General features: G+C 56.8%; 744 protein-coding genes, 21 tRNA genes, 3 rRNA genes, 2 other RNA genes, 10 pseudogenes, 4 CRISPR repeat arrays and 1 riboswitch (1 of these 785 cut by a window edge). Of the genes and pseudogenes, 433 read left to right on the top strand and 347 right to left on the bottom strand.

What is annotated here, in order from left to right:
- The first annotated feature begins 210 nt into the window (after positions 1-210).
- From rnpB to OQH67_RS13190, 6 genes are all read left to right on the top strand, one after another.
- Positions 211-624: RNase P RNA component class A (gene rnpB, locus OQH67_RS11655), an RNA gene on the top strand.
- Between the two features lie 139 nt (positions 625-763).
- The gene (gene murA, locus OQH67_RS11650) at positions 764-2,041 is read left to right on the top strand and encodes a UDP-N-acetylglucosamine 1-carboxyvinyltransferase (protein ID WP_067570337.1); all 1,278 of its coding nucleotides are present in this window, start codon (positions 764-766) and stop codon (positions 2,039-2,041) included.
- Positions 2,042-2,123: 82 nt separating this feature from the next.
- Positions 2,124-2,393 carry an HU family DNA-binding protein gene (locus tag OQH67_RS11645; protein ID WP_067570335.1) on the top strand — a complete coding sequence of 90 codons (270 nt, stop codon included), beginning with the start codon at positions 2,124-2,126 and terminating at the stop codon, positions 2,391-2,393.
- Positions 2,394-2,524: 131 nt separating this feature from the next.
- Entirely contained in the window at positions 2,525-3,610 is a 1,086-nt protein-coding gene (gene aroC, locus OQH67_RS11640; protein WP_215433805.1) for a chorismate synthase, read from the top strand.
- A 30-nt stretch (positions 3,611-3,640) separates the two neighbouring features.
- Entirely contained in the window at positions 3,641-4,537 is an 897-nt protein-coding gene (locus tag OQH67_RS11635) for a hypothetical protein (RefSeq protein ID WP_215433807.1), read from the top strand.
- 115 nt (positions 4,538-4,652) lie between these two features.
- The gene (locus OQH67_RS13190) at positions 4,653-4,928 is read left to right on the top strand and encodes a tetratricopeptide repeat protein (protein ID WP_215433809.1); all 276 of its coding nucleotides are present in this window, start codon (positions 4,653-4,655) and stop codon (positions 4,926-4,928) included.
- A gap of 105 nt (positions 4,929-5,033) precedes the next feature.
- On the opposite strand, the pseudogene OQH67_RS11630 reads toward OQH67_RS13190, so the two are convergent.
- Positions 5,034-5,196, bottom strand: a pseudogene (locus tag OQH67_RS11630) (tyrosine-type recombinase/integrase); the annotation flags it as partial.
- Positions 5,197-5,200: 4 nt separating this feature from the next.
- Here OQH67_RS11630 and OQH67_RS13105 point away from each other — a divergent pair.
- Positions 5,201-5,360 (top strand): annotated as a pseudogene (locus OQH67_RS13105) (relaxase/mobilization nuclease domain-containing protein); the annotation flags it as partial.
- 100 nt (positions 5,361-5,460) lie between these two features.
- A complete protein-coding gene (locus tag OQH67_RS11625; RefSeq protein WP_215433810.1) occupies positions 5,461-6,339 on the top strand; it encodes an NAD-dependent epimerase/dehydratase family protein in 879 nt (292 codons plus the stop codon).
- 255 nt (positions 6,340-6,594) lie between these two features.
- On the opposite strand, the gene OQH67_RS11620 is transcribed toward OQH67_RS11625, so the two are convergent.
- A complete protein-coding gene (locus tag OQH67_RS11620) occupies positions 6,595-7,158 on the bottom strand; it encodes a hypothetical protein (RefSeq protein ID WP_215433811.1) in 564 nt (187 codons plus the stop codon).
- Between the two features lie 76 nt (positions 7,159-7,234).
- Positions 7,235-8,029 carry a metallophosphoesterase gene (locus OQH67_RS11615; RefSeq protein WP_215433812.1) on the bottom strand — a complete coding sequence of 265 codons (795 nt, stop codon included), beginning with the start codon at positions 8,027-8,029 and terminating at the stop codon, positions 7,235-7,237.
- A gap of 219 nt (positions 8,030-8,248) precedes the next feature.
- Between OQH67_RS11615 and OQH67_RS11610 the strand changes: the two genes are divergently transcribed.
- Together OQH67_RS11610 and OQH67_RS11605 are read left to right on the top strand one after the other, a co-directional pair.
- Complete coding sequence (locus OQH67_RS11610) at positions 8,249-8,941, top strand: iron-sulfur cluster assembly scaffold protein (protein WP_067573406.1); 693 nt, start codon at positions 8,249-8,251, stop codon at positions 8,939-8,941.
- A gap of 45 nt (positions 8,942-8,986) precedes the next feature.
- Positions 8,987-9,988, top strand: a complete 1,002-nt coding sequence (locus OQH67_RS11605) for a GGGtGRT protein (protein ID WP_067573408.1) — start codon at positions 8,987-8,989, stop codon at positions 9,986-9,988.
- Positions 9,989-10,290: 302 nt separating this feature from the next.
- Here OQH67_RS11605 and OQH67_RS11600 read toward each other — a convergent pair whose 3' ends face one another.
- Positions 10,291-10,887, bottom strand: a complete 597-nt coding sequence (locus tag OQH67_RS11600; protein WP_215433813.1) for a hypothetical protein — start codon at positions 10,885-10,887, stop codon at positions 10,291-10,293.
- Here OQH67_RS11600 and OQH67_RS11595 point away from each other — a divergent pair.
- The 4 genes from OQH67_RS11595 (at position 10,886) to OQH67_RS11580 (ending at position 14,751) form a co-directional block, all read left to right on the top strand.
- Positions 10,886-11,131, top strand: a complete 246-nt coding sequence (locus tag OQH67_RS11595) for a hypothetical protein (RefSeq protein ID WP_215433814.1) — start codon at positions 10,886-10,888, stop codon at positions 11,129-11,131. The genes OQH67_RS11600 and OQH67_RS11595 overlap by 2 nt on opposite strands.
- A gap of 114 nt (positions 11,132-11,245) precedes the next feature.
- A complete protein-coding gene (locus tag OQH67_RS11590; RefSeq protein WP_215434031.1) occupies positions 11,246-12,340 on the top strand; it encodes a DNA adenine methylase in 1,095 nt (364 codons plus the stop codon).
- A 27-nt stretch (positions 12,341-12,367) separates the two neighbouring features.
- Positions 12,368-13,255: a tyrosine recombinase gene (locus tag OQH67_RS11585; RefSeq protein WP_215433815.1), complete on the top strand. Its 888-nt coding sequence runs from the start codon at positions 12,368-12,370 to the stop codon at positions 13,253-13,255.
- Positions 13,256-13,842: 587 nt separating this feature from the next.
- Entirely contained in the window at positions 13,843-14,751 is a 909-nt protein-coding gene (locus OQH67_RS11580) for an IdeS/Mac family cysteine endopeptidase (RefSeq protein ID WP_215719908.1), read from the top strand.
- Here the strand turns inward: OQH67_RS11580 and OQH67_RS11575 are convergent.
- From OQH67_RS11575 to tatC, 13 genes are all read right to left on the bottom strand, one after another.
- Positions 14,730-15,083, bottom strand: a complete 354-nt coding sequence (locus OQH67_RS11575) for a YkgJ family cysteine cluster protein (protein WP_215433818.1) — start codon at positions 15,081-15,083, stop codon at positions 14,730-14,732. The genes OQH67_RS11580 and OQH67_RS11575 overlap by 22 nt on opposite strands.
- Positions 15,084-15,092: 9 nt before the next feature.
- Positions 15,093-15,926: a hypothetical protein gene (locus OQH67_RS11570; RefSeq protein ID WP_215458913.1), complete on the bottom strand. Its 834-nt coding sequence runs from the start codon at positions 15,924-15,926 to the stop codon at positions 15,093-15,095.
- A gap of 875 nt (positions 15,927-16,801) precedes the next feature.
- Positions 16,802-17,059: a hypothetical protein gene (locus tag OQH67_RS11565; RefSeq protein WP_215433820.1), complete on the bottom strand. Its 258-nt coding sequence runs from the start codon at positions 17,057-17,059 to the stop codon at positions 16,802-16,804.
- A 6-nt stretch (positions 17,060-17,065) separates the two neighbouring features.
- Positions 17,066-17,665, bottom strand: coding sequence for a hypothetical protein (locus tag OQH67_RS11560; RefSeq protein WP_257227042.1), 600 nt, complete (start codon positions 17,663-17,665; stop codon positions 17,066-17,068).
- Complete coding sequence (locus OQH67_RS11555; RefSeq protein ID WP_215434033.1) at positions 17,662-18,225, bottom strand: hypothetical protein; 564 nt, start codon at positions 18,223-18,225, stop codon at positions 17,662-17,664. The genes OQH67_RS11560 and OQH67_RS11555 overlap by 4 nt, the downstream gene beginning before the upstream one ends.
- Positions 18,225-19,193, bottom strand: coding sequence for a hypothetical protein (locus OQH67_RS11550; RefSeq protein WP_251828196.1), 969 nt, complete (start codon positions 19,191-19,193; stop codon positions 18,225-18,227). The genes OQH67_RS11555 and OQH67_RS11550 overlap by 1 nt, the downstream gene beginning before the upstream one ends.
- A gap of 3 nt (positions 19,194-19,196) precedes the next feature.
- Positions 19,197-19,865, bottom strand: a complete 669-nt coding sequence (locus tag OQH67_RS11545; protein ID WP_251828197.1) for a PA14 domain-containing protein — start codon at positions 19,863-19,865, stop codon at positions 19,197-19,199.
- A gap of 317 nt (positions 19,866-20,182) precedes the next feature.
- Positions 20,183-22,288 carry a sensor histidine kinase gene (locus OQH67_RS11540; RefSeq protein ID WP_215433822.1) on the bottom strand — a complete coding sequence of 702 codons (2,106 nt, stop codon included), beginning with the start codon at positions 22,286-22,288 and terminating at the stop codon, positions 20,183-20,185.
- Positions 22,285-22,974, bottom strand: a complete 690-nt coding sequence (locus OQH67_RS11535; RefSeq protein ID WP_215433823.1) for a response regulator transcription factor — start codon at positions 22,972-22,974, stop codon at positions 22,285-22,287. Before OQH67_RS11535 ends, OQH67_RS11540 begins: the two co-directional genes overlap by 4 nt.
- Positions 22,975-23,075: 101 nt before the next feature.
- Positions 23,076-24,971: a vWA domain-containing protein gene (locus OQH67_RS11530; protein WP_215433824.1), complete on the bottom strand. Its 1,896-nt coding sequence runs from the start codon at positions 24,969-24,971 to the stop codon at positions 23,076-23,078.
- A gap of 38 nt (positions 24,972-25,009) precedes the next feature.
- Positions 25,010-27,298: a vWA domain-containing protein gene (locus OQH67_RS11525; RefSeq protein WP_215433826.1), complete on the bottom strand. Its 2,289-nt coding sequence runs from the start codon at positions 27,296-27,298 to the stop codon at positions 25,010-25,012.
- Positions 27,299-27,638: 340 nt separating this feature from the next.
- Positions 27,639-28,475, bottom strand: a complete 837-nt coding sequence (locus tag OQH67_RS11520; protein ID WP_215433827.1) for an undecaprenyl-diphosphate phosphatase — start codon at positions 28,473-28,475, stop codon at positions 27,639-27,641.
- 23 nt (positions 28,476-28,498) lie between these two features.
- Positions 28,499-29,647 (bottom strand): twin-arginine translocase subunit TatC, encoded by a 1,149-nt coding sequence (gene tatC / locus OQH67_RS11515; RefSeq protein WP_215433828.1) that lies wholly within the window; start codon positions 29,645-29,647, stop codon positions 28,499-28,501.
- 174 nt (positions 29,648-29,821) lie between these two features.
- Between tatC and gltX the strand changes: the two genes are divergently transcribed.
- Entirely contained in the window at positions 29,822-31,123 is a 1,302-nt protein-coding gene (gene gltX / locus OQH67_RS11510; protein WP_215433829.1) for a glutamate--tRNA ligase, read from the top strand.
- A gap of 528 nt (positions 31,124-31,651) precedes the next feature.
- Here gltX and OQH67_RS11505 read toward each other — a convergent pair.
- The gene (locus tag OQH67_RS11505) at positions 31,652-31,990 is read right to left on the bottom strand and encodes an RNA recognition motif domain-containing protein (protein ID WP_215433830.1); all 339 of its coding nucleotides are present in this window, start codon (positions 31,988-31,990) and stop codon (positions 31,652-31,654) included.
- 621 nt (positions 31,991-32,611) lie between these two features.
- Between OQH67_RS11505 and OQH67_RS11500 the strand changes: the two genes are divergently transcribed.
- From OQH67_RS11500 to queC, 3 genes are read left to right on the top strand one after another with little or no spacing between them, the layout of a single operon-like run.
- The gene (locus tag OQH67_RS11500; protein ID WP_215458914.1) at positions 32,612-35,062 is read left to right on the top strand and encodes a mechanosensitive ion channel family protein; all 2,451 of its coding nucleotides are present in this window, start codon (positions 32,612-32,614) and stop codon (positions 35,060-35,062) included.
- Positions 35,063-35,095: 33 nt separating this feature from the next.
- A complete protein-coding gene (queF, locus tag OQH67_RS11495) occupies positions 35,096-35,503 on the top strand; it encodes a preQ(1) synthase (protein ID WP_215433832.1) in 408 nt (135 codons plus the stop codon).
- A gap of 15 nt (positions 35,504-35,518) precedes the next feature.
- Entirely contained in the window at positions 35,519-36,187 is a 669-nt protein-coding gene (gene queC / locus OQH67_RS11490) for a 7-cyano-7-deazaguanine synthase QueC (protein WP_215433833.1), read from the top strand.
- A gap of 84 nt (positions 36,188-36,271) precedes the next feature.
- Here the strand turns inward: queC and tmk are convergent, their stop codons facing one another.
- The 3 genes from tmk to OQH67_RS11475 all read right to left on the bottom strand — a co-directional run bounded on the left by tmk (position 36,272) and on the right by OQH67_RS11475 (position 39,280).
- Positions 36,272-36,892 carry a dTMP kinase gene (gene tmk, locus OQH67_RS11485; protein WP_215433839.1) on the bottom strand — a complete coding sequence of 207 codons (621 nt, stop codon included), beginning with the start codon at positions 36,890-36,892 and terminating at the stop codon, positions 36,272-36,274.
- Positions 36,889-38,259, bottom strand: coding sequence for an MBL fold metallo-hydrolase (locus OQH67_RS11480; RefSeq protein ID WP_215433840.1), 1,371 nt, complete (start codon positions 38,257-38,259; stop codon positions 36,889-36,891). Before OQH67_RS11480 ends, tmk begins: the two co-directional genes overlap by 4 nt.
- A gap of 205 nt (positions 38,260-38,464) precedes the next feature.
- A complete protein-coding gene (locus OQH67_RS11475) occupies positions 38,465-39,280 on the bottom strand; it encodes a hypothetical protein (protein ID WP_215433841.1) in 816 nt (271 codons plus the stop codon).
- Positions 39,281-39,571: 291 nt separating this feature from the next.
- On the opposite strand from OQH67_RS11475, the gene OQH67_RS13185 reads away from it, so the two are divergent.
- The 3 genes from OQH67_RS13185 (at position 39,572) to icd (ending at position 41,928) form a co-directional block, all read left to right on the top strand.
- Positions 39,572-39,859, top strand: coding sequence for a YkvA family protein (locus tag OQH67_RS13185; protein WP_412249856.1), 288 nt, complete (start codon positions 39,572-39,574; stop codon positions 39,857-39,859).
- Positions 39,860-39,904: 45 nt separating this feature from the next.
- Entirely contained in the window at positions 39,905-40,597 is a 693-nt protein-coding gene (locus OQH67_RS11465; RefSeq protein ID WP_215433843.1) for a DUF4230 domain-containing protein, read from the top strand.
- Positions 40,598-40,680: 83 nt separating this feature from the next.
- Positions 40,681-41,928 (top strand): NADP-dependent isocitrate dehydrogenase, encoded by a 1,248-nt coding sequence (gene icd / locus OQH67_RS11460; protein ID WP_215433845.1) that lies wholly within the window; start codon positions 40,681-40,683, stop codon positions 41,926-41,928.
- 241 nt (positions 41,929-42,169) lie between these two features.
- Here icd and OQH67_RS11455 read toward each other — a convergent pair whose 3' ends face one another.
- Positions 42,170-43,249 carry a hypothetical protein gene (locus OQH67_RS11455; protein ID WP_251828198.1) on the bottom strand — a complete coding sequence of 360 codons (1,080 nt, stop codon included), beginning with the start codon at positions 43,247-43,249 and terminating at the stop codon, positions 42,170-42,172.
- Positions 43,250-43,513: 264 nt separating this feature from the next.
- Positions 43,514-43,837, bottom strand: coding sequence for a hypothetical protein (locus tag OQH67_RS11450; protein WP_215458915.1), 324 nt, complete (start codon positions 43,835-43,837; stop codon positions 43,514-43,516).
- 218 nt (positions 43,838-44,055) lie between these two features.
- On the opposite strand from OQH67_RS11450, the gene OQH67_RS11445 reads away from it, so the two are divergent.
- Together OQH67_RS11445 and OQH67_RS11440 are read left to right on the top strand one after the other, a co-directional pair.
- On the top strand, positions 44,056-44,403 hold the full coding sequence (locus tag OQH67_RS11445) for a hypothetical protein (RefSeq protein ID WP_215433849.1): 348 nt from the start codon (positions 44,056-44,058) through the stop codon (positions 44,401-44,403).
- Positions 44,404-44,823: 420 nt separating this feature from the next.
- Positions 44,824-45,453 (top strand): ankyrin repeat domain-containing protein, encoded by a 630-nt coding sequence (locus tag OQH67_RS11440; RefSeq protein WP_215433851.1) that lies wholly within the window; start codon positions 44,824-44,826, stop codon positions 45,451-45,453.
- A 39-nt stretch (positions 45,454-45,492) separates the two neighbouring features.
- Here OQH67_RS11440 and OQH67_RS11435 read toward each other — a convergent pair whose 3' ends face one another.
- Genes OQH67_RS11435 through nrfD form a run of 5 tightly spaced genes read right to left on the bottom strand, consistent with a single transcriptional unit; the run spans position 45,493 to position 51,592 of the window.
- On the bottom strand, positions 45,493-47,811 hold the full coding sequence (locus OQH67_RS11435) for a c-type cytochrome (protein ID WP_215433853.1): 2,319 nt from the start codon (positions 47,809-47,811) through the stop codon (positions 45,493-45,495).
- A complete protein-coding gene (locus OQH67_RS11430; protein WP_215433855.1) occupies positions 47,808-49,037 on the bottom strand; it encodes a hypothetical protein in 1,230 nt (409 codons plus the stop codon). Before OQH67_RS11430 ends, OQH67_RS11435 begins: the two co-directional genes overlap by 4 nt.
- Positions 49,038-49,053: 16 nt before the next feature.
- The gene (locus OQH67_RS11425; protein WP_215433857.1) at positions 49,054-49,701 is read right to left on the bottom strand and encodes a c-type cytochrome; all 648 of its coding nucleotides are present in this window, start codon (positions 49,699-49,701) and stop codon (positions 49,054-49,056) included.
- Positions 49,698-50,258 (bottom strand): quinol:electron acceptor oxidoreductase subunit ActD, encoded by a 561-nt coding sequence (locus tag OQH67_RS11420; RefSeq protein ID WP_215433859.1) that lies wholly within the window; start codon positions 50,256-50,258, stop codon positions 49,698-49,700. The genes OQH67_RS11425 and OQH67_RS11420 overlap by 4 nt, the downstream gene beginning before the upstream one ends.
- Positions 50,255-51,592, bottom strand: a complete 1,338-nt coding sequence (gene nrfD / locus OQH67_RS11415; protein WP_215433861.1) for an NrfD/PsrC family molybdoenzyme membrane anchor subunit — start codon at positions 51,590-51,592, stop codon at positions 50,255-50,257. Before nrfD ends, OQH67_RS11420 begins: the two co-directional genes overlap by 4 nt.
- 187 nt (positions 51,593-51,779) lie before the next feature.
- Here nrfD and OQH67_RS11410 point away from each other — a divergent pair, with 187 nt between their 5' ends.
- On the top strand, positions 51,780-52,649 hold the full coding sequence (locus OQH67_RS11410) for a hypothetical protein (RefSeq protein WP_215433863.1): 870 nt from the start codon (positions 51,780-51,782) through the stop codon (positions 52,647-52,649).
- A 60-nt stretch (positions 52,650-52,709) separates the two neighbouring features.
- Positions 52,710-53,717: a chorismate-binding protein gene (locus tag OQH67_RS11405; protein ID WP_215458969.1), complete on the top strand. Its 1,008-nt coding sequence runs from the start codon at positions 52,710-52,712 to the stop codon at positions 53,715-53,717.
- 21 nt (positions 53,718-53,738) lie between these two features.
- Here OQH67_RS11405 and OQH67_RS11400 read toward each other — a convergent pair whose 3' ends face one another.
- A complete protein-coding gene (locus OQH67_RS11400; RefSeq protein WP_215433867.1) occupies positions 53,739-56,150 on the bottom strand; it encodes a glycoside hydrolase family 31 protein in 2,412 nt (803 codons plus the stop codon).
- Between the two features lie 219 nt (positions 56,151-56,369).
- Here OQH67_RS11400 and OQH67_RS11395 point away from each other — a divergent pair, with 219 nt between their 5' ends.
- From OQH67_RS11395 to OQH67_RS11380, 4 genes are all read left to right on the top strand, one after another.
- Complete coding sequence (locus OQH67_RS11395; protein WP_215433869.1) at positions 56,370-57,668, top strand: glycosyltransferase; 1,299 nt, start codon at positions 56,370-56,372, stop codon at positions 57,666-57,668.
- 53 nt (positions 57,669-57,721) lie between these two features.
- A complete protein-coding gene (locus OQH67_RS11390; RefSeq protein WP_215433871.1) occupies positions 57,722-58,891 on the top strand; it encodes a glycoside hydrolase family 57 protein in 1,170 nt (389 codons plus the stop codon).
- Between the two features lie 388 nt (positions 58,892-59,279).
- Positions 59,280-59,609, top strand: a complete 330-nt coding sequence (locus OQH67_RS11385; RefSeq protein WP_251828247.1) for an autorepressor SdpR family transcription factor — start codon at positions 59,280-59,282, stop codon at positions 59,607-59,609.
- Between the two features lie 5 nt (positions 59,610-59,614).
- The gene (locus OQH67_RS11380; RefSeq protein ID WP_215433873.1) at positions 59,615-60,367 is read left to right on the top strand and encodes an SdpI family protein; all 753 of its coding nucleotides are present in this window, start codon (positions 59,615-59,617) and stop codon (positions 60,365-60,367) included.
- Between the two features lie 524 nt (positions 60,368-60,891).
- On the opposite strand, the gene def (OQH67_RS11375) is transcribed toward OQH67_RS11380, so the two are convergent.
- The 4 genes from def (OQH67_RS11375) to OQH67_RS11360 are packed head-to-tail and all read right to left on the bottom strand — an operon-like array spanning position 60,892 to position 63,790.
- On the bottom strand, positions 60,892-61,440 hold the full coding sequence (gene def / locus OQH67_RS11375) for a peptide deformylase (protein WP_215433874.1): 549 nt from the start codon (positions 61,438-61,440) through the stop codon (positions 60,892-60,894).
- Positions 61,441-61,466: 26 nt separating this feature from the next.
- Positions 61,467-61,895, bottom strand: coding sequence for an ExbD/TolR family protein (locus OQH67_RS11370; protein ID WP_215433875.1), 429 nt, complete (start codon positions 61,893-61,895; stop codon positions 61,467-61,469).
- A 7-nt stretch (positions 61,896-61,902) separates the two neighbouring features.
- Positions 61,903-62,526, bottom strand: a complete 624-nt coding sequence (locus OQH67_RS11365; protein WP_067573495.1) for a MotA/TolQ/ExbB proton channel family protein — start codon at positions 62,524-62,526, stop codon at positions 61,903-61,905.
- A gap of 49 nt (positions 62,527-62,575) precedes the next feature.
- A complete protein-coding gene (locus OQH67_RS11360) occupies positions 62,576-63,790 on the bottom strand; it encodes an energy transducer TonB (protein ID WP_215433876.1) in 1,215 nt (404 codons plus the stop codon).
- Positions 63,791-63,972: 182 nt separating this feature from the next.
- Between OQH67_RS11360 and OQH67_RS11355 the strand changes: the two genes are divergently transcribed.
- The 6 genes from OQH67_RS11355 (at position 63,973) to thiM (ending at position 69,318) form a co-directional block, all read left to right on the top strand.
- Complete coding sequence (locus OQH67_RS11355; RefSeq protein WP_067573499.1) at positions 63,973-64,470, top strand: single-stranded DNA-binding protein; 498 nt, start codon at positions 63,973-63,975, stop codon at positions 64,468-64,470.
- A gap of 512 nt (positions 64,471-64,982) precedes the next feature.
- Positions 64,983-65,423: an RrF2 family transcriptional regulator gene (locus OQH67_RS11350; RefSeq protein ID WP_343195899.1), complete on the top strand. Its 441-nt coding sequence runs from the start codon at positions 64,983-64,985 to the stop codon at positions 65,421-65,423.
- A gap of 138 nt (positions 65,424-65,561) precedes the next feature.
- Positions 65,562-66,848, top strand: a complete 1,287-nt coding sequence (locus OQH67_RS11345; RefSeq protein WP_215433879.1) for an O-acetylhomoserine aminocarboxypropyltransferase/cysteine synthase family protein — start codon at positions 65,562-65,564, stop codon at positions 66,846-66,848.
- A 37-nt stretch (positions 66,849-66,885) separates the two neighbouring features.
- Positions 66,886-67,815 carry a cysteine synthase A gene (gene cysK, locus OQH67_RS11340; protein ID WP_215433881.1) on the top strand — a complete coding sequence of 310 codons (930 nt, stop codon included), beginning with the start codon at positions 66,886-66,888 and terminating at the stop codon, positions 67,813-67,815.
- Positions 67,816-67,836: 21 nt separating this feature from the next.
- The gene (thiE, locus tag OQH67_RS11335) at positions 67,837-68,451 is read left to right on the top strand and encodes a thiamine phosphate synthase (protein ID WP_215433883.1); all 615 of its coding nucleotides are present in this window, start codon (positions 67,837-67,839) and stop codon (positions 68,449-68,451) included.
- A gap of 51 nt (positions 68,452-68,502) precedes the next feature.
- Positions 68,503-69,318 carry a hydroxyethylthiazole kinase gene (gene thiM, locus OQH67_RS11330; RefSeq protein WP_215433884.1) on the top strand — a complete coding sequence of 272 codons (816 nt, stop codon included), beginning with the start codon at positions 68,503-68,505 and terminating at the stop codon, positions 69,316-69,318.
- Positions 69,319-69,401: 83 nt separating this feature from the next.
- On the opposite strand, the gene OQH67_RS11325 is transcribed toward thiM, so the two are convergent.
- The gene (locus tag OQH67_RS11325; RefSeq protein ID WP_215458970.1) at positions 69,402-73,901 is read right to left on the bottom strand and encodes a S6 family peptidase; all 4,500 of its coding nucleotides are present in this window, start codon (positions 73,899-73,901) and stop codon (positions 69,402-69,404) included.
- A gap of 456 nt (positions 73,902-74,357) precedes the next feature.
- Between OQH67_RS11325 and OQH67_RS11320 the strand changes: the two genes are divergently transcribed.
- Complete coding sequence (locus OQH67_RS11320) at positions 74,358-74,822, top strand: Panacea domain-containing protein (protein WP_215433888.1); 465 nt, start codon at positions 74,358-74,360, stop codon at positions 74,820-74,822.
- Positions 74,823-74,957: 135 nt separating this feature from the next.
- Positions 74,958-75,032 (top strand) — tRNA-Gln (locus OQH67_RS11315).
- A 9-nt stretch (positions 75,033-75,041) separates the two neighbouring features.
- Here OQH67_RS11315 and OQH67_RS11310 read toward each other — a convergent pair.
- Positions 75,042-75,263, bottom strand: a complete 222-nt coding sequence (locus OQH67_RS11310; protein WP_215433890.1) for a hypothetical protein — start codon at positions 75,261-75,263, stop codon at positions 75,042-75,044.
- A gap of 192 nt (positions 75,264-75,455) precedes the next feature.
- Here OQH67_RS11310 and OQH67_RS11305 point away from each other — a divergent pair, with 192 nt between their 5' ends.
- From OQH67_RS11305 to OQH67_RS11295, 3 genes are all read left to right on the top strand, one after another.
- Complete coding sequence (locus OQH67_RS11305; protein ID WP_215433892.1) at positions 75,456-75,683, top strand: hypothetical protein; 228 nt, start codon at positions 75,456-75,458, stop codon at positions 75,681-75,683.
- A 136-nt stretch (positions 75,684-75,819) separates the two neighbouring features.
- Positions 75,820-76,530, top strand: a complete 711-nt coding sequence (locus OQH67_RS11300; RefSeq protein ID WP_215433893.1) for a hypothetical protein — start codon at positions 75,820-75,822, stop codon at positions 76,528-76,530.
- Positions 76,531-76,725: 195 nt separating this feature from the next.
- The gene (locus OQH67_RS11295; RefSeq protein WP_067573515.1) at positions 76,726-77,049 is read left to right on the top strand and encodes a YbjQ family protein; all 324 of its coding nucleotides are present in this window, start codon (positions 76,726-76,728) and stop codon (positions 77,047-77,049) included.
- Between the two features lie 8 nt (positions 77,050-77,057).
- On the opposite strand, the gene OQH67_RS11290 is transcribed toward OQH67_RS11295, so the two are convergent.
- Entirely contained in the window at positions 77,058-79,037 is a 1,980-nt protein-coding gene (locus tag OQH67_RS11290; RefSeq protein ID WP_215433894.1) for a DUF2207 domain-containing protein, read from the bottom strand.
- A gap of 256 nt (positions 79,038-79,293) precedes the next feature.
- Between OQH67_RS11290 and purD the strand changes: the two genes are divergently transcribed.
- On the top strand, positions 79,294-80,550 hold the full coding sequence (purD, locus tag OQH67_RS11285) for a phosphoribosylamine--glycine ligase (protein ID WP_215433895.1): 1,257 nt from the start codon (positions 79,294-79,296) through the stop codon (positions 80,548-80,550).
- Positions 80,551-80,588: 38 nt separating this feature from the next.
- Positions 80,589-81,170 carry a DUF1287 domain-containing protein gene (locus tag OQH67_RS11280; RefSeq protein ID WP_215433896.1) on the top strand — a complete coding sequence of 194 codons (582 nt, stop codon included), beginning with the start codon at positions 80,589-80,591 and terminating at the stop codon, positions 81,168-81,170.
- A gap of 142 nt (positions 81,171-81,312) precedes the next feature.
- Here OQH67_RS11280 and OQH67_RS11275 read toward each other — a convergent pair whose 3' ends face one another.
- The 3 genes from OQH67_RS11275 to OQH67_RS11265 form a co-directional block, all read right to left on the bottom strand.
- Entirely contained in the window at positions 81,313-84,894 is a 3,582-nt protein-coding gene (locus tag OQH67_RS11275) for a bifunctional proline dehydrogenase/L-glutamate gamma-semialdehyde dehydrogenase (RefSeq protein ID WP_215433897.1), read from the bottom strand.
- 162 nt (positions 84,895-85,056) lie between these two features.
- Entirely contained in the window at positions 85,057-86,052 is a 996-nt protein-coding gene (locus tag OQH67_RS11270) for a hypothetical protein (RefSeq protein ID WP_215433898.1), read from the bottom strand.
- An 8-nt stretch (positions 86,053-86,060) separates the two neighbouring features.
- Positions 86,061-86,510: a Jag family protein gene (locus OQH67_RS11265; RefSeq protein ID WP_067573525.1), complete on the bottom strand. Its 450-nt coding sequence runs from the start codon at positions 86,508-86,510 to the stop codon at positions 86,061-86,063.
- 895 nt (positions 86,511-87,405) lie between these two features.
- Here OQH67_RS11265 and katE point away from each other — a divergent pair.
- Positions 87,406-89,667: a catalase HPII gene (gene katE, locus OQH67_RS11260; protein ID WP_215433900.1), complete on the top strand. Its 2,262-nt coding sequence runs from the start codon at positions 87,406-87,408 to the stop codon at positions 89,665-89,667.
- 539 nt (positions 89,668-90,206) lie between these two features.
- Here the strand turns inward: katE and OQH67_RS11255 are convergent.
- Positions 90,207-90,680, bottom strand: a complete 474-nt coding sequence (locus OQH67_RS11255; RefSeq protein ID WP_215433901.1) for a DUF3592 domain-containing protein — start codon at positions 90,678-90,680, stop codon at positions 90,207-90,209.
- 10 nt (positions 90,681-90,690) lie between these two features.
- Positions 90,691-95,784 (bottom strand): RHS repeat domain-containing protein, encoded by a 5,094-nt coding sequence (locus tag OQH67_RS11250; protein ID WP_215458971.1) that lies wholly within the window; start codon positions 95,782-95,784, stop codon positions 90,691-90,693.
- Here OQH67_RS11250 and OQH67_RS11245 point away from each other — a divergent pair.
- Together OQH67_RS11245 and OQH67_RS11240 are read left to right on the top strand one after the other, a co-directional pair.
- Positions 95,783-96,355 (top strand): hypothetical protein, encoded by a 573-nt coding sequence (locus OQH67_RS11245; RefSeq protein WP_215433903.1) that lies wholly within the window; start codon positions 95,783-95,785, stop codon positions 96,353-96,355. The genes OQH67_RS11250 and OQH67_RS11245 overlap by 2 nt on opposite strands.
- A 149-nt stretch (positions 96,356-96,504) precedes the next feature.
- Positions 96,505-96,864 (top strand): hypothetical protein, encoded by a 360-nt coding sequence (locus OQH67_RS11240; protein ID WP_215458972.1) that lies wholly within the window; start codon positions 96,505-96,507, stop codon positions 96,862-96,864.
- Positions 96,865-97,282: 418 nt separating this feature from the next.
- Here OQH67_RS11240 and OQH67_RS11235 read toward each other — a convergent pair.
- From OQH67_RS11235 to OQH67_RS11215, 5 genes are all read right to left on the bottom strand, one after another.
- Positions 97,283-97,357, bottom strand: a tRNA-Val gene (locus OQH67_RS11235).
- Positions 97,358-97,531: 174 nt separating this feature from the next.
- Positions 97,532-100,192, bottom strand: a complete 2,661-nt coding sequence (locus tag OQH67_RS11230; protein ID WP_215433907.1) for a cytochrome c biogenesis protein CcsA — start codon at positions 100,190-100,192, stop codon at positions 97,532-97,534.
- Positions 100,193-100,283: 91 nt separating this feature from the next.
- The gene (gene rbr / locus OQH67_RS11225) at positions 100,284-100,859 is read right to left on the bottom strand and encodes a rubrerythrin (RefSeq protein WP_215433908.1); all 576 of its coding nucleotides are present in this window, start codon (positions 100,857-100,859) and stop codon (positions 100,284-100,286) included.
- An 84-nt stretch (positions 100,860-100,943) separates the two neighbouring features.
- Positions 100,944-101,555, bottom strand: coding sequence for a hypothetical protein (locus OQH67_RS11220; protein WP_215433909.1), 612 nt, complete (start codon positions 101,553-101,555; stop codon positions 100,944-100,946).
- 31 nt (positions 101,556-101,586) lie between these two features.
- Entirely contained in the window at positions 101,587-104,112 is a 2,526-nt protein-coding gene (locus OQH67_RS11215; protein WP_215433910.1) for a DNA translocase FtsK 4TM domain-containing protein, read from the bottom strand.
- 525 nt (positions 104,113-104,637) lie between these two features.
- Here OQH67_RS11215 and OQH67_RS11210 point away from each other — a divergent pair.
- The 27 genes and pseudogenes from OQH67_RS11210 to menD all read left to right on the top strand — a co-directional run bounded on the left by OQH67_RS11210 (position 104,638) and on the right by menD (position 134,501).
- Positions 104,638-105,297 (top strand): sugar transferase, encoded by a 660-nt coding sequence (locus OQH67_RS11210; protein ID WP_215719903.1) that lies wholly within the window; start codon positions 104,638-104,640, stop codon positions 105,295-105,297.
- A gap of 38 nt (positions 105,298-105,335) precedes the next feature.
- Positions 105,336-106,121, top strand: a complete 786-nt coding sequence (locus OQH67_RS11205) for a polysaccharide biosynthesis/export family protein (protein ID WP_215433913.1) — start codon at positions 105,336-105,338, stop codon at positions 106,119-106,121.
- A 62-nt stretch (positions 106,122-106,183) separates the two neighbouring features.
- On the top strand, positions 106,184-108,553 hold the full coding sequence (locus OQH67_RS11200) for a GumC family protein (RefSeq protein WP_215433915.1): 2,370 nt from the start codon (positions 106,184-106,186) through the stop codon (positions 108,551-108,553).
- Positions 108,554-108,624: 71 nt separating this feature from the next.
- On the top strand, positions 108,625-109,224 hold the full coding sequence (locus tag OQH67_RS11195; protein WP_215459002.1) for a tyrosine-protein phosphatase: 600 nt from the start codon (positions 108,625-108,627) through the stop codon (positions 109,222-109,224).
- A 40-nt stretch (positions 109,225-109,264) separates the two neighbouring features.
- Positions 109,265-110,050 carry a glycosyltransferase family 2 protein gene (locus tag OQH67_RS11190; RefSeq protein WP_215433919.1) on the top strand — a complete coding sequence of 262 codons (786 nt, stop codon included), beginning with the start codon at positions 109,265-109,267 and terminating at the stop codon, positions 110,048-110,050.
- A gap of 52 nt (positions 110,051-110,102) precedes the next feature.
- Positions 110,103-111,074, top strand: coding sequence for a glycosyltransferase family 2 protein (locus tag OQH67_RS11185; protein WP_215433921.1), 972 nt, complete (start codon positions 110,103-110,105; stop codon positions 111,072-111,074).
- A complete protein-coding gene (locus tag OQH67_RS11180) occupies positions 111,071-112,273 on the top strand; it encodes a glycosyltransferase (protein ID WP_215433923.1) in 1,203 nt (400 codons plus the stop codon). The genes OQH67_RS11185 and OQH67_RS11180 overlap by 4 nt, the downstream gene beginning before the upstream one ends.
- Positions 112,270-113,286 (top strand): acyltransferase family protein, encoded by a 1,017-nt coding sequence (locus OQH67_RS11175; protein ID WP_215433925.1) that lies wholly within the window; start codon positions 112,270-112,272, stop codon positions 113,284-113,286. Before OQH67_RS11180 ends, OQH67_RS11175 begins: the two co-directional genes overlap by 4 nt.
- A 5-nt stretch (positions 113,287-113,291) precedes the next feature.
- A complete protein-coding gene (locus OQH67_RS11170) occupies positions 113,292-114,602 on the top strand; it encodes a glycosyltransferase family 4 protein (RefSeq protein ID WP_215433927.1) in 1,311 nt (436 codons plus the stop codon).
- Positions 114,603-114,616: 14 nt separating this feature from the next.
- Positions 114,617-115,879, top strand: coding sequence for a glycosyltransferase (locus tag OQH67_RS11165; RefSeq protein ID WP_215433929.1), 1,263 nt, complete (start codon positions 114,617-114,619; stop codon positions 115,877-115,879).
- Complete coding sequence (locus OQH67_RS11160; protein WP_215433931.1) at positions 115,876-117,102, top strand: O-antigen ligase family protein; 1,227 nt, start codon at positions 115,876-115,878, stop codon at positions 117,100-117,102. The genes OQH67_RS11165 and OQH67_RS11160 overlap by 4 nt, the downstream gene beginning before the upstream one ends.
- Positions 117,099-118,226 carry a glycosyltransferase gene (locus OQH67_RS11155; RefSeq protein ID WP_215433933.1) on the top strand — a complete coding sequence of 376 codons (1,128 nt, stop codon included), beginning with the start codon at positions 117,099-117,101 and terminating at the stop codon, positions 118,224-118,226. The genes OQH67_RS11160 and OQH67_RS11155 overlap by 4 nt, the downstream gene beginning before the upstream one ends.
- Before the next feature lie 10 nt (positions 118,227-118,236).
- The gene (locus OQH67_RS11150; RefSeq protein ID WP_215433939.1) at positions 118,237-119,385 is read left to right on the top strand and encodes a glycosyltransferase; all 1,149 of its coding nucleotides are present in this window, start codon (positions 118,237-118,239) and stop codon (positions 119,383-119,385) included.
- Positions 119,382-119,939, top strand: coding sequence for an LbetaH domain-containing protein (locus OQH67_RS11145; RefSeq protein ID WP_067573569.1), 558 nt, complete (start codon positions 119,382-119,384; stop codon positions 119,937-119,939). Before OQH67_RS11150 ends, OQH67_RS11145 begins: the two co-directional genes overlap by 4 nt.
- A complete protein-coding gene (locus OQH67_RS11140) occupies positions 119,932-120,834 on the top strand; it encodes a glycosyltransferase family 2 protein (protein WP_215433941.1) in 903 nt (300 codons plus the stop codon). Before OQH67_RS11145 ends, OQH67_RS11140 begins: the two co-directional genes overlap by 8 nt.
- Positions 120,835-120,842: 8 nt before the next feature.
- Positions 120,843-121,265: pseudogene (locus OQH67_RS13180) on the top strand (acyltransferase family protein); the annotation flags it as partial.
- 40 nt (positions 121,266-121,305) lie between these two features.
- Complete coding sequence (locus OQH67_RS13100) at positions 121,306-121,875, top strand: acyltransferase family protein (protein ID WP_336296852.1); 570 nt, start codon at positions 121,306-121,308, stop codon at positions 121,873-121,875.
- Between the two features lie 123 nt (positions 121,876-121,998).
- The gene (locus OQH67_RS11130; RefSeq protein ID WP_215433944.1) at positions 121,999-123,057 is read left to right on the top strand and encodes a glycosyltransferase family 2 protein; all 1,059 of its coding nucleotides are present in this window, start codon (positions 121,999-122,001) and stop codon (positions 123,055-123,057) included.
- Positions 123,058-123,061: 4 nt separating this feature from the next.
- Positions 123,062-124,060, top strand: coding sequence for a glycosyltransferase family 2 protein (locus OQH67_RS11125; RefSeq protein WP_215433945.1), 999 nt, complete (start codon positions 123,062-123,064; stop codon positions 124,058-124,060).
- Between the two features lie 30 nt (positions 124,061-124,090).
- On the top strand, positions 124,091-125,626 hold the full coding sequence (locus OQH67_RS11120) for a lipopolysaccharide biosynthesis protein (protein ID WP_215433946.1): 1,536 nt from the start codon (positions 124,091-124,093) through the stop codon (positions 125,624-125,626).
- Positions 125,616-126,869 (top strand): polysaccharide pyruvyl transferase family protein, encoded by a 1,254-nt coding sequence (locus OQH67_RS11115; RefSeq protein WP_215433947.1) that lies wholly within the window; start codon positions 125,616-125,618, stop codon positions 126,867-126,869. The genes OQH67_RS11120 and OQH67_RS11115 overlap by 11 nt, the downstream gene beginning before the upstream one ends.
- Before the next feature lie 258 nt (positions 126,870-127,127).
- Complete coding sequence (locus OQH67_RS11110) at positions 127,128-128,006, top strand: hypothetical protein (RefSeq protein WP_215433948.1); 879 nt, start codon at positions 127,128-127,130, stop codon at positions 128,004-128,006.
- 79 nt (positions 128,007-128,085) lie between these two features.
- Positions 128,086-129,234 (top strand): phosphotransferase enzyme family protein, encoded by a 1,149-nt coding sequence (locus OQH67_RS11105; RefSeq protein WP_215433950.1) that lies wholly within the window; start codon positions 128,086-128,088, stop codon positions 129,232-129,234.
- Between the two features lie 81 nt (positions 129,235-129,315).
- Complete coding sequence (gene fucU, locus OQH67_RS11100) at positions 129,316-129,735, top strand: L-fucose mutarotase (RefSeq protein WP_215433952.1); 420 nt, start codon at positions 129,316-129,318, stop codon at positions 129,733-129,735.
- 20 nt (positions 129,736-129,755) lie between these two features.
- The gene (locus tag OQH67_RS11095) at positions 129,756-130,937 is read left to right on the top strand and encodes a MalY/PatB family protein (RefSeq protein WP_215433954.1); all 1,182 of its coding nucleotides are present in this window, start codon (positions 129,756-129,758) and stop codon (positions 130,935-130,937) included.
- A gap of 348 nt (positions 130,938-131,285) precedes the next feature.
- Entirely contained in the window at positions 131,286-132,899 is a 1,614-nt protein-coding gene (metG, locus tag OQH67_RS11090) for a methionine--tRNA ligase (RefSeq protein ID WP_215433956.1), read from the top strand.
- A gap of 6 nt (positions 132,900-132,905) precedes the next feature.
- Positions 132,906-134,501, top strand: a complete 1,596-nt coding sequence (gene menD, locus OQH67_RS11085; RefSeq protein WP_215433958.1) for a 2-succinyl-5-enolpyruvyl-6-hydroxy-3-cyclohexene-1-carboxylic-acid synthase — start codon at positions 132,906-132,908, stop codon at positions 134,499-134,501.
- Here menD and OQH67_RS11080 read toward each other — a convergent pair.
- Together OQH67_RS11080 and OQH67_RS11075 are read right to left on the bottom strand one after the other, a co-directional pair.
- Positions 134,498-135,511, bottom strand: a complete 1,014-nt coding sequence (locus OQH67_RS11080) for a hypothetical protein (RefSeq protein ID WP_215433960.1) — start codon at positions 135,509-135,511, stop codon at positions 134,498-134,500. The genes menD and OQH67_RS11080 overlap by 4 nt on opposite strands.
- A gap of 312 nt (positions 135,512-135,823) precedes the next feature.
- The gene (locus tag OQH67_RS11075) at positions 135,824-137,134 is read right to left on the bottom strand and encodes a malic enzyme-like NAD(P)-binding protein (RefSeq protein ID WP_215433962.1); all 1,311 of its coding nucleotides are present in this window, start codon (positions 137,132-137,134) and stop codon (positions 135,824-135,826) included.
- A gap of 173 nt (positions 137,135-137,307) precedes the next feature.
- On the opposite strand from OQH67_RS11075, the gene OQH67_RS11070 reads away from it, so the two are divergent.
- The gene (locus OQH67_RS11070; protein WP_215433964.1) at positions 137,308-141,699 is read left to right on the top strand and encodes a DUF6288 domain-containing protein; all 4,392 of its coding nucleotides are present in this window, start codon (positions 137,308-137,310) and stop codon (positions 141,697-141,699) included.
- A gap of 321 nt (positions 141,700-142,020) precedes the next feature.
- On the opposite strand, the gene pepT is transcribed toward OQH67_RS11070, so the two are convergent.
- On the bottom strand, positions 142,021-143,253 hold the full coding sequence (pepT, locus tag OQH67_RS11065; protein WP_215433971.1) for a peptidase T: 1,233 nt from the start codon (positions 143,251-143,253) through the stop codon (positions 142,021-142,023).
- A 118-nt stretch (positions 143,254-143,371) separates the two neighbouring features.
- Between pepT and OQH67_RS11060 the strand changes: the two genes are divergently transcribed.
- From OQH67_RS11060 to OQH67_RS11020, 9 genes are all read left to right on the top strand, one after another.
- Positions 143,372-146,119 carry a tetratricopeptide repeat protein gene (locus OQH67_RS11060; RefSeq protein WP_215433973.1) on the top strand — a complete coding sequence of 916 codons (2,748 nt, stop codon included), beginning with the start codon at positions 143,372-143,374 and terminating at the stop codon, positions 146,117-146,119.
- Between the two features lie 27 nt (positions 146,120-146,146).
- Entirely contained in the window at positions 146,147-146,980 is an 834-nt protein-coding gene (locus tag OQH67_RS11055; RefSeq protein WP_215433975.1) for an NAD(P)-dependent oxidoreductase, read from the top strand.
- Between the two features lie 14 nt (positions 146,981-146,994).
- Positions 146,995-148,581, top strand: coding sequence for a hypothetical protein (locus OQH67_RS11050; protein WP_215433977.1), 1,587 nt, complete (start codon positions 146,995-146,997; stop codon positions 148,579-148,581).
- Between the two features lie 201 nt (positions 148,582-148,782).
- On the top strand, positions 148,783-150,270 hold the full coding sequence (locus OQH67_RS11045) for a carbohydrate porin (protein WP_215433978.1): 1,488 nt from the start codon (positions 148,783-148,785) through the stop codon (positions 150,268-150,270).
- An 87-nt stretch (positions 150,271-150,357) separates the two neighbouring features.
- Positions 150,358-151,578, top strand: coding sequence for a hydrogenase small subunit (locus tag OQH67_RS11040; RefSeq protein ID WP_251828260.1), 1,221 nt, complete (start codon positions 150,358-150,360; stop codon positions 151,576-151,578).
- A gap of 23 nt (positions 151,579-151,601) precedes the next feature.
- A complete protein-coding gene (locus OQH67_RS11035) occupies positions 151,602-153,359 on the top strand; it encodes a nickel-dependent hydrogenase large subunit (protein WP_215433980.1) in 1,758 nt (585 codons plus the stop codon).
- On the top strand, positions 153,356-154,528 hold the full coding sequence (locus OQH67_RS11030) for a cytochrome b/b6 domain-containing protein (protein WP_215433982.1): 1,173 nt from the start codon (positions 153,356-153,358) through the stop codon (positions 154,526-154,528). Before OQH67_RS11035 ends, OQH67_RS11030 begins: the two co-directional genes overlap by 4 nt.
- Before the next feature lie 16 nt (positions 154,529-154,544).
- Positions 154,545-155,090, top strand: coding sequence for a HyaD/HybD family hydrogenase maturation endopeptidase (locus OQH67_RS11025; protein WP_215433984.1), 546 nt, complete (start codon positions 154,545-154,547; stop codon positions 155,088-155,090).
- Entirely contained in the window at positions 155,083-155,424 is a 342-nt protein-coding gene (locus OQH67_RS11020; protein WP_215433986.1) for a hydrogenase maturation nickel metallochaperone HypA/HybF, read from the top strand. The genes OQH67_RS11025 and OQH67_RS11020 overlap by 8 nt, the downstream gene beginning before the upstream one ends.
- Here the strand turns inward: OQH67_RS11020 and OQH67_RS11015 are convergent.
- Positions 155,402-155,593, bottom strand: coding sequence for a hypothetical protein (locus tag OQH67_RS11015; protein ID WP_265145514.1), 192 nt, complete (start codon positions 155,591-155,593; stop codon positions 155,402-155,404). The two genes, OQH67_RS11020 and OQH67_RS11015, sit on opposite strands and share 23 nt — an antisense overlap.
- 54 nt (positions 155,594-155,647) lie before the next feature.
- Between OQH67_RS11015 and OQH67_RS11010 the strand changes: the two genes are divergently transcribed.
- Positions 155,648-156,595 carry a hypothetical protein gene (locus OQH67_RS11010; RefSeq protein WP_215433988.1) on the top strand — a complete coding sequence of 316 codons (948 nt, stop codon included), beginning with the start codon at positions 155,648-155,650 and terminating at the stop codon, positions 156,593-156,595.
- A 476-nt stretch (positions 156,596-157,071) separates the two neighbouring features.
- On the opposite strand, the gene OQH67_RS11005 is transcribed toward OQH67_RS11010, so the two are convergent.
- On the bottom strand, positions 157,072-157,632 hold the full coding sequence (locus OQH67_RS11005) for a DUF4870 domain-containing protein (protein ID WP_215433990.1): 561 nt from the start codon (positions 157,630-157,632) through the stop codon (positions 157,072-157,074).
- 175 nt (positions 157,633-157,807) lie between these two features.
- On the opposite strand from OQH67_RS11005, the gene OQH67_RS11000 reads away from it, so the two are divergent.
- Both OQH67_RS11000 and OQH67_RS10995 read left to right on the top strand, forming a co-directional pair.
- Positions 157,808-158,566 carry a hypothetical protein gene (locus tag OQH67_RS11000; RefSeq protein ID WP_215433992.1) on the top strand — a complete coding sequence of 253 codons (759 nt, stop codon included), beginning with the start codon at positions 157,808-157,810 and terminating at the stop codon, positions 158,564-158,566.
- A gap of 58 nt (positions 158,567-158,624) precedes the next feature.
- Positions 158,625-158,996, top strand: a complete 372-nt coding sequence (locus tag OQH67_RS10995; RefSeq protein WP_215433994.1) for an SH3 domain-containing protein — start codon at positions 158,625-158,627, stop codon at positions 158,994-158,996.
- 214 nt (positions 158,997-159,210) lie between these two features.
- On the opposite strand, the gene OQH67_RS10990 is transcribed toward OQH67_RS10995, so the two are convergent.
- The 7 genes from OQH67_RS10990 to OQH67_RS10960 all read right to left on the bottom strand — a co-directional run bounded on the left by OQH67_RS10990 (position 159,211) and on the right by OQH67_RS10960 (position 166,099).
- Positions 159,211-159,750: a cysteine hydrolase family protein gene (locus OQH67_RS10990; protein WP_215433996.1), complete on the bottom strand. Its 540-nt coding sequence runs from the start codon at positions 159,748-159,750 to the stop codon at positions 159,211-159,213.
- Positions 159,751-159,843: 93 nt separating this feature from the next.
- A complete protein-coding gene (locus OQH67_RS10985) occupies positions 159,844-162,114 on the bottom strand; it encodes a beta-hexosaminidase (protein WP_215433999.1) in 2,271 nt (756 codons plus the stop codon).
- 226 nt (positions 162,115-162,340) lie between these two features.
- The gene (locus OQH67_RS10980) at positions 162,341-162,985 is read right to left on the bottom strand and encodes an NAD(P)H-dependent oxidoreductase (RefSeq protein ID WP_215434001.1); all 645 of its coding nucleotides are present in this window, start codon (positions 162,983-162,985) and stop codon (positions 162,341-162,343) included.
- Between the two features lie 32 nt (positions 162,986-163,017).
- Positions 163,018-164,109, bottom strand: a complete 1,092-nt coding sequence (hisC, locus tag OQH67_RS10975) for a histidinol-phosphate transaminase (RefSeq protein WP_215434003.1) — start codon at positions 164,107-164,109, stop codon at positions 163,018-163,020.
- A gap of 952 nt (positions 164,110-165,061) precedes the next feature.
- The gene (locus tag OQH67_RS10970; protein WP_215434007.1) at positions 165,062-165,658 is read right to left on the bottom strand and encodes a GrpB family protein; all 597 of its coding nucleotides are present in this window, start codon (positions 165,656-165,658) and stop codon (positions 165,062-165,064) included.
- A gap of 94 nt (positions 165,659-165,752) precedes the next feature.
- Positions 165,753-165,890 carry a hypothetical protein gene (locus OQH67_RS10965; RefSeq protein ID WP_156469852.1) on the bottom strand — a complete coding sequence of 46 codons (138 nt, stop codon included), beginning with the start codon at positions 165,888-165,890 and terminating at the stop codon, positions 165,753-165,755.
- A complete protein-coding gene (locus OQH67_RS10960) occupies positions 165,887-166,099 on the bottom strand; it encodes a hypothetical protein (protein WP_067573305.1) in 213 nt (70 codons plus the stop codon). Before OQH67_RS10960 ends, OQH67_RS10965 begins: the two co-directional genes overlap by 4 nt.
- Positions 166,100-166,253: 154 nt before the next feature.
- Between OQH67_RS10960 and OQH67_RS10955 the strand changes: the two genes are divergently transcribed.
- The 3 genes from OQH67_RS10955 (at position 166,254) to OQH67_RS10945 (ending at position 169,517) form a co-directional block, all read left to right on the top strand.
- The gene (locus OQH67_RS10955; protein WP_067573303.1) at positions 166,254-166,706 is read left to right on the top strand and encodes a helix-turn-helix domain-containing protein; all 453 of its coding nucleotides are present in this window, start codon (positions 166,254-166,256) and stop codon (positions 166,704-166,706) included.
- A gap of 308 nt (positions 166,707-167,014) precedes the next feature.
- The gene (locus OQH67_RS10950) at positions 167,015-167,566 is read left to right on the top strand and encodes a SecDF P1 head subdomain-containing protein (protein ID WP_215434008.1); all 552 of its coding nucleotides are present in this window, start codon (positions 167,015-167,017) and stop codon (positions 167,564-167,566) included.
- Between the two features lie 304 nt (positions 167,567-167,870).
- On the top strand, positions 167,871-169,517 hold the full coding sequence (locus OQH67_RS10945; protein WP_215434009.1) for a fumarate hydratase: 1,647 nt from the start codon (positions 167,871-167,873) through the stop codon (positions 169,515-169,517).
- A 267-nt stretch (positions 169,518-169,784) separates the two neighbouring features.
- Positions 169,785-170,466: direct repeats of the CRISPR family, unit length 31 nt; unit sequence GTTTCAATCCACGCACCCGTGAGGGTGCGAC.
- Between the two features lie 105 nt (positions 170,467-170,571).
- On the opposite strand, the gene OQH67_RS10940 is transcribed toward OQH67_RS10945, so the two are convergent.
- From OQH67_RS10940 to thrS, 3 genes are all read right to left on the bottom strand, one after another.
- Positions 170,572-170,832, bottom strand: a complete 261-nt coding sequence (locus OQH67_RS10940) for a hypothetical protein (protein WP_215434010.1) — start codon at positions 170,830-170,832, stop codon at positions 170,572-170,574.
- A gap of 138 nt (positions 170,833-170,970) precedes the next feature.
- A complete protein-coding gene (infC, locus tag OQH67_RS10935; RefSeq protein WP_067573212.1) occupies positions 170,971-171,609 on the bottom strand; it encodes a translation initiation factor IF-3 in 639 nt (212 codons plus the stop codon).
- A gap of 39 nt (positions 171,610-171,648) precedes the next feature.
- Complete coding sequence (gene thrS / locus OQH67_RS10930; protein WP_082770291.1) at positions 171,649-173,541, bottom strand: threonine--tRNA ligase; 1,893 nt, start codon at positions 173,539-173,541, stop codon at positions 171,649-171,651.
- Between the two features lie 633 nt (positions 173,542-174,174).
- Between thrS and OQH67_RS10925 the strand changes: the two genes are divergently transcribed.
- The 7 genes from OQH67_RS10925 to OQH67_RS10895 all read left to right on the top strand — a co-directional run bounded on the left by OQH67_RS10925 (position 174,175) and on the right by OQH67_RS10895 (position 181,732).
- Positions 174,175-175,782: a hypothetical protein gene (locus OQH67_RS10925; RefSeq protein ID WP_215434011.1), complete on the top strand. Its 1,608-nt coding sequence runs from the start codon at positions 174,175-174,177 to the stop codon at positions 175,780-175,782.
- 88 nt (positions 175,783-175,870) lie between these two features.
- Positions 175,871-176,866 carry a porphobilinogen synthase gene (hemB, locus tag OQH67_RS10920; RefSeq protein ID WP_343195915.1) on the top strand — a complete coding sequence of 332 codons (996 nt, stop codon included), beginning with the start codon at positions 175,871-175,873 and terminating at the stop codon, positions 176,864-176,866.
- 62 nt (positions 176,867-176,928) lie between these two features.
- A complete protein-coding gene (locus tag OQH67_RS10915; protein WP_215434015.1) occupies positions 176,929-177,300 on the top strand; it encodes a hypothetical protein in 372 nt (123 codons plus the stop codon).
- A 120-nt stretch (positions 177,301-177,420) separates the two neighbouring features.
- Positions 177,421-178,125: a response regulator transcription factor gene (locus OQH67_RS10910; RefSeq protein ID WP_215434017.1), complete on the top strand. Its 705-nt coding sequence runs from the start codon at positions 177,421-177,423 to the stop codon at positions 178,123-178,125.
- Between the two features lie 3 nt (positions 178,126-178,128).
- Complete coding sequence (locus OQH67_RS10905; protein WP_215434019.1) at positions 178,129-179,766, top strand: sensor histidine kinase; 1,638 nt, start codon at positions 178,129-178,131, stop codon at positions 179,764-179,766.
- A gap of 182 nt (positions 179,767-179,948) precedes the next feature.
- Positions 179,949-180,881 carry a UDP-glucuronic acid decarboxylase family protein gene (locus OQH67_RS10900; RefSeq protein WP_215434020.1) on the top strand — a complete coding sequence of 311 codons (933 nt, stop codon included), beginning with the start codon at positions 179,949-179,951 and terminating at the stop codon, positions 180,879-180,881.
- 116 nt (positions 180,882-180,997) lie between these two features.
- Positions 180,998-181,732 carry an acyl-[acyl-carrier-protein] thioesterase gene (locus OQH67_RS10895; RefSeq protein WP_215434022.1) on the top strand — a complete coding sequence of 245 codons (735 nt, stop codon included), beginning with the start codon at positions 180,998-181,000 and terminating at the stop codon, positions 181,730-181,732.
- A gap of 243 nt (positions 181,733-181,975) precedes the next feature.
- Here OQH67_RS10895 and OQH67_RS10890 read toward each other — a convergent pair whose 3' ends face one another.
- The 3 genes from OQH67_RS10890 to OQH67_RS10880 form a co-directional block, all read right to left on the bottom strand.
- Positions 181,976-187,840: an autotransporter outer membrane beta-barrel domain-containing protein gene (locus tag OQH67_RS10890; RefSeq protein WP_215835877.1), complete on the bottom strand. Its 5,865-nt coding sequence runs from the start codon at positions 187,838-187,840 to the stop codon at positions 181,976-181,978.
- Between the two features lie 564 nt (positions 187,841-188,404).
- Positions 188,405-197,944 carry an autotransporter-associated beta strand repeat-containing protein gene (locus tag OQH67_RS10885; protein WP_265145512.1) on the bottom strand — a complete coding sequence of 3,180 codons (9,540 nt, stop codon included), beginning with the start codon at positions 197,942-197,944 and terminating at the stop codon, positions 188,405-188,407.
- Positions 197,945-198,095: 151 nt separating this feature from the next.
- Complete coding sequence (locus tag OQH67_RS10880) at positions 198,096-198,287, bottom strand: hypothetical protein (protein ID WP_215436195.1); 192 nt, start codon at positions 198,285-198,287, stop codon at positions 198,096-198,098.
- Between the two features lie 460 nt (positions 198,288-198,747).
- Here OQH67_RS10880 and OQH67_RS10875 point away from each other — a divergent pair, with 460 nt between their 5' ends.
- The 3 genes from OQH67_RS10875 (at position 198,748) to OQH67_RS10865 (ending at position 202,750) form a co-directional block, all read left to right on the top strand.
- The gene (locus OQH67_RS10875; protein ID WP_167506687.1) at positions 198,748-200,910 is read left to right on the top strand and encodes an AMP-binding protein; all 2,163 of its coding nucleotides are present in this window, start codon (positions 198,748-198,750) and stop codon (positions 200,908-200,910) included.
- 3 nt (positions 200,911-200,913) lie between these two features.
- Positions 200,914-202,278 carry an exodeoxyribonuclease VII large subunit gene (gene xseA, locus OQH67_RS10870; RefSeq protein WP_215436198.1) on the top strand — a complete coding sequence of 455 codons (1,365 nt, stop codon included), beginning with the start codon at positions 200,914-200,916 and terminating at the stop codon, positions 202,276-202,278.
- A gap of 145 nt (positions 202,279-202,423) precedes the next feature.
- Positions 202,424-202,750 (top strand): hypothetical protein, encoded by a 327-nt coding sequence (locus OQH67_RS10865; protein WP_215436200.1) that lies wholly within the window; start codon positions 202,424-202,426, stop codon positions 202,748-202,750.
- A gap of 220 nt (positions 202,751-202,970) precedes the next feature.
- On the opposite strand, the gene OQH67_RS10860 is transcribed toward OQH67_RS10865, so the two are convergent.
- The 5 genes from OQH67_RS10860 to hisD all read right to left on the bottom strand — a co-directional run bounded on the left by OQH67_RS10860 (position 202,971) and on the right by hisD (position 209,345).
- On the bottom strand, positions 202,971-204,563 hold the full coding sequence (locus OQH67_RS10860) for a tetratricopeptide repeat protein (RefSeq protein WP_215436203.1): 1,593 nt from the start codon (positions 204,561-204,563) through the stop codon (positions 202,971-202,973).
- Between the two features lie 82 nt (positions 204,564-204,645).
- Positions 204,646-206,319: a tetratricopeptide repeat protein gene (locus OQH67_RS10855; RefSeq protein WP_215436206.1), complete on the bottom strand. Its 1,674-nt coding sequence runs from the start codon at positions 206,317-206,319 to the stop codon at positions 204,646-204,648.
- Between the two features lie 168 nt (positions 206,320-206,487).
- A complete protein-coding gene (locus tag OQH67_RS10850; RefSeq protein ID WP_215436208.1) occupies positions 206,488-207,387 on the bottom strand; it encodes a bile acid:sodium symporter family protein in 900 nt (299 codons plus the stop codon).
- A 25-nt stretch (positions 207,388-207,412) separates the two neighbouring features.
- A complete protein-coding gene (locus tag OQH67_RS10845) occupies positions 207,413-208,069 on the bottom strand; it encodes a TetR/AcrR family transcriptional regulator (protein WP_215436211.1) in 657 nt (218 codons plus the stop codon).
- 28 nt (positions 208,070-208,097) lie between these two features.
- The gene (gene hisD, locus OQH67_RS10840; RefSeq protein ID WP_251828237.1) at positions 208,098-209,345 is read right to left on the bottom strand and encodes a histidinol dehydrogenase; all 1,248 of its coding nucleotides are present in this window, start codon (positions 209,343-209,345) and stop codon (positions 208,098-208,100) included.
- Between the two features lie 241 nt (positions 209,346-209,586).
- On the opposite strand from hisD, the gene sucC reads away from it, so the two are divergent.
- From sucC to OQH67_RS10810, 6 genes and pseudogenes are all read left to right on the top strand, one after another.
- Positions 209,587-210,768: an ADP-forming succinate--CoA ligase subunit beta gene (gene sucC, locus OQH67_RS10835; RefSeq protein WP_067570760.1), complete on the top strand. Its 1,182-nt coding sequence runs from the start codon at positions 209,587-209,589 to the stop codon at positions 210,766-210,768.
- A 21-nt stretch (positions 210,769-210,789) separates the two neighbouring features.
- On the top strand, positions 210,790-211,677 hold the full coding sequence (gene sucD, locus OQH67_RS10830) for a succinate--CoA ligase subunit alpha (protein WP_215436217.1): 888 nt from the start codon (positions 210,790-210,792) through the stop codon (positions 211,675-211,677).
- 283 nt (positions 211,678-211,960) lie between these two features.
- A complete protein-coding gene (locus OQH67_RS10825; protein ID WP_215458963.1) occupies positions 211,961-212,125 on the top strand; it encodes a hypothetical protein in 165 nt (54 codons plus the stop codon).
- A gap of 6 nt (positions 212,126-212,131) precedes the next feature.
- Positions 212,132-213,007: a hypothetical protein gene (locus tag OQH67_RS10820; RefSeq protein ID WP_215436222.1), complete on the top strand. Its 876-nt coding sequence runs from the start codon at positions 212,132-212,134 to the stop codon at positions 213,005-213,007.
- A gap of 203 nt (positions 213,008-213,210) precedes the next feature.
- Positions 213,211-213,664: pseudogene (locus tag OQH67_RS10815) on the top strand (NAD(P)H-dependent oxidoreductase).
- A gap of 324 nt (positions 213,665-213,988) precedes the next feature.
- Complete coding sequence (locus tag OQH67_RS10810; protein ID WP_215436229.1) at positions 213,989-214,906, top strand: hypothetical protein; 918 nt, start codon at positions 213,989-213,991, stop codon at positions 214,904-214,906.
- 517 nt (positions 214,907-215,423) lie between these two features.
- On the opposite strand, the gene OQH67_RS10805 is transcribed toward OQH67_RS10810, so the two are convergent.
- The 3 genes from OQH67_RS10805 to OQH67_RS10795 form a co-directional block, all read right to left on the bottom strand.
- Positions 215,424-215,516: transfer RNA gene (locus OQH67_RS10805), tRNA-Ser, on the bottom strand.
- A 73-nt stretch (positions 215,517-215,589) separates the two neighbouring features.
- Positions 215,590-217,305, bottom strand: a complete 1,716-nt coding sequence (locus tag OQH67_RS10800; RefSeq protein WP_215436232.1) for a DUF4139 domain-containing protein — start codon at positions 217,303-217,305, stop codon at positions 215,590-215,592.
- A 165-nt stretch (positions 217,306-217,470) separates the two neighbouring features.
- Positions 217,471-219,621: a RecQ family ATP-dependent DNA helicase gene (locus OQH67_RS10795; RefSeq protein ID WP_215436235.1), complete on the bottom strand. Its 2,151-nt coding sequence runs from the start codon at positions 219,619-219,621 to the stop codon at positions 217,471-217,473.
- A 212-nt stretch (positions 219,622-219,833) separates the two neighbouring features.
- Here OQH67_RS10795 and OQH67_RS10790 point away from each other — a divergent pair.
- Together OQH67_RS10790 and ssrA are read left to right on the top strand one after the other, a co-directional pair.
- Positions 219,834-219,910, top strand: a tRNA-Arg gene (locus OQH67_RS10790).
- A gap of 78 nt (positions 219,911-219,988) precedes the next feature.
- Positions 219,989-220,349, top strand: a transfer-messenger RNA (tmRNA) gene (ssrA, locus tag OQH67_RS10785).
- A 629-nt stretch (positions 220,350-220,978) separates the two neighbouring features.
- Here the strand turns inward: ssrA and OQH67_RS10780 are convergent.
- From OQH67_RS10780 to OQH67_RS10655, 26 genes and pseudogenes are all read right to left on the bottom strand, one after another.
- Positions 220,979-222,847 (bottom strand): alpha-L-fucosidase, encoded by a 1,869-nt coding sequence (locus tag OQH67_RS10780; RefSeq protein ID WP_215436241.1) that lies wholly within the window; start codon positions 222,845-222,847, stop codon positions 220,979-220,981.
- 541 nt (positions 222,848-223,388) lie between these two features.
- A complete protein-coding gene (locus tag OQH67_RS10775) occupies positions 223,389-224,531 on the bottom strand; it encodes an acyltransferase family protein (protein ID WP_215436245.1) in 1,143 nt (380 codons plus the stop codon).
- A 24-nt stretch (positions 224,532-224,555) separates the two neighbouring features.
- Positions 224,556-225,647 (bottom strand): adenylyltransferase/cytidyltransferase family protein, encoded by a 1,092-nt coding sequence (locus OQH67_RS10770; protein ID WP_218957823.1) that lies wholly within the window; start codon positions 225,645-225,647, stop codon positions 224,556-224,558.
- A gap of 49 nt (positions 225,648-225,696) precedes the next feature.
- A complete protein-coding gene (locus tag OQH67_RS10765; protein ID WP_215436248.1) occupies positions 225,697-226,848 on the bottom strand; it encodes a WecB/TagA/CpsF family glycosyltransferase in 1,152 nt (383 codons plus the stop codon).
- Positions 226,841-228,088: a glycosyltransferase family 4 protein gene (locus tag OQH67_RS10760; protein WP_215436251.1), complete on the bottom strand. Its 1,248-nt coding sequence runs from the start codon at positions 228,086-228,088 to the stop codon at positions 226,841-226,843. Before OQH67_RS10760 ends, OQH67_RS10765 begins: the two co-directional genes overlap by 8 nt.
- Positions 228,089-228,149: 61 nt before the next feature.
- Positions 228,150-228,320, bottom strand: a pseudogene (locus OQH67_RS13175) (DapH/DapD/GlmU-related protein); the annotation flags it as partial.
- Between the two features lie 341 nt (positions 228,321-228,661).
- Complete coding sequence (locus OQH67_RS10750) at positions 228,662-229,762, bottom strand: glycosyltransferase family 4 protein (RefSeq protein ID WP_215436256.1); 1,101 nt, start codon at positions 229,760-229,762, stop codon at positions 228,662-228,664.
- A gap of 12 nt (positions 229,763-229,774) precedes the next feature.
- Positions 229,775-230,635, bottom strand: coding sequence for a hypothetical protein (locus OQH67_RS10745; protein WP_215436258.1), 861 nt, complete (start codon positions 230,633-230,635; stop codon positions 229,775-229,777).
- Positions 230,617-231,465, bottom strand: coding sequence for a glycosyltransferase family 2 protein (locus tag OQH67_RS10740; protein ID WP_215436260.1), 849 nt, complete (start codon positions 231,463-231,465; stop codon positions 230,617-230,619). Before OQH67_RS10740 ends, OQH67_RS10745 begins: the two co-directional genes overlap by 19 nt.
- Positions 231,462-232,781 carry a hypothetical protein gene (locus tag OQH67_RS10735; RefSeq protein WP_215436262.1) on the bottom strand — a complete coding sequence of 440 codons (1,320 nt, stop codon included), beginning with the start codon at positions 232,779-232,781 and terminating at the stop codon, positions 231,462-231,464. Before OQH67_RS10735 ends, OQH67_RS10740 begins: the two co-directional genes overlap by 4 nt.
- Position 232,782: 1 nt before the next feature.
- Positions 232,783-233,448: an acyltransferase gene (locus OQH67_RS10730; protein ID WP_215436265.1), complete on the bottom strand. Its 666-nt coding sequence runs from the start codon at positions 233,446-233,448 to the stop codon at positions 232,783-232,785.
- The gene (locus tag OQH67_RS10725) at positions 233,436-234,767 is read right to left on the bottom strand and encodes a glycosyltransferase family 4 protein (RefSeq protein ID WP_215436268.1); all 1,332 of its coding nucleotides are present in this window, start codon (positions 234,765-234,767) and stop codon (positions 233,436-233,438) included. The genes OQH67_RS10730 and OQH67_RS10725 overlap by 13 nt, the downstream gene beginning before the upstream one ends.
- A 5-nt stretch (positions 234,768-234,772) precedes the next feature.
- On the bottom strand, positions 234,773-235,747 hold the full coding sequence (locus tag OQH67_RS10720) for a hypothetical protein (RefSeq protein ID WP_215458961.1): 975 nt from the start codon (positions 235,745-235,747) through the stop codon (positions 234,773-234,775).
- A 25-nt stretch (positions 235,748-235,772) separates the two neighbouring features.
- Positions 235,773-236,633 (bottom strand): hypothetical protein, encoded by an 861-nt coding sequence (locus OQH67_RS10715; RefSeq protein ID WP_215436274.1) that lies wholly within the window; start codon positions 236,631-236,633, stop codon positions 235,773-235,775.
- Between the two features lie 4 nt (positions 236,634-236,637).
- Complete coding sequence (locus tag OQH67_RS10710) at positions 236,638-238,134, bottom strand: MATE family efflux transporter (RefSeq protein WP_215436277.1); 1,497 nt, start codon at positions 238,132-238,134, stop codon at positions 236,638-236,640.
- 135 nt (positions 238,135-238,269) lie between these two features.
- A complete protein-coding gene (locus tag OQH67_RS10705; RefSeq protein WP_215436291.1) occupies positions 238,270-240,612 on the bottom strand; it encodes a GumC family protein in 2,343 nt (780 codons plus the stop codon).
- A gap of 23 nt (positions 240,613-240,635) precedes the next feature.
- Positions 240,636-241,427, bottom strand: coding sequence for a polysaccharide biosynthesis/export family protein (locus OQH67_RS10700; protein ID WP_215436294.1), 792 nt, complete (start codon positions 241,425-241,427; stop codon positions 240,636-240,638).
- A gap of 54 nt (positions 241,428-241,481) precedes the next feature.
- Entirely contained in the window at positions 241,482-242,144 is a 663-nt protein-coding gene (locus OQH67_RS10695) for a sugar transferase (protein ID WP_251828236.1), read from the bottom strand.
- Between the two features lie 1,090 nt (positions 242,145-243,234).
- A complete protein-coding gene (locus OQH67_RS10690) occupies positions 243,235-244,656 on the bottom strand; it encodes a hypothetical protein (RefSeq protein WP_215436300.1) in 1,422 nt (473 codons plus the stop codon).
- A gap of 508 nt (positions 244,657-245,164) precedes the next feature.
- Positions 245,165-245,815, bottom strand: a complete 651-nt coding sequence (locus tag OQH67_RS10685; RefSeq protein WP_215436303.1) for an NUDIX hydrolase N-terminal domain-containing protein — start codon at positions 245,813-245,815, stop codon at positions 245,165-245,167.
- A 219-nt stretch (positions 245,816-246,034) separates the two neighbouring features.
- The gene (locus OQH67_RS10680; RefSeq protein ID WP_215436306.1) at positions 246,035-246,766 is read right to left on the bottom strand and encodes a SanA/YdcF family protein; all 732 of its coding nucleotides are present in this window, start codon (positions 246,764-246,766) and stop codon (positions 246,035-246,037) included.
- Between the two features lie 18 nt (positions 246,767-246,784).
- Positions 246,785-247,699: an ankyrin repeat domain-containing protein gene (locus OQH67_RS10675; protein WP_215436309.1), complete on the bottom strand. Its 915-nt coding sequence runs from the start codon at positions 247,697-247,699 to the stop codon at positions 246,785-246,787.
- A 250-nt stretch (positions 247,700-247,949) separates the two neighbouring features.
- Entirely contained in the window at positions 247,950-249,464 is a 1,515-nt protein-coding gene (locus OQH67_RS10670) for a hypothetical protein (RefSeq protein WP_215436312.1), read from the bottom strand.
- A 692-nt stretch (positions 249,465-250,156) separates the two neighbouring features.
- Positions 250,157-250,651: a thermonuclease family protein gene (locus OQH67_RS10665; RefSeq protein ID WP_215436314.1), complete on the bottom strand. Its 495-nt coding sequence runs from the start codon at positions 250,649-250,651 to the stop codon at positions 250,157-250,159.
- Positions 250,652-250,878: 227 nt separating this feature from the next.
- Positions 250,879-250,961, bottom strand: a tRNA-Leu gene (locus OQH67_RS10660).
- Between the two features lie 71 nt (positions 250,962-251,032).
- Complete coding sequence (locus OQH67_RS10655) at positions 251,033-251,494, bottom strand: RidA family protein (RefSeq protein WP_067569765.1); 462 nt, start codon at positions 251,492-251,494, stop codon at positions 251,033-251,035.
- A 158-nt stretch (positions 251,495-251,652) separates the two neighbouring features.
- On the opposite strand from OQH67_RS10655, the gene OQH67_RS10650 reads away from it, so the two are divergent.
- The 16 genes from OQH67_RS10650 to OQH67_RS10575 all read left to right on the top strand — a co-directional run bounded on the left by OQH67_RS10650 (position 251,653) and on the right by OQH67_RS10575 (position 276,763).
- The gene (locus OQH67_RS10650) at positions 251,653-253,311 is read left to right on the top strand and encodes a hypothetical protein (protein WP_215436316.1); all 1,659 of its coding nucleotides are present in this window, start codon (positions 251,653-251,655) and stop codon (positions 253,309-253,311) included.
- 105 nt (positions 253,312-253,416) lie between these two features.
- A complete protein-coding gene (locus OQH67_RS10645) occupies positions 253,417-253,926 on the top strand; it encodes a ferritin (RefSeq protein WP_067569761.1) in 510 nt (169 codons plus the stop codon).
- Positions 253,927-254,274: 348 nt separating this feature from the next.
- Complete coding sequence (locus tag OQH67_RS10640) at positions 254,275-254,778, top strand: hypothetical protein (protein ID WP_215436318.1); 504 nt, start codon at positions 254,275-254,277, stop codon at positions 254,776-254,778.
- A gap of 748 nt (positions 254,779-255,526) precedes the next feature.
- Positions 255,527-255,961 (top strand): MarR family transcriptional regulator, encoded by a 435-nt coding sequence (locus OQH67_RS10635; protein ID WP_215436320.1) that lies wholly within the window; start codon positions 255,527-255,529, stop codon positions 255,959-255,961.
- A 210-nt stretch (positions 255,962-256,171) separates the two neighbouring features.
- Positions 256,172-257,395, top strand: coding sequence for a tryptophan synthase subunit beta (gene trpB, locus OQH67_RS10630; RefSeq protein WP_215436322.1), 1,224 nt, complete (start codon positions 256,172-256,174; stop codon positions 257,393-257,395).
- Between the two features lie 91 nt (positions 257,396-257,486).
- Positions 257,487-258,425, top strand: a complete 939-nt coding sequence (locus OQH67_RS10625) for a phosphotransferase (RefSeq protein ID WP_215436324.1) — start codon at positions 257,487-257,489, stop codon at positions 258,423-258,425.
- A 16-nt stretch (positions 258,426-258,441) separates the two neighbouring features.
- Positions 258,442-259,914 carry a CHASE2 domain-containing protein gene (locus OQH67_RS10620; protein ID WP_215436326.1) on the top strand — a complete coding sequence of 491 codons (1,473 nt, stop codon included), beginning with the start codon at positions 258,442-258,444 and terminating at the stop codon, positions 259,912-259,914.
- On the top strand, positions 259,911-260,366 hold the full coding sequence (locus OQH67_RS10615; protein WP_215436328.1) for a low molecular weight protein arginine phosphatase: 456 nt from the start codon (positions 259,911-259,913) through the stop codon (positions 260,364-260,366). The genes OQH67_RS10620 and OQH67_RS10615 overlap by 4 nt, the downstream gene beginning before the upstream one ends.
- A 47-nt stretch (positions 260,367-260,413) precedes the next feature.
- Complete coding sequence (locus OQH67_RS10610; protein WP_215436330.1) at positions 260,414-260,887, top strand: L,D-transpeptidase; 474 nt, start codon at positions 260,414-260,416, stop codon at positions 260,885-260,887.
- A gap of 152 nt (positions 260,888-261,039) precedes the next feature.
- A complete protein-coding gene (locus OQH67_RS10605; RefSeq protein WP_215436333.1) occupies positions 261,040-262,419 on the top strand; it encodes a cytochrome ubiquinol oxidase subunit I in 1,380 nt (459 codons plus the stop codon).
- Between the two features lie 24 nt (positions 262,420-262,443).
- The gene (gene cydB / locus OQH67_RS10600; RefSeq protein ID WP_215436343.1) at positions 262,444-263,481 is read left to right on the top strand and encodes a cytochrome d ubiquinol oxidase subunit II; all 1,038 of its coding nucleotides are present in this window, start codon (positions 262,444-262,446) and stop codon (positions 263,479-263,481) included.
- Between the two features lie 80 nt (positions 263,482-263,561).
- On the top strand, positions 263,562-266,318 hold the full coding sequence (locus tag OQH67_RS10595; RefSeq protein ID WP_215436346.1) for a 2-oxoglutarate dehydrogenase E1 component: 2,757 nt from the start codon (positions 263,562-263,564) through the stop codon (positions 266,316-266,318).
- Between the two features lie 13 nt (positions 266,319-266,331).
- On the top strand, positions 266,332-267,426 hold the full coding sequence (locus OQH67_RS10590) for a 2-oxo acid dehydrogenase subunit E2 (protein WP_215436348.1): 1,095 nt from the start codon (positions 266,332-266,334) through the stop codon (positions 267,424-267,426).
- Between the two features lie 275 nt (positions 267,427-267,701).
- Entirely contained in the window at positions 267,702-269,123 is a 1,422-nt protein-coding gene (locus OQH67_RS10585; RefSeq protein ID WP_215436351.1) for a cytidylate kinase family protein, read from the top strand.
- 64 nt (positions 269,124-269,187) lie between these two features.
- Entirely contained in the window at positions 269,188-269,628 is a 441-nt protein-coding gene (locus OQH67_RS10580; RefSeq protein ID WP_215436354.1) for a pyrimidine dimer DNA glycosylase/endonuclease V, read from the top strand.
- A gap of 529 nt (positions 269,629-270,157) precedes the next feature.
- On the top strand, positions 270,158-276,763 hold the full coding sequence (locus OQH67_RS10575; protein ID WP_215720091.1) for an autotransporter domain-containing protein: 6,606 nt from the start codon (positions 270,158-270,160) through the stop codon (positions 276,761-276,763).
- Positions 276,764-277,089: 326 nt separating this feature from the next.
- Here the strand turns inward: OQH67_RS10575 and OQH67_RS10570 are convergent.
- Positions 277,090-277,164, bottom strand: a tRNA-Gly gene (locus OQH67_RS10570).
- 189 nt (positions 277,165-277,353) lie between these two features.
- Here OQH67_RS10570 and OQH67_RS10565 point away from each other — a divergent pair.
- The 3 genes from OQH67_RS10565 to OQH67_RS10555 are packed head-to-tail and all read left to right on the top strand — an operon-like array spanning position 277,354 to position 279,277.
- A complete protein-coding gene (locus tag OQH67_RS10565) occupies positions 277,354-277,482 on the top strand; it encodes a hypothetical protein (RefSeq protein WP_257226992.1) in 129 nt (42 codons plus the stop codon).
- A gap of 9 nt (positions 277,483-277,491) precedes the next feature.
- Positions 277,492-278,232, top strand: coding sequence for a S1C family serine protease (locus OQH67_RS10560; RefSeq protein WP_215437819.1), 741 nt, complete (start codon positions 277,492-277,494; stop codon positions 278,230-278,232).
- 19 nt (positions 278,233-278,251) lie between these two features.
- Positions 278,252-279,277: a S1C family serine protease gene (locus OQH67_RS10555; RefSeq protein WP_215437817.1), complete on the top strand. Its 1,026-nt coding sequence runs from the start codon at positions 278,252-278,254 to the stop codon at positions 279,275-279,277.
- A gap of 202 nt (positions 279,278-279,479) precedes the next feature.
- Here the strand turns inward: OQH67_RS10555 and OQH67_RS10550 are convergent, their stop codons facing one another.
- From OQH67_RS10550 to OQH67_RS10535, 4 genes are read right to left on the bottom strand one after another with little or no spacing between them, the layout of a single operon-like run.
- Entirely contained in the window at positions 279,480-280,325 is an 846-nt protein-coding gene (locus OQH67_RS10550; RefSeq protein ID WP_067572203.1) for a hypothetical protein, read from the bottom strand.
- A gap of 40 nt (positions 280,326-280,365) precedes the next feature.
- Entirely contained in the window at positions 280,366-281,886 is a 1,521-nt protein-coding gene (locus tag OQH67_RS10545; protein ID WP_215437814.1) for an SUMF1/EgtB/PvdO family nonheme iron enzyme, read from the bottom strand.
- Between the two features lie 14 nt (positions 281,887-281,900).
- On the bottom strand, positions 281,901-283,115 hold the full coding sequence (locus OQH67_RS10540) for a tetratricopeptide repeat protein (RefSeq protein WP_215437811.1): 1,215 nt from the start codon (positions 283,113-283,115) through the stop codon (positions 281,901-281,903).
- Positions 283,112-283,927: a hypothetical protein gene (locus tag OQH67_RS10535; RefSeq protein ID WP_215459034.1), complete on the bottom strand. Its 816-nt coding sequence runs from the start codon at positions 283,925-283,927 to the stop codon at positions 283,112-283,114. Before OQH67_RS10535 ends, OQH67_RS10540 begins: the two co-directional genes overlap by 4 nt.
- Before the next feature lie 345 nt (positions 283,928-284,272).
- On the opposite strand from OQH67_RS10535, the gene OQH67_RS10530 reads away from it, so the two are divergent.
- The 12 genes from OQH67_RS10530 to OQH67_RS10475 all read left to right on the top strand — a co-directional run bounded on the left by OQH67_RS10530 (position 284,273) and on the right by OQH67_RS10475 (position 298,233).
- A complete protein-coding gene (locus OQH67_RS10530) occupies positions 284,273-284,890 on the top strand; it encodes a hypothetical protein (RefSeq protein WP_215437805.1) in 618 nt (205 codons plus the stop codon).
- A complete protein-coding gene (locus OQH67_RS10525) occupies positions 284,887-285,219 on the top strand; it encodes a hypothetical protein (protein ID WP_067572192.1) in 333 nt (110 codons plus the stop codon). Before OQH67_RS10530 ends, OQH67_RS10525 begins: the two co-directional genes overlap by 4 nt.
- Before the next feature lie 43 nt (positions 285,220-285,262).
- Complete coding sequence (gatC, locus tag OQH67_RS10520; RefSeq protein ID WP_067572190.1) at positions 285,263-285,556, top strand: Asp-tRNA(Asn)/Glu-tRNA(Gln) amidotransferase subunit GatC; 294 nt, start codon at positions 285,263-285,265, stop codon at positions 285,554-285,556.
- Positions 285,557-285,599: 43 nt separating this feature from the next.
- Positions 285,600-287,012, top strand: a complete 1,413-nt coding sequence (gatA, locus tag OQH67_RS10515) for an Asp-tRNA(Asn)/Glu-tRNA(Gln) amidotransferase subunit GatA (RefSeq protein WP_215437803.1) — start codon at positions 285,600-285,602, stop codon at positions 287,010-287,012.
- A 56-nt stretch (positions 287,013-287,068) separates the two neighbouring features.
- Positions 287,069-288,052 (top strand): AAA family ATPase, encoded by a 984-nt coding sequence (locus OQH67_RS10510; RefSeq protein ID WP_130084694.1) that lies wholly within the window; start codon positions 287,069-287,071, stop codon positions 288,050-288,052.
- Positions 288,053-288,151: 99 nt separating this feature from the next.
- The gene (locus tag OQH67_RS10505; RefSeq protein ID WP_215437796.1) at positions 288,152-289,045 is read left to right on the top strand and encodes a DUF58 domain-containing protein; all 894 of its coding nucleotides are present in this window, start codon (positions 288,152-288,154) and stop codon (positions 289,043-289,045) included.
- Between the two features lie 18 nt (positions 289,046-289,063).
- Positions 289,064-289,678 carry a hypothetical protein gene (locus OQH67_RS10500; RefSeq protein ID WP_215437793.1) on the top strand — a complete coding sequence of 205 codons (615 nt, stop codon included), beginning with the start codon at positions 289,064-289,066 and terminating at the stop codon, positions 289,676-289,678.
- A gap of 7 nt (positions 289,679-289,685) precedes the next feature.
- Entirely contained in the window at positions 289,686-290,672 is a 987-nt protein-coding gene (locus tag OQH67_RS10495; RefSeq protein ID WP_067951829.1) for a VWA domain-containing protein, read from the top strand.
- 15 nt (positions 290,673-290,687) lie between these two features.
- The gene (locus OQH67_RS10490; protein ID WP_265145501.1) at positions 290,688-293,498 is read left to right on the top strand and encodes a vWA domain-containing protein; all 2,811 of its coding nucleotides are present in this window, start codon (positions 290,688-290,690) and stop codon (positions 293,496-293,498) included.
- A gap of 55 nt (positions 293,499-293,553) precedes the next feature.
- The gene (locus OQH67_RS10485) at positions 293,554-295,968 is read left to right on the top strand and encodes a tetratricopeptide repeat protein (RefSeq protein WP_215436821.1); all 2,415 of its coding nucleotides are present in this window, start codon (positions 293,554-293,556) and stop codon (positions 295,966-295,968) included.
- Positions 295,969-296,065: 97 nt separating this feature from the next.
- Positions 296,066-296,335 (top strand): zinc ribbon domain-containing protein, encoded by a 270-nt coding sequence (locus OQH67_RS10480; protein WP_130084888.1) that lies wholly within the window; start codon positions 296,066-296,068, stop codon positions 296,333-296,335.
- A gap of 371 nt (positions 296,336-296,706) precedes the next feature.
- Positions 296,707-297,261: a CRISPR direct-repeat array (repeat unit 31 nt; unit sequence GTTTCAATCCACGCACCCGTGAGGGTGCGAC).
- A gap of 741 nt (positions 297,262-298,002) precedes the next feature.
- Positions 298,003-298,233 (top strand): hypothetical protein, encoded by a 231-nt coding sequence (locus OQH67_RS10475; RefSeq protein ID WP_147550244.1) that lies wholly within the window; start codon positions 298,003-298,005, stop codon positions 298,231-298,233.
- 62 nt (positions 298,234-298,295) lie between these two features.
- On the opposite strand, the gene OQH67_RS10470 is transcribed toward OQH67_RS10475, so the two are convergent.
- The 14 genes from OQH67_RS10470 to OQH67_RS10405 all read right to left on the bottom strand — a co-directional run bounded on the left by OQH67_RS10470 (position 298,296) and on the right by OQH67_RS10405 (position 306,236).
- The gene (locus tag OQH67_RS10470; protein WP_147550247.1) at positions 298,296-298,598 is read right to left on the bottom strand and encodes a hypothetical protein; all 303 of its coding nucleotides are present in this window, start codon (positions 298,596-298,598) and stop codon (positions 298,296-298,298) included.
- Positions 298,591-299,226, bottom strand: a complete 636-nt coding sequence (locus tag OQH67_RS10465) for a hypothetical protein (protein WP_067573219.1) — start codon at positions 299,224-299,226, stop codon at positions 298,591-298,593. Before OQH67_RS10465 ends, OQH67_RS10470 begins: the two co-directional genes overlap by 8 nt.
- The gene (locus OQH67_RS10460; RefSeq protein ID WP_257227041.1) at positions 299,223-299,351 is read right to left on the bottom strand and encodes a hypothetical protein; all 129 of its coding nucleotides are present in this window, start codon (positions 299,349-299,351) and stop codon (positions 299,223-299,225) included. The genes OQH67_RS10465 and OQH67_RS10460 overlap by 4 nt, the downstream gene beginning before the upstream one ends.
- Positions 299,352-299,406: 55 nt before the next feature.
- On the bottom strand, positions 299,407-299,931 hold the full coding sequence (locus tag OQH67_RS10455; RefSeq protein WP_067573223.1) for a host-nuclease inhibitor Gam family protein: 525 nt from the start codon (positions 299,929-299,931) through the stop codon (positions 299,407-299,409).
- 259 nt (positions 299,932-300,190) lie between these two features.
- The gene (locus OQH67_RS10450) at positions 300,191-300,457 is read right to left on the bottom strand and encodes a hypothetical protein (RefSeq protein WP_067573227.1); all 267 of its coding nucleotides are present in this window, start codon (positions 300,455-300,457) and stop codon (positions 300,191-300,193) included.
- A gap of 6 nt (positions 300,458-300,463) precedes the next feature.
- On the bottom strand, positions 300,464-300,697 hold the full coding sequence (locus OQH67_RS10445; protein ID WP_147550253.1) for a hypothetical protein: 234 nt from the start codon (positions 300,695-300,697) through the stop codon (positions 300,464-300,466).
- On the bottom strand, positions 300,694-300,972 hold the full coding sequence (locus OQH67_RS10440) for a hypothetical protein (protein WP_067573229.1): 279 nt from the start codon (positions 300,970-300,972) through the stop codon (positions 300,694-300,696). The genes OQH67_RS10445 and OQH67_RS10440 overlap by 4 nt, the downstream gene beginning before the upstream one ends.
- Positions 300,969-301,253, bottom strand: coding sequence for a hypothetical protein (locus OQH67_RS10435; RefSeq protein WP_067573231.1), 285 nt, complete (start codon positions 301,251-301,253; stop codon positions 300,969-300,971). The genes OQH67_RS10440 and OQH67_RS10435 overlap by 4 nt, the downstream gene beginning before the upstream one ends.
- A 19-nt stretch (positions 301,254-301,272) precedes the next feature.
- Entirely contained in the window at positions 301,273-301,623 is a 351-nt protein-coding gene (locus OQH67_RS10430; protein WP_067573233.1) for a hypothetical protein, read from the bottom strand.
- 16 nt (positions 301,624-301,639) lie between these two features.
- The gene (locus tag OQH67_RS10425; RefSeq protein WP_067573235.1) at positions 301,640-301,942 is read right to left on the bottom strand and encodes a hypothetical protein; all 303 of its coding nucleotides are present in this window, start codon (positions 301,940-301,942) and stop codon (positions 301,640-301,642) included.
- On the bottom strand, positions 301,935-302,975 hold the full coding sequence (locus OQH67_RS10420) for an AAA family ATPase (RefSeq protein WP_067573237.1): 1,041 nt from the start codon (positions 302,973-302,975) through the stop codon (positions 301,935-301,937). The genes OQH67_RS10425 and OQH67_RS10420 overlap by 8 nt, the downstream gene beginning before the upstream one ends.
- Positions 302,976-302,998: 23 nt before the next feature.
- Positions 302,999-305,026, bottom strand: a complete 2,028-nt coding sequence (locus OQH67_RS10415; protein WP_067573239.1) for a hypothetical protein — start codon at positions 305,024-305,026, stop codon at positions 302,999-303,001.
- 1 nt (position 305,027) lies between these two features.
- Positions 305,028-305,822 carry a hypothetical protein gene (locus OQH67_RS10410; protein WP_067573241.1) on the bottom strand — a complete coding sequence of 265 codons (795 nt, stop codon included), beginning with the start codon at positions 305,820-305,822 and terminating at the stop codon, positions 305,028-305,030.
- A 249-nt stretch (positions 305,823-306,071) separates the two neighbouring features.
- Positions 306,072-306,236 carry a hypothetical protein gene (locus OQH67_RS10405; RefSeq protein WP_156469867.1) on the bottom strand — a complete coding sequence of 55 codons (165 nt, stop codon included), beginning with the start codon at positions 306,234-306,236 and terminating at the stop codon, positions 306,072-306,074.
- 174 nt (positions 306,237-306,410) lie between these two features.
- Here OQH67_RS10405 and OQH67_RS10400 point away from each other — a divergent pair, with 174 nt between their 5' ends.
- The 17 genes from OQH67_RS10400 (at position 306,411) to OQH67_RS10320 (ending at position 319,541) form a co-directional block, all read left to right on the top strand.
- Positions 306,411-306,869, top strand: a complete 459-nt coding sequence (locus tag OQH67_RS10400) for a helix-turn-helix domain-containing protein (RefSeq protein WP_082770292.1) — start codon at positions 306,411-306,413, stop codon at positions 306,867-306,869.
- Positions 306,870-306,875: 6 nt separating this feature from the next.
- Positions 306,876-307,208, top strand: a complete 333-nt coding sequence (locus OQH67_RS10395) for a hypothetical protein (RefSeq protein ID WP_147550265.1) — start codon at positions 306,876-306,878, stop codon at positions 307,206-307,208.
- A gap of 159 nt (positions 307,209-307,367) precedes the next feature.
- Entirely contained in the window at positions 307,368-308,054 is a 687-nt protein-coding gene (locus tag OQH67_RS10390; protein ID WP_197457202.1) for a DNA-methyltransferase, read from the top strand.
- Positions 308,055-308,142: 88 nt separating this feature from the next.
- Positions 308,143-308,400, top strand: a complete 258-nt coding sequence (locus tag OQH67_RS10385; RefSeq protein ID WP_067573249.1) for an excisionase family DNA-binding protein — start codon at positions 308,143-308,145, stop codon at positions 308,398-308,400.
- Positions 308,401-308,469: 69 nt separating this feature from the next.
- A complete protein-coding gene (locus OQH67_RS10380) occupies positions 308,470-309,132 on the top strand; it encodes a hypothetical protein (protein ID WP_067573251.1) in 663 nt (220 codons plus the stop codon).
- A gap of 38 nt (positions 309,133-309,170) precedes the next feature.
- Positions 309,171-309,773 carry a M15 family metallopeptidase gene (locus OQH67_RS10375; protein ID WP_067573253.1) on the top strand — a complete coding sequence of 201 codons (603 nt, stop codon included), beginning with the start codon at positions 309,171-309,173 and terminating at the stop codon, positions 309,771-309,773.
- A 2-nt stretch (positions 309,774-309,775) separates the two neighbouring features.
- Positions 309,776-310,096, top strand: a complete 321-nt coding sequence (locus tag OQH67_RS10370) for a hypothetical protein (protein WP_067573255.1) — start codon at positions 309,776-309,778, stop codon at positions 310,094-310,096.
- Positions 310,093-310,350 carry a hypothetical protein gene (locus OQH67_RS10365; protein ID WP_067573257.1) on the top strand — a complete coding sequence of 86 codons (258 nt, stop codon included), beginning with the start codon at positions 310,093-310,095 and terminating at the stop codon, positions 310,348-310,350. Before OQH67_RS10370 ends, OQH67_RS10365 begins: the two co-directional genes overlap by 4 nt.
- 82 nt (positions 310,351-310,432) lie before the next feature.
- Positions 310,433-310,930, top strand: a complete 498-nt coding sequence (locus tag OQH67_RS10360) for a DUF3486 family protein (protein ID WP_067982831.1) — start codon at positions 310,433-310,435, stop codon at positions 310,928-310,930.
- 52 nt (positions 310,931-310,982) lie between these two features.
- The gene (locus tag OQH67_RS10355; RefSeq protein WP_067573262.1) at positions 310,983-312,437 is read left to right on the top strand and encodes a terminase large subunit domain-containing protein; all 1,455 of its coding nucleotides are present in this window, start codon (positions 310,983-310,985) and stop codon (positions 312,435-312,437) included.
- Position 312,438: 1 nt separating this feature from the next.
- Positions 312,439-314,193, top strand: a complete 1,755-nt coding sequence (locus OQH67_RS10350; protein WP_067982833.1) for a phage portal protein family protein — start codon at positions 312,439-312,441, stop codon at positions 314,191-314,193.
- Positions 314,190-315,449, top strand: a complete 1,260-nt coding sequence (locus OQH67_RS10345) for a hypothetical protein (protein ID WP_067573267.1) — start codon at positions 314,190-314,192, stop codon at positions 315,447-315,449. Before OQH67_RS10350 ends, OQH67_RS10345 begins: the two co-directional genes overlap by 4 nt.
- 72 nt (positions 315,450-315,521) lie before the next feature.
- Positions 315,522-315,956: a hypothetical protein gene (locus OQH67_RS10340; protein WP_067573269.1), complete on the top strand. Its 435-nt coding sequence runs from the start codon at positions 315,522-315,524 to the stop codon at positions 315,954-315,956.
- Positions 315,957-315,989: 33 nt separating this feature from the next.
- Positions 315,990-316,958 carry a hypothetical protein gene (locus tag OQH67_RS10335; RefSeq protein WP_067573271.1) on the top strand — a complete coding sequence of 323 codons (969 nt, stop codon included), beginning with the start codon at positions 315,990-315,992 and terminating at the stop codon, positions 316,956-316,958.
- 73 nt (positions 316,959-317,031) lie between these two features.
- Positions 317,032-317,559 carry a hypothetical protein gene (locus OQH67_RS10330; RefSeq protein WP_067982835.1) on the top strand — a complete coding sequence of 176 codons (528 nt, stop codon included), beginning with the start codon at positions 317,032-317,034 and terminating at the stop codon, positions 317,557-317,559.
- Positions 317,560-317,609: 50 nt separating this feature from the next.
- Positions 317,610-318,083, top strand: coding sequence for a phage protein Gp36 family protein (locus OQH67_RS10325; RefSeq protein WP_067573275.1), 474 nt, complete (start codon positions 317,610-317,612; stop codon positions 318,081-318,083).
- Between the two features lie 81 nt (positions 318,084-318,164).
- Entirely contained in the window at positions 318,165-319,541 is a 1,377-nt protein-coding gene (locus OQH67_RS10320; protein ID WP_067573277.1) for a hypothetical protein, read from the top strand.
- Between the two features lie 4 nt (positions 319,542-319,545).
- On the opposite strand, the gene OQH67_RS10315 is transcribed toward OQH67_RS10320, so the two are convergent.
- On the bottom strand, positions 319,546-319,779 hold the full coding sequence (locus tag OQH67_RS10315) for a hypothetical protein (protein WP_147550270.1): 234 nt from the start codon (positions 319,777-319,779) through the stop codon (positions 319,546-319,548).
- 20 nt (positions 319,780-319,799) lie between these two features.
- Between OQH67_RS10315 and OQH67_RS10310 the strand changes: the two genes are divergently transcribed.
- The 10 genes from OQH67_RS10310 to OQH67_RS10265 all read left to right on the top strand — a co-directional run bounded on the left by OQH67_RS10310 (position 319,800) and on the right by OQH67_RS10265 (position 330,642).
- Positions 319,800-320,438 carry a hypothetical protein gene (locus OQH67_RS10310; RefSeq protein WP_067573278.1) on the top strand — a complete coding sequence of 213 codons (639 nt, stop codon included), beginning with the start codon at positions 319,800-319,802 and terminating at the stop codon, positions 320,436-320,438.
- 87 nt (positions 320,439-320,525) lie between these two features.
- Positions 320,526-320,921, top strand: a complete 396-nt coding sequence (locus OQH67_RS10305; protein WP_147550273.1) for a hypothetical protein — start codon at positions 320,526-320,528, stop codon at positions 320,919-320,921.
- Between the two features lie 25 nt (positions 320,922-320,946).
- A complete protein-coding gene (locus OQH67_RS10300) occupies positions 320,947-321,162 on the top strand; it encodes a hypothetical protein (RefSeq protein ID WP_067573282.1) in 216 nt (71 codons plus the stop codon).
- Positions 321,163-321,211: 49 nt separating this feature from the next.
- Positions 321,212-321,793, top strand: coding sequence for a hypothetical protein (locus tag OQH67_RS10295; protein ID WP_067573284.1), 582 nt, complete (start codon positions 321,212-321,214; stop codon positions 321,791-321,793).
- A 68-nt stretch (positions 321,794-321,861) separates the two neighbouring features.
- Complete coding sequence (locus OQH67_RS10290; RefSeq protein WP_215436818.1) at positions 321,862-324,123, top strand: hypothetical protein; 2,262 nt, start codon at positions 321,862-321,864, stop codon at positions 324,121-324,123.
- 13 nt (positions 324,124-324,136) lie between these two features.
- The gene (locus OQH67_RS10285) at positions 324,137-324,559 is read left to right on the top strand and encodes a hypothetical protein (protein ID WP_067951837.1); all 423 of its coding nucleotides are present in this window, start codon (positions 324,137-324,139) and stop codon (positions 324,557-324,559) included.
- A gap of 84 nt (positions 324,560-324,643) precedes the next feature.
- Complete coding sequence (locus OQH67_RS10280; protein ID WP_147549736.1) at positions 324,644-325,096, top strand: hypothetical protein; 453 nt, start codon at positions 324,644-324,646, stop codon at positions 325,094-325,096.
- Between the two features lie 780 nt (positions 325,097-325,876).
- Complete coding sequence (locus OQH67_RS10275; RefSeq protein ID WP_215436813.1) at positions 325,877-327,604, top strand: coiled-coil domain-containing protein; 1,728 nt, start codon at positions 325,877-325,879, stop codon at positions 327,602-327,604.
- Positions 327,605-327,625: 21 nt separating this feature from the next.
- Positions 327,626-329,782, top strand: a complete 2,157-nt coding sequence (locus tag OQH67_RS10270; RefSeq protein ID WP_067573297.1) for a hypothetical protein — start codon at positions 327,626-327,628, stop codon at positions 329,780-329,782.
- Positions 329,783-329,805: 23 nt separating this feature from the next.
- Positions 329,806-330,642 carry a glycosyltransferase family 2 protein gene (locus tag OQH67_RS10265; protein WP_067573299.1) on the top strand — a complete coding sequence of 279 codons (837 nt, stop codon included), beginning with the start codon at positions 329,806-329,808 and terminating at the stop codon, positions 330,640-330,642.
- A gap of 93 nt (positions 330,643-330,735) precedes the next feature.
- A CRISPR array of direct repeats spans positions 330,736-331,219; the repeat unit is 31 nt; unit sequence GTTTCAATCCACGCACCCGTGAGGGTGCGAC.
- A 415-nt stretch (positions 331,220-331,634) separates the two neighbouring features.
- On the opposite strand, the gene OQH67_RS10260 is transcribed toward OQH67_RS10265, so the two are convergent.
- Positions 331,635-332,789 carry an acyltransferase gene (locus OQH67_RS10260; protein ID WP_215436810.1) on the bottom strand — a complete coding sequence of 385 codons (1,155 nt, stop codon included), beginning with the start codon at positions 332,787-332,789 and terminating at the stop codon, positions 331,635-331,637.
- A gap of 584 nt (positions 332,790-333,373) precedes the next feature.
- On the opposite strand from OQH67_RS10260, the gene OQH67_RS10255 reads away from it, so the two are divergent.
- The 9 genes from OQH67_RS10255 to OQH67_RS10215 all read left to right on the top strand — a co-directional run bounded on the left by OQH67_RS10255 (position 333,374) and on the right by OQH67_RS10215 (position 345,239).
- A complete protein-coding gene (locus OQH67_RS10255; protein WP_251828277.1) occupies positions 333,374-334,996 on the top strand; it encodes a formate--tetrahydrofolate ligase in 1,623 nt (540 codons plus the stop codon).
- A 33-nt stretch (positions 334,997-335,029) separates the two neighbouring features.
- A complete protein-coding gene (locus tag OQH67_RS10250; protein ID WP_067571761.1) occupies positions 335,030-335,947 on the top strand; it encodes a 2-dehydropantoate 2-reductase in 918 nt (305 codons plus the stop codon).
- A 21-nt stretch (positions 335,948-335,968) separates the two neighbouring features.
- Positions 335,969-336,868, top strand: coding sequence for an FHA domain-containing protein (locus OQH67_RS10245; RefSeq protein ID WP_067571759.1), 900 nt, complete (start codon positions 335,969-335,971; stop codon positions 336,866-336,868).
- Positions 336,869-337,032: 164 nt separating this feature from the next.
- Complete coding sequence (locus tag OQH67_RS10240) at positions 337,033-337,770, top strand: metallophosphoesterase family protein (protein WP_067571768.1); 738 nt, start codon at positions 337,033-337,035, stop codon at positions 337,768-337,770.
- A gap of 220 nt (positions 337,771-337,990) precedes the next feature.
- Positions 337,991-339,346 (top strand): ABC transporter permease, encoded by a 1,356-nt coding sequence (locus OQH67_RS10235; RefSeq protein ID WP_251840999.1) that lies wholly within the window; start codon positions 337,991-337,993, stop codon positions 339,344-339,346.
- Positions 339,347-339,351: 5 nt separating this feature from the next.
- The gene (locus OQH67_RS10230; RefSeq protein WP_067571755.1) at positions 339,352-340,959 is read left to right on the top strand and encodes an ABC transporter permease subunit; all 1,608 of its coding nucleotides are present in this window, start codon (positions 339,352-339,354) and stop codon (positions 340,957-340,959) included.
- Positions 340,960-340,984: 25 nt separating this feature from the next.
- Positions 340,985-343,237, top strand: coding sequence for an extracellular solute-binding protein (locus OQH67_RS10225; RefSeq protein ID WP_067571753.1), 2,253 nt, complete (start codon positions 340,985-340,987; stop codon positions 343,235-343,237).
- A 3-nt stretch (positions 343,238-343,240) separates the two neighbouring features.
- Positions 343,241-344,218: an ABC transporter ATP-binding protein gene (locus OQH67_RS10220; RefSeq protein WP_067571751.1), complete on the top strand. Its 978-nt coding sequence runs from the start codon at positions 343,241-343,243 to the stop codon at positions 344,216-344,218.
- 13 nt (positions 344,219-344,231) lie between these two features.
- Complete coding sequence (locus tag OQH67_RS10215; RefSeq protein ID WP_067571749.1) at positions 344,232-345,239, top strand: ABC transporter ATP-binding protein; 1,008 nt, start codon at positions 344,232-344,234, stop codon at positions 345,237-345,239.
- A gap of 394 nt (positions 345,240-345,633) precedes the next feature.
- Here the strand turns inward: OQH67_RS10215 and alr are convergent, their stop codons facing one another.
- The gene (gene alr, locus OQH67_RS10210) at positions 345,634-346,737 is read right to left on the bottom strand and encodes an alanine racemase (protein WP_082770148.1); all 1,104 of its coding nucleotides are present in this window, start codon (positions 346,735-346,737) and stop codon (positions 345,634-345,636) included.
- Between the two features lie 161 nt (positions 346,738-346,898).
- Here alr and OQH67_RS10205 point away from each other — a divergent pair.
- Positions 346,899-346,973, top strand: a tRNA-Val gene (locus tag OQH67_RS10205).
- 58 nt (positions 346,974-347,031) lie between these two features.
- Here OQH67_RS10205 and OQH67_RS10200 read toward each other — a convergent pair.
- Positions 347,032-347,190: a hypothetical protein gene (locus OQH67_RS10200; RefSeq protein ID WP_153812552.1), complete on the bottom strand. Its 159-nt coding sequence runs from the start codon at positions 347,188-347,190 to the stop codon at positions 347,032-347,034.
- 517 nt (positions 347,191-347,707) lie between these two features.
- Here OQH67_RS10200 and OQH67_RS10195 point away from each other — a divergent pair.
- Positions 347,708-353,305, top strand: coding sequence for an autotransporter domain-containing protein (locus tag OQH67_RS10195; protein ID WP_265145497.1), 5,598 nt, complete (start codon positions 347,708-347,710; stop codon positions 353,303-353,305).
- Positions 353,306-353,475: 170 nt separating this feature from the next.
- On the opposite strand, the gene OQH67_RS10190 is transcribed toward OQH67_RS10195, so the two are convergent.
- A complete protein-coding gene (locus OQH67_RS10190; protein WP_067572605.1) occupies positions 353,476-353,763 on the bottom strand; it encodes an acyl-ACP thioesterase domain-containing protein in 288 nt (95 codons plus the stop codon).
- 148 nt (positions 353,764-353,911) lie between these two features.
- A complete protein-coding gene (locus OQH67_RS10185; RefSeq protein WP_067572635.1) occupies positions 353,912-354,952 on the bottom strand; it encodes an L-dopachrome tautomerase-related protein in 1,041 nt (346 codons plus the stop codon).
- Positions 354,953-355,197: 245 nt separating this feature from the next.
- Here OQH67_RS10185 and OQH67_RS10180 point away from each other — a divergent pair, with 245 nt between their 5' ends.
- Both OQH67_RS10180 and dgt read left to right on the top strand, forming a co-directional pair.
- Complete coding sequence (locus tag OQH67_RS10180) at positions 355,198-357,456, top strand: multicopper oxidase domain-containing protein (RefSeq protein WP_215437534.1); 2,259 nt, start codon at positions 355,198-355,200, stop codon at positions 357,454-357,456.
- A 19-nt stretch (positions 357,457-357,475) separates the two neighbouring features.
- Positions 357,476-358,843 (top strand): dGTP triphosphohydrolase, encoded by a 1,368-nt coding sequence (dgt, locus tag OQH67_RS10175; protein WP_215437537.1) that lies wholly within the window; start codon positions 357,476-357,478, stop codon positions 358,841-358,843.
- A gap of 93 nt (positions 358,844-358,936) precedes the next feature.
- On the opposite strand, the gene OQH67_RS10170 is transcribed toward dgt, so the two are convergent.
- From OQH67_RS10170 to thiC, 5 genes are all read right to left on the bottom strand, one after another.
- Positions 358,937-359,734 (bottom strand): S1C family serine protease, encoded by a 798-nt coding sequence (locus OQH67_RS10170; protein WP_215437539.1) that lies wholly within the window; start codon positions 359,732-359,734, stop codon positions 358,937-358,939.
- Between the two features lie 291 nt (positions 359,735-360,025).
- Complete coding sequence (locus tag OQH67_RS10165) at positions 360,026-360,673, bottom strand: hypothetical protein (RefSeq protein WP_215437541.1); 648 nt, start codon at positions 360,671-360,673, stop codon at positions 360,026-360,028.
- Positions 360,674-360,692: 19 nt separating this feature from the next.
- Entirely contained in the window at positions 360,693-361,265 is a 573-nt protein-coding gene (locus OQH67_RS10160; RefSeq protein ID WP_265145496.1) for an RNA polymerase sigma factor, read from the bottom strand.
- A gap of 164 nt (positions 361,266-361,429) precedes the next feature.
- Complete coding sequence (locus tag OQH67_RS10155) at positions 361,430-362,377, bottom strand: thioredoxin family protein (RefSeq protein ID WP_215437545.1); 948 nt, start codon at positions 362,375-362,377, stop codon at positions 361,430-361,432.
- Positions 362,378-362,494: 117 nt separating this feature from the next.
- Complete coding sequence (gene thiC, locus OQH67_RS10150) at positions 362,495-364,324, bottom strand: phosphomethylpyrimidine synthase ThiC (protein ID WP_215437548.1); 1,830 nt, start codon at positions 364,322-364,324, stop codon at positions 362,495-362,497.
- Positions 364,325-364,392: 68 nt separating this feature from the next.
- Positions 364,393-364,510: riboswitch (TPP riboswitch) on the bottom strand.
- Positions 364,511-364,792: 282 nt separating this feature from the next.
- Here thiC and OQH67_RS10145 point away from each other — a divergent pair.
- A complete protein-coding gene (locus OQH67_RS10145) occupies positions 364,793-365,386 on the top strand; it encodes an RNA polymerase sigma factor (RefSeq protein WP_215437550.1) in 594 nt (197 codons plus the stop codon).
- 151 nt (positions 365,387-365,537) lie between these two features.
- Here the strand turns inward: OQH67_RS10145 and OQH67_RS10140 are convergent, their stop codons facing one another.
- From OQH67_RS10140 to OQH67_RS10125, 4 genes are all read right to left on the bottom strand, one after another.
- Positions 365,538-367,574, bottom strand: a complete 2,037-nt coding sequence (locus OQH67_RS10140) for a sialidase family protein (RefSeq protein ID WP_215458848.1) — start codon at positions 367,572-367,574, stop codon at positions 365,538-365,540.
- 152 nt (positions 367,575-367,726) lie between these two features.
- Positions 367,727-368,239: a hypothetical protein gene (locus OQH67_RS10135; protein WP_215458849.1), complete on the bottom strand. Its 513-nt coding sequence runs from the start codon at positions 368,237-368,239 to the stop codon at positions 367,727-367,729.
- 176 nt (positions 368,240-368,415) lie between these two features.
- The gene (locus OQH67_RS10130) at positions 368,416-369,411 is read right to left on the bottom strand and encodes a C40 family peptidase (protein WP_215437558.1); all 996 of its coding nucleotides are present in this window, start codon (positions 369,409-369,411) and stop codon (positions 368,416-368,418) included.
- 22 nt (positions 369,412-369,433) lie between these two features.
- Positions 369,434-370,189: a hypothetical protein gene (locus OQH67_RS10125; protein WP_215437561.1), complete on the bottom strand. Its 756-nt coding sequence runs from the start codon at positions 370,187-370,189 to the stop codon at positions 369,434-369,436.
- Positions 370,190-370,712: 523 nt separating this feature from the next.
- Between OQH67_RS10125 and OQH67_RS10120 the strand changes: the two genes are divergently transcribed.
- The 7 genes from OQH67_RS10120 (at position 370,713) to OQH67_RS10090 (ending at position 379,322) form a co-directional block, all read left to right on the top strand.
- On the top strand, positions 370,713-372,650 hold the full coding sequence (locus tag OQH67_RS10120) for a sugar MFS transporter (RefSeq protein ID WP_215437563.1): 1,938 nt from the start codon (positions 370,713-370,715) through the stop codon (positions 372,648-372,650).
- A 25-nt stretch (positions 372,651-372,675) separates the two neighbouring features.
- Complete coding sequence (locus OQH67_RS10115) at positions 372,676-374,454, top strand: L-fucose isomerase (protein WP_215437569.1); 1,779 nt, start codon at positions 372,676-372,678, stop codon at positions 374,452-374,454.
- A gap of 88 nt (positions 374,455-374,542) precedes the next feature.
- Complete coding sequence (locus OQH67_RS10110) at positions 374,543-374,899, top strand: four helix bundle protein (RefSeq protein WP_215437572.1); 357 nt, start codon at positions 374,543-374,545, stop codon at positions 374,897-374,899.
- A gap of 42 nt (positions 374,900-374,941) precedes the next feature.
- Entirely contained in the window at positions 374,942-376,366 is a 1,425-nt protein-coding gene (gene fucK, locus OQH67_RS10105; protein ID WP_215437575.1) for an L-fuculokinase, read from the top strand.
- A gap of 12 nt (positions 376,367-376,378) precedes the next feature.
- Complete coding sequence (locus OQH67_RS10100) at positions 376,379-377,194, top strand: class II aldolase/adducin family protein (protein ID WP_215437578.1); 816 nt, start codon at positions 376,379-376,381, stop codon at positions 377,192-377,194.
- 67 nt (positions 377,195-377,261) lie between these two features.
- Positions 377,262-377,696: a hypothetical protein gene (locus OQH67_RS10095; protein WP_215437581.1), complete on the top strand. Its 435-nt coding sequence runs from the start codon at positions 377,262-377,264 to the stop codon at positions 377,694-377,696.
- An 819-nt stretch (positions 377,697-378,515) separates the two neighbouring features.
- A complete protein-coding gene (locus OQH67_RS10090; protein ID WP_215719895.1) occupies positions 378,516-379,322 on the top strand; it encodes a PEP-CTERM sorting domain-containing protein in 807 nt (268 codons plus the stop codon).
- 155 nt (positions 379,323-379,477) lie between these two features.
- Here OQH67_RS10090 and OQH67_RS10085 read toward each other — a convergent pair whose 3' ends face one another.
- From OQH67_RS10085 to OQH67_RS10075, 3 genes are all read right to left on the bottom strand, one after another.
- Positions 379,478-380,299: a hypothetical protein gene (locus tag OQH67_RS10085; RefSeq protein ID WP_215434726.1), complete on the bottom strand. Its 822-nt coding sequence runs from the start codon at positions 380,297-380,299 to the stop codon at positions 379,478-379,480.
- Positions 380,300-380,494: 195 nt separating this feature from the next.
- On the bottom strand, positions 380,495-380,965 hold the full coding sequence (locus tag OQH67_RS10080) for a dihydrofolate reductase (protein WP_215434728.1): 471 nt from the start codon (positions 380,963-380,965) through the stop codon (positions 380,495-380,497).
- A gap of 27 nt (positions 380,966-380,992) precedes the next feature.
- A complete protein-coding gene (locus tag OQH67_RS10075) occupies positions 380,993-381,808 on the bottom strand; it encodes a thymidylate synthase (protein ID WP_215434737.1) in 816 nt (271 codons plus the stop codon).
- Positions 381,809-381,950: 142 nt separating this feature from the next.
- On the opposite strand from OQH67_RS10075, the gene cls reads away from it, so the two are divergent.
- On the top strand, positions 381,951-383,408 hold the full coding sequence (gene cls, locus OQH67_RS10070; RefSeq protein ID WP_215458850.1) for a cardiolipin synthase: 1,458 nt from the start codon (positions 381,951-381,953) through the stop codon (positions 383,406-383,408).
- A 120-nt stretch (positions 383,409-383,528) separates the two neighbouring features.
- Positions 383,529-385,040: a pyruvate carboxylase subunit B gene (locus OQH67_RS10065; RefSeq protein ID WP_215434740.1), complete on the top strand. Its 1,512-nt coding sequence runs from the start codon at positions 383,529-383,531 to the stop codon at positions 385,038-385,040.
- A gap of 545 nt (positions 385,041-385,585) precedes the next feature.
- On the opposite strand, the gene OQH67_RS10060 is transcribed toward OQH67_RS10065, so the two are convergent.
- The 6 genes and pseudogenes from OQH67_RS10060 to OQH67_RS10040 form a co-directional block, all read right to left on the bottom strand.
- Positions 385,586-386,866 carry an MFS transporter gene (locus OQH67_RS10060; RefSeq protein WP_215434741.1) on the bottom strand — a complete coding sequence of 427 codons (1,281 nt, stop codon included), beginning with the start codon at positions 386,864-386,866 and terminating at the stop codon, positions 385,586-385,588.
- A 36-nt stretch (positions 386,867-386,902) separates the two neighbouring features.
- A complete protein-coding gene (gene eda / locus OQH67_RS10055) occupies positions 386,903-387,532 on the bottom strand; it encodes a bifunctional 4-hydroxy-2-oxoglutarate aldolase/2-dehydro-3-deoxy-phosphogluconate aldolase (RefSeq protein ID WP_067572555.1) in 630 nt (209 codons plus the stop codon).
- Between the two features lie 3 nt (positions 387,533-387,535).
- Positions 387,536-388,933 carry a glucuronate isomerase gene (uxaC, locus tag OQH67_RS10050; protein ID WP_215434744.1) on the bottom strand — a complete coding sequence of 466 codons (1,398 nt, stop codon included), beginning with the start codon at positions 388,931-388,933 and terminating at the stop codon, positions 387,536-387,538.
- Positions 388,934-388,953: 20 nt separating this feature from the next.
- Complete coding sequence (locus OQH67_RS13150; RefSeq protein ID WP_343195912.1) at positions 388,954-389,796, bottom strand: SDR family oxidoreductase; 843 nt, start codon at positions 389,794-389,796, stop codon at positions 388,954-388,956.
- Positions 389,785-390,954: pseudogene (gene uxuA, locus OQH67_RS13145) on the bottom strand (mannonate dehydratase); the annotation flags it as partial. The pseudogene uxuA and the gene OQH67_RS13150, both read right to left, overlap by 12 nt.
- An 18-nt stretch (positions 390,955-390,972) precedes the next feature.
- Positions 390,973-392,067 (bottom strand): sugar kinase, encoded by a 1,095-nt coding sequence (locus OQH67_RS10040; RefSeq protein ID WP_067572549.1) that lies wholly within the window; start codon positions 392,065-392,067, stop codon positions 390,973-390,975.
- Between the two features lie 303 nt (positions 392,068-392,370).
- Between OQH67_RS10040 and OQH67_RS10035 the strand changes: the two genes are divergently transcribed.
- Positions 392,371-392,985, top strand: a complete 615-nt coding sequence (locus tag OQH67_RS10035) for a hypothetical protein (RefSeq protein ID WP_215434748.1) — start codon at positions 392,371-392,373, stop codon at positions 392,983-392,985.
- A 31-nt stretch (positions 392,986-393,016) separates the two neighbouring features.
- On the opposite strand, the gene OQH67_RS10030 is transcribed toward OQH67_RS10035, so the two are convergent.
- The 3 genes from OQH67_RS10030 to OQH67_RS10020 all read right to left on the bottom strand — a co-directional run bounded on the left by OQH67_RS10030 (position 393,017) and on the right by OQH67_RS10020 (position 396,150).
- Positions 393,017-394,393, bottom strand: coding sequence for an MATE family efflux transporter (locus OQH67_RS10030; RefSeq protein WP_215434750.1), 1,377 nt, complete (start codon positions 394,391-394,393; stop codon positions 393,017-393,019).
- Positions 394,394-394,535: 142 nt separating this feature from the next.
- Positions 394,536-395,612: an Mrp/NBP35 family ATP-binding protein gene (locus tag OQH67_RS10025; RefSeq protein WP_215434752.1), complete on the bottom strand. Its 1,077-nt coding sequence runs from the start codon at positions 395,610-395,612 to the stop codon at positions 394,536-394,538.
- 247 nt (positions 395,613-395,859) lie between these two features.
- Entirely contained in the window at positions 395,860-396,150 is a 291-nt protein-coding gene (locus OQH67_RS10020; RefSeq protein WP_251828153.1) for an RNA-binding protein, read from the bottom strand.
- A gap of 225 nt (positions 396,151-396,375) precedes the next feature.
- On the opposite strand from OQH67_RS10020, the gene OQH67_RS10015 reads away from it, so the two are divergent.
- Entirely contained in the window at positions 396,376-396,549 is a 174-nt protein-coding gene (locus OQH67_RS10015; protein ID WP_215434753.1) for a hypothetical protein, read from the top strand.
- Between the two features lie 75 nt (positions 396,550-396,624).
- Here the strand turns inward: OQH67_RS10015 and OQH67_RS10010 are convergent, their stop codons facing one another.
- Complete coding sequence (locus tag OQH67_RS10010; protein ID WP_215434755.1) at positions 396,625-397,080, bottom strand: hypothetical protein; 456 nt, start codon at positions 397,078-397,080, stop codon at positions 396,625-396,627.
- A 15-nt stretch (positions 397,081-397,095) separates the two neighbouring features.
- The gene (locus tag OQH67_RS10005) at positions 397,096-397,368 is read right to left on the bottom strand and encodes a hypothetical protein (RefSeq protein ID WP_215720032.1); all 273 of its coding nucleotides are present in this window, start codon (positions 397,366-397,368) and stop codon (positions 397,096-397,098) included.
- 29 nt (positions 397,369-397,397) lie between these two features.
- On the opposite strand from OQH67_RS10005, the gene OQH67_RS10000 reads away from it, so the two are divergent.
- From OQH67_RS10000 to OQH67_RS09980, 5 genes are all read left to right on the top strand, one after another.
- The gene (locus OQH67_RS10000; protein ID WP_215434758.1) at positions 397,398-397,826 is read left to right on the top strand and encodes a hypothetical protein; all 429 of its coding nucleotides are present in this window, start codon (positions 397,398-397,400) and stop codon (positions 397,824-397,826) included.
- A complete protein-coding gene (locus OQH67_RS09995) occupies positions 397,823-402,535 on the top strand; it encodes an RHS repeat domain-containing protein (RefSeq protein WP_215458851.1) in 4,713 nt (1,570 codons plus the stop codon). The genes OQH67_RS10000 and OQH67_RS09995 overlap by 4 nt, the downstream gene beginning before the upstream one ends.
- Positions 402,536-402,540: 5 nt before the next feature.
- The gene (locus tag OQH67_RS09990) at positions 402,541-403,116 is read left to right on the top strand and encodes a hypothetical protein (protein WP_215711721.1); all 576 of its coding nucleotides are present in this window, start codon (positions 402,541-402,543) and stop codon (positions 403,114-403,116) included.
- A gap of 308 nt (positions 403,117-403,424) precedes the next feature.
- A complete protein-coding gene (locus OQH67_RS09985; RefSeq protein ID WP_265145493.1) occupies positions 403,425-403,862 on the top strand; it encodes a hypothetical protein in 438 nt (145 codons plus the stop codon).
- 1 nt (position 403,863) lies between these two features.
- Positions 403,864-404,493: a hypothetical protein gene (locus tag OQH67_RS09980; RefSeq protein WP_215720030.1), complete on the top strand. Its 630-nt coding sequence runs from the start codon at positions 403,864-403,866 to the stop codon at positions 404,491-404,493.
- A gap of 98 nt (positions 404,494-404,591) precedes the next feature.
- Here OQH67_RS09980 and cimA read toward each other — a convergent pair whose 3' ends face one another.
- Positions 404,592-406,226 (bottom strand): citramalate synthase, encoded by a 1,635-nt coding sequence (gene cimA / locus OQH67_RS09975; protein ID WP_215434765.1) that lies wholly within the window; start codon positions 406,224-406,226, stop codon positions 404,592-404,594.
- Positions 406,227-406,346: 120 nt separating this feature from the next.
- Between cimA and OQH67_RS09970 the strand changes: the two genes are divergently transcribed.
- The 5 genes from OQH67_RS09970 to OQH67_RS09950 all read left to right on the top strand — a co-directional run bounded on the left by OQH67_RS09970 (position 406,347) and on the right by OQH67_RS09950 (position 416,222).
- Entirely contained in the window at positions 406,347-408,518 is a 2,172-nt protein-coding gene (locus tag OQH67_RS09970; protein WP_215434766.1) for a M3 family metallopeptidase, read from the top strand.
- A 227-nt stretch (positions 408,519-408,745) separates the two neighbouring features.
- Complete coding sequence (locus OQH67_RS09965) at positions 408,746-410,011, top strand: efflux RND transporter periplasmic adaptor subunit (RefSeq protein ID WP_215434769.1); 1,266 nt, start codon at positions 408,746-408,748, stop codon at positions 410,009-410,011.
- A 62-nt stretch (positions 410,012-410,073) separates the two neighbouring features.
- Positions 410,074-413,289, top strand: a complete 3,216-nt coding sequence (locus OQH67_RS09960; RefSeq protein WP_215434771.1) for an efflux RND transporter permease subunit — start codon at positions 410,074-410,076, stop codon at positions 413,287-413,289.
- Between the two features lie 37 nt (positions 413,290-413,326).
- Complete coding sequence (locus tag OQH67_RS09955) at positions 413,327-414,760, top strand: efflux transporter outer membrane subunit (RefSeq protein ID WP_067572531.1); 1,434 nt, start codon at positions 413,327-413,329, stop codon at positions 414,758-414,760.
- Positions 414,761-415,460: 700 nt separating this feature from the next.
- Positions 415,461-416,222, top strand: a complete 762-nt coding sequence (locus OQH67_RS09950) for a PEP-CTERM sorting domain-containing protein (protein WP_215434773.1) — start codon at positions 415,461-415,463, stop codon at positions 416,220-416,222.
- Positions 416,223-416,315: 93 nt separating this feature from the next.
- On the opposite strand, the gene OQH67_RS09945 is transcribed toward OQH67_RS09950, so the two are convergent.
- Both OQH67_RS09945 and OQH67_RS09940 read right to left on the bottom strand, forming a co-directional pair.
- The gene (locus OQH67_RS09945; protein ID WP_215434775.1) at positions 416,316-416,936 is read right to left on the bottom strand and encodes a hypothetical protein; all 621 of its coding nucleotides are present in this window, start codon (positions 416,934-416,936) and stop codon (positions 416,316-416,318) included.
- A gap of 117 nt (positions 416,937-417,053) precedes the next feature.
- Positions 417,054-417,590 (bottom strand): hypothetical protein, encoded by a 537-nt coding sequence (locus OQH67_RS09940; RefSeq protein WP_215434777.1) that lies wholly within the window; start codon positions 417,588-417,590, stop codon positions 417,054-417,056.
- A gap of 192 nt (positions 417,591-417,782) precedes the next feature.
- On the opposite strand from OQH67_RS09940, the gene OQH67_RS09935 reads away from it, so the two are divergent.
- The 15 genes from OQH67_RS09935 (at position 417,783) to dapF (ending at position 436,405) form a co-directional block, all read left to right on the top strand.
- Positions 417,783-418,256, top strand: a complete 474-nt coding sequence (locus OQH67_RS09935; protein WP_215434779.1) for a PTS sugar transporter subunit IIA — start codon at positions 417,783-417,785, stop codon at positions 418,254-418,256.
- Positions 418,253-420,043 carry a chloride channel protein gene (locus tag OQH67_RS09930; RefSeq protein ID WP_215434786.1) on the top strand — a complete coding sequence of 597 codons (1,791 nt, stop codon included), beginning with the start codon at positions 418,253-418,255 and terminating at the stop codon, positions 420,041-420,043. Before OQH67_RS09935 ends, OQH67_RS09930 begins: the two co-directional genes overlap by 4 nt.
- Positions 420,044-420,188: 145 nt before the next feature.
- On the top strand, positions 420,189-421,199 hold the full coding sequence (locus OQH67_RS09925; RefSeq protein ID WP_215434788.1) for a transposase: 1,011 nt from the start codon (positions 420,189-420,191) through the stop codon (positions 421,197-421,199).
- Positions 421,200-421,304: 105 nt separating this feature from the next.
- On the top strand, positions 421,305-421,754 hold the full coding sequence (locus OQH67_RS09920; protein WP_215458854.1) for a GNAT family N-acetyltransferase: 450 nt from the start codon (positions 421,305-421,307) through the stop codon (positions 421,752-421,754).
- Positions 421,755-422,078: 324 nt separating this feature from the next.
- A complete protein-coding gene (gene gdhA, locus OQH67_RS09915; protein WP_215434792.1) occupies positions 422,079-423,434 on the top strand; it encodes an NADP-specific glutamate dehydrogenase in 1,356 nt (451 codons plus the stop codon).
- A 999-nt stretch (positions 423,435-424,433) separates the two neighbouring features.
- On the top strand, positions 424,434-425,966 hold the full coding sequence (gene gadC, locus OQH67_RS09910) for a glutamine/gamma-aminobutyrate antiporter GadC (protein ID WP_251828155.1): 1,533 nt from the start codon (positions 424,434-424,436) through the stop codon (positions 425,964-425,966).
- A 28-nt stretch (positions 425,967-425,994) separates the two neighbouring features.
- Complete coding sequence (gene glsA / locus OQH67_RS09905; protein ID WP_215434794.1) at positions 425,995-426,936, top strand: glutaminase A; 942 nt, start codon at positions 425,995-425,997, stop codon at positions 426,934-426,936.
- Positions 426,937-427,456: 520 nt separating this feature from the next.
- Positions 427,457-428,200 carry a PEP-CTERM sorting domain-containing protein gene (locus tag OQH67_RS09900; protein ID WP_215434796.1) on the top strand — a complete coding sequence of 248 codons (744 nt, stop codon included), beginning with the start codon at positions 427,457-427,459 and terminating at the stop codon, positions 428,198-428,200.
- A gap of 143 nt (positions 428,201-428,343) precedes the next feature.
- Positions 428,344-429,753 carry an alanine/glycine:cation symporter family protein gene (locus tag OQH67_RS09895; RefSeq protein WP_215434799.1) on the top strand — a complete coding sequence of 470 codons (1,410 nt, stop codon included), beginning with the start codon at positions 428,344-428,346 and terminating at the stop codon, positions 429,751-429,753.
- 88 nt (positions 429,754-429,841) lie between these two features.
- Positions 429,842-429,917: transfer RNA gene (locus OQH67_RS09890), tRNA-Glu, on the top strand.
- 378 nt (positions 429,918-430,295) lie between these two features.
- Entirely contained in the window at positions 430,296-430,751 is a 456-nt protein-coding gene (locus OQH67_RS09885; protein ID WP_215434801.1) for a hypothetical protein, read from the top strand.
- Positions 430,752-431,270: 519 nt separating this feature from the next.
- The gene (prfA, locus tag OQH67_RS09880; RefSeq protein ID WP_215434802.1) at positions 431,271-432,347 is read left to right on the top strand and encodes a peptide chain release factor 1; all 1,077 of its coding nucleotides are present in this window, start codon (positions 431,271-431,273) and stop codon (positions 432,345-432,347) included.
- Between the two features lie 16 nt (positions 432,348-432,363).
- The gene (gene prmC, locus OQH67_RS09875) at positions 432,364-433,284 is read left to right on the top strand and encodes a peptide chain release factor N(5)-glutamine methyltransferase (RefSeq protein WP_215434804.1); all 921 of its coding nucleotides are present in this window, start codon (positions 432,364-432,366) and stop codon (positions 433,282-433,284) included.
- A 20-nt stretch (positions 433,285-433,304) separates the two neighbouring features.
- Positions 433,305-435,521: a replication restart helicase PriA gene (gene priA, locus OQH67_RS09870; protein ID WP_215434806.1), complete on the top strand. Its 2,217-nt coding sequence runs from the start codon at positions 433,305-433,307 to the stop codon at positions 435,519-435,521.
- Between the two features lie 59 nt (positions 435,522-435,580).
- Positions 435,581-436,405 carry a diaminopimelate epimerase gene (dapF, locus tag OQH67_RS09865; protein WP_215434814.1) on the top strand — a complete coding sequence of 275 codons (825 nt, stop codon included), beginning with the start codon at positions 435,581-435,583 and terminating at the stop codon, positions 436,403-436,405.
- A 52-nt stretch (positions 436,406-436,457) separates the two neighbouring features.
- Here dapF and OQH67_RS09860 read toward each other — a convergent pair whose 3' ends face one another.
- A complete protein-coding gene (locus tag OQH67_RS09860) occupies positions 436,458-437,087 on the bottom strand; it encodes a hypothetical protein (protein WP_215458855.1) in 630 nt (209 codons plus the stop codon).
- 768 nt (positions 437,088-437,855) lie between these two features.
- Here OQH67_RS09860 and OQH67_RS09855 point away from each other — a divergent pair.
- The 4 genes from OQH67_RS09855 (at position 437,856) to OQH67_RS09840 (ending at position 440,439) form a co-directional block, all read left to right on the top strand.
- Positions 437,856-437,930, top strand: a tRNA-His gene (locus OQH67_RS09855).
- Between the two features lie 61 nt (positions 437,931-437,991).
- Positions 437,992-438,663 carry a ubiquinone/menaquinone biosynthesis methyltransferase gene (locus tag OQH67_RS09850; protein WP_215434819.1) on the top strand — a complete coding sequence of 224 codons (672 nt, stop codon included), beginning with the start codon at positions 437,992-437,994 and terminating at the stop codon, positions 438,661-438,663.
- Positions 438,660-440,165: an MATE family efflux transporter gene (locus OQH67_RS09845; protein WP_215434820.1), complete on the top strand. Its 1,506-nt coding sequence runs from the start codon at positions 438,660-438,662 to the stop codon at positions 440,163-440,165. Before OQH67_RS09850 ends, OQH67_RS09845 begins: the two co-directional genes overlap by 4 nt.
- Positions 440,166-440,181: 16 nt before the next feature.
- Positions 440,182-440,439, top strand: coding sequence for a hypothetical protein (locus tag OQH67_RS09840; RefSeq protein WP_215434821.1), 258 nt, complete (start codon positions 440,182-440,184; stop codon positions 440,437-440,439).
- Positions 440,440-440,451: 12 nt separating this feature from the next.
- Here OQH67_RS09840 and OQH67_RS09835 read toward each other — a convergent pair whose 3' ends face one another.
- Positions 440,452-441,573: a glycosyltransferase family 10 domain-containing protein gene (locus tag OQH67_RS09835; protein WP_215434822.1), complete on the bottom strand. Its 1,122-nt coding sequence runs from the start codon at positions 441,571-441,573 to the stop codon at positions 440,452-440,454.
- Positions 441,574-441,884: 311 nt separating this feature from the next.
- Here OQH67_RS09835 and OQH67_RS09830 point away from each other — a divergent pair.
- Positions 441,885-441,960 (top strand) — tRNA-Ile (locus tag OQH67_RS09830).
- 1,314 nt (positions 441,961-443,274) lie between these two features.
- Here the strand turns inward: OQH67_RS09830 and OQH67_RS09825 are convergent.
- Both OQH67_RS09825 and OQH67_RS09820 read right to left on the bottom strand, forming a co-directional pair.
- Positions 443,275-443,796, bottom strand: a complete 522-nt coding sequence (locus OQH67_RS09825) for a hypothetical protein (protein ID WP_215711718.1) — start codon at positions 443,794-443,796, stop codon at positions 443,275-443,277.
- A 340-nt stretch (positions 443,797-444,136) separates the two neighbouring features.
- Positions 444,137-444,595, bottom strand: coding sequence for a hypothetical protein (locus tag OQH67_RS09820; protein WP_215434824.1), 459 nt, complete (start codon positions 444,593-444,595; stop codon positions 444,137-444,139).
- Between the two features lie 1,346 nt (positions 444,596-445,941).
- Here OQH67_RS09820 and OQH67_RS09815 point away from each other — a divergent pair.
- Positions 445,942-446,907, top strand: coding sequence for a retropepsin-like aspartic protease (locus OQH67_RS09815; RefSeq protein WP_215434825.1), 966 nt, complete (start codon positions 445,942-445,944; stop codon positions 446,905-446,907).
- A 14-nt stretch (positions 446,908-446,921) separates the two neighbouring features.
- Here OQH67_RS09815 and OQH67_RS09810 read toward each other — a convergent pair whose 3' ends face one another.
- The 21 genes and pseudogenes from OQH67_RS09810 to OQH67_RS09715 all read right to left on the bottom strand — a co-directional run bounded on the left by OQH67_RS09810 (position 446,922) and on the right by OQH67_RS09715 (position 471,557).
- Entirely contained in the window at positions 446,922-447,995 is a 1,074-nt protein-coding gene (locus tag OQH67_RS09810; RefSeq protein WP_215458856.1) for a glycosyltransferase family 2 protein, read from the bottom strand.
- On the bottom strand, positions 447,995-449,164 hold the full coding sequence (locus OQH67_RS09805) for a glycosyltransferase family 4 protein (RefSeq protein ID WP_215434827.1): 1,170 nt from the start codon (positions 449,162-449,164) through the stop codon (positions 447,995-447,997). Before OQH67_RS09805 ends, OQH67_RS09810 begins: the two co-directional genes overlap by 1 nt.
- A 7-nt stretch (positions 449,165-449,171) precedes the next feature.
- Positions 449,172-450,068 (bottom strand): glycosyltransferase family 2 protein, encoded by an 897-nt coding sequence (locus OQH67_RS09800; RefSeq protein WP_215434828.1) that lies wholly within the window; start codon positions 450,066-450,068, stop codon positions 449,172-449,174.
- Positions 450,065-451,183: a glycosyltransferase gene (locus OQH67_RS09795; protein WP_215434829.1), complete on the bottom strand. Its 1,119-nt coding sequence runs from the start codon at positions 451,181-451,183 to the stop codon at positions 450,065-450,067. Before OQH67_RS09795 ends, OQH67_RS09800 begins: the two co-directional genes overlap by 4 nt.
- On the bottom strand, positions 451,180-452,220 hold the full coding sequence (locus OQH67_RS09790) for a glycosyltransferase family 2 protein (RefSeq protein ID WP_215434830.1): 1,041 nt from the start codon (positions 452,218-452,220) through the stop codon (positions 451,180-451,182). The genes OQH67_RS09795 and OQH67_RS09790 overlap by 4 nt, the downstream gene beginning before the upstream one ends.
- On the bottom strand, positions 452,217-453,329 hold the full coding sequence (locus OQH67_RS09785; protein ID WP_215434831.1) for a glycosyltransferase family 4 protein: 1,113 nt from the start codon (positions 453,327-453,329) through the stop codon (positions 452,217-452,219). Before OQH67_RS09785 ends, OQH67_RS09790 begins: the two co-directional genes overlap by 4 nt.
- Before the next feature lie 2 nt (positions 453,330-453,331).
- Entirely contained in the window at positions 453,332-454,519 is a 1,188-nt protein-coding gene (locus OQH67_RS09780; protein ID WP_215434832.1) for a glycosyltransferase, read from the bottom strand.
- Complete coding sequence (locus OQH67_RS09775) at positions 454,516-456,030, bottom strand: lipopolysaccharide biosynthesis protein (protein ID WP_215434833.1); 1,515 nt, start codon at positions 456,028-456,030, stop codon at positions 454,516-454,518. Before OQH67_RS09775 ends, OQH67_RS09780 begins: the two co-directional genes overlap by 4 nt.
- On the bottom strand, positions 456,027-457,217 hold the full coding sequence (locus OQH67_RS09770; protein ID WP_215434834.1) for a glycoside hydrolase family 88 protein: 1,191 nt from the start codon (positions 457,215-457,217) through the stop codon (positions 456,027-456,029). The genes OQH67_RS09775 and OQH67_RS09770 overlap by 4 nt, the downstream gene beginning before the upstream one ends.
- Positions 457,214-458,383: a polysaccharide pyruvyl transferase family protein gene (locus OQH67_RS09765; RefSeq protein ID WP_215434835.1), complete on the bottom strand. Its 1,170-nt coding sequence runs from the start codon at positions 458,381-458,383 to the stop codon at positions 457,214-457,216. The genes OQH67_RS09770 and OQH67_RS09765 overlap by 4 nt, the downstream gene beginning before the upstream one ends.
- The gene (locus OQH67_RS09760) at positions 458,376-459,401 is read right to left on the bottom strand and encodes a glycosyltransferase family 2 protein (RefSeq protein ID WP_215434836.1); all 1,026 of its coding nucleotides are present in this window, start codon (positions 459,399-459,401) and stop codon (positions 458,376-458,378) included. The genes OQH67_RS09765 and OQH67_RS09760 overlap by 8 nt, the downstream gene beginning before the upstream one ends.
- A gap of 5 nt (positions 459,402-459,406) precedes the next feature.
- Entirely contained in the window at positions 459,407-460,558 is a 1,152-nt protein-coding gene (locus tag OQH67_RS09755; protein WP_215434837.1) for a glycosyltransferase, read from the bottom strand.
- Positions 460,555-461,709 (bottom strand): glycosyltransferase, encoded by a 1,155-nt coding sequence (locus tag OQH67_RS09750; protein ID WP_215434838.1) that lies wholly within the window; start codon positions 461,707-461,709, stop codon positions 460,555-460,557. The genes OQH67_RS09755 and OQH67_RS09750 overlap by 4 nt, the downstream gene beginning before the upstream one ends.
- A 20-nt stretch (positions 461,710-461,729) precedes the next feature.
- Positions 461,730-464,111, bottom strand: a complete 2,382-nt coding sequence (locus OQH67_RS09745; protein ID WP_215434839.1) for a GumC family protein — start codon at positions 464,109-464,111, stop codon at positions 461,730-461,732.
- Positions 464,112-464,117: 6 nt separating this feature from the next.
- Complete coding sequence (locus OQH67_RS09740) at positions 464,118-464,903, bottom strand: polysaccharide biosynthesis/export family protein (RefSeq protein WP_215434840.1); 786 nt, start codon at positions 464,901-464,903, stop codon at positions 464,118-464,120.
- A gap of 19 nt (positions 464,904-464,922) precedes the next feature.
- Positions 464,923-466,914 (bottom strand): UDP-N-acetylglucosamine 4,6-dehydratase family protein, encoded by a 1,992-nt coding sequence (locus OQH67_RS09735; protein WP_215434841.1) that lies wholly within the window; start codon positions 466,912-466,914, stop codon positions 464,923-464,925.
- Between the two features lie 5 nt (positions 466,915-466,919).
- Positions 466,920-468,035, bottom strand: a complete 1,116-nt coding sequence (locus OQH67_RS13140) for a DegT/DnrJ/EryC1/StrS family aminotransferase (protein ID WP_343195906.1) — start codon at positions 468,033-468,035, stop codon at positions 466,920-466,922.
- 441 nt (positions 468,036-468,476) lie between these two features.
- Positions 468,477-468,707: pseudogene (locus OQH67_RS13135) on the bottom strand (PglD-related sugar-binding protein); the annotation flags it as partial.
- A complete protein-coding gene (locus OQH67_RS09725) occupies positions 468,704-469,312 on the bottom strand; it encodes a sugar transferase (protein ID WP_215434908.1) in 609 nt (202 codons plus the stop codon). The pseudogene OQH67_RS13135 and the gene OQH67_RS09725, both read right to left, overlap by 4 nt.
- Positions 469,312-470,430 carry a glycosyltransferase family 4 protein gene (locus tag OQH67_RS09720; RefSeq protein WP_215434843.1) on the bottom strand — a complete coding sequence of 373 codons (1,119 nt, stop codon included), beginning with the start codon at positions 470,428-470,430 and terminating at the stop codon, positions 469,312-469,314. Before OQH67_RS09720 ends, OQH67_RS09725 begins: the two co-directional genes overlap by 1 nt.
- The gene (locus tag OQH67_RS09715; protein WP_215434844.1) at positions 470,427-471,557 is read right to left on the bottom strand and encodes an EpsG family protein; all 1,131 of its coding nucleotides are present in this window, start codon (positions 471,555-471,557) and stop codon (positions 470,427-470,429) included. The genes OQH67_RS09720 and OQH67_RS09715 overlap by 4 nt, the downstream gene beginning before the upstream one ends.
- Before the next feature lie 437 nt (positions 471,558-471,994).
- Here OQH67_RS09715 and OQH67_RS09710 point away from each other — a divergent pair, with 437 nt between their 5' ends.
- Positions 471,995-473,065 carry a glycosyltransferase family 2 protein gene (locus tag OQH67_RS09710; protein ID WP_215434845.1) on the top strand — a complete coding sequence of 357 codons (1,071 nt, stop codon included), beginning with the start codon at positions 471,995-471,997 and terminating at the stop codon, positions 473,063-473,065.
- A gap of 16 nt (positions 473,066-473,081) precedes the next feature.
- Here OQH67_RS09710 and OQH67_RS09705 read toward each other — a convergent pair whose 3' ends face one another.
- Entirely contained in the window at positions 473,082-474,533 is a 1,452-nt protein-coding gene (locus OQH67_RS09705; RefSeq protein WP_215434846.1) for a hypothetical protein, read from the bottom strand.
- Between the two features lie 129 nt (positions 474,534-474,662).
- A complete protein-coding gene (locus OQH67_RS09700) occupies positions 474,663-475,823 on the bottom strand; it encodes a 2-isopropylmalate synthase (RefSeq protein ID WP_215434847.1) in 1,161 nt (386 codons plus the stop codon).
- Positions 475,824-476,701: 878 nt separating this feature from the next.
- On the opposite strand from OQH67_RS09700, the gene OQH67_RS09695 reads away from it, so the two are divergent.
- Positions 476,702-476,980, top strand: a complete 279-nt coding sequence (locus OQH67_RS09695) for a DUF3892 domain-containing protein (protein ID WP_215434848.1) — start codon at positions 476,702-476,704, stop codon at positions 476,978-476,980.
- A 93-nt stretch (positions 476,981-477,073) separates the two neighbouring features.
- Here the strand turns inward: OQH67_RS09695 and recJ are convergent, their stop codons facing one another.
- The 3 genes from recJ to OQH67_RS09680 all read right to left on the bottom strand — a co-directional run bounded on the left by recJ (position 477,074) and on the right by OQH67_RS09680 (position 485,246).
- Complete coding sequence (recJ, locus tag OQH67_RS09690) at positions 477,074-478,813, bottom strand: single-stranded-DNA-specific exonuclease RecJ (protein ID WP_265145487.1); 1,740 nt, start codon at positions 478,811-478,813, stop codon at positions 477,074-477,076.
- A gap of 292 nt (positions 478,814-479,105) precedes the next feature.
- Complete coding sequence (locus OQH67_RS09685) at positions 479,106-481,967, bottom strand: glycoside hydrolase family 84 protein (protein ID WP_215434850.1); 2,862 nt, start codon at positions 481,965-481,967, stop codon at positions 479,106-479,108.
- 213 nt (positions 481,968-482,180) lie between these two features.
- Positions 482,181-485,246 (bottom strand): autotransporter outer membrane beta-barrel domain-containing protein, encoded by a 3,066-nt coding sequence (locus OQH67_RS09680; protein ID WP_215434851.1) that lies wholly within the window; start codon positions 485,244-485,246, stop codon positions 482,181-482,183.
- Positions 485,247-485,530: 284 nt separating this feature from the next.
- Between OQH67_RS09680 and OQH67_RS09675 the strand changes: the two genes are divergently transcribed.
- From OQH67_RS09675 to OQH67_RS09635, 9 genes are all read left to right on the top strand, one after another.
- Positions 485,531-488,146 (top strand): DUF2339 domain-containing protein, encoded by a 2,616-nt coding sequence (locus tag OQH67_RS09675; protein ID WP_215434852.1) that lies wholly within the window; start codon positions 485,531-485,533, stop codon positions 488,144-488,146.
- A gap of 25 nt (positions 488,147-488,171) precedes the next feature.
- On the top strand, positions 488,172-489,152 hold the full coding sequence (locus OQH67_RS09670; RefSeq protein ID WP_215434853.1) for a metal ABC transporter substrate-binding protein: 981 nt from the start codon (positions 488,172-488,174) through the stop codon (positions 489,150-489,152).
- Positions 489,149-489,583 carry a hypothetical protein gene (locus OQH67_RS09665; RefSeq protein ID WP_215458858.1) on the top strand — a complete coding sequence of 145 codons (435 nt, stop codon included), beginning with the start codon at positions 489,149-489,151 and terminating at the stop codon, positions 489,581-489,583. The genes OQH67_RS09670 and OQH67_RS09665 overlap by 4 nt, the downstream gene beginning before the upstream one ends.
- Complete coding sequence (locus OQH67_RS09660; RefSeq protein ID WP_218957821.1) at positions 489,574-490,359, top strand: metal ABC transporter ATP-binding protein; 786 nt, start codon at positions 489,574-489,576, stop codon at positions 490,357-490,359. Before OQH67_RS09665 ends, OQH67_RS09660 begins: the two co-directional genes overlap by 10 nt.
- Positions 490,360-490,378: 19 nt before the next feature.
- Positions 490,379-491,239, top strand: a complete 861-nt coding sequence (locus tag OQH67_RS09655) for a metal ABC transporter permease (protein WP_067572426.1) — start codon at positions 490,379-490,381, stop codon at positions 491,237-491,239.
- Positions 491,240-491,351: 112 nt separating this feature from the next.
- A complete protein-coding gene (locus OQH67_RS09650; RefSeq protein WP_067952166.1) occupies positions 491,352-491,843 on the top strand; it encodes a UvrB/UvrC motif-containing protein in 492 nt (163 codons plus the stop codon).
- Positions 491,844-491,848: 5 nt separating this feature from the next.
- Positions 491,849-492,904, top strand: coding sequence for a protein arginine kinase (locus OQH67_RS09645; RefSeq protein ID WP_215434855.1), 1,056 nt, complete (start codon positions 491,849-491,851; stop codon positions 492,902-492,904).
- Positions 492,905-492,934: 30 nt separating this feature from the next.
- Positions 492,935-495,529, top strand: coding sequence for an ATP-dependent Clp protease ATP-binding subunit (locus tag OQH67_RS09640; RefSeq protein WP_215434856.1), 2,595 nt, complete (start codon positions 492,935-492,937; stop codon positions 495,527-495,529).
- Between the two features lie 127 nt (positions 495,530-495,656).
- The gene (locus OQH67_RS09635) at positions 495,657-498,209 is read left to right on the top strand and encodes an alpha-N-acetylglucosaminidase (protein ID WP_215434857.1); all 2,553 of its coding nucleotides are present in this window, start codon (positions 495,657-495,659) and stop codon (positions 498,207-498,209) included.
- 48 nt (positions 498,210-498,257) lie between these two features.
- On the opposite strand, the gene OQH67_RS09630 is transcribed toward OQH67_RS09635, so the two are convergent.
- Together OQH67_RS09630 and OQH67_RS09625 are read right to left on the bottom strand one after the other, a co-directional pair.
- Positions 498,258-498,632: a rhodanese-like domain-containing protein gene (locus OQH67_RS09630; protein WP_215434858.1), complete on the bottom strand. Its 375-nt coding sequence runs from the start codon at positions 498,630-498,632 to the stop codon at positions 498,258-498,260.
- A gap of 64 nt (positions 498,633-498,696) precedes the next feature.
- Positions 498,697-499,695 (bottom strand): fumarylacetoacetate hydrolase family protein, encoded by a 999-nt coding sequence (locus tag OQH67_RS09625; protein WP_215458859.1) that lies wholly within the window; start codon positions 499,693-499,695, stop codon positions 498,697-498,699.
- 24 nt (positions 499,696-499,719) lie between these two features.
- Between OQH67_RS09625 and OQH67_RS09620 the strand changes: the two genes are divergently transcribed.
- The 12 genes from OQH67_RS09620 (at position 499,720) to OQH67_RS09565 (ending at position 509,439) form a co-directional block, all read left to right on the top strand.
- The gene (locus OQH67_RS09620; protein WP_215434860.1) at positions 499,720-501,276 is read left to right on the top strand and encodes a 2-isopropylmalate synthase; all 1,557 of its coding nucleotides are present in this window, start codon (positions 499,720-499,722) and stop codon (positions 501,274-501,276) included.
- A 139-nt stretch (positions 501,277-501,415) separates the two neighbouring features.
- Positions 501,416-502,330 carry an SMP-30/gluconolactonase/LRE family protein gene (locus OQH67_RS09615; protein ID WP_215434861.1) on the top strand — a complete coding sequence of 305 codons (915 nt, stop codon included), beginning with the start codon at positions 501,416-501,418 and terminating at the stop codon, positions 502,328-502,330.
- 118 nt (positions 502,331-502,448) lie between these two features.
- The gene (locus tag OQH67_RS09610) at positions 502,449-502,904 is read left to right on the top strand and encodes a GatB/YqeY domain-containing protein (RefSeq protein ID WP_251828157.1); all 456 of its coding nucleotides are present in this window, start codon (positions 502,449-502,451) and stop codon (positions 502,902-502,904) included.
- The gene (gene ispD / locus OQH67_RS09605) at positions 502,901-503,596 is read left to right on the top strand and encodes a 2-C-methyl-D-erythritol 4-phosphate cytidylyltransferase (protein WP_215434863.1); all 696 of its coding nucleotides are present in this window, start codon (positions 502,901-502,903) and stop codon (positions 503,594-503,596) included. Before OQH67_RS09610 ends, ispD begins: the two co-directional genes overlap by 4 nt.
- Positions 503,593-504,447 (top strand): NAD-dependent epimerase/dehydratase family protein, encoded by an 855-nt coding sequence (locus OQH67_RS09600; protein WP_215434864.1) that lies wholly within the window; start codon positions 503,593-503,595, stop codon positions 504,445-504,447. The genes ispD and OQH67_RS09600 overlap by 4 nt, the downstream gene beginning before the upstream one ends.
- Before the next feature lie 151 nt (positions 504,448-504,598).
- Complete coding sequence (locus OQH67_RS09595; RefSeq protein ID WP_215434865.1) at positions 504,599-505,348, top strand: hypothetical protein; 750 nt, start codon at positions 504,599-504,601, stop codon at positions 505,346-505,348.
- A gap of 51 nt (positions 505,349-505,399) precedes the next feature.
- On the top strand, positions 505,400-506,365 hold the full coding sequence (trpS, locus tag OQH67_RS09590; protein ID WP_215434866.1) for a tryptophan--tRNA ligase: 966 nt from the start codon (positions 505,400-505,402) through the stop codon (positions 506,363-506,365).
- Positions 506,366-506,449: 84 nt separating this feature from the next.
- Positions 506,450-506,920, top strand: a complete 471-nt coding sequence (locus OQH67_RS09585; RefSeq protein WP_215434867.1) for a universal stress protein — start codon at positions 506,450-506,452, stop codon at positions 506,918-506,920.
- A gap of 33 nt (positions 506,921-506,953) precedes the next feature.
- On the top strand, positions 506,954-507,757 hold the full coding sequence (locus OQH67_RS09580) for a TIGR00282 family metallophosphoesterase (protein ID WP_215434868.1): 804 nt from the start codon (positions 506,954-506,956) through the stop codon (positions 507,755-507,757).
- A gap of 188 nt (positions 507,758-507,945) precedes the next feature.
- The gene (locus tag OQH67_RS09575) at positions 507,946-508,740 is read left to right on the top strand and encodes a tRNA threonylcarbamoyladenosine dehydratase (protein WP_215434869.1); all 795 of its coding nucleotides are present in this window, start codon (positions 507,946-507,948) and stop codon (positions 508,738-508,740) included.
- The gene (locus tag OQH67_RS09570; RefSeq protein ID WP_215434870.1) at positions 508,737-509,249 is read left to right on the top strand and encodes a hypothetical protein; all 513 of its coding nucleotides are present in this window, start codon (positions 508,737-508,739) and stop codon (positions 509,247-509,249) included. The genes OQH67_RS09575 and OQH67_RS09570 overlap by 4 nt, the downstream gene beginning before the upstream one ends.
- Positions 509,250-509,353: 104 nt before the next feature.
- A tRNA-Leu gene (locus tag OQH67_RS09565) sits at positions 509,354-509,439 on the top strand.
- A gap of 143 nt (positions 509,440-509,582) precedes the next feature.
- Here the strand turns inward: OQH67_RS09565 and OQH67_RS09560 are convergent.
- On the bottom strand, positions 509,583-510,545 hold the full coding sequence (locus OQH67_RS09560) for a carbohydrate kinase family protein (RefSeq protein ID WP_215434871.1): 963 nt from the start codon (positions 510,543-510,545) through the stop codon (positions 509,583-509,585).
- A gap of 315 nt (positions 510,546-510,860) precedes the next feature.
- On the opposite strand from OQH67_RS09560, the gene OQH67_RS09555 reads away from it, so the two are divergent.
- From OQH67_RS09555 to OQH67_RS09545, 3 genes are all read left to right on the top strand, one after another.
- A complete protein-coding gene (locus OQH67_RS09555) occupies positions 510,861-512,336 on the top strand; it encodes a mannitol dehydrogenase family protein (protein ID WP_215434872.1) in 1,476 nt (491 codons plus the stop codon).
- A gap of 100 nt (positions 512,337-512,436) precedes the next feature.
- Positions 512,437-513,765: an MFS transporter gene (locus OQH67_RS09550; protein WP_215434873.1), complete on the top strand. Its 1,329-nt coding sequence runs from the start codon at positions 512,437-512,439 to the stop codon at positions 513,763-513,765.
- A gap of 174 nt (positions 513,766-513,939) precedes the next feature.
- The gene (locus tag OQH67_RS09545) at positions 513,940-514,446 is read left to right on the top strand and encodes an 8-oxo-dGTP diphosphatase (protein WP_215434874.1); all 507 of its coding nucleotides are present in this window, start codon (positions 513,940-513,942) and stop codon (positions 514,444-514,446) included.
- 275 nt (positions 514,447-514,721) lie between these two features.
- Here the strand turns inward: OQH67_RS09545 and OQH67_RS09540 are convergent, their stop codons facing one another.
- The gene (locus tag OQH67_RS09540) at positions 514,722-515,858 is read right to left on the bottom strand and encodes an autotransporter outer membrane beta-barrel domain-containing protein (protein WP_215434875.1); all 1,137 of its coding nucleotides are present in this window, start codon (positions 515,856-515,858) and stop codon (positions 514,722-514,724) included.
- 395 nt (positions 515,859-516,253) lie between these two features.
- Here OQH67_RS09540 and kbl point away from each other — a divergent pair, with 395 nt between their 5' ends.
- The 16 genes from kbl (at position 516,254) to mutL (ending at position 533,152) form a co-directional block, all read left to right on the top strand.
- Positions 516,254-517,453 (top strand): glycine C-acetyltransferase, encoded by a 1,200-nt coding sequence (kbl, locus tag OQH67_RS09535; protein WP_215434876.1) that lies wholly within the window; start codon positions 516,254-516,256, stop codon positions 517,451-517,453.
- Positions 517,454-517,468: 15 nt separating this feature from the next.
- Positions 517,469-520,102 carry an SUMF1/EgtB/PvdO family nonheme iron enzyme gene (locus tag OQH67_RS09530; protein WP_215719891.1) on the top strand — a complete coding sequence of 878 codons (2,634 nt, stop codon included), beginning with the start codon at positions 517,469-517,471 and terminating at the stop codon, positions 520,100-520,102.
- 142 nt (positions 520,103-520,244) lie between these two features.
- Positions 520,245-521,015 (top strand): ParA family protein, encoded by a 771-nt coding sequence (locus OQH67_RS09525; RefSeq protein WP_215434878.1) that lies wholly within the window; start codon positions 520,245-520,247, stop codon positions 521,013-521,015.
- Between the two features lie 100 nt (positions 521,016-521,115).
- Complete coding sequence (locus OQH67_RS09520; RefSeq protein ID WP_215434879.1) at positions 521,116-523,848, top strand: protein kinase domain-containing protein; 2,733 nt, start codon at positions 521,116-521,118, stop codon at positions 523,846-523,848.
- 100 nt (positions 523,849-523,948) lie between these two features.
- A complete protein-coding gene (locus OQH67_RS09515) occupies positions 523,949-524,527 on the top strand; it encodes a hypothetical protein (RefSeq protein ID WP_215434880.1) in 579 nt (192 codons plus the stop codon).
- 8 nt (positions 524,528-524,535) lie between these two features.
- Entirely contained in the window at positions 524,536-525,369 is an 834-nt protein-coding gene (locus tag OQH67_RS09510) for a hypothetical protein (RefSeq protein WP_215434881.1), read from the top strand.
- Positions 525,366-526,214 carry a hypothetical protein gene (locus OQH67_RS09505; protein ID WP_215434882.1) on the top strand — a complete coding sequence of 283 codons (849 nt, stop codon included), beginning with the start codon at positions 525,366-525,368 and terminating at the stop codon, positions 526,212-526,214. Before OQH67_RS09510 ends, OQH67_RS09505 begins: the two co-directional genes overlap by 4 nt.
- A gap of 139 nt (positions 526,215-526,353) precedes the next feature.
- The gene (locus OQH67_RS09500; protein ID WP_215434883.1) at positions 526,354-527,217 is read left to right on the top strand and encodes a hypothetical protein; all 864 of its coding nucleotides are present in this window, start codon (positions 526,354-526,356) and stop codon (positions 527,215-527,217) included.
- Positions 527,218-527,246: 29 nt separating this feature from the next.
- Positions 527,247-528,080, top strand: coding sequence for a hypothetical protein (locus OQH67_RS09495; protein WP_215434884.1), 834 nt, complete (start codon positions 527,247-527,249; stop codon positions 528,078-528,080).
- A gap of 100 nt (positions 528,081-528,180) precedes the next feature.
- Positions 528,181-528,963, top strand: a complete 783-nt coding sequence (locus OQH67_RS09490; RefSeq protein WP_215434885.1) for a hypothetical protein — start codon at positions 528,181-528,183, stop codon at positions 528,961-528,963.
- Positions 528,964-529,241: 278 nt separating this feature from the next.
- Positions 529,242-529,802 (top strand): hypothetical protein, encoded by a 561-nt coding sequence (locus OQH67_RS09485; protein WP_215434886.1) that lies wholly within the window; start codon positions 529,242-529,244, stop codon positions 529,800-529,802.
- Positions 529,799-530,644 carry a hypothetical protein gene (locus OQH67_RS09480; protein WP_215434887.1) on the top strand — a complete coding sequence of 282 codons (846 nt, stop codon included), beginning with the start codon at positions 529,799-529,801 and terminating at the stop codon, positions 530,642-530,644. Before OQH67_RS09485 ends, OQH67_RS09480 begins: the two co-directional genes overlap by 4 nt.
- Positions 530,645-530,747: 103 nt before the next feature.
- Positions 530,748-530,822: transfer RNA gene (locus OQH67_RS09475), tRNA-Cys, on the top strand.
- A 23-nt stretch (positions 530,823-530,845) separates the two neighbouring features.
- A tRNA-Glu gene (locus OQH67_RS09470) sits at positions 530,846-530,921 on the top strand.
- A 96-nt stretch (positions 530,922-531,017) separates the two neighbouring features.
- Positions 531,018-531,230, top strand: a complete 213-nt coding sequence (thiS, locus tag OQH67_RS09465; protein ID WP_130083865.1) for a sulfur carrier protein ThiS — start codon at positions 531,018-531,020, stop codon at positions 531,228-531,230.
- Positions 531,231-531,265: 35 nt separating this feature from the next.
- Positions 531,266-533,152, top strand: coding sequence for a DNA mismatch repair endonuclease MutL (gene mutL, locus OQH67_RS09460; RefSeq protein ID WP_215434888.1), 1,887 nt, complete (start codon positions 531,266-531,268; stop codon positions 533,150-533,152).
- 14 nt (positions 533,153-533,166) lie between these two features.
- On the opposite strand, the gene OQH67_RS09455 is transcribed toward mutL, so the two are convergent.
- Positions 533,167-534,129 (bottom strand): glycosyltransferase, encoded by a 963-nt coding sequence (locus OQH67_RS09455; protein WP_215434889.1) that lies wholly within the window; start codon positions 534,127-534,129, stop codon positions 533,167-533,169.
- Between the two features lie 157 nt (positions 534,130-534,286).
- On the opposite strand from OQH67_RS09455, the gene OQH67_RS09450 reads away from it, so the two are divergent.
- Both OQH67_RS09450 and OQH67_RS09445 read left to right on the top strand, forming a co-directional pair.
- Positions 534,287-536,233 carry an O-antigen ligase family protein gene (locus tag OQH67_RS09450; RefSeq protein ID WP_215434890.1) on the top strand — a complete coding sequence of 649 codons (1,947 nt, stop codon included), beginning with the start codon at positions 534,287-534,289 and terminating at the stop codon, positions 536,231-536,233.
- Between the two features lie 476 nt (positions 536,234-536,709).
- Positions 536,710-537,066 (top strand): DUF488 domain-containing protein, encoded by a 357-nt coding sequence (locus OQH67_RS09445; protein WP_215434891.1) that lies wholly within the window; start codon positions 536,710-536,712, stop codon positions 537,064-537,066.
- A 395-nt stretch (positions 537,067-537,461) separates the two neighbouring features.
- Here OQH67_RS09445 and hemC read toward each other — a convergent pair whose 3' ends face one another.
- From hemC to OQH67_RS13080, 7 genes are all read right to left on the bottom strand, one after another.
- A complete protein-coding gene (gene hemC / locus OQH67_RS09440; RefSeq protein WP_215434892.1) occupies positions 537,462-538,397 on the bottom strand; it encodes a hydroxymethylbilane synthase in 936 nt (311 codons plus the stop codon).
- Complete coding sequence (gene hemA / locus OQH67_RS09435) at positions 538,387-539,388, bottom strand: glutamyl-tRNA reductase (RefSeq protein ID WP_251828253.1); 1,002 nt, start codon at positions 539,386-539,388, stop codon at positions 538,387-538,389. The genes hemC and hemA overlap by 11 nt, the downstream gene beginning before the upstream one ends.
- 17 nt (positions 539,389-539,405) lie before the next feature.
- The gene (gene ccsA / locus OQH67_RS09430) at positions 539,406-540,167 is read right to left on the bottom strand and encodes a cytochrome c biogenesis protein CcsA (protein ID WP_215434894.1); all 762 of its coding nucleotides are present in this window, start codon (positions 540,165-540,167) and stop codon (positions 539,406-539,408) included.
- A gap of 18 nt (positions 540,168-540,185) precedes the next feature.
- A complete protein-coding gene (gene folE2, locus OQH67_RS09425) occupies positions 540,186-540,980 on the bottom strand; it encodes a GTP cyclohydrolase FolE2 (protein WP_215434895.1) in 795 nt (264 codons plus the stop codon).
- A gap of 106 nt (positions 540,981-541,086) precedes the next feature.
- Entirely contained in the window at positions 541,087-541,332 is a 246-nt protein-coding gene (gene rpsR / locus OQH67_RS09420) for a 30S ribosomal protein S18 (protein WP_192907213.1), read from the bottom strand.
- A gap of 32 nt (positions 541,333-541,364) precedes the next feature.
- Positions 541,365-541,538: a 50S ribosomal protein L33 gene (rpmG, locus tag OQH67_RS09415; protein ID WP_022396979.1), complete on the bottom strand. Its 174-nt coding sequence runs from the start codon at positions 541,536-541,538 to the stop codon at positions 541,365-541,367.
- 33 nt (positions 541,539-541,571) lie between these two features.
- Positions 541,572-542,309: a TraR/DksA family transcriptional regulator gene (locus tag OQH67_RS13080; protein WP_215434896.1), complete on the bottom strand. Its 738-nt coding sequence runs from the start codon at positions 542,307-542,309 to the stop codon at positions 541,572-541,574.
- A gap of 234 nt (positions 542,310-542,543) precedes the next feature.
- Here OQH67_RS13080 and OQH67_RS09405 point away from each other — a divergent pair, with 234 nt between their 5' ends.
- From OQH67_RS09405 to OQH67_RS09360, 10 genes are all read left to right on the top strand, one after another.
- Complete coding sequence (locus tag OQH67_RS09405) at positions 542,544-543,503, top strand: ROK family protein (protein ID WP_215434897.1); 960 nt, start codon at positions 542,544-542,546, stop codon at positions 543,501-543,503.
- A 4-nt stretch (positions 543,504-543,507) separates the two neighbouring features.
- A complete protein-coding gene (locus OQH67_RS09400) occupies positions 543,508-544,482 on the top strand; it encodes an RsmB/NOP family class I SAM-dependent RNA methyltransferase (RefSeq protein ID WP_215434898.1) in 975 nt (324 codons plus the stop codon).
- Positions 544,479-544,988, top strand: a complete 510-nt coding sequence (locus OQH67_RS09395) for a metallophosphoesterase family protein (RefSeq protein ID WP_215434899.1) — start codon at positions 544,479-544,481, stop codon at positions 544,986-544,988. Before OQH67_RS09400 ends, OQH67_RS09395 begins: the two co-directional genes overlap by 4 nt.
- On the top strand, positions 544,985-545,395 hold the full coding sequence (locus OQH67_RS09390; RefSeq protein WP_215434900.1) for a (deoxy)nucleoside triphosphate pyrophosphohydrolase: 411 nt from the start codon (positions 544,985-544,987) through the stop codon (positions 545,393-545,395). The genes OQH67_RS09395 and OQH67_RS09390 overlap by 4 nt, the downstream gene beginning before the upstream one ends.
- 1,034 nt (positions 545,396-546,429) lie before the next feature.
- Entirely contained in the window at positions 546,430-548,706 is a 2,277-nt protein-coding gene (locus OQH67_RS09385; protein ID WP_215434901.1) for a methyltransferase domain-containing protein, read from the top strand.
- 17 nt (positions 548,707-548,723) lie between these two features.
- Positions 548,724-550,358, top strand: a complete 1,635-nt coding sequence (locus OQH67_RS09380; RefSeq protein WP_215458982.1) for a hypothetical protein — start codon at positions 548,724-548,726, stop codon at positions 550,356-550,358.
- 927 nt (positions 550,359-551,285) lie between these two features.
- A complete protein-coding gene (locus OQH67_RS09375; RefSeq protein WP_067952071.1) occupies positions 551,286-552,668 on the top strand; it encodes an efflux RND transporter periplasmic adaptor subunit in 1,383 nt (460 codons plus the stop codon).
- A 59-nt stretch (positions 552,669-552,727) separates the two neighbouring features.
- Positions 552,728-553,432, top strand: coding sequence for an ABC transporter ATP-binding protein (locus OQH67_RS09370; protein ID WP_215434903.1), 705 nt, complete (start codon positions 552,728-552,730; stop codon positions 553,430-553,432).
- Entirely contained in the window at positions 553,429-554,793 is a 1,365-nt protein-coding gene (locus tag OQH67_RS09365; protein ID WP_215434904.1) for an ABC transporter permease, read from the top strand. Before OQH67_RS09370 ends, OQH67_RS09365 begins: the two co-directional genes overlap by 4 nt.
- A 31-nt stretch (positions 554,794-554,824) precedes the next feature.
- Complete coding sequence (locus OQH67_RS09360) at positions 554,825-556,189, top strand: efflux transporter outer membrane subunit (protein ID WP_215711714.1); 1,365 nt, start codon at positions 554,825-554,827, stop codon at positions 556,187-556,189.
- Positions 556,190-556,482: 293 nt separating this feature from the next.
- Here the strand turns inward: OQH67_RS09360 and OQH67_RS09355 are convergent, their stop codons facing one another.
- Both OQH67_RS09355 and OQH67_RS09350 read right to left on the bottom strand, forming a co-directional pair.
- Positions 556,483-556,839, bottom strand: a complete 357-nt coding sequence (locus OQH67_RS09355; RefSeq protein ID WP_265145481.1) for a hypothetical protein — start codon at positions 556,837-556,839, stop codon at positions 556,483-556,485.
- Between the two features lie 149 nt (positions 556,840-556,988).
- The gene (locus OQH67_RS09350) at positions 556,989-557,486 is read right to left on the bottom strand and encodes a hypothetical protein (RefSeq protein ID WP_265145480.1); all 498 of its coding nucleotides are present in this window, start codon (positions 557,484-557,486) and stop codon (positions 556,989-556,991) included.
- Positions 557,487-557,595: 109 nt separating this feature from the next.
- Between OQH67_RS09350 and OQH67_RS09345 the strand changes: the two genes are divergently transcribed.
- The 3 genes from OQH67_RS09345 to OQH67_RS09335 are packed head-to-tail and all read left to right on the top strand — an operon-like array spanning position 557,596 to position 564,134.
- Positions 557,596-562,803, top strand: a complete 5,208-nt coding sequence (locus OQH67_RS09345) for an RHS repeat domain-containing protein (protein WP_215720025.1) — start codon at positions 557,596-557,598, stop codon at positions 562,801-562,803.
- A gap of 13 nt (positions 562,804-562,816) precedes the next feature.
- Positions 562,817-563,206 (top strand): hypothetical protein, encoded by a 390-nt coding sequence (locus OQH67_RS09340; RefSeq protein WP_215437883.1) that lies wholly within the window; start codon positions 562,817-562,819, stop codon positions 563,204-563,206.
- 40 nt (positions 563,207-563,246) lie between these two features.
- On the top strand, positions 563,247-564,134 hold the full coding sequence (locus OQH67_RS09335; RefSeq protein WP_318283238.1) for a TolC family protein: 888 nt from the start codon (positions 563,247-563,249) through the stop codon (positions 564,132-564,134).
- 293 nt (positions 564,135-564,427) lie between these two features.
- Here the strand turns inward: OQH67_RS09335 and OQH67_RS09330 are convergent, their stop codons facing one another.
- Together OQH67_RS09330 and OQH67_RS09325 are read right to left on the bottom strand one after the other, a co-directional pair.
- A complete protein-coding gene (locus OQH67_RS09330) occupies positions 564,428-564,784 on the bottom strand; it encodes a hypothetical protein (RefSeq protein WP_215711697.1) in 357 nt (118 codons plus the stop codon).
- Positions 564,785-564,933: 149 nt separating this feature from the next.
- Entirely contained in the window at positions 564,934-565,644 is a 711-nt protein-coding gene (locus tag OQH67_RS09325; protein ID WP_265145479.1) for a hypothetical protein, read from the bottom strand.
- On the opposite strand from OQH67_RS09325, the gene OQH67_RS09320 reads away from it, so the two are divergent.
- From OQH67_RS09320 to OQH67_RS09305, 4 genes are all read left to right on the top strand, one after another.
- Complete coding sequence (locus tag OQH67_RS09320; protein WP_215711708.1) at positions 565,628-570,799, top strand: RHS repeat domain-containing protein; 5,172 nt, start codon at positions 565,628-565,630, stop codon at positions 570,797-570,799. The two genes, OQH67_RS09325 and OQH67_RS09320, sit on opposite strands and share 17 nt — an antisense overlap.
- Entirely contained in the window at positions 570,796-571,824 is a 1,029-nt protein-coding gene (locus tag OQH67_RS09315) for a hypothetical protein (RefSeq protein ID WP_215435987.1), read from the top strand. The genes OQH67_RS09320 and OQH67_RS09315 overlap by 4 nt, the downstream gene beginning before the upstream one ends.
- Before the next feature lie 167 nt (positions 571,825-571,991).
- A complete protein-coding gene (locus OQH67_RS09310; RefSeq protein WP_215435989.1) occupies positions 571,992-572,501 on the top strand; it encodes a hypothetical protein in 510 nt (169 codons plus the stop codon).
- 18 nt (positions 572,502-572,519) lie between these two features.
- The gene (locus OQH67_RS09305; RefSeq protein WP_215435991.1) at positions 572,520-574,601 is read left to right on the top strand and encodes a tetratricopeptide repeat protein; all 2,082 of its coding nucleotides are present in this window, start codon (positions 572,520-572,522) and stop codon (positions 574,599-574,601) included.
- A gap of 29 nt (positions 574,602-574,630) precedes the next feature.
- Here OQH67_RS09305 and OQH67_RS09300 read toward each other — a convergent pair whose 3' ends face one another.
- The 17 genes from OQH67_RS09300 to OQH67_RS09220 all read right to left on the bottom strand — a co-directional run bounded on the left by OQH67_RS09300 (position 574,631) and on the right by OQH67_RS09220 (position 589,112).
- A complete protein-coding gene (locus tag OQH67_RS09300) occupies positions 574,631-575,779 on the bottom strand; it encodes a serine hydrolase domain-containing protein (protein WP_215435993.1) in 1,149 nt (382 codons plus the stop codon).
- Positions 575,780-576,073: 294 nt separating this feature from the next.
- Entirely contained in the window at positions 576,074-576,379 is a 306-nt protein-coding gene (locus OQH67_RS09295) for an efflux RND transporter permease subunit (protein WP_215458976.1), read from the bottom strand.
- A 455-nt stretch (positions 576,380-576,834) separates the two neighbouring features.
- Positions 576,835-577,497: a tRNA (N6-threonylcarbamoyladenosine(37)-N6)-methyltransferase TrmO gene (tsaA, locus tag OQH67_RS09290; RefSeq protein ID WP_215435997.1), complete on the bottom strand. Its 663-nt coding sequence runs from the start codon at positions 577,495-577,497 to the stop codon at positions 576,835-576,837.
- Positions 577,498-577,563: 66 nt separating this feature from the next.
- The gene (locus OQH67_RS09285; RefSeq protein ID WP_215435999.1) at positions 577,564-578,838 is read right to left on the bottom strand and encodes a dihydroorotase; all 1,275 of its coding nucleotides are present in this window, start codon (positions 578,836-578,838) and stop codon (positions 577,564-577,566) included.
- Between the two features lie 6 nt (positions 578,839-578,844).
- Complete coding sequence (locus tag OQH67_RS09280; protein WP_215436001.1) at positions 578,845-579,771, bottom strand: aspartate carbamoyltransferase catalytic subunit; 927 nt, start codon at positions 579,769-579,771, stop codon at positions 578,845-578,847.
- A 27-nt stretch (positions 579,772-579,798) separates the two neighbouring features.
- A complete protein-coding gene (gene pyrR, locus OQH67_RS09275) occupies positions 579,799-580,335 on the bottom strand; it encodes a bifunctional pyr operon transcriptional regulator/uracil phosphoribosyltransferase PyrR (protein ID WP_215436003.1) in 537 nt (178 codons plus the stop codon).
- Positions 580,336-580,361: 26 nt separating this feature from the next.
- Positions 580,362-580,772 carry an AIR carboxylase family protein gene (locus OQH67_RS09270; protein ID WP_215436005.1) on the bottom strand — a complete coding sequence of 137 codons (411 nt, stop codon included), beginning with the start codon at positions 580,770-580,772 and terminating at the stop codon, positions 580,362-580,364.
- Between the two features lie 150 nt (positions 580,773-580,922).
- Positions 580,923-581,546, bottom strand: a complete 624-nt coding sequence (locus tag OQH67_RS09265) for a hypothetical protein (RefSeq protein WP_215436007.1) — start codon at positions 581,544-581,546, stop codon at positions 580,923-580,925.
- Positions 581,547-581,680: 134 nt separating this feature from the next.
- Complete coding sequence (locus OQH67_RS09260; protein ID WP_215436010.1) at positions 581,681-582,442, bottom strand: hypothetical protein; 762 nt, start codon at positions 582,440-582,442, stop codon at positions 581,681-581,683.
- Positions 582,443-582,464: 22 nt separating this feature from the next.
- Complete coding sequence (locus tag OQH67_RS09255; RefSeq protein ID WP_215436013.1) at positions 582,465-583,094, bottom strand: MCP four helix bundle domain-containing protein; 630 nt, start codon at positions 583,092-583,094, stop codon at positions 582,465-582,467.
- Between the two features lie 33 nt (positions 583,095-583,127).
- Positions 583,128-583,784: a hypothetical protein gene (locus tag OQH67_RS09250; RefSeq protein WP_215719888.1), complete on the bottom strand. Its 657-nt coding sequence runs from the start codon at positions 583,782-583,784 to the stop codon at positions 583,128-583,130.
- Positions 583,785-583,799: 15 nt separating this feature from the next.
- The gene (locus OQH67_RS09245; RefSeq protein ID WP_215835862.1) at positions 583,800-584,432 is read right to left on the bottom strand and encodes a hypothetical protein; all 633 of its coding nucleotides are present in this window, start codon (positions 584,430-584,432) and stop codon (positions 583,800-583,802) included.
- Positions 584,422-584,979, bottom strand: a complete 558-nt coding sequence (locus tag OQH67_RS09240; protein WP_215436022.1) for a hypothetical protein — start codon at positions 584,977-584,979, stop codon at positions 584,422-584,424. The genes OQH67_RS09245 and OQH67_RS09240 overlap by 11 nt, the downstream gene beginning before the upstream one ends.
- A gap of 200 nt (positions 584,980-585,179) precedes the next feature.
- Complete coding sequence (locus OQH67_RS09235; protein WP_215436025.1) at positions 585,180-585,749, bottom strand: hypothetical protein; 570 nt, start codon at positions 585,747-585,749, stop codon at positions 585,180-585,182.
- A gap of 309 nt (positions 585,750-586,058) precedes the next feature.
- Positions 586,059-587,651 (bottom strand): NAD(P)/FAD-dependent oxidoreductase, encoded by a 1,593-nt coding sequence (locus OQH67_RS09230; RefSeq protein WP_215436035.1) that lies wholly within the window; start codon positions 587,649-587,651, stop codon positions 586,059-586,061.
- On the bottom strand, positions 587,648-588,715 hold the full coding sequence (locus OQH67_RS09225; protein ID WP_218957820.1) for an agmatine deiminase family protein: 1,068 nt from the start codon (positions 588,713-588,715) through the stop codon (positions 587,648-587,650). The genes OQH67_RS09230 and OQH67_RS09225 overlap by 4 nt, the downstream gene beginning before the upstream one ends.
- Position 588,716: 1 nt before the next feature.
- Positions 588,717-589,112, bottom strand: a complete 396-nt coding sequence (locus OQH67_RS09220) for a Minf_1886 family protein (protein ID WP_215436038.1) — start codon at positions 589,110-589,112, stop codon at positions 588,717-588,719.
- A gap of 53 nt (positions 589,113-589,165) precedes the next feature.
- Here OQH67_RS09220 and OQH67_RS09215 point away from each other — a divergent pair, with 53 nt between their 5' ends.
- From OQH67_RS09215 to OQH67_RS09190, 6 genes are all read left to right on the top strand, one after another.
- On the top strand, positions 589,166-589,384 hold the full coding sequence (locus OQH67_RS09215) for a hypothetical protein (RefSeq protein ID WP_215458978.1): 219 nt from the start codon (positions 589,166-589,168) through the stop codon (positions 589,382-589,384).
- Between the two features lie 106 nt (positions 589,385-589,490).
- Entirely contained in the window at positions 589,491-590,813 is a 1,323-nt protein-coding gene (locus tag OQH67_RS09210; RefSeq protein WP_215436043.1) for a PDZ domain-containing protein, read from the top strand.
- 37 nt (positions 590,814-590,850) lie between these two features.
- On the top strand, positions 590,851-592,143 hold the full coding sequence (locus OQH67_RS09205) for an AI-2E family transporter (RefSeq protein ID WP_215436044.1): 1,293 nt from the start codon (positions 590,851-590,853) through the stop codon (positions 592,141-592,143).
- A gap of 18 nt (positions 592,144-592,161) precedes the next feature.
- A complete protein-coding gene (locus tag OQH67_RS09200; RefSeq protein WP_215436046.1) occupies positions 592,162-593,742 on the top strand; it encodes a sulfatase family protein in 1,581 nt (526 codons plus the stop codon).
- 19 nt (positions 593,743-593,761) lie between these two features.
- The gene (locus OQH67_RS09195) at positions 593,762-594,256 is read left to right on the top strand and encodes a hypothetical protein (protein ID WP_215436049.1); all 495 of its coding nucleotides are present in this window, start codon (positions 593,762-593,764) and stop codon (positions 594,254-594,256) included.
- A gap of 128 nt (positions 594,257-594,384) precedes the next feature.
- Positions 594,385-595,605 (top strand): ferrous iron transporter B, encoded by a 1,221-nt coding sequence (locus tag OQH67_RS09190; protein WP_215458979.1) that lies wholly within the window; start codon positions 594,385-594,387, stop codon positions 595,603-595,605.
- Between the two features lie 285 nt (positions 595,606-595,890).
- On the opposite strand, the gene OQH67_RS09185 is transcribed toward OQH67_RS09190, so the two are convergent.
- Positions 595,891-598,203 carry a hypothetical protein gene (locus tag OQH67_RS09185; RefSeq protein WP_215436053.1) on the bottom strand — a complete coding sequence of 771 codons (2,313 nt, stop codon included), beginning with the start codon at positions 598,201-598,203 and terminating at the stop codon, positions 595,891-595,893.
- Positions 598,204-598,726: 523 nt separating this feature from the next.
- On the opposite strand from OQH67_RS09185, the gene OQH67_RS09180 reads away from it, so the two are divergent.
- The 3 genes from OQH67_RS09180 to OQH67_RS09170 all read left to right on the top strand — a co-directional run bounded on the left by OQH67_RS09180 (position 598,727) and on the right by OQH67_RS09170 (position 601,532).
- A complete protein-coding gene (locus OQH67_RS09180) occupies positions 598,727-599,104 on the top strand; it encodes a hypothetical protein (protein ID WP_215436055.1) in 378 nt (125 codons plus the stop codon).
- A gap of 117 nt (positions 599,105-599,221) precedes the next feature.
- On the top strand, positions 599,222-601,363 hold the full coding sequence (locus OQH67_RS09175) for a DNA gyrase/topoisomerase IV subunit A (protein ID WP_257226983.1): 2,142 nt from the start codon (positions 599,222-599,224) through the stop codon (positions 601,361-601,363).
- A gap of 94 nt (positions 601,364-601,457) precedes the next feature.
- A tRNA-Thr gene (locus OQH67_RS09170) sits at positions 601,458-601,532 on the top strand.
- 151 nt (positions 601,533-601,683) lie between these two features.
- Here OQH67_RS09170 and OQH67_RS09165 read toward each other — a convergent pair.
- Positions 601,684-602,883, bottom strand: coding sequence for a hypothetical protein (locus OQH67_RS09165; protein ID WP_215436057.1), 1,200 nt, complete (start codon positions 602,881-602,883; stop codon positions 601,684-601,686).
- A gap of 814 nt (positions 602,884-603,697) precedes the next feature.
- Between OQH67_RS09165 and OQH67_RS09160 the strand changes: the two genes are divergently transcribed.
- Together OQH67_RS09160 and OQH67_RS09155 are read left to right on the top strand one after the other, a co-directional pair.
- Positions 603,698-604,513 carry a hypothetical protein gene (locus tag OQH67_RS09160; protein WP_215436060.1) on the top strand — a complete coding sequence of 272 codons (816 nt, stop codon included), beginning with the start codon at positions 603,698-603,700 and terminating at the stop codon, positions 604,511-604,513.
- A gap of 5 nt (positions 604,514-604,518) precedes the next feature.
- On the top strand, positions 604,519-605,310 hold the full coding sequence (locus tag OQH67_RS09155; RefSeq protein WP_215436068.1) for a hypothetical protein: 792 nt from the start codon (positions 604,519-604,521) through the stop codon (positions 605,308-605,310).
- 163 nt (positions 605,311-605,473) lie between these two features.
- On the opposite strand, the gene OQH67_RS09150 is transcribed toward OQH67_RS09155, so the two are convergent.
- Both OQH67_RS09150 and OQH67_RS09145 read right to left on the bottom strand, forming a co-directional pair.
- Positions 605,474-605,857, bottom strand: coding sequence for a hypothetical protein (locus tag OQH67_RS09150; RefSeq protein WP_215436074.1), 384 nt, complete (start codon positions 605,855-605,857; stop codon positions 605,474-605,476).
- Positions 605,858-605,890: 33 nt separating this feature from the next.
- Positions 605,891-606,208, bottom strand: a complete 318-nt coding sequence (locus OQH67_RS09145; protein WP_215436077.1) for a hypothetical protein — start codon at positions 606,206-606,208, stop codon at positions 605,891-605,893.
- A 202-nt stretch (positions 606,209-606,410) separates the two neighbouring features.
- Between OQH67_RS09145 and OQH67_RS09140 the strand changes: the two genes are divergently transcribed.
- Genes OQH67_RS09140 through OQH67_RS09125 form a run of 4 tightly spaced genes read left to right on the top strand, consistent with a single transcriptional unit; the run spans position 606,411 to position 612,474 of the window.
- The gene (locus tag OQH67_RS09140; protein WP_215436081.1) at positions 606,411-607,292 is read left to right on the top strand and encodes a ParB/RepB/Spo0J family partition protein; all 882 of its coding nucleotides are present in this window, start codon (positions 606,411-606,413) and stop codon (positions 607,290-607,292) included.
- Between the two features lie 23 nt (positions 607,293-607,315).
- Positions 607,316-608,260: a M28 family metallopeptidase gene (locus OQH67_RS09135; RefSeq protein ID WP_215436084.1), complete on the top strand. Its 945-nt coding sequence runs from the start codon at positions 607,316-607,318 to the stop codon at positions 608,258-608,260.
- Between the two features lie 36 nt (positions 608,261-608,296).
- Positions 608,297-610,279 (top strand): BatA domain-containing protein, encoded by a 1,983-nt coding sequence (locus tag OQH67_RS09130; protein ID WP_215436087.1) that lies wholly within the window; start codon positions 608,297-608,299, stop codon positions 610,277-610,279.
- Positions 610,276-612,474: a hypothetical protein gene (locus tag OQH67_RS09125; RefSeq protein WP_215436090.1), complete on the top strand. Its 2,199-nt coding sequence runs from the start codon at positions 610,276-610,278 to the stop codon at positions 612,472-612,474. Before OQH67_RS09130 ends, OQH67_RS09125 begins: the two co-directional genes overlap by 4 nt.
- Positions 612,475-612,525: 51 nt before the next feature.
- Here OQH67_RS09125 and OQH67_RS09120 read toward each other — a convergent pair whose 3' ends face one another.
- Positions 612,526-613,716 (bottom strand): hypothetical protein, encoded by a 1,191-nt coding sequence (locus OQH67_RS09120; protein WP_215436093.1) that lies wholly within the window; start codon positions 613,714-613,716, stop codon positions 612,526-612,528.
- Between the two features lie 211 nt (positions 613,717-613,927).
- Between OQH67_RS09120 and OQH67_RS09115 the strand changes: the two genes are divergently transcribed.
- Entirely contained in the window at positions 613,928-614,284 is a 357-nt protein-coding gene (locus OQH67_RS09115) for a hypothetical protein (protein WP_215436096.1), read from the top strand.
- A 233-nt stretch (positions 614,285-614,517) separates the two neighbouring features.
- On the opposite strand, the gene OQH67_RS09110 is transcribed toward OQH67_RS09115, so the two are convergent.
- The 7 genes from OQH67_RS09110 to OQH67_RS09080 all read right to left on the bottom strand — a co-directional run bounded on the left by OQH67_RS09110 (position 614,518) and on the right by OQH67_RS09080 (position 621,379).
- Positions 614,518-615,504 (bottom strand): bile acid:sodium symporter family protein, encoded by a 987-nt coding sequence (locus OQH67_RS09110; protein ID WP_215436099.1) that lies wholly within the window; start codon positions 615,502-615,504, stop codon positions 614,518-614,520.
- Between the two features lie 36 nt (positions 615,505-615,540).
- Positions 615,541-616,722: a tyrosine--tRNA ligase gene (tyrS, locus tag OQH67_RS09105; protein ID WP_215436102.1), complete on the bottom strand. Its 1,182-nt coding sequence runs from the start codon at positions 616,720-616,722 to the stop codon at positions 615,541-615,543.
- 266 nt (positions 616,723-616,988) lie between these two features.
- Entirely contained in the window at positions 616,989-617,219 is a 231-nt protein-coding gene (locus OQH67_RS09100; RefSeq protein ID WP_067573722.1) for a hypothetical protein, read from the bottom strand.
- Positions 617,220-617,270: 51 nt separating this feature from the next.
- The gene (locus OQH67_RS09095) at positions 617,271-617,633 is read right to left on the bottom strand and encodes a DMT family protein (RefSeq protein WP_067573724.1); all 363 of its coding nucleotides are present in this window, start codon (positions 617,631-617,633) and stop codon (positions 617,271-617,273) included.
- 13 nt (positions 617,634-617,646) lie between these two features.
- A complete protein-coding gene (locus OQH67_RS09090) occupies positions 617,647-618,603 on the bottom strand; it encodes an ABC transporter permease (RefSeq protein WP_215436105.1) in 957 nt (318 codons plus the stop codon).
- Entirely contained in the window at positions 618,600-619,514 is a 915-nt protein-coding gene (locus tag OQH67_RS09085) for an ABC transporter permease (protein ID WP_215436187.1), read from the bottom strand. The genes OQH67_RS09090 and OQH67_RS09085 overlap by 4 nt, the downstream gene beginning before the upstream one ends.
- 5 nt (positions 619,515-619,519) lie before the next feature.
- Positions 619,520-621,379, bottom strand: coding sequence for a peptide ABC transporter substrate-binding protein (locus tag OQH67_RS09080; protein ID WP_265145476.1), 1,860 nt, complete (start codon positions 621,377-621,379; stop codon positions 619,520-619,522).
- Positions 621,380-621,523: 144 nt separating this feature from the next.
- Between OQH67_RS09080 and OQH67_RS09075 the strand changes: the two genes are divergently transcribed.
- Positions 621,524-623,653: an alpha-L-fucosidase gene (locus tag OQH67_RS09075; protein WP_215436108.1), complete on the top strand. Its 2,130-nt coding sequence runs from the start codon at positions 621,524-621,526 to the stop codon at positions 623,651-623,653.
- Positions 623,654-623,939: 286 nt separating this feature from the next.
- Here the strand turns inward: OQH67_RS09075 and OQH67_RS09070 are convergent, their stop codons facing one another.
- From OQH67_RS09070 to OQH67_RS09060, 3 genes are all read right to left on the bottom strand, one after another.
- A complete protein-coding gene (locus OQH67_RS09070) occupies positions 623,940-624,905 on the bottom strand; it encodes a thioredoxin family protein (RefSeq protein WP_082780688.1) in 966 nt (321 codons plus the stop codon).
- A 350-nt stretch (positions 624,906-625,255) separates the two neighbouring features.
- Positions 625,256-625,453, bottom strand: coding sequence for a hypothetical protein (locus tag OQH67_RS09065; RefSeq protein WP_215436110.1), 198 nt, complete (start codon positions 625,451-625,453; stop codon positions 625,256-625,258).
- Complete coding sequence (locus tag OQH67_RS09060) at positions 625,453-626,220, bottom strand: thioredoxin family protein (protein WP_215436112.1); 768 nt, start codon at positions 626,218-626,220, stop codon at positions 625,453-625,455. The genes OQH67_RS09065 and OQH67_RS09060 overlap by 1 nt, the downstream gene beginning before the upstream one ends.
- Positions 626,221-626,434: 214 nt before the next feature.
- Between OQH67_RS09060 and OQH67_RS09055 the strand changes: the two genes are divergently transcribed.
- Together OQH67_RS09055 and OQH67_RS09050 are read left to right on the top strand one after the other, a co-directional pair.
- Positions 626,435-627,658 (top strand): saccharopine dehydrogenase family protein, encoded by a 1,224-nt coding sequence (locus OQH67_RS09055; protein WP_215436114.1) that lies wholly within the window; start codon positions 626,435-626,437, stop codon positions 627,656-627,658.
- A 460-nt stretch (positions 627,659-628,118) separates the two neighbouring features.
- Entirely contained in the window at positions 628,119-629,096 is a 978-nt protein-coding gene (locus tag OQH67_RS09050) for a metallophosphoesterase family protein (protein ID WP_215436124.1), read from the top strand.
- Positions 629,097-629,406: 310 nt separating this feature from the next.
- Positions 629,407-629,908: direct repeats of the CRISPR family, unit length 33 nt; unit sequence GTCGCACCTCACACGAGGTGCGTGGATTGAAAC.
- Positions 629,909-630,460: 552 nt separating this feature from the next.
- Here the strand turns inward: OQH67_RS09050 and OQH67_RS09045 are convergent.
- The 7 genes from OQH67_RS09045 to OQH67_RS09015 all read right to left on the bottom strand — a co-directional run bounded on the left by OQH67_RS09045 (position 630,461) and on the right by OQH67_RS09015 (position 640,976).
- Positions 630,461-631,828, bottom strand: coding sequence for a DUF6056 family protein (locus tag OQH67_RS09045; RefSeq protein WP_215436127.1), 1,368 nt, complete (start codon positions 631,826-631,828; stop codon positions 630,461-630,463).
- Positions 631,828-633,267 (bottom strand): cell division protein FtsZ, encoded by a 1,440-nt coding sequence (locus tag OQH67_RS09040; RefSeq protein ID WP_215436130.1) that lies wholly within the window; start codon positions 633,265-633,267, stop codon positions 631,828-631,830. Before OQH67_RS09040 ends, OQH67_RS09045 begins: the two co-directional genes overlap by 1 nt.
- 20 nt (positions 633,268-633,287) lie before the next feature.
- On the bottom strand, positions 633,288-634,499 hold the full coding sequence (ftsA, locus tag OQH67_RS09035) for a cell division protein FtsA (protein WP_130084567.1): 1,212 nt from the start codon (positions 634,497-634,499) through the stop codon (positions 633,288-633,290).
- Between the two features lie 114 nt (positions 634,500-634,613).
- Positions 634,614-635,159 (bottom strand): hypothetical protein, encoded by a 546-nt coding sequence (locus OQH67_RS09030; protein WP_067573751.1) that lies wholly within the window; start codon positions 635,157-635,159, stop codon positions 634,614-634,616.
- 97 nt (positions 635,160-635,256) lie between these two features.
- A complete protein-coding gene (locus tag OQH67_RS09025) occupies positions 635,257-637,197 on the bottom strand; it encodes a phospho-sugar mutase (protein ID WP_215436133.1) in 1,941 nt (646 codons plus the stop codon).
- 150 nt (positions 637,198-637,347) lie between these two features.
- Complete coding sequence (locus tag OQH67_RS09020) at positions 637,348-639,132, bottom strand: ABC transporter ATP-binding protein (RefSeq protein WP_215436136.1); 1,785 nt, start codon at positions 639,130-639,132, stop codon at positions 637,348-637,350.
- Positions 639,126-640,976: an ABC transporter ATP-binding protein gene (locus OQH67_RS09015; RefSeq protein WP_215436139.1), complete on the bottom strand. Its 1,851-nt coding sequence runs from the start codon at positions 640,974-640,976 to the stop codon at positions 639,126-639,128. Before OQH67_RS09015 ends, OQH67_RS09020 begins: the two co-directional genes overlap by 7 nt.
- Positions 640,977-641,155: 179 nt before the next feature.
- Here OQH67_RS09015 and OQH67_RS09010 point away from each other — a divergent pair, with 179 nt between their 5' ends.
- The 11 genes from OQH67_RS09010 (at position 641,156) to OQH67_RS08960 (ending at position 650,307) form a co-directional block, all read left to right on the top strand.
- Entirely contained in the window at positions 641,156-642,568 is a 1,413-nt protein-coding gene (locus OQH67_RS09010; protein WP_215436142.1) for an NAD(+) synthetase, read from the top strand.
- A gap of 77 nt (positions 642,569-642,645) precedes the next feature.
- Positions 642,646-643,446 carry an MlaE family ABC transporter permease gene (locus OQH67_RS09005; RefSeq protein WP_215436145.1) on the top strand — a complete coding sequence of 267 codons (801 nt, stop codon included), beginning with the start codon at positions 642,646-642,648 and terminating at the stop codon, positions 643,444-643,446.
- A gap of 16 nt (positions 643,447-643,462) precedes the next feature.
- Entirely contained in the window at positions 643,463-644,281 is an 819-nt protein-coding gene (locus OQH67_RS09000) for an ABC transporter ATP-binding protein (RefSeq protein ID WP_215436148.1), read from the top strand.
- Positions 644,282-644,299: 18 nt separating this feature from the next.
- Positions 644,300-645,304 carry an MlaD family protein gene (locus OQH67_RS08995; RefSeq protein ID WP_215436151.1) on the top strand — a complete coding sequence of 335 codons (1,005 nt, stop codon included), beginning with the start codon at positions 644,300-644,302 and terminating at the stop codon, positions 645,302-645,304.
- A 142-nt stretch (positions 645,305-645,446) separates the two neighbouring features.
- Positions 645,447-645,773: an ElaB/YgaM/YqjD family protein gene (locus OQH67_RS08990; RefSeq protein WP_067573770.1), complete on the top strand. Its 327-nt coding sequence runs from the start codon at positions 645,447-645,449 to the stop codon at positions 645,771-645,773.
- A gap of 59 nt (positions 645,774-645,832) precedes the next feature.
- Complete coding sequence (locus tag OQH67_RS08985) at positions 645,833-646,279, top strand: phage holin family protein (protein WP_215436154.1); 447 nt, start codon at positions 645,833-645,835, stop codon at positions 646,277-646,279.
- Positions 646,279-646,641 (top strand): hypothetical protein, encoded by a 363-nt coding sequence (locus tag OQH67_RS08980; RefSeq protein ID WP_215436157.1) that lies wholly within the window; start codon positions 646,279-646,281, stop codon positions 646,639-646,641. Before OQH67_RS08985 ends, OQH67_RS08980 begins: the two co-directional genes overlap by 1 nt.
- Positions 646,642-646,775: 134 nt before the next feature.
- Positions 646,776-647,858 (top strand): type IV pilus twitching motility protein PilT, encoded by a 1,083-nt coding sequence (locus tag OQH67_RS08975; RefSeq protein WP_067573776.1) that lies wholly within the window; start codon positions 646,776-646,778, stop codon positions 647,856-647,858.
- Between the two features lie 25 nt (positions 647,859-647,883).
- Positions 647,884-648,978, top strand: coding sequence for a type IV pilus twitching motility protein PilT (locus tag OQH67_RS08970; protein ID WP_067573778.1), 1,095 nt, complete (start codon positions 647,884-647,886; stop codon positions 648,976-648,978).
- Between the two features lie 23 nt (positions 648,979-649,001).
- Positions 649,002-650,075 (top strand): peptidylprolyl isomerase, encoded by a 1,074-nt coding sequence (locus OQH67_RS08965; RefSeq protein WP_215436160.1) that lies wholly within the window; start codon positions 649,002-649,004, stop codon positions 650,073-650,075.
- Complete coding sequence (locus OQH67_RS08960) at positions 650,026-650,307, top strand: hypothetical protein (protein WP_215436163.1); 282 nt, start codon at positions 650,026-650,028, stop codon at positions 650,305-650,307. The genes OQH67_RS08965 and OQH67_RS08960 overlap by 50 nt, the downstream gene beginning before the upstream one ends.
- A gap of 77 nt (positions 650,308-650,384) precedes the next feature.
- Here the strand turns inward: OQH67_RS08960 and OQH67_RS08955 are convergent, their stop codons facing one another.
- Together OQH67_RS08955 and OQH67_RS08950 are read right to left on the bottom strand one after the other, a co-directional pair.
- Positions 650,385-651,122 (bottom strand): SGNH/GDSL hydrolase family protein, encoded by a 738-nt coding sequence (locus tag OQH67_RS08955; RefSeq protein WP_215436166.1) that lies wholly within the window; start codon positions 651,120-651,122, stop codon positions 650,385-650,387.
- The gene (locus tag OQH67_RS08950) at positions 651,119-652,102 is read right to left on the bottom strand and encodes an acyltransferase family protein (RefSeq protein ID WP_257227030.1); all 984 of its coding nucleotides are present in this window, start codon (positions 652,100-652,102) and stop codon (positions 651,119-651,121) included. The genes OQH67_RS08955 and OQH67_RS08950 overlap by 4 nt, the downstream gene beginning before the upstream one ends.
- 721 nt (positions 652,103-652,823) lie before the next feature.
- Between OQH67_RS08950 and OQH67_RS08945 the strand changes: the two genes are divergently transcribed.
- From OQH67_RS08945 to OQH67_RS08925, 5 genes are all read left to right on the top strand, one after another.
- A tRNA-Ala gene (locus tag OQH67_RS08945) sits at positions 652,824-652,899 on the top strand.
- A 54-nt stretch (positions 652,900-652,953) separates the two neighbouring features.
- Complete coding sequence (locus OQH67_RS08940; RefSeq protein WP_215436173.1) at positions 652,954-654,477, top strand: O-antigen ligase family protein; 1,524 nt, start codon at positions 652,954-652,956, stop codon at positions 654,475-654,477.
- Positions 654,478-654,577: 100 nt separating this feature from the next.
- Complete coding sequence (kdsB, locus tag OQH67_RS08935) at positions 654,578-655,327, top strand: 3-deoxy-manno-octulosonate cytidylyltransferase (protein ID WP_215436176.1); 750 nt, start codon at positions 654,578-654,580, stop codon at positions 655,325-655,327.
- 14 nt (positions 655,328-655,341) lie between these two features.
- Positions 655,342-656,949 carry a CTP synthase gene (gene pyrG, locus OQH67_RS08930; protein ID WP_067573790.1) on the top strand — a complete coding sequence of 536 codons (1,608 nt, stop codon included), beginning with the start codon at positions 655,342-655,344 and terminating at the stop codon, positions 656,947-656,949.
- 65 nt (positions 656,950-657,014) lie between these two features.
- The gene (locus OQH67_RS08925; RefSeq protein ID WP_215436179.1) at positions 657,015-658,577 is read left to right on the top strand and encodes a sodium:solute symporter; all 1,563 of its coding nucleotides are present in this window, start codon (positions 657,015-657,017) and stop codon (positions 658,575-658,577) included.
- A 131-nt stretch (positions 658,578-658,708) separates the two neighbouring features.
- Here the strand turns inward: OQH67_RS08925 and OQH67_RS08920 are convergent, their stop codons facing one another.
- Complete coding sequence (locus tag OQH67_RS08920) at positions 658,709-661,654, bottom strand: hypothetical protein (protein WP_218957819.1); 2,946 nt, start codon at positions 661,652-661,654, stop codon at positions 658,709-658,711.
- 287 nt (positions 661,655-661,941) lie between these two features.
- Between OQH67_RS08920 and OQH67_RS08915 the strand changes: the two genes are divergently transcribed.
- Together OQH67_RS08915 and OQH67_RS08910 are read left to right on the top strand one after the other, a co-directional pair.
- Positions 661,942-665,853: a hypothetical protein gene (locus OQH67_RS08915; protein ID WP_215711704.1), complete on the top strand. Its 3,912-nt coding sequence runs from the start codon at positions 661,942-661,944 to the stop codon at positions 665,851-665,853.
- Positions 665,854-666,248: 395 nt separating this feature from the next.
- Positions 666,249-667,061, top strand: a complete 813-nt coding sequence (locus OQH67_RS08910) for a hypothetical protein (protein WP_215459037.1) — start codon at positions 666,249-666,251, stop codon at positions 667,059-667,061.
- A gap of 857 nt (positions 667,062-667,918) precedes the next feature.
- Here OQH67_RS08910 and OQH67_RS08905 read toward each other — a convergent pair.
- Positions 667,919-669,049, bottom strand: coding sequence for a PDZ domain-containing protein (locus tag OQH67_RS08905; protein ID WP_215437823.1), 1,131 nt, complete (start codon positions 669,047-669,049; stop codon positions 667,919-667,921).
- 38 nt (positions 669,050-669,087) lie between these two features.
- Positions 669,088-670,008, bottom strand: coding sequence for a S1C family serine protease (locus OQH67_RS08900; protein ID WP_161981445.1), 921 nt, complete (start codon positions 670,006-670,008; stop codon positions 669,088-669,090).
- A 244-nt stretch (positions 670,009-670,252) separates the two neighbouring features.
- Here OQH67_RS08900 and OQH67_RS08895 point away from each other — a divergent pair, with 244 nt between their 5' ends.
- Together OQH67_RS08895 and OQH67_RS08890 are read left to right on the top strand one after the other, a co-directional pair.
- On the top strand, positions 670,253-672,916 hold the full coding sequence (locus OQH67_RS08895) for a transglycosylase domain-containing protein (RefSeq protein WP_215437825.1): 2,664 nt from the start codon (positions 670,253-670,255) through the stop codon (positions 672,914-672,916).
- A 13-nt stretch (positions 672,917-672,929) separates the two neighbouring features.
- The gene (locus OQH67_RS08890) at positions 672,930-674,180 is read left to right on the top strand and encodes a DNA recombination protein RmuC (RefSeq protein WP_215437829.1); all 1,251 of its coding nucleotides are present in this window, start codon (positions 672,930-672,932) and stop codon (positions 674,178-674,180) included.
- 50 nt (positions 674,181-674,230) lie between these two features.
- On the opposite strand, the gene OQH67_RS08885 is transcribed toward OQH67_RS08890, so the two are convergent.
- From OQH67_RS08885 to bla, 5 genes are all read right to left on the bottom strand, one after another.
- A complete protein-coding gene (locus OQH67_RS08885; RefSeq protein WP_215437832.1) occupies positions 674,231-674,941 on the bottom strand; it encodes an HAD family hydrolase in 711 nt (236 codons plus the stop codon).
- Positions 674,942-674,945: 4 nt separating this feature from the next.
- A complete protein-coding gene (gene lpxA / locus OQH67_RS08880; RefSeq protein ID WP_215437835.1) occupies positions 674,946-675,725 on the bottom strand; it encodes an acyl-ACP--UDP-N-acetylglucosamine O-acyltransferase in 780 nt (259 codons plus the stop codon).
- A gap of 66 nt (positions 675,726-675,791) precedes the next feature.
- Positions 675,792-676,661, bottom strand: coding sequence for an RDD family protein (locus tag OQH67_RS08875; RefSeq protein WP_215437838.1), 870 nt, complete (start codon positions 676,659-676,661; stop codon positions 675,792-675,794).
- Between the two features lie 13 nt (positions 676,662-676,674).
- Positions 676,675-678,300, bottom strand: coding sequence for an FtsX-like permease family protein (locus tag OQH67_RS08870; RefSeq protein ID WP_215437842.1), 1,626 nt, complete (start codon positions 678,298-678,300; stop codon positions 676,675-676,677).
- 70 nt (positions 678,301-678,370) lie between these two features.
- Positions 678,371-679,240, bottom strand: coding sequence for a class A beta-lactamase (gene bla, locus OQH67_RS08865; protein ID WP_215437845.1), 870 nt, complete (start codon positions 679,238-679,240; stop codon positions 678,371-678,373).
- 187 nt (positions 679,241-679,427) lie between these two features.
- Between bla and OQH67_RS08860 the strand changes: the two genes are divergently transcribed.
- Positions 679,428-679,931: a DUF456 domain-containing protein gene (locus tag OQH67_RS08860; RefSeq protein WP_215437847.1), complete on the top strand. Its 504-nt coding sequence runs from the start codon at positions 679,428-679,430 to the stop codon at positions 679,929-679,931.
- Between the two features lie 286 nt (positions 679,932-680,217).
- Here OQH67_RS08860 and OQH67_RS08855 read toward each other — a convergent pair whose 3' ends face one another.
- Both OQH67_RS08855 and OQH67_RS08850 read right to left on the bottom strand, forming a co-directional pair.
- Positions 680,218-680,574, bottom strand: coding sequence for a hypothetical protein (locus tag OQH67_RS08855; protein WP_215711703.1), 357 nt, complete (start codon positions 680,572-680,574; stop codon positions 680,218-680,220).
- 149 nt (positions 680,575-680,723) lie between these two features.
- Positions 680,724-681,221 carry a hypothetical protein gene (locus OQH67_RS08850; RefSeq protein WP_265145470.1) on the bottom strand — a complete coding sequence of 166 codons (498 nt, stop codon included), beginning with the start codon at positions 681,219-681,221 and terminating at the stop codon, positions 680,724-680,726.
- A 109-nt stretch (positions 681,222-681,330) separates the two neighbouring features.
- Here OQH67_RS08850 and OQH67_RS08845 point away from each other — a divergent pair, with 109 nt between their 5' ends.
- From OQH67_RS08845 to OQH67_RS08770, 16 genes are all read left to right on the top strand, one after another.
- Positions 681,331-686,433, top strand: coding sequence for an RHS repeat domain-containing protein (locus OQH67_RS08845; protein WP_215711701.1), 5,103 nt, complete (start codon positions 681,331-681,333; stop codon positions 686,431-686,433).
- Between the two features lie 50 nt (positions 686,434-686,483).
- Entirely contained in the window at positions 686,484-686,882 is a 399-nt protein-coding gene (locus tag OQH67_RS08840; protein ID WP_215436949.1) for a hypothetical protein, read from the top strand.
- Positions 686,883-687,531: 649 nt separating this feature from the next.
- Positions 687,532-687,990: a hypothetical protein gene (locus OQH67_RS08835; protein WP_215436946.1), complete on the top strand. Its 459-nt coding sequence runs from the start codon at positions 687,532-687,534 to the stop codon at positions 687,988-687,990.
- A gap of 62 nt (positions 687,991-688,052) precedes the next feature.
- Positions 688,053-688,238: a hypothetical protein gene (locus OQH67_RS08830; protein ID WP_215459018.1), complete on the top strand. Its 186-nt coding sequence runs from the start codon at positions 688,053-688,055 to the stop codon at positions 688,236-688,238.
- 61 nt (positions 688,239-688,299) lie between these two features.
- Positions 688,300-688,746 carry a hypothetical protein gene (locus OQH67_RS08825; RefSeq protein ID WP_215436943.1) on the top strand — a complete coding sequence of 149 codons (447 nt, stop codon included), beginning with the start codon at positions 688,300-688,302 and terminating at the stop codon, positions 688,744-688,746.
- 873 nt (positions 688,747-689,619) lie between these two features.
- Positions 689,620-689,949, top strand: coding sequence for a DUF3784 domain-containing protein (locus tag OQH67_RS08820; protein WP_215436941.1), 330 nt, complete (start codon positions 689,620-689,622; stop codon positions 689,947-689,949).
- An 82-nt stretch (positions 689,950-690,031) separates the two neighbouring features.
- Positions 690,032-691,111, top strand: a complete 1,080-nt coding sequence (locus OQH67_RS08815) for a M28 family peptidase (protein WP_215436938.1) — start codon at positions 690,032-690,034, stop codon at positions 691,109-691,111.
- Complete coding sequence (locus OQH67_RS08810; protein WP_215436936.1) at positions 691,108-692,142, top strand: alpha/beta hydrolase; 1,035 nt, start codon at positions 691,108-691,110, stop codon at positions 692,140-692,142. Before OQH67_RS08815 ends, OQH67_RS08810 begins: the two co-directional genes overlap by 4 nt.
- A 71-nt stretch (positions 692,143-692,213) precedes the next feature.
- Positions 692,214-694,943, top strand: coding sequence for an isoleucine--tRNA ligase (ileS, locus tag OQH67_RS08805; RefSeq protein ID WP_215436933.1), 2,730 nt, complete (start codon positions 692,214-692,216; stop codon positions 694,941-694,943).
- A 25-nt stretch (positions 694,944-694,968) separates the two neighbouring features.
- The gene (locus OQH67_RS08800; protein ID WP_215436931.1) at positions 694,969-695,742 is read left to right on the top strand and encodes a signal peptidase II; all 774 of its coding nucleotides are present in this window, start codon (positions 694,969-694,971) and stop codon (positions 695,740-695,742) included.
- Between the two features lie 7 nt (positions 695,743-695,749).
- Entirely contained in the window at positions 695,750-696,412 is a 663-nt protein-coding gene (locus OQH67_RS08795) for a DUF1573 domain-containing protein (RefSeq protein WP_215436928.1), read from the top strand.
- A 19-nt stretch (positions 696,413-696,431) separates the two neighbouring features.
- Entirely contained in the window at positions 696,432-696,914 is a 483-nt protein-coding gene (locus tag OQH67_RS08790; RefSeq protein WP_215436927.1) for a rhodanese-like domain-containing protein, read from the top strand.
- 2 nt (positions 696,915-696,916) lie between these two features.
- Positions 696,917-698,143 (top strand): aminotransferase class V-fold PLP-dependent enzyme, encoded by a 1,227-nt coding sequence (locus tag OQH67_RS08785; RefSeq protein WP_215436925.1) that lies wholly within the window; start codon positions 696,917-696,919, stop codon positions 698,141-698,143.
- A gap of 47 nt (positions 698,144-698,190) precedes the next feature.
- A complete protein-coding gene (locus tag OQH67_RS08780; RefSeq protein WP_215436922.1) occupies positions 698,191-699,930 on the top strand; it encodes an esterase/lipase family protein in 1,740 nt (579 codons plus the stop codon).
- Between the two features lie 81 nt (positions 699,931-700,011).
- On the top strand, positions 700,012-701,682 hold the full coding sequence (locus OQH67_RS08775; protein ID WP_215436919.1) for a discoidin domain-containing protein: 1,671 nt from the start codon (positions 700,012-700,014) through the stop codon (positions 701,680-701,682).
- Positions 701,683-701,687: 5 nt separating this feature from the next.
- Positions 701,688-702,443, top strand: a complete 756-nt coding sequence (locus tag OQH67_RS08770; RefSeq protein WP_215436916.1) for a DUF4328 domain-containing protein — start codon at positions 701,688-701,690, stop codon at positions 702,441-702,443.
- Positions 702,444-702,763: 320 nt separating this feature from the next.
- Here OQH67_RS08770 and rplS read toward each other — a convergent pair whose 3' ends face one another.
- The gene (gene rplS / locus OQH67_RS08765; protein WP_067568978.1) at positions 702,764-703,111 is read right to left on the bottom strand and encodes a 50S ribosomal protein L19; all 348 of its coding nucleotides are present in this window, start codon (positions 703,109-703,111) and stop codon (positions 702,764-702,766) included.
- 110 nt (positions 703,112-703,221) lie between these two features.
- Complete coding sequence (locus tag OQH67_RS08760) at positions 703,222-704,763, bottom strand: TIGR03790 family protein (protein WP_215436913.1); 1,542 nt, start codon at positions 704,761-704,763, stop codon at positions 703,222-703,224.
- A 162-nt stretch (positions 704,764-704,925) separates the two neighbouring features.
- On the opposite strand from OQH67_RS08760, the gene mce reads away from it, so the two are divergent.
- The 8 genes from mce (at position 704,926) to OQH67_RS08720 (ending at position 712,816) form a co-directional block, all read left to right on the top strand.
- Complete coding sequence (gene mce / locus OQH67_RS08755; RefSeq protein WP_067568982.1) at positions 704,926-705,348, top strand: methylmalonyl-CoA epimerase; 423 nt, start codon at positions 704,926-704,928, stop codon at positions 705,346-705,348.
- A gap of 36 nt (positions 705,349-705,384) precedes the next feature.
- Positions 705,385-706,950, top strand: coding sequence for an acyl-CoA carboxylase subunit beta (locus OQH67_RS08750; RefSeq protein WP_067568984.1), 1,566 nt, complete (start codon positions 705,385-705,387; stop codon positions 706,948-706,950).
- A 21-nt stretch (positions 706,951-706,971) separates the two neighbouring features.
- Positions 706,972-707,418, top strand: a complete 447-nt coding sequence (locus tag OQH67_RS08745; RefSeq protein ID WP_215436910.1) for an OadG family transporter subunit — start codon at positions 706,972-706,974, stop codon at positions 707,416-707,418.
- 82 nt (positions 707,419-707,500) lie between these two features.
- Entirely contained in the window at positions 707,501-707,890 is a 390-nt protein-coding gene (locus tag OQH67_RS08740; RefSeq protein WP_215436907.1) for an acyl-CoA carboxylase biotin carboxyl carrier protein subunit, read from the top strand.
- A gap of 79 nt (positions 707,891-707,969) precedes the next feature.
- Complete coding sequence (locus OQH67_RS08735) at positions 707,970-709,634, top strand: sodium ion-translocating decarboxylase subunit beta (RefSeq protein ID WP_215436904.1); 1,665 nt, start codon at positions 707,970-707,972, stop codon at positions 709,632-709,634.
- Positions 709,635-709,670: 36 nt separating this feature from the next.
- Positions 709,671-710,450, top strand: a complete 780-nt coding sequence (locus OQH67_RS08730; protein ID WP_215436902.1) for a biotin--[acetyl-CoA-carboxylase] ligase — start codon at positions 709,671-709,673, stop codon at positions 710,448-710,450.
- 67 nt (positions 710,451-710,517) lie between these two features.
- Complete coding sequence (locus tag OQH67_RS08725; RefSeq protein WP_215436899.1) at positions 710,518-712,005, top strand: butyryl-CoA:acetate CoA transferase; 1,488 nt, start codon at positions 710,518-710,520, stop codon at positions 712,003-712,005.
- Between the two features lie 88 nt (positions 712,006-712,093).
- A complete protein-coding gene (locus tag OQH67_RS08720) occupies positions 712,094-712,816 on the top strand; it encodes a hypothetical protein (protein ID WP_215436896.1) in 723 nt (240 codons plus the stop codon).
- A gap of 337 nt (positions 712,817-713,153) precedes the next feature.
- Here the strand turns inward: OQH67_RS08720 and rfbA are convergent, their stop codons facing one another.
- The 3 genes from rfbA to OQH67_RS08705 form a co-directional block, all read right to left on the bottom strand.
- Entirely contained in the window at positions 713,154-714,017 is an 864-nt protein-coding gene (rfbA, locus tag OQH67_RS08715; protein ID WP_215436893.1) for a glucose-1-phosphate thymidylyltransferase RfbA, read from the bottom strand.
- Between the two features lie 9 nt (positions 714,018-714,026).
- A complete protein-coding gene (gene rfbB, locus OQH67_RS08710) occupies positions 714,027-715,079 on the bottom strand; it encodes a dTDP-glucose 4,6-dehydratase (protein WP_343195913.1) in 1,053 nt (350 codons plus the stop codon).
- A gap of 128 nt (positions 715,080-715,207) precedes the next feature.
- Positions 715,208-716,152: a 6-phosphofructokinase gene (locus OQH67_RS08705; RefSeq protein ID WP_231863839.1), complete on the bottom strand. Its 945-nt coding sequence runs from the start codon at positions 716,150-716,152 to the stop codon at positions 715,208-715,210.
- A gap of 128 nt (positions 716,153-716,280) precedes the next feature.
- Between OQH67_RS08705 and OQH67_RS08700 the strand changes: the two genes are divergently transcribed.
- Both OQH67_RS08700 and gatB read left to right on the top strand, forming a co-directional pair.
- Positions 716,281-717,018, top strand: a complete 738-nt coding sequence (locus OQH67_RS08700) for a uracil-DNA glycosylase family protein (RefSeq protein ID WP_067569008.1) — start codon at positions 716,281-716,283, stop codon at positions 717,016-717,018.
- 515 nt (positions 717,019-717,533) lie between these two features.
- A complete protein-coding gene (gatB, locus tag OQH67_RS08695; RefSeq protein ID WP_215436887.1) occupies positions 717,534-719,000 on the top strand; it encodes an Asp-tRNA(Asn)/Glu-tRNA(Gln) amidotransferase subunit GatB in 1,467 nt (488 codons plus the stop codon).
- A gap of 76 nt (positions 719,001-719,076) precedes the next feature.
- On the opposite strand, the gene OQH67_RS08690 is transcribed toward gatB, so the two are convergent.
- Entirely contained in the window at positions 719,077-720,807 is a 1,731-nt protein-coding gene (locus tag OQH67_RS08690) for a thiamine pyrophosphate-dependent enzyme (RefSeq protein WP_215436884.1), read from the bottom strand.
- A 190-nt stretch (positions 720,808-720,997) separates the two neighbouring features.
- Here OQH67_RS08690 and OQH67_RS08685 point away from each other — a divergent pair, with 190 nt between their 5' ends.
- Positions 720,998-723,538 (top strand): alpha-amylase family protein, encoded by a 2,541-nt coding sequence (locus OQH67_RS08685; RefSeq protein WP_215436880.1) that lies wholly within the window; start codon positions 720,998-721,000, stop codon positions 723,536-723,538.
- Between the two features lie 360 nt (positions 723,539-723,898).
- Here the strand turns inward: OQH67_RS08685 and OQH67_RS08680 are convergent, their stop codons facing one another.
- Entirely contained in the window at positions 723,899-724,555 is a 657-nt protein-coding gene (locus OQH67_RS08680) for a hypothetical protein (RefSeq protein WP_215436877.1), read from the bottom strand.
- A 160-nt stretch (positions 724,556-724,715) separates the two neighbouring features.
- On the opposite strand from OQH67_RS08680, the gene OQH67_RS08675 reads away from it, so the two are divergent.
- The 6 genes from OQH67_RS08675 (at position 724,716) to OQH67_RS08650 (ending at position 734,015) form a co-directional block, all read left to right on the top strand.
- Positions 724,716-727,466: a calcium-translocating P-type ATPase, PMCA-type gene (locus tag OQH67_RS08675; RefSeq protein WP_215436874.1), complete on the top strand. Its 2,751-nt coding sequence runs from the start codon at positions 724,716-724,718 to the stop codon at positions 727,464-727,466.
- Between the two features lie 140 nt (positions 727,467-727,606).
- Positions 727,607-728,038: a hypothetical protein gene (locus OQH67_RS08670; RefSeq protein ID WP_215436872.1), complete on the top strand. Its 432-nt coding sequence runs from the start codon at positions 727,607-727,609 to the stop codon at positions 728,036-728,038.
- Between the two features lie 209 nt (positions 728,039-728,247).
- Complete coding sequence (locus OQH67_RS08665) at positions 728,248-728,613, top strand: hypothetical protein (RefSeq protein ID WP_265145464.1); 366 nt, start codon at positions 728,248-728,250, stop codon at positions 728,611-728,613.
- On the top strand, positions 728,610-729,443 hold the full coding sequence (locus tag OQH67_RS08660; protein ID WP_215436863.1) for a hypothetical protein: 834 nt from the start codon (positions 728,610-728,612) through the stop codon (positions 729,441-729,443). Before OQH67_RS08665 ends, OQH67_RS08660 begins: the two co-directional genes overlap by 4 nt.
- A gap of 260 nt (positions 729,444-729,703) precedes the next feature.
- Positions 729,704-730,861, top strand: a complete 1,158-nt coding sequence (locus OQH67_RS08655) for an efflux RND transporter periplasmic adaptor subunit (protein WP_215436860.1) — start codon at positions 729,704-729,706, stop codon at positions 730,859-730,861.
- A gap of 13 nt (positions 730,862-730,874) precedes the next feature.
- Entirely contained in the window at positions 730,875-734,015 is a 3,141-nt protein-coding gene (locus OQH67_RS08650; protein ID WP_215436857.1) for an efflux RND transporter permease subunit, read from the top strand.
- 74 nt (positions 734,016-734,089) lie between these two features.
- Here the strand turns inward: OQH67_RS08650 and OQH67_RS08645 are convergent, their stop codons facing one another.
- The 3 genes from OQH67_RS08645 to thiD all read right to left on the bottom strand — a co-directional run bounded on the left by OQH67_RS08645 (position 734,090) and on the right by thiD (position 736,973).
- Positions 734,090-735,472: an SLC13 family permease gene (locus OQH67_RS08645; protein WP_215436854.1), complete on the bottom strand. Its 1,383-nt coding sequence runs from the start codon at positions 735,470-735,472 to the stop codon at positions 734,090-734,092.
- Positions 735,473-735,678: 206 nt separating this feature from the next.
- On the bottom strand, positions 735,679-735,984 hold the full coding sequence (locus OQH67_RS08640; protein WP_215436845.1) for a hypothetical protein: 306 nt from the start codon (positions 735,982-735,984) through the stop codon (positions 735,679-735,681).
- A gap of 197 nt (positions 735,985-736,181) precedes the next feature.
- Positions 736,182-736,973 carry a bifunctional hydroxymethylpyrimidine kinase/phosphomethylpyrimidine kinase gene (gene thiD / locus OQH67_RS08635; RefSeq protein WP_215436843.1) on the bottom strand — a complete coding sequence of 264 codons (792 nt, stop codon included), beginning with the start codon at positions 736,971-736,973 and terminating at the stop codon, positions 736,182-736,184.
- A gap of 113 nt (positions 736,974-737,086) precedes the next feature.
- Between thiD and OQH67_RS08630 the strand changes: the two genes are divergently transcribed.
- Positions 737,087-737,554, top strand: a complete 468-nt coding sequence (locus tag OQH67_RS08630) for a hypothetical protein (RefSeq protein ID WP_215436840.1) — start codon at positions 737,087-737,089, stop codon at positions 737,552-737,554.
- Positions 737,555-737,561: 7 nt separating this feature from the next.
- Here OQH67_RS08630 and OQH67_RS08625 read toward each other — a convergent pair whose 3' ends face one another.
- On the bottom strand, positions 737,562-738,608 hold the full coding sequence (locus tag OQH67_RS08625; protein ID WP_215436838.1) for a tetratricopeptide repeat protein: 1,047 nt from the start codon (positions 738,606-738,608) through the stop codon (positions 737,562-737,564).
- A 175-nt stretch (positions 738,609-738,783) separates the two neighbouring features.
- Here OQH67_RS08625 and OQH67_RS08620 point away from each other — a divergent pair, with 175 nt between their 5' ends.
- Positions 738,784-739,515: a hypothetical protein gene (locus OQH67_RS08620; RefSeq protein ID WP_215436835.1), complete on the top strand. Its 732-nt coding sequence runs from the start codon at positions 738,784-738,786 to the stop codon at positions 739,513-739,515.
- Positions 739,516-739,537: 22 nt separating this feature from the next.
- Here the strand turns inward: OQH67_RS08620 and OQH67_RS08615 are convergent, their stop codons facing one another.
- The gene (locus tag OQH67_RS08615) at positions 739,538-740,791 is read right to left on the bottom strand and encodes a putative porin (RefSeq protein ID WP_215436832.1); all 1,254 of its coding nucleotides are present in this window, start codon (positions 740,789-740,791) and stop codon (positions 739,538-739,540) included.
- A gap of 117 nt (positions 740,792-740,908) precedes the next feature.
- Here OQH67_RS08615 and OQH67_RS08610 point away from each other — a divergent pair, with 117 nt between their 5' ends.
- Complete coding sequence (locus OQH67_RS08610; protein ID WP_215436829.1) at positions 740,909-741,457, top strand: DUF805 domain-containing protein; 549 nt, start codon at positions 740,909-740,911, stop codon at positions 741,455-741,457.
- On the opposite strand, the gene OQH67_RS08605 is transcribed toward OQH67_RS08610, so the two are convergent.
- The 3 genes from OQH67_RS08605 to OQH67_RS08595 all read right to left on the bottom strand — a co-directional run bounded on the left by OQH67_RS08605 (position 741,402) and on the right by OQH67_RS08595 (position 744,835).
- Positions 741,402-743,441 (bottom strand): Eco57I restriction-modification methylase domain-containing protein, encoded by a 2,040-nt coding sequence (locus OQH67_RS08605; protein ID WP_215436827.1) that lies wholly within the window; start codon positions 743,439-743,441, stop codon positions 741,402-741,404. The two genes, OQH67_RS08610 and OQH67_RS08605, sit on opposite strands and share 56 nt — an antisense overlap.
- Before the next feature lie 249 nt (positions 743,442-743,690).
- Positions 743,691-744,047 carry a hypothetical protein gene (locus tag OQH67_RS08600; RefSeq protein ID WP_215711697.1) on the bottom strand — a complete coding sequence of 119 codons (357 nt, stop codon included), beginning with the start codon at positions 744,045-744,047 and terminating at the stop codon, positions 743,691-743,693.
- Positions 744,048-744,196: 149 nt separating this feature from the next.
- A complete protein-coding gene (locus tag OQH67_RS08595; RefSeq protein WP_215720024.1) occupies positions 744,197-744,835 on the bottom strand; it encodes a hypothetical protein in 639 nt (212 codons plus the stop codon).
- Between OQH67_RS08595 and OQH67_RS08590 the strand changes: the two genes are divergently transcribed.
- The 4 genes from OQH67_RS08590 to OQH67_RS08575 all read left to right on the top strand — a co-directional run bounded on the left by OQH67_RS08590 (position 744,819) and on the right by OQH67_RS08575 (position 754,212).
- The gene (locus tag OQH67_RS08590; protein WP_215711695.1) at positions 744,819-749,900 is read left to right on the top strand and encodes an RHS repeat domain-containing protein; all 5,082 of its coding nucleotides are present in this window, start codon (positions 744,819-744,821) and stop codon (positions 749,898-749,900) included. The two genes, OQH67_RS08595 and OQH67_RS08590, sit on opposite strands and share 17 nt — an antisense overlap.
- A 24-nt stretch (positions 749,901-749,924) precedes the next feature.
- Complete coding sequence (locus OQH67_RS08585; protein WP_215437094.1) at positions 749,925-751,553, top strand: tetratricopeptide repeat protein; 1,629 nt, start codon at positions 749,925-749,927, stop codon at positions 751,551-751,553.
- Positions 751,554-751,808: 255 nt separating this feature from the next.
- Complete coding sequence (locus OQH67_RS08580; protein WP_215437097.1) at positions 751,809-752,216, top strand: hypothetical protein; 408 nt, start codon at positions 751,809-751,811, stop codon at positions 752,214-752,216.
- A gap of 1,066 nt (positions 752,217-753,282) precedes the next feature.
- Positions 753,283-754,212 carry a hypothetical protein gene (locus OQH67_RS08575; protein WP_215437100.1) on the top strand — a complete coding sequence of 310 codons (930 nt, stop codon included), beginning with the start codon at positions 753,283-753,285 and terminating at the stop codon, positions 754,210-754,212.
- Between the two features lie 392 nt (positions 754,213-754,604).
- Here the strand turns inward: OQH67_RS08575 and OQH67_RS08570 are convergent.
- From OQH67_RS08570 to OQH67_RS08560, 3 genes are all read right to left on the bottom strand, one after another.
- Positions 754,605-754,680 (bottom strand) — tRNA-Lys (locus OQH67_RS08570).
- 37 nt (positions 754,681-754,717) lie between these two features.
- Positions 754,718-754,793 (bottom strand) — tRNA-Lys (locus OQH67_RS08565).
- 41 nt (positions 754,794-754,834) lie between these two features.
- A tRNA-Thr gene (locus OQH67_RS08560) sits at positions 754,835-754,909 on the bottom strand.
- Positions 754,910-755,104: 195 nt separating this feature from the next.
- Between OQH67_RS08560 and OQH67_RS08555 the strand changes: the two genes are divergently transcribed.
- Together OQH67_RS08555 and OQH67_RS08550 are read left to right on the top strand one after the other, a co-directional pair.
- Positions 755,105-755,602, top strand: coding sequence for a hypothetical protein (locus OQH67_RS08555; RefSeq protein WP_067569069.1), 498 nt, complete (start codon positions 755,105-755,107; stop codon positions 755,600-755,602).
- 232 nt (positions 755,603-755,834) lie between these two features.
- Positions 755,835-757,808 carry an alpha-galactosidase gene (locus OQH67_RS08550; protein ID WP_215437102.1) on the top strand — a complete coding sequence of 658 codons (1,974 nt, stop codon included), beginning with the start codon at positions 755,835-755,837 and terminating at the stop codon, positions 757,806-757,808.
- Between the two features lie 31 nt (positions 757,809-757,839).
- On the opposite strand, the gene OQH67_RS08545 is transcribed toward OQH67_RS08550, so the two are convergent.
- Both OQH67_RS08545 and OQH67_RS08540 read right to left on the bottom strand, forming a co-directional pair.
- Positions 757,840-758,625 carry an SDR family oxidoreductase gene (locus OQH67_RS08545; protein ID WP_215437104.1) on the bottom strand — a complete coding sequence of 262 codons (786 nt, stop codon included), beginning with the start codon at positions 758,623-758,625 and terminating at the stop codon, positions 757,840-757,842.
- Between the two features lie 54 nt (positions 758,626-758,679).
- Positions 758,680-759,900: a hypothetical protein gene (locus OQH67_RS08540; RefSeq protein WP_215841535.1), complete on the bottom strand. Its 1,221-nt coding sequence runs from the start codon at positions 759,898-759,900 to the stop codon at positions 758,680-758,682.
- Between the two features lie 205 nt (positions 759,901-760,105).
- Between OQH67_RS08540 and def (OQH67_RS08535) the strand changes: the two genes are divergently transcribed.
- A complete protein-coding gene (def, locus tag OQH67_RS08535; RefSeq protein WP_218957818.1) occupies positions 760,106-760,810 on the top strand; it encodes a peptide deformylase in 705 nt (234 codons plus the stop codon).
- A gap of 73 nt (positions 760,811-760,883) precedes the next feature.
- Here the strand turns inward: def (OQH67_RS08535) and tdh are convergent, their stop codons facing one another.
- A complete protein-coding gene (gene tdh / locus OQH67_RS08530; protein WP_067569079.1) occupies positions 760,884-761,921 on the bottom strand; it encodes an L-threonine 3-dehydrogenase in 1,038 nt (345 codons plus the stop codon).
- A 239-nt stretch (positions 761,922-762,160) separates the two neighbouring features.
- On the opposite strand from tdh, the gene glgP reads away from it, so the two are divergent.
- Positions 762,161-763,825: an alpha-glucan family phosphorylase gene (glgP, locus tag OQH67_RS08525; protein ID WP_215437108.1), complete on the top strand. Its 1,665-nt coding sequence runs from the start codon at positions 762,161-762,163 to the stop codon at positions 763,823-763,825.
- A gap of 435 nt (positions 763,826-764,260) precedes the next feature.
- On the opposite strand, the gene OQH67_RS08520 is transcribed toward glgP, so the two are convergent.
- The 13 genes and pseudogenes from OQH67_RS08520 to OQH67_RS08460 form a co-directional block, all read right to left on the bottom strand.
- A complete protein-coding gene (locus tag OQH67_RS08520) occupies positions 764,261-765,037 on the bottom strand; it encodes an ion transporter (RefSeq protein WP_215437111.1) in 777 nt (258 codons plus the stop codon).
- Positions 765,038-765,045: 8 nt separating this feature from the next.
- The gene (locus tag OQH67_RS08515) at positions 765,046-765,405 is read right to left on the bottom strand and encodes an arsenate reductase family protein (protein WP_215437114.1); all 360 of its coding nucleotides are present in this window, start codon (positions 765,403-765,405) and stop codon (positions 765,046-765,048) included.
- Positions 765,406-765,540: 135 nt separating this feature from the next.
- A complete protein-coding gene (locus OQH67_RS08510) occupies positions 765,541-766,947 on the bottom strand; it encodes an MBL fold metallo-hydrolase RNA specificity domain-containing protein (RefSeq protein ID WP_215437117.1) in 1,407 nt (468 codons plus the stop codon).
- A 250-nt stretch (positions 766,948-767,197) separates the two neighbouring features.
- Positions 767,198-767,491, bottom strand: coding sequence for a hypothetical protein (locus tag OQH67_RS08505; protein WP_215458991.1), 294 nt, complete (start codon positions 767,489-767,491; stop codon positions 767,198-767,200).
- 335 nt (positions 767,492-767,826) lie between these two features.
- Positions 767,827-768,126 (bottom strand): Sec-independent protein translocase subunit TatA/TatB, encoded by a 300-nt coding sequence (gene tatA, locus OQH67_RS08500; RefSeq protein WP_215437124.1) that lies wholly within the window; start codon positions 768,124-768,126, stop codon positions 767,827-767,829.
- A 55-nt stretch (positions 768,127-768,181) separates the two neighbouring features.
- A complete protein-coding gene (locus tag OQH67_RS08495; RefSeq protein WP_215437126.1) occupies positions 768,182-769,609 on the bottom strand; it encodes a tetratricopeptide repeat protein in 1,428 nt (475 codons plus the stop codon).
- On the bottom strand, positions 769,606-770,379 hold the full coding sequence (locus OQH67_RS08490; protein ID WP_265145456.1) for a hypothetical protein: 774 nt from the start codon (positions 770,377-770,379) through the stop codon (positions 769,606-769,608). The genes OQH67_RS08495 and OQH67_RS08490 overlap by 4 nt, the downstream gene beginning before the upstream one ends.
- Positions 770,380-770,719: 340 nt before the next feature.
- Positions 770,720-771,355: pseudogene (locus OQH67_RS13170) on the bottom strand (pseudouridine synthase); the annotation flags it as partial.
- 200 nt (positions 771,356-771,555) lie between these two features.
- Entirely contained in the window at positions 771,556-771,711 is a 156-nt protein-coding gene (locus tag OQH67_RS08480; protein WP_012419301.1) for a small basic protein, read from the bottom strand.
- Between the two features lie 123 nt (positions 771,712-771,834).
- Complete coding sequence (gene trmD, locus OQH67_RS08475; protein WP_215437135.1) at positions 771,835-772,554, bottom strand: tRNA (guanosine(37)-N1)-methyltransferase TrmD; 720 nt, start codon at positions 772,552-772,554, stop codon at positions 771,835-771,837.
- A 12-nt stretch (positions 772,555-772,566) separates the two neighbouring features.
- A protein-coding gene (gene prfB, locus OQH67_RS08470; RefSeq protein ID WP_336296839.1) for a peptide chain release factor 2 occupies positions 772,567-773,686 on the bottom strand; the annotation gives its coding sequence in 2 pieces (ribosomal slippage) (positions 772,567-773,601 and positions 773,603-773,686; 1,119 coding nt in all).
- Between the two features lie 418 nt (positions 773,687-774,104).
- A complete protein-coding gene (locus OQH67_RS08465) occupies positions 774,105-774,506 on the bottom strand; it encodes a metal-dependent transcriptional regulator (RefSeq protein WP_215437137.1) in 402 nt (133 codons plus the stop codon).
- 137 nt (positions 774,507-774,643) lie between these two features.
- Entirely contained in the window at positions 774,644-776,332 is a 1,689-nt protein-coding gene (locus tag OQH67_RS08460) for a 30S ribosomal protein S1 (RefSeq protein WP_067569117.1), read from the bottom strand.
- Between the two features lie 310 nt (positions 776,333-776,642).
- Between OQH67_RS08460 and OQH67_RS08455 the strand changes: the two genes are divergently transcribed.
- A complete protein-coding gene (locus tag OQH67_RS08455; protein ID WP_215437140.1) occupies positions 776,643-777,233 on the top strand; it encodes a SagB/ThcOx family dehydrogenase in 591 nt (196 codons plus the stop codon).
- A 301-nt stretch (positions 777,234-777,534) separates the two neighbouring features.
- On the opposite strand, the gene OQH67_RS08450 is transcribed toward OQH67_RS08455, so the two are convergent.
- Entirely contained in the window at positions 777,535-778,017 is a 483-nt protein-coding gene (locus OQH67_RS08450; protein WP_215437143.1) for a GNAT family N-acetyltransferase, read from the bottom strand.
- 94 nt (positions 778,018-778,111) lie between these two features.
- On the opposite strand from OQH67_RS08450, the gene OQH67_RS08445 reads away from it, so the two are divergent.
- From OQH67_RS08445 to OQH67_RS08435, 3 genes are all read left to right on the top strand, one after another.
- Positions 778,112-778,188: transfer RNA gene (locus OQH67_RS08445), tRNA-Pro, on the top strand.
- A gap of 176 nt (positions 778,189-778,364) precedes the next feature.
- Positions 778,365-778,577, top strand: a complete 213-nt coding sequence (locus tag OQH67_RS08440) for a hypothetical protein (protein ID WP_215437146.1) — start codon at positions 778,365-778,367, stop codon at positions 778,575-778,577.
- 19 nt (positions 778,578-778,596) lie between these two features.
- Positions 778,597-778,923 carry a hypothetical protein gene (locus OQH67_RS08435; RefSeq protein ID WP_215437150.1) on the top strand — a complete coding sequence of 109 codons (327 nt, stop codon included), beginning with the start codon at positions 778,597-778,599 and terminating at the stop codon, positions 778,921-778,923.
- Positions 778,924-778,970: 47 nt separating this feature from the next.
- On the opposite strand, the gene OQH67_RS08430 is transcribed toward OQH67_RS08435, so the two are convergent.
- From OQH67_RS08430 to OQH67_RS08420, 3 genes are all read right to left on the bottom strand, one after another.
- The gene (locus OQH67_RS08430; protein ID WP_251828263.1) at positions 778,971-779,486 is read right to left on the bottom strand and encodes a hypothetical protein; all 516 of its coding nucleotides are present in this window, start codon (positions 779,484-779,486) and stop codon (positions 778,971-778,973) included.
- 17 nt (positions 779,487-779,503) lie between these two features.
- Positions 779,504-781,141 (bottom strand): PA14 domain-containing protein, encoded by a 1,638-nt coding sequence (locus OQH67_RS08425; protein WP_215437158.1) that lies wholly within the window; start codon positions 781,139-781,141, stop codon positions 779,504-779,506.
- 318 nt (positions 781,142-781,459) lie between these two features.
- Positions 781,460-781,711 (bottom strand): hypothetical protein, encoded by a 252-nt coding sequence (locus OQH67_RS08420; protein ID WP_215437160.1) that lies wholly within the window; start codon positions 781,709-781,711, stop codon positions 781,460-781,462.
- A 495-nt stretch (positions 781,712-782,206) separates the two neighbouring features.
- On the opposite strand from OQH67_RS08420, the gene OQH67_RS08415 reads away from it, so the two are divergent.
- Both OQH67_RS08415 and OQH67_RS08410 read left to right on the top strand, forming a co-directional pair.
- Complete coding sequence (locus tag OQH67_RS08415) at positions 782,207-783,055, top strand: glycosyltransferase family 8 protein (protein ID WP_215437162.1); 849 nt, start codon at positions 782,207-782,209, stop codon at positions 783,053-783,055.
- Positions 783,056-783,221: 166 nt separating this feature from the next.
- The gene (locus OQH67_RS08410; RefSeq protein WP_215458990.1) at positions 783,222-784,067 is read left to right on the top strand and encodes a GYF domain-containing protein; all 846 of its coding nucleotides are present in this window, start codon (positions 783,222-783,224) and stop codon (positions 784,065-784,067) included.
- A 13-nt stretch (positions 784,068-784,080) separates the two neighbouring features.
- On the opposite strand, the gene OQH67_RS08405 is transcribed toward OQH67_RS08410, so the two are convergent.
- The 12 genes from OQH67_RS08405 to OQH67_RS08350 all read right to left on the bottom strand — a co-directional run bounded on the left by OQH67_RS08405 (position 784,081) and on the right by OQH67_RS08350 (position 795,480).
- Positions 784,081-784,950, bottom strand: coding sequence for a M23 family metallopeptidase (locus OQH67_RS08405; RefSeq protein ID WP_215437167.1), 870 nt, complete (start codon positions 784,948-784,950; stop codon positions 784,081-784,083).
- A 47-nt stretch (positions 784,951-784,997) separates the two neighbouring features.
- Complete coding sequence (locus OQH67_RS08400; RefSeq protein WP_215458989.1) at positions 784,998-785,879, bottom strand: sugar phosphate isomerase/epimerase family protein; 882 nt, start codon at positions 785,877-785,879, stop codon at positions 784,998-785,000.
- A gap of 69 nt (positions 785,880-785,948) precedes the next feature.
- Positions 785,949-786,737: a 3-methyl-2-oxobutanoate hydroxymethyltransferase gene (gene panB / locus OQH67_RS08395; RefSeq protein ID WP_215437172.1), complete on the bottom strand. Its 789-nt coding sequence runs from the start codon at positions 786,735-786,737 to the stop codon at positions 785,949-785,951.
- A 20-nt stretch (positions 786,738-786,757) separates the two neighbouring features.
- Positions 786,758-787,267: a 2-amino-4-hydroxy-6-hydroxymethyldihydropteridine diphosphokinase gene (gene folK, locus OQH67_RS08390; protein ID WP_215437174.1), complete on the bottom strand. Its 510-nt coding sequence runs from the start codon at positions 787,265-787,267 to the stop codon at positions 786,758-786,760.
- A gap of 55 nt (positions 787,268-787,322) precedes the next feature.
- On the bottom strand, positions 787,323-788,063 hold the full coding sequence (dapB, locus tag OQH67_RS08385) for a 4-hydroxy-tetrahydrodipicolinate reductase (protein WP_215437176.1): 741 nt from the start codon (positions 788,061-788,063) through the stop codon (positions 787,323-787,325).
- A 12-nt stretch (positions 788,064-788,075) separates the two neighbouring features.
- Positions 788,076-788,957, bottom strand: coding sequence for a 4-hydroxy-tetrahydrodipicolinate synthase (gene dapA, locus OQH67_RS08380; RefSeq protein WP_215437186.1), 882 nt, complete (start codon positions 788,955-788,957; stop codon positions 788,076-788,078).
- A gap of 73 nt (positions 788,958-789,030) precedes the next feature.
- A complete protein-coding gene (locus tag OQH67_RS08375) occupies positions 789,031-789,744 on the bottom strand; it encodes an SDR family oxidoreductase (RefSeq protein WP_215458988.1) in 714 nt (237 codons plus the stop codon).
- Between the two features lie 374 nt (positions 789,745-790,118).
- Positions 790,119-790,234, bottom strand: a 5S ribosomal RNA gene (gene rrf, locus OQH67_RS08370).
- A gap of 255 nt (positions 790,235-790,489) precedes the next feature.
- Positions 790,490-793,325: ribosomal RNA gene (locus tag OQH67_RS08365) — 23S ribosomal RNA — on the bottom strand.
- Positions 793,326-793,535: 210 nt separating this feature from the next.
- Positions 793,536-793,612 (bottom strand) — tRNA-Ile (locus tag OQH67_RS08360).
- Positions 793,613-793,718: 106 nt separating this feature from the next.
- Positions 793,719-793,794: transfer RNA gene (locus OQH67_RS08355), tRNA-Ala, on the bottom strand.
- Positions 793,795-793,968: 174 nt separating this feature from the next.
- Positions 793,969-795,480: ribosomal RNA gene (locus OQH67_RS08350) — 16S ribosomal RNA — on the bottom strand.
- The 16S, 23S and 5S rRNA genes sit together here with 2 tRNA genes alongside, the layout of an rRNA operon.
- A gap of 626 nt (positions 795,481-796,106) precedes the next feature.
- On the opposite strand from OQH67_RS08350, the gene OQH67_RS08345 reads away from it, so the two are divergent.
- Both OQH67_RS08345 and aroB read left to right on the top strand, forming a co-directional pair.
- On the top strand, positions 796,107-796,667 hold the full coding sequence (locus OQH67_RS08345; RefSeq protein ID WP_067571787.1) for a hypothetical protein: 561 nt from the start codon (positions 796,107-796,109) through the stop codon (positions 796,665-796,667).
- A 224-nt stretch (positions 796,668-796,891) separates the two neighbouring features.
- On the top strand, positions 796,892-798,004 hold the full coding sequence (gene aroB, locus OQH67_RS08340) for a 3-dehydroquinate synthase (protein WP_215435827.1): 1,113 nt from the start codon (positions 796,892-796,894) through the stop codon (positions 798,002-798,004).
- A 108-nt stretch (positions 798,005-798,112) separates the two neighbouring features.
- Here the strand turns inward: aroB and OQH67_RS08335 are convergent, their stop codons facing one another.
- The gene (locus OQH67_RS08335) at positions 798,113-798,529 is read right to left on the bottom strand and encodes a hypothetical protein (protein WP_215435829.1); all 417 of its coding nucleotides are present in this window, start codon (positions 798,527-798,529) and stop codon (positions 798,113-798,115) included.
- 299 nt (positions 798,530-798,828) lie between these two features.
- Here OQH67_RS08335 and OQH67_RS08330 point away from each other — a divergent pair, with 299 nt between their 5' ends.
- From OQH67_RS08330 to OQH67_RS08315, 4 genes are all read left to right on the top strand, one after another.
- Entirely contained in the window at positions 798,829-800,106 is a 1,278-nt protein-coding gene (locus tag OQH67_RS08330; RefSeq protein WP_215435831.1) for a Gfo/Idh/MocA family protein, read from the top strand.
- 27 nt (positions 800,107-800,133) lie between these two features.
- On the top strand, positions 800,134-800,838 hold the full coding sequence (locus tag OQH67_RS08325; RefSeq protein WP_215435834.1) for a cytochrome c3 family protein: 705 nt from the start codon (positions 800,134-800,136) through the stop codon (positions 800,836-800,838).
- Complete coding sequence (locus OQH67_RS08320; RefSeq protein ID WP_215435836.1) at positions 800,826-801,476, top strand: DUF6714 family protein; 651 nt, start codon at positions 800,826-800,828, stop codon at positions 801,474-801,476. The genes OQH67_RS08325 and OQH67_RS08320 overlap by 13 nt, the downstream gene beginning before the upstream one ends.
- A 195-nt stretch (positions 801,477-801,671) precedes the next feature.
- Positions 801,672-804,629 (top strand): 4Fe-4S dicluster domain-containing protein, encoded by a 2,958-nt coding sequence (locus tag OQH67_RS08315; RefSeq protein WP_215458944.1) that lies wholly within the window; start codon positions 801,672-801,674, stop codon positions 804,627-804,629.
- 69 nt (positions 804,630-804,698) lie between these two features.
- Here OQH67_RS08315 and OQH67_RS08310 read toward each other — a convergent pair whose 3' ends face one another.
- The 4 genes from OQH67_RS08310 to OQH67_RS08295 form a co-directional block, all read right to left on the bottom strand.
- Positions 804,699-806,105 carry a GDSL-type esterase/lipase family protein gene (locus OQH67_RS08310; RefSeq protein WP_215435840.1) on the bottom strand — a complete coding sequence of 469 codons (1,407 nt, stop codon included), beginning with the start codon at positions 806,103-806,105 and terminating at the stop codon, positions 804,699-804,701.
- A 118-nt stretch (positions 806,106-806,223) separates the two neighbouring features.
- Positions 806,224-806,667 carry a hypothetical protein gene (locus OQH67_RS08305; protein WP_067571778.1) on the bottom strand — a complete coding sequence of 148 codons (444 nt, stop codon included), beginning with the start codon at positions 806,665-806,667 and terminating at the stop codon, positions 806,224-806,226.
- Between the two features lie 140 nt (positions 806,668-806,807).
- Positions 806,808-808,874, bottom strand: coding sequence for an ATP-dependent DNA helicase RecG (recG, locus tag OQH67_RS08300; RefSeq protein WP_215435842.1), 2,067 nt, complete (start codon positions 808,872-808,874; stop codon positions 806,808-806,810).
- 45 nt (positions 808,875-808,919) lie between these two features.
- Positions 808,920-809,594 (bottom strand): peptidoglycan recognition protein family protein, encoded by a 675-nt coding sequence (locus OQH67_RS08295; protein ID WP_215435843.1) that lies wholly within the window; start codon positions 809,592-809,594, stop codon positions 808,920-808,922.
- Between the two features lie 260 nt (positions 809,595-809,854).
- On the opposite strand from OQH67_RS08295, the gene OQH67_RS08290 reads away from it, so the two are divergent.
- The 4 genes from OQH67_RS08290 to OQH67_RS08275 all read left to right on the top strand — a co-directional run bounded on the left by OQH67_RS08290 (position 809,855) and on the right by OQH67_RS08275 (position 818,654).
- Positions 809,855-811,435, top strand: coding sequence for a hypothetical protein (locus tag OQH67_RS08290; RefSeq protein WP_215435844.1), 1,581 nt, complete (start codon positions 809,855-809,857; stop codon positions 811,433-811,435).
- Between the two features lie 179 nt (positions 811,436-811,614).
- Positions 811,615-813,441: a phosphoenolpyruvate carboxykinase (GTP) gene (locus OQH67_RS08285; RefSeq protein ID WP_215435845.1), complete on the top strand. Its 1,827-nt coding sequence runs from the start codon at positions 811,615-811,617 to the stop codon at positions 813,439-813,441.
- 723 nt (positions 813,442-814,164) lie between these two features.
- Entirely contained in the window at positions 814,165-817,572 is a 3,408-nt protein-coding gene (locus OQH67_RS08280) for a beta-galactosidase (RefSeq protein ID WP_215435846.1), read from the top strand.
- Positions 817,573-817,574: 2 nt separating this feature from the next.
- Positions 817,575-818,654, top strand: a complete 1,080-nt coding sequence (locus OQH67_RS08275) for a hypothetical protein (protein ID WP_215435847.1) — start codon at positions 817,575-817,577, stop codon at positions 818,652-818,654.
- Positions 818,655-819,156: 502 nt separating this feature from the next.
- On the opposite strand, the gene acpS is transcribed toward OQH67_RS08275, so the two are convergent.
- Genes acpS through purH form a run of 3 tightly spaced genes read right to left on the bottom strand, consistent with a single transcriptional unit; the run spans position 819,157 to position 821,920 of the window.
- Positions 819,157-819,558, bottom strand: a complete 402-nt coding sequence (acpS, locus tag OQH67_RS08270; RefSeq protein WP_215435848.1) for a holo-ACP synthase — start codon at positions 819,556-819,558, stop codon at positions 819,157-819,159.
- 34 nt (positions 819,559-819,592) lie between these two features.
- The gene (locus tag OQH67_RS08265; RefSeq protein WP_215435849.1) at positions 819,593-820,333 is read right to left on the bottom strand and encodes a pyridoxine 5'-phosphate synthase; all 741 of its coding nucleotides are present in this window, start codon (positions 820,331-820,333) and stop codon (positions 819,593-819,595) included.
- Positions 820,334-820,372: 39 nt separating this feature from the next.
- On the bottom strand, positions 820,373-821,920 hold the full coding sequence (purH, locus tag OQH67_RS08260) for a bifunctional phosphoribosylaminoimidazolecarboxamide formyltransferase/IMP cyclohydrolase (protein WP_215435850.1): 1,548 nt from the start codon (positions 821,918-821,920) through the stop codon (positions 820,373-820,375).
- A 244-nt stretch (positions 821,921-822,164) separates the two neighbouring features.
- Between purH and rplI the strand changes: the two genes are divergently transcribed.
- From rplI to OQH67_RS08240, 4 genes are all read left to right on the top strand, one after another.
- The gene (gene rplI / locus OQH67_RS08255) at positions 822,165-822,620 is read left to right on the top strand and encodes a 50S ribosomal protein L9 (protein ID WP_067952013.1); all 456 of its coding nucleotides are present in this window, start codon (positions 822,165-822,167) and stop codon (positions 822,618-822,620) included.
- A 175-nt stretch (positions 822,621-822,795) separates the two neighbouring features.
- Entirely contained in the window at positions 822,796-823,788 is a 993-nt protein-coding gene (locus tag OQH67_RS08250) for a magnesium transporter CorA family protein (protein ID WP_067570101.1), read from the top strand.
- A 53-nt stretch (positions 823,789-823,841) separates the two neighbouring features.
- The gene (argB, locus tag OQH67_RS08245) at positions 823,842-824,735 is read left to right on the top strand and encodes an acetylglutamate kinase (protein WP_215435852.1); all 894 of its coding nucleotides are present in this window, start codon (positions 823,842-823,844) and stop codon (positions 824,733-824,735) included.
- A 12-nt stretch (positions 824,736-824,747) separates the two neighbouring features.
- Positions 824,748-825,092: a lipocalin-like domain-containing protein gene (locus tag OQH67_RS08240; RefSeq protein WP_215435860.1), complete on the top strand. Its 345-nt coding sequence runs from the start codon at positions 824,748-824,750 to the stop codon at positions 825,090-825,092.
- Between the two features lie 40 nt (positions 825,093-825,132).
- Here the strand turns inward: OQH67_RS08240 and OQH67_RS08235 are convergent, their stop codons facing one another.
- Positions 825,133-825,417: a hypothetical protein gene (locus OQH67_RS08235; protein WP_067570107.1), complete on the bottom strand. Its 285-nt coding sequence runs from the start codon at positions 825,415-825,417 to the stop codon at positions 825,133-825,135.
- A 325-nt stretch (positions 825,418-825,742) separates the two neighbouring features.
- Between OQH67_RS08235 and OQH67_RS08230 the strand changes: the two genes are divergently transcribed.
- From OQH67_RS08230 to OQH67_RS08215, 4 genes are all read left to right on the top strand, one after another.
- Complete coding sequence (locus OQH67_RS08230) at positions 825,743-826,780, top strand: energy-coupling factor ABC transporter permease (protein WP_215435862.1); 1,038 nt, start codon at positions 825,743-825,745, stop codon at positions 826,778-826,780.
- 7 nt (positions 826,781-826,787) lie between these two features.
- Positions 826,788-827,600, top strand: a complete 813-nt coding sequence (gene cbiQ / locus OQH67_RS08225) for a cobalt ECF transporter T component CbiQ (protein WP_215435865.1) — start codon at positions 826,788-826,790, stop codon at positions 827,598-827,600.
- A complete protein-coding gene (locus OQH67_RS08220; protein WP_215435866.1) occupies positions 827,597-828,343 on the top strand; it encodes an energy-coupling factor ABC transporter ATP-binding protein in 747 nt (248 codons plus the stop codon). The genes cbiQ and OQH67_RS08220 overlap by 4 nt, the downstream gene beginning before the upstream one ends.
- A 245-nt stretch (positions 828,344-828,588) precedes the next feature.
- A complete protein-coding gene (locus tag OQH67_RS08215) occupies positions 828,589-829,821 on the top strand; it encodes a hypothetical protein (RefSeq protein WP_215435868.1) in 1,233 nt (410 codons plus the stop codon).
- Between the two features lie 12 nt (positions 829,822-829,833).
- On the opposite strand, the gene OQH67_RS08210 is transcribed toward OQH67_RS08215, so the two are convergent.
- From OQH67_RS08210 to ispE, 3 genes are read right to left on the bottom strand one after another with little or no spacing between them, the layout of a single operon-like run.
- On the bottom strand, positions 829,834-831,819 hold the full coding sequence (locus OQH67_RS08210) for an ATP-dependent DNA helicase (RefSeq protein ID WP_215435870.1): 1,986 nt from the start codon (positions 831,817-831,819) through the stop codon (positions 829,834-829,836).
- Positions 831,820-831,834: 15 nt separating this feature from the next.
- Positions 831,835-832,407 carry a DUF2059 domain-containing protein gene (locus tag OQH67_RS08205; RefSeq protein ID WP_215435872.1) on the bottom strand — a complete coding sequence of 191 codons (573 nt, stop codon included), beginning with the start codon at positions 832,405-832,407 and terminating at the stop codon, positions 831,835-831,837.
- A gap of 47 nt (positions 832,408-832,454) precedes the next feature.
- The gene (gene ispE / locus OQH67_RS08200; RefSeq protein WP_215435876.1) at positions 832,455-833,318 is read right to left on the bottom strand and encodes a 4-(cytidine 5'-diphospho)-2-C-methyl-D-erythritol kinase; all 864 of its coding nucleotides are present in this window, start codon (positions 833,316-833,318) and stop codon (positions 832,455-832,457) included.
- Positions 833,319-833,979: 661 nt separating this feature from the next.
- On the opposite strand from ispE, the gene OQH67_RS08195 reads away from it, so the two are divergent.
- Genes OQH67_RS08195 through ruvX form a run of 4 tightly spaced genes read left to right on the top strand, consistent with a single transcriptional unit; the run spans position 833,980 to position 838,078 of the window.
- Positions 833,980-835,821 (top strand): DNA topoisomerase IV subunit B, encoded by a 1,842-nt coding sequence (locus OQH67_RS08195; RefSeq protein WP_215435878.1) that lies wholly within the window; start codon positions 833,980-833,982, stop codon positions 835,819-835,821.
- A gap of 22 nt (positions 835,822-835,843) precedes the next feature.
- Complete coding sequence (gene uppS / locus OQH67_RS08190; RefSeq protein WP_215435880.1) at positions 835,844-836,560, top strand: undecaprenyl pyrophosphate synthase; 717 nt, start codon at positions 835,844-835,846, stop codon at positions 836,558-836,560.
- Between the two features lie 34 nt (positions 836,561-836,594).
- Positions 836,595-837,656, top strand: coding sequence for a mannose-1-phosphate guanylyltransferase (locus tag OQH67_RS08185; RefSeq protein ID WP_215435882.1), 1,062 nt, complete (start codon positions 836,595-836,597; stop codon positions 837,654-837,656).
- Positions 837,653-838,078: a Holliday junction resolvase RuvX gene (gene ruvX / locus OQH67_RS08180; protein WP_215435884.1), complete on the top strand. Its 426-nt coding sequence runs from the start codon at positions 837,653-837,655 to the stop codon at positions 838,076-838,078. The genes OQH67_RS08185 and ruvX overlap by 4 nt, the downstream gene beginning before the upstream one ends.
- Positions 838,079-838,116: 38 nt before the next feature.
- Here the strand turns inward: ruvX and OQH67_RS08175 are convergent, their stop codons facing one another.
- A complete protein-coding gene (locus tag OQH67_RS08175; RefSeq protein ID WP_215435886.1) occupies positions 838,117-838,656 on the bottom strand; it encodes a DUF3592 domain-containing protein in 540 nt (179 codons plus the stop codon).
- Positions 838,653-839,654: an MDR family NADPH-dependent oxidoreductase gene (locus OQH67_RS08170; protein ID WP_215435888.1), complete on the bottom strand. Its 1,002-nt coding sequence runs from the start codon at positions 839,652-839,654 to the stop codon at positions 838,653-838,655. Before OQH67_RS08170 ends, OQH67_RS08175 begins: the two co-directional genes overlap by 4 nt.
- Positions 839,655-839,832: 178 nt before the next feature.
- Between OQH67_RS08170 and rpmB the strand changes: the two genes are divergently transcribed.
- Together rpmB and OQH67_RS08160 are read left to right on the top strand one after the other, a co-directional pair.
- Positions 839,833-840,096 carry a 50S ribosomal protein L28 gene (rpmB, locus tag OQH67_RS08165; RefSeq protein WP_067570139.1) on the top strand — a complete coding sequence of 88 codons (264 nt, stop codon included), beginning with the start codon at positions 839,833-839,835 and terminating at the stop codon, positions 840,094-840,096.
- A 199-nt stretch (positions 840,097-840,295) separates the two neighbouring features.
- A complete protein-coding gene (locus OQH67_RS08160; RefSeq protein ID WP_012420228.1) occupies positions 840,296-840,520 on the top strand; it encodes a hypothetical protein in 225 nt (74 codons plus the stop codon).
- A gap of 428 nt (positions 840,521-840,948) precedes the next feature.
- Here the strand turns inward: OQH67_RS08160 and OQH67_RS08155 are convergent, their stop codons facing one another.
- Both OQH67_RS08155 and OQH67_RS08150 read right to left on the bottom strand, forming a co-directional pair.
- Positions 840,949-842,550: a glycoside hydrolase family 27 protein gene (locus OQH67_RS08155; protein WP_215435890.1), complete on the bottom strand. Its 1,602-nt coding sequence runs from the start codon at positions 842,548-842,550 to the stop codon at positions 840,949-840,951.
- A gap of 54 nt (positions 842,551-842,604) precedes the next feature.
- Positions 842,605-843,669, bottom strand: a complete 1,065-nt coding sequence (locus OQH67_RS08150; RefSeq protein WP_215435897.1) for an FAD:protein FMN transferase — start codon at positions 843,667-843,669, stop codon at positions 842,605-842,607.
- 204 nt (positions 843,670-843,873) lie between these two features.
- Here OQH67_RS08150 and OQH67_RS08145 point away from each other — a divergent pair, with 204 nt between their 5' ends.
- Positions 843,874-847,263: a DUF3472 domain-containing protein gene (locus OQH67_RS08145; protein WP_215435899.1), complete on the top strand. Its 3,390-nt coding sequence runs from the start codon at positions 843,874-843,876 to the stop codon at positions 847,261-847,263.
- 337 nt (positions 847,264-847,600) lie between these two features.
- Positions 847,601-850,093: an autotransporter outer membrane beta-barrel domain-containing protein gene (locus OQH67_RS08140; RefSeq protein ID WP_215435901.1), complete on the top strand. Its 2,493-nt coding sequence runs from the start codon at positions 847,601-847,603 to the stop codon at positions 850,091-850,093.
- 82 nt (positions 850,094-850,175) lie between these two features.
- Here the strand turns inward: OQH67_RS08140 and OQH67_RS08135 are convergent, their stop codons facing one another.
- Both OQH67_RS08135 and OQH67_RS08130 read right to left on the bottom strand, forming a co-directional pair.
- Entirely contained in the window at positions 850,176-851,417 is a 1,242-nt protein-coding gene (locus OQH67_RS08135) for an LL-diaminopimelate aminotransferase (protein ID WP_215435903.1), read from the bottom strand.
- 139 nt (positions 851,418-851,556) lie between these two features.
- Entirely contained in the window at positions 851,557-852,252 is a 696-nt protein-coding gene (locus OQH67_RS08130; RefSeq protein ID WP_215435905.1) for a DNA alkylation repair protein, read from the bottom strand.
- Positions 852,253-852,364: 112 nt separating this feature from the next.
- Between OQH67_RS08130 and OQH67_RS08125 the strand changes: the two genes are divergently transcribed.
- The 3 genes from OQH67_RS08125 (at position 852,365) to OQH67_RS08115 (ending at position 854,805) form a co-directional block, all read left to right on the top strand.
- Positions 852,365-853,018: a hypothetical protein gene (locus tag OQH67_RS08125; protein WP_215435907.1), complete on the top strand. Its 654-nt coding sequence runs from the start codon at positions 852,365-852,367 to the stop codon at positions 853,016-853,018.
- A 94-nt stretch (positions 853,019-853,112) separates the two neighbouring features.
- Positions 853,113-854,408 (top strand): phosphopyruvate hydratase, encoded by a 1,296-nt coding sequence (gene eno / locus OQH67_RS08120; protein ID WP_215435909.1) that lies wholly within the window; start codon positions 853,113-853,115, stop codon positions 854,406-854,408.
- Between the two features lie 28 nt (positions 854,409-854,436).
- Complete coding sequence (locus OQH67_RS08115; RefSeq protein WP_215435910.1) at positions 854,437-854,805, top strand: FtsB family cell division protein; 369 nt, start codon at positions 854,437-854,439, stop codon at positions 854,803-854,805.
- Positions 854,806-855,159: 354 nt separating this feature from the next.
- On the opposite strand, the gene OQH67_RS08110 is transcribed toward OQH67_RS08115, so the two are convergent.
- The 11 genes from OQH67_RS08110 to OQH67_RS08060 all read right to left on the bottom strand — a co-directional run bounded on the left by OQH67_RS08110 (position 855,160) and on the right by OQH67_RS08060 (position 864,151).
- Positions 855,160-855,675, bottom strand: a complete 516-nt coding sequence (locus OQH67_RS08110; RefSeq protein WP_215435911.1) for a hypothetical protein — start codon at positions 855,673-855,675, stop codon at positions 855,160-855,162.
- Between the two features lie 201 nt (positions 855,676-855,876).
- Complete coding sequence (locus OQH67_RS08105; protein ID WP_215435916.1) at positions 855,877-857,280, bottom strand: sulfatase family protein; 1,404 nt, start codon at positions 857,278-857,280, stop codon at positions 855,877-855,879.
- 46 nt (positions 857,281-857,326) lie between these two features.
- Complete coding sequence (locus OQH67_RS08100; RefSeq protein ID WP_215435919.1) at positions 857,327-857,875, bottom strand: hypothetical protein; 549 nt, start codon at positions 857,873-857,875, stop codon at positions 857,327-857,329.
- Positions 857,875-858,000: a hypothetical protein gene (locus OQH67_RS08095; RefSeq protein ID WP_257227037.1), complete on the bottom strand. Its 126-nt coding sequence runs from the start codon at positions 857,998-858,000 to the stop codon at positions 857,875-857,877. The genes OQH67_RS08100 and OQH67_RS08095 overlap by 1 nt, the downstream gene beginning before the upstream one ends.
- 55 nt (positions 858,001-858,055) lie before the next feature.
- Positions 858,056-858,718 (bottom strand): hypothetical protein, encoded by a 663-nt coding sequence (locus tag OQH67_RS08090; RefSeq protein ID WP_215435920.1) that lies wholly within the window; start codon positions 858,716-858,718, stop codon positions 858,056-858,058.
- A gap of 168 nt (positions 858,719-858,886) precedes the next feature.
- Positions 858,887-859,579, bottom strand: coding sequence for an SIR2 family protein (locus OQH67_RS08085; protein WP_215435923.1), 693 nt, complete (start codon positions 859,577-859,579; stop codon positions 858,887-858,889).
- 18 nt (positions 859,580-859,597) lie between these two features.
- On the bottom strand, positions 859,598-860,293 hold the full coding sequence (locus OQH67_RS08080; RefSeq protein WP_215435925.1) for a FadR/GntR family transcriptional regulator: 696 nt from the start codon (positions 860,291-860,293) through the stop codon (positions 859,598-859,600).
- Positions 860,294-860,300: 7 nt separating this feature from the next.
- On the bottom strand, positions 860,301-861,098 hold the full coding sequence (locus OQH67_RS08075; protein WP_215435930.1) for an ABC transporter ATP-binding protein: 798 nt from the start codon (positions 861,096-861,098) through the stop codon (positions 860,301-860,303).
- Between the two features lie 98 nt (positions 861,099-861,196).
- Positions 861,197-862,177, bottom strand: coding sequence for a ketol-acid reductoisomerase (gene ilvC / locus OQH67_RS08070; RefSeq protein ID WP_130083100.1), 981 nt, complete (start codon positions 862,175-862,177; stop codon positions 861,197-861,199).
- A gap of 583 nt (positions 862,178-862,760) precedes the next feature.
- Positions 862,761-863,288: a lipocalin family protein gene (locus OQH67_RS08065; RefSeq protein ID WP_067570176.1), complete on the bottom strand. Its 528-nt coding sequence runs from the start codon at positions 863,286-863,288 to the stop codon at positions 862,761-862,763.
- Positions 863,285-864,151 (bottom strand): TIGR01777 family oxidoreductase, encoded by an 867-nt coding sequence (locus tag OQH67_RS08060; protein ID WP_215435932.1) that lies wholly within the window; start codon positions 864,149-864,151, stop codon positions 863,285-863,287. Before OQH67_RS08060 ends, OQH67_RS08065 begins: the two co-directional genes overlap by 4 nt.
- Before the next feature lie 348 nt (positions 864,152-864,499).
- Here OQH67_RS08060 and OQH67_RS08055 point away from each other — a divergent pair, with 348 nt between their 5' ends.
- Positions 864,500-865,408 carry a hypothetical protein gene (locus OQH67_RS08055; RefSeq protein WP_215435935.1) on the top strand — a complete coding sequence of 303 codons (909 nt, stop codon included), beginning with the start codon at positions 864,500-864,502 and terminating at the stop codon, positions 865,406-865,408.
- A 151-nt stretch (positions 865,409-865,559) separates the two neighbouring features.
- Here OQH67_RS08055 and OQH67_RS08050 read toward each other — a convergent pair whose 3' ends face one another.
- The 3 genes from OQH67_RS08050 to OQH67_RS08040 all read right to left on the bottom strand — a co-directional run bounded on the left by OQH67_RS08050 (position 865,560) and on the right by OQH67_RS08040 (position 867,799).
- Positions 865,560-865,856, bottom strand: a complete 297-nt coding sequence (locus OQH67_RS08050; protein WP_215435938.1) for a DUF1330 domain-containing protein — start codon at positions 865,854-865,856, stop codon at positions 865,560-865,562.
- A 208-nt stretch (positions 865,857-866,064) separates the two neighbouring features.
- Entirely contained in the window at positions 866,065-866,742 is a 678-nt protein-coding gene (locus tag OQH67_RS08045) for a hypothetical protein (protein WP_067570184.1), read from the bottom strand.
- A 76-nt stretch (positions 866,743-866,818) separates the two neighbouring features.
- Entirely contained in the window at positions 866,819-867,799 is a 981-nt protein-coding gene (locus tag OQH67_RS08040; RefSeq protein WP_215435941.1) for a hypothetical protein, read from the bottom strand.
- A gap of 104 nt (positions 867,800-867,903) precedes the next feature.
- On the opposite strand from OQH67_RS08040, the gene OQH67_RS08035 reads away from it, so the two are divergent.
- Positions 867,904-868,095 carry a hypothetical protein gene (locus OQH67_RS08035; RefSeq protein ID WP_215435944.1) on the top strand — a complete coding sequence of 64 codons (192 nt, stop codon included), beginning with the start codon at positions 867,904-867,906 and terminating at the stop codon, positions 868,093-868,095.
- A gap of 51 nt (positions 868,096-868,146) precedes the next feature.
- Positions 868,147-868,641 carry a YbhB/YbcL family Raf kinase inhibitor-like protein gene (locus tag OQH67_RS08030; RefSeq protein ID WP_215435947.1) on the top strand — a complete coding sequence of 165 codons (495 nt, stop codon included), beginning with the start codon at positions 868,147-868,149 and terminating at the stop codon, positions 868,639-868,641.
- Positions 868,642-868,668: 27 nt separating this feature from the next.
- On the opposite strand, the gene OQH67_RS08025 is transcribed toward OQH67_RS08030, so the two are convergent.
- Positions 868,669-869,853 carry a DUF418 domain-containing protein gene (locus OQH67_RS08025; RefSeq protein WP_215435950.1) on the bottom strand — a complete coding sequence of 395 codons (1,185 nt, stop codon included), beginning with the start codon at positions 869,851-869,853 and terminating at the stop codon, positions 868,669-868,671.
- A gap of 260 nt (positions 869,854-870,113) precedes the next feature.
- Between OQH67_RS08025 and OQH67_RS08020 the strand changes: the two genes are divergently transcribed.
- The 7 genes from OQH67_RS08020 to OQH67_RS07990 are packed head-to-tail and all read left to right on the top strand — an operon-like array spanning position 870,114 to position 880,499.
- Positions 870,114-871,139 carry an AAA family ATPase gene (locus OQH67_RS08020; RefSeq protein WP_215435953.1) on the top strand — a complete coding sequence of 342 codons (1,026 nt, stop codon included), beginning with the start codon at positions 870,114-870,116 and terminating at the stop codon, positions 871,137-871,139.
- A gap of 19 nt (positions 871,140-871,158) precedes the next feature.
- On the top strand, positions 871,159-872,793 hold the full coding sequence (locus OQH67_RS08015; protein ID WP_215435956.1) for a hypothetical protein: 1,635 nt from the start codon (positions 871,159-871,161) through the stop codon (positions 872,791-872,793).
- Positions 872,790-873,788: an ABC transporter ATP-binding protein gene (locus OQH67_RS08010; protein WP_215435957.1), complete on the top strand. Its 999-nt coding sequence runs from the start codon at positions 872,790-872,792 to the stop codon at positions 873,786-873,788. Before OQH67_RS08015 ends, OQH67_RS08010 begins: the two co-directional genes overlap by 4 nt.
- Positions 873,785-875,272, top strand: coding sequence for a hypothetical protein (locus OQH67_RS08005; RefSeq protein WP_215435959.1), 1,488 nt, complete (start codon positions 873,785-873,787; stop codon positions 875,270-875,272). Before OQH67_RS08010 ends, OQH67_RS08005 begins: the two co-directional genes overlap by 4 nt.
- 50 nt (positions 875,273-875,322) lie before the next feature.
- On the top strand, positions 875,323-876,195 hold the full coding sequence (locus OQH67_RS08000; protein WP_215459032.1) for a DUF58 domain-containing protein: 873 nt from the start codon (positions 875,323-875,325) through the stop codon (positions 876,193-876,195).
- 27 nt (positions 876,196-876,222) lie between these two features.
- Positions 876,223-877,953: a DUF7407 domain-containing protein gene (locus OQH67_RS07995; protein ID WP_215435964.1), complete on the top strand. Its 1,731-nt coding sequence runs from the start codon at positions 876,223-876,225 to the stop codon at positions 877,951-877,953.
- Positions 877,950-880,499 (top strand): VWA domain-containing protein, encoded by a 2,550-nt coding sequence (locus tag OQH67_RS07990; RefSeq protein WP_215435967.1) that lies wholly within the window; start codon positions 877,950-877,952, stop codon positions 880,497-880,499. The genes OQH67_RS07995 and OQH67_RS07990 overlap by 4 nt, the downstream gene beginning before the upstream one ends.
- 18 nt (positions 880,500-880,517) lie before the next feature.
- Here the strand turns inward: OQH67_RS07990 and OQH67_RS07985 are convergent, their stop codons facing one another.
- The 16 genes and pseudogenes from OQH67_RS07985 to OQH67_RS07910 form a co-directional block, all read right to left on the bottom strand.
- On the bottom strand, positions 880,518-881,816 hold the full coding sequence (locus OQH67_RS07985) for an apolipoprotein A1/A4/E family protein (RefSeq protein ID WP_215435970.1): 1,299 nt from the start codon (positions 881,814-881,816) through the stop codon (positions 880,518-880,520).
- Between the two features lie 303 nt (positions 881,817-882,119).
- Positions 882,120-882,734: a hypothetical protein gene (locus OQH67_RS07980; protein WP_215435972.1), complete on the bottom strand. Its 615-nt coding sequence runs from the start codon at positions 882,732-882,734 to the stop codon at positions 882,120-882,122.
- Positions 882,735-883,031: 297 nt separating this feature from the next.
- Complete coding sequence (locus OQH67_RS07975) at positions 883,032-884,060, bottom strand: hypothetical protein (protein ID WP_215435975.1); 1,029 nt, start codon at positions 884,058-884,060, stop codon at positions 883,032-883,034.
- Positions 884,061-884,291: 231 nt separating this feature from the next.
- Positions 884,292-884,579 (bottom strand): hypothetical protein, encoded by a 288-nt coding sequence (locus OQH67_RS07970; protein WP_215435978.1) that lies wholly within the window; start codon positions 884,577-884,579, stop codon positions 884,292-884,294.
- 50 nt (positions 884,580-884,629) lie between these two features.
- Complete coding sequence (locus tag OQH67_RS07965; RefSeq protein ID WP_215435981.1) at positions 884,630-885,001, bottom strand: fimbrial protein; 372 nt, start codon at positions 884,999-885,001, stop codon at positions 884,630-884,632.
- Positions 884,938-885,840: a hypothetical protein gene (locus OQH67_RS07960; protein ID WP_215435984.1), complete on the bottom strand. Its 903-nt coding sequence runs from the start codon at positions 885,838-885,840 to the stop codon at positions 884,938-884,940. Before OQH67_RS07960 ends, OQH67_RS07965 begins: the two co-directional genes overlap by 64 nt.
- An 8-nt stretch (positions 885,841-885,848) precedes the next feature.
- A complete protein-coding gene (locus OQH67_RS07955) occupies positions 885,849-887,009 on the bottom strand; it encodes a hypothetical protein (RefSeq protein WP_215711689.1) in 1,161 nt (386 codons plus the stop codon).
- A pseudogene (gene rhuM / locus OQH67_RS07950) lies at positions 886,954-887,954 on the bottom strand (RhuM family protein). Before rhuM (OQH67_RS07950) ends, OQH67_RS07955 begins: the two are co-directional and overlap by 56 nt.
- 292 nt (positions 887,955-888,246) lie before the next feature.
- Positions 888,247-889,041 carry a vWA domain-containing protein gene (locus OQH67_RS07945; protein WP_215711687.1) on the bottom strand — a complete coding sequence of 265 codons (795 nt, stop codon included), beginning with the start codon at positions 889,039-889,041 and terminating at the stop codon, positions 888,247-888,249.
- Between the two features lie 12 nt (positions 889,042-889,053).
- Entirely contained in the window at positions 889,054-890,280 is a 1,227-nt protein-coding gene (locus OQH67_RS07940; protein ID WP_215437587.1) for a hypothetical protein, read from the bottom strand.
- A gap of 119 nt (positions 890,281-890,399) precedes the next feature.
- On the bottom strand, positions 890,400-890,666 hold the full coding sequence (locus OQH67_RS07935; RefSeq protein ID WP_164917346.1) for a hypothetical protein: 267 nt from the start codon (positions 890,664-890,666) through the stop codon (positions 890,400-890,402).
- Positions 890,612-891,406: a nucleotidyl transferase AbiEii/AbiGii toxin family protein gene (locus tag OQH67_RS07930; protein WP_215437590.1), complete on the bottom strand. Its 795-nt coding sequence runs from the start codon at positions 891,404-891,406 to the stop codon at positions 890,612-890,614. Before OQH67_RS07930 ends, OQH67_RS07935 begins: the two co-directional genes overlap by 55 nt.
- Entirely contained in the window at positions 891,399-892,025 is a 627-nt protein-coding gene (locus OQH67_RS07925; protein ID WP_215437593.1) for a DUF6088 family protein, read from the bottom strand. The genes OQH67_RS07930 and OQH67_RS07925 overlap by 8 nt, the downstream gene beginning before the upstream one ends.
- 45 nt (positions 892,026-892,070) lie before the next feature.
- A complete protein-coding gene (locus OQH67_RS07920; protein ID WP_215437596.1) occupies positions 892,071-893,411 on the bottom strand; it encodes a tyrosine-type recombinase/integrase in 1,341 nt (446 codons plus the stop codon).
- A 757-nt stretch (positions 893,412-894,168) separates the two neighbouring features.
- Positions 894,169-895,377, bottom strand: coding sequence for an ATP-binding protein (locus tag OQH67_RS07915; protein WP_215437599.1), 1,209 nt, complete (start codon positions 895,375-895,377; stop codon positions 894,169-894,171).
- 206 nt (positions 895,378-895,583) lie between these two features.
- Positions 895,584-896,591, bottom strand: coding sequence for a tyrosine-type recombinase/integrase (locus OQH67_RS07910; RefSeq protein ID WP_215437612.1), 1,008 nt, complete (start codon positions 896,589-896,591; stop codon positions 895,584-895,586).
- A 96-nt stretch (positions 896,592-896,687) separates the two neighbouring features.
- Here OQH67_RS07910 and OQH67_RS07905 point away from each other — a divergent pair, with 96 nt between their 5' ends.
- The 15 genes and pseudogenes from OQH67_RS07905 (at position 896,688) to rhuM (OQH67_RS07835) (ending at position 915,045) form a co-directional block, all read left to right on the top strand.
- A complete protein-coding gene (locus OQH67_RS07905; protein ID WP_215711686.1) occupies positions 896,688-897,674 on the top strand; it encodes a hypothetical protein in 987 nt (328 codons plus the stop codon).
- 2 nt (positions 897,675-897,676) lie between these two features.
- Positions 897,677-898,303, top strand: coding sequence for a YMGG-like glycine zipper-containing protein (locus tag OQH67_RS07900; RefSeq protein WP_215437618.1), 627 nt, complete (start codon positions 897,677-897,679; stop codon positions 898,301-898,303).
- Positions 898,248-898,745, top strand: a complete 498-nt coding sequence (locus OQH67_RS07895) for a hypothetical protein (protein WP_215711685.1) — start codon at positions 898,248-898,250, stop codon at positions 898,743-898,745. Before OQH67_RS07900 ends, OQH67_RS07895 begins: the two co-directional genes overlap by 56 nt.
- 42 nt (positions 898,746-898,787) lie before the next feature.
- Positions 898,788-899,957: a hypothetical protein gene (locus tag OQH67_RS07890; RefSeq protein WP_215437624.1), complete on the top strand. Its 1,170-nt coding sequence runs from the start codon at positions 898,788-898,790 to the stop codon at positions 899,955-899,957.
- A complete protein-coding gene (grpE, locus tag OQH67_RS07885; protein WP_215459028.1) occupies positions 899,930-900,919 on the top strand; it encodes a nucleotide exchange factor GrpE in 990 nt (329 codons plus the stop codon). Before OQH67_RS07890 ends, grpE begins: the two co-directional genes overlap by 28 nt.
- Positions 900,920-900,968: 49 nt before the next feature.
- On the top strand, positions 900,969-902,654 hold the full coding sequence (locus OQH67_RS07880; protein ID WP_215437630.1) for an Hsp70 family protein: 1,686 nt from the start codon (positions 900,969-900,971) through the stop codon (positions 902,652-902,654).
- Positions 902,655-902,666: 12 nt separating this feature from the next.
- Positions 902,667-904,340: an Hsp70 family protein gene (locus OQH67_RS07875; RefSeq protein WP_215437632.1), complete on the top strand. Its 1,674-nt coding sequence runs from the start codon at positions 902,667-902,669 to the stop codon at positions 904,338-904,340.
- 49 nt (positions 904,341-904,389) lie between these two features.
- Positions 904,390-907,092, top strand: coding sequence for a zinc ribbon domain-containing protein (locus OQH67_RS07870; protein ID WP_215437636.1), 2,703 nt, complete (start codon positions 904,390-904,392; stop codon positions 907,090-907,092).
- Between the two features lie 4 nt (positions 907,093-907,096).
- Entirely contained in the window at positions 907,097-908,035 is a 939-nt protein-coding gene (locus OQH67_RS07865; RefSeq protein ID WP_215711684.1) for a nucleoside/nucleotide kinase family protein, read from the top strand.
- Positions 908,036-908,066: 31 nt separating this feature from the next.
- Positions 908,067-909,722 carry a type IV secretory system conjugative DNA transfer family protein gene (locus OQH67_RS07860; RefSeq protein WP_215437641.1) on the top strand — a complete coding sequence of 552 codons (1,656 nt, stop codon included), beginning with the start codon at positions 908,067-908,069 and terminating at the stop codon, positions 909,720-909,722.
- Positions 909,723-909,731: 9 nt separating this feature from the next.
- Positions 909,732-910,268, top strand: a complete 537-nt coding sequence (locus OQH67_RS07855) for a hypothetical protein (protein ID WP_215437644.1) — start codon at positions 909,732-909,734, stop codon at positions 910,266-910,268.
- A gap of 9 nt (positions 910,269-910,277) precedes the next feature.
- Positions 910,278-911,327 carry an alpha/beta hydrolase family protein gene (locus OQH67_RS07850; RefSeq protein WP_215437646.1) on the top strand — a complete coding sequence of 350 codons (1,050 nt, stop codon included), beginning with the start codon at positions 910,278-910,280 and terminating at the stop codon, positions 911,325-911,327.
- 603 nt (positions 911,328-911,930) lie between these two features.
- Positions 911,931-912,905 carry a hypothetical protein gene (locus tag OQH67_RS07845; RefSeq protein ID WP_215459029.1) on the top strand — a complete coding sequence of 325 codons (975 nt, stop codon included), beginning with the start codon at positions 911,931-911,933 and terminating at the stop codon, positions 912,903-912,905.
- Positions 912,906-912,913: 8 nt separating this feature from the next.
- Positions 912,914-913,672 carry a vWA domain-containing protein gene (locus tag OQH67_RS07840; RefSeq protein ID WP_215459030.1) on the top strand — a complete coding sequence of 253 codons (759 nt, stop codon included), beginning with the start codon at positions 912,914-912,916 and terminating at the stop codon, positions 913,670-913,672.
- 321 nt (positions 913,673-913,993) lie between these two features.
- Positions 913,994-915,045: pseudogene (rhuM, locus tag OQH67_RS07835) on the top strand (RhuM family protein).
- 133 nt (positions 915,046-915,178) lie between these two features.
- On the opposite strand, the gene OQH67_RS07830 reads toward rhuM (OQH67_RS07835), so the two are convergent.
- Both OQH67_RS07830 and OQH67_RS07825 read right to left on the bottom strand, forming a co-directional pair.
- On the bottom strand, positions 915,179-916,765 hold the full coding sequence (locus tag OQH67_RS07830; protein WP_215711681.1) for a serine/threonine protein kinase: 1,587 nt from the start codon (positions 916,763-916,765) through the stop codon (positions 915,179-915,181).
- Positions 916,766-916,769: 4 nt separating this feature from the next.
- Positions 916,770-917,126, bottom strand: coding sequence for a hypothetical protein (locus OQH67_RS07825; protein ID WP_046437621.1), 357 nt, complete (start codon positions 917,124-917,126; stop codon positions 916,770-916,772).
- Positions 917,127-917,265: 139 nt separating this feature from the next.
- Here OQH67_RS07825 and OQH67_RS07820 point away from each other — a divergent pair, with 139 nt between their 5' ends.
- From OQH67_RS07820 to OQH67_RS07785, 8 genes are all read left to right on the top strand, one after another.
- Positions 917,266-917,796 (top strand): hypothetical protein, encoded by a 531-nt coding sequence (locus tag OQH67_RS07820; RefSeq protein ID WP_215435254.1) that lies wholly within the window; start codon positions 917,266-917,268, stop codon positions 917,794-917,796.
- A gap of 4 nt (positions 917,797-917,800) precedes the next feature.
- Positions 917,801-918,253, top strand: a complete 453-nt coding sequence (locus OQH67_RS07815) for a hypothetical protein (protein WP_215435253.1) — start codon at positions 917,801-917,803, stop codon at positions 918,251-918,253.
- Positions 918,254-918,322: 69 nt separating this feature from the next.
- Entirely contained in the window at positions 918,323-919,435 is a 1,113-nt protein-coding gene (locus tag OQH67_RS07810) for an ankyrin repeat domain-containing protein (protein WP_161981351.1), read from the top strand.
- A gap of 19 nt (positions 919,436-919,454) precedes the next feature.
- Positions 919,455-920,228 carry a hypothetical protein gene (locus OQH67_RS07805; protein ID WP_215435252.1) on the top strand — a complete coding sequence of 258 codons (774 nt, stop codon included), beginning with the start codon at positions 919,455-919,457 and terminating at the stop codon, positions 920,226-920,228.
- A gap of 44 nt (positions 920,229-920,272) precedes the next feature.
- Positions 920,273-921,064 (top strand): GYF domain-containing protein, encoded by a 792-nt coding sequence (locus OQH67_RS07800; protein WP_215435251.1) that lies wholly within the window; start codon positions 920,273-920,275, stop codon positions 921,062-921,064.
- Positions 921,065-921,078: 14 nt separating this feature from the next.
- Positions 921,079-921,687: a DUF4339 domain-containing protein gene (locus OQH67_RS07795; RefSeq protein WP_215435250.1), complete on the top strand. Its 609-nt coding sequence runs from the start codon at positions 921,079-921,081 to the stop codon at positions 921,685-921,687.
- 130 nt (positions 921,688-921,817) lie between these two features.
- Entirely contained in the window at positions 921,818-922,555 is a 738-nt protein-coding gene (locus tag OQH67_RS07790) for a GYF domain-containing protein (RefSeq protein ID WP_215435249.1), read from the top strand.
- Between the two features lie 22 nt (positions 922,556-922,577).
- Positions 922,578-922,746: the 5' portion of a hypothetical protein gene (locus tag OQH67_RS07785; protein ID WP_215435248.1), read on the top strand. It continues 128 nt past the right edge of the window; 169 of the gene's 297 nt are visible here — the first part of the coding sequence; its start codon is at positions 922,578-922,580; the stop codon falls past the right edge of the window.

Here is a 922,746-nt window from a genome sequence, read left to right as displayed (position 1 = left end):
CACTTTCCGGATATGCGGGAATACGGGAGTTCCGGCCTTTCCGATGGAAGATGGAAACGATTTTACGGGAGGGCCGTCCGGATGGAATTTCCGGGAAACGGGATGGAGCGGAGAAAGGGCGCCAGGCCCGGAAAGGCCGGCGCTGAAAAATGCCCCGGTTTTTTCTTTGGGCTTTACCGGGCCTTCCCGAAAGCGTATGTAGTCCGTGCCGATCAGGTCCGGGTGGTCGCTGTTCCGGTTTTCGGACCGGGATAGAGGAAAGTCCGGACATTACAAGGCAGCGTGTCCCGTGAAAGCGGGAGACGGGAACCTCCCAAGGGTTCCCGGACGGAAAGTGCCACAGAAAACAAACCGCCCGGACGGGGTTTCCCCGTTCAGGCAAGGGTGAAAAGGGGAGGTAAGAGCTCACCGCTCCGAGGGCGACCAAGGAGGCATGGTAAACCCCGCGCGATGCAAGACAAACAGGGGAAGGGTAGCCTGCCCGCCGGATCCCCGGGTATTAGTCGCATCCGTTCCGTAAAACGAATGGGCGCGCGGGATGCTTAAGCATTCCGCGTGAGAAAAATGACCACACAGCCGGCATCCGCCGGCGGACAAAATCTGGCTTACAGGACCTGATCGGCCCTGATGTTTTTTTCATCGTCCGTTCCGACGCGGTTTTCCCCGGAACAAAACGTCCGGGGAATTTGTCCGCTTCCGTGGCCTGTTTGGGATTGCAAGGACGCCTCAAATGTGTAGAATCCGTCACCTAATTGCCACCACTATGGAGAAGCTTGTTGTACACGGAGGATTTACGCTCAGGGGAGCCGTCAATATCAGCGGTTCCAAAAACGCTTCCCTGCCTATTCTGGCTGCCTCCCTGCTGACGGATGAACCCGTGGTGGTGCGCCGCGTGCCGGACGTTTCCGACACCAATTTCATGGTGCAGATCATGGGCCAGCTGGGTGCGTCCGTGGAGCGTTCCAGCGGCAACGTGCGCGTGGAGGCCAAGAACCTGCATTCGGAAGCCGCCTACGAGCAGGTGCGCAAAATGCGCGCTTCCATCTGTCTTCTGGGGCCGCTGATGGCCCGCATGCAGCGGTGCGTGATTCCCCTGCCGGGCGGCTGCGTGATCGGCGACCGTCCTGTGGACCTTCACATCCGGGCCATTCAGGCCCTGGGCGCGACCGTCCAGATAGAACGCGGGAACCTGATTATTGAAGCGCCCCGCGGTCTGAAAGGGGCCACGGTGGATTTGAACGGCGACCACGGCCCCACCGTCCTGGGGACGGACAACCTGATGATGGCCGCCGTGCTGGCGGAAGGCACCACCGTCATTGAATCCGCCGCGGCGGAACCGGAAGTGGTTGACCTGGCCAATTTCCTGATCAAGATGGGAGCCAATATCCAGGGCGCCGGAACGCGCCGGATCGTTATTGAGGGGGTGGAAAAGCTCCGGGGCTGCAACCACACCGTCATTCCGGACCGGATCGAGGCCGGAACTTTCATGGTGGCGGCCGCCATGATGGGGGACGGCGTGACGCTGAGGCGCGTGTGCGAGGAGCACATGTCCGTCATTACCGGCCTGCTCCGCCAATGCGGGCACCATGTGGAGTTTAACGAACGCGGGGACACCGTCACCATCATTGCCGGAAAGATGCCGAAAAGCGGCGAAATCAAGACGGCCCCCTATCCCGGCTACCCCACGGACATGCAGGCGCAGATGACGGCCCTGTTTGCCACGACACCCGGCATTTCCGTCGTGAAAGACACTATTTTCCCGCAGCGCTTCATGCACTGCTCCGAACTGAAGCGCATGGGCGCCAACATCAAGGTGGACAACGGCACGGCAGTCATTTCCGGCGTGGACTCCCTGAGCGGCGCGCCCGTGATGGCGTCCGACCTGCGGGCGTCCGCCGCTCTGGTACTGGCGGCCCTGAAGGCGGAGGGCACCACGGAGATCCACCGCCTGTACCACATTGACCGCGGCTACGAGATGATTGACGAAAAGCTACTGGCCATCGGAGCCGCCGTGGAAAGACTGCCTGATGACGGTGATTAAAGGGCCGATTTGGCCCCGTTTTGTCCGTATTACGCATTTTTTCTTTACTGTCAGATATCCATGTGCTATTCACCGAAGTCCTATGAACAAGGCTCAACTGATCGAATTGATTCAAAAGAAGCTGGGTGCCGATACGACCAAGAAGCACGCTGAAGAAGCTCTGGCCGCTGTGCTGGAATCCATCAAGGAAGGCGTGCAGTCCGCCGGCAAGGTGCAGATCATCGGTTTCGGTACGTTTGCTACCAAGACCCGCGAAGCCCGCACCGGCCGCAACCCGAAGACCGGCAAGGCCATCGCCATCCCCGCTTCCAAGACGGTCGCTTTCAAGGCCTCTTCCAACATGAAGGGCTAAGACGGCTGCTGCCCGTAACAGGGAGCTTTCTTCTTTCAGCACTCCGGCCAACGCTGGCCGGGGTGTTTTTTATGTCCCGCGGCGGCGGCCTGCGGCTTGACCGGACGGACGGCGGCGTCTAGAATGCCGCCATGTCCAGCAATTTTGGCCAGGTGTTCCGTATATCCACGTGGGGAGAGTCCCATGGAGCCGGGGTGGGTGTGGTGATAGACGGCTGTCCGTCGCTCGTTCCGGTGACAGAGGAGGATATCCAGCGGGAACTGGACCGGCGCAGGCCGGGCCAGAGCGACATCGTGACCCCGCGCAAGGAGGAGGACCGCGCGGAAATCCTTTCCGGCGTGCTGGATGGCAGGACGCTGGGCACGCCCATCGCCATCAGCGTGCGCAACAAGGACCACCGTTCCTCCGCCTACGACGAGATGGCGCATACCTACCGCCCGTCCCATGCGGACTACACGTACGATGCCAAATACGGCATCCGCGCCTGGGCCGGAGGGGGGCGTGCCTCCGCCCGGGAAACCATCGGCCGCGTAGCTGCCGGAGCCGTGGCGAAGGCCGTGCTGAAGCAGGCGTTTCCCGATATGGAAATCATCGCCTGGGTGGACCAGGTGCACCGGGTGAAGGCCTCCGTGGACGGGGCGGCCGTAACCGCCGCCGCGGTGGAGGGCAACATCGTCCGCACGGCTGATCCCGCCGTGGCGGAAGCCATGATCTCCGCCATCAAGGAAGCGCGGGACGCGGGCAATTCCCTGGGCGGAGTGGTCAAGTGCACGGTGCGCGGCTGCCCTCCCGGACTGGGGGACCCCGTTTTCGACAAGCTGGACGCCACGCTGGCCCACGCCATGATGAGCATTCCCGCCACCAAGGCGTTCTCCGTGGGTTCCGGATTCGACGCCGCGGAAATGACCGGGTTGGAACACAACGATCCCTTCTGCATGCAGGACGGCCGCGTCCGGACAACAACCAACCATTCCGGCGGCATCCAGGGCGGCATCTCCAACGGGGAGGACATTCTGATGCGCATCGGCTTCAAGCCGACCGCCACGCTGATGATCGACCAGCAGACGGTGAACCGGGCCGGCGAGGACACGCGCCTCAAGGGCAGGGGACGCCATGACGCCTGCGTGCTGCCGCGCGCCGTCCCCATTGTGGAGGCCATGGCGTGGCTCTGCCTGTGCGACCACTACCTGCGCCAGCGCTGCCAGCGGGCACTGTAAAGGCCCGGCCGATTTTTTTCCGGATATCTCATGGATTCCTCCCTCACATTCTACCTGGTTCTGGGCGCCCTGCTGGCCGGCTTCATCGTGCTCGGCATGCTGAAGGGGATGATCAAGATGCTCCTGTTCGGCGCGGCGGTGCTCTCCGCCGTGGCGGCGTACTTCTGGCTGTCCAAATACGGATTCACGTACCTTTCCTTCATCACCAGCGATCCGCGGGAGTGGATGGTTTCCGTCCTGTCCATCGGAGGAGCGCTCGCCGTCTTCTTTGTCTTCATGCACGGCCTCTTCTGGTTCAGCGACGTATTCTCCTGGGGCCGCCGGATGGGGTTCGGCGGGGCCAAGGGAGTGGTCACCACCCTGCTGATGGCCGCCGTGGTTTGCTGGGTGGGCGTCATGTGCATCTTTTATTACGGTTCCATGGCGGAAATGACCCGCGCCCGGGAACTGGCCCTGTACCACATGGACCCGACCCGCGCCATCTCGCTACCCACCATCTACACCGTCAAGAAGGCCGTCACGGACAACCCCCATCTGGCGTGGCTGGTGAAGGTCTCTCCGGAACACGACCCGGAACGGCTCTCCCTGGCCAAGATGATCGCCTACCTGGTGACGCTCAGCCCGGAACTCTCCGACCAGCGCCGCACCCAGCTTGACTGCTACATGCCCCGCTCCCGAATCACCAGCCGCGTGCTGAGCCTCAAAAGCCTAAGTGAAGACCCGGCCATCCGCCTGCTTGTGGAAAAAGGGGACATGCAGGGGCTTTACAACGACGTGAAGCTTACCCGCTTTCTGGAAGACCAGGACGTGCGTGCCGTCCTGTCCCAATTGGACGTGGACCGGGTTCTGGGCTTCGTCACCGATACCCGCCAGCCTGCGCCCGCAGGGAATGAATACATTCCCGAAGCCACGCCGATTGAGGAATAAGCAGATCGTTTCCCCCTGCTAAATTGTTTTCATCCCCATTATCGGCTTTTCAAAGGTTTTTCCGTTGGGTAGTATTGGATGTATTCAATATTGATTTGGCAAGCTGAAGGAGGAATTGGAAAAATGGGAGCGCAAGATTGTTCTTGATCCTGACAATGACAAGGTCTATTTCAATCAGGGAGTTGTTCTGTCCGCTCTTGGAAGGAAGAAGGAAGCGCTAGAGAGTTACGACAAGGCCTTGAAGATTAATTCGAATAATGTCATAGTCTGGAACAATAAAGGTATTTTATTATCAAATTCCGGAAGGAAAGAAGAAGCTTTAAAATGTTACATTAAAGCCATCCGAATTAATGCTAATTATAAGAGCCGGGGAGTCTTATTCCCAGCGTAGCCGATTATTTACTGGTGAACTTCCTTTTCAGAATAAAGGACGCCTCTCTCCTCCTTGACGCCGGAAAGAGCTGCGTTCAAATGTAGTAGAAAGAGTAGTAAAATACTACGCAGTCAGCCGTTCCATTTCCGCTGATGCACTGTCAGAAGCGGCATGAACATCATAGCTCAGCGTCATGTCAATGTTGGAATGTCCCATGATATACTGGTAGTGCTTTCGGGTTCATTCCGGCGTTTGCCAAATTGGTACAGAACACATGGCGTAAGGTAGTGGAGTATGAAAAGCTCCAAGAGCAGCGGGAAGTCCTGTACGCTGATGATGGCAAGCTGAAAAAACAGGTCGGGGGAATATGACATTATCAAGAGAAACATTGACAATATTTTGAGGCAGGGCAGAGAGCCGGAACGGGAAAAGGAAGCAGAGCGCGGATAATCGGGGCATAGACATTTATGCCCATGGTATGATATTGCTTGAAAGATGATTTAATAGTGATAGATAAATTGGGATTGGTGAAGAAAATGGAGATAATGAAATGAATATTTTAGTTATCGGTGGAACTCGTTTAATCGGTAAGCATTTGGTATTGAGTCTGCTTTCCAATGAACACGTAGTTACCATTGCGACACGTGGAAAGTCAAAGGATAACTATGGAGATAAAGTGAATCGGATTTGTTTTGATAGAACTGATGAAAAACAAATTAAGGAGTTTTTTAAAAATTTGCAGTTTGATCTGGTGTATGATAGTCTTGCGTTTTGTTCCAATGATGTCATACGCTTATTGGAACATGTAAAATGCAAAAAATATATTGTGATATCATCTGCAGCTGTTTATAATAAGCTACATTTAGATACAAAAGAAGAAGATTTTGCTGCCGAGAATACAAAACTACTGTACTGTGAAAGAGATGATTTTCCTTATAGTAAATCCAAGCAACAAGTAGAATGCGCCCTGATAAAGAATTATGCGCGTATCCCAAGTGTCAGGGTTAGACTTCCTTTTGTAATTGGTAAAGATGATTATACGAATCGATTATATTTCTATGTCGATCATATCATTAAGCAAATACCAATTCATATAGATAATTTTGAAAGTCAACTAGCATTTGTTCGTGCAAGTGAGGCTGGTAAATTTCTTGCATATCTGGCAGACAAGGATTTCTGTGGAGCAATTCATGGGGCGAATCAAGGAACTGTATCCATAAAACAAATAGCTGAATATTGTAAACGGAAAACAGGAAAAGAAATTCTACTAAGTGATAGTGGTGAACCTGCACCATATAATGGCATTGATGAATATAGTATAAATATTGATAAGGCAACACAGCTCGATTTTTCATTCACTCCCATTGATACATGGCTATATGAATTATTAGATGAATATATTTTGAAAAGTCAGTTAACCGAATCATAGTTGATATGAGTTATCAGCAACTACCATTATGTCCACGGACATTTATGTTCGTTGCGACGCCGGAAGCAGGATTAAGCTAACTACACAGACGAACCAAAACCGACTATTCAGGGTCAAATCCCCATTCCCTCCGCCGGCTGGCCGGAAGAGTCTCCCTTAAGGCAGGATTGCCAGCTTTTTCATGTTCAACTGGCTGGATCATTCAGAAAAAGGAAAAAGACGAAAGTGTCTGTCTGCCTCCGGAATCAGGGGGCATCAAGCTCCATGGCCGCCATCGGAACGGCATGGTTTCCGGGAAAGTGATTCAGCCCCGGAATCCTCCCGGTGGATTGTCAATGTCCGCGGGTGCTGGGGGAAGGTGAAGCACCAGCCGAAGAGGCGCACGAAACGGTAGTAGAGTCCTTTATGTCTGGCACGCTGAGTGGTCATGAGGTCGTAGAAGGCCAGGTCTATCTGGCTTCTGGCGATGGGGGCGCCGTTCATTTTGGCGTGGAGCATGGCGTCGTGGAACAGGGAAGGAAGGAGCATGTCCGGCAGGGTGGCTCCCCAGGTGACGCCGTCCCACCCGTAGCCGGGACCGATGGTGAATTGCCTGCCTTCCGCTTTCATATACGTGGCCGGGTCATAGACGCTGACGGCCGTCCAATGGCCGAAGTCCGCGTTTTTTCTGCCGCTTTTCCAACTGACTGCGTTTTTGGTGACGTAGAAGGGCTTGCCTTCGTAAAGGGTTCCTTCATACCAGGAGGCCACGGCAGACGGCGCGGCGGCGGGTGCGGAGCACGATTCCAGGCAGGCGGCCGCACCTGCAATTGTCAACAAGATGTAAATATGATGTGAATAAGAGAAAGGGAGGATGTTTTTCACAGGCGGGCAGAGTTGATGGGAGTTGATTTGTTTAACGGATTTCCAGCACGATGATTTCCGGAGGACAGCAGAGGCGCAGGGGCAGCACGCTGCATCCCAGCCCCCTGGTGATCAGGAAAGGGGTGCCGTTCAAGCGGGACCAGGGATAGGTGAATTTGACTTTTTCCCGGGAGATGCAGCCCAGGGGAATGCCGCCGGGCAGGCAGATCTGGCCGCCGTGGGTGTGGGCGCTGATCACGGCGTCCGCCGTGCCGGGCTTCAGCAGGGGGAAGATGTCCGGCACATGGGAGAGCAGGATGTGGGGGATGGCCGGGGAGAGGCGCAACGGGAGTTCCTCCGGCCTGATCCTCATGTGGTAGTCGTCCCGCACGGAGGAAAGCTGGAGCTTTCTGCCGCCCGGCAGATGGAGAAGAAAGGAGTCGTTCCACATCGCGCAGATGCCGAGGTCCGTGAACATGTTTTTCCACGGCTCCCATCCGTAGTACTGGTCGTGGTTGCCCTGCACGGCAAAGATGCCCAGCGGGGCCCTGAGCATCCGGAAGTAGCCCCTCGCCTTTTCCGGGCTCATGCTGCTTTTCCGGGTGTGGCCGTTGGCATAGTCCCCCAGCAGAAAGATCATGTCCGGCCGGGCCTCCATGATTTTTTCCATATACCTGCGCGCCTGCCTGCCGCCGCGCGGGCGCAGGTGGAAGTCCCCGGCCACGGCAACCCGCAGGGGAGGGCCGGATTCCGGCCCCCACTGGGGCAGGTCCAGGGCGGCCGTGACGGTCTGCACGCGCCCCGGTTCTCCCTTCTTTCCCCACATGGTCCATGCACCGTCAATCATGAGTATTAAGACAGAGATGATTGCAAGTTTGTTGAGAAGTGGATGACGATGCCGCGTTCTCATGCAGGGAAGGGGACTGCGAACTGATTATGAGGGTTTTCTTCCGGTTTTCAATCATTCGTGTTTGCCATTCCGGGATTTGCTGATATGATCCGTGCCGCTACGAGGCGGCACTGTCCGATGACTGCAGGGCCGTCTTCATATTAACATCCTAAAACCATGCAGTTTACACACGAAATCGAACAAATGTGTTGCGTCAAGAAAGGCTGCAACCATGGTCCGGCCCCCATTCCCCAGGAAGGCAACTGGACTCAATCCAAGGAGATCACGGACATTTCCGGCCTGACCCACGGCGTGGGCTGGTGCGCTCCCCAGCAGGGCACCTGCAAGCTGACGCTGAACGTCAAGAACGGCATCGTTGAAGAAGCCCTTGTGGAAACCAGCGGCTGCTCCGGCATGACCCACTCCGCCGCCATGGCCGCGGAAATCCTGCCCGGCAAGACCGTGCTGGAAGCGATGAATACGGACCTCGTGTGCGACGCCATCAATACCGCCATGCGCGAATTGTTCCTGCAGATCGTGTACGGCCGCACCCAGAGCGCCTTTTCCGAAGGCGGCCTGCCCATCGGCGCCGGCCTTGAAGACCTCGGCAAGGGCCTGCGCTCCCAGATCGGCACCCTGTACGGCACCCGCGCCAAGGGCCCCCGCTACCTGGAAATGGCTGAAGGCTACATCACCAAGCTGGCCCTGGACGAAGACGGTGAAATCATCGGCTACGAGTTCGTGCGCATGGGCCCCATGATGGAAATGATCAAGAAGGGCATGGACGCCAACGAAGCCGTCGCCAAGTGCACGGGCAACTACGGTCGTTTCGACGAGGCCGCCAAGTACATCGATCCTCGTCACGAATGAGATTGAATTAAAAAGAGTATATCAACTTCAAGCACTATTACCATTATGCCTCTTTTCGAATCCTACGACCGCCGCATCAAGCAGATCAACGAAGCCCTGGCCAAGTACGGCATCGGTTCCATTGAAGAAGCGGAACAGCTCTGCCTTTCCAAGGGCATCAACGTCCGTGAAATCGTCAACGGAATCCAGCCGATCGCCTTTGAAAACGCCGGCTGGGCCTATGTGGTGGGCGCCGCCATCGCCATCAAGAAGGGCTGCACGAAGGCCGCCGACGCCGCTGAAGCCATCGGCGAAGGGCTCCAGTCCTTCTGCATTCCCGGCTCCGTGGCCGACGACCGCAAGGTGGGCCTGGGCCACGGCAACCTGGCCGCCATGCTCCTGCGCGACGAAACGGAATGCTTCTGCTTCCTGGCCGGCCACGAATCCTTTGCCGCCGCCGAAGGCGCCATCGGCATCGCCAAGTCCGCCAACCGCGTCCGCAAGCAGGACCTCCGCGTCTGCCTGAACGGCCTCGGCAAGGACGCCGCCTACATCATCTCCCGCATCAACGGGTTCACGTATGTGCAGACCAAGTTCGACTACGCCACGGGCAAGCTGAACATCGTGCAGGAAAAAGCCTTCTCCAAAGGACCGAAGGCCGCCGTGCGCGTGTACGGCTGCGATGACGTGCGCGAAGGCGTGGCCGTCATGTGGCATGAAGGCGTGGACGTTTCCATCACCGGCAACTCCACCAACCCCACCCGCTTCCAGCACCCGGTGGCCGGCACTTACAAGAAGGAATGCAACGAGAAGGGCAAGAAGTACTTCTCCGTGGCTTCCGGCGGCGGTACGGGCCGTACCCTGCACCCGGACAACATGGCCGCCGGCCCTGCCTCCTACGGCATGACCGATACCATGGGCCGCATGCACTCCGACGCCCAGTTCGCCGGTTCCTCTTCCGTGCCCGCCCACGTGGAAATGATGGGCCTCATCGGCATGGGCAACAACCCCATGGTCGGCGCCTCCGTGGCCGTGGCCGTGGCGATTGAAGAAGCCGCCAAGAACTAACCGTCTTTAAGGCAAACGCCTTTATATCAAGAGCCGTCCCCAGCAAGGAAGACGGCTCTTTTTTTTGTCGCAAGGGAATGCGCGTTTCAGCGGAGACGCTGATCTTTTCCCCGGTACGGGGGGAAGCATCCATCCATGAGAACCAAGGCCTCCGTTCATGGAACGGAAGATGCAAATACGCAGATAGCCGACATGTTAAAGAGGCTACAACTGTCAGTGACTTTTTGAAGGCAAAGGTCACGGCTCCCTCATCCCTGTCTCTTTCAACATGGAGCAGGAGCTTGTTCCCAAGACGTCCCCCTTCAACCGCCGATGCGGAAGCGGCCGCCGTGGTCCGACCGCGGCGGAGGCACCCTGGTAGGTTCCGGAGCGCGTCTGGGAACGACGGATGCCGGCGGCTGGACGATGCGCACCTCCGCACGCCTGCCGGAGGGAGCGATCCGTTGGGATGCCGCGGGAGAAGACACGGAAACCGGGGCTGCCACCGGGGCGGGGGGAACCTGCCTGACAGCCAGTTGTTGCTGTTCGTGGGCCTTGTAGGCCCGTTCAAAGGTCACGTCCCTCCATTCTCCCGGCTTCAGGGAATGGTCTTCCTTTTTAGGTTCGGGGGCTTTTTGCGCCAGCAGTTCCACACGTTCCCGGATTTGGGAGGCATTTTCCAGCTTGGACGCTATCCAGGAGGGATTCCAGTCGGGAAAGGACTGTTTCAGGGCTTGCAGAAGCCGAGCCGCTTTTTTACTGCTTTCCAGAGCTCCCTTGAAGTCGCCCTCCTTTTCCAGGCGGCCGGCGCGCGTGAGCGTCAAGTTGGCTTCATAAAAGTCGTCTTCCGGCCCGGAAAAGCCGGGCATGGCTGTCATGAGCATGCACGCCAGCGTGCAGGGTAGTAAACGGGTTTTCATGATTATTGAGAATATAACACGTGTTTCCGGCTTGAAAAGACCTTTCTTCAGAGGAAGGCAGGAGAACTCTTTCGGAAAAGGAGATGCCATCCATGGGATTGCCTTTCCAAAACCGCAAACAAAAAGCCGGTTCATCTACAGGAAGTCCGCGGGGCGCAGGCAGTTTTCTGTGGAACAATTGACCTTTCCGGGAAGGGTTCAAAAAGCGCATCTGCCACAGCCGGAATCCCTGATGAATACTTAAATCCCGTTCCATTTCTTATTCATCGGCTCAACTTGACGGAAAGGCCGCAGTGCCGTATGCTGGCGCGGCTTGCTTATGACCCCTAATGCGCTATTATCCGCTCTTTCGACCGAGATAGAGGAAGACCCCAGATACCTGACTGAACAGATTGTAACTTACTTGGGAAACAAGCGTTCCCTGCTGAATTTCCTGGGACGCGGACTTAAATATGTGAAGGCCCGCCTGGGGAAGGAGCAGCTCAAGGCCGGAGATTTGTTTTCCGGCAGCGGCATTGTGGCCCGCTTCCTGAAAAAACATTCGGAAGAACTGATCGTCAATGATCTGGAAGAATACAGCCGACTCGTCAACACCTGTTATCTGAGCAACTCCGGAGAAGTGGACGGCCTGGAGCTGGAAAGGCATTACAGGCGTCTGCTGCGGTATATGGAAACTCATGAATCCCCCGGTTTCATTACGGAGCTGTACGCTCCCCGGAATCCGGAACGCATCACGGCGGAAGACCGCGTTTTTTACACGCGCCGGAATGCCCTTTATCTGGATACGGCGCGCCAGACCATCAATCTGCTGCCGGAGGAAGTACGGCCGTACTTCATTGCCCCTTTGCTGGCGGAAGCCTCCATCCATGCCAATACGGCAGGCGTGTTCAAGGGATTTTACAAGGACAAGCAGGGAGTCGGAAAATTCGGCGGTTCGGGAGGAAACGCCTTGAGCCGCATTCTGGGGGACATTTCCCTGCAATTTCCCGTGTTCTCAAGGTTCGACTGCCGGTATTCCATCCATTGCCGGGACGCCAACGAGCTGGCGGAGGAATTGCCGGAGATGGACGTTGTGTACCTGGACCCCCCCTACAACCAACATCCGTACGGCTCCAACTATTTCATGCTGAATTTGCTGTCCTCCTACAAGCGGCCGGAAAAAATCAGCCGCGTTTCCGGCATTCCGAAGGACTGGAAACGCTCCACGTACAACAGCCGGCATCAGGCCACGGAATCATTGTTCCATCTGCTGGAATCCTGTCCTGCCAAATTCATTCTGCTGTCCTACAGTTCGGAAGGTTTCATCGGTTATGAGGAAATGACGGCTTTCCTGGCCAGGCTGGGACACATCGCCACGCTGGAAACGCCTTACGCCACCTTCCGGGGAAGCCGGAATTTGAAGAACCGTCCCCAGAATGTGACGGAGTTCCTGTTTCTGGTGGAACGCTTTTAAAGACGGGACAAAGAAGGAGGATTCGGCATGCAGGCTCACATAGAACGTTTCATCCGCTTTCTGGCTGCGGAAAAAGGGCTGAGCGCCGCCTACCAAGTCTCTGTCAGGCAGACCCTGGAAGAGTTTTCCCGGTTTCTGGGGGAAGGGGATGCCGACCCTTCCCGGGTGGACATAGGAAGCCTGGCAGAATTTCTCCGGCACTTGCAGTCCCGCGGCATGGCGCGCAGTTCCATGCGCGTGGAAATGGTGCATCTGCGCATTTTTTTCCGCTGGCTGGCCGGAACGGGCATCCTGGAGAAGGATCCCTCCGCATTCATGGAGATGCCGCGGCAGGGGCTGACACTGCCTCACGTGCTGGATCAGCATACCGTTTCAAAACTGCTTGAAAGTATTGACATTCAGGATATTCCACTGGGATGCAGAGACCGGGCCCTGTTGGAGATGATTTATGCCTGCGGCATGCGCGTAAGCGAGATAATCAATTGTAAATTAGAAAGTTTTGACGCAGATGAAGCATTTGTCCGGGTACGGGGGAAGGGGGACAAAACCCGGCTCGTTCCCATCGGCACGTCCGCTTTGGACGCCCTAAAGGCGTATCTGGACCACGGAAGGCCCAAACTGGTCAAACCGGGAACGAAGAGCCACATCTTCCTGACCGTCCGCGGGCGTCCATTGACCAGGGAGCGGGTGCGCCAGATTCTTCAGGAACGCGCCAGAGCCGCCGGGATCGACCAGCATGTCTTTCCGCATATCCTGCGCCATTCATTCGCCACGCATTTGCTGGAGAACGGCGCGGACCTCCGCATCATCCAGGAGATGCTGGGACATTCGGACATCGCCACCACGCAGATTTACACGCATCTGGAACAGCAACGGCTGAATTCCATCCATCACCGTTTTCATCCCAGAGGATGATGCCATTGCTGGGAACAACATTTCAACAGGGGAAGAGTTCCTGATTTTGAAATGTCGGAATATCTCCTTATCTATTTTACAGCAAACGGTTTGACGTCTATCTCCACCAGTATTTAATTTTGCATTACATATATTATGCGAAGTATTAAATAACCTTCATTTCCTCCCTGGCGCGTGTTTGCTTTTGTCCTTTCCCCTTTGCCCTTTTAGAGAAGAAAATAAAACCGGATTTGGAATCCGGAAGGTTCCTGTACGGGAATAAGCCATTTCTTTCCTCGGTCTGCTTCAGCATTTCACGTTCCTATGCCGCAGTAAATTTTCCCGGTTTTACTGATAAATGCAATTTACTGGGAGTAAAGGAGTTCTCTTCTCTCTTGCCTAAGTCTTGAACGGCACAGGCGAAAGAAAAATTCTCCGTGGCGCAGATTTGGAAATCATTCATCGGCGAAGACGGCAAGCTTCGTTTTCCAAGTGAAAAAGGCTCCTGACCCAACGCCAGGAATGAGCCTAAATGTTTTCCTCTCAAAATTGTAGTTTGACTCCGGATTCCAAATCCGCTAAGGATTACACAATATCTCCAACTTGACATGATCATGAAGCCTCTCTCCCTGATCGCGATTTGCACATTTGCCGCCTCTTGCGCAAACGCCGAACTTCTGGAAACCTGGACCTGGGGCGTTTCTCCGCAGAAAGGATGGTATGACGCCAATAAAACGCTTGCTCCGGGAGACGACAATCTTTGCTGGGCCGCCTCCGCCAGCAATATTCTCAACTGGTGGCAGGACAGGTACGTCATTCCATCCGGAACTCCCACCGGAGAAGCCGTATGGACAACCTTCAAGGATTCCTTCACGGATTTGGGCGGAAACGCCTCTTATGCGTTCCAATGGTGGCTTTCCGGGGATTATCCGCCTGCAGGAGTGGAAGGATGGTCCCAGCTCAAGGAAGGCGCTGCCGCGGGAGGATATTACCGGAGCATTTTTTCTGAAAACCAGGCGGTTTTCCTGACCAGCGCCTACAATGCCACTTCCTATTCCGCTTCCTCCCAGTATATTCTGGACCGTTTAAATGAGGGATACGGCCTGACGCTCAGCATTGGCGACACTCTAGGGAAAACGGCGCACGCCATCACCCTGTGGGGAGTGGAATATGACGACCAGACTTCCCTGCTGACGAAAATGTATCTGACGGATTCCGACGATCTCCAATACGGCTACCACTCCTCCAATGGTATGTTTGAAGTGGCCTGCTACACAGGCGAAAACGGCGGCCTATACTTCCAGACGACGGAAGACGGCTGGTACCAACGGGAGGACCGCGAATTTTTCATCAAGGGAGTGTACGGGCTTTCCACGGATGTAGGCAATGCGCTGGCGCTGATTCCGGAACCGGGCACCGCCACTTTGAGCCTGGCCGCCCTGCTCTGCCTGGCCTGGAAACGCCGCAGGCAGGCTTGTCGAGACCGTCTTTCCCCTTACCGGGGTCCCGCTGTTTGATTTACTTCCCGCGCACGGCACAACTCCCGCCAACCGGGAAAGTTCCATTTATTGGGGAAATCGCGGCACTGGCGCGGTTTGACGGGATTGATCCGGCAGCCGTTTTCCGTCAGCATCAGGCAGGCGCCGTCCGCCGCATCCTTGATGGACAAACCTTTGCGGTTGGCCCGCAGGCGGCAGCATTCATTGATGAATGCCTGTTCGTCCATCTCCAGGAAGAGGGCGATTTCACGTACTTCATCCTCCTCAATGCATACGTCGCCGGCCCAGCGGCAGCAGGCGCCGCACCGGGTGCATTCATACCATGCAGTTGGGCTGCCCTCCTCCGCCATGGCTTCTCCTTAAGTAAAAATTCCCCGTATGACGCCTATGTTCATATGGGCATCCCGCCAGCGGGGGTTGTTGACAGCATTTTCAAAGTCCTGGGGAAGCTTGCCGATGTTTCCCTGGGCCTGGGCCAGCCCCGCCAGTATCTGCCTCATTCTGGAACGGGCAATGAGCGTGGGCTGGTTGGTCCATTCGAAAACCTCGCTGTCAATGATATACCCCCCTTCGATCTTCCTGATGTACTGGGGAAAACGCAGATGAGGGTTCTGTTCCACATAAACGCAGCGGCCGATGGAACGCTTGGAACGGACGGGGTGGAAGAAACGGCGCATGCTTTTGATCCAGTCCGGGGCTTCGGACAGGCCTTCCGCATGCATCCACAGGGTGGCCAGTTGTTCCACAGGGTAAAAATAGGAGTACGTATAAGCCGCCTTGTAGCGGGTGCTTCCACGCCAGGCATGGCGTAGCCTCACCATGTCCGCCTGCCCGGAGACCAGCAGGCCCAGCGCCTGTTTCAGTTGCTTTTCCAGCGTTTCCCCGCGCAAATGTTCCCATACCATGCAGTCGTCCTCCGCCAGCAGCACGTAATCCGTGTCCAGTGTAGTGACAGCCGTAGCCAGGGCTCCGACGAATCCGCCCTCCATGCTGGAGGGCACGGCGGGAATACCGCAGACGCGGGCCGTATGCTCCACTTTGCCCCCCCCTTCCGGATAAACGACGCATGCGGCATCCAGATAGTCCAGCAATCCGGTCCGTTCATATGACGCCAGTGTCATGGCAAGCGTATAGGGCGCATTGTCGCACAAAAGGGCAAGGCCTATTTTTTTATCTTGAAAGAGAATACCCATCGCGTAGAACGTTTTTGCAGTTTAAGACAAAAGGAAGCCGCGTTCCAAGCAAAAATATTTTAAACAAATGTGCATTTCTTTCAGCGCTTTTCATGTAAAGGGAGACAAACCCTGAAAGAATTTAACATCATGAAAGCATATGACCTTCTGAAAAATTCCATGCTGGCGGCGGCCATAGGCTGCGCCCTGTCCAGCTGCTATGATCCTTACTACGACAATTTTAGCGTAGCGGGCTCCTACAGCAGCGGCGGTTCCAGCATTTCCTACATGTATGACAATTCCGGCTATCCCATTTACGGGTATTACGGCGGCAGGCCCATCTATGCCTATGACACGTTCGGCAGCCCCATTTATTCCATCAACCTGATCCGGCCCAATTACTACATTCCCACGTGGGGACCGGCACCCTATTACCGGGGCCATTACATCCGCCCCCACAATTGCCGCCCCATGGCAAGACCGCCCATGAAGCCACAGTACAGGCCCGACCATTTCCGTCCGAACCATCGGCCCGTCCCTCCTTCCCGTCCCCCCGTAGTAAATCCCGGCGGAAGCCATAATCGCCCGGGGATCAATCGTCCCGGAGACAACAGACCGGGGGTTCAGCCCGGCAGGCCCAACCATCGGCCGGAAATCAATAGGCCCGGCTCCCCTTCCCGTCCCCCGGCGGGAAATCCCGGCGGAAGCCATAATCGCCCAGGGATCAATCGTCCCGGAGACAACAGACCGGGAATTCAGCCTGGCAGACCGAGCAATCGGCCGGAAATCAACAGGCCCGGCGTCAGTTCCCACCGCCCCGGAGCCGTCAACCCGGGCAATAACCGTCCTGGAATAAACAGACCGGAAGTCAGCCGGCCAAGCCGCCCGTCTTCCCCTCAGATCAGGCCCAGCGGTTCAAGACCCGGCAATTCTGGCATGAGCAGGCCCAGCAGTCCTTCCCCTTCCAGACCGTCCTCTCCCCCTCCCTCCGCCAGTGCGCCTTCCAGACCTTCTTCACCTCCGTCCGCGGCGCCATCGCGCCCTTCTCCATCCGGCGGTAGGCCGTCACACGCTGTCCCGTCCAGAAGATAACGGCACCAACTGAATAAATACCATCCCCCGGTTCCGGCAATCAGGAACCGGGGATTTTTCAATCGTCATTAAGGTTTAGTGACCAACGTTGTCGTTCCCTTGTACACCCTTCGGACTCCCGGTTCTGCGCGTTCATCTACAAACTCCACTTCCAGCAAGTAGATTTCCCCCTTGGACAAACGCAGCGTTTCAGGGATAAAGTTCACCAGCAAGTAAACGTCCTTAATGGGTACTTCATGTTTTTCTCCGGCCTTCAAGGTAATAAAACGGATGTTCTGAAACATCTTGTTAACATGATAAGCGCCTATATACGAACCAACTAATTTTTTCTTTTTTCCTGTTTGCCAGCTCCAAAGTTCTATCTTGATACGCGGACCTAAGGTTGGCTCAGGATAAAAGTCATCATAAAGACGAACAGACTTTTTTCCCTTATTGGTAAAAACGAGTGTAAAATCCCTCAGCCTGTCTCTTACGTCAAAGAAAGTTTTTTCCATCTTGATGGTGCATTCCAAGCCGTTGTCCGCCTGATCACCCAAAGCGGCTCCGGCAAGCAACAGGCCAACCAGCAAATTGACGAAGAGACAAACCTTGTTCATAACTGTATGGAGAAATATTCCGCTTTCTTCTCCACTACCGGAATAAAAAACAAATGTTCTATCGTCGTTCACCGGGAGGGATATTGCCCTTCGCAGGGAGATTGATCTACCATGCTAAAATCCTGTTTTCCTACATATTCCCTCCAGAAACTCGGGTCTCCATATCCGTCGTAAAAATGTACTTCCAGCGTATAATCTTTCCCGTTGGCCATAGCCAAGACATATGTGGGAGGATATTGCAGCAGCAAGTGAACATCCTTGATAGGAACTTCATGCTTCTCTCCGGGCTTCAATATAATGAAATTCATGGGAGTTGCCAAGCCACGCTGAATCTTATAATTCGCATAATATACAGCTATCTTTTTCTTTTTTTCCCCCTCCTTCCTGTAAACTCTTATGATAATATTTGGTCCATCTTCTTTAACAGGATAAAAGTCGTCGAAAAGGCGAACGGTTTTTTCGCCCTTGTTGGTGAACACCAGCTTAAAGTCCGGGAAAGCCGCCCTCACATCAAACCGGTTTTTTTCCATCACCACGGAGCATTCAACCCCATTGTCGGCCATGTCCCCCCATGCAATAGCATGGAGGGACAGGTTCAATACAATTCCAAAAAATAGAAAGATTTTTTTCATCACAGCGCGAGTTTGGTCGTCGCCTGAAGAACTCCCAAGAGACAATCCTTCCCTTGCTGATTATAGTAGCTCGTTTCCAGTTCACAAGAACATTGTTTCCAGTCTTCGAGCTCAACTTCATCCAGGCATACCGGAATCGTGACGTTGTATTCCTGGCCGGGAGCAAGCTCCCGGTAGTTCAAGGGCCGCTGGAAAGTCATTTTCCCCAGTTCGGCATTCAGAATGCGGGCATCTCCCTGTTCCGTCCTCAATAATGTCAGGAAGAAATAATCAGCCGTTCCGTCATTGATTTCATCCAGAATCCGGACAGGCTGATTACCCTCGTTGCGGAAGCAGACCATAATCCTGCCTTCCCTGAACTTCGAAGTGTCCGCAATGGAGAGGGTCAAGGGTGTCGGTTGTTCCGCAACGGCCATGCTCCGGGATTTCTCCTTGTTGACCGGAGGCAGGAAACAGGGCGGCTCGATGGTTCCCGGCTCCGTGACCTGATCGGGTACCTTGCTCCATCCGTTGGCTTTCGCTTGGTTGATAATCTGGAGAGTCGCCTCATTCAGAACTTTTTGTCCGGCGCAGTAGGGACGAGTATTTTCTTTATCTGGTAACAATTCGACATATTTCTTAACAGCCGTCATGTAGGTGGCTGTCCAACTACGAACGAACTTCCTCATTTCATTCAAGGCATCATCCATTTTCGGGAATTTTTCACACGAAACATGTTGTAATTCGATTGAATCCTGTATTCTCAAATTGTCCCAGTAGAATTTGAAGGCGTCGTTAAGTTCTCGGAGATGGTGTTTTTCGTGAGCGAGGGAAGCTTGCATAGTGTGCCATCTTCCAACTCTTCCACGAGCTTGATAACCGTTCATTTCGTCGACTGCTTCGACAGCTTCATCTTCAGTAACGGGAGGGTTTTCAATGGCGTCTGTGTAAGTTCCCGTGAGTACAAGAATCGTGCTGCCTGCGGACACTTGTTAGACACGCGCGTTCCATCGATCAAGCACTTCATCCTTGCAAGCCGTTATGATGATTTGAGGCATGATGACTTTCGTTTTGCAAGCGCCAATACCTCTTTGGATAACAGGTTCAGGTTCTTCGAGCGTTACTTCAACTTTCTTGGACTCTTCACAAGTGATGGTGGCTTCCTTTTCAATCGTCCACAGCTTGATTTTGGGAGAAGGAGAAAATTCACGATTCATTGTCGAATCCCCTTCATACTTTCCATCAAGAATAGGCTCCTTGTCCATGGTGACGTTGAAGGCAATGGCGTTGTTGCTGGAGGGATCATAGTCGTTGTTGGAGTATTCCAAAGCCACCTTGTAATAACCAGCTTTCAAGTATCTCTCAGCCTTTTTAATATTTAGCTTGCCGTTGGGCTTTTCTCCGTTTTTCTCACAGATTTCTTTGCCGGCAATAGAAAGGATACCCGTGTCGTCGGCTTCCACACCGAAATAATACAGGGCATCCTCTTCGACCTTAATGAACATTTCCGGAGCATCAGGACAAGTGGCGTGCTCGCACTCCGAACCGTCAAAGTTGAAAGTCAGCGCCTCGACTCCGAGCTTCTGTGGGATAAGGGCTTGATAACCGTCGCAAATGACCTTCGGGCCAACAGCCTTGTTTAGAGGAATGTAATCATTCATTTTCTTAATAGTTTATTGTTAATGAACTAAACATTTAGTTCATTAGAGACTATGGAAAATTCCAGGGACAACAACAACAACACGCCTCATTCGTGATGAGAGGGTTTCAAAAAGCAATGAATGCTCCACTACATTCCGGAAGGGGAATTTCACAAAAATCAATTACCCCCGAGGGTCCTCCATGAAGGGCATTTTACAAGAATACACCTCATTCAAGCCTCTGGTTGAATGACCCTGTTTGCACCAAAACCGCCTTCCGCATCATCAATGAAGCAGATGCCCTGCCGGGTGTTCCATCTCTGAATGGAGATTGACAGTTAATCCCTGACAAGCGGCAGCTTGAGGGCAAAGCGGCTTCCGTTTCCGGAACTTTCTTCCAGCCACAGTTCTCCTCCCATGCCTCTGGCCAGTTCACGGGACAGGGCCAGGCCCAGCCCCACGCCAGGCTGTTTTCCGGCCGCTTCCTCCGCAGACCGGGAAAAGGGACGGAATAATTTCCTCCGCAGGGATTCGGAAATGCCTTTCCCCCCGTCCTCCACCCGGATCACCAGGAACCGTTTTTCCCGGGTCAGCTTCAGTTTCAGGATGCTTCCGTCAAACCGGGCGTATTTGGCGGCATTGTCCGCCAGATTGTACACGATCTGTTCCACGGCAGTCATGTCCGCCATGACGGATTCCGACTGGAGTTCCGGCGCTATGAAGAGCTGGGAATCCATGCCGGAAGCCGCCAGACGGGGAGAAATGCGGGCAATGACGGAAGTGGCCAGGGCCAGAACGGAGATTCTTTCCGGCCGGAGGGTTACGGAGTTTTTTTCCACGCGCGCATAGCTCAGCACATTGTCCACCAAATGCGTCAGTCTGGATGCCTCTTCCTTTAGAATGTCCACGTACGCCATTTCCCTGCCCTTGGGGACCAGGCCAGAGGAAAGCATTTCCGTGTACATGTTGAAGGTGGTCAGGGGAGTCCTCAGTTCATGCGTCACGGCGGAGACGAATACGGCCCTCCGTTCGCTCAAGCGGATGATGCCGACCATGAAGCCAATGACGCCGCACAGCGCCAGAATGCCGCAGAACCACGCCATGGCAATGGATTTCCAGACCGTGCGCAGGGAATTCCCAGCCATGTCGGGTAGGCCTCCAGGATTCAGCATGGCCGGTATGCCCGCGAGCGTCAAATAACTTTCCTCCCTCTCTCCGGCAGGCTCCAGAGTGGCTTCCGGCAGAATATCCGCTACGGATTTCAAAAGATAGCCGGACAGTTTGTCCCAATCCAGCCAGATACCCTGTACCCATACCTGCCCGTGGTCGGAGACGCGGCGCGTCAGGAAACATTCCGCACCCTGACTCCACTGGGGCTGGAGAGAGGAAATGGAGAGTTCCTTGTAGCTCCCCGGAGCCTTGAAGAGTTCCATATACATCTCTTCCTTTCCCTTTTCCTTCAGGCTTTCCGGAAAAATTTCTCCGGCATCATCCTGCACTGCTGAAAACGCTTCCCCGCCTGCTTCCTGTTCCCCGAATTCATCCCGCATGCCCCCCACTTTGCCGAAATGCAACAACCCATTCTCCGTAGAAAAGCTGCCCCCGATTGCGGAACCTTTAACTTCCTGCCTTTTTTTTGAAGCCAGGGGCAATCCTTCCGGCGTGGCCTTGTCCTGTGCCGTATCCGTACCGCCCCTGAATGGGGATTTTCCCTTTCCCCTGGCCAGCTCCCCGACTTTTTTCTCCACCGTGATGTTGTATTCCACCGCCTGACTGTTGGAGAGGTTTTTGCGCATGTTGTAGTCCTCAATGCCCTGCTGGAACGCCTTCTGGCTGTCCACGGCAAGTTCCTGCTGCCCGGCTTCCTGCTGAACGGGGGAGAAGGCTACCTGCTTCTGACTCCTTTCCCCGGACGCCTTCTGTTCCGCCTGCATTCTGTCGGGATAGACTGATCTGGAAACGACCACATGCTCCGTTTTTTCCTCTTTTTTCCGTGGAACAGGCGCCGGAACAGGCTGTTTTTTCACGGTCCCCAGCAACAGGCGCACCATGCTGGAACGGTTCAACTGGTTTACATGGACCACGCTTCCCGGCCCCGTCTGGGGAGAAGAGACATTCCCCGACGGGTCTATTTGAAAGTATAGCTTGGCAAATTCCGACAAATCCGGCACGGAAGCATCCTTCCTGCCGGAGTCTCTCGTTCCGTCGCTTTGAAGAAAATATTCTCCGGGAGACCTGTTGTTCTCCGCGGCAATCATGGCGGCCAGCAGGGAATCCATGCGCCACAGGGCCAGGCGGCTCTGCTCCACCAGGCGTATCTGGTGCGTCTCCGCCAGCCTCCTCTTTTCCGCATTCAGCATGGAATGGCTCAGCCACCCCATGACCCCCACCAGAATCAGCAGGCAGGACCAAAGCAGGAAATGAAAGGAAAAACGGCTGATCATGCGGTTTCCTCCCAGACGTATCCCTGCCCCCGCAAGGTGCGGATGACGGCGGCATTCCTTTTCCCCATTTTTTCCCGGAGCCGGGCGATGGTGGTGTCAATGCTGCGCGTTTCCACCAGGCGGGGGTCCATTTTCCATACCCTGGTCAGGATTTCCTCCCGCGTGATGATTCTGCCGGCATTGGCGGCCAGATGGCGGGCCAGGTCAAATTCCTTGGTCGTCAGCACAATCCGCTCCTCTCCCAGCACCAGGGAGCGGCTGGGAAAATCCAAGTATCCCTCCGGCAGCCCCACTCTGTCCAGCGTCCGGGGCCTTTCCGGGGACCGTCTCAGCACCGCCTCTATCCGGGCGAGCACTTCCAGCAGACTGAACGGCTTCACCACATAATCGTCCGCTCCCAGCTTCAGCCCGCGCACCTTGTCCGCTTCCGCCCCCTTGGCGGTCAGCATCAGAATGGGAACGGTCGCCCGGTCTTCCCGGATGAGCCTGAGCAGGTCAAAACCGCTTGCCCCGGGCAGAACCACATCCAGCAGCGCCAGGTCGTAATCCTCCGCGTGGATCACGTTCAGGGCATCATAGCCGTCCTTGACGGGCAGCACGTCGTAGCCGGACACCGTCAGAGCATCCGTAAGCCCGTTTCTGATGGCGTGATCGTCTTCTACGACCAGAATGCGGTAGCGGTTCATGGGAAAACAAGTATAGGAAATGAAGTACGGAATAAAAGTTTTTTCAGCCGGAGCATTCCTGCGGGGCCGCCGGAAGACCGGAGACCCCGCAGGCGCACTCATTACTGCTCTTTATTCATAGGGGAATTTTCATATGGCACGTTCTCCTCCACAAAGGAGAACTTCTTCCTGCCGGCCTGCCGGCGCACGGCCTGGATGATGGCGTTGTCCAGCGTATTCGCCTTGCCTCCGCCGGAAGCGCTCTGCTCCGCTTTCCATTTGTTCAACCACGTATCACGCTGCCTGCCCACATCGGCAATTTTCTTCTGCAGCCGTGCCCGTTCCTCCGCCTTCTCCTTCACGGCCGCTTCAACCTCCTTCGCGCTCTTTCCCTTCAACTCTTCCGGGAGAATTCCGGTGTTGCCCAATTCTTCCACAGCCCGGGAGCCCTGTTCTTCATAAAGGTCCACCAAGTCCCAGGAAGTGTTGCGGTAAGCCGCCTTGTTGGCTTTTGCCGCGATCCGCCCGGCGGCAGCGGCGGGGGAAGCGGCCTCCGTCAATTTGTCCTGCCGGGCCTGTCTTTCCAGTTTTTCCGCCCGTACCTCCTGGGAGCCATACGCCAGATAAGTCCCGTTCAGGGAAACGTTCAATGTGGCAAGTTCCGCGTCATAGGGGGTTTCCGGTTCGGGAGGAGCGGCGTTGTGGTCAATATTGAGGAAACTGCCGTCCCCCTTTCTGGCTCCGTCCTTCCAAAGCACGGAATCGCCGTCTCCCGCGCTTCCGCAGTAAATGGTGTTCACGGTGATGCCGCGTTCCAGTCCGCGGGCAATCACGGGGGCATAGGGTACATTGCCCTGGTTGAAGGGTTCGTTGCCCGCAATGAAGATCAGCTTCAGGGCATCGGGATTCTCCGTATTCCATTTCAATTCCTTCAGGGCCCGGTCCATCACGGCGCCGCAGTATTCTTCACTGCCTCCGGTCTTCAACTTGAACAGTTCATCGGACACCTTGTCCAGATCGTCCGTAAAGGGGAGCACCTGGCGAACCCACGCATCTTTGGAGGACAGCCTGCCGCTCCCGTACTCGTACAGGGCGATCTGGATGGCGGGCAGTTTGCCGTTCTGGCGCGCCAGCGTCATGTCGTTGACAACCTTCCACAGATACGTGCGGGCCTGATTGATCAGTCCCTGCATGCTGCCGGAAGTGTCCAGAAGAAGGGCTATCTGAATCACGGCGCGGTCATCCTTTTCCGCGGCGGCCTGGCCAGGGGCCTTTCCATCGTTTTTCGGCTGCGGGGCTGGCCCGACCTTTTTTTCCGGGTCCGCAACGGCGGAATGGGATTCTTTGCCAGTCGTTTCTTCATCTCCGTTTTTTTGAGAAATGGTTACCGTAATTTCTCCCACCTTTTCAGGGTCTGCCGCCGTGGTGATGGAATAGGACGCCTTCCCCGCTCCATCATGGACGGGAGCGTCTTCGGAAGCTACCACGGCACTGGTTTCCTTGCTGTGCGTTTCTCCATCATCCGTTTTCGGGGAGATGGTTACCGTGAATTCTCCTGCCTTTTCAGAGTCTGCCGTCGTAATGATGGAATAGGACGTCTTCTCGGCTCCATCATGGCCGGGAGCCTTGCTGGTGGCAAGTAAAGCCGGAGGAATTGACTGCCGGTCCGGACCGGAGGGAACCTGGCTTATGGTGAGAACAATGTCCCCTGCTTCCGGGCTGTCCGGACGGGACTTTGAAATGGCAATGCCCGGAATTTCCCGAGGTTCACGGCGGAGTTTCCGATCTTCCGTACGTACTATTGCGGCATATATTTTCCGTTTTTCGGCGTCGCTCCTCTCTGTTCCCGCTCCGATGAAGGAAATCGACCTGAGGGCGGGAGCAGGAGGTGACCCGGTTCCGGCCTCCTGTTCCGGAGGAGAAACGTTTTCCGGCTGTTCAGTCTTTGATTCAGCAGAGGCGCAAAGCGCTCCGGAGCCCAGCAAAGCCAGCGAGTATTTGACAGCATGGTTCATCATGATTGGTGTGTTTGTTGTTAGATGTATAGTTGAAAGGATTACGGAAACGAGTTCTGCATCAGCACGGTTTCCCCGTCCAGGCGGATCATGACGGAGCCGTCCAGGGCCAGAAGCCCCTGGCGGTTCGTGTTGATCAGCTTGTCCGCCACGGCGGCGTATTCCGGCGTACCCACTTGCACGGTGCGGACGGGGCTTTCCTTGTCCGGAGTGCGCAGGACCGTATTTTCCATCCATACTCCGTTCTGATTGAAATAACCGTTCTGGGCGATCTGGGCCGTTCCTTCAAAGGAAACGGAACGCCCGTGCTTGTCCATCTGGCGGTTGAATTTGTTGACGGACAATTCCCTCTTTTTTTCCACGGCATTTCTCTGCAGGGCGATGGAACCCAGCCCTTCGCGCGATTCCTGCATCACCCGTCCATAATCCCGGAACCTGGAGGACGAGGGGGAGACAGATTCTCCCCGCCACGGAGCGGAACCGCCGTCGTCCGCAAAGAAGGAGGCCGCCGAACTCAGTATTCCGAAATCCCGGGAAAGCTGCATGATTTCCTCAACCAGTTCCCGGGTCCGGGGATCATTTCCCAGCACTCCCGTATGGGCGGGGTCCGCTCCCATGTCCATCAGGGCGGTTTCCAGGCTGCCTATTTTGCGCGCCGCCCAAATTCTGGCCGTAAAGTCATCTTTCACACTGGAAATCCGTTCCGGCTCCACCACTACGGAAAACGACTGTTCCCTGTTGCTCCGGTCCAGACAGGTCCCTTTCAGCAGAAAAGGAGACGTGCCCACATACCTGCCGGCCAAAACGGCAGGCGCTCCGGAATAGATATCCGGCAGCCGTCCGGAAGGAATGGCATCCTGCACCCTTCCCGGCTGTTCCCTGCCGTCCAGGGAGCAGACGGAATAGCGCACGTTCCGGAACACCGGGCCGTACAACTGGCGGAATACCTGCGCCAGCTTGAGTTCCAGGTTTTCTCCGGAAAGAACATAGGAGGGCAACCCGCCGGAAATTTCCGCCATGCGCCTCAGAAGGGGGGCGTTTACGTCCTCCCCCACTCCGATGGTGAAAATGCGCCGTCCTTCCCTGTTGCCCTCTCCGGCCAGGGAGGCAATGGATTTCTCGGAGGTCCGGCCGATGGTCGGCAGGCCGTCCGTCAGGAACAGCACGACCGGCAGCATTCCTTCGCGGGAAGGCTGGGCCAGCGCCGTTGCCAGCGCTTCATGAATGTTCGTGCCGCCGTGCGCCACCACGGCATCCAGCCACACGTGCGCCGCTTTCTCCGTAGCGGCGTTCCTTTCCACGGGAGCCGCCTCAAACAGATTCACGCCTTCGTTATAAGTGATGACATTGAAGCGTTCCCCGGGATTCAAGCCGGAAATGATCTGTTTGGCCGCCTCCTTCATGCTGGCGAGTTTTTCCCCGCGCATGCTGCCGGACCTGTCCAGCACCAGGGTGAGCTCCCGGCGGATTTGCTTTTCATTCCCCGGGCTATCCTTTCCGAGCATGGCCAGAAAATAGCCGTTCCTGCCGTTTTCCGCATCCGGAGCCGCATAGACGCTGATGTCGGGGCCGTAAAAGGCCTCCCCCTTTTTGGCGGCGGATTCCATCCATGACAGGCGAAAAGGCCCCGGACTCATCTTCTCCTCCGCCAGGGTGAGCACGAGGGTTTCATCCTTCAGCCGATGGCGTTCCATCGGATGGGAGGGCGTGAATACATTGCCGATGCCTGCAGTTCCGGGGGAGATTTCCACCCGCATGGTCCATGCCGCATGGCCGGAAAGCGCTTCCGTCCGGGGGAGCACGTAATCCAGGCGTCCGTCCACCGGAGTCAGCAACTGTTCGTACACCACGCCCAGCTTCACGGAAGACCTGGCGGGAACGGGGAATACGCTGGAGCGAATGGCGCCGAATCCGGCGAATTCCAGCAGGGCCGGATCCAGCCTGCGCGCCACAATGCGGTCATACAGGCGGCGCGCTTCGTCGGCGGGCATCAGGGAGGCCTGCCAGGACGCCTTTCCGTCTCCGTAATAAAACCCTTTGACCACGACTCCTTCCGGAACGGGAAGAACCAGTTCCGCCTCCGTGGGAACGTTTCCGCCATTATGCACGCTCAGTTCCAGGGTAGTCTGTGCGCTGCGTCCGTTGACGCGGACAAGGGCGTTCACCTTTTCCAGAGTGACGGGCTGGCGCACGGTCCTGTTGACGGGCGGGATCACCCGCCGCTGCGGCAGGACGATGCTCCGGGCGTCCATGTCTCCGTCAGGTGTCTGGGAATGTCCCAGCCCGGCCAATCCCGCCATTACGGCAATCATGCACGGCATCAGTTTCATGCCCTCATGATGCCATAAGAAAAGATGCCGTGTGTTACAATCAGGTTACATTTGCGGAAAGATACATCATTCTCCGGAATTTCCGTTGGGAAATGCCTTCCACACGTGGATGACGTTCAGCATCCCTGCTTGCAATCAACTGCGCAATTTCAGTCATGCGAACGTCTTATGAAGTACTCGCAAAGGCGCCATTCACCTGATATGAGCCGAAATGAAAAGGATTTCAGCGACAGGAATCCTCCGCGAAGCTTTTGCCGGGAATGGAGGCTTCCGGCTTTGCACGGCTTCTCCTCTGTGGAAGGTGGTATTTTCTCCCAATCCCGGAAGAGAAACCAAAGACTCAATGCACCAGTCCTCTGGACAGCAGCGCCAGAGTCACGATACCTATGGCGATGCGGTACCAGCCAAACACCGCAAAGCTGTGCTTCTGGAGGTAGGAGACCATCCATTTCACGGCCAGCCAGGCGGAGAGCCAGCTCACGACCGTTCCGACGGCCAGGGCCTCCCAGCCGAAGGCTTCCAGCATCAGGGCGCCGTCCTTGTACGCATCATGCACCGTGGCCGCCCCCAGTGTGATCAGCCCCAGCAGGAAGCTGAATTCTACGGCGGCTTCCACGCTCAGCCCCACGAACATGCCGCCCAGCATGGTCATCAGGCTCCGGCTGGTGCCGGGAACCATCGCCACGCACTGGAGCACGCCCACGGTCAGGGCCTTGCCCGGCGTCAGGGTTTCAATGGAATCCCCCTTGCTGCCTTCATTGCTCTTTCCCTGTCTGGCGCGCCAGGCGCAGTAGGCCAGAATCACGCCGCCGCCTACAATCCACGAGTACGCCACCGTGTACGTGTTGAACAGGTATTCCTTGATCAGAGAGGCGCAGCACAGCCCCACCACGGCGGCCGGCAGAAAGGCGAGAATCAAATTGACCAGAAGCTTGAATCCGGCGGGATTCGTGCCGCGGACACCTTCCACCATCGTCTTCACGCGCGGGTAGTACAGGCTCAGCACCGCCAGAATGGCGCCCCCCTGAATACAAACGGCCAGGGCATCCAGGGCTTCCTTGCTCTGGGACATGTTCAGCAGGGATTCCGTCAGGAGCAGGTGCCCGGTGGAACTGACCGGCAGATATTCGGTCAGGCCTTCCACGATGCCCAGAATGATGATTTCCAGAAGATTCATGGTAATGATGGTTGGATGTATGGTTAGGAGTTGTAGGGAGAATTGTCGTTGTTGAAGTCTTCTTCAAAGCGTTCCACTTCTTCGCGGGCGCGGGCGGCTTCCTTGCGCTCATGCAGCCACGCCAGGATGATGCAGATTTCATATAGGGCGTACATGGGAACCGCCATCAGCATCATGGTGGCTATGTCCGGCGTGGGCGTGATGATCGCGGCCAGAATGGCTATCGCCACAATGGCGTAGCGGCGCGTGGCCTTCATCATATCATAGGTCAGCACGCCCAGCTTTACGAAAGGCATCACCACCACGGGCAGTTCAAACGCCAGGCCGAACATTAAAATCATTTGCGTGGCGAAGGACAGGTAGTAGCCGATGCGCCATTCGTTGGAAATGCCGAATTCCAGGGAATACGTGTAGAAGAACGTGAGCACCCTGGGAAGCACCACAAAGTAGCAGAACAGCGTGCCGGCCAGGAATAGCCCGAACCCGATCGCCATGCACTTGTACAGAAGCTTGCGTTCATGCTCCAGGAGGCCGGGAATGATGAACTGGAGCAGGAAGTACAGCAGCAGGGGGAAGGAGATTACCACGCCCGCATACAGGGAAAGCTTGATGGTCAGCATGAACGCCTCGCCCGGCTGGAAGGCGCTCATCATTTTCAGGGCACCCCGCCCTGTTCCGTCGGTCAGGACGGCGTCCTTGGCGTGCAGGGCTTCCGCCAGTTCCCGCACGGCGGGAGCCGGGCTGGCTTCCCTGATAAAAATTTCCTTCCTGTCGTCCGGCAGGGCCTGCGCTCCCCGGAGAACCAGGGCGGCTTCCGTCAATTCCGCCAGCCGGGGGGAAACCTCCCGGAACAGGATCCGGCGCTGGTCGGCGTCCAGCCCCACGGCAGCGGTGGCCGTTTCCTTGGCCTTTCCCCAGGAGTCCAGATCTATTCCGGCGGGCAGGTGGGATTCCTCGAACATGTCCCATACCTGGTTGACGGGGCGGCGCAGAATGTCCATCAGATTGGAGGCGAACCCGGCACACAAAAGCATGCTGACCACCAGGCAGAACACCATCCTCAGCAGCATGGTGCGCAAATCGTCCAGGTGCTCCAGAAAAGGCTTTTCTTCATCATCCCGCTGGATTTGCCATTTTTCCCGCAGCCGGAATATGTGCTTTAAAAAGAACACGGCGTTTAATGAAACCTAAAAGGCCGTGCCGCGCAAGCCGCAAGGGCGACACCGCCCTAAAAAAAATCCGGAAAACATCCCCCTTTCCGTTCCGACCGTCCACGTACCTTTTTTGGCATGCAAACCTTGTATCTGCTTGACGCGGGGAGGCAGGCTCTTACTCTCTAACGCATCATGAGTCACGTCAGAACAAGATTCGCGCCTTCTCCCACGGGTTATCTTCACATCGGCGGTGCGCGCACCGCCCTGTTCAACTGGCTGTTCGCCCGCAAGATGGGGGGCACCTTCATTCTCCGCATTGAGGATACGGACACGGCTCGCAACACGGAGGAAGCCACCCGCGCGATCTTCACCGGCATGGAATGGCTGGGCCTGGACTGGGACGAAGGCCCCATGAAAGGCGGCGACTGCGGCCCCTATTTCCAGAGCCAGCGCAACGACATTTACGACGCCTATTTCAAAAAGCTCCAGGACGCCGGGCGCGTCTATGAGGACGACGGCGCATGGCGCTTCCGCTTTGACCGCTCCAAGCCCGTTACGTTCCACGACATGATCTGCGGCGACATCACCATCGACTACCGGGACGCCTCCAACACGCCGGACATGGCCATCCGCCGCGCGGACGGCTCCTACATCTTCCACTTCGTCAACGTGGTGGACGACATTGAAATGAAGATGACACACGTCATCCGCGGGGAAGACCATATCATGAACACGCCCAAGCATATCCAGTTGTTTGAGGCGTTCGGCGTCACGCCGCCCGTGTTCGCGCACATGCCGCTGATCCTGAACCAGGACGGCTCCAAAATGTCCAAGCGCGACGTGGGGGCGGCCCTGGGCACCTATCCGGAGGAAGGCTTCCTGCCGGAAGGCGTCATGAACTTCCTGGCCCTGCTGGGCTGGTCCCCGAAAGACGACACGGAAATCTTTTCCCCGCAAGAGCTGGTCGAACGCTTCTCCCTGGAAGCCGTCAACCACTCCGCCGCCAAGTTTGACATCACCAAATGCCGCTGGGTCAATCAGCAGCACATCATCGCCCTGCCGCCGGAAGAATTTGCCGCCAAGGCGCGCCCGTTCTGCCTGCAGGCCGGCCTGCCGGATTCCGGCATTCTGAATGAGGCCATCGCCACCGTGCAGACGAAAGTTCAGACGCTGGCGGAAGTTCCGGATAAAATCCGCTTCTTCTTCCATCTCTCCATGGATCCGGAAGCGCTCGCCAAAGTCCAGCCGGAAGCTGTGGAACTGCTCTCCAAACTGGCGGACAGGCTGGAACGGGAACCGGTATGGGACGGTCATGAACTTATCGGCGTACTGAAAGCCTTTGCCAAGGAAAACGGAGTCAAGATGGGGGCCGTCATGTTCCCCGCCCGCGTGGCCCTCACCGGTCTGAGCGGCGGCCCGGACCTGTCCGCCGTCTTCTCTCTGCTGGGAAAAGAGGAATCCTTAAAGAGAATCCGGGCCTTTTCCCTGAACTGAACCGGGGCAATACAACCTTCCAGCCTTCTTGGCCAGAATGCCGTTTCTTTGAGGAGAAACGGCATTCCGCCTTTGAATTGTTCCAGCGCTCGGAAAGGCGGGAGCAGGAAGGAAGGATTTGTCCGGCCCCTTTCCCATGTGCGGGGCTCCCGCGCGGTATTGTAAGCAGAAATCTTCATGATTTCGCAAGATGTCTCTCCAGGCGCGTACGGGAGACTCCCGCTTTTTTCCTTTCTGGTGGCGGCAGGAAGAAGCACGGCGCGGTTTTGTTCATCTCCGCCAAGCTTCCGTTTCCCTATTTTTCACGTCGCTTCCGCCCCATTTCAGCTCCGTTTAATCCCATTTGCGGCGTAAGAGCGCCGCAGGGTCAGGAGGCCCAGGCGCCCCCTGCTCTTTTTCTTTCACCCATCTCCCCGTCCGCCATCCTCCTGTGGAACCGCCCTGACTGAATAAAATAATAAGAGCCAGGTTCTTGCGTACCTGGCTCTTATGAAAGGAAGAGACCAACGCTCTTCTCTTGCTATTTAATTAATAACGGCGGTTGCGGCCATAGCCGTTGTCACCACGCCTGCCGCCGCTGTTATTGCTGCGGTAATTTCCTCCGCCTCCGCCCCTGTTTTCCTGGGGCTTGGCTTCATTGACAACCAGAGCCCGTCCCTGAAATTCCGTGCCATTCACGGCTTCAATTGCGGAGCCCATCGAATCGGTGGAATCCATGGTTACAAATGCAAAGCCTCTGGGTCTTCCAGAGTCGCGATCTGTTGGCATGAATAGCTCAGTCACTTCACCATAAGAACCAAACAGATCTCTCAAGTCTTGTTCAGTGGCATCAAAGGACAAATTTCCTACATATAATTTTGTGTTCATATTACGGGATTGACGGCCGACCTGAATTCTCTTAAATGCGCTCCCGAAAATCCGGGATCTGAATCATCAAAATTTCGAATAAAACAAATACTACCGTCCAGAGAAGGTTATTCTATAAATGAAAAAAAGCCAAGGATATTTTGCGTTAAACTAAACATTATACTGACAGGCGTCCACAACAATTTTCCGGAAGGCCCTCGCCGGTCCCCTGTGGAGGAGGAGTAAAACAGAGAAAACATGTTCCAACATGCTCTCTTCCCTTCCCTGTTCCGTCCCAGGAGCCAGCCTGTGAATTCCTGCCGCGCCAAGGAACGGAGAGCACCTTCGCCACTTTTTCCGGAAAAAACCCCGGAGCCTTGATTTTCCCTTTGTTTTTCCACACCGCCACTCCGGAAAATGCCCGCGGGATTGACGAACATTAACTCCCTCCGTTCCGTAAATCGTCGCTGTCCTGCACACACGCCAGCGCCTTTCATGCAAGTAATGCGGATCAGGAACCGGAGGATGGACGCCATACCCGCCCCAAAAAGGAGGGCTCCGCACCGCGGCCAAATGGGAAAGGCGGGAATATAACCCTTGACCGTGAAGCCCGCACCCCCTAGAAATGACACATTCATGAGCATGCCTGATTACCGGACATTTTTCCGCCGTTCCGCTTCTTTCCTGCTGGCCGGCTTTCTGACCGCGGCCCAGGCGCTCGCACAGCAGCCGGAAAACGCGGCTCCCATCCAGGACGCGGTCCAGTCCCAGGAAGCCGCGGCGGAACCGACAACGGAGTCCGCTACGGAAATGGACACTGTCATCCTGGCGCTGTGCCATGAAATCTCCATTCTGCAAAAGAACGTGGAGAAAAGAATAGCCATCCGCGAAAGCCTGGTGACGGAGGCGGATGAAACCTACAGTTTTTTTGACACCAGGGTGTATGAAATGTCCGCCGTGCTCTATGCGCTGGATGACCAGAAGATTTTCACCATGGCCTTTTACTGCAAGGCCGCAACGAGGCTGGTGAAGCTCTACTATGAACGCAGGCCCGATTTCCAGGGGCACGAAGCACGGGTGGGGGAAGAAATGGCCCGCATTCAAAAACTGATTCAATCCCTGGAGGAAGTCAACACGGACGGCCTGTCGGAAACCTCCATGGTCCAGCGGGACGAAGCCCTGACCACCTGCCATTCCCTGCTGGAAAAGCTGGAGAAGGAAAAGGAGCAGCTAGCCTGCCTCAAGGAACTGTTCAACAATCTGGGCAACAAGGTCAACGCCCTGAACGCTGAGAGCAACAAACTGTTCAATACGTTGTTCAGCAAGGTATTCTATACGCCCTCACATATTGCCAGATACATTTTCCTGAATCCCGGCATGATCTACCGGGCATGCATGTCCGCGTGGGAATCTTCCGCGGACAGCAAGCTCCAGCTCCCTTCCGACCGCGGGACCCTCCAGCATTATGGAATGGTCCTGCTGGGCATGCTCCTGTGTGCCTACTTACTCTCCCGCGCCATTGTATGCTGGGGCTTCAAAAAAATGCTGGAAAAATCGGGGAACTACGACAAGCGCCACGCATTCACCAACGTCACCACCATCCTCCTGATAGCCGTGCTGCTCATCATTTCAGAAATGCAGAGCACGGACTACCTGCTGAAAAGCGCGGCTTCCCTGGGGGCCGAATTCCTTCTGCTGACCAGCGCCATCCTTTTTTCCCTGGTCACACGCCTGAAATACGGCACCATCAACGCGGGAATACGCATCTACATGCCCTATCTCCTGCTGGGCGGCTTCTTCATGCTGCTGCGCATGTTCATGGCCCCCAACATCGTGGTGAACGTCTCCATGCCCGTCCTGTTTACCCTGGTTTCCCTTTTCTCCCTGCTGACCTGGGTGCGGCAGCGGCACAGGCTGCCCCGGCTGGACCGCTTTTTCGCCACCATTTCCCTGGTACTCACCATCCTGGGCAGCATCCTGTGCTGGGCGGGTTTCAGCTTCATGGCCTTCCTGGTGCTGATGACCTGGATCATGCTGATGACCAGCATCCTTCTTCTGGTGGGCCTGTGGGACCTGCTGCACCATTATGAAAAACGCCGGAAGGAGCGGAACAAAAAGGAAATCGTCTGGTTCCGCCCTTTCATCTCCAAGCTCGTCCTGCCCTGCCTGGCCATCTTCCTCATCCTGTTCAGCCTGATCTGGCCCGCCGCCACCTTCGACATGGGGGACCTCATCATCAGCAAGATTTACGCCACTACGGAAATCAAGGACCTCATCACCTTCAGCTGGGGCCACGTCATTCTGGTCATCCTGATCGCCATCGTGCTCAACTACCTCATCTTCCTGGGAAAAAACACGCTCCGGGAAATCTACGGAGAAAACTATGAAGTAGGCACCATCCCCACCTTTGTCACGCTCTCCACCCTGTTCCTGTGGGGGCTGTTCGTCTTCACGTCCCTGGTCATCATGAATGCCAACTACAACGGCATCCTGATGGTCATGGGCGGCTTGAGCATGGGGATAGGCTTCGCCCTGAAAGACACCATTGAAAACATCATCAGCGGCCTCTCCCTGATGCTGGGGCGCCTGCGGCAGGGGGACATGATTGAATGCGACGGCTACCGGGGGCGCGTTTCCTCCCTGGGGTACCGTTCCACGATGATCGAAACGCTGGACGGCTCCATCATCGCCTTCCAGAATTCCCAGCTCTTCAACAAAAACTTCCGGAACATGACCCGCAACCACAAATTCGAATGCGTGAAGGTGGAGGTGGGCATTTCCTACGGTACGGACGTAGAAAAGGCGCGCGGCATCGTTTTGGAAGCACTCTCCTCTCTGCCCTTTCTTTCCAAGATCAAGAAAACCAGCGTGGTTCTGGACAGCTTCGGAGACAGCTCCGTGAATCTCGGCGTATGGGTGTGGATTCCCGTCATGACGAAAGCCTCCAGCCTTTCCACGGTGCGCGAACGCATCTATCATGCGTTCAACGAGTACGGCATCTCTATCCCCTTCCCCCAGCAGGACCTGTACGTGAAAGAGTTCCCCGGCAGGCAGCCTGAGGAAAAACCAAAAGCTTCTCCACGGGAAGAATGAACTTCCCGTCCTTCACCATCATATCAACCAACCATGTCTGACAATCTGACCCTTCTCGGCTCCCAAAGCTCCTTCTTCACCAGTCCGGACGACGCCAAGCTGGAATCCTTCCCCAACCGCGGCACCCGCCCCTACACCATCACGCTGGACACGCACGAATTTTCCTCCCTCTGCCCCGTCACCGGCCAGCCGGATTCCTGCCACCTGACGATCACCTACGTGCCGGACGGACACTGTGTGGAAACCAAGTCCCTCAAGTACTACCTGGCTTCCTACCGCAACTATCCCGCCTTCAACGAACAAATCGTCAACCGCATCACGGACGACCTCGTGGCGGCCATCTCCCCCCGCTGGCTGAAGGTGGAGGGCAGGTTCTCCCCCCGCGGCGGCATCCAGCTCACCGCCATGGCCGAGCACAATCCTGAAAACCGCCCCCTTTAACCCTTGAAGACCGCCATGGAAAGAATGGAAACCGCCGTTCTGCTCAGCGGAGGCCTGGACTCCAGCGTGGCCCTGCACTGGGCGCACAAAAACCACCACGTGAAGCTGGCCCTCAGCTTTGACTATGCCTCCAACCACGCCGAACGGGAGCTGGAATGCGCCGCGTGGCAGGCGGCCAGTCTCGGCGTAGAACACCGCATTGTCGACATCACCCCTATTGCCGCCCATTTGAAATCCGCTCTTCTTTCCGGCGCGGACGATATTCCGGACGGAACATACGACGCAGAACTGATGAAGCAGACCGTCGTCCCTTTCCGCAACGGCATTTTCCTGTCCATGGCGGCGGGGATTGCGGAAAGCCACGGCGCGCAGCAGCTCGTCATTGCCGCCCATTCCGGGGACCACAGCATCTACCCGGACTGCCGGGAGGAATTCATGGCGGCCATGACGGAAGCCATCCGGCTGGGGACCTACGCCGGGCTGGGCATCCTGCGCCCCTTCATCCACTCCTCCAAGGGAGGCATCGCCCGGATGGGCCAGGAACTGGGCGTGGACTTCTCCCGCACCTATTCCTGCTACAAGGGGGGCCGCATCCACTGCGGAACCTGCTCCACCTGCCTGGAACGCCGGGAAGCCTTCCGCGAAGCCGGAATCCCCGATCCGACGGTTTACGCGGATCAATAAGCCCGGTCATCAAAAATCAAGGGCAGAGAGGCCAGAGGAAAATATCCGGATTCCGGCTGTGATGCCTGGTCCGGCCCTCAATCCTTATTCCACCGTATTTTCCGGCAAAAACTCCCGCAAGGCCTCCCGGACTCTTCGCGCCACTTCCTCCTGTCCGGCGTCCGCATCCACGCGGAGCATCCAGGGTTCATGAACGGAGGCAAAAACGCTGCGGCAGGCGGTCAGTCCGGCTTCCGTTTCAAACGCGTCGCGTTCCCCGCGGCTGCCGATGCGCTCCAGGGCTGCGGAAACGGGAATATCCAGCCAGACCACGGCATCCGGCACGGGCGCGAATTCTTCATTGGCGGCGCGGATGGAGGCAGGGTCCACCCCGCGGGCGCCCTGGTAGGCCATCATGGAAAGGTAATAGCGGTCCAGCAGCACCCACGCGCCGCGGGCCAATGCCGGGGCAATCAGCGTTTCCACGTGTTCGCGCCTGTCCTTCAGGAACAGGTCCACCTCCTCCCGCACGGACAGGCGGCCCGTCACGGCGGAATCCCGGAGCATTCGGCCCCATGGGCCGCGCGTGGGTTCAAAACTCTGCACGACTTCCACGCCCCTGTCTTCCAGATACTTTCTCAAATGGCCGATGTGGGTGGACTTCCCCGTCCCGTCAATGCCTTCAAAGACGATCAGCCTGCCTTTTCTCTGTCCGGTGAAGCTCATGAGTCGAACGTATAGCGTTTTCCCGGAACGGGGGCGATGATCTCGGCATCCGGCATGCGGAAAGCCAGCGTGTCGTGCATCCATTCCACGGCGTCCGGATCCCCGTGCACCAGAATCACCTGTTTAGGCTTCAGCTTCACGGCGTAATCCACCAGGGAATCGCGGGTGGCGTGGCCGGAAAAATCAAAGCAGTCAATCGTGCATTTGCGGCGCACCGGCTGCCCGTTGGGCCTCATCTTGACCAGTTCGCCGTGCGGTGTCGTCTTCAGCTGGCCCGCAGGGGAATCGGGGTCCGCATACCCTACGAAAAGAATGGCGTTTTTCTCATGGGGAAGCACCTGCTCCGCCATCACGTTGGAGAGCGTCTTCTCCGTCATCATGCCGCTGGAAACCACGTAAATGTTACCGGGAGTGCAGACCAGCGGAGCTTTCCCCTTGCGCGGAAGCGGCACGGTCTGAATCTCCTCCTTGAGCTTGAAATCGTGGTCGTGCCGCCGGGTCAGCCCGGAAAAACGGTCATATAATAAAGACACTTTCGCACTCAGGCCGCCGAAGTACACGGGCGTATTGGCCGGGATCACGCCCTGCTGCTTGAAACGGTGGATGTTGAATAGCATTTCCTGGCTCTTGCCGATGGCGAATACGGGGATCAGAACCGCGCCCCCGCGTTCCAGCGTATCCGCAATGGCCTGTCCGAACCGCACCATTTCCTCGGGCCGGGAATAATGGGCGCTGCGCTGGAAGCCGCCGCGCGTGCATTCCATAATCAGCGTATCTACGCCGGATTCTGGGAAATCCGCTCCCGGAATCATGCTCTGGTTCTCAAACTGCACGTCTCCGGTATAAAACACCGTATGGCCGGACTCGCTCTCCAGCATTACCCCGGCGGACCCCAGAATGTGCCCGGCATCGTAAAAGGTGGCCAGCAGATTCTGGCGGAAGCCCACGCGGAACACCTCATTGCAGGACTTGGCGTTCCAGGAGTCGGACAGCCGGTCCAGGTCCGCATGGGTGAAGAAGGGATATTCCACGATGCCCAGGTCCAGTCTCTTGGCGCTCATCACGTTCACGGAATTATGCAGCATCACTTCAGACAGGGCGGCGGCGGCGGGCGTCATGAATACTTCCGCCGCGGGCTGCTTCTCCTGCAGCACGGGCAAGGTGCCCAGATGGTCCAGATGGGAATGGCTCAGGAAAACGGCTTCCACGGAATTGGGTTCCAGAACGTCAAACTGCGGCATGGCCGCCAGCCCCTCCCTCTTGGGGTGCATCCCGCTGTCAAGCACTACCCGGGTGCCGTCCATTTCAAGCAGATAACAATTGGCCCCGATCTCTTCGGCCCCGCTGATATTCGTAAAACTGATCATTATTATGCGGCAGGAGAGTAACGACTCCCCCCGCCCGTGTCAATGCCGCCCTGCCGCCCAGGGTGCACAGAGCCGCCGGAGACGCTTTTTAACCGGAAAATTGGAAAAGCAAAGGGAACTCTTTCCCGTTTTCGGGGAGCCGGAAACGGCCTCGCCGGGCACGTCTCCGGAAAACGCTTCTTCCCGATACCCGGTTTCCCTTGTCTCAATCTCTCAGCCGGACGACAATATCCCGCAATACGTCGGCGGAAAATGAAACGGGAATTCCCCAGAAACGTACTTCACGCTTTCCCGTAACGATATCCACCATCGTCTCCACGTCCATCCCGAACCTGTCCTGCCATCTGCGGAGCGCCTCCTTCATTTGACTTTCCAGGGCTTCGTGTTGTTCCACCAGTTCCTGGTGCCGTTGAATATATTCAAAGTAAACGTCCATCCCCACGCTTGACTCCACCAGTACCCACTGGGCCAGTTCCCCGCAGCAGGAAACCAGTTCCCCATTCAGGGCCGCGAATTTTTTCATGTCCGTCATCCGGTCAAGAATGCCGATGTAACGCTTGATTCCATCCATGATTTCACGGCTGTAATACTCCAGAACAAGGTCGTTCAAACGCGCGACACATTCGGACGTATCTTCTTTGACCGCATAAGCCCTTTTTCCGGATACCATCCACTTCCCGGGTTCGACTTCCGCTCCCTTCGGGACGGAAACGGGAATTATCCCCGCACACTTTTTACCTTCCGCAGGAGAAAAATCCGGATGCTCTTCCCCCAATCCGGCCATGACGGCCTTGTCCAGCTGATGATTGTTCAGCTTCCCCATGCGGACCATCCAGACTCCCTTTTCAAGAGCGCATTCTCCTTGAAACACGGCGGGAACTTTCCCGTCCAGCTCCTTTTTTTCCGGAAACCCGGCCTTTTGCTGCACCTCGCCGCCGTCATGCCCTGCGTCATGAGCCGGGCATACGGGAAAGAGGGAAAGCACGCACAACGTAATCAGGGTAAACAGGGCATGTCTCATGCATTCATTACAGCACACGGGTAGTCCGGCATCAAGATAATTGCTCTGGACGCAGGCTGTTGCGCGTGTGATAATTCCATCATCATACCCCTCATGAAAAACAAAACTCCCATCAGGGACGACTCCAGGCGGTCCCTGCCCTGCGCGCCCTCACGAATGAACTTTCAGGGCGTCTGGACAGCAGGATGCGCCATTGCCGGACTTCTTTCCGGGCGCCGTCTGCATTCCTTCCCGTTATTCCCGGCGGACGGCAATCCTTCCGTTCCGGCAAACATTCTCTTACGCAATCACATGAAAAACAAACTTTCCACTCCTCCCAACGCCCCCCATCAGCAGTTGCTGGTCCGGGCCATCAACTATTTCCGCAGCCGGGAGGGAGAACCACGGCTTTTTACCAAAAGGAAGCTGGTACTCCTCCTGCTGACGGCGGCCTACGCCTTTTCCCCCATTGACCTGATTCCCGATTTCATTCCCGGAGTAGGCCAGCTGGACGACCTGACCGTCATCGCCTTCGCCTTCCTGGCCATGTTTCTTCCTCCCATCAGGAAGGACGGTTCCCATGAGGACCCGGAACCCTGACTTTCCCGGCAACCCGCCGCATCCGCATACCCGGAAACCTCTCTCATGCGTCCTCCCCATTCATCCTTTCTCCACTCCCCCCTGGCCATCGTCATTACCAGGGGCGCCGTTCTTGCCGGAATACTAGCCGTGCTGTTCTGGGGCATCCGCTCCTGCATCACCGCTCCGGTGGAAAAACCCATGGAAGTGGCCGAAAAACTGATCGAGGCCGGAAAGGAAGTGGGCCTGACGTTCATCAACAAGGGATTCTCCTCCGACCACGGCGGCCTGACCCTCATTGTCCAGAATGACAAAAAGGTGGCCAACCTGGTGACGGTGGAACGGACGTTCGAATACGAATACCAGTATTCCACCACGTGGTGGTGGAGCAAAAAAACGCTGGTCCTGAAAGCCGCCTACCGGGCGCACGGCGGCGTTGACCTGGACGGCCCGGAGCCGCTCCGGATCATCATTCCCCCGGCGGGAAAAGGACCCGTCACCGCGGAGGGCCTGCACGGCAAACTGGTCTCCTGCGAGATGATCGAAGGTTCCCTCCGCGTGGTTCGGGATGACGCGGGCCTCTGGAACAAGCTCACCCACCGGGATGCGGCCATTGCCGTCAACCAGCTCAACGAGGCGGCCAGAAAACACATCATGGAAAGCGACTTGAAGCGGCAGGCGGAAGAAAACTTCCTGCGCCGCCTGCAGGAAAGAGCGGAGGATTCCCGGGAAAGCGCGGGAAAAGACGGCTGGTTCTGACTTCCGGAAAAGGCACGGACGCCCGGAAGCGCCGTTCTTTTATCTTGCCAAAGCGCGCCGCGTCCTATAAAGGAACGCACGTCATGGCCAACTTAACATTCACCCCTCCCGCAGACGGCGCGGCCGTCACCATGCAGAACGGCAGGCTTTGCGTGCCGGACAGGCCCATCATCCCCTTCATCATCGGTGACGGAACGGGCCCGGAAATCTGGGCGGCCGCCTCCCGCGTGATTGACGCGGCCGTGAACAAAGCCTACCAGGGGAAGCGCTCCATCGCGTGGTATGAAGTTTTCGCCGGACAAAAATCCTTTGACAACCTGGGAACCTGGCTCCCAGAAGAAACGGTGGAGGCGTTCCGCACCTACCTGGTCGGCATCAAGGGCCCCCTCACCACTCCGGTCGGCGGCGGCATCCGCAGCCTGAACGTGACCCTGCGCCAGGACCTGGACCTGTTCGTCTGCCTGCGCCCCGTGCGCTATTTCAACGGCATTGAAACGCCCGTGAAGGCCCCGGAAAAGGTGGATATGGTCGTTTTCCGGGAAAACACGGAAGACATCTACGCCGGAATCGAATTCAAGGAAGGCTCCGAGGACGCCAGGCTGTTCTTTGAAACCATGAGCCGCGTCTTCCCGGACCGCATGAAAAAAGTACGCTTCCCGGAAAGTTCCGGCTTCGGCATCAAGCCCGTGTCACGGGAAGGAACGGAGCGCCTGGTGCGCGCCGCCATCGACTACGCCGTGGAAAACGGCCGGGAAAGCGTCACGCTGGTGCACAAGGGCAACATCATGAAATTCACGGAAGGCGGCTTCCGCGACTGGGGCTACGACCTGGCGCGCCGGGAATACGGCGCCCAGCCCATTGGGGACGGCCCCTGGCTCCGCCTTCCCAACGGCATCGTGATCAAGGACTGCATTGCAGACGCCTTTCTTCAGGAAATCCTGCTCCATCCGGAAAACTTCGACGTCGTGGCCACGCTCAACCTGAACGGGGACTACATCTCCGACGCGCTCGCCGCGCAGGTAGGCGGCATCGGCATCGCCCCCGGCGGAAACATCAACTACCTCACCGGGCATTCCATCTTTGAAGCCACCCACGGAACGGGCCCCAGACTGGCGGGACTGAACAAGGCCAACCCCAGCTCCGTCATCCTGTCCGCGGAAATGATGCTGCGCTACATGGGCTGGACGGAAGCCGCGGACCTCCTTATCCAGGCCATTGACCAAACCATTTCCGGAAAAACCGTCACCTTCGACCTTGCGGAAATGATTCCCGGCTCCACGGAACTCTCCTGCTCCGCCTTTGGAGACAGGCTGGTGGAAGCCCTGAGCTGAACGCGGTATTATCCATCTCAACCGGGGCCGTTCTTCCAGCGGGAAGAACGGCCCCTTGTTGTGAGTGGACAAGACGTGAAAAAAATGGCATCAAGACAGAATAATTTTCAAAACGGATTCCTATTCCCTGCCTGCTCAGAAAACCTCCCGCGGACCAAGAAATGCCAAGAAACCGGACATTCTTTGATAAAGAATCACACCCCTCCTTTTTCCAAAATGGAAGCAAGGGATGAAAACCAGGCTACTTGCCGGATTCCGGTTTAAAGCGGGCTGCTTCCGATTCGGCGGTAATTTTTGCCGGTTCAATATGCAGGAGCTTTTTCATGGCACGGCCCGGGTCACTCTCCGTCATGGGGAAATAATCAACATGATTACCCAGATCGTAGGCTCCCAGCAGTACCTGTGAGGAATATACGGTGGATGCAGGTTTAAAGTCCTCTGGATCTTCCCCCAGTTCTTTCACGTTCTTTGACTCAGAGAGAACATACGTTAAGTAACAACTGAGAGTTGTTTTTGTTACCGGAGGACTGCCCGCAGGCAGTTTCTGATATGGACTGGTCCACTTGACCAGAGCTTCCACCGGAATGTCCCCCCGGAGAGATTGAATGACACGAGCGTAAAACGTCGTTCCCTGGTCGGTACTTACATATTTGTAAATAATAACAGCCAGGACCACGTCGTTTTGACGTAATTTCCGGGCTGTCCCACGGAGAAAATTATCATGGTCATTGTCAATCTCCGCCTGCGTAGCTACGCGGGGAGGAGAGGAGGCAGTTTTAACCGGGATGTCCAGCACAGCCCGCAAATTATTATAGTAGGTGTGATCGGCAATAGGAAAGTTGAAACTGTACGATATTTCTTCGGTGCCATCTTGTGCGGTGGCTATATCCCCTTCTTCCTTTTGTAGTTTCCGCCAGGGATTGATGATATAAATTAGCTTGCCTGCCAGTGACTGCCACTGGTCAAGCGTCTCCTTGGGAATGTCACTGACCTCCTCCATGTAATTTATCCATCTTATTTTAGCTCCCACCGGGAAGTCTCGATGCGGCGACCTGACAACAGTGGCATATGAGGTCAGCTTTCCCTTGCCGTTTTTGGAAGAGGGAGGCTCCCATTCAGCCTTGTACACACAGGCCATGACGACCATATTGCCAGATCCCAGATAGGAAGAGAGAACTTCCATGTTGCCCTGCTGGCAGGAGATGATTTGCTCTTCATTCATGAGAGGGGCATTTGGACTGTCTGCCTTTATCTCCTGCATACCGGCAAAGAACAGGAATGGGAGGAGCAACAACAATTTCCATTTTTCCAATAATGACATGATATAAATATAAATGCGTACTTATAAAAAACAAGACGCAACTGTCGTGATATCCATCAACTTGTCCCATGTGTTTCTCCTTGAGCCAGCCTCCAATATATGCCCGCACTTCATCGTGTTCATGCCTCCTTTTGCGTAGCTTAACTGGCTATAGCAGTTGAGCAAAGCTTGTGTACCTTCTGATTCCAGGGTAGAAGGTGGAGCCTTCTTTCCATGAAAAAGCCCCGTTCTTGTTGCAAGAACGGGGCTGGTTTTATCATAAAGTCATTTTGTCACAAATTCCTTCCTTGCTACGTATCCTACCGAACGGCCCGGTGTGCCGTAACCGTCCCGGTAAGTCACTTTCATCAAATACTTCTTCCCCCTTTCCAAGGGATGGTGATAAATGACATGTTTCGCAAACCCCCGGATAGGAACCTGGAAGGGAATCCCGGGCTTCAACACGGCGAACTTCGTGTTCTCTACACTGCGTTCAACACGGTAACGCGCCCAGTAATAAGCCATTTCTCTGGCTTCTCCATCCCATATCTCCAGAATGATATCCGGTTTCAGACATTTTGAAGGATAGAAGCTGTCCAGCAGGCGCACTTCTTTCCGGCTTTTATTGGTAAAGACCAGGGTAAAATCCGGAAAAGGCTTGCCCGCCTCGACAGGTTCGGATGCCAGAACAACGGAACATTCCACCTCCTTGCTCTCCGGCCAAAAGTTGAATCCGCCTCCAAAAGACGGGAGGCAGGTCAACAGGATCAGGCAGGGAAGAAGAAGTTTTTTCATAAAAGTACGGACTCGGTTGTTTCCAGAACGCCATGGAAACATCCCGTTCCATGCCAGTTGCAGAAGAGCATTTCCAATTCAGCGGATTGCCCTTTCATCAATTTTTCGGAAATTTGGGAAATATCGACGGGAATGTCAAACCTGTATTCTTCTCCTGGAGACAGCTCAAGACATGGCAACTCTTGAGAGAAGGTGATTTTCCCTACCCTGGAATTCAATCGGTAGGTCCTCCCGGCCTGCAAGCTTGTGTAGAAAAAGAAATCCGACGTACGATCGTCAATCACATCGGGAAGCCTGACCACATTTCCGCTGATATTTTTCAAGCCGACTCTTATTCTTCCTCTCAACAAGTCCGCAGTATCCACAATGGACAACTGTAGAGGAACGAAAGCCTGAACCAATCAGTCTTCCGGTAGCCTGACGACCTTCCCTGAGCCTATCAACACGTTTAATGCGTTGTCCAATCATCCTTCGGAACATGAGAGGAAAGGTTAAAACAATGCAGGAATCAAGCGGAAAATAAATGTTATGAAAAGGGAATAAAAAATACATTTATTGATTATAAATAATTAAACATCAATTCTTTTCATTCGGAACAAAGAGCCTGCAAATTTGAATCCTGTCTGCGGAAATGATTCCCGGCTCCACGGAACTCTCCTGCTCCGCCTTTGGAGACAGGCTGGTGGAAGCACTGAGCTGAACACGGTATTATCCATCTCAACCGGGGCCGTTTTTCCAGCGGGAAGAACGGCCCTTATTGATGAGTGGACAAGACGTGAAAAAAATGGCATCAAGACAGAATGATTTTCAAAACGGATTCCTATTCCCCGCCTGCTCAGAAAACTTCCCGGGCCAGAAAATGGGTGGCCGCAGGAATTCTGGTGGCTCTGGTTGTTGAGGGAGCCAGCTGGTGGCGGGAATATGAAAGGAGGCCGCGGGACACCCAGATCGCGCGGAGGATTGAAATGTTCCACACCCGGACGGGCGGAACTCACCATTCTCTTGTCGAATCCCTGCGCCGCATCAATACAGGAAATTACCGCGCAGACAGGAATGAACTGAATGCGGCACTGGCAGGCATTCTTGAAGCCTCCCTTCCGGACGATGTCAAAACGCAGGGAATGCTGCTCATATGGGTGCGCCAACAAGGAGCCGACCTTTCATCCTTTCCCATTTTGAACCGCTCACTTTCCGAGGAACTTCTGGAATGGTGCCTGCAAAACGGGGCCGATCCCAACATGCAGGACAACCAGGGCAATACGGCCCTGCACTACCACCGGAACGAGAAAGAGCTTGCCATTCTCCTGAATGCCGGGGCTGATCCTTCCATCCGGAACAAGGAAGGCCGGACTCCTCTGGAAAACGCCGTTTTACGCGGTGAACCGGAAACGGTAAAAGCGCTGCTTCAGGAAGAGACTGCCGGCAGCTGACTGGGGAATCCTCCACAAGTCCATTCCCCCTTGACGGAATTACTTGCTGGAGCGCATCTCCTCTATCTGTTCCGGCGTGTAGGTTTCCCCTTCCATTCCGCCAAAGTGGCGGCGCAGGAAGGTCAGCAGGTCCGCCAGGTCGCGCGGGTCCGTAACTCCCGGAGGAAGCATGGTGGAGTTCCATTCCTTTCCGGCCACCGTGATCGGCCCCGTCAGCCCTTCGGTAATGATCTTGACGATTTCCGCGACAGGCTTTTCCTTCAGCCATTCCGATCCGGCCAGGGGCGGATACGTCACTTTGTCCCCCATGCCGTCGCTGCCGTGGCAAATGGCGCACTTGGAAAGATAGACGCTCCTTCCCTTTTCCATCACGGCGGCGGCGCGCGCCTTTTTCAGACGTTCCCTGTCCACTACGGGGGGATGGGCGGCATATTCCGGATGGATATGGGACATTTCCGCGAATGAATCCCCCGCGTCTCTTTTTCGTTCAGGCTCCAGTCTTCTGAGGGAGGACAGGTAGTCTAGCAGATGCCGTCCGCGGGAAGAGGGCGCCAGCTCCCACCCCGGTTCCGTGAGAACGGGAAGAGCCCCGGCGGAAGGCGCATTCCCCTGAATCCGGCGGTATTCAAACATGCCCGGCATGGCGGCGCATACGCTCCAGGGAGTTCTGAACTGGGGCTCCCGGGGATTGTAGAGATGCAGGGCCAGCCATTCCTGCGGCTGGGCGGCACGGCGCGTGCTTCTGGAAACGGCGTCTTCATATTCCAGCCTGCCTGCCGCGTATTCCGCCGCGTTGCTCAAGTCCGGCCCGACGGAGGCCACTCCCATTTGCGGCGCTCCTTCACGGTTGAATTCGGCATCCGCATCCTCCGGTTCGCTGACGCGGTAGGGAAAATCCGGGTCCGTTCCCCGGTCGATCGCCGTCTGCCAGTCCCTGCCGGACATGGAGCGGCGGATCACCTGGGTATGGCACAGCGCACACCCTTCCGCAGCGTAGATACGGGCGCCTTCCGCATCCTGGACGGGGCGCTTGACCTCCAGGGATGAAGGAGAAGGCGCATGCAGCAGGACAGCCGCCAGAGCCACGAAAATCACAGCAACGGCAGTTCCCAGAGCCGGAAGCATGCGGAGGGTTCCAGGTTGATCCGGTTTTCCGGCGGAATCCGGCTTCCACAGCCACAGGGCACCCGCCAGGCACGGAAGCATGGCTACGGCATGCACGCAGGCGGCCAAGCCCACCCAGCCGCTCATCAGTTCCGCACGCTTCGCATAGGGAAAAGCCGTCACATCCACGGAGGCGACCACGCCTACCGCGTAAGCCAGCAGCACGCCGCCAATTCCCGCCGCCAGCATCCACCAGGCCGGAGAAAGTTTTCCGGTTTCCGCGGGCCGGCCGGCCATCATCAGCACTCCGGCCCCCAGGAACGCCCACAGTTCCGCCTCATGCCAGGAGGAAAGGGAAAACTGCGCCGTTTCCGGCAGGCTTCCGGCAAACGCGTTCCAGGCCGCCGCCAGGGCCAGCAGGGAACATCCCGTTTTCAACCATGTTCCGGATTCCGTTCCGGAGGCCGTCCACAGATAGAGAGCCGCCAGCACGACAGCCGGGGCAGCGCACCAGGACCATATCATGCCGGCCTCCGCAAGCGCCCACGGCACGGGAAATCCCCGCAAACGGGCCAGGCCGCCGATCAGCGGAGCCGCCGCCAGCACAAGGGCCATCCAGACGGACAAGACGCGGAACCACCTGCCGGACGCCAGCCCCAGCCGGAGCGCCCCGGCGCCCAGCGCCGCACAGGCAAGCCCCCAGGAAAGGCAGGCTTCCAGGGAGGAGGAATCCAGCAGGCCGTTCATGGAGAGGGTCCGCGTATGCCACAGAACCAGAAGGGCCGCGGCCATGCACCCGGCGGAGGAGCAGAACAGGAGGCGCAGAGGCCACACCAGCGGCCCCGACCACACAGCGCAGGCCATTCCGGCGGTAATGAGGGCAAAAACAGGACAGACCCACCAGTCAAAGGGCATCAGCAGCAGCCCGCTGCCGTCTCCGGCCGCAATGGACGCCAAACCCAGGACCAGACAGCCGTGCCAGCACCACGCCGCCAGCCGGGTCCACTTCCCTTTCGTGCCGTTCATGCGGGAGAACAGGACCGGGAGGGCCCATCCATAAACCAGAATTCCGTAAAAGGCGAACATCAGGCGCCCCGCCGGCCACGGCAGAGGCTCTCCGAAGAGAAAGCCGAAGGCATACGCCAGCGACCATGACAGGCCCAGCACGCAGGCCGCCGCCAGCCAGAAGAGCGGCAGGCGCTCTGCCGGATGGAAGCCGGAAGCGGACGGAGCGGGAGCGGAATTCTTCATCATGACCGGGGAAATACGTTGCGGACGCTCAGCGCGCCCAGGATGGAAACGGCGGCAATGCCTCCCATCGCCGCCAGAAGCAGCAGAAGGGGCGTCCACGTTCCCCACGCATGTAATTCCAGCCCCAGCCGCGGGCAGAATATCCAGCAGGCTTCCAGCAGGGAACCGGCCAGGATGCACGCGCAGACGGAGAGGAGTGCGGAGGGCCTGTGCCGCAGCGCGGGGAACAGAAGAACGAGGAAGGGAACCAGCAACTCCAGAACCAGCGCGGCGGCCAGCACTCCGGACCACCCGGACAGGGCCGCCGTGTAAAAGGTCATTTCCCCGGGAATGGAGGCATACCAGGTGATAAGGTACTGGGAATAGGTGATGTAGGCCTTGATCAGCACCATGGCCGTCAGCATGCCGCCCATGCGGGTCCATGAAAGGGATTTTCCGCCTTCCAGCCTTCTCAGGCAGACGGCGGCCAGCACGGCAAACGCCAGGGAGGCAAGCAGAACCCAGGCAATCATGTACACGGGGAACATGGAGAGCGCCGCGCCGCCCGGACCGGCCAGCACGTCAAATCCCAGCACGCCCAGCGCCATGACCGCCGCAATCATGCTGAAGGCGGCGGCTCCGCGGTGGAAGGAACGCTTCCAGACGGAATCCCCGGCGGTCAGCGTCATCCATATCTGGGCCATGCTCCACGCCAGCACCGCCAGTATTCCCATGCGCACGTACAGCCACGCCGGGTTCCACCAGGAAAGATCGGACCAGTCCATCACGCTGAACGCCCGGACGCCGGGGGATGAAACATCCGCCACACCCCAGTAGCGGGCCGCTTCCGGAAAAATTACCGTCGTCAGGCAGCCGACCGTCCCCGCCAATGTCAGTACGCCGGGAAGGCTCCCCCACAATCCGGCGGCCAGCACGCGCCGCAGGGAGATTCCCCATCCGGCCCCCGTCACGCAGGACAGGCAGAGCCAGAACAGGCAGCCCAGGCAGATACCCGTGCCCAGCAGCCCCACGCTCATGCCGGCGGCGGCAAAGGGGCCGCGCATTTCATAAAGTTTCACGCCGAAGGCGGATATGTCGTCCCACGGCATCGCGATGTAGGACTGGCGCATCAGCACGCACCAGAGAAGCGCGGAGATCAGCCACAGAGCCAGCGCCAGGGAGCGCCCGGCCCAGCGGAATCCCGCCCTGTCCCTGCGCTCCCGCCCGGTTGATGCTGCATTCCTGTTCATGAGTAATGTCTTTCCTTTAATTTTCCGTTTTTTCTGCGGGGGAGGAGCCGGCCTGCATCTCCCGGACGACGGCCACCAGGCACCAGATTTCCCGCGCGCTCAGCACATGGCCGAAGGCCGGCATGTTGCCCTGCCCCAGGCGGATGCTCCGGAACATCCTGCCGGGGGAATAGGAGGCATACTTTTCATCCCGGAACGAGCCTATCTGCGGGTAGGATTCATAAGCGGCCATGTTTCCCCGGCCGCTTCCGTCCGGCCCGTGGCAGACGGCGCAGTGCACCGCGTACAAGACCCTTCCCTCCGCCAGGACGTCCCGGCTCCGGGAAACGCCGCCCAGTTCCAGCGGCATGGCTTCCTCATCCCCTCCCTGCGTCCGGCCGGAAGAAAAATAGGAGCCGTCCCCTGCGAAAACGTCCCGGAGGTCCCTGTCCCGCGCGGCATACGCCCCGCCCACGGACTGGGCCACGGCGCGCGGAGGCAGCAAACGGACCTTCCTGCCCGCAGGGGTGGAGGCGGCTTCCACGTGCTGCGCGTCCGTCAGCGGGCGCTCGCTCATGTTGTCAAAAATGTGGGGAACGGCTTTCCTGCCCCCGTCGTCATGAACCAGGAACCATCCTGCCGCCAGCACAGCCAGAACGGCAACCACCGCCAGGGCCCTTTTCACGAACGGCCTCCTTCCCCGCCAATATATTCGGCAGCCGCGGGATTCAGGGATACGGCCAGCGCAGCGGCGCGTTCTCCGTCCTCTCCTTCCAGCAGGATAAAATAACCGTCTCCGTGCTCATCCGTCCTGAAAAAATCGCAGTCAAAGGCCCAGTCGTACCATTTGGGAAGAAAAGCCCCTTTCAGGAATCCCAGGGCGGTCAGCACTCCGGCGCCCAGCAGGGTGCCTTCAAACAGGGGCGGAACATAGGCGGGCCAGCTTTCCCAGCCCTGCACCCGGCCCTGCGTCACCAGGGGGTCCGCACAGAACTGCGTCCAGTAAATCCACAGGGCCACGGCCAGAAAGCCGCACAGGCCGCCCGCCACCGCCCACAGCCGCACCCCCGCGCCCACGGCCCGTCCCGCATGGCGGTTGGCCAGCCGTACGGCGGCGCAGGGATAAGGCGCGCAGACTTCCCAGAGCAGACCTTCCTCCTTCAACAGCTCTTTAACGGCTTCCAGGAGGGACTCCTCGGAAGAGAACGAAAGCACCCAGCCGGATACGATGCGTTTTTTCATGCCCTGCCCTCCCTGTCCAGAGACTGTTGTTCCCGCACGTCACACAGGGAAAAGAAGGGCGTGACGCGTACCAGGATCATGTACAGGGCCGTAAACAGGCCCGCGCTTCCGGCCATCATGGCCAGGTCCGTCAGGCTGGGAAAGTAATCCCCCGCATTGGCCGCCAGCAGGGACGCCTTCAGGGAATCCACCACAATCCAGAACCGCTCCATCCACATGCCGGCAAGCACCCCCAGAGCCACCACGACGATGACGAGCGGATTGGTCCGCAGGGAGCGGAACCAGAACAACTGGGGCAGAACCACGTTCCCGGCGATCATGGCGGCCATGAAAACGGCGCCCACCGGATTCCGTCCCGGGAACAATTCCGGAGCGCCTCCATTCAGCAGCACGGCCATGTGCTCCCACAGGTACATGGCCCCCATCACCAGGGCCAGGGCCAGCACGAATTTGGAACTCAGATTCAGGATGGCGGGCGTGATCGCCTCCCGCACGCCGCTTCCGGCCATCAGCCGCCGCACCGCCAGCAGAATCAGCTGCACCATCGCCATGCCGCTCAAAATGGCGCCCCCCACGAAATAGGGCGGAAAGATGCTCTGGTGCCAGCCGGGCACCTGGGTCACGGAAAAGTCAAAGCTCACCACGGAATGGACGGAGACCACCAGCGGGGTCAGAATGGCGGCGAACAGCAGGCTGGCCTTCTCATAGGCCCTCCACTGCCGCCCGGTTCCCTGCCAGCCCAGCGCCAGCAGCCCGTAGCGGCGTTTCAAGCGCCCCGTGCAGCAGTCGCGCAGCAGGGCGAAGTCCGGAATCAGGCCAATGTACCAGTAAGTCAGGGAAAGCAGGAAGTACGTGCTGACGGCCATCACGTCCCACATCAGGGGGGAGGCCATGTCCGGCCAGATGCCGCTCACCTCCGGCAGGGGTCCGGCCATCCAGGCCATCCAGACGCGCCCCACGTGGACCACGGGGAACACGGCGGCGCACACCACCGCGCACAGGGTCATCAGTTCCGCCCCGCGGGCGATCGGGCTTCTCCAGGACTGGCGCGTCAGCAGCAGCACGGCGGAAATCAGGGTGCCCGCATGCCCCAGCCCTATCCAGAAGACGAAATGCACGATGTCCAGCCCCCACACCACGTTGTTGTTCAGCCCCAGCACGCCCACGCCTTCCGCGGCGATGCGCCAGGAACTCCACCCCACGCCCCAGGCGGCCAGCAGAACGCTGGCGACAAACACGCACCACCACACCGGCCCCAGCGGCTTGCGCACTTCCGCCAGCATGGCCTTTACGGGAATCCCGGCGGACAGTGTTGAAGGCGTCGAATCATCCATGGCGGCAATCGTGGAAAGGCTCGCTAAAGATTACTTGCCGCTCCGCCAGCGTCAACCTAAAAGACATGACATTTCCCGTATGCACACTGCGCACCCGGTGAAAAACATTGATTCCGGAAAAGCATTCATTAGCATGGCCCTTGAAGGAACAAGCCGCGGATTTTCCGGAACACGACGCCGAACCGATATGAAACAAGCCGAATCCAGTCATCATCCCCTTCCCCCTCATGCGGGAAAAGATTCCGAACATATTTGCATCAAACGCAAATACCTCATCTGGTTCCTGCTCGTATCCCCTGTTCTCATCATCTTGTTACTTGTTCTGGAACATCATTTCATTCCCCAAATAACCCATCTGCCTTATCCGACAAGCATTTCCGAATTTGCCAACCAGTTTATCCTGGCCAGCACGCTGTTCACGGGGCTGGCTTTTTCCGGCCTGGTCATCACCATTCTGCTTCAATATACGCAATGCAAGCAATTGTCGGAGCAGCAATGCCTCATGAACAGGCAAATGTTTGAGAATTCCTTCTATAACCAATTGCATCATCTGCACAATCTGGTCAACAACACCCAAATCACTTTTTACAGGAATTGCCGGTCTCCCTATCTGAAAACCGGACATGAAGGGTTCTCCCATCTGTTCGACGTCGTTCAGTCCGTCGGCCTGAAGCTGCAAAACTGTAAAAAGCGTTCCCTCTCCGAGGAAAATACCATCCGCCAGGCGGATGCCTCCATTTCCCCGTTTTTAAGATCGTTCTTTTCTTTCGCCCACATGCTCTTTGGAAATGCGAATTTTTCCGGCGAAGAAAGAGAACACTACGTTTCCCTGTTATCCGACAGCCTTTCCTTCAAAGAGGCTTATATCCTGGGAATATACGGACGGACCTACCAATTCAATTACGCGGAAAAAAAGATCAACGAAGTTTTAACGTACATGAACCGGCGCCGCCTGTGGCAAAAGGACGTCATTCAGGATGTCTTTGGCTCCCAAAGCATTTTCTCCATATTCAAAGCCGTCGTCAACCGGGACAACAAGGACCTCCCGGAAGAATAGACGGCCATTCGCATCCAGCTGAAACGCGACCCGCCCTTCCCAAATTCTTTTTCCATGGAAATGCCATTTTCACCATCCGGAGCCCTCATCAAGCATCCTTTCGCCGGCCTGCTGCTGGGGGAAGGACCGTTCCGGGAATCGGCCGTTCCTCCCGAATCCGGAGCCGCCTTTTACGTCAATACGTTCAGGCTGGACGATCCCCTGCCCTGGAAGATTCCCGCTGCCTTGCATTCCCTTCCCGAGCCGGAGGACGGACTGCCCCCCGCTCCGGAAATCCGCTGGGAGGCCCCGTCCCCGGACGCCTATGCTCAGGTGTTCACGGAAATAATGGGGCAGATCGCCTCCGGCCGCCTGGTCAAGAGCGTCCCGGCCACACCCCAGTTCGGGGAGCTTCAGCCGCCGCACGTTCCGCGGGAACTCATCCGCAGGGCCTTCGGAAGCTCCCCCTCCCATTATCCCTATGCCTGGTGGACGGAGAAGGAAGGCTTCTGCGGAGCGTCTCCGGAAACCCTGTTCCACCAGCAGGGCCGCCGCCTCACCACAATGGCCCTGGCCGGAACGGCGCGGCCGGAGGATGAAGGCGTATTCATCAACGACGACAAGGAAATCCGGGAGCATGAAATCGTGGCCGGGAGCATCCTCTCCCGCCTGTCCCCCTGCGGCAGCGTCAGCCGCACGCCCCGCCGGGTGCTGAATCTCGGCACGCTGATCCACTTCGTCACCTACCTGACGCTGGAGGCGGACCGCCCCCTGCCGCCCGACCACTGGATTCGCCTGCTGCATCCCACGCCCGCGCTGGGTTCCCAGCCACGCACGGAGGAGACGCTCGCCCAGCTGGACGACTGGCGTTCCCGCCTGCGCTGCCCTCCCCATTTCGGCGCGCCCTTCGGCCTGCTGCTGGACGGGGATTTTTTCTGCCTGGTAGGCATCCGCTCCATGTACTGGCAGGGCCGCAGGCTGGCCCTGTGCACGGGAGGGGGCGTGGTGGCTTCCTCCACCCTCACGCACGAATGGCGGGAACTGAAGCTGAAAAGGGAGACGGTCAGGCACAGCTTCCACCTGCCTTGATTTCTGTTCCCTCCTTCCCGTTTATGCGGAAAACAGGTTTTCCCGGTCCCAAGTGACGGAAAGGCGGTCAAATTTGCCCTCCACGGGAATTCTCCATACCCTGCCGTCCCTCCTGACGGAACCGCAGGGAATGCCGTCCATGGCCGCCGCGACGGAAACCGCATCCGACAGGCCGTGCAGCACCACTTCCGCGGATTCATGGAAGGCGCAGGGGTCTCCCCTACAGGTCCATGACAATTCCAGGGAGGAAGGGCCGCCCCGGAAAAGGAATTCGTGCTCGGCGCATTCCCCGTGCCTGTAGCCGTAACCGTCTCCCGCATCCTCATACAACCGGGATTCCACTTCCCCGGACGGGGCCCACCAGACATCGAGCGACAGCGGAGGCCGCGGGATTTCCCCAACATACTGCTGGACGGGCCAGCGCGGCACCACCGCCCCGCCGCGGACATACACGGGCAGGAAGTCCAGCGGGCACTTCACCCACACGTCCCTCCCGGTTTCCCTCATCAGGCTGTCGTCATGGTAGGAATACCAGACGCCCTCCGGAATGTAGAGAAAACGGCCCCCTTCCTGCGGTTCATGAATGGGGATGACGTACAGATGGTCCCCGAAGAAGAATTCCGCGCCGCGCCAGTAGGTGTCCATGTTCTCGAAACACTGGAGCGCCAGGGAGCGCAGCACGGGCATGCCCGTTTCCGCATAACGGTGGAACTGGGTATAAATATAGGGAAGGAGGCGGTAGCGCCCTTCTATGGCGGCTTTCACGTATCCGGCCGCTTCCAGCCCGAACATCCAGGGTTCCTGGCCGCCGAATTCCCCGGAGGAATGGTTGCGGAACAGGCCGTGGAAGGCGGCCATCTGCATCCAGCGGCAGAACAGTTCCGGCGTGGGGTGGCCCAGAAAGCCCCCCGCGTCCGACCCGGCAAAGGAGATGCCGGAGGCGGCAAGGCGCTGGCACTGGAAGTTGGCCAGCTTCAAATGCTCCCAGTTGGAGCGGTTGTCCCCGGTCCAGGTGGCGGAAAAACGCTGCAATCCCGCAAATCCGGACCGGGAGAGCAGGAAGGGCCTTCTGCCGGGGGCATGGCGCTTCATCGCCTCCCGGGAGGCTTCCGCCATACACTGACCGTAAATATTGTGGGCTTTTTCATGGGAACAGGGCATGCCGTCGTACTCGTGCCGGGTATCCATCGGGAACGTGCGGTCCGGGAAAACGACCGGCTCGTTCATGTCGTTCCACAGGCCGCAGACGCCGATTTCCTCAATGTCCTTCCTGTACAGTTCCGCCCACCAGTCCCGTACGGCGGGGGAGGTGAAGTCCGGAAAGTTGCACAGCCCCGGCCAGACTTCCTCCGACAGCAGGTTGCCCTCCGAACGGCGGCAGAAATAGTTGCGTTCCATGCCCTCCCTCCACACCGGGTGTTCCGGGTTGATCCTGACGCCGGGGTTCACGATCAGCACCGTCTTGATTCCCTGCTCCTTCAGCGTGCCGACCATGCCCGCGGGATGCGGAAAATTCTGCAAATCCCACGTGAACCCCTCCTTGTTCCTCATGTAGTGCTGGTCCAGGTGTACGGCGTCGCAGGGGATGCCCAGGTCCCGGAAGCGCTCCACCAGGTTGAACACGGCCTTGTCCGGGTAATAGCTCCATTTGGACTGGTGGTAGCCCAGGGCCCACAGGGGCGGCAATTCCGGCGTGCCGGTAAGGCGCGTGTAAGCGGCCACAATGTCCAGGGGACGGCGGTCGTAGATGAAGTAATAATTCATCAGGCCGCCGAAGGAGCCGAAGGAAAGAACCGTTTCATCCGTCGCGCCGAAGTCAAAGTAGGAGCGGCACGTATTGTCAAACAGCAGCCCGTAGGCCCTCCCTTCCCTGAGGCTGAGAAAAAAGGGGATGCTTTTGTACAGGGGATCGGATTCCTCGTGAAAATCGTAATGGTCCGCTCCCCACATGGAGAAATACTTGCCCCTCAGGTTCAGGGCGCAGGGCTTGTCCCCCAGGCCGAAGAAGTGTTCCGTGTCCTGAAGATGTTTCCGGATCCATACGCGGCAATCCCCCGTCCAGTCCTTGGATTCCCGGCCGAATCCGCTTTCATCCGTGAGCAGCGGCTCGTCCGTGACAATATCGTAAAAATCCACTTTCTGCTCTTCCGTCCGGACGCGAATCCGCAGCAGGCGCGTTTCAATGACATGAATTCCCGGTTCGTCATATTCCCGGATTTCTGCGCCTGGCGCCACGTATTCCGGACTGACGGCGTAACTCGGCTCATCTTCAGCCACCGCGCCGGGAAAATAAGCCACCCTGACGAGACCCTCTTCCGCAATCCACACGCTGAGAGTTATTTTGGAAATGACGTTTCCATACTCCCGCCTGATCACAGGGCCGCGGACAAGGGGCAGTTTCCGTTTTTCAGTGTTGTGGAAGGCGGCGCACATGGGAGCAAAAGAAGGGAAAATAAGGAAACGCTCTGCCCATGCTAATCAATTCCATGACGAACGCAAGATTGAACTAAACCACCATTTTTCTTTTCATTAATAGAACAAAATTACTAATTATTACTCTAGACCGGACATGAAAAATTTGATTTTATGGTTGTGGTGTATAACACGCCGTACCACTGCATTCTTCCCGACACCGACAACCCACATCAACCAATGAGTAATATCAAAGTTCTTACATTAGGGTGGGAGTTTCCACCACTGGTTAACGGAGGTCTGGGCATCGCCTGCCTGGGTCTTTCCAAAGCACTGGCAAAAAAGGTGGATTTAAGGGTGATCGTTCCCAAGGCCGATCCTTCCGTCCACACGGACGGATTCCAGCTCACGGGTCTCAACAACGTCTCTTTCCGGGAAGTGGAGCAGGTGGACCGCAAGTACTCCTATGAAAGCTTTGCCATGGTGGAGCACGCCCCCATTGAACTGGACCCCTACACCACGGTGGAAGGAGAGACCGGCATGATCCAGTTCACGCAGGAAGGGCGCATTTCCTTCTCCAGAACCCACGAGGCGGACCTACAGCTTTTCAAAAACAAGGAAGACCTCTATGCCGGGGACCTGGCGCTGAAGGTCATTCAATTTTCCAAGATCGCGGCCAAAATCGCCATGCAGCAGGACTTCGACGTCATCCACGCCCACGACTGGATGACCTACCTGGCCGGGGTAGAAGTGAAGAAGGCCACGGGCAAGCCCCTGGTGGTGCACCTGCACGCCTCCCAGTTCGACCGCGCCGGAGCGGATGCCCGCGGCTGGATTTACGACATTGAAAAATTCGGCATGGAACAGGCGGACGCCGTCATTCCGGTCAGCAAGTACACGGGCACCATCGTCAGCGGCCATTACGCCATTGACCCGCACAAAATCTTTCCCATCCACAACGGGGCGGACCCGGTCAAGGTCTTCAAGGGCAAGAAGAAATTCCCGGAAAAGCTCGTGCTTTTCCTGGGACGCCTCACCGCCCAGAAGGGCCCCGGCTTCTTCCTCCAAATCGCCGCCAAGGTGCTGGAGCAAACGGACGACGTGCGCTTTGTCATGGCCGGGACGGGGGAAAAACTGCGCCAGTTGATCGAATCCGGCGCTTTCAAGGGCGTGGGGGACAAATTCCACTTCACCGGTTTCCTGAACAAGGACAAGGTGAACGACCTGCTCTCCATCACGGACATCTACTGCATGCCCTCCGTATCGGAACCCTTCGGCCTCTCCGCGCTGGAAGCGGCCCAGTTCAACATTCCCGCGGTCATCTCCAAGCAGTCCGGCGTGGCGGAAGTCATGAAAGGCGCGCTGAAGGCGGACTTCTGGGACGTCAACAAGATGGCGGAACACATCGTGAACCTCTGCACGGACGAAGAGCTGTACCGCAAGGTGGTGGAACAAAGCACGGAGGACATCAAGGCCTCCACCTGGGATTCCGCCGCGGACAAGGTCATCAGGGTTTATGAACATGTGCTGAACCGCTAACCGGCAGAAAACATACCATCCGCATCCACCAATCATCCAGCCCTCCTCCGTCCATGAGCAACATATCCCTCACCTTCGTAGCGCACCAGCCCAACCGCCTGATTCATTACGATTTCTTCAAGATAGGCGAACACGCCTTTTATGAAGACGACGACCTGAACGCACGCGTCTTGAGCACTGTTGCGGAACGCTGCTACTTCCCGGCCAACAGGCTGATGAAGCAGCTGATCGAAATGACGGAGGGAAAATTCCGCTTCGGCCTGGCGCTCAGCGGCGTCATTCTGGAACAGGCCCTGTACCACAGGCCGGACCTCATCGCCTCCTTCAAGGAACTGGCGGAAACCGGATGCGTGGACTTCCTGATCATGCCCTACTACAACTCCCTGGCCTCCGTGTATTCCCCTCAGGAATTCGCGGAACAGATCGAGGAGCACAGGGTATTGATCAAAAAACTTTTCCATCAGGAATCCGACGTGCTGATGAATACCGGCATGCTGTACTCCAACGCCATTGCCGCCCAGGCGGAAACGCTCGGCTTCAAGGGCATCATGGCGGACGGCAATCCGGCCATGCTCAAGGGATTCCAAAGCAATGAAGTGTTCCTGGCCCCGTGGGTGTACACCACCACCACCATCTTCCGCAACCGGGAACTGTCCAATGACCTGGCCGTGATGCGCACCAATCCGGAATGGCCCGAATACCCCCTTTCCCCGACCACGTTCGCGGACTGGCTCACGCACCAGCAGGGCAGCGTCACGACGCTCTCCATGGACTATGAAACCCTTGGCGAACGCCAGTCGGACGCCACAGGCGTTTTCGAATTCTGGCGCACCATGATCATTTCCTGCCTGGATGCCGGCAACCGTTTCATGACCCCGTCCGAGGTCGTGCGGGAAATCAAGCCCCTCTCCGTCTGCGAATGCACGCAGGAGATGACCTGCTCCACCTTCGGCACCATGTCCCATTGGAACGGAAACGTCATGCAGGACGAAGCCATCCGCAAAATCTACCGCCTGGAAAAGCCCGTGAAAGCCGCCAATGACGAGGACCTCACGCACGTCTGGCGGAAGCTTCAGAGCGCGGACCACTTCCATTACATGGAAAAGGAAAACTCCTTTACCCCGTACGCTTCCGCCTTCGACGCGTACATTTATTACATGAACGCTCTGGCGGACCTCCAGATCCGCGTCAAGCGGGAATCGCCGAAAGCCGCCGCCGTCTGACATGCTTCATCAGGCATTCCGGAGTGCCGCACGTCTCTGCGGCAGCTTCTGGAATATTTCCGGGCCGCGAGGAAGGCGTTATTTCCTTTTAACAATTTCACGCATCTGCGCCTGCCCATGTTTCCCATGGCCGGCAAGGGCCTGCGATATTCCCGGAAAACAGCTTTAAACCATTTTCCCGCTGGACCATGGTAGTTCCCGCATCCGGACAACGGACGGCAGTCCGGCAAATGCGATTTCCTTTTTTCAGGAATAAACCCTGCCGGAGCGGCTATCACGGCACGCGGGAACGGGATGAATGAATGCCTGCGTCCGGCCTTCTCTCCATTTTTATTGACTCCACTTGGAGTCCGTATTAAAAATATTTAACAATAAAGTTAAATGTAAAATGAATAATCCAGCTTCCCTGCAACATACGCTCAGGGCCCTGGCTGACCCCACGCGCCGTGAAATTCTGGAAATACTTAAAAACGGCGCCATGCCTGCCGGAGAAATTGCGGAACATTTCAGCATCACCGGAGCCGCCATCTCCCGCCACCTGTCCGTTCTGAAAGAAGCCGATCTTGTCCGCGACCACAGAGACGGCAAATTCATTTTTTACGATGTCAACCTGAGCGTCCTCCAGGAAATACTGGTCTGGATAGGCAATTTCAAGGCGGCCCGCGAAACATCCTCCGGCAAACGGGACAAAATCATCGGAACGCAGCCCAACCATTAAACGCCATGCAGCCATCCCCGCACCCAGCTCCATCTTCCCCGTCCTGGTGGACCGGGCCGATTTTCAGCGAACTTGCCATCGCCCTGTTTCCCGTGTTGACTTACTATGCCGCCGTATCGTCACGGCTGCCCGCCCGCGTCGCCGTGCATTTCAATGAGTACGGCATTCCCACCCGTTTTGCGGATAAGGACAGCATGGACGCCCTCCTGGGATTCATTGGCCTGGGAATCCTGGGTTTCCTTATCGGGAAGGTTCTCCGGCTGATCATCCTTCTGCTCATTCATTTCAGCAGGAATGAAAACAACAGGAGAATTGGTGCGAAGATGGCCACATACGTGGAATTCTTCCTGGTCGTCCTGTTTTCCTATCTTTGCCTGGCCATTCAAAAGACAAGCCTGACCAATACGGTCAGTCTGGGAGACACGGCCAAAGTCATCTTCATAGGCATGAACATATTCCTCCTGCTCATGGTCAACGTTTGTCCCAAGATAGCGCCCAACAAATGGTTGGGAATACGCACCCCTTACGCCTTCAGCAGTGATGAAGCATGGGTAAGGGTTCAACGCCTTGGCGGCAGGTTCCTGTTCTGCGGAAGCCTGTTCAACATCCTTGTGACGCTCTTCCTTCCCGGTTCCTTTCCTGTAATCTTCATGTTTAACATGGCCTCCCTCCTGCTCCAGGCATTGGTCATATTTCTCTGGAAGCCCCACAGGAACAGGACTGAAATTCCACCTTCGTCCGGCAGCGGCGCCTGTTGATGACCGTCCCGGGCGTTTTCTTCTGAAAAACATTGGCTGGGGAAAAATCCAAGGAAAGGGAGACGGTCGGCAGGGAATGCTTCTCATGGACAGATGAAATATGACACTCCCCATATTCTCCATGCGCCTCAACGGTCAAACGGCAGACCCGGCATGACCGGAAACCTGGAAGGAGGAAAATACCCTCCCTTCCCCGCACTGCGGGAAGCCATGCCGGGTGTGATGAGTAATGGGAGCGTCCCGCTCCCACGAGGAAATCATCACTCTGTTTGGCGAAAAAGGAATCAAGACCTCCTGTGCGCCCCGGTATTAACTCCCTGAGCTGATGCGGAGTAAAACAAGGATCATGGAAAAGGATTCAGGAACGTGCAGAAAGAAGCTCAGTCCCGCCCCCCACACGCCCTTACACCTCAGGATGCAAAATGCTGGCCGGCCCTGCGCCGTGTCGCGGCATTTCAAGAGTGATTTGACCTGACGCCGGGGCTTTTTCCAAGCAGACGGTCCAATCCCGGTCCGGGAAACCGTCAATACCCGATTGCCAGGCGCTTCAATTTATTGCGCAGAGTGATTTTCTGGGCGGAAGAAACGCGTTCCACGAACAGGATGCCGTTCAAATGGTCGCATTCATGCTGAAGGCAGCGGGCGAGAAGGCCGTTGCAGTCTATCGTCACCCGTTTGCCGTCCAGCAGCGTCAGAGTAGCCCTGACGAAGTCCGGGCGCACGACGGAGGCGCGTATCTTCAGCACGCTCAGGCAGCCTTCATGGCAGGGATGCATGGGGCCGTAGGGCTCCAGCACCGGATTGATAAACTTCAGCGGCATGATGTCGGACAGCTGTTTGTCCTCCCCGTCCACTTTCAGCCAGGTGACGGATTCCTCCTCCGCCGGGATGTCGATCACGACGAGCTGCACGGGCACGTTCACCTGCGGGGCGGCAAGGCCGACTCCCTCGGCGGCGTACATCGTCTCCAGCATGTTGTTCGCCAAGTCTTTCAAACTGGCGTCAAGATGTTCCACGGGGCGGCATTTTTCTTTCAATACCGGATTTCCATACTGTACGATTTCCAACAACATGCGGGAGGGTGTTCTTTCTGGAGGATTTATGGTGCGGGGGATTTGCTGATTTCTATTCTGGCAGGAACTTCCCCGGCGTCAATACCCACAGACGTCAGCGCGTCCCAAATGCCTACGATGACGCCGAAGGCCGCCTTTTTGTCCACGTCAAGCTGAAGCTTGATGTCCGGATTTTCCTTTTTCAGCCTCTCCAGGGCGGCCGGCAGTTCGTCGATTTCCACCAGGTACCCGTTCAGGGAGATGGAGGATTCCTCCGTCACGGCCAGCACGGCGCGCTGTTCCGTGGAGGGGGCGCCTTCAATGAATTCCGCTCCCGGTACGTCTATCTTCAACAGGGTCTGGGGCTTTTTCCACTGGGTATGGACGATGAAGAAGATGAGCAGGATGGTGAGGATGTCGATCATGGGGACGATGGGCACCCCCATGGTTCTTCCTTTTTTACGGTAAAACTGCATGGCCGGATCAGCGTTGGGAATGATAGCGGAAGGAAATCAGCTCCGTGAGCAGCACCTCCATGAACGCGGAAATGCGCTCCAGCTTGCGGGAATAATAGACATGGGCGATGACGGCGGGCGTGGCGATGGCCAGACCGGCGATCGTGGTGTTCAGCGCCTGGGCGATGCCCTGGGCGATCTGGCCGTGACTTTCATCCATTCCGAAGACGCTGAATATTTCAACCAGCCCGCTGGCCGTACCCAGAATGCCGAACATCGGCGCAATCATCACGATCATGTCCAGCAGGGGCAGACCAGCCTGAAGCGTGACGAATTCCTCCCGCGCCTTGACCTGGATCATTTCCTTCATGGACGCTTCATCCTCCATGCGGGAATTCAGGGTTTCCAGGACCAGCCTGCCCAGCACGGAACGGGAGGCGAGCGCCCGTTCTTCCAGTTCCCTGCGGTCCAGGCCTCCCTGCATGTACTGTTCCACGGCGCGCACCAGCCTGTCCGGGGCGATTCCCCGCCGCCTCATGTTGAACATGCGGTAAATGATGGCGGCAATGAGCAGGATGGAACAGGCCGCAAGCGGGTACATGAAGATGCCGCCGGCCTGGAAGAAGGTGATGCAGTCCTTGATGAAATTCATGATGGTATGTCAATGGATGGTGGTTATGGAATAACTGTGTTGGTTGGTTTTAGAAGTTGAAGTCAAAGTACATTTCCAGCGTCTCTCCCACGAGTTCGTTCCTCACTTCCGGCGGCATCGCGGGAAGCTTGGCGAGCTTGATGGCAAGGAAGGTAAAGGATTTCTGCACCTCGCTGGCCCCCACGCGGGAGGTCTGCCTCATGGAAGTGACGTTCCCGTTTTTGGCTATCAGAATGCGGATGCGGACGGTTCCCGCGACGATCAGGTCACGGTTCAGATCACATTGGCGGTACCACTGTTCACCGATGGCGCGGTAAACGATCATCTGGTACCTGCCCAGGGGAGTGGCTTCCACATCCAGGGTGGGACGGCGGCCAAAGCTGAATTTGCCCGTCAGCTTGGTCTTCCGTTCATGCGTCTTGAAACCGGGCTGGTTTTCCGCATTGAACATGGGATCGTACAGGGGCTGCTTCTGCGGAGGCCGCGCATTGGGGGGCAGCTGAAGGTCCGGAAGATCGAGGGGGGACCGGTCCGCGCCCCTGGCGATGCTTTTTGCCAGTTCCTTCAGGGCGTCCGGTTCTTCCGGCCTGCCGGGCCGGGGCAGCGTGACCGCATGGGGAAGCTGCATGACATGTTCCCGCGCAGGCGTCCTGTCCTGCCGGGCAAGGCCTTCTTCCCCGGCGGCGGAGGGGGAGCCGGTGGCATTGGGGGAAAGATTCGGTGCGTCCGGATGGCCCGGCGGAGGGGAGGACGGGTCCAGCGGCTGGAAGGGCATGCTGGCGGAAGCCCCCGGATCCGCGTCCTTATTCCCGTCGCGCTCATGGCTCATGTCGCCGTCCTGCCTTTCCTGGTCAAACAGGACGATTTCCCCGTTTTCCCGCTCTTCACCGTCCTGGGCGGGCATGTCCCTGCTGCTGTCCGGGTCCTTGCGGCCGCCTTCCCGGCGCGTATTGCGGTTGCTCTGGAACCGGGGAGTTTCCGGTCGGGTGGCGCTCTCCTGTTCCTCACTGGTTTTCACCACGGAAGGCAGCCGTTCCTGCGAAGCCTGCCTATTGCCCTCCTTCTCCGGCTCCACCTTCCTCACCATGCGGGCCGTCACCACCACCTGGCGGCGCGCCTCCGCCGGCCGGGGAGAGGACAGCCATTCCTCCGGCACCAGATAAGTGCCCGCCAGCAAAAACAAATGGGCCAAAACGGACAGCAAAAGACACGCGCCCCAGGAAACCCGGAACAGCCTGCCTTGCCGCCGTTGATTGAAACTCATGGGGGTAACCATTCCACGGTTCGGTGATGAATGCAATGGAGAAAGCAGACATGTTTGCAAACGATTCCGCAATTTAGTATTGCACAAGCCTGCGCGCGAAGACATAATTGTCAGCGATTATTCACACGGCCGCCTATACCGCACAGAAGGCGTCTCCTTATCATACTTAACACCTCCATTACATGGCCAATCTCAACAAAGTATTTTTAATGGGCAACCTCACTGCCGATCCCGAACTGCGCTACACGCCCAAGGGCACGGCCGTCACGGACATCCGCCTTGCCATCAACCGCTATTACGCCGGAGACAACAGCGAACGCCAGGAAGAAACCACCTTCGTGGACGTCACCCTCTGGAACCGCCAAGCGGAAGTGGCCGGCAACTACCTCAGCAAGGGGCGCGGCGTCTTTGTGGAAGGGCGTCTTCAACTGGATTCCTGGGAAGACAAGGCATCCGGCCAGAAGCGCACCAAGCTGCGCGTGATCGGAGAAAACATCCAGCTCTTCCCCCGCGGCGGCGATTCCTCCGACATGGGCGGCGCCCCCCGCCAGCAGTCCGCTCCCCGTTCCAACAACTACGGGCAATCCCAGGCCCCTCAGAACTACAATCCTCCCCCCATGCCTTCCAACCAGCAGCAATCCAACGACTTTGGAGACATGGACGACGAGATTCCATTCTAAAGCCCCAGGAATCCATTGATAGCTTTCCCAAGCCGCCTTTCCTCCGGGACAGGCGGCTTTTTCATGGCCAGGACGAATTTGCCAATAAACAAGAGATATGGGGAATACTCCCCTTTCCTTTTCTTTTTTCCAAGATAAGCGGTTTCTCTCCCGGAAGCTTCATCAGATTAAAAGTACCTCTTCACGGGATTAAACATTCCCCACCTTCCCAAAGGAATGGGCCGCACAACAAAAACAGGCCGCATTTTCCCGTATTCGGAATATTGATTTTCCGCTGCCGTATTCAATAAACAGGTCCGGAATACTTAAAAAACGGCCTCTGCATCTATGAAAAAACCGTTTTCCTGCAATGGAACGGGAGGAATATTTTATTCACACCGCCTGAAAAACAGGCAACCGCCTGCCAAGTGAATTTACACTTTTTCTCCTGCTTGTTTTTTCTCAATTATTAAACATGCATCCATTCTCGATTGACGACCGTTCCGAAATTTCGTTAAGTCAGGCCTGCCATGATGAAAATTTCCACCAGGGGACGTTATGCCTTGCGCCTGATGATCGATCTTGCGCAGCATCAGAACAAGGAATACATATCTCTCAAGGAAATCTCCATCCGCCAGGACATCACGGTCCGTTATCTGGAACAAATCATCGCCATCCTGCTGAAAGCGGGTTTTGTGCAAAGCTCCCGGGGAAAATCCGGCGGCTACCGCCTGACCAGGCATCCCCGTGAATACACCACGGAAGCTATCCTCAAATTGACGGAAGGTTCCATGCTGCCCATTTCCTGCGTAACCACGGAGAGCAATCCGTGCCCCCGCGCAACAAAGTGCACCACCCTGCCTTTCTGGCAGGGCCTGCAGGAAGTCATTGAAGACTATCTGAGAAACGTCACGCTGGAAGATCTGGCCATCCAGCAGAAGGAGGCCGGATGCGACTACGGAGCCGGCATTTGACCCCTCCGGTACGGCCGGAATACCTTGCCCGCCTTTTTCCCTTTCTGGCCCTCATGCCCCACTTTTTTCAGCCGGTACTTGACATGGGTCCCTTCTTTCACTATCTATTTCCTAGTTTTCCGATAGGAATATAAAAACATGAGCAGAAAATATCGATTTGAAACACGCCAGCTCCACGTGGGCCAGGAGAATCCCGACCCGGTTACGGACGCCCGCGCCGTTCCGATTTACGCAACCACTTCCTACGTCTTCAAGGACTCCGCGCAGGCCGCCGGACGTTTTGCCCTGGCGGAGCCGGGCAATATTTACAACCGCCTGATGAACCCCACGGCGGACGTTTTTGAAAAACGCATCGCCGCGCTGGAAGGCGGAGCCGCCGCGCTGGCCGTAGCCACCGGGGCCGCCGCCATCACCTACGCCATCCAGAACATCGCCCGCGCCGGGGACCACATCGTTTCCGCGGCCACCGTGTACGGAGGCACGTACAACCTGTTTGCCAACACGCTCGCGGAAAGCGGGATTGAAACCACCTTCGTGGACGCCGGGGACGTGAACAATTTCTCCAAGGCCATCCGGGAAAACACCAAGGCCCTGTACGTGGAGAGCCTGGGCAACCCGAACTGCGATATTGCGGACATGGAAGCCCTGGCGGAAATCGCCCATGCCCACGGCATTCCCCTCATTGTGGACAGCACCTTCGCTACGCCTTTCCTGTTCCGTCCGCTGGAACACGGCGCGGACATCGTGGTGCATTCCGCCACCAAATTCATCGGCGGCCACGGTACGGTAATGGGCGGCGTGATTGTGGACGGAGGCAGGTTCGACTGGACGCAGAACGACAAATTCCCCGGCCTTTCCAAGCCCAACGCCAACTACCACGGCGCCGTGTTTTCCGAGGTGTGCGGCAATCTGGCCTACATCGTCAAAATCCGCGCCACCCTCCTGCGGGACACGGGAGCGACGATCAGCCCGTTCAACTCCTTCCTGCTTCTCCAGGGGCTGGAAACCCTTTCCCTCCGGGTGGAGCGCCATGTCCAGAACGCCCTGCGCGTGGTGGAATACCTGGCCGCCCATCCCCAGGTGCGGAAGGTGAACCACCCCTCCCTGCCGGAACACCCCAACCACGGTCTTTACCGGAAATATTACCCGAATGGCGGGGGCTCCATTTTCACCTTCGAGGTGAAAGGTGGCGCGGAAAAGGCTCGCAAGTTCTGCGAAAGCCTGGAACTATTCTCCCTGCTCGCCAACGTGGCGGACGTCAAGTCCCTGGTGATCCACCCGGCTTCCACCACCCATTCCCAGATGACGGAGGAAGAACTGAAGGCGGGAGGCATCACGCCCTCCACGGTGCGGCTTTCGATAGGCACGGAACACATAGACGACATTATCGAGGACCTGGAGCACGGTTTCCGCGCCATTCTCTAACGATTTGCCGTCAAAAACGCTCATTTTCTTACAAGCCATGAAAATTTACCGGAACATTACGGAACTGGTCGGCAGGACACCCCTGCTGGAACTGGCCAACTACGACCGCAGGCACGGCCTGGACGCCGTCATCCTGGCCAAGCTGGAAGCCTTCAACCCCGCAGGCAGCGTGAAAGACCGCATTGCCCTGGCGATGATTGACGCGGCGGAAGCCTCCGGCCGGCTGACGCCGGACTCCGTCATCATTGAACCCACCAGCGGCAACACGGGCATCGGCCTGGCGGCCGTGGCTACCTCCCGCGGGTACCGGATCATCCTGACGATGCCGGAAACCATGAGCGTGGAGCGCCGCAACCTGCTGAAAGCCTACGGCGCGGAACTGGTGCTGACGGACGGGACAAAGGGCATGCAGGGAGCCATTGCGAAGGCGGAGGAACTTGCCGCCGAACTGCCGAACAGCTTCATTCCCGGCCAATTCGTGAACCAGGCCAATCCGGAAGCCCACTTCCGCACCACCGGACCGGAAATCTGGGACGATACGGACGGCAGGGTGGACATCTTCGTAGCGGGTGTGGGAACGGGGGGAACCGTTACAGGCGTGGGCAGGTACCTCAAATCCCGCAATCCCGGAGTCAAGGTCGTGGCCGTGGAGCCGTCGGCCTCGCCCGTCCTCACCGAAGGCACGGCCGGACCGCACAAAATCCAGGGGATTGGCGCGGGATTCGTGCCGGAAACCCTGGACACCTCCATTTACGACGAAGTAATCACCGTCACCAATGAAGACGCATTCGCCACGGGCAAGGAACTGGCCCGCACGGAAGGCGTGCTGGCGGGGATTTCCTCCGGGGCGGCTCTGTGGGCGGCCACGCAGCTGGCGAAAAGGCTGGAAAACGCGGGCAAGACCATCGTCGTTCTTCTGCCGGACACGGGCGACCGCTACCTGTCCACCCCCCTCTTTGCAGATTAATCCGCCTGCCGGCATACCTTCATGAAATCATTCAACCTCCACCTCTACCTGGTCACTGACGAAGCGGCCAAATGTCGCCACAGCCTGCTGGAAACCGTCCGGAAGGCCGTGGACGGCGGCGTCACCATCGTGCAATACCGCTCCACCAATCCGGACGCGGGCACCTGCTACCGGGAAGCCCTGCCCATCCGGGACTTCCTGGCGGCGCGCGGAATCCCCTTCATTGTCAACAACCGCATTGACCTGGCGCTGGCCCTGGATGCGGACGGCGTCCACATCGGCCAGCGGGACCTTCCCGTACCCTCCGTGCGCGCCATGATCGGCCCGGACAAAATCCTGGGGCTGTCCGTCTCCAACATGGACCAGCTCCGCGCCGTGGACGCCTCCCTAGTGGACTACCTGGGGATGGGGCCCGTTTTCCCGACCATTTCCAAACTCAACGCCCCGCCCGTGCTGGGCGTGGAAGGCTTCGCCGCCCTGGCCTCCCGGTCCCCCCTGCCCGTCGTCGCCATCGGCGGCCTGGATGCGGAACGCGCGCGCCAGGTGCGGGCCACAGGAACGGCCGCAGGAATTGCCGCAGTCTCCGCCATTTGCGGAGCGGAGGACCCGGAAGCCGCCGCACGGGCGCTGGCCTGACTGTCCCCCTTCCCGGAAACGCCGGGCAACAAAACCATTCTTTCAAACGCCATGCCTTCATCATCCGGCCTTGTCAGCGCCGTCTCCTCAGATTTGGAAAAAATCAGGGAGGCGGCCCCGCTGGTTCTCTCCCTGACCAACTCCGTCGTACAGCCCCTGACGGCCAACCTCCTGCTGGCCGCGGGAGCCGTTCCCGCCATGCTCAACGACGCGGAGGAAACAGTGGAAATGCTGCGCGGCGGAACAGGCGCCCTGCTGGTCAATCTGGGCACTGTTACGCACGAACAAGGCGCCGTCATGCAGACGGCCGTGCAGGAAGCCAACCGGCTGAACATCCCCTGGGTTCTGGACCCGGTGGCCGTGGGGGCGCTCTCTCTCCGCACGCGGCTGGCACGGCAGCTGAAGGAACAAACGCCCCGCATCATCCGCGGGAACGCCTCGGAAATCATGGCCCTGGCCGGCTACTCCTCCGTCACGAAAGGACCGGAAAGCACCAGTTCCAGCGCGGACGCCCTGCAGGCGGCTAGGGAACTGGCCCTGCACACGGGAGCGGCCGTTCTCGTCACGGGCCGCACGGACTATTCCACGGACGGCCACCAGGTGGTTTCCACGGAAAACGGGCATCCCATGATGTCCCGCGTTACGGGCGTGGGCTGCTCCATGGGCGCGCTGACCGCCGCCTGTGCCGCCGTCTCCCCCTCCCCGCTTCAGGCGGCCGTTTCCACCGCCGTCCTGATGGGAATCGCCGGGGAAATGGCCTTTGAACAAAGCCCGGCTCCCGGCTCTTTTGCCGTCTCCCTGCTGGACTGCCTTTATTCCCTTTCCCCGGAAGACGTAGCCCGCAGGGCGCGCATCCTTTCCCTTTAGGAGCACTTTCCCTCCCTCGGGACGGGAAGAAAAACAAAGCGCCGCACCCCTCCCGGAATGCGGCGTTTGCAATTTACGGTCTTTTACCTGTTCCGCGGAACGGAGCGACGCAGGAACGCCGCTCCCGCGGCGGCCAGCATCAGCACCGCGGCGGAAGGTTCCGGAACCGGCAGCGGCGCCGTAGCCGTAAACGCCGCAGTCAACGCGGAAGATACTTCCGGCGCGGCATTCGGCGTCCAGACCATGTTCATATCTTTGGAGTCTTCACTCTTTTGCAGGCTCCACTCACCGTAGGCCGAGTAATCCCCGGCGGCGGACGTATCCAGCGTGAAATTGCCCGTCAGCGTGGCGTTGTCTCCGCCGTCGATGAAATTCAGGATGTGCGATGTATTCCAGAAATCGGTGGAATAGTCGATGGTCAGGGCGGCCAGCTTCAGCATGGCTCCCGCGTCAATCCGGAAGACGCCGGACCGGAGCATCAGGCTGTTGCATGCCAGTTCGTCCCCGGCGGAACCGCCTATGGACAAGGTCAATTCAAAGATGGAACCGGATTCCATGGTCGTATTCCCGGTCAGGGTGGCGGAACCGGTCAGGACGCCGCCATTCTTCACCAGAATATTATTCCCCAAACTGATTCCGGGGGCATCGGCGCCGGTGCCCCCCAGAACGAGGCAGCCGTCGGAATCGACCATTGCCTGTCCCGTTCCAAGAGCCTGGCTGGAAGCGGCGACCAGCGTTCCCAGCTCCACCGTGGTACCCCCGGAATAGGTATTTTTGCCGGAAAGAACCATGATCCCGTTGCCTGTCTTGGTGAGTGCTCCTTTCACTCCGGAAGAGTTGACGATGTTGGCGGAGACGTTCAAATCGGACACCGCCGTCCCCCGCGCCACTCTGAAGATGGAGGGATAGGAATCCTTCAGTTGCACGTTGATATTCCTGATTTCCGATGCTTTATCCGCCGCCTTTACCTCAATGCTCGTGCCCATTGCAATGTCCATGCGGCCTCCGGCAACGCCATCCACAACACCCCCGGTCAGGTTGAACGTCATATATTTGCAAACCTGGTTGTTCTTGTCTCCAAAGTACAAGGTGCCCCCGTTGATATTCACGCCTTTAACAGAGGCAATGCCGCCGGAAGAACCAAAACTGTTTCCTCCTTTCAGCGTCACCTGTGCCCCTTCCTGAATAGACAGATCTCCCTGGATAATACCGTTGGCTCCTCCCTTGGACAGAACCAGCGTACCTTCGTTCACCGTGGTTCCTCCGGTGTAGGAAAGCTGCTTCTGGATCGTCAGCGTTCCAGAACCGTTCTTCACCAGGGCCCCCGTCCCGGACACGGCCGTATTAAAAACGACGGCATCCGATCGATTGAAGACCAGCACCCCGTTGTTGACGACGGCTCCGGTTCCCAGAGAACCGCTGGTTCCTCCATCGCCCACGGTAAGCGTTCCCACGGCAATCCTCGTGACTCCGGTGTATGAATTATTCCCCGTCAGCACCAGTTCCCCACTGCCTTTCTGGACTAGGTTTCCGGTACCGGAAATGGCGTTTCCCGCCGTCACCCGGTCCGTCCTGTTGAACGTCAGGGTGCCTTCATTGACGACGACTCCCGTTCCCAGAGTGCCGGCCGTTTCCCCAGCGCCCACTGCCAGGGAAGCCCCGGACAGGATGCGCGTTTCACCGGAATAGGAATTGTCCGCCGCCAGAATAACGCAGCCGGCCGTACCCATCCCCTGGGTGTCCACCGTCAGGGAATGATTGCCGCTCAGGGAACAGGCGACAGTCAACGTGCCGCTGCCTCCGAACAAATACCCCTGCGTTCCGGCCTTCACGGAACCGGACAGAACAGCCTGCCCGTCAGCCCCGATGTAGGCGGAATTCAATCCCATCCCGGCCATATCCAACGCCGTGGTACGTTCCCCGGACAACAGCAACACGCCGCCGGAAGCGCCGGAAACATGCGCCAGGGCCGCATCCTCCTGCGCCCCCAGAACAAAGGAAGAACCGTACCCTACCGTCACATTCCCGTTTTTAGAGCCAAGAGAACGCACATCCTCATACGCAAGCTTTGCCCCCCGGTTCAATTCCATGGTCCCGGAGAAGACAGCACCCCCTTCCGAATCACTGTTATGGGCGTTGGCAAGCACCACGGCGCCGGTATTGGAACCGTTGCCGATGGACAAGGTGCCGGAGCCGCTGAGTTTCAAATTCACCGTCAATGTTCCTCCGCCTCCCCCCAGGGACCAGCCCCCGTCCGCAGTCCAGCCGGAAAGCAATTCCGTGGTTCCACGGATTCCCAAATTTACGTTCCCCAGCGCCCCAATGGACAAATTACGGAAACTGTCCAGGCCGCTGACGTTGTTCTTGTCTTCCAGCAGGATGAAAGCCCCGGCAGAGGACGTGTCCAGATATCCGGCAATCACGGAAAAATCGGAGCCGTCCACAGCCATGCCGCCTGCGGCATTCAACATCCAGATAGTCTTTCCGAGCGCTCCGGCGGAAGAAGCCTGCACCACACCTCCTTCCACCCGGGCGATTCCGGAAAAACCGTTGTTCCTGTTCTTCAGAAGCAGCACGCCGTCGCCGGATTTGATCAAGGAGCCTTTTCCGGATATTTTCCCGGATTCTATTGCTACGCCTCCATCCACCTCTGCGCGCAGCATGGAACCGGAACCGGCCAGCACGACATCCCCGCTGTGGCTGCCGCCGGAAAGAATGGTATATGTGCCTCCGTCCGCCACATTGATGGAAGAAGCCACTTCCGCATGGGCTCCCGCTGTAAACAGAGCGCCGCTTTCCACCTGCACTGTTCCCGTGGCAAAAACAGCCGTCTGCCAGTCATTCTCATCCACATAACCGCCCGCGTGCAAGGTGGGAACTCCCGCTATCTTTACTTTCCCACTCTGCACCGTCCACGTTCCGGAATTGAGGATGGTTCCGGACAGGTTCCAGACGGAACCTTCTCCCGTGTCGGGCGCATACACCACGTTCAGCTGGCCGTTCCGCAAGGATCCTGTATCTATGAAGGTTCCCAGATAATTCTGTACACCACTTCCCGTGAACGTGAAGGTTGCAGTGGAACCGCCCAGGTAATTGGCAAAAATGGCCCCGGAATCCAGATGCGTGATGGCATCCAGTGTCAAATTGTGCCCGTACAAATCCACGGTTCCGCCACGGTGCCCGAAGATGAACTCCCCGGACAACTGGTTTTCTCCCGCCAGACGCGCCATCACACCGCCCCCGTTCAGCTTTACATTATGGGCGGCATAACCATCCCGATCCAGAATCAGCATGCCGCCGCCCACGTTGATATCCGCCGCATTGTTCCCATGCCCTCCCACAATCAGCGTCCCCTCCCCGATCTTCCGCCACTCGTCGCCGGAAGCTCCGGTCAGCAAGGTGGTAACCACGGCCCCTTTATTGACCACGAAACCCGCCGTATTCAGGCGGTACGAAGCATTGCCGCCGTCGCTCAGCACGTAATCGTGGTTGAAGGTCAGGGAACCAGCCCCCGTGTCCACAGAACCCTGGAGCACAACCGTCCCTCCGGCCCCATCAAAAATCAGATTGGTGCACGCGCCGATCTGGGCATCCGTGGCCCGCTTTCCCTGCGTAGAGGTATCCCCGCGCACTCCGGAAGACAGCCCGATGTAATCCGTGGTGATGCCCCCTTGCACGAAGGTGCCGTTTCCTCCGGCATTCGTCACGTTCCACAGCACATCCCCGCCCCCCGCCGACACGCTGACAGTGCAGTTGAAGCTGTCCACGTAAGCCTGCGCCCACTGGTTGCCGGAACGCATCTGGCTGAACTGGCCGTAGCCCTCTCCGCCATGGGATTGTCCCGCGCCCACCCATTCCCACTGTCCGGAATTTTCATTGTACACGTAACAGGGGCTGCCGCTGTCTCCGGGCTGTACACCGGAAGGCAGCGGAGATGACTCTGAGGGCCTTTCAACATTGTACCCAAACCGGTAGGCCGGATAGGTCTTGGCATTTTCCGGGTCCGGTTCCCCGGTCCCTTCTACTTTTGTCTGCCCGTTGAAAACCACCGTTCCTCCCGTCAGGTAGCTATAGGCCGGCCCTACCGCTTCCTGCTCTCCATCGCCCGTGGCAACCGTCTGGGTTCCCGTTCCGGCTCTCAGCACCAGCCTCCCCTTCATATTGTCCAGATACTCCGGGTCCGTCAGGTAGGGAGCGTATTCCGACTCCGTCACAATCTTGCTCAGCCGCTGCACACAGTAGTCATATGTGGAATTGGTGCTGTTCCCCCATGCTTTCTTGGTCACCACGCTACGGTAGGAATCATAAAAAGGCGTCCCCTGACTGGCACCAAAACGGACTGCAAATGTAACGGACTGTTTATCATAATCGTGGGACACGGTGGCAATGAAGCCGGGACCGCCCACCAGCGCGGCTTCTCCGCGATGGGGGTCCGCCACCCCGTCAAAATTCATCATTCTGGGGATGGTGCCTACGTAGTTGCCTTCCTTGTCGTAGATGGGAACGTCTTTCTCATTGATGCCAAAGACGCCACGGTTTTCCGCAAAATCACGGTAGGTCTGGAGGTCGATGGAATCAGCCATCAAGCCGCTATAAGCAGGAGAAAGGAGGCAGGCAGCCCCCAGCAATCCGGAATGATAGATATAATGGAAATTCATGACAGGATGTAATTAACAGGTTAAACAATGTGAAGGGTAAAATTTTACAATATTCCTAAAATTATATAATTCAATCCATAAGTTCAAAGCATATACCGAATTACATCTTGCATCTTTCTTCGTCATTTGTTGGAAATGGTCAAATGTACTTGTTTTCAATAATATTCATTACATTCTTATTACGAAAAGAATAAAGGTAGATTTCCAAAAATCATAAGACACGGAGAATTCTTCTTCTTCATTTAAACAGGAACCATGTACGGCATGAATTCCGACTTCCCTCCGTTTTTCCGCAGAAGTCTTGAGGCGAATAGCCCTGCGCCGTGTTTAGTGTTGTGAAAAACGCCCGCGCTTTCTATAATAGCGGCCACAACTATCAGCATGGCCAATCACATTACCACGCAAAAACTCTGCAACTGGTTCATTCAACGGGCGAATGAAAACGGAACTCCCCTGAATCCCGTCAAACTCAACCATCTGGTCATCCTCGCGGACTGGTGGCATCTGCACAGAAACGGAATCCGCCTCATCAACGAGACCGCCGAAGCATGGCCCCAAGGTCCCGTGCTTCCCTCCATCTACCACGAATACAAGGACCAAGCCCCCTGGGGCGCCATTGAACACCCCAGCCGGCGCCAGCCTCCGCTGGAACCGGAGACGGACGCCATTCCCTCCCTGGAGCAGATATGGAAACAGTACTACAAATACACGGGCCAGCAACTGGCCCGTAGCAGCATGTCGCCCCATTCCCCCTGGCAGCTTGCCCAGGGACGCCACGGAACGCCGGAACGCCAGCAGATCACGGAAGAATACGTGAAGGAATACTTCCGCTCCCTGGCAAACTGAACCGTTATGAAAAGACCGCCCGGCCGCGACTCCCATTTTTTTTTTGCATCCGGACGACATTTAAATGAAAAAAAACTTGCAAAAAACGGGCGTTTCCGCTTAAATCCGCCCGCACCGCAAAGGTGCCCGTTACATAGCCCTATAGTGTAATCGGTAACACAGCGGATTCTGGTTCCGTATTTTGGGGTTCGAGTCCTCATAGGGCTACCACTTTAGGCTTTATCGCCATTCAAAACTCCTTGAGAAATCAAGGAGTTTTGCATTTCTTGCTTTCACAGCATCAGGCAAAATACTTCCCCCGATAGCGCATATCTTGTTGCCTGGCCTCTCTCCCCAACTCAAAAAAATCATGGCAGGACCAAGCAAAGTAAAAAACAAACGGATAGCTACCTTCTCGGTAGCCGGGCACAAGGTTTGTAAATCTACAAGTGTTGACATCATGCCTGCCTCTATTTCTCTGGACAAGAGCAAGGACCACCTTCTGAAGGAGGGTGAAGCTAAAGCCTGCATTATGGCCGGATAATTGGAAAAGCAGCCCAATGGTGAACGCGAAGACGCAGAAACTGTTAAGGCAGTTTCTTCAAATGAACGCAAAGCCAAGAAGATTCCAAAGGATCATCCTACATACAAGGAGTGCGTGATTATCCAGCTGAATGGAGGAGGACACGCAAGCCCTGTCTGTGGAGCAAAGATAAAAAGACAGTAGAACAGTTTCCGGCTTTTCCAGGTGATAACCAAGATATGCCGCTTGATATGATCAAGCCTGAACACAACCGCAAATTCATGGGGCGAAAACTTGAACGAGCCAAATCAGGTTCCGTTGGACAAGACGGCAACTTCAAGATTGTTGAAGGGTGGTAAAGTAACACGATTCTTTACCTGTCTTTTGTAAACGTTTATATATAAGGGATTCTGTAATGCTAAAAAATGTGGTTATTTGAAAAACGTGGTTGAGATTCGTTAGCTTATAATAGAGAGTATCTACTCGACACACCTGATGAAAATTCTTACTACATTCCTTATCACCACCGCAGCACTACTGCTCACAAGTTGCGGTGGGGTGGGCTGGAACCTCTTCTACTGCGTCCGCGAACTGCCAAATACCTGCACGGGTGTCGATTTGACGAAGCCTGTGGGGGGAACCGTCTATGTACCGCAGTCAAAGGCGGTGGACAAGTTTCCTTCGGCGGTGGTCATGCAAGTGCCCGAAGTGACCTACAGCCCCTCCACCCGCCCGGTCTGCCTTGGAGACTTTGCCTTTACCAACCAAGTGTATGCCCGTGGCGTGGAACCCACGGGACGCACTCTCTGGGTGAAGGTGGACAAGTACGAACACGGGGTAGAATTGCTTCCCGGACTGCCGAAGCAGGTGGAATATACGAAATGGTCGCAGGAACCGAACAGGAAAATCCGCCACCGCGAGACGCTGGTGCCCTACCGTGGCAAGAACAACTTGGTCCGAGTGGATGGCATCCATAACCCGCCGGGGCTTGCACAGCTCTCGACCTCTCGCAGCGCATGGGGCCCCCTCGCCACGATGGCTGCGCTGCCGCTTTATCCCGTGGACTGCGTGCTGGGGCTTGCCAGCAACACACTCTTCTATTCCGGCGGGCTCCTGTGGGCTGCCGTCAATGGTGCCCAGCAGACGGAGCCTAAGTCCTATGAGCAGTCAACGTCTCCACTGCCGGGCGAGGGGAAGGAAAAGTAAAACCTCCACGGCATTCTTCAGCCTGCTGAATAGGACGGCTCCCATGATTGCCGCAGAAGAGCGTAGAAACGAAAACTTTTTCTACAAGTCATTTTATTCCTTCGGGAACGTCTCTGCACCTTCCGCACCGGGTACGGATGCTCTTTCTCCGCTTATTTGCTTGATTTTCCTGCCCCTTTGCCAGAGACATGTTTCATGTACGTCAGCACTCTTGAAACAACTCCCGGCCAGTCCATTGAGAAGGTTCTGGGCCACGTGACCGGAAACGCCGTCAAGGCCCGCCATGTGGGCTCCGATATCATGGCAAGCCTGAAAACCCTGGTAGGCGGAGAGATCACACAGTATTCCCAGCTCATGAACGATACCCGCGCCCTGGCCATTGAGCGGATGCAGGAGAACGCACAGGCCATGGGGGCCAATGCCGTCATCGGACTGCGTTTTGCCAGCAGTGAAATCGGCCAGGGCCTCAGCGAATTGCTGGCTTACGGCACCGCCGTCGTCCTGCGTCCGGAGCCGTGAGCCGGCTTTTACCACGAACCGCCGCCTCCGCCCCCGAATCCCCCTCCGCTGAATCCTCCGCCTCCGGAGACCCCTCCCCTGCCGGAAAAGGAGGATGAAGAGCCGGCATCCCAGGGGGACATGCCATTTCCCGGTCCCGAGGGCAAGGACAGAAGGAACATGTTCAAATGGCAGGACAGGCTCCACGCAACAGCGTAAAACACCGGATTTTCAGCGTTCATCCCGCCCTGATACCATTCCGGGACAGGTATTTCCAAAGTCTTGAATTTCTGAATCCACTTGTCATCCACGCCCCATGCGTACGCATACGGAAGCAGGGACCAGAAATAGCCGGGGTTTGTCTCCGACAGCCGCCGGAGCCGGTCCGGTTCCGCGTTTTTCATGAAGGCCAGCAGTTCCGCGGCCTCCGCCGCCGTTTTTCTTTTGTAGGCGGATTCCTTACGGGCAAGCGCCAGGGCCAGAAACGCGGTGCAAACGGACCCCAGGCAAACCCACAGCCACGCATCATAATAGAAGTTCACCATCACCGCATCGGCCAGAAGGCGGAAGGCTGCCGCCACGCCGAACAGCAGCCCGGCCATGCAGAGAACAGGAAGGACAACCCTGATCCACAGCCCCCTCCCCGATTGCCTGCCGGATGTATAAATCATTCCCATCCCCAAAAAGCCCAGCACGATTGTGCCGCCCACGACGGCGCCAAAATGGACCATGAAGGAATGATGCCAGCCCGCCAGGCTGATGGCGGCGGAGGCCGCCAGGGAAATGGCAAAAGCCATTAGTGCCATGCGGCCGCCCAGTCCGTTCCCAAGCCTGCGTTCTCCCCGGAATCCGTCCTCAAGCTGTTGAAAGGATTTCTCCAGAACGCGGGAAAAACCGGACCGGAAGAGTCCCAGGGGCACCCAGTTTCCCTTGCCGGATGCGAACAGGCCGTGCAGGAACGTGCGCGCATGCGGCGGCAGATGATGCGCACCCTTCATCAGGCGCACGGAAACGGTCCCATCCTCTTCCTTCACCTTCATGCAGCCCTTGGAGACCAGCCAGAGAACCAGGGAAAGAAGCAGTCTGTTGCGCGGAACGCCGCCCCGTGCAAACGCCAGGGAGGCACTGTCCAGTTCCGGAGGAACAGGAAAGGGATTCCCCGTTTCCCTTTTGTGATTTCTTCCGGTCCGGAAGGTCCGGAACATCAGGCAGACAGCCCCGGCGGCCAGACCGACACACACGGCGGCAAAGACGGAAATCAGGAAGGAAGGGGGCTTGGGAGCGCCTTCAAAATACCCTTCCGGCAGACGAACATAAGCCGTTAACCCCTCATGCGCTCCCAGCCTGCCGTCCACCGTTCCGCGAACGGCATTGCCGGAGATTTCATAGTCCATTCCACGTTCATCCCTGCTTCCATAGGTTCCCCGGTACATCCGGAAGCCGGACAAGTCAGCGAGCTTGTCAAAGGCAATGGAAAAGCGCACGCCGTTCAAAGGGACTTCCCAGTCCGTGCCGATGATATTGTAGTAGAATTCGTCGTATTCCTTCACCAGGTCATCGGGCATTTGCACCGTGTAGGAAAGCACATATTCGGCATCGCCCTTCTGCAACCGGTCCGGGGTTCCCGCCCGTATCAGAAGGCTTCTGCCCTCATCCTGCTGTCTTTGGCAGGAGAAGCCGCTTCCCTGCACCCTGACGTCGTCCACCCGGAGGCGGTACAGGTATTCCTTTTCCCGTCCGTTGACGATGCGCTTCATGCGCAGGGCCGTGGGGATGGTGCGGTACAGGCCGTGGCTGTATTCGCTGAAGAAGACGGAGATGCGCTCCGTTACGGAAACGCCCGCATTCCGGGAAACCCTCATTTCCACATCATACCCGCGCACCTCCCAGGGGGCCCCGGCCGCCCGCATTCCTCCGCAAACCGCCAGGAACACGAGAAAAAGCGGCAGGCAGGCTCCCGCCATCCGGCGTATCCCAGCATGACTGATGTGGAATGCGGCATTCATCATTTCCCTTTTTCCGGCCTCCCTCAGACGGCGAGGAAAAACCGCTGTCATTAAAACAGAAGGAGTCCCGCCCGGCAAGATTGGAAATGCATGGAATACCACGAAAAAAACACGGCGGGGATTTTTCCCGTGCTGTTTTCATGAAATTACCGCACAAACGGGAGAGCCGCGCCCCCTGGCGGACATACTCTCAAACGGCCCGTTTCTCCATTCATTTCAGCTTGGCAAATTCGCTCCGCGCCTGCATACTCATGTGCGTATGAAAATTGCCGTCATTGGAAAAGGTGGGCGTGAACACGCGCTGGTCAAGGCACTGAAGGAATCTCCGTCCGCTCCGGAAATGTATTGCTTCCCGGGCAGCGACGCCATCAACCGCCTGGCCGAGCCCATTCCCGCCAGGGATCTGCCTACGCTGATCGACTGGATGGTTTCCAATAAGGTGGACCTGTGCGTAGCCGGGGAAGAAAGCTACCTGGTGAAGGACGAAGGGCTGGCCAACGCCTGCGCCAGGGTCGGGATTCCATGCTGGGGGCCGGTCAAGGAAAGCGCCCAGCTGGAAGCCAGCAAGGAATTCGCCAAGGAGTTCCTGCTGCGCCACCGGATTCCCACCGGGCAGGCCCGCGTGGCCGCCACGCTGGAAGAGGCGCAGGAATTCATCGGCGGAGTTTATCCCACCGTCCTGAAGTTTGACGGACTGGCCGCAGGCAAGGGCGTGGCCGTGTGCATGTGCCGGGAGGAGGCGGATGCCTTCCTGAAAGAGGTGTTCACGGACAGGCGCTTTGGAGAAGGCCGCCTGCTGGTGGAAGAGTTTTTAACCGGACCGGAGGTTTCTATCTTTGGCGCCCTGGTGGACGACCATTACCTGATCCTGTGCCCGGCGCGGGACTACAAGCGCCTCAAGGAGGGCGACGCCGGCCCCAACACGGGCGGCATGGGCGCCGTGGCGTCCCGCCGGCTGGTAGAGCCTGAAATGCTGGAACGCATTGAGAAGGAAATCGTGGCCCCGACCGTAGCCGGACTGAAGAAAGACGGCCTTCCCTACCGCGGCTTCCTGTACTTCGGCCTGATGCTGACCCCAAATGGCCCCAAGGTCATTGAGTACAACTGCCGCTTCGGCGATCCGGAATGCCAGGCCGTGATGCCCCTGCTTTCCGGCGATCTGGCCTCCTTCTGCCTGCATGGCGCCAGGGGGGAGTTCACGCCGGAAGAAATCTCCTTCAAGAACGGCTGGAGCGTTTGCTGCGTTCTGGCTTCCAAAGGATATCCGGAATCATCCCATTCCGGAGATGCCATCAGCGGCCTGGACGACGTAACGAACGCCTCCGTCTATCATGCCGGCACCCGGTGGAACGGAGACAGGAACTGCTATGAAACCAACGGCGGCCGCGTGCTGGCCGTGGTGGCGCAGGGAGAAACCCTTTCCGAGGCGCGCCAGCGCGCCCATAACGAAACGAAGAAGGTGAGCTTCGACGGCTTGCAGCGCAGGCCGGACATCGGCTTTGCCAGCTTTGTCTGACCTTCCGCACACTTCTGCAACTCTCTCAACAACGACCTATGAAATTTGCCGCCGCTCTCTCTTTCCTGTTCCTCTCCTGTTCCGCGTTCCTGATGGCGGACAACGCCGCGCTGGCCGCCAAGGCGCGCGAACAGATAGGAGTGACCACCTCCTACGACGGTTCCTACCAGGTCATCCCCTACCCCAACGGGGATGTTCCCAAGGACACGGGCGTATGCACGGACGTGGTCATCCGCGCCCTGCGGGCATTCGGCCTGGACCTCCAGAAAGCGGTGCACGAGGACATGAGGGCCAATTTTTCCAGGTACCCGAACCTGTGGGGCCTGAAGGGCACGGACCGCAGCATCGACCACCGCCGGGTGCCCAACCTGCGCACCTTCTTTACCCGCAAGGGATGGTCCGTGCCCGTCACGAAGACGGCGGCGGATTACCTGCCCGGCGACCTCGTCACGTGGAATCTGGACGCAGGGGGCCTACCCCACATCGGCATCGTTTCCGACAAAAAGACGGAGCAAGGCACGCCGCTGATCATCCACAACATCGGCAGCGGCACGCAGGAGGAAGACTGCCTGTTTTCCTTCACCATTACCGGACATTACCGCCCGGCGCTGAAACGCTGACACGCGGAACGGCATCCAGAAGGACCTCTTAGGAAATGAGGCGGGGAGCATCAGCTCCCTGCCTCATTTTCAAGACGGTATGCTGCGGATATGCCGGCCCCGGAAAAATATCTTCCGGAGCGGCGGAAAGGCCCGGTATTTTTTAAGCCGTGGCCCCTTTGAAGCTGTCCGGCGGCGGAATGATGTTGCCGTAACGGTGCACCGTCTCGGAAACGGCCTGTTCCCGGAAGAATCCGAGCAGTTCCAAACGGCCGTTGGCCAGTACGGGACGGTCCAGCACTTCCAGTTCCCGGGCGCGGGCTGCGTCAAACAGGGCGTTTGAAATGCCCTTCGCGCGCAGGAATTGTACTCCGCCGGCTATTTCCGGCAGGCGGTCAATGAGCGACGGCTCCGTTTCCACGGCCAGGGAGGCGTAATAACCGTTCATTTTCTGAATCCACGGGCGCCCTTCCTCCACGCTGAGGTGCAGTTCCACGCCGCAAAGCTTGGCGCCCAGCAGCAGGATGGCTACATCGTCGTCCGCCATGCCTTCCGTCCGGACCAGGATTCCCTTCACGGGAACATAGCGGAACGTGTTATTTTCCCCGTAAATGCGGGAGGGGTCATGCTCCACGCCGAATTCCTCCATCCACCACTTGGCCTGGGAACCAGCGGCGGAGCGGATGCGCTTGGCGCAGTCCGGCAGTTCGGAACACAGTTTTTCCACCAGCCCGGCGATGCGTTCGCCGGGAGTCCGCAGTTTCTGGGGAAGTTCCTTTTCCGACCACCGCCCGAGCAGGGTCAGGTAGTTGGGTCCCCCCGCCTTGGAACCGGGGCCCATGGAGGAGTGCTTCCAGCCGCCGAAGGGCTGGCGGCGAACAATGGCCCCGGTAATGACGCGGTTGATGTAGGCGTTGCCCACCTGCACCTTGCTCTTCCACAGGGCTATTTCCCGTTCATCCAGGGATTGCAGGCCGCCGGTCAGGCCGAATTCGGAGTCGTTCTGAATGTCGATGGCTTCTTCCAGATTCTCCGCGCGGATGATGCCCAGCACCGGGCCGAAGCATTCCGTCTGGTGGAACCAGCTTCCCGGCTTCACGCCCAGGCGGATGCCGGGCGACCACAGGCACGGGTTGTCTTCCGACTGCTCCGGCTTCAGCAGCCATTCTTCTCCGGGTTCCAGCTGCGTGAGCGCCCGCAGCAGATTGCCTTCCGGTTCCTTGATAAGCGGCGTGACCACGGAATTGACCTCCCAGGAGCCGCCTACTTTCAGGCTGGCGGCGGCGTCCTTCAACTGGCGCAGGAAGGCAGGGTTGTCGTAAACGGAAGCCTCCACGATAGCCAGGCTGGCGGCGGAACATTTCTGCCCTGAATGGCCGAAGGCGCTTTTTACCAGGTCTTTCACGGCCTGGTCCGGGTCCGCCGTGGCGGTGATGACCATGGCGTCCTTCCCACTGGTTTCCGCCAGCACGGCCAGGTCCGGACGCAGTTCCCGCAGCATTTTTCCGGTGCGGTAGGAACCTGTCATGATCACGCCGTGCAGGCGCGGGTCCGTCAGGAATTTGTGGGAGATTTCATTGCGCGGCATGGGCACGAACTGGAGCACCTCCTTGGGCACTCCCGCGCGCCAGAATGCCTGGACAATCTGCCAGGCCGTATAGACGGCCAGCTCGGACGGCTTGAAGACCACCGTGTTCCCGGCCATCAGCGCGGCGGCCACGCCTCCGGTGGGAATGGCAAAGGGGAAGTTCCACGGGGACATCACGCAAACGGTACCCAGCGGGGTCATTTCCACCCCGTCATTCATGCCGTCCCGGTCCAGGCCTTCCGCATAATAACGGCAGAAGTCAATGGCTTCACTCACTTCCACATCCGCTTCCGTGGGCGCCTTGCCCGCATCCCTGACCATGGCGGCAATAGCCTCCCCGCGGATGGCGGAGAGTTCCCGCGCGGCGTTGTGCAGGATTTCCGCACGCTCACCGACGCTTCTGGCCGCCCAGGAAGTCCGCGCCTTGTCGGCCGTGTCCAGGGCATGTTCAACCCGGTCGAAGTCCGCGTAGGCGAACTTGTAGGAGACCTCGTTGTGCCGGGACGGGTCGCGGCCCACGCCCCACAGGTTGGTCGTGATCTGCTCACCGTTGATGACCAGGGGAATTTCCTCCCCGGATTTCTCCTTTTCCGCGGCAATCAGGCCGTTGATCCATTCGGAATTCTGCCGCAGGGACCAGTCCGTGTCGCGCTCGTTGGCAAAGGCGTCCCGGTAATGGGTGGGCTCCACGGGATCCGTGGCGCGGTTCTGCGTGCGGTTGGGACCGTACTTGACGCTGTCCTTCTCCTGGCAGGCTTTCAGGAACCGCCTTTTCTGGATGTCCCAGGTACGGGAGCCAGGAGCCATGCCGAAGAGGTCGTGCAGGAAATTCTCCTCGCAGGTGTTCTCGTCCAGCCGGCGCACCAGATAGGCAATGGCGCTGTGGAAGTCCTCCTTCAGCACCACGGGGGCGTACAGCAGCAGCCCGTCCGCGGATTCCCTGATCACGCGGGCCTGGTGGTTGGCCATTCCTTCCAGCATTTCAAACTCCACGTAGTCCTTCACGCCCTCGCGCTCCCGCAGGAGCATGGCGTAGCACAGGTCAAACAGGTTGTGGGAGGCCACGCCGAACTGGACGTACCTGGCGTTCTCCGGCATGCAGCCGTAATGCAGCATGCGCTTGTAGTTGGCGTCCACCTGGGCTTTCGTTCCGTACGGGGCCTGCGCCCAGTCGTGCATGGAGGCCTCCACCTTTTCCATGGCCAGGTTGGCCCCTTTCACCAGGCGTATCTTGATGCGGGCGCCCCCCTGCTCCACGCGCTCCTTCGCCCAGGCGCACAGCTTCATCTGTTCCTCCCAGGAATCCGGCAGATAGGCCTGGAGGACGATTCCGGCTTCCAGATGCATGAACTCCTCCTCCATCAGCGTGCGCTTGAACGCCTCCGCCGTCAGGTGGAGGTCCCGGTATTCCTCCATGTCCAGATTCACGAATTTGGGCTTTTTGGAGCCGTCCGGCAGCGTGACCGCATTCGTGATGGCCGCGCGGTAAAGTATGCGCAGCCGCTCCTGGATCAGCTTGACCGTTTCTTCAAAGGCCACCAGATGAATCTGGCTGAAAATGGCGGAAATCTTGACGGAAATATAGTCGCAGTCCTTGTCCCCCAGGCGGTCCACCACCTGCTGGAGGCGATGGTGGGCTTCCGATTCGCCCAAGATGGCTTCGCCAAGCTGGTTGATGTTCATCCGGATGCCGGCCTTGCGCCTGCGGCGCAGATGGGGACGCAGCTTCCTGTCCTCCGCCGGAAGAATCACGTTGGAGCTCTCCTTCCTCAACTGGCTGGTAATCATGGGCATCACCACGCCCGGAAACTGAACGGACAGCCTGTCCCCCACCTTCATGGCCAGGCGGTCCATGCCGGACAGGTATTTGGGCACGCCGTAGCCGCCCAGCAGGTAGCGGAACAGCTCCGCGCCGCGGGCGGGGGAAGCGGGGCGGAATACGCGGTCCGCCAGGGCCAGGGTGAACGCCTTGCCCGCGGGATCGTCCATCATCCGTTCCAATTGCTCCGCCTGCTTCCTTTCATGTCTGCGCATCCCGGCATTGGCCTGTCTGAGAATGGATTCAGCCAATTCAACCGCCTTGGTTGCCAGCTGCTGGTCGGTCCATTTGTCACGGCGCGCCGCCGCCATCAAGTCCGGAATGGAGGAATCTGTCATAACGGTCCGCAGACTAGCCCGTTCCATGTGCAAAATCAAGCCAATTTGCCGGGCCCCTTCCTGTAGCCCGGAGAATTGTGCAGGAAAAGGGCATCCCCCGGTTCCGGCCCGCGCCGCGGGGGGCTTCCTGTCCGGGTTGCGGAAGACAAATTATCCGGCCCTTCAATCGTACCGCGCCGCGGCCAGCCGGGCCTTCCTCAGCTCTTCCCGGAGCTGGTGCGCGCGCCTGCCGCAAACGCTGGAACGGTCCATGTCCCTCACTTCCTCCAGCACGGCAATGGCGCTGTTGAAAGCCTCCTCGCTTTCGGCGCTGTGCGCTCCCTGGTACAGGACTTCCTCCAGCCGAACCCAGAGGGGGTGGACCATGGCCAGCAGCAGCAACTGCCGGTCAGCCACGGGCAGCGCGGGATCATCCGCCTTCTTCCGCCACGCGGCCAGGCAATCCCGGATGGAAAAAGCATCCCGGGCCAAAAAGGATTCGCGCAGCAGAGAGGCCGTCTCCCGGTTCTTCGCCAAACGGTCCGCCGCCTCGCGGGCGGCCAGGAAGGAAGGCTCCGTGCAGTCCAGTTTTTCCAGCCTTTTCATGGTCCGGGGATAATCTCGGTACCACGCTTCCGCAGGCACCTGCTCCATGGCGCGGCAGATAGCGGCCGCTTCCTCCCGCGGGTCCCCGCCTTTGGGAATGTCATTGACCACCGTCAGGGGCCGGACACGGGACGCCTTTTCCTTCAGCAAGGCGACTTTTCCGGGCAGGGAGGCTTCATCCGCCCCTCCGGCCATCCAGTCGAAAACGCGTCCCTTGGAATCGAGCATGATCACGGTCGGCAACGCGCGCACCCCGTGCAGGGAAGCCCGGAACAGCCGCCCTTCCTCGCCCCAGTCCTCCAGGGCCGGGCGGGACGGCATCGTCACTATCTGAACGTCCTTCACATGGCCGTCCAGAATGCGGCGTCCTTCTCCCTCCGGCTGGAGCGCCGCAAGCCAGCGGGCTTCCTCCGCGCCGGGATTGGCGGACGCGTAAACCACCAGTACGGGACTGGGCGGCGGAACGGCAGCATCAGAGGCCGCGGGAGTTTCCGGCGCAGCCCGGACCACGGCGGACAGAACCGCCGCCAGCCAGATGCCGGAAATGACCGCTCCGCGCCTCATGGAATTCAAGCGGGATGCTATACCCGGCGGATCGTGATCCGCTTGTAGCGGCCGTCCCCTTCCTCAGACTCCGTCGTGACGCCCTCCACGGATTGAAGGGCATTGTGAACCAGGCGGCGGTGATAGGCGTTGAGGGGCTGCATCTTCATGGGCTTGCCGCTCTCCTGCACGCGGGCGGCCAGGGAAAGGGCCTTCTCCAGAAGGCGCGCTTCGTTGCGTTCCCGGTAATGGTCGCAATCCACCTTCACGCGGGGCGCGTCTTCAATCTTGCGCTGGATCATGCGGTTGACCAGATATTGCAGGTCATCCAGCCTGTCCCCGTCATTTCCGATGATGTACCTGGAGTCCGGGGAGGAAACGTTCAGGCATATGATGCCGTCCGTCTCCGTTATTTCAACTTCCGCAGAAAATCCCAGTGAAGCCAGCAGGCTCTTCAAACTTTGTTCAGCTATTTCTTGCACCGTCATAACCCTTTAAAATAAATGAAAGATCAGTTCCCGCACCGGACAGGCAACCGTATGAGGACGCCGCATGCCTCCGGTACGCAATTTACGGAATCATCATAACCTATTTATCCCGCACGTCTATGAAAATTTGCGGAAGTTCTGTCTCCCCCCACGGGGCGCCGGAAATTTTCCACGGAAGAAACCTTTCACCTACTACATAACCCTCCACGCAATCCGGCACGCTTCCTTCCCGATGCCCTGCTTCCTGTTCCATCCGGTATTTCTGAACCGGCAGAAGTCATTGATTAAATTCACCACCCTGTTCCCGCCCCGCCGCCATTCCCTTGCGGTACGTTTTACAATACGCCAACCTGGCGCAAGAACACCCCACCATGAGTAAAGCTGCCACGCAGCCTGGACGGCCGGAAACAGGCGGTTTTCCGGGAAAACGGAACAGGTGCATGCAGCAAACCCTGTTCCGGCATGACACGGCCTGCCCGGAAAATGAAAACGGGGATGGGCATGACCGGCATGGCCGCCAGGGGCGGAAGAATTCCCGGACACGGCGGGAGTGTCCTCAGGTTCCCCATGCGGGGAATTAGGGAACTGCGGAACTTCGCCCCACCCCGTCCATTTATTAACGGCGCTATCCTGTTTTTCCCGGCAGGAGGGGAAGGCGCGGAAAATCCCGAGTTCCCTACTGACAGCGTACTGACAGAAACGTCATGCCAGTCAAACAGGCTCCGTTTCCGCCCCCCGTTTCCTATCGTTTATTTCATTCCTGCCAAGTCATTTTCAGCATTTTTCCATCATTTCAATTCCACATGAACTGACAAAATAAGGCAGAACATCGTCCGGGAAGGCAGGGTCGAACTCCTTACTCATAGGAAAATTCAATCCCTTCAGAAACAAGCCAATGAAAAAAAAGACCCAGCAGATGCAAGACCGGCTCGCCCCGTTCCCGGACGGGAAAGAGGCGGAACCCCATTATACGGACACCATTGATCCGGAACTGATCAAGCCGACGCCCAAACCCACTCCTCCCAACGCGGAACCTTCCGCCCCCGGCTCCATGAAAATGCCGGAAAACACCTCGGAAAAAATCAAAGACCTGGATACCATGCGCGACAACGGCATGGGAAAGCCCCTTACCACCAACCTCGGAGTAAAAATAGCCGATGATCAAAATACGCTCAAGGCAGGCAGCAGAGGCCCCTCCCTGCTGGAAGACTTTCACTTTCTGGAAAAAATGGCTCATTTTGACCAGGAGCGGATACCGGAACGAGTGGTTCACGCAAGAGGTTCCGGGGCACATGGTTATTTTCAGGTATACAAATCCCTTTCCAAATACACCAAGGCGGCCTTTCTGCAGGATCCGTCAGAAAAAACACCAGTCTTTGTGCGTTTTTCCAACGTGCAGGGATTCCGGGGATCCCCGGATACGGTGAGGGACATCCGCGGATTCGCCACCAAATTCTATACCAGGGAGGGGAATTACGACCTGGTGGGCAACGACACGCCCGTCTTCTTCATTCAGGACTCCATCAAATTCCCGGACTTCATCCATGCCGTGAAGCCGGAACCCCACAACGAAATGCCGCAGGGGCAGACCGCCCACGACTCCTTCTGGGATTATGTCTCCCTGCAGCCGGAAACGCTGCACAACGTCATGTGGCTTATGTCCGACCGCGGCATCCCCAGAAGCTACAGGACCATTGAAGGATTCGGCATCCATACGTACAAACTGGTCAACGAAGATGGGAAAAGCACCTTCGTCCGCTTCCACTGGAAACCCGTTTACGGGAAAAAATCCCTGATCTGGGACGAAGCCCAGGACCTTACCGGACGGGACCCGGACTTCCACCGCAAAGACCTGTGGCAGTCCATTGAAGGCGGAGACTACCCGGAATTTGAACTGGGCCTGCAAATCATTCCGGAAGAAGACTTGGACAAATTCGACTTCGACATCCTGGACGCCACCAAGCTCATCCCCGAAGCGCTGGTGCCCGTGGAAATCGTCGGGAAAATGGTGCTGAACCGCAACCCGGACAACTTCTTTGCAGAAACGGAACAGGTCGCCTTCTGCCCCGCCAACATCGTTCCGGGCATCGACTTCTCCGACGACCCGCTGCTGCAGGGCCGCATCTTCTCCTACAGCGACACCCAGCGCCACCGCCTGGGAGGGGCGAACTTTACGGAAATCCCCATCAACCGCCCCGTCTGCCCCTTCCACAACAACCAGAGGGACGGATTCCACCGCATGCAGATAGATACCGCTCCGGCCAACTACAATCCCAACTCCATCGGCGACAACTGGCCGCGGGAAACTCCGGAAGCGGCGGAAGACGGAGGGTTCACCACCACTCCGGAACGCGTGGAAGGAATCAAGGAACGCCTCAGGAGCCCCTCCTTTGCGGAGTATTACTCCCATCCGCGCCTGTTCTGGATGAGCCAGACGCCCGTGGAACAGGAACACATCATCAACGCCTTCGGCTTTGAACTGAGCAAGGTGACCCGCCCCTACATCCGTGAACGGGTGGTGGACCTGCTGACGCGCATCGATCCGGACCTGGCAGGCGGAGTAGCCCGCAACCTGGGCATCGAACTGACCAGGGAACAGCTCAGCCGCGAACTGCCCAAGCCGGTCTGCGGCTTGGAAAAGGACCCGGCGCTGAGCCTGTACGCCAAGCCCGACGGCAACCTCAAGGGCATGCGCGTCTCCCTGCTGGTGGCGGACGGCGTCAGCCTGAAATCCGTGGAGGAAATCTGCGACGCCCTGCACAAGGAAGGAGTCCATCCCCAGATCATTGCCGCACATATGGGAACCGTTAAAACGGAAGAAGGGGAAGACCTGCTGGTGGACGGCAGCCTGGCCGCCAATCTTTCCGTCCTGTTTGACTCCGTCATCGTGCCCGAAGGCGCGCAGAGCATCCAGACCCTCCTGACGGACGGGGACGCCAAATACCACCTGCGCCAGGCCTACAGGCACCTGAAGGCCATCGGCCTGCCGGGAGACGCCAGGGAAATGCTCCAGGCCGCCTCCCTGCCCGACGACATGGACGATGCCGGCCTGCTCACCCCGAAGGATACCAAGGCGCTGATGAAGCCCTTCATCACGGCGATGAAGCAGCACCGCACCTGGGCCCGGGAACACAAGGCGCTGGACTTCGGCGCCTGACGGGAACATTCCTCTGAACGTCACCATATGCCTGTAAGTTTAACGCTTGCAGGCATATTTTTATTAGGGAAAGTTCCTATTGATCATGCTCGCGAGCAAAAAGGTCTGGCCTGAATCACCATATCGGCAAAAATAAATTATTTGCAATTGTCGTCATTAAATTGTCAATTGTTACAGTATTCGAGAATCGTAAATTAAAAAATATTTTCAGATTAACATTATTTCTTTTTACATACATATACCTTTAATATTTTCATAATTCAATATCGGTCAAAATTTTGTATTCATGGCTCGTTGGATTAAACAGAATTAAATCCTGTGAATAACTTACTCAAGGGAGGAACAACATTCCATTCCCCTGCTCCTCAAATCCATCCTGCCAATTTTATCAATAACTCAATTGGCTGGTCTTAAAGATAAGAATTCCCCATATTGCCGTCCACAGAAACAAAAATATACCTTCTGCAACTCTGGCTGCTTGCAGAAGGTATAGGAGGATTAAAAATCCTTTGATAAGGAAGAAGAATACTGAATATTATTTATTTCTTTTTTAATAAATTAAATACCTGCTTAAAAATAATCATTAATGAAAAACAGGAAAATAATAAACATATTCCCAAAGCCATCCAGATCCATCCCGCGATGCCTTTTGATAAAAGAGACTCGTCAGGATTATTTTCATTGACAAAAACTGGGATTTCTTTTCCAACATGCAATTTCTTATACGGAATATCAAAACTGCATCCCTGGTTACCGGTGTGGTACATTTTTGATTTCCATTCAAATCTTACGTCAATATCTAAATTAACATAAGTACCATGAATACCTGAACCTGCACTTTTTCTTCTATATTCGACTTGTGTAATTGTACCTTTTGTTTCCGGCCATTCTTCACTGGACCAACAGAGTCTCACTTGAGACAGCAGCCATACGAGCATATATAACATGCCTGCTGCAAAAATACTCAGCAGAAAAATAACTAAAAGTTGTTTATTATTAAATATTTTATTCATAAAATCAAGGTTACATTATTCTTAAACTCAACTCTACTTCGGCTCTTCCATATGCTTGCACACGCATGCCTGTTCCCATGCCATAGACAGCATAAGCGGATGAAGACTTTCTCGGGTCTAAAGCTTCACACCCTCCTGGTACTGAACATTTTAAAACAGGAGAATCAAAAGCAATACCAGCAGAGAATCTTCCAATGCCTCCGGAAATAAAACCGGACGCTCCTACAGTAAAAAGGAAAGAAATATCCCCATTCCCATCTGGACAGCGTTCAGGACATCCTCCCGCTCCAACGTTCGATGATCCTGTTCCATCTCCTGTATTTTCTCCTACTGGTTTTTTTGTATATGTATTATCTCCTTTTTTCTTATATACAGTTCTTGTTCCATTTCTTCTCGGTTTCTTTTCTCGTCTTGCACTAATGCCGGAATTGCCACCAATGCTCGTACCTACACCCGCCGTACCCTCTAAATACGCGATTCCGGATGCAACTAACCCTTTCTGCCCATCACATGAACAACAAGATGAAACGACAACATCAATACCGGCGTTTACTTCCATCGTAACAAGAGGGAAAAACGGCAATGGCCATACCCCCAGACGTGTACTTTTAGCCGAATGCGTCACCTGCTTTGGAATTAGAGCAATAACAACACTTGAAAAATTATTAAAGTCCAATAATCCAAATGCATCAGTCGTGGAAATGGGACAATTACCTAATAATACATATAAATTAAATCCATCTTTTTCCTGAATGGGATCCCTGCTAATCCACCTTCCACTGAGAGGATCAAGATAACGGTAATTATAATAAACCACACCCAGTTCATCATCCATGTATTCGCAGGAAAAACGGAATTTGTTAACGTGAGCCATATCGCCTTCCTCTCTGGCAATTCCTCCAAAAGGAAGATACTCATACAAAGCTCTTCTTTCTTTTTGCTCCCCTTCGATAGCGACGACATTCTTCAATGCATCATGAATGAAATAAAAATGCTCCCTTGTTTCAGTCTCACTATTCTTCCAGCACGTCATCATTAAGAGAAATGGCGCAGTCGTCTCCGTAGGCGCCCATAGATAACTCTTCTCCAAGACTGGTTCGGGATGCAGCACATCAATCTCAGCTATTTGCACATAACCACGATACAGGTAATAGACGTGACTGATAGTTGATTCATTGAAAGTAACTTTTTTCTCGAAGCGGCGCCCCATGTAGTCATATCCGCAGACAACTACGGTCCGTCCGTCTTCACTGATAAAGCTAACAGGGCGGTTATTGGCATCATAAGTTACCTTCCAAACTCCTGTTGAAGTTTTGGTAAGGATCTGATTGCCATCTGCGTCATAGACAGGTTGAAACTTTAATTCTCCCTGCGCAATATCCGTATATTGGTTGAGGTGGTTGGTACCATATAATAATAATTCCTTTTCCAATTCCTGAGAGATTTTACGGTTACCGATGTTGTCATATTGATAGCTGCAATTTCCTTCTGCTTGAAATTGTCCATTAATCAATTCACTGCGGTTATTGTAGGTGAAGTTTCTTACCGCTATGGGCGTCTCAACATCCCAATAATCCTGATGTTGAGTGGGCCGCATCAATTCATCATACTGATAACTATAACGAGCAACCGCACTTCCATTCCTGGAATCTTCATACTCAATAGCGCTCATTAGGTTAAGAGAAGGATGATAACTATTCCTGCGAACGACGCCATTGGGATAGGACATGTTTTTAAGGAAGCCACTGGTTTTGTCATATTCCCATGTAAAGGGAGAATCAAGACCTTCCAGATTCATCCTGACTATGGCGCCTTTGTGATCATAGTCAAGGATGGAGTGCTGGACAATGCGGGTTCCCAGCATAAAATAGTATCCGGAGGATCGTCCAAAAGAATCATACTTTTCCTGGAGACAGCTTTCCACTTTCCCCAAAGAAACATCTTGGAGCATTCTCCCATAAACGTCATAAGAGATTTCTCTGATACATGAGGCATCTGAGACAGAAATTATCTGACCAAGATGATTATATGAATAAAGCCAAGGTTGGGTAGCATCACTATGGGAGACTGAGATGAGTTCTCCAGTGAACGGAGCATATTCATAGGTTGTTACGATACCTCTGGCTTGAGTGAGCGTTTCCAAACGGTTAAACTTGTCGTAGGTTTTGGAAATACAGGAACCGTCAGCATAGGTTTTCCTGAGTTCCAAACCAGTAGCCACATCGTAAAGCCAAGTGGTGGTATCCCCGTCGGTTCGGTTGGAAGGATTAGTGGTAATGTCCTCCTCATCCGCCCTGAAAGTGGTCAATGCAACCCTATGGTCATTATCATCATACGCGAAACATGCAGGTTGAATGGCAGTACCGTATTCAGCCGTCTTTCTACCGCGAATGTCATAAGAATAGCACATAGTACCTCCCAATGCATTAGTGATGCAGACAGGTTCATCACAACAGACGTCATAAGAAATGGAGGTCATATTGCCCTCGGCATCCATCGTCTTGGTAGTTCGTCCGGCTACGTCGGACTCTGTGATAACAACATTGCCTCGTGCATCGGTTCTCCTCATGGTTATTCCTGAGGAAGTGAAGAAACGTTCCTGGGAAGAATGTAAGCCTGCATGGTCATTTTGATTTATGGTAAATCCATCAACAACGAAAGACTTGGCGACAATGTCCGAAGTGGGAATCCGGTTGAACTGGATGCGTCTGGTGGGAGCGGCATATTCTGTCCACTGAACACTCAACTGACCGTAAATATCAGTGGAAACAGTCTTGCTTTCTAACATAGGGTCCGATTGTGAAAGAAGATTTTCCACGGTCTGAACAAGAGGAAATCCATTGGCATTGTAATTAGTCGTGGTATGTACCCGGTAAACTCCGTCCTCTTTGATCTGATAGCGTATGGTATTCTCCGTGATCCTGTTTTTTGTAACATCATCCGGACAAAGTTCATCCAGAAGAATAATCCGCCTCACTTCGTAGCCAGATTGGTCATAAGCAGTTATCTCAGGAGCCATATCCTCTGTTTGAATGCGTACAAGCTGACCCTTGCTATTGTAAGCATTTCTAGTGACAATGAAACCTCCCAGAGTATTGGACTGCTCCTCCCGAATAGTTTCTCCAAAACCATTTTCCAAGGTACGTGAGAGAATTACTCCTTTGGACAGAGTGGTGGTGAGAATACCTTCTTCTGTCAATTCGAGCTGTATTTCAATTTCTTGCTGTCCGTTTCCTCCCTGCCAAAGAGTAGAGCCGTCATAATAAGTTTTCGTCACAAAAATAGCCCCCGAAGGAGTGGTGACGGTTGTTGTAAGCTGATCGTTGCTGTATTCAGTTCTGGTGGTGCGACCAAGAATATCCGTTGTGGAAATAATTCTTCCCAAGTCGTCGTATTCCATATTTTCGACTGTCGACATAGCTCCTATGTCTTTTCGTACGGAAAGAATTCTTCCCGCAACATCCTTTGTGTAGGACGTGATTGTTTCAGGCGTGGTTTCCGTGGCTGAGCGGATGACTTCCACTAGTTGCTTGGCCGAGTTGTAGCTGTAGCTGGTGACCACACCGTCTTCGTTGGTTTCCGTCAAGGGACCGCAGCACATCCATTCCGTCGTGCTGAAGCGGCCGTTGCCCTTCGTCGTTTTGATTCGCTTGAGCTCGGCATCGTATTCATAGTCCTCCGTGGAAATCAATGACCAGTCTTCTCCCGTGTGGACATACTGCTCTTTTCTTGTGGTCGTGCCGTTTTCGGCAATGTATTGTACGGTTCTGGTGCTTTGAGCGGAAACGATGCTTCCGTTTGCCTGAACAGTTTCCGTCACCTTGTGAACACCCCCATGGTCTGTGGTGGCTTCATAGGTATAAATGGTCTGGACACCGTCAATGCCCTGGCTCATCTTCTGTCTTCCCCGGGCATAGGGATACTGTGCTACTTCCCCATAAGTTTCTGAAATGCTTGTGTGAACCTGGTCGGAACCCAGAGCTGTTTCTGTCACCGTCATGCGGTTGACTTCAGGGCTCTCTTCATAGGTATAGCTCCTTTGGCTTAGAACGGTTTCCGTTCCGTCCTGGGCAATGATGATTTCCCTTTCCGTTGCCGGCCTGAAATCATTGAAGCGCAGGTCTGCATAAGTGGTGCGTGTTCCTCGCTCTCCTCCTCCAGCCCACGGCGTTGCTTCCAGAACCACCCGGCCCTGGCCGTCGTACTCGTAGCGCGTGTAGCCTCCGTTGGGCTTGATTTCCAAAGACACGCGGAACTGGTCGTTGTACGTGTAGAGGGTGGTCTGTTCACTGGAAGTATTGTATCCTTCCGTGCTGCTGATGGTCAGCCATCCCCCGTCGGTATACTTCTTCACTGTGCGTGTACTGCGGGAAGGCTGGGAATCATTGATGCCTCTGATAGTTTCAATGCGCTCCCACTTGGAGCCGGGCAGGGCGTTGCGTTCAATCGTGCGCACGATGCGTTCATCTCCTTCTCCCTTGATGATGCTTATTTTGTTTCCTTCCTCGCGGCGTTCGATAACCCGCGGTTCCTGCCCGGCCCGTTGATTGGTGATGTAAGTCACTTTTACGCCATCCTCCATGGAAGTTCTATAGACGGCCGTCTTGTAGGGCTCTCCGGTAACCACAAATTCCCCATCATGGGAGGCAGAAACATTCCCGGGAGCGTACCACTCCAGGGTGAGGCTGTTGTTTCCGGGAATGCTTCGCATCAGCCCCTGAGCCCGGGAATAGACGCTGCTGAGAGAGCCGTCCGGGTTGTAGGCCACTTGGACCTTGCGGGCATACTCCTCGGCGGTCATGACGTGTCCTGAAGAACTGGTGACGGAGACGACCTCTCCGGTGGCTGCCGAGAAGCGCAGGCTCATGCCGGAAGGAAGCGTCATATCCATGTAGGACGGCATACCCTGTTGATTGGGAGTAAGGTCTTGGTTGAGCAGCCGTACCCGGTAGTCCAGTTTCCTGGAGCTGCCGATGGGGGAAGCGTCGGAGCTTCCCGTTTCCGCCTTGAAATAAATGTGACTGCCTGAGGGGCGTTTGACGGTGACGCGCCGTTCGTCTTGGGAGAAGGAAGCGGTCCATGCCATGGGGTGGTTGTAGCGCATGGAAAATCCGCTGCTGGAGCCGGAGGTAGCGGGAGTGGAAGCACGGGCCATGCGCATGAATCTGACCGGAGCGGGGGGCGTTGGTCCTGTTGGAGAGGAAGGATTGATGCATGCATTTCCCTGGCAGTCCTGTTCATCGTCGGGGGCGCCCGGAGTGGGCTGCTGCTGGACGCAGTTTTCATCTCCTTCCTCTTCACACCCTTCACAGGGACATGGACATGGTTCTTCCTCAGTGGGCGGTTCGCTGGAGGAGAAAGAGGAGTTGCTGCTGGAGCTAGAACTGGAGCTAGAACTGGAGCTGGAACTGGAGCTAGAACTGGAGCTGGAACTGGAACTGGAGCTGGAACTGGAGCTGGAACTGGAACTGGAACTGGAGCTAGAACTGGAGCTAGAACTGGAGCTGGAACTGGAGCTAGAACTGGAGCTAGAACTGGAGCTAGAACTGGAGCTAGAACTGGAGCTAGAACTGGAGCTGGAACTGGAGCTGCTTGACTTGGGATCAAACCCAAAATCAAACCCTCCCCCTTCCGAAGAGCTACTGGAGGTGGTCTCTTCTTCCTCGTCCCGATAAAGATTGACCAGGGTAATGACTTCCTCCCCTTCCCTATCCGGAGGAGTTACATTGGGGTCGAGGTAGGAATTGATATCGGACACCTCCGCCTTGTCGGAAAGAACGGCAATGCAGAACTCCTGTCCGGAGCCCAGGGCGGCATGGTGTTCATGGACGATTTGGCACCAGTAATACCCCTGTTCGAGGAGGACACTCTCCGGCTTCACGGAAAGGTCCTTTGCTTCGCTGGTCAGTTCCACATTCTTAAAAGGAATGGACAGGGAGATGGAGGAATCGGCGGTCAGGGAAAGGAAATAGGTACCGCGTTTCATGATCTTGAGGTACCCGGTCCATTCATGGCGAGTGTCATCGGAAGCGGAGCGAGGGGAGATGAGAACGGGGGCGGTGATGCCGTTGACGTAGAAATCGGCCTGCGGGAGGCCATTGGCGAACATGGGAACAAAGGGATAACGGGGTTCCAGGGTAATTTGGGTATTATTCATTGTCTTGTAAATCATGTTGTTAAATGATTTGCAGACAATGTAGAACCTGTGGCACCCTCAATGAAAGACGCCTGATACGTTAAGACTTCAGTTACTTCTCATGAAATGACATTAAATCCCCCTGAAAAAACAAAATTCGTATTATGAAAGAATCTTTTCATATTAATGTTTATTGATTTAATATGAATGACCTGGATATTCATCCTGAATACATTGGAAGAAAATTTTCAAGACAAATGTAAAAAAGGAATTATACACAAAGAGACCCAAGTTTAAATATCCCTTTTCAAAACACCATGATTTCCTGATCATCTCAATTTCTTATTGAGACTGTCCTTGATCCAACAAGATAGGGCCTCTTGTTAACTCTGTTCAGAATCACCTGATATACAAGACTGCTTTAAAAGTAAACCCCGCAAGTTTAATAACTTGTGGGGTTTATTAATGGTACAGGGAGAGGGATTCGAACCCCCGACCAACTGTGTGTAAGACAGCCGCTCTACCACTGAGCTATCCCTGCATGAGGTAGCGGAAGTATATGCCGGACGGGCTGAAACAGCAAGGATAAAATGGGGAAAGAACGCCTTTTCCCATTTTTACTTCTGTGATACCGTTTGCTTCCCTTCCCTGCAAAAACGAAAATACCGCATGTCCGCACTTTCGCCCGGTCGGTCAACGGAAAACCGTCACAAAATTACCTCATCTCCGCCTGCTGGAGGGCGCGGTAATGCAGGATAATGAAGAGGACGCAAAGCACGGCTTCCGACCAATAGAAGATGTCCAGGGCATTCCGCCCGGATGTGAAGCCGTAGGAATGCAGCCCCACCCCCAGCATGTTCACGCCCCACCACGCAAAGGCGATGATGACGCCGCCAAGCACGTTGCTGAAGTGGAGAAGCCACGGAGAAAGCCACCCCGCCTTTCTGGCATGAAGCACGACCAACTGCCACAGCACGATCATCAATGCTCCGTTCTCCTTGGGGTCCCATCCCCAGAAGCGCCCCCAGGATTCATTGCCCCAGATACCGCCGAAGACAGTGCCCACCAGCGTGAAGACCAGGGAGAAGCACAGGATGCCGTATGCCATGCGGTCCAGGGATTGCTCCGTTTTCCGGCCGATCAGGCGCAGGGGGGAGGCCAGCAGATATACATGGGAAAGCACCGCCGCCAGCAGTCCGGCCGCATACCCCAGGACGATGGTGATGACGTGGGTGGAAAGCAGGAAGTTGGAACGCAGGATGGCCACGAGCGGGTCCATGTGGTCCACGGCCTGGGAAGATTCATACATGATGCCCATCTGGCAGGAGAGCGCCCCCAGGATCAACCCGGCCGCCAGCACAATTCCCTTTTTGCTGAAGAGTTCCGCTACCAGCGCGCAGATCACGCCCATGCAGGCGATGAAGGCGATGGTTTCATAGGTATTGCCTACCGGGGACCTCATGGTGATCAGCACGCGTATGGTCAGGGCGGCCACCAGAACGGCCGCGCCCGCCGCTCCCAAAATCCACGCCGGGCTGAAACCGCCGGGCCGCAGAAAACGCCTCCAGAACGGAGCATTCCGCATGGGGCGGAACAGCGCGCAGACCACCAGGAAGACAAAGGCGGCCACAAAGACAGCCAGGGAAACATACAGCGGGTCAAGACGGTAATAGAAGATTTCCCGGTTCAGGGCATTCCGTTCCCCGGCGGAAGCGGCTTCATTCGGCTGTACCAGCCGTTCCATCAGCAGGTTTTCCGCCTTGGCGCGCAGCTCTCCGCCTTTCGGCCCTTCTTCCTCAATGGCCTTGCGCTCCATCAGGGAAGCCATGGCCAGAAAAGCTCCGGCGCCCTTGCCCGGAACGGCGGTCCACTCCTGTTCTTCATCCCGTCCGGATGCCGGGAACCAGCGGGGGAATTCCATCCGTTCCATGGCAGCGGGGTCTTCCAGCATGATGCGGGAACCGAGCATCCAGCCGCGCACCACGTCAAAGTTGCGGGAAAGCGCCAGGATTTCCTTCTGCGCCTCCGTGAGCTGCGTTTCCCCCAGCATCCGGATTTCCCTCACGGCACGGGACATTTCCTCCCACTGTCCGGCAATCTGGGCATAGGAGTATTTTTTCCGCTTGTCCGCCTGGTCCGGCAGGTGCAGGCGGCGCACCACTTCCTCCCGGTTGACCAGGAATACCGGGTATTGCTCCGCAAATTCCGGCCTGAACATGCAGTCCAGCATCCATTCCACCGGAGTGAGTTTTTTCCCGCCGTCCGGCGTTTCTATGGAGAAGCTTCTCCTGCCCAGCGTCCGGAGCAGATGGAACCCGGCATACGTGGAGGCGGGCTTGACGCGGCCACCATCCTGAACGGCCATGCCCTCCACCTTTTCCACCAGGGAGGAGGACCAGGGCGTATAGCGTTCCACGCGGACCGTATGGACGGACGGCCTGGCCGCCAGCATGCCGACGGCGAAGATTCCGGCCACCAGCACGCAAATGCCGACCAGACGCCAGCGTTTCCCCTTCCCGGCACCATCCGCGTTTCCTCTGGATTGTTCCGGAACGGGTTCCTTTTCCTGCTTTTGTTCCGGCTTGCGGCGCAGGTACCTCCCGAAGACCAGGGCAAAATGCCACAACAACCCCACGGCAATGATGTAGGAAGACCATTTGGGCATTTGTTCCAGCGGATTGTGGGAGGCGCGGAGAATGGATATCAGCCTGCCGGGATGCAAAGAGTCCTGCCCCCAGCTCATCTGGTACAGGGTCCAGCCGGATACCCGCAGCGGTTCGTTCATCCGGATGACGGCGTCATAATGGCCGCCGGATTCCGGAAAAATGGTCACCTGGGATTCATAGGATTTAGGCTTGGACGTTCCGGGGTAGAATTCCGGCACAAAGCGGTTGAGGCGGATGTCAAAGGGAAGCTCCCGCTCATGCATGCGGTCGCCCTGCGGCAGTTCCACCTGGTCCACGGCCACGGTCATTCTGTTGCCCAGCATGATGCCGGCCAGCAGAAGGAGGATTCCGCCGTGGGCAATCAGGATGCCCGCATGCCTCCACGTCCATCTCACGCGGAACATGCCGCCCAGGAGCAGGTTGACGAACAGCAGGGCGCATGTAATGCCCATGCCGGGCAGCGGCAGGGAAATGAGGGAGTGCTCCCCGCCCAGGGGAATGAGCACGTAGGGAGCGCCGAAGAAGGATTCTATGGCCGCCTCCGATCCCAGGGAGGGAGCCAGCCGGACCTGGTGCAGGGTACCGGCAAATGTCAGCACCAGCAGGATGAGCATCAGGGCGATTCCCAGCCCGTAGCTGCCGCCGAATTTCCAGAGTTTCCGGCCGTATTTCCTCCACGCCGCTTCCGTATGTTCCCTGTGCCTGTTCATGATATGGGGTTGTCCCTGATGGAAAAAAGGGGGCCGATCACACGATCAGATCGTGAAACCGGCCCCAATCATGTTTCCGACTGGAAAATGATTAGAAGTTGTCCGCCAGCACTTCAAAGAATGCCTGGGGATGCACGCAGGCGGGGCACACCTTGGGAGCCGTGTCTCCGGTGTGGATGTAACCGCAGTTGCGGCACTTCCACTGGGTTTCCTGCTTCTTGGCGAATACGGTGCCTTCGCGCACGTTTTCCGCCAGTTTGCGGTAACGGGCTTCATGGTGCTGTTCCACCGTGGCGATCTTGCGGAAGGTTTCCGCAATGGCGGGGAAGCCTTCCCTGTCCGCCACTTCGGCAAAGGTGGGGTACATCTCCGACCACTCATCGTGTTCTCCGGCGGCGGCGGCCAGCAGGCACTCCTCCGTGGATTCCAGGGGGGCCGTGCAAACGGTGTGCGTCACTTCAATGCAGGCGTCTTTCAACAGTTTGAAGAACACTTTGGCGTGTTCCTTTTCATTGTCGGCCGTTTCCAGGAAAATGGCCGCGATCTGCTCGTAACCGGCTTTTTTGGCCACACCGGCAAAGTAGGTGTAGCGGTTGCGGGCTTCGGACTCCCCGGCAAACGCCTTGAGGAGATTTTTTTCTGTTTCTGTGCCTTTGATGGATTTCATAAACTAGTCACCAATTTGTGTAAGTGGGTTCATACTACCGGGGGAATGCCAAAAGACAAGCATTTATTGAATGAATCTAAAAAATCACCTTGCCGATTTTTTCTCCGGACTTACCGCTCTCAAGGAGTCCTCCAAAGTACCCGGAACGGTATCCAGATCTTTCATGATTTCATCCTGAATGGAGCGGGCACCGGGGGACCGGGAGGGTTTGTCCGCGGGGGCTTCCGGCTCTGCGGGGCGCTCGCCGGGCAGCGGCAGCAGGCCGTCCGGAGATACGGGGGGGGTGATTTCCTTTCCGGGTTCGGGAGTGTCCGTGGGCTCTTCACCCGTTTTTCCGGAGCTTTCCGGCGCGGCCAGATTCTGGTACAGGAACACCAAGTCTCCCGCTTCCGCCGTGCCGCTGCGTATGTCCGCCGGAATGCGCGTGCGCCCCATTCTTTCTTCCGTCACGATGAGGTTGGCGACGCGCCGGTTTTCCCCCGAGCCGGCGGATTGGGAGATAAGCACCGTTCCCGGTTCATACACAGTACCGGCCAGGGCGATCAGCACATAGTTGTGGCGGGGGTAAACCCGTTCCACTTTTCCCACGTAAACCGGACTTCTGCCTGCTTTTTTGACGGGCTGCACCTGCTGGGAACAGGAAGCCGCCAGCAGCACGCATCCCAGGAGGGCGGACATGGGAAGGATTTTATTCATGACGGAGAGGAAAGTAAGATGGTTGTCCGTTTCATTCCACCAGCACCTTGCGCGGGCGGTTGGTGTTGTCCGCAGGGGCGATGATCCCGCGGGATTCCAGCAGATCCATCATGCGCGCGGCGCGACCGTAGCCGATGCTCAGACGCCGCTGCAGGAGGGACGTGCTTACCTTGCGTTCGATGACGGCCACTTCCAGGCATTTGGCGTAGCATTCCTCCTCCGCGTCGTCCAGCGGGCTGTCCGCTCCGCCGTGGGAGGCTTCGTCCAGCGTCTTCTGGACCTCTTCATGGAATTTCTGCCTGGCCTGGGACGCGCAATGGGCCACCAGGGCTTCCACCTCGTCGTCGGAAATGAATGCGCCCTGGGCGCGTTCCACCTGGGCGGAACCGGGCGGCAGGTACAAAAGGTCGCCCTTCCCCACCAGCTTTTCCGCCCCCTGCCTGTCCAAAATCACGCGGCTGTCCGTGCCGCTGGCCACCTGGAAGGCGATGCGCGTGGGAATATTGGCCTTGATGGTGCCCGTCACTACCTGCCGCCGCGGCGTTTGCGTGGCGACAATGAGGTGAATCCCGGCAGCGCGGGCTTTCTGGGTCAGGCGGCCGATGTTGGTTTCAATGTCCGCGCCCACCGTCTGCATCAGGTCGGCAAGCTCGTCAATGATAATTACGATGTAGGGGAAGCGTTCGGGAATCACGCCGTCGTCATCCAAATCCAGTTCGTCATCCTCTTCCGCAGGCCATTCCCCCTGGGATTCCAGCTCCCGGGCGATGGATTCCGCCAGCGCCTCGTCCACTTCTCCGGACTCCGGCTCTTCTTCCTCTTCCGCGGGCATTTCAGGCGGCCGCTTGTTGAAGGCTTCAAAGTTGCGGACGCCCACCTTGGCAAAACAGTGGTAGCGGTGTTCCATTTCATTCACGCACCAGCGCAGGGCATTCGGCACCTTTTTAGGGTCCGTCACCACGGGAACGATCAAATGAGGCAGCTTGGAGTATGGCTGCATTTCCACCACCTTAGGATCCACCAAAATCAGCCTGAGTTCATCCGGCCTGAATTTCAACAGCATGGAGGAGATAATGCTGTTGATGCACACGGATTTGCCGGAACCCGTAGCCCCCGCCACCAGCAGGTGGGGCATGGAGGCCAGGTCTCCTATCACGGTGCGGCCATACACGTCCTTGCCCAGGGCCAGCGGAATTTTCTTTTTGGGAGAACAGAATTCGGGGTCCTGGAGCAGTTCCCGGAGCGGCACGGCCACTTTTTTGCGGTTGACGATTTCAATGCCCACCGTGTCCTTGCCCGGAATGGGGGCCACGATGTTCACGCTTTCCGCCCTGGTCGCCAGCGCGATGTCCTTGGAATACTGGTCAAACGTGTTCACGCGCACGCCGCGCGCGGGATATACCTCATACCGGGTGATGGTCGGGCCGCGGGTGATGTCCCCCGGCGTCACGTCCACGCGGAACGTCGTCAGCGTCTCGATGATTTTTTGCTGGATTTCCAGCATTTCCTCCCGGTCCGCATCCGTGGGGCCGTCCGGCTTTTCCTCATAATGCAGCAGTTCGAAGCCGGGAAGCTGGTAGTCCTTGAATTCCTCCGTAGGCGGCGTGGCTATTTTGGCAAAGGGCTGCACCTTGGGAGCAGGCTTGATTTCCGCAGGCTCCGCCACCGTGATTTTCGGGGTCGTCGTCAGCGGCAGATTCCCCTGCGTCCGCGGAGCGGAAGATTTTTTCGGGGGTGCGGGCGTCCGGACAGAGGGAGCGGCGGCCACTTCATTGTACAGCCCTTCCAGGTCATCCCCGGTACGGTGCAGGCGGGAAGAAGATTCCCGGCTCCGTCTGGCGGGAGAGGGAGAAGACAGGGCCGCGTCCTCCATGCTGGCTCTCACGCGGGCGACTTCCCTGGCCAGTTGGGAGGAACGGCGTTCCATCTTCTTTTCCTTCCTGTTCATTCTCCATGAACGGAACTCCCGGAGAACGGCGCGGAAAAGGGGACGAGGCCGCAGGCCCGCCGCATAGATCAAGGCAATGATATATCCCAGCCCGGAAACCGCCAGAATGGCGGACACCCCAGCCAAAGGAACCAGAAGATGCGTTCCGAGAAGGTTGCCGACAAGGCCGCCCGCGCCCAGCACCTGATGACGCTCCACCCATTCCGCCCCCGTAACATGGCCGGCAGTCAGGAACAGGCACCCGCTCACCAGCAGGAAGACGCCTCCATAGATCACACCGCGGGTCAGCCGTCCCCGGTGGGTAAAACGGTAACATCCCCACCAGGCCAGCAAAATCACCAGCATCCAGGCCATCCCTCCCAGCACCCAGTAAACGATGCCGGCTCCATACAGCCCCACCACGTTCAGAAGATTGGTCGTCCCCTCCATCACCTCGCCGGATTTGTTGAGATAATTCCAGCCTATTTCCCGGACGTCAAAGGTCACCATGGAAGCCAGCAAAGCCGCTCCTGCCAGTACGGAAACGGCGCCCCACGCCATTCCCATCCAAACGGGGGGATGGTCCTCTTCATGCTCAAATACATGACGCTCCTGCGCATCCAATGCCATACGTGGCATCTATACTAACAACACCGGGAGCCGAACTCAAGGCCAAACCAAGGGGGACCTGTTCTCTTCCTCGTGAAGATTTCTTTTCCGCCAAGTCCCCCTTCATCATGGAAAAAAATGGAATGAACAACCCTTCCCGGCAGGCAACGGCCGCCAGGACTCTTTTTCCTGTGAAATTACCCCAACCGCGTTAAAAAACAATACAACCTCAAATTTCCCCATTCCGCTTCTTTTATGCGATTGATTTTGCAAATTCAACAAAACTTTTGCTACAAAAAAATTATTATATGTAATTCATATTCGAATATAAGAAAATATTCAACGGATTGCAAATCCTATCAAAATAATAGGGAACATTAAAACTATATATAATATATTAAATATCAAATTGTTATTATAAATAAAAGTCATATTCGTTTATAATTTTGTTCTTATAATTTTACGGGATATGACAAATAAGTATTTTTTCTTTAACGATTACTATTGACACCGGATTTGCAATCCGCTACTCACGTCCTAGCCTTTATGTACATGCATATCTGCAAACCTGTCATCAGTAGCCTGCTCGCCGGGATGGCGCTCGTCATTCTCAGCCCGTTGCTGCTAACGATATCTGTGCTTCTTTTTCTATCTACGCGGAAATCCCCCTTCTTTCTTCAAACGCGCGTTGGATATCAGGGAAAACTGTTCAAAATCATCAAATTCAAAACGATGACGGATGCGCGTGACGAACATGGGCGCCTGCTCCCGGACAACCAAAGACTGTTCCCTCTCGGCAACTTCCTTCGCACCAATTCCCTGGATGAGCTTCCGCAACTGATCAATATCCTGAAAGGGGACATGGTCATCGTAGGCCCCCGCCCCTGGATTCCTTCCCAGATGGAAGCCCTTCCTCCCAATTATTGCCGCCAGCGCTATTCCGTCCGGCCAGGCATCACCGGCATGGCCCAGATCCACGGCCGCAACGGCATTCCCTTCTGCCGCCGACTGTGCTACGATGTGCTTTACGTGCGCCGCGTTTCCTTCCTTCTGGATGTTTCCCTGGTCTTCCGGACAGCCCGGAAAGTCCTGGTCCGGGAAGGCATCCAGCAATGCAACGAGGCCTTCCAGAATAAACTGGGGAAAACCCTCCTTCAGAACGATCTTTCCCTCCCCTCTACCACGGAGGCGACCAGATCCTTCTAATCCCCCGTTACCAAGCCTTCCCTTTATTACTTCAACTAATGAATAAACACCATCTCCTCAGCAAAGCTCTCCTGTGTTCCGCAGCCCTGGCAGGAGCCAGCCTCCTTCCTTCCTGCGTCAGTCCCAAGGAAGTCTTGTACATCCAGGACGTCTCCGGCTACTCCAAGGAAAAGATTCAGGGCAGCTACCAAACCCTGATTCAGAAGGACGACCAGCTTTCCATCACTGTCAGCAGCAAGCAGCCCGAACTGACCGCACCTTTTGCCGTCTCTGAAATCGGCACCTCCGGCCCCAGCTCCAGCTCCCGGTCCAAAGGTTACCTGGTCGATGCCAGAGGCTACATCGTCCTGCCGGTTATCGGCAAAATCAAGGCGGCCGGCAAGACCTGCTCCGCCCTGGGAGATGACATTGCCGCCGCTCTGAAAAACAACGACTACATCAGCGACGCTTCCGTCAACGTGCAGATCACCAATTTCAAGTTCTCCATTCTGGGCGAAGTTTCCTCCCCCGGAACATACAACATTGACGGCCAGCGCCTGACCATTCTGGAAGCCATCAGCCGTGCGGGCGACTTGAGCATTGACGGCAACCGGGACGTCACGCTGATCCGTGAAACGAACGGCCACCGCCAGATTGCCAAAATCGATCTGCGCAGCAAGGATTTATTCCAGTCCCCCTATTACTACATTCAGCAGAACGACACCATTTACGTTACCCCTGCCGAACGTAAAATCAATACCCGCAGTGACACCGTCCAATACATCGGCTGGACGGCATCCGGCGTGGGCCTGATCATCGGCATCATCGCCCTGTGCGCCTTGTGACCCTTCTTCCGTAGCCGGCTTTCCGCGGAAAGTGGAAAGCCGGTGAAGTATTTCATTTCCTTATGCCGCAACCTACCGTTCCGCCTGTATCTTCCCCCCCGCCCGAGACACCGGATTCCTCCCTGTCTCTGGACATTGTCGCCATCATTCTCCGCAGGCGCTGGTACTGGATACTGTTCTGCGCCCTTTTGGGAGGAACTGCAGCCTATTATATGGCGGCCACGCAGAATTACGTATTTGAAAAGACCGCCAGCGTCATGATGAGGGAAGCCAGCAAGGATTCCTCCACAGACCGCATCATGGTGGAACTGGGGGTGGATTCCGGAGCGGCCAATCTGGCCAATGAAAGCTTTATCCTCAGGTCCTCCACCGTCATGCGGCATACGGTTGAAGACCTGAAACTGAACGTATCCTACTGGAAAAAACGGGACCTGCGCCAGATAGACCTGTACCGGGAAAGCCCTGTGGAAGTCATCTTTGAAAACATCCCCAGCGACAGGTCCTGTTCTTTCGATATTACCCTGAAAGGGGACAGCGCCCTGTCCCTGACCTACCAGGGCAGCGACGGAAAACCCGTACAGTTGGAAGAGGAACTGAAAAAGCCCGTCCATCTCCCTTTTGCAACCATCACGGTTTATCCCACTTCCCATATGCCGGAGACAATTCCAGGCACCACCATTACCGTACGGCGCGTTCCCATCAACGCCGCTGCGGACCAGCTCCTCGCCAACTTCACCGTCAAGCGCCCGGACGCCAAGGAATCCAGCCTCCTCCAGATGACGCTCACTTCCTCCAATCCCGATAAAGCAACGGATACGCTGAATAAACTGATCGAAATCTATAACGAACATTCCAGAGAAGAACGCCGCGCCATCGCCGTCAAGACGAAAGAATTCATTCGCCGGCAACTCGAACAGATCGGCGAGGAATTGAAAAGACTGGACAGCAAACGGGACGACATCAAATTCGAGAACGACATCATTGCCGACACGCAAGCCTCGCTGTCCGCCGATTTCAGCACCGCACAAACGCTGGACAATTCCATTTTCGAGCTCCAGACGCAGATCATGCTGGCCAATGACTTGGAAAACAACTTGAAAGCCGTCAGTAAAAAAGCGGAACTTATTTCCCTGGACACCGGCATCGCGGACTCCGGGGTTTCCCGTCAAATTGAAGCCTACAACACCGCCTATCTGGAATACCAGAAAATCGCGGGCAGCGCGGGCTCGCAAAACCCCATCGTCGTTTCCCTGACCAAGAAGATGGACGCTACCCGCGCGGCCGCCTTCAGATCCCTGTCCAACTTGCGCGATAACTTGAATTTACGGCTCCAGGAGCTTACCCGAAAGCGGGATGACATTACCAAGCGCCTGGCCGCCACATCCGGAAAGGCGCGGAAACTCACCCCTCTGAACCGCGAACACGGGGTAAAGGAAGAATATTACCTTACGCTGCTGACCAAGGAACAGGAAAACGAACTGGCTCTGGAAACCACACCTTCTTCCGCCCGCGTTCTGGAAACGGCGCACGGCTCCAACGCCCCGATTGCTCCCAATACCAGGAAATTCGTTCTCGGCGGGGCGGCCGGAGGCGCAGCCCTCTGCCTGTTCGCTTTCATGGGCGCGGCCATACTCAACAACAAGGTCAAAAACAGGCATGACCTGGATGCCATCACCACCCTTCCCGTCATTGCAGAGCTTCCCGCCATGAGCAAAAAGGAACAGAAACAGGTATCCCTGATGCTCCCTGACGAACATTCCGTCATGGCGGAATATTTCCATATCATGTGCCACAATGTGGACTCCATGCTTCCCTTTTCCGAGCATCAGGGCCATGTGATCCTGCTCGCTTCCACCACGCCGGGAGAAGGAAAAACCTTCATTTCCGCCAATCTGGCCCAGGCTTTTTCCAAAATCGGAAAGCGCGTGCTCCTGATTGACGGCGATCTACGCAAGACCTCCCTCTCCAGCCAGCTTGGCGGCAAGGGCCGCAAGGGCCTGAGCACCATCCTGCTCAACAAGGTTTCCGACCTTTCCTCCGTCATTCATTCCCTTCCGGATCATCCGGGGGTGGACATCCTCTACGGAGGCCCCCATGTTCCCAATCCCGTTTCCCTGCTCTCCCGGCCCGAGATTGAACAGCTTATCCAGTCCTTCAAGCGATCTTACGATGCCGTTATCATTGACGCGCCACCCTACGGCATTCTGGCGGATACGGCCATTTTTGCCAAACTGGCGGACATTTCCCTGTACGTCATCCGCAGCAACAAGATAGACAAGCGCTATATAGCCACTATCCAGCAGCTTGCCAATGAAGGAAAGCTTCCCAACATGGGATTTGTCATCAATGCCGTGGACTTCAAGGCGTCCGGCCATCACTATTACGGTTACGGCTACCATTACAACTACGGGTACAACACCACCAATTCCTGATTTCCGCCTTGTTCTCCGCCCTGTTCCAGCCAAAGTTCAAGCTCTGTACCCTCTGTCCGGACGGAATGGACATGCACAGCCATCTGCTCTGGGGTGTGGACGACGGCGCGCGGACGCAGGCGGAAAGCCTGGAACTCATTTCCCTGCTGAAAAAACGGGGATTCCGGGGAGCCTGTTGCACTCCCCATGTCATCAGCCGCTATCCCTGGAATACGGCAACGAGTTTAAAAGTACGCTTTCGGGAGCTTGTGAACGCCGTGCCGGACGAGGATTTTGAACTCCGGCTGGCGGCGGAATACATGCTGGACGATCATTTTGAACGGCAATTCACGGAAGAGGAGCCTCTCAGCCCGGACGGCACGCACATTCTTGTGGAACTCCCGCAATACCGCCTTCCGGACGCGTGGATGGACATGCTCCTGCTCATTAAGGACAGAGGATATGTTCCCGTGCTGGCCCATCCTGAACGCTACGGCAAAATCCTGACTCCAGAGGAACTCGCCGCCCTGGCCGCACAAGGCATTCTTTTCCAGGGAAACATAGGCTCACTATGCGGATTCTACGGGCAGAAATGCCGGGAACTGGCGCGGAAATTCCAACAGGAAAACCTCTATTTCTGGTGGGGGACGGACGCCCACAACGCCATCATGATCAACAAGCTCCGCCTCTGACAGGCGGATGCGGCACGGAAAACGACTTACGGCCCTTTTCATGAAAATCTCCATCATCACGGTCTGCTTCAACAATGCCTCCACCTTGCGCGACACCATGCGCAGCGTTCTGGGGCAAACCCATCCGGATATGGAATACATCGTCGTGGACGGCGCCAGCACGGACGGGACGGTATCCATTCTCCGGGAAATGGAACCCTTGTTCCGCAGCAGGATGAAGTGGGTTTCCGAGCCGGACGAGGGGATTTACGACGCCATGAACAAGGGCATCCTCATGGCTACGGGGGACGTGGTGGGCTTCCTCAACGGAGACGATTATTACCAGGACAACCGCGTACTGGAAGATATTGCACGCGCCTTTTCCGAAAACGGTACGGATGCCGTACATGGCAACTTGTCCTATATCAATTCCGAACGGAAGGTCGTCCGCACCTGGCAAGGCTCCCCCTACCGCCCCGGAGCGTTTCAGAGAGGCTGGAATCCGGCCCACCCCACCTTTTACTGCACCAGGGAATGCTTTGAGCGCTACGGCCTGTTTGATCCCTCCATCGGCAGCGCGGCGGACTTCGAGCTCATGCTCCGGTTTGTGGAAAAACACCATATTTCCACGCACTACCTGGACCGTTTCATGGTGTTCATGCGCACGGGAGGCTCCAGCACGGCAGGCCTCAAGGCAGTTCGTCGCAATACCAGGCAGAACAAGCAGGCATTCAGGAAAAACCGCATTCCCTGCCCCTGGCATTACGGAATCTCCCGTCTGGCTTCCAAAATCCTTTCCGTCAAGCACCCTTTTCTCTACCTGGCCAAATCCCTGAAAAAATCCTGATTCCCCAACCTCTGCTTCATCCGGAAAACTTCATGTCCATGCCTTTTTTCCAATGCTGATTTCCGCCATCGTTCCCGTTTACAACCTTGAGCATCTCGTCAGCCGGTGCCTGGATTCTCTCGTGCGCCAGACGCACGCAGAGCTGGAGATTATTTGCATTGACGACGGGTCCACGGACGGTTCCGCGGCCATCCTGGAACAGGCGGCACGGCAGGACAAGCGCATCCAGGTTATCGCCAAACGGAACGAAGGGCTGCCCATGGCCCGCAAAACGGGCATTGACCGGGCTTCCGGGGAATTCATCATCCATGTGGACGGGGATGATTATCTGGAACCGGATGCAATTGAAGGGCTTGCCGGACGCCAGCATGAAACGGACGCGGATATTGTCGTATCCGACTACTTCTCGGAAATGGAAGACGGTTCCGGAAGAAAGATGTGTACGGACTACCACTTTGACGTACTGGACGGAAAAACCTTTCTACGGGCGCTGCTGACGGAAGAGAAATACTTCATCTGGGGAAAACTGATCCGTACAAGCCTTTGCCGGGAAATTTCCATTCCGCACGACATCCATTACACGGAAGACATGGTCGGCATGGTCCAGCTCGCGGCGCTGGCCCGTACCGTCGCCAAGCTGGACCGGCCCCTCTACCATTACATCAAACGGTCCGGGGCCTTTACCCATGCGCCGGGCGCCAGGTCCTTCAAGGACTGGTACAGGGCGGTCCGCCTGACCGGCGACTACTGCCGGGCCCTCCCGGACGGCGCGCAGTTCCGCCAGCTTCTTCTGGACCGGGAAACCGTCCAGGCAGACGTCTATCTGCGGAACACCCGCACAACCGGCTATTACAGGAAGGACATCCGCTCCCTGGTCTGGAAGCTTCTGCTCCATTACCGGAACGAAGGGCGGCACGCCCTGGCGAAATTGCCGGGAAGCAACAGGCTGTTCCTGACGGCGGCCCTGATATCCCAGCGCCTGGCTTCATGCGCCCACACCCTTTACGCCAAAAGCAACAGATGACCCCCGCCAGGAAAAAAATCATCATCACGATGACCTACATGCATATAGGAGGAGCAGAACGCAGCCTTCTGGGGTTGCTGCACGCCATCGACTACACGCAGTACGACGTAGACCTGTTCCTGTTCAGCCATGAAGGGGAATTCATGGACATGATCCCTCCCCAGGTAAATCTTCTTCCGGAAATTTCCGCATACAGGACGCTTGTCGCCCCCCTGAACCTCCGGAATGGAAAGCACCGTTTCCTCTATCTGATGAAGAAACTGGGCATTCTGCTGGCGGCGGTCCGTTATAAAATGATGGGCAGACCGGTCCACGAACACGGCATCATGCAATACTGCCAGCGTCTCATGCTTCCGTGGCTTCCGGACATCAGCAACAGGCATTATGACCTCGGCATCAGTTTCCTCGGCTTCCATGACGTCATCTCGGACAAGGTAAAAGCCGATGTGAAGCTGGGCTGGTATCATACGGACTACGGAAGCGTCAGGCCATTCATGCGCATGGACGGAAAAATGTGGAACCGGCTGGATAAAATCGTCCTGGTGTCTGAAAGCGCCATGCAGTCCTTCCTCCGCAGCCATCCGGGCCTGGCGGCCAAGGCATGCGTCATTGAAAACATCCTGTCTCCCGCCTTTATCAGAAGCCAGGCACAAACTTCCCTCCCCGCCCCCGCAGGCCCGGAACAAGGCATATCACTTCTGACAGTAGGGCGTCTCTGCGAGGAAAAGGCCTATGACCGGGCCATGGATGCCTGCCGCATCCTGCTTGACAGTGGTTACCGGATCAAATGGACAGTCCTTGGAGAAGGGCATCTGGAATCCGTCTTAAGGGAGCGCATCAGTAAGCTGAACCTTCAGGACCATTTCATTCTGGCGGGAGCCGCGGCCAATCCGTATCCCTACTTCCGCCATTGCGATATTTATGTGCAGCCTTCCAATGTGGAGGGAAAATCCGTCTCCGTCCGGGAGGCCCAAATCCTGGGGAAACCCGTCATTGTCACCAGATATCCCACGGCCACCAGCCAGATTGAAGACGGCATTGACGGCATTATCACGGACATGAGCGCGGAGGCAGTGGCGCAGGCGGCGGCACGGCTTATCGACCATCCCGAACTGAGGCGGAGACTTTCCGGCAACTGCGCCGCCCGCGATTACGGAAACGAGGGGGAAATCAACCACATTTACCAGATGGTGCCATGAATGCCGACCTTCCCCATGCCGCTTCCGGGCGCATTTCCTATCTTGACTTCCTCAAGGGCTTTTCGGTCCTCTGGGTGGTCCTGATGCACGTCCATTACGAATATGACCCGGGGTGCATGCCGTCATGGATCACCCTGCCGTACTACATGCCCATCTTCTGCTTCGTTTCCGGCGTCTTTTTCAGGGAAAAACCATGGCATGAACTGATCGCGGCGAAGGCCAGAACCCTTCTGGTTCCCTTCCTCACGTTCTATCTGTTCACCCTGCTTCTGTACAAACTGCACGAACTGCTCCTCGCGCTTCATCAGAAAACCGGCTTCCGTCCGTTCACGGACAGCTTGTTCGGCCCCCATGCCGTTTATTCCTATCAGGTTCTGAACGGAGCGCTCTGGTTCTTCATAGGCCTGTTCTGCATCACCCTCCTTTATGCGTTTTTGAAAAAATTCCTTTCGCCCATCATGACTGTGGGCGCCAGCCTGGCGTGCTCCCTGGCGGGCCTGTTCCTGTGGGCGCGTCCGGAATACAACCCCATCACTCCTCTTTTCCCGCTTTCCCATATCCTGTATTTCCTGATTTATTTCACGCTGGGGGCCCTGTACGGTAAAAAACTGCTGCAACTGGTTGAAAACGGACACAGCAAATTTCTCCTGCTCCTCTGCATCATTCCCGTCGTGCTGATCAATGCCGGCTACGGACTTCTGCCCTGGATGCGCCTTCTCCCGTACATGGCCTGGCAAATGGTTTGCTCCGCATGTTTCATTGCCTTTTCCCTCTTGTGCGCCAAATACCTGGACGGAGTGAAACTATTGCGCCCCCTGCGCTTTTACGGGAAAAACTCCCTGATCGTCTTTGCCACGCACATGCCCATCTTCGGCCTGTACTACCACGCCTGGTTTAAAACGAACACATTCGGAAAAATCGGCTTTTTCATCCTCTTTCTCGGCATTGAGTACCTCCTGATCCTTTTCTTCAACCGGTGCTGTCCCAGGCTGATCGGCAAACGTCCCCAATGAAAGCCATGACGACAAACATCCCTACCCTGGCCATCTACTTCCCCTCCCTGGAAAACCTGGGGGGCATTGAACGCGTTGTGGAGGCGCAAACCCTCATCTTTGCCAAACACGGAATCCACGTCCTTCTCGTCACGGAACAACCCGTAGGCAAATTGCGCCCGTCCCTGGAAAACTACTGCCGGTTCGCCTGCCTCAGCCGGGAATCCTCCCGGAAGGACCAGTGGGAAAAAATCATCCGCGAACACCGTCCCTCCCTGGTCATTCTGCACGGCGCCTTTTATGCCGCTGCCATGGAAACGGCGGCCATCCTCCGCCCTCTTCCGGTCAAAACCATCCTCAATATCCATTTCTCCTTCCCTACCCCCCTCTACCTGACGGGGGATGAAGGGATGTATGATTCCCATCTGGAAACCGCCCGCCTCTGCGACGCCGTAGCCGTTGTTTCCGGAACAGACCGCCGGTTCTGGACTGCTCTGGGCTGCCGCGCCCATTACGTTCAGAATCCCGTCAGGCATGCGGCCTCCGCGCCTGTTCCGACTCCGCCGCGCTCCAGGCGCACACTGCTGTGGCTTGGGCGCCCCATGGAACCCAAAATGCCGGAAGAAGCCCTGTACATCATGGCGGAACTATTGCCCCGCGTGCCTGATGCCAGACTGGTCATGGCGGGAGGCCACGGGGCGGAATCCGGAAAACTCCTCCAATTAACCAAAGCTCTGGGCATCAGCTCCAGCGTGACATTCATCCCCGAACAGGCTGATGTGGAACCCCTTTATGCGGAAAGCGGCATCCATCTGCTGACCTCTCAGGCGGAATCATTCTGCCTGGTTCTGGCAGAGGCGAAGGCACGCGGCATCCCCACGGTCATGTATGATATTCCCTACCTGGAACTCCTGCACAACCGCCGGGGAGTGTCCGTCCTCCCTTATGGGGACCGGCGCGGCATGGCGGACAGGATAGCCGCCCTCATGCTGGACGAAGAATTGTACGCCCGCCAGAGTGAGCAGGCCAGAGAAAGTCTTCTGCCTTTCAATGATGAAGCCGTCTTCCAGACCTGGAACGCCATTTTCTCCGACCTTGCCGGACAGGAGGCCGCCCCGGAGGACATCCGCGAGGGACAACAGGCTGAGGAAGACCTGCGCCTGATCGTCTCCGAAATGTACCGGGCATGGAGCTACCGCATGGAAAAGGACTTATGGAAGATCGAATTCTGGAACAACCTGGAAAAAATGCTGGGGACGTCCGCCGCGGCCCGGCTCCGCAGATGGGGGGAAGCCCTGTTCCAGCGGCTTAAAAAACTGAAAAGGAGCATCAAATAACGGAGCTGCATTCCATGAAGCCGTATTACCTTGTCATCACTCCCTTTTTTCCCACGGAATCGTCATTCCGGGGGCCCTTCATTTATGACCAGGTACGGGCCATCAAAAAGACGGGGCGCTACCGGGACGTGCTCGTTTTCAAGCCGGCCTCCCCCTTCGACCGCCGCACCTCCTATGATTATAAAGGTATCACGGTGCGCCTTTTCCCTTTCCTCCAAATGCCTTCCCTGATCCTGAACGGCCTGACTAACGGGATCAACTCAGCCCTGTTCCTGAAAGCTTTCCGGCGCGCCGGTTTTTCCCCGGACCATATCGCCGTGGCGCACGCCCACACCTCCGTATTTGCGGCGTGCGCACTTTCCCTGAAAGCCGCCTCTCCACAGACCGTGGCACTGGTCCAGCATCATGACGGTGATCCCTACACCATCAGAAACGGCAAATTTGCCTCCTGCGCCTTCAATGCGCGCTACCGGGCGAAGAAGAACATCAGACTTTTCAACAGAATGGACTGCCACGTTTCCATCAGCAAATTCGTGGAGCGCCATCTTCTTGAATTCCCGGCCGTCAACCCCCAAGACTATTTCGAATCCTACCGTAACAGCCTGTCCCTGGTGCAGAACCTGCCTCCCATCACTCCCAAAAAATCGCTCATCCTGTACAATGGGGTGGACACCGGCCAATTTCATCCCTCACCCCGCCAGCGGAAGAACGAAAAGCTGACGATAGGTTGTGTGGGGAATTTCGTGGACCTCAAGGACCAGATCACCCTGGTCAAGGCGGTGGAACAACTTCTCGCGCGGGAACAGGGCTCCGGCATTTTACTGAAATTCATCGGAACCGGCCCCACCCTGGAAGAATGCCGCGCCTATGTGCGGGAGCACCGCCTGGAAAGCAGCATTACTTTTCAGACGGAAATTCCTCACACCGAACTGGCCGCCTTTTACCATTCCCTGGACCTCTTCGTGCTGCCTTCCTTCTTTGAGGGCTTCGGCTGCGTTCTGTTGGAGGCGCACGCCTGCGGCGTTCCCTTCATGACATGCTGCGGTCAGGGGGGAGCGGAATACATTCCCCCGGAAGACAAAGACAAATGGCTGTTCGCACCCCGTGACCATGACGGCCTGGCCGCACTCATCAGCCGGTTTGACAAGGAACGCTATCCGCAGAGCGTCTGCCATGAATATGACATCAACATCCTGATCACCCGTTTTCTGGACCAGATCGACCCGGCAGGAAGCGAACGAACGGAAAACGGAAACGGAGGACAAACCGGCCCATGAAAAAAATTCTGCAATATATCAGGAACCACGGCGCCTGGGCCTTTGCGTTCATGATTGCCATGGCCTCACCCATTCTGGGGCCCCTGGCCGCCTTGTCCCCTCTTTATCCGCTTGCCTTCGCGGCGGGAACAGCCGTCGTGCTGCTGACGAGAAACCTTCGTATCAGCCTGCCCATGGCCTTCCTTGTCCTAGCCTGCGCGGCAAGCATCATCCTGGCCAATCCGCTCCCCATTTTCCAACCCTGGGTGAGACTATGCTACAGCCTGCTCGTCTTCATCGTCCTGAGTCCTCTGCTGTCTTCCCCAACATTGGAGGAATTCCGCATCCGGCTTTATGAATGGGTCATGCGCCTGAGCGTTTTCATCGGCGTAGCCTCCTTTTTCTGTTACTTTGCAGGCATCAACTACATGACCACCTTTTACAAGGCCTCTCCCGGTACTGCGGGGCTTTTCGGCGGTCTGACCGTCCAGTCCATGCTTCTGGGCCCCATGGCCGGCGTCGGCTTCATTCATCTGCTGTACCGGACGCTGAAGGAGATGATGACTTACGGAACCTTGTCACTTCCCAGGTTGTTCATGATGTTGGCCTGCCTGTGTTCCGTTCTTCTTTCCGCCTCACGGGGCGCCTTCCTGGCCACGGCCGCCGCTTCGGGCTATCTATTCTTCATGTTCCTGAAGGACAAGCCGCATCAGTTGCTGAAAACAGGCGTCTGCCTGCTTCTTGTATCGGGAGCCGCCTATCCGCTCATGGGGCATTTTGCCTCCGGCATGATCTCCAAGCAGGAGGCCAATGAAAAATCGGGCGGAACCTTTTCCTCCCGGGAAATTTTATGGAACGACAGAAAACGTGAATTTCTGGACTCCCCCGTTTACGGAGTCGGATTCGCCTCCCAGCGCATTGTTTCCTATGCCGTTTCCCTGCGTACGGGGGTCATTGAACCAGGCACCTCCTACGGAGCCATCTTCGCCATGACAGGACTGTTGGGAGGCCTGCCCTTCATGTACATTCTCCTGACCAATATCCTGAAAAGGCCTTTTCCGCGACGGTATGGCGCTCCTGTCTCTCCGGCCCAGGCCACCCTCGTCTTCTTTTCCCTGCATATGGTAACGGAAGGTTATGCCTTTGCCGCCGGTGCGTCCCTGGGAGCCGTTTTCTGGTGCTCCCTGGGAGCCGCAGCCGCCTACCGCCACCAGATTCACACGCACCCTCTGGAAATACCATGACATTCATTTTCTGGCAAAACATCATCAGCCTCCACCAGGCAGCCTTTCTGAAAGCGCTGGCGAAGCGCCATGAGGTAATCCTCGTCGCGGAACAGCCTCTCACCAGGGAGCGCGCGGAAGAAGGCTGGGACCTCCCGGACATGGGGGCCGTGCGAACTGTCACAGAACCTGGCACCGCGCAAATCAACCGTCTTCTTGAAAAATACCGCGATTCCCTGCACTGCTTTTCCGGAATAGACGCTTTTCCCATGGTTTACCGCGCCTTCCGCCTGGCCTGCACGCAGGGAATACGCCCCCTTCTTTATCTGGAACCCTATGAATGGCGCGGCTGGAAGGGATTCCTGCGGCGGGTGAAATACACCGTTCACCGCCTGCGTTACGGAAAAAGCATCCGGGCCATCCTGACCACCGGTTCCCGGGGAAAAATCTGCTATGAACGGGCCTTCTTCTCCCCCGGAATCATTTTTGACTGGGGATATTTTACTGATGTCCCCCCGGATGACGCCTCATCCGGGGAAAAACGGAATGATGAAGAAGACGGCAGCGGCCTCCCCCGCCTCCTTTTTGTCGGCAGGCTGGACGGCAACAAGAGGATTCTTCCCCTGCTGGAGGAACTTATGCCGCTCCGGGACGGTTTTTCCCGCCTGGACATCATCGGCAGAGGGCCTTTGGAAACGGAAGTGAAGCGGCGCGCCTCTGCCTGCGCCCAATTCCATTTCCTTGGCGTAAAAACAAACCGGGAGGTTCAGGAACGGATGCGGACCGGCGACCTCCTCGTCCTGCCCAGTTTATATGACGGCTGGGGCACCGTCGTGAACGAAGCTCTGCAAAACGGCATGCGGGTTCTATGTTCCGACGCCTGTGGAGCTTCCGTCCTGCTGGACGGCTGCGTCCGGGGAGCCTCCTTCCCCGCCGCCAGCCGTGAAAACATGAGGGAAGCTCTCCGGCACTGGATTGCCGTAGGGAAAATCTCCCCTGAAACGCGCCGCTCCATTTCCGAATGGAGCATGGACCATATTTCCGGAGAGGCCGCCTCACGCTATTTTGAACAGATCTGCGGCTTCCTGCGCGGAGAAAGGGAAAAGCGGCCGGAAGCGCCGTGGATGGAAAAGGCAGAGAACTGAAAGACGGAACATGAACATTCTCCATACCATTGCATCACTCAACACCCGTTCCGGAGGGACAAGCACCTGCACCTACGATCTGGTGAAGGCCCTGAACGGAAACGGTTGCCGCACGGACATCCTCACGCTGTCCCCCGCCGACGCGTCAGACGTAATGATCGGGCAGGATTCCTTCATCCACGCCCTTCCGAACGATGCCGTTTCCCCCCTGTCCCTTTCCCGCGGCATGCGCGGCTTTCTGCATGGGGAAACGGAGTACGACCTCTACCATACCAACGGACTGTGGCAGGACGTCAACCATGCCACGGCGGCCATCGCCCGCGCCAAAGGAAAGCCTTGCGTCATTTCCCCGCATGGCATGCTTTATCCGGAAGCCCTTCTGCGCAGCAGGTGGAAAAAACGCCTGATGCTGAACCTGGGGCACCGCCGGGACCTGGAGCGGGCCGACTGCATCCACGTGACATGCCTCCGGGAAATGAAACATTGCCGCGCCCTCGGGCTTCTCAACCCCATGGCCGTCATTCCCAATCCCGTGGCCGTCCCCGGTTTTCTAGAGGAGCTGAACCGCCCCAATGACCGTTTCAGAATCGGCTTCCTGGGCCGCTTCCACCCCATTAAGAATATTGACCGCCTGATCCGTGCATGGAGCGTTGCCGGAAAGGCCGCGCAGGACGGAGAACTGGTGCTTGTGGGGGACGGTCCTGCCGAATACGTCTCCTACCTGCGTGATCTCGCCCGCACCTTGCACCTGGAGAACGTACGTTTTACCGGGTTTTTGACAGGACGTGCCAAATTTGAGGCGCTTGCCTCCCTGACAGCCCTGTTCGTCCCCAGCGAATCGGAAAACTTCGGGATGTCCGTTCCGGAGTCCCTGCTGGCGGGGACTCCCGTCATGGCCTCCCACGGGACGCCATGGGAAGACCTGTCCCTGCACAACTGCGGCTGGTGGAGGCCCAACGATACGGACACACTGGCGCAGACAATTGAGGAAGCGGCAGCGCTCAGCGGGGAGGACCTGAAAAACATGGGAGACGCCGGAAGACGGCTCGTGCTTGACCAATACACGGCTCCCCGCGTGGCAAAAAACATGACCCTTCTTTACGAATACCTCCTGCGCCAGCGGCCGGACCAGCCGGATTTTCTCTATTACCAGTCATGAATACTCAGCAAGTGGACCTCTCCAAATACCAAAATAAACTGGGACTGAAAAACAAAATGCAGCGGCTGCTCTGGCGCTGTGCCTGCCTGTTTTTCTTCCGGCCTTTCTTTCCCGGCATCCTGATGCCGTGGCGCCGCCTGGTTTTACGCTTTTTCGGCGCAAAAATGGGAAAAGGGGCGGTAGTCCATGCATCCGTGCGCATCTGGGCTCCCTGGAATCTAGAAATGGGGGAATTCAGCTGTCTGGCCGGAGACGTCGACTGCTACAACGTCGACAAGGTCGTGGTCGGCTCCCATACCACCGTCTCTCAAAAATCCTACATCTGCACGGCTTCCCACGACGTTACCCACCCCCGGCACCCTCTTGTCACGGCGCCCGTTTTCATTGAAGACCAGGCATGGATTGCCGCAGACGCCTTTGTCGGCATGGGAGTCCGCATCGGACAGGGAGCTGTCGTCGGCGCCAGGGCTGCCGTTTTCCGCGACGTCGCCCCGTGGACAATCGTGGGCGGCAACCCGGCCCGCTTCATAAAAAATCGTTCTCTCCATGATTGATCTCTCCGCCATCATCCTGACCAGGAACGAACAGGTGCATATCCGCCGCTGTTTGGAAAACATCCTTCCGCTCGTACGGGAGGTTTTCGTCATCGACTGTTTTTCCACGGATGAAACCGTCCGCATCTGTTCCTCCTATGACCGCGTGCATGTCATCCACCATGAATGGCCCGGCACACAGGCTGCGCAACTGAACTGGGCTCTTGATCATTTGCAGATCCGGACGGAATGGATTCTGAGGCTGGACGCGGACGAATACCTCCCGCCGGACACCAAAATCCATTTGGAGCGCATGCTTCCCTCCATGGAGGAGGATGTCTCCGCACTCTCTCTGGACCTTTCCCGTTATTTCCTGGGCCGTCCCATCCGGCACGGCACGCCGCCCGTCCGCCTGGTCCGCATTTTCCGGAAAGGAAAAGCCAGGTGCGAGGTGCGCGCCATGGACGAGCACATGGTGGTTCTGAAAGGCCGCGTATGGGACCTGAACGCCAACTTCGTGGATGACAACCTGAACAACCTGAGCTGGTGGACCCAGAAGCACGTCGGCTACGCCATCCGGGAAGCCGCACAATTGCTGGATCAGGAATACGGCCTGAGTTCGCCCAAAGAGCAATGCGGTTCCCTGAGCGGGCAAACGCTGAAAAAACGGGCCATGAAACGCACGTACGCCCGGCTTCCCCTTTTCTGGCGCGGATTCGCCTACTTCTGCTACCGCTACATCCTGCGCTTCGGCTTTCTTGACGGAAAGGAAGGATTTCTGTGGCATTTCCTGCAATGCTGGTGGTACCGGACCCTGGTGGACGCCAAGGTCATGGAAATCAAAAAAGCCTGCGGGGAAGACCCCGGAAAAATGAAAACATTCCTGAAAACGGAATACGATCTGGTTCTCGACTGACCTCCCTCATGAGTACGAAACGCGTTTTTTATCTGGACAACATCAGGTTTTGCGCCAGCTTCCTCGTCATCCTCGGCCACTCCCATCCGGAATATGCGGCGGGCATGTCCCCGGAGGGCCTGACCCAGGCAGGAATATGGCCTTCCCTGTTCGGATTGATGTCCTCACCTTCTTCCGAACTTTTCATGACCATATCGGGTGCTATTCTTCTGCCCGTCAGGATACCCGACAAGGAATTCTTCAAAAAAAGATTTTCCAAGGTTCTGTTTCCCCTTCTTATCTGGTCACTGATTTATCTCGCAGCCGGACTCGGTCCGAAAGACAGAACCGCCGTCGAATCCCTGCTTGCGCTGCCATTTACGCCGGTACTGGACGTATTCTGGTTCATGTACGTCATTTGCGGCCTCTACCTGTTCGCGCCCATCATCTCCAAATGGATCCTTGATGACAACAGAGCGTCCATGAGGTTCTATCTGGGTTATTTGGACGTTCATTTCCTTTCTTCCCCTGCTCAACCTCATTTCGCCCGGATTCTACAACTCCCAGGGCAGTCACTATTTTGTTCTCAACAGCTTCGGCGGTTTTCTGGGCTACATGGTATTGGGTACCTATCTGAAGCGCTACCAGACGTCCGTCAGCAGAAGCAGGTTTTTGACATGCTGTGCAGCCGTCCTTTTATTCAGCGCCCTTCTCTTCGTGCTCAGGTCTTTCTTGCACATTCTTCCGGCCGGTTTCATTTACGACAACCTCTGCTTCATCTCCATTGTGTACGTTTACACCATATTCACCATCATCCAGTACGCTTCCAGGTTCATCACCCGCGTTCAGCCCGTGTTTACGGAACTGTCCAAACATTCCTTCGGCATTTATCTTTCCCACATCCTCATTATCCATTTCATTACCCAGCCGCTAATATCCTCCCTGGCGCTTCCGCCTTATGCAGCCATCCCGCTGATGGCCGTCATTACCTATCTTTGCTGCTACATTTCCATCAAACTGTTGACTTTCCTTCCGAAAAGCAAGTACATCGTAGGCATATGAAAAGTCCGGCCCCCACGACTCCATGTTCCCATCCCTGTCTCCCGGCATTGAACATTCAGCCGTGACAAGGGGAAAAGTCCCCATTATTCATTCCTCCATTCCCTGCCGTTCAATCTCAATACCATGTTTCAGTCCCAGCCGCCGGAATGCCCCTGCATCAGCATCATCATTCCCGTTTATAATGCAGGCCCCTATCTTGGGGAATGCCTGGATTCCCTCCTGTCCCAGACCTTCCAGGACTGGGAGGCCATCTGCATTGACGACGGCTCTTCCGACGAAAGTCCGGCACTGCTGGACAAATGCGCGGCCATGGACCCCAGATTCAAGGTCGTCCACCAGCAAAACGGAGGCGTCTCCAACGCCAGGAACCGGGGACTGGAACATATCCGCGCGCCTTACCTTCTTCTGGTGGATTCAGACGACTGGCTGGAAGCGGACGCTCTGGAACAGTTATACGGCTCCATCCGGGAAAATGGAGGAGACCTGGTCATTTTCGGCCACTACTTTCATGAATTCCACCGCCCCGAGCCGCGCACATGCCTGCCGTGGTTTTCCCCGTCTGGACCGGAAAAAAGGAAGGAGCCGCTCGGCTTCCGCTCCATGACCCGCATCACCTCCTACGCATGCGACAAGCTGTTCCGCAGTTCCATCATCCGGGAACAGGGCATGCGCTTCCAGGAAGGGGTCGGTATAGGTGAAGACCTGAAATTCATTCTGGAATATCTGGGATACAGCCAGACCATCCTTTTCATCAACAGGCCCTTTTACCATTACCGGTACGGAGCGGGCATCACCGGCTCCCATCAGACGATCTGGAAAAGAATGACTCCTCAGGGCCTGCTGCAATCCCTGGATGCACTGACACCCCTGTGCGCCTCCCTTCCTCTCAGTTTTTCCGCCGCTGCAAGGCGTCAGGGAATGTCCGCCCTGCTTTACTGGAATCTGCGCCACCGCAAATACATGCGCTCCATCATCAACTGCATGCCGCGGAAGGAGCGCCGCGCCATTCTTTCCCGGTCCCGCCTTCCCTGGTGGCCCCTGCTCCTGAAATCCTCCCCCGTTCACACATCATCCGTCCTCCTGCGCCACTATGCCGTGCAGCCGGTCAGGGCATTCCTGGTCCGAGCAAAGGCGGCCGCCTGCCGTTTGGCGCGCCGTGCCCCAGCCTCCATTCATGAATAAGGCCATGTCAATCCCAACCGTCAGCATCATCATTCCCGTCCATAACGTTGCGCCGTATCTGGAGACCTGCCTGGATTCTCTGCTGTCCCAGACATTCCAGGACTGGGAAGCCGTCTGCATTGACGACGGCTCTTCCGACGAAAGCCCGGCCATGCTGGACAGATACGCAGCCCGGGACGCTAGATTCAAGGTCGTCCACCAGAAAAACGGAGGCGTCTCCAACGCCAGGAATACGGGATTGAAGCTGGCCCGCGGAACCTATATTCAAATGCTGGATCCGGATGACTGGGCGGAACCGGACATGACGGAACGCCTGCTCCGGATGATAGAGTCCACTCATGCAGAACTGGGAGTCTGCGGCTGTTTTTATCACCACACCGCCACGGGGGAAACGGGACGGCGCATGCCGGACAAATTTTCCGCCGGGCCGGACAGCGTCAGCGTACACGGGCTTGACAGCCGCGTCACCGGAAATATTACGTTCTGTGTCTGGGACAAGATATTCAGGAGAAGCATCATTGAACAATTCCAACTGGCCTTCCAGCCAGGCCTCAAGATAGGGGAAGACATGAAATTCATCATGGAATATCTGTCGTGCTGCCATAACATCGCCTTCCTCGCCCGCCCCCTCTATCATTACAGGTCGGGCGCCGGGGTTACGGGCAAAACGCGGCCCGTGTGGGAAAGGCTTTCTTTTCAGGAATTGCTGGAATCCCTGGATGTCCTTGACAGCCTGGCAGGCTCCACCCCCGGAAAACTGAAAGGACGCCGGAGCCGCGATTTTCACGCAGGCCTCCTTCAAGCCGTGCTTATGCACCGCGCCTACATGAAGGAACTGCTGGAAGGCATGCCCGGCCAGCAATTGCGGAGGCTCCTGCGCCGGTCACACTTTCCCCTGCCGCGCCTTCTGCTCAAGTCATCTTTCCGGCCCAGCATGAAAAGCCTCTTGGAATTTTACATTAAGAACCCTTTGAGAACATTCCTGCGTCAAAAACGCCGCTGATGCTTCCCGATTCTGGATTTTGACCGCACCATGAATGAATTAAAAGCAGGAGCCCTCCTCAACTACATATCGATCGCCACCAGACTTGCGACGCAGTTTTTCCTGACTCCCTTCATCCTGTCCAGCCTGGGACAGGATGAATACGGCATTTTCATGCTGAGCAATTCCGTCATCGTCTGGCTATCCCTGACGGATTTCGGCCTCAAGGCGACCGTCAACAAATACGTGGCCATGTACCACGCAAGGAATGAAACGTCCCAAATGGCCCATTTCCTCGGGCAGTCCATGGTCCTGTTTTCCTGCCTGGGCATATTCACGGCCATATGCGGCATCGTCTGCTATTTCTACCTCGGCGATTTCTTCCCCAACCTTACGGGGGAAGAGCACAAAACGCTGGAAATACTGTATTTGCTCACCCTGGGCAATCTCATTCTGTCCTTTCCCCTGAGGCCTGTGACCGGCATCGCAAGCGCCTACATGAAATTCGTCACGCCGGGCGTTGTGGAACTGTCCATTTCCCTGCTGAATGCGGGGCTGACAGTTCTCCTGCTCTGCTGGGGATTCAAGGCCATCGCCCTGACCATACTCGGCGTATCCACCGGGATAGGGACCATGCTGTGGGGGCTTTATTACGCCTTCCGCTGCCTGGGGGTACGCCTTGTCTTCAGCAGGCTGGACTGGCCCCTGTACCGGGAAATGTTTCAATTTTCCTTCTGGATACTGCTCAACCAGATCATGGACCTGTTCTATTGGCGCGCAGGCACTCCCATCATCGCGCGGACTTCCGGAGCGGCGGCCGTGACCGTTTTTTCCCTGGGCATCTCTTTCTCCCAGTACTTCATGACGGCGTCAACGGCCATTTCCGGAGTCATTTATCCGAAAATCATGCATATGGTGGCCCAGGAAAGCACGAAGGAACAACTGACGGACCTGATGATCCGCATCGGGCGCATCCAGGCAGCCCTGTTATGCCTCATTCTGGCCGTCTTCCTCTGCTGCGGGCATGATTTTCTGCACTTGTGGGTAGGCAAGACCATAGGGACGGAAATTTCCACCGTCTGGGCCGGAGCCGCCCTGGTTCTGGTCGTCCTCCTGATCCCCCTGACGCAGAATACGGGCATCGCCATCCTGCAGGCGCTCAATATTCACAAGGGAAGGGCCGTCATCCTGTTTTACTCTTCCGTCGTGTGCGTTATCCTGGGATATCTGATTTCCCTGCGCTACGGGGCCATCGGTATGTTTGCCGGAACGGCCATTTCCCTGTTCTTCGGCCAGATTTTTTTAATCAACCGCTATTATTCGCGCAAGGCGGGGCTTTCCATCAAACGATTCTTTGCGCAGGTTTACATCCCCCTGCTATATTCGGTCCCCCTGCTCCTCCTGGCTGGCATCACCGGCTCCTTCCTGATAAAACTGGACAGCTGGACTTCCCTGATTGCATACTCCTGCTGTTATGCCGTCGCGTTCACGGCCGTTCTCTGGCGCGCCTATCTGAACGAGTCCGAACGGGAACTTTTTTCCGCTCCCCTGAAAAAATTGATCCATTTCCTGAAACATGCACGCTGACCCTCTCCCGAAAAACGCTTCTTCCTCCCCCTCCTCCCTCCCCGGCTCCGCTCCGGCTCATTGCGGGGCCGAATGCACAAACATCGGACTGCTGGGGATGTGGATGACCTGCAATTACGGAGCCGTCCTGACCTCCTATGCCCTCTACCGCACGCTGGAACGGATGGGAAAGAAAGTGTCCCTGCTCGATTTTTCCTATACCGACCGGCAAAAGGACGCCTGCACGGTTTTCAGAAAATTTCTGGCACAGGAAAAGCTCTCCATCATTCCCATGCACAACCTGGACCATGCGTATTACATGAACGACCATTTCGACACGTTCATGGTGGGCTCGGACCAGGTTTGGAATCCGGGATTCCTGGGGTCCCTGTTTTTCCTCGACTTCGCGAAAGGGGAAAAGAGAAAAATCGCCTACGGGCCGTCCATGGCCCGGCACGACAAACCTTCGGAGCGCTACCTCCGGAAAATCTCCGGGCTGCTGAAACGGTTCGACGCCATATCCGTCCGGGAACAGGGCATGGTTGACCACCTGCGGAAGTATTTCGGCTGCGACAGCACCTGGGTCATGGACCCCGTATTCCTGCACAGCCGGGAACAGTGGCTTAAACTGGCGCAGCCGGCGGAAGGCGCCGGAAATTCCGTCGTCTCCTACATCCTGGACCCCACGGAGTCCAAGCGGAAACTGCTTCTGGACATATCTTCCAGGCTGGAAGCCCCGCTGCTGAACATGGTAGACATTCAAAAGAAGGAGATCAACAACCGGGAACTTCTCAATCTGCCCGGCACGATGGAGGAGGCAACGCTGAACGACTGGCTCGGCAACATCGCCCACTGCAAGTATTTCATTACAGATTCCTATCACGGCGTCTGCTTTGCATTGATTTTCAACAAGCCATTTATCTGCATCGACAATCCCCTGCGGGGTTCCGGCCGCTTCATCTCCCTTCTGGAGCTTCTCCATTTAAGGGACCGCATGCTGCCTGAACATGCGGACAGGATTCCGGACGGGACAAGCCTGGAGATGAATTACGAAACCATAAACCAGATACTTCAGGCCCACATGGAACAATCCGGGCAATGGCTTCTGGACGCGCTTTCCAAAAAACGTCCTGAAGCTCTGGAACACTACAACCGCTCCACAGAGAAAAAATTAACCAGAAAGCCCCCCACGAGGTGGCAGCTCATGAAAAGAAAAGGAAAAAGGCTACTGATCAAGGTATACCACCGTCTTGTCCGCCGTTAAGACAGGCAACTCTGAATAAAACAACAACACATTAAAAATCAATAATTTATAATTTTAAATCTGGAGATGGTTCATTGAATATTTTCCGTTAAAACAGGAACGTTTCTCCTTCCGTCGTTCTTTTAAACAAGCATTCATTTTAAATATAAACATATTTTTCTCTTAAAGACTTTCTTTATTGAAGAACGTTAATATAATCACCTCCACAAATCACCAACCATGCAATACAAGAATATTATTACAGCGGCATGTACCCTCATGGGTTCTCTCTCCGGAATAGCTTCTGCGGACATTAATCCTCCGCTCGGATCTCTGAATTCCGCTGACAAATCCTCCCGTCCGTTCTCCGCCATCGTGGGAACGGGGTATGCCACCAAATACGTCAGCCGCGGGCTGGCTTTCCAGCAGTCCGGCAGTGACCATGTCGTTCCCGTGGAAGCCATCGGCGCCTATGACCTGAACAGCAAATATTCCATTCTGGCCGGACTGAAATACCAGTGGCTGACCCAAAACAGCCTGGACCACGACAGCACGGGCATTTGCGACGAAGGTTCCGCTATCCTGGGCGTCAGCCGCAAATTCAGTGACTCCACCACGGCAGCTCTGAGCTACCAGTTTGTGCACGGCGGTCTTCCCGGCACGCTCAACATCCACAAGGGCAACGCCTCCGGCTTCCCGGCCTTCGACCACGGCCGCGCGGAAGAACACAGCTTCGTGCTGGACATCCATCACGACTTCGGCAAGGGGCTGGAAAACTTCTTCTGGGATAGCCGCGTGCAGTACACGTTCCGCTGGATGTCCGGCTGGTGGTTCACCAATACGCTGGGCTACAAATACAACTTCAACCGCTCCACCTCCCTGGTTGTGTCCGGAACCTGGAACGCCACCGCAGGGTATTTTGACCGCAATTCGCTCAATGCCAACGGAACGCAGGGCATTTCCCTGACCGTGGCCGTTCCTTTCAAGGCCATGGAACGTCTCATCGTCACCCCCTTTGCCGGCACAGTCTGGCTGGGCAACGGCGGTATGGCTGCCAATCATCGCGGCGCCTCCGAACGGTTCCCATGGAGAACGCCTTCCAAGGTGTACCGCAATTTCACTTTCATTGCAGGGGTGGGCGTAGCCTATTCCTTCTAAAGACCCATCCTTACGTCATTTCCAGCGGGCTCCGGCGGCCCATAAGAAACGCCGGAGCCCGCCATCTTCCCCCTTTTCCATGCCCCTGTCCGCCGTCTTCCATACCCATTCCGTGCAGGAACAGGTTGCCGCCCTCGGTGACGCATTCGCCATTGCCGGGGAATTTATCCATTGCGACACGATTAACAGCGGCCACATCAACCTGACGTTCCGGGCAACCTACCGCCGGGAGGGCGGCACCACGGACCGCTACATTTTCCAGAGGGTGAATGACGCCGTATTCCCATGCCCCAGGGATGTGATGCATAATGTGGAAAAGGTGACCAACCACATTCGGTGGAAAATGCTCCGGGTGCTGAAAACTCCCTTCCGCCAGACGCTGAACCTGTATTCCGCCCGCGGAGGGCGCAAATACCTGAAACTCCACGGGTCGGGATACTGGCGCTGCTACAACTGCATCGAAAATACCTACACGTGCGATGTGGCGGAACACCCGCGCCAGGCCTATGAAGCCGCCAAAGCCTTCGGGGCCTTTCAGCAGCTTCTGTGCGACATGAATCCGGAGGACATCCATGAAACCATTCCCTTTTTCCACCACACCCGCAAGCGGTTCGACCGCCTGATGGAAGCGGCGCGGAAGGATTCCTCCGGCCGTCTGGCCTCCTGCCGGAAGGAGCTGGAATTCATCAGGAAACGTGAACGGGAAGTGGACCTTCTCCTGAATCTCCAGGAAAAGGGGGAACTCCCCATCAGAATCGTGCACAACGACACGAAAATCAACAATGTCATGCTGGATGCGGAAACGGACCGGGCCGTATGCGTCATTGACCTGGATACGGTGATGCCCGGCAGCGTTCTTTACGACTTCGGAGACATGGTGCGCACAATGACCTCCCCGGCGGCGGAGGACGAGGAAGACCTTGAAAAGACCTTCATGCGCATGCCCATGTTCGAGGCGGTCGTGAAAGGCTATCTGGAAACCGCCAAAGATTTTATCACTCCTCTGGAAGTTTCCCTGCTTCCCTTCTCCGGCAAACTGATCACGCTGGAAACCGGCATCCGCTTCCTGACGGACTATCTGGAAGGAGACGTTTATTTCAAGACGGAAAAAGACCGGCACAATCTGCACCGGGCGCGCACCCAGCTCGCGCTGGTAAAAAGCATGGAACAGCAAATGCCGGAAATGGAAAAGCTGTGCGCGGATGTTTTCAAGGCGGTCAGGGTCTGATGTTCAACGGCTGGCGGCAGTCCCCGGCTGGCTGATTTTTATGATGGCTTCCCCCTCTGCGGGTTTGCTATACTGCCGCGCATGTTAAAAAATATTTCACCCCTGATCAGCCCGTCCCTGCTGAAAATTCTTGCGGAAATGGGCCACGGAGATGAAATCGTCTTTTCAGACGCCCATTTCCCCGGCCACACCTTCAACCACACCGTTCTCAGGGCGGACGGCCTGAATGCGGACGCCCTGCTGGGCGCCGTCATTCCCCTTTTTGAACTGGACGCCTACGCCACCCCGGTGATCATGATGGCCCCGGTTCCCGGCGATTCCCTGGACCCCGCCGTGGAAGCCAGATACCGCAAGGCGCTGGACTACGACGGCGAGATCAAACAAATGGAACGCTACGCGTTTTACGAACGCGCCAAAAAAGCGTATGCCGTGGTCATCACCGGGGAAACCGCCAAATACGGCAACATTATTCTGAAAAAAGGCGTCACTCCTGCGGTCTGAGAGCTTTGAGCGCTATTCCCATGCAATACGATTTTGATGAAATCATCGACCGCCGCGGCACCGGCGCGCTGAAATATGAAGCCCTGCTGCCGCGCTGGGGCCGGGATGACCTGCTGCCCCTTTGGGTGGCAGACATGGATTTCAAAACGCCTCCGTTCATCATGGAGGCCCTGCGCCGCCGCTGTGAACACGAATTGCTGGGCTACACGGTGAAGCCCCCCGCCTTTTTCGAGGCCATCCGGGGCTGGGTGGGCCGCCGCCACGGCTGGCAGGTGGAAACGGACCAGATCGGGTTCGCCCCCGGCATTGTTCCGGGCATTTCCAGCGCCATCCAGTGCTTCACCGGTCCGGGGGACAGGATCATGATCCAGCCTCCGGTGTACCATCCCTTTGCGATGATTATCCGCGAAAACGGGCGGGAAATCGTAAACAATCCGCTGGTACTGGAAAACGGGCGCTACCGGATGGATTTCGAGCATATGCGGAAGGCTGTGCGCGGATGCGGCATGTTCATCCTGTGCAATCCCCACAATCCGGGAGGCCGGGTCTGGAACCCGGAGGAACTGGAACAGGTGGCGGAGATTTGCGCGGAAAGCGGAACCCTGGTCATTTCCGACGAAATTCATGCGGACCTCACCCTCCCCGGCCGCCGGCACACCGTTTTTGCCACCGTCTCGGAAAAAGCCCGCAACAATTCCGTCACATACATGGCGGCCAGCAAGGCGTTTAACGTGCCGGGTCTGGCCAGTTCCTACCTGATCTGCCAAAATCCGGCCCTGTTGGAGAAGTACCAGAATTTCGTGAACGGACGGGAAATGGCGGAAGGCCACGTTTTTGCGTATGCGGGGCTCATCAGCGCCTATACGGAGCCGGGAGGAGAGGAATGGCTGCGCCAGGCGCTGGACTACATTCAGGAAAACATCTGCTACCTTGACGCGGAATTGCGCCGCCGCATGCCCAGGATCAAGGCCCTTCTTCCAGACGCCTCCTATCTGGTGTTCCTGGACTGCCGGGAATTGAACCTGTCCCGGCAAGAACTGGAGGATTTCTTCGTGAACGGCGCCCGTCTGGCCCTGAACAACGGCGCTATCTTCGGCAAGGAAGGGGAGGGTTTCATGCGCCTGAATGCGGGCTGCCCCCGTTCCGTGCTGGCCCGGGCTCTCAACCAGCTGGAGGAAGCGTACCTGTCGCGCGGTTTCTGATCCGCGAATCCGGTCGGCGTCATGTGAACGGCATTCCTTACCAGCCGGGAGTGCCGTGAATTTCCTCATCCCAGTTTCCGGACGGCAGGGCCTCCATCAAGCGGGAGCCATGAAACCGACCCGCAGCCGTCCGGTTTTTTGCCGGGGAATCAGGGCTTCCGGGCCTTTCCCGGTCCAATTCCGGGCGGAAGGCGGGGCGGAGCCTCCCTATTCCGGACGCCGCCGGAAAATTCCCGGCCCCGTTCCGGCGCCTTTCCCGCGCTTCCCTCTTCCGGAGATGCACGAACACCGCTCCGGTAAAACGTTACTTTGCTTGCAAAATGGACGGAAAGGGGTATCTTTTGCCGCATGTACTATATCACCACGGCCATTGATTACACCAACGGACCGCCCCACATCGGGCACGCTTATGAAAAAGTCCTTGCGGACGTTCTCGCGCGCTGGCACCGGATGAAGGGGGAGGAAGTTTATTTCCTGACCGGGGTGGACCAGCACGGCCAGAAAGTACAGCAGACGGCGGAGAAACTGGGCATTACGCCGCAGGAGCATGTGGACAATATCACGGCCAGGTTCCTGGCGCTCTGGGAACGGCTGGGCATCAGCTACGACAGCTGGGCCGCCACCACGGACCCGCGCCACAAGGCGTGCGTGCAGAAGATTCTCACCAGCCTGAAGGACAAGGGACAGCTTTACAAAAAATCCTACAGGGGCTTTTATTCCGTCCGGCAGGAACAGTTCCTTACGGACAAGGAACGGGATGAAAACGGCAATTTCGGCCCGGAATGGGGGGAAGTAGTGGAATTGGAGGAAGAGAACTGGTATTTCCGCCTGGCCGACCAGGCGGAATGGATGAAGCAGTTTGTGGAAAAGAGCGGTTCCTTTGTCCTTCCCGCCTTCCGCAAGGCGGAGGTGCTCAACGCGATCGAACGCTCCTTCGACGCGGACCTCTGCATTTCCCGCCCCAAGGAACGCCTTTCCTGGGGCATTGAATTGCCTTTTGACCCGGATTTCGTCACCTACGTCTGGTTTGACGCCCTGATCAATTACGTTTCCTTTGCCGGCTATCTGGCGGAACCGGGAAGCGGACTGCCGGAATTTTCCAAACTCTGGCCCGCCGACTGCGAGGTGATCGGCAAGGATATCCTGGTGCCCGCCCACGGCGTGTACTGGCCCGCCATGCTGCACGCCATGGGCTTTTCCGACGAGGAGATGCCCACCCTGCTCGTGCACGGCTGGTGGAATATCAACGGGGAGAAGATGTCGAAATCCATCGGCAATGTGGTGGACCCCAACCTGCTGGTGGAGGAATTCGGCCCGGAACCCGTGCGCTATTACCTGGTGCGCGACATCACCACCGGAAAGGACGCCAATTTTGACGCAGACCGCCTGGTCATGCTGTATAATACGGAACTGGCCAACGATCTGGGCAACCTGTGCAACCGCTCCATCAACATGACCCGCCGTTATTGCGAGTCCGTGCTGCCCGCCCCCGGCGAATACGACGATGACGCTTCCAAGGCCCTGCGCGCAACCATGGACCAGGCGGTGGTCCAGTTTTCCAGATTCATGGACGAGAACATGGTCTCCGACGCGCTGGCGGCCCTGAACGCCCAGGTTTCCGCCTGCAACGCCTACATTGAACAGCAGCAGCCCTGGCAGCTTGCCAAGGACGAGGCCAGCGCCCCGCGGCTGGGCTGCGTGCTGCGCCACCTGCTGGAATGCTGCGCCCAGACGGGCTATCTCATCGGCTGCGTGCTTCCCGGCGCTTCCTCCCGCATTCTGGAGCAACTGAACGCGGATTCCCTGTTCCAGGGGCTGACGCCGTCCGTGCTCTCCTGGGGGGTTCTTCCCGCAGGCCACCGCATCAACGATCCCGCTCCCGTTTTCCCCCGCATCCTTTCCGAAGAGGAGAAGGCCAAGCTGGCGGAAAAAGCGGCCAAGGCGGCCAACAAACAAGGCTAAGGTCCCGTGAACGCCTCCACGTCCTTCGTCAAGTCCCTGCTGGCCCAGTGCTGCCTGGGCGGCATTTGTGAATGGGTAGTCTGCCCCGGCGCGCGCAACATGGCGCTGCTGCAGGTGCTGGCCGCCGCGGAGGATTTGGTGCAATGGACTCATTTTGACGAACGTTCCGCCGCGTTTTTCGCGCTGGGGCGCATTCAGGACATGGGGCTGCCCGCAGCCGTAGTGACCACGTCCGGCACGGCGGCGGCGGAATTGCTCCCCGCCGTGGTGGAAGCGTACTACCAGCGCAGGCCCCTGCTCCTGCTCACGGCGGACCGTCCGGCGGACTACCGCGGTTCCGCCGCCCCACAGGCTATCGAGCAGGCGGACATGTTCGGCATTTATGCTCCCACGATTGATCTTCAGACGCCGGACGACCTGCCGGAAGATATCCTGGAAGACTGGGATTACGCGTCCCCCCTCCATATCAACGTGTGCCTGCCGGACCCGGACCCCACGTGGAATCCGGGCCATTGCGACCTTTACCCGGCGGAACCGCCGGAAGAGAACAAGTTCCGCGGTTCCCTGTCCGGCCTGGCCCAGGCCCTGCGCTTCAAGGCCCGCCACGGCCTCGTCCTGATGCTCGGCGGGCTGGACCCCACGGAACAGGCCCCCGCCCTGTGGCTGGCCAATGAATTGAAAGCTCCCGTCGTGGCAGACGCCACCTCCGGGCTCCGGGAGGAACTGGACCATCTGGCCCTGACGGATGCGGACCGGCTGCTGAAACAGAATCCGCCCGCCGTTCTGCTGAGAGTCGGGGACGTTCCCGTGTCCCGCTTCTGGCGGGACCTGGAGGATATTCCCTCTACGGAGGTGTTTTCCATTACCCGCACCGGCTTTTCCGGACTGGCGCGACCTTCCTCCGTGGTGACGGGGGATCTGGACGCCGTCCTGCGCGCCTTGGGGGATGTGGATTCCATCGGCGACGTCAACGGCCTGCGCGCCATGAACAAGCGCCGCAAGGCCCAATTGGAGGAGCTGCTCATTACCTGCCCGGACAGCGAACAGGCCATGGTGCGCGCCTTTTCCTGCTTTGCCGCGGACGGCGACTGCATTTACCTGGGCAATTCCATGCCCGTGCGCTACTGGAACAGCTTCGCCCAGACGGCGGTGCCCACGGAAAATGTGCGCGCCAACCGCGGCGCCAACGGCATTGACGGCCAGATTTCCACGTTCCTGGGCGCTTCCGCCCGGTGTGCCCGCGCCTGGGCCCTGCTGGGGGACCTGACCGCCCTGTATGATTCCAATGCCCTGGCCATGCTCCCGCAACTGGATTCCGGAACGCGCGTCCTGGGCGTCGTCAACAACGGAGGCGGCGGCATTTTCCGCGCCCTTCCGGGAGGGAACAAACATCCGGAAGCCCTGGAAAGATTGCTCATTCAGCCGCACGCTCGTTCCTTCAAGGCCATTGCGGAACAGTGGGGCATGCGCTACGTGTGCATCCGCACGGCGGATGAATTCGACCAGCTTGAGGCGCTTGAAAAAGACGCTGCCATTCTTGCGGAGCTTGTTCCGGACCCGGCGCAGACGGAACAGGTACGGAACGCCCTGGCCCAAAGTTAATGAACCGGGGCGCCGCCGGCTTCCGGTGAAGCGGAGCCGCCCGTTTTCTGTCCTTCCGCCCTTTCCGCATACGGAGCGAAACGGTAGAGATACTTTATCAGGTGCCTTTCTTCGTCACTTCCCGCCTTTTTTTCCTTCTCCGCCACGGCCCGGGCATCCATGCGCGGCTGTAAGAACCAGGAGTGTTTTTTATCCAGATTCCCGTTCCGGTACACCAGCAGGGCTGTTTCATGTCCGGAGGCGTCGTAATAAAGGCACCCGATTTCCTTTTTCTTCATATCTTCCATGATTTTGCGGGAAGGATGAGAACTTCCTCCACCCGGGAAATACATGGTGGTGGCATACACGGCGGCGGCATTTTCTGGAGCCGGGGCAGACGCGTCTCCATGCCAGTCCAGGCTCTGCCTTGTTTCGTTCTCCTTTTCAGAAACGGGAATTTCCTCATTTTTCCACCAGAGCAGCCGTTCATTCTCCACTTTCCAGGAATGCAGGGTATAATTCGGACATCCTACCAGAACCCAGTTGTCATTCCTGCACCTGAACGGGCCGTCCGGACGATGGGAGAGCGACCAGTCATTGAAGTTTCTTCCATCGGGAAAGGAGAGGTTCCTCACTTCCCTCATCCATTCTCCGCGTGGGTGAAACAGGTAGTTCATTTCAGAAAGAACCTTGGTCGTTCCCGTCTTCCAATTTCCGTATTCCCGGATGGAGACCGTCACGGAACGGTGATCCACCTCCACCGGGCCAAAGCCCCATTCCCCGTTTTCCGGCGTCCCCCTGCCGTCAAAAGACACCCACGATACGGAACCGTCCAGATGGACTTTCAAGGCCTTCCATCCGCCTTCCTCCTCCCATGCGGCGTCCGGAACCATCCCCAGACCGTCCCTTGCCGTTTTCAGCATGCACGGATCCCGGGACAAAAGGCCCGATGCGAGATAACGGTCGCAGGCCTCCCGGGAAGAAGGAAGGTTTTCCGTCACCGGAGCCGGTCCGTCCAGCATCTTTTTCATGGGCAAATGTTCCGAGGGACAACGGGCTCCGCATATGTCACCGCCGCGCATGCGGCAAGAATCATTCCATGCTGAAAAATTCCATAGTAGGTCATCTTGATGCTGCATACATCATGATCCGTTTGTGTTCAAGCTTTTTAAAAGCCAGACCTTTTTCGTACACCCAAAAACTCTCTCCCCATTCCGGTCCAGAATGGAGGAATGAAGGAACAGAGAACGAAAGCCTGCCAAAAAAAACCGGAAGGCACATCCGGCACCTTCCGGTTCGGGACATTTTTCCCGTCAAGAGCCCGCATGGGCGCCGTTCCGGCCTTACAGATAACTGCGCACGACTCCGGAGGCGCGTTCCCGCACGGCGGCAATGCGCTTGCTCAATTCCATCTTGTACGCTTCCATGTCGCGAATGGGAGCCTGCGCCACGCCGGAGATCATGGCCGCCTGGGCCACGGCCGGGCATTCCCATTCGATGATGCGGGGATCAATGGGCTTGGGAATCACGTAATCAATGCCGAAACTGAGTGGGGCGCCGCCGTACATGTCCACCACTTCCTGGGGAACGGGTTCCTTCGCCAGGTCCGCCAAAGCGCGCGCGGCGGCGATTTTCATCTGTTCGTTGATGACGGAGGCGCGCACATCCAGAGCGGCGCGGAAAATGAACGGGAAGCAGGAGACGTTGTTCACCTGGTTGGGCCAGTCGGAACGGCCGGAACCCATGATGCAGTCCGGGCGCGCCTTTTTGGCGTCCTGGTAGGTGATTTCCGGGTCCGGGTTCGCACAGGCGAAGATGATGGGAGAGGGGGCCATCAGTTTCACCATGTCCTGGGTCAGCAACCCTTTGGTGGAGAGGCCCAGGAAGACGTCCGCCCCGGTCAGGGCTTCTTCCAGCGTACAGTCTTCCGACTGGGAGAATTGCGCCTTCGTGGCGTGCAAGTCGATGCGGCCCGTATGGATCAGCCCCTTGGAGTCGAACATGTAAATATGCTCGCGGCGGACACCCAGGGTCATGTAGAATTTGGCGCAGGAAATGCCCGCGGCTCCTGCCCCGACGACGACGACTTTCAGGTCTTCCAGCTTGCGCCCCGTCAATTCCGCGGCGTTCAGCAGGGCCGCGCCGGAGATCACGGCCGTGCCGTGCTGGTCGTCATGGAACACGGGAATGTCCATTTCTTCGCGGAGGCGTTCCTCCACCATGAAGCATTCCGGCGCCTTGATGTCTTCCAGGTTGATCGCGCCGAAGGTGGGCTCCATGGTCTTGATGACCTCGATCAGTTTTTCAGGCTCCTTGATGTTCAGCTCGATATCGAAAACGTCGATATCCGCGAACACCTTGAATAAAAGCCCCTTGCCTTCCATCACCGGCTTGGCGGCGTCCGGACCTATGTTGCCCAGGCCGAGCACGGCCGTGCCGTTGGTAATGACGCCCACCAGGTTGGAACGGCCGGTGTACAGGGCGCTCTGGGAGGGGTCTTCCTTAATGCGGAGGCAGGGTTCAGCAACGCCCGGGGAATAGGCGAGCGTTAAATCCCGTTGCGAAAAGCAGGGCTTGCAGGGCAGCGTCTCCATCTTTCCGGGACGGGGCTGGGAGTGGTACTGCAAGGCGTCTAGTCTGATGTCGGAACTCATGGTCGTAGGGGAACGGAAAATCGAGCCTTGCTTGCACCACATAATCAGCGTGCATTCAAGCAAATAATCTTTTAATCGCGTCACAAGGTCCATATCCGGACGGCGTTTCTTTTAAATTGAAAGGGACGCAGAAATATGGTAAAGGGTCTACGGAATATCAACCGTCTTCGTTCATGGAAACAACCCCTCCCCTTCCCTCGGGATTCAATATCAACGGCTATCTTATCCAGTCTCTGAAGCAGACGGATCCCCTCTGCCACGTTTATTTTGCGGCGGATTCCAGCCATGTCCAGTACCTGGTCCGGGAGTTCTGCCCGCAGGGCCTGGCCGTGCGCGATCCGGAAAGCGGCAAGCTGCGCTATCCGGAAAGCACCGACATCGAGCAGGAGGTGATTCCGCTCAAAAACGATTTTGAAGCCCAGTTCCGCACCGGCGCCCTGGCGGAGATTCCGGCCCAGGGCACGCTGTATCTGGTTTACGCCATGCCCGGCGCCCATCCGGCTGCCGGGACGGAGGAGCCCCAGGCCCAGCCCGTTTCCCTCCAGCGCGACCAGCGGGCCCTGGCCACGCCTGGCGCGGGAGCCCCCATTTCCCCGGTCGCCGTGCCCCAGCCGCGCCGGAAGAAGAGTTCCCTGGGAATATGGATTCTGCTTCTGGTTCTGCTGGGGGGAGGGTACGGAGCGTATCATTATTCTACCCACAGCCGCAGTGAGGAAGCCGCTCTGGCCCAGGAACCGGCCAAGCCTCAGGAAAAGAGGAAGGTCCCCAAGCCGGAAGCCGGGAACAAGGACGCACAGCCTGCTCCGGAAATGGCAGACCCCTTTGAACAGGAAACCGCAGCCGCGGAAGAACAGCCTCCGCAGGAACCATCCTCCGCAGCCGACCAGCCTGCCGAAGATAAGGCGGACGCTCCCGAAGCGGCAGGGGACGAGGAAACCGTTTCCGAACCAGCGGCGGAAGAGCCTGAAACCGCACCTGCAGAAACGGATGATGCCGCCGACGCCAAGGAAGCGGCTCCGGTGGAAAAGGAAAAACCGTCTTCCGCCTCCGCCCGAGCGGCCGCTCCTTCCCGCAACGCACCTGCCGCCGCAACCGCCTCCGCAGGCAGGCCCCGCGCAACGGCGCATCGGCAAACCACCAATATGGGGGACGTCAACGCGTACATCAAGAAGTATGCCAAGGCGCTTCCCCTCAACCAGTGGAAAAAACAGTACTCCCAGCTTTACACAAGCTGGTTCGGCAACAAGGAAGAGATAGCCGAAGGCTGGATCACCACTTTCGGCCCCCTCGGGTTCCGCGCCCGGGGGCTGGACACGTCCTGGCCCAATCCCAATTTCAGGGGAATGTTTCCCAAATCCCTGCTGGACCCCAACGGCGACCCCGTGGCGAACGTGTACGTGGTCACCCAGGTGATCGAAGGTTCCCCCGCTGAAAAATATGTGAACAAGGGGGATGTGATCCTCGGCATCGACGGCCATCCCTTCAAGACTTCCCTGAGCCTGGATGTTCCGTACGGGCCCTACCAGTTCCAGGATTCCCGCGGCCTGGACATGCATGCGGGCCTGCTGGTGGACAAGGCGGAAGGCGCCGGAAAGATCACCCTGAACCTGATTCCGGCGGAGAACGTGGAAAAAATCCAGGGCCTCCAGCCCCTCTGGAAGGAAGTGTTCAGGGAGGAAAAGGCGAAAAAGCCCGTCAATCTTTCCATCTCCATCCAGGGCGGCCAGCAGATCCGGCTGCACGTTGACGACGGCGGCAATGGCATTGGTAGCGACGGTTTCGAATGGTCGGACCTGAGGCTGGAAGGGGCCGGAGGCCCCATTCCGTTGACAAAGCTCAGGCCCTTGCAGTACAGCGTGGGCTACGGCGCCGCCAAGTACGACCCCGAACGCAAGGTCTGGCTGGCGCACGCCGTCTCCTCCATCGTTTTCGACATCCCCAAAGGCAACTGGAAGCTGAAAGGAACCGGCACCCCCGGAGGGGCCGCAAGCGTAGGGGTCACCGTGTACACGGGAGGGGCCTCCACCCTGCCGGACGCCGTCAAGAAGTACGTGAAGAACGTTACGTTCAAGATTCCCCAGCTGGGGTCCTATGCGCCCGGATTCCCGAAAAATTGCGCCAAGAGCAAGGCCGTGGTCCACATGATGAGCGAATGGCTCGCCGCCCAGCAGCGCGAGGACGGCTCCTGGGAACGCCCCGGCGGTTACTGCGGCAACCATTACGATACGGCCTGGGCCGGACTGGCCCTGATGGCTACCGGCAATCCCAAGTATGATCCGGTCATCAAGAAGGCCGCTTATTACATCGCTTTTTCCGGCTCCCAGTGCTGGTGGGCGGTTCCCCAGGCTTCCGCGGGCATCTTCCTGTGCGAGTACTGGCTGCGCTATCGGGACAATTCCGTGCTACCCGCCATCCGCAACGGTGTGCAGCGCATGAAGAACGAAGTGCTTTACGGGGACTTCGTCACCGGGCACGGCATCCATCCCGGCTATGCGGGCACGGGGGTCAGCATTGGCGGCTCCCACATGTGCCTGTTCCTGGCGCTGGCCAGCAAGACCCCGGCGCGGGTGGAAGACGGTGTGCTGGACAAGATGATGGACCGCGCCCAGGAACTCTGCCCCACGGGCATGGGGCCCTACGGACGCATGACGGAATCCTTTTCCTTTGAACCCAACCGCAATTGCGGAGGCACTTATTCGGGCCGCCACGGTCCCTATTTCATCGCCTCCCTCATTTGCGGAGGGCCGGAATTGTACACCAAAAACAGCCGCATCATGTACAGTGAAGGCCCCATCGGCGGCTGCGACCAGGGCCACTCCTCCGAAACGCTTTCCATCATGTGGGCCCTCCCCTCCTACTGGCGCGTCAATCCGGAAGTTTATTACAAGAACATGGAGGCTTTCCGCTGGAAGCTCACTCTGCTGCGCCCGTTTGACGGAGGCATGATGCAGAATCCCAACAGGCTGGAGCTGATGACGGCGGACCCCGTGATAGGCACCTACATCCGCACCGGCGTGTGGATCACGGCGCTGTGCGCGGAACGGCAGAACCTGGCCATCACCGGGAAGCCCGAGTTCCAGGCCAAGACCTTCCGCAAGGTTCCCCCCATCAACGATACGGAATCCCGCTTCCTGAATACCTACATCCGCAACTGGAGCATGGTCAGCGCGGCGCTGGGTTCCAAGGCCCCCGCCTCCCTCAAGTCCGCCATCCGGGACATGAAGAAGATCCCCGTGGAACAGGGCTGCCGCTTCAAGCTCATGGACCTGGTCAATTCACGGGCCCTTCCCATTTCCAAGGCCATCATGTCCCTTCCCGGCGTGGACCAGCTCACCAAGGCCACCTGTGCGGAAATGCTCCTGGGCATGGACGTGCGCATTTTCTTTGAACCCAAGCGCAAGGACGACAAGCTCCAGCCCGGGGAATATTCCCTGAACCTGGACATCCAGCAGCCCCTGGGGGGCCGTGCCCTGGGCCTGCAACGCAACAAGGAACTGGAGAGCAAGGCCAACGAAGCTTACAAGTACGACTTTGCCGGCACCGTGCAGTTCAGCGACACCACCACCTTTTCCCCGATGGAAACCGTCTCCTGGACGCCCAGCACCAAATTCGGCGGCCAATGGAACGTTTACAATTACAACAAGGACCTCAGCGGCCCCACCCAGCCGGGCGTGCCCAAGATGACGGCCAGGATCAAATGGCGCGTGAACGATCTGGACGTGGAGTACGACCGCCCCATCGCCGTCGGCGGCTTTGAAGTGGGCAGCGGGGAGAAGGCGCGCCCCGTCACCAATTGCAACCACTTGTGGGTTCCGGGCATCCTGATACGCGACCACGGGAACTGGGGTTGCTCCTTCCACCTGCCGGACGGCACCTATATTTCCGCGGCCTCCCAGGGCAACCAGATCGAGGTGTACGACGAAACGGACAAGAAGAATAAGAAGACGTGGGTTTCCCCGAACGATTCCTGCCTGACCCAGGGTTCCCGCTGCCTGTTCCGCGTTTCCACGGACTGGCACGGCCTGGAATGCCGCGTGCGCGAACTCAAGCTGCTGAGCAACGGCTCCGAGGAAGTCGCGGATTACAAGCTGAAGGCTTCCTCCGGCGGCAGCGTGGACACGGCCAAACTTCTGGACCGCGACGTCACCACCGTAGAAGAACTGGATATGCCGAACGGGAAAGACAATCCCCTGGTGTTGGAACTCACCCTGAAGTCGCCCGCCTCCCTGCGGGCGGTGGACCTCAAGCTGGACAAGGGGAATTCCCGCATCGTCATTGAAGCCTACAAGGGCGGCAAATGGATTCCCGTCCACTGGGGTTCCGTAGGTCCGGCCACCGCCGGAGTGAGCGACGCCCAGAAGGCGATGTACGCCGACGAGCCGGAAGTCCTGCGGATGCTCCAGGCCCCCGGCAACGGCTTCATCAAGTGCATGAGGACGTTCGACCCGGTCACCACGAACAGGCTGCGCGTCAAATTTTCACAGAAGGGCGGCAAGGTCCGCCTGGCGGAATTGCACGTGTACAAGGAGAACGCTCCCAAAACGGCAGTAGCGGCGGTCAAATAGAGGCTTTCCGTTACGGACCGTCCATTTCCCGGGGCCGGCTCGCCATGAGTCCGGCCCCTCTTTTTTTCAAGGACCGGAAGAAAGAAGGGGGCGCCCGGCATCCCACTGTCATGAACAACAGGGGGAATGCCCCGGTTTTCCGGGGATTCACAGTCCCGGAACCGGGAGAAAGAGGACTGCCGCCCTCCCCGGTTAAAAAGTTTCCGAAGCCACGCGGAAGGCACCTTCCCCATCCGTGAAAGAACACCGCACGGGAAGGAACTCCTCTGCGGCATTCCCGGCGAAAACAGCTCCGGGCCGTCTTTGTCCATCAGCGGACGCTCATTCCCCGCGGGCGTATCCGGAAACGATTTCCTGAAGGATGGCGGAGATTTTCTCCATGGACTGCACGGGGACATACTCGTATCTTCCATGGAAGTTGTGGCCGCCCGCGCACAGATTGGGACAGGGCAGCCCCATGAAGGAAAGGCGCGCGCCGTCCGTGCCGCCGCGCACGGGGACGATTTCCGGCCGCACGCCCACCGCTTCCATGGCCCGGCGGGCATGGTCCACCAGGTGCATGTGCGGCAGGATTTTTTCCCGCATGTTGTAGTAGGAATCCTGGATTTCCACCACGACGGAGCCCTCCCCGTATTTCCGGTTCAGCAGGGCGGCGCAGTCGTGCATGAATTCCTTTTTGCGCTCGAATTCTGCGGAGCCGTGGTCCCGGATCAGGTATTCCGCCGCGGCCTGTTCCACATCCCCGCGGAACGAGTCCAGATGGTAAAATCCTTCGTAGCCTTCCGTACACGCCGGATTCTGGAACGCGGGCAGCATGGCCTGGAATTCCATGAGCAGGAGGGAGGCGTTCACCATCCTGCCCTTGGCGCTTCCGGGATGAATGCTTTTGCCGTGCGCCGTCACCACGGCGGAAGCGGCGTTGAAGTTTTCATACTCGATTTCTCCCAGCCGTCCTCCGTCCACCGTGTAGGCAAAATCCGCGCCGAAGCGTGCCACGTCAAAGTTATCCGCGCCGCGCCCTATTTCCTCATCCGGGGTGAAGGCGATCCTGATGTCTCCGTGGGGGCGTTCCGGATGCAGCAGGAAGGAGGCGGCCATGTCCATGATTTCCGCAATGCCCGCCTTGTCGTCCGCGCCAAGCAGGGTTTTCCCGTCCGTCACCACCAGGTCCTGGCCGGCATATTCCTCCAATTCCGGAAAGACGGCCGGGGAAAGCATCACGCCCCGCTCCCCGTCCAGCACAATGTCACCCCCGTCATAGGAATGCACGACGGAAGGGTTTACGCCGCTGCCCGGCACGCCGGGAGCCGTGTCCACATGCGCCACCCAGCCGATGGCGGGAACCTTTTTCCGGATGTTGGAAGGGATGGAGGCGTACACGATGCCGGAAGCTTCATCAAGCTCCGCCTGCGCCCCCATTTCCCGCAGTTCTGCGGCCAGCATTCGGGCCAGCACGGTCTGGCCGGGGGTGGACGGCACGGTTCCGGAGTCCGGGGACGATTGCGTACCCACGCCCGCATACCTCAAAAAACGATCTAAAACAGATATATTCATCAGGAAAATCAAGGATTGCTGCAAAGTCTAGCACCCCGTATTCCGAACACAAGCACAAGGACACGGTTTATCCTTGCAGTTTAGTCCGGATTGAAGTATGTAAACAGAGCTTCTCCCCATGATGACTCCTCTCCCCCTTGGCGTTACCCTTGCTATGGCCCTTTCCTGCGGCGCCCTGCCGCTCATGGCCGAGGGTATCTATGTGCCGGCCCCCATGCCCCCAGCCTCCGGAACGTGGCAGGATCCCTCGGACATGTACGTAGAGGCGCTCAGCTTGGTCAACAAGTCTGCCGGACTGGCAGAGAAGCGGGATTACGTGGGAGCCATCCGCCTCACCCAGCAGGCGGAGGAACAACTGGCGCGCCTGGTCAAGGCCTATCCGCAATGGAGGCCCAACCTGCTCGCACAGCGCCGCCAGATCAACAGGGAAAACCTGGACCAATGGCAAAAACTGGCGCAGCAGCAGGCGGCAGCGCGCCCGACAGGGCCCGCTCTGGCCGTGGAACAGCCGGCCGCCGTCCCTGCCGCAAACCGTCCCAGACCCAAACCCAACATCGCCCTGCCCCCCGGGTACAAGGGCGTGGAATTCCCGACAACGCCAGGGGAACCTCTCATCAATCCTGTTCCGGGGCTGTCCGTGTCTCCCGGCGCCCCTCCGGCAATCGTGGAAAGCAGCTATGACCGCATCCGCAACGCCCTGGACAAGTCCAGAATGGAAAACAAGGCCCTGATCGATGCCCTGAAACGCACCCGCAGGCAATTGGAAAAAGCGCTGTCAGACCTGGCCGTGTCCGCCACGGGAGAGTCCGTTTACCGCGACGAGCTGATCAAGGTCAGGAAACAGATGGAAGACGAGAGAGCTGAGAATAACAAGCTTCTCCAGACCCTGATTCCGCGCGTGCGGGAACTGGAACAGACCGTCGCCACGCTGACGAAGGAAAGAGACCAGCATCTGGAACTGATAGCTTCCCTCCAGCAGCAGGTTCAGGATTATGAAGATGCCCTGAAGAAGATGACGGACGACAGAGACGCCCTGAAGAATGAACGCGACCAGCTGGCGGCTCTGGTGGCACTGAACAATCCGGACAAGACCAGGAACCTGCTGGACCGCAACATGACCCTGACGGCCCAGCTCAAGGATGCGCAGGACAGGATCGCCGCGCTGGAAACGGCCAATTCCGATTCCGAGGAGCAGCGCAAAGCCAACCTGAAGGCTCTGGAAGAAGCCCGTACAGAGTCCGCCGGGCTCAAGCAGAAGCTGATCGCCCTCCGCGACGAGAATATCGGCTACCGCAAGCGCATCACGGAGATGATGACCAAGCTGATCAATGCGGATGTGGAACTTTCCAAATTGTCCGAGCATCCGGAAAAAAGCCCCCTGCTTATGGAAGAAGTTACGCTGATGCGCTCCATCATCGCCAAGCAGAACCGCATTCTTTCCATCCAGGACCAGAGCCGCACCCTGCTCATCAACACTTACATGAGGGAGTTCCAGCAAAACCCGGCGACAAAGGACATTGCGGCCCTGCTGAATAACACGGACATCATCAAGCTGACGCCCGCCGAACAGCAGATCGTCAACGCCCTTGAGGGGGACAGCAAGTTAAAACTTTTCCTGACGGACCGGCAGAAGGAAGAAATGGACAAGCTGGCCAGGGACCTTTCTGCGGAACGGGAAAAGGCTGCCCAGCTTTCCAAGGAACTGGAACTGGCGCGCAGCAAAATGAAGAATGACGCGTCCAAGAACAGCAAGGCGAATAAGGCCCAGGCGCAAGCCCTGGCAAAAGCCAGGGACGCGGTGGAACAGAAAAACCGCCAGGTGGAGGAACTCAACCGGAAACTGAAGGATTTGACGCGCCAGTTCAATGAGCAGGCGAAACTGGCCGCCCTTTCAGCTTCCTCCGCCGTTCCGGACCAGGCAGACCGAGGCATAAAAACCGCCGTGCGCGAACAACTCAAGGTAGAGGCCCTGGGCCAGGGAGCCGCGGAAGCCTTTGCCCAAAAGCGCTACGTGGCGGCCGAACAGCTCTACCGTACCCTTCTGGATTTGCAGCCCAACCACGTCCCCGCCCTGGTGAACCTGGGAACCATTCTGCTCCAGCGCAACAAGGCGGAAAAGGCCATAGAATATCTTAAGAAGGCTACCGACCTGGATGCCCGCTCCTCCCCCGCATGGTTCATGATGGGGGTGGCGCAGTACCGCGCCGGGCTCGACCAGCAGGCGCTGGCCTCCCTGACGGAGACCGTCAGGCTGGACCCCGCCAACGCTCCGGCCATGCTTTACCTGGGCAATCTGGAAACCAGCGCCGGGAATTACGAGAAGGCGGTGGGCCATTTTGAAAACGCGCTGAAGATCCTTCCGGAATCCTCCGAAGCCCACTTCAACTTGGCATGGACCTATTCCCGGCTGGGCCGTACCGCGCAGGCCCGCAAGAGCTATGACGCCGCCATCCGCTGCGGAGGATTGCCGGATTCCGACCTGGAACTGGCCATTACCGGCACCAGCACGCTGCCGCGCCGCAAGCAGGCGGAGAAGGAAGCCGCACCGGCTCCGGACGTTCCCGACACTCACATGGCCGTTGCAGTAAGCGACCCGAAAGCCATTCCGCATGAAGCCGGGGAAGTTCCCGCCAGCATTGCGGAAGATCCGAACGCCCGGGAACGCCCCGCTCCGGCATCCCGGCACATCGCCGTGAGCCTCCGTACGGAACCGGAACCCGCTTCCCTGGCCTCCCAGGTGAAGGAGGCAGGCCCCGCGCACACTGCCGCCAACCAGCAGGCGCAGACCGCGCCCGCCAAGGAACAGGCACAGGCGGAAGCCGCGGAAAAACCGCGCAGAAGAAGCCGTTTCCGCATCGGTTCCTGATCCCCCTTTTCATTCCCGAATCCCGTTATGCATCAAGTTTCCATCCTCGGCCTGGGGATCATCGGCTCGCGCATTGCCCGCCACATGATCTCCCTGGGAGACGACGTAACCGTCTGGAACCGCACACCCCGTGAAGGTTACCCCCGCACGGCAGCAAGCCCGGCGGACGCCGTCCGCGCCTCCCGAATCATCCAGATTTACCTCAAGGACAGGGACGCCTGCCTGGAGGTGTTTGAACAGATGAGGGGAGCCCTCACCCCGGAACATGTGATCCTGAACCATTCCACGATCGACCTTGCCACGGTGGACAAGCTTTCCCTGATGTGCTCCGGGATCGGCTGCACGTATGTGGACTGCCCGTTCACCGGTTCCCGCATGCCCGCGGAAAAGGGGGAACTGGTTTATTACGCGGGAACGGATTCCTCCACGCTGGAGCGCATGCGCCCCGTTCTGGAACACAGCTCAAAGGATATTCTCCATGCGGGCGGCGTGGGCGCCGGCACCGTCGTGAAGCTGGTCACCAACATGATTTCCGCCACGATGGTCCAGAGCCTCAGCGAAGCCCTGGCCATCACCCAGGCCTACGGCATTTCCCCGCAACTGCTGGGGCAGGCCATTTCCCGGAACGTCATCGCCTCCCCGCTGGCGGCGTTCAAGCTTCCCCTGATGGCGGAGCGCGATTTTTCCACCCACTTTTCCCTGGACAATATGAGGAAAGACGGCGTTTACGCCCAGGAACTGGCGGCGGAAAAGGGCATCCAGCCTCCCGTGGCGGCTCTCGTCTCCTCCATCATGGACCGCCTGTGCCGCGAAGGTCATGCGGAAGAGGATTTCGGCTGCCTGGCGGAACAATTCGATTAACCCGATCCCGACCGATGATTCCCGCAGGAACATGCACCAGCTTTCTTCTGCCCCTCCTGCTCCTTGTTCCCTGCGTTTGCGGACAGGAGGCGGAACGGGGAGAAAGCGCGCCGCCTGCCGCCGCGCATGAAGAAACAGTTCCCCTGCCCGTTCCGGACACGGACCATCTGGACGATTCCTCCGACCGCCCCGTCCTGCAGGGCCGGTCCAACGTTGCGCCCGTTGCCGAGCCCGTACCCGCTCCTGCGGCTCCGTCCGGAGAAATGTCAGTCCCGCCCGCGGCGGCTCCCGCCACGGAAGCCCCGGTACGGCGGCAGCCTTTCACCAGCATTTCCTCTTCCAAGCAGTTCCACGTGATCGGCCAGGACGCCCTGCTAGCCGGAGCCATCGCCTCCCGCGCCGATTCCATGCGTACGGCGCTGCTGAAAATCCTCAAGCAACCGAACGAGTGGAAGAACCGGATCATCATCCGCCTGCTGGGGGAACCGGGCACCCCGGTTCCGCCCAATCCCATCCGCATGCAGACCACGATCCTGGGGGACGCCATCACGTACAATATTTACATCCACCTGGGCCGCGGCATCAACCAGGACAGGCTCCGGAACGCGGTCATTTCCACCCTGCTTTATGAAATGATGCTGCGGAACATCGATCCGGAGGGCCTGCCGGAACAGGTCAGCCTTCCTGCCTGGCTCATTACCGGGCTGGAACAGGCCGTTCTGTGGCAGACCAATGAAGCGGACCGCACGCTGTATTCCACCCTGTTCCAGCAGGACGGGATCATGAGCCCGGACGATATTCTGAAAAGCCGGGAGCCGGAGAAAGAACTGGACGCCACCTCCTACGCCGCCTACCAGACTTCCTGCGGCGCCCTGATGCTCTGCCTGCTGAACCAGAAAAACGGCCCGGAAGGGATGAAACAACTGCTGGACCAGGCGATTCTGGGGGGGGACGATCCCAAAAACCTCATCAAGCGCCATTTTCCCCAGCTCAATCTGACACCCTCCTCCCTGCACAAATGGTGGACGCTCCAGCTTTCCCGCATGGCTACCCCACCCGTGACGGAAACCCTCACGATCATGGAGACGGAGAGGCATTTGCAGGAAGCCCTCACCCTGGTCAAGTACGATCCGGACACGCGGACCACCTCCACTTTTCCAGTGGACAATCTGGAGGAAGCCGCCTCCCTGACGGACCTGAAGAGACAGCTTTCCAACATATCCGGCAACCTGTTCAACCTCAGCAGGCGCTCGTTCCCCTCCTATCGTCCCGTCATCGTGGAATACGCCAAGCTCGTCGCCCTGATGCAGACGGACAGACTGGACCGCAGGAAAGCCGCGCCGAAAATCAGTCAGCTCCGGGAAATACGGGAACTTTCCATGAAAACGGCCCGGCGCGTACGGGATTATATGGACTGGTATGAAATCAACACCCGGACCGGTTCCGGAAAAACGTTTGATTCCTACGCGGCAACCATGAAGCTGATCCGGGAGCAGGAGGCTCCGGCCAACACGCCCATCGCCAGGTACCTGGACGATATTGAAAAATTGTACACGCTTCCGGCAAAGGCTCCCGTTCCCCCCCTGTACGGGAACGACTGACCCCGGAATTACGGGATTTCCTCACGGACAGCCCTATCCGGCAGTCCCGGCGGTGCGCCGCAGGAGAAACCGCTCCGGGATTTACCGGCCTTACGGGAAAAGGACGGCCTGCGCCCCTTTTTGCGAGGGTCTGCCGGGTATTCGTGTCAGCATGCTATCCTCGTTATGACAATTCCGGGTACGGCCTTGTCTGACTGTCATATGAAACATGTATTGCTTCCTCCTTTTTTTGCCGTCGCCGCCCTTGTTTCCTGTGATCCCGTGCTGGCCCAGCAGATTCCCCAGCCCCAGCCGTCCCCGGAGGGCGTTTACCTGAATACGGAACGCGGCCTGCGCGTCAGACCGCTGGAAGGCAGGGAAATAAGCCCCAGCTTGATCAAGGGGCTGAAGCCGGAGGAACAGATCACCAAGCGCACGCCCGGCGTGCCCACCAAGCCGAGCATTCTTCTCCAGCACCTTTCCCGCCCGTCCAAGCCCGGCATTGAGTTTTTTGCGCCCAAGCCCCTCAAGATGATGCCGTATCTGGACAGTTCCTACGTTTTCGGCAATACCTGCGTGGAACCGAACGCCTGGATCCGCGAGGACATGATTTCCACAGGAGCGCAAAAAATTAAAACGGCCCTGTCCAGATACGGCATCACCTATTCCGCCCAGTACGGTTTCAATTACACGGGTCTGACGGGCGGCGGCCTGAACGGCAGAAAGGATTTCGCCTCCCACAACGGTTCCCTGCTGACCAACATCACCCTGTTCCGCAACAATTCCACGGGCAGCGGCATGTACCTGGCTTCCGAGTTCGACTTCGGCAACGGTTTTCATTTCAATGAGGGGAATGCGGGCCCCCAGACCACGCTAGGCTCCCTCCAGAATCCCACCAGTTCCTTCCAGGGGCCGGATCCGCACCTGAGCAACCTGAGCCTGGCCTGGGTGGGCGCGGGCGGCAAGCTCCTGCTGATGGCGGGACAGCTGGACACCACCAATTACATGGACCACAACGCGTACGCCAATTCCCACAACAATAACCTGACCAACAGCGTTTTCGGCAACAATCCCATGCTTCCGCTCACGGATAATTCCCTGGGTTTCCATTTTGCCTGGCAGCCCACCACCTCCTTTTACGTGATGGGCGCCACCGCCGCCAACAACATGACCGCCAACCACAATCCGTTCAAGAATATGAACTCGGATAACTGGACCAACGTGCTTGAGTTCGGCTACGTGGCGGAGGATTTCTGCGGATGGGGGCCGGGCGTGTACCGCCTCCAGCCCTTTTTCACCACCAGTGACAGTGAGAACGGGGGCGGCGTGGGCGTCAACTTCCAGCAGCAGCTCGGCCGCCACAGCCATCTGGGCTGGTTTTTCCGGGGCGGCTGGGCCAGCGACGACGCGGCCACACTGACCGGCGTACGCTGCGCGGCCACCACGGGGCTGGTGCTTCTTTCCCCCTTTTACGGAAAGGGCGCGTCCAATGACGGCTACCTGGGCCTGGGCTTCCTCTGGCAGCAGGGGGCCAGGAAGAACGGACCGTACGTGAATAAGAATGAATACGGCATTGAACTGACGTACGTGATGCAGGTAACGCCCACCATGACGCTTCAGCCCGACATTCAGCTCGTGAAGAATCCCGTCAACGGCCGCCGGGGCCAGACCGCCGTGGTTTTCCAGATCCAGAACGTGTGGTCCTGGTAAGGGGCCGCACCGGAAATATTGGAAAATATTGATCGCATTTCCCGGAAATCGTGTCTAAATGGAAACATATTTACCCGGACCACGCACATGAAGCGCACTGAGCTATCTTCCCTGAAGGAGGCGGAACAGGCCTCCCTGAACCATGAGATTCTAACCACCTGGCGACCCGGGGAAACCCTGGGAGAACACATGGAGCGGCGCGGCGTCAGCCGCCGGGAATTCAATAAATGGTGCCTGAAAATGATCGCCCTGATGGGCGTGGCCTCCGTGAGCGGCGGCGTTTCCAACGCCCAGGAAATCGCGGACAAGATGGCGAATCTCAAACGGCCCGTGGTTATCTGGCTCCAGCTTCAGGAATGCACCGGGTGCCTGGAAAGCACCATCCGCAGCTATAATGAGGAGATCGGGGACATGGTGCTTTCCGCCGTGTCCATGCCGTATGTGGAATTGCTCATGGCCCCCTCCGGGGAGGCGGCCAACCAGGCGCTGGAAGAGGCGATCAAGGAACCCCACATCCTGGTTATCAACGGGTCCGTTCCGGTCAACGACGGCGGCATTTACTGCACCGTGGCCGGGGAAACGGTGGAACACCTGCTGCGCCGCTGCGCGGAGAACGCCTCCTATATCCTGGCCGTGGGCTCCTGCGCCTACTTCGGCTCCATCCAGGCCGCCCGCCCCAATCCCACGGGGGCCGTGGGCGTGCGGGACATCCTGACGGACCGCACGGTCATCAACGTGCCGGGCTGCCCCCCCATCGGGGACGTGATCACGGCCGTGATCATGTACATTCTCACTTTTGACCGCGCACCGGAGTGCGACCTGGAAACGCGCCCCCTGATGGCGTACGGCACGCGCATCCACAACAATTGCCCGCGCCGCGCCCATTTTGACGCCGGCCAGTTCGTGAACGTGTTTGACGACGAGAACGCGCGCGAATGCTTCTGCCTGTACAAGGTGGGCTGCAAGGGGCCGGACACTTTCTCCCCCTGCCCCATCGTCAAGTGGAACGGCGGGGTCAGCTTCCCCATCCAGTCCGGGCATCCGTGCATCGGTTGCACGGAGCTGTATTTCTTCGACCGCATGACTCCCTTCTACAAGACGCTGCCCAATGTGAACGGCTTCGGCGTGGAGGCCTCCGCCAACGTGATCGGCGCCGTGGGCGTAGCCGCCGCGGGCACGGCCATCGCCGCCCATGCGGTGGGGTCCGCCATTCACTACAAGCGGCAGCACATGAAGGAGGAGGCGAACGTCTCCCTGCCCGCCTTCGGGGACGCGCCCGGCTCCCCCGACAAGGAAACTGAAGAATAAGAAGCCTTTTACACCAGATTACCATGAGCAATTACACATCAGCGGCCGTTCCGGAATCCAGCCGCGTGGTCATCGACCCCGTGACGCGCATCGAAGGCCACCTGCGGGTGGAGATGGAGGCCGGAGACGGCGTGATCAAGAACGCCTGGACGTCCACCACGCAGTACCGCGGCATTGAAGTAATCGCCTGCAAGCGCGATCCGCGCGACGTGTGGGCCTTTGTGGAACGCATCTGCGGCGTCTGCACGGGCACCCACGCCATTGCCGCGCTGGCCGCGGTGGAAGACGCCCTGCAATATCCCGTGCCCATCCAGGCCAAACTTATGCGGGACCTGGTCAGCGGAGCCCTGGGCATTCAGGACCACGTGATCCATTTCTACCAGCTCCAGGCCATGGACTGGGTGGATGTGGTTTCCGCCCTGAAGGCGGACCCGAATGAGACCGCCGCGATTGCCAAGTCCCTTTCCGACTGGCCCCTTTCCTCCGCCACGTATTTTGCCGGGGTGCAGAAGAAGCTGAAGGATTCCATCGCCCACGGGCAGTATTCCATCTTCACGAACGGCTACTGGGGCCACCCGGCCTACAAGCTGCCGCCGGCAGTGAACCTGCTGGGCGTGGCGCATTACCTCCAGGCCCTCGTCTGGCAGCGGGACATGATCAAGATCCACACCATCCTGGGCGGCAAGAACCCGCACCCCAATTTCCTGGTGGGCGGCATGGCCTGCGCCATCAACATGAACAACGACCAGGCCATCAACCAGTTTTCCCTGAGCTACCTGAAACAGCTCGTGGATACCTGCCACGATTTCATCCACAAGGTGTATTACCCGGACATCGTGGCCATTGCCGGTTTTTACAAGGATTACGCCCATATCGGCGCTTCCAACCCCAACCTGTTCTGCACCGGGGACCCGTCTGAAATCAATACCGGGGCTCCTGCCGGCAAAGGCATGATCAAGCCGGGCGTGCTGCTGAACGGGGATTACAAGAATGTCCTTCCCTTTGACCAGGACAAGATCAAGGAGTTCGTCACCAGCGCGTGGTACAAGTACACGGAGGGCCGGGACGCGGGACTGGCCCCGTACGACGGCCAGACGGACGCGGATTACAACGGGCCCAGGCCTCCCTACAAATGGCTTTCCGACCGGCCCCAGTACACCTGGGTGAAAGCTCCGCGCTACGACGGCCACGCCATGGCCGTGGGACCGAACGCCCGCATGATGATCGGCTACGCCCAGGGCGTTCCCGCCATCGTGGAGCGGGTGGACGCCGCCTGCGACAAGCTGGGATTGCCGCGCGACAACGCCTTCATGAATTCCACGCTGGGCCGCGTGTACGGCCGCGCCCTGGACGCCATGATCAACGTGGACATGATGGTGGACCAGCTCCAGGAAATGACGAACCGCATCAAGAACGGGGAAACCGCCACCTTCAACCCGGAGAAATGGGAGCCCGAGACATGGCCCTCCTCCTGCAAGGGTGTGGGCTGGGTGGAAGCCCCCCGCGGCAGCCTCAGCCACTGGGTAAGGATTGAAAACGGCCAGACGGTGAATTACCAGGCCGTGGTTCCCAGCACCTGGAACAGTTCCGGACGGGACGCGGAAGGCCAGATGGGGCCTTACGAGTATTCCCTGGCCCACACCGGAACGCATCCGCTGGTGGACCCGTCCCGACCCGTGGAGCCCCTGCGCACCATTCACAGCTATGACCCGTGCCAATCCTGCGCCGTCCATCTGTTTGACGAAGAGGGAGAGGCCATTATGACCAGACAGGACCCGTGAAAACGACCCTCATCAATGAAGACCTCACCCTGGTGGTGGAGGATGCCATTCCGGCCAGTACCGTTTACTCTCCGGAGGAAATCCTGGCGCTGGCCGTGTGCGCCTCCCCCAACGGGAGCACGGACCCGGGGGACCTGGCCCTGCTGCACGCGGCACGGGAACGCGGCATCCAGCTGAATTACGCCCAGCAGGCGGATTCCTGGGAGGCCCCGTCCGGAGAACGCCATTACAGCACCGCCATCCTGAAGGCCGCGGACAAGGAAGACGCCGTCCCCTTCATGGTGGCCCGCGGCAACCTGAACGCCCTGGAAAAACTGTGCGAGGTCAGCAATCTGGAAAAGGAACGCATGAACAAGGCTTTTGAAGCCTACGATCCGTCCGGCTTCCAGCCCGTGGGGATTGCCGTGCACCGCTCCGGCGCCCCGTGGCGCCTGCTGGGCGTGGTGCCCATGCACGCCATGCGGGACGTGCGCCATCTTTCCAAGGCCAAGGCCAATTTCCGCTACTTCCACGTCTGGGACTGGCCGCTGCGGGTGCTGCACTGGACATGGGTGTTCTGCATCATCGGCCTGGCCGCCACGGGCATCTGCATCGCGGAAGGCTGGTTCCTGAAAATGGGGGACCTGCACGGCGCTTTTCAGTTCGGCACGCTCCGCTTCGTCCATTACGCCCTGGGCTGGACGCTGGTGGTGGTGATGATGCTCCGCTTTTCCTGCTTTTTCATGGCGTCCAACAAGTACCAGAGCTTCCGGGCGCTGTTCCCCGTCTCCAGACAACAGTGGAAGGACCTGTACGCCACGGCGGTGGACTACGTTTTTGCGCGGAGCTACGACGGCCCGCGCTACATCGGCCACAATCCCCTCCAGCAGTGGACATACACGGGCGTGTACGTCCTGTTCACCACCATGATCGTCACCGGGCTGGCCCTGTACGCGCTGTACGAGCCGCGCCACTGGTTCTACCACTGGTTCATGCCGCTGAACGACCTGATCGGGGTTCCGTACGTGCGCCTGATCCACCTGATCGGCATGTGGTGCTTCATCATTTTCGCCATGATCCACGTGTACCTGTCCATTCTTTCCGGGAACGTGGACCGGGACGGCACCATTTCCTCCATGTTCAGCGGCGGCCGCTGGCTGCGCAAGGGTGTGAAGTTCAGGGATGAATAATACCGGTTCAACGTTCATGGAAGCTGAAGAATATACGGAAGCCCTGCGCGGCTGCCCCGTGAAGGGGAACGCCTATCCCGTGCTCGTGCTGTGCGTGGGCAATCCGCTCATGGGGGACGACGGAGTGGGCGTGGAGCTGGCGAAACGGCTCCAGAAGCGGGACTACGGCCCGCTGGTGCATGTGGAGGAGGGAGGCACCCTGGGCATGACGCTGCTGCCCCTGCTGGAAGACGCGGACACGGTCATCCTGGTGGACGCCGTGAAGACGGGGGCCGCGCCGGGCACGCTCGTCACGCGCAGCAAGGAGGAGCTCCCCCGCCATTTCTCCCGCGTCATTTCCCCGCACCAGATAGGCATGAAGGAGGTGCTGGGCGCCGCCCAGCTCTGCGGCACCCTGCCGCGCGCCATCACGCTGGTGGGGGTGGAGGCCGCGCACACGGAGTTCTGCCAGCCCATGTCCGCAGAGGTGCGGGCGGCCATGCCGCAGGCCCTGGAGCTGATTGAAAACCTCATTGCCCGGGCGGTGGAGGACTGCGCGGACCGGGAAAACTCCCATGCATGAAGTAGGCATCATGGAAGGGGCGCTGGACATGGCGCGCCGCCTCCTGGAAGAAAACGGCGGCTCCCGGCTGGTGCGCGTGCACATGACCATCGGCAGCCTGAGCGGCGTGGTGCCGGACGCCCTGCAATCCGCCTTTCTGGCCCTGAAAGACGCCTACGCGGCGGGGAACGCCGCCCTGGAGGTCACCTGGGTGGAGGCCCTCTGCCGCTGCGACGACTGCCAAGAGGATTTCCTCTTCACGGACCACGGCTACATCTGCCCCGGCTGCGGGGAGCCCGCCCTGGCCATCCTCCGGGGGCGGGAACTGGAGCTTACCCGCGTGGAATGGGAATGATCCCCGATCCTCCTTTCTCCTCCTTTCTCCTCCTTTCTCCTCCTTTCTCCTCCTTTCTCCTCCTTTCTCCTCCTTTCTCCTCCTTTCTCCTCCTTTCTCCGTTCCGCTCCCACCCGGAAAAAATCAGGAAATTTACCCGAACATTTTTCACTTCCGGACGGTCAAACATATTGGCGTACTATTATTACGCCGCAAATTCCAACCCAGCTGTAGAACCAATACCATGAGCAATATCAACCCATTCATCCTGACGGGAATGATGCCGCTTTCAGCGTCATCCATGAACCGCGTTTCCTACATGTGCCCGGTCACCATCACCAATGACGTGGTCCAGGGACAGACGGATGTTCAGGATTCCCTGACCATTGACGCCGGAGGCAGCCTTTACATCATCAACGCCCCCGTCTATGTGGGCGGCCCCAACCAGCCGGACCACGGCCACGGCACCGCCCACCTGGCCGTGCGCAACGGGGGTACCCTGACGCTCATCGGCAACCTGCCGGACCACATGACCATGTTCCTGGGGGACAAGGCCAACGGGAGCCTGGAGATCAACGGCGGCCGCGTGCTGATGGGACAGGGGTGCATTCAGGGAGCCAGGGAGCACGAAGGGCGCATCACGATGACGGACGGCTGGCTTTTTGCCTCGGAGATAGACCTGCCCTGCGACGGCTCGGAGTTCATCATCAGGCACGGACTGGCCCGCATTAAAAAACTGACGGGCAGCGTTTCCACCCACATTTACGGAGGCGTGCTTCACGTGAAGGAATACGCCCATTGCGACCGCATCCATTTGGTGGACAACGGGGTGCTGCTGCTCGGCAGTATCACCAGCCAGCCTTCCGCGGACGTCATGGCCGGCGCGGGCATCAATTTCCGCGGGGACGGAGGCGCCCTGGTCATCCGCGTGCCGCACCCGGAAAAGGCGCTGACCCGCACACGGGAGGCGGAACACGTCTTTGACGAATTGCTGAGAAGAGGCAAGCTGTACCACGACAACGAGCCCATGACCAATTTCCAGGGATTCCACATGAGGGAATTTACCGGGCACGACAGCCTGACCTATGCCGCCCTGCGCCCCGCCGCACAGCTTCATTCCGACCAGAACCAGGTCACGCGCCTGCTGCATACCTTCATGTACGGCGGCAGCGACCGGGAAATACCCATCTGAACACAGGCGCTCAGGAGGGACTGGCCGGCCAATAACCCCTGGCCGGAAGGCAGGCAGAGGAATTCCCCTCCGCCGGGTACCGCATCTTCCTTTAACCGGGAAAGGCGAAAGCTTTCCTTTTTTCTAGTCCTCCGCCGCAATCCCGCGGCAGCCCGGCCTCCGGCCATGCCCCCTTCACGGCCGGATTCCCCGAAGACAAGTGTTTCCGGCCCGGTGATACTTATGGCTCTGTTCTCCCGGAATGAGGCGGAAATTTTCTTTCCCGGCGCCAGGTTTTCATCGGCCCGCGGCAGGGAAAAGAGCCTGTTTTTCCTTTCCCGGACAAGCCGGGGCCGGAAACAACTTCCCCGGACGGCGGCAGATTTTCAGGGAACGGAACACACCCTATCCGGCAAGACGGCCGGATTCAAAAAAGGAGGCCGCCCCGCTTGTTGCGCAGGACGGCCCCTGTTGAATGTTCTCGGTCAATTCGGAGATTATTTGATGAACGTGATCGTGAAAGGCATCTGGTACGTGTATTCCCTGTTGGATATCTTGATCGTGTACACGACGGACAGGATGATCCACACCAAAGGAAGGATCCAAATGAACAGGAAACCAATGAAGATCAGGGTCAGAACTCCGAAGAACGCCCAGGACACCAGCAGGTAAATTCCCCAGGAAATCTGCGCGTTGATGACGTTCTTGCCTATCTGGTCCACCAGGGGGTAGTCCTGCTTCCAGATCAGCCAGCAGATGAGCGGGCCAACGACGTTCGGTCCGGGAATAGCCATCGTAAACAGGGAGAGCAGAGGAGAAATCGCCGTAACGAGCGCAAAATTATCACTGTTGGACTGCGGTGAAACACCCGGTTCGGGTGATGGAGGCGGTCCGGGATGGGGAGGCGGAACTGAAGCGGCGGAAGGGGGAGGAACCGGCGTGGGGGACGGCGGCGGAACAGGAGTGGGGGCGGGAACGGGAGTTGGGGTTGGAACAGGAGCAGGAATCACGGGTTCCTGAGTCGTTTCAGGTTCGGATGATTGATTGGTTTCATTCATAATGGTGTTTGATACGGGGTTAAATTGCTATGGCGGATGCAGGAAAATTCCCTCACCCCGCCACTATCGGCACTTTCTCATACCCTTTCTTACCAAGTCAATATTTTAAACCGCTGCAAGGGACATGCGCTCCGGAGCTTGACAAGGCTCCGCCGGATGCCATAAACATTACCCCATGAATGTCCGCACCGCAGGCGTGCTCCTTTCCGCAGCCCTTTTTTCCTGTTCTCCGCCCGTGCCGGATATTCCGCCAGCCGCGCCCACGGTCACCAGGACGGAGGCCCTGCGCACCAGCCGCGCGTATACAAACCTGGCCTGGAGAGGGACCCGCCACAACGTCCGGCATGGAACGGATCCCGACGGGATCAGGATAGACACTCCGGACGCCTCCGTATCCGGCGCCCATGCGGGAGCCTGGTGGAAGCCCGGCGCACGGTCCGCGGGCATGCCGTACAAGTGGGGAGGGTTCGATACCCCGCGGCAATTCGTCAGCCGCCTGAACCGCGACCCGGAAAACGGAGGCCGCCCCGCCGCTGCCGGAGACATGGGCACCCCGGAAAAGCAGGCGGCGGGAGACGACGCGGTCAGCAGGTTTGCCGCCGGAGTAGATTGTTCCGGTTTCGTCTCCCGGTGCTGGCGCCTGTCCCGGCCCTGGTCCACGCGCGAACTTCCCTCCCTGTGCACGCCGCTGGACTGGGAAGAATTGCGGACGGGAGACATCCTGATCGTACCGGGGCGGCACGTGCTCATGTTCATTGAGTGGCACGGAGACGGCCGGGACGTTTTTCTGGGCAGTGAAGCCGGACCTCTGCCGGTCTGGAAATGTGCGGAACATTTTTTCAGCCGGGCCATTCTGGAGCGCGGGGGCTACCGTCCCATGAGGTACAAGGGCATGCGGGAACAGGAGACGGATTCCGGAACGGCTAAGCCGTAAATAATGCCGCAGCAGCCCGGTTTTTCCGGAAAAAGGAACCCAAACGAACAGAGCGGATATGAAGTATCAGGTAATCAAAAGGCACCAAAGCGAGTTCCCGAATCCCGTCATTATTTCCAGGGGCGAGAGACTTGTCATTGGAGAGAAGTACGAGGAGAACGAAGCCTGGAACGACTGGTATTTCTGCGAGACGGAAGACCGGAACAAGGGCTGGGTTCCCAAACAGGTGCTCCAATGGCTGGGCGGCAGCGTGGGAGAAGCGCTGGAAGATTATTCCGCCAGGGAATTGAATGCGGAGGAGGGGGAAGTCCTGGCCGGTTCCCAGGCGCTCAACGGCTGGATATGGTGCCGGAACCCCGCTTCCGGGGAACAAGGATGGGTGCCTGTTGAAAACCTCCTCCCCATGGGAGCGGATACGGAGGGACGATAAGCCGTTCCGGGCGTCCGGCTCGCAAACTGCCGTGATCAGTTTTTTCGGAACGCCGGGGGCACGGCTCCGGCGGGATGGAGGGAAGTCCACCGGGGAATTATCCGAACACATGGGCCATGCGCCGGCAGGGACATGCCTGCACATTTATCCCGGTTATTCCGGCATGTGCGCTGCGGGGACGGCCCTTCCCCGTCCCCGCGAAGGAGTTCCGGGGCTAGATTTCCAGTTCTCCGGCAGTCAGGACGCGTGCAAATATTCCGTCCAGTCCCGCCATGTAGGCGTTGTGCACGGTTTGGGCCGGTATGGTCTGTCCCATGACGGACAGGTCCTTCGTGGCGCACGCATCGTACAGCAAGGTTACGGGAATTTGGTGATCCCAGGCCGCACGGACCGTGGTATCTATGCACATGTGGGTCATCATGCCGCACACGACCAGTTCGTCCACCTTTTTCGCACGAAGCAGGTCCGCAAGGCCCGTCCGGTAAAAGCTGTTGGGAGCGTGCTTGACGAGCACATCCTCACCCGGCAGAGGCGTCAATCCGGTGTGGATTTTTACGCCGTCCGTCCCCGGCAGGAAGAAGGAGGCATCCGGCCGGGTGTTGACGTGCCGGACATGGATGACGGGCAGTCCGGCCTTCCTGAAGAGCCGTAAAACGGAGACGATATTCTCCAGAGCCTTTTCCGGGCCGGAAAGCTCACACTTTCCGCCGGGAAAGTAGTCATTCTGAACGTCAATAATGAGGAGAGCCTTCATTCTGCATTACCTGATTTTCCAAGGTCCCGTGCATCCGCGCCGCGGGCGGGCATTCCTCCCCTTTACAGGCACGGATGTACGGGACGCGAGGCGTTACAAGGGCTGGACGTTGAAGTTATACACTTTCCCCTGGAAAGATTCACCCAGGGTTTTCAGCGGCAGAACGAAGGTGGAACGGTGCACCTTGGGACGGTTCTTGAAGTTTTCAATAAAGTCCTTGGATTTGTCAGAAAAACTTTTCAGCACGGCAGTTCCGGCAGGCTGTCCGTCCAGGAACAGGCTGGTTTTTTCCGGTTCACCCACAATTTCCACCTTGACCTTTTTGCCTACGGGCAGCTTGGCGCCGAAGGAGAATTCCAGGGTGTCGTCACGACGGAAGCCGACGGTGCCGTCCTTCATGACCGCGAGCAGTTCGCCCTCCGGCGCGGAAAGCAGCACCTGTTCCCTGCCTTCCGGAGCGGCGTTAAGTTCCAGTTCCGCGGTCAGACGGTAATTCGGTCCCAGCGAGGGCTTGTCCAGCTTCTGGGGCAGAGAGGAAGGAGTGACCGCAAAGGGCTGGGCGTCTTTCCATTTGTGAAGGGGGTTGGTGCGCGGAGCGTTGCCGATGGCCGCCACCAGCTCGCGATGCTCTTCAAACGTGTCCGGCGCCTTGGCCTTGCCCCACAGCTTCTGGCTGAGGACATCCATGGAACCGGAAAGCATTCCCCAAATATCGTACGGGCCGTATCCCGTGTGCATGATATCCGTTTCATCGTTCCAGATGGCAAAGGTGCCTCCCAGGAGCTGGGGATGCCCGGCGGGAAGCGTTTCATTGCCGATGCGGTTGGGAATCCAGTTGTTGTAGAGCCCCTTGTGATTCCTGTCCATGCGGTAGTAGTTGGCAAAGGGCACGATGTAGAGGGCGCCGTCATTCGTGTTGATGACATCGTAGCCCAGATTGACGGCTTCCCACGCCTTCATCCAGCCGGCGCTCCAGAGATTCATTTGAACGCCTTTGCTCACCACGGGGGTCTTGCCGGGCTTGGCGCTGAGGCTGCCCCAGATGCGGGGAGTGTAGCCGCGCTTGAGGGCGTGGCTGAGCACGCCGTCCGCAAAGTGGCGGTAGTCTTCCTTGTCTCCGTAGAATTCATCCGCTCCCACGTGGAACACCTTGCAGCCGGCAAATACCGGGCGGCCCAGCTTGGGGTCTTTCAGCAGGTATTCGTCAAAGACCCTGGTCACGAAGCTGATCGTTTCCGGGTTGCCGGCGTCCAGCATCTCGCAACGGCGTTTTTCATGGTTCATGGGGCCTTTGTAGATCAGGTCCGGACGCACCCGGGTGAAGGAGAGCGCGTGGCCGGGGGTGTCGAATTCCGGCACGATGTTGACGCCATGGCGTCTGGCGTAACCGATCAGGTCCGCAAATTCCTTTTTGGTGTAGGAGAGGTCTTTGGCGGTGAGCGGCGTGCCGTCCTTCCCCTTCACGTTGGATTCCAGGCGGAAGGCGGAGTAGGATTCCTTGAACGGGTCATGCCCGTTGTCCACGTAGTGCTCGTGGAAAATGTAGTTGTTGTTGATGACCAGGTGAAGGTCGTTCAACTTGTACCAGGACATGGTGCGGATCAGGTCCTTGAGGTAGCTGAGGGGATAGGGCGTGCGCGCAATGTCCAGCATGAAGCCGCGCACCGGGTAGCGGGGGAAGTCCACGGCGGTGCCGCAGGGCACGCCGTCCGGGTTCTGGCGCAGCATTTGAAGCAGGGTGCGGGTGCCCCAGTACAGCCCGGTGGGGGTAAGGGCGCCGATACGGATGCCGCCGGCATTGACGGCGAGGCTGTATCCCTCCTTCCCTATGTTGCTTTCCTTGAACAGGGAGAAGGAGATGTCCGCCTTACCTCCGGGGGAAACGAGCCTGACCTTGCGGCCCAGCACGTCTTCCAGGTCAGCGGCAAAGGCACGGGCCAGCTCCTTGTCCGGGCAAGCGACGGTGATGGTGGAACCCAGCTTGTATTCCCCCTTGCCGCCCTTCCATTGCAGGATTTCCGGGATAACCCGGGGCTTGGGGTTGCCCTGCGCGGCCGCGGGGGCCTTCAGGGTGATTTCATAGTCCTTGCTGACGGCCTCCTGGCCGCCCTTGGTCACCTTGAAGCTGACGTTTACCGGAGTGTCCGAGATGACGGGGGCTATTTTCCCCTTGCTGTTGATGAGTTCCTCATAGTCGGCCCCCAGGAGCTTGATTTGGGCGCCGGAGGCGCTGGGCATCGGCAGTTGTCTGGCCCCGGCCTTGATTTCCGGGATGGCGAGGGAGTCGGCAATCTGCCGGGCATCCTGCCCCATCAGCGGCCCCGCCGCAAATGCGGCCATCATTAAAAGTATGTTCCTGTTCATGTTCGTGTGTCGTTCCGGGAAGAATGGCATGCCCGATTTGCTGTAAGAATTACGCAACATCCGTCCCTTTCTTGCAAGGAAATAAAAAAGCGGCCGAAAGCCCGCCCGGCATTCCGGCAAAGACGGTTCCCGGATGAAGAGACGTTTTCCAATTTTACGGATTTTACGGAAAGAAAAGGGCCGGACCGTCTTCAGGCGGCCCGGCCCCGGATGGGGGAAACCCGGTTCAGGCGCGGATGTCGATCACTTCCCCGGCGGGGAAGCGCACCTTCGCTTCACGGGCGTAGGCGTCGTCCTGGGCGCGGTAGCCCAGGGCTACGCCCACCACGGAACGGTACGGCGTGCCGTCCAGCCCTAAAATTTCATCGTATTTCCGACGGTCCATGCCGCCGATGGTGCAGGAGTCCACCCGCAGGGCCGCTGCCGCGCTGAGCAGGAACCCGGCGGCGATGTACACCTGGCAGTCCAGCCATGTGTTCATTTTCTCCGGAGTCAGGGCTTTCACGTAGCCGCCGTAGAAGTCCGCGGAGGAGGCCAGTTTTTCCGCGGACGGACGGCGTGTAAATTCAATCTGGGCCAGGTAGCGGTCCACATCCTTCCGGGTGGCGTCCCGCCGGGCGCACAGCACCACGTAATGGGAGCAGTCCTCTACCTGGGACTGGTTCCAGGAAACCTCCCGCAGGCGCTCCTTCAGCTCCCGGTTCGTGACGACCACGAATTTCCAGAGCTGGAGCCCCAGGGAAGACGGGCTGAGCCGCAGGCTTTCCGCCAGCGCGTGCCAGACGGGTTCTTCAATGCGGGCCCGGGGATCAAATTTCTTGCAGGCGTAGCGCCATTCAAGGCCGTCAATGTATTGTTGCGGTGAAATCATAAAAGGTATGACAGGTTCAGCGGTAAAATTGTTTAAAGAACTTCCTTCAGGACTTCCACGCAGCGGGCGTTTTCCGCGGGGGTGCCGATGCTGATGCGAATCCACTCCGGCAGGCCGTAGCCGTCCTGCGCGCGGACGATCACTCCTTTGGCAAGCATGTCGTTGAACACCTTTTTGCCCTGCCCCACCTTCACCAGAATGAAGTTCCCCTGGCTGGGAATCCATTCCAGCCCCATGTCCCTGAACGCCTGTTCGTAGAAGCGCATGCCCGCGGCATTGTTTTCCACCGTGCGGCGCACATGCTCCTGGTCTTCCAGGGCGGCCAGGGCCGCTTCCTGCGCCAGGACGTGCAGGTTGAACGGCGCGCGCGCCTTGTGCAGCATGCCGGCTACGGCTTCCGGGGCAATGCCGTAGCCCACGCGCAGGCCCGCCAGGCCGTAAGCCTTGGAAAAGGTGCGCAGGACGATCACGTTGCGCCCTTCCCTCACGAATTTGAGGGTGTCCGGCGGGTTGTCGGAAAACTCCCGGTACGCCTCGTCAAAGCACACCAGCACATGGTCCGGCACCTTCGCCATGAAATCGTCGATTTCCCGCTGGCCGACGACGGTGCCGACCGGGTTAGTGGGGTTGGTGATGAATACGATGCGCGTGCGGTCCGTAATGGCGTCCAGAAACCCGTTCAGGTCATGGGTCCAGTCCGGCTTGTTGGGAACTTCCACGTACGCCGCGCCGAACAGCCTGGCCATGATGGGGTACATGGAAAAGGCGTGCCTGGCGGCCACCACCTCGGCCTGCGGGTTCAGCAGGGCGTGGCAAATGAGTTCAATCACTTCGCTGCTGCCCGTGCCCACCACCGTCTGGCCAAAGTCCACGCCGCAGAATTCCGCAATGGCGGAACGCAGCCGGAAAGCCGCGCCGTCCGGATAAATGTTTACTCCGGCAGCCGCCCGGGAGATGGCCTCCACCGCCCGGGGGGACGGTCCCAGGGGATTTTCATTGGAAGCCAGTTTCACAATGTCACGGGGATCCAGGCCCAGTTCCCGGGCCGTTTCCTCAATCGGCTTGCCCGGCTGATAAGCCACCAGCTCAAGCACATGCTGGTTTGCGAAACTTTCAATACTCATAGCGGCGAAATGTTACTGCCATTCCCCTTTTCTGGCAATACTGATTTCCATCCGGGAAATTCTCTAAAAAGTTTGCCGCCATGCCGTCCAGGTAAAAAGCAGTGAGATGCCTTTCCGCGAGGCACCGGCCGGAAATCATCCCGTCCAATTATGAAGAGTATCCACCTGCCGTTATACACTTAAATGCTGCGCCCCACTCGCCCCCGGCATTTATTTATCTTTCCCCTTCCGGGATTTTGAATACCGGACATCCTCCGAGACCAATTGACGGGAATGCAGTAAATAGGTCCGCACGTAGATCCGGACCAGATCCCCTGAGGAAAGGTCCACATCCCAAAAAGTGAAATAGAGACGCTCATCCTTTTTTTCCACGATATCCGTCAGGGAATCCACAAAAAGATATGGGAAAACGGCTCGGTGAACTTCTTTTTCAAAAAATGGCCTGGAATCTCTTACCTTCCGCATCCGGACGGTGGTCAGCAGCATTCCGTCAGGGCTCAGCATTTCCCGGGTTTCAGTATAACAGGGGCTGTTGGCCTCGTTGCGCCCCATACTGCGCGAAACCAGAGAGCGGGAATCCGCCTCCCAATACGGAGGAGCATCCGGAATGCTATACCGTGTTCCATCAAAGGCGGGAACCTGGAACGATTGTTTTTCCGCCGCGGTTACTTCCTGACTCAGCGTTTTCAGGGAAGCAACCGTCTCCAGCCGGATCTGGCCCAGTCCGGGGTTTTCCATCTCACCGGCAACACATGCCAGGGGGAAGATCACAAGGGATATTCCAATATTCATCACTATTAACTATATTGTTTACAACATAATAGGTTCCAAAAAACCTGTAAAGGATATTTTGGATGAGGGAAAAGGGCTTGTTCCATGGCGCCCCCATCCGCCACATGCCGAAGCCACGCGCACCCTTCCGATAAAAAGCGGACAGTCCCACCCCGGGACCTTACGGAACGTACCTGCCCGGCATTTCCTCCCGCGCCCGGCGGGTCATGGCCGTGATGATCTTCGTTTTTCCTTCCGTATAGGCGTCGCGGTTGAACTCAAACTTTTCTTTTAAAGAGCGCTTAAGCTCGGCGTACTTCTGCGCCTCTTTAGGGTGAGCAGCCAAGTAATCCCGGAAATAAAGCTCATCCCAATCCCGCCAGGGGCGCACATGCAGGTGGAAGGCCTGCCCCCGGAACCCCTCCGCCGTATAGCCCTTTACCATGACCAGGCCCATGCGCTCCTCGTCACGATGCGTCTCCATATAACCGCATTTCCGCAGCAAAGGAGGCGTTTTAAAAACAAACGAATCCGGAGAAACCTCCATCAGAATGTCAATGGTAGGCTTGGCGTCCAGGCCGGGCACCGCCGTGCTCCCGATATGGGAGATGCGGGCGATGTGCGTGCGGTCCACGGCCTCCGCCAGCAGGTCCCTTTCCCGGCGGTAAAGTTCCGCCCATTCCTCTCTGGAACCACTCAGGATGATGGGAAACAGGCGCCAGAGTTCCTCATGGCTCATGCGGGACAGAACGGCTTCATCCGGAAGGCTGCTGGACATTCCCGGAAGATAGGGGATATGCCCCCGGAGGTCAATTCCGCAGATGATTCCGCAACCTTTCCCGCGGAAAGCACGGCTTTCCGCACATTCCCCCCTACCTTTTCCGTTTGCGGTCCGTCCTTTTCCGGCACCGCATGGCCTGGTACGCGGCCACGGTAAAGGCAAATGCCGTTACACCCATAAAGGAGCGGAACAGCCAGATCAGCAGCTCCCAGTATATGTCCTGAGTCATGCGGATGGCTTTTGACCGGACGCGGATTCCCCGGCCTGTTCTTCCCGCAGGCGTTTCACGGCACAGGCCAGCAGGGTGGCCCTGTCCAGCTGGCAGCGCTGCACGTGGAGGGCTTCCGCTTCCGCATCCCGGAAAAACTGGATGGACAGCGGCATTTTTACCTTGATCTGAATTTTTTTCTGGATTTTTTTCTTGTTTCCCGTCTTCATAAAATATCTTTTCAGGTACGATTTTGAACTATTGGATGCCTTTACAGAGGAATATTGCAACGTAAATGGTACTTTCGTCAAGAATAATATACCATTTAAGGGACTTATTCATAAAAAGGTTGAATTCACGCACCGATAGCGTTACAAAATATGCATGAGTGAGAACCAGGACGAACTCAAAGCCCAAATCAAGGTTTGGTTGAAACAGCAGAAAATGACCCGTGAAGAGTTTGCGGCGGAATGTTTCGTTTCGCCCAACACGGTTCGCAACTGGCTGGCCAGAGTATCCATTCCCAAGGACAAGGAGGCTCTTATCAGGCTGATGATGGAGAAGACGGAGCGGGAAAAGGAACTCAAGGAAGCGGCCAGGGCCCATTGGAAGCCGTTTGCCGTCATGGTGAATACCGACGATTACAAGCTCATTGAAAAAGCTGCCCGGAAGGACAATATGACCGTGGAGGAATGGGCTGAAGGAATCCTGATCCGCGACGCCCAGGAACGCATGGAGCACGTTTACCCGGAATCCCTCCGCGTTGCGGAAGAACCCAAAGGATACGGCATCCCGCGCACCTCCGGACCGGATTCCGCTCCGAACAAGCCGCGCTGATCCCACAGTCCGGAATCCCGTTCCGTTCGGGAAGAGGAGAGAGTGCGCCTGCTTGATGTTTCCCAGGGTTACTTCCCCCTGGTCCGCAAGGTCACAGGGGCTTTTATTTTTCTGCGCCCCACGTTTTTTCCCGCTGACGGCAGAGAAGCAGGAGAGCCCTTGCAGCGACAGACTGTGGCATGAATCCCGAAAAGGGCCGGGAATGGTTTGCCCGCAGGCTTGAGAAGGAGTGGTTCCTCAATAGCGTACAAGATTCTGCCGGGACTTTTAGCTTGCCGTCTGTTTTCCTTGCTTTTACCATTCAGGCAATGAAACAGTTGCTCTGTCTCCTGGCCCTTTTTTCCACATGGATTCCGATCCCGTCCCCGGCGGCTGATGCGCCGGAACCGTCTCCGGTCCCCCTGGTTGCCTTCAGGGCGGTGCATCCGGACAATGACCGCCTTGTGGCGGAAGGGAAGCCATGCCCGGCAGGATACACACCGTATATTTATGGATTTCGCAACTGCCAGGGGCAGATCGAACAGGAGAAGCTGTTTCTGAGTAACACACCTATTGTAACGGAATCTGGCGTCAGGGAGGCGCAGGTGGATTTGAGCATGCCGCATGCAATCAACATCACCCTGAACACTCAGGCCTCCAAAACCATGAAAGAGGCCACCTCCGCCATGAAGGTGGGCAAGGACAGAATAGCCATTGTCGTGGAAGGAAGAGTCGTAAACGCTCCCTGCGTCATGGCAGTTATTTCTCAATCAATGATAATCAACAGCCTGCATGGAGAGCAGGATGCCGCCCACTTGTGCGACGTTCTCAACCGCCACGCAGCCGAACAAAAGACGTCACCTTCCTCCCCGGCAGCCTGACATTGATCTCCGTTCATCCGGACAGCGACCGGCTGGCGGCGCAAGGGGTGGCATCACCCCGGCAGAACTTCTGTTTACCATCCCTATTTTCTCTCTGAAGGAGGAACGGAGCATGCAGCGGGATATGATGCCCATGGCCATCCCCAGCGGTCCGGAGGATGTCTTCCCGTGGTTCCTTGCACGCATCATCCCGTTCCGGACGCAGGAGTAGCGGGCGAGGATTTTCCAGCCCTCTCTCGCCACGGAAGCGCCCTGATTTTTTTGCTCGAACCCGTAGGCGAGCTCCGCTATATTTCCCCCCGTTATGGCAACACCGGATTTTCATTATCAGGACCCTTTTCCTCTGGAAAAGGACGACACCCAGTACCGCCTCATCACCTCCAACTACGTAAGCGTAGGGGAATTTGAAGGGCACCCCATGCTCAAGGTGGAACCGGAGGGCCTGCGCCTTCTGGCCGCGGAAGCCTTCCACGACGTGGCTTTCTTCCTGCGCCCCGCCCATTTGAAGCAGGTGGCCGCCATCCTGGACGATCCGGAAGCCAGCGCCAACGACAAGAGCGTGGCCCTGACGATGCTCCGTAACGCGGAAGTGGCCGCCGCCGGCATCCTTCCCTTCTGCCAGGACACGGGCACCGCCACCATCGTCGGCAAGAAGGGCCAGCAGGTCTGGACCGGCTGCGACGACTGCGAATTTCTTTCCCACGGCGTGTACGACGCCTACACCCAGAACAACCTGCGCTACTCCCAAACCGTGGCGCTGGACATGTACACGGAGAAGAACACCGGAACCAACCTGCCCGCCCAGATAGACATTGAAGCCGTGGAAGGCATGAAGTATTCCTTCCTCTTCGTCGCTAAGGGCGGCGGCTCCGCCAACAAGACCTATCTTTACCAGGAAACCAAGGCCCTGCTCAACCCCGCCACGCTCAAGAAGTTCCTGGTGGAAAAAATGAGCACGCTGGGCACGGCGGCCTGCCCGCCCTACCACATCGCCTTCGTCATCGGCGGCACCTCCGCGGAGAAGTGCCTGAAGACCGTGAAGATGGCTTCCACCAAGTATTACGACAACCTTCCCACCACCGGCAACGAGTACGGCCGCGCCTTCCGCGACGTGGAACTGGAAAAGGAGCTGCATGCGGAAGCCTGCAAGCTGGGCCTGGGCGCCCAGTTCGGCGGCAAGTGGTATGCGCTGGACGTACGCGTGATCCGTCTGCCCCGCCACGGCGCCTCCTGCCCGGTGGGATTGGGCGTTTCCTGTTCCGCGGACCGCAATGCCAAAGCCAAAATCACGCCGGAAGGCATCTTTATTGAACAATTGGAAACCAACCCCGGCCAGTATATTCCGGAAGCCCTGCGGATGACCTCCAGCGAGGCCGTTTCCATCGACCTGAACCGCCCGATGAAGGAAGTGCTGGCGGACCTGAGCAAATACCCCGTCACCACGCGCCTGAGCCTGAACGGCACCATCGTCGTGGCCAGGGACATCGCCCATGCCAAGCTCAAGGAACGCCTGGAACGCGGAGAAGGGTTGCCCCAGTACATCAAGGACCACCCCGTTTACTACGCCGGACCGGCCAAGACCCCGGAAGGCTATCCCTCCGGCTCCTTCGGGCCGACCACCGCGGGCCGCATGGATTCCTACGTGGACCTGTTCCAGGAGAACGGCGGCTCCATGATCATGATCGCCAAGGGCAACCGCAGCCAGCAGGTGACGGACGCCTGCCACAAGCACGGCGGCTTCTACCTGGGTTCCATCGGCGGCCCCGCCGCCATTCTTGCCAAGAACAACATCAAAAAGGTGGAACTGCTGGAATACCCGGAACTGGGCATGGAAGCCATCTGGAAAATTGAAGTGGAAGACTTCCCTGCCTTCATCCTGGTGGATGACAAGGGCAACGACTTCTTCGCCAAAATCCGCGAAGGCTGGGCCTGCGCCGGCTGCGCCCATTAACCCCTCCCCCCTTATACCGCAAGCGCCGGTCCCCTCCCTGTGGGAACCGGCGCTTTTTCATGGCCTGAACGTCATGGAAAAGCCTTTCAGCCAAAAGGAATCATCATAAGAAAACATCGGAACATGCGTTCATGATGGATTCTATCAGTCGCACCCGTGAAGGTGCGACAAATACTAAAGATGAAAGACTAAAAGTCATTCGGGCTTCATCCATGCACTCGTAAGGGGGCGACTGTAGGTTTCAACGGTTTTTGTTTGATAATCACAGTTTCAATCCACGCACCCGTGAGGGTGCGACCAGATGGCGGGGGGAATTCCTTCTGCCGCCTCAATCGTTTCAATCCACGCACCCGTGAGGGTGCGACGCGCAGCACATGCGCCACGCCGCTGCCTCCCTTGTTTCAATCCACGCACCCGTGAGGGTGCGACTGCCCGTCCCGATGCGGTCAATGACCGTGGCAATGTTTCAATCCACGCACCCGTGAGGGTGCGACAGGGGAGCAAGCGCTGCATCTCTGCGCTGTGCAAGTTTCAATCCACGCACCCGTGAGGGTGCGACGTCTCCCGCTGGATCGCGCCGAACTGTGCGCCGGGTTTCAATCCACGCACCCGTGAGGGTGCGACTTAAGGAGTGGGGCGTGAGACAGAGGAGCGCACCGTTTCAATCCACGCACCCGTGAGGGTGCGACCCCAAGACGGGTTGATGTCCAGGCACGCAGTCATGTTTCAATCCACGCACCCGTGAGGGTGCGACCGGCAGTCTGGCGCCCTTACCGTTTTTCAGAGCAGTTTCAATCCACGCACCCGTGAGGGTGCGACCGCCGTCACATGGACGGTACTATTTCCGGTATGGGTTTCAATCCACGCACCCGTGAGGGTGCGACCCTGTCGTGTATAGACCTGGGATTTGTCGTAATAGTTTCAATCCACGCACCCGTGAGGGTGCGACGGCGGGGATATATACATATTGAGAGTCAGGCACGCAAAGGGTATTTTGCGCCAACCTGTCCGCGGAGATGCGTATTCCACGCCTAAAATGGTATATGGGGAGATGTCAATCTAAGATACCCTGAGCGTTACAGGAATCGCCGGTGTTCCGGGATTTTTCTGTGAGCCGGGGGTTGGCGCGGTGAGTGAGAAGGACGGAGGAAGGTTCCGCCACGAAGTCGTTCCAGCCGTCCCGACAACCCTCGCCTGCTGCGATGCAGAGGCCATAGTATTCCGTTCCGCGCCTTTCGTCCAGAAACTTTCCCGCGTGTGCGATGAAGACGGAACAGGAAGAAGGTCGGGAAAAGGCCTCCTTCCATGATTTCATGGGACCTTCCACATTCGTTTTCCGGACAATTCCCGACCGTGCGGCACGAGGGACGCCGTGCATGACAACATTCCGGCATAAAAAAGGCTTTCCGTTCTTGGAGCGGAAAGCCTGTGAAATGGAGAAAAAAGCGCAATTTTATTCGTCGTCTTCCGCGTCAAAGGCGGAGTCTTCCGAGTCGAAATCGGCGTCCAAATGGGCGGTGAATTTTTTCACGCGCTGCGCGGCGGGCAACGGAGCCAGCACCATGTGCATGGTGTTGCCGGCCAGGCGCGGGGGCTGGTCCACCTGCGCCATGGTTTTCATGTCCGCAATGACCTTGTTGAGCATGTCATAGCCCAGTTCGTGGTGCGCGTTTTCACGGCCGCGGAAGCGGAGCTGGAAGCGCACTTTGTGACCGTGGTCCAGGAAGCTTTCCGTACGGGCCATTTTCACGTTGTAGTCGTTGGTGTCCGTACCGATGCGGAGCTTGACCTCCTTGAGCTTGATCGTGCGGCTTTTGTTGGTTTTCTGAAGCTTGGACTGCTGGTACTTGTACCGTCCGTAGTCCACCACGCGGCACACGGGCGGGTCCGCGTTGCTCGCCACTTCCACCAGGTCCAGGCCAAGGGCCTTGGCCTTTTCCAGCGCTTCACGCGTGTTCATTATCCCGAGCTGGTCTCCGTTGGCGGTCACCACGCGCACGCGGGGGGCGCGGATCCGCTCGTTGACCCGAGTCTGATCACCGCGCTCGCGGCGGCGATTACCGTCATTATTCTTCGTTGGCTTTATTGGCACGTCCGGATATTACTAAACTAAATAAAATAACTTGGCAACTCAAATCACGGGGGAAATATGACGCTCCGCTATTTCCCGGGAGACGGCATCCATGAATTGTTCAAAGGGCATGGAGCCCAGGTCTTCCCGGTCCCGGTGGCGTACGGAAACGGTGCCTTCCTCCGCCTCCCGCTGGCCGATGACGAGCATGTAGGGCACGCGCTCCAGCCGGGCGTTGCGGATTTTGGCGCCGATTTTGTCCGCGGTTTCATCCACCGTGACGCGAACGCCCCGGGAGGCCAGGGCGTCACGGTAGGTTTTGGCGATGTCCATGACCTTGTCGGAGATGGGGAGCACACGCACCTGCTCCGGAGAGAGCCAGGTGGGGAATTTTCCTTCAAAGTGCTCGATGAGCAGGCCGGTGAAGCGTTCCATGGAGCCGAACGGGGCGCGGTGCACCATGACGGGCCGGTGCGGCTTGTTGTCCGCTCCGGTGTAATGGAGGTCAAAGCGTTCCGGGAGGTTGTAGTCCACCTGCACGGTGCCGAGCTGCCATTCGCGGCCGATGGCGTCGCGCACGATGAAGTCGATCTTGGGACCGTAGAAGGCGGCTTCCCCGGCTTCCTCACTATAGTCCGCGCCCAGCCATTCCGCGGCATCCCGCAGGGCCTGTTCCGCCTTGTCCCAGTTTTCCGGGGAACCCACGTATTTGTCGCTTTCCGGGTCGCGCATGGAGAGGCGCACGCGGTAGTCCGTCATTCCCAGGGTGCCGAAGATGGTTTTCACGATGCCCAGGCACTGGCGGATTTCCCCGGCAAGCTGGTCCGGGGTGCAGAAGATGTGGGCGTCATCCTGGGTGAAGCCGCGCACGCGCGTCATGCCGCCCAGTTCCCCGCTCTGTTCCCAGCGGTACACCGTGCCGAATTCCGCCAGGCGGACGGGCAGGTCGCGGTAGGAGTGGGCGTCATTAGCGTAAATTTTGATGTGGTGCGGGCAGTTCATCGGCTTGAGCATGTAGCCTTCAATGGTGCCGTCCGTCAGGCCGTTGAAGAGTTCCGCGCAGGTGGCGCCTTCCTCGCAGAGTTTTTCCATGGCGTCGCGCTCCGGGATGGGGGCGTACTGGCTTTCCCGGTAGTACGGGAAGTGGCCGGAGGTGCGGTACAGGTCCAGCTTGCCGATGTTGGGGGTGTATACCTGGGAGTAGCCCAGCTTGTCCAGTTCCTCCGTGATGAAGTCCTGCAGGGAGCGGCGGATGAGGGCGCCCTTGGGCTTCCAGAGGATGAGGCCCTGGCCCACGGCCTCGTCAATGCAGAAGAGGCCCAGCTCGCGGCCGAGCTTCCGGTGGTCGCGGCGGCGGGCTTCCTCCAGGCGCGCGAGATGTTCGTCAAGCTGGGTCCGGTTCGGGAAGCAGGTGCCGTAGATGCGCTGGAGCATGGGGCGGTTTTTGTCCCCCTTGTAGAAGGCGCTGGCCACGCTCATGATTTTAAAGGCCTTGCAGTTGCCGGTGCGGCCCACGTGGGGTCCGGCGCACAGGTCCGTGAAGTCTCCGTTGCGGTACAGGGAGATTTGCTCGTCTTCCGGGATGTCGTTCAGCAGGTCGATTTTAAAGCGGGAGGGGCCGCTGCGCGGGCCCAGGGCGCCCAGTTCCCCGGATTCCGCCATTTTCATGGCGTCCGCACGGGAGATGATTTCCTTCTGGAAGGTCTGGTTTTCCTTCACCACTTTTTTCATTTCCGCTTCAATGCGTTCAAAGTCTTCCGTGCTGATGCGGTGGTCCAGCTCCACGTCGTAATAGAAACCGTTTTCCACGGCGGGACCGCCCGCCAGCTGGGCATCCGGCCAGATGCGGCAAATGGCCGTGGCCAGAATGTGCGCGCAGGAATGGCGCAGGCGTTCCAGATCAGACATCTGATTGCGTTCTTCAAGAGTCTTTCTTTCCTTGTGTTCGGACATACGCGCATTAGTTAACCCCCCTCAGGCACTGTTGGCAAATGCAAAAAAGCCGCCTTTCCAAAAATTTAAGGCATATCGGTTCCGACAAGCGCATCGCCACGCGATGGCCGGGAAGGGCCGCACGGGACGGTTGCCCGCGTTTCCGCGGCTCTGTTTTTTCATTGCCGGAGGTTTACTGGCCTGCCGTTTTTCCCGGCCCCGCAGGGATTCCGGCATGGAAAGTTCATCATGTCCGCGGCGTTGTTCCATTTTCCACGGGCACTTTTTCTTTCCGCAGGGTGCATGTTTCCTCCTGTTCCAGCGGTGCCGCGGCGGTACAGGTTCCCGTGGCTTGTTCTTTCCGGAGGCGGGAGGTTTTCCCACGCCCGTCCTTTTCCGGAAGGCGCTGACAGATGTGTCCCGCTCCGTTTTTCCCAGAAAACCGCGGCAGGGTCTTTGCCGGATTCCCCCCCCTGTGCCCGCGGTTTTCACACCGGCGGCCTCATTCAGCGCCTGTGCAGGCGTTCCGGGAAGCGGCCGTTTCTTTTTTCTCCCCTTTTTCCACTTTTCCCCTGCCGGGTTAGTCCGGTCCGCCATCAGGCAATGAATGATTTACAGCAGAACGCATTTATGCCATATTGACGGCCAGCGGTTATGAAATTCCTCCCCCTCGCCCTTCTCTGCCTCAGCCTGCCCTGCGGATTTTCCGCGGGCACGCAGGAGCCTCCCCCCGACGCCCCGGCAAGCTTCCCGATCAATCTGGACAAAACGCCGGAAGGCGGGAGTGAAGGGAACGGGGACAATGCCCCCATGCCGGACCAGAGCACGCCCTTCAATGCGGCCAAACTTCTTCTCCGCGCCCTGCAGGAAAAAACGGACTGGAGCGCAGAGCCGTACAAGTCCCTGCCCGCCACGTCCCCATTCGTGGGGCCGTTGAAGCTGAAGAGCATTCTTTCCCGCATGGAGGCCGTGCAGGCCTACGTGACGGCGTCTTCCCCGGAAAGGCCGCCGTTCGTGGACGAGGCCTCCATCATCATGGACGGGGACCTGGCCATGGCCTATATCATGCTGCCAGACAGGACCAACCCCTACGTTTACGCGGCCACCGCCGTGGCCCTGGTCAAGAAGAACGGAAAGTGGAAGGCGTCCCTGACGCCCGGCAGTTTTGACAATACGTTCCTGCCTTTCAACGACCATGTCCGCCAGCAGGCGGCACAGATTTCCACCGAGGCCAAGAAGAAGATTTTCGGCCTCGCGCACCAGTATTCCGTGGCCGCCGTGAAGAAGGCCCTGGAACATATCAAGCGGTTCCGGGTGGAGGCCGTCAAGGGCAAGTCAGACGACGAGATTAAAAAGCTCCTGATCCGCACCGTGAAGGAGGGCGATCCGGCCCGCATCGCAGCCCTGCTCGTCGCGCCCTATTACATGGAGTCCGCCATTACCCAGAGTGCCCGCCTCACCCCCGTGGTGAAGGCCATGCGCCTGCAGGACCGGAACCCGGAGAACCGCTACATCCAACCCACCAACCTCAGTTTCATGGGGTTCCCGAATACCATCCTGGTTCCCCTCCAGCCCCATCCGGACGACCAGCTTGACCCGAACAAACGGGACGACCAGCCGGAGCGCAACAAGAACGAGGCCAAGAAGACGGAGAAGGATATCCACAGCATTGCGGCCATGACCATTTTGCCGCCGCGCATGAGCTTGCCGGACATAGACAAGCCCGCCCTGATCTACCGCTACGCGCTGGAAAAGATACAGGACCCCACGGACGGCTTTCCGGTGTTCAAGATGTATGTGGGGGACGCTTTTTCCTCCTGGAACCTGAAGCCGGACGAGTCCACCACCAGCCGCATCATTGCGGATTTCCACAGGACGTATCCGGCCCTTGCCTATTCCGAACCTAAGGAGGCGGTTTCCGCAGCCGGACGCGCCCTGGAGGCCGGAGACAGCCTGACGCTGATCCGCATGCTGGCCCCGTCCAGATTCGCCTCCGTTCCGGAATTTGAAGAAGCGCTCAAGCAGCTGAAGGCCGTTATGAGCAAGGAGGAGTTCCAGCCTTCCTCCCGGAACAGGAAGGATTACAAGCCCACGCTGAAAGGCGCCTTCGAACTGAAGGACGGGGGGACTTCCCTGAAGGCCACCATCGGCCTCAAGCCGACGCCCAAGTCCGGCTTTACCAGATGCAACCTGTATTTCACCCGGACGGAGAAAGGGTGGATGCTGACCGGAGCGGACGATGAAAAACCGCTGAATTTGTAGAATGAAGTTTTCCGGCTCCGGGAGTTCCGTCAGCCGGGGAAGAGTACCCGATATGCCCGCCCAATTATTTTTTTCATAATCCACCATGATGAATCTACCGATACGGCCGCGCCGCAACAGAAAGTCCGCCAATATCCGGGGCCTGGTCCGGGAGACCTCCCTTTCCCCGGAACATCTTATTTGCCCGGTTTTCGTCCACGAGGGGGACGGCAACCAGCCCATTTCCTCCCTGCCCGGCTGCACGCGCTGGAGCGTGCAGGGACTGGTGGAGGAGGCCAAGCGCCTGATGGACCTGGGAATCCGCACGCTGGACCTTTTCCCCGCCATTCCGGACGACAAGAAGACGCCGGACGCCTCCGAGGCCTACAATCCGGACGGACTTATTCCCCGCACCATTTACGCCCTTAAAAGCGAAGTTCCCGGCATGACCGTGATGACGGACGTGGCGCTGGACCCCTATAATTCAGACGGGCACGACGGCCTGGTGGAGTTCCGGTCCGACGGCACCATGGAGATTCTCAACGACGATTCCGTGGAGGTCCTCTGCCGACAGGCCCTGTGCCATGCGGACGCTGGGGCGGATATTATCTCCCCCAGCGACATGATGGACGGCCGCGTGGCCGCCATCCGCGCCACGCTGGATTCCGAGGCCCTGGACGACGTTTCCATCATGGCCTACACCGCCAAGTATGCCAGCGCCCTTTACGGGCCGTTCCGCGGCGCCCTGGAGAGCGCTCCGAAGGAAGGGGACAAGAAGACCTACCAGATGGATCCCGGCAATATCCGGGAAGCCCTGCGAGAAGCCCAGCTTGACGAAGCGGAGGGCGCAGACATCCTGATGGTGAAGCCCGCCACGCTGTATCTGGACGTGATCGCGGCCATGCGCAGTCATGTCACGCTGCCCGTAGCGGCCTACCACGTTAGCGGAGAGTACCTGATGATCAAGTCCGCGGCAGCCTCCGGCTGGCTGGATGAACGGGAGGCCGTTCTGGAGACTCTAACTTCCATCCGGCGCGCCGGGGCGGACATGATCCTTACTTATTACGCCCCGCAGGCCGCCGAATGGCTTAAACAAGAACGCTGACGCCGCACGGCATCCGCTCCGGAACGCGGGCATGCGGCCAGCACCATTATTCAACTCTCCGCATGTCCACTTCCACGAAAATATTCGTCGGCGTCCTGATTGTCATCGTCATGGGCCTTACTTCCCTGTGGGGGGTGTACGCCCCCACTTTTTCAGAGGCGTATGTGCTGCCCGTGCAGATGACGGACGCTTCCGGCGCTACGCTGGGCAATTTCCAGTGCCGCCCCGTGGCCGCGGAGAACGGAAAGACGCTGCTCGTTTTCCGGGACAGGGATTTCCTGCGCCAGACCACCGCCGGCATGGTTCATTCCCGGATTATTCTTTCCTACAAGGGAGTGCCGTTTTTTGAAGGCACCGTGCCGGGGCCGATGGAGGCTATCGAGATTCCCACCGCCAGCCTGCCGGCCCCGTACCGGAGTCTTACACAGAATTGAAGCGCCCGTGACCGCCGGGAATTCCGCGGCGGAAGCCCCCCCTGTTATGGCATTGTTACCGGAGGGGCGCAGGTTTCTCTATACAAAAGGGGAAATTGTGTGTTTTTATAGGGTCAAACGATGAGCAGCTTAACATACACCATTCTGGTTGCAGAGGATGACGACAGCATCCGGCACGCCCTGACGGACGTGCTGACCGCCTCCGGCTACGAGGTGCTGGCCGCGGAGGAAGGGCTGGCGGCCATCAGGGCCGTGCGGGAACGCAATTTCGACCTGGCCCTGCTGGATGTGGCGATGCCCGGAGCGGACGGCTTCCAGGTGCTCCAGGTCATGTCCGAGGAACGGCCCGGAACGCCCGTGATCATGCTGACGGCCCGCGGGGAGGAGGAGGACCGGGTGCAGGGGCTGAAGCTGGGAGCGGACGATTACATTGTCAAGCCGTTCAGCATCCGGGAACTGATCGCCCGCATTGAGGCCGTGCTGCGCAGGTCCCCGGAACGGCCGCGCCAGATCAGGGAGATCACCATTCCCGGCGCTGTGCTGGACAGCGCCAACCGCATGCTCACATTTGAGGATGGCAAGACGGCCACCCTCACCGCGCGCGAGTTTGAGCTTCTGAGCTACATGGCCACCCATCCCAACCGGGTCATCACCAGGGACGAGCTGCTCCGCCGCGTGTGGGACATGGACCCGCGGCTGACGGATACGCGCTCCGTGGAGATGACCGTCATGCGCCTGCGTGACAAGCTGGGCGCGAAGGCGGCCGCCTCCCTGGAGACGCTCAGAAGCCAGGGCTACCGCTGGAATTCATCCTTCCTTTCCTGATACGTGAACAGGCGCATCCGCATTATCCTGCTGACCGTCAGCCTGCTGCTGGTTGTGGGCACGCTGGGCTGGCTCACCCACGTCCTCCTGATTCAGGCGGAGGAGACGGGCCGTTCCGAACGCCGCATCAAGGTGGAGTCCCTGGCTCATGAGGCCAAGCTGGAGATGGACCGCCTGCTCACCGCCTTCATCACTTTTGAGCAGGCGCGCGGCTATTACGAGTACCTGCCTTTTTACGCCTACAAGCGTCCCTACGACCAGCGCATGGACGCACCGGCCCCCGGCGAACCCGCCCGTTCCTCCAATCTGGCCTCCTACCTGCCGGATTACGTCACGGCCTATCTCCAGATATCCCCTTCCGGGCAGGTCACTGGCCCCGCGCTGAACAAGGAGCTTTCCGAAAGGCTGAACAGGGAGAAGAATCTTTACCAGCGTTTGAACGAGAAGGTTTCCGCCCTCATCTCCCTGCCGGCCAGCGGCAATCTGTGGGCGGATATCAGGAATGAAATTCTTCACGAGGTTCCGGAGCCGGAACCGCCGCAGGACGGGGTTCCCGCCCAGGTGGAGACCGTTTCCTCCTTCGTTCCGGTGGAAGACGGGGGCAATCTGTATATTCTCCGGCAGGTGCATACCAACCGCGGCGTTTACCTGCAGGGAGCCCTGATGAATATGGAGAGCCTGAACAGGCGTCTCCCGGAACAGGTGGCCAAGGCGCTCCCCCAGAGCCGTCTGGCGACTTTCGATCCCGCCGCCCCGCCTGCGGAAGAGGCCGGACGGGAAGGCACACTTTTTTTTGCCAACGCTCCGCTCGTTTTCCTGCCGGGGAACGCAGCGGAACTGCCCGTACAGGACCACAAGCAGATGCTGACGTGGACCCTTACACTGATCTGGAGCATGGTGCTGGTGGGGGCGGCTGGCGTCATCTGGCTGATGCTGGGCACGTTCCGCCTGGAACAGAGGCGCGGGGATTTCGTTTCCGCCGTCACTCATGAGCTGAGAACGCCGCTTACCTCATTTTCCCTTTATACGGAGATGCTGGAGGACGGCATGGTGCCGGAACAGAAAAAGCCGGAGTATTACGCCAACATGCAGCGGGAGTGCCGGAGGCTGGAGCACTTGATCGACAATGTGCTGGCTTATTCCAAACTCCAGAGGAACGCCATCCGGCGCACGAAGGACACGCTCACCTGCCAGGAGCTTTTTGAACCCATCGCGGAGAAGATAGAACGGCGCCTCCGGGAAGCGGGCATCAGTTTTTCCTTTGCGCTGGCCCAGCCCATCCGCATTCTGCCCGTCCATACGGACGCCGTGGCCGTGGAGCAGATCATGGACAATCTGACTTCCAACGCCATCAAGTACGCCAGGGGGGAAAACGCGAAAGTCCAGCTAACCGTCCAGGCGGACCGCCATAATATCGTCATCCGCTTCCGGGACAACGGCCCCGGCATTTCCCCCAAGCACCGCAAGCTGGTATTCAAGCCTTTCCGGCGCACCAAGGAAGCCACCAACAGCCGGAAGCCCGGCGTGGGCCTGGGGCTTTCCCTGGCGCGGGACATCGCCCGCTCCCTGGGCGGGGACCTGAAACTGGAGTTCGGTACGCTGGGGGGCGCCAGCTTTCTGCTGACCCTCCCCAAGTCCTGAATTTTACGGGAAAAAGAAGATGCCCTGGCGACCGCAGCATTTCTTGATGAAGCTTGCCATCCCGTGACGGATATGTGACATTAGGCGGCGGCGCACGGCAGGAAGCGGTTTCACCGTTCCGGACAGGGACTGCCAGGAGCCGGAGAGTGCGCCGGGATGCAAAAACGCATGTGAACGCTGCCATGAGCAAAAGGATTTTAGTCACCGGGGGGGCCGGATTCATCGGCTCCCATCTTTGTGAACGCCTGCTGGACGAGGGACATGAGGTCACCAGCATCGACAATTATTTTACGGGTTCCAGAAAGAATCTGCTGCACCTAATGGACCGTCCCGGATTCCAGGCGCTGGTGCACGACGTTACGGAGCCTTTTTCCGCGGAAGTGGATGAAATCTACAATCTGGCCTGTCCCGCCTCCCCCCCTCATTACCAGCTCGACCCCATTCATACGGTCAAGACTTCCGTGCTGGGCGCCCTCAACATGCTGGCTCTTGCCAAACGGTGCCATGCCAGAATTCTCCAGGCCTCCACCAGCGAGGTGTACGGCGATCCCGCCGTTCATCCCCAGCCGGAATCCTACTGGGGCAACGTCAATCCCGCAGGTCCGCGCTCCTGCTATGACGAGGGCAAGAGGTGTGCGGAAACCCTGTTCATGGATTACCACCGCACGATGGGTGTGGATGTCCGGGTGATCCGCATTTTCAACACGTACGGGCCGCGCATGACCCTGAATGACGGCCGCGTGGTTTCCAATTTCATCGTCCAGGCGCTGAAGGGGGAAGACCTTACCATTTACGGCACGGGGAGGCAGACCCGGAGTTTCCAGTATGTGGACGATCTGGTGGAAGGCATGGTCCGGATGATGGCGGCGGAAAATTTCCACGGGCCAGTCAACCTCGGCAATCCGGGAGAGTTCACCATGCTGGAACTGGCGGAAAAGGTCATTGAAATGACCGGGGCTTCTTCCAAAACGGTTTTCCGCCCCCTTCCCCAGGACGATCCCGTCCAGCGCAAGCCGGACATACGGCTGGCGTACGAAAAGCTCGGCTGGCAGCCGTCTGTTCCGCTGGAACAGGGCCTGGAAAAGACGATTGCCTATTTCCGTAGCATTCTTTGACGCCGGGAAAAGACGGTCCGTAAGAAATCCGGTTTATGCCCCTCCCGCCGTTTTTACGGCTTGATTACCCGTTTTTGACTGGCTCCCGCGGTAAGGGCCGGGTAGCATGAACGGTTATGAAACATGTTGAAGCCGCCGGGACCTTTTCCACGCAAGCCGCCGTCCGCAGTTATGAGAGCGGGCCGGACGGCCTCATGAAGCCGGAAACGGTTCTGCACTGGCTTCAGGAAATAGCGGAGGCACACGCCTCCGCCCTGGGATTCGGCTATGATTTTGTCATGTCCCGCGGGCTGGCCTGGGTGGAGGTGCGCCTGGACATGACCATCGGACGCCGCCCTGCCTGGAAAGAGGTTGTGGAGCTCCGCACCTGCACAGCCCAGGCCTCCCCTCTTCAGGCGCGCCGCAATCTGGAAATCCGGGATGCGGAGGGTAACGGCATTATCGCGGCAAGCTGCCTCTGGGCCGTCATCGACATCCGCCGCAGGCGCCCCGTTCCCCTGAACAAATACATCAGCCCATTCCCGGAGACGCCCTGTAGCGAGATGGTCGCCCCTGTCCGCATGGACATAGAAGGTCTTCAACCGGAAATCCGGGAATGGACGGCAGAACAACGGGACATGGATTTCAACCGCCATATCAACAATGCTGCCTATCTGGTTTGGGCGTTGGAATCTCTGCCGGAAGCGTGGCAGGAAGAACATGCCCTGACGGGCATTCACCTGCATTTCAGGAAGGAAAGCCATGCCGGAGAGCAGATGAAGTCCCTGTTGTTCCGCCAGGGAAATCTTACCTGCCACCATATCATGCAGGGAGATGAATTGCGCGCGGAGGCGGTGCTGGAGTGGGGTTAGGGGGCGGAATGGACTAAATGGACTAAATGGACTAAATGGACAGAGTGGACATTATGGACGTAATGGACCAAACGGAGAAAAAACACTTCCTGCCTACTAACCCTACTAACGCTACCCGTCCATTAAGTCCATTGTGTCCATTCCCGCCCAACAACAAGGCCGCCCCGGTTCATCCCGGGCGGCCTTGTGGTTTTGCAGCAGAAGCGGTGTTTACACCACTCCCCACTCCTGTCTTGACCTCCTTTAGAAGTCGTAGCGGTAGCCTATGCTTCCGTTCAGGGAGCTGGCTCCGTCTCGGATGTCCGCGTTGCCGTTCACAAAGATCGTCCCCTGCGTCCCTACCGGCACGCTCAGACCCGCTCCTATCTGCAACGCCGTCCTCCCTACTTTCGCTCCACGCACTTGCTGCGTGTAGCCGGGGTTGGCCAGGAAGCCCACTGCCGTTTCTCCACGGTCGTCTCCCAGGTCCTGGGCCGCGTTGACACGCAGTTCCGCCAGCGCTTCCCTCCCGAAGAGGTTGCTGCCTACAAGACCCATCCACCGGCCGCCAAGCGCAAGCGTGCCCGTCGTCCATTCCTGCTTGTCCACGCTCAGACCCGCGTTGCCCGCTCCCGTTTCACGGTAGCCGTCCATCCGAGTTGTCACCACCGAGGCGTTGAACAGGGGCTGCAGGATGCTGCTCCTGTTTTCGTTGAGGTAGATGTCGTAGGTGAGTTCATACATCGCTCCAAGGCCCCAGCCGTTGGTGCTGCCTTCCGTTCTGTAGCTGCCCGCTCCGTAGTCCACCGTCCGGTTGAGTTTGGCGTCGTTCCACCCGCCCGTCAGGATGAGCGTGTGGGCCCATCTCTTGCTCTGGTAGCGCCCGAAGAGGTTGGCGTAGTAGCTGTCCAGGTGGCCATCGGCCGTGTCCGCCGCGCTGGCCGTCAGGTCGCCGTAGTTGGCCGTGAAGGCCGCCCCCATCGTGAAGGAGTCGCTGAGGTCCACGTCCACCCCGAAGGTGCCTCCCCAGGTGGTGAGCTTGTAGCCGCTTTCATCACCTTTAGTGTCCAGCTGGGCGTAGGAGCCCGTGCCTTCCATCCACATGTGGAAGTAGGGAAGGTCTTCGTTGATGTAGGCGGGGTTGACGCCCATTTGGTTGGTGCGGTTGCGTATCCATCCCATTTGTTCGCGCAGGGCGTCGCGCTGGGCCGTGCCCAGGGCGTTGACCGTGGAACCCGCCGCTGCCGCCAGCGCTCTGGATGCGCCGGCCAAATTCGGTGCGTCCCCCGTGATCATGTTGCTCACGGCATTCATGAACTGGCCCAGTTGTGAAGTGGCGTCCAGATTGTTTCTGGCTTCCCACAGGAGATTGGAACCGGCAGCCGAATTGTAGGAGTCAGCGGCGGGCGTGAAGATGTTTTCCTGCTGTACGGTGGCGTTCAACACGATGTTGTCCCCGTCCCTGGACATGACGGCATCCTTGTAGTACACGGCAAAAAGTCCGGAGGTTCCGATGGAAAGGGAAGCTCCTTCATCCAGTCCATTGATCAGGTCCGCCGTCATCAGCACCACGTTTTCCAGGTTATCATACGTGCCCAGGCCGGTGTTGCCCGCCATGTTGGCAAGCACGAACTGGGCTCCATCGCCGATGGTGATGGAGTCCGCCGTGATCATGGCGGAGTTGAAGGGGTCCGTCTGGTTCAGGTTGTACACGAATTCCGTGGTGGAACCGCTCTGGAAGTCAATGCTGTTCAGATTCAAGGCCGTATTGGCGTTTCCGCTGCCTGAGCCGGTGGCTTCCACGCGCAGGATGCCGGAAGAACCCACCGCCACATTCCTGTAGTCAAGTCTGGCGGAAGCCTCCGTCCCCTTCAGGACGAGCGTGCCGCCGTCATGCACGTTCAAGTCGTACGCGGTGCTCCCGGTCCGCATTTCCTGAGTGACCTTTCCGGAGATGTCCAGAGTGCCCTCTCCCTGCAAAGTGCCGGAGAAGGAGGCGCTTCCCGGCGTGGTGGAGGTGATGGACAGGGTGTTCCCGTTCAAGTCCAGAGCGCCGGAACCGGACAGCCGCAGAATGGACTTGTCCCCCGTGCCGTCCAGGCTCAGGGTTCCATTCAGCGTGACGGACGTGCCGGACAGCCCGGCTTCACCGGACAGAGTCAGGCTGGAACCTTCCTGAACATTCAGCGTTCCCGCCCCTGAAATGGAAGTGGCCCGGTCCAGCGTGGAATCTCCGGTAGTCTTCAGGGTGCCCCCGGAGGCGATTTCCAGGCTGCCGCCTGCCGCGTCATCCGCCAGGGAAGCCGTGGTGATGCCGCGGATAACTACCTTGGCCCCCCCATCTGCAGAGGAGGCAAGGTTCAGCGTGCCGATGCTGTTGGCGGAGCCGTTCAGCGCCAGCGTCCCCTCCTGCGCGACCACGGAATTGGCCGTGGTGACGTTGCCGTTAAGGGTCAGCGTTTTGTTCCCCGTCTTGACCAGGTCCACACGCTCGCCGTTGACCGTGAGATTGCCGTTGAATACGGAGTTGTCCAGGTCGTTGGCAAGTTCCACATTCAGGGAGCCGTCCCCCGTGGCGTTGATGTTCAGATTGCCCGTGGTGGAGGTACCGGAGGAAAGATGGCGGATGATGGTCTTGTCCGTGTTGGCGGCGGGTACGTCCAAATTCAGCGCCAGGTCCGTATTCACGATGACCTGGGAATAGGAGTTCAGGGCCGGAATGCTGGTAACCGTGTTCCCGTCTTCCGATGCAATGTAGATCTGGTCCGTTCTTCCGGAGATCAGGATGCTTCCGCCCTCCACGCCCTGAATGCCGAAGCCGAGGCTTTCCAGCGTGGCGTTAAAGGTCAGGTGCTGGTTAAGCCATTCAACCAGATTGTCCGACGGCAAGCCGCCAATCGTTCCGTTGGTGAGCAGGATACCGACGGATTCCAGATCGCGCATGGCAATGAGGATGTCCGTATCAATGTCCAGATGCAGCGTCAGGTCAGATGCGTCCCCGCCGAACGAGACGGTACCAGTAGCGGTGTCATTGAATTGAAGCAGGCTCTTCTGGTCGCCCCCGTCCGCGTAGGAAGTGTTGTTTACCCCTACGTGCAGGGAATTGCCGCCTGTCAGGGTCAGGTTTCCGGTCAGGCCGGTAACGGCGGTGCCCGCCGTGGTTGTATTGATGGAGCCCACCTTGTCCCCGGACAGGCCGCCCAGGTTGATGTCTCCGGAACCGGCTTCCGCATTCACGTTCACGCCGCCGGCCGTGGCATAGGCCCCCGCGTTCAGCAGACCGCCCTTCGTGATGGTGACGCTGTTGGCCACGGCCTGGCCGTTCATGTCCAGGGTGGAGCCGCCGTTGACAGTGACGGCCCCCGTACCCAGGGATCCCGCGCCCAGCGCTTTTACGCTGCCGCCGTTCAGGACAGTGCCGCCCTCATAGTTATTGGAGGCATTCAGGTTGATTACAGGGGAACCCGCGGATCTGTTTACCAGCAATTCCCCCGCCCCGGTAATCTGCCCCGTCCAGGAACCAGCAGCCTCTCCGTTTCCAAGCTGGACCTTGCCGCTGGTGATGGTGAGTGTTCCCGTGGCGGTATTATCCTGCGTCAGCACCAGCGTTCCGGTTCCGGCCTGTTCCACTGCGGCGTTTAGGGCGCCTTCAGCGCCTACGGCGGCGTTCATCAAAACGAGGTCGTCCGAGTAGGAAAATTTATACTTTGCCGTACCGCTGGAGCCTTTCAAAATTACCCCGTCCCCGAAAAGTTTGCCATTATCCAGAGTAGCCGCAGTTCCATTGCCAAATACCCAGGTATAGACGCTGTTAGTACTGCTGTGGTTAAAGCTTCCCGTAAAGCCGGTCATATCCCCCAAGAGGTAGCAGAACGCACTGTCCCCGCCCATGGCGGTTGTCACCTCGCCACTTCCGGTAAACGCGCCGCCAAAATAATAGGAATTGCCGCTTCCCCCGTTCAGGTAGGTTCCCTTCTCCAGCACATTGATCGTTGCCATGGCGGCGGTATCCGCCGTGTTGGGGCTATCCAGCCAGAAGCCGCGTCCATTCAGGGTGATCGTACCCCTCCCCATGCTGGCGGCGGTCGCAAACTGAATGTCGCGGGCGTCATTCGTGTTGCCCGGATTGTTGTTCAATCCCGTCGCCACCAGTTCCCCGGTAAAGGAAGAATTATCTCCGGAAATGTAAAAACGGGATTTGGCCGCCTGGTTATCCAGTTCAATCCTGCCCGCACCGCTCATACCGTTAATAACGATACTGGCGCTGTTTCCCGAAGCAATGCCGTTGACAGAGCCGGTAATGGCCAGGGAACTCCCCGCGCTTACGGAAATTCCCGCTGAAAACCTCGTTTGAACTTCTCCGGAGGCAATGGAAACAATGCCGCCGTTCACTGTCAGCGCATTCGTATAAACGGCAGCGCCCAGGTTCAATGTTCCGTCCCCGGACTTTTCCATGGCAAATCCCTTGTACCTGTCCACGGAAGCCCACGTCACATCGTTTCCGTTGGTGTCCACCTTGATGTTTTCCTTGCTTGCGGCGGAAATCCGGTCGGAAACGTCAGCCGTTATCCCGGCGCCGTACCGGAGAGTACCTCCGTCGAACATCAGTTCCCCGGTGCCCAAAGCGGAAGCGGAGCCCATTTCAATTGCGCCGCCTCCCAGGATGATCTTGCCGGAATAGCCGGTGTTGTCCGTATTGATGGTCAGCGTGCCATTCCCGGTCTTTTCCAGATTCGCCGTGCCTTCCAGAGAGCCGCCGCCTTCAGCCGCATTCCATACGTAATCCGTGTCGTTTGCCTGCACCATCACGATGGTGGGGGAAACGACGCCGTCAATGGTCACCGTCTGCGGAGCATGGCCGTCAATATCCCCCATGATGACGGCGGCATCATTGGTGTACACGCCGTTATTTTTCCACGGGGAGGCAGTGGGAGCGGTGGCGGACCAGACGCCGTCGCCGCCCTTCCACTCAAGCAGGGCTGCCTGCGCCACCACCAGCGTAAGCTTTCCGCCTTCCGTATTCCAGGAGCCCATCAAATTATCTCCCAGAATGAAGGAGTTGGACGGAAGCCCGGTAATGGTGCCCGCATTGATCATGTCATAGGAACCTGCCGCCCAGGTCATGCCGCTGATCGTTGCTTCCCCCAGAAGAAGTTCGCTGTTTACGGTCAGCGTTCCGGTGACATTCAGCAGGTACGCTCCGGAGGAAGGCAACGCGGAGAAATTCAAAAAGGAGCCACTCCCAAGCGTCAGGTTCCCCGTAACGGTACCGGAAGTTCCCAGAGACAGAGAGCCGGATTCCGCAATGGAGAGCGTTCCTCCGTTCATGTTGAGGGAAGAGGCATTGGAAAGGATCACATTGGAGAATTGCGTGGCAGTATTCACCGTCATGCCCGACGAACCGCCTATAGTCAGGGCGTTGGCGAGAGTGGTATCCTGCTGAGCCGTCAAATGGCTCCCATTCAGGTTGACGGCGCCGGAGCCCAGGGCCGCGGCGTTATTCAGCTGCAGCGTAGCCCCTCCCGTAATTACCCAGTCCGCATTCATCCCGGCCTGGGCGGCCGTATTCAGGATAAGGGTACCGGAATGGCCGTCCGCGCCCACGGTTACGGTACGGGAACCTTCCCCCGCCACGCCCAGAGGACCAAACAGGTTCATGGTCTTGCCGGCTGCTATCTTGAACAGGGCATCGGCATTGAAGATGATGCCGTTTGCCCAGGGTGCAGCGGCACTGCCCAGGGAAAAATCCCCGCCAATGTCAAACAGCGTATATCCTGCCCCTCCGTCACGCAAATTGACGGCGCGGTTATATACCCCCCCCTTGACTACGCTGAATCCGTCCGAACCTCCGGTCACGGTAATCCCACCAATGGAAAGCGTATTAAAGGAAGCCTGAAGCTCCTTGCTGGTGCCCGTCAGGCTGCCCTGGTCAAGAATCATGGTATTGGTAGCCGTGCCCGACCAGACGGCCGCCCAGTCCGCTACGGAAGGATTCCAGTTGTTGGCTCCATGAATATCGGAATTCTGCCCCAGCCACGTATATTCAGCAGCGCGTGCATACGGAACGGAGACGATAGCCATGCATGCAAGCAGGGCGGACAGCAAAGCAGGGGGAAGATGCAGCTTCATAGCTTTTTCTTAGAGAAAATGAGGGTGAAAATTCCTCCCGAACCAGCACGGGAGGCTTTTTATGATTACTAACGGATTAAAAATCCTGCTACAAGATTAAACGTTGATTCCCTAGGTGTTGCGCATCTTCAAAAGGGCTTTTTTCCGGCCTGATCTGGTCCGCGAAAGGAATGCCGCATGGTGTTATCTTTATTAATATAAACAGACAAGAGGTCTGGTTCTGGTATATTGGCAACTTTGCCGCTCCATAGCGGATTTTTAATCCGCTATTCAAATTAATGCGAATATTTTTTATATCAAAATATAGTGGTTTTTATTCCAAAATATTTATTGTATGGAGGAAATTCCGAGGGAGATGTTTTATGGAGGGAATGGGGAATAGGGAAATGGACTTAATGGACGGAATGGACAGGTGACGTTTCCCCTTTTCCATTGTGTCCACTAAGTCCATTCCGTCCATCATCCCTATTCCAACAACAAGGCCGCCCCGGTTCATCCCGGACGGCCCTGTGGTTTTGCAGCAGAAGCGGCGTTTCCGCCGCTCCTCCGGCACCTTAACCTTCTTTAGAAGTCGTAGCGGTAGCCTATGCTTCCGTTCAGGGAGCTGGCTCCGTCTCGGATGTCCGCGTTGCCGTTGACAAAGATCGTTCCCTGCGTCCCTACTGGCACGCTCAGACCCGCTCCTATCTGCAACGCCGTCCTCCCTACCTTCGCTCCACGCACTTGCTGCGTGTAGCCGGGGTTGGCCAGGAAGCCCACTGCCGTTTCTCCACGGTCGTCTCCCAGGTCCTGGGCCGCGTTGACACGCAGTTCCGCCAGCGCTTCCCTCCCGAAGAGGTTGCTGCCTACAAGACCCATCCACCGGCCGCCAAGCGCAAGCGTGCCCGTCGTCCATTCCTGCTTGTCCACGCTCAGACCCGCGTTGCCCGCTCCCGTTTCACGGTAGCCGTCCATCCGAGTTGTCACCACCGAGGCGTTGAACAGGGGCTGCAGGATGCTGCTCCTGTTTTCGTTGAGGTAGATGTCGTAGGTGAGTTCATACATCGCTCCAAGGCCCCAGCCGTTGGTGCTGCCTTCCGTTCTGTAGCTGCCCGCTCCGTAGTCCACCGTCCGGTTGAGTTTGGCGTCGTTCCACCCGCCCGTCAGGATGAGCGTGTGGGCCCATCTCTTGCTCTGGTAGCGCCCGAAGAGGTTGGCGTAGTAGCTGTCCAGGTGGCCATCGGCCGTGTCCGCCGCGCTGGCCGTCAGGTCGCCGTAGTTGGCCGTGAAGGCCGCCCCCATCGTGAAGGAGTCGCTGAGGTCCACGTCCACCCCGAAGGTGCCTCCCCAGGTGGTGAGCTTGTAGCCGCTTTCATCACCTTTAGTGTCCAGCTGGGCGTAGGAGCCCGTGCCTTCCATCCACATGTGGAAGTAGGGAAGGTCTTCGTTGATGTAGGCGGGGTTGACGCCCATTTGGTTGGTGCGGTTGCGTATCCATCCCATTTGTTCGCGCAGGGCGTCGCGCTGGGCAGTGCCCAGGGCGTTGACCGTGGAGCCCGCCGCCGCCGCCATGGAACGGGCGGCCTGTCCCGAGTCGCCGGACTGGATGCTGTTGCGCACTGCTTCACGCAGGTCTCCCAGTACCGTACCCTTGGGCGCGTTGCCGCGGTTGTTCCACAGAAGGTTGGCTCCCGCCGCGGAGTTGGCCGTATCCGCCGCGTCCATGAAGGCGTTGTCCGTCTTGACCATGCCGCTGACGATGATTTTCCCGCCTTCCGCACGGATGCCGAGTTCCTGGTAGTAGAAGTCAAAGTAGCCGGAGGACGTCACCGAAGCGCCGTCAGCCGTTACCGTACCGCCAGCACCCTGCGCGTCCACCAGTATGAAGTTGAGGTTGGCCGTCGGGTCCGCCGGGTCGTCGTAGTCGCCCAGGCTGTCCAGGGAAACAGTGGTGCCGTTCAGGTTGACGTTCCCTGCCAGAACCGTGATGACGGGGTTGGCGAAGAGGTCGTCCCTGTTGGTGTTGATGACCAGGTCCAGATTGGCTCCCGCCAGATTGAGGCCGTTGCCGACCGTCAGCGTGGTGTTGACAGCGTCCACGCCGTCACCCACCGCCGTGAGGCGCACATGGCCGCCGGTACCTGCCGTGAGCGTCTTGTAGGTGACGGAACCGTTGCCCCCTTCAGCGCCCATCAGCTCCAGGGTTCCCTTCGTAACGTTGAGGGACTGCCCGGCGGAGCCGCTGCCCTTGAGAGTCTGCGTACCCGTTCCGTTCATGGTGATGCTGCCTTCCCCGGTCAGCGAGCCTTCAAAGACGGACTTGCCGGAGGCGGTGATTTCCAGGGCGGAACCGTTGTTTAGACTTCCGTTCCCCGTAAGACCGGAGAGGCTGTTAGCCGCGTTGTCAAGTTCCAGCATTCCGTCCGTGGAGAGCTCCACCTGTACGCCGTCAAGCTTGGATGTGCCGTTGAATAGCAGGGAGGCGTTGTCCGCCACCTGGAGCGTACCGGAACCCGTCACAGTGCTGTTGGAGAGTTCGGAACCTGCCGTATCAAGCGTGAGCTTGCCGTCCCCGCCAATGTTGAGCGTTCCTCCGTTGCCTTCATCCGTGAGCGTTCCGGCAGTTGCCGTGCCGGTGACGTTCAGGGTGGAGAGACTGTCCGCCTCCCTAGAGTCAAGTACGATAGAACCTAGGTCCGCCGTGCCGGAAAGCGTCAGGCTGCCTTCCCGCATGTCCAGCGCGCCGTCCGTGTTCAGGCTGCCGGAAAGTTCCAGGGAACCCGCACCCGTCTTGGTGATATTGGCCGTGCCGCCGTTAATGGTTCCGGCGTATTTCGTGTCGGGCCCGGACGTATTGGGATCATTTCCCAGCAGTTCGTTGTTCAGGATGACGGAGGCCGTCTTGTCATCGGTTGCAGTAATGGTGATCACTCCGGAAGCCGCTCCGGAAAGGTTGTTGATGGTCAGTCCTTCCGCCTCGTCATCCACGCCAGGGAGGTTGAGGGCCAGATTGCCGTCCACAATAACCGCCCGGTAGGGATCAAGTTCCGCGTTGCTGGTGATTTCCTTGTCTTCACTGCCCACCGCATAGATCTGCGTGGCGTCGCCCGTGATACCGATGGAGCCGCCGTTGATACCCGTGACGGTGAAGCCCAGGCCTTCCAGAAGCGGGTTGAAGGTGGCCGTGCCGTAACTCAGAGATCCGTTGGTCAGGTTGAGCCATGCGGTGCGTTCTCCGGCTCCCCAGCCCTGCATGGCGTTGACCACGTCCGCAGAAAGGGAGAGCGTCAGGCTGGCGATGTCCAGCGTAGCTCCGTTCTCATTGAACTGAATGATGGAATCGCTGCCTGCCAGGTCCTGCGTCTTGGCGACATTGTCCGTGCCGACGACCAGATTGGCGCTGTCCAGGCTGGCCGCCCCGTTGATGCCGCTGATGACCGTACCGGCATCCGTGATATCTATGGATTTGAGCGAGGAGCCGTTCAAACCGCCCAGGGAGATGGAACTGACTCCGGCCGCCGCATTGACGGTGACATTTTTGCTGGCGCCGCTGTAGTATTGGCCGCCCTGCAGTTCGCCGCCGGTGATGTTGAGAGCGCCCTTGTAACCGTCGGCCCCTGCCAGGAAGGCCAGCGTGCCGGAAGAGAGCGTTACGGTTCCCGCGTAGTCCGCACTGGCTGAGCCAAGGCTGAGCTGGCCCGTTCCTGTTTTAGCGAGGCTGCCCGTTCCGCTAAATGCGCCGTTGAGGGTGATGTTCCCTCCCGTGGTGTCTACCGTGGCGGTTTTGCCCTGCGCCGCGTTGAGCACAACTCCGCTTTCCGCGGACCAGGCCGCACTGGAGTTGAGCGTGCCTTCTCCCAGCGTGAGCGTACCGGAGGTTCCGGTGATGTTGCCGCCCATGGTAAGCGTACCGTTGCCGTTCAGCGTAATGCCGGAGCCGGCCGTTCCGCTGAAAGCGAGAGCACCCAGCTGCGCCGTTCCCCCCGCAATGTTGAGTTCACCGGCCACGTCTCCTCCCAGCGTTACGCTGTTGCTGGTGAGGGTGACCCCCGTTCCGACGATGACTGCGGAGGCCTGCGTGTTGCCGTCAAAGGTTCCGCTGCCGACTTGCAGCGTGCCTATGTCCTGGGAATGTTTCAGGTCCAGCGTTACGCCGTAGGTTGCATTGACCACGGAGGCATCCAGCATTCCATTGACCGTGACAGTCCGGTTGGACGTAGCCGCTCCGTAACCGGAGAAGACGATGTCTGCCCCGCTGTTGCGCAAGGTTCCGTTGAGCGCGTCATTCCCGTTGATCGTCTTGATGAGCAGGGAGCCGCCATCCGTCTTTTCCAGGGTTCCGGAGATATTCTTGAGGATGCCGGAAAGCGCTATTTCCGTTCCGCCGGAAAGGTTGAGCTTGGAACCGGCCGCCACCGCGATGGTGCCGGAAAGGACCTTCGTATCTGCAATGTCGCCCAGCGCGACGCTGCCGTTCCCGGAAACATTCCAGTTAAGCCCCAGGAAGCTGTCCTGGCCGCCGGTGTTCACCGTCAATACCGTATCGGCGCCTGTGGCAGCCAGTTTCACGGCGTCTGCGGCGTTTTTCTGCACCATGATTTGCGTGAGCGTCACGTTCCCGGAGGCCTGCAACGTACCGCCCCCGAAGATGATGGAGCCCGTTCCCAGCGCTCCGTCCCCGTTGATGTCCACGATGCCCCCTTCCAAGGACGTGGAACCTCCATAACTGTTGGTGTTGCGGATGACCAGCGTTCCGTCCCCCCTCTTGGTAAGGATGGTCGTATCCCCAGTAATGTGGCCGTTTCCTTCAAAGGTGTAGGTGTTACTACCGCTGTTGCTGACCACGACGGAAGACGGCGCCACGTTCCCCGTGATCGTCACGTCTTTGTTGGCCGCCGTGTTGTCAAAGAGCAGAGGCTGACCGTCCGTGCTTGTCGGAGGAGTACTGCTTCCCGCATAGGTCCAGTTGGAAACGTTGTCGGCGCTCCATGTTCCGGCATCCGCCGTCCCATTCCATGTGAGCATGTCCGCGGAGGACTCTATTTTAAGCTGAAGCGTCTTTCCGTCCGCGGAGAGCCCCAGCATGTAGGTGAGTTCCGGATGGGTCTCGTTAATGAGTTCTCCGACATTGAAGGAGCCTACCATGAGCGTCCCGGTTCCCACCGTCAGCAGGGAGTAGCTCCCGGAATCGGTAAGCGTTTCGTAGTTGGAGAGGGTTAGCTTGTGCGTTCCGTTGACCGTCAGGCCGCCGGTGAGCGTCACCAGCGCATTGTCACCCGCCGTTACCCCTGTCATGTCGAAGGTAAGCTCCGCCCCGGAGGCCAGGGCCATGCTGCCGGTGACATTCAACCGGGAATAGCTGCCCAGCGTCAGGCTGCCCAGCGTACCGCCATCGCTGGTGACGGATGCCGTGGAAAGAGCGCCGGAGGCGCCTGCCTTTACCGCGACGGCATTGCCGAGCGCATAGTTTCCGATGTCAAGCGTGGCCCCGGACGAAAGAAGTACCGAGCTGGTCCCGAAGGCCGTGGCGCTGCCGGCCTTCAGCGTGCCGGCCTCCACATGGGTCGTCCCGGCGTACGTATTGGCTCCGCTGAGCGTCACGATGCCTGCTCCCTTCTGGGTGATGGTCCCCGTTCCGCCGATGGCATTGGCTGTCGTGTTGTCTCCCGTGACGTTGTATGCCAGCGTCGCGTCACCCAGGCCGCCCAGCGTCACTGCTCCGGCCCCGAGCTTTCCGGCACCCGTCAGAAGGATCGTGCCTTCCCTGATCAAGGTCTGTCCGGCGTACGTGTTGGCCCGCGTCAACTGAAGAATTCCGTTCCCCTGCTTGGTGATGGCGACGGCGGCTTCACTGACGATGCCCACATCCACCTTCAAGTCGGCCGTGTTGGTTTCATCCAGCGTGAAATTGCCGCGGGACACATCAAACGTCGTCGCGGTCTTGACGGTCATTTTCTGGCTGCTGTAATCTCCCGAAGCAGCAATCAGGGACATGCCCAGCGCGTTGCTCTGCGTGGAAATCCTGTGATTGCCGCCGAAAAGGTAAAAGCCCTTCCCGGTGGTATTGACGAGAATGGAACTGTTGTTCAGGATAATATTGGAATTGAGCAGCGTATTGTGCCCGGTGCCGTTGCCTATCGTCCACGTGGCTCCGTTTTCAAGGAGGAGGGAGTTGAGCGTGGTGCCGCTGTAGCCGAAGGAATCCCCCGTCGTTGTCAGGATGCCGCCATTGACTGTTAAACTGCCCGTGAGCCTGGTGTTCGTACCGCCTCCGTCAATGAACAGGGACGCTCCATTTCCAACATACGTAGAAGCGGTCTTCGTCTGATTAACGCTGATGGTCAACACGGTGTTTTCACCCAGCACTTCCAGATTGACGGCGGAACCGTTTGCCAGGTTGGTTCCCAGCGCGTTGGCTCCTCCGGAAACAAAGGCAATCGTTCCTCCGTTGATCGTGGGCATCGTGGCGCCGAGAATGTCGGCAATGTCGCCCGTCACGCCGATTTCCAGGCGTCCCGGCGCATCCACGGTCACCGTTCCGATTCCCAAAGCCTTGTTCGCGTTGACGGCTACGGTGCCTTCCTTGATGCCAACCGCTCCGGAGTAGGCCTCATTGGAACTGTTGAAGCTTACCTTGCCTTCGCCCAGCTTGGTCATCGCGCCATTGCCGGAGAGTTCACCGCCATTGTTGGTCAGTACCAAGTCCTGCCCCGCGCCGTTGTTGAAGTAGATGGCCTTCGCGTTCATATTTCCCGTCAGGGAGACGTCGCCCGTATGGCTTCCATCGAACAGATATGTTTTGGTGTTGTCCACCGCGCCGATGGAATTGCCGTCCCAGACAATCACTCCATCCGCCATGCTCACGCTGACGGATACCGTCTTGCCAGCCGTATCCACGGTGAACGTGCCCTGATACAGGCCCGCCAGGGTTCCGGTCAGGGTCATGGAGTTTGCATCCACAAAGTTCCCGGACATCAGGTTGTCCCAACCCACCAGCGTGTATGTCCCTTCGGCCACGTTGCCGTCAATATTCAGGCTTACTTCTGCATCCGCGCCCAGCGCCAGGTTGGCCACCGTCAGGACGGTTCCGGCCGCACTCAGGGCGGTTCCGTCAACGGCCAGGGAGGCGGCATTCAAAGTTCCCGTCACATTTTGGGTTCGCAGAGCGGTTACTTTGGCGGAAGAGGCGTTCAGCGTTCCTCCCAAAGCCGTATCCGCATCCAGATACAGGTTGGAACCGGTCAGATTCAGCGTTCCGGAAAATCCGGCGACATCTCCTCCCAGCGTCAGGGCTCCGGCGCTGTTTCTGGTGGCCACTGCCAGCGTTCCCGTTCCGGCCAGACCGCCTCCCATCCTCAGGCCGTCACCGCTGCCGATCGTGGCCGTTCCGGTGCCGGACGTTTCTACGGATACCAGGCCGTTGAGAGTCATGGTTCCGGCCGACCCGGCAAAAATGTTCAGCCGCGTGGCGGCATTGGCCCCTTTCAGGGTAATATTTCCATCCAGGGAAATTCCGTTTGAGGCAGCGGTACCGCCCACCCCGCTGAATGTCACCGTCATGGTATTCGCTCCTCCGCCGATTGTGACGTCTCCCTGTCCCCAGGGAGTCACCGTCTGTCCGCCCGTAACCGAAGCGCTTCCTATGTCATAGGTCAAGTTAAGCTGCCTGTCAGTAGCAATGATTTCCGTATTACCGTCATAGGAGTTTTTCACCCAGCCTCCGTTGAATTTCCAGTCATTACCACCGTTATCAAGGTGCGTAATCCTCAAATTGCCCGTACCGCTGATCGTGCTTCCCACGGATGTTTTGTTGCCGTAGAGAGATCCTCTCAGGGAAACCAATCCCTCTCCAGCATCCAGAACGATATTCATATTGAATGTATTGGAAGTACCGCTCCCGTTGTTCAAATTCAAGGTGGTTCCGCTGCCCATGGTCAACGTTCCCGTTCCGTTCACTCCTACGCCGTAGGGAACGTTCATCGTTACGTTCTCACCCAGCACGATATTCATGGTTCCAGTCCAAGCCGCTTCATCCTGCCTCAGGGAAAGAGTCCCACTTTCCACCACCAGCGTGGAGCCGTTGGAATTGATAAAAGTATTCCTGTTGATAGTCAGGGTGCCGTCTCCCGTCTTGCTTATGGTACCGCCAATACCGCCGGTCAGAGAAGCATTTCCCGCTCCGATGGTCAGGGAACCCGCCCCTTCATTCGTCAGCTTTCCTTCATAAGTGCCTGCGCCCAGCATCAGGCTGCCTTCTCCCGAACGGGTGAGCGTTCCGGCCCATCCCGCCAGGGAGGCCCATGTCACGGCATTCCCGTTGGTATCCACCAGGATGGCATTGCTTGCCAGGGCATCCGTCTTGAGCTGGCCGGAGATGTCCGTCGTAATGCCCGTTCCGTATTTGAGGGCGCCGCCGTTGAAAACAATGTCCCCCGTGCCCAGCGCCCCGGCGTTCTGTATTTCCACCAGGCCGCCGCCCAGCAGGACTTCTCCGGAAAAACCGGAGTTGTCCGTGGCGATTGTCAGTGTTCCGTTTCCGGTCTTCTGGAGCTTGGAGCTTCCCGTAAGGGAGCCTGTTCCCGTCCATGTGTAATCGGTGGATTCCGCATTGACCAGAATCAGGCCGGGATTTACCTGCCCGGTGATGTTGACCGTCTGGGGAGGATTGCCGGCAATATCCCCAAAGGATACTCCCATGCCGTTTTCAAAAGTGCTCCCGGCGCTCCATGGAGAATTGGTCCCGCTTCCCCCCACCGTCCAGGTAGCGTCCCCTCCGCCCGTCCAGCTTATGGAGGTCAGTTCCGTCACCACGAATTTCAGGACATTGTCCGCCGTATCCCAATTCCCCATATACTGGGTTCCGAGCAGGATGGTGTTGGCCAGATCCCCGGTAACGCCTTCCGTGGCGCTGATCAGGTTGTACGTTCCGGCGCTCCAGGAAACGCCGTCTGCATTCTCCAGCAGAAGACTGCCGTTCACCGTCAAAGCGCCGGTCAGCGCCAGCAGGGCGTCCCCGTTCTTCGTCATATGGCTGGCATCAATGAACAGGCCGGTTCCCAGACTCAGATTGCCGGTCATCGTGTTCTGGCCGCCCAGGGACAGGGAACCCTCGTTTAAAACCAGATTGCCGGTGATTGAACTTTGTGCGCCCAGGGAAACACTGCCGGAGGCAATGGTCAACCCCGCACCGGTATCCACCGCGGAAACGTCAAGACTGACGCCGGAAGACAGGGAAAGCCCCTGATACGCGGCGGACGTGCCTCCAATGGCCGCATTGCCCGTTACGGAAAGAACCTTGTTCGTCCCCATGCCGTCGGCATGATCCACAATCAGCGTGCCTCCATTCAGTTCCACACCGCCGCCAAAGGAGTTGGCATATTTCAATGTCAGCGTACCGGTCCCCACTTTTTTCAGTCCTCCGTTCCCGATGAACATGTCATTCGCGTCCCCTCCTTCGATATTACCCGCACCGCCCAGGGTCAGCACGTCATTTAGAACGGCCTGAATGGTCTTTTCCGGGTTCAGAATCATTTTTACCGTCGTTCCCGCATTGGTTACCAGGTAACTGCCGCCGCCTTCATTCACGGTAAAGCCGATGTTGGATATCGTTTCCGCCGCAGTGGCCGTCACCTCAATGGTGCCGCCGCCGGACAGGAGCAAATTTTCCTTATTGGTCAGTCTGGCCCCGAATACGTAATCCCCTGCCGCCATGCTGCGTGTTTTCAACACGCTGTTATCCGCTACGGAGATGATGAACCGGGTCCAGTTGGCATCCTGCGCCACGGAAAGGCGTGCATCCGGAGCCGTCAGGTCCAGCGTGGAGCCGCCCTGGATATTCAGGCGCCCGTCTGCCGCCAGCGTGTGTTCCGTAGCAGTGCTAAGAATGCTGAGCGTGCCTCCGCCGTCAACCGTCAGCGTATGCCCTCCAATGACCAGGGAGCCCGTCTCCTGGGTAACGGTAACGTCCGGGTTAATGGTCAGGGTGACGTTGGCCGTTACATTTGTATTTTCCGTCCAGTCCGTATTCTCCGTAATGGTTTCATTGGCACCCAGATCAAGGGAATAGGCGGGAGTGGAAAGAAGGGCGCAGCAGGCAAGCACAGCGGACAGCAGTTGCAAAGGCAAATGAAGCTTCATTAGATAAAATGTTGGTTACGAATATGTTAAATTATAATCTATTTTTACAAGAAAACAGAGGAGGCTCTCTATATCATTAGCGGTTTATCGAATTTGAAATCCGGTGTCAATCTGGAAGTTCCATTTACAATGCTTTAAATCATTTTTCTTCTTCCAAACGCCTCTCACCAAATTCAAGAATATAACAATTATTTTCAATAATTTCATGAACTTCATTTATTACAAAATATTCTTTAAATGAAATACTTATGCAATTATCAAAAGACATTTTTCTCCTGAGTTTCCTTTTCTGAACGGATTTCAAATCCGCACATTCCCTTCTCCTCTTCATTCCGTTCCCATCCTTTCCGCGCCTCCGCCAATGGATTCCGCATGCAACAGGCGCGGAACGGCAGCCTTTGATTCAAGTCTTTAATCTGCATGATATTGTCATTGCTACAGATTAACAGGGACTGTGCCGAAGGCCTCTCGCCGTTCTGACTGAACAACATTTTTTGAATAAAAATGCAGAGAAATTCAATTGCGTCCTGCTGCGGAAAATACCCTGCACACTAACCCCGAATATGGAAGAACGCCGCCGGACAGATTGTCTTTTCAAAAATTCCAGCCAAGGATGAAAAAGTTTCTCAAAAAAACCGTATATTTCTGATGACAGACGGAAATGCCTCTTCATCCGTCTTCTTCGGTTATTGCGGCGAACTCATGACAGCGGGAAAAGCAACGGCTTTCCTTCTTGCCCTCCGGGCATCAGGTCGCTAGAATAAATGGAGCAAGTTTTTCATTTTTCCCTCATGGCCATTTTCGGTACCTCCCATCTATCCGACGCCGGCGACCTGCTGATTTTCAATAAGCTGTCCCACAAAACCCTGCTCATGTTCGAAAAGGAACTGGGCAGGGACCGCATTACCTACCTGGTGGAGGAAGCCCTCCCTCCGGACGCGGCCATTGCGGCCCATCTGGAATCCACCAAGGCGGACGGCATTCTGTTTCGCGCGGAAACCAGCGACCCCATCGCCCTGCGCGCGGCGATCATGGAGCGCATCAACCAGGGGCGCAGGGTGGTTTTCCTGCCCGGCCCTGTGGCGCATATCAAGGGTTCCATCTGCCAAATTCCCCCGCGGGTCATGAAAACCCTGGGAGCCCTGCACATTTCCCCCGTCCCGGTGTATGTGGGTTTTTACACCAGCTCCGTATTGGATGCGGAAGCGGATACGGACGCCCAGGCGGATATCCAGATTCACATTCTTCCCAAGCTGGCTCCGGGAGCCGAAATGGCCGCACGCCTGACCACGGCGTGGCTGGAATGCTCCGCCCAGGCGTATGCCACGCTGCCCCAGCTCCACGGCTCCCTTTCCGCCCTGCTGTTCCGCAGCCTCAAGCAGCATTCGGACTGCCGGGTGATTGACGGAATTGACGACACCTCCCTGACGTACGGCCAGCTTCTGGCCATTTCCGTGGCCTTCGCCAAACGGCTGAAGAAAATTACCTCCAACCGGAGGGTAGGCATCATCCTGCCGCCGGGCAAGGGGGCGGCTATTGCCAACCTGGGCTGCCTGTTTGCGGGCAAGACCCCGGTCAACTTCAATTATTCCGCCTCGGAAAGCGCTTTTTCCAGTTCCGTGAAGCAGTCCGGCGTGGACTGGTTCATCACGGCGGATACCTTCATGCGCAAGCTCCAGAATTTTCCCTGGCCCCCCCAGAGAGACCTGATTTTCATGGAGCGCGAACTTCCCCAGCTCAAAGGCTCCGCCAAGCGGTGGGGACTGGCCATCAAGTTCCTGACGGCCGGGTTCATGATCAGGAAGCTGGGGCTGGACACACCCGTGGGCGGGGATGAAGCCGTGCTGATGTTTACTTCCGGTTCTTCCGGGGAACCCAAGGGGGTACCCCTTACCCACCACAACCTGCTGGCCAATATTTCCCAGTGTTCCTCCCGCATCACGCTGGCCCCGCAGAGCAGATTCCTGGGCAGTCTGCCCGTGTTCCACTGCTTCGGCATCACCATCGGCCTGTGGTACCCCATGATCGGCGGGTACGACATGGTCACCTACCCTTCCCCGCTGGAGGCCAAACGCCTGGGAGCTCTGATCAAGCAGTACGGCATCAGCCTGGTGGTCACCACCCCCACCTTCCTGCGCGGCTTCATGAAGCGGTGCGAACCGGATACTTTCAAGACGGTCCGCTACCTGATCGTGGGCGCGGAAAAGCTGCCGGAAGACCTCGCCACCGCCTTCCGGGAAAAATTCGGCACCATCCCGTGTGAAGGATACGGCCTGACGGAGGCATCCCCCGTCTGTTCCGTCAATTTTGTGGACCCCGCCCCGTCCAATGCCGCCGGAGATTTCATCCCCGGCATGAAAAAGGGAACCGTAGGCGCGCTGCTACCCGGCATTGCCGTACGCATCACCAGCCCGCACACGGGCCGCGTGGTACCCGTGACCACTTCCGGCATGATCTGGCTGAAAGGGCCGAATATTTTCCCCGGCTATCTGGGAGGACCGGAAGTGAACAGGGACATTTTCGTGGACGGCTGGCTGAAGACCGGAGACATCGGTTCCGCGGACGAATACGGCTTTTTGAAAATAGAGGGGCGCGTTTCTCGCTTTTCCAAGATAGGCGGGGAAATGGTCCCCCATGAAGCGCTGGAAGCAGCCATCATGAATATCTGGAACCTGGACCCCACGGACGACGAACGGAGAATTGCCGTGGTCACTATTCCGGACCAGGCCAAAGGGGAAGCCGTGGCCCTGCTGACCACCCTGGTGACGGATTACGTGCACCAGGCGCGCACCCTGATCCGGCACGGCCTGATCGACCAGGGGCTGCCCGCCCTGTGGTGCCCCAAGGAGATCATCCCCGTGGAGCATATCCCGGTGCTGCCCTCCGGCAAACTGGACCTGAAGCAGTGCAGGATGCTGGCCTACGAGGCGCTGAACATTCCCTTTGAACCGTAAGCCATGGAATTTCCGCAGGAAACGGCTTCCGCCCCCCGGCCCATCACGGTCAAGCAGCTCGTTTACCGTCTCCGGGACGTGGTCGGCATCGCCGTCGGCACGCAGTGGGTCGTCGGAGAGCTGAGCAACGTCAAGTACCATACCAGCGGGCACATTTATTTTACCCTGAAGGAACAGGGGGCGGAAATTTTCTGCGCTTTTTTCAAGAACGCCGCCGCGCGCTGTCCCCTGCGGCTCCAGGAAGGCATGAAGGTGCACGTGCTGGGGAACGCCACCGTGTACCCGGACCGGGGCCAGCTTCAACTGGTCATCAAGGAGGTGCGGGCCGCCGGCATGGGGGATCTCCAGGCGCGCTTTCTGGAGTTGAAGGAGAAGCTCCAGCGGGAAGGCCTGTTTGACGCGGAAAGAAAAAAAGCCATTCCCGCCTTTCCCCGCTCCATCGGCATCGTCACCTCCTCCACCGGAGCCGTCATCCAGGACATGCGCCACGTGCTGGAGCGCCGCGCCCCCTGGGTGAAGGCGTACCTGCTGCCTGTGCGCGTCCAGGGGAGCGGAGCGGAGCGCGAGATTGCCGCCGCCATCCGGGCATGGTCCCATGCGCCGCACAACGGGCTGCCGCCCGTGGACGTTCTCATCGTGGGCCGCGGGGGCGGTTCCATAGAAGATTTGTGGAATTTTAACGAGGAGATCGTGGCGCGAGCCATCCACGAATGCACCGTTCCCGTTATTTCCGCGGTGGGTCACGACACGGATTTCACCATTGCGGATTTTGTGGCGGACCTGCGGGCGCCCACCCCCACCGCGGCGGCGGAACTCGCTACGCCGGACGGCCCGGAATGGCTCCGCAAACTGGGTAGAATGGAGCAGGCGCTGCACGCTTCCGCACGCCATTCCCTGCTGCACGCCCGACTGAAACTGGACGTTTATCTGCGCGGCAGATTGCTGGATGCAGACTCTCTCCTGGCCCCGTACGCCCAGCGTCTGGACGGGATGGAGGAATCCCTGCTGGTTTCCTCCGCATTCAGGATTCAGCAGAACTCTCTTTTAATCAATCAACTGGAACACAAGCTCCAATTGAGCCATCCCCGCCATCTCAACAGGGAGCGGGCTCAGCAGCTCTCCGCCCTGCAGTCCCGCCTGTTTCATGCCGCAACCGTCAGAATGACGGCGTTTTCATCTTCCCTGGCTCTTTTGCAGGCCAGACTGGAAGCCCACAGTCCCGAACAGACGCTGAGCCGGGGATACGCCCTCGTGGAGAATGAAAAGAGGCAGCTAATCCGGAAAACCGACCAGGTTCATGCCGGAGAAAAGCTGAAAGTCCGTGTCTTCAACGGTCATTTTTTTGTCACGGCCGATAAACATCAATAAGTTTATTACAAGCATATAATCGTACATTTTTTGCACACAATCTAACAAATTGTGTTTTTTCTGGATTTTACCGGAATTGGGACCTATCCTAAGAGAAGCTCATTACCACTGCCCGCATTCTCTGGTCCCAATAATTCACGCGCATATGCCCTGTAAAAACATCACCCGCTATACTTACGAAACCACGGCCTTTCAAGGTTACCGGCTGGCTATTTGTAAGAACAAGCGCTTATTCACCCGCTATTTTTCGGATTCCCAGTACGGAGGTGCGGAGGCGGCGCTTCAGGAAGCAATGAGGGTGAGGGACAATATTTTCAAGCTTCTTGAACAGGGCAACCTGACCGTTAGCCAAGTTTTCGCAAAATATACCGTGCGTTCCCGGCGCCAGTCCGCCGCGGACCGCCGGGAAAAAATGGCCCACGGCAAACGGACATCCCTCGCCTCAAAACAAAAGGCCAAAGTGCGCAGTTGATTCGCCTTTGGTACGGTTTACCGCCCCTCCTCCCGAAAACATATGTGGGACGGACACATGCCGGAAAATGATGGAGACGGAGGGAAAAGCCTTTCCGGCAGTGATCTTCAGGAGAAAGTCCGGGAATATTCCGTGTCCGGCCGGAACTAAATGAAAGCAACTCCGGATTTTTGTCTCCGCCACGTTATCTCTTGTCCATACGCAGACATCAGGGCTTTCATTACCTTCTGCGGCGGCGTGCGGCAGGCCGCTCCGGTTCTTCCGCAGGAGCTTCTCCGATTTTTGTCAATACCCGGCGCGCCTCCGTGGTTCTGTTCTGCTTGCGGCATACTTCCGCCCAGTCGCGGTGGATTTTCTTGTAAAGTTCCTCCGACTGGATGGATGCCAGATTGTTCTGGAGAGTGGCCTTGTCTTCATCATTCAGGCCATCCCATGTTTCCACCAGCTTTCCGTACTGCGATTCCGCCACCGCCCATTGTTCCCTTCCGGCGCTGATTTCCGCCTGAAGAGTCATGATCACGGGCTGAAGAGCCTGGATGAAGGCGGTGCTTTCCAGAGCCACTTTCATCGCCTGATCGGAATATTTCACCGCCTGGTCGTAATCCTTCGCCCGCAGGAAAGCCGCGGCAATGTTCACATCTTCATACGCCCGCTTTACCAGGGCTTCCGCCTGCGCGTACTTGTCCAGCTGGGAGCGCAGTTCCGCAATTTCCTGGCTCAGGCTGGAACCGCTGAGAATGCGCGGGGCATCCACCCCCAGCGTCATGGCGGAGCCTTCCGCGCGGGAAAGCAGACGCGCCGCTTCCTTCAAATTCCCCATTTGCATCCTCACGCGAGCCAGCGCCAGCATGGTTTCCGGGGTGCAGTCCATTTCCGTCTCTGCGGCACGGAAGCAGATCAGGGCGGCTTCCAGCTGGTCCGCCATGCCCTTCAATTCCGCCTGGGAATATTTTCGCCGCGCCTTGAGGGGCATGTTGAGTTCATTCAGGATGATGCGCCCCATGTCCGGACTGGCCGTGAGGCGGAATTGGGCAAGCAGTTCCCTGGCGATGGTGCTGCCCGTACGGCCGGGCTGGCCGGTCGCCTTTTCCGGCAGGGTATCCTGAAGCAGCAGTATCTTCACCATGCTTTTCACATCCTCCGGCTTTTTCAGCATGCTTCGCATGACGGGAGAGGAAGCCTGCTTGCACAGGGAGGAAAAACGTTCGAATTTGGCCTGGTCATAGGCATAATGGGCCAGCGGTTCCAGGCAGGCCAGCAGAACGGAAACGTGGTCCTCCGGCGTATTTTTAAGAATTACTTCATACAGACGTTCCGCTACGGCGTCATGCTTGCGCCCGGCAAATTCACGCGCCCAGTTCAGGCTGACGTTCAGCAGGCGGTCTCTGTCCGCCTCCGGCAGGGCGCCGGAATGGGAGAGCTTCTTTTCCAGAAGGGATGCAATCATGGGCTCCGACTCCTTCACCATGCCGCGCCGGTCCATTTCCACAGCCAGAAGCCACGCAAAGGAGTCGCGCGCCTCCGTGGAATTCATCCATTCCACCTGCTTGTCCACGGTTGCGGCCAGCGCCGCCAGCTCTTCATCCGAGCCGTTCCAGGAGTCCAGCATGCCCTGGAGATGCCCCATGGCCTGTGTCTGGCTGTGCACCTCGTGAATCGTGGGCTTGAACCAGCTTTCAATGGTGGGCCAGTACTGGACGTAACCGAACCAGAGGCCACCCAGCGCCACCAGGCAGAGGACCGGTTTCCAGTAAGACTTTTTCTTGCGCGACGGACGATAAGGCTTATTGGAAAAATGGCGCTCGGAACTCATGCAGGCATTGAGCCAAAAAGAGGGCACAAATCAAGCAAAATCAGCAGTCCGCAACGTCTTACGGCGCAGCGGCGGCGGTCCGTCACCGACGGGAGGATATCCTGCCGCCGTCCGTCCGGCGTACGGGAGAACTCCGGCGCACCCGGGGAAAGCCGGATTCCTTCCAGCATTCATCCGCCTTCGCCGTCATTCCCAGTTCGTCGTAACAGCGGCCCAGCTGCTTGTAGTTTTCCGACCTCTGTTCTCCTTCCAGCAATGGCAGCACGGCTTCAAAAGCGTCCACGGCCTCCTGCCACTGCTCGCCGTCGCACAGGGCGTAGGCCTTGCACAGATAGGACTGGACCAGCAAATTCTTCCGTTCCGGACCGTCTCCGCATTTCAGCAGGGCGTCCACGGCGCGGGAGTAGGCCTGGAGGGCTCCTTCACGGTCCCCTTCCATGTCGCTGGCTATTCCCAGGGAATGGTACACCCTGCCCAGGGAAAGGGTGTCTGAAGAGAAGTTGGATTCCCGGACCTGGATGGATTGCCGGAGGTTTTCCCGCGCCTTTGCCCCTTCCCCGGCGTCCAGCCACGCCTTCCCCAGGCCCTCGCGGGACTGGGCGGCAATCATGGGAGAGACCGCCGCGTTGCTCACCGCCTTCAGGAAATCCGCACGGGCTTCCGGGGCTGCCTTGCGCATGATGTTGACCCATCCGCGCTGGTCATACAGCCCGGCCCAAAAAGCGTGATCCGCCGGAAGCACGCCGCGTGCGGCGCCTTCCGCCTGGTGAAGGTAGGCCAGCGCCTCTTCATAATTACCCTGCTCCGTGGAAATGCGCGCCAGCCCGCGCAGGGCGTTCAGGCAGTCGTTGAGCAGATAGGAGGCGTTTTCCGAACCGGTGAGCCCCTTCAGGAACAGCTCGCGGGCCTCCTCCTTCCTGCCTGCTTCCAGCATGGCTTCTCCCATGCTGATGCTGGCCAGAGCCAGGTCCCCCGTGGTCTTTCCCTGCTCCCGGGGGAACAGAACCAGAGCTTCCTTGAAATAGGCCCGCGATTCCGGAATATGGCCCGCCGCGCGGGCCAGCCTGCCCTGGGCGGCCAGAAGCCTGGACTTCACGGCAAGAGAGTCGCTCCCCAGCCGGGCGGAAGCTTCCACGGCGCGCTGCAGCAGCCCATTGGCCTGGTCATTCCGGTTCAATATCTGGTCAATGGAACTCATGGTCTGGAGGGCCTTCACCAGCTCGGCGGCCATGCTCTCCTTTTCATACCCGTCCACGGCCGTTTTCAAATAATCGTAGGCGGCCGCGTACTGGTGCTCCGCCAGCAGGGCCCGGGCCACGGCATCAGCGCGGGGAGCCCATACCTGCCGCTTTCCGTCCGCATAGCCCGCCTCAATCAATTCCCTGGCCGTGGGAAGCGCCTGCTCCACGCCGCCGCGGCTGATCAGTTCGCGGGTCAGCCCCCAGGCCGTTTCCGACCGTACTTCCGGGTCCCTGATCCACGCCAGGCGTTCCTCCCGTTTGTCTAGAATTCCGGCCAGGCTTTCCCGTGAGGCAAACACGTCCGCCATGAAACGGGACAAAGTCTGGAAGGCCTTTTCATCGCTCTTCTGGATCACGACCGGAGGGGTATGGAGGGCCCCTTCATCATAACCGATGCGGTAGGCCATGTGGTACGTCAAAAACTCCAGCAGCAGGACGGCAATGCACAGGCACAGGGCAATCAGCCATTTGGTGCGTGAAGAAAGAGGTTTCAGGGGAGGAGTGGACGCCTGCATAACGGGAGCACAACGTTAACGGCCCTTCCCTGGAATTCAAGCCTTTTGAATGCCGCGCGCGCCGCAACGCAGTTGGAAGGCGGAAGGCAGGACTCCGCTCAAGCCGCCGTCAACCCATAATTTCCCGGAAAAAGGGGGTCCGCGGGACACGATCAAAGACGGAACCGTCTAATTTCCGTTCCGGCGCCTGTGTTCGGACGCACGGTAAAGCTGCCACGCATTCCATAAATTATGCCACAGCACATAAAACGTGGGCCCCAGCGCGGCAATGGGATTGGAATACGTCAGCGCCAGGTAGATGGAAAGCGTGGTGTTTTTCTGTCCCAGGGCCTGGCTGCATTCCGCGGAGCGCGCCTTGCCGCCCAGCAGATGGCCCAGGCCGAAGTTCAGGGCGCAAATCAGCAGGGAAAGGGCGCCTATCTGCTCCAGCACGCGTTCCGAAATGCCGTCCCGGGAGGAAATGTCATAGGAAGCGTTGGCCGCAATCAGCACCAGAATCACCACCCAGACGCCAAAGGTAACGTCCTTCAGCTTCCGGGGCCACGCGATGGCGCGGGGATAAAAGCGGCGTGCGGCCAGGGCCAGGGCCAGAGGCAGGAGCATCACCAGGGCTATGTTCTGGGCCACGCTGAGATAAATCTCAAAGCCGCCCCGGCCCACCACCATGGGCAGAATGAAAGGAAGCAGGATGCAAATGATCCCGTTGGTCAGAAGGAGGGCGGTCAGCATGAACTCCACGCTGCCGCCCAGCAGCCCCATCACCACCGGCGCCGCGGTGGCCGTGGGCATGACGCCCACGAAGAACGCCGCCTCCGCCAGGTAGCCGCCCCCAAAGGACGCGCGGCACACGCTCCAGGCAGCCAGGGCAATCAGCAAATTGGCCCCCACCAGCAGCCAGTGCGGCCGTTCCGGCTTCATCCGCTTGAAACGGATCCCCAGAAAAGTCACAAACAGCATGCCGATGAGCATCCATTTGAACGTCCAGCCGTACACATGGAGCCAGGGCATCATGTAGCCCGCAACGAACGCGACCACGATGGCAAACGTACGGATGAGGGACTTGAACATGCTGCGCTCCGGAAAAATAAAATGCCTACATGGTCTTTCCGCACATGCGGATCAGGGATTCCACCTGACGGACGATCAATTCAAACAAGTCCTTCACACTTCCCTTCGGAATCCTGTTGACCTCCATCAGTTCCATGATCATCCGCAAATGCGTCAGAAGCCCGATCATGATGCTTTCAATGGCGAGCACCGTCCAGAAAATCTGGTATGAGGAAGCGCCCGGAAACATCTTGCGGATGCTGTCATGAAGCTGCCGCCGGATGGGGGAATATACTTCCTTGATGTATTCCACGGCAACTTCAGGCGTCTGCACATGGCAGATACCCATCAGGCGCAAATAATGGGGGAACGTGTTCAGTTCTTCCAGGGTCAGGTCCCCCGTGTTCAGAAGTCCGTAAAAGGAGGGATACACGTATGCGTGGGCCAGGGCTTCAATGGAGCCGTCCCGCTCCATGGCTTCCGCCACCCGGGCCATCCGGAAATCCCGCGCCATCGGCGCGTACTTCATCATGACCGCCTTCCACAGGCCTTCCTTGCCGCCAAAGTGGTAGTTGGCGGAGGCTATATTGACGTCGGCCGCCTGGGAAATCATGCGCAGCGACGTTTCCGTATAGCCGTATTCGGCAAACAGGTTTTCAGCGGCTTCCAGCAACCGTTCCCTGGTCCCTTGCTGTTGTTTCATAATGGGACGTATGTTATCTGGGTTACTGTTACCGGTTCACGCGGGAGGCGCGCACCTGGAGGGAATGGTTGTGGGCATCCAATCCCTCTACGCGGGCGAACTCCGCCACGTACGGCGCCGATTTCAGAACGGCATCCTCGTTCATGCGGACCACGCTCGTGCGCCGCTGGAACTGGTCCGCCCGAAGGCCGGAGAACGACTTGCCCGCGCCGCCCGTGGGCAGCGTATGGCTGGGGCCCGCCAGAAAATCCCCGCAGGCCACCGTGGACAGGGCCCCCGCATAAATGGCCCCGGCCGTCCGGATGGCCGCCAGCACGGAATCTTCATCCTCCGTCACCAGGACCAGGTGTTCCGGAGCAAACGCATTCACCAGATCCACCCCCTCCTGAATGGAGGAGACCAGAAAACCGTACGCGTGCTTGTCCAGCACCTCCCGGATGATGGCGCCCCGGCTCAGCAGGGCCGCCTGGCGTTCCACTTCCGCCTCCACCCGTTCCAGCAGCTCTTCCGAGGTGGTCACAAATACCACGACGCTGTCCGGCCCGTGCTCGCCCTGGGCCAGCAGGTCGGCGGCCAGAAACTCGGCGTCCGCCGTCTCGTCCGCCAGCACCATCACTTCGCTCGGCCCGGGAAGAAGATCGATGGCTACGGCACCCACCAGCTGGCGCTTGGCCTCTACTACAAACCGGTTGCCGGGGCCGAAAATCTTTTCCACGGGCTTCACGCTTTCCGTACCCAACGCCAGCGCGGCGATCGCCTGGGCGCCGCCTATCTTGATAATTTCCGTGGCACCGGAAGCCTTCAGCGCATATAAAAGAGCGGGGTTCACCCGTCCGTCCGGCCCGCACGGCGTGGCGGCCACGATTTCCCGCACGCCGGCGGCCTGGGCAAAGCCGCCCGTCATGATGGAGGTGGACACGAGGGGAGCCTTGCCCCCGGGAATGTAAATGCCCACGCGGTCATAGGGAAGGAAGCGTTCCGCAACCTCCACGCCCTGGGCGTTCACTCCGGACCAGTCCTGCCTGCGGCTGCGGTCTGAAAAATAATGGATGTTCGCCAGAGAAGCGGCAATGGCCTCCTTCACGGACTCCTCCACGGCAGCTTCCGCCTCTGCCAGTTCCTCCGCGGTGACAAACAGGGAGCCGCTGTCCAGGCTGACCTTGTCAAACCTGGCGGCATAATCAAACAGGGCGGCGTCTCCGCGGACGGCAACGTCCTGAATAATGGAATTAACGGTATCTCTTACGGAATTCTCGGGAAGGGCCCGGCGGTTCATCCGGCCTTTCATCTCTTTAAAACAACTGTCGGCAGGTCGATAAATTTTCATAAAATAGCAACATACGGAAAATGGGAGGGAAGTTTCCCAATCTTTATGCAGACAGTCAAGCCTTCTGTCCTCTTTGACTTCCACAACGGCAACGGAAAAAAATAAAAAGACCAAACCATTATCCCTTGACCGGCACGGGAAATAGTCCTAGCCTTTCTTCCGCAAACATTTGGCCGAACGGCCCACTGTCATGAATATTCACGAATATCAAGCAAAACAACTCTTTGAGCGCTTTGGCGTGGCAACTCCCAAGGGAATTGCCGCCACCACCGCCCAGGAAGCCGCACAAATAGCCCGCGACATGGGCGTTTCCCAATACGTAGTTAAGGCACAGGTACATGCCGGAGGACGCGGCAAAGGCACATTCAAAAACGGGTTCCAGGGCGGCGTGCACGTCGTCAATTCCGTGGAGGAAGTGGAAGACGTGGCCGGCAAAATGCTTAACCAGGTACTGGTCACCAAGCAGACCGGGGAAGCCGGCAAGCTGGTCAGCAAGATCATGGTGGCGGAAGCCGTGGACCTTAAAAAGGAATGCTACTTCGCCATCCTGCAGGACCGCGCCCGGGAATGCCCCGTCATCGTAGCCAGCACGGAAGGCGGCATGGACATTGAAGAAGTGGCGGCCACCCGGCCGGAAGCCATCATCCGGGAACACATTGACCCGGCCCTGGGCATCCTGCCCTTCCAGGCCCTCAAGATCGCCGTGGCCCTGGGCCTCACCGGCCCCCTGCTCCGCCAGGCGACCAAGCTCATCACCAACGTTTACAAGCTCTTCACCGCCCTGGACTGCTCCCTGGTGGAAATCAACCCCCTCGTCGTCACCACGGATGACCGCGTGTGCGCCCTGGACGCCAAATTCAACTTTGACGACAACGCCCTGTACCGCCATCCGGAAATCATGGAAATGCGGGATGAAACGGAAGAAGACCCCCGCGAAGTGGAAGCCGGCAAGTACGACCTGAACTACATCGGGCTGGACGGCAACATCGGTTGCATGGTAAACGGCGCCGGACTGGCCATGGCCACGATGGACATCATCAAATACTACGGCGGAGATCCCGCCAACTTCCTGGATGTGGGCGGTTCCGCCACGGAGGAAATGGTAACCAACGCGTTCCGCATCCTCACCAGCGACAAGAACGTGAAGGCCCTTCTCGTCAACATCTTCGGCGGCATCATGCGCTGCGACGTCATCGCCCAGGGCATCGTGGCCGCTGCGAAAAACATCGACATGAAAATCCCGCTCGTCGTCCGCCTGGAAGGCACCAACGTGGAAATCGGCAAGAAAATCCTCGCTGACAGCGGCATCGCCATCATCCCTGCCGACAACCTGGACGAAGCCGCCCAGAAGGCGGTTGCGGCCGTCAAATAACCCTCACCATTTATTACGACAATGACATCTCTCATTGACAAAAACACCCGTCTCGTCGTGCAAGGCATCACCGGCAGCGCCGGCGCATTCCATGCCAAAAACTGCATGGACTTCGGCACCAACGTGGTTGCCGGCGTGACCCCCGGCAAGGGCGGCCAGCTCTTTGAAGACAAGGTCCCCGTATTCGACACCGTGGCGGAAGCCAAAAAGGCCACGGACTGCAACGCCTCCATGATCTTCGTCCCGCCGCCCTTCGCGGCCGACGCCATCATGGAAGCCGCGGACGCGGGCGTCAAACTCATCGTCTGCATCACGGAAGGCATCCCGGTGCAGGACATGCAGAAAGTGAAGGTATTCCTGAAAGACAAGGACGTAACCCTCATCGGCCCGAACTGCCCCGGCATCGTCAACCCCTCCGCCAGCTGCAAGATCGGCATCATGCCGGCCTACATCTTCAAGCCCGGCAGAATCGGCATCGTCTCCCGTTCCGGCACGCTCACTTATGAAGCCGTGTGGCAGGTCACCAACATGGGCCTGGGCCAGAGCATGTGCATCGGCATCGGCGGCGACCCCGTCCACGGCATGACCCAGCAGCAGGCCGTTCAATTCTTCACGGAAGACCCCAATACGGACGCCTTCATCATGATCGGTGAAATCGGCGGTTCCGAGGAAGAGGAAGCCGCCGAATGGATCAAGAACAACTGCAAGAAGCCCGTAGCCGCGTTCATCGCCGGAGCCACGGCTCCCAAGGGACGCCGCATGGGCCACGCGGGCGCCATCGTGGCCGGAGGCAAAGGCACCGCCGCCGCCAAGCAGGAAGCCCTGCGCGAAGCGGGCATCGTGGTCGCCAAGACCCCGGCCCAGATGGGCGCCGCCCTGGCGGAAGCCATGAAAAACAAGGGCATGTAACTGGCTGCTTTCATCAACCTGTTTCCAAGCGCCTCCCGCAATGGGAGGCGCTTTTTTATGGGTAAACAAAACTCCTGGCATTCCATGCTCTCCAACGGATTTACCAGGACGATCAATTTCATATAAGGTCCTTCTATTTCCAATATACCTCGCCTCAAGCCCTCCATGATTCCATCTTTTAAGACTGCATGTTTGCGGACTCTTCTTCCCTATTCCTACGGTTTTGATTTTATTCTCTGGCAATCTGATTCAGTGCCAACATCCTATTGACAGAGAGGAAAATGTGATTTCCCTGTTCATTCAGAGAATGTCAGGCTTGGAAAAGAAAATGCTATTTTTCAGGGAAGCAAAATGGCAAGCTTATATTGAGTCTATTGACAAACTTACGACGAAAACCATCGCAGAAAAATCTGGCACGGCCTTTAAAAAAAACAGCAATAAAGGTTAAAACACTATGAACACGTTACCACCTTTATACATATTTGTGGTCTGTCTCTTTATCGGGGCGGCCAATGCTGCCGACCCCAACCCCATGCTGGAAAGTCCCGCCTGCATTGACTCATATCGACAGACCTCTCCCGCCGTCCAGGAACTTTCCTCATCCCTGCGGAACAAGCTGTTCAAATCATTTTATGAAAAGGCTAAAAAACATACACATACCTTCAAGGTAACGACACGAGACAATGTTGATACCGAATTGAGGGAAAAAATATGGCATTGCTATCTCGTAGCTTTGGGCCCCACCTTTTCCTTCAACACATACAAGCAAACCGAACCGGAAATAAACATTGACGACATGTCTGATATTAACCAAAAATCCAAGGTTTGTCTCTTCATGGAAAAATATATCAGGCTGGTTAGAAAAACCGATAAAATCAGGGAGCCTGAAAAGAAGCGGATCATTACACGCCTCCTGCTCCCTTATTATGCCCATATATTGAGGCAATTCAAAAGTGCGCACGAGACCAATCCCTTCCGGATTACCGAGGACGAACCTCAACAAGGAGGCCTTGCTCATCGATCTGCCGAAGAACAAGTAAAAAAACTCCGACATCTTAAAATGGAAGACCTTCGGAAGCTCATGAACGAGGTTGCAACAGGAGAGTCTTTTATCAACACAAGAAATGAGGTCTTCGAAGACGAAGTCAAGGAGCTTGAAAAAACTTTCATGGAAATCCTTGTCTCTGTATTTCCAAGCAACTATGCCAACATGGAAGAATTCCTTCTCAAGGCAGGATATTCAAAGGAAGACATTCCCGATCTCATTGACCGTACAGTTGGCAGAAACAGCAAAACTGATTTTCTTTATAAAGGGAAAACACCGTTCTGACCATGGCAGGCCTCACAGGAAAAAGAAATAAGTTCCTTCTAAAAAGATTATTTCATCCGGCAAGTTTCCATGCAATAAAACGGGGCCATTTTTTCCGTTCCTCTCCCCGGTTTGACTTGCCCTTTATTCGGAGTTAACCTGGGGACAAGGCAGCCGGAAAACCGTTCCTCCACAGGCGGTCGGTCAACAACCTCATCACCGACATGAACATATCCGTTATTCTGGGACACCCCTACAAGGACAGTTTTAATGCGGCCATGGCCGCGGCAGCCGTGGAAATCCTGAAGGAACATCAACTGGTGGGGGCAGCCTCCCGCCATCATGAAAGGGTGGGTGGACCGCGTTCTGAGGGAGGAAGTAGCCTACATCTTTCCCAAGGAAGACAACGGGGGCGGTCTTCCCATCGGCCTTCTGAAAGCAAAAGCGGCCCTGGTTTTCAATACCTCCAATACCCCGGAGGAGCGCGAACAATCCGTCTTCGGCGATCCCCTCCAGCGCATCTGGAAAGACTGCATCTTTGCTTTCTGCGGCGTAACCGCCTTTGAAAGAAAAATGTTCCGCATCATCGCAGACAGCACGCCCGACGACCGCCGCAAATGGCTGGAAGAAGTACGGGAAACCGTAGCCGACTATTTTCCCGCAGAGAAAAAAGAATGACTCCCAAACAAAAAATTACTTTCACAGGAATTGGGAAAATATGAGGAGTCCGAATTAAACCACGGACCAATTCCCTGCCACAAATGGGACAGGGCAGCATGGTCTTTCCTTTCGAGTAATCGCAAACGAACTCTTTTTCATATTCTCCCTTCAGGAAATATTCCCTCGGAAATATCTTCCGGACAAATAGTTTCCATAAGCTTTGGGAAAAAGTACAACGCAGAGATACCGGCTGGCAATAGCCCCACATGCCAGGGAAGTGGCATTCTTTTCCCTGTTCCGTTTCCTGTTACATGCCTCACAAATATCCTGCAAAACTAAAGCATGTCTAACAACCAAATCATTCGCGTCGTTGCCTACCACTTCCAGGCTGATTGTGAAATTCAAGGCGACAGGCTCACTCGGACGGCCTCCTGTCCAGACCAGGCCCAGATTCTCTCCAGATCGGAAACTGCCATGACCTTGTGGTGGCCCAAATACCGTTCTCTGGAATACCTGCACCGCAACCCCGCTACAGACGAATGGATTCTGCTCAACTCCCGGGGAGGACTGCATTTCCTGTGCACTGACCCTCATGCAAAGGAAGGCACACGCTTCATTGTCTCTCATGAGCATAAGACTGTAGGCTATCTGGTCGCCAAAAATGCCTGTTCCACTCTGCTCGGAACCGCGCTACACGAACACAACGGATACACGATACGCGAAACCGGAGCCCAAAATCCGATATGGAGGGACGGTTTCGCCTGTTCCCAGGTCAGGGGACATGCGAGCTACAATGCGGAAAAACTGGGAAGCTACCGTCACATCATCACCTACCGCAACCCTGTAGACCGCTTCGTCAACCTCTGCAATTATGCCTGGTGCATCGCCGCAAATCTGCTCCTTCCTTACACGGCAGCCTGCAAGGACAAGCGCTGTTTTATTGAAACAATACTCCTGCTCATCAAGCTCAACGACCGGAACTACCCGGATCCCTTTGAAGTTCATCTTCAGTCGCAATATAACCATTTCCTCTTCACCCACCGGATTGACACGGTTATCCGCATAGAGGAATTTTCCGACTACATCCGCAAGGAATGGGGCTGCGAGCCCTACAACTGCAACGTAGATAATAAAAACGAACTGACGGCTGACGACCTCATTCCCGAAGACATAGAACAGCTTAAACAGACATCCTGGGGCAAGGACTGGCTCATCCCCCAATATTACGGCAACCTTGTTTACAAAAACGCCAATAAATAGAGAGGGGCACTTTCCGTCTCCCGGTTCACTTCATCAGCTCCGGTCATGGAATATGCCATGGCCGGAGCTCTTCATTCTTCAACAACTCGATAGAATGTAAGAAGCTTTTGGGGTCTCTTTCTCCAGATATTCCGGAATAAGTTTGACCCCCTCAATCCAGGGCAGGCAGATTGGCCGGGGCACGGTTGTGCAAGCTTTTCCGGTCTTCCTTTTTACCTTTTCATCAATCCAGCTCTTGGGCAGTCCATACCCGATATCCTCCATTTCCAGCGTTGTTGAGTATGACGCTTCTTAGGGCAGACAAAGATATGGCCCTGCCTGCAGCAGAAGGACATATTCCTGGTACAATCAAGAGGATGCTATCTTCCGGCCTCATCTTCACTCTCCTTTCCATTATCTGAGCCTCCCTGAACCGGACATAATAAATTATCCCTGCTTTTCAGCGGCAAGAATATTCCAAGAAATGAAAAAGCCCTGATGTTTCAGGGCTAAACATGCACCAGCATACTGAAAATGCTGGCGGAGCGGGAGGGATTCGAACCCTCGGTACCGGTTTTGCCAGTACGTTCCTTTAGCAAAGGAGTGCTTTCAGCCTCTCAGCCACCGCTCCGTCTGAGTAATGTGTGGGGGAGAAAGTACACACTACTCCAAATGATGTCAATACATAAATATAAGGGCAGGAATTAATCCAGATAAGTATATTGATACTCCAGGTCCTTTTTCTCATCCGGCTTCAGCGTGAGTTTCCACTGGAATTTTCCGTCAGGATTCAGGGAACGGTTCCAATTGGGAAGGCTGGACATTTCTCCTTCTCCCGAAACAGTTTCCGGAGTCCCGATAATGTTCTTGTTTACCTGGAATTCCATGTTCCTGCCGGAAACATTTCTCATGGTCAGAGTTCCCTTTACGGTGTATTTCTGATAGCTGGAGCTTCTCACCTTCACCGGTTCGGAAGAAAGCGTTTCTTCCGAGACATGAACCATGGTTTCCATGGATTTATTCAGCCTGACCAGGACACGTTCTCCCGGATTGGTGAAGGTGAGCGTGCTCTGCCCGGCAAGTCTGCCCTGGGAAACGAATTCCACCATTCCCGTGGACCAGGGCAGATTCAAGCCATTCGTCAACTGGATGCAGTGCCAGACGTCCAGCGGGGAAACCGCCGCCCCGCGGTCGCGGTTCTGGTTCCATTCCGACAGGCCCTTCTGGTTGGGAATGTCCCACGTATAAATGTGGCGGTAGGGAACATCGCCGCCAAACAGGTTTCTGGTCACCGTCTCCCGATACTTGCAGGAAAAATCCGGAAGGGAGTAGAAGAACAAATCCTCCGCCTGTTTGACGGTTCCCGGATCAATGGCCGTGGCCTTCTCCATGGTGAATACGGGCTGCGGAGTGCGGGCCTGGCTCATGTAGTTGTCCATGAGGGACCGGGCGTATTCCGTTCCGGGTTTTTCGGACCCCAGGGCGGCAAACAAGGCGCTCATGTTCTGCTTCATGGAGATGGGAGAAGGCAGCCCGGGCATCGCCAGGCGAGGGAAGCCGGAAATAAGCTCCATATCCACCTTCTCCAAATCCATCAGTTCATTCATGATCGTCGCCTTGCACTGCAATTGTGCATGTCCTTCCGCACCCAGCTCTACCCGGTAGGTGGGCAGCCAGCTGATCCCGGAAGACAGGCTGTTCACGGTCACCGTTTTTCCCGGAGCCGGTTTTTCAAGGTTCATCACCAACCGCGTTCTGTCCGTCGTCCAGGTGGGAAAGGAAATCTCCTTTTCCAGAAACTCGACCTGTTGAACCGCGGCTTCCTGGAGCACCACATGTCCGGTCTCCGTCTGCATCAGGAGGCTTCCCGCCATCGCAAAGGAAGACCTGTTCATGTCCCGGCCGTCTTCCACAGGAGAAGAAAGGGAGCCCATCAAATTGGGACGATTGGATTCCCGGACCTTGTTGTTCACTGGCTTCACCATTCTTCCTACAATCATTCCTCCTTCTGTGGTTGTGATCTTGATCAGCTTTCCGGCATTGGCGGCAAGCAATTCATTCCTGCCGTATTCCGGCTTGGGGATGATTTCCTTCACCTTGCTGCTGATCAATTCCCGGACGGAAACGCCCTGCTCTGCGGAAAGCCAGAATGATCCGTAGGAAGGAGTGGGAAGCCCGGCCAGCTCCATGGAGGAGCCTTCCGCCGTCTTCCCTTCCAGCGTCACCGTGCCGTACCCGTTTTTGAACAGGGCCAGCTTTTTGGGAACCATCTTTACACTTGGCAGGGAAGGTTCTCCAGAGGTAGCGTCAGGCATGGAAGCCCATCCGCAAGTTCCAAACAGGAAGAATGGAAGCAGTCCGGCCCCGGCGGCCAGAACCAGACGCTCCGCACCAGTCATGGTATCATTGTCTGTTTTCATGAATACAGACTAAACAGCCCGTTTTCAGAAAATCAACCTTCAACCACCCTCCGCAGGCAAATGTAACTCCGTTGTAACATTCAGTTGCCAGACAACGGATAAAAATGGAAGTATTTCCCTTTCTGAGAGATCGGGAGGAAAGCGCAAGACGGAAAGACCGGCCTCCTACACGCCGCAATGTTCGGCGATTATCTCCAGAAAATCATCCAGATAACGTGCGGCCTTCCGCTCCCCGATGCCGTGTATGTTCATGGCCCCCCGGCGCGTAGTAGGTTTCAGCCGGGCCATGGCTTCCAGCGTGGAATTGTGGAAAACCGCGTAAGCGGGTATTCCGGCTTCCCGGGCCAGTTCATTCCGCAGTTCTTTCAATTTCATAAATAAATCTTCATCAAACTCCCCCAGGGCGGCAAAATCCCCCGTGGAGCGGACCCTGGTCTGCCCCCTGCGGTCCGGGGCAGCGCTCCTGCGGGCGAAAGGCCAGATCATGGAAACCTCCTGCCTGCCCATCATCACCTCGTTCCCCTTCGGGCTCAGGGTAACCAGGGGGCGGTCCGCTTCCCCGCTCATTTTAGTGAGGCCCGCCATTTGCATGGCGCGGAACAACTGGCGTATATCGTCCTCACTCCAAGATGAAAGAATGCCGTACGTACTCAGCCGGACCAGAGACGTCTTCAACAAATCCTGTGACTTGGACCCCTTGAGCATGTGGATGACTTTCGTCCTGCCCCAGCGTCCCTGCCAGGAACCGTCCGCCTGCCGGACGGAAGCGCGTGCAATGCCGCTCAACGCCTGCCGCACGACTCTGGTTTCCTCCTCCCCCATCACCTGGCCTTCCTCCACTCCCAGGGCCATGCACTGGTCACAGCGGCCGCAGGGAACGGCCCCTTCCTCTCCAAAGTAATTCAGAATCCACTGCTGGCGGCATCCGGCCGAATAGGCAAACTCCGTCATGGCCTTCAGCTTCTCGCGGTCGCGCACCTCCTTCTCCCGGATGGCCCGTTCGTCCAGAGGTATCTTCAGGCCGCTCATGGACGGGTCCGCCACCCTGGTCAGCTTCACCCGCTGCCCCGGAACATCATGGCGGCTGATGGCTCCGTTGCGCATCAGGACGGACAGCGCCGCTCCCACCTGCATGGCATTCCGGCACTTGAGGCGTTCCGCCATTTCCTCCAGAGTCCAGGACACCTCGTGAGACTCCGCGCTGCAATGCTTCCGCAGCAACTCATACAGCTCCACAATAAGAGGCACGCCGGGATTGACTCCCTCAATGAAAAACTCCTGCGTCCTCAAGTCCGCATGGTTGAATAAAAGCTCACAATAAGCGTCCCGGCCGTCGCGTCCGGCCCGCCCGGCTTCCTGGTAAAAGGCTTCCACACTGCCGGGAATCTCAAAATGGGCCACAAACCTGACATCCGCACGGTCAATCCCCATGCCGAAGGCATTCGTGGCAATGACGATGTCCGCCTGACGGTTCATAAAGGCATTCTGCGCCTCCTCCCGCTGGGCGTCCGTCATGCCGGCATGGTAGGCTGTAACGCTCAGGCCCAGATCGGAAAGCGCCTCATACACCTGTTCCACCTTCTTGCGGGTGGAACAGTAAATGATACCCGTTTTGTTGCGTTTTACAAGATCGTACAGTCTCTTGTACTTCTCCTTGTGCGTATCACAGGCGGTAATCCGGAAATGCAGGTTCTCCCGGGCAAAACCGCGCACGATGGTCACAGGGTCTTCCAGATGCAGATGCTCCAGAATATCGTCCCGCACGCGGGGCGTAGCCGTGGCGGTCAGGGCCGCGACCTGCGGCCGCCCCATGGCTTCAATCGCGCGGCCAAGTTTCAAATAATCCGGACGGAAATCGTGCCCCCACTGGCTCAGGCAATGGGCCTCGTCCACGGCCACCATGTTCACGTCCACCTCCGCCAGGGCCCGCATGAATCCCTCATGGCCGAAACGTTCCGGAGCCACATACACCAGCTTGTAGCTTCCTTCCTTCATGCCGGACAGGCGTTCCTTCTGTTCCGGGAAACTCAGGGAGCTGTTGATCATGGTCGCGGGAATGCCTTTGGCCACAAGGGCATCCACCTGGTCCTTCATCAGGGCAATCAGCGGGCTGACCACCAGGCATACGCCCTCCCGGCACAGGGCGGGAAGCTGGTAGCACAGGGACTTGCCGCCCCCGGTAGGCATCACCACCAGAACGTTGCGCCCCTCCATGATGGCAGCCACCACACGGTCCTGCCCCTCCCTCAGCCCGGAAAACCCGAAGTGTTCCTTCAATGCCTCCATGGGAGATCTGATCAGCTTGAACCCACTCATCTTCACACACAGTGTGCCACAGGACACGCCATCGCGCAACGCCTTTCCCCATGAGCAGAAGGGAATGCCAGCCGGCCGGCATGGGAAAATTCCGTCCCTGGGGAAAAAGAAAATGCCGATTATTTTATCAAATTACATCACAAACATCTTGACTTTCCCGGAGAAAAATCTATATTTCTCTCACCGCTTATGCGGTAACGACGCAAGTCAAAGCGCCCGTAGCTCAATTGGATAGAGCGTCTGACTACGGATCAGAAGGTTTGGGGTTCGAATCCCTACGGGCGTGCCACTTGCATCACATCCGGTAAAACATCATTCCTGCCTGAACACGACGGCAGGATTTTTTGTCTATACCGGCAATACATATGGGGGCGCCATGGTTTCGACTGGAAGTCTGCGGTGCTGGCTGCATGTGAAGGTTAATCGGCTGGCCTTCTAAAAAGCCGATTAAAAAAATAAATGCAGAGTCTAACGACCTTGCTCTGGCTGCCTAATTAGTTCAGCCGCGTCAGAACCTCAACGCCTGCTAGAGGGGATGATGAAAGCTTAGCAGGCTGGTGCAATGCGGGGTTGCCGCGCAACGCACGAGACTTCCACAGGCAACTAGCGAGCCTGCTTAGTTGGCGCATGACGAAGCGGCCGCGAAACGCAGCAACATGCGTCTGAACATGGAGATGCCGGTATCAACGGCCTTCAGGACACGGGTTCGACTCCCGTCGCCTCCACCATTTCACAACAACCGCAAGCGTTTGAAATAGAATGCTTTCGGTTGTTGTTTTCTTGAAACTGCAAAACATAAAAACGGGGTTTTTAAAGACATTGTCTTGCAGTGATAGACATCTTTTCGTCGTGATTCGCGACGGTATTATTGCTTCTTCCCCGAAGTGTCGATAACGAGAAGGTAAAGGTACCCTTCATTTTCTGGCGTGCTGTTCGAGTTGGCAACGCGTACTACCACTTCATGGAAAGTTTCCGCCTGTTCCTGGGAAATATCATCCTGTGAAAAACGTCGGGCCCAAACAAAGCCGTTCCTATCCGGAAATACGGCCGTCAGGATAATGTTTCTATATAAATTTGAAGTATCCCTATCCCCGCCTCCAACGCGCCACGATTGCAGAGCAAACGGATATGTAGCCGTTAATGCAAGCATGGTAAGCGGAAAAACATTTGGGCCGCTTTCTTTTTACATAAGATGTCTTAATTACTCATTAAGGAACAAGCATCCTTCTTCTTATCAGCCGCCGCATTGCTGCCTGGCAGTCCTTCCTGTTGAAGTACACCGGAGCAAGACCCAAATTTCCATTTGCCTGGTTTCCTTGCCCTCTTTTCCCTCATGGAAAGACCCTTATAGGCCATGTTAAAGCAAATCCAGTTCGGCAACAGCCGCTTTGCGTGCTCCCCCGGCGCCCTTTTTAGCGCTGAATTTGACGAATCTGGCTTCAACGGGAGCAAAATTGACCTCCTGCTCCACCGGATTGTTGACGATATTGCCGAAACGACCTGAAGCCACTGAATTTCCCCACGTTTTTCCGTCGCTGCTGAGACGGATATCATACATTTCAATATGGCCCGGGCCTCCCTCCATCACAGGCGTATAAATCAACCCGGCAATTTTCTGCACTTTTCCCGTATCAATAATAATGTCACAGCCTTTGGGAGGCAGGCCCACTTCCACATAAGTATCCGTTTTCCCGTCTTTCAGCCGCTCCAACTGGGCCGCGGGAAGTTTTTTTTCGGCAACGGTTATTTTCCATTCCTTCCTGTCCAGCTTCCGAACGGATTCCACGTTTTCCTCCGTTGAGAACGGGGCCAGATAATATAAAGACAAATTGCTGAATGAAATGGATTTGCGGGAATCCAGAAAGCGTATCTTCAATTTATCAGACTTCACCGCCTCCGGTAGCCTGATCATTTTACGGAATCCGATGGTAGTACTTTCAGCCAAGGGTTTCCATTGGCCGTCCAGCCACGCATCCACGGCAAAGCGCTCCACACGCTGACCGTAGTCACGGACATTTTCCTGAAGCTTGATTACATTGAACTCTTTTTCTCCGGGCAATTGGACTTCAACCTGCGCCTGGGTTGTACCATCGGCAGTGGCCCAGCCTGTAAAAGGATTGTTGTCAAACAAAAGCCCGGAGTCCGGATTTCCGGTCCACCCGGAAAGGGCTTTTGCCCGCGCGCCCTTGGCCAAGTCGTTTTTTTTCATCTTTTCAATCACCCGTCCGAATTGAATTATCCTCCTGGCGTCCGCCTCCGGAATGATTCCTTCCTTATTGGGAGAGAGATTGGGAAGAACATTGGAGTTTTGTCCGACCGTTGAAAAATAACAGTCCACCAGATAATCAAGGGATTTGGTGGATTTGTCGTCGCGCTCATGGTAAAACCAGCCTCTGCGGATGGGGAGGCCTGCACGTGAAGGGTACCAGACGAGCTGCTTTTTCCCCACAAGACTGTCAATGGAACCCAGATTCCTGTCTTTAGCCCGAATCCCCACATTATTTCCGCCAAACAGGCGTGACGAAGCCGTAACTCCCTGGACGCACCATTCCGTTTCCCGACCTCGTCCCATCTCATTCCCGCCCCACCGAACATCGGGAGCCGCCCCGGAAAGAAGAACGTCCGGCTGCAATTCCCTGGCCTTTTTAAAGATCCTCTCCCAGTCGAAGGGAGTCCGTTTCCCGTTGACTTTGCTGTCCACCCCGGCGCCGTCAAACCATAAAAGATAAACCGGGCCGTAATTGGTCAGCAGTTCTTCCAGTTGGTTGACGTAGAAATCATTGTACTTTTCCGTCCCAAAGCTTTTTTCATGCATGTCCCACGGAGAAAGGTAGATGCAGAATTTCATGCCCAGTTCCCGGCAGGCCGTAGAGACTTCCCTGACTAGGTCTCCCTTTCCTCCCTTGTAGGGAGAACGGGAAATATTGTGATCCGTCCATTTGGTGGGCCACATGCAGAATCCGTCATGGTGCTTCGCTACAAAGATAACTCCCGTTACGCCGGCATCCTTAAACGTTTTTACCCAGGAACGGGCATCCAGCCGGGAAGGATTGAAAATTTCAGGTGCCTCCTTTCCGGTTCCCCATTCCACACCGGTAAACGTATTCATGCCGAAATGGATGAAGCCCAGCATTTCCCGCTGTTGGTAATCCAGTTGACGACTGGAAGGCCTTACCTTGACCGCCATATCCACCAGCTTTTCCCGCGAAGCCTGTTCCGGAACCATGACGGATATACCTTCCTTTCCCTTTCCACACGTAACAGCCGGATAACTCAGCAAACCACAGAGCAACAGGACGCGAAGCTGAATAAAGGCAGTCATCTTTTTTAAATCAATAAGTTTTCTTCTTTTATTTGTATATTAATAATAATCTGTTAGCAACAATATTCTTTCATTTCCTTCCAGGCCATCCCATCAGTTGGGCTGAAATGGCCGGGGCTGCTGGCTTCCGGACGGCAGCGGTTCCGCACGGGTTTGCCCTTCAAGAATCCCAGGGAACGTGCAGGCCTCCTTACGTCATTTAATGAATGCCGGATATCCTTCGGAACTGGAATCTCAAAGTGCCGTTCGAATGAAAATCTCCATGTTGAATGAAGTTGTGAAGCGGGGCGCCAGAAAAGGTTTGTCCGTGGAAGAAGGGATATTGAGCACGGCAAAGGAGAAATGGGAAAAGGGTTGCCAACAGAGATTCATTTGAAAAGATGATAGCGGCTCAAGCATGGAGGACCCGTTTTTCCAGATAAGCCTCAGAAAAATCGGAGGACCTCTAAAGAGGGGGCTCATTGAGGGAAGCGGACCGGGGAAAGGCGGCGGCAAATATCTTCTCTTCCTGTCCGTCAGTCACCGGCTTTCTCCGCTTTTGGGCAAAGATCAGATATTCCCAACCGGGGTAATGCCGGACCACCTGACGATGAAGAAAGAATGCTCCCGCAAATACCAGGACCGCCGCAATCACGGGAGAAGGAAGTACCTCTGGAAGGAGTCTTGAGAGGAGCGGCATCAAGTAGGGAAGGATCAGGCAATGGACGGCATAAATGAAGAAGAAGAGGGGAGCGCATGCCCGCGCCACGTTACGAAAGAACTTCTTTTCCGCCAGAAGAACGCACAGGGAGCCCATACCCAGAATCCCCGGAATCCAGCAAGGTATGGTGTGCAGAGTTTCCGTGGAAAGGACGCCGCAATGGTTCATCCACGCTATTGCCACCCACGCGGGGAGGGAAAGGCAACTTGTTTTTTTCAGGAACAGCTTAATTTCGCCCAGCGTCAGAGAGGAAAGGCAGAACCCCATCATAAAAAAGGCCAGAGAATCCGCCCAAGGAACCTGGGGAGGGTCGGAAAACAGCGCGTTGATCTCCGGAAACAACGTCACAGAGAAGAGAACGGCAACCGTTGCGGGAATCAGCAGCCTTCTTTTTCCGAGGACGAATAAAAACGAAGAGAGCATGCTCAGCGCCATCACGTATTTCAGGAACCACAGGGGGCCGTCGTAGGGAAAGGTAGTACCGACTCCCGTCAGCTTCCACGGCAGCATGCTCCAGTCCCATGTACTTGAATAACCCAGGTTCAAATAAATCAAATGCCTGAAGAACGCTTCCAGGCAAGCTGCGGCGTTCCACGCCAGATAAAAGAGAATATATCTGCACGGGGAATGCCGCCAGTCGAACGTTTTCCTGCGTCCCACAAAGTAGGCCGCTGCCATGAACAGAAAAGGCACTCTCTGGAAGAACAGCGGGAATTCCATGCCGTTTCCCGAAGCATGGAATAGAATGATGAAGAACAACCCCAGCACCCTGCCCAGGTCAAGCCAGCATTCCCGCGGGGTTCTTCCGGAAACCGGTTCAAGCACAGCGGCCACGGAAGAACCCGGTTCCTTTTCCGGTTCCCGCTCTGCCCCGCATTCGCTAATCATGCACCTTTTCATTCCGGAAAATAATCAGAACGGACTTTTACAAAACGGTTCCACGGCTCTCATGCCGCCATGGAGGCAAACCGCGGCATCCCTGTCCTCCCGGGAAGCGAACAGATACAGGGCATATCCGCCGAATCCGCCTCCCAGATATTTTTTGGCGAGCTCTTCTCCTACGACCGGGAGGGGAGCCATGCCTTCCTGGAGCTGCACGCTGTGGTACAGTGCCACGCCGGCAGCCAGTTCATGAATATTGCGCTCCATCACGCCGGCGCGGGCGATCAGGGAAGACTGGGCTATGCGGTCATAATTTCTGCAGCCGTCAGCCATTCCCGGCGTATCATGCGCATACCCGGTGTGAAAAATCGCCATCCTGCCTGCCAGAAAATCACCGGTACTCTTGATATCCAGCACGGGAGAGGCGCCGGACCTCCAGACGCACAAGCCCGTTTCCGCAATCACGGCGGGGTCCTGCCAGCCTACTCCCAGGTCAAGCTCCGACTGGACGGGGTCCCTGCCCTGCAGCATGGCCCAGGCACCGCTGCCCCCCAGTCCGGCACGGAGTTCATAAGGCCAGTGATCCAGGGAAACAAACGGACTGATCGCACAGTTGACAATATACGCCCCGGGCCGCGCATAGCGGGGAACGTCCAGCCAGCCTCCTGCAAAATCCACGCGCAGCGGAACACTGGCCGGAGCCTTGATTCTGTTCACAAGCTGGGTGGTGGAAATTGGTTCCGGGCAGGGAGGCGTTTTGGGAAGCACCACATACCGAGCTCCGGTCCGTGCACATAATTCCTTTTTAAGATCGCCGTAACAGTCATCTTCCGTAACGGCCAAAATATCGGGCCGCTCTTTGAGAAAAACGTGTTCAAAGTCCATTCCCGGTGTCAGGCTTTCTCCGCATACCACCTTGTCCACCATGCACAGGCTTTCCAGAATCACTTTTTTATGGTCATCGGGAATGGACGGTTTTCTGCGCCTGCTTTCCCAGAGTACCTGTTCCGATGCAAAGGAAACGATGAGGTAATCCCCCAATGACCGGGCTTCACGGAAAAACTGAATATGCCCTGCATGGATGATATCGTAAAAGCCGGAAACAAAAATTTTAGTAATCATGGTTTAAATATATAAATGTAGCGGCGGAAGCCTGAAGAATCGGGAAATGTTAACGATGGAAGGACGAAACTGCTGGTTCAGAGGAGCCGGGTCCCGCTTCCAGAGCCATGGCCTCCAATTCCCGGTTTGCTCCCACATAGTCCTCAAAAAGAACCGGGTATTCCGGCAAAAGCGGCGGAAGATCCTCCGGAGCCTTCACGTTATGCCGCCTTCCCAGTTTTATCCTGACCAGGCGCTGGAGTTCGCAAAAAGCCATCGGAACAAGCCTGGCGTTGGGGGGCAGATTCCAGAATCCCGCATCGTCACTGATAATGATGAATTTCCGGTCCTTTTCCCTGCCCCATGATTCCAGCAGTTCTCCCATATGGCCGGGAACCTGCCCAAAACACGAAACCAGGGTGCAGGGCAAACGGGGAGTCTCTCCTCCCCATCCGGATGAGTCCCCCGGTCTGGCGGCTTTTTGCCGTTGTTTTTCCCGGATAAAAATCCAGGGCAATACGGAGATGATTTTCCAGCAGCGTTTCATTTGCTTTCGCGGTTCATTGAAAATGCGGTAGAGAAATTCGAGTTTGCAGGCCACCATCCAGTCCGGAGCCCTCCTGATGCGGCCGCCGGCGGCAAAGTGAAAAACGGCGCCCACGGCTACCATAATTCCCCGCTGAAGATGGGGGCACAGCCTGTTCATGAATACCTCCTGCTTGGGGGCGCCCAGTGAAATCCAGATAATGTCCGGCAGGTATTCATTGATCCGCGCCGCAATGGCGCCGTAATCAAACTCATCCGCAGCGCAGAAAGGCAATTCCTCAAAAGGCATGTATCCCACGCGGGGATCCTCCCGCACCAGGGTCCGGCGCAGGGCGTCCAGCGTGTCGCGAGTTCCCCCCAGAAACATCATTCTGTATTTTTTCATAGCGATGACATCGTGGAAAATCTGGGCGCCGCAATACTGGGGCCTGTCCGCATGCAGCAGCCATTTCAGATAAACGGGTACCCAGCCGCTGTCGCAAATGGTCAGTAGGGCTCCGCCCAGCACCTTCCGGTATTCCCGGTTGCGCTGCACCTCGGAAAGTACGTGGCCGTCCGCCACGCAGATGTATCCCTTCCCTCCGGAACGGAGCACCCCGTCCATGCGCTGGAAAACGCGTTCCCTGTCAAATTCGTATCTTATGCTGAAATAGGTCTCCATACGGTTTTCATTCATGGGCAATGCGGTGGCCTTCCAGAATTTCATGGTAAATTCCGGCCATTCTTTCCGCCTTGCGGTTCCAGTCCAGTTCCCTCTGCTTGGCGCGGAACGCTCCATCCATCTCCTGCAATATTTTCCTGTTGTGGAAAAAGAAACGGATGCGTTCCGCAAAGTCCCGGGCGGACTGTCCGGGACGGGACAGGGGTATCTTGCATCCCACGGTTTCGTCAACAATGGTCCCCATGCCGCAGGTATCAAAACAGAGCACGGGCAGCCTGTTCATCAAGGCTTCTACAAGCACGGTGGAGGTAGCCTCCATGATACTCGGGAAAAAAAACAGATCGCTTCCGCGCATGAATCCCTGGACTTCCTCATTAGAGACCATTCCATGCCACACGCACTTCCCCTCCACTCCCAGCCGTTCCGCCAGATTCCGGCAGTCCCGCTCTTTCTCCCCTCCTCCGCAGACATGCAGCTTCAAATCCGGCAAGTCTCGGAGATAGCTGAGGGTTTTTAATGCCAGGGCCAGTTGTTTGGTTGGGATCATGCGTCCCGCCCACAACAACCTGAATTCCCTGCCGTTCTTTTCCGGACGGACGGCATCCGGCCGGGCAAAACAGCCGGTTTCACTCATTAAGAACACCTTCCTGCGGTGGCAACGTTCCATGATCTCCCTCACCCCCTGGACGGAAGCCAGGACGGCATCAGCCCTCTTCACAGCTTTCCGCACCCTGGGCTGGAATCTGGCCTGAGCGGCATTGATCACGTTTTTCAATGCCGCCTGTACCGCCCGCTTCCAGCCGCTTTCCCACAAATAGGCCACCGGAGCATTCTCCATGCCGCCCACCGGTCCCCATACATAGGGAACTCCCTTGATTTTCCACAACATTCCCGGCTCCCGAAAGCCGATCATGTTTAACTGGTGAATGAGATCGATACGGTTTTCCTCCATGATTTTCCGCGCCAGAACAAGCGCCCGTTCCTGCCACCGCCTGTAATGATGGTAAAAGCGCCAGTCCCCCTGGTTCCAGCACATCCGGCGCACCTTCTCCGGCACGGGAAGATAATGGAACACGATGTTGCCGGCCTGCGGCAGACGGACGAGTTCCCTTTCGATGTTCTCCTGCCATTCCCCCTCCGTAATGACGTGCACCCTGCAGTGCTGGGCCAGATGAATGACCCAGTTCCACCCCATGCCGGGTTCGCTGCCCCAGTCCGGGTTGACGGCGTAAGCGTTGATCAGGACTTGCATCATGATTTGTTCATTTCAGTGAATCAAGGTAGTTCCGGTGCCTTTCCTCCTCTGCGGAAGTGGCAAAGCGGCGGCGGATGACCCTGGCCGGATTGCCCCCTGCAATGGTCATGGGCGGCACGTCTCCGGTCACTACGGCCCCAGCCGCGACAATCGCTCCGTCCCCGACGGAAACACCCCCCAGAATAACAGCCCCATGACCTATCCATACATCATTGCCGATGACCGTCATTCCGTCTTCCCAATTCCGGGGAGAATCCCAGATGGTGCATCCAGGCAGGCTGAAGGAATGCTCCCTCCTTCCAATGAACGAGACGCGGGCCGCGCACAGGACGCTGTTCCCAAAACGTATATCGCATGAAACATGGCAATGCGGCCCCAATTGCACCCGGTTCCCGAAAATGATTTTCCTGTGCGGGGCATTGAGATGCACGTGCCTTCCGATCCTGGTCATTCCCCCCACGGTGATCCAGCGCTGAAAGACGCGGAACCGGATGAAACTGCGCACGCCGTTGGCCAGGGAACGCAGAAACAGGATCAGCCGGGACCGGCCCGGGGCGGTATTGGCACGAGTATTCATAAACCCATATGTTCCATGAGGTGGTTGACGTATTCCCGGAATCCGGCAGGCATCAGGCATTCCTTCAAGTGCGGAAAGGACGGCCTTACTCCCCGGTTCCGGCAGGCTTCCCGGAGAAGAGAGGCCAGCCGCTCTTCGTCTTCCGGATCAAACAATTCCCCGTTCCATCCCTGGCGGATCAGGCAGGAGGAACCGCAGCGCCCGGAAACCAGGCAAAAACAGCCGGCAGCCAGCGCATCATTGACAACCGCCCCAAACGGTTCTACCAGGCTGGGAAGAACAAAAATATCGGCCAGATTGTACCAGGCCGCCAGGCGTACACCTTCCAGCCAGCCGGGAAAAATGGCGCTGACCTGCATACGGCCGGCCAAATGCTGCAGCTCCTCTTTCAGACTGCCCGATCCCACAATCACAAGAACGGTATCCTCCGGCAGACTCGCGGCCGCTCTGACCAGGCATTCCAAATTCTTCTCCGGAGCCAGACGCCCCACATACAGGACCACCTTTTTGCCGCGCAGTGCGTATTCTTCCTGCAAGGAAAGGCTGACGGGAAGCGCCTCGCGGCACTGCATCCTGAAAGCCTGTTCATCCCTGACAATGGGGAAAAAAATGCCCTTTCCATAGTGTTCCCGGTACCAGCGGCATGCCTCCGAATCCGGTAAAATCACATCGTCGATCATCGGCATGGCCATCTTCCGCGCCAGGGCGTGGAGGCGGGATAGTTCGTTCCCCCGTATCATGTCCATGCTGTCATCGCAAATGCTGATGATTTGGAACTTCCAACGGAAAACCGCACGCAGCAGGCATACTTCCAGGGCCAGAATGGAAAATTCCGGAACAAGAACCAAATCCGGCCTCCCTTCCCTCAAAATGCACGCAAGTCCGGAGGGAATGCGCCGCCCGGCAACCGGAACATGGTTCAGGTACCGGGGCCGGAAAACGCACCGGGATTCCATTTCCCTTCTGTTGTAGTGGTGATCCGGGGAATCTTCATATTCAAAGAACGCTTCCATGTCGCCACGCCGGGCCAGCGCATTGAAAAAATCAATGCGGTAGGGCGCCAAATATTGATGAAAAACCATCAGTTTCCGTTTCATGCCATTCATGGTTCAGTGCCTTTTCCTGTAATGCTGCCACACCTGTCTGGAAAATCCGGCAGCCGTTTCCCAAACGCCCGCACAACGAAGGGAAAACCGCACGGGATGGTGCTCCGTGCCGCACAGCGCCAGCAATTTCTCATCGGAGTATTGGAAAATGCGGTTCAGACAGCATTTGAGGAAGGGAATTCCGTGGCGGGAGGAGCGGAAGGGAATGACGTGCACTCCCTGATGATTTCCCAGAAGCTCCCTCTGCCGCCGGTCAATGGGGGAAAACAGGGAATGAAAATAGTAAACGGGAGTCCGCTCACGCAGAAACGGCGCCAGCCTGTAGAAAGGAGCCCGCTGCACGTCATTCCTGTAGCGGACCAGCAGGGGATTGACCACGGCGGCATTCTCCATGTCCGTTTCCGGAGCAAGATCAAAATAGCCGTTGAAGGAAAAAACGCGCTCCGCATGCAGCAGGGAGCCGAAAAGAACCGCCGCGTATCCTCCCGCGGAACTGCCCATCATCGTAACGCGGCAGCCTCTTGTCTCCTCTTTCAGCCATTCCAGCACCTTCTCAGGGGAATTCAGACGGGCATTAATGCCGCCCAGGTACCACTGCTTGAAGACGTCGCGGATGAAAATGTGCCTGCCGCAGCCCGGAATCCTGGTTCCGAACCATTCAAACGTATTCCTCCGGGTCACCCGTTCATGAAACCGGGCGCGGTTATTGGGAAAATACAGATCATTGCTGCTGAAATAAACGGCGCACCGCGAGCCATCCCCCTCCGGAGAATGTTCAATGAGATAATTGTCACGGGTCCTGTACGTTTCCAGCACCTCTTCATCATCTATCTGGAAAATCCAGTCTATTTCGTTTTTGTCCATAAGGCGGGGAAAAAAACTCGTACATGCATGCACACCATGGCCCGGCACGCGGCCGGCAAGCCTTCGTGTTTCCGGACATAATGGAAGTAATACCTGGGCTGGGCATTGCCCAGCGGGGAATACAAATTGCGGAGCCTGCGGATCAGGGGAACCTCCCGGTCCGTCCAGGGAACGGCCTTGTCATGCCATGCACAGGTTCCGAGGAAAGATGGGGCAACCCGCAACGGTATTCCGCAGGAATGCGCCGTCCGGGAATAATCGTAATCCCCCAGGGCGTGCAGATAGAATCCGTCCAGAATGCCGATGCGGTCCACCACATGACGCGGCACCCACAGAATGTTCCCGTGGCATAAGGCGCACTCCTGCAAGGTTCCGTCCGGAATAACGGGCTTCCCTCCGGACATGCCGCCATAAGTCCATTCATCCGTACCTGGACCGCACGTGGAGCCGCAGATGACGGCCAGGTGCTCCATCTGCCGGGAAGCTTCCAGCAAATGGACAAGGGCCGACGGATACAGCACGGTATCGTCATTCAGCCAGAGGTAGAAATCCGCGTTCTTCTTCAGGGCGTCCTCCCACGCTTTCCGCATTCCCCGGTTCCAGAAGAGGGTACCGTCCCCCCTGATCACGGATACGGAGGGGTAGGCCTGCCGCACGGCGTCTCCGGTACCGTCGGAAGAACCGTCATCCACCAGATACACGGAAAGCTCCAGTCCGGCTTCCGGCCGGCAGGAAAACAGGGAGGTCAAACAGCGGAGCGTCTTTTCCCTGCGGTTGTGGCACGTCATCAGGACCGCGAGTTTTTTTCCGAATGTATCGTCGGTTTTCATGGAATATGTACGGAAGAAACACGGTTGGAGGAAGAACGGCGGAAGATGCTTCCCACCCATTCATGAAGTTCACGATCCGTCATGGCCCGGAAACGGCTGGAATAGCACATGGCGATCATCATCCACAGGGAGACGTTCATGATATCCAGATTGAAATTGGTATCCTCCAGCCATCCCCACAGCCACCGGAAAGCCACAAACACCCCCAGCAGCTTCATCCAGCGGTTGTTGGAACGGTAAATGGCCAGATAGGAGGCCTGCCAGTAAAATCCCGTGTAGAGAACCAGCCCCGCCACTCCCGTCCAGGCGAAAATGTTGAGCAGGACGGGCTCGCACCAGGCGCGGCGCTTCTGGTCCTGGTAGGACTGGCGCTCATCCTGGGACATCTGGAAATTCGTTTCATATCCCTGGGCCGGAGTGCGCCCCAGCAAAATGCAGCCGTCCTTCATGGAAGAAGTGGCTACCTCTTCAAAGACGATGCTCCGGGAATCCGCCAGCAGGTCGTCTTCCATGGAACTTCCCGGCACTCCGGTGTAGGAACCGACGTCCAGTACGTTGAAGACACCGCCCAGACCAAGGACGAGAAACAGGGTGGGAAGCAGGAACAGGACATGGCGCATCATCCTGTAAAAACAATCCTTGAGCAAAGTTCTGCCGCAATAGAAAGCCAGCAGGGACAAGGCTACCAGCGCCTTTAAAATCTGGCTCCTGGCCCCCATGCTGATGCATACCATCAGGCATGCCATGACCAGCACCACCAGCTTCCACCGCCGGGGCAGCAGGGGCAGCCACGGCACCAGCATCAGCAGGGGATTCAGCAGGGAAGCGTAAAAATCCGGATTAAGAGTTAGTATGAACAGGAAAAAAACGGGAATGAATATCCGGAACCAGACGGACAGCACCTGCCGCGTGACTTCCGGCAGGCTGAACACGTAAACCAGCACGGGAATGAAAAGCGTGGGGGCGTTCGTTGCAAGCGCCCTCGCGGACCAGTAGCCGTCCACGGCGAAAACGCCCCGCAGGCAGCAAATGAATACCCACAGGAAATAAATGGAAAAGAGAGGATAGGTGGGAGCCGCGTCCTGCCGGAAATATTTCCGCATGATCACAAAGGACACGGCCAGCAGGAGGGCGGAGGAAAGGGAAATGGCCTGTTCCGTACAGATCGGGTGAAGGATGGCCGCAGAGGAATACATGGACAGCATGATCATGGCCTTCACCATGACGGCAAAGGGGAGCACGACCCGCATGCTTGAAGGAAGCCGGGATTTTCCATCAAGAGACCATCCTCCGCCTGCCTGGTATGAAATGTCCATATTATGCATGAAGTCCCCTTTCCATAACCGGGGAAACTTCCTCCCCCCCCCGGATGCGGCGGGCCGGATTCCCCGCCCATATCTCACCGGCGGGGATGGAACGCGTCACCACGGAACAGGCGCCTATGATGGCATTGTCCCCGATGGCAACTCCTTTCAAAATAAAAGTCCCGGCCCCAATGAAAACGTTTTCTCCAATCCTGACCGGAGCGGACCGGCGCTGAAGCAAGTCATCCGGACCCCGTCTCGCTTCCGGGTCCAATGCATGAAAATCCGAGTCCATGATGTGGACGCCAAATCCGGCCTTGACATCGTTCCCGATAGTGACCGACTGCGTGCAGATAATCACGGCATTGCTGATGCCCACCCGGTCCCCGATACGCAGCACACCGTCCCGGTCCACGAAAATCAGGCAGCGCGGGGAAGAACGGGAAACGCCATAGGAACCGTTTCTCATGGTAAACTCCCTTCCTATGCGGCACCGCACGGAATGACTCCTCCCCCTGGATATCCTGACGTCCGGAATTCCGAACGAACAGAGTCCGGGACCGTGAACCGCGTTGCTGGAATACAGGAGCCACCGGGCATACATGTTGTGCAGGGGATGCACGCAAATGCCCCAGCAACGGAGCACGGCCTTTTTGGCAAGATAAATCAGCAACTGCATGGAGAGTCCTCCTTTCTTCCTCCTTCACGTCCATCCGTCCCGTTCGCGGTATCTCCGGCAATGTCCCTGTAAATGCGTCTCAATTGTTCCGCGTTCGCGGAACGGTCATGGCGCGCCAGGGCGGCCCGCCTGCCGCGGGATGAAACATGCCTGCACAAATCCATGTCCCCGAACAGCCGGCACACCTGCATGGCCAGCAATTCCGCATCTTCAAACCGGTACAGGAAACCCGTTTCCCCATGGGAGACGGAATCCATCATGCCTCCGGCATAGGCCGCAATGCAGGGTGTGCCCACCATCTGCGCCTCCCCCAGGGAATTGGACTCATTCTCAATCATGGAAGGACAAACAAAAATATGGGCCTTCCTGAACTGGCTGCACATTTGTTCCGCGCTCAAGCGTCCCAGCCAGCGGAAACGGTCCCGGACCCCCAGCCGCTCCATCAGTTTTCCCAGATAATGGGCGTACCCATTCCTGCGCCACGCGGGAACGGACAGGATGTCCGGCCCTGCCACATGCACCCTGGCATCCGGATAATGCCGCAAAACCAGGGGCAGCGCCTCCGCCACCATGTGCAGCCCTTTCAGGGGGTAATGGGACTGGCTGAGAAAAATCGTATGCTTTTCGCACGCTCCGGCATCCCATTCACTCCTGTAAAAAGGCTCCCTGAGCGTAGGATGAAGAAAATGGTACCGGGCCTCCGGATTCATGGCCCACGCGTGCGCCCGGTCCCAGGCGGTGCGTCCGATCACGTGGCCCACCTTGCTGAAAAGTTCCCGTTCGTACCTTCCGCGCGCCTTCATCCTCCGCTGCTGGGCAAAAAGGGTATCGCGGCGCATCAGGTCGCGCAGAGTGACAAATTTCACGAGTTCCCGGCGAGAAATGCCGCCCAGATAAAACCCGGCGCAGACGGAAGACAGCCCCTGGATGGAAACGGCGGTATTCCCCGCACCGCAGGCATTCACCCAGGCCAGGGAGTGCGGATATTCGGAACCGTGAATATGGACCACATCGGGACCGAATGCGTACCGGGCTTCTCGGAAGAAGGGCTCCAGCTCCTTTCTGTAGGCGTTCATGTCGGCAGGGGCGGGAATCAGATAGTAGGTCATGGACTCTCCGTCCAGACGCCTCAGCCCGTTCCCCGGATAAAACATGGCCGCGGCCAGCTTTAAATCCGGAACGGCCTTCATAAGTTCCTGCGCGCCCGCATACATCCAGCCTCCCAGAACCGGCTCCGGCAGTCCAAGCATCCGGCACGGCTCCGGAAACAGGATATTGGTCAGCCAGAGCACCTTCATCCCGTCTTTTCCGGCATTCATCTTCTTCACCAGTAGCACCCCCCTTCCACACGGCTGGCGTGGCTTACCGTCTCCGCCCTTTCCGGCCTCATCCAGGCGTCGTTGAAAAGCCGGAAATAATCGTATTTGGGAGCGCCGGGATCCGCTCCATAGGCCGGATCCTCCCAGCGCCTGCCCCGCAGGCCGAAAAGCAGTTGAAGCGCCCCTCCCAGATGCACGGCCTGCCCTCCCCTCCTCTTGACATGGGCAGCCAGATGAAAACCGTAAGCCCCGCATCCAATGAGGCAGACATCGTAAACCCGGCGGTCTATCTCATCCTTCATCCACGCAAGGGCTTCAAACCAGTCGGAAAAACGGTCCGTCCCCGTACCCATGCTCTGGACGGCGGCCAGCGTCTCCAGGGAAAAAGGAGGCAGAACCTCCGGATTTTCAAAAATCCTGGTCCTGTTCCTCTCATACTGCCGCATGATGCTTTCCGCAAAAGGATGGACCACCAGCACTTTTTTCCCTTCCAGGGCCCTGCTCCATGGACGCGAAGACCAGTAAGGCTCCAGATTCAGCAGGCGGACGCGCGGAACGCCGTGAATCATGGGCATCACTTCCCATTCGTACGGCAGCCAGCTTCCCAGGATGTCCAGTTCCTCCATGTCGCGGAGCATCAGCTCGCAGAAACGGGCCAGATACTCCGGCGCAGCGGGGAAAAAACCGGACCATTCCCTCATCTGCCTCATGATATTTTTATTCCACCACCATTGGTCTCTCCTGCCTGTGACGTAATGCAGAGGGTTCCGGCCCGGTTTTTTAATTTCCAAATAATTATGCAGGCAGGACATTTCCGTGCAGCCAAACCTCCCCACCATGGCAGGTCGGCCGGAGCGCAGAAGATTCTCGATCATTGCGGAGGCTGCATCCGCATCCAGTTCACAGGGGGGCGGCTGCAGGGCCTCCCTGCCGGAACAGCGGCCAAACAGGCGGCGCAGCAAATACAAACCCGGATACATCAGTGAAATCATGGCAGGTATCTGTTCAATTTCCGTCGCGGGTATTACCCGCCCCAAGGTACCGGCGCCTCATGGCCCGGAGTTCCAGCCGGCTGCGCCACGTCTTCCAGTTTCTGGCGGCATTCCTGATTCTCTGGGCGCAGGAGCGTTTTTCCCCGGGATCAAAAAAACCCCTCCTGGAGAAATCCATGAAAATGCCGTGCCGCTCAAACAGGTCCGCCACAGGTCCGTACCATTTGCCATGTACGATACCCGTGAAAATGTAGGGAATAATCTGGTATCCCCCCCGTGAAAACAGGGCGGGATCCACCGTCAAAAACTCCATGCGGGAATACTTGGCCCTCCGGCTGCCGAAGTATTCAAACTTCCAGGCGGACTCCGCCTCCCTCAACAGGGAAAGGAGCGCTTTCCTGTTCCACAGGGCGCCCTGGCAGCACGCATACCAGGGATAATCCGGGTCACTGGTGAAAAGGCCTTCATACCGCGAAGGCTCGCGGGCGGGAATTCCTTCGGGCGTCAGCTGGATACAGGGAATCTCCGGATGAGCGCGCATCAGCGCCGCATACCGTTCCACCGCCTCACCATCCACCGGTCCCGTCAGGAAATAATCTTCCTGCATGTACAGCACCGTATCCGTTTCCAGGGCCTCCAGGGCCCACTTCAGGCATTGGCTCCATGTGGCTCTTCTGCGGACCGGAATATTCCGCCCGGCACAGCTCTTCAGGGAAACGACGCCCTTTTCCGGACCGGAGTAGGTCTTGTATTCCGTATTCAGGTAAACCGGAGCGGGGCAACCAGGCCAGTAAAGGGACCAGAGCCTGAAAAAAGGCTCCCAGCAGTCTTCAAAGGCATCACAAGTATTGATGAGAATGGAATAGGAATTCATGAAATCATTTGGAAAACTGAATTTTACCGCACACGCTTTTCAGAAGAAAAACAAGGGTGCCGCGTTCCCTGGCGTTCAGGGAAAAAAACCAGAGGAAAAGAAGGAAGGCACCCAGCAGCAAACAGGTGCGGAACAATACCGGAACAGGTGAAAGCTGCGGACAAATCCGGGCCAGGGCCACGCCCGCGGCAAGCGTAGCCCCGCTGGGAACGAGGCACGGCACCAGCACCTGGAAAGAAAAATCCCGCAGGCTCAGGCCCAGACGGCGCACGCAGATGGAAAGGGCCAGCAAGCCTCCGGGCACCGTGACAAAAAGAATGGCGGCCACATACATCATGAAGGGAGGCCACCCCAGGCTGTAGAATCCGTAAGTGGCGCCCAGGAAAAGAATTCCGGAGCCCGTTTTCACCAGCGTGTACAGGCGAATATTTCCTTCCGCATAAATGGCGGACCCCAGGCTGAGGAAAAGCTGTTCCATCAAGGTCCGGGCAAGCTGGAGCCTGCAAAACAGAACCGCCCAGGCGGGCACGGAATGAAGCCACAGGCCGAGGAGCCCCGGAGCTTCCAGAATCAGGGGAATGGCGAAAACAGCCATGAGCAGATACGCGAACTTGCACCCGGACAGGGAGGCCCGGAGCATGAGACGGCGGTTGCCCGCACCCTCGCTTTTTGAAATGACTGGATTCAGGGCTTTCAGCATGGTTCCGGAAAAAGCCATGGTTTGTCCGTTGATCTGCTGGGCGACAGCCTGCGCCGCATTGAGGGCAACCCCGAAAAAGTGGTTCAGGACGATGCCGACGCCGTATTCCGAGAGCATGCTGCTTGCGGAAACCGTAAAATTCCAGCACGCGAAGCTGCCCATTTCCCGAAAAACGCCCTTCTTCCAGTAACGCAGCGGAGCAATCACGCACTCCGCATAATTCCTATGGCAATAAACAAGCATGGCCGTCATGGCGAGGATGGAAATCCCGGCCATCAGAACCCCGTACAGGATCAGCTTGTCCGCCAGCACGTGAACGACAAGCAGGGCGGCCCCCAGTTTCAGAAAAGACTCCAGCACGCCTATCACGGCGAAATACAGCATATTCTCGTGAGCGTTCAGCATGGCTTCATAAGGAACGCCCAACATACTGAACACCGTGCTGGCGATCATGGCCCAGTAAACGCACCGGGCGGCAAAAATCCGGCCTTCCGGAATATTGAGAAAATGCCCGAACAGGAAGGGAGCGGCCGCATACAGCAGGATTGCGACTACAACCGCAATGGCAAGATGGAGGACTACGCTGATATTAAAGATGATCCTCTGTTTCTCGCGGTTCCCCTCCCCTTCGGCGTAACTCATGAAGCGCTGGGTAGCCGCCGCCATGCTGGCATTGAGAAAAGCCAGCATGGCAATCACGCCGGCCACCATGCCGAAAATGCCGAAGTCGTCCACCCCCAGGGCATTCAGGACCAAGCGCGTCGTGTACAGGGAAACGAACATCGTAATGCCCATTTTCATATACAGAAAACCTGTATTTCTGATTACTCTGGAGACGGTATTCATGGAACGGCGTAAGAAAAAATCCTGGGGGAATGCTGGGGAACAGATTTTGAGGAAAGAGGTTTTCCAAACGGGAAAATAAGTTCAGCCGCATTATCCGGCAGTTTTTGAACCGGAATATTCACTGTAATAATGAAAACGGGAATTCTTGAAATTCTCGGCATTGAGGATGAGAGCGACGGACTGGAATTCCCCCCTGGCCGCCAATTCCTGAATGGAAGGAACGTACTGCTTCTCTATCATGCCGCATCTGATGAGATAAAGGACCAGGTCCGCATGCCGGGCCATCAGGGAGGCATCCGCCACGGCTTCATACGGGCAGCCATCCACAATAATGCGGTCATACCGGGTGCGCCAGTACCGGATCAGGTCTTCAAACCGTCCCTGAGTCAGCAAGGCGGCCGGATTGGGAGGAACAGGACCTGCCGGCACTATGTCGAATCCCGGAAAATTCTCTCCGGATTGCAGGACGGAATCCGGAGACGCCAGCGGATTCATCAGCAGATGCGCCAGACCTCTGGAATTCTTCCCTCCGCAAAAGGCGGAAAGGCTGGCCTTGCGCAGGTCTCCGTCAATCAGGAGGACCTTTTTCCCCGTCTGCGCATAAGCGGCAGCCAGATTCAAAGCTGTAAACGTCTTCCCCTCGCCCGTCCTTGTCGAGGTCAGGAACACGACTCGGGAAGCCTTCTCCGGATTGGGCAGCAGCAGAAGTTCCGTATTATTGCGGAGAATATGAAAACATTCTTCCATGAAGGAACGGCTGTTTATGACGACGAGCGGCAACTTCTTGCGCTCCTTCCCGGAAAGCAGAGGAAGTTCCCCTGCAAGCGGCAGGCTCACCAAACCGACAAGGTCATTCTTATCTTTCACCTTGGTATTCAAAGAGTTCGAAACCATCAGAGATAGAAGGCACAGAAAAGCGCCGCCGGCCATGCCGCCCAGCGTCATCAGGGGGAGTTTGGGCGCTACCGGAGAATTGGAACCAAACGCAGGCTCCAGAATACGAGCACTTGGCTCCGTGGTAGCCAGAGCCAGGGCGTTTTCCTCTCTCTTCTTCAACAACATCAGGTAAAGCTCTTCCATCACCTTCTGCTCCCGGAGAAGGGGAACCAGGCCTTCATCCTTGGAAGCCATGTCCGACAATCCCCGGTTGAGTTCATCCCGCACCCTTTCCAGTTCGCCCATCCTCACGCGCAGGACATCGCAGTAATTGGAGATGGAACGGACGATGGACTCGCGCATCTCCTTCATATTCTCCGCCAGGGATGAAACCATGGGATTCTGCTTCCCTGCGCTGGCGCTCAACTTTTTGTATTGGAGGAAATTGTCATTGAAAAGTTCAATCTGCTTGGCAACTCCCGCATCCTGGATTCCTATATTGGCGGGAATCATGTCCCGTTCCCGGCCCCCCTCCGCAAGCAACCCGGCAAGCACCTTCACCTGACTCAATTCCGTTCTGGTGGAAAAAAGTTCCGTCCCTATTTCCTGCAGCTTGCTGAAGGTGGCCTCCAGCGTCGTGCTCATGTCCTTGACGATGCGGCTGTGGCGCTTGTAATCAATCACCTGCTTGTCCACGCCGCCCAGCTGGCCGCCGAGCTTTTCAATGCGTTTGACGATGAAATCCTCCGCCCGTGTGGATGCGATTTGTTTCTCCCGCCTGGAATGGTCATTGTAAACTTCAATAAGATAATTCAGGACATCTTCCGCCTTCTGCGGATGGGAAAGCCTCAGCGTCAACTCCAGCAGGCTGCTTTCCTTGGAATCGGGCCGCGTTACGCTCAGGCGGCCCAGCATTTGGGCGCAGGTCTCCTTGACGGAGAGGCGTTCCACGAAAATGGGCCTGCCTATGCTGCCGGAAGAAAAATGGGACGTAGTCCGCACGGTTACCGTGGCGAAGGGAAGCTCCAAAGGGATGCCGAATTTTCCAGGAAGGGCGGTTTCCTTTCCCCCCTTTTCCCGGTAGGACAGGGAAAATTCGCGGCCATTCAAAGGAGTAACCGCCAGGGAACAAGGCTGGAAATCCACTTCTTCCCCAAATTCCACCTTCAAGGGAGTCGTATGGTAAAGTTCTACTTTCCGGATATTCCGCTCTTCCCAATAAGAAACGCCGAGCTCCAATCCCTTCACAACGCGCCCCATCACCTCCGAGGACTGGACCACATAGCTCTCATTCGCAAGATTGGCTTCCTCCGCCCTGACGCCCAAATCGGAAAGAATGATTTCCGAAACCTGGGAATTTTTCTGCTTGTCGTCCCTCAGCATGATGCGGGCGGTTTTCTCATACAAATATCCCTGCCGCGCGAAAATAAAATAAGACCCGGTTCCGCCCAGCAAAGCGGCCGCCAGAATCCAGAGCCAATACCTTCTGGCCGTGGAAAAAATGAACCGGAAGGAAAAAATATCGTTGTCCTCAGGCTGTATAACGGGAATGGACATGAAGAAAAATCGAATGCAACTGGTTACAAGCTGATGGCAATGACGGCAATAATCAGGGACAGGCCGGAAAGGCCCCATGCATAATACTGGGCGCTTTCGCTCCTCATGTTCACCTTGCGGTCAGAGGGAGTGACATAGATAATGTCGTTCTGCCGGATGTAATAGTAAGGAGAGGAAAAAATGGACTTGCTGCGCAGGTCCAGCTTGACGATCTTCCGGTCATGTTCCATCTCCCGGATCAGCACGATGTCCCGGTTGCCGTCAATATTCAAATCTCCCGCCCGGCTAATGGCATCAAAAATGGTAACGCGCTGACCGTCCACTTGGTAAGAGCCGGGATTATTAACCTCCCCCAGAACGGAAAACTTGAAATTCATGATCTGGACATTGACGGAAGCGTCCTTGATATAATCGCTGCTGCGGAGTTTCGCTGAAATATCATTGGCAAGCTGGGAGCAGGTCTTCCGGGCCGCCTTCATCCTGCCGATGACCGGCAGCACGATGTATCCTTCATCGTCAACCAGGTACCCCTTGGGCCGCGAATTATTGCTGCTGTTGGAAATGGAATTGCCCATTTCCGCCATGATGAAAGGAGCGGTCAATTCCGGTTGCTTGCTGCTGACGGAAATATAAAGCTGATCGTCTTTCTGAATAGTCGTCTGATATTTGGTGACTATATTTTGGTGGGTCTCATCCGTAATATCCTGGATATAGAGAACCTCTTTGGGATTGACGCAGGAAGCCAGCAACAGGGAACAAACCGACAGGGAAGCCAGCCGAAAAATTCCGGAGGAAAAAAGGGTACGAATATTCATGGTCATTAGGCAGGTATGATGATGTGTGGTTTTATACAACTGGATAGGGGCAAGTCAGGATTCCTCCCGTCCTGACGGACACACCACAGGCACGGAAAGATCGTTCTTGATCAGGATACTGCCCGTGGTATTCCGGAAAGCGTCCCTGCACTGCTGGACATCCTTGCGGGTTATAATCCGGACAATGGTTTGGAAAACGATCCTGATATCCGTGAACAGAAATACATTCCGGGTATAAACAAGGTCGCAACACAACCGCCTGTAGAACGGAATACCGTTTCTCCCATACACCTGGGCCATTCCGGTCAATCCGGGGCGGACGGAGCAGCGTTCCGTGCGGTAGCGTTCGGGAAAAACAGCCAACTGCTCCGGAATCCATGGCCGTGGACCTACAAGAGACATGTCCCCCTTGACGATATTGAACAACTGGGGAAGTTCATCCAGGGAATAGTGGCGTAAAAAAGTTCCCAGCGGAAAAGACCTCCGGTTATCCGGAAGCAGGTACCCCTCCGAATCGCGGGCATCTGTCATTGTTTTGAATTTAACAATCCTGAATAATTTTCCGCGGTATCCTACACGCACCTGTAAAAAAAACGGAGACCTTCCTGTATGAATCAGGAGCGTTATGGAAATAATCGCCAGAATGGGCGAGATAAAGATCAATGCACATAAGGAAATAACGATATCCAAGACGCGTTTTCCAAGAAATTTATACATAGGCAAACTAATTCCTGGGCCCAGATTACCGGATTTCAAATTCGTCCTTTACAGGACGAATGGAAAACGAACAAAAATAGTTCATTATAAAAACATTACAACTTCACCACCATTCTGCCTCCTGTAAATTTTACACATCTAAATTTTTCTATATCAGGTACAAGTATCTGAACCGTAATAAAAATTATATAATTTGCATTGACTGCGAATTTGAAATCCGCGCAAATTTTACAATCTATTTACAGAAAAATGCTTTGCATGAACAATCTCCATTCCGCAGGAGCCATTTTCTTTATTTTCCTTCTGTAGAATAAGAAAACTGAAGTTTACGGAATTTCAGAAACTTTCTTCTGACATTTGGTTGCCGTGCTGTCTGTGAAAAATCCCGTTAATCAAAAAACATGATTAACAGAATAAATCAATTATTTAAACAATACGTTAATACTCAAATTACTATATACTTACAAAATCAAATTCCGCGTTTTCGTAAAACTTACAGTTTCAAATAAAGAAAAGGGAAAAAGAATTGAAAAGGCGCAGAGAACGGCATGCATATCCGGAAAAGAGAAAAATCCATTAGAAATAAATATAATATATTTATTTAAAAATAGTTATATCTATATATAACAAATATTTCTTCACGTAGGAAAGAAACAAAATCCGAAGAAGCGGAAACCGTCCAACCTTGGCACAATTCCATATTCCCTCCGGAATATCCGCTTTCAGCCGCTTGAAAAAGGCAACTACTGTAAAAACTGAAAAACAGGAAAACGGAACCTGGTTTTTCATGGACAGAGAAGCACCCCGGCATGGGCAGATAAGCCCTCCATGATCTGAGACGGCCACATATTATTGGAATTACCGGATGAAGCGGCAGCTCTCATGACACTTCATCACAAGCTTTCAAATCTTCTTCACAATCATCTCAAATGGAACATCCCGACCTACCATTCCTTCATTCCAGAAAAGGGGAGCCCATCCCGGACGCATTTCCTACGTCCGGGATGGGCTGCGATATCATGGCATCTGTGATCAATGCCCCCTTAATCATGAATACGGAAATATCCCATCCGTATGGCGACCTCATCTGTCAGGCCTGTTGGTAAATCACAATGGAATAGGTTACTCCATTGCTCATCCTGAGATCAGTCAGGCCAAGGCGTTCCGCTCCCGTCTCATTAGCCGTCAAGGTCAATTCCAAAGTACCGCCATCCGCGGCAGACACGGCAATCCACTCCGGCTTGTCCACTACTTCATAGGAAGTATCTTCCAAAGAAATGGATATGGACAGTACTTGTGCCGTACGATCCGGCTTGAACAGACTCTGGCTGATGGGATAACGTCCCGTCGTCCTGATATTTGATCCCTCATGGATGCAGACGGACCGGTTCCTCAATCCGTAAACGTCTCCGGAGTATATCGTCATTTTCAACACGCCGTCCCTCCCGTGGTTGCTCATGGCAAGTGCGTAATCCGACCAGCCGGCATCAATGGCATAGCCAATATAATAACTCTCACCCCGGCAGTCCTGGGCAAATAAATAGATATTATTATGCCACTGCTTGTTAGCCAGATCACCCTGATTATCTACATAACCGGGAGAATACAGGATAAGCCTCACCCAGTCTGAGGGCAGAACAGCGAACAAATAATCAAGGTTGCGCCCGTTGAGCAGGTTATTCCGGAATCCGGCCACGAACCCGAACCTCTGCTTGCCGTCCCCGCCGGTGGAAATCGGCCACACCATCGGGCTTCCCCCTGTGTAATCCCTCCAGCTGTCAGCTATCGCAAGAGCGGTATCGTACCTGTTGGCCGGCCTGGCTGTGGCAGACACGGGATTCGCGTTATACAGTCTTCCCCACTGGCAATGCACCCCCTCGGGTCTCGTATTGCGGCTGGAGCCGTCGGGATGGTCAATCCTGTAACCGCACAAATCCAGGGTGTAGGTATACTCTCCCCGAAGGTGTCCCGCAAAATTGTCTCCCTGTTGAACACAGTTCTGTAGAATCAGCACAGGGTCATCCAAATTCACCAAATGCCCGAAATAGGTGGTCGGGCGTCCGTTCCGGACAAACAGGTTCCAGCCCAGGGTATCCTTATTATTGCCATCCGGCAAAAACAGGGGACGGGACAAATCCAGTTTGCGGGCCGCATCCGTATCGGCTACAGGACTGACAGGAATGTTTATTCCTGCGCCGGCATGGACGGATTCCGTAAACGAACCTCCCGCAGCGGTCAGATTCCCGGCAAGAGCCATATTCCCGGCTGCGTCGGTTTCCGGCGCCCTGTTCCATTTTTCTCTCTCTTCTGTTGAAACATGCTTCACCGCATTGGATTCATGGGCAGTGAAGACATCGGTATCCAGTTTAGAGCCCAATTCATGGGCGTCAGCTTTAGCATTCCATGCCGTCCGCTCTTCTTCCATGATATGAATATTCGCATTCTCGACGTGCTCGGTAAAATCATTCTGAGTCGCCATGAGAACTCCGTTGATGGTAGTAATTTTATCCATATTTATCTCCGTTTATCTATGAAAAGGTTCCGATCCATCCTTGTCCCTAACTGAGTACCTTTCAATTTGAACGATAAAAACAATGGAAATGAACGCTTTATCATGATTTTGATACTTTTCCGCAACAATTACATCCAATGTGTCACGTTCAAGAGGAATTCTTCTGCGTTCCGATGAAGCGGGACTGTGGCTCCGAACGTGAAAAAAACATCGGCCCCACCATTCTCTCACCATCCATACCATTCCCCCCTCCTTCCGCATGAAAGGAAAAACTGATCCTCATCTGTTGTAAAACGGCACAGAAAGGCTTCGAGGGAGAACACTGGAATTCATGCCGCGGAAGCCTGCCGTCTCCAAACTTTTCCCCAAGAGGAAACGCCAATGGCGACATTGCCCCCTGCACGCAAACACAGGTGCCCCAGCGTTCCATACCGAAAAAAGCAAGGCAGGTTCACACTCCACGGCCTGAGCGGGATTTTCCGTTCGGTACTAATCCGCCGTTTCCCTTTTAATCAAAAACAGGATTCCAGAGCGGATCCGCCGCGGCGTCAAAGCACAGCCGCACCTGTTCAGGCGTATTTTTCTCCAGAGCCATGGGAGGCAGTTCCTCCCTGCCGAACCAGCGGCTTTCAGACGTTTCCACATTGGAGCGGAAGCTTCCACCCCGTTCTTCACAGAGAACGAAGATTTTGCAGACTCCGTAGGCATAGGGGGGAGGATTATGCCTGTTGCGGTCATGAAGCGCTATCAGCCGGACGGGTTCCACTTCCAGGCCCGCTTCCTCCCACACTTCCTTAGCCGTATTTTCCCGCACGGACCGGTTCACATCCACCCAGCCGCCCGGCAGGGACCACAGGCCGGACTCCGTTTCCCTGACCAGAAGAATGTTGCCGTCCCTGAAAATGGCAGCCCGCGTATCCATCTTGGGCGTTTGAAATCCCGTTTCATTGCAAAACAGGCCGCGGACCGTATCCATATCCAGCCCGGACCTGGCACTCATGATTTCAGCAGCAATATCCCTCAGTCGCTCGAAGCGTTCCAGATCATAAGAGTCTTTGGTGTAGGTGATTCCCGCCTGGGCCAGAAACTGGATTTCCACGGCCCACTCCAGCCAGCGCGGAGGCAGCGCTACACGAACCAGATCATCTTCCTCCTTCATAGGGCGCACGGTAGCATTCCCCGCAGATGCTGCCAATCTTTATATTCCTTTTCCATGCACATGACGGATTGTTCACACAGGAACGCTGGACCGTTCCATGCGGCCGCGGCAGACTGGCCCGCGTAACCGAGATTATTGATTAAACATCACTCCTGCTGAAAGAAGGTCCGTTCATTCCTGCCGGTCTGACGGACTGCCCAAAAAACGCCTCATGACATTTCAAGAGTTATGAGGCGTTTGGACAGTTCCCCCATCCTCTTCCGGCAGTGCGACCGGATCTCCCAGAAAACGAGGCTCCCTGCCCCACAGCCACAAATCCATCATCATCCACATGCGGGCGCCGCGTTCCCTGATCCAGCTTTTAACCCGGGAACGGCGGTTGGGCACGTCCGGAGCATTCACGGCATAGGCATCCATCCCATTGTACCGGGCAATCGCCAGGGCGCGCCTGTTATGAAAGGTCTGGGAAACGACGATCATTTGAGAGGCGCCAAACACCTCCTTCATCCGTACCACGGAATCCAGCGTCCTCAATCCGGCAAAATCGCAGACAATCCGGTCTTCCGGAACGCCCCGTTCCACCAGGGCCTGCTTCATTGCTTCCGGTTCATTATAGTCATGGGAGGAATTGTCTCCGGATACGACAAATGCAGTCACCTTCCCCTCCTTCCAAAGTTCCGCCGCTGTGTCCATCCTGTTGTCAAAATAGCCGTTGGGACCGCCCATGAACGTAGGTGAACACCCCAGCACCAGGGCTGCGGCCCTGACGGGGACATCACGGGGATGGTCGAACAGACGGCCCCGGGAAGCGGAATCCGCATACCATTCGGAGACGGCTACCAGCACACCCACGGCAACCACCGCCGCCAATCCAGTCTTCAGCATCAAAATCAGGATTTTTCTCTTCCTCTTCCACAGCCCCCTGCCCAGTTTTTCCAATCTGTTGATCATCTTTACAGACAGTAATTTCTATTTTGCTTTCAGCCTGGAACGCAGATAAGTTTTGACCGCCGGATCCACCGTCTTGATATCCAGGACGGAGTCTCCCCATTTATTCCTGGCCTTGATATCCGCTCCCTGATCCACCAGATAACCCACGACATCCAGATAACCGCCTTCCGCGGCAAAAATGAGCGCCGTCTTTCCGTACTTTGTCCTGGCTTTCACCTTTGCCCCTTTCCCGACCAGGTACCGCACCATCTCCAGATTTCCTTTTTCCGAAGCCTGCATCAGCAGGGTGCGGCCTTCCTTATCCGTAACATTCAAATCCGCGCCCCTGGCCACCAGCATTTCCATATCATCCATATTCCTGCCCTCGGCGGCATAGGCCAGCACATTCCGGCCGCCCTTGTCTCTGAACCGGACACTGGCCTTTTTCTCAAGCAGATAATTGACAACTCCATGACGCCTGCAGGTAGTTGCACGCATCAGGGCGGTAATTCCGTATTCCCGGTCCTTCTCATTTGGGTCGCATTTGCATTCCTCCACCAGGTACTTGACGATGTCCATATTGCCTCCTTCCGCCGCCCTCATGAACACGGATATGCCGTACTGGTCCGTCCTTCTGGGATTCGCCCCCTTGGAAAGCAGGTAGTCGAAAATCTCCTTGTCGCCTACATAAGCTGCCCAGGCGAGGGCGGACCAGGTCATATCGTCTCCGGCATTGACATCCTGCCCTTTTTTCAGGGCTTCCAGCCGCAGCTTCAGATTCACAAGATTTTTTGTCCGGTTCTTCTGTTTGACCGGATCGGCTTTGGCTTGCATGGCCTTTACCTTGTCCAAAGCGGCATCATAGGAGTCAAGGGCGCGCGCCATCAGGGGAGAGAATGCCGACAGCACGAGGCAGGCGATTCCCCATGCAGGGAAAATATTCTTTTTGATCATAGAGGATTGGTGTTGGAAATCCGGGGAAGCCCGGAAACGACATTTCCAAGGCTCCCCTGAATTGCAGACAATCGTAGGGCAACATGCTGACGGGGTCAATTCCATAAAAACGGCCCCGCATGGATCACAACGGAAGCCATGCGAGGCCGGGGAAACAACTTTCAACGGACGGAAAACAAAAGGGTGCCGGAAATTTTTCTTCTACCGGGAATTGATCTGGAGAACGTTGTTTCTGATTTGGTCAGTCCCCTCAAGCTGTCTGGTTGATCTTGACGACGGAAGCCTGCCCATAATGATGGCTGATGAAGGCCCATACTTCCCGGCCTTCCCCGGTCGCATTGGCTGCGAGCGTCAACGTCACCTCCCCACTCCCTCCCGGCACCTGTTCCGTGGATTGACGGCACCATACAGCGGCAGGATCATGTCCGCACATGGTGTCATTAAGAATATAGATATCTTCTGCAAGAACAGAAGAGACGGTCAATATCACATCCCCTCCGGCAGCAGGTACATCCAGCGTACTGGCTTCCACTACAGGAATCGGCTTGGGAGTCACTCCGGACATGACCACTTGGCTTAAAATTTCAATGGCCGATTTCCCTCCCAGTTTATTGCGGTTATCCACCCGCATGCCGGACATCCTGAGTCCGAGTTGCCGGGTAGCCGTTACCTCGTGAGCCTTGACAGCCGTGCTAATCGCACAGGTGTGTCCAAGACCGTAAAATTCCGCCGTCATGGGCATTACATAATTGCCGTTAATCCACAACTCCCACCTGTTCATGGTATCCCTGTAATCCTGGCTGCTGCGAGGAGCCATCGCTACGGCGATCCGGCTTAGGGACGGTACCAGTGCCCATACATACTCAATTTGATCAACAGGCGCTCCATAGTGCGTGCCCCGTACCAGACATGAAGAGGAAGATCCCAGATATTCCTTCCCATAGGTGGTTATCTGGTATGCAGGCAATGAGTCTCTCGCATTATTCTTGTTAATGGAATTCGTGTACGGATATCTGTAAGAAGTCATATTACTGGTAGCCCAGTGTATAGAATGATTATAACATTCTGAATTTGAATTATTTTCCGAACCATATCCATGAGAAGTTGAACCAAGCATCAGGGAAACGCGATCAGCATTGCTCAAGTACCAGGATACGGCGCCAGCCCATTCTTCCATAGAGCCATAATCTCCAATAAATCCAGAAAATTGCCACGCATGGGTCTTTCCAAGAAGTAATGAAAGGCCTGGCGCCGGCGTGAAAGTAAAGACCAGATGGTGCCAGTTATCTGAGATAATAGCTCCGTACTGGAGGGACGCATTGGCCGTGCGGCAGCCTATATTGCCGGCCTGCCACCGATGAATGATTTCGCACCATGCGGGTATGGCTGCTATACCGCTATTACATACCAAAGGCCACTCATTCGCAGCCCTGAAGAATAACCAGCTATCATAGTTCAAAGCCTCTTGAGCGCTGGAAGGCACCGGAACACATATGCCTCCCTTTGCATTAACCACTGCATTGCAAGTCTGGGGCTGCGTCCATGTATTTTCCGCGTTCAGCTGCCCGTAACGCGTGTCGTTTTCCTCCCGGGAAACATGAATGGCCGCATTCTCTTCATGAGAAGCTAAAGCGGAAGCGTCCGCCTTGGCATTCCATGCCGTACGTTCTTCTTCCGTTACGTGAACGGTTGCATCCTCAACATGCTCATTGAAATCATTCTGCGTAGCCATGAGAATTCCGTTAATAGTGGTAATTTTATCCATGATTATTTTTGTTGGTTGCAAGCGTTGTAAAACGCTTTCATTTTCAGTTTTAATGGGGGGCTCCGGACAGCCGGCAGTCGAAAATATCCAACTATGCTCGGTTGACTCGGCGTCCAAGACAACTGACGAAGCGGTTCCCTATGGAAGTTTTCTCTTCCGAAGCAAAGGTATCCGCCATTACCCGTTTTTCCCGGCCCAAGACAATAATTCTTTATGCGCTGGGTAAAAACGGCAATAATCGATACCACTTCTTCCCAAATCTGTACGTGATCAGGAGAAATATCATCCCGCCTGCCACGTTGAGAACAGAAAGCTTCTGCTGAAAGTCGCAGTAACTATTCCTTCTCTCAAAAATATGGAAAAATATTCTTTTCTAATTCATTTATAAAAGCTATCCAGCAGGCGTTTTTGAATCAATACCTTCCAGAACACCACCTCAAGCACACCTCTAATTCCGCCATCATCTCCAGAGGGAGAAAACCACCCTCACTCAACCTGCCAGTCTTTTATGAAGCATTCCTGCGCTTGACTGAAACGGGCGCCTTGCACCATTGGTTCGGAAAACCTTGCTTCCCCAAAATAGAGGCACGACCAACAATTCCTCACTCCTGAAAATGAAAATAGGCCCGCCAAAAGCGAGCCTTTATCCGGGGCTTCTTATTTCTCTCGTCTGGCCGATTCAGCAGTAAATCTTACTTATCTCTCTTTTTAGTACCATCCTCTTTTCTCTTCTCAGCTTTCCATTCCCAGGGCGGAATCGGACTCGGTTCCGACCACAACCCTTTTTTGCCGGCTCTGGCTTCCGATTCATGGGAGGCAAGTTTCCGGCTGGTTGAATGCTTGTAACGCCAGGCCCATCCTTCCCGCACCATTTCCTCATCCACGGAAGCAGTCCCATACACCACCAATCCCAAAATGCGGCCATACCTGTCACGCCCGATATACCGCACGGTAACAGTCTCCCCCCAGATCAGCTTTTCCAAATAGTGTTTCGCTCCATCATAACCGTCCTGCCCCCTCTCCGGCGCGTCGATTCCTTCAAGACGAACTTTATGAACAATCTTTTCTTCCGGCGTTTTCTCCAAAACAACAATGGTATCACCGTCAATAACATTAATCACAACTCCCCTGATCTCTTCACCAAAAGCAATACAGGAACCCAGAAAAAAAAACGGCAGCCACTTCATAAAGTAGTGATATAATGTGAAGAATGGCAACAGACAAGCATTATGTGAACAAGAGATTGCCCGGAAACAAGGTATCAGCCCCTCACCATTCCACAGGCCGCTCATTTGATAGCAGCCTTCCTTGTACCAAATTATCAAAAAACCAGTGCCACCTGCATTCTGAGAGACGAAAAAGGCCCGCCAGAAGCGAGCCTTTTATCTATGTAATTTATTGCTGTTTAGCGAAGTACCCCCGACCGGACTCGAACCGGTACGATCTTGCGATCAACAGATTTTAAGTCTGCAGCGTCTACCATTCCGCCACGAGGGCATTGACCGGACGGCACTTTACAGGAATGCCGTGGGGATTCAAGTCCGAATCCCTTCAGGCCCGTCAATGGCCTAGTCGCGGACTTCCACAACCATGCTGATTTCCACCGCTACGTTGAGCGGCAGGGCGGACACGCCGACGGCGGTTCGGCTGTGGCGGCCGATTTCCCCGAAGGCTTCCACCAGCAGGTCGGAGGCGCCATTGAGCACCTTGGGATGATCATAGAATTCCGGCCCTGCATTGACAAAGCCGTTGACAGCCACGATGCGGGAAACCTTTTCCAGGGAACCCACCGCCTGTACGATGACGGCCAGGCGGTTGAGGATGGCTGCCCGCGCCGCGGCCTGCCCTTCCTCCACCGTGAGGTCCTGCCCCACCTTGCCAAAATATTTGTCCTCTCCATTCACGGAGATGCCGCCGGAAAGATGAAGCAGATTGCCCGTGCGCACGCATTGGACGTAGGAGCCTACCGGGGCCGGAGCATCATAAACGGAGTAGCCGAGTTCGGAAAGTCGTTGACGTATTTTATCCATAAAATAGAATTTTTTAACGAAGGTTGGATGAGGAAATGCGGCGGATGACGAGCATTTCCCGCCGCATTTCATGACATTTTGAACGTTTTTAAGGCCGTTTGCACGTAAAATGATTGCCATATACCTCATTTAGTTGCTATTGAAACAACCCGTACATCATGACCGAAGAAACTCCCTCCACAGACTCCAAGCAGCAACTGCCGGATCTTTCCGGCCTGGCCGACTTCCAATTTGGTCCGGCATGGGCAAGAGCCGGAGCCCGGAAGGAATACTCCGGTTCCTCGCCGGCCTACCGTGACAGGGATCGTCAGGGTGACCGCCGGCCGCGCCGCGACAACCGTGACGACCGCCGCCCCAGAGGGGAGCGCCGTTTTGACGGACAGGGAGAAAAAAGGTTTAACCGGGACGACCGCAGCCGCGGGCCTTTCCGCGGGCACCGCGATGGAGACCGCTATGAACGTCCCGCGCGGGCGCCGCAGGCGGAACCGGCGGAAGGGCTGCGCGTGGAGCTGCGCCCCGTGGACTCCGGCCTGGCCGCGCTTTCCCAGGAGGTGCAGAAGCACCGCCGCACCATTTCCCTGATGGACCTGGCCAAGGTGGTCATGGGCGCGTTCGACCGTTATGACCTGGTGTTCATGAAGCAGGAGAACGGTCCGGACCTGTACCACTGCAAGCATGGCGACGGAGCCTGCTTTATTTCCCGCCAGGAAGCCGTCAAGCATCTTTGGAACGCCGAATGGCTGCCCCGGTATTACGAGTCCGTGGAACAGGAAGTGGAAGCCCCCAAGGGAGATTTCAAGGCGATTGCCAAGTGTTCCCTGAACAATGAACTGATAGGCCCGGTGAACTGGCACGGCTACCAGTCCGCCCTGATGAATCTACACCGCACCAAGTTTTCGGACATGCCTTTCGAGGTTTTCCGTTCCAAGATCGTCACGGACAAGAATGAAGAAACCGTGGAAGCCTGGCAGGCCTCCGTTTCCAAACGCACGGCCTGGAAACCCCTCCGGGAAGGAGCTCCGGAAACCCTTCTGGAAACTCCGGCCTCCGTGGAACAGGATTTTGACGCCAACCATTTTGAAGAATGCTACGACGTTACGGACAAGGTGTTCGTAAACGGCGCGGTGAAAAAGACCCATCTTTCCCCCGGCCTGTGGGCGCATCTGATCCAACTTTCCAGTACCACCCGGCGCCATCCCAGCATGCTGATTCCGAACCTCTGCCACGGGCTGGCCCGCCATCACATGCCTATCTTCAAATGGCAGGGCAACCACTATACGGGACCGGCACGTCCCAAGGCCATGACGGAAAACACTATTCTTTCCGACTCCCTGATGTCCATCGTAAACTGGGCAAAGGAACATCCCGGCAAGGGAGTGGACGTCATGCTCAGGGAGCTTTCTCCCATTCCGGACCATGAAGGAGTGACGGAAGAGGAAACCGCCCGGGCCAAGGAAAAGCAGCAGCTTCTGGTCCGCGACCTGCTATGGCTTTGCGAACAAGGCTATATCCTGGTTTTCTCCAACAACACCGTAAGCCAGCCGAAAACGGCTCCCGCACCGGCCCAGTCCCAGCCTAAAAAGGAAGCGAAACCCGCCAAAGGCAGGAACAAGGCGGCCGCTGCCGTCAAGGAAGGTGCTTCACAGCCCTCTCCGCAGGAAGAAGAAGCCGTACAGCCCTCCGATACTCCGGCCTCCGGGCAGGAATCCGCAGCGGACGCATCTGCCGCAAAGGCGGAGGAAGCTGTAACCATATCCCTGGAAACGGAAGAAGCCCCCGCGGAAAAAACTCCGGAAGCCGTTCCCGTAGAAGCCTGATTTAGCGGATTTTTCCCGAATTTCCCGTCATACAGCCCGCAGGATTATCTTGATCCTGCGGGCTTTGTTTTGTAGAAGGAAAAGGAAATCAACAGGATTTTTACTATGATCAGTACAACAATGGCAACCGCTCTGAATGAGCAAATCAAATGGGAAATGTATTCCGCCAACCTTTACCTCGGCATGTCCGCCTACATGCAGGACGCCGGACTCACGGGGTTCGCCCACTGGATGCGCATCCAGTACCAGGAGGAAACCGCCCACGCCCTGAAGCTTTATGATTTTCTGCTAGCCCGTGGCGGCCAGGTAGTCATGCTTCCCATTGACGCTCCCGCGGCAGAATGGGCCAATGTACTGGAAGTGTTCGAAGCCACGCTTGCGCATGAGCAGGAAGTTACCCGCCGCATCAATGAGCTGGTGCGCCTGGCCAAGGAGGAAAAGGACTTCGCCACGGACATTTTCCTGCATTGGTTCGTCAGCGAGCAGGTGGAGGAAGAGGAAACCGTCAAGGACATCATCAGCAAGCTCCGCCTGATCAAGGGAGAAGGCCAGGGAATGCTCCTCCTGGACAAGGACCTGGGTTCCCGCGTCTTTACCCCTCCCCCCGCCAATTAACGCATAACAAGCGGCTTTCCGGCCATTCTCCGGCCCTGTTTCATGAAAAACCGTGTCCCGGAGAAGGGCCTTCCTCTCTCCCCGCCGGAGGGATAGACTCTCCTTCCCCGGTACAGCCCGTTTGAAAAAAGCCGTTTTACTACCCACGATATTCCCTACTGCCAGCATTCCCGTTTTTCATGGACCGAGATTTGTTCCCGGATTCCGGACTTCCGGCTCAATCATCAATCGCCTCCTGCGGCGGTACGGGTAGAACGCCTTTCCCCGGAATTGCCCGGCTAATCAACGTCCCCGTCTCCGTTTCTTCTCCACGGGAAGGCAAAATACACTCCCTCTCTCCACAAACACATGAAAGAATTTGAAAAAGCATTGACGAGCCAGGGCAAACACCCCTCCATTCCGGAGGAAGACAACTGGTTCGGTCCGTTGGTGGGAACCTGGGACATGGAATGGATTGACGGCCATGGCACGGAACAGGAACGCCATGTTCCGGGGGAATGGATTTTCTCCTGGGTTCTGGAAGGCACGGCCATTCAGGACATCTTTATCTGCCCTTCCCGCCAGGCCAGGAAGACGAAAACGTGGCCGGATGCGGCCTACGGAACAACCATCAGGATTTACCACCCCGGAAAACGCGCGTGGGACATCTTTTACGGAACCGCCGGGGAAACCGTACAACTTGAAGCTAAAAAGGAGAACGGCCAGATCGTCCTGACCGAAATCACGCAAAAGAACATGAAATGGATTTTTTCCGACATCACGGATCATACGTTCCATTGGAAAAACATCCATACCCCGGATGGAAAGAACTGGCTGGTCGGCGGAGAAGCATTTGCCACCAGAAGGCAGTAACAGGAAGGAAAGCTCCCCGTCCGCCCGGATATCCCTGAATTGAAGGAAAAACCCGGAGAAAAATGCCTCTCTGCACGTGGGCCTGCCCACCCAGCCCCTCGCCTGTACCGTCTCCGGACATGACACTGAACTGACGCCTTTCCACAGGCTTCAACCCCCGTTTACCCCTCCTGCGCGGAAACTCCGCACCGGCGGAGCCATTTCCTGGCAGACAGCACTTTAGCGGCATTTTCCATAAGGATGTTTTAAAGAAAAAAGCCTCCTCCACGGAGAAGGCATTCCAACTCTTCCGGAACGGGCCGGGCACCGCAAATCCACCGTTTTCCATCCCCTTGAAGCGCCTCCGCTCCGGCATAAAACTTTCCGTTTGAAGTGGCAAATTCCAGCCTTTTTCCCGTTTCCGCCATCCTCATCCGGCAGGGCCTTGTCATCCTGCATCCATCTTTTTCCGGCATTTTTGACAGCTATAAATGCCGGACACGGAAATGATTTATTTTCTCAGCAGGTTACGTAGCTTTTTTACATGTTATTCACATTGTATCATCAAAATAATATCATTCTATTCACATTCAACATATTGTATAAAAGTTACCACCAAAAAGCGTACTATCCGCAAATGTAAAATTTTAATAAAAATTTATCTTTTTGACTTGCTCCGGAAAGATGCGGGAGGTAGGTTTGCCGAACCGCCGGACAGCTTCCGGACGCGAACACAGCACCAAACTTACCCCAAACATTCACAACGTCGATGAACTCCATTTCTGAAGAAGCAAACAAGCTGGCGGACTTCGTCCTGCTCACCCAGCGTTCCTGCATTCTCAACCTTTCTCCGGAACTGAATGAAGGCAAGGTTTCCTACCCTCAGTTTTTCCTGCTGACCTATCTGGCCAGCGAGGACTTCCTGAGCATGTCCAGCATCGCGCAGAAGATGGGCCATTCCACGGCGGCGGCGACCGGCATGGTGGACAAACTCCAGGAAATGGGCTACCTGACCCGCATGAGCGCGGCCAAGGACAGACGCAAGATCATGGTCGCCATCACTCAGGAAGGGCGGGAACTGGTGGACCGCATGCGCCAGAACATCGTCCGGGACCTGGCCGCCCTGATGGCCGGTACGGACCATGAGGCGCGCCAAGCCATCGCGGACACCGGCAAGTCCATCAAAAGACGCCGCCTGGGCTGAAAACCGGCGCAGGCCCGTTTTCTTTCCCCCTCCCTGCCAGCCATGCGGGGAGGACGTTGAAGGAGGAGTTTCTTCCTCGCGCCCGTTCCTGCCTGCCGGAACGCTTTTCACGACCGCTTTCCGGATCTTAAATCGGGCTTCCGGTGGAGATTGTTTTTGCCTGGGCCGGGTCATCGTGCTAAATACTGGCAGTCACGAATGAAACACACCATGGATCTCCATACTTATCTGCGCAATTTTCCGGATGCCCGGGGTCGCTTCGGCGAATACGGCGGCGTATATCTACCGGACGAACTCGTCCCCGCCTTTGAAGAAATCACGGAGGCTTACCAGACCATCGCCCATTCCGCCCAGTTTATCAACGAACTGCGCCGCATCCGCAAGCAGTTCCAGGGGCGTCCCACCCCCGTTTACCACTGCGAACGCCTGTCCCGCCACCTGGGCACCTCCCAGATTTACCTGAAGCGGGAAGATCTGAACCACACGGGCGCGCACAAGCTCAACCATTGCATGGGGGAAGGCCTTCTCGCCAAATACATGGGCAAGAAACGCATCATTGCGGAAACCGGCGCGGGCCAGCACGGCGTGGCGCTGGCGACAGCGGCCGCCTTCTTCGGCCTGGAATGCGAGATTCATATGGGGGCGGTGGACATCGCCAAGCAGGCGCCCAACGTCACGCGCATGAAAATTCTGGGCGCCAAGGTCGTCCCCGTCACCCACGGGCTCCAGAGCCTGAAGGAAGCCGTGGACTCCGCCTTTGATTCCTACCTGAACAGCTACAAGGACTCCATTTACTGCATCGGGTCCGTGGTAGGCCCCCACCCCTTCCCCCAAATGGTGCGCGACTTCCAGATGTGCATCGGCGTGGAAGCCCGGGAACAATTCCTGGAAATGACCGGACTGCTTCCGGACGCCGTGTGCGCCTGTGTGGGCGGCGGCAGCAATTCCATGGGCATGTTCACTGCCTTCCTGGGCGACCCGCTGGACATTTACGGCGTGGAGCCGCTCGGCAAGGGCCCCAGGCTCGGAGACCATTCCGCCTCCATCACCTATGGAACCAAGGGCGTCCTGCACGGTTTCGAGAGCATCATGCTCCAGGATGAAGACGGCAACCCCGGCCCGGTCCATTCCGTGGCCAGCGGGCTGGACTACCCCTCCGTGGGGCCGGAACACGCCTACCTGCACGACATCGGCCGCGTGAATTACGTAACCGCTACGGACGAGGAAGCCGTGGACGCCTTCTTCAAGCTTTCCCGTTATGAGGGAATCATCCCGGCCCTGGAAAGCTCCCATGCCATTGCGTATGCCATGAAATGGGCTCAGGAAAACCCAGGAAGAGCCATTCTGGTCAACTGTTCCGGCCGCGGAGACAAGGACGTGGACTACGTCGTGGAAAACTACGGCTACGGAGAAAACCACCAGTTCCCCGCCTGACCCCGCCACTTCCCGCCTGCACGGCGGATGGAACCCGGCTCCCGCTCCATGCCATCCGCCGCGCTTTTAGCGGCTTCCTGCATTCCCCCCCATGAAAGAACTCTCCCGCCTGGTTCAACGGACCTTTCACGTCACGCCCCGGGAAGAGGACTTCCGGACGATTGCCCTCGGCGCATCCGGCCGCACCATCGTGCGCATCGGTCTTGGGGACCGGACCTGCATCGGCATCCTCTGGGGCGACGACCGCGCGGACAACGACTCCTTCATCCCCACGGACCGCCATTTGCGCGCCAACGGCGTCAATGTGCCGGAGGTCTATGACTACGAACCCCTCGCTCCCGGCTGCGGAGCGGCCCTGGCGGAAGACTTGGGGAACGACAACCTCCTGTCTTTCAGAAGCGAATCCTGGGAAAAACTCCGTTCCCGCTACATCCGGGCCATGGAACAGCTCCGCCTGCTACACGAATGCCCGTTTCCGGAAAACTTCTCCTTTCAGCCCTCCTTTGACGAATCCCTGTACCGCTGGGAGCAGGAATACTTTGCGGAACATCTGCTGGGCACGCACCTGGGCCTGTCCGCGGACGGCTTCCTGAACCATCCCGCGCTGCGGAAAATGGCGCAATTCCTGGCCGGGCTGCCGCTCTGCCCCGTTCACCGGGACAGCCAGTCCCAGAACGTGCACATCCATGCGGGAAAAACCTGGCTGATCGACTTCCAGGGCATGCGCGGCGGCCGCCCGGAGTATGACCTGGCTTCCCTGGTATTTGACGGCTACGCGCATCTGGAAGCGGAGCAGACGGACGAACTCCTCCGGGAATGGGAGCACCTCACCGGGCGCGCCCTGGACCGCGACATCTTCTGCGCGTGCGCCCTGCAGCGGCTCATGCAGATGCTGGGCGCGTACGCCAACATCGGCCACAACAAAGGGAAAACCTGGTATCTGAAACAAATCCCTGCGGGACTGGCGCATCTGCGCCGTCTTCTCCCCGGTTCCATGCTTGCCGAGCCGCTGGCAGGCATGCTAGAATAACTATTTGGCCGCCCTGATGACTCTTAAACCCAAATTCCTGCTTATTCTGTCCCTCTTCCAGCTCTCGCTGGGGCTGGGCTGGATATTCGGCTACCTGCTCATTCCCCCCACCGTCTTTTTTTATGAACAGGCCGCCGTCCGCGCCCTGCAAAAGGAATACCACACCGTAAGGACGGAGGGGCTGAATTCCGAAAGCGACATTGTTCTCCAGCCTTACGAGTTTTTCAACAAGGGACAGACGGCCCCTCTCCCCGTCGTCTCCCTGCATCGGGAATCCGCCCTGAACAGTTTCCCCACCTATCCGCCCAACCCGATGGACTATACGGTTCTGTTCCGCCACCTGTACGAACAGGGCGCCAGAAACGTTTACGCCATTGCCCCCATGGCCTGGGAAGAGGAACCCGACAACATCGTCAAATCCGCCGTGGGATATGAACTGGACCGCTTCCGCCACAAGGCGCTGGGGCGTCAGATGAGCGAATCATCCCGCAGGGCGTCCCTGCCGTCCGGCTGGAAGCATTTGGCCATCCCTCCCGGTAACATCATCGGAAAAACGGACCAATTCCCCCGTGCGGACAGGCTGGTGGGGGAAGAACCCCAGATAACCACGGAAGCCGGCACGCTGGGAACGGTCGTGGAAAACAGCGACCTGTTCTCCGCAAGCCAGGAAAGCGGCAAATCGTTCCCTCTCTTTGTCCGCTGGGGAGAAGACATCATCCCCACCCTTCCCCTCGTCGCCGCGCTGAATGCGCTGGACCTGGACCCGGAAGACGTCAGGCTCATCCCCGGCGATACCCTCCTCCTCGGCAACAGCCGTTCCATTCCGCTGGATGAATATGGCCGCATCCCGCTGGCGGAAAACAGCGGTCCCACGCTGCTGGACACGCAGGAAGTCATCGTTCCCGTTATGTCCGGCCTCCGTCCCCCGGATATGAGCGCCGTCAGAAAACTCCTCTCCTCCGCGGACGCCGTCATCGTTTCCGAACCCTTCACGCCTTCCGAGGCTCCCGACGCCCAGGCGCTCCTGACGGCGAAAACCATCCGCAGCATCATGGGAGCCCTGGCCCCGGCCCCGGCCATGCTGATTCCGGTGGCTCCCGCCTGGGTGCAATGGGTCATTGTGCTGGACGTACTGCTGCTGGCTACGTGGGCCCTCCGCTTCCGGAAACGGGGTCGCTGGCTCCTGTGGGCCTTCTGCATCCTGTCCGCTCCCGTCCTCGCCTGGTACCTTTTCTCCGTACACGGAGTCTGGTTCCCCGTCATGACTCCCGTCACCGGCGTGTTGTGCGTGGCCCTGGCCGGCAGCCTGATTCCCTGGTTTTCCCCTCCTTCACATGAAGCGGAAGAAGATGACGGGGAAGACCCGCCTCCCTCCGCCCTTCCGGAAAACGGAAACGGAGCCGGCAGCGTCCTTCCCCCGGACAACCTGTATCAGGAACCCAATGAGGTTCCCATCCCGCACCACCCCAAAAAACAGTCTGATTCATGAACCAGCGTAAAAAAATCCTCTTCGTCTGCACCGGAAACACGTGCCGCAGTCCCATGGCCGAAGGCCTCTTCCTGAAGCTTTCCGCCGGCCATCCGGAATGGCTGGCGGGGTCCGCAGGCACCGCCGCCTGGAACGGACAGGGAGCAAGCCCGGAAACGCTCCATGTCCTGAACGACCACGAAGTGGACCTCTCCGGCCATGCAAGCCGCGCCGTCACGCTGGAACTGGTGGAAGAAGCCACGGACATCTACACGATGACGGAAAGCCATCTGGCCGCCATGCTGGCCAACTTTCCCGAACACGCGGACAAGATCAGGCTGGTCACCTGCTACACGGACAACAGGAACATCAGTGACCCCATCGGATGCGGGCAGGCCGCCTACAACAACGTGGCGCGGCAGCTCACGGACGCCATTCGCGCCATCATCGCCCGCATGGAGCAGGAAGCCTAATCCCATTCCCATTCCCGTTCTCCTTTTCTCTTTTTTCTTTTCCCGGCATGTCTCCTCCCGCAGTGCTGCACATTAATCTTTCCCGGCAGAAGCTGACCCTGGAATCCGCCGGAACAATCCTGTTTTCCTGCCCTGTTTCCAGCGGGAAAGCCGGCACGGGCAGTCAGCAGGGATCAGGAAAAACGCCCCTGGGCCGCTTCCGCATCTGCAAAAAAATCGGAGCGGGACTGCCTGAGGACACCATCTTCGTCTCTCGGCTCCCGGTTGGCTGCTACCCGGCCGCCATCCCGGAGGGAATGAATGAACATTCTGACTTCATCCTGACGCGCATCCTGTGGCTGGACGGCCTGGACCCCGGAAACGCCAATACGCAGGAGCGCTACATCTATATCCACGGCACCAACCGGACGGACAGCCTCGGAACACCGGACTCCCACGGCTGCATTCGCCTTTCCCCGCAGGACATGCTGACCCTTTTTGACTTGACGGAAGAAGGCACGGAAGCGTTCATCCGCCTTTAAGCCCTTGTTTTTTAGAGAAAATCTAAAAAAGTTGTGAGAGCGGAAGGAAAATAATTGAACAAAGCCCTCTCCGGGATGTATAAAACATAAAGGTTCCGGAATTTGGCTGCCGGCATCTTGTTCCATAAACAACCACTCATCCCCAATCAATCATGGACGATCCGGTCTTATTATCCCGTCTTCAGTTTGCCGTCACCATCATGTTCCACTACATCTTCCCGCCGATGACCATCGGCCTGGGGGTGGTACTGGTGGCACTGGAAGGCCTCTGGCTGAAAACAAAAAACGAGCTCTACCACAAGCAGGCCAAATTCTGGACCAAGATATTCGGCATCATCTTCGCGCTGGGCGTGGCCTCCGGCATCGTGATGGAATTCCAGTTCGGCACCAACTGGGCGGACTACTCCCGTTGCGTAGGCGACATCTTCGGCAGCCCCCTGGCGGCGGAAGGCATCTTCGCCTTCTTCCTGGAATCCGGCTTCCTGGCCATCCTGCTCTTCGGCTGGGACAAGGTGGGGCCCAAAATGCACTTCTTCTCCGCCTGCATGGTGGCCCTGGGCGCCCATTTCAGCGCCATCTGGATCATTGTGGCGAACTCCTGGATGCAGACGCCCGCCGGCTACAAACTGGTGGAAGTAAACGGAAAAATCCAGGCGCACATCACCAGCTTCTATGACGTGGTCTTCAACCCGTCCACGGTGGACCGCCTGACGCACGCCCTGGCGGGGTGCTGGCTGGCGGGAGCCACGCTGGTGCTCAGCGTCTCCGCCTGGTACATCCTGAAAAAACGCTTTACGGGCGGCGCCAAGAAAAGCTTCAAGGTGGCGCTGGTCATCGGCCTGATAGGCGTGGTCGGCATGGGCATCACGGGCGACTCCAGCGCACGTGAAGTCTCCGTCCACCAGCCCGCCAAATTCGCCGCCATGGAAGGCGTGATGGAATCGGGGGCTCCGCAGTCGCTCCACCTCGTCGGCTGGATGAACCCGTCCACCCATGAAGTGACGGGCATCTCCATCCCGTACATGCTCACTTTCCTGACTCATCATGACCTGGATACCCCCATCACCGGCATGAACGCCATTCCGCAGGACGAACGTCCCCCCATCCTGCCCGTCTTCTACTCCTTCCACCTCATGATCCTCATCGGCTGTGCGCTGGGCGCCCTGTTCCTGCTGGGCCTCTGGGCGTGGAAACGCGGCTGGCTCTTTGAAAAACGATGGCTGCTCTGGTGCTTCGTCTTCTCCGTATTGGGGCCGCAGATTGCCAACCAGGTAGGCTGGGCCGTGGCGGAAATGGGCCGCCAGCCCTGGATCGTGTACGGCATCCTGAGGACGGAGCACGCCGTCTCCCCCACCCTCACCGCGGCGGAGGCACTCTCCTCGCTGGGCATGTTCTTCGTCATCTATACCCTGCTCCTGGCCCTCTTCCTCTACCAAATCACCCATAAAATCCACAAGGGCCCCGACCAGGAAGCGAAGGAAGACGACGGCACGGGTGAAGGCAAGCTTCAGGTACCCTTTGTCAAAGACTAATCCCCATCCCCCCCACTTAAAACCATGTTGGACAACCTCACTCTCGCAGACCTGCAAATCATCTGGTTCATCCTCGTCGGCGTACTCTTCTCCGGCTACGCCGTTCTGGACGGCTTTGACCTGGGAACCGGCACCCTCCAGTTCTTTATCAAGGGAGATGAAAACAGAAGACTGATGCTCAATGCCGTAGGCCCTGTATGGGACGGTAATGAAGTCTGGCTCATCACGGGCGGGGGCGCCCTCTTCGCCGCCTTCCCGTACGTGTACGCCTCCGTCTTCTCCGGATTTTACCTGGCCTTCATGCTCCTGCTGCTCACCCTCATCTTCCGGGCCGTCTCCATCGAATTCCGGAGCAAGCAGCCCATGCAGTGGTGGCGCAAGGGCTGGGACATCACCTTCTCCGTCAGCAGCCTCCTGGCGGCCCTGCTCATCGGGGTGGCCATGGGCAACGTCACCAGGGGCATCCCGCTGGACGGGCAGGGCAACTTCACAGGAACTTTCCTGAGCCTGCTGAACCCCTACGCCGTCCTGCTGGGCCTCACGACGGTGGCCCTCTTCGCCATGCACGGCGGCATCTTCCTGATGATGAAAACGCAGGGCAACCTCCAGCAGCAAATCAAAAGGCTCCTCAAGCCCTGCATCATCATCTTCACCATCCTGATCATCATTCACGGCGCGGCCACGCTCCTGTATGTGCCGCACGTGGCGGCGGCATTGGAACACTCTCCCTGGATCTACGGCATCGCCGCACTGGCTGCTGTTTCCATTGCGGCCATCTGGATATTCATGAGCAAAAACCGGTCGGGCTGGGCCTTCATCGCCTCCTGCTCCACGATGGGGTGCATGATGGCCATGTTCGGGGCCTCCATGTTCCCCAACCTGCTCTACTCCATGCCCAATCCGGAGCACTCCCTTACCCTCGTCAACGGTTCCTCCACCCGGGAAAGCCTGATGGTGATGACTTACATCGCCCTCATCGGCGTTCCGATCGTCCTCGCCTACTCCGCGGCCATCTACTGGGTCTTCCGCGGCAAGGTGCAGCTCAACGAGCACAGCTATTAATGGTTGGAAATTCCGCCTTCAGAAAGCGGACGACAACCAGCGAATAAACCACTGTTCCCCATTCCGTCCATCCTTCCCGCATGAACGCCTCCATCTTCTCCAGACTCACGCCTGAGGAAATCACGGCGCTCCATGAAACATGGAAAAACGATCCGCTGTCCGTAGATCCCCTTTGGGCGGCCTACTTTGAGGGATACGAACTGGGCAGCGGCGGCGCTCCGCGGGAAGAGGAAAACGCTGCGGACGCCTCCCCGTACACGGTTCCGCCGGAAAGCGCGGAAGGCCGCGGGCGCGTCAACCAGCTCATCCGGGCATACCGGGTCATGGGGCACAAATGCGCCCGCTTCAACCCGCTGGACTCTCCGGAGGAAGCGACCGTTCCCGTACGTCCGGAAGAACTGGGCTTCCGCCCGGAAGACATGGACCAGCCCATCAACATCGGCACCTTCCAGAAAGGGCGCATCTTCACCCTCCGGGAAATCATCGCCCACCTCCGGAACACCTATTGCGGGGCCATCGGATTTGAATACCAGCACATTGACAACCTGGAAATCCGCTCCTGGATTGAGGAAAAAATAGACCGCCGGGCGGACGGCGTGGACTACGGCCCGGAAACCCGCCGGGACGCCTTCATCCACCTCTGCAAGGCGGAACTGTTCGAGGAATTCCTGGGCAAGCGCTTTATCGGGGAAAAACGCTTCTCCCTGGAAGGGGGGGAAGGCGCCATTGTCCTGCTGGACGCCCTGGTCAAACGCTGTCCTGCGGCAGCCATCTCCCACGTGGAAATGGGCATGGCCCACCGGGGCAGGCTCAACGTGCTGGCAAACATCCTCCACAAGCCGCTGAAAACCATCTTTTACGAATTCACGCCGGACTACCTTCCGGAATCCCCCATCGGCCGCAGCGACGTGAAATACCACCTGGGCTATGCCGCCACGCGCCACGTGGACGGCGTACCCCTGCACATCAACCTCTCCTCCAATCCCAGCCACCTGGAAGCCGTCTACCCCGTAGTGGAAGGCCGCGCCAGGGCCAGGCAGCACAGCCTGGATGACATGGAAAGAAAACATGTGCTCCCGCTCATTCTCCACGGGGACGCCGCCTTCGCCGGACAGGGGCTGGTGGCGGAAGTGCTCAACCTCTCCCAGCTGAAAGGCTACCGGACCGGCGGTTCCATCCACCTGATCATCAACAACCAGATCGGCTTCACCACCAGCCCGGATGAAGCCCGCTCCTCCCATTACGCCACGGACGTGGCCCAGATGCTGGAAGCGCCCATTCTGCACATCAACGGGGAAAGCCCGGAAAACCTGATCTGGGCCGCGGAATTCGCGCTCCAGTTCCGCCAGAAATTCGGCCGCGACATCATTCTGGACATGTACTGCTACCGCCGCCTGGGACACAATGAAACGGACCAGGCCGCCTTCACAGCCCCCATGCAGACCAAAAAAATAGAGGCGCGCCCCACGGCGGCGGCCCTGTACGGAACCCTGCTCCGGGAACGGGGGGAACTGACGGAACAGGAGGAACATGGCATCAGGGAACGCATCTGGAACGGCATGCAGCAGGCATACGACCAGATGAAGGAGCACCCGGCGGACTACATCCTCCCGGTCAGCGCGCCGGATGCGGATGAATCCCCCATTCCCCGCCTCAGCGTGCGCACGGGCATCAGCCCGGACCTCTTCCGGCGCATCGGAGACATCCTGACGGAACTGCCGGAAAACTTCACGCCCCACCCTACCCTGGAAAAACGCTTCCTCTCCCGCCGCCGTGAAGCCTTCCGGGAAGACGGCCCGCTGGACTGGGCAATGGCGGAATCCCTGGCATGGGGATCCCTGCTCACGGAAAACCACACCGTTCGCCTCTCCGGACAGGACTGCCAGCGCGGCACCTTCTCCCAGCGGCATGCCGTCCTGCATGACTTCAACAACGGCTCCGTGTACACGCCGCTGGAAAAACTGAACCACGGCACCACCGCCTTCCGCATCTACAACTCTTCCCTGTCGGAAGCCTCCGTGCTGGGCTTCGAATACGGTTATGCCCTGGAAAGCCAGGACGCCCTGGTCATGTGGGAAGCCCAGTTCGGCGACTTTGCCAACGGAGCCCAGGTCATCGTGGACCAGTTCATTGCGGCCGCGGAAGCCAAATGGCACCAGAAATGCCGCATCGTGCTGCTCCTGCCCCACGGTTACGAAGGGGCTGGGTCCGAGCACTCCAGCGCCCGCATGGAACGCTATCTCCAGCTCTGCGCGGACGACAACATGCAGGTCATCAACCCGACCACACCTGCCCAATACTTTCACGCCCTGCGCCGCCAGATACACCAGAACGTACACAAGCCCCTCATCGTCTTCACGCCAAAAAGCCTGCTCTCCCGGCCGGAAGCCGCCTCCGCCCGCCGTGAATTCCTGGCTCCGTCCCGGTTCCACGAAGTACTGGCTGATCCGGAAAGCCCGGCTCCGGACAAAATCACGCGCGCCGTCTTCTGCACGGGAAAAATCTACTACGACCTGGACGCCTACCGAAAGGAACACGGCATCGCGGACACCGTCATCATCCGCGTGGAGCAAATCTACCCGCTGGCGCAGGAACAGCTTACCTACCTGCTCGCCCCCTACCAGAAAGTGCGCGACTTCGTGTGGTGCCAGGAGGAACCCTCCAACATGGGGGCGTGGGGCCATCTGCGCAACCGGCTGGGCCGCCTCTTCGCCACCTCGTTCCGCTATGCGGGACGCCCCCCCATGGCCTGCCCGGCGGAAGGGGCCAAGGCCCTGCACGCCGCCGCGCAAAAACGACTCATCGCCACGGCCTTCGGCCCGCGCGCCCAATCCTGACCATCACCATCCCATGAGCGACATCCTGATCCCCAGTTTCGGAGAATCCATCACCGCCGCCACCGTAGCCGCATGGCACAAGGGCTCCGGAGACGCAGTAGCCAGAGGAGACACCCTGGTCACGCTGGAAACGGACAAAGTCTCCACGGATCTGGAAGCGGATGAGGACGGCATGCTGGAAATCCTCGTACCGGAAGGAGCTGAAGCCCCCATCGGAGCCGTTCTGGGCCGCATTGCCCCGTCCGCCGGAACTTCCGTTCCGGAAAAGGAAGAGGCCACCGTGCTTCCGGAACCGGAAAACACCCCGCAGCCGGACGTAAAAAAGGCGGCATCTCCTCCGGAGGAACTCCCGGAACAGGCGCACGAACCGTCGGAAACGCTACGGGAAAAGCAATCCGCCGGGCCGGAACAGGCCGCACCCCGCTTCATCAGGAAACCCATGAGCCCCCTGCGCCGCACCATCGCGGCCCGGCTGGCACAAGTCCAGCACCAGGCGGCCATCCTCACCACCTTCAATGAATGCGACATGAGCGCCGTCATGGAACTGCGCAGGCAATTCAACGCCTCCTTCCGGGAAAGGTACGGCACCAAGCTCGGCCTCATGGGTTTCTTCATCAAGGCCGCCGTCAAGGCGCTCAAGGAAGTGCCGCAGGTCAACGCCAAAATAGACGGCACGGACATCGTGGAAAACCTGTACTACGACATCTCCGTCGCCATCGGCACGGACAAGGGCCTCATGGTGCCCGTCTTGAGGGACTGCGACCGGAAAACGCTCCCGGAACTGGAACTGGAACTCGCCGCGCTGGCGGAAAAAGCACGAAAGGGCGCCCTTTCCATGCAGGACCTGCAGGGAGGGTGCTTCACCATATCCAACGGGGGCACGTACGGTTCCCTGCTCTCCACCCCCATCCTGAACCCGCCCCAGAGCGGCATTCTGGGCATGCACGCCATCCAGGAACGCCCCGTCGTCCGAGACGGCCAAATCACCATTCGACCCATGATGTACCTGGCCCTCTCCTACGACCACCGCCTGGTGGACGGAAAACAGGCCGTGCAATTCCTCATCGCCGTGAAAAACGCCGTGGAAAACCCGGTATTCGAGCTGTAGGAAAACCTCCCGCCCCACCCCGGATCCAAAATCCCGGTACGAACGGAAACAGGCAAAACGGCCTCTTCCCCCGCACCCTCCTTCATGCGCGGCTTCGCTTCTCCAGCCGTTTCCCATGTCTATTCCCGGTCAGGGTTTCCGGGCGGAATCACAGGCGTCCGCCATCCTTCATGCCTGAAGCATCCATGTGAAAGCAAATGAAAAAAAGCGGCCACCGGAATTCCGGCTTTTGAACCCTTGACTTGATGCTGACATAAGGACTAACATCCGGTACCATGGCAGACTATCACGTACGGAGAAGCATTGGAGAACACATCCTGCGCAGCTTCGTCCTGGTGGCGGCCCTCTTCATCATGTCCCTGGGCATCGCCCTGTCCGCCAAGGCCAGCCTGGGGGTTTCCCCCATCTCCTGCACGCCCTATGTCCTCAGCCTGGCCCTCCCGCTGAGCATGGGGACCATCACCATCCTCATGCACCTGAGCTTTGTCGCCGTGCAAGCAGCCCTGCTCAAAAGGCAGTTCCGGCCCGTCCACCTGCTCCAGATCCCCGTGGTCTTCGTCTTCGGCATGCTGACGGACTTCTCCATGTGGCTGGTATCTCCGCTGGAACCGGCGGGGTACGCCTGGTCCGCAGTAATCTGCCTGCTGAGCTGCGTCATTCTGGGCTTCGGAGTCTTCATGCAGGTCAAGGCGGACGCCGTCCTGCTGGCGGCGGAAGGCATGAACCTGGCGTTCGTCAAACTCTTCAAATGGGAATTCGGAGCCGTGAAAACCGGCATGGACTGCACGCTCGTCTGCATCGGCCTCGCCTGTTCGTTTTTCCTGCTGCACGGCCTCTCCGGCATCCGGGAAGGAACCGTCGTGGCCGCCATTCTGGTGGGCATGATCGTCCGGTTCTTCAACAAACACGTATTCTGGCTGGACAGGCTGCTGGAACGCGCCGCACGGCCCGGCGCCATGCGGGAACCCCTGCCTTCCGCGGAAACGGCGGCCTACGCTCCGGATGCGCCTCTGGTCATCTCTATTGACCGGGAATACGGCTCCGGCGGCCACGCCATCGGCGCCATGATCGCGGAACGGCTCGGCATCCAATTCTACGACTCGGAACTGGTGTACCTCACTGCGGCGCAAAGCGGCCTCACGCCGGACTACATCCGCAGGCATGAACAACAGCTCGCCAGCCGCTTCCTTTACGAGCTCTACGCCCAGAACTACGCCTACACGGCGGAAGAACAGCCGCCGGAAGACGCAACCTTCCTGGCCCAGAGCAAAGTCATCCGGGACATCGCCGCCAAACACGCCTGCGTCATCGTGGGCCGCTGCGCCAACTTCATCCTGAAAGGCCGTCCCAACCTGTTCAGCGTCTTCCTCCATGCCGACCCCGCTACGCGCATGCAGCGCGTCGTGGAAAACTACGGCGTCTCTCCCCGCAGCGTAGCCCGGACAATGGACACGATGGACTCTCGCCGCCGCAACCACTGCCTGCACTACACCGGCCAGGAACTCGGCAACGCGCGCCTTTACGACTTGTGCATCAACACATCGGACTACGGCCTGGAACGCACCGCGGAACTCATCCTGGAAGCCGTCAAAACCCGGACGCAGGAAACTTCCGCCCCGGAACCCGTGCCCGCGGCGGAACAAACGCCCTCCCCCGCGAACGCGGAAAACCTTCAGGGAGAAATCGCCCTGGCCTGAAACATCCGGAATATTCCCCCTATTCCCCTTCAACGCCCGGATGCCCCTTGCTGTCCAAAAAATCATGAGGCTCTGGTCCCTTCACCCGTCATATCTGGATTCCGCCGGACTGGTCGCCCTGTGGCGGGAAGGTCTGCTGGCCCGGAAAGTGCTCTCCGGCCAGACCAAAGGCTACATCCATCATCCCCAGCTCCACCGTTTCCGGGAAACTCCCCATCCTCTTCAAACGCTGGACGCCTACCTGAAAGCCGTTTATGACGAATCCCTCCGCAGGGGCTACCATTTCGACCCTCAGAAAATCACACCCATGGAACCGCTCCCCCTTCTTCTCCTGCCGGACAAGCAACTGGAATACGAATTCCGCCATCTCCTGAACAAGCTACGGAAAAGGGATCTCCTCCGTTACGCCTCCCTGCTCACAGCTCCATTCATCCTCCCCCACCCCCTCTTTCGGGTGGAACCGGGGGAAATGTGCCCCTGGGAAAAACCCCGGGAGGAACAATGACCGGAGGTGAACATACATTTTCCCCATTTCCCCGCAGCGTGTCCGGCCATGCCCGGCAACCGTATTTCCCGAATAACATATTCCGGATTTTTCCTGCCGTTTAAAGTTAACAGGAAGCCAATCGGCTTCCTTGCCGGGCAGCCTCTTCTCTTCCCCGGCCCGCCCGGTTAAATTTTCTATTCACACAGATAAGCCGTACTACTGGCCTTTACATCTATTTTATTGAAAACAAAACGCTTTTTTCTTCGTAGAAACCAGGCATCCCGGGCAGGCGGCAGGCTTCCATCCCCCGGCAGGAAAATGTTGGATTGATTCAAACAACTTCTTCTCATTCAAAGTACAATATTGTCTCTAAATAATAAGTCCCGTATCCACTTAACATCAATAATTAGGTTGACACCTGCTTTCTATTTTTATAGTCTTTTATTACAAAAGACCAGATCTACCTCTAGTCTTTTATTACCAGCTATATATAAAAATAATTAAACGCAATACACCAACATTTTCTGTCATGAAATTGCACTTACCTATGACGCTTTTGGCAGCTCTCCTCGCATGTCTTTCCACCCCCCATGCCGCCACCGCCGCCGAACTGACCTGGACAGGGGCGGAAGGCAATAACGTGTGGACTCTGAACGGCACCCCGGACAGTTCCCCCTGGAACGGGAACGCCGTTTACACGGATGAGGATACCGTCATATTCGGAACCCTGGAGGGACAGACACTTGTTGAAGCCCTCATTTCCAGCACGGTAACGCCTGCGGGACTTACTTTTAACTCCGACACCACCAGCTACACGCTGAAAGGGACCGGAGCCATGGCAGGAGGCGGAACCCTCAGCAAATCCGGGACTTCCACCCTGCGCCTTGAAACATCCAACACCAACTTCTCCGGCACCATCAATCTGGATGGAGGCGTTCTGGAGCTGGGCGCCGATGGCGTGCTGGGAACGGGAAAAATCGTCTGGGGAGGAGGTACGGTCAAATACGGAGAAGGCGTCACCACAGACATATCCAACAACATGAACGCTGTAACGGCTGGCAAGGATACCATTCGGATTGACACCAATGGAAACAACGTGGTGTGGTCCGCATATACGCGCAGTAAATTTGCCTACGTCAAAACCGGTGACGGAGCCCTGACGCTCAAACCAACTTCAGCGAACACTTTTGAGAAGGATTTAACCATTGAGCAGGGAACCTTGGCATTTGACAGCACCAACGGCGCAATTACATTCACCGCGAACATCAAAGGCAACGGCGGCCAGCTTGAAAAAATGGGCGCGAATGCGCTGATCATCAATACCAGCTCTGCCCTGGCGGACTACCAGGGTGTCGTGAAGGTTTCTTCAGGAACCCTCCAACTGGGGAGCGCCAATGGAAGCAAGCTGGAATTCACCGGGGCCGATATCGTGGTGGGAGACGCCACCCTGAAGCTGAACGGCAACGGCAACAATCTCCATTCCGTCTCCAACAACATTGATCTGCTCAACGGTGCGGAAATCTATATCGGGAACTCCTCCGGTCCGACCGAGGGTTCCTACCAGTACACGCTCTCCGGCAATATCCGGATCGGACAATCCGCCACGGACGTCGTAGATATCACTACCCAATATGCAAAAACAATCGGACTGACAGGGACACTGAGCGGTGAAGGCACACTTCAATATCTTTCCGTAAACAATGGGACCGATGACCTGGCAAATAGGAAATTATTTATCACCGGAGAAAACACGGACTTTACCGGTACGGTGAACGTAGGCTCTCCTGATGGGACCGGAGACGCTCCCGTAAAGAAAAGAGCCCTGGTCCTGGCCCATCAGAACGCGTTGGTCAACGCCACAGTCAACCTGTTCAATGAAGACGGCTACCTGCAGATCAACAATGCGGATAAAACCGGCAACATAGCCGGATTGAACGGAAAAGGCATTATTGCGGGGGAAAGTTCCGGAGTAGCGGCCGATTCTCCCGATACGCTGAACCTCGTCCAGAAAGATGGTCTGAACACCTTCACCGGGACGATTGCCGATACGGTCAGCCTGGTCAGGTCCGGCGCCGGAACCTTCATCTTCGCGGGAACGAACAACGGCCGGATCACCTCTTCGGAAGGAACGCTGCAGCTCGGCAACGCCGCCGGGGATTATACCGCGGGCAATGTCAACATTGCGGGCGGTTCCCTGAACATTGGCGGCTCCGGCACCCTTTCCCATGTAAGTGTCTCTTCACCGGCCTTCGGTACGGGAGTGAACATCTTCATGGACATCATGGGGGCGGAAAACGACCAGCTCACCTATACGGGAGCTGGAGCAGTGGAAGTAGGCGGCCTTTCCTTCAACATTGACCTTGCCTCCTCCACGGAAGACGCCTACACGCTGTTCACCGCCACTACGGGAACTTTCACCAGCAATGGTGAGCTCCATTTCCTCGGCCTGAACCGCGGGGCCGCCGCCACCATTTCACTGTCGGACGACGGAAAATCCGTTGTCCTGAATGTGACGGAGAAGGGTGAACACGGAAATCTGGTCTGGAATGGCGGCGGAGAGGGTATCTGGATAACGGAAGGAACCGCTGAAAATTCCCCCTGGGATATCACCGGCAACGGCGACAACAAATTCTACACGGGAGACCATGTCACATTTGACGGAACTGCGGCTGCGGACAAACGCTCCGTCGCCATTTCCGGAAACGTCAGCCCCGGCTCCATCACGGTCACTGCGGACGGCTACGTATTCGGCGGCAGCGGTTCCATCACGGGCGGCGGCAAGCTGACGATGGACGCGGAGGACGGTACCCTGACGATCAACACGGCGAACGCCTACACCGGAGGAACGGAACTGCTCAAAGGCAACATAGCCGTCAACCATGCACAGGCTTTCGGCTCGGGAAGCGTTGCCATGGCCACAGGAACAGGCCTCACGCTGGGCAACGGCATTACCCTTGCCAACAGCATTTCCATGACGGGAGACGGCATCTTTACCATTTCCGGAGACAAAACGGCCACATTGAACGGCCTTCTGTCCGATACGGCGGAAAACTCCGCAGGAAAACTTGTCAAGTCCGGCGATGGAACGCTCGTCCTTGGAAATGCTTCCAATACCTACACGGGGGGAACGCAAATCACGGGCGGCACCCTGTCATTTGACTACGCAACCAGAACCGCACTGGGAACCGGAGGCATAGAGGTGGGCCAGGACAGCACCCTGCTCTATGCCGTCAATGCCAGCGGCGGGAAAACCACTTCCCTTTTCTCCAACAACGTCACAGGTACGGGAACAATTATCCTCGACAATACGGGGCAGGATGAGACCAAAATCAACAATGCCGTTTTTGCAGGATTCGAAGGAGAACTCGTCTTGCGTGGAAACCTGAGATTCCATGGTGAAACCGGAGACAGCCTGGCATCCATCCAGGCAATTACGGTGGAATCCGGCACGCACCTTTACATGGATAACGAAAGCTCGGCTGGCACCCCGTGGAACCAGAATTTCACGATCGCCGGAACGGGTACGGGCACGGGAAATGACAAGGCGGGAGCTCTGCGCATGGACAACACCACCATTTCCGGAAATCTCACCCTGAGCGCCGACGCCAGCATCATTGTCTATATTGCCGGAACTTCCACCATCTCCGGCAACCTGATCGGCGGGGACCACGTACTCACATTCAACCCCAATAACAATGCCGACCGGAAACTGGTCCTTTCCGGAGCCAGCGTAGCCGCGGGCGGAATCGGAAGCACACGGGCCGGCACGCTCATTCTGGGCGGCGGTACAGGAGAAGACAGCCAAAATACCGTAGCGGAACTTGGCGCCGGAGGGCTGAACTTGAACGCCAATACGGTTCTGGAGCTCAACAATGTCACCATCCGGGCCACAGAACAATGGGCGCAGAGCGTGGGTTCAAATACCGTTACTCTGGCGGACGGTACCACGAACACCATTGACACCAACAAAACGGACATCACCTTCACAGGAAATGTGGGAGGCGAAGGCTCCCTGGTCAAGGATGGAGACGGTACGCTTCCCATCGGTGCAGGCAGCAATTACACCGGAGAAACAACCGTCAGCGGGGGCACCCTGAACATGAACGGAGCGGCTCTGGCCGGAAACATCTCCCTGGGCTACGGCTCCCTGGCAAACGCGCAGAACGCCACGGGGAACATCTCTATCCGGCAGGACACGCCCGACAGGGAACCCTCTTCCGTTTCCCTGGGCGGCATGTCCGGCAGTAAGCTCAACTCCTACCAAGGATCAGCCAGCCGCACGGAAGACAAGGCCGCCAGCGTCACAAACATTGGCAGTGGGAACATTTCCCTGTCCAATTCCACTCTGGGCATCTCCTCGGACATGGTGGGAGACGGCAGCGGCGCGGTATTTTCCTTCTCCACTGCCGCAGACGGCAGCGTTACCCTATCCGGAAATCTGCTGCTCCAATTAACGGACAGTGCTGCGGAGTATCTTTTGAAAGATCCGAATAATTCTCCCCTCATCAACATCACCAACGGTACATTGACCCTGGGAGGCGGAACCACGATAAGCTTTGATACTCCCTATAATATCTACGGCTCCTTCTTCGATTCCAGCGTCACCTCCAACGGAGGCTCCCTGGTATTGCAACCCAAGGAGGGAGGTTCCGACTGGCTGATTCAGAAAGAAAATGATCCTCCCCTGACTTTTAACGATACGAACAAGACAATAATGGAGTCCATGGGGGGCATCCACAACAATGGAATTATCAATATCGATATAACCGGAACGGAGGAAATGCAGCTCAAAAATCTGGAAGGAGCCTCGTCCTCCGCCCAGATCAATACGGGCGGCAATGAGGGGCTGACCCTTATCTTGGTCAACGCCGGAGATATCACCCATTCCACCTACCAAGGCTCCATTGAAGGAGACGCGGCCATCCGCAAAGAAGGGGCCGAATATGCCATGAGCATCGGCGGCAATGTGCGGACAAGCAGCCTGGATGTAGTGGAAAGCACGCTATCCATCGGCGGAAAGCTGACAACAGCGCAGGCCACGGTTATGGAAGACGGCGAGCTGGTTCTGAACGGAACGGGCAGCAGCATTGATGCACTGAATATAACAAGTGGCAGACTCACTCTTGGTAAAAACGCCACCGCTTTCGTGGACAGCCTGATGGCATACTCTTCCTCGCCCCAGAAAGGAATGATAAACCTGGGCAGCGGCTCGGAACTGACCATCCTTTCCACCACCGCCCTGAGTATGGCCGTTACGGGAAGCGGAACCTTCACCGTGAGCGGCGCCGGAAACACCTTCTCCCTGACGCAGGACGGCTCCATCAGCAATGACACCACGCTGGCTCTCCGGGACGGCGCGTCCACTACGGTGGACGGCGTGCTCAGTCTGGGCGCCCTGGCAGGGGACGGCACCGTTGATCTCGACGGGGGAATGCTTGAGCTGCACAACGCTTCCGCCGTCTTCTCCGGTATCTTCCGGAATACAGGTACCATTCAGATGAACGGAACGGGTTCCCAGACACTGGTCGGTCCCGGCTCTGCGGACGTCAACCTCGGCATCACTCAGGGAACGCTGGTTCTCCGGGGCAACGGCGTGACTTACGGCCATGTAGTCGTCGGAAACGTCGGTACGCTCAGCCTGGTTTCCGACAACGGGGTGCCCCATTTGCATACCACCAAAGACTTCTTCATGGGTGACGGCTCCACGCTGGACATTCACATGAATGTTACTTCCTCCTCCGAGCTGGGAGCAGCCGTATCCTCCGCGGGCACCGTCCATGTGGGAGACGCTTCCATCAATCTTTACAACGACGCGTCTTCCTCCTTCAATGCGGAAAACCGTACACTGGACTTCGTCCTGATGGAAGGGAACGGCGGAACGACCGCCACGCTGGGAAGCGGCCACAAGCTCACGGCCGGCTTCCTGTCCCTGCTCTACAATCTGCGTCTGGAAGCCCAGGGCAGCAACATCGTCCTCCTGGGCGACGAACGTACGGACAGTCCCTATCTTGCCGCTTCCACCACGCACAACTCCCTCGCGGGAGGCGCCCTGCTGAACGAAAGCAAATGGATCATTGCGGGAGACCAGACCTCCAACCTCTACCTGATTTCCGACTCCATTGCGAGAGACATGGAAAACGGGAATATGGCCTCAGCCACCCGCAAACTGGCCGCCGTGGCCGGCTCCACAGTCAACGCGCTGGGCACTGCCCAGCGCGACGCCCTGCGCGAACAAATGGGATGGATACGCAACCGCACCAACCAAATGGGCGTCAACCCCGCCTACATCAACGAAGACCTTCCCTACTTCCACATGTGGATGGAAGGCACGGGCTCCTACGCCCAGCTGGACACTAAAGGTGATGAAAGCGGCTACAAGCTCACCACCTGGGGAGGCACCTTCGGGGTGGACGTGGACCTCAGCGACTCCTTCACGATGGGGGCGGCCTTCACGGCCAACTACGGCGACCTGACGGCCAGCGCGGCGGACACGGCCGATGGCCACCTGGACAGCTACTACGCCAACCTCTTCGGGCGCTACCAGAGCAAGAGATGGGCCCACACGCTCATCCTGACGGGCGGGTGGAACGACGCCAAACTCAACCGGACGGTGGACTACGGAGCGGGCAGCTACAGAACGGAAGGCAGCACCAACGGCTGGGGCCTTGGAGCGATGTATGAACTCACCTACGACATCTACCTCAACGAAGACAGGAGCAGCATCCTGCAGCCCCTGTTCAACGCCTCGGTGGTGACCACGCGCATGGACGGCTACCGTGAAACGGGAGCGGGCAACGCGGGTCTGAGCGTGGACAAGCAGGAATGGACGACGGGCACGCTTGCCCTGGGCGGCCGGTGGATGGGTCTTGTAGGCAGCAACCTCTTCGGAAGGGAAGCGCTGGCGGAACTGCGTGTCAACGCGGCCCAGGACCTGGGAGACGACCGTGGAGAAACGGCAGTGGGCTTCCTGGCCAACCCCGGCTACACGCAGCAAGTGCGTGGAGCGAAAGTAGGGAGGACGGCGTTGCAGATAGGAGCGGGTCTGAGCGTGCCGGTAGGGACGCAGGGGACGATCTTTGTGAACGGCAACGCGGACATCCGAGACGGAGCCAGCTCCCTGAACGGAAGCATAGGCTACCGCTACGACTTCTAAAGAAGGTTAAGGTGCCGGAGGAGCGGCGGAAACGCCGCTTCTGCTGCAAAACCACAGGGCCGCCCGGGATGAACCGGGGCGGCCTTGTTGTTGGGCGGGAATGGACACAATGGACTTAATGGACGGGTAGCGTTTCCCCTTTTCCATTGTGTCCATTAAGTCCCTTAGGTCCATTCCGTCCATCTCCCTATTCCTCCCATAAAGCCTTTCTCACCTGCACTTTACAGCCGCCTCCTTTTCCACCCTCTTAAAAACAAACTCCCATCCCCCTTCGCCCTTCTGCGCAACAAAAAAGTCTGCCGCCAGGACAGACTCACAGTAAAAAATGGAGCGGATGATGGGATTCGAACCCACGACATCAACCTTGGCAAGGTTGCGCTCTACCCCTGAGCTACATCCGCTTTGGATGGATAGTGACGCAGACCGCGTCGCTGAACGGTTTATACGCCAATACCGGCAAAAAGCAACCTTTATTTTCCTGTTTTCCAACTGCGCCTCTCTCCGTTCCGAATGTTCTGTCATGAGAAAGTGTGCCTTATCAATGAATTTCTCTCGTCAGACGATGCGGCAAATTCTATGTTAGAGAAAATATGAAAGAGTTGTTCATCACCTTCATCACGCTGGCGGGACTGGCCATTGGAATTACCTGTTACGACTCCATCATGGGGACCGGACAGGCGGATGGCCGGAAGCAGGAAATTCCCGCTTCTGAACAATAATCCGGTATCATGAAAAAGACCTTGCGAAGATTCTGCCTTTCCACCGTGTTATGCGGAACGGCCCTGCTGGCTGCCATGCAGCAGGGTGCGGCCCAGTCTGAATCTGCATCATCCAGAATCCTGCGTACCACGCCCCAATCCGTGGAAGATTTGCAGAGAATTGAGCACCAGCTTCAGGCCGTGCTCCCCAAAGTGCTCCCTGCGCTGGTGTGCATTCAGGTAAACAACAGCAGCGGAACCGGCATTCTGGTTTCCGAAAAGGGACTGATTTTCTCCGCCGCCCACGTAGTCGGCAAAAAAGATACCGTCCTCAAAATCATCTTGCCGGACGGTACCCGCATACCGGGAAAAACCACGGCGGAGAACAGTGATTCGGATGCGGGCATTGCAAAAATCTCCACCAGGCTGAACAAAAACCTTCCTATTGTGGAGAAGGCTGAAAACCAGCCGCAGGTGGGCGACTGGGTCTTTTCCCTGGGCCACGGCGGCGGACTGGACCGGGAACGCGGCCCCATGGTGCGCCTGGGACGGATCGTTTCCCTGAAAAACGACGTCATCCAGACGGACTGCAAACTCATCCGAGGCGATTCCGGAGGCCCCCTTTTCAACCTGAACGGGGAATTGATCGGTATTCACAGCCGGGTCGGTTCCGGGCTGGAAGACAACCTGCACGTTCCCATGAAAGAATTTGACGCCCTGACGGCTCCTCCGGAGGAAGTCAAGGAAGCGTCTCCCGACCGGAACGGTTAATTCTATTCATTTCCCTGCCATGAAATTTCTCTCTTATGCATGTTTGTTTCCTCTGGCGGCGCTATGGACACCCTGCGCCTCGGCTGAAGGAGGTAATGGCAGCCTGGACTTTGAACAGCGCATCAACGGCAAAGTCGTTCTGAAAACCATTGAGCCCGTCCGGGCACGGTTGCAGGATTTGAGCGCCGTCTTTTTTGCCAGGCACGACGTAGTGGCCTACGGCGTGATCCTGACTCCGGACGGCTACATCGCGACGAAGGCGTCCGAATTCGAATCCCACAAAGGACTGCTCATCCGCATAGGTTCCTCCAAGTATGAAAGCTTCCAGGTAGTCGGCACGGACCCGGCCACGGACATTGCTCTGGTCAAGGTGGATGCGGCCGGCCTTCCCGCGCCAGGCCCCGTGAGCAGCGATGTCCCCCTTGGAACGCTCGTAGTCAGCAACGGATCCACCACCAGAATTTCCCGACGCCCCCAATTGGGCACCATCAGCGCCGCCCGGCGCCCCATCCCGAACAAGGATACGGTTTATCTGGGCGTGGTATTTGGAGAATCCTGCTCTTTTCAGGAAGTGGTCAAGGACGGGCCGGCCTTCCAGGCGGGCGCCCTGGCCGGAGACAGGATTGTAGCCCTGGACGGAACCCCCGTCTCCACGCTGGAAGACATTTCCCCCATTTTATCGAAAAAAGCCATCGGAGAAAAACTCAAGCTGCGCGTCAGGCGCGAGGACAGGGAAATTTCCTACACCGTCACGCTGGGTTCCCGTCGCAAGGCGCTGGGGGACCAGGTTCCGGAAACGTCCAACGACGAAATCAGCGGCGGGTTCAACAAACGGCGCGACGATTTTCCGATGGTTCTCCAGCACGACACTCCCTCCCGGTTTACGCTGATGGGAGGACCGCTCCTCAACCTCAAGGGGGAATTGATCGGCATGAATATCGCCAGAGTGAACCGGGCGGAAAATTACGCCCTGCCGATCGATGTGGTGCAGGAGAGCGTGCAACGCATTCTGAAAAACGCCCGGGAACCTAGGCCGGAGAAATAAAGGAATGATTTTCCCCTGTTGATTTCCTCTTTTCCCTTTCTTTCCTACAGGCAGGAAAGAAGGAAGTCATCCTGCCCCGGCGGCGCAATCCAGCATTTGCGGCATGTCCGCCCAGCGGGCCGCTCCCGGAATGCACACGGATCAGCGGCGTCCGCGGACGTTCCCCCTTCCCCTCCGGAATCCACAGCCCGGGTATTTTCCGTTACATCCCCGGCACCACGGATGCGTCCGGAACAGCCTTGGGCTGCACCGTAGGATCATAATGCTCGGCGCCCGTCACACGGACACTGCCGTCCGGCAGGAACACCATGCTGGGCATACCCACAACTTTCTTGAAATACTGGAGTTTTTCCATCATCCCCCGGTAATTGATGCGTGCATAGGCGCAGAGTGTGGGGGTGGTGGGGAAAAAGACGTGCACATTGGCCTTCCCGTCTATCAGGCACTGCGGACGGGTGGTGCCCAGCCAGCTCCCCACGCATACGGCATTATACGCCACACCCGTCTCCGGATCCCTGGTCTGGATGTACAGCTTCTGGATGCCCCGCTCCGGAATGGTGCATACGGAGAATTTGCACTTTTTGACACTTCCCGGAATGCTGACCGTCTGGGACCACATGGGCGTGCCCGTACGGATGGAAAACAGAGCCTTTTGGGAGGCGAACATGTCCTTTTCATTGGGCATCTTCACCACGGCCTGCACATGGTAATTCCCCTCCCTGGACAAATTGTAGAAGTGCCGGAGGTCAATCTTGCGGGAGACGCTCATGCCGGCAGGCACGTTGAGCGGAGGAAAGACGGCAAAGCGGGACTGCGGAAGCATGGCTCCCCCGGTGGTGTGCTCCACGTGAATGTCCAGCCAGGAGGAATACTCGCGGCTTTTCAGTTCAACGGGCGTGCCGGAATTGTTGGTCACCGTCAGCCTCATGTAATTGGCCTCCCCGGTGAGGAAGGTCTTCTTTTCCGGAACGATTTTGACCGCTATCTGGGCCAGGGCGCCGGAAGCCCCCAGCAGGGCCAGCATCATGAATGTGAGAACATGTTTCATCGTGATTGAAGTGTATAAGTGTTTGTCTGTTGAAAATGTATCACCGTACGGGCCGCACGATTCTGAATCCCAGGTTGTCCCGGCATTCGTCGCGCGAACGCAGGTATTCCACCTTGTCCGTAATGCCCGGGTACCTCCAGTCTCCGCCGCAGGCGACTGGGCCCGGGGGTTCCTTCACGCGCGCGGGGTCCTTTTCCACGGAAGAGGTCCATTCCATCACGCCGGAGGCCATGCCGCATATGCCGGTCTTCAGATCATAATCATTGCTGTACCTGTCAATGACCAGGGTTTTATCCCCCTTTTCGCCCGTTTCCATCAGGGCCCCCAGAGCCATCCATTCCTGGCGGGAAGGCAGGCGGTAGCGCGGTTCCCCGGGCTCCACGGGTTTCCAGGCCGCATAGGCCCAGGCATCCCAGAAAGTGACGTTGACGACGGGGGAACGGGGAGTGATCCTTCTTCCCTTCCATTTGCCGCCCGGAGTGCTGGCGGCCTTCCACATGGCTTCCCAGTCACTGGGGACATGGGTGGCATTCTGCTTGTCCGGCTGATCCGGATGGGAATACTTTTCCTTCAGCTCCGGGGTCAGCCGGGACCACTGGTCCAGGAACAACCGGTAGGATTCCATCGTGATCTCATGGGCTCCCACGATGAGGTCCCCCGTACCGGGAATAGTGACGGGAACTTCCGTATGGTCGCTGGCGGAAAAATCCGGATAATGTTTCGGAGCCGGAGGCGGTCCTGACGGGGCCGTTTCTGCGGCCGGACCAGAGAAAAGAAGGAGGGCCGTGCCCGCACCGGCGGCCAGAACTCCCATTCCGGCCCAGATCATCCACATACGGAATTTTCTGGCCGGTTCCGCCGGGACGGTATAGCGGTGGGTGGTTGCGCGGGGAGAAAGCCCCAATTGCTCCCGGACAGCGGCTATCAGCTCCATGACCTGTTCCCACTGTATCCGGTTGCCGTTCTGCCCGTCGCGCATCCAGCCCAGCAGGGTGGCCATGCGCGTGGCGCCGGGAACGTCCGGCGTCACCAAGGGGAGAAGATACTCTCCCAGCTTTTTCATCTGTTCGCAGGACTGCTCCTCATGAAAATTCCCGGGCATGGCCGTGTTCATCACCCGCACGCAGGACTTGTCATCCACAAAGATATGGCGCGGCTCCATCAGGTTGAACGCCGTCTGCAAACGCTCGTACTTGCCGCAAATGGTCCCTGCCGTTTCAATCACTTTCAGCATATCCTTGACGGACAGGGTTTCCCGGCGGTCCAGCATGGCCTGGAGGGAAAAGCCTCCCAGCTGCTCGCTGGTAACGAACCAGTAGCCCTGGACCTGGGAAGCCTCGTACACCGTCCCCAGCACCGGTACGTTGATGGCGGCGCGCGTACGGGCCTTCATGATGAAATCCTCCACCGTCACTCCTTCCGGATTGTCCGGCACCAGCAATTCCATGAATACGGAACGGTCCATGCCCTGCTGGATGGCCTGGTAAAGAATGCCCCCCCGCGTGCGGCCGACAAGGGCCACCAGCGTGTAGTCGCCGAAGTTGTGGGGAAGATCGAACATGGAGCAGTCGGGTATCAGGGAGGCAGGAGGGAGTCGTAGGAATCGGAGACCGGGGCGGCATCCACAGGGGGAAGCAGGCCACCGTCGTAAAGCTCGGGCATGCCGGAGGGGGCGCTCTGCTTCATTTGTTCCAGCAAGAATAACACAGGAGGGGAGGCCTGGCAATCCATCGGTTCGCCCTTGTAGTACAATTTGGCGGTATAACCGTAATACTTGAGGCTCCCGAAAGCGATCGTCTCCTCTTCCGTCAGGGGGGGCATGTAGTAGGTCATCTCCATGATTTCCTCCCCGTCCGCCCAGTCTACGGGTTCCGTCACCCACGCGTAGGGCAATTCCTGAGCACGCGTCTTTTCCACCTTTTTCCCGTTCACCTCGTCAAAAAACTGGATAATGATGCGCAGGTCTTCCGGCCTGACGTTCAATCCGTCCTTCATGAGGATGGGGACCGTCAGCTTCACGCGCTCCCCGCTCCTGCATTCCGGATCCCGGTATTCCAGAATAGTCCCGAAGGATATGTCGCCGCGCATGTCCGCGGCTCTGGAAAAGCCGGCCTGGAGATGCTTGGCCGCCCTGGAAAAATACTTTCCCGCCTTCTCACGCTGGGTGTACACTTTCAGGAAAAATTCCCGGGACTTGTCCGCATTCCGCAGCCATTCGTAGGTCAGGCCGTAATAATAAAGCACCACCGGGTTGTCGGGCTCCAGCCTCATGGCCTGTTCCAGCTTGAGCACCGCCACTTTCAGATCTCCCTCTATCTGGGCATATCTGGCGGCCTTGACGAGAGCCGCCACCTCCTCGGTCATGGCCGGCATCACGTCGTCCGGGTTCTCCGACGGCAGCGCAGGCTGGGAGGAAACCGCCTCAGCATTGCCCGCAGGAGAAGCGGAAACCGCAGAAGGAGTTTCCTCCGGGTCGGCCAGATCCGCTGCCCGGAGCATTTCCTCCACGGAACGCGGTCTTACCACAGAATTCGGAGGGTCGGAAATCGCGGCAGGACCTTCTTCGGCCGCGTCATCCCCGGTTCCGGCGGAGACCGGAGGAGGCGCAACGACAACCGGCTGCGGAACAGGAACCTGCACCACTTTTTCAACCACTACCGTCCTGCCGGACAGGCTGAAGGAAACGCCTACCATCAGCAGAAGCACAAAGGCCATTCCGCCCAATGTCCAGCAGGCCACGCCAAACGCCCGGTCACGCCCGTTTTTTGCCTGGGGGGAAATCTTACTCATACATCATGATCCGTATTGGCATCAGCGCTCTTCTTTGGCAAGGAAACTTCTGCCGCCTCCGGAGCTTCTTCATAATCAATCACCTCTCCCTGGTAGCGCGCCAGCAGGGCCTTCATGAAATCCTCCGCATTGTTGGGGGAATCCTCCTTGCGGAAGCCCCCGTAAGTCAGGCCGTCCAGCCTTACTCTCGCCTTACCGCACTCCGGCTTCAGCACCGCATGGGCCAGCCCCTTCATCTTCCACCTGCGCAGGTCCAGCCGGGCAATATCCTCCACCCGGAACTGCCTGCCGGCAGCGGTCACCCGGCCGTCTTCCAGGGCCATCTTCCTGCCGCGGGTTCTCACCAGCAGGAACAGGGCCGCCGCCGCCAGGGCCATGCAAATGCTGCCGGCCACCCATTGTTCAAAAATCTTGGAACCGTCGTACGGCTGCTCCACGGGCTTTAGCGGATACTGCCTTTCCGCGGAATAAGCCTGCCACGCGGCGCTCCATCCCTTGCCGGGCGCGGACATCAGGTCGTAATCCGCCAGCACGGCGGGCCAGGGGGTGCCTTTCCTGTCCACCCCGGCAGGAATTTCATAATCTTCAGGGAATTCCACCATGCGGGACTGGACGGTACGTTCCCATTCTCCGCTGCCGGCTCCGTTCAGGCGGCCTTCCCGGTCAAACAGGGCTCCGGCATCCACAAAAGTCTTGTGCATGAAGTACTCCAGATTCTTCCGCGGATAGCCGGAAACAGCATCATAATAGAAATACGCGCCGAACCCCAGGAACATCAGGGCCATGACCAGTGCCCGGCCGGTGAACCACATTGTCGGCTTACACTCTATCGTGTCAGACTGCATGTCTCTTACATACCAGCAATTCCATGTCCTTGACCATAAAAAAAGCATGCGGAGCGCACCTTTGGCGGAAAGCCGCCGGGAATGCCCCGCGGCAGGCCGTCCGCGCCCTGCCGCCACGGTCATCCGGGGGAAATGTTCCGGACGCCCCTAATGAGCCGCATCCCTGGGGAAAAATCTCTTTTTGCCGTCTTCTTGGCTTGATTTATTTTGTCAAAGTTAAATAATGGCACGCGCAAGGATTGCCCGTTCCCGCCAAGAGCCCGCAGGGCGGCAATTTTGGAAGACGGGCCGCCAGCACATTCTTTACCGCATATGAGACCTAGCAACGCCCAATACCGCCGCATGGACGCCGAACCCGGCTACACGCCCCATCCAGAGGACCAGGTGGATTCCGACATGGAACAGGCCCAGCTCAGGCTGGAACAATTGAGGCGGGAAAAAGAGGAAGTGGAAAACTCCCGGCGCCGCCTGGAGGAAATCCATATGCGCAAGGCCCGCTTCATGGACCAGCAGAATGAACTGGGCGACCGCATGGTGAACGCCGCGGATCTCATCAGCCGTGAAGTGGAAAGCCTGCGCCAGGAAAGCAACGAGCTGGAGCAGATCCACATGGCGCTGACCCGCAACCTGAAAATGCTCAGCACCGTGCGTCCCGACGAATGGCCCATTGAAAACACGGAAAACCTGATCAACCAGAGTCAGCAGGTCGTTGACCGCTGCGAGGAGGAATTTGCGGATGCCGTCCAGCAGTGCGCCCGCATGCATCACACCAAGGTGCTTACCGGCGTGCGCCGCTCCAGCAAGGTGCGCATCAGCGCCCGCGAATTCATGACCCAGTTCCTTCAGGGCCTTTCCTTCCATCTTCCCCTGCTCCTGATTGCCCTCATTATCCTCTTCTTCATCTGGATCTTCAGCCCCTCCGCATCATGATCAAAAGAAAAGCCAAGCGCCGTTCCTCCGAACTGGCAGAGCTGGACCGCGCCTCCCGTGAAATCGAGCTCCGCATTCAGGAACTGGAAGCCTCTCTCAAACGCCCCGCCCCGCAGACCCGCATGCGGCTGGACCGCAACACAATGCCTCCGCCCGACCGCATCCGGGAAGGCAACCAGAACCGCGCTCTGCGCGCCGTGGTGGCCCGCGACGGCCGCGCCACGAACATGCGCCGGGAACTGAGGGAAAACTTCATGCTCCTGGGGCTGCTCATCTGCGCCATCGCCGCCTCCTTCTGCTGGATCATCCGCCTGCTGGAACAGCAGTAAACCCGCCTCCCATGACTTCACCCGCACCACACGCTCTCCACCCATGAGTACGCCTCAAATCGACGTAGCCTACATTGCCCGGCTGGCGCAAATCGACCTGACGGAAGAGGAAACGGCCCTCTTTTCCCAGGATCTGGACAAAGTCCTCGCCTATATCACCAAGCTGGAATCCTATGACGTCGAGGGAGTCGCCCCGATGAACCATCCCCTGCCGGCCATGGACGTCATGCGGAAGGACGAGCCGCAGCCCGGACTTTCCCAGGAAGAGGCCCTTGCCAACGCCCCCCAGCAGTCCCAGGGCCAGTTCCGCACGCCCAAGGTGGTGGAATCCGCCTGATTCCTCCCTGTTTCACGCTTCAACCGTTTATTCTCTTCTTTCCATGTCAAGCATCCAAGGCACCCTGGCCGAATGGCGCGACCGCCTGCGCCGCAAGGAACTCACCCCTGCCGAACTCGTCAACCTGACGGCGGACGCCATTGAGGCGGACCGGACCACCAACGCCTATATCTCCTTTGACCGGGAGGCGGCCCTGCGGGCCGCGGCCGCGGCGGACGTAAGCAGTCCGCTGGCGGGCGTCCCCATTGCCGTCAAGGACAACATCAGCATTCTCGGCCAGCCGACGCGCTGCGCCTCCCGCCTGCTCTCCCCCTACACGGCCCCGTACGACGCCACCTCCGTCCGCCTTCTGAAAAAAGCCGGCGGCATTCCCCTGGGCCGCACGAACATGGATGAATTCGCCATGGGCGCCAGCGGGGAAAACTCCGCCTACGGCGTCACCCGCAACCCGAACGCTTCGGACCACATCCCCGGCGGCTCTTCCAGCGGCTCTGCTGCGGCGGTAGCGGCGCGAACGGCCATTGCCGCGCTGGGATCCGATACGGGCGGCTCCATCAGGCAGCCCGCCGGTCACTGCGGCATCGTAGGCCTCAAGCCCACCTACGGGCGCGTCTCCCGCTACGGTCTGGTGGCCTTTGCCTCCTCCCTGGACCAGATCGGCCCCATGGCTCAAACGGTGGAAGACGCCGCCATCCTGCTCCAGGCCATCTCCGGGCACGACCCCAAGGACTCCACCTCCGCAGACCAGCCCGTGCCGGACTTTGAAGCCGCGCTGGGAAAGGACATAAAGGGCTTGAAAGTGGGCATTCCCGCGGAATACTTCACTTCCGGCAACCATGCGGGCGTCTCGGAAGCCGTACGGAACACGGTCAGCCAGCTGGAAAGCCTGGGCGCGGAACTCGTGGAAATCCGCCTGCCCCATGCGGACGCCGTAGTAGCCGCGTACTACATCATCGCCTGTGCGGAAGCCTCCTCCAACCTCTCCCGCTTTGACGGCGTGCGCTACGGACAACGGGCGCAGGACGTCAATGGCCTCATGGAACTCTTCTCCAGAACGCGGGAGGAAGGATTCGGCCCGGAAGTCAAGCGCCGCATCATCCTGGGCACCTACGTACTCAGCTCCGGCTACTATGACGCCTACTACTCCCGTGCGCAGAAAGTCCGCTCTCTGGTCGCCAGGGACTTTGCGGAAGCCTTCAAAAAGGCGGACATCATCGTGGGCCCCACCTCTCCGGCCCCCGCTCCCAAAATCGGGGACTCCGCACTGGACCACCTCCAGACCTACCTGGCGGACATCTACACCATCCCAGCCAACCTGGCAGGGCTGCCCGCTATCTCCGTCCCTTGCGGTTCCGTAAAGGAAGGCGGCGCGGAACTCCCCATCGGCTTCCAGATGACGGCGCCCCACTTCCGGGAGGACCTCCTCCTGAAAACCGGATTCGCTCTTGGAAAATAACGGGAATTTTTCAACGCAATTCCCTGACAGACTGTCATACCCGCTATTAGAGAACCATGGACACCCAAGAATTCAACGAAATTATCGCCGCGAACTCATCGTGGATTTCTGCTCTCCGAACGGAGGTAGGCAAGGTGGTCATCGGCCAGCAGGCCCTGATTGACAGACTGATCCTGAGTCTTCTCTGCAAGGGGCACGTCCTGCTTGAAGGTGTTCCCGGCCTGGCCAAGACTCTCTCCGTAAAGGCACTCGCGGGCACGCTGCACGCGCAATTCGCCCGCATCCAGTTCACGCCGGACCTTCTGCCCGCCGACCTTCTGGGCACGATGATCTACAACCCGGAAGAACGACAGTTCACGGCCAAAAAAGGGCCTATCTTCGCCAACCTGATCCTGGCGGACGAAATCAACCGCGCCCCCGCCAAGGTGCAGTCCGCCCTGCTGGAAGCCATGCAGGAACGCCAGGTAACGCTGGGGGAAACAACCTACCGCCTGCCGGACCCCTTCCTCGTGCTTGCCACGCAGAACCCCATTGACCAGGAAGGCACCTATCAGCTCCCGGAAGCTCAGCTTGACCGCTTCCTCTTCAAGGTAGTGGTCACCTACCCCTCTCGTGAGGAGGAACTCCAGGTGCTGGACCTGATGGCCAGCTCCGCCAGGCCCCCGGAAACCTCCCCGGTCACCACGCCGGAACAGGTGGCCGCCTCCCGTGACCTGGTCAACCAGATTTACATTGACGACGCCGTGCGTGGCTACATCGTGGACCTGGTGCGCGCCACCCGCTTCCCGGAAACGGTGGACGTGAAACTGCGCGGCCTCATCCGCGCCGGCGCCTCCCCCCGCGCCACCATCAACCTGGCCCTGGCTTCCCGCGCCAACGCCTTCGTGCACCACCGCTCCTTCGTCACCCCGCAGGACATCAAGGACTTGGCCCATGACATCCTGCGCCACCGCATCCTGCTCTCTTATGAGGCGGAAGCGGAAAACATCTCCACGGACGACGTCATCGACCACATCCTGACGAAAGTCCCCGTACCGTGACGGCCCAAGGCGGGCGCACCCCGCCCGCTTTTCCATCCGGACCGCATCAGGCGGATACCCTGCCGGACCTGACTGCCCCCAAACAGGGAGGACCACTTCATGGATAAAGCTTCAGACATTCTCAAGCGCGTACGCCGCATTGAACTGCGTGCCAAACACCTGGCCACGGAAAACTTTGCCGGACAGTACCAGTCCGGCTTCCGCGGCCAGGGACTGGACTTTGACGACTTCCGGGAATACATGCCGGGGGACGATCCCCGTTTCATCGACTGGAAGGTAACGGCCAGAATGAGGTCCCCGTATGTGCGCCGCTTCCGGGAAGAACGGGAGCAGGCCGTCATTCTGGCCGTGGATGTCAGCGGCTCCATGCACTATGCCTCCTCCGCCTCCCCCCGCGCCTCCAAACTGGACTACGCGGCGGAAATCGCGGCGGTGCTCGCCTTCAGCGCGGCTCAGAGCGGGGACAAATGCGGCCTGCTCATCTACGGCGGACGCCAGTCCCGCTACATCCCCCCCGCCAAGGGCATGAAACAGACGCTGCGCATCGTGCGTGAAATCGTGGCCAGCGAAAACGACGGGGCGGACCAAGGCATCTCCGAGGTAGCGCAGCAGCTCGTCCTCTCCCAGAAAAAAGCCGCCATGGTCATCATGATCAGCGACTTCTGGGGAGAACACAACAAGGCGGCCCTGGGCCAGCTCAACTTCAAGCACGATTTCATTCCCATCCGCATTGCGGACCCCATGGAACTTCACCTGCCGGACGCCGGGCGCGTCATCCTGAAAGACCCGGAAACGGGCAAAAACATGTTCCTGAACCTCTCCCGGCAGGACGTCCGGGACGCCCATGCCAACTCCGTGCACCTGCACCGGGAAAAATGGACGCAGGACTTCCGCCGCCTGGGCATTGACTTCCTGGACCTCCGGACCACGGACAACTTCATGCCGCCGCTTCAGGCCCTCTTTGCCCGGAGGTCCCGTAAATTCTCCCGCTAAATCTCCCTTCCTTCCGCCATGCCTGCACCAACCGCCTTCCAGCCACCACCCACGGCCATTCCGGAACCGCCCGTCTTCCCTTCCCTCATGGAAACGCAGGCCCCGGACGCCTACCTTCATGCGGGCTTCTGGGACACATGGGGAATCTGGCTTGCGCTGGCCGCCATCCTGCTGGCCGTGGCCGCCGCCGTCATCCTGCTCATCCGCAAAAAAGGACGCACGGCCCCCGCCCCCCTGACCCCGGCCCAGTCCGCCGTCAGGGACATCACCATGCTCCGGGAAACACACCCGTCCCTCAGGCAGGCCGCCGTGGACTTCTCCCTTATCCTGCGAAAATTCCTGGTGGGGGAAACCAAAGACCCGGCCCTGTACGAGACCCAGCAGGAATTCAACCGCCGGGCGGATGCCCTCACGGCACTTTCCACCGAACTGCAAGGCCCCACGCGCGACCTGCTGGACCGGATGGCCGTCCTGAAATACGAGCCGGACACCCCGGAAAACGACTCCATGGTCAACGAACTGGCGGACAGGACAGTCCAATTAATCAACGACATAGACGCGGCCTCCCGCACCACGCAGGAGGAAACGGACCTTATCGTCAAAAAACCTTCTGCACGCACCAACCAACGCTGACCCCACCATGATGGAACACTTCCAATTCGCACAACCTGAATGGCTCTACGTCCTTCCCTTCATCTTGTGCCTCCTGATCCTCCGCCGCAGGCGCGGCGCGGAAGGTTCCATCACCTACCCCACGGTGCGCTTCATCGCGCCCCTGGCCCGCACTCCCCATTCCCTGGCCGGGAAAATCGGGGCCGTCTGCTTCGTGCTGGCCGCCGCCGCCATCGCCATCGCGCTGGCGCGCCCGCAAAAAGTGGAAGACAAAAGCTTCCGCACCGTCAACGGGATTGACATCATGATCGCCTTTGACCTCTCCTACTCCATGGACACGCCGGACATGGTGCTCAACCGCATGCCCATCAACCGCCTGGTGGCCGCCAAGCACGTCATCACCCAATTCGTGGACAGCAGGCCGGACGACCGCATCGGCATCGTCGGCTTTGCCGGAAAAACCAAATCCTTCTGCCCCCTGACGCTGGATCACGCCCTGGTCAATGAAATCATCCACAACTTCCACCTCCGCATGATCCAGGCGGACGGCACGGCCATCGGCTCCGCCATTGCGGCGGCGGCCACACGCCTGGACGACCGGAAGGACACCAAATCCAAAATCATCATCCTGGTCACGGACGGCGCCTCCAACTCCGGTCAGATATCCCCGCTGGTGGCGGCGGAAAACGCGGCCAAGCTGGGCATCAAAATCTATACCATTGCCGTAGGCACGGAAAATGGCACTCTGGCCAACGGCATGGTGGTGCAAAGCGAATTCGACGAACCCACGCTCCGGAAAATAGCCCAGATCACGGGCGGCGAACACTTCCGGGCCCAGAACATGGCCTCCTTCAACAAGGCGTTCACCTCCATCGGAAAACTGGAAAAAAGCGAGGCCAAGGTGCATACCGTCCGCCATATTGAAGAATACTTCATGTACTTCCTCATTGCAGGCGGCGCGCTGACGCTCCTGGGGCTGTCCCTGCAAGTGCTCAAACCCACCCCGGCCCCGTAACACACCCTTTCTCCCATGACATTCCTCTATCCCAACGTTCTGTATGCGCTCATCCTCCCCGCCCTGCTGGCAGCGGCGGCATGGTGGCTGTGGCGCCGCCGCTCCAGAAAATGGGAAGTGCTGGTCTCCCCGGACTACAGGCATGAACTGGTCCACGCGCCGGCCTCCTGGCACCGGGTGCTCCCCGTCATCTTCTCCGTGCTGGCGGCCGTCTTCTGCATCCTGTCCATCGCACGCCCCATCGACGGCTACACGGAAGTAAAGGAAGTGCCCAAATCGCGCAACATCCTCATCGCCATAGACTGCTCCCGCTCCATGCTCAGCAAGGACGCCTCCCCGTCCCGCCTGGGCCGGGCGAAAACCGCCGCCTACGACCTGCTGGACGCCCTGCCGGGGGACAACTTCGGCATCATCATCTTCTCCGGGGAATCCGTCCTGCTCATGCCGCTGACCCACGACCACAACGCACTGAAGGAAACCATTGAACAACTCCAATTCGGATGGGTCTCCCAGGGAGGCACCAACCTGGAAAAAGTCGTGCGCCTGGCCCTGCAAACCTTCAAGCGCGACAAGGAGGCGGACTCCAAAAACGCCCTGGTCATCCTGAGCGACGGGGAAGACACGGTCAACGTCACCTATAAAACCGCGGAAGCCGCCAGGCAAAGCAAGCTCATCATCGTCACGGCCGGCATCGGCACCACCATCGGCACCACCATTCCTGATGACAACTCGCCCTCCGGGCTGTACCGCGACCGCCGCGGGCAGCACGTCGTCTCCCGGCTCAATCCGGACAGCCTGCAGTACCTGGCCAACCAGACGGACGGCCAATACGTGCAGCTCTCGGACGGAGCCGCCCTCAACCGCTTCGTCAAAGACATTGCGGAACGGCTGGACGTGACGGAAGGAAAAGAAGAAACGCGCCGCATCCCGAATGACCGCTACATCATCTTTGCCGTTCCCGCCCTCATCTGCCTGATCCTCACCCTCATTGCCGGAACCCGCTGGCGCTCCTTCCGCCGTTCTTCACGCCGCGGCATGGCGCTTTTGGCCGGAACGACCCTGCTCTGCACCGGTCTGATGGGCACGGAAGCCCGGGCGGACACCGCCATGCTGGACAACGTCACTGACCTGATCCGCACGGGCAAGACGAAAGAAGCCGTCAAGGCCATAGACGGCATGATCGCCCTGTCGGACCTGCCGGAAGAAACGCGCCAGGCCCTGGAATTCGCCAAAGGCTGCCTGGAGCAAAAGGCCGGCAATCCCAAGGAAGCGGCGGAAGCATTCTCCCAGGCGCTCCTGTCTCCCAACAGAAGTCTTCAGTCGGACTCCCACTTCAACCTCGGCAACATGGAAGCCGCCAAGGCCAAAACGGCCATGACCTTCTCCAGGCCGGAGGAAAAACAGACCCCTCCCCAGGCTGCCTCCATCGACGACCAGATCAAGAAAATCGACGCCCGGCTGGCTAAAATACCGGAAGCCAAACAACACGTCAAGGAAGCCGTCAAACGCTTCGACGACGCCCTTTCCGCCCACCGCTCCCATGAAGGAGCCGCCGCCAACAAGGAGGAAATGCTCCGCTACGACAAGGAGCTGGATGAATACCGCAAGCAACTGGAAGAACTGAAAAAGAAGCTGGAAGAAGAAAAGAAAAAACAGCAACAGCAACAGCAGCAGGATCAGCAAAACAAGGACCAACAAAACAAGGACCAACAAAACAAGGACCAACAAAACAAGGATCAGCAAAACAAGGATCAGCAAAACAAGGATCAGCAGAACAAGGATCAGCAGAACAAGGATCAGCAGAACAAGGATCAGCAGAACAAGGATCAGCAGAACAAGGATCAGCAGAACAAGGATCAGCAGAACAAGGATCAGCAGAACAAGGATCAGCAGAACAAGGATCAGCAGAACAAGGATCAGCAAAACAAGGATCAGCAAAACAAGGATCAGCAGAACAAGGATCAGCAGAACAAGGATCAGCAGAACAAGGATCAGCAGAACAAGGATCAGCAGAACAAGGATCAGCAGAACAAGGATCAGCAGAACAAGGATCAGCAGAACAAGGATCAGCAGAACAAGGATCAGCAGAACAAGGATCAGCAGAACAAGGATCAGCAGAACAAGGATCAGCAGAACAAGGATCAGCAGAACAAGGATCAGCAGAACAAGGATCAGCAGAACAAGGATCAGCAGAACAAGGATCAGCAGAACAAGGATCAGCAGAACAAGGATCAGCAGAACAAGGATCAGCAGAACAAGGATCAGCAGAACAAGGATCAGCAGAACAAGGATCAGCAGAACAAGGATCAGCAGAACAAGGATCAGCAGAACAAGGATCAGCAGAACAAGGATCAGCAGAACAAGGATCAGCAGAACAAGGATCAGCAGAACAAGGATCAGCAGAACAAGGATCAGCAGAACAAGGATCAGCAGAACAAGGATCAGCAGAACAAGGATCAGCAGAACAAGGATCAGCAGAACAAGGATCAGCAGAACAAGGATCAGCAGAACAAGGATCAGCAGAACAAGGATCAGCAGAATACTCCGGGCAGTCAGGACAAGAACAAGCAGGACGAAATGAAAAACACGCCTCTTCCCTCCTCTCCGGAAAAAGACAAGCTGCCTGAAACTCCCGCTTCTTCCACTTCTCAGCCTCAGCCCACTGGGGAAGACGGCAAACCCGTCCCCGTAGCCGTGCAAAAGGAAAGCAAGGAAGCAAAAGAACGGCGGGAAGCCCGGGCCATCCTGATGGAACGACGGGACATTGAACCCGGCTGCCCCGTGCCCCAGCGCTCTCCCGACTACCCGCCGGACAAGGACTATTAACCTCAGCTCCGATCCGTCCATACCACTACAACAACCTTTCAAACACATCCGCAACATGATGAAAAAATTGATCGCCATCCTCCCCCTTCTCTTCTGCATGACCTTTACGGCCATGGCGGAAGTCGTCACCACATGGCTTTCCGACGCCGTCGTGCCGGGCGAACAAACCCGCCTCTTCATCATCCTGACGGACGGCAGCATCGGACGCCAGGACCCGCTCCCCAGAGTAAAGGGAGCCAGCATGCACTGGATCAGCCAGGGCAACTACATCCGCTGGCCGGGCTCTCCTAACCAGTCCGCCTTCCTGATGGCCATTGAAGTTACTCCGGATGAAGCGGGCACCGTGCAAATTCCCTCCCTGACCCTGAAAACGAACAATGGCCGCACCTATACTACGCCCCCCCAGACACTGACGGTTTACCCGTACAGCGCCATCAAATGGAACACGCTGAACATGAACGGAACCACCGTCCCATACGGCATGCTGTGGCATGTGGACAACCAGAAACCCTACGTTCACCAACCGGACCGCTGCGAACTGAAAATCTACGCCCCGGAACACATTCTGGAATACACCATCCCCACCATCACTACGTCCAATCTGGCGGCATGGCGTTTTGAACCCACCCTAGCGGAACTGCTCCGGGGTCAACCCCGCGGCTCCGTGCTCTACCGGGGCGTCAACTGGAATGTGATGACCTTTCAGAGCGCCTTTTTCCCGCTGCGCGCCGGAGAAGTAACGGCATCCGGCACCGTCACGGCCCGCGCCATCCTTCCGGAGGCGGACCCGCTCATTGCCAGTTTCAGCCGTATGGAAATGCTGGTGGAAATGGCCATACCGGAAGTGAAAATCACCGCGCAGGAACTGCCGGAAGGCGCCCCCGCCTCCTTCACCAATGCCGTAGGCAACTTCCGCATCTCCGCCAGCACGGATGCAAGGGACCTCAGCGCCAACGAACCCATCACTGTTAAAATCAAGGTGGAAGGTTCGGGCAACATTCACAGCATCAACTGCCCTTCGCTGACGGATGCCTCCAACTGGAAACTCTACCCGCCCAACAAGCTGGACCCCAGCCAGAATACGCGCACCACACAGGGAACCGTGGAATTCCAGCAAATGCTGCGCCCCATCGCCCAGACGGACGCCATCCCGTCCTTCGAACTCACCTTCTTTGACCCCAGCACGCAGCAATACAAAACCGTAACCACCGCCCCCATTCCGCTGGAATGGAAAGCCTCCGCCATCACGGGAGCCTCCGCCGGAACGGGCGCGCCCGCTACACCTCCGCCGGCAGGAACCATTCCGGTGGCGGAAATGACGGACATCTACGGCATGGCGCCCGCCGTCATCATGAACACCCTCACTTCCCCGGCCCACTGGGGATGGTACTTCCTGGCGTACATCCCCGCCGTAGTCCTGCTCGGCATGGCCCTGATCCGCTACATCCGGAAAGTGCAGAAGGAAAGCTTCACGGCCAGGGAACGCATGCGCTCCTTCAAAAAGCTCGCCTCCACCCCGCGCCAGGCAAGCTCCACGGAATTCCTGCGCGCCGCCGGCAACTTCATAGAAAGCTACATCCCTCCGTCCAAACAAAATGAAGAAATGAAAACGATCCTTCAACTCCGGGACGACAGAGCCTTCCAACCTTCCGGCACCGTGGACGAACTTCCCCATGCGGAACGCCAGAACATACTGCAATCCATAAAAAGAACCATCGCCAAGCTCCCTCTGCTTCTGCTCGGCGCCATTCTGGCCGCCTCCCTCTCCGCAATGCCCGGACACGCCGCTGAAACGGATGAAACAGGCATCCGGGCCTATGAACAGGGCGAATACACAAAAGCCATTGACTACTTCAATAAACAAAGCGAAAACCCGAACCTCTCCAAATCGGCCCGCGCCTACGCCTGCTTTGGCACCGGTAACTCCTACTACCGCCTCAATAAACCCGGCTTGGCCGCACTCAACTACCGCCGAGCCCTGGAGCTCTCCCCATACTTCACGGAAGCGAAAAGCAACCTCCAATTCATCGAACGCAAGGAGGGGGCCATCCTTCCTCCGAACACCACGGAAAACCAGTGGCTCACCTACATCAGCCATGATGCGCTGGTGCCCATAGCCATCCTCTCCGGAGCCGTCATGCTCACCTTCCTGGCCCTTCTCACCGTCTCCCGCAGGCACGGCGTTCTGCTGACCATCCTGGCCACCCTCAGCGGTCTGGTTACCGTAGCCGCCGTCATGAACTACATCATGTACCCGGAAACGCCGGAATCCATCCCGCCAGACCGCCTCCTCGTAGTCACGAAAAAAACACCCGCCCGCCATGCCGCGGACATGAGCAGCCCCGCGCTCATGACCCTTCCGGAATCCACGCCGCTCATCCTGCGCGCGGAACGCGGCTCCTGGTACTACGCCAGCACCTTCCAGAACACCCCCGTCTGGATCCCCAAGACGGACGCCCAGCCGCTATAGCCCTTTCCCGGCACAATAGGAACAATCTCCTTCTCCGGAATATCACGGACATTCTTGCAGAGAACAAGTAACAAACAACCCGCCAACAAACATGGAAATGGAACAACAATTCTGCCAGAGCTGCGGCATGCCTGTAAACGACTCCACCTTCGGAAAAGAAGCGGACGGAAGTAGCAACGAGGATTACTGCCACTACTGCTATGCAGAGGGCCGTTTCACCCGGGACTGCACCATGGATGAAATGATCGAGCACAACCTGGAATACCTTGATGAATTCAACAAGGACTCGGAAAAGAAATATACCGTGGAAGAAGCCCGGTCCGGCATGAAGCAATTCTTCCCGCACCTCAAAAGATGGAAGCAATAACGGGATAACCCCTTGTCTTCACAGGGCAAACTATCTCATACAAACAGCTGCCGGAGGCAGGAAGCCTGATAAAATATCAGGAATACCTGTGGAATGACTGACGGGAAATCATGATCCATAAGGGGATAACATGGAAGACTGACCGGCCTTGAATCATCCGGGCCTGTCCCACCTGTCTTAACCGACACAAAAAAGCCGCCAGAAAAAATCTGGCGGCTTTCTAGCATCGTGAAATATTGAAGCATAACTGTTGCTTATTCATTCTCCTGTGTACATGAAGGAGCACTATGCTGGAATATGAACAATCCGTATGACCACGCACCCGTGAGGGTGAGACTATTTTCCCGCGAGACGACCTCCTATGTAACGCGGTTTCAATCCACGCACCCGTGAGGGTGCGACTACGACGTAGCGGAGGCAACAGGCGTCGGCCGGAGTTTCAATCCACGCACCCGTGAGGGTGCGACACAGTTGCCTGCACGTGAGCGGACCCGTGAGGGGTTTCAATCCACGCACCCGTGAGGGTGCGACAGATGCCAGGCAAAAACTCTCTTAAGGAGATCATAGTTTCAATCCACGCACCCGTGAGGGTGCGACTTATTGATAAGGGATTGATATGATTCTTTTGGATTTGTTTCAATCCACGCACCCGTGAGGGTGCGACACGCTGACCTGAGCAGGTATCTGGACCGCATCCCGGTTTCAATCCACGCACCCGTGAGGGTGCGACCGGCTTTACGGCCGGCGAGATATGGCTGGACGTTGTTTCAATCCACGCACCCGTGAGGGTGCGACACATCTGCGGCCCAATCGCGCACCCGCACAATCCGGTTTCAATCCACGCACCCGTGAGGGTGCGACTCCAGATAGAGACCGGACCTTTCCATCCAGCATTGTTTCAATCCACGCACCCGTGAGGGTGCGACCGCTCAGGTGAGGGACGACAGGATAGTTGATCAGTGTTGAATTAAGGTTGAAATCCGTTGGAAGCTTGAAAACAAAAGAGGTTGCAAGCGATGCCGAGCACAAGTAGGTATCTGATCAAAACGGAGGGCAAAACACGGGTCAATGACAAGTATCTGATCAAAACGAATCACCCAGGAAAGATCTATGCAGATGGTGTGCAGACGCCCTGCACAGATATGGGTCCACGCTGCAAGAAATCGAAATCGCCAAGGATTACCCGACGAAAAATTAAAAATGTCCGGATAGACTGGACTGTGAGGTTAATCAGAGCGATGTGTCGGTCATGGACGACAACATCACATCGAGACTAATCAATTATCATCAACAACGCCGGGACCTCATGGACCTGCTCAATGATGCCATAGACAAATTGCATGCCATGCGATTGAGGGATGAGGACGACGTCACTGCTAAAGCGTGCGAGGATATTGCGGAGAGGTCAGGTAAGATAAAGGACCTATTGGATGGACTATAACATCCGGCAGGGCAACTCAAAAAAAGGCCGCCAGGGATAACCTGACGGCCTGAATTGCTTATAGGGGCTGTTGTCTATAATGCTTTTGTTTCAATCCACGCCTCTGTGAGGGAGCGAAAAGGCCGGGCGTGATCACCTGGCGGCAAGTGAACCTCCGTTGCATAGGGGATGAAACCCGGTTGCAATGATGTTGCAGAAGTGGTGTAAACTGGATGAAATAGCAACCATGTCTGACACAGAAACACCCATCGTAGTGACGCCGATCCCCGTGTACGGATCAGTCACTGTTATATCTCCGCAGGACCAAGGCAAAGAACATCCCCAGACCTATCATCTGCGGGAGTCAGCCATTGCGCTGATGTGGTCCACCCGCCAGGGTCATGAAATAACAGCATGGGTGCGGGATGTGCTCAACAACGTATGGATTGTGATCAGGAATGAAGAGGAAGATGATTGAAATGAAAAAGGCCGCCAGGAACTACCTGGCGGCCTGAAATGGCGTGATGTACTAATAGGTGGTCAGGACGCGAGCTTATCCGCATAATAACCAACCATGCTGTAATGATCGCGCAACTCACGCTCGGTGACATAAGTGCCTCCGGGATGAGCAATATACTTAACCATCCAGTAATCGCCACTGCCGCAGGGATTAATCTTGCGAAGTAACTTGCCGGATGTGCATCGCTGATTGAGTCCATGACCATAGGGCACCACAACCGTCATGCCTACCGCCCACTCAGTAACCGCTGTGCGATTAAGAGGAACATGGGGGGAGCGATCCATCCCGTCCGGCCAAGTGAGCGGATAGTCAGGATTACTCATGACTGCACCTCCCCTGGTTGTACTTGCGGGCGGTCATATCCCAGTTAGCCTCCAGAGCTGAGCGGTGGCGCTCAAGAGGGACAGCCCCGACATGATCAGCCAGCTTGCCGGGCGGCATCGTGCGAGGATCCGCGTGCGGCTCGTAGGTCTCTTGACCGGTCTCTGAGGCCATCTTGCGGGCATCCGAGCGTCCACGGTTGATGATGGTGTACATCAGGTACTGGACATGCTCCACGGCAGCATGATCTCGCAGGGTATTGTACACAGTCCGACCTGTGCAGGATAGATGCAGTTGGTCGCGCACAATAGCCGCCAGATAGTCCAGCGCTGTCTCATAGCGCTGCATGGCATCACGCAGGTTGTGAATAGCCTTGTCCATCTCCGTCCAAGTCCGGTTCTTGAGGGGAGCCTCGCCCAGGTAGGAGGCCAGCCTATTATATATAGGCACGTAGTGCTCTTGGGTGGCCTTGGTCAGTGACTCGGTGACACCTGTGGCAGCCCAAATCTCGTCATGCCGCCAATCCGTCAGAGACGGTAGGGGGCAGCCCTGGGACTGGATGCGCTTGTAGGCCTTGCCGGCCATAATGGAGAGTACGGTGATCTGTCGCTTGGTAAGTGGCTTGCTCATATGACGATGGATGGATTGTTGTTGTCCTTGGGCTGATAGGGCTTGGGGTGTTGCAGGGCCTTGATCAGCTGCTGGCGCTGTGCGGGAGTCAGATGGATCAGTGTTGCAGTGCTTGCTCCGCGCACCGATCCTGTCGTGATAGTCAGGACGACATGGTTATCAATGTAGACTACCTCCATCTCAGTCATCGCGCTGGGTGCTCCTCTCTACGTAAAACGTCTCTACCTGCTCAATCTTAAGCCCCAGCTTGGCAAGCTTGTGGGGCTTGACATGCTGGCGGATTGCCTCCTTATCCGGGGTCACCTTGGTGACCAGGTACACCTTACGGCGAGTGGTCTTAAGCAGCTGCACTACCTTAGCCCATGTCCAGCCATTGGCGGGCTTGAGGCTGGGCTGGCCCAGGCGGTAGCCGTAAGTGGTCAGGGCGGTGGTGCCGGACTTGCGTCCCTTGGCAAACAACTCCTCACGGCGAGGAGCAGCCCATTGCTCAGCCATCTTGGTGAGGCGGTCAATATCCTTGGTCAGCTCACTGATCCTGGGATCATGATCCGTGAGGACTTTTTGCATGGCAGCCTCCTTGGCTGCCTGCAAGGTATCCAGCTCGACGCCCTTGCGGGCGATGTCGTCCAGGGTCTGGCAGAATTCGGCCCGATCCTTGATGACCTGTTGGTCGGTTGCCTTGGTTGTTGTGCGCGTCTTGCTCATCTCTATCGGTGTGTGGGGTTAATCCTGTAGTAAATCAAACATCTCATTGAGCCTGAACCTTATATCATCAAGATCATCTATAAGATCATCATAAGTGGTAACTAAATCCATAATGGATAACTCGTTATCAGTAACGATGTTTGATGGATCAAGACGAGCTAAATCCGTAGATCCCACCCTGTTGTAAATGGTTGCGGTCTCGGTCAGTAACTCCTTAGCGCGGATCTCGCGCCTATTAATGTAGGCCATATTATATTAATTATTTGTGGTTGTGAGTCTTATTGAGTTGCTTGCGCTTGCGGGCTACCATAGATACGACATCCTGCCAAGTGAGGTCGGGCGTCTGTAGCCATGTGTAGAATTTAGCGCCGTCCACCGGGACATAGCGCTCTCCCAGCTGCTCCAGCCGGATGGCTATCATGCCCGGCCAGTGTGGGTCGTAGATAGTCCAGTAGTTGCCGGCTCCGGCAAATCTGGACAGCTGCATGCTGATCAGCGTGCATAGGGTCTCTGGATCGTAGGTCATGGCTGGTCAATGTACATGTAGATGGGAGGGACGGCGTGTCCGAGGGACCTTGTTGGTCAGTCTGTGGATTATATCGTCTGAGGCGTGATAATCGCCGCAATTGGCGCGGTATGTCTCCGGACCGAGGGCCTTGGCCAGGGCTTGCCGGCACTCCGGGCAGACCGCATAGGTCTGCCCGTACCGCTGGGTGATCTCCAGGCGGGCGTGCCGGTGGTAATAGCAGTAGATGGGATCAGTCATGACGGCTGGCCCTCCTCCCTTGGTAAATCCGCATCCACAAGATCGGCAAACCGCCTAAATGCCTGTATCGCATGATAGGGATTAAGGGCGGCAGGCATACCGGGCACCAGCAGGGTGTTGGTCTCATGATCATGAGTAGCCCATGTGCTGACGGCAGTCCTGAGCTTACGGCTACCCTTGGGCGCACGGGCAATAGCCAACGCTCCGTCCGGTACTTGCCGCCCAAATTCAATTATGCCGCTTAGCCAGCAATAAGCATAGGTGTACTCCATCATTGCTCGCCCTCCCGGTTACGGTTGATCGCGTCAATCATCACCTTGCCGATGGCGTCGGTGTTGCGGGTGATGATCTCCTTGAGCAGCGTGGCGACACGGGAGGCCGGTGTCTCGTGATCGGCCTCCTGGAGAGTCTCACTCCAGATGGCCAGTCCGGTCTTGCCCTTGTCCGTAAGTACGTCCTCGATGTGCAATACATACTTGCTCCCCTTGGGAGCCGGCTTGATGTCGGGCGCTTGCTGCCGCCCGTCCTGCTGATGGTTAATGTTGGTGCTGTACATGATAGTGGTGGATTAGTGGTTAATGATTGATGGCGGATGGCTCGTCCTCGGACGGGCCGACGGTGATGTTATCGACGACCTTGGTCATCATGAGGGCATCCAAATGGGCGATGGCCAGATTGAGCGAGTCGTAGTCCGTCTTGCTCAGGATGGCCACATTGAGGTGGTTGATCCGGTCAACGTGGATCTGTTGCGTTACATAGAGTGATGACCGATAACTGGACCATTGCTCGTCGCTCAGCTTGGGGATGAGTGACGTCGCCAGGTAGTGGTGAGTGTCGACGATGGCATTAAGGGCGGCCAGGCGGAGGACCACATATCGGGAGCCTCCCATGACCACGATGCTGTACTTGATGGTCTTCTTGCTCATGTTGGGAGGGGGGTGGTTAAACGTTGTCCTGGGCGAGCATGGCCTCGCGCAGCAGGACAACGTCCTGCAGGAGCTGAGGCAGCAGCTCGGCGGCATCGGTGAGGGCCTGATGGATATCGCCCAGGTCGACCGGATCGGTCGTGCCAATGGCTCCCCATGTTGACAGCGCCGTACTGACATGGGCGGCCAGTTGCGGTATGCCGCCGCCAAATCTTATGGCGGCGAGGGTCTCTTGTGGGATTGTGATGGCGCCCACGATTGTCTTGTTGTTGGTGTCTTGTTGCATGATGATAATAATTAATATTAAGGTGTTACACATGGGCCGGCATCTTGCCGGCCTGCATCTCGTCCAGCTTGCGCACGGCTGCCAGGTAGTAATCCCAGGTAAGGTCCACCCCGGCATTGTTGGCGGCCTCCAGTCCCTTGCGCAAGCGCTTGGTGGTCTTGCCAAATCCATATATATTGGCCTGCTGCTTGAGAGCGGCCAGCATGGCACGACTGGGAGTCGGATAGCCGTAATAAGTCCAGAGGGTCTCCAGGTCACGGGTCTCGATGTGATCCGGGAGGCGGTAGATATTGGAGGCTCCTCGCTTGGAGGTCTGCTCCAGGATGCCTTGCCACTTGTCGTTATGCTCTACGTACTCGGCCAGGACGGGCGTGCCCACCAGGAGCATGCCGCACTGGGTCTCGTCGTACAGCTCGCGCAGCTGCTCAATGCCCTTGCGGCCGGTCTTGTCGCTGTCCAGCGCGTGGTGTATCTCGTCGACGATGAGCAGGTGCTCCGGAGTCAATCGGTTGACGATCTTGGAAATTTGAAATTCCGTATTGCCTTTGACCGACAAGCCTAATTGAGCGGCAATGCGGTAGAGCAGCCGTCCCGGACTGGTGACTACCGGGCAGCGCACCAGGATGACCGTGCCGGGGTGACGTCGGCGGTACTCCTTGAGCGCCCAGGTCTTGCCCCACTGCGTCTTGCCCACCAGCATGGAGGCGTATTGGTTGACGTGGGTCAGCTCGGCAATCTGCATCACGTACCTGGAGAGAGCCGTCTCGATAAACGGACCATCCGAGGTTGATTGCTGTCGCAAGAGCAGCACGCCGCACAGGTCATCAAGCCTGGCCAGATGTGGACCGGCCGGAGATTGGTAGTTACCAATCAGCAGGCGGTGCATCACCGTCGTACTCACGGGGAGCTTGTCGGACAGCGTGCGCAGAGTCCACTGATGCTCGACGGCGTAGTTGATCAGGTCCGTAAGCATCTTCTTGTGGCCCTGCTTGTAGGGCGTTTCTGGGATGCGGTCCAGATACCTGCTCAGGTCAGCGTCATTATTGATTTTGGTAATGTCGTCCATCTATTATATTGGGGTTGTTGTGTTTACAAAAATCTTACATCGGGCAGGTCGTGGGGCAGCTCGTCGTCATTGCTGCCGTTGGCGGGGATGAGGCTGATGTCCGGCATGGACTCGGCCGCCGCCGTGGCAGCCCTGGCCACGGCCCGCTTATCGGCAGGCGTGGGGGTGAGGCTGTAGGCCTGGGCGTACTCGGATATCGTCACCGGCTCTCCCTCTATTACCCTGCGGTTGTGCTCACGGGCGCGGACAATATCCGCCTCCGTGGAGGCTCCTATAATGCGGGCATACTCCAGCTGCTGCTCCCGGCGTCCGGCCGCCTTGCCCATGGCCTGCTCCACGGCGTGCGTGTCGGCCGTGCAGACCCTCCGCACGAGGGCTGCAGTGCCGATGATGCGGCCGTCCTGACCGCACACAAAGAGCTGATTGGCATCGTAGGGATTGACGTAGCCCTGGTACTTGCCGGGGGCCAGCTCCCGGCGCGCTCCGTCGGGAGTAACCACGCGGGCCTCGTAGATCAGCTCCTCGTCCCGGATATCCTTGTTGCGCATGCGGATGTAAGCGCTGGCCACCTTGATGGGCCGGGCCATCTCCATGCCCAGGATCTGGCAGATGCACCAAGCGGGCAGTTTGATGAGATTATTACCCTTGGCCTCCTCGTAGTCCCAGGCCTCGGCGGGACTCATGCGGCGGCGGCGCACCAGGTCGGCCCCGGTCTCGCAGGCATTGCGGACGATCGTCTGGGCGATGGCGGGATCAACCTCCCCGGACGGAGTCCAGGGGGAGGAAGCGGAAAGCCTCATCTCCTCGACGGTGTACCCGCAGCGCTCCCAGCCCTCCAGCTTGTGAGTGGTCCTGGCATTGATATCGCGGACGATCTTGGTCAGCTCGTGGCTCAGCTCGTCCATGGTCAGCATGTAGTGCTTGATCTGGCCGGCACGCTCCGCAGGTAGCTTGTCTGCCGCCTTGATGAGCTGATCCTCCGCCCGCGCCAGACCGTGGAGGGTTTCCGGGGGCGTGCGATCATGTCCGGTTGCACCCGGCAGGTGGCTGACTCGGTTGTGCTGCAGGTTGTGATAGGACTCCAGGGGGGCCTTGTGGCGCGGGTTGCCCACGCCCCGGCCGCCGTGGCCCTGCTTGAGGGTCTGGCGCACACCTCCGATGCCGGAGCGGTCCACCTTGATCAGACCGCCGCTGGCGTGGTAGAGCAGCTCCTCCAGCTCCTTGCTGATGGCCGCCGTCCCGTTTTCCACCACGAGGGTGGTGCCTCGTGGGGAGTACCCGACAGTGGCACCCCACAGGGCCAGGATGCAGCGCATGTCGCGCTGGTTGAGGTGGATCATCTTGCCCGTCTCCTCGTCGCGGCGGCGGATTTTTTGGCCCCACGCCACGCGCTTGCCCGTAAGGTACTCCAGCACGCCAAGCTGCAGGGGTTGCCCCTTGTCGCGACCGGCCAACACCAACAGGTCGAGCCACACGTCGTCAAACATGAAATGACTGCCCAGCCAGAGTCCCTCGCGGGTGGCCAGCACCTGGGCCAGCTGGGGTGCGGCGGCACGGATGCCCTGCTTGAGGGCCACCGTCTCCAGGGACTGGGGGGCGAGCCGCTGCAGGTTGCGCAGGCTCCAGCCCTCCGGGATGCGCGGCCAGCCCGGCCAGTCCTCATAACCGGGGATGGTCTTGCGCCGCTGGCTCCAATCCTGGAGGAGCTGGAGGTGGGCGGTAGGCACTCCCCCCTTGCGCTGGCACTGGATACAGCGCTCGTGCCAGTCGGCCAAAAATCTGGGCAGCGTGGTCCTGCTGCGGGCCTGCTGCTTGCGGTAGCGGCGGTCCACCAGAGATAGCGGGTCCTCGCCGGCGGCGCGCCACGCCTCGTACCAGCGGCGCATGGACACGGCGGAGATGCCACACAAGGCCGCCGCCTCGTCAATGGCCCTCATCTTGAGGCCGCGACAGGCGCTGGCCTCCTTGATGCGCTTGCAGGCCGCATAGAGGGCGAGCGCCTTATCCCGCTCCAGCAGCGGCAGATTGTCCATGATGTGGTTGCCCATCATATTAGAGTGTAATTGTGTCGTTAACTATGCCGTCCATCGTGCCCTTGACACGCTGATCGTCGATGTCGGACACCTTGCGGGAGTAAGTGGCCAGGGCCTCGGCAAACAGCTCGCGCTCCTGGACACGCAGTAGGTTGACGTAGCCGCGGTCGACGTAAGTGCCCAGCTGCTTAAGCAGCATGGCCGCGTCCTGCTCGGCCTGGTGGCGTCGGCGCTCCATCTCCTCGTCGCCTGGGTTGATGGCGGCCAGGTCATTGGCCAGCTTGTCCATGGGGGCGAGGGCGGTGGGGCCTTGTGGATTGCCGGAGCCGGTAAAGCCGATGTGGCGCACGTCGTGGGTGGTCTGCTTGCGAGAGGCGATTACACCGAGGTTAAGCATCATTTGGCGGGGCGTCTCGGCCCCGTCGGTCGCCTTGGCCACCAGCTCCGGAGGTGCGGCAGGAGATGTCCGGTCATCCAGGGTGGTGTCCAGCTGGGTAGCCTCAGTGGCTGACAGGCGGGCCTTGGCCGCCTTGTAACAGCGCATGTAGCGGTTGGCTGTACGCTGATCAAAATTCAAATTCGACACATGTGTCGAATTTGGGGATGCCCTAAATAATTGTCCCCACTCACCACGATCCGTTGCTGCCTTGAGCTCCACCAGCAGTTTGCCCAGCTTGAGGCCTGCCATCACGGCATTGCGTCCGGCACATGCCGCCATCTCGGCCTGGGCCTGGGCGTAGCGGTGCAGGCGGTTGGCCTCGCTGACGTCCAACGCCACACGTGTCTCGGCGGGTATGGATAAGTAATTGCTCATAGTTGATCGTTGTTAAGATATTGTGCTAGTGCGGCTCGGAGCTTAATGATAGCGGTGTCCTGGATGGACCAGATCATCCTGTCGGATGGCCCCATGTAATGAGCCAACTCAGGGTGGGTCAAAGGTCCGTCGTGATGTACCTGGTAATGGCGGCGTACCTCCGGCACACTCCACATGGCTCCCCAGATAGCCCACTCCTCCTCGGTCATGGGCGCGTCCATGTCTACCGGCTTATCATCCATCGTGGTGTCACCTCTCTAGCACGGGCAGGATGGCAGTGCGCGGGTCCTTAACGCCGTCGCGCACCTGGCGCTCCTCCGCATCCAGATACCACCCCCCTGCCTTGACCATTCCCAGGATTGCCAGGAACATGACTGCTATGGCGGCAACGATATTGGCGAAGGTTCTCAGCATCGTTACTTGCTCCTCCTCATCCTTGTTAATCTGCGATAAGGCAGTGCCTCAACTTTGGCTGTTAGGCGTTTAGAAGCACGACGCCCCGTCAGCACCATATAAAGATGTTGTCGAGACACACCTAGAAATAAGGCAGCATCACTGATAGTCCATCCCTTTGCCAGTAGACGCTGTATGGCGGTCGGCTCTTGTGTTGTTGAAATCATTATGTTAGATGTTTGTTTTGTAACGCGTGACTGCGTTACTCGTTACAAGAACGAATTAACATCTGTGTTAACTTATATGCAAGAAAAAAGTTTACAGCTAGGGCAATTTTCCAAGCGCCTAAAATATGCAATTAAGCAGAAAAGAATAACACAGAGAGAGTTAGCGCAACGTGTGAATATTTCGCCTGTAACAATATCTCGCTACATGTCATTAGATGTGCAAACACCAGGAGCGTGGGAACTATACAGGATTGCTAATGCTCTGGATGTGTCGATGGAGTGGTTATTAACTGGTGATAATCCTCCTAATGCTACTAAGTGGCAACAACGAGCAACTATTGCCGAAGCAAAATTAGAATCATTCAAACTAGGCCTACGCAATTTAACTGAGACAGTTTCTTCATTAACTCAAATAATTACAGATTAAATGGTTATGAATAATATTTTCCGATTTGTTGTAATTGTTGTAGGGATTATGCTTGTTATCACGACTGGAATAATTGCGTATTATTTGCATACCCTCTCGGCTGATATCCAGTACATCCACGAGCTAAATAAGCAGGAAATCTACAAAACATATAAGCAAGAGTATGAATATCAATGCAAGAGGTTCTACTTGTTTTCTGACGGCAAAATAGATTATCTTGATAAGTTTATGCAAGATGGCTGGCAGGTTTGCTCGTTTGTGGGGGTTGTACATGATGCTGACAGGACCAGAGGAGGAGAGGGGCATGTCTATGTTGTCTTACGTCGACCTCAATCCTGATTAACGTATGACACAGCGCAACATCCTGATCATAAATTTTATACATCCAACAATCATAACAAATTTATAATAAATTTGTTGCGTCGTTAGAGGCGTAGCTTGCGCGAGCTATACTCTGGCTCGATGACCAACACACATACCATGTTACATGGGGACTGCATGTCCCTGATGTCTACCATGCCGGACGGCTCCTACGATGCCGTGATTACTGATCCTCCCTACGCTACCGGAGGGACGTCCAGCGCCGCCAGGGCGCAGGATCCACGCGTCAAGTATCAGTCCTCCACAGCCCTCAAGTATTACCCGACGTTTGCCAATGACTGCCGTGACCAGCGCACCCACCTGATGTGGTCCGTGCGCTGGATGGAGCAGGCCCTGCGTCTGACTCGTCCCGGCGGCTGGCTGATGGTATTTAGCGATTGGCGTCAACTGCCTATCACATCGGACGCCTTGCAGATTGCCGGCTGGACCTGGAGAGGGATCATCCCCTGGGACAAGACGGAGTGCTGCCGCCCTCAGCTGGGGACGTATCGCAACCAGGCCGAGTACGTGCTGACCGCCACACGGGGAGGGATTGACAAGTCCGTGAGGCTATGCCCTCCGGGCGTGGTGCGCGAGCCGATCCGCGCCAGGGACAAGCTGCACCTGACCGGCAAGCCGGTCCCGGTAATGGAGCACCTCATGACCATCCTGCCGGCGGGATCCCGCATCCTGGACCCGTTTGCCGGCAGCGGCACCACGCTGGTGGCCGCCCGCAACAAGGGCCACACGGCCGTGGGCATTGAGCTGTCGTCCGACTACCACCGCATCGCCACCGACCGTCTCGGTCTGGTACTGCCTGCCTGACTTCCCGCACGCCCCCTGCAGATACCCTGCAGGGGGATTTTTTTGCCGCCGATTAGAGACGGCGGCAAAATGTGGTAAGGTCATAGGCATGGACGACAAGACAATCGCACAATGGTCCGCCGGTCCCCGCTGCACGGTAGCGGAGGCGGCGGAGTTGCTGGGCACCTCCACTCAGACAGTAAGGCGCATGGTGCGGCTGGGACAGCTCATCGCATGGCGGCCCAACCCGGTGGGCCGCAAGATGCTGCTCTACCGTCTCCAGGTGGAGGCCATGAGCGAGACAACCCAGCACAGCGCGGTCAACCAGGCGCGCCTGCTGCAGACGACCTTTAATTTTTATAACTAATTTGCGCCAAATAAATTGTAAGCAACAAGCGCAATAGAGAAAGTGCATCACGTGGGCTAAAGTGTCCCCATGAGCAACGATCCATCTCTTGTTGATAATACTGCTGGTGCGCATGACGATGTCCCGGCCCCGGGTGGGGCCGGGAACACCGCCGCCTCCAAGACTCCCTGGTACCTGTCCTACATCCTGTGGACCAACATAGCCGCTCTGCTGTCCATGCTGCTGCCCTCGGTGCGCGACTGGCTGGCGAGCAACCCCGTCGAATTTACGACCGCTCTTGGCGCGGTCAACGTCCTGCTGCAGTTTATAAGCGGCGGCAAATACCAGCTTACCGGAGAGGACGGCCAGAGTGGCCAGTCCGGCAATCCGGCCGGCGTCCTCCCTCGCCCTGTTGCCACGGGGGCGGACGCCACATCCCCCGTGGAGGACCGGAGTCAGGATCCCAATCAGGATCCGTCGTCCATGTCCCCTAGCTCCGGCTCCTCCTCCCCCTTGTCCGGATCCGGCCGCCTGATGCTCGTCCTGGGCGCGCTGATGGTCCTGCTTGGCGGCTCCTGCAGCAGCACGGATGCGGACCCGATAGCCACCAGCGTAGCTCTTACCGACGGCCAGGTAGTAGTCATCCGTGGCGGCTCCTCCCTGGTCGTGGACCGCACGGAGCACAAGCTGCTCTGGTCCCAGGCCGCCCCGGAGGTAGTTGTAGCCCCTGTAGTCCAAGCCACCTCCAAGTAAGCGGACTATTAACTATTACCTATTAACTCTTAACTATCATGATCTACGCGGAGTTACAACAAGACACGCTCGCCTGGCAGCGCGCCCTCAAATTTGCCGGGATGTACCGGGGCAAGCTGGACGGCCTCACCGGCCCGCTGACCCGCGAGGCGGCCGCCCAATGGCGCGAGAGCCACAAGCAGCTCCAAACCCGCTACGGACGGCTGGACAAGCGCACGGAGGATAACCTGCTCACCCTCCAACCCCTGGCCGCGCTCAAGGTGCGCCAGATGATGACGGCACTGCGAGCCCTCGGAGACTGGCGTCTCATCTGCGGCCTGCGCACCTACGACGAGCAGGACAAGCTCTACGCCAAGCGTCCCAGGGTCACCAACGCCAGGGGAGGCCAGAGCATGCACAATTTTGGGGTTGCGGCCGACGTCTGCCTGTTTAGGGACGGGGTCGACATCTGGGCACCCAGCGAGGGGCCTAACTCCATCTACAAGCCCGTGGCGGTCCTGGCTCGCCAGCTGGGCCTGGTATGGGGCGGAGCCTGGCGCACCCCCTACGATCCAGGACACGTCCAGCTGGGCGAGCTGTCCACGGCCACCCTCCATCACGCTTACACCACCGGGTCCGCCACGCTGGCCCAACTGCTCTGATCATGATCACCCAACTCATAGCAGACGCCGCCGCAGGCGTATCTCCGGAGGTTGTCGGAGGCATCATCGTGGCCGTCTTGGGAGCCTCCGGCGGCTGGTATGCTAAGGGCAGATTGTCCTCACAGTCAGACAGTGACACCAAGCGCGTCTACCTGGAGGACAAATTTGCCACCCGCGAGGAGGTCGCGGAGCTCAAGGCCCTCCACGCCAAGACCACGGACGACCTGCACAAGCGCCTCAACGGCATCACCGTCAAGCTCAACGAGATGGCCGGCACCCTTACGCTGATGATCGATATCCTCAAGACCCGCAAATCCTTATGACCACACGCGCCAATATCAAGATCACCGTCCTGCAGGTGCTCGACCGTCTGCCCGCCGGCTACCCCCAGAGGGTGTCCGCCCTCCGGGCCGAGGTGTCCCTGGCCCTGTCTCCGAGCCCCGGCACGGCAGATATCGACCTGGCCATCCAGGAGCTGGAGGCCCTGCGGATGATCACCTCCACCACCTGCATCCTCACCGGGGAGCGCAAGTACGCCATCACCGACGCCGGCCGCGTCCAGTTATCACAGATATGACCATCCACGATACCATCGTCACCGTTGCCTCCCTGGCCTTGATGGCCTGGATCGTCTACATCGTCTACCGCCACTAAACTCCATGCTCCGCAAGCCCAGACCAGACAGCGTGATCGGCTCCCAGCTGCCGCCCGTCATCAAGGACGACGTGGACGCCATGTTGTTTGGCGGCTCCTCCTACAAGGACGTCCAGGAGCGCCTGGCCGAGGACGGCATCACGCTGAGCCAGGAGGCCATCCGCCGCTACTACCACTCCCAAATCCTGCCGGCGCGCCTGGCCCGGCAGAACAAGACGGCCGAGGAGCTCAACAAGATATCCGTCGACGGCGTGGACGAGGCAACGATGCGAGCCATCCGCTCCGCCGCCCTGGACCTGGCCGCCTCCCCGTCCTGCGACCCCAAGGCATTGAGCATCCTTGTGGGGCTCATCCTCAAGGCCGAGCAACTGGCCCAGGACAAGCGCCGCCTCAAGATACTGGAGGCCAAGGCCGCCCAGGCCGACGCCGCCAAGCAGGTCACCCAGTCCACCCTCACCCCGGAAGAGCGCGACCGCAAGCTGCGCAGCATCTTTGGATGCTGAGGCATCCGGTTAATAGGTAACAGTTAATAGTTAATAACAACTCAACTCTCCAATGTCCTCCTCTCTGATCACAACGCCGCTGGAGCTGCTGCTGCCCTACCAGGCGCAGTGGGTGGCGGACGAGAGCCGCTTTAAGGCCGGCATCTGGAGCCGTCAGAGCGGCAAGGATTTTTCCACCGCGGCGGAGGCGGTGAGGGATGCGATGGTCCGGGCCAAGACCACCTGGATGATTGCGGCTCCCTCCGAGCGCCAGGCCATGGAGTCGCTCTCCAAGTGCAAGGAGTGGGCTGAGGCTTTTTCCATTGCCCTGGCCGCCGAGGAGATTGAGCGCCAGGACGGCCCCAACACGCTGCTCAAGTCCGGCTCCATCACGTTTGCCAATGGTTCCCGGATCCTGGCCGTGCCGGGCCGTCCGGATACCGTGCGAGGATTTAGCGCTAACTTAGTATTAACGGAGTTTGCATTTTTCGAGGACCCCGATGCGACATGGCGTGCTGTCCTGCCCTCCATCACCAACCCCCTGCGCGGGGGTGAAAAAAAGGTCCGCCTCATTACTACCCCCAACGGCAAGACCGGGCGTGGCGCCAGGACGTACAAGATCATCAACGACAACCTGATCCATCCCAGGGAGGGCCGCAAGCAGCACTGGTCCTGCCATGTGGTAACGATTGCCAAGGCGGTGGAGGATGGGCTGCCCATCGACATTGATGAACTGCGGGAATCCCTAGACGACCCCATTGGCTGGGCGCAGGAGTACATGTGCGAATTTCTCGACTCGTCCAACGTGCTGCTGCCCTACGACCTGATCGCCACGGCGGAGTCGGCCAGTGCCACAGTGTCCTGCGACCCGGCCATCTACCTGGGCAACAAGCTGGACCTGCGCCTGGGCATCGACTTTGGCCGCACCAACGACCCGACGGTCTGCTGGACGCTGGAGCGGGTGGGAGACGTGCTGGTCACCCGCGAGGTGCTGGTGCTGCGCAACATGTCCGTGCCCGACCAGATGGAGGTGTTGAGGCACCGCATCAAGGCCGCTCGCCGGGTGTGCTACGACTATACGGGCGTGGGGATTGGCATGGGCGACGTGCTGGTCAAGGAGTTTGGGCGCTGGCATCCGGAGGGCCACGAGTTTGGCAAAATCGAATTGTGCACGTTTACGACGGCCTTTAAGAGATTGATTTTCCCACGCTTACGACAGGCCTTTGAGTCTCCCTGCCGTGTCCGCATCCCGATCGACGTGGAGGTGCGCGAGGACCTGCACGCCATGCAGCAGATCTTTAGAGGCACGGATTACACCTACGAGGCCCCTCACACCAGAGAGGGCCACTCCGACCGCTGCACGGCCCTGGCTCTGGCCCTGCGCGCCGCCGACGGCCACGTGCAACACCACCTCCCGGCTCCAGGCAGCAGCCGCATCATCAAGGGTGCCGGCCTGTTTGGCGGCCGCTCCCACGGCTCTCTCTTTGGCGGCCGTCCCTCCCTCAACCGCTTAATGGCAGCAGCATAGTATGATCAGACGACTCTACAACTACATCCTCCACCGCAAGCCCCATGCAGAGGGCGTGCAGAGGTCGCTCACGACTCCCGACAATCCCTCCCAGGACAGCAGGCCGGGCATGTTTGGATTTTTGCCCTTGTCCGAGCTGGACAAGGAGCGCCGCCGCCAGATTGAGCGCGTCTGCCCGCTGGACTACCTGAGCGTGGACACGGTGCGCCGCTGCCTGCAGGAGTGCCAGCTGGGAGCCTATGCTGAGCAGCAGTGGATCTGGGAGCAGATGGAGCAATACGATCCGATGCTGCTGACCTGCCTCACCAAGAGGGACGACGCTCTGGACAAGTACGACTGGTCCATCACCGTCAAGCCCGATCTGGACGACCGCGACAGCCTGCTGGCTGAGGCTCAGCAGCGCACCATTACCGACCTCTGCAACGCCATCGTCAACATGGACGAGGCCATCACCGCCTTGTCCCAGGCGTCCCGCCGCCACTACAAATTCTTGCAACCTTACGCCGACAGCGATGGGCTGCATCTGCTGCCTATCGACAACTGGCTGATGTGCCGGGACGGCTACCGTGGGGCATGGGGCTACAACCCCAACGCCCAGTTTGGCCGTTACCGGGGTGAGACTTTGCCCGTCCCGTTGGACGACCTCATCCTGCGCCTGCATCCCCGGCCCATCGACATGCCAGCCCAGATGCTGGTACTCAACCGCAGCACCACACTTGCCCAGTGGGACGTCTTCTTGGAGCATCTGGGCACTCCTCCGGCGTTTTTTGTCCTCCCGGCGGATTGCTCGGAGGACCTGCGCCAGCTATACATTCAGGCGGCGGCCAGGATGCTGTCCGCCGCCACCGGCGTCATCGACCATGGTGCCGACATCAAGTCCGTCCCTGTGTCCCAGACGAGCGTCGACCTGTTTGACCGCCGCTACAAGGTAGCCACCGAGGAGATCGCCATGCTGACCACGGCCGGCAAGCTGACCGTGATGACCGAGTCGGGCTCCGGCACGCTGGCGGGGGGAGCCCAGGCCGACGGGTTTGCCGACTGGGCGGCGGGCGAATCGTCCTCCATCGCCACCGTGCTGACGGCCCAGCTGGTCAACCGGGTGCTCGACGAGTACCACCCCGGCCAGCCGCACCTGGTGGAATTCACGCTCTCGTGCGTGGACAAGACCACGCCGGACAAGGAGATTGCCAACGCGGCCGCCCTGCGCGCCGCCGGCTACGACATCGACGACGCCGAGGTCAGCGAGCGCACCGGCTGGCAGGTGACTGCCGGGGTATCCTCCTCCCAGCTCTACGCCATCAAGGCCGCCGGCTACGTGCCCCAGCAGCAGACCATGGAGGGTGTCGTCAAGATGCCCCTGCAGCCCGCCCCCCAGGAGACGCCCTACACGCTCAACTCCCGCCGCCGCGACGCCCTCACCACCCTGGCTCTGCACCGCAGCACCACGCTCTGGGAGCCGGCCCGCCGCCGGCTGGAGGAGGTGGTCGCCCACCGTCTCCGGGACATCGACGAGCGCCTGGAGCGGGTCACGCTGGAGCTGCTGCCCCTCTCCCCGGAGGAGCAGGCCCAGCTGGCCCTGATGCTGCAGGTGCCCGGAGAGGAGGAGATCGTCTCCACGGCACTCCAGATTGCCCGACGCCTCCAGGTGGCCCGTGACGAGGGGAGACGCCGCGCGGCGGCCATTGACCCGTCTCTTGCCACATCCACCCCTGCACGACCCCTGCACGGCGCAAATTCAGCCAAATCCGATATATGAGCAGCTACCGAGACAGATACATTGCCCGCGGCATCCCCCCATTTGACCCCTCCTCCTGCGCTCCGTACCCCGTCGGACAGGTCCCGCAGGCCGGCTGGTACCTGATTGAGCCGGCCGGCACCTACACCATCCCGGTGCCCGACACCTCCATCGCCCCGGACAAGCGCTGGGACGTGGACGAGGTCATCGACGAGGCAGCCCTGCAGGATATCTGCGAGTCCTATGACCCCGCCGTCAACGGCGGCAACGGCATCCAGGTCAACAACGACCACCTCTACCTGCGCACGACCGGCGACAACCCGGCCCTGGGCTGGTGCAAGGCTCTGGACTACGGGCAAGTAGATGGCCGCCTCTACCAGGCCGCCTACATCGCCTGGGTGGACGACGCCCACCGCGACCTTAACCAGGGCAAGTACTGGGCCTACAGCACCGAGTACAAGCTGGCCGACTACCAACAGGCATACAAGGACGGCTACAGACCGACGCGCCTGTCCGGCCTGGCCGTCACCAACAACCCGGACCACGAGGCCCAGCCGGGCATCATCCGCCAATCCGCTGCCGGCGACGTGGTCGTCCACAGCCGCAGCATGAGCATCTCTCATCACCACAATAACATGAGTACACAACAACGACACCAACGGGTCCTGCACTCCGAGGGCACCGCCCCCGGAGATGAGGACAAGAACAAGGTCAACGATACCAACACCAACTCCGACAATCCCCCTCCGTCCAACACGGAGGAGGAAAAGAAGAAGGAAGAGGCGGCCGATACGACTAACACCAACAACGACGACAACGACGAAACCAACTGCAACTCCGAGGACGAGGGCTGGCTTGGCATCTGCAACGAGATTGCCAAGGTGCTCAACCTCTCCGAGACCGCAACAGGCGACGACATCCTCAAGGCCGTCACCGACCTCAAGACGGACTTTGACTTGCTCAAGCAGCAGGCCGCCGAGTCCGGCTCCGCCACCCAGGCCCACAGCAAGGCTCCCCTCACGCGCCAGCTGCACAACAACCAGGGCGGCCGGCGCATGGACAGCAAGATCACTCCCGCCGGAGTAGTCACCCACCGCACGCCGGAGGGCAAGGCCGTCCAGATCCCGCAGAGCGACGTCGATCTGGTGGCCCATTGCCGCAAGGCGGTGGACGCCGAGGTAACCAAGCACGGCCGTGCCCTGACCCCCGGCGAGTACGATCGCGCCTGGTCCAGGGCGGCCGAGGAATTCGCCGGGCGGCGGCGAGGTAACAGTTAACAGGTAATAGTTAACAGTATCGTTACCATCCATCAATAACTATTAACTCTTAACCATTAACTATTAAATAACATGATTATCAAGCAGACTCCCGTGCTGCGCCGCGACTGGCCGGCCGGCACCACCGGCACCGACAAGAGCGAGGGCAAATTCGCCAAGCTCTCCGCAGACGGCAAGACCATGTCCCTGGTGACCTCCGCCACCGACATCCCCGATGGTGTTGTCAGCAACCCTGACGGACGCGACGGAGCCGACGGCAACGGCGGCGACCTGATCCTCCAGTCCCATCCGGGCATCGTCCAGGCGCGCCTCAACGAGACGCCCGGCACGATTGAGACCGGCACCGACTTGGCGCTGTGCGCCGATGCCACCGTCAAGGCGGCCACCGGCGCAGCCGGCGAGGTTGTCGTGGCCAGGTCCCTGGCCCCCAATACCAGCGGCCAGGGCGACTGCCTCCACGAGGTCATCCTCGTCGCCCGTCCGGCCGCCACTGCCGCCAAGGCCTAACTATTAACTCTTACCTATTAATTATTACATAGCATGAGTACATCCGCAACCTACGCCGTCAACCTGCCGCTGACCAACTACATTGTCGGCTGGTACGGCACCCAGACCCACGACCCGGCTCGCTTTCTCGCGCCGGGAGTCAAGGCCCCCGGCCTGCTGACCACCTACAAGCGCTACCTGCGACAGGACGCGTTTGCCACATCCGACACCCGCCGCCCCATGTACGACTCGCCCCGTACCATCGACATCCGTGGCGAGGACGTCCCGGTGATGCTGGAGGAGCACGTCCTCAAGATCGGCATTGACGACCGCGAGCTGCTCGGAGCGGTGGACGAGGAGGTCTACCGCAACAGCCTGCGCCAGTCCAAGACCCGCGCGCTGGCACGGCACATGCTCATCTCCCACAACAAGGAGGTGTTTGACTACGCCAACAGCGTCATCCCCGGCATCACGTCGGTGGATGGCATCACGGAGGCCAATAAGTGGAGCGACCGCTCCAAGCCCGTGGTCAGCATCCTGACCAGTCTCATCAACAAATTCGCCGTCAACAACGGCGTCTACCCCAACCGCATCCTGACCACACGCGACATCTGGGCGGACATCCAGGCCAACACGGAGGTCCAGTCCATGATGGGTGAGATGGGCCGCAAGGTCCTCACGCCGGAGACGCTCCTGGAGCTCATCGGCCTGCAGGGCGACGACATCCCGCCGGTCAAGGTCATGCGCACCATCGCCTCCTACAATCCGGGAGGAGTGGGCGGAGCAGAGGTGGACAACGTCAACGTCGTGGGCAACAACATCTACCTGTTTTACGCTGACGACAACCCGTCCCTGGATGACATCTCCGCGCTCAAGACCCTTAACCTCGCGGGAGATGACATGTACAGCACGGTGGAGACCTACCGCGACGAGGACATCTCCACGGAGTGGCTGCGCGTGCGCGGCCATCACAAGGTGGTGTTTGCCGCCCCGTCGGCCATGATGCGCATGCAGATTGCCTGATGCGGTTTTTCCGCCGCCTCCGGGCGGCGGAAAACAAAGACAAAATACTAACGACCAAAGACTAAATATTATTATGGCAATCGTCCAATCAACCAAGACCAACAAGGCCGCCGCTCCTCAGGCTCCCGCCCAGGAGATGACCCCCACCAATACCGACCAGGACCAGACCACGCCGCCCGTGGAGGATACCGCTGCCGAGGTATCCACACCGGAGCCTGCAGCCGGTCCCGCCCGTCAACCTGCCGTAGAGCCCTCCGCTCCCGCCGCCAAGGGTGACAGTGACTGCCCGGCGACAGGGGACGATCCCGGCCGCAACATGACCACTCACGAGTATGATGCCCTGCATGGCTCCGCCAAGACCCTGGAGCCATACGCAGCCTCCTTGCGTCCCATCCAGGACGGCCTGACTCCCAGACAGGAGATCACAGCCATCATCGCCGGGGGAGTGATCAGCGGCATCCTGGCCCGGACCAAGCCCTACGAGATGCTCGACCTGCGCAAGGCTGCCGAGGCCATCGGCATGTGTGACACGCTCGTCGATATGATCCTGCACCTCGACGATCCCGCCCCGGTGGGAGATGAGTTAACAGGTAATAGTTAACAGGTAACAGTATAAGACTATTAACTAATCACTATTAACTATTAACTGATATGCTCCACTGGATCACATTGACGGCGGACATGCTCACGGAGGTCATCGACCGCGCCGAGCTGGAGGCCATCACGGCCGCCGACACGAAGGGCACCGTCGTGCCCGGCATCATCCAGGACGTGACGGCAGCCGTGCGCGAGGCCATCGCGGGCAACGCCGCCAATGTGATGGACCTGCAGAGCGACACCACCATCCCGCGCACGCTCAAGCCGGAGGCCCTGGACATGATCGCCTGGCGTCTGCTCAAGCGGTTTGCGGTCTCGGTCTCCGAGGACCGGGATAAGGCCAACACAGCCGCCCACGAGCGGCTGGAGGCCGTCCGGGCCGGCACCCACCGGGTGATCGCTCCGGACGGCCGCATGCCCGTGCCTCCCGGCAAGCGTCCCTACGTCCAGGGACCGCGTCCCGCCTACGGCTCCGGAGCGCCGGGGTTGTTCCCGTCCCCTGGACGGGGGCGCGGGAACAAATACTAAAGACGATGCCCCTGACGGGGCAAAGATCAAAGACAAAAACATTTAGTAATTTATAAATCCATGCCAAGTCCCTCAGAGTTGATGCAATCCAAGGTCACGGTGCCTGCTGCCGGCATGTCGTCGGCAGACTGGGACGGCGTGGATCCGGACATCCGGGAGCGCTCCTACTGGACAGCCAGGGAGGGGTGTTATGCCCGCGTGCAGGGATTTAGGGATCGCTCCCAGGGGATCGTGGATGGCAATCTGTCCGAGGCCGACGCTCTGCGCGAGGTCCGCGCGATGCTGCGTGCCACCGGCTACCGTCCGGAGCCGGGCACGGAGGGCACCATCCAGGACCTCAACTCTGATGCCCGCCAGCGCCTGATCCTGGATACCAACGTAGCCATGGTTCAGGGCAAGGCCTACCGGGACTCCATGATGGGGTCGATTGCTTACCCGGCCCAGCGCCTGGTGCGCGAGCGCTACAGCCGACAGCCCAGGGACTGGGCCGCCCGCTGGAGGGAGGCGGCCGCCGCCGTCAACTACGAGGGCGTGGCCACCGACGGCTCCCACATTGCACTACTGACCTCGCCCATCTGGCGCAAGCTCAGCCGGTTTGACCTGCCGTACCCGCCCTATGACTATAATAGTGGGATGGGAGTGGATCCGGTCGATTACGAGGAGGCTCAGCGCCACGGCCTGGTTATCCCGGAGGCGACGATTGAGGGGATGGATAACGAGTCGCTCAACGCCAGCCTGGAGGCGTCCGTCGCCAGGATGGACGGCGACCTGCAGCAGGCATTTGCCAGAGCGTTGGCGGATTGTGTGGAGGTGGAGGGAGACCGCGTCTACTACACCGACCCCAACGGCACACGCCCGGTACACTGGAGCGAGGCCGGGCGTGTGATCTGCGGGCAGCGCCCTCCCGTCATCCCGGACACCCAGGCCCGCGCCGTCGTCAAATTTGTGGAGGACCAGCGCAAATTTGACCGGGCGCAGCGCGGCGTCCAGGGTTACGCCACCCAGGAGGAGTGGGACGCCCTCTACGATGCCGTCAACCGCATCAGGCCCACCGACGTCCGGGAGAGCGGCACGCTCTACCGGGGCATGTCCATCGACTCTAACAACGCCGACCAATTCCTGGATCGTATCAAGCGCGACGGCTACCAGGCATTACCCACCAAGATGGTGGACAGCTGGTCGCGCACGGAGGAGACGGCGCAGCGGTTTGCGGCCGGCGGCAAGCCGGGCAACGAGAGGATCATCCTGGTCAACGAGGACTACCGCTCCGGCCACCGCATCGACACCATCGTCCGCACTCTCCAGGAGCAGAGGCGGCTCGTCAACAAGACCGACCAGCATCCCCATACCAATGAGAGCGAGGTGCTGATCATGCAGGGCGTGCGCCACAGAGTCAACAAGATCGTCCGGGGGAGGGACGGTACACCCACCTACGTCTATGTCAGCGAGCAGCAATAACAGATCAACCCTTACGCCGGAGATGGCGGTTCTGGCGGCCGTTGCCATTGCGGCCGCCTACAAACGGTCTGGCCGGCTGCCAGCCCTGGGCTCGTGCCCGGCTTTCCCAGTCGGACGCCTCCGGCCGGGCAGTGGTGGCTGCAGCATCGCGCGGTCTGGCCAGCTCCTTGAGCCACCAGCGCAGGTCGCGGTTACTGATCTTGCCGTCCATCCCACTCATGTCCCTCTTATGCCTCAACCCTTAACCGATGTCAACTCATGATCAAGCTCCACGTCGATGTGATAGGCCTCAACCGGCTCCCCCTGGCTCCAGCCATCCGCACGGAGATGGTGGCCGACGTGGCCAGGGCCGCCCGCCAGGCGGTGCGGGATAGTTTCCAAGGCATGGTCGACCGCACCCAGTCCCAGGGATTCTGGGGCGCGGCCAAGCGATCGGTCAATCCTCCCGTCATCCGGGACAACAAGGCCACCATTGATATCACCCACATCGGCGTGCGCCTGCAGTGGCTGGGCGGCACCGTCAAGCCCTCCGGCCGCAAGTCGGAGGTGACCGGCCGCCGCATCAAGAGCCTGCTCATCCCGTTCAGGGATTCCCCCTTGCGCCGGCGCTCCCTGGCCAGCCTCCACATCCCGGAGGATGAGGTCATGGTGCTGGGCGACGTCGATACCGGCAGCGCCATCCTGGCCCGCGTCAAGCAGCGCAAGCGCCGCAATAAGGACGGCCACTACCAGGACGTCACACCGCTTGGTGCCCTGGTCAAGTCCGCTACCATCCCGGCCCATCCGGAGGTGATGCCCTCCCGCGAGCAGATGCGCGAGTATGCCGTGCACGCCGCCACCCTGGTCCTCAACCGCCTCCTGGCCCAGGCCGACGACAACTCAACACTCAACTCTTAACTCTCTAATCTCCACACAATGGACAAGGATTACAAGCTCGCCGAGCATCTCATCGCCCACCTGCAGCAGGACGAGGTCCTGGCCGCCATGGTGTGCCCCACCGTGTGGGACGACCAGGACCAGGTGGATGCCATCAACCGCTCGGCCATCGGCCAGCCCGGCAGCGTGGCCGTCACGCCGGCCGGCTACGTGCCCCTCCTGGAGATGGGCGTCGATGCGCCGATGGTGCGCATGCACGCCGTGCTGGCCGTGAGCTGCTTTGCCCGGACAGCCGGGATGCCCGGAGGCATGCCGCCTCTGCGCTGTCTGTCCGGCATGGTCGGGCAGGCGCTGCATGCCGTGCGCCTGTGGGACCCGGTTGTCGACCGCGTCTGCTACGACATGCCCTCCGTAGCCTCTGTCGAGGACTACGACATGACCAAGAGCAAGCTCACCGGCTACCGGGGCCGCGCCGTCATCCTGTACGCCCCCGTCAATTTTTGATCATCCTTACCCACAACATACAACCATGGCTAAGACCAATACCACAACCAACAACACAGATACGACCAGCCCAACTCCGCAGGCTCCCGCCCAGCAGGAGGCGCTGGTGTTAGTCCGCGTGACCAGGACGGGCACGCTCATCAACGGCGCTTATGGGCGAGCAGGAGCAGTCACCAGAGTCACGGCCGCTCAGGCCAAAGCCCTGGAGGAGGCCAAGCTGGCCGTCCGCATCGGCGTATAACCGCCAACACCATCAACTATTAACCATTAACTATTAACTAATCACTAACATGTCTAGAATTATCATCCCCGGCCTGATCATCGGCTCCCTGGTGCACATCGCCAAATTCGGAGCCGCCATCGGCACTGGCGACCAGGCCAAGACCGTGTCTGCAGACTGGCTGCCCGTCCCTCCAACCGACGAGGCCCCCGGTCCCTGGCTCTACATGGGCAAGATCCGCACCAGCAACCCTCAGATTGAGCCCAAGACATCCGAGATTGAGGGCACCAACAAGGGCGGCACCTACGAGACCGAGGAGATGCTGTTAACCACCAAGCGCAAATTCCTGTTCTCGTCCAATTACATCACCCCTGAATTCTTGCAATTGTCCTTTGGACTCCGCGAGGACTGGGGCACCGAGCAGGTGGTCTTTGACTCCGGCTCTCCGCAGATCGACGTCTACGTCTACACCGAGTGGACCGACGCCTATCGAGACGGAGCCAAGATCATGAGCGCCTGCATGCAGGGACGCCTGCGCCTGGTCAACCCGGCCAAGGCGGCCTCGGATCCGGCTCTGGCCGAATTCGAGCTCTCGGTCGTCCACAACCAGCTCTGCAAGCTCACGCCCGACGCTGACTATTCGGTCGTTTAAGCGCCACTTCCTCCCGGCGTCATCGCCGGGAGGATCCACTCTCAACTCACCACCCTCCACACTGATATATGGATATCCTCATTGACCTGGCCACCATGGCCGTCATGCTCCCCTCCGGCGTGCCGCTCACCGACCTGTCCCTGGTGCGCGGGGACAAGCTGCCTCTGCGCGTCTCCCTGCTCGACGATGGCACGCCCGTCACTCCCTCCGGCACACGGCCGGCCCTGGCCGTCAAGACCGCCCTGGGCGACGACACCCTGGTACTGGCCGCCACCAATCTGGAGCCGGTCGATGACGCCCTGGGTGCGGCCTATGTCGGCAGTCTGTCGGTCAACACGACCCAGCTGGTTGCGGCCATGGGGAGTGCCGAGAGCATCGACCTGGTCGGAGAGCTGGTCCTCATGGCCGGAGACGGATCCCAGCGCACCTCGTCGCTGATCAGAGTGGCAGTGCGCCAGGATATCATGCCGGCAGACGTCGTCCCTCCGGAGGACGTCGTCGCCAACTGGGAGGAGATGGTGGCCGCATCCCTGGCCGCCCAGCTGCCGGATGTACTGGACGGCGCTCTGCAAGAGCGCGGCATGCACGTGGACCCCGTTACCGGATCGTCCACCCTTACCACCGGAGAGGCCGAGACTCCCACGGTCATGGCCTGCTACGCAATGGAGTGGGGAGACGAGCTGCTGGCCGGCCACTTGACCGATCAATGCCGCCTGCGCAGCGTGACCATGACCTATTACACAGACACGGGATTGCTTGATCATCACTGGCTGCGCATCTGGCGGTTGGAGAGCGACAAGTATGTCGTGGCCGGGGTAGCTCCCGCCGTAGCTCTCCCTGCCAATAACCAGCCCATGACCTGGGATTTTACACCCGGCGTCCCTCTGCGGCGGGGGGACAAGATCATGCTGGAGATATGTGCCGGCCCGGACGCGGATCATCTGACCACTCACGAGCTGGGCGTCCATGCCGTCATCACGGCGGCCAAGGATGGCCGGGGCATCGCCTCCGCCGTCAGTTATCCGCCCGTCATCACGCAAGCCACCATAGCCCCCGTGCTGTCCGTCACGGTTGATTACGACGACGGAGTGATGGTGGGTGGTACGGAGCTTGCCACCGCCGCCCAGATGCAGGGGCTGGGCAATGATGTCCGTACAGCCTCCGCAGACGCCCAGGCTGCGGCTACGGCGGCCACCACGGCCCGCAACCAGGCGCAGACGGCGGCCACCAATGCGGGGACATCCGCCACCAGCGCGGCCAGTTCCGCCACCGCGGCCCAGCAGGCCCTGGCCGCCATCCCGCAGGTGGATGCTGAAGGCAACATGACGCTGGCCGGAGGGATTGCTCTTTCCGCTGGGCAAAAAATTACATTGAGTAACGGAGGAGCAACGATTTACGCCAGCTCAAACAGTGCCGTTGTCCATGTTTCTGCGCTTGCTTCCTCCGGGGAAATATCCGGCAATGTCGTTAATTGCAACAGGGTTGCCGCCTCTACTCTGTCCATCACCACGGCGGCTACTTTTGGAGGCACGATCAATGCCAACGGGGGGATTAATATTCCGGTAGCGCCATCCACTGACACGGAGGCGGCCAGATACAGGGAGGTGCGTCTGCTTCACGAGATGGAGTTTTCCGCGTTGCGTACCTATTTCAATTCTTCCAATCCTTTTTCCTGGGGAATACTTGTGGACCGGTTTTGGTGGGCTGCCGGGCGAGACAACATGCCGGCATGGACTGTGGTCACGGCTGATTTTAATATGATCAATCTCGACAATAACAATTCAGCTTACGACGGCTTGACCAGTTGTTATTTCCCAATGTCCTGCGGCCTGGGATATGGCCGGTGCTTTGATTCGATCGCCATAGGCAATACTTCTTTCAATGCGGATTACGCGAGCCTGGATGATGATCCCTTTGCCACGCCCGCAGGTTACATGCGATACTGGGTCGATATACAGATAGGCCGTCCGGCCAATGGCCAATGTGCCGTGTCTGTCCGCATGTCCCGGTGGGATAATGCGTCCAGTACTGCCGTCAATACCACCCACCAGTGTTCCGTGCCCGACAGCCTTGCCTTGCGGGGAGTGGCTTTGTCCATGACGAGTAAGCATTCCGGTGTCTGGCTGGTTGGGTTTGATAAAAGCGCCGGGCGTCTTGTTTCCTACAAGGTTTTGCCGGAGACATTTACGTTGGATTCTTATAACAGAGCGATGTCCAGCAGGCTGTCACTGGCAAAGACAGCGGGACATTGTTCTGTCGGGGTTCATGCACCCAATTATTATGGAGGAACTGTCCTAGGCGAATGGTGCGATTTGATACAAATAAATTAACCGATTAACAGTTATGGATAATACCCAAATACAGATACAGTTTCCTTCGCCCGGGGCGTGGGAGGAGTTCACGATGACGGCCGTGTTTCCCGATAAGGATGGATTTGTGCAGTCCCGACGCTATACGCAGGACGACATACCCGCCGATCAGGCCCCGGCATTACAATCCGTGGTGGCCGCGCTGGTAGGGCTGGCCGAGCCTTGGCAGGCGTCCCAGGTGTGGGCGCATCTGATGACGGCGACGATCTACAGTGAGGATGATCCTTACACCCCCACCGGGCAACGGGACGAGGTTGCGCTTGATGTCGAGGCCGTCCATGCGGAAACCGGAGGGCGCAGGATATTTACGGTTTATGACTACCCGGATTTTATCATCACGGATGACGAGGCTGTGGCGTTTTTCAAGCACTTCACTTCTGATGTTCTCCACTCTTAACTCTCAACCCTCCACTCTCATCACGCCATGCACTACCTCTCCCTCGACACGGTCATCTACCGCCCGGCCGGCCTGCAGGACATCGTGCTGTGCCAGTACGACGACGTCATGGCGGAGCTGGTGAGCGTCAAGCCCTCCATCCAGATCCAGCGAGAGGGTGTGATTGGCAGCCCCTGGATGCACCAGGCCGCGCGCGGCAACGCCTCCCTGCAGATGACCCTGACGGTGGTCAGGGCCTGGGCGACGTTTGCCCGCGCCCAGGCATGGGGGTTGGACCTGCAGGAGACTCTCACCCTCCACCCGGAGGGTACGGTTACCTGGTTGTCCTGCTACCACCAGCGGCGGCCGTCACGCACCAGGACCTACCACGCCACGGTGGATCTCGTCCAGCCTCTGCCGCTCACCAGCGATCACGACTTGGGACCGGACGGACCGCGCCTCGGCCGCCGCCCGGAGGATATCCGGCTGCCGGACACCGAGGGCAAGGCATGGGCGGCCGTCCAGTTATCCCTCACCCTGACGGGAGAGATATCTTAACCACTATTAACTCTTAACTCATCACTATTAACTAACATGGCAGACAAGGATTACAAGGTACAGGTAGGCGTGGAGGCTACGGCCAACACGGGAGCGCTGGACAAGGTCAACAAGGGGCTGGATAGCCTGCGCCAGACGGCCCGGCAGGTCAACGACGAGCTAGGCCGGGAGGAGACAATCGACAACCTGGAGGAGGTGGCGGATGCCGCCGAGGATACCGCTGAGGCTATCGACAAGACAACCGACTCTGCAGAGGGTCTGCAGGGGGCCGTCAGCCAGGTCGGACAGCAGGCCAGGACCACCGGCAACGACGTCGCCCAGGCCGGGGACAAGGGGGCGGCGTCTCTCAACAAGATGGGGCGCAGCGCCAGGCAGACGCAGTCGTCCCTGGTGGCCCTGCGCGGCAGGATGATGGCGACGTTCAACGTCGTTAATGAGCTGGAGTCTTTCTACAACCGTGGCAAGGCCATCGGCCAGTGGATCCTGGACTCTTGGGACAAGGTAATCGAGGGCGTGGACAAGGCCGCCGTCAAGCGGGCGCGGGAGCTCAAGGACCGTCTGGCTACCGAGGCCGCCGAGCGCGAGCAGGCCTATACCGATGCGCTGACCAACGCCAAGCGCGAGCGCATCTACGACGAGGAGCAGCGCAGGATCACGGCCATTAACGAGCTCTACTCCCAGCGCATCCAGCTCATCGGCCAGCTGGCCGCCAACCGCACGGCGGAGGTGGACCACGTGGAGGCTCTCCGGCTCAAGGAGCTGGAGCTGCAACGCACGATCGTGCGTACCCGCGAGATCAGGGGTGAGATCACCCAGGAGACGGCCGCCGCCCTGATGGCCGACCTGGATGCCTCCGAGGCCAGGGGTGCGGCCAAGTCCCGCGAGGACCGCCAGCAGATCATGCTGGAGGCGGCTATCCAGGCCCGCGACGAGACCGCCAGGCAGGTGGCCCGGATCAAGGCCGAACAAGAACAGGCGGCCAAGTCGCCTTATGCTGGGGTCACTCCGGAGGAGTATCGCCAATACAAGAGGGATGTAGAGGATTATCACCATCGGGAGCGCACCCAACAGAGGATGCAAGACATTGCAAGGCTTGAGCAGGAGCTGCAAGATGCCATAGCCCTGCGCACCAGCAAGGGACTCAGCGATCCCCGTGTAGCCAGAGATACTCAGGATAAGATAGATAAGACAATGGAGCGTCTCCAGCAGTATAAGGACCTTGCTCAATACATTGCCGACGCAGACGCTAAGGTAGAGGCTATAGAGGCTTACTACCGCAGCAGTAATCCTCTGGTCCACTACGATCAGGACAACGCCGGCAGTATGCAGATGACTGAGGACATCTCCAATGCCATCAAGGACCAAGATAAGAGTGAGACGACCCGCAAGGAGCGCCTCAAAACTGCCGAGGACCAGCTCAAGCTGGACGAGGCCAACGTCTCCACCCAACAGCAGCTCCTGCAGTACCAGCGGGAGATCAACGCCAGGGAGGCTGTCATCGCCGCCGCCAAGGCGGACCAGGCCAGCGCCGTGGCTGCAGATGAGCGTCGGCAAAAGGACCTCGCCGAGCTGGCCAGCCAGCGCAAGGGCGTCCAGGAGCGCTGGCGCAGGCGCTACGATCAACTCACTGACGGCCAGGATTACAAGGATCATGAGACGCCCGGACTCAAGCGGTTGCTTAAGGAGGGGCAGCACATGGCCGATGCCGGCTACATGTCCGAGCAGGACTCCGCACGCCTGAGCCAGTTGCGCGACGAGGCGCTCAAGGGCCTGCCCAAGGAGCTGGCCGCCAAGGTCAAGTGGATGATGGACGACATGATCAAGGGTTACTCCAAGGCGGCGGCCGGAGAGCGCAACCTGATGACTCCCCTGGAGCGCAAGGATCTGGAGGCTCAGCGATACAAGGGCAAGCTGGACGGATTGTCCGACATCCTCCCCAGTCTCCCCAAGGATGGAGCCGCCGCCAAGATTGTGGACATCCTCAAGGATGTCGCCAAGTATGGCGTACTCAACGACGCTACGATCAAGCAGCTCCAGTCCCTGACGATGCGTATCGACCAGGACGACGAGGCGGGCATGCGCGTGGTCAGGCTGGTCAAGGAGCTGGTCCATGGAGAGCTGGGCCGCATTCTGACGGCCATGTCCCGGCCTCAGCCGGCCAATCCCGCCAGGCCGGCACGGCCCCGGCGCGTCACTCCGGAGGGCCGCGACCTGGACGCCGAGGAGGAGATGCGCGCGCGCATCCGCGCCGGCGCACAGGCTCCGCAGCCTCCTCCACAGCCTGTCCCTGCGGCAGGCCAGGACGCCAGCGCCATGGTCAGCGAGTTTACCCGGCAGATGCTTGGGCAGGGCAACGCCACGGGCCGCATCCTGGATGTGATGCAGCAGTTTCTTGCCGTCGCCCGGCAGGCGGCGGACAAGTCGGCACGGCACAATGAGCGCCTCAGCAAGATTGAGCAGGAGGTCTCCGGCTTATTGTCCCGCGAGCGCTACAGCCGCCACCGCTAACCCATCTGTCGCATCACCGCCATGAGAGTCATTGAGATCACGGGCAAGGCCATCAAGGGTGCCTCCTGCAACTGGAGCAATTTTGGCCCGCTCAAATTCACCTGGCAACAGCTGGCGCGCGACCAGGACGAGCCGGCACCCTATGCCTACATGGATCAAGTGCGCGTGGTGTGGGACGCCGTGACGGTGATGGAGGGGACCATCCGCAAGTGCGCCCTGGAGCAGTCCGGCAATGCCTGGCGGTGGTCCATTGAGGCGTGCGACATCCTCCAGCCCCTGGAGGGGGCGCTGTGTTTCAGCCCATCCGGAGGGTTGAGGGGGGCGCTTAATGCCAACATATCCGGAGGCAGCGCCGAGAGCGTGCCCCGCCGGGTGGGCATTGCCGCCACCCTCAAGGCGGTGCTGGAGGATGCCCGCAAGCACGGCCTCCTCTCTGCCGACGTGGGCATCGACGTGTCCGTGTCCGCCTCCGCCTGGATGTGGGATACGGCGCTCTCCTGCGACATGTATGCCGGCGTGCTGCGCAAGGTGTTGGCCAGCCGTCCCGGCATGGTGTGCCGGGTGGATTATACGGGAGACGCCCCCGTGATCAGGGTGGCCGACGGGGCCGATCTGCCCGTGACCACCCTGGACCGAGTGAGAGACAGGCTCTCCAGTATCAAGCTCACCCCCCGGCCGGACCTGGTCCCCCCGGCCGTGGGCGTCGTGCTGACTGCCGGCAATCAGGCTTACCAGTCCCAGGTCTGGCCACGCGGGGCGTCCCTGCACCAGGAGGGATGCGTAACTGTTCAGGTGGCCGTCAGTCCGGACAGCCCGGATGATGACGAGCCGCAAGGTTCCGAGTCCCCGGTGTGGGATTTTACCAAGCCTGTTGTCGAGGTGACAGGGCACAAACTGCCCACCAACGATGTGGAGGGAGCCATCTACTGGCGGCGCAAGATACCCCAGCTTGCCACCTTGACGGCCGCGCGGTATGGGAGGATCAAGAAATCCGTAATAGCCGGCGTTGACGGATCCACCCAGAGCAATTATTCCACTGACGACTCCGCTCAGCGTTACGAGCATGTGAGCGGTCAGCTGAGCGAGAGCTGCAATACCATCAAGTGGTGTTATGTGGAGCTCAAGCAATATGTATACATGGACGCCAAGCCCCCCAAGGGCTGCGAGATGCTGTTCCCGCACACCAAGCAAGTCAACGGTGTGACCAGATACTACCATTGGATGACATGGAGGGGGCGCACCATCAACACCATGCACCGCAAGTACCGGGCCAGCAAGTCAGGGGATGCCGGGGCTGACGGGGGAGGAGAGCCGCCCATCAGCGGAGGCGGTACGCCGCCGGCCGGTCAGGCGTGGCCGGATTACACCTCCATCCTGCGGGATTATTACGAGGTCACCCGCGACGTCCCCGTAGAGGGCAGCGTCACCGCCCTGCGGGCCGTGTCGCCCGCCATCCTGGTGGGCAGCAGGCTGGCCATCACCGGATCCCGGCGCGAGTACCGCGACATGGCCACCGTCGTGCAGAGCGTCAGCGTTGATCTGGACGGAGAGAGCACGGCGGTCACCACTGGCGTGCCGGCGCATTTGTCTCTGCAGGACATGATTGATCGCATGCGGCAGATAGCCGACGACCAGCAGGCGCTGGACGACCAGGACCAAGTGGACGGCCCGGTCCAGACGCTGCAGTACGACAGCGAGGCTTACAAGTCTCCGCCCGCGCCCACCCTGGGACCGGAGGGGGAGATCGTGTGGTCGGCAGCCCCGGAGCAGCCTCCGATTTATGGTCTGCAGGTAATCCTTGACTGGGATGACGATAACGCCAATGTGACCGGCGCGCGGATGCGCCGGGGCAAGCTGATGCTGCAGGGCGTCTACATCAGCCAGACGCCGGGAGATAACAGCGGCTGGTACACGATGACCGGCTTTACGGCCGGCGAGATATGGCTGGACGTCAAATTTAACGCCAAGGGCAAGCTGACCGGCACGTCTATCGCCTATGAGCAGGGGCCGGTCAACCCCCTCCGGCTCCAGGACGAGGAGCCGGACGAGTCGGAGGAGTTTTTTTACTCCTTCCACGTTGCGACGGTGCAGGACAAGGTAGTGTACCAGCATATGCTGGGCACTATTCAGATACCGGTCAATTACGGCACTTTTTACCCCTACGGGCCGGCTGTTTAATTTTTCACTCTATATATAACAGTATGATCAGGATTTTTGTTTTTTCATATTCCGGAGACGCCGCCGAGGCAGTGGCCTGCGTGCGCTGTGTCCGGATGGCCGTACCCTACGCCAGCGTCACGGTAGTGGACGATGCGGCCAGTCCGGTGCAGGAGGATACCGCCGCTGCTCTCCGGAGCATAGGCGCGGATTACGTGCAGTCATCATGGGATCGACAGGGTAACCTGCGCGGGCCTGCCTGCATCCGGGGTATGCTCTCGGAGATGTGCCGAGAGGCGGAGGACGACGACATCGTCGTCAAGATTGATTGCGATACGGCCCTCCTGGATGACGGCTGGCTGCGCTGGATGGATGCCCATCCGGCATGCCCGATGTATGCCTCCGGGGATTTTGTGGCAGGAGCGTGGCGGATTTATGGCTGCCTGTACGCATTGAGGGGATGGATGGCCAGACGGCTCTACCGGGAGATGGATTGGACGCTGCTGGATGATTTAGCGCCGGAGGATGTGACCATCGGCCGTGAGGTGCTGGCCAGGGTGCCGGCAACAGTGTGCCGCATCGAGGAGCCGTGGAGGCAGCGCAGCCCCTGGAGCGAGTGGACGGCCTGGTGCTGGCCCAGCCGGACAGCGAGCGCCGAGAGTTATGCGGCCAGGTTTGCAATGGTAACCACCGGCAGCCCTCGCCAGGATCACCAGCCGGCCAGCGAGCGGGCCAGGGTGATGCACCTGCTGGCCGACGCCAGGGCGGCCATGCTGCAGGACGGTGTGACCAGGGAGGATGACGAGGCGGTGGATTGGGGCGGCCTGATGGCCGCTTGCAGAGGCGATGCAGGAGCCCTGCACACCCCCTGCCCGGAGTAGGCAGGGACGGCTAAATTGATCAGATACCTGTCGTCAATTGATCAGATGTCATGGCGCGTTACACAGGGGCTTGGGCTCGTTGGTCGCCCCGATGTTTCAATCCACGCACCCGTGAGGGTGCGACCCCGCTCCTGCGGCGCAGGGCGGCATTGCGGAAGTTTCAATCCACGCACCCGTGAGGGTGCGACATGTACATCACGGGAATCATGCCCGACGATTGCCTGTTTCAATCCACGCACCCGTGAGGGTGCGACCTGGGGCATGTAACCGCCCTTGCACCGGCGGATGTTTCAATCCACGCACCCGTGAGGGTGCGACCCCATGGAAGCGGCGATGCCCAGGCAATACGTAGTTTCAATCCACGCACCCGTGAGGGTGCGACTCACCCGCAGCGGCTCGGTCAGGCAGTCCTTTCCGTTTCAATCCACGCACCCGTGAGGGTGCGACCTTCATTCCGTCAAGCTATCCGGCGGCGGACGGGTTTCAATCCACGCACCCGTGAGGGTGCGACCTCTGTGAGGCTCGTGCTTTCCTGGGAGTGTTGGAGTTTCAATCCACGCACCCGTGAGGGTGCGACGGCGGGGGAGCTTACAAATTGATCATTAATTGCACAAATAATGATTTGCGCCAACCTGCCATATCAATCTGCAAGTACCCACGCCTTAAAAAATGATCATTACTGTCAATCTAACATCCCCAACAGGTTACAAAAAGCGCCGACTTTCCGGGAATTTTCTGTGTGCTTGGGGTTGGCGCCGGGAACCACGGATGCCGATTCTTCTCTTCAAAAGAGATGCCTCATCCGGACAACCGGTGCCTGCACGTGATGCGTATTTATAATAAAATGACCACGACGATTCGTCCAGCAACTTTCCTCAAACCACACCGCAGCCTTTGCTGTCCCCCACGGAAAAAAGCCTTTCCGAACAAAAAACGCTGCGGAACAGTTTCACTCGTTCCGCAGCGTCCGTGCAAACAAATATCCGGATCTTTTACATGATGCTCTTGCGCGTCCACCTGTTGAGGTTCAGCAGCCAGACAAGGAAGAGCGAAACGGCGGACGCTAGGCAGGCCATCAACGGAATTTTCACGCAGGCGGGAAGACCCGTCCAACCAAGGAAGTCAATAGCATCATAGGCGCACTGCACAAAGAAGAAGTGGCACAGGTACACGCCGAAGGTCAGGGCGGCTATCCGGGACAATGCCGGGCTGGTTTTAATCCGGAGTTTGCTCACTATGGCGAAGATGGCAAAGGTCATCATGAACACGTTAATGCCGGAGAAGTACCACAGAATCTCCAGCTTGGAATACTGGCCGGGGAAATGCTTCTGCGTTTCCAGAAAGCCGAAGAAGGTAATGGCAAATCCGGCCAGGAACAGGGGGAGCGTGATGGACAGTGTCTTTTTCCAGTTCCAGTTCAGGGGATACTTCATCAAATAATGGGCAAGGACCATGTACCCCATGAAGCCCGCGAAGTTGTAAAACATGCCGTACGGGTTCCAGTCGCAGATGCCCAGAATCCCCATATTGCCGTAATTGCCCTCATACCCCAGCGTCGGAGCCAGCATCTGGACGTACGGCAGGACCATGCTGAATATCCAGATTCCCAGAAAAATCTTCACGTCCTTCCTTTTGGCCTGGGTCAGCCACGCGCTCATGATGGGCATGAAGAGGTACAGGCCTACGAGCATGTACACGTACCAGAGGGGAGTGGTATCATAATTGAAATTGAAAATAAAGGTGTACAGCTTATCGACCGTGGCGCTCCAGGTGTAAGTGTCCATCACGATGTTGGGGCTGGCCGTCTGCACGCCCGCGGCAAAGTAGAGGAAGTAAAACAGGGGAAGCGCCAGGGACCACACGACCAGCGGAATCAGAATCCTCTTGAGCCGGCGTGAATAGAAAGCGCCCATTTCCATCGTCACGGGAAAAAGCAGGACGCCGGAAATCATCGCAAACAAAGGAACACAGGGTCGTACGAGGCTGCCGATGAAGACGCCCGACTTAAAGTCAAAACTGCCGTCAAAGCTCCCTACGAAGGGATCGCAGCAATGGGCCAGCACGACGAGGAAGCAGGCCAGGATGCGCAGAAAATCTACCCAGGCGATGTGACCGCCTCCGGCATTCAATGGTTGGTTGGTACTCATGGTGGTGGAGGGATAAGCGCCGCCCGTCATCGTCGCAGGCGTTCGGAAACTATACCCGTTTCCCCGGCTTATTCTATCATAAAATGGAAAAAGGACTTTCCTCTCTCCAAAAACGAGCAGACCGTTTCAACAGCCTTAAAGCAAAGACACAAAGTTTGCATGCAACCTACGCTCCCTTGCAGCAACCCAGCCGGCAACCGTTTTCTTCCTGGTTTTCCACGGAAAAATCATGATGAACCTGCCTTTCGACGGAAAAACTCCGGACCTTTTCCGCCTTTCTCCCGCTCGTCCTCCTTCCCTCTTTTTCCTGCAGAAACCGGCAAGAAACTTTCCCTACGCCTGCCTCCATTTTTCAAAAATAATGCCGCCGTTATCCGGTGCCCTCTTCCGTTTTCTGTTCCCGTGCTCCGGTCCCTTCATCCCGCAGGATGAAACAATCCCTCCGGTTGATTGCCGTCGTCCTCTCCGTCCGTTGCTCGGCCTACGCCGTCCCTCCCCACCGGCTGTAAAAAACGGCCCGGATTCCTCTCTCCACAGTCCACGAACTTCTTGCAAAAGCCCCATACTTCCGTCATCATACGCACATGGTCATTCCCGCATTCTCCGATTGTGTCAGCAAGCTGGGCGTCGATGAAAACGACGTCATTCCTTTTGGCCGCAACAAGGCCAAAATTCCCTTGAAGGTGCTCGACAAGACCGCCACTCCCGCCAAGCTCATCCTAGTATCCGCCATCACCCCCACCCCCTCCGGAGAAGGAAAAACCACCGTGTCCATCGGTCTGGCACAGGGGCTCCAGGCCATCGGCAAGAAAGCCTGCCTCGCGCTCCGCCAGCCTTCCATGGGCCCCGTCTTCGGCCGCAAGGGCGGCGCCACCGGCGGCGGACAAAGCTCCCTGACGCCGATGGAGGAAATCAACATGCACTTTACGGGGGACTTCCACGCCATCACCTCCGCGCACAACCTCATCAGCGCCATCATTGACAACGCCATGTTCTTCCACACACTGAACATCGACGAACGCAAAGTCACGTGGAAACGCGTGATGGACATGAACGACCGCGCCCTGCGCTCCATCATCGTGGGCCTCAACAGGCAGGGATTCCCGCGGGAAACAGGGTTCGACATCACCCCGGCTTCTGAAATCATGGCATGCCTGTGCCTGGCTACGTCCTACAAGGACATGGAGAATCGCATCAACCGCATCGTTATCGGCTTCACGGCGGACGACAAACCCGTTTTCGCCAAGGAACTGGGCATTACCGGCTCCGTCATGGCCCTGCTGAAAGACGCCCTGATGCCGAACCTGGTCCAGAGCGTGGAAGGCGTGCCCTGCTTCCTGCACGGCGGCCCATTCGCCAACATCGCCCACGGCTGCAACTCCGTGCTGGCTACGAAAATGGCTCTCCACTTCGGTGACTATGCCGTGACGGAAGCCGGATTCGCCTTTGATCTGGGTGCGGAAAAATTTTTGGATATCAAATGCCGCCAGTCCGGCCTGAATCCCGCGGCCATCGTCATCGTCGCCACGGCCCGCGCCCTGAAAATGCACGGAGGAACCGCCCTGGCGGATCTGAAAAACACGGACGTGGCCGCCCTGAAAAAGGGCTTGGCAAACCTAGACGCCCATCTGGACGCCGCCGCCCACTACAAGCGCCCCGTGGTCGTGGCCGTCAACAAATTCTTTGATGACTCCCAGGAGGAACTGGACGCCATCATGGAGCACTGCGCGGAACGCGGCATCCCCTGCGCCATTGCGGACATCTTTTCCCGCGGAGGGGAAGGCGGGAAGGAACTGGCCCAAATCGTGGTAGAAGCGGCAGACCGTCCTTCCCCGCCCTTCAAGCCCCTGTATGAATCTGCCCTACCCGTGGAGGAAAAACTCAATATCATCGCCCGCAGCATTTACGGAGCGGACGGCGTGGAACTGACGCCTGCGGCCAAAAAAAAGCTGGCCCAGTTTGAAGCCAGCCGTCTAACGGACCTCCCCATCTGCATGGCAAAAACCCAGAACTCTCTTTCCGACAACGGCAGGCTGCGTGGCCGCCCCACCGGATTCACCGTCACCGTGCGCGACTTTGAAATCGCCAACGGGGCCGGATTCCTGGTAGCCCTCTGCGGGGAAATCATGCGCATGCCCGCCCTGCCCGTCTCCCCGAATGCCATGCACATCTATCTGGACAACAAAGGCAACGTCCAGGGGCTGTAAACGGTCCAAGAAAAAACACCCTCCTTCACCGCCATGAAAATAGCCATTCTGGGAGCCGGGGCGCTCGGCTGCTATTACGGAGCCAGACTTCAGAAATCCGGCCACGACGTATCGTTCATCGTACGCTCGGAATACGACTACCTGAAAGAACACGGTCTGGAAGTGAAAAGCCTGCACGGGAACATTTCGCTGCCCCGCATCAAGGTATACCGGGAAGCGTCGGAAGTCGGTCCGGTGGATCTCGTCGTCGTCGCCTGGAAAAGCACGGCCAATGCGGGATTTGCCAAGGCCCTCCCTCCCTTGATGGGACCAGACACGGTGGCCGCCACTCTCCAGAATGGCATGGGAAACGCGGAGGAAATCGCCCGTATTATCCCGTCGGACCGCATTTACGTGGGCCTGTGCTTCATCTGCGCCATGCGGGAGGAACCGGGCCACATCAACCATTTGGAAGGCGGCAACATTCAATTCGCACCGTTCGTCCCGTCGCCGGAGGGCTCCGCAAAGGCGCAGGAACTTTCCGCTCTCTTTGCCGGGGCGGGCATCAAGACACGCGCCTTTGACAACGCGGAACAGATCCAGTGGTACAAGCTCGTCTGGAACATACCGTTCAACGGGCTCTGCTTGGCGCTGGGGGGCATCAGCATCGCGGAACTCTACAAAAACCCGGAAAACGTCGCCCGTGTCCGCCGCATCATGGAAGAAGTGGTCCGGGCCGCCAAAGCCCGCGGCCACACGTTGCCGAACGACCTGGTCGAATTCCACCTTTCCCGCACGGAAAGCATGGGAGCCTTCATCCCGTCCAGCGCCGTGGACTACAACGAAGGACGCCCCATCGAATACACGGCCATCTGGGGCGATCCCCTCGCTAAAGCCCATCAGGCCGGAGCCTCCGTACCCGAATGGGAACAACTGGACAGGGATATCCGCCAGCGCCTGAAAATGGATTAATCTGCCGCACCCCCGCGAATCATGCTGAAAAACACCGTCATTTTCATCATTGCCCTGCTGGGCTTCGGCATGATCCGCCTGCCCCTGCAGGAACGTATTCTGGAGCAGGAGAAGAACGCTGGACTGCTGGAAGAGCCGGTGAACCTTTCATCCTCCGATTATCTGGAACAACAGCTTGCCATGGTGTCCCTGGGCGGCCTGCGTTCCCTGGTGGCGGCGGTGCTGAGCATGGAGGCCTTCGACTGCTTCCTGATTTCCGACTGGACCAATCTGGAGCGCCGATACAACCAGATCACCGCCCTTGCCCCGCATTCCGATTTTTACTGGGACAACGGTTCCTGGCATCTGGGGAACAACGCTTCCTCCAGCTATCTGGACAACAAGCGCCTTTCCCCTCTGGAACGCCGGGAAGGATTCCGCAAGTACATTCAGAAGGGACGCGATTTCCTGCAAAAGGGCATCAAGGCCAATCCCGGCAGTTGGTACCTGTATTCTCTGCTGGGCAACATGTACAGCGATACGTACCGCCAGCCGGATTTTGAAAAGGCCGCGGAAGTCTACCGGAAAGCCCGAGAACTGGGCGCTCCAGCCCTCACGGCGCGCAAGGAGTTTTACGCCCTGGCCCGCGTCCCCTCCAAATCCAGGGAGGCTCTGAAACTGGGGAAAGAATTGTTCAAAGACCCCCGCAACCGCGTTCCCAGCCTGGTCACCAACATTTTCGTGCTGGAAAACCGTCTGCATGTTCCGGAAAAGGACAGGATTCCCTTCCGCGAACTTTATCCTACAGACGAAATCGCGCGCGACATGATGACCGCCCACTTGGCCAATTCCCTCAGATACCCCGTGGACGGACTGAGGGAAACTCTGGAATCCCTGCCTGAGGCCAACCCGGATGATCCGGCGCCGGATGGCAAAGACTAAGGATTTCAGGGAATAAAAAATGTTTTACCTCCGCCGAATCATTTTGCCGCCTTTACCCCTCCACGCGGATATTCAGCCCAGGGCCTTTGGCCGTTGCTCCGCCGGTTCCATTTACCCGCTTGGCAAAAAACGGGAAATGCGCTATACTGGGCTTTCGCAACACCATGAGTAGAATAGCCCTGATCAGTGACATCCATGCCAACCTGCCCGCCCTGGAAGCGGTGATGAAGGATATAGAACAGCTGCAATGCGATGCCGTTTACTGCCTGGGTGATATTGTGGGCTACAACGCCAATCCTTCCGAATGCCTTGAATTCATCCGTTCCCGACAGATTCCCACCGTTCGCGGCAACCACGACGAGGAAGCGATCGGGGAAGACAACCCGGCAGGCATGAATCCCGTGGCGTACAGCGCCTTGATGTGGACGCGCCAGCAGCTTTCCGACGAGCAGAAGAAATGGCTGCGCCGCGCTCCCTTCCAGCGCATTCTTCCCAATGAAATCGTGCTGGTGCACGCCACGCAGGACAAGCCCAACTCCTGGGCATACGTCACAAATGTGGACACGGCTACGCACAGCATCAACATGCTGCGGGACAACCAGTTCCTCTGCTTCAACGGCCACACCCACGTTCCGCGCACCTTCATCCGGCACGAAGGGAGCATCCAGGAGTACGAGTCCGGAGATATCCAGCTCCTCAAAACCAACAAATACCTGATCAATGTAGGTTCCGTAGGACAGCCGCGCGACGGGGACCCCCGCGCAGCCTACGGCATTCTGGATACGGACGGTATGGTTTATTACCAGCGCCGCGTGGAATACGACGTGGAGGAAGCCCAGCGGCGCATTCTGGCGGCCGGACTGCCGGACATGCTGGCGCGCCGACTGGGGGAAGGAATATAGCCCTCCGCGCACAGCGGCCGGACATCCAGGGCCGGAAACCGGAAATACGGCGCCATTTTGGCGGTTTTTCTGTATTCTCCATGCCGGAACCGGGGAAAACGTGGAAAGCCACATGTTAGGAAAGGCTCACAAACAAGGATTGCGGCTTGCCTCGCATGCCACAAACCAGTAGAGTTCTGCGCGACGAATGAAGACCTATATCATCAGACGACTCCTTCTCATGCCCCTGACGCTCCTGGGGGTCACCTTCCTCGTCTTTTGCATAACCCGCTTTGTTCCGGGAGGTCCCATTGAACAAATGATGCAGCAGCAGAGCATGAGCGCCCTGTCCGGTCAGAAGGCGGGCTCCCAGCGCGGGGACAACAACCTGAGCGAGGCCGACATGGAGCGGCTGGAAGAGCAGTACAGCCTTCAGGAACCCATCGTCACGGCCTATCTTCAATGGTTGGGCGTGCTGCCCAAGAAGATTTCCATTTCCCGTGAGGAATTCGGGATTATTACCGGTGAGGAGCCGGCAGACAGGGAGGACGAATATGCCGGCATTTCCGACACCCACACCAAAATCAATCTGAACGAGACGGGAGAACAGGTCGTCGTCGTGCGGCCGGACAAGGATTCCAAGGAAGTCAAGGACGCCTTCTTTTCCGGGACGCCTTCCCGGAAAGCGGCTACGGAAGGATGGACGGTGGAGGTGGAATCCCCAATGGACCGCGCCGAACGCTGGGCCAGGCGCATGCGGCAGACGGGAAATGAGGGGGCCATTCAGGACAAGGCGAAAGGCTATGCCTGGCGGGCCGTGATGTACAAGACAAGCTTTGACGGCCTGCTCCAGGGCACCATGGGCAACTCCTTCAAATACAATGAACCGGTATGGGACATGATCAAGGAGCGCATTCCTGTCTCCCTGTACTTCGGCATCCTGAGCGCCATCATCACGTATTCCGTGTGCATTCCCCTGGGCATTGTGAAGGCCATACGGCACAAGAGCGTGGTGGACAACATTTCCTCCGTGCTGATCTTCCTGGGGTATTCCGTTCCCGGCTTTGCGCTGGGCGCCGTGCTCGTGGTGTACCTGGGCGCGCGCCTGGAATGGTTCCCGCTGTGCGGCCTTACCTCCGCGGACTTTGCGGACATGGGATTCTGGGAACAGGCGGCCGACCTGCTGCACCATACCGTGTTGCCCCTGATCTGCTACGTGGTCAGCTCCTTCGCCATCACTACGATGATGATGAAGAACAACCTGATGGACAACCTTTCCTCCGACTACGTCCGGACAGCCATGGCCAAAGGCGTGAGCTTCAAGGGGGCCGTGATCAAGCACGCCTTCCGCAACTCCTTCATTCCCATTGCTTCCACGCTCGGTAGCCTGATCAGCCTGATTGTGGCCGGCTCCATGTTGGTGGAAAAGGTGTTCGACATCCAGGGCTTCGGCATGCTGAGCTACCAGGCCCTGATGGACAAGGACTACGCCCTGATCATGGGCACGCTGCTGCTCACCTCCTTCCTGATGGTGCTGGGCAACCTGCTTTCCGACATCATCGTGGCCGCCGTAGACCCGCGCATCAAATTTGAATAACACACATGGTTAGAAAACTGGCATACCTTCTCATCATCCTGGCGGTCCTCACCGCCGCGGGCGAGCTGTGCGGGCTGCTCCTCCCCACGCTGAGCTGGCCCTTCACTGTCTCGCGGGAAATGAGCATGCTTCACATCGTCTGCGCGGACCAGAACAACAGCGGCCTCCTGACGCCTCAGGGAAAATTCCTGTGGTTTGGCTGGGCCTGCGTGCTGGTCATGGCCGGAGCGGGCCTCTGGATCAGGCTGAAAGGACCGCGCCGGTTCCGCCCCACGCCAATCACCAAAAGACGCCTCCAAAGGTTCAAAAGCATTTCCCGCGGCTACGTCTCCCTGGTCATCCTGCTGGCCCTGACGCTGCTGGCCTGCATGGACCAGTGCCTGGTGGGAAAAAGGGCGCTGCTGGTCATTCAGGACGGATCCTGGTACTTCCCCGCCATCATGCGCAAGGTGTACAAGGGTTCCACCTTCGGTCAGACCGGGGACTTTGCGGATGCGGAAGCCAACTACCGGGAACTGAAAAAACAGGCGGGCCAGCCCGGAAAACCCTCCCTGGTCGTCATGCCCCTCGTCCCCTACGACCCCACGGGGGATTCCACCAATCCGGGCTCGGAAGCGCTGGTCGTGAATGAAGAGGGCCTGGTCTGCGAAGCCGATGGAAAGCCGTACTCCGGCCTTGCCTCCCGCCTGCATAAGGATGAAGAAGCCCTGCCGCACATCAGCTACAAATTCCGCAAGGGAAAAAAGGTGGACCGCGCCACCGGATGGCTGGAGGACAGGACGGAAGTGTACAGCGCCACGTACGAGAACAACAAGATTGTGGCGGAACACTACAACGGCCCCGGCACCAAGGAGGATTTCCTGAAACAGACGGATGAAAACAAAATCAGCCGCATCTTCTACCACCCGGCGCCGCCCCTCAAGGGCGGCCACCTGCTGGGCACCAACACCCAGGGGGCGGACATCCTGGCCTACCTGTACGGAGGCCTTCAGGTCAACATGAAAGCCGCCATCTTCTACCTGCCCATCGTGTACTTCATCGGCATCACCTTCGGAATGATGATGGGGTACTTCGGCGGCATGTTCGACCTCGGCATGCAGCGCCTCATAGAAATCTTCTCCCAGGTGCCCTTCCTCTTCATCATCATGATCATCTCGGACATGGTGCCTCTTCACATGAAAGGCATGTTCCTGATCATCAGCCTGCTGATCATGTTCGGGTGGATGTCCATGACCTACCAGCTCCGAACCTCCACCATGAAGGAAAAGGCGCGGGACTACGTGGCGGCGGCGCGCGTGGTGGGGGCGTCCACCAACCGCATCCTCTTTGTCCACATCCTGCCGAACCTGGTCGCCATCCTGGTCACGCTGGTGCCGTTCAGCGTCTCCGCCCTGATCCTGGCCCTGGCATCCCTGGACTATCTCGGCTTCGGCCTTCCGGACACCTATGCAAGCTGGGGGCGCCTGCTGAATGACGGCCTTGCGGACCTTTCCGCCTCCTGGGTGGTTACCTCCGCCTTCTCCGCCCTGGTCATCACTCTGCTGCTCGTCACCTTCATCGGGGAGGCTGTCCGCGAAGCCTTCGACCCAAAAAAATTCACCACTTACAAATAAGAATATTCCCTTTTTCACAGACTCCATGCTCAAGCTTTCCGCCATTCTCCGCACGATCCTTGCCTCCGTCTCCGTGTCCCTTCTGCTGACAGCGAGCGCCGGCTGCAAGGATTCCTCCCAATCCCAGGGGGTGGGCTGGCAGCCGAACGTTCCTTTCGGAACCCTGCCGCCGGGTTTCGACACCTTCCCGGAACGGTGGAACAGGCAGATCAACGACAGGCTGGCCCGGGAAGAAGCGGCCAAGCAAAAGGAAATCCGGGAACTCCGGGAAAAATTCTTCAAGGAGGAAGACCCCAAAATCCGTGAAAAACTGCAGAGCAAACTCATCTCCGACGAAGCCGCGCTGTCCGTCATTCATCGGAGACAGAGCGAAGGGGACTACATCCAATTCAAGACTCCGGCGGACATCCCCGCAGACCTCAAATGGGAAGACGGGCTGGACAATCCGGAAATAGGCGACCCGAACGCCAAAAAAGGCGGCGTTCTGCGCCAGTGGGCCCCCGGCTCCTACCCGGACACGTTCCGCCCCAACGGCCCGAACAGCAACAGCGGATTCCGCGGCCCCCTGTATGATGAAATCATCATCGGCCTCGTCTCCATCCACCCGGTCACCGGAAAAATCATTCCCGGCATCGCCCGGAAATGGGCGGAATCCCCGGACAGGCGCACCGTCTATTTCGAACTGGACCCGGACGCCCGCTACTCGGACGGAGCCAAGGTCAAGGCGGTGGACCTGCTGGTGAACATGTACATCCGAACCTCGGAACACAGCCGTGACGTTTTTTACAACAACTTCTACTACCAGAACGCCTCCAACATCACCATTTACGACGACAGCCGCTTCTCCGTTACTCTTCCCTCCCCCAAACCCCTGCTGCCCTACTACTGCACCCTGTTCATCCCGTCCCCGCCGCATTTCTACTGCGAGTTCGGCCCCAGCTACGTGGAACGCTACCAGTGGCGCGTGCCTCCCACCACCGGGGCCTACGTGGTGAAGCCCGACGGCATCATCCGCGGGCGGCAGGTCATCCTCCAGCGCATACCGGACTGGTGGGGCAAGGATAAAAAGTTCACGAAGTACATGTATAACGTGGACCAGATCGTGTACAACTTCATCGGGGAACCGTCCAAGGCCATTGAACTCTTCCGCATCGGAGAGCTGGACGTGCTGAACATCACGAAGCCGGAGCTGTGGCACGAACGCATGGAAATACCGGAGGTCCATAACGGCTACATCAACCGCAGCACCTTCTACACCATCTACCCGCGGCCTCCCACGGGCATCTTCCTGAACACCTCCAAGCCGCCGTTCAACGACCTCAACGTTCGCCTGGGCTTCCAGCACGCGCTGAATATCCAGAACATCATTGACATCACGTTCCGTGGGGACTACCAGCGCCTCAACTCCTACGACTCCGGCTTCGGAAAATTCACCAACCCCTACATCAAGGCGCGCCCCTACTCTCCGGAACAGGCGCGGGCCTTCTTCGCCAGCGCGGGATATACCATTCCGTGCCCGGACGGTATTCTCCGCAAGCCGGACGGCACCCGTCTGACCGCCGCCATCACGTTCCCCAACTCCTCCCCCACCCTGGCCTCCACACTGGGCAAGCTGAAGGAGGACGCCCGCAAGTGCGGCCTGGAAATCCAGCTTGACCCGCTGGACTCCACCGTAGCCTTCCGCAAGATCATGGAAAAACGCGCCCAGGCCTCCTTCATGGCCTGGGGATTCACTCCGCCCCACCCCATGAACGAGCAGGGCTTCCATTCCCGCTACGCCTACGACGAACGCGGCAGCCTCATCACGTACACCAACAACATCACCGCGTATGCGGACAAGGAGATGGACAAGTTGCTGGACGACGAAACGAACGCCGCCACGGAAGACGAACTGCAGAAAGCCACCTGGAAAGTGCAGCAGAAAATTCATGACGAAGCCCTGTGGGTGCCCTGCTGGACCACGGAATTCATCCGCCTGGGCTATTGGCGATGGGTCAAATGGCCCAACAGCGCCACCACGCAATTCTGCCATCCGGTCGTCTTCGACCCCATGGAAAGCTACCTATACTGGGTGGACAACGACGTGAAGAAAGAAACGCTGGAAGCCAAGCGGGAGGGCAGAACCTTCGAGGAAGTGGACGCCGTGTACGACCAGTACCGCTTCCTTGACTCCATCGACAGCCTGGACAACAAGGACGGCGCGGACAAACTGCCTTCCGTCCCCGCCATCCCGGAAAACGGCGTCACTCAGGAAGAACCCCCTACCACGGAAAAATAACAAGTGAGCGAACCCCTGTTGGAAATCAAGAACCTGGTCACCGGATTCGAGACGGAATCCGGCCTGCTGAAAGCGGTGGACGGCGTCAGCTTCACCGTCCCCAAGGGCTCCTGCGTAGGCATCGTGGGGGAATCCGGCTGCGGCAAGAGCGTCACGGCCATGTCCATCGTCCGCCTTCTGCCCCAGCCCATGGGAAAAATCCTGGACGGGGAAATCCTGTTCCAGGGACGCGACCTGGTCCAGGCCAAGGAAACGGACATGCACGGCATCCGCGGCAGGCACATCGGCGTCATCTTCCAGGAACCCATGACGGCCCTGAACCCCGTACACAGCATAGGGCGGCAAATCGGGGAATCCCTGATGCTCCACCGCGGCCTGAACGCCAGGGAAGCGCGCGACGCCGCCATCCAGCTCCTGCAGCGCGTCCGCATTCCCGCTCCGGAACAGCGCGTGGACGAATTCCCGCACCAGCTCTCCGGCGGCATGCGCCAGCGCGTCGTCATCGCCATTGCCCTAGCCTGCCATCCGGAACTCATCATTGCGGACGAACCCACCACGGCGCTGGACGTCACGGTGCAGGCGCAAATTCTTTCCCTGCTCAAGGACCTCCAGGCGGAAATGGGCTCCTCCTCCATCCTCATCACACATGATCTGGGCGTCATCGCCCAGAGCTGTGACTCCGTCGTGGTCATGTATGCCGGACGCGTGGTGGAAAAAGCCCCGGTCCGGGAACTCTTCTCCAATCCGCTCCATGCCTATACCAGGGGCCTGCTGGCCTCCATCCCGCAATTAAGCTCCGTGCGCAAGACCAAGCTGCCCACCATCCCCGGCCAGGTGGCCTCCATTGCGGACTTCGTGCCCGGCTGCCGCTTCTGCCAGCGGCAGGGCGTGCCTGCGGAGGAACTGACGGAACGCCCGCCCCTGGTGGAAGTGACCCCCGGGCACTTCGTGGAAGCCTGCCCCCGCTGCGCCAACCTTTAACCCCTCCTTTGCCATGCCGGAACCACTCTTGCAAGTCAACAACCTGAAAATGTACTTTCCCGTCCGCTCCGGGATCTTCCTGCGCCAGGCGGGCTGGGTGAAGGCGGTGGACGACGTCTCCTTCAACATCTATCCCGGCGAAACGCTGGGGCTGGTGGGGGAATCCGGCTGCGGAAAATCCACCATCGGCAAAAGCATCGTGCGCCTGCTGAAGCCCACGGGAGGGTCCATCCTCTTCAACGGCCAGAACATCGCCACCCTTTCCCAGCGCAAAATGCGGCCCCTGCGGCCCCACATCCAGATGGTCTTCCAGGACCCTGCGGAATCACTCAACCAACGGCAATCCATCGGGCAGATCGTGGCGGAACCCTTCGTCATCCACCGAATGGGCACTCCGGCGGAACGCCGGGAATGGGTGCGCGGACTGCTGGACCGCGTAGGCCTGCCGGACAGCGCCATCGACCGCTTCCCCTTTGAATTTTCCGGCGGCCAGCGCCAGCGCATCGGCATCGCCCGCGCCCTCACGCTGAACCCCAGCCTCATTATTCTGGACGAACCCGTTTCCGCCCTGGACGTCTCCGTACAATCCCAGGTGCTCAACCTGCTCCTGGAACTCCAAGAGGAACGCAAGCTCTCCTACCTGTTCATCGCCCATGACCTGGCGGTGGTCAAACACATCTCCGACCGCGTGGCCGTCATGTACTTGGGAAAAATCGTGGAAATATCAGACGCGGAAACCATCTACCAGGCGCCCAAACACGCCTACACCAAAGCCCTGCTGGACGCCATTCCGGAACCGGACCCCGCCAAAGCCAACACGCACCAGCCGCTGCCGGGGGATGTGCCCTCCCCCATCAACCCGCCGCTTGGTTCCGCCTTCGGCCACCGCATCCAGCACCCCGCCTACCCGGAAACCGTGGGAGCGGACCTGACGCCCGTGGAAATAGAACCAGGCCACTGGGTAGCTCCGGACCCCTGCTCCCTGGAGCCGGAAGACTGGAACAAACTCCGCCAGAGATAAAACTCCGCCGGAAAATTAAAAGAAGAGCTGAACGTCAGAAAAACCGTCTTTCTGACGAAAAAATTCCCTTACCCTCCTTGTTTCCTGCAAGCATTCCCCCGCCCCCGCATTTCTGCTCCCCTCCCGCGATGGACCCCCCTCCTGAAACATAACGGAACGAGAATTTTCGCCAGCCGGGAAAAACACCCGCAAACAGTAAAAACTCCGAACCACCGGGCCAAAGCTTAAAAAGCGCGGAGCCGTCCGTCCGGCAATATCCTCAAAAACTGCTCTGTTTTCATCAGCAGGCTTTTCCAATTCTCCAAAATCCGGAATGGCATGACAGCCGGAACTTTCCGGGAAAGCATCCCGGAAAAAAGAAAAACAATAGAATCCGTCCTCCGCGCGAAACCGCTCACACGTAAATCCGCGGAACACGGGAACTGATGCTGGTCAGCACGTTGCTCGGAATGGTATTGGCGCGGCGCGTCAGCTCTTCCCAGCTCACATTGGGGCCCATGATCTCCACCAAGTCACCGGTATTCACCTGGTCCATGTATGTGACGTCCACCATGATCTGGTCCATGGTAATGCGTCCCAGAACGGGGCAATACTGGCCGTTGATATACACCCGCGCTCCCTGGTTGGACAAATACTGAAGATAGCCGTCCGCATAGCCGATGCCGATAGTCGCCACCTTCGTGCATCCCTTGGTGATATAGCAATGGTTGTAGGAAACGCCGTGATTGCCCGGCAACGTGCGTATCAGGGTAATGCGGCTGTAGAGCGTCAGCGTGGGACGCAGGTCCTTGTTGTGGGGAGACGGCATGGGGGAATACCCGTACAGGATTCTTCCCAGCCTCACCATGTTGGCGCAAGGCACCTTGTAATTGAACACGGCCGCGCTGCTGCACAAATGGCGGAACTTGTACTCGTGCCCTTGGGAAAGTTCATTCACCGCCTCCGCAAAGCCGCTGATCTGGCCGTGCGTGAAGGAAATATCGTCCGATGCCGCGGAAAGGTGGGAAAACACGCCTTCCAAATCCAGGAAAGTGAACTGCTTAAGCTTCTCCGTCAGGCCATGCAGTTCACTGGGCAGAAAACCGCTGCGCCCCATACCCGTATCCACGCCCAGGTGGACATGCACGGGCTTGTTGTACAGTCTCCCCAGGGAATTGAAATGTTCCGCCTCCTCCAGGCTGGAAAGGGCAGCGCGCCAGCCGTTCTGGACAATCTCCTCCCGCTCTCCCGCAAAACAGGGACCAAGAATGAACGGGCACGTTTTGGCCCCCGCATCCCGCACCCGGCAGGCTTCCGCCACGGTCGCCACGCCGAAAAAGGCGCAATCCTCGCCGTCCAAAGCCTTCACCACGCCTTCCAGACCGTGTCCGTAAGCCTCCGCCTTCACAATGGCCATCAAACGATGGTCCGGCATGATGCGGCGTACGACGTTGAGATTGTGCTTCAACGCACCGGTATCAATCTGGGCCCAGGCTCTGGGTGGGCTTGTGCAACTCATGCCCGGAGTGTAAAAAGACGGCCGATGTTCTACAAGCCGGAATTCAGCCACCATGCTCCCATTCCCGCCAAGAGCCCCGCAGAAACTTTTTTCCCGGAAGTTCGGGAAAAAAATCTTGCCAATTCCGGAGGGCTCCTATAGATTCTCCCCGTCCCAAACACGCGCGGTTAGCTCAGTGGTAGAGCACATGCTTCACACGCATGGGGTCACTGGTTCGAAACCAGTACCGCGTACCATCTTCATAAACGCCTTGGAATCAAACATTTCGAGGCGTTTTTTCTTTTTCAAAATTGCTCAACCAGCACCCATATCAGTACCTTGTTTTTTCTGATTCACACCTGTTTGAAGTTGTTCAAGGTGATTCTGAAAGTCAGCTGGAGTTTCAATTTCATGATCAGATCCGTTGCCTGATACCCCCCCTTGTACGAAAATAAGTGGAACGAATTCAGCCATTCGAAAGTTAAGAAGAAGCCGGCCTCACGGTATCCCTTTACCTTTTACACATCCGGAATACTCCCTCCTGTACTGGTCCCTGAAACATTAGATGCCGGGCCGGAGAATGAAAACGTTCGGAAGTGATACCTTCGCAGACTAATCCTGCCAAAGCAACGATGCATGACTAGCGTGGCTCGTCTATCGGTAGGAGAAGAATTCGAGTAATTTGTGCTCGTGTCTTAAAGATAATCAACAAAGAAATCTATTGATAAACAATTTTTTACAATCATCCTCCAAGGTTAGCGCAACGGTTTTGAAATTCGATAAAGATTTAGATTTATTTTGGGAAATATCTAAATCATTAATAGTGATATTATTGAATATGTATTCACATAGTTTCTCCCTTTCTTTCCTGCTTCTTCTTCACTCTTCTCATCTTTTCTAAAACGTTTTCATATCAAAAATTTTCGTTGACTTCGGATTTCAAATCCGTATTATTATGCATAAATACATAAAAATTAACACCATAACAAAAATGCGTCTACACCTGCCTATTGCTCTGCTGGCGGCTGTTCTGGCTTGTTACACCAGTGTTTCCCTGGCCGTCCCAACATCTGAATCCCCCGCATGGGGAGCGGACTCCACCTTTAATAACAATGAGCCCGCCAATGAGTATTCAGTTACTGGGAGCCAATCCGTCAACCTTGATGTAAATTCAGGAAACAACAATTATTCCACAGGACTTTATATCGGAGCAGGCTCCTCGTTTACCATTAATCAGAATGCGAACGGCGCCTGTACCATCAATTTGAACGGGGCATTTGCCGGAGAAGGAAATTTAACGCTGGTAGCGGCTAACGGCAATGCCGGCTATGCCTCCAAGTTTGTGCTTGGTTCCCAAGAAAGCAGTTTTTCCGGGAACATTATCCTTTCCCAGAAGGGGACGCAGCCCGGCGGCGCCATTCTCCAGATTACGGGAATGGCTCTCGCCAACGCAACGGTAGATTTGTCAGGCTCAATCAATCAAAGTTCCAGCGCCCTGACGTTGCAAATTTCCAATGCCGCCTCTCTGGCCGGTTTAAATGATGCCGACGGCTTCAGCGGAACACATAAGGGGCGCGTCCAGTCGGCTAATTCCTCCAGAGCGAATCTTACCCTGACGGGTAACGGAAATTACACGTATGGGGGAAGTATCGGGGCAACCACGCAGCATTCCGGAGTAAACGGCAACACTACTCCCACGGGAGGAATAAATCTGATTATGGCCGGAACAGGTACGCAAAACCTGACGGGAACCGTCATCAACGCGAATATCACGGCCCAAGGAGGCATCCTGAATATCAATAATTCTTCCTTGGCTTATTCCGGAATAATCACCATGGCAGGAGGAACGCTGGATTTCACCTCCGCCACTCTGGGGGCAAATGCCGTTCTGAACATGAACGGCACCGGCGTATTGAAAAACGCAGCCATTGCCGGAGCCAAGCTAACCTATACGGAATCCGGATCCTCCTTTACCAAGGAAAATGTAACTTTCACTTCAGGCACCATTGACATCGGCGGCGCGCTTGACAGCCTGGTGGAGGGAGAACAGGGATACACGTTTGATTTAGGAAACAACCTCGGTACGAATTTTACCGTTACGGGATTAGAGACAGGGCAATATAGTATAGAAGGCAGCGTGCTGACGATAGAAGACGAGGCGATATCCCGTGTGACGTGGGTATCTGCGGGAGAGGGAGGGGCATTGGAAGAAACGGTCAAGAACGCCTTTACGCTGGCTCTTGGGGAGAGGAGTGCGGCCAACGTCAGCCTGGGATATCTGAACGGGACCCTGACGACCAGCGGGGACAAAGTCTATCAAATCACCAACACCGGCGGAACTAAAATCAACCTGTCCGGGGTATACAACAGCGGGGCGCCCCTGCCGTCCGGCAACCTCAACTACCAGGGGGACATATGGATAGACATCAACGGAGGAGCATTCGGCATCATCGCCGGAGGTGTCACCAATGAATGGGGCACCAACCTCCAGACCAGCACGCTGACTGGGGACACCCATGTGCAGCTCTCTGGAAACGCCACGGCGGAACACGTCATCGGCGGGAACACCAAGGGAGCGAGCACCACCCTGACGGGCAGCACAAACGTTACCGTCAAGGATAAAGCCATCGTGGCCGGAGCCATCATCGGAGGAAGCACTTCCTCCCATAATGCCGTCACCATCATCACAGGAAACACAAACGTCCTGGTCACCAACATCCAGTATAGCAACAACGCGACCGTCAACCTGGGAGACTTCGGCAACGTAACAGACCAGAACTTCATCACGGGCGGCAGCGCATGGACGGCCAACCAGGTTTCAGGGACGACAATCCAAGGCAGCACCTCGGTAACTGTTGATTTAAGCAATGCGGAACTCTCCGGCACAGACGGGCAAAACAACTTCGTCAAAAACATCTATGGGGGCAGTTACGCAAACACGAAATCCGTAAGCAACGGAGGCATACAAAAAGTGGAAGGCAGTTCAAGCGTCACCATCACCGGGAAAGAAGGAGTCATCTTCACGGGCAACATCATGGGCGGCTCTTTCTGGAACTGGGGGAACGGCACCACGCTGACCACCAACGGAAACACCGGCGTCTCCATTGACGGAGGCTCCACCTTCACAGGCATGATCGTGGGCGGCTCCTGGAGAGGAAGCACATGGACGGCGGAAGACGCCGCAGCCCTGCCCGTCAGCATTGGCGGCAGCGTCACCGTCACCCTTGGGGCGGGGACCTACCTGGGCGACATCTACGGGGCAGGCAACTGCGGCACGGTAGGAGGCGACGTACTCGTCTCTCTGACGGAAGGAAGCGTCTTTGGAGCAGAAGGGGAAGAAGGCGGCATCATCATTGGAGGAAGCGCCGGAGCGACGGTAGGGGGAGACAGGACGCTCGAACTCAAGGGAAGCTTTGGAGCCACGGACTTCCAACACACAACCTTCACCCAATTTGACAAAATCAACGTTAGCGGAGAAGGGAGCTCCGCCACCATCTACGCGCTGACCGACAGCCCGGCCCTGACCAAAACCGGAGCGGGAGACCTGAAACTCGGGGCAGACGCGGCAGAAGCAGAAACCATCCTCGGCGGAATCACGGAAGGAATTTCCATCATGGAAGGCAGCCTGAACCTCTCCGGAGCCGACGGCAGCCATATGAAGGGGACGTTGAATATCGCCGCCGGCTCCCGTCTGACCGGAGTCACCGGATCCGTAACTGTAGGAGAAGGAGGCCTGGACGGGCTTACCATTGCCCTTGGGACGGAAAACATCGGCCAGGATACGCAAGCATCCGACGCTGTCATCAGCAACGGCAGCGGAACGGGAAGCGACCCGAACCTGGCCATTGCGGGAGAAGGGCTGACGCTGGACCTGAGCAACGACGCCGTTGTCAACCTTCTGCTGGACCACAAAACCGACGACACCTCCAGCTACCTGACCCTGACCAGCGGAACGCTGACCGTCGGTAACCTGGGCGACATTGCCTTCACTACCGACCTTCTGACCAACTACGGCATCCGGGTCACAGGAACGGACGGTGGCAGCTTGGTGCTCAGCGGAGCGGCCACCGGCCTCTACCGCGTGCAGGCGGAAGGAGGAAACGCTCACGAAGTCAACTCCTATCAAACGCTCTCCGGCTACGCCGGCGTTGTCATCGGCAGTGGCCAGACCTTGACGGTCAACCTGGCTGGAACTCCTGGAGAAGAAGACGGCGAAGGAGCTAAAATCAACAACCTGATAGGAGCCTCCGGCAGCAGCCTGGTCGTCAACAACACCGGAGATGGCACGGCCGTCGTCATTCTCAACAACAAAGAAATGACGACGGGAGAAGACGACATTGACCCGGCCGGCCAGGATACCGTCATGGGAGGCAGCATCACGGGAGGCAGCAACGTTGCCTTCATCAAGGAAGGAACCGGGACACTGACGGTTGGAGGAACGATGAACATGGAAACCCTTACTCTGCGTGAAGGCGGCATCGTACTCAACGGCGCGGAAAACTCCCTGGGCACCCTCACGCTGGAAGGAGGCGGCCTGACCATTAACGGCAACGCCGGAATCGGAATCCTCACCGCCACGGAAGCCGGAGGCACCCTGACTATTAAGGGCGCTCTCGACCTGACCGGAACAAGCAGCATGGATTACGGCACCATCACCGGAACCGGCTCCCTCCGCATTCAGGAAGGGGCGGAACTGTCCCTGAGCGGAGAAGCCCGGCTGGACGGAACCGCAGTCACCGCCAACGGCACGCTGAACCTCTCCGGAAAAGAAGCCGGCACCATCAGCAGCCTCTCCGGAACCGGCGCCCTGTCCATGAACGGAGGCAGTCTCTCCATCTCCTCGGCGACATCTTCCGCCGGAACCTTCGCCGGTACTCTAGAAGGCGACGGCACCCTGAACATCTCCGGGAAAACCACCCAATGCCTGCAAACCGGCAATGCGAACTACAACCTCGCCGTCCGTGACGGAGGCATTCTGGTCCTGAAAGGCACCGCGGACGCCCCCACGCTGAACTACAACAGCATCACCGCCGAAAACAACGGCACCCTGCGTATTGAAGCCACCGGGGACGCCCAGGGCAGCGCCAACACCACGCTCAACGTGGAAAGCATCACCTTCCAGAACGGTTCCACGACGGAATTGATCTACAATTTCAATCAGGATGGCCCCTTTGACGCTCCCATGCTGACGGCGGCCACCATCACCATACAGGACGGAGCCAACTTCCTCCTCTCCAACATGGAAGGCAATGCCACCATGAACGCAGGAAACGACCTCCATGACGTCATCCTGATGAGCGCCACCGACAACATCAGCGGCCTGGAAGAAGGGCAAAGCCTCGCCGCCCAGATATCCGGCCTCTTCGCCGTCTATTATCAGGACGCCACCCTGAGCCGCGACGGAAACGACATCCTGCTCAATGCCACACTCCGGCAGGAAAACCTCTTCGCCCCTGCGGCCGGTACGTGGAATTCCGCGGCCGGAGCCAGCCTGCTCTGGGAAGCCCGCAAAAACCTGGACTCCGACTCTCAACTGGCCCAATTCATGAATGGCGTCAGTACCATGATCAGCAACGGCAACCTGTCCGGGGCCGCTCGTTCCATGGCGGCGGCAGCGGGCTCCACGGTCAACGCCCTGGGCACTGCCCAGCGCGACGCCCTGCGCGAACAAATGGGATGGATACGCAACCGCACCAACCAAATGGGCGTCAACCCCGCCTACATCAACGAAGACCTTCCCTACTTCCACATGTGGATGGAAGGCACGGGCTCCTACGCCCAGCTGGACACTAAAGGTGATGAAAGCGGCTACAAGCTCACCACCTGGGGAGGCACCTTCGGGGTGGACGTGGACCTCAGCGACTCCTTCACGATGGGGGCGGCCTTCACGGCCAACTACGGCGACCTGACGGCCAGCGCGGCGGACACGGCCGATGGCCACCTGGACAGCTACTACGCCAACCTCTTCGGGCGCTACCAGAGCAAGAGATGGGCCCACACGCTCATCCTGACGGGCGGGTGGAACGACGCCAAACTCAACCGGACGGTGGACTACGGAGCGGGCAGCTACAGAACGGAAGGCAGCACCAACGGCTGGGGCCTTGGAGCGATGTATGAACTCACCTACGACATCTACCTCAACGAAGACAGGAGCAGCATCCTGCAGCCCCTGTTCAACGCCTCGGTGGTGACCACGCGCATGGACGGCTACCGTGAAACGGGAGCGGGCAACGCGGGTCTGAGCGTGGACAAGCAGGAATGGACGACGGGCACGCTTGCCCTGGGCGGCCGGTGGATGGGTCTTGTAGGCAGCAACCTCTTCGGAAGGGAAGCGCTGGCGGAACTGCGTGTCAACGCGGCCCAGGACCTGGGAGACGACCGTGGAGAAACGGCAGTGGGCTTCCTGGCCAACCCCGGCTACACGCAGCAAGTGCGTGGAGCGAAAGTAGGGAGGACGGCGTTGCAGATAGGAGCGGGTCTGAGCGTGCCGGTAGGGACGCAGGGGACGATCTTTGTGAACGGCAACGCGGACATCCGAGACGGAGCCAGCTCCCTGAACGGAAGCATAGGCTACCGCTACGACTTCTAAAGAAGGTTAAGGTGCCGGAGGAGCGGCGGAAACGCCGCTTCTGCTGCAAAACCACAGGGCCGCCCGGGATGAACCGGGGCGGCCTTGTTGTTGGGCGGGAATGGACACAATGGACTTAATGGACGGGTAGCGTTTTCCCTTTACTATTTTGTCCACCGGGTCCATTCCACTCACACATCCCACTCCAGCACCGCCTCCGCCCGCAATTCATCCCCCTGCATGATATGGTGGCAGGTAAGATTCTCCTGGCGGAACAATAGGGACTTCATCTGTTCCCCGGCATGGCTTTCCTTCCTGAAATGCAGGTGAATGCCAATCAGGGCATGTTCCTCCTGCCAGGCTTCCGGCAGGGATTCCAGCGCCCAAACCAGATAGGCGGCATTGTTGATATGACGGTTGGAATCCATATCCCGGCGTTCCGCCGTCCATTCCCGGACTTCCGGCTGAAGGTTCTTCATGTCCAGCCGGACAGCGGAGACTATTTCGTCACAGGGCGCACTTGTCCGCCTAGACAACGTTCAGTTTATCAACAACCGCAATCACGAAGGAAATGGAGGCGCCATTGCCAACGGAAGTACTTCTGACGTTGGAACTCCGGCGGATCCTTTATTCCGGCAGTTTGACCTTTTCCAGGTTGAATACCATGTCGGAAATGTCGTCCTGGGCTTCCTGGATGCGGGAGTTGGTGAAGTAGAGATATCCGTCATGGATGCTGAACGTGTCCGGCCAGCTGATTTCCTTTCCGGAGGCAAGTGTCCGGATGTTTTTGCGGTCCGGAGTCAGGTACACGATGCTGTTGTTTTCCAGATCACCCATATAGAGGTTGCCCCGGCTGTCCATGATCATGCCGTCGGGCGAAGGCGTTTTCATTTTGGTGATTTTTTCCTCGTCTATCCGGCGGTCTATCAACTGGCGCACCGGTATTCCGTACAGGGTTCTGCCCGTCAAGGCATGGAAATAGAGGATGCCGTTCTTTTTATCCAGGGCTATGCCGTCGGAATGGACTTTCCCGTCGTGCCGCCTGCCGTTGACGGTGATGTGGTCCTGCTCCGCCGTCGTGTAGGGATGGTTGTCCAGCATGCGGTAGTTTTCTCCGCTCTTGATGTCCAGCACGATCAATCCGGGTTCGTTCGAGTCCGTAAAGTAGATTTTGCCGTGCTCGCGGTCCACGCGCAGGTCGTTGACATAGGACTTGGGCTTGGTCGATTCCGAGAGTGGGTATTTCCTGATCATCTTGTTGGTGTCGAGGTCGTAGACGTACAAGGTGGGTGTCGCCACCGTGGTTCCGATCATCGGATTTTTCGTATCGATGATGTAAAGCCGGTCTCCGTCGGCAACGACGGACTGCACGCATACGAACGCGTCGTCATCTTGTGTTTTTCCTTTTTCCCACCGGTTGGTTTTCTCGTCCGGATAGGGTTTGAAGTTTCCCTGCCGGTCCACCTCCGCCACGGAGCAGGGTATTGTTTCATGCCAGCGGGGGAAGTTGACGAAGATTCTGCCCTTGTCCGTGACCGTGACTCCGGTTACTTGGGCTCCCTTGAATGAAGCAACGGGTTCAATTCCGGATTCCGAACGGGCTTCTTGAGAAAAGGAGGCGCACATGGCTAACAGAGCGATGCAGGTTGAAATGATGAAGGCTTTCATGGGAATCATGGAGTTTGATGCGTCTGTTCCTTACGGACAAGCCCCCGCTTTTTATTGTTCAATCAACTGTCCCCCTTTTCTTTTCCTGCCCATTACAAGGAAGCAGTCCGGAACATTTCCCCGTTTGGATAAATTGAGTTTTACTCCCGGCTCTGTTTTTTATTCCAGAATATGACGCATCCTCACATTTTCATTTTGAACCGGGAAGGAGGCGGCACGGTCTTTCCTGCCAGCACCATTTTTTCATGTTCAGGTTTCCGCATTATTTCTTCCTTCTCTTTTGCCTTTACGGGTATGTCTTTCATCCGCCGGCCCAGGCAGAGACGGTGGAATACGACCTGTACGTACGGAATACCCCCGTCAATTTCACGGGAACGGCTCGTCCCGCCATGAGCATCAACGGCAGCATTCCCGGTCCCGTGCTGCATTTCACGGAAGGGGACACGGCGGTGATCCGGGTGCACAACATGATGGATACGGAGACGTCCTTCCACTGGCACGGCCTTCTGGTGCCCAATGACCAGGACGGCGTGCCCTACCTGACTTCCGCCCCCGTGAAGCCCCATGCCACCCATACTTATACTTTTCCCATTATCCAGAACGGCACGTACTGGTACCATTCCCACAGCGGTCTTCAGGAGCAGAGCGGACTGTACGGAGCCTTCGTCGTCCACAAGCGCAGGAACGATCCGGCGCGCAGAGCGGAGGACACCCTGCCGGAATACACCCTGGTTTTAAGCGACTGGACCAATGAGAATCCGAACGAGGTGAATAGAAAACTCCATACGGGGTCCGACTGGTTTTCCATCCGGAAGGGGAGCGTGCAGAGCTACTGGGAGGCGCTCCGAGCCGGCTATTTGGGCACCAAGCTGACCAGCGAATGGAAACGCATGAACCCGATGGACGTCAGCGACGTTTATTACGAACGCTTCCTGCTCAACGGGAGCCCGCATGCTTCCCTGCCCCGTTTGAAGGCCGGGGACCGCGTGCGGCTGCGCATCGTGAACGGGGCGTCCTCCACTTATTTCTGGCTCAGATATTCCGGCGGGAAAATCCTCGTCGTGGCCAGCGACGGCAAGGACGTGGTCCCCGTGGACGTGGACCGGATGATTATCGCCGTTTCAGAGACCTACGATGTGATCCTGACCGTGCCGGAAACAGGAAGGGCTTTCGAGTTCCAGGCGACGGCGGAGGATACCACCGGGTCTTCCTCCCTGTGGCTGGGACATGGGGAGAAGCTGCCCCTGCGTCCCTTTCCCAAGCTGAATTATTTCAAGAACATGAAGAGGATGAACGGCATGATGACCATGGGCGGGAACATGAAGATGATGACCATGGGCTCCGGCTCCATGCCCGGCATGAAGCACATGAATCATAACATGTCCGGAGGTATGGATTCTCCCCGTGCGCGTGGCATGCACATGATGTCCATGTCTTCCGACAGCTCCCATGGAAAGCATCATGCGGAGGACATGCAGGAAGACGAAGGAGAGGTTACGCTGACGTACGACATGCTAAGGTCTCCCGCAAGAACGAACCTTCCCTCCGGCGTTCCCGTGAAGGAGCTGCATTTCCAACTGACCGGAAACATGAACCGCTACGTCTGGAGTATTAACGGCAGGACGCTGTCGGAAACGGACCGGATTATGATCCGGGAAGGCCAGAATGTCCGCATCATCCTGACCAATAATACGATGATGAGGCACCCCATGCACCTGCACGGGCATTTTTTCCGCCTGGTCAACAGGCACGGGGATTTTTCCCCGCTGAAGTTCACGGTGGATATCCAGCCCATGGCTACGCAGGTGATTGAGTTCAATGCCGCGGAGAAGACGCGGGGCAACTGGTTTTTCCACTGCCACATCCTGTACCACATGATGAGCGGCATGGGCCGGATTTTCACGTACGAGGATTCTCCTCCCAACCCGCAGCTCCCCCATCCCCGGCAGGCGCTCCAGCACGTTTACGCGATGGACCGCAAATGGTACCTGACCGTGAATAATGATTTTGCCTCCAACGGGAATATAGGAGATCTGGAGTTCGGCGGCACGCGCTGGAGCATCCAGGGAGAATGGCAAACAGGGTACAAGGAGACCCGAGGCTATGAAGCGGAAGCGCGCCTGGGCAGGTACATCGGAGAAAAACAGTGGCTTTATCCCTACATCGGCATGGACTGGACATACAGGAAGGGCGAGTCCGGGGAACGCAACATGTTCCGCCAGACTACCAGGAAGGACCGCGAACTGGACGGCACGCTGGGAACGCGGTACACGCTGCCCCTGCTGCTGGTGGCGGACGCCCGCATTGACACCGACGGGAAGGTGCGGCTCCAGCTTGAACGGGACGATATTCCGCTGACATCGCGCCTGCGCCTGAGCTTTTCCCTGAACACGGACCGGGATTATTCCGTTGGTCTGCACTACATCCTGACGCCTCATGTGAGCATTTCCACCAATTACGACAATAACCTGCACTGGGGCGTGGGCCTGATGCTGACTTATTGACGCCTTTACCCTCCTGTTTTTGCTTGTTTCCGCACCGCACGCCCTTATCATCGGCAACGTGCCGCAAAAGATGAATTGGGAACAGCTTCTGTCAGACGCCCGCTGGGGATCAAGCCACCAGAGCACGGCGGCTCCGCAGAAGCACCGCAGCAATTATGACCGTGATTACGGGCGCATCCTGTTTTCCAGCGCTTTCCGCCGCCTTCAGGATAAGACGCAGGTGTTTCCTCTGGGGCGCAACGATTACGTGCGCACCCGCCTTACCCACAGCCTGGAGGTAGCCCACGTCGGCTCCTCCCTGGGCATGCTGGTGGGAGAATGGCTTGCCGGAAAGGACGCGCTGCCCGCCCATATCATCCCTTCCGACCTGGCGACCATCGTTTCCACTGCCTGCCTGGCGCACGATATCGGGAATCCTCCGTTCGGCCATTCCGGGGAGGATGCCATTGAGACGGCCCTGTCCCGGCATGGGCTCTCACACCCGTTTGAAGGGAACGCGCAGGGATTCCGCATCCTGACCCGCACCGGAGACTCCATGGAAGGCAAGGGCCTGAAACTGACGGCGGCCGTTTTGGGCGCTTTCATGAAGTATCCCTGCACGCAGTCCTATTCCTTTAACGTAAAACAAGGTTTTCTTTCTCACCCCAATACATTGGAATGCAAAAAGTTCGGCATAGGCGTCCAGGAAAGAGGAGCCGCCGCCTTCGTAGCGTCCAGACTGGGCCTGATTCCCCGAACGGAGGCGAAAGGAAACGACCTTTGCTGGTGCCGCCATCCCCTGGCTTTCCTGATGGAAGCTGCGGACGATATCTGCTACCGCATTGCGGATATCGAAGACGGCTTTTTCTCAAGAATCCTGAGGTTCGACCACGTCATGGAACTGTTCCATCCCTTCCTGACTCTCTCTCAAAGGGAGTATGCCGAAGATCTGGCAGTACGGAGGGAGGAGGATTCCTGCGTGCATTACATGCGTGCTCTGGCGATCGGCAGAAGCATCCGCGCCGTGGTGGAGAGTTTCAAGGTCCATGAAGACCGCCTTCTGGGCGGGTGCTTAGAAAAGTCCCTCATTGACGTTTCCGAACTGGCCACACCGCTGGACCGCCTGTATCAGGACGCCATACGCGACGTTTACCAGACGCAGGACGTCATTCAGGTGGAGGCCATGGGCTACAAGGTGCTGGGAGAATTGATCGACTTTTTCATGGAATGGGTGGACAACCCCGGTTCTGGACAAGCCAGAAAGGTAGCCATCCTTTTGCAGGGAACCCTTTTGCCTGCGGATGAAGAGTCACGGGAAAAACGCCTGATCCATATGCTGGATTACATTTCCGGCATGACGGATTCCTTCGCACTGGAAACATACAGGAAATTGACTGGCATCCGCTGACGGGCTTTTCACGGTTTTCCCGGCAATGAAAATGGCTGCTCCGGTAAACGGAGCAGCCATCCTTAACATGATCATGAATATTCAGCAGAAATTTTAAAAGCAGAAGTTGGTTTCTATGTTTTTCAACCGCTCCCGAACAGCTTCAGGCACGGCGTCCTTTTCCTGTTGGGTGTTGTAGGGACCAGAATAAAGTACCTTTCCGGAGGGGTCCGTTACATGAACGGAGGTCCCGGTCTGAGAGTTGGAGGAAATAATAATCGTGCCGTTGTTGTCCGTCATGCGGACGGATGAAGAGCCAGAGGCTCCCCCCGGAAGGTTCCCCATGGAGGGCATGGGCATCTTCTGCAGATTTTGAAGGCTTCTGAGCACCTGGGCCGATCCAGGAGTCAGGTTCATCCTGCTAAAGACATCATCCATTCCGGGATCATCCATCACGGAATTTTTCAGGAATTCATCCATGATCTTCTGCATCCGGTCAAAGGCATCCGGCTGCGTCCCGAGCAGCCCCTGAGGCAGGGCGGGACGGGGGGAAAATCCACCGGGAGACGTACGGGGATGCGAACGGGGATCACCCTGGGCCGCAAGAATTTCCTCGGCGGAAAGCGTTCCGGCATCCAGAGTCAGGTCTGCCGTTTCCCTTTTGCCCTTACGGTAAAGCACTGCAGTTATTTTGTCTCCCGGCGCCTTGTCCGCCAAAGCTTCCGTCACGGAACGGGGGCCGGACAGGGACATGTCCCCCAGCTTGACAACGACGTCGTTTTCCTGCAAGCCAGCCTTGGCCGCCGGACTGTCCGGAATGACCTTGGTCACCAGCACGCCGGGAAATCCGCTGAGCTCCAGCTGGGCCACAAGCGCCTGCGGAACCGTGCCGGGCACAATGCCCAGCCTCACGGGCCGGGACGCAGGCAGAGGCGCAGGCCGGGAAGGATAAGGAGTAAGAGAGGGAGACTGAAGAGCGGCAGTATTTCCAGCGGGCCGGTCAATAGAGAAACCGGAACCCGTACTTATCAACAGCCCCAATGTCAGAAAGGTACAGGTTTTCATATTCATGTGAGATAATATACAATGTCCGGACACTGCATGTTCAAAAATTTGCATATTTTTTTCAATCCACGGCAAAAAAGAGGCCCCGGATCATCGGAATCCGGGGCTGGCGCTACTGAACGGCCATTGAAGAATTACTCAATATTCCCTTTCAGGAACGATTTTCCTGCTGTTTGCCGGGGCTACGACAGGCACGCGCTCGTCTCCCCCCTGGAGTTCAAAGATGGTAGCTTTACGGTAGGATTCCTGGTGCTCTTCCGGAAGGGGGACGCTTTCCGATTTTTCCGCAATGGCCCCTGCTCCTTCACTACGGGCGTCAAAGGTATTCTGAATGAGCAGCACGGCCCCAACAGCCGCTGCCACGGAGATTCCGGAGATATAGGCCAGCTTCCTCCACAGGCGGCCGGGAACGTTTTTTCCCTGTTTTACCTCCCCCTCGGCATCCATGGCGTAAGCCATTTTGCAGACGGAGAATTCCAGCATGGAGGAGGCGGAGAATTTTTTCAGGCGGTCTTCCATTTCACGCTCGGATTCAGCGCACATCAGGGAGCAGCATTGTTCCCGAAACAGGATTTTTGCAGGCGCCGGCTGCAAACGTTTCAACAGGGATTCCATTTCATGAATTTCTTCATCGGAAATTTCATGCCGGACGCGGTCATTCAGGGGGAATATTTCCTCACACCTGCCGGCCAGGCGGGCAATGAGTTCATCGGATACGGGGAGAGGCTGGATAGTGGCGGTACCGCCGCCGTCTTCCTCTGAGGATGATGCTAATTCATGTTTCATAAGAGTGGAGCAGGTATGTTCAAATTTCTTCTTTTCTATTTCTCAACGCTTTCCGGAGCATGTCAATGCCGTAGCGGTAACGGCTTGCCACCGTGTTCTGGGATATTTCCAGCGTCTCCGCTATCTGCAGAAAGGTCTGTTCACCCCATATTTTCAGCACAATGACTTCGGAAAATTTGGAAGGGAGCTTTTTGAGCTGCATCTCCATGAATTGCTTGAGCTCCTCATCCGCCGCAGAGCTGGAAAACCAGGGGTCCGCACACGCATCCTGCGCCGGATCGGCGCTGCACGCCTCGTCCTCGCGCCTCTGGCGGCGGTCCGCCTTGCGTCCATAGTCCACGGCCAGGCGGCGGATGGAGGCAAAGACATAGGAAAGCCACGCTTCCTGGCCGCCCATGAATTCCCCTGCGGCTTCCTTGCGCGCCAGGCGGATCAGGGCATCCTGAAGGATGTCCTCCGCATCCTCCGCGGAACGGGATTGCTGGCGTGCGAACAGGAGAAGCTGGGACACATGGCGGCGCAGCCATTCATCCCAGCTCAGCAGATGGTCGGCATCCTCATTCATTTCCTGTTCCCTGGCCTGTGCGGACATATTCATTTCCTCGTCTTGCGGTCTTTCTATCATCATAGCGGAATGCCGTCTTTCTTTTGTCTAAATATTGTACGGAAAAATCACCCTGCCCTCCCTAGGGAGGGCAGGAAACCGTATTCAGCCGCATGAACGGGAAAATAGCAAGAACAAGGAATGCAGGCCCCTTATTTTTCGCCGGCTATGATTTTTTCCATATTTTCTATCCAGGGCTGCAGCCTGGCGGATTCCTTGGAGCCGGGATCGGAATCCCGTGCGATTTTCAGGTATTCCAGGGATTTAGGATAGTTGCGTTCCAAGGCATAGCTGTCACTGATGAATTTATTCAGTTTCAGGCGGATGGACGGCAGGAGATCGGGAGACGCCAGTATTTTCCCAGCTTCCTCGCGACTCTTCTGGGCCTCCTCACCCCTTACCTTCCCTCTCTGAGAGAGATAGAACTGCTCAAGCATCTCTCTTTGCTGCGCCATCAGGCGCGCTTCCTTCTCCTTCTTTCCGTATCCGAACCGGTCTTCCGGATCAGACGCCATGATTTCCGCGATCAATTCCTTGTGGTATCCCTGCAATTCTTCAGGTACTTTTTCCAGAGCCTTCGCCAGGGCGGCAGCCCGTTCGCTGTCGGAGAGCATCCGGGCAGCGGCGATTTCACCATTCAGCGAGTTTTTCAGTTCCCGGGCATTTTCCAGCTTTTCCAGATATTCCGGCGCCGTTTTCGTGGGCCCCACGATCCGGGCATGGGGAGCTCCGGTTCCGTCCATCAGCATCACGGTCGGAAAGCCGGTAACACCGTACCGCCGCATGATATCCTCACGTTCCTTCATGAGTTCCTTGGAGATTTTTCCCGGCGTACGCGGAAAGTCCAGTTCCACGAGCACCAGCTTGTTTTTGTCCGCATAGTTTGCAAATTCCGGAGAGTCCAGAATGGTGCTGCGCAGATATTTGCAGGGCGGGCACCAGTCGGAGCCGGTGAATTCCACCATCACGGGACGGTTTTCGGCCCTGGCTGTCTCCAGTCCCTTGTTGAAATCAGTTTCCCAGACCGGAGCGGCGAGAGTGGCGGAAGCTACGGCCAGAGAAAAGGAGGCCGTTCCTATTGCATGAAAAAAGGTATTCATCTTATGGGACACCATAGCACAAATTGATGCAGTGTCATCCCATTTTTAACACTTCCGCTTCCGGAACGCCTACCATTCCCGGAGGCCTCAGCCGGGCTTCCGGGAATGAACGGAGGATCATTTTCCAGCGGAACGGCGGCGAATATCCTGGCTCAGGCGCATGGCGCAGAAATCCGGACCGCACATGGAGCAGAAATGGGCTTTCTTGGCGTTGGCGTGGGGGAGAGTCAGATCATGGTAGGAGCGGGCCTTCTGCGGGTCCAGGGACAGGTTGAACTGGTCCTCCCAGCGGAATTCAAACCTGGCCTGGGCCAGGGCGTTGTCCCGCCATTGGGCGGAGGGATGGCCCTTCGCCAGGTCAGCCGCATGGGCCGCCAGCTTGTAGGTGACCACACCTTCCCGCACGTCCTCCCTGTCCGGCAGGCCCAGGTGTTCCTTGCGGGTGACGTAGCAGAGCATAGCGCAGCCGCGCTGGCCGATGATCGCCCCGCCGATGGCTCCGGTGATATGGTCGTAGCCCGGAGCAATGTCCGTCACCAGCGGTCCAAGCGTGTAGAAGGGGGCTTCCATGCACCATTCAAGCTGCTTGTTCATGTTTTCCGCAATGAGGTGCATGGGCACATGGCCCGGGCCCTCGTTCATCACCTGGACGCCGGCACGCCAGGCGCGCATGGTCAGGTCCCCCTGGATTTCCAATTCTGCAAGCTGGGCGAAGTCGTTGGCGTCCGCCACGGAACCGGGGCGCAGCCCGTCGCCGATGGAGACGGCAATGTCGTACGCCGCCAGAATGGAGCAAATTTCATCCCAATGGGTGTAAAGAAAGTTTTCCTGCTCGTGGATCATGCTCCACTGGGCCATGATGGAACCGCCGCGGGAGACGATCCCGGTCATGCGTCGGGCCGTATGGTTCACAAACCTGAGCAGCAGGGCGGCGTGCACGGTCACGTAGTCCACGCCCTGGCGGGCCTGCTCAAGGAGGGTGTCCCGGAAAATATCCCAGCCCAGGTCCGCCACCTTTCCACCCACTTTTTCCAGCGCCTGGTAAATGGGAACGGTGCCGATGGGAACGGGGGAGTTGCGCAGAATCCACTCGCGCGTGGCATGGATGTTTTTCCCGGTGGACAGGTCCATTACCGTGTCCGCTCCCCAGTGGATGGCCCAGCGCAGTTTCTCCACTTCCTCCTCAATGCTGGAGCCAAGGGCGGAATTGCCAATGTTGGCGTTGATTTTCACCAGGAAATTGCGGCCTATGGCCATGGGCTCGCATTCCGGGTGGTTGATGTTGGCGGGAATAAGGGCGCGGCCCGCGGCGATTTCATCCCTGACGAATTCAGGCGTGAAATAAGCAGGCATGCGGCAGCCGCGCCTGCGCTCCGGCGCGTGCTGATGGTCCAGGCGGTCGCGCGCCACCATGCTGGATGGTCCGAATCCCTCCGCGGCTTCCAGCTCGGACGGGCGCGGCATCACCGTCAGCGCGTCCAGGATTTCTCCGGCTTCGTCCGGACGGCTCTTTTCATTCGGGTAACGGTCGTAAACAGCCTTGAATGCCTGTTCGCGGCCCAGATTTTCACGGATGGCCACAAACTCCATCTCCGGCGTAATCAGTCCGTTCAGGGCATAGTGGCGCTGGGTCACGGGGTTTTCCCCGGCGGCCTGGAGGCAGGGGCCCTTCTCCGCACCCACTTCCCTTACATCGCCGCGGGAGCGTATCCATGCGGCGCGCAGGGCGGGCAGCCCCTGCTCCGCGGATCCTTCATAGGCTCCGTCCCCCCACGGGCCGGAACAGTCGTAAATGCGTACGGGGTCGTTGGGGTGGGTGGTGCCGTCCGGCAGCAGGGTGTCGCTCAGGACAACCTCCCTCATGGGAACCTGCACGTCCGGATGAAGGCGGCCCGGAATATAGACGCGGCGGGACCCAGGATAAGACAATTTGGCGGTATCGTTCATGGCATGGATGCTGTTGAGTACCGGCAAGGGATACGCCGCCGAACGGAACATCCGCAAGAAACGGGACACGGCCCGCTTGATCGAACTCCCTGCGGCGGAATTACCCGCATCAGGTTTGAAGGGTCCTGCGGAAACAGCATGCTGCCGCAATCTCAGCCTTTGTCTGTGGCACCCCTGCCGAACTTGGCAGGAGAGTAGCACGGCCATCAGCAGCATCCAAGCGTTTTCGTTCCGGTCAGCAGGACAGGAAGATGCCGGAAGATTTTCCCCGGCGTTTCCGACATGTGGCTCTGGATGAGCGGGAAATTCATCCCTTTCCACCTTCCGGGCGGGAATCCCGCAAAAAGGGGGAACAGACCCGTTTTCATCTCGTCATCCTGATAGAATGGGATAAATATATTTTCCGGGCCATCCGCCCTTCCGGGCACAACCTTCCCCCGGGAGCGGTGTTTATACAAGGGAATTTTCATGGACGAAGCACGAGACATGCCATCCGCCGCACCGGATGAAGACGCCCTGCTGATGCTGAGGGTCAGGGACGGGGACGCCTCCGCCATGGAGATGCTGATCCGCAAACACCAGCATTCCGTGTATGCCACGGTGGCCCGCATGCTGAACAACGGCCCGGAGGTAGAGGACATCGCCCAGCAGGTATTTATCCGCGTATGGCGTGGGGCAAAAAATTACGAGGCTTCCGCCCGTTTCACCACCTGGATGTTCACGATTCTCCGTAATCTGGTGTTCAATGAAATCCGCCGCCAGAAGCGCAAGCCCACCACTTCCGCGGATGCCATTGAGGAGGAAGGAGGTGCGATTCTGTTTCTGGAAGGCTCCCAATCCCCGGACGCCGCGCTACAGCAAACGGAGCTTCAGCAAGCCGTGGATGACGCCATTGCAGCCCTGCCGGAAAAGGCGCGCCTGGCCGTCCAACTCCGCCGCTTTGAGAACATGCCTTACGAGGAAATAGCCAAAACGCTGGAAATGACCGTTCCGGCTACTAAAAGCCTTCTGTTCCGCGCCCGGAACATGCTGAAGGAGGCTCTGGCCTCCTTCCTGTCCTGAAAGATTTTCCGCCGTCCCGCAGTATCCCATTCTCCTCTCTCCCGAGAAAAAATCGGTTCACGGTCGCTTTCATGCGCAACAAACGTATTTAAAAGAAGGCCCGCTCCCCGAAGGAAGCGGGCCGGAAAAGTTTCATGCCCCGCAGGCGGCATTAATGGCCGCCGCCCGCATTTAAAACGTCTTTGTAAGGAATTTTCAGGAAGTTCAAAGCACCCCTGCCCTCATACAGAACGCCGATGTGGTTTTTATCCACGGGCGCCAGGCAGGAGTACCCCCAGCAGCCGCGCTCGTCGTACAGGAGCCATTTGTCTTCCAGCCAGGAGGAGGCGTCATCCACAGAAGCCTTGAGCGTCATGTGCGAACGGCCCGACGTCGTGTTCGGGTTGGAGAACAGAACCAACTTGCCCGCTCCGGGCACGGCATCCACGGCAAGGAGGCTGCCCTGGCAGACGGGCTCCCTGAGCTGGGCAGTACGGCTGGTGGGATGTTTTTCCCAGGTCCTGCCCAGATCCCTCGTCACTCCCACCACGCGGGAACCGCCCCAGTTGCAGCGGGCGTTGATCATGATGGAGCCGTCTTTCAGCTCAATAACCTGAGCTTCCGTAGTCTGCTGGCTGACGCCCGTACCGCAGTGCCAGGTTTTGCCCTGGTCCTTGGAATAAACGATCGTGGACCATGGCACTCCCTTGCCGTCCCAGTACTGGGCGGCAAAGACGAGGGTGCCGTCCTTCATGCAGATGCCGTTTCCGGGGCCGTTGAATAAAATCCGCCAGTCCTTGTCCTTGGTCTGCTCCGTGATATTGACGGGTTTGGACCAGGTGAGGCCGTCGTCGTCGCTGCTGGCGAGCACCAGCTGGCCGCAGGTTTCCGGGGAATTGTCCCCGGACTTGCTGCCCCAGATGGAATGCCTGTAGCTCCAAATGGCGGCCACCCACACGCGGCCGTTTTTTTCATCCAGCAGAATGGCGGGGTCTCCCACGCCCTTGGCATCCTTCCTGGCAGGGTCTATTTTGGAATCGTCCACGGCAATCTTCACGTCGGACCAGGTGCGTCCCCCATCCGTGGAACGGCTCACGCCTACGTCGATATTGGCCGGAAGGTCGCCGGAATGATTGTAGCGAATATCATAAACCGCCAGAAGGGTCCCCTTCTTCGTCCGAACCAGGCCGGGAATGCGGTAGAATTTGGAGTTGAAATCCCCGGGCTTCACCACCGCCACACCGATGCGCTGCGCCACGGGGGCGGCATCCGCCACTTTCATCAGCTTGTTGCCGGCCACAACGCTGGCGGGGCGCACAACCACCTTGCCGTCCAGCGAGGCTCCGTCCTTCATCGTGACGCACACCCACAGGTGATTGTCACCGGGTTCCAGTTCCAGATTGCCCCTGACGGAAATCCGGGGCTTCATGCCGCCGGAAATACGGACCGTACCCAGAACCTGGGCCGGGTCTTCAGGGAATGTAACCGCACCCTCGGGGAATTCCGGTTTTTCCCCGCCGCGCACGACCGTCACGGATTCAATGTCCGCCAGCCTGGCCGTCCCGGAAAAATCCAGATTGACGGCATTCAGAGAAACGGGATTCAGGCATCCTTCCGTTTTCACGTTCACGGAAAGAACGGGATTGCCCGGAATGCGCTTGATCACGGGAGCCACCGGAGCGGACATTTCCACGCGGGGGTCCACTTTCATGGGAATGGAGGGGACAATAAACAGGTCGTCCAGTTTCAGCCCCTTGTTTTCCGGAGCCGTCAGCTTGAAAACCAGGGAACGGGTGCCTGCGGGAACGCGCGCTTCAATCTTTGTCTTGAATCCGCCCGTCTTGATATTTTTGCCGTCATAGATTTCCTTTTCTCCCTGGGAGCCAACCGCCGTGATGGAAAATTCAAAGGGGGCCTGCCCCGTCCAGCGTTCCGCCCAGGCGGAAAGCCGCACTTCCGTGGTGGGTACGTCCTTCAAATCCAGTTTGAGTTCGGCATCTTTCCCGCCGAACATCCGCAATGAAGAATTTCCGGTTTTTCCCGTTCCCCCGATTTCCGCCACTCCATCCGCGCAGGACAGGGGGCCGTATTCGGTTTGCAGGCTGGTGAACTTGCCGCGCTTGGCCTGTTCAAAGCTTTCCGTCCCCAGGGCGCCGGTCATGGACATTCCCAGGGCGCACAGCAGGGAGAGCACTGTCAAGTTGTTCAAAGGTAAACGCATGGTGTATATGGTGTGTAAGGATCATTACGCGATGAACGCATCATTCTTATCCGTCCAACGCGCCATGACCAGCGTGGTTCCTAGCACACCCCGCGTTTTCAAGTCCAGCCCGGCCCGCTTTTCTGCGAAAAGACCAGAAGTCACTCCTTCTCCGCCTCACCGGAGGGGGAAAGATGCTTTATGGAAATGACGGGCCGTTGCGGGAAGGAGCTGGAATCCTGGTGCATGTAATAATGGGACCAGTGCAGAACAACCTTGTCGCCCGGCTTGAGCGCGGAGATCTGCTTCAGGACGGAGGCGTCCTGGAGGATGGGCTTGTGGGCCGGATTCACGTCAACCATCAGCTTTTCCTGCTTCTCATCGCCATATTTGCCCGGCTTCCGGTAATCCAGGTACTTGATGATCCGGAAGGTGGCGAAATCCTTGGGATGGTCGCATTTGTCCGGGCACAGGGAAGTCATGAACATGCACTTCCTGTGAATGATGCCCGTGAACTCGGCTTCCGCCACATGGTCGGAAAGCAATTCCCCGGAAGGAAGCGGCGCTTCCGGCGCATCGGAGGAAGCCGGAGGAACGGCCACAGGATTTTCTACGGCACGGGAAACCAGTCCACCAATCAGGAAAAGGCAAAAGAGGGGAACATACTTGATCATACGTCCCATGCTTAAACATCCCGCCAACGGGAGTCAAGCAGAAGCCCAGCCTTCTCCCGCATATGTCCGGACAAATTCCCGCATGGAACGGTCAGGACAGCAGCTTCAATAATTTGGAGGAAGACGCCGCCCTGTTTGTCCGGCTTTCCAGACCAACAGGGCGGTGTTTTTCAGGATCAGTTCCCGGCAATGCAGCCTTCGCAGGAAAGTTCCCCGGTGTTCTTGAAATCAGACGGAGCAATGAAGGAGGAACGATGTTCATTGAGCCAGAGAAGGGCTTCTTTCTGGGCTTGCCGGCTCCACAGGCTTTTCCAGTCCTTCTTGTGGGTAAGGAGGCAGTACCAGACATAGGCAACTCTTCCCGTCCATATGACAAGTTCTATTTTCTCCTTGAATGAAGAACACACAAAACTCCCGTTTTCCGGACAGGCCGCCATGGCATCCCTGGCGGATTGCAGCAGGATGGCTCCGTGCTTTTCCGTATCGAAGACGTTTTCAGATAATTCCTGAATCATGAAATTCTCCTCATATCCGTCCGGGTCGGCACCGTCGATGTTCAGCTCGCCGGAGTCTATTTCTTCCAAGGCTTCCAACAAAAGAGACCGTTCCCCGTCTCCGGCGCAGGCATCCAGCGGGATGACCGGCTGCTTGTAGTGCAACTGGTAGGGTTCTCCGGCCTCTTCATAACACTTCGCTACGAATTGAGAACAAAATGCCGTCGGATGGCTGCCCTCCAGCAAGGAGCGCAAGGCCTGGTAGGTAGACGCCAGCAGGCATATGGCGGCTCCGGCCGTCTCCCGGTCCCAGCGGAACCGACAATATTTGGAGGTCACCAGAAGAAGCCCCAGCAAATAAATGCCGCCATACGGGAGTTTCTGCTGCAGGTATTTCCTTCCTGTTTCAACAACCGGGTCCAGCGAAGGGAGAGCCCTGTTCCTGTAAACATGGATGGTGCGCCCGGCAAACCTTTCCCGGGCCGGATTTTCCAGGACGGGATGTTCTCCGGTGGCTTCGAGCAGGGTCTGCTTTTCCTCATCGGCATAAAGGGCGGCATGGCTTACATCCGAATTGGTCAGCAGCCCGATCAGGGAAGAGATAATGTCCCCCTGAAGCACGGAGAAAAGGAGGACATCCCCCTTCTTCAGCTCATTGATTGATAGTTCAGTCTTCATGGCACATCATGCTGTTTCCGGATCAGAAGTCCCCGACCACGGATTTTTTCTCCTCCACATGGCGTATGTAATGCTCCGTGGATGGCATCGACTCGACATACTGTACATCGTCTCCTCCATCGATTTTAACCGTATCGTCCTTGAACATGCTGAATATTTCCTTTGCTTCCTTGATCATTTCCTTCATCTGTTTGGGGTCATCTCCAAACGCCTTGTTCAGAATGCCCGCATAGGCCGCCAGAAAGGTGTTGAAATCCATTTTACTGACATCTACAGCGGATTTGTAGGCCGTGTATGATATGGCGCTTGTCAGGATGGAGGTCAAATAACCGGTTGCCTTCATGTTCCGGCCCCAGCAACTGATGTCATACCGCACCAGGGCGGGATATTCCACGACCACGTAGTATGTTTCCACGATCTTCTCCGTCCCCTCTCCAGCTCCCAGAATGGCGTCAATCCCGGTAGAAATGATGGAGCCTACCGCATCCGCGATCTGTCCATTTCCGTTGAACAGCTGTTTGAACGCTTCGGTCACCTTGGTCACAATATCGCCGGAACCTTCCTTGTAAACGGCTCTGGATTCCAATTGCTTGGCCAGAACCTTCGTGATGGGTATGGTCAGGTCGTCGCTGATTTTCCCATCCTTCAAGCTGGCTTCTATTCGCTGCTGGAATATTTCCGTTTGAGATTTTGCAAGAGAAATGAGGATATCCAGTTGTTCCTGAACATCTTTCTGCTCTTCCTTCACCTTGTTTTTGGCATCGCTTAATTTTCCCATAATATTATTTTGGTTAATTGTTTAAATATATGATAACTCAAATATTTCATCTAACACGGTATGAAAAAAATCAAAAATAATCAACAAGTATTTAAAAAAAATAGATATATTTTTCTAACAAATCACATAAATTCAAAACTTTCACCCGTCTCTCCAGGTCCATTTCTATTCGTTCTTCCTCCCTTCCTCTACCGTTTCCCATGCCCGGGACACTCTTTCAGGGAAAACCCCCTTTTTCCCGAAAATCGTGGTCCCTGTTCCGCCTGCATTCCTGCATATGCCCCCTGCCAGTGATGGTAATGCCAGAAAGGGGCCGTCCCTAAATTTCTCGTTTGACAGGGAGGCGTATCTTCCATACGCACGCCATTGAATAGTTCCAGACCTTATTATTTTTTCACAGTCAGTCGTATATGGATATTTTCAAGCAAGTGTTCATATGTATGGAAGAAAAATCAGAATCCCAGCTTCTCCCCTGTTTCCAGATTGACGCATCGTTATTCATGTGCGAGATTGGAGAAAGCATATGGACACAAATCGTACCTCTACCGTGCCGATCGTACCCAAGCAGTACCGGCTGCCATTTTTCATGCTGGTTTCCTGCTTCGCCCTGTGGGGTTTGCTGAACAATATGACGGACAATCTGGTCCCCGCTTTCAGCAAAATTTTCATGATCAACGCCTCCGAATCCGCCGGGGTGCAGATTTCCTTCTACGGGGCGTATGCGGTGCTGGCGATTTTCGCCTCCATCCTGCTTGAGGAATTTTCCTACAAGGCGGGCGTGCTGATCGGCCTGGGCTTCTACATGATAGGTGCGCTGTGCTATATCCCCGCCGCGATAGGCCAGAGCTTTGACATTTACCTGATGGCCATTTTCGTCCTGGCGGGCGGCCTCTCCATCCTGGAAACCACCTGCAATCCCTTCGTGCTGTCCATGGGGTCGCAGGAAACGAGCGTACGCCGCCTCAACTTCGCCCAGGCCTTCAACCCCATCGGCTCCCTGACGGGCATTTTCCTGGCAAAATACTTCATTCTGTCCCACTTGAACGACGCGGACATGGACGCCCGCAAGGCCATGGACCCGGAACAGCTGAACGCCATCGTGAGCGACGAACTTTTCTGGGTATGCGTGCCTTACGTGGGCCTGGTCGCCATTGCGGGCGTCATCTGGTTCTTCTTCTGCCGCTACAAGTCCGACGACGAAACCGTGCCCACGCTGGAAAACACCCGGCCACTTTCCTCCAAACTGGGCCGACTGGGCCTCTGCATCGCCTTCATCCTGGTTCCCTTCCTGTTCCAGTATTATTCCAGCTTTGAGTTCAGCATGGTCCAGCAGATCCTGATCATGATGATCGGCCCCATCGCCTTCCTGATCATCATGCCGGATTACCGCTGCCAGCTCATGAAACTCATCAGGCTTCCCCGCTATACCTGCGGCGTAGTCGCCCAATTCTTCTACGTAGGCGTGCAGATCGCCGTGTGGACGTGGACGATCAAGTACATCATGTCCGTCTTCCCGGGCATGCAGGAAGCGGCCGCCTCCAACTATTACATCTTCTCCATCATCCTCTTCATCGCCTGCCGCGCCATCACCACGGCCCTGATGAAGAAATTCAACCCGGCCAACATGATGGCGCTCTTCGCCGTTGCCGGCATTCTCTGCTGCCTGGGAACCATGTACCTGCCCAAGGAAATCTCCGTCTGGACGCTGGTTGCCATTTCCGGCTGCATGTCCCTGATGTTCCCGACCATCTACGGCATCGCCCTGCGCGGCCTGGGGTCGGAAGTCAAGCTGGGCGCGGCGGGCCTGATCATGGCCATTCTGGGCGGCGCGGTCATCACCCCGTACATGGGCTCCTGCATTGACAACACCACGGTGAAAAACCAGGTGGCCTACTTTGAATCCATCGACCGCCCCCTGATCGCCCAGGTGGAAGCCGCGGACTCCAGAAAATCCATCTCCGGCTCCATGCTCACCCTCTACAAAATGTCGGAGGCAAACGCCGCAGAAGGAGGGGAACAGGCCAAAACCGCCGCCAAGTTCGAAAAGAACCTGCAAACCTTCCAGTCCCTGCCCTCCCTGACCGGAGCCGCCTTCAGTGAGGCCGCCAAAACGCTGCCCGGCTGTTCCGCCCTTACGCCCGCGGAACTTTCCCTGTTCAAGGACAACCTGAGCCGGCTTCCCGCCGCCGCCAGCCGGGAACAGCAGATCCAGCAGTTCTCCCTGATTCCGGCCCTGACCACGCTCCCCGCCTCCCGGGCCGACGTCCTGAACGACCTGATCTCCCACCCCCTGGACATGAAGCAGTTCCAGACGGCCCAGGAAAACTTCGTGGAAAAAGCCGTGCGGTCATCTTTCTTTATTCCCATCATCTGCTTTGCCGTGGTACTAATTTACGGCTTCTTCTTCCGGAACATCCATCTGAAGAAGGAGGAGGACAAAGAAGAGTCCGTACCGGCATAATCCCTTCACATCACCTACGCAAGATATGAAAACAATACTCCCCACCATAGGAATCCGTCCCACGATCGACGGCCGCCGCCTCGGCGTCCGCGAATCGCTGGAAGACCAGACCATGAACATGGCCAAGGCCGCCGCCGCCCTTATTGAAGCCAATGTCCGCCACGCCTCCGGCGAACCCGTCAAATGCGTGATCGCGGATACCTGCATCGGCGGCCCCGCGGAAGCCGCCGCCTGTGCGGACAAGTTCAAGGCCAACAACGTAGGGGTCTCCCTGGCCGTGACGCCCTGCTGGTGCTATGGCAGTGAAACTTTCGACATGGACCCGTTTACGCCCAAGGCTATCTGGGGCTTCAACGGAACGGAGCGCCCCGGCGCCGTGTACCTGGCCGCCGCCCTGGCGGGCCTGAACCAGAAGGGCTTCCCCGCCTTTTCCATTTACGGCAAGGACGTGCAGGATGCGGGAGACACCTCCATCCCGGATGACGTGGCGGAAAAAATCCTCCGCTTCGCCCGCGCCGGGCTTGTCGTGGCGACACTCCGCGGCAAGGGCTACCTTTCCATCGGCGGCTGTTCCATGGGCATCGCCGGCTCCATCGTGGACCAGTCCTTCTGGGAAAACTACCTGGGCATCCGCGTACAGGCCGTGGACATGACGGAAGTGCGCCGCCGCATGGACCAGAAGATTTACGACCAGGAGGAATTCGACATCGCCATGAAGTGGGCGGACTCCGTCTTCAAATTCGCCGAGGACAAGAACCGCCCGGACCTGAAGCTGGACGAGAACGGCCGCCGCAAAACCTTCAAGGAAAGCGTGCTGATGGCCATGATCTTCCGCGACATGATGCAGGGCAATCCCAAGCTCAAGAAGATTGACCGGGAAGAAGAGTCCCTGGGCTACCAGGCCATTGCGGGCGGCTTCCAGGGCCAGCGCCACTGGACGGACTTTTACCCCAACGGGGACATCGCGGAAACCCTGCTCAACTCCACCTTTGACTGGAACGGCCCCCGCGCGCCGATGCCCTTCGCCACGGAAAACGACTCCCTGAACGGAGCGTGCCTCCTGTTCGGCTACCTGCTCACCGGCCAGGCGAACGTCTTTGCGGACGTGCGCACCTACTGGAGCCCGGAAGCCGTGAAGCGCGTCACCGGCTACAAGCTGGAAGGCAAGGCCAAGGACGGCATCATCCACCTCATCAACTCCGGCTCCGCCGCGCTGGACGGCTGTATGGCCTGCACGGACAAGGACGGCAACCCCGTCATGAAGAAGCACTGGGACGTCACCCAGGAGGACGCGGACAAGATGATGAGCCAGGCCACCTGGTGCCCGGCCAACCGGGAATATTTCCGCGGCGGCGGCTACTCCGTCCATTACGTCACCAAGGGCGGAGCCCCCGTCACGATGATGCGCCTGAACATCGTCAAGGGCCTGGGTCCCGTGCTGATCGTGGCGGAAGGCTGGTCCGTGGACCTGCCCGACAAGGTACACAAGACGCTGGACGAACGGACCGATCCGGGCTGGCCCACCACCTGGTTCGCCCCACGCCTTACCGGCAAGGGCGCCTTCACGGACGTGTACAGCGTCATGGCCAACATGGGCGCCAACCACGGAGCCTTCACGTACGGCCACATTGGCGCGGACATCCTGACGCTGGCTTCCATGCTGCGCATTCCCGTGTATGCCCACAACATTCCGGACGACCAAGTTTACCGCCCGTCCGCCTGGGGCCTCCACGGCACCGCAGAACCGGAAAGCGCCGACTTCCGCGCCTGCGCCAACTACGGGCCGCTGTATGGGAAATACTAATCCTGGCACTTTTTCACCGGGAGGGAGGTCTCCTCCTCCCGGTGATGTGCAGGATTAATATGAAATACCAAATACGAATGACTAAAGAATGAATGAAAGTATTGCTCACGAAAAGAGTTTTGCTTTTTCCATTCGCATCGTTTCTCTGTGCCGCCATTTCCGCAAGCAGCGGTGTGAGCAGGAATTGATCCGGCAGATACTGCGCTCCGGAACAAGCATAGGGGCCAATCTTGCGGAAGCGTCATTCGCCGTGAGCAAAAAAGACTTTTTCTCCAAAGTACATATCTCATTAAAGGAATGTTCTGAAACATGGTATTGGCTGCGGCTTCTGCATGCGACGTCCTGCCTGACAGACCAGCAGTTTGAAAGCATGAAACAGGACTGCCTGGAATTAATGCGACTGCTGACAGCCACCACGAAGACACTTTCCAAACAATCTGTATGAGTCTTTTTCTTTTTAGTATTTAATCTTTAATATTTCCTATTCATGTATTCCCTCTGTTTGGACTGCGGCGCGACGAACGTGCGCGCGATGGTTGTGGATGAAAAAGGCGTCATTGCGGGGAAGGCCTCGCAGCCCAACGCCACGCTGCCGGGAGAGGAAAATCCGGAGTTCCACGTATGGGACGCCGACCGGATTTTCAACCAGCTTTCCGAATGCGCCGTCCAGGCGCTCCAGGGCCTGCCTGCCGAACAGGTGAAGGTGGTGACAATCACCACCTTCGGCGTGGACGGTGCGCTGACGGATGCGGAAAGCAACCTCCTTTATCCCGTCATTTCCTGGAAATGCCCCCGCACGGCGGAGGTGATGAAGCACATCGGCAAATACATTTCCCAGGAAGAACTCAACCGGATTTCCGGCGTGGGCGCCTTTGCCTTCAACACCATTTACAAGCTCGTCTGGCTCAAGGAAAATCGCCCGGACCTGCTGGAAAAGGCCCATGCGTGGCTCTTCATCTCCAACATTCTGGCCTGCAAGCTCACCGGAATCATGGCCACGGACCGCACGATGGCCGGAACTTCCCAGCTTACGGATATGGAAACGGGCGACTTTTCCCCGCTTATCCTGAACCGCCTCGGCCTGCGCCGCGACCTTTTCCCGCCCATGGTTGACGCGGGGGAAACCATCGGCCTTGTCACGCCGGAAGCGGCTGCTGGCATGGGACTTCCCGCCCTAGCCGGCGTTCCCGTCATCTCTGCGGGGCATGACACCCAGTTCGCCATCTTCGGTTCCGGAGCGGACAGGGACCAGCCCGTTCTTTCCTCCGGAACATGGGAAATCCTGATGGTGCGCTCCACCCAGGCGCACCTGGCTCCGGAGGATTACGCGGACGGAGCCACGGCGGAGTTCGACGCGGAACCCGGTCTGCTTAACCCCGGCCTGCAATGGCTCGGCTCCGGCATCATTGAATGGGTGAAATCCGCCTGCTTCCGGGGAGAAACGTACGACGTCATGGACGCAGAAGCGGAAGTGATTCCCCCCGGCTGCGACGGAGTCACCATGGTGCCGGACTTTCTGGCATCCGGAGAAGGCAAGGGTTCCATCAACGGCCTAGTGCTGGGCAGGACGCGCGCCCACATCTACCGCGCCGCCATGGAGGCCCTCACCTGGCGCCTGAAATCCCGCCTGGCCCGTCTGGAATCCGTCGGCGGCTTCAAGAGCGGCTTCCTCATCCTGGTAGGCGGGGGAGCCAGAAACATGATCTGGACGCAGATGCGCGCGGACATTCTCCAGATTCCGGTGAAAGTCTCGGAAGTCTCGGAAAGCACCGTTCTGGGCGCATCCATGTTTGCCTTTGCCGGAGCCGGAGTGTACTCTACGCCCGAGCAGGCCAGGGACGCCTTCGGCATCACGTACCGGACATTCCTGCCTGGCCCCCAGAAGGCCGCCTACGAAAAGCTCAACCATTAACACGCAACTAATATGTCAGAAGACTGGTCAATCTCCCCACCCCTCCCGGACAAGGTGTTCCCGTGGGAAAAGTACAATCTCGTCACGAAGGAGGAAGTGGACGCGTTTTTCAATTCCCCTGAAATCCTGGTGATCAAGGAACGCATGTGCGACATGGGCCGCCGCCTGTGGAACCGCGAATATGTGGACGGAAACGGCGGCAACATCTCCGTGCGGGTGGCGCAGAACCTCGTACTGTGCTCCCCCACCCTGTGCTCCAAGGGGTTCATGAAGGTGGAGGACATCTGCCTGGTGGACATGGAAGGCCGCCAGAAAGCGGGCATCCGCCCCTCCACCAGCGAGGTGAAGACGCACATCGCCATGATGAAATCCGTGGGCGTCAACTCCTGCATCCACGCCCATCCCCCGCACTGCAACGCCTTCCTGTTCGCCGGCCAGGTTCCGCCCTCCGGCATCAATCCGGAAGCGGACATTTTCCTGGGGCACATCCCGCTGGCCCCCTACGGAACGCCCGGCTCCCCGGAAACGGCCCAGGCCGTTGCGGAGGTATCCAGGCAATCCACCGTCGTATTCATGGAAAACCACGGCGTCATCGCCGGAGGCCGCCACGTGGAGGAAGCGGAATGGTTCATGGAAAACGCGGACGCCTACTGCCGCATGGTCCTTCTGGCCGGGCTGCACAAGGCCCCCCTGAACCAGGTGGGACCGGAAGGCGTGGCGGACTTCCTCGCCATCCGCAAGGCCATCGGCTACGCCGTTCCGGAAGGACAGCCCCTGTACAATACGGAAACCTACGCCGGGTACAAGCTGGGCAAATCCGGCAAATAAAAAACTCTTTCAGCGGGGCGGCGGAAATCCTGCCGCTCCGTTTTTTCCACCCCCCCTGCATGAAAATATGATCGCTGCCATTCCCATCGCCATCGGAGTCTTCCTGATTAATCCTGTTATCGTTACACAGGATTCACTCTCCCTTCAGTACACTAGACGCGCAGAAGACGGCCGCCAGGGGAAAACTTCCCTGAGCGTCACCTGGAAGGCGGAAAAAAAGGGAAAAGAAAATAAAGCTGCCTGGGAAACCGCCTGTTCCTATCCGGATACCGCTTCCTGGTACATGCCGGTCGTCCGAACCCACACGATCTTCCTCGAATCCGGTGAAAGGAGGGTAAAAGAAATCTCCTTTATCTGGGAAAAACCTTCCTCCCAAGAAGAAGGAGAGAACGTGGGGACTTCGATCAGACCGAAATACGTCTCCGTGGGAGGAGGCGACAGGGAACTGGAATTCGACTGGGTCGTGCAGCCCTTCTCTCCGGACAAGGACGACTTTAAATAAAGCCCCGCCACTCAGGAACAGTCCGAAAATGGAAACATCCATGAAGGAAGGGGCTTTTCCCGGAAGCCCCTCGTCTTCCCGTCCGGAAAAGTGAATAAACGGAAGCGCACTATTTCCCTTCCCTGCCGGCTTCCTGTGGAACTGGTCATGCCCACCGCACCTTTTGCACCTCAATCCCACATTTTAATCCCCTGCCCACGGGTTCCGTTCAAGGTTCCGCGCGAGACGGATTCAACTGTATTCAGTATTAGTCATTCCTGACTAAAGAACTTTCCGCTGCGGCATTCTCCTATCTCTTCCAGCAAAAACCGACAGAGGTTCTTCCGCCCTAAAAATTCTGAGTCCGGATTCCGTCAGGGGAAAGAAAAGTATCTAGCCCTTACTGCAAATGATGCTGTAGAGCAACAGGATTAAATCTTTCCGTAAAAACAACCTTTCCTCACGGACCTGAAAATTATCCAGCCGCCACAGGCTGCTTTAGCCTATTAATGCATTCCATCGGAAAAACTGAGTGATTCCTTTCATTCCGTTAACACCGTCGGAAAAGTCTATTCCGAACGATAAATTCCTTTGAAGTTAAAAACAAATACGGATTTCATATCCGTTGTCAATAGATATGTTTGATAAATAGTGGTTTTTGAAAATTTAAACAAGAAATTCGCTTGTATTTCAGTGTTTTTACATAATCTGTAATTTTTCTTAATCACTGAAAAAAAATAAGTAACAACAAAATGAAATCATTGCCGGATATGAAATCCGACACATTTATTTTCGTTCAAGAAAGAAACCATTTTTATGAAGAAGACTTTATCGCTATTCATGGCAATAATGGCCGTTTCCGCCTCTCAGGCGGCTACCGTATTACAGCCCGACTTCAATTACAACGGTTACTGGGTTTACGTCTGGAATGGGGGCGACAATGGAAATTGGTCAGAAAACAACTGGGGTGTCCTTAAAAATTCATCCCAGAGCAGCCTTCAATCAGGAGACGGTTACAAGCCCATCAACCAGGACCCCGGCTTTATTGGGTATGATTTTTCCGTGGAAGGCGGAAAACAGACGTTCACCAGCAACCAGACAGCTATTACCGTTACAGCCGGAAGCGATCTGAAAAGTTGTGTATCAGGTATCTATTTGGGAGACTATGTCACCCTTAATGCCACCGAATGGGGAGATTACGGAGCATTTTCCATGCATCTCGGAACCAACACTCAAGTGAATTTCAATTTTGACATGGGCGTTGCGGACGGAACGGTTTTCGACTTCGGACAAATGACGGGGAACAGCCTGGTTACTATCGGGACGGCATGGCTTGGGGATAAAACAACCATCCTGAAGGGCAGTTATACCCTGTCCGGATTGACTTCCTCCATTGACATGCTCCATATCGGCTTCGGAGACGGTTCCATTGCCAACTTTGACGGCTCCCAATTACAAGTAACGGATTCCGACGGCAACACACTTACCTATGCCCAGGATGCCAGCAACCTCAAGGAAGGCGAATTCGGCCTGCAATACAATGACGGAAACGTTCAACTGGTAGCCATGGCCGTCCCTGAACCCGCAACCGCCGCCCTGGGACTGATTGGCCTCGGCACGCTTCTGATGCGCCGCAGACGGTCTTGACGGACAATTCGTTTGATCAGATCAATTCAAAGGCGGGAGATTTCCCGCCTTTTTTATTTTCCTGGACTCGCCAAGCCCGCTCCACGGACAGATAAATGGCCCTTCCCTCGTTTAAGCACATTCATCCTGAACGGATTGTCCGAATGGCTTCCGAGTTATTGACGGCGGCGCCTTATCAGCAATCCCCCCACGCACAGGAGGCCCAGAAGGGAAACGGAAGGTTCCGGAACGGCCCGGGAGCCCGTCACGTATTCCACATACAGCTTCTTGCCGTCGGCGTCATAAACCAGCTTGTACTTGCCCAGGTCCTCCCTGGTGGCGGTCAGTTCCGCAGACTGGTCATAGAGGGTGGAAACTTCTCCGGCTTCAAAGTTCACCTGGAAATTGGAAAAATTAAATGACAGGGCATCTCCATTGGCCCCGAAGCTCATCAAATCCCTGCGCTGGATGGAGAATTCCCCTCCTTCCAGAATGTCCAGGAAACCGTTCAAATTGAAGTGGGCGCTTGACGAACTGTTGAAATTGGCCTGGTACGCCACGGAACCTTCCAGGCCCAGATGGAACGTAAGGGGCTGGCGGCCTACCGCAGGAGCGCCGTTTTTATAATCCCCCCATACGTTGTTTGTGAAAATCAGGCCGTCCGCGGAGCCGATGGTGAAGGTGGAACCCCAGAATTTCGCATCGTTGGTCGTCACCGTCAGGGTGCTCCCCTCTGCGATATTGATATTCATGCCGTAGAACGTATTGCTCCCTCCGTTGCTCCCTATCTTGACATTGATGTTTCCTCCGGCGCCGATGTACACGGTATCTCCCGTAGCGGGTTTTGATGCGGCCGCGGGACCGTCCGGAGAATCCGTTTTCCAATTGCCGGCCGTTTCCCACCAGCCGTCATTGGAACCGGAATAATACAGGGAGGCTCCCAGGGAAAAGGACGCCGTACTGCACAAAACAACCAGCAGGGACAGAACAGTTTTCATACGCGGATAATGTAACGGATTCCGAATCCGCGCTTTTGATCTGTTATTAACCGTCTTTATAATTCCAAGACGGTCATGAACAAACAGGAATATTCAAAAAATATCAGAATTGGAGCATATTAATTATTATCAATGTTTTATAAAAATAAAACATTTATTGTCAATAAATTCCATTGCCAGCGGATTCGGAATCCCCTATTCGTACAAAAACAGGTCAAACCCTTCAAATTGTTCGTGCAGATTTGCTGACCGGAAACGGTCTTCAAACGGCGGCAGCCACGTATCCGCCGGATATTCTCCACTGATATGGGAAACCCACATGCGGGACATGAGCGGCATCATCAGGGAAAAGATTTCCGCACCGCCGATGACCATGACTTCCGGGTCCATCAGGGGAAGACGCTTCAGTTCCTCCACGGAATGAATGACGTCCACTCCTTCCGCCGTCCAGGACGGATCGCGGGTCAGCACGATGTTCTGCCGCCCGGGGAGCGGCCTGCCGATGCTTTCATAGGTTTTGCGGCCCATCAGGACGGGATGTCCCGTGGTGATGCGCTTGAAGGTCTTCAGGTCGTCCGGCAAATGCCAGGGCAGCGCGCCCCGGTAGCCGATGCCGCGGCCGGACGCCATGGCGACCACTCCTGTGTAAGTGACGGGCTGTGACATGATGGTCAGGGAATGAGGTGGGCGGAATTATACGGAAATGGGAGCCTTGATGTGCGGCAGTGGATCGTATCCGGTAAGTTCGAAGTCCTCGTAATGGAATCCGTCAATGGTCCTGACGTCCGGATTGAGTTTCATTACCGGAAGCGGGCGCGGCGTGCGGGACAATTGCTCCCGCGCCTGGTCCAGATGGTTGAGGTACAGGTGCAGGTCCCCGAAGGTATGAATGAATTCCCTGGCCTCATAGCCGCACACCTGCGCCGTCATGAGCAGCAGCAGGGCATAGGAGGCAATGTTGAACGGCACCCCCAGGAAGAGATCCGCGCTGCGCTGGTAGAGCTGCAGGGAAAGGCCGTGCCTTTCCTCTCCCGGCTGGGCGGGAATCACGCAAAACTGAAAGAGGGAATGGCACGGCGGGAGGGCCATGTCATCCACCAGGGCCACGTTCCAGGCGCTGACGATGTGGCGGCGCGACCACGGGTTGTTTTTCAGGCCGTCTATCAGCCTGGCAATCTGGTCGATGGGACGTCCGTCCTCGCCGGGCCAGCAGCGCCACTGCGCGCCGTACACGGGGCCAAGCTCGCCGTTTTCATCGGCCCATTCGTCCCAGATGCTGACGCCGTTGTCTTTCAAAAATTTGATGTTGGTCTCCCCTTTCAGGAACCAGAGCAGTTCGTAAATGATGGAGCGCAGGTGGAGCTTCTTGGTGGTCAGGCACGGGAAACCGTCGCGCAGGTCATACCTGCTCTGCCTGCCGAACACGCCGATGGTGCCCGTCCCGGTCCGGTCCTCCCGCCCCACCCCATGGGTTAAAACGTCGTCCAAAAGTTCCAAATACTGCTTCATTTCCGTAATTTGCGCTTTTCTCAGCCCTTGGCCCGTGATAATACGAGCATGCGTCACTTTAGTACCATCTCCAGCACCAAAAGCCAGCCTTTTCACTATTCCCCGCCCCTGTATTTTTTCCGTTACGCGTTCCATGATTTCCATGCTCATACCTGACGAGCCATATTTGGGATTCGCCGCCCTGTGCCACATAGCCGGGGCATTCTGCCTGATTCCGGCCCTGCTCCATACGCGCACGCCCCAGGGCACCATCGCGTGGCTGATTTCCCTGCTGGCCTTCCCTTACATCGCCGTGCCCTTTTACCTGATTCTGGGGCGGCGCACCTTCAGCGGCTACGTGGAGACGCGACGCAGGCAAACGGATTCCGAGTCCCCGTGGGGGGAGCTGACGGACAAGATCACGAACTGCATGAAGCCGTACGCCATCCGCTCCGCGGACACGGCGGGGGAGATCATGCAGACGCTGGGGGACATCGTGCGGCTGCCCGTGTGCAGGGGCAATTCCTGCCAGCTCCTGATCGACGCGGACAACGCCTTTCCCCGCATTTACGACGCCATCAAGAAGGCGGAGCGTTACATCCTGATCGAGTTTTTCATCATCAAGAACGATTCCGTGGGCCGGAACCTGAAAAACCTGCTGATTGAGCGGGCGCGGGAGGGCATCCACATTTATATGCTGTATGATGAAATAGGCTCCCACAAACTGCCGCCCGGCTATATTTCCGCCCTGCGAAAGGAGGGAGTGAAGATTGAGCCGTTCAACGGAAAGCGCCACTTCCTGAGCAACGTCCTGCGCCTGAATTTCCGTAACCACCGGAAGCTGGTGGTCGTGGACGGCTCCACCGCCTTCATCGGGGGCATGAACATTGGCCGGGAGTATCTGGGAAAGGGGGCGCTGGGGTATTGGAGAGACACGTTCATCCAGCTTCACGGCCCCTCTGTCCAGCAGACCCAGATCAGCTTCCTGGAAGACTGGAACTGGGCCACCATGTCGAAATCCACCCCGTCCACCTTCCCCCGCCTGTGCTGGGATATCACACCCCAGCCGGAGGATAAAACCGTGCTGGTGCTGCCCTCCGGCCCGGCGGACGTGATTCCCGCGTGGAAGACCACCATCATCGCCCTGGCGAACCGGGCCACGCACCGCCTGTGGATTTCCACGCCCTATTTCGTGCCGGACGAAGGCGTGATGTCCGCCCTCCAGGCGGCCGCCCTGCGGAATGTGGACGTGCGCATCCTGCGCCCGGAACGGGCGGACCACATTCTGGTGAAGCTTTCCTCCTTCACCTTCCTGCGGGACCTGGATACCTACGGCATCCAGCTTTGGGCTTACAAAAAGGGCTTCCTGCACCAGAAGGTGATCCTGATGGACGACGATATCGCCACCGTGGGAACGGCCAACCTGGACAACCGCTCCCTGGCCCTGAACTTCGAGCTCACCGCCATTGTCCGCGATCCCGGCGTGTGTGCGGAGGTACAGGCCATGCTGGAAAAAGACTTTTACTCGTCCGTCCGGGAATCCCTGGAGGACTACAACAAAAAATCGCTGGGATTCAAAATGCTATGCAACCTTGCCAGGTTGATGGCTCCCGTACAATAACTGAATTTTATTGGAATCATTCTAAATTTTACTCTTGTAAGCTTGACCTCCTCAAACTCGTGTGAGACAATTCTTTTCAAGAAGCCACCCCCTTCAATTTTTAACGATCGTTAAATAAATATGAATCCTGTTACATTCAACTGTACCGTTCTGCGCGACGGCCACCAGTCCCTGGCAGCCACCCGCATGAAGACGGCAGACATGCTGCCCATCGCCCCCATCCTTGATTCCATGGGCTTCAGCGCCCTGGAGACCTGGGGCGGAGCCACCATCGACGCCGGCCTTCGCTTCCTGAAGGAATGGCCGTTCGACCGTCTGGACGCCCTGAAGAAGGCCGCCCCCAAAACGCCCCACATGATGCTTCTGCGCGGCCAGAACATTGTGGGCTACACCAATTACGCGGATGACGTGGTGGAAGCCTTCGTGGCCATGAGCGCCAAGCACGGCATGAATATTTTCCGCATTTTCGACTGCGTGAACGACCCGCGCAACATGGAAACCTCCATCCGCGCCGCCAAGAAGGCCGGAGCCCAGGCCCACGGCACCATCTGCTACACGACTTCCCCCGTGCATACCACGCAAAGCTTTGTGGACATGGGCCGCGAACTGGCGGACATGGGCGCGGACGCCATCGTCATCAAGGACATGGCCGGCCTCATCCCTCCCTACGTGACGCATGAACTGGTCAGCGCTCTGAAGAAGGACCTGAATATTCCCGTCTGGATTCACACGCACGATACCGCCGGACTCGGCGCCTCCACCTATCTCAGCGCGATCGACGCCGGGGTGGACGCCTGCGACGTATCCATCTCCCCCTTCGCCAACGGCACGGGACAGCCGGACTGCCTGCGCATGCTCGCCCTGCTCAACGGCAATTCCCGCAAGCCGGATTACGATACGGACAAGCTCATTGAGGTGTCTGAAATGCTCAAGCCCATTTACGACGAACTGGGCAAATTCACCTCCCACCGCAACGAGGTGGTGGATTCCGACACGCTGCGCTACCAGGTTCCCGGCGGCATGCTTTCCAACTTCCGCACCCAGCTCAAGGAACAGGGCATGGAAGACAAGTTTGAAGAAGTGTTTGCGGAAATCCCCGTGGTCCGCAAGGCCCTGGGCTGGATTCCGCTGGTGACGCCCACCTCCCAGATCGTGGGCGTGCAGTCCATGCTGAACGTCAAGTTCGGCCGCTGGAAGAACATCACGCCCCAGGCGGCGGACATCGCCCTGGGTTATTATGGCCGCACCCCCGCCCCCGTGGATCCGGAAGTGCAGAAACTCTGCGCGGAAAAGATGGGCAAGGAACCGATCACCTGCCGCCCGGCGGACCTGATCAAGCCCGACATGGAAAACCTGCGCAGGAAGCTTGCGGAAAAGGGCCTGCCCACGGACGACGAGCATTGCGTGATTTACGCCATGTTCCCCCAGCAGGTGGAAGACTTCTACAAGAAGCCCGAACCGCAGCCGGAGGCCCCCGCCCAGGTGAACGCCGCCCCCGCTGCTGCCGCACCGTCCATGACGGTCATTGACAACGGCATCACCGCCCAGGTGAGCGGCCCCTCCGGCTCCCGCGACCTGACCATCGTCATCAACGGCCAGGCCCACTCCGTGAAAGTGGAGCGCGTCGGTTAAGGACGGACGAATACTTTATTAATCCATTCACAGGCTGTTCCGGAAATCCGGAACAGCCTGTTTTTTAAACTTCTTTTCCGGCAAAATCTCCCCGCGCTCCGGAGGAAACATCCAGGAATGCGGCCCCCTCGATCACCGGGGAATTCCGGTTATAAAAAACACGGCAGAAATGCCCATTCCCGTGAATGGCTATTCCAACAAGGGGGAAAGAGAAACTCCCGGCTTTTCCGGTTAAAAACCTCCCCAGTCCAAGAGGATTTTTTTCTCCGAGCAATACTTTCAACATGCCGGGAGGGATTTTTTCCTCCCTCACATGTTCTTTGAAGGTAAAAGACCGGGAATCAGCACCATTCCCGGCGGCGGCCCGCCTCCGGAGAAGCTCCGTCGTGCTTCACATGGCATGTACTCCAGCGTCCCTGCCCGCAAGGAGCGGAGTAAAATGACGACGGCGTGCGGGATTTTCTTCCCGCACGCCGCCACCAGGCCGGACCTTCCCACGAGCAAGCCGCACCCGTGGGAAGGTCCGGAGAAAAATGTCCGGAAGCTCAGCTTTCCCTGGACTCCACCATGTTGATTTTGGGAACGATCAGGCTGAAGATGATGAAGGCGGCCAGATAGGCGCATCCGCAGACGACGAAGATGATGTCATAGCCGTGGGAAGGATTGCCCAGCGCTACGAAGTGGGACAGCGTAAAGCCCACGGCTGTCTGGAACAGCACGCTGCCGATCTGCCCGGCCATGCCGGAAAGGCCGGTGATGGACGCCACGTCCGACTTGGGGAACATGTCGGACCCCAGGGTATACACGCTGGCGGACCACGCCTGGTGGGCGCCTCCCGCCAGTCCGAGCACGGCTACGATGGTCCACATATCGAAGTACTGGACAAAGATGACCGGAAGCACGCAGCAGGCAAAGATGAGCATGGAGATTTTCCTGACCTTGTTCAGGCTCCATCCGAGCCCCGCCAGGTACTTGGTCAGGGAGCCGCCGATGATGCTGAGGACGGTCACCAGCGCGTAAATGACGATCAGCGGCAGGGCGGATTCCTTGATGTTGTAGCCGAAGTGCTTGTTGAAGAAGTCGGGCAGCCAGAAGAGGAAGAACCACCAGATGGGGTCCGTCAGGAAGCGGACGATGATGAGGCTCCATGCCTGCCTGTAGGTGAGAAGTTTTCTCCAGGGGATGGATTCCCTGGCCTCTTCCTTTTCCGCCCGCGCCAGTGCGGAGGATTCCTCCGCCAGTTTCACGCGCGGTTCCTTCGGCATCCGGAGCCAGAAGGCCACCCAGATGAAGCCCAGCACGCCGGCCGCGATGAACGCGGACTGCCAGCCCCAAGCGGCGGCGATGAACGGGATGGTGGCCGGAGCCACCAGGGCGCCCACGTTCGCGCCGGAGTTGAACAGGGTGGTGGCGAATACGCGCTCCCCGGAGGTAAACCAGTTGGTCACCGTCTTGATGCTGGCGGGGAAGTTGCCGCCTTCACCCAGCCCCAGAATGATGCGGCTGAGGCCCATGGATTTGACGCCCACGGCAAAGGCATGGGAGATGGCCCCCACACTCCACCAGATGATGGAGATGGCAAAGCCCATGCGGGCTCCGTACTTGTCGATAATCCAGCCGAACATGGTCAGGCCGATGGCGTAGGAGGCCTGGAAAATGGACATGATCATGCCGTATTGGGCGTCTGTCCATCCCAGCTCGACGTCCAGGATGGGCTTCAGGATGGAGAGTATCTGGCGGTCCAGGTAATTGATCGTCGTAGCTGCAAAGAGCATGAAAAGGATCATCCACCGGAAGGAGTCCTGCCTGGGTTGTTCTTGAATCATAAGCGGGGGTTTGTTTGGATTAAGGCTGTTTTCCGCCTACAGGGCCCGGAGGGCTTCCCGGGTTCTGCGGCCTATTTCCTCCCATTCGGAGGACTGGATCAGGGACGGCTCGCAAATCCAGGAACCGCCGCAGGCGGCCACTTCCGGAATTTCAAGCCAGGAGCCGATGTTGCCGGCATGAATGCCGCCCGTGGGCATGATGCGCACGCCCGTGTGCCGGAAGGCTCCCAGCAGGGATTTGAGCATCTTGACGCCTCCCGCAGCTTCCGCCGGGAAGAATTTCTGGAACAGGCACCCCAGGGATAGGGCCTGGCTCATTTCCGAAGCCGTAGAGACGCCCGGAACGAAGGGAAAGCCCAGAGCGGAGGCGGCTTTCACCACCAGGGGATCAAAACCGGGAGCCACGCCGAAGGAGGCCCCGGCATGGCGCGCCTGCTCCACCTGTTCCGGCGTCAGAAGCGTGCCCGCCCCCACCAGCATGTCCGGCACCTCGCGGGAGATGCGGGCGATGGCTTCCGCGGCGGCAGCCGTACGGAACGTGATTTCCATGCAGCCGCAGCCGTTGTCCATCAGGGCCCTGGCGAGGGGAACGGCTTTTTCCGCATCGTTGATGACAACGACGGGAACGAGCCTGATGGCGGACAGTTTTTCCAATAATGTGTTCATGGTCTAAAAGTTGAAGTATTGTTTGGCGTTGTTGTAGGAGATGTCAGCCGCCATGGAGCCGACCATGTCCATGTCGTCCGGGACCAGGCCCTGGGCCATGTCCCTGCCCAGCATGCGGCACAAAATGCGGCGGAAGTATTCATGCCGCGTGTAGCTGAGCAGGCTGCGGCTGTCCGTCAGCATTCCCACGAAGCGGGAGAGCATGCCGAGCTGGCTGAGGGTCTCCAGATGGCGGGTCATGCCGTCCATCTGGTCCAGGAACCACCAGGCGGCGCCGTACTGCATTTTGCCGGCCGTGACTCCGTCCTGAAAACTGCCGCAGAGCACGGCCATGGCGGCATTGTCCCGCGGATTCAGGTTGTACAGGATGGTGCTCGGCAGCGTTCCCTTCTGCGCGGAGCGGTCCAGCAGACGGCCCAGAGGAGCAATGTACGTGAAGTCCGCAATGGCGTCAAAGCCCGTGTCCGGCCCCAGATCCCGCAGGGCCGCCCCGTTGGGGTTGCGCAAGGCGCCCACATGGAGCTGGCGGACCCAGCCCGCGGCCGCGTCAAGTCCGGCAAGAAAATCCATCAGGTAGTTGGAAAACCTGACGGCATCCCGTCCCGCCACTTCCCCGCCCTGCCGGGCGGCGGCAAAGAGTGCGGCGGCCTCCTCTTCGGACAGGCTTTCATCGTCGAACGCTTCCAGGGAGTGGTCCGACAGCTTGCAGCCGTTCCGCGCAAACCAGGCGTGCCGGGAGGCAAGGGCTTTTTGGAATGCGGCCAGATCACGGATTTCCATGCCGGAAGCCCGTTCCAGACGGTCCACCCATTCCATCCATGCCCTGCCCTGATGGATGGCGCGCGCCTTGTCCGGCCTGAAGGTGGGGAGCAACTTCACGGAATCTCCGGAAGCGGCGTGCCGCCGGTGGGCGGCCAGGTCGTCGCAGGGATCGTCCGTCGTACAGACGGCTTCCACGTTCATCTTTTTCAGAATGTCCAGGGCTCCCATGGAGCCGGACTGGAGCATGGCGGAGGTCTTTTCCCAGATATCTCCGGCGGTATCCGGACCGAAGAGGGTTCCGGTGATTCCGAAGGGCCTCCGGAGTTCCAGATGCGTCCAGTGGTACAGGGGGTTGCGAAGCAGCCGGGGCACGGTGGCGGCCCAGGCGTCGTATTTTTCCCGGTCCGGAGCGTCTCCGGAGCACAGGCGCTCCGGAATGCCGTTGGTCCTCATGGCGCGCCACTTGTAATGGTCACCGTCCAGCCAGAGCTGGGCGATGTTGGAGAACTGGCGGTTGTCCGCGATGGCGGCGGCGTCCAGGTGGGAGTGGTAGTCAATGATCGGCTGGTGTTCGGCGTAGTCATGGAAGAGCGTCTTCGCCTGGGGAGTGTCCAGCAGAAAGTCGTCGTCGATAAACATGGGAGGGAGGAGTTTGATGGTTACACTCCGGAATAGGCCAGGAAACCGCCGTCCACGGGGATGATGGTCCCCGTCACGAAGGAGGCGGAAGGAGACACCAGGAATTGCAGGGCTCCGCAGAGGTCGCCGGGCTCGCCGAAGCGGTGCATGGGCGTCTTGGCAAGCACCTTGCGCCCGCGCGGCGTAGGCGTTTCCCCGTCCTTTTCCATCATCAGGAAGCGGTTCTGATCCGTAATGAAGAAGCCGGGAGCGATGGCGTTGACGCGCACACCCAGAGGAGCCAGGTGTGTGGCCAGCCATTTGGTGAAGTTGTCCACGGCGGCTTTTGCTGCCCCGTAGGCCCCGACTTTGGTCAGGGGCAGGAATGCGGCCATGGAGGAGATGTTGACAATGCAGCCGCTGGAAGCGGCCAGCAGTTTTCCGAAGACCTGAGAGGGAAGAATGGTGCCGATCATGTTGAGGCGGTTGACGTACTCAAAACCCTGCATGTCCATGCCGAAGAAGCCCTGCTCCACCGGGGTGTCCGGCATGCACTGCTCCGCGGGGGTGGTCCCGCGCGGATCGTTGCCTCCGGCCCCGTTCACCAGGATGTCCAGCCGTCCCCAGGTGTTTTCCAGCAGGGTGGCGGCTTCCTCCAACTGCGCCTTGTCCAGCACGTCCGCCGCGATGACGAGGGTCCGGGTGAGCCCTTCCTCAGCCAGCTTCCGCTGAAGTTCTTCCAGCTTGGAACGGGTGCGGCCCAGCAGGGCCACCCTGGCCCCGGCCTTCAGCAGGTCGCGGGCCATGACGGAGCAGAGAACCCCGGCGGCCCCGGTGACCAGGGCGTTTTTCCCGACCAGCGGGCGGAAGGATTGCAGGCCCATGGCCAATCCGCGGAGTTCCGCCAGGCCGATGACGCGGCCGCCGTAGGAATACCCGGCGTAACATTTCTTTTCCAGGTCGATGTCCATCAGCTTGCCGTGATCCGGGCGCACGGGAATGCGCCAGTTTTCCAGGCCTTCCGCCTTCCGGCGGTTTTCCTCGTTGATGAGGCACTGCATGGCGTAGGCCATGTCCGTGTGCCCGCAGAGGTGGGAGTCGGATTCCCGGAAGCTTTCATGGTCCGCATCAAACACCGTGTTGCGGAAGTGGGCGAAGTAAACGCGGTCCGCAAATTCCTCCATCAGCAGGTGCGGGGAGTTGGAATACAGGCCGCCCAGGGAACCGGTGCAGAGCGTGAACCCGCAGTGCATGGCGGGCACTTCCCGGATCATCCGGCGCATGTCCTCCTCATCACTCATGATGCGGGGCAGCCCGAAGATGGGCCGGGGCGGATCGTCCGGATGGATGGCCATGCGGATGCCCGTTTCCTCGCAGACGGGCATGATCTCGTTGAGAAAGTCGTACAGGTTTTGCCGCAGGCGGGCGTCGTCGATGCCCTCATAGCGTTTGAGCATGTCCTTGAACTGCTCCGGCGTCAGGTCGTCCACCGTGCCGGGAAGCCCCAGCAGGATGGAATCCGCCAGCGCACGGCGGCCCTCCCCGTCCAGGGACTGGAAGAGGCTGCGCGCCCGGTCCAGGGTCTCCGGGGAATAGTCCCCTTCCGCCCCGGGGCGCTCCAAAATGAACAGGTCGAAGGCAGCCACACGGGCGGAATCATATTTCAGCACGCTGCTGCCGTCTTCCATCGGAAAAGCCAGATCGGAGCGCGTCCAGTCCAGAACGGGCATGAAGTTGTAGCAGACCACCTTCACCCCGGCCCCGGCGAGGTTGCGGAGGCTCTGCTTGTACACTTCCAGGTAATGCTTCCAGTTTCCGGAACGCGTCTTGATATCCTCATGGACGGCGATGCTTTCCGCCACCACCCAGTTCATGCCCTGCTCCTCGATCATCCGGCCCCGTTCCGCCACGGCTTCTTCCGTCCAGAGGTCTCCGCACTTCACTTCATGCAGGGCCGTCACGATTCCGGAAGCGCCCGCCTGGCGGATGTCCCTCAGCGTAATCGGGTCCCCCGGACCGTACCATCTCCAGCTTTCAATCATAACAGGATAAGATAAAGGTTAGCGGTCCACGCGGGCGGTGCCGCCCTTCATGACTTTTTCCACTTCCGCCAGGGAGGCCGTGGAGGTATCCCCCGGAGTGGTCATGGCCAGCGCGCCGTGGGCGCAGCCGCAGTTCACGGCGTACTGGGGGCCCTTCCCGCTCATCAGCCCGTAAATCAGGCCGGAGGCGAAGGAATCTCCGCCGCCCACGCGGTCCAGGATTTCCAGATTCGGGAAGGAAATGGAATCATAAAACTCCCCGTCGCAGTACAGCATGGCCGCCCAGTCGTTGAAGGTGGCCGTGCGGGCCACGCGCAATGTCGTGGCGGCGGCCTTGAAGCCGAATTCCGCCACTGCGCGGCGGATCATCTGCCGGTAGGAACCCTGGTCGATATGGGAGAAGTCCTCCGTGGCCCCTTCGATGGAAAGGCCCAGGGACGCCTGGAAGTCCTCCTCATTGCCGATCATGACGTCCACAAAGGGAGCGATGGCTCGGTTTACCTCCTGGGCGCGCTTCTGGCCGCCGATGCTCTTCCACAGGGAGGGGCGGTAGTTCAGGTCATAGGAAACGACCGTGCCGTGCTTGCGGGCGGCCTGGACGGCTTCCAGCACCACGTCGCTCGTCGTTTCGGAAAGTCCCGCATAAATGCCGCCGGTATGGAACCAGCGCACGCCGTCCCTGCCGAACAGGGCGTCCCAGTCCACGTCGCCGGGCTTCATCTGGCAGGCGGCGCTCAGTCCGCGGTCGGAACAGCCCACGGCGGCGCGCACGCCATAGCCGCGTTCCGTGAAATTCAGGCCCACGCGGCAGTCGCGGCCGATGCCGTCAAAGGGGGCCCATTTCACGTAATCCAGGTCCAGTCCGCCCTGAAGCATGCAGTCCTCCAGAAGCCGCCCTACGGGATTGTCGCAGATGGCGGTGACGATGGCGCCCCTCATCCTGAAACAGCGCCTCAGCCCGCGGGCCACGTTGTATTCCCCGCCGCCTTCGCAGACACGGAAGGAACGCGTGGTATGAATGCGGCCTTCGCCGGGGTCCAGCCTCAGCATCACTTCGCCAAGGGATGCAATATCCCAGCGGCACTCCTGCTCAGATTTAATAGATAATGACATGTGAAAATCTTAATCGTACAGGGCTTCCAAATTACAGCGAATCATGAGCCTTCACAAGATAAAAGGAGAAAAAAGGCCAGATATTCATAATTCTTTCTCATTCAATATCTTTTAAAAACAATAACATCATCTTTACATCATGGAAGGGGATAGAGCTTGTATTACTCCAGTTCAGAAAAAGACCCCTTGAAACGGAAAGTTTCCCGCCGCCCGCCATCCCCAAGTCAGGCATAAGCCATGCGCCGCCCCCGCACCTGCCCTCCGCAACATTGACACTCATTGTTTTCCGGCTATAAATCAGGCATGCACGGAGGATGCCCCGACCATATCCCCACTGCGGAAGAACTCCTGGCGCGCAAGCTCAAGCCCGGGGAACGGATTCTATGGAAAAGCCGTCCCGCAGAACGGTACTGGACTTTTCCCGTCGCCAGGCGAATGTTCTTCGGCACCATTCTTCTGGTCTATCCCTGGTGCTTTATTCTGGCAGTCTGGAGAGACGCGGGCCATTTTTGGGAAGGGGAGCTTCCCGGTTCCCTGCTTTATTTTTCCCTCGCAGGGGTTATCGCCGGCGGCATTCCGGCCATGCTGGCCCTGGCCGGCGGCGTGAGGTTGCTTTCCGCTCCCTGGCGGGAACGGACAAGCCGGCGCAACAGCCTTTATGCGCTGACGGACCGCCGCCTAATTGCCATTACCGGAGAAGCAGCCCTGTTTTTCAAAGGATGCAGCATTTATACCCGTTCCTTCCACAAACTCAGAAACGTGCGGCTGCATCCGGCCAGGAACGGCGCCGGAGACATTATTCTGGAATATGGCGGGAAGAAAAAAGTTATACTCAGGGAAGCGGCTCGCCCGCAGGAAGCCGTGGATATCCTGAAACGGCTCGGACAGAAACAATCCTCTGCGGAACAGGAAAAATAAACATCCCTGGACGCCCGCGCCGGGGGGAGGATTACTCCCCGCCCCGCCGCATCAGGACAAATTCGCGCCGCGTGGTGCGCACCACGCGCCACAGCAGCAGTACGGCCGCCACGGTAAGGCCGACGATGAACCCTATCCAGACGCCCCGCGCGCCCATGGCCGGGACAATCCAGTCGGTCCGGGCAAGAATGTAGCACACGGGGAATCCCACCATCCAGTACGACACGAAGGTGATGATGGAAATGGAAGCGGTATCCCGGAATCCCCTCAGCACCCCGACGGAAAGCACCTGGAGGCAGTCCGGGAGCTGGTAGGCGGCCGCCAGGATCAGCAGGACGGAGGCCGTGCTGACAATCAGTTCCGAATCGTTATACAAGTGCACGATCTGTTCGCGGAAAAGGATGATGCCGCCTATCGTGCACAGGCAGATGCTGAGTACCAGCACATAGGCAGAGAGAATGGCGGACCTGGTCCCGGCCACATTCTTTTTGCCGTGATGGTAGGCCACGCGGATGGAAGCCGCCAGACCCACAGACAGGGGCAGCATAAAAACCAGGCCGCCCACGTTCCCGGCTATCTGGTGGCTGGCTACCTGTGTCTTGCCCAGGGGAGCCAGCACCAGCGCGGCGGCGCAGAAAAGCATCACCTCGCACAGCTGGGAAATGCCGATCGGCACGCCCAGCCGCACCAGATGCGTAATGACGGAAGGCGTGGGACGCCGCCAGGAAACGATGTGCCTGCGGTACGGGCGGTGCTTGGGGTTGAAATACACCAGCAGGAACATCAGCAGGAATTCAATGTAGAAGATAACGGCGGTGGCCGCGCCGCAGCCCGCGCCACCCATGCGGGGGAATCCGTACATGCCGAAGACGAACATGTAGTTCAGCGGAATGTTGAGCAGCAGGCCGCATATCCCCACGTACATGGCGGGCCGGGTCATGTTGGAGCCTTCGTTCAGGCTCTTGAGGGCCACGAATCCCAGGTTGGCGGGCAGTCCCCACATGATGGCGAACATGTAGGCGGAGGCCATCTCACACATGGCGGCGTCATCCGATATCCAGCCGAACACGTTCCTCAGGGCATAAATGACCGGCATGGAAACCAGGCTGAGCATCAGCGCCAGCCACAGGCCGTGGTTGGTCATGTAGCCCACGCGGCTTTCATGGCTCTTGCCGCGCATGTTGGCGATCACGGGGCCGATGATCATCAGCACGCCGCAGGCGAAGAGGGTCACGGGCAAATATACGGAAGACCCGAGCGCCACGGCGGCCATGTCCGTCACGCCTGCGCCCCCGGCGACAATGGCGTCCACCGCCCCCATGCCCACAATGGAGAGGTTCACCACCAGCACCGGAAAGGCCAGGGGGATCAACTTCTTCATCTCCTTCAAATTCCACGTCTTATTCATTGCTTTCTTTCCTTCCATGCATTCCTCCTTCAAGGAGCCGGAACATGCCGGCAAACAAGCCGGACCGGAGCGGCAGGCTCCAACCCGGCTTTACGGTCAAAGGGCGTCAACCGGACCGGGGCCTCCTGCCCCGTCCGGGCATTCAGCAGTCAAGCACCATGCGGGCGCATTGTTCAGCCACCTGGCGGAACGCGGCGGAAACCGGGTTCTGCCCAGGGTCTTCCAGGGCTACGGGGCGGCCTTCGTCCCCGCCGGAGCGGGTGGCGATGTCCAGCGGAATCTTGCCCAGCAGCGGCACGCCCAGTTTGGCCGCTTCCCGCTCGCCGCCGCCTTCGCCGAAGATGTGGTAAATCTTGCCGTCAGACGGGCACTGGAAATAACTCATGTTTTCAATCACGCCCAGAATGGGGGTCTTCACCCGTTCAAAAAGGCCGATCGCCTTGCGGGCATCAATCAACGCCACCTCCTGCGGAGTGGTCACCACCACCACGCCGTCCAGCTCCGCCGTCTGGACAATCGTGAGCTGAATGTCTCCCGTGCCGGGCGGCAGGTCCAGAATCAGGAAATCCACGTCCCCCCACACCACGTTGCGCAGGAACTGCTGGACGTAGCGCGTCGCCAGGGGGCCGCGCACCGCAACGGGGTCCGATTCATTGATCAGCAGCCCCATGGAAAGAAGCTTCACGCCATGGGCCGTTACCGGAAGAAACTCGTCATTCTCATTGGCTCCGGGCCGTTCCTTGGTGCCGAACATCAGGGACATGGAGGGGCCGTAAATATCCAGGTCCACCAGGCCCACGGAATAACCCAGCTTGCTCAGCGCCACCGCCAGGTTCGCGGAAACGGTGGATTTGCCCACGCCGCCCTTGCCGGAAGCGACGGCGATCACGTGTTTGGCGCCGGGAACGGAGGATTTCCAGGTAGAGGGGTCGTCATTGATTCCCTTCTTGGCTTCCGGAGCCTTGTGTTCGATATTCACGTCGCAATGCTTCACGCCGGGCAAATGCTTCATCACGCCGTGGACGCCTTCAAAAATGTAACGGGGAATATCCGCATTCTTGCTCTCAATCACCAAATCAATCGTGACGTTGTTTTCAGCGTCAATATCAATCTTCTTCACTAATCCGAAGGATACGATGTCGCGGCTGAATCCGGGAAATTTAACCGTGGTCAGCGCGGCCCGTATCAGCTCCGGAGTCAATTCCTGTTGTGTCGTCATCTGTCTGAAATATGGAGGGTTGCCATCAACAATCCGCCCCCGCGCGTCCGGAACGCGGAAGGATCCGGAGTGCAGAAAAAAGGGGACGGAAAAACCGGGAAACAAAAGTACTCCCTTTTCTACTTTTGACAACGCCTAATTCAGACAGAACGACATTTTGCCTGCCGGATTCCCAGTCATCCGGATACCGCAAAAAAGCGGGGCAGCCACAACCCCGCCATCATTAAAAAAGAAAGAACAGGGGGATTTATTCCCCCTGCTGCTTCAGCGTTTCCCGGATATCCTGGAGAGCGGAGATGAAATCGTCCAGGATTTCCGCGGGCACCATGATCCGGTCCCGGTTGGAACTCACCTTTTCCGTAATACGCACCACTTTACCGCGCGCATTCTGTTTGAGATCAAGAAAGAACGTCTTGCGTTCCGCAATAATCTTTTCTGTGCAAATAATATCGTCCTCCACGGCTGTAATCTTCCTCCGGTTGAATGAGGATTTCAGGATAAAACTTCCCTGCCGTCGGGTCAATGTTTTATTTGCCATGGAATTCCCGGATTCCCTTTTACACCGCATTTTTATTTTTCTCTTCCATTCCCAATGTTTCCTTATTGCTCCTCTCTTTCAGAGCTTCAAAACCCGACAGGGAAGTGATTGAAAAAAGAGCCAAGAAATCTTTTCTTTTTAGAAGTAACGTAATAGGCGTGTTTACTTGGGTAGTTTTTGTCTTCAGGGTGGTGGCAACTATTAAACAATTCTCAATTTAATACCATGAACAACTCTTTTAATATCAATGCCATGAATACCGCCTACCCCTTCATTCCCATGTACCCCAACGGACAGCCTCAGGGAGACTTTTACGTCAACGGCCTCACCGCTCCCGTTCTTATTCCCAAACGCCAGGCTTCCGACACCACACGACACGAATGGTTTGGGTACTTTTAAGTCACCACCCCTAAAACCTGCTTTCTCTCCCTCCATGCCCATTCCTCCCTCTCCCTTTCCATCCCTGCCAAGGAGTTAACACTGGCCACGGAGCCCGGCTCTTTCACTCCCCTCTACCGCCAGATCCATTTTGACCAAGGATACTACTGGTGCCGTATCGTCCACGAGTACCAGCCTTCCCAGGACGCCCAGCAGGAGTTCTGCATTGCCTTGGTAAGCGACAAGGAAGGTGAGCCCGATCTGGACTACTACCTGCTGGCAGACACCCCTCCGGCCGACAAGGAGGGAGAAGCCGTGCTGACCCTGGTCAACCTCTACCAGGAGGTGGAAGAAGGCAACTCGTCGAGCAGCTCGGCAGGGGGGGAAATTCCTTTGAGTTTGATCCCAAGTCCAGCAGCAGTTCCAGCTCATCCTCGTCCAGCAGTTCTTCTTCCAGCAGCTCTTCGTCTTCTTCCAGCTCCCAGCCGAGTTCTTCGGCGCCAGAGCCTCCGGATTCTTCCAGCAGCGCTCCCCCTTCCTCGTCCAGCTCATCTTCTTCCAGCAGTTTTAGCTCATCGTCTTCCTCCAGCAGCTGGTCGTCTTCCAGTTTCCACAGCAGTTCTTTGGTTCCCGAGCCTCCGGATTCTTCCAGCAGCGCTCCCTCTTCCTCGTCCAGCTCCAGTTCCTCTTCTTCCAGCAGCTCCAGCTCATCGTCTTCTTCCAGCAGTTCGTCATCCAGCAGCAGTAGTAGTTCCAGTTCTTCCTCGTCGAGTTCCTCCAGCAGCTCCAGCTCTTCTTCCAGCAGCAGCTCCTCTTCGTCCAGTTCTTCGAGCTCTTCAAGTTCCAGCTCCAGCAGCAGTTCCAGCTCCTTGTCTTCCTCCTCCAGCGAACCGGAGGAAGGAGGCTGTCCCTGTTCCTGTGATTGCGATGAAGAAGTTGATCAGTCCGACTGCAGCAAGAACACCTCCCATTCCTTTGGCGGCAACCCGGATGGGGCCGACGACTGCGAAGGCATCCTTGAAGTAGGCGAGGGCGATTCCGGAGGTGGAAATGGAGGTGGTTCCGGAGGTGGAGCTCATGGAGAGGGTGGAAACACTCTTTCTACTCCCGGCTCTCTTCCAGAACCTTCCTCCCCATGTCCCATCACCCTGCGCTACAAGCATCCCCTCGAATGGAGCGCCTCCTTCAATCCCCAATCCGGGCAAATCTCCGTTAAAGGCCCCACGGGTAGTTCCATCTCCTTCCAGGGCTCTGACGGTCATGCCGGCGCCTCCGTCTCCGGAAGTTCGCGCAAGTGAACTACAAGGTTCAAAAGTTGAATGCCGACAAGTCTCCCTGCACCGGCGGCTCTCCCGCCTATCTGGACATGGTCCAGAGCAATGGGCGCACCCTGCGCTTCTCGGCCTCCACCGGAAAGGTCGTCTCTATAATCTCCGCCTCCGGCGTGGAAACCACAGCAGAAAACTATTCCCGGCAGATGAAGGTGAACCGTCATCCCTCCACAGGAGCCATCCAAAGCATCTGGTCCAAGTCCCAGGGGCTGCTCCAGGCGGTTGGGGAAGGCAACAGGCTCACTCTGGAATGGTACGCTCCCGGCCAGGTGAGCAGGAATGGCCGCAGCTTTGCCGGCACGGGAGCTCCTTACAAGACGGTCAGCTATGAACGGAGCTCCGACCAGGGCGTGCAGGTGCTGGACATCGCCGAACAGAGGGAAGGAATGCCTGTCTTTAGGACGCAACGCAGGACGGAAGGCAACAAGGTGACGACCATTCAGGGAGAAGGGGAGGAGCGCACCGTGCGTACGGTGGAGAAAAACGTGCTGCCCGGGGGCAAATGGGAGATGATTGAGAGCATTCAAGGCATCAACGAGGAAATGCCTTTTTCCTGCATGCGCACGGTTAAGAAGTACACCGACGGGGGCTGGCTGACCGTCAGCAGCACCCGGGGGTACAACACGCCTCTGGCCCAGACTACGCTTTACACCTACAACGACCAGTTCCGGGTGTCCCTGGAGATCAAGCCCGATGGAGGGTACACGCGCTACGAGTATGACGAGCAGGGACGGGTGGTGCTGCAAGCCTCTCCCTGGGCGGGTGGAGGTGAAAAGGGGACGCGCACCACTTACGCCGACCTGCGCTTTAACGACTTTAGACCCGCCACGCAAACCGAAGTGGTCATTGCCGAAGATGGAGCTGAAACGGAACTCAGCAAACGGACTTATACCTATGAAAAGACCACCCAACACGGGGCCCTCCACAAGGTGACCGAAACCGTGCAAGCCAATGGAAGCATTGTTCCCGGACAAAGTACCAGAAGCGTGCAGTATATTGCTGAAAACGGAACCACCACCAGAAAGGAACAGTACGTTCACACCGGAGAAGACTGGTCGCTGATTGCCTCGGAGGACTACGAGTATGATGACGAGCAGAGGCTGGTTAAAACGACCAAGGGCAACGGTAGAACCAGCACGACCGAGTGGATGTGTTGTGGCCCGTTGAGGGAAACTGATGAAGACGGCATCACTACCAGCTACGGCTACAACTCGGCCAAGCAGCTGGTGGAGACTATTCGTGCGGCCACTGAAACCACCCCTGAAACAATTATCTCCTACACGAAGGATGCGGCGGGCAGGACGGTTGCCGTGCGCCGTGACGTGGGGCTCATGACCACGGTGGAACGTACGCAGTATGACGATTTGGGACGGGTCGTTTCCTCCACCGATATCCTCGGGCGCATCACCCGAACCGAGTACAGCGAGGACGGACTCACCACGACCGTCACCACTCCGGCAGGAGCCACGCTGGTGACGCATACCTATTATGACGGCACTACCATCTTACAAAGCGGAACTGGCCAGCGCGAGATGGAGACAAGGCTGGAACTGACTCCGGAAGGCATCCTGACCACTAGCTTGTCCAAGGGAGTGGTGCTGTCGCGGACCTTGGAAAACGGCTTTGGACAGACCGTCAGAGAAGAAACTCCCAATACCCAGGGAAGGTTCATTGTCACTAGAAACACTTACAACGGTAAAAGGCAATTGGTTCGTTCTCAGACAGAAAACCTTGCTCCTACCCTCACGGACTACAACGAACTGGGGCAGGCGGTGAAGCAAACTGTCCTGCTGGATGAACTTCGTCCCAATGACACCGCCAGAAACAGGATATCGGAAACCTCCTCCTGCTACCGGCTCCGGGAAGACGGCGTCTACCAGGTGCAGACTTCCACCACCTACAATGCCGACGGACTCCCTCTCACTCAGACTATGGAGAGCATGGTTTCCCAGCTTGATCCCCTTCTGGAAAGCAAGACCATTTTCACGGACGTCTACGGACAGCAGAGCATCCAGTGGACGGAGTATACTGCTTCTGCCACACGGACCCAGTTCAGCCGCATTCCCACTTCCAACATGCTAGCCGAGTCCCTAGTAATTGACAGGTTTACCGTCAGCCAGACCGATCACTCTGGAATCCGTTTCTCACAGACTCGCTCCTATGCCTCCGCAGGCGTGATTCTGCACCAGACCGATGCCAGGGGCAATGTGACCACCACCGAAACGGATACTGCCGGACGACCAGTCAAAACCACGGATGCGGCCGGCAACGTCACCACCACCAGCTACCTGCCCTGCTCTGACCATCCTGCCTGCATCACCGATGCCTTGGGAGGAACGGTTTGCTATTCCTATGACATCCGCGGCAGAAAGACAGCCGAGTTCGGCACGGCCATCCAGCCGGCCTGCTTCGCCTACGATGAAGCTGACCGTATGGTCTCCTTGACCACTTTCCGGGCAGATGAAGGTGACATTACCACTGACCCTTCCGGCCGCACCGACGGGGACACCACCACCTGGATCTATGACCAGGCTACAGGGTTGGAGTTGAACAAGACCTATGCCGACGGGTCCTGTGTTACTAAAACCTACGACCATCTCAACCGTCTCCATACCCTGACTAAAGCCAGAGGGATTGTCACCACCTATGCCTACGCGCCACTGACCGGGGAACTCGTCTCTGTCTCCCACAGTGATAAAACCATCCCTTGGCTTTATTCCTATAATCATCTGGGCCATATGACCTCTGTCCGGGACGCTTCAGGAATCAGGGATTTTTCCTATGACGCCTACGGCCATATGATCCAGGAGACCTCCTTTGGCTTGGTGGAGAGCTCTCTCCAGGAACAGTACGATGCCTTGGGACGTTCCTCTGGCTACCGCCTGATGCTTGGAACCCGCACCGTGCAGCACTCCCATCTTGACTATGACCAGCAGGGTGGCATTGTTGGGATGAATCTGGAAGGACTGGAGTCTCCCTTTACCTGGCAGTACGATCCAGCCAGCGGCTTCCTTAACCTTCTCACCTACCCCAACGGCATGGTCTGCAGCAATACCTACCATCCCAAACTGAATCTTGTAACCGCTATTAGTTACAAGAAAGGGATAAATGGCGAATTGGCGGCCTGCCATGATTACGACTATGACGCGCTGATGCGTTCTACTCAACGCCGGGACTCCTGGGATGCCGCCACTGCTGCCACGGTAAGAGATTTTACCTACAATGGGTGCAGCGAGCTGGTGGAAGACCGCATCAGCCGGGGAGAAAGCTTTATTTACTCCTACGACAATATCGGTAACCGTAAATCCGCCCGGGAACTGGAAGAAGAACTATCCTACGATGCCAACTGTCTTAACCAGTACACCCAAGTGGCCAGGGAGAGTGAACCGTTTGCTCCTTGCTTCGATACCGACGGCAACCAGACCAGCATCAAGACCTCAACGGGCATTTGGGAAGTCTCCTACGACGCCAACGACCGCCCCGTCGCCTTCACCAGCCAGGATGGGCGAATCATCGTCACCTGCGGCTACGACTACCAGGGACGGCGCTTTGAAAAGAAGGTTACCGTCCATGGAGCAGTATCCAGCCACTCCTGGTTCCTCTACCGGGACTATTTACAGGTGGCCCAACTGGATGTGATGCAGCCGAAACCCGTCTTAGTAAAGACTTATCTGTGGGACCCGACGGAACCAACAACCACGCGCATATTGATGATGACATGCTGGCAGGAGAATGAAATGAAAATAAAAGAGCATCTCTACTTCATGCACGATGCCTTGAAGAACGTCACTTCCATATTCGACGGCCAGCAAACCAAAAGGACTCGCTACGAGTATGATCCCTTTGGTAGCCTGCTGGTCACCGAAGGAGATGCAGCCCATGAAAACAAGTTCAGATTTTCCTGTGAGTTCTCGGACGATGACTTAGGGCTCGTCTACTACAACTACCGCCATCTCAATCCTCAAGACGGCAGGTGGATCAATCGTGATCCTATCTCCGAACAAGGTGGATGGAATTTATACGGTTTTGTCAAAAATTGTTCAGTTTCCTCAACAGATAAAAGAGGCTTGAAAAAAGCTGAACCCTTGCAAGACTACTGGGATAGATGGGAAAAATCTAAAGTAGGACAATTATCAAAACAACAGTTGAACTGGGCTAGGAAAATGTTAGCAAACGGCTGTATTGGCATTACAATCATTGCATTAGGGAGATTACCTAAGTATGAAAACTGCTTCAAAACATTCACTCTAGCTCAAAAAGAATATGATAAAATGAAAAAGGATAAAAGTTGTGGGAAGAATTGCCCTATAATATATAGTGTACACTTTGGTGAAAAAAAACCAGGAGATATAGCTGAATTTGATAAAAATGATAAATTAATCAAAAAAATTACATTTAATGATATACGCTTAAATCCAAGAAATCCTAGTTCTGTTAACTTTGATTTTGGTCTATGCAATGGAAATCAGATTGAACATGCAGATATGTACGATAACCCCGATCTTGATGGTGATAGAATAGGAGACTATTTTCCACATAAGCCAATAAGAAATGCAACACACTTCACGAGCTCTTTTAGCGAATGGAGTGCTGGAGCCCCTGCTTATTATCAGTATATGGATTTCAATGCTGAAATATGGTGTGTAGAATGTGCAGATGGAAAATACGGAGCGTAAACACGATGAAAGCGAATGAAATAATAAAAAAAATAGCGTTAATTAATTTGTTTTTTGTTTTTATTTCAAATACGAATGCAAAAAATAACGATTTTATAATAAAAGGAATAACATGTAGGGACTCAAATGGATCCTGTTATCTTTTAAATGAAAAAAAGATATATTTTGTCGACGAGGAATGGCCGCAAGAATCATTGTGGAAAATGGTTCATATAAAAGCTGATACAAATCAAGAAAATATTAAATCTTTAAAGATATTAACCCAAGTTGATTTGAAAGAGGCTATCGTTTACAAAAATATGCTTTTTTCTGGAATAATATTATACAATGAGAATCTCAAAGGAGGCAATCCGTCATTGGAAATATCCTTTGGACCAAGAAAAAAAATTAAAATTTTTATCAATATACCTTATCCTGAAATACTTAAATACAAGAATAAATTACTCCATTTGAAGGCAACAGTTACTGTTTTACCTGCTCAAAAGAAAATCGATTCAGGTTTACTAATTCAGCAACCAAACAATTTACACAATAAGCCTTTTGTAGGATTATCGAATTGCGTTATATATCAGAAAGATTAGTATGCCTGTATCCTGACAAGATATCATTGTATCTAGTTTATACTCCATTGATCTTTCATTTCTTCTTTTCACAAAGAAATAGATGATAATAATCTTCATCCATACAACAAAATTTAGGGTGTATGTATGAAGAACGAAATTGGCAGAAACAGAGAAATGAAAGAGCGGGTACAGGACGAAAAAAAGGAAGAAATCATAAGCCTATTGGAAAAATAAAAATTCGTACTTTTAATTAGTTTATATGTCTTTAAAACCTTGAAAACGGTGTTAAACAGAATTCTTGTAAAACAAGACTTCAAATGACCGGAATGATTTCAATAAAGATTGATGAAATCCAGGAAGGGAAAAAGAAAGAAAAAATGAAAAGGATATTTGCCAGCTATTTCGTTATGTTCCTTTGTTTCCTTCTTTTGGGGTTAGTAGCAGTACAACCGAGCCATTCCGGCGCCGATTTGTTCCCTATGCCGATTCCGAATAATAAGACGGTCCTGGTAGAGAACAACCGCGAGGCGGTCAGTCACATTTACAACTATCGGCAACTATCGGCAACTATCGGCAACTATCGGCAACTATCGGCAACTATCGGCAACTATCGGCAACTATCGGCAACTATCGGCAACTATCGGCAACTATCGGCAACTATCGGCAACTATCGGCAACTATCGGCAACTATCGGCAACTATCGGCAACTATCGGCAACTATCGGCAACTATCGGCAACTATCGGCAACTAGTGGAATGGTGTGAAATGGAGCGGAGCTTTGACTTGGCCTCCCAGCTTTGGGAATTGAGTTTTGTACGCAGCTGCGGCGAGGAATTTGTAGAGGCCTACAACCGCAATACAATGCCTCCCCATCTATTATGGATGATGTTAAACCAGCCTCTTTGCCGTGATTATTTATGGATGGTCACGAGAAATCAACAGCCGGTCGTACAGCGGGAATGGAAGTATTTGTCCGTGTTTCCGGAATGGCCCGGTTCCCGCGGATGGCTTCCGGTGCTGATCATTCCATTCAATCAGGAACTCATCCTCCGCCATGGCCGGCAACAACCTGTAAGCTTGGGAAGCCGCCCGTATTTATGCGTGGTTGTCCAGGGGGTCGCCTTGTTGGGCGAATATACCAGAAGGGGGCAACATGGAACAAACAAACGGTACGGCATTTTTTCAACCGTTAACTGGACATTGATGTACGACGTTGAAAACCATCGTTATGCCAATGAATTCCCAAGTACTGTTCAAGTATTTCATTTTAAACCTAAAAGCCGTCCTCTAACCACGAAACGGACGTCCCATCTGTTTCATTACCATTGTCCCGCCATCCCTCCCTTTGACCTTCCGGAGAACATGCCTACGCCGGATGAAGTAAAATTTAAATGAATTTTATCAGGGGCATCCCTTCCTCTTCTGTCGGGATGCCAGCTTGCACTTCAGCCAACACAAACCAGCTTCCAGCTCCCCAGAGGAAGCGCCGTTCATCAGCATTCCGCGCGCCATCTGGCCTGTTCCGTCTTGTAGAGCTTGTAGGTAACGGCATCCGCCAGGGCTTCCAGGCTGGCCTCAATGATGTTGTAGGAAACGCCAACCGTGGTCCAGGTGGCTACGCCGTCCGACGATTCAATGAGGACGCGGACATTGGAACCGGTGCCGTTTTCCTCCGCAGCGTCAGGAATGTTTGTCCGCGTGGGGGAAAGGACGCGCACCTTGTAATCAATCAGGTGCATCTGCTCCAGTTCCGGATACCAGCGCGTGAGGGCGCGCCGCAGGGCGCGGTCCAGCGCATGCACGGGACCGAAGCCGCCCGCGGCGGTATGTTCTACGTTGCCGTGCACGTCTATTTTAAGGGAGGCTTCCACCATCATGTCCGGGTCCATTTCATGGCGGGAGGTGAGAACGACGGTGCGCAGGATGTTGAAGTAGGGTTTCAGCGCCTTGTCCGGCATATGGCGCAGGAAAAGCAGTTCCGCACTGGCCGGGGCGGCCACGTAGTCGTACCCCAGGGCGGCGTTTTTCTTCACGGCGGCGGAAAGGACATCCAGCACCGGGTCCCCCTTTTCCAGCTCAAAGCCCAGCGTGCGGGAAAGGGAAAGAATGTTGCTTTTGCCCCCCTGTTCCGTCATCAGCACGCGCTGCGCGTTCCCTACCAGGGAAGGGTCCATGTGCTCGTAAAGAGCGGAGTCTTTCATGATGGCGCTTACGTGCACGCCGCCCTTGTGGGCGAAGGCGGAGTTCCCGACAAAGGGCTGCCGCCGGAAGGGAGCCAGGTTGGACACTTCCGAAACAAAGGCCGCCGTGGATTTGAGGCGCGTCAGGGAAATCTCGCTCAGGCAGGAAAAGCCGCCCATTTTCAGTTGAAGATTGGGTATCACGGAACACAGGTTGGCGTTCCCGCAGCGTTCCCCGATGCCGTTGACCGTGCCCTGCACCTGCACGGCGCCGTTCATGACGGCTGCCAGGCTGTTGGCCACGGCCAGCTCGCAGTCGTTGTGGGCGTGGATGCCCAGGACGGCGCCGGGCAGGCGTTCCTTCACCGTCCTGATGATGGAGCCTGTTTCCTCCGGCATCGTGCCGCCGTTGGTATCGCACAAAATGAGGCAGTTCGCGCCGTGTTCATGGGCGGCCTGAAGAACGCTGAGGGCGTATTCGGCGTCCCGCTTGAATCCGTCGAAAAAGTGTTCCGCGTCAAAGAAAACTTCCGTCAAATGCTTTTTGAGGAAGGCCACGGAATCCCCGATGATTTCCAGATTGCGCTCCCTGGAGATGCCGAGCGCCACTTCCACGTGGCGGGGGCACGATTTGCCGAAGATGGTGGCCACCTGCGCTCCGCAGGATATCAGGGCGTTCAGGGTGGGGTCCGTCTCCGGCGTCCGCGCCGGATGGTGCGTGCTGCCGAACGCGGCCAGTTTGGCGTTCTTGAGCTCCACCTCCCGCATGGCCTTGAAGAATTCCGTTTCCACGGGGTTGGCGCCGGGCCAGCCTCCCTCAATGTAGTCCATACCCAGATAATCCAGCTGGCGGGCGATCCGGACCTTGTCCGTTGCGCTCAGGTTCACGTCTTCGCTTTGCGCTCCGTCGCGCAGCGTGGTGTCGTAGAGATGGATTTTGGTAGGCATCGCATTTCTTCATACATGCAAAGGGGCCAGCATTCAAGGGCGGTCCCGGCCTCCCGCCGTTTGCAGACACAAAAAGCGCGACGCTTGAATGAAGGGAAGGCATTCATTAAAGTGGAACACATGCTCCGCATCCGCCTGTTCCGCGCTTTTCTTCCACTGATCCTTTCCAGCCTGGTTCCCTGCATTGCCGCGTCTCCGGCCCATCCCTTTCTGGATACTTCACGCCCCATCCGCTGGAGCGCCCTGGCAGCGGACCGCCTGCAGCCGGACATGAAGGAAGCCATACGGCGCGCCCATGAAGCAGTGGACCGGATCTGCCGCACCGCTCCGGAAGAAATAACGTATGAAAATACGTTCGGCGCACTAGAAGAGGTCAATGTTTCCCTGACGGAGCCGATGGCCAAGGCATATGCCCTGAAAAGCCTGTGCGACAGTGATTCCATCCGGAAGGCCATGGATGAGGCCACCCCGCTCGCAGTCGCATTCCATTCTTCCCTCACCAAAAACCAGTCCCTGTGGAATACCCTGAAAACCGCCCATGCCCGGCTGGGCGATGCGGTTGCGGACCCTGAAAGAAAACGCTACATGGAACTGTGCATGCAGAGCTTCCGGGACAACGGGGCGGACCTGCCGCCCGGAAAGCGCGCCAGGCTGGAAGTCATTGACAGGGAGCTGGCCCTGTGTGCCCAGCGTTTCAACAATCTGTACATGGACGCCCGGAAGAACTGGGGCTGGACAGTACGCGACGCCGACGCCCTGGACGGCCTGAGCCGGACAACGCTGCGACAGGCGGCGCAGGAATTCCGCTCCCGCCATCCCGGAGAAACCGGCCCCGGCTGGACGTTCACCCTGGATTCCGCCGCTGCCGGGCGGGTGATGGAGAAGGTGCGGAGTGAAAAAATCCGCAAGGATTTGTGGGAACATCTTCAAACCCTGGCTACGGACAGCTACGACACGGAACCGGTCGTCAGGCAAATGCTTTCCCTGCGCAGCGAGAAAGCGCAGTTGTGCGGCTACAGGACGTATTCCGATTATGCGCTGCAACAGAGCATGGCCGGAAACGGAGAAGAGGCCATGCGGTTCGTCAACGGACTTCTGGACAGGGTGAAGGAGCCGTTTTTCAGGGAAATGGAGTCCCTGCGCCAGGCCAAAGCACGGCTTACAGGGAATAAAGAGGTCCGCCTGCACCCCTGGGACACGGCTTACTACGCCAATCTCCAGGCGGAAGAGCGCTTCCGCCTGGACCGGGAAGAGCTGCGGCATTATTTCCCCCTTCCCCGCGTCATGGCCGGACTCTTTGGCGTGGCGGAACAATTGTACGGCATCCGCGTAACGGAGCTTCCTGTCCGGAAGCCATTGACCGGCATTTCCGGGCCGGAAAAAGGCGGAGAGGCGGAGGTCTGGAATCCAGACGTCCGCTTTTTCGCCATTGACGACGGCAAGGAAGAACGGCTGGGGTATTTTTACCTGGATATTTTCGCCCGCAGCAACAAGCGGGCCGGAGCGTGGATGTCACCGCTGGATGCAGGCGCACCTCCTGCGGACGGCAGGCCCGGCAAACCGCGCCTGGGAATGGTCTGCCTGAATGTGCAGAAACCCGCGGATGGGGAACCGGTTCTTCTTTCCCACAGGGAGGTCAGGATTCTTTTCCATGAATTCGGCCATCTGCTGCATCTGATGTTTTCCCGGGTTTCCATCCCTTCCCTGTCCGGCACCAACGTTCCGCAGGACTTCGTGGAAGTCCCCTCCCAGTTCATGGAAAACTGGTGTTCCCATCCTGATATTTTGAGAAGTTTCGCCCGGCATGAACGAACGGGACAGCCCATCCCGGAAGACATGCTGCGCTCTCTGGAGGAATCCCGCGGCAACACGCCCGCCATCACGCTGGTTTCACAGCTTCTGTATGCGAAAACGGACCTGGCCGTCCACATGGAGCCGGAACGGTTTGCGGCAGGCTCCCTGGATGATGCGGATTCCATCGTGGCGGGAGACCTGGAGTATTTCAAGGATTGCAGGCAGGCCGGCAGGCTGAGGACGGCGCGCCATTTGTTCGCCTCTTCTTCCGGCTATGCCTCCTTTTATTTCTCCTACCGCTGGGCGGAGGTTCTGGACAAGGACATTTTCGAGGCTTTCGAACATTCGGGACTGCTGAACAGGGAAACCGCCGGAAAATTCCGGAAAGCCATCCTGGAAAAGGGATTCACGGTCCCACCTATGCAGCAGTTCACCGATTTCATGGGGAGAAAGCCGAACATGGACGCCATGCTCCGCAAAAGACGGCTGACCTCCTGAATGCAAGCGGAAAACCGCCATTCGCCGCTCTCTCTGTCATCATCACGGCAAGGAACAACATATTATACATTTGTTCAATTATTTTATTTATTCATTATAATAATGTTACATATATTTCACATAGAAGAGGACATATCTTTGCGTTGACTTTCGGCAAAAAAGAAGCAAAATTCGTGCGACTTGCCGCACTTTCCGGCAATCCAGTTTGTAAACAACCGCGTTCATTTATGTACAACAAGCCTTTGACGATTGCCGCCACAACCATTCTCCTGTGCTCTCCGGTGATAATTTTAAGTTCCTGTGAAAAAAAGGATGCCGGCGCCGGCCAACCGCAGGCTCTCGTTCCCGACGTGCAGGTAACCAAGCTGGTGACCGAAGACGTGCCGATCAAGGCGATATGGATAGGCAACCTGCGCGGCACGGAAGACGCGGAAATCCGCTCCCAGGTGACGGGCTACCTGCTTTCCAAGGATTACAAGGACGGCGCCTACGTCAAGAAGGGACAGACGCTTTTCCAGATTGACCCGCGCCCCTTCCAGGCAACGCTGGAACAGGCCCAGGGCCGCCTGGAGCAATATGAAGCCACGCTGAAGAAATACCAGCTGGACGTGGAACGCTATACACCGCTGGTCAAGTCCGGGTCCGTCAGCCGCAAGCAGCTGGACGACGCCTTGCAGCAGGTTCAGGAAACGGAAGCTGCCATCGCCACGGCGAAAGCGCAGGTGGACCAGGCCAGGATCAATCTCAAGTTCACGACGATTACGGCCCCCATTTCCGGCCTGGCCGGCCTGGCAACTCCCTCCATCGGCAACCTGCTCACTCCCTCCAGCCCCACGCCGCTGACCACGATTTCCGCCATTGACCCCATCCGCGTGGACTTCAACCCCAGCGACAAGGATTTCCTGGACCTCAGTTCTCTGGATGAAAGTTCCAACGGTAAAAAGGGATTCAAATTCAACGTCATCCTTCCCAACGGCACCCTTTACCCCCAGCAAGGCTACTCCGTGGCGGCCGACCGCAATGTGGACACCCAGACGGCCACCATCAACGTCGTCGGCCACATTCCCAACCCGAATCTGATCCTGCGCCCCGGCATGTTCGTCCGCATCCAGGCCACCGTGAAAATCCTGAAAAACGCCACGCTGGTTCCGCCACGCTCCATCCTGTCCAACCAGAGCGCCAAATTCATCGTCTATCTGGACGACAAGAACATTCCCCATATGCAGGTGGTGCAGACCGGACCCGTCGTTGACGGCATGCAGGTGATCGACATTATTCCGATGCCCAATTCCACGTTCACGAAGGACAGCCCCATTGTGGTGGAAGGCATTCAGCAGGCTGCCAGATTACAGGGACAAGCCCCTGTCAACCCGACTCCCTACAAGCATGTCGTCTCCCAGCCCGTCATGCCCTCCGTAGGCGCCCAGTCCTTTGAAAAGGCCAAAACTCCGGAAGGCATGCACCACGACAACGCCCAGCCGGCCTCCAAATAACATTCTTTCCGGAGAAGCCGCATTCCCCGCCGCTCTTCCGCGCAATTCCATGATCTAACACCATGTCCAGCTTTTTCATCAAACACCCGACCATCGCCATCGTCATTTCGATCGTGATGATCCTGCTCGGCGGCCTGGCCCTGCTGGGACTCCCCATTGAGCAGTACCCGAACATCGTCCCGCCCACCATCAAGATGCAGGCGACCTATCCGGGCGCCAATGCGGAAACGGTGGCCAACTCCGTAGCCTCCCCGCTGGAACAGTCCATTTCCGGCGTGGTGGGCATGGATTACATGACTTCCACGAACGCCAACAACGGCATCTGCTCCCTGAGCATCGTCTTTGAAGTAGGGACGGACCCGAACATGGACCAGACGCTGGCCTACATGCGCTACGGCCAGGCCACCGCCCAGCTCCCGTCGGAAGTGGCCCAGATGGGCATCACCATCACCCAGTCCACGGGCAGCCCGCTGGCCGTGCTCAACCTGTACTCCCCGGATGACAGCCTGAACGCCATTTTCCTGAGTAATTACGCCTACGTGAGCCTGGTGGACCCCGTCAAACGCGTCCCCGGCGTGGGCGATGTGCAGGTGTTCGGCGCGGGCCGCTATGCCATGCGCATCTGGTTGGACACCACCAAGATGGCCGCCCAAAACATCTCCGTGGGAGAAGTTCAGGCCGCCATCCGTGAACAGAATACCGTGATTCCCGCCGGCCAGATCGGCGCGGAACCGGCGCCTCCCGGAACGGAATTCACGTACAGCATCCAGACCAAGGGACGCCTGAAGACCGCTGAGGAATTCGGCGACATCATCATCCGTGCCAACGGAAACAAGCTGCTCTACCTGAAGGACATCGCCAAGGTGGAACTGGGCTCCCAGACCTACAACGTATCCAGCAAGTACAACGGGAAGGATTCCGGCGCCATCGCCGTGTATGCGGCCCCCGGCTCCAACGCCATCAATACGGTGGACGCCCTGAAAAAGCTTTTTGAAGAACGTTCCCGCAGCTTCCCGCCCGGCATGGAATACAACATGACGCTGGACACCACGCTGGCCGTGCGCGCCTCCATCGTGGAAATCGAGCACACGCTGGTGGAAGCCCTCCTCCTCGTGGTGCTGGTGGTATTCGTCTTCCTGCAGGGCTGGCGCGCCACCCTGATTCCCGCCATCGCCGTGCCGGTCTCCATCATCGCCACCTTCGCGCTGTTCCCGCTGCTGGGCTTCACGCTGAACACCATCTGCCTGATGGGCATGGTGCTGGCCATCGGCCTGGTGGTGGACGACGCCATCGTGGTGGTGGAAGCCGTGGAATCCCACATGGAGCGCGGCCTGACGCCGCGCCAGGCGGCTTTCGCCGCCATGGAGGAAGTGTCCGGCCCGGTCATCGCCATTGCCCTCGTACTGGCGGCGGTGTTCCTGCCGTCCCTGCTCCTTCCCGGCATCACGGGCACGCTGTTCCAGCAGTTCGCCGTGACCATCGCCATTTCCATGCTGATTTCCGCGTTCAACGCGCTGACGCTCTCGCCGGCCCTGTCCGCCATCCTGCTCAAGCCCAAGGACCCGAACAAGGGCGGCCCCCTGAAATTCTTCTACCGCGTCTTCAACCGGGGCTATGACGCCACTGCCAGCGGCTACACGAAGATATGCCACTTCCTGACCAGGAAGCTCATCATTTCCATTCCCCTGCTGGCCCTGATCGCGTACGCCATCATCCCCGTAGCCAAGCACATTCCGAACGGCTTCCTGCCGGACGAAGACCAGGGCTACCTGTTCTCCGCCCTGATCATGCCGGAAGCGCGCTCCCTCCAGCTCACGACCGCCGCCGCGGACAGGGTCAGCGAACTGATCCGGCAGAACCCGAACGTCCAGGACGTGATCGCCATCTCCGGGTTCAGCCTTCTTACCGGCGTGCAGAGCACGAACAACGCCTTCTTCTTCGTGATGCTGAAGCCCTGGGAGGAACGCCCCAATCCGGACCAAAGCGCCAAGGCGATTACCGCCGAGCTGAACAGACTATTGAGCACCAAGGTTTCCGAAGGCGTCACCATGTGCTTCCAGCCTCCGGCCATTGCGGGGGTGGGTTCCGCCAACGGCGTCACCTTCATGCTGGAAGACCGCGACGGCAAGGGAACGGAATACCTGGCCGAACAGACGGACATCTTCGTGAAGGAGGCCAGCAAGCTTCCGATTTTCGATCCTCTCCATAACGGCAGCGTGCGCAGCGTCATGTCCTTTGCCGTGGACCAAAAGGACGTGCGGCTGGACGAGGAAAAATGCGCCACGCTGGGCGTCAGCATCAGCGAGGCCAACAACTTGCTCCAGGCGTACATGGGCTCCCTGTTCATCAACTACATCACGCTGTACGGCCAGCAATGGCAGGTGTACATCCAGGCCCAGGGCGACGACCGGAACGGAACGGACATGCTCAAGAACTTCTACGTGAAGAACGACACGGGCAGTTCCGTACCCCTCTCCACGCTCGTCAAGATCACGAACACCAAGGGACCGGAATTCCTGCTGCGCCAGAATCTGTACAACTCATCCAAACTCATGGTCACTCCGGCCATGGGCTTCTCCAACTCCCAGGCCATGGAGGCCCTGCAAAAGACGTTCGAAGCCTGCATGCCTACGGACATGGGCTACAGTTACGCGGACATGAGCTATCAGGAACAGAAAATCCAGAACGGCATCAACATTGTGCAGATTTTCATGCTCTCCTCCATCTTCGTGTTCCTGATCCTGGCGGCTCTGTATGAACGCTGGGCCCTTCCGCTCAGTATTTTCATGACGGTGCCGATTGCGGCCCTGGGCGCCTTCCTCGGCCTGTACTGGTTCGGCTATGAACTGAACCTGTACGCCCAGATCGGCCTGGTGATGCTCATCGGGCTGGCGGCCAAGAACGCCATTCTGATCGTGGAATTCGCGGTCATTGAGATGGAGCGCGGCAAGACGCTGATGGAAGCCACGCTTTCCGCGGCCAGAATCCGCCTGCGTCCCATCCTGATGACCTCCTTCGCCTTCATCCTGGGCTGCGTGCCGCTGGCCATCGCCTCCGGTTCCGGAGCCTACTCCCGCAACATCATCGGGATCGTGGTGATCGCCGGGATGACGATGGCGACAGTCGTGGGCATCTTCCTCATTCCGAGTTCCTTCTACTTCATCATGAAGCTCTTCCGCGTGCGCATCGCCCGGAAGACCGTGGAAACGGATGATCCGGATGAAATCATCGCCCGCAAGCACCTCTTTCATGAAGCCCATGAATCACTGAAAGGCTGACAAGGCCCCTGAATACATTTAAAACAGATATACGCATATGCGACCGAACCAATACATCACACGCCTCATTCTGCTCGGGACCGCCGTAACGGCTTCCTCATGCATGATGGGCCCCGACTTCAAGCCCGTGGACATGCCCATGCCCGCGGCATTCAGGGGCGCCGGAGCATCCACGGAGTCCATCGCGGACCTCCCCTGGTGGAAGGTGTTCAAGAACAAGGACCTTCAAGACCTTCTGACGGACACCTACAACAACAACCGCGACCTGAAGGCCGCCATGGCGCGCGTGGAAAAGGCACGCCAGTACATCACCGTGACGGAAGCCCCGCTCTTCCCGTGGGCGGACTACGCCGGCGGCCTCAGCAAGGGGGCCAACTACACCAGCGGCAACATCGTGCAGACCACGGGCACCACGCTGACGCCCGGCATGATTGACGGCGGCATCTCCTGGGAGCTGGACATCTGGGGCAAGACCCGCCGTCTGACGGAAGCGGCGCGCGCGGATTACCTCGCTTCCGAAGAAGGCCAGCGTGCCCTGATGCTCTCCCTGCTCCGCCAGGTGGCCGACTCCTATCTCCAGCTCCTCCAGCTGGACGAACAGCTCGCCATCGTGCAGAAGTCCGTGGAATCCTACTCCGAATGCCTCCGCCTGTTCGACGAACAGCTGGAAGGCCAGGTGGGCGACAAGCTCCAGGTATCTTCCGCCAAGGCCGCCCTGGCCTCCTCCCAGGCGCAGATTCCCGCCATTGAGGCGCAAATAGCCAATCTGGAAAACGCCGTCTCCGCCCTGGCGGGACGCGCTCCCGGCCACATCCGCCGCTCCGGAAGCCTCCGCGACATTTCCTACAATATCAAGGTTCCCGCCGGCATCCCGGCCTATATCCTTTCCAGAAGGCCCGACGTGCGCCAGAGCGAATACCAGCTCCGCGCCGCCAATGCCGACGTAGGTGCGGCCATTGCGGACTACTTCCCGACCATCTCCCTGACGGCTGCCGGAGGCATCGCCTCCAGCGACCTGCGCCATGTGCAGGGACGCCGCGGCGGCTGGGGCATTGGAGCCAACCTGACGGGGCCCCTCTTCCAGGCGGGCAGGCTCACGGCCTCTGAAAAGGCGGCCAAGGCGGAATTCCTGGCAGCCAAGAACGATTACGAACAGACCGTGCTCAATGCCCTGTCCGAAGTCTCCAGCACGCTGATCCAGCGCACCAAGCTCCGCGACATTACGGCCATCCAGTCCGAAGCCGTGGAAGCCTACCACACGGCCGTGAAGCTTTCCTTCGAACGCTACCGCACCGGCCTTTCCAACTACATTGAAGTGCTGTACGCCCAGCAGAACCTGTATCCGGCCCAGATCCAGCTCTCCCAGTATTACTATCAGCACGCCAGCACGCTGGTATCCCTGTACACGGCACTGGGCGGCGGCTGGAACATGAGCCACAAGGCTATCATGGACGGCCCTTCCAGGCGATAAAAAAGGATGTCCCTCAAAATGGGGGATTTTTTGACTGTTCTTTCATCCCCCGGCAAGTACAACTTGCCGGGGATTTTTCTTTCCGGTAATGCGGAGAAACGAATTTCCCCTTTCTTTCCGGTCCTGCCGGGCAGAACGGCCCTTTTCCCCTCCTTTCCGCTAAAGGCGCTTTATAATTCCGGGACAGGAACTCAAGGAATTATCCCCTGCCATTTCCGCCGCATGATGCCGGGCGGCGGGGATTCTTTCTTCATCTCCTTCTTTTTTCCCTTTCCCGGCCCGGTTTCCGGGTATAAGGGCTCCATTCCAAAATTTATTTAAGGTTAATTCATGGACATTTAACATACTGATAAATTCTCCATCTTGTTTTTCAGGAATTAATTATCCATGGTTTTTATATTCCATAATTATGCACAACCCAATACAGTTCCTGATCTTACAGAGAATTTTCAATGCCGCGGCGGATTCTTAATCCGCCAACAATTAAAAATATTAACGGTGAATGAATTATTTATCATAAAACATTGATTCCCATGGAAATTTTACATATCTGGTCTTTTTTTTAAATTCATTTCCCTATGATTCTCTAGCTTTTATCACTGTTTACTGAAGCGGATGTTACAGGCGGATTAAGAATCCGATAAAAAACGGATGTTCTCCTGCCCAGGAAACATTTTTCCAATCTGCTAGAGCAATCAATATGAAGACCAAATACCTGTCCCTCCTGGCCGCCATTCTGGGAAGCAGCCTGTGCTGCGGCGCTTCCATCAATGGTCTGAATCCTGCTTATTCAAAGGATTATACCATCTACGACGGAAGCAACGGAGATACTCTGAATGTCTCTTCTCCCACCACCGTTCCGGTGAGCGGAACCACTTCATGGACCATGGCATTTACCATTTCCGGTCTGGAAGCCACCTCCGGAACGGATGTGGGCCTGCTATTTACCTATAACACCACCTCCAACTACAAGAACCTGGAAGGAATGGGCTTTCAATTGACGGATTCCGGAGACCTTACTCTGTGCGTGGGAGGCTTTAACTACAATGGAGGCACCGCTGCCGCCTCCCCCTGGAAAACGAATACCCTGTCCGGCTATTCCGCAGAACAGCCCCTTACCCTGTTTTACACTTACAGTAATGGAAATGTCACCATTTCCGCCATGCTGGGCAATGACACGTCTTCACTGACCACTCTTGCATCTTTGAACGGCACCGGCGTCAGGTTCGGCAGCGTCACCATGACCCAGCTCAACTTCTCAGCCAAGGACGGTTCCGGCAATACCTGGAGCGTCCCGAACGGGGTCACCGGGGAATATACCCTGAACAACTTTGACCTGTATATGGGAGCCCTGACAAAAGACCAGATGAAGGAATACGCTCTGAGTGCCGTTCCGGAACCGGCCGCGGCCTCGCTCGGACTGCTGGGATTGGGGCTCCTGCTCGGCCGCCGCCGCAGTTGAAACCAGGTAAGGAGCCGCCTTTCCGGCAACGCAACCCCGGAATAGCCTGTCCGGAACAATGCGGCAGAAGCATTGTCCCGCAAAACAGTAAAATCAGGAACGCCTTTTCCAGAACAACTCCAGGGCAAGCCGGGACCAGGTTTCCAGCTTATTAAACATATCCCCGGACAATTCTTCCGGAGTTACAAAGCGCAGATTGTCCAGGGCGGATTCATTAGCGCGCACCCGGTCCGTATCCAGTTCGAACAAATGGACGATGCCGAGGTGCACGGCGCCCACTTCATTGGAATCGTCGTTGATCACGCCGAGTACGCGCTGGGTGCAGCCTCCGTCAATGACGAGCTCCTCGCGGATTTCACGCTCCACGCCGGCCAGATAGGTGGAAACGTCGTCATGGCCGGACTGGCGGTCCACCGGATTGATGTGGCCGCCTATGCCGATGGAGCCCTTGTCATGCAGCCGGGCCTCTCCCCCCGAACCGCCACGGGTGTAGTGCAGGATGCGGCCCTGGTGGCAGAAGATGGCATAGGCGATGATCTGCTTGTGGGACGGATCGTTCTCCGCGGCTTCCCGGTCCATGAAGGAGGCTATTCCAGGCTTCATGAACGCGTCCAGATAATGTTCCCCGCCCTCGCGGTGTCCCTGGAAATAACCGGCTTCCTCAAAGACGGCGCGGGGAACCACCAGTACCTGTTCTCCATTGTAACGTGACATGGGCCTACCCTACCCGTTTTGCACCTCCGCTCAATCAAAAAGCCCGGAAAATGCGATTTTTCAGATGCTGCGCTTTACCCTTTTCCGCAACTCCGGCATCCGGCCAGCGCCTCCCCATCAGTAAAGTTCCTTCACCTCCACCCCGTGATTGCGGAACCGGTTCAGGATGCTTTCCATTTCCTCCGCGCTCATGATGTGCAGAGGGAGCCACAGCACTAGTTTTTTGCCGAACAGGAAGAGAAGAGCCTGGCGCGTCCTGCAGAGCGTCGTAAAGCGGTCATAGGGAATGTTCAGGGGGTCCACGCCTTCACTGGAAAAAGTCAGGTAGTCTTCATGGAAAACGTAGTCTTTTTCCTGATAATACAGCGGCACTTTCTTGTTGGCGGCCAGGGCGGCCTTCGCCAGAAAAGGGACGTAAAACCAGGACAGAATGATCGCCGCCAAGGCACCAGCCAGGGAAAACCACGCGAACGGAGGCAGCGGGCGCAGGGAAAAGGAATACAGGGTCATCAGCACAAAAAAGCCGGTAATCGTCAGGTCCAGCGGCTTTTTCCATTTGGGGCGCACCGCATTGTACCACATCACCAGCACCTGGATGGCCAGTTTGTCGGACGGCACGGGTTTGACGAGTTTGATTACCTCCGAATCCTGCATAACGGCGGCAGGGTAGCCCTATTCCGGGAGAAGAGAAAGCCCAAAACACGCCGTTTCATGACGGAACCGCCCCAAAAGCCTTCCTGCCCCCCCCCCGGGCATGGCGCTTTTTTCCGTGACGGGACGCCGGACCGCCTTCCTTCCCCGTCCGCAGGCCAGAATTTCCTTGATAATCATGGCTCCCCTCCTAGAATGAAAAGCCAAAAGCCTTTAGCAGACCCGGTGGCAGACAATCTTCAAATTCACGTACGCACACTCCAGCCCGACACAACACAGGAACAGGCTCTGGAAACCTTGGTGGATTCCATGGCGGAAGTCCTTGATGAAAGGCAGTCCAGGCATATCAAGAATGCCGTGCTCCTGCGTGAAGAAACGCAAACCACCTATCTGGACCACGGGCTGGCGGTACCGCACGGCCGCACCACGGCCCTGGATTCCATGTACGTCTCCGTAGGCATCAGCCCGGAGGGCATCCGCTGGCCGGATGGCGCCCAGACCGCCCACCTCATTGTCATGCTGGGCGTCCCTACTGTTATGGTCACCGGTTACCTGACCACCATGCAGAAGCTGCTGCGCTGGCATAAAAACGCTCCGCTGGGCCCCCGAGGGGAATGGACGGGAGATGAAGCCGCCCTGCTGGCATCCCTTCAACAAGCCCTGCAATGACGAACGAGGAAGATCAGACCGCAGGCAAGACGCACATGTCCTGGTCCTGGCTCCGCATGGCACTGAACCTGCGGGAGAAAATCAAGCTGGGAGACAAGCAGGTCATCTTCATCTGGGCGGCCCTTGTCGGCGCCCTGGGCGCCCTGACCGCCCTTCTTTTTGAAATGGGCGTGGAACTGGTGCAGGACCTGCTGACGGGCCGCCACGGCTACAGACAAATACAGGCTTTCCAGGAAATGGCTTCCCAGGACTGGGCCTGGTGCATTTTCGTTCCCGCGGCGGGGGGCCTGCTGGCCGGCCTCACCCTCCTGTTCACGCAGCGCTTCGTACCGGCCAAGGCCACGGAATACATGGAAGCCGTGGCCCTGGGCAACGGCTACGTGCCTCCCAAGCCCAGCCTTCTGCGTTCCCTTTCCGCCGTCTTTTCCATCGGGTCCGGCGCTTCCATAGGCCGTGAAGGTCCGCTGGTGCAGTCCGCCGCGGTGGTGGGGTCCGCCCTGGGACGCTTCTTTCACCTTTCCGCCCCGCGCCTGAGGCTGGTGGTGGCCTGCGCCGCCGCCTCCGGGATGTCCGCCGCCTTCCACACGCCGCTGGCCGGCGGCCTGTTCGTCAGCGAGATTGTACTGGGAGCGCTGACCATTGACTTCCTGGCCCCTCTCCTGGTCGCCAGTTGTGCGGGTTACTTCACGATGGGGCTTTTCCATGAACCGGCCCCCATCTACCAGCTCCAGCAGGAAGTTTCCCTGACGGGCAACCAGCACGTGCTCTGGTGCGTCCTGCTGGGGTGTCTGGCCTCCCTGCTGGCCAGTCTCTGGCTGCTGGTCCTGAAAAAATCCCGCCAATATCTGAACGGCAAAAGACACTGGCTGCCCGTGCGCCTGATGGCCGCCGGCATGCTGGTGGGCGTCATCGCCATCTTTTACCCGGAAATCGTAGGCAACGGAAAAAACATCATCACGGCGCTGATCCACTACGAGTTCGACACGACAAAGGCGGCCATCCTGCTGGCCCTGAAAATCTGCACCGTTGCCATCGTCTTCGGTGTCGGTACCGTGGGGGGGGCCCTGACGCCCAGCCTGACCATCGGCAGCGTCTTCGGCTTCCTGTTCAGCGCGGCGCTCACGCAAATGGGCGTGCCGGGGGAACACGCCATTGCCTATTCCCTGGTGGGCATGGCCGCCTTCTTCACCACGGCGGCCAACGCTCCCATCACTTCCCTGGTGCTGGTGGTGGAATTCACCATGGCCGGGCAGATGATGTTCCCCCTCATCATCGGCGTGCTGGTCTCCTACGGCACGGCGCGGCTGACCAAGGCCCAGTCCATGTACCACGATTCCCTGGCCTTCGGCCCCCGGAGCACCTTTGACAAGCCGCTCGCCCAGGTACAGCTTCAGGACGTGGCGCGCAAGGATCCGCCCGTAGTGCATCCGCTGGATAAATTCGGAACTATTGCCTCCATGCTCATCAAGAATCCGGCGCAGCCCATCTTCGTCACTTCCCCCGCCGGAAAATACCTGGGCAGCGTGGAAGCGGAAGACGTGGCGGCCTTCGCCCGCAACAAGGAACTGGCCCAGGCCGTGCTTGCGATGGACGTGCTGCGCAACGACATGCCCACCCTTCCCGCGGACATGCACCTGCCGGAAGCCCTGGGCATTTTCTCCCGCCCCCATTGCGGAGAATCCCTGGCCCTGGTGAATCCGGACAACGACCATCTTCTGGGCGTCGTCAACAAGACGGACCTCTATCTGGTGCTCTCCGAAATCATGCGGAGGGAAAAGCTCCAGTAGCTCCAGTAGCCCGTGCAGCGCACATGCCGCCACTCCGCACGAGGCATGAAAATTCGATTTTCACCTCATCTTTTTTTACACGCAGTGGTCAGATTAAAAATCACAACAATCTTGCATTTCCACCTCCATCCGCTACTCTTCCGGCATGAGCCGGACCCTGAGAATCGAATACCCCGGAGCGGTTTACCACGTGCAGAGCGAAGGCAACCGCGGAGACGCGATCTACCTGGACGATGAAGACAGAAAGACGTTTCTGAGGACGTTCCAGGAGGCTGCCAGAAGATGCGGCTGGACCGTTTACGCCTACGCGCTGATGGCCAACCATTACCACCTTCTCTTCCAGACTTCCAGGGCCAATCTGGTGGACGGCATGAAATGGCTGCAAACCGCCTATACCCAGCGTTTCAACGCGCGCCACCGCATGCGCGGCCACCTCTTTGCGGGCCGCTACCACGCAATGGTGGTGGAAGCGGACAACGCCCACTACTTTTCCACCATCATTGACTACATCCACCTGAATCCCGCGCGCTCCGGGCTGGCGCGCCGCCATACCTTCCTCTCCGGCTGCAAGTGGACCAGCCTCCCGGCGTGGCTGGACGCCCCCGCCAGGCGCCCCAAATGGATTCATCCGGAGCGTGGCCTCGTGTGCTTCGGCTGCACGGACACGGAAGAAGGGCGCCAGAAATACCTTAATCACCTGATGGGCCGTTTTGAAGCGGAACGCATGGACGAACGCTCCCTGATTCCCGTGGGGCATGTGGGTCCGGGAACCGTCCAGCGCGGCTGGTGCTACGGGTCCAGCGCCTTCCGGGCCAAACTGGTGAGCGAACTTCCCAGGCTGGCGCGCAGAAAACCCGTCACCACAGGCGTCCGGGCCTCTGAAATAGGGGAATACCAGGCGGAAATCATCGTTAAAAACGGTCTGAAAGCCTTCGGCCTGTCGGAAGAAGAATTGCTCACCACTCCGTACAGCCATCCTTCCAAACTTGTCATTGCGCTGGCTGTGCGGCAAAGCACCATGGTACCCTACGCATGGATCAGCAACCGCCTGCACATGGGCATCCCCAAATCCATGGGAACCCTGCTCCACCGGGCCAGGAAAATGGCGGAAACGGACTTGAAAATCAGGGCCTGGATAGAACGGCTGACAGCCTGACCCGGCAGAGCACTCATACGGCAGAAAACAGCAGCAACGGACGGCTTTCAGGTGCAGACGCTGGAACAAAATCATCATCAACTGTAATTCAAGGGAGGAAACGCGATGGAATATCGGCAGGCAAACGGGGAGGATCTGGAAAACTTCATGAATGTACGCATGGAATTTGCCTCGTCCATGGGAGAAATTCCAACCAGGGAACGCTTCCGTGAAGAGACGGAGGCCTATTTAAGGGAGCATCTGGGAAAAGACGATTTATTGATCTTTATTGCCGCGGACAAGGGACGGATGATCGCCACCTGCATGGCCTGTATTTTCATGACGGCTCCTCTCCCCTCCTGTCCCTCCGGAAAAATTGCAGTATTACTTAACGTCTATACTGTGAAGGACCATCGCAGGAAAGGCCATGCTGAAAAATTATTGAGACTGACTTTGGAGGAACTCAAAAGGCGAGGCGTCCGGAAAGTCATTCTTGATCACACGGACGATGGATTTCCTTTATATAAAAAACTGGGCTTTGAAGCAAGCGAACGCCACATGTCATTAAGGCTTTAAAACTGTCTGCCCTTCACGGTTCTTTCATGCCGGATGGAAAAGATACACAGGGGAAGCAGCGCGGCAACGCCTATTTACGTCCGGCCCGGAATAAACCCCGGCGACTCCCTCCGCGTTCCATGATATCCAGACGCCATGAAATTCTGCAACAAGGGGTCAGATTAAAAATCACAACATAGAAAGATATTTTCTATTTTCCTGCTGACCCCTCCTGTTCATCAAAGAAAAAAAGGATTGCTAGCCAGCGCCGCAGAATGATAAACGGAAGGCGCACGCGCGGAACCAGCCGCGCACGCAGCGTTAACCCAAATACAATACAGAGAGATGGCACAGACATATTCCCAGCGCGTACTCGACTTGGTCAGATCCAAGAACGGTCACGAAAAAGAATTCATCCAGGCTGTTCAGGAAGTGCTCAGCACGATCGAACCGGTTCTGGCCGCGAATTCCAAGTACGAAGATCACGCGATTCTGGAACGGATCGTTGAACCGGAAAGAACCATCCTGTTCCGCGTGCCGTGGATCGACGACCAGGGGAAGGTCCAGGTGAACCGCGGATACCGCGTGGAATTCAACAGCGCCATCGGGCCGTACAAGGGCGGCCTCCGCTTCCATCCCAGCGTGAATCTGGGCATCCTCAAATTCCTGGGCTTTGAACAGGTTTTCAAAAACTCCCTCACCACTCTTCCCATGGGCGGCGGCAAGGGCGGCTCCGACTTCGACCCCAAGGGCAAAAGCGACAATGAAGTGATGCGCTTCTGCCAGAGCTTCATGACGGAGCTTCAGCGCCACATCGGTGCGGATACGGACGTTCCCGCCGGGGACATCGGCGTAGGCGGCCGCGAAATCGGCTACCTTTTCGGCCAGTACAAGAGAATCCGCAATGAATTCACCGGCGTTCTCACCGGCAAGAGCCTCAACTGGGGCGGTTCCCTGATCCGTCCGGAAGCGACCGGCTACGGCTGCGTTTACTTCGCCCAGAACATGCTTGCCACCCGCAACGACGACCTGCAAGGCAAGGTATGCCTGGTGTCCGGCTCCGGCAACGTGGCCCAGTACACTGTTGAAAAACTCAACGAGCTTGGCGCCAAGCCCGTCACCATGTCCGACTCCAACGGGTACATCTACGATCCGGACGGCATTTCCCCGGAAAAGCTCGCCTGGGTCATGGACCTCAAGAACACGCGCCGCGGCCGCATCTCCGAATACGTGAAGCAGTTCCCGAAGGCACAATACTTTGAAGGCCAGCGTCCCTGGAGCGTCCCGTGCGACTGCGCCTTCCCCTCCGCCACGCAGAATGAAATCAACGGGGAAGACGCACGTACCCTGATCAAGAACGGCTGTACGCTGGTTGCCGAAGGCGCCAACATGCCCACGGACCTGGAAGGCATTGAAACCTACCTGGCCGCCAAAATCCTGTACGGCCCGGCCAAGGCAGCCAACGCCGGCGGCGTGGCCACCTCCGGTCTGGAAATGTCCCAGAACAGCCAGCGCCTGTCCTGGACGCGCGAGGAAGTGGACCACAAGCTCAAGAGCATCATGGCCAACATCCACGCCAACGCCCTGGCCCACGCCAAGGAATATTCCTCCGACAAGTCCTTCACCAACTACGTCACCGGCGCCAACATTGCCGGCTTCGTCAAGGTGGCCGACTCCATGATCGACCAGGGAGTGGTCTGATCCGGAAACGTTACACTTCCTGCTATAGTAAAACACACTGGAAAGCGCCGGGTACGCCCGGCGCTTTCTTATTCCCGTAAACCGCATTCCGCGGCATGGAGATACAATGGCCGCAACGGACTGGCGGCCCCATGAATCATTCCGGACCGGGAAATTTCCCCATCTCCCTCCCCATTAATTCCCGCCCCGGCAACGATGTAAAAAATCCCGATAACAATCAGGAACCGGTACTTTCTGCGTACGGCGGCGGCACCTTCGCCAAAAAAACAGTAATTCACTCCGGGACAGGCCTGTCCGGATACCTTGAAAAGCTAGCAAGCCGTGCCCGGATTTTTTCATGGCGCCTTCAAAACATCTCCGCCTTCTGCCCGCGGCTCTTCAAAAACATCCTCTTTCCTCCGGCGGGAATTCTTACCGCTTGCAGAAGGTTTCTTGCAGGAGGTTTCATGGACAATTCCTTGTGCAATGTCTTCACGGGCTTTCCCGTCTCCCTTCGCATTTAAGAAGGCGGAAAAAAAGGCTCTCTTTAAATTCGTGTATTCACGAACGCGTGCGTACGGCACCGGAACAACGAAGGCGCCCCCCGTGTCCCCACAAGGTTCAGGGAAAAGATCATTCGCCCCTTCCCTTCCGTTCGGCAGAACAAAAGGTTTCCCGGCCCTCAACCGGAATCAGCCGTCCACCCCGGGACATTCTGTAAAAAGCCTTTTCCCATCCAGATCATTCAATGCAGGAACGGGGAAACCGGAACTCTGCCGCATCAATCGGCACATGTTCCTCCCCCCTGCCCTTGTCAGTCTTCACACACATGACGGAACTGTCTGGAATATGAATCTGTTTTCCAGATTCTTCCCCGTTCCGCCAGGGACTGTTAAGACAGACTCCATAGCGCAATCTGCTCCATATCTTCAACGAAAACCCGTGCCGGCTAGTCGTTCCCATAAGGCCGGTGCCTGGCAACAGCCCGACGCCTCCCGATTCTCAACCCGGAATAAACCAATGAATAATACGACTCAACCAGGGACCACCACAACCAATCCCGCTGCTCCGAACAATGCCCCGGCGGTAAAATCCGCCATCCGGATGGGGGTATTCACCCTCGCCATGATCAACGTGTCCGCCATTGTCAGCCTACGAGGCATGCCGGCGGAAAGTACGTACGGACTCAGTTCCGTGTTTTATTACATCTTTGCCGCGGTCTTCTTTCTGGTTCCCGTCTCCCTGGTAGCGGCGGAACTCACCACCGGCTGGCCCCAGAAAGGCGGCGTTTACCGGTGGGTGGGCGAAGCCTTCGGCAAGAAATGGGGCTTCCTGGCCATCTGGCTTCAATGGATTGAGAGCACCATCTGGTTCCCGACCGTACTGACTTTCGCGGCCGTATCCCTGGCGTTCATGGGTCCCAACCAGCGCTGGGACGAAGCCCTGGCCGCCAATAAATGGTACATCCTGATCATCGTGCTGTGCGTGTACTGGGCCGCTACGCTGCTCAACCTGCGCGGCATGAGAACTTCCGCCGGCGTTACCAAATGGGGGACCATGATCGGCACCATCATTCCGGGCGCCATTCTGATCCTGCTGGGACTCAGCTACTGGGCCGGGGGCAACCCCATCCTGCTGGACATGAGCTGGGACAAGCTGGTGCCGGACATGACCAACTTCAACAACCTGGTTCTGGCAGCCAGCATCTTCCTGTTCTATGCGGGGATGGAAATGTCCGCCGTGCACGTCAAGGACGTAAACGATCCCGGCCGCAACTATCCGCTGGCCATTCTGATTTCCGCCATCATCACGGTGCTCATCTTCGTTCTGGGCACACTGGCTATCGGGTTCATCATTCCCAACTCCCAGATCAACCTGGTCCAGAGCCTGCTGATCTCCTATGACAACTACTTCAACTTCTTTGGCCTGGGGTGGATGAACTGGATTATGGCACTGGCGCTGGCCGTGGGCGTTCTGGCCCAGGTGACCGCGTGGGTGGGAGGCCCCTCCAAGGGTCTTTACCAGGTGGGCCTGGCCGGCAACCTGCCGCCCGTCATGCAAAAGCGGAACAAGAATAATGTGCAGGAAGGCATCCTGATCATCCAGGGCTGCATCGTTACGCTTCTTTCCATCATGTTCGTGATCATGCCCTCCGTTCAATCCGCCTACCAGATCATCTCCCAGCTCACCATCATCCTGTACCTCATCATGTACATGCTGATGTTCGCCTCCGGCATTTATCTCCGCTACAGCGAACCGAACACTCCCCGCACCTTCCGCATTCCCGGCGGTAAAACCTTCGGCATGTGGATTGTAGGCGGCCTCGGCTTCCTGGCCAGCCTGGCGGCCTTCCTGGTCAGCTTCATCCCGCCGAACCAAATCACCGTGGGCAGCAACGCCATGTACATCATTCTGCTGGTTGTAGGCGCATTCATCTTCGCGGGCATCCCGTTCGTGATCCATGCCATGGCCAAACCCTCCTGGAAACGTCCCGTGGACCCGGAAGACGCCTTTGAACCCTTCGGCTGGGAAAAAACGAATCCGAACCGCTAGGCATCCACAACCAATAGGAGATACTCCCATGGACAACATTCCTTCCAAAGAACAAATACAAACGGCGCTGGACAATGCCTACGCCTTTGCAAAAACCGTCCAGGGCGGCAAAAACGCTTCGTACATCCCTGCCCTGGCACAGGTCCCCTCCGACCTGCTGGCCATTGCCGCCGTCACCGTCAATGGAGACGTGCTGACGGCGGGGTCCGCGGATAGGCCCTTCGCCATTGAATCCATCTCCAAGGCCTTCAACCTGGCCTACGTGATGGACCTGATAGGCATGAAACAACTGCGGACAAAAATCGGGGCGGACCCCACCGGGGAGCCGTTCAACTCCGTCATGGCCATTGAACTGCATGGCGGCAAGCCGCTCAATCCGCTGGTCAATGCGGGAGCCATGGCTACCGTCAGCCTGGTCAACGGCGCGGACGCCGATGAAATCTGGGCAAACATGATGAACAACTTCAACAGTTTCGCCAACACGGCCCTGACGGTCAACCAGGAAATCTACAAATCGGAAAGCGCCACCAACCAGCACAACCGCGGCATCGCGTGGCTGCTGGACAGCTACGGCTACTTCTACAACACGCCGCCGATGATCGTGGACCTGTACACCCGCATGTGCTCCCTCAACATCACCACCGCCCAGCTGGCCCTGATGGGCTCCTGCTACGCCAACGGAGGCGTCAACCCGGTCAGCAAAAAACGGGTTGTGAAGGAAGAAAACGTTCCGCCCATTCTGGCGGAAATGTGCATGTCCGGCCTCTATGACTCCACCGGAGACTGGATGTACAAAGCGGGACTGCCCGCCAAATCCGGCGTGGGAGGCGGCCTGGTGGCCGTATCCCCCGGCAAGATGGCCCTGGCGGCCTTCTCGCCGCCCCTGGACCCGGCGGGGAACACCGTCAGGGGGCAGGCAGCTCTTCAATCCATCATCAAGGAATTGAATTTGAACCTTTTCCGGAGTTGATTCCGGGATGAGAAGGTAAACCCGCGGAGCCAAGATCCGAAAGGATTCCCGCGGGTTTACTGTATCCCGGCATTCACCTTTTCCGGGAAATTGATTCCTTATTTTTACGGTTTTTGACCGATGGCCCGGATTTGGAATCCGTAGTCAACCTTTAATTTCAAAAAAAGAGCGGGTTAATACAACTGCAAGGCCTCTCTCCCCCCTGCTTGCCGTTCTGAAAACGGAAATATTCCAACCTTCCTTATTAACGATATAACAAGAACACTGAGGTCATTTTTTTCAGCATTTTTATTGTTCGAGATTTTGCAGATATCAGAATTCTTTCATAATGAAAAGCTTGCATCCACACCCCCAAGCAGGGAAAATTTAATAATCCGCCTGAACAGGGAATATGAAAACAGCCGGGAAAATCGGGTTACCCTTGCCACGAAAACCTTCCGGATTCCAAATCCGTTTTATTTTTCGTAGCATTTGATAGTGCAGATAAAACAGGATTATTCATCATCAAGCAAATCTACTTATGATCAAAAAATCATCTTTACTGGCCCTGATTTTGGCGGCGGCTTCCTTTTCCCATGGAGCAACCACCGCCTATATTACGTGGGACAACTCTGCCGATACAGACAAATGGACTGTTGCGGGAATCACTTCTTCCGGAACTGCTCTGTCCATGTTCGGAGAAAACGCTAAAGTAACAGTTACTGCCCAATATAATTCTGGTGGTGCATTCGCTATTGGAGGACCCGGCACGGCCTGGAATGCCGGACTACCTGAAGATGCCCTGATGAACGGGCAAGTGACTGAAGCATTTAGCAGTGTGTATGCCAGAGACGGCTCTATTACAGTAGCGTTTACAGGACTGGATAATGGAGTTTACAATTTGTCCAGCCTGATGGCGCGCGGCAATAACAACGTAGCCAATATGCTTGTTTCCGTCACGGCGGGAGGAGTGGAATATGGCAGCAACGCTTCCTACGCTACCAATACGGGGACGGCCGCAAACACCCCCGGAGACTGGACTTCCATGACGGTGGGGCAGCCTGCTTTTTCCGGGACAACCAATGCCGGGGCTTTGTATATGGACCTGACGAACATTCAGGTGACCGACGGCACCCTGACCCTGGCAATTAACGGAACTCGTGACGGCAACGCCAACAACGCGGCCTTGACATGGATAGCTCTCGAACAGGTCCCGGAACCGGCCACCTGCGCTTTGTCCGTGCTGGGCTTCGGCACACTGCTGCTGAGGCGCCGGCGCTCATAAAATCTTCATTCAGGCTTCAAAACCGCAGAAGACATTCTTCTGCGGTTTTTTCATTTTCCAGAGCCGTCTTTTTCTTCAACCCATCTCCGTCAATCCATTAAAGAACTTGCCACAAGACAGTTTTTCCTTAGAGTTCCTGCGGTATGCTTGACGCTCTGCAAAATGCTTTCTTCCAAACCGGAGACATGCTCACCTCCCGGCTGTCCGCCTTCAGTTCCTTTCTGTGGGGATGGCCCCTGCTCATTCTGCTGCTGGGCACGCATCTGTACCTGACCGTCATTCTGCGTTTTCCGCAGCGCTACCTGCTCAAGGCCCTGAAACTGTACTTTGTGAAGGACCACACGGACAAGGGGGACATTTCCCCGTTCAGCTCCCTGATGGTGGCCCTGGCGGCCAACATCGGCGCGGGGAACATCATCGGTGTGGGAGTGGCCATTGCCGCTGGGGGACCCGGCGCCATCTTCTGGTGCTGGCTGACGGGGGTTCTGGGCATGGCCACGCGCTACTCGGAAGGGCTGCTTGCCATCAAGTACCGTGTGGAAAACAAGGACGGCAACATGAGCGGCGGCCCGATGTTCGTGCTGGAACGCGGCATGAAATGCAAATGGCTGGGCGTACTCTTCGCCGTTTTCACGGCCATTGCCGCCTTTGGCATCGGCAACCTGACTCAGGGAAACGCGGCCGCGGAACAGCTTTATCACGCCTTCTCCATTCCTGCTTGGGGAACGGCCACGGTGCTGACGGCCCTGACGGCCCTGGTCATGCTGGGCGGCATCCGGGGGATCGCCCGTGTATGCGCCTTTTTCGTTCCGGTCATGGCAGTCCTGTATATTCTTGGATGCATGTACATTCTGATCGTCCAGGCGGACTACATTCTTCCCGCCATCCGGTACATTCTGGACTGCGCCTTCACGGGAGAAGCCGCCGCGGGCGGCGTCGTGGGAGCCGCCGTCATGACTGCCATGAGGACCGGCGTGGCCCGGGGCCTGTTTTCCAATGAGGCCGGACTGGGTTCCGCCGCCATAGCCTCCGCTGCGGCCCAAAACCGCAACCCCGTCCGGCAGGCGCTCATTTCCTCCAGCGGCCCCTTCTGGGATACGGTGGTCATCTGCGCCCTGACGGGCATCGTGCTCACCACCAGCATCATCGCCCATCCGGACATTTCATGCAGCGACGGCTCCCGCCTCACCACGCTGGCATTCAGCAAAATCCCCTACATGGGCTCTCCCCTGCTGACACTCAGCCTGGTTACCTTCGTCGTATCCACCATTCTCGGCTGGTCCTACTTTGGAGAAAAAGCCCTGGAATACCTGGGTGGCCTGAAACTGGTCACACCCTACCGCGTCATCTGGGTGGCGGCCGTCTTTACGGGCTGCATCTCAAAAATAGACCTGGTCTGGGTCTTTGCGGATTGTGCCAACGGCCTGATGGCCCTGCCCAACCTCATTTCCCTGATTGCCCTTTCCGGCGTGCTGGTCCAGCAAACCCGGTATTACCTCTGGCAGCACAGGCTGGACGAATATGACGAATCCCACGTTCCGGAAGGCAAATAGCATAATTTTTTACTTCATGTTCAAATAATCCTTGCCTTTGGAACAGTGATGGTGTTTACTTCGCCGCGCAGTCCCTGCAAACCTAAAAGTCGCGTTCGTCTAGCGGTCTAGGACTCCCGCCTTTCACGCGGGCAACACGGGTTCGAGTCCCGTACGCGATGCCACTTCTCACAAGAAGCAGAAAGAAAAAAGCCTGATTTTATCAGGCTTTTTCTATTTTGAATGAAGCTGCCGGAAGGGAGCGAAAAAGTACGGCACTATTTTATTGGAATCGCATTTTTAAATTTCAACGCTTTACGCGTGATGATATATATTCCAAATTGTTACAGATTTCTGGTGAAGTGATATGAACGATTGCCGTTTTACCCTACCAAGGAGAAAAACATCAACCACGGAAATCCTCCACCTAGTAATTTTGGCCTGTAAAAAGAGTTAACGGTCAAAAAAGATGGGGACTTCCCATTGGTGAAGACTATTCAGAATTCATTAAGGCGGAGGCACCGGAATTCTCAACCACTTCACAACAACCAACAAAAAGGGACATGAACAAGATTATTACAGTAAACGGAATCCTTGTGGCAACACAGAACGATTTATCCAAACACGCCGAAAACACGGTTTCCCATATTACAGAAGAAGAACGTACGGCATGGAATAAAAAGGCAGATGCGGCCGATCTTGACTCCAAAGTGGACACAGCTACTTTCAACACTCATCAAACAGACACCGCGGTTCATGTAACGGAAACGGAAAAAGAAACATGGAATTCCGGCATGATTGTTCCCAGCCCGTTCGGCTACCCGCAAATCGGGGATTATAAAATTACTCTGGGAAGCCGTGGATATTCCTTAACCCTGGAAGCAGGAATACAAGGCGGTACGCTATTTTTGTCATCAACTATGGGCAATAAAAAGTTATATATCTCTGATCTTTTCATGCTTGCCGAACACACGCAGGAACTTTTAGCCCTCTGCAATCAACGGGCAGCAAATAATTAATTCAATCACCAGGCGCCTCAAACAAGATCACTTGTTCAGGCAGTGGCGAAGGCTAGGCACAGAATGCACATCTCACCATGAAAAGAAAAGCGCTTCAGGAATAACTCCTGTGGTCATGGATAAAGTCCGCGCTTCATGGACCTTTCAAGGAAGTACTCTTCTGGACAGGTCATGTTCGCGGGCTTTATTGTCAATAACTCCCTGTATTATGATAGAAACTTCCCCATCTAGAATGATGTCCTGTATTTTGATAGACAGGAGATAATACAGGATATGCAATGATTTAAGTCTCTTCATCTCCCTTACCTTCCCGGGGTTTGATACTCGCAGGAAAATTTCTCCACATCTTGGGAAGATGCGGTTTTTCTTTATTCCGGCCTTTCTGGAACCGGGAACGTTCCGAGCTTCATATTCCAGGCGGGAAGCTGTTCCGCCATACGGCGGTCATGTCTTACATCTTCCCGGATTTGACTTTCAGAAAGTCACGTTATCTTTTAGTATTTCGTACACGAAAACGCCATGGATTACACGCCTCTCATTGAAAAACGCCGCCAGCGCCTGGAAGAATTGGAAACGGTCATTGCAGAACCGGATTTTTTCAGCGACCAGAAAAAAGCGTCGGAGATCATGAGGGAACACCGGCGCCTGAAGGAACTGCTGGAAACCTGGGACGAGCTGAACGGCACGGAACAGCAATTGGCGGACAACCAGGAACTGGCGAAGACAGATGATCCGGAACTGGCGGAGCTTGCAGCCCTGGAGATTCCCGAGCTGGAAGCCAGGCTGGAAAAATTGCGCAGCGACGTTCAATACAGCCTGCTGCCCCGGGACACCACGGAAGACCGCGACGCCATCATTGAAATCCGCGCCGGCACGGGCGGCGATGAAGCTTCCCTGTTCGCGGGCGACCTGCTCCGGATGTACCAGCGTTTTGCGGAAGAACGCGGCTGGCGCTTTGAACACATGGAAAGCAGCCCGTCCGACGTAGGCGGCTTCAAGGAAGTCGTCTGCCGCATTGCCGGGGACGAGGTGTTCCGCTACCTGAAGTACGAAGGGGGCGTCCACCGGGTCCAGCGCGTGCCCGCTACGGAAACGCAGGGACGCATCCACACCTCCACCGCCACCGTGGCCGTCATGCCGGAGGCGGAAGAAGTGGACATAGAAATTCGCCCGGAGGACCTCCGCATTGAAGTATGCCGCTCCGGCGGCGCAGGCGGACAGCACGTGAACAAGACGGAATCCGCGGTGCAGATCTGGCACATCCCCACGGGCGTCTATGTCCGGTGCGAAGAAGAGCGCAGCCAGATGAAAAACCGCGAAAAGGGCATGAAAATCCTGCGAGCCAAGCTGTTTGAAGCCAAAAAGCGCGAGGAGGCGGAAAAGTACTCTGCCGCGCGGCGCAGCCTGATCGGTTCCGGAGGCCGTGAAGAAAAAATCAGAACGTACAATTTCCCGCAGAATCGCCTGACGGACCACCGCATCGGCTACACGTCCCACAATCTGGACGGCATCCTGATGGGCCAGATGGAGGATCTGATCATGGCCCTGCAGCATGAAGAAATGCAGGAACGCCTGGCGGAAGCCGGCATGTCCTAATCCCCTTCCCCCTTTCATGAAAACCTTACTGGAAGTTTTGCAGTCCGGCACGGAGTATCTGGCACGCCAGGGCTGCGACGAGGCACGCGCCACCATGCAGCACCTGATGGCCCACGTTCTGCACTGCAACCGCACGGCTCTTTATTCTCAGTTTGACAGGCCTGTTGAGGAAGAAGAACTGGCCCCCCTCCGCCAGCTTTTGAAGCGCAAGGCCGCCGGAGAACCGCTGCAGCACCTGCTGGGAACCACGGAGTTTTTCCGCCGGGAGTTCCTGACGGACGCCCGCGCCCTGATTCCGCGGCCGGAAACGGAAGAACTGGTGGAAATGGTACTGAACAGGATTCCCGCCCATCCCGTCCGCGTTCTGGACATGGGTACCGGGTCCGGAATCATCGGCATCACGCTGGCCCTGGAATTAAAGGACCGCGCACGGGAAGTCGTTCTGGCGGACATTTCCCCCAAGGCGCTGGATCTGGCCCTGGAAAACGCCATGAGGCTGGGAGCCAGGGTTTCCACCATCCAGACGGACCTGTTTGAAAACCTGCCTGCCACTCCGGCCGACGAAGAACGGCAGTCTGCGGCAGAACCGGAACAGCATACGGAAGAAGCCGTGGAACAGCCCCGGACCGTGCAGGAAACCCGCTTTGACGTCATTGTGGCCAACCTGCCCTATATTGCGGACGGCGAGGAACTTGCTCCGGAAGTGATGAGAGACCCGCACACGGCCCTGTTCGGCGGCCCCCAGGGGTGGGAAATCATTGAACGTTTTCTTTCCCAAGCCCGCGATTACCTGACGGAAAACGGATTCGTGGCCCTGGAAATAGGCCATGACCAGGCCGCCGCCGTCACCAGGATCATGGATGGCTGCGGCTACAACCACATGGAAGTGCTGAAGGACATGAGCGGCATTTCCCGTTTTCCCTTCGCTTACCGTTAATCCCTTTCATTTTTCATCCCATGCTGGCGGCGCGCATCCTGGTTGACGGTCAAAGCGACCTGGTGCTGGATTACGGCATTCCTCCGGAAGCCGGAAACGTCCGGCCCGGATGCCGCGTGCAGATTCCCCTGCGCAACAGAACGGCTACGGGAACCGTTCTTACCCTTTCCGAGCCCGACCCGGCGTGGCAGGACAGGCTCAAGCCGATTCTCAAGCTGATTGACCCGGAACCGCTGATTTCCCCAGTGATGATGGATCTGGCCGCATGGGCCGCCGACTATTATTCCGTCGCCCTGGACCAGATGATCCGCTGCCTGCTGCCGGAAACCGTCCGGCAGGAAAACACGTCGGAGAAAATCCGCAAAATGGTGCATCTGGAAAAACAGCCAACCCGGGAAGAACTGGACGCACTGTACCGCAAGGCTCCCCGCCAGGCTCAAATGCTGGATTATTTTTCAACGACGGAACAGAAGGCGGCTCCTCTGTCGGAATTCGGCCCCGGGGCCCTGAACATCGCCCGCGGCCTGGCAGGCAAAGGCTTCATTTCCCTGCGGGAGGAATCCGTCCACCGGGACCCTATGACCGGGGAGCAATTCGCCCCCAGCCTGTCCATGAAGCTGAATCCCCAGCAGGAAAAAGCCCTGGAAGCTGTCACGGCCATGTGCCGGGCGGAAACCAAAAGGCCGGTACTCCTTCAGGGCGTTACCGGTTCCGGCAAGACGGAAGTTTATCTCCAGGCGGTCTCCCAAATCGTGCAGGAGGGGAAATCCGCCCTGATCATGGTGCCGGAAATCTCCCTGACGCCCCAGACCGTCCAGCGTTTCAAATCCCGCTTTGCGGACATGCCTTCTTCCGTGGCCGTACTTCACAGCCTGCTCTCCGACGGAGAGCGCTTTGACGAATGGCATGCTATCCGGTCCGGAAAGGCGCGTATCGTCGTCGGGCCCCGCTCCGCCGTCTTCGCTCCTCTCCAGAATCTGGGCCTGATTATTGTGGATGAAGAGCACGACGCCTCCTATAAGCAGGAAAGCTCACCCCGCTACCACGGCCGCGACCTGGCGGTCCTGCGCGCCCATCTGGAAGGCTGTGCCGTCGTCCTGGGGTCCGCCACGCCGTCCCTGGAAAGCATCCACAACGCCCAGACCGGAAAATACGCCCTGGCCAGGCTGACGGAACGTGCGGACGGCCAGCAACTGCCGCTGATCCGCATTCTGGACATGAAAACGGAGGGTAAAAACAAAGCCGGCCCCAATGTGCTTTCGGAACGCCTCAGAATGTCCATCGACCGCCGCCTGGACAGGGGGGAGCAAGTGATCCTGCTGCTCAATCGCCGCGGATTCGCACGTTCCATCCAGTGCCCGGACTGCGGGCACGTCATCACGTGCATGCACTGTTCCCTTCCCCTCACCTACCACCGCACGGAAGACCGCCTGATGTGCCATTTGTGCGGTTTCAAGTCCCTGGTGCCCAGAACCTGCCCGGAATGCAAATCCGCCAGCATCCTTCTCCAGGGCTACGGTACCCAGAAAGTGGAGGAAATCCTGCGCCGCACCTTTCCCGCGGCGCGCATCACGCGCGTGGACGCAGACGTGGCGCGGAGGAAAAACGCCGTCAGAGACATCCTGAACCAGTTCCGGGCCCGTAAAATAGACATTCTGTTGGGAACCCAGATGATCGCCAAAGGCCTGGATTTTCCGGGCGTCACACTGGTGGGTGTGCTCAATGCGGACCTGGGCCTTTACATTCCCGACCCGCGGGCAGGCGAACGCACCTTCCAGCTCCTGACGCAGGTGGCGGGCCGCGCAGGCCGCGGAGACCTGTCCGGGGAAGTCATTATCCAGACGTTCACCCCGCAGTCCCCCTCCCTGCAATATGCACGGCATCATGATACGGACGGCTACGCGGCTCAGGAACTGGAAGTGCGCCGTGCCTTCGATCTTCCGCCCTTCACCCACATCGCCGTGCTGACGATCCGTTCCCAGCATGAAAACATGGCGGAATTCGCCACCCGGACCCTGGGAGCCAGGCTCCGCGGAATGCTGCCGCCGGACACGACGATGACGGACCCAATGCCCGCGCCCATTCCCCGTGCCCACGGCCAGTTCAGGTACCAGATCACGGTCAAGGGACCTTCCGCGCGCGCCATCTCACGCGCACTCAGAAAGCTGGTGCAGGAAGCCGGGCTGGGAGACGACCTGACGGCCGTCATTGACGTGGACGCCATGTCATTCATGTAAGCTGTCTTGCCAAAACAGGGGGGTGGGACTAGGATTTCCGCACAACGCAACTTACTATTATGCTACTTCATTTCTATAAAATGACGGGCGCCGGCAATGACTTTGTCATGGTGGACAACCGCGACGAAAGCCTCTCTTCCGTGCTGGACAAGGAAACCATAGAAGCCCTGTGTGACCGCCGCTTCGGCATCGGCGCGGACGGCCTGATTGCCGTGGAGTCCTCCCAGGGAAAAGGCGGTGCGGTGCGCATGCGCTATTACAATTCCGACGGCGGAGAAGCGGAAATGTGCGGCAACGGAGCGCGCTGTTTCGGCAACTTTGCCGCAGCCCTGCTCCGCCATGACCGGACCAAGCCCCTTCCCTTCGAAACCATGGCGGGCATCGTCACCGCCTCCTTCAGGGAGGACGGCAATGTCACCGTCAACCTGACGGAACCGCATTCCCTCCAGCTTTTTGTGCTGAATGCAGACCACGTCGTCGGAACGGACGTCCATTTCCTGAACACCGGCGTCCCCCATGCCGTGGCTTTCCTGGACAGTCTGGAAGACGCGGACATCGTCAACATGGGAGCCTACCTGCGCTACCATGACTCTTTCTCCCCCAAGGGCACCAACGCCAACTTCGCAGAAGTGCTGTCTCCCCGCCACATCGCCATACGCACCTATGAACGGGGAGTGGAGGACGAAACGCTTGCCTGCGGCACCGGCATGACTGCCAGCGCCCTGATTCACGCCGTACTGACGGATGCTCCTTCCCCCATCAAAGTGGACGTAGCGGGTGGAGACACGCTGGAAGTCGGCTTCACACGCACGGGAGACCACTTCACCAACGTCACCCTCACCGGGCCGGCGGACCTTGTCTTTGAAGGGGACATTGAAGTCTGAACCACCTCCATTCAAGGAAACGGGCAGGGACGGAAGCAAACGTCTCCGCCTGTTATTTTTTCAGTAAAACGCACTCAGCCCTCTTGTAGCCTCCATAGCCGTTGCAGAATGCCTTGTACACGGCAGGCCCCATGTTCGTCTCACAATAATACTTCACGGTGATGCCGTCGCTTCCCTGTTCCATGCCCAGAAAACGGGAGGACAGCAGCATCAGGTTGTTCCGGTAATTCCACACGGCCATATCCCGCTTCATTTCCTCCTGGATTCTTTCACAGAGGTAATCCTGGGGCGGTGGAAACAAAACGGCGCACACGACGCCGATCACGCAAATACCAGGAATCACGCCCAAGGCGAGCACGGCATTGCATTTCCTCACCAAAGGCGCATGGGATTGAAACTTCCTTCTCATGATGAAGAGGAGGAAATACCCCGTGAGCAGCATGATTGAAAAACTGGCATTCACATACTCGAACGCCAGACTCATAACGCCCAGGGCCACAAACCCCACGCCTTTCCATTTATTTTTTCCGGAAGGAAGACAAGTACACAAAAACACATATACGGTATAACCCAGCAGGCAAAGCAAAGGCACCAATATCCCCTTGAATATGCACTCCACCATGCAGTCCCACGGATACTCCCTGCTGGGGCAGCACGCCTCTTCAAGAAACATGCAGATCATGCTCAGTAGGACCAAGGCCACAAGAAGCAAATATTTTGTTTTTCTGGAATCAGTCAAAAACCATAATAAAACAATGCTGAACGGGAACAAATAATAGCCCATTCCTATAAATACAGTAGATAGCAAAGGAATGTGAGGAAGAATGTTCATAGGCAATAATTATTGGAATTTAGTTTTTTGAGAAACGTGAGAGCGTTGGAACAGCGGTAATAATAATTGGAAACAAAATAAATTCAAACAAACGTTTTCAAAAAATAAATAAAAATTCCTTTCCATTTTTCCAAAAGCATTCACTTCCATTCGGAAGCTTGACAAAGCAGCTTCCCGAAATAGAAATTGACGTCATCATGAAACCGCCGCTTCTGTTCACAGCCTCTGCCATGACAGTCTTTCCTCTCCTTTCCCAATGCACCCACAAGCCGCTCCTGCCGGATTACGAGCCTCTCTGCGCTCACACGACACCCGGAACGCGCCGGGCACAATCTCTCCTCTCCGCCCGGAACACAAAAGTGTACCGGGTCGGCCCCAGAGGAGGAATTTACCATGTCAACGAGCATAATGAAAAAGTTTACCTAAAAACCCCGCCAGCACAATAAAACATCATTCCCCACTGTCATAGTTTTCCAAACGGGAAACAAATATTTATCCCAATGAAACAGCAATTTTCATCTTTGGAAGATTTTTCTCTAAAAACAATCGCCAAACTTATTTTCTTCTTGCCAAAATGAATATGCGCGGGTAATGTTTGCCGCACCACAACACTACATGGTGTCGGTAGTTCAATGGTAGAGCCCCAGATTGTGATTCTGGTTGTTGCGGGTTCGAGCCCCGTCCGACACCCCATCCCTTTCCTAAAAAAGAGCACTTCCGGTGCTCTTTTTTACTTCACCCCCTCTCCGTTCGCATGCGCAACCCCGAATTCGTCAAAGCCGCCTTCTCCGCCATTGCAACGCGTTATGTAGCCACCAACCATGTCTTGAGCATGGGGGTGGACCTGCTGTGGCGGCAGCGTGTCGTTCAGCTGGTCTCGGAATGGAAGCCGAAACGCCTGCTGGATCTGGCCACCGGCACGGGCGACCTGGCCCTGGCCATCCTGCGCGCCATGCCGGAAATACGCCTGACGGGGTCCGACTTCTGCCAGCCCATGCTGGATGTAGCCGCTGAACGGGGACTGACGAATCTGGTTTGTGCGGATGCCATGAACCTTCCCTTCCCCTCCGCTTCCTACGATGCCGTCACCGTAGCCTTCGGGCTGCGCAACATGGCCAGCTATCCGGACGCCCTGAAGGAAATGGGACGCATGCTGCGCCCCGGAGGGCACCTGCTCATCCTGGACTTTTCCCTGCCTGAAAACCTGCTGAAGCGCCCTTACCGTTTCTACCTGCACCGCATCCTTCCGCTCATCGCCGGATGGATGACCGGCCACCGCGAGGCCTACGACTACCTGGCCGACAGCATTGAAGCGTTCCCCAGCGGAGAAGATATGAAAAACCTGCTCCGGAACTGCGGGTACACCAATATCACGGCGGAACCCCTCAACGGAGGCATCGCCAGCATTTACACGGCCCAGAAATGAGTGCGGGAGACGCAAGAGAAGGCATCATCCGCGGCCGGGCTTCCCGTGCGCGGCTGGGCGGCAAACTGGCCGGGCTTTCACTGCCCCGGCAGATAGCCGTCATTGCCTTCTGGCCCTTTCTGGAACAGCTGCTGAGCTTCTTCGTCACCTCGTCGGACCTTTTCATCGCCACCAAGATAGGGGTGGACGCCCAGGACACCATCAACATCTCCGACGGCATGGGAGCCGTCGTATTCCTCATGTGGTTCGGCTTTGTGATCCAGGGTTCCATCATGATGGGAGCCACAGCCATCGTTTCCCGCATGACGGGGGCCAGGGACTACTCCCAGGCCCAGCACGGGCTGCACCAGGCCGCCATGCTCGGCCTGCTCGCCGGGATCATCTCCTGCGGGCTGCTCTTTGCATGCAGCGGATTCCTGGTCACCCACGTGTTGACCATGAATGAAGCCGCGCGGGAATACGCCCTGCAATACGTGTATGTAGCCGCATTCGCGGCCCCCTTCAGCGGCGTGGTCTTTGCCGTCAACGCGGCGCTTCGCGGTTCCGGGGATACCCGGTTGCCCTTCTGGATCATGATGAATGTGGGCATCCTCAATGTCATCTTCAGCGTCCTCTTCGTCTTTGCGGAAGCCCCGCTGGGCGGCTGGCGCATCGGCGGCATCGCGGCGGGAACGGTCTGCGGCTACGGTATCAGCATGTGCCTGCTTCTCTTCATCATGCTGCGGCGCAGGAAAAAAATCTTCGCGGAACATCCCGGTCTGTCCCTGGAAGAACTGGTCAGGGAAAAGGGAGAACACTATGCGCCGCCTCTGTACCTCTCCTTCTCCCATCTCCGGCCGGACATGGGCATGCAGAAGCGCATCCTGAAAATCGGCCTCCCGCAGGCGGTGGAAGTATTCGGCATGTGGGGCATCCAGATGTTCTGTCTCTCCATCATCAGCGAGCTTCCCATCACGGGCGTGCTGGGCGTCCACAACATTGCCGTGCGCATTGAATCCCTCAGCTTCCTGCCCGGCTTCGCCATCGGCATGGCAGCCTCCACACTGGTGGGGCAGTACCTGGGCGCCAGGAATGCGCTGATGGCCCGCATCACCATCTGGAAATGCATGCGGTACGCCCTCATCTTCATGACAGGCCTGGGTGTGCTCTTCTGCGCCTTCCCCGCCCTCTTCATGCAGATATTCTCCAATGGAAACATGACGCTCATTGACACGGGCATCCCCGTCCTGCGCACCATGCTCCTGGTGGAACCCTTCTTTGCAGCCTGCATCGTGATGAAAATGTCCCTGCGCGGTGCGGGAGACACGCGGCGGGTCATGCTCGTATCCTACGGCATCATGGGCTTCTTCCGGGTGGGGTGTACCTGGGCCTGGTTCAAGCTGGCCCCGGAAACCATGACCCTGTGGGGCATCTGGATGCTCTTCGCCTTTGAAATGGCCGTGCAATCCGTAATTCTTTATAAAATCGTCAAAGGACGGAGCTGGACGAAGCTACAAGTGTAACCTCCTGTGCCCGTCCTTGCGACAGGAAAACGAGCCTGAGGAGAAAACACCATCTTCCCATTCCAATCCCGTCAATTTCTTCCCCGGCCTGATTGGCTACGGCCATCCGGTCCAACAAGCGGAGCAGCACCTTATCGGAATGACCTCTTCAAGCAGCCTGTTCCTCCAGTCCTGCCAGGAAGAACTACCAGCTTCTTTCTTCCTCCGCCCATCAAAATGGCTGCCCGGTTTCCCGCCGCACAGCAACAGGCAGGAAACAAATAGCAGGCTATAATCACCATACTCCTTAAAACCTGGGAAACAGCCTTTTATTCCACTCCTTCAGAGCAGACTTCAATTTCTTCCGGTCATCTTCCTTCTTCATAGTCATCTTATCGGTGAAAAAATTTCTGTAATTGTTCATCCAAAGGCCGTCACCCCTTTTTCTCACATGTTCAACGGGAGAAGTAAAAATTTTCATCAACTCTGCATTAAATTTATCCTTCTTCTCCTGTTCCCGCTCAATCTGCCACGGCAGCCGCCTGGGTTCAGCCATCATGGCTTTCCATAATGCTTCATCTTCATCAATTCTTTTGATCTCCGCTACAACTTCCTTCAAGGATGAATAACGATGACAATTAATAAAAGCCTTCGGATTATATTCTTCCTCAACCAGAGGATTACCCCAGTAAACGGGAACGGTGCAGGCCAGAAAACTCGTTATTATCTTCTCCGTCGTATATCTCCGGTACCAGCTATTTTCACACGCTATGGAAAACTTATAGGGTTTTTTCAATAAAACGCTTCCTGCCAGCCAGTCCTCCGCCTCTCTTGGAATAAGGCATGGCGTATTATTTAAATGCTTTCCTATTGCATCCACCTTCTTGTAGGCGGAAAGCTCGGAAAACAACTGGATGCGGTACGGATGCCCCAGGCCGTGGGAATAAATATAATTGCAAAATCCGTCTTTCCCGCATAATGCATCGTCCGGATTCATTGTGTGAAGATCTTTTAATTTCATCCTCAAATCAAAAAGATAGGACATGCAAAGCAGCCGCCCATCGTCATCAGGCGCGTCAAAACCGATATGGTAATCAAACAAATTCAAATTGGGAGCCAGAGCCTCTCCCAGTACATCCATGATAACAATCTTTCCGCGGGATTCCTCCAGAAACTGAAGATAATTCTCTCTGGAAGACATATATAACCAAGGGAAGGCAATAAGAAAATCAGCCCTTTCCTTATCAATTTCAAACTCAAGAACAGATCCATCAATCTTCTGGAAACGCCGTAGAAAAAAATTAATTTGCCATTCCTCGGCGCCCTCTATGAAACCAACTTTTACCTTCATCCTAATATTGTTCAAAATCGATGAAATTATTATACAAATTCCCCACAAACAGTCAATTGGCACGGAAGGCAGGAACATGACTTTGCATCCTGCGTGCTATTAAAAGGCAAATCAGGAACACGTAAAACAATTGTCCAGTTCCATGGAAAGATTCCCTGCTTCGATTTCCAAAAGAAAATCATCTGCGGATTTCATCCATCTGCAATGGCTTTCACCAGCCTTTCTTATGGCAGCAATCTCCCCTGGAAATAGGTACTCTGATGGGCGCATATCCTCCGTACCTGATTTTTAAGGGCATATCTTCTGCAAATCCAAAACGTTCATAGCGGGATAAAAACTTTGCCTTCCCCGCCGGATTCTGCTAATATTTTCGCACGTTGTTCTTCAACGGGCTCGTAGCTCAGCGGTTAGAGCAGGGGACTCATAATCCCTTGGTCGTAGGTTCGAACCCTACCGGGCCTACCAAAACAAAGCCTTACAAGTTAACTACTTGTGGGGCTTTTTCTTTCTCTTTCTATTCCTCTCAAAAATTATTAAAAACGTGTAAAAACGCACCAAAACGTGAGGAAAATGGCACCACTTTAGCACTACCATGTTTGCCGCAGTGGCGGAAAACACATGAGTAGAGAAGTCATTTCCAGAATTACGAATAGCTGCCAGAAGAACTGGAAAGCAGGAAAGCTTCTCATCACTATTGCAGACTTTGTGGGCCACTAAGTCGTACAATAACATCTATGCAGAGGATGTGTGAATTGTATAAAACATCCGGTAATGGCGAAATTTTTATGCTCGCGATTCATCGAAATAAGTTGTCGGAGTTACAGATGACAATTGACTGGAAGCTATAAAAATTAAAACTATTTCATAAGTCACATAATTTTAATAACTTCAATAAATCTAAAAAAACTACTGAGACGGCAAATATTCTTTTACCATGACATGGACTTTTCCCGGCAAGCTGACTGGTACAACAATGCTCTCCATGGCCTTTTCACCATTACGCCCCTGGCTTTTTATCTTTGTGAAAGGCAGATTTCAGAAACGTTTCTCCAACAGAGGAACGGACCTCATTCTACCTTTCCTTTCAGACAATCACATGATGAAGGGCGTTGTCCAGAGCAAGGGAATCCTTGCCCGCCATTAAACACGCTTACCTATGCGCACGCCAAGCCTACATATAGGTCCGTTTAATAATAATTACATTTTTTTGATTTCTCTTCAAGAACGGGTCGACTGTTTTTATGATACACTTCTGATTCGTAAATTGTCTGAGGAATTAACTCCAGCATGTGCACATGCATTTCCATTCTGTGGGTTTTATTCCAGGATGTGAAATCAAATCTGAATTGATCGTTCATATTGCTTCCAAGAACTTTGTACTTCGTAAACAAAATAGAAAAATAATCATAGCCTTCATGCGTTCCATAGTAATATAGAGAAGGAGGAGCTGTTTGCGTGACTAAAGGATATACCAGCTGAGAATGAGAAACTTCTTTAACATTTAAAGAGCAACATGATTGCAGGATTATTAAAAAAATGATTATGAGTGAATACTTCATTCTATTCTCTTTTTCATTAAAATTTCCCCTGGGCCTGTTTGGTGTTTTATACTTTTGTCTATTTCCATAACTCCCATTTAGAGTCAGCATTCTTCATCCCATAGCCAATGGAACTGGCCATCCCCGAATAAGGATCAACGGGATGATCTTTCGATTACTCACCGTAGGGATACTCGATAAAAAACGACTTTATTAACTGTAAACTAATCAAATGTATTTTTCACCATCTGTCATGAGGAGAAATGGCTACTATTGCCAAATATTTATCTCCCTGAAATATTTTTTTATATAATATGAAAATCTCTCCAAACGGAAATGTCATCAATTTATGTTTATCTATTCCATTTTCTTGATTCAGGAATTTTTCCCGAATGTGTAACATACTATACGGAGTAAGATCGCCTTTTAAGAAATCATCATTTATCAATGAGTAGATTTCATGATTTTTTATTATTTCTTCATTAAAATCATTTTTTACTCCTGAAATATCCAGAATATTATCTGTACTTATGCCTGAATAAGAAACTTTTGCGTCCAGTCCGTCTTGTAATTTCAAGGCCTGCAGGTGAATGCAATCCGTCCATTGCTGATCAGTTTGGAAAATATAAATTATTCTTATTCTCCCCCGCATTGAAGTATGCAGCCTCCATGAATTTTGTGGAACACCCAGAGTATTCGCCATCATTTTTTCCCATGTATCGGGTTGAGGGGGAGATTTATCGCACCCACTGAGAATAATCATTAACAGAATTATATAAATTCTATTACATAAAATATTCATGCAAATATTCATAGAATTAATAATAGTTTTCTGTTCGTTCAATGTAAAATTACCCCAAACTTCAATTGGAAAAGATGCAGATGAATTACTTTGTCATGAACAATCGTTTCTAAAAACTGTTGTCAATCAATATTTCTTCCTGTGGGAATTACTCTCCCTTACATCGTATCAAGCTAAAAATACTCATTCAGAAATCAATAAAATAATATAGAATTTTTTAATTTCCGGTTCATGGATTTGTAAGAAAAAAGGTGCGTGTCAACGGTATCGAAAATCACTCAAATATATTTTGGGGAAACGGTTATTTCTTTTTGATAAAATCTCGGATGTTTTCGATAAAATATACTGTATCACTATCCGGAAAAACAAATACTTCTTTACTCTGTCTTTCAAAATACCCCATGCCACCGAAACATCCTTGGGGAGTGTTCACGGCACTGTATGTCAATTTTTCAAGATCATCTTTTTTTATGGCAAATGACATTTCAATCTCATGCTTGCTTGCAACATCTAAAATCGTTTTAATGTCAGAAGTTTCATCATTATAATGATAAACTTGAAAATTTATTTTATCTCCACCATTCATTGGCTTTAAAACAACATAACATTCAAACATATCTTCCATCTCTGTTATTTCTAAAGATATATAGGGGCTCTTTCCTGAAAGCACCAGGAATTTGGTTGTATCGACCAATATGGGAGAAGCTTCTATATTTACTGCGGCAAATGCCGCCAACAATAAAATAAATTTCATCATCATAATTTTTTAAGGTGTTCTTATATTCTGCCAAACGAACGGGAGATAGATACCAATTCTTGTATTTATTCTATTCGTACTTGTTTTGCTTATCTTTAGCTTTGTTAAAAATTCCCGCGGGCATCTTATCTCTGTATTATGTGCTTTCATGCCAGACTCTATCAATTCGCATCCGTACGCCGGACTGATAATTCCCTCTTGCCGCTGAATAAGGTTTCTACCTGCCATCGAATACTATTTTTGAGTTGGGAGCAAGTATATCCTCTAAATGGCCCTGTTCATGCTGTCCGATAAATTAGATATTTAGTATTAAACGAATAGGTGAATAGAAAAGACCGGAACAAGACATCCCCACAAGAAAAACTGTATTTGTTTCAGGTGTCTGGGAGACATGTTTCCGCTGGCAGCAAGTGCCATGCAAGCTTCATCCGGACTCCCATGCTTATTTATTTACAAAAAATGTATAGAGCAATAGACATGCAAGCCATCAACAACGTGTATAAAGAACTTAAGAATATGGCAATCGCTACATACCCAACAGATTGGGATAGAGCTACCAGAAGGAGTCCACACCAAATAATAAAAGACAGAGATCCCATGATCTCAGCCGTTATTTTGTATCTTTTAACTATATATTAAACTTCCTTTTTTATAAAAATTCTCTTCCTGTTTAGTTTTAGATATCAGCCAGCCCATCAAAAAAGATGAAACCAGAACCCATAATAACTCAGACATAAACCCAGAATTTTTTACTTCAAGGAGCCCATGGTGTAGGTGGTAAAGGTGAGTATGGTAAGGAGCCGGACGATTGGTCGTATCGGAAATAACCGCTCAAAAATTCGGAGGTTCATAGGATACACAAGGTTTGGGGTTAATGATTAACAAAAAAACGAGGGTAGTTCCTGAGAATCGCCCTTCTCGTACCATATGTCCGTATCCGATGTCAACGCAATTCACACGGATTTCCCGTATTTATGTTAGGAAATAATAGTGTCTATCATAATATTTATGTAACCAATTCATTTCCATCATAAGCATCCATATGATCACGAGTTGGGTTTTCCGAGTCATCTTCTGGGAGAGAAATTCAGAAAATATCTTTTTTCTCTGCGGTATAATAAATTTCCTATTTCCTACTTGCATCCTGTTTTCTCCCCTCTTCCAAAAAGATAATTTGCTGCAACCTTTAAATCATCTGGAATCTTTGAAGCTCCCTTTTTGCATTGTTGGGCCGCCCTTGATCGGTTATAAGGATGCACGCCAACGAGCAACCGTCCCAGGAGATTCTCTCAACGGGCATCTCTGGAAAATACACACTATTTGTCAACCAAACTACAGGGATGATACGCATGAAAAGATTGCTGCCGTTTTTTGCCGCTCTGCTGGGGCTCCTTCCCTGCGCCTGGAGCGCCAACATTCCCAGTGACAGCATTCCGTTCGAGCTCGGAACCGCCAGCCGCATTTACGTGAAATGCCATGTCAACGGCAGCCGGCCCCTGCTCTTCCTTTTTGATACCGGCGCCACTTCCATGGTCATCAACAGCAATTCCCTGGAAGGAATCCCGATGGAGTTCAATGAAACTATTGTGAATTACGGTGCCACGGGTTCCAATGAGGTCCGCAAAAGCGCGGAAAACAAATTTTCCGTCGGAAAGCAGTCCCTGGCCGGCGTCCCCTTCATCGCCATTCCCTACGCCCGTGACCAGTGGGACGGCGTTCTTGGCCTCTGGTTCATCCAGCGGCAGGTCACGGAAGTCAATTACACGGACCGGAAAATCTACCTGTATCCGCACGGTTCCTACACACCGCCGCCGGACGCCATCCGCCTGAAGATGGAATACGTGATGGGAATCCCCGTAGTTCCCGCCCAGGCAACGGTCAACGGGAAGGTTTACCAGCTCCGCCTGTCGGTGGATACGGGTTCCGACCGCGTTCTGGACCTCAATACCCCCTTTGTCAACAAGCACCGCCTCCTGGGCAGCCAGGTTCCGTTCTCCGTCTCCAGCATTTCCAGTTCCGATACCAATAAGGGCAGGCTAGAGAACGTCATTTTCGACAGCATCCAGCTCGGCGCCTGCAAATTGCCGCTCATTCCCGGAGCGTTTTCCACCGTCACCAGCGGCATCCAGAGCATGCCGGAGATGGACGGAGTCATGGGCAACAACCTTCTGAAGCGCTTCAACCTCGTTTACGACTCCCAAAACAGCTGCCTTTACCTGATTCCCAACAACCTGCTTTACACGCCTTTTTACGACTGCCTCCTCCAGCCCCGGAAGACAGTGCCCCAGGCGCCTGCCTGCACGGCAGGAAGATGAACCGGAATGCCCGCCTACCGGGAGCTTCCGCGCAGGTTGATGATCCGGGTGCATAGCTCCACCAGCTTGTTTCCGGCGCGGGAATGCAGGAACCGGTAAAGGCCGAACAGGGCACACCTCACGCGGAAGTCGTGCCCGCAGGCAATGTGTTTCAGGAGACGGAAAGGGGATTCCGGGGACTGGGCAAATTCTCGCCAGCCGTATTTGTCCAGCAGGGCGCGGACCGCATCCAGGGCTTCCTTTTTCTCTCCCGCCGTCTGGTGGAGCAGGTTGGACGAGAAAAGCTGGATACTGCCGTTCAGCCAGTTCAGGACCGTTATCCTGGCTTTTTCCAGACAGCCCAATTCCCGGTAGGCAGCGGCGATCAGGTCCACGCGCTCCAGAGCCGGATAAAACCCGGAGCCCTTTTTATCCGGGGCCTTGTACACGTTAACCAGGGAATCCGGACGAGTAGGACGGTAAATGTACAGGCAATCCGGTATTTTGACAATATTCCGCACATAGGGGTGAAGCAGGTTGTTGAACAGGGCATCGCTCCCCTGCTTCATTCCCTCCCGGAAGCGGAGGCCCGTCTTTTTCAGGAAATCCGCACGGTAAAGCTTGTCCCAGCACAATTCGCTGAACGTTCCCATGGACGCAAAATCGTAATGGCTGCAGTGCCATTCCGGGCATTGCAGGCCGTTGAGCATGCTCCACCGGACGGAGAGCGGCATGTCCCCGGCAATCGTGGCCCCCATGCAAACCAGTTCCGCGCCATATTGTTCCGCCGCCAGATACAGGCGCTGGAACATGACGGGAGAGACATAGTCGTCGGGGTCGGCAAACCCGATGTACTTTCCGCACGCGGCATCCAGCCCGGCATTCCGGGCCGCCGCCACCCCCGCATTGGGCTGGTTGATGATGCGGATTCTTTCGTCCGCGGCTTCATATTCCCGCAGGATGTCCGGCGTTCCGTCCGTGGAGCCGTCATTGATGCAGATGATTTCTATGTCCCGGAGCGTCTGGGCGCAGACGGTATCCAGGCATTTTTTCATGAATGCGGCTACATTGTAGCACGGAATGATAATGGAAACGAGTGGCATGGTCATCAGGAAAGGTTTGTGTTTTCAGAATTCTTCAATGCATGGAACAGGTCCATCCAGGAATGGGCAATGGCATCCAGACCATAAAGTCCGGCCTTCTTCCGGGCGGCGGCTCCCATGGCGCGCCGCAGTTCGGGATGTTCAATCATCCGGATGACGGCCTCCGCCAAACGGTCCGTATCCCGGAGCGGAACCAGCAGGCCGTCCTTTTCCGGTTCAATCAGATCCCGCGGACCGCACGGGCATTCAAATGCCACGCAAGGCACGCCGCACGCCATCGCCTCCACCAGAACCATTCCGAACCCCTCAAAAAGGGAGGAAAACACCAGCATGGAGGACTGCAGCAGTTTTTCCTGCACGTCGGGCGTAGCCCCGCGCAGAAACACCTGCCTTTCCAGCCCCTTTTCCCGGACAAGGTTTTCAAGGGGTTCCTTTTCCGGACCGTCCCCCCATATCTCCAGTTTCCATCCGGGATGGACGGCAGCCACTTTTTCCCACGCACGGATCAGAAGGTCAAATCCCTTGACCGGAACAAGACGTCCCACGGCAACCGCGCGGGGGCGGTCCAGGGAGGCAGCCCGTTCCGTCCGGCGGATGCACGGGTTCGGAATCACGTGCACGCCCTTCCTTCCCTTCCAGTTCGTCTCCATATCCTGCCGGGTAAGCACCACCGTGGCATCATAACTGCCCTGGCGGAGCGCGAATTCATAAAAATCGGAAACGGCGGCCATGACCCGCGCCCTCATCCCGCCCTGAAGCCGCGCGTAATCCTTCCGGTAGGTGCCGGAGTAGTGATATTCGCGCACGGTTTTCCACGGCCTGCCGCGGGAAATCCGGGGAATCATAAACTTTTCCGACTGTCCTACGGAAATGACGATATCCGGCTCCAGTTCCCCAAGGGTTTTCCGGAGAGCCTCCGCATGGCGCCTGCGCCTGATGAGAATGCCCTTCATCACATACAGGAATCCCTTCCAGTCGTCCTCATAATAATTCACACCCAGGGTCACCACCCTGACGCCCGGCGGCAAATCCGCCGCAGTCCGGCGGGCGTCGTTGGCCGCCACCAGAACGACTTCATTACCCGGCACGGCGGCCAGGGCCGCGGCCTTGGCGCGCGTGACGGCCTGAATTCCTCCCGCCGCGTCCAGATCATCCAGTACGTAGGCAATCTTCATATTCCGGTCATCCGTTGTTTCTGTTTTTCATGATAATCAGGCACATCAGCGCTATTCCGAAGGGCACGGCCGCCAGCGTCAGGAACGGATGCGGGGATTCCTGCAAAAAGCGGGCATGGCGCGCCAGCAGGGAGGCGGACACGTAATGCACCGCCTCCATGAAGCGCCTGCGCCCGGAAGGCTGGCGCTTCATCCCCTCCTTCCTCAGAAAGGCAAATCCCCTGGGATTCCGGACGTACTGCCTGAACATGTTTTTCGAGGAGCCGTCCTCCCGGTATTCCACCAGGCACAGCACCCTGTTGATGGCCAGCAGGGGCGCCTCTTCGTCCGCCAGCATGTACTTGTAGCCCAGCCCCACATACTTTTCACCGGGAAACACGGGATAAGGCGGCAGCCGCTTCATCAGCGCGGTCCGGTACACGAGCTTCTTGTCCCCCCTGCCCCCCGCCGCATAGAATCCGGTCAGCGTCATCTCTCCGCCGTCCTCTTCAAAAGCCGTTCCGATGAGTTCTCCGGTCCGTACGTCGGCGTCCAGCCCCGCAATCCCGGCCAGCCGTTCGCTGCCGCGCCGCTTCCAGAGTTCCAGAATGGAGGCCACGGCGTCTTCCGTCATCAGGTCGTCGGAATCCAGGCAGACGTTGAGTTCCGTGTCCATGAGCCTGTACGCGGCATTATGGGCCGTGTGCATGCCTCCGTTTTCCTGATAGTGGTAGCGTATTTCCAGATGCCCTGCCCGTTGCCATTCCCGCACCAGGTCTGCGGTTCCGTCCGATGATCCGTCATCGACGACCAGCCAGACAAAGTCGCGGCAGGTCTGCCTCAGCAGGCTTTCATAACAGCGGCGCAGGCATTCCGCCCTGTTGAAGGTCGGCGTGAACACGGTCAACGTCTTCATTTCCTTCATGATTCACCTCCCTGTTCCAGATAGAATTCCTGAAGCTTCTGCGCATTGCCGGCAATGTCCAGCCCGGCTTGCCGGATGGCCGCCGCCGTATCGTTCCGCCGCCATCCGCGGGCCAGTTCTTCCATTTTCCGCGCCCAAACCTCCGGGGATTCCCTGAGGGACAGGAAGCTTACATGGCCCGGCACCACCGCGGCATCTTCCGGAACCCGGTCGGAGGCCAGAACGGGCAGCCCCGCCGCCTGGGCCTCCAGCATGGCGATGCCGAACCCCTCAAACCACGACGGGAAAACGAAAACGTCCATTCCCTGCAGCAAATCCGGAATATCGTCCCTGCCGCCCAGCAGGCGGATGCGTCCCCGCCATTCCGCACGCTCCGCCTCCTGTCTGACCTGTTCCTCCTTTTCCCCGCCGCTTCCCGCCAGCACCAGAAGGGAATCCGGGTGCAGGCCCAGGAACGCCTGAAAAACGCGCAGCAGAAACTCATGGTTCTTGGGCCAGGAAAAGTTGCCCGTGTGGCCTGCCACCAGTTTTCCCTCCCAGCCCATTTCCCTTCTGACCCGCTCACGGGTTTCCGGAGAATAACTGAATTTTCCCGCATCAATGGCGTTCCGGACCACCACGGCATCCTTCATTCCCTTGCGGCCAAAGAGCCAGCGGCCGCACAATTCATTGCACGTGAAACGGTGCGTCAGGTACGGGCGCATCAGATGCTTGAGCAGAAAACGGAACAGGGAATTTTTATCCATTCCCAGCGGGGAACTGTGCGCATGCGCCGCAATGAAAGGGATGTTCCGTGCGGCCGCTTCGCGGTACACCCAGTAGCCCAGCTCGGAGCAGTGCCCGTGAACCAGCCTGTATTCCGGGTGTTCGTCAAAGAAGCGCGCCACCTCCCTCCTGTATGCGGCCAGACCGGACAGGGTGATGGGCGGCAGCCTGTAAATCCGGCCGCCCAGTTCCCGGATTTCCTCTTCATAAATGCCGGGGGTCTCCCGGTGAACCAGGAAATCGAACTGGAGCCTGCGGCGGTCGATATGGCGGTAATAATTCATGACCATCGTTTCCGCGCCTCCGCGGTTCATGATGGTGAATACCATTAATACTCGTTGGGGGGTCATGTTGCCAGGATTCGCTTGATGATTCGCAGGAGCAGGTACAGGCCGGGAACGAATCCCGACTTCGCCGCCAGAAAAAACGTTTTCCAATGGAGCGGGAGCGGCTTCAGGGGAAGCGTTCCGACCGCCGCACGGCACCAGTCCCGTTCCAGCAGGTTCCGGAGCATGGCGGCGTGCCGCAGCGGAGACCCAGGAGCATCGCAGATGTTCAGCCCCAGAAAGATGACGGACAGGGCCATGCGGTTCCGAAGGGCCCGCTCAGCCTCCGGACACGCGCCATGTTTCCTCACATGTACATCCATGCGCCTGAAGAGCTCCTCCCACTGCGCCACCAGGTCCGGCTTGTACCTTCTGGTCAGCGCCCCGGAAGCCGTCTTCCGGTAATGGTAGAACGTGGAAGGAATATAGACGGCCCTCCGGGCCGCTCCGAACAGGGAAAGATTGCAGAGAACATCCTCCGCGGAACCGATGAGCGCGGTATCCACAAACGCGGACTCCGCATCCCGGAACAGGGAACGCCTGTAAAGCTTGCCCCAGGCCGTTCCGTAGGAATCCATCCTTTCCGGCCGGGCCAGTTCCGCGCCGCCGGGACCCAGCAGGCGGGTTCTCAGCCACGCCATGGCTTCCCCCTCAAAAACGTGTTCCTCTGGCCAGAACAAAACCGGGGACGAGACCGATTCATATTCCTTCACATAGCTCCAGAAGACAATGTCCGCATCCCGTTCCCGCATGGCTTTTACGGCGTCCGCACACGCATGTGCGTCCAGCCAGTCATCCGCATCCGCAAACATCACGTATTCCCCGTCCGCCCGTTCCAGCCCGGCATTGCGGGAGGCGGAAAGTCCGGAATTTTCACGGGCAAGAACCTCCACCCGGCTGTCCCTGCGGCGGAAGTCTTCCAGAATGGCTCCGGTGCCGTCCGTAGAGCCGTCATTCACGCAGACAACCCGGATATCCCGGTACGTCTGGTTCAGGATGCTTTCCAGGCAGCGGGACACGTAAGCTTCCGCATTGTACACGGGAACGATGACGGAAATCATGGCCGTCCCCCCTTTCCTTCCTCCAAAACCCGGCCGTACAGCCTGTTCCACTGCTCCGCCACCGTTTCAGCCGCGTAACGCCTCACATGTTCCCGTGCCTTCGCCGCCAGGGCGCCACGCAGCACTTCATCCCCCATCAGGCGCTCCAGGGCATTCGCCAGCCCGGGAATATTGTTTTTCTCCACCAGCAGGCCGTCTTCTTCATGGCTGATGATGTCCGCGGGACCGCAGGGGCAGTCAAAGGCCACGCACGGCACGCCGCACGCCATGGCCTCCACCATCATCATGCCGAACCCCTCATATTTGGAAGACATCGCACAGATGGAGGCTCCCAGGTACGCCGCCATGATTTCCCTCGTGGGCGGATGCAGCACGAAGCTTTCTTCCAGCCCCGCCGCCCGAATCGCCGTTCTCAGCCTGCCTCCGTCGCGCTCCGCGCCGAACAGGTCCAGCCTCCAGTCCGGAAATTTCCCGTGCACCCTTTTCCAGGCCTCCAGCAAGGCCCCATAGTTTTTCTGGGGAGAGATTTTGCCCACGGCAATCACCCGCTTTTCCTTTCCGGAAGACGGAACGGACGGATAAAAGGGAAGAGGGTTGGGAATGACCTCCACATTGCGCATATTCCATTCCGCCCTGTTTCCGGAAGCAGGCACCACGAAGCGGGCAAAGCGCCCCCCCAGGAAACGCATGGCGGCAAATTCCATCTTCATGAAAACGGAAGGGGCGTTGCCCTCCGTCTGGATCATCCGGGAAACATGGCGTTCATAGATGACCGGACGCCGCCCGGACAGCAGAAGGGGAATCCAGAATCCCTTGAACCCGTCGTCGCACACGTCCACCACATCGGGATTCACGGTACGCACCGTTTTCCGGATGCCCCGTACCCAGGCCGCCAGCCGTGCCAGGGAGCTACCCTCCATCGCAACGTGATGAACACGGATTCCCGGGTGAAAATCGTAAAAGGGCTCCGCACCCCGTTCATTCAGAGTCATGATATGGATTTCGTCCCCGTATTCTTCCGCAAGCAGGCGCGTCCGGACGGACAGAACCCGTTCCAGCCCTCCCGGCCCGGTGATGCCGTTGGCAATGTATAAAATGCGTCTTCCCATGTTCAGACCAGCGCCTCCAGTTTCAAGATTTCATCACGGTTGCCGTAGTCCCGCGCGCGGCATGCCGCCGCCAGGCTTTCCAGACGGGCGGGATCATGCAGCAGGGAGAACAGGGCCTGCGCGGCGCCCTCTTCGTCATTCGGGACAATGACTCCGTCCACGCCGTCCTCCAGATGGCCGGAAGCCGTGGGAAAACGCGTGATGGCCACGGGACGCCCCAAAATCTGCGCCTCCCTCACCGCCACGGCTTTCCCTTCATAGCGGGACGGCTGCACATACAGGCCGCAGGCGGCCATATAAGGATAGGGGTTGGCCTTTTTTCCCAGGATAACAACGTGCTCCTCCATCCCATGCGCGGCAATCTCCCGCCGCAGGGAAGCCTCGTCTCCGTAGCCTGCCAGATACCACCGCAGGCCTTTCATCCCCATCTCCACCAGGCGGGCGGCTATCCTGACGGCGCGGTCCATGCCCTTGGCATGGGAGAACCTTCCCACCGTGCACAGGCACGGGGAGCCTTCCATCACGGCGGAAACGTCTTCCAGCGCGGCCTGTTCCCGCACCGCCCGGGGGGAAACGATGTTCTCCATCGCCAGCAGCCTGTCTTCCAGCTCCGGGAACCGGGACAGAAAACCCTTCCCCGCCTCCGGGGAAATGGAGACAATGCGGTCGTAACTGCTCCATACCGGGAGTTCGCGCTCCGCATTGATGCCGATGGAGGAATAATCCGTATGAATCCAGGCAACTTTCCTGCGGGCCAGCACCTTGTCCCTGACGATGCGGTGGGGCGTCAGGAAACTGACCGCCAAATCGTACATTCCCAGCTTTTTCAGGGAAGGCAGGAAAGGAGCCGCAGCCGCGACGGCGTCATCGAACACAGCATAATTTTCCAGCCCGTTCAGCCTTTTTCCAAACCGCGCGGACTGCCATTTGGCCCACAGCCGGGCGCAGAAAATTCCCAGCCTGCCTTCCGCCAGAATGTCCTTCAGGGGCCGGGACAGCGCCCGGTAAGCCGGGAGCTCCGGCAGCAGGTTCACTTTTTCCGGAATCAGCGGCATCAAATCTCCGGAATGCCTGTAAACGAACAGGTCAACCCGGAAACGGGAAGTGTCCAGCGCCTCCAGCAACCCCAGCAGGGCACGCTCCGCGCCCCCCAGTTCCATGTATTGAATAGCTATGAAAATACGCTTCATCTGCATGCCAGCCTGCGCACGTGAATCAACAGTCCCCGGAAGGGCGCCGTCCTGAACAGGACGGCTGTGCAGAGCCCCAGGGGAACGACGACGGAAATGGCCCCCCACAGGAACAGGTCGGCCAGCGGGGAAGCAAACCAGGACCGGGAACAGAGGGGATAGGTGAGGGCGTAGCCCGCCGCCGTAAGCAGCACGTATTGCCCGTACGCCAGGAAGTATTTCCTCAAGGGCTGGTGGAACACATGCCTGTACACCAGCCGCGGGAACTGCCAGACGCCGATGGAAAGAAGGCTGAGCGTGGCCGCCAGCAGAACGCCCGCTATCCCCCACCACTGCACCAGTATCACGGCCAGGACGACGTTGATCACCCCCTGGAGAAGCGGGGAGTAGCGGTCCTGGTGGAAGATGCCCGCCTTGGTCTTGAACACCATGGCGGAGCGGCGCATGCCCACCACGAAGAAATTCAGGATAATCACGAAGGAAACGGCCCCAGGCAGAATGTACCCGTCCCCCAGCCACCAGCCGATGAAGGGATTCAGCGTGTTCAGCAGGACGACGGAGGCCACGCCGGACACCAGGAAGTTGATCAGGAAAACCCTTTTGAAGATTTCATACACGTGCGCCCTGTCCTCGCTGGCGATCAGGTTGCCCACGCTTTCCGCCATGCTGTTGATCACCTGCATGATGAAGGTGGAAATCGTCCCGACCACGAGCATGTAGTTGGAATAAAAGCCCACCGCCGCCAGCCCCACGAAGCTGGAAATGACGATGTTGCTGGTGGAATGCATGAAGTAGCCCCCCACGCTGTGCAGGAAAAGCGCCTTGACGTTGACGACGATCTGGCTCTTCGTCACGGCGTCCACCGCATGGGCCATGCGGCTTTTCACATAGGGGTAAAGCGCGTCCACCTTCCGCACCATGGCCACATTGAATCCCGCCAGAAACAGGGATTCCACCACCAGATACAGGATGTAGTTGCCCGTATAGTACAGGATGCCCAGCTTGGACAGGTTCAGGCCCACCTGGTAAACAAAATTGATGGTCCCCAGCCGGTAGTTTTTCTGGTCCGCGTTGATCAGTGAATTCTTGTACGCCGTCAGGTACGGCAGAATGGAATTGAAGACGAAGATGAAATAAACCAGCGTCAGGTAGTCCAAATGGTCCCCGTTCCTGATGAAGCACCCCAGGAAGGGGTACAGGCACAGGCACAGGAAAAACACGGCCGCCGCAATGAGGCGGTACACCTTGCGGTAGAATTGAAGCAAGGCGAGAATACGGGGCTGGTCGTTTTCAGCCAGAGGCTTGTAAAGATGGAACACCACGCTGGTTCCAAAGCCGGATTCCAGCAGGGTGACCGCCGCCAGGATATTGGTCAGCAGCCCGTTGAGGCCCAGGTATTCCACGCCGATTTCATTGACGAAAAGCTTGCGCGTCACGAATCCCAGCAGGGTCATCGTGACCATCAGGCTGACGGTTACCAGAAAGTTTTTGCCGGAATTCAGCGTTCTCATCCTTCCCCTTCCTCCTTGTTGAGTTCCACGCTCAGGCGCAGAGCCATTCCCTGGGCGAAGGGCATGAGGCCCCAGACGTCCGAATACATGCCGATTCCCTTGGTATCCCCCTGGCACATGTCCAGCGCTCCGCTGCGGCGCGTCACCCCCATCAGGGCCTTTTCCGCACCAAAGGCGGCATCCAGAAAACAGGACTCCCCGGAGATATGGTAGGCTGTCAGCATCAGCAGGCCCATCAGGGCGGTTCCGGAAGATTCAAAGACGGATTCCGGCCTGGCGACCATCCACCCGAATCCGCCATTCCGCTTGCGGAGGGGCAGAAGTTCGCGGGACAGGGACACAATGCGCTTCGCCATCGCACCCGCCTCCGGTCGTCCGTGGGCTTCCATCAAGCGGTACAGTTCGCACAGCCCCAGCGCATACCAGCCGATACCGCGCGACCAGTCGTACAGCCCCAGGGGATAGCCGCGGTCCATCTCAAACCCGTGGGCCGGAAAAGAGGACCCGGCCAGAAGGGCCGCATCGTATTCCTCCACCTGCCTTGCCGCCAGGTTCCAGTCTTCCTCCCGCCCCGTGCGCGCCGCGCAGGCCGCCGCTAATGGGCAGGCCAGGCCTATGGTGTCCACGTAGCGGACGGCGGGCTGCCCGCGCCTGTAAGCCAGCGTACCCGCCTCCGTCTTCAGGGATTCCAGAAAAGCCAGCGATTTTTCCACCAGCCGCTCCTCCACGCCGCATCCGGCTTCCAGCACGGCATAATCCAGCAGCATCCTGTCCACTTCCCATGTCCCGGGATTTTCCCGCTCCAGATAGTTCACGACCAGTTCATGACTGCCGAGGGCGCCCCGCAGTTTTTCCCTCAAATCCCCGTCATTCCGGTCTCCGGCATAGGCATTCAGGCCCAGGGACAGCCCGGCAAGCTGCCAGCCCTGAATGGCGGCGTCCGCATACGCTCCCCGCAGCATGTCCCAGAGGACCAGCCTTCCCTGGTCCTTTTTGGGGACCGGGGGCATGCGCTTCATCCATGCCGAGGCTTTCCGGGCCAGGGCATCCTGCCATGCGCGGCGGTCCCGCCAGCGGCCGATGCGGATACGGCCCGTCCAAGTCTCCAGGAAACGCCACGCGTCCACGCAGGCCGCCGCTGCCGCAACAACCGCCGCTACGGAAAGAATGGAAACATAAAGAGTCATGACCGTTTCACCAGGGATTCAAGTTCTTTCCGGCAGCCGCGCAGCCGTTCCAGATACGCGGGAAGCACTTTCCCGTATGTCTTCTTGATTTCCTTTTCCCTTTCCATCATCCGGACAAAGGCGTTCCGCAACTCATCCGGGCCGTCCAGCGACTGCACCGGAACCACGTGCCCCTCCTCCGTTCCGAACAGGTCGCGGGCAATCCCGCGCGCCTTGACGGAATACCCCGCCACCAGCGCGGGAACGCCCGTGGAATAAGCGGCGATGGACGCATGCGTACGGGCGGCCACCAGGAACCGGCAACGGGAAATATACCCCTTCAAGTCCCCGCAGGAGGCGTCTTCAATCATGATCACCCTGCCCGTATGGCGGAAACGCCCGTGCAGTTCCGCCAGAGGCCTGCGGTCGTCATTTCCGGCCCACACCACATGGGGAATCAGCGCCACGTTCATTTCCGTATTTTCCAGCAGCCATTCGACAAGCCGGGAATAATTTTCCATCACGGCTCCGGGCCTCGCCTCGTGCCCGATCACCATGGGGCTGACATTGATTCCGGCCATGTTCCCCTCCTTCCAGCCCTCCGGTACTTCCACCTCGTTGGCCGGCAGGGCAAACGCCGGGTCCGGATACAGAACCACGCGGGAAAGGCCGCATTCCCGCAGGGCGTCGTACGTGAGGGACTCCCGCGCCACAATCAGGTCAAACGCCCCAAGGTCCTCCAGCATCCTGCCCTTCATGTCCTCCCTTTCCAGGGAACAACCCCACAGGACCACAGGAACGCCGGCCTTCCGGAGCAATTCGTTCTGGAGGTAGATATGGACGGGTTCCCCGTAGCAGTAATTGTCCCCTCCGCCGCACAGGGCCAGGTCCGCATCCCCAGCTTCCTTCACAATGCCGCCGAAGGCAATCCGGTCAAACGCATCCTTCACCCCCAGAACGTGCAGCCGCATCCACGCCGCAGCCCAGGCCGGGGAAAGCCTCCGGATGGGGCGCCGTTCCGGCAGGACGCGCACCAGGCGGTCCAGGCCGCACCGGACGTCCTGCCCGCAGGCGGAGGAAACAAGGCTGCCCTTTTCAGGACGCAGCAACAGCATGGTGGACCTGACAATCGCCTCGCACCCGTGATTGCCGCTGCCGCCGTGAGGATATAGAAGAATTTTACGCATGGCCGTCTGATGATTTTTTCCCGGCGTACGCCCCTTCCAGGAGCAGGAACAGGCAGAAGGGGAGACGAAGAAAGAGGCAGACTTTCATCCATTCCGGACAGGGAAATGCGCCGGGATGGGCGCGCAGCAACGCGTTTTCCGGAACTTTCAGAATACTGCGGACGGCCTTGAAGCGGTCCTTCACGCCGCGGCACTCCTTGAAACGGTAAATTTCAAACAGGGAATCATACACCATTCCCCACCACCGGGACGCCAGATAATTCTCCACGAGGCCGCCCTGAAGCCCCTGGTCGCGGAAATATTGCCGGACCATCCTGAACTGTCCGGCAATCCATTCAAATTTTTCCGGAACGAACCGCGTGGACAGAGTGCCCTTTTCCGCCCTGCGGTAGAAATAAACGGCCTTGTCCACCGTCCTCAGCCGCCTGATGTGCTTCAGGTAGGCCATGTTGAATTCCAGGTCCTCCCCGTAGGAGACGCCTTCCGGAAAGCGGATGGAATACCTGTCCACCAGCTCCCTGCGGTACAACTTGGCAACGGGCCCGAAGAGCAGGAAGGAGCGGAACAGGCGCACCCACTCCTCCTCTCTTCCGGGGACGGCCTCCAGTTCCACCGGCACGGGCACCGTAAGCACGTCCTTTCCGCCGGCACGCACGGAACGCAGCCCGGCGACGGCCAGATCGCATTCCCCGTCTTCCACGGCGGCGGCCAGAGTCCGCAGGCACGCGGGCTCCACCCGGTCATCCCCGTCAACAAAGCACAGCCACGAGCCCTCCGTTTCTTCAATGCCGCGGTTCCTCGCCGCGGATACGCCCCTGTTCCTCCCCATGTGAACCGCATGGATCCTCTCATGCCGGGTGGCCAGGGCATCGCACAGGATGCCGCTCCCGTCCGTGGAACCGTCATCCACCAGGCAGACGTCAAAATCCGTCAGGGTTTGCCGAAGGACGGAATCCACACATTCTTCCAGAAAATGACCGGCATTGAAAACAGGAATGATAACGGAGACAAAAGACATGCGATTCAATGGTTTGTTTCAAAAAGCCCTTCCAGGGCGTTCATCCGTCCGTCCAAATCAACCCGGCTGCCACCGCGGAGAGCCCGTTCGCCGTAATCCCGGCGATCAGCCCTTTCCGTCAGGATATCTTCCAGAGCGCGGAGCAGGTCCTGCGTATCATTGCCGGCAATCAGGCCGAATTCCCCGTCCCCCAGCTGTTCCCGAACGCCGGAACACAGGGTGGAGACCACGGGAATACCGAGGATCAGGCTTTCCGAAATGACCGTGGAATGCCCCTCGCTGCGGGAAGAACACACCATCCAGTCCGCCGCCCGCATATAGGGATACGGATTTTCCTGATGGCCCAGGAATGTGATCCTGTCCTGCAAGCCCCGCTCCCTGACCAGGACTTCCAGCTTCCGGCCCTCCGGTCCTTCTCCCAGAATCCAGAGATGGAAGGAGAATCCCGCCTGTGCCAGACGGTGGCACGCTTCCACCAGGCGGTCGAATCCCTTCTGCGGGACAAGGCGCCCGGAAGCGCAGAAAAGCGTTTTTCCTTCCGGACGCTGCGGCACGAATTCCGCGGATTTTTCCTTGATGGCCTGCACATCGATCGGATTGTAAAGAACCCTGGCATCGCGCAGGGGACCGGCCAGGGCCACCACGGATTCCTGAACGTCCGGGGAAACGGAAACCACCGTATCAAACCGCCGGTAGGCCCGTTTTTCCTCTTCCGCATTCCTGTACGCCGGCAGCGTCCAGTGATTGGCGGCAAGGTCGATATGCACCCATGCCAGCTTGCGGCTGTCCGCATTGGGGGAGCCGCTGGCAATTCTGGTGGCGTAACCTTCAATGAAGGCCGCTTCCACATCATAGGTTCCGCGGATAAACATGCGGTAAAAGACCGACGGAGGGCAATGCCTGTATACCAGCAACTTCAACTTGTTCCCCGCCTTGATTTTCAAACGCGTCCAAAACCCGTCCCCTTGCCGCAGGGAACCAAGCAAAAAGCGGAAGGCAATATTCCGGGGATAACCGGACGGTACGTCCTCCTTTTTCAGGCAATATACGGAAATATTCCATCCGCTCCCTTCCCAGCGGTTCAGCAGGGTTTGCAGAATTTTTTCTGCTCCGCCGCCCGTCAGGCTGTTGACGAAAAACACGATTCTTTTTTTCATTTTCCCGCCCCCTCCAGCAAACGTTCCACCTCCCGGACGGCAGTCGCATAGGCCACCTGCCGGCCTCCCAACGCCGCCTTTTCCCGCCATTCCGCACACGATTCCCTGCCGGACACGAAGTCCTCCAGGGCACGGGCCAGAGCCTCGTCGTCATTATCCACCATGAGGCCAAAGCGGCCCATTCCCAGCTGTTCCCTGATGCCGGAGCATTCTACCGCCAGAACGGGCACACCCAGAATGAGGGCTTCCGTCACGACGGTACTCATTCCCTCGCTGCGGGAACTGCACACGAACAGGTCCGCACCCGCCATCCACGGGTAGGGATTTTCCAGAAAACCGGGCATCAGCAGGGATTCTGAAACTCCCAGCCCGGCAGCCAGCCGTTCCAGATCGTTTCTGAGGCGTCCTTCTCCAAGAAGAACCAACTCTGCGGTTCGGCCCCGCTCTTTCAGCCGGGCAAGAGCGCGGATAAGCCTGTCAAATCCCTTCTGTTCTTCCAGACGCCCGGCGGAAATGATCCTGAAACACTTCTTTTCAGGAACTCCCTCCACGGCGGCGGATTTAGCCAGCACCTCGTCCCGATCCACCGGGTTGTGCACGACGACGGACCCGGGATGCGTTCCAAAACGCCTTTCAAAAGCCTCCTTCACCGTCCGCGACACATGCGCTACTGCGTGAAAACGTCCATAAGCCCTTTTCTCCTCGTCCAAAGACCGGAACACCACTCCCTGCGTCCAGGGCCTGGCTTCCAGGTCCACATGCACCCAGGCTATTTTCCTGGTCTCCCCGGCCTTTCCGCTCTTTCCCCCCGGCGCGGCCGCCAGCAGGCGGGTGGGCAGCCCTTCCGTGAAAGCCGCCTCCACATCATAATCTCCGGCAATGCGCCACCGATAAATCCAGCTAGCGGGCAAAAAACGATACACCAGCGCATACTTCACCCGATAAAGCCAGCCAGAGCCGCCCACGATGAAGCGGTAGCGGGCATGTTTCCGGACCTCATCCCGGTACTGCCCGCAGTCCACGACAGCGCATACCGTCACGTCGAATTTGTCCCGGTCCAATCCGCGCACCAGGCCGGAAAGGATTTTTTCAGCTCCTCCTCCGGAGAGGGATTCCACCAGAAACAGGACTTTCAGACGGGAATGCGGCATAAAACGGACTTTCAAATGAATTATTTTTCCGCACACGGAGAGGAGGTATCCAGACTCCTGTACACGGCATACCCGCGGGAAGAACGGCCATGAGGCTCCACATCGCACAGGACGATGCCCATGCGTTTCAGCTCCCCGTTTTTCCATATCTTCTGCAATCCGGCCAAATCACGCTTCTTCACGCAGCCGGCCCGCATGACGTACAGCGTGACGTCGGCCAGACGGGCGACGATGTGCGCATCCGCCAGGGAGGAATAGGGAACGCAGTCCATGAAGATGAAATCATACTGTTCCTTCAATTCCTCCATAAGCTTTCTGATGCGATCATGCAGCAACAGCCGGGAAGGATGGTCCGGCAGGGTTCCAGCAAACAAATAATCCAGATGGGCGGAAACTGGGGACTGTTCCACCAGGGAACGCCAGCCGCCTTCCCCGGCCTGTTCCAGATCTCCTATGCCCGGTTTCCCGGCTCCGCCCAGCAGGGAACTGAGCGATCCTTTCCTTAAATCCATATCCATCAGGAGCACCTTTTTTCCGGCCACGGCCAGGGAAAGGGCCAGGTTCACGGAGAGATAGGTCTTCCCTTCCCCGGAACAGGTGGACGTAATCAGGACGCTGAGGGGTTTTCCCGCATTCTCGTCGGAAAGGGCCACCATGCGTTCCGCCAGCAGGGGGAAACATTCGGACAACTCGGAAGGCTCCTCCAAATTCACCACGATTTCCTGGTTCTTCAGCTTCCGCAGCTTGCGCGGCAGTTCCCCGTATACGGGAATGGCGGTCAGGGCTTCTATTTCCTTCCGGCGCTTTACGTTGGAGTCCAGCATCGCGGCGACTACGCACAGGACCACGGGAATGGCCAGTCCCGCCAGGAATCCCACCATCAGAATTTTGGGAACGTTGGGCTCCAGGGGGCCGTTGCCGCCCCGCACATCGTCCACCATCCGCGCATTGTCTTCCGTAGCGGCCAGGGCCAGGGAATTTTCCTCCCTCTTGTTCAGCAGAAGAACGTATAGGGACTCCCGGACGCGCTGCTCCCGGTCAATGTAGTTGACGTCCCGTTCCCTGCTGGAGACGTTCCTGATGTGCTCCCGCGTCTTTTCATGCTGGTCCTGGATGTTCTTCTTCTTGACCAGCAGGGAAGTATAGTAATTGTTCACGGAACGTTTCAACGCATCCTTCAGGGAGGACAAATTGGCTTCCAGCTCACGGACAATCGGATTGTTGTCCCCCGCATTCACCTTCAGGCTGGTCTTCTTCAGCAGGGTGTCGTTGAACACGCCGATCTGGTCCCGGATGCCCATGTCCGCTATTTTCGAATTGATGGGGACCAGCCTCGCATCGTGTTCCGCCTCTTCTTCCAGATACTGCTTCAGGTATTCAATGGACTTGATCTCCAGCTCCAGCTCCCTCAAATCCTTCTTGTCATTGATGCTGTTCTCATATTCTTCCGTGAGGGCGGTGGACAGGTCCGTCAGGATGTCGGTCTCCTTTTTCAGCTTTTCAACGGCCAGGTCATTTTTTCTCATTTCCTCGCTGATGACAGCCAGGCGCTCCCCGATGAATTTGTTCGTCTTCCTGCCGCGCGTGTTTTTCTCCTTCAGGGACGCCTCATTGTAAAAATGGACGATGCTGTGCAGGATGTTCTCCGCCTTCACCGGATTGTTGCAGCGCATGGAAATATTGACCAGGTTATTCTTTCCATTTGCCTTTTTGACGGTCAATCCGCTTCTCAGCCCCACCGCCGCATTCCTGACGGAGGTTTTCCTGACAATCACGGGGACGTTCAGTGCGGCTTCACTGAACCGAGGCGTTTTCTCCACGATGAACGTCAGGGAGTCGAAGCGCACTTCCTTGCCGAAGGTTCCCGTTTCCTGCCCCTGGCGGTCCTTTTCATCCTTCTCCAGCCGGAATTCCGTCTCCGAAAGGGGAACCACGCGGAACCTGGCGTCCGCCGCCTCTCCTTCCTGCGTGAATTGTACCGCAATGGGGGAATCCTGATAAATTTCCACCTTGCGGAACTTGTCCTTCTTCCAGTAGGTGACGTCCAGCTTCAGCTTCCGGACTACCGTTTCCAGCAAGGAATGGGAGGAAAGCAGGAATATCTCGTTATCCAGATTGGTGGCGGCCGTGTTGACGATTCCATTGGTGGAGGCCAGCACCGTGGCGGCCACGGACTCCTTGGGGTAGTCGTCCTTGATGAGGATGGTGGTGGCCTTTCCGTAAACCTGGGGCTGCCGCGCCGCATACAAATAGGCCAGGGGGAGGCAGACGCACAGGGAAAGCACGCACCAGTACCATTTCCGGACAATCCGGGCCAGGATGGCCTTGGGACTGGGAAGCAGGGATACCGAAGCAGCGCCGCCGGCCCCCAGGGATTCCGTCTTGGGAGAAAGGTCTTTCATGGGATTTTAAATGCAGAAGGCCAGAATGACCATGGCAATGGAAGTGCCGGAAATCAGGTAGGGATAAATCTGGAGTTGTTCGCTCCGCGTATTCACCTTCCTGTCCGATGGGGTGACGTAAATGACGTCGTTCTGCTGGATGTAGTAGTAGGGGGAATGGAACAGGTCGCTATTGCGCAGGTCCACCTTGGACGCGATGCGCTCTCCTCCGGATTCCCGGATGATGTAAATGTCGCGGTTGCCGTCCATGTTCAGGTCTCCGGCCTTGCTCAACGCTTCCAGCAGCGTCAGGCGTTCTCCCTTGATTTCATAATTGCCCGGCTTGGACACTTCCCCGAGAACGGAGAATTTGAAATTCATCAGGCGCACGCTGACGGCAGGGTCCTTGATGTACCCTTCCCGGATGATCTCGTTTTCAATGTCGTTCGCCAGCTGGGTGCAGGTTTTGCCCACAGCCTTGATTCTTCCCAGCACGGGGAACACGATATCGCCGTCCGTATTCACGAAGTAGCCGCGCTCGTCGTCCCTGGGGCTGGAAACGCTCCCGCTGTCCTTGTTGAACATCTGGGCGAGGGTGGGATTCTTGCTGCTGACGGAGATGAACAGGCGGTCGTCCTTCTTGATGACTATTTTATACTCCTTCCTGATGGAGGATTTCTGGTCCAGCACCAGGTTTTGGACGTAATTGACTTCTTCCGGCTTGACGCAGGCGGGGAGGGCGCACACCAGAGCAGAGGCTACCAGAAGGCGGCTCCAGAGGGCGGGACGGCGGAATGGATGTAGGTATTTCATTGGATGGATCAAGCAGAGTTTAGATGGTGAGGATTTTTTTTGAGTCCAGGTAGTCGTATTTCTGATAAGGGGAATTGTTGCTTTTGTATTCGGGTATCAATTGTTTCATGGCGCGTACGGTATCTTCCAGACGACGGGATTCCGCATGCTGCACCAACTTTTCAAAGGCGTCTTTCAGCTCGGACATGTCGTACTTTCTGGCCTCGAAAATGCGGATGCGCTTGTGGGCGGTTTCCCGGGTCTGCTCGTAATCCGTCAGCAGCTCCTCATAAAGTTTTTCCCCGGGGCGCAGGCCCGTGAAGACAATACGAATATCCTTCAGCGGAGAAAGCCCCGCCAGGCGGATCATTTTCTTCGCCAGCTCAACGATTTTCACTTGCTCGCCCATGTCGAACACGAAAATCTCTCCGCCGGAACCCATGGCGTTCGCCTGGAGAATCAGGCGGCAGGCTTCCGGAATGGTCATGAAATAACGGACGATTTCAGGATGGGTCACCGTGACGGGCCCTCCTTTCTTGATCTGTTCCTTGAACAGGGGAATGACAGAACCGGCGCTCCCCAGCACGTTGCCGAAGCGCGTGGTGATAAACACGGTGGAGCCTTCCCCGTTCTCCCGCCGCAGGGATTCTCCCAAACTCTGGACGTACATTTCAGCCAGCCGCTTGGTCGCCCCCATCACGCTGGTGGGGTTCACCGCCTTGTCCGTGGAGACCATGACAAACCGTTTGACGCCGTATTTGACGGCCAGGGAGGCTACGTGCATGGTTCCCTTGACGTTGTTGATCACGGCCGTGCAGGGGTCTTCCTCCATGATGGGGACATGCTTGTAGGCGGCGGCGTGGAAAATCAGGTCGGGACGGTACTGCCACATACAGTATTCCAGCTGGCGCCGGTGGCAGATGCTGGTGATGCTACTGGCGACGGAAACCTGAGGATAGTCTTTTTCCACTTCTTTCCGTATCAGCCACAAGGGCGTTTCCGCGTGGTCCAGCAACACGATCCTCCGGGGGGCAAACCGGCACAACTGCCTGACCAGCTCGCTGCCGATGGAGCCGGCGGCGCCCGTCACCATCACCACGCTGTCCTTAATCCCTGCGGAAATCGTCCCTTCGTCAATGTTGATTTCCTCCCGGTCCATCAAATCTTCAATCTGCACGTCGTCCACGGCCACGCCGGAATAATCATGAAACGACTGGAAGAGGTCATGGGAAATGAGAAGGCTGATTCCCCGTTCCAGGCAAACGTCAGCCAACTTTTTTTCTTCGAGAAGGTCATCCTTGCCTACGAAAATGATGGCCGAAGCCTTGAATATGCCCAAAACGTCCTCCACCTCGGAAGCTTCACGCACAAAACGAACGGGAATATCCCTGATCGTTCTTCCGTCCGCCTGCTGTTCAGACGTCAGAATGCCCACAATTTCATATTCCTCGCTCTTCAGGCTCCTGATCAGGGAGGCCTTCAGCAGGCAGGCGTCCAGCTTTCCGGCAAGGGCCACCCTCTTTCGTCCGGAAGTGGTGATGGAGGAAAGAGACTCCTCCGCATGGAAATGGTCCAGCCAGTTTCTGCCGCCGATACAGGCCAGACGCCCCCCAATCAGCGCCAGGCTGGTCAGCATGAAGTTGAACACCACGCCGGCAAAGTGTACCTTGTAATAACCTGGCCAGATGCAGGTATAAGTAAGGCTCACGAGCACGCACGCCAGCAGGATGGCTCCCATTAGCCTCTGAATGTCCTTCAGGGTGGTGTATCGGATCATGCTCCTGTAAACGCCGGAGTTCCAGAGAATGACGCCGGTGATCGCCATGTCGATGAAGAGGATGTAGGGGAGGTTGGGAACCAGCCAGTTCCCCCGATAGAGGAATCGGCAGTACAAAAAGGCCAGCATCGTCGTCATCAATGACACGGCCAGATCCAGCGCGAAAACAAATTTCTCGCTGGAGTTCAATAAATAATGTCTCGCGTAATAGAGGAAGCGCGCGATGGGATTATGATCCGTCCGTTCCATGAACATGAAATTTAAAGGGTTGCCATAACGTCCATGATGCGGTCCATGTCCTCCCCGGTGAGAGAAGCGCCCGAAGGCAGGCACAGGCCCTGTTCAAACAGGCGGTCCGACACGCCGGCCCCATAAAACGGGCAGGAGCGGAACACGGGCTGCAAGTGCATGGGCTTCCAGAGGGGGCGGCTTTCCACGCCGGCCTTCAGGAGCGCCAGCCGCAGCTCTTCCCGGTCAAAACGGGCTTCCTCCGGATGGATCTGCACGCAAGTCAGCCAGTGGTTGGAATGGTAGCGGGAATCCGGATTTTCCAGCAGGGACAGCCCCGGCACGCCGGAGAGCCGGCGGCGGTAGTCTTCATGAATGCCGCGCCTCTTTTCCAGGAAGGCGGGGAGGGAGAGCATCTGCCCGCGGCCTATGCCCGCGCACACGTTGCTGAGGCGGTAATTGTAGCCGATGCGCGCGTGCTCATAATGCGGAGCCTGCTCCCTGGCCTGGGTGGCGTAAAATTTGACCCTGTTCCGGGATTCCTCGTCCGGGCAGCACAGCGCGCCGCCACCGGAGGTGGTGATGATCTTGTTCCCGTTGAAGGAGAAGGCGCCATAGGTCCCGAACGTCCCGCACTTGCGCCCCCGGTACTCGGAGCCGAGCGCCTCGGCAGCGTCTTCCAGCACGGGAATGCCGTATTTCCCGGCAATTTCCATGATTTCCGCCATGCTGGCGGGCATGCCGTAAAGGTCCACCGGAATCATGGCTTTGGGTGCGCGGCCCGTCTGCCTGATGCGGTCCCTAATGGCTTCCTCCAGCCATTCCGGAGACATGTTCCACGTCTTTTCCTCACTGTCCACAAACACGGGGGAAGCCCCCTGGTAAATAATGGGATTGGCGGAAGCGGCAAACGTCATGGACTGGCAGAGGACTTCATCTCCCGGCCCCACTCCCAGCATCACCAGCCCCAGATGAAGGGCAGAAGTGCCGGACGCCAGGGCCACCACATGCGTTTCCCCCAGGTATTCCTCCAGTTCCCGTTCAAAAGCGTCCACGTTCGGGCCCACTGTCGTCACCCATTTCGATTCAAAGGCTTCACGCACGAACCTTTCCTCCGCCTCCCCCGTGCAGGCAAGAGAGAGCCAGATGGCGGACTTCTTTTCCGGCGCGGGGGACGGCTTCTTGTTCAGCACGGCGGGGCAGCCCGCATAAGTTCCCTCCTCCAGCGCATCCCGCACCAGGGTGGAATTGGCGCCCAGCACGACGTTCCGCTTCACCGTGCGGCACGGGAGCACCACGGACGCCGCTCCCAGGAAGTTGGCGTTCCCCAGCGTCACGCCGCCGGATATCTTGCTGCCGTTGGCCACGACGTTCCAGTTCTCCAGCGTCACGTCATGGCCAATCAGGGAACCGCAACTGAACAGGTTGAAGTCCCCCATTTCCACATGGCAGCTGAAAATATGGCCGAAGCTGATGACGTTCCCCTTCCCCATGACCATCCGGTCACGGTCATAAAACTTTACATCCGGCGCGATGATATTGGGAAAATCCAGCAGCGGATTATCCAGCAGGCCGGAAATGCGCTCCAAAGCCCGCGGCGAAGCGATCGCGATCACGACGGAAAGAGGTTCCTTCCACGCATTCAGGTCTTCCACCGGGCCCAGCACGCAGCCATACTCATTTTCCGTTCCGGCGGGGACCCCGTCATCAAAGAAACCTATCAAATTCCAGGAGGGGGATTCCCCGTTGATTACCCGGAGGCAGCAGGCCGTTTCCCTGCCGAATCCCCCGGCGCCGACGATTGCTATATTCTTTTTCATTTTCCAGAACCCGTAAATTTTTCCATGGTGGCGCTGCCTTCGGCGCTGATGCCCTGGCGCCGGACCACCTTTGCCAGCGTTAACAGAATGATGCGCGCATCCAGCAAAAAGCTCAGATGGTCCACATACCAGACGTCCAGTTCAAATTTGCGCTCCCAACTGATGGAATTGCGCCCGTTGACCTGGGCCCAGCCCGTAATGCCGGGCCTTACGTCATGGCGGCGCGCCTGCTCCGCACTGTACAGGGGCAGGTATTCCGGCAGCAGCGGGCGCGGGCCTACAAAACTCATCTGCCCCGCCAGCACATTGAACAACTGGGGCAGCTCATCCAGGGACAGGGAGCGCACCAGACGCCCCGCGCGCGTCAGCCGCCGTTCATCCGGCAGCAACACCCCGAGGGCATCCTTTTCATCCGTCATCGTCTTGAATTTGACGATGCGGAACAATTTGCCGTGACGGCCGGGACGCGTCTGGCGGAAAAACGGCGTGCCGCGATTGGCTGCGGCCAGAAGCACCGCCAGCACCAGGAACGGGACCAGCAGCGCGGCCAGCGCAACCAAGGCGATGGAAAAATCCAACACCCTCTTGATGCAATTCCCGTAAATCATGCCGACACCCTCCCGTAAAAATGCACCAGTGCTTCCCACACGATCCGGCAGCTGAAGCGGCTTTTCACCTGCTCCGCCGCCTGCACCCCCATTCTCCTGCGCCGCTCAGGATCATCCCGGAGGGCCGTCATGGCCTGCCGCAGGGCCTCTTCATCCCGCGCCGGGACCAGCAGGCCGTTCACACCGTCCTTCACAATCTCGTTACACCCGCATATATCCGTGGCAATGGAGGGCAGTTCCATGGCCCCCGCCTGAAGGAGGGAATTGGGGAATCCCTCCCGGTAGCTGGGCAGCACGAACACGTCCGCCGCCTCCAGCCAGGGCCGGATATCCTCCTGAAAACCGGGACGGAACACACCGGGCACGTCCAGATCCACCCCGGAGCAATCCTCCGTCCATCCCACCAGCGCCAGAAAAACGGGCGCTCTTTCCGCCTCCGCGCGCAAAGCGGAAAACGCGGCAAGCAATTCACGGACGCCCTTGTCTTCCGTAATCCGCCCCACAAAAACAAACAGCACGGCCTTCTCCGGCAGTTCCAGGCTCTTCCTCATTTCCTGCCGCCAGCCGGAGCGGCGGAAATAATCCGGATCAATGCCGTTGACGTTGCCGTGGGCCAGGATTTCCAGGGGCTTGCCTGTTATCTTTCCCGCCAGCAATTGCCGCCGGACGCCCTCCCCCTCCGGGATGACGTGCGTCGCAAACAGGCAGGTCAGGCGGTCCATCTGCTTGAGCAGGAATTTGAAGGCCCCTTCCCGGTAGGGAAAAATCAGGCCGGTGAAGGTATGGACCCTGACCGGAACACGGGCCAGCGCCGCCGCCGCCATGCTCAGCAGGCCGGCCTTGGGGGTGACGGAATGCACTCCCCACGGGCGCTCCCTGCGGAACAGGAGGAACAGGCGCCACAGGCTTTTCAAATCCTTCCACAGGGAAATGGACCGCTCTATCTCAAGCTCCACGGTTTCCACCCCTTCGCGACGGCGGATGCGCGCATGTTCCGCGCCGGGGGAAGCCACGGCAAGAACGTCAAAAAACCCGTTTAGGTAATTCAACTGCCCCTTGAGCAACAGGTCCAGCGAGATGGGGGAAGCCGCAACCCGGATGAGCTTCCTTTTCATGCGTTGTAAATATTCATGTAAAAGGTGAAGGCGTAAATAACCGGGATGAAGCAGGCCAGTTTCTTCTCCTGGTCCGCCCAGAACCTCTGCTTGAAAAAGGGATAGATGAACACAAAACCCATCAGGAACCAGGAAAGCTGGGCGAACCTGTTGCTGAACGCCGCATACATGCAGAGAATCCAGAACGCGTTGGCCGCAATGTAGATGTTTAGTAGCCACGTATACATCACGTCCCGGTACTCCTCCCTGAACAGGAAGTAACAGCCCGTAGCAATGGGCAGCGCGCTGTAAATCAGGAAATCCCAGCGGAAACCCACGCTGCTGAACAGAGGGGAGGACGCCTTCAATTCGTCCGCCTGGTTGATGTAGAGGGTGAGGCGGGGGTCATCGAAAAAGCCGGAGGAGGCAATCATCTCCCCAATGGCGGGTCCCGCCAAGATGACGGCCAGAATACTCCCCACCCATCCCGCCACATAATACCGCGTATCCGTGACGAACCAGGCGCAGGCTCCCGCGGCGGCCAGCAGCATCATGGATTTGTGCAGGCTGGCGGCTAGCACGGCGCAAAGGAGCATCATCTTAAGATTATTGCGGAAGGTGAGGCCCAGAATCATCACGGAGGCGGCCATCCCGTTGCGGACGCCGTTGACCCCGTATACCCAGAAGGTGAACATGGCGCACGCAACCAGAAAGGGAATGAACCACCTGGCCCCGAATATCCTGTAACTGGCCAGAGCCAGAGCGCCTACGTACACCGCGGAACAGGTCAGGAAATAATCATGCACATTGCCGTGCTGCACCCATGCATGCAGAATCACGGCAAACAGCCATTCCCCCTTCATGCCCGTCAACTGGGCTTTCCAGTTGCCCTCTTCCTCCTGCTGAAGATGCTGGAATTCAGCGGCGTAATTGATGGTATCCCCAAACTCCGGGCTGACGGGGCGCGCCCCCATGTACAGAATCAGGGCGACGACGAACAAAAAGCCGGCAAGACTGTCCAGCCTGGTTGTGGAAGAGGAATAAATTCCCCCCGTTCCCGCCTGATAAACCGCACCAAGAATTAAAAAAAGGATGGTCCAGTTAAACAATGCAGTGTATGAGGAAATGGGAATAAAATCGAAACACATGCCAAGGCAAAAACGGGCGCGGCCGGACATTAGCGGATTACCAGTCCGCAGGGTGAATACAGGCACAGCAAAGCTGGCAAATTCAGCTTCTTACACAAACAGAAAAAACTGTCTTTTTTGTTAGAATAAAAACACAGAAACTTCTTAAAGTTTATATTGTCAGAATCTTCGTTTGACAGCGGACTGGTAATCCGGTTTAATATTTCGCTCTCAAAAAGCGTTTTTTCTTTTCATTCATCATTATATATTGAATATGAAGAAAATAGCAAATGATGCTAACTAGATGACAATGCAGAAAACACTTTTCCGGCATTGCGCGGCGCGCCCGGATGGCCTATCCTCTTCCCCGCCCCGGGCCATGTTCCCTGTTCTACCTGCAGGCAGGCCATCCGTTCATGGCGGCGGGCCCTTGCGATTTCATTTGCTCCCTCGGTCTCATGCACCATCCTGTTCAAGCCACACCGGACGCGCCCCTCGTCAGCATCATCATTCCCGTATACAATCTGGAAACGCGCGTTTCCTCCTGCCTGGACAGCCTGCTGCGCCAGACCTGGTCACCGCTGGAGATCATCCTGGTCAATGACGGCTCCACGGACCGCACGGCCCATGTCCTGAACGCGTACGCGGCGCTTCACCGGAACATCACGGTCATCACCCGGGACAATGCGGGTGTAGACGCCGCGCGCTACGCCGGCATGGACGCGGCAGCGGGTGAATACGTGATGTTCGTGGACGGGGACGACGCCCTGTTCCCGGACAGCGTGGAAGCCATGGTTCAAATGGCCGCGCGGGAACGGGCGGACGTCGTCATCGGCGACTATGTCCGCTACCTGGACCGCTTCGGGATCTTCCGCAGAAAGGACGGCTGCATCACGCACAGCCGGACCGTGGAGAGGGAGGAATTCCGGGCGTCCTATTATTCCGGCTTCTTCGGCATGGACAGGCACGGCCTGTTCTACACCTACGGGAAAATGTGCATCAAGCTTTACAGGAGGGAATTCCTGTTGTCCGCCCGCCCCTCACCCAGCGGACTGAGGTATGCGGAAGACCAGTTGTTCAATCTCCAGGTCTTCCCCCGGGCGGAAAGAGTCGCCCTGCTGGCAAAGGATGTGTACGTGTACAAATTCGGCGGAGTGACGGGAAATCTCACGCTGTCCCTGTTTGACGACATGATCCGCCTGCATTCCCGCAAAATGGGCATGACGGACCGGGAAGACTGGAAAAAAAGCGAATTGAGGGCGTTCCTGAACAACGTCCGCAGTTTTCTGGCAACCCTAGCCGTTTCAGGCCAGCTCACGGCGCGCCGCATGCCGGAAGCCCTGCAAAAGCTGAACGAAAGTTCCATCTGGCGCCAGGCACTGGAAGCACATCCCGGAGTTGACGACGGTTTCTTTTCCGCCATGCGCCGGAACGACCACGCCGCGGCATACCAGGAACTCAGCCGGAACACCTTCCTGAAAAAAGTCTCCTACAGGTTGCGCAGAATCATTCTGAAACTGGTCCGGTAAGGCGGCGCGCTCCCCTTTATTTTCCGGAAGGGATATGCCTGCTGAACGGGGTCTTTTCCCGGTCCACGGGCATGCCGTGTTCATTGAACCACGGGAACATGTCCTTCCCCAGCGCAATGCTGATGACGGCTACGGTGTCATCCATGTTATAGCGGTGGTCCATTCTGGCGGGAACATATTTCCGCTTGGCCCGGAAGTATTTGGAGAGGAACTCCGGGTCCATGCCGCGGAGCTGTTCAAAGACCCAGAACGACTTGCCCCAGTGTATTTCGTTTTTTCTGCCTCCGTCCAGCCGGACGGCTCCGGGGCGTTCCGTGTTGCCGTAGATGTCGTACACGGTCATGTCCGGGTCCAGGGTGCTGGCGCGGCGGATCGTGTTTTCAATGCGGCGTTTGCCTTCCTCCGGATAGCCCAGGTCGCCCATGACCACGTCCCCCACGTAGGTGGCGATGGGCTCGTTCCATACCTCGGGATGGGGAAGCACCCAGGAGTGGGTGAATTCATGGCACAGGAATTCGATCATGCCCTTCTTTTCCTTCGGAAAATTCTCCCAGAAGACGGCCAGGCCCACATAGCCTCCGGCGGAAAAACCCCCGCCTCCGGTCGCCAACAGCCCCACCTGGTTTCCCATTCCCTGGGAAAGAGGCACGCCGAGGCGTTTTTCCATGGCGGGGCGGCATTGGGCCTCAATCTTGATCATGTCCTGGAAGTAGGGCGCCAGATAATCGGAATAATGGAACGTCACGCCATCCACTACTTTCGAATTTCCCATCCGGGTGGAACCTACCGCGGGCAGCGGCTTTTCTCCGCTCACTTCCTTGCCGGAAGCGGCCTCTTTCAGCACGGGCGTCACCCATTCCCTGTTCAGGGCATCCTTGCCGTCAGGGTTGTTGCCCAGCAAATTGCGGGCAACGGCAATCAATGTTCCCTTTCCTTCCTTCCTGCGGGCCATCACGGTGGCCTGCGCGGAATCCTGCACGAGGGTCTCCCACTTTCCTCCCGGTTTCAGCACCAGCACGCTCACGTTGTTTCCGGCAACGGCGGAAGAACCGCCCACAGCGGAAGTCAGGAAAAAGGGGGGCACGGCTTTTCCTTCAAACCGGGCGCCGAATTCGGAGAGCAGCAGGTTCTGGCCTTTTGTTCCCGCATTCCCGGCAATCAGCACGCAGCCGCCCTGCCGCAGGAATTTCTTCAGAAAGGCGACGTCGCGGGCATTATAGCGCACGTTGCCGTCACAGCCCAGCAGGGCGATCAGGTTGATATTCTCCGTATCCAGATCATAGAGGTTGCCCCAGTTGCTCAGGACAACCTGGTCGGGAAGATACTGGCTGCGGAATCTGCCGTCCGCATAGAAGGAGAATTCATGGGACAGGTCGGCAATGCCGTGAACGCGGACATTCTCCGCGGACTGCGCGAAAAGACCGGACAGGCAGAGGAACAGGGACGGGATTAGTTTGGGGAGCCACATATATGGAATCTATACGGAGCAAATTCATGGGGTTTTTCATCAACCTTGCTCTCCCGCCGCCGCAGAGCCGTCCCCGGTTACGGAACAGCCGTCCGGGAACCTTGCGGCAGGTTCCCGGACGGCGTGAATTCAGGCCAGCATGGACCTGGCCATGTCTGACAGATCGTCGTCATACACGAATTTGCAGCGGTCTCCGCGCTGCTTGAACAGTTCGAAGAAACGCGGCATGTCTTCTTCTGGAATGGAAAAGCCCAGCGCATCCAGCCGCATTTTCACGGCGTGCCTGCCGGAATGCTTGGTCAGGGGCAGTTCCGTAGGGCCCCAGCCTATTTCCTCCGGGTCCATGATTTCATAGGTACTGCGGTTTTTCAGGATGCCGTCCTGATGAATGCCGGAACCGTGGGAAAAGGCGTTCGCCCCCACCACGGCCTTGGAACGGGGAACGGCCATGCCGCTCATCTCCGCCACGATGCGGCTGGTTTTCACCAGCTCCCGCGTCCGGATGCCGGTTTCCAGGCCGGAGAAGAAGTCCGGGCGGGAATGGACCGCCATGACGACCTCCTCCAGCGCGGTGTTTCCGGCCCGTTCCCCGATGCCGTTGATCGTCCCCTCCACCTGCCGGGCTCCGGCCCGGATGGCCGCCAGGGAATTGGCCACGGCCATCCCCATGTCGTCATGGCAGTGGACGGAAATGACGGCGCGGTCCACGTTGGGGACGTTGGACTTCAAGTAGGAGATCAGGCGGTGGAATTCATCCGGCATCGTGTACCCCACCGTATCCGGGATGTTGACGATGGAGGTTCCCGCGTCAATGACGGCTTCCACCACCTCCGCCAGAAAATCGGGTTCCGTGCGGGAGGCGTCCTCCGCGGAAAACTGCACTTCCCGGCACAGCCCCGCGGCCAGGGAGACGCCCTTGACGGCCATCGCCAGAATTTCCGCGCGGCTCTTGTTCATCTTGTACTGGCGGTGAATGGGGGAAGTCGCCAGAACGAGGTGGATGCGCCCCCGGTCCCCGGCCGGAGACACGGCCTCATGAACGGCCAGAATGTCTTTTTCCACGCAGCGGGCCAGACCGCAGACGCGGCTTGACTCCGTGCGCTCCGCCACGGTGCGGACGGCCTGGAAGTCGCCGTCGGAAATGACGGGAAACCCGGCTTCAATGACGTCCACGCCCAAGGCTTCAAGCTGCATGGCTATCCGCACCTTCTGTTCCACGGTCATGGCGGCTCCGGGGCACTGTTCCCCGTCCCTCAGCGTCGTATCAAAAATATGTATGTGTTTTTTCATTACAGTAAAAAAAGTGGTAAGAGTTCATTCCTTCCAAACAGCGCGCGCCGGTTCCCGTTTTCCGGGGTTCGCCAGGCAGCGCCAATCAAGACCAGCCGTTTACTTCCCTCGCGCCGGAACGGCTCACCGGCGCATATCAAGATATCTTCACGGACTACCGTCCGAGAAGCAGCAATAGACGACCTTGAAGGAACAGGGTGTTCATCTTGCCTATTTTTACTATTAATTCTCCCACATTGAAACAGAGAGGAGACAGGAGTGATGTTGCACCTTCCCCCCAAATCTGTCAAGGCCATACCACTAATATTACTTTATTCAATTTATAACAAATACTTTATTGATTCGTTACCTATGAATAAGTGAAAAGCTACTCAGTTAGAACATCCTAACTGAGTAGCTGATTAATTCCGTTTACCTATGAATCCCAATAAGTTTCAATCCACGCACCCATTAAGGATGCGACATCGGTCATGATTATTCCAGGATACTACTCCCTAGTTTAATCCATGCATCCAAACAGGATGCAACTACCCTCAAGAATTATAGTTCCAATAATTCTTGAGTAATAAGGAGAAGGTAGCTCCTATGGCTAGAATTATCTATAAGAAATTGAAAATTGTCAAATCTCTCAGGAGCTCTCAGGAAAATATTTTTTATTTGGATTTATAGGTATATTTTCTCTTGTAATGCCCATCTACCAAAGATATGATATCTCTTGTTCTAAACAAAGAGAGAGAAGTACGTCAATACTCCTCTCTCTATTGTTGAACACAACCTCGTGGAGAGATTGATATCAGTTCAGCTTTGTAGCAAGCACCTTATAAAGGTTCATGGTGATGATGTCAATCCGGGAAACAAGGTACACCATCATAAACATCATGATTTATGCAACAAAAATCAAATTGAAACCAGGCCGCATTTATCCGCATTCCGCATTAGAAATCTCAACAATCTACCTTGTTGGAGTCCAAAATGAGAGATTTTATGCAAAGGAAGTTGTGTATGATCTTGTTAAACAAGGCTATATTATACAGGTAAACATAAGCCCCCATTATCCAAAACTTATTGCTGCCATTAGTTCAGAAGGAGAAAAATATGTGCGTTCGGAACCTAATGATACAGTGCAGGACAACCTGTTAAGGCTACCTCAAATCTAACTCTATATTATTCATTAATTCAGCAGATTATTAATATTCAATCAATAATCCGTTTTTATTAAATTAAAAGACTCTTCTCTTTCGCGGTTCCCCTTACATCTCCTGATGGGAGCGTATTTCCTGAATGGAAATGGACAGGGAGGCGCGGCCCCGGTACACGTTCCGGTCAATGGTGAAGGCAATGTCCCAGGGGGGATTGGGGAGTTCCCGTTCCGCCCCGTTGAAGAAGATGGCGTCACGCTCCACCATGCCCTGGCGCATGAAGAGCTTCAGATGGTTGGTTCCCACGCGCTTGGGCGGCTCCGTGGGGAAGACGTCGGAGCTCATGAAGAGGGGCTGGGGGTTGGAGTTGCCGAAGGGTTCCAGCTTTTCATAGCTGTCCAGCAGATCCAGGGTCAGGGCCTGGAAGGAGACTTCCATGTCTATGTTCAGCACCGGGCAGCGCTGTTCCTCCGTGGTGGTCTCCGAAACATAGCGGTTGAAGGCCCGCCGGAAGTCGTCCATGCGGGATTCCTCAATCACCAGGCCCGCCGCCATGTCATGGCCGCCGCCGGAAACCAAAGTGTCCGCGCACTGATGGATGGCCTGCACGAGGGAGACGCCGGGGATGGAACGCCCGGAGCCCTTGCCCACCCCGCTTTCATCAAAGGCGATGACGAAGGTCGGCTTGTGGTACCGCCGCATGAGCTGGGAAGCCACAATGCCCACCACGCCGGGATGCCACGCGCGGGAGCCTAGTACAATGACGTTGTCCCGCTCCGGGTCAAAGGAGTTGTGGAGCATTTGGACGGCGTCCGTCCTGATGGCTTCCTCCTCTTCCTGCCGCTTGCGGTTGTGCGAGTCCAGCATCTGGGCGAGCTGGACGGCGCGCCTGTTGTCCATGGTCAGCAGCAATTCCAGGGCATCTATGGGGGAGTCCATGCGCCCGGCGGCGTTGATGCGCGGCCCGATCCGGAAGCCCACATGCGCGGCGTTCAGGAATCCGGCGTGGCTGGCGGCGTCCGAGGGGCGGATGCCCGCTATTTCCGTCAGGGTTTTCAGCCCCGTATGGCGGCTGTGGGCCAGCCTGCCCAGGCCGTGGCGCACCAGAATCCGGTTTTCATCCACCAGGGGGACGATGTCCGCCACGGTAGCCACAGCGACCAGGTCCAGGTAGAGCTTGAGGTCAAAGGTTTTCAATTTCCGCACCTTGAGCAGGGCGTGCGCCAACTTGAAGACCACACCCGCGCTGCACAGGTAGGTGTACGGGCTGTTTTCCTCTATTTTGGCATTGACCACCGCCACGGCGTCCGGCCTGCCCTGCGGCCCCGCCTCATGGTGGTCCAGAATGATGACGTCTATCCCCCGCTTGTTGAGCATGTCCACCTCCCTGACGGAGGAAGTGCCGCAGTCCACCGTAATGAGCAGGCTGGGCTTGTCCGAGCATTCGCACAGGCAGCGTTCCATGCCCGCTTCGCTCAGGCCGTAGCCTTCGCGGGAACGGACGGGAATGAAGTACTGGGGGTCCAGGTCATAGGCCATCAGAATGGCCCTGAGCAAAGCCACGGAGGTGACGCCGTCCACATCGTAGTCCCCGTAGATGCACACGGTTTCCCCCGCGTCCACGGCCCGGAAGATGCGTTCCACGGCGGCGCCCATTTCCCCCATCAGGAAAGGATCGCTCAGGTGGGAGAGCCTGGGTTCCAGAAACAGTTCCGTTTCCGCGCCTCCCTTGAATCCGCGCTGGAGCAGGAGCTGCTTGACCAGCAGGGGAAGTGCCGCGGGGAATGCTTTCAGGGCCGGATCGTCCTCCTTCACGGAGGGGCGCAGAGTCCAATGAAAGCCGGGTGTCATGTCAATATTTTAACCCTCCGGCCAACAGGGTCAAGGTTGTTTCCGAATGTTTCAGCCGGGACGGCTGCCGAATGTACCCGGCAGGGCTGGCCGTTTGAATGCGCTCTCCATTCCCCGCGCCCTTTCCGCGGAAGAGTTCCGGGCCGTTTTTACGAGGCATGGAAAAGGCATCCGGCCACGCCCGGTCTTTTTCTCACCATTCCGGTCCGGCCGCCTGCCGGAGCCGTCATGCCAGTACGCAGCAGGGCCGCCGGAATATCCGGGCGGCCCTGCGGAAGACGGATAAAACCGCCTATTTTTTAGAAGAGAAAATCACTTCATTGATCACGGCATCCTTCTGGGGAGCGTTGTAAAACAGGCGCACGGCGGTAGTCCCGGCGGGAATGGCGAATTCCGCCGCTCCGGCTCCCGCGGCCTTCTTGCCTACGGACGTCCACGCGCCTTCACCCCTGCGGGCCTGTACCGCGTATGCCGCGGACCCTACCACAACGAGTTTGGTCGCCTTGGGGTTGTCCAGATTGGGAATCACCACGTCCAGAGGCTTGTCCGCACGGTACACCGTTTTCAGGTTCCTGTCGCTCAGGGCGGCAAGATTCGCTCCGGGATCGGCGGGGGGGACGTCGAATTTGAACATGTTCAGCACCACGTCCTGTTCCTTGCCGCTCTTGTTGACCAGTTTCATGCCCTTGATGCCCTTGGGAAGCTGGTTGGCCTTGGCAATGAAGTTTTGGCCCTGCCTGTCCAGCTTCTGCACCACGGGCTTGGCGGCCCCTTCCACATCCAGCACCACTTCCGCCCAGGAGTTCACGTCATCCCGTTCCAGGTTGATTTCCAGCCAGGTGGCGTCCGTGGGCCCTTCCAGGTCCAGGGCGATGAATTCTCCGGGCTTCATCTTATGGGTTTCCATCACGCGGTTGATCCGCACGATTTTGTCCGATTTCTGCACGGAAACGCCTTCCAGCCCCGCCACATTGGAGGAAGCGCGGGCGGCGGCCGGCGCATTCACGGAGATTTCACGAATGGCCGTCCATACGCTACGGCCGTTGTCCGTCTTTTTAGGTTCAATGACGCGGTAGCGCACGGCGCGGACGGAAACGGGCTTGGACGCCTGCCACGCCACCTGCATGCCGGAGGTTTCCGGTCCCAGGGGCTTCCAGGTTTTCATGTCCTGGGTAGCTTCCAGCTGCCCTTTGGCCACGTAGTCGCCGTCCTTGTCATTGCGGCCCATCAGCACTTCCACGCTCCTGACGGGGATAGCCATGCCGTAGTCCACGCCGTACCAGTCCCCCGGCTGTCCATAGGCTCCAGAATGCCAGAAGGTGCCGCGGTCCCCGTCACAGAAGAGTTCCGCCTTGTCCATGCTGCCGCCTTTCACCAGAGGCCTGGGGGAGAGGGCGGGCGTTCCGGAAAGAGACGGGAAGGTTTTCCTGGAAACGATGTCCGCCAGTTCATTGACGGCGGGCGTCATCACTCGGGAACCGGTTTTCACTGCGGAACGGTACAATTGCCCCTGCTGGTTGTGCTCCCGGGAGATGCGGTCCATGGCCGCAAGCGCCTGCGTGGCTTTCACCAGGGCCGTCACGGCCGCCTTGGGGCTGCTGTTTTCCAGGGCGGCCACGGCGTGCTGCCCGGCCATGCCCAGTTGTTCAAAGGCGTCCACCCAGGCGCCAATTTCCTTCATGAGGCGCGGGTTGTCCACCTTTTCCCGTATGACGGGAGCGGCGGCGGCCATGCGGGAGAATTCCTTTTTGAGCAGGGCTGTGTCCGATTTCACCACCCTGCCCTCCCGGGCGGCTTCCAGCACGCGGGTGACCACGGGGGCTATGTTCACGGATTCCTCGCGCCGGTAGCCGTGCCCGTTGGGGCCCTGGTCGGAGTTGTGGTCCACAAATGCCTGCATGGCCTCCGCAGCCTGCGGATAGAGGCGCACAATGCCCTCCTTCCAGGCTTCGTCCGACTTGAAGCCGTTGATGTTCCAGGCGTAGTCGGCAATGCCGAAGAGCGTTACCTTGGAGGCTTCCGGCTTGTCCATGGGGTTGGAGACCAGCCCGCTCATGGATTCCCGTGATCCGGATTCCTGAGGCAGTCCGTAAACGCGGCCCATGCACAGGTTGGAGCGGCAGTAGTCCGTAACGGGAAAGTTCCACCAGACGTAGGACGGCCTCTTGATTCTCTTGTTCACCCATTCCTGGCCCTCCAGCGTGATGTCATGGCACACGGAGTCGCCCGTCCACATGATGTGAACGGAAGGATCAAGCTGTTCGCCCAGAATGTCCAGGTAGGTGCCCGGCTTGTCGTCCGCCCAGCCGCGGTTGTACTGGGTGGGGCACATGACCAGGGGAGTGACGTCCTTCTTGACCTTGACGAATTCGTTGTTGATCTTGTTCAGTAGCAGGGCCTGCTTGTCCGCCTTGGTGCCTTCCCCAAAGATGTCGTCAAAGAATAAGGCGAAGGAGCGCACGCCCAGCTTGTACATCATCTCAAATTTTTTGATGACATTATTCATGTCCTCCTCCGTCCACTTGATGTCCTTGCCGGGGTGAATGGCCCAGACGAAGTCCACATGGTTTTCCCGGGCCACTTTCACCAGCTCTTTGATTTGGGCGGCCTGGTCCGCGGGATAGGGATCCCGCCAGTGCGGGGAGGAATGGTAGGGATCGTCCTTGGGGCCGTAAATGTAGGTGTTCATTTTGTTCTGCCCGTAGAAGCGCAGCTGGCTCAGGCGGGCTTCATGGCTCCAGGGGGTGCCGTAGAAGCCTTCCACCGTGCCGCGGAACTCAATGTCCGGCCAGTCCGTGATTTCCCCCACGGGCAGCATCACGGCGTCGCCGTTGCCGGTCTTTTTGCCCAGCTGGCGCAATGTCTGCATGGCGTAAAACGCCCCGCGCTCGTCATGGGCGCCGATGCCCACCTTCCCCTGCGAGGAGACCACCAGCTTGTACGCGCCGGATTTTTCCGGCACGCCGGCCAGCAGTTTGTCTCCCTGCGTCCTGGCGGAACGGACCACGACGGACGGTTTCCCGGAAAAAGCCGCCGTCTGGGAAGACAGTTTGGATTGCTGGGGAACGGGATAAACGGCGGGCGCGCCCATGACGGGGGCCGCCAGCAGGACCGCCACGCCAAAGCCACATTGAAGAAGTTGAAAGCCATTCATGATAATGCTCGGTAATGGAATCAGAAAAGAGTGCCCATCTCAAGAAAAAACCGTCCGTATCCGCCTGCGGCATGTCACCGAAAAGAAAGACGGAGGCATGAACGAACACGCCGTCCATGCCTCCGGAATCCTTCCCGGAACATCAGGATCACGGGTGCCCCATCCGGCCCTTTTCCCTGAAAAAAAGGAACCGGAGAGCATTTCAGGCTGCCGTCAATAGGCGAAACTTACTCCCGCGTTAAACCGGTGCGCCACAGCCTTGTTTCTTCCCTCAAATTCGTATCCCGCGTACGCCCTCCAGCGCGCATTCAATTGCAGCGCACTGTTCACGTTCACCCTCACCGCGTTCCGGTCGGGCGCCGTTCCCCTGGCTTCCCAGCGGTAACCGTTGAGCAGGCGCTGGGCAGGCGCGCTCGGGTTTTCACGGTACACATCGGGCAGGTAGCTTACCGCCACGCTGTTGATCCATTCCCTTCCCTTCAGTTCGCTGCGGCAGGTCAGCCCCACGCCCACAGGCAGGGACAGGTTTTTCAAGTGCCCTTTTTCAAAACGGCGCGCGTCCCACCCCGTTTCCGTGAACGAACCCTGGGTCACGTCCGTGTATTCCAGCCCGAGGTTGAAATCCACCTCCAGAACATCGCTCAACCGGCGGCTCCACTTCCCGTTGAGGGTAGCGGCCAGGGTGCGGTTGGTCCATTTTCCGCGAGACCATCCGCCGGTGTGGAAGGAATTCATTCTGTTGGCTGTCCAACCATAGCCAGCGGAGGCCGTCACCATGAGAGCGTCCTTCCTGCCGAGGTCCTTGTACCATCCTCCATAGAGCATGGCGATGCGGGTCTGCTGGCCGATGTCCCCCACAAAGCTGCGGCTGTACAACCTGCCGTACAGGTCGCCGAATCCCAGGCCCAGGATGGTATTCTTCGCCACCCTGCGGTCCGCTCCCACGGCATAGCCGCCGCCGTTGTAGTCGAAGCCGTCCCGGCCGCCTTCGGTGGCATGGAAGAGGAAATCTCCCAGGCCCTTGACCCAGTAGTTGTTTTCCGGCCCCGCCAGGAAGCGCAGGGCGTCCAGGCTGCCGAGAGCGGCGCCCGACATGCCGAGGGCGTTGGAGGCGGAGGACCACATGGAGTTCAAGGTCATGTCGCCGGCCAGCTCGGGCAGAATTTCCTGAATGTCCTCTTTCCCGGGCGTGGGCGTCCAGACAAGCTGGAGCTGTTCGGAAAAGCCGTCGCCGTCCGCGTCCAGCCATTGGTGGCTCCAGGTGCCCGTGTAGGCATAGGGGCTATCCACATCTTCGGATCCAGTAGCTAGAGAATAAGGTCCGGAGAAGTCGCCCTCATGCGTCTTGTCCGAGTCCGTAAGCACAATGAAGACACGCTTCTGTGCCCAGGAGTTGTCCGCATAAAAGTAGTCGGCGGATACGCCGTTGTCCAGAATGCCCACGGAACCGCCCAGCGTGAAGGAATCCGCAGCCGAGATGGAAATCCCGCGGGAGGACTGCGGGGAAGACGCCCACGGAAGCTGTTTCTGCATGTCGAAAATGAAACCGTGGGAAATATCCACGTCCCTGGCATTGATGAAGGCGCTGCTTCCCGGACGCAGGACAATATCCGCATGAGAGACGGTGAAGGAGGCGGCGTTGACCGTGCTGCCGCCGGTGATTTCCAGGGTCCCGTTCTCCAGGGTCATGGAAGTGTCCTCCCTCAGGTCGGAATTACCGAAGACTACGTTATGTTCCAAAACAAGGGTACCCCCGTAGAGAGTGGTTTGTCCCTTGAAGTCATTATAACGGCTGGCAACCAGATGGGAATCTTCCCCCTGGTAGAGCTCCCCGCTGAAGATGACCGTGCCGCCTGTGGTGCGGGGATTGTCGCCATCCATATACTGGTTGATGGAAAAGGCGATGTTTTCCCGGCTGGAACTCAGAGCCGAACTGGTGACGGGGTCGTTGAAACGGATCTGCCTGCCTTCGGAAGCAGCCAGCTGAACGTTCTGATCGCCTCCCATATGGATCGCGTTGGCGATTCCGTTTTCCACGGAGAAGGAACCGTCAGAGTGCCGGGTAAACGTGCCGCCGGTCATGTTGCCACTGAAAAGAACGTCACGGGTCAGAGCCAGGAACTGGCTGGAACTGCCTGCGTAGCTGCCTTGCATAAGAATGGCCCCGCCTTTGGTCCACGCGTAATTGCCGGTGAAGGTCGCTCCGTCCTGCACCGTAATGTTCGAATATCTTGATGAAGCTATGTATATCGCTCCGCCGGAGCCTATGCTTTCGTAGGATGGACCGGCGGAAGAAAAAACGTAATTCCCGGTGAATACAGCGTCGGGGCCAAGAACGAGCGAGGAAGTCTCCGAACGGGAGGCTGATGAAAGCGCAATCGCTCCGCCGTTGCCGTAACGGCCAGAAACATAATTCCCGGAAAACACAGCATTGGAGCCCATGACAAGACTGTTTCCTCCATATCTGGTGCTGTCCGGCATGACGACGTAAATAGCTCCCCCAGAGCCGCTATAGCCTGATGAAACATAATTGCCGGTGAATATGGCGTTATCTCCTATGAGGACGGTTGAACCGTCTGTTCCGTACACATGAATTGCTCCCCCGTCATTGCCGGAAGCGTAGTTTCCGGTGAATGCGGCGTTGTTTCCCATTGTCAGCGCAGCGGCTCTGCCGTATGAGTGTACGCAAATCGCGCCGCCGCTGCCGATAGCATGGTTGTCGGTGAACACGGCGTTGTTTCCCACCGTCAAGGCTGTAGCCGCGTATGAGTGCAGGCAAACCACCCCTCCGTACCCGTAGCCGGTGAAAGAATTTCTGTCAGAGCAATAATTTCCCGTAAACGAGGCGTTATCGGAAATTTTTAAGGAGATGGGAGCAGAGCTGGAGCTGTTGGTGTAGAAAAATACTCTGGCTGGAGCATTGGAAAAAACGACCGATTCCATATTTAGCGTGTAATTGCCTGTGGCCGGACTAAACAAAGGCGTATTTCCCAATCCAGACAGATCCACCGTACGCGGCGTTTCCGGATCATTGGAGCGGAAATTGACGAGAACGGGCAACTTGGAAGTGAGGCTGGAGTCATCGTTATTCAGAATGACGGTGTCTCCCGCTGCCAGGACTCCGGCTGAAGCCAGCTCCGCCAACGTCTGGTATACTTTCCGGCCAGGGTCGGAGGTTTGGGAAGCGTCCACGGTATAGTCCGCCGCGGAGGCGGAGAGGGACAGGAAGAAGCCCGCAAGCAAGCCGCGGCGCAATAAAAAAGGAATCGTAATTTTCATAATTTTTTTGCACGTGAATGCATACGGCAGGGTACGCAAATCCGTTATCCGCCCACAACAGCAAAAAAACTGCATTGAGTCATCCTTCCCGGGGACAAAACCCTCCGCTCTTTGTTTTTAAATGATTGTGAAAAATCAATCCTGTCATCGGGAACAGAAGACATCCGCAGACCGTGCCCCGGCCGGCATCATTCCGCATCTTCACGGGAGCCGGACATGTCCCCTTTTGCGTCTTGCAGTCCCGTTTTTCCCATGTAGAATACATTCCCCTAACCCCCTTCCCCATGGAAATTTTCATTTTACTGCTTGTGCTGGTCCTTCTTTCCGGCATGGTTTTCACGTTTGTGAAGGCCTGCCAGGTCGTTTCCCTGGAACACAAGGTACGCAAGCTGGAAAACAAACTTGCCGAAATCAAGGCGCATATGGACATGCATATGCGCTATGGCAAATCAGTTACGAGCAGCACACCCCAGAACGCTGCAAGACCGGGAGCCTCCACACCGCGCCCCGTGTCATCCCCGCCACGGGCCGCCACGGCCATCATCCCCTATGAGCCCCCCGTTCCCGCAGCCCGGAAGGCCAGACAGCCGGCAGCCGTTTCCCCCGCCTTTTCCTGGGAATATTTCATAGGAGCCAAGCTGCTTTCCTGGATCGGCGGATTCATCCTGTTTCTGGGAACGGGTTTCTTTGTCAAATACAGCATTGACAATGAATTGATTTCTCCGGAATGGAGAATCATCCTCACCTACCTGACGGCCTTTGCCCTGCTGGGAACGGGCCTCTCGCGCCTGAAGAAAAGGTATCCCACCCTTTCCGGCACCCTGACCGCCACCGGCATTCTGGTACTGTACCTGGCCACCTGCGCGGGCCGCATGTTTTATGCGCTGCCCTTTTTCAATACGGCAGTTTCCGCCCTTTTGCTGGCCGCCACCACGGCCGCTGCGTTCGTCCTGGCCGTGCGGCTCCGCTTCCAGGTCATTGCCGTTCTGGGCATCATCGGCGGTTTCCTTACGCCGGTCATCCTGTCCACCGGGCAGGACCACACGGTTTCCCTGTTCCTGTACATGACCCTTCTGAACGCGGGACTGGTTTCCGTGCTGGCCTTCACGCGCTGGACGAAAGTGGGGGCCATCGGCCTCGCGTCCTATACGCTGCTGCTGATGGGCTGGTTTGACGAATACAACGCGAACGGACACGTTCCGGCCGTCACCCTGCTTTCCCTCTGCACGCTGTTCCTCTACTGCGGCTGCGGCCTGTACTCCGGCATCCGGCAGGAGAAGAAGGCCCCTGGCACGGGAAGCTCTTCATTCCTGCTGGCTTTCGGGGCGATTGCCGTGGCGTGCCTGACGGCTTTCCGGATGCAGGCGGAAGGCAATCCCCTGGCCCTTTCCTCTTCCTCCCGGGCGCTTCTGCTCCTGGCCGGGATGTTCCCGATGACCGCCCTTTTTCCGCTGGCCAGGGCAAGGAGCACCTACTGGTCTTGGTTCCTGCCGGTGGCCATCTTCACCGTTTGCTACTTGTGCGCCTCCTTTACGGAACATCCCAAACCGGAAAATTTCCCCTGGTTTTCCGAGCTTCTCCGCAGAATATTCAGCATATTCATGATCGCAGCTTCCTACAAGGTGCTGTCCGCCCGCACCCTGTCCGGAGGGGCCTGCCTGGCCGACCTGCATCCGGGTATCAGAATCTCCTGTTTCACGGCGGCGGCCCTGGCGTGGCTTCCGATCATCTGGCCGAATTCCCCGCTTCCCTTTTACGCCATACTGATCGCGGGTGTCTTCTGCTGGATGGCCGTCCGGCACAGCCGGGGACAGGCCCTGATGGTGGCCGTAGGCGGTTTTGCTCTGTCGGCATGGCATCAGGAATTCCATCCCTGGGTGCCGTTTTTCGTCTTCGCGTTCCTGTTCCTGCTTCCTTCGTTCGTGATCCGGCGCTTCCGCGACGGACTGCTGGCCTGGAGCGCCTCCGCCCTGTGCGTCCCTCTTTTCTATTTTGTCTGGTTTCAGTACGGAATGTCCCACCATCCCGTCTCCACCCGGTTCTGGGCTTCCACCGCCGCTCTTCTCTGCGCCGTCTCCCCCTTCCTGACGGCTCTGTACCTGCAAAGGCTTCCTTTCGAAACACTGCTGAAACGGTCCGCCGTCCTCACCTTTTACTACGGCACGGCCATCGGCATGCTGACCCTGGCCATCGGCTTCCAGTGGAGCGGGACGCCGCTGACCCTGGCCTGGTCCCTGGAAGGCTTCGCGCTCCTGCTGCTGTGCGGAAAGTTTCCCCAGGCCAAGCTGGCCTGGACAGGCTTTTTCCTGCTGGCGGCCATGTTCATCCACAGCGGCCTGTTCAAGACGGTTTCCCAGCTTGATCCGGGCCAAATGCCGGAACTGCGCCTGACATACGCCACGCTGGTTTTCTGCTGCATGGCCGGCGCGTGGTGGATGCAGAAAAAGGTAATGCCCCGCTTCACCGGCGACCGTTCCGGACTCCGCTTCCTCATCCCTTCCCTGAACATCTTCGGAGCCATCCTGCTTTTCATCTGGATGAACATGGAGATTTCCTGCGGGTTTGCCGCGCCGGGGGACCATCCGCTGCTGATCCAGTTCGGCCGCAGCCTGGCGCAGGACCTGACCATCTCCCTGGCCTGGAGCCTGTTCGCCCTGTGCCTGATCGCCGCGGGGTTCGACATCAGGTCCGCCAGGGTGCGCATGGCGGGGCTCGCCCTGCTGGGCATCACGCTGCTCAAGGCCGTGTGCTACGACATTTCCAGCCTCAGCCAGCTTTACCGGGTGGGCGCGCTCGTGGGCCTGGCCTTCATCGTGCTCGTTTCCTCCTTCCTGTACCAGAAGTTCAATTTGAAAATGAGGGGCAAGAGAAAGAACGCAGGAAAGGCGCGCCAAAGTTAGCGTCATCTCACTTTGGAAGACAAATTTGACCATTGCATCCCCTGCCGGGCGCACCATAATGGAAGGCATGCTCCGGCGCGTTTTAATTCCTTTTCTGTGTCTTCTGGGCCTGTTCTGTACTCTGGGCGCCCAGGAGGCCCCCGCCTTGAAGATCGCGGCCCTGCACCCCGTGCTGGGGGACATGGCGCGCGCGCTGGGCGGCAGCCACGTCCAGGTCACGGATTTGCTGAAACCCAACGGCAACCTGCACAGTTTCGAGCCCGCGCCGCAGGATATTGCCGCGGCGGGACAGGCGCGGCTGGTGTTGGCCTCCGGCAAGAATCTGGAGCCGTACCTTCCACGGCTGAAAGACGCCCTGGGCTCCCGGGCGCAGATCGTGGACCTGGGGGCATCCATCCCGGACGTGCCCGTAGCCGCCGATTCCGCGGAACACGACCATCACGACCACGCGGAAGACGGCTCCTGCTCCCACGGCCCCAACGATCCCCACTGGTGGCACACCCCCGCCAACATGAAGAGGGCCGCGCGCGCCCTGGCCGCCGTGCTCGCCAACATGGACCCGGCCCACAAGGAGGATTACGCAGCCGGGCTCTCCCAATGGAACCGGAAGATGGACCGCCTTTCCGCCTGGGCCAGAACGGAGCTTTCCGGCATCCCGGAAGCGGACCGCATCCTGGTGACCGGCCATGCGGCCATGAACCATTTCTGCCGGGAATTCGGCTTCCGCAGCATCAGCATGCAGGGGGTGAGCCGTGAAGACGAGGGGAATTCCGCCCAACTGGCGGCCACGCTGAAAAAACTCCGGGAAGCGAAGGTGAAGGCCGTTTTTCCGGAATACTCCTCCAATCCCAAGAGCCTGAATGAAATAGCCAAGTCCTTGAACATTTCCGTCGCCAAGCCCGTCAATACGGACGGCCTGTCCCCGGACGGGCACGACTTTGAAAGCATGTTCAAACAGAACGTCCAGATTATCAAGGAAGCCCTTTCCCCGGCCCGGAAACCATGACCAGTTCCCCCTTGAGACAATTTTTTCCCGCCCTGGCGGGGGCCGTCCTGCTGGGATTGGCGCTTTACAAGATGACTTCCGGCACTCCGGCGGAACAGGCCGTCCCGCATCCCGCCCAGGAGACTGCCGCACAGGGCGTTCCCACCGTCATTACGGTCAAATGCGCCCACCGGCCCAGGAACATTTCCATAGCCTCCGGGGACGCCGTTCTCTGGAAGGCGGAGAATCCGAGGCTGCATGAAGAAGTGGAGTGCCGCCTTCCCCTGAAGGGAAGTTCCGCCACGCTCACCGTTTCCGCCCAATGGCCGGAAGGCACGCCGGACACTCCCGTGACGCTGGAACTGGAACCAGAAGGCAGGCAGGCCGCTTCCGTCACCCGGTGGTCTTTCGGCCCTTCATTGAACGATACGTACTCCTTCTCATGGAAATAAGCGCCCCCTCCCCTCACTGCGCCCAGGACCACATCTGCTGGGGCGCCCATGCCAGCCATCCGGAGCGCCACCGCCTGGATGTGGAGAACGTCACCGTGTATTACGGCAGGCTGCTCGCCCTCCACGACATCGGCTTTTCCATAACCTGCGGGCACACGCTGGCCCTGATGGGCCCCAACGGCGCGGGAAAATCCACCCTGATCAAGGCGCTGGCGGGGCTGATTCATCCGGATGCCGGCAACATTCTGTGGAACGGGAACCCCCTTCATGACATGCCGAGGGAAATCGCCTACCTGCCCCAGCGCTCCGACGTGGACTGGTCCTTCCCCATCACCGTGCGCGCCCTCGTGGAAATGGGCCGCTACCCGGCCCTGGGCCTGTGGAAAAAATTCTCCGGGCACGACCGGGAGATTGTGGAAAAGTCCCTGCACGTGCTCGGTCTGGAGCACCTGGCGGAACGCCAGATTTCCGAGCTTTCCGGCGGCCAGCAGCAGCGGGCCTTCCTGGCGCGCGCCCTGGCGCAGGAAGCGCACGTCCTCCTGCTGGACGAACCGTTCACGGGCCTGGACGCCCCCGCTTGCCAGTCCCTGGGACGCCTGCTGGATTCCCTGGCCGGGGAGGGCCGCCTAGTCATCGCCTCCCACCACGATTTGAACACGGCGGCGGAAATCTTCGATACGGTTCTGCTGATGAACCGCGACCTGGTCGCTTTCGGTCCGGCGCAGGAGGTGCTTTCCCCGGAACGGATACGGGAAACATACGGAATGAACGCCTGACTGGACAATTTTTCACGTTATGGATGACTTTCTTCAATTTCTCCGGGAACCCATCGCCCAGCGCTCCCTGCTGGCGTGTCTCATGATCGGCTTTGCCAACGGCTTCGTCAGCGGGCTGGTGATCCTGAAAAAATCCGCGCTGCAGATCGGCACGCTCTCCTGCGCGCTGCTGCCGGGAATCGCGGTGGCCGTGCTGATGTTCGGCCTGACGCGCTGGAGCCTGCTGCTGGGGGCCGTGGTGGCCGCCCTGCTGGTGGGGCTGGGCTCACTGTTCGTGTCCCGCACGTCCAGGCTGAACCAGGATACCGCCCTGTCCATCCTGCATACCACGGCGTTTGCCGCCGGCTTCATCGTCCTGGTCCGGCTGGGCCTCCAGCAGAAGATAGACGACTGGCTGTTCGGCTCCATCATGAGCCTGTCGGACTCCGACCTGTGGATCGCCTTCGCCATCAGCGCCGCCAGCGTGCTGACGCTGCTGCTTTTCCGGCGCCCCATCCTGATTTACCTGTTCGACCCGGACATCGCCACCACCCTGGGCATTCCCTCCCGGCTGATCAGCTATGGCATCTTCACCCTCATCATCCTGGTGCTGGTCTCCTCCCTCCAGGCTGTGGGGGCCTTTCTGACGCTGGGGCTGCTCGTGGGGCCCGCCGCCACGGTGTACATGCTCACCAACAAGCCTTCCCACCTTTTCTGGGGCGGCGGACTGATCGGGGCGCTCGGCTCCGTACTCGCCTTTTACCTCTCTTTCCCGCTGGGCTGGCACCTGGGGGCAACCATCATTCTGGTGCTGGGCGTGATCTTCTGCATAGCGTATTTGTATTCTTCCAGATGCGGTTTGCTCAAGCAGCGCGGAAAGAAATCATCCCCATTACAATAAGAAGGCCCTTTTTCATGACAATCCATGACACGCAGTCTTCTAGTCCAAAACAGGGTGCGGGCTTATAATGCGGGTTGTGAAAAAATGTGAGATATGCTCTGCACCGGCAACGGTGTTCCTGACACAGATCATCAACGGCAAGTCCACCAAATTCTGCCTCTGCGCCAAATGCGCCCAGGAGCGGGGCCTGCTGGACCCGGACGCCTTTGATCTGGCGGAAAAACTGTTTCCGAACCTTCAGGGGCAATTCGGCACAAAGGGAGGGGAGGACTCTCCCGCGCCCATTCCGGCGCTTCAGTCCCTTCCCCTGACCAACTGCCCGATCTGCTCCTTTACTCTTCAGGACTACAAGAACGTGGGCCGCCTGGGATGCAGCGAGTGCTACAACGTCTTTGAAGAAGAAATCCTGCCCCTCCTGGCCCAGATACAGCCGGACTCCCACCACCACGGCAAAACGCCCGCAAGAGCGGAAAAACGTGAAACGGAAACCCAAACCATCAGCGACCTGGAACAACAACTCTCTCTGGCAGTAGCAAGGGAAGATTATGAACGGGCGGCCAAGCTGCGCGATCAAATCAAACAACTGCGTACGCCGACCAATTAACATTCATGCTCTTTGACGATTTACTCAACAATCCCGCCAAGTGGATGGTGGAATCCAAAGACGAGCACGACATCGTGCTCACCTCCCGCATCCGCCTGGCCCGGAATTTGACGGCTACCCCCTTCCCCGGCTGGGCCACGCGCCAGCAGCGCGCGGACACCCTGGCCCTTACCTCCGCGGAGGCGCGCCAACTCCCCGCCATGAAGGGCGGCTATTACGCGGAACTTTCCGAACTGAACCAGCAGCAGAAGCAGCTGCTGGTGGAGCGCCACCTCATCTCGCGGGAGCTGGCCGCACGTTCGGAAGGCTGCGCCGTGCTCATTTCCCGCAACCAGAATGCCAGCATCCTGTTCAATGAGGAGGACCACCTGCGCCTGCAGTACATCCTCCCCGGCATCCAGCTCAAGAAGGCATGGAACGCCGTGTCCAAGATAGACTCCGGGCTGGAAGCCAAGCTCCCGTACGCATACAACACGCGCCTGGGCTACCTCACCGCCTGCCCCACCAACCTGGGCACGGGCATGAGGGCCTCCGTGATGATGCACCTGCCCGGCCTGGTCATTTCCGAACAGATGCAGCAGGTCGTCCAGGCGGCCGTGCAGCTCAACATCACCGTGCGCGGCCTGTACGGCGAAGGCACGGAAGCCACCGGCAACCTGTTCCAGATTTCCAACCAGTCCACGCTGGGCGACAGCGAGGAACAAATCGTGGAACGCATGACCCGGTTCACGTCCGACCTGGCGCACCAGGAATGGAACGCCCGCAGAAAGCTGCTCCAGTCCGCCTCCCTCCAGGTGAAGGACCGCGTTTCCCGCGCTTACGGGCTGCTGACCAACGCCACCCTGCTTTCCACCCAGGAGGCGCTGGGGCTGCTCTCCTTCCTCCGCATGGGAGCGTCTCTGGACATCTTTTCCCACCAGGCATTGAAACACGTCAATAAAACCATACTCAACATCCAGCCGGCCCACCTGGCGCGCCTGTCCACCACGGAGCAGACAAGCTCGGAAGACAGGGACCAGATCCGCGCGGACATCATCCGGAAGGAACTCTCCGGAAGCTAATGCAACCAAGAAATATTTTCCATAACATATATGAATAACTTTACGCCCAGGGCGCAACAAGTACTGGCGCACGCGCGCCGGGAAGCGGACCGCTTCAATCATCACTATATAGGAACCGAACACCTTCTTCTCGGCCTTCTCAAACTGGGCAAGGGCGTGGCCGTCACCATCCTGGAAAACCTGGGGGTGGAGCTCAACGCCGTGCGCCAGCAGGTGGAGCAGCAGATAGGCCGGGGCACGGAACCCCAGGCCGAAGGCAACATCCCCTACACCCCCCGGGTGCGCAAGGTCCTGGCCCTGGCCAACAGGGAAGCCCAGGAACTCAACCACACCTATGTGGGAACGGAACACCTTCTCCTGGGCCTCATCCGGGACGGCGACGGCGTGGCAGGACAGATTCTGCGCCACTTCGGCGTGGATCTGGAACAGGCCCGCCGGGAACTGCTGGACGTACTCACGCCCAAATACCAGATGGACGCGGATGAAGACAACATCATTCCGGACGACGATGACGAGGAAGAGGAAAACGACTCCTCCGCCATCCCTTCGGACGAACCCGCAGCCCCCGCCTATTCCAGGCAGCAGAAATCCAAGACGCCCGCCCTCCAGGCGTTCGGCCGCGACATGACCCATCTTGCCCGCGACGGCAAGATGGACCCCGTCATCGGCCGCTCCTCGGAAATCGAACGCGTCATCCAGATTCTGTGCCGCCGGAACAAGAACAACCCTGTTCTGCTGGGAGAAGCCGGGGTGGGCAAAACCGCCATCGTGGAAGGACTGGCCCAGGAAATAGCCCAGGGCCACGTTCCGGAACTCCTGCGCAGCAAGAGGGTCATCTCCCTGGACCTGGCGCTGATGGTGGCGGGCACGAAGTACCGCGGCCAGTTTGAAGAACGGCTCAAGGCCGTGATGGACGAAATACGCCGGGAAGGCAACGTCATTCTCTTCATCGACGAACTGCACACCATCGTGGGCGCCGGTTCTGCGGAAGGCTCCATGGACGCCTCCAACATCATCAAGCCCGCCCTTTCCCGCGGGGAGCTCCAGGCCATCGGCGCCACCACGCTCAATGAGTACAGAAAGCACATTGAGAAGGACGCCGCCCTGGAACGCCGCTTCCAGCAGGTGCAGGTGGGGGAACCCTCCGTGGAGGACACCATCCAGATACTCGCGGGCATCCAGCCCAAGTATGAGGAACACCACAAGGTGCACTACACGAAGGAGGCCGTGGAAGCCGCGGCCAAGCTCTCCCACCGCTACCTGACGGGGCGCTTCCTGCCGGACAAGGCCATCGACATCCTGGACGAAGCCGGTGCGCGCAAGCGCGTCTCCCAGATGACCCGGCCCGACAACATCAGCCAGATGGAAACCCGCATCGAGGAACTCAAGGAGCGCAAGACCCAGGCCGTGGGCGCCCAGCTTTTTGAAGAAGCGGCCCATATCCGCGACGAAGAAAAGCAGGCAGGCAGGGAACTCCAGAACATGCTGGACGCCTGGCGCACGTCCTACGAAACCAACTATGTCCCCGTCACGGAAGAAGACGTGATGGCCGTTCTCGCCAAATGGACCGGCATTCCGCTGGCCCGGATGGAGGAAAAGGAAACCACCAAGCTTCTCCGCATGGAGGAAGAACTGAAAAGCAAAGTCATCGGCCAGGACGAGGCGGCCTCCGCCATCGCCCGCGCCCTGCGGCGCAGCCGCGCGGACATCAAGGACCCGCGCCGCCCGATCGGCTCCTTCCTTTTCCTGGGGCCCACCGGCGTAGGCAAGACCTACCTGGCGCGCAACCTGGCGGAAATCATGTTCGGCACCGCGGACGCCCTGATCCAGGTGGACATGAGCGAGTACATGGAAAAACACACCACGTCCCGCCTCATCGGTTCTCCTCCCGGCTACGTAGGCCATGACGAAGGCGGCCAGCTCACGGAAGCCGTGCGCCGCAGGCCCTACTCCGTCATCCTGTTTGACGAAGTGGAAAAAGCCCACCCGGATGTCATGAACCTGCTTCTCCAGATTCTGGAGGAAGGCAGCGTGACGGATTCCCTGGGCCGCAAGATCAACTTCCGCAACACCATCATCATCCTGACCTCCAACGTGGGGGCCGCCTCCGCCAAGAGGCAGAGCACCATGGGCTTCGGAGCCATGGCCTCCGACAAGGCGGACTACGCCGCCATGAGGGAAAAAATCCTTGAGGAAGCGCGCAAGCAGTTCCGTCCGGAATTTCTCAACCGCTTTGACGAAATCTCCGTCTTCCGCATGCTGGAACGGGACGATCTGGAACACATCGTGCAGCTGGAGGCGGACAAGCTCATCTCCCGCCTCAAGGCCAAGGACATCGCCCTGTCCCTGAGCCCGGAAGCCCTGAGCCTGATCATCAAGAATGGGTACGATCCGCAATACGGAGCGCGCCCCATGCGCCGCGCGATCGAACGCCTGCTGGAAGACCCGCTGGCGGAAGCGCTGCTGCGTGGAGACGTGAAGGCCGGAGACAAGATCGAAGCCGTGCAGACGGACGGGGCGGAAACGCTCAACTTCCTGCACATTGCCGACAAACCCGCAGAAAAGGTGAAAACGCCGCGCAAGAGGGCGCCGCGCAAACCCAAACCCAAGCCCAAGGCGGAATAATTCTTCCCTACGGAACCGGCAGGCCCCCCGCATTCACCCATGCGGGGGGTTTTGCTTTTTCGGGGAATCAGGAACAGACGCTGAAAATTCTGAAAAGAAAAGGGTTCATCCTTCCGTAGTCATCACCATGGCGACACTTCCTTTGCGTACCTTGTTCGGGACGCTGCTGGCCTTATGCTGCATGCATGCCGGCTACTCCCTTTCACCGGAAGAACGGGAGGCGGCCCGTTCCGTCATGGAACGGACCGTCCCCGCCCTGAAAGCCGTCCCCGGCAAACTCAAGCTGGAAGCCGTCAAACAGGAAAACGGCTGTGATGTTTTTGAGACGGAGTCCTCCGGCGGGGTCCTGACCGTACGCGGCAGCAGCGGAACGGCCCTTTGCCGCGGATTTTACGATTTTCTCAAAACAAACGGACTGGGCATGGTTGCCTGGGATAACAAGGACATCCGCTGGCCGGCCCGGATTCCGGATACCCCCCGGCGCAGGGTTGCCTCCCCGTTCCGCCATCATTATTACTTCAATGCCGTCACTTACGGCTATACCATGCCCTACTGGACATGGGAACGCTGGGAGCGGGAAATCGACTGGATGGCCCTGCACGGCATCGACATGCCCCTGGCCCTGGCGGCAACGGAAGGAATTGCCGTCCGCGTATGGAAGCGCCTGGGCCTCACGCAAAAGGAAATAGATGAATTTTACACAGGTCCGGCCCATTTGCCGTGGCAGAGGATGGGCAATCTTGTCAACCATGACGGCATCCTGAACGACAACTGGCACCGGGACCAGATCGCCATGCAGCACAACATCCTCCGCAGGATGAAATCCCTGGGCATGAAACCCGTTTGTCCGGCATTCTCCGGCTTTGTCCCCCAGGGAATCAGGCGTCTTTATCCGGAGGCAAAACTTCACCGTTTGGGCTGGGGCGGATGGCCTCAAAAAAACGCGGCCCATTTCCTTTCTCCGGAAGATCCCCTTTTCCTCCACATAGGGAGCCTGTACATGGAAGAATGGCAGAAGGAATTCGGAAAAAACACTTATTATCTGGCGGATTCCTTCAACGAAATGGAGCTTCCCGTAAATACGGACGACCCGAAAACCCGCGATCAAATGCTCAGCGCGTTGGGAGAACAGGTGTACCGTTCCATTTCCTCCGTTAATCCGGATGCGGTCTGGGTCATGCAGGGATGGATGTTCGGATACCAGCGCCACATTTGGAACGCAGACTCGCTGAAAGCGCTGCTCAGCAAGGTTCCGGATGATCAAATGCTCCTTCTGGACCTGGCTGCGGATTATAACAAGACATTCTGGCACAACGGGATGAACTGGGATGTATTCAAAGGTTTCTTCAACAAGCCCTGGGTGTACAGCGTTATTCCCAACATGGGAGGCAAGTGCGCGATGACGGGCGTGATTGATTTTTATGCCAACGGCCATCTGGAAGCCCTGGAATCGGCCTCTAAAGGGAAGCTTGCCGGCATGGGCATGGCGCCGGAAGGAATAGAGAACAATGACGTCCTTTACGAACTGGTTACGGACGCCGCATGGCGGGACCGCAGGGAAAACGTGGAACAATGGCTGGAAAACTATTGCCGGGCCAGGTACGGGGCATGCCCGGATTCGTTAAAAACAGCTTGGAGCCTCTTCCGCAGCACGGCTTACTCCAATCTGAAAGACCACCCGCGTTTCAACTGGCAGTTGAAACCCGGCGCCCGCAGCAGTTCCGTCGATGCCAGTGAAGATTTTCTCCGGGGCCTGGCCTTGTTCGTCAATACGGAGGGGCTGGAACATTCCCCCCTGTTCCGGCAGGATGCCGTTGAAATGGCGGTCCACTACCTTGGAATACGCATGCACGAGGCCATCCAGGCCGCCCTGGAAGCTTTGGACGAACAAAACCCTGAACATGCGGAGAAGTGCATGGCACGCTTCCGCGAATATGCCCTTCAGGCGGACGCCCTTCTGGAAAGCCATCCTACGTGGCGGCTGTCACGCTGGATATCCTTTGCCCGGGCCCACGGAAAAACCGGGGAGGAAAAAGACGCCTATGAGGAAAACGCCAGACGCCTGGTCACCATTTGGGGGCCGCCCGTAAACGATTATGCCGCAAAGTTATGGAGCGGCCTCATACGCGATTATTACCTGCCGCGCTGGGAGCATTTTTTCCAAAACAGGCTCAAGGACAAAGCTCCGGACATGGAGGCATGGGAAGAAGCCTGGGTCCATTCCCACGGAGTGAGCCCCGCGCGCCGCCCCGGCGATATCATCCGGGCATGCCGCCAATACGTCCGGGAAGCGAAACCGCTCCCTCTCTCCTTGAAAGGAGGCGGTTCAGGCTCGGCTATCGGCAACTGGACTCCGGCGGAAGTATCCACGGAATGGAAATGGGTGGCCTGGCCCGTCTCTCCGGATGACCTGAAAAACCTCCGGGGCGTCCGGTTCACGTACACGTCAGGACGGCATGCCCTGGAAATAGAGCAGGTGGAATTAGTGGGCGACGGCAGGATGATAGACGGCCGCCGTCACGCCGGACTGGCAGGAAAACCGTCCCGGGAGAATTGTTACCAACTCTCCCTGCCTGAAGGCGTCCACGCCAACAACGGACTGCTCATCAGGGCCAAAGTAAGAACCGTGGGAGGGAATGATTCCCGCGGAAAAATAGAGCTTTTGAAAAAGAATGGCTGAGAAGGAGAAAAGGCTCCAACTTCCTCTTCACGGTCTCAGACAGGAAACCTACATATCCAGGCGGTGCAAATTTTCCACCCTGCTGTAACCCATCTTTTTCAGGATTTCCATGGCGCGGTCCGCACGCTTGCCCGTACGGCAGTACAAAAGAAGCAGAGTATTCTTATCCGGCACCAATTGCGGGGCCAGCGTCTCTACTTCATCCACAGGAATATTCACTGCGCCGTCCCTGTGTCTGGCATGGAATTCCTCCGGAGTCCGGACATCGATCAGCATGATCCCGTCCGCCGCCGGAGCGGGAGACACGACGGACACGGCCCGGACCTCGCGTCCCTCCGCCTGCTTCCATTTGGCCCACACGAATACGGCGGTCAATCCGGTCACCATCACCACGTAGGGCACGACGTTTCTCATCCTTTTCATCTTCCTGACGCCTGAAAACTAATCAAGTCAAATTGGAACACGAGGAAATGCGGAAAAGTTCCCCTCACGCTTCATCGTCAATAACCACGGCCTGGGACGCATAGCCGAAGGCGGGGCTGCCCCACTCCACTACGTCCCCCGGCTTCAAATAGCGGGGAGGCTTCATTCCCATCCCCACGCCGCCCGGCGTGCCGGTGGAAAGAACGTCGCCGGGCCACAGCGTCATGAACCGGGAGACGTACGCGACCAGTTCCGGCACGGGCCAGATCAGCCCGTCCGTATTGCCCTGCTGGCGGATTTCCCCGTTTACCTTCAATTCCAGGGGTACTCCGGAGCCGTCGCCCAGTTCCTCCGCGGAAATAAAGGTAGGACCCACCGGAGCAAAGCTGTCGTAGCTCTTCCCCTTGGTCCACTGGCCGCCGTGCTCAAGCTGGTTGGCCCGCTCGGAATAATCGCACATCAGGGTATAGCCGCTGATGGCGCGGGCTGCCTCTTGCGGAGTGGCGTTCTTCAACACATCCCGGATGACGACGGCAAGCTCTATTTCATAATCCAGCTTGTCGCAGCCGGGAGGGTACAGAACCACGTCACAGCAGGAAGTGATGGCGGAAGTGGATTTCAGGAAAATGGCGGGCTCCTCCACGGAGGCGCCGTCAAATTCCCTAGCGTGGTCGGCATAGCTCTTGCCCAGGCACACCAGCTTGGACGGGGAACAGGGAAGCGCCGTATCAATCATCCAGTCCCGGTCGGCGGCCTTGGCGGCCGGATTGTCCAAAAACTCCGCTATCCGCTTCATTTCCTCCCCTGTGGAATCGGTATCCCCGCAAATGCAGGCTTCCACTTCCTTCAGCACGGAATCCGCCACCAGATAAGCCTGACGGGATTCGCTCCACAGAGCCATGGTTCGCTCCGCCTGGTCATTAAGATAAAACCTGATTTTCACCTCATCACTATAGCAGGCGACCGCAGGCTGACAAAGGCACGCCCTGTCATCCGCCTGAAACGAGGGCGCCCGGAGATTACCCGCGTAGGGCTTGCTTTCACGGAACAGGCATACTATCATATTTGCCCTTAACTGATACATATCATGTCCGACCAAGTATATTTTTTTGACACCACCCTTCGCGATGGAGAACAATGCCCCGGAGCTTCCATGAACCTCCGTGAAAAATTGGAAGTGGCCCGTCAAATGGAACGACTCGGAATGGATGTCATTGAAGCGGGGTTTCCCTGCATCTCCGACGGAGACTTTGAGGCGGTGCATACCATCGCCACGGAAATCAAGAAATGCCGCATCGCCGGGCTGGCCCGCTGCGTCAAGGCGGACATTGAAGCGGCGGCCAGAGCCCTGGAACCGGCAGGCGACCGCGCGCGCATCCACATCTTCCTGGCCACCAGCAAGCTGCACATGCAATTCAAGCTGAAGAAGGCGGAAACGGAAATCCTGCGCATGGCGGCGGAAGGCGTGTCCTGCGCCAGGCAATTCGTCCAGGACGTGGAATTTTCCCCGGAAGACGCCTCCCGCACGGACCTGGACTTCCTGACCAAGGTCGTGGAAACCGTCATCGACGCCGGAGCCACTACCGTCAACATTCCGGACACCGTCGGCTACACAACGCCCGACGAATTTTACCGCATCATCCGCCACTTGAAGGAAAACGTGCCGAACATCGACAAGGCCGTCATTTCCGTGCATTGCCACAACGACCTGGGGCTGGCCGTAGCCAACTCCCTGGCCGCCATCCGCGCCGGGGCCCGGCAGGTGGAAGGCACCATCAACGGCATTGGCGAACGCGCCGGAAACGTGGCGCTGGAAGAAGTCATCATGGCTCTGCGCACCCGTTCCGACCAGTTCGGCAGCGTCAAGGACAACATCAACATCAAGGAAATCGTCCGCACTTCCCGCATTGTGGCGCGCATGAGCGGCATGCAGGTGCAGCGCTCCAAGGCCATCGTGGGGGAAAACGCCTTCGCCCATTCCTCCGGCATCCACCAGCACGGCATCCTTAACTGCCGGGAAACCTACGAAGTCATGGACCCGCAGGCTGTCGGCTGGGGTTCCACGGAACTTCCGCTGACCAAGCACTCCGGACGCGCCGCCGTCAAGGCCAGGCTGGAGCAGCTGGGCCACGTACTGACGGAAGAGGAAGTCAACACCGTCTTTGAGCGTTTCAAAAAAGTAGGCGACTCCAAAAAATTCGTCTATGACGACGACCTTTCCGCGATTGTGGATGACTCCCTGCACGCTTCCTCCGGCCTCTGGGAACTGGACTTCCTGCAATTCGTGGCAGGCAGCCACGCCCGCCCCACGGCTACGGTCGGCCTGGTCAAGGAAGGGAAAAAGTTTGAAGACAGCTCCACGGGTAACGGAGCGGTGGACGCCGTCATCAAGGCCATTGAGCGCATCACCAAGCGCAAAGGCACCCTGAAGGGCTACAGCGTCAACGCCGCTTCCGAAGGCAAGGACGCCCTGGGAGAAGTCACGGTGCATGTGGACTTCGGCCTACCCAAGCCCGTTGTGGGCAAGGGTGCGTCCACGGACGTCATCGAAGCCTCCGCCCGCGCCTATCTGAATGCGGTCAACCGCTTCATTCGCATGGAAAACATGCCCCGGCCCGCAGATGCGGACAAGGGAGCCATCTGACCAGCGGCCCTTGATCCCTTCCCCCTGCCCCCGGCGGCGGGGAGGGAAACGCCCTTCCCCGGACAACGAGCTATTTGCTTGATTCCGGGTATTTACCATGCCATAAACATCCGCCCCCCTGAAAACACTGTACACGCCCATGAAAATACCATTTCTCTTGTTGTGCCTGGCCTGCGGCGCCATGGCCGCGCCTTCCGCCAAAAAACAGCCGGACGCCGCCAAGCCGCTCCCGCCCCTGGAAAAAGCGACCATCTCCATTGACGGCCATCCCGAAAGTGTGGCCGCGGACGACCAGGGCAACATCTACTTCACCTCCATCGGAGCCAAACTTACGCCCACGGAAGAGGACAAGGACGGCTATCTGGGTGTCATTCCCTACGGTTCCACGGAGCCTAAAAAGATCACGGACGTGGACACCCTGAACGCTCCCAAGGGGCTTCTGTACAAGGACGGCTTCCTGTACTGCACGGACATCAGCATGGTTTACAAGATAGACGCCAAAACCGGTGCCATAGAAGGGTACGTGGACTTGTCCCCCTCCCGCATGAAATTCCTCAATGACCTGGCCTTCATCAACGGCAGGCTCATGGTCTCCTCCACGGACACGGACCAGATATTTTACGTGGATACGGAATCCAAATCCTACGGGGAGCTGGTGACCAAACAGCCCATCCACAAGCCGAACGGCCTGGCCTGGGACCCGGAAAGAAAAGTCATCTACGTCTGCGAATACGCCACAGATGAAAAAGGCAAGCCCAGCGGAAGGCTCCTTTCCGTAAACCCCATTTCCCGCGAGGTAACGGAACTCTCCAGGGAACGGGGACAGTACGACGGCCTGGCCTACCGCGACGGCGCGCTCTACTACAGCGACTGGTCCCAGGACAAAAAGCCGGAAGCCATACGCAGGCTGGACCTGAAGACGGGCCGTTCCGCCCCCGTAGCCACCGGCCCCATTGAAGGGACGGCGGACTTCATCCTGTACGGTCCCATGATCGTGGCACCGGGCATGACTGAAAAGAAAATCCACATCATGCCCATTGGTGGGAAAAAATAACTGCCCCGCCGCAATCTGCACCACGCCTTTCAAGTCCGCCCGTGGCATCTGCCGCGCTGGCGGGCTTTTTCAATTTACGGCTTGAAGTGAACGGAGGATGCGTTTAGGTAATGGGGATATGAGCAAGATTTCAGACCAAATCATGGACGGCATGAAAACCGCCATGAAAGCCAAGGACAGCGTCACCCTCAACACGTTGCGCGCCCTCAAGACGGCCATGACGAATGCCGCCATCGCCAAGGGAGGCCTGGGCACGGAACTGGACGAAGCGGAGGAACTGGCCGCAGTCCGCAAGCAGATCAAGCAGCGCGAGGACTCCGCGCAGCAGTTCCGCTCCGCCGGACGCCATGAACTGGCCGACAAGGAGGAAGCGGAAATCACCGTACTCAAGCAATTCATGCCTGCGGAACTCGGCAGGGAGGAAGTGGAAGCCATCCTGGAAACCGCTATGCAGGAAACCGGGGCCTCCGGCAAAAAGGACATGGGCCGGGTCATGAAGCTCATGCAGGAACGTACCGCGGGCAGGTTCAACGGCAAGGAACTGGCCCAAATGGTATCCGCCAGACTGTCATGAGCTGCTGCGCCGCCATCATTGTGGCGGCCGGGTCTTCCCGGCGCGCCGGATTTGACAAGCTGCTGGCCCCACTGCACGGGGTCCGCGTACTGGAACGCAGCATCCGCGCCTTTGCCAACTGCCGTGAAGTCTCGGAAATCGTCGTGGTCTGCCCGGAAGAACGCTTCCATGCCATTGACGCCGCAGACCTGGAAGCGGGCATTCCCATCACCCGCGTGGACGGAGGGGCGGAACGCCATGAATCCGTGCAGAACGGACTGGCCGCCCTGCTTTACACACCGGAGCTGGTGGCCGTGCACGACGGTGCGCGCCCCCTCATCACCGTCGAGCAAATCTCCCGCTGCATCCAGACAGCCAGGGAATGTGGAGCGGCAGCCTCCGCCCGCCCCGTCACGGACACGCTGAAAAGAGCGGACTCCGAACGTTTCACGCTGCCCGAACAGGTAAACAGGGAAGGCCTCTGGTGCATGGAAACTCCACAGGTATTCCAATACTCCCTGTTGCTGGACGCCTATGTGGAAGTCTCCGAACGGGACATCCGGGTGACGGACGAAGTCACTGCCCTCCAGCTCATCGGACATCCCACGCGCCTGGTGCACAACCATGAGCCCAACCCTAAAATCACCTGGCCGGAAGACATCTCGCACGCTGAAATGCTGCTGGAACTCACACACCGCCGCAATGACTCATGACCAGCCTGCTATGTACAGAACCGCGCACGATCCTCATCCTGGGCACGGGTTATCTGGGCCGGGCCCTGGCCGAACGCCTGCGGGAAGCCGGGCACATTCCCCTCACAGCGGACATTGACCCTCAGCAGGCCATCTATGAAGCGGACATGACGGACTCCGCCTCCATGCACAGGCTGGCGGCGCGGATTCCGGAACCGTGCCTCATCGTCATGTGCGCCAGCACGCGGGGAGGCGGAACGGAAGCCTACCGCAACCTGTATACCCGGGGGGCGGAAAACACGCTGGAAGCATTCCCCGGAAAACCGGTTATCTTCTGCTCAAGCACTTCCGTGTACGGCATTACGGACGGACGCTGGGTGACGGAGGAGCACAACGTCTACCCCACCACGGAAAAAAGGCGTCTTCTTCTCCAGGCGGAACAGGCCGTTCTGGCCGCCAAGGGAACCGTCGTACGTCTGGCGGCCCTCTACGGACCGGGACGCTGCATCCTGGTCTCCGACTATTGCGCCAAGGGAGCCGCGCTGCCCGGCAACATGGACAGATGGATGAACTACATCCACAGGGACGACGCCGTTTCCGCCCTGTTCCTGCTGTGCACGCTCCGCCACCCGCCCCGCGGCATCTACAATGCAGCGGACCGCACACCCATGCAGCTGAGTGAAATCTACGCCTACCTCTCCGGGCTGCTCGGCATTCCGGCCCCACCTCCGTCCCCGCCGCGTTCCGGAGGCCGCCGCGGAGACACCAGCCAGCGCGTCTCCTGCGCCCGCCTTCTGTCCCTGGGCTGGGAACCGCTCTACCCAAGTTTTGCGGACGGCGTGCACAACGTTCTGGAAGCGCTGGAAGAATAAACCTGCTTCCGTTGGCCGCTGTCCTGGTTGCCGTTTTGCAGGCCTGACGCATTGAATACTCCTCTTAACATTCCGGCAGCCTCCGGAACTGTTCTCCGAAAAAAGATACATTCTTCAAAGCTCTTTTCCCGTTAAAAAGGAACTGCCTGAAATGACCATCACAAGCACGGCTTCCGAACCCGTTCCGCATTCTCCCCATGAACGGCGCTTCTTCCGTCTCATTCCGTGGGGCATGGCCCATACCGTGCTGATGCTCTGGATAACGGGAATGGCTGTAATCCTGGCCGGGCAGAACGGTCATCCGGCTGTACATTCCCGGCTTTTGGAAATCAAACCTTCTCTGTACGCCTCCGGACTGCTGGCTGTTCTCCTTGCTGCGGGTTGCCATATCTGCCGCCGCTGCCGCAGGATGCAGCCCCTCCTTTCCCCCCGCGTGACAACCTTCTGCGTAGCCGCCTTCATGCTGGGCCTGCTCTCCTTCCTCCTTTACGCCGGACTGACAGCCTCCTATGCGCCGCCGGACAGCGCCTTCTCAAAACTGGAAATTCCCTCCGTTTATATCCATGAATTTTCCGGGGGCGCCCTGGTATTCAGCCTGGTTCTTCCCCTGGGCCTCCTTTCCCTGGCCGCCTCTCTTCAGGCTTCCAGAAATCATGTGCCCGGAATCAAAGACATTTTGGTGGTCTTGTGGTGCCTGCTGGTTCCATTCCTGTTCATCTTCCTCCTCCGTTCACCGGAACCGGAAGGAAAAAGCTATTCGGCACCCTTTCACGAGCAGAAGCTTCCAATAAACAAAGAGGCGTCAGGCTTCATTCGCGGACTCTCTCCGCGTCAGGAAAACACGGTTTCTCCGCCGAACGGAACCCGGACAACGTCCGATGCACGGAGTCTGTATCCCTGACTGTCCCCCTTCTTGACTTGCACGGCGGGAACAGGCACAATCCTGCGCGCCATGCGTATCATTACAGGACTTCAACCCAGCGGCAAACTGCACATCGGCAACTACTTCGGAGCCATGGAACCTGCCGTCCGCATGCAGGACCGCGGAGAATCCTACTACTTTCTGGCGGATTACCACGCCATGAGCACCGTACACGACGCGGACACCCTGCGCGAAAACTGCAAAAATCTGGCGACGGACTTCCTGGCGGTGGGGCTGGACCCGGAAAAATGCGTCTTCTTCCGCCAATCTTCCGTGCCGGAAGTCAATGAACTGGCCTGGATACTCAGCACCGTATGCCCCGTAGGACTGCTGGAGCGCTGTCACTCCTACAAGGACAAGATCGCCAAAGGCTTTTCCCCCAGCAACGCCCTCTTTACCTATCCCGTGCTGATGGCCGCGGACATCCTGATGTATGACTCCGACCTGGTGCCCGTAGGCAAGGACCAGAAACAGCATCTGGAAGTCACCCGCGACCTGGCCGGCAAAATGAACGAGCAATTCGGGGAAGGAACCTGCAAGCTGCCGGACGCTCTCATTGCGGAAAGCACCGCCATCGTCCCCGGGCTGGACGGTCAGAAAATGAGCAAAAGCTACAACAACACGCTCCCCATCTTCGGGGAGGAAAAAGCCACCCGCAAGCTCATCATGAGGATTCCCACGGACTCCACCCCTGTGGAAGAACCGAAGCCGACGGAAAACTCCATCATCCTCCAGCTCTACAAGCTCTTCGCCTCCGCGGAAGGCTATGAAGACATGATCCGCGACTTCCGGAACGGAGGCTGCGGCTACGGCGACTTCAAAAAACGCCTCTTTGACGCCTACTGGGAATACTTCCGCGCCGCGCGGAAACGCCGGGCGGAGCTGGAAGCCAGCCAGGACTACGTGCACCAGGTGCTGGAAAATGGCGCAAGGAAGGCGCGGGGAACGGCCTCCGTGGTGCTGGACCGGGTGCGCCGGACCGTGGGCCTGATTTGAAGGCGGAAGGGAAATGCCGCGAAACACCGGGAAAAACACGTTTTTTAGTGGTATGGAAAACCACGGAATGCTATACAGGAGTATATGAAGAATATTCTGGTCGCCATCGATTTTTCCAACGCTACGGATGCCGTCATTCACCAGATCGGCAAACTGGCCTGTCCCAACGACAGCATCGTCCACCTGCTCCACATCGTGGAACCCAGCATCTGTTATGAAGTCTCCGGCGTTCTCCCGGATGAAGTCCCCGTTCCGGTCATGGACCAGACGGAGGAAAACGAAGTCATGACCATTGCCAAAAACCATCTGAAGAAAACGGCGGAAAAGCTCTCCCGGCTGACGGACGCCACCATCATCCAGGCGGTGGAGGACGAATTTGAAATCAGTGAGGCCGTCATCAACTACGCCGAAAAACACAACATAGACATGATTGTGGTAGGCAAGCACAACCACGGCTTCCTCTCCACGGTCTTCCTTGGCAGCGTAGCCAGTTCCGTGATGCGCAAATCACCCGTGCCCGTGCTGGTGGTTCCCGTCACCAAGGAAGAGGATTAGGCGCAAAAAACCGGGCAGATACCGTTCCCTTTCATGATAACCATACTATTTATAGGCGATGTGGTGGGAGAACCCGGACGCACCGCCTTGAAGCATGCGCTCCCCGGGCTCAGGGAAGCGCACGGGGCGGACTTTGTCGTGGTCAACGGGGAAAACGCCGCCGCCGGGCGCGGCATCACGCCCAGGCTGGCGCAGGAGCTGCTCCAGGCCGGAGTGGACGTCATCACCACCGGAGACCATGTCTGGGACCAGGTGGAACTGGCTCCGTGGCTGAACACCGAACCGCGCGTGCTGCGCCCAGTCAACTACCCCGAAGGCACGCCGGGACACGGCAGCGTCGTGAAGGAAACGCCCAAGGGAAAAGTGGCGGTCATGCAGGTCCAGGGGCGCTCCTTCATCCAGCCGCCGCTGGAAAACCCTTTCCTGATCTCGGAAAAAGAGGCCCAAAGGCTGAGAAACGAAGAACATGTCCGGGTAATCCTGGTGGACATGCATGCGGAAACCACCAGTGAAAAAATCTCCACCGGGTACAATCTGGACGGCTTGGTTTCCGCCGTCATCGGAACCCATACCCACGTGCAGACGGCGGACGAAACCATCCTGGAACACGGAACGGCCTACCTGACGGACGCCGGCATGTGCGGTCCCGCCGTCGGCGTGCTGGGACGGGAGCTGGAACCCATCCTCAAGCGGTTCCGCACCTCCATGCCTGCCAAATTCCCCGTAGCCGGCTGGCCCGTGCGCCTTTGCGGCGCGGTCATCCGCGTGGATGAGGAAACCGGGAAAGCCCTGAACATCACCCGCATCAGCCAAATCGTGGAAAAACCGGCCTCCTGACCATGTACGACGTGACTCCCCGCCTGCCGCCGCCCCCAGCCATGGTCCTCTGCGGATATTCCATGGAAAGACATGATTCCACACCACTTTTCCGGCGCCATGCAGTCACGACGACGCCGGAAAGGCAGAAAACTCCGTTTTACCCCTCCACCGGTCTTCATCCCTTCTACCCTGCCCCATGAACTATCATGAACTATGAAGCCAGATTCGGCGGCATAGGCCGCCTGTACGGAACCAGAGGGCTGGACATACTCCGGAACTCCCGCATGGCTGTTGTCGGCATTGGAGGGGTAGGTTCCTGGGCGGCGGAAGCGCTGGCGCGTTCCGGCGCAGGCGCCATCATCCTGATGGACCTGGACGACCTTTGCGTTACCAACACCAACCGGCAAATCCACGCCCTGGGAACAACCATCGGGCAATCCAAGACGGAAGCCATGGCGGCCCGCATCAGGGACATCAACCCCGAAGCGGAAATCATCACGCTGGACAACTTTTATACGGAAGCCAATGCGAAAAAACTCTTCGGGACCGCGCCGGACGTCATCATTGACGCCATTGACTCCCTCTCCCCCAAGGCGCACCTCATCGCCTCCTGCTACCGCAACAAACAGCCTCTCATCACCTGCGGCGGAGCCGGTGGGCGGACAGACCCGTCCAAAATAGAAATTGCCGACCTCTCCCGGACCAAGGGCGACCCCCTGCTCTCCAGCCTGCGCGCCAAACTCAAAAAAGACTACGGCCTCCCGCTGGGAGAAAAAAAACGCAAGCTGAAAATCCCCTGCGTCTTCTCCCAGGAAACTCCCGTCTATCCTACCTGCGATGGAGGAACCTCCTGCTCACGCGATCCCAGATTTCAGGGGAAAATGGGCTGCGACGCCGGCTTCGGCTCCATCACGCACATCACCGGCACCTTCGGCTTTTTTGCGGCATCATCCGCCATACAAATGCTTCTGAACAAAAAAACAACATCAGTACAACCATGAACACACGCCTGCTCCCCCTCCTCGGGGCCGTCATCCTTCCCATGCTCAGCCAGTGCAACTCGCTGGAAAAGGACATAGCCGCCATCAATGCCCGCAACATGGAAATAGCCCGGGAGCCGAGGGGCAACTACTTCGTAGGCCGCCGCTACCATGTGCCGTCAACGCGCTTCTGGGGCTACCTGCGCCAGCCGGGCCAGACCTGGAGAACGGCCCAGCTCGTCATCATGGATGAAAGCGCCTGCCGTACGCCGGACCGCCTGCCGGAATACGCCGGGAATCCCCGCTACGCCTTTGACAACAACTACGAATACAGGGTATACGGCAAATTCACGGGCAAGTACGGATACGAACCCAACACCAACCTGAAGCTCCCCATCTTCAAGCCCACCAAATTCGAACAGCTCAATACGGACCCCGGCTGGCTCTTCAAGCCGTCGGAAAAATACGACAAAAAAACCGTCTCCCTGCGCCCGGGCATCATGCCTCTGACTTCCGTTCCGGCCCGGTGACGGAAGGTATTCCCGTAAAAATGGAAGAGGCGGATAAAAAAGAAGAAAAAAGCTTGATCTATTCGCCTCCCTGCGCTAAAAACTCCCCGCCTTCAGGCGCCCATGCTCGGGTGGCGGAATTGGTAGACGCGCTAGACTAAGGATCTAGTGTCGATAAGACGTAGGGGTTCGAGTCCCCTCTCGAGCACCATTCAATAACCCTCTTTAAGTGAAATGCTTGGAGAGGGTTTCTTGTCGAAGGAGAAACGGGAAAAGATATTCATCCCAAAGGCAGGCTCATTCACCAATCTTGAAGAAGGGTGCCTGAATCAAGAAATCCAATTTAAGGGAATTTTAAATACCTCCGGCCATCAGCACGGCGATTTCTTCCCGGACAGGCATGGAACGGATGGCTCCCTTGCGCGTCGTGACAATGGAGGCGGCGGCATTGGAGAATAGGAGCATGTCCGCAAGCTGCCGTTCCGTCAGGTTTTCCAGCCCCGTTTTCAGAATCCAGTCTAAGCAGGAGCCAAAGAAGGCGTCTCCGGCCCCTGTCGTATCGATGGTCTTGACGTTCAGAAAAGTAGGCTGGTGTACAAGAGTACTTCCATAGCTGGCCCAGCTTCCTTCCCTGCCCCCCGTTACAAGGATGAGGCGGAGATTGCCGAATTCTTTTTTCAGTGCATCAAGTCCTTCTTCCATGGAGGCGCAGCCGGTGAGGAAGCGGAGTTCCTCCTTTTCTATTTTCATGACGCTGCACACGCCGCAGCCATAGAGCATCTGCTCCCGGGCCAGTTCCAGGCTGGGCCAGAGGGGAGGCCTGAGATTGGGATCAAAGGAGACCAGGGAACCTTTTTCCTGCGCGCGGCTGACAGCGTGCCGGGTGGCGCGCCGCACATCGTCGTGCGTCATGGAGAGGGTTCCGAAGTGGAAGATGCGCGTGTTTTCCACCAGGGCCATGTCCACTTCTCCAGAAGTCAGTTTCATGTCGGCGCCGGGATTGCGGTAAAAGGAAAAGTCACGGTCTCCCTGTTCGTCAATCTGGACGAAAGCAAGCGTCGTGTTGACTTCCCGGGAAGAGACCAGCCCCGAATCGTCAATACCCGCCTCACGGAGGGTGTTCCGGAGCATTTTGCCGAACATGTCATGACCCACCTTGCCGATGAAAGCGGTCCTGCGGCCCAGTTTGGCGAGCATGGACAAAACATTGCACGGCGCTCCCCCGGGATTCGCCTGGTAAACGGGCAGCCCCTGCCCGCTCGTTCCGCAAGGGGTAAAATCCACCAGCAGTTCTCCGAGAGCGATAACGTCGTACATGTTTTTGAGGTATTAAAGGTGGCTTTTCCGGCACGGATAAAAGCCGGAAAGTATGGCAAGCATAGAATGTCCCGCGCATGCGGGAAAAGAAAAAAGAGGCTCATTCCAGTCATGCCGGAAAGGGGCTCATTCCCGGCGTTCCTTCCTCCGGCAAACCGTGCCGGGAGGAATTCCGGAAAGTTATCTTCTCCAGGCACCAGGCGGACATTTATGGACCCGCTGAATACCGGAAAAGTCTGGCATATCCCTAACATACGCTTCCCGGGAAGTGCCCATTAGAGTGAGACAGCAAACAGGATACCACATTTCAACACGATGAAAAAGGAACTGCAAAGACACGGTAAAGCGAAGATTCCGGGAGCCCCGGTCCCCTATGACAGGACGAAGATTCATCCGGGGATTCTCCATATAGGGGTGGGCAATTTTCATCGGGCGCATGAAGAGTTTTACACGAACCAGCTTCTGGGCATGGGAGGCCGCGAAGAATGGGGGATTTACGGAGTGGCCCTGCTGCCGCAGGACGAGCCCCTTTACAAGGCGCTGAAGAGCCAGGACGGTCTTTATACGCTGACGGCCTGCGGGCGCGACGGCAGGGACGAGTTTTACGAAATAGGTTCGCTGGTGGATTTGGCATGGGGGCCGGAGAATCCCCAAAGCGTGATTGACAGAATCGCGGATCCACGGATTAAAATCATCACGCTGACCATTATGGAAGGCGGCTACAATATTGACAAGGAAACCGGGGAATTCATGCTCGGGAGCAAGGATGTGAAGCATGACCTGGAACATCCCGGCCATCCCCGGACGGTCTTCGGCTTCCTGGCCGCAGGATTGCGGAAAAGGCGGAAAAACGGAGCCGGCCCCGTAACGGTTCTATCCTGCGACAACCTCCAGCACAATGGGGACACGGCCCGGAAAGCGTTTATTTCCTTTATCGAGGCCCAGGACTCAGAACTGGCCCGATGGGTGAAAAAAAACGTCACGTTCCCCAACAGCATGGTGGACCGCATCACGCCCGCCGTTACGCCGGACGACGTCAAACGGCTGAACGCACAGAGCGGCGTGGAGGATGCCGCCCCCGTGTATTCCGAGGATTTCATCCAGTGGGTGATTGAGGATGATTTCATTGCCGGCCGCCCGGACTGGGAAGCCGCAGGAGCGGAGTTCACGGACGACGTGTCCGCTTACGAGAACATGAAGCTCAGCCTGCTGAACGCCTCCCATTCCCTGCTGTCCTACCCCGCCTTCCTGGCCGGCTACCGCCGGGTGGACGAGGCGGTGAGGGACGAGAGATTTGCCCGCTATCTGCGCCTTTTCATGGACCGGGACGCCGGCCCCTATGTTCCGGCCCCGGGAAATACGGATTTGGAGCTGTACAAGAAGACCCTGCTGGAGCGCTTCGGCAACAAGGCCGTCAGCGACCAGATCAGCCGCCTGTGCTTTGACGGAGTTTCCAAGATTCCCGTGTATGTGATGCCCGTGTTAACGAAGATGATCAGGGATGACGCCGATCTCGAACGCCTGGCTTTTTTCATTGCCGCGTACCGCCATTACCTGAAACACGGAAAGGACGACCGGGGCCGCGCCTATGAGGTAAACGAGCCCTGGCTGACGGAGGAGGACAGGAAGCTGATTGCCGGCGACGATCCCGTCGATTTTCTCGGACTGTCCCCTTTCCGGAGCACGGATTTGAAAGCGGCGGACAAGTTTGTCAGCCAGTACCGCAGCATGGTGGAAGGGCTTGAAAAAGACGGCGTGCTTTCCGTTCTGGAAAAAATGGTTCTCCCCTAGTCATACCGGCACTTTATGCCGTCCGGACTGAGGTATGGGCGGCATGAAGATGCTGCCGCCCTCTTCTTCCTCCCTGCCATTCCCAGCCTTTTTCCCTTTTATGGAAACACCACGGCATCCCCGCCTGGGACCCTTCCTGGCCCTGACATTCATTTACTTTCTCGTCGGGTTCCTGACGACCGTGAACGGTCAGTTTCAGGGGCCTTTGCAAAGCGCCTTCCTGTCGGACGCCGGAACCCTGAAGAATACGTTTATCACGCTGATTCCCTTTTTCTTTTTCCTGGCGTATCTGGTGAACGGAAATATCGGTTCCCGCTGGATCAACCGCTACGGCTACAAAACAACGCTGATACGGGGGCTTTTGTTCATGGTGCTCGGACTGGCCGTGTTTTTTCTCTCCGCCTGGTTCACCGTCCGTTACGGGGACCTGCACCTGACGATCGCCGGGGCCGAAATCCCCTACGGCTATTTTATTTTCCTGGCGGGCTCGTATGCCATGGGCACCTCCGCCACACTCCTGCAGGTGGTCATCAATCCCTACGTGACCTCCTATGAATTGAAGGGAACCCAGCCGGTCCAGCGCCTCAATATCGTCTGCGCCGTGAATTCATTCGGAACGACGATCGCGCCGTTTTTCGTGACCGGCGTCCTGTTTGCCGGGCTGCCGATGGAGAATGTCCATGTACGGCAGCTGATGACGCCCCTGCTGATCCTGGGAATCCTCATCGCCTTGATCACCCTGGTGACGAAACGCCTTTACCTGCCCGACCTCCGGGACACGACGGCCGGAGAAGGCGAAAAACTGGAACGCGGCATCTGGTCCTTCCGCCATTTGACACTGGGCGTCATCGCCATTTTCTTTTACGTGGGCGCGGAGGTTTCCGTGGGAATCAACGTGAACCTGCATGCGCTGGAACTCGGCAATTCGGATTCGCCCCTGCTGTTTCTGGGCTCCAGCAATCTGGTAGTGTGGGGAGTGGACCTGGGCATTCCCGCCCTGCTGGCCTCCCTGTACTGGGGCGGCCTGATGGCGGGGCGTATTGTTTCCGGCTGGCTGAGCCATATTTCCCCCCGCGTCCAATTGACGGCGGCTACCTCCGCGGCGGCCCTCCTGACGCTGGCTGCCATTTACACCCATAACCTGTGGGTGCTGGTTTCGGTGGGGCTGTTTCATTCCGTGATGTGGGGGTGCATTTTCACGCTCGCTACCGTGGGATTGAAAAAATACACCGCCAAGGCTTCCGGCATTTTCATGATGGGCGTGTTCGGCGGGGCCGTTTTCCCTTTCCTCCAGGGTGTTCTGGCAGATTCGCTGGGAAGCTGGCGCTGGTCATGGATGCTTGTTTTCCTCTGCGAACTGGTCATGCTGGCTTACGCCCTGGCAGGCTCCCGCGTCAGAAAGCAGGATCTTCCGGAAGAAACAGATTAAAAGGAACGGCAACAGGATGCCGCACGCCGGCACAGAGACGCTCCGGTGAAAAGGCGTTTCCAGATATTATACGGGGATTGGCGCCGCAGGCAATTGAAGCGTTTCCCCGCCCATTAATGCCATTTATCCCGTATTTTTCTTCATGTCGGCCTTCCCATCCTGTAGCATGAGCCCATGCAAGAGAGAAGCAGTGGCTTTCAATGGCCCGCAGAGTGGACACCGGATATTCTCGCTACCCTGATGTTTGTGGTTCAGGGGGGGAAGATTCTTCTGATACGCAAGAAGAGGGGGATAGGAGCGGGGAAGGTGAACGGCCCCGGCGGCAAGTTCGAGCCGGGGGAGACGGCTCTTCAATGCGTTCTGCGGGAAGTCCGGGAGGAACTGCGGATTGACGTAACGGACGCCCGGGAAATGGGCGTGCTTAATTTTTCCTTTACCTGCGGAACCATTCCGGAAATCCGCTGCCATGTGTTCATGGCTTCCTCCTTCACGGGGACTCCCTCGGAAACGCCGGAGGCGGAGCCCTTCTGGTCTCCCGTAGAGGAGATTCCCTACGACCTCATGTGGCAGGATGACCGGTACTGGCTTCCCGCCATGCTCCGCGGCAAACGGTTCCAGGCGTTTTTCACGTTTGAGGGGGACAGAATGCTGGATTATTCCTTGGAAACGGAAGAGGAATAGCCATACCTGTTTCCACCGCTCCCGATTATCCGGCTTTCCGCTCACGGAAACACAGCGGGAAGAAGCGGTTTTCACGAGCCACACCCGGCATTCCGGCGTTTTTCCCTCTTTTCCCTCTTTTCCCTCTTTTCCCTCTTTTCCCTCTTTTCCCTCTTTTCCCTCTTTTCCCTCTTTTCCCTCTTTTCCCTCTTTTCCCTCTTTTCCCGCCGAGTCCCCGGCATCAGCAACCGGCATTCCGCGCCCCTCCATCACCACGATGAGGGGCGCGGAAGACATCAGAAGACCACGGCTACGCCCAAGGCCGCCCGGTGTTCCGTGTAGGATTCCCGGAAACAAGCCTGATAGGAGGCATAAATGGAGAGGTTTTCACTGCGCACGAAGCGCGACAGAAATTTGACCTTGAAGGCCTGGCGTGCCGGAGCGTATCCTCTGCCTCTGTACCGGGACTCATAGACGGTGTCGCCGTCCCACCAGATGTCGTTGAAGGTATGGTGGGGATTGTTGCGCCATATGTCCGGGCAGTAGCTTCCGGAAATGGCGTTGGTCCACATCATGCCGTTGGAGAAGCGGATGGCGTGTTCCAGCGTCACTCCCACTTCAAGCGCCATATTGTCGAACGATCCGCGGTTTTCCCACCTGGATTCCCTTCTCCAGTATTCATCATCATCCCACCACCAGGAAGAGTCATAGTCTTCGTCATCATAGTCGTCCTTTTTCACTTTGTTAGAGGCATGCACATAGCTCATCTTGGCGAAAGGCGTGATACTGAAGGATCTGGAGACCTCGTAGCGCCATGCGGCCGACAACGCGACGTTCCAGGTTTCCGTATCCCATGTGGAGTTTTCGTAGTTCATGCCGTGGTGGGCGCATTTGTTGTCGGTATTGCCGAATCCCATATTCATGGACAGAAGAAGATGGGATTTTCTTCCGGTCTGCCTGTACAGGGCTCCGTAAATGTTGACCATCATCGTATCCTGGTCAAATTTGTCGCCTTCCAGAAATCCGGCGGGATGGTCCGCCATTTCCTTGATGTTCTGGGTACCGGACATGAAGCCCAGGGACAGGCCGAGCAGCCTTCCCCTTCCACTTTCGGATGCGCAATAGTCGTAGCCCAAGGCTCCGCCGCCGGCCGAATAGTCGAAGGCGGAATGCTCGTTCCTGACACTGGCATTTCCGAAGCTTCCCATGCCGCTGAACCAGAAACGCGATTTTTTGCCGTCCTGAAAACGGTGCACGCCCATCTGGGAGTCGATGGCGTCAGAAAAGGCCTGCATGTGGCCCGTAGCCGCCCAGAGGGAATCCAGAGTGGTTTCAGGGCCGCTGTCCGGGAATTGGCTGACGGACTGGGCGTGCAGCAGGGAGGCACACCCGGCGGCGCTCAAACACCATGCATATAAGAAGGATTGTTTCATGACTGGTATGAATGTTTTTGTTTAACAGGTTTGACGAATCACCAAGGTTGCTACCCGGAAAGCGCAGTAAAATGACGGTTTTGTTTATCCCTGCTTTTTTTCAGAAAAAATCCGCCGCTTTTTCTTCCGCAAGGGATTTCCCGGAAGGCACCTCGGCAATGGCTTTCTGACTGCCCCGGAAGCCTCAGTTCCATGTCTTTCATGTTCTCCAGGGAAGTCTGTTGAGCCCGGAATACGGCTCTATGCGTCAAGCGCGCCGCCGCTTGCCCGGACATTTCGGCGAACCGCTTCTTTAAGCTTTTCCTTCCGGGCCTTTTGTGATATGGGTGCGGGAGCAATGGCGCAGTCTCCTGCCCCTTTATTTGCTGACTGTTTCAATTCATCCATTATTTGACATGTATACCCCCGAGTTCAAGAATATCCTGACGACCACGCTGAACGGCCTGCGCGAAGAAGGCCTGTACAAGGAAGAACGTTTTATCGCCTCCCAGCAGTATTCCCAGGTAACGCTGAAAGACGGCCGTTCCGTCATCAACATGTGCGCCAACAATTACCTGGGCCTGGCCAATAATCCGGAAGTGATGGAAGCGGCCAAGAAGGCGATTGACCAGTGGGGGTTCGGCATGGCGTCCGTCCGGTTCATCTGCGGCACTCAGACCCTGCACCGCCAGCTGGAGGAACGCCTTTCCGAGTTCCTAGGCACGGAAGACACGATTCTCTTCCCCTCCTGCTTTGACGCCAACGGCGGCCTGTTCGAAGGGCTGCTGACCGCGGACGACGCCATTATTTCCGATTCCCTGAACCATGCCTCCATCATCGACGGGGTGCGCCTCTGCAAGGCCAAGCGCTTCCGCTACGCCAACAACGACATGGCGGACCTGGAAGCCAAGCTGCAGGAGGCGGACGCCGCCGGCGCCCGCGTCAAGCTGATTTCCACGGACGGCGTCTTTTCCATGGACGGCATCATTGCCCAGCTTGACAAGATTCACGAACTGGCGGCCAAATACAACGCCATCGTCCATTTCGACGACTGCCACGCCACGGGCTTCCTTGGCAAGCGGGGACGCGGGACGCATGAGTACCGCGGCTTGTTCGGCAAGATAGATATCACGACGGGGACACTCGGCAAAGCCCTGGGCGGCGCGTCCGGCGGCTACGTTTCCGGCCCGAAGGAAGTGGTGGACGTCCTGCGCCAGAAGGCGCGCCCCTACCTGTTTTCCAACAGCGTGGCCCCGGCGATCGTGGCCGCGTCCATCAAGGTGCTGGACCTTCTGGAAGGTTCCACGGAAGCGCGCGACCGCGTGGAAGCCAATACCAAATATTTCCGCGGCGCGATGACCGGCGCCGGCTTCACCATCGGCGGCAAGGATCACCCGATTTCCCCGGTGATGCTGGGGGATGCCGTCCTGTCCCAGCAGTTTTCCGCACAGCTCCTGGACGAAGGCGTGTATGCCGTAGGCTTCTTCTATCCCGTGGTGCCCAAGGGACAGGCACGCATCCGCACCCAGATTTCCGCCGCCCACACCCGCGAACAGCTGGACAAGGCGATTGAAGCCTTCTGCAAGGTGGGCAAAAACCTGGGCGTCATTTCCTGATTTCCCGGCCCGCTCATGACTTCGGACGCATCACCCATGCCCGGCGGCAACCTGCCGACACTGCCCGTGAAACGGGTGGTGCGTCCCACCCCTTCCATCCCGGACCATAAAGTGGTTCGCCAGATCGGCAGCGGAGCGTATGGAGAGGTCTGGCTGGCAAAAGCCCTGACAGGCGCATGGAGGGCCGTCAAAATCGTCTGGAGGGAGGATTTTGAGGACGAACGGACCTTCAACCGGGAGTTTGAAGGCATTCTTCAATACGAGCCCATCGCCCGCAACCATCCGGGCCTGGTGCACATCCTGCATGTGGGCCGCCACGACGAAGGCTCCCCCTTTTATTATTACGTGATGGAGCTGGGCGACGACGCCCGCACGGGAGTCCATATCAACCCGGACGAGTATATTCCCCGTACGCTCCAGACGGACAAGAAGTTTTCCGGCAACAAGCCCCTTCCCCTGGATTACTGCCTGGAGGTGGGCAGCCAGCTTGCCCACGCGCTGCTGTACCTGCACAGCAAGAACCTGACGCACCGGGACATCAAGCCCGCCAACGTCATTTTCGTGAATGGGCGTCCCAAACTGGCGGACATCGGCCTGGTGGCCCATCTGGACCAGCGCAGTTTTGTCGGCACGGAGGGGTTCATTCCTCCGGACGGTCCCGGGACCCGCAGGGCGGATGTGTATGCCCTGGCCAAAGTCCTGTATGAGATCAGCACCGGGAAGGACCGCATGGATTTTCCCGAACTGCCGGATGAATTGCCGGCGGGCACCGTGCAGAAAAAATGGCAGGCGTTCAATACCATCATCTGCCAGGCCGCGGAACCGCGCGTGGAGGAATGCACGATTGATTCCGCGGAGGAGCTGGCGGAAAAGATAGACGCGCTGAGAGGGTATGAAGTTCCGTCCCGCTTCCGGCTTCAGAAGAAAAGCCGCCGCAAGTTCAAACGTACCTTCCAGCTTCTGGGGGCCGCCATTGCCGGCGGCCTGACGGCGTATTGGGGAGTACTCTGGCTCAACGAACAGCAACACGCACAGGAACCGGACACCCCGGCGGAAGCGCATTCCCAACAATCCGCGCCGGAGGAAGAGTCCAGGAACGGGTACGTGCTGGTTACCAGTTCTCCGGCGGGGGCGTCCGTCTATGACGCCGACGGGAATTATCTGGATGAAACGCCTTACGGCCCCATCGAATTGCCTGCCGGCACCACCGTCGTGTACACCATCAAGAAGTCGGGGTTTGCGGACAAGGAGGAGACGGGGACTGTTGCAGGAGGCTCCACGCTGGCATTGGGAGGAGTCCTGAAAGAGTACCATCCGCCCACGGACGGGCAGCCCTGGAAGGATACGGAGGGCGTTACCTATCTTCCGGCGGAGACGCGCCACGTGGCGGAGACGCCCCTGACGGCCGCCCTGTTCAACAAGTTCCTGAAGGAAGACAGGCAGCAGGGCAATTTTCAAATGCAGCGGCAGCAGGTGCAGCCGGACCACCCGGAGAAGGATCTGGCCCTGCTGACCCAGGACGGCATTACGGCGTACCTGGCGTGGCTGAACAAGAAGTGCGAACGGGAGGGGCTGCTGGGCAAGGAGTTCTCCATCAGCGCGGACCCGGGGCCTCAGGGTTCCGGACGGACGGACGGACGGAACACGTACGTCCTGAACGTCACCCGCGTTTTCCAGGTTCCCATCACCGTCACGACCAACCCGCCGGGAGCCAGCGTGTTTTTCAACAACAGGCTCATCGGCAGGACGCCCATTGAGGAGTATGTCAACCAGGTGCCTTACGTGATTGAGATCAAGCTGCCGGGGCACGCCACGATGCGGCGCAGGGGGCTTGATCCCCAGGACCTGTACCTTTCCCTCCAGCTTGAACCGGACAAGTCCGTGGTGTTCGGCTCCCCCTGGATCAACAGCCTGGGAATGGACCTGGTGCCTGCGGGGAACAATACTCTGGCAATGGCCCATGAAGTGCGTGTCAAGGACTTCCAGCAGTTCCTGAAAGCCACGGGCCGCAAAGCCCCGGCCAAGCCGGGATTCCCCCAGGAAGACGACCATCCGGTGGTGAACGTGAGCAGGCAGGACGCGCGGGCCTTTGCCAGATGGCTCACCAACAGGGAGCGTGCCCAGGGGCTGATTGACCAGCATGATTCCTACCGCCTGCCCAAAGACGCGGAATGGAGCGCCTGGATGCAGCTCGGAGAGGAAAAGGGGGATTCCCCCTATGAAAAAACGTTGCCGCATGACCATTCCAAGGAGGTGTTCCCGTGGGGGACTTCCTGGCCCCCGCCGAACGGAGCGGGCAATTTCGCTGACCAGTCCGCCCTGATTTATCTTCCCTCGTCCCGCGTGATCGTGGATTACGAGGACGGGCAGCCCTACACGGCCCCGGTCAGGTCATTCCCCCCCAACCGCCTGGGCCTGTACGACCTGGAAGGCAACGTGATGGAGTGGGTGGACGATAATTACGGAGGTCCGGAAAGCCTTCCCATACGCAGCCACGGCGTGGCCCGCGGCGGCAGCTACCTGTCCTTCCGTCCCAAGCAGCTCACCACTAGCATCCGCACTCCGCTGCCGGAAAACACGCGGGACGATGCCCTGGGGTTCCGCCTCGTTCTTTCCTCGGAACGCCCGCCCGCTCCTCCGGCTCCCTGACGAAGAAGGCCTTTTCTCCCGGCGGGGCCGCACCATCCCGGCACGGCTCTCATCCGGACCGCGGCTTTCCGGGTTCTCCCGCTCAGGAAAATGTTTGAAAGGGGGGCGCATTGTGCTACCGTGTCGTTGCACCGTTTTCCTCATGAAAATCATCGCCATCGCCAACCAGAAAGGGGGAGTGGGAAAGACCACCACGGCTATCAACCTGGCCGCCGCCCTGGCCCAGCTGAAAAAGAAAATTCTCGTTATTGACCTGGACCCGCAGGCCAACGCCACCAGCGGCCTGGGCATCGACACCCGGGAGACGGCCAGCCTGTACCCCGCCCTGCTCCACCAGATTCCTGCGGAACAGTGCATCCGGCCTTCCGGCAGAAAACGGCTGGACATTATTCCCTCCACCATGGACCTGGCCGGCGTGGAGATAGAGCTGGCGCGGGCCGGCGACCATCTGACCAGGCTCCGGGAGACGCTCGCCCCGCTGCGCAAATCCGGTTCCTACGATTACTGCATCATGGACACGCCCCCCTCCCTGGGCGTGCTGATGACTTCCGCCCTGGCCGCCTGCGACGAAGTGCTCACCCCCCTCCAGTGCGAATGGTTCGGGCTGGAAGGCCTTGCCAAGATTCTGCACGTGACCGCGCAAATTTGCGCCAGCGGAGCCAATCCCCACATCAGGCATGAAGGCGTCCTGATGACCATGTACGACGGCCGCACCAACCTTTCCCGGCAGGTGATCGAGCAGGTGGGGCAGCACCTCCCCAAAATGCTGTACAAGACGGTCATCCCCCGTTCCATCAGGCTTGGCGAAGCGCCCAGCTTCGGCCACACCATTTTCGAACACGACCCCTCCGGCCCGGCGGCGGAGGCCTACCTGAAGGCGGCGCGGGAATTCGTCAAGCGCCACAAGTCCTGAATACCGGCCCAGCCTTCCGGGGGCGGAACAGGCATTCACCTTGACTTGCCGGGAGCGGCATAGGAAAATGCCCGCAGTTTCCGTTTCCCGAATTTTTCCCATGCCAGCAAAAGAAGGCCAGACAGACGCCGCGCCCGGGACGACAGGGCAAGCGCCGCCTCCCCCTCCGGCGACAGGCCTGGAAGAGATTCTACCCGGCAGGCCCCCGCTTCCCCATGCGGAGGAGAAGGGCGCGTTTTTCGTCTATCAGCGGGAGCTGGCTCCCGGCACGCGGCTGGAGCAGTATGAAGTTCTCAGCGTCCTGGGCAGCGGCGGCTTCGGCATTACCTATTTGGCCAAAGACCTGTTCCTGAACAGGAACGTGGTGATCAAGGAGAATTTCCCGGCAAGCTGCTCCTACCGCGACCCGCTGACCGGCCATATCAGGCCCAACAACGAACACGACCTGGAGAATTACACCTGGGCCCTGAAAAGCTTTTTGAGCGAAGCCCAGACCCTGGCGGAACTGAACCACCCGGGCATCGTCAGGATCCTGTCCGTGTTCGAGGCCAACGGCACGGCCTACTTCGCCATGGAGCACATCACGGGCCTGTCCCTGGATTATCTGGGAGAAAAGCTCCACACCACCGGCCACCGTTACACGGAAGACGAACTGAAGGGCCTGCTCACCCGCCTGCTCCGCATTCTGGAATACCTGCACGCCAGCCATATTTACCACCGGGACATCAAGCCCGGCAATATCCTGCTGACGGAGGAGGGAACGCCCGTTCTCATCGACTTCGGCGCGGCGCGGCATGCCCTGAAGCTGCACACCGCCACCGTCCTGACCACCCAGGGGTACTCCTCTCCGGAACAGGCCTTGGGCAAGACGAACATAGGTCCCTGGAGCGACCTTTATTCCGTGGGGGCCACCTTTTACGCCCTGCTCACCGGACATCCTCCGGAACGGGCGGAAGTGCGGCTGGCGGAAGACGCGATGCCGCCCCTGCACAGCAATCCGCAGCTGATGCGCCTGTATTCCCGCCAGTTCCTGCTTTCCCTGGACAAGGCGCTGGCCCCGCAGATCAACTGCCGCTACCAGGACGCCCGGGAGTGGATCAACGACATCTGCTCCATTTCCGGGGAGGAATCCTCCGCCACCATCCAGCTGACCCGCGCGGAGATCAGCAGCGCCCGGCCGGCGCTCCACCTGGGCGCTGCAAAAAGTTCAGATAAAAACATTCCTTCCGGAAGGGGCACGGGCACTCCCTCCGCCGCCCGCAGGCTTTCCGCCCGCACCATCAGGCGCAACCGCCAGCTGATGTACCTGATGGTGGGCAGCGCATGCACATTGCTGGCGGGCGCCGCGGCGTTCTACCTGCTGGATTACCTGAAACAGGCCCCCATGGGTACGACGATCAACACGATCAAGGACGCCATCCAGCAACCCGGCGCCAACGGGCTGGAAAAACTCCCGGCCATCCCTCCGCGGGACCTGGCCTCCATCCGCATTCCGGAACTGAGAATCGCGGAAGACGCCTCCCTGGAAGAGCGGAAAACGTCCCGGTTCCAGCTCCGGCTGGACGACAGCATGCTCAGCAGCTCCAGCCTCCCTTCCCCCCTGCCGGAAGAGCTGCGCATTTCCTGCATTTACCTTCAGATTTCCTCTTCTCCGGACGGCAGGGAGGACCTCTACCTGACCATCCGTGATTCCAACGGCGCCCTGGTGGACCGCTCCCTCAACCCCATTCCCTCATTCACGGTTCCCGGCCAGTCCACCACCACGTTTTTCTTCCCGGCCCTCCCCTTGCTGTACACGGACCGGACGTACACGTACGCCTTTGAAACGGCCGCCCAGCAGCCGGTTTCCGTGCAGATGGCCTGTTTGAAGGGAGACCCGGCCCGGACGGAAGAGGCTTTCCCGAAAATCCGCATTATTGCGGCCCCGGCCATTCAGGACGAATCCCTGCGGGAGGACCCAGCCTACCGGGAACTGATGCGCCAGGTTTCCTCCCCGGCGTCCAGCCGCAGCAGAACCGCGAAACGCCTGAAAGTGACGGCGGACAACATGGCGGCGGTAGAACAACTGTCCAGGGAAGGCTACCCCGTCGCCCAATATGCACTGGCCAAGGCACTGATGGCGCCGGACTTTCCCGGAGGACCCAGACCGGAAAACGGCGTGGAATGGCTTTACCGGGCCGCCACGGGAGGATGTTATGAGGCCATGAAGGATCTGGGCGTCATGCTCATGGACATTCCCTCCTACTTCCCCAGACTGCCCCAACAGCCACCCCTGGCCAGAAGGGATTACGCCCAGGCCGCCCGCTTTTTGAGAATGGCGCTCCAGTACAGGGACCAGGAAGCCGCGTACCTGCTTTCCCTGATGTATTCCCAGGGCTGGGGAATGCCCGTTTCCACGGAACTCTCCCGCCTGATGATGGAACGCCTCAACGGCTCCGGCTACCTGACGTCCAGCCTGAACCTCCAGTCGGCCATTGCCGCCTGCTGGCTTCCCCTTCCCGTGGAAGCGGGGAGTTCCACCACCCTGAGATTCACGGTTCCCGGCCCCTTTGCTCCCGCAGCTCTCCAAGGCGTGACCCTGCACAATACGTGCAAGGAGCAGTCCTTCTCTTTCAGCAAGCTCAACGTGCTTCAAAACGGGCGTGTCGTGCTGGACATTTTCGCCCCGCAGAAAGTCGCCCCCGGGCAAAGTTCCAAACCCATCGGCATTTCCATTCCGGAGGGATTCCTGGCGGACACCACACTGCCCCTGGAAGTGGAAATTCTGCTGGTTCCCGGTTCCAGCTGCGGCGTGGTGGAATTGCCGCTCCCGGTGGAGAAAGAGCGGCCGTGAAAGGAATTCGCTGTTCGTCAGTTCCTTCCGCAATTGTTCCGGCCCGTTCATTTTCACGAAAGCTTCTTGCTTCCGTTTGAGGAAATGCTAAAAGAGAACCATGACTCCCCTGACCTGCATGCGCCGCCTGGTTCCCCTGCTGGCGGCATTCCTGATGATTTCCTGCGGCGATCCCTCCGTCTCCTACTGTAAAAAGGTGGCCGACATCAATGCGGAATATTCCGAAAAAAGCGACGCACTGGCGGAACGGCTCCTCAAGCTGAAGAAGAATCCGACTCTTCCGGGCCTGGAGGAAAGCAGCCGGCAGGCGGCAAAAATACTGAAGGACCGGGACGAAGACCTTGCAGACCTGAGCACCAGGGACGTGGATCCGGACCTGGTCGCCTTTGTGGAGGAAGATAGGAAACTGTTTGCCCGCGGAAGAGAACTGGCGGAACACTACCAGCAGTATTTTGAAAAATACCTCAAGGGAGGCCCCGAACTGACGCCCGACCCTGTACGCGCCGCTTCCAAAATAGGCCGCGGACGCCAGGAAGTGCGCAAGATTCTCAACGCCGCACGTACTCTGGAAGAAAGAGCGGAAAACCTGCGGAAAGAAAAGTCCACCGCCTACGGCACGGAACTTCCTCCCCTGCATTTCCGCCTGCCGGACATGAAGGAATTGCTCTCCAACCGTTAATTCCCGGCATGAAAAGCAGATGGCACTTTTGCCGCGCGGCTCTCCTGTCCCTGGCATTCCTGCCCGCGGCGCAGGCGCAGCCGGAGACAGGGCCATGGGAGGCCCTTTTCACGGGAATGTCCCTTTCCCAGGGAAAAAACCGCCCGGGCATTTCCTTTTCCTTCCGGCTCACGCCTCAAGCGGGGCAGGTTCCGCTCATTCCCCTGGCCTCCGATGCATTCACGGCTACCGACAGCACCGGAAAGGCTCTTCCCTGCCTGAGCATTAATTTCTCACATTACCCGGACCCCGCCGGCACGGAAGATTATACGGTGGACATGTATTTATCATCCGATTCCCTGCCGGATGCACGGGCCACGTCCGTTTCCCTGAAAGGAGCCATTCCCGTTCTGGCGGCGGACAAAAAGCAGGCGCTTCCCTGGCAGGCAATAACCCTGGGCGGAGACGCCGTTTCCATCCCTCTGTCTGAACGGGACAGGGAAGGAAAGAAAAAAAGCATCACGGTCAAGGCCCAAGTCCATGAAGGACTGATTCCCGTGGAAGGATTTACCTATTGGCGGCTGACCATTACCGGGGATGAGGACATTCTTTTCCATTCCCTTGCCCTGAAAGACCACGAGGGAAAGGAGCTCCCTCCGGACGCCCGCCATCACAGCCATTTTGGCAACAAATCCGGCCATCAATGGGAAATGGACTGGCTTCATGCCATCCCCGAAGAGGAAAAGACCCTGCTCGTCCGGATTTTCTGCCTGTCCGGAAAGAAAAACATGAACATTCCCATGGACCAGACAATCGGGCTCGGAGGCCCGATATCACCACCTTCCAACACTCCCACTCCATGAAATCCCTGCTGCTGTTCCTTTCTCTCTCCTGCCTGGGCGCCGCTGCGGACAAGGCACCTCCGCCACCGCTCTGTCCTCTGGAATTCGACTCCTTCTCCCTGGGAGTCAACGGTACGACTAAGGAGCCTTATTGCATATTGTCCCTGAACGGAAGGCCTCTGGAACACCTCAGTGTGGTCTCCATATCCAAGGAAAGGCCTTTCGATCTTTCCGTCACGGACTCCACAGGAAAAACCTATGCATTGAATCATGTTCTGATTGAGCCGGCGTGGGAAAAAGAATGGAATCGGGAAGAAGAGTTCCATCTGCGCTTTTCTCTTTCCGAATGGCCGTCAGAACATGCGGAATGGCTACGCATCCGGGGGAATGTCTCCGTGGTGTGCATCAAAGCTTCCTCCCTGGATCCGGTGGAGGTCGATCTGATTCACCCGGGAGAAACGGAAATTCCCGTTGTGGGGAATGACATCCCGCAGAGCGACATTGCGGACCCGGCACGAACGGAGACCCTGATATTATTCGTGGAGAAGTGGGAGGGTAAGGAAGAGGAAGGCTTCCAATGGAAATTCAGCCTGGGCCACCGGGACAGCTTCCGCTACTGCGGCATGGAACTGGAAGACATGCAGGGGCGGCCCATTCCCTTCAAACGTTTTTCCGGAGGATTGTGCAGCGGCGGCGGCGGAACGACACGCTCCGAATATTTCACCCTTACCCGCCCCTATGAACAACTGAAAGTGCGCATTTTGCATGCCGATCCCCGCTACATTGAAATCAGGCAAGTGCCTGTTGACATCAGCGTGGGAATGGGAGGCCCCCTTAACAAGGAAAAAGTCCCTGCGGCTAAATAAAAACGTTCTTCCCGCCTCCGGCTTGCCACCAAGAGCCCTCCCCCAACACCCCGGAGAACATGCCATGATCCAGATTTTTCCCTAGGCAGGACTGCCAGATTCCTTTGTTTGCAACTCTCTCATCCAACACCCATTCCCTATGAAATACCTGTTGCTATTTCTGCCGCTTTCCTGCGTGGCCGCGTCTGCTGACAATACACCCCTGCTGCAAGGCTCACGGACGGGGTTCGCATCTTTCCTGACCGGGACGGACCACACGGAAAAGAAGAAATACTGCATGGTGACCCTGGACGGGACATACCGGGGGAAAGCCAGCATCATCCCTGCATCCGGGAAACCATTTTCCGACCTTTCCATTACGGATTCCACGGGAAAGACCTATACGCCGGACAATGTTCTGATTTCCATGAAGGCAGAAAAGGGACTGAATCAGGAAAAAGAGTTCATTATCCAATTCTCGTTTTCCGAATGGCCCCCGGAAGACGCGGAGTGGCTACGCATTCGGGGGGATGTGCCCGTCACCTGTACGGAATATTCATCCACGGATCCGGCAGAGGTTGATCTACTTCACCCGGAAGAGGTAAAAATACCGCTTCCGCCAAACAACGGCCGGCAGGATGATGGCATTGCCGACCCCGCCCGGATGCAGTTCCTGACATTATCCATGAAGAAGCTGAAAGACGGGGACGGCGGCCGGAATGGCACCGATGTCTGGGAATTCCTGCTGGCCTACCCGACCGATTTCCGGTACCGGGATTTGAAACTGGAAGACATGCAGGGACGGGCCGTCCCTGCCGGTATGCCGCCCTCTCTTTGCGGGTTCAGCGCCAGCGGGGGAGGAGGAACCTCCACCTATGAATATCTCGTTCTCCCGCGCTCCCGTGAAAAAATGAAGGTACGGATTCTGTATCTTGATCCGCGCAATTTTGAGACAAGACACGTATCCGTCGACGTGAGTTTGGGAATAGGGGGATCACTCAACAAGGGAAAAAGAGAACCCTGACATAACCGCATCTTTTCAACTGAATATTTATGAAGCCCATCATCCTGCTGTTCATGATTCTTGCGGGTATTTTCCCCTGCCATGCCTCCGGTACTCCAGAAAAAACGGAGGACGGGAAGCCTGTGAAGTTTTGCGGCTTTCTGCTGGAACAAGCAGGCCGCCGCCAAAAGATTACTTTCAATTTCCTGGCGTTCTTTTCCGGGAAAAGGATACCTTTCTCGCCATCCACTACGGAAGGATTGAAGATCACGGACTCCCAGGGGAAGAGACTGCGGGTGTCACGCATTTTTGTAGATCCCGTCCTGGACCCGGAGGAGGAAAGAAAAGACAACATGGGCTGGAACGGGGCAGCCGCCATTTCCATTGAAACGGATACCCCTCCATCCGCCCAGGCCGCCTGGGTGGAAATATCCGGACACATTCCTTTGCTGATGACCTCGGAAGTGCGCCAGGCCCCGGTTTCCGGTCTCACCGTAAACGGAGAGGAGATTCATTTCTCCCTTCCGGAAAAAAAGGAGATCGTTGGGGATAACTCCGTCCATATCCGGGCACGCCATTATTCGGCATCATGGGGCGGTCCCCATTTGGCATGGAAGCTTTTCATTCGCGCCCCGGATTTTTTTACCATTCATTCCCTTTCCCTGACTGCACCCCAAAGAGGGAATACACCGCCTGCCTCCTATAAAAAATTCAACAGCCTCCGTCTTTTCGAGAAGACACTTCCGGAATGTTTCGTCTTCAACATTCCGGAGGAGGAAACCACTATGCAGCTCCATCTCTCCTATTTTGGAAACCTCCAGCCGGAAAAACTCCCCATCCATTGCCGCGTCAGCCTGGGAGGGGAAATTTTCCAGAACCATTGACAAACCGGCCCCCTCCATGAAAATGTTACTGTACCTGGCGATTGCTTTCCTTTTTCCCTGCTCCTTTGGCGATCCGCCTCCCGCCCTTGAGGGAGCGCACATGGAATTTGAATCTCTTGAAATTATTACCGACAATGATGTTCCCTGCATGAAAATTACATGCAGCGTCACCCACACGGCAAAAGAATCCATCATGGAATTCCCGCCAAAAGCCTACCTTCTGCTGAATGTCGTTGATTCAACAGGGAAAAGACTTCTTCCCGACAATTTGATGATAGTTGGAAAAAACTTCCTCCAAGTAGATGAAGAAGATTGCCCGGACAACCAGTTCCATGCGATTCTTTTTTTCAAGGAACTCCCCGCCAAAACCGCCAAATGGATACATATCTGCGGAAATGTTCCACTTCGTTGCTGTTCCCTTTCCTCTTCAATTCCCAGAGGACTTTTCTGGCGGAACGGAATGAAGGAAGAGTTTTCCGCAATAGACTGTGAAATGGTTCCGGAAGGACCGGTAGCGGACTTGGCAATATGCAAAAGTGAAACTGTTACCCTGGAAGCGAAACTTCTGCAAACCTACAGAAATAATTCCCAATTATGGAAAATCCATTTGAGTGCCATCGCCACCTTCCGTTTTTACGGTCTGGAACTCCTTGATGAACAGGGACTCCATGTCCTCTTTTCCTTAAGGCCCTGCAGCGCTTTTGCGGGAGGGGGAGGGGCCGGTTATTCCATGGAATGCGTTTTTCCGCGAGCCTACTCACGTCTGCAGGCTAGAATTCTTTACATAGATCCCGACAAGTTTAAAAATAAAAGCCTCCCATTCAACCTGACCGTCGGCCTGGCGGGAACTCTCAGCAAGAGACAGGCGCCATCGGCCAGGTAACTGCCCCTTCCCTACGAAAATATCCTATGAAAACAACCGCATTCCTCCTGTTTTTTCTCTGCGGCTCCCTTTCGTCCCCCGCCGGGGACGGGGAAAAAGATTTGCCGCGGGACAGTCTCGTCTTCTCGGAAATGAGGATTGTCCATCAGAAAAACGACAAATCCCTGACGCTGTCCTTCAAGCTGTCCTGCTCCGGTGGAGGGGTTCCCCTGACGCCCCCGGATGCACGTGGTCTGGCAGTGGTTGATTCCACGGGAAAAAAGCTCGGCATCCGGAACGTGCAGGTCACTCCCGAATTGTCCTATGAAAATGATTCCTTCCATTCGCCGGAGGGAAAAGCGGAGCTGAGCATCCAGACGAATTCCCTTCCCAGTGTTCAAGCCGAGTGGATACGGATTTCAGGGAATATTTCCATCCCCATGGGCCGTAAGGTGCTGAAATTTCCGGCACAGGAAATTGAATTTGAAGAAGCTCCGTCCATCATTCGGCATCCCAAAACCGGAAATCCCATCCATCTCAGGATTTCATCAGCCGGACAGGAGGCGAACAGCCCGTTGTTTTCCGTCGATATCGGAAGCAATAGTCCGGTCATTCTGCATTCCATCACTTTCCAGTATCCCGACGGAACGCCTTTTCACCCTAAAATGATTAAGATCCCTGTCAGACAAAATGAGGAAAACGAACAGTCTCTACGTCTTATCTATTTGTTCCGGCCAAATACCAGAACCCTCCTGGTGACGCTTTCGTATTTTGATGAAAGCGGAACAACGGACATCCCCGTCAACTTCAACATCGGGTTTGACGGAAGCGCATCACCCTTAAAGAAAATGAATCCATGAAGCTCTTGTTTTCACTGATTGTTTTTTCCGTTTTCTCCCTTTCATGGGGAAAACCGCTCTCCATTCTGAAGGGAACCGGGGTGGAACTGGCGCCGTTGGACACCTCCCGAGAGTCCGTTTTTTTCAATTTAAACATCAGTTATAAAAATGCCCCGGCCGTTCTGGATGCCAAAAAAAGTCTGGACCTTACGGATATCAACACGCAGGGAGGAAATCTGGACATCCGGAATTCCTCGGGAACGCCGCTGAACCCCAGATCCATTTATATCACTCTGGATTCCTATAACCGGAAGGAAGAATCCGGAACGTTCAACCTGGGGATTTCCTTGGAAACGCCCCTCCCTCTCAAAACCCGCTGGATACACATTAAAGGAGAGGTGCCGCTCATGTGTTCGCACCTGTCTTCCCTTCCGGCGGAAGACCTTGCTCTGAAAGAAGGGGGATACTGCGACATCCTCCTGTCATTTCCTCCCTTTCTTAGGGACGACGGCGACATAGCGAAAATGGAATCCATGCAACGCGTAACCCTTACCGCGACCCACAAAAAGGAGAAAGGGAAGTGGACCATCATCCTGTCCCATCCTGAGGAATTTCCCTATACCTGCATGGAATTTTTCGACGAAAAAAACCGTCCCATTCCCGTAAAGACAGATAAATCCGTTTATTTTTTCAGCGCCGGCACCATCTCCCGTCCCATCACCTGCACTTTTCCGGAAGATTACGGCCATGTACGCGTCAAGGTCCTGTACGAACAGAAACGGGAAGCCCGGCTGATGCCCATCGACCTCACCGCAGGGCTGGGTGGCATCCATGAATCAAAAATGCTGCCCATGAAAAAATGAAGGGCTTTTTTCAGAAGCTTTCCGCTAAAAAACAAGGTATCTTTTCCAAAAACAAGATTGACACCGGAAGACCTTTCTCCTAGTATCCGCGCACAGCATCAGCGGCGGGGTAGCCAAGTGGTAAGGCAACGGTCTGCAAAATCGTCATTCGCGGGTTCGATTCCCGCTCCCGCCTCCAAGATGCTGCAAAAACCGGTTCAAGTCGCGTTCGTCTAGCGGTCTAGGACTCCCGCCTTTCACGCGGGCAACACGGGTTCGAGTCCCGTACGCGATGCCAGTTTCTTTTTATCTTATTCCTTGAACAGGAACTTTTACGCCATTCGCAAGGTATGTTTCTGGCTTTTCCGGCCCGCTGTGCTATAGTGTGAACGCAATGACCGCCCAAGACAGCATTATCCTGAACGGCGTCCCCTATTTTCTGGCGGAACCCTGTTCCGTCATACGGCTTCTGGAACTCCTGAATATGAAGGGAAATCCAGTGGTGGTGGAACACAACGGTTCCGCACTCCTGCCCCGGGATTTTTCCCGTGTTACGGTTGTTCCGGGGGATACGGTAGAAGTGGTCTCCATCGTTGCCGGCGGCTGAGTTTTTCATCATCAATATTTTACTTTACTTCACCCATGCCGACCATCCATGTCATGTCTCCCACTCTCGCCAGCCAGGTGGCGGCGGGCGAAGTCGTGGAACGGCCGGCCTCCGTCGTCAAAGAGCTGGTGGAGAACAGTCTGGACGCCGGGGCCAAGTCCGTGCGGGTGGAAATCCGCCGCGGAGGCGTGGGCCTGATCAGGGTGACGGACGACGGATGCGGCATGAGCCGTGAAGACGCCAGCCTCTGTGCCAAGCGTCACGCCACGAGCAAGCTTTCCTCCCTGGAGGAACTGTTTGAAATCACCCATCTGGGTTTCCGGGGAGAGGCCATCCCCAGTATCGCCAGCGTTTCCCGCTTCAAGCTTTGCACCAGGCAGCAGCATGCCCTGGAAGGCTGGGAAGTGCGGATTGACGGCGGGATGGAGCACGAACCCCGGAGCTCCGGGGTATCTCCCGGCACCGCCATTGAGGTGGCCGATCTGTTTTACAATACTCCGGCACGCCGCAAGTTCCTGAAGTCCGCGGAAACGGAGGCTTCCCACGTGGAACACCAGATACGCCTCCATGCGCTGGCATTCCCCCGGGTGCGCTTTACCTACAGGAGGGACGACCAGCTGGTGTTCGATCTTCCGGCCACCACGGACCTGCGGGTGCGCATTTCCGCCCTGACGGACCCCGCCACGGCGGCGGCCCTGATTCCGATAGAGGCCACCACCGGCCCCGGCATTTCCGTCAGCGGGTACTTGCTTCCGCTTTCCGAGGCCAGGCGCACTAGAAAAGGGCAGTATGTGTTCATGAACACCCGCCCGGTGGAAGACCAACTGATCAACCGGGCCATCCGCGACGGTTACGGGGGCTTCCCCACGGGATTGCATCCGGCCCTGTTCCTGTACATGGAGGTGGAGCCTGCCCTGGTGGACGTGAACGTCCACCCCGCCAAGAAGGAGGTGCGGTTCCGGCGCGCCGCCGATGTGGTGAATACCCTTGTGGAGGCGATTGCCAACACCCTTCAGCGCCATGCCCGTCAGGAAACCCGCCCGGCCGCTCCGGCACCGGACGAACAGCCTTCCGCCCCATCCCCTGCGCCCGCTGCCGCCGGAAACGGAACCGCGGCAACGGCCTCCCCCCTGTCTCCCTCACTTGGTCCTACGTCTAAAATTCCAGTGTTTCCCTCTCCCGCGGAACGCCCCCAGGGTACTTCGGGACCATCTCCGGTCCTTCCCGTCCGGCCCATTTCCCTGAAACAGGTGCCGGCCACCCAGGGGCGGCTGGATTTTCCGGAGAAGGCGTGTTCCCGTCCGGATGCCGCGCCAGGCACGGAAGGGAGGGTGGAAAAGGATCTTTCCGCAGATTTCAAGTATCTGGGGACTCTGCACCAGCAGTTCGCCCTGTTCGAGACGCCGGAAGGCCTGGTGCTGATGCATCCCAAGGCCGCGCGGGAGCGCATCATTTTTGAACGGCTGCGGGCCCACAGGCAGGCCCCCATGCCTTCCCAGCACCTGCTCGATCCGGTGATGCTGGACCTGGACCCCCGGGATTTCGCCGTCATCCAGCAGTTTGCGCCCCATTTTGACCAGGCCGGACTGACGGTCACGCCCTTCGGCCAGAATACCATCAGGATAGAGTCCATTCCGGCCCTGCTGGAACTGGACAACGCCAAGGCGTTCTTGCTGGAGCTGGTGGACCGCCTCACCCAGTCCGAGTTCAGCCGCAACGCCAAACGCATGGCGTATGAAACGTTCATTGCGGAGATTGCCAGGAAGTCCGCCTGGAAGGAACGCATTTCCCCCCACCGCGCTCCGGCCATTCTGAAGGAGCTGCTGGCCTGCGAAGTTCCGTACTGCACCCCGGCGGGCAAGCCGACTCTGGTCAATTATTCCATTCCGGAGATCAAACGGAAATTCGGCATGCAGGCATGACGGAGTAAAAGGGATTATTCATCCGGCCCGGCGAGGCGTCCGCAGGCGCCACGGTACACCCCGCGGCATACGGCCCGGAATTTGGACGGGTTCCAGGCGTCATATACTGCGATGAGCACTCCGCACAAGGCGGCGTATCCGGCGCACGCCGCCCATCTGAAGAGGGGGGAATCCGGATGTTTGAGCCTCTGGAGCCACGCCCAGTTGCGTACCTTGTAGTACAGCCGGCGCGCATCCAGCCCCGGTTCATAGTAAAAGGCCTTGCCCGCCAGTTCCACGCGCACCAGCCCGGTGGCGGGACGCGGATGGTGGAGAATGGAGCCGCTGACCAGATAAGTGCGGAATCCCGCGCGGGAAATGATCCATGGATATTCTTCGTCTTCCCCGCGGATAAAGAGCCCGGCGGTCGGCCCCCGGACCTTGTCATGGATTTCACGGGGAACAAGGGCTCCCAGGAAGGCGCCCCCGGTCAGAAGGAAAGGGGCTTCGGGAAGGGCGTCACCTCTTGTTACATGAATGCGCCGTCCGTCCTTTTCGTCCAGGAGCACCATGGGCCAGGAGAGTTCTCCGCCCTGTTTCAGGTCCACTACCTTGCAACCCCTGACGCACGGCCATTCCATGCCGTCCGTTCCGGGTCCATGGGACAAAAGGCAGGCCAGGGCGTCCGGCTCCGGCCAGGAGTCGTCATCCAAAATCCAGACGGCATCCACATCCGGGAAGGAAAAAGCGCGTTCCAGCCCCCGGGCTATGCCGCCGGCATTTCCCGTATTTCCGGGCATGTCGATTATTTCCAGCATGAACGGATAGGCTCCGGCCGCCGCCTGTTCCTTCACGCCGTCCAGGGAACCGTCTCCGGCCCCGTTGTCCGCCACCACGACGCGGTGAGGCGGAACAGTCTGCTGCGCCAGTTTCTGCAAGCACATTTCCGTGAGGGAGATTCTACGGTAATGTGAAAAAATGGCGCAAATCCGTTCCATGAGATAACGAGAAAAGGATAAGGGCAAAAACGGAGAAAGCAATCTCTTTATCCCCCGCAAGGCCTGTCCCGGGGGCGCGTCATGCGGACGCAGGAAGCTTGCTCTTGGCAAGCACCCTTATGGCGGTTATAGTGCCTGGGCCTTTTTCCGTCCGCCTATGCCAGAACCAACGTCCAGCAAACTTTCCGCTCCGCGCATTGCAGAAACGGCCGCCGGCAGGATACTGACGGCATTGCTGGCCCTGTTTTATACCGCCCTGGCCACCACTGCGGCAGGCGGGGAATGGCACACCCTGTTCATTCCGTCGTGTTTTCTGACAGCCGCGCTGCTGGTGTTCTGCTTTTGCCTCATACGGGGATATAAAGTGCCCAGCCCCGGCCTTGCCGGATGGCTGGCTGTGGGACTGGGGGGAGGCTATTTTTTCCTGAGAGCCTGGTTTTCCCCCTGGTTTTACGAGAGCATGGCGGACCTGACCCTGATCGTGACCGCGCTGGTGATGTTCATGGCAGGCGCCTGTGCCGGAGCCGGCAACGGGAGCAAAAGCACCCTCCCGACGCTGGCGGCAGTCCTGGGCCTGCTGAATGCCGCACTCTGGGCCTACCAGAACATGGCGGGGACGGGAGCTTCCTGGTTCAGGCCGGATTATTCCCTGTTCGGGACGGAAACGGATGGAACCGGGTTGTTCGGATACAAGAATTTTTCCGCGCATTTCCTGTCCATTACCGGTTTTTTCCTGTGCGCCTGGAGCATGGCCAGCCTCAAAAAATGGGGAGTCCATCTGTTCGCGGGACTTCTGCTTGTGGCTGCTTCCTTCACCTGCGATTCCCGCGCCGCTTTTCCGAATGCCCTGATTGGCGTGACGCTCTGCTTTTTTATCTATACTTCCAGCGTTTTCCGCAATAACAGGAAGTTTTATACGGCCGCCATTCTGTTTTTCCTGCTGCTTTTTTTCAGCACGGCCTACGTCGTGCTGGACCTGACGAGCGGAGCGGGCAGCCTGACGTCCATTCTGGATGTTTTCACTTTCGGCAACCGGATTACCCTTTCCAAACTGGCGTGGTCCCTGACGGAGCAGGCCCCGCTTTTCGGCCACGGCAGCCGGATGTTCACCAATCTGGCCGTGGAGTTTTTCCCGTTTCCCAATGTTCCCAATTTCACCCATCATGAGTATGCACAGGCCGCCTGCGATTACGGATACACCGGACTCGCCGTGATGCTTGCCCTGCTGCTCCTGTTCATTTCCCTGGGCTTCCGGAGCGTACTCCGGCTGGCGGCCGAACATCCCCAAGTCAATCCCCTGGGGCCGGCGGCCTTCTGCGCGCTGTGCATTGCCGCCGCCCACGCCTACGGAGAGTTTATCTGGCACAATCCGGCGCTTGCGGGCGCCGCCGCCCTGTGCTGCGGCCTTTCCTGCACCGCGTCCTTCTCCAGGATCAAGGCTTCACGAACCGGCGGGCGCCTGGTTCTGGGAGCAGGAGCCTTTCTACTGGCGGCGCTGTCCGTGTGGTATGCCTGCCTGGCCTTCCCGACCTGGAAAGCATCCTGGCAGGCGGTTCCCGCATCTTCTCCCGACGGCATGCCCATGCTGGAACAGGCGGCCGCCGCCAGCCACGACCCGGACCTTGTGCGGCGCAATATCCTGCATGCCGCAGGGAGCTCCCCGCCTCCCGGTCCCGGACGGCTCCGCCAACTGGAGCGGCAGATGGAACGGGCGGAATTGCTCAGTCCGGGCAATCATGCCCTAGTGGCGGCCAAGGGGCTGCTTTACATGCACCAGGGACGCTACAGGGAAGCGGAAAGGCTGTTGCGTCCCTATGTGTCTTTTTCACGGTTTGACGACCGCATGTATGCCTGGACTACGACTTATGCCAATGTTCTGTACGCCTGGTGCATTTCCACCGCCCCCCATTCCCCGAACAAGGCCCTGTCCATGGCGCTTGCAGTAAAAGACCTGATGGAGAAGCAGGTGAGATTCTGGAACTATTACCGGATAGAGGATGCCGCCATGCGGCGGGAACACGCCCAGCGCAGAAATGAAGTGGACATGGTGATCCAGACGCTTCAGGCCCGCGGCGCCGTTCCCGACGATTCATGGAAGGAGTAGCAGTTTTCCCCGCTTCTCCCTTTTCTTTTTTCCCGACGGTGGCTGTTTCACGGGAAAATCCCATGGTCCGGAAAAGGACCATTGCCGTCTGCCGTCCGGCGCAGGAAGATAAGGAAAACTTGGTACGGATTGCGTGACGGAGTCTCCATGAAAACGGTATTTTCCCAGAAAAAACTTCACCGGCAGCTGGAATACTGTCATGGATGATACCCTTGTAACCGACAACAAACATCCGGTCCGGAGCGGCAAAACCGGAGCGATGATGGATTTTTGATTTAACAGGTTCAGGCACCCGTTGTTTTCCATTCTTCCTCCCCTTCCGGGACTGCCTCCTTTCCCGGCCGGAAACCCGGAGCGGCAGGCCTGCCGATTCCCGGCACCACCCCGGTGCACGCGGCGCGGCATGTCCCGCACGGACTCAACAAAAAGATATTCCACATGCTCTATTGCCGTTAACAGACATCATTTTCCCCAACATGAACATTTCAATCAAACGCATTTACGATCCGCAGGAGGCGGAAGACGGAGACCGCGTTCTGGTGGACCGGATCTGGCCCCGCGGCATTTCCAAGGAGAAGGCTTCCTGGAACGAATGGGCGAAAGAAGCCGCTCCTTCCACGGAATTGCGCCGATGGTTCGCCCATGATCCGGCCAAATGGGACGGTTTCCGGAAAAAGTATTTCGAAGAACTGGACCGGAATAAAGAGGCTGTTTCACATCTCAGCCAACTGGCCCGCAAGGGGAAGGTGACGCTTCTGTACGCCGCAAGGGATACGGAGCATAACGAAGCCGGAGCCCTGAAGGATTACCTTTTACAGCATGCTTCCTCATGAAAGCACGCTTATTGTTATGGCAGGCATGAATCGCAGGCCTGTACGCTGTATGCACCAGCCTATGGAAGGACGGCTTTCTTCTCTCGTTTATCAACAGGTGAAGAAAATGGAAAGGAGGTGAATATCAATGGCAACAAGTTCCCATATGGGAGACGATCACAGGAGCAGCTCTAAAAAGCGTTCCGGGTCCACTACCCACAAGACCGGGCAGCACGTCAAGCGTGATGCTTCAACAGGGCAGTTTATGAGCGACAAGCGAAGCTCCAGCTCCAAGGAAAGTCACAAGGAAAAACATTAATCCTGGTGTACTTACTGCCTGATTCAGGTTCCGGATGAACTCCGGAACCTTTTTTCCGTCCCGCCATATCCCGGATGAAGCGGAAAAGCTTCCGCCGTCAGTTCGGGCTCAGTTTTTCAAAGGCCAGAATTCCCAGGGCTTCAGGAGCGTTCCGGTCCCCGCAGACAACGACGGCGAAGGGTTCTTCCCTTCCCGGCACGTAGTACGCCGCGCGCAGAACCAGTTCATCCCCTTCCAGGCAGGCGTACACGCCCACTGGGGTGGAGCAGCTGGCGCCCAGGCGCACCAGGAAGGTGCGTTCCGCCACGCCGCAGGCGCAGGTTTCCACATCGTTGATCCCGGCCAGCAGTTCCTTCGTTTTCCGGTCGGAAGCACGGCATTCCATGCCGACGATTCCCTGCCCCACAGCGGGAATGAAGGCTTCCACGGGCAGAGGGCGCATGTAGAGTTTTCTGCCCTGCACCACCGTTTCCGGCGCATAGAGGCCGAGGCGTTCCAGCCCGGCTTTTGCCAGGATCACGGCATCCCATTCCGGATGCTCCACAAGCTTTTCAAGACGGGTGGGGACATTGCCCCGCAGGTCTTCAAACCGGAGCTGCCTTCCCCAGTACGTGCGCGCCATGAGGCGGCGGCGGACGCTTCCGGTGGCAAGAGTTCCGCGGCCGTTCCAGTCCGGCTCCTTCGTGATGAGCACGTCTTCCGCCGCAGCGCGGGGAAGAACCGCAGGCAGGCGGAATTCCGGGGCAAGTTCGCTTGGCACGTCCTTGAGGCTGTGGACGGCCACATCTATGCGGCCTTCCAGCAGGGCCGTTTCCAGTTCCTTGATGAAGATTCCCTTGTCCACGATGCCGGAGACCCTGGCCACATCCGCCAGCGGCACGTCCATACGGCGGTCTCCGGTGGTGCGGATGATTTCCCGGCGTATGTCCAGTCCCGGATGGAGCGCGGACAGGGCGGCGCGGACCATGTCCGCCTGGGCCAGGGCCAGGGCGCTTCCGCGGGTGCCGATGATGAGGGTGTTTTTACTGGTCATAGAGAGCGGTGTCCGGAAAGTATTTGGAGATGCCGTCCCGGATGATGGTTTCACACCGGGAGATTTCCAGCTCCCGGCTGAGCTTGGCTTCATCCGCAAGCTGGGTCAGGGTGTCGATGTCGTAAAGGTACACTTCGTCAATGTCCGCCACGTCCGGGGAGATGTTGCGAGGTACGGAGATGTCGATGAGGAACAGGGAGCGGTATTTGCGGGACGCCCGCAGGGGCAGGAGCGTCTCCCGCGTGATGATGCAGTGGGGGGCGGCCGTGGCGGCCACCACCACGTCAATGTCCCTGAGGTATTCCCCCCAGACATCATACCGGATGGCCTGGCCGCCGATCATTCCGGCGAGTTCCACGGCGCGGTCAAAGGAGCGGTTGGCTACGTAAATGCCCTCCGCGCCGCGGGCACGCAGGGCGCGGCCGGTGACGCGGCTCATATCGCCCGCCCCCAGGATCAGAACGCGGGTGCCTCCCAGGTCTCCGAAGATTTGTTCCGCCAGTTCCACGGCCACGGAGCCCACGGATGTGGCTCCCGCATGAATCTGGCTGTCCGTCCTGACCCGCTTGCCTATGGTGAATGCTTTCTGAAAGGTTTTGTTGGCGCAGGCGGCGGTCACGCCGGCATCCAGCGCCATTTGGTAGGCGGTTTTCACCTGGCCGAAGATTTCCGTTTCCCCCAGCACCATGGAGTCCAGCCCGCTGAGCACGCGGCACAGGTGCTCTAGGGCAAAGGCCCCCTGGTGGCAGTAGAAATGGGAGGCCATGTCCACCTTGCCGCAGCCGTCCCCCAGGAAGTGGGACAGGATATGCTCCCTGGCGTTTTCCGGGTTGTCCGACCAGTAGTAGATTTCCATGCGGTTGCAGGTGGAGAGCACCACGCACTGTTCCACGCCCGGCAGTTCCCGGATGCTTTTTCCCGCATTCTGGAGCCTGTGGGACGGCACGGAGAACCGCTCCCTTATTTCCACGGGGGCGGTCCGGTGATTCAAGCCTAGACAAACCATTCTCATCTGCTCACCAGAAAAATACTCATGGACGCCAGGAAGAGGACCACGCAGCAATAGGCCAGCGCCCTGCCCGGCATGCCGCGACGATAGATGAGCCACAACAGCACGGAGTAACCCAGCGTCAGTAAAATGACAATAACTGTTTTTGCCGTATGGATGGGCAAATTCCCCTGCCAGCCGAGCCATTCCCCTGCCAGAAGCAGGACGAAGGCTACCAGCAGGAGGCGTTTCATGCTGGTTTCCAGCGTGCGGATGGGCGGCAGAAGACGGCAGGTGCCGGGGATCTGCCTTCTTTTCAAGCAGGCGTCCTGCATGCAGAAGGCCACGCCCGCGGCGGCGGCCAGTCCTCCGGCTCCGTAAGACATCATGACCACCCCTACATGGGCGGTCACCCAGAAGTCATGCGCGCCCTGCACATCCGGACCGAACAGGCCGATCAGCAGGGAGAGGGCCGTCAGCACGGCAATGGCGGGCGCCGTAAAGATGCCCAGGACGGACATGCGGTACGCACGGCCCAGAAGGAGGTAGAACAGGTTGATGGTCCAGGAAAGAAAGAAGATGACTTCCGACGCTCCCCGGATGGGGCACATTCCCGTCTGGTACGCCTTGACGCAGAGTGCCCCCGTTTGCAGGGCCAACAGGCACGCCATCCACAGGTGGGCGTACATGAATCTGCGCCCGGAGGCAAGCAGGCGCCAGCCCAGTCCCGTGAATGCAAGGGAGAGGACGAGGGATGCCAGAGCCCACCAGTTGTCGTTCATATCCGTTAAGAAGAGAGCTCAGGAACGCAGATCCCGTTCAATCACGGCATAAGCCTGGTGGTTGTGGATGGATTCAAAGTTTTCCGCTTCCACCCGGTACCAGCTGAATGCGGAGTGGCTCTGCGTTTTCAGCGCTACGTTGCGCACCAGGTCTTCCACAAAGACGGGATTTTCGTATGCCTTTTCCGTCACCCATTTTTCATCCGGCCTCTTGAGCACGCTGAACAGGGAGCAACTGGCGCAAGATTCCACCAGGTCAATTAGGTCTTCAATCCAGACGGGCCGGGAGGCAAAGCGCACGGAGTAGGTAACGATGCCGCGCTGGTTGTGGGCGCCGTAGCTGCTCATGGCCTTGGAACAGGGGCAGAGGGTCGTTACGGGCACCACGACGGTGAGCTTGAAGTCCGCCAGCCTGTCGCCCGCCTCCGCTTCCATTTCAAAACGGACTACATAGTCCATCAGGCCTTCCCTCCCCGTGACGGGAGCCGCCTTGGCCCGGAAGAAGGGGAATTCCATTTCCACATGGGAACGGCTGGCGGAAAGCCGCCCGAGCAGTTCACGGGGGATGGAGAGCGCGGTATGCACGTCCAGGAGGGGGCCATGCTGGTGCAGGGCTTCCACAAAACGGCTCATGTGCGTTCCCTTGAATTCTTCCGGCAGGTCCACGGCCAGGGAGACCGTCGCCACGGTGGATTGAATCCGGTTGAGCTTGTCCTGTATCTGGATGGGGAAGCGCAAGCCTTTGACGCCTACGCGGTCAATGGAGATGTTGCGGGTGTCCGCCTCCGACTGGGTATCTTTCAGTTCCTGCATACGGAAAGGGATGGTGGCTGGAAATGAAACGGGAGTTTGCCCGGTACTGGACAAACTCCCGCCTGTAAAGACAATTTCTTACCGAAAGAGGTTTCCCCTGGGCTTGTTACGGCAGAAGGTTGATCGCGCGGGCCCGCTTGATTTCACGGGTGATCTTGCGGTGCATTTTGGCGGACAGCCCGGTCACGCGGCGGGGAAGGATTTTGCCGGTTTCAGAGGTGAACTTGGACAGGAAATCAGGGTTGAGCAGATTGACCTGGTCCATCGGGATGTCGAGACGGCGGCGCGGCATCTGGCGATTGCACGTGCGGAAACGAATACGACGTTCTACAGTCTTGGGTTCAGTGGACATAATAATAAGAGATAGATAACTAAGCCGGCAGGTTAGCGCATTTCACGATGAAGCGTGCGGCGCTTCAGGAAAGGGTTGTACTTGACCTTTTCCAGACGGCCGGGAGTACGCAGGCTCTTCTTGTTACGCGTGGTGACGTAGCGGGACGTGGGCTTTCCTTCGGCTTTGGCCTCTGTGCATTCGAGGATGATGATGTCTCTAGGCATGATGAAAATGTGTTACGGGGGAGGATTTATACACTATTCTTCATCATCGTCAAGAGAAACAGATAAATCTACATCATTTTGTCCTCCCGCAAAGCCGAGGGCCACCCTGGGGCGGAACCGGGCGTTCTGCCCTTTTTCCTTTTCCCACTGCGCCTGGCATTCCACGGTAAGCCGGGCGAACGGAATGGCTTCTAGCCGGGGGATGGGGATGATCTTGTATGACATTTCACAAATGCCGTACGTACCGTTGTCGATGCGGGCCAGGGCCTGCTCGATTTCATACAGGCCGTCCTGCTCCTTGGAAAGGAGGCTGAGGGCGAAGTCGCGGTCATAGGCGTCGCTTCCAGCGTCGGCCTGATGCTCTCCGGAACCGGAGGCTTCACTGCCTTCCGGATGGTTGCGGAGGGTGTCCCGCGCCACGCCGTTCATGCTGTCCAGCGATTTGTCGCGCAGGTCCAGCAGGTGCTGGCGCTGCATCTTGACAAAATGTTCCCATTCGGGGTTGGCCGCCAGTTCCGCCTTGGCGGCGGCAATGGCTTCCGTCTGTTCATCCGTAAATTCATTCCGGGCAGGGGCGGGAGCGGGGGCTGCCTTTTTGGCGGGAGCTTTTTTCGCAGCCTTTTTAGGGGGGGATGCCGCGACGGCGGCGGGAGCGGCGGTCTTGGCGCTCTTTTCCAGGTCGGCGTCCTTTTTCTTCCTGCAGCACTTTTTCTTGGGAGCCGCAGCTTCCTTGGAGGCAGTCTTGCTATCGGTTTTCTTGGGAGTAGGCATATGAAGTGTATCTATGGGCTGAGGTTGATGATGTTTGACGAATAGAGGGCTGCACCGCCCAACTGACTAGACTATGAGACACTACATGCCCGCAAATGTTCATTCAAGAAAATTCAGCTATGAAGCAAGTCATTCTTTTCCCCTGCCGGGAAGGCTGGATTCTTCCGTTTTTTAACGGGCGAGTACTTGTTTTAACCTTTTCATCGCGCCGCTCAATTTCTATATTGCTATTATATGACAGCTTCAACCATTCCCTCCATCGGCATCGACTTCGGGGGCACCTCCATCAAGCTGGGCGTCGTCCGGGGAACGGAAGTGATCGCCCACGCGCCTTCCATCGCCACCCAGGAGTACGGCAACCCCGACCAGCTGATTGAAGCCATAGCCCAGTTTGTGAACATGCTGCGCCTGAACCACCCGGAAGTGCAGGCCATCGGCATGGGGATGCCCGGATTCGTCAATTTCTACCAAGGCACCGTTTATACGCTCACCAACGTTCCCGGCTGGAACAACGTTCCGGTCAGGGAGATGCTCCAGGCTGCCTGCGGACTGCCGGTTTATGTGGAGAACGACGCCAACTGTATGGCGTATGCGGAATGGAAGCTGGGCGCAGGAAGAGGGATGAGGCACCTTGTCTGTCTGACGCTGGGAACCGGGGTTGGAAGCGGACTGATCGTGAATGGGGACCTGTTGCGCGGCGCCACCTGTTCAGCCGGGGAACTGGGCCAGACCAGCATCGACTACCGCGGCAGGCTGGGCCATTACGGCAACCGCGGCTCCCTGGAAGATTACGTAGGCAACCGGGAGATTGCGGCGGATGCCAGAACCCTGTATGCCAGCCACGGCATTGACAAGGCCATTGTGGACTGCAACCCCATCGCCCTGGAGCGCGCGGCGCTGGCCGGGGACGAAGTGGCCGCCCAGGTATGGAGGGATTTGGCTGTGAAACTTTCCTGCGCCCTGATGAATTGCTGTTATCTCCTGAATCCGGAGGCGATCATCATCGGCGGAGGGGTGGCCAAGGCCAAAACACTGCTGTTCGAGCCGCTCCAGGAGATCATGAGAACGCAGCTTGCCGCCCCGCTGGCGGAGAGCCTGACGATCCTTCCCGCCCAGTTCGGCACGGAAGCCGGCATTCTGGGATCCGCCCATCTGGCTCTCAATACCCACTTCGGCGAAACATTCCGGGTCTGATCACGTGTCCTCCCAGATACTCAAACTTGCCGGCAAACTGGGACTTTCCCCGGACCAGGAAAAGGATTTTCTGGAGGCCATGCAGGCGGGGAACCGCTCCCGCAGCGCCCTGGTCATCACCCCGAAGGCTCCGGAAGATTACGTTCCGCCCGTTCCGTCCGATGCCGTTCCCCGGTCCTGGAGCCATCCCCGCGTCATTGTTCTGCCGGAGAGGGATGCGGTAGCCAAACCCGGTTCCCTGCCGGATTACGGGCAGGGATTTTATTACCCTCTGGACCTTTCCTCCGTCTGGGAAACCGCTCCCCTGGCGCATCTGCCCTTCCGTCCGGAGCGCTGCCTGGACATGTGCGCCTCACCGGGCGGGAAAAGCATTCTGGCACAGGCACGGGTTGCTCCGCGGGAACACATCGCCAACGAGGTGCATCCCCGCCGGCTGGGCATCTTGCGGCACAACCTGCTGCGCTGCGGATTCCTGAACCTGTACACGCAGCGGCTGCGCCCGGACCAGTGGGCGGAACAGGCTCCGGGCTGTTTTGACCTTATCCTTGCGGACGCTCCGTGCAGCGGACAGTCCCTGCTCGCCAAGGGCATCCCCAATCCCGGATGTTTCCACGCAGCCGCTACAGGAGGGAATGCCAAGCGCCAGAGGGGCATCCTGCTGGCCGCCCTGCAATGCCTGGTTCCCGGCGGTTTCCTGCTGTACACCACCTGTACCTACGCCCCGGAGGAGAATGAACGCAACGTGCTGTACCTGCTGAAGAGGCATCCGGAACTGGAGACCGTTTCCGTGCCGGAATTGGAGCCTTTCCATTCCGGCCTGACGGAGGAAGCCTGCTACCGCCTCATGCCTTTCCACGGCGCCGGAGCCGGAGGCTTCACCTGCCTGCTGCACAAGAAAGGGGAAAAGCCTCCCCTGCCCCCCCTGGCGGATGAGTTGCTCGCGTGGCCCATCCATACCATGAACTCCCAAGTATCATGAAGATAGGAATATTCTCCGACATACACGACCGTACGAACCATCTGGAGCAGGCTATGCACCGGATGCTCCGGCTGGGTTGCGGCCATTTCATTTTCCTGGGGGACTGCACCACTCCGGAGAGCTTCCGGCGCCTGCTTGAGCTGGCGCAGGGGCTTCCTCTGGACGCCGTACCGGGTAACAACGATTACGACCTTCTGGCCATGCACCAGATGGCGGCCGCATCCCCGGCGGCGCGGTTGCATCCCGAACTTGCCGTCATCACCCGGTACCGCATGAAGCTTTCCCTTTCCCACTATCCCAGGTACGCCTGGCAGGAAGTGCGCAAGGGGCATGTGGACGCCGCCCTTTACGGCCACACCCACCAGGCCCTGCAGGAAATGGCCGGAAATTGCTTGATCGCCAATCCAGGAGAATTGCAGGGCAGGACCGGCCGCCTGGGATTCGGCATCCTGGATACGGATTCTCGCACCATGAATCTTCATACGCTGGATTTCAAGACGCCATGACCCGCCTGAACGTTTGCTGCGCCCTGATCACGCTGTCCTCCGCGCACGGCCCCCTGCTCCTGGCCGCTAAAAAGGCATGCGGACAATCAAACGGGCTGCTGTACGAATTCCCCGGCGGAAAACTGGAAGCCGGAGAAGACGCCCGCGATGCCATCGTGAGGGAAATACGGGAGGAACTCGGCTGCGCCATCCGCCCGCTGTGTCCGCTGGCTCCCGTCCTGCACCGGGAGAAAGACCGGACCATACGCCTTATCCCGTTTCTGTGCGAACTGGAGAAAGGCCGCCTGCCCATTCCCCTGGAGCACGAAAGCTTGGGATTCTTTTCCAGCCGTTCCCTCCCTTCCCTGCCCTGGGCGCCGGCGGACCTCCCCATTCTGAAGGAATGGCTAGACCGGAACGCCCGCTGATGCTCCGGCATCGAACACCGTTTCCGCGCCGTTTTCTCCGCAGTCCCGGCATTTCCGCTACCCTGTTCAGGTTCAATTCCTCCTCCGCATGGCCGGGCTCATTCATCCGGCCCATGTCTGAAAAAGGAACCAAAAACATCTTGGATAATCAACCCGCATGGGGTATAAAGGGAATTGGCTGCTGCACTCGTCATCACCCGGCAAAGTGGCCCGAACCGATATTACAGCATAATGGGGGCAGCCCCGGCGCAGGGCTGACTATGTCCTATACGGAAAAGTCAAAACAGCGACGGAAGTCCCCGCTCTATTGAGACACGGGAACGTGGCTCATTGCCGGAGACGGTGCAGCGGTGTCTTTTTTAAAAATGGCGCAAAACCGCCGGACAGGAGGCGTTTAAAAAATTCCGCCCCATATCCGGCCCATCACGGAAAGCATGTTGGAAATGCTTTTCAAGTGCGCGTCCACTTCCTTTCAAGCCCTTGGCAGCCTGAATCCGCTTTCGCGGAGAAAAGGATGGAAGATAAGGACGTTTTTATTCCCCAAACATGGGACAGCCGTCCTTCATCCAATGCCAGACACTGAACGACCGGGCACGCTTCTTCCCTTCTGCGGGAATGTCTAACAAATTTTCCGCCGTGGCCGGTTTTTCCGGAGAAATGGCCGCCCGCTTTTCGGTGGCATATTGTTCCTTCACGGGTATTTCATTGTTCCCGTTTTAAAAGAGGCTATTTCTAGGCCGTTGATTACCTCAAAGATGAAACGTCCGAAACTCTCTCCATTGAATTGAAATGGCCCACAGTCATCCGGTTCCCTCCCCACAGGATTTCATGCAAGCACCGCGCTCCTGCTCCCCGGCATGGGGAGCGAAAGGCGGGCGACAGCGCCTCACTTATGTATCATGGCAGGGATGGGAAAAGATGAAGAAGCTCATTCACAGAGAGTTAACCGAAAATTCAGCAATGGATTCCCGCCCGGAATGCCGTCTTTGACCACATCAAAGACTCCCTGAATAACCAATGATATTTTCTCAATCATGAATTCCATCTGTTCTCAAAAACCAGAAGTCGCCGGTCTCTGGATCGGTGAAACCCTGCCGCCCCTGGCGGAATTATGCATCCGTTCCTACCTGAGCCACGGTATTCCGTTCCGGCTGTTCACTTACCGGAATTATGAAAACATTCCCGAAGGGACCATGGTGCAGAATGCCTCGGAGGTCATTCCCGAAGAACTGGTTTTCCAGCACGACAACGGCAGCCTTGCACCGTTTGCAGACTGGTTCCGCAATACGTGGCTTGAGAGAAAAGGAGGGTTTTGGACAGATCTGGACGTCGCCTGTCTTTCCCCAAACCTGCCGGAACAGCTTCCATGGTTTGCAGAGCAGGAACCCGGGCTGATTGCGGTGGGAGTGATCGGTTTTCCTCCCCACCACCCCGTTATGGAATGCCTGAGAGAGGTCTCGGAAGATCCGGCCGCTCCCATGCCCTGGGATACTCCCGGCGAACTGGTAGCCAAACGGCAGTTCAAAATTGATTTCCCGGATCCGGCTCTCCGCCGTAAACATGCCATGTGGGGGAATGCGGGACCGGAAGGTTTTACCCGGACTCTTTCCTATTTCCAATTGCTAGACATGGCCGATTCAAGTTTAAGCATTTATCCTCTGCATTACACAGTCTGGAGGAATTGCTACAACGGAGCCGTCAAGCTCGATAGCCCCGCTTTGCGGAATTCCTGGGCCATCCATTTGTGGGGCGAGCTGCTCCGGCGCGAACCTGACACGCTGGAAAACGTCCACAAGGAAAGCATTGTGGGGCAATTACTGGATTTGCACATGCCACGGCCCTCCGTTCCAACCTCATCCGGGAACAAAAAAAAGGTATCCATTCTCGTGGGCATCTGTACTTGCGCTAACGCGGAGAAAAAAAGGGAGACCATCCGGAAGACATGGATGGCACAGAGTGTTGCCGGAATCGAATGCCGGTTCTTTCTCGGGAGAAGGGAGGCTCTGGAGAGGGAGGAGGACGCCATCCCTCTCTGGGTGAATGACGATGACGACCATCTGCCGGAAAAAGTCCTGGCTTTTTTCCGGTATGCCCTTGAATATTACGATTTCGACTGGTTGTTCAAGTGCGATGATAATACCTACGTCGCTCTGGACCGTCTGGCGGAATTGGCCGATGACCAATATGATCTGATTGGCGATTCGTCGTTGAAGGCAAAAGGGGCCCCCAGCGGAAGAGCGGGATATTTTCTTTCCAGAAGCATGGTGGAAAACATCGTCGCCTATTCCGATATTCCATCTACCGGAGCGGAAAATCTTATTTTTGGCGAACTGGTCCAGCGGCTGGGGGCAAGGACGCTTGCCAGCGATCGCCTGAACATGAATACCACTCCGTATCCGATGAAGGACAACGATGTGGTCACCGCACGCTGGTCCCCTCCCGAACATTTCCAAGGCACGGAAAATTTTCGGGATTTCTTCCCCGTCACGGTGTATGAAGGCAGGCATGCCCACTGGACGGATTCCCTGCTTTTTTACCGGGACGGCACTTTCCGGAGAGAAAAAACGGGGTGTTCAGGGAAATACATTGCCTATGGCTCAAAAAAATTGACCCTTAAATGGTCAGACTGGCCGGAAGAAATCCTGGTCCGCGACGGGGAAAATTATTCAGGGTTATCTCTTACTTTGTCAAGAAAGCCGGGGCAGCCTGATTTGGCAGCTGTTTTATATCAGGGGCAGGAGTCCGGAAATCTGAACGAACTTTTTTCCGGGATGCTTCTCATCCAGATGGGCTGCGGCGCCAACATACTCCCCGGCTGGATCAATCTGGATCTTCCCCAATACGACATTACGCGTCCCCTGCCCTGGGAGGACGAGTGCGTGGACGCCTATTTTCTGGAACACGTGATCGAACATGTTCTGCCGGCGGAAGCATATGGCTTTTTCATGGAGGCATGGCGCACCCTTAAACCGGGAGGAGTACTGCGGCTGGCTTTCCCGGATTTGCTCCGCATCGCCAAGCAGTCCACTCCCGAATATATCAGCTTCCTGCAGAAAAAAAAGTGGGGAGACGGCTCCCCGGGAAGTGCCGTCCGCAATATTATTGTGAACCACCATCACAAAGCCATCTGGACAATAGACACCATGGTTGCCGTTCTCAAATCCCTGGGGTATGAGGTTTCCATCTGTTCCCTGGGCAAGTCTTCGCATTCCCATTTGCAGGGCATAGAATCGCATGCCTCCCAGCTGGGGCAGGCATTCAATGAGCTGGAAACATCCTGCGTGGAAGCGATGAAGCCTTTTCATTCCTAATAGACTGCCATCCTGTTATGAAATGTGTACTGCTCCAGGCTTCAGGAGAAATTCTTGAAGGAAGCGCCGAATTGAAAGAATTAGGATACCAAGCCGCCAGTTATCCTGTTTCCCAAAGAGTGGAAGAATTGCAGGATACGCGCTGCGATGAGTTTACGGATTTTCTCGGGGTACACGCAGAAGCTTGCGACAAACCCCATGTACGCTCGCTACGTATCTCGTTTGCCTCCATGATTATGGATCCTCAGTTCAACGAGGACGATCTCATCATCTTTGGAGAAAGTGACGCCGCCCCCGTCATCCCGGCGGAAAGGCTGCGGCCCGTTCTTGAGGAAATGGTCAAAAGCCATCCGGAAGTGGATGTTTTCCGTCTTTTTTACGAGCTCAGCAAGAGTCCGTCCAAGCCTCTTTCTCCGGAGGAAAGAATTGAGTTCGAACCTTACGCCACCTCCGGTCATACTGCCGATACCTCCTACGTCTGGGGAACGCATGCCCTGATCATTCCCGTTTCAAAGAGGGAAAAGGTCGCCCGGATTTTTTATACCTGCCGCCTTCCCATTGATATGGCCCTGGAGGCCGCCAATGGAAACGGAGAGCTGTGCATCATGGTGGCAACGCACAATTGCTTTTACCAAAAACCCAGAACCTGCCTTTTTGACAAATCAACCCTGTACAGCTGCAGGGACAGGAAAATGGCGCTCTGCCTGGCTTCCTACAAGCGGTTTGAAGATTTGCAGAGGCAGATTTACTGCATGATGCATCAGTCGTACCGGAATTTTCATCTGTTCGTCGCCGTTAAAGGGATGTCCAGCTTTATCTTCCAGTCCATTCTCATTCCCCAATTCCAGGAGTTCATTGACGAGGGTCGCCTTACTCTGAGATGGTTTCCCAACAAGAACCAGCTTTCCAATTTGGCGGACACCATACGCGGCCTGGACACAACGGATTATGAATTGTTCGTGAAAATAGACGACGATGATTTTTACGGACGGGATTATCTTCTTACCATTAACGAGTTTCATTCGGAAATCCCCCAGCACCATTGTAGTTACTTCAATGACTGGAACTGGGTTCATTACAAGTACGGCGGAATTTCCTCACTGCAAAAGGAATTTTACTACGTTTTCGGAGCATCCATGGTACTCACCCGTTCCGTGATGGAACGCCTCATGGCCTGTGAGGAACATCCCGAAATGATTCATCCCATCGTGCAACGGTGGTACCATATCCCCGGTCATGGAAATATCGGCTTCAGTGAGGATAATTTCATCCATAAGCTGATGCTTGAAAACGGGTACAGCAATATCGCCCCCTTTATCGCCAGGAAGAAGATCACCCATCATATCATCGTGCAGAAGGCCAATGCTTCCGTCACACGGGGATACATGCTGGACGGGGAATTCAGGAAAGCCAACACGAACGTTTCCCATGATGCCGATGCTTTTGAGTATGTTCTCGATCTCCGGCATCCGCAGTGGAACGGCGCCTTCCGGGTGTTCGGAGCACGCGGCAACAGGGTGGACAATGACGATTCGGCGGAGGTTCTTTCCTTTTCTACGGAAAAAATCGTGGTGAAGTGGGACAAGTGGGGAGAAGAGAGTTTTGTCCGCCAGGATGACGGTTCCTACGAATTTCAGCAGACGGAGAAATAACGGGAATCGTAGCCATTCGGTAGGAAACATTTCATGGAATTCCAAATATATCCATGTCCTGGGAAACATGCCTCCAGTTGAATTTTCAAGCCGGTATTTTATTTTCCACAGTTCGCGGCAATCAAATCAATGCTCGCTGCGGCCCATCGGAAGAATCCCATCCCCCGTACATGCCTACAACAGGGAAGCATCTCCATGAAACGGAAACGATCGAATGCGGCAGATTCATCCTTTCCCTGAATCGATTGTATTAACAGAGGAAACGGAATATTCCCTTATTGCAATAGATGCGGCAGGAAGGCCCTTGACTTAACTGATGCCTCCGGCACGGGAAGGCTCAAACGGCCTTTGGCCCGGAGCAGCTTCCCCGTTGTTCATCATGGTCCCTGACAAGTGAAATGGTGAATTCCCCCCTGCAGACTGTGGACGGAAGCGGCCTTCCGTTCACTTCAGAATGAGCGCATGCGGGCATGGAGAATCATGGATTTCAGATGTTCCGCCGCACGGCGTTCCCGTTCCTCCGCCGTACGGATACGGCCAGGACGATGAAAAAAATGAAGCAGTGCGGACAACAAATCAATTAAATCATTCTTGTACATACGGATGGATTGTTATTTCCGGATCAAGCGATCCCTTATCATTGGTTCAGCAAAAAACGTGCCAAATTTCAGAAAATTCCATAACATTTTTATTATGAATAATTGGTAGTATTCCAATCCAGAAATTCCACCTTTCCATGGATTTTCATTTTTGTAAGAAAGACTCCTTGCATTACAATAATGTAATATTATTAGTTAAAACACAATAACTGTTCACATTCGGAAGAGTATCCTTGACCCGCCCTAAAATCATGAGAGGATACCCTCCGTTACGAAAAAGTTTTAACATGTGTGCAACTTTTTCATTATTGCGAAGTATATTATAGTCGTGAAGGGATTCATCAAAATCATCATCGTCATTGCCGTCCTTGGAGGCGCCTGGTTCGCCTGGGAGCAATGGAAAGGGAACGAACCGCTCCAGGTGGATTATCAGACAGAGCCCCTCACGAGGGGAGATATGATGATTACCATTGATGCCACGGGCGTCACGGAACCGGACGAACTTGTGGACGTGGGCGCCCAGGTGAGCGGCATCATCATGGAATTCGGCAAGGATTTGAACGGCAAGGTGGTGGATTATTCCAGCCCGGTCAAGGCGGGCCAGATGCTGGCGGAAATTGACAAGCTGCCCGTACAGCTGGACGTGCAGAGGGCGGAAGCCTCCAAGGCCCAGGCCCAGGCCGGAATCGCCCGTGCCAGGGCGGACATCCAGCAGGCCAAAGCCAAGCACCACCAGGCCAAGCTGGACCGGGAACGTGCGGAAAAGCTGGGACCGGGGGACGCCTTGTCCAAGTCCAGCTACGACCAGTATATTGCAGATGAAGAGACCGCCCGCGCCAATGTGGCCGTGGCGGAAGCCTCCCTGCTGGAAGCGGAAGCCTCCCTCAAGCAGGCGGAAGCCACCCTGAAAAAGGAAATGCGGAACATGGAATACACCACTATTTCATCTCCCGTGGACGGGGTGGTGATCAAACGCCTGGTCAACATCGGCCAGACGGTGGTTTCCAGCATGAGCGCCTCCAGCCTGTTCTACATCGCCACGGACCTTTCCAAATTGAAAATATGGGCCGCCGTGAATGAAGCGGACATCGGAAGCATCAAGAAAGGCCAAGACGTGATATTCACCGTGGACGCCCATTCCGGCAGGAAGTTCAAGGGGACGGTGGACAAGATCCGGCTGGACGCCACGATGACGTCCAACGTGGTTACCTACATCGTGGACATTGACGTTCCCAACCCGGACAAGCTTCTCATTCCCTACCTGACGGCCAATGTGCAATTCATTGTCCAGGACATCAAGAATTCCCTGCTGGCTTCCAATGCGGCCCTCCGCTTCCGTCCGGATCCGGAACTGCTTACCGCCGAACAGAAAGCCGCTTTTGAAGAGATGCTGCCGGAACTGGCCGCTCCCGTCCAGAAGGGAGAGGAGAAAAAAGCCGTCATCTGGGAACTGAGGGACAATGTCCTTTACCCGCACCTGGTCACCAAGGGGGAAAGCAACGGCATGCTCACCCCAGTCCAGGGCAAGACGCTCCGGGAGGGCATGGAAATCGTATCCACGGCCCAGGTCTTGAACCGCTCCGGCAATTCCGGCGACGGAACGTCCGCCTCTGCGGGCGGGGAAAACCCCTTCGCGCCCAAGATGCCGCCGCGCCGCAAGCCGAGCACGGGCAACACCAGCCAGGCTGGCGGGCCGCCTCCGCGTCCCTGAGCCGGAGCCGCGCCATTGCCGCCTAACCATTCCTTTTACCGCTTCAAGCATTCAATAACGTGATCCGCTTACGTGACATAACTAAGGTGTACCACCTTGGAGAAATAGACCTTCCGGTGCTCAAGGGCATCACTCTGGACATCAAGGAAGGGGAGTTCGTCTCCCTGACCGGGGCATCCGGCTCCGGCAAGTCCACGCTGATGAATATTCTGGGCTGTCTGGACCGTCCCACTTCCGGCCATTATTACATAGCCGGGGAAGACGTAGCCAAATTCAACCCGGCGGAACGGGCCATATTACGGAACAAGCGCATCGGCTTCGTCTTCCAGAATTTCAACCTGCTCTCCCGCACTACGGCCCTGGAAAACGTCATGATGCCCGCCGTTTACGCCCACCCTGCGCTGAGCATGAAAGCCATGCGAGAACGCGCCACGGAACTGCTGAACCTGGTGGGCCTGTCCGACCGCATGGACCACACCCCGGCCCAGCTTTCCGGCGGCCAGCAGCAACGCGTGGCGGTCGCCCGCTCCCTCATCAACAACCCCGGCATTCTGCTGGCGGACGAACCAACGGGCAACCTGGATTCCACCACCTCCAAGGAAGTACTGCACATGTTCAAGGATCTCAACCGTCAGAAGGGCATCACGGTCATCCTGGTCACGCACGACCCCAAAATAGCCGCCTTTACGGACCGGGCCATCAATATGGAAGACGGCCTGATCTGCGAGGGGATTTCCGACAAGCTGAGTAAAGAAGACGTATGAAATTCCTTCCCCTCCTTAAGACCTGCATCAAGGCCCTGGTGCGCAATCCCATGCGTGCCGCGCTCACCATTCTGGGCATCATCATCGGCATTGCCGCGGTGATCGCCATGGTGGAAATCGGCCAGGGGTCCACGCTCCAGATCAAGAGCACCATCGCCTCCATGGGGGCGGACACGCTGAACATCCGCCCCGGAGCCATCTCCAAGAGCGGGGTCAACACCGGAGCCGGCGGCAGGGCCTCCCTGACCAACGCGGACTGTGAGGCCATCATGAAGGACTGCCCCATGGTACTCCGCGCCACTCCCGTGGTGCGCGCCAGCGGCCAGGTGATTTACGGCAATAAAAACTGGAGTCCGGAAACCGTGGAAGGCGGCTCCGTGGAATACCTGAAAATCAAAAGCTGGTACGACATGGAGCGCGGCCAGCCCTTCTCCGACGAAGACGTGGAGCAGGCCAGGCGCGTCTGCGTCATCGGTCAGACGGTTGCCAAGGAACTTTTCGGCGATGAAGACCCGCTGGGCAAGGATATCCGCATCAAGAACGTCATGTTCAAGGTGATCGGCATCCTGAAGAAAAAAGGGGCCAACATGATGGGCCGCGACCAGGACGACTCCATCATCCTGCCCTGGACGAGCATCCGCTACCGCCTGCAGGGCCTGGGGGGTGGCTCCGCATCCGCCTCTTCCGGCAAATCCACCGCTACCTTCAACCGGGCGGACAAGTATACCTCTTCTTCCGTGGCTTACTATACGGAGACGACGGACCAGCCGTACACCGACTCCCCGCATCCGCGCCGCTTCAACAACATTGACTTCATCATGGCCCAGATTGCGGACCCGGAACGCTCTTCCGAAGCCATCGACCAGATCACGGAAGTCATCCGCGCCAAGCACAGCCTGAAGGACGGCCAGCTGGACGATTTCCGCGTGTGGGACATGGCTGAAATGTCCCGCGCCATGAGCAGCACCACGGAAGTGATGACCAACCTGCTGATGATCGTAGCCATGATCTCCCTGGTGGTGGGCGGCGTGGGCATCATGAATATCATGCTGGTTTCCGTCACGGAACGCACCAAGGAGATCGGCCTGCGCATGGCCGTGGGCGCCCGTCCTCAGGACATCATGCGCCAGTTCCTGCTGGAAGCCGTCCTGCTCTGCGTGGTCGGGGGAGCCCTGGGCATCCTGCTCGGCAAAGCCATCTCCACCCTTGTCAGCCGGACTATGAACTGGGCCACCGCCTCCTCCCCGGAAGCCATGGTCCTGGCGGTAGGCGTTTCCGTCCTCATCGGGCTGGTCTTCGGCTGGTACCCGTCCTGGAAAGCCTCCAAGATGGACCCCATCGACGCCCTGCGCCACGAATAACCATTCACTCCTTCCCTTTTTCATGTCACCCATGTTCAAATACATCCCACTCCTGACCGCATGCTGCCTGGCTTCCTGCATGGTAGGGCCGGACTTTCAGCGCCCTGCCAACGACCTGCCGGCTTCCTGGGCGGCGGCCAAGCCTCCCCACAGTACGGACCAAGACCTGCGTTCCTGGTGGCGTATTTTCGGCGATCCCCAGCTCAACCGCCTCGTCTCCACATCCCTCAACAACAATCCGGACATGAAGGTGGCCCTGCTCCGCATCCGGGAAGCCAGGGAAAGGCTCCGCATCTCGCAAGCCTCCCTTCTGCCCTCCGCAGACGCCAGCGCCGGCTGGAGTCTGTCCCCGGACCGGGGCTTCCGCAGCTCCACCTCCCAGGATTTTACCCTGGGAGCGTCCACCTCCTGGGAACTGGACCTCTTCGGTGGCAACCGGCGTTCCATTGAGGCGTACCGCGCCTCCCTGATGTCCACGGAAGCTTCCGCCTGCGCTGTCCGCACCTCCCTGCTGGCGGACGTGGCTACGGCCTACTTCAACTGGATCACCGCCTGCGAACAACTCCGCATCGCCCGGGAACAACTGGAAATCCAGCGCGGCACCCTCACCATTGCGGAAAAGCGCCACACTGCCGGATTTGCTCCCCGGCTGGACGTGGAACAGGCAACTTCAAGCGTCGCCGCCACGGAAAGCCACATCCCCGCCCTGATTGCCCAGGTGGCCTCTGCAAAAAACCAGCTTTCCGTCCTGCTCGGCACTTACAACTCACGCATGGAACTGACCATGCCGAAGGCAACCGTCTTTGAGAAAACGCCCGTGGTTCCGGTAGGACTGCCTTCGGAACTGTTGCGCCGCAGGCCCGACGTCATCGCGGCGGAAGCGGATCTGCACACAGCCGTGGCCAACGTAGGCGTCGCCGTGGCAGACTTATACCCGCGCTTCAGCCTGACGGGTTCCGTATCCGGCCGCGGCAACGACTTCGCCCAGCTCTTCCGGGAAAACAACAATGCGTGGTCTCTGGGAGGCAACTTGGTACAGCCCCTGTTCCAGGGGGGCGCCCTGCGCGCCAACGTACGCGCCCAGCAGGCGGCGGCGGAACAGGCGGCGGAAACCTACCGCAAGACGTTGATCACTGCCGTCTCCGAGGTGGAAGAGGCGCTCATCGACTACGGCAACTACACCTCCCAGATGCCGTACCTGCAAAAGGAAAACGAAGCCAACAAGGAAGCGTTCAGGATTTCCATGGAATCCTACCAGGGAGGTGAAACAGAGTTCCTCAACGTAATTACCGCACAAAACTCCTGGCTCAGTTCGGAGGAATCCCTGGTCACCATGCGCCAGAATATCCGCAAATCCATTGTCCAGCTTGCCCGCGCCCTGGGCGGCGGATGGTAGGGAGAAACGCCTCAACGGCCAGCTTCCGTCCAAAGAGTATGTTCTGGCATAAAGGAACCCGGCTGCAACAGAAAAAACACAAATTCGTTATTAATAATTAATTATTAAATATTAGTTAAATACTATTTATTAAATCAAAGATTCAGGTAGGAGATTCCAAGAGATTCTTCTACCTGATTTTTTTAGAGATATGTGGTATCACACTGTGTAAAAATAAAGTTCTTTCTTTCGGAATCACGTGTTAGGAGTCTTTCATTGGAATAGCCGATAGTTCTACATTGTCTGCAAATCACTTAACAATCCTGATTTACAAGACAATGAACAATACCGACAACACCCTGGAACCCCGCTATCCCTTTGTTCCCATGTTCGCCAATGGCCTCCCGCAGGCCGACTTCTACGTCAACGGCATCACCGCTCCCGTTCTCATCTCCCCTCGCTCCGCTTCCGATGACACTCGCCATGAATGGACCGGGTACCTCAAGATCATGAAACGCGGTACCTATTTCCTCTCCCTGGACGCCGATTCCTCCATCTCCCTGTCCATTCCCTTCAAGAATGTGGAACTGACCAGCGAAGCAAAGGACCTTTCCGTGAAGCCGGAGAGCGTCGTGCTGGAACAGGGGTATTACTGGTGCCAAATCGTCCATGAATACCACCCCGCCCTGGGCTCCGGACAGGAGTTCTGCATTGCCGTTCTTTCCGACAAGGCGGAGGCGCCCGATATCAATTCCTACCTCGACCTCAATGTAACTCCTCCAGACAAGGAAGGGGAGGAAGTTATCACCCTGGTCAATCTTTATCGGGATGAAGAGGATGAGGGTACTTCAAGCAGCTCTTCGGAAGGGGGAGGGTTTGATTTTGGGTTTGATCCCAAGTCAAGCAGCTCCAGTTCCAGTTCCAGTTCCAGTTCCAGTTCCAGTTCCAGTTCCAGTTCCAGCTCCAGTTCCAGTTCCAGTTCCAGTTCCAGTTCCAGTTCCAGCTCCAGTTCCAGCTCCAGTTCCAGCTCCAGTTCCAGTTCCAGTTCCAGTTCCAGCTCCAGTTCCAGTTCCAGTTCCAGTTCCAGTTCCAGTTCCAGTTCCAGCTCCAGCTCCAGCTCCAGCTCCAGCTCCAGTTCCAGTTCCAGTTCCAGTTCCAGTTCCAGTTCCAGTTCCAGTTCCAGCTCCAGTTCCAGCTCCAGTTCCAGTTCCAGTTCCAGTTCCAGTTCCAGCTCCAGCTCCAGTTCCAGCTCCAGTTCCCTCTCTTCTTCCTCCAGCGGACCCGAAGAAGAAGGCTGCCCGTGCCCCTGTTCCTGCAAATGCGAGGAGGAAAGCGCTCAATCCGAGTGTGACAAGAATGGAGGACCCAACTCTGCCGGAGGCCACTCCTTCGGCGGCAACCCGGATGATGCCGACGACTGTGAAGGCATGCTGGAAGTCGGCGGGGAAAACTCCGGAGGCGGGGGTGAAGGAGGCGGCGCAGCTTCCTTCAGTTTCCGGGCCAATCCTCAATGCTCCATTGGACTGCGCTACAAGCATCCCCTCGAATGGACCTGCTCCTGGGACTCCGCTTCCCGCCAGGCAACTGTCAAGCGCCCCACCGGCAGCTCCATCTCTTTCCGCGCCGCCGCCGGAAGCGCCGACGCTCCCGTTTCCGGAGGTTCTCGCAAGCTCAACTACAGGGTCCGGCTGCTCAACCAGGACAAGTCTCCCTGTACGGACGGAAATCCCATTTATCTGGACATGGTCCAGAGCAATGGAAGCACCCTGCGCTTCTCGGCTTCCACCGGCAAGGTTGTTTCCCTGATTTCTTCTTCCGGGGTGGAAACCACGGCGGAAGCCTATGCTGCCAAACTCCAGGTCAACCGCCATCCCTCCACCGGCGCCATCCAGAGCATCTGGTCCCAGTCGCAGGGTCTTCTCCAGGCAGTGCCTGAGGGCAACAAACTCACCCTGGAGTGGTACTCCCCCTCCCAGGTGAACAAAACCGCCCGGAGCGTAACTGCTTCCGGGACTCCCTACAAGACGGTCAGCTATGAAAATACTCTCAAGGATGGAGCACCCGTGATGCTCATCACCGAGCAGAGGCAGGGCATGGCCGCCTTCCATACAGAACGGAAAGTGGAAGGCAACAATGTAACCATCACCCAGGGTGAAGGGGACGAGCGCATCGTACGGCGGATTGAGCGCAACTCGCTGCCCGGGGGCAAGTGGGAGATGATTGAGAGCTACCGCAAGATCAACGAGGAAACACCCGTATCCTGCGTCCGCACCGTCCAGAAGAGCACGGACGGCGGCTGGCTGACCATCAGCAGGACGGAAGGCTACAATACTCCCCTGGCCCAAACGACACTCTACACGTATAACGACCAGTTCCGGGTATCTCTGGAAATCCAGCCCGACGGAGGCTACACGCGCTACGAGTACGACGACCAGGGACGCGTCATTCTGCAAGCAACACCGTGGGCCGGAGGGGGAGAAAAAGGGACGCGCACCACGTATGCCGACCTGCGTTTCAACGATTTCAGGCCGGCAACGGAAAGGGAAATTATCATTGCCCAGGACGGAACCGAAACCGTTCTAAGCCAAAGGAGCTATACCTATGAAGATAGCGTTGAAATCAACCGGACCACAGTGACAGAAACGGCTTTGGGTTCCGACCAGGTTCACACAAGCGTCTCGGAAACCTACGGAGAAGCAGCGCAGTACCCTTATGCCCGGGGGAGACAGAAGATGAGCCAGGGCATCAACGGCGTTCAGACCGTCTATACCTATGAAGCCTCTTCAGAATACGGAGCCATCCACAAGGTAACGACAACCGTCCAGGCAAACGGGAGCATTGTTCCCGGCCAAAGTACCCGGAGTGTTGAGTACATTGCTGAGAACGGTACAATTACCAGACAAGAACAGTATGTTCATACAGGTGAAAATTGGTCTCTGATTTCTTCCGAAGACTACCAATACGATGCCGAGCTCAAACTTGCCAAAACTACAAGAGGTAATGGCAGAACCAGCACGACGGAGTGGATGTGCTGTGGGCCTCTGAGGGAAATCGATGAAGACGGAGTGGTCATCAGCTACGGCTACAACTCAGCCAAGCAACTGGTGGAGACCATCCGCTCGGCCACGGAAACCACTCCTGAAACTATCATTTCCTATATCAGGGATGCAGATGGCAGGATTATTTCCACACGAAAGGATGTCGGCGCTCTGACGACGGTTGAAAGTACCCAATACGACGACTTGGGAAGGGTTGTTTCCACAACCGATATCCTTGGACGTGTGACCAGTACTCAATACAACGAGGATCTACTCACCACTACTGTAACCACTCCTTCAGGTGCTACCTTGATTACCAAAACTTATTATGACGGCACTACCATTCTGCAGACAGGAACCGGACAGCGGGAAATGGAAACCCAGCTTGAGTTGACGCAAGAAGGGATTCTTACCACCACCCTGTCCCAGGGAGTCGTTCTTTCCCAAACTCTTCAAAATGGATTCGGTCAAACTATCCGACAGGAACAGCCCAATACTTTGGAAGGTTTCATTGTCACCAGTAACACTTATAATAGCAAAGGGCAGCGCATACGTACCCAGACAGAAGAGATGGCTCCCACCTTAACGGAATACAATGAACTGGGCCAAACTGTAAAACAGACTGTTCTTCTGGATCAATTGCATCCGGGTGATCCCGCTAAAAACAGGATATCGGAAAGTTCCTCCTGCTACCAGATACGGAAAGACGGTATTTATCAGGTACAAACCTCCATAACTTATAATGCCGAGGGGCTGCCTCTCACACAGACTACCGAAACCATGGTTTCTCAGCTGGACCCTGTACTGGAAAGCAAAACCATTGCCACTGACGTTTACAGCCAGCAGAGTGTTCAGTGGACGGAATACACCGCCCCTACCAAACGCACCCGGTTCAGCCGCATTCCCACTTCGGATATCGTCGCCGAATCTCTTGTTGTGGATGGTTTTACCGTAAGCCAGAGCGACCATTCGGGTATTCATTCCTCCCGGCAGCTCTCTTTCACTTCTGAGGGCATGATCCAGCAGCAGGCCGATGCTCGCGGCAATGTCACTACCATCGAAACCGACCTGGCCGAACGCACTATCAGGACAACCGACGCACAGGGCAATATCACTTCCACTGCCTACTCCCCCTGCTGTGACGCTCCCTCCTGCATCACGGATGCTCTGGGAGGCACCACCTGCTATTCCTACGATATTCGAGGCAGGAAGACAGCTGAGTTTGGCACCGCCATTCAGCCGGCATGCTTCGCTTACGACGAAAACGACCATATGATTGCCCTGACCACCTTCCGGGCAGACCAAGGCGACATTACCACCGATCCTTCCCATCGAACCGACGGAGACACCACCACCTGGCTCTACGACACAGCCACGGGACTGGAACTTAAAAAGACCTATTCCGACGGTTCCTGTGTTTCCAGAACCTACGACAGGCTCAACCGTTTGGAAACACTCACCAAGGCCCGAGGCATCATTACCAGTTATACCTATGCCCCATTCACCGGAGAGCTTCTTTCTGTCTCCCACAGCGACAACACCCAGCCATGGCTCTACTCCTACAACCACCTGGGGCAGATGATCTCCGTTTCCGACGCTTCAGGTATTCGAGAGCTCTCCTATGACGCCTATGGAAGAATGATCCGAGACACTTCCTTTGGGACTGCGGAAAGCTGCATCCAGGAAGAGTATGACGCCTTCGGCCGTTCCTGCGGATACCGCCTGATGATCGGTACCCGTACCGTGCAACACTCCCATCTTGACTATGACCATCAAGGTGCCATGATGGGGATGAATATGGAAGGCTTGGATACTCCTTTTACGTGGGAGTATGACGAAACCAACGGCTTCCTCAAGCAATTATCCTATCCCAACGGCATGGTCCGCAAGAATACTTACCATTCCAGGCTCAACCTCCTGGCCTCCATCAGCTATGAGGATGCCGGGACTGGCAACATGTTGGCCGGAGATGCCTATCAATACGATAACCTGATGCGCCCCACCCAGCGCCGGGATTCCTGGGATACCGCTACACCGACAATAACAAGGTACTTTACTTATAATAGTAGAAGTGAACTTATCAATGATGAGCTCCAGCAAAGAGGCAACTTTGCCTACCAGTACGACAACATCGGCAACCGCAAAACCGCCAGTGAGTTGGGGAAAGAGGTATCCTACCATGCCAACCGACTTAACCAGTACACCAACATTATCCAGGAGGAATTGGACTTCAAACCATCTTTCGACCCAGACGGCAACCAGACAAGAATTAGAACCTCAACGGGGATTTGGAATGTTTGCTACGATGCCAACGACCGCCCCGTCTCCTTTACCAGTGGAGATGGCCGGAGCGTTGTGGCCTGCGGTTATGACTCCCAAGGACGCCGCTTTGAGAAGAAGGTAGTTGTCAACGGGACAGTTGTCAGTCATGCTTATTACCTGTATCGGGGTTACCTGCAGGTGGCTGAACTAAATCTGATGCATCCCCAGCCCGTACTGGAAAAGAGTTACCTGTGGGATCCAACGGAGTCGGTAGCCACGCGCCTCCTGATGATGACATGTTGGAAGGAGAACGGGAGGGAAGTAAAAGAGCATCTCTGCTTCATGCATGACTCCCTGAAGAATGTCACCTCCATTTTTGACGGTCAGCAGGCAAGAAGGGCCCGCTACGAGTACGCTCCCTTCGGAGGCATGCTTACGGCAGAAGGAGACACGTTCCATACCAATAAATTCCGATTTTCCTGTGAGTACACGGACGACGAGCTGGGACTAGTTTATTACAACTACCGCCATCTCAACCCCTCCGACGGAAGGTGGATTAACAGAGATCCTATTGCCGAGCAGGCAGGATATAATTTATATGGTTTCGCTGGAAATAATGGAATTAACGGAATTGATAAATTAGGTTTTGCGGTTTTTCTAGTTACTACGTTTTCAGAAAATGATCCGATATTAAAAGGAAAAACACTACAAATTAATCCAGAAGATTTAAAAAATATTGATGATTTTTTAACTGACTTAGATAATGTTAGTGAAGAAATGTTTAAAAAGGCTGTTAGTTCGCAAAGAGTAAAATTTAATAATAGAATATTTAAAGGTAAAAAAGCCGATTACCGTAAAAAAGTTGAAAGAGAAAAAACATCAAAAACCGAGAATATTTCCACTGGTGGTTTAACACCTGTCATTCAAAAACTTAAAGATTACTCTCAATTAGCTAAAGAAAATTATGATGTCATTGGATTAGTTGCTCATGGTGAATATATTGATTCTGGAGCAAATGGATGGCACCCAACTAAGTCTGTTGATTTAGCAGGTGTTACAACAAAAATGGATGAAATTGAAAAATCACTAAAAGAAATAAATAAACCAGTTAAATGGGTCAGTTGCTTCAGAGATGGCAAGCATAAAGAATCAGCCGTTTTATATCGTGCTTCTGGAAAAGTTAATTTTAAGTATAATATTTTAATGAAAGGAGGTAAAATCATCAAAAAAGAGAAAATAAACTGTTCAATTTATTTTAATCCATTTCGATTTTCCAGATTTAGGGTAAAAGAAGAAGGACCGCAAGGTTCAGGAGCAACAGAATTAGTAGAATAAGATACAGAGCAATATGTACGGAAAACTGAAAATAATGTTATATGTTTTATGTTGGCTCAGCCCAGCCGGGGCATCAGATCCACAGCCGGAAATATGGACACCCAATCCTGTAATTTCACAAGTCCGCGGCACCAATCTCTGGTGCATGTCAAATATAGAAAAAAGTACGCACGGAAGATACTTCCATTCTTGTATCTTTGGATTCAAAAAAAAGGGGGATCAAGAATTCTCTCTTGTGGAAATACTGCGTTTACCAAGGATCGAGAATCTTGTATACGAATGGAAAATTATTGACAATAAATTAGTTGTAAGCAACTTCAAAAATAAAAAAGTCATTCTTGAGTTGAATCTGGAATTGTTTTCCAAATTATCAAAACTGGATATTGAACTGGAAACGGAATAACAGGAATCCAAGTGCAGATAGCAGTAGTTGACACACCTCCCTGCTGGCGGACGTGGCTACGGCCTACTTCAACTGGATCACCGCCTGCGAACAACTCCGCATCGCCCGGGAACAACTGGAAATCCAGCGCGGCACCCTCACCATTGCGGAAAAGCGCCACACTGCCGGATTTGCTCCCCGGCTGGACGTGGAACAGGCAACTTCAAGCGTCGCCGCCACGGAAAGCCACATCCCCGCCCTGATTGCCCAGGTGGCCTCTGCAAAAAACCAGCTTTCCGTCCTGCTCGGCACTTACAACTCACGCATGGAACTGACCATGCCGAAGGCAACCGTCTTTGAGAAAACGCCCGTGGTTCCGGTAGGACTGCCTTCGGAACTGTTGCGCCGCAGGCCCGACGTCATCGCGGCGGAAGCGGATCTGCACACAGCCGTGGCCAACGTAGGCGTCGCCGTGGCAGACTTATACCCGCGCTTCAGCCTGACGGGTTCCGTATCCGGCCGCGGCAACGACTTCGCCCAGCTCTTCCGGGAAAACAACAATGCGTGGTCTCTGGGAGGCAACTTGGTACAGCCCCTGTTCCAGGGGGGCGCCCTGCGCGCCAACGTACGCGCCCAGCAGGCGGCGGCGGAACAGGCGGCGGAAACCTACCGCAAGACGTTGATCACTGCCGTCTCCGAGGTGGAAGAGGCGCTCATCGACTACGGCAACTACACCTCCCAGATGCCGTACCTGCAAAAGGAAAACGAAGCCAACAAGGAAGCGTTCAGGATTTCCATGGAATCCTACCAGGGAGGTGAAACAGAGTTCCTCAACGTAATTACCGCACAAAACTCCTGGCTCAGTTCGGAGGAATCCCTGGTCACCATGCGCCAGAATATCCGCAAATCCATTGTCCAGCTTGCCCGCGCCCTGGGCGGCGGATGGTAGGGAGAAACGCCTCAACGGCCAGCTTCCGTCCAAAGAGTATGTTCTGGCATAAAGGAACCCGGCTGCAACAGAAAAAACACAAATTCGTTATTAATAATTAATTATTAAATATTAGTTAAATACTATTTATTAAATCAAAGATTCAGGTAGGAGATTCCAAGAGATTCTTCTACCTGATTTTTTTAGAGATATGTGGTATCACACTGTGTAAAAATAAAGTTCTTTCTTTCGGAATCACGTGTTAGGAGTCTTTCATTGGAATAGCCGATAGTTCTACATTGTCTGCAAATCACTTAACAATCCTGATTTACAAGACAATGAACAATACCGACAACACCCTGGAACCCCGCTATCCCTTTGTTCCCATGTTCGCCAATGGCCTCCCGCAGGCCGACTTCTACGTCAACGGCATCACCGCTCCCGTTCTCATCTCCCCTCGCTCCGCTTCCGATGACACTCGCCATGAATGGACCGGGTACCTCAAGATCATGAAACGCGGTACCTATTTCCTCTCCCTGGATGCCGATTCCTCCATCTCCCTGTCCATTCCCTTCAAGAATGTGGAACTGACCAGCGAAGCAAAGGACCTTTCCGTGAAGCCGGAGAGCGTCGTGCTGGAACAGGGGTATTACTGGTGCCAAATCGTCCATGAATACCACCCCGCCCTGGGCTCCGGACAGGAGTTCTGCATTGCCGTTCTTTCCGACAAGGCGGAGGCGCCCGATATCAATTCCTACCTCGACCCCAATGTAACTCCTCCAGACAAGGAAGGGGAGGAAGTTATCACCCTGGTCAATCTTTATCGGGATGAAGAGGATGAGGGTACTTCAAGCAGCTCTTCGGAAGGGGGAGGGTTTGATTTTGGGTTTGATCCCAAGTCAAGCAGTTCCAGTTCCAGTTCCAGTTCCAGTTCCAGTTCCAGTTCCAGTTCCAGTTCCAGTTCCAGTTCCAGTTCCAGTTCCAGTTCCAGTTCCAGTTCCAGTTCCAGTTCCAGCTCCAGTTCCAGCTCCAGCTCCAGCTCCAGTTCCAGCTCCAGTTCCAGCTCCAGTTCCAGTTCCAGTTCCAGTTCCAGTTCCAGTTCCAGTTCCAGTTCCAGTTCCAGCTCCAGTTCCAGCTCCAGTTCTAGCTCCAGTTCTAGCTCCAGTTCTAGCTCCAGTTCCAGTTCCAGTTCCAGTTCCAGCTCCAGTTCCAGCTCCAGCTCCAGCTCCAGTTCCAGCTCCAGCTCCAGCTCCAGCTCCAGCTCCAGTTCCAGTTCCAGTTCCAGCTCCAGTTCCAGTTCCAGCTCCCTGTCTTCTTCCTCCAGCGAACCGCCCACTGAAGAGGAACCATGCCCCTGTCCCTGCTCCTGTGATGAGGAAGGAGACGAAAACTGCGTCCAGCAGCAGCCCACTCCGGGCGACCCCGACGATGAACAGGACTGCCAGGGAAATGCATGCATCAATCCTTCCTCTCCAACAGGACCCACACCCCCCGCTCCGGCCAGGTTCATGCGCATGGCGCGATCTTCCACTCCCCTTACCCCCAGCTCCAACAGCGGGCCTGCCCTGCGCTACAACCACCCCATGGCATGGAGCGCCTCCTTCTCCCAAGACGAACGGCGCGTCACCGTCAAGCGTCCCTCCGGAAGCCATATCTATTTCAAGGCAGAAATGGGAAGTTCCGAGGCTTCTCCCGTCGGCAGCTCCAGGAAACTGAGCTATCGCGTACGTCTGCTCAACCAAGACCTCACTCCCAATACCCAGGGTACTCCCGCCTACATGGACATGGTGCTTCCTTCCGGCATGAGCCTGCGCTTCTCAGCAGCCACCGGAGAGGTTGTCTCCGTCACCAGCTCCTCGGGCAACACTATGTCTGCCGAGGAGTATGCCCGCAAGGTCCAAGTGGCCTACAACCCGGACGGCTCTCTCAGCAGCGTCTATTCCCGGGCTCAGGGGCTGATGCGAAGCATTCCCGGAAACAACAGCCTTGCCCTGGAGTGGTACGCTCCCGGGAATGTCTCTGCATCCCATGATGGGGAATTTGTGGTTACCGGAGAGCCCTACAAGACGGCCCTTTATGAGACTTCCATGGAGAATGGGGTAAAAGTGACTTACATCACCAATCAACGGGTCGGGCAGGAACCGCACTTCATCGAACGGCGGGAAGAAGGCAACAAGGTAAGCATCATCAAGGGAGAGGGGGATGAGCGCATCGTGCGCACGATTGAACGTAACGCCCTGCCCGGCTCCAAGTGGGAGCGCATTGAAACTATCAGGGGCATCAATGATTCCCAGCCTTCCCGCAGTACACGCACAGTGAAGAAGTATACCGACGGGGGATGGCTGACCATCAGCAGCACGGAAGGATACAATACTTCCAGTGAACAGACCACCCTCTACACGTACAACGACCAGTTCCGCGTGTCTTTGGAAATCAAGCCCAACGGAGGCTACACGCGTTATGAATACGACGACCAGGGCCGGGTAGTTTTGCAAGCAACGCCGTGGGCTGGAGGAGGAGAGCGAGGAACACGTACCACCTACGCCGATCTGCGCTTCAATGATTTCAGGCCGGCAATGGAAAAAGAAGTGATTATCGCTCCGGACGGCACGGAAACCGTTCTGAACCAAAGGAGCTACACTTATGAAGACAGCCCCGAAGTCAACCGCACGACAGTGACCGAAACAGCTTTGGGTTCCGACCAGGTTCACACAAGCGTCTCGGAAACCTACGGAGAAGCAGCGCAGTACCCTTATGCCCGGGGGAGACAGAAGATGAGGCAGGGTATTGACGGAGTGCAAACCGTCTATACCTATGAAGCCGCCTCCGACCATGGAGCCGTTCACAAAGTGATAGAAACTGTGCAAGCTAATGGAAGCATTGTTCCCGGCCAAAGTACCAAAAGTGTGCAATACATTGCCGAAAACGGCACGACCACAAGAAAAGAGCAGTATGTCCACACGGGAGAAGACTGGTCATTGATTTCCACGGAGGACTATGAATACGATGCCGAGCTCAAGCGAATCAAAACGACGAAGGGCAACGGCCGCTTCAGCACGACGGAATGGATGTGCTGCGGTCCCTTGACGGAAACCGACGAGGATGGAGTAGTGACCACCTATGGCTACAACTCGGCTAAACAACTCGTGGAAACCATCCGCTCGGCAACAGAAACCACTCCTGAAACGATTATCAGCCATACCTGTGATGCGGTAGGCAGAATCCTCTCCACGCGCCGCGATGTTGGTCCTATGACGACGACGGAGAGCATGAAGTACGATGATCTGGGAAGAATGGTGTCCAGTACGGACATCCTTGGCCGCGTAACACGCACGGAATACAGCAAAGACGGCCTCACGACCACTGTCACGGCTCCTTCCGGAGCCACTCTGGTGACGCAAACCTACTACGATGGTACTACCATCATGGAAGGAGGAACCGGTCAGCGCGAGATGGAAACCCGTCTGGAACTGACAGAAGAAGGTATCCTGACCACCACCCTGTCCAAGGGAGTAATTCTCTCAAGAACCCTCGAAAACGGCTTCGGCCAGACCATCAGGCAGGAACAGCCCCATACGAAAGGGGGATTCATCGTTACGAGGAACCTCTACAACGACAAGGGACAATCGGTTCGTTCCCAGACGGAGAATATGGCCCCCACAGTCACCGTCTATCATGAACTGGGAGAAGCCGTGAAGCAGACCGTCCTGCTGGACGAATCTCATCCGGATGATCCTTCCCGAAACCGGATCTCGGAAACTTTCTCCTGTTACCGGGTCCGTGAAGACGGAGTCTATCAGGTACAGACTTCCACGACCTATAATGCCGACGGTCTCCCCCTCACTCAGATTACGGAGAGTATGGTTTCGCAGTTTAATCCTCTACTGGAAAGCAAGACTCTTTCCACGGACGTGTACGGTCAGCAGAGTGTTCAATGGACGGAATACACCGCTCCCACCAAACGCACTCGGTTCAGCCGGATTCCGACGTCGGAGATCACGGCGCAATCCCTGGTCGTCGACGGGTTTACCTTGAGCCAGACAGACCATATGGGGATTCATTCCTCACAAGAACGTTCCTATACCACCACGGGTACTATTCTGAAAAAAACCGACGGACGCGGCAACACCACCATTACGGAGACGGATCTTGCCCAGCGTCCGGTCAAAGTCGCTGATGCTGCCGGAAATGTCACTACAACCAGTTACCGTTCCTGCTGTGACTCCATAGCCTGCATCACGGATGCTTTGGGAGGAACGGTCTGCTATTCCTACGACATCCGTGGCAGGAAGACGGCCGAATACGGCACTGCCGTCCATCCGGTCTGCTTTTCCTACAACGGAGCCGACCAGAGGATTTCGCTGACTACCTTCCGGGTAGGGGAAAGGGATATCACCACTGACCCTTCCGGTCGAACCGACGGGGACACCACCACGTGGCTCTATGATGAGGCCACCGGCCTGGAATTGAAAAAGACCTATGCCGACGATTCTTTCGTTTCCAAAACTTACGATGATCTCAACCGTCTGAAAACCCTTACCAAGGCCAGAGGTATCGTCACCACCTATGCCTACACACCGCTGACCGGGGAACTCATCTCTGTTACCCACAATGACGGCACTCCGGGATGGCAGTTCTCCTACAACCATCTCGGGCAGATGACTTCCGTTCAGGATGCATCCGGATTAAGAGAACTGACTTATGATGCTTTTGGAAGGATGATTCAGGACACTTCCTTCAGCATGGTGGAAAGCTTGCTTCAAGAGGACTTCGACCTTTTTGGCCGTCCCGCCGGCTACCGTCTGATGATCGGCACTCGAACCGTGCAGCACTCCCATCTTGACTATGACTCCAAAGGCATCATAATGGAGATGAATTTGGAAGGTTTGGCATCTCCCTTTACTTGGGAATATGATGAGACCAGCGGCTTCCTCAACCGATTCACCTATCCCAACGGCATGGTCCGCAGCAACACCTACCATCCCAAGCTCAACCTCCTGGCCTCCATCGGTTATGAGAAGACTCAGAATGGGCAAACAGTTGCCGCCCACCAGTATGAATACGACCACTTGATGCGTCCCGTTCAACGGAGGGATTCATGGGAGGCTGCCACTCCGGTGACCACCAGGGACTTCACCTACAACAGCCGCAGTGAACTGGTAGAAGACCGGATCGGTCAGGATGGGAGCTTCAGTTATCAGTACGACAATATCGGCAACCGCAAGTCCGCCCGGGAGCTGGAGGAAGAGGTATCCTACGAGGCCAACCAACTCAACCAATACACGGACGTGACTGGGGAGACAGAACTGTTCACACCCTCCTTCGACCCAGACGGCAACCAGACCAGGATCAGAACTTCAGTGGGGATTTGGGAAGTTTCCTATGATGCCAACAACCGCCCCGTCTCCTTCACCAGTGAAGACGGCCGGATCACCGTCACCTGCGGCTACGACTATCAAGGAAGACGCTTTGAAAAGAAAGTGATCATCAATGGAAGCACTTCCAGCCACTCTTGGTTCCTGTACCGGGACTATTTGCAGGTAGCTGAACTGGATTTGATGCGGCCAGAACCCGGACTTGTACAAAGCTATCTGTGGGATCCTACGGATCCTCGGGCTACGCGCATTCTGATGATGACATGCTGGAAGGAAAACGGAATGGCAGATGGAGAGCATCTCTTCTTCACCCATGACGCATTGAAAAATGTCACTTCCATCTTCGACGGAGAGCAGACAAGAAGAGCCCGCTATGAGTATGCTCCTTTCGGCTGCCTCCTCACCGCTGAAGGAGACATGTCCCTGCAGAACAGATTCAGATTTTCCTGCGAGTTCATGGACGATGAACTGGGACTTGTCTATTACAATTACCGTCATCTCAATCCCCTGGACGGCAAATGGATTAACCGAGATCCTATTCAGGAGCAGGGAGGATGGAATCTTTATGGTGTTGGTGGGAATGCGTTATATATATCTTTTGACTATCTGGGTTTATGGCTGTCCAGGCGGCACAGAAGATTAACAAGGCGCCCTCTTTCGACATACCAATTTTATCTTATTATCTCTGGAACAGAGATTTCTTTTACAATAAAAGAAGAACTGTTAGAAATTATCGTTGAAGCAAACGTCGATACGGATTCCGGGGAAATGGGAGAAAATCAAGCTTATCATTATTGTACAGGATTGAACGATAAAAAAGAACAGAATATAGAAACAATTTATAAACACTCTAAATTAAATTATATTGAAACACTTTCTAAAGAATCTGAAAAATTTTACGAAAAAATATCCAAAGAAAAAATATCATCAGGCGATTGCAAGGAGGCCTTAAAAAATCTTGGTCACTTGAATCACATGTGGCAGGATTATTATGCCCATGGTGTAGAAGCGGACGATACAAAGAAATCTATTATAGGAAAGATTAAAGGATCTCCGGATGCCCCTCAAATGATTCCCGTTTCTTTTGGTTCTATGGGATTCAAAGGAGGACATGGTGGATTTTGGAGACTTATCAATCCTTTTTCCAGAGTAGAGCCTGGCGATAGAGCTGATGATTCCGATGTCAGAAAAGGGCAGGCAAAGTCATATACAAAATTGCATTCTGATACATTTTTAAAATCCTGGTTTACAAAATGCAAATGTCATTTTTACCGAAAAGAAATCAATCAACATGGAGGAAACTGTCAATGAAAACTATTAACGCCTTTTTACATCACATCTTGTCAGGATCCATTTTTATCATGCTATCCCCCTCCTTTGGCAATCATCATATCTTTCCTGAAAATCAAGTGATATCAGAAGTAAATATTGCCAGTTTTCCGGGTAATCACATTCAGACTTCGGGGCTACATTCGGGAATGTCATTTTCAGATGACGGGAAACATTTCGCCGTTTGGAATGATGAATATGCAGAGATTTATGATTTAGGCTTCAAGGATGCTAAACCGATACAACAACTTTTTTTAGTAGAAAATTCTCCATGGAGAAAATTTTATCAGAGAGGCCGTTCTGAAAAAGTTATCACACATACCACAGGGAATATATCCTTGACTGGTCCGGCAGCAAAATACATGCCATTACTTTGTTCTTCATCAATATTCCCTGAAAATTTCGGGAAACTTAAATCATATATTGATGAAAATAAAAAATTAATGAAAAGATATGATTTTTTGTTACAAAAGGAAGCTCTTTCCATCATTATACTGGGAGGATATAAAATAGCTCCTCATGGAAGACCATTTCTTTTAGGCTCCATAGATTTTAAACCGATTATATTTTTGGAGCAAGCAGTTTCTCCATTTAAAAGTTCTAAAGGAGGTAATGCTTTTGAGAGCATGTTGTCATCGGATATGACCAAAGCGTGCATATCCTATCCTGCTGTTGCAAGTTTCTCCTTCTATGAAGGACAAACAAAAGTGATGGAAATCACACCAGAATCTCTTGGATTGGAAAAAAAGAGTTGGACGAAATCCACCCCGTCAATGTCTGATGATGGAGCGTTGCTGGTGGTTGGATTCACGTATACAGGAAGATTTGTCGCTCCATGGAACTTTAAGACGGCCATTGCTTTCATAGATACGGCAAACAGGAAAGTAACAGGTACCCGCGTTTTATCGGGAGCACATCAATTTACCTTTTGCTTTTCAAATGATAAAAGCAAAGTCGCATTGTGGGAAAGCGGGAAAAAAACAATTCATATCTTCAATTTTCAGTAGGAAGCCGGTTTCAGACCGGAAATATCATATAGACAACAACAGCATTCTAAAATATTTGGATTTGGAACGCCCTTGCTGTCATCCTGCGGGCTTCCCGGTTAGGAGTTACATTAACACCAGGAGATGATATTCCTACGTTCAGTGTCGGTTTTTCAAAACTGACGATATTGAAAGTACCTTTTTTCACCCTTTCTGCATCGGGTGAATGGAAACAGCAGGAAGATGATAAATGCAAGGGCTCACTTCATATAAAGTCGGGGGAAATACTGAAGGGATTGACTCTAAATGGGACGTTCAGCGGCAACTGGGAAGATGGCTTCAGCCAGGAGCGGTATGTTCCATCTGTAGGCTTGAATTATACAACCAAGATCGCTCAAAGTTTAAGCTTTGACGCGTCTGTTACATTACAAGATCTTTCAGCCAATCCTCTTAAAGCTACCTGTTTAGCTTCACTTAAATCATCTGGTTCTAGCCAAGACGGTAAAATACGTTACCATGCCTTATTAAGCGTAAATCAGGATATCGGACCAAAAGTACCCCCTGTCTCCATAAAAATGGAAGGAGGCATAGAATATAAACCATATGACAACGTATCTTTTTACTTGAAGGGAGAAGAAAAAATAACAGAAAAAGACTCCGACGGGGTATTTTCTGCAGGAGTACGTATTGATTTTTAATTTCCAGAATATCACTGTATGAAAGCATCTATCATGATCTTATTGGCAATCTCATTTTGTATGAGCCAATTTTCTCTGGCCGCACAGCCTGTACACGTAAAAGTCCGAGAAATCCCTCCCAAGAAGGCTCAATCGGAAAAGCCTGCCTATTCCCCAGAACATATCCGACAATTGGAAATAAAGGCAGCACAAGGAGACCCGTCTGCCCAATCTTCTCTAGCCACCTGCTATGGGAGAGGAAATGGCATCCCCAAGGATTATGATAAAGCGTTCTTCTGGGCTGAAAAAGCGGCTCAACAAAATGACCCTCATGCTTATTTCACTCTTTTTACTTGCTATTATCAAGGATTCGGTTGCCAAAAGGACATGCAAAAAGCCATCGAGGCCCTGGAAAAAGGAGCTTTATTAGGAGATGCAAATTGTCAGTACAACCTGGCCTATTTTACCTATCATGGAAAATTGGGAATCAAAAAAGATATGGAAAAGGCTCTTGAACTGGCCCGCCAATCTTCCCGGCAAGGCCATGCAGACGCCCTGAAATTCTTATCTCTGGCTTATATCAACGGAGAAGGAGTGGAAAGGAATGTCCCTCTTGCTTTGAAATATCTGGAGCAGGCGGCCAAGGAATCAAACGATCCTGAATACTACACGGAGATGGGGAACTTCTATCTCTTATTATGCAAAAAAGACAATCCTCTGGCAAGCATGGAGAAAGCCGAACAATGCTTCAGCCAGGCAGCCAAAATGGGAAATGTTCAAGCTGCAAAGAAATACGCGCAGATACAGCAATTACGGACTGACGCCAGCCAATTGAAGCAGCAGATGCAGCCGGGAGACAGGGATGCACTGTTAAGGCTTGGACAACTCTATATTCACGGCATTGAAGGAGCTCCTCTGGATAAAAAGGAAGGATACCGCTTTATCCTTGAAGCTGCGAATCTGGATTCTCCGGAAGCCCAGTATTTACTCGGCAAAGCATATGAATCCGGCAATAGCGTCAAAAAAGACGTGGAGCAGGCCGTTCGCTGGCTACGGAAAAGCGCTGCCCAACACCATGCCGGAGCTCAAAACGAATTGGGGCTTCTCTACATCCAAGGGGAAGGCGTGGAACGCAATGAGCACGCAGCGTTCGAACATTGGAAAGCAAGCGCCATGCAGAACCATCCCCTTGCCCAGTATAATCTCGCGGGCCTTTACATGCAGGGACTGGGCGTAGAAAAAAATTACAAGGAAGCGTCCAAATGGTACCAGTTAAGTGCACAGCAAGGCCAACAGGAAGCTTTGTTCCTTCTGGGACAACTATACCTGACGGGGGGACCGGGTATGGAAAAAGATGAAAAGAAGGCTCTTAAATACTTCCTACTCAGTGCTGAACAGAAAAACCCGGATTCCATGTGCATCCTGGGAGAATTGTACATGAATGGAACGCCGGGATTGGAAAAGAACTGGAAGGAAGCGGAAAAATGGTTCCAACTCAGCGCCAGGCATGGAAATAAAAAAGCAATTCCCTTTTTGCGGTATCTGTATATGACGGGAGGGCCGGGGCTCGAAAAAAATTATGGAGAAGCGGCCAAATGGATACAGCCGCTGGCAGACGAAGGAGACCGGGAATCCCTTGATCTTTTGGGACAATTGTACATGTTTGGCGGCCCCGGACTTGAGAAGGATTACGGAAAAGCAGCCAAATACCTGACTATCCGGGCTGAACAGGGAGATACATCCAACTTTCTCAATTTAGGCAATTTATATGTCCTGGGAGGAAACAATCTCCAACAGGATTTTGAAAAAGCACGGGAATGGTGGATTAAAAGCGCTTTGTTGAATGAGGCTGATGCTCAAAAAAATTTAGGCGCACTGTATTTTAATGGAGACTCCGTCCAAAAAGATTATCGGGAGGCGGCCAAATGGTTCCTCCAGGCAGCCCGGCAGGGAGATGCGGACGCCCAATACTCTTTAGGATTGATCTATGATCAAGGAGGCCATGGAATCGAACCGGACCGGAAGGAAGCGTTGACATGGTACCTCAAAGCTGCCGAACAGGGCCATGAAGAGGCCAAACAGAAACTCAACAAGGCAGATAGCGGAGCAACCGCAAAGTAGAAAGAAGAGCCTTCTTCCTGCCTGAAAAATCAGGTGTCAAAACCGCCCCCATCTTCATGGATTTCCTTCATTGCCGCATTGATGAGGTTCCGGGTTTTCACGCCGGGCAGCACGTTCAGGTCCATGCGGTTCATGGCGTAGCCGAAGGACAGGCCGTATTCCGGGTCGGCATAGGCATGGGAGCCGCCCGCCCCCGCATGGCCGAAGCCGCCGAAACCGAATAGATGGCGCCGCTTGCGGCCTGTGGAAAGGTCCACGGGGTCGTGCATGAATCCGCAGGAAAAGGCGGTGGGCGTTTTCAGGGTCAGGTCCGGCCCGTCAACCACCACGTCTCTCATCCAGCCGCGCACGGTTTCCGGGAATACCTCCAGTTCATCCAGGCCCAGGCAGGCCTGGTAAAATTGAGCCATGCCACGGGCGGAAGCCACCCCGCCGAAGGCAGGCATCCCGGAAGTCCACGCTGCGGGAGTGTTCATCTGGCGCACGCTGTTCAGGCCAATCAGGGTGTTAAACGCACGGTTCACGGGCGTGCCTTTTTTCATGTATTCCAGATAGAACGGGGTTCCCATGTTGGACATGTCCATTTTGCCGGGGTAAAGGACAGCCACCCGGCTGAATTCTGATTCCGGCAGCCTGATGAAGAAGTCCAGATTCAAGGGGCGGCGGATGTATTCATCCCAATATGCCCAAAGACGCTCCCCGGTCAGGCGGATCATGAGTTCGTCCAGCATGACGCCGTAGGTATGCGGATGGTAGCCGTGTTCGGGAGGCTGCCACGCGGGAACGGTTTCCTCCAGGGCGCGCACGCAGTCTTCATGGTCGAATACATCGGCCTGGCGGGAGAAAGCGGCCAAACCGCACTGGTGGGACATCATCTGGGCAATCGTAGCATACGGCAGCGGGAATTCCGGCCACAGTTCCCCCATGCTCATCTCCGGGGATGCTCCCTGCCGATGCAGAGCCAGCAGCAGAGCTGCGGAAGCGGGGCCCTTGGTAGCGGAGTAAACGGGCACCAGGGAACGTTCCGTCCACGGACGCGTTTCATCCGCCACGGCAAATCCGGAGTGCAGGGAAACAATTTCCCGCCCCTCTTTCCAGACGGAAACGGATGCACCCAGTTCCCCGTAATCACGGAAGTTTTTTTCAAATGCTTCAATTATGTGCCGCGCGCCTTTCATCCCTCTTAACCGGCAGGAACAACTTCCCCGCCTTTAGAGGAAAGTTTACTCTCCGCTGTCCGGGAAGGCAAGTCCGGCACGGTTCATATCCCATGCGCCGCCTTCACGCCGTCCGCAGGATTATTCATGAAAATTCCCCCGGGCTGCCCGCCGGAAGGAAAGAGGCCTTATTTCCTCCTCTTCCCGGGAGGGAACAGGGCACAATGCCGTTTTCACCGTCAGCTTTAGGGAATATCACTTTTTGTGCGCAGCCAAGTATTCCCGCGTTCCCGTTTCATCCGATCCTCCTTCAATTCATTCAGGGAGAAGTTGATACGGAACAGATTCATGACGAATACATAAAAACACGAGATCAGCAAAAGGCCCACCTGTACCCCCATGCCGATGACGACCACTGTACCGTTGGCGTTTCCATGTCAGCGCTCCGTAACCGGAGGAGATCATCAGCGAAATGCGGCCCGGAATGGAAACCAGGGAAGCCATCAGAATGGGCCTCAGGCTCAGAAGGGCGATCGCCGGAGGGACTTCCATCAGGCCTTTGTCGCGCTGCATTTCCAGATTGGCAAATTCCACGATCAGGATGGCATTTTGGCCGCCCACTCCGCCAGCATCCCCAGGCCAAACTGTGCATAGGGTGCCATCTCCAGGCTCAACCTAGAGATGGTGTCCGGCGTGAACTCCGGCACAGGAAACCGGCATAAGGTGGAGATGAGAACGACAAGAACGGCAATCGGAGGAATAAGCGTGGCGCGCCGGTTCTATAGGAAGATGTACACAAGGAGCACCACAAGGACGACAACTATAATGCATATGCGACTAGTCCTCTGCCCGGCAGGCGCCACTTCCCGGCATTCCATGAAAGAACACGAAGTCAGGGATTACGGAAAGCGTCCAATGCCATAAGAAGGCGGGAGGGAAAACAGAAACCCGTTCCGAAAGGAAAAATCTCCGGAAAGAACGGCGACTTATATCGGAACGGCCTACCTTTTTTAAAAGGGAAGCGGAGAGTTTTTGCCAACTATTAACTTTTAATTATTAACTATTAACTACCACTTTCAACTCAGCGCAAGTACGTGCAGCCGGGTGCCTTCCACCCTGAATTTGACTTCCCAACCGGAAAAGGAAAGGCCGTACACTCGTTCCGGGTCGTCCTGGTACTGCGGGCGCGGGTCAAGGGAGAGCGTATCCTTCAGCACCGCCAGTTCCTCCGGAGGAACGGAGGCGGCCAGCTCCAGCGGAATTTCCACTTTCAGCCGCTGAAAGGGTGAGGACGTGAATCCTCCGGAAGCCTCCGGGATGCAGTCCGCCTGCGGCACATAGGGCTTGATATCCAGAATGGGCGTGCCATCTACCAGGTCCACCCCGGAGAGGTGCAGCACGGGACCATCCCGGGGGTGCATTTCCACCCTGTCCAGCCTGACGGCAGACAGCCCTATGGGATTGGGGCGGTACGGGGCGCGCGTGGCGAAGACCCCCATGCGCACATTGCCGCCCAGGCGGGGAGGCCGAACCGTCGGGCTCCAGCCTTCCCTCAGATTTTCACTGAATATCCAGAGCAGCCACAGATGGGAGAAACCGTCCAGTCCCCGCACGGATTCAGGGTTCCGGAACTGCGGCTCAAACACCAGCCGTGCGCGGGCGCCGGGCACCAGTCCGCTCTGGCGCGGAACGCCGAATTTTTCCGGATAACAGGTGCTGACGCGGGCGATGGGCTGCAAGGGAAGTTAATAGTTAATAATTAAAAGTTAATAGTTGATAGATGGTAAAAATTCTCCGTTTCCCCTTTAAAAGAGGTAGGTTTGCTCTCCGAAGATTACGGCGTCCACTTTTCCCTGGAGCGTTTTGCCCAGGAAGGGGGTGTTGCGGGCGCGACTGCGCAGCGTTTCGTCCGTGACGGGCGTCTCGCCTTCCGGATCAAATACCACCAGATTGGCAGGGGCTCCTTCCTCCAGGGAAACGGGGGAAAGGCCCATGAGCCTGCGGGGGGCGTCGCTGCAAGCGCGAACAACCGTTTCCCAGGACATCCTGCCGGTCTGCACCAGATACTGGTAGATGGCGGGCAGGAAGGTATCCAGGGAAATCATGCCCTGCGGGGCTACCACGAAGTCCTGAAGCTTGGAGAACGGCGTGCAGGGGGTATGGTCGGAGACGATGCAGTCGATGGTGCCGTCATTCACGGCCTCAATCAGGGCGTCCACGTCCTTCCGGTCGCGCAGGGGCGGAAGGGTCTTATAGTTGGTGTCGTAACAGCCCACGTCTTCATGCGTGAATAGGAGATGATGCAGGGCCACTTCCGCGCTCAATCCGGTCGTTTCCGGCTTGCAGCGGCGCAGGATGTCCGCGCTTCCGGCGGTGGAGACGGTCTGCACGTGCAGGGAGTTGCCCGTGTCCACGGAGAGGCGGATGATCGTTTCCAGACCGATTTCCTCCGCGCAGGACGGGGAGCCCGCCAGCCCCAGGCGGTAGGAAGTGGTGCCGGGATGCATGGCGGCCCTGGCCGTCAGGGCCGGGACGTCCCCGCGCAGGGCAAAGGTGAGGTTCAGGTTGCTGGCGTACTGCATGGCGCGGTACAGCAGCAACATGTTGTCCGGCGCGCGGTCGCCGTCCGTGATGAAGCGCACTCCTTTCGCCCGCAGGGAGTCGTAGGAGGCCTGCTCTTCACCGCCGTCCCCCTTGGTCAGGCAACCGGAGGGAATGACGTCCACCAAAGCGTCCGTGCGACAGATTTCCATGAAGGTGGTGATTTGCGCGGCATTGTCCATCACGGGGGCGGTATCCGGCATGGCCATCAGTCCGGTCACGCCGCCGTGGAGGGCCGCCGCCGTTGCCGTGGCAATGCGTTCCTTGTCTTCCCGTCCGGGCTGGCACAGGTGGGCGTGAATGTCAAACAGGCCGGGAAGAAGCAATTTGCCGGAAGCGTCAATGACTGTTTCAGCAGAGTCTGCGGAAAGAGTTCCGGCAGGGGCCTTCCCGGAAATCACTCCGCCGGAAACCAGAATATCCGCCGGGCAAGAGCCGGACGCCATCCGGGCATTGCGAATAAGTACGGAAGTTTTCATGAAGGATCAATGTTGGGTTTGGGGAGTGAGATGGTACAGAATGGACATGCGGCAGGCGATTCCGTTTTCCACCTGGCGGTTGATCAGACAGCGCTCATAGTCCATTGCCAAGTCGCAGATTTCCACACCGCGGTTAACCGGGCCGGGATGCATGATGTACAGCCCTTCATCGGAGATGCGTTTCAGCCGCTCCTCCGTGACACCGTATATTTTGTTGTACTCGCGCGCGCTGGGGAAGAAGGGGGCGTCCTGCCGCTCTTTCTGAACCCGAAGCAGATAGATGACGTCCGGCTTCCAGGCAAAAGCCTCGTTGAAATCGGAAAAGCGGGGAATGCCGGAATATTCCGTGCGCGGCACCAGGGAGCCCGGTCCCAGGTAGGCCACTTCCATCCCCAGCCTTTTCATCAGGATGGAGGTGGAACGCGCCACGCGGGAATGCAGGATATCCCCGACGATCAGCACCCGCCTGCCCCGGATGTCTGGAAACATTTCCCGGATGGTGAAGGAGTCCAGCAAGGCCTGGGAAGGATGGGCATGCGCCCCGTCCCCGGCATTGATCACGCTGGCGTTCGTATGGCGGGCGATCACGTTCGGAAGGCCGCTGTTGTAGTGACGCACGATGACGTAATCCACCTTCATGGCCTGGAGCGTGGCGATCGTGTCCTGGACGGATTCCCCTTTCACCACGGAGGAGGTAGATACGGTGAAGTTGGTCACGTCCGCAGACAGGCGTTCCGCCGCCACCTCAAAGGAGGAACGGGTGCGGGTGCTGGGTTCATAAAAAAGCGTCAAAACGGACTTCCCTTTCAGGGCAGGCACCTTTTTGACGCTTTTGGTGAAGAGCTCTTTCATCGGTCCGGCCGAATCCAGCAGCGTATGGATTTCCTCGTCGGTCAACGAGGAGATGTTGAGTAGGTCCTTGCGGGGATTCATGAAAGTCAGGGAATGGGTTGAAACTGTCTATTTGCCGGAGATGACCACCCGGTCCACACCGTCGGCCTCCTTCATGCTGACGACGACCTTGGCTCCGGCGTGGTCCAGCACATGGCCCGTGTAGTCAGGCTGGATGGGGACTTCCCGGCCGCCGCGGTCAATCAGGCAGGCCAGTTCAATGCGTGCCGGACGCCCGTAGTCGAACAGGGCGTTCAGGGCCGCCCGAACGGTGCGGCCCGTGTACAGCACGTCGTCCACCAGCACCACCCTCATGTCGTCCGTAGAAAAGGGCAGGTTGGAGGAGCGGAGGGAGGGGCGGGCCTCCAGCTTGAAGATGTCATCCCGGTACAGGGAGATGTCAATGGCGCCGTACTGGGCGTCCACGCCCAGTTCCTTGACCTTGTCCACCAGCCGCCGGGCGATGATGTCCCCCTGGCTGAGGAGGCCGACAATGGCGAGCGGTTCCCCGGCGCAGCGGGCCACGATGCCGTGGGCCATCCGCTCCAGCGCGCGGGAAATTTCCTGCTCGTCCAACACGATTTCCTGTGACGGAGGAGGAGTCATCAGCCGGAATGGGAAAAAGTGGATACTTACAGGCCCGCCAGCTTCAGGATACGGTGGGCGGCCATGGCGGCGTTCACGGGGGTTTTCTTGTGCAGACCTACCGTTGTGCAGGGCACTCCGCCCGGACACTGGGCGATGGCCAGCAGGGCGTCAATACCGTTCAGAGGGCCTCCGGGAACCGGTACGCCGATGACCGGCAGGGAGCAGCTCATGACCACTACTCCGGGAAGGGCGGCGGAAAGGCCGGCTACAGCCAGGATAACGGCCTTTTCCCCGCTGGCTTCCAGGTCCCCCAGGAATTTGATGAGTTCCGGAAGGTCGCGGTGGGCGGACAAAACCGTTTCTTCATAAGGGACCCCTTCCTGTGCGAAATATTCGCGGGCGGGTTCCATAAAGGGCTTATCATTCGGGCTGCCGTAGATGACGATTACTTTCATGGCTGTGCGTGCGGTTGTGAAACTTTCGGATTATGGCCCCAAGCCCCCTGCCCTGGCAAGACTTAACCTGAAAAAAACGGCTCCGCGGATGGAGATTCCATTCCGGCAGGGGATCATGATAGATCACGGGAATCAGGAGAAAGGATCGTCCTACTCCTCATCTTCATCTCCATATAATCCGAAAACATACCACAGCAGCGTATTATAACCGTTTTCCCCGTCATCCTCCCAGGGGTCCTCTCCGCCGAATCCATGTTTCCTCTCCCAATTCCCGGACCATTCCATCATTTCTTCAACGGAAGGCAGCGGAGGATTCCCGGTTTCAAGGCGCCCCCGGAGACCGGCCGTACGCCTGCTCCAGTCCTTTTTGTCAGGATTACCAATGTTCCGCGGATTCAAGGTGAGGAGCACGAAGTTCAACAAGGCGGGAGAAGACGCAAACCGCTGAAGATTGTATTTATCCATGTACGCCCTCATCTGAAATTTCAGCTTTTTCAGATCGTCCGCGGGCAGTTTCTTCAGAGGAACCTTTTCCCTGATGCTTGTAAACAGAATATCCCTCCATATCTCCTTGAAATCTTCCGGACACCTGTCCAGGGCTTTGACCGGAAAAGAAGCCATTTCACGCCTCATGGCCTCAACGTCATGCTCAGCATCTTTCCGGCTCCATTTGAGAACCATATGCTCCAGCATCAGTGCGATCATGAACCGCTGTATGGCTTCCCGATCCTTCATTTGCCGCCGGTCCAGATTGTCCGGAACATCCGGATTCATCTTCTCAGCCCCCCTACATCCCGTCCCAGGACAGGACTGACAACGCAGCACCATGCCCATCCTGCCGCAAGAAACCATTTTACCAGCTTCATGGCTTATTTGACCTGACAAATATAAGGACAGATGTCCGCTTTTTACTCTTCCTCATCTTTCCACTCGTCTTCTTGATGCAACAATTCAGGAGAAACAGCCAATTTCCCGGAATAAATATCCTCTTTCAACTGATTCAGACGTTTTAGGTACTCTTTCGGCGATTCTCCCTCCTTTTTTACCGGACCATGGGTCTTCAGCCATTTGTCGGCGGCTTGATCCAAAACCTGGCAACCATATTTTTCCTCAACCCTTTTCATGGAGTCTTGCAGCTGCTGCACCATGTCCCTGCCTTCTTCCGTTTCCTCCCATGCGTTGTCATCCTTCAACCACATTTTAAATACTTTCCTGCTCTGCAACCATGCTTCACGAAAGTCCTGCGGGCAGTCGTCCAACGTTTTCTCAGGCCACAGTTCCATCATCGTCTGCAATAGGAGGCGCTCATCCAAGGCCTTCTGCTGCATGTCCAATTCCATTCCCGCAATCTCCAGGCATAATTTCCCTATGATCGCCTGCCTGGCTATAGCCAGGCGATCTTTCTCAAATTCCGGCGTTTTCCGGTACTCATCCACATCAGGCATATCCGGCGCCGCGATGTCCTGGCCATATCCTGTATCAAAACTGCAACAGCACGACACCACCGCCACGGGAATCCATTTCCATAAATTCATCACTGTTTTTATTTTAACATCCATCAAGAGAAATGCCAATCCGGGATTGCCCCCATTTTCCGCCGCCAATCCAATTCCCGGACCGTCACTATGTCCCCGCATTTTCTTTTTCCCCGCATGCTTCACGCCTTTCAAGCATCAGCCGTTTCCCGGGCAATCACTGTCCGACGACCGGAATCATGCACTCCGGTCCCGGCTTTTCTCCCGGCAAACCTTCTGGAATAACCCATTTCCCGGATTCAAGATCACTTTTTAATTGGTAGAGACGTTTCAGATATTCCTGAGGGCTTTCTCCTTCCCGGCGAGTTTCCTGACCGTCCAGCCAATCAATCAAAGGACGCATTAAAGGTTCCAGATCATACTGGTCACTAAACCGTTTCCTGGCCTCTTCCAGCCTGGAGAACATTTCCTTGCCTTCCGGAGTTCCCCCCCATGAAATATTATCACTCAGATTTTTTTCTATACCTTCAAAGACCTCCACATAAGATTGCCGAAAATCTGCGGGACATTGTGCCAGAATCGATTGAGGAATCAGGTCACACATTTTCCTGTACTTGATTTTCCCATCAGGCAGCCGCGGATGTTCCTTCCATTCCAGTGAAACGATCCTACAGCACAATTCAAGCAGCACATGATACCTCACGATGGCCATGCGCGATTTCCGGAACCCCTCCATCTCCCCATCCACATTGGCCATATCCGGTTCCATGATATCCCTGTTTCCCGCCGAACCCAACGGACAGGAGGCAGCCGTCCCTGCCAACAAAACAAGTTTTATAACATTCATGGTCCCTACATGTTTCAAATATACCCTTAAAAATCAATAAAGAATCATTCTCATTCCAAATTTTTCCCTTTCCTGTTCCGTTATTTCCGGGAATGTGAACGTTTCCTGCTCCACCTGTCTTTTCAAAACCTTGAAGCGCTCCAGCAATTTCGCCTTGTCCTTCCTGAAAGGGTCTATCTCCCGGCGGAGGAATATGATGGGGTCAGCCAGGGCTTCCTCCAGCCTGTACTTGGACTTGACAGGCTGCATGATGGCACGGCATTTGCCCTGGTACCGGGAATATTCCCTGTGAAATTGCGGCTCCTCCATTTCCACTCCTTCAAATTGCCGCACAAAGTCACGGCCAGCTTCCATGCAGGCCTGAAATGCCTGCCGGTAATCGTCGGGACACGCTTCCAAAACCTTGCCGGAAACAGAGGCAAGCTTGAACTTCAGCAGACCAAACAATCTAGCTCCCGCTCCGGTTTTTTCGGTTTCCAGGAAAAAAATCTCCTGCATGAGCCGCTCCAGTATTTCCATCCTGGAAATGGCCAGAATCATTTTCCTCCTTTCCTCATCGGACAGGCCGTCCAGGTCAACATTCGGTTCACCGGAGACAACGACATCCTGAGCAACAGAGGCAGGCAGCCCCGGCAAGCCGAGGCTACACCACAACAATAAACGCAACATGGAAGCTAGGTTTCCAGACATGACATTCACCTGGTTCTATCTATTTTCGTCCCTTTCCGTTTCTACCGGTATAACAACCTTGCCAGATTCTATTTTTTCCTTCAAATCCTTATAATATTCCAACAGTTCCTTTTTATCGGGTTGCCCTTCTCCATTAAAGGGGAACAGCAATCGGGGAATGGATGTATTCAGGGCCTCATCTACCATGTATTTTCCCATCAACAGCTTCATGCTTTCCGCCATCATATACCGCAATTCGTCAGAAACCGATCCCGATTCCGCGAGTTCCTTCTCACAGGCATCTTTCCATTTTTCCATCGCCAGCCGGAAGTCTTCCGGGCATTCGGCAAGCGCCTTGCCTGGAATGGCGTTCAGCTCATGCTTCAGCCTGGTTTGCAAATCCACGGCATGGTCATCCTCCACCTCGGCCATCTGAATGTTTCTCTCCAGAAACATGAGCATAAAAAACCTGCATATGGCAGCCCGGTCCCTTTCCATATGCCTGCCCGCCTCAGTCTCCACATCCACATTCGGCATCTCCGGAGATGCCACGTCCTGAGCTACGGAAAGAGGAAAAACCGGCAATCCGGTGAAATGCCATAACAAACACGATGTCACAGCCCATTTTCCACGCATGTAATTCATTAATTTTTTAATTTTAAATCTCATCTTCTGCTTCGACTGGCGCCATAACGCTCCGTCCCTCTTCTATTCCCCTTTTCAACTCCCTGAAATAGTCCAGCATCTCCTTTTTGCCCCCGCCACATGGAGTCAACAGCCAAAGAACGGATGAATAGTCCCTGGCCTCCTTTTCCGTGATCAGCCATTGAAAGGATGACTGAACGGCTTCCTTCAGCAGGTACTTACTCAACAAGAGCCTCATTTCCTGTTCATTGTGGCAGTATAATTCGTCAGATACTTCCCCCGTTTCCCAGAGTTCCCTTTCACAATCCGCCTTCCACTTCCGAGCTGCCCGTCTGAAATACTCCGGGCATTCGGCAAGAACCTTCTCGGGAAAGGTTGCCAGTACATGTTTTAACTGCATTGACGCATCCGCGGCTTTTCCATCCTCCAATTCCGCAAAAAATATTTTTTGCTCCAGACACAGCAGAAAATAAAAATTCCAAATGCTCCCTTCCTCTTTTCTTGAGTTTCCGAGTTCCTCCCTACGCATATCCACATTCGGCATTTTCGAAAGAGCAATATCCTGGGACATGCAAGGCGGCGCAACCAGCAACGCGGGAAAAAGCCACCACCGGAACATTTTCATAAGGCTACAATACACGCCTCCCTGCCCGCGGGCAACAGGATTCCTCCCCCTCCTTCCGGTTTGCCTGAAGGCAGCTCCCCCCTGCGCCGCGTTTTAACAGGAAGATGCACCGATTCTGATGCCGTTTCCCGATTTGGGGCCCATGTTCATTCCTCCACTTTTTCCGGCATCACTATTTTCCCGGATTCCACCCCGGCTTTCAAGTGCCGGAATGCCTGGATGACGGATTCCAGCTTTCCGTCACTTTCGGAGCCTATCTGCCTCCCCATCCAGTTCATGATCTGCTGGTCCAGGTCTTCCATGCCGTATGCGGCCAGAAAAGCTACTATTTCAGGTTCTTCCGGATCAAATGGTTCCGGCTTCATCTGCTTTTTGCCCGCCAGCATGTCCTTCACTCCCTGTATTTTGTCGTTCATCAGCTTCTGGAGTTTTTCAGGGCACAATTTCAGTTCCTTTTCCGGGAAAACCTTCAGCATGAGCGGATAGATGTCCTCTTCCTTCCCGATTCTCCCCTGATTTTCCATCACGGGAATAATGGCGGACAGATAGAAGAGCACGAAGAATTTGCGTATGGCCGCCCGTTCACCCTCCATTTTTCTTCCTTCCTGCGTTTCCAAATCCACGTTAGGCATCGCCAGAGCCGCCACATCCTGAGACATGCAGGGCAACGACGCCAGCACACAGCACAATAGCAGGGGAGTTGGGAATGTCTTCATGATTCATACTTGGACACCGTAACGATCCAATCGTTCGGAAACCTGCCACCTTACCTTTTTCTTTTTTATTTTACGTTTCTAAAGATCCGTCTCCGGGATTTTTTTAAAAAGAACCATCTTCCGGCAAGCTGCCTTCGAAGAGGTTTTTCCCCATGGCATCCCGTATTTCCGGAAGGACCGAATGCCATCCGCAGGCCGTTGCGGGAAAGCAGATACGGAACACGCCGCAGAAGATGTTCATTACACCAGGATTAGAATAGAAAACATGCTTTTTCCGCATCCCCCGGCCATACTTTCCTCAGGAATAATTCAGGCCTGCATCTGCTCTGCCAGGGCTTCCGCACAACGGCGGCCGTCCAGAGCGGCGGAGACGATGCCTCCGGCATAGCCGGCGCCTTCCCCGCACGGATACAGCCCTTCCAGTCCGGGATGTTCCAGCGTACGTTCATCACGGGGGATGCGCACGGGAGAACTGGTACGTGTTTCACAGCCTATCAGCTGGGCCGATTCTCCGGCAAATCCGCGCCATTTATGATCAAACATCCTCATCCCTTCCCTCATGCGCCAGACGATTTCCGCCGGGAGCAGTTCATGAAGGGGATGAGGTACAATGCCCGGGTGGTAGCTGGTTGGAAGAAGGGAGGAGGACACGCGCCCTTTCAGAAAATCAGGCACTTTCTGGGCGGGAGCCTTCTGCATGCCTCCTCCGGCGCGGCAGGCGGCCGTCTCCAGGGCTTTCTGGTAGGCCACGCCCGCCAGCACGCCGTGCTTTCTGCGGAAGGACTCCGTATCTTCCGGATGCACGCTCACGACAAATCCGGAGTTGGCAAAGGGAGAGTCCCGCCGGGCCAGGGACATGCCGTTGACCACCACTTCATCATTTTCCGTGGCAGCCGGAACGATGAATCCTCCGGGGCACATGCAAAAGGAGTGGACTCCCCGGTCCCGAATGGTGGCGGTAACGGAGTAGCGCGCCGCCGGGAGCTGGTCCGGCCGCTTTTGGCCCGGGTTCAAATGGTACTGCCTGGCATCCACAAATGCCTGCGGATGCTCAATGCGTACGCCCACGGCAAAGGGTTTCTGCTCCAGGACAAGCCCGTCCGCCAGAAGCATGCGGTACACGTCGCGGGCACTGTGCCCGGTAGCCAGCAGAACGGCGTTTGCTTCAAATTCCCGGCCGTCCGCACAAGCGACTCCGCGCACGCGGCGGCCGTCCGCGGAACGGAGCAAATGCTCCACCCTGGCGTTGAAGTGGATTTCCCCGCCCGCCTTGAGAATGGATTCCCGGATGGCCTTGACGACATTGGGCAGCAGGTTGGAGCCTATGTGGGGATGGGCGTCCGTCAGGATTTCCCGCGGAGCGCCATGAGCTACAAATGTCTCATAAACATCCCGCACGGGACCGCGCTTGGTGGCACGGGTAAACAGCTTGCCGTCGGAGAACGTGCCCGCGCCCCCTTCTCCGAAGCAGTAGTTGGAATCCTCAATCACCCGGCCCTGCCTCATGATGGGCGCCAGGTCAAACCGGCGGGAGGAGACATCCTTCCCCCGCTCCAGCACCACGGGTTTGACGCCCAGTTCCAGACAGCGCAGGGCGGCAAACATTCCGGCGGGCCCAAATCCCACGATCAGAGCTGCCGGAGCGCCGGACCTGACGGGAGGATAATCCCGAGAAGGCACATGTTCCGGCGGCAGCGGCCCATCCACGCCTGCCAGTAGCCGGAGCTGGAACAGAATTTTCTTCTGCCGGGAGTCAATGGATTCCTTAACCAAGCGGAGTTCCCTGATGCGCGAAAGAGAAATGCCGAGCCTGGCAGCCACGGCAGCGCGGCGCGCTTTTTCATCCCCCGCCTTTTCCATCGGCAGGATCACATCCACCATGACACCGTCTTCCCCGCTCATGGGACCTCCTTCCGCGGTTTGGGCTGCTGCTGGGTGATGCAGTGGATAGCACCTCCTTCCAAAACCAGCTTGCGGGCATCCAGGCCCACCACCTGTTTTCCGCTGAAGCATTCCCTCAGGATGCCCAGCGCACGGTCGTCATTCCGGGGCTGGTTGAATACGGGCACCACTACGGCATCATTGACGATGAGGAAATTGGCATAACTGGCAGGCAGCTGTTCCAGCCGCCAATCCTCCATCCTGAGCGGATCCGGCATGGGGAGGGGAACGATTTCCACCCGGCTGCCGTCCAAGCATCTCAGGTCCTGCAAACGTTCGTTATTTTCTGCCAGAGCGCGGTAATGGGGGGAGGACGAGTCCGGCTCCACGATGGATACCGCCGCATCCCGTGCGACGAAACGCACCATGTCGTCAATATGGCCGTCCGTATCGTCCCCTTCAATGCCGGAGCCCAGCCAGAATATCGTGTGCACACCCAGCATGCGCCGCAGTTCCGCCTCAATCTCCGCGCGGCTCCAGTCCGGATTGCGGTTGGGATTCAACAGGACGGCTTCCGTGGTGACCAGCAGGCCGTCTCCATTCCCTTCAATGGCTCCCCCTTCCAGAATCATCCGGGAACTGCGCACGGGCAGCCCCAGGGAAGAGCCGATCAGGGAGGGAATGCCATCGTCCAGATCCCAGGGAGCGAATTTGCCGCCCCACGCATTGAACTGCCAGTCGGCCAGCATCAGGGAACCGTCGCTCACGTCCTGCACAAAGACGGGACCGTGGTCGCGGCACCAGACGTCGTTGGCAGGGTGGTTGAAGAGGCGGAAGTGTTCCTCTTCCACTCCGGCCTCCTGCAAGACCTGCCTGATGACCGGATGCAGGGCCTCCGCCGCATTCACGCGCACCTGGGCGTGCGGAGCAATGGAGGCGGCCACAAGTCCGTATATCCGCTGCAATTCGTCCAGCCCGCCCTGCCAGAGGTCCCGGCGGTGGGGCCAGGACAGCCAGACGGCCTCCTGCGGCTCCCATTCGGCGGGCCAGCGTACATCCGGTTCCTTGGTCACGGCGTTTGTCATGTCAGTTGGACTGTTCCTGAAATTCGTAAGGTTCTTCAAACGCCCTGCGGAAACTCATGAATCCCTTGAAGTCGTCCAGGGAATCTTCCGGCTGTTTGGAAAAGACATCCTCTTCAATCAATAAAAAGACCATTTCCCCTACATGGCCGCCGTTCCGTATTCCCCATTCCTTAAGCACGGTAGAGGCCATGGGGCCGAACTTGCTCAGGGCGTAGTCCCGGAATCCCTCCAGCAGTTCCTGTCCGCTGACGTGGCGCTGCGCGCCGTTTTCCTGTTCTTCTATACGCTGCATGGTGAAGTCCAAGGCTTCCTTCAGAAAGAAATACGCCCTTTCCGCAAAACGCGGATCTTTCTGCACAATGCGGCTCACGGCCTCTTCAAAGGTGGGGATGGTCATAACGGCTCCGCTCCACCCTATACGGCCACCATGGAAAATCAAGATTTTTGCCGATGGAACCGTCCTTGCAGCTCTATGGGGAATCCCGGAGAATTCCGGCAAAAATCCGCGTGAAAGAGAAGCGCATGAATCCTTCCTCCCGCAGCCGTCAAGAACAGCTTTCAACAAAAGAAGAAATGAAGACGGTGGAAAGCGACAACCAACTCCATGACACGCAGCAAAGAAAAACAGCAGATAGCAATAACCAGGACCTCATATTCCCGGTTTCTTAAAACGGTTCCATTTGACGATCCTTATGGAGGATGCCGCCAAAAGCACCATGAAGCAGGAAGGAAACCTTGCCAGCCGCCGAACAGTCTGCTAATAGTGAATAGCTTTATGTTCCGTTTTTCCATAGTACTGCTGGCTACGGTGCTGTGCGCATCCTGCGTATCGCACCGTCCCATTCAGGACAGCAGTTCACCGCCCATCGACGCAGCCAACCCGCTGGACGGCACCCCCGTAGCCCTTGCATGGAGTTCCTCAACCCAGTTAATGATGGGGGTGGATACGGGAGCGGTCCAGACTTCCCTTCTTTTTTCACCGGCGGTGGAATCCATCGGTGCGCGCCTGCGCGGCCGTGGAGCCATGCGGACGGCCAATGTTCCCATTTCCCTGAAGCAGGACGGAGAGCCCATGTCCAGAAAACAGGACGTGGTGATGGTGGACCAGGCTCCCTACGACGGACTGCTGGGATGGGAATGCATCAGGAAGTATGTCTGGAACATCAATTACCCCAAACGGTCCCACCGCTTTTTCAATAAACTGCCTTCCAGAATACGGTCCTGGCACAAGCTGGCCCTGGTTCCGGGGTCCGATTATCCGCAAATCGCAGACAAGCACGGACGCCGCATCATCCTGGATACGGGAGCACCCCACGCCGTCTATATTTCCAAGAAACGCTGGAACGCCATCAAGCTGGCCTATCCTGATGCTTTCGTGAGCGTTTATTCCGGCTACAGTCCGGCGGCAGGCGGCTTTTACGCCCACGAGTGCATGCATGTGAGTTCCTTCCAGCTTGGCCCGCTGGAGTTGAAGAATATCCTTTTATGCGAGAGTTTTGCCAATCCGGAAGTAATGGGCATCCCAGACGACATTGACATCATCCTGGGCTATGGAGCCCTGATTTCCCGCCAGTTCTGGCTGGACGGGCCGGGATGCGCCCTCTATTTCAGCTCCACCAGCTACCCCATGCCGGGACCTTCCTCCTTCAACCTGATGGGGGGAACTTTTATCCAGGACCGCAACGGGAACGGTCCGATGAAGGCTTTTGTGGCCGAATGGTCCCCGGCCTGGAACGCAGGCCTGAGAACGGGCGACGTTCTGGTTTCCATCAATGGCCGAAAGAATCCCTACCCCGACCTCGTAGAGTACGTCACGACCCAGCGAGGGGCGCAGGCCACCGTCATCGTACAGCGCAGGAACAAGCTGGTGCTTATCCACTGGGAAGTACCGGCCGCCCCACCCGCCGGGGATTATCATCCCACTCCCCAGGCGATTACCGAGCAGGAATTCGAGTCCCACGTCAAACAGCAGGAAGAAAAAGAACAAGAACAATCCAGGCAGCCGGCCCCCCAGCATACGCCCCCCGTACCACCAGTAAATCCGTCCGAATCTCCTCCGTCGGGAGACGGGAAAACCGGTGATTCCTCCACGGCATAACATGGCACGCCCTTCAGCCCTTCTCTCTACACGCGGCATGAACAAGCAACATCAGAATTCCACCCATCTCCCACCCGCCGGCACTATTCCTTCCTCCTTCCAGAAAAGGATTTGCTGGTATGCCCTGACGGGCGTCTCCTTTCTGGTGATGCTGAGCATCGCCGCCTTCGTCATTTTTGAGGTGGTGAACGTGCTGGGCTTTCTGGAGCCCGTTCTTCTTCCCATCCTGATCGCGGCCGTCATCGCCTATCTGCTGGAACCCATCGTCTCCTGGCTGGTACGCCGCAGGTTTTCCCGGCCCTGGGCCGTCATTACGGTCATGGGAGCGGCGCTTGCCGTCGTGGTGGGATTCGGGGCCACCATCCTGCCGCCGCTTATCCGGCAGACGGACGAATTGATCGACAACCGGATGGAACTCTGGAACAAAACTTCCGAACTGATTGATTCCACTATTGAAATACCCTTCATCGCCCGCACCATAGACAGTGTTTACAAAACCAGCCTCAGAGAGTTGAATACCGGCAATTACGCGGAAGCGGAAGAACAGGAGCTGAGGAACGCCCAGACGGCCCGCGAAAAACTGGGGGCCTACATGACCATCAATTCCTCCTTCTACCAGGAAAAACTGATGACCTGGCTCACGTCCGGCGGACGCGCTCTGTACAGTTCCATAGGAATCATGGTGAGTATTCTGATCACACCCATTTTTGCCTTTTATTTCCTTCTGGAAGCTGATAAAATTAAAGAAAAGTGGCCCAGCATCCTTCCCCTGAAAGCCTCCAAATTCCGGAAGGACGTGGTGGACACGATGGAGGAGATCAACGGCTACCTGATCTCCTTCTTCCGCGGTCAGATGCTTGTGAGCATCATTGAAGGCATCCTGATCGCCATCTGCCTGAAACTGGTCGGACTGCCGTATGCCGTCACCATCGGCGCGGCGGTCTGCGTGCTGGGCATCATCCCGTATCTGGGCATCATCAGCGCCTTTATTCCTGCGGTGCTGCTGGCCTGGTTCACGTGGGGGGATTTTCAGCATATCCTGATCGTTTCCGGCATTTTCCTGGCCGTCAACCAGTTTGACGGATGGGTTATCCAGCCGAAAATCGTGGGGGATTCCGTGGAACTTCATCCACTTACCGTCATGTTTTCCGTGCTGATCTGGACGCTTATTCTCGGCGGCCTGATCGGCGCCCTGCTGGCGGTACCCCTCACGGCAGCCATCAAGGTTCTCTACAAGCGGTACATCTGGCAGAATTCCAGCATGCGCCCCATGACGGAACCTCCTCCCAATTCACCTCCCACGGAAGAATCTCCCGCATTATCCCAATAACACACACAACAACAAACCATGTATAAACCTGCAATACACCTCATGCTGGCCCTGGCTGCGGCAACCGCCTGCACAGCCGTAGCCGCGCCCAAGATCAAACCGCCCAAAGCCATCGTCATGATTTATGCTGACGACCTCGGCTATGGAGACATAGGCTGTTACGGGGCCAAGGGAATTCCCACCCCTTCCATAGACAAGCTTGCCAAGCAGGGCGTCCGCTTTACGGATGCCTATTCCACCACCTCCGTCTGCACCCCTTCCCGGTACGCCCTGTTTACGGGAGAATACCCCTGGCGCAAGGAAGGCACGGGCATTCTGCCGGGAGACGCCGCCCTGATTATCGATACCAAGAAGCCTACCCTGCCGAAAATGCTCAAATCCCACGGCTACAAGACCTATATGGTCGGCAAATGGCACCTGGGGCTGGGCGAGAAGGGAAAGAAGATTGACTGGAACAAGGAAATCGCTCCCGGCCCGAACCAGATCGGGTTTGACGAGAGCTTCATCTTTGCCGCCACGGGGGACCGCGTTCCCTGCGTCATCCTGGAAGACGGAAAGGTGCGCAACCTGGACCCGAACGATCCCATTGAGGTGTCCTACAAGCACAATTTCCCGGGGCTTCCCAACGGCAAGGACAACAAGGACCAGCTCAAGCTCATGTGGAGCCATGGCCACAACCAGGCCATCATCAACGGCATCGGCCGCATCGGTTTCATGAAGGGCGGCAAGAGCGCCCTTTGGAAGGATGAGGAAAATGCGCAAGTGATCACGGACAAGGCCGTGGAATACATCAACAAAAGCGCCAAGGCCAAGGAGCCGTTTTTCCTCATGTTCGCCACGCATGATATTCACGTGCCCCGCTGCCCCGGAAAAGAGTTTGAGGGCAAGAGCCAGCACGGCGTTCGCGGCGACGTGACCGTGGAACTGGATTACTGCGTGCGCCGCATCACGGAAGCCCTGCAGAAAGCCGGACTGGAAAAAGACACCCTGTTGATTTTCTCCAGCGACAACGGTCCCGTTCTCGATGACGGCTACAGGGATTTCGCCGTCCGGGACAATGCCACCCATTCTCCCGCCGGCCCCTTCCGCGCGGGCAAGTACAGCATCCTGGAAGGCGGCTCCCGCATTCCGTTCATCGTCAAATGGCCCGCCGTCGTCAAACCCGGCATGACCAGCAAGGCGCTGTTCAACCAGATGGATCTTGGCGCCTCCCTGGAGCAGCTTCTGGACCCCGGCAAGGCTAATTCCTTCCGCGACTCTGAAAACGTGATGCCCGCCATGCTCGGCAAATCCGCCAAAGGCCGGGATTACCACGTGATCAACAGCACGGGCAAGGCTCTGGCCATCCGCCACGGCAAATGGAAGTTCATCCCCGCGGGAGTCGCCATCCGTGACGGCATCAACGGAGGGAGCGCCAAAATGAGCAAGTCCCCGGAAGGAGGCAGTCTGTTTGACCTGGAAAAAGACCCCAAGGAACTCAACAACGTGGCGTCCCAGCATCCGGACATCTGCGAACAGTTGAAGGCCAAACTCCAAGAAATCCGCCAAAGGCCGGAAACCAAGGCCGACCTGGTGGACCTGCTGCCCCTGGACGACTAAACCCTATTCCGGCTGAATCATGAAAGAATCCGCTACGTGTGCCCTGTGCGGGCACGGATACGCCTACCCAGCCGACCTGGACGTGAAAGCCGGCATGCACTGCGCCTCATGCGGAGCATTGATTTACGCCAAAACGGGGCTTCCCTTCGGGGAAGCCCCCACTTCCGGTTCCCTGCCGGGGCCGGAATCTCCGGCAAAAAAGACGGCCCCGCTGCCTCCCGTCAAAAGGAAAAATATTCCGGCCGTTTCCGAACGGCATCCGGACACACGAAGACTTGTTGAAGAGATTCTCAAGCAGCTTCCTGCCGAAAAAACGAACAGAACCGTTCCGGCCGCATCCTGGCTGGCGTGGCTGCTGTCCCTGGCCTGCCTGACTCTTGCCTCCATATTCCCTTCCTACGGGAATGATTCCACGGACCCTCTGTACATGCTTCAATGGCTGCCCAGCATCATTTTCTGCTGTACGGCCGCCATCCTCTTCATCCAGGGCCTGGCTGCCGCCACACGCCGCTGATTCCTGCGGCACTGCCTGCCGCCGTCTCTTCTCCGGCCCCGTTCCGGATTTTATGCTTGCCTGTCAACTTAGCAGGCTCTAAGTTACCCCCGTAATTTATGGAAGGGGAGGAAGACGTCCGGGACAACATGTGGAGAGCAAGACTGGACGCCATACTGATGCACAAGGTGTGGGGATCGCTCATTTTCCTGGGCCTGGTTTATCTCATTTTCTTTTTGAGCTTTGCCATCGGCGACCCTCTTGTCAGACTGATCCAGACGGGAACGCAAATGTTCAGCATCTGGGCATGCCGCCTGCTGGAGCCGTGGCCCGGCTTGCAGTCTCTTCTGGGAGAGGGCGTGGTAGGCGGTGTAGGCGGCGTTCTGGCCTTCCTGCCCAATGTGGTCCTTCTCTTCGGAGCGATCACGGTGCTGGAAAACAGCGGCTACATGATGAGGGTCTCGCGCCTCATGAGCCGCATCATGAAAATCATGGGGCTGAACGGCAACAGTTTTGCCCCCCTTTTACTGGGATTCGGCTGTTCAGTGCCCGCCATTCTTTCCACCAGGAGGATTGAGGGGCGCAATGACCGCCTTGTCACCATCGCCATACTTCCCATGATGAGCTGCGCGGGACGGCTTCCCATCTACATGATGTTCGTTTCCGCCCTGTTTCCTTCCCATCTCCAAGCCACCGTTCTGTTTGGAATTTACGCCGCCGGCATCCTGCTGGCGCTTTTATGCGCCCGGCTGCTGAAAAACACCTTTTTCAAGACCGTGCAGCGGGACGCGCCCCATCGCCTGAAACGGCTGCGCATTCCTTCCCTGCGGAAAGTAGGGCTGCTCATGTGGTCGCGCGCCTTCATGTATGTGAGAAAAGCGGGCACCTTTATCCTCGGAGCTTCCATCATCCTGTGGTTCCTCAATACTTACCCCAGGCCGGAAGAAGGAACCGCGGAGAACGCGGCCGCGGCCATGGAGCATTCCTACGCCGGACAAATAGGTCACTGGATGGAACCCGTCACCAGGGTAGCGGGATTTGACTGGAAGGTGAATTCCGCGCTTTTGGGAGCCTTCGCGGCCAAGGAGATTTTCGTCACGCAAATGGGGATTCTCTACGCCGTGCAGGACGGGGATTCCGGTCCGGAAGCCCAGCAAACCCTGAACACCCGGCTAAAAGCCAGTTATACTCCGTTGCAGGGTATCAGCATCATGATTTTCTGCCTGATCGCCCTGCCTTGCATAGGAACAGTGACCGTCGCCAAGCGCGAAGCCGGCACCTGGTGGTTTGCCCTGGCGCAATTCGCAGGTCTTACTGTGATGGGCTTTGTGACGGCTACCGTCGTCTATCAGGTAGGATTGCTTCTGTAAGCTCCGGTATTTCCGTAAAATATCTTCCGCCTTCTTCCGCGGAACATCTGGTTTTCCAGTGCTGTCCACCACAAACCACAGCAGAATTCACCATCCCGGACGAACAGGAAAAACGCCCGCTGCCCAGGCTTTACTTCCGGATTTCAGGACGCCTCGGATGGAAGAAAGACGGTAATGGCTCCACGACGGCCAAGTTTCATGCAGGTTTTCCGGGAATAATTCACAGAAAAAAGAGAACCGGAAGGATTCCTCCTTCCGGTTCCCCTGGCCAGTCTGAAACTGGATTTACATTGTCTTGATGACGGAAGACTCGTCATCGTCGTCCTTCGCCTTTCCGGCGCGCTTGACGGGAGCAGGCGTCTTCTTGATCTTTTCCAGAGCCTTTTCCACATCTGCAATGACATTATCCTCACCGGCCTTTTCATTGGCCAAATCATTAGCCGCGTTATTCTTGGCTTCATAATCAGCCTTCGCCGCCGCATCGTCGGGACTGTTCTTGTATTTGGCTTCCGCCTTCACCAGGGCTTCTTCCGCAGCGCGCAGCCGGGAATCCAGCTTATTGCTGTTTTCTTCCGCCGCCTGCTTGATGCGTCCAAGCAGGCGGATGACATAGGGCCTGTTGCTCAGCCTCTTGAACGCGGAAACCAGGAAACGGCGTCGGTCGCTCGTCTTGGCGTCCGCAATCAGGGGTTCAAACAGCTTGATGGTGGCGTTGTCGTCGCGGTCGCGGTCCACGGAAAGCACACGGAGAATGGAGTCATGGGCCTGGGAGCGCACGCGGGAGTGTAGGGATTCATCCTTCCATGCCCGGAACAGATAGGGAACGGCATCGTCCGTATTCCAGTCCCCCCATGCCGTGACAATGACCAGGGCTTTCTTGGGGTCTTCCTTGTAGCTCTTTTCCATCATGTCCAGCACCTTGGGATCTCCGGTACGGGCAAGAAGCCGGTAAAGTATCTTGAGATTTTCCTCCGGCATGCCCTGCTGGTATTGCAGCAGCTTGGAAGAAAGCCCGACACGCTTGGCTTCCGGAGCCTCGTCAATGAGATAGCGGGCCGTGCGGAATGCGGAAGAAACCAAGTCTGAAGAAACGTTTTTCTGCTGCAGAATTTTCATGACGTCATCCAGGTCGTCCAGCTTCATGGAGAAGCGCATGTACTGGAGCACCACGGCCTGCTTGTCCTGCACCTTTTTGTTTTTGCTGTCGCTGATGGAGGCGTACAAATCCTTAAGCAGCTCGCGCATAACCGGGCTGGAGGATTTGGCCAGCAGCGTCACCATCATGGCGTATTTCTCTTTGCTGTAGTCACGGACGTTTTTCTTCATGTCCCCGACCACCTGCCGTGCGATATTATCATCCATCTGGGCCATGATGGACACCAGATGCGCCGCACCGGGCCAGTTGTCACGGTGCCCCTTCACGCCTCTCACGTTATCCAGAAGCAGTGCGGCATCCTCTTCATTGGGGACGACTTTGACATCCGGCACGCGCCCGAGGCTCTTGGAGTCAAACAGACGGCTGCGCCCCAGCTTGGCTCCTTCCATCACCAATTTATTCAACTGGGCGTTTTCACCTTCCACCCGATCCTTCTTGGCGTTGGTCTGCCAGGCGTAAATCCCCACGCCGCCGGCCACCAGAACCAGGGCGCACACACCATAGATGATTCCGCGAAGCAGGGATTTGGACTTGTCCACGGAAGCGGCCATTTCCCTGGCGTTTTCTCCCCCGGCAGGGGGCTGGATGCCTCCCGCTCCCGCCAGAGGCGTGCCGGGAGAAGGCGCCGCGGATGCCGCCGGAACCGGCCCGGAGGACGGAGCGGCCACGGTGGAAGGAGCCGGAGGAGAGCCCAAGGGAGATTTTAAAACCTTCAGTTTGGGAAGGGCTCCCGAATCCGGAGCGGCGGGGGCGGACGCTTCTGCCGTTTCAGTGGGAGCGGAGACCGTTTTTAAAATTTTCAGTTTGGGAATGCTTCCGGCTGCCGGGACCGGGGCAGGTTCCTGGGGCTCCGGAGCTTCCATGGCAGGCTTTGCCACTCCGGCAGCCTGGGCCAAAGCCACAGCCTGGGCTTCTGCCAGGGCCTTCTGGGCTTCCGCCACCTTGGCAAGGGCATCCTGTATCTGGGCATCCACGGAAGAATCAGCCAGGGGTCTGGAAGCTTCTTCCTGTTTTGCCTGTTCAGCGGCCAGCCTTGCCCGTTCCTCTTCAGCCGCGATGCGGGCAGCCTCTTTTTCCGCAGCCACGCGCGCAGCTTCCACGGCCTCCTGCTCCGCCTTGATTCTGGCGGCTTCCTTTTCCGCTGCCATTCTGGCAGCCTCTTTTTCTGTGGCAATACGGGCAGCCTCCTCTTCAGCGGCGGCTTTTTCCGCGGCTATCCTGTCCGCCTCCGCCTGCTCCGCAGCACGGCGCGCAGCTTCTTCCTGCTCCCGGGCCAGTTTGGCCTGCAATTCCGGAGTAAGAAAACGCGGCTTGGCCACTTCCACACCTTCCGCTGCGGGAGATACGAATTTCACTTTGGGTTGCGCTGCGGGGGCGGCCGTCACCAGACGGCGGCGCGCGGGCGCCTGGGGAGACGGCTGAGATTCTGGCTGATCAGTCATAATTGGAATGGAAATACTGAGAGATTGGATTGAATTTACATGATTCGCCCCGGCCCTGCAATCTCAAAATCCGTAACCAGCGCCCCCTGTGACAGTCGCTGAAACGCCTCCCGAAGTCATGGATCCACAGGTTCTCCCTAACCGATAAACCATGCACAGGGCCAAAAACGTCCGCCCGGGAAAAACCGTTTAAGCAACAATATTTTTCCCCATGGATACATTAAGAAACATTAATTTTTTTCGGAATTATGTAGAATAATCTTGTTGGAATATTGCATTGCTGCTAACGCTGATATTCGGTAATAAATTGGCGGGAGAGGCAGCCAAAACGACTGATACAAGACTAAAGTAAATAGTTCCGATTTTTTTTAATTACAAATAAGCCTGGGAATGTGAAGAGTATGATTGAATAGTACATCATCCTTTAAATTTTTAAACAGTCTTTTAAATGATGTCAAAAAACATATTATTTTTCCTTGATAGCAAAGGCTGCATTTATTAAATATGTGCCACTCGTCATACCATGAACTCCAACGATACAAAAAACCGGAGGCGTTATACGCCTGAAGAAAAGCAAGCCGTTCTTGATTTTATCGCCGAACGGAAAACGCAGAATAAAAGAGGCGCCCAGAAGGAAGCCGCTGCACAATTCGGCATCAGCACGGTCACTATCTCCAGCTGGATGAAAGCCTCCAAGGCCAAGAGAGGCCGCAAGCCTGGTACCAAAAACGCCCCCGTTGCCAAAAGCCAGCCCCTTGCCTCCGCACAGCCTGCGGATTTGCGCCGCCTGGCAGCCGTTCTGGAAGAAATAGCAGAGCTTGAAGCTCAAACCGCCAAGCTTGAAAACCTCCGCGCCGAGGCAGACGACCTCAGGGCCAGGATTACATCCAAATCAGCCTGAAATTTCACATCAATTTAATACTACCGATAACCGGCCCTTCTTTCAGGAAGGCCGGTTATTTTTCTTTACGGAGATCGCACTTGCCCCGCCGAAACAAATCCTTTAATATTTTTGGCCGTGACTCAACCCGCCCACATCGCACCCGCGAGCCAGTCCGTGGAAGGCATGTATGCCGACTACTTTCTGGATTACGCCTCCTACGTTATTCTGGAACGGGCCGTGCCGAAAATCAATGACGGGTTCAAGCCCGTTCAGCGCCGCATCCTGCATGCCATGGACCGGCTGGATGACGGGCGCTACAATAAAGTAGCCAATATCGTCGGGGATACGATGAAATTCCATCCGCACGGGGACAGGTCCATCGCGGACGCCCTGGTAGGTCTGGGCCAGAAAAACCTGCTCATCGACACCCAGGGGAACTGGGGGAATATTCTGACGGGAGACCCCGCGGCGGCTTCCCGATACATTGAAGCCCGCTTCACGCCCTTTGCCCGCGACGTGGTGTTCAGCCCCAAAGTCACGGAATGGCAGCTTTCCTATGACGGCAGGAACAAGGAGCCCGTGAGCCTGCCCGTCAAATTTCCTCTTCTGCTTGCGCAGGGGGCGGAGGGTATTGCCGTGGGTCTTTCCAGCAAAATCCTTCCCCACAATTTCAACGAATTGATTGACGCTTCCATCGCCCACCTGAGGGGGCAGGAATTCCAGCTTCTGCCGGATTTCCCCACAGGGGGAATCATGGATGCCACCAATTACCGCGACGGGGAGCGAGGCACGGGCCGGGTGCGGATACGGGCGCGCATTCTCACGGAATCAAAAAAACTTCTCCGCATCACGGAAATCCCGTTCGGCGTCACCACGGAAATCCTGATAGATACCATCGTTTCCGCCGCGGAAAAGGGGAAAATCAAGATAGCCCGCATTGAAGACAATACGGCCCAGCACGTGGATATTCTGGTTCACCTGCCCGCCGGAGTGGATCCGGAGCAGACCAAAAAGGCGCTATTCGCCTTCTCCGCGTGTGAAGTCAGCGTCTCCCCCAACGCATGCGTCATTGTGGAAGACAAGCCCCGGTTCATGCGCATCAGCGATATCCTGCGCTACAACACGGATGCCACCAAGGAAACGTTGCGGCAGGAACAGGAAATACGCCTTCAGGAACTTAATGCGGCATGGCACCAGGCCAGCCTGGAGAAGATTTTTATTGAAAACCGCATCTATCTGACCATTGAAGACTGCGAAACATGGGAGGAAGTGCTGGAGACCATTGACAGGGAACTCCAGCCCTTCGCCAGGAAACTGCGCAGCCCCATTACCAGGGACGACCTGATCCGGCTGACGGAAATCAAAATCAAGCGTATTTCCAAATTCGACGCCTTCAAGGCCGATCAGCACATTCAGCAGTTGGAGGCGGACATCGACCAGACGCAGAAAAACCTCAACCAGCTCACCAGATTCACCATCCGCTGGTTTGAATCCCTCCGCAAAAAATACGGAGCTTCCTATCCCAGGAAGACGGAAATCTCCTCCTTTGGTTCCGTGGACCGGGCCCAGGTAGCCGTGGCCAATGAAACCCTCTATATTGACGAAGAAGGCTTCGCCGGTTTCGGCGTCAAGAAGGGAAATCCCGTGTGCAAGTGCTCCACGCTGGACGACGTCCTGATCGTGGACAATGCAGGCGTGCTGAAAATCGTGCGCATTCAGGACAAATTCTTCGCCGGAAAAAACCCTCTCTATATCTCCATCATCAAGAAGGATGACGACCCCGTCTTCAACCTGATTTACCGGGATGGAAAGGACGGCCCCGTTTACGCCAAGCGCTTCCGGATAGGAGGCTTCACCAGAGACAAGGAATACCCCCTGACACGCGGGACGAAGGGAACGCGCATCTTCCACTTTTCCGTGCATGAAACGGAACAGGACAGTGAACAAATCAGCGTGAACGTTTATCTGAAAGCCGTCCTCAAACTCCGCAACCTGATCAGGCCCTTCCATTTCGCGGACTTGCGGATCAAAAACCGCGGCGCCCAGGGCAACATCATCACCAGGCATCCGGTGGAACGCGTCTCCCGCATCATGCCTACAGCCAAAACCGGCAATGAAACCACGGAAGAGGAATCATCCGCACTTGCCGGCGCGCCGGAATCTGCGGAAAGCGCATCCGTTCCGGCAGAAAAGCCCCAACCGCAGGATGACGCTCCCCCTTCCCCGGATTCATCCGCAGAACCGCCGCTGGAACAGGGTTCCCTGTTTGACGCCTGACACGTTTAAAAATACGGAAGGCCCCCTGTGCCGCCCATTTTCGGCTTGCCAGGGAGGGGCTTCTTCTGTAGACATGTGCGCATCCATTCATTGCGCCGCTTTAGCTCAGTGGTAGAGCACCCGCCTTGTAAGCGGACGGTCGTCGGTTCAAATCCGACAAGCGGCTCCATTATAAACCCCTCAAGTTTACAACTTGAGGGGTTTGCTTTTTTCCTACGCATTCTTCATGTCCTGCTTCCCAGCATCAAGGGTCCTGCTTTTGCTCTTTACTGATGTTCATATGTTTCTGGCTTTCTGAATTTATATATTTTTCATGAATTTTAGGAAATTAAATTGTTGATCAGGTAACTACTGTTGATCCTTAAGGGTAGAATGAGCGGAATCAGGTTACCGCCGAAGGTCGTTCGTCCTGAGGTTGCGTATCCGACAAACCGCGATATGTACGAACCATTCCCTAGGTCGAACACCTTTGGCGGCAATCCTGCGTATTCAGACGAGGTCTCCATGTAGTCTTTGCCGAAACCGTCGTTCTCCATTTGTGATAGAGCGATTTTTATTCTTGGATGATGGGTACACACGAAAAACAAGTGATAAAGCGCTGACGGGAAATAGTACTCCTCCACACTTGTCGTGACGCGGAGTTTTCTGTCCTCCGTAACGACAATAAATGCCGCTCTCGCTGGTATATCATTAATTGTTAAATTGTTTTCAAAATACTTTTTTAACACGCCCGCTACCACGCCCTCGCCGTCTGTTCCCTCGCCCAATAAAAACAAAAACATGCCGGGGGTGTTGATTCCTTGGAGTAGCACAGACAAATTGCTATAAATGGTACCATTTGCCCAAGAGAATCTTGATCCATAGGCGAAGAAAGATACATCATTAGTATCTACAACAGATTGTGAAGGTATTGATCTCCACTTATCCCTTGTGGTTGTATTAGCCGGTTTGTCTCCGGTGCAATTATACTGTATAACTTCTCCCATCGTGCCGACATCCTCCAGCATTGTATTTTTGTTTGCCTGGAAAACTCCTGATAATAAAGCCTGTTGATAAAGGAATGAATTAAGCGATTTCCCATTGATTGCTATATCATTGTTAATGTTAACGATATTATTGAACGTCTCAGTGCCTGCATGCGTGTTGTCGCCCGTGAAGGCATTGGATGCTCCTGGAATAGCGCTCGCAGCATTCCACGCAGCACGTTCCTCTCCAGTGATGTGAGCGGTCGTGTTCTCCGTGTGCGCGTCCAGTCCATCCTGCGTGGCCACCACGGCACCCTTCGTATTCCGCGCATTCCATTTCTCCTTTTCTTCCTGGCTGACATGAACCGTCGTGTTGGTTTCGTGAGCCGCGAACGTGCTTGTATCTACTTTGCCCGAAAGGGCGGAAGCATCCGCCTTGGCATTCCAGGCAATGCGTTCCTCCTCTGTAAGATGAATCATCTTATCCTGTGCATGGCTGGCGAAGTCACTCTGTGCTGCCACCAAAACTCCGTTTACTGTAGTAATTTTATTCATGATTGTTATTCATTGTTGTTTGTTATGAAGTGGTTAAACAATGCCGCTGACGACCCCTCCATGATCATGAACTCCGCATCATCCTGACTGGTGAAAAGCTGGCGTCCCCCCTTGGGCGTTGGCTGCTTCCACGGTCAAAACGACCGCATCCCTGAATTCCGGGGATTCTTCCCCTTCCCTCAGGTGAGCGGATGACCCAGTCCAAGCGCGTCCAAACTTGAAGCGCTTTCCATTCGTCGGATAAAACCGCAACGCGTGTTATCACTTCATTGAAAGTTTCTGCCTGTTCCTGGGAAATATCATCCTGTGTAAAGCGTCGAGACGTCATAAACCCGTCTTCAACTGCCTTGATGTATTCACATCAGGATGCTTCTCCACCACTATTGCAGGCTAGTGATGAATCATTTTTCTTGCTGGTAACAACTCACCGTTTTTGCACATGGACACCAAACGGAACACTGCAAAAAAAGGCCATGTAGCACCTGTCAGTGATATCATACAGCCTTAACGTTGCAGACAGGATGACATTTCTTCAAAATGGCTCCAACCTTTTATCGGAATGGAAACAGACACTCCCGTTTCATCCGGCAACAACGGGAATTTTCAAACATAACATGATTGATCCAGACAAAGCCATTGCCGCTAAAGAAGATAACAAAAATTCTTCTGAGACAACTGATATCGTCTGACTTTCCTGTAAGAATGGAAAATACCCTGGACAATGCATGTTTTCAAATACTGATCATGCAACATTCGCCATCAAGAATGGGACGGCGCTGATGTTCTCCAATTTCCACACAACTAAAATCAAATCATGAACAACAGTATTACTATCAGCGGAATTCCCATGGCAACGCAGAAAGGTCTTCACGACCATGCCAAAAATGCGACAGTCCATATAACAATGGAAGAAAGAGAAAGATGGAATGACAAGAGCGATATCTCCACATTGAAAGCCCGTGTCGCCGTTCTGGAAGATAAAATCAAAACAACCCTCACCGCCGACAATATTGCACAGCACGCCGTCAGTTCCATCGGAGGATCAAAAGGGATGATTTCCCTGGGTTCCAACCTTACCATGGATGGCAATACGCTTTCTTCGTCAGGAAGTGCCGATCTTTCCAATTATCGGGGACCGGTCAATATCCGCGATGAATCGGGCAATCCGGTGCTTACTGTCTCCACCACGGATAATGGGCCACATGTTCAGGTTGGCGATGTGCTGGATGTCTCCGTCGGCAATTCGCTCCTTGTCGTATCCGGATATGTCGAAGTCCCCAATTATGGCGTAGCTTCAAACCGTTTTGTCAGTAAAAACGGTTATTGGTTTGGTGAAGACAACAATCATGCAACAGCCGTCCGGATTACGGCGGGTGTGGGGGTACTCTATCTTACCACTCCTGAAAGCACGGTCGAGGTAGGTACGCATGTGAACATTACAACCCCTGCTCTGACGTATGGACGATGGGGCACAACATATGTAAGCATTACAGACCACGAGATGCGCATCAACACAACGTACTGTTTCATATCATCACCAGAACCCGTAGAATTCATGGATACAATCAAATTTTCCGGATTAAAAGACGGCAATCTCGTGCTCTCCAACAGAATCGTCACCACTCAATAATCCCTATGGCTCACTTACTCCATATTCATATCGTCACTTATGCGGGCAATGCCCACACATTGCCCCATGCCGTAACCGCAGCTCGCCGGGCATGGCCCGCATCGCCAGTCACCATTCTCGACGATGCCCGGCACCCCGTGCCTCCTTCCATGCAGCAAGACCTGGAGAACCATCCGCAAATTCAATACCGCCCCACCCATTGGGAACGGGGTGGCAACTTGCGGGGCCGCACCTGTTTGCGGGGGTTGCTGGCCGAATACAAGCGCAGCCTCCGACAAACAGAAGCCCCCTATGTCCTGAAGCTGGATGCGGATACCCTGGTGCTCAATCCTGCAACTCTCAACACCCTGATTCTGCAAGGAGTGGATTATGGCACTCACAGCACCCTTGACGGTCCCTTCGGAGGAGGGTGTATTCTGATGTCTTCTCCTGCCGTACGGGCACTTGACAAAGCGGTACGCCTCTGCCCTCTTGTGCCCTATGCTCGTGAAGACAAGACGTTGAATGGCCTGGCGATGGCCTCGGGACTAAGCATGGCTCTTCTTGACGGCAATACGCCCTGCACGGATAAACCGGTTTTTTTCACGGGCATTGACACTCGCCTGCATGACCAGAAAGACTATGTTGACCGCATGTCCGCCAATGTAGCCGTTGCCAACGTAGGCACGTCCAAGCTCACCGGAGCAGAACTGCTTACCGAAGCGTACATGGCCAGCGCTCTGCTTGATACAATCACTACGCCACGAGGACTAAATATGGATAAACCCGGAAGAAAAAAACCGGAGAAAGTGGCTTGAAAACCCGCCATCCTACCTTGTACCTCCGGCCAGTCCGAAAGAGAGACCACCTGGAACTTTTCTCTCGACGCGGAAATCCCGGCAAGCTGCAGCTTGCCGGGATTTAATATAGATATTCTCTTCCATTTTTACTTTTGCGACGTTCTTCCGGAAAGAAACCTGTTCAATGACAAACAGCATTTCCACATGCTTTAAGAAGCCGGCAGAAGCGGGAGGAGGACAGCTTCACCAGGCGGCCATCCCCGCGTTTTCCGTGCTGGGTCAGAATCCACGGCAGGGAAAGGATTTCCCGTTCATATTGCAAAAGGAGGCTCGCATCGCCCGACAGGAAGTGGAGATGCCAGGCATCGCACCTCCGGCGCGGGAACCGGAAATGCGGGTTCAGGATTTGCGCCACGGGAGCGGATGAATCCACCCGGCGTGCCAGGAGCACGAGGCCGGGCATGCGGATATAGACGTCCTGGCGGAGACCGTCCTCTTCCATGTGCAGGACCGTCCTGCCCGCGGCACGATAATAGGCCTCCGCCAGTTCAATGGCATTTTTCATGATATACTGCGCCGGACAAGACCGCCGTTTTTCTTATTTGTTTTTCGCCTGCACGACAGGCGTAATATCTTTATCGTAAACGGTCTGAGTAAAGGTTAAACCGCCATGGGACATCGTTAGGCAGCTTCCATCCTTGCAAATGACCGCTCCTTCCGGTCCCAGTTTCACGGAATGGCCGCAGCCGGACAGGAGGCAGGAAGCTGCAGCGGCCGCCCCGGCCAGGATGATCCACAGAAGACGTTCCCACCACGATAGATGGGACATTCCCCGGCTGCGTTCGTAGGCTTTTTTCATTCCTTCCCTTCCCGCTTCCAGAGCGGCCTGTTTTTGTTCTTCACTCGGTTGGTTCATGATTTTATTCAGGGTTTACGCCATCCGGCATAGCGGAAAAATGCTCGCCTTTTCATCCATTCCAAACCGTTTACCGAATCCTGAACTTTCCCAATGTCTGCCACTCAAACGAACACCGGATGGCCGCTCCCCGAATTTCCTGCCACGGAAGACAAATCCCCTGTTGAAAACGGAGGCGGATCATGATAGTCTTTTTTCAGTTATGGCAAAACCGGCTCTGGGGAAAGGCTTTGACGCCCTCATCAATCAAAATCTGTCTCGTGAATCCTTGGCAACTCCCCAGGCGGGAGACGTCGTGCATCAGTTGTCCCATGCCTCCATCATCCCCAGTTCGCTCCAGCCGCGCGCCATTTTCACGCCAGAGCAATTGGCGGAACTGGTGGATTCCATCAAGGAACACGGCATCATCCAGCCCCTGATCGTCCGCAAAACGGACGACAACAAGTACGAGCTGATCGCCGGGGAACGGCGCTGGCGCGCTTCCGGCATTCTGGGGCTTTCCACCGTACCCGCCATCATCCGGAAGGCCACGGACAAGGACGTGCTGGAACTGGCGCTGATTGAAAACCTCCAGCGCGAAAACCTGAGTCCGCTGGAAGAGGCCGCCGGCTATATGCGCCTGAAAGCGGAATTCAAGATGAAGCAAGGAGACATCGCCAAACGGGTGGGCAAATCCCGCGCGGCCGTAGCCAACAGCATGCGCCTTCTGGACCTGCCGCGGGCCGTCCAGGACATGCTGGGCAATTCCTTCATCAGCGTGGGGCATGCCAAGGTACTTCTTTCCCTGAAGAATCAGGACCAGCAGATCCAGCTTGGCCGCGACATCGTGAACAAAGGCTACACCGTCCGCCAGACGGAAAAGGCCATTCAGAAACTTCTCAATCCGCCTGATCCGGCCCCTCCCAGGAAGCCTTCTTCACCACAGTACAAGAAAATTTCCGGGGTGCTGGCCAAGCAGTTCGGAACGCCGGTAAGCATTTCTGAACAGGGAGGCAAGGGCTCTATCGAGATCACTTTTTCCAGCAAGTCCGAATTTACCCGTATCCTGGAACTTCTGGGCCAGGATGAATGGTCTGATTCCTGATAACCCCGCACCCCTTTTCTCCCATGATGCCCCGCATTGGACTCCTCTTCCTGACAGCTCTGTTGGTGCAGTGCGGCAATCCTGAAAAAACTCGGGAAGCCCATCCGGAGACCATACCCGCCCAATTGCAGGAGACAGACGATTTCCATGGCAGCAATTGCATGTACCATGCCGCACGGATTACGGATATGGGCGACAGAAGGCCGTCTTCCCCCGGCTACCGCAAGCAGCTGGACTACCTGAAAGGGGAGCTTTTCAAGCATGGCTGGGAATGCGAGGAACAGGCTTTTGAAGCGCCGACTCCGCAAGGACAAACCCAATTCGTCAATCTGCGGGCCCGCTACGGGAAAAATCCGGATTTCAAGACTCCGGTCCGCGGGTTGCTGACCTGCCATATTGACACCAAAACGGGCATTCCCGACTTTACCGGAGCCAATGATGGAGCTTCCGCCGCAGCCGCCATTCTGGAAACGGCCCGCATCCTCTCCCGGGATCCGGCACGCGCCGGACAGCTGGAACTGGTGTTTTTCGACGGAGAGGAAAGCTTTTCCCCGCACATTGACAACGATGACGGCCTGTACGGCTCCAAATTTTATGCGGCCTCTCTGCCGAGGCCGCTGCCGGAGTGGATGGTAAACCTGGACATGGTGGGCCGGCAGGGTAAAAAGATCAGGATTCCGGCCATGACGCCCCAGTCCATGTACCGGGTTTATTCCCGTGCCATTCGCGAACTGGGCTATTCCCCAGCGGAATGGGGAGTCTCCGCCTACGGCATCATGGACGACCACGTTCCCTTCATGGAACTGGGCATGGATACGCTGAACCTGATTGACGATTTCCAGGACGGCAACTGGTGGCACACCTCCAGAGACAACATGGAAATTCTGGGGGCGGATTCCTTCAAAAGCACCGGAGAAATGACGCTGCACATCCTGCGCCAGCTGCTGCCCGCGCCTCCTTCTACCTGAACCCCGCCCCTCCATCCGTAACTCCCCTATCCTCCTATGTCCTTTACCTCTCCATGGCTGCTCTGGGCTCTCTTCACAGCCTCCATCCCCATCATCATCCATCTGGTCAATCGCTGGCGCCACCGGTCCGTGCGCTGGGCGGCCATGGAATTCCTGCTCCGCGCGGCCAGGGAAACCCGCGGAACCAAGAAGCTGCTCCATTACCTGATTCTGGCCCTGCGCGTGCTGGCCGTGGCGGCCCTTGTGACGGCGTTTGCTCGCCCCCTGCTCGGCAGCTTCTTCGGCTGGGGAAGTTCCGGACTGAATGAAGTGCTGCTCGTGCTGGACCGTTCCGCCTCCATGGACGCACGGCCGGACAAGACCAATTCCCTGCGCGACACGATCCCGCCCCTGGTGAAGTCCACCTTTGACCAACTGGCAAACTGCCGCCTGTCCCTCCTTGACTCCACCACTGAAACCATTACCCAGATTCCCGCACCGGAAGCCCTGGCGGACCTGACCGTCAGCAAAGTGACGGACGGCGGAGCGGACATCCCTTCCCTGCTCCAGAAGGCCATTCCCTACCTGGAGGAATCCGCTTCCGGAAAGACGGAAATCTGGATTGCCTCAGACATGCAGTCGTCCTCCTGGCGGCCGAATTCTCCGGTATGGTCCAGCGTACGCCAAAGGCTGGCGGCTCTTCCCATTCCTCCTTCCGTCCGCATCATGGCGCTGAGAGACAGACCGGAAACCAACCGCAGCATCAGAATCACGCAGGCCCAGATCAACAACGGCAGGCTGGTGCTGGACATGGAGATTCTACGGCAGGGTTTCGATCCCAACCAGCCGGAGGAAGTTCCAGTGAACATTTCCGTAAATAACTCTGTAGCTTCCTCTACCCTCCAGCTGGCCGGGGCAACAACCACCATCCGCAAGGAAATCCCCCTGCCGCAGGACAAGGAATCCGGCTTCGGCTACGTTTCCCTGCCCCATGACGATTTTTCCAGGGACGACATTTCCTTCTTCACCTTCGCTCCCAAGCCCCTGGCAAACATCCTGATCAACGGACCTTCCGGAGAAGCGGGCAAAATCCTCTCCTTGATGGCCGCCCCTCCGGGACTTCCCGGAAGAAAGGCTGCCATGCCGAACACCGTGCATTCCGGACAGTTCAACCTTTCCTCCCAGGCCCTGGTGATCTGGCACGGCCCCGCCCCGCGGGCCGACATGGAAGAGAAGCTCAAGACCTTCATTGAAGAAGGCGGCCTGGTTCTCTTCCTTCCGGACGATACGGCCCACGGCACGCGCCGCCAGTTCCTGGGAGTTTCCTGGGGGGCAATGGAAACAGCCCCGGCCGACGAATATTTCCGCGTGGAATCCTGGGACCGCCAGCGCGGCTTCCTCCGGGACGGCACGGATCAGACTCCCATCCCCGCCAACCGCCTCCGCGCCATCCGCCGGAAACCCCTGGCAGGCAAATACCGCGTTCTGGCCTCCTGGGATGACGGCACTTGTGCCCTGGGCCAGGTCAGGGCCGGGGCAGGTTCCGCCCTGTTTCTGACTACCCTGCCCAAATATTCCTGGTCCAACCTGGCGGACGGCCATCTGCTGCTCCCCCTTCTCCAGCGCATGGCGGACCGCGGCGCGGAACGCTTTTCCTCCGCCATTTCCCTCCGTGTGAACGATCACGCCCTGCCTCAGTCGGCTACGGACGTTCCCATGCGCATGGACGACGCTCAGGGTTCCCGTCCCCCCGGTTCTCCCGTGGACACGGCCGGCGTTTACCGCCTCGGTGCGCAGACCTATGCCGTCAACCGGCCGTGGTCGGAAGACAATCCCGACCAGCTCACGGATGAAAAAATCCACATCCTCCTGCCGGACGCCGCCATCAGCGCCATGCAGGGCGGCGTTGAAAACCCCTCCCTGGTGCAGGAAGCCTGGAAGCTGTTCCTGCTGATCGCACTGGGGTGCCTGCTTCTGGAAGCTCTCCTTTGCCTGCCCAAGCGCATGGCCAAACGCCCCACCCCCGCCAACCGCCTATGAACCTGAGCCTTCAACCCACCGTCCTGAGCGTCGCCGCGGCCGTTCTGGTCATGGCGGCCGGAATATGGATGAGCCGCATTTCCTGCAAGCGCAATCCCCGGCCGCTGACGTTCAAACTGGAAATACTGCGCCTGATCATCCTGGGATCTGTATGTTTCCTGCTGTTCCAGCCGGAATGGGTCATCATTTCAGAACCCAAAGAAAAGCCCAAGGTCTCCATCCTGGAAGACCGTTCGGGCTCCATGGAAACCCAGGACGTGGAAATCACTCCCCAGCACGTTGTCACCCGCGCGTCCTATGTCCGGGAACTGCTCAAAGGCCACAGCACGGATTCCCTGAAAGAAACCCATGTGGTAGAGAATGCCCCGTTCAGCGTCCAGCCCGCCCCGGATTCCCCGGATTACGCGCTGGCATGTACGGACCTGGCCAAGCCGCTGGAGGAAGCCATTCAGTCTTCCGACAATCTCCGCGCGGTCGTCATGTTCACGGACGGCAGCCACAATGCTTCCTCATCCGTGCTGACGCAAGCCCAGAGGATGCGCTCGCGCGGCATCCCCCTGTTCATCATCCCCGCCGGCAGCTCCGTTCCCCTGCCGGACCTGGCCCTTCAGGACGTGAAAGCCCCCACTTACGGCATCATCGGGGAAACGGTGCAAATCCCCTTCACCATTAAAAGCACTCTGGGCAGAGAAATCAGGGCAACTCTTACCCTGTCTTCCAAGGACACCGGAAAGGTCGTCACCCGGACGGTCACCATCCCGGCACAGGGAGAAGTATCCGACGCCGTGCTGTGGAAGATAGAAAAGGAAGGTTCCGAAACGCTGGAACTCAAGCTTCCCATCCAGCCGCAGGAACGGGTCCGTACCAACAACACATCCTCCTTCAGCATCGCCGGACGCAGGGAGTCCATCAAGGTGCTGGTGATCGACACGCTGCCGCGCTGGGAATACCGCTTCATCCGCAACGCCCTGTACCGCGATCCGGGCGTGGACGTCCACACCCTTCTGTTCCACCCCGGACTGAAGGAGATGGGAGAAGGCCCCGGGTACCTGGTCAAATTCCCGGAAAAAATGGAGGAGCTGGCCCAATACGACGTCATCTTCATCGGCGATGTGGGCATGGGGGCCAAAGGACTGACGCAGGAACAGGCCAAACTGCTCAAGGGGATGGTGGAACAGCAGGCCAGCGGCATTGTTTTCCTGCCCGGATACCAGGGCAAACAAATGGAACTTCTTCAATCGGAGCTGGCGGACCTGATCCCCGTCACCTTCCTCACCAACAAACCGGAAGGCACCACCCAGGCGGCCCCGTCCCCGCTCATTCTCACGCCGGAAGGCCGCGGCTCCCTGCTGACCATGCTGGCAGACACGGAGAGTGAAAACGAGGAGGTCTGGCGCAACCTGCCGGGCTTCAACTGGTACGCTCCTGTGGAACGTCCCAAGGCGGGCACCACCGTGCTGGCCGTACACGCGGCGGACAAAAACGCCTACGGGCGCATACCCCTGATCGTTACCCAGTCCTATGGGAACGGGAAGGTGCTGTTCATGGGCACGGATTCCGCCTGGCGCTGGCGGCGCGGGGTGGAGGACAAATACCATTACCGGTTCTGGAGCCAGGTGGCGCGCTGGATGAGCTACCAGCGCAACATGGCCGCCGGAGAACGGATCAGATTGATTCCCAACCCGGAACGCCCGCGTCTGGGAGATACCCTGACCGTCACCGCCATGGTATCCGACAAGCAGGGCGCACCCCTTCAGAACGGAGAGGTGTTCCTGGATATCACCGCCCCGGAAGGCACAACGAGCCGGGTCCAGATGGAAAACATGGACCACACCTGGGGTTCCTTCACAGCCTCCGTCAAGATCAACCGTCCTGGCAAATGGACACTGACGGCTTCGTCATCCGACCAGCCGGACAAGGCCGTCATCCTGCCCATCATCACCATGAATGAAACGCTGGAAAAAATCGGCCAGCCCATCAACACCGCCCTGATGGAAGAAATGACTTCCATCACGCGCGGACGCATGGTGAAGGCGGAGGAAATCCAGCAGCTTATCCGGGAAATCAAGGACCTGCCCGTGCCGCCTCCCATGGAAAAACGCATCCTGATCTGGTGCCATCCCTACACGCTGGCAGCCTTGCTCGTTCTGCTCTCCCTGTTCTGGATAGGCAGAAAGCTTAACGGAACCATTTAAGCGGAACGGCGCCCCGTCCGTTTTGCGCAGGTATTTTCTTCCCGCTCCGCCTCAACGGGCCGGGGAGTCCTGCGCCTTCCCCTCCCCGGGAGACGGCGGCGCAAATTTCAACTTCACGCCAAACTTCTTCCAGGCTTCCGCCATATCCTTCTGCACCTCCGCCGGACTTTTGCCGTCCAGCAGAATGGCACGGGCCTTTTCCTGTTCTTCCGCATCCCAGGCCATGAGGTAGCGCCTGAGCCGGTCGGCCCTGCCCTCTCCTTCCAGATGGCACCAGTAAACGGTCCATAGCAGATCGGCCCAATATTCCGTGCCTTTTCCCTTCAGAATCTGGTCATGCCCGGAGGCGGAATGGGAAGAGTCCCGCGCCAGCAGGTCTTCCAGCGCCGGGAGGGAATCCCGGCCCGCGCGCAGGCTGCGCGGCAGCATGGCCGCCAGCCTTCCGGGAATTTTCCGGAAGACGGTTTCATCCTTTTCCCTGGGGAGAAACGCCATATAGGCGGAAAAACCGTCCACCAGCCAGTGCTCCACATCCAGGGACTGCATCACCCAGTGGGTAACGGCAAAACGGGGGTCCACCGCGTCCGGTTTGACCGGATTGCCCTTTTTGTCCCGCAGAAGCAGGGCCGTAAAACTGGTGGGGGAGAATTTGAGCCTGCCGTTCCGGAGGCCGGGGACCTTTTCCATCTCTTCCTCGCTGAAACACACCCTGACCAGATACTTGCGGGACGGCTTGCGCGCCACCGTCAGATTCAGGGGAATCGCCGCCAAAGTGCGCAGAATGGATTCAAACCGCCGGGCAAGGGCCTCCTGTTCCGGCTTGGCCAGCCGTCCGGGGGATTCAATAATGAAATGGTCCGTCTCGTAAATGCTCAGGTCGTCCGTTTCTTGAACGGTTTTCACCAGCAGAAAGCCGGCCAGTCCGGCCTTCCGGGGCCAGTCCGCATTCCAATTCGGTTCCAGACGCATATAGGACATCCCCCCCTTTCCGGTCTCGGGAGCGTTCCCGACATCCGTATCCGGCAGGGCTCCTCCGGACTTCACCCACTCCTGGATATATTCCTGGTCGGCCCCGGAAAAGATGTTCCTGGGCACGGCAACCACCCGGCCGTCATTCAGCTTCAAGTCCACCTCCGCATCACGGACGGCCACCAGTGCGGCTGTGACCGTCGCGCCGCGGTCGTTCGTCCAGACGCGCGCATGAACGCCCCCGGCGAGACTCAGTCCGGCCAATGCGGACAATATATTTACGGGGAAGGTCATAGGACTCCGTCTATGCGCAAACGCTACCATAATGCCCCGCGGACGCAACCCTTTTTCAGGGCACGCCTCCGGCAGCGGCGCCCGGCGGAACAAGAAGCCGCGCCTTCCTCCCCGCGTCATGACAACCGGCCGGAGGAGTTGACATGCCCCTTCAAAATCCATAACCTTGCCAAAGAAAGGAGAAGAATACATGCATATCAGACCATTCAGAAAGAATCTTCCGGTGACCGCCGTCACCCTGATGGCGCTGGGCATCATGTTCTTCCTGTTCTTCATGCACCCCCATTCCCAGGAAGGGTCCCTGGAATTCTACACTCCGGACGGCAACGGAGTGGGGTCCTTCCGGGTGGATATTACGGAAGTGCAGGCCGATCCCGCATATACGGAAATCAGGATCGTCCCGGAGGACATGGAATCCTTCCATCGCTTCATGGACAAATTCCGCAACAGGTCCGTAACGGCAAAAATCCCGGAACGGGGAAGCCACGCCATCGTTCCGGGCAGGGACATCCAGAATGACGGTATTCTTCGCCTGGCCGGGAATTGACATAAATTCCCTCTCGGGACGGAAATGCCGGGAACCGGGAGGTTCACGCTTCCGGCAGGCTTCCCGGCCAATATGGGACCAGATAGATTTTTCCCGTTCATGTTCCGGGAGCCAGGGATCATGCCGGGCGGATTTCCATGTGCAGGGTTGCCGGAAAACAGCCTGAAACAGCTTTTTCCTGCCTGAAAAAAGGCTTCCCGCATCCCCATAACCAGCAACCCGGCTCTCCATGCCTACAGGGAACCGTCCTTCTTCTCCTCCAGGTCCCTGCCCCACCTCCGGGCCAGGATGGAACAGACCATCAACTGGAGCTGGTGGAAAATCATGATCGGGATGACCAGCAGGCCGATGGGGGAACCGGCAAAAATCACGTTCATCATCGGGATGCCGGTAGCCAGGCTTTTCTTGGAACCGCAGAAGATGATCGCAATCCGGTCTTCCCGCGAAAAACGGAGCCTGCGGGAAAGAAAAGCCGTCAGCCAGAGGACGACGACCAGCAGAAGAGCGCAGAACCCCAGCACTTCCACCAGGGAAAGCCAGGGCAGGTTCTTCCAGACGCCGTTGACCATGGCGTGGCTGAATGCCGTGTAAATGACCAGCCAGATCGTGCTGTGGTCCGTCCAGGAGGTGACGTTCCTGTGCGCCACCACCCACTTGCCTATCCAGCGCTGGGCGATCTGCCCGGCCACGAACGGCACCAGGATAATGTAGCAAATGTTCAGGAAGGTGGAGAAATCCACGCCGTCCGCCCCTCCCCGCGACCACACCAGCCCCACGAGAAGAGGAGTCAGAAACACCCCCAGCAGGCTGGAAACGGAAGCGGAGCAAATGGCCGCCGCCACATTCCCGCCCGCCATGGACGTGAACGCAATGCTGGACTGCACCGTGGAAGGCAGCATGCACACGTAGAGCATCCCCATGCACAGGTCGGGCCCCAGCACGGCATTCCACATGGGAATGCTCAGGATGCCCAGCAAAGGAAAGATGACGAAAGTACTCGCGGCCACCAGGCTCTGGAGCCGCCAGTGCATCAGCCCCTCCCACACGGAGCGGCGGGAAAGCTTGGCCCCGTACAGGAAAAAGAGCAGGATGATGGCCGCATCGCTCAAGCGGCTGAAGACGGTATCCCACACGCCGGAACAGGGAATCAGAATCCCCGCACTCACGCTGACCACCAGGCCGACGGTGAAACGGTCCAATTTGGAAAGGAATCCCGGCATGGAAAAGAGGATCAAGGATGATGAAGGAACCTTTCCTTACTTGAAACGCACGGCGTGCTTCTTGCTCAGGCGCAGAATGCTGCCGGGCGACAGTTCAAGCGCGGAAGAGGGGTCCGTCACCTTGACGTCGTTCAACTGGATGGCGCCGGGGGTGAAATGCTCCTTGCGCAGCACGCCGTTGGATTTCTTCAACTGGAATACCGTTTCAAAGATGAAGCCCACCAGCGTCAGCGCGTTCATTCCGCCGGGGAGGGAGGAAAGCTCCACTTCCGGCAGGTCCGCAGCAGCTAGGTCCCTTTTGGAAAAACGGGTTTCCCAGTCCGCGCGCGCGGCGTCCGCGGCGGCGGCGTCATGGTAGCGGGCCGTGATCTTCCAGGCCAGCAGCTTTTTAGCTTCCATGGGGTGCAGTTCCATGTCCCGCTTTTCCCCCAGAAGAACGAGGTAGTAGCGGTCCATCAGCTCGTCGCTGGCGCTCATCATCTTGCCGAACATCATTTCCGGCGCTTCGTCCACGCCCACGTAGTTCCCATAGGATTTGGACATCTTGCGCACGCCGTCCAGCCCTTCCAGCAGGGGCATCGTCATGGCGATCTGGGGCAGCATGCCCTGCTCTTTCTGCAAGTCGCGCCCCACCAGAATGTTGAACAACTGGTCCGTGCCTCCCAGCTCCACGTCCGCGCGTATTTCCACGGAATCCCAGCCCTGCATGATCGGGTACTGGATTTCGTGCAGGCGCACTTCCTTGCCGCTTTCCACGCGGGCCTTGAAATCCTCGCGCGCCAGCATCTGCTGCATGGTGACGCGGGCGTTGAGCTTCAGCACCTCTTCATAGGTCATCTTGCGGAACCAGTCTCCGTTGTACACGATCTCCGTCTTGTCCCGGTCCAGAATCTTGAAAGCCTGCTTGGTGTACGTCTCCGCATTCTCCAGCACCTGCTCGCGGGACAGGGGGGGACGCGTCACGGAACGGCCGCTGGGGTCTCCGATGGTGGCGGTAAAGTCCCCGATGAGCAAGACGGCCTGATGCCCCAGTTCCTGGAACTGGCGCAGCTTTTCAATGGCCACCGTATGACCGAGGTGGATGTCCGGCGCAGTGGGGTCCACGCCCAGCTTCACGCGCAGGGGGCGCCCCAGTTTGAGGCGTTCCTTCAACTCTTCACGGCTGATCACGACGGCGGTACCGCCCATCAATATATCTAATTGCTCATCTATAGTCATTGATCTGGCGCATAGAGTGCCGGGGGACCCGCGCCTTTTCAAGCTTATATCCTGTGCGCGAGGCATTAGACCCGGCAAACGCCCGGCCGGAACCGCAGCCATGCGCCGGAACAAATCCGTTCCCTCCCGTCCTGCCGTCCGCCTGGATGGCCATATGGATGCAGCCGAAAGAGTATTGCCGTGTACTTATCCGCTGCGGAGAGACCGGCAGGCGCCCTGTTCACGGGATGCGGCGCTCCGGAATCTCCGGGCAAAAGGCGGCTGCCTCAGATAGTGCGGTACAGGTAGGGATAAGTGGTACGCTGGACGGCGGCGTAATGCGGGCGCGGTCTGGGACCGGGCCTGTTCTGGTTATTGTGCCAGCCGTTGTCGTGGTTGTTGTGATTGTAATGGTGGGAGGGACCGGGCCGGTAATAGTCGCGGTCATGATGGTGGCAGCCCGCGGCCAGGACGACGGCGGCCGTTGCCGCAAGAATAGTTATTATTTTAATTTTCATATACAAAGGGTAAGACCACTTTGGACATGAAATACGAAGGGAAAAAGTCTGTCACCCCAGCAAACGCTCCCTGTTGACGAAAAAAACAGCGCCCAGCACGCACAGGAAAGCCCAGAGGTAGTCCCACTTCCATTTCTCCCCGATGTAGAACAGGGCGAACGGCACAAAAACGCACAGCGTGATCACCTCCTGCATGATTTTGAGCTGCGCCACGTTCAGGCCGCCCGCATTGCCGATACGGTTGGCGGGGATCATGAAGCAGTACTCAAAGAACGCCAGCCCCCAGCTCATCAGAATAATGAGCAGCAGGGGCTTGTCGTCCACCGGGGAACCCTTTTTCAAATGGCCGTACCATGCCCACGTCATGAAGACGTTGGAAACGACCAGCATCGCAATCGTCAAAGCAACTTTCATTCTCTCTAAAAAATCAATTCTTGGAGGACTTCGGGTCCAGCGCGTCCCGCAGGCCGTCCCCCAGAAAATTCAGCGCCAGCAGGGTCACGGAAAACAGCAGGGCCGGGAACAGGAGCAGTTCCGGGCTCACTTCCATGCGGTCCGCCCCCTCCTTGATGAGCGTGCCCCAGGAGGAATTAGGGGCCTTTACGCCCAGCCCCAGGAAGGAAAGGACGGCTTCCAGCAGCATGATTCCCGGCACGGCCAGCGTCGTGTACACAATCACGGAGCCGAACAGGTTCGGGGCTATGTGGCGGAAGAGGATTTTCACATGCCCTATGCCCAGGGAACGGGCCGCCTCCACGAATTCCCGCCCCTTCAATTCCAGGGTCTGCGTGCGCACGATGCGCGCCAGCGTAAGCCATCCCAGCGCACCGATAGCAATGAAGAGCGGAATCAGCCCGGTGATGGGGCTCACCATTTCCACGGACCACCCGGTAATGCCGGAGACCCACTGCGTGAGCTGCCGGGAAGGTTCCTCCACGGAGAGGGAGAAAATGATCACCAGCACAATGAACGGCAGGGCGAAGAGAACGTCCACCAGGCGCATCATCAGGGCATCCAGCCTGCCCCCGGCATAACCGGAAACCAGGCCATACGCCACGCCGATAACCAGGGACACGCCCGTAGCGACCACGCCCACCAGCAGGGAAATGCGGCCGCCGTACAGCACGCGTGCCAGAAGGTCCCGCCCAAGCTGGTCTGTGCCGAACCAGTGGTCCCAGGAAGGAGCTTCCGCGATGCGCGCCAGGTCCTGCACGTTGGGATGCGGCAGCCACGGCAGCAGGGGCCCCAGAAAACAGGAGGCCACAATCAGGACCAGCGCCAGCAGGGAACACATGGCCGCACGGTTCCGGGAAAGCCGCAGAAAAGCGTCCTTCCACAGGGAGGAACCCTGTTCCTCCGGCGCGTTCAGGCTCTCTTTCTTCATGACTCCGCTCTCAGTCTCGGGTTGACGGCCATCTGCACCAGGTCCACGGCCAGATTGGCCGCGACGATCAGAATGCCGTAAAACAATACCAGCCCCTGGATGAGGAAATAGTCCCGGTCCGTGGTGGCGTTCACGAAGTGCTGGCCCATGCCGGGCACCTGAAAACAGGTTTCCACCACGAAGGAGCCGGTAATCATGGCGGCAAAAGCCGGCCCCAGGTAGGAAATGGCCGGAATCAGGCCGCCGCGCAGGGCGTGCTTCCAGACCACCCGGAAAGGCCCCGCCCCCTTGGCGCGGGCCGTCCTGACAAAATCCTGCCCCAGAACTTCAAGCATGCCGCCGCGCGTCAACCGGGCCAGGTAGGCGGCGTTCACGAGCCCCAGCGTCAGGGCAGGCAGCAGCACGCAGCCGGGGGAGTCCCACCCCGCCACGCTCAGGCCGGGCACGTGCATGCCCAGTCCCACGCCCAGCAGCGGAGCCACGACGAAGGCGGGAATGCAGATGCCCGCCATGGACACCAGCATCACCCACCAGTCAATCCAGCGGTTTTTATACAGAGCCCCCAGAATGCCGGCGGGAATTCCCACCATGATGGAAATCACCATGCCGAGGACGCCCAGCTGGAGGGAAACCGGGAAGGACTGCCCGATCATGTCTGCCACGCTGATGCCCTCCTTCACCAGGGAAGGCCCCAGATCGCCGTGGGCCAGCATGTTCCACCAATAGCGCCCGTACTGGACAAGGGCGCTCTGGTCCAGTCCGTAACTGGCCTGCAACTGGTGCAGAACGTGTTCGGGCAGCTTCTTTTCCCCCATGAAGGGATGGCCGGGGAGCATGCGGATCAGGAAGAACGTCACCGTTTCCAGCACAAAAAGGACCAGAATCCCCTGCCCCATGCGTTTCAGGATCATCCTGGTCACGGCTGTTCCCCCTTTCCTGCGGCCTGCGAGGCGCGCAGGCTGATGTCTTCAAACAAATGGTTGTCCAGCAGGAGAGGATGCCAGCCCTGCACCTCCGGCCTCTTCAGGTAGGAGCGCCTGGCCCAGTACAGCGGAATCACCGGGGATTCCGACAGCATCAGGGCTTCCGCGCGGGCCAGCAGGGCCATGCGCTTTGTCTGGTCCCCCGTGGCCCGGCTTTCCGCCAGCAGGCGTTCATATTCCGGATGTGACCAGCCCGTGTTGTTGTTGCCGGAAGCGGCGCTCCACAAATCCAGAAAGCTGGACGGGTCCAGGTAATCCCCGGACCAGGAGGAGGAACTCAAATCATACTGCATGGAATTCTGGGCGAATTTGTAGGCGGTCCATTCACAGGAACGTATCTCCACATGAATCCCCAGGTACTTTTTCCACATGCCCTGGATGGCCTCCGCCATCGTCTTCTGCACCTCGCGGGAAGTAGTCATCAATTCCAGCCGGGGAAATCCCTCCCCACCGGGAAACCCGGCCTCCGCCAGCAGGGCGCGCGCCTTTTCCGGATTGAATTCCACGCCGTGCGGCGTGCTGTACCCCGCGCCGTCCGGCGTGAAGCCGAAGCACGACTGCCCTCCCCCGCACACCACGTCCCGCACCAGCGCCTCCCTGTCCACGGCCATGGAGAGGGCCTTCCGCACGCGGGCGTCCTTCAACGGCCCGTGCCCGGTATTCAGCCGGTAAAAAATAGTCACGTAATAATCGTCCTGGCAGAAGTCCGCCCCGCCGCGCTCCCGTGCGTATGCCGTCATCTCCGGCGGCACGTTGTTGGTCACGTGCATCTTGCCGTTGAAAAACATGCGAGTTTCCGTAAATCCGTTCACGGTGGGAAGAAAGCGGACTCCGTTCAGGCGGACCGCCGCGGCATTCCGGTACCGGGGATTCCGCCTCACCTCCACATAGTCATTGAAACGGTGCTCCGCCATCACGAAGGGGCCGTTGCCCACGGCCGCTCCGGGCCTGGTCCATGCCCCCGCGCGGCTCAGCATGCCTCCATGGGCCTCCACCGCATGGCGGGGGACCGGAAACCAGGTGCAGTGCAGAAGCAGCAGGGGAAGCTGGGGCATCGGGGAGCGCATCGCCAGCTCCAGGGTATGGTCGTCCACGGCGCGCGCACCCACATGTGCGGCATACCACAAATCAGGGCGTCCGGCACGGACGTCTTCCAGCACGATGGCCGCCATCCGTTTTGCGGCATCCGGCGGCATTCCGGCGGGCCATTCCATCAGGGACGGCTCCCGGGCCAGTTCTTTCAGTTCCGGGGCATCCATGCCGTCCAGCTTCTTCCAGTCCACGCGGTCCAGCAGGGCCGCATCCAGCCCGTATTCCGCGGCAAACGCGGAGCCGGGACCGCATAAAATCAGACTGCGGAAATTCCTGTTGTACGCCTCCGCATTCTTCAGGGGATAAAGCATGTCCGCATACCTGCCTCCGAACTCCGGATGCAGCAGGCGGTGGTAGGCATACACGAAGTCATGGGCCGTCAGCGGAGTCCCGTCGCTCCACACGGCATCCTTCCGCAGGGAAAACCGCCATACGTCCGCTCCCGGATTGTGCATCCATGATTCCGCCACGGCGGGATGAAAAACGGAATCCTTCCGGGAATCCCCGCGCAGCAGCCCCTCCATCACGGCATTGATGATCTTGAAGTCGGAAACGGAGGTGGCTACGTGCGGGTCAAAACTCTGGGGCTCCGTGTTATTGCCCACAATCAGGATTCCGTCTTCCTGCGCCCGTTCCACGCTGGTACGCGTGTCGCACCCTGCAAGCAGGAACACCACGCAGAAAATCATGAACAGGCGCATGGCCGGATTCTGTCAGGTTTCCGCTTTCCGCGCAAGATTTCACCTGAAAGAAATTCACTTTGCGGACTGCCGTGATTCTGGTCTTTTCCTGGTCGCCAGCACTCCAAACTGGCTTTCCCCCGAATACTTCCCTACCATTTTTCCATGTTTCAATTCAAACATCATCTGTTTTGCCTCCTGGCCCTGCTTGCAGGCGCCTCCATGGCGGCGGCGGCGGACACGGCTCCCTGGCTCAGGGCCTGGATCGATGGGGAAGAAATAACGGGAACCACGCTGGAAAGCCGCTACAGCACCCTGGACGACGAACCTGCCAGCCCCGTCATCCGCTGGGAAAAAAGCGATTCGAGAAACGGCAAACCCGTTCTTGTCCAGCAGGGAAAGGACAAGGAATCCTACACGCTGACGGACAAGGACGCGGGCCAGTACTTCCGCATCATCGTGGGCAGCGGCACGAAAGACGCCATTGCCAGTCCGTGGATAGGCCCGGTGATCACGGAAAAGCAGGCGGAAAGCATTAATAACCGCTTCGATCCCGCCAATACCTACCAGGAAAACGTGGACGCCCTTCAGAAGGAACTGTCGGAAAAACTCAGGGATGCCGTCTATTTCACCGTGGAAACCGGCAAGCTCCACGGCTCCCCCTACGCCATGGTCAACAACGAACGGGTACCCCTCCCGGAAGATATCCGGCCCTTCCGGGAAAACGGGAAAATCTATATAAACCAGCCTTTTGTTCAAGCCGTTTTCAAGAAGGAACTTCCGGACGAAATCATGGAGGAAGCGGGAGGCCAGAAAGCCTACGAAATAGGCAACGCAGCCAGGGCGCTGAAACTCAACCTCTGGCAGGGAGACAAGGAAAAAGCCCCCGTGCCCAATTTCCGGCTTCAACCCATGGCCGAGGGCCTGGTGATCTTCACTCCGGAGAAGGACATCTTCTCCCCGGTCAGGGACCGCGACCTGGTCAATGAAGCCATTAACCGACTCTTCGACTTCAAGGCCAATGACGAACAGATTCAGTGGTTCCGCGACGCCAAATTCGGCATGTTCATCCACTGGAACCCTTCCTCCCTGCTGGAACGGGAAATCAGCTGGGAACGCAATGCCGCCCGCCCCTTTGACAGCAACAGCGGCAAGAAGAACGTCATGGACTTCGAATACGATTCCACCTACCGCCGTTTCAACCCCAAACAGTACGACCCCAAAAAATGGATGTCCGTCGCCAGGAAAAGCGGCATGAAATATGCAGTGCTGACGAGCAAGCACCACGACAGTTTCAGCAACTTCCCCTCCGCCTACGATACGTTCACCATCGCCAATACCCCCTACGGCAAGGACATCGTGGGACAGTTTGCGGCGGCGGTGCACGCGGCCGGACTTAAACTGGGCTTCTACTACTCCGGGCGGGACTGGTACAATCCCTACTACCTGACCAACCAGCACTACCGCTATCTGGAATATTACTTCGGCCAAATCAGCGAACTGCTCACCCGCTACGGGCAGGTGGACATCCTCTGGTTCGACAGCCTGGGCAGCAGCTCCCTCAATCAGTGGGACCCCCGCACCATGATCCGCCGCATCAAGCAATACCAGCCCGACATTCTGATCAACAACCGCATGAACGGCACCAGGGGCGGCAACAAGGGCCCCCTGGCGGAAGACCTGAAAGGCGATTTCCTGACTCCGGAATGCAAGCTGGGGCCGTTCAACGACAAAACCCCATGGGAGAGCTGCATGACCGTGGCCGACATTCCCGGCACCCGCTGGACGGGCAACTGGTCCTACACCTCCAAGGCCAAAGTCAAGCCCGTGGAAGAATCCATCAAATTCCTCATCAACAACACAGTCAAGGACGGAAACCTGCTCTACAACATCGGGCCGACGCCGCTGGGCACCTTCGTCCCCGAACAGGCGAACACCTTCCTGGCCATGGGCAAGTGGATCGCCCCCTACCGTGAGGCTATCTACGGCACGCGCGGCGGCCCCTACAAAAACATGCCCTGGGGCGGAAGCTGCTACAAAACAAACCGCAACGGCAAAAAAACCGTTTACCTTCACGTCAGTCCCCTGATTGCGCAGAAAGGAAAAGAGCTGAAAGGTTCCGAACCTCTGCTCATCAAGGATATCGGCGAGAAATTTACCAAGGCGACCGTAATCGCGGACGGGACGTTCAACGGAAAGGAAGCCAAGCTGGAAAAAGAAGACGGCCAGTACAAAATCACGCTCCCCGCAGGCATGTCCTGGGACAAGTGGGATACCGTCATCAAGCTTCAATAACCGCTCTTTTTCATCAGAAAACAGACAAGGCAGCAGGCCGGTCCCGGTATCATCCGGGGCCGGCTTTTATTCTTCCCGGAGACTCATGGGGGCGCCTTCCGTCCCGCTTTCCATCTCCTGCGAGGAACGGTCAAAGCAACGGAAGGGGCAATATTCCCGCAACATGACCGGTTTCTTCCGCCTTGTTCCCGCAAAGCGGCTTCTGCAGGCATGAAAAACCCCGCAAGGGCCATGCGGGCCGTTGCGGGGCAGTCCTCCGTATCAGGAGGGAAAAAGCAGTGTCAGCTTACTTGTTCTGAGCCTTTTTGGCAGCTTCAATCTGGGCCTTGATCCGGTCCTTGTTGGCAAGAATTCCGGCCTTGATGCGGGGAGCCTGCTGGCCCGCTTCCGTACCCGGCTTCAATTCCGCGACCTTGTCCAGGATCAGCACGGCGCCGTCCACATCACCGGTGGAATTCAGGAAAGTGCCGAATTCCATCATCAGCAATTCCTGCTGGGTTTCCGGAAGGAGCTTGTCACGGTTGGGATAGGACTTGACCACCTGAAGGGCTTCGGCGGGCGTGGTATTGGCCGTCATCTTGCCGGCCAGGTAATCCTGCACTTCCTTCTGTTCTTTCTTGAGCTGGTCGGCGTGGGCGTCCGCAGCCTTCAGGCCGGACTTGTCGTCCTTGTCCAGCTTCTTGATTTCCGCCTTCACGTCACCGTAGAAATTATCCACATAATCCTTGGGAGCCAGCTTGAGCACTTCCATCAGCGCGGCAACCTTGGCTTCATCCGTGGAAGCCTTCGCAACGTTGGCTTCCGCCGCCTGAAGGGCTTCCTTGTTCTTCAGGGCGTCCTGCATGGCTTTCATCACGTCTTCCCTGGGCCTTCCGCCCACAAAGCCGCCGAAGGGCTTGCCGGAAGCATCCGCAAACACCACGGTCGGGAAACCCGTCACGCCGTACTGTTCGGCAAGCTTCTGGTTGGCCGCCTTCACTTCAGCGGACTGTTCCTTGCTGCGCGGATAATCCAGCTCCAGCAGCACAAAGTTCTTCTGGGCCTCCTTCTGGAAATCAGGCTTGCTGAACACATTGGCGCGGAGCTGCATGCAGGGCGGGCACCAGTCGGAGCCGGTGAACTCGATCATCAGGTCCTTCTTCTGTTCGGCAGCTTCCTTCTTGGCGGCGTCCATATCGGTCAGCCACCCCTCCGCGGCAAAGCAGGGTGCGATGCAGGCGGCAACAACTATTGGCAGAATTTGTCTAATCATAGCTACAATTAATATTGAAGGGTCGGACACGCGCCGTCAATCTCCCGTTCAATCATTTTTAGAAAACATCCAAAATGGCGCATCATATCCGGTTAAAATGACAGACGGGCCAAATACGGCCATCAAACGCCATCCTTCTCTTTCCTCCGGAACAGCCCCTGCGGCAATCCAATGCCATACCTTTCCGGCGTATCTCCTGTTTTCAGGACAATCCAGGCCCCCATCCACAGGCTATTTCCTTCATTTTCCGCAAGAAAGAATCGGGAGGCATGCACACCGCACCCCATAGCAAAAACCCGCAGGAACGCGGACGTTGCGGGGCAATCTTCCGGAGCGGGAAAAGAAAACAATTATTTGTCCTGCTTCTTTCTGTCCGCGTCAACCCGGGCCTTGACACGGTCCTTGTTGGCAAGGATTCCAATTTTGAAGAGAGAAGCGTACCGTCCGGTTTCCGTATCGGGAGCCAGCTCCACCACCTTGTCCAACATCAATACGGCGCCGTCCACGTCACCGGTGGAATCCAGGTAGGCGCGGAACTCCTCCATCATTAAATCCTGCCGGGGTTCCGGAAGAAGCTTGTACGGTCGGGATAAGCCCTGATCGCTTGGAGAGACTCAGCGGAGGGAGTCTTGGCCGTCATCTTGCCGGTCAGGTAATCCTGCACGTCCTTCCGTTCCTTCTGGAGCCGGGCGGCACGGATGTCCGCAGCCTTCAGACCGGACTTGTCGTCCTTGTCCAGCTTCTTGATTTCCGCTTTCACGTCACCGTAGAAATTGTCCACATAATCCCTGGGAGCCAGCTTGAACACTTCCATCAGGGCCACGGCCCTGGCTTCATCCGTGGAAGCCTTCGCAACCTCAGCTTCCACCATCTGGAGAGCCTCCTTGTTCTTCAAGGCGTCCTGCATGGCTTTCATCACGTCTTCCCTGGGCCTTCCGCCCACAAAGCCGCCGAAGGGCTTGCCGGAAGCATCCGCAAACACTATGGTCGGGAAACTCGTCACGCCGTACTGTTCGGCAAGCTTCCGGTTGGCCGCCTTCACTTCAGCGGACTGTTTCTTCCTGCGCGGATAATCCAGCTCCAGCAGCACGAAGTTTTTCCTGGCCTCTTGCTGGAAATCCGGCTTGGTGAGTACATTGGCTCGGAGCTGCATGCAGGGAGCGCACCAGTCGGAGCCGGTGAACTCGATCATCAGATTCTTCTTCCGTTCGGCGGCTTCCTTCCTGGCGGCGTCCATATCGGTCAGCCACCCCTCTGCGGCAAGGCAGGGCGCCATGCAGGCGGCGGCAATTATCGGCAGAATTTGTCTGATCATGGCCAGGATTTCACATTAAGACGGCGCCTGCCGTCTGTCAATCTTCATACCAATCATTTTTGGAAAATATCCAAAATGCCACATCCGCCACCTTGTAAGGCAAAAGACGGCTTTCATTGGAACCGGCTCTCCCGGCAACATGGAAGGAGTGACACTATTGCACCAATTCCGGGATTGCCTTTCGGCCTCTTTTCCCTTATGTACTGGACCTGTTATGAATACGGTTTTAATCATCGGAGCAGGCGGCGTAGGCCATGTGGTAGCCAATAAATGCGCGCAACTGCCGGACATCTTTCAAAACATTCATCTGGCATCCCGTACGAAAAGCAAATGCGACGCCATTGCGGAAGATGTGCGCGCCAGAACGGGCATCAGCATCACCACGCACGCCGTGAATGCCGACGACGTGGACGCCACCGCGGCCCTGATCCGCGAGGTAAAACCGCAATTGCTCATCAATGTGGCGCTTCCCTACCAGGACCTGGCGCTGATGGACGCCTGCCTGGAAACGGGCGTCAACTATCTGGACACCGCCAATTACGAGCCCCGGGACGTCGCCAAGTTCGAATACTCCTGGCAGTGGGCCTATCAGGACAAATTCCGCAAGGCCGGGCTCTTCGCCCTGCTCGGCTCCGGATTTGATCCGGGCGTGACCAACGTCTTCACGGCCTGGGCGCTCAAACACCATTTTGATGAGATCCACACGCTGGACATCATCGACGTCAACGGAGGCGACCACGGCAAAGCCTTCGCCACCAATTTCAACCCGGAAATCAACATCCGCGAAGTGACGGCCCCCTGCCGCCACTGGGAAAACGGAGCCTTCCGGGAAACGCCCGCCATGAGCATGCACCAGAGCTTCAACTGCCCGCAGGAAGTGGGCACCTATGAAATCTACCGCATGTACCATGAAGAAATGGAAAGCCTGGTCAAGCACATCCCGACCATCCGCCGGGCGCAATTCTGGATGTCCTTCTCCCCGAACTACCTCAAGCACCTGGAAGTGCTGCAGAACGTGGGCATGACCCGCATTGACCCGGTCACGTACAACGGCGTGGAAATCATTCCGCTGCAATTCCTGAAAGCCGTGCTGCCGGACCCCGGAGACCTTGGCAAGACGACCAAGGGAAAAACCTGCATCGGCAACGTCATCACCGGCGTCAAGGACGGCAAATTCAAGGCCGTGTACATCTACAACATTTGCGACCACGAAAAATGCTTTGAGGAAGTAGGCTCCCAGGCCATCTCCTACACCACGGGAGTTCCCGCCATGATCGGCGCGGAAATGATCCTCACAGGCAAATGGTCCGGTGCCGGAGTCTTCAACATGGAGCAGAACGATCCGGATCCGTTCATGGAGGAGCTCAACAAGCGCGGCCTGCCCTGGCACTGCATCGAACTCACGGAAGAACAGGCGAAAAACCTGCAAGTCCAGTAACTCCCTCCGTCTCCCGGTTTCTTCCTCTTTTCAGGACCGTTCCGCCTCACGGCAGGGACGGTCCTTTTTATTCCCTTTTCCATGACGTACTGTTTTCGTGACCGAGTCTTTGCAATGCTGCCTGGGACTTCATTCCGAGCCGGGAAAAAGACCGGGCTTCCTGCCCTCTCCCGGAACCCGCCGCGCCTGCCCCGGCTCCTGGGGACCGTGGCCCCCAATATGACGACTGGTGCAGACAGAGGAACCGCGACGTCCATTGTTTTTTCAGCCCAGTTCATAGCCGAGGCGCTCCACAGGATGATATCCGGATGCGGCCCCCCTTCCCTTTTCCCATGCCGGATAGGGAAGAAAACGGGATTTGCCGCCTCCTTTTCCAAAAGGAACGGGAATGGAACCCGCAGGACGCATCCGGGATTTTTTTCTGGCATGAAGGAAGATCCCTGTCAATAATGGGGAAGCCATGAGATTCATTGCCCTGTTCTTCATCTTTCTGCTTCAAATTGCGTGGGCGGAAGAACCTTGGAAAATCGCCATCATCGGAGATACGCACGACGCGCCCCCGCGCATGGAAGGAAGCGAAGGCGTGGCCGTCAACTTCATCAAGACCCTCTACGGAGAAATCCTGAAGCACCAGGTGGACATGGTCATCCAGGTGGGCGACATGGCGGACGTTCAGGGAAGCGCGCCCGTCAAGGGACTTGCCAAACGCAAGGAACTCAACAAAATGTTGGAGGAAAAAGGCATTCCCTTCTACGCCCTGCGCGGCAACCACGAAGCCATTCCCGGGCGCGCCGTTCAATTTCGCGAACTCTTCATGCCCACCCGCAAACAGGGGGCCAAAGGACTGGCGACCAGAAAGCTCAACTACGGCATCCGCCACAAGAATGCCTCCCTGTACTTCATGGACATCGACCTGACTCCAGCCCAGCTTGTAGACTTCAGCGCGTGGATCAAGAGAAACAGGAGCAAGGCGAACTCCGTCCCCCGCCATTGCCTGGTGTTCACTCACCGGACCCTGCAAACGCCCATGCAATTCCGGGAATGCCTGTGGGGCCGCTACAACGACAGCGCCACCGAACAGCAGAACATCTTTTACCGCAACCTCCGGGAAGCCGGCGTGCGCTTTGTCGTCACGGGACACCTGCACGCCCACGACCTCTACACGATCACCTCCCCGGACAGGAAGCACAGGCTGACCTCCCTCATCTGCGCCCCCGCCGGGAACAAGGTGCTGCCTCTGCCGCTGCTGCTGCCCACAAAATCCCGGGTCAAGACCCTCCAGTACCGTTCCGGCATCACGGCCTACTACATCCTGACCATCCATCCGGACTCCATGACGCTGGACACCTACGCCGCCCCCAACAACGGCACCACGGACAAGGGCCCGCAAAGCGACGAATTCAAGAAACTCCCTTCCTACCAGATCCCGATGGATTAAAGGAAAGAACATTCCTTCCCTGTTCACCGGAAAGGAAACTGGACGCGCTTGAGCTTTCCGGATAAACTCCCTTCCACCTTGGAATGCCAGGGCAGAAAGAAGGAACATGCTCACCTCCCTTCTGCCGGACAGCGCCAACCTCAAGCTCACAGAAAATTCCCGGGACACCGGCGATTGCTGCAAGTTATTGAGGACTGCATATTGACATCATGGAAACAATAAACGGCGGGTTGGAAATATCCCACTGATAAACAGGTTGGCGCAAAACATCCTCTGCCCACCTGAACATCAGCCGGATACCTCCCCTGCCGTCGCACCTCACACGAGGTGCGTGGATTGAAACATAATCCGGAGGACGTGGCGGCCCTCCTGGATGCGTCGCACCTCACACGAGGTGCGTGGATTGAAACCCGGACACCTTGGCATCACCGTACACCTTGGCAGTCGCACCTCACACGAGGTGCGTGGATTGAAACTGTCGGACATGAGCGAGAAGACCCGCGAGAAGTTCGTCGCACCTCACACGAGGTGCGTGGATTGAAACGAGGACCCGGACGCTACCTGGAGAGCCGTGTTGCGTCGCACCTCACACGAGGTGCGTGGATTGAAACGTGGAGATTGCGAAGAATGGAGGGGTGTTGCTGGGTCGCACCTCACACGAGGTGCGTGGATTGAAACAGCAGGAAGGAGAAGCGTTTGTTTGACGCCTGGGGTCGCACCTCACACGAGGTGCGTGGATTGAAACTGAGGCTGACGGGTACAGGGCTGCCGACACGACGGTCGCACCTCACACGAGGTGCGTGGATTGAAACCATCCACGGAAAATGGTTTACCCAAAAGCTGTTGGTCGCACCTCACATGAGGTGCGACTAAACCGTTTGGGCAAGCGTTGGAATATCCATCAGAGCGGACAGCAGAAAGAAGAAAACCGCATTTCCCTGACGTGATTATGTTCGCGATAGTTTCTGCACAAAGATTCCGTCCAAGTATTCCGCCTTGCTGTCCAGTCCATTCAACCGTTTGTTTCCTCATGGCCGAATTCCGGCTGAAGGTTTTGTTCTTCCACGGCCTACCTGTTTCCCGCCAAAAAGCAATGCCGTTTCCATAAAGTCTTTTTTCCTGCCGGATGTAAATCCGCCTTTCCTTGCCTCTCCACCAGCCTCTCAATTTGACTTTTTCCACATCCGCGCTTCCCCCAACGGGATATTTTCCATTCAGCTTCCGTATTTCATTTTTTCTTTTCCTCCCAGTTTCAGGCCGTTTCCATCCGGGCGGCCCACGCATTTCCACGCTCCACAACCCGTACCCTGCCGCAGGGAAAAACAACCGGAAGAAAGGAGGACAAGCAGGAAGTTATTCCCCTTTTATTTTGTCCTGATACTCCGGATTCCATAGTAGGAGGCCGCGCCACGGTTAACATAGTCCTCCGGCGATTCGGACAAGTCCACCCAGAAGATGAAGGAACACCAGGGCGATGGACGGACGAAGGGAGGAACGGAAAGGTCCCGGATTCCAGCTTTTTTTTGTTCCAGAATCATGTTGACGCGTTCCCGGTGCTGGCGATACATCAGCAGGTGGTCGTACAGCGTGGAGGCAACGCATGCGCTGGAGAAGACCAGAAAGAAGACAATGAATATCCGCGGACGGGGAACAGCGCCGGGAAGGCCGTACCAGACATGGATCAGTGCCATGACGCCCGTACCGAACAACACGGTTGCAGAGAACATGGCATGGTCCGCCGGAATCACGGCGGCACAGAAGGAGAGCGCCATGGCATATGCCGTCATTATACAGGCCGCTGCCGTTCCCATTTCCGTTCTCCACGGAAGAAATGCCTTCCGGTCCCTGCCGGAATGTTTCCACAGTACCCAGGCCGCAGCCAGGCCCAGCAAGAGGGGAAGCGCCAGGTATTCATGCATTCTGGCAAGCAGGACGGGAACGGATTCCAGCCTGTCCGGAATGCCGGAGAGAGGCACGGCGCAGCCGGGCGCGGCGGAGTTCATCCGGGCCGAGACTCCGGGGGCGAACAGTATGCAGCACGAACCCGCCACGTGCGCCGCAAGTCCTCCATAAAACCACAGCGGCAGTTTTTTCCTCCGGACCACGCGGACGAAGAGGAACAAGATTCCCAGCAGGAGCCACGTCCCGGGGATGTTGTTTTCATTGGTCATGCCCGCCAGGAATCCCAGAACCAGCACGGCCGCCCACCTGCGCCAGCCGGACGGCGCTTGGTTTTCCGTTTCCGCCAGACCGCGGTACAGGCACAGGAATCCCAGCCACAGGGCGGCGGCCCAGGAATAGTTGGTTGCCCCGGAGAGCCAGTAAATGGTAACGCCGGGACGGGCCGTACAGGTGAACAGCAGGAGTAGGCCCAGTCCGAACAGCCGCACGTCCGGCGAGAAGCGGGGATTCACCCTCCGCCCGGCGGCCAGGTAGAACATCATCAGCGCCAGACCGACCTGCACCAGGGGATTGAGCAAGATAAAGAGCCATTTGCCGGCCGTCGCCACCGCAAATGCCAGATATTCCCCTATCCGGGGATTCCAGGTCATGTATGAGTCCACACAGCGTTCCCAAACCAGAGTGAAGGAAAAACGGTGTTCCATCCCCGTGAGGGCATGGTGGTACGTATCGGACGTGAACGGGCTCCACCAACTGAGCAGAGCCACATACAGGAGGGAGGCGAGAATTATCGCCCAAAACCACAGCCTGGACGCACGGGGAGAAGGCATCAGTTCTGATCCGGTTTCCTTTTTCTCAGCGCCGGGGGAAGGTCCAGGTCTTCCCCGTCCAGAATGAGGGGGCGCACGCGGGCGAACAAGCCGTGCCCGGCGCGTTCTTCCTCGCCCTCCGCGGGGGAAGCGCCTTCCTCCAGCCCCTTGATGTCGGGAGCGGGTTCCGGTTCTTCCTCCGGCTTTTCATCCGTCCCGCCTTTTTCCTCCGCCAGGGTGCTTTCCGGCGGCGGGACGGCACCCGGCGCCGGGAGGACCGGCCTTACCGGCACCAGTTCTTCTTCCAGTTCGTGCTCATTGCTCTTGACGGAGGGAATGGGCCGCTCCGGTTCGGGTTCCGGCATCGCCGCGGGAAAAGAAGGCTGGATGGTTTTCCCGGCCCCGGCAAAAAGACTTTCCTCCGGAACCAATTCCGGTTCCACAGGCGCCGCCGTTTCCGGCTTCAGGGGCGGAACGGGGCGGGACGCCGTTTTTTCCGCCGGCACAACACCCAGTACGGTCAATGCCAGACGGTCATCCATGCCGTCCGCCACGCTCGCGCCGATATGGAGGCGCACGGAACCGCCCAGCATTTCCGCCATGCCGTTCACCAGCATTTCCAGACGCTGGAGGGTCAGGGAAGCTCCGCCGCGGACCAGCACCAGAACATCGTCCACCGCACTCAGGCGCTTTTCCAGAAAGAGGGGGGAATTTTTCACCTGCGCCAGTATTTCCTCCACAGGGGCGTTCACGGAAGATTCCCCCACACCGAAGGAGCAGATGCCTTTCCCCGCTCCGGCCACGCACAGCAGGTCGTCCAGACCGACCTGGAGCAGGCTCCCGGAGGAGTCGAGAAGGGAGGGTACGATCAGCACGGCGCGCGCCATGAGGGCGTTGACGACGGAGAAGGCTTCCAGCACTCCCTTGTCGGAATCAATCAGGCTTTCCATGGCGTCGTTGTCAAAGCGCAGCACCATGTCCGAGTACAGGGCCAGCCGGGCCAGCGCTTCATCCGCAAGGGCGGAACGGCGTTCCCCCTCAAAGCCGAAAGGACGGATAACGACGCTGACGACATAGGCGCCCTGTTCCTTGGCAAGCCGCGCGACTTCCGGAGCCACGCCGGACCCCGTACCGCCGCCAAGCCCGGCGGCGATGACGGCCAGGTCGCAGCCTTCCAGGGCCCGCAGGATGGCGGATTCACTTTCCCGCGCCGCCTGGGCGCCCACGGAGGCGTCCCCGCCCGATCCCAGCCCCCGGGTGATTCTGGCGCCCAGATGAATCTTGCAGGGGACGGAGGAGGCGTTCAGCAGGCGTGCGTCCAGATTCATGGCGCATACGGAGGAGGTCTGCGGCGCCAGGGCCAGCACTTCCTCCATGACCTTGGTGCCTGCGGAACCTGCGCCGAAGAGGCAGGTTTTTCCGGACCGCGCGGTCGGTTCCCGTGTAGAAAAGTCCAGCATGGTGATAGGGGTGGGGGGTGTCAGGAACGTTCCTTGGAGAAGAGGCCGAAGAGGCGGCCCAGCCAGCTCCGCTGCGGCGGCAGTTCCGCGTCCAGAATCTGGGCGTAGCGGATCAGGCCGATGGCCGTGCAGTACCGCGGATCGTCCAGGTAGGAGGGGGCTCCGTTTTTGGACAGCGTGGGACGGCTGATCGCCACGCCGAATACGTGGGAGGCGAGTTCCCCTACGCCGCGCATGAGGCTGGCGCCTCCGCACAGATAGACTCCGTGGCAGCGGTTGCCCTTGAAGGTGTCCTTGGGCAGGGAGGATTTGACCAGATTGAAGATTTCCAGCAGGCGGGAACGGATGATTTCATTGAGCACGTTGCGTTCAACCGCGGCGTCCTTCATGCCGCCTTCCCCGCGCACGCGCACCATTTCATTGGTTTTCCCGGAGAAGCTGTTGGCGTCACCCTCCGTTTTTTTCAGCAGTTCCGCCTGCGGCAGGGGGATGCCGGTCATCAGGGTGATGTCGTTGGAGATATGGTCCCCGCCCAGCGGCACGCAGCCGGAGGCCACGAGCTGGCCGTCCAGATACAGCACATAGTCCGTGGTGCCCGCCCCCATGTCTATCAGGAGCGCGCCCGCCTGCTTCACCTGCCTGTTGAGCACGAACTGGGCCGTAGCGATGGGCGCAAAGACCACGTCCGCAATGTCCAGGGGAACTTCCCTGACGCAGCGGAAGGAGTTGGTGATGCGGGATTTGATGCCGTGGATGATGTGGCAGTCAATGTCCAGCGTCCTTCCGGTCAGCCCGGCGGGATTGGTCAGGTTTTCCTGCCCGTCCACGGAGAAGAGGCCCGGCACGCGGTGCAGGACGAATTGTTCCGGTCCCAGGGCTACGTCGCGGGCGATTTCCGTCACCTCGTCCATGTGCTCCTGGGAGATGATGCTCTCATCCGGAGGCAGGCGGAAGGTGCCGCGGTTGTTCTGTCCCACGATGTGGGCGCCCGTCACAGAAAGGTAAACGGTCATGATGTCCACGTCCGCATGGTCCTGGGCCATGTTCCAGGCGTCGTAAACGCACTGGATGACCTTGGAGGTGTCTTCTATTTCTCCGCGCACCACCCCCTCGCTAGGAACTTCACCCACGCCGATGATCGTCACGGTCGCGTCCGGCTTCACTTCGCCCACGACCATGCAGGTTTTGCTCGTGCCTATTTCAAGCCCTACGTGAATTTTTGTCTTAGCCATGAAAGTCAAGGAACTATCAACGTCCTCACACCTGATAGCACATCAGGCTTCATTGATCAAGAAAGCCCGTGCGAACATACACAAAAAACACGGCCTGAAACCGCAGAGGACGGGTTAAAGCCCAGTGGGATGGCGCACCAGGAAGTTCCTGGTGTTCCGGCCGTCCACCCTCCAGCGGGGGCCTTCGCCACGCCTGCCGCTGCCGGAAGTGTCAAACCGGAGGCCGCAGATGACCAGGAAAACGTGCCCGTCCTTGGCATAAACGGAGATCCAGTCCCCGGTCCCTTTCTGCCCGTAATTCAGGAACAGCTTGGAATGGCGGGTGGAAGTCAGGAGGCCGGCTTCCTTCAGGACAAAAGAGGTGCTTCCGGAACAGTCGTAATGAGTATCATAGTGCTTCCTGTGGCCGCCGCCCATCCGGTAGGGTTTGTTGACCAGGGAATTGGCGGCTGCGATGGCCCGTTTTACCTGGACGGGAGCATTCCTGGGAGGAATGGCTTTCCCGTTGTGGAGAACGGCCGTCTTCCCGGGAACGAAGCTGTAGGCGGGGAGGCGCGCAGGGGCTTCGACTTGGCGTTGGGAGGAGGAGCAGGAGGAGAGTATAAGCCCGGCAAACAGAGCGGAAACCAGGCAGAGGGGTTTTTGAACCGCAAATGTCATAAGGACTATAAACTGCTCAAATCCGCCTTCTTTGGCAAGAAAATAAATTCGCCCCGTCCACATTGCGTAGTGGCCGGGGCGAATTTGTTAACAATATTTAGCTGTCGGAACGGGTGCGGGCATCCTTTTCCACGGCTGCCCACAGGGAGTCCAGAGAGGCCTGGACCTTGGGCAGCGCCTCCTTCACGGGCTCGCCCGGCTTCCCGTGGCCGAAGAGGTAGTATTTGATCTTGGGTTCCGTGCCGGAGGGGCGCACCGCAAAGCTGCGGCCGTCCGCCAGGTCCACAAAGATCATCTTTTCCGCGGGGATGGGATCGCCTTCCACGTCTACCATGTCCCCCTTGGAAAAGTCGCGGATGCCGCTGACGGGGACGCCGTCCAGTTCCGCGGGAGGATTGGCGGAGTAGGACGCGGAGAGGGCCGCAATTTTGGCGGCGCCGTCCGCACCTTCCATGACCAGGGATTTGCCCATTTCCAGATAGACGCCGAATTTTTCAAAGAGCTCATGCAGGAGTTCCAGCAGGCTTTTTCCGGCGCTTTCCGCATAAGCGGCCAGTTCCGCAAAGATGATGGCGGCGGAGTTGGCATCCTTGTCGCGCACGAAGTCCTGGGCCAGGTAGCCGTAGCTTTCCTCCCCGCCGAATACGAAGTAGCGGCTGTATTGCAGGCGCAGGGCCCGCGTCTGCTCCTCGCTCATCCTGCGGTAGTCCCTGCGTTTTTCCGCCGGGATGGCTTCCTCATATTTTCCGAGCTTCTGGGCAATGTATTTGAACCCCGTGAGCACGTTGACCACTTCATACCCGAAGTGGTGGCCGATGGCGTCCTGCAGCCCGGTGGTGACGAATGTTTTCACCATGACGGCGCGGGAACGGTTGGAGTCATTGATGATGCCGAGTTCCGACATGCTCATGCAGCGGTACCACGCCAGCAGGGAGCCGATCTGGTTGCCCGTCAAAAGGTACATTTTTCCGTCTTCCCCACGCACGGCCACTCCCATGCGGTCCGCATCCGGGTCCGTGGCGATGACGATGTCCGCTCCGGAAGCGTCCGCCTGTTCAATGGCCATGGCCAGTGCCGGCGGATTTTCCGGGTTCGGGGAAGCCACGGTCGGGAAGCGGCCGTCCTGCACGTCCTGCGCCGCCACGGTCTGCACGTTGCAGCCCAGTTCTTTCAGCAGCGGAACGATGATGTGGCCGCCCGTGCCGTGCAGGTTGGAGTAAACGATTTTGGCGCCTCCTTTGGAGAAGAGTTCCGGACGCAGAAGCACGGATTTCAGCCTGTCCATGTAAATGCGGTCGAAGGAGGAGTCCAGCACGTGGAGTTTTCCCCTCCGGTTTTCCGGCAGGGGTTCGTATTCTTCTGAGGTCAGGGCGTTCACTTCCGCAATCACCGCCTTGTCATGCGGGGGAACAAGCTGGGCGCCGTCGCTGAAATAGGCCTTGAAGCCGTTGTCGTGGGAGGGGTTGTGGCTGGCGGTCAGCACAACGCCGGAGTCCGCATTCAATTCACGGATGGCAAAGGAGATTTCCGGCGTGGCGCGGGGGCTGTCGAACAGATAGACGTCGCAGCCCAGGTCCGTGCCGATTCCGGCACAGAATTCGGCAAAGTCACGGGAGAAATGGCGCGTATCGTGCCCGATGACCAGCCGGGGCTTTCTTCCCGGGTCTGTGGCCTCCACGTGTTTTTTCACATAGATGATCAGGCCGCGCATCGCACGCCCCACGTTGAAGTAATTCATGCAGGCCGTTCCCACGCAGGGATATTCCGGACGGCCGTTGACGCCGCCCTTTCCTTCTTCCGCAGCCGTGACCACATTGCCGATGGTGCGTCCGCGGAGCCCCCCCGTGCCGAAAGCCAGGGTTTTGTAAAAACGGTCATTCAGTTCCTGCCATTGTCCGGCGGCGGCCAGTTCCTCCACGGCCTGGCGCGCCACGGGAGATTTCGTTCCCGCCAGAAGAAGGCGGATGTTGGTCAGGGAAGATTCCAAAAGCCTACCCTCTTTCACGGCATTCGTCAGGGATTCGTCCAATGTATTCATGCTGGCGGAATACTACATCATGCATCCTGTTTGACAATAGCTCTTTCCTCCATGCCTTGAGAAAAAACAGCCATCTTTCCTCCGGCCGGCCACCGGGAGGGAATCTCGGCCCTTTCTTCCCGAAAAACCGGCCCTTCCGCCGCAGCCCTTTTACAGGGACTGGCGGTCGTACAACTCCCGGTACAGGGGGCAGGAGGCATACAATTGCTCATGGGTGCCGTCCCCTACGATACGGCCATCCTCAAATACCAGAATGCGCGTCGCCACCCGGATGGAGCTGAAGCGGTGGGCCACAATCAGCGCTGTTCTGCCTTCCACCAGCCGGTCCAGTTCATGCTGGATCTGGGCCTCGCTTTCCGCATCAAGGGAGGCGGTGGCTTCGTCAAGAATCAGGATGGGGGCGTCTTTCAAAAACGCGCGGGCAATCGCCACGCGCTGGCGCTGGCCTCCGGACAGGCCGCTTCCGCCGTCGCCAAGCACGGTCTGGTAGCCCTCCGGCATGCCCATGATGAACTCGTCCGCGGAAGCGGAACGGGCGGAAGCGATGACTTCCTCATCCGTGGCGTCCTGACGCCCCAGCCGGATATTTTCCATGATGGTGCCGTGGAACAGCACGGGATGCTGGGAGACGAAGGCGATGTTTTTGCGCACATCGTGCAGGGTTGCGGCCCTCACGTCCACGCCATCCACAAGCACGGCGCCGGAACTGACGTCGTAAAACCTGGGCAGAAGGCTGGCGAAGGTGGTTTTCCCCGCTCCGCTGGGCCCCACGAGCCCCACCACCTCACCGGGGCGGATGTGGATATCAATGCCGTTCAGCACATGGCGGGTCCCGTCGTAGGAGAAGGAAACATGATCGTAGTCCAGCCTGCCCGACGCACGCCCCAGCGGAACGGGGTCGGAAGGCTCCGGCATGGTGTCCGGCTCTTTCAGAATGTAGTTGATGCGCTCCAGGGAGGCGTACGCGCTTTTCAGGTTGGTGAGGGTGACGCCCAGGCGCTTGAGCGGGTCATAGCACATGAACAGAGCCGCGGCCAGGGCCGTAAATTCGGCTTTGGTCATGCCCATTTCATTTCCCTTCACCAGCAGGATGCCCAGGCCCAGAGCCGTCACGATTTCCAGGACCGGCACCAGGAAATGCCTGTATTTTACCGTCCTGAGGTTGATTTGAAAGAACCGCTGGATCAGCCCCAGGAATAATCCCACCTGCTGTTCCTGCATGCCGTAGGAGCGGATTTCACGCTGCGCCGCCAGGTTTTCCTGCGCGGCGGCGGTGATGTTCCCCAGTTCCTCCTGCGCCAGCTTGGCTTTCTTCATGATGCGGCGGCCGAAAAAGCGGATGGGCCACACCGCCAGGGCAATCAGCCCGAGATTCAGCAGCACGATGGCCGTATGCGGATTGACAAAGACCTGGTAAACGAGAAATCCCAGCGCGGCCAGCAGCGTAAGGGGCTGCTTGATGATGTCATTGGCCGCCACAACCAGGCCGCTCTGCACGCCGGCGGCGTCATTCAGCAGGCGGCTGATGAGGTCTCCGCGCTTCTGGCGGTCGATGAACGACAGGGGAAGGGTTTGCAGCCTGGAAAAGGCGTCCAGCCGGATTTCCTCCAGCACCTTCATGCTGACGATGCTGATCCAGTACACGTTGAAGAAGGAGCCTATTCCCCTGATGGCAAATATCAGCGGAAGCAGGGAACACACCGCGACAAGCACGGCGACGTGCATGTGTTCCGGAGCTACCGTCCGGGCAATGATGTCATGTATTTCCGGCGGAATTTGCGTATTGTCGAATACCACGGGAAATACCTTGGCAATCATCACGGGGAAGCCGAAGCCGCTGGCGGCGGCGGCAAGGGCTCCGGCGGCCAGTGCGGCGATGAACAGCTTCACCACCGGCTTCAAATACCGCGCGTACTCGAAAAACTGCCTTAACATGACGTGCCTCCTTCCTCTTCCGCAATCATTTGCTGCTTGGTGTAAAGATCCCGGTACAGGGGAGATTTTTCCATGAGTTCCTCATGCGTGCCGTCCGCGGCAATGCGCCCTCCTTCCAGAACCAGAATGCGGTCCGCCATGCGGATGGTGCTGAACCGGTGGGCGATGATGAAGGTGGTCCTTCCTGAAGCCAGCTTCTCGATTTCTTTCTGGATCAGTTCCTCGCTCTTCATGTCCAGGGACGCCGTGGCTTCATCCAGCACCAGAATGGGAGCGTCTTTCAGAAACGCCCTGGCCAGGGACACGCGTTGACGCTGTCCGCCGGAGAGCCCTTCCCCCATCTCGCCGATCAGGCGGCCGTAGCCTTCCCCAGTCTCATTCACAAAACTGTCCACGGCGGACATCCTCCCTGCCTGTTCCACTTCTTTGTCCGAAGCTTCCGGGCGGCCTATGCGGATGTTGTCCGCCACGGACCCACGGAACAGGACGGGATACTGGGACACCAGCGCAATGTGGGACAGCAAGTCCCTTTTGCTCATTTCCCGCACGTCCACTCCATCCACCTTCACGCTACCGGAGAGCACGTCGTAAAAACGGCACAGCAAGTTGATGAAAGTCGTTTTCCCCGCCCCGCTGGGGCCGACGAGGGCAACCACCTGCCCCGCCGGAATGCGGACGTCAATATTCCGCATGACCGGGGCATCTTCCTGATAACTGAAACAGACGTTGTTGAATTCGACTTCCCCCTTCCATTCTTCCGGACTCTTCGGGTTTTGCGGTTCGGGAACGTCGTCCGCGGCATGCAGCACTTCATTAATGCGCTCCAGCCCGGCTTTGAGGGTTTCCGCCTTGTTGTGGACCGCTCCCAGCCTTTTGACCGGCTCATAGCAAAGGTACATGGCCGTAGCCAGGGAGGCGAAGTCCCCCATGCTCATCCCGTTCATGTTGGCGACAAAGAGGGTGGCGGCCATGGCAACGGCGCTGACGAATTCAATCAGGGGCGTCAGCAGGCTCTGCCACCGGACCACACTGATGGAAGCCTGGATATAACGGCGTATCCTGTTTTTAAAGAGGTTGGTCTGCTGCTGTTCCAGTTCAAAGGCGCGGATGTCCCGCTGGGAAGAAAAATTTTCCTGGAGCGTGGAGGAAAGATCCCCCTGGCTGGCCTGCACCGTACGTGCGCGGACAAGCATCTTTTTGCCGATATAGCGGATGGGGATCACGCAGGCCCCCACCAGAAGCATGTTGGCCAGCAGAATCAGAAACTGCTGGCTGACGGACGCCTTGTAAACCAGAAATCCCAGAGCACCCAACAGGGTGAGGGGCTGGATGATCAGATCATTGGCAATCTGGACCAGGCCGCCCTGGAGAAACTGGGTATCCTGCATCAGACGGCTCAGCAGGTCCCCCCGCTGGCAACGGTCATGGAAGGAAAGGGAGAGGTCCTGAAATTTCCTGTACACCTTGAGCCGGATGGTTTCCAGCACGCCCAGCCCTATTTTGGACAACAAATAGACATTGACGAAGGAAGACAGGCCGCGGACCACCACGACAAGGGGCAGCAGGGCTGCCGCCACCCAGACGGTCAGCCACGGCAGTTCCTCAGGCCGCACGAACAACAGCATGATGCGTTCCGCATAGATGGGGAGCGGTTCCCCGTCAAAGATCACGGAGAATACCGACTGCAGGATCGCCGGAATGCCGAAGCCGCTGGAAAGGGCGGCGATAACGCCCCCGAGCACGGCTCCCGCCAGGGTTAACTTGTAAGGGCGAAGGTATTCGCGCCATAAATGCACGATGTTCTGCGCAGCGGGTTCCTGCCCCTGTGTTGACTGTTCCCTCATAAATAGTTGCGACTGATGCCCCCGCCAACGGACGGCAGGCAATCGGGACGGATCATACCATGAAGCGCGGACATGACAAGCTCCTTGCTGTAAAAACTCCACAGGAATATTCCCCTTTATGGGGAATTCACGGCATCCCGGCTTGTCCGGAACCGCGGAATGGGCTAGCTTGCCGGACCATGTTGCGAACAGGACTGATCCAGCCGGAAACCATTCCCGGCCAATTTCCCAGAAATCTCCGGGCCATCGTGGAACTGTACCGGACCTGCCTGGACCGGGGAGCGGAAATCGTCATTTGCCCGCCTCTGGCCCTGGGGGGCATGAACACGGGGGAACTGGCCCTGCGCAGCGGCTTCCGGGCGCAGCACCAGGCCGCCCTTGAATATCTGGCCCGTGAAATAGCGGAAGTTCCCCTTCTGCTTGGCGCTCCGGATGCCGGAGGAATCCGCCTTTATCTGCTCCGCTTAGGCCGTCTCCTTCCCCAGAAAGCCGTCATCCCGGGTGAATGCCAGGAGAAAAACTCAGCTCCGGCCGTAGGCCTGTTCCGGGGAAAGGAATCCGGGGAATTTACTGTCCGTCCCGTGGGGGAACAAAATGAACGTCCATCTTTCAAGCCGTGCCTGCTTCTGCGCATGCCTGCGGCTCCCTGGCATGAGGGACAACTGGAGCAGGACGAAGAGGAAAGCCGCCGTCTGGCGCTGGAAACAGCCCTCCCGGTAGCAACCGTCCGCCTGGCGGGAGGGGAAGGTCCGTTTATGCTACCCGGAGCTTCATCCCTGTGGTCCGGCACGGGAGAGCTGGCCGCCAGGCTGCGGCTCTTTGAACGGGACGCGGCAGTCATCCCGGGAGAAATACCAGCGGACGAAACGGGACCGCTCCCTGCCCCGGACTGGCAAACCCGGCATGTGCTCCGCAAGGGAACGGCGGATTTCATCCTGAAGACGGGCTGCGGTTCCGCATGCCTGAACCTGCTGGAGAGCGCTTTTTCAAGCCTGCTGGCCCATGTGTTGAAAAAATCACTCCCCGATCTCCCCGTCACGGGATTCATCCCCCGCTTGTCCGGCACACCGGAAAAGGACATTGCCCGTGCGGAACATCTGGCCGCCGGACTGGGAATCCGCCCCATCAGCCTGCCGCCCATGAGTGAAGTGCAGCCCGGTTCCGCAGAAGAAGGCTGTCTTTCCGCGTGCCGCATCCGCGCTCTGGCGGATGAAGAGGGGGCGCTTCTGCTCTCATCCCTGAACGGAACGGACATCACGACGGACCTCCGCGCCATCCGGGCGGCCTGTACGGCGGATTTCATGCCGCTGAAAGACCTGTATGAATCCGAACTGGCTGCCCTGTTCCCTGAATTCGCCACCGCATCACCGGAGGCGGTCCTCCGCGACGGCCTGCTCATGCGCCTGCACAGGGAGCATGTGTCCGCCACGCACCTGGCGGCTCTCATGCCGGACCGGGAACTGGAAATACGCAGGTTGCAGAGGCTGGCCCGTACTACGGAATGGGACCGGAGAAAACTGCCGCCCGGGCTCTTTCTGCGCTCCATTCCCGGCACGCCGGAAGTACCTGCAATCCATCAGATGGCGGACTAGGACACGCCTATTCCCTTTTAACCCTGTGGCGTACATTGCGCTTGCTCTTCGCACGGAATAAGTGATTAGTAGGGTCCATGCAGTTCTATGTAGCCACCATGGTTGGCCGCACCGCCATTGGCCTGATTGATCGTCTGGGATCAATCGGACTGCTGCTGTACCAGGTGTGCGCCTGCATGTGGACCGGAAAGTTCCGGATGCGCGTCCTTGTGGAACAAATTGCAAAAATAGGCGTGCAGTCCCAGCCCGTCGTTATCATTACCGGAGCCTTCACGGGTGCCGTGCTGGAGGCGCAGACCCTGTTCCAGCTTCAGACGGTGAGGATGGAAACCATGGGGGGAGCCGTCGTCGCGGTGGGCATGTTCCGGGAGCTGGGGCCCGTCATCACCGGGCTGATGCTTGCGGGACGCGTAGGATCCGCCATGGCCGCGGAAATCGGCACCATGAAAGTGACGGAACAGGTGGACGCCCTTAAGTCCATGAACGTGGACCCCGTGGATTACCTGGTGAAGCCCCGCATCCAGGCCATGCTCATTTCCATGCCCATCCTGATGATGGAAGCCGTGCTGGTCGGCATCGTCTCCGCCTTCATCGTCAGCATTACGGCCTTCAACGTGGACCAGGCGTACTGGATGCACTTCATGAGCAAATTCGTAGCCATGGGGGACATCATCGTGGCGCTGGTCAAGGCGCTGGTCTTCGGGCTCATCATTTCCCTCATTTCCTGCCGGGAGGGCCTGAATACCAGAAACGGGGCCGTGGGAGTGGGCAAGTCCACCATGCAGGCCATGGTGTATGCCTCCGTGGCGCTCCTCATTGCCAACTTCATCCTGACCATGATTCTCAACTCCATCTTCCCCATGGGATTCATGAGATAACCCTTATTCCAAAGCCATGCAGCCGTTCATCCGCGTAAGCCAGCTCAAACAAAGCTTCGGCGCCCAGGAGGTGCTGAAAGGCGTGAGCTTTGACGTGGACAAGGGAGAGCTTCTGGCGCTGATCGGCGGTTCCGGCGCCGGGAAAAGTGTCATTTTAAAGCATTTGGACGGCCTGATAGACCCTCTGGACGGCTATGTGGACATAGACGGAAGGCGCATCAGCAATGTTCCGGAAAAAGTAAAAAGGGAAATCCGGAGCAAGATTGGATTCATGTTCCAGCAGGGGGCCCTGTTCGACTCCCTCAGCGTGGGGGAAAACGTAGCTTTTCCCCTGCAGGAAGCAGGGCTGAAAAATGAAGAAGAGCTGGATTCCCGGATTTCTGCGGCGCTTGAATCCGTCGGACTCTCAGGACAGGAAGAAAAAATGCCCGCGAACCTTTCCGGAGGCATGATCAAGCGCGTGGCTGTAGCCAGGGCCATCGTCATGACGCCGGAATGCCTCCTGTATGACGAACCTACGGCAGGTCTGGACCCCATCGTCACGGACAGCATCAGCTTCCTGATCCGCCAGATCTGCAAGGACAAGGGCATTACCACCGTCATCGTCTCCCATGACATGCCCAGCGTGATCCGCATTGCGGACAAAATCGTCTATCTCCGGGAGGGAACAGTTTACTGGACAGGCACGCCGGAGGAACTGCTGCATTCCGAAGATCCAGTCCTGAAAAAGTTCCTGTACGGGGATTCCGGGGAAGACTGGGCCTCCCTGGCGGGAATGCATGAAAATTTTCAACGGGTTCTGCTGGAACGCGCGGAACGGGAAAGAAACCAATAGAAAAACCGCCATCACAACATGAAGCAAAAACTTAAACCGGAAACATGGGTAGGCATTTTCCTGATTGCCGGAATACTCATGATCCTGGGGGTCATTCTGGGCTTTGGAGGGTTGAAAACCACCAAGGAACAAACTTACCCCATCAACATCATTTTCAAGGATTCGGCGGGTCTCATCAAAGACTCCCAGATACGGCTGGGCGGCGTTTCCGTGGGAAAAGTCACCAAGGCTCCGGAACTTCTGCCTTCCGGCAATGAAGTGATGCTGGAAGCCAGCATCCAGCGCGGCGTAAAAATCCAGGTGGGTTCCGTCTTCCGCATAGACATGCAGAATATTCTGGGAGACAAGTACATTGAAATCGTTCCCCCTTCCCCACCCACGGACCAGTACATCCAGCCTCATGAAACCATCATGGGGCAGGCAGAGAGCGACATCAGCAAGCTCAAGAACAATGCCGTGGTGGCCAGCGAAGAAATCCTGGCCATCCTGAAACGGATAGAAAAGAATTCCGGCAATATTGACGAAGCCCTTCTCAACATCAGCGAGGCGGCCAAGGGCCTGTCGCAGACCACCAAGATCATCAATGAAAGCCTTCTGGACAAGGAAAACCTTCAATACGTCAAGGGCGTACTGATGAACATGGACAAGACAGGGAAGGAACTCCCCGGCCTGATGGAAGAAACCAGAACATCTGTGGCTGCCATGAAGGAAACCATCCGGAACGCCCGCAAGATCATTGACGGAGTGGAAAGCAGGCTGGAGGGACTGGACCCGGCCATCAAGGAAATTCCCTCCACGCTCACCGCCCTGCGCAAGGCTTCCGACCACATTGCCTCCGTTACGGCGGATGCACGCAAGAACCAGGGCTTCCTGGGCCTGCTGCTTTATGACGCCCGCTTCCGCGCCAACGCCCAGGAATTCATCCGCAACCTGAGAGATTACGGCATTCTCCGCTACCGGAATCCGAATGAGCCACAGATCAAGGCCGATCCGCGCGGAGGTTTTTCCGGCAGCCGACGCTGACGACGGCCCACAATTCGGCATGAAGCCGTTTTACACACTTGCCATTAGTGGGAAGAATGCTAAAAATCCCTAATGTGAGAGGCGAACACATGTAAGCCGACATGTTTTCAACAGGAATTCAACCTTAACACTCTAATCAATCATGCAAGACAATCAAACCGAACTTGAACCGACCGTAACAGCAACGGATGCCAGCTGCTCCTGCCCCTCCGCCCGCGACATGGCCGTTACCAGATTTCACCAGGCCCGGGCTTTCGCTGCGGCCAAAGTAAACCAAATACGCAAGGCAGCCACGGAACAGGCGGGCACCATCCGCGATTACGCCCAGGAAAAGGGAGTGGTCATCCGCGACAAGGCCAAGCATCTTCATGAAGCCAGTGAAGAATACGTGAAGGAAAAGCCCACCCAGTCCATGCTCATCGCCATGGGCGTGGGTCTCCTGATCGGCCTCCTCATCCGCCGCCGTTAATCTGTCCCGCGCCATGCGTCCCGCTCGCATGGCGCCTCCCCTTCCGTCCAATTCGTGCCATGGGTCTGATCGACAAATTCAAACGCACCTTCGTCACCCCGGTCATGGAGGAAAAAGAGGAAGGGATGGCTATGGCGCGTTCTCTCCGGGAAGCCGGTGCGGCCGCACTCTCCCATTTGGAAGCCTTGTACGGCCTGCTCAAGCTGGAGCTGGAAGAAGCGTCCAAACGGCTGGGCCAAAAAATGGCCCTGCTCCTGCTGGCCGCCTTCATGGCCTTCTTCGGCTACCTCTTCGTATGGTGCCTGCTGACCATGATCATGGCCTATTATTGGAACATCATCGCAGGGCTTGCCGTGACGGCCGGGTTCCACATTTTGGTTGCCGCCATTGCTCTGGCCATGTTCAGCCGCATTCGCGTTACTCCCATCGCCCCCGCTACGGCGGAAGAACTTAAAACGGATTTATCATGTCTGCAAATGGCTCTCAAAAAAAGCTCGAACTCCTGATGCAGGTAGCCACTTCCCGGCTGGATATCGTCAATGAGACCGACGCTTTCACCCAGAAGGTGCAGCATCAGGCGGACCATCTCCGGCAGCTGAAAAAAAGAGCCATGTCCATTCCTGTGATCGGCTCCATCGTCGGCACAGTGGGAGGCATTCTGCTCATCAAAATGCTCATGGGAAAAAAGAGCCATCCGGCCCCGGCGCGTCCGCGCCTGTCCGGACTGCCCGGAGGACTGGTCAATTCCTCCATATTCAGGTTCATGATTGAAATCCTGATTACCCTGGCCTTCCCCTCCCTGAAAAAGCTGGGGTTTGACCTGGCCAACAAAAAAATCCTCAGCCTGTTCAAATTCCGGAGCCATTGACGGCTCCCTGCCCGGCAAAGGAAAAACGCCATTTTTACGGCGGTTCCGAAAGTGGAGGACTTTTTATTTTTTGCTGGTCAAAAAAGGCCCCTTTCCGCTAGTATGTAGCTTTATCAGTTTGCTGCATTCAAAACATGAGCGAATACATTTTGCCCCACGTCGACGGATATCTTAAGCTTGGACAGGACTTTGACTGTTCCGATATCCACCTTGCCGTCAACAGCCGCCCCACATGGCGCCGGTTCGGCCAGCTTCTGCCCATCTGGGAAGAAGCCCCCAACCTCACTCCCAAGGACACGGAAATCCTGGCCCGGGGATTCCTGGAGGAGCCTGAATGGAACCGCCTTCAGCAGCGCGGCGACGTGGACTTTGCCTATGCCAACGACTTCGGCCGCTACCGCGCCTCCGTCGTCAAGCAGCGCCTGGGTTACGACATCTGCTTCCGTATCATCAACACGAAAGTCCGCACCATGGAGGAAATCGGGCTGCCGACGGACTATGTGGTGCCTCTGACCCGCTACACCAACGGCCTCATTCTGGTGACGGGCTCCGTGGGTTCCGGTAAATCAACAACGCTGGCCTCCATCGTGGACTTCATCAACCAGGACCGCCACGACCACATCATCACGCTTGAAGACCCCATCGAATACATCATTCCCTCCAAAAATTGCCACGTCAACCAGCGTGAAGTGCACAAACACACGGAATCCTTCGCACGGGCTCTGCGCGGCGCGCTCCGTGAAGACCCGGACGTCATCATGGTGGGTGAAATGCGCGACCTGGAAACCATTTCCCTGGCCCTCACCGCCGCAGAAACGGGCCACCTGGTGCTCGGCACGCTGCACACGGGGTCCGCAGCCCGCACGGTGGACCGTGTGCTGGACGTCTTCCCGGTGGAACAGCGCGACCAGATCCGCATCATGGTCAGTGAATCCCTGCGCGGCATCATTTCCCAGCAGCTCGTTCCCAGGGCGGACGGCAACGGCCGCGCCCTCGCCATTGAAATGCTCGTCAACACGCCCGCCATTGCCAACTGCATCCGCGAAGGCAAGACCTTCATGATTCCCGGCTGCATCCAGACAGGAAAGGCCCAGGGCATGATTCTGATGGACGACTCACTCAGGGCCCTTTACCAGGCGGGGCTCATCACCGCAGACGACTGTCTCTTCCGCTCGGAAGACAAAACCATCATGAAAGCCTTCCTAGGCATCAAGTAACCTTTAACTTTGACACATTCCTGTTATGGCTGTTATCGACCAATACTTCAAATATCTCGTAGAATCCGGAGGCTCCGACCTTCACCTCAGCGAAGGCCAGCCCCCAAAAATCCGTGTCAACGGTACCATTTCCGCCATTTCTGACGAAAATCTAGAGGGTCAGGCATTCAAGACCCTGCTCTCGGAAATCTGCGACCCGCAGGCATTCCAGAAATACCTGGAAGAAGGCGATCTGGACTTTGCCTATGAAATGGACGAAACTTCCCGCTTCCGCTGCAACTACTTCAAGCAGCAGCATGGACTGGGCGCCGTCTTCCGTCTCATTCCCACAAAAATCGCTACGCTGGAAGAGCTGGGCGTTCCGACGGTGGTCAAGGAATTCGCCCACATGAGGTCCGGCCTGGTGCTGGTTACCGGCCCCACCGGTTCCGGTAAATCCACCACGCTGGCCGCCATCATCGACTACATCAACAGCAACCAGGCACGGCATATCATCACGGTGGAGGAACCTATCGAATTCGTCCACCCCAATAAAAAATCCATCGTCACCCAGAGGGAAGTTCCCCTGCAGACGCCTTCCTTCGCGGACGGCTTGCGGGCTTCCCTCCGCGAAGACTCCGACATCGTGCTCGTGGGTGAAATGCGCGACCTGGAAACCATCTCCCTGGCTCTCACCGCCGCGGAAACCGGCCTTCTGGTCTTCGGAACCCTGCACACCAACAATGCCAGTAAAACCATTGACCGTATTATTGATGTCTTCCCCTCCGACCAGCAGTCACAGGTGCGCACCATGCTCGCGGGTTCCCTCCGCGGCGTCGTGGCCCAGCTCCTGATGAAGCGCTGTGACAAGCCGGGACGCGTGGCCGTCAATGAAATCCTCTTTGCCACTCCCGCCGTGGGCGCCATCATCCGCGAAGGCGCTACGCAAAAGATTCCGGATGTCATCGTGGGCGGCAAATCCATGGGGATGCAATTCATGGACGACGCCATCTGGCAAAAGCTCCAGCAGGGCATCGTTTCCCCGGAAGAAGCTTACATGAAGAGCATTGAAAAGAAGAGGTTCCGCAACTTCCTGCCCCCCGAGTCGGCCCGTCTGGCGGATTCCGGTGGTGGAAACTAATCCTCCGTCGTACCTTGCCCCTTATGTCCCCCACCGGAAAATTCACGTTCAAGCTCGTGATCTATGGAGCGTTCCTGCTCTATCTGGTGGGGGACTTGTTCATTTGGCACGGCTTCCTGGCGGGCAGGATGGATGCCTACCTGAAACCCATGCCGGGACCGCCCGGAGACAATTCCGAACGCATCGCGGAAGTTTACGGAGAACCGCTTACCGCCAACCAGCTAAACAGGAGAATTGCGGAGCTGGGCATTCTGCGCCAGCCCGCCGTGCTGGACATGGGAGACGGCATGACGCTCACCCATGAACTGGATGTGCAGAAGGAGCTGGCCCCCCGTGCCAGATATGACCTCATCAGCTCCTCCCTCCTGCGCCTGAAAACCCGGGTCAACGATTTGCAGCTCCCCAACCGCAATGCGGAAGCCGCCCAGGCGGAAAAGCAAATCCAGTCCCGTTTTGACGGCGACAGGGAGAAATATCTGGAAATGCTCCACGGCCAGAAACTCACCGAAGAGCAGCTCCGGCAGAAAATTGCCGCCCGCCTCAAGCAGACGGAACAGCTTTACCGCGCAACCATCAAGGTTGCGGACCCTACCGACGAAGAACTGAAAATCTACTACAATCTGGTCAAGGACAGGCTTAAAACGCCGGATTTGCGGCAGGCCAGGCACATTTTCCTCTCCACCCTGCACAAGGACGACAATCAGGTCAAGCAGGCGGCGGAAGCCCTGTTGGCGCGCCTGCGGGCCGGAGAATCCTTCGAACGGCTTGCCAAAAGTACCAGCGAAGATGAACGGACGGCTTCCGCCGGAGGCTCTCTGGGCTGGATCAACCCGGCCCGTACTGCGGAAACCTTGGATCTGGACATTGCCTCCCTGCCTGACAACACGCCTGTGCTCGTCAAAAGCAAATGGGGATGGCACGTCATGGAAGCCTCCCCCTTGAAGAAAGGACGCGTTCCATCCTATGAGGAGGCGCTGCCTTCTTTGAGAAATGCAGCCCAAAGTCTCAGAAAGGCGCAAGCCACAGGATTGTACATGGACGGCCTTTTTGAAGAAGCCCACCTTAAAAACCGCATTAAAAACAAGCAGAGGCATTAAAGCCACGCCGGAATTCCGGAAAAACCGGATGATTCCGCCACGCCGTCTTTCCTCTTTTCCATTTGGAAGGAGGCGTTATTTTCCTGTTGCATCCATTGCCGGCATGATCCTCTCAGCATGGAGAAACTCTCCCCGGCAAAATGAGAAGAAGGATGGTCTTCCTGAAAAGTATTCTCGTTTCTATTATCAAGTTTTCCTAATACAGAGGAGGAAAAAACTGGTAGATGCTTGAAATAAAAGATTCTCTGACTTATGAGCTTCAGCTTTTATCTGCATGCCATCCACAGGGGAAGAAGAGCAACACTTTACTTAGGGTTCTCCTGATTTTTTCACACTTTCGACAAACCGTGATAAAGGAGCGGCAATACGCTCATAACCGGCAGGAGACAAGTGGACATTGTCGGCCATGTACCTATCTGCAGCTCTTGTTTGCCCAGGCTCCTGCAATTCCTTGAACAAGGGACAAACATAAATATTCCTCCCCCATGGTTCGCTTAACATTTTTTCCCGGAACCTCCACATCGAGGTTTCTTCCTTGGCATTGAGAGGGGGTATCAGAACAAGACGGATAGACTCGTCGTACTTCTCTTTCAATTCATGCACAAGGCTTCTGAGTCCTCTCATTACCAGCCAATCCGGAGTATTGATGGAAATATTGTTGGTGCCGATGCAAAGAACAATTACGGAAGGCCTGGCAAGATCAAACAATCCATCATGAATACGCCATCGCAAATTTCCAATGGTATCCCCTGCCGTCGCAACATTGATGCATCCCAGAGGTTCCATAAAACGCTTCCAGGACTCTGGTGAATCTTTTAGCCAGAAATTCATCAGGGAGTCACCACACACAATAATCGCTCCATCAGGCGATTCATCCAGTATGTGTTTGTCTCTTGCATGCTTCTCAAGTCGTTTCGCTCCCATTTCCGGATACTCCTCTTCCAAAAATACGATTTCTGCACGCCTTGCAAAAAGGGTAAGATATGCGCACACTACGCAAACCACTCCTATCAACAGACAAAGGGCAATTTTTTTTATGATCGTCATGACTGTCTTTTAGGGAAGTTCCGGACATTGGCCAAATAAGGCAACAACCGCGGAGCATATTTGGAGATGAGAAGATAGAAGCATGAAATTACTCCAATGACGGCTATTATTCCCACAATGCACAATATGAACGATTTTTTCCAAATCCAATCTGGAGTGAGATTAAATATGGGATAATGCAGAATAAATATTAAAAATGAGGCTCCAGACAATTTGGTCAGAAAACCACTCTTGTTGCAGTATTTGTTCAATAGAAAACCCATGAATAAAATAAAAAATGATCCTGCCAGCAGCAACGCCGGAGTATAACCTATAAAATACCAGTCTATTTTAAAAACGCCCAGATCGCTCCATCGCTGAAAAATGGACCAATCTGTATGGGATTGAACACAAAAAAAGTAATTATTAAGGCCGGTGGCAAAGAATAATCCTGTAAGCAAAAGCCAGATTTGTATGAGTGATTTTTCATTTCTTTCAAAAAATTCTTTAACTTTTCCAATGTCATATCTGCTCAAGTAGAGGCCAAGTGAAAACTCAGCTAATACAAATGGGGATAATGTCGCGTTGATGGAATTGATCACTATTGGCCAGTTCATGCAAAAGGCCAACACGATGAAAGGAATTAAAAATGTCCTGAATTTGATCAAGATGGGGGTAGCAAGAAAACAAAGCAATAAATCTCTCAAAAACCAGGTGGGCGTAGAAAAAGGCTGTCCGATACTGACCTGGACTCCCAAAGGATTGAAATCAGGAACAAACAAACTCTGATAACCCACCAAGCGGCATAAATACTCGGAAACATGCATATAAGGAACACTGTCGTATTCAAATGAAACGATAAAGTTCCAAAAGAGAAATGGAACCAGCAGAGAAATAAACCGCGACAAACACCTGTCCCAGGAAATGTTCTTTCCCATGAAATACTCGGAGAGGATCATGAAAAACGCTACATTGCTCCCTCCCGTTAGAGAATGGCTGATGCTGTTGATTGTAAAATTCGGGACATGCTAGAATACTATAAGTATGGCCGCCAGAAGCTTGGCAATATCAAGCCATTTCTCCCGCCCAAGATAATTTCCCATTGAAAAGCCTTCATGGTGATCTTTGGAGTCAATCATCGGTGCCTTCATAGCAGAGTTATGAGTAATATATTTAAAACGATCATGAATTGAGAGTCCAAAATTATTTGAAAGCCTCTCCGTAATAATACAAACAATTGCATTACAGAAGAAAAACGCAATATTCTTGTTTTATGCACAGAATATCCATTTTAGAAAAAATATTAATTTCCCAAATAAAAATCAAATTATTCTAATTAAGGATTCTTTCACGTAACTTGCATCATCCGTCAAGGATGCTTCAATTTTTAAACTCTCAAGTCAAGCTTATAATGGGAGGATATCATCCCTCTTTTGAACACGCATTTTACAGGCATGACACACCTAAAAACATTTATCATCAATATGAAACTATTATTTATGAATAAGAAACTTCCTCAGTAAACCCACGAATGTCGACTGATAGAATTCATACCGAGACCTATTAAAGGAACTGACATTTCAGGCTCTATCTCCGATATTACATTAAAAAATTCTGCACAATCCTTTCAGAAGAGACATCGTGAAAAAATTATCCTCCTTTATTCAATTATGCTTGATCTCCACAAGGATGTCGAGTAGCTTACCTCCGGTAATTCCTAAAGGGGTATTAGCTCAGTTGGTAGAGCGTCTCGTTCGCAATGAGAAGGTCAGGGGTTCGAATCCCCTATACTCCACCATCCATCCTTCTTTTCTGTTACCGGTTTGTTCCGTACAGAATTTCAGACCGCGTTATGAATGGCGACTTATTCAAGATTACACTGATTTCAGTTATTGCCATTCTCCTCGCCATCATCGGAGGCCTCATATCTGCAGACGGTGATCCAGTTTCCATTGCCGTTGCCATAGCCCCGTTCGCCCTGGCAGGACTATACATGATGAAGGAAAAGGTATGGTATCTCTGGATACTCATTCCTCCTCTCTTCATTCCTTTTTCAATTAATTCCTATGCTCCCTTATTTGCCTATTCCGTCGTGCTGCCCTTTTATTTGTGGAATGTCATGCTCAGGCGCTCCAGCTTGACCTGGAATTCCATTCCTCTGCTGGATACCTTTATTTTCCTTCTTTTCATCCATGTTGCCTATGTTTTTCTGACTCATCCCTTTGGGCTGGGAATAAACATTCTGGAAGATTATTATGGAGGCAAGGGATATATCATGTTCCTGCAGGCGTTGCTGGCCTATTTATGTCTGTCTTCATTAAAAACAACCAGCCAGGAGTTAGGAAAGGTGCTCCAATGGTCTATTGCCCTGATTCTTCTCTTTACACTGGCCCAAACGGCAAGGACATTACTCTCTCCCGAGTCTGCAGGAGCAGAAGCAGGGACGGACGGAGATACACGAAACTTCTCTTACCTCGCCATCTCCATACTGGTACTTCAAGTGCTTATTTTAAAATACTCCGTATGGCAGATGATCAAACGTCCCTGGTGGGGGTTGTTGGCGGCCTCGGCATGCGCAGGAATTTTAATTAGTGGATTCCGTTCCTCCATTGCCATTATCCTGTTGCTCTTCTTTATCGTCTCCTTACTTTACAAACGATGGTTTGTCAGCATTGTAGCCCCCATTCTCGGGTTAGCCATGCTTATGCTTCTTTCCTCATCAAAAACCTTGCTTGAACTTCCTTTTGGGGTACAACGAATATTATCCGTCCTCCCATTTCTCGAAGTCAGCTCCCAGGCCAGGGAGGATGCGATGGCTTCCATCCAATGGAGAGTGGAAATGTGGAAATGGGCCTTGGATGACAGGGAAATATTCATTCAAGATAAAATATTCGGCGATGGATTCGCCCGCGACATCAATATCCTCAAAGCAAACATTTACGAAGAAGCATACCATCTCACTAATACCAACCAGATATCTTTCGCCTGGAACGGATTATGGCATAGCGGTCCGATATCTACTATTCAGGCAATTGGATATGTAGGTCTTACACTATATTCCATCATATCCGTCATCGGCATGGTCTATGCATGGCAGGTCGGCCGCATTTATCGCTACAGCAAATACAGCCTGGGTATTCTATTTATTACAACCCTTTACTTCATCCGTCCTCTGGGTTTCTTTTTCCTTTACGGGGAAAATACTTACATTGCTGAGGACATTATTTCACTGGGAATCATCAAGGTCTTGTTCTGCTGTGCCAAAAGGGAGGGATTGTACGTTTCTATCCATATGCGCAGGGAATATGTTCCTCTCATGATACAGCAGAAGGAAGAAAAACCTGGACTTCCCAGCTCTTCCGGGGTTCCCTGCTGAATATTCCGATGCACTTTTCGGAAAAACCGTCTTCTTCCATTGCTTGAGGCTGGACTATTCGGAGGGGAATTGATAAGGTCCCGAAACGTTTAACCTCTCCATGGCTTCCGCCCCTCTCCACCATATCATTGGCCTTATCCCTGCGCGCTGGGGGTCCTCCAGATTCCCGGGCAAACCCCTTCATCCCATTGCCGGAAAACCACTTGTCCAACACGTATGGGAGCGGGTCTCCCAGTGCAGCCGGCTGGACGATATGGCTATCGCCACGGATGACGAACGCATTCTTGAGGCCGCGCTGGCGTTCGGGGCAAAAGCCATCATGACTTCTCCGGACCATCCCAGCGGTAGCGACCGCTTGGCGGAAGCTGTCCAGGCATTTCCCTCCGCCACCCATATCGTCAACATCCAGGGGGATGAGCCTCTCATCGATCCGGCCCTGATTGACCGTCTGGCCGGTGTGCTGGCGGCAGATCCCGCCCTTCCCATGGCCACTGTCGCCTGCCTCATTGACAGAGAAGAAGACCTGGACAATCCCAATATTGTAAAAGTGGTTCTTGCCGGCAGCGGAGATGCGCTTTATTTTTCCCGGTCCGTCATCCCCTTCGCCCGCAATTCACGTATTTCCTCGCCCCTCAGGCATCTTGGCATTTATGCCTACCGCCGGGACTTCCTTGAAAACTATGTCCGCTGGAAACCTACCCCCCTGGAACTCACGGAATCCCTGGAACAATTGCGCGCACTGGAAAACGGGGCCAAAATCAGAGTCATCCTGACGGACCATGTCAGCGTGGGAGTGGATACGCCGGAACAGGCAGCCCAGGTCGAACAGATTTTATTAAACACACACTAGGAACAGACATTATCATGAAATACATCTTCGTCACAGGCGGCGTCGTATCATCTCTGGGCAAGGGCTTGGCAGCCGCATCCATCGGCACTCTGCTGGAACGTTGCGGACTGAAAGTGACCCTGCAGAAATTCGATCCCTACCTCAACGTGGACCCAGGCACCATGAGCCCGTTCCAGCATGGAGAAGTGTACGTTCTGAATGACGGTGCGGAAACGGACCTGGACCTGGGGCACTATGAACGCTTCGTCCATTGCAGCCTTTCCCGCCTCAACAACCTTACCTCCGGGCAAGTCTTTGAAAACGTATTGAGAAAGGAACGCCGCGGCGACTACCTGGGCAAGACGGTCCAATACATCCCCCACGTTACGGATGAAATCAAGAACAGGCTCTATGAAGTGACGGAAAAATCCGACGTGGACATCATCATCACGGAAATCGGAGGCACAGTAGGAGACATGGAAGGCCACATCTTCCTGGAAGCCCTCCGCCAATTTGCCCTGGAAGTGGGCCGGGACAACGTCTGTTTCATCCACGTCACCCTGCTCCCCTACATCAAGGCGGCCGGGGAGATGAAAACCAAGCCTACGCAGCAATCCGTTGCAAAACTCCGGGAAATCGGCATTCAGCCCGACGTCATCATCTGCCGGACGGAATACGACATGAGCGAGGACGAACGCCGCAAAATCGCCATGTTCTGCAACGTAGAGGCCAAAAATGTCATTGCGTTCCGTGACGTGAAAAACACCATTTACGAATGCCCCCTGGACCTCAGCCAGGACAAAATCGACCGCATCGTGACAAAACGCCTGGGACTGGACGTCCCTCCCCCGAATCTGGCAGACTGGCAGCGCTACGTAGGCAGGGTCGTCAGCCCCAGCCATTCCGTAAGAATCGCCGTTGTCGGCAAATACATCGCCCTTCAGGATGCCTATAAGTCCATTTATGAATCCTTTACCCATGCCGGCGCGGAAAATGACGCCCGCGTGGAAATCCTGCGGGTGGATGCGGAAGAACTGGAAGAAAAGGGAGCGGAAGCCCTGATCGGTTCCGTGGATGGCCTTTTGGTGCCCGGCGGCTTCGGCGACCGGGGTATTGAAGGAAAAATACAAGCCGTACAATATGCGCGCACCAAGGGCATTCCCTTCATGGGCATCTGCCTGGGCATGCAGGTAGCCGTCATCGAATATGCGCGCCACATCTGCGGCATGGACGACGCCAACTCCACGGAATTCGACAAAGCTACGTCCCACCCTGTCATCTGCCTCCAGGAAGAACAGAAAGGCATTGAAAACATGGGAGCCACCATGCGCCTGGGCGCCTACAAGGCGCTGATTACGCCGGGAACCCTGGCCCACAAGCTTTACGGCAAGGACAACGTCAATGAACGCCACCGCCACCGTTACGAATTCAACCCCGCCTACCGTGAAGACCTGGAAAAAGCCGGCCTGGTCATCAGCGCCATCAACGATGAGCATGGACTGGTGGAGGTAGTGGAACTCCCCACTCATCCCTTCTTCATCGCCTGCCAGTATCATCCGGAATTCCAGTCAGCGCCCAACCGGGCCCATCCGCTCTTCTCCGGTCTGGTCTCTGCGGCGCTGGAATATAAAAGCCGCTCCTGATCCCATCTCTGACCGCAAGGACTTTTCCGGAGCTGAAATACCGGAAAAGTTCTCCCTCTCCCGGCATGTTTACGGACTCCCTCGTCATAGCCATCTACTTTCTGGCGATCTTCGGTATTGGCATCTACGCGGGCCGCAAACAAAACACCCTGACAGATTATGCGCTGGGAAACCGTTCCCTGCCCTGGTGGGCCATCCTGGCATCCATCCTGGCTGCGGAAATCAGCGCGGCCACCTTCCTGGGAGCGCCGGGGGAAGGCTACCATACCCGCAACTTTACCTATGCCCAGCTATGCATAGGCACGATTCTGGGCCGCATTATCGTCGGCAAGCTCTTCCTCAAACCTTATTACGACTATAAGGTAGTCTCCATTTATGAATATCTGGAAAAACGGTTCGGACTGCTGACCCGGCGCACTGCCTCCATGGTTTTCCTGATCAGCCGGGTTCTGGCCAGCGGAACCAGGCTCTACTTTGCAGGCATTCTGCTTGTCATTGCTTATCAGTTTATCACCAATACTCCGGCAGATTCCGAACAGATAGTCCTGCTTTACATCGCCGCGCTGGTCATCATCAGCATGGCCACCACCATTTATACGGCCATAGGCGGTCTGAAAGCCGTCGTCTGGACGGACGTGTTGCAGGCGGCGGTACTCGGCGTCTCCATGCTCTCCGCCCTTTGGATACTGTTCTCCCACATTCCCGGCGGCTGGGACTCCATTTCCGCCGTCATGAACGGAGGGGATGACTGGAAATTCTTTTCCTGGGGAACGGAAAAAGGATTCAGCTTCCTGGAACAGTGTTCCCACATTCTGGGACAGGAATATACGGTATGGGCAGCGTTTCTGGGCGCTACGTTCATCACGATGGCTACACACGGGACGGACCAGGACATGGTCCAGCGCATGCTGGCTGCAAAAAACAGCAAGGCCGGAACACGCGCAGTCATCGTATCCGGACTGATGGACTTCCCCATCGTCATACTCTTCCTGTTCACGGGCATTCTCCTGTACGTCTTTTACCAGTACAATCCGGCAGCCCTGCCCGCAGACACGCCCAAATTGCACGTATTCCCCTACTTCATCATTCATGAACTCCCCGGCGGAGTCCGCGGGCTGCTTATTGCCGGGTTGCTTGCAACCGCCATGGGCTCCCTGTCCACAGCGCTCAACTCCCTGGCAACCACCGCCACGAAGGACTGGTACCAGGGCATCTTCAAGCCGGACGCCACGGAACGCCAGCTGCTCCAGTGCGTGCGGTGGGGCACGGTGGGATTTTCCCTGCTGCTCATTATGGTGGGCTCCGTCACGGCCTGGTACGTAGTGCATCATCCGGAAGTGCGCATCATCCAAATTGCTCTCGGCATCTTCGGCTACACGTACGGATCCCTGCTTGGCATCTTCCTGCTGGGAATGCTGACCCGCACCAGGGGCAACGACACCGGCAACATCCTTGCCATGGCGGCAGGCTTCATCGTCATAGCCGTTCTGACCGGCCTCATTCCTCTCCCGGCTTCCTGGGAACAGCATATCCCGGAAATAGCCTTCCCCTGGCGCGTCACCATCGGCACCCTGGCAACGTTCTTCGTCGGACTGTGCTTCCGCAGCCGTCACGTACTTCCCCGTTAAACGGGCGTTATTCCTGTCCGGGATAACAAGTTACAAACAAAAGGAACCTGGGAACGTGCAGGAACTCGGCGCATGTAGCGGGCTCCCTCCCGACAGAGGCTTTTCCCCTTCACCCCCCTTTACTCCATCCGTCATACTTCTTCAGGGGAGAGCCAGCGGAAGGAAACAATGTTGAACCGGCGGCCAAACGCCTTGTTCACCGCACTCAAATCCGTACCTTCCAGCGCTCCGGTCTTCATGTTCACCTTCGTCGCCGCCGTCTCCGGACTGTTCACCGGGTCCACATAGTTGATCCCACGCTGCACCACCGCCTCGCACCACGCACGGGAAAGCACCACTCCCTCCCGGCTCGTCACTTCCCCGTAGGCGCGGATTGTAAACGTGTCGTCGCGCGTGGTGAGAATGTTGCCCAGCACCGCAAGCACGTCCGACTGGATCAGGTAGCCGGGTGCCGCCGTAAAGACCGAGCCCTTGGCCGCATCCGCGTTCGGGTAGCCAACCTTGGGCGTGATGACCATGTCCGTGAGTTCGTCAAAGGTCCTGTTGATCGAGCTTTCGTCGATGGCCGCCTGGAGCGCCCCCTTCACCCCCATCTCTCCGCTCTGCAGGCGGCGGTTGATGAAGTCGGACATGTTCAGGAAGGGGCCCCTCTTCTTGACTTCCTTGACCATGTTGTCGGCAAGTGCGCGGATTTGCGTGTCGCTGAGCGTGCGCAGGTCAGACCAGGCCATGGCGTCTCCGTCCGGGATGCCGTTGGTGATGCCAATAGAGCCGTAGTCGTCCACGTGGGACTTGTTGCTGCTGGCTACCCCGAAGCGGGAGAAATTGGCCTGGTTGCTATTCAGCACGGAGGGCCTGCCGTTGGAAGAGTAGAGGAGCTTGCGGTTCTTGAGGCCCATGAGCATGGCCTCCCAGGCTCTCCGGGAGGTGGAGTTGACGTTGAAGCCTCCGGCGATGGGCAGGTACTTGGCGGAGAGCTTGTAGCCCTCGTCGGTTTTGGCCAGTTCGTCGATGACCGCTTCGGCGGGCTTGCCCTGGAGGTCCGGGGAGAGGCGCCTGTTGGCAATGCCTGCGGCCTTGTTGGAGGAAGTGTCCGTGGAGAATGCTTCCTTGAGCACGGACTTGAGGTCCTCTTTGGCGGAGCCGCCGATGCTGCGGGGCCGTGCGGCCAGGGAGGAGGTGAACCAGGAGTCCCAGAGGGCGTCGTTGATCATCAGGCCGTGGTCCCAGAAGTCGCCCAGGGAGGCGTCGCCCATGATTTCATTGTGTGAGAAAACCTTGTCGGGCGGGAGCATTGGGTCGGCAAAGGAGTTTCCGATGCCCACGCCTGGAACGCCTGACTGGTAGGCGAAGCGTTTGGCGATGGCGGCTTTGGAGTCGGTCTTGTACCAACCAGGGGTGAGCCTGAATCCTGCGAATCCGGCGAGGCTGGAGGGCTGCTGGAATGGGAGTTCGGCGGCCACAATCTTGTTGACCTGTTCGGCGCCGGGTCCGCCGAATGGGGAGAGCCGGGTGCCGTCGTTGGAGAGGATGTTGGAGATGGTGATGGGGAAGAAGTCGCTGTTGGCGTTCTTGACTTCAAACTGGTAGGGGCTATAGGATCGTCCGAGTTCGGATGCGGTGGGCATCTGGCTGCCCCAGAAGAGGGGGCTGGAGTGCTGCCAAGTCTTGGCACGGTAGTCCTTGCCTTCCGGGTAGGCGCCGATGACGGGAGGCTTGCCCCATTTCACGGAAACCCCATAATAGGCCACGAATGTGGAGTCCTCAGCCGCAGTACCGTAAAAGCCCCTGCGTTTTCTGTTGTCGTCCGGTCCTTCATTGTCCAGGAACATGTCAGCCGGGAGCTTGACTTGATCAAGCAGGGGTTTTTCCCAGGCACCCCAGTTGAGATTCAGGATGCCAGGCATGGCTTTATCAAATACGGCAGGATCACTGCCATCTGACAATGAACCGGATTGGCCTAGCTGTCTGGGATTCATGATCCCGGAAACCATGACAAGAGTACCGAGCTTTTTGGATTGAGAGGAAAATTCATCCGTGTACTTCGTGCAGAGGACAATGTTGTGCGGCGTATAATTGAGGTCGTTCAGATCTTCCGCAAATTTAATAGACATCATGGCAGTGCCTCTGTCTTCATAGCCGCTTCCGGATAAATATTGATATTGAATGCCGTCAGCCTGGTTGATGGCATAGGAACTGACCTGCCCCGGATCCTGAGTCCAGCCTTCCTTGAAGGCGAAGTTGTCCACGCGGATGTCATTTTTGTTGGCTTTGGACTGGGTGACCGCGTTGCCATGTTCAATTTTGGCTACGACAGGATGTGCAAAAATGACGATTTCCCCGGCTTTAAGTACGGAAGGTTCTCCCGCCTTGCCTACGCCGCCTGAAAGCAATTCCGAAGTTTTACGGAACGACGCTCCGAAGTCGGCAATCTGCCTGTTGTTGTAACCGTCATTGGGAGAATAGGGAGAGAATGGAGATTCGGAATAAGTCGCTGAAGAGGGATCCCAATTCTCAATTAGGTTGGCCTGCATGCGTGAATAGTTGTTCGTCTGCATGATCGGCATGTATCGGTGTTCTCCGAAGTAAGAGCCCCAGGGGCCGCCGTCCGCCCCGGTGAACGTCATGTCCACATTGTACGGGTTCCACCACACGTACACCGGGATGACGGAGACGCGCACGTCAATGTGGCCGCCGCGGGCGCCGTGCTGGGCGGTGCGCTTGACGTAGTTGATCCCCACGAAGGAATAGAAGCGCAGCAGGATAGGATGGCGCATGTAGGTGTAGCGGTTGTCCATCATTTCCATGTTGGCGGAGGCGTCCGCGGCTACCAGCGTGCTGGGCGTCTGCCCATTCCATTGCAGTGTGGCGGAGGCATCCTGGCCGTCCCTTTTGGTTGAAGAGTCCCACACATTGGCCCACAGGTGGAGCTGGTTCCAGGAGCTTATCGGGCGGTTCTGTTCCGTCGGAGTTCCGTCCTCTGTGGCGTAGGGACGCAGGCCGATGTCCGCCGTGTCTCCCCGGAACTCCTCAGGCAGTTTTTCCTGGGAAAGAAGAATGTTCAAGTCCTTCTTCAAGCCACCGAATTTGGAATCCTTATTTATCTTTATAACATCACTAAAACATTTGATTTTAAATGAATAAAATATTATTCCAATTCATCTCAGAGCTCAAATAAGGAAAAAATTCCGGTTCGGAAAACAAGGTTTCAGCATCCTTTTTCAACCAATTTTAGGCTTGCATGCACCCTCCGCTTTTTATAAGGTTCAGAGATAAGAATTGGCTTTTCGCCTTTCCATATTAGTGGATGGCTCGGCAACTCCAAACTAATAGGAAGGCGTCTCGCTAAAAATCATAGCTTTTCATGAAGATCAAACCTTCCAAAAAACGCCCTATTAAACACGTCAGCAAGGGTTTCGCGCTCATTGCCACCATCACCTTGATGATGCTCCTGGCCCTCCTGAGCGTCGGTCTGCTTACCATCGCATCATCACAGGTGCGCATCTCCGAGAAACAGCTCTTCGCTGCTGAGGCCAAGTCCCTGGCCAGATTCTCCCTGGAAGTTTCCCTGGGACAGCTCCAGTGCGAGCTGGGACCCGACCAGCGCGTTTCCGCCAACTCCGGCATTCTTTCTTCCGGCACCAGCGAAGGAAGCTCTCCTTACATCCTGGGCTCCTGGAACAGTTGGGACACCTGGCTCAACAGGAACAATTCCTCGGGCATGAGCATTGCTTCCACCTACGATACGGGCAGAAGCTCCATGTTCCGCCGCTGGCTGATTTCCGACCCCGACCTGCGCAGGCTCAGTACCCTGGAAGCCGGAAAAAACCTTCTGGGGCAAAGGACCCGTTCCAACCGCAGTTCCCGCAGTGTCTGCCTGCTGGGCCCCGGCACCGTAGGAACTCCGGTGGGAGCCCGCAACCAGGATAAAAAGGAAATTCATGCCCGCCCTGTACGCGTGGATGATTCTTCAAAGAATACGGGGCTGAAAAAGAATGCCAACACGCGCAAGTACATTGCCTGGTGGATTACGCCGGAAAACCAGAAGGCGCGCATCAACCTGATGACCCATGCCTCCCAGGAAAGCACTGACGCACTGACCGTTCTGCGCTCCACCTGGGATACTCCCGGCCCAGATCTGGACACCCTCAATATGACCTCATTGATGTCGGAAAGCTCCAGCGATGATTCATCTGCAGCTAGGAAACTAATCTCCCGGGATACGCTTCTTGCCAACAGCAAAAACGGCCGTCTGAAAGACCTGGGAGAGCTTTACCATGACATCACCCTGGTTTCTTCCAGCCTCCAGACGGATTCCAAATTCGGTGGCTTGAAGAAGGACTTGAACATTCTTCTTTCCCAGGAAAAACTGCCTGAGGAGTTCCGGGGAGACACGGCGGACATCGGCCTGCGTCCCTACGCCACAGAGGACGGAACTCCGACGGAACAGAACCGCCCGATAAGCTCCTGGAACCAGCTCCACCTGTGGGCCAATGTGTGGGACTCTTCAACCAAAAGGGACGGCCAGGATGCCTCCGCCACACTGCAATGGAATGGGCAGACGCCCAGCACGCTGGTAGCCGCGGACGCCTCCGCCAACATGGAAATGATGGACAACCGCTACACCTACATGCGCCATCCTATCCTGCTGCGCTTCTATTCCTTCGTGGGGATCAACTACGTCAAGCGCACCGCCCAGCACGGCGCCCGCGGCGGCCACATTGACGTGCGCGTCTCCGTCATCCCGGTGTACGTGTGGTGGAACCCGTACAATGTGGACATGACGTTCACCGGGGCGGACGGCGGCCCCTGGGGCTCTTACTTCGGAGAACACCGATACATGCCGATCATGCAGACGAACAACTATTCACGCATGCAGGCCAACCTAATTGAGAATTGGGATCCCTCTTCAGCGACTTATTCCGAATCTCCATTCTCTCCCTATTCTCCCAATGACGGTTACAACAACAGGCAGATTGCCGACTTCGGAGCGTCGTTCCGTAAAACTTCGGAATTGCTTTCAGGCGGCGTAGGCAAGGCGGGAGAACCTTCCGTACTTAAAGCCGGGGAAATCGTCATTTTTGCACATCCTGTCGTAGCCAAAATTGAACATGGCAACGCGGTCACCCAGTCCAAAGCCAACAAAAATGACATCCGCGTGGACAACTTCGCCTTCAAGGAAGGCTGGACTCAGGATCCGGGGCAGGTCAGTTCCTATGCCATCAACCAGGCTGACGGCATTCAATATCAATATTTATCCGGAAGCGGCTATGAAGACAGAGGCACTGCCATGATGTCTATTAAATTTGCGGAAGATCTGAACGACCTCAATTATACGCCGCACAACATTGTCCTCTGCACGAAGTACACGGATGAATTTTCCTCTCAATCCAAAAAGCTCGGTACTCTTGTCATGGTTTCCGGGATCATGAATCCCAGACAGCTAGGCCAATCCGGTTCATTGTCAGATGGCAGTGATCCTGCCGTATTTGATAAAGCCATGCCTGGCATCCTGAATCTCAACTGGGGTGCCTGGGAAAAACCCCTGCTTGATCAAGTCAAGCTCCCGGCTGACATGTTCCTGGACAATGAAGGACCGGACGACAACAGAAAACGCAGGGGCTTTTACGGTACTGCGGCTGAGGACTCCACATTCGTGGCCTATTATGGGGTTTCCGTGAAATGGGGCAAGCCTCCCGTCATCGGCGCCTACCCGGAAGGCAAGGACTACCGTGCCAAGACTTGGCAGCACTCCAGCCCCCTCTTCTGGGGCAGCCAGATGCCCACCGCATCCGAACTCGGACGATCCTATAGCCCCTACCAGTTTGAAGTCAAGAACGCCAACAGCGACTTCTTCCCCATCACCATCTCCAACATCCTCTCCAACGACGGCACCCGGCTCTCCCCATTCGGCGGACCCGGCGCCGAACAGGTCAACAAGATTGTGGCCGCCGAACTCCCATTCCAGCAGCCCTCCAGCCTCGCCGGATTCGCAGGATTCAGGCTCACCCCTGGTTGGTACAAGACCGACTCCAAAGCCGCCATCGCCAAACGCTTCGCCTACCAGTCAGGCGTTCCAGGCGTGGGCATCGGAAACTCCTTTGCCGACCCAATGCTCCCGCCCGACAAGGTTTTCTCACACAATGAAATCATGGGCGACGCCTCCCTGGGCGACTTCTGGGACCACGGCCTGATGATCAACGACGCCCTCTGGGACTCCTGGTTCACCTCCTCCCTGGCCGCACGGCCCCGCAGCATCGGCGGCTCCGCCAAAGAGGACCTCAAGTCCGTGCTCAAGGAAGCATTCTCCACGGACACTTCCTCCAACAAGGCCGCAGGCATTGCCAACAGGCGCCTCTCCCCGGACCTCCAGGGCAAGCCCGCCGAAGCGGTCATCGACGAACTGGCCAAAACCGACGAGGGCTACAAGCTCTCCGCCAAGTACCTGCCCATCGCCGGAGGCTTCAACGTCAACTCCACCTCCCGGAGAGCCTGGGAGGCCATGCTCATGGGCCTCAAGAACCGCAAGCTCCTCTACTCTTCCAACGGCAGGCCCTCCGTGCTGAATAGCAACCAGGCCAATTTCTCCCGCTTCGGGGTAGCCAGCAGCAACAAGTCCCACGTGGACGACTACGGCTCTATTGGCATCACCAACGGCATCCCGGACGGAGACGCCATGGCCTGGTCTGACCTGCGCACGCTCAGCGACACGCAAATCCGCGCACTTGCCGACAACATGGTCAAGGAAGTCAAGAAGAGGGGCCCCTTCCTGAACATGTCCGACTTCATCAACCGCCGCCTGCAGAGCGGAGAGATGGGGGTGAAGGGGGCGCTCCAGGCGGCCATCGACGAAAGCTCGATCAACAGGACCTTTGACGAACTCACGGACATGGTCATCACGCCCAAGGTTGGCTACCCGAACGCGGATGCGGCCAAGGGCTCGGTCTTTACGGCGGCACCCGGCTACCTGATCCAGTCGGACGTGCTTGCGGTGCTGGGCAACATTCTCACCACGCGCGACGACACGTTTACAATCCGCGCCTACGGGGAAGTGACGAGCCGGGAGGGAGTGGTGCTTTCCCGTGCGTGGTGCGAGGCGGTGGTGCAGCGTGGGATCAACTATGTGGACCCGGTGAACAGTCCGGAGACGGCGGCGACGAAGGTGAACATGAAGACCGGAGCGCTGGAAGGTACGGATTTGAGTGCGGTGAACAAGGCGTTTGGCCGCCGGTTCAACATTGTTTCCTTCCGCTGGCTCTCCCCTGAAGAAGTATGATTTAAACATGGCTTGAAGAGCTTTCAGTCCAGGAGCTTCCTTTCTTCCCCTTTTATACCGGCCTCTGCCCTTTCAGCATTCGGCAATCATTGACAGCCGCCGCCTTCCCTCCCGCGGAAGTCGGCGGTTTTTCCCGATCCCCCTCTCCCCGTGCTTCGGATTTTTCTTGTTACATAATGCTCCACATCCCTATTTTAAGCTTGCACGGCCTTTCCCATTCATGTACTTCACAAGGGATATAAGACCCAGTTCAGACTGGCATTTCCAACAATGCTTCATTGGTCTGCCGTCGTTTCCGCAGCATTCGTTTTCCAACCGCTCCCGTGTCGGTTAAATGCTCCGGTCAAACAACTGGTACCGGGTTCTCTTTCCACACTTCATATTTCTCCGAACATATGCGCATCCCATTCATCCTGACCGTTGCCTGCTTCCTTGGAGGCATGTCCCTCGTACATGGGCAGTCCCGCCAGCCTGCGGCGCCCAGAACGCCTGAACCGGCTAGAAATTCCCCCGCCGGAGACACGGTGGACAAGTCTCTTTCCCCTGCTTCCGTCAACGGCATTCGCTTCGTGCTGAAAACCCCGATGACCCTCCCGGAAGTCATTTACATGCCCATTGACGGCAAAAGACTGGAAAAAGTGGAACTTCGCGCCGCGCTGCCAGGACGCCGCAGCGTTTATCCCCGGAGCAAGATCATTACCCTTTTCGGAGGGTTGGACCAAAAAGGCATGCCGACGAACAAGCTGGTTTCCAAACCGCTCCCTGATAATCTCGGTCCCAAAACGCTGGCCCTGGTAGGCAAGAACAGCAAGGGAGAGTTCACGCTGGATTTCATCAATGAAGCGGAACTGCCGATGAACTGCATCTACATCCAGAACCTCACCGGACGCACGTTCACCCTGGAGCTACCCAATCCTCCTATGGGAGAAAAAAGCGCCATTGAGCTCCCCAGCATGGCGACCTACGTCTTTGGGAAGGATGTGGCAGGAGCCGGCGCGGCCCGCTCCACTCCCGCCAATTTGACGTACATGGCACGCCTTAAAGACGGAAAAGTCGTCAAGGTCAAGGAACGCGGCATGATGCTGACCACTTATCCCGGACGCAAGGTCGTCATGATCATTTCTCCGGATGCTTCCGGACGCACCGTCGTTCTTTCAGAGCTGATGATTTTCAAGGAAAAAACGGTTGCCACGTCTCCGGCACGATAACGGATACCGTCCTTCCTGCGGGAAACCTTTCAGCTTCCTTCCAGAAAAGTCCATGCAGAGAGTCCTCCGGTTATTTCCGAGAGGAATGAAATTCAAACGTCTCCATTCCATTCTTTCCCGGCAGGGGCATGCGAACGTCCCGGAGACCGCCATTCAATTAGCTCTTGGAATGATAAGAATTCAACCTATGTAATCACCTTGATAAATACGACTATTCAAGGGATTCTTATGAAGAAAACTAGATGGCTGATGCAAACATCCGTAAGGAATTCACCGGCATTCAGGCAGGATCAAGGACAAGCTCAAGAAAGTCCGCTGCCTATCTGACGGCGTAGAAAACTTCCTTTGCATGAAATCTCTGGGAGAAAACAGGATGCCGAATGAACGGCAGTGGCACTTGATTCCCTTGCTCCGAACATTTCCGGACCGGAATTGACAGTCTTTCCGCGAATATTAGCCGGCAGTATCCGAAAGAACCGGACCATGCGGAGAAAGTGGAGTTTGAATATACGGACAGGGAGGGTTTCATTCAACACAAGGTTCCTTCCCGCATGCAGGTTAACATGAAGAAACTGGAAAATGATGATGCTCCGCATATTTCCAGGAAACGGAGCGCTCCTCGTCCGTTGCTTCCACTTCTCCGGTAGCCGGTAATGTAACCCATTACCTTTATACGCCGCACAGAAAACAGAACTTTTTCAGGAAATGCCTTAAAGAACGGGAAACCACGAAGAGTTCTTTCCGAAGGGACTTTCCGCCGAGGAGATATACGACGTTCCGTTCCGAAGCCATCATGCATGAGCAACCATGGAAGGCTCCCTGGCCCCGTCCACAGGATTTCCATTCCTCCGCCCACCTTAATACACCTTCGGCACCAGGCCCTGGCGGCTCATCTTGTCTTCCACTTTCCGGCGGTTTTCCTCCAGACGGCGCGCGTCATAAGCATCGTCCACCGGCTGTGCTTCCGGGATATTTTCATCACGGCTTGCCTGATATTGCTGCACTTTCGGAAGCACGCCCTCCACCAGCTCCCGGCATATCCAGGAAGGGAGAATGTACGTTTCCGTCCGTCCGGCACGGCTCAGGGCCAGTCCCACGAATTTGCCGTTGACGTCAATGACCGGACATCCTGCCCGTTCCGGAAACAAAGTCATGTCCGACTGGATGACCAGCGGGAATTCGTCACGCTTCAGACTCATGCGGTTGCCCATGGAATTCATCATGTCCAGCCGTTTCTGAGGGAATTTCATCACTTTTGGCCTGGCCCCGGTGAGAAGCTGCCCCTCAACCTTCCGGTTTTGGCGCACCACTTCCACAGGAACGGTTTCCCCGGGCCGTACGCCCACCATGGCCGCACGTATGGAATACATCCCGTCCACAGGCTTTCCATTGAGCTTCATGAGCACATCCCCGGCCTGAAGGCCGCTGCGGTGGGCACCGCTCCCGGCTTCCACGCCGCCAATCATCACGCCCTCACCATCCCAGCGGGGATCGGAGACGATGCCCAGATAAGGCTGGTCGTCCGCTCTCAGGCTGCGCTGGGCTACGGACACCACGCCGAAGTCGCTGACATGTCCCGTGGGAGATACCGCGGCAATGATATCCCCTTCCTTGGCCTGCACATAGGAGTCCAGGTCAATGGGCGGTGAGGGCAGCCCCGGCACATCCATCATCAGCAGGTCGTGTTCCGGAAGAGCAAATAGAACCTTGGCATCATAAACTTTTCCGGAGGCGTCCACCAGCATGACCGGGCGCCTTTCCTTCTGCAAGTCGCTCAACTTGGTGAGTACTTTTCCCTTGCCTACCACGGTACCCAGCGCCACCTGACGGTTGCCGGCCACAAGCGCCACCACGGATTTGCCGATGGGAACGGCTACCTTGTCCCAATCCCGGAAGATCTGGCGGGCCTGGGCATCCAGCACCGCCTTGTCCTCCGGAGCAATCATCTGGTCCGCGGGCAGGGGGGAAGCTATTTCCTGTCCACACACGGCACCCGCAGCCAACACTGTCAATAGGTATCTTATCATCATCCCTGAGGTTGTTCCATTTGTTTCAGTCCGGACATCAGGTCACCGCGCCTGCCGAAGGTAAGGTCGGCCTTATAGGCAGTTCCTTTCCGGAGAACGACCAAAGGCACCGTTTCTCCCGGCCTGTGACGCCCCAGCTCCCGGAGCATGTCGCGCACGGAGCGCAGGCCGCGGCTGTCCATGTACGTAATGACGTCTCCGGGCCTGATTCCCGCCTCATCCGCAGGAGAGTCCACGACCACATCCTCCACCACGACACCGTCCACGCCCATCACATCCATCATGGCAAAGCCGAGAACGGGAGAGTCCGGATCAGCCATGGGATGCAGTCCCAACTGGCCCCACTGGCGGCCGGAGAGCAGTTTCTCCCAATCATGGCGGAAGACGGAAACGGGAACATGGTTGTTGATTTTCAGCATCGGCCCAATGGAGGAATGGATGCCCACCAGCTTTCCGGACAGATCGAAGAGGGGGCCCCCGGAATCGCCGCCTATCAACGTGCATTCGGAGATCAGGAACCGCTGCTTTCCGTCCGTGCAGAGCCTTCCCATGCGGATGGGTGCACGTCGTTCCGGGTCAAATCCCTTGGAATGCCCCAGGGCCACCACGAAGTCTCCTACGTGCAACGCGTCGGACTCGCCCAGTTCCACATGAGGATAAGTGCCTTCGCCAAGAATCTGCACCATGGCGGCGTCACGGGTAAAATTGGCTCCCAGAACGCGGCCTTTCATCACGCGCCCGTCTGAAAACACCACGCGCATCATCTCGTCGCCGCCCACCACGTGGGCCGCCGTCAGAATGAGCCCCTGGGGACTTACGATGACACCGCTGCCCGTTTCTCCTCCATCGGAAACCAGGGCTACCGTAGCGGCGGTGGCAGATTGAGCTACCTGTTGAATTTGTTTTTGCAAGTTTGCCATGGCCGGCACAGTCTCCGCGATGCCGCTCCCCACGAATAACAGGGACAAAAGTCCTCCAACGACCAAGTAATAAAAACTCGCCATTCTACGTTTTGATATCATGAAATTATCGATAATCGGGTGGTTTGACATATCCTACTACAAGAACGTTCAATACGGACAGGATTTGTCTATGGATTTGCGACATGGCACACTATCTTTTGCTTAGACCATCCGAAATATTTATGATAAAATTTTTCTACGGATGGGTGCAGACGACAAATCACGGAAAGGAAACGCCAGCTCCTGGAGGGAACGCATCCCGGACGCCCAGCCGGTTTCCCGCGCCAAGTCCGCCCGCAGAAAGAGGCAGCCACCCCGCCCTTCCTATCCCGGTCTGCCGGGAGAAGAGCCACGGCCGGCCGTGATTCCGGGCCCCACCCGCAGAACGGCAGGCCCGCGCGATTCATCCTCTCCGTATGGCGCGCCCTCCCCACGGCCACGGAAAGCACCCCGTTCCGCACCCCAGGTTGAGTATGATGAAGAAAAAGCCACTCCGGAAAGGAGTTCCCGGCCTTCCGGAAAGCGGCGCAAACCGGGCTTCACCATCTTCGGAGCCCTGTGGTTCGTTCTGACAATGCCGTTCCGCTTCATCGGCGCCCTGACCCGCAATATCCGCTGGTTCATCAGCTGGCCCCTCCGCATCCTGTTGAGCGTTTCCTTTGTAGGCATCGTCGTCGGTGCCATTCTCGTTTTCCTGTACGGCACCATTTCCAACCGCTACGACATTTCGGAAGTGAAAAGCAACATTCCGGAACGCACGGTTATTCTCGACCGCAAAAACCGGACCATCGGCACCCTGCACGGAGAGAACCGCAGACGCGTTCCCCTTCAGGAAGTTCCTCCCATTTTTATAGATGCACTGCTGCTCCGTGAAGACAATCGCTTTTACGACCACGGCGGCGTGGACTGGATCGGCGTGGGCCGCGCCGTCGCCCAGGTCATCAAGCATAAAAGAGCCACGCAGGGCGCCTCCACCCTGACCATGCAGCTTGCCAAAATCACGTATAACCACCAGGAACGCAACCTGCACAGCAAGCTGACGGAAGTAGCCCTGGCCAAACGCATTGAGGCAACCTACAGCAAGGACGAAATTCTGGAAACCTACATCAACCGCATTTTCTGGGGCCACACCTTCCTGGGAATAGCCGCCGCGTCTCGCGGCTATTACGACAAGGAGCCCCGCGACCTCTCCCTTTCGGAATGCGCCACGCTGGCAGGCATCATCTACGGCCCGAATGATTTTTCCCCCCTCAAGCACCCGGAAGAAGCCAGAAAAGTCCGGGACATCGTGCTCGGGCTGCTGAAAGACGCCGGCAAGATCACGGAGGTGCAATACGCCGCCGCTCTCGCGGAACCCATCGTGACGCATCCGCCGCAGTCCAGGTCCGAGGAAAACTACGCCATGGACCTCGTGCGCCGGGAGCTGGACGCCATTCTGGAAGAGGAAGACATCCGCCTGGGAGGCCTCGTGGTCCATACCACGCTGGACCTGGACCTGCAGAACGCCACGCTGGACATCATCAACAAGCACATGACGGCTCTGGAAAGCCGGAAGGATTTCAAAAAGCACCTAGCCTCCCTCCAGGCCAGAAGAGAGAAGCGCGGCATCGTTAAAAACAAGCTGACCACCAAGGCGGAATATGAGGCGGCCCTGGCCGCCTACAAGGCAATTCCCGCGGAACAGAGGGAAAAGACCCAGCCCCCCATGCCCAATTACATCCAGTCCGCGGCCGTGGTGATGGACAATGCCACGGGAGCGCTTCTGGCCGTTGTCGGCGGACGGGACGCGGAGGAATCCAAGCTGAACCGCGCCATCCAGTCCCGGCGGCAGACGGGCTCCCTGTTCAAGCCGTTCGTTTACGCCACTTTCTTTCAGCAGGGCAATTCCGCGGATACCCGCATTTCCGACGACCGCATCGCCCATGGGGAAATACGCGGCGCAGCCAACTGGTCCCCCCGCAACTCGGACGGCACCTACCGCGGCATGAAACCCGCCTCCTTCGGCCTCATTCTTTCCCGCAACACCATGTCCGTGCGCATCGGCAACCGGGCCGGGCTGGGCAACGTCATCCAGTCCGCCGAGCTGGCCGGGTTCCATGGAAACGTCTCCAAGACTCCGGCCCTGTTCCTGGGCACCTGGGAAGCCTCCCCCCTGGACGTGGCGAGCGCCTATAGTGTGTTTGCCAACGGCGGCGTGCGCCCCACGCCATACATCATCGACCACATTACGGATTCCAAAGGACAGCCACGCTTTGCCATTACCAAGAGCAGGCGCGCCGTTTATTCCCAGCGCGCGGCCAATATCACCTCCTCCATTCTCCAGCAGGTCTGCAAGCCCGGAGGCACTGCGGGCAGAATCACCGCCCTGGGGTTCAAGGCGCCGTGCGGAGGCAAGACAGGCACTACGAACAATTACACGAACGCCTGGTTTGCAGGCTACACCTCCAACCTGACATGCAGCGTCTGGGTGGGATTTGACACCGCCACCAAAATTCTGGAAAAAGGGTACGGCGGCACGCTGGCTCTTCCCATCTGGACGGATATCATGCTGGCCTCCCAAAAGGAAGGCTATCCCTTCAACGCGATCCGCACCAGGGCAGCCTCGGAAGGCCAGGCCGTTCTCGTATGCCGGGAATCCAACCAGCTGGCCCATTCCGGCTGCCAATACGCCAAAACGGCCTATTATGAAACAACGGTAGGCTACGAGGCCCCTGCCAAAATGTGTGAAAAGCATATTCCCCTTGCGGAGCCGGGCACGGAAGAAGACATTCCCTATGCAGAGCCGCTCGACAGTTCCGATGACAACATTCCGCTGGCCGAACCCGTAGATGAAACGGACGGCATTCCCTACGCCACCCCCATCTGATCCACCATCTTCCATGATTCCCCCCTTCATTCCCTGGCTTCTGGCCGCCCTGCTCCTGCTTGCCTGCCTGGCGCTTCTGGTCGCCCTGCTGCGCTACCGGGACCGTTCCGTCCGCCTGGAGGCGGAATCCCTCTCCTGGCGGGAGCGGGCGGAGGACAGGACGCAGATGCTCCGCACCGCGGAAGAAGTGCTCAGGAATTCCTTTGCCGGCATCAGTGCGGAAGTCCTTCGCAACTCGGAAAAACAATTCCTCAACCTGGCGGAAACGCGTCTCCAGAACCAGCACCAGCAGGCTAGGCATGATCTGGAATCCCGAAAGCAGGCCATTGAGTCCCTGCTCAAGCCGGTGAGTGACTCCCTCAAGTTGGTCCAGTCCCGCCTGGGAGAAATAGAAAAGGAGCGCGTGGGCGCTTATGCGGACCTGAAAACCCAGATACGCTACATCCTTTCCGGCAATGAGGCCCTGAAGAACGAAACAGCCAGACTTTCCCAGGCCCTGCACCATAACAACGCCCGCGGCCAGTGGGGAGAACTCCAGCTTCGCCGCGTGGTGGAACTGGCGGGCATGGTGGAATACTGCGATTTCACCACGCAGCAGACCCGTTCCCGGGAGGAGGATAGAATCCGCCCGGACATGGTCATCCATCTTCCGGGAGGGCGCTCCATCATCATTGACGCCAAGGCGCCCATGACGGCCTACCTCCATGCCGGAGAGACGGACAGGCAGGAAGAACGGAGCCAGTGGATGAGCCGCCACGCGGCGGACGTGAAAAAGCATTTGCAACAATTGAGCGCCAAAAACTACTTCGCCCAGTTTTCGCCGTGCCCTGAATTCGTCATCATGTTCCTGCCGGGAGAAGCTTTTTTCCAGGCAGCTCTGGAAGCGGACCCGTCCCTGATCGAATTCGGCGCGGAAAACAGGGTTATCCTGTCCACACCCTCCACATTGATCGCACTGCTGAAAACCGTCGCCTACGGCTGGAAACAGGAACAACTGGCGGACAACGCCAAAAAGATTTCCGAGGCGGGAACGGACCTGTTCGATACCTGTGCCATCCTCACCGGGCATTTTTCCTCCCTGGGCAAAAGCCTGAACCAGGCGGTCAACCAGTACAACAAGACCGTTTCCTCCTTTGAGCACCGGTTCATTCCGCGGGCCCAGAAATTGAAGAATCTGGGCGTCACGTCCTCCAAGGACCTGCCTTCCAGCCTGGAAGACATCACCCTCCGGGCAAAGGGCACAGACGTTCAGGAAGAAGAGTGAAAACGGACAAAAAGAAGCTTTGCGCAAAGCTTCTGCACCAGGCCTCCGGCCTATTCGGAAACCTCGTCCCCCTGTTTCAGAACCGGAAATGGCAGGTTTTCTTCATGTTCCAGGCAAAAGGACAGCTCCTGCACGGAACCGCACACAGGCACATGGAAAGCGTCGAGGGCGGCACGGGTACTGTACCCCCACCCTACCAGGACCAGCCGGGTACCGGCATTCACGGCCGTATTGCCGTCGTGGGCGGAATCTCCCACCATGCATGCCTTCTCCGGTTTCCTGCCCCATTCATGGACGATGGACAGCAGGGAATCCGGTTCCGGCTTGCGGGGAAAACGCTCGGAAAAACCCATTACAGTCCGGAAAGGCACATCCGGAAAGACGTGATGCACCAGAGGCACGGTCACCACGTGCGGCTTGTTGGACAGAACGCCGAGGGGATGGCCTTCTTCCGCCAGTTGCAGGAGCATCTCACAAATGCCCGCATAAGGAACCGTTCCGTTTTCCCAGGTATGTCGGTATTCCCGCATAAAACCCGCATGCAAGGCTTCAAAGGCGGATTCCGGAACGGGTCCGTTAAAATATCCACGCAAGGCGGCCAGGCACAGCTCCCGGGCGCCCCGCCCAACCATTCCGCGAATCGCTTCTACGGAATGTTCCGGGTATCCCAGGGACTCCAGAGCCAGGTTCAATCCGCGGGCAATGCCGGGAATGGAGTCCACAAGCGTTCCGTCCAGGTCAAAGACAAAACCCGTTTTCATGGCCTCAGTGGCAGAATCCGCGTTCCGACGTCTGCGCGAATTCAATGATGCGCTGCAGGCAGGGATTTTCCCCGTAAGGAGATTGCAACAGTTCCTCGATGGCCTCATGCACCGTCAGTTTTTTGTTGACGAAAAGCTTCTTATAGCACATGCGCACGGCCCGCAGGTCTTCCTCTGAAAAACCGCGCCGCTGCATGCCTATGGAATTGACGGCGCGCGTAACGGCGGGATGGCCTTCCACAATGGTATAGGGCAGCACGTCCTGGGCCACGCGGGCCACGGCGCCCACCATGGCGTGTTCCCCAATCCGGACAAACTGGTGCACGGCGCAGCAACCCGCCAGAATGGCGTAGTCCCCCACCGTTACATGCCCGGCAGCCGTGGCAAAGCCGGAGAAGATGACGTGGTTGCCGATCTGGCAGTCATGGCCGGCATGGCAGGATACCAGAAACAGGTTGTTGTTCCCAATCCGCGTTCTGCCGCCAATATCCGTAGCCCGGTTGATGGTGGCGTTTTCCCGGAAAACGTTGTTGTCCCCCACTTCCAGATAAGTAGGTTCGCCCCGGTACTTCAAATCCTGGCTCTTCAGGCCGATTACGGAGAACGGAAAAAATTCATTGCCGCTGCCGAAGGAGGACGGGCCGTCAATGACCACGTGGCTGTGAAGCACGCATCCGGGCCCCAGCTTCACCTGCTCCCCGACAACGCAAAAAGGGCCTATTTTAACATCATCCGCAATTTCCGCAGTAGGATGCACTACTGCCGTTGGGTGTATTTCTGGCATGGCGCCACAAGTATGAGACAATTTCAGGTGATGAAAAGACTAAATCCCGCAAAAACGGCCTTTTTGTCACATTTGGGAAGACGCCTGCACATAGGCCTCCATGTCCGGAAGCCAGGGGAGAACCAGGAAGTACATGATTTGCAAACACAGGATGATCAGGGCCACGGTCATGGCCACCTTGCGGAAGGAAAGAGGCTCGTTCAACACGTCCGTCGTCCCCAGCCTTCTGTCCCACGGAGTAAAGCCGAAACGGCGTACCCACCACCAGGAAAAGAACAGGGCCAGCATCGTCAAGGTAGGGGCGAAACACCCCAGACCCAACACCATCACGAACAGGGCGCGCCTGAACGCCGTGGAGAAAGACAGCCGGTTTCCCAAATAGTCACGCACGGAAACACCCAGCATGGATTTTCCAGGCGTCGTACCCAGCGTGCTCAGGAACAGGCCCTCAATAAGCGTCATCGGCAGGCAGATGTAAAGAAGGGCTTCATACGTGCCCGGCAGCAGTCCGGGCTGGAATCCCACGCCTAACAGCCTCAGCAACGCCAGATACACCGTCATGTGCATCATCACGTCCGCCATCCTTCCCAGAAAACGGACGTAAGGGTAAGGAACGACCAAAACCACCCCGGCCTCCGCCTCCGGAGATCCTTCTCCGGTCTCCGCCATGGAACGTTCATCGCCGGGCTCCTCCGGCCCGGGGAGCTCCCCATCCTCTCCCGGAGCGCTTTCCCGCATGGTTCGGCGTTTCTCTTCATCTTTTCGGTCAAACATTTCCTTCATCACGGGCAGTTCACGTATTTGCACCCATTCGTCACACCCGACATGCCAGGCGCGGACGGTTTCCGGGATCAGGCCCGCCTCCAGCATGGAAATGACTTCCACCTCCGGCAAAGGCCCCTTTTTTTCGTGATCCTGAATCCAGTAAATATCCATGAGTCGCTTCCGTTTACATGCTGCGGAGGGAACGGGCCGGGTCCTGGCGCGCCGTGATAAGGGCGGGAATGATGGAGGCCACGACGACCATCACAAAGGCTTTCACCCCCTGCCAGGCGATCTCCGTCCAGTCAATCACTACCGGAATGTTTGCCGTTCCATGGAAAGCCACGGGGAACGGATCAAAGCCGATGCCCGCCAGGAACATCTGAATCTGCATGCGGTACTCCAGCACCAGCAGCCCCAGACCGACGCCCAGAAGGGCCCCTATAAAACCGATGATCACACCCTGCCACAGAAACACGCGCACCACCTGGAACGGCGTGGCGCCCAAAGCCTTCATGACGGCAATCTCCCGTTTGCGCTGGATGGAGACGGTGAACATCACCGCCATGATGCAAAACGCGGATATCAGGGAAATAAACGACAGCACGAAACTCATCATCATGCGTTCCTTCTGCATCAGTTCAAACCATGAATTGAACCGGTCGTGCCAGGTTTCCAGCACCCAGGAGGAAGCGGGCTTCTCCTTTTCCAGAGCCTGCATCACGGGCGCCAGCATGGTCTCCACATGGTAGGGATCATCCACGCGCAGGGCCACGGCCTGTACCACATCGTCCTCATACCCCAGCAATTCCTGGCCAATGACCAGAGGAATGAACAAATCCGGGCTGGGCGTGTGCTGGGAGGCGCGGTAAATGCCGATGACTTCCAAATCCTTGGGCATCACCAGCTCCTTGATTTTTCGGAAGCATTCCATGTCCGCCTCATTGCGCTGTTCGGCGGAGAATTCGGCCAAAACGGCTTCCCATTCCTTGCCCGTACCTTCCGGAAAAGCCACCTTGCCTCCCTCCAGGGCCTCCCCTTCATTGAGCAGGCCGATCATATCCAGCAGACTGGAGCGTTCCGTATCCCGGCGGGGGACGGCCAACAGGTTGTTCAAAGTGGCGAACGCCTGGTCCACGGACGCCTGGGACGCCTCTTCACGCCCCTGCTCCGCTTTCAGGGATTTTCCCCATTTCTTCAGATCATTCAGCTCCGCGGCGTTTTTTTCCGCCAGCAGAGGCAGTTCCGTCTGCTGGTAGGCGTGTGAAATTTCCTGAAAATTCCGGGTGGTGTACACGCGCACGGTATCGCCCACATTCAGGCCCATGTTCTCCGCCACGATGGAAGAAATGACCGCCTTTTCCCCCATGTCCAAATCGGCGTTTCCGGAAACGATCAAATGCTTCAAATCCTCAAGCTGTGCCGCATTTTCCGTATCAATGGCGCGGAAAAAGCAGGGCCTCTGCTTCCCCTGAACGTCCACCAGCGCATAATCCTCAATCAGGGCATACGTGGACTGGACGCCGGGAACGTGCCTGAGCTTGTCACTCAGCTCCACCCAGTCCGGAATCACTTCACGGACGCCGAAGTCATTTCTGTAGCATACCTGCACGTGGGGGGAATGCGCGAACAGGTTGCCCTGAATTTCCTTCTGAAGACCGCCCATGACGGACAACACGACAATGAGCACCATCACCCCCAGGGAAACGCCCAGCAGGCAGATCAGGGTGATGATGGAAAAGAACGTGCGCAGCGGATTCAAATACCGCAGCGCCAGACTCAGACTGATGTACCGGCTCAATAGGTTCTTCATGAATAACGCGGCACACCTTGCCTGATGCACGCGGCCTTTCCAAGCTTAAAACATGTCCCGGCCCGGACGTTCACTTCTTAACGCCTCCGGCGGCTTCCCATTCCGTACACAGCCAGCGGGCTACGGAAGCGATCGTCCCCTCGCAGACGGCGGGAGAATCCTTGGAATTCATCACGAAAACAGTCACGGCCATTCTCCTGCCGCCGGGCAGTACAATGATCCCGGCGTCATTGATGGCGGAAACGGCGCCGTCCGGCAACGCTCCTCCCGTTCCGGTCTTGTGCGCCACCACGTATTCCTTCGGCAGCAGGCCCTTCAACCGCTCCGCCCCTGTAGCGCAGGAAGCCATCATATCCCACAGGAAAAGCTGTGTATCCTTTTTCAATATCTTCCCCTCGTCAAACATCCGGAACAGGAAGGTCACGGCGGAGGGACGGGCGGAATTGGAATACTGCCATTCATGATTCCGGTGTGTGTCCGCTTCCGTGTACTTAACATTCATGTTTTCCACCCCCCATTCCTTCAAATCCTTTTGAACGGCTGCGGGGCCTCCTATCAGGGAAAACAGGATGTCACAGGCATTATTGTCGCTTTCCTGCACGGAAAAACGCAACAATTCCTTTAACGGGAATTCTCCGCCCTGCGGAAAGCGGTCCCTCAAAGGACTCCATGTTTTTTCCGGCAGCTGGTCCCTGGTCACGTGCACCTTCTGGTCCAGATTCAGAACTTCCTGATCCACCCGCTTCAGCACGGACAGGGCCAGCGGAAATTTATAAACGCTCTGCATGGGGTAAAAAGCTTCGTCCCCCACAGAGACGGATTCGCCCGTGTCCAACATGACGGCGGAAACGCCCACCTTCGCTTTCAACGGACGGACAATTTCCCGGATGGCGGCGGAATCTCCTCCCGGAACCGCGGCGGAAAAAGAAAACGTTCCCATAAGCAGAGCGCAGGAGCACAGGACTCCGTTCCGTAAAAAAGAACCGGGAAAAAACATAGGCGGCCATTGTATACCCAGCCTATGGAAACTGCAACAGCAATTCATCAGGCGGACAGTGTTTTTCCGTCATGCCGCAAGCCGGGCAGAATCCTTGCCACATCTCCCGCTTCCTGCTAAGAACGAAAGCATGCCCCCGGTACTTTCTGAAACCCTCATCTGGTGCGTCACCCTGCTCCTGTTCGGTATGGGGTTGATCGGCACACTTATTCCCATGCTGCCCGGCATCATCATCATTGCGGCCGGCTGCATCTGGCAGGGAATCATGGGCAGCCACTCCCTGGCGTGGTGGGAGTGGACCGTGCTGGCGCTTCTGGTCGCGGGAGGACTCGTCATTGACAAGATTTCCGGCGGCATGGGAGCCAAAAAATTCGGCAGTACCTCGGCAGGAATCTGGGGCGCCATCATCGGAGCCATTGTGGGCGCCATCCTGTTCCCCCCTATTGTCGGCCTTCTGGTCATGCCGTTTCTGGGGGCGCTCCTGGCCGAACTTATTTTCGCCCGCAAGGACATTGCCGCCGCATTCAAGGCCGGGTCAGGCGCCGCCCTGGGGATGCTTACGGGGCTTCTGCTTGAATTCACGTGCGGCCTGCTGATTATCGCCTGGTTCTGCTCCTGCTATTTCCTGTTCTGAACCAGGTAGGCCACTCCCATCCCTGTCATTAAAAGTTAAAACTTTAACGTAATCAGGAGAAGGATTTTTTAAATGGAATAAATTCCTGTTCTGGTAATCGACTGTAATTAAGGCGGTGATTCCAACGTAATTTTTATTTTAATTTCGGTATTTCTAGAAAATTTCTTGGAAGGAATAAGTTCTTTTTTCTGAGTATTGCCTTCCATTTCAAAAATGAAATGAGTTCTTAACGTATCAGGCGTCTTTCATTTGGGCGACCGGTAGTTCTACATTGTCTGCAAATCACTTAACAATCCTGATTTACAAGACAATGAATAATACCCAAATTACCCAGGAACCCCGTTATCCCTTCGTTCCCATGTTCGCCAACGGCCTCCCACAGGCCGACTTCTACGTCAACGGCATCACCGCTCCCGTTCTCATCTCCCCTCGCTCCGCTTCCGATGACACTCGCCATGAATGGACCGGGTACCTCAAGATCATGAAACGCGGTACCTATTTCCTCTCCCTGGACGCCGATTCCTCCATCTCCCTGTCCATTCCCTTCAAGAATGTGGAACTGACCAGCGAAGCAAAGGACCTTTCCGTGAAGCCGGAGAGCGTCGTGCTGGAACAGGGGTATTACTGGTGCCAAATCGTCCATGAATACCACCCCGCCCTGGGCTCCGGACAGGAGTTCTGCATCGCCGTTCTTTCCGACAAGGCGGAGGCGCCCGATATCAATTCCTACCTCAATCCCAATGCGACTCCTCCGGACAAGGAAGGGGAGGAAGTCATCACCCTGGTCAATCTTTATCGGGATGAAGAGGATGAGGGTACTTCAAGCAGTTCTTCGGAAGGAGGAGGGTTTGATTTTGAGTTTGATCCCAAGTCAAGCAGCTCCAGTTCCAGTTCCAGTTCCAGTTCCAGTTCCAGTTCCAGTTCCAGTTCCAGTTCCAGTTCCAGTTCCAGTTCCAGTTCCAGTTCCAGTTCCAGTTCCAGTTCCAGTTCCAGTTCCAGTTCCAGTTCCAGTTCCAGTTCCAGTTCCAGCTCCAGTTCCAGTTCCAGTTCCAGTTCCAGTTCCAGTTCCAGTTCCAGCTCCAGCTCCAGCTCCAGCTCCAGCTCCAGTTCCAGTTCCAGTTCCAGTTCCAGTTCCAGTTCCAGTTCCAGTTCCAGCTCCAGTTCCAGCTCCAGTTCCAGTTCCAGTTCCAGTTCCAGTTCCAGCTCCAGCTCCAGTTCCAGCTCCAGTTCCCTCTCTTCTTCCTCCAGCGGACCCGAAGAAGAAGGCTGCCCGTGCCCCTGTTCCTGCAAATGCGAGGAGGAAAGCGCTCAATCCGAGTGTGACAAGAATGGAGGACCCAACTCTGCCGGAGGCCACTCCTTCGGCGGCAACCCGGATGATGCCGACGACTGTGAAGGCATGCTGGAAGTCGGCGGGGAAAACTCCGGAGGCGGGGGTGAAGGAGGCGGCGCAGCTTCCTTCAGTTTCCGGGCCAATCCTCAATGCTCCATTGGACTGCGCTACAAGCATCCCCTCGAATGGACCTGCTCCTGGGACTCCGCTTCCCGCCAGGCAACTGTCAAGCGCCCCACCGGCAGCTCCATCTCTTTCCGCGCCGCCGCCGGAAGCGCCGACGCTCCCGTTTCCGGAGGTTCTCGCAAGCTCAACTACAGGGTCCGGCTGCTCAACCAGGACAAGTCTCCCTGTACGGACGGAAATCCCATTTATCTGGACATGGTCCAGAGCAATGGAAGCACCCTGCGCTTCTCGGCTTCCACCGGCAAGGTTGTTTCCCTGATTTCTTCTTCCGGGGTGGAAACCACGGCGGAAGCCTATGCTGCCAAACTCCAGGTCAACCGCCATCCCTCCACCGGCGCCATCCAGAGCATCTGGTCCCAGTCGCAGGGTCTTCTCCAGGCAGTGCCTGAGGGCAACAAACTCACCCTGGAGTGGTACTCCCCCTCCCAGGTGAACAAAACCGCCCGGAGCGTAACTGCTTCCGGGACTCCCTACAAGACGGTCAGCTATGAAAATACTCTCAAGGATGGAGCACCCGTGATGCTCATCACCGAGCAGAGGCAGGGCATGGCCGCCTTCCATACAGAACGGAAAGTGGAAGGCAACAATGTAACCATCACCCAGGGTGAAGGGGACGAGCGCATCGTACGGCGGATTGAGCGCAACTCGCTGCCCGGGGGCAAGTGGGAGATGATTGAGAGCTACCGCAAGATCAACGAGGAAACACCCGTATCCTGCGTCCGCACCGTCCAGAAGAGCACGGACGGCGGCTGGCTGACCATCAGCAGGACGGAAGGCTACAATACTCCCCTGGCCCAAACGACACTCTACACGTATAACGACCAGTTCCGGGTATCTCTGGAAATCCAGCCCGACGGAGGCTACACGCGCTACGAGTACGACGACCAGGGACGCGTCATTCTGCAAGCAACACCGTGGGCCGGAGGGGGAGAAAAAGGGACGCGCACCACGTATGCCGACCTGCGTTTCAACGATTTCAGGCCGGCAACGGAAAGGGAAATTATCATTGCCCAGGACGGAACCGAAACCGTTCTAAGCCAAAGGAGCTATACCTATGAAGATAGCGTTGAAATCAACCGGACCACAGTGACAGAAACGGCTTTGGGTTCCGACCAGGTTCACACAAGCGTCTCGGAAACCTACGGAGAAGCAGCGCAGTACCCTTATGCCCGGGGGAGACAGAAGATGAGCCAGGGCATCAACGGCGTTCAGACCGTCTATACCTATGAAGCCTCTTCAGAATACGGAGCCATCCACAAGGTAACGACAACCGTCCAGGCAAACGGGAGCATTGTTCCCGGCCAAAGTACCCGGAGTGTTGAGTACATTGCTGAGAACGGTACAATTACCAGACAAGAACAGTATGTTCATACAGGTGAAAATTGGTCTCTGATTTCTTCCGAAGACTACCAATACGATGCCGAGCTCAAACTTGCCAAAACTACAAGAGGTAATGGCAGAACCAGCACGACGGAGTGGATGTGCTGTGGGCCTCTGAGGGAAATCGATGAAGACGGAGTGGTCATCAGCTACGGCTACAACTCAGCCAAGCAACTGGTGGAGACCATCCGCTCGGCCACGGAAACCACTCCTGAAACTATCATTTCCTATATCAGGGATGCAGATGGCAGGATTATTTCCACACGAAAGGATGTCGGCGCTCTGACGACGGTTGAAAGTACCCAATACGACGACTTGGGAAGGGTTGTTTCCACAACCGATATCCTTGGACGTGTGACCAGTACTCAATACAACGAGGATCTACTCACCACTACTGTAACCACTCCTTCAGGTGCTACCTTGATTACCAAAACTTATTATGACGGCACTACCATTCTGCAGACAGGAACCGGACAGCGGGAAATGGAAACCCAGCTTGAGTTGACGCAAGAAGGGATTCTTACCACCACCCTGTCCCAGGGAGTCGTTCTTTCCCAAACTCTTCAAAATGGATTCGGTCAAACTATCCGACAGGAACAGCCCAATACTTTGGAAGGTTTCATTGTCACCAGTAACACTTATAATAGCAAAGGGCAGCGCATACGTACCCAGACAGAAGAGATGGCTCCCACCTTAACGGAATACAATGAACTGGGCCAAACTGTAAAACAGACTGTTCTTCTGGATCAATTGCATCCGGGTGATCCCGCTAAAAACAGGATATCGGAAAGTTCCTCCTGCTACCAGATACGGAAAGACGGTATTTATCAGGTACAAACCTCCATAACTTATAATGCCGAGGGGCTGCCTCTCACACAGACTACCGAAACCATGGTCTCTCAACTGGACCCTGTAGTGGAAAGCAAGGCTCTTTCCTTCGACGTGTACGGTCAGCGGAGTGTTCAGTGGACGGAATACACCGCTCCCTCCAAGCGTACCCAGCTCAGTCGCATTCCCACTTCGGATATCGTGGCTGAATCCCTTGTAGTGGATGGATTTACCATAAGCCAAACCAATTATGCAGGAATCCACTCTTCACAGGAACGGTCCTATGCCTCCACAGGAATGATGCTGAAGCAAACCGATGCCAGAGGCAATGTTACTGCCATCGAAACCGACCTGGCCGAACGCGCCATCAGGACAACCGACGCACAAGGCAATATCACTTCCACTGCCTACTCCCCCTGCTGTGACGCCCCTGCCTGCATCACCAACGCTCTGGGAGGCGCCACCTGCTATTCCTACGATATCCGGGGCAGAAAGATTGCCGAGTACGGTACAGCCGTCCAGCCCTCCTGCTTCGCTTATGATGAGAGTAATCACATGATTGCTCTGACCACGTTCAGGGTGGATGAAAAAGACATCACCACCGATCCTACAAGTCGTACCGATGGAGATACCACCACCTGGCTCTACGACACGGCCACGGGACTGGAACTCAAGAAAACCTATGCCGACGGCTCCTGTGTTTCCAAAACCTACGACAGGCTCAACCGTTTGGAAACACTCACCAAGGCCCGAGGCATCATTACCAGTTATACCTATGCCCCATTCACCGGGGAACTTGTCTCAGTCACTCATAGTGATAGTACTCCAGAATGGGATTTTGCCTACAACCACCTTGGTCAAATGGTTTCCGTTTGCGATATCTCAGGAACCAGAGAAATCTCTTATGACGTCTATGGGAGAATGATCCAGGAGACTTCCTTTGGAACTGCGGAAAGCTGCATCCAGGAAGAGTATGACGCCTTCGGCCGTTCCTGCGGATACCGCCTGATGATCGGTACCCGCACCGTGCAGTACTCCTCTCTTGACTATGACCATAAAGGTGACATGATGAGTATGAATATGGAAGGCTTGGGTACTCCTTTTACGTGGGAGTATGATGAAACCAGCGGCTTCCTCAACAAATTATCCTATCCCAACGGCATGGTCCGCAGGAATACTTACCATCCCAGGATCAATCTCCTGGCCTCCATCGGTTATGAGGATGCCGGGACTGGCGACATGTTGGCCGGACATGTCTACCAGTACGACCACTTGATGCGCCCGATCCAGCGCCGGGACTCCTGGGATACTTCTACAATGGCGACCACCAGAGACTTCACCTACAACAGTAGAAGTGAACTTGTCAATGATGAGCTCCAGCAAAGAGGCAACTTTGCCTACCAGTACGACAACATCGGCAACCGCAAGATCGTCCGGGAGCTGGAAGAAGAAACATCCTACGGAACTAACAGGCTCAACCAGTACACAAACATAATTCAGGCGGATGCTTCCTTTGACCCCGTCTATGATGCGGACGGCAACCAGATCAGAATAAAAACCTCCACAGGTATCTGGAATGTTTGCTACGATGGCAATGACAGGCCTGTTTCCTTTACCAGCGAAGATGGCCGCACTGTCGTGTCCTGCGGCTATGACTATCAAGGACGCCGCTTTGAGAAGAAGGTACTTGTCAATGGGACAACCATCAGCCACGCTTATTACCTATACCGGGGTTACCTGCAGGTGGCCGAACTGGATTTGATGCATCCACAGCCAGTGCTGGTAAAGGACTACGTATGGGACCCCACAGAGACGATAGCCACGCGCCTCCTGATGATGACATGCTGGAAAGAGAAAGGGATAGAAGTAAAAGAGAACCTCTACTTCATGCATGATGCATTGAAAAACGTCACTTGTGTCTTCGGGGAACAGCATGAACGAAAGGCGCGCTACGAATACTCTCCCTTCGGAGGCATGCTTACGGCAGAAGGAGACGTGGTCCATACCAATAAATTCCGATTTTCCTGTGAGTACACGGACGACGAGCTGGGACTGGTTTATTACAACTACCGCCACCTCAACCCCACCGACGGCAGATGGATCAATCGAGACCCTATTCAGGAACAGGGAGGACAGCATTTATATGGGTTCCTTGGAAATAATTCTTTGATAAATATTGAAATAACAGGAAAAATATTTTTTGGCAAAGATGTTGTTATCAATGCCACACCTGATCTAAAATCAAAATCAGATGCTGAAAGAACAATTAAAGAATACACTTTTAAAGGTATCATTAATGAAATTGATGATGAAGTAAATTGTTTTTGCTGCATCGAAAATCTTACTCTTATTATGCACGGAAACCCTGGTGAAATGGTAATTGTTCCAAAACCAGGAGAAACGATAATTTGGAATAACAGTACAGATCCAAAAAAAGCTAATAGAATTTATGAAGGAAATGTTACTGAAATGGTAAAAGCTCTTAAAAATGAAGAGACGTTCTGCAGTAAATGTTTTATCTATTTAGTATCTTGCGAGGTGGGATTGGGAGTATTACCTCAAAAAATAGCTAATGAAAGTAAGTGCACTGTTTACGCTCCAAATGGTTATGCTGCTATTGGAGAAGACGACAATCCGCTACATTCAAAGGTTTTTACAAAAAAAATTACCAAAATAATAAATGGAAAAAGTGTCAATATTGGTGATCCAACCTCTTTATTACCGCAAGGAATTGGTTCAGAGTTATCATTTTCAGAATTTAAACCTCAATCTTAATCTTTATGAAAAAAATTATATCTATCATTTTTAGTTGTTTTATTTGTCACGTGGGTTATTCAGAAAATAACCTTGAGGATATTATCCAACTTAACGAAGCATTATACGATGCACTCCATGAAAAAGACCAGAGAATATCTGGGTTCTTTTTCTCCGGAAAGAAAGAAGATACCTTTCATTTTACACCAGTAGAAAAAAATCTAATTATCAATGCATTAAAAAAACAGGCCACAATGTATATGAAGAAAGGAAAAATTGATAGTTTTAGAACAGAGCTTACTCTAGCACCTAGTGCTGTTTTATATATTGGTAAATGCCAATTGTATTGGTATGGACACTCTGATGATAAAGAAGGAGCGGACATGTTAATATACCAAGGAATTCCATTTAAAGTAAATAAAATTGACAAAATATTGTCAGATAAGAAAAACTTAAAAAATAAATCTTAAAGCCAGTTGAAATAACGAATTAAGCAAAGAATTAACTAATTATTTTACTCAAATAAAAAAGAGATGTCCTGCCAGATTGGCCGGGCATCTCTTTAAAAATTTGGTACTCCGTCACAGGCTGGAACCGTGGACAAATTGATTAAGAGTCAACTCAACTATTCTACCAACTGAGCTAACGAGGCGTTTGATGATGTGCGTTCTCTATGAGAGCAACCGGATGGTACTCCGTCAAAGCCATCGATCCGGCGGGCACCACCACCGCCTATCTTCCCTGGTTTGTGATACCTCAGGAATTCGAGAATTCTCCTATGACGCCTATGGAAAAATGATCTAGGACACTTCCTTTGGGAACCAAATATCTAATAATTCTAGATTAGATGTATGCATATTAGTAAAAAAACACGTGAAGTAGCAGAAAAAAGATTGAAACAAGATTCTAGTCCTGTTAAAGCTAAATCCTTTGCAAGAATTATAGATGCATGACAGTGAAATTCACGAATCCAAAATGCCGGTCGTGATCTCCATGGCCCAACAGGCAACAAAAAAACAGGCGTGATAGAGTTTCTAAATATTTGATTCAACACCAACGTTATTACTTTGAATATCAGATTATAATATAATATATACAAAATTTAAACTTCATCAAAATATGATTAAATATATATTATATCTTTTCTATTTCTTCATATGCTCAATAGGGACTGCAGAACTCAATACATTAGGTGATATACAAATTCGTGAAGAAGAAAATTCACAACCTTTCAGACTGGTTCTCGACGATTTCTACGATTGGAAAAATGATTTTTTCAACCCCGCCGAAAAAGAAAGTAATGTCTATAGCCTCCTCGACAACTCAAATATTCCTGTAAATAAAATTGTAGAAAACCTCCAATCTCTGGAGAAAACAGGAAACGATTGTGCGGCTCGTGCCTTGGCCGGCATCTATTTACAAGGAACACAAGTCCCATATAACCGTGTTGAAGCCCTCAATATCCTGCAAAAAGCCTCTACGAAAAAGAGCTCCATGCTGCTCAAATATTTATTGAAACTCTTTCTGATGGAAAATATAATGTTACATCAGGAAGTGTATCTACCGGATACAATTTAAAAAAAGAAAATTTAAATTGGTTCTATGCTGTTGGAGGCTATAAAGCATGGGGAAAAGGAACAGTGGTAGTCTGTAAAGATGAATATACTCTAGAATTTGAATATAAATTTTATGACCGCTATAATTGGGATGGAGGCAAACAAGTAACTATTTTGGGTCATGTTGTGACTGATGAATTTATGGGAGAATTTCATAGACAAGGTCTTGCACGTGAGTTTGACATGCGTGGTTCAGTGAAAAAACTGTAAAATGGAAAAAAGGACAAGTTTCTCAAATAACTAACGGATGGGAATCAGAACAATCAGGACGATGAAAAAAGGCATAAAAATTTTATACAAACTCTTATCTGCTTTCTATATTATTTTAATAGCAGCATGTGACTCTGAACAAGATTCATGGGATATCCATGAACTAAACAAACATACTGGGATTTCTTTCCCTGACACTACGATAATTCTCTCTGCAACTGATGGCGGAGGAAAAGAACGCGACGTAAAGTATGAGGCCTATACTTGGACTTTGTTTTCGCCTGTTTCAGTCAACATGCCTTCGATAATAAAGCATGCTGGAGATCCCCCCTTAAAAGATACTGTAAAATACATCGAAAATAGTATGTATAAAAATAAAACAAAAATTTCAAAAGCACAATATGCATTCTATAGCAATTGGGAAACAAATGGTTATTATTTTTATGCTACGGTAGTTCATTCACAACAGGGTGATTACATGGTTATTAATCGTATCCGCAAACAATAATAGCCTGTCCAAGCAGACCATCAGGGAAGTCCGAGAATAGCTTTGGAAAAAGGTGTAGAGAAAAACGCGAGGCAAGCCTTCATGTAGTATCGGAAAACGGCACAACAAAGGTTCCCGAAAGCTTAGTTCATTTTAGGGATATGTTACTTGCACAGAACACCAAGAGAAGGAACACAAAAAGAAAAAGATGCTCTGGAAAAGGTGAAAGCAATTCTCCGAAATGACATTCAAGACAGTAAAAATGTTGAGGAAATAAACAGCTGCTCCGAATAATTGAGACAGAAAACCGGGAAAAATCCGATTCTTGATCAAGTAACGCCTGTGGCCAGAAGATTCAGGGCACTTCCCTGGAGGCAGACCTAAAACTGCCTTCGGAGAAATGATAGATACTGTGAATATCCCTACAAATATTCTGCCTGATATCAAACACACGCCTTTCAGCACCCCTGTCTTAAAGATGAACCCGTTTCCTCCACTAAAGAAAAAAGGCAAATCACTGTTATTTGTGGGGATGCCTCGTTGAGAAGAAGGCAGACGTCAACACAACCTGGCTAAATACCGTAAATATGACTCCGGAAACTTGTTCAAGAGTTTTTGATTCCTTTGAATCCTGTTGCCGGGAAGAATATTATGAATCATCACATTTTTAACTTATTGTTTTTGAAATTCGAATGGGTTAAAGCCTACTGATTGATGGGGCCTAAGAATTATTATGTCAGAAACTGGCTGTAGATTTGACGAAGAATCATCAAAACAATCATCCATTTTCTACATTTTTTCCGAACATTTTCCCTTCAAAATTAATCTACCGCTTTACTTTCCGCAGTAATATCCCTATCGCGACGGATTTCCATCAGCATTCTTTTCATTTATATGACCGCCCAGCTTTCCCCCCTTCTGGTACCCATTTTGCTCATGGGAGTTTTCATCTTCCTCGGAATCATTCTTTCCATGGAGAAATGCTCCTTTCTGATTGCTGGTTATAATCTGATGAGCCGAGAGAAAAAAGAACGGTACGATGAACGCGCCCTGTGCCGCTTCGCCGGCAAGTTGATGTTTTTCCTGGCTTTCTGCATGCTGCTCAGCATCATCAGTACCATTCTGGAAAGTCCCGTACTTCTTTCCATCGCCGTGTTTCTTTTTGTCGCCGCTATTACATTCGCCGTCATTTACGCCAGTACCGGGAACAGGTTCAGGAAATAACCTCCAGCCTCCGGACGGCGGAACATGTTCATTGACAGCAGACGCCCGCAGGGCTAGCATGGTTTCAATCGCTTCCGCCCTTATGAACCGGCCCCTTCTTCTCTCTCTGTGCCTTCTTCCGGTCCTGGCCGTCATGGCCCTCCTCCTGTCCCTCCCCTGTTGCACCCGGCTGTTCCAGCCCTGCGGCTCCGGCAATATTCCGAACACGGAACAAACGGAAGAGCGTTTGAGAACGCATGTGTTCCAACTGGCGGACACCATCGGGGAACGCAACGCCTACAAGGCAGGAACCATGGAACGCTCCGCCCAATACATTGAACAGGCCCTGGCCGGAATGGGTTATGCCGTCACGCGCCAGGCCGTTCATATTCCCCGCTCCGGTGAATACGGAGCCGTACGGGACAGGACCGTGTACAACATTCTCGCCACGAAAAAAGGCACTTCTCCCCGCGCGAAGACGCTCATCATCGGTGCGCATTACGATACCAAGGTGGGCATGGACAACTGGCACGACCACGGCCCCGCAAGACCTTCCCGCACAGGTACTCCCGGAGCCAATGACAACGCTTCCGGGGTAGCCGCCCTGCTGGAGGTGGCCCGGATTCTGGCAGGGCCCCCCACTCTTCACGACGTCTGTCTGGCAGCGTACGCCAACGAAGAACCGCCCTTTTACCAAACCCCCGCCATGGGTAGCGTCGTGCACGCCAAATCCATCGCCGCCCGGCCGGGAAAGGACAAGGTCATCGGCATGATCGCCCTGGAGACGCTGGGCTGCTATTCTCCGCGGGTGAACAAGAAACGCAAGTCGGCCGTGGTCGCCGGACTAGCGGGACTGCCGGACCGTTGCGACTACGTGGCTTTCCTGTCCACCAATACGGGGAAAAACTTCGCCCGTTCCTGTGCCGACGAGTTTGCCGCCCTGAGCCGGTTCCCGGTCCGTTCCGTCGCCTTTCCCTATTACATGAAGGGCGTTTCCTGGTCCGACGACTGGGGCTACATGAAGGAGGACATTCCCTCCTTCGCCGTTACGGATACGGCCTTCCTTCGCTGTGACGACTACCATGAAACCAGCGACACAGCCGAGAAACTGGACTATCCCCAGTTTGCGGAAGTCGTTCAGGGTCTCGCCGGACTCATTATTTCTATTGCCAGCAAACCATGAACATTCCATCCCTTTTTTGTGCCGTCTCGCTGATTTTTGTTCCCGCCTCATTCGGTGCGGATTCCTTTTCCGCCACTCTCAAAAAACTGCCCGCGGAATCCGGGAAATCCTCCTTTGTCTCCAACTGGATTCCTCTGGAGCTCAAGGAGGCGGACATGCAGGAAAAATACATTGATTCCACCAGGGTCACGGACGTGGGAAAAGCGCAAATGCAGTTTTATTTTCCCGCCGGGTGGCGTTCCCGGGACAAACGACCGGCCCTGTGCATCTTTCCGGGCGGAGGCTACGCCCTCATGGCCATTGACAAAGAAGGCGTGCATATCGCCCGGTGGGCGGCGGAGCATGGCATGGTGGGTGTCGTCGTCAAATACCGCGTTTCCCAGAAAAACAATGCCATAGGCAAATTTCCCGGTCCCCTGCTGGATGCCCGGCAGGCCCTGCGCCTGACGCGCAAGCATGCCGGGGAACTCGGCGTCGATCCCGGAAAAATCGGCGTCATGGGCTTTTCCGCAGGAGGCCATCTGGCCGCCATGGCCGCTACATTGTGGACCAAGTCACTTCCGGAAGAAGCGGACAATCCCCTCAGATCCGTCTCGGCCCGTCCGGATTTTGCCATGCTGATTTATCCCGTTATTACGATGGTCCCAAAAGATACTCATCCAGGCACGCGCAACAAAATCATCGGCTCAAAGCCCGACCCGTCTTTGGAAGAATTGTGCTCCGCCGAACGGCAGGTGACACCAAACACGCCGCCCGTCTTCCTCGTTCACGCCCAGGACGACGGCGTAGCCTCCGCCAACAGCAAGCTCATGGAAAAAGCCTGCCGGGACAAAGGCGTTCCCGTAACCCTGCGCCTTTACTCCAGGGGAGGTCACGGCTACGGCATGGAGAAGCGCGGCAATCCGACCGACCAATGGCCGGAAGACGCCGAAAAATGGCTTTTCGAACGGGAAATCCTTCCTGTCGCCGCACAGCGCCGCGGAACGGAGAATGCCGCAGCGGCGGATTCATCCGGAAAGCGGGAGGAATGAACGGCATAGGCCCGGACCGTGCCACAGCGGAGGGTTGACCGGAAACGGACCGGGTGATACTTTTTCCGGGCATGAGTGCGCCCGAAAAGAATTATAAAGACACCATCCTGTTGCCGGAGACCGGCTTCCCGATGAGGGGAGACTTGACGAAAAACGAACCCGTACGCCTGAAAAAGTGGGAAGACACCGGGCTGTACGAACGAATTTTGTCCCGCAGGATAGAACAGGGCGCACCCCGTTTCCTCCTTCACGACGGCCCCCCCTTCGCCAATGGCGACGTGCACATGGGAACGGCCCTGAACAAGATTCTGAAGGACCTGATCCTCAAGTCCAAAACCATGGCCGGTTACGCCGCGCCGTACGTTCCCGGCTGGGACTGCCACGGCCTCCCCATCGAATTCAAGGTGGTTCAAAAGGCCCGCGACCTGGACGCGGCGGAAATCCGCCGCCGCTGCGTGGAATTTGCCAGGGGCTTCATCGACATTCAACGGACTTCCTTCCGCCGCCTGGGCGTTTTCGGCGACTGGGAGCACCCCTACCTGACGATGGACCCGGCCTATGAAGCCAACATTCTGCGCGTCTTCGCCAAACTGGTGGAAGACGGAGCCGTGTACCAGAGCCGCAAACCCGTCCAGTGGTCCTACGGGGCCTACACCGCGCTGGCGGAAGCGGAAATCGACTACAAGGAAAAGGTCAGCTCTTCCGTGTTCGTCCGCTTTCCCCTGCTGGACAATCCCCTGGGGCTGAAAGCCTCCATGGTCATCTGGACCACCACGCCCTGGACGCTGCCCGCCAACGTCGGCATCGCCCTTCATCCGCGCTTCACGTATGTGGCCGGAAAATTCATGAAGGACGGCCAGACGGAAACCCTCGTCATCGTGAAAGAGCTTCTGGACGCGTTCGCGCAGAAGACAGGCTGGGCCCTGGCGGAAACCATCCGTGAATTCCAGGGAGCGGAACTGGAAAACTGCGAAGCGCAACATCCCTTCCTTTCCCGCACATCCAGAATCATTCTGGCGGACTTCGTCACGACGGATACCGGCACCGGCGCCGTCCACATCGCTCCCGGCCACGGTGCGGACGACTACAACGTAGGCCGCCAGTACGAGCTGCCCGTCCTTTCCCCGGTGGACGACGACGGCAAATATACGGAAGAAGTGGGTGTTCCCGCCCTGACAGGGAAACACGTATTTGACGCCAACAAGGACATCATCGCCATGCTGGAAAAGGACAACAACCTCTTCGGCGTGGAGGAATACCGCCACCAGTACCCGCACTGCTGGCGTTCCAAGACCCCCATCATCTTCCGCGCGGTGGAACAATTCTTCATCTCCATGGACAAATTGCGCCCGCAAGCGCTGGAACAGATTGACAAGGTGCAGTGGCTGCCCGCCTGGGGCCGCAACCGCATTTACGGCACGGTGGAAGCCCGGCCGGACTGGTGCATCTCCCGCCAGCGCACCTGGGGCGTCCCGCTCCCCGTCTTTTTTGACGAGGACGGCAAGGCCGTTCTGGACGCCGCGCTAGTGCGCAAAATCGCGGACATGGTGGAAGCCCACGGCTCCAACATCTGGTTTGAACTTTCCGACGAAGCCCTGTGCGAGCGCCTGGGCCTTCCCAAAACCTGGAAAAAGGGCAAGGATACGCTGGATGTCTGGATTGATTCCGGCAGCTCCCACATGGCCGTCATGGATTCCCGCCCCGGCCTGGACGCCCCGGCGGACCTGTACCTGGAAGCTACGGACCAGCACCGCGGCTGGTTCCAAAGTTCCCTGATGCTTTCCGTCGCCTGGCGCGGCACAGCCCCGTACAAGGCCGTGATGACCCACGGATTCGTGGTGGACAAGGATACCGGGAAAAAGACTTCCAAATCCGACGCGAAAAGCGGCAAACCCATCGACGCCGCCTATTATTACGACAAATACGGCGCGGACATCGTGCGCCTGTGGGCTGCTTCCGTGGACTGGCAGAATGAAGTCCCCTTCGGGGAAGACCTCTTCAAGCAGGTCACGGAACCCTACCGCCGCCTGCGCAACACCCTGCGCATCCTGCTGGGCAACATCAACAGGTTCGACTTTGCCACGCAGGCCGTCTCCCCGGAACACATGCCCATCCTGGACCGCTGGATTCTGGAACGCCTCAACGCCGTCATCCGTGAAACGCTCAAGGCGTATGAAGCCTATGACTTCCGCAAGGCGTTCAGCGTCATCAACCAATTCTGCACGAGCGACCTGTCCGCGCTGTATGTGGACACCACGAAGGACCGCCTTTACTGCGACTCCGTCACTTCCGTGCGCCGCCGCGCCACGCTGACGGCCATGACCATCATCTTCAAGGCCCTGTGCCGCCTGCTGGCCCCCATCCTGGCCTTTACGGCGGACGAAGCCTGGGAATACGCCGGTTACGAAGGCAGTGTGCATGAGCAGGACTTTCCCGCCCCCATGCCGGAATACGATACGCAGGAAGCCTCCTCCGTCGTCTCCCGCTTGCTGGAAATCAAATCCGTCATCCAGGTGGCGATCGAAGAGCAGGTAAAGGCCAAAACCTTCTCCAAAAATAATGAAGCGGACATCCGGCTTACCGTCCCCTCCAATGAAAGCGAGGACGTGGTGGCCCTGCTGGAAGACCGTGCCTTCTGCACGGAATTCTTCATCATTGCGGACTTGAGTGTCCAGACCGGGCCGGAACTGGCCGCTACTGCCCTCAGGACGGAACACGCCATGTGCCCGAGATGCCGCCGGTACGAACCTGAAGAAGAAGGTGCAGACGTCTGCGAACGCTGCTCGGAAGTACTTTCCTGAACCGTAAACAATTCTTCCCTGACTCATGGACAACCAGACGGAAACGGATTCCGCCCCCCGCACAAAGAAAAGCCTCGGCTGGCTCTGGTGGAGCCTGCTGGGCGTGGGGCTGTACATTTTGGACCAGGTCAGCAAGCTGTGGATCATCCACCGCTTTCCGCTGAACTATGTGGACGAGCATACCCACAAGTATGCTCATATACCCGGCTTTCCGGGGTTTCAGCACATTCATGCCGGCGGCATCATCGATTTCTTCACCAACGGTCCCATACCTGCTGAGGACATGGCACGATACACCGACCTGAACCAGAATTCAGTGAACGCGCTGAACCGCCTCCGGGATCTGGAACCCATCACCTTCCTTGACGGGATGGTGAACATCACCAGGGTGCACAATACGGGAGTGGCCTTCGGCCTGGGGAACGGAACGGCCTGGTCCAGCTACGTCTTTTTGGGCATCCCCGTGCTGGCGATCATCGCCCTCATCGTATTATACCGGAAAAACTTTTTCCATACGGTATGGCTCAAGCTTGCCTACGTGCTCCTGCTGGCGGGCGTGGCCGGCAATCTGACGGACCGCCTCGTGCAGGGCTTCCTGCTTCCCTACGAACAGCCGCACGGCTTTTTCACCAAGCTGCTGAACGGCTATGTGGTGGACTTCATCGACGTCACCCTTCCCGTAATCAACTACCGCTGGCCAGCCTTCAACGTGGCGGATTCCTGCATCTTCGTGGCGGCGATCATCTTCTTCATCGCCAGCATCTTCTCTTCCCGCAGCAAAGAGGAAACTCCATCCTGAAACGATCATGACCGTGCGGACTTTCATCCTGTCAGGCCTGTTGTTGTGCGGAAGCGCCGCTTCCGGCAAGGATGAACTGTCCTTCAAGGAAACGGTCGTCCCCGTCAAGGTGGCCCCGGCCCAGGACAGCATCACGGCGGCGTTCCCCTTCACCAACACTTCCGGCGTTCCCGTCACCATCAGCAAAATCAGCGTCTCCTGCGACTGCACCACCGCCGGAGTCAGGGACAACAAGCTGACCTACGCTCCAGGGGAATCCGGAACCGTGACAGCCGTGATGAAAACCGGCAATTTTTCCGGTACGGTGGACAAAGACATGACCGTACACGCCAACGGCTCCGCCTACAAGCTGGTCATCCGGGCACAGATTCCGGACATTATCCGCATGGAGCCCCGCAAGCTGGAATGGACGAAGGGGGCTCCCGCTACCCCCAAGACCATCCACATCACCATCTCCAAGGAACTGCCCGTCAACCTGACAACGGTGGACCTGACGGGGGACGCTTTTGACTACGAGCCTGTCACCGTTCAAAAAGGGAAGGAATACAAAATCATCGTCACCCCAAAATCCACGGACAAGCCGGCTTTCAACACCATCTGGGTCCGGACGGATTCCACCGTTCCGCGTTACAAACGGCAAATGGGATTCCTGACCATCAAGGAAGACTGAATCCCCTTCATACCCCGCCATGAGAGACGCCCTTTCCACAGCCCTGAAACTCCTGCTGGTCATACTGCTGCTGGCCGTAGGGATAGCCGTGCTGGATCTGCGCGTCATCCAGCCGCTGCGCACACCTCCCTGCAACCCGGAATTGCTGGAGGAAGGGCATGTCTGTCTTTCCCAGGTCCTGAAGGACTGGCCGGGAAAAATCGTCTGGATAGACGCCAGAAATCAGGACGACTTCGAACGCCACACCATCACGCAGGCCCCCGTCTATCCCGTGCGTCCGGCTGACGACAATTACCAGGAACTGCTTGCCGGTGCCATGGAGGCCCTGATGACGGCGGAGGACAAGGGGTACTGCATCGTCATCTTCTGCAGCAGGGACTGCAATTCCAGCACGGCCGTAGCCAACGAACTTAAAAAGCCGGAATACGGCATCCGGGCGCCCGTCTTCATTCTGGAAGGCGGCTGGGACGAACTGCGCAAAGAACCTTCACTTGTACAATAACCATGCTTGATACAGCAACCATCCGCGCCCAGTTTCCGATTCTGAAAACCCAGGTGCACGGCAAACCGCTTATTTACCTGGATAACGCGGCCACCACTCAAAAGCCGCTGGCCGTCCTGGACGCCTCCCGGCGCTATTATGAAACGCAGAACGCCAACGTCCACCGCGGCTCCCATTACCTGAGCCAGCTGGCCACGGAAGCGCACGAACAGGCGCGGGAAACAGCCGCCGGATTCATCAACGCTCCGGAAACGGCGGAACTCCTGTTCACCTCCGGCTGTACCATGGGCATCAACCTGGCGGCGGACACGATTGCCAAATCCGGAATGATCAGGCCCGGGGAGGAAATCATCTTGTCCGCGGCGGAACACCATTCCAACATCGTCCCGTGGCAGATGCTCTGCGAACGCACGGGCGCGGTCCTCCGCGTCATTCCCCTGACGCCGGGCCAGACGCTGGACATGGAAGCCTATCAAAACCTGCTTTCCCCCCGTACCCGCATTGTGGCCATCGGGCATGTCTCCAACACGCTGGGAACAGTCAACCCCGTTCGGGAAATCACGGCGCTGGCCAGACAAAACAGGCCGGACACCATCGTCCTGGTGGACGGTGCGCAGGCCGTCTCCCACATGAAAGTCGACGTTCAGGAACTGGGCTGCGACTTTTACGCCTTCTCCGGCCACAAGCTGTACGCCCCCACGGGTATCGGCGCCCTGTGGGGAAAAAGGGAACTGCTGGAACAGCTCCCGCCGTGGATGGGCGGAGGGGAAATGATCAAGGAAGTCACCTTTGAAAAAACCGTTTACAACGACATTCCTTTCAAATACGAGGCAGGTACCCCCAACATTGAAGGGGCCGTCGCCATGGCCGCCGCCATGGACTATGTCTCCGGACTGGGGCTGCACAACATCGCCGCGCATGAACAAAAGCTCACGGACATGGCCGTGGAAGGGCTCAAGGCCATGCCGCGGCTGACCGTGCTGGCCCCGGATGTGCCGCACAGCGCCGTCGTTTCCGTACTGGCGGAGGGCATCCATCACTACGACCTGGGAACCCTTCTGGACCAGATGGGAATTGCCGTCCGCACCGGGCACCACTGCTGCCAGCCCCTCATGTGCGCATTGGGAACCACGGGAACCACCCGCGCCTCATTCGCCCTGTACAACACGGAAGAGGAAGTGAAAACTTTCCTCCGCTCCATGAACAGGGCGCTGGAAATGCTTTCCTGATCCCTTCTTCTCCCCTTCTCCCCTTCTCCCCTTCTCTCCATCCCGCCATGAATACGGCCCCTCTCGTCATTCTTCTCGGCCTCATGCTGGGACTCTCCGGCTGTTCCGTGCACAGCCAGCTGCAGAAAGCCCCCTACACCCATTATCAGGACGATGCTCTGGCTATTCAGGAGGCCCGGGAGGCATGGCTCGTTCTTTCATCGCCTAAGCGCAGCCGGGAATGGCCGGAAGCCAGAAAAAAATACAATGCCTGCATCCGCAAACTGGCTTCCCATCTCAAGCAGGCCAACCGCAACGGCGGCATGGACGAAGCCATGCTCCAAAGTCTCCCCTTCGTTATTGAAAAATCTCCCTACGCCAGGGACAGCAACCCCTGGCATTACGAGGCCATCTTCATGTCCGACGAGGTGGACTCCACCTACCGCCTGCGGGAAACCGTCACCGTGGAAGGAATGGGAATCCCTCTGGCGGGGCTGGCTCCGGAAGGTATCTCCCGCCCCCACGCGAACATGCTCAGGGACAACGGCAACGTACACACGCTGACGGCCATTCTGGACTTTGACCGCATGGTGGACGGGAAACCCACCCTCCGCACCCTCCCGCGCCTGATGAACGAACACATCTTCATCGGCCGCCACAAGGTGCGCCAACCCCTGGCAGCCAACTTCTCCGTCCCGATCGCCCTTTTCTGGAAACTCTCTGACGCGGACGGCACGGAACTGCTGGGAGCCTTCCGTCCCAAAAAAGCCATCAGCACCATGGGGCTTTATTTCTCCGAGCCCTACGACCCGAAAAAAATTCCCGTCCTCTTCACCCACGGTCTGATGTCCGGCCCCGCCACCTTCGCCAACCTGACCAACCGGCTTCTGGTGGACCCCGTCATCCGGGAAAACTACCAGTTCTGGTTCTTCGGCTATCCTTCCGGACTGGCCTGGACCATCCCGGCCGGCCGGCAGCGGGCGGCCCTGGCGGAGCTCATGCAGGAATACAACCCCGGCGGAGTTTCCAGGGAAATGAACAACATCGTCATGGTGGGGCATTCCATGGGCGGCCTCATCACCCGCTTCAACACATCCACCAAGCCGTGGATCCTCATGAAAGGATTGTTTGAGCTCCCCCCGGAAACCTTTGAAAGCATGACTGCGTCCAACTGGAAGGAAGCGCTCACTCCGCTGCATTGCGACGACCACACGCTGGAACAGCTCCATAACAACTTCATTTTCAACCCGGCCAGGGGAGTCACCCGCATCGTGTACATGGCCACTCCCCACCGCGGCTCCACCTTTGCGGACAACTGGATAGGACGCCTGGGGCAGCGCTTGATCGACCTCCCCTCGGACGTACTTGAGGAAGCCACCCGCATCGCCACCCTCAGCAGGGGCATGTTTCTGCTCAATCCCCTGCAACTGAAGGACGAACTCACCAGCATCCGCCAGCTTTCCCCGCACTCCTCACTGGTCAAACACATGTCCGAGCTGCGCTGCGCCCCGTCCGTCCCGGTCCATTCCATCATCGGGGACAGGGGGAAAAACAACACGCCCTATTCATCCGACGGCATCGTCAAATACAGCTCCTCCCACCTGGATTGGAGCGTCAGCGAAAAAATCGTCCCATCCGGACACAGCGTTCAGGACGATCCCGCCGCCGCGGTGGAATTGCGGAGAATCCTGCGGGAGCACCTGGTCAACGTCAAAGGGAAAAAAGTGCTGGAAGAAACGGAAGCCAACGCCGCCGTTCCCGTCTGGCAGACCAACCCAGCCCGGCCCGTCATCCTGAAAAGACCGTAAGGGCCATAAATGCCTGCTTATGGAGTTGCCTCCCCGTGTATTTTTAAGGTAGTATATTTGCCAATACAATTCCCCTCTTCCATGCCTGCCGACGACTCCCTTTCCCTGGACCAGATTTCCCATCTCTTTCCCCAGTTGGAAAACATCCAGCTTATTGGAACAAAAGGCCCCCAGCAAATCTTTTCCGCCACGCTCAAATCCAACTTCGCCCCCGTTATCCTGCGGCTGGTTCCTACTGAGGAAGCGGACGTCTTCGGCTGGACGCCCGAATTCGTCATCCGTTCCCGCGCCATCGTGGAGCAGTCCCACCAGGGTCTTCTCCGCGTTTACGAAGTGGGACAGGCCGGCCCCTTCACCTTCATTATCTCCGCCCATTCACCATATCCGCGCCTGGCGGATATGGAAAAAATTCCGCAAATCAAGCCCCAGGCGGCGCTCACCATCGTCCGCAACCTGGCGGAAGGCCTGCTGACTCTGCACCGGAAGGGAATCTTTCATGGAGGCATCACGCCCAAGCAAATCACCATACGTCCCGACGGCGGAGACGCACTGCTGCTTCCCATCAACATTTACCCCGCCCAGCCTCCTGTGGACATGGGGGACTTCGCCTCCCCGGAATGGGTCACCGGAGCGGAACCCGCATTCACGCCGGGCATGGATATCTACGCCCTGGGACTGACGCTTTACATCCTGCTCACCCGCACCACTCCCCTGGAGGCGCAATTCGCCATGCCTTCCTCCCTGATCCGGTGCAGTGATGAAGTGGATGCCGTAGTCTCCCGCGCCATCAATCCGTCCCCCAGGGAACGCTACCGGGACATGGGGGAATTCATCACTGACCTGGACAAGGCCATTGCCCGCCCCGCGGGAGGAATCTCCGTAGCCCCGGCAACGCCGTCCGTACAGCCCGCGATGGTCCTGAACGGGCCGCGGAAAGGGCAGTCAAATGTTTATTATTACCTCATTCCGGCCCTGATCGTGGGCATCGTGCTGACGTACACCTGCATCCTGTACAAAAAGGATGTGGCGAAAATGCGCAGCGACTACAACGAACAGGTGCAAAAGGCAAACGAGGCGAAAGCCGACGTCGTGCGGAAAGCCAACAAGGCGGCCAAGGAAGCGCGCCACCATGCGCCCGCAGTCCCTGCCGTTCCCGCCCCGGCAGCCTCCGTTCCGCAACCTCCAATTCCGGCGCCCCAGCCGGCTGCCCCTGAAAAATCAGCTCCCCACGTCCCCGCCGAACCCGGTGAAATCAACTGGAGCGTGCAGCCCGGCGTGAAAGTCCGCCAAAGTTCCACCCGCAACATGCTGGCGGCCTACGGCCCCGAAAAAGCCGTTGACGGAAACACCAGTTCCGAGCTTTCCGACGTTTCCATCAGTGCCACCGGCGTCGTGGAAGGAAAAAATGCCTGGTTCGGCATCGACTTCGGGGCGGAAACCAACCGTCCCGTGGAAAAAATCGTCATTTACACGCCCGCCAACCTGACCCTGCTGGGAACCATGGAGGAATTCAAGGTGATGCTGTACGACAACGAAAAAAACGTGCTTGCGGAAAAAACCTTCACCACCACGCCTTCGGAAAAATCCACCAACATCAGCACATGGAAGCTGAACTCTGCGGTCAAGGCGCGCGCACTGCGCATTGAATCCACCAGCCCCGCCCGGCCGCTGGCCCTGACGGAAGTAGAAGTATTCGGACCGGAAGAAAAAGCTGAACCGGAAACCGCTCCGGCCCCGGAAGAAGTAGAATAACCTCCATGAACTCTTCCTCCCCCGGACCTCATCCACTTCTTTTCCGGGCGGGAAGATGGCTGCCTTTCCTGCTGGGAACGCTTTCCCTGTTCCTGATCGCTGGAACGTGTTTCATCATCTTTGTTCAGCTCCCCTGGATCCAGGAAACCGTCCGGAAAATGATCGGACAAACAGTGTCCGAACTGGTAACGCTTCATAAGCTTCCCTCCGGCATGGAAATCACATATCCCGGCTCGGAAATCGGAGTCATCATGTTCCCGGTTTCCCTGGCCTGCTTCGCCTGCTGGCTCCTGCTCATCTACCGCCTGGCATGGGATGCCCGGCGCACCGCAGGAAACCTCATGCAGCCCAGCCCTGCCAAATGCGTTCTTTGCTTCATTCTTCCCGTCGGCAACCTGTGGATGCCCGTGAAAGCCCTGCTAAACATCAACAGCATTCTGTCCCCGACAAGCCAAACTTCCGGAAAAGTGCTCATCTGGACAGCCTGGGCCCTCAGCGTACCCGTCACGTTCCTGACACTCCTTTATACCTTGATCCACCCATTCATCACGTTCATGGAGACATTCGGAGGGTGGCAGGAAGAAGCGGATTCCTTCCCCATGGAACCGGTCGTTCAAGACATACAGTCCCTCTTCAGCGCCATGCTGGGGCCTGTTCTGTTTTATAACGGCATCGTATTCATGCTAAGCCTGCTGGCTTCCAACCTGATGATCTATTATCTGGACGCCCGCAGCCGCCGGATGCAGCCGCCCTGCAACTGAATAAATCATCCATAGCCCGTGCCGGGTACAGAGGGCCCCCCCTCCCTTCCCTTCATATATCTCTCTCCCTTGAAGAATACCACGCGGCATCCCCTATTCCCCCTATTCCCCCTATTCCCCCTATTCCCCCTATTCCCCCTATTCCCCCTATTCCCCCTATTCCCCCTATTCCCCCTATTCCCCCTATTCCCCCTATTCCCCCTATTCCCCCTATTCCCCCTATTCCCCCCAGGAACCACAACGGAACAAACGACAAAAACGCAAAAAGCCCGGTCCGTCTCACGACGAACCGGGCCAGCAAAATATAACAGTCCTTCCAATTACCGGGTGGCAGACTTGACGATCATGGCGTCCTTGCCGATGCGGCCGCGCAGATAGTGAAGCTTGGCACGGCGGACCTTGCCGCGGTTCACCACTTCAATCTTGGCAATGCGGGGGGTGTGCAGGGGGAACACGCGTTCCACGCCTTCGCCATAGGAAATTTTACGGACGGTAAACGCCTCATTGATGCCGGAACCGCGCTTGGCGATCACGATGCCCTGGAAAATCTGGATACGTTCCTTGCCGCCTTCAATAACACGAGTGTGAACCTTGATGGTATCACCTACGTTAAATGGGGTCACATCCGCCTTGAGTTGCTCTTGCTCGATTTTGTTGATAATGTTCATCTTGTGTTATCTGTTGCTGGTGAATATCAGTAAAAGGAAAACTTACGGGACGCAGAATATGGTCCATAATCCCCTAAAAGGCAATCCAAATTTGACATGCGGGCGCAATTTTATTTTTTAACGGGGGCGGGCGGCGGGGGAGTCACCCTCCTGCGCCATTCCTCAAGCGCGGGCAGAAAGTCCGCGGAAGGCATCCGGGCCTGGACGCTGTCCATCTGGAGCAGGCAGGCCTTGTTCCCTCCCCGGGCACGGTCCACCAGCAGAGACTCCAGCAGAAGGCGGGAATGGTCCCGGGCATCGGGGGCGGAACTTAGCGCGGTGGAAACCATGTTCCCGGCCTGAACATATTCCTTCCTGTACAGGTATTCCAGGGCCAGCGCTTCATAAAGAAAGGAGGACGGGGCCTTCCGCGCGGATTCCAGCAGGCGCTCCGCCCGTTCCCGCCAGCGGTCCCCGAACTGGAGCCGGGAAGCCCACCATCCCTGGAAATAGCGGTCCTCTTCCGAAGGCTGCACATCCATGCTTTTCATACGGGCGTAGGGACGGTACAGAGGGTCCCCAAATACCACACCCTGCCAGGAAACCACGGACATGCTCATCCAGGAAGCTTCCGCCACGGTATAACCGTCCAGCAGGCGGTCCACAAACACGTCAAAGCGGTGGCTCGCGCCCAGGAAAGGCTCATATACATTCCCCACCGTCACGTCGGCCCCTTTCTCCAGCAGGGCGGAGCTCCATCCCCTGCCCGGCGTCCTGAACTCGGACGCGCTGAACGAATGAAGATGCATGGCTACCGCCCCTGGCCGGAAGCGGAAGGAAGGATCGGCAAACGGACCATTCGCATCCGGCGCGTACCATCCGCAATACAGGGCCACGTCCCGGCTCAGCGGAAATTTGGCGGGCAGCGTCTGGGGCCAGTCGTCCAGATACACGGGAATCCCGGCCTCCCGGACGCACCTGAACACGGCATCCATCCATTTGTCCCCCTCCGCATGGGGACCGCCCCGGTCCACCACGGCCCACCCCCACAGCCCCTTCTTTTCCACGGCCGCAGGTTCCGTCACCAGACGCATGCAGGTGGCAGCCGTCAGGCCGTCCATGCGGCACACCAGGAACGTAGGCAGCCCGGAGCCCACAAAATCCTCCCTTTTATTGAAATAGGGATTTGCCAGCCAGGATTGCCTTTCATAGCCGTCAAACGCCAGCAGGGCCAGTTCGGAATCCACGGAGGCACGGTCCGTCTTCATCTGGTTGATATCCTTTCCGGGCGGCGGCACGGGCTGTTCGTGCCGTATCTTCATCGGCAGGTCGGACATCAGGAGAAGCACGAAAATCTTCCGGTCCATCATGGGGGAAGAGAAAATGCCGGAAGGCACCCACCACTTCTGCTCCCGCGCGGCCTTCAGCAGCGGAAGTCGGATCAGGTCGTCAAACTCCTTTCTGGATATCTCGTTCGCGCGCGGACAATCCAAGGCAATGAGGTTCCGTTCCGGCACGCCGCGCACCCGCGCGTACTCCACGGCCATGCGGCGGCTCAGGGTTGACTTCCCATTGTAAACCACAGCCACGTGCGACGGCTGGAGCTCATAGGCTGCGGCGGCGGAAAACCACGCCGCCAGAAACAGCAATACGGCTAATCCCCTCTTGAACATGCCCCTATCCTACCTGATCGGCGGAAGCAATCAAGCAGGTGAAACAGCCCGGATGCGATTTCGCCATTTTTCCGCTTTTCGCTTCACTTCTAAAAAAAATCCGCTTTAATGGCTCGTGATGCATTGCAGGCTGATGCCTGCATTCATAAACACCATACGCATATGATTCAGCAAATTGACCATATCGGCATCGCCGTCAAGAGTCTTGACGCTACCGTTCCCTATTATCGTGACGCACTTGGCCTCGGAGAACCCCACATCGAGGAAGTTCCCACACAAAAGGTGCGCGTCGCCATGTTCGACGTTGCCGGAGTCCACATTGAACTGCTTGAACCCACCTCTCCGGAAAGCGCCATTGCCAAGGCCATCGAGAAAAAGGGCGAAGGCATCCACCACATCGCTTTCAAGACCAACGACATCGCCGGGAACATCTCCCAGGCAAAGGATGCCGGCCTCATCGTGCTGAATGATCCGCCCGTGCCCGGCGCCCACAATACCCAGGTCACCTTCCTGCATCCCAAGTGCACCTTCGGCGTGCTCACCGAATTCTGCCAGCATCCCGGCGGCTGCGGATGCGGACACTAAACATATTTCCTGAATATACCACATAACACTATACAAATGGCTATTGATCCCAAATTGATTGACGATCTCAACAGCCGCCGCAAGAAGGTAATCCTCAGCGGCGGCCAGGAAAAGATCGACAAGAGGCATGAAAAGGGCGAAATGACCGCCCGCGACCGCATGGGGTACCTTTTTGAAGAAGGCACCTTCTCTGAAATAGGCATGCACGTGCGCCACAACTGCCACAACTTCGGCATGGAAAAGAAGGAAATCCCCGGCGACGGCGTCGTCTCCGGCTTCGGCCTGGTGAACGGACGCCCCGTCGCCTGCGCCGCTTCCGACTTCCTTGCCCAGGGCGGTTCCCTCGGCTACATGCACGCCATGAAAATCGCAGACGCGCAGAAATACTCCCTGAAAGCCGGCATCCCGATGGTGACGGTGAACGACTCCGGCGGCGCGCGCCTGCAGGAAGGCGTGGCGGCCCTGTCCGGCTACGCGCAGGTATTCTACAACAACGTGCTGGCCTCCGGCGTGGTTCCGCAGATATCCATGATCCTGGGCCCCTGCGCGGGCGGCGCGGCCTACTCCCCGGCCCTGACGGACTTCATTATCATGCGCAACTCCGGCAACGCCGGCATGTACATCACCGGACCCAAGGTGATCGAACAGGTGACGTATGAAAAGTGCACGATGGATGACATCGGCTCCGCGGCCATCCACGCTTCCGTTTCCGGGAACGTCCACTTCGTCGCGGACAGCGACGCCCACGCGCTGGACATCCTGAAGCGCCTCCTGTCCTTCCTGCCCGCCAACAACACGGAAGAACCTCCCCACAAGTTGGACACCCCGCTGGACCTGAGCATGGACGGCGGCATGAACGACCTGATCCCCGGCGACAACCGCACGCCCCTGGACGTGCAGCCCATCATCAGCCGCCTGGTGGATAACGGAGACTTCCTGGAAGTGCAGAAGGACTTCGCCAAAAACATTGTCGTCGGCTTCGGCCGCATCTGCGGTGTGGTGGTAGGCATCATCGCCAACCAGCCCAACGTGAAAGCCGGCTGCCTGGACATCGACTCCTCCGACAAGGCCGCCCGCTTCATCCGTTTCTGCAACGCGTTCAACACCCCCCTGGTCAACCTGGTGGACGTGCCCGGCTTCCTGCCCGGCAAAAACCAGGAACGCGGCGGCATCATCCGCCACGGCGCCAAGCTCATCTTCGCCTATTCCCAGTCTACAGTGCCCAAGGTTACCCTGATCATGCGCAAGGCCTACGGCGGCGCGTACATCGCCATGTGCTGCAAGGACCTCGGCGCTGACGCCGTCTTCGCATGGCCCGGCGCGGAAATCGCCGTGATGGGTGCGGAAGGCGCCGTTCCGGTGCTTTACGGCCGCGAGCTCAAGGCCGTGGAAGACCCTGCGGAAAAGGCCAAGCGCCAGGGAGAGCTTCTGGAAGAATACCGCGAAGCCTTCTACAATCCCTACGTAGCCGCCGGCATGGGCCAGATCACGGAAGTCATCAACCCGGAAGAAACCCGCGCCAAGATTGCCTTCGCCCTGCGCACCCTGCTGAACAAGAAGGAAGTGCGCCCGGCCAAGAAGCACGGCAACATGCCGCTTTAACATCCATCTTCACGGATTCATATGCTACTTACAACACTCGCCTTCGCACAGGGCATGGCCAACGTCATGAACAATCTGAACTACCAGATTGTAGGCATCATGGTAGTCATGCTGTGCCTGGGTGGCCTGGCCATCATTCTGACTGTCAGCGGTTCCATAGCCGCCGCCATTCAGAACAGGGCCAAAGCCAAGGCCGCTATCCCCGCCTCCGTGCCTGCAGCCGCTACCGCGGCCGCAGGCAAGCAGGGCATGACTCCGGAAATGCTCGCCCTCCTCTCCGCAGCCGTGGACTCCGCCATGACGGAGCTCACGCCGGAAATGGTGGCCGTCATCTCCGCAGCCGTGGATGCGGGCCTGGACGGCATGAGCCACCGCATCGTGGAAATCAAGCAATCCCCGGGTTCCGGCTATGCGGCCGCGGGCAGGGCGGAAATCTTCGCCTCCCACCGCATCCGGCCCTCCCGCTGATCCATCCATTATTCACCTTACACCACAGTCCCGCCTGCAGGCGGACAGCATCTAACTTAACATTCCATACCAATACATTATTATGAAGAAACTTCGCATCACCGTTGACGGCAAGGTATTTGACGTATCCGTAGAACTCCTGGACCAGGTCTCCTCCACGACGGCGGCTCCCGTTCCCGCAGCAGCTTCCGCCCCCGCAGCTTCCGCTCCCGTTGCGGCCCCTGCTCCGGCTCCCGCACCCGCTCCTGCCGCCGCCGGCGCCGGAGACATCCCCAGCCCGCTTGCCGGCAAGGTCGTCTCCCTGGATGTAGCCCCCGGTACCGCCGTCAAGGCCGGCGACCAAATCATGACCCTGGAAGCCATGAAGATGAACACCATCATCTACGCTCCCTCCGCCGGCACGATTACCTCCTTCTGCGTGAACGCAGGCGACACGGTGCAGGAAGGGCAGCCCCTGGCCAAAATCGGTTAACTCCGGCCGCAATCGTCCGGAACCGCCAGCGGTTCCGGAACCTGATTCAGACTACAACCTGTTATAACGAATATTCCATATGGGTCTTTTAGATTCATTAATCACCTTTTTACAGGGGATGGGCATCTTCTCCCTATCATGGCAAATGGTAGGAATGTGGGGGATTGCCGTTCTGCTCCTGTATCTGGGTGTGGCCAAGCAATACGAACCGCTTCTGATGGTTCCGATTGCCTTCGGCGCCCTCATCGCCAACATTCCGGACAACGGAATGCTCATCTCCCAGATGAACCAGCAGGTCATCTCCTCCAATGAAAAGGGACAGGTCACGGCCACGTCCCTGAACAACGTGGGGTACCTGCGCGTTCATGTAGCTCCGCTCCAGGAGGCGCCCGTCAAGGTGCCGGACAACCTCACCACGCCTGAAGCGCGCGCCCAGTATCTGGAACGCATGCACCAGCCCATGCAGGTTTATCCCGGCAAGCAGCTGACCGTCTCCCAGATCAAAACCGTGCGTGAATCCCAGGAAAGGGCCAAGGCGGATGCCGCGGCGCTGGGTGACGACAGCCTGGTAGTTGATCCCAACCTGAAGGACTTCTCCAATGTCAGCGAGGACAACGGCAATGATCCCGTTTTCCTGCTCACGCGGGAAGCCGGCACCATCGTCGTCCGCCAGCAGGGGATGGACTACTTTGACACCAGCGGCAGCCGGATTCCGGTGGACCTGAAAACCGACAGGCTGGAACCCCTGGTGGTTTCCGCCGCGGGCAAATACGTGGCCGTAGGCCAGCAAACCCGGGAATTCATGATCACCTCCATCCACGGCGGCCTGTATGACTGGATCGGCCTGGGCATCAAGGCGGAAATCTTCCCGCCCATCATCTTCCTGGGCGTGGGCGCCCTGACGGACTTCGGCCCGCTGCTGGCCGCTCCGCGCACCCTTCTTCTGGGTGCTGCGGCCCAGGTCGGCGTGGCGGCCACCTTCTTCATGGCCCTGTTTATGCGCTTCTCTCCGGAAGAAGCCGCTTCCATCGGCATCATTGGCGGTGCGGACGGCCCCACCTCCATCTTCCTGACCATGAAGCTGGCCCCGCACCTCCTCGGCGCCGTGGCCGTGGCCGCGTACACGTACATGGCTCTGGTTCCGCTGATACAGCCGCCCATCATGGCGCTGCTGACCACCAAGAAGGAACGCGTCATCCGCATGAAATCCCTGCGGCAGGTCAGCAAGGGAGAAAAACTCTTCTTCGCCGTGCTGGTCACCATCGTCACCATCCTGCTGATTCCGGACGCCGCTCCGCTCATCGGCATGCTGATGCTGGGCAACTTCATGCGCGAATGCAAGGTTACGGAACGCCTGGTGCAGGCCTCCCAGAATGAAATCATCAACATCGTCACCATCTTCCTGGGCACCTCCGTGGGCCTGACGATGCAGGGGGACCGCTTCCTGCAGCCGGAAACGCTGCTAATCATCCTTCTGGGCATCGTAGCCTTCGGTGTAGCGACTGCCGGCGGCGTCATCGCCGCCAAGCTGATGAACCTCATCTGGCGCAAGAACCCGGTCAACCCCCTGATCGGTTCCGCGGGCGTCTCCGCCGTTCCCATGGCGGCGCGCGTCTCCCACAACGTGGGCCAGAAATACGATCCCTCCAACTACCTTCTCATGCACGCCATGGGACCGAACGTTGCGGGCGTCATCGGCACCGCCGTCATCGCGGGCTACTACATCGCCACACTGGCGAGATAACCTGAATAAACATCATCCCAGGCCTCGGCCCATCCCATGAACTCCACACCCCCATGCCCCACTCCTGCAGAGGAGGAAGGACCATGCGGCGACTGGACCTATCATGAATGGGCCGAGGCTTTTTCCACCAACGACCTGGCCCGCACGCTCCCCCCGCGGCATATCGCCGTCTGCCGGGTGCAGACCGGAGGCCGGGGCAGATTCAACCGCCAATGGATAGGGGAGAAAGGCGGCCTGTGGGCCTCCTTCACCGTTCCCCTGGACACGCCGCATGAAGCTTCCTCGGAAATCTGCTGGGGGCATCTGCCCCTCGTCGCAGGGGTTGCGCTGCTGGACATGCTGCGGGACATGGGCATACGGAACACCCGCCTGCGCTGGCCGAACGATTTGCTGGTGGGCCGCTCCAAGCTGGCGGGCATCCTGGTGGAACGTCCTTCGGACCATATGGCGGTCATCGGCATCGGCGTCAACGTCTTCAATGACGTGGCCGGAATCGCCGGCATGGTGCAGGACCCGCCCGCACGTCTCTCGGACTTGCTGCCGGACTGTCCTTCCGTTCACGGCGTCATGGCCGCTCTGGCCTCCCATCTGGACCGGGTTTTCACCGCATTTTCACGCGGAGGCATCTCCGCCCTGCGGGATTCCCTGGCCCTAGCCTGGGCGGAACCCCGGCCCGTGACCGTCTTCACGGATGACGAAACCGTCCAGGGAATATTTACAGGGATTGACGATCAGGGCAATCCTGTGTTATCCCTTCCGGCCGGCCGCGCCAGAACCATTCCGGCACACCTGGTCAACAGGCTCAAGGAAGAATGAGCCTATCCCTCCCTTTCCCATAAATACGGAGGATTCTTTCATTTTCATTCAACAAAAATCAACTGACATGAGTTACAAGGAATTGACACCAGAAGAAGCAGCAGCTCTCATTGAACATGGTGAAAATATCGGCTTCAGCGGTTTCACCGCCGCCGGAGTACCCAAGGCGGTCCCCCGCGCCATTGCCGCCAGGGCAATCGCGGAACATGAAGCGGGCCGTCCCTTCAAGGTAAACATCTTTACGGGAGCCTCCACCAGCGCCTCCGCGGACGGCGCCCTGGCGGAAGCGGACGCCGTGGACTGCCGCACGCCCTACCAGTCCTCCCCCGCCCTGCGCAAAAACATCAACAGCGGCCGCACCCGCTACAACGACATGCACCTGTCCCATACGGCCATGTACATGCGCTACGGCCACATCCCCGCCGTAAAAACCGCCATCATTGAAGTGGCGGACATCACTCCGGAAGGGGAAATCACGCTGACCACCGGTGCGGGCAACACCCCCACCTACTGCGAGCTCGCGGAACGTATCATCGTGGAGGTGAACGCCTACCATCCGAAGGAACTCAAGGGCATGCACGACCTGATGATGCCGCTGGACCCGCCCAACCGCCAGCCCATCCCCCTCACCAAGCCTTCCGAACGCGTCGGTTCCCTGACCTGGAAAATCGACCCCTCCAAGGTCGTCGGCATCGTCCGCACCAATGAACCGGACGGCATCGGCGCCTTCAAGCCCGGAGACCCCATCACGGACAAAATCGGGGAAAACGTCGCCAAATTCCTGGAAGAAGAACTGGAAGCCGGGCGTATTCCCGCCTCCTTCCTGCCTATCCAGTCCGGCGTAGGCAACATTGCCAACGCCGTCCTGGGCGCCCTGGGCCGCAACAAGAAAATTCCGAACTTCCAGATGTACACGGAAGTAATTCAGGACTCCGTCATCACGCTGATGAAGGAAGGACGCTGCACCTTCGCTGGCGGCTGTTCCCTGACCGTCTCCGACGCCATGCTGGCGGAAATGTACAAGGATCTGGACTTCTACAAATCCAAGGTGATTCTGCGCCCGCAGGAAATCTCCAACAACGCTGAAATCGTGCGCCGCCTGGGCCTCATCTGCATCAACACGGCCATTGAAGTGGACCTCTTCGGCCAGGTGAACTCCACGCACTTCTTTGGCAAGCAAATGATGAACGGCATCGGCGGTTCCGGGGACTTCGCCCGCAACGGCTACCTCACCATCTTCACCTGCCCCTCCACGGCCAAGGGCGGAGCCATCTCCTCCATCGTGCCGATGGTTTCCCACCACGACCACACGGAACACGACGTGGACATCATTGTCACGGAATACGGTGTGGCCGACCTGCGCGGCAAATGCCCCCGCGACCGCGCGGAGGAAATCATCACCAAGTGCGTCCATCCGGACTATCAGGAAAAACTGCGCCAGTACATCGCGCTCACGCCCCAGGGCCATACGCCCCACTGCCTGGCCAAAGCCTTTGAAATGCACACCAAGTTCCAGGAAACCGGCGACATGAGAAACGCCGACTTTTCCGCCTGATCCGCATTGACCATTCGCGTCTCCGCGTTAAACTTGCAGGGCCGCTTCCTCGCCGGAAGCGGCCCTTTTTCATGACTCCGCCGCTGCCATGCCGAACGACTCCCCTTCCCCCCGCCCCGAAGACTGGATGATTTATCCGGGCGTCAGGCAGGCCGTCCGCATCTGCGCGCTTGCGTTCTGCGCCGGAATCGTCCTGACCGTCCTGCACCATCTGCTGATGCCCGTACTCTTTCATCTCCCGGACAGCGCGGCATGGAGCGTGCCCGCGGCGCTCCTGGCGGAAATTGTCACCATCATTTCCCTGTCCGTGCTTGTTGCGTGGGGCGCCCGCGCCCTGCTGGCATCGCGCGGCAGCTATGTCACCCGCACACTGAGTTTCCTGATGGTTTTCCCCGCCCTGTATGCAGCCCTCCTTCTTCTCTCCGCCAGCCCTGCCGCCGTCAGGCTCATGGCGGCAGACACGGTTCTGGAAACAACATTCCTGCTGGCAGCCGCCACCGCCTTTTTTTCCCTGCCGTACATAAAAGGCTATCCGGCCGCCTGGAGGAAGCGTTTCCTGGCCTGGGCCGTTCTCGCGGCATGCTATGCCCTCCAAGGAGCCCTGATCGTTCTGGCCATGTCACTCTGGATGAACCTGGCGGCCAAGCCTACGCAGTTCCTGCCGGAAATACTCATGGCGCTCTCCTGCGCGCTGGAACTGGCCCTGTGCCTTTTTTCCGTCCTTCTGGCGTGGGCATTGTTCCGTCGCGTGCCCCGGATCGTCTCCATGCCTGAAAAGAACGATCCCCGCTTTCCTGAAGAAGAAAAGTGAATCAGCCGGAACAGCCGTTAAAAGAGACCGGGAAAAATGTTCCAGGCATGTACTTTCCACGCTGTCGCAGCCGCCGCCGGCGCACGACATCCCATTCCCGTTCCGGATTCCTTTGACGGGTTGCACACCCTCCACACTGGAACAAGCTGCCGCAGATCTCAGGCAGAATAAAGGATGCTCCCTGGAATTCCGGGGGAAGCAACACAGACCGGGCCGCCATAAGACTATCCACTTTCCCTGACGGCGGGAATCTCCAAATGGGGTGGCATCCCTCCCCCGGCTTCTCTCTGGCCGGAGCATGGAATTCGCGGAGAAGGAAGGAAATCCCCTTCTTCTCTCAAGGAAGCAAATCCAGCAGATACTGGCCGTAGCTGTTGTTGCGCATGGTTTCCGCCTGTTTCTGCAGAACTTCCGCGGAAATCCAGCCGTTGTTGAAGGCGATTTCTTCCAGGCACGCCACCTTGAACCCCTGGTGGTGTTCCAGCGTGCGGACAAACATGGACGCCTCCAACAGCGTATCATGCGTTCCGGTATCCAGCCAGGTATAGCCGCGGGCCAGTTTTTCCACGCGCAGCAGCCCCTGCTTCAGGTACTCCTGGTTCACGGACGTGATTTCCAGTTCCCCGCGGGCGGATTTGGGAATCTGCCCGGCGATGTCCACCACCTGGTTGTCGTAAAAATACAGCCCCGTCACGGCCATGTCCGACTTAGGATTGGCGGGCTTTTCCTCAATGGAGACCGCCTTTCCCTCCTCGTCAAACTCCACCACGCCGAAACGCTGCGGATCATGCACCTGGTAGCCGAAAACGGTTGCCCCGCTTTCCAGGGCGGCGGCCCTTCTCAACTTCTCCGTCAGGCCGCGGCCGTAAAAAATATTGTCCCCCAGCACCAGGGCCACCGAATCTCCGCCGATGAACTCCTTCCCAATGGTAAACGCCTGGGCCAGCCCTTCCGGCCTGGGTTGGACCTTGAAATCGAAAGTCACGCCGAACCTGCTTCCGTCACCCAGCAGCTCGCGGTACAGCGGCAAGGCCTCCGGGGAGGAAATGACGAGAATCTCCCGTATTCCGGCCAGCATCAGCACGGAAATGGGATAATACACCATCGGCTTGTCGTAAATGGGCAGCAGCTGCTTGCTGACGGAAAGCGTCACGGGATGCAGGCGGGTGCCGCTCCCTCCGGCCAGAACAATACCTTTCATATCAATCTCCTATCCATTAATACCCAAACGCTCCAAACGGTAGTCCCCGGAAAGGATGCGCCGCCACCACTCTTCATGGGTCAAATACCATTCGATGGTCTTCCTGAATCCGGAGGAATGGTCCTGCTTGGGCTCCCAGCCCAGCTCCCGGCGTATCTTGGAAGCGTCGATCGCGTAGCGCAGGTCATGCCCCGGCCTGTCCCGGACAAACGTAATCTGGTCCCGGTAGCTTCCGCCGTCCGCGCGCGGCCGCAATTCGTCCAGATGGGAGCACAGCAGCTCCACCAGTTCCAGATTCGTTTTTTCGTTATTGCCGCCTATATTGTACGTTTCCCCGGGTTTCCCGGAAGAAACAACGGTGAACAGCGCTTCGCAATGGTCCAGCACATACAGCCAGTCCCGCACGTTCTCCCCCTTGCCGTACACGGGGATGGGCTCCCCGGCCAGGGCCTTCAGGATCACCACGGGAATCAGCTTCTCGGGAAACTGGTAGGGGCCGTAATTATTGGAGCAGTTCGTGACCAGTACGGGCAGGCCGTACGTATCGTGCCAGGCGCGCACCAGATGGTCGCTGGCCGCCTTGCTGGAGGAATACGGGGAATGGGGGCTGTACGGCGTGGCTTCCGTAAACAGGCCGTCCCGGCCCAAAGTACCGTACACTTCGTCGGTGGAAATGTGATGGAAGCGGAAACGCTGCTTCCTTTCCCCCTCCAGGGAGCGGTAGTAATCCAGGGAGGCCTGAAGCATGGAAAAAGTCCCCATCACGTTCGTGGTAATGAAATCGCCCGGATCGTCAATGGAGCGGTCCACATGGGATTCCGCCGCCAGGTGCATCACCCAGTCCGGGGAATACTCCTTCATGGTGCGCCGCATCAGTTCGGCATCCCGCACGTCCGCATGCAGAAAACGGTACGCGGGCAGGTCTGCCACGTCATCCAGGGAATGAATGTTGCCCGCATAAGTCAGGGCGTCAATGTTCAGGACTTCACAGCCGCGCTCCAGCAGCAGCCTGACCAGATTGGAGCCGATGAATCCGGCTCCGCCCGTAACGATAACTCTCATCATACTGTTTTCAGGAAAATTTCCGCTTTTATGATACTAGGACGGATGCGGCTTTTCAAAACAAATCCGCCCATGCTTCCAGAAAGAAGCGCATGGGCGGAAAAAAGATGCGTCCGGCGCGGAACGAATCAGCAGCTCAGTTCGCGGCAAAGGTTGATGATGTCCGGATTGACGGAATACTGCTGGCCGGCCACGGCATCCAGGGAGGCATAGCCGTACTGTCCGTCGTGGTACACCATGATCTGGTTGATGTCCCCCTTGTGCAGGGCTTCCACGGCGCGCGTGGCAAAGCGGGTGCCCATCAGGCGGTCGCGGGCGGAAGGAGAGCCGCCGCGCTGTACATGGCCCAGAACGGTCAGGCGGGTATCCATGCCGGCGCGTTCCGTCAGCCAGCGGGTGAGGTACTGGGCCACGCGGGTGCCTTCCGCCACCACGGCGATGATGCAGCTCCCTTCCTCGTTGATGGCGGGCTGGAGGCGCTTGTAAATGGATTCCAGATCGTAGGGAATTTCGGGGACGATACAAATGTCCGCCGCGCTGCACAGGGCGGTGGTCATCGCCAGGTAGCCGCAATCTCGGCCCATGGTCTCAATCACGAACGCACGGTGATGGGAGCGGGCGGTATCGCGCACGGAATCGATGCAGTCCAGAATGACGTTCTGGGCCGTATCCACGCCCAGGCAGTAGTCCGTCCCGGCGATGTCGTTGTCGATCGTGGCCGGAATGCCGGCGAAGGGCACTTCAAAATCGTTGAAAAAGTCGTTCAGGGCGCGGAAGGAGCCGTCGCCGCCCATAATGATGAGCTTGTTGATGTCGCGCGCCTTCAGATGTTCGTAGGCCTGCTTGCGGAATTCGTAGTCGAAAAAGCGCTTGGAGCGGGAGGAGCGGAGGAGAGTTCCGCCACGGTAAATCATGTCACTGGTCAGTTCCCGGGTAGCCTCCTTGATCTTTCCATCGATCAGCCCTTCCAGACCGTCATAGACAACGTAGGGATTCATTCCAAGCTGGCGGGCATGATCCACGGCAGACTTGATCGCCGGATTCATGCCGGCGGCGTCACCGCCCGATGTCATAATGGCTATTCCACTCATAAGTAATAAGGTTAACTTGTCCGGGGGGAAATGTTACCGTGCCGGACAAATAATGCAAGCGCGGAGTTTTTGCTGGCGCAATAAACGAAAAGGCCCCATGATAAGGAGGCATGAACGCCACCGCATCCGCCATTCTGAACGCCACGGCCGACCTCCGGGACGGAACAGCCCGGCTCCGGTTCGGGGAGCCAGTACACTTCACCTACAATCCGCTTTCCTACGCATGGGCTCCGCACGAACAATACGTCCTGAAATACGGAAACGGTGAAAAAAGGCATCTTTTCCTGGGCATGAATCCCGGCCCCTTCGGCATGGCCCAAACGGGCGTACCCTTCGGAGAAGTGGACGCCGTCGTCAACTGGATGCACATCCGCGAAGAAGTGGGCAGGCCGGAACACACCCACCCCAAACGCCCCGTGGAGGGGTTTGACTGCCCGCGTTCGGAAGTGAGCGGCCGCCGCCTGTGGGGACTGTTTGCGGAAACCTTCGGCACGGCGGAAAACTTCTTCCGCCACAACTACGTGGCCAACTATTGCCCCCTTGTTTGGATGAGCGCCACAGGCGCCAACATCACTCCGGACAAGCTGCCCGCAGAACAGCGCGCCGCTGTGGACGCCGTGTGCATGCGGCATCTGGTAGCCCTCATCACCATCCTGAATCCGCATACCCTCGTGGGCGTGGGGGCGTACGCCACGCAAAAGCTCCGAGCTGCCGCCGCGCTCCTGCCGGACAAATCGTTCACCATCGGCACCCTGCTCCATCCGAGCCCCGCCAGCCCCGTCGCCAACAAGCTCTGGCCGGAACGCCCCATCCAGCAGCTCAAGGAACTGGGCATTTTACAGGACTGAACGTCCAGAACGAAGAAAGGGGCGCCCCGGAAAGCGCCGCAAAAAACAAAAGCCGGAAACTGGCCGCCCGGGTGACAGCCGGTCCCCATGCCCGTACGGCGAGAAAAGGAAGGCACCCTTTCCGCGCAAATCTGAAAAGCGGCTCAGGCATCGGGGCCGAGGGGGAGACGGCATGCGCCCGCGGCAAAAAGAAGGCTCCTTCCCAAATCTAAGGGTTAAGGGCATGGAAAGGATGCCCGGCCCTTCCCTGTACCGGATTTGCTCAAACACGCTTCTTTCCCGGCGGAAAAAATGAATGCCGGCAGATACCGGGAAGGAAAAAACTCAAACGGTCGTTCCCGGAGGCCGCAACAACGGTTCCCGGACAATTCCCGGTCCATTCGCCCGGCTCTTTGTCGTCCGCTTTATCCCTGACTCCGCACCCTCCCGCCTGCGCCCGGCGGAAAGGGCTTTTTACTGGACAGGCCGGAGACGGTCCCGTACAGTTTCCGCGATACTCAAGCGTTCCGAATTTTATGGCAATTTCAGATTACATCGTGACCATTGGCCTGGAAGTCCACTGCCAGATCAAGACAAAGAGCAAAATGTTCTGCTCCTGCGAGACCGGCTTTGGCTTTGAACCCAATACGCGTGTCTGCCCCACCTGCCTGGGATTGCCCGGCGCCCTGCCTGTCCTGAACGAATTCGCGATTGAACGCACCCTGCTGACCGGGCTGATGCTGGGCTGCTCCAGCCCGGAAATATCCCAGTGGGACCGCAAAAACTATTTCTATCCGGACATGGCGAAGAACTACCAGACCTCCCAGCTTGACCTGCCCCTGTGCCTGGGCGGCGAAGTGCCTCTGTACCCGTGGTCCTATCCCAACGACGTAATCAAGGCCGGAGTGCCCCCGTTCCGCACGGTCAAGCTTACGCGCATCCATCTGGAGGAAGACGCCGCCAAAATCACCCACCACGCCACCTATTCCCTGATCGACTACAACCGCGCCGGGTCCGCGCTGATGGAAATCGTCTCCGACCCGGACATCGACACTCCTGAAGAAGCTTACGCCTACCTCAAATCCCTTCAGCAAATCCTGAACTACGGCGACATTTCCGACGCCGACATGGAAAAGGGCCAGATGCGTTGCGACGTGAACATCTCCCTGCGGCCAAAAGGCCAGAAGGAGCTGGGCGCCAAGGTGGAAATGAAAAACCTCAACTCCATGTCCGCGGTGCGCCGCGCCCTGCATTACGAAATCCGGCGCCAGGCGGAAGAACTGGACATGGGCATTCCCCAGGTTCAGTCCACGCGCCGCTGGGACGACGAACGGGGGGAAAGCTCCGTGATGCGCACGAAGGAAGACGCGCACGACTACCGCTACTTCCCCTGCCCTGACCTGGTGCCCGTGCGCACGGACCCGCTTCTGGACAAGGTGCGCGGCATGATTCCGGAACTCCCGCAGGAGCGGCAGAAACGCTTCATGGAAGAATACGGCCTGAGCGAATACGACGCCAACGTGCTGGTAGGAGACCTGGAGCTGGCCCGCTTCTTTGAAGAAGCCGCGCAGGGAGCCGCCAGCGGCAAGAAAGTGGCCAACTGGGTAATCAACAACATTTCCTCCGTCCTGAACGAAAAAGGCATGCGCCCGTCCGAATGTCCGGTGAAACCGGAAGCCATCCGCGGGCTGATCGCCATCATTGACGACGGCACGGTCTCCAATAACCAGGCCCGGGAAGTCTTCAACAAAATGTGGGAGGAGCCGGCCCTCTCCGCGGCGGAAGCCGCCAAACTGCTCGGCTTTGAAAAGGCGGACTCCTCCTTCCTGGACGGCATCGTGGCGGAAGTCATCGCCGCCAACCCGGACAAGGTTCAGGAAATCCTGGGCGGCAACGACAAGCTCCTCAACTGGCTCACCGGCCAGGTCATGAAAACCGCCAGGGGCAAGGCCAACCCGAAAATGGTGACGGAAGCGCTGAAAAAAGCCCTTTCAATGGAGTGACCCAGGACAAAGGATTAAAGACAGGAAAAACAACTTCATCTTTAATCTCCGGCATCTGCCCATTGTCCGCAGCACATCACGGCTTGAACAGCTTCCTGTTGCCCGCCAGCGTATTCCAGACCTGCTTGATCTCTCCGGTGAAAGTCTGCTTCATCATGGAAAGGGAGAAATCCGCGGCCTGTCCCACGCTGATATAGGGCGGGAGAGCCAGGGCATCCCGGTCCACATGGGCGTCCAGCAGGGCCGGCCCCGGATAATTCAGGAACGTCTGTACCATCTGGTCCACCTGGCTGGACTTGTCCAGCAGGAACCCCTTGATGCCCACGGCGTCCGCCACGGCGGAAAAAGACGGGTTGTGCAGGTCGATTTGCCACGGAATCAGGCCCGCGGCCTGCATTTCCAGCTGGATGAAATCCAGGCAGCCATTGTTATACACCACGATTTTGACCGGCAGCTTGTACTGTGCGATCGTGATGAGATCCCCCAGCAGCATGGACAGGCCGCCGTCCCCGCAGAGGGCAATCACTTGGCGGTCCGGATATTCCTTCTGCGCGCCCATGGCCATCGGCATGGCGTTGGCCATGGAACCGTGGTTGAAGGAGGCAATCATGCTCCGGCCCATCGTCGCGCAAAGGAAGCGGGCGCTCCAGATGCACGGGGTGCCCGTATCCACCGTAAACACGGCGTCGGAAGCGGCATACTTGTTCAGGGCGGTGGTGAGCTGCTCCGGACGGATGGGAGACTCCTTGTCGTTGCCTTCCATGTACGCGTTCATGTCCTTTACGTCCTTGGCGTGGCGCTTCAGGGAGGCCTCCAGATGCTCTGAATCCGTTTTCTCCTGAACCATGTTCAGCAGCGCTTCCGCCGTAACGGATACGTCCCCGCAAATGCCCAGGTCCAGGCGGGAGCGGCGTCCCAGAACTTCCCCGCGCCTGTCGATCTGCACAATCTTCGGCTTGGTGGGAATAAAATTGAAATAGGGGAAATCCGTCCCCCACAGCACGATCATGTCGCTTTCGTGCATGGCCTTGTAAGCGTCTCCCCAGCCGAGGAGCCCCGTCATCCCGATGCCCAGGGGATTGTCATGCTCAAAATAATCCTTCCCGCGCCACGTGTAAGCGATCGGGGCCTTCAGGCGGTGGGCGAGCCGGACAACCTTGTCCTGCGCTCCGGCGCATCCGGCGCCGCAGAAAAAGGTGATGCGGCGGTGCTCGTCAAACATCCGCGCCAGAAGGGAAAGGGACTCGTGTTCCGGAACGACGTGCTCACGGGTATAAGAGGGGAGATGCACCAGGTCCTCCATTTCCGCAGGAGCGTCCGCGATGTCTCCGGGCAGGACGACGACGCCCACGTCGCGCCTGGCCCACGCATGCTGGATGGCGGACATCAGGATGCGGGGAGCCTGGGACCCTTCGGAAATCAGTTCAGCGTAAGAACTGCATTCCCTGAAAAGCTGTTCCGGATGCGTGGCCTGGAAATATTCCAGGCCTATCTGGCTCTGCGGAATGTCGGAGGCGATGGCCAGCACGGGAGCGTGGCTCCTGTGGGCGTCAAACAGGCCGTTGATCAAATGGAGGTTGCCGGGACCGCTGCTGCCGCAGCAGACGGCCAGGTTCCCGCTCAACTGGGCTTCCGCGCTCGCGGCAAAGGCTGCCGCCTCTTCATGCCGCACATGGATCCATTCAATGGTCTTTTTCTTCCGCAGCGCATCCGTGATAGGGTTCAGGCTGTCCCCTACAATGCCGTAAATGCGCTTGACGCCTGCCCTTTCCAAGATTTCAACGATCTGATCAGCTACCCTGTACATGCAGATTAGACCCAGGGCGTAGGACAAAAAATCAATGCTTTCGTGTCATGCCGCGTCAAAAAGGCCCGTTTTCCCCCGTATCCGGAAAGCATTGAAAAACATCCGGAAGCCGCCAGCTATTCGGAGCGTTTTTCCTTGAAGAAACAGCGTCAGACTTTACGATTTCCTGCAATTCCATTCATTGTGCTCCATGAAATTCCTCAACAGAATTCTTCTACTGGCCGCCGTACCGGCCATGTTGTCCGCAGCCACGGCGGCTGTCGTCTTCCCGGGACCGCCTCCCGGAGCCGCCGGAGCAGTACAGTCCGGCTCCGCCTATACTCTTTCCAACAGCATCCTGACAGCCAAATTCCTGGATAAAAACGGCAGCATTTCCTTTGGCGGTCTCACGTCCAAACTGGGCCCCGTCGCCAAGGCGGGGGGAGAACTGTTCATCGTCAACCTGGCAGACGGACGGAGCATCAAATCTTCCGAATTGAAGGCGTCCAACGTCAAAATTGCCAACCTGCCGCCCGATCCCAAGGCGTTCAGACTCGCGGAACGCTACCCGGGCAAAGCCCTGACGGCCACCTTTCAGGCGCTGAACGGCACGCTGCGCATTTCCTGGCGCGCCGTACTGCGGGACAATTCCCACTACCTGCGCCAGGAACTGCGGCTGGTGAGCACCCAGCCCGTTCAGATGAAAAACATCGTGGCCATGCAATATGACCTCATCGGCGGGAAGGCCGGGGAACCACGCATTTCCGGCAACGCCAGGGGAGCGCTCGTTGTCAATGACCTGGCATTCGCCGCGCTGGAAACACCCATGGGCATCAATACCGCGGGAAACGCGGGAAACGCGGGAAATGCCGGGGACGGCAGCACGGACTGGAAAGCGGACAAATGGGTGAAAAACTCCTGGACGGGCAATTTCAACATCCCCCGGGAACTGAAAAAACAGTACGGGGACCATCTTGCCTCCGCGGAAGGACCCGTCTCCATCGGCGGCAAGGGCAATCTCACGATTACGTTCCGGTACACAGGAGGCGACGGGGGAAACAACAAGCTGAACCTCGCCGGGGTGCAGCTCCTGTCCGCGCAGGGAGCCGTCCTTGATTCCGATTTCCATCCCGGCGCTACGGGAGACTCCAGCACCAGCAATACCTACAAGGTCAAGGTTCCCGCCAGGGGCGGCTACATGTTGCGCTACTGGGCGGAAACAAAGACGGAGCCGATCGCCAGCAAGGGGGAAATCACTTTCTCCCTGCCCGTAACCACCGCGGAGAAGGAAGACGCCCTGCCGGCGGACTCCCGAATGGCGCAAGGCGTCTGGAGCCGCAAGACAACCCTCCAGCCCAGGGAAATCTGGAACGTATCCTCCGTTATCGGTCTCTTCGCCCCCGGGCAGCAGCGCAGGTCCTTCCTCGCGTACATGGAACGGGAGCGCGCCATGCCCTACCGCCCCTTCATCCATTACAACTCCTGGTATGAGCTGAACATCAACCGCAACAACGATTCCGACCCCGCCAAACGCATGACGGAAGAGCAATGCCTGGCCGTGCTGAAAGACTGGCAGGAACAATTTTTCCAGAAGAGCGGCACGGCCATTGACGCCTTCGTCTGGGATGACGGCTGGGACGAATTCAACAGCCTGTGGGACTTCCACAAGATGTTCCCCCAGGGCTTCAGGCGCGTTAATGCCGCCGCCGCCAAACAGAAGGCGGGTATCGGCGCATGGCTGGGCCCGGTGGGCGGCTACGGAGCCTCCAAGGGCAAGCGCCTCGCCCACTGGAACGTCAAGCATCCGGACAACAAAATCGGCAACTTCCAGCTTTCCAACAAGGAATACTTCGACGCCTTCGTGGGCCGCTGCTCCCAGATGGTGAAGGACTACAACATGAAATACTTCAAATTCGACGGCATCAGCACCCATTTCCACGCCAAAGGCCCCGGAAACGAGGAAGACGCGGAAGGCATCATCCGCGTGGTGGAGGCGCTTCGCAAAAAGAAGGGCGACCTGTACATCAACTGTACCGTAGGCACCTGGGCCTCCCCCTTCTGGTTCCGTTACGCAGACTCGGTCTGGAGGCAGGAAAACGACTTCGGCACCATCGGCGTGGGCGACAACCGCGACAAATGGATCACCTACCGCGACCGCCTGGTGCATGAGGTATTCGTCCAGGGCTCTCCGCTCATGCCCATCAACTCCATGATGACGCACGGACTGATAGTCACCAGGCACGGCCCTCCCGGCTGCATGCCCAAGGAACCGGAAAACGTGAAAAAGGAACTCCGCTGCGCCGTGGCGTGCGGAACCTCTCTCCAGGAGCTCTATCTGGATCGCGACCTGATGAACGCCCATGGCGGCGTGCTGTGGGACGAACTTGCCAAAGGCATCAAGTGGATACGCCGCAATGCGGACGTGCTGGACGACGTGCACTGGGTGGGCGGCAACCCGTGGGACAAGGAAAGCAGGGAAGGCTCCGTTTACGGCTGGGCCGCCTGGAACAAAGACAAGGCCACACTGGCCCTCCGCAACTCTTCCGACCGGGAAAAAAGCCTGACCGCCACTCTCCGCAGCATCCTGGACATTCCCGCCAACGTCAGGGGCGGCATCACCTTCAAGGACTCCTTTGACGACCAGCGCCCCCTGGACGGCTTCACCGGAAAGACTGTGGACATTGACAAGGAACTCACCTTCACGCTGAAACCCTTCGAGGTATTCGTCTATGAAGGAGGAAAAGTCAAATAGCCTCCGGATATCCGGAACCGCAGAACAACTGCCAACTCATTTCTGTCCGCGACGCCGCAAAGACTTTTTTAGCCGTCAAGGCAGGGAAACCGGATATTGATGGCCCGTACCAAGTGTGCGGCTCAGAACCCGCAGGGCAGGCGAAACAAACCGAACCTCATTCACGGGTACGGAAGCCGCCATTCTCCGCAACTCTTACGAATATTAAACGGGGAATGTCATCTTAACAAGAGGCTCCTCCCCTGCCCCCCTAAAAGAGGCGTCCGCTTCCCGTCCGTAAAAAGCCGTCAAACGGGAAAAAACGGACGCGATGCCGAGCCTCCTCCCAACCGGCTCCCCTTTTTCATCCCCGGCCGCCCTTCACCGCCCTACCTTCTCAAACGTCACCGCCTCCATGGGATTGGACGGATTGACGGGCATCACCAGGCATTGCGCATTCTCGCCGCCCAGATAAAGGGTATAGCCGTTACCGGAAGGGCAGGAAATGGATACGGCATAATACCCCCCGTTCTGCGTCAGGGACCAGGTGCCCCGGTAGGTGGAGACAAGATCTTCCTCCAGCACGGACAAGTCGTCCCTGTTCTCCGCTTGTGATATCCACCATCCCCAGGACTCCCGGCGAGGGAAGGAGGAAACCTCGCAGCTTCCGTCTTCATAAAGCTGGATGGTGGATGAACTGACCTGGAAAAAACGGTTCAGCTCCGCCGGGCGGGAAAACCACCGCTCGCGGGGAGTGGATTCCACGGCATACACGCCCGCCAGGGATTTGGCCTCCGGCTGCGCCACGCACAAAAAACTATCCCTGTCCATCAGCTTGTAGCAGACAATCCCCACTACGGCCAGGGGGAACAGGAGCGCCAGGAAAAAAGCCCACAGCACCATCCGCCGCCTCCACCACACGTAAACCGCAGCCAGCCCCGCCACGCCGCCCACGGACATCCAGAAGCCCCACGATCGGCAGGCGATCGCAAAAGCGGCGGAAAGAATGGAAAGGCCATGGCAGAGATCGTTCCACATAGGTCCACCAGAATCGCCGGAACACGTTCAAAGTCAAGTCTGCAATTCCGGATATGCCCGGATGGGGGGGCTGCGCCGCAAAAACTCCCGTCATCGTTCCTTCAAAGCGCCCTATGGGCTTCCATCCCCGGACCGAATCAGGTAAATAGGCGTTCCGGACATGAAGAATACAGCACATTACCAGGGACTCACGGAAAAGCAGGTTCTGGAAAACCGTGACAAATACGGCGTCAATATCCTGACTCCCCCTGAAAAAGAGCCTTTGTGGAAACAGTTTCTGGAAAAATTCTCCGACCCCATCATCAAGATACTTCTCGTGGCCTTAGTCCTGTCCGTCGGCGTGGCCTGCTACCAATTCTTCTCCGGGGCGGAACCGGCAAGCGTCTTTCTGGAACCCGTCGGCATCCTAGTGGCCATTCTGCTGGCCACCTGCGTAGGCTTCGCCTTTGAGGTGAGTGCCAATAAAAAATTTGAAATCCTGAACCAGGTCAACGACGACACGATGGTGCAGGTCATCCGCGGCGGCAATATCTGTGAAATTCCCCGCCGCGACGTGGTGGTCGGAGACGTGGTCGTCCTGAACACCGGAGAAGAAATCCCCGCGGACGGCGTTCTGCTGGACGCCGTTTCCCTCCAGGTCAACGAATCCACGCTGACCGGGGAACCCCTCATCAGCAAAACCACGGTGGAAGCCGAATTCAAGCCGGACGCCACCTATCCCTCCAACCATGTCCTGAAGGGAACCACCGTGGTGGACGGCCACGGCGTCATGGAAGTGAAGGCCGTGGGGGACAAGACGGAATACGGCAAGGTTTACGAAGGCTCCCAGATAGACAACAAGGTGGAAACGCCCCTGAACCGCCAGCTTTCCCGGCTGGGGGACCTGATTACCTGGGCCAGCTACGCCATTGCCGCCCTGATCATCATTGGCCGCCTTACCCTGTACTTCACCCGTCTGGAAGGCGCGGTGGACTGGCTGGCCGCGGGCAGCTACATCCTGAACACCATCATGATCGCCGTCACGGTCATCGTGGTAACGGTGCCGGAGGGGCTGCCCATGAGCGTCACCCTGAGCCTGGCCCTCAGCATGAAAAGCATGCTGAAAGCCAACAATCTGGTGCGCAAGATGCACGCCTGCGAGACCATGGGGGCCGCCACCGTCATCTGCACGGACAAGACGGGCACCCTGACGCGCAACCAGATGAACGTGTACAAGGCGAATTTCTACGGCCTTGGCGACGCCCTCCCTGCAGATGACGAACTGGGGAACCTGATCCGGGAAGGCATTGCCGTTAATTCCACCGCTTTCCTGGATTATGCCGATCCCGAACACATCAAGGCGCTGGGCAATCCGACGGAAGGCGCCCTGCTGCTCTGGCTGCACGGCCAGGGAGTAAACTACCTGGACCTGCGGGAAAACGCTCGCGTGCTGGAACAGCTGACCTTCTCCACGGAACGCAAATACATGGCCACCGTCGTGGACTCCCCCCTGCTGGGTAAAAAAGTCCTGTACGTGAAGGGCGCGCCGGAAATCGTGCTGGGCAACTGCGCCACGGTGCGCACGCCGAACGGCGAAACGGACGCCGCCGCCATGCGCCCCGCCATTGAGGAACAACTGCTGGCTTACCAGAACCAGGCCATGCGCACGCTGGGCTTCGCCTACCGTATTCTGGATGATGACGCCCCCGTGTTCCAGGATGGAAAACTGGCACGGCACGATCTGGTTTACCTGGGCATCACCGCCATTTCCGACCCCGTCAGGGACGATGTTCCCCAGGCCGTGAAAGACTGCATGGATGCCGGAATCAGCATCAAGATCGTCACGGGAGACACGCCGGGCACCGCACGGGAAATCGGCCGCCAGATCGGCCTGTGGACGGAAGCGGACACGCCGGACCGCCTGATGACGGGTGTGGAATTTGAACGGACGCCGGACGGGGAATTGCTGGACCGCGTAATGGACCTCAAAATCATGTGCCGCGCCAGGCCCATGGACAAGGAACGCCTGGTAAAGCTGCTCCAGCGGAAAGGCCAGGTGGTGGCCGTCACCGGGGACGGCACCAATGACGCCCCTGCGCTGAACGCCGCCCAGGTGGGGCTTTCCATGGGGGACGGCACCACCGTCGCCAAGGAGGCCAGTGCCATCACCATTCTGGACAACTCCTTCATGAGCATTTCCCGTGCCGTCATGTGGGGCCGTTCCCTGTACCGGAACATCCAGCGGTTCATCGTGTTCCAGATGACCATCAACGTGGCGGCCTGCCTCATCGTGCTCATCGGCGCCTTTCTGGGAACGGAATCCCCCCTCACCGTCACGCAAATGCTGTGGGTGAACCTGATCATGGACACCTTCGCCGCCCTGGCCCTGGCTTCCCTGCCGCCGGACGAACGCGTGATGCGGGACCCGCCGCGCAAAACCACGGACCATATCATCACCCGCCCCATGGGCCGGGACATCCTGGGCGTGGGCATTCTGTTCGTGGCCTTCCTGTTTGGACTGCTCCAGTACTTCAAGCATGCGGACATCACCAGCCTCACCCAGTTCAGCGTCTCCGGCTATCTGGGAAGCTACCTGGACTTTTCATCCCCGGAACATGCACTGACACCTTACGAACTGTCCCTGTTCTTCACCGTCTTCGTTCTTCTCCAGTTCTGGAACATGTTCAACGCCAAGGCATTCAATACGCACAGGAGCGCCTTCGCACGCATGGGCGCCAGCATCGGAGGCTTCGGCCTGGTGGCCCTGCTCATCCTGGCCGGGCAGTACCTCATTGTCACCTTCGGCGGCAAGATGTTTAACGTGGTTCCGCTAAGCTGGACGGACTGGGGCCTTATCTTGGCAGGAACTTCCATCGTCCTGTGGATCGGAGAATTTATCCGAATGCTGGGGAGCCCTAACCACAAATCCTGATATATTTTTATCTCGTAAAAATGGATAAAACACGGATCAGGCCATCTTGAATCCAATAAAAAAATCATGGACAATTACGGAAAATATTTTCTTTTTTAGAGAAGTTGATTGCATTTTAATTCAATCTCCAATCTCTTCTTATGCTCCATGTTGCCCACATCACAAAATTATCCGCATGGCTAGTTTCAGGAGGAATTTTTCTATCTGTCGCAAACGCCGAGGAGGAAGATACCGGCACTTTGCAAATTGAATCTGTTCCGGATGAATTATCCGCTGATATTCATATTACAAAAGAAGAAGGGAAAGAACCGCCCAGAAGCGAAGCTGAGGACAAAAAACGTACAAACCTGGGAATTGGGGAATTTGTGATACTCTCCCTGACAGGAAAACCTTCTCTCATAGGAGATGTAGAAAAACTGGAATGGGAAGTCATTTCCAATAAGGATATTGTTCATTTCATAGGAAAGCGAAAAGGTGTAAAAAAGGTCAAATTCCAAGTCAGTCCCTATGTCAAGGAGGGAGGAAATCTCACCATCCAGGTTAAAACATCCGCAAACCTGAAAAAACTATAGAATTTCAAGTCTTTCTGCCAAAGCAGGATAAAAATGGCCAGCAGCAGGTAACGGTACAGCATGCAAAAAATCCGAAGACAGGAAAACGCGGTTACGACGAATGGAATTTCGAAGCTTTCCCTACGGAAACAGGATGTTATGCGAAACTTGAAATTACCCTCCATCCTACCGATGTAAGTTTCAAGCACGTGGAAGTCAAGGAAACCCATTTGAAGAACATTCCCGATCCACTTCCCGAAATGGCGGATGAACACAAACCGTTGGTCATAGCTGCTGATGTAAACAGGAGAAACGTTTTTATTGATAACATCGGATCCCCTAAAACCATGAACCGTTGCAAGGATTTGCCTCAGGAATGGAGGTGGGTCAACAAGTTCAGTACCAGCCAATTTTCAGATCCAATCGTAGACATCACCACGCAAAAACAATATTTCCGCTTCGACTGGCCTGCCTCCAATGAAGAAGGCGTTACCATTAGAGTAACAAAATTCGGCCGTGGTGTCCAAAGGACGGCAATCAAGCTCCCCTATTACAAGCCGTCACGCAAACCGGAAACACTGACACAATTTTTATGACCCGACTCATCATCATCTTTTTTTCCTGTTTGGCAGGTGCCGGTTTAGTTCTCAGTACACCGGTAAAGCTGACTCCTGATGTGCCTTCTCCTCCCTATCCCCGGATTCTCAAGTCTCCGAAGAATATAGCTTTTCAACTAAACACATTGCTTGAGGAAGGAAAGCTGGAGGAGTTCTATCAGTCCGCATCCCGGGAACTGGCAAAGATAGATGATGAAGGTGAACAGGATCAAGACATGGAGCGTATCCAATCCCGTTTATGGTTTTTTTACTACGTCGCGGCAGCTCCGTTTTTTCAAATGGAGGAAAAACCGGATGAAATGATTTCCTGGTCTCATTCAAGATTACTGGATTATCTGACCAAAATCAGTGCAGTCCGCTATATGGCTTATTTCCGCAACGACGCGATAAACGGAGATACGGTCATTCCAACTACCCTGCGCGCCGAGTATTGTGCCCTGATTATTAAAGACATGCGTCTCTCCTACGATCCCGAGTCAGAGAAAAAACAACAGAAAAAGGGGGAAGAATTCATGGCAGACTCCCGGAATCTGATGAACAAAAAGAAATTGGATTTTCTGCAACTGCAGCGGAGGGAACGCCTGTTCCAGTACAAGCTGAGTACGGCCTCCAAAAGGAACGACATGGTCAAAAACAATATTCAACTGTTGGAAGAAGATTTCATTGCCATGCTGCTCCGCTCTTTTCCCGGCAATGCGGCCAAAATTAAAAAGTACCTGAAACAGGCCGGATACTTAAACAAGGAAATCCCACCGCTGCTTGACCGCACGGCAGGCCGTACGCCGAAAACCGCCTTTTTATACAAATAGGTCAGAATCAAACAGCAGCATCTTCCACGGCAAGATATTCAACATGGCCGGATAAACGTGAGCCTCATCGTTGCAGGCACCCCGCCATCCTGTGGTTTGGGAAGCTGGCGGGGGCCTTCCTCCCCAGCTCCTTCTCTCCGGCGTCCGTGATCTATCCGGCCGCATGATGCGGCCGAAATCACCCCTGCATGACACGGACGGCGCTGCCGCCCGGAAAGCCTTCTTTCAACAAAGGGACACCCGGACATGTCATTCACAGCATGGACTTGACACGCCTGACGGGCTCTATTTCCGTTTTTGCCGCCTTTCTCTCCCTGACCTGCCTGCTCTTTCCCGGCTGTAAAAAAGCGGAACGGCAGGCGCCTGAAATGCCCACGCTTACGTATGAACACCCGGTCGCGATGGACATTCCCGTCAAGGGAAGCTGGGTGGGCCATCTGGACGGGGTGGACAACGCCTCCATCGTGCCGCAGGTGACGGGCTACCTGCAAACGCAGAACTATTCCAACGGCGCCGTCGTGAAAAAGGGGGAAGTCCTCTTCCGGATTGACGATACCGTTTTCAAGGACCAGGTAACCAAGGCCCAGGCCACACTGGAACAGTCGCAGGCCCAGTTGCAGCAGTTGAATTACGACTTGCAGATTTACAAGCCGCTGGCGGCGGAGAACGCCATCTCCAAACAAAAATATGAAGACACGCGCCTGTCCGCCATCGCTGCGGAAGCCCAGGTGAGGGAGGCCACGGCCGCGCTGGAACTGGCCAAAAGGAACCTTTCCTACACCATCCTGTACGCCCCCTTTGACGGAATCGCCGGCATCTCCAAGACGAACATAGGCGACCTGGTCAGTCCGGAAAGCGGCGCCCTGGCCATCGTCTCCTCCGTGGACCCCATCCGCGTCAACTTTGCCGTCACCCAGCAGGAATGGATTCAGCAGGCGGGAAAAAACGGGGACGAAGGCATCCGCACGGACAGCAAGCTGGACATCACGCTCAAGGACGGCAGCACCTATCCGGAACAAGCCACCGTCGTGGCCATTGACCGGGCATTCAACCCCCAGACGGGAACGATCCGCGTGCAAGCCAACCTTCCCAACAGGGACTACCTGCTGAGGCCCGGCATGTTTATCATCGCCACGGCGCAGCTCGCCACCGTTAAAAATGCGCTGACGGTGCCCGCCAAGGCCATTCTTTCCACACAAGGCCGCTTTTTTGTGGTCACGCTGGATGAAAACAACCACCCCTCCATCGTCCCCGTGCAGGCCGGGACGCAGATCGGGGAGCGGCAGCAGGTCACTCCCTTGAAGCCGGACTCCCTCACTCCGCAGAGCAAAGTAGTCGTGGACGGCCTTCTCCAGGCGGAGGCGGCCACCCGGAATCCGGATGCGCGCCTGAAAGCGGTCCCTGCCTCCAACCAATAAGCCCTTTTTCACCATGGCCGACTTCTTCATCAAGCGCCCCATTCTTTCCTTCTGCCTCTCCATCATCATCGTCCTGCTGGGGGCCTTCTCCATTCTGCGCCTTCCCGTTTCCGAATACCCGGACATCATCCCCCCCTCCATCCAGGTGACGGCCACCTATCCCGGGGCCGACTGCGAGACGGTGGTCAAATCCATCGCCTCCCCCATCGAACAGCAAATGTCCGGCGTGGACGGCATGTCCTACATGACCTCCGTCAACACCAACAACGGGCAGATGAGCATGATGATCCTGTTCGAGACAGGCACGGAGGCGAACATGGACCAGGTGCTCTCCTACCTGCGCTACGGACAGGCCACCTCCCAGCTTCCGCCGGAAGTCAGCGAACTGGGCATCTCCCTGCGGAAAACCAGCGGGCTGCCCGCCCTGGTCATCAGCTTTTATTCCCCCAACGGAACCTATGACGGCCTGTGGCTGGCCAACTACGCCTACATCAATATGGTGGATGCCATCAAGCGCGTCCCCGGCGTGGGGGATGTCCAGGTCTTCGGCTCCGGCCGCTACGCCATGCGCATCTGGCTGAATCCGGAAAAAATGGCGGCCCTGAACATCACGGCCAGGGACGTCATGCTGGCCGTCCAGGCCCAGAACGCCGTAAATCCGGCGGGGAAGATAGGCGCCCAGCCCGCTCCGCCGGACCAGCAGCTTTCCTTTACCGTCAAGGCTCCCGGACGCCTGACGACCGTGGAGGAGTTTGAAAACATCGTGGTGCGCGGCCAGGGCAGCTCCATCGTGCGGGTGAGCGACGTCGCCCGCGTGGAACTGGGTTCGGAAACCTACAGCCTCAGCTCCACCGTCAACGGCATGCCGGCCGCCTCCCTGGGCATTTACGAAGCGCCGGGCGGAAACGCCATTCAGCTGGTGGACAACATCAAGGCCCTTCTGGCGGAAAGCAACCTGCCGCCGGACATGGATTACCTGGTTTCCCTGGATTCCACCCTGGCCGTACGCGCCGGGATTGAAGACATTGTCAGCACCCTGCTCATCGCGCTGGGGCTCGTGGTCCTGGTCGTATTCATCTTCCTGCAGGGGTGGCGCGGAACACTCATCCCGGCATTTGCCGTTCCGGTCTCCATCGTCGGGGCCTTCATCGCCTTCCCGTTCTTCGGCTTTTCCATCAATACCATCTGCCTGATGGGGCTGGTGCTGGCCATCGGCCTGGTGGTGGATGACGCCATCGTGGTGGTGGAAGCGGTGAAAAACCACATTTCCAACGGAGAAAAGCCCTTGCCGGCAACCATCACGGCCATGCGGGAAGTATCCGGCCCCATTGTCAGTACGGCCCTGGTGATTTCCTGCGTGTTCGTCCCCACACTGCTGCTCCCCGGTGTATCGGGAAAGCTGTTTGAGCAGTTCGCCGTGACCATCGGCATGTCCATCATCATTTCCGCCTTCTGCGCGCTGTCCCTCAGTCCGGCGCTGTCCTCCCGGCTGCTGAAAGGCGGCAATTCGGACACCATCTGGCTGCTGGGCCCCTTTTTCAACATGTTCAACAAGGGATTCAACAAGGCGCGGGACTGGTACGTCAACGCCTGCTCCTGGCTGATCCGCCGCATGTGGCTGTCCATTCTGCTGCTGGCCGCCATGACCGCCCTGCTCTTTCCGATGGCCAGGCTCATTCCCTCCGGCTTCCTTCCCAATGAAGACCAGGGCTACCTGTTCGGCGGCGCGGAACTGCCGGACAATACTTCCCTGAATGTCACGGAAAAAACCTCCGCGCAGATTGAACGGATCATCCGGGAAGACCCCGGCGTGGAAGTGGTCACCACCGTCAACGGCTTCAACCTGATCAGCAGCGTCCAGAGCTCCTCCAATTCCTTCTTCTTCATTTCCCTGAAGCCCTGGTCCGAACGAAAGGGACCGGACATGACGGCGGACGCCATCGCCGCCAGGCTGAAGAGCAAGCTGAACGCGTCAATTTCCTCCGGCATGGCCTACGTGGTTCCTCCCCCCCCCCTCCCGGGAGTGGGCACGTCCGGGGACGTCACCTTCCTGCTGGAAGACCGCCAGGGCATAGGCGAGGAATTCCTAGCCTCCAATACGTCCAAATTCATCGAGGCGGCCGGGAAAAGACCGGAAATTGCGGGCATCAGCAACTTCATGTCTCCGTCCAACCTTCAATACAATCTGAATGTCAATACGGAACAGGCCACCCTCCAGAACATGAACGTGGATGAGATTTATGCCACCATCCAGGCGTACATGGGGAGTACCTTCCTGAACAACTTCAACATCTACGGCCAGGAATGGCAGGTGTACATGCAGGCGGACGCCCCCTACCGGGACAGCATCGACAAGCTTTCCATGTTCTACGTGCGCAACAACAACGGAGACCCGGTTCCTCTGGACTCCGTCATCAACGTCACGCACGGATGGGCCCCGGAATTCCTGATCCGCCAGAATATGTTCAACAGTTCCCAGCTCAACATCACGCCGGCGGAAGGCTATTCCTCCGGACAGGTCATGAACGCCCTGGAAGAGGTATTTGCCCAGACGATGCCCGCGGGCATGGGCTACGGCTATTCCGGCATGAGCTATCAGGAAAAACAGGCGCAGCACGGCATCACCATCGGCATGATTTTCGCGGCCTCCGCCATATTCGTTTTCCTGATCCTGGCCTCCCTGTATGAAAGCTGGTCGCTCCCCGTCGCCGTCTTCATGACCGTTCCCATCGCCATTCTGGGCGCTTTCGCGGCGCTGTGGATTTTCGGCCAGCAATTGAACATTTACTCGGAAATCGGGCTCATCGTGCTGATTGCCCTGGCGGCGAAAAACGCCATCCTCATCGTGGAATTCGCCGTGCTGGAACTCAAACAGGGGAAAGACCTGCTCACCTCCACCCTAGATGCGGCCAGAATCCGTTTGCGGCCCATCCTGATGACCAGCATCGCCTTCATCATGGGCTGTCTTCCTCTGGCTCTGGCCACGGGCGCGGGAGCGGCGGCGCGGCAGGTGGTGGGCATCGGCGTGATCGGGGGGATGATTACGGCCGTCTTTATCGGCGTTTTCTTCATTCCCTCCTTCTTCTACCTGATCGCCAAACTGGCCAAACTGGACAAGAAAGCCGCCCTGGAACGGCAGGAAAAGGCCTCATGAAAAGGCTGTAGGCAACCACTCCCGTGTAAAACGGAAGGTCCCATGAAACCGGCCATATTCCCCTTCCGGCGGCGTTACATCCAGAATATCCAGGCCCAGAACGCCTTGACGAACACGAGCACCACATTGATCAGAAGGCCGACCTTGATCATGGACATCTGGGGGACTCTCCCTGTGGCGAAGGCCAGCGCGTTGGGCGGCGTGGATACGGGGAGCATGAACGCGCAGGAAGCGCCGATGCCTACCAGAAGCACCAGCGGCGTGGCGGACATTCCCATGGCGGAAGCCACCGTCACCATCAGCGGAGCCACCAGGGCGGCGCTGGCCGTATTGGAACAAAACTCCGTCAGGGACGTGATAAAAACGCTGATGATCAGCAGAATGATCAGAGGATTCTGCCCCATCGCCAGGTCGGAAACCTGGTTTGCCAGGAATTTGGCCGCGTCCGTCTGAACGAGAACCGTGCTGAGAGTAATGCCCCCGCCAAACAGGAGCAGCACGCCCCAGTCCGTATTTTTGGCAATGCCGCTCCAGTTGATGACGCCGCACAGGGGCAGCAGCACCACGGCGCACAGGGCAATCAGCGTATCCATGGAAGGAATACCGCCCAGCAGGGAGGAAAGAAAACCGCTGCCCATCCAGCACCCCGCAATCACAGCAAACAGGATCAAAACGCGGATCTGCTTTCCGTCCAGGCCGGAAGGCCGTTCCTCGTCCGTGGCGGGCGCCATATCCACGTGCAGCTTCAGGTTGGGCTTGAAAAACAGGTACATCAGGGAGAACACCAACACTCCGAACACGGCCACAATCGGCATCGCAATACGGAACCATTCCGCAAATCCCATGGCAAGCTCATGGGCCGCAATCGCATTGGGAGGAGAGCCCACCAGCGTGCCCATGCCGCCGATGGATGCGCTGTAGGCCACACCCAGTACGGCGAACGGAGCCGTGGTCTTGATTTTCTCTTTCGGAATGCGGTCCAGCAGGCCGATCACCAGCGGCAGCATCATGGCCGCGGTGGCCGTATTGGACATCCACATGGAAAGAAATGCCGTCGCCAGGAAAATCAGAACCAGGGCCATGCCCAGGCTTCCCCGCGCCACGGTCAGTATCTTTCCGGCCAGCCATGAATCTATCTTCTGCTCATGTAGAGCCCCCGCTATCGCAAAACCGCCGAAAAACAGGAAAATGGTGGGGTCCGCAAATCCGGCCAGCGCCCTGGCGCCCGGCAGAATGCCCATGAACATGGCCAGAACAGGCACCAGCAGGGCAGTCACGGTCACATGCAAAGCCTCCGTCAGCCACAGGATGCCGATGAACGTCAGCACGGCAAGGCCCTTGGCTACCTGAGGCTCCACGGGAAGCCACTTGAGCATGGCCAGGAAAAGAAGGGCATCACAGGCAATGATGATGTAATTGCGGTGTCCCTTGGGTTTGTCTGTCGTATCGTGGCGCATGGCGGAAAAACGGAATGATATTCCCCTCTATGTAGGGCCGCGAAGGGTGAAGCGTCAATACATTTTCCGGACAATTGCGCCCGGTGGCGCGAATATGCCCGGATGCGGAAGATGCCGCGGCACGCAAAAAGCCGCCGCGCATCAGGCGGGGCGGCTTGTTAAACCGTTTGATGGACGCACGGAGGCAATCCCTCCCGTACGGACAATTATTCAGCCGCGGGTTCGGCGGCTTCCTTCTTGGCAGCCGGCTTTTTGGCAGGAGCCTTCTTGGCGGCAGCGGCCTTGGGTTCCGCTTTCTTGGTTTCCGTTTTCTTCGCGTCAGCCTTCTTGGCAGGAGCCTTGGCCGCGGTCTTTTTGGCGGGAACTTCCTTGGCGGCCGGCTTTGCTTCCTTGGCAACGGGAGTAGCCAGGCGGATAGGCGTATTGGAATTCAACTTGGCCTGTTCCTTCTTACGCTTAAGGTAATCGGCACGTCTGCGGCGCTTGGTGACTTTGCGGATTTGCTGTCCCATAGTGATATTGCTATGATAATTACTAATTTTTGAAAAGCTCCATGCCATACATGGGCGCAGATAGGACTACCAATCCGGCATCCGATACGCAAGCACAAAGCGTTATTAGGGCACAGAAAGGCGGCTCTCCGATCCGCTCTTCAGCGGGTTTCCCCGCATCACGGCGCCATTGCCGCAAAGGCCGTACGGGAAAAAGGTCACCACAGCTTCAGCGCATCCACGCGCGCGGGACGCACCCAGCGCACATGGTCGCGGATGGCGGCGGCGATGAATTCCAGCCCGCGTTCCACCGCAGTCACGAGTCCGTCCCCCGCCGCCAAACGCGCGGCAATGGCGGCGGACAGGGAGCACCCCGTTCCGTGCGTGCTGACATCCCGCACGCGCGGACGCGTCCATTCCCCCAGCATGCGGCCGTCCGGCCCCGCAAGCACGTCGCGGCAATCCCCGGCCAGATGGCCGCCTTTCAGCAGCACGGGGCACCCGTACCGCAGGGCCAGCCTGGCGGCGGCTTCCGGCAATTCATCCCGCTCCGGATTGGAGGAGGAACGGAGCAGCACGGCGGCTTCGTCCAGATTGGGGGTCAGCAGAGCGGCACGCGGCAGGAGCAGTTCCTCATAAACGGCCACGGCCTCTTCCCGCATCAGGCGGTCGCCGGCCGTCGCGATCATGACGGGATCCACCACCAGGGGAATATCCGCATCCTTCAGCACCCCGTGCACGGCGCGGACGATGGAAGGAGAATACAGCATGCCCGCCTTCACGGCGGCAACGGGAAAATGTTCCAGATTGATTCTGACCTGGTCAGCCACCAGTTCCGGCTCCACTTCCTGGATGCCGCGCACGAGTCCGGGCACTTCCGAGACGATGCAGGTGACCGCCGTCAGCGCGAAAGCACCCATGGCGTGCGCCGCCTTCAGGTCCGCCTGGAGGCCGGCCCCGGCGGAACAGTCGGAACCGGCGATGGTCATCATTACGGGAATCTCGCTCATGCCCCTGTTTTTAATCGTGCGGGAAGACGTTGAACATTCAAAAATCAACCAGCGGCTCCCGACTGTCACAAATCCCTGTGGGAAAATGGCACAGGAATGCCACAATCCGGCCCATGACCCACGCCGCCTCATCCGGGGACGACCAGGAATTCTGGCTTTTCGTCCAGAACGCCCCGCTGCCTTCCGGGGAAGAACTCCAGCAGGCCATGTTCCGCCTGGACCCCTGTTTTCAACTGAACCTCTCCGGAGCTCCGGAAGAATCCCCGGACCATGTGCTGGAAGGCAGCTACCTGGATGAAGAAGGGGAACCCCAACTGGACGTGTTCTGGGTCATGGAGACGGAAGACGCGCGCAAAGCCTTCAAACGCGACCCTGGCGCCCTGAAAAAAATAGGAGACCGCATCAAAATGCTGCGCTTCATTCTGGAAGACGAATGCGCCACGGGGCATGTCTTTGCCATGATTCACGCCATTCTGGAAAACCGGAACGGGCTGCTCGTCATCCCCGACGAGCGGGGATTCGCCATTCTGGAACGGAAGGAAGCCCTGAAATTCCTGCATCAGGAAATTCAGGAAAACTGACTCTTCCTCATGGGGCGGAGGAAGGCTGGTGCCCTTCCTGCGGCGTCTGCCTCCGGCTATTCAGCTCAAGAGCCTTCTTTTTCCAGACTTCCGCCATGTTCGCATCCTGCCGGGTGCCTTTGCCCGTGCTGTAGCAGACGGAAAGCATCAGCATGGCGTTCACGTGTTCCTGCCCCGCCGCCAGACGGAGCCAGTTGAACGCCTTCCCCTCATCCACGGGAACGCCGGAACCGTCCAGATAAGCCAGCCCCACGATATACTGGGCATGGGGATCCCCGGCGGAAGCGGCCTGCTGGTACCATTTCAAGGCGCGCTCCATATCCTGCGCCACTCCCTCCCCCTTGGCGTAGATGCGCCCCAGATACATGGACGCCGCCACATCCCCGCCGTTGGCGGCCCTTTCCAGAAAGGCCAGCCCTGATGCCGCATCCTTGTCCAAGCCCAGCTTCCCCTCCATGGATGCGCGCCCCAGCAGGGACAGCGCGCCCGGATGATTTTCATCCGCCGCCTTGTGCCACAGTTCCAGGGCCTTGTTCTGGTCCTGATTGACGCCGTCCCCTTTGGAATACATCATGCCCAGCATGTACAGGGCATTTCCGCGCTGGCTGCCGGGCCGGGCCAGGCCATATTCAAACCATTCCCTGGCTGCGGCCGGATCACGCGTTACTCCGGTACCGTAAAGAAAAAGGGCTCCGATGACCGTCTCCCCGGAATAACCGGCTCCGGACTCCGCCACGGACTCGCACCAGGACCGGACATCCAGCGGATGAACCCAGCCGTTTTGCAGGCCTTCCGCATACAGGGAGGCAAGTTCGTTCAGGGCCTCCACGTGTTTTTTATCGTCTCCCCTGGCGCGTTCGGCCTCTGCGGAAGCCGCCTGAAGACGGTTTTTCCAGATTCCGGACTTTCCCGTGTCTGCGGAAGATTCAGCCTGTTTTTCCCCGTTCTTTTCAGAACGCACCGGTTCCTTTTCTCCTCCGGACGGCTTATTTTCGCAGCCGCACCAGAAAACAGTCAGGAAGGTCAGCAGACAGGGGAAAATCTTCTTCATCATGCGTTCACCATAAGGCAGCCGCCCACAGCTGCCAAGCAGAGAAACGACAGAAACGCCGTTTTGGCCTCGTAGTATAGCAAATAAAGAGCCAGCACCCGGAAAGCGCGCTGAGTTTCTTGCTTTTTAGCATTGAATATTTGTCTTCTTTCTGTTCTAACAGAGTCGTTCACCTATCATGAAAGCTTCTCCATGCCTGTATCTTCTGACATGTCTGGCCATGGCGTTCCTGGAATGCGCCTTTCACCGGGCCTACGCAGAAGAACGGCCTGTGAAATACATCTTTGAGCTGTCCGACGAACCCGTGAAAGTCCGGCCGGGGAAAATAGACACCAAAAGCGTTTTCTTCCCAAAATATGCGCGCGGCACCTCCCCGGAGGCGCTGAAGCGGCAGGCGGCCATTTTCCAGACGCCGGAGGAGCAGGAAGCGCCGGAAAACAAGGTTTCCATCAACATTCATATGAACAGCGACAGGGATGATGCGGATGGCGGCGGACTGACGGGGTACGAATTCAACCATTCAAACACCCAGGAAGGCATGATCATCACGACGGAGACGCCGGACGAGGAAGCCTGGCTGAATGACGGAGACCCGGACAGCCCCTTCTTCCACACGCCCCGTTCCGCAACCAATACGGAAATCCGGGAAATATCGGCTCCGGCGGACGTTTGGCCGGCCTGGAATGAAGAAGAAGTAAATTTAAGCATGAATCTTCCGGAATCGCCCCCTCGCCCTTTTGTGATCCGTCCGTCGCCGCAGGGTTCCTTCCGAACCATCATCAAATCCTTCAACGGAGAGGTTTTTGAAACGGAACCCAAACCGCTCCATCCCGTATGGGATGATCTTCCCCCCGGGTACGTTCCCATTCCCGCACTGCCCGCCTACCAGCCCACTGCCTTTAAAAACTGAAAAGGGCGTTTCTCCCGGGTCTTCAGAACTTGAACCGCATGGCCCCGTAAAGGGACCATCCGTTAAAAGCCTTGGCCGTAGCGGAATCCGTATGACTGGTGACGTATTCCAGCCCCAGCATCAGCTTTACCGTATCAATGGACTCCGGGCACAGATAACAATTCAGGCCCAGGTAAAAGGAATTCATGCTGTCCACCCATGCGGGATAGCGCGTCACGGAAGGGACATAACGGCTGTTCAGCCGCACGGAGCCGTCCCCAAAGGAACATTGATACTGAAAAACGCCTTCGAAATGCGGAGAAATCCGGTAAACCGGCTGTAAAACGAGTCCGTACACATTCTTGGCTCCCGGTTGTCCCACGATTCCCACCCCGGCCAGCAAATTGGCCATCACGGCCAGATTACCGCGCTTTGCGTCCCAGCTCAGAGAAAACACATCCTGCGCACCGGGCCCCTGGTAATCGGAACCGGAGGCAATCTTCCTGCCGCGCCATTCCGTAAAATTATGGGCGTACTGGTATCCCAGGCTCTGGGAATCCCACATGGGGGAAGCCACATTCCACTTCATGGCGACCAAAGCGAACACGTTATCGTCGGAATGGAACTGGATTTCATCCGTCAAATCCGTTCCGTTCGCATTCAGGTACACGCCGTAGGAATGATACAGGCTTTTAGGATTCCTCTGGAAATTGGCTTCAAATCCCCAATTGGAAATGGGAATCAGTTCATTGCAGATGGCGGACCTCTCCACCGTCTTGATCCGGGAGGAAGGAAGGCAATACTCCGAAGTCAGGTGCGGGGTCAGCTTGCCGGCCCGCAGCTTGACTCCGGGCAGCGTCTTTTCCAGATAAAGTTCATACAGGGACCATTCCGTATGGCTTCCCGTCCACTCTCCGCGCACTTCACGGTGGCGGCCTTCCAGGTCCCCCACGTTCGTCAGGTTCGACAGGCGCCAGGAGCCGTCGCCCAGCAGGATGTCCGCCCCCAGATAGGCGCGCCGCCATTCGCTGTTATGGCCCCCGGAATCCGGACAAAACCTGTTGGAACCGTTGGGGCTGACGGCCGCCGTCTGATACTGGCCGATCAGGGTCAGCTTCACCTTCCGGATCCAGGAGGAATCATCCCGGTACAGAACGGGTCCGCGGGCGAGAGCTCCGCACCACGGGGGAGAAGGGGATTCCCGCCCCTGCATGGCCGGAATACCGGCATCCGCCGCACTCAAAGCCGCGTACCAGCACGCGCCGAACAGGCAATTCCTCAGGCAAACAGGCATCATGATCGGATCAACTCAGGGTTGCAGGACGCACACCATACGGGGATGCTTTTGAAAATCAAGTCCCGATCTTCCGTTTGCCATTGCCGCCTCCCCATGACATGTGCTATGAATGGGAAAATGATGAACGCTCCAACCCGCCCCTCCCTCTGGCAAAACTTCATCCTGTGCCTGACGAAAAAATATGCCGACTTCTCCGGCAAGTCCTCCCGCCGCGAATTCTGGGGATTCAATCTGTTCCTGTTTCTCGGCGCCTTGTTTTTCTCCTTCGCGGGAACCATATTGACCCTCGCGTCCCTGCCGTGGAAGGAACTTCTTGCCACGGACAACCAGGAAGTATTCCACGCCATAGCCCAGGAACACTTCATGTACTTCATCATCACCATGCAGGTCGTATTCCTAGCTATTTACCTCCCCTTCTGGAGCGCCATCATCAGAAGGCTCCGCGACGCCGGATTCCATACGGCATGGGGGTACGGCTACATGGCGCTGGGAATCGCCGGCCTCATCAAATGGATGGTTTTCGACCGCTTCCGGTACAGTATGGACGGCAGCATGGACACGACCACCCTGTTTCTGGCCGTCGTGGGAAATGTCTGGTTCCTGCTGATCGTCATTCTGGCCTGTTTCCCTTCCCGCCCGGAGCCGGAGAAACTGCCTGAACAATGACCTCCCTTTCTTCGGCGGAAATACCGTAAATCCTTTCAATAAGCTCATTCATACGTTCATCCCACTCCGGGCAATAATGCCCGGCAAGGGCATCGGAAAGCCTCTCCACTTCCGCAACCGCGGAGGCGGAAGGCACATGGACGGGCGCGCTCAGGATGGGGGCCGTATCCATCTGGAAAAAATCCCCCTGCATCTTGCCGCGCAGGCGGAACCAGAAATGCATCAACCGTGAATTGAACAGGGCGGCAAGATACTTCATGCTCAGGCGCTCCGTGCGTATCACATTGAATGACATCATCACATAGGCCTCCCGTTCCGTATAGGTGAACGTGGGCCGCGCGCACTTGCGGGCAGCCAGTATCTTGGGACCCGGCAGAAAAAACGCCTCCTTTCTGGGCCAGTGCACGTGGTAATACTTCATGCGCCCCATGCGGGTCTCCCGCCTGGACTCCATCAGGGGGCGGAACTTTTCCAGATGCCGGATAAGCGTCCGTGCCCGCTCGGAGCCGTTCTCCGGCGTCAGGTACAAAAGAACCTTTTCCGGCTCTTTCAAGCCATACCGCTCCGCCAGCACGGGTTCATAAAGGGGTTTGAGAAAACACCGCTCCCGTTCCGGCAAACGGGTGAAAAACTCCCGCGGCACCACGAACACGCCTTCCCCGCGCCGGATGCCGGAACTCCGCACTATTTCCGGGGGCAGACTTCCCAGGGCGCGGGAGGAAACCACGTCCGGGTTCGGCACGATCCCCTGCGCCATTTCGTGCAATGGGTTCAGCTCAAAATTCCTGAGGACCTCCATCTTCTCCAAAACCACCTTTTCCGCGGCGGAACAGAAAAACAGGCCCTGCTGCACACAACCGGACCGGTCTTCCGGCAACTGGAAGCACTGGTAAGGGGTGTTTTCCAGAAACTCTTCCACATGTTCCGACTCTCCGGAAAAACGGCGGTATTCAGGGACAAGAGCTTCATCCCCGGTTTTTTTCCTTTCCGCCAGAAGCGCCATGGTGTGAACCCGGGCGGACTCAAACACCCGGCAGGCTCCGAAGTCGGACAAGCGCAGCGCTCCACATTCCTCCAACAATTTCCGCCGCAGTGGCACCGCTCCGGCATTGGCCATCCATTTGTTGGGCACCACCAGGTGCATCACCCCGCCGGGTTTCAGAACATCCATGCCCAGGCAGGCGAACACGTACCAGTAATCCATGCGGGAAGAACAATAAGCGGACATGCGGGAAGCCTTCAGCCTGTCAAAAAGCTCCTTGTTCCCCTTTTCCCCAATAAAAGGAGGATTGCCTATAACCAGGTCGAACCCTCTTTCCTTCATGACGCGGGCCAACACGTTCCGCCACACTCCGGCACCGAACAGGTCCAGGCTGTCCCCGCAGATTAAATGATCGCGGAAAGGGGCGTCATCACCCGCGGCAAGCAAGGCGCAGCGGAAACGGAAGCGTGCCACGTCCAACGCCTCTGCGCAGACATCCACCCCGTAAATATGATCTTCTACGGCCGCGCGCACCAGGGCGGCTTCCGAACACTCCGGTTCCAAAATCTTTCTACGGCGGACAAGTTCATGAAGAATCCCCATGGTGAACGCCCCGGAACCCGCGGACAAATCCAGCACCCGGATCCTCTTCAACAGGGCTCTTTCCGCCTCCCTGCCTTTTTCATGGCTGGCGGACAAAGCGGAATCCACCCAGCGGGAAACCGCCTCCCGCGCCATCCAACGCACCAGGAACCTGGGCGTATAGACCGTCCCGGTTCCACGTGCATCCGTCATGCTGCGCTCCAGCAAATCCCCCAGAACGGACGGAGTAACGGCACAGTCCTCATCACCTTCCCGCAGGGAAAACGGAAACCCTTCCGGAAAAGAAAAATCATCCTGGCCCCCCTGCCCCAGCAAACGCCTCATCAGCGCCCGCTTGAACACAAGCCACGTTCCGGCCTTCCATCCCGCCCCGCGTCCCGGAACCGGACACCCGGCCATAAAGCAATCCTGAACGCAGCCTTCCTTCACTCCCGTATTCGTACATTACTCCGGTTCTCCAGGCAATCAAAAGAGGAAGGCTGCTTCACTTGGCGACATCCCGCAGGCATCTTATTCATTGACGCGCCCCGCCGGGATTTCAGCCGGCCCCACATTCAGGATTTAGAAAACAAAGTTCTTTCTTTCGGAATCACGTGTTAGGAGTCTTTCATTGGAATAGCCGATAGTTCTACATTGTCTGCAAATCACTTAACAATCCTGATTTACAAGACAATGAACAATACCGACAACACCCTGGAACCCCGCTATCCCTTTGTTCCCATGTTCGCCAATGGCCTCCCGCAGGCCGACTTCTACGTCAACGGCATCACCGCTCCCGTTCTCATCTCCCCTCGCTCCGCTTCCGATGACACTCGCCATGAATGGACCGGGTACCTCAAGATCATGAAACGCGGTACCTATTTCCTCTCCCTGGATGCCGATTCCTCCATCTCCCTGTCCATTCCCTTCAAGAATGTGGAACTGACCAGCGAAGCAAAGGACCTTTCCGTGAAGCCGGAGAGCGTCGTGCTGGAACAGGGGTATTACTGGTGCCAAATCGTCCATGAATACCACCCCGCCCTGGGCTCCGGACAGGAGTTCTGCATTGCCGTTCTTTCCGACAAGGCGGAGGCGCCCGATATCAATTCCTACCTCGACCCCAATGTAACTCCTCCAGACAAGGAAGGGGAGGAAGTTATCACCCTGGTCAATCTTTATCGGGATGAAGAGGATGAGGGTACTTCAAGCAGCTCTTCGGAAGGGGGAGGGTTTGATTTTGGGTTTGATCCCAAGTCAAGCAGTTCCAGTTCCAGTTCCAGTTCCAGTTCCAGTTCCAGTTCCAGTTCCAGTTCCAGTTCCAGTTCCAGTTCCAGCTCCAGTTCCAGCTCCAGTTCCAGCTCCAGTTCCAGTTCCAGTTCCAGTTCCAGTTCCAGTTCCAGTTCCAGCTCCAGTTCCAGCTCCAGTTCTAGCTCCAGTTCTAGCTCCAGTTCTAGCTCCAGTTCCAGTTCCAGTTCCAGTTCCAGCTCCAGTTCCAGCTCCAGCTCCAGCTCCAGTTCCAGCTCCAGCTCCAGCTCCAGCTCCAGTTCCAGTTCCAGTTCCAGTTCCAGCTCCAGTTCCAGTTCCAGCTCCCTGTCTTCTTCCTCCAGCGAACCGCCCACTGAAGAGGAACCATGCCCCTGTCCCTGCTCCTGTGATGAGGAAGGAGACGAAAACTGCGTCCAGCAGCAGCCCACTCCGGGCGACCCCGACGATGAACAGGACTGCCAGGGAAATGCATGCATCAATCCTTCCTCTCCAACAGGACCCACACCCCCCGCTCCGGCCAGGTTCATGCGCATGGCGCGATCTTCCACTCCCCTTACCCCCAGCTCCAACAGCGGGCCTGCCCTGCGCTACAACCACCCCATGGCATGGAGCGCCTCCTTCTCCCAAGACGAACGGCGCGTCACCGTCAAGCGTCCCTCCGGAAGCCATATCTATTTCAAGGCAGAAATGGGAAGTTCCGAGGCTTCTCCCGTCGGCAGCTCCAGGAAACTGAGCTATCGCGTACGTCTGCTCAACCAAGACCTCACTCCCAATACCCAGGGTACTCCCGCCTACATGGACATGGTGCTTCCTTCCGGCATGAGCCTGCGCTTCTCAGCAGCCACCGGAGAGGTTGTCTCCGTCACCAGCTCCTCGGGCAACACTATGTCTGCCGAGGAGTATGCCCGCAAGGTCCAAGTGGCCTACAACCCGGACGGCTCTCTCAGCAGCGTCTATTCCCGGGCTCAGGGGCTGATGCGAAGCATTCCCGGAAACAACAGCCTTGCCCTGGAGTGGTACGCTCCCGGGAATGTCTCTGCATCCCATGATGGGGAATTTGTGGTTACCGGAGAGCCCTACAAGACGGCCCTTTATGAGACTTCCATGGAGAATGGGGTAAAAGTGACTTACATCACCAATCAACGGGTCGGGCAGGAACCGCACTTCATCGAACGGCGGGAAGAAGGCAACAAGGTAAGCATCATCAAGGGAGAGGGGGATGAGCGCATCGTGCGCACGATTGAACGTAACGCCCTGCCCGGCTCCAAGTGGGAGCGCATTGAAACTATCAGGGGCATCAATGATTCCCAGCCTTCCCGCAGTACACGCACAGTGAAGAAGTATACCGACGGGGGATGGCTGACCATCAGCAGCACGGAAGGATACAATACTTCCAGTGAACAGACCACCCTCTACACGTACAACGACCAGTTCCGCGTGTCTTTGGAAATCAAGCCCAACGGAGGCTACACGCGTTATGAATACGACGACCAGGGCCGGGTAGTTTTGCAAGCAACGCCGTGGGCTGGAGGAGGAGAGCGAGGAACACGTACCACCTACGCCGATCTGCGCTTCAATGATTTCAGGCCGGCAATGGAAAAAGAAGTGATTATCGCTCCGGACGGCACGGAAACCGTTCTGAACCAAAGGAGCTACACTTATGAAGACAGCCCCGAAGTCAACCGCACGACAGTGACCGAAACAGCTTTGGGTTCCGACCAGGTTCACACAAGCGTCTCGGAAACCTACGGAGAAGCAGCGCAGTACCCTTATGCCCGGGGGAGACAGAAGATGAGGCAGGGTATTGACGGAGTGCAAACCGTCTATACCTATGAAGCCGCCTCCGACCATGGAGCCGTTCACAAAGTGATAGAAACTGTGCAAGCTAATGGAAGCATTGTTCCCGGCCAAAGTACCAAAAGTGTGCAATACATTGCCGAAAACGGCACGACCACAAGAAAAGAGCAGTATGTCCACACGGGAGAAGACTGGTCATTGATTTCCACGGAGGACTATGAATACGATGCCGAGCTCAAGCGAATCAAAACGACGAAGGGCAACGGCCGCTTCAGCACGACGGAATGGATGTGCTGCGGTCCCTTGACGGAAACCGACGAGGATGGAGTAGTGACCACCTATGGCTACAACTCGGCTAAACAACTCGTGGAAACCATCCGCTCGGCAACAGAAACCACACCCGAAACGATTGTATCCTACACGAGAGATGCCGATGGAAAAATCATTTCCACGCGCTCTGATGTCGGTGCCCTGGCAACAATTGAAAGCACCGAATACGATGATCTGGGAAGAGTTGTTTCCCGAACGGATAACTTAGGCCGCATAACACGAACCGGATATAACCAAAACCAGCTCATTACAATAGAAACACGACCTTCCGGCGCTACTTTGACAACTAAAAAGTATTACGATGGTTTTACTCTCTGGCAGGGTGGAACCGGCCAGAGGGAAATCGAAACCCAGCTTGAGTTGACGCAAGAAGGCATCCTTACCACAACACTGTCTCAAGGAGCAGTTCTTTCCCGAGTTCTGCAAAATGGCTTTGGAGAAACTATCAGGCAGGAACAGCCCCATGCCAAGGGAGGCTTTACAACCACGTTCCACTTCTATAATGACAGGGGTCAACTCATCCGCACCCAAAAGGAAGACATGGCGCCCGTAATCACCGTCTATGATGCCCTGGGCCATACGATGAAACAGATCGTCCTGCTAGACGAGCTTCATCCGGAATCCCCCGCAAAGAATAGGATATCGGAAAGTTCTTCCTGCTACCGCATCCGGGAAGAGGGAATCTACGAGGTTGAATCCTCCACCTTCTACAATGCCCAGGGGTTACCCCTTATCCAGACTACAGAAACCATGGTTTCCAGACTGGACCCCGTATTGGAAAGCAAGAAGATTTTCACTGACGTATACGGACAACAAAGTATCCAGTGGGTGGAGTACACCGCTCCCTCCAAGCGAACCCAGTACAGTCAAATACCAACCTCAAACATTACAGCCACCGCTGTCGTCGTAGACGGATTTACAATAAGCCAAACCGATTACGCCAACATCCGTTCCTCACAACAGCGTTCCTATACCACCACGGGTACTATTCTGAAAAAAACCGACGGACGCGGCAACACCACCATTACGGAGACGGATCTTGCCCAGCGTCCGGTCAAAGTCACTGATGCTGCCGGCAATGTTACCAGAACCAGTTACCATCCCTGCTGTGATGCTCCCGCCTGCATTACTGACGCATTGGGGGGAGTCACTTGCTATTCCTATGACATTCGCGGACGAAAAACGGCGGAATACGGCGATGCCATCCGGCCATCCTGCTTTGCTTATGACGACAGCGACCATCTGATTGCCCTGACCACCTTCCGGGCGAATGAGGAGAACATCACGACCGATCCTTCCAACCGTACTGACGGAGACACCACCACATGGATGTATGACGTAGCCACGGGAATGGAATTAAAAAAAACGTATGCTGACGGATCCTGCGTTCTCAAAACCTATGACCGGTTCAACCGTCCGGAAACGCTCGCCAAGGCACGAGGTATCGTCACAACGTACACCTATGCTCCTCTTACCGGGGAACTTCTTTCAGTCAGCCACAGTGATCATACGCCGGGATGGAACTTCACTTATAATCATCTGGGGCAGATGACCTCAATCACCGATGCTTCGGGGTTCAGGGAAGCCTCCTACGACGCTTATGGCAGATTACAGCAGGATGTCTCGTTTGGTAGCGTGGAAAGCTGTATCCAAGAAGATTTTGACGCCTTCGGACGTCCCTGTGGGTACCGTCTGATGATCGGCACGAGCACTGTGCAGCACTCTCATCTTGACTATGACCGGAAAGGAGTCATTATTAGAATGAATCTGGAAGATTTGGACATTCCCTTTACATGGGAATACGAAGAAACAAGCGGATTCGTAAAACAACTTTCCTATCCCAACGGCATGGTCCGCAAGAATACCTACCATCCCACGCTCAACCTCCTGGCCTCCATCGGTTACGAAGACTCCAGGAATGGCGATGCCTTGGCTGACTACGCCTACCGCTACGACGAGCTGATGCGTCCGGTGCAAAGACAGGATTCCCGGGATGGGGGTACGCCCGCAACAACGAGGGACTTTTTTTACAACAGCCGCAGTGAACTGGTAGAAGACCGGATCGGTCAGGATGGGAGCTTCACGTACCAGTACGACAACATCGGCAATCGCAAGACCGCCCGGGAACTGGCAGAGGAACTCTCGTACGAAGCTAACCGGCTCAACCAGTACACGGAGGTGGGCAGAAACGGCGACCCGTTCACGCCCACTTACGATGCAGACGGCAACCAGACTAGGGTCCAGACATCCAAGGGAATCTGGGATGTAACCTATGACGCCAACGACCGCCCCATTACCCTGGCAAGCAAAGACGGACGAACAATCATTGCCTGCGGTTATGACGCTCAGGGACGCCGCTTTGAGAAAAAAGTCACCGTTGACGGAACCCCCCGCAGCCATACCTGCTATTTGTACCGGGGCTATCTGCAGGTAGCCGAACTGGATATGATGCATCCCGAACCCGTGCTAGTGAAGAGCCATTTGTGGGATCCAACGGAACCGAGAGCCACGCGCCTCCTGATGACAACATGTTGGAAGAACAATGGAATGGAGATGGATGAACATTTCTACTGCATGCATGACTTGCTGAAGAATGTTACTTCTATCTTCGGCAGCCAGCAGGAAAGAAGAGCCCTTTACGACTACGCCTCCTTCGGCACGCCCCTCACAATCCAGGGAGACATGGCCGAGGCCAACAAAATCCGTTTCTCCAGCGAATACATGGATGAAGAATCGGGGCTCATCTACTACAATTACCGCCATCTCAATCCCTGGGACGGCAGGTGGATTAATCGCGATCCGGGAGAAGAAAATAATGGGATTCATCTCTACAGATTTGTTGACAATGCAACGCCTGTTCGATTCGATTATCTGGGACTGTTTGATTGGAACCCGTTCGGACCTACCACAAGAACCTTCACAATTACAGAAACGGAAAACAAAATCCAGCAGTCGTTCTCCTTGATTTGCACGGAGGATACAACCCAGACTCTGGAAACGGTCAAAGCATCTTTAGGTGCTGATTCCTTAGGGTTCACGTATACTGAAGCCCAAACCCTATTTGGAGAAATTGATTATACCAGTTCCCTGTCGCTTACCAAGACAGGCCCCAATACTGTACTTGCAAGCTTGACCAAGGCTACGTGGAAATGTACGGAGGATACTTCAATTTTTGTAAGCAGACTGACAAATCCCGGGAACCCCCAACCACCATTGTGGGGTACGGGAGTCAATCTTACTGTTGAAGATGCAAAAATTCTATTTGAAGCAAAATACTCAAACGAAGCAATGGCTATTGGGACCAGTATCAATGTATTATGCTCTGGAGGATGGAAGTGCATGGCGGGCATTGAAGCAAAGAAAACTCCAAAAGATACAACCTACAAGGCAACATTGGGCGTTGAATACGGGAATTTTCATGCAGGCGCCACTTTTTCCGGAGATACCGGAGCCGCAGGGGTTGTGGGTTATCGCAGAACATGGTAATATACTGATAATTTTTACAAAAAAATGATGCGCACGATTCTTATTACATACGGATGTCTGTCATGCCTGTTCAGCGCTGGTTATGGAGAAGAAAACCAGCCAACTGTTTCGGACATTCCTTCCTGCGGGATTCTGGAAGCAGGGAAGCAGACGGAAATAGCCGCTCTGGAACAGGCGGCGGAACAGGGAGACGTGCAAGCCCAATGCCGCCTCGTGGTTATCTATGCCCGTGGAGAAAAAATCCCTAAAGATGAACGGAAAGCCTTTGCCTGGGCATCCCGGGCTGCCCAGTCGGGCAATCCGGAGGGAATGCTTCTGCTCGCCAATTGTTATTATCAGGGAACAGGGATATCCCAAGACATTGTCCAAACGAGAAAATGGCTTTTAAAATCAGCAGAAAAAGGGCATCCGGAAGCGCAATTCAATCTGGGAATCCTGTCTGAGCAGGGAGAAGGAATGGCGAAGAACCTGCAACAAGCCGCCGTCTGGTACCGGAAGGCGGCGGAACAAGGCTTCCCGCCAGCTCAAAACAACCTGGGGTTATGTTATCTGCATGGCAAGGGAGTGAAAAAAGATGCACGTCAAGGGGTCATGTGGATATTCAAGGCGGCCCGGCAGGGATTCCACGCCTCTCTGGAAATCTTGCTCAACATACCCGGAGAGGGTAACCCTGCGGGACAGGTTGCCCTTGAGGATGTGAAAACAATTCTCCGACATGACATTCAACAAGGCAAAGATGCCGGGAAAAATGAAGAAATGCTTCAGATGATCGTAAAATCGGAATCGGAGAATAAACAGAAACTTTCGGAACTGGCCTCCTTGGAAGAGGCTGCTAAAAAAGGAGACGCAGAAGCGCAATACAAACTGGTTTACATGTATGTCGGCAGGAATAAACAGAAAGCCTTTTCGTGGGCATCCCGGGCGGCTCATCAGGGAAGCCCGCAGGGAATGGCTGCACTTGGAGAACTCTATTACCGGGGTATAGGAACCGATCGAAACCTCGACAAGGCAAAGGAATGGCTTGCCAAGGGCGCCGAGCAAGGAGCGCCAGCAGCCCAATACAACTTGGGCTTTTTATATGAGCAAGGAGAAGGGGTAGAGAAAAATGCGCAGCAGGCGGCCATCTGGTACCGGAAGGCGGCTGAACAAGGATTTCCGGCCGCGCAGGACAAGTTGGGAATATGTTATCTGGAAGGACTGGGAGTCCGCAAAGATGAAAAGGAAGCCTTGGTATGGCTGCATAAGGCAGCTCGGCAAGGAAATTCAACAGCTCAATACAATCTGGGCGTTTTGCACGAAAAAGGAAAGGGTACGGACCAAGATCTGCAGCAGGCGGCCGCTTGGTTCCGAAAAGCAGCGGAACAGGGATTTGCCAAAGCACAATTCAATTTGGGGATTTTTTATCTGCTGGGAACGGGCGTGGAAAAAGATGAACGTCAAGGGGTCATGTGGATATTCAAGGCGGCTCAACAGGGACTTCCAAGAGCTATGGAGAATTTGCGGCATATACCCGGTGAAGGAAGCCCCGCGGAACAGACTGCCCTTGAAGAGGTGAAAACGATTCTCCGGCATGACATTCAACAAGGCAAGGATGCTGAAAAAAATGAAAAACTGCTCCGGATGATTGATCAGGCAAAATCCCAAAATCAATAGAAGTCCGTTACCTGAAGAGGGACGACGGAAAAAAGCGATTCATTCATGAAGCCAAGGCTGGGGAATGTGGTAATACTTTCTTAAATACTCCAAGGGCCCTCTCCCTCTGTAAGAGGCTAGACAAAAACGAGTAAAACGTACACGGCAAAATGACAAGAAACGACAGAAGAACACATAGATGAAAGAACCAGAAAGATTGACCCAAACAAGACTGCAGTAGATAATTCCGTTTAGTTATAACAACATTATTTTAAAATGTTAAATTTTGATATCAAAAATTTAAAATATGTAGTTGAATGGTGGGAAGACGATTGCTTGGACATAGACGGAAATCAACACATATTATTTGTCTTTCAAAAAAAGAAAAATGATATTTTAGTAACAAAAGCAAATTTAGGTGATATTAATAAAAAACTGTCAGAGATAAGTAAATTTTATGGAGAAAAAATTAAAATAGAATTGGAATTCAATCCATCATTTTTTAATCGCGTTATATATCCTTCAAAACTTCACGGTTCCCAATACTACAAACCAAAATACAACAAAACCATAAATTATATTTTAAAAAGAATCGGATTAAAAACTCCTTTAATACCCATGATAAAATTTAAAAACAGAATAACGCAAAACATATACTCAATCACTAAAGTGAAATTAAGTTAATAGTATATCATAAGAATTTCTCCAAGATCCTGCTGCAATAATTTTATTCTTCGTCTCGAGTATGAAAGGAATCTGAAGTAGGCAAGATCGACCACGTAGGAATTCGTTTCTCCCAGCCCTGTTCCTATACATTCCTATATCCCACAGGCATGCTCCTGCATCAGACCGATACTAAAAGCAATGCCACCACCACAGAAAGGGACCTTTCAGGACATACTGTCAAGACCACGGATAACGCGCCACCTATAATCACTCTCACCTACCTGCCCTGCTGTGACGCCTACGCCTGCATCCCGATGCTTTGGGAAATGCCATCCGCTATGCCCATTCCGAGGAAGAAAGACAGCTGAATACGGCACCATCATTCAGCCTGCATGTTTCGCCTACGATGAGGCAGAAGACATAACCTCACTGACTACTTTCGTATGATCCGGAATACTTCCCTTGAACAAGTGGAAAGCGTCTTTGGGAGGATTCCGTTTCCCTCCGCTCTCCAGCTGACTATCGCCCGACGGCTGGAGCCTTTTCCGTACAGTGCCCTATTTTGTCTATGAGCGGAAAGACGCTATTGTTAGTACGAGACAGGGAAGCTGGGGACTTCTTTTGTTTGGCGTATGATGATATCAGCGGTTTCTTCAAGCAACCTTCTATCCTGACGGCATCGGCATGAGTCACAAGAATAGCTTCTATTCATCTCCAAATCCCATGATTGCCCTACCGGAATTGAATTTCGTGGCTCTCCCAGTTCATTGTACTCTTAAAAAAGAAACTTCCAAATCCTCCACAGAGGGAGAGCTTTACGTAGTCTTTCCGATAAAATATTCGTCGAAGTTGGAGCAGTTTCTGCTTTGAACCTCTCTGTATCTGGTGTTAGTGCAGGCATTCTTTGAGGAGTATCTATTGTTGGCTGAGGATAAAAATATTACACATGCCAACAAAGGAAATTGTAAATGAAATTATTTTTCAGTCTATATCTCTGGTAAAATTGACGCTTCTCTCTATACACTTGCCAAAAACATTTCATTGGATTGACTCCAGAAAAACAAAATTTCCATGATTATTTGCTATGAAAATTCAAAATTTACAAGGTGGTTATTCCAAATGGAGTGCTACGCTTCTCTCTGACGAAGACAGGGCATGCGGCATGGCGTCTTATTCTGAAAAGCCGTCTTCCGAACTTCTCATTCGGCTTCATTCAAATGAATTGCGGGTCAATATCACCCAGGGAAGTTTTTTTGATGGAGGAGGCCCTATATTCTATAACGGGAAACAGATTGGAAACTGGTTCGGAAAAATACCGGGAATATTCTCAATTAACGACATGCGCCGAATAACCATTGTACAGCTTAAGATTGACGATTGGAAACGTCGTTTTAAATGGGCGTATCGCAACGGAGTTTCCTGGAAGCAAGCGTGGCAATATGCTTCATGGGGTTATCTGCTGATTGGAAAAAATTATGCTCTGGCTTCCGTCATCAATCCCAATTTTGGCTGGCAATATGGAGCTTCAAGCAATCCCTTTAATGAAGATGATGCCCAGATAGTACGGGCCTTGCCGCCACAGGAACAGTTGACGATCCTTTTTGTTGTCTTGCGCCGCCTTTGCAGTGTTTACCCTGGAATGACCCGGTCCCCCTCCTGGATAGGTTTAGGGCATGCCTGTCCGAACGTATCTTCCTGCGTCAGAATAGACAAGGGAGGTCAATCTTACCTGACACTGGATCCGAAGAAGATATCCGTCAGGAATAATGCTTCCCGTTGGTTTGGTGAGTTTATGGCAACCGGCCATCCCTTTTGCTGGCTCATTATTACCGTATGCCTTCTTGCAGGTATTTTTGTCCCTGGAAAAGGAGCCGTAATAGGAGGAGTAGCATTTGGTTCAGTAACGATATGTTATTTGATATTGAATCTGATTATTCCTTCCCATAACGTTAAAGAAATTTTATACACTCCATCTGCTGGATCAAATCCTTCAACAGGAAATACCTGTAAATAAGTTTCCGGTGCAACTCTTCACAAGAGTTCACTCTCAATAATGAACATCGTGTCCTGTTGAACGCGGAACGCTTCCGGCATTCAATGAGAGAGTGCATTGAAGCCGGAAAATACATTAGCGAGAAATGCTTTTCTTTCGTATTCACACAGTGAAAAATTGCCCTCAAGTATGATTGACCGACTATCGAAAGCGCCCGATGATGAAATGTTCCTGATAAATAGACGGCGCTTGCAACTATAATAATCAATTCCAGGGGGGCTCTGGAGATCCGCCCTGCCGGAGTTTACTGTGTTATAAGTACGACGGACAGGGCGGGGTGGTGCTGCAAGCCACACCCAGGCGGCGACAAACAAAAGTCCGGCTTGCTGATGGCAAAGCCGGACTTAAAAAAATGGTACCCCGTCACGGGCTCGAACCGTGGACAAACTGATTAAGAGTCAGCTGCTCTACCAACTGAGCTAACGAGGCGTTTGAGGATGTGCGTTCCCCCATGAGAACAACCGGATGGTACCCCGTCACGGGCTCGAACCGTGGACAAACTGATTAAGAGTCAGCTGCTCTACCAACTGAGCTAACGAGGCATGTATCCGGCTGTTCACGCGGCTGGTTCCATCACGGAAGATGGAGCCACTGGTCGGAATTGAACCGACGACCCACGCATTACGAATGCGTTGCTCTACCCCTGAGCTACAGTGGCGTCGCGAGAAGCGCGCAAGCAAGTAATCACATGCCACCCCTTTTAGCAAGTCTTTTTTGCAGTAAGACCGTTTTTTTACGCCTTGAATACGGAATAAAAGACAAGTGCGGCAGGTGACAGTAGAAGAGCTTGCATCAGAGGGGGAAACATGGTGGAGTTCATGTCCTCAAGGAGCTTTTCTTTTCCCTACTTATCATGAAGGCATATTACATTTTTCAGCAAGCAGACGAACAGACCATCAGCGACATTCTGGACTGGATGCGCAACCAGGAACGCGCTATTTACCGCGCCGCCGTACGTGAACTTGGAGCCCTGAAAAAACTCCGTCCGGAGTTTATCCAGCGCAAGCCCCTGCAGGAACAGTTCTCCTTCATCAAGAAAATGCTGGGATGGAAGCCCAGCAACGAGATCGGCGACCACCTGCTTCAGGTCTGGCTGCTCCGCAAGCATCAGGACATGCTCATTACCTTCCTGAATACGCTGGGCATCCCGCACGACGGCAACGGCATCGTGAACGAGCTGCCGGAAACGCTGGACAAGGAAAAGCTTTCCAAGGCCGTGGACGAACTGTTTGAAAAATACTCCCCCGGCGTGGCTTCCGTTTACCTGCAGATGTTCCAGCTCCAGACGGAAGACGGCTGGGATGAACTGGCAGATGTCCTGGCCAATGACCCCCGCGTCACCATCCGATAAATTTTCCCCTTCTTATTTTTTCAGCTTTTCAAAGGGTTGTCCGCCGTTACAAGGCCGGGCAGCCCTTTTTTGATGAAAGGGGGAAATATCTTTTATTCCGGAAAAACGGCCTTCCTCCACGCAGGTCCTCCGGCATCTTATACCCGGTCCGCAACAGTCTTTTCCGGAGTAAGCCGGGAATGCCGCACACTCCCGGCTTTACTTCCAGCGGATGCGGTCATAGCTTTTTTTCATGAGCGCATGTTCCCTTTCCCTGGATATTCCCGGCGTGTTGACGGCCGCCAACGATTGGATTGAAATCAAGGTACACACGGCGGGAAGAAGGCTCGCCGGAGTGACGTTTACGGACAAGCTCAATGGCTGCGCCTACCGCTTCGGGGATGATATTTTCAGCATCCATCTGGATTACGGGATCAAGGAAGACGGCGTCACGGACGATGCTCCGCGCCCCCGCCCGCGCAAAATTTCCGCGGCCAGCCTGATGGCGGAAACGCCCGCCGGAGAGGAAATCCCGGGCAATCCCCAGGGCCGCAGGCTGGCGGACCGCCGTTCCGGCGTCAAGATAACAGTCCCCTTTGCCTGGGAGACGGAAGGCCTGGCCGTCACCTGGACTGCGGAACTGAGGGAAGGATCCCCCTACGTCCGTATTCTGCTGGACATTTGCCCGATGCAGTGGGCCTGCCCCATCCGCATGGTGCGCGTGCTGGAACTGTCCGCTCCGGATATCCAGCAAAGGGGCAGCGTGAAGGGTGTTCCGGCCACGGCGTTCGGCGGCAGGCTGTTTGCCGGCGTGGAAAGTCCCCTTTCCTTCAACGGGGAGGAGGAAGGAAAACTGGTGGCCCAAATTTCCCGCAAGACGGATATTCCCTCCCGCACGCATTTAAATGTTTCCGCCGTGCTGGGGGTAGCCGCTCCCGGCCAGCTGCGCCGAACCTTCCAGCTGCAATACCTGAACGAAGAGCGTGCGCGGCCCTACGGAGCCTTTCTGAATTACAACACGTGGTACGACACCCTGTTCGACCGCTATGACGAAGCTTTTGCCACGGAGGCCGTGCGCCTGTACGGTGAAGAGCTGGTCCGCAAGCGCGGGGCCGTGCTGGATTCCATCCTTTTTGACGACGGGTGGGACAATCCGGAAACGCTCTGGGAGTTCAACGAAGGGTTCAAACACGAGTTCCGCAATATCAACAAACTTGCCGCCTCCTACGGAGCCGGTCCCGGCGTGTGGTTCTCTCCCTGGGGAGGCTACGGCAAGCCCAAGCAGAACCGGCTGAATGCCGCCGGAGACTGTTTTGAAACAAACGAACGCGGCTTTGCCTTGAGCGGTCCAAGGTACTACGACTATTTCAAGGAGATGTGCCTGCACATGATCCGGGACAACGGCATCAACCATTTCAAGCTGGACGGCACTTCCGGGGAGGAAACGCAGCTTCCCGGAAGCCGGTTTGCCAGCGATTTCGAGGCCGTTATCCATCTGCTGGGGGAACTGCGCGACGAACGGCCGGACCTGTTCATCAATCTGACCACGGGTACGTGGGCTTCCCCCTTCTGGTTCGGCATTGCGGATTCCGTGTGGCGCGGGGGCTGGGACCATGAGTTTATTGGTGAAGGAACCATGAGGCAGAAGTGGATGACGTTCCGGGATTCCCGCATTTTCAACAACAATGTGGCCGTTTCCCCGCTGTTCCCCATCAATTCCCTGATGAACCACGGCATCATTTACACGCGGAAGGCCCGCGGCCTGGATACTGTGGAAGGAACAGACCTGGAGGATGAAATCTGGTCAGCCTTCGGTTCCGGCACACAAATGCAGGAGATTTACATGACACCGCAGCTGCTTGAGCCGTCCCAGTGGGATACCCTGGCCAGGGCGGCCATCTGGGCCAGGGAGAACAATGAAACGCTGGTGGACGTACACTGGGTGGGCGGCAGTCCCATGGAATTACAGGTGTACGGCTGGGCCGCATGGTCTCCGGTCAAGGGGCTTCTCACCATCCGCAACCCTTCCTCGGAACGGCGCACCTGGAGCTTTGATCCCGGTGCCGTCTTTGAACTGCCCCCGGAAGCACCGCGCAGCTATTCCGCCACTTCGCCCAATGGAAAGCGGCTCCCCTTCTCCGGATTCCGCGCCGGAGAAATCGTCCGAATGGAGCTGGAACCATTCGAGGTGATCGTGGTGGAAGCCCTGCCGGAACCGCAGCCGTGAAACGGCAGAAAAAGCAGAAGGAAGCCGTCCGTCAGGAAGGCTCCGTTTCCCGCGCTTCCGGATTATATGTCCACCCCTCTTCCCCGTGGTACACCATCATGCGGGTCATGCCGCCGTCAATGACCAGGTTTTCCGCAGTGACGAATCCGGAAAGGCACAGGAAGAACACCCCTTTCACAATGTCCGCGGGAACGCCCGCGCGCCCTGCGGGATGCTGCCGGGCATCCTCCCGCGTTAGTGTGCCGAACTTTCCCGTATCAATCCAGCCGGGGCTAATGCTGTTCACGCGCACGCCCCGCGGCGCCAGGCTCATGGCGAGAGCGTGCGTCAGCGCGATGATCCCGCCTTTCGCGGCGCTGTAGCTCTCCGTGTCCTTCTGGGACATGAACGCGCGGCTGGAAGCTATATTGACGATGGAAGCCCCGCGGGGAAAATGTTCCAGAAACAAGCTGGACAGCAGATAAGGGGCGGAAACCCCTACGCGCAGAACCTCATTGAAATCCTCATAGGAACAACCGGAGAGAATGCCCCGGCGGCTGATGCACGCATTATTCACCAGCACATCCACGCGGCCGAAATGCTCAAGCACCTTTTCCGCAAAAAAGCGAAGGTCCTCCTCCACACCCGCATCACCCGTCACGCAGATATGGCCCTCTCCCTCCAGAACATCCAGAAGTCCGGCCGTCTGCTCATGGTCAACGTCCATCACAGCCAGCAGAGCTCCCGCCGCGGCAAAAGCCTCTGCAATGGCCCGACCAATGCCGGAAGCGCCTCCCGTCACCACGACAACCTTGCCGGAAAAATCAGAATCCATCATGGTCTGATTGTCACTCTTCACCGGGAGAAGTCAACAAGTTCCCCGTCCACCGCCCTAACGTGCGTACATCACATACCTGTAAAAGCCCAGGGCATGGGAAAGAAGCGGGGAACGGGTAACAACGTCCGTTTCCACAATAAGGCGGGCCATGGCCCCGGAAACGGTCATTTCCGCATCTTCCGCCCGGCGGCTCACGCGTTCCAGGTCATTTGCCTTTACCGTCTCCATTTTTCCGGACTCCTGGAACCGGTTTATATGGCCGCGCAGCCTTTTCAGGCGGGAAACAACCTCCACCAACTCAATGGCCCTCTTGTCCGCCGTCTCCGGGTCCTTCACATCCTGCAAAAGAAGGTTGATGCGTTCCAGGGACAGGCAGAATTCCTCCATGGTCATCATGGGATCGTTCCAAAATTCGGGGGAATCAATCATCAGGGGATGGTCCACCCATATTCCCGCAACCGTCTTGGCCAGCAGGGGGGAATCATACATCCTGGCAGTCGCCAGTTTCAACAGGGCGCGGAAGCAGCGCTTGCACTCCGCGTCAGCCTTTACCCTCAGCTTCGCCAGCCCTTTAGGGTAATAGTTCTCAAATCCGGGCAGCCATGCCTGGTAAGTATGCTCCATACGCAACACATTGACGGCCTGCTCCTGCACCATGCGGCACTGAAGAGCCAGGGACACGGCATACGCATCCGCGGCCACCTTGCAGTCAATGCCCTCCAGCATATCCACCATGGAGGAATACTGGGCCAGATAGGCCTCCATGGAAGGGAGCATCCTGCTGTTCAGGTACTGGGCCATTCTCTTATTGGTCAGCTTCAGGCCGTACTTTTCCAAATCATCCTTGATCACGGCGGAACCGTAATACTTGACGTCATGAATCCTTAGCAGCTGCTCCATCACCTGGGAGTGCGCCTTCACCACACGTTCCCGGAGAATGGCGTGAAAAACGGGATGCTTCTCCCTGGACAGCTCCTGAATGTCCGGATTCAGGGTAAGAAGCTGCCGGCAATTTACTTCATACTGCTTCTGCCGTTCCGCCAGCCGTCCCAGTTCCTCCATCACGCCTTCCCCCCTGTCGCGGTCCTGTACGGAGACAATCAAATCCGCCATCTGCTCCACATCCCTCAGCCGCAGGGAAAGCAGCTCCTCATAGGATTCCACCGGGGAAAGCTCCCCGGATCCGTCTTCCTCAGCCTGGGCGGGGCCGTCCTTCCTGTCCCCGCAGGAACACAGCACCAGGGCGCATACGCCCCCCAGCAAGGAAAATTTCAACAATAAAAAGAGATGGGATCTGTGCTTCATGAGGGAGGAACGTTGACGAGGACAAGCCCCGGCAGCATCGGGCTGCATGGTTACCGTAAAAAAGACGGCACAAAGTTCAAGGCCTTTTCATTCCATCCGCAAAAAACTTGCTGAGGCATATCTTGCTGTCAGAGTTATTCCGCTGGATTTCCACACCCCATCCATTATAGAAAAAATGAACGCTTCCGCCTTCCGGACAGTCGCACCTTATTACCTGTTCAACACCATACCTGCCGTGATTCTTGACATTCTGCAATACGGGCATCCCGCCCTGCGGGAGAAATGCAGTCCCATCGTCCATATCAATTCCGATATTCTTAACTTCCTGAAAGACATGCAGGAGACGCTGGCGCAGGCAGGCATAGGACTGGCGGCGCCGCAGGTGGGCCGCCCCATCCAGATGGTCACCATCAACATCCCCCTCACGGACACTTCCACCACGTGGCTGGAAGTGGACGGCAGCCCCGCCACGCTGGCGCAGCTTATGCCGCTGAACTTCATCAACCCGGTCCTGCATCTCTTCGGCAAAAAAGTACCGTACCGGGAAGGATGCCTCAGCATTTCCAAAGTATATGCGGACGTCATGCGGCGTTCCTGCGTAAAAGCCACGCTCACCCTGATGAACGGAAAGACCGTTGCCATCAAGTGCAACGGCCTTCTGGCGCGCTGCCTGCAGCACGAAGTGGACCACCTTCACGGCAGCCTGTTCACGGACATCGTTTCTCCGCAGGACCATGAAAAAGTCATCCGGCGCCTGAGACTGACGCATCCGGATGCCTTTGAGGAAGACGATGACAGCTACGCGCGCCGCATGAAGGAGGAACGCCGGAAACTGGCCCAGGCCGCACAGACTCCGGACGCATCCCGGAAAACCGCCTGACCCTTCTGCAAAAAAAAGCCCCGGCTTCCCTTTCAATGAAAGCCGGGGCAAATGCGACTGGCGGCAGGCCGGATCAGTTGACCCAGTCCAGCACCACCTTGCCGGACTTGCCGGAATTCATGGCCTCAAAGCCTTCCCTGAACTCCGTATAAGGCAGGCGGTGCGTGATGATCGGGGCGATGTCCAGGCCGCTGCGGATCATGGAATCCATCTTGTGCCATGTTTCAAAAATCTCACGTCCATAAATGCCTTTCATCTTCAATCCCTTCCAGATGAACTTGTTCCATTCGATGCTGGAGCCGTCCGGCTGAATTCCCAGCAGGGAAATGCTCGCGCCGTTGCGGGAATTATCGATGATGTCTTTCAGGCAGGAGGGAGCGCCGCTCATTTCCAGGCACACGTCAAACCCTTCCGTCATTTCCAGTTCCTTCATCACGTCGGAAAGTTTTTCACGGGTCACATTCACCGTGCGGTCCGCTCCCAGGGTCCTGGCCAGACCCAGGCGGAAATCGTTGATGTCCGTAATCACCACGGTTTTGGCCCCGGCCTTCTTGCACACGGCGGCGGCCATGCAGCCGATGACGCCGGCGCCCGTAATCAGGACGTCTTCACCCACCAGGTCCCAGGAAAGGGCCGTATGGACGGCATTGCCCAGCGGGTCGAAAATGGAGGCGATTTCCATCGGAATATTCTTGTGAATGCGCACCACATTGTCCTGGGGAATGGAAAGGTATTCCGCAAAGCATCCGGGCCTGTTCACTCCCACGCCCTGCGTATTCGGGCACAGGTGCTTCTGGCCGGAGCGGCAGCTGCGGCAGTGGCCGCAGACGATGTGCCCTTCTCCGGAAACGATCTCCCCGGGCTTGTACTCGGTCACGGAGGAACCCACGGACTCAATCACGCCGCAAAACTCGTGCCCCACATGCATGCCCACGGGAATGGTCTGCTGGGCCCATTTGTCCCAGTTCCAGATATGGAGGTCCGTGCCGCAAATGGCCGTCTTGTGAATCTTAATCAGAACATCGTTCGGGCCGACTTCCGGCATGGGAACATCCATCAATTCCAAACCGGGACCTGCCTGCGTTTTTACAAGAGCTTTCATGCGCCCCATTCATGCTCTTTTTCCTCCCCGGCGGCAAGCTCAAAATCACTTGCGCGCCCCTAGAAAACGCAGTTACGCACCATGCCGTGAAGGCGGGAAAAAACCGTTTATCCGCCTTTACGGAAAAGCTTTCCTGTTCAATAGTCAATTCCGACACACACGCACTTTGCACTTTCCAATAATAGCGAATCGTGCTACCAAGCTACACGGTTCATCTGCTGAACATCTTACTCCATACTTACAGAGCCATGGCGAAATCATTTTTACCCACCATTTTCGAACATCCGTATGAAATCGATCCCAAATACGGAAAAAGCGTAGCGTATTTCTGCATGGAATATGCTATCGACAACTCCTTCAAGATTTACTCCGGCGGCCTAGGCTATCTGGCCGGTTCCCATATGCGCAGCGCCTATGACCTTCGCCAGAACCTGGTCGGCGTCGGCATTCTGTGGAGCTACGGCTACTACAACCAGATTCGAGCGGAAGACGGCTCCATGGCTACGCAGTACATGCGTAAAAACTACCCGTTCCTGGAAGACCACAACATCAAATTCCTCATCCATGTCTGCGGCTCCCCCGTGTGGGTAAAGGCCTACTTCCTGAATCCGGAAACATTCGGCACCGCCCCCATGTTCTTCCTTTCCACGGACCTGGAGGAAAACGACGAAGAAAGCCGCAACATCTCCCGACGCCTGTACGATGCCAACGGCTTCACCCGCATCGCCCAGTACGTGCTGCTCGGCAAGGGGGGAGCGCGCCTCTTTGACGAACTGGGCATTGAGCCGGAAATCTACCATCTCAATGAAGCCCACGGCCTTGCCGCCGCCTTCCACGTGCTGGCCAAGACGGGCAGCGTGGAGGAAGTGCGCAAGCGCTTCGTCTTCACTACCCACACGCCGGAAGAAGCAGGCAATGAAAAGATGGACGTGAACACGATGAACACGTTCTCTTTCTTCGACGGCCTCTCCATGGAACAGGTCCGCGCCGCCGTAGGCCTGACGGACAACACCTTCAACTACACGCTGGCCGCCCTGCGCCTCTCCCACATCGCCAACGGCGTTTCCAAGCTTCACGGGGAAGTCTCCCGCCAGATGTGGAAAGACTATGAGGGCATCTGCCCCATCACCCACATCACCAACGCCCAGAATCAGAAATACTGGCAGGACCCGGAACTGGCGGAAGCCTTCCATGCCCGGAACAAGGAAGCCTTCATCCGCCGCAAGCGCGCCCTGAAAAAAGCCCTTTTCCGCATCGTGGGGGAACAGACCGGCCGCGTCTTTGATCCCAACTGCCTCACCATCGTCTGGGCGCGCCGCTTTGCGGCCTACAAGCGTCCGGATCTGGTCACGGGGAATCCCACCATGTTTGAGCGCATGCTCCAGCGCACCAACTATCCGGTGCAATTCATCTGGGCGGGCAAACCTTACCCGATGGACCACGGCGCCATTGAAATCTTCAACCGCCTGAACGACATGACCGCCAAATACCCCCGTTCCGCCGTACTCACCGGCTATGAACTGGGCCTGAGCCGCTACCTCAAGAATGGCTCGGACGTCTGGCTGAACAACCCCGTGGTCACCCGGGAAGCGTCCGGCACCTCCGGCATGTCCGCGGCCATGAACGGCTCCATCTCCGTCTCCACCAACGACGGCTGGATCTGCGAATTTGCCAAGGACGGGGAAAACTGCTTCGTTATTCCGGAGGCCTCTCCCCGACTGTCCCCGGAAGCCCGCGACCGCTCCGACCGCGACAACTTCTACAACATTCTGGACGACAAGATTCTCCCGCTCTACTACGATCACAACGACAAGTGGATGGACATCGTCTTCAATGCAATGACGGACATCTATCCCGAGTTCGACTCCGACCGCATGGCGGACGAATACTACACCAAGATGTACAACAGCTAGGAGCCATTCCTCCCGGTTGCCGGACAATATTGACAGGCTGCCCCGCTTTCCGTGGGGCAGCCTTTTTTGAGCTGGAGGAAAATAAATCAAACTCCCCCTTCCGGCTTCCACCGGCACATCCCTCCGGGAATAATTAAAAACTCGAAAACGCCCTCACCGCCTTCCGCAAAAAATATTCCTTCACACAGGCGGGAAATGTTTCTTCCATGAAAGGAAGGCGATCGGGAATGGAACCACAGGAAACATGCCGATCCACGGCGGCATGGAGCCTCCGGAACCCATACAGGGCAGGCTCTTCCCTCCTGCGGAATGAAAAAACCTCCCCGCGGCAACATCAAGGCATTTCCTCCAGGCATGGGAAACACGCCGCGGTCCCCCCTGCCTCCCCATCGTAACCAAAAAGCCTGTCTTCAGGCAGAGGAAGGCCGAGCCACCCTAATTCCCCGTTTCCGGCTTGTCACTCTCCGCGGTAGCCGGCGCTTTGGTTGCGGCACTCCTGCGATGGCGCGGGAAAATATTCTCCTCCTGCCAGACGCGGGAAAAGGCGGAAGTAATCAGGCCCGTTGAAATGGCAATGATGGACACGGCGATGAACATGATCACCCCGGTAAAAATGCGCCCCATCGCCGTAATCGGCACCAAGTCTCCGTATCCCACCGTACTCAGGGTTTCCACGGCAAACCAGAGGGCGTCGAAAAACGATCTGAACTTTTCCGGCTGGGCCTCGTGCTCCGCAATGTAAATCCCCAGGGAGGTCACATACAGCATGAACAGGATGACGGAAAAGAACAGGAAAAACTCGTCCCGGATCAGGTAAAAGGCCCTCTTGAAACTGGCGGCGGTTTTATTAAAGCGCGCCAGCTTGAAAATGGCCAGTACCCGGACAAGCCGGAGGGAATACAGCACCTGCCAGTCCGCCCCGAAAAACATGCTCAGGAACGGCAGGCAGACAATGAAATCCAGAATCCCCATGCCGCTGAACACATACATCCTGCGCGGCTTGGCGCACAATACCCGCAGAATGTATTCAAAAACGAAGAAATAGCTGATCCAATTATTCACCTTGCCGGCAATCCTCCCCACCATGGGATGAACGTCCGGAATGGCATTCAACGTGTACAGGACAAACCAGACCAGGATCAGCACCCGGACGACATTCTCCCAGGGGCCGAAATTGGCTGCGCCTTCCTTCGTGCGGGTAATCAGGGGCATGGGAGTATTCAGGGATGGAGGGCGGCTTTCCACTCATCGGCCTTGAAGCCGACGCAGATACGCCCGTTGACAATTAAAATGGGCCGCTTCACCAGCATGCCGTTGGTCGCCAGCAGAGCCGCTTGCTCCTCCAGGCTCATGCAGGGAAGCTTGTCCTTCAGCCCCAGATTCTTGTACATCAGGCCGCTGGTATTGAAAAACTTCCTGGATGGCAGCCCGCTGTCCCGGATCCATGCGAGAAGTTCCTCCTTCGTGGGATTCTGTTCCACGATGTGGCGGTCTTCATAGGAAACACCTTGTTCATCAAGCCATTTCTTGGCTTTCTGGCAGGTCGTGCACTTGGGATATTCGATAAACAGGCAAGACATATCCTCACGCTAGCCCCGCATAAACTCCGGGTCAAGCGGCCAGCACAGCCATCATGCCGTCATGACTTGATTGGAATGATTCCACACATGGACAAGGACCCGCGGAAAAAGCGCCATTCAGCTCCGGCATTCCGCTCAAAGCACCATGACGCTGCCAAGCTGCGCTATGGACACCGGATTGGCCTGCCGTTCCTCCAGGGCATTCGCCAGCGCGAGAGACGCCTGTTCCTCCCCGTGCACCAGAATGATATTGCTCTTGGGACCGCCGGTCCTGTCAAAATACTCCAGCAGCTCGCCGTGGTCTGCATGGCCGGAGAAGGAATCCATCTCCCGGATTCTGGCGCGCACGCGGTATTGCTTGCCCAGGATCGGGACCTCCTTCCATCCGTCGATGATCTTACGTCCCAGGGTATGTTCCGCGCAATACCCTACAAAAAGGACGGTATTCTTCGGATTGCCGATGTTGTTTGCCAAATGGTGCAGGATGCGTCCGGCCTCGCACATGCCGGAAGCGGAAATGATGATGGCCTGGCCGTCCATCCTGTTCAATGCCTGGGACTCTCCCACAGAGCGGATCAATCGCAGCTGCTCAAAAGAAAACGGGTCCTGTTCCCGGAACAGGAAATCATACACTTCCTTGTTGAAACACTCCGGATGGATGCTGAAAATTCCCGTGGCGCTCACGGCCATGGGGCTGTCCACGTACACGGGCAGCAGGGGAAGATGGCCTTCATGGTAGGCCCTGTTCAGCAGGTAAAGGAGCTGCTGGGTGCGCTCCACCGCAAAGGAGGGAATGTAAATGCGGCCTCCCAGTTCCAGGGCCTCCCTGATCGCCTGGCAGAACGTCTCGTCATCCCGGGAGGGGGCTTCATGGAAACGACCGCCGTAGGTGCTTTCCATCAGCAGAATATCTACATCCGGCACAGGCACGGGATCACGCAGGAGCTCGTTGTCTCCCCTCCCCACGTCCCCGGAAAACAGGAAACGCTTCTTCTTACCGTCGTCGCGGTCTTCAATATCCAGGCATACCTGGGCGGCTCCCAGAATGTGCCCTGCGTCGTAAAACGTCAGCGTCACCCCCGGAGCCACCGGAATGGGCCGTTCATAGCCGATGTTCACGAACAGGCGCATGCAGCGCTCCGCATCCTGCTCGGAATACGTGGGGTACACCTCCGGCTGGTCAATGCCGCGGCGCTTGTTCATCTTGTTGATAAAGGCGCAGTCGTGCTCCTGGATGCGGGCGGCGTCCGCCAGCATGATCTGGCAAAGGTCGCGCGTGGCGTACGTGCTGTACACATTCCCCTGGAACCCCTTCTTCACCAGATTGGGAAGGTTCCCGGAATGGTCGATGTGCGCATGGGAAAGAATCACCACGTCCACATCTGCCGGAGAAAAATACGGAAAATCCTTGTTGATGTGCCACGCTTCCTCGCGCCTGCCCTGATACATGCCGCAATCCAGAAGAATTCTGCTCCCGTTCACCTCCAGCAAATGCTGGGACCCCGTCGTCGTACCTGCCGCGCCGCAAAAATGAATTTTCATTAAAACATGTGTACAACAAGCCCCCGTCCAACGCAAGAAATCAATGCCTTCCGGGATAATGAATTTCATCTGTTCATGCGCACAATTTCAAGTTTCCCGCATCGATTTTCATCCAGCACAATTCTTCATGCGTACACGGCATGTTCCTCAAAAAAAATCTCATACCCATAGGATAATCCCAGACTAAGGAAAAACAAAAACTGTTCTCACAGAAATAAGAGAACAGCCTGGCAACAATGCTGTTGGCTCCTCATGAAAGTCCAAGAGCAAAGACAATCAAAAATGGAAGAAACCATAAAACAGACAAAACCAGAGCTATGATGAAATCTTTTTTCTCTTTATTTTCAATGAGTCCGCCTACTCCCCACAACAAACTAAGAATAGGTCCTCCCAGTATTATTAACCCAAAAAACACCGTGGCCAATTCAGACAAGTTGCTTAAGTCCATCCATTTCGGAAAACCATAAAAACGGACTCCCATGTTTGTTCCACAGAAAAGCAATGTAATGATCCATGAAGCCAGCACGGGATAGTATGATTTCACCTTCATCTTTATGGAGATGCTTTTAAACAATGATAAAGAATACCCTCTGCGTTCTCACCTTCTTCAGATAATCGTCGGCTCCCTACAAATGAGTTTACATCAATTTCACAGGACACCATGTTGCCAGACATACAGGGTCCGGTTTCCTGCTCATAGATTTCATTTTTAAAAGGTTGCCCCTGATCAAGCAGAACATGCTGCAAAGGATACTCCCTGGACTCAATCGCGGAATATCGAAATCGGTACAGTCTGCTAGCTATGGAAAGGCATGGGAAAGGCCGACAAAAAAGGCGGGAAAAAATCCCGCCTGCTCAAATTTTCTACTGAATGAAAATCTACTTCCCTTCCTGATTGGTTTCCTCCGGTTTTTCCGCTTCCACATCAATGGGCTGGGAAAGTTCCGGAGAAGGCCTGGATTCCGGCTTGGAAGCGGAGGAATCGGACATGGCTTCCTTTTCCGTCTTCAACAACTCCTCCTCAAACTCGGATTTGGCCTTCTTGAACTCTCCCAGGCTCTTGCCCAGTCCACGGGCGAATTCCGGAAGTTTCTTGGCTCCGAACAGCAGAAAGACGATCACCAGAATGGCGATGATCTCCGGAGTTCCCAGACCGAAAATAGCTAGTGTATTCATCATGGAAGATACAATATTTTTAACAGATTTATTTCAATGTGGAACTTCATAATACGCTTCATGCGTCATCGCTCCCAGCCTGTTCCTGCTTTTGCTGTTCTGCAAGCCTCCTGACGGCAAAACGGTGAAAACGCCAGACCACGAGGAAAATCACCAGGGAAAGCACCGCCAAACTGCCCCACAGAAGCCAGGATGCGGCGGATGCCGCCCCTTCGTCGCCCAATTCTCCGGCCTGGCTCCAATAATAATAAGACAGTACAGGATTCCAGGCCAGGGAACTGTCCGGGAGCAGATGCAGGCGCGCCATGCGATTCATGGCAGGCAGATAGGCCGCCTGGGCGGAAGCTTTCATCAGGGAATCTCCCTGGGCCTCATCCCCCCTGGCGTAATAAAGCTGGGCCAGCATGTACATGCCCTTGGGATTTCCCGTAGCATCCACGACACGGCGCAGAAGCCTGTACGCTTCATCAGCATCCAATTCCCCGCCCTTGCCGTTCTGAAGCAGTTCCGCCGCCTTCAGGGCCGCGGGAGCATAGCCGATGGCGGCGGCCTCCCGGTACAAAGCTAAAGCACGGGCGGCATGCTCCCCGGACGGGGAATCTTCCATGAGCATATCCGCCAGGGCGGCCATGCTGTACGGGTCCTTCCACTCCGCCCCCTTCTCAAACCATTTGCGGGCCTTCTCCATGTCCCGGGGCACATACTTGCCGTCCCGGTACATGATGCCCAGTTCCATGACAGCTCCCAAATCCTTTTGCTGCGCGGCCTTTTCAAACCATTGCACGGCCCAATTCGCATCCCGGGGCACGCCGAGGCCGTCCCGGTACTTGAAGCCAAGCAGACCCTGGGCTGTCAGGTTGCCGTGCTCAGCCGCACGTGTCAGCCAGGGAACGGACTTCTCCGGGGAACTGCCGGGTACTAGCTTCCTTTCATAAAGAAGGCCCACCCACAGGGCGGCCTTGGGATCGCCCGCTTCCGCCTCCTTCTGCCAGGAATGGAGGGCCTTTTCATAATAGCTGGTGGCCAGGGCCTCGTCCCGGAGCCCTCCCATGCCCTTGGAAATCATCGCCGCCGTCTGATACTGGGCATCCGCATTGCCGCTGTCTGCGGCGCGGGTAAACCAGAACCGGGCCTTCTCCATATTCTTGGGATAAAGACGGCTGCCGGTGTAAAACAGCTTGCCCAGGTCCAGCATGGCAGACACGTTCCCGGCATCGGCCGCCTTCTCCGTCAGGGAAACGTACTGATTCATCCATCGGGAAGTTTCCGGCACATTGCCGGACACCTCATAATGCACGACCAGTTGTTTGGCCGCATCTGCGTCTCCGTTCAGGGCTTTCTCCCTGAGCCCGGCCAGATAGGAGTCAAAATCTCCTTCTCCGGCGGAAACCGGAGAAGGAGGGACAGGAGATGCCTGAAGAGAAGGCTGTGCCAGGCACAGCGCGCATAATCCGGCAAGGAACCACCATCTGCAATGTCTCTTCATACCGGCACAAGTAAATGATTAACGTCCTCTGCCTCCGCGGGAAAAACCGCCGGAGAATCTGCCTCCGAAGCCGGGCTTGCGGAATCCTCCTTCGCGGCGCTGGAAGCCACCTTCACGGCGTTCGCCTCCAAAACCACCTTCACGACGCTGGAAGCCTCCCTCACGACGGTTGCCTCCAAAGCCGCCTTCACGACGCTGGAAACCTCCTTCACGACGGTCACCTCCAAAGCCGCCTTCACGACGCTGGAAACCTCCCTCACGACGATTTCCTCCAAAACCGCCTTCACGACGCTGGAAACCTCCTTCACGACGGTCACCTCCGAAACCGCCTTCACGACGCTGGAAACCTCCCTCGCGACGATTTCCTCCAAAACCGCCTTCACGACGCTGGAAACCTCCCTCGCGACGGTCACCCCCAAAACCACCTTCACGGCGTTGGAAACCTCCCTCGCGACGATCTCCTCTAAAACCACCTTCACGGCGTTGGAAACCTCCCTCGCGACGATCTCCTCTAAAACCACCTTCACGACGCTGGAAACCTCCCTCGTGACGGTCACCCCCAAAACCACCTTCACGGCGTTGGAAACCTCCCTCGTGACGGTCACCCCCAAAACCACCTTCACGGCGTTGGAAACCTCCCTCGCGACGATCCCTATTGAAACCGCCTTCACGACGCTGGAATCCTCCCTCACGGCGGTCGCCTCCAAAACCGCCTTCACGGCGCTGAAAACCACCTTCGCGGCGACCTCGGAAATCGTCGCTCCGGTCATTCCGGCGGTCACGGGAACGGAAAGAATCGTCCCGCATCACATCACCTTCCGCGACCTCATCCTGTTCGTCCGTATCTGCAAAACGGGTCTTCATCTCGGGAGAAGGCTCATAAGATTCTCCCGCTTCAAAATCGTCCGGATTAAATACATAACCCTCATCGGAGTCAGAAGCGCTGCCGGATTGTTCCGTTTTAGCGGAAGTCCCGGTAACAAGCTGGGCCGCACCCAGGTACTTGCGCTGGCGGGGCGGATTCTTCAGAAGAAGAGCCACATCGGCATCATCCATGAACCTCCAGCTTCCTGGGTCCAAATCACCGCCCCACAAGGAACCGATGCGCACGCGCACCAGCTTACGCACGCGCAGGCCCAGGCACTGGAACATCTGGCGGACCTGCCGTTTCAAGCCCTGCTCCAGCACGATGCAGGCGCGGCGCGCGGAAGCGCGGCAGACATATTTGGCCTTAGCGTTGCCTTCCGGAATGCGGACTCCGCGCAGAAACTGCATCAGCACGGAATTGTCAAAATTCTGATCCACCGTCACCCAGTACTCCTTCTCAATGCCTCCGGTGGGATGGGAAAGGGTCTGAGTCAGCTCTCCCTTGTTGGTCATGATCAGCAGGCCCTCGGAATCGGCATCCAGGCGGCCCACGTAATTCAAATGGCGCAAACGGGGCGGCAGCAAGTCGTAAACAGTGCCGATCGCGCCCTGGGCCTCACGGCTGCACACATAGCCGCGGGGCTTGTTCAGCAGCACTACGACTTCCTCCATGGGAGTCATGTGGCGGCCGTCCACCTTCACGAAATCCTTATCGGTTACTTTCATTCCGGGAGTATCAATAACTTTCCCGTTCACCTCCACACGTCCTTCCTCAATCAATCTGTCAGCCACCCGGCGGGAATCAATGCCGCAGGATGCCAGGAATTTATTAATGCGGATACCTCCGTTTTCTTCGGAGCCATGTTGTTCTTCACTCATATCGATGTAATGTCCGCTATCTCAGCGGATGTTTTTTATTTGTTTGTTTTGCCGGCAGAACACGTTTTCCAAGGGAAAAAGTTCCGCCAGAAGAAAAAAGCCTCCCGGTTTATAGACATCCGAGAGGCTTCCTGTATTAGGAAAATGATGCGCCATAACAGCCCCGCAGAGGGAAAATCCCGGCGGAAACACTGTCAGGCTTAAGCTTCATGCTTGGTCTTCGGCAGGCCGAGGGGGCTTTGGCCCTTCTTCCATTCACCGCGTTCCTTGAGGAGCTTGACGCGTTCGAAACGCTTCAGGACGGAACGCTTGCCGCCTACGGTACCGGTTGCTTTGAGGCTGGAATGCTTGGACATGATCTTGTGATTTCGTAAAAGGTTCAGAAAGGTGCTTTACACCACCCTCACGGTGGCAGGCGAGGTCTTATAACGGAAGCCCCCCCTCTTGGCAAGAGAAATTTGACGCGACGGCCAAATATCTCACCTGGCGCCGTCCTCCGGATGCGCCTCCACCCATGCCCGCCATAAATCCGGACGGTTCAGGCGCGTACGTTCCAGGGACCGTTCATGCTTCCATCTCTCAATGGCGGGATGGTTGCCGCTCAGCAGGATTTCCGGAACGGACAGGCCGCGGAACTCATTCGGCTTGGTGTAGGCGGGAGCCTCCAGCAAACCGTTGGAAAAAGACTCCTCCACGGAAGAACGTTCATCCCCCAGGACCCCGGGAATCAGCCGCGCCACGGCGTCAATGACCACGACGGCGGCTATGGCTCCGTTGGTCAGGATGTAGTCCCCGATGGACAATTCCACGTCCACCAGTTCCTCCACCACGCGGTGATCCACCCCCTCGTAATGGCCGCAAAGAATGATGAGATGGCCGCCGGAAGCGGCCAGCTCCCCGGCCAGGTCCTGGTTGAACGTCCTCCCCTGCGGAGTCATCAGCACCACCCGCGTTTCCGGGCGCCTGAGTTCCTCCACGGCGGCGAAAATAGGTTCCGGCTTCAGCAGCATCCCCTGTCCGCCTCCGCAAAGATAATCGTCCGTCTTGCGGTGCCTGTCCTTCGTCCAATCCCTGATATTGTGGCAGCGCACCTCCACAAGGCCCTTTTCACGGGCCTTGCCGAGGATGCTCCCCGCCAGGGGGGCTTCCACCATCTCCGGAAACAGGGAAAGAACGTCTATGGTCAGAGCGGCAGACATAAAGGGAAAACGTCAGCGGTCGCGCTTGTGGCCGCGCAGCATGGCCTCAATAAAGGGGTCCAGGTTGCCGTCCATCACGTCCTGAATGTTGCCGGACTCCACGCCCGTGCGCAGGTCCTTCACCATTTGATAAGGCTGGAACACATAGGACCGGATCTGGTTGCCCCAGCCGATGTCTCCTTTCTCGCTGTACTGGCGGTCCGCCTCAGCCTGCTTCTTGTCTTCCTCAATCTGGTACAGCTTGGCGCGCAACATGTTCATGGCCTCTTCCTTGTTGCGCAGCTGGCTGCGTTCGTTCTGGCAGGCCACGATCACTCCGGAAGGAATGTGCGTGATGCGCACGGCGGTTTCCACCTTGTTCACGTTCTGGCCGCCCTTGCCGCCGGAACGGTAGGTATCCACCTTCAAATCCTTGTCCAGAATCTCGATGTTGATGGAATCGGAAACCTCCGGCGTGGCGTCCAGGGACGCAAAGGAAGTGTGCCTCTTTCCGGCGGAATCAAAGGGGGAAATGCGCACCAGGCGGTGAATGCCGCGTTCGTTCTTCAAATAACCGTAGGCATACTCCCCGTCCACCTTCACGGTCACGGAACGGATGCCGGCATCGTCGCCGTCCGTACTTTCCAGATAAGTCACCGTAAAGCCGCGGCGTTCGCACCAGCGCATATACATGCGCAGCAGCATGGATGCCCAGTCGCAGGCCTCCGTGCCGCCGGCTCCGGCGTGAATCGTCAAATAACAGGAAGCCTGGTCCTGCGGAGCGTTCAGCAGGGTCAGCAGCTCAAAATCGGCGAGGGACTTCTCCCATTTGCCGAACTCTTCCACAGCCTCGCGTCCCAGGTCGTCGTCATCCGCCTCCTGGGCCAGTTCAATTGTGGCGTCTATATCTTCCAGGCGGGACTTCAGGGAGGAAAACGCCTCCATCCTGTGCTTCAGGGGATTCACTTCCGCCATCAGCGCCCGCGCGGCGTTCTGGTCATCCCAAAAATCCGGGGCGCTCATGCGTTCGTCCAACTCGGCTACTCGTTTTTGTATGCCGTCCAAGTCAAAGATAGCTCCCGAGCTCGGAAAGACGGCTGTGCAAGGCAGCCGTGTCGAGCGCCGAGAGATCTGCAGCGATATGGGGATCCATGCGCGGGAACCTACCATGAATCAGACAAGCGGAAAAGGGCAAAATGCCGTGCCTTCAAGTCATCCCGCGCCATGAGCCGGCAAATGGCCATACGAGAACCAGCCCTGCCCCTCCAATACTTCCTTCCATTCCCGCACTCCCGGAACCCGGGACGGAAAAGCTCCGGACTTTCATGGCGAAAAAACTCCCCTGAAACCCGGGAGAAGAAAATTTTCTTGCCCGCCTTCCGTAACTCGTAAAATCCTGCCATGGAAAACAGGAATCCTCCTCTTCCCCTCTTTCCCTATTTCAATCTGAAAATGTCCTGCGGAAAGCCTCTTTCGCCCGTAAAACCTCAATCCCCCTCCACAAAAACGGAATTCCCAGTCTCCTTTACAAGGACGCGAACCTTGCAGTTCCACCCCCGGATCAAGACACCCTATCTGCCTCCGTTTTCCACACCGCCCGCAAACGGGCGAATACGGCAGGACTTGAGCCGTTCAATCTCCTCAAAAGTCATGATGTGCTCAATCTGGCAGGCAACCTCATTGGCCCGTTCCTCCGACAGGGCGAGTTCTTCACGCAGGAAATCAAACAAAATGCCGTGGCTGACGATGATCTTGCCCGCGATTCTGCGCCCCTGTGGAGTCAGCTTGACGGGGGCATACTGCGTGTATTCCACCAGGCCCATGTCCGCCAGCTGCTTCACGGCGGAAGTCACGGAAGGCATCTTCACCTTGAGCATTTCCGCAATATCCCGCACCTGGGCTGTGCCGCTCTTCTCAGACAGCAGACCGATGGCCTCCAGGTAATCTTCATTGCTCTTGGTAAGTTCCAGCATGGTGTGAGAGATTAGTTAACCCCTTAGGCGGAACTAACTCAAGATTTTTTCCAGCCTTATTTAGAATTAGAAAAAAAAGCCGCCGCGGACAGAACATCCGCGGCGGCCAAATCAATCAGTGTAAAACGGAGTGAAGCTTACTTCTCTTCAGAGGGGCTCCATTCTTCGTTTTCACGGGTAGCCAGATTGAAGGCGTGTTCCAGGCCGACCATGTCGCTGCTCGGGCGGAGGGCTTCAAAGGAAGCGGTTTCACGGCGGAGCTGTTCGGTGTCGTAATTGACGGCCTTGATGGAAAGGCCGATACGGCGTTCGATGCTGTCCACCTTGATCACGCGGGCGGTGATTTCATCACCCACCTTGATCACGTCCTTCACGCGTTCCACATGGTCTTCGCTCAGCTGGGAAATGTGGATCAGGCCGTCGATGTCGCCGTCCAGATTCACAAAGGCGCCGAAGCTGGCGATCTTGGCCACCTGGCCGCTCACCATGTCGCCCACCTTGAAGCGGTCGTTGATGGATTCCCACGGATCGGACTCAAGCTGCTTGATGCCAAGGGAGACACGCTGGTCTTCCTTCTTGATTTCCAGAACGATGGCTTCCACTTCGTCGCCCTTCTTGAGCACTTCGGAGGGGTGGTTGATCTTGCGGGTCCAGCTCATGTCGGACACGTGGATCATGCCGTCGATGCCTTCTTCCAGGCCCACAAAGGCGCCGTAGGGAGTAAGGTTGCGGACCTGGCCCTTGATAACGGTACCGATCGGGAAGCGGGATTCGATATCCGCCCAGGGATTGTCTTCCAGCTGGCGGACGCCGAGGGAAATCTTCTGTTCCTTGACGGAAATGGAAAGCACAACGGCTTCGATCTCCTGGTCCAGTTTCAGCACGTCGCTCGGACGGGTGATTCTCTTGACCCAGGACAGTTCGGAAACGTGAACGAGGCCTTCCACGCCTTTTTCCAGCTCCACGAAGGCGCCGTAAGGCAGGAGCTTCGTCACGCGGCCCTTGACCTGGGAATTGATCGGGTACTTGCGTTCGATGTCCGCCCAGGGATTGTCCGTCATCTGCTTCAGGCCCAGGGAAACGCGTTCCTTGTCGCGGTCCACTTCCAGAATCACGACTTCCAGGGACTGGCCGATGTGGAGCATTTCGCTCGGATGGTTCACGCGGCCCCAGCTCATGTCCGTAATGTGGAGCAGGCCGTCCATGCCGCGGAGGTCCACGAAAGCGCCGAAGTCCGTAATATTCTTCACGAGGCCTTCCACCTTGTCGCCTTCCTTGACGGTTTCAAGGAAGCGCTGGCGCTGGTCGGCGCGTTCGGCTTCGATCACTTCGCGGCGGGAAAGAACGATATTCTTGCGGTCGTCGTTCACCTTGACGATCTTGAACTCGTAAACCTTGCCGACATACTCGTTCAGGTCGCGCGGGGGAATGATATCCACCTGGGAACCGGGCAGGAAGGCTTCCACGCCAACGTTGACCATCAGGCCGCCCTTGACGACGCTCTTCACTTTGCCCTTGACCAGGCCGCCGTCGCGGTACACGCCCACGATCTTGTCCCAATTCTGCTTATGGGCGGCTTTTTCCTTGGAAAGGACGACGATACCTTCGTCGTTTTCGAGGCGTTCAAGAAGGACCTCGATCTGGTCCCCTACTTCGATCTCCTCGTCTTCAAACTCGGAAATGGAAATAGCGCCTTCGGACTTGTAGCCGATGTCCACCAAAACGACTTGGGGACGGATTTCCTGGATGGTTCCGGTAACGATGGAACCTTCTCGTAATTCGCGGAACTTGCTGTCAATCAGCTCCGCCAGTTCAGTTGTGCTCATTTAAATGGTTGATGAGTTAGTATTGGCGATTTTTCTCATGGCCCCTGGTTGGCCGGCGGGCAATCGGGGCGCCTTCCCCCGCCGGGCGAAAAATCGGTCGCTTTCAATAGCAGTTCTCTATAAAAACTCAAGGCTTTTCTTGAAAAAACTCTCCGCTGGCATGAAGACTTTCCCGCCCCGTTCTCTCCCCCGTGGAAACGCTCCTGAAAAACAGGGCGCAGAAAAGCCTTGAGAGGGCACGTTCCCATGTTAAATTCTCGCAATGAGGGAATCCTTCCCCTCCATTCCATAACCCCTGCACTTCCGTAACATGAAAAAACACCTCCTTCCTCTTATTGTTTCCCTGGGACTGGCCGGAACCGCCCTGCTCCAGGCGGCGGAAACCATCAAGCTGGACCAGCCGGACCTGACGCGCGGCTCCGCAGTCATGAAAGCCCTGTCGGACAGGCAATCCATCCGCAGCTGTTCGGATAAAATGCTCTCTCAGAAAGACCTCTCCGACCTCGTCTGGGCGGCCAACGGCATCAACCGGGCCGACTCCGGAAAGCGCACGGCTCCATCCGCCATGAACCGGCAGGACGTCAAAATCTATGTATGCACCAAGGACGCCTCCTATCTGTACGACCACAAGGCGCATGCCCTGGTTCCCGTCAGCGACGGAGACGCCCGGCCGGCCGATGCGCCCGTCTGCCTCATCCTAGTAACGGACACGGCCGAACCCTGGGCGGCGATGGATGCGGGAATCGTCTCCCAGAACATCTCCCTCTTCTGCTCCGGCACGGGCCTGGCGACCTACCCGAAAGGCAGCATGGACAAGAACGCTCTGCAAGCGGCGCTGAAACTCAAAGCCCCGCAAACCGTCATGCTCTGCCACCCGGTAGGCTATCAACAGGACAAATAACAGCCTGTCCCAAAAGGCGTGCACATGGAATGCCCTCCCGGCATTCAGCCAGACACCCCGCAAATGAAAATGGCGGGGTGTTTTTTATGCACATGATGCATATCTCTACTCCCTCCGGGCCGGCCCAACACCCTCCGGTGCAGGATTCTCCTGAATCCGTTCCCTACCCCTGCTTTCAACCTGATGGAAACGCCTCCACTCTTCCGCCCGCTCCCCGCACCTTTCTTTTTCCTTTCCGGATGGCAGGCGATTCCGAAGCCATTCAAAAAAACAAAACGTAAACGATGCGCAGATCAAAACCTCACGCCTGCGGTTCCGGCAAAATATCCACGTAAATGCCGGGGGAACTCCCTTCAATGGGAACAGCGCCCACCGTCCGGGCATAAAAGTCAGCAGGCCCCACACCGCCGATAATCCCGTACGCGTGCCCCATGTTCCTCAAACCGCGCAGGGCGGAAACCAGCAACACCCGCCCCACACCGCTCTTCCGGGCCTCTTCCCCGACGCCCATCGGCCCCAGGAAACCCCGGGCCGTCACGTCGTAACAGGCAAACCCGATCATCTGCTTCTCCCTCGTAGCAATAAAGCAGGAAATGGGCTGCCGTGCAAAAGCCGTCTTCGTCTCACTCACCCACTTGGGGGAAAAATGGCGCCCCACCCAATCCGCAACCAGATGCCGTTCATAAGCGCCGGGGCGCCGTATCAGGATGCCCCGCTCCTTCAAGACCTGCACTTCATCATCAATATCGGGCAAATCATACAGCCGCACCAGCATATCCATCATAGCCCCTGAACCGTACCACAATTAAGTTCCGCCGCGAACAAAAAAAACTGGACAAACCGCCTTTCCGCCCTTAGACTGCGCCGCACCACATCAACGAGCTGTAGCGCAGGCTGGTAGCGCGCTTCGTTCGGGACGAAGAGGTCGCAGGTTCGAATCCTGTCAGCTCGACCAATTTAATAGCCGCCTTCGGGCGGCTTTTTTATTGGCTAAATATTGGATATCAATCAATTTTCCACATTAAAAATTCCGTTTTGCCGTTATCCTGCACTAATGTGAATATCGTTCACTAAGGTGAATAAATGGTGTCATACTGATTGAATTTGACCCCTTAAAGGGTACAAAATCATATGAGCAAACCTCTCAGATTTACCATCTTCAAGATGCAGCGTGGAGGCAAAATTCTCTACAGGATCAGAATACCGGCCAGATTTGCAGCATCAGGGGAAAAAACCGACTTGCACTACAAAACAAGAGCTGAGGCTGAAGAAGAACAAATCCTGCTGAGAGAAAAGTTGCCTTGCCGCGTTCTCGCAAAGAGAGCAAGCATTCTTTGTTTTTAAAAAAAGGTTTCTGAACATCATGTCCGGAGAAGGAACTTACAGGTTCCCTCTCCTAGAATCCCTCATTAAACCTACCCTGCACGATCCAGCCTCATTTGAGCACGTTTCATTAACCTGTAAATTCAAAAAGGGTAAGAAAAAAACAGACCTTGGACAAATCATACTTCAAGAAGCATTTCGAGGAAAAAATGCTCTTGGCAATAAGGTAATCAACTACGCCGTTGTCGTCTATGACTACGATAAAGATACTTTCCTTGACGAAAAAGCAACAACAAGCACAGAGCCATCTTTCCAAGGGACTTTAATTGAAGACGTGAAAAGGCACCAAGTTGAAAATCCGCAATAAAAAGCCCCGCTCATCTTCATGAACGGGGCGGCACCAATTTTTCAAATTCACCTGGGGGTTTGATCAATGACGATAAAATCCTTTTTCCCCACATACTCCCTCCGGGTACCCGGATCTCCATGTCCGTCCCGGAAACGTACTTCCAGTTCGTATATTTTTCCACTGGCCAGAGGTTGTAAATAGGTCAGCAGCAGGTACGCATCCTTGACGGGCACTTCATGCTTCTCTCCGGGTTTCAGCGTAATGTAGTTCATAAGATGTACCACACGCTCAACTTGATACGAGGGAAGATACCATGCCAGGGGCCTGTCCTCCTTTTTTCTGTTTCCCTTGCTCCATATTTTTATGGAGATATTCGGACCTTTTCCTTTGCTGGGATAGAAGTCGTCAAAAAGACGCACAGCCTTTTTTCCCTTGTTGGCAAACACCAGCTTGAAATCCGGAAAAGCTGCTCTTGGATCGAACGAGGTCTTTTCCATCACCACGGAACATTCAATTCCGTTGTCGGCCTTGTCCCCCCATGCGGGGGCATGGAGGGACAGGATGACCAGAAGTCCTAACATCTGAAATATTTTTTTCATTACAGCACGATTCGGGAAGTCCCACGGAGAGTCCCCAGGAAACAATCCTTACCCTGCTGATTATAGTAGCGCGTTTCGAGTTCACAAGAACATTGTTTCCAACCCGCCAGATCGACTTCATCCAGACAGAGCGGAATCGTGACACTGTATTCCTGGCCGGGTGCAAGCTCCCGGTAGTTCAATGCACGATGAAACGTCATTGTTCCCATCTTACGATCAAGAACACGAACGTCTCCCCGTTCGGTTCTCAGAATCGTCATGAAGAAGAAATCGGACGTTTCGTCGTCGATTTCGTCCAGAATCCGGACAGGCAGACTTCCCTCGTTGCGGAAACAGACTGTAATTTCTCCCTGCATGAACCTGGATGTGTCAGCAATGGAGAGCTTCAGGGATGTTGATTCCTCCGCAACTGCCCTGCTCCGTGTTTTCCCTTCGTTGACCGGCGGCAGGAAGCAAGGAGGCTCGATCGTGCCCGGTTGAGTAATATCCGCAGAAACGTTCCATCCATTGGTTAACGCCTGTTCTATAACCTGAAGGGTAGCATTATTCAGGACTTGTTGTCCGGCACAATAGGGGCGGTCGTTGGCGCCGTCCGGCAAACGCTTCACATAATCTTTAACTTCGAGCCATAAAATATCTTTCCATGTTTGGACAGCCTTATTCATAGCTTCTATGGCGTCATCCATCTCCGTCTTTTCAGTGCAGGAAACACTCTGTTTTTCCAATTCTTCCTGTATTTTTAATTCCTTCCAATAGTATTTGTAAGCATCTTCCCATTGCCGGCGGTGGTGTTGTTCGTGCGCGAGCGAAGCGGCCTGAGTATGCCACTTCCACACTCCCGGACGAGATTGATAGCCGTTCATGCAGTCAACCGCTTCGATGGCCTCTGCCTCGGAAACGGGAGGATTGGCCAGGGCATCTCTGTAAGAGTCAGTTTTCAAAGAAATTTTGGAACCACAAGTAACGAGCTGAAGACGCAACCTCCATACATTGGCGGCCTCATCCTTGCAGGCGGTAACATAGAAATTTGGAGGCGTGCCCGTTGTTTCACTTCTATCCAGACTGTTGTCAATCGTGAATTCCGGGTGGTCCCATTGGATTTCGACTTGTTGAGAAGGCTCACATGTAATGGAAGCCTCCCTTTCAATCGTCCAAAGCTTGATTTTGGGAGACTCTGAAAATTCACGGTTCATGGTGGAGTTTCCCTGGTACTTCCCTTCCGTAATAGGTTTGGTATCCATGGTAACGTTGAATGCAATGGCATTGTTGCTGACGGGATTGTAAGCGTGATTGCTGTATATCAAAGAAACCTTGTAGTACCCGGCTTTCAGATACCTTGAACCTGTTTCCAGAGACAACTTCCCATTGGGCGGATCTCCTTTTTTTCCGCAGAGAAGCTCTCCTGCAAGGCTGAGGTACCCCTCATCGTCGGCTTCTACACCGAAATAGTACAAGCCGTCACGCTCCACCTTGATGAACATTTCGGGAGCTCCGGCACAGGTGGCATAATCCGAGGGAGTTCCGTCAAAGCCATATATCATTTCATCAACACCGAGCGTCTTGCTGATAAGAGGCTCATACCCTTGATAAATGCAGACGGGATTAACTGCCTTGTTGATTGGTATGTAATTATTCATTGCTATTGTTTGCTGTTTATTTTTTGGAAAGACTGAATCCTCAGTCTTCCAGTATCCTGCCGATGTCCCATTGAACATATCAACACGTTTAACGCGTAGTTCACCCCTTATTCGCCACGTAGGGGAAGGTTAAAACGACACAATAATCAAGCGGAAAATAAAGGGTATGAAAGGGGTACAAAATTATAACCATTGATTATCAATAGCCAAAAACTGAATTCCCTTCATTCGAGACGAAGAGGTCGCAGGTTCGAATCCTGTCAGCTCGACCACTTTTTAATAGCCGCCTTCGGGCGGCTATTTTGTTGTGACTTATTTTTACAAAACAGGCTTCAAAATGGCATGGAATGAGCAGGCGAAACTCTTGAAAACAAATGCCGTGGCCTCCCCAAATCTTTTAATTCCATGGAGTCCAAAATCAATACGGACCGGGGAAACTTCACGATATCCAGAATCCAGGAACAGAGAATGAGCTCCTTCTCCCGCAAAAAATCCGCTCACGTTTTGTTTTATGAGCGCGGTTAATTCATTTTTCCACGCTGACTTGGGAGGAAGAAAAAGTTTTTTCATAAAAGTACGGACACGGTTGTTTCCGGAACTCGATGGAAACAGACTGCTCCATGCCAGTTGCAGGAAAGCGCTTCCAGTTCTTCAGTTTATCATTCCCTCAATTTAAAAAATGGGCGAATATTGAAACGAATGTCAAGTCTGTATTCTTCTCCTGGAAACAACTTAAGACACATCAGTTCCCTGGACACGTTGTTCTATTCATGAGCTTCCGCCAATTCAATAACATGAGCAGCAGCATCGTTCAGGCTTGTTACCCGGCCTGTTCGCTATTGCCATAGGATTGTTAAATGGAGGAAGTATCAAGCAGCACTTAACATCATAAAGCAAAAACAACTCTCTGCTTAAAAAATACTGCCGCTTCACCATTCAGTCAAGAAATGGAATGGCATCTATTTTTAATAAAAAACCGCACGCTTAAATTGTTGTAAAAATACGGAAGTTTTTCATTGCCAATCTCTATGTCCTTTCTAGCATCTCCCATAACCTTCCAACCACATGAAATTGAATATCTATTGGTGCACGGATGAGCGGTACTTTTATCAGACCTCCATTTCCGTCTTTTCCCTTCTTCTGCATAAAAGAGAAGAGGACAAGGCCCATTTAAACATCCTGAGTTATAAGCCTCTAAAGGAAAAAAACAGGCAGGTGTTGAAAAAAGCCGTATCTTCCTTTCCCGGGGCAACGGTGACATACCGCCTGCTGGAAAGTGAATTATCCGGAAAGCTGGTTGGCAATCAAACAGGAGAAAACAGACTCACATCAACAACATATGCCCGGCTACTTATTCCTCAGATGGCATCAGAAGAAAGAGTCCTTTACCTGGATTCCGATACCATTGTCTGCCAGGATTTAAGCCCTCTGTTTGAGATGGACATGAAAGGTCTTGATCTTGGAGCCGTGGAAATCCCCTACTTCCACGGAGATCCATTTTGGGCATCTCTGAATAACTTCGGTTTTCCCGTCTCAACATATGACTACTTCAATGCCGGGGTCCTTTTGATGAATATCCCCCTCCTGAAAAACAACCACCTCTTTTTCCATGCGGCAACTCTGGCCATGAAACACCGGTTCAGGTGTGACGATCAGGATGCCCTGAACATTTCAGCGCGCGGCCAATTCTTCCGTCTTCCCCAAAAATACAACTTTTACTATGAAAACTATCCCAAGCACTTGGCCTCTCCGGAAATCCGGCAAGAAATGGAACGCATGACGGCGGAAAAAAACTATGCCATCGTCCATTATCCGGGAAGTTCCAAGCCATGGAACCATGGCGTTCATACCCTTGATTTTCTCTGGAAGGACTGCGAAAAGAAATTCAGGGATTCCATCAACAACTGCTTTTGATACCCCTTCATGAGAAAAAGCATCCATGCCGGTTCCGTCACTAGGAATTCCCTTGCCCCATAGTAACAATAATCCAGAAAAAACCACTTCCGGCAAACGGCATTTTATCAGTCATCCCTCAATTTCACATTGCTCCCGCTACGCCTCTTCTCTTAACATGCGGGCGATGAGTGAATACTTCCTGAAGCTTCCCGGCGATTCACAGCCGAGGTCCTACTCCGAATACGAAGTCCGGGAATTTCTGGGCCAGGGCGTCATTGACTCGGAAACGCTCACCTGGAAGCCGGGCATGGACGGATGGCAGCCGGTCGGGCAGGTTTTGCCGGAAAAAGAGCCGGAAACCCTCCCCTTCCGGAAGGAAAAGCCGGATATCTCCCCCCCGCCCCCCACGTACCGTTTGCGGTACTCCCTCTTCGAGCTCTCCAGATTAGCCTTTCCGGCCTGTTTCATTCTTCTGGCCTGCTCCCTGTGGACCCTGTGGATCGTCTGTTTCCATCATATCGTGGACTATGCGGAGGTTCAAACCACCCTCCGGCAGGTCGTAGATCAGCTTCCCTCCTACGTGCTCCCCCTCATTTTCCTGTTCAGCCTTCTGTGCATCCCCTCCCTGGCCGTCCAGCTGGTCTGGCTTTACCGGGCCTGCGCCAACGTGCAGCAATTCCGGGTTTCAGGGTTGCGGTTCACCCCCCTGGTCAGCGTTATCCTCAGCTGCATGCCCCTCGTCGGCATGGTGCTCAATGCCCTGATCATCCAGGAACTGTACAGAGCCTCAAAAAATCCGGAAGAATGGATGCTGCAATCCCCCTCCCTGGCCGTTCGGCTGTACTTAACCGCGGCAACCGCCCTCACGCTGTCCCTGCTTTTCCCTTTCGGAGTGGAACATTATCTGGTTGCCTTCTTCCTGATCGGTTCCCTGATAACCGCGGCCAGCACCCTGTGGCTGATATCCGTTCTCCAAATCAGCAGGATGCAACGGGAACTGGCCTCCAGGCAGGCGGACAAGCTTCCGTAAACGGCCTTTCCGGTTACGGAGAGGGTTCCAGGGCGCCTTCCTGCTGTTCCTTCGGCAGAATCTTGTCCAGCGCCTCCATGCTGTTGTCCCGGTAAAGGTTTTCCAGCAGTTTCTCCCAGCCGGCAGCCTGCTGAACATCCTTCAGGGCAATCACGGGGTCCGGAATCATCATCGCGGGGTCGGGAGCGTACTTTTCCAGCACCTCGTCCGGGTTGATCCGGTTGAACGTCGTCTTGCCATACCCCGGCATTCCCGCCTCATGGGCGATGGACTCAATCATTTCAAAATGCAGATGAGCCAGATAATTGCCGTGCGCCGTGCCCACGGTGCCGATCTGCTCCCCGCGGCCCACGATGGTTCCCAGAGGAATGTCGCTGATGGTTTTAAGATGCGCATACAGGCTCTGCACAAAACGGCCGTCCGGAAGCCGATGCAGCAGAACCACGACGTTTCCCCAGTCCGGAGACGGCTCCCCGGCATAAATCAGCAGCCCGCGCCCCGCGGCGCGCACCGGAAGCCCCTCATCCGTATTCTCTCCGCCAATCCCGTTCAAATCCTGTCCGGTATGCCTGCCGCCGCGCGCGGCATTCATGGCTCCGAATCCCTGGGCGGAATACGTAAACGCTCCGTTGTCATCCCCCAGCGGGGACACAAACACATCCGCCAGAGGGGCCTTGGCCAGTTCCTGGGGGGTCAGCAGAATCAGCCTGTAATCCACGGGAATGGGAGCGGACTGCGGAACATCCACGTCATAAATATTCTTGTACGCGCCCGCATCCGGACTGGCGGCGTCGCGGGCCTTGTACCAGGCAAACGCTGCAACCATCACCCCGGCCGTCACCAGCAGGCCCACAATGACGCGGGATGTCGTCTTGTCAATCATTGTTCCCACTCTATATGCAATGCACCGCGTTGACAATCACAAGATGGTTACTGCAACGTCTGCGGAAACCTGCTTTCCCACAATTCCCGCGCGGTCAGAATGTCCTCCGCGGCGGCTCTCCCCGAAAGTTCCCAGACAAGCGGCACGCCTGCGGGGAAAAAGGGCAAAAGGCGTTCAAAAGGCACCCCGCCCCCTATCAAGGGCACCTGGTGGTCGCGGGCCGGCCATTTGACGTCATTCACGTGCCCGCCGATCAAATGGGGAGATATACTGCGGATGAATTGTTCATGATTCAATAAGAGCAAATTGTGCTTCCGCTGAATATGCCCGAAATCATGCCAGTAACCGACAAACGGCTCTTCTGCAAACTCCCGCATCAGGTCCGCCATTTCATCCTCACTGGGAATCTGTTCATAATGGCTGCGGCCTTCGATGCCCAGTTTCACTCCGAACTCCGAGGCATGGGGCAATAACTGGCGGATGGCCTCGCGGGCGCGCTCTACATAAACGGGAGCGAGACGGTTGCGGCGCCTGACGAATTCCCCCTTGGTCCGGGCAAACTCCTCCGTGCCCACCAGCCCTTCCCTGGCCATGGTCTGCAGCCGGGTCGTATCCGTACGCTTCACCAGCGGTTCCACCGTCCCCATGTGCAAAACAATGTATCCGGCGCCCAGGGAGGCGCCCTGTTCAATGGACTTCTTCGTCAGCTCAATCGCCTTGCTGCGGACCTGGGGCAAATCCGCCGTAAACGGCCTGCTGTCCGGGGCATCCCCCACCTCGTCAATCGGAGCGGGAAAATAATTGTGAACGCCGGCAACGCGCACCTTGCCCGCTTCCACGGCTCTCATGATGCCCGGCAAAAGAGAAAGCTTGATGCCGTGGGAAAGTTCCACATGGTCAAACCCCAGGGAAAGGATCTCATCAATCATCTCCTCCCCGTCCTGATGGCGGTGGGAATTCCAGCATGTAGAAAAAACCAGCATAAAAATCGTCCAGGGCTAGGAGCCCGCAGTTCCGGGTTCCGTGTACACGTCCTTCATCCACTCCTTCACCGCCGTCGTCATACTTCCGGCCACGTCGGCGCGGGGCTTCACAAAGGCCGGGACAAACCACGGAAACGCCCCCACCAGGTCATGGATCACCACCACATCCCCGTCACAGGTATGCGCTCCGGAACCGATGCCCAAAGTAGGAACGGGAGAATGAGCCGTAATACGGCGCGCCACGGAGGGCGTAACGCCTTCCACCACCACGGAGCAGGCTCCGGCCTCCGCCACGGCCTGAACATCCTTCACCAGGGCGTCCGCCTCAGCAGCGGATTTCCCCTTGATCCTGTATCCCCCCTCTTCCAGAACTTTTTGAGGCAGCAGACCGATATGGCCCATCACGGGAATCCCCGCCTTCACAATGGCGCGTATCTTTTCCGCCTGGGAGGCGCCGCCTTCCAGCTTGACGGCATCCGCTCCGGCCCGGAACAGTTTTCCCGCGGTACGCACGGCGTCCTCCACCGTCTCATAAGTATGGATGGGCATATCCCCCACCAGCAGGGCGTTTTTTACGCCGCGCGCCGTGGCCTCCACATGGTGGACCATATGGTCCAGCGTCACGTGGGTGGTATCCGGAAAGCCCAGCTGGACCATTCCTACGGAATCCCCCACCAGGACGACATCCACGCCGGCCTCATCCAGCAGGCGTCCCGTGGGATAATCATAAGCGGTAACCAGCGTCACATGCCGCGTGCCCTTGCAGGCGCGGATGCGTTCCGCCTTTTCAACAGATTGATTCATGGCATTAATAAAAATGTTTTTTACCACTTTTCCGCAACAAGAAGCGGCTCCGTCTCCTCCGTCACAAGCTCTGCCAGCAGGCGGGAAACCGTTTTTTTCTGGAGCGGCAGGACCAGATCCGGCCTGATGTCGGAAAGCGGCTTCAGTACAAACTTCCTCAAATGGGCTCGCGGATGGGGCAGGATCAGGCGGGGGGGATCATTAATCACCAGGCCGCCTACGTAAATAATATCCACATCCGCCGTGCGGGGTTCGCATCTGATGCCGGAGCGCACGCGGCCCAGGGCGCGTTCTATCCCCTGGCAATGCACCAGCAGTTCTTCCACCGTTCCGGCCCAGGTAAACTCCACCACGGCATTCAAGTAATCATCGGAGCCATGGGGGCATCCCAAAGGGCTTGTTGCGTACAGGGAGGACTGCAAAAAGGGATCGTCGGACAAGGCCATCTGTGCCAGATGGTCCCGCGCCTTCACAATCAGGCTGTTCTTGTCTCCGAGGTTTGATCCCAGCGCAATACCGGCTCTTTTCATAGGTAACAAGGCACTCCGGCAGTCCAGATAAAGGGACGGCCGGAATGCCGGAAAATTACAGTTTGGACAAGCCCAGGACGTCTTCCATGTTATACAGTCTCGGCTCTTTTCCCTGAAGCCAGAGGGCGGCGCGCACTGCGCCGGAGGCAAACGTCATGCGGCTGGAAGCCTTGTGTGTAAGTTCCAGGCGTTCGCCGTCGGAAGCAAACACCACGGTGTGGTCTCCCACCACGTCTCCTCCCCGGAGGGAATGCATGCCGATTTCGTTGTCGGGCCGGGGCCCGACCAAACCGCTGCGGCCGAAAACGACGCTGTCTTCATAATTCCGGTCAATGGCGCCGGACAAAATTTCCGCCAGCGTACGGGCCGTGCCGGAAGGGGCGTCAATCTTGTGACGGTGGTGCATCTCCATCACCTCCATGTCGCAGCTGCCGCCCAGAATCTGCGCTGCCTTGCGCGTCAGCCAGAACAGGGTATTCACGCCGACGGAATAATTGGAGGCAAACACGATCGGAATGGAAGCGGCGGCATCCATGATCTCCTGCCGTTCCAGGTCCGTATGGCCCGTAGTTCCAATCACCACAGGCTTGTTGTTGGCCACAGCCTCCGCCAGCAGAGTGCTGGTAAAGCCATGATGGGAAAAATCAATGACCACATCGCACTTTGCCAGGGCGGGATACAGCTCCTGACCCTGGTCATGCGTGGCTCCCACACACGTTTCCGGATTCTGCGTGACCGCCTCCTGGACGGCCTGCCCCATGCGGCCTGAACTGCCTGTAACAAGAATGGAAATCATAAAGGTAAGATATTAAAGAATGTTAAAACGTTGAAGAAGGGCGGAAAGCTGCGCCGCCTTCTCCTCCGACAAAGGCACCAGGGGAAGACGCACGCCCGGCTGAATATCCCCTCTTAACGCCATGGCGCCCTTGATGGGGACGGGATTGGTATCCAGCGTCATGATCCCCTTCATGAGCGGGTAAAACGTCTTTTGCAGGGAAAGCATCTCCGCCATGTTCTTATCCAGGCCTGCTTTCACGATGGAATTCATGATGCCGGGAATCAAATTGGAAGAAACGGAAACAAGACCGCTGGCCCCGCAGGCCATGAAAGGCACCGTCAGGCCGTCATCACCGCACAAAATGGTGAAATCTTCCGGAACCACCTGCATCAGCTGGCTCACGCGGTCGACGTTCCCGCCGGCTTCCTTCACGCAGATGATATGCGGGCAATCCTTCGCAAGGCGTCCCACCGTTTCCACGGAAATTTCAATGCCGCAACGGCCGGGAATACTGTACAGCATGATCGGGAGCCTTGTGGCGTCCGCAATGGCCTTGAAATGCGCATAAACGCCTTCCTGGGAAGGCTTGTTGTAATACGGGCATACCTGAAGCGTTCCGTCCACGCCCATCTTTTCCGCCTCCTGCGTCATGTGGATGGCCTCCGCCGTGGAATTGGCTCCCGTGCCGGCAACCACCTGAATACGGCCGGCCGCACATTCCACAGCCAGTTCAATCACCCTCAAATGCTCTTTCACAGTCAACGTAGGGGATTCTCCCGTAGTACCTACGGCCACAATCCCGGCAACGCCGGCGGCCACCTGCTCTTCCACAAGCATCCTGAAAGCCTCTTCATCGACGCGGGCTCCGGCAAACGGAGTCACAATTGCTGTATAAAGACCTTGAAACTTCATAACCTTACTTGGAAACATACTATCCTAACAGACACTTTTTGTCACGACAGAATACAGAAATATGGCATGCGTGTCAGGCATCCAGAAACACCGTCCGGGAGCAGACAGAACAAAATTCCAGGTAGGACTTGAGAAAAAAGAGGGGCGTTTCCGGGCATACGCCGGGTCTCCGGACAGCCCTTCTTTCATTGACGACAATGTACTCCCGGTCAATATGCCTGCCTTCACTCCCGCACAGAAACAAAGCGGCCGCACAGGCGGAAGAAGCCAGTCGGGCATGGGAGAAACGCTGAAAAACAGGTCGGTGAATCACCACCTGGTTCATCCTGACATCTCTCCGGGCCAAGTCATCCTCCATCCGGGAAGCATCTTCCCTCCACCGCCGTTTCATTTTTCTTCCGGAACAGGAAACCATATTGACGATCACGGCGCCGGAAACGAAAGCATGCTCCAGCAAAACGGACAGGCGGGCGCGTGCGGAACAATGCAGTCCCCGGACTGCAACCGCAGCATCTTCACAATTGATCAAATAATCGACACGCCCATACAGGGTATGCACCAGCCCCGCAAAGGAAGCCAGATCGGAAGAACGGCTCAAACATCCCGACATGGCAAAGTGATTATCCCCCGGAAGGCAGTCAACCACCCGGGAAGACCGTTCACCGGCCTCATGCATCATGGCAACCGCAGTTCCCTGGCAGGCAAACGCCCTGGCGGCCAAGCATCCTATATTGCCGGAGTTTCCCAAAATGACGGCAACAGGTTTCTGAATAATATGGGATTTCATACACCGCTATTTTGGAGAAGGCACGGCTTGCGTCAATATCTGCCCCCTACTTAAAGCGTTAAGAAAGAAAAGTGAAGAGTTAAGAAAACATTACGCCAGGTGTTTTCTTGCAGAGAGGATGCTGCATGCAGAGCTGGTTATCTGGTTTACAATTCTTTAAAGAACTTTAATGGACATATTGGCCGTAATGGTGCCGACATCAAACTCTCTTTGTCCCTTAAGTTTCCGGAGCCCCCTCTGTCCATTAAGTTTACCGTGTCCCTTAGGTCCATTGAGTCCATTAATATCTTAATGGCATGTTTAAATGGGTTGTTTTCAAGAAAAAGAACAAGCCCCTGGAGTTGTTTAAACTCCAGGGGCTTGATGGTAAAAAATCCCGGCGGCGACCTACTCTTGCGGGACCTATCGTCCGACTACCATTGGCGCGGCAGCGTTTCACTTCCGGGTTCGGAACGGGACCGGGTGGGACCACTGCGCTCTGGCCACCGGGCTTCAGGGGGGAGCTTCTCTGTTGGGAGGGGCTTCATCCTGCCTGCCCGGCGCCCTTGTTAGGGGTGCTTTTTTGGGGGGGATTTTTTTAGTGTTTGTTGTGTGGCAAGGAGATTTTCTTCCTGTTTAAGGTGAATGTGTTATTGGGAAGGGGGTCAGCGTAAACTGACATCTGCGTGGCTGGTGGTGTTATTTCATGCATATGGTGAATAGGACATTTGGTAAGTTGTATTCACGATTGGGAGTGTGATGTAATATGATGAAGTCTATCGGTGATTAGTATCGCTTGGCTCAATACATTGCTGCACTTACACCTGCGACCTATCGACGTGGTGGTCTTCCACGAACCTATAGGGAAAACTCATCTTGGGATGGGCTTGGCGCTTAGATGCTTTCAGCGCTTATCCCTTCCGCACTTAGCTACTCGGCCATGCACTTGACAGTACAACCGATGCACCAGTGGTGCGTCAGACCCGGTCCTCTCGTACTAAGGTCTGAACCCCTCAATTTTCCAACGCCCACAGAGGATAGAGGACCGAACTGTCTCGCGACGTTCTGAACCCAGCTCGCGTGCCGCTTTAACCGGCGAACAGCCGGACCCTTGGGACCTTCTCCAGCCCCAGGATGCGACGAGCCGACATCGAGGTGCCAAACCACGCCGTCGATATGAACTCTTGGGCGTGATCAGCCTGTTATCCCTAAGGTACCTTTTATCCGTTGAGCGACGGCAATTCCACTTTCTACCGCCGGATCACTTGGGCCTGCTTTCGCATCTGCTCGACTTGTTGGTCTCACAGTTAGGCGGGCTTATGCCCATGCACTCGACACCCGGTTGCCAACCGGGCTGAGCCCACCTTCGCGCTCCTCCGTTACTCTTTGGGAGGATACCGCCCCAGTAAAACTGACCGGCTGACACGGTCCTCTGGCCGGATTCACGGCTCAGGGTTAGATCCTCCAGTTTCAAAGGGTGGTGTCTCATTGATGACTCGGATGCCCCCTAAAGGGCATCTTCAGCGTCTCCCACTTACTCTGAGCATTAAAACCGAAGAAACAATGACAGCTTACAGTTAAGGTCTATAGGGTCTTTCCGTCCTTCTGCGGGTAGGCGGCATCTTCACCGCCACTACAATTTCACTGAGCGCCTGGTTGAGACAGTGCCCAACTCGTTTCACGATTCGTGCAGGTCGGAACTTACCCGACAAGGAATTTCGCTACCTTAGGACCGTTATAGTTACGGCCGACATTCACCGGGACTTGGGTTCAGAGCTTCGCCTTGCGGCTAACCCCTTGCCTTAATCTTTCGGCATTGGTCACGTGTCACACCCTATACTTCGACTTGCGTCTTTGCAGAGTGCTGTGTTTTTGATAAACAGTCGGTTGGGCCATTTCTCTGCGGCCTGCATCGCTGCAGGCACCCCTTCTTCCGAAGTTACGGGGCTAATTTGCCGAGTTCCTTAACCAGGTTTCACTCTTACGCCTTGGTATATTCTACCCACCCACCTGTGTCGGTTTGCGGTACGGGTCGCTTAGCATACGCTGGGGCTTTTCTTGGCACTCGATTTGATGATGCGCTGGGTCCGTGGACCCAGCTCGGAATTCAATAACCTGGTCATCTCTTCTCATGCGTCCCCCCAGTTTAAGGGTCGCGAGCTCAGGATTATTAACCTGATATCCATCGCCTACGCCTCTCGGCCTCGGCTTAGGTCCCGGCTAACCCAGGGACGAAACACGTTGCCCTGGAAACCTCGGGTTTACGGCGGCCGGGGATTTCACCCGGCTTTACGTTACTCATGTCTGCATACTCACTTGCATGCGCTCCAGGGTCAGTCGCCATCACCCTTCAATGCGCATGCAACGCTCTTCTACCACTCTGCCTTGCGGCAAAGTCCAGAGCTTCGGTATAACGCTTGATCGCCAATCATTTTCGGCGCAGGATCACTCGATGAGTAAGCTATTACGCATTTTTTAAATGGTGGCTGCTTCTAAGCCAACATCCTCACTGTCTGTGTAATCCCACATCCTTTCCACTCAGCGTTATTTAGGCACCTTAGCTGCTGGTCTGGGTTGTTTCCCTCTCGACAATGAAGCTTATCCCCCACTGTCTCACTGCCACGTTCCATTGCACGGTATTCGGAGTTTGATAAGGTTTGGTAAGCGGGTGTGCCCCCTAGCCTTGTCAGTGCTCTACCCCCGCGCATCAGCACGTGACGCTGCACCTAAATGCATTTCGAAGAGAACCAGCTATCACGGGGTTTGATTAGCCTTTCACTCCTACCCTCAGCTCATCAGAGAACTTTTCAACGTTCACCTGTTCGGTCCTCCACATGGTTTTACCCATGCTTCAACCTGGCCAAGGGTAGGTCACCTCCGCTTCGGGTCCAGTACCTGCGACTTAATGCGCCCTATTCGGACTTGCTTTCGCTGCGACTCCGGGCCGGAAGCCCTTAGTCTTGCCACAAACACTGACTCGCAGACTCATTAAACAAAAGGCACGCCATCGCAGATTGCTCTGCTCTGACACTTTGTAGACATACGGTTTCAGGTTCTATTTCACTCCGCTCACAGCGGTTCTTTTCACCTTTCCCTCGCGGTACTTGTTCACTATCGGTCGCCAACTAGTATTTAGCCTTGCGCGGTGGTCCGCGCTGATTCATACATCGTTCCACGTGTGATGTATTACTCAGGATACCACTAATTCCCACTCTGGATTTCGTCTACAGGGCTTTCACCTTCTATGGCCAGCCTTTCCAGACTGTTCTACTATCCACTATGGTCGAATATGTCGTGGTCCTACAACCCCGAAGGAGTACCTTCGGTTTGGGCTCCATCCGCTTTCGCTCGCCACTACTTACGGAATCGATTTCTCTTTCTTTTCCTCCGCTTACTGAGATGTTTCACTTCAGCGGGTATTGCGTTTCATACCCTATGTATTCAGGTATGAACGACCAGGTATTACCCCAGTCAGGTTACCCCATTCGGACACCCCCGGATCATCGCTTGCTTGCAGCTTCCCGAGGTTTTTCGCAGCTTGCCGCGTCCTTCTTCGCCTGTTGGCACCAAGGCATTCACCGTACGCCCTTACTTACTTCATCATATTGCAAAAGTTTTTTACCACTCCTACAATACCACAAAGCCCTTTCGTGACTTACTGTATTGTCTTTTTATCTTGGTATGCATGTTTTTGTGTTGTTGTAGTTGTTGTTATTCAACTACCCACTTGTTGGAAAGCGATTGCTTCTCAGCAATCGTTTTCTTTGCCACGCAGATGTCAATTTTCGTCTTCCTTCCAATAAGCAATTTCTTGGTGGGCCTGACAGGACTTGAACCTGTGACCCCGCGCTTATCAAGCGCGTGCTCTAACCAACTGAGCTACAGGCCCGGCTTGGGTCTCTTGCAGTTGATAGGGAATAGGTAACAGTTAATAGTTAACAAGTAATGGTTAATAGTTAACAGTTCTTTTCCTCTTTCAACCCGCTTACCGAAACTGGTGGAGGCACGGGGACTCGAACCCCGGACATCCAGCTTGCAAAGCTGGCGCTCTACCAACTGAGCTATACCCCCAGTTGCGGTTCTTTCTGAAAAAAAGGCCGTGACGCACGTCGTACCGGCTCCGCTCAAAGGCGAGCCTGCTTTACACATCTTGTTGTAGTTCGTTGCGCTCCCTCGCGAGATACGCTTTCTCATCCCTCGGGACGAGAGCCGACCTATGCAGTCAATGCTGCACTTACTCCATAGAAAGGAGGTGATCCAGCCGCAGGTTCCCCTACGGCTACCTTGTTACGACTTCATCCCAGTTACCAGTCTCACCTTAGGACCCTGCCTCCTTGCGGTTGGCTTCAGATACTTCGGGTGCGACCGGCTTCCATGATGTGACGGGCGGTGTGTACAAGACCCGGGAACGTATTCACGGCGCCGTAGCTGATGCGCCATTACTAGCGATTCCGGCTTCGTGTAGGCGGGTTGCAGCCTACAGTCCGAACTGGGCCCAGTTTTCAGGATTTCCTCCGCCTCGCGGCTTCGGCCCCCTCTGTACTGGGCATTGTAGTACGTGTGCAGCCCTGGGCATAAGGGCCATACTGACCTGACGTCGTCCCCACCTTCCTCCCAGTTGATCTGGGCAGTCTCGCCAGAGTCCCCGACATTACTCGATGGTAACTGGCAACAGGGGTTGCGCTCGTTGCTGGACTTAACCAAACATCTCACGACACGAGCTGACGACGGCCATGCAGCACCTGTGTAACGCCTCCGAAGAGTCGCATGCTTTCACATGTTGTTCATTACATGTCAAGCCCAGGTAAGGTTCTTCGCGTTGCATCGAATTAAGCCACATACTCCACCGCTTGTGCGGGTCCCCGTCAATTTCTTTGAGTTTTAATCTTGCGACCGTACTCCCCAGGCGGCACGCTTAACGCGTTAGCTCCGGCACGCAGGGGGTCGATTCCCCGCACACCAAGCGTGCACCGTTTACTGCCAGGACTACAGGGGTATCTAATCCCTTTCGCTCCCCTGGCCTTCGTGCCTCAGCGTCAGTTAATGTCCAGGAACCCGCCTTCGCCACGAGTGTTCCTCTCGATATCTACGCATTTCACTGCTACACCGAGAATTCCGGTTCCCCCTCCATTACTCTAGTCTCGCAGTATCATGTGCAATCCAGGGGTTGAGCCCCTGCCTTTCACACACGACTTACGAAACAGCCTACGCACGCTTTACGCCCAGTGATTCCGAACAACGCTTGAGACCTCTGTATTACCGCGGCTGCTGGCACAGAGTTAGCCGTCTCTTCCTCTTGTGGTACTATCTTTTTAATTTGCTCCCACATGACAGGGGTTTACAATCCGAAGACCTTCATTCCCCCACGCGGCGTCGCACCATCAGGGTTGCCCCCATTGTGAATGATTCTCGACTGCTGCCACCCGTAGGTGTCTGGACCGTGTCTCAGTTCCAGTGTGGCCGGACATCCTCTCAGACCGGCTACCCGTCATCGCCTTGGTGAGCCGTTACCTCACCAACTAACTAATAGGCCGCGAGCCCATCTCCTAGCGCATTGCTGCTTTGATCTTTCAATCGTATGCGGTATTAATCCCGGTTTCCCAGGGCTATCCCCCACTAAGAGGCAGGTTACTCACGTGTTACTCACCCGTGCGCCACTAGAGAATTATTAGCAAGCTAGCAATTCTCCCGTTCGACTTGCATGTCTTATCCACGCCGCCAGCGTTCGTTCTGAGCCAGAATCAAACTCTCCATCAAATATAATTTTTGAAATTGCTGGACCAAATGGAATCTCTCGATTTCATTTGCGCCATGCTTCGCAAGCTCTTCACTCGGGTTTGTCTCCCTCATGCCTCTTCGCTTATACCAGCACGGCGCGCGTCACGACCTTTTTTCCTTCCCTTGCTTCTACCAACCCTACCCTCTCAGAGCTAGGTCGCTCCTTCAAGCCGGTACTCCTCCGGGCGATTCTCATCGCTCAAAGGACGGCCCTGCGTAGGGTTCGGTAGTCATTCCCTTGAAAATCTTCTTATCGGCGCTCTCTATCTAAAAAAGCTTCCTGCAGACGGCCGGCTTCCCTTCCCATCGATCCCCTCTCCGGGTCCCTCAGGGCCGTTGGCCTTTCGTACTGCCGCCGTGTTGGCGTGCCGAGAAGTCTACCAAAACATACTTATTTGTCAATATATTTTGAACCGTTTTTTCATACTTCCTGTCAACATTTTCATAATACACTGATTATGAATAAAATAATTTTTCAATTTTTTTGAACGTTTTTTCAACCGACCTGCGTGCAAGCTGACAAAATGACTGCCGGGGGTGAATTTGCCATCTCTTCAAAAGCCCGTGGCATGAACATTCACCCTCCGTTTCTTGTCTAATCGCGCATGAAGCATCAGGAAATCCACTTGCCAACGCCCGACCCGGAGCATCCCTATGCCGGGGACGGACGTTACCGCTTTCCGGATATCAACGGCATGAACCTGCTGGGAGACAATGTTTCCCTGCCGCCCATCATGCCCAAGAGCTTTCATATCATGCTCACCGTCTTTCATCCGGAAGCGCTGTACAGCATGAAAACATGGCTTCCCTTCTGCGAAGACCTGCACAAGCAGTACAAGCACACGCCCACTCCGGTGGAATACAGGATTTTGCTGGTTCTCCAGCCTCCTCCCATAGAAGGGGACGTTCCGGCCTTCACCCAGGCCCTGGGCGATATTCCCGATTTTTACATGAAGACCAATTCCCTGATCTCCTATTACGACCAGGCTTTTGTCCGCAGAAGGCTTTCCCTCCACAAAAAGGCGGAAACGGCCATCGTCCTGCTGGACGGCAACGGCAATATCATCTGGAAAGACGACGGGACGTTCAATCCCACCCGTGCCGAACATTTACAGGTGATTCTGGACACGCTTTCCCCGCTGGCGCCAAAGACAAAAACGCATTAGGGAACGGAAGTCCCTCCTCCTGCGTTCCGGCTCTCCGTCCCTGAACGGCGCGGATTACTCCATTTGCCGGCGTTCCGCACGGGAAGTTTGCGCCGCCGTTCATTTCTTTGCAGACCATTCCGGAAGAACCTGCCAGGAATTTGGGGAACGCGGAAGAGGTGTCTTCTTCGTTTCATCTTCACTTTCCGTTTGTGCTTCCATCCGGAATGCTCCATACTGGCCGCATGCCTACCATTTCGCTAGCTCTTGGAGAGCGTTCTTATGATATTCATGTGGAAAACGGCGCTCTGGACCGCGTAGGGGAGTTTGCCTACCGTGCGGGGCTGGACGGCAAAATAGCGATTGTCACGGACACGAACGTGGCCCCTCTGTACGCGGAGCGCGTGAGGAAATCCCTGGAAAGCGCGGGCTTCATGCCCAGCCTGCACGTCGTGGATGCGGGAGAAGCGTCCAAAAGCATGCAGCAGGCGGAAGAGTTGTGTTCCGAACTGGTGCGGGCAGGCATTGACCGCACCGGCTGCATAGCCGCACTGGGCGGGGGGGTGGTCGGGGACCTGGCCGGATTCGTGGCCGCCATTCATTACCGGGGCATTCCCTTCATGCAGATTCCCACGACGATCGTCGCGCAGGTGGACAGTTCCGTGGGCGGCAAAACCGCCGTCAACATTCCGGAAGGCAAAAATCTGGTCGGGGCCTTTCACCAGCCGTCCGTCGTCGTCATTGATCCCACCACCCTGGTGACGCTGGACCGCCGCACCCTGGCGGAAGGACTGGCGGAAGCCGTCAAGCATGCCGCCATCAGGGACGCCTCCATGCTCCATGACCTGAAACGCCTGGGACCGGAACTTTCCATCGGTTTTTCCCTGGATACCATTGCCAGGCTGCCGGACCTGATTGCGCGGAATGTGGCCATCAAGGCCCGCATCGTGGAACATGACGAACTGGAAACCCAGGGCATCCGCGCCCTGCTCAACTTCGGCCACACGATCGGCCACGGCATTGAGGCGGCCGTTCCCTACGGAACCATCCTGCACGGGGAAGCCGTCGCGCTGGGCATGCGTGCGGCCCTGTTCCTGAGCGAGCGGAAAGCGGGACTAAGCGCGTCGGACGCCAAGAAAATACTCTCCGCCCTTCAGGCGCTGGACCTGCCCCTGACCCTTCCGGAAGGAATGGATACGGAACTGGTGCTCGACAAAACAGCCTCCGACAAGAAATTCCGTGCCGGAGCCATCCGCTTCGTCCTGCTCACGAAGGCGGGGGAAGCCGGCATTTCCAAAAAAATCACGCGGGAAGACATGGCGGAAGCCATTGAAGAACTGCGCCGCCCCCTGACCTAATGAGTTCTCTCTCCGCTGCCGAACGGCGGCATATCCGCACTTTTCCGGTATTCCGGCGCGACCTGCCCATGAAAAGGGGAAAGGCGTTTTCCACGGCGTCTCCCCCCCCTATTTCCCCGGTTCGTCCGGAGTGGGTTCAAAGCCGTCCACATCCAGCGGAACGCTGCCCGTATATTCCCCGGTGTCAAACTTGATCGTCTTCAGCGCGTCTTCCAGATCCAGAGAGCCGTAGCATTCCCGGCTGGCAAAGCGGAGCATTTCATTCATGATGCTTACGCTTTCCTCATGCGGCATATCCTTGGGCAACCTGGCGGCCAATTCCCTAATTTTTCCGGCATTGGCATTCGCCGTCGCCTGGTCCTTGACCACCAGCATCACCGCCAGCATTTCCTCGCCGGGCGTCCTGGGAACGGCTTGTTCCTGGGAGGAGGCTTCAGGGGCCTGTTCCTGTTTTTTCCCGCCGTCGCAGGAAACGAGGGCCAGCGCCGCCAGAAATAATGCAGAAGGAATGAGAAGCTGTTTCATAGACTATTTTTGATGGAGAAGCCGGAGGCCTCATTGGAGGTCATCATGGGCAAAGCGGATTCAGGAGTCAAACCAGTTTTTCATTCCCCGGGAATGTTTTTTAGACAAAATTTTCCGCCATGCGCGCTTAGCCTGATGAACGGGAGAGTGTCCCGTTCAACCCAATAGCCAGAATAGTGCATTCATTGGTTTCCTGTAGTAGACGCAATTTCCGCCGGCGGAGGTTGCGTCTACTTTTTGCGTCACCGTTTGAATACAGCGTTTGATTCCGTCAAACGTCTCCGTATAATCTGATTGAGATGGGCGCCCCGATCTGGAACAGACGCAATTTTCTGAAGACTGCCGCAGGAACCGCAGGATTCCTGATGGCCGCGCCGTATGTAAACGCCGCCGAACCTTTCACAGACGCCAGGCCCCTGAAAGTGGGGCTGGTGGGCTGCGGCGGCCGTGGGCTGGGAGCCATGAAAAACGCGCTGGACGCCGATCCGGGCACGGTGGTATGGGCCCTGGCGGACGTATTCGAGGAACGGACCGTCTTCGGCGCCAGGCTGCTCACGGAACAATACGGCCCCCGCATGCAGGCGGACAAGAGCCGCATGTTCCACGGCCTGGACGGCTACAGAAAACTCCTCCAGACGGACATTGACGTGGTCCTCCTCTGCACCCCTCCCGCCTTCCGTCCGGAACATCTGGCCGCGGCTATTGACGCCAACAAGCACATTTACGCGGAAAAACCTGTGGCCGTGGACGTACCCGGCGTACTTTCCGTGCTGGAATCCGCCCGCCTCGCCAAACTTAAAAACCTGGTCATTCTGGACGGCTTCTGCTGGCGTTACGACAAGGCGAACGAGGAAGCCCACCGCAAGCTGGCCTCCGGAGAACTCGGCCGGGTGCTTTCCTTTGACGGATTGTATTATACTACTCCTCCCAAGTCCCCGCTGGCGCTGGATTCCCGCCCCGCCACCGACACGGACGTGGCCTGGGCCCTCCGCAACTGGACCGCCTGGAACTGGCTGAGCGGAGGCCAGTTCGTGGAGCAAATCGTCCATACCATCGACGGCATGGTCTGGTCCATGAACGAACAGCTTCCGCTGGCCGCCTTCGGCTCCGGAGGCCGCGCCCAGCGCCGGGACGACGGTGACGTCTGGGACCATTACGACGTTTATTTCGAATACGACCACAACGTGGTGGGCCACATTTCATGCCGGCAGTGGGTCGGCTGCCACGGAGAGATCACGGACCGGACGGTCTGTGAAAAAGGCATGCTGGTCACGCCCTACCGCCCGCACATCCAGGCGGACAAGCGCTGGCGCTTCCGCGGAGAACGGGGCAACATGTACGCGGACACCCACGTGGCCTTTTACCGCTTTCTGCGCTCCGGCACCTGGACGCAAACGCTGGAAAGCGCGGCCAACAAAACGCTGGTGGCCATCCTGGGGCGGGAAGCGGCCCACACCGGGCAGCGCATCACCTGGGAACAGATCAAAAAGAACACCGCTAGGCTGGTGCCGGAAGACCTGACGATGGACACGCCATTGCCGCCCGCCCGCATCCCGCGGCCGGGAAGAACGGCCTGACCTCCGCCGCCCCCCTCTCTACGCACCATGGCCAACATCTTTCCACCCCATGCCAACAGACGGTTTTACGGCATCATCGCGCTGGGCATGCTCGTTCTCGCCCTGATTCTGGGAGGGGTGTATTATCTCAACTTTTACGTAAAGGAGCATACCCCTGTGCAGCCCGTGCGCTTTTCCCACAAATTGCACGCCGGGGACCTGAAGATGGGGTGCACGTCCTGCCACGCCGCCGCGTTGCGTTCCCCGCGGGCCGGCATTCCTGACACCAAATCCTGCCTGGGCTGCCATCAGCACATCCTGCCGAACAGCCCGCTCATCGCCCCCCTGCGCGCGGCGGCTGATCCGCAATTCCCCGGCTATACGGGAGAGCCGGTACGCTGGGTCATGGTCAACCGCCTTTCCGGCCACGCCTATTTCAACCACATGGCCCACCTGAACCGCGGCATCGGCTGCACATCCTGCCATGAGGATGCGGCAGGAATGGAAGTGATGAAGGCGCCCCGTGACGCCCGCATGCGCTGGTGTCTGGACTGCCACCGCAACCCCGTTCCCCACCTGCGCCCGCTGGAGGAAGCGGCCAGTTCCCACTATTCCGCCGCGGACTATCTCCGCACCCACTCCGTCCATGACGAGGAAGGCCGCCGCATCGGCACGCAGCACCAGCTTGGCGAATACCTGAAACGGCAATGGAAAATCCAGCCAAAAACGGACTGCTCCACATGCCACCATTGACCGCCGTCTCCTGGGGAACGCCCGGAAACATGACTTTCCAGTCACGTACCCTTCCTTCTCCGCTATGGCGGAACACCGCACCGTTCCTGTATCATGCCCCCATGGAACTATCCCTGGACATCATTTACGACAGCGAACCGGAACAGGCGGCGGCGCATGTTCTGGCGTATTTCCGGCAGGAATTCGCCAAGCCCCTTCCCCCGCCCAAATCCCTTTTACGCGACGAAAAAGCCCTGATGGAACAAATTGACGCCGCCTTTGACGGCGTCACGCTGGAAGACGGCATCGGGCTCATGACCACGCAGCTCCTGGACATGTACGCCCCCAGAGAAGTATGTGCTGCCGTCGCCCCCTGTGAAGAACGCAGCGACTGGCGCCGCATCACGCCCGCCATGGTCCGGGCATGCTGGGACGCCCTGATTTTTACCGATCCCAAGGGATACCGCTTTCTCCTGCCCGCATGGCTGACGCTGGACCTCCGCGGCCAGCTTGGAGATTTTGATGCCCTGGACTACTTGCCCCTGCTTCCGGAAAACTGCGGCATTTACGAATCCCAGGCCGTCCTGCTGAATGACCGGCAGCTTGAGGCCGTGATCAACTTCATCGAATACCGCCAGCGAGAGGATTGCAGCCCCTGAACTTTCCCTTCATAACTCCGGACGACGAAAACAGGCGGCATTCACCGCTTGATTTCGCCCCCCGGATTTCCTAAAAAAAGCCGTTCCCATTCATCAATCATCCACGCCTACCACAATTTGACTCCGCAGCCGCCATTCCTCCGGAACGATGTTCCGCATGACCATCCCGCCTTTCTTCCGGAAGAAGAACGGGAAATGTCCCGCCGTTCCTTCATGAAATGGATGGGGGCCGGAGCGGCCCTGATGGGCCTGGCGCTGCCCGCCTGCCGCCGCGTGGAAAAATACCTGGTGCCCTACAACGAAGGGCCGGAATGGTCCGTTCCCGGCGTGGAAACGGCCTACGCCACTTGCCTGTCCCTGGGGGGAAGCGCCCGGCCCGTCCTGGCGGCATGTTATGAAGGCAGGCCCGTCAAGCTGCTGCCCTCCCTGCAATACCCGGAAGGCCCCGGCCTGCCGGCCGCGGTGCAGGCCTCCATTCTGGACCTTTACGATCCCGGACGCAGCAGGCACATTCTCTTCAACGGGAAACAGGCGTCGGAAGACGAATTCCGCGGGGCTTTTTCCTCATGGTCACGCAATTTGAGGGATGGCGGCCGCATCGGCATCCTTCTGCCTCCCTCGGACTCTCCGCTGCTGCACTCCATGCTGGAGGAAATCAGGAGGAAGAACCCCCATGTCCGTACCTACGCGTACTCCCCCGTTCCCGCCCCCGGCGACGCCATGCAGGCGGTCCTGCCGGACGGCATCCGCTTCCGCATCCGCTTCGCGCGCGCCAGACGCATCTTGGCTCTGGACTGCGACTTCCTGCATGAAAACCCGTACGGCAACACGCGGGAATTCATCGCGGCCCGCTCTCCGGAAGGGCTGAACTACAAGGAAGACAACCGGAACCGCACGCGTCTTTACGCGGCGGAAGGCCGCGTTTCCCTCACGGGAGCCCATGCCGACCACCGCCTTCCCATATCTCCGGCACGCCTGGGCGTCTTTCTGGAAGAACTGGACTTTTACATCCGCCAAAAAAAATCCTCCAACCCTGTTGCCGGAAAAACTCGCATTTCCGCCCTTCCCCTGACAAACCGGGAACAGGAATGGCTGAAGCACTGTGCGGAGGACTTGTGCAGCCATCCGGGGGAAAGCGTGGTCCTTCTGGGAGAATCCCGCCCGGAACTGGCGCTCCGCGTCTGGCAAATCAACGAACTTCTCGGAGCCATCGGCCCGTGCATCCAGCTTCTGGACGCACCCGCCGCACCAGCCCCCGGAACCCTGGACGACTTCCTCCGTGACGTGAAACGGAAAAACGTGGACATCGCCCTGCTGCTGGACGCCGGAAATCCCGTGCTGGACGCCAGAGAAGGGACCGCCCTGGCCGCCGCCCTGAGCCGGATGGAAAGCATCCACCTGGGCCTGTACGAAGACGAAACCTCACAGGCCTGCCGCTGGCACCTGCCCGCGGCCCATCCCCTGGAATCATGGGGAATTGAACGGGACTGCCGCGGAAGGTTCTGCTACCGCCAGCCCGTCATCCTGCCCCTGTACGGCGGCATCTCCACGGAAGAAATCCTCTCCGGCCTGCTCTCCACCAAAGGGCACCTCATCACGGCGGACAACTCCCCCTCCCACCTTTCCCCTGTTTACCACCGGGCGCGCAAGTGCTTTGAACGCGCCGTCAATCCGGAGGACAAGACCGCCGCATGGACGCAAGCCCTGCAGCGCGGCTACTCGGAAGAAACCGCCTACGCCTCCCTGCCGCCGCAGGAGGAAGCACGGCAGGCAAAGGCCCTGGCCGCGGCCTCTCTGCCGGACGCGTCCGACTATGGAAAATTTCTTCAGGAAAAGGACATGCTGGAACTGCAATTCCTTCCGGACTACTGCATCGGGGACGGCCGCTGGAAACGCAACGCCTGGATGCAGGAATGCCCGGACCCCGTCACGGGCGCAAGCTGGGCGGCGTCCGCACAGGTCTCTCCCTCCACCTTCCGCAAGCTGGGCGGCAAAGACTCCTCTCCAGCCCGCTGCGTCCTCCACTCCCCGCAGGGACGGACGGAAGCCCTTCTGTGCCCCATTCCCGGCGTGGCGGACGGCCTGATCGTCTTCCCGCTGGGGTACGGCGGCCTAAACCCTTCCGCAGATGGGCAGGAACATTCCGACGGATACGCCCTGAGGAATCGCACCGCTTACTATCTGCCCCCCATTGCCGCCAAACCTGAAAACGGAAACACCATATCTGAAGAAACGCCTATCCTTTCCGGCTACGGAATCTCCCTGTCTCAGATAAGCCTGAGCCCCTTGCCGGAACGGACAGAAGCCGTTCAAAGCCCGGTCGTCCAGCCCACCCCGTTCGCGCAAATCTCCGCCGGCTCCCTCTCCCCTCCTTTTACCTCCCCCGGAGCGGACACCGTTTACCAATGGAAAATGGCCATTGACACGTCACGGTGCATCGGCTGCAACGCGTGCATGGTCGCCTGCCGGGCGGAAAACAACATTCCCGTAGTAGGCCGCGACCAGATGGCGAAAGGGCGGGCCCTGGACTGGATACGCATCGACAGGTACTTCACGGACACGGGAGCCATGACCGCCATTCCCGTGGCCTGCCAGCAATGCGGCAAGGCGCCGTGCGAATCCGTCTGCCCGGTCAACGCCACCGTCCACACCACGGAAGGGCTTAATGCCATGGTGTACGCACGATGCTGGGGCACGCGGTACTGCGCCACCAACTGCCCGTACAAGGCGCGTCGCTTCAACTTCTTCGACTACGCCAAGGCATCGGACGAAGCCACGCACCTTCAGCGCAACCCGAATGTGACGGTCCGCTCCCGCGGCGTCATGGAGAAATGCACCTATTGCGTCCAGATGGTGGAGCGCGCCAAAATCCGGCACAAATCCCGTCTGATGAAGGAACATCCCGGGGAGCCCTCCACCTCCATCCGCATCACGGACAAAGACCTCCTTCTGCCGGACGGAGCGGCTCAGACTGCCTGCCAGCTTGCCTGCCCCATGGGGGCAATCACCTTCGGCAACATGTTGGACCCGTCATCGACCGTTTTCCAGGCCAAATCCCTGCCGCGCCATATGAATCTGCTCCCTTCTCTGGGAACGGAATCGGGCACCGGATACCTAGTCCCTGCACGCAATCCCAATCCCCGCATGGAGTAAAGGAAGGGGGAAACTCATCTTCATCCTCTTGGGCATTCTGTCCAGCGCCTTCCGGATTTAAATGGCGAATCAACGCACAGAGCGCGCCATGATCTTGTCCAAGACAGGCTTGATGGTCTCCGCCATCAGCCTCTGCCCTTTCGTATTGGGATGAAGGGGACCCGCCTTCTTTCCATTAATGACTACAATCTGAGGATCATAAAAGAGGTCTTCATTAACACTCCCGTCTTCCTTCAGGAATTTTCCGCTAATATCCAAAAAGGTGACATCCCGGCTGCCGCGGTACAGTTCCGCCAGTTGTTTGTTGATACTCATGTCCTTCTTAAACTTTCCCCCGGGATCCGAGGCTCCCGGCACATGCCAGTTGCGTATATCGCTGGGAAGAATACCAAGAAGCATCACATGAGTTTCGGGTAACTTTGCCTGTACGGAAGAAACTACTTTCCGGATACCCTCCAAAGTTTCCTTCTCCGTTTTCATTCTTCCCGTGTCGTTGGTACCAATCATGATGATGGCAACCTTGGGATTGACGTGGTCCAGAATCCCCTTATCTATGCGCGCCAGAACATCTCCGGTCAGGTTGCCGCTGACACCCAGGTTTTTTGCATGATAGCGCCCATAAAATTCCTCCCAGATAGGGAGAAAATCCTGCAACGGCGGTTCCTTTTTGCAGTAATTGTTCGTAATAGAATCTCCTATGTAGACCAGATCCGTTCTTCCTTCTGGAGTATAAAGGGGATCCAGCTCTGCCAAAATCTTTTGCAATTCTACTCCAAGTATTTTGTATCCGGCGGCGTTGAGATGAACCCCATCAGACATATATTTCTTGTTGGCCCTCCCTGAACGATCGTCCTGCAAAAGATCTCCCGGATTGGCGAAAAAAACGGTTTTTCCGTCAGCCAGCTGTTTGTAAAACTTATTCGTTTCCTTGATGACCGGAATGCAAAAATCCATATCCTGGCGCGGGAGAACGCCAAGCAGCAAAATCTTGGAATTGGGGCATTTCTTTTTTACCAGTTCTACAAGGGCTTTCATGTTGGCGGCGCATATCCGGGCCGTATCCCTTCGGTGCCCAATGTTGTTTGTGCCAAGCAACATAATGATCACGCGCGGAGAAAGGCCATCAAGTTCTCCATGAGAAACACGATAATAGGCATTATCAATATAATCGAAGCCAAAACCCATATTAGTGGTTCTGTACCTTCCGAAAAGTGAGCGCCAGGAATCATATCCCTGGCCGGAAACCTTGTCCGACGGTTCACCACCCCATTTATGGGTAATGGAATCGCCAATGATAACATACTCCGGACAAATCTCCCTGTTGCGCCGGACAACAGCTTCATGCCTGTCCTGCCAGCTGTAGGAAGCGGCATTCCTGTACTGGGGTTCCGCCTTTAGTGAAGAAGGCAGGCTTTCTCCAAGAGCAGCGTAGCATAAGCCGAACGATACCAAAAGAAGCAAAAAATGATTTAACATAATGGCTTCTACGGGAAAAGCGGAAAAGAACTTTCATCCTCCTCCATGAACATGCTAAGGCCGCTCCCCGTCAAGGAAGCGGCCCTGCCAGTTGAAGGTCTTTATAAATATTTACAGGCTAGTCTTCCACGATTTGCTCAACGGTCGTAATCGTTTCCACCACTTCAATATTGGCGGCAGCGGCAAAGTTGTTCACCGCCTTGAGCAGGGCGGGCGTCATGAGCTTGTCCTTCTGAATGCGTTGGCAATTTTCCAGCAGGTCCACGATGGTATCCTGGACATCTCCATTAAGTTTGGTAATCCGGATAGCCTGTTGGGAAGTGAGCTTCACATTTTCCATGGACTTGTCCAATTGCTTGGCCTTCTGAGTCAGAGCATCGAGCTGCTTGATGGCGATAGCGACCGCCGTATTGTCCTTCACGTCGTCCAGAACCTTGTTGGCGGACGAAATCAGGTCGACATTCTGCTTAGCCAGCTCTACGGGATCGACCGCATTCTGGGCCATGGCGGAGGCGGAGCATACGATCGCCACCACGGGGAGTATTTGATACGTTTGAATCATTGTTTTATCGGTTGTTCGGGTTAAAAGAAGAGGTGTTCCTCTTTGCATCTTTAGATTCATTCCAATACACAAACCGTTGCAAAACGTATTTGTCATACACTCCTTACCAGCTGGCGGCAAAAGGATTGCAGATGATAATATTAATTGGCGACCCGCTTCATTTCACCGCTTTCTAACAAAAAGCGGAGAGGGCGGTATTTGGCGGATTTCAAGTCTGGATCTTCCGTCAGAATAGCTTCCGCAAGCTCCCTGCCGCGGTGGATCAGCCGGACGTCCAAAAGCCATTCCTCAAACCGCACTCCCTTCAGGCCGCTCTGGGAAGTTCCCAGCACGTCTCCCGGCCCCCGGAGTTTCAAATCCTGCTCCGCCAGGTCAAACCCGTTGGACGTGGTTTCCACAATGTGCAGCTTTTCCCACTGTTCATCTCCGGGCTGGGCTTCCGTCATCAGAATGCAGTAGGACTTGTACGCTCCGCGGCCAATGCGCCCGCGGAGCTGGTGAAGCTGGGAGAGGCCGAAATTTTCGGCATTATTGATAATCATCACCGTAGCGTTGGGCACGTCCACGCCCACCTCCACCACCGTGGTGGAAACCAGCACACTGGTCCGGTTGTCCCGGAAATCCTTCATAACGGCCTCCTTTTCCTCCGCAGGCATCCTGCCGTGCAGCAGCCCCACGTCCACATGGGGCAAGAGGGCCTTCCATTCGTCCAGCTCCTTCGTCACGGCCTTTCCCTTCCGGGACTCCTCCCCGTCAATCAGCGGGGAAACCACGTAAATCTGCCTTCCTTCCTCCAACTGGTCCCTGACGAACTTGACCACCTTCTCCCTGTCCTTCGCGGTGCGGATGGCCGTCACCACCTTTCCCCGGCCCCCCGGCATGCCGTCCAGGATGGAAACGTCCAAATCCCCGTAAAAAGTCAGGGTCAGCGTCCGGGGAATGGGGGTGGCCGTCATCACCAGCACGTCCGGCCTCTCCTCCCGCGCAATCAGCTTTTCCCGCTGATTCACGCCGAACTTGTGCTGTTCGTCAATCACGACAAGGCCCAGACGTTCCGGCACGTTCTTCCCATAAAGGAGGGCGTGCGTTCCCACCACAATGCCGCCCTGACCGCCGAATGAAATGTGGGATTCCTCCTTCCTCTCCGCCGTCACCAGGGAAACGGGAACATCCAGCTTGTCCAGCATCTGCCTGAACTTCAGGTAGTGCTGTTCCGCCAGAATCTGGGTGGGAGCCATCATCACGGCGGAATACCCGTGTTCCACGGCCAGCAGCATCGCGCACAGCGCCACAAGCGTCTTCCCGGACCCCACATCCCCCTGGAGCAGCCTGTTCATGGAACGGGGGGCCTTCATGTCCCGGTAAATCTCCCGCACGCAGCGCTTCTGGGCTTCCGTCAATTCAAAAGGCAGGGACGCCGCCAAATCCCGGACCAGGAGGCTGGAACCGGCCGTCTGCATGCCGGGAACCGCCTCCGCACGGCGGCGCCTGTAGGCCACGTTCAACTGCTGGGCCAGGCACTCCTCCAGCGCAAAGCGCCGCCTCGTCTTGTCCCGCGCTTCCGCGGAACCGGGAAAATGCAGGTCGCGCAGCGCCGTCTTGCACGGAACGCCGGGCACAAATTCATAAATCTCAGGTTCCGGTTCCGGAGACAACTGCTCCAACGCCTCCCAGACGATCTCCCGCAGCCTGCGCACGGGAATGCCCATCCTGCCGCTGTACACGGGCACGATGCGGTTCAGGTGGATGGAATTGTCCTCCCCCTCCCGGATCAACTCGAAATCCGGATGAACCATGCTCAACTTCTTCCCGTAGGGCTTCATGCGCCCGTACACGATCATCTCCTGCCCGGCGCACAGCATCCGGGCAATCCCCGGCATGCTGAACCACAGGCAGGAAAAACGGGCATTCCCCAGGGACTGTTCATCCTCCAGGACGGCTTCCACGTACCTGCCGCGCCCCTTGCCGCCCTTCCCTCCCCAGCCTTTCCAGCCTACGTCCACCACCCGGCCGCGGAGGCAGACGGGCGCGCCGGAGGACAGGGAATCATAGCGGTCGAACATCCGGCGGTCCTCATACCTGCGGGGCAGCATGAACAGCAGGTCCCGTACAGCGGCCATTCCGGCCGCCTGCATCGCCGCCAGTTCCTTGGGACGAATGAAGGAGCAGGCCTCCAGGGGGGATGTCAGAAGCAGATTGCCGGCCATTGTTCCAGGCGCTTTCCTCACAACTCATGCACCAGGCGGCCCGCATCAGTGCGCCGCCGGAGCGGGCTTCGTTTCCAGGCAGCGCCTGTAATAATCCACGCGGGACACAAACCAGCTCCATTTGTACCCGGGCCTGCCGTTGGTCAGCAGGGGGGCGGGACAATTCTTGCCTGTCCAGTAATAATGGGGCACCACATTGCGAAGGGGAATATTGTACTGCTTCATCAGCACCGCCGTCAGCTTGGCGGAACGGTTCCAGGTCACGATGGGATTGTGGGACCGGACCTCCCCCATCTCAATGCCGATGGAATACATGTCACCCGGGCCGCCGCGGTCCGCGTGCCGCCCCGTTTCATTCAGGGGGATGTGCTGGATGGCGTGGTACTGGTCCACGGTGAAATGCCAGTTCAGGGAACCCATCGCCCCCCTTTTCAGGGCACGGGAATGGGCGGCGGCGTCCCCGGTGGGATTGGCCGTGCTGTGGATGGTGATGAAGCGCGGCTTCATGGAACGGGCCGCGCGGCGCGCGCGGGAGCGCGGGGACATGAAATCCCGCTCAATGCGCACTTCCCCGGCCATCTGGGACATGGTGCGCGGCACGGGGGGAGCATTACTGATCCTGAAGCTGATGGCGGGAGGCCGGGAAGTATCCGAACACGCCGCAAACAGAGCGGGAAGCGCCAGAAACGCCGCTTTTGCCATCAACTTTCTAACATTCATGATTCTTCCCTAGACTATCCAATGCAAACTGGCAAGCAATTTCCCTGTCAAATCACTCCTTCATTACATCCCGGAATGTCCAATCCGGCAGGCATTGACAGAAATTCAATTATCTTCATCGGCAAATTCGATTCATTCCCTCCCTTTTCCACCGCCTTTCCCATGTTAAAACATTTTTGATGAAGAAACAAAGACGCCGCTATTACCTTGACGACTAAAAATCAATTCACTAGTTTTCACCCGCATCCCGACTCAAAAACATGAACACCCTTGCACACTATTATCGCCTGATAAGAAACATCATGTTCGGCAACGACGACCTTCAGGGATTGGGAAACAAAAAAAAGATCACCACCGCCTTATTCATCATCTCCTTCATCGCCATCGTTATTTCCCTGATCAAAGTCACTCAAACCGTCTTTTCATCCCCTCTGAACGAATACCGGGAAATGGCAAACGTCGCCGCCATTCTAAATATCAGAAGCGGGGCACTCTTTGACATGTCCCATTTCCCCGGCAGTATTTACCTGTACGGTTTACTGCAGCCATGGCTGCTTTCCTTCCTCCCTGATTCATGGGACCCCATATTTCTCAACAGAGTAGCATCCTATTCATTCATGGTCATAGCCTTTATTCTCTTTATCATCATCCAGAAAAGGCTTTTCCTCCTGCTGAACATTCCGGCTGCTGGAAAAACGCTCCTGGCCACCGGACTCATCTATTTGAACTGCCTGTTGAGCATAGCACCCTCCAACATGGGACCGCCCAACTTCCTCGGAATGGCCTTAACCAACGCCATCCTGCTTCTTTCCCTGTATTCATTCAGGGGCAAGACACTTCTTCTGGCCGTGCTGGTGGCTGCCTCATTCCTGACGAAACAGTATTTCCTGTTCTCCCTTGTCTATGGAGCGCTTGCCTTCATCTTCCTAGAAAACAAACATAAATGGCTCAAACTTTCTTTCTTCATGGTCGCATCAGTAGCACTGGTTTCGCTTTGTTTCCTGCTGGATGAAACCCGTTACGCCATCCTCCATCACTTTGTAGCTCAGCAGCCATTCCGGAAAACTCTGCCTCTTTTCTGGATCAAATTAAGCCAGTTTGTGATCCTTCTCATCCCTCTTTTCTGGATCTTTTACAAACAGGCCATCATTGACTCCACCAAACCTGAACAGGAAAAAACGGCCAAGCCATCTCCGTATTTCCTGTTTATTATAAGCGCTTTCATCCTGGCTTTTCTCGCCATCGTAAAAGTAGGCGGCCATGGGGGCGCGATCGGACTCATGTATTATGTTCACATTCTGTTGACCCCAGCCTGCCTGTGCGGTTCCATCCTCCTGGCTAAAAACCAGAAAAACGGTCTATTTACGATTGCCATAGCGCTTCTCGCCCTCGTTGCTATCCAAACCACCGCCGACATCAACAGGACGAAAAAGAAACATCATTGGGATAACATCGCCATGATCCAAAAGGAGATGCAGGAACACGGACGCCAGTACGTGCTGGGGTGCCCCATGACCTCATTTCTGGAAATCTCCCTGTTCCGCCAGGCCTCTGATCCGGGACAGCTAGAATACTACCATACCCTGAACACCTCTCCGGGGTCCTTCCGGGAACTTCTTGGCGGAGTAAACGCCCAAAATGAACAATTCCAGAAGCAGCTCATTGAAGACCTTAACAGGAAAAAGTACAAGGTTATCTATACGGATGCCATTTCCCTACTGGAAACACAGGAGATATTCAACAAGGAATTGATGAAAAACTATATCCGGACCGGCTCCTACGTCATCAGTTCAAAACTTGCCGGAAAGGAAGTCACCAGATGGGTGCCCAGATCCATGTAACGCGATAAACTCCGGAACTGGAAAAATCCCTCTTGAAGACGTTCATGCCATGATGCGGCCATCCGCAATCATGGACCGAAACATTTTCCCGGAGACATTGAATCATCAACAGGCAGACCCGTAAAAAGCCGCACGGGAGACTTGCCAACAGCCATTTCCGTGCATACACTATTCTCACCATGAGTACCACTCACGAAGCAGCTAAGAAGTGGGTCGAAGAAATCGCCCAGCTTTGCCAACCCGACTCCATCTATTGGTGCAACGGCTCTCAGGAAGAAAATGATGAGCTTTGCAACATGATGGTAGAAAAGGGCACCTTTATCAAACTGAACCCCGAGAAGCGTCCCGGATGCTTCCTCGCCCGCTCCACTCCCTCGGACGTGGCCCGTGTAGAAGACCGCACGTTCATTTGCAGCGAGAAGGAAGAAGACGCCGGCCCGACCAACCACTGGGCGGACCCCGCTGAAATGAAGGCCAAGCTGAAGGGCCTTTTCCAGGGCTGCATGAAGGGCCGTACCATGTACGTCATTCCCTTCTGCATGGGTCCCCTGGACTCCCCGCTGGCCAAGATCGGCATTGAAATCACGGACTCCCCCTACGTCGTGGTCAACATGCGCATCATGACCAAGATGGGTGCGGAAGTTCTCAAGCGCCTGGAAGACGAAGTCAAGGGCGGCGGCAACCCGAAGCGCGACGGCTACGGAACCTTCGTTCCCTGCCTCCACACCGTGGGCGCTCCCCTCGCAGACGGCCAGATCGACGTGCCGTGGCCCTGCAATGAAGAAAAATACATCTGCCACTTCCCGGAAACGGAAGAAATCTGGTCCTTCGGCTCCGGTTACGGCGGCAATGCCCTGCTCGGCAAGAAGTGCCTGGCCCTGCGCATCGCCTCCGCCATCGCCCGCAAGAACAAGTGGATGGCTGAACACATGCTCCTCCTGGGCATTGAATCTCCGGACGGCACGAAGGCCTATGTGGGCGGCGCATTCCCGTCAGCCTGCGGCAAGACCAACCTGGCCATGCTCGTTCCCCCCGCCTCCTACCGTGAAGCCGGCTGGAAGACCTCCATCATCGGTGACGACATCGCCTGGATCTGGCCGCACGAAGACGGCACCTTCCACGCCATCAACCCGGAAAACGGCTACTTCGGCGTGGCTCCCGGCACGTCCTACAAGACCAACCCGATCGCCATGGACACCATCAAGAAAAACGTCATCTTCACCAACGTCGGCCTGACCGACGACGGCGACGTCTGGTGGGAAGGCATGGACGGCCCCGCCCCCGCCCACGCCATCGACTGGCAGGGCAACGACTGGACCCCGGACTGCGGCCGCAAGTGCGCTCACCCGAACGCACGCTTCACCGCTCCCGCCTCCCAGTGCCCGACGATCGACCCCGAATGGCAGAACCCGGAAGGCGTGTCCCTCTCCGCGATCCTGTTCGGCGGCCGCCGCGCCACCACGATGCCCCTCGTATTCCAGTCCCGCGACTGGACGCACGGCGTATACGTGGGCGCCACGATGGGCTCTGAAATGACCGCCGCCGCCTTTGGCGCTATCGGCCAGGTCCGCCGCGACCCGATGGCCATGCTTCCCTTCATCGGCTACAACGTAGGCGACTACTGGCAGCACTGGCTGGACATGGGCAAGACCGTTGCCAATCCTCCGCTGATCTTCAACGTGAACTGGTTCCGCAAGGACAAGGACGGCAACTTCATCTGGCCGGGCTTCGGCGACAACATGCGCGTCCTCGACTGGATCCTCCGCCGCTCCAAGGGCAAGGCGGAAGGCCAGAAGACCGTGCTGGGCGTCTCCCCGACCTATGACGAGCTGGACAAGACCGGCCTAGACTACAGCGAAGAACAGTTCAACGCCAACATGGCTCTCAACCCGAGCGAATGGAAGGCTGAACTGGAAAGCCAGACCGAACTGTTCGACAAAGTGGGCAAGAAGCTCCCGGCCGAACTGGAAGAACAGCGCCAGATCCTCATCAAGAGCTTCTCCTAAGCAGAGAAACTCCTGACTGAGCGTCAACTCAACAGCAGAGGCTGTCCCATGAACGGGACAGCCTCTTTTTCATTCCCCTCCATCTTCTCAACATGCACTTAGGGACCGCGGCAGGCCCGCTCACACGGCATGGTCAAAAATCTCTGCCCGTTATCGGCTTCCCATTAAAAGATAGCAGGTAGCCATGTCTTTCCATCTATCGGGGCGGGGCGAATGAAAAGGCGTAAAGAGCTGCAATGAGATGATATGAATAGAAAAAATAAAATCGTTTTCCGCCTGAATATAATATTCAGCATTTTTTGGGTTTGCAGCTCTATTTTAACTTGAAACATTATGTTTATTTAGGGTTTTCTGAAAGAAAGAAATGGGAAAACGGGTATAGTAGGGAATAGGTTCAGCCGTGTGTTTCATGGTTTTTTATAGCCGCGGCATATGTTGGGAAGCCATTCCCGGTATGATGCTGCGCTCACTTATCAACTCCGAATTTATCTGGGACGGCTTGAGTAATGCCTGGCTTAAGATGGATAACAATACAAATAGCCGGCGGCCTGTCCGCCAAAGCGGAAATGTCCGGTATCTGAATGCAACGTCCCGGAGAAAGAAAAAACCACGGTCAGCGGATTAAGGCGCTTTTACGTCCTGAAAGAACGCTGCCGGCGCTCAAATGGAAAATTGCCCTGGAAGAAAGCCTGAATTAATTCGAAAAAGAAAGACCATCAATTGATGAAACGATTACCACTGCTGCTCTGCATCCTGCTGACGGGACTTGTTACTCCTGTATTCGGCAAACTGGACGGCACTTACATGAATGAGGCCGGAATGACCCTGAAAACGCCCCATGCCGCATGGGATGAAAAAGGCGAGCTTCCCCATAAGAAAATACTTTTTATCATGCAGCAGACGGCCTCGCGCGAGATCATTGAGCTGGTTCAGCGCTTCCCTGGCTTTGAATATGAAGTGGTTCTCACAGCCAATGAACATAGCATCGGAGCGGACGATATTTACAGCAATCCGATTGCGGGGCTGAGCACCGCCGACAAACATCAGGAACTGGCCGACAAACTGGCAAAGGATTATGATCTGGTGGTCGTGGCAAACGTCGATTTTGCGATCCTGCCGGATGAGCAGAAATTCCGCCTGATGTCGATGGTGCGGAACGGAACCGGCCTGGTCCGGATTCAATCCAGTGAACCTTGGTCCGAACTTAAGAAACTGCCTTATAAAAAACCGTACGCCAAACCGTTGCCCCGGCCTGAATGGGTTGCCGGAAGCAACGGCCTGCCCGGAAGCAGGCCGGAAAATTTTGAATCGCGTATTTTCAACGCCTGGCAGTTCGGCCATGGCCGGATCGTCGAAGTCGATTATGGCGCGGGCTACCGGGCAGGAGTGGGGCTGACGCCGTACTTCGACTACACCACGGACTGGCTCTTTCTCTATGAAACGTCGCAGGCTTTTCTGGCCCAGGTGCTCTATTACGCCAGCGGAGTAGAACTGCCGGCATTTTCAGTACGGCAGGACAGCGGCAAATTTGTCGTGGCCTCTCCGGAGAAAACCACCGTCGAGGGCCGTATCCGGCAGACGGATAATTCCGTCATCCGGAACAGCCTTGATTTCACGAACCTTCCGGCGGGAAAATATACCGCGGACGTATTGGTCCGCCGGAATGGCGCGCTGGTCAACTTCGGCGCCTTTCCCTTTACGGTGGAATCCGCTTTCGGGGCCGTATCGGTGGAAGCGCCCAGGCTGGTGCAGAACCGCGGCCCCTTTTCCGGCACGCTGAAACTGGCTTCGCCCGCGCAGAACGGTTACTCCGTCAAAGTGGAGCTGATGGACGCCCCCTACCGCAATGTATGGTTCAGCAAGACGTTACCTTTGGAGGCCGGAAAGAAAGAGTTCCCATTTGACCTTGAAAATTACCGGATGCCGACCATCGGCGGTTATCTGCGCTGTACCGTTTACGATGCCCGGGGCCACGCGGCGCATGCGGAAAAACCGGTGATTTTCCCGGACTATTCTCTGGAGGATTACCTCCAGCTTACCTGGGGGCAGGTTGGCTGCACCTTCAACCCCGCCTTCGGGGAGAGGATTATCGACCGCCTCGGCTGGAACGTATCGCTGCAATTTTTCAGCAAGGGAGATATTGAAAACACCCTGCGGAACGAAAAACTGTGCCCGTATATTTGCCGGATCGGGATGGAAGCCGGACCAAACAATGAAACCAGGATATTGCGCAAGCTATGGTCCGAACAGAAAGAAAATATGGAGCGGCTGGGTACGTTGAACGGCGACGAATCGTTCTACCACCCATTGGTCCGGAAGCTTTGGGCCGACGATCTGCGGCGCCAGGCAGAATACCTGAAAGACCTGAGCCCTGTGCTGTACAACCTGGGCGACGAGAATTTTTACACCTACGACGCCGGATTCGGAGAGTCGGATAAACAGCCGTTCGCTAATTTCCTGCGGCGGAAGTACCAGACCATTGAAAACCTGAACCTCGAATACGGCGCCTCCTACGCCGGCTTCAGTGAAGTGCCCCACCTCCGGCTGGACGAGGCCAAAAAAGAAGGAAACCTGGTCGCCTACAACGACCACCGGGAATACATTGAAAAAATGTACGTGGACATGCATCATTTCCTGGCTTCGGAAATCAAAAAGGTTCATCCCGGAGCCCGGGTCGGCGCGGAAGGCTCCCCTCCCGGCAATCTCGAAGAAATGATCAAAGGGCTGGACTTCTGGGGCCCTTACAGTGGCATGCAGGAAAACGAGGCGTTGCGCGCCTTCGGGGCGGACCAGGTCCGTACCATCTGGTGGGGCGGCTATTGCGCGGAACGTTCATCCTATCCGTACAAACTCTGGGAACACCTGCTCCAGGGAGCGATCAACGGCCACGCCTGGTTCCTAATCAACCCCGCCCTTGGGGAAACCAGCCATTCCGGCGATCTTTCCGAGGCGGAATACCTGCGCCAATACATGCCCCACCTCGATGACCTGAGCTACGGCCTCGCGCAGCTGCTGATCAAAACGCCGTTTCCGGATACCGGCATTCTCTTCTACTACAGCCACTCCTCCAAATCTGCCGCCCAGGCGGACAGCCGCTGCGTCAACCCGGACGCCAGCATGAATCCGCTGCTCCGGTATTGCTACCAGCGCGGACTGGGCTTCAATTTCGTCTCTCCCAACACCCTGGAACGCCTGAAGAACGCCCGGCTCCTCTTCCTTTGCGGAACATCCTCCCTGAGCGACAAAGAGTGCGCGGCCATTCTGGATTTCGTCAAATCCGGCGGCACAGTACTGGCGGACGCCAACATTGCGCTCTTGAACGAAAACCTGAAAAAACGCCCCAGTAACCCCTTGAGCGAACTTTTCGGAGACCTGACGTTCGACCAGGCGAAAGAGCTCGAAATCCAACCCTATGAGAGCACAAGCGGTGCCCTGGCCCTGGCGGGGGAAAAGGCGCATGCAGTCCACGGCAATCCGGGCCTGCGGCTCCACAAGGCCGGCAAAGGAAATGCCATCCTGCTGAATGCCTCGCTCTCCGTTCTGGAAAATAATTTCCGGACCGGCTCCTCTCTGAACGCGTTCCTTGACCAGGTGGTAAAGAGCGTGGGCATCCGTCCTCCGGCCGTGATTCCCGATTTCAGCGACACCCTGATGGTCCGTCCCCGGAAGGCCGGAGAATTCGAACTTCTGGGCGCCCTCGGCCAGGAAAAGGACCTCGGTAAATCATTCACCGCCAAGTTGCCGAAAGAAAAATACATTTATGAATGCCGCAAAGGGCTGGTCGGGAAGTCAGACCGGCTTGTCTTTAAATTCTCTGAAGTGCCGTTCCGCTGCTTTGCCCTGTTTGACCGGGAGCAGCAGCCGCCCGTGGTAACCGCTCCGGCCCAGGCGGCAAAAGGCGCCCGTGCCCTGCTTAAGATTTCCGGACCGGCCAATCCCCGGGAACGCGCGTACCGGATTACGGTAACGGCCCCGGACGGCAAGGAAATGCTGCACCGCAGCAAAACCATCTACGGCAAGACGGAATACCCGCTGGATTTCGCCTTCAACGACCTGCCCGGCATCTACCGCATCTCCATTGAAGATGCAGCTACAGGCTTGAACACTCAACACGAAATCGAGGTAAAATAATCATGCAGAAAATCACCCTGACTGTCCTGACCTCCCTGGCCGGATTGTGCGCCACACTGCTGCACGCAGCGCCTTCCATTGAAAAGGAAGAAGAACAGCTTGACCGCAAGGGAACTGCCTTCCTCCTGACCCGCCATACCATAAACCTCGGCAACGGAAAAATCAATTACCGAACCGTTACCCATCTCCATGACAACAAGCCGGTTCAGCAGGAATGGGGGGATTTCAGATTCGGCATCGAATACTGGAGAAACCCCAATACTCCCGGGAGCTGGAGCCCCGTCAATTTCCTTGCCGTGATTGGCAGGGACGGCAAAACGCTGCTGGACCGGAAAGTGGCGGAAAAAATTGACACCGTGGAAAACGGCCGGATGGAAATGGCTGTCTTCACGTTCCGTCCGGAAAATAGTGTTCTGGACGTCAGGATAGCGCAGTTCAAGGACCGTCCGGACTGGCTGTTCGTCAAGGTCGCTTATCCCGGACAACTGGGTGAAGTATGGGCATCGCCTGTTCACGGTTACGGAAAGCCGGAACTGGAGTCACAATACGCCCTGAAAGAAGAAGCCGGGGCAAAGCCATGCGGAAAGCCGGACTGGATTCTGACGAAAACGACCGGGGGAAACGGGGTGATGAACTTCAACCGTTATGCTTACAAGGAATTCGGCACTTTCATCGTTTTTGAAAAAGAATCCCTCCGCCAGCTCCGGATTCATGGAGATGACATCAAATTCGAGCTGAAACCGGAGTCGGACAGCTTCAGCTTTGCCATCAGTTATTTTAAAGACCGGAAACCGGAAGAGGTCCATCCGGAATTCTTCAACGTGACGGTTCCGGAAGTGGAAAGCTTCCTGAAGTCCATCAATTGGAACCCGGTCCCCGACCGGAAGACGTTTTCAGAGCTTGCGGATGAAACCCGGAAAAATATCTCCATCCTGAAAGAGGACGGCGGCCATGCGGCGGACTATGAAAAGAGAGTGAACGAGCTGGAAACCGATTTTGCCGAAGCGCCGAGTTTTGAAATTCTGGCCAGCCTGCGCGAACTGAATACGCAAATCACCAACAAGTATCTTGAAAACCTGTAAGAACATGGTGTTCCTCCTGGCGGAGGATATCAAACGGGTCTTGTTCTACGATAACCGGAAGGAAGGAACTCAAAGTGTTCCGCAACTGACAAGGATACCGGATATGGAGTCATTCTCCCTCTCCGGCTGATGTTCCCCGGCGCCGTTGAAAAAGTATCCGGGAGAAATTTCCGAGGCGCAGGACTGGAAATTTTTCACCGGGCAGGAGGGAAAACAGTTTATATTCCGTTTGAAAAATAGGAGGAAAGCAGGAGAAGACGGTTGCCGCCGCTGCCCCTGCTGGACAAAGCCCCCGGAAAGAGCGCTGTTCATATGCTCCGGTCCAGATTCAGGGCCGCGGATCAGTTCCATGGAAGAGGCGGCCCGTTCGACACCGACGGCACTCCTCTGCCCAGCTGGTTCCATGACAGATCGGGAAGCAGGGCCGGATACGTTCCCGCCGGCTTGGCGCCAGGTAAAATGATTCCGGGTGCGGCAAAAACTTGCGCCGCTCCTGTCCGCGTCAGGAAAATTCCGGGGCTTCGCCCAGAGCGATGACAGTGGCGGCGGCACTCAGGCGGGAATGGGTCATGGTCAGAAGCCAGCCTGTGATGCCCTGCTCCCGAGCCGTCACTCCGGCGGAGCCGTGCAGGAGGATGGATGGAGCTCCCGCATCATTGCGCACCACTTCCACATCCGTGAAGGCGCATTTTTCCCCGATTCCCGTTCCCAGGGCCTTCGCCACGGCTTCCTTGGCCGCAAAACGGGCGGCGAGCCGCGGTACGGGGTCCGCGTGTTTCCGGCAGTAGGCCCATTCATCCTGCGTGCAGATGCGCAGAGCAAACGCCTCTCCGTTCTTCTGCAGGGCCTGGCGCACACGGTCCAGGTCCGCCAGGTCCATTCCCAGTCCCACGATGCGGTTCATTTCCTTTAAAAACGGAAGGGATTAAGAAAAAAGCTCAGCTCAGGCGGTCGATCGCCTGGCGCATTTCCCGCACGGCCTGTTCCAGCCCCACAAACAGGGCGCGGGACACGATCGTATGGCCGATGTTCAGCTCATGCAGGTGAGGCACGCCGTTCATCAGCTGCTCCAGATTCTGGTAATTGATGCCGTGCCCGGCGTTCACCTGGATGCCCAGGGAATGCGCCAATTCCGCGGCGCGTTTCAGACGGGCCAGTTCCGCGGTGCGCTTTTTTCCGTCGTTGTTGGCAAAACACCCGGTGTGCAGCTCAATCATGGGCGCGCCGAGGCGCGCGGCGGCTTCCACCTGGGGCAGGTCCGGATCAATGAACAGGCTCACCTGAATGTCGTTGTCCGCCATTCTGGCCAGGGTAGAAGAAAGCTCCTTTTCATGGAATACGGCGTCCAGGCCGCCTTCCGTCGTGATTTCCTCCCGCTTTTCCGGAACCATGCAAATATAGTCCGGTTTCAGTTGGAGAGCAAAATCCACCATTTCCGGGGTGTTCCCCATCTCCAGATTCAGGGGAAGGGCCACGCTCTCCCGCACCCTCAGGGCGTCTGCGTCCTGCATGTGGCGGCGGTCGCCGCGGACGTGGATGGTGATGGAATCGGCTCCGCCCCTCTGCGCCGCGTAGGCGGCGTCCAAAACGCTGGGTTCCACGTTGAAGGAATCAAGCATGGTCGCATAGCGGGCCTGCCTCAGCGTGGCAATGTGGTCTATATTTACACCTAGCAACATATGGGTCTTAAGACAAGGGAACGGAGCCGATCATTCAAATTAATGGAGGAAATGGCGGTGCCCGGTGAACACCATGGCGATGCCCGCGTCGTCCGCGGCGGCGATTACTTCCTCGTCCCGGATGGAACCGCCGGGCTGAATGCAGGCGGTGGCTCCGGCGTCAATGGCCACCTGGAGTCCGTCGGCAAACGGGAACATGGCGTCGGACGCCACAACGCTGCCCTTCAGGTCCAGGCCGGCCTGCCCCGCCTTCCATACGGCAATGCGGGCGGAATCCACGCGGCTCATCTGCCCAGCGCCGATTCCCAGCGTGCGGTCCGTGCCGCCGAAGACGATGGCGTTGGAGTGCACCTGCTTCACGACGCGCCAGTTGAAGCGCATGGCCGTCAGTTCTTCTTCCGTCGGCGGACGCTTGGTCACCACCTTGGCTTCCAGATTATCCAGACCCATCACGTCCGTATCCCGCTTCATGGTCATGAAGCCGCCGGGAGCGGAGCGGATGATGGGCTCCTGCCGCGCCTTCATCCAGGCTTCCGTGTTCATGCGGATAATGCGGCAGTTTTTCTTCTTCTGCAGAATGGCGCGGGCTTCCGCGTCGTATTCCGGGGCAATGATCACGTCCGTGAAAATGGCGCTCAGCACGCGGGCCAGTCCTTCCGTCATCGGACGGTTGATCACGATCACGCCGCCGAAGGGAGCCTGGGTGTCCGTCTCAAAAGCCTTCTGCCAGGCGTTGCGCAGGTCCTCGTCGTCCTGGCCCACGCCGCAGGGGTTCGTGTGCTTCAGGATGCCCACGGTCGGGCGGCGGAACTGGGTGATCAGCTCGGCGGCGCCTTCGATGTCCAGCACGTTCGTGTAGGAAAGCTCCTTGCCCTGGAGCTGGTGGAAAATATCCCCGAAACTGCCGTACAGGCTGGCTTCCTGATGGGGATTGTCGCCGTAGCGCAGTTCCTGGTACAGGGGAGCGCAGATGCAAAAGCTCCCCTTGGTGCTTTCCGCGCTCTGGTGGCCCAGATAATTGGTGATGGCGTTGTCGTAATTGGACGTGCGCATGAACACCTTCACCGCCAGGTTCTCGCGGGTCTTGAGAGTGGTGTCCCCCTTGTGGGTCTGCATTTCATCCAGAATGCGGGGATAATCCGCGGGATCGGAAACCACCGTGACGGACGCGTAATTCTTGGCGGCGGAGCGGAGCATGGACGGACCGCCGATGTCGATCTTTTCAATGGCTTCCTCCAGCGTCACGTCCGGCCTGGCGACGGTTTCTTCAAAAGGATACAAATTCACGCAGACCAGGTCGATGGGCTTGATGCCGTTCTCCTTCGCTTGGCGGACGTGCTCCTCATTGTCGCGGCGGTGCAGCAGGCCGCCGTGCACCATCGGGTGCAGGGTCTTGAGACGGCCTTCAAACAATTCCGGTTCCCCGGTGTAATCGGAAATTTCAATCACCGGAAGCCCCAGGCTCTTGAGGAAAGCGGCGGTGCCGCCGGTGGAAATCAACTCTACTCCAAACTCGTGCAGGCCCTTGGCAAACTCCTCAAGGCCGGTTTTGTCGGAAACGGATATCAATGCGCGCTGAATAGCCATAAGATCAAATATCTGAAATGAAACCGCTGCGGACTCTCCCCGACGGGAGCGGACGCGACAGGTGCGGTTCCTTTCCCTACATACTAGCGCTCCGTGAAGCAAGCGCAATGTCACGCATCATGACACCCTTCTGCATTTTTCATCCGGAAACGGAAAAAAAACTCCCTTTTTATCGCTCTTGTCTTGACATTGGGCCGAATACTTACTAATTCAACCGCTCACAAATAACCATTTCTTTTTAGCCATGGCAACGATGGAAGTAATTCTCGCAACAAAAATTGAAGGACTCGGCGCGGAAGCCGACCTGGTGACCGTTAAGGCTGGCTATGGCCGCAACTATCTCATCCCTCAGGGTCTTGCCCACGAAGCAACGGCTTCCAACCGCCGTTTCATCGCCAATCTTCAAGCCGCCCGCGCCAAGCGCGAAGCGGAAGAACTCAGCGCCGCCCAGGAAGTGGCCGCTAAGATCAACGGATTGACCGTGGACCTCGTCCTCGAAGTGGGCCAGGGCGGCAAGGCGTTCGGCGCCATCACCAACCAGAACATTCACGAAGCCCTCACCGCACAGGGCGTGGAAGTGGACCGCCGCGCGATCGAACTTGAAAAGCCGATCAAGAGCGAAGGCGAGCACGCCGTCGTGATCAAGGTTCATCCCCAGGTGGAAGCCACCCTGAAGGTGGTCGTCAAGGAAAACGCCTAAGCGGCGACATCTCCTTTCCTTTTTCCGGAAGGCCCGGTTCCCCGCTTGGGAACCGGGCCTTTTTGTCACTTATTTTACTTTCCTTCCCCGTAAAAACAGGGCATCATACGGCCCGTTGGGTGTCACTCGACATCATGCGCGGAACCGTTCCACCACCCCTACCGACATCAACGGCATGATTCGACTTTATCGTCAAACCCCGGAAGGCATTGAGCGCACCACCCAGGTGGATGCGGAAGCACAGTACTTTGACAGCATCTTCTGGATTGACCTTCTCACGCCGGAACCCGGGGAAATCAAATTCGTGGAACGCCTCTGCGGCCTGGAGATGCCCACCTACGATGAAATGCGGGAAATTGAGGCCACCAGCCGCCTGTACACGGAAGACGGCGCCCGCTTCATGACCACCACGGTTCTCAGCCGGGTGGATACGGAATCCCCCTCCCTTTCGGAAATCACCTTCGTCCTCATGGGGGCCAAGATCATCACCATCCGCCATTCCGACTCCTACTCCTTCCGGGTCTTCTCCCACCAGCTCCTGCGCCAGAAGCAGATCAGCCGCGACCAGGTCTTCACCGGACTGCTGGAAACCATCGTGGACCGCCAGGCGGACGTATTGGAACGCTTCGGCGCGGAACTGGACCGCCTCTCCAAAAACATCTTCCGCAGGGACGAACCGGAAATCAAATCCAACAAAAGGGCCCCCGTTTCCAGCGCTCTGCGCCTCATCCTCCAGGACCTTGGCAGGGTGGGCGACCTCCTGACACGCCAGCGCGACTGTCTGGTCAACCTTCTGCGCCTGCTCACCTACGCCAGCAATGAAGAGGCCCTGGACGACACCAACTCCACCCTGTACATCAAGCTCCGCCCCCTGAGCCGCGACGTCACCTCCCTTTCCGAATACGCCAACTTCCTGTCCAGCAACGTCAACTTCATGCTGGACGCCGTTCTGGGCCTCATCAACATTGAGCAAAACGAAATCGTAAAAATCTTCACCGTGGCGGCCGTGGTCTTCATGCCCCCCACGCTGATCGCCAGCATTTACGGGATGAACTTCTCCAACATGCCCGGCCTGGAATACGAATACGGCTACTACATCTCCCTGGCGGTCATGCTCGTTTCCATCATTCTCCCCCTGATCTACTTCAGGAGCAGGCGCCTGCTTTGAACCGGCCCCTTCCCCCTTTCCGCATCAATCATCTCTACCGTTGCATTACTGATATGGACTCCAAAATCACCCGCCTGATTGAACAGGCATCCGTCATCGTCGGCGCGCTTCCCTACCTCCAGGCCTACCGGGACAAAACCTTCCTGATCAAATTCGGAGGCAGCGCCATGGACGACCCCCGCCTGGTCAAAAAGCTCATGAGGGACATCGTGCTGCTGGAGGCGCTGGGCTTCAACCCCGTCATTGTTCACGGAGGCGGAAAGGCCATTTCCAAGGCCATGATGGAAGCCGGTCTGGAAGCCCACTTCATCAACGGCCTGCGCGTGACGACCCCGGAAGCCATATCCATTGTGGAACGCACCCTTTCCGGCACCATCAACCCCGGCCTGGTCCAAATGTTCCGCGACTTCGGCGGAAAAGGGGTGGGCATTCCCGGAACGGAAATCTTCGTCGGAGAGCGCATTCAGGAAAAGGATGAACAGGGCAACCCCGTGGACATCGGGGAAGTGGGCAACGTCATCGGCTGCCTCACGGAACGCGTCACGGAAGCTCTGGAACTGCAAATCACCCCCATCGTCTCCCCGCTAGCCAAGGAACTGGGCACCCACAAGCCGCTCAACGTGAACGCGGACCTGGCCGCCGCCGCTCTTGCCAGGGAACTCAAGCCGGTCAAGCTCATCTACATTTCAGACGTCCCCGGCATCATGAAGGACCCCTCCGATCCTTCCACCCTCATCAAATCCGTCACACGGACCGAAGCTCTTGAACTCATCGAAAACGGTACCGTTTCCGGAGGCATGATCCCGAAAATCCATTCCGCCATCGACGCCCTCAACGCGGGCGTGCGGAAAGTCCACTTCATTGACGGGCGCCTGCCCCACACCCTGCTGCTGGAAATCTTCACTCCGGACGGCATCGGCACGGAAGTCATCCGGGAACAGCGTTAAAAACACCATTCCATGAACAAGCTTCTCTGCACTGCAGCAGTGCTCCTTCTGGCTTCCTGCGCTTCTCGCCAGGCTGAAATCACGGGGTGCTGGGTTCAGCCCGTTCCTGGCCAGCCCGGCGCCATGCAGGGCATCCGCCTCCTGCCCGGCGGCGGGGCGGAATCCGTCAACATGAATACGCTGGTTTACACGGAATGGAGCCGGAACGGCAACGTCCTCACTCTCCGGGGGAAAAGCATCGGCAATAAAAACAGCTCAGTTTTCACCACCCAGGCCGTCATCACCAGCCTGACGGATGGAAAACTGGAACTGGAGGCAGGCGGCCAAAAAGACGCCTACATCCGCGTCAAGCCCTAGGTCCTATACGAAAACGGCCCTTACGGGCGTTGCGGAACAGCTACTCGTCCTCCAGCAGGGACTTGTTGGCGGCCTTCGCCAGTTCGCAATTCGGGCACTTGTTGATCAGCCGGTCCACCAGGGCCTCAATCCGGGCGTCCTTCGCCATCAGCTGCTCGTCTTTCTTCTTGAGCAGGTTCAGCGTATAATTCACCGCAATCGTCAAAATTCCCAGGCCGCCAATGGCTCCGGCGGAGGAAACGGCGGTGTCCGCGGAAACGTTGCTGAGGATGGTTGTACAGCCGCCTATTGAAAACAGGCACTTTGCTAAGGAAAAATTCATCATGAGCCCCGTCTAACAAACAAAAGACTGCGGCGCATCAAGTCCAACCCGTTTACTTCCAGCAGGCTTCCTCCTGAAAACATTTCCGGATTAAAGAAAAACTTCCGGACCAGGCACCATGCGGCATGCGGAAAGGCCCTCATCCTTCCGTACGGAATCATCAACTGCGACAGCAATTCCCGGCCCCCGCACACATGCGCAAAAATAATCCTTTCCCATGTTGCCGCACTTCCTTCTTCGGCTTTCCGGCATTTGTGCTAAAGTAACGCCAATCTGCCCAATCCGGGGCATTTCACCACCATTCCACCCATAGAAAGACACAGAAACCATGCATATGGCGGACGGCTTCGTTTCACCGGCGGTAGGCTGCACCATGTGGGCGGCCACGGCGGCCATCACCGTACTCTGCGCACGCAGGATCAAGCAGGAAAAGGAAGCTCGGCTCGTCCCGCTCATGGGCGTGCTGGGAGCCTTCATCTTTGCCTGCCAGATGCTGAACTTCACCATTCCGGGCACCGGGTCCAGCGGACACCTGGGCGGCGGCCTCATTCTGGCCATCCTGCTCGGCCCCTATGCAGGCTTCCTGGTTATGGCGGCCATCCTGGCCGTCCAGGCCCTCTTCTTCGCGGACGGCGGCCTGCTGGCGCTGGGCTGCAACATCTTCAACCTGGGCTTCTTCTCCTGCCTGGTGGCCTACCCCTTCATTTACAAGCCGCTGGCGGGCGGCAGCCCCGGCACGGGCCGCATCACGCTGGCAAGCATCACGGCCGCCGTCATCGGGCTTCAGCTGGGGGCCTTCTCCGTCGTTCTGGAAACTACGGCCTCCGGCATCTCCGCCCTGCCCTTCGCCCAGTTCGTGCAACTGATGCTGCCCATCCACCTGGCCATCGGCGTTGTGGAAGGGCTTGCCACGGCAGCCGTGGTCATCTTCATCAGCAAGGCGCAGCCCTCCCTGCTGCGTCCTGCCGGACTTGAACACGGAACTCCCAAAAAGGCGTCCTTCACCGTCCTGGGCATCTTTGCGGTGGCCGCCCTTCTCTGCGGCGCGGCCCTCTCCTGGTTCGCCTCCGCCTACCCGGACGGCCTGGAATGGTCCGTGGCCGGAGTCACGGGCTCCGAGGAAACGAGCCTGGCGGAACCCTCCGCCATCCACCGCAATCTGGAATCCGTACAAACGGCCACAGCCATCATGCCGGACTACGCCCTGCCCGCCGCGGAAGAAACGGTCCCGGACACGGAACCCGCCTCCCTCGTCAATCCTGAAACGAGCCTGGCCGGCATCCTGGGCAGCGCCATCATCGCGGCTCTGATCTTCCTGGCCGGATTCCTCTTCGGCAGAAAACCGCACGAAGACCGCCCCCGCTGATTCCTCCATGCCCCTCTTCACGGACGCCGCGCGGCAATTCCGCCAAATGGACCGGTTTTCCTGCGGAAACACCGGATTCCACCGTCTGGACGCCCGCATCAAGATAGGAGCCTTCATCGTCTTCCAAATCTGCGTCCTCTCCTGGCCGCCGCAGGAAATCACGGGGCTGCTCCCCTTCTTCCTGTTCCCCGTGTGCGTCATCCGCATGGCGGGGCTCCCCCTCGGCTACCTGCTGAAACGGACCCTGTGGCTCCTGCCCGTCGCCGTCATGATCGGGATATTCAATCCCCTGGTGGACAGGACGCCCGCGGGGGAATGGTTCGGCATTCCCGTCACGCGGGGCATGATCTCCTTCATCTCCATCATCCTGCGGTGCATGCTGACCATTCTGGCGGCCTTCACCCTGCTGGCCTCCACCGGCTTCGCCCCGCTGTGCCGCGGCCTCCGGCAGCTCGGCGTGCCGCGCATCCTGATCACCGTGCTGGCCTTCCTGTACAGGTATGCCTTCATTCTGGTGGACGAATTTCAGAACACGCTCCTGGCCTTCCGTTCCCGGCGCGGCTCCTCCGGTGCCGTCCCGCTGTCCATATGGGGGGCCATGACGGGACAGCTCCTGCTGCGCGCGTTCGGCCGGGCGGAACGCATTTACCAGGCCGTGCAGTGCAGGGGCGGGGAAGATCCCGAATTCTCTTCCGTTCCCGGCGTCATCACGGCGCGGGGAGTCATGGGCGGTCTCTTTTTCTGCCTCTTCGCCATCCTTTTCCGCTGCGTCAACGTCACCATGCTGGCGGGCCAGTTCACCCGCAATCTCATCTCATGAGCCACCATCTTGTAGAAACCATCGACCTGTGCTTCAGCTATCCGGACTCTCCCCCGGCCCTGAACGGCGTCACCATGCGCATCACGCACGGAGAATCCGTCGCCCTTGTCGGAGGAAACGGAGCGGGAAAATCCACCTTGCTGCTCCATCTCAACGGCCTGCTGACACCCTCTTCCGGACAGGTGCGTGTGGGGGACATCCCCGTGACGCCTAAAACGGCCGCCCGCGTCCGGGAAAGCGTGGGCATGGTGTTCCAGCAGGCGGACGACCAGCTCTTCATGCCCACGGTCCGGGAAGACGTGGCGTTCGGCCCTCTGAACATGGGGCTCCCACAGGAAGAAATAGACCGCCGCGTGGCCCAGGCCCTGCGGGATGTAAATGCCGCCGCCCTGGCGGACAAAATGACGCATCACCTTTCCGGGGGGGAAAAGCGCGCCGTCTCCATCGCCACCGTCCTTTCCATGAGCCCGGACATCCTCGTCCTGGACGAGCCCAGCGCCAATCTGGACCCGGCCTCCCGCCGCACGCTCATCAACCTGCTGCGCCGGTTCTCCCACACCAAAATCATCGCCACCCACGATCTGGACATGGTCATGGACCTGTGCACCCGCTGCATCGTCATGAAAGACGGCTCCATCCTGGCGGACGCTCCTGTGCCGGACATCTTTGCGGACTGTGCCCTTCTGGAGGAAGCCCGCCTGGAACAACCCCTCAGCTACTGTCTGAGGCACTGCGGCAGGTAAAAGGAAAATATCCCCACACACTGCGTTCCGGCCTGCCGCCATTCCGGTCCCGTCCCGGAAATTTACCCTGCAAATTCGGAATCCGCTTTAATTATAAACAATTATAATTATTTGACTATAAATATAATATACACATTTCACGCAAAAGCCGCTTATCAACCGGAAGCGCATCTCTAATCCTAATAGCTTCGGATTCAAAATTGAACATTGACCCCGGATTCCGAATCCGTACGATGTGGGCCGACATGCCTTCAGCCCTGGATATTCCAAAAACCGGACACCTGCAATCCAATGGTTTGCACCGCCTGACCTGCACCTTTCAAACGGATGATGATCGTCGCGAAGTCTGGGCGGAACTGGAAGAACAGGCCTGCCGGGCCTGGGAGGACTCGCCCGCCAGGGGAGATGCGTGGACGCGCCTGCTCATCTTTGAGATGATGCGCATCGGCGGCGAATTCAGAATCAACGCTCCGGTGAGCCTCACCCTGCTCCGGAATCTGGAAAACTTCACGGAGGCATTCATCAAATGGTACCCGGACAAGCTCCATCCCGTCACGCTGACTCCCGAACAGATCATTGACGATACCCAGGACCCGGTGGACGACTCCGCTCTCGTCTGCTTCTCGGGAGGGCTGGATGTGGCCTTCTCCGCCTACAGGCACACCTCCGGCCAGGCGGGAAGAAATACGCTGAACATCAAGGCAGGCTTCCTGGGAGCGGGCCTGGACGTTCCGCTCACCAAAGAACAGGTCCTGCTGGGGGTGGAGGAAAACGCACGCCTCATGCTGAAGGACCTCGGCATCGACAAGCTGTACGTTATCCGCTGCAATTACCAGCACATCTTTCTCGAGCACTCCGCACTGTGGGGAGAACTGAGCCATCTTGCCGTTCTCGCCGGGCTGGCTTCCTTTCTGGCCCCTTCCGGCTACCGCAACCTCATCGCGGGAAGCTCGGCTCCCTACGACACCCTGACTATTCCCTGGGGCAGCCAGCCCATCACGGACCACCTTCTTTCCCAGCGGCAATTCCGGGTTTACCCGGACGGCCACGGCTTTTCCCGCACGGAAAAGGCGGAAAAACTTAAAGGCTGGCCCTTCGGCGTGTCCCGCCTCCGGGTATGCTGGGAAAATCCCCAGCCGGGCGGCAAAAACTGCGGCCATTGTGAAAAATGCAAACGCACCATCTTAAACTTCAGGGCCTGCGGAGCGGAACACCTGCTGGAAGGCTGCATGCCGTCCGTGGAACTATCCTCCAGGGATATCCGCTCCATTGACCTAGCTACGCCGTCCCTGCGCCACGCCTACCAAACCCTTCTCCAATTCTGCCGGCAGCGCCATCTGTCGGAGCCCTGGGTAAAGGACGTGGAATTCCTGCTTACCTATAGAAAACCGGCTCTCTGGCACCTGTGCCGGAAGAGAAGGATAACACGGAAACTCTACCGCATCTTCTTCGGACGGCAGAACTGGAAGCTGAACTGAGCGCACCCGGCCTCACACGAACTCCAGCCGCGCGTCCGGCAGGGACTTGATGAACCTCGCCCCGTACCTCTTGGTGGCCACGCGGGGATCCAGAATCACCACCATCCCGGAATCGTTCTTCGTGCGTATCAGCCGCCCCACGCCCTGCCTCAGCTTCAGAATGGCCACGGGCACGGAATACTCGTAAAACGGATTCCCGCCGCGCGCCTTGATGCTCTCAAAGCGGGACTCCACCAGCGGATGGTCGGGCACTTCAAACGGCAGGCGCGTCACGATCACGTTGGAAAGCGCCTCTCCCGGCACGTCCACCCCCGTCCAGAAGCTGTCCGTGCCGAACAGCACGCTGTTCACGTCCTTCCTGAACGCCTCCAGCATGGCGTGCCGCTGCATCTCCTGCCCCTGAACGTACAGATTCCATCCCTGCTCCTCGCAAAACGGGCGCACCTTCTCCGCCGCCTGCACCATCAGGCGGTAGCTCGTGAAAAGCACGAAAGCCCTGCCCTTGGACTCCGCCAGAAACCTCTTGATCCATTCGGGCAGCACTTCCGCGTACTCCGGCTGGTCCGGCTCCGGCATGGAGCGGGCCACGATCAGGCGCATCTGCTCCCGGTAATTGAACGGACTGCCTATCTGAAGCTTCCGGACATTTTCCGCGCCTACGCGCCCGGCAAAATAGCTCATGTCCGCATCCCCCGTCCCCAGCGTGGCGGAGGTCAGAATGGCGGCGCGGCCGGCGGAAAACAGGCGCTCCCTCAGGATTTCCCCCACTTCCACGGGGGCGGAGCACACGCTCAGGTTCCTGCCCTCCGGTCCGGACTTCTCCGCCCAGTACACGTGCTCCTCCTCCGTCATGTCCATCAGCACTTTCAGGGAGGCCTGCGTCTCCTCCATGCGGGCGGCCATGTCCGCCAGTTCATCCTTCACGGAGACATTCTCCTCCTGTTTCAGGGCTTCCCGCTTCAACTCCCCGACCAATTCGGCCAGAGGCAGGGAAAGCATGTCCTGCGACCATTCCGGCTGTAAAATGCGGACAATCTTGCCGTGCCCCGCAAAGCCCAGGTCATCACGGGCATTCTGGAAAAACAGGCCGGAAGCGTCCAGCACCTCCTCCACCCTCTGGAACAGGGCGGGATTGTTCAGCGGCTTCAGCAGGCCTTTCTTCGTGCGCGGATTGAACATCCTCAGCAGCTCGTAATTCAAATGGGATTCCGACAACTGCACACCAAGCTGCCGAGCGGCAATGTTCTCAATCATGTGGGCCTCGTCCAGAATCACGAAATCCCCGGGAAAAACGAATCCCGCCTCCTCGGACTCCTCCGCCTGCGCCATCAGACCGAAAAACAGCGTATGGTTCAGAACCACCACCTTGGCGTCCAGCACCCTCTTGCGGGCCACCTGGTACGGACAGGAGGGACCGCAGTTGCGCATGCTGCACGCGTGCGGCTCGCTGCACACCATGGCCCACACCTTGGGGGAGGGCCTGAACGTCATGTCGCTCAGGGTGCCGTCCTGCGTCCGAAGGGCCCAGTCCTGGATGCGCTTCAACTCCGCGGCCTCCGTCTGCGTAAACAGGGAATCCATCTGCCCCAGGGCTCGTCTCAGCCGGGAGTGGCACAGGTAATTCTGCCTGCCTTTCAGCAGGGCGGCGGAAAAATCAATCCCCAGGGCGGCGCGCAGGAGCGGAATATCCTTGTTGAACAACTGCTCCTGCAAATTGATCGTGTGCGTGGAAACGACGGCTTTCCGCTCAAAATCCAGCGCAAACTTCACGGCGGGCAGCAAATAGCCCAGGGACTTGCCCACGCCCGTTCCGGCCTCCACCAGCAGGGGGGCGTCCACCTGGAGCGCCCGTGCAACGGCAAGGGCCATGTTCTGCTGTTCCGCCCGGTATTCAAAATCCCTGGCGCGGGAAAACAGGCCGTCCTCCGCGAATGCCCGCCGGACATACGCTTCAAAGGCGCTAACGCCGCAATCCTCACCTGCACCGGCGCCGTTCATACGGGAACGCCTCCCTTACTGGCCGACAGGAAGCTGGCGGGAAGAAACCGGGGGCAGAACCACCTGGGCGGGCAGATCGTAGAACAGGGAACGCAGGCCGTTCACGTTCATCTTGGAAGCGTCGATAAACGTCCACGGTCCATTTTCCTTCACGTCCTTCACCAGGATGAGAACGCCGTTGTTCTCCGTCTTGACGGGGACGCCGTCCGGACGCTTCATGGAAATCACCATGCGCGTGGGAAGCACCACGAGGGCCTCCGTTCCGTTCCTCACCAGGTGTTCCGCCGTCGGATTGCCGATTTCATAAGTCTCCACCACCATGCCGCGTTCCTTCATGACGGCGGCGGCGGCCTGCATCTTTTCCCGCATGGCCTTCATGAAGGCTGCCTCCCCTCCCGGGAAGGAAGACACAAGCTGCTTCTTGATGGGCGGATACATCTTCTCAATCATCCACATCATGTCGCCGGTCTTGACGGCACCGGAAAGCTCGCGGGCGGCCTGAACGGCGCTGTCCCCGTACTCGCCCGCCTGGAGCTGAAGGACGCACGCACCTGCAAGAAACAGGCCTGCAAACAAATTCTTGAACATGCGTGAAGTGTAACGGCACGCATCCCCCGCCGTCAAGGCAACGCCGCTTACAGCGGCATGTTTTTACAAAAGCCTCGCTGCGCGACACGGCCGGACCACATCCACAGGGTGGGGTCCAGTTCCCGGGCGGCGTCTTCCATCAGGGTGCGGGCGGCGTCCCCGCCCTCCATTACGGCAAACATGGTGGAACCGGAACCGGACATCATCGCTCCGCGGACGCCCGGCCTTTCCAGCAGCCAGCGCTTCATCTCCGCCAGGAACAGGTGCTTCTCAAACACGGGCCGCTCCAGGTCGTTGACCAGAACATGGCCGTCCACCTCCTGTTCCCCGTAGGGAATGCCCGGAAGCTCGCGGGAACCTGCCCAGCGGCGGTAGGCATCCGGCGTGGAAACACCGAACGACGGCTTAAGCAGAACAAGCAGGGGCGCCCATTCCCGCCAATCCGGCAGAGGCGCCACCTTCTCTCCCCGGCCCGTACAGCGGCAGGCGGTGCCGTAAATGAAAAAGCCGACGTCGGAACCGATCTCTCCGGCCAGCTCCGCCAGCCGTTCCGGCGGCAGTCCTCCGCCTTCCAGGCTGTTCAGGGCTTCAAGCACGCAGGCGGCATCGCTGCTGCCGCCGCCCAGCCCGGCCCCGTGGGGAACATTCTTCACCAGATGGACATGCCAGGGCATGGGCCGCCCCAGTTCCCGTTCCATCAGACGGCCGGCCTTCATGACCAGATTGCTCTCATCAACCGGCACGCCGGGAGCGTTGCAGCTCATTCCCAGACAGGGAGCCGGGGAAAACTCCAATTCGTCGCACAACTCCAGCGGAACCATCACGGTATCCACCTCATGAAAACCGTCCTCCCTTTTTCCCAGAACGCGGAGGGAAGCGTTCACCTTGCACGGGGCCTTGTAACTGATCATGCCTCACGGATTCCAGCAGGGAATTTCAGCCGGGTCAAGCACCTTTCACGCAGAATTTTACAGTGCTTCCCGCCCCTCCCCCTGCCGCATGCATGCCAAAAAACGGAAGACTACACGGTTTTTCATTCTCGATGCCGTTCCCCCTCCGGCGGGACCATTCCCCTTCCTGTTCATGAAAACCCTCCTTTTCTCCTTTTAGCCGCCTCCCCCCCTGCCATGAAAATGTCTTCCGACTGCGGAACAATGATGAACCCGCGGTGCGGCGGCATGCAAAAGGACAGCCCCTGAAAACGCTCTCCAGGAACTTCCGTATACCCGGCTTATCCCCATTTGAAAGGAGAAAAAGCCGGCGCCTTTTCCACTTCCATTCCTCCGACCTGCCCCTACGTATGACAAATTCCATTGCGGAACCGGCCGTTGCCGCTCTCCGGCCATTCGAACGGATAAAGCCCTTGTACCGCAAAAAGCGCCGACACGGAACCGATGCCCGCAAAAGGTTTCAATTTCAACCCGCAGAGAAGCTTCCCGCCCTGAAAAGGCATGCCCGCCGCGCAATATGGCGGCTTTCCGCGGGAATGGCCGCCACGGCGTAGAAGGTATGAGGAATTTTTTCGTCGTCATTACCCTCCGGTTGCCGTATCATGGGCGCGCTTACTATTACATGGCCTACGACGAAAACAGCATCAAGACCCTGGACTGGCGGGAACACATCCGCATGCGCCCGGGGATGTACATCGGCAAACTTGGAGACGGAACCTCACCGGACGACGGCGTTTACGTCCTGCTGAAAGAAGTCATCGACAACTCCATTGACGAATTCGTCATGGGATTCGGCAAAAAGATCACCATCGACGTCACCCCAGACGGCCTGTGCGAGGTGCGCGACTTCGGCCGCGGCATCCCGCTGGGAAAACTGCTGGACTGCGCCGCCAAGATCAACACCGGGGCCAAATACGACAGCGACGCCTTTAAAAAATCCGTGGGCCTCAACGGCGTGGGCATCAAGGCGGTCAACGCCCTTTCCGACTTTTTTGAAATCCAGGCCTACCGGGACGGAGAAACGCGTTCCTACCAGTTCCGCCGGGGGGAGGAAGTCCCCAAGGCGCGGCGGAAGGGCGGCACGGACGAGCCCAACGGCACCCGCACGGCCTTCCACGCGGACCAGGAAATCTTCCCGGCAAACACCCAGTTCCGGCCGGAATACATTGAAAAAATGTGCCGGTACTACTCTTACCTCAACAAGGGACTGGTCCTGCACTTCAACGGGCGCCGCTACGTCTCCAAAAACGGTCTGCTGGACCTGCTCACGGAAGCCATGAGTGAAGAGCCCCTTTATCCGATCATCCACATGGAAGGTCACGACATCGAGGTAGCCTTCACGCACGGCAGCCAGTACGGGGAGGAGCACTACTCCTTTGTCAACGGCCAGCATACCACGCAGGGGGGAACGCACCAGGCGGCCTTCCGGGAAGCCATCGTCAAGACCCTCCGTGACTTCTTCAAAAAGAACTATGAGGCGGCGGACATCCGCTCCTCCCTGGTGGCCGCCATCTCCATCAAGGTGAAGGAACCCGTCTTTGAATCCCAGACAAAGACCAAGCTGGGGTCCAACACCATCAGCCCGGAAGGGGAAACCATCCGCACCTTCGTCGGCAACTTCATCGCGCGGGAACTGGACAACTACCTGCACAAAAATCCGGAAACCGCCAAGGCCCTGGAAATAAAAATCAAGGACGCGGAGCGGGACCGCAAGGAACTCTCCGGCATCCAGAAGCTGGCCAGGGAAAACGCCCGGAAGGCGAAAATCCACAACAAAAACCTCCGGGACTGCCGCGTGCACTACAACTCCAGGCACGCCCGCGCGGGAGAAACCACCCTGTTCATCACGGAAGGCCTCTCCGCCTCCGGCTCCATCACCACGGCGCGGGATGCGGAAACCCAGGCGGTCTTCTCCCTGCGGGGCAAGCCCCTGAACTCCTTCGGCATGAGCCGCAAGGTCGTTTACGAAAACGAGGAATTCAACTTCCTCCAGCACGCCCTGAACATTGAAAACGGCCTGGAAGACCTGCGGTACGACAAAGTAGTCATCGCCACGGACGCCGACGACGACGGCATGCACATCCGCATCCTGCTGATGACCTTCTTCATCCAGTTCTTCCCGGAACTCATCCGGGAAGGGCATCTCTTCATCCTCCAGACGCCCCTGTTCCGCGTGCGCAACAAGCAACAGACCATCTACTGCTATTCGGACTCCGAGCGGGAAGCGGCCATCGCCCTGCTGGGCAAAAACCCGGAAATCACCCGTTTCAAGGGCCTCGGGGAAATCTCCCCGGATGAATTCAAGGCCTTCATCGGGGAAGGCATGCGCCTGGACCGGGTACGGCTGGAAGACTCCCACAAGGTCAAGGAACTGCTCGCCTTCTACATGGGCAAAAACACACGGGAACGCCAGGAATACATCTTGGAAAACTTGCGTGTTGAACTGGACCCCGTCATGGACTAGTCTGTTGGCGCGACATCTATCTATGCACACCATCCCCAAGGAAAAACTGCCGCGCCATATCGCCTGCATCATGGACGGCAACGGCCGCTGGGCGCACAGCCGCGGACTGCCGCGCCGCGCCGGACACCGGGCGGGGGCGGACACCGTAGAACGCTGCGTTGACTTCTGCATCTCCCACGGCATTCCCTGGCTCACTCTCTACGCCTTCTCCTCGGAAAACTGGAACCGTCCCAAAACGGAAGTCCGGGCCCTGATGCTCCTGCTGCACGACTTCCTGAAAAAGCGTCTCCGGGAAATGAAAGACAAGGGCGTGCGCCTCCTCGCCATCGGCGACACCGGACGCCTGCCCGAACGCACCAGGAAACTGCTGGAACGCAGCATTGAGCAAACCGCCGGAAACACCAAAATCAACCTCGTGCTGGCCCTCTCCTACGGGAGCCGGGCGGAAATCGCGGGCGCGGCCAGAAAAATCGCACAAAAAATCTCCGCCGGGGAACTCCGTCCGGACGCCATCACGGAAGAAACATTCGGCCAATATCTGGACACCGCCGGCATGCCGGACCCGGACCTGCTTATTCGTACCTCCGGAGAAATGAGGATTTCCAACTTCCTGCTCTGGCAGATCAGCTATGCGGAGCTCTATCTGACGGACACCCTGTGGCCTGACTTCAGTGAACAGGACATGGAAGCGGCCGTCAAGGACTACGCACGCAGAACGCGCCGTTTCGGCGGCATCTGATTCCCTCCTGCACCCAATTCATCAAGGAATAGCCATGAATCAATATGCTCTCATTCTGGCCGGCGGCAGCGGCACGCGCTTCTGGCCTCTTTCCCGGGACCACCGCCCCAAGCAGCTCCTGAATATCATCGGTGAGGACACCCTGCTCCGCCAGGCCATCGACCGGCTGGACGGCCTCGTTCCCCGGCAAAACATCTTCATCCTGACCAACCATTTGCAGGAGGCGGAAGTGCGCCGCCAGGCGCCGGACATCCCCGCGGACAACATCGTATCCGAACCCGTCCGCCGTGACACGGCTCCCGCCATCGCCCTGGGCATCGGACTCATCAAGGCGGCGGATCCGCACGGCGTCATGCTGGTCATCCCGTCCGACCAGCTCATTCAGGACCGGGAAGCTTTCCGCACCCTGATGCAGGCCGCCATGGACACCGCCGCGCAGGAAAAAGCCCTCGTCACCGTAGGCATCAAACCCACCTGGCCCTGCCCTTCCTACGGCTACATTGAACGCGGGAAGGAAACGCCCTGCGCCTCTCCGGCCCATTCCTGCCGGGAAGTCCTGCGCTTCAAGGAAAAACCGGATACGGAAACGGCCGCCTCCTATCTGGCCCAGGGCAACTTCTGCTGGAACGCGGGCATGTTCGTCTGGAGCATCCCCGCCGTTTGCGAGCAGCTGGACAAGCACTGCCCGGAACTGGCCTCCTTTGTGGAACATATTGCGGAAGCCCCGGATCCGCATCACATCCTTCAGGAGGAATTCCCCTCGCTCACTCCCATTTCCATCGACTTCGCGCTGATGGAGCACGCCGACCGGGTGCTCAACTTTGAAGCCACCTTCGACTGGGACGACGTAGGCTCCTGGATATCCGTAGCGGACTATCTGGAAAGCCACAACCGCAATAAAACCAACACGGACATCACCGTGCAGGACGCCTCCGGCAACATCGTCTTCTCCCAGGGCGGAGACAAGCACGTGGCCCTGCTGGGAGTGGACAACCTCATTGTCGTAGAAACGGCGGACGCCATCCTCATCGCAAACAGGGACAAGGCGGACGACATCAAGAAAATCGTCAACCAGCTCCCGGACGAACTCAGATGACCAGCCAGCATCCCGCCCTGGGCATCGATTACGGAGAAGCCCGCATAGGCATAGCGGCCACGGATCCGGTAGGCATCATGGCCCACCCTGTGGAAACCATCCACAGGCAGCAGACGGACGCCGTCACCCGCATCGTGCAGATCGTTCAGGAACGGGGCATCCGCACCTTGGTGCTGGGCCTCCCCGTTCGCATGGACGGCACGGAAGGCAGCGCGGCCGCCAAGGTGCGCGCCTTCGGCAGGGAACTCTCCGCCGCCCTGCCCGGCCTTCCCCTCATTTTCATGGACGAATGCCTCACAACCGTCATCGCCCAGGAAAAACTGCATGCCGCCGGAAAAAAGGCGAAAAGCTTCCGGCCCGTGATCGACCAGGTGGCCGCCGTGGAAATCCTCAGCTCCTGGCTGGATTCCACCCTGGGATGAACCAAAACCATCCTCCGGCGGAACAACCGTTCCGGAGGCTATTCTCCCACTGCGCTTCGCGCATCCCGCTTCAGGCACAGGGTTATTTCCCCTGCTATCAGAAACGCTGCCAGCCACAGGGCTGTGGACGACTCCGGCCACCAGATGAACCCATCCGCCACACGGGCATTTTCCGGATTGCCGGGCAGATAGCAGACCCGGACGGCATCCCCCTTGGAATAGTCGGACCAAAACAGAAAGGACGGAGACTGGAACGTCACTTCCCCGCCTCCTCCCTGCTCAAGGAACCGTACCCTCGGAGCCCATACCGGGATGCGGCCATATCTGCGGACCGACCCAAAAAACTCCTGGGTGACGCTCATCACCCTCCCTTCCGTGCACAGGCTCTCCTGCGCAAACCGGTGCTTGTCCAGGCACATGCCGCCCGCTTTCCCCAGGGCATAAAGGCTCAGAGCCGCCATTCCCCATGCAAGCAACCAGTACCATCCGAACCACGGAACGCTGAAAAAATCTCTCCAGAACTCTCCGGACCGGGACGGAAACAACAGTTCCTTCTCTTTTCTCCTGACGTACTTCACGCCTCGTTCATCTTCAGCACAATCTTGCCGTTGCGGAATTCTTCCTGCGCCTTCTCCACGGCCCGGCGCACCTCGCTCAGCGGGAACACCGTATCCACGGCCTGCACCAGACTGCCCTCCGCCATCAGCCGCGCAAGCTTGTCGTAGGCAGCCGCAATATCCTGCGCCGGAGCATGTTTAAGCCATTGGGTCACCCACAGGCCTTCCAGCCTGATGCCCTTGAAAATCAGGAAACCATTCGGCACCTTGATGCTCTTCCTGCTCATGGCTCCGTAAGTAACCATGCTTCCGCCGGGGGCGAGCATGTCCATCAGGCGCAGGGCGCTTTCCCCGCCTACGGCGTTGGAAGCCAGCACGGGACGCTTCCCGTCCAGAAGGGCCAGGGTACTCTTCACCACATCTTCGTCATTCTCACCGACCACCAGATCAGCGCCCAGCGCGGTCAGCTCCTCCCTCAATTCATCCGGCCTTCTCACAAAATTCACCGTCCTGACGCCCATCTGGCGCGCAAGCTGGATGATGCAGCGCCCCACCCCGGAATTGGCGGCGTTCTGGACAATCCAGTCGCCGGGCTTCAGACTCACGAACCCTTCCAGCATGCGCAGGGCCGTGAGGGGATTCACCTTCAGCATGGCCGCCTGCACGGGGTCCACCGCTACGGGCAGCTTCATCAGGTTGACGGCAGGAACCGCCACAAGCTCGCTCCAGGAGCCCACGCCGCGCAAAAGAATCACCTGGTCCCCTTTCCGGAAGCCGTCCGCACGGGACTCCTCCACCATGCCGCAGCCTTCCAGCCCGGCGCGTGAATGCGGCAGCACGGGCTTCACGCCGTACACGCCCTGAATGAAATTGATATCCGCCGGATTGATCGGGGCGACCATCATCCGCACCAGCACCTCTCCCTCCGCCGGAACCGGGACGGGGCCGGAAACATAAGCCAGCACGTCCTGGGGCTTCATGCCGCATTCGGAAAACTCTGCATAATGATTTTCACTCATGCTTCCAATCTCTCATGGAGTCCCTCCGCGTGCAAGTGCAGGCTACGTTTTAACAGGGAATGAAGTCCGTCCGCACGGCGCCGGGCATAAAATCCGGGCCTTTTAATCAGTTGTTCTTGACCTCGGGCAAAAATACGGTAATCTTTCTTCCTCGCATTAACAAATAACTTCGATTGCCATGTCCCGAATTTGCATCATCCGAGGTACCATCCCTCACAAAGGTCGTCGTATCCATCGCTCCGGTCTTGCCAAGAAAAAGGGCGGTATTGGTCGTCACGTCACTAAGACTGTCAATCGTACCGTTTATCCCAATCTTCAGGAAAAGCGTATCTGGGTTCCTGAACTGGGCCAGTTCGTTAAAATGAAGATTTCCGCCAAGGCCTTGCGTACAATCAACAAGAACGGTGCGTACAACACTCTTAAAAAGGTAGGTCTCCTGTAAAAAAAGATTCTTTTTTTGAACGTTGCTCTACCGGCTGAACTCTAAGGCTTCAACGAGGTGAGCAACTGGCAAAAAGGATTTCCAAAAGACAAGGGATCATCTGCTTAAGTGAGGCACCTCCAAGTTGAAGGTTTTATTGAAACATTAATATACCATCGGACGTAATATAAGACGTCCTCCACTGGAAAAGATCACACAGATGAAAGCCCAAACCAAAATCGCTCTTAGAATTAATGATGACAACCCCAACCATCACCTGTGGAACAACAGGGGGGTCTGGTGGTGCCACGTCACGGTTCACAAGCCTGACTCCACGGCGGAACGCCTGAGATTCTCCTTGAAAACCCGCGACATCGAAAAAGCCCGCGCACGCCGCGACAAGATTTTCGCTTCCATTCAGCAGCACTTCGGCATCGCCGCCTAAGCCGCTCTGAATAGAAATCAAGGCAAAGTCACATTCAATACTTTTGAACCTTGAGAACCGTCCCGGACTACCGGGGCGGTTCTTTTTGTTTGCGCCCATGCAACCGGACAACAAATGCATCCCCTCCCGTTCCTTGCCGGGCATACATTGATTTCAGAGTAAAAAATTAAAGTATCCATTCTCTTAAATAAAAAAACGGAGGAGAAAAATAAAGCTTCATTCCAGGCTGTTCCCCTATGTCGCAAGCCTTCCCCTGTACCGGTAAATGAAGCGCCCTGCAAATAAATCAGAAAACACGGGCGGAAAGGCAATCCGGTGCTCCGGCTTCAGCCCTGCACGTGTCCGCCGGAACTCCGCAATCAAGGAGAAAATCCCGGAACACCCCCCGGGAGAAACCATCCCGATGAAACCTGCCCGCATACCGGGCGTCACTCCTTCCTGGTGAAGCGGAACATGGCCGCACCGTGGCTGTTGAGCTCCACGGCAATGTCCCCTTCCGCCGTTCCCTGGTCCGCACGCTTCCAAAGGTCCCGCACCTGATAGGGACCGGACAGGCCGATATCTTTCAGATTTACCTTCAGAACCTCCCTGGAGCCGCCGGTATTGAAAAAGCCCGCTGCCGTGGAACCGTCCGCCAGCTCCTTCGTCCATACCTGGAAATTCCCCTGGTTCCACGCCCTGCGGGCCGGACGGGCCGCCGGATCCTGATCCACGGCAATCACCTCGTCATTGGTCAGCAAGCCCATCGTGAACGAATCGATATTCTCCAGATCACAGGAAATGATGAGAGGGGCGGACAGCAGGCACCACAGGGTCACATGCGTGTATTGTTCATCCGGAGACAGCCGCGTCTGGACAAACGCGGTATTGGGCCGGTTGGGCTTGCCCAGCTTGCCGACCTGGAGAATGTCCGGATCGTTCCAATGCCCCGGGCTCATGTGCTTCTGCCAGCGCTCCTGGGAAAAGCCGATGCCGCTGACGCTGCCCCAGTGGTCCTCGATATCTCCCGTCGTCCTCCACAAATTGGCCAGCCTGGACAATTCTTCCACATGTTCATACGGAGCCGCATTGGACAAGCTCAGCACGATATCGCGCCCGGACTCATCCAGAGCCTTCCGGATACGTTCCGTCGTAGGTACGTCATTGGGCTTCCAATCCACCTTCACGTAATCGAATCCCCATTCGGCCCACTGCCGGGCGTCGCGGTCAAACAGCCATACGGGCCCTGTGCGGTCGGCATGCCGGCGGTGAACGCCGGGATAGCGTCCGAATATCTGATTCTCCTGTAAACGGTCCTTTTCCGGGATGCTCAATCCTGCATAATCCGCCTTCTTGTCCGGCGCGCTTCCGCCGATAAAACCGGCATACGTGCCCATCCACGGCGTTGAATAAATGCCAGCCTTCAGCCCCATGGCGTGAATGGCACGGCACATGGCCTTCATATCGGGGAAACGCTTGTTGGGCTGAATGGAAAAATTCTTCCCTCCCCGTTTCCCCTGCCAGCAATCGTCAATGTTGATGTAGGTCCAGCCGTGATTGACCAGCCCGCGTTCCACAAAAAGCCGGGCGGTCTTGAGCACCTGGTCCTGCCCTACCGCCTCGCTGTAGGAATACCAGCTGCTCCAGCCCATCGGCGGAGTGAGGCATAAATCGTCCCCCACCTTCAATACCCATTCCCCGGCATCCTTTCCGTGTCTGTTGGCCGCCTGAAGCTTCACCCGGTATTCTCCCTTCCGCATCGGTGCTTTGCCGGAAATCAGGCCGCGGGAATTCATCTTCACCCCTGCGGGCAATCCGGACGCCCTGATCTGCATGGGACGCTCTCCGGAAACCGGCACCTGGAACAGCACTTCAGCCCCTGGCCTGACGCCCAGGACGCGGGCTCCATTGATCGACGGCAGCGGAGATGTCTCCGGCGTCAGGCGCACTCCAGAAACCGGAGCGGGATAGGGATTTGGAAAATCGGCGCAAACCGCGGAGGGAACGGCTGACCCGATGGCGGCAAGACATAAAAGACGGCATAATCTCATAACGTTTTCAATATGGGAATACTTCAATAAAACGTCATATCCGCCGCACTTCTTTCACGGAATTTTCTGCCCGGAGAAGGCACGGCTCCGTTCATTCTCCGGCGGCGGATGCCGGAAAAACCCCAGCACGGAAACCCCGGGAATTTTCCCGGCAAGAGCCCGGAACGCCTCTTCCGACATAACGCAGGCCGCCGTGGACAGCGCATCCGCCAAAGCGGCTGCGGGAGCCTGGACGCTCACCTGCCTGCCCTCCGTGACGCCCAGCCCCGTGGCGGGGTCCAGCACATGGGAATACGCCACGCCGCCTATCTCCGCAAACTGGTGCGCATCCCCGGAAGTGGACACGGCGGCATAGCTCATCAGCCGCTGCTCCAGCCGTCCCTCCCCCACGGCTACCCGGAGCTTCCAGCCCTGCATTCCCGGCGGGGGAGCCCCCGCCAGAACATCGCTGGTGCTGTCAATGCAGAAAGACTCCACTCCCCTTTCTTTCAACATATCCGCCATCCTGTCCACGGCAAACCCTTTGCCGATGCCTCCCAGATCCACCCTCATCCCCTCCGCGGCCTTCATCACCCCTTCCCCGTCCACGGACAGCTTCTCCCAGCCGGAGGCCCGGCGCGCACGCTCCAGGTCCTCCCGGGAAGGAAGAACCCCGAGGCGGCGGGACTTCTTCCACAAACGGATGAAAGGCCCCAGCGTGGGGTCAAAGGTTCCGCGCGTCAAACGGGCATACTCCAGGGACAGCGACAACACCCTCCGCAACTCCGGAGAAACGGGAACCTTCACCCCTGCCGGAGCGGCATTCAGAGCGGCGAGCCGGCTTTCCGCATCCATGGCGGACATCACCCCCTCCCAGAACACGGCACAGGCCAGCGCCCGCATGCAGGCTTCTTCCGTCCGCGCTCCGTCCATGCCGTGGCCGGGATAGGCGCGCACCGTAAACACCGTGCCCATGGCCGCCCCCCTTGCCGTCACCCTGCCGTCCACGGCATGTTCGCAGGAAACAAGCCGCGCGGAAACGGCAGCCGCAAGTTCCCCCGTGCCGCCGGACATACCGGCGGCAGGCAGAAAAAAGGCGCCGCACCCCAACACGGCAGCCTTCCAGAAAAACAACTTCATGCGCATCCGGGGGATCATCCGGCAAAACTTACTCCGTGCAAACGGACAAGAGCAAGAACCCAGCACGCCATTCCCCCTCTTCCCCTCCCGTGCTGACAGACATGCGGCGGATTCCCTCATTTGAGGCTGGAACTCTGGTCTCTTTTCATGATAAATGGAACGGTTCAAATTCCAGCGCAATTTGTTCCCAGCCCTTTCATTCTTATGTCCAAATTCATCCTTTCTCTCTGTTCCCTCTGGCTTCTCCTGACACTTCCCGTCTCCGCAAGCTGGTATGGAGATGAAGTCAAGGCGGATTCGGACATCATCATGGTGGACCTTCTGTATCCCTACTGGCCGGAATCCACCTACTTCTCCTGCTGGAACCTGGACATGTTCCCCAAGGGCGGCTACTTTTACGCGGGCGTCGCGGCCAACGTCAATGACAACACGAACCTGGAAACCTACCGCCCCTCCACCGTCTGGTCCTTCTGGCCCGCTCCGGTTTACGAAGGGCGCCAGGTGCGCAACGTGTACGTCAACCCCCATGTCTATGCCCAGCAATACGTGGGGGAAGGAGCCTCCGGCAAGGCCGGGGGCCGGGACGTGCCGTGGATCAAGACCAAGCAGTGGTACACCATGTTCATACGCACCTGGGGTGCGGACGAGGCCAAAAAGGAATGCTACGCCGGATGGTGGATGAAGGACCAGGCCGGCAACCAGTGGCACCACATCGCCACCTTCCGCATTCCCTATGCGGCGACGGGTTTCAAGGGCAACGGAGGATTCCTGGAGGACTTCGGCCACGGAGGGCGCAAACAGCGGGAACTGTGGCGCGGCAAGGGCTTTTACAGGCACAACGGAACATGGGAAAAATGCGATACCGTCTCTATCAACGTCCCCAAGGAAGGAGGGATGAAATACAGCGGCTGGACGGTCCACCAGACGGAAAACGACTCCGTCCTGACCATGTCCTATACGGAAAACAGGCAATTCCCCAGAAACCTGGACCCGGGCCGCAAGCACACCTTCCGTCTGAAGCAGCCGGACGCCCCGGTCATGGACGCCATCATGGCGGAGGGCAGCGCGCGCCATAACGGCGACCAGGTCATCGTGGACTGGTCGCTGAAAGACACGTCCTCCCCCCAGTTCGCGTACAAGATAGAAGTATTCGACAACCCTCAATACTCCGGTACGCCCGTTCATGTTGTGGAAGAGCAGATCCCCCACGTGCGCACCAGGACCCTTTCCCTGCCGCGGGACATCTCCCAGTGCTTTGTTAAACTCACCATCACGGACATCTTTGACCAGAAAAAGACCCTGGAACTGGCCAGGGCGGAAACGGAAGCCCCCATGAAAGGGAAAGGGCTTCCTGGCAAGCACGACCTGTCCCCCGGCCTGGAATACAAATACCTGGAAAGCAGGGACGGCTGGTCCAGACTGTCGGAACTGGACTTCTCCAAACCAACGCGAACCGGAGTCTCCCGCGGGTTCGACACCGCCCTGCGCGGCGCCAGGGAAGGACGCTTCGCCTTTGACTACGAGGGGCTGCTCATCGTCCCCCAGAGTGGAGCCTACACCTTCGCCCTCCAATCCTGCGACGGAAGCCGGCTGGACATCGGGGGGAAAACGGTCATTGACAACGACGGGCTGCACAGCACCTCGGAAAAGCGCGCCTCCGTCTTCCTGGAAAAGGGGACGCTCCCCATCAGGCTGACCTACTTCAAGAAAAAACCGGAACACGAATTCACCGTGGCATGGGTGGGCTGGCAGTACGGCAACCAACCCCTGGAGGCAATTCCGAGTTCCAACCTGATGCGCCCCAAACGGGCCGACATCCCGGAAGCCAGGCTGGACATGACCGGCCAGGGCTTCGAACGCATGCTGAAAACGGTCCTGTCCTCGGGACGGATCAACAAGGTGGAATACTACAACGGCAACAAGCTCGTCTCTTCCTCGGAAAGCGCCCCGTTCACCGCCCCGCTGATGCTCTTCAACGGAGAAAACAAAGTGTGGGCACGCGTCTTCTACAACGGGAACCATACCGTGGACACCCTGGTGCTCACCATCCCTTCCCAGAGCCGCGTAGCCCCGGGCTGGGACATCATGCTGCGCGGGGAGCCGGGCCTTCCCTACGCCATCAGCGGCACGGGCAATGCATTCCGCTTCGTGGGGGAAGGGGAATACCTCGTGAACAAAAAAATCAAGGGGGACTTCATGCTGACGGCCCACATCAGCTCTTTCAGCGACAAATCCCTGGACCCGGGCGACGACTGCTGGGTGGGCATCATGGTGCGCAAGGATGCCGGAGCCACCAACTACGACGATGAAATAGCCGTCTTCCATACCGTGGGCCGCGGCCTCAGATGCAGCGCGGACTTCAGCGACTACGGAACGGGACGCCAGTCCACCTTCGGCCTGAACAAGGACCACCGCTGGGTGCGCATCGTGCGGCGCGGCAACGAATTCACCTGCCTCACCTCCCCGGACATGAAAAAATGGGAGATAGGCATGCAGCGCATCATCCCGATGAAGGAGGAAGCCATCGCCGGCATCACCTTCAGAACCATTCCCGGCAAGGGAAAAGGCGTCTTCTCCGCCGTGGTGGACGGGGTTACCCTGAAACCGGCCAAACTCCAGCCGCACAAAATAGCAGCCCCCATGCCTGCCGGAAAAATCGTCGGCTACTCCCTGCTTTCCCCGGATCTGGCCGTGGTGCGCTACCGTTCCGGCGCGGACCTGCTGGAACGCAAAAACGGAACCTACGTCCGCAAGCCGTTTACGCTGCCCAAGGGCGTCAAAACCATCCGTTCCATGGCCCTTGCCGGGGATAAAATGTTCCTGCTGGCCCCCACTTCCCAGGGAGGAGCCCTGTTCAGCAGCAAGGAGATGGGTAAAACGTGGACGGTAGCCATCCCGGACGTAAAAGTGGACCCGTCCCCCATCTCCTTTATTGCCGGGGAACTCATCTCCGTCAATCCCCGGAACCCTCGTGAAATCATCGTGGGCTCGGACCGCGCAGGGCTGTTCATGAGCACGGATGGCGGAGAAACCTGGACCAACGCGGGCCTGGTGGGAGAACCCGTCACCAACGTCGGTTTCCATACCACCGCGCAGGGCCGGATTGGAGCCGTGACGGCGGACCGCAAGACCAACACCAGCAAAGTCTTCATATCCACCAACAACGGGAAGAAATGGACCCAGAAAAATGAAGTTCAGGGGTCGGGCTTCCTGAGGCTGGTTTACGACACCCGCGCCGCAGACCAGCTCTATGTCTTCTCCACCCAGGGCGTGTACACCTCCTTCAATGACTGCCGCACCATGAACCGCGTGCTTCAGGGCCTGCCCGTCACACAGCCCACACTGGCGATCGACAGGCGCCGCCTGGACGATACTTTCATGCTCGCCGTCCCGCTGGACGGCAAGGGCGTGTATTCCAGCGAACGCAACGCCAGAAACTGGCAGAAGCGGTCGGACAAGGAAGACTGGGGAGCCGCCTTCAACCTGCTGATTGACACAGCCAACAACAAGCACATCACCCTGTACGCGGAAAAAGGCATCTATGAAAGCACGGATGAAGGGAAAACCTGGAAACAGGTTTTCCCCAGCCATTGATCCTAAAATATTCATACAACTTTTTTCAGAGCTCTCCGGATTATCAATCCGGAGTCAAGAGCGAATTCTAAGTGTCAGGAATTTGTGCGGAACAGCTACTGTATCATGAAGCATTCCCCCGCATTAACTTCCCCGGATTCGCCCACACGCTCCGGGAGCGCCGCATGCCCATGCGGCGTCTGCACTAGATGTGTCCGTCAGGACGTACTGCCTTTCCGAGAATACAGTTCGCTGCCGCTCAGTTCCATATTCAGGTGCCACGACGCTCCTTGCAGCGGCAGGTATTTATGTGCTGTTTTAATGCATACCGGATTGATAATCCGCAATTATCATGAGAATGAAAACGATATTGCCATTTAAACCAGTAATATCCCGACTCTTTTGCATCGCCGGCATTACAGTGGCCGGAAGTTCTCTGGCAGAAGCTGCGGGTGTCGAACTCACCTATCCCGGAGCCCCACTGGACGAAAACGGCCTCCTGTTCCCGCAGGGCAGCCTGTCGGACAACACGGTCTCCATCACGGGAGGCTCTATCCCCGGAAACGCCTATGGAGCTAAAACAACAGACGGAGACACTATCCGTAACCGGATTTCCATGACCGGAGGTTCTGTCCTCCATCTTCTCGGAGCTTATTCCGCGACGGGAACCGTGGAATATAATTCCGTCATTCTTGGGGGCGGGACGGTCGCCCGCAACGTTTATGGCGGAGAAAGCGGCAGCGGAAACGCTCAATATAATTCCATCACAATGACGGGGGGAAGCGCTCAATGGTTGCAGGGGGCCTACAGTAATTCCGGCAACGTCACGGGGAACGAAGTCCTTATTTCCGGCGGTACGTTAAGCGGCGGCGTCAACGGAGGCCAAACAGCCGGCGGAGACGCTATCTCCAACAGCGTGCGGCTTGGCAATGCCACGGCAACTTGGCTCAACGGCGGCTATTCCTCTACAGGGAATGCCTCCGGCAATCGGGTAATCATCACCAGCGGCGGCGTCAACAACAATGCCTTCGGAGGTTTTGTGGAATCCGGCACGGGAAACGCCTGCAACAACCTGTTCATCATGTATGGGGGAGAAGTGGGGCTCAACGGAGAAATACCCGGCGTAGGCCATGGAATCATGGGAGGGAGGGCCAGTGAAGGGAACGCCTCCGGCAACCGGGTAATCTTCCTCGGTGGTCATACAGGATTCATTGATGGGGGGACCTCCTCCAACGGAGGGGCCGCTTCCGGCAACCATGTTCTTATTCTGGGAGGAAACATTGACGGCTCCGTCACGGGTGGAATGAGTTTCCAGGGATCTTCCAGCGGCAATGTGGTGGAAATCCGTGGAGGCACGGTAGGGGGATATATCTACGGAGGCAGAGCGGACAAAGGAACGGCCAGCAACAATACCGTTATTCTGGAAGGCAACTTCAACCTTAACGGTGTTTTCGGCGGATGGGACGCCTATGCCTCCAGTCCAGGAGCCACGGCTATGGATGTAACAACGGGCAACGTGCTCATTCTGGAAAACTTTCAGGGAAGCGCAACGAATGTGGGCAATTTTGAGCACTACGTTTTCCGCCTGTCGTCCTGGAACGAAAACGGCGGTCCCATGCTCACCATCTCCAACGGAACTTCTTCCACCGCTCCCTCGGCTACGGACCTTTCCGGCTCCACCATCCGGGTGGAAATCACCGGTGTTTCTCCGGGAAGCCCCGGCCCTGCTGTGGGAGACACCATTTCCCTCATCCGCAACAACATGGGGCTCATCACCAACGGCGTGATCCTGAAAACCCCTTTCGTCTCCTTCAAACGCGGCATCGCCATGCTCTATGACGCCACCGTCTCCGTGGGAAACACCAGCATTGACGCTACCGTCACTTCCAGCCGCCTGAATCCCCAGTTGAAATCCCTTTCCGAAGGCCGCGCCGCCGCCATGGCCCTGAACAACCAGGGCGCGGACCTTGCCGCCGGGCTGGGAATCAGCCGCGCCGCCATGGCCGCCATGCAGGGAGGCTCCCCCTCCGGCATGGAAACATTCCTCGCCATGGAAGGCTCCCATTCCAACTACGCCACCGGCTCCCGTGTGGAACAGGACGGCTACGCCGTTCTGGCAGGCGTTTCCGCCGGATTTTCCAAAAACCGTTCTGTAGTGCTGGGCGGTTTCATGGAAAGCGGCTGGGGCAGCTACACGGCTCACAACGCCTTTGCAGACGCCCCCTTTGTACGGGCTTCCGGGGACACTTCCTATTACGGCGGCGGCCTTCTGGCCCGCTGGGACCTCACGGATAACGGCCTCAGAGGAATCGCGCTGGAGGCTTCCTTCCGCGCGGGACGGCTGGACTCGGACTACCGCAGCGGAGACCTGGTGGACGGGGCGGGGAACCCCTCCGCCTACAACCTTTCCTCTCCTTACTACGGCGGCCACGCTGGCGCGGCGTTGACAAGGGAGCTGGACCGGAAAATGAACATGGAGGCCTACGGGCGCTTCCTGTGGACGCGCCAGGACGGCGACCACGCCACGGTCTCCGGTGACCATATCCGGTTCCGGGACATGAACTCCAGCTGGCTCCAGGGCGGTGCGCGCTTCCACTATGAGATGACGCAAACCATCCGCCCGTACGCGGGAGCAGCGTATGAATGGCAATGCAATGGAACGGCCCGCGCCTCCACCTACGGCCAGGACATCGCCGCGCCCACCTTGCGCGGCGGCACGGGCATGGCGGAACTGGGCGTGATCTTCCAGCCCGTAGCCGGCAAACCCATGTTCGTTGATCTTGGAGTGAAAGGATACGCGGGCAAACGCGAGGGGGTGAGCGGAAGCCTCCAATTCCGGGCGGCTTTCTAATTCCCCGGACAGCCGTTCAAAACAACAGGCCGCGGTATCAAACACCACGGCCTGTTTTCGTTTAATATACTGCAAAATCAGTTCATTGGGCAAACAGGGCGTGAATACGGCGGCACACCTCCTCCACGTTCTCCCGTGAGTTGAACGCGGAAATGCGGAAGAAGCCTTCCCCCTTGGAACCGAAGCCGGAACCCGGCGTGATGACGACATTCGCCTCGGTCAGCATCTTGTCAAACAATCCCCAGCTGTCCAGGCCGTCCGGACAGGCCGCCCACACATAGGGCGCGTTTTCCCCGCCCCACACGCGCATGCCCGCCTGGCGGCACGCATTCAGCAGAAGGGCGGCATTCCCCAGATAATGGCTGATCAAAACGTCGGTCTGCGCCATCCCTTCCAGCGTGAACAGGGCCGCCGCACCGCGCTGGACAATGTAGGAGGCCCCGTTGAACTTCGTGCTGGTGCGGCGGCTCCACAACCGGGAGATAGGCACCTTGTTCCCGTCGGCGTCATGGCCGTTCAGCTCCTTCGGAATCACCACGTAACCGCAGCGCACGCCCGTAAAGCCGCCCTGCTTGGAAAAGGAACGGAACTCAATGGCGCAGTCGCGCGCGCCGGGAATCTCAAAAATGGACCTGGGAACATCCGGATCCTGAATGAACGCCTCATAGGCGGAATCATACAGGATAATCGCATGGTTAGCGCGGGCGTACTCCACCCATTTCAGCAATTCCATGCGGGAGGCCACCGCCCCGGTCGGATTATTCGGGAAGCACAGGTAAATCAAATCCACATGTTCCTGCGGCAGATCGGGCACAAAATTATTCTCCGGCGTGCAGGGCAGATACACCAGCCCCTCGTAGGAGCCGTCCTCACGGGCTTCCCCCGTATTGCCGGCCATCACGTTTGTATCCACGTAAACGGGATAAACCGGGTCCGGCACGGCAATCCTGTTCCCTCTGCCGAAAATATCCAGAATGTTCCCCGTGTCGCACTTCGCGCCGTCGGACACGAAAATCTCGTCCACCTCCACATGAATTCCGTGGACCTGGTAGGCCTTCTTGGCAATCGCCTCCCTCAGCCAGAAATAGCCCTGCTCCGGGCCGTAGCCGTGAAAGCGTTCATGCGTGGCAAGATCGTCAACCGCCTCGTGCATGGCCTCAATGGCGGCCTGGGGCAGCGGTTCCGTCACGTCTCCTATGCCGCAGCGGATCAGCCGGGGGGCGGCTTCCGGATGAGCCTGGATGAACGCGTTCACACGGCGGTTGATCTCCGGGAACAAATATCCCGCCTGCAGCTTGAGGAAATGGTCGTTGATAATAGCCATGGTTGTAGTAGTAAGTGGATTCATTCCATACCGTACACAGGAAGGAATCAAGACCGGGGTCCGGCATCCCCGCCCCTTCAGGGGAAAAATCTTCCCGCTCCCGCAATGGCATCCTCCGGAAAGAGGCGTTCCGGAAAATTCAGCGCCGTTTCATGCTCCTCATCAGCTCCTTGTCTTCCGGGCTTACCCTCAGGGACTCGATAATCTTTTGAAGAGCCTTGTTGTAAGGGAAATCAGGCAGGGAGGAACGCCGCAGGTACCTCAGCGTCAGCGCCGGGAACTTCACGTAGCAGACGGAAACGGCCCAGGCTACGGCCATGGACACGTAATAATCCCCATGCCGCACGCCGTCCAGCAGCTCCAGCACGCGCTCCACGTAATCCTCCGTGATGAAATGGTCCAGCATCATCACCACGGCAAAGCGCACGTGCCACGCATCAGGATGCCCCAAATACGGTTGAATGAAATCCCAGACCATTTCCGGATGCCTTTTGCTGAACTTCAACCCGGCGCAGAACGTATCGCATACGGCCCAGTTATCCATGCGGGGGACAAAACGCCGCACCCACTCCAGGCGCTCCTCCGGCTCCATCCGCGCCAGTCCGGTCAGCATGCCGTCCAGCATCACCTCTTCCGCATAAGGTTCCTGCGCCGGGTGCTCCAGCAGTTCCCTCCAATCCCCCCGCGCCTCTTCCCGCGCCAGATTACGCAAAACGGGAAGCCTCACCCCCAGCAGGCGCGTGACGCCGGGAATCAGGGAAGCGGAAAATTTCTGGAACTCCGGCTCCGCCAGAGCCTCCACCTTCTCCCGGAGCCTGCGTCTTCTCTCAATCATGCGCGGCATCCTATAAAAGGAGGGAATGAAGGACAAGGGAGAAAAAGAAATGGCAACCGGCAGACCGTTATAGTAGCGTAGAGGCAGAACGCTACCTGTCCCCCTGCCCCTCATGAAACAGCCCGGCCAATTCAACTGCCCCCAATGCGGCGCGCCCTTTTCCGCCGCGGACGTGGACGCCGCCCAGAATACCGTCACCTGCGGAAGCTGCGGCCACGCCGTTCCCTGGAACTCCCTGGTCCGGGAAAACGAATCCCCCGCCCCCCTGCCCACGCCTCCCAGACATCTGACCGTGCAGAAGGAAGACGGCAAAATCACGCTCACCTACAGGCATTCCCGCTTCAAAGTCCTGCTATCCCTGGGCTTCGCCCTCGTCTGGGGCCTCATCACCCTGTTCCTTCTCCGTCTGTCCCTGGGACCGGCAAAAACGGACTTCGCCCTGCCCGTCTTCACCACCTTCTTTGCCGTGAGCGAGGCATTCATCATCTTCATCTGCGTGGACATGCTCCTGGGCAAGGTCGTGGTCCGCGCGGAACCGGGCCGCGGCGCCCTCTTCCGCGGCATCGGGCCGCTGGGCTCCACATGGACCTTCCTGCTGCCCATGCAGGCCGATGTGGCCGTGGAACGTCCGGGAGGGGATGGGGACAAATACCGCCGCATCTCCATTCCCCAGCCCTCCGGCAGGCCCTTCTACTTCTCCGGAGGAATTTCAGAACCGGACGTCCTGGAATACATCGCCCTCGTTCTGCGCCGTTTCCGGGCCTGAAGCCGCACTTTTCCGGCTCATTTCCGGCTCATGACATGCTCTCCGGAAACGGAGAGCTCCCTTTTATTGTCCAACTGGCACAATAAAAAATTCCATGATAACCAACGAACTTGAAATTATTGACGTATGCGGCCGTGAAATCATCGACTCACGGGGCAACCCCACCGTGGAAGTGGACGTGGCTCTGGCAGGCGGCGCCATCGGCCGCGCATCCGTCCCCAGCGGCGCCTCCACCGGAGAGCATGAAGCCTGGGAGCTGCGCGACGGAGACTCCAAGCGCTACGGAGGCAAGGGCGTGCTCAAGGCTGTGGAAAACATCAACAAAATCATTGCTCCGGAAGTCGCGGGACACGACGCCACCCTCCAGCCCGCCATCGATAAAATCATGATCGACCTGGACGGCACACCCAACAAATCCCGCCTGGGCGCCAACGCCATTCTGGGCGTCTCCCTGGCCGTGGCCAAAGCCGCCGCCGTCCAGCTGGACCTGCCCCTCTTCAAATACCTGGGCGGCCCGAACGCCAAGGTGCTTCCCGTCCCCATGATGAACATCATCAACGGCGGCGCCCATTCGGACTCCCCCATCGACTTTCAGGAATTCATGATCGTGCCCAAGGGCGCCCCCACCTTCCGGGAAGCCCTGCGCTACGGCGCGGAAGTCTTCCATGCGCTGAAGGACGTCCTGCATGACCGCGGCCTGTCCACAGCCGTGGGGGATGAAGGCGGCTTCGCCCCGGCCCTGAAATCCGCGGACGACGCCCTGGAATGCATCGCCCGCGCCGTGGAACGCGCAGGCTACACGCTGGGCACGGACATCTTCATTGCCCTGGACGTGGCCTCCTCCGAATTCTACGACCCCTCCCAAAACCTGTACGTATTCAAAAAATCGGACGGACGCGGCAGGACGGCGGAAGAACTCACAGCCTACTACCAGGAGCTTCAGAAAAAATACCCCATCATCTCCATTGAAGACGGCTGTGCGGAAAACGACTGGCAGGGCTGGGAACAACTCACCAAAGCCATGGGCGACAACACCCAGCTCGTCGGAGACGACCTCTTCGTTACCAACGTGGAATTCCTCAACCTGGGCATCTCCCGCCATGTGGCGAACGCCGTGCTGGTCAAGGTCAACCAGATCGGCTCCCTGACGGAAACGCTGGACACGGTGGAGCTGGCCAAGGACAACAAATACTCCGCCATTATTTCCCACCGCTCCGGGGAAACGGAAGACTCCACCATTGCGGACATCGCTGTAGCGACCAACGCCGGACAAATCAAAACCGGCTCCCTCAGCCGTTCCGACCGCATGGCAAAATACAATCAACTGCTCAGAATTGAAGAGGAACTGGAAGATGACGCAATTTTTGGTGGTAAAATTCATATCTTGTGATCAAAAATGCCTTGTTTGACTTAGTAAAATGCTCTGGAGACGCCGCTATTACCATCGTTTTACCTTGGCGGAACTTGAAATCCGCCGGGAAAAACGTGCCCTCATCGTTCAGAGGGCTCTGCGGCTCTTCGCCATGGTGCTGGTCCTGTGCCTGACCATGCTGCTCTCCCTGGTCTGCTTCAAGCCGTGGAAGGACCTGCGCTCTCTGGAGCATGAGCGTTCCTTTCTTCAGGCGCGCCTGGAAAAGGCGCGGGAACAGATGGAACAGTCCAAAAACGAATTCATCTGGATCTCGCAGGACCCCCACTACTTTGAAATGATCGCGCGGGACAAGGGCAACCTGGCCCTTCCCGGCGAACATATCCTCCGCTTTGCGGAACCCAAGCGCCTGAAATAAGGCAGCATCCTTTGGCGGAATCCTCCCTTTCCCGATAAAAACGGAAACAGGAGCCGGCAGGCCGGAGACAAGACCCCGGCAGAAAAAGGGAGCTCAAGGAATAAACAGGCAGGCTCATTCCGGCAACTCCGCAATCGTGCCGAACACCTCCCGCCAACTTTCCATGGAAGCCTCCGGCCCCCGCAAGAGACAATGGATATTCCATTTTCCGTTTAATTTTTCCGAAATAGTTTTCATAAATTATACGGGGATTATATGGAATCGGTCTATTTCAACATTTTCCTTATCTATTCTCCTTGCCTGCCGAAAAACCGTTCATGGTCTCTTCTCTTATGTTTCTTTCTCCGCCGCTCGTCAGCCACCCATCATTATTTTTTTCAATTCAATACATTCGTTTTTATAATCATACCATGCGTTATTCTCTATCAGTTCCGATATCTCCCATATCAACTTCTTCTCCTTGGCGTTTAATGCATCGTAATGCTTCCTAATACTATCAAGGGCATGTTGTACAAAAGAGTCGATATTACCCATCTTCTCTCCATGATACTCACCCAGAAAATAGTTGACGGTCAAATTTAAACATGCCGGGAAATAATATTTGAGAAACGATGTTGAAAAAATATAAGATGGCAAAATCGTGGTATCATATTCCAGAGGCAGCAGATCGTTCTCCCATGAACATTCAATCCAGTTCATTTTCCCGGCATGTGCATACTCACAAAATTCAATGACAGGGAGCGCGAAAGATTCACCATCCAGAGAATGGAGACATATTTTAAATTGTTCATCGCTCGGCAGTGGGAGCGCAGGATACATCTCCTCCATGATATTCATGAAATATTGATGCGACAGAATATCTTTATCCATAATTGTGAATAAACGGAAATCCGTGTTTCAATCAACAGCATCCTTTCCACGAATATTTATTTTTTAACGCTGCCATATCCCTCCCCTGTCATATTTTCCGCAACTTTTGGCGGCAAGCCTCCATGCCTTCCGCAACCATGGGGCCGGAAAACATGGAGAAAAAACCGGAGGAAAAAACTTGCACATCCGGTATAGTTCGGCTTACTTGCCCGGCTGCACTTCCGGCCTGGTCGCCTGGGAATATTCCTTCAGCAGCTTGGAGGACCACTGGATGGTGTCGGGATAGCGGCAGGCGGGTGTTTCCGTCAGATAGGAACCCAGTTTCCGCGCCAGAGGTTCCGCAAGCGCCGGATTCTGGAAATAAAGGTCCTTCTGCTCCTGATAGTCGCTGCTGACGCGGTAGCATTGCGGGGCGCGGTCCGGCACCAGCAGGTACTTCAAGTCTCCGTCCATCACGGCGGAAGTGTAATCCGTGCACCAGAACATCGTGCGCGGCACCTCGCCCGTCCGGTTTCCCACCAGGGACAGGATATCCATCCCGTCCAGCTTTTTGGGAATCTCCGCGCCGTTGGCTTTCAGCAGGGCCGGAAGCAGGTCCACCGTGGACACGGGCTGCTTGCACACGCTTCCGGGCACAAGCCTCTTGTCCGCCGGATATTTGATGATGAACGGCACGCGCACGCCGCCCTCAAAATGCAGCCTCTTGTGGCCGCGGAAAGGAGCGTTGCAGGACGGGGCCTCCGGCGCTCCGCCGTTGTCAGAAAGGAAAACCACCATGGTATTTCCGTCCAGGCCGTCTTTTTTCAGAGTGTCCAGAATGCGCCCTATGCCCTTGTCCATGGCGTACACCATGGCGCAATACAATCTGCGCTCCCGGTTCTGGACATTCTTGAACAGGGCTATGTCCTCCGGCTTGGCCTGCATGGGCCAGTGCGGCGCATTGTAGGAGACGAACATGAAAAACGGCTTCTTGTCCTGCTTCGCTTCATTCAGAAACTCCACGGCCCTGTCCGTGATGTCGTCCGTCAGGTAGGTAATGCCCGTCTTATCCGTGAAATTGGACTCAATGGCGGAAGGATTCAAGCCCTCTATCTCCTTTTTCCGGGGGAAATAATCGCGGGAGCCGCCCAGGAATCCCCACCAATGGGTAAATCCCCGTTCCGGAGGGGTAAACCCCTTCGTATGGCCCAGATGCCATTTGCCGAACACGGCGCTCCGGTAGCCGAAAGGCTCCAAATATTCGGGAATCAGCTTCTCCGTCAGGGGCAGCCCGTAATGGGAGTCCGGCAAATAATCGACTTTGGAATTGGGATTGGTGGTGATGCCGTAGCGCTTCGGGAACCGTCCGGTCAGCAGCCCCATGCGGGAGGGGGCGCACATGGGGGCCGTCACATAGGCGCGGGAACAGAACACGCCTTCTTTCGCCAGCCTGTCTATGGAAGGGGTCGGAATCTGCTTGGAGCCCGTGCATCCCAAATCCCCGTATCCCAAATCATCCGCCAGAATGACGATCATGTTCGGGCGGACTGTCTCACGAATTTCCGCCGCGGCCACGGAACAAAAAAACCCTGCCAAGACCAGCACCGCGTATAAGTTCCTCATCATTCCGCCAATATACGTACCGCCAGGGGCGGATCAATCAAAAAGAATCTTATTCCCTCCACTGCCTGAGGACTGCGGCCAGGTACTTTCCCGCTTCCCTGTCCACGGTTGTCATGCCGAAGACGAACGGTCTGCCGGACGGCTGTTCCACGGAAACAAGCACTTTCCCGCCAGTCCCATCTTCCAGGGAGATGCGGGCTCCTTTCGCCAGGCGAAAACCCTGCCTTCTCCCCATGCCCCAAACTCCCCGGAACAATTCTCCCCGGCCAGGCCTCAACGCCAGTTTTGCAGTACCGAACAGGAGGAACACGGCTCCAAACAGGACCGCGGCTCCCACCACCACAAAAGGAACGGTAAACAGCAACGCAGCTTCATCCAGGCCGGTCTTCTCCACGCCGTTCAAGGTGTAAGGCTTTCCGGAAGCCATGACATACAGGAAAGCGGAAATCATCGTATTCCACACCAGGGAAAACAGCAGCAGGAAAAAACCTTCCTTCTTCATCTTTCCGAAGCGCAGCACGACGCCATGCATGTCCTTGGCAACCGAAACTCCGCTCGGCACGACTTCCGAAATCCCCTCTTCTTCCTCCGTCTGCATCAGTTCCGAAATTTTCCCATGCGGGAACAGGCGCGGCACAGGAACACGTCCCCGGCTACATTCACATTCTCCGGCAGCAGGGGTGCTCCGCACTTCGGACAATTCACTTGAAAAAGAGCAGCCATGAAAGTCGTTTCATGATATTCCTAATCATCAGGCCCTGCACCGGAGTCCCGCAGACTAGTCCCTCATCTGACGCAGCAGGGCCGCCACATACTGCTGGGCCTCATCTTCCGCAATTCCCGTGCCAAACTGGAACGGCTTGCCGCCCGGCTGCTCCACCACGATCTTGTGCAGCACCCTGTCATTCTGCCGCATGCTGCTGTCTTCAATGGTAATGCGGGCATCCTTGGCCAGAAGAAACTTCTGGCGGCGGCCCATATCCCCCACCCCGCGGAACAATTCGCCACGGCCGGGATTCAACGTCAGCGTCATGCGGCCGAACAACGCATAAACGGCGCCGGCCAGTACCCCAATCCCCACCAGGATAAAAGGAATGAAAAACAACTGTTCAATCAAACTTCCGGCTCTTTCCTTTCCGGAAGAACTGAACAGAAAAACACACAAAAAGCCGTTCCAGAACAGGGCAAAAAACAAAAAGAAAAATCCGATGGCCTTTGATTTCCTGTACGTCACCTCCAGGCCGCGCGGCGTTTTCATCACTTTCATGCGGCATGGAAGGGTCTCCAGAATTTCCTCATCATTCTTCTCCCGGACCAGATCGGAAAATTTGCCTGTGCAATTGCAGGAGCGGCACAGGATGACATCCGCAGCCACATTCACATCTTCCATCGCCAGCGGGGCGCCGCACTGCGGGCATCTCAATTCAACCGGGGCAGTCATTGACGGTTAATCTAACATATTTCCCGGCTCTGGAAAGTATAATATACCTTAACCCTCAAACAATCCGATTTCCATATCCCGCACAACCTCTCCTCCTTTGCGGGTGCTTCACATCAACAGCGCGCGACCGGAAACAACCGGAACCGCCAATCCGTAATGACGGCATTCCTAAACGGATTTCCGGTTCAGCCACGCACAAATGTATTCGGCCACTTGCACATCCTGGTTCCCCCAGCCGAAACGGAAATCCTTCCCGCCCGGCTGCGGAACGGCAACAAGCTGGAGAACGGTTCCCTTGGATGACTTCACTTCCACAACCCGCGCCGTCTCCTTCCCGGAAAAAGAAAAACGCCAGCTCCACCCCACCGGGCCTATGCCCCGGAATACGGTACCGTGCCCACGGCCCACCTCCACCACCATCCTGCCGAACAACAGCAGCAGACCCATGGCGGGAACAACTATGCCGGCCAGCACGAACGGAAGCAGAAACAACAGCAGCACCGCTGCATGCATATTGCCGATGGAGGAAGAAAAAATATTGGACAAGAAAGAAACCAGCGCCGAATCCCATACGACGGCAAAGACCATCAGGGCAAGCCCCTCCCAGCCGAAGCGGCGGTAAACCAGCCTTCTCCCGTTCATGCTGCACTTGTCCAGCGTGATGCACGACGGCTTTTCCACGCGGAAACCGGCCCTCTTCACATCATCCGCCTTTCCCGTATAACCGCAGGAGCGGCACAGGGCAAGCCCGGTTCGCAAATTGACGTCCTCCCCCGGCAGCACGGAGCCGCACCAGGGACAGTAATACTCATTGATGGAACCATTCATCGGCAGGAACGCGGCACACTTGATCGAAAACACAGCCTGAAACGGGACGGCCTATTCCGGCGGCTCTCCGCTGATGCTGACCGTATCAAACTCCACGATTTTTACAATAATGTTCTCCGCGGCGTCCGCCTTCCGGCCGCGGATGGCGTCCAGAAGGTCGTCATGGAGCTTCATCGCTCCGGGATCGTACTGCTTCTCCTCAAGCAGGTTTTCCAGATTCTCCTGCACGTTGCGGATGATCACATTGTACAATTCCGCAAGCACCGGGTTGTGCGTGGCCCGGGCCACGGCGGCATGGAACAGCATGTCGTCTTCAATGCCCGGCCTGACCCTGGCATGGCAGTCCTTCAAGGCAGCCTCCAGAATCTCCAGGTCCTCTTCCGTCCTCTTCACGGCGGCCAGGCGCGCAATCTCCTTTTCCAGCGCCAGACGCGCTTCCAGAATCTGGGGCAGCTCCGACTCCCGGAGCCGGTTGCTGACCGCCACGGCAAAACGGTCGGAGGCCATCACGTAAGTGCCGTCCCCGGGCCGGGCTTCCAGCATTCCCATGTGGATCAGGGATTGCAGGGCTTCCCGGATGGTGTTGTGGCTCACGGAAAAGGCGCGGGCCAGCTCCGGCTCCGCCGGAATGCGGTCTCCCACCTTCCATTGGCCGGACCGTATCATGGACTCCATGGCATTGAGGACCTGCCGGGAAAGGGACAGCCTCACGGGTTTCTTCAAATCCATCTGTTTTCCTTTTTTCATGGGAATCTCAGCGAATCACCGTCCAGAGACGCCCCTTGTCCGTCCTGATCAACTGAATGTCCAGGTCAAAGGCGTTCTTTAAATTCTCCTCCGTCAGCACCTCGTCCCTGCTGCCGCTCGCCACGATCTGGCCGGACTTCAGAATCATCCCGCAATCAAACACCGGCAGAATGTCTTCAATGCGCTGGGTGATGAAAATCATGGTCAGGTCCGGCCGCGTGGCCGCCAATTCTTCAATGGTTTTCAATAAAAACTCGCGTCCGGCCAGGTCCAGGTAAACGCTCGGCTCGTCCAGAATCATCAACTCCGGATTCGTCATCAGCGCACGGGCGATGAGCACTTTCACCTGCTCTCCGGAAGACATGGCCACCACGGGCCTGTCCATCAAATGCTCCGCCTTCAGGGACTTCATGATCCCGGCGGCCTTCTTCTCCTCTTCCGGCGTCGGTTCGCGCAGGAGGCCGATCGTTCCGTCCGGTCCGGAAAGCACCATGTCGCGACCGTTCCAGGCCCCGTCCTCCAGCCACTTGTGCATGAACGGGCTCACCCACGCAATGGATTTGCGCAGCTCCAGCAGGTTCACGTGCCCGAATGTCTTGCCGAGCACCTGCACCTTCGCGCCGAACAGGGGCCACGCAAACCCCATCAGCAGCTTCACCAGCGTAGTCTTTCCGGCTCCGTTCGCGCCCAGAATAAAACAGCGCTCTCCGCGCCGCACCTGCCAGGAAATATTGTGCAGGATTTCCTGGCCGCCCAGGTACACCCTGGCGTTTTCCACATTGACGGCCGGCAGAAAATTGTCCATATCCAGAAAAAGAAGGGCTTCCGCGGGGAAGCCCGATGATTGTCCGGGCCGCTCCGTCCGTGCGGAGGAGCGGCCCGTGGAAAAAATCAAAGGAAGCCTCAGTTCCTTTCAAACAGGCTGCGGATCTTGGCGCCCACGATTTCCACCGGGTGCTGGCCCAGGGCTTCGCGCTTCGCCTTGAGGTTGGGAGCGCCCTTCGCGGCTTCTTCCAGCCAATCCTTGGCGAACTTGCCGGATTCAATGCGCTTCAGGGATTCCTTCATGCGTTCCTTCACGTCGGCGGGCAGAATCTGCGGACCGTTGTAGTATTCGCCGAACTCGGCGGTGTTGGAAATCACGGAATTCATCTTCTGGATGCCGCCGTTGTAGATCAGGTCCACGATCAGCTTGGCTTCATGCACGCATTCAAAATAGGCCATTTCCGGGGGATAACCGGCTTCCGTCAGCGTTTCAAAGCCGTACTTCATCAGGTCCACCAGACCGCCGCAAAGAACGTTCTGTTCGCCGAACAGGTCTTCATACGTTTCCTGGGCCATCGTGCATTCCAGCACGCCGCCGCGGGTCAGGCCTTCCGCCTTCGCCATCGCAAGGGCCACGTCGCGGGCCTTGCCGGAGGGATTCTGGTGCACGGCGATGAGGCCGGGGCAACCGAAGCCTTCTTCAAACACGCGGCGCACTTCCGTGCCCGGTCCCTTGGGGGCCACCATGATCACGTCCACGTCTGCGGGGGGAACGATGGTGTTGAACACGTAGGCGAAGCCGTGGGAGCAGCAAAGCGTCTTGCCGGCCTTCAGGTGGGGCTTGATTTCAGCTTCGTACACGGAACCGTGGCTTTCATCCGGAAGAAGAATGTGGATGATGTCCGCCTTTTCGGCGGCTTCAGCCACGCTCATCACCTGGAAGCCTTCCTGGGTGGCGGCGTCAAAAGACTTGCCGGGGCGAACGCCGATAATCACGTTCACACCGGAGTCACGCATGCAAAGTGCCTGGGCGCGGCCCTGCGCGCCATATCCGATAACGGCAACGGTCTTGCCGTTCAATGCGCTGAGATCAGCGGCGTTGTCATGAATAATATCCATTGTTACTCCTTCTTTAGGTCATTCATCCAAACATCCAATGTTTGGATGAATAACAACATAAGCTTCTCCGCTCCGATTGCAAGCGCATTTGGCGCATTTTTTCGTTTTTATGTTACAGACTCTTCCCCGTCAAGGCGCCGTCCGCCTGCAACTCCGCCCTCCGGTCACGGGCGTTACAGGCCAAAAATTCAAACAGGGAAATGCCCTTGAACCTGAAAACCGCCTCTTTTCCGGGCACGTTCAACCTGTGCATCCGGCGTCCCCCGGCCGGCAAAACCTCACGAAAGGCGAAGAAAGGAATTCTTCTCCCCCTAACGCCAGTAAAATATCTCCCTTACGGAAACTCCGCTTTCAGGGACAAAAGCTTCCGATACCAAGCGCATCCCGGTTATGAAGGAATACGGCGGAAATATTGCCTTGCCGCAAACCTGCCGCACCATCCTCCGGCAATTAAAATTCCCGGCTTTCATCCCCAGGATTGCACGCCAAAGCGGAGCAAAGGGAACATGCCGCTGTTTCCGAACCACCCGGAAAGACGGGAAAACGCCTGTCAAAGAAAACCGCCACGGTCCCGGAAACCCCGTTAACGGCACTGGCCTACTCCGGCCTCCGCCGGACAAAAGGCATGGGAATAAATCAACCGGGACGTATCATACCCCAGGTCCCGCGCACAACGCAGCATCTCTTCCAAATGGTCCTCTTCCACATCGGGATTCCGGGCCAGCAGCCACAAATAATTCAGGGAACCGCCGGACACCACGGCGCGGGTGTAATCCTCATCCACAAAAGCCACCTCATACCGTCCGTACACGACCGGCACGAAGTACACCTTCAAATGGTTCGGGGCATCCGCCACCCTGGCGCGGGCATGCACCTCGCGCCGTTCTCCGGTCCGGGCGTCATAACCGCCGTTAGTCACGGAAACGGTACCGTCTTCTCCATGGTCGTAACGGGCGTACACCTTGCGCAAGCCGCTCTCAAACCAATTCTCCAGACGGGCGATCTCATGCCATTCTCCCAGATAACGTTCCAGATTGAAATCCGGCATGGCGGGGGTTTTCACGGAATGTCCGTGGAACAGGGACGTAACGATGGTCTGCAACACACTCATGACTTGACGGGAAATGCTTGATGGAAAAATGTACTGATATCGGGATATTGAAATTCAAAACCTTCGCGCAGGAGGGTCTCCGGCTCGGCGCACTGGCCGCTGGTAACCACCTGGGACGCCTCCCCCATCACCAGCCGTACGGCGGCATCCGGAATCCGGACGGACGCCCTGGTATGGAAATGTTCCGCCACGGCCTTGTAAAACTCCTCATTGGTGGTGCGTTCGGGGGCCGTCACATTGACCGGACCGGAAACATCCCCGTGCTCCAGGATAAACGCCAGCGCGTTCACCAGATCGTCCAGGGCCACCCAAGAAAAGGCGTGATCCGGCTTCCCTACGGAAACCGTCACCCCGAAGCGGGTCGGCATGATCATCTTGGGAAGCGCGCCGCCGTCCGGGGAAAGCACCACGCCAAACCGCGTGCGGACCAGGCGCACGTGATCGTTCACGCGTTCCGCCTCCGCTTCCCAGGCCTCGCACAACTCCGCCAGAAAAGAGCCCTCCGCCGGATCGTCGTGCTCGCCGTGGCAGCCGTCCGGACTGTAATACCCCACGGCAGACGTGGAAATCATCACTCCCGGTGGTTCGTGCAGAAGATTCACTGCCTCCACCAGCTTGCGCGTGGTCATGATCCGGCTGTCCATCAGCTCCAGCTTGTAGGCATCCGTCCAGCGGCGGTCCAGGGGAGCGCCCGCCAGATTGACCACGGCGGAACATCCCGCCAGCGACTGCACCAGACAATCCGGGCTGTCCTGCGTGAACAAATAGCGCCACAACGGCACCGCCTCATGTCCCAGCACCTCCAGGCGCTCGGACAAATGGCTGCCGATGAATCCGCTGGACCCCGTGATGGCGACTTTCATGACTTTTTACCGGATAAGGACACCATACCCGCACATTTTCCCTCCGGTTACTCCGCCGGCGGAAACGCTGCCGGAAACGGGCGTCCGCTGGCTGATGAGACATATCCCTTCCCGTCCTCCGTTCAGCAGAGAACGCAACTAATGACGCTGCCGCATGAAGGATGCCCGCATTTCCTTTAATAAAAAACTTCATGCGGCCCAGAACATTGATTACCATGCTGCGTGCAGGTCCGGAACAGCCCCGTTCATTAAACGGAACGCCATCATTCGCTCTTCCGCCATCTGAAAAGGCGGCAAAATGCAGGAAAAATCATGAAAACATTTTTCTCCAACGCAAATATCACAAGCATGACATCCGGACTCTTTTCCATGCTCCTTGTCTGGATGCTTTTCCATGCGGGAATTGAAGGGGCTCAAGCCGACACGGCAGGCGGAAACCTCCCAAGCCCCGGGACCATAGCCCTGCTGCAGCCGGAGGACGAGGAATGTATTGCCCTGGGGAAACTCCTTCAGCAATCGAAACTGGAACAATTTTACTCCAAGGCGGATACCATGCTGGACAATATTGACACGCTGAAAGGGGAGGATTTGCGGTTATCTGAACTGAAACGGCTTTTCTGGGTGTTTTACCATGTAGCCTCTGCTCCAACCTTCCACCTGGACTATGATGAACATACGGAGAACACCTTTGATGAAAGTATGGACTATGAGGTAAAGCTCAACATCCAATATGACATGGAAAAACTCTCCCGCAGCCCGGAATCGGTTTCCGCCAGGCACCCTATTGACAAGAAAAGCGCGGCTGCGCTGCTGGCCCAATATTCCTCCGCCGTCGTCCTGGCGTTTCGCAAGGACTATAACAAGGATTTAAAGGAAAAACACAGGCTGATGGTCATGGAATACGATCAAAAGGAAGCTGTCCTGAAAGAAGAATACGCAGAGAAAGAAGAATCTTCCCTCTTCAATACGCTAGTGGACAAAAGAATCAATTTTGAAAACAAAATTATTATTCACGAAATAAGAAACAACAAGGTGCAGCAGACTCTTCAAAACTCGCTGGAAAGAATAATATGGCTGACCCTTCTGCTCCAATGCTGTCCAGAACAGCCTGCCGCGGTAAAGCGATACATACGGAATGCAGGATACGAGGAAAAAGAAATTCCCGCCCTGCTCCATAGGACCGTCGGAAAAACAAAAAACACGGAATTCCTATACGACGCATTGGAAAAATCCCCCGCATCCCCGGCACATACCTGACTGTCTCCACTGGAAAAAAGTCCCGGTCCTGTTGAACGGGCATCCCTGCGGATATCTGTTCTTTCCCCGGATCAGAAAAACATGGATGAACCGGCAGATTTCCTCCCCCTCCCAGCAACCGCACCTCAGGCAATGAGTCTGAGAGAGCTCTTCAAAGGCCTTCGGCAATAAACGCCTTTGTTCTCACCGTTTCCACGCGCAGCGCCATGATCCGGCGGTATTCTTCGCTGGCAAAGCATGCATTCAGCCTCTCCCGGTCGGGAAAACGGATGATGATCATCCGGTCCGGCCTGTCTCCGGGCGAAAGCGAATCAATCACCTCCGTGCGTACCAGATATTCTCCGCCGAAACGTTCGACAATCGGCTTCACCAGGGCGATGTAGGAGTCGTACGGCGCACGGTCCACCGCTTCGTCCATGGAAATCATGACTATAAAATAAGCACTCATGAATGTTCAGCACTGTACTCCGTTTTAACCGTAAATCCATGTTAAAAACGGGTCCGGGCCTGCGGACCGTTCCCGTGGCTGCATGCGTGCCCGGCAAATCCTCCCGGACGGAACCATGGGGATTCCTTCCGAGGAACGGCAACTTTAAAAAGAAAGGCTCTTATGCCCAGGGATTTCCAGGATTTTCTTCCCATCTGAAACCCCGGCATCAATCCATACTGGAAATGGAAAAGCCGTCATCGTCTTCCTCTTCCGCAAATTCATGCTTCAGCAGAAACAGGCCGAAAGCGTTCATCAGCACACAGGTGATGTAAAGCATCACGGCCAGCGAGAAGAAAGTCATCAATATTCCGGAAGGAAGGTACGCCACAATCACCGCCCCCGCCAAAACACCGAGAACCAGACCCAGATAAGTCATGGGTGCCTTCCTGACGAGATCCCACCAGCCGGAGGGGGAAAGGCCGTCAAAACTGTCCATGAGAGCCGTTCTCATGAATATTCCCGGAAAATAGATAATTCCCGCGATCATGAAAAACCACCCCGGAAGGGCGTCCGGCTCCCAGTCAACCACATTCAGGTAAATGGAGAGCGGGAGAAAGGCAATGACGGCACACACCAGAGTCCGCACATAAGGCAGAAAAAGGGACTCAAACCAGCCCTCCAGCTCGGGAAAATGGCAGATGCCCTCATCGCCCATGGCGGACTGCCTCACCATTTTCATGCAGAAGGCGCACATAAAGGGCCCCAGAAAACAGAAATTGGCAATCCAGCCGAGCACGGGAGCCCACAGGGCCAGGTACATCGCCCAGACAATCAGCACGCTGAAAACAAAAACCATGGGCCGTTCCCGGAAAGGATAGCCCAGAGAGGAAAGGTAGTTGGACATATAAAAAATGTTAGAACACTCCCTCCGCATCGTCAACGCATTATTAGCCATTTCCCAACAAATTCACGATACTCCGTCAGGAATAAAAATCCTCCACTGCCCGGGCAATCCGTTCCATCTCCTCCCTGCCGCAGCGCTGATCTATCGGCAGGGGCAGCAGGTTCAGCGCCAGCTTCCGTTCCACTCCGTCAAACGGAGCCCATTCCAGAACCTCCGGCCACAGCAGGGGAATCAAAACATGCGCGTCTATCAGCGCATCCCGCAATTCCGGCAATCCCGTCCGGAACGGATAGCAGTACGGAGCGGACATGGCGTTTACATCCGGAGACAGTCTGTTCAAATGCCCCAGCCATTCATGGAGGAACAGGAAATTTTCCATTCTCCTGTGCCGCGCGCTTTCATAATCAATACCGTTGATCAGGCGTTCCGTCAAACGGGACATGCGGCGCAGGGGAACGGACTTCAGACGGCGTTCACTTCGTTCACATGCGCCCGAGGCCGCTTCCGGCCCGCAGGCCGCGCATTCCAGCAGAAAAGCGGCATGCGGCAGGGACTCGTCCCGCTCTTCCAGTTCCAGGCAGGGGCAGTCCATCACGGCCACGCCGCCGTCCGGCAGGCCGGAAAATTTGCGCGGGCTGTACAGGGCCGCCGTTCCGGAGCGCGGCGGAGAATATAATGCCAGCGCATTGTCCACAATCAGCCTTCCCCCGTACTGCTCCGCCAGCATATCCACGCATGCCTCCTTGATGCCGAAGTAATTGGCGTACAGGAAATACTCCCCCTCCTCCAGAACGGGCAGGCTTTCCGGTTCCAGCCTTTCGTCAATGCGGTAAAAGGAACACGGAATCCGGAGCAGTTCCATCGGTTCCAGAATTGTAGCACATGTGTACCAGGGAACATAGACGCGGCGCACGCCGCCCAGACAGCGCAGAATGTATTCCAGAGCCCGCCTCCCGGAATTCACGGCCACGCTGCGCCCCGCATGCCATTGCGGGAAATTGCCGTATTCCGGCAATTCCAGCCCGAAAAACCCGCCTATGCCCGTGCTCTTTTCCATGCACACCAAACCATACCATATGTTATCCCGAAAAGAAAGCTCCGGAAAAACTTCACAGCCCCCGGCAGCCGTCAACGGTGACCGGACCGCCCCCCTCAATCACGGTGAAAGAAAAAGAACCGGAAAATACTCTGGTCCCGCTTGCGGACTTTGAAAAGGAGGGAGGCGCCTCCGGGATTACCGGCTTGACCGGACATGACCGGGAAGGCAAGATCAGGAAGGAGTGGATACGGTCCATGCGCGGCAAAACCGAATCCACACTGCGGGGGCAATCCCCCGGAAACGGCGTCCCCTGAAAGGGCCGCCGCATTTTGAACGAATCATCCACAGAGAAGATCATCACCCCCATGCCATCAACATTCACTCTTCACAGCAACGACCTCGGCGGCGTAGTCCGGCAGCCCCAGCGGCATTTCAGCGTGGGCGGCGGCAACCGGTCCCCGCAGCTTTCCTGGACCAATCCTCCGGAAGGGACAAAAAGCTTCGCCGTCACCATTCATGACCCGGACGCGCCCACGGGCAGCGGCTTCTGGCACTGGCTGGCCGTCAACCTGCCTTCCTCCGTCCGGGAACTGCCCTCCGGCGCGGGTGATCCCGCCCTGGGCCTGATGCCGGAACAGGCCGTCCAGATACGCAACGACGCGGGTTTTGCAGGGTACAGCGGCAGCTTCCCGCCCGCGGGCCACGGATGGCACCTGTACCTGGTCACGGTGTACGCGCTGGACACGGATTTCCTGCCCGTGGCGGAAGACACCCCGGCCGCCCAGGTAGGGTTCCAGCTCTGGCAGCACACCCTGCAAAAAGCCTCCATCGTCTTTTACGACCGGGTGCAGGCGGAATAAAGACCGCACCGGAGAAAATCCCCGCCTCTACCGGGCTTCCGGCGCGGACGCCTTTCCGGCGTGCATCCAGGTCGCCCGGTGCCACAGCCCTTCCAGCACTCCATAGCGGTGGCGTTCCAGCCACCAGCGGCAGAACCATATCTGCCCGACCATGGCGACGCAACCGATTGCAAAACTGGCCAGATACCCGCAATAGGGAGCCAGTCCCAGAGCATATGGGAAAAAGATCAGGGAACCGATCATGGACTGGGAAACGTAGTTGGTCAGGCTCATGCGCCCGTAAGTCAGCAAGGGAACCGTTACTTTCCTGAAATATTCCAGCCGGTACAGCAGAACGAAGGCTGCCACCCATACGCCGGTAAAGCAGACGTTGTGCCACATGGTAAAGATAGTGTGCAGGGGGCCAGACAAGCCCGGAAGGTCCATCACCACATAAAACGTCACGGTCCCCGCCAGGGAAAGAAGAATGGCGCGGGTCCAGAACACGGCGTTCCGGTCATTCTGCAAAAAGAATTCCTGCCGCCCCAGCACGAAACCCAGTAAAAACAGCCCCGGCGCCTGCATCAGGCGCCCGGCCTCAATACCCCAGGCCAGACTGGCCCACTGCCCCACCGTCAGATTCTCCCAGGCCATCAGCCAGAAATTGCCCGTATCCACGGCCGTTTTCAGGGAAGCGTACGATTCCGCGACGGACAGGGAGGGCGGCGCCCAGCCGGGACTCACCCACTGCGCCGCCACATAAGCCCACTCCAGGGGCTGTGCCAGGAAAATCAGGGATAATATGACCAGCGTGGAGGTTTTCAAACGGCGGCACGGCACCAGCAGAAGCCCTGCGATGGAGAAAGTCAACAGCACGTCGCCTCCCGGAAAAAACACCGCATTCATGCAGGCGAACACGGCCAGCAGGCACATGCGCCAGACAAACCTGCCCGCAAAGTCCCGGCCCTCCCGGGCCTGGTTGCGGTACTGGATGGCAAAGGTGAACCCGAACAACAGGGCGAAAATGGTATAGGACTTCCCGGCGAACAGGAAGAAAAAAGCTTCCTTGAACTCCTGGTTGGCTGCCTCCATCGCCACAGAAGAGGCCACGGGATAGGAATTATAAATGAAATGCTCCAAAAAATGCAGCAGCATGATCGCCATCACGGCAAAGCCGCGCAAGGCGTCCACCACATAAATACGTTTGCTGTCCGGAGAGGGCAAAAATTCCACAGAGACCGTGTATACATGATGGCGGAGCCATTTACAGCCAAAAATGCCGGAGAGGCATGTTTTTGGAAAAATTTCCTTCCTTCACTGCCGGAAAACTACCACGACCGGAACGGGGCCCTTCCACCATATTCCTGAAAATTAAAAGGTCCCGCCCTCTTTCTGCTTGCAGAACGCCGGGGGGAATGGCATAAAATTATCCAGAACTCTAACAATTCCCCCTGCCTTTCTTTCAAGAAGCCGGGGCCATCCGGCAGTTCCCCATGAATACCCACTTCTCTCTCTCCCCGGAAGAGCTCCGCACTGCCGTGCAGAAGCTTGACGCCCTGGCCTCCGCCATGAACCAGGTTCTGTTCGGCAAGGAAGATCTCATTGAACTTATCCTCACCGGCGTGCTGGCCCGCGGCCATATCCTGCTGGAGGGCCTGCCCGGACTGGGCAAAACGGAACTGGTCAAGGGGCTTTCCAAGGCGCTGGACATTACGGCAAGGCGTGTGCAGTTCACTCCGGACCTGCTGCCCGGAGACATCACGGGCACCCCCGTCCTGCAGGAGACGGACGGGAGAAAATCCTTCGTCTTCCAGGAAGGCCCCGTATTCGCCAACATCATGCTGGCGGACGAAATCAACCGGGCCTCCCCCAAAACCCAGTCCGCCCTGCTGGAAGCCATGCAGGAAAGGAAGGTCACCGTCATGGGCCAGTCCCATTCTCTTCCGGAGCCCTTCTTCGTGCTGGCTACCCAGAACCCCATTGAACTGGAAGGCACCTACCCCCTGCCGGAAGCCCAGCTTGACCGCTTCCTGTTCAAGATCAACGTAGGCAGAAATCCCGCGGAGGTGCTGACCCGCATCGTCCTCAACCGTGAAATGGGCGTGGAACCCGCCGTTCCCCGCGTGCTGGACGCGGAGGAGCTTCTCCGCCTGATGGGACTTGCCCGGCGGATCGCCATCCCGGATGCCGTGGCCGGATACATCGGGAGGCTCGTCAACGCCACCCATCCCGGCGAATCGGAAGCGGCCCGCGGTGTCAAATACGGGGCCAGCCCCCGCGCCGCCCTGGGACTGGCCGCCGCCGCCAAGGCGCGCGCCCTGCGCCAGGGACGCCCCTTCTGCTCCTTTGAAGACGTGCAGGCCGTCATCCGTCCCGTGCTGGAACACCGCATCCTGCTGGACCACATGGCGAAGCTGGAAGGAGCGACTCCCGGAGACGTCGTGGAACGGCTCCTGACAGAAATTCCAGCCCAGGACAAGCCCCTGCCACACTCCCTTGCCGCAGCTAAAATCCATTAATCCCACCCCCTGTTCAACCATGTTCCGCCAGTTGCTGAAACGCCGTGGACTGCTCTTCGCCTTTCTTCTGCTTCCGCCGTCCGCCCTTGCGGTCCCTGCGGGAAGCGCGGAAAAAGCCCCCCGAATTGAAGTAAGCTCCCCCTGCGACAAATTCCCGCGCAATTCCATCTCCCCGGCCCGCGTCCTGATAGAAAACGTCCCGAACGGGAAAGATACCCATACCCTTGAATTCCAGACTTTATGGAATGACAACAGCAGGCAGAGGTATTCCTTCTCCGTTCCTCCGGGACAAACGCGGCAGGCCGTCATCTATCCGTCCATGACGGACAGCCAGCTCTTATACCGGAATTCCGCGGATGAATCCATCAGCCTGTTCGCCGCCAGTGAAGACGCGCCCTTCTTCGCCGTTCTTCAGGAAAAAACGCCGTCCGAATGGAATATGTTGTCCGACAGTCCCTTCAACGCGCAGGTGAATACCTTTGACCTGATGGACTGGCCGGCGGACTACCGCATGTATGCAGCCCAGAACTGCATCATCATTCCTGAAAAGCTATACGAGTCTTACCTGGACGAGCCCCACAGGAAAGCCCTCCGCCAGTGGGTGCTGGGGGGAGGAAGCCTCTGGCTCATCGGGGACCGGGGGAGGAACATCACCGCCGTCCCTCTGGGCCGCGGTCTTATTCTTCACGTCCCTTCCCTGGAAGGCCTGACAGACAAGGAAAAGGAAGCGGCACTCCTCAAGCTGAAAACTGAAACCAAGGATATTTTTCCCGTAAAGGTTGACGGATATTACCAGACGCGCCTTCATCCGAAGGTGCCGGACGCCTCTCCCTACTTTTTCACCACGCCGTCTTTCCTGCTCGGCCTCATCCTAGTGGCCTTTGCCGTATTGGTGGGTCCGGTCTGCCTGCTGCGGTGGGCGCCCGTCGGCAAACGGCAGCGCCTGTTCATCCTGATTCCCGCCATTTCCCTGGGTGTTTCCATTCTTTTGGCGGCCGTCATCCTGATCGGGGACGGCACGGGGGGGCGCGGCAGCCGTGCCGTGCACATCCTGGTCAATCCGCAGGACCATACGGGACTGATCACCCAGAGCCAGGTCTGCCAAACCCTTATTCTGACGAACAACGAATTCACGCTCCCGGAAGACGTCCACCTCCAGGGCTGCCGGCTGGAAGAGGAAAAATTCCAAACCTTCCATGAAGACGGATACGTCCGGGAGAAACTGGAAAACTACTTGCGGGAGGGGAACTTGTGCAGCGGCGGCTGGTTCACCAGCCGGTCCACCCTTGAGCACAAACTGGTGCGCCCCATCACCACCAGGGCGTCCGTTACCGTTATTCCCATGCCGCAGCCGGACGGAGCGCCGGTCTTGCAGAGCACCTTCCCGGGCGCTCTGTCCAACCTCATTTACCGCGACGCCTCCGGAACGTATTGGCGCATTCCCAACCTGCCTCCCGGAGAAAGGAAGACAGCCGTCCGGAGTGAAAAAATACCTTCTGAAACACCGCCTCCGGGCCATTTTCACGCGGAAATGATATCCGCGGAAGGAGAATTGGGCCCCATTCCCACCCTGGACTCCATCAAGTGGGAAAACACCCGCATCACCGTCTCCGGCCCCGCCGCCGGAAACCAGCCCCTCCCCCAACAGCCATGACAGAGCCCATTTTGCTTGAAGTTTCCGGACTGTCCAAATCCTTTGACCAGGTTAAAGCCGTCAGCGGCGTCTCCTTCCAAATCGGGAAAGGACAGGTGGTCGGCCTGATCGGCGCCAACGGAGCCGGAAAGACGACCACCATGCGCATGCTCGCCACGCTGGAACTCGCCGACTCCGGAAGCATCCTGATCAACGGCATCAACACCGTGGACCATCCCCATGAGGTGCGCCCCCTGATCGGCTGGATGCCGGACTACTTCCACCCCTACAAAAACACCAGCGTCCGGGAATATCTGGATTTCTTCGCCAGGGCATACGATATTCCGGGCAGCCGCCTGCTCTCCGCCGTGAACGAAGTGCTGGACTTCACGGAGCTGGGAGAGCTGCAAACGCGGCTCATCAACAAGCTTTCCAAGGGGCAGACCCAGCGCCTGTGCCTGGCGCGCGCCCTGATCAGCGATCCCGAGCTCCTCATTCTGGACGAACCCGCCGCCGGTCTGGACCCCAAGGCGCGCATGGAATTCAAGAACCTGGTGCATCTGCTCAAGGCCAGGGGGAAAACCCTGCTCATCAGCTCCCACATTCTCTCCGAACTGGGGGAAATGTGCGATTCCCTGATTTTCATGGATGGAGGTTCCATCGTCCATGACGGCGACAAAAGCTCCCTGCTGCACCGCCAGGAGGAAACCGGCTGGCCCTTTGAAGTGAAAATCGCCGGAGAAAACACCGATCTTCTGGAAGAATGGATGGCCATTCATCCCGGCTGGAAAGTGCGTTCCGTGCAGGAAAACGGCGTTACGGCCACCTTCTCTTCCTGTGAACCGGAGCTGGTCGCCAGGGAACTCAGGCAGCTCTCCGCAGACCTGCCCGTCATCGAGTTCCACCGCAGCGAACGCCGGCTGGAAGAAGCCTTCGTCGATATCCTGCTTCACAAAGATAAAAAGCCGGCCTCCGCGTCCGGACAAACCGTCTCCCCCTCCTCATCCGCCTCATGAGCACGCCCACCACCCCCTCCCCGGACTTTCCGTCATGGTTTCCCTCCGCCCTGGTCAAGGAATTGCGGCAGGGACTGCGCACGCTTTCCTTCATTCTGCTCCTCAGCCTGTTCCCGGCAGCGCTGGCCCTGTTCTTCCTGTTCAGCTTTATTCCGGACCCCACTGGCAGCGGGACCCTTGTCAGTTCGGGCGTCTGCAACAGCATCTTCTGGACCTTCCTGATATTCGCCGTAGCGGGAGCCATTCCCTTCCGGGCACTCTTCTCCATCAGGGAGGAGCTGGAATCCCGCAACAGCGAACTCCTGCTCCTTACCAGGCAGACCTCGGGACGCATCATCATGGGCAAGTGGGCCTCCTTCATGGCGCAGGCCCTGCTCATCATGTTCATCTGCCTGCCCTTCGCCTTCATCAGGTACTATTACGGACAAATCAACCTGGTGCAGGACCTGACGGCCATCTCCTTCATCTATCTGGCCTGCGGCATTCTGACGGCCTTCTGCCTGTGGGCGTCCGCACTGCCGCTGCTCCTGCGCCTGGCCACCATGGGCGCGCTGTTCCTCATTTGCAGCACGAGCCTCTCCCTGTTCAGCTCCGGCCTGGAAATCAATCTGTTCAAGGACGGATTCGGAATGGGGCTGCTGCGGACAGCCGTCATCCTGACGGACGTATTCCTGGTCATCCGCACCCTGCTCATCCTGGCCCAGCGCTGGTTCGCTCCCATTGCGGAAAACACCTTCGCCCCCCTGCGCAAGGCGCTCCTGCCCGTCTATATTTCCACCATCGTATTCATGCTCTTCATCCTGGACTCTCCTTCCGTGGTGAAATCCCTCGTTACCGTCCACCTCATTTTCCTGTGGTTCTACAGCATCTTCCTGATCGTCATCGAACTGACGACTCCTTCCACCCTGCTCCCCATCCATGTGCAGCAGACGAATGAAAAGCAGACGGGATGGTTCCAGCGCCTGTTCTTCCTGCCGGGGATGCCCGGAGGCTTCTTCTTCTCCATCCTGACAGCTTTTCTCATTGGCATTTCCGGCTATCTCTTCCATCTCATGGAACATTCCACAAGCTCTGGAAACGGAATCCAGTCCATTCTGTTCATGATCTGCCTGACCATCTTCGGGTGGTATGCCGTCGTCATGCCGGCCCTTGTGTTGAAACCGGCCTGGAAAAGGCTGAAAAACAATACCCTGCTCGTCTATATCCTTTTCTGGAGCATTTCCTCCTTCTTCCTGGTTCTTCTGATATCCATGGAAGGTTATCTGCCCCTCCTGCCCGGCAGCACCTTCTTCGCCCTCCTCAGCAAGGAGGAAATAGCCACATTCGACACTTCCGGCTTCTTCATCTTCTTTGCCCTGCTGGAAGTGATGGCGGCTTTCCTGATGATGGGACTGAGCAACGGAGAATGGTTTGCCACCCTGAAAAAATCCTTGAATTCCCGCCAGGGCGGAGAAAAACAGGAAGACGGAGCGGAACAGCCCTGACAAAAGCCGCCTGAGCCGCGACCACGCCGAAATTTTTCCCCGCCATGTTCATGGAAAACGCATCTCCTTCCTCCACAGGCATCCGGCAGGAAGCCGAGCAGGCGGCCCGGCGCTTCCGCCTGCCTTTTTCCCGCCAGGCGTGGAAAGGGGTGCAGGGCGGCTGGACGGGACGGGAAACCGGCAACTCCATAGACTTTCAGGACCACCGCGCCTACCAGTGGGGCGACGATCCGCGCGGCATCCACTGGGCGGCCTACGCCCGGACCGGCCAGCTCACCATGAAGGTTTACCAGGCGGAACTGTCCCCCCTGGTGGACATTGCCGTGGATGTTTCCGAATCCATGTTTCTTTGCGAAGAACGGGCCGCGGCAACGGAGGCCCTGCTGCAATTCTGCATGCTTTCCTCCCTGCAGGCGGGCGCGCAGGTGCGGATGCACGCCGTCAAGGGACGACACGGCATTCCGCTGGAAATGGAAGACGTCCACTCGGGCCGCTGGCGCGCCGGACTGCCGGAGCTGCCCGCGGATGAAACCATGCCCGTTCCCGCCTTCTGGCGCGCCAACGGCCTGAAAATATTCATCTCCGACCTTCTCTATCCGGGGGAACCCTCCGCCCTGCTGGCTCCGATGACCTCCCGGGGCGGCCTGTCCCTGATCCTGGCCCCCACTCTGCCGGAAGAAGCTACACTCCCTGAAACCGGCAACGTCCGCCTGAAGAATTGTGAATCCGGCGCCACCCGCAACCAGTACCTATCCTCCGGCCTGTCCAGGCGTTATGTCCGTGCCTATGCCGTCCACTTTGAACTATGGGCCGCGGCCTGCCGGCGGCACCAGGCCCTCTTCTCCCGCATTCCCTGCAACCTGCCTCTGACGAAAGCCCTGGCGGCGGAAGCTTTCAGCGGCGGGGCCGTGGAACTCGCCTGATTATCAACATCCGCCTTCTTTCTCCCCATGCTCCCTCATCTCACCAACACGGCCGGCCTGTGGGCGCTCCTGGGAATACCCCTCATCCTTGCCATCCACTTCCTTCAGCACAGAACGCGGGTACGCCTTACGGCCACCATGTTTCTGCTGGAATCCCTGGCCCCGGAGGCAGCCACGGGAAGGAACTGGGACAGGCTGCGCTCCTCCCGCGCCCTGTGGCTTCAACTGCTCGCGGTTCTGCTGCTGGCATGGGTGCTTGCCGCGCCGTGCTGGGTCCGGCAGGACGCGGAGCAGACGGTCGTCTTCATCATGGATGACTCCGCCAACATGTACCCTTTCCGTGAAGAAGCCGTTCAGGCCGTGGCCGAAGACATGGAAAACATCGGAAAACAGGGCATCCCCACCACCTGGGTTCTGATGGGAAGCCGCCCGGCGCGCCTGCCCTTCTACCGCGGAAACAACAGGAACGCCGCCCTCCAGTCCCTTTCCCGGTGGATGCCGGACGCCGCCACCCACGACCTCTCCGAATCCCTGCGTACGGCGGCCTCCATGGCCGGAGCCGGCGGGCTCACACGCCTGGTCACCTGCACCCCGGAACGGGTCCCTGCCGGCCAGCCGGCCCGCGGCGTGGGCAAGCCGCTTGACAACGCCGGATTTGCGGGCATCACACGTATGGAAGGGCCGGGAGAGCCGCGCTGGAGAATCGCCGTAAAAAACAACTCTGCCGCCCCTGTCCAGAAAAGCGTCTCCATCCGCGCGGGAGATGTGGCTCAGGAACAATCACTGACGCTCCATCCCGGCGCCGTCGCGGAATTTGAATATACCCTGCCGCCCGGCTGCGGCACGGCCGTGCTCCGTCTTGCGCCCGATGCCTTCCCGCTGGACGACGTTCTGCCTCTGGTACGCCCCACCCCCAAACCGGTCGCCGTGGAAATGCAGGTTCCGGAAAAAACGGCCGATGTTTTCCGGAAAATCTACTCCGGCCTACCCGGCTTCTCCTCCAGCCCTTCCACGGACTCCACGGCCGCGCTCCGCATCCTTGTTGAAGACAAGGCAGACGCCCACCGGCCTCACGGCGCGGCCATCATTCTGGGGCGCCTGGCGGAAAAATCCTCAGGAATACGTACTGTGACGGCGGAACGGCATCCCCTGACGGACGGCCTGAACTGGAGCGGGCTGCTTGTGCCCGGCACCGGAAGCATGGCTCCGGGGGAAAACGCTACGATGCTGCTCTGGCGGGAAAATACCCCGCTGGCGTGGCTGGAAGAAGGCGCTCTCTTCCTCAACTGGTCATGGGAAGACTCCAACGCGGACCGTCTGCCGGCCACCGTGCTGATGGTGCGCCGTTTCATGGAAGCCGTCCAGGCCCGCGTGCCCGGCGTCACCACGGGCAACCTTCCCGGAGGAACGCGCCTCCGTCTCCCCGGAGGCTCCCGGATCATCCACACGGCGCCGGACGGGGAGCGGAAAGAAGCGTCCTTCTCCGGGCGCCTGCCGGAAGAACCCGGCTTCATCGACATTACCGGGACGCCTGCAGAAACGACTCCCCTCTTCCACGGAGCCGTCTGGTTCTCCGACGCCCGCATGGGCGACTTCTCCCACTGCTCCACTTTTGACAGCGGACTACAGGACCTGAAACAGGAAACGCGGCGGCATCTCGCGCCCGACCCTCTTGCCCCACTGTGGCTGGCCCTGGCCGGACTGGCCCTGATGGCCTCCTGGATACCGTCAACCCCCAACACCCTCCGGCGCCCATGATTCAATTTCTCTCTCCGGAATGGTTCTTCCTGGTTCCCCTGCTGGTTCTGGCAGGCTGGAAATACAAGCGGCTGCGCCTGGCTTCCCCGGTGCGCCTGCTGATCCAGGCCGTGCTGGTTCTGGCGCTGGCCCAGCCCGTAATCACCAGGGGCGGAAGCGACATGGACCTGTGGGTGCTGATCGACCAGTCCGGCTCCACGGACGGGGCCGCCGCCGCGGACGCTCCGGAAATCCAGTCCATCCTGGAACGCAGCAAGCGGCCGGGCGACCGCATCCGGCTGGTGGACTTCGCCCGTGAAGCTGTGCTCCGGGGACAGGGGGACCCTGTTTTCAATGGGGGCCCCTCCAACACATGCATGGCGGAAGCCCTGGCCTATACCCTTGCACAAATGGAGCCGGACCGCGTCAACCGCATCCTGATGGTCACGGACGGCTGGCCCACCACCCCTCTGGACAACACGCCGGAACAGCTCCTCCGCGCCGGGGTTCCCGTGGACTACCGCATGATCTCCGTCAACCGGGAGGCGGACATCCGCATCGATCATATCAAGGCCCCCGCGCGCATCCGTCCGGGGGAAGCCTTTCTGCTGGAGGTCGCCATCACCGGGCCGCCCGGTTCCGGGGCCGTGGTCCCCTGGCAGATAAGCAGAAACGGCGGAACACCCCTGACGGGACAGGCGGTTCTGGTTGACGGAAAAGCCGTCGTACGGCTGACAGACCGCCTTTCCACTCCCGGATGCGCAGCTTATGAAGCATTCATCTCCCCTCCCGGCGATCCCGTGACGGGCAACAACCGGGCGGAACAGCTTGTGGAAGTAACGGGAGGCAGCAAGGTACTGCTCCTTTCCGGCTATGACCGGGACCCGCTTGTCCCCTTCCTTGCCGCACAGGGATTCGACGTCCAGCGCCCGGCGGATCCCCTGCAGCTGGACTCCGGCCACCTGTCGGGAGCCGGCCTGGTGATCATCAACAACCTCAGGGCCTCCGCCGTCTCCCGGAAATTCCTCCATGCCCTGAACTACTATGTGCGGGAACAGGGCGGCGGCCTGCTCATGGCCGGAGGCAGGCAAAGCTTCGGTTCCGGAGGCTACTTCTCCTCCCCCGTGGACGAACTGCTCCCCGTCTCCATGGAACTGAAAAAGGACCGGGCCGGCCTTCTCACTTCCATGAGCATTGTCCTGGACCGTTCGGGGTCCATGTCCATGTCAGCTTCCGGAGGCAAAACCAAGATGGACCTGGCGAATGCCGGCGCCTGCCAGACCATCCTGAACCTTGCTGATGAAGATTTTATCTCCGTCCTCGCCGTGGACAGCTCTCCCCACGCCATTGTGGACATGAGCCGGATAGGCCCCAACCGGGACCAAATGCTCCGCAGCGTCTCCCGCATCCAGTCCATGGGCGGCGGCATCTTCGTGGGGGAAGGGCTCAGGGCCGGATGGGCGGAACTGCAAAAAACACAGGCGGGAACCAGGCACCTGATCCTTTTTTCCGATGCCGACGACTCCGAAGAACCGGACGATTATAAAACCACGCTGAGCGAAATGACCCGGGCAGGCGCCACCGTCAGCGTCATTGCCCTGGGAACGGAAAAAAGCCAAGACGCCGACCTGCTCAAGGAAATAGCAGAACTGGGCCAAGGCCGCATCTTCTTCTGCGACCGCCCCGGGGATATTCCCGATATCTTCACGCAGGAAACCATCTCCGTGGCCCGGGCCGCCTTTCTGGAAGAACAGACGCCCCTGCACGGCACGGCCGGATGGAACCAGATTGCCGCGGCACAGCCGGACTGGCCCCGGACGATAGACGGGTACAACCTCTGCTACCTGAGGGATGAAGCCACTGCCGCCTGCATCTCCGCCGACAGCTACCAGGCGCCCCTGATTTCCTTCTGGAACCGGGGGGCGGGACGCGTAGCCGCCGTCACCTTGGCGCTGGGCGGCCCCTTCGGGCAGTCCGTGCAGAACTGGGAGGGATACGGAGACCTGGTCCAGACCCTCTCCCGCTGGCTCAACAGGCAGGACGCGCCACCGGGCTACTCCGTACGCACGGAAACCGCGGGAGACCGCCTCTTCGTCCACCTCTACTACAGCGAAGAAAACATCCCGCAGATGGCGCGCCAAATGCCGGAAATCACCGTGGAACTGGCCGGCCGGGACGGTACCCGCACCATTCAGGGAATCTGGGAGCATCTTCAGCCGGGAGCCTTCCGGTGCAGCTTCCCCCTGCCTCCCGGAACCACGGCGCGCGGCGCCGTCCGCATAGGGGGCAACGCAATGCCTTTCGGCCCCGTCAACCAGAGTCTGGACCCGGAATGGGCCATGTCACGCCCGGCCCGGCAGGCCTTTCTGGACATGGTGCAAAGGTCAGGCGGCCGGGAAAGGCTGGACCTGGCCTCCATCCTGAACGAACCGCGGCCCACCTCCCGCCTTGACCTTCAGCCCTTCCTCCTGTGGGGGCTCCTGATCCTGCTTGTCACGGACGCCCTGCTCACGCGGACGGGGCTTTTGCCGGGGACAAAACGCGCCGGGCGGGAATCCGCGGAATAACACCAGGCCGCAAGCCCGTCACTTGAAAATTCCTTTCAACGCGGACTGTTCCCGGGGCGTCAGATTCTCCGACCAGACCGCATCCCCGCCGCGGGCGGGCTGCGCGGCACGGCCGCCGCTCTCCATGCCGCTGCCGCCTTCTTCCGGAGAGGGGGCGGAAACTTCTACTCCCGCCACAGAGCCCAGGGCGGCATGTTCCAGGTCTTCGTTACTCACCTGGTGTCTCCGGGTCGCCAGCTTCTCCCGCTCTTCCGGCTGAAAAGCCAGGGGCGCATCACTACGGCCGCGGGAAATCCCCATCTGTCCGGGCAAATCCCCTTCCCCCGCATTCCGACACACCAAATCATCATCCGGAGACGCCACGGACGCCATGCCGCACTCCTCACACATCTCCTTCAACCGGGAGGAAGCATGCTTCAATCTTTCCTGCAGCCGGCGCAGAGTTTCCGGATCAATCCGGCGGGAAGAAGCGGAAGCCAGCTCATTCAACCGAGCTTCCATTGTACTATCCATCCGCAAGCCGGAATGATCCAGGGCTTCCATGGCGGCACGCAACGCCTGCACAGCCTCCTGCATGCCCTCCTGCATGCCCTCCTGGTTCTGCGCGTTGGGGCTGCCGGACATCGCCAGCGCCTCATTCGTCTGCTGCAAACGGCCGCCCAGTTCCTGCATGGCCGTTCCGATTTTGTTCCTCAAGGCATCCAATGCCTCAAGCCCCGCGTGGGAATACATCTCTTCCCGGGACATCTGCTTTAAAGCCTCCAACTGCTCACGGAACGGCTCCACAGACGTTCTTTCCACCTCCTCCATCTTCTCTACTTCATTCAACGCGGCCTCGGCCTGAACAAGAGCCGGCGGGACATCGGGAAGAACGGGCCTGATCTCCACCCGCGGCAAAGGAAGAAACGCCCCGCACCAAGCCAGGGCCAGCCCCGCGGCCATCCACGCCAGCGGACTCCAGGAACGCACCCGCACCACGGGGCCGCCCTGCCGCATGGTACAGGCAGGCATTCCCTCATCCCCCCATTGCACCCCGGCACTCAACGCCGCATTCAGTTCAAGCTGGTCATCCATCAACGCAGCCGCATCCCGCAGGCTGAACATGCGGCCCCGGAGAACCCGCCAGCTCCAAAACACCAGAAACATCAAAGCCGCTAAAACGGACACCCCCAACAGCCACGGCAACTCCATCCCCATCCGGCGCCCTCCATACCAGACGAGTCCCAGCACCGCTCCGGCCACAAAACAGGGAATGCACAAGGCCTCCGCCACCATCACGGCATTCACCAGCCGCCGCAGCCGCAGAGCGCGCACCATCCCATTCTGTCCCTTTGCCGAATGCATAGTCACACATGTACTCAAAAATCAACCTCCCGGAAAGAGAAAAGTACAAGTCTCCTTCCACTCAAAAAATGCGGAAGACAACCATTTAACCGCTGAATACGAACCATGTTTCACAGACGGATAAAAATATGGCCGGGATTCCTGACCGCATGGGACGGTTTCCTATTAACAAAGAGGATTCCTGCCCAGAAATATTCGGGATCAAATAGTCATCATGAAAGTCGTTATCATCAATACGACTTTTAAAATTTCCAGGAAGAGAAAATTTAACCTTCTCTATTGTTCTATTATTATTTCTGAAAAAAGTAAATGAGCGTTTTCAGAAATAAATTCTTTTATCATACAAGCATTCTTGTTAGCGATTTCTTTTGAGGGATATGTAATCGTCTGGAACAACGGGACATGAATATTCCAAGGAGGAAATTTCCCTTTCCGGCGTATGATGATTTCACCTTTCAGGAGACTTCCTCTGGGTGAATCATATATTTCCAAGACAAGTCCTGCTTTTTTATTTGCTAACCGACTTTTCCTGGAGATAAAGGCACCAATAAATGAGAATTGACCGCTTCCAAAAATGACTTTGCTTGAATACAAAGTATTTATAGAAGGAATCCCTGTAAAACAGATGACACTTATAAGAATCATCAAAGGAAGAACCTCCAGGCAATTGGCAGCATACTCCAAACCTGCAAAAATTGCGTAAATACAGTATAATGTTGACAATAAAAAACCGAGAAAAGGAATGAAAAACAATCCTGTTAGAAGGATTTTCCTCCACCAAGGTTCATATGACAACCTCTCAACCGTTAGAATTCCACCATCCAACGAAAAGGAAAGCGAGTAGCTTCCACGAGTGGAAAGACATTTATCCAAACCAAGTCTTCGTGTCATGCCAATTTCATATTAATAAAGAATACGGTGATTTACGGTATTTTTAGTAGGACAAGATAGAATAATGTCCCCAGATTTTTTCCAGGGCAATTACAGTTTCCACCTTCTTACATAAATCTGTGATATAGGAGTCCTACATGACACAGGCACCTCATGCAACACTTTCCTGTAACGAAATCTTGGCCGCCTCCCTATTACCTGTTCTTGAACTCCTGCCGTTGAACCTCCATCACAGAATCGGGTTTCACAAGGAAAGATTTAGAAAAAATACCATGATAAAACTTATTACGATTTTCATTAAGATGAGAAACTATCGTCCTGCGGTATTTGCTCCATTGTACAGGCCTCGTTTTTTAAAGGAAACCGATAATATTTCGCAGCGTCATGCCTGAAAGCAACTTTCCAATACAGAATAGCAACTGAAAGACACAACAAACCTGTTATCCAAAGCCTTCCGACAGGAATATCATTCATTTTCAAAAGAAAAAAACCATAACAATCTTTTAAGAAGGCATACAGCAATAGAATAAGAGGAATACCAAGATACCATTGGCAATTACGAGCAATAAATTGAAAAAATTGGTCACGTTTCAGTATTCTCCCGTTAACATCTTCAGGATCAGTGGAAAGTATTGTTTCTCCGTCTTTCTCTAATAATACAAACGAAGGAATGTCCGGAATAGGATCCCCAATGCAATTATGAGAAGGAGTCATTTCATTTTGCAAAAAACCTTCAATTGGTCTCATTGCATTCCATATCAGACATAAAGTAAAAATACACCATTGTTTTTCTAAAGGCATGTTAACAATTATATTTTCATCATTTTCATTTAAAAGACGAGAACGTCTGTAATACCCGCAAAAGGAGGCAAACACAGCGTCATTGCTTACAAGTAATGTTTCCCGGTAATTCCTAAATTTATTTGCATCATCATAAGAACATCCTTGAGCTCTGGCCCACAAAAATCTACGAGCACTATCATCCTGTATGATCTTTAAAAACCCCAATTTGGGATCTTCAAATTTAATTTCCCCATAAGAAATATATTGTGCAATATTTTTCCCGTTGAGAATAATATTCCCTTTGCCCCATGGCATAAAGAGCTTATTTACCCATTGGATGGAATCACTCATTGATTTCCGTATATCAACTTGAAGCTCCGAAGATTCTATAGATATATGCACACGGCACCTCTGAGGAAATGCTTCTACGGAATAATGACCACAAACAGACCCGTCCATTTTCAATAATGATCCATTGAGCGTTCTTTTACCAAGTACAAATTCATTTTTTTGATCTTGAAATACGCAGCTGAAAATACTCATACCCTTAATAATAATTTTATAAAATTTGAGATTCCCAGAAATTAGTAAATTTAAAAGAATTTTCCTCTAAATTAACATTTAAAGAATCAGCGAATATATATAAACATTAGCACTTACCGATAAAGTTATTTCTGCTGTCTAGAATGTAGATTTTCCTCCTTGAAAAATCCGACATTGCTTATACGATAATTTAATGGATTCCTTAACTTCGGCACCAACAGAAATGTCAAATCAACTATCTTTTAGGGAAGCTTTGGCCCCTAAAATAATATAAGATTCCATACTTCCTGTAATGTACACTCGTCCCGTAATAGAACGTTTAGGGCATTTAGCTATATCAGCAGATCCATCAATACCGATTTTAGCAGTATCTCCTACAGTAGCACCTGCTCTCAAACTAGCTTCCATACCTCCGATATTAATTTGTTTATCTATACTGAAAACACTATTTTCTATATCATATTCGCCATTTACATCAACATTAAACTTTGACGTATTAGGTGCGAAAATGAGATTCATGCTAAAATTCAATCTTCCTCCAAAAGAGAATCGGCCATCTCCCATAGGACCTAGCGGGACACTTTTACTAAATTTAGGTACATAGTAGTACCTTCTCCATTTTCGAACTTCACAGGCCTGTTTTCGGCGTTGTAGAAGACGTTCCAGATGCCGGTAGAGGTTTTCACCTTCGTCTGGTTGCCGTCCTCGTCGTAGGAAGGAATGAAGGATTCGTCGCCATTCTTAACGATACCAGCGTATTGGTTGAGATCATTGGTCGTATAATCCGTAGTATCGCCGAATTCGAAGGAGGTCTTGCGGTTCCCAATGTTGTCGTATTGATAGCCGAATCGGCCACCGGGACGAAGCTGGTCGCCAATCAGTTCACTGCGGCTGTTGTAGGTGAAGAAGCGCGTCGTTTTGGGTGCTGCAGTGTTCTCCATGTCTTTGCGTTGCATCGGCGCCCCAGCGCATCGTGCTCGTATTCGTGACAGGCTGGCGAATAGACACTGTCCGGTCGCTGGTAATCAATGATGGCAACGAGGTTGCGTTTATCGTCATACGTGTTCTTACGGCTCATCCCGTTGGGGTAGTCAAGCCCTTCCACAAATCCGCTGGCAGCAGCATAGGACCAGGTAAACGGCGCCGCGGCCCCATCCAGACTCAGGGAAGCGATGCGGCCGCAATCATCGTAGGCAATTTGCGTATTCTGAATATCCTGGGCATCATTTGCCAGCCGATAACCGGCTCTGCGTCCGCAGGAATCGATATGTTCGCCCATTCGATAGGTCGAGCCGTCCGTTGTCAGGCTTTCAGATTCGAGCTCTCCGTATATATTATATGTCATCAAGCGCATACCGGAGGCATCGACGAGCCGGGTGATCTGGCCCAAATGATTGTAGACGATTGTTTGCCCCGGCGTGCCGTCGGAGAAGGAAACGCCCGTCAACAGGCCCCGTTTGATATCGTATGTGCAGGTTTTGACGATGCCTCGGGCGTTGGTCTCAGTAGAGGCCTGGTTGAAAGCATTGTAGGACTTGTCGATATGCGAACCGTCGGCGAAGGTTTTAAGCGTTTCGAGGCCAGTAGCGTCGTGATAGGACCACGTCGTCGTATCGCCATCGGTACGGTCCGCCGGATCCGTAGAGATATCCCCGTCGGAGGTACGGTAGGTGGTGAGCGCCATCATACGGCCGGCGTTGTCGTAGGCGAACGAGGCTGGCTGGATCGCCGTTCCCCATTCCGCTATTTTGCGGCCGAAAAGGTCATAGCGGTAGTACACTGTGTTGCCTAGGGCGTCGGTAACGACGGAGGCTGGCCGGAGGCGTCATCGTATTCCGTTGTCGTTGCGTGACCCGCCGCATCGATGAGACGAACGGTGCGCCCGGCAATATCGGTTTGCGCCGTGGTCGTGTTACCGCGCCCATCCGTAGTCGTCAACGTCATGCCGGTTGCCGTAAAAGAGCGGTTTTTCATTATGGCAATGCCTGTGTAATCGGTTTGAGAAGGCACAAACCCGTCGATGCTGACAACTTGTGCCGTCACACTTGAGGAAGGAATTACATTCTTTTGGATTTTCTTTGAATTCTCAGCATACTCTATCCATTCCATGGAAGTCAAGCCGCGTTCGTCGATGTTGACCGACTTTGATTCCAGCGTGGATGAAAGTTCGGAAACGAGTTGTTTTTGGAGGGAGACAAGAGGCTGGCCCTCGGCATTGTACCGGGTTTGCATCGTAACCGTATAGACACCGTCTTCGGTATTTTCAACACCATAGGCGTATTCCCGGACAGGCGAATTCAAGACGGAAGGCTCGTCATCGCAGGCCAGGGTTTGCTTCACAAGGTTGCCGAAAGCGTCGTATTCATAGAGCGTAGGAGCCATGGAAACGGCGTCGGCGCCGGAACCCGTGTCGCGCCCGGTGCGCACGATCTGACCTTCCGCATTGTATTCACTGCGGTCATAGATAAAGCTGGAAGTGGAGGGAGTCACCTGGGCAACGATTTGCCCGAAACCGTTGGTCAGGGTCTGGGAGAGAATCGTCGAGCGGTCAGCCAAATAGACGGTTTCCCTCAGACAATTGCCATCGAGATCGTAGGAGTGGTGGATTTCGCGCTGTCCCGTGCCGTACTCGTGCATGATGCTGCCGTCGGCGTGAAGTTCGGTGACAAGAGTAGCCCCGGCGGGTGTCGTGACAGTGGTCGTTAGCCCGTCTTCGCTGTAGGCCGTAGTAGTGACGCGGCCCAGAAGATCGGTCTGAACGACGGGACGCCCCAGTTGGTCGCAGACGATCGATTCCGCAGTCGTCATGGCTCCGGTATCGCGGCGCGTCCGCAAGGGGCGCCCGGCGGCGTCGCGCGTGTAGGTAACGATGGTTTCCAGAGTGACAAAAGTTTCACCTTCCCGGATTTCCGAGCTGATGTTCAGCCTCCAGCCTGCGGCGCTCCTCATAAAGCCGGTATTGCCCCCGGACATGCGCCTGGGCCTGCTTCTTTGACCGCTGCCCCTTGCCTTTCAGTACACGCCTTCCCATGAGACGAAGCAGTTCGTTAAGCTCGTCTTCCCATTCATGCAGGAATATCTCACGGCGTTTTTTTGCCTGATCCTCGACAAAGTCCAGGCACAGGGAGGTCAAACGATTGAAATCGCTGATTTCTTCCTCCTTTGCGACCGTAACATCGCTGACATGGATTCGGTCTCCGGCCCAGCTGGTCAACCCCATGTTGGGCGCTGATGCGTCTGCCCGCATCATCATCAATTCCGCAGCACTGTGTCCGGTAATGGCATAGTACAGTTTGTTCTGAATTGAGCTGAAAAACTCCGTCGTTTCCTTTCCGGACGGCACATAGTCAGCCGCCATGGCAAAAACATCCTTGATGCGCAGGTACATGCCCGTTCGCTGGCACGAATGTCCCGAATACGCTCGAGCAATTCATCAAAGTGGGCCGTCAACGGTGTCGTTCCGGGAATCGGCGGGTTCTTCAAACGTTCGTCATCAATGGCAACCCCCTTGATCATGTATTCCTTCAGGCTCTGGGTCGCCCATATGCGAAATTGAGTGCCCCGTATGCTATTCACCCGGTAACCGACGGAAATGATCATATCGAGGTTGTAAAACGTGATGGAACGTCTAACCTGACGCATACCCTCCTGACGAACTTGTAAGAAATCCTTACAAGTTCCTTCCCTTTCAAGCTCAGTCTCTTCGTAGATATTCTTCACATGCATGATGATGTTTTGCACGGATGTCTGGAACAGTTCGGCCATCATCTGCTGGGTCATCCACAATGTCTCATCATGGATGCGAAGATCCAGACGGATGTTGCCATCCGGAGAAGTATACAATAACAGCTCTCCGGGAACCGGGGTTTCGTCTTCTGTCGGCAGATGGGTCATACCTTGTCTTCTTTTCGATCAATCCATATGGCAACCCGAATAACGGCAGTCATTCTGGAATAATGAGCCCAATGAAGCATAGCAAAACCGGCATGCATGCAAAGCTCAAAGCTCACATCATCCGACGACTTTCATCAAAAGGCGTCGCTCCCATGGGAACATTTCTCGAAATAACTACAGCCGCTATTTTAGGAAAACGCATAAACTTGAAATAGTGGAGATAGCACCATTCATGTTGTGGGCTATCTAAAAGAAAGCCCCCCATGAGAGAGACTTCCTGATGTTGCCAGTCCTACACCTGCCACACATCCTCCGGGAGAGGAGTTAGAGACACTCCGTCGCCCGGTACGGACATGCTGACCATGCGGACGCTACGGCTCAGCCATGCGAACAGTTCCGGGAACATCTGATCGTTGATCTGCATGGGAGGGCGCCCCGGGCTGATGCAGGAAAGCTCCGACAGATCGGCACGGCCGATACCGAAAACGAACACACTGAGCTTGCGGGCAGCCGTCAGTTCCTTCAATCGTCCCTCCAGCTCCCGGTGTCGGGCGCTGGTCGGAACCCCGTCCGTCATCACGACGAGCCAGGGCTGGTAGTATTCCACTCCGTGTTTCCGATAGGTACGCTTGCGGCTGTCGAGTTCAGCTAGAGCCAATTCGACGGCTTCACCAAGGAGCGTTTCATTCTCCTGTGACGTGGATATCTTCAGGACTGTGTCAGATTCCCGGATCGGACCGAACTCCTTTACTGTTGCTACCGTCCGGGCGAATGTGATCACCGCTACATCGGCGGCCAGTTTTGCCAGAGGATCGGCCAGAATGTCGCTGACGAACCGCTGAAGCCCGGTATTGAGTTCGTCCATCCGGGTGACGAGATTGTCTCCCGTGACGATATTCCAGTTGATCCCGTCAGAATATTCCTGACGGAGGATGTGTTGGTTGCCGCCCCGGACAATACCGTTCATACTGCTGCTGGCATCCAGCAGGAAGAGAACGGGAAGGCGGGCGTTGGTGTTGTTGCTGAACTCGCGCATCGCGGCGAGTTGTTTCTGTTTGTTTGGTTGTGTCGATGATGATATAGACATGGTTTATTCAAGTTAATTGTTGGTGGTTGGATTCCGGGTTGCCTGATTCAATGCGCTACGACGCCGTATGCAGAGCCTGCATAAAGATTTGGCATGAGATTGCCGTAAACGCCGTGCGACATCGTCAGGAGCCTCCCGGAAGAGAATCCCGCAGTCCGCACAGATGTTGGATGTCATCTGTACCAGCAGACTTCGGGGTGGGCAGGGACGGTCGTACAGAAGATCCCGGTACATGGGATGATCCTTTCCGCCTCCCGGCTCCATATCCCTGAGGTATTGCAGCAAACAACGCGCCAGATACCCCGGTATGGCGCGTGGACGCAAATCGCGACGCTGGACACAGGTAAGATTGTGACCGAGAGCGTCGCGGAGCTTGCGGGGGAGATACGACCAGACATAGCGCCCGGGCGTATTGGGCGGGTAGAATCCCGCCGGAGGCTTGTACGAAGCAAACGGGTACGGCAGCACGCCCTTTCCGGCGGCTTCCCGCATGTCTCCTTCTCCCCCTTGCCGGGCAAAGGGAGACAGGCCGAGCGTCAGCGTCATGAAGAGCAGGACGGACAAGGCGTAGGCATCGTGGCTTCGGGTACGGAGAAAGTCTCCGAAGTTGCCGTGAAGCTCCGGTTCCCGGAAACGTTCCGTACCGACAGAACAGGGATAGTCTTCGATTTGGAAACTGTCGGCATCAACCCAGCAGACGGAACCATAGGGAGAAACCATCACATTACCGGGATGCAGATCTCCCAGAACGACACCGTAACGGTGCAGAGTATGGACGGATTCCGACAGGTTCAGGCATAGTCTGGTCAGATCGTAACGAGTCCATGAGGGGAACTGTTTCTTCAGTAGCTCCGCATGAAACGCAAAAGCCCCGAGCGGAACACTGTCCACCCGGGGCATCAGTACGCCGATAAAGCGTTTCAGTTCGTCGTACAGGATCTCACGTGGCCACGCCACGCACGGGGAACAAATGGGGCGGGAACACATCAGACGAAGCTTCTGCTCGCGCCAACGCATCCGTTTCGTTGGATGGTAGAGCTTGGCAACGAGTGGAGATCCTAATGCCGAATGGGCAACAAGGACCGATCCTTCACCGCCTTCCGCAATGAGTTTTCCCAGAACGATTCGTTTCCCCTCACCTGAAAACAGAACATCCCCGGCCGAGTACTTCCTGCTATTGCCGCAGAGTTCTTCATCCAGCCGCCTCACCTGATGGCGGAGTGCATAGAATGGAGTCATGGAAACATGACGGCAGGTAATGAAACCGTCACATATAGATGACGCGGAGGGAATAAATTTTTCAATTATGATTGATAAAAAATGGATATGGAAACATTTTATCAATCATATTAGGACATTCATCCTATGTCTTGATTCATGATGCCATTGATCGTGCTCATCAATGAATCAAAAGGCTCCGGTTCATCAAAGAGCATGGCTGAAGTCTGTTCGTAGTCCCTTTGCCATTTTTCTCGCAATTCAAGAGCATCCGGGATCAGTTTCAAATCCGAGGGAAGCAATGTATCGTAATCGACCCATGTCTGCCAATGGTAGAGCTTGCGTTTGTCCCTTACATCGAAGAATAGCTCCTTATCAACATATCCCGCTCGGATAAGGGCTGCCACATCATAATAGTGGCGTGCCAGCCTGGTCTTGATATTCCATCCTTCATGCGGACGGGTATTATTCTCATGGAAATGAAACACTTCTCCCAGAATGTTCGGAAAGGGCTAATCGTTCGTACTTCAGTCGAATCTGAAAACTCCGGAAATCCTTCCCCAATGTAAGAATCGACCATCCTGGCTTCGGATGGTTCCGTCTGAGCTCTCCCGCTCAATTCGATTTTGACAAAAGGACGAATGTAGAGGCTTTCATTCTGTTCGAACAAAGATGGATAATGGATTAAGAGGACAAATGGATCACGGGCCGTGGACAGATCTTCCAACTCGATATGCACATTCTTGATTCCCATTTCTTTCATCCTCTCCTCCATGAGAGGCTGGAGAACATGCTCCATCATCCTCCGGTAGTGGGGGCGAATCTTACGCAATGTAGCATCCCTCTGGCTGGCGGATTGAAACGCTGTCGGCTTATCTTCTTCACCCAGTTCAGCGAAGAAACAAGGAGATAACGCAACATCGATATCCTCAGAGAAACGGCGTATGATCCTGTACGCTTTGGAGAGGGACGTTCCGCCTCTGAAGCATAGATAAGGATTCAAGGAGTCTTCCTGAAAAAGAATATTCAGAGCCCGGCATACCCAGAAATCCTTTTCAACAATAGAAGGAATGATACCCAGCTGCTCGCCAATGTAGCGGCACAGGAATATTCGATCTTCGGATGGGAGACTGAGGAAATCACTCATGAGAGACAGGGGGCGCTATGACTTGTTGTAGAATGGGGCGCATCCATACAGGAACAAGTTCCATATCACGAGATAATTGTTCCTTTTCCGTATCGGAAAGCCGCTTGGTTAATTGAGTGACAACAAAATCACGATCTATCGACTTCCTGCCCAGCGAGCGCAACGCTTGAACGACCAATCCCGTAATACTCCCCGACAGGCGCATCAGTTTCGGAGATGTCTTCTTGAAGCGGAGTTTCCATCCACCTACGTGAACCGTTGCAGAAGGTCGATCCGTCAAATACTCGTACCGCCCGGCCATTTGGTCGGAAAGCCACAAGGCGTTAGCGGCATAGATTCCATTAGGTAAAAGACGAGCTTCATTTTTCCTTGCCCAGGCTTTCGCTACCTGTTCCTGGTCAGTTGGTACAGGCAAATTAAATCTCTTGTTGGTCGCCGGTATCTCATAGATACCTGGAAGGATACGCTTGAGCTCGCCATCCCTTGCCATGCGAGAAAGCGCTTGATCTACTGCTGTCCTGGGCCAGAACGCAAGAAAATCGGAAGAGGTAATAACCTCTCCTTTTGCCTTCTCGGAAAATATTTTTTCCCTCAGCTGGCTCCTGATGCTACCCTTCATGATTAAAAAGTATTGTTTATCTGACTAAAATGACTGAAGTAAAGATCAACTAACCGCTTCGGGAATGATAGAAAAGTATGCTTCAGCATCCTTACGGGAAACACCCTGCCTGTAGTGGGATTCGGTCATCTGCGTTCCACTATGTCCCATCCAGCGGGCAACATCCGGCAAGGGATGGAGAGCTGCCTGATAGGAAGCGAATGAGTGTCGCAACGCATTCTTTGGTATCGTGATGCCGGCTTTGGCTGCCAGCTGGTCCAGGCGATAGCCATATCTGAGTTCGTCATTCCGGGTCATTGGCTCCCATTCGCCTGCGGCCAGCCATGCCTTGATTTGCGGGGAGATGGGTATGTAACGATCCTTCGTTTTCCCCTTGGGTCCCTTCGCGATCTCACGCGAAACAAAGATATCGTCATGTCCATCCGGTTTGTCCTTGTATTGAACAACCTCTGAACGTCTTAGCCCGCACAATCCCTGTAGGACAATACGGGAAAGCATGGGGCGGTCATATTTTAATGCCGCCTCAAGCAATTTCCGGAATTCGTCCGGGGTAAGAATCCCGATAGAGATGTGATCCCTGGAAGGAGCGACGGTCAAGGAGACCGGGTTTTTCTGAATCAGATCGTGCTGAATGGCCCAGAGGAAAAAGGCATTCAGCGTACCGCGGTACCTGTATTTGCTGGTATTCGAGAGGGGCTTTCCCTGATACCGGAACGAATCCAGTTTGTCATTGATTTCGGCGGCGGTGATTGATGACAACTCCCGGTTGCTCCAGCCTTGCTCCCATTTATCAAGTTCATGAAGCACGTTCTTATGGTGGGCCGGCTGGCATTGGCCCCGATCCAGCATCAGCTGCCTCTCCTTTCGATACTGAGCCATGGCGTCATCCAGAGATATACCCGCCGGGGGTGGTTTCGGGGCAGTAATGTCAACATGATCAGCAATGACGCTTAATTGTGATCCGAGTAAATCCTTGATTTCCTGCTCTTTGGTATCCGTGAGAGCATCTTTCCACCACGAAAGGAGATCAGTTGCAAATGCCTTTACCTCTTCAGGATCTTCATGCTGGTACAAATATTGAAGCGTATGTTGCAGAAGGTTGTTGTTCTTTCCAAATTTTCTCCACAAGCGGATAGCGAACATTTCGACCACGGATTCTCCCTCTGCAACCATATTGAATATTGCCAGGGCATCGTCGATATGACCCTTGTCATACATATCGTAGAGAGCCCGGGCTTCGTCGTAATCGCGAAAGGTGCGCTCTTTCCATTCTCCCGTGTCCTTGTCAACAAAGCGGAGCCGCCAGACTGAAGGGCGGCCTTTCTTCTTCACTTCAGTGAGTTTGACTTTGCTGCCATATCGGCCTTTGGCATGCTTCCTCTTCATGTAACGAGAGTAATGGTTTACAGAAAAAGCTTCAAGACGAATTAGGGGACAAACTGGGGGACATGTTCGTAAATTGTTTACAATGAATAAAAGTGTTTAGATTCAGGTTCTAGTGGAGGCAACTCTGTGAAGGTTCGAGTCCTTTCGGGCGCACCATATAACCCCTTTTAAGTTAACAGCTTGGAAGGGGTTACTTGTTTCAGGAGGAGTTCGTGCAAATTTCATGAAACGGCCCCAATCTGAGTACAAAGTGTGTACACTTTCAGGCTATTTTTAGCCTTATTCCATAAGGCATTTCTGTCATACATATCACACAATGAACGGCTCATTTGGCCGCTTTGTAAAACGGAAATCTTGCGATCTATATATAATTGATATAATATCAGTCTATTGTGTTAATTTATGTCTATCTACACTCTTCACCATCAAGTGCGGCAGCTGGATGAAACGCTCTGCGGGAATGGCAGGAAGTATTTGACCGGAGATGTTCTATTCTCAGGGCGGGGAAAACGAATCATTCTGGGAGAATCTATTGCGAAAGGCGGCGAAGGTTCCGTTTTCGCTGCCCTAGCAGCATCGGAATCACCACTCGTTGCGAAGCTCTACCACCCGGCTCAACGAATACGCTGGCGCGAGCAGAAGCTTCGACTGATGCGCTCTCGTCCTGTGTGTTTCCCGTGCGTGGCGTGGCCGCACGAAATCCTGTATGATGAACTGCGGTGTTTTGCCGGCCTTGACTGCCAGCTGATGACTGTCTCTATAATTCCTTCAACAGAAATTCTTCCAGATTCATGTGGCGGATGCCCTCCTGATTATCGCCCAGAATCATATCGTTGAGCGTCACCACATACTTGGGATAATTGTCCTGAACGGCCAGCAGATTCCCGAACTCCCGGGCGGCTGTCTTCTCGTCGGTGACACTGAGACTCATCTGGACATAGAGCTTGTCTCCCGATTTGTCGGCGACAAAATCAATCTCCTGCTCCTTCAGCTGTCCGACATGAACGGAATACCCCTGCTGAATCAGATGCAGGTAAACCGCATTCTCCATCACCTTGTGAACATCCCGTCGGAAATTGAAGCCTCGAATGGCATGGCTGATGCCGATATCCTCGAAGTAAAACTTCTCTCCTGTTTCGAAAATCTTCATGCCGCCCACTTCGGCGCGGGAAACCCGGTGAATCAAATAGGCATTGCTCAAGGCCCGCAGGTAATTCAGCGTCACCTGGGGAGACAGATCCACCCTCTGCGACTTCAGAAACTTGCTGATGTTATTGGCTGAAAACAGATTGCCGATATTGTCGGCCAGATAGGCCACGAGATCTTCCAAGAAATGCACATTGCGTATTTTCTCCCGGGCCACCGTATCCTTCAACAGAATGGTGGAATAGACGGAACGCAAATACTCGAAAGGAACATCGGCTTCCAGCCCGATATGAGCCAGATAGGGCATACCGCCAAACGTCAGATACTTCTTCAGGTTCTCCTGTCCGGCTTCCAGACGATGGAAGGTCAGGAACTCCCGGTAACTCAAGCTGTGAACATCGAAACTTACGGAACGCCCGGCCAGATGAGTCGCTAGTTCCCCCGAAAGCATTTGGGCATTGCTGCCGGTGCAGAAAATATCGCACTTCTCCTCGGCCAGCAGGCTGCGCAGGCAGAACTGGAAATCCTCGATCTCCTGTACCTCATCGATGAACAGGTAATGGGGTCCCGGCTTACTCAGCAAAGGTTCCAGATAATGTGACAAATCCTCATGGGTACGGATATCCCGGAATTGCTCCAGCTCCTTGTTGATGGAAATGATGTGCGCCTCCGGCTCCTTCCTGCGAATTTCCTCCATCACCTGACGCAGGATAAAGCTCTTGCCGATACGACGCTGCCCGGTAAGAACCTTGATGATGTTCTTGCCGATAAACGGAGCAATGCGTTCGGTATAGTGGGGGCGCGGAATAAGAGTCGTCATTTTTTCTTCTTACGATTGATAAATATATCAGCCGAACAATTTTATCAATCATAATTGAAAAATCTATTCCATTCGCGTCATCTATATGTGACGGTTTATTACCTGCCGTCATATTCTCATGACTCCATTATACACACTCCACCATCAGGTAAGGCACCAGGAAAAGCACTTGCGTTCTGGTTTCGCATACCAAGTCTCTTGCCTTACTATTTAGCTTCTCGCCAGAACGCAGCAGCATCTTTTCGCAGAACAGGAGCCATATAGCGGCTCCTCAGTAATGAGGTGTCACGGTGTCCCATTTCCATTTGTAACTCCGACAGGTTTCGGAAATAAGCAGCATGATAACTCGCAAACGTGTGGCGACAAATATCGGGCACCCAGTTACTCTGGAAACCGGCAGCTCTGCGCAAAGCTTTCCATTTGTGTTTCCAATTTCGAGGAATATAACGGTCTTTCTTCCTGATATTGTGAATCCCTCTTAGAGATACGGCTCTGCCGCCGCCAGTCTTACTGATGGTAGACCGCACGATTACCAGACGCTCATCCCACTGGAAGTCAGTTTTCTGCAAACGGCTTACCTCAGTCGGTCTGATTCCGGCGTAAAGCATCAAATTCAAGGAAAAACGCATATTCCTGAATTCGGGGTGTGTAGCAGCTTCCTTCAGTTTTTCCACATCCTCCAGGGAAAGCGGCTTAATGTATCTTTCTTTTATCTTGGGCACTTCAATGCGGACTACCGGGTTTACATCACACCATTCCTGGCGAATGCCGTAAGTAAATATGCTGTGAAGAATAACGCGCCCCTTCGTATAACTGCTTGGACTTGAACCGAATGCCTTCTCTAAAATCTTCTTGCATTGAACAGGAGTCATGGAACGCAAAGGCAATTGGGCAACGCCCTCGACACGTAGAATCCGACGAATGAAATGGCGCAAATCTCTTTTCGATGACGGTCTCAGATCCTTCCGGGCATCGACACTTGCCCAGGCTGCTACTTCCAAAGTGACTGTATGAGAGGCAGATTTTACAACGGACACTCCTTTTTGCAACGTGTTGCGCAGAAGAACAATCAGTTCTACCCGGTTGAGCCCCCGAGCCAAATTACCGAGATTTTCAATAGCTTCTAGTATAAGACGAGCCAAATCGCACTGTGTAAGGTCAACCTTCTTCAGTAATTCTTTTGCAATGAGATTTTCAGTGAGTTCTTCATTCATAATGCTGATGTCAAAAAAAAAAATCAAAATGATATTTTTGAAATAATTGGGAAGGATTTAAGGGAATTTTTTTTCTGATTCTTCCATGAATTATGGATGAAATTGTCATGGATTATTCCTGTTAATGTTTGGTTATCGAAGCACAAACACGGAATCAGCATTATGAATGCTGTATCGTGTTCTTCAGTAAGAAAATTTATGGGATCGGGTCAACTGGTTAAATGTATTTGCAATCAAACGCATGGAGGCGATGTGTGCAGCCATTGCGGTTTGCCCCATTCTACAGCTCGTTATCTCTCACTAACCGGTCCTCTGCTGCCGTTTTTCATTCTGGCCGGCATGGCTGCTGTCTTCTGTTTTAACCACTACAATATTGCAGATCGACTGAACGGGCAGATCGAGGAAACTCAGGAGTTCATTCCCATAATTCTTAGCCCGGAAACTCCACTTTCCTCTGAAGCAGATCCGAAAGCAGACCTGAAAGCAGACCTGAAAGCAGACCTGAAAGCAGACCTGAAAGCAGACCTGAAAGCAGACCTGAAAGCAGACCTGAAAGCAGACCTGAAAGCAGACCTGAAAGCAGACCTGAAAGCAGACCTGAAAGCAGACCTGAAAGCAGACCTGAAAGCAGACCTGAAAGCAGACCTGAAACCACTAACCCCCGAATTACTCGAAAAGAAGGCCTATCATATGCTGTACCTTCTGGTCGGTAGATATCCTGAGGGAGAATCCATTTCTACCATGTTTTCGGAAGAAATTCTTAATATGTCATTGGATATCAAAACATCCCGTGACGATATTCTGGAAAGTATGAACAGGTTCCTTGCCAGATTTCCCGTACGCGTTGTCAGGCTAACCTCCTTAGGAAGAAAAGACCGGATGTTAGAAATAAATACCAGACGAATCTTTCTGGATGCAGAAGGAATGCGGCTGGATGTATATGGCAAGACCGTTGTCATGCTGGATGCGGAGGGTCAAATCACAGGATTGTCTGATGACATTCAGGATACTCCTGCCGAACTAAGCAAAGGTTTCACCCCCATTGAATACTCTCGACAGAAAACTATCAGCAACAACCAATAAACATGAATAACAAACATTACTTCAAGAACGCATTCGTATTACTCATGGAAGCCGGCGTACTAACCTTCGGTCTGGGTTCCTGTGCCAACATGTCAGATACAACAAAGACGTATGCTCAGGCTACGGGAATAGGAGCAGCTGGTGGAGCTGGTGTGGGAGCTCTGGCGGGTCAGGCTATAGGAGGTGATACTAAATCTACTGTTATCGGAGCTGCCATTGGGGGGAGCATTGGCGCAATCGCCGGCTGGTTCTGGGGGGATTACGTTGTCCAGCAGAAAAAAGAATACGCCAGTGTAGAAGAACAGATCAGACACAGCAATCAGGTTATGGACAAGCTCATTGCACAGACGAAATCCAGAAACGCGGAATTGGCTCAGTCTATTGCCAATCTGAAAAAAGAAAAAAGGAATCTCGCCTCTTCCGACGTCAAAACAAAATCACAAAAAATGACGAGGGAAGTCGATAAGCGCATTTCTATTCTCAATGAAGAAGTAACCCTGGCGCGAAAAGCAGCCGATAATGCTTCCGGCAATCAGAAAATCGCTCTGCGAGGCAAGATCAGCACGCTCAGTCATGAAATCAATTCTCTGGCAAAACACAAGAAAGCCCTTTCTACCCTTTCTGCATAAAAGTCAAAAATTATTTACCGGGCTTGACTCCACCAGGCCCGGTAAAGACACGGATCTTATATTTCCGAAAAATTCCCCATCTAATGAACCTGCCTTTCTTATGAATACGAACAATCACCTCTGTCTAACAAGCGTTTTTGTTGTCTCTTGTACCTTGCTCTCCTCCTGCAGCACTACCGGAGATCCCACCCAAGGAGGTATTTTCTGGTCTCCCGATAAGGCCATGGAGCGCCGTCAAAGTCTACTGTCGGAACAGTCGGTCAAACAAGCGACATACAATAAGATAAAAAAGACGACAAGTAGTTACGCTAATACCCGAGACGATCTTCTGAAAAAACGTAACGAGTTGCAAGCCCGCAAGGAAGCCTCTTCCTCACTGCAGGATAAGGAATCGATCAACGCGGCAATCAAAGATATTGAGGCTGAACTGGGAAATATGTAGCCAGCTTCCTCATTGCGTTTGTCTCCTACGTGATAACGGTACATGAATAAACCGTCCAACATCAACTTTGGCCGTCTCGCCTTTGTTCTTCTTATCGGTGGTTCGTTGCTGTATAGTTTTATCATCTCCGGTTATCTGGAGGAGGAGACGCGCAGAGTGGCAGATATCTCGATCGAGTACGGTTTCTACGCAGGATACAGTCTGTGGGTACTGGGAATGGTTCTGTCCAATATTCTCTCGATCAACCGTATTACACGCCGAAAATATGCCAGAAGCAAGGGACTGAACACTGCTCTGCAAATCTGGTCGCAAACACTTCTGGGGGCCGGTAAAGCCAGCATCGTTGCCCCTGTCAAGGTTTACCGGGAGCTATCTGGTCAGGGAAACCTGTTGGTCAGGCTGGTATCCATGGTGGAAGTCTACATCATGCGCCCGATCGTTTCTCTGGCTGTTCTGGCAGCATATGCTCTCCTGTCCGCACTCTTCATTCTTCCTCTATCTTTCTTTAAACTGCAAACTTCCCGTTTTTCCAGCGAAGAAACGAATGAAAATGGGGTCCGCATGCTGCCTGTCGCCTGTGTAGCCGGTTCGGATACAACAAGGACTTCTCTTTTGCGAGCCCTTGTTTCAGCCTTGGGAAACGTATCCGTACCCCGGTGGTACACGTACGATACTCCTCGCATCAATACCACACGCACTCAACCCAGATACAACTACATCGAATTGTTGCTCAGCCGCAAGAGAAACGACAAACAACCTACACTTTGCCTGCAAATTTGCGATTTCGAAGGAAGCGATGCGGCCTCTATTAATTCGTTAGATGCCATGCCCTTCTACTCTCTTTTGCAAGGCGCCGTTTTTGTGGTGGAAGAAACGGCTGGCAGTGCCTCATTTGCACAAGCCTTCGACAAGTGGCATGAACTGATGAGCACGGCCTACAAAACAAGATTGCAAAAGCTTAAATGCGCCGTGGTCATCCGGTCGAATGACAAGATTCTGCCCTTTGATGAAGCATGTGAGCTTGATGCCGGTGCGGATCAAGCCGCCTGCCGTCATTTCCTTCATGACCTCCAATGGGCTGATGTTCTCGGAAAAGCCGATCTTTTCCGAAATACGGCATTTTTTTCCATCTCCTCCAGCGACCAGGAATTGAACGAATGTCCCGGCGTTTACGCTCTCGCCAAATGGCTGTTACAAAATATTCCCGCCTGATCCCGCACTTATCTTTCCCTCTCCCTCAATTCACACACACCACCATCATGACTAACCAGAATAATCCAGAAGACTGCATCAGCGAATGCATATTTGAATCAGCTGAAGAAAATATCATAATAGAAAATTCCGGTATGGAAGGTTCTTCCGTTTCGGAAACCGCTCCGGAGCAGGAGAATCAACCGGAATCTCCACAGGAAATGGAGCCGGAAGAAGGCCCCGTCTCCGAAGTCGAGCTGCGGCAGAAATTCACACCGGAGAGCAAAACCGGATCAGATGTTGAAGTGGAATCCTCACCGGAGTCTGCTCCTGTAGCCGTGCCGGAGGAAATTGCGTCAGATATTCATTCGGAGACAAGCCCTGAATTGGAATCCTCTCCGAAAGCTGCCCCGGATTCTTCTCCTCAGTCCGTCATTGAAGAGCCGACTTCTCACCAGGCGACAGCTGACCTGACTCCGATACTGAATGTCCTGACTACCCTGCAAACGCAAATATCCAGTCTCCGGGAAGAGTTCAACAGCAAAATGCGCTATGACGCCTCCAAAAAAGAAATCATTGACAGGCAATATCAGGAACTCGATGCCTACCACCGTGAAATACATGAAAAACTCAACAAGGCTATCGTGATGGATCTTATTGCTGAGATCGACGGTGCGGAACGAAGCGCCGAACATTACAGAGCTCTGGAAGCCACCCCGGAAAACTATGCCAAACTCCAGAAACTGGTCCTGGCCCATGCCGAAGACCTGCGCGATCTGCTCGAAAACAACGACATCGATTCCTTTCGCACCGAAGCAGGGGCCGCTTTCAATCATAAACGCCACAGCGTACTCAAGACCGTTGCAACCGACGATCCTTCCCTGGCCAAAACCATTCAGGCCTCTTTGCGCTGGGGATTCGAAAAAGACGGAAAAGTCATCCGCCCCGAAAAAGTAGCCGTCTACGTACTGGCAACGGAATAATTACTTTTTCCTCTACCATCCATTCCATGACATCACACATATTTTCATTATGAGCGAAAACACTAAAATCAAAGTATACGGTATCGATCTGGGTACCACGTATTCCGCCATTTCCCATGTGGGCGACAGCGGCAATGTTGAAATCATCAATAACCCGGACGGCGGTTCCATTACAGCTTCCGCCGTCTTCTTTGAAGATGGCGGTATTGTTGTCGGGGAAGGGGCCAAGGAATCCGCCTATACCGATCCGGATAACTTTGTCCACTTGATCAAGCGTGAAATGGGAACAACCTGGCGTAAAACTTTCCTGGATAAGGAACATTCTCCCGAATCCATTTCTTCCCTCATTCTTAAATACATGGTGAAAGGAGCCGAGATGAGCGGCCATGAAGTAAAGGATGTCGTCATCACGTGCCCTGCCTATTTCAATGAAGCCGAACGCATGGCCACGAAAGCAGCCGGCGAACTGGCAAAACTCAATGTACTGGCCGTTGTGGACGAGCCCATTGCCGCAGCTATTTCCTACGGAATGGGGATAGCCGGAAACGATCAGGGAGAAACACTGGAGACAAGGCAGATCATCGTCTATGACTTGGGCGGCGGTACGTTCGACGTGACCGTCGTGGAGATTTCTCCCAGGGGAGTAAAGGTCATTTGCTCCGATGGAGATCACAAGCTGGGGGGGGCTGACTGGGATGCCGCTCTGCGTGACCTGTTGCTCGAAAAACTTCTCATTGAAAACCCCGAAGCAGGCGACCTGATGGCCGACTCGGAAACCAGGGCTGCCTTGATCACGACAGTGGAAAAGACAAAAATGAGTCTCAGCCAGAAAGAAACAGCTACCGCCCGCATTACCTGCTGCGACGGCAGCAAGAGCAAGGTGAGTGTGACTCGGGAGGAATTCAATGAAGCGACTCAGCCTCTGCTTAACCGTACGATAGAATTCACGGATGCCATGATTGCCATGGCTCGTGAAAAAACAGGTGTGGAAAAAATAGATGAATTCCTGCTGGTCGGAGGTTCTACTTATATGCCGCAGGTGATGGAGATGGTTAATAGCCGCTACAAGGACACGTTGAGGGTAGAGCCCAAACTGTATGAGCCCAATCATGCTGTTTCCAAGGGCGCTGCCCTCTATGGGAATAATAAAGCTATCAGGGATCTTTATGAAAAGGTTCTTAAAGATCTGAAAGAAGCAAATCCCGATACCCCGACAGGAAAACTCGAAGACGAGGCAAATAAGAAAGTTGCAGACGAATTTTCGTTGGCACCTGAAACGATTGATACTGCGGTTAACACCGAGATGATTACGGTGGCTTCCAAAAGTATCGGTATTCGGGTGAAGAACAAGGAAGGTATATTTGTCTGTTACAACCTGATCGAAAAACAGAATGAAGTTCCTTGCAACAATACTCAAACTTTCCCTGTTTCTGCCGCTAATGCAGCCACTCTGCCTCTCATCGTCTATTCCAATAACATTGTGGGAAAACAAGCGGATCTGGACTGTTGCCTGGAACTTGGCAAAGCAACCATGGAATTGACTCCCGGCTTGCCCGCAGGAGCTCCTATTGAAGTAACATTCGCGCTGGATCCTGAAGGCCGGCTCGAATTGACTGCCCGGGATGTTACCAATGACAAAAAAATTGTTGTGCCCTTCCAGGTAGAAGGAGTCCTCAGTGAAGAAGAACGGAAAAAGCTGGAGGAAGTTGTAGCCGATCTGGAGATGGCCGATTAACCAACATAAATCATGAACAGGATAGCCGTGGGAATTGATCTGGGCACAACATACAGCTGTGTGGCATATGTAGGCAGGGATGGCCGTCCCCAGGTTTTGCTGAACAGTGAAGGTGAACGCACGACGCCTTCCGTTGTCTGGTTCGATGATGATCGAATTGTCGTAGGCGATGAAGCCAAGCAGGAGGCTTCCATGAGTCCCGGCGAAGTGTGTACCTTCATTAAACGCGAAATGGGTTCGGAGAACTACCGCTTTTCCTGTTCAAAGGGTTCGTACAGGCCGGAGCAGGTCTCGGCCTGCATTCTGCGTAAACTGGTGAATGATGCATCCGAGCGTCTGGGGCAGGAAATTCAGGATGTGGTTATTACCTGTCCGGCCTACTTTTCCCATCAGGAGCGCGAAGCCACCAAGGCGGCCGGGGAGATTGCCGGCCTCAATGTTCTGGAAATACTCAATGAGCCCACTGCCGCCGCCATGGCCTATGGACTCACCCAAAATCACCATGCCGAAGAACGCAATATCCTGGTCTACGATTTGGGTGGAGGAACCTTCGACGTGACCATTATTAATGTTTCCCCCAAGGGACTGAATGTAGTCTGTACCGATGGCAATCATCTCTTGGGTGGAAAAAACTGGGATGAAGTCATGCAAGGAATGCTGGTGGACCGTTTGCAGATGTCGTCGGAAAGCGCAATCGACCTCTTGTCTGACCCTGCCGCCAGTCAGGATATGCAGTTATTAGCTGAAAAGGCTAAGAAAACACTTACATCTCGTACAGAGGCACAGGTTTCCTATAAATTCGAAGGCGAAAAACTATACGCCCACATCACACGTGAAGAATTTGATTCAGAGACGGAATCCCTTCTTCAAAGTACAATCAGAGGAACGAAACGCGCTCTGGATATTGCCCGGGGAAAGGGAGTAAACAGAATCGATGAAATCATTCTGGTGGGAGGCAGTACCTACATGCCTCAGGTTTCCGCTGCAGTTGAAAGAGAATTGGGGATTACTCCCATTTCCTATGATCCGGACGAATCGGTAGCCAAGGGAGCAGCTATCTCCGCACTGGCCCATCTGATGCGCGAACAGATTGGAGATGGATTCACTCTGGAAACAGACGATACCGGTGAATTTACGCTGGAAACGGAAGGGAAGCTTCAGGAGTTGGCGGATGACAGCGGATTTACCCTGGAAGCGGTCAGCAACATACTAACCCCATGTTCCAACGTATGCAGTCGCAGCTTCGGTCAAATTTTGCTCCGTCACTCCGATAGGGTGTCGCGTATTTATAATCTCATTTACCGCAATACCAACCTGCCGGTCGAAGCAAACATGCCCAGTTATACTGTTGAAGACAATCAAAATACCGTACATATACAAGTAGTGGATAATCTGGTGGAATATCCAGCCACACCCGAAGAAGAGAGAATACTCGATAGAGAAGGAATCGATCCCAACGACGCTCGTCTCATCTGGGAAGGAAATCTGCCTATTCAACCGGGACTCCCGGCTGAGTCTCCCATAGAAACCGTTTTCAAGCTGGATGAAAGCGGGCTACTCACTATCTTCTCACGGGATCCAGCCTCCGGTCAGGAAATCAAAGGAGAAGTTCAGACGGCCTGTACAATTCCGGCGGAACAGCTGAACGCCATGAGGAAAGAGTTGGAGCGAGCTACCATCGAATAACTTCTCTCTTGAGAGTTTCCCACTCACTTTATTTTCTGTTGAAACGGGTATGAAAAAAAGAAATTACTTTGAAATCCTGAATTTATCCCTCGATCCTCTGGAGACCAATGTTGACAACGCATTGGCCAGGCTCAAGCAATGCACTGCCGAGTGGAGCAGCGCCCCTCAGGATGATGTTTTGAGGAAGACATGGATGGAAGCCGTTCCCGAGATGGAAAAGGCTCTTTCAAATCCTCAATCTCTTCAAAAGCAGGCAGAGGAAGCCCTGAAGAATGAACAAAAACGAGTCAGAAATTTCCTGCAAAACGCCGCTGTCGACGGTCAGATTTCCAGGGCAATCTTCCGGAACATCTGCAATAATGTACAGCTGGAAATAGATTCGGTTTCCTCTCTTGCCGATGAACAGGGCATTGTCATCAGCAGTCAGGCGGTTGACAAATCATGTAAAGCTCTCAGTGTCCCTCCCCAACCGGCAAATGGCCATCCCGTATACCTGATTTCTGCGTCTCGCGATATTCAGAAATTGAAATGTTGCCTGGAAGCTGCGGGAAAAGCCAGTATTTATGAGTATCTGAATTGCAAGAATTCTCTTTCGCCCGAGCAACTGCTCAAAATCAATTCGGATAAGAGTAGAGAACCCAACAAGGGCGGATCCGCCAATAATCCGGTCAATACCATTAAGGTAGAGATTACGACTATTGGCGCCAAATACTTCAAGAACGAAGAATCAAAGAAACGTTACGATTACGCATGGCGGGGGCAGGAAATTTGCGAACGTGTGTTTGCTGCCTTTCCAAACTATGTGGAGGGTTCACCCGGTACCATATCACCCATATACTACACCAGGTTATACGATACCCTATGCGCCGAGGGGCTGGATTCCACAGACGCGCAGTGGCTGGTATACCGCCGGTGCTGTCAGGGCAAGGACAAGGTTCCTTTCCCGTGGCAGGAACAATTCACGGAGTGCCCGAAGTGCAAGTCCAGAAATGAAGCCAACAGCAGCCGATGTTCTCAATGCGGTGAATTATTTCGTATCATGTGCCCGAAATGCGGAAAGTTCATTCAGGCATCAAGCTCGAAATGTCATTGCGGTACCCGCTTTGATGCTGCCCGGAAAGTGTATGAAAGTCTGGAAAAATGCGGGAATAGTCTCAGGGGAAGCAGTAAAGAACTGGATACGGCTCAGAAAGAAATACAAGGGATTCTGCGTTCCTTCCCGGATTATGTGCCGGCCCGCAAGCTTCTGGATGAACTGGGAAAAGCCAAAACAGTCAAATTGCTGGATACGCTGGAACCTCCGTCCATCAAGAGTGTGCGGGCATCAGGAAAAGCGCTGGAAATCGTCTGGATCAAGGCTCGCCATCAAGGAAATGAACTTGACCGCCTGCCGGATGCCAACGGTACTCCGATCAATTACATGCTGCGTCGCAAACGCAATGGGATTCCCGTTGGTCCGGATGATGGGGAAGCGCTTGGCGGCAGCGCGGCCTCCCCTTGTACGGACAAGCTGGCAAAACCTGGCGTGGAATATGGCTATGCCGTTTTTGCCGTAGTGAACAAGCGCATTCTGAAGGGCCTCGCGGGCGGCAAGGGCATGGTGCTGCCGGAGGCGGATTTTCATGTTTCCATGGGGGATGGCAGAGCCCGGCTCACATGGTGCGCATTACCGGCAGGATGGTCTGCCGCTCTCATCCGAAAAGAAGGGGGAGAACCTGAATCCATCAATGATGGCACACGCCTGCCGGTCGATGGAGGCAGTAACAGTTTTCATGATACCGGATTGACCAATGGCCGGCAGTACGGATATCTGCTGGTATTGCGTGGCAGCGGACATGAATTAACCGCCCGTGCTTCCGGCACGCCTCAACTTCCCCCGCCGATACTGGAGCCTGACCAGTGGAATTACAAATGTTTGGGAACGGATATCCATATTCATTGGGAACTGCCTTCCGGCGCTGATGAAGTGCGCTGGATGATCTCCGACAAAATGCCGATTGCCCCAGGCAGCATAGTAACAGCCAATCGTTTCAAAACAGTCGGAGAAACCGACAAGGGTGCCCAGGTTACCATACTTCGCGAAATCAATCTCTGCGGAAAGTTCCTCATTCCTCTGGTAATCAAGGGCGATACCGCTCTCATATGCACAGGTCGGCACGGCGGATTGCAAAATCTTCGCCTGCGCAGAAATCCAGGCCGAATATACCTCCAATGGACCTGGCCGGAAGGCTGCAGCGAAGTGACCGTGGCCTATGGAAACAAATCATTCGCGGAGAATCCGGATGATTTGAATGTCAATGAGATACGTACTTGCAAACGCAACGGCTTCGAACAGGCACATGAGCTCATTATTCCCGTCATGGAAGACAAGGATTATTATTTTTCCGTTTTCATGCAAGTGGGGAGTATGTCCTCTTCAAGCTGGTCTGCCCCGCGCAACGTGTATTCTCCCGCTCCGGGCGGAGGGAACAGGGTGAACTGCCGAATAGCTAAACGTGGTCAAGGGTGGGTATTTGAAGTAAAAAGCAAAAAAGGCATTCCTGCCATGGAGATACGGTGCGCTCGTCGCGTATTTCCTCTTTCCAGACAGGATGGGAAGAAAGCTCTGGCAGTTGAGGCCTCCGGACAATCCCGGGTATCAGTCCCTATTCCGGATAACATGGTTGCAGCTGGTAATTGCTTCATGCCCTTTGTATCTGGAGACTCTCACTACGATTTGATTTTCAATCGCAAATCTCTTTCCATGGAATAAACATATGGCTGGCGAATTATATTGCCCACATTGTTACAAGCAAATCAACGACAAGGAGTTGTTGTTTTTCAAACCTTCTTGCGGAGATAAATTGCCTCCTCCCGCCCCTTCCGTTTTGCAAAATCTGGGAATTGGCGGTACGCCTTCAAGCATTTCATGCACCAGAAATAACAAAAGTACCTGCAAGATCTGCGACCGTATCCTGTCATTCCGTGCGTGCCCGATTTGTAAGGGGGGCATATCGGCTAACAGAGAGGGCAAGCCGCTCATCATAGCCATTACCGGTACAGCCGGTTCAGGAAAAAGCAGTTATATCCGCGTTGTGGTCAATCAACTTCGCAAGCTTAGTGAGATATGTGGCTGGACGATTATGGAACAAGATGCTGGCTCAAGCAAAAATTCCATGTATCTGATTCGTAAAGGAAAGTCAGACAAGGGACGCCTGATCGTATTTGCCGAAGTCACAGAAGAAAAGCTTTCTCCCGCCCTCATGACAGCACTTTCGGGTATTGTTTGTCTTGTGGATCCTTTGCAGGTTGAAGCGCTGCGGAATGAACTGGGAACAACCGACATCGTTTTGCCGCCTCTGAACGGAACGGAACCCCATCGTCTCCTCTTGAAGCTGGGGCGTGCATGTCCTGCAGTACCACTGGCTGTTGCCGTTTCCAAACTTGATGCATTAGCATGCCCGGACATCAATTACACAGGTCGTTGGAGACTGAAAACAACCGAACGTCTGGTATGCCGCGATAGTTCGTACCGGGGCTCGCTTGATCAGGAAGAAATGGAAACGGTGAGTTGTGAAATGGAAAGTTGGGTGGCAGCGGCTGATGTGAACATTATGGAAGCCTGCAAAGCATTCACTCGAAAGCTTTTCTTCGGCATCAGCACAAAGGAGCCGGCTTTGCGCGTAGAAGATCCTCTTCTGTGGATTCTTTCATAGAAGAGAGTGACGGAAAGCAAATAATACATGTATGGCCAATAAAAATACAGACTGTTACGGGAGTGCCCGATGGGCGAGCGCCCACGATTTGGCAGAGGAAGGCCTGTTTACTTTCCCCAATTTCCAACACTCGCCGGATTGTTTTATCAACAGCCGAATTCGACGGGACTTTGTGGAACGGGAACCAGCCAATCGTTGTATGGTGCTGGGACGTTTGGTCAATCCTGAAAAACTGGTATCCGGCATACGTCAGGGCTATGAGGCTTCCATGGGGTCACTGATGTCCGGTTTGTTCAGCCTGATCAGCAATGGACATGAAAATCAGCTTTTGGGTTGGTCAGGAGATGGTCATATCATTACAGTAGCCCCCACGCGTTCCGGCAAAGGCGTAGGTCTGGTAGTTCCGAATCTGTTGCACTATCCCGGCTCTGTGCTGGTCATTGACCCGAAAGGGGAAAATTACGCCATTACGGCTGACTTCCGCCGCAAAATGTTCCGTCAGGAAATCATTTGTCTGGATCCTTTCCATGTGATGACGGAAGAAACGGACAGCATTAACCCGCTTGACAGCCTTGTCGACTATCGGAAACCAACGTCTACCTATCTCACCCAAAATCCGGAATTGGGCGATATCGCCGCCAATATTGCCGATGCCATGATTGTGCGCGATGCCGGCGCCAAGGATCCGCACTGGGATGACAAGGCTCGCACCCTGCTCAGAGGACTTATTCTTGCTGTTATCTGCGGTAAAGGCCCGCACCGCTTGCGTCATCTGTCCGAAGTACGGGAGTTACTGGCTCAACCTTTCCACGTCATTGGGAATTTCATTCTGGATTCCATGTGTCAGGACAAGGTTGCTGTAGGAGGGTTGCTGAGTCGTGCGGGTAATGAAATTCTCTCTACCGGTAATGAAGAATTAAAGAGCATCATATCCAATGCCCTCAAGCACACGGAATTCCTGGACTCGGGGCTGGCCTGCAAATCTCTGGGGGATATGAATGATGGTGGTATTGGAACGTACGATCTGGCCGATCTCAAAAGCATAGGCGGAGTTTCCATTTATATGATTATTCCTCCGCAGTATCTGGTACGCTACTCGCGCCTTATCCGTCTGTGGATCACGATGGCCATGTCCGCCATGACCAGGAGCAGCCGGAAACCGGCAGACGGATGTCCTGTGCTCTTCATGCTGGACGAAATGGCCCAGCTGGGTTCTTTGCCCATGATGAAGCAGGCGGTGAGTCTGCTGGCCGGATACGGCATGAGCATCTGGATGGTATGGCAGGATCTTTCCCAGCTTAAAGCCCTGTATGAACACGACTGGCCTACCTTTCTGGCAAATGCCAAGATTCAGCAGTTTTTCGGTATTAACGATCACGAAACGGCCAAGTACATCTCCGAAATGCTGGGGGCGGCCACCATAACCAGCAAATCTGTTTCTCACAGTCAAAGCGGCAAGTTTACGGAATTTGTCAAAAATAAGAGTGAAAGCGAATCCTTTTCGGAAATTACACGAAACCTTCTCAATCCGGACGAAGTTCGTCGCCTGAATCGCGAAGCTGTGCTCACTTTCGTCCAGGGTATTCCTCCCATTCTGGCGGAACGCCTTACTTATTACAGCGATCACATGTTCTCTGGAAAAGCTTCCTCCAACCCCTATTTTAGCAACAATCTCACAAGAAAATAAACAGACGCCATGAAAATGAGAGAACAGGCAGAAGATCGTTTACGTGAATGCGAAGAAAAACGCAAAAATCTCGAATCTGAACGCAATGCACATCAGGATAATTTTCCGGATGATGGACGTCCCTTCAACGAACGCCTCGAAGAACATCAGAAAAAGCTTGAAGAACTGAATAATGAGGTGGAAAAGGCCAAACAGGAGGAACACGAAGCTCAAATGGAACTGGATCGTGCCAAAGCCATGGAGCAAAAAGCCCGGCAAGAGAGCATAGAAAATCGAAAGGAAATGAACCAGGGCCGGGAAGACGACCACACGGAACAACAGAGATGGGAGGAGGAACAACGTAAGACTCAGGAGGCAAAGGAAGAGCAATATCGTCAGTGGCAGGAGGAATGCCGTGAAAAAGAGAGAGCCAGACAACATGAGGAAGCTGAGAAGGAACGCCAAAAGGAACGTGAACGGTTTCAACAAGATCGCTTTTGTGAAGAAAAGCAGGAACGTTTCGAAAAGAAGGAACTTAGCCGGGAACAAGAGGGACGAAGTAGATAATTGAACGCTATGGGTATTTTTGCTGTATTTGCCCGATTAATCAAATTTTTCGGGTCAACCGCATTCACGCTCTTAAAACTGCCTTACCAGATCATATCAAAGATCTTCGGACCGTTTGTCGCATTTTTTCTGTACATTCCTATGATGTTGATCGTCTTTGGAGTTTTTATCAAACTTTTTGAACAGGAAGTGGTAGACAAATCTCCCTGGAACTCCATGACCCTCTTTCATACTCTTCCTTACAAGGAGCGGCAGGAATTGATCGATATGACGGAAATGGCTTCCTTTGTCTATCTGGATACGAATGCCTGGGGCAATGACTTAATTCGTCTGCAAGACAAGGGATATTTCCTTCTGGAAAAACCGAACCTGAACGATGGAGGGTTGACCTATGCCTTGATGGCTAGGGCGAATAGTTCTCTGAATTCCCCCAATCCCGGTAACCTTGAAATAGAGAATACGGTCTATATTCTCTTCAGAGGCAGCATGACTCTTGCCGACGCCCTTGACGATGGGCAAATGATTTTTTCTGATGAGAAGCTGGAACACATGGGGCGCTTTACTGTAGCCTTACGAGTTACTCGCGAACTTTTGGGAAAATACCCCAAACACCATTTTGTCCTTGTCGGGCATTCCCTGGGAGGAGCCACTGTTCAATATGTGCTAAGACACATATCTTCCTCCAGACTCAAAGGCTATACAGTCAATCCCATTGGCCTTCCCGGTAAAATCGGAATTATTCCTGAAAAACGCCTTGTGGATATCGTACATGAAGCTGATATCGCTCAAACCATTATGCTTGATTCTCGTCTTGTGGGGAGAGGCATCCTTGTTCGCGGCCATTTTACCCGACAATCTGACGACACATGGACTCCGGATTTTTCATTACTGAGTGCTGCTTCACAGCATTCTGTGAATAAGACATTGAAGAATATGATTGCCCAACATACAGGTACTTATGCCCCACCATCCAACAACCAGATTGCCCAACCAAAACCGGGAGGAATCAAGGCTCCTGTGAAAACAAATTTCAGAGAAGCGTTCGGCGATACTCTTTAATTCGTTTCCCCTGCAGCTTCATATCGCAGATAGGGTCAATTCGGAAATCTACCAAGTAAACTCTGGCGCCGTAAGGCGAACAGATTCGAATTCTTTCATGTACGCCAACAATAACACTCTTTAAGTGAACAACTTGAAGAGGGTTATTGTTGTTGATAGAGAAGTGGTCAATTTCATGAAACGACCCCAATCTGTGTACAAAGAGTGTACACTTTGAGAGTGTTTTTAGCCTTATTTGACAAGGTATTTCTGTCATACGGATCACACAATAGACGGCCCAATTGACCGCTTTGTAAAACGGAAATCCTGCGCGTTATATATAATTGATACAATATTAGTATATTGTGTTAATTTATGTCCATCTACACTCTTTCCCATCAGGTAAGGCGGCAGGATGAAACACTTTGCGGAAATGGCGGGAAGTACTCGACCGGAGATGTTCTGTTCTCAGACAGAAGGAAGCGAATCATTCTCGGACAATACATTGCGGAAGGCGGTGAAGGATCGGTCTTTGTTGCCCATTCGGCATTAGGATCGCCACTCGTTGCCAAGCTCTACTATCCGAACCAACGGATGTGTTGGCGCGAGCAGAAGCTTCGGCTGATGTGTTCCCGCCCCATTCGTTCTCCGTACGTGGCGTGGCCGCGTGAGATTCTGTACGACGAACTGCGGCGCTTTGTTGGCATACTGATGCCCCGGGCGGACGGTGTTCCGCTCGGGGCGTTCGCGTTTCATGCGGAACTGCTGAAGAAACAGTTCCCCTCATGGACCCGTTACGATCTGACCAGGCTATGCCTGAACCTGTCGGAATCAGTCCATGCTCTGCACCGTTGCGGTGTCGTCCTGGGCGATCTGCATCCCGGCAATGTGCTGGTTTCTCCTGATGGCTCCATCTGCTGGGTGGATGCCGCCAGTTTTCAGATCGAGGACTATCCCTGTTCCGTCGGCACGGAACGGTTCCGGGCACCGGAACTTAGAGGTAACTACGGAGACTTCCTCCGTGCCCGCAGCCACGATGCCTACGCTCTGTCCGTCCTGCTCTTCATGACATTGGCTCTCGGCCTGTCTCCCTTTGCCCGGCAAGGAGGAGAAGGAGACATGCGGGAAGCCGCCGGAAAGGGCATACTGCCGTACTCGTTTGCTTCGTACAAGCCTCCGGCGGGATTCTACCCGCCCGATACGCCCGGGCGCTATGTCTGGTCATATCTCCCCCGCAAACTCCGCGACGCTCTCGGTCACAATCTTACCTGTGTCCAGCGTCGCGATTTGCGTCCACGCGTCTCCCCGGGGTATCTGACGCGTTGTTTCCATCAATACCTCAGGGATATGGAACCGGGAGGCAGAAGGAACCATCCCATGTACCGGGATCTTCTGCATGACCGTTCCTGTCCGCCCCGCAATCTGATGGAGCAGATGATACCTAACATCTGTACAGACTGCGGGATTCGCTTCCGGGAGGCTCCTGACGATGCCGCACGGCGTTTACGACAATCTCATGCCCGTCCCTTGTGCAGGCTCTGCATCAGGCGTCGTAGCGCACTGAATCAGGCATCCCGGAATCCAACCACCAACCATTAAATCGAATCATGATGTCCACATCAACAACACACTCAACCAAACAGGAACAGCTCGCCGCTATGCGCGCGTTCGGCAACAACACCAACGCCCGGCTTCCCGTTCTCTTCCTGCTGGATGCCAGCAGCAGTATGAACGGAATCGTCCGGGGCGACCATCAACAAGTCCTCCGTCAGGAGTACGCTGACGGAATCAACTGGAATATCGTCACGGGAGACAATCTCATCACCCGGATGGATGAACTTAATGCCGGCCTTCAAAGGTTCATCAGCGACATTCTGGCTGATCCTCTGGCAAAACTGGCCGTTGATGTAGCAGTGATGACTTTCGCCCAGACGGTAGCAACAGTAAAGGAGTTCGGTCCGATCCGGGAATCTGACGCAGGTCTGAAGATCTCCACGTCACAGGAGAATGAAACGCTCTTGGGTAAAGCCGTCGAATTGGCTCTAGCAGAACTCGACAGCCGTAAACGTACCTATCGGAAACACGGAGTGGAATACTACCAGCCCTGGCTCGTCGTGATGACGGACGGGGTTCCGACCAGCGCCCGGCACCGGGAGCTGGAGGGACGATTGAAGGTACTGACGGCTGACCGCAAGCTCAGTGTGTTCGTCTTCGGTATCGGTCGTGCCGATCTGTCGGAGCTTTCCTGCATCAGCCCGGGGCGCCCTCCCATGCAGATCAACGATCAGATGTTCCCGGAACTGTTCGCATGGCTGAGCCGTAGCGCCCGCATGGTCAGCATGTCCATGCCGGGTGACGGGGTATAGCTGACTCCACCCCCGGAGGATGTGTGGCGGGTGTAACGCCGCAACTATCGGAAAGCTCCTTGTTACAGGGGCTTTCTTTTAGATAGTCCATAACATGAATGAGGTTGCTCCCACTATTTCAAGTTTATGTGTTTTCTTGAAATAGCGAGAATTGTTATTTCAAGAAATGTTCCTATGGGAGCGATACCTTTTGATGAAAGTCGTCGGACGATGTGAGCTTTGCATGCATGCCGGTTTTGCTATGCTTCATTGGGCTCATTATTCCAGAATGACTGCCGTTATTCGGGTTGCCATATGGATTGATCGAAAAGAAGACAAGGTATGACCCATCTGCCGACAGAAGACGAAACCCCGGTTCCCGGAGAGCTGTTATTGTATACTTCTCCGGATGGCAACATCCGTCTGGATCTTCGCATTCATGATGAGACCTTGTGGATGACCCAGCAGATGATGGCCGAACTGTTTCAGACAAGTAAACAGAACATCGGACAACATATTGCGAATATCCTGCAAGAAGGTGAGCTTCAAGAGGATGGAACTGTAAAGAAATTCTTTACAGTTCGATTGGAAGGAGAACGACAGGTGAAACGTTCTGTCATCTTCTACAACCTAGACATGATCATTTCCGTCGGTTACCGGGTGAATAGCATACGGGGCACTCAATTTCGCATATGGGCGACCCAGCGCCTGAAGGAATACATGATCAAGGGGGTTGCCATTGATGACGAACGTTTGAAGAACCCGCCGATTCCCGGAACGACACCGTTGACGGCCCACTTTGATGAATTGCTCGAGCGTATTCGGGACATTCGTGCCAGCGAACGGGCATGTACCTGCGCATCAAGGATGTTTTTGCCATGGCGGCTGACTATGTGCCGTCCGGAAAGGAAACGACGGAGTTTTTCAGCTCAATTCAGAACAAACTGCACTATGCCATTACCGGACACAGTGCTGCGGAATTGATGATGATGCGGGCAGACGCATCAGCGCCCAACATGGGGTTGACCAGCTGGGCCGGAGACCGAATCCATGTCAGCGATGTTACGGTCGCAAAGGAGGAAGAAATCAGCGATTTCAATCGTTTGACCTCCCTGTGCCTGGACTTTGTCGAGGATCAGGCAAAAAAACGCCGTGAGATATTCCTGCATGAATGGGAAGACGAGCTTAACGAACTGCTTCGTCTCATGGGAAGGCGTGTACTGAAAGGCAAGGGGCAGCGGTCAAAGAAGCAGGCCCAGGCGCATGTCCGGGGGCAATACCGGCTTTATGAGGAGCGCCGCAGGCTGGAGGCTGAACACCAGGCGGAACAGGACTATGTGAAAGAACTGGAGCGAGATATCAAAAAGCTGGAGAACAGGAAGAGCCGCAAGTAATTTTCAGTCTCAGGCCGTTAAACGCTTCGGTATATGGTGATGTATTTTCTTTGAAGAAAGCAGCAGTATTCTGTTCCCCCGCACTTTTTGATTTTCTGACACCCATTATTGACAATGGGTTGTTGACGTATCGTCATTCTTGAGAAACAGGTAATTCCTGTGCCCGTTTCTGGGCCATGTTCATCAGGAAGCTCATTTGATCCGTGGAGTCCTTACTGATAACATCATTCAATTTCCAGAAAAATTCTGCCACTAGCGCATCATTGCATTCTTTCTGAATCCTGTCTTCCATGGCAGGAAGCAATAGTTCTTCCTCCCTGGTTTCAGCCGGATAGGTGGCAATGACATTATCAGTGATATTTGACAGGGGCAAGATGACTTCGTTGAGATACCCCTTATTCAGTTCATCACAGGTTGCCCCCCATTTTTTCATCAATGCATCATGTCTCTTCCCGATGATGTCGAGGTAATCCATGGCGTCATTGTAGGTCGCAAGGGACAGAATCTCCTTTTCCATCTCCTGTTTCAATTCATCCATCTCCTTGAGGCACTGGCGTTGCACTGTCTCGACTTTTCGTTCGTATTCCTTCGCCTTGCCAAGGTAGTCATCCAGTTTGTAGTAGGCACGGATTTTTCTGTACAGGGCGTCCTTGAATTCCTGAGATGTCCTGGCTGCCCATTGTTCGGACGGATGGGATGCAGAAGAAGGGACGTCAGTCTGGGACGATTGTTGCCATAGCCATACGCCGGCAAGTACAAGAATGATGACGGCAACAGTGACTGCGTAGGAAACGGATTTTCCGGAAGCTCCCGTTTCCCGTAATCCTCCGGGTTTCCCCTGTTGCAGCCATTCCTTCCACTGTCCGGCTGTCTGGCAACGCTCTTCAGGCCTGAGCCGCAGGTTCCGGTCAATGGATGCCAGCAGTTCCCGGGGCCATGGCTGGGAAAGAGCCATGCCCGAGAGCGGGGCGACATCATCCCGCATCAGCCTCCTGTCGGCCGGTTCGACGGAAATTCCCGAGATCAACTCGTACCAGGTCGCGGCCAACGCATAGAAATCCGTCCATGGGCCGATTGCTCCTTTCCCGGTGATTTGTTCCGGGGAGGCATAGGCATACGAGAACTCTCCCTGAGTAATCGTACAGGTCACTTCCGGCTTGTTGAGCGCCGCCCCGAAGTCGATCAGCACCGGCAGCCCCCGTTCGTCAAAGAGGATGTTGCCGGGTTTGATGTCGCGGTGGTAAATGCCCTTGCCATGCAGATAGTCCAGGCCACCCAGCAGGAGCAAAAGCCACTCGGCGGCTTGCTCCGGGGTTATAGTGCTCTTCCCGGAAGCGGCTTCGTCCATGCGTTCCCGTAGCGAACCGCCTTCCAGCCACGGCATCACATAGAAGATGCTGCCATGGGACTCGAAGACGTCGTAGACCCGGACGATGCGTTCATGGTTCAGGGAAGCCAGCGTTTGCGCTTCCTTGCGGAGTGAATCCATAGCCGTCCGGTAAGCCTGCCGGGACGTATGAGGCAACGGGATGATCTCTCCCGTATCCGAATCCCGGCTGCACAACCCCAGGGGGAAACATTCCTTGAGAACAATGTTGCGCCTGAGCTGGCTGTCCCAGGCGATGTAGGTGATGCCGAAGCCTCCCTGGGCCAGCGCCTTGAGCAACTTGTAATTGCCCAGCAGAGATCCCGGAGGCAATGCGAATCCGGAGGCGTCCATACAATCAGGCAAGCGGGGGATTGCCGAGCCTCGGCACTTCGTCGGCCAGGAACTCCTTCAGGGTCTTGCCCTGGGAGAAGGCTTTTTTCTCAAGAACCTTGCGGGTATCCGGGTCGAGCTTCAGGGTAATCAGCGTCTCCTCTTCCACCTGCACCCGGCTCGGGAGAGTCAGCGGGAGCTGCTTGATGAGTTCCCGGATGATGTGTTCCTTGGCGGCGGGAATGGGCTTTTTCGCCATCCAGTTGCGGACGGTCGCTTCCGTAACGAAACATCGTTCGGCGAGCCATGCGTAGTCGAAACCGTTGGCCTTGAGCCACAGCTTGACATTCATTTTCAGCTCATCCTGATTCACTCCCGCCATGTTTCGGAATGTAGCACTATCGCTCAGGAATGGCAATACGGTTATATAGCATCCCTATTTTTGAGATTAAAATGAGATTTTCAGGTTGACTAAAATCGTAAAAAGGAGATATACAGGCAATGTAAACGAGATGCCGGCAATGAAAAGTATCATCCAGTTCACCTGTCCCCAGTGCGGAGGCCATCAACTGATGCTCGTCGAACGGGCCATGCACCGTTATGTCGTCCAGAGTCTGGAGGCCGATCGTCAGGGAGGGCTGGCTGTCGGACACAAGGTTCTGGTGGACGATTTATGCGGAGAGCCGCTGGGGTACCGCTGCGCGGACTGCCGTCATCCGGATTGCCATGGGAATGATTCATCGGAAGGGTTTCAATGGCATTCCCTGAAGGAGGTGCAAAGCGCCGGAGTCATTACCTGGCCGGACGGGATGGAAACGGTAGAACACCGGTGCATGGTTTGTTTCCCCGACGGGAAGATGACGCCTGTGATCGTCGAGGTCGTTCATCCCGGTACTCTCACCGAGAAGGAACGCCGCACCGTTCTGGAACGTGAACGGGCAGCGCATGGCATCCTGATCAGCCAGTCGGATTCCGGTATTCGAACGTTGGCCTGCCGCAACTGGAAGCGGGTCAAAAGACATGTTCTGCAATCAATAACCAACGACATGTGATCACATGAAGAGAAATGAAATATATAAAATCGGGTTAGCGACTGGACTGGCCATTGTGACCACCTCCCTATTGTCCTCCTGCGCCATCCTTGTCGGGAAGAGCGCTCGGGAGCTTAGCAAAACTGAACCAGGCAGGGAGATTCTGTTTACGTTGATTTGCTCCGGATTGTTTGGTTATTCGATCTTCCTGGCGCTCTACTGGTTGTCCGAGCATAAAGAACCGGCTGCAATCAAGGACTTCAAGACGATTGCCATTGTATTCGCCGTGGTCGATCTCATCCTTGCCGTGATAGACTCCGGTTTTCTTGCTTTGCTGGAATTGGCGGCCATTGTCCTGGTTGCTCATAAAGTTCTGAATTTCACACTGGGTAAATCATTCGGGGTATTAGGCATCAGTATGGGAATTTCTCTTGTCGGGGGAATTCTGGCAGCAGTGATTTTGGGTGTAGAGATATAAACGCGATAAAGGATAATGGGAACAGGAGTCCACAGACGAAAAATTCGGCTTCCCCGGGTCATTATTCTGATGGCAGCCTTGTTGTGTCTCTGCAGTACCTACAATGCTTCCTCACAGATATACAGCGGAGGCGGGGATATAAGAGTTAATGAAGGATGGGGAGACACTTTGGGCCCTCACTACACGATCGATGAATTGTCCAGGTTCATGTATCTTGCTGTATCGAAAGGCCAGGACAAAGAGGTTCTAAGACTGATACAGGAAGGCGCTGATATTAACGCCAGAGACCAGGGAGGCAGAACATTCCTTATATGGGCTTCGATGGGAGGACATGATAGAATTGCCAGGATACTGATTGATGCCGGGGCAGATGTTCATGCGAAAGATGCAAAAGGTACAACAGCTCTCATGCTGGCCGCCACATGGGGATATGATACCATCGTTCAGATGTTGATTCTGGCAGGGGCAGATGTTAACGCAACAAGTAGCGGACATGAAATCACTTCTCTTCTGGCAGCTTCGGCCAAAGGTCATGCTGAAATTGTAAAGATGCTTATTCATGCAGGAGCCGACATTAATGTCAAAGGATTCGAAGAAACAACTCCCCTGATGATAGCTTCGGCCAACGACCATGAACAAGTAGTCCGAATACTGATTGATGCGGGAGCTCATCTAGAAGCACAAAATGAATTTGGCAAGACTGCCCTCAAATTGGCTTTGGATAAAGATCACGATAATATCGTGAAGATATTGAAAAGAGCAGGCGCCAGAGGAGACTGGCTATGGATAAGCCTTTTGTACAGCATAATTCTGGGAGTGGTAATGTTTGTAGTTATTGCCGTGTTTTCAGCTGTCGGGAAAAATGGTGGATACAAAAGACTTATTCTATGGAGTGCCGGGATAGCAGTAGCTGACATGTGCTGCAATTTAACATTTGGTGGCTGGATACCGTATTTTATCCATGAATTCAGGTTCTGGGGAATCCTTGACAGATCACTCAATTTCCCTTGGGGAGTGTGGTATTCATTCTTAATGATAAGCCTTGGAATTCTGGTCGAAATTCGGACTGCTTGCGACTTTAAATGGTCTTGGGGACGTTCTTACGTTACTCTTTTCAGTATTTTGGCTCTAACTCTTTTCACATCTTATCATGCAGGCAAAATCCTGCCGGGAGGCAATTAACACAAATACAAACATAACAATGAATACAGTACGCCAAAGACAAAGACTTGGGATAAAAAGGAGCATTCTTACTGCTCTGCTGATGGGGTTTTGCTTCCTTTTTTATACTCCTGAGGCGTTTTCTCAAGATGAGCCCGGTTCTCCTCCGAAAAAGTCTGGTTTGGCTGAAGATATGGAGAAAGGTATTGCGCAGGCTAATCAGAGATATGGACAGCAGCTTTACCAGCAGTACATGGGAGGAGCCACTACAGCCAAGGAATGTGCTATAGGAGTCCTACGGATGGAAAATGCTATTGCTGAAGCTGAGGGAAAAGGAGATACGGCCCAGGCTAATGCGTTGCGCCAGCAGCTTGCTAGGGCTCAGAGCAACAATGAATGGTCGATAGGTCATTTACAGCAGAAAGCTAATGTCGGGGATACGAGAGCACAGAGAGAACTGGATGAATACTACGCATTCATGAAAACCGTGGAAGGTTCTTCTCCTGGGGAGGCGTTTCCATTCCTCATCAGCATCATCTCCGGTCTATTGTTGTACGGGTATATTGTGCTGCTTTCTCCCAAGGATGCTACAATAAACCGGAAAACATTGATCCCGTGGTGCGTTGGTCTGGCCATCTTCGATATGCTTGGCAACTGGGTGAATCAGTCATGGCTCTTTCTCTTCGTTGAAATCCTGGTCATCCTTGTAGTCGCCCGGAATTTCCAATGCTCATGGAAACGTTCCTTTGCCATCCTGGGCCTCATGCTTGTTTCAATACTCATTCTGGGAGGACTGTTGCCATTATTCTTCTGATGCGCTTTCTCTCGTTCAGTTCATGAATCTACACTTTGATGCTTATGATTTCCTATTACCTTGCTCGACCGGGCAGCACACAGGAAGGACCTTTTTCCGAAGACGAGCTAAAAGGGTTCTATCATCAGCGGACTCTTCCCCCCGGGTCTTACGTCTGGACAGAAGGATGGGATCAATGGCGTCCCTGTGAAGACGCCTTTGAATGGTTTATTTCCAGCGCCAAGCTGCCGCCTCTTCCTCCACATCCCGGTTCAGAAGGTACGGCATCCCATTCGAACACATCGTCTGCTCATGCGGAACAACATGAGAAATCCTTTTCTCCAGATGAAATGAAGGCATCGACGGCAAAGGAATACAGGTCCTTGTCAGATTGGATGCAGAACCATGAAATTCTGAATCAGATCCATCGATGGGGATTGCGGGCATTACAGGTAAAAGGGCAAACGTACGGAATAAACCATTATACTGTCTGTGTTATTGGACTGATGCTGGTGATCATCATCCTTTCGGTTGGTGCGAAGAAGCCCGCTGTTCCCCAGTATGAATCAAATGCGTGGATACAGAACAGTATGGGTGGGGGCGACAATTCGGACTATCAGTTGCAACAAATGATTCGTGCGGCCAATAACTTTTACGAAAACAATGCCATGGAGATCTGCAAAAAATGCGGAGGAAGCGGAGTTGTAACGCCGGGCAGCGGAAGGGCTCTCTGGAATCGAACGGAATCAAATCAATACCGCATGCCTTGCCCGCAATGTGGCGGAGCTGGTGAAGTACCACGATCCCGGAATTCGGGACGTTTCAATGACGGCACTTATCAGGGAAGCGGCTGGTAAACTCTGACAAAATCATGAACGATTATCATATAACACGCCCCGATGGTACGCAGGAAGGACCGTTCTCGGAGGAAGAATTAAAAGAACTCTACCGGAACAGGAAGCTTCCGCAAGACTCTCTGGTATGGACTCCCGGCTGGGATACATGGAAAATTTGTCAAGATACGTTCTCCTGGTATGCAGTACCTCCTCCCTTGCCAATATCGATAGCACCACCACCAATACCAGCTGATTACATAGCCGTTATTAATGAAAATCTTATGGAGCAGTCCAATACTGGGGGTGTAGTTTCGGGTATATGGGAAGGAGTATGTATAAATACAACATATGGGGGCAGTGCTCCAATAGAAATAAGTATACAACAAAATGATAATATAATTACCGGTTATATTTCGATTAAAGGTAATGAATTGGGAGGTAGTGGTGAAATAAGTGGCATGACCAATGGGAATTCTATTACATTCACCTCTCCCGGCGATAACGACACCATGACAGGTATCCAATGGGAAGGAGTTATTACCGGGGAAGAAATAAATGGAACCTATTTGGTAAATCCATCCTTGCATGGAATCTCTATTGGGATGGAACAGCAATACGGAGTCTTCAATGCAAAAAGACAATAGTACGATAAAGTAATATCGCATGCTTCTCTCATAATGCGAAAGTGCATAAGTATATGCATACAATCTGAAATTCAGTATGTTTCAATGACGGTTCTTATCAGGGAAGCGACTGATAAACTCTGACAAAATCATGAACGATTATCATATAACACGCCCCAATGGTACTCAGGAAGGACCGTTCTCGGAAGAAGAACTGAAGAAGCTATATCAGGATAGAAAGCTTCCGCCGAATTCCCTGGTATGGACTCCCAGTTGGGCAACATGGAAAGCTTGTGAAGATGCGTTCTCCTGGTATGTAGCTCCACCGTCTCCACCAACAACTGCAACACTACCACCATTGCCCGTTGCACTGAACAATGGCCAGGAAAGGAAAACCTCTCCCTTCCTTCAGGATGCATGGTTACATATGGCAATAGGAGCCGGTTTAATTGTGGTTTTTGTGATCTGCATCAATTTATGGCCTCAAGTGAGATTCTGGCGCTTTCTGATATTAATAGGTGCTATTCTTATATTCAAAGGCTTTGGATCGTTCCGGAAGCATTCCAGAGCGAAAGGAGGAGAAACACAGGCTGCACCCGTTCGGTCCGTCCATGCTCATGGGCGACATAAAAGCAGTATCATTGCAGGTTTGCTGGCTATTTTTCTGTGGCCCGTTGGAGCTCATAAATTCTACAATGGAAGCTGGGGATGGGGGATCATATATATTGTGATCATTGTTGCTGCATTCATTAATCCTAATCCGGCGCTTGGGATTTTATGGATTTCCGAATTCATCCTTGCTCTCATTCAAGGCATATGGTGGCTGGCAAACCCGGTCGCTTATCATAGAAAGCACAATGAAACCATACCAGCCCCGATGAAGTGGTAATGAAAAGAAAGGGATTCTTATCATGAAAGACAAATCAATTAAACAACCGTGGCCTCGGAGCGCCAAGGTGACGGTGTGGGTGCTGGTGGTACTGTTAGCTATTGTGTTGCCGCTTGCATATATCCTCATTCCTGATCCTCCTGTTGTCTATATCCCGGATGTAATACATACAGAGGAGCAAGACCCATCTG

Source organism: Akkermansia biwaensis, assembly GCF_026072915.1.
GTDB classification, from domain to species: Bacteria; Verrucomicrobiota; Verrucomicrobiia; order Verrucomicrobiales; family Akkermansiaceae; genus Akkermansia; species Akkermansia biwaensis.
The sequence above is the reverse complement of the archived record's forward strand: the minus strand, read 5'-3'. Positions and strand labels throughout refer to the sequence as shown.

Excerpts from the sequence above, each read along its gene's own strand:
- murA (WP_067570337.1), top strand. The coding sequence starts at position 764 with ATGGAGAAGCTTGTTGTACACGGAGGATTTACGCTCAGGGGAGCCGTC.
- OQH67_RS11645 (WP_067570335.1), top strand. The coding sequence starts at position 2,124 with ATGAACAAGGCTCAACTGATCGAATTGATTCAAAAGAAGCTGGGTGCC.
- aroC (WP_215433805.1), top strand. The coding sequence starts at position 2,525 with ATGTCCAGCAATTTTGGCCAGGTGTTCCGTATATCCACGTGGGGAGAG.
- OQH67_RS11635 (WP_215433807.1), top strand. The coding sequence starts at position 3,641 with ATGGATTCCTCCCTCACATTCTACCTGGTTCTGGGCGCCCTGCTGGCC.
- OQH67_RS11625 (WP_215433810.1), top strand. The coding sequence starts at position 5,461 with ATGAATATTTTAGTTATCGGTGGAACTCGTTTAATCGGTAAGCATTTG.
- OQH67_RS11615 (WP_215433812.1), bottom strand. The coding sequence starts at position 8,029 with ATGATTGACGGTGCATGGACCATGTGGGGAAAGAAGGGAGAACCGGGG.
- OQH67_RS11610 (WP_067573406.1), top strand. The coding sequence starts at position 8,249 with ATGCAGTTTACACACGAAATCGAACAAATGTGTTGCGTCAAGAAAGGC.
- OQH67_RS11605 (WP_067573408.1), top strand. The coding sequence starts at position 8,987 with ATGCCTCTTTTCGAATCCTACGACCGCCGCATCAAGCAGATCAACGAA.
- OQH67_RS11595 (WP_215433814.1), top strand. The coding sequence starts at position 10,886 with ATGATTATTGAGAATATAACACGTGTTTCCGGCTTGAAAAGACCTTTC.
- OQH67_RS11600 (WP_215433813.1), bottom strand. The coding sequence starts at position 10,887 with ATGAAAACCCGTTTACTACCCTGCACGCTGGCGTGCATGCTCATGACA.
- OQH67_RS11585 (WP_215433815.1), top strand. The coding sequence starts at position 12,368 with ATGCAGGCTCACATAGAACGTTTCATCCGCTTTCTGGCTGCGGAAAAA.
- OQH67_RS11580 (WP_215719908.1), top strand. The coding sequence starts at position 13,843 with ATGATCATGAAGCCTCTCTCCCTGATCGCGATTTGCACATTTGCCGCC.
- OQH67_RS11575 (WP_215433818.1), bottom strand. The coding sequence starts at position 15,083 with ATGGCGGAGGAGGGCAGCCCAACTGCATGGTATGAATGCACCCGGTGC.
- OQH67_RS11570 (WP_215458913.1), bottom strand. The coding sequence starts at position 15,926 with ATGGGTATTCTCTTTCAAGATAAAAAAATAGGCCTTGCCCTTTTGTGC.
- OQH67_RS11555 (WP_215434033.1), bottom strand. The coding sequence starts at position 18,225 with ATGAAAAAAATCTTTCTATTTTTTGGAATTGTATTGAACCTGTCCCTC.
- OQH67_RS11545 (WP_251828197.1), bottom strand. The coding sequence starts at position 19,865 with ATGAATGATTACATTCCTCTAAACAAGGCTGTTGGCCCGAAGGTCATT.
- OQH67_RS11540 (WP_215433822.1), bottom strand. The coding sequence starts at position 22,288 with ATGATCAGCCGTTTTTCCTTTCATTTCCTGCTTTGGTCCTGCCTGCTG.
- OQH67_RS11535 (WP_215433823.1), bottom strand. The coding sequence starts at position 22,974 with ATGAACCGCTACCGCATTCTGGTCGTAGAAGACGATCACGCCATCAGA.
- OQH67_RS11530 (WP_215433824.1), bottom strand. The coding sequence starts at position 24,971 with ATGATGAACCATGCTGTCAAATACTCGCTGGCTTTGCTGGGCTCCGGA.
- OQH67_RS11525 (WP_215433826.1), bottom strand. The coding sequence starts at position 27,298 with ATGAAACTGATGCCGTGCATGATTGCCGTAATGGCGGGATTGGCCGGG.
- OQH67_RS11520 (WP_215433827.1), bottom strand. The coding sequence starts at position 28,475 with ATGAATCTTCTGGAAATCATCATTCTGGGCATCGTGGAAGGCCTGACC.
- gltX (WP_215433829.1), top strand. The coding sequence starts at position 29,822 with ATGAGTCACGTCAGAACAAGATTCGCGCCTTCTCCCACGGGTTATCTT.
- OQH67_RS11505 (WP_215433830.1), bottom strand. The coding sequence starts at position 31,990 with ATGAACACAAAATTATATGTAGGAAATTTGTCCTTTGATGCCACTGAA.
- OQH67_RS11500 (WP_215458914.1), top strand. The coding sequence starts at position 32,612 with ATGCCTGATTACCGGACATTTTTCCGCCGTTCCGCTTCTTTCCTGCTG.
- queF (WP_215433832.1), top strand. The coding sequence starts at position 35,096 with ATGTCTGACAATCTGACCCTTCTCGGCTCCCAAAGCTCCTTCTTCACC.
- queC (WP_215433833.1), top strand. The coding sequence starts at position 35,519 with ATGGAAAGAATGGAAACCGCCGTTCTGCTCAGCGGAGGCCTGGACTCC.
- tmk (WP_215433839.1), bottom strand. The coding sequence starts at position 36,892 with ATGAGCTTCACCGGACAGAGAAAAGGCAGGCTGATCGTCTTTGAAGGC.
- OQH67_RS11480 (WP_215433840.1), bottom strand. The coding sequence starts at position 38,259 with ATGATCAGTTTTACGAATATCAGCGGGGCCGAAGAGATCGGGGCCAAT.
- OQH67_RS11475 (WP_215433841.1), bottom strand. The coding sequence starts at position 39,280 with ATGAGACATGCCCTGTTTACCCTGATTACGTTGTGCGTGCTTTCCCTC.
- OQH67_RS13185 (WP_412249856.1), top strand. The coding sequence starts at position 39,572 with ATGAAAAACAAACTTTCCACTCCTCCCAACGCCCCCCATCAGCAGTTG.
- OQH67_RS11465 (WP_215433843.1), top strand. The coding sequence starts at position 39,905 with ATGCGTCCTCCCCATTCATCCTTTCTCCACTCCCCCCTGGCCATCGTC.
- icd (WP_215433845.1), top strand. The coding sequence starts at position 40,681 with ATGGCCAACTTAACATTCACCCCTCCCGCAGACGGCGCGGCCGTCACC.
- OQH67_RS11455 (WP_251828198.1), bottom strand. The coding sequence starts at position 43,249 with ATGTCATTATTGGAAAAATGGAAATTGTTGTTGCTCCTCCCATTCCTG.
- OQH67_RS11445 (WP_215433849.1), top strand. The coding sequence starts at position 44,056 with ATGGAAACATCCCGTTCCATGCCAGTTGCAGAAGAGCATTTCCAATTC.
- OQH67_RS11440 (WP_215433851.1), top strand. The coding sequence starts at position 44,824 with ATGATTTTCAAAACGGATTCCTATTCCCCGCCTGCTCAGAAAACTTCC.
- OQH67_RS11435 (WP_215433853.1), bottom strand. The coding sequence starts at position 47,811 with ATGATGAAGAATTCCGCTCCCGCTCCGTCCGCTTCCGGCTTCCATCCG.
- OQH67_RS11430 (WP_215433855.1), bottom strand. The coding sequence starts at position 49,037 with ATGAACAGGAATGCAGCATCAACCGGGCGGGAGCGCAGGGACAGGGCG.
- OQH67_RS11420 (WP_215433859.1), bottom strand. The coding sequence starts at position 50,258 with ATGAAAAAACGCATCGTATCCGGCTGGGTGCTTTCGTTCTCTTCCGAG.
- nrfD (WP_215433861.1), bottom strand. The coding sequence starts at position 51,592 with ATGGATGATTCGACGCCTTCAACACTGTCCGCCGGGATTCCCGTAAAG.
- OQH67_RS11410 (WP_215433863.1), top strand. The coding sequence starts at position 51,780 with ATGAAACAAGCCGAATCCAGTCATCATCCCCTTCCCCCTCATGCGGGA.
- OQH67_RS11405 (WP_215458969.1), top strand. The coding sequence starts at position 52,710 with ATGCCATTTTCACCATCCGGAGCCCTCATCAAGCATCCTTTCGCCGGC.
- OQH67_RS11400 (WP_215433867.1), bottom strand. The coding sequence starts at position 56,150 with ATGTGCGCCGCCTTCCACAACACTGAAAAACGGAAACTGCCCCTTGTC.
- OQH67_RS11395 (WP_215433869.1), top strand. The coding sequence starts at position 56,370 with ATGAGTAATATCAAAGTTCTTACATTAGGGTGGGAGTTTCCACCACTG.
- OQH67_RS11390 (WP_215433871.1), top strand. The coding sequence starts at position 57,722 with ATGAGCAACATATCCCTCACCTTCGTAGCGCACCAGCCCAACCGCCTG.
- OQH67_RS11385 (WP_251828247.1), top strand. The coding sequence starts at position 59,280 with ATGAATAATCCAGCTTCCCTGCAACATACGCTCAGGGCCCTGGCTGAC.
- OQH67_RS11380 (WP_215433873.1), top strand. The coding sequence starts at position 59,615 with ATGCAGCCATCCCCGCACCCAGCTCCATCTTCCCCGTCCTGGTGGACC.
- def (WP_215433874.1), bottom strand. The coding sequence starts at position 61,440 with ATGTTGTTGGAAATCGTACAGTATGGAAATCCGGTATTGAAAGAAAAA.
- OQH67_RS11370 (WP_215433875.1), bottom strand. The coding sequence starts at position 61,895 with ATGCAGTTTTACCGTAAAAAAGGAAGAACCATGGGGGTGCCCATCGTC.
- OQH67_RS11365 (WP_067573495.1), bottom strand. The coding sequence starts at position 62,526 with ATGAATTTCATCAAGGACTGCATCACCTTCTTCCAGGCCGGCGGCATC.
- OQH67_RS11360 (WP_215433876.1), bottom strand. The coding sequence starts at position 63,790 with ATGAGTTTCAATCAACGGCGGCAAGGCAGGCTGTTCCGGGTTTCCTGG.
- OQH67_RS11355 (WP_067573499.1), top strand. The coding sequence starts at position 63,973 with ATGGCCAATCTCAACAAAGTATTTTTAATGGGCAACCTCACTGCCGAT.
- OQH67_RS11350 (WP_343195899.1), top strand. The coding sequence starts at position 64,983 with ATGAAAATTTCCACCAGGGGACGTTATGCCTTGCGCCTGATGATCGAT.
- OQH67_RS11345 (WP_215433879.1), top strand. The coding sequence starts at position 65,562 with ATGAGCAGAAAATATCGATTTGAAACACGCCAGCTCCACGTGGGCCAG.
- cysK (WP_215433881.1), top strand. The coding sequence starts at position 66,886 with ATGAAAATTTACCGGAACATTACGGAACTGGTCGGCAGGACACCCCTG.
- thiE (WP_215433883.1), top strand. The coding sequence starts at position 67,837 with ATGAAATCATTCAACCTCCACCTCTACCTGGTCACTGACGAAGCGGCC.
- thiM (WP_215433884.1), top strand. The coding sequence starts at position 68,503 with ATGCCTTCATCATCCGGCCTTGTCAGCGCCGTCTCCTCAGATTTGGAA.
- OQH67_RS11325 (WP_215458970.1), bottom strand. The coding sequence starts at position 73,901 with ATGGCTGATTCCATCGACCTCCAGACCTACCGTGATTTTGCGGAAAAC.
- OQH67_RS11320 (WP_215433888.1), top strand. The coding sequence starts at position 74,358 with ATGGCCAATCACATTACCACGCAAAAACTCTGCAACTGGTTCATTCAA.
- OQH67_RS11310 (WP_215433890.1), bottom strand. The coding sequence starts at position 75,263 with ATGATGTCAACACTTGTAGATTTACAAACCTTGTGCCCGGCTACCGAG.
- OQH67_RS11300 (WP_215433893.1), top strand. The coding sequence starts at position 75,820 with ATGAAAATTCTTACTACATTCCTTATCACCACCGCAGCACTACTGCTC.
- OQH67_RS11295 (WP_067573515.1), top strand. The coding sequence starts at position 76,726 with ATGTACGTCAGCACTCTTGAAACAACTCCCGGCCAGTCCATTGAGAAG.
- OQH67_RS11290 (WP_215433894.1), bottom strand. The coding sequence starts at position 79,037 with ATGATGAATGCCGCATTCCACATCAGTCATGCTGGGATACGCCGGATG.
- purD (WP_215433895.1), top strand. The coding sequence starts at position 79,294 with ATGAAAATTGCCGTCATTGGAAAAGGTGGGCGTGAACACGCGCTGGTC.
- OQH67_RS11280 (WP_215433896.1), top strand. The coding sequence starts at position 80,589 with ATGAAATTTGCCGCCGCTCTCTCTTTCCTGTTCCTCTCCTGTTCCGCG.
- OQH67_RS11275 (WP_215433897.1), bottom strand. The coding sequence starts at position 84,894 with ATGACAGATTCCTCCATTCCGGACTTGATGGCGGCGGCGCGCCGTGAC.
- OQH67_RS11265 (WP_067573525.1), bottom strand. The coding sequence starts at position 86,510 with ATGACGGTGCAAGAAATAGCTGAACAAAGTTTGAAGAGCCTGCTGGCT.
- katE (WP_215433900.1), top strand. The coding sequence starts at position 87,406 with ATGAAAAAAAAGACCCAGCAGATGCAAGACCGGCTCGCCCCGTTCCCG.
- OQH67_RS11255 (WP_215433901.1), bottom strand. The coding sequence starts at position 90,680 with ATGAATAAAATATTTAATAATAAACAACTTTTAGTTATTTTTCTGCTG.
- OQH67_RS11245 (WP_215433903.1), top strand. The coding sequence starts at position 95,783 with ATGGAAAATCCGCTGCTGGAGCCGGAGGTAGCGGGAGTGGAAGCACGG.
- OQH67_RS11250 (WP_215458971.1), bottom strand. The coding sequence starts at position 95,784 with ATGCGCTACAACCACCCCATGGCATGGACCGCTTCCTTCTCCCAAGAC.
- OQH67_RS11240 (WP_215458972.1), top strand. The coding sequence starts at position 96,505 with ATGGACGATTTGGCACCAGTAATACCCCTGTTCGAGGAGGACACTCTC.
- OQH67_RS11230 (WP_215433907.1), bottom strand. The coding sequence starts at position 100,192 with ATGAACAGGCACAGGGAACATACGGAAGCGGCGTGGAGGAAATACGGC.
- rbr (WP_215433908.1), bottom strand. The coding sequence starts at position 100,859 with ATGAAATCCATCAAAGGCACAGAAACAGAAAAAAATCTCCTCAAGGCG.
- OQH67_RS11220 (WP_215433909.1), bottom strand. The coding sequence starts at position 101,555 with ATGAATAAAATCCTTCCCATGTCCGCCCTCCTGGGATGCGTGCTGCTG.
- OQH67_RS11215 (WP_215433910.1), bottom strand. The coding sequence starts at position 104,112 with ATGGCATTGGATGCGCAGGAGCGTCATGTATTTGAGCATGAAGAGGAC.
- OQH67_RS11210 (WP_215719903.1), top strand. The coding sequence starts at position 104,638 with ATGTACATGCATATCTGCAAACCTGTCATCAGTAGCCTGCTCGCCGGG.
- OQH67_RS11205 (WP_215433913.1), top strand. The coding sequence starts at position 105,336 with ATGAATAAACACCATCTCCTCAGCAAAGCTCTCCTGTGTTCCGCAGCC.
- OQH67_RS11200 (WP_215433915.1), top strand. The coding sequence starts at position 106,184 with ATGCCGCAACCTACCGTTCCGCCTGTATCTTCCCCCCCGCCCGAGACA.
- OQH67_RS11195 (WP_215459002.1), top strand. The coding sequence starts at position 108,625 with ATGCACAGCCATCTGCTCTGGGGTGTGGACGACGGCGCGCGGACGCAG.
- OQH67_RS11190 (WP_215433919.1), top strand. The coding sequence starts at position 109,265 with ATGAAAATCTCCATCATCACGGTCTGCTTCAACAATGCCTCCACCTTG.
- OQH67_RS11185 (WP_215433921.1), top strand. The coding sequence starts at position 110,103 with ATGCTGATTTCCGCCATCGTTCCCGTTTACAACCTTGAGCATCTCGTC.
- OQH67_RS11180 (WP_215433923.1), top strand. The coding sequence starts at position 111,071 with ATGACCCCCGCCAGGAAAAAAATCATCATCACGATGACCTACATGCAT.
- OQH67_RS11175 (WP_215433925.1), top strand. The coding sequence starts at position 112,270 with ATGAATGCCGACCTTCCCCATGCCGCTTCCGGGCGCATTTCCTATCTT.
- OQH67_RS11170 (WP_215433927.1), top strand. The coding sequence starts at position 113,292 with ATGACGACAAACATCCCTACCCTGGCCATCTACTTCCCCTCCCTGGAA.
- OQH67_RS11165 (WP_215433929.1), top strand. The coding sequence starts at position 114,617 with ATGAAGCCGTATTACCTTGTCATCACTCCCTTTTTTCCCACGGAATCG.
- OQH67_RS11160 (WP_215433931.1), top strand. The coding sequence starts at position 115,876 with ATGAAAAAAATTCTGCAATATATCAGGAACCACGGCGCCTGGGCCTTT.
- OQH67_RS11155 (WP_215433933.1), top strand. The coding sequence starts at position 117,099 with ATGACATTCATTTTCTGGCAAAACATCATCAGCCTCCACCAGGCAGCC.
- OQH67_RS11150 (WP_215433939.1), top strand. The coding sequence starts at position 118,237 with ATGAACATTCTCCATACCATTGCATCACTCAACACCCGTTCCGGAGGG.
- OQH67_RS11145 (WP_067573569.1), top strand. The coding sequence starts at position 119,382 with ATGAATACTCAGCAAGTGGACCTCTCCAAATACCAAAATAAACTGGGA.
- OQH67_RS11140 (WP_215433941.1), top strand. The coding sequence starts at position 119,932 with ATGATTGATCTCTCCGCCATCATCCTGACCAGGAACGAACAGGTGCAT.
- OQH67_RS11130 (WP_215433944.1), top strand. The coding sequence starts at position 121,999 with ATGTTTCAGTCCCAGCCGCCGGAATGCCCCTGCATCAGCATCATCATT.
- OQH67_RS11125 (WP_215433945.1), top strand. The coding sequence starts at position 123,062 with ATGTCAATCCCAACCGTCAGCATCATCATTCCCGTCCATAACGTTGCG.
- OQH67_RS11120 (WP_215433946.1), top strand. The coding sequence starts at position 124,091 with ATGAATGAATTAAAAGCAGGAGCCCTCCTCAACTACATATCGATCGCC.
- OQH67_RS11115 (WP_215433947.1), top strand. The coding sequence starts at position 125,616 with ATGCACGCTGACCCTCTCCCGAAAAACGCTTCTTCCTCCCCCTCCTCC.
- OQH67_RS11110 (WP_215433948.1), top strand. The coding sequence starts at position 127,128 with ATGGGTTCTCTCTCCGGAATAGCTTCTGCGGACATTAATCCTCCGCTC.
- OQH67_RS11105 (WP_215433950.1), top strand. The coding sequence starts at position 128,086 with ATGCCCCTGTCCGCCGTCTTCCATACCCATTCCGTGCAGGAACAGGTT.
- fucU (WP_215433952.1), top strand. The coding sequence starts at position 129,316 with ATGTTAAAAAATATTTCACCCCTGATCAGCCCGTCCCTGCTGAAAATT.
- OQH67_RS11095 (WP_215433954.1), top strand. The coding sequence starts at position 129,756 with ATGCAATACGATTTTGATGAAATCATCGACCGCCGCGGCACCGGCGCG.
- metG (WP_215433956.1), top strand. The coding sequence starts at position 131,286 with ATGTACTATATCACCACGGCCATTGATTACACCAACGGACCGCCCCAC.
- OQH67_RS11080 (WP_215433960.1), bottom strand. The coding sequence starts at position 135,511 with ATGAAAAAGATGCTGGACGGACCGGCTCCGGTGACGGAAAACCTTCCT.
- OQH67_RS11075 (WP_215433962.1), bottom strand. The coding sequence starts at position 137,134 with ATGAGTTCCGACATCAGACTAGACGCCTTGCAGTACCACTCCCAGCCC.
- OQH67_RS11070 (WP_215433964.1), top strand. The coding sequence starts at position 137,308 with ATGGAAACAACCCCTCCCCTTCCCTCGGGATTCAATATCAACGGCTAT.
- pepT (WP_215433971.1), bottom strand. The coding sequence starts at position 143,253 with ATGAATATATCTGTTTTAGATCGTTTTTTGAGGTATGCGGGCGTGGGT.
- OQH67_RS11060 (WP_215433973.1), top strand. The coding sequence starts at position 143,372 with ATGATGACTCCTCTCCCCCTTGGCGTTACCCTTGCTATGGCCCTTTCC.
- OQH67_RS11055 (WP_215433975.1), top strand. The coding sequence starts at position 146,147 with ATGCATCAAGTTTCCATCCTCGGCCTGGGGATCATCGGCTCGCGCATT.
- OQH67_RS11050 (WP_215433977.1), top strand. The coding sequence starts at position 146,995 with ATGATTCCCGCAGGAACATGCACCAGCTTTCTTCTGCCCCTCCTGCTC.
- OQH67_RS11045 (WP_215433978.1), top strand. The coding sequence starts at position 148,783 with ATGAAACATGTATTGCTTCCTCCTTTTTTTGCCGTCGCCGCCCTTGTT.
- OQH67_RS11040 (WP_251828260.1), top strand. The coding sequence starts at position 150,358 with ATGAAGCGCACTGAGCTATCTTCCCTGAAGGAGGCGGAACAGGCCTCC.
- OQH67_RS11035 (WP_215433980.1), top strand. The coding sequence starts at position 151,602 with ATGAGCAATTACACATCAGCGGCCGTTCCGGAATCCAGCCGCGTGGTC.
- OQH67_RS11025 (WP_215433984.1), top strand. The coding sequence starts at position 154,545 with ATGGAAGCTGAAGAATATACGGAAGCCCTGCGCGGCTGCCCCGTGAAG.
- OQH67_RS11020 (WP_215433986.1), top strand. The coding sequence starts at position 155,083 with ATGCATGAAGTAGGCATCATGGAAGGGGCGCTGGACATGGCGCGCCGC.
- OQH67_RS11015 (WP_265145514.1), bottom strand. The coding sequence starts at position 155,593 with ATGTTTGACCGTCCGGAAGTGAAAAATGTTCGGGTAAATTTCCTGATT.
- OQH67_RS11010 (WP_215433988.1), top strand. The coding sequence starts at position 155,648 with ATGAGCAATATCAACCCATTCATCCTGACGGGAATGATGCCGCTTTCA.
- OQH67_RS11005 (WP_215433990.1), bottom strand. The coding sequence starts at position 157,632 with ATGAATGAAACCAATCAATCATCCGAACCTGAAACGACTCAGGAACCC.
- OQH67_RS11000 (WP_215433992.1), top strand. The coding sequence starts at position 157,808 with ATGAATGTCCGCACCGCAGGCGTGCTCCTTTCCGCAGCCCTTTTTTCC.
- OQH67_RS10995 (WP_215433994.1), top strand. The coding sequence starts at position 158,625 with ATGAAGTATCAGGTAATCAAAAGGCACCAAAGCGAGTTCCCGAATCCC.
- OQH67_RS10990 (WP_215433996.1), bottom strand. The coding sequence starts at position 159,750 with ATGAAGGCTCTCCTCATTATTGACGTTCAGAATGACTACTTTCCCGGC.
- OQH67_RS10985 (WP_215433999.1), bottom strand. The coding sequence starts at position 162,114 with ATGAACAGGAACATACTTTTAATGATGGCCGCATTTGCGGCGGGGCCG.
- OQH67_RS10980 (WP_215434001.1), bottom strand. The coding sequence starts at position 162,985 with ATGATTTCACCGCAACAATACATTGACGGCCTTGAATGGCGCTACGCC.
- hisC (WP_215434003.1), bottom strand. The coding sequence starts at position 164,109 with ATGAGTATTGAAAGTTTCGCAAACCAGCATGTGCTTGAGCTGGTGGCT.
- OQH67_RS10970 (WP_215434007.1), bottom strand. The coding sequence starts at position 165,658 with ATGTCCAGCAGCCTTCCGGATGAAGCCGTTCTGTCCCGCATGAGCCAT.
- OQH67_RS10965 (WP_156469852.1), bottom strand. The coding sequence starts at position 165,890 with ATGACTCAGGACATATACTGGGAGCTGCTGATCTGGCTGTTCCGCTCC.
- OQH67_RS10960 (WP_067573305.1), bottom strand. The coding sequence starts at position 166,099 with ATGAAGACGGGAAACAAGAAAAAAATCCAGAAAAAAATTCAGATCAAG.
- OQH67_RS10955 (WP_067573303.1), top strand. The coding sequence starts at position 166,254 with ATGAGTGAGAACCAGGACGAACTCAAAGCCCAAATCAAGGTTTGGTTG.
- OQH67_RS10950 (WP_215434008.1), top strand. The coding sequence starts at position 167,015 with ATGAAACAGTTGCTCTGTCTCCTGGCCCTTTTTTCCACATGGATTCCG.
- OQH67_RS10945 (WP_215434009.1), top strand. The coding sequence starts at position 167,871 with ATGGCAACACCGGATTTTCATTATCAGGACCCTTTTCCTCTGGAAAAG.
- OQH67_RS10940 (WP_215434010.1), bottom strand. The coding sequence starts at position 170,832 with ATGAAATCATGGAAGGAGGCCTTTTCCCGACCTTCTTCCTGTTCCGTC.
- thrS (WP_082770291.1), bottom strand. The coding sequence starts at position 173,541 with ATGTCCGAACACAAGGAAAGAAAGACTCTTGAAGAACGCAATCAGATG.
- OQH67_RS10925 (WP_215434011.1), top strand. The coding sequence starts at position 174,175 with ATGAAATTCCTCCCCCTCGCCCTTCTCTGCCTCAGCCTGCCCTGCGGA.
- hemB (WP_343195915.1), top strand. The coding sequence starts at position 175,871 with ATGAATCTACCGATACGGCCGCGCCGCAACAGAAAGTCCGCCAATATC.
- OQH67_RS10915 (WP_215434015.1), top strand. The coding sequence starts at position 176,929 with ATGTCCACTTCCACGAAAATATTCGTCGGCGTCCTGATTGTCATCGTC.
- OQH67_RS10910 (WP_215434017.1), top strand. The coding sequence starts at position 177,421 with ATGAGCAGCTTAACATACACCATTCTGGTTGCAGAGGATGACGACAGC.
- OQH67_RS10900 (WP_215434020.1), top strand. The coding sequence starts at position 179,949 with ATGAGCAAAAGGATTTTAGTCACCGGGGGGGCCGGATTCATCGGCTCC.
- OQH67_RS10895 (WP_215434022.1), top strand. The coding sequence starts at position 180,998 with ATGAAACATGTTGAAGCCGCCGGGACCTTTTCCACGCAAGCCGCCGTC.
- OQH67_RS10890 (WP_215835877.1), bottom strand. The coding sequence starts at position 187,840 with ATGAAGCTGCATCTTCCCCCTGCTTTGCTGTCCGCCCTGCTTGCATGC.
- OQH67_RS10880 (WP_215436195.1), bottom strand. The coding sequence starts at position 198,287 with ATGAAGAGGAGAAGGGAATGTGCGGATTTGAAATCCGTTCAGAAAAGG.
- OQH67_RS10875 (WP_167506687.1), top strand. The coding sequence starts at position 198,748 with ATGGCCATTTTCGGTACCTCCCATCTATCCGACGCCGGCGACCTGCTG.
- xseA (WP_215436198.1), top strand. The coding sequence starts at position 200,914 with ATGGAATTTCCGCAGGAAACGGCTTCCGCCCCCCGGCCCATCACGGTC.
- OQH67_RS10865 (WP_215436200.1), top strand. The coding sequence starts at position 202,424 with ATGCCCTGTAAAAACATCACCCGCTATACTTACGAAACCACGGCCTTT.
- OQH67_RS10860 (WP_215436203.1), bottom strand. The coding sequence starts at position 204,563 with ATGAGTTCCGAGCGCCATTTTTCCAATAAGCCTTATCGTCCGTCGCGC.
- OQH67_RS10855 (WP_215436206.1), bottom strand. The coding sequence starts at position 206,319 with ATGCAGGCGTCCACTCCTCCCCTGAAACCTCTTTCTTCACGCACCAAA.
- OQH67_RS10850 (WP_215436208.1), bottom strand. The coding sequence starts at position 207,387 with ATGTTCAAGTCCCTCATCCGTACGTTTGCCATCGTGGTCGCGTTCGTT.
- OQH67_RS10845 (WP_215436211.1), bottom strand. The coding sequence starts at position 208,069 with ATGAAACAACAGCAAGGGACCAGGGAACGGTTGCTGGAAGCCGCTGAA.
- hisD (WP_251828237.1), bottom strand. The coding sequence starts at position 209,345 with ATGAACCGCCGGGCCCTTCCCGAGAATTCCGTAAGAGATACCGTTAAT.
- sucC (WP_067570760.1), top strand. The coding sequence starts at position 209,587 with ATGAATATTCACGAATATCAAGCAAAACAACTCTTTGAGCGCTTTGGC.
- sucD (WP_215436217.1), top strand. The coding sequence starts at position 210,790 with ATGACATCTCTCATTGACAAAAACACCCGTCTCGTCGTGCAAGGCATC.
- OQH67_RS10820 (WP_215436222.1), top strand. The coding sequence starts at position 212,132 with ATGAACACGTTACCACCTTTATACATATTTGTGGTCTGTCTCTTTATC.
- OQH67_RS10810 (WP_215436229.1), top strand. The coding sequence starts at position 213,989 with ATGTCTAACAACCAAATCATTCGCGTCGTTGCCTACCACTTCCAGGCT.
- OQH67_RS10800 (WP_215436232.1), bottom strand. The coding sequence starts at position 217,305 with ATGAAAACAGACAATGATACCATGACTGGTGCGGAGCGTCTGGTTCTG.
- OQH67_RS10795 (WP_215436235.1), bottom strand. The coding sequence starts at position 219,621 with ATGAGTGGGTTCAAGCTGATCAGATCTCCCATGGAGGCATTGAAGGAA.
- OQH67_RS10780 (WP_215436241.1), bottom strand. The coding sequence starts at position 222,847 with ATGGTTCCGGAACAGGCTTCGCGGGAAAAGCTGGTGGATATGGCGGTC.
- OQH67_RS10775 (WP_215436245.1), bottom strand. The coding sequence starts at position 224,531 with ATGATTAGCGAATGCGGGGCAGAGCGGGAACCGGAAAAGGAACCGGGT.
- OQH67_RS10770 (WP_218957823.1), bottom strand. The coding sequence starts at position 225,647 with ATGATTACTAAAATTTTTGTTTCCGGCTTTTACGATATCATCCATGCA.
- OQH67_RS10765 (WP_215436248.1), bottom strand. The coding sequence starts at position 226,848 with ATGAATGAAAACCGTATGGAGACCTATTTCAGCATAAGATACGAATTT.
- OQH67_RS10760 (WP_215436251.1), bottom strand. The coding sequence starts at position 228,088 with ATGATGCAAGTCCTGATCAACGCTTACGCCGTCAACCCGGACTGGGGC.
- OQH67_RS10750 (WP_215436256.1), bottom strand. The coding sequence starts at position 229,762 with ATGAAACGGAAACTGATGGTTTTTCATCAATATTTGGCGCCCTACCGC.
- OQH67_RS10745 (WP_215436258.1), bottom strand. The coding sequence starts at position 230,635 with ATGGACAAAAACGAAATAGACTGGATTTTCCAGATAGATGATGAAGAG.
- OQH67_RS10740 (WP_215436260.1), bottom strand. The coding sequence starts at position 231,465 with ATGAAAACCGACGATACATTCGGAAAAAAACTCGCGGTCCTGATGACG.
- OQH67_RS10735 (WP_215436262.1), bottom strand. The coding sequence starts at position 232,781 with ATGGACATTTCATACCAGGCAGGCGGAGGATGGTCTCTTGATGGAAAA.
- OQH67_RS10730 (WP_215436265.1), bottom strand. The coding sequence starts at position 233,448 with ATGCAGTTGCTGATTTATCTTGCCAAAAAGGCCGTGCTCCGTTGCTGG.
- OQH67_RS10725 (WP_215436268.1), bottom strand. The coding sequence starts at position 234,767 with ATGAATGCCGGAAAAGACGGGATGAAGGTGCTCTGGCTGACCAATATC.
- OQH67_RS10720 (WP_215458961.1), bottom strand. The coding sequence starts at position 235,747 with ATGTATCCGGGTTTGTATTTGCTGCGCCGCCTGTTTGGCCGCTGTTCC.
- OQH67_RS10715 (WP_215436274.1), bottom strand. The coding sequence starts at position 236,633 with ATGAATTCCTATTCCATTCTCATCAATACTTGTGATGCCTTTGAAGAC.
- OQH67_RS10710 (WP_215436277.1), bottom strand. The coding sequence starts at position 238,134 with ATGAAAATGGGCATTACGATGTTCGTTTCCCTGTACACGACGCGCTTG.
- OQH67_RS10705 (WP_215436291.1), bottom strand. The coding sequence starts at position 240,612 with ATGTCCATTCCCGTTATACAGCCTGAGGACAACGATATTTTTTCCTTC.
- OQH67_RS10700 (WP_215436294.1), bottom strand. The coding sequence starts at position 241,427 with ATGAATATTCGTACCCTTTTTTCCTCCGGAATTTTTCGGCTGGCTTCC.
- OQH67_RS10695 (WP_251828236.1), bottom strand. The coding sequence starts at position 242,144 with ATGTATAAATTTCTTGGAAAACGCGTCTTGGATATCGTTATTTCCTTA.
- OQH67_RS10690 (WP_215436300.1), bottom strand. The coding sequence starts at position 244,656 with ATGGATAAAATTACTACCATCAACGGAGTTCTCATGGCGACTCAGAAT.
- OQH67_RS10685 (WP_215436303.1), bottom strand. The coding sequence starts at position 245,815 with ATGAAGGAGGAAGATGATCTGGTTCGTGTAGCGCTGCCTCCGCGCTGG.
- OQH67_RS10680 (WP_215436306.1), bottom strand. The coding sequence starts at position 246,766 with ATGATCAACAGATTGGAAAAACTGGGCAGGGGGCTGTGGAAGAGGAAG.
- OQH67_RS10675 (WP_215436309.1), bottom strand. The coding sequence starts at position 247,699 with ATGATCAAAAAGAATATTTTCCCTGCATGGGGAATCGCCTGCCTCGTG.
- OQH67_RS10670 (WP_215436312.1), bottom strand. The coding sequence starts at position 249,464 with ATGGATAAAATTACCACTATTAACGGAATTCTCATGGCTACGCAGAAT.
- OQH67_RS10665 (WP_215436314.1), bottom strand. The coding sequence starts at position 250,651 with ATGAAGTGGCTGCCGTTTTTTTTTCTGGGTTCCTGTATTGCTTTTGGT.
- OQH67_RS10655 (WP_067569765.1), bottom strand. The coding sequence starts at position 251,494 with ATGGATAAAATACGTCAACGACTTTCCGAACTCGGCTACTCCGTTTAT.
- OQH67_RS10650 (WP_215436316.1), top strand. The coding sequence starts at position 251,653 with ATGACCGAAGAAACTCCCTCCACAGACTCCAAGCAGCAACTGCCGGAT.
- OQH67_RS10645 (WP_067569761.1), top strand. The coding sequence starts at position 253,417 with ATGATCAGTACAACAATGGCAACCGCTCTGAATGAGCAAATCAAATGG.
- OQH67_RS10640 (WP_215436318.1), top strand. The coding sequence starts at position 254,275 with ATGAAAGAATTTGAAAAAGCATTGACGAGCCAGGGCAAACACCCCTCC.
- OQH67_RS10635 (WP_215436320.1), top strand. The coding sequence starts at position 255,527 with ATGAACTCCATTTCTGAAGAAGCAAACAAGCTGGCGGACTTCGTCCTG.
- trpB (WP_215436322.1), top strand. The coding sequence starts at position 256,172 with ATGGATCTCCATACTTATCTGCGCAATTTTCCGGATGCCCGGGGTCGC.
- OQH67_RS10625 (WP_215436324.1), top strand. The coding sequence starts at position 257,487 with ATGAAAGAACTCTCCCGCCTGGTTCAACGGACCTTTCACGTCACGCCC.
- OQH67_RS10620 (WP_215436326.1), top strand. The coding sequence starts at position 258,442 with ATGACTCTTAAACCCAAATTCCTGCTTATTCTGTCCCTCTTCCAGCTC.
- OQH67_RS10615 (WP_215436328.1), top strand. The coding sequence starts at position 259,911 with ATGAACCAGCGTAAAAAAATCCTCTTCGTCTGCACCGGAAACACGTGC.
- OQH67_RS10610 (WP_215436330.1), top strand. The coding sequence starts at position 260,414 with ATGTCTCCTCCCGCAGTGCTGCACATTAATCTTTCCCGGCAGAAGCTG.
- OQH67_RS10605 (WP_215436333.1), top strand. The coding sequence starts at position 261,040 with ATGGACGATCCGGTCTTATTATCCCGTCTTCAGTTTGCCGTCACCATC.
- cydB (WP_215436343.1), top strand. The coding sequence starts at position 262,444 with ATGTTGGACAACCTCACTCTCGCAGACCTGCAAATCATCTGGTTCATC.
- OQH67_RS10595 (WP_215436346.1), top strand. The coding sequence starts at position 263,562 with ATGAACGCCTCCATCTTCTCCAGACTCACGCCTGAGGAAATCACGGCG.
- OQH67_RS10590 (WP_215436348.1), top strand. The coding sequence starts at position 266,332 with ATGAGCGACATCCTGATCCCCAGTTTCGGAGAATCCATCACCGCCGCC.
- OQH67_RS10585 (WP_215436351.1), top strand. The coding sequence starts at position 267,702 with ATGGCAGACTATCACGTACGGAGAAGCATTGGAGAACACATCCTGCGC.
- OQH67_RS10580 (WP_215436354.1), top strand. The coding sequence starts at position 269,188 with ATGAGGCTCTGGTCCCTTCACCCGTCATATCTGGATTCCGCCGGACTG.
- OQH67_RS10575 (WP_215720091.1), top strand. The coding sequence starts at position 270,158 with ATGACGCTTTTGGCAGCTCTCCTCGCATGTCTTTCCACCCCCCATGCC.
- OQH67_RS10565 (WP_257226992.1), top strand. The coding sequence starts at position 277,354 with ATGAAAGAGTTGTTCATCACCTTCATCACGCTGGCGGGACTGGCCATT.
- OQH67_RS10560 (WP_215437819.1), top strand. The coding sequence starts at position 277,492 with ATGAAAAAGACCTTGCGAAGATTCTGCCTTTCCACCGTGTTATGCGGA.
- OQH67_RS10555 (WP_215437817.1), top strand. The coding sequence starts at position 278,252 with ATGAAATTTCTCTCTTATGCATGTTTGTTTCCTCTGGCGGCGCTATGG.
- OQH67_RS10550 (WP_067572203.1), bottom strand. The coding sequence starts at position 280,325 with ATGAAACATGTTCTCACATTCATGATGCTGGCCCTGCTGGGGGCTTCC.
- OQH67_RS10545 (WP_215437814.1), bottom strand. The coding sequence starts at position 281,886 with ATGTTCGATCTTCCCCACAACTTCGGCGACTACACGCTGGTGGCCCTT.
- OQH67_RS10540 (WP_215437811.1), bottom strand. The coding sequence starts at position 283,115 with ATGAGTAAGATTTCCCCCCAGGCAAAAAACGGGCGTGACCGGGCGTTT.
- OQH67_RS10535 (WP_215459034.1), bottom strand. The coding sequence starts at position 283,927 with ATGTGGTTCACCGGCCGGGCACTGGTCATGGCCCTGATGTTCCTGGGG.
- OQH67_RS10530 (WP_215437805.1), top strand. The coding sequence starts at position 284,273 with ATGAGACCTAGCAACGCCCAATACCGCCGCATGGACGCCGAACCCGGC.
- OQH67_RS10525 (WP_067572192.1), top strand. The coding sequence starts at position 284,887 with ATGATCAAAAGAAAAGCCAAGCGCCGTTCCTCCGAACTGGCAGAGCTG.
- gatC (WP_067572190.1), top strand. The coding sequence starts at position 285,263 with ATGAGTACGCCTCAAATCGACGTAGCCTACATTGCCCGGCTGGCGCAA.
- gatA (WP_215437803.1), top strand. The coding sequence starts at position 285,600 with ATGTCAAGCATCCAAGGCACCCTGGCCGAATGGCGCGACCGCCTGCGC.
- OQH67_RS10510 (WP_130084694.1), top strand. The coding sequence starts at position 287,069 with ATGGACACCCAAGAATTCAACGAAATTATCGCCGCGAACTCATCGTGG.
- OQH67_RS10505 (WP_215437796.1), top strand. The coding sequence starts at position 288,152 with ATGGATAAAGCTTCAGACATTCTCAAGCGCGTACGCCGCATTGAACTG.
- OQH67_RS10500 (WP_215437793.1), top strand. The coding sequence starts at position 289,064 with ATGCCTGCACCAACCGCCTTCCAGCCACCACCCACGGCCATTCCGGAA.
- OQH67_RS10495 (WP_067951829.1), top strand. The coding sequence starts at position 289,686 with ATGATGGAACACTTCCAATTCGCACAACCTGAATGGCTCTACGTCCTT.
- OQH67_RS10490 (WP_265145501.1), top strand. The coding sequence starts at position 290,688 with ATGACATTCCTCTATCCCAACGTTCTGTATGCGCTCATCCTCCCCGCC.
- OQH67_RS10485 (WP_215436821.1), top strand. The coding sequence starts at position 293,554 with ATGATGAAAAAATTGATCGCCATCCTCCCCCTTCTCTTCTGCATGACC.
- OQH67_RS10480 (WP_130084888.1), top strand. The coding sequence starts at position 296,066 with ATGGAACAACAATTCTGCCAGAGCTGCGGCATGCCTGTAAACGACTCC.
- OQH67_RS10475 (WP_147550244.1), top strand. The coding sequence starts at position 298,003 with ATGTCTGACACAGAAACACCCATCGTAGTGACGCCGATCCCCGTGTAC.
- OQH67_RS10470 (WP_147550247.1), bottom strand. The coding sequence starts at position 298,598 with ATGAGTAATCCTGACTATCCGCTCACTTGGCCGGACGGGATGGATCGC.
- OQH67_RS10465 (WP_067573219.1), bottom strand. The coding sequence starts at position 299,226 with ATGAGCAAGCCACTTACCAAGCGACAGATCACCGTACTCTCCATTATG.
- OQH67_RS10455 (WP_067573223.1), bottom strand. The coding sequence starts at position 299,931 with ATGAGCAAGACGCGCACAACAACCAAGGCAACCGACCAACAGGTCATC.
- OQH67_RS10450 (WP_067573227.1), bottom strand. The coding sequence starts at position 300,457 with ATGACCTACGATCCAGAGACCCTATGCACGCTGATCAGCATGCAGCTG.
- OQH67_RS10445 (WP_147550253.1), bottom strand. The coding sequence starts at position 300,697 with ATGACTGATCCCATCTACTGCTATTACCACCGGCACGCCCGCCTGGAG.
- OQH67_RS10440 (WP_067573229.1), bottom strand. The coding sequence starts at position 300,972 with ATGATGGAGTACACCTATGCTTATTGCTGGCTAAGCGGCATAATTGAA.
- OQH67_RS10435 (WP_067573231.1), bottom strand. The coding sequence starts at position 301,253 with ATGTACAGCACCAACATTAACCATCAGCAGGACGGGCGGCAGCAAGCG.
- OQH67_RS10430 (WP_067573233.1), bottom strand. The coding sequence starts at position 301,623 with ATGAGCAAGAAGACCATCAAGTACAGCATCGTGGTCATGGGAGGCTCC.
- OQH67_RS10425 (WP_067573235.1), bottom strand. The coding sequence starts at position 301,942 with ATGTGTAACACCTTAATATTAATTATTATCATCATGCAACAAGACACC.
- OQH67_RS10420 (WP_067573237.1), bottom strand. The coding sequence starts at position 302,975 with ATGGACGACATTACCAAAATCAATAATGACGCTGACCTGAGCAGGTAT.
- OQH67_RS10415 (WP_067573239.1), bottom strand. The coding sequence starts at position 305,026 with ATGATGGGCAACCACATCATGGACAATCTGCCGCTGCTGGAGCGGGAT.
- OQH67_RS10410 (WP_067573241.1), bottom strand. The coding sequence starts at position 305,822 with ATGAGCAATTACTTATCCATACCCGCCGAGACACGTGTGGCGTTGGAC.
- OQH67_RS10405 (WP_156469867.1), bottom strand. The coding sequence starts at position 306,236 with ATGCTGAGAACCTTCGCCAATATCGTTGCCGCCATAGCAGTCATGTTC.
- OQH67_RS10400 (WP_082770292.1), top strand. The coding sequence starts at position 306,411 with ATGGCGGTCGGCTCTTGTGTTGTTGAAATCATTATGTTAGATGTTTGT.
- OQH67_RS10395 (WP_147550265.1), top strand. The coding sequence starts at position 306,876 with ATGAATAATATTTTCCGATTTGTTGTAATTGTTGTAGGGATTATGCTT.
- OQH67_RS10390 (WP_197457202.1), top strand. The coding sequence starts at position 307,368 with ATGTCCCTGATGTCTACCATGCCGGACGGCTCCTACGATGCCGTGATT.
- OQH67_RS10385 (WP_067573249.1), top strand. The coding sequence starts at position 308,143 with ATGGACGACAAGACAATCGCACAATGGTCCGCCGGTCCCCGCTGCACG.
- OQH67_RS10380 (WP_067573251.1), top strand. The coding sequence starts at position 308,470 with ATGAGCAACGATCCATCTCTTGTTGATAATACTGCTGGTGCGCATGAC.
- OQH67_RS10375 (WP_067573253.1), top strand. The coding sequence starts at position 309,171 with ATGATCTACGCGGAGTTACAACAAGACACGCTCGCCTGGCAGCGCGCC.
- OQH67_RS10370 (WP_067573255.1), top strand. The coding sequence starts at position 309,776 with ATGATCACCCAACTCATAGCAGACGCCGCCGCAGGCGTATCTCCGGAG.
- OQH67_RS10365 (WP_067573257.1), top strand. The coding sequence starts at position 310,093 with ATGACCACACGCGCCAATATCAAGATCACCGTCCTGCAGGTGCTCGAC.
- OQH67_RS10360 (WP_067982831.1), top strand. The coding sequence starts at position 310,433 with ATGCTCCGCAAGCCCAGACCAGACAGCGTGATCGGCTCCCAGCTGCCG.
- OQH67_RS10355 (WP_067573262.1), top strand. The coding sequence starts at position 310,983 with ATGTCCTCCTCTCTGATCACAACGCCGCTGGAGCTGCTGCTGCCCTAC.
- OQH67_RS10350 (WP_067982833.1), top strand. The coding sequence starts at position 312,439 with ATGATCAGACGACTCTACAACTACATCCTCCACCGCAAGCCCCATGCA.
- OQH67_RS10345 (WP_067573267.1), top strand. The coding sequence starts at position 314,190 with ATGAGCAGCTACCGAGACAGATACATTGCCCGCGGCATCCCCCCATTT.
- OQH67_RS10340 (WP_067573269.1), top strand. The coding sequence starts at position 315,522 with ATGATTATCAAGCAGACTCCCGTGCTGCGCCGCGACTGGCCGGCCGGC.
- OQH67_RS10335 (WP_067573271.1), top strand. The coding sequence starts at position 315,990 with ATGAGTACATCCGCAACCTACGCCGTCAACCTGCCGCTGACCAACTAC.
- OQH67_RS10330 (WP_067982835.1), top strand. The coding sequence starts at position 317,032 with ATGGCAATCGTCCAATCAACCAAGACCAACAAGGCCGCCGCTCCTCAG.
- OQH67_RS10325 (WP_067573275.1), top strand. The coding sequence starts at position 317,610 with ATGCTCCACTGGATCACATTGACGGCGGACATGCTCACGGAGGTCATC.
- OQH67_RS10320 (WP_067573277.1), top strand. The coding sequence starts at position 318,165 with ATGCAATCCAAGGTCACGGTGCCTGCTGCCGGCATGTCGTCGGCAGAC.
- OQH67_RS10310 (WP_067573278.1), top strand. The coding sequence starts at position 319,800 with ATGATCAAGCTCCACGTCGATGTGATAGGCCTCAACCGGCTCCCCCTG.
- OQH67_RS10305 (WP_147550273.1), top strand. The coding sequence starts at position 320,526 with ATGGTGTGCCCCACCGTGTGGGACGACCAGGACCAGGTGGATGCCATC.
- OQH67_RS10300 (WP_067573282.1), top strand. The coding sequence starts at position 320,947 with ATGGCTAAGACCAATACCACAACCAACAACACAGATACGACCAGCCCA.
- OQH67_RS10295 (WP_067573284.1), top strand. The coding sequence starts at position 321,212 with ATGTCTAGAATTATCATCCCCGGCCTGATCATCGGCTCCCTGGTGCAC.
- OQH67_RS10290 (WP_215436818.1), top strand. The coding sequence starts at position 321,862 with ATGGATATCCTCATTGACCTGGCCACCATGGCCGTCATGCTCCCCTCC.
- OQH67_RS10285 (WP_067951837.1), top strand. The coding sequence starts at position 324,137 with ATGGATAATACCCAAATACAGATACAGTTTCCTTCGCCCGGGGCGTGG.
- OQH67_RS10270 (WP_067573297.1), top strand. The coding sequence starts at position 327,626 with ATGAGAGTCATTGAGATCACGGGCAAGGCCATCAAGGGTGCCTCCTGC.
- OQH67_RS10265 (WP_067573299.1), top strand. The coding sequence starts at position 329,806 with ATGATCAGGATTTTTGTTTTTTCATATTCCGGAGACGCCGCCGAGGCA.
- OQH67_RS10260 (WP_215436810.1), bottom strand. The coding sequence starts at position 332,789 with ATGAGTACCAACCAACCATTGAATGCCGGAGGCGGTCACATCGCCTGG.
- OQH67_RS10255 (WP_251828277.1), top strand. The coding sequence starts at position 333,374 with ATGGTCATTCCCGCATTCTCCGATTGTGTCAGCAAGCTGGGCGTCGAT.
- OQH67_RS10250 (WP_067571761.1), top strand. The coding sequence starts at position 335,030 with ATGAAAATAGCCATTCTGGGAGCCGGGGCGCTCGGCTGCTATTACGGA.
- OQH67_RS10245 (WP_067571759.1), top strand. The coding sequence starts at position 335,969 with ATGCTGAAAAACACCGTCATTTTCATCATTGCCCTGCTGGGCTTCGGC.
- OQH67_RS10240 (WP_067571768.1), top strand. The coding sequence starts at position 337,033 with ATGAGTAGAATAGCCCTGATCAGTGACATCCATGCCAACCTGCCCGCC.
- OQH67_RS10235 (WP_251840999.1), top strand. The coding sequence starts at position 337,991 with ATGCCCCTGACGCTCCTGGGGGTCACCTTCCTCGTCTTTTGCATAACC.
- OQH67_RS10230 (WP_067571755.1), top strand. The coding sequence starts at position 339,352 with ATGGTTAGAAAACTGGCATACCTTCTCATCATCCTGGCGGTCCTCACC.
- OQH67_RS10225 (WP_067571753.1), top strand. The coding sequence starts at position 340,985 with ATGCTCAAGCTTTCCGCCATTCTCCGCACGATCCTTGCCTCCGTCTCC.
- OQH67_RS10215 (WP_067571749.1), top strand. The coding sequence starts at position 344,232 with ATGCCGGAACCACTCTTGCAAGTCAACAACCTGAAAATGTACTTTCCC.
- alr (WP_082770148.1), bottom strand. The coding sequence starts at position 346,737 with ATGAGTTGCACAAGCCCACCCAGAGCCTGGGCCCAGATTGATACCGGT.
- OQH67_RS10200 (WP_153812552.1), bottom strand. The coding sequence starts at position 347,190 with ATGGCTGAATTCGTTCCACTTATTTTCGTACAAGGGGGGGTATCAGGC.
- OQH67_RS10195 (WP_265145497.1), top strand. The coding sequence starts at position 347,708 with ATGCGTCTACACCTGCCTATTGCTCTGCTGGCGGCTGTTCTGGCTTGT.
- OQH67_RS10190 (WP_067572605.1), bottom strand. The coding sequence starts at position 353,763 with ATGAAGAACCTTCAGCCGGAAGTCCGGGAATGGACGGCGGAACGCCGG.
- OQH67_RS10185 (WP_067572635.1), bottom strand. The coding sequence starts at position 354,952 with ATGAAAGCCTTCATCATTTCAACCTGCATCGCTCTGTTAGCCATGTGC.
- OQH67_RS10180 (WP_215437534.1), top strand. The coding sequence starts at position 355,198 with ATGTTCAGGTTTCCGCATTATTTCTTCCTTCTCTTTTGCCTTTACGGG.
- OQH67_RS10165 (WP_215437541.1), bottom strand. The coding sequence starts at position 360,673 with ATGAAACATGAATTAGCATCATCCTCAGAGGAAGACGGCGGCGGTACC.
- OQH67_RS10160 (WP_265145496.1), bottom strand. The coding sequence starts at position 361,265 with ATGTCCGCACAGGCCAGGGAACAGGAAATGAATGAGGATGCCGACCAT.
- OQH67_RS10155 (WP_215437545.1), bottom strand. The coding sequence starts at position 362,377 with ATGAATACCTTTTTTCATGCAATAGGAACGGCCTCCTTTTCTCTGGCC.
- thiC (WP_215437548.1), bottom strand. The coding sequence starts at position 364,324 with ATGAACGATACCGCCAAATTGTCTTATCCTGGGTCCCGCCGCGTCTAT.
- OQH67_RS10145 (WP_215437550.1), top strand. The coding sequence starts at position 364,793 with ATGGACGAAGCACGAGACATGCCATCCGCCGCACCGGATGAAGACGCC.
- OQH67_RS10135 (WP_215458849.1), bottom strand. The coding sequence starts at position 368,239 with ATGATCAAGTATGTTCCCCTCTTTTGCCTTTTCCTGATTGGTGGACTG.
- OQH67_RS10130 (WP_215437558.1), bottom strand. The coding sequence starts at position 369,411 with ATGAAGACTGAACTATCAATCAATGAGCTGAAGAAGGGGGATGTCCTC.
- OQH67_RS10125 (WP_215437561.1), bottom strand. The coding sequence starts at position 370,189 with ATGGGAAAATTAAGCGATGCCAAAAACAAGGTGAAGGAAGAGCAGAAA.
- OQH67_RS10120 (WP_215437563.1), top strand. The coding sequence starts at position 370,713 with ATGGACACAAATCGTACCTCTACCGTGCCGATCGTACCCAAGCAGTAC.
- OQH67_RS10115 (WP_215437569.1), top strand. The coding sequence starts at position 372,676 with ATGAAAACAATACTCCCCACCATAGGAATCCGTCCCACGATCGACGGC.
- OQH67_RS10110 (WP_215437572.1), top strand. The coding sequence starts at position 374,543 with ATGAATGAAAGTATTGCTCACGAAAAGAGTTTTGCTTTTTCCATTCGC.
- fucK (WP_215437575.1), top strand. The coding sequence starts at position 374,942 with ATGTATTCCCTCTGTTTGGACTGCGGCGCGACGAACGTGCGCGCGATG.
- OQH67_RS10100 (WP_215437578.1), top strand. The coding sequence starts at position 376,379 with ATGTCAGAAGACTGGTCAATCTCCCCACCCCTCCCGGACAAGGTGTTC.
- OQH67_RS10095 (WP_215437581.1), top strand. The coding sequence starts at position 377,262 with ATGATCGCTGCCATTCCCATCGCCATCGGAGTCTTCCTGATTAATCCT.
- OQH67_RS10090 (WP_215719895.1), top strand. The coding sequence starts at position 378,516 with ATGGCAATAATGGCCGTTTCCGCCTCTCAGGCGGCTACCGTATTACAG.
- OQH67_RS10085 (WP_215434726.1), bottom strand. The coding sequence starts at position 380,299 with ATGAAAACTGTTCTGTCCCTGCTGGTTGTTTTGTGCAGTACGGCGTCC.
- OQH67_RS10080 (WP_215434728.1), bottom strand. The coding sequence starts at position 380,965 with ATGTCACAGCCCGTCACTTACACAGGAGTGGTCGCCATGGCGTCCGGC.
- OQH67_RS10075 (WP_215434737.1), bottom strand. The coding sequence starts at position 381,808 with ATGAAGCAGTATTTGGAACTTTTGGACGACGTTTTAACCCATGGGGTG.
- cls (WP_215458850.1), top strand. The coding sequence starts at position 381,951 with ATGCTCATACCTGACGAGCCATATTTGGGATTCGCCGCCCTGTGCCAC.
- OQH67_RS10065 (WP_215434740.1), top strand. The coding sequence starts at position 383,529 with ATGAATCCTGTTACATTCAACTGTACCGTTCTGCGCGACGGCCACCAG.
- OQH67_RS10060 (WP_215434741.1), bottom strand. The coding sequence starts at position 386,866 with ATGATTCAAGAACAACCCAGGCAGGACTCCTTCCGGTGGATGATCCTT.
- eda (WP_067572555.1), bottom strand. The coding sequence starts at position 387,532 with ATGAACACATTATTGGAAAAACTGTCCGCCATCAGGCTCGTTCCCGTC.
- uxaC (WP_215434744.1), bottom strand. The coding sequence starts at position 388,933 with ATGTTTATCGACGACGACTTTCTGCTGGACACTCCCCAGGCGAAGACG.
- OQH67_RS13150 (WP_343195912.1), bottom strand. The coding sequence starts at position 389,796 with ATGGGCCTGCAATCCTTCCGCCCGCTGGTCGGGAAAAACGCCCTGGTC.
- OQH67_RS10040 (WP_067572549.1), bottom strand. The coding sequence starts at position 392,067 with ATGTCATTATCTATTAAATCTGAGCAGGAGTGCCGCTGGGATATTGCA.
- OQH67_RS10035 (WP_215434748.1), top strand. The coding sequence starts at position 392,371 with ATGCACGGAGGATGCCCCGACCATATCCCCACTGCGGAAGAACTCCTG.
- OQH67_RS10030 (WP_215434750.1), bottom strand. The coding sequence starts at position 394,393 with ATGAATAAGACGTGGAATTTGAAGGAGATGAAGAAGTTGATCCCCCTG.
- OQH67_RS10025 (WP_215434752.1), bottom strand. The coding sequence starts at position 395,612 with ATGACGACACAACAGGAATTGACTCCGGAGCTGATACGGGCCGCGCTG.
- OQH67_RS10020 (WP_251828153.1), bottom strand. The coding sequence starts at position 396,150 with ATGGCAAATAAAACATTGACCCGACGGCAGGGAAGTTTTATCCTGAAA.
- OQH67_RS10015 (WP_215434753.1), top strand. The coding sequence starts at position 396,376 with ATGAACAACTCTTTTAATATCAATGCCATGAATACCGCCTACCCCTTC.
- OQH67_RS10010 (WP_215434755.1), bottom strand. The coding sequence starts at position 397,080 with ATGAGCTGGACGAGGAAGGGGGAGCGCTGCTGGAAGAATCCGGAGGCT.
- OQH67_RS09990 (WP_215711721.1), top strand. The coding sequence starts at position 402,541 with ATGAAAGCGAATGAAATAATAAAAAAAATAGCGTTAATTAATTTGTTT.
- OQH67_RS09985 (WP_265145493.1), top strand. The coding sequence starts at position 403,425 with ATGATTTCAATAAAGATTGATGAAATCCAGGAAGGGAAAAAGAAAGAA.
- OQH67_RS09980 (WP_215720030.1), top strand. The coding sequence starts at position 403,864 with ATGGAGCGGAGCTTTGACTTGGCCTCCCAGCTTTGGGAATTGAGTTTT.
- cimA (WP_215434765.1), bottom strand. The coding sequence starts at position 406,226 with ATGCCTACCAAAATCCATCTCTACGACACCACGCTGCGCGACGGAGCG.
- OQH67_RS09970 (WP_215434766.1), top strand. The coding sequence starts at position 406,347 with ATGCTCCGCATCCGCCTGTTCCGCGCTTTTCTTCCACTGATCCTTTCC.
- OQH67_RS09965 (WP_215434769.1), top strand. The coding sequence starts at position 408,746 with ATGTACAACAAGCCTTTGACGATTGCCGCCACAACCATTCTCCTGTGC.
- OQH67_RS09960 (WP_215434771.1), top strand. The coding sequence starts at position 410,074 with ATGTCCAGCTTTTTCATCAAACACCCGACCATCGCCATCGTCATTTCG.
- OQH67_RS09955 (WP_067572531.1), top strand. The coding sequence starts at position 413,327 with ATGCGACCGAACCAATACATCACACGCCTCATTCTGCTCGGGACCGCC.
- OQH67_RS09950 (WP_215434773.1), top strand. The coding sequence starts at position 415,461 with ATGAAGACCAAATACCTGTCCCTCCTGGCCGCCATTCTGGGAAGCAGC.
- OQH67_RS09945 (WP_215434775.1), bottom strand. The coding sequence starts at position 416,936 with ATGTCACGTTACAATGGAGAACAGGTACTGGTGGTTCCCCGCGCCGTC.
- OQH67_RS09940 (WP_215434777.1), bottom strand. The coding sequence starts at position 417,590 with ATGCAGGATTCGGAGGTAATCAAACTCGTCAAACCCGTGCCGTCCGAC.
- OQH67_RS09935 (WP_215434779.1), top strand. The coding sequence starts at position 417,783 with ATGAAAAGCCAAAAGCCTTTAGCAGACCCGGTGGCAGACAATCTTCAA.
- OQH67_RS09930 (WP_215434786.1), top strand. The coding sequence starts at position 418,253 with ATGACGAACGAGGAAGATCAGACCGCAGGCAAGACGCACATGTCCTGG.
- OQH67_RS09925 (WP_215434788.1), top strand. The coding sequence starts at position 420,189 with ATGAGCCGGACCCTGAGAATCGAATACCCCGGAGCGGTTTACCACGTG.
- OQH67_RS09920 (WP_215458854.1), top strand. The coding sequence starts at position 421,305 with ATGGAATATCGGCAGGCAAACGGGGAGGATCTGGAAAACTTCATGAAT.
- gdhA (WP_215434792.1), top strand. The coding sequence starts at position 422,079 with ATGGCACAGACATATTCCCAGCGCGTACTCGACTTGGTCAGATCCAAG.
- gadC (WP_251828155.1), top strand. The coding sequence starts at position 424,434 with ATGAATAATACGACTCAACCAGGGACCACCACAACCAATCCCGCTGCT.
- glsA (WP_215434794.1), top strand. The coding sequence starts at position 425,995 with ATGGACAACATTCCTTCCAAAGAACAAATACAAACGGCGCTGGACAAT.
- OQH67_RS09900 (WP_215434796.1), top strand. The coding sequence starts at position 427,457 with ATGATCAAAAAATCATCTTTACTGGCCCTGATTTTGGCGGCGGCTTCC.
- OQH67_RS09895 (WP_215434799.1), top strand. The coding sequence starts at position 428,344 with ATGCTTGACGCTCTGCAAAATGCTTTCTTCCAAACCGGAGACATGCTC.
- OQH67_RS09885 (WP_215434801.1), top strand. The coding sequence starts at position 430,296 with ATGAACAAGATTATTACAGTAAACGGAATCCTTGTGGCAACACAGAAC.
- prfA (WP_215434802.1), top strand. The coding sequence starts at position 431,271 with ATGGATTACACGCCTCTCATTGAAAAACGCCGCCAGCGCCTGGAAGAA.
- prmC (WP_215434804.1), top strand. The coding sequence starts at position 432,364 with ATGAAAACCTTACTGGAAGTTTTGCAGTCCGGCACGGAGTATCTGGCA.
- priA (WP_215434806.1), top strand. The coding sequence starts at position 433,305 with ATGCTGGCGGCGCGCATCCTGGTTGACGGTCAAAGCGACCTGGTGCTG.
- dapF (WP_215434814.1), top strand. The coding sequence starts at position 435,581 with ATGCTACTTCATTTCTATAAAATGACGGGCGCCGGCAATGACTTTGTC.
- OQH67_RS09860 (WP_215458855.1), bottom strand. The coding sequence starts at position 437,087 with ATGATCTGCATGTTTCTTGAAGAGGCGTGCTGCCCCAGCAGGGAGTAT.
- OQH67_RS09850 (WP_215434819.1), top strand. The coding sequence starts at position 437,992 with ATGCGCAACCCCGAATTCGTCAAAGCCGCCTTCTCCGCCATTGCAACG.
- OQH67_RS09845 (WP_215434820.1), top strand. The coding sequence starts at position 438,660 with ATGAGTGCGGGAGACGCAAGAGAAGGCATCATCCGCGGCCGGGCTTCC.
- OQH67_RS09835 (WP_215434822.1), bottom strand. The coding sequence starts at position 441,573 with ATGTTCCTGCCTTCCGTGCCAATTGACTGTTTGTGGGGAATTTGTATA.
- OQH67_RS09825 (WP_215711718.1), bottom strand. The coding sequence starts at position 443,796 with ATGATTATTCTCAGTGGGTGCGATAAATCTCCCCCTCAACCCGATACA.
- OQH67_RS09820 (WP_215434824.1), bottom strand. The coding sequence starts at position 444,595 with ATGATGATGAAATTTATTTTATTGTTGGCGGCATTTGCCGCAGTAAAT.
- OQH67_RS09815 (WP_215434825.1), top strand. The coding sequence starts at position 445,942 with ATGAAAAGATTGCTGCCGTTTTTTGCCGCTCTGCTGGGGCTCCTTCCC.
- OQH67_RS09810 (WP_215458856.1), bottom strand. The coding sequence starts at position 447,995 with ATGACCATGCCACTCGTTTCCATTATCATTCCGTGCTACAATGTAGCC.
- OQH67_RS09805 (WP_215434827.1), bottom strand. The coding sequence starts at position 449,164 with ATGAAGATTGCCTACGTACTGGATGATCTGGACGCGGCGGGAGGAATT.
- OQH67_RS09800 (WP_215434828.1), bottom strand. The coding sequence starts at position 450,068 with ATGAAGGAAATGAAGACGTTGACCGTGTTCACGCCGACCTTCAACAGG.
- OQH67_RS09795 (WP_215434829.1), bottom strand. The coding sequence starts at position 451,183 with ATGACCCCCCAACGAGTATTAATGGTATTCACCATCATGAACCGCGGA.
- OQH67_RS09790 (WP_215434830.1), bottom strand. The coding sequence starts at position 452,220 with ATGATTTCCGTCATCGTTCCCGTGTACAATGCGGAAGCTTACGTGTCC.
- OQH67_RS09785 (WP_215434831.1), bottom strand. The coding sequence starts at position 453,329 with ATGGGAAGACGCATTTTATACATTGCCAACGGCATCACCGGGCCGGGA.
- OQH67_RS09780 (WP_215434832.1), bottom strand. The coding sequence starts at position 454,519 with ATGAAGCGTATTTTCATAGCTATTCAATACATGGAACTGGGGGGCGCG.
- OQH67_RS09775 (WP_215434833.1), bottom strand. The coding sequence starts at position 456,030 with ATGAGAACGCTGAATTCCGGCAAAAACTTTCTGGTAACCGTCAGCCTG.
- OQH67_RS09770 (WP_215434834.1), bottom strand. The coding sequence starts at position 457,217 with ATGACTCTTTATGTTTCCATTCTTTCCGTAGCGGCGGTTGTTGCGGCA.
- OQH67_RS09765 (WP_215434835.1), bottom strand. The coding sequence starts at position 458,383 with ATGCGTAAAATTCTTCTATATCCTCACGGCGGCAGCGGCAATCACGGG.
- OQH67_RS09760 (WP_215434836.1), bottom strand. The coding sequence starts at position 459,401 with ATGTCTTTTGTCTCCGTTATCATTCCTGTTTTCAATGCCGGTCATTTT.
- OQH67_RS09755 (WP_215434837.1), bottom strand. The coding sequence starts at position 460,558 with ATGAAAAAAAGAATCGTGTTTTTCGTCAACAGCCTGACGGGCGGCGGA.
- OQH67_RS09750 (WP_215434838.1), bottom strand. The coding sequence starts at position 461,709 with ATGCCGCATTCCCGTCTGAAAGTCCTGTTTCTGGTGGAATCCCTCTCC.
- OQH67_RS09745 (WP_215434839.1), bottom strand. The coding sequence starts at position 464,111 with ATGAAAGACCTTTCTCCCAAGACGGAATCCCTGGGGGCCGGCGGCGCT.
- OQH67_RS09740 (WP_215434840.1), bottom strand. The coding sequence starts at position 464,903 with ATGAAATACCTACATCCATTCCGCCGTCCCGCCCTCTGGAGCCGCCTT.
- OQH67_RS09735 (WP_215434841.1), bottom strand. The coding sequence starts at position 466,914 with ATGTTCATGGAACGGACGGATCATAATCCCATCGCGCGCTTCCTCTAT.
- OQH67_RS09720 (WP_215434843.1), bottom strand. The coding sequence starts at position 470,430 with ATGAAAAGGAAGCTCATCCGGGTTGCGGCTTCCCCCATCTCGCTGGAC.
- OQH67_RS09715 (WP_215434844.1), bottom strand. The coding sequence starts at position 471,557 with ATGTGTTTCGATTTTATTCCCATTTCCTCATACACTGCATTGTTTAAC.
- OQH67_RS09710 (WP_215434845.1), top strand. The coding sequence starts at position 471,995 with ATGCACCATCCTGTTCAAGCCACACCGGACGCGCCCCTCGTCAGCATC.
- OQH67_RS09705 (WP_215434846.1), bottom strand. The coding sequence starts at position 474,533 with ATGTGGCTCCCCAAACTAATCCCGTCCCTGTTCCTCTGCCTGTCCGGT.
- OQH67_RS09700 (WP_215434847.1), bottom strand. The coding sequence starts at position 475,823 with ATGAAAAAACACATACATATTTTTGATACGACGCTGAGGGACGGGGAA.
- OQH67_RS09695 (WP_215434848.1), top strand. The coding sequence starts at position 476,702 with ATGATTTATGCAACAAAAATCAAATTGAAACCAGGCCGCATTTATCCG.
- recJ (WP_265145487.1), bottom strand. The coding sequence starts at position 478,813 with ATGACACCCGGCTTTCATTGGACTCTGCGCCCCTCCGTGAAGGAGGAC.
- OQH67_RS09685 (WP_215434850.1), bottom strand. The coding sequence starts at position 481,967 with ATGAATGGCTTTCAACTTCTTCAATGTGGCTTTGGCGTGGCGGTCCTG.
- OQH67_RS09680 (WP_215434851.1), bottom strand. The coding sequence starts at position 485,246 with ATGAAAATTACGATTCCTTTTTTATTGCGCCGCGGCTTGCTTGCGGGC.
- OQH67_RS09675 (WP_215434852.1), top strand. The coding sequence starts at position 485,531 with ATGGAAATTTTCATTTTACTGCTTGTGCTGGTCCTTCTTTCCGGCATG.
- OQH67_RS09665 (WP_215458858.1), top strand. The coding sequence starts at position 489,149 with ATGACCAGTTCCCCCTTGAGACAATTTTTTCCCGCCCTGGCGGGGGCC.
- OQH67_RS09660 (WP_218957821.1), top strand. The coding sequence starts at position 489,574 with ATGGAAATAAGCGCCCCCTCCCCTCACTGCGCCCAGGACCACATCTGC.
- OQH67_RS09655 (WP_067572426.1), top strand. The coding sequence starts at position 490,379 with ATGGATGACTTTCTTCAATTTCTCCGGGAACCCATCGCCCAGCGCTCC.
- OQH67_RS09645 (WP_215434855.1), top strand. The coding sequence starts at position 491,849 with ATGCTCTTTGACGATTTACTCAACAATCCCGCCAAGTGGATGGTGGAA.
- OQH67_RS09640 (WP_215434856.1), top strand. The coding sequence starts at position 492,935 with ATGAATAACTTTACGCCCAGGGCGCAACAAGTACTGGCGCACGCGCGC.
- OQH67_RS09635 (WP_215434857.1), top strand. The coding sequence starts at position 495,657 with ATGGCGACACTTCCTTTGCGTACCTTGTTCGGGACGCTGCTGGCCTTA.
- OQH67_RS09630 (WP_215434858.1), bottom strand. The coding sequence starts at position 498,632 with ATGAAAAGGATGAGAAACGTCGTGCCCTACGTGGTGATGGTGACCGGA.
- OQH67_RS09625 (WP_215458859.1), bottom strand. The coding sequence starts at position 499,695 with ATGATAGTATGCCTGTTCCGTGAAAGCAAGCCCTACGCGGGTAATCTC.
- OQH67_RS09620 (WP_215434860.1), top strand. The coding sequence starts at position 499,720 with ATGTCCGACCAAGTATATTTTTTTGACACCACCCTTCGCGATGGAGAA.
- OQH67_RS09615 (WP_215434861.1), top strand. The coding sequence starts at position 501,416 with ATGAAAATACCATTTCTCTTGTTGTGCCTGGCCTGCGGCGCCATGGCC.
- OQH67_RS09610 (WP_251828157.1), top strand. The coding sequence starts at position 502,449 with ATGAGCAAGATTTCAGACCAAATCATGGACGGCATGAAAACCGCCATG.
- ispD (WP_215434863.1), top strand. The coding sequence starts at position 502,901 with ATGAGCTGCTGCGCCGCCATCATTGTGGCGGCCGGGTCTTCCCGGCGC.
- OQH67_RS09600 (WP_215434864.1), top strand. The coding sequence starts at position 503,593 with ATGACCAGCCTGCTATGTACAGAACCGCGCACGATCCTCATCCTGGGC.
- OQH67_RS09595 (WP_215434865.1), top strand. The coding sequence starts at position 504,599 with ATGACCATCACAAGCACGGCTTCCGAACCCGTTCCGCATTCTCCCCAT.
- trpS (WP_215434866.1), top strand. The coding sequence starts at position 505,400 with ATGCGTATCATTACAGGACTTCAACCCAGCGGCAAACTGCACATCGGC.
- OQH67_RS09585 (WP_215434867.1), top strand. The coding sequence starts at position 506,450 with ATGAAGAATATTCTGGTCGCCATCGATTTTTCCAACGCTACGGATGCC.
- OQH67_RS09580 (WP_215434868.1), top strand. The coding sequence starts at position 506,954 with ATGATAACCATACTATTTATAGGCGATGTGGTGGGAGAACCCGGACGC.
- OQH67_RS09575 (WP_215434869.1), top strand. The coding sequence starts at position 507,946 with ATGAACTATGAAGCCAGATTCGGCGGCATAGGCCGCCTGTACGGAACC.
- OQH67_RS09570 (WP_215434870.1), top strand. The coding sequence starts at position 508,737 with ATGAACACACGCCTGCTCCCCCTCCTCGGGGCCGTCATCCTTCCCATG.
- OQH67_RS09560 (WP_215434871.1), bottom strand. The coding sequence starts at position 510,545 with ATGTACGACGTTATCGCTCTCGGAGAACTGCTGGTGGATTTTACCCCT.
- OQH67_RS09555 (WP_215434872.1), top strand. The coding sequence starts at position 510,861 with ATGAAAAAGGAACTGCAAAGACACGGTAAAGCGAAGATTCCGGGAGCC.
- OQH67_RS09550 (WP_215434873.1), top strand. The coding sequence starts at position 512,437 with ATGGAAACACCACGGCATCCCCGCCTGGGACCCTTCCTGGCCCTGACA.
- OQH67_RS09545 (WP_215434874.1), top strand. The coding sequence starts at position 513,940 with ATGCAAGAGAGAAGCAGTGGCTTTCAATGGCCCGCAGAGTGGACACCG.
- OQH67_RS09540 (WP_215434875.1), bottom strand. The coding sequence starts at position 515,858 with ATGAAACAATCCTTCTTATATGCATGGTGTTTGAGCGCCGCCGGGTGT.
- kbl (WP_215434876.1), top strand. The coding sequence starts at position 516,254 with ATGTATACCCCCGAGTTCAAGAATATCCTGACGACCACGCTGAACGGC.
- OQH67_RS09530 (WP_215719891.1), top strand. The coding sequence starts at position 517,469 with ATGACTTCGGACGCATCACCCATGCCCGGCGGCAACCTGCCGACACTG.
- OQH67_RS09525 (WP_215434878.1), top strand. The coding sequence starts at position 520,245 with ATGAAAATCATCGCCATCGCCAACCAGAAAGGGGGAGTGGGAAAGACC.
- OQH67_RS09520 (WP_215434879.1), top strand. The coding sequence starts at position 521,116 with ATGCCAGCAAAAGAAGGCCAGACAGACGCCGCGCCCGGGACGACAGGG.
- OQH67_RS09515 (WP_215434880.1), top strand. The coding sequence starts at position 523,949 with ATGACTCCCCTGACCTGCATGCGCCGCCTGGTTCCCCTGCTGGCGGCA.
- OQH67_RS09510 (WP_215434881.1), top strand. The coding sequence starts at position 524,536 with ATGAAAAGCAGATGGCACTTTTGCCGCGCGGCTCTCCTGTCCCTGGCA.
- OQH67_RS09505 (WP_215434882.1), top strand. The coding sequence starts at position 525,366 with ATGAAATCCCTGCTGCTGTTCCTTTCTCTCTCCTGCCTGGGCGCCGCT.
- OQH67_RS09500 (WP_215434883.1), top strand. The coding sequence starts at position 526,354 with ATGAAATACCTGTTGCTATTTCTGCCGCTTTCCTGCGTGGCCGCGTCT.
- OQH67_RS09495 (WP_215434884.1), top strand. The coding sequence starts at position 527,247 with ATGAAGCCCATCATCCTGCTGTTCATGATTCTTGCGGGTATTTTCCCC.
- OQH67_RS09490 (WP_215434885.1), top strand. The coding sequence starts at position 528,181 with ATGGAATTTGAATCTCTTGAAATTATTACCGACAATGATGTTCCCTGC.
- OQH67_RS09480 (WP_215434887.1), top strand. The coding sequence starts at position 529,799 with ATGAAGCTCTTGTTTTCACTGATTGTTTTTTCCGTTTTCTCCCTTTCA.
- thiS (WP_130083865.1), top strand. The coding sequence starts at position 531,018 with ATGACCGCCCAAGACAGCATTATCCTGAACGGCGTCCCCTATTTTCTG.
- mutL (WP_215434888.1), top strand. The coding sequence starts at position 531,266 with ATGCCGACCATCCATGTCATGTCTCCCACTCTCGCCAGCCAGGTGGCG.
- OQH67_RS09455 (WP_215434889.1), bottom strand. The coding sequence starts at position 534,129 with ATGGAACGGATTTGCGCCATTTTTTCACATTACCGTAGAATCTCCCTC.
- OQH67_RS09450 (WP_215434890.1), top strand. The coding sequence starts at position 534,287 with ATGCCAGAACCAACGTCCAGCAAACTTTCCGCTCCGCGCATTGCAGAA.
- OQH67_RS09445 (WP_215434891.1), top strand. The coding sequence starts at position 536,710 with ATGAACATTTCAATCAAACGCATTTACGATCCGCAGGAGGCGGAAGAC.
- hemC (WP_215434892.1), bottom strand. The coding sequence starts at position 538,397 with ATGACCAGTAAAAACACCCTCATCATCGGCACCCGCGGAAGCGCCCTG.
- ccsA (WP_215434894.1), bottom strand. The coding sequence starts at position 540,167 with ATGAACGACAACTGGTGGGCTCTGGCATCCCTCGTCCTCTCCCTTGCA.
- folE2 (WP_215434895.1), bottom strand. The coding sequence starts at position 540,980 with ATGCAGGAACTGAAAGATACCCAGTCGGAGGCGGACACCCGCAACATC.
- rpsR (WP_192907213.1), bottom strand. The coding sequence starts at position 541,332 with ATGTCCACTGAACCCAAGACTGTAGAACGTCGTATTCGTTTCCGCACG.
- rpmG (WP_022396979.1), bottom strand. The coding sequence starts at position 541,538 with ATGCCTAGAGACATCATCATCCTCGAATGCACAGAGGCCAAAGCCGAA.
- OQH67_RS13080 (WP_215434896.1), bottom strand. The coding sequence starts at position 542,309 with ATGCCTACTCCCAAGAAAACCGATAGCAAGACTGCCTCCAAGGAAGCT.
- OQH67_RS09405 (WP_215434897.1), top strand. The coding sequence starts at position 542,544 with ATGACAGCTTCAACCATTCCCTCCATCGGCATCGACTTCGGGGGCACC.
- OQH67_RS09395 (WP_215434899.1), top strand. The coding sequence starts at position 544,479 with ATGAAGATAGGAATATTCTCCGACATACACGACCGTACGAACCATCTG.
- OQH67_RS09390 (WP_215434900.1), top strand. The coding sequence starts at position 544,985 with ATGACCCGCCTGAACGTTTGCTGCGCCCTGATCACGCTGTCCTCCGCG.
- OQH67_RS09385 (WP_215434901.1), top strand. The coding sequence starts at position 546,430 with ATGAATTCCATCTGTTCTCAAAAACCAGAAGTCGCCGGTCTCTGGATC.
- OQH67_RS09380 (WP_215458982.1), top strand. The coding sequence starts at position 548,724 with ATGAAATGTGTACTGCTCCAGGCTTCAGGAGAAATTCTTGAAGGAAGC.
- OQH67_RS09365 (WP_215434904.1), top strand. The coding sequence starts at position 553,429 with ATGAAATTCCTTCCCCTCCTTAAGACCTGCATCAAGGCCCTGGTGCGC.
- OQH67_RS09360 (WP_215711714.1), top strand. The coding sequence starts at position 554,825 with ATGTTCAAATACATCCCACTCCTGACCGCATGCTGCCTGGCTTCCTGC.
- OQH67_RS09355 (WP_265145481.1), bottom strand. The coding sequence starts at position 556,839 with ATGGACGATTTGGCACCAGTAATACCCCTGTTCCAGCACGACGCTCTC.
- OQH67_RS09345 (WP_215720025.1), top strand. The coding sequence starts at position 557,596 with ATGCTGGAAGTCGGCGGGGAAAACTCCGGAGGCGGGGGTGAAGGAGGC.
- OQH67_RS09340 (WP_215437883.1), top strand. The coding sequence starts at position 562,817 with ATGTACGGAAAACTGAAAATAATGTTATATGTTTTATGTTGGCTCAGC.
- OQH67_RS09330 (WP_215711697.1), bottom strand. The coding sequence starts at position 564,784 with ATGGACGATTTGGCACCAGTAATACCCCTGTTCCAGCACGACGCTCTC.
- OQH67_RS09320 (WP_215711708.1), top strand. The coding sequence starts at position 565,628 with ATGGCGCGATCTTCCACTCCCCTTACCCCCAGCTCCAACAGCGGGCCT.
- OQH67_RS09315 (WP_215435987.1), top strand. The coding sequence starts at position 570,796 with ATGAAAACTATTAACGCCTTTTTACATCACATCTTGTCAGGATCCATT.
- OQH67_RS09305 (WP_215435991.1), top strand. The coding sequence starts at position 572,520 with ATGAAAGCATCTATCATGATCTTATTGGCAATCTCATTTTGTATGAGC.
- OQH67_RS09300 (WP_215435993.1), bottom strand. The coding sequence starts at position 575,779 with ATGAAAGGCGCGCGGCACATAATTGAAGCATTTGAAAAAAACTTCCGT.
- OQH67_RS09285 (WP_215435999.1), bottom strand. The coding sequence starts at position 578,838 with ATGAAAACTTCCGTACTTATTCGCAATGCCCGGATGGCGTCCGGCTCT.
- OQH67_RS09280 (WP_215436001.1), bottom strand. The coding sequence starts at position 579,771 with ATGAATCCCCGCAAGGACCTACTCAACATCTCCTCGTTGACCGACGAG.
- pyrR (WP_215436003.1), bottom strand. The coding sequence starts at position 580,335 with ATGACTCCTCCTCCGTCACAGGAAATCGTGTTGGACGAGCAGGAAATT.
- OQH67_RS09270 (WP_215436005.1), bottom strand. The coding sequence starts at position 580,772 with ATGAAAGTAATCGTCATCTACGGCAGCCCGAATGATAAGCCCTTTATG.
- OQH67_RS09265 (WP_215436007.1), bottom strand. The coding sequence starts at position 581,546 with ATGAATCCGGATGTTCCGGACAATCTGGACCGGCGGCAAATGAAGGAT.
- OQH67_RS09255 (WP_215436013.1), bottom strand. The coding sequence starts at position 583,094 with ATGAATGTTATAAAACTTGTTTTGTTGGCAGGGACGGCTGCCTCCTGT.
- OQH67_RS09250 (WP_215719888.1), bottom strand. The coding sequence starts at position 583,784 with ATGTCTGGAAACCTAGCTTCCATGTTGCGTTTATTGTTGTGGTGTAGC.
- OQH67_RS09245 (WP_215835862.1), bottom strand. The coding sequence starts at position 584,432 with ATGAGATTTAAAATTAAAAAATTAATGAATTACATGCGTGGAAAATGG.
- OQH67_RS09240 (WP_215436022.1), bottom strand. The coding sequence starts at position 584,979 with ATGTCCCAGGATATTGCTCTTTCGAAAATGCCGAATGTGGATATGCGT.
- OQH67_RS09235 (WP_215436025.1), bottom strand. The coding sequence starts at position 585,749 with ATGAAGACATTCCCAACTCCCCTGCTATTGTGCTGTGTGCTGGCGTCG.
- OQH67_RS09230 (WP_215436035.1), bottom strand. The coding sequence starts at position 587,651 with ATGAGCGGGGAAGACGGTGTCATGGTGGATGTGATCCTGCCGATGGAA.
- OQH67_RS09225 (WP_218957820.1), bottom strand. The coding sequence starts at position 588,715 with ATGACAAACGCCGTGACCAAGGAACCGGATGTACGCTGGCCCGCCGAA.
- OQH67_RS09220 (WP_215436038.1), bottom strand. The coding sequence starts at position 589,112 with ATGACCATCCCCACCTTTGAAGAGGCCGTGAGCCGCATTGTGCAGAAA.
- OQH67_RS09215 (WP_215458978.1), top strand. The coding sequence starts at position 589,166 with ATGGAACCGTCCTTGCAGCTCTATGGGGAATCCCGGAGAATTCCGGCA.
- OQH67_RS09210 (WP_215436043.1), top strand. The coding sequence starts at position 589,491 with ATGTTCCGTTTTTCCATAGTACTGCTGGCTACGGTGCTGTGCGCATCC.
- OQH67_RS09205 (WP_215436044.1), top strand. The coding sequence starts at position 590,851 with ATGAACAAGCAACATCAGAATTCCACCCATCTCCCACCCGCCGGCACT.
- OQH67_RS09200 (WP_215436046.1), top strand. The coding sequence starts at position 592,162 with ATGTATAAACCTGCAATACACCTCATGCTGGCCCTGGCTGCGGCAACC.
- OQH67_RS09195 (WP_215436049.1), top strand. The coding sequence starts at position 593,762 with ATGAAAGAATCCGCTACGTGTGCCCTGTGCGGGCACGGATACGCCTAC.
- OQH67_RS09190 (WP_215458979.1), top strand. The coding sequence starts at position 594,385 with ATGTGGAGAGCAAGACTGGACGCCATACTGATGCACAAGGTGTGGGGA.
- OQH67_RS09185 (WP_215436053.1), bottom strand. The coding sequence starts at position 598,203 with ATGACTGATCAGCCAGAATCTCAGCCGTCTCCCCAGGCGCCCGCGCGC.
- OQH67_RS09180 (WP_215436055.1), top strand. The coding sequence starts at position 598,727 with ATGAACTCCAACGATACAAAAAACCGGAGGCGTTATACGCCTGAAGAA.
- OQH67_RS09165 (WP_215436057.1), bottom strand. The coding sequence starts at position 602,883 with ATGAATAAAATTACTACAGTAAACGGAGTTTTGGTGGCAGCACAGAGT.
- OQH67_RS09160 (WP_215436060.1), top strand. The coding sequence starts at position 603,698 with ATGAACAACAGTATTACTATCAGCGGAATTCCCATGGCAACGCAGAAA.
- OQH67_RS09155 (WP_215436068.1), top strand. The coding sequence starts at position 604,519 with ATGGCTCACTTACTCCATATTCATATCGTCACTTATGCGGGCAATGCC.
- OQH67_RS09150 (WP_215436074.1), bottom strand. The coding sequence starts at position 605,857 with ATGAAAAATGCCATTGAACTGGCGGAGGCCTATTATCGTGCCGCGGGC.
- OQH67_RS09145 (WP_215436077.1), bottom strand. The coding sequence starts at position 606,208 with ATGAACCAACCGAGTGAAGAACAAAAACAGGCCGCTCTGGAAGCGGGA.
- OQH67_RS09140 (WP_215436081.1), top strand. The coding sequence starts at position 606,411 with ATGGCAAAACCGGCTCTGGGGAAAGGCTTTGACGCCCTCATCAATCAA.
- OQH67_RS09135 (WP_215436084.1), top strand. The coding sequence starts at position 607,316 with ATGATGCCCCGCATTGGACTCCTCTTCCTGACAGCTCTGTTGGTGCAG.
- OQH67_RS09130 (WP_215436087.1), top strand. The coding sequence starts at position 608,297 with ATGTCCTTTACCTCTCCATGGCTGCTCTGGGCTCTCTTCACAGCCTCC.
- OQH67_RS09125 (WP_215436090.1), top strand. The coding sequence starts at position 610,276 with ATGAACCTGAGCCTTCAACCCACCGTCCTGAGCGTCGCCGCGGCCGTT.
- OQH67_RS09115 (WP_215436096.1), top strand. The coding sequence starts at position 613,928 with ATGCATATCAGACCATTCAGAAAGAATCTTCCGGTGACCGCCGTCACC.
- OQH67_RS09110 (WP_215436099.1), bottom strand. The coding sequence starts at position 615,504 with ATGCCGGGATTCCTTTCCAAATTGGACCGTTTCACCGTCGGCCTGGTG.
- tyrS (WP_215436102.1), bottom strand. The coding sequence starts at position 616,722 with ATGACTATAGATGAGCAATTAGATATATTGATGGGCGGTACCGCCGTC.
- OQH67_RS09100 (WP_067573722.1), bottom strand. The coding sequence starts at position 617,219 with ATGAAAATTAAAATAATAACTATTCTTGCGGCAACGGCCGCCGTCGTC.
- OQH67_RS09095 (WP_067573724.1), bottom strand. The coding sequence starts at position 617,633 with ATGAAAGTTGCTTTGACGATTGCGATGCTGGTCGTTTCCAACGTCTTC.
- OQH67_RS09090 (WP_215436105.1), bottom strand. The coding sequence starts at position 618,603 with ATGAAGAAAGAGAGCCTGAACGCGCCGGAGGAACAGGGTTCCTCCCTG.
- OQH67_RS09085 (WP_215436187.1), bottom strand. The coding sequence starts at position 619,514 with ATGATCCTGAAACGCATGGGGCAGGGGATTCTGGTCCTTTTTGTGCTG.
- OQH67_RS09080 (WP_265145476.1), bottom strand. The coding sequence starts at position 621,379 with ATGCGCCTGTTCATGATTTTCTGCGTGGTGTTCCTGCTTGCAGGGTGC.
- OQH67_RS09075 (WP_215436108.1), top strand. The coding sequence starts at position 621,524 with ATGTTTCAATTCAAACATCATCTGTTTTGCCTCCTGGCCCTGCTTGCA.
- OQH67_RS09070 (WP_082780688.1), bottom strand. The coding sequence starts at position 624,905 with ATGATTAGACAAATTCTGCCAATAGTTGTTGCCGCCTGCATCGCACCC.
- OQH67_RS09065 (WP_215436110.1), bottom strand. The coding sequence starts at position 625,453 with ATGATGGAGGAGTTCCGCGCCTACCTGGATTCCACCGGTGACGTGGAC.
- OQH67_RS09060 (WP_215436112.1), bottom strand. The coding sequence starts at position 626,220 with ATGATCAGACAAATTCTGCCGATAATTGCCGCCGCCTGCATGGCGCCC.
- OQH67_RS09055 (WP_215436114.1), top strand. The coding sequence starts at position 626,435 with ATGAATACGGTTTTAATCATCGGAGCAGGCGGCGTAGGCCATGTGGTA.
- OQH67_RS09050 (WP_215436124.1), top strand. The coding sequence starts at position 628,119 with ATGAGATTCATTGCCCTGTTCTTCATCTTTCTGCTTCAAATTGCGTGG.
- OQH67_RS09045 (WP_215436127.1), bottom strand. The coding sequence starts at position 631,828 with ATGCCTTCTCCCCGTGCGTCCAGGCTGTGGTTTTGGGCGATAATTCTC.
- OQH67_RS09040 (WP_215436130.1), bottom strand. The coding sequence starts at position 633,267 with ATGCTGGACTTTTCTACACGGGAACCGACCGCGCGGTCCGGAAAAACC.
- ftsA (WP_130084567.1), bottom strand. The coding sequence starts at position 634,499 with ATGGCTAAGACAAAAATTCACGTAGGGCTTGAAATAGGCACGAGCAAA.
- OQH67_RS09030 (WP_067573751.1), bottom strand. The coding sequence starts at position 635,159 with ATGACATTTGCGGTTCAAAAACCCCTCTGCCTGGTTTCCGCTCTGTTT.
- OQH67_RS09025 (WP_215436133.1), bottom strand. The coding sequence starts at position 637,197 with ATGAATACATTGGACGAATCCCTGACGAATGCCGTGAAAGAGGGTAGG.
- OQH67_RS09020 (WP_215436136.1), bottom strand. The coding sequence starts at position 639,132 with ATGTTAAGGCAGTTTTTCGAGTACGCGCGGTATTTGAAGCCGGTGGTG.
- OQH67_RS09015 (WP_215436139.1), bottom strand. The coding sequence starts at position 640,976 with ATGAGGGAACAGTCAACACAGGGGCAGGAACCCGCTGCGCAGAACATC.
- OQH67_RS09010 (WP_215436142.1), top strand. The coding sequence starts at position 641,156 with ATGTTGCGAACAGGACTGATCCAGCCGGAAACCATTCCCGGCCAATTT.
- OQH67_RS09005 (WP_215436145.1), top strand. The coding sequence starts at position 642,646 with ATGCAGTTCTATGTAGCCACCATGGTTGGCCGCACCGCCATTGGCCTG.
- OQH67_RS09000 (WP_215436148.1), top strand. The coding sequence starts at position 643,463 with ATGCAGCCGTTCATCCGCGTAAGCCAGCTCAAACAAAGCTTCGGCGCC.
- OQH67_RS08995 (WP_215436151.1), top strand. The coding sequence starts at position 644,300 with ATGAAGCAAAAACTTAAACCGGAAACATGGGTAGGCATTTTCCTGATT.
- OQH67_RS08990 (WP_067573770.1), top strand. The coding sequence starts at position 645,447 with ATGCAAGACAATCAAACCGAACTTGAACCGACCGTAACAGCAACGGAT.
- OQH67_RS08985 (WP_215436154.1), top strand. The coding sequence starts at position 645,833 with ATGGGTCTGATCGACAAATTCAAACGCACCTTCGTCACCCCGGTCATG.
- OQH67_RS08980 (WP_215436157.1), top strand. The coding sequence starts at position 646,279 with ATGCAGGTAGCCACTTCCCGGCTGGATATCGTCAATGAGACCGACGCT.
- OQH67_RS08975 (WP_067573776.1), top strand. The coding sequence starts at position 646,776 with ATGAGCGAATACATTTTGCCCCACGTCGACGGATATCTTAAGCTTGGA.
- OQH67_RS08970 (WP_067573778.1), top strand. The coding sequence starts at position 647,884 with ATGGCTGTTATCGACCAATACTTCAAATATCTCGTAGAATCCGGAGGC.
- OQH67_RS08965 (WP_215436160.1), top strand. The coding sequence starts at position 649,002 with ATGTCCCCCACCGGAAAATTCACGTTCAAGCTCGTGATCTATGGAGCG.
- OQH67_RS08955 (WP_215436166.1), bottom strand. The coding sequence starts at position 651,122 with ATGACGATCATAAAAAAAATTGCCCTTTGTCTGTTGATAGGAGTGGTT.
- OQH67_RS08940 (WP_215436173.1), top strand. The coding sequence starts at position 652,954 with ATGAATGGCGACTTATTCAAGATTACACTGATTTCAGTTATTGCCATT.
- kdsB (WP_215436176.1), top strand. The coding sequence starts at position 654,578 with ATGGCTTCCGCCCCTCTCCACCATATCATTGGCCTTATCCCTGCGCGC.
- pyrG (WP_067573790.1), top strand. The coding sequence starts at position 655,342 with ATGAAATACATCTTCGTCACAGGCGGCGTCGTATCATCTCTGGGCAAG.
- OQH67_RS08925 (WP_215436179.1), top strand. The coding sequence starts at position 657,015 with ATGTTTACGGACTCCCTCGTCATAGCCATCTACTTTCTGGCGATCTTC.
- OQH67_RS08915 (WP_215711704.1), top strand. The coding sequence starts at position 661,942 with ATGAAGATCAAACCTTCCAAAAAACGCCCTATTAAACACGTCAGCAAG.
- OQH67_RS08910 (WP_215459037.1), top strand. The coding sequence starts at position 666,249 with ATGCGCATCCCATTCATCCTGACCGTTGCCTGCTTCCTTGGAGGCATG.
- OQH67_RS08900 (WP_161981445.1), bottom strand. The coding sequence starts at position 670,008 with ATGGCAAACTTGCAAAAACAAATTCAACAGGTAGCTCAATCTGCCACC.
- OQH67_RS08895 (WP_215437825.1), top strand. The coding sequence starts at position 670,253 with ATGGGTGCAGACGACAAATCACGGAAAGGAAACGCCAGCTCCTGGAGG.
- OQH67_RS08890 (WP_215437829.1), top strand. The coding sequence starts at position 672,930 with ATGATTCCCCCCTTCATTCCCTGGCTTCTGGCCGCCCTGCTCCTGCTT.
- OQH67_RS08885 (WP_215437832.1), bottom strand. The coding sequence starts at position 674,941 with ATGAAAACGGGTTTTGTCTTTGACCTGGACGGAACGCTTGTGGACTCC.
- lpxA (WP_215437835.1), bottom strand. The coding sequence starts at position 675,725 with ATGCCAGAAATACACCCAACGGCAGTAGTGCATCCTACTGCGGAAATT.
- OQH67_RS08875 (WP_215437838.1), bottom strand. The coding sequence starts at position 676,661 with ATGGATATTTACTGGATTCAGGATCACGAAAAAAAGGGGCCTTTGCCG.
- OQH67_RS08870 (WP_215437842.1), bottom strand. The coding sequence starts at position 678,300 with ATGAAGAACCTATTGAGCCGGTACATCAGTCTGAGTCTGGCGCTGCGG.
- bla (WP_215437845.1), bottom strand. The coding sequence starts at position 679,240 with ATGGGAACGTTTTCTTTTTCCGCCGCGGTTCCGGGAGGAGATTCCGCC.
- OQH67_RS08860 (WP_215437847.1), top strand. The coding sequence starts at position 679,428 with ATGCCCCCGGTACTTTCTGAAACCCTCATCTGGTGCGTCACCCTGCTC.
- OQH67_RS08855 (WP_215711703.1), bottom strand. The coding sequence starts at position 680,574 with ATGGACGATTTGGCACCAGTAATACCCCTGTTCCAGCACGACGCTCTC.
- OQH67_RS08845 (WP_215711701.1), top strand. The coding sequence starts at position 681,331 with ATGCTGGAAGTCGGCGGGGAAAACTCCGGAGGCGGGGGTGAAGGAGGC.
- OQH67_RS08835 (WP_215436946.1), top strand. The coding sequence starts at position 687,532 with ATGATTAAATATATATTATATCTTTTCTATTTCTTCATATGCTCAATA.
- OQH67_RS08825 (WP_215436943.1), top strand. The coding sequence starts at position 688,300 with ATGAAAAAAGGCATAAAAATTTTATACAAACTCTTATCTGCTTTCTAT.
- OQH67_RS08820 (WP_215436941.1), top strand. The coding sequence starts at position 689,620 with ATGACCGCCCAGCTTTCCCCCCTTCTGGTACCCATTTTGCTCATGGGA.
- OQH67_RS08815 (WP_215436938.1), top strand. The coding sequence starts at position 690,032 with ATGAACCGGCCCCTTCTTCTCTCTCTGTGCCTTCTTCCGGTCCTGGCC.
- OQH67_RS08810 (WP_215436936.1), top strand. The coding sequence starts at position 691,108 with ATGAACATTCCATCCCTTTTTTGTGCCGTCTCGCTGATTTTTGTTCCC.
- ileS (WP_215436933.1), top strand. The coding sequence starts at position 692,214 with ATGAGTGCGCCCGAAAAGAATTATAAAGACACCATCCTGTTGCCGGAG.
- OQH67_RS08800 (WP_215436931.1), top strand. The coding sequence starts at position 694,969 with ATGGACAACCAGACGGAAACGGATTCCGCCCCCCGCACAAAGAAAAGC.
- OQH67_RS08795 (WP_215436928.1), top strand. The coding sequence starts at position 695,750 with ATGACCGTGCGGACTTTCATCCTGTCAGGCCTGTTGTTGTGCGGAAGC.
- OQH67_RS08790 (WP_215436927.1), top strand. The coding sequence starts at position 696,432 with ATGAGAGACGCCCTTTCCACAGCCCTGAAACTCCTGCTGGTCATACTG.
- OQH67_RS08785 (WP_215436925.1), top strand. The coding sequence starts at position 696,917 with ATGCTTGATACAGCAACCATCCGCGCCCAGTTTCCGATTCTGAAAACC.
- OQH67_RS08780 (WP_215436922.1), top strand. The coding sequence starts at position 698,191 with ATGAATACGGCCCCTCTCGTCATTCTTCTCGGCCTCATGCTGGGACTC.
- OQH67_RS08775 (WP_215436919.1), top strand. The coding sequence starts at position 700,012 with ATGCCTGCCGACGACTCCCTTTCCCTGGACCAGATTTCCCATCTCTTT.
- OQH67_RS08770 (WP_215436916.1), top strand. The coding sequence starts at position 701,688 with ATGAACTCTTCCTCCCCCGGACCTCATCCACTTCTTTTCCGGGCGGGA.
- rplS (WP_067568978.1), bottom strand. The coding sequence starts at position 703,111 with ATGAACATTATCAACAAAATCGAGCAAGAGCAACTCAAGGCGGATGTG.
- OQH67_RS08760 (WP_215436913.1), bottom strand. The coding sequence starts at position 704,763 with ATGTTCAAGAGGGGATTAGCCGTATTGCTGTTTCTGGCGGCGTGGTTT.
- mce (WP_067568982.1), top strand. The coding sequence starts at position 704,926 with ATGATTCAGCAAATTGACCATATCGGCATCGCCGTCAAGAGTCTTGAC.
- OQH67_RS08750 (WP_067568984.1), top strand. The coding sequence starts at position 705,385 with ATGGCTATTGATCCCAAATTGATTGACGATCTCAACAGCCGCCGCAAG.
- OQH67_RS08745 (WP_215436910.1), top strand. The coding sequence starts at position 706,972 with ATGCTACTTACAACACTCGCCTTCGCACAGGGCATGGCCAACGTCATG.
- OQH67_RS08740 (WP_215436907.1), top strand. The coding sequence starts at position 707,501 with ATGAAGAAACTTCGCATCACCGTTGACGGCAAGGTATTTGACGTATCC.
- OQH67_RS08735 (WP_215436904.1), top strand. The coding sequence starts at position 707,970 with ATGGGTCTTTTAGATTCATTAATCACCTTTTTACAGGGGATGGGCATC.
- OQH67_RS08730 (WP_215436902.1), top strand. The coding sequence starts at position 709,671 with ATGAACTCCACACCCCCATGCCCCACTCCTGCAGAGGAGGAAGGACCA.
- OQH67_RS08725 (WP_215436899.1), top strand. The coding sequence starts at position 710,518 with ATGAGTTACAAGGAATTGACACCAGAAGAAGCAGCAGCTCTCATTGAA.
- OQH67_RS08720 (WP_215436896.1), top strand. The coding sequence starts at position 712,094 with ATGCCGAACGACTCCCCTTCCCCCCGCCCCGAAGACTGGATGATTTAT.
- rfbA (WP_215436893.1), bottom strand. The coding sequence starts at position 714,017 with ATGAAAGGTATTGTTCTGGCCGGAGGGAGCGGCACCCGCCTGCATCCC.
- rfbB (WP_343195913.1), bottom strand. The coding sequence starts at position 715,079 with ATGAGAGTTATCGTTACGGGCGGAGCCGGATTCATCGGCTCCAATCTG.
- OQH67_RS08705 (WP_231863839.1), bottom strand. The coding sequence starts at position 716,152 with ATGACATCGGGCGGTGACGCCGCCGGCATGAATCCGGCGATCAAGTCT.
- OQH67_RS08700 (WP_067569008.1), top strand. The coding sequence starts at position 716,281 with ATGAACGCCACCGCATCCGCCATTCTGAACGCCACGGCCGACCTCCGG.
- gatB (WP_215436887.1), top strand. The coding sequence starts at position 717,534 with ATGGCAATTTCAGATTACATCGTGACCATTGGCCTGGAAGTCCACTGC.
- OQH67_RS08690 (WP_215436884.1), bottom strand. The coding sequence starts at position 720,807 with ATGTACAGGGTAGCTGATCAGATCGTTGAAATCTTGGAAAGGGCAGGC.
- OQH67_RS08685 (WP_215436880.1), top strand. The coding sequence starts at position 720,998 with ATGAAATTCCTCAACAGAATTCTTCTACTGGCCGCCGTACCGGCCATG.
- OQH67_RS08680 (WP_215436877.1), bottom strand. The coding sequence starts at position 724,555 with ATGTGGAACGATCTCTGCCATGGCCTTTCCATTCTTTCCGCCGCTTTT.
- OQH67_RS08675 (WP_215436874.1), top strand. The coding sequence starts at position 724,716 with ATGAAGAATACAGCACATTACCAGGGACTCACGGAAAAGCAGGTTCTG.
- OQH67_RS08670 (WP_215436872.1), top strand. The coding sequence starts at position 727,607 with ATGCTCCATGTTGCCCACATCACAAAATTATCCGCATGGCTAGTTTCA.
- OQH67_RS08660 (WP_215436863.1), top strand. The coding sequence starts at position 728,610 with ATGACCCGACTCATCATCATCTTTTTTTCCTGTTTGGCAGGTGCCGGT.
- OQH67_RS08655 (WP_215436860.1), top strand. The coding sequence starts at position 729,704 with ATGGACTTGACACGCCTGACGGGCTCTATTTCCGTTTTTGCCGCCTTT.
- OQH67_RS08650 (WP_215436857.1), top strand. The coding sequence starts at position 730,875 with ATGGCCGACTTCTTCATCAAGCGCCCCATTCTTTCCTTCTGCCTCTCC.
- OQH67_RS08645 (WP_215436854.1), bottom strand. The coding sequence starts at position 735,472 with ATGCGCCACGATACGACAGACAAACCCAAGGGACACCGCAATTACATC.
- OQH67_RS08640 (WP_215436845.1), bottom strand. The coding sequence starts at position 735,984 with ATGGGACAGCAAATCCGCAAAGTCACCAAGCGCCGCAGACGTGCCGAT.
- thiD (WP_215436843.1), bottom strand. The coding sequence starts at position 736,973 with ATGAGCGAGATTCCCGTAATGATGACCATCGCCGGTTCCGACTGTTCC.
- OQH67_RS08630 (WP_215436840.1), top strand. The coding sequence starts at position 737,087 with ATGACCCACGCCGCCTCATCCGGGGACGACCAGGAATTCTGGCTTTTC.
- OQH67_RS08625 (WP_215436838.1), bottom strand. The coding sequence starts at position 738,608 with ATGATGAAGAAGATTTTCCCCTGTCTGCTGACCTTCCTGACTGTTTTC.
- OQH67_RS08620 (WP_215436835.1), top strand. The coding sequence starts at position 738,784 with ATGAAAGCTTCTCCATGCCTGTATCTTCTGACATGTCTGGCCATGGCG.
- OQH67_RS08615 (WP_215436832.1), bottom strand. The coding sequence starts at position 740,791 with ATGATGCCTGTTTGCCTGAGGAATTGCCTGTTCGGCGCGTGCTGGTAC.
- OQH67_RS08610 (WP_215436829.1), top strand. The coding sequence starts at position 740,909 with ATGATGAACGCTCCAACCCGCCCCTCCCTCTGGCAAAACTTCATCCTG.
- OQH67_RS08605 (WP_215436827.1), bottom strand. The coding sequence starts at position 743,441 with ATGGCCGGGTGTCCGGTTCCGGGACGCGGGGCGGGATGGAAGGCCGGA.
- OQH67_RS08600 (WP_215711697.1), bottom strand. The coding sequence starts at position 744,047 with ATGGACGATTTGGCACCAGTAATACCCCTGTTCCAGCACGACGCTCTC.
- OQH67_RS08590 (WP_215711695.1), top strand. The coding sequence starts at position 744,819 with ATGGCGCGATCTTCCACTCCCCTTACCCCCAGCTCCAACAGCGGGCCT.
- OQH67_RS08585 (WP_215437094.1), top strand. The coding sequence starts at position 749,925 with ATGATGCGCACGATTCTTATTACATACGGATGTCTGTCATGCCTGTTC.
- OQH67_RS08580 (WP_215437097.1), top strand. The coding sequence starts at position 751,809 with ATGTTAAATTTTGATATCAAAAATTTAAAATATGTAGTTGAATGGTGG.
- OQH67_RS08575 (WP_215437100.1), top strand. The coding sequence starts at position 753,283 with ATGAAAATTCAAAATTTACAAGGTGGTTATTCCAAATGGAGTGCTACG.
- OQH67_RS08555 (WP_067569069.1), top strand. The coding sequence starts at position 755,105 with ATGAAGGCATATTACATTTTTCAGCAAGCAGACGAACAGACCATCAGC.
- OQH67_RS08550 (WP_215437102.1), top strand. The coding sequence starts at position 755,835 with ATGAGCGCATGTTCCCTTTCCCTGGATATTCCCGGCGTGTTGACGGCC.
- OQH67_RS08545 (WP_215437104.1), bottom strand. The coding sequence starts at position 758,625 with ATGATGGATTCTGATTTTTCCGGCAAGGTTGTCGTGGTGACGGGAGGC.
- def (WP_218957818.1), top strand. The coding sequence starts at position 760,106 with ATGAACGCTTCCGCCTTCCGGACAGTCGCACCTTATTACCTGTTCAAC.
- tdh (WP_067569079.1), bottom strand. The coding sequence starts at position 761,921 with ATGGGGCGCATGAAAGCTCTTGTAAAAACGCAGGCAGGTCCCGGTTTG.
- glgP (WP_215437108.1), top strand. The coding sequence starts at position 762,161 with ATGGCGAAATCATTTTTACCCACCATTTTCGAACATCCGTATGAAATC.
- OQH67_RS08520 (WP_215437111.1), bottom strand. The coding sequence starts at position 765,037 with ATGCCCCTGATTACCCGCACGAAGGAAGGCGCAGCCAATTTCGGCCCC.
- OQH67_RS08515 (WP_215437114.1), bottom strand. The coding sequence starts at position 765,405 with ATGTCTTGCCTGTTTATCGAATATCCCAAGTGCACGACCTGCCAGAAA.
- OQH67_RS08510 (WP_215437117.1), bottom strand. The coding sequence starts at position 766,947 with ATGAAAATTCATTTTTGCGGCGCGGCAGGTACGACGACGGGGTCCCAG.
- tatA (WP_215437124.1), bottom strand. The coding sequence starts at position 768,126 with ATGATGAATACACTAGCTATTTTCGGTCTGGGAACTCCGGAGATCATC.
- OQH67_RS08495 (WP_215437126.1), bottom strand. The coding sequence starts at position 769,609 with ATGAAGAGACATTGCAGATGGTGGTTCCTTGCCGGATTATGCGCGCTG.
- OQH67_RS08490 (WP_265145456.1), bottom strand. The coding sequence starts at position 770,379 with ATGACCGGAGCGACGATTTCCGAGGTCGCCGCGAAGGTGGTTTTCAGC.
- OQH67_RS08480 (WP_012419301.1), bottom strand. The coding sequence starts at position 771,711 with ATGTCCAAGCATTCCAGCCTCAAAGCAACCGGTACCGTAGGCGGCAAG.
- trmD (WP_215437135.1), bottom strand. The coding sequence starts at position 772,554 with ATGTCTGCCGCTCTGACCATAGACGTTCTTTCCCTGTTTCCGGAGATG.
- OQH67_RS08465 (WP_215437137.1), bottom strand. The coding sequence starts at position 774,506 with ATGCTGGAACTTACCAAGAGCAATGAAGATTACCTGGAGGCCATCGGT.
- OQH67_RS08460 (WP_067569117.1), bottom strand. The coding sequence starts at position 776,332 with ATGAGCACAACTGAACTGGCGGAGCTGATTGACAGCAAGTTCCGCGAA.
- OQH67_RS08455 (WP_215437140.1), top strand. The coding sequence starts at position 776,643 with ATGAAAAAACACCTCCTTCCTCTTATTGTTTCCCTGGGACTGGCCGGA.
- OQH67_RS08450 (WP_215437143.1), bottom strand. The coding sequence starts at position 778,017 with ATGATGGATATGCTGGTGCGGCTGTATGATTTGCCCGATATTGATGAT.
- OQH67_RS08440 (WP_215437146.1), top strand. The coding sequence starts at position 778,365 with ATGAGCAAACCTCTCAGATTTACCATCTTCAAGATGCAGCGTGGAGGC.
- OQH67_RS08435 (WP_215437150.1), top strand. The coding sequence starts at position 778,597 with ATGTCCGGAGAAGGAACTTACAGGTTCCCTCTCCTAGAATCCCTCATT.
- OQH67_RS08430 (WP_251828263.1), bottom strand. The coding sequence starts at position 779,486 with ATGTTAGGACTTCTGGTCATCCTGTCCCTCCATGCCCCCGCATGGGGG.
- OQH67_RS08425 (WP_215437158.1), bottom strand. The coding sequence starts at position 781,141 with ATGAATAATTACATACCAATCAACAAGGCAGTTAATCCCGTCTGCATT.
- OQH67_RS08420 (WP_215437160.1), bottom strand. The coding sequence starts at position 781,711 with ATGAAAAAACTTTTTCTTCCTCCCAAGTCAGCGTGGAAAAATGAATTA.
- OQH67_RS08415 (WP_215437162.1), top strand. The coding sequence starts at position 782,207 with ATGAAATTGAATATCTATTGGTGCACGGATGAGCGGTACTTTTATCAG.
- OQH67_RS08410 (WP_215458990.1), top strand. The coding sequence starts at position 783,222 with ATGAGTGAATACTTCCTGAAGCTTCCCGGCGATTCACAGCCGAGGTCC.
- OQH67_RS08405 (WP_215437167.1), bottom strand. The coding sequence starts at position 784,950 with ATGATTGACAAGACGACATCCCGCGTCATTGTGGGCCTGCTGGTGACG.
- OQH67_RS08400 (WP_215458989.1), bottom strand. The coding sequence starts at position 785,879 with ATGATTGATGAGATCCTTTCCCTGGGGTTTGACCATGTGGAACTTTCC.
- panB (WP_215437172.1), bottom strand. The coding sequence starts at position 786,737 with ATGAATCAATCTGTTGAAAAGGCGGAACGCATCCGCGCCTGCAAGGGC.
- folK (WP_215437174.1), bottom strand. The coding sequence starts at position 787,267 with ATGAAAAGAGCCGGTATTGCGCTGGGATCAAACCTCGGAGACAAGAAC.
- dapB (WP_215437176.1), bottom strand. The coding sequence starts at position 788,063 with ATGATTTCCATTCTTGTTACAGGCAGTTCAGGCCGCATGGGGCAGGCC.
- dapA (WP_215437186.1), bottom strand. The coding sequence starts at position 788,957 with ATGAAGTTTCAAGGTCTTTATACAGCAATTGTGACTCCGTTTGCCGGA.
- OQH67_RS08375 (WP_215458988.1), bottom strand. The coding sequence starts at position 789,744 with ATGAAATCCCATATTATTCAGAAACCTGTTGCCGTCATTTTGGGAAAC.
- OQH67_RS08345 (WP_067571787.1), top strand. The coding sequence starts at position 796,107 with ATGAAGCATCAGGAAATCCACTTGCCAACGCCCGACCCGGAGCATCCC.
- aroB (WP_215435827.1), top strand. The coding sequence starts at position 796,892 with ATGCCTACCATTTCGCTAGCTCTTGGAGAGCGTTCTTATGATATTCAT.
- OQH67_RS08335 (WP_215435829.1), bottom strand. The coding sequence starts at position 798,529 with ATGAAACAGCTTCTCATTCCTTCTGCATTATTTCTGGCGGCGCTGGCC.
- OQH67_RS08330 (WP_215435831.1), top strand. The coding sequence starts at position 798,829 with ATGGGCGCCCCGATCTGGAACAGACGCAATTTTCTGAAGACTGCCGCA.
- OQH67_RS08325 (WP_215435834.1), top strand. The coding sequence starts at position 800,134 with ATGGCCAACATCTTTCCACCCCATGCCAACAGACGGTTTTACGGCATC.
- OQH67_RS08320 (WP_215435836.1), top strand. The coding sequence starts at position 800,826 with ATGCCACCATTGACCGCCGTCTCCTGGGGAACGCCCGGAAACATGACT.
- OQH67_RS08315 (WP_215458944.1), top strand. The coding sequence starts at position 801,672 with ATGTCCCGCCGTTCCTTCATGAAATGGATGGGGGCCGGAGCGGCCCTG.
- OQH67_RS08310 (WP_215435840.1), bottom strand. The coding sequence starts at position 806,105 with ATGTTAAATCATTTTTTGCTTCTTTTGGTATCGTTCGGCTTATGCTAC.
- OQH67_RS08305 (WP_067571778.1), bottom strand. The coding sequence starts at position 806,667 with ATGATTCAAACGTATCAAATACTCCCCGTGGTGGCGATCGTATGCTCC.
- recG (WP_215435842.1), bottom strand. The coding sequence starts at position 808,874 with ATGGCCGGCAATCTGCTTCTGACATCCCCCCTGGAGGCCTGCTCCTTC.
- OQH67_RS08295 (WP_215435843.1), bottom strand. The coding sequence starts at position 809,594 with ATGAATGTTAGAAAGTTGATGGCAAAAGCGGCGTTTCTGGCGCTTCCC.
- OQH67_RS08290 (WP_215435844.1), top strand. The coding sequence starts at position 809,855 with ATGAACACCCTTGCACACTATTATCGCCTGATAAGAAACATCATGTTC.
- OQH67_RS08285 (WP_215435845.1), top strand. The coding sequence starts at position 811,615 with ATGAGTACCACTCACGAAGCAGCTAAGAAGTGGGTCGAAGAAATCGCC.
- OQH67_RS08280 (WP_215435846.1), top strand. The coding sequence starts at position 814,165 with ATGAAACGATTACCACTGCTGCTCTGCATCCTGCTGACGGGACTTGTT.
- OQH67_RS08275 (WP_215435847.1), top strand. The coding sequence starts at position 817,575 with ATGCAGAAAATCACCCTGACTGTCCTGACCTCCCTGGCCGGATTGTGC.
- acpS (WP_215435848.1), bottom strand. The coding sequence starts at position 819,558 with ATGAACCGCATCGTGGGACTGGGAATGGACCTGGCGGACCTGGACCGT.
- OQH67_RS08265 (WP_215435849.1), bottom strand. The coding sequence starts at position 820,333 with ATGTTGCTAGGTGTAAATATAGACCACATTGCCACGCTGAGGCAGGCC.
- purH (WP_215435850.1), bottom strand. The coding sequence starts at position 821,920 with ATGGCTATTCAGCGCGCATTGATATCCGTTTCCGACAAAACCGGCCTT.
- rplI (WP_067952013.1), top strand. The coding sequence starts at position 822,165 with ATGGCAACGATGGAAGTAATTCTCGCAACAAAAATTGAAGGACTCGGC.
- OQH67_RS08250 (WP_067570101.1), top strand. The coding sequence starts at position 822,796 with ATGATTCGACTTTATCGTCAAACCCCGGAAGGCATTGAGCGCACCACC.
- argB (WP_215435852.1), top strand. The coding sequence starts at position 823,842 with ATGGACTCCAAAATCACCCGCCTGATTGAACAGGCATCCGTCATCGTC.
- OQH67_RS08240 (WP_215435860.1), top strand. The coding sequence starts at position 824,748 with ATGAACAAGCTTCTCTGCACTGCAGCAGTGCTCCTTCTGGCTTCCTGC.
- OQH67_RS08235 (WP_067570107.1), bottom strand. The coding sequence starts at position 825,417 with ATGATGAATTTTTCCTTAGCAAAGTGCCTGTTTTCAATAGGCGGCTGT.
- OQH67_RS08230 (WP_215435862.1), top strand. The coding sequence starts at position 825,743 with ATGCATATGGCGGACGGCTTCGTTTCACCGGCGGTAGGCTGCACCATG.
- cbiQ (WP_215435865.1), top strand. The coding sequence starts at position 826,788 with ATGCCCCTCTTCACGGACGCCGCGCGGCAATTCCGCCAAATGGACCGG.
- OQH67_RS08220 (WP_215435866.1), top strand. The coding sequence starts at position 827,597 with ATGAGCCACCATCTTGTAGAAACCATCGACCTGTGCTTCAGCTATCCG.
- OQH67_RS08215 (WP_215435868.1), top strand. The coding sequence starts at position 828,589 with ATGCCTTCAGCCCTGGATATTCCAAAAACCGGACACCTGCAATCCAAT.
- OQH67_RS08210 (WP_215435870.1), bottom strand. The coding sequence starts at position 831,819 with ATGAACGGCGCCGGTGCAGGTGAGGATTGCGGCGTTAGCGCCTTTGAA.
- OQH67_RS08205 (WP_215435872.1), bottom strand. The coding sequence starts at position 832,407 with ATGTTCAAGAATTTGTTTGCAGGCCTGTTTCTTGCAGGTGCGTGCGTC.
- ispE (WP_215435876.1), bottom strand. The coding sequence starts at position 833,318 with ATGATCAGTTACAAGGCCCCGTGCAAGGTGAACGCTTCCCTCCGCGTT.
- OQH67_RS08195 (WP_215435878.1), top strand. The coding sequence starts at position 833,980 with ATGGCCTACGACGAAAACAGCATCAAGACCCTGGACTGGCGGGAACAC.
- uppS (WP_215435880.1), top strand. The coding sequence starts at position 835,844 with ATGCACACCATCCCCAAGGAAAAACTGCCGCGCCATATCGCCTGCATC.
- OQH67_RS08185 (WP_215435882.1), top strand. The coding sequence starts at position 836,595 with ATGAATCAATATGCTCTCATTCTGGCCGGCGGCAGCGGCACGCGCTTC.
- ruvX (WP_215435884.1), top strand. The coding sequence starts at position 837,653 with ATGACCAGCCAGCATCCCGCCCTGGGCATCGATTACGGAGAAGCCCGC.
- OQH67_RS08170 (WP_215435888.1), bottom strand. The coding sequence starts at position 839,654 with ATGAGTGAAAATCATTATGCAGAGTTTTCCGAATGCGGCATGAAGCCC.
- rpmB (WP_067570139.1), top strand. The coding sequence starts at position 839,833 with ATGTCCCGAATTTGCATCATCCGAGGTACCATCCCTCACAAAGGTCGT.
- OQH67_RS08160 (WP_012420228.1), top strand. The coding sequence starts at position 840,296 with ATGAAAGCCCAAACCAAAATCGCTCTTAGAATTAATGATGACAACCCC.
- OQH67_RS08155 (WP_215435890.1), bottom strand. The coding sequence starts at position 842,550 with ATGAGATTATGCCGTCTTTTATGTCTTGCCGCCATCGGGTCAGCCGTT.
- OQH67_RS08150 (WP_215435897.1), bottom strand. The coding sequence starts at position 843,669 with ATGAAGTTGTTTTTCTGGAAGGCTGCCGTGTTGGGGTGCGGCGCCTTT.
- OQH67_RS08145 (WP_215435899.1), top strand. The coding sequence starts at position 843,874 with ATGTCCAAATTCATCCTTTCTCTCTGTTCCCTCTGGCTTCTCCTGACA.
- OQH67_RS08140 (WP_215435901.1), top strand. The coding sequence starts at position 847,601 with ATGAAAACGATATTGCCATTTAAACCAGTAATATCCCGACTCTTTTGC.
- OQH67_RS08135 (WP_215435903.1), bottom strand. The coding sequence starts at position 851,417 with ATGGCTATTATCAACGACCATTTCCTCAAGCTGCAGGCGGGATATTTG.
- OQH67_RS08130 (WP_215435905.1), bottom strand. The coding sequence starts at position 852,252 with ATGATTGAGAGAAGACGCAGGCTCCGGGAGAAGGTGGAGGCTCTGGCG.
- OQH67_RS08125 (WP_215435907.1), top strand. The coding sequence starts at position 852,365 with ATGAAACAGCCCGGCCAATTCAACTGCCCCCAATGCGGCGCGCCCTTT.
- eno (WP_215435909.1), top strand. The coding sequence starts at position 853,113 with ATGATAACCAACGAACTTGAAATTATTGACGTATGCGGCCGTGAAATC.
- OQH67_RS08115 (WP_215435910.1), top strand. The coding sequence starts at position 854,437 with ATGCTCTGGAGACGCCGCTATTACCATCGTTTTACCTTGGCGGAACTT.
- OQH67_RS08110 (WP_215435911.1), bottom strand. The coding sequence starts at position 855,675 with ATGGATAAAGATATTCTGTCGCATCAATATTTCATGAATATCATGGAG.
- OQH67_RS08105 (WP_215435916.1), bottom strand. The coding sequence starts at position 857,280 with ATGATGAGGAACTTATACGCGGTGCTGGTCTTGGCAGGGTTTTTTTGT.
- OQH67_RS08100 (WP_215435919.1), bottom strand. The coding sequence starts at position 857,875 with ATGCAGACGGAGGAAGAAGAGGGGATTTCGGAAGTCGTGCCGAGCGGA.
- OQH67_RS08095 (WP_257227037.1), bottom strand. The coding sequence starts at position 858,000 with ATGGCTGCTCTTTTTCAAGTGAATTGTCCGAAGTGCGGAGCACCCCTG.
- OQH67_RS08090 (WP_215435920.1), bottom strand. The coding sequence starts at position 858,718 with ATGACTGCCCCGGTTGAATTGAGATGCCCGCAGTGCGGCGCCCCGCTG.
- OQH67_RS08080 (WP_215435925.1), bottom strand. The coding sequence starts at position 860,293 with ATGAAAAAAGGAAAACAGATGGATTTGAAGAAACCCGTGAGGCTGTCC.
- OQH67_RS08075 (WP_215435930.1), bottom strand. The coding sequence starts at position 861,098 with ATGGACAATTTTCTGCCGGCCGTCAATGTGGAAAACGCCAGGGTGTAC.
- ilvC (WP_130083100.1), bottom strand. The coding sequence starts at position 862,177 with ATGGATATTATTCATGACAACGCCGCTGATCTCAGCGCATTGAACGGC.
- OQH67_RS08065 (WP_067570176.1), bottom strand. The coding sequence starts at position 863,288 with ATGAGTGTGTTGCAGACCATCGTTACGTCCCTGTTCCACGGACATTCC.
- OQH67_RS08060 (WP_215435932.1), bottom strand. The coding sequence starts at position 864,151 with ATGAAAGTCGCCATCACGGGGTCCAGCGGATTCATCGGCAGCCATTTG.
- OQH67_RS08055 (WP_215435935.1), top strand. The coding sequence starts at position 864,500 with ATGACATCCGGACTCTTTTCCATGCTCCTTGTCTGGATGCTTTTCCAT.
- OQH67_RS08050 (WP_215435938.1), bottom strand. The coding sequence starts at position 865,856 with ATGAGTGCTTATTTTATAGTCATGATTTCCATGGACGAAGCGGTGGAC.
- OQH67_RS08045 (WP_067570184.1), bottom strand. The coding sequence starts at position 866,742 with ATGTCCAACTACCTTTCCTCTCTGGGCTATCCTTTCCGGGAACGGCCC.
- OQH67_RS08040 (WP_215435941.1), bottom strand. The coding sequence starts at position 867,799 with ATGGAAAAGAGCACGGGCATAGGCGGGTTTTTCGGGCTGGAATTGCCG.
- OQH67_RS08030 (WP_215435947.1), top strand. The coding sequence starts at position 868,147 with ATGCCATCAACATTCACTCTTCACAGCAACGACCTCGGCGGCGTAGTC.
- OQH67_RS08020 (WP_215435953.1), top strand. The coding sequence starts at position 870,114 with ATGAATACCCACTTCTCTCTCTCCCCGGAAGAGCTCCGCACTGCCGTG.
- OQH67_RS08015 (WP_215435956.1), top strand. The coding sequence starts at position 871,159 with ATGTTCCGCCAGTTGCTGAAACGCCGTGGACTGCTCTTCGCCTTTCTT.
- OQH67_RS08010 (WP_215435957.1), top strand. The coding sequence starts at position 872,790 with ATGACAGAGCCCATTTTGCTTGAAGTTTCCGGACTGTCCAAATCCTTT.
- OQH67_RS08005 (WP_215435959.1), top strand. The coding sequence starts at position 873,785 with ATGAGCACGCCCACCACCCCCTCCCCGGACTTTCCGTCATGGTTTCCC.
- OQH67_RS08000 (WP_215459032.1), top strand. The coding sequence starts at position 875,323 with ATGGAAAACGCATCTCCTTCCTCCACAGGCATCCGGCAGGAAGCCGAG.
- OQH67_RS07995 (WP_215435964.1), top strand. The coding sequence starts at position 876,223 with ATGCTCCCTCATCTCACCAACACGGCCGGCCTGTGGGCGCTCCTGGGA.
- OQH67_RS07990 (WP_215435967.1), top strand. The coding sequence starts at position 877,950 with ATGATTCAATTTCTCTCTCCGGAATGGTTCTTCCTGGTTCCCCTGCTG.
- OQH67_RS07985 (WP_215435970.1), bottom strand. The coding sequence starts at position 881,816 with ATGGTGCGCGCTCTGCGGCTGCGGCGGCTGGTGAATGCCGTGATGGTG.
- OQH67_RS07980 (WP_215435972.1), bottom strand. The coding sequence starts at position 882,734 with ATGACACGAAGACTTGGTTTGGATAAATGTCTTTCCACTCGTGGAAGC.
- OQH67_RS07975 (WP_215435975.1), bottom strand. The coding sequence starts at position 884,060 with ATGAGTATTTTCAGCTGCGTATTTCAAGATCAAAAAAATGAATTTGTA.
- OQH67_RS07970 (WP_215435978.1), bottom strand. The coding sequence starts at position 884,579 with ATGAATCTCATTTTCGCACCTAATACGTCAAAGTTTAATGTTGATGTA.
- OQH67_RS07965 (WP_215435981.1), bottom strand. The coding sequence starts at position 885,001 with ATGGAGAACACTGCAGCACCCAAAACGACGCGCTTCTTCACCTACAAC.
- OQH67_RS07955 (WP_215711689.1), bottom strand. The coding sequence starts at position 887,009 with ATGAGGAGCGCCGCAGGCTGGAGGCTGAACATCAGCTCGGAAATCCGG.
- OQH67_RS07945 (WP_215711687.1), bottom strand. The coding sequence starts at position 889,041 with ATGTCTATATCATCATCGACACAACCAAACAAACAGAAACAACTCGCC.
- OQH67_RS07940 (WP_215437587.1), bottom strand. The coding sequence starts at position 890,280 with ATGACTCCATTCTATGCACTCCGCCATCAGGTGAGGCGGCTGGATGAA.
- OQH67_RS07930 (WP_215437590.1), bottom strand. The coding sequence starts at position 891,406 with ATGAGTGATTTCCTCAGTCTCCCATCCGAAGATCGAATATTCCTGTGC.
- OQH67_RS07925 (WP_215437593.1), bottom strand. The coding sequence starts at position 892,025 with ATGAAGGGTAGCATCAGGAGCCAGCTGAGGGAAAAAATATTTTCCGAG.
- OQH67_RS07920 (WP_215437596.1), bottom strand. The coding sequence starts at position 893,411 with ATGAAGAGGAAGCATGCCAAAGGCCGATATGGCAGCAAAGTCAAACTC.
- OQH67_RS07915 (WP_215437599.1), bottom strand. The coding sequence starts at position 895,377 with ATGACGACTCTTATTCCGCGCCCCCACTATACCGAACGCATTGCTCCG.
- OQH67_RS07910 (WP_215437612.1), bottom strand. The coding sequence starts at position 896,591 with ATGAATGAAGAACTCACTGAAAATCTCATTGCAAAAGAATTACTGAAG.
- OQH67_RS07905 (WP_215711686.1), top strand. The coding sequence starts at position 896,688 with ATGAAATTGTCATGGATTATTCCTGTTAATGTTTGGTTATCGAAGCAC.
- OQH67_RS07900 (WP_215437618.1), top strand. The coding sequence starts at position 897,677 with ATGAATAACAAACATTACTTCAAGAACGCATTCGTATTACTCATGGAA.
- OQH67_RS07895 (WP_215711685.1), top strand. The coding sequence starts at position 898,248 with ATGAAATCAATTCTCTGGCAAAACACAAGAAAGCCCTTTCTACCCTTT.
- OQH67_RS07890 (WP_215437624.1), top strand. The coding sequence starts at position 898,788 with ATGAATAAACCGTCCAACATCAACTTTGGCCGTCTCGCCTTTGTTCTT.
- grpE (WP_215459028.1), top strand. The coding sequence starts at position 899,930 with ATGGCTGTTACAAAATATTCCCGCCTGATCCCGCACTTATCTTTCCCT.
- OQH67_RS07880 (WP_215437630.1), top strand. The coding sequence starts at position 900,969 with ATGAGCGAAAACACTAAAATCAAAGTATACGGTATCGATCTGGGTACC.
- OQH67_RS07875 (WP_215437632.1), top strand. The coding sequence starts at position 902,667 with ATGAACAGGATAGCCGTGGGAATTGATCTGGGCACAACATACAGCTGT.
- OQH67_RS07870 (WP_215437636.1), top strand. The coding sequence starts at position 904,390 with ATGAAAAAAAGAAATTACTTTGAAATCCTGAATTTATCCCTCGATCCT.
- OQH67_RS07865 (WP_215711684.1), top strand. The coding sequence starts at position 907,097 with ATGGCTGGCGAATTATATTGCCCACATTGTTACAAGCAAATCAACGAC.
- OQH67_RS07860 (WP_215437641.1), top strand. The coding sequence starts at position 908,067 with ATGGCCAATAAAAATACAGACTGTTACGGGAGTGCCCGATGGGCGAGC.
- OQH67_RS07855 (WP_215437644.1), top strand. The coding sequence starts at position 909,732 with ATGAAAATGAGAGAACAGGCAGAAGATCGTTTACGTGAATGCGAAGAA.
- OQH67_RS07850 (WP_215437646.1), top strand. The coding sequence starts at position 910,278 with ATGGGTATTTTTGCTGTATTTGCCCGATTAATCAAATTTTTCGGGTCA.
- OQH67_RS07845 (WP_215459029.1), top strand. The coding sequence starts at position 911,931 with ATGTGTTCCCGCCCCATTCGTTCTCCGTACGTGGCGTGGCCGCGTGAG.
- OQH67_RS07840 (WP_215459030.1), top strand. The coding sequence starts at position 912,914 with ATGATGTCCACATCAACAACACACTCAACCAAACAGGAACAGCTCGCC.
- OQH67_RS07830 (WP_215711681.1), bottom strand. The coding sequence starts at position 916,765 with ATGGACGCCTCCGGATTCGCATTGCCTCCGGGATCTCTGCTGGGCAAT.
- OQH67_RS07825 (WP_046437621.1), bottom strand. The coding sequence starts at position 917,126 with ATGGCGGGAGTGAATCAGGATGAGCTGAAAATGAATGTCAAGCTGTGG.
- OQH67_RS07820 (WP_215435254.1), top strand. The coding sequence starts at position 917,266 with ATGAAAAGTATCATCCAGTTCACCTGTCCCCAGTGCGGAGGCCATCAA.
- OQH67_RS07815 (WP_215435253.1), top strand. The coding sequence starts at position 917,801 with ATGAAGAGAAATGAAATATATAAAATCGGGTTAGCGACTGGACTGGCC.
- OQH67_RS07810 (WP_161981351.1), top strand. The coding sequence starts at position 918,323 with ATGGCAGCCTTGTTGTGTCTCTGCAGTACCTACAATGCTTCCTCACAG.
- OQH67_RS07805 (WP_215435252.1), top strand. The coding sequence starts at position 919,455 with ATGAATACAGTACGCCAAAGACAAAGACTTGGGATAAAAAGGAGCATT.
- OQH67_RS07800 (WP_215435251.1), top strand. The coding sequence starts at position 920,273 with ATGATTTCCTATTACCTTGCTCGACCGGGCAGCACACAGGAAGGACCT.
- OQH67_RS07795 (WP_215435250.1), top strand. The coding sequence starts at position 921,079 with ATGAACGATTATCATATAACACGCCCCGATGGTACGCAGGAAGGACCG.
- OQH67_RS07790 (WP_215435249.1), top strand. The coding sequence starts at position 921,818 with ATGAACGATTATCATATAACACGCCCCAATGGTACTCAGGAAGGACCG.